A 916,025-nucleotide genomic window follows, 5' to 3' on the forward strand; every position below is an offset into this window, starting at 1 on the left:
AATTTCCAACGCTCTTCAAGCGTCCCACGAGCCGAGTCTGGTGCACGCAGCGCAGGAGTCCTTCATCAGCGGCTGGCAAACCGCGATGTGGGCAGGAGTGGCCATCATGGCCGTGCTGTTCGCCTACATCCTGGCTCGCGGTCCGAAGAAGTAGCCCTACGCGTGGCCGTCGTGGGAATCAGCAGCACGACGGCCACGCAACACGACATAGACCGCGAACGAAACCACGAAACCCGCGTAATAAGCCAGATCCGCGCCATGCAGGGCGGCAGCCACCGGTCCTGTGTAGACAGTCGTGTGCATGAACGGCACCGCGGCGGTGAACCCGGCGCCGAACGCGACCAGCGCGGCCCAGCCGCGGACCGGACGGTTCAGCTCGGCCGGCACCTCGACGCGGCGGCCACCCCGGGTGCGCCGCCGCCAGTCCGGTACCACCACGCCCAGGAACGGCGGGATCCAGTAGCTCACGAACAGCAGCACGTTCTCGAACTTCGCGGACAGATCGCCGCTGTGCATCCAGAGGATCAGGGCGAACGCCAGCACCGTCACCACCACCGCGGACACCGGACGGCGCAGCCGCACCCCGACCGTCTGCAGAGCGAGAGAGCCGCTGTAGTCGTTCATCGCATTGGACGACACCGTGGCCAGCGCGATCACCAGCAGCGCCAGATCACCCGGCAGCCCGCCGCCGGCCAGCCCGGCCACCCCGGCGGCGGTCTGGTCGCCCAACGCGGCGCCGAGCGCGAGCCCGATGCCCTCGCCGAGCAGGTACGAAGCGACGAGGCCGAGCAGCGTGAACCAGAAGACCCCGGCGGGCCGGGTCGACGAAGGCAGGTAACGGCTGAAGTCGGCCGCGTAGGGTGCCCAGGAGATCGCCAGGCTGAGCGTGATCGTCGAGAACAGCACGACCCCGCCCGCGAGGTCGCCGCCCGTCGCGGAATCGGTGAACGTGATCGGGTGATCCAGCACCACTTTCACGGCCAGCGCGACGAAAGCGGCCACGAGCACCACGCTCATCACCGCCTGGACCCGGTGGATCACGGCGTAGCCGAACACCCCGAGCAGGCACTGCAGCACCAGCACGATCACCATCGCGGCCCAGAACGGCAGCCCGGTGAGTTCGGCCAGCGCCTCCCCGCCGAACAACCCGACCAGCGCGTCCCACGCGATCGAGCCGAGCCACTGCACCAGCCCGGGCAGCACCACACCCCGGCCGAACGGCAACCGCGCGAGCGGCAGCTGCCCGGTACCGGTGTGCGGCCCCCAGGTGGACAGCCAGGCGACCGGCAGCGAGCCAAGCAGGGTGCCGATCACCGCGACGACGAACCCGGTGGTGAAACCGAGCCCGAGGCTGCCCCCGAGCGTCCCGGTGAACACCGCGGTCATGGTGAGGTTCGGCGCGAACCACACCCCGGCGAGCCGCCACGGCCTGCCGAACCGGTTCGCCTCCGGCACCGGCGCGATCCCCCGCGCCTCGATCGCGAGATCCCCGGTTCCCGACGGCATCCGTCCCCCGAAGACGTCCGCGTCGATCCCGCTCATCGCATTGCCCCTTACTCCCGGCTGTCCGGCGAGTGTCGTCCGCGGGTGGGCGCTGCGCCAGGCCCGTGTGGCCTTCCCGACTCCGCCGACCGGCCCCGAGACGAGTCCCAGCCCGTGCCACGCCAGCCGGGTGGAGACCGCACGTACCCTTGCGGCTCAGGAGGTTCGCCGTGTCCACACCGGACGTCCGGCGTCCCTTTCGGGCGGTTCAACGGCCGGGATGGCGGCGTGCGCGAGTGCGCCCGGACAGCAACCGGCCCCTTCCCAGACAGGAACCAGGAAAGGGGCCGGAGTTCAGACGAGCAGCAGGAACGGGAGACCGCTCGGCGAGCCGAGGCCGGTCACGTCGTCATAGCCGTTCGTCGTGTGGATCGTCAGGTTCGGGTAGTCCAGCACCCGCGCCGACGTGAGCAGGCCCGCGGAGGCGTCCACCCCGTTGACGAAGTCCACCCGCTGCACCGCGCCGTCCACGTGCTGCACGTCGTTGATCGCCGACGTGCGTGAGGTCAGCTGGTAGAGCACCGGGTTGATGAACCCGTGGTGGACGTGGTCGAGGCTGTCGGCCACCGCCATCACCCCGGCGAACACCGGCGACGCGAGGCTGGTGCCGCCGATCCGGTACTGGTCGTAGTACGCGCCGTCCGGGAAGGTCTGGGTCTGGCCCACCAGGAACCCCGTGTTCGGGTCGGCGATCGCGGAGATGTCCGGGACCACGCGGCCCTTCGCGCCACCGGTCTGGTTCTTTGTGGACAGTGCGTCCGGCACGATGCCCTTCTGGTAGAAGGGCTGGCCGAACAGCTTGCTGGTGCCACCGCCCGCGCCACCGTTGAAGGCGCCGGGGAAGCCCGGGGTGTAGACGCCCTTGGTGAGCGTGGACTTGCCGGTCTCCCAGCCGGTTTCGAACAGCCGCCGGCCGTCCTTGCCGACCGCGAGCGAGGTGCCGCCGACCGCGGTCACCCACGGCGCGGAGGCGGAGAAGTCGGGCGAGGGCGAGCCCAGCCGGGCGACCTCATCGCCGTTGTCGCCGGAGGAGAAGTACACGCCGATGCCTTCGAGCACGGCCTGCAGTGAGATCTGGTTGAACGCCTTCACCTCGTCCGCCGGGATGTCCTCGCCGGTGTCACCGTAGGAGTTCGAGATGATGTCCGCCTTGTGCCCGGCGACCACGTAGTTCAGCGCGGTGTCCAGGGACAGGTCCTGGCAGTCCGCGCCGCCGACGTAGAGGATGTGCGCTCCGGGCGCGAGCCCGTGCGCGGCCTCGACGTCCAGCGTCTCCTCGCCGTACCAGCCGGAGGCGTCGCACTGGTCCGGCGCTTCCTGGCCCGGAGTCGGCGGGAAGATGTGCTGCTTGAACTGCGCCTTGGTCAGCGGGTGCGCCGGGTCGTTGCGCCGGGCGTACTCGGACGCGTCGGCGTAGATGGTCGGCGAGGCGAACGCGTCGACGATCGCGATCGTGGTGCCCTTGCCGTCCGCGCCGAGCCTCGCCGCCTGGTCCAGACCATAGGCCGAGCGCAGCTGCGCGGGCATGTATCCGCACGGCGCGTAGGGCAGCTGCTTGCCTTGGTAGGCCGGGTCCGTGGTGTCGGTCTTCTCGCCGTAGTACGCGCTGCACGGGCCGGAGTTGCGGAACCCCTTCGACGGCGGCGCGGTGGACGGGCCAGCCGCTTGCTGGGTGACCGCCGCGTCGGGATTGGTCAAGCCGTCGGTGTGATCGGGCTTGAACAGCCTGGTGGCCTGGTCCACGCCGATCACGCCGAGCACCGCGCCGGACAGCGAGGCGGGCACGGACAGGTTCTTGTCCGCGGCCCGAAGCGTCTGCCCCTTCACCGAATACTTGCCGAGCTTGACCGCGAACGCGCGCTGCACCTGGTCGGCGGAGCCCGATGCGGTCACGTAAGCCCGGTTGTCCGGCACCACACCGAGGTGGAATCCGGCGCTGGAGAGCCAATTCCGCACCGCGGAGACCGTCTGGTCCGACGCGGCGAACCTGTCGCGCACCTGGTCCGGGCTGAGATACCGGCGGAAAGCCGGACTGTGCGGATCGGACACGGCCTGCGCCGCGGATTCCGCGCCGGACTGGTCGCGCAGATTCAGGTAGACCCGGAAGTCCACAGTGGACGACGGTGGGGTGTCGGCGACCTTGGCCGCCGGATCGGCCCACTGCGGGTGCGATTGCGGAATGTCCGCCCGGCCCTGGGCCGAGGCCATCGCGGGCGTCGCGGTCAGGGCACCCGCCACCGCGAGCGACAGGAACACGATGAGACTTCTTCGCACGGCCAACTCCCCTCGTGAAGTGCGGCCGGGCTCCCCCGGTCGCCCGCCCGAGACTAGGTCGGCACCCGGCCCCACGGACCACGTCTCCTCCTCCGGTGCGGAACCGTTATCTGTCCCGGCGTGATTTCCGCACCGGGAATCCTATTCATCCGAAATTTCCTGGGGGAATTGTGGGGATCTCGGCGATAAATACGGATTCCAACTTCAGTCGGATGGCCCAGACCACCCGGGGGCAAGGCAATGTTGGTCGAGGACCCGTGATCAGCAGAGAGCCGTGGCGGCCGCGTCATCATCGACGGCGCCTGCCCTCTTCGTCGATTGCGCCCGGCAGCGGGCGATGCGGAGGTGTTCGAGATACGCGACCACCTCGTGGTGTGCGCCAGCCCTGTCTCGGGTCTGTGAAGGGGCCCTTCACAGACTCAGAGTCTGTGAAGGGCCCCTTCACAGACCTCCACGGACCTTCACAGACCTCCGCCGTCTGCGCATGGCCCCTCACACCGACTTTGCCGATACCCTGCCCAGACGACCCCCTCACCCCACCCGAACGATCACCGCGTTCACTCATTCCGGTGACGACGACAGCGGGGGATATGCCGACGAGAACCGGGCCGGTCGCCGCAACGGCGACGTGGCGAACCGAGGGGGGTCCGCCGGACGTGCGGGGGGCGAATCCGGGATTCCGGCCGGTTCCGGGGCGACGATCACTCCGTGATCCGACACGGAATACTGGCGATTCTGCTGGGCATGACGGCCGTGGTGCCGCACTCCGCCGGGGACAGCTGGCCGGTCGATTTGTCCACGGTGGACGGTGACGATTTCGGCGTTTCCTATGCAGGCGCACTGAGAGCGGACGGCGAGGCGGGGGAAAGACCGGGGGTGCAGGTGAGCACCGAACATCGGCTCTCCTCCCCCGCGGACCGGGTGCGCGCCCGGGTCGACGCGGACCGGCCCGCCGGGGTCGAGGTGGACGTGCGCGGGCGGATCGGCGAAGGCTGGACGGAATGGCTGCCGGCCGGAGAGCTGTTCCCACAAGCGGTACAGGTGGTGCAGGCCCGGATCTCGGTGTCCGGCCCGGCTGCGGTCCGCGCGGTCACGCTGTCCGCCGATCGGGTCGCTCGGGTGGAGTCCCCGCCCGGCGCGGCCGCGCTGGGTTACCGGATCTTCGCGACCAGAGAGGGGCTCGTCGGCGGCACCACGTCGAACGGGCACAAGATCGTCGAGCGTGACCACTTCGTCTCGTTCCCTTCGACGAAGTCGGTGTCGCCCAAGGGAACCGGGAACTACACCGCCCGGGTCTGCCTGACCGACGGCACTCGCTGCGAGTACGCGCCGGTGTGGGAGGTCGGACCATGGAACACGCACGACGACTACTGGAACCCGGCGGGCTCCCGCGCGCAGTTCCCGGAGCTGCCCCAAGGCGTGCCGGAGGCGCAGGCGGCCTACAACGACGGATTCAACGGCGGCAAGGACTCCCGCGGCCGCACGGTGCGCAACCCGGCCGGGGTCGACCTGGCCGACGGCACCTTCTGGGACGGGCTCGGGCTCACCGGCAACAGCTATGTCGACATAACCTACCTGTGGACCGGCGCCGCGACCGCGACCGGAATCGTGAGTACCACGGGCGCCCCGCTGAACCTCCGCCCGAACCCCGCCACGTCCGCGGCGGCGATCGGCTACGCGGCGAACTACGCGCAAATACCGATCGAGTGCTCCGTCTCCGGTCAGTCCGTCTCCGGCACGTACGGCACCAGCGCGGTCTGGGATCGGATCGGCCCCGGGCATTATCTGGCCGAGGCATATGTCCGCATCACCGGCGTGGTGCCATCATGTGACGGGCTTGCCCGGGACCAGACGGGCGGGTGAGCAACCGGTCAGCAGTGCTCCTGCGTGCGGCAAGCCCTCGGCACTCCAGCAAGCGGTCAGCAGCACCCCAGCGAGCGGCAGACCCTCGGGTCAGCAGTGCTCCAGCGCGCGGCAAGCCCTCGACACTCCAGCAAGCGGTCAGCAGCACCCCAGCGAGCGGCAGACCCTCGGGTCAGCAGTGCTCCAGCGCGCGGCAAGCCCTCCACGCTCAGCAAGCGATCAGCAGCACCCCAGCGCGCAGCAGACCCCCGGCGCTCCAGCAAGCGGCAGGCCGTCGGCGCTCCTGCTTGCGCACGAAGACACGACGCCGGCGGTGCTCGACTTCACCATGTTCGCCCACACGCTGGCCCGCGCGACCCTCACAGCCGTTTACGAGAACAAGGGCTGAGCGCACCTCGCTGCGGCCTCCGGCTGTGAAGGGTCCCTTCACGGTCTCAGCGTCCAGGGTCCCGGCAAAGTTGGGTCGAGGCCCCGTGATCAGCAGAGAGTGCCCTGGCTGCCGCGTCATCATCGACGACACCTGCCCTCTTCGTCGATCACGCCCGGCAGCAGGCGAACCGGAGGTGTTCGAGACACGCGACCACCTCGCACTGTGCGCCAGACCTGTCCCGAAGTCGGTGTGAGGGGCCCTTCACAGACTCAGAGTCCGTGAAGGGCCCCTTCACGGACCTTCACGAACCTCCGCGGTCTGCGCAGGGCCCCTCACACCGACTTTGCTGACACCCTGGACTCTGATTCCGTGAAGGGGCCCTTCACAGACTTCAGCGCGGCTTCAGCAGGTAGTCCACGACCGGGCGCAGAATCTGCAGCCTCCGATGGAGACCCAGCCCGTGCCCCTGGCGGGGCGCGGCGGCGGTCGCTGTGGCCACCAGCGACCGTTCGGCCCCGAGCATTCCCCGCATCACAAACCTTGCCTTCACCTCGGGGGTTGTCCCAGTCGGCGCTGGTGCGGACAGGTAAGCGGGCCAAGCCGGAGCGCCCCTTCCGGCCAAGCCGGAAGGGGCACCCGCGGTCAGTGGTGGTGCACAACGGCGTGGCCCAGGCCGCGGCCGATCATCCACCTGTTCACCGGCACCGTGAGCACGAAGGCGACGGCTAGGGAGATCGCCAGCGAGAGCCAGAACAGCCCGCTGGCGAGCCCCGCGTCCATCGCCCCCGGGATGGCCACGACGACGGTGTTGTCGACGACCTCCATCACCGCGATGGACACCGTGTCCGCGGCGAGCGCGACCTTGAAGGCGGCCGAGACACCGAGGCCGGTCTTGAGCACCCCGCGCATGGTGAGCGCGTAACCGAAGACGAACGCGAGCGCGATCGAGAGCACCACCGTGGCCGCGTTGTGCAGCCCGAACGCGGTGCCGAGGACCATGCCCAGCACTTCGCCGATCGCACAGCCGGTGAGGCAGTGCAGCGTCGCTTGGACAGCGGTGGCCCAGGATGCGCCGTGGCGAGTTTCGTTCATCGGCTCACCATACCCCCTCGGGGTATATAGATCAGCCCTGCAGGCCGCGCATCGTGGTGATTTCCGCCTCCTGGGCGTCGGCGATCCGCCGTGCCATCGCCTTCGCCCCGGCGTCCTGGCCCTGCGCCAGCTCGGTCCGGGCCATCTCGACCGCGCCGGTGTGGTGCTCGATCATCAGGCGGAGCCACTCACGGTCGTAGGCGGCGTCCTTCAGCCGATCGAGACCGCCGGTGTCGACCATTCCGGGCATGGCACCCTGCCCCATGGAACCGTGGTCCATCGGTTCCGCGCCCCAGTCCCGGAGCCACTGGGCGAGCTGGTCGATTTCCGGCTGCTGGGCCTGCTCGATCCGCTGCGCCAGCTCGCGGACCTTCGGATTCCCGGTGTGCCGCGGAACGCCCGAGGACATTTCCACCGCCTGCCGGTGATGCGGGATCATGCCCTGGGCGAACGTGACGTCGGCGGCGTTGTGGCTTTCCTGCGCACCGCTCGAACACGAGACGAGCACGGCGGCGAATGCGGGAAGCACAAAGCCCGCGAAGATTGTGCGATTCATCGAATTTCCTTCACTGAGTAGTGCGAATGATTCGGAAATGGACGGATTCCCCGTTCCGATCAGATCCGCAGTACGCAGTGGGCGGCGAGCACTTCCCGACCGGCTCGCCACGGCGGGGCGCGAGCACCCGATCGCCCGCGGCCCGTTCCCGACGGCTGCGCCGCCGCTTCCCCGCCTCGGCGCACGAGGAACAGGGCCAGCAGCAGGCCGGCCGCCCCGAGCAGCACAGCCACGCACAGGTGCAGCATCGAATACACGCCGACGGGATCAGCGCCGACCCCGTATGACATCTCGTGACCGGACGACTCGTGGCCGGACGACATCACGTGCCCGGTCATCGTGACGTCCGCATGGCCGGCCCCGCCCGCAGCCCCGTGCGGCGCCGGGAGGTGGTGCATGGCCAGCACTCCGAGCACCAGCACCACGAACGCCAGCCGCCGGATCAGCGGTGACTGGCGCGACGGGGTGCCCACCGGCTGACTGTAGCGCGATACCCCGTATGGGTACATGACAGGCGCCCACCAGAGCTGCCCCGGCCGGGTGATTGAACTCGCTTTCGTAACCCTTTGCGCACACCCGGTTGACCACCGTGAGCGGCGGCCCTTACCTTCAGCTGCCGGAAACAGGGACCCGAGGAACGGTGGGAATGCGAGGGCGGACGAAAACGCTCGTGTGCGGCGCGGCCGCCCTGCTGGGCGTAATGGTGGCTCTCGGCGGCTGTTCGGGAGATCCGGCCTCGGGCAGGACCCGGGTGGTGTTCGTGCCGAAAGTCGGCGGAATCGCCTACTTCGACGCGATGAACGCAGGCGGCATGCAGGCCGCCCGCGAGTACGACCTGGAGTGGTCCACCCGCGCGCCCGCCACGGTGGCCCCGGCCGCGCAGATCGCGATCCTGCGGGACCTGATCAACGAGCATGTCGATGCCATCGCCGTCGCGCCCAATGACCCGGCCTCGCTCGCCCCGGTCATCGCGGACGCCCGCGCGGAGGGCATCCACGTCCTCACCACCGACACCGACGCGCCCACGTCCAAGCGCGAGGTGTTCGTCAACCAGGCGACGCCCCAGGGCATCGGCACCGCCATGGTCGACGCGCTGATGGCCAAGACCGGCGAGGCAGGCGAGTTCGCCATCGTCTCGTGTGGGCCGAGCGCGGCGAACCTCAACAACTGGATCGACCACGAGACCGCGTACGCCGCACAACGCTATCCGAAGGCTCGCCTGGTCGAGACTGTGTACGCCGGCGAGGACGTCACTACCGCTACGAAGCTGGCGAAGCAGATCCTCGACCGGCATCCACACCTGACCGGAATGATCGGCCAGTGCACCACGTCCGCTCCGGCCGTTGCACAGGCCGTACGTGATCAGCAGAAGATCGGCCGCGTGTACACCGTCAGCACGGGTACGCCGCAGATGATGAAGCCGTACCTGCTCGACGGTTCGTGTTCCAAGACGGTGCTGTGGAACGTCGAGTCGCTCGGCTACCTCACCGCCTGGACCGCGAAGCGGCTCACCGACGGAACAGAGCTACGGCCCAGCAACGACGTGAGCCCGGAGCTGCCCGGCGTGAAGTACGACGCGCGCGATCACACGATCCTGCTCGGCGATCCCCTGCTGATCACTCAGGACAACGTGGACCAGTACAAGTACTGACCCGGCTTCAGCGCACGTCGACGGTCACTGTCGCCGTCTTGGTGCGCGCGGGCAGCTTCGTCGTGTCGACCCGCAGGTACTCGCCGTCGTCCTGTTTGCCGTTCGGCAGGGTCTTGGCGTGCAGCGTGTACGGAGCCGCCGCGTTGGCCACGCCGTCGATGCCGAAGTCGTTGTCGTTGCTGATCACCAGCGTACGTCCGCCGTCGGTGGTGGCGACACCCTCCACCTTGTCATGGCCGAAGAAGCCGCCGCTCGGATCCAGCTCGGTCACCAGTGCGCCGAGGTCGAGGGACAGCTTCTTCGCAGACGGCTTCACGCCCACCTTTGCGAGGTCCTTCATTGCTTCGTCCGTGGTGTCCTTACCCACGTACGCCTCAATGCTCTTCCCACCGTCGACGGACATCCCCTTCACGTCGGTCGCGCCGCGCAGGTCGATCTCGTACAGCTTCTTGTACGCACCCGGCTGGACCTTGCCGTCACGCTCGTCCACCAGGAACCGCGTCGGCGACAGCGCCGTGATCTCACTGACCGCGGTACCGGTGTCGGCCGGGTTGTCGAGCAGGTACAGATACTCGTGCGTGGCACGGGTTTTCAGGTCCACGGTGACGATCCGGAGCGTGGTCACGTTGCCGGGCTTCTTCGTGAGATCCGGCTGCTGCAGGGCCGACTGCATGATGCCGACCAGCGTACGGCCGTCCGGGGTGATGGTCAGCCCTTCCATTCCCTTGTTCGGCACGCGGTTCTTCAGCTCCGCGGGCAGCGAACCGTCGTAGGGCGAGAGCCGCTCGATCGCCCGGCCGTCCGCGCGGAAGTGCGTGATGAACGGGCCGTACTCGTCGGAAACCCAGAACGTTCCGTCCTGCAGCGCGACCAGCCCTTCCGGGTCGTAGCCGTTCGGCGAGGCGGGCAGCGGCTTGCCGTCGAGGTCGACGATCTTCTCCCCGGTGCTCGCGACGGTGTTGACCTGCCCGTTGTAGGGCGAGCCGTCCGCGGCGCGCAGCGGGATCCGCTTCTCCAGCACCGCTTTGCCGTTGACGAGCCGGAATTTGCCGATGGCCGGGTCGAACGACGGGATCGGTTCGACCTTGCCGCCGTCCGGCGCGTCCACGTTCGGGCCACGGTCGGTGAGGCCGTAGACCTCGTCGCGGGAACCCGGCACCGAGGTGACCGCGGAACCGTAGGCGCCGCCGGCGATCGGCACACCGCCAATCGTCGCCAGCGGCGGCAGCGCGGTCGGGTAGAGGCTGACCGCGTCGGACACCGTGTACGTGAACGAATCCCGCCCGGTGAACCCGGCGGCCGGGGTGTAGTGGAACGAGCCGTCGGCGCCGACAGTCACCGTGCCGTGCGCGGCCGCAGTGTGCCGGACCACTGCGCCGGCACCGTGCGTACGCAGCAGGTCGCCCTGCAGCACCTGCCCGGACCGCACCCGGTAGGCGGCATCGTGGGTGTGCGGCCCGGAAGGCCCTCCGCCGTGCGCCTCGGCCGTCCCGCCGGCCGCCAAGGGCAGCACCAGGATCCCGGCGGCCACGCCGATTCTCACGCGCTTCATCCGTTTACTCCTCCTCCGGCACCGTCCGGCGCCGGAGGAAGTCTTGATGCCCGAGTTGGACAACGGCCGTCTTCAAGACGACACCCGCGTTAACGAGCACGGCGTATCCGCGCGGCCACCGCCCCGGAACCGACCACGAGCAGGATCACGGCCAGCCCCCAGCGGCGCTGTTTCTGGATCCGCTTGCGCTTGGCCAAAGCCTTGTTCTGCACCTTCTTGGGGATCGGCTTCGCCTTGCCCGAAGGCGGCTGGTGCGGCGGTGAAACGGCAAGCGACGCCGACGGTGGCTCCGGTGCCGGCGACGGGGGTACCGGCGACGGCAGGGGTTGTAACGGTGGCGGGGCGGCCAGCACAGGCGGAACGGCCGGGGCTTCCGGCGCTTCCCCCTCTTCCGGCGGGCTTGGCGGCGGTGCCGGGGCCGGGGAGGCGGGTGGGGTCGCTGGGGTGGAAGGGATCGGTGTCGTCGGCGGGACGAGCGTATGTGGCGGAGTGGGTGTCGGGGTCGGCGTGGGGGACAGGGTAGGTGTGCTCGGCGGCGTCGGCGTAGGTGCCGGGGTAGGCGTAGGTGCGGGCGTAGGTGCGGGCGTCGGGGTAGGTGTGGGCGTCGGCGTGGGGGCCGGAGTAGGTGTGGGCGTGGGAGTAGGTGTGGGCCTGGGAGTTGGTGTGGGCGTCGGAGTCGGGGTAGGCGGCGCGGACGGCGTGAGGCAGCCCGCCCCGTCCGAACTCATCAGCGCCGGTCCGGTGCTGACCTCCACCGGCTGCCCGCCGGGCGGCAGCCGGTAGGTCACGCTGCGGTGGCCGATCCGGTTCGCGGTCGCGTACAGCTCGTTGTCCGGCCCGAACACCACCGAGCCGTACGCCGAGGCCGCCGGGAACCGCGCGCCGGGCACCGGGCGTACCTGCCCGGTCGCCGGATTCACGGTGACCACCGTCGCGAGACCCGGGTAGGGAACCGAGACGCCGTACAGCAATCCGTCGGACGGGTTGTACGCCAGATCGTCCACTCCGGACGCCAGCAGCCACGGGTGCAGCAGCCGGGGCGGAGCGGCCGTGAGGTAGCCGGGGCTGCCCGGGTCGACGTCCACTGTGTACAGACTGGTCTCCCTCAGCACGTACCACGAGTTCCCGGACATCGCCCCGGCGACCGCACCGGTGACCCAGCTCCAGGTGCCGTGGTGCCCGTCGCGGCCCACCGGGCCGAGGTCGCGCACCCGCCCTTCGTCGTCGACCAGCACCGCGTGCGAGCCGTCCCGGAACGGGCCTTCGGCCACCCCGTAGGTCACCTCCTGCCGGGCGTGATAAGCGATCGCGTTGAGTTCGTGGCGGCTGGTGCCCAGCGGCTGCCGGGCGCCCGAGGGCAGGGTCAGCCGCACGATCGAAGAGGAGTGCCCGTCCGTGCTCTCCACCTGCAGCACCGGGCAGCTCGCGGGCGCCGCGGCAGCGCTGCGCCCGGGCGGGCCGAGCAGCCCGGTGGCCACGAGCAGCCCCGAGACGGCGGCCGAGACGGCCACCACGCTGAGGTACCGGCGCACGGCTCAGCCGAGCCGGGTGACCGCGGCGGTGAACGCGTCCGGGTGCACGCTCGATCCGCCGGAGAACGGGTTCTGCAGCTGCAGGATCGCGTACAGCAGCAACGCGATGGTGCCGGCCAGGGTGGACACGATCACCAGGTGCGCGGCCATCCGCGTGCCGCCGAACAGGTTGGGCAGCAACATGAAGATGATGCCGCCGAGGATCAGCGCGAACCACATCACCGCGCCCACGCCCTGTTCCTCGGCACCGTTGAGCCGGTCCTGCCGGGACTGGTAGGTCTGCCAGAGCTGGTCGGTCGCCTCGTTCTTGCGGTCGGTCTCCCAGTCGTCGGAGGCGGACGCGGCGGCGACCACGCGGCGCATCTGGTCGAGCTGGGACCAGCCGGTGGCCGGGATCGGACTGTCGGCGGCCAGCTGCGGCCATTCCTGCTGTGCCACGGTGTTCACGTACGCGGTGGCGAGCGCGCGCACCTGCTCGCCGGTGTCGCCCGGCAGCGCCTCGGCGGCCCAGGTGGCCGCGACGAGGCTGTCCGCCTCGGTGTAGGAGTCTTCCCGCGCGCTCGACACCCCGTCGAACAGCGAGATCAGCACGAAGGCGACCAGTACCGCGTACAGCCCGCCGACAATGGTGAACACCTGACCGGCCGCGTCATTGTTGTCGCGCCGTCCTTCGTCCCAGCCGAAGCGCCGAACCAGGTAACCGATCACCGCGGCCACCACGGCCGCGCCGATCACCCAGAACACACCGGTCAGGTAGACGTTCATCCGTGTCCTTTCGATGAACCAGGGGAGAAATCGATCCGCGAGCCCGTGTTCCACGGCCGCGGCGGACGTGACGCTAGCCAGCCGATTGCCGACCGGACAACAGGCGGAGCGACGATTCAGCCGGGTGGCCGCGCGGGCCCCGCCGCGGTTCGCCGGTTTGGAGCAGTGCGACCCGCCGGAACCTACTGAAACCGTTACCCTCTAGCGAAAATCGCTCGTTTTCCAGCCACCGGAGAACCGGGGCGGGTTACGCCCGCCGACACACGGTGACCCGGACGGGCGGCCCGGCCATCGGCGGGCGCGGCGGATGTCCGGTAATCAGGCCCCGGCGGGCCGGCATCCGGCCCCGGCACCCGATCGTGTGATTGTCGGGCCCGGCCGTCTTGCTATGTTGATTCGCGGCGCCGCTGCCGTATCGCATTCCGCGAACCTCGACCTATCAATTTATCGACAGCAAATTCAGGTCCGCGCGCCGGACAATTCGACGTTAGGTGGTTTTCCCTGTGACCGTCACGGACCCCGTAGACACCGCTGGTTCCGGAAATGCCCAGAATGCCGAACAACCGCAGCTGAGTCTCGGCCGGGCCGCGGCCCGCACCATCGCGACCACGACCAAGTCCGTTCCGCAGATGCAGGGGATCTCCTCGCGCTGGCTGCTGCGGGCGCTGCCCTGGGTCGAAGTCTCCGGCGGTGCGTACCGGGTCAACCGCCGGCTCAGCTACTCCGTCGGCGACGGCCGGGTCACCTTCGTCACCACCGGCGATCAGGTCCGGGTGATCCCGCCGGAGCTGGGCGAGCTGGCCCCGCTGCGCGGGTACGAGGACGAGGAGGTGCTGGGCGAGCTGGCCGGCCGGTTCGTGCAGCACGAGTACCAGCCGGGCGACGCGCTGGTCGAGTTCGGGCACCAGGCCGACCAGGTCTACCTGATCGCGCACGGCAAGATCAGCAAGGCCGGCCCCGGTGCCTACGGGGACCACACCGTGCTCGGCACCCTCGCCGACGGCGACTACTTCGGCGAGGGCGTGCTGACCAGCGCGGACGGCATCTGGGAGTACACCGCGCGGGCGATCACCGCGTGCACCGTGCTCGCCCTGCCGCGCAGCGAGCTCCAGGGTGTGCTGGACCGGTCCGAGACGTTGCGCGCGCACCTGGAGAGCCACGTCGCCAACGGCGAACTCGACTCCAACGACCACGGTGAAGCGGCCATCGACGTCGCCTCCGGCCACGACGGCGAACCGCAGCTGCCGGGCACGTTCGTGGACTACGACGCCTCACCGCGCGAGTACGAGCTGAGCGTGGCGCAGACCGTGCTGCGCGTGCACAGCCGGGTCGCGGACCTCTACAACCAGCCGATGAACCAGATCGAGCAGCAGCTGCGGCTCACCATCGAGGCGCTGCGCGAGCGCCAGGAGCACGAGCTGGTCAACAACACCGACTTCGGCCTGCTGCACAACGCCGACTTCGCGCAGCGGGTGTCCACCCGCGCCGGCGCGCCCGGCCCGGACGACTTCGACGAGCTGCTTTCGCTGGTGTGGAAGGACCCCGGGTTCTTCCTGGCACACCCGAAGACGATCGCCGCGTTCGGCCGCGAGTGCAACCACCGCGGCGTGTACCCGGACTCGGTGGACCTCGGCGGGCACCAGGTGCCGGCCTGGCGGGGCGTGCCGATCCTGCCGTGCAACAAGATCCCGATCACCGGGACCCGGACCAGCTCGGTCCTGCTGATGCGGACCGGGGAACAGGACCAGGGCGTGGTCGGGCTGCACCAGACCGGGCTGCCCGACGAGTACCAGCCGGGCCTGAACGTGCGGTTCATGGGGATCAGCGAGCAGGCGATCATGTCCTACCTGGTGAGCGCGTACTACTCGGCCGCGGTGCTGGTGCCGGACGCGCTGGCGGTGCTGGAGAACGCCGAGATCGGCCGCGTGGACTGACATGCCCGGACCGGCCACTCCCCCGCGCCCGCCGGAGGCGGCACCGCCGAAGCCCCCGGTTCTGTCCCCTTCGGTGTCCGGCCCGACCGGGCTGGGCACCACCGCCGCGCGCATTCCGCCGCGGCCCACCGGTGCCGAGAAACGAGGAACCGCATGACCGCTCTGCAGGAGCCGGCCTTGGCGCTGTCCACCCGGGCCGCGCGCACGCTGACCACCACCACGAAAACGCTGCCGCAGATGCGGTCGATCACCCCGCGGTGGCTGCTCTCGCAGCTGCCGTGGGTGGAGGTGTCCGCCGGTTCGTACCGGGTCAACCGGCGGCTCACCTACACCGTCGGCGACGGCCGGATCACCTTCTACAGCACCGGGGCCCGGGTACAGGTGATCCCCGCGGAGCTGGCCGAGCTGCCGCTGCTGCGCGGATTCGCCGACGCGGACGCGTTGTCCACGCTGGCCGGAGCGTTCGAACAGCGGGAGTACGCGGCCGGGGACACCATCGCCGAGGCGGGCACGCCGTTGGACACCGTGGTGCTGATCGCGTCCGGCAAGGTGCGCCGGAGCACCCCCGGCGAGTACGGGGAAGAGGCGAACCTCGACCTCCTCTCCGGCGGCGACCACTTCGGCGACGAGCTGCTCGGCAGCAGCGAGCAGACCTGGAAGCACACCGCCCGCGCCACCACCCGGTGCGTGGTGCTGGTCCTGCCCGCCACGACGTACGCGGTGCTGAACGGCCGCATCCAAAGCCTGCGCGAGCACGTCAATGCGCTGCTCGCCGAGCCGTCCCGCCCACACAACAAAGCGGGCGAGGCGAGCATCGACCTGACCGCCGGGCACGACGGTGAGCCGCTGCTGCCCGGCACCTTCGTGGACTACGACCCGGCGCCGCGGGAGTACGACCTCGCGGTGGCGCAGACCGTGCTGCGCACGCACAACCGGGTGACCGACCTCTACAACGGGCCGATGAACCAGCTGGAGCAGCAGCTGCGGCTCACCGTCGAGGCGCTGCGGGAGCGCCAGGAGCACGAACTGGTCAACAGCACCGAATTCGGCCTGCTGCCCAGTGCCGATCCGGCGCACCGGTTCCCCACCCGCGGCGGCCCGCCCACCCCGGACGATCTGGACGAGCTGCTCACCCGCCGCCGCAAGACCCGGTTCTTCCTCGCCCACCCCAAGGCGATCGCGGCGTTCGGCCGGGAATGCACGGCGCGCGGGCTGTACCCGGCCACCGGCACGCTGTCGGGCAAGCGGGTGGTGACCTGGCGCGGGGTGCCGATGCTGCCCTGCGACAAGATCCCGGTCTCGCCGCAGGGCACCACCTCGATCCTCGGGATGCGCACCGGTGAGGACGACCACGGCGTGATCGGGCTGCGTCCCCGCGACCTGCCGGACGAGTACCAGCCGGGCCTGAACGTGCGGTACATGGGCGTGAGCGACCGTGGGGTGACGTCCTACCTGGTCAGCGCCTACCACAGCGCGGCGGTGCTGGTGCCGGACGCGCTGGGCGTGCTCGACGACGTGGAGATCGGGCGCTGATCCCGGTGGCCAGAGGAGAGAACCGATGACGACGGCCGATGCCCCCGCCCGCACGGTCGCCCAGGTGCTGGACTGGAGCCGGAACAGCTGGGAACCGGCGATGCGGGCGGGGATCGACCGGCTGCCCGGCTCGATGCGGCGGATCGCGGGCTACCACTTCGGCTGGTGGGACGCCGGCGGCGGGCCGGTGCCGGGGCCTGCGGGCAAGGCGCTGCGTCCGGCGCTGGCCCTGCTCTGCGCGGAAGCGGCGGGCGGGGACCCGGCGGACGCGGTCGCCGCCGCCGTGGCGGTCGAGCTGGTGCACAACTTCTCGCTGCTGCACGACGACGTGATGGACCGGGACGAGACCCGGCGGCACCGCCCCACGGCGTGGACGGTGTTCGGCACCGGACCGGCCGTGCTCGCCGGGGACGCGCTGCTCTCGCTGGCTTTCGACGTGCTCTCCCCGGACGGTCCGGAGGCCGCGCGGCTGCTCAGCACGGCGGTGCTGGATCTGCTGCACGGCCAGCACGAGGACGTCTCGTTCGAGCAGCGGGCCGAGGTGGGCACCGAGGAGTGCGTGCGGATGGCCCAGGGCAAGACGGCCGCGCTGCTGAGCGTGTCCTGCGCGCTCGGGGTGCTGGTCACCGGCGGGTGTCCGGAGCAGGTGAGCGGCTTCAGCCGGTTCGGCCGCTGTCTCGGGCTGGCCTTCCAGCACGTGGACGATCTGCTGGGCATCTGGGGCGATCCGGCGGTGACCGGGAAGCCGGTGTACTCGGATCTGCGCAGCCGCAAGAAGTCGCTGCCGGTGGTCGCGGCGCTCACCTCGGGCACCGCGGCCGGCCGTGAACTGGCCGCGCTGTACCGGGAACCCTTGCCAGACAACAGGCTCGCGCATGCCGCGTCCCTTGTGGACAGTGCGGGCGGCAGGCGATGGAGCCAGGCACAGGCGGACGGCCTGCTCGCCGACGCGCTGGCCGCGCTCGACACCGCGGGTCAGGCCCCGCGGGCGAGCACGGAACTCACCGCGGTGGCGCAGCTGATCACCCGCCGGGATCACTAGCCGCCGGGGCGGGTCAGCCCCGCCTCGCCGGCGCCGCGGGACAGGACGACGTGTTCGGTGTCCGACACGGCTTCCTGCCCCCGCGGCGTCGGAGGCGCGCTGGTGAGATCCCGCACCCGGATCGGCGGGCCGAGGTCGATCAGCGTCGGCAGGTACTCCGCCCGGTCCACCGTCCAGCGCCCGTTCGCGCGGGTGAAGTGGAACCGTGCGGCCACGCCCTCCTCGGTGGCGCCGCGGGGTTCGTCGTGCCGGGCGACCTCGTTGCCGAGCCCGAAGGCGACCCATTTCCCGGCCACCTTGGCGAACGGCTGCACCACGTGCGCGTGATGGCCGACGATCAGGTCCAGATCCGGTGAGGCGAGCAGCCGGTCCGCCAGCCGCTGCTGTTCGCCGGTCACCTCGTGCCGGTATTCCACGCCCCAGTGCAGGCTCGCGACGACCACCTCGGCACCGGCCTGTTTGGCCGCGTGCGCCGCGGCGAGGATCTCGTCCGCATCGATTTCGTTGGCCAGCCACGGTTTTCCGGACGGCCGCTCGATGCCGTTGAACCCGAAAGCGTAGGACAGCTGCGCGACCTTCACCCCGTGCACGTCGAGGATCAGCGGTGTGTCCGCTTCCTTTGCCGACCGCGCGGAACCGGTATGGTTCATCCCGGCCGCGTCGAGCTTGTCGAGAGTGCGGGTGACTCCGGAGGCGCCCTGGTCGAGGGTGTGGTTGGACGCGGTGGAACAGGTGTCGTATCCGGTGTCCCGCAACGCATCCACGATCTCGGGCGGCGCGCTGAAGGACGGATAGCCGTGGTAGGGACCGCCTTCGGGCGCCAGCGGTGTCTCCAGGTGGCAGATCGCCAGATCGGCGCTGGAGACCAGCGGTTTGACCCCGGCGAGGTGACCGGCGACCCCGCGATCACCGGGCGATCAACCCAGCTGAGCAAGGAGATCCAGGCACACGGCGGGGTCGGCCCCGCCGCGGACGCCGTCGAGACCTTCTTGTCCTGACGGCCGCGGCCCGGGCTGTGAAGGGGCCCTTCACAGACTCTGAGTCCGTGAAGGGCCCCTTCACAGACCTTCACAGACCTCCGCGGTCTGCGCAGGGCCCCTCACACCGACTTTGCCGACACCCTGGACGTGGCAGCAGGCGCCGGGCGCGGTTTCCGGGGCCGGGTAAGCGTTTCCAGCGCCGAACGCAGGTGGTCGGCGGCCTCGGCCGGGGTCGACGCGTGCGGGGACAGCCGGACGTGCTCGCGGCGGACGGTCGCCGTGATCCCGGCCGAGGTCAGCGCCGCGCCCACCTGTTCGGCGGGGAATTCGGGCAGGGTGAAGGCGAGAATCCCGGCCCGGCGCCCGGTCGCCGACACGATCTCCGCACCGCACGAGCGCAGCGTCTGCGCCAGCTCGCCGACGCGTTCGGCGATCCGGCCCGCGATCGCGGTCACCCCGGCCTCCTCGGCCAGTTCGAGCGCCGCGGCGAACGCACCGGAGGTGATCGGGCTGAGGTGGGAGATCGACCAGCTCGCCGCGGTCGGATCGGCCGGGTGGATCTCGTCGTCGAACAGGCCCGGATCCCGCGCGCCGGTCCAGCCGGACAGGATCGGGTCCATCCGCTCCAGCGCGCGGTCGGACAGCACCGCGAAACCCGTGCCCCAGCCCGCACGCAGCCACTTCTGGCCACCGGCCACGAGCACGTCCGCGACCGCCCAGGGCGCTTCGATCACGCCGAAGCCCTGGATGCCGTCCACGATCAGCAGCCGGTCGCCGACGACCTCGCGCAGCGCGCCCAGATCCGCGCGGTAGCCGGTGCGGAAATCCACCGCGCTCACCGAGACCACGGTGGTCTCCGGCGTGAGCGCGGCCGCTACCCGATCCGGCGTCACGTGACCGCCCGCCAGCCGTCGTACGCGGATCCGGCCGGCCTGCTCCGCGCGAGCCCACGGATAGGTGTTGGCCGGAAACTCCGCCGCGGAGACCAGCACCTCGCCGTGGCTGTTGAACGCCGCCTGGAACAGCCCGAGGCTGGTGTGCGGGATCAGCACGGTGTGGTCGGTGTCGCTGCCGGACAGCCGCGCGACCGCCGCCTTGGCCCGGATCTCCTGCCGCATCAGTTCATCCACAGTGGACGGACCGGCCTTCGTCGCGGAGGCCAGCAGGCTTGCCGTGGTGTCCAGCACCGCGTGCGAAGGCGGGCCGAACCGGGCGAAGTCCAGGTATCCGGTGGACTGGCCGAACTGGAGCAGGTAGCGGGGTGAAATCCGGGTCACGGAAGGAACCGCCGGGGGCGCTCGTGCGCGGGTGCGCCCGGCGGCCCCGCCTGCAGCCTGCCGAGCAGGACGCCCAGCCAGGCACGGGGACCAAGCGGCGACATGCGAAAACCTCCCAGAGCAGCAAGAGCGTCGTGGCGCACGGAACGCTACAACCAGCAGTTGAACAGATCAACTGACTGTTGAAGCTTGCCTTGCCGGTACGCCCTCAGCCGAGACCGGTGCCTCGGCTAGCGTTCCCCCATGCACCTCGACCGCGGCGACTCCTTCCGCCAGTTCTGGACCGAACGCCGGCTCTGCTCGCTGACCACCGTGCGCCCGAACGGAACCCCGCACGTGGTCACGGTGGGCGTCACGGTGGACTTCGACCAGGGCGTGGCCCGCGTGATCGCCTCCGGCACCTCGTACAAGGCACGACTGGCCCGCGCCGCGGGCGACGCCGGGCTGGCCGCGGCCGTATGCCAGTTCGAGGGCCGCACTTGGTCCACTTTGGAGGGCCGGATTCGCTTGCGCGAGAGCGCGGACGCGGTCCGCGACGCGGAGGAGCGCTACGCCCGCCGTTACCGGGAACCCAGGCCGAATCCGCACCGGGTGGTGCTGGAACTCACCGTGACACGCATCCTGGGGAACGCGTAGCCGTCAGCGTTGAAGAACGGCGGTCAGCGCATTCTCCAACGCGCGCTCCGGGTCGGCCACGGTGGTCCGGCTGCGCCAGGCGATGACCGAATCCGGCCGGACGAGCACGGCACCGGCCGCGTCGACGCCGTAGCGAGTACGCCAGAAGCCGCCGGGATCGTCCAGCTCAGCCCCGATCCGGTGCGCATCCAGCTCGACGCCCAGCCGCCCCGCGACCTTGGCCGCCGCGTCCGTCCATTCCGGACCGTCGCCGTCGGCGAGGAGCACGAAACCCTTGCCGAACAGCCGGTGGACGGACAGCTCCGACCCGTCCCGGGTGAGCGGGACGTGCGGCGCGCGAGTGCCGGGGCGGCCGGTCGGTTCGGCCGGATTCTCCTGGAGACCGTGGTCGTCGCCGGGTTCGGCACACACCGCCGCCGAGTGGTACCGGAACCCCAGCATCTCCCCGATGGTCGGGATCGGCTGCGATTCGTCGACGGCCGAGAGCACCCGCCCCTCGGCGACTGTAGCCAGCTCGACCTCGCGTTCGACGGTGACGGTGACGACCGGCCGCCGTTCGGTCTCGTAGGTGTCCAGCAGCGCGGGACCAGCCTGCCCGGACAGCACCAGCGCGAGCCGCCACGCGAGGTCGTAACCGTCCTGGATGGCCAGGTTGCCGCCCTGCCCGCCGACCGGCGGGCAGGCGTGCGCCGCGTCTCCGGCCAGCAGCACGCGTCCGGCCCGGAACCGCTCGGCGACCTTGTGGTTCAGCGCGAACGGGCGGGCGTTGCGGATCCGGCACTCCAGCTCGGGCACACCCACCGCGCGGCGGACCCGCTCCAGGCACAGTTCCTCGGTGAAGAGGGCCTCGGTCTCGCCCTGGTCAGGGCGGTAGTCGACCCACAGCGTGTTCGTGCCCTCGCCGTCGTGGATCAGGCTCATTCCGCTGCCCCGGATACTGACCACGGTGAACCGATCCGCCTCGTAATAGTCCGACAGGTCGGCATCGAAGGTGACCACGTAGACGTATCCGACCTCGCCACCACCCCCGACCGGGATGCCGAGCGCGGTACGGATGGGGCTGGCGTGCCCGTCCGCAGCGACCAGGTAGTCGGCGCGGACGGAGTACTCGCGTCCGCTGGACACCTCCCGCAAGGTCGCCGTGACCAGCTCGCCGTCCTGTTCCCAGCGCACGAGTTCAGTGCCATAGCGCAGGTCGGCGCCGAAATCCTCGGCACGGGCGCGCAGCACCTTTTCGACCTTCGCCTGCGGCAGAGTGCACGGCGAGGCCGGGGTCAACGCCCTCAGCGCCGCGAGAATCGCTTCCCGATCAACCTCCGGGGCGGTGGCCTCGATCAGGCTGGGGCCGGCCATGACCTGCAGGTACCCCGGGCCGGCCTGTTCGGCACGCAGGTCGCCGGTGACACCGGGGATGGTGTCGAGCAGCTCCCACGTGCGCGGGTTGAGCCCCCACGCTTTCGGCAGCGTCGCAGTGGTCGGGCGGCGCTCCACCAGCAATGGCTTCACCCCACGCGCGGCCAGCCCGAGCGCAGTGCTCAGACCGGTGTAGGCGCCACCCACGATGAGTACGGGAACGTGCTCGTCCATCTCTGATCACCCCTGCCTCGAGCTGCCTGGCATTCGCTGCCATATGACCCAAGCTGCCAGAAGACAGTCACTGCCACAACACCCGGCAGGGTGACGCACGTCTGATCAGCGAGGTGCCGGTGCTCGGGAAAGTGGTGCCGGCAGCGGCACTTTCCCGGCTCTCAGCAGCTCAAGTCCCTTCTCGGTCGTGTCCCGCAGATCGATCCGCCCGTCGCTTTCGGACCACTCCCGGAAGGCGAGGGTGAACACCGCACTCGCGTGCGCCACTGCCAGTTCCGCGATGAACGGGGCGTCCGGACCACCGATCCGAGCGGCGATGGCCTGCCTCAGCTCCCTTTCGTGAACCACCCGGATATACACGAACTGGGCCTGCACCGACCGCACCTGTCCGATCACCTCGGCGGCGGCCTGCAGGTGCGCGGGGTTCTCCGCGTGCATCCGCAGGTCACTCTCCAGTACGACCCGCAGCAGCTCGGGCACCTCGGTGCCCTCCGGACAGGCGTGGAGCGCGGCCTGCGCCGCCTCGAACATCTTGGTGAAGCCGCCCAGCACCAGCGCTTCCTTGGTCGGGAAGTGGCGGTACACCGTCCGGGCACCGACCTCGGCGGCGGCCGCGATCTCCTCGACCGAAGTCGCCGTGAACCCCTTCCGGCCGAACAGCGCGAATGCCGCGTCGGCGATCATCGCCCTGGTCCGGTCCTTCTTGACCTCACGCAACGACATGTGCCCTCCTCGATCCGCCCCGCGAGCCTAATCCGACCACAGTCACGGCCTCATGGCTTCGTAGCAACGGTTACGTGCCGGGTGGGCGTCGGCCTACTTTGGTCGGATTGGTAACGCCACCGTTCGGCGTCCATCGGCGCGCTGTGACCGGCTCGGTGACGTCCTGAGGGGGATGGACGGGGACTACAGCCAGTCGTGCTCGCGGGCGTGGCGGGCGGCTTCGTGACGGGTCCGGGTCTGCGTCTTCTGCATCGCGTTCGACAGGTAGTTCCGCACCGTGCCCTCGGCCAGGTGCAGCTGCTTCGCGATCTCCGCGACGGCGAACCCTTCCGCGGTCCCGCGCAGCACGTCCAGCTCGCGGTCGGTCATCGGGCAGTCGTCGACCACGGCGAGCGCCGAGACGTCCGGGTCGATCCAGCGCCGGCCCTCGTGCAGCACCTTGATCACCGACGTGATGTGCGCCGGTTCCGCCGATTTGCTGACGAATCCCTGCACCCCGAGCTTCAGCGCCTTGCGGAGCACGCCGGGCCGCGCGTGCCGGGTCAGCATCAGGATCACCTGCCCCGGCCGGGCACGCCGGATCTCGGCGACCGCGCCGAGCCCGTCCAGCCCGGGCATCTCCAGATCGATCACCAGCACATCCGGCTGGTGCTCCAAGGTGACCCGCGCGGCGGAGGCGCCGTCCTCGGCTTCGGCGAGCACCGTGATGTCGCCCTCCAGCGGCAGCAACGCGGCAAGCGCCTTGCGCAGCAACGCCTCGTCGTCGGCGAGCACCACCGTGATCATCGGGGGTCCTCTCCGGTCATCATCGGCACCGTGCCCGGGGCGACCCGCGGGAACCCGGCGGCGGTCAGGAAACGGCCTGCCTGCTGGGCCACCTTCAGCTCCCCTCCGTCGTCCGCGACGCGCTGACTGAGCGTGGAAAGCCCGCGCAATTCGGGAGACCCTTCTTCCTGTGCACCGTCGTTCACAATGGATATCCCCGACGCGGACAGGACAATGTGCACCTGGCGGGCCTGCGCGTGCCGCAGGATGTTGGTCGTGGTCTCGCGCAGCACCTGGCCGAGCAGCTCCCCCGGCCGCGGCTCGACCCCGGGCTCCCGCACGATGCGCACGTGGATGCCCGCCGCCTCAAAGAGGTTCTTCGCGTTCTCCAGCTCGGTGGCCAGGTTGAGCCGCCGCTGCGCGTAGGCGAGTTCCTTGGTCTGCATGATGGTGTCCCCGACCAGGGCGTGCACCTCCCGCAGTTCCTCCTGCGCCCGGTAGAGATCCCGGTGCAGCAGCTTCTCCGCCAGCGTGACCTTCAGCTTCACCACGTGCAACGTGTGCCCCTGGATGTCGTGCAGATCGCTGGCGAACCGCATCCGCTCCCGCATCACCGCCAGCTCCGCCTCGCGTTCCCTGGCCACGTCCAGCTCCTGCACCAGGTCGTAGAACTTCTTGGCCCCGGACAACACCGCGGCCGCCAGCATGGTGACGCCGGTGGGGATCACCACGTACTGGACCAGCAGCTTGCTGGTGTCGCCCGGGTGGACAAGGACGTGCAGCAGCCCGAACACCCCGACGAAGCAGATCATGCCGACGGCCACCGCCCCGCGGCGCTGCCGCAGCTCCGGGATGATCAGCGAGCAGGCGATGTTGAACCCGTAGAAGGCGGTGGGCGTGCTCATCACCAGTGAGCCGGCCGCCCACACCGCCGCCGAGACCCCGAGGCAGGCGAACGAGAAGACTGACACCTTCCGCGGCGACCAGTCCACCAGGACGGCGAGCCCGGCGAGCAGCCCGCAGGACAGCACCAGGATCTGCCACCAGTTCCGGCCCTCGAGCACCACCAGCATCACCCCGACCACGGCGAGCGGCGGAATGAGCGTGGCGATGTTCAACCGCCACAGCCGTTCCTCCGTCTCCGGACGGCGTCTGCCCAGGACGCGGGACAGGCTGGACATGGCGGACTCTCCGGGTCGGGTGGCTGGCTTGGTCATCAGCATTCCTCAGGTCCGATTCCACCACCAGTGACGCTGTGTCATGTCCTTTGCCCGGGTCGGCGGCAGGCAACCGGGGCAGAACGAGCGTGCCACGAGTGTGTCCGGCAACGCTGTGCGGTACCGCCGTCCGGCGTCAAGCCAGTCGAGCGCTGCGTCGTAGCGGACCCACGGCATCAGACACGCCTGCTGTGCCCCTGCCAGTACGGCTCCCGCACTTTCCGCTTGAGGATCTTGCCGGTCTCGTTGCGCGGCAACGCTTCCCGCACGTCCACCGTGCACGGGCACTTGTAGTGCGCCAGCCGTTCGCGGCAGTACTCGATCAGCTTCTCCGCGTCCACCTGCGCCCCCGGCACGGCCGTGACGACCGCCTTGACCTGCTCGCCCCAGCGGTCGTCGGGCACCCCGATCACGGCCACCTCGGCCACCCCGGGGAATTCCGCCACCACCCGCTCCACCTCGGGAGAACAGACGTCCCAGGTCCACGTGCGGTCGCCGAAGACGAGCGCTGGATCGTCACCACGCTCGGTGGCCCATCGGGACAGCACCTCGCCGAGGACACGGAACTGCGGGCGAACGTCTGCGGGCATCAGGGTGTCGGCAAAGTCGGTGTGGAGGACCCTGCGCAGCTGCGAAGGGCTGTGAAGGGGCCCTTCACGGACTCTGAGTCCGTGAAGGTGCCCTTCACGGACCCGAAACCGGTCGGGCAGCCACGGCTCTCTCTGCTGATCACGGGCCCTCGACCAACTTTGCCGGAGCCCTGTCTGCGGGCATGACGAAGTCCCTTCTGGACACCAGAGAAGGATCTATGATGTGTCGCCCGAACCAAGATCGTCAAGCTGTGAACTGAGTTAACAAGCCTTCGACGCTCCGTACCACCACGTGGGCAGCGGCTCGTTCGGCCAGTGGCCGGTCCGATCGTTCTGCCTCATGCCGCCAGCGAAGCACCGCGTCGAGTCCGGCTTCGTAAACCTCGCCGGGATCGGTGCCGGCTTCGAGACCGAGCCGTTCCTCGGGCGCCGTACCCTGCGCGCCGAGCAGCTGCGTCGCTTCTTCCGCCGGTTCGCCGGACAGCGCGGTCCGCCCACCCCGGATGTCGGCGATCAGGCGTAGCTCGCGGAAATCGTGCGCAGTCACGGAGAAGCGTTCGACGCGGGCGGCCAGCCGGTCACTGTGGGGGCGAGGTTCGGCCTGCAGCACTGTCTCCAGACAGATCACGGCGGTCCGCGCGCGCAACGCGTCGGCGCGCGCGGCGAAACAGCCGGCGATCGTGTCCCTCAGTTCTCCCAGTCCGCTGCGGCGGACAAGCTCCGTCGACAGCTTCGGCCTGGTGTCACAACCCGTGCGAATCAGCGTGAGCGCGAGCTTCACACCAAAGAGGCCGAATCGCGTGACGAGAGAACGCCGGGTCTCTGCAGATACCGGCCCGGGGAAGGCAGGATCTACGAACGCGTCGACGGAAAGCAGGTGCCGTTCCAGCTCTTCGCGTGGCACCGCCGCGAAGGCGGCCAAGAGTTCGAATTCGTCGTTGGTGGACGCGCGTGCGCCGTACGCGAGCTGCGCGGCTACAGCGATTACGCCTTGAAATCCGCTGCACAGCGGATCCTCGCGCCATGCGCGTCGTGCGAGCTGCTTCGCGGTGAGCAACGCGTCGATCCGTCCCGCGCCCGTCTCGTCAGAGCGCGCAAGCACCAGCACCATTTCAACGGCTGTCTGCCGCGCGAACGTCGAAGTCGCTGTCGGACGAAGCGTCGCCAACTCGTCCGGATCAAGGTGACGAAGCAGCCGTATGGACGCGTCGGTGAGCTTCGTCGGCGAAGGATCGTCAACCAGTTCGAGATCGCGAAGCGCCCGAGACGGCCAATCGCCGAGGGCTGCCGTGAGCGTGGATTTCCCCGTGCCCGCAGCGCCAGTGATACCCACACGTAACGGTTCGTCGAGATGGTCCAGCGCTTCGCGCAACAGAGCGGACGCACGTCGGCTGTCTCGATAGCACGCGTACGCGTCAGCCAGCAGCGCGCGAACGTCTTCGGTCACGCAGAAAGCTCCTTCGGTGCCCGTCCGGCCCGCAAGCCGAGTTCGCCCGCACGCTGGTGCAAGCCGGCCAGCCGGTCGATCTCGCGGCGCAACCGCGCGGTCCGGCGTTCCCGCTCGGCCGAACCGGCGATGATCGTCTCGCGCTCCCGTGCCAGCTCGTCGGCCAGATCCTCGGCGAGCGCGGTGAAATGGTCACGCAGCTTCCGCTGGACGTGCCGGATCGCATCCCGGCACTCCTTGCTGAACCGGAGGAAAACGTCGTCGACATGGCGTTGAGCGGTCATCTTCGCCACCGCCTGACGACGTTGCCGCCGCATCCCGCCCTCGTCGCTGATCGTCTTCGCGGCGAACGCCACCCCCGCGCCGAGCGAGATCGGGTTGATCAGCGGCAGTCCCGCCAGCCCGGTCACCAGGCCGAACATCAGCACCCCGCCGTAGGAACCGCGCAGCCCGGTGAACGCCTTCTGGCCGATCTTGAACCGTTCGATGCGCGGCTGCCGGACCTCCGCGATCCGGTCCGCGCCGGATTCGGGCGGCGTGACCCGATCCAGGTCGTACTGCACACCGAACGTCGCGGCCACCGCCTGCGCGATCCACTCCGCGCGCTCGGCAGTGAAGGTGTACGTGGTTTCGACGGCTTCCGCGAGCGCGCGGTCCAGCCACGGACCGAACTCGTCCCACACCTTCACCGGGTCACCGCGGTCGAAGGTCTCGTCGATCGTCTCCACGATCCGCCGGGTGCGCTCCCGAAGGTCGTACTCGGCGTCCGACTGCAGATCCGCGATCTCGTCGGAGAGCAGGTTCTGCCAGCGGCCGTTGCGGCGGCGCAGCTCGTCGGCCCGGCGCTGCGCGCGGTTGAGCAGCGTGGCCTGGTCGACGCCCACTTCCTGCCCGGCCTCCTCCGCGCGCAGCCGCAGCGCCTCCACCAGCTCGGCCGCCGCCGCCCGCACGCTCACCGCGGCCACCAGCGCCGACCGGTTCTCCGGCGGCCGCGACACCTGGCCGGCGATCCAGCCGAGCAGCTCCGGGAACCCGGACCGGGTGTTGAGCTCCTGGTCTCCCGCCTTCGCCGCGGCGAACCGGACCGTCGAGGACACCGGCAGCACCGCCGCGTCGATTCCGGACTCGGACAGCGCCGCACGATTCCGCTCCGCGACCGCCCGCCAGCCGGGACAGGCGTCGATCTTGGTCAACGCCACCACGACGTGCGGGCACCAGGTGCGGACGTGATGCGCCAAGGCGAGTTCGGCCGCGCCGAGCACCGTGGTCGCGTCCGAGACGAGCACCACCGCGTCGGCCTCGGCCAGCACATCCAGCGCGGCCGCAGTACGCGGCGAACGGGGATCCCCGACAGCCGGCGTATCGACCAGCACCAGCCCCGCGGACAGCAGATCCCGCGGAACCCCGACCTCGACCCTGCGCAGCGAACCGGCCGGCCGCGCGCCGACCTCCCCCGTCAACCGCTCGACCGGCACCGGAATGCGTTCGTCTGCACGCCCGACGAGCGTCGCACCAGGCTCAGCCGCGTAGCCGACTTCAACCGGCACTGCCGGAGTAGCCGCGTCGCCGACCGCGCAGACCGGCGCGTTCAGCACCGCGTTGACGAGATTGCCCTTGCCCTGCTTCGCGAACCCGAGCACGGCGATCCGGGTACCACCGGGCGCACGGTCGCGACGTCGGCGCAACCGCTGCACCAAGTCCGCACGGCCGTGCGTACGGCAGGCGTCCAAAGCCTCATCGAGTACTTCGAGCCAAGCAGGAGCCGTCACGACGAAGAAGTCTCCCCTAGGCACAGGGAGTATCGGAAGCCGGTAGGTGGCTCCGCAAGCTGAGTTACGCCCACGAAGCCACCTCCGGCGCGCCGCTACTCAGCGTACGTTCAGAAGGAAAGGTGCAGCTCGCCGCTGTGCGAGGTTTCGGCGCCGGCGTGCAGGTCCGAGCCGGGGCCCTGGTGTGCGACATCCGGAACCTGCGAGACGGTGTCGTGGACGGCGCCAACCCCCGCGTCAGCGCCGTGCTGCGAGGACTCGCTCCCCCAGTCCGGTGCGGTGTGCGTAAGCGCCTGGACCTGGTGCGTCGCAGCGTCCGCGACGTGGTTCACGCCCTGCGCGCTGAGCGCCCCCGACAAGCTGCCGACGTTCTGGGTCGCCGTGCCGGCCAAGTCGCTGCCGTGCCCAGCCACGCCACCGCCGGCGTCGGTGAGGTGACCCGCGGCCTGAGCCGCGTCGACGGCGCCTGGAGACGCTGGGGTCGCTGGAGCCGCAGCACCAACCTCGCCGACCGCATGCTGAACCTGGCCGACCGCACCAGCGGCCCGCGCGACCGGCGCGGCGTCCAGTCCGTGAGACAGATCGCCACCAAGCCCGAACACACTGCCCGGCTGCTGCGCGAGTGCGGCGGCCGACGCTGCCGCGTTCTGCAGCTCACCGTTCTGGATCTCACTGTTCTGCAGCTCACCGGCCCCGGGCACCGACGGCAGGTCGCCTGCCGAAGGCAGCGAAGGTTCGCCGACCGCGGGAAGGCCGAGCGACGCGGTGAGCGCGTGCAGCTGGTCGATGGCACCCTGCGGTCCATCCACGGCGGCACCGGTCAGGTCACCCGCCGCGGGCACCTGTCCGAGCGCGGCCGGGCTGCCGGCCGGAACGTAGTCGAGCACCAGCGAGAGAACCTCCCGCACGTCGGCGGCGCTGATGTCGCCCAGCCCGGCGGCGGCGAGCGCCGACTGCGGGTCCTGGCCGAATGCGGCCAGCGCGGCGGGATCGCGGAGCAGGGTGAGCGTGAAGTCGTGCAGGGTCTGCACCGGGTTCATGGCGGGGATCTCCACTTGTCGTGTTTACCGGGACACCCGGACCTCCCCGGCCAGGCTGGCGGTCAAGGTAGGCCGGGGACACCCCTGCTCACATCGGGGTTTACACCCAGTCGCGCCTCGCTCAGCCGTTAGGGGGTCGATATGAGATCGTTAGGGAGGTAGGGACTCGGACACGCGGAACCCGGTCGGGTTAAATCCCCTCCCACCCTTGCCCGGCCCTCTCGTCCGAGTGAGGATGCTGTACCCGTTCCGTGATTGCGCCCTCTGACCCGGCCATGCAGCGACGAAGGGAGGAAGCGGCGGTGCCCCACGTGCTCGGCATCGACATCGGCCCGGCCCGGACCCACGCCGCGACCCGGCGCAGGCAGGGCGGGCAGTGGACCGCTCCGGAACCGTTGTGGCTGGGCGAAACCACCCCCGCGACCGCGACCGCGCTCTTCCTCGACGACGAGGGCTACCTGATCACCGGCGACGCGGCCGTCCAGGAAGGGGCCGCGATTCCATCCCGCCTGACGACCGGCTTCCACCGCCGCATCGGCGACGACGTCCCGGTTTTCGTCGGCGGTACCCCGTTCACCCCGGAATCCTTGACCACGGTCGTGGTGGAGGGCGTCGCCGACCTCGCGGGCAACGGCCCACCCCGGCACCTCGTTGTCACCCACCCGGGTGACTGGGGCGGGTACCGCCGCGAACTCCTGCGTCGCACACTGACCGGCGCCGGCTTCCCCGCGGTGACCCTCGTACCGAGCGCCGTCGCCGCCTTGCACGCCCACCTCCCGGACCCCGGCCAGGGCGAACGAACCGCCGCAGTATGCGAATTCGGCCCCGACGGCGTCACCGTCACCCTGGCCACGTCGTCGGCTACCACCAGCTGGTTCTCCCGCAACAGCACCGAAGGCGTCGCCCCGACGGCTGCGGTAAGCAGCGCATTCTCCTTGGCACAGAGCGCAAACGTCGCCCCCGACGCCCTGTCCGGCATCGTCTTCTGCGGCGACCCCGGCCCCGGCGCGCTCCCGGGACGGCTGCCCTGCCCGGTTTTCGTCGGGCCGCAACCGGCCCTCACCGCAGCGCTGGGCGCCGCCGCCCTGGCCGCACACCGGACCGCTACGCCCACCCAGCAGCACCGCGTCTCCCAGCGCTCCACCGGTCCGCGCCCCGGCACTGCCCAGACCGGCTCCTCCGTCGATCACCCGAATGCCCCAGCCCAGAACGACGATCTCCCCGCCCGGCCCAGCACACTCGTCGACGATCGCCCGGGCACCACGCACCGCCAGACCGGCGACCTCGCCGAGCCGAACCCCCGCGCAGCCAAGAAGACCGGCTCCCCCACCGAAAAACGCCCTGCCCTACCGGCCGACGACACCGACCAACGCGCCCGCACCGCCCGGCAACCCGGCGACACCGCGGACAAGCGGCCCCGAAAGACCGGCAAGCCCGCCGACCGGCCCACCGCCGTTGCCCAGCACCATTCCGGCGCCCTCACCCCGCACCGCGCCGGTACCCCCGCACAGCCCGAACCGGCGGCCGCGGAGACCATCCTGCTCCCGCGCGTCGACGACCCCGCCGATCTCCCCGAACGGCCCGAACGGCCGCCGGTCGAGATCACCCCGTTCGAATTGCCCGAGCCGGAAGGTTTCGCGAAGCTCTTCCGCCGCTGGCGTCCGCTCGTCGCCACGGCCGCGGTGCTCGCGATCGCCGCGTCGGTCGTGATCGCCATCCTCACGTCGCACCCCGCGACAGCCGACCGGCAACCCGGCTCTCCCCCTCCCCCTGCCCCGAGTTCGTGCAACCGCCCGGCCACGGCTCCCACCGGTGAAGGTCACTGTTGAACGCACTGCTGGCGAATACCGACACTGTGCACCCTGCCGCCCACCGTCTGCTCGCGGAGCACGACGCGTCCGTGAGCCCGGTGCGCCTGGTCGTCGTCGCCCCCGGCGGCTACGGCAAAACCGCCCTCCTCGGCGCGCTGGACCGCGGCTACCGAGCAGCCGGGGTGACCGCGACCGTGGTCGACGACGCGGACCAGCTCGACGACGAAGATCTCGCCAAGCTCACCGTCCTGGCTTCGTCCGCCGAAGGTCCCGTCGTGGTGGCCCACCGCCCGAACCCGCGCGCCGACGCGTTGCGCGGCCTCGGCGAGACGTTCTTGCTTCCCCCCTTGGACGTCGACGAGGTCGCCGAACTCGCGCGCCACCTGACCGGCCGCGCGGTGGACCCCGACGCTGCCCTCGCGCTGCACACTGGCACCGGCGGCGTCCCGAGGCTCGTCGAACGCGTCGTGACGGACCGGCTGGAAGCCTTCCGCAGCGAATTGGCCGACCTGGCCGAGGACGTCCTCCACTACCTGATCGCGTCCGAAGCCGGAGCAAGCCGCAACCTGGATTTGTTGTGCGCACTGCTGAATTGCTCACCCGACGCGTTGCCGGCAGTCGTGGACGGCGCCCGCGCCACTGGCCTGCTCGACCACGAAGACGCCTTGCTGCCCGTAGCCGCACAAGCCGTGCGCGGCTACGCACCCCCCGCGCGGCGCCTGGCTGTCGTACAGCAACTGGTGGAAGCCCAGCTACGACAAGGCCTGCCGATCCTGGACCTCGCACGCTCGTTGCTGGACGCAGGCAGCTCCGGTGCTTCGGCGGCCACCGCATTCGCCACCGCCGCCCAAGAAGCCCTATCCAGTGACACAATCCTGGCCGCGCGGCTCTTCGAGGCCGCCGCCGACGCAGGCGCCCGCGACGCGACGACCACTATCGGCTGGGCCCGAGCCGCCGCGTTGTCCGGAGATTTGGACACCGCCCTCCGCCTCGGCGACGGCATGCTGTCCGGCGACGACCCGGAATCCCGTGCCGCAGGAGCGGAAATAGCCGCGACGGTCCTCGCCCACCGAGGCGAACTGGCCCGGAGCGCAGAGCTGTACCACTGGGCCGCGACCCTCACTCCGCACGACGCTCGTCCGTCCGGCGCCACACACAACCCGGCGCACGATGCTGATCGGCAGCGTCCCTTCCACGCTGAAGACCCCGCATCCCGTTCTCCACAAGAGTTTCCGGTAAACGACCGATGGGCAGGTCCCGGCGCCGTCACCGCGTTCGCCGCGATCGCCCTCGTCGGCACAGGGCAACGCGGTGAAGGCCAGTCACTCGCGAAAGCACCGGCGCCCGGAGTCGCGCCGACCTTGTTCACCGGCGCCGTGGCGCGGACCGCGAACGGCATCGTGGAATCGGTGACCGGGTACGGAACCGAAGCGTTGCCCGAACTCGTCGGCGCCGCGACAATGCTCGAACCCGCCTTCGCCGGATCGCCCTTGCCGGACAGCCCCGCCGCGCTGGCCGCGCTCGCCGGACTGCATTCAGGCGAGCTGGCACTGGCGGAATCGGTACTGGACCGGGCTCTTTCCCACGGCGTCGGCGGTGCCTTGCTCGCGCCCCGCCATCGCCTCCTGCTCGGTTGGGTGGCCATGACCGGCGGTGATCTCGCCACGGCAGCCGAACACCGCGACGCCGCCGCGGGCATGAAGCTGGAAGCCCGCGACGAACTGTTTTTCGCCACGCTGGAACTCGGCCTGGCCCGGCGGGCGAGCGACCTCGCCGGCCTGCAACGCTCGTGGGATCGCGCGTACCAGGCATCGATGCGCCAGCAGGTGGATCTCTTCACTCTGCTGCCGCTGGGCGAGCTGGCGATCGCGGCCGCCCGGACCGGCGCGCAGGCCAAAATCCGGCACCGGCTCGAACGCGCGCACGCCATGCTCGACCACCTCGATAACCCTCCTTTGTGGACAGTCTCGCTACACTGGCACGAACTGCATGCGGCGATCACCTCGGAGGACCGGCCCGGCGCCGAACGCCACCTGTCGGCACTGACCCGGTTCGCCGGCTCCGGACGCTATCCCGCGGCCCTGGCCGACGCCGCGAAGTGCTGGCTCGCCGTGATCAGCGGCAGCTTCGACCCCCGCGAGACGGCCGAGGCCGCCGCGGAACTCCACGAACTCGACCTCTGCTGGGATTCCTCCCGCCTGGCCGGGCAGGCCGCGATCCGCACCTCCGACCGCAAGGCGATGGTCCAGCTCCTGGAAGCCGCCCGCCAATTCCAAGGCACCGCGGGCCGTCCCGAATCTGCCACCGCGGTGGCCGGCACCGCCCATGGACTGAGTGCCTTGAGCGAGCGGGAACTGGAGGTCGCCCGGCTCGTCGTGGACGGCCTGACCTACAAGCAAGCCGGCAGCAAGCTGTTCATCTCGGGCAAGACCGTCGAGCACCACATGGCCCGCATCCGCGGCAAACTCGGCTCCGCGGACCGGCGGGAGCTCCTGTCCACCCTGCGCGAGCTGCTCGACAAGCCCACCAACCCCTGAAGGCTCCGCTGACGCGCCGGGAACTCCACGTGTCAGCCGAACCGTCCGTGGACGTAATCGGCGGTACGCGAGTCGACGGGTGAGTCGAACACCTGGCTCGTGTCGCCGTGTTCGACGATCGCGCCAGGGGTGCCCTCCTCGGCGAGGAAGAACGCGCACTGGTCCGATACCCGCTGCGCCTGCTGCATGTTGTGCGTGACGATGACGATGGTGACCTCGCTGGTCAGGTCCGCGATCGTCTCCTCGATCCGGCGGGTCGAGGTCGGGTCGAGCGCCGAGCACGGTTCGTCCATCAGCAACACCGTGGGCCGCACGGCGAGCGACCGCGCGATGCACAGCCGTTGCTGCTGCCCACCGGACAAGGCGCCGCCGGGTTGCCGGAGCCGGTCGCGCACTTCCCGCCACAGTCCCGCGCGGGTCAGGCATTCCTGCACCAGATCGTCGCGTTCGTCCCGGCGCACCTTGGTTCCGGTGAGCTTGAGACCGGCCGTCACGTTGTCGTAGATGGACATCGCGGGGAACGGGTTGGGCTTCTGGAACACCATCCCGATGTGACGGCGAACCTCGGTCAGCTTCCATACCGAGTCGTAGATGTCGACTTCCCCCAGCAGCACCTCGCCGGCCAGCGAAGCGCCCGGGATCAGCTCGTGCATCCGGTTCAGGGTGCGCAGGAACGTGGACTTGCCGCAGCCGGACGGGCCGATCAGCGCGGTGACCGACTGCGCGGGCATCGTCAGCGACACCCGGTCGAGCACCTTGTGGTCGCCGAACCACGCCGACACCGCGCGGGCCTCCAGCGTCGCGGCGTCGTTTTCGGCCTCGACGGCGTCGAAGGGCTGCGTGATGGTCACTTCTTCCTCCATGGTCACAACAGGTTCGGCAGCAGCGAAGCGATCGAGTCGGCGACTGCGAGGCCCAGCGCACCCAGCACGGGCACCCCGATCACCCACGCCGGCCACATACCGAGCCGCTGATGCGTGTAGACCACGCCGCCCGCCGACAGCAGCATGACCAGCGCCCAGCCGACAACCGGGATCAGCGCCCCCTCGTCACCGGCCATCAGCTGCTCCGAGTCGGGCAGCGCGTAAGCGGGCAGCCTGCCGCTGGCCTCAACGGCAGGGGTGATCAGCTGGGCGTCCACGCGCAGCACATCGCTCGGCAGGTAAGGCGGTCCGTCGGCGGTGACCAGCGTGAGCCTGCCGTCGGTCTTGCCGGGCGCGGCGACCTGCGGGTCGTTCGCGTGCCGTACGCCGATCACCCGGAACTGGTGCATGCCCTGGCCGGTGGTCACGGTGATCGGATCACCACGCTTGAGCTCCCCGATCCTCTGGAACGGCCCGCCGTACGCGGCCCGCCGGGCCAGCACGACGCTGACCCCGACCTGTCCCGGCAGCACGGTGTCACGCAGGTGCCCGGGGCCGGATTTCAGTGCGCCGGGCGAAGTTCCCTCGCCCACCACTTCTTCCACACCCAGCTGGGGAATCGAGAGCACCGCGACCGGCGTGCCGGACGGGAGCAGGCGCCCGTCCGAATCCAGCGAGGCGACCGGCGCGGTCGCGTTGGCGAGCCGGTCGCGGAACTCGGCGAAGTTCCGGTCCTGGTCCCGATTGTGCTGCAGCCCCCCGATCAGGACGAGCTGCGCCAGCAGGCTCAGCGCGAGCACCCCGAGGATCGTCAACGCGTGCGCGGCGATCCGCGTCCCCGCCCGTCCAGGGGGCGCGGATCCGCCGGGTTGTTCGGGCGCGCTTGGCGGGGCGGGCGGGGCCGGGTCGGTAACGGTCATTCCGGCCACGCCGATCGCGCGACCTCGCGCCGGCGTCGCGTCACCAGCACGGCGAGAACGCCGGCACCGAGCAACCCGAGCCCGGCGAGCGTGAGCAGTCCGGCCGGGACTCCAGTGCTGGCCAGCTTCTTGTCACCAGGGTTGCTGGGGGTGTCGCCGCCCGAACCGGGGGGCGTCGTGTCCGTCGGCGCGACGCCGCCGGGATCCGTGCTGGTGTCCGACTCGGTCGTGCTCGTGGTGGTCTCCGGGTCCGAGGTCGGCGGCTCGGTGGGCGTGGTGGTGCTGGTCTTTCCGCTGGAACTGGTCGTGGTCGTGGTGGTGGTCGGCGGCGAGGCGGGATCCGTGACCGTGTAGTGCGTCGCGTCGGTGAACCACAGCGGCATCGTGAAAGTGCCCTTCACCTCCTGCGAGAACCCGTCCACGCAGTGGGCCACGATGTCGTAGCGGCCCGGCTGCACCGTGCCCTGGTGGTCGACGGCGATGTCCTTGAAGGACAGTCCTTGGAAGATGGGGAAACCGGCGTCGTGCGCGATGCCGACATCTGTGGTCGTGGTCCCGATCAGGCCGGGCTCGAATACCCCGGGACCGTAGATGAACAGGTTGTACGAGTCGGCGTCGGACGGGCACCCCGCCGAGGTCGTGTAGTGCGGCGCGTTGACATCTGTGCCCTTCTTGGCGATGTCCTCGACGGTCAGCGTGCCGAGCGTGGCCGCCGGCACCGCGGCCTGGGCGACCCCGAACATGGTGCCGGCCGCGGCGAGCAGGCTGAGCAGGGCCAGGGCGGCTCCGCGCTTACGCATGACGTTCCTTCCGGTTGCGGCGGGCGAACAACACAGTGACGATGCCGGCGCCGAGCAGCCCGACCCCGGCCAGCGCGAGGTAGCCGACGGGGACACCGGTGCTGGCCAGGCCCGGCCTGTCGATCGTGGTGCCGACCGTCTGCGCCCCGGCGCCACCGCTGGTGTTTGTTCCGGTGCCGTCGGGGGCGAGCGCGCTGGTGCTCGAACCCGTCGTTGTGGTGGTCTCGCTCGACGACGACGTGGTGTCGCTGGTCGAGGTCGTGCTGGAGGTGCTGGTAGCGGACGCCGACGTGCCCGTACTGGACGTGGCCGTCGAGGTGCTGGGGCGCGTCGTGGTCGTCGTGGTGCTGGAGGACGGCGGTGTGCTGGTGGGTGTCGTGGTCGGCTCGGTCGGAGTCGTGGACGACGTGGAGGTCGTGATCGTCGTCGTAGTAGTCGTTGGCTCAGTCGTCGTGGTCGTCGGCTCCGTTGTGGTGGGCTCCGTGGTGGTCGGCTCCGTTGTAGTCGGCTCCGTCGTCGTGGTGGTCGTGGTCGGCTCGGTTGTCGTGGTGGTCGTCGTCGGCGGAGTCGTCGTGGTCGGCTCCGTTGTCGAGGTTGTCGCAGTCGGCTCGGTCGTGGTGCTCGTCGGCTGAGTCGTGGTAGTCGGCTCGGTCGTCGTGCCGGTCGTGGTGGTCGTCGTCGTGGGCGGCGCAGCGGGGTCGGTGTCCTGGTAATGCGTTGCGTCGGTGAACCACAGCGGCATCGTGAAAGTGCCGATGACCTCCTGCGAGAACGAGTCCACGCAGTTGACGACCACGTCGTAGCGACCGGCCTGCACGGTCGTCTGGTGATCGGTCGCGATGTCCTTGAACGACAGGCCCTGGAAGATCGAGAAGCTCGACGTGTGCGAAAGACCCACGTCGGTCGTCGTCGTCCCGATCAGGCCGGGGGCGAAGCCACCCGGTCCGTGGACGTAGAGGTTGTACCCGTCGGCCGTGTCGGGGCAGCCCGCGGAGGTCACGTAGACAGGGGCGTGCACATCCCGCCCGGTGGCCGGCGACGCGGACAGCGAGCCGAGGGTGGCCTCGGGTGTGGCCGCCGCCGCGACGGTCACCGCGGTGCCGGCGATCACCAGCAGGCCGAGCCCGGCGAGTGCCACCTGGCGCTTTCTCATCTTCTTCGTCTCCTAGGGTGGATTACTCGGGCCGGGACCGGCGTCTGCGCATGACCACCGCGAGGACCACGGCGGCCACGGCGAGCGCGATCGCGGCGACGAACAGGAACGGCTGCAGCCAACCGTCCATCGTGGACTGATCGGGCTTTCCCGCGGCGATCGGCGCCGTGCTGCTCGTCGCGTGTCCGTCGCCGGAACCGGTTCCCGCGGCACCGGGCGCGACGGTGCCCGGCGCGGCACTGCCCTCGGGCGCGCTGGGCGGCGGCATCTCCAGCTCCGCGCGCGGCGACATCGTGTTGGGGCCCTTGGCATCGCCGAGCGCGGCGTAGCGGCCCGGCGCGGAAACCCGGATGGTGCCGGCGAACTCGACCTTGTGCTCCTGCGAGAACGAGTCGACGCAGTACACCGACACCTGGTAGTCACCGGTGAACGTGGTGTTGGCGTCCGCCGCGAAGTCGTGCAGCGTCTCCGACGGGTACACGTCGAAGCCCTGCTTGCGCGACATACCGGCGCTGGTGGTCGCGGTGATGACCACTCCGTCCTTCGGCAGACCGTGGCCACGCATGACGGCGTTGTAAGCGTCCGCGCCCGCGGGGCACCCACCGCTGGTGTGCAGCTTCATCGGAGCGGCGTCGGCGCTGTCTCCCGGCGTGACAACCAGGCCCGCCGTGCGCAGGGGCTCATTCGGCGTCAGCATGGTCGGTCACCTCCTCCGGCTCGGCGGAGGTGCCGCGACGACGGCGGCGACGACGCAGGATCCAGAACACGATGGCCAGCACCAGCACCACAAACACGGCGAGGTACAGCCACGGGATCGCGGCGACCGTCGCGCTTTCCTCCGCGGCCGGAGCGCTCGGATCAGCCTGTCCCGGTACGGCAAGGGGATCGACGTGCACGGTGCCGGTGAGCCACCCCGCGGGCAGCAGGCCGCCGACCTTCGTGCTCATCTTCATCGACGAGCCGGGCAGCAGCTCCGGAATCGCGGCCAGTTCAGGAGCGTCCACAGTGGACCCCCAGGGCGTGGACACCTTCGCCCACTGCTTGCCGGAGAGCCGCACGTTGCCGGTGTTGCGCACGACGTAGCTCATCGTCGCCTCACCACGGCCCAGCAGGCTGCCGTGATAGTCGACGGAAAGATCAGTGATCGAGAGGGCCGGGTGCAACTCACCGCTGACCCGCGCGTAGATCCGCGCGCCCACACGCTGCTCGACGGCGAGCTTCTGACCGTTGGCCTGGGTCTGCTCGGTGGCCAGCGACGCGACGATGCCACCGGCGTGGTCACCCGGCGTGGCGTTCGCGGGAATGGTGACGGTGAAGGGCACGATCGCCGTCGACCGCGCGGGCACCGACACCGAGTCCTTGCCCGGCACCGCCCAGAGGCCCAGCTCAAGTGGTTTCCGCTTCGCGGCGAGCAGATCGAAGCCGCCCTCCGGGGTGTTGAAGGCGTCGCTGGCGTAGATCCGCAGTTCTACCGGCGACGCGCCCACATTGGACACCGCGAGGTAGTCGGTGATGCGAGCGCCTGGGGTCGCGCTGTAGGTGAAGGCGTTGCGCTGGTCGGGAGCCTTCGCCGTGGCGGGCCGGACACCAAAGGTGACCCGGTCGCCGGACGGCGGCGCCGGCGACTGCTGCGCCAACGCAGCCGGAGACACGCCGAGAAAGGCGAGCAGGAGCAAGCCGGTGGCAAGCACACGCGGCAGAATGCGGATCATAAGGGACCTTCCACGGGTGGTTCCCCTGGCTGGGAACGAGCCCAGCCAGGGGAACCGGATACGGCGAATCAAGTGGCCGGAGAAGCGGTGAAGCCGCTTGCCGTGGCCATCGGCTTGCACCGGCGCGGGTCAGGTTCGGCTACCCGCGCCGGCACGCAAGCCGTTCCTTAAATCGCGGTGAGGGTCAGCACCGCGGTGTAGGTGCCGGCGACAGTGGACGTCGGCACGTTCAGGGCCAGGCCCGCGCCCAGGTGCGCGGTACCGTTGCCGCCACCGGGGGCGGCGGTGGCCATGGTGCGGGAGCCGGTCAGGCCGACACCGGCCGGCGCGGCCGCACCGGGGGCGAGGGCGGCGGCGGGGTTGACCGCCGGACCGGCCGTGATGTTCTGCGCGGCCAGCTTGTCGACCACGGCGGGGGTCCAGCCGAGGTTGGCGCCGTTGATCGAGTGCGACTGGCCGTCGCCGAAGTCGGTCACCTGGCCGGACACGTTCCAGCCGGGGTTACCGGCGCGGGTGTCGGCGACGGTGACCGGGTTGAGGTCGCCCGCGGTCTGCAGCATCGAAGCGTCCGGCAGCATGGTGGGCGAGGGCAGCGTCACGTTCTGGTTCGCCACGCTGATCAGCAGCTCACCGGCGGTGACCGTGGTGGTGATGTTCTCCGAGGTCGCGACACCCGCGAAGGTGTTCACGGTCAGCGGAACCTGGGCCGACTCCGAGGCGAGGAACACCGCGGGGTCGGCCGGCACGAACTTCGCGGTGAACGAGTGCGCACCCACGGCGAGGGTGGCGGTGTTCAGCGTGGCCGTGCCACCGGAGAGCGCCACCGGGCTGCCGAGGTTCGCGCCGTTGTCGGTGAACTGGATGGCACCGGCCGCCGCGCCCGGCGTGACCGTCGCGCTCAGGGCGACCGGCTGGAACTGGGTCGCGCTGCCGCTCGGGGTCACCGCGAGGGCGGTGGTGGTGGCCGTCGCCGGCCGCGTCTGCACGGCGTAGGTGACCGCCTGCGAGGTGGAGCCCTGGATGTTCTGCGACGCGCCGGTGAACACCGCGGTGAGCGAGTGCGAACCGACCGTCAGCGCAGACGTGTTCAGCGTGGCGACACCGTTGTTCACGGCCACGGGCGAGCCGAGGTTTGCGGCGCCGTCCTTGAACTGCACCGTGCCACCGGCCGAGGCCGGGGTGACATTCGCGGTCAGGGTGACCTGGTCGCCCTGGAAGGCCGGCGAGGCCGGGGTGACCGACAGCGACGTGGTCGTGGTGACCGGCTGGTTCGGGTCGACCGAGGTGTAGTGCGTGGCGTCGGTGAAGTACACCGCCGTCGTGAAGGTGCCCTGCACCTCCAGCGAGAACGAGTCGACACAGTTGATCGTGACGTCGTACTCACCGGGGACCACGGTGGTCTGGTTGTCGAGGGCGATGTCCTTGAAGGACAGGCCCTGCTGCACCGGGAAGCCCGACGTCGTAGAGAAGTTGACGCTCGTGGTCGTGGTGCCGATGAAGCCGCCGGCCCAGGCGCCCGGGCCCTTGACGAACATGTTGTACCCGTCGGCCGTGGTGGGGCAGCCCGCCGAGGTGGTGTACACCGGGGCGGTGATGTCCAGTCCGTTGGCCGGGGACACGGTGGCGGTGCCGACAGTGCCGGGCGCCGGGGCCGCGGAGGCGGCAGGCACGGTGCCCAGGGCGCCGGCCAGCGTGGCGGCCAGGACGACCCCGCCCGCCGCGACGCGGCGGAGGATGCTCTTGGCGTTCATGTGTTCTGGAGTCCTTTCGGGGAATCCGGATCAGGGGGTGTGGATGCTGGTGTCACCGCAGTTCGGGTTGATGCCGAACCCGTATTTGGTGATCACGCCGGTGTTGGCGCAGATGGCCGAGCCGCTGCCGGAGAAGACCGTGTTGTACGGGGCCGTGGTGAGGGCGGCGTTCGGCACGACGTTGTACACGTCCCGCTTGAACGTGGAGGCGGTGTTCAGGTCGGTCGGGTTGACGCCGTTGAACGTGGCGAGCATGGCCTTGCCGTGCACGTCCGCCACCACGCCGTAGACCTGGGACTGGTACTGCGCGATCGAGTAAGGCGCGATGTTCGCCGGCTCGGTCAGGTAGGTCCCGGTGTTCTCTTCGATCGGGTTGTTGTTGACGTCCTTGTCCTTCACGCAAGGGAAGGTCGTCGTGTAGTCGGCCGCGTTGGTGAGGCCGAGGCTCTGCAGGAAGAACGCCCGCGTGCCCGAGCCGAACTGCGGCAGCAGCGGCTTGTAGGTGGTGCCGACACCCGGCGCGGTGCAGTTGTAGATGCTCTTCAGCTGCGCCGTGGTCAGCTTCTTGGTGATCGAGCTGTCCGAGCGGACGGCATAGGTGACCGCGTCGACCGCGAAGGGCACGTAGGTCAGGTTCGCACCCGGGAAGCTCGCCGAGTTGTTCGCCGAGGAACGGGCGTACTGCAGGCAGTTGTTGCCCGCGTTCTGCGAGTTGACCAGTGCGGTCACGCCGGCCCCGGAGCTGGCCGGACGCGCGATCGTGCAGTTGGGGTTGGTCGCCGGGTCCTTGGTCGTGATGTTCGTCGAGCCGACCGCGTCGTAGGAGCCGAGCACCTTGGTGCCGTTCACGGTGATGGCGTCCGCCAGCCCGTTCATCACGCCCTGCGTGGTGTCGGAACCGGTGCCGGCGATGTCACGGTAGGTGGGGGTGCCCGACGGGTCGGCCTGCGCGGCGCCGCCCATGGCGAGCACCGCGGACAGCGCGACCAGTCCCGCAACCAGGACTTTGCTTCGTTTTCCTGTCACTTCAAGTATCCTTTTCGCAGCAGGATTCCTCCGGGCGGTTGCCCGGCTGTGTCGTCCGGCGCGGTAGCGGCGCCGGAGTCGTGCGGGAATGTCATCCGGCCTGGCCGGCGGGCGGGAGCTGCCACTCCTGGTCCCGGCCGGCCGGGGGCATCACCTCACCTCCCCCTCCGCCCGCTCAGCCGCAGCAGGGCGGGACCGCCCCCTGCCGCGAGCGCACCGACCGCCAGCAGCACGACCAGTACCCAGCGCACGATCCCGACCGGGGAGGCGGGGGTGGGACTCGACTGGGTGGCTTGCTGCTGCGCGATGGTCTTGGTGGGGACAGCCGCCTTCACCGGTCCCGGGCCGCCGGCCGGTGCGGCCGCCTTGTCCGGGGCGGCGGTCCCGGCGTCCGCCAGCGCGGATGTCCCGCTGTTGTCCGCTGTACCCCCGGAACCCGGCGCGTTGCCTGCCCCGCCGGCTGCCTGGTCCGGCGTGCCGACCGGCTTGCCTGCGAGGCCGGCGATCTTGGTCGCCGCGTCCCGCGCCTGCCGGCGCAGGTCATCCGGCAGCGGCACGTAACCGTCGGGCAGCTGACCGGGCTCGATACCCGGGGTCTGCCCATCGCCCACCGCGTAGCGGATGAAGTTCGCGTAGTCGGCGCCCGCCGCAGTGTCCAATGCGGACGGTGCAGTGGTGGCGTAGCTGAGGTTCGTCAGCGGGTAGGCCGCGGCGGCCGTCGAAGTCGGGTTCGGCACCTTCACCCCGTCGACGCCGCTGTCCTTCATGGCGGCGACACCGGCGAGCAGGGCATCGGCGGTCGGCGCGACATACGCACCCGAGGAGTTCCGCAGTTTCGCCATCGGCAGGCCGTAGCGCACCGCGGTGGCCGTGTCGGTAATCGCGATGAGGCGGCGAGCCCCCACCGGATCCCGGCTCACCGACGCGAGGTTCTTGGTGCCGTCCGGGTTCCGGAGGTTGGTCGGCTCCTTGCCGAGCGAGTCACCCCGGCTGGCCGCCCGCGCCGCGTCGTGCATGTCGTTGGCGAGCGGGTGCCGTTCGAGGGCGCAGGTCTCGGTCAGGTCGGCGCCAAAGCAGGAAAGATCCGACTTCGGGAACGTGGGCACCGGCAGGGTCATGCCCTTGTAGTGGGGGTTGACGGTCATACCCCACTTGTCCGGCTTGCCGTCGAGGAAGGCGCGCGCGTCCGGATCGGCGTTGATCCAGCTCCACAGCACTGCGGTCTGGTCGTAGTCCACAGTGGACACAAGAGCGTCGACGGTCGCGATCGTCTTGAGACTGTCCGCCAGGTCCCCGTTGGCCTCCCGGAAATCCGGGTCGAGGGTGAGACTGACCTGATTGTCCGCCAGGTAGTCCGCAGGCCCCGGCAACGCGCCCCGGTAGGACTGGGTGAGCAGCTTGGCCACCAGCCTGGGTGTCAGGTTCAGCTCCATGACCTGCTCGCCATCGCGCTGCCACACCGAAGGCGCCGCGCCGCTGCCCGAACCGCCGGACTGCCGCTCGATCATGAACGCGATGGACAGCCCGGAAAGCGCGACCGGCGCGTAGACCAGTGGCCGGGCGGCCTCACCGGGCGGCACGGGATCGGTGATGAAGTTGAGGCCGGGCTTGTCCGACTGCAGCACTCCCCGCGCCACCTGGTCGGGCAGCTGCGTGTAGCCGAAGACCTTCCCACTGCCGGCACACAGTTTCGGCTGCCAGCGCAGCACTGCCTCGGCCATGAACTCGTGCCCGGTCGTGGACCGCTCCGCGGCGCCGAGCGGGCAAGCCGAACCGACCGGCTGGAAGTCCAACCGCACCTGAAGCCGGTGCGACCAGTTCGTGGTCGACAACGGTGACGAGTCGAGCCAGCTGTGGGTGTAGCTGGTGCCGGCGACCTGGCCGTTGACCTCTTTGTCGCTACGCGGCACCACCACCAGCCAGCAGTGCCGTGGTTTCCCAGTGGTCTGGTCCACCACGCCACAGCCGAGACCGTAGGCCTCGGTGTTGGTCTGCACCTCGAAGTCGAGGTCGCCACCGCCATCGAGCCGCGTCTTGGCGAGCGGTACCTCGTTGGTCGTGCCGGCCGTGAAGAAGTCTCCGGGGGAAGTCGTCGTCGCCCCGGTCACCGAGCGGAACGGCACCGTGACCGCCGCCGCGCCCGGCGTCCGGTCGAACGGGTCTTCCAGCGGGTCGATCAGGCTGCCGTAGCTGAGCTGCCGGTTACGCAGAAACGCCCCGGACGCGGGATTGAGCTGTGAGGCGAGCCCCCCGTACTGGCACTGCTCGCGGTCGGGCCCGGCCGGGTCGTCGCCCCAGCATTGCATGACCTGCAGGAAGTTGGTGTAGAAGTTGCCTTCCGGTCCGGTCGGGGCTCCGCCGGTCCAGCTGAGGTGCACGGTCTGGTTGATGAGGTTCGTGGTCTGGCCGACCGTGACCTTCAGGCTCGCGAAGTCCCCGGTGCCGGAGACGGTGACCGCGGTGCCGGCGGGCGCGGCCTCTGCCGGCCCGAGCGCGAGCCCGACGCCGGCGACGGCCAGCACGGCCGCCAGCATCAGTCGCAGGATCCGGGTGATCACGGGTCCTCCCCATGGACGTAGTTTCTGCGCCGCAGCACCCGTGCCAGCACGGGCGGGGCGATGATCAGGCCGAGGAACAGCACGACGGCCAGGGTGGCGAACAGCGCCCAGGTCGCGTCGTCCTTCAGGTTCAGGGAAACCGGCTGGGCCAGCGCTCCGGACGACCCGTTGCTCGCGGACACCGGCAGGCCCGTGTTGGGATCGATCGCGGCGGGACCCCCGGCCCCGGGCGCATCCGCCGGTGCCGCGTCACCGGCGGGTGTCCCGTCCGGATTGGTCGCGCCGGGCCCGTTGGGCGTGCCGCTGCCGTTGGCCGCGGTGCCGCCGCGGACCGGAGTGGGCGTCTTGGCGCCGCCGGTGCCCTCGGTGCACTGCGTCACGCCGATCTTGTCGCAGCTCTTCGGGAAGGGCGCGGTCTTGGCGAGCAGGTTGGTGCCGTCCGCCGAGAACGTCGGGTTGTTGCATTTGCGGATGTCCGTGGGCTTCTTCGTCGAACCCGGGATCCGCGCCACCTGATTCAGACCGGCTTGCACGAGGTTGATCGGCAGCGGCGAATAGCCCAGGTTGTCCGCCTGTTGCTGCCCCTCGCAGAGGAAGTAGTAGGCGAAGTCCGACAGCGTTTTCCCCTTCACCTGGGTAAAAGGAGAGGCCGTCGTGGTCGGCAGGATCATGTAGCTGTAGCTGGACAACGGGTAGGTGCGCGAATCGTTGTTGTGGTAGACGCCGCCCAGCTCCTGGGTGAGGTCCGGCCTGATCCCCGCCCCCAGCAGCGCCACCGCGACACTGGGCGCCTTCGGTTCGATGTAGTACCCGGCCTTGTTGAGCACCTTGGCGATCGGGAAACCCGCGTTGCGCGCGTAGGAGTACTCGACGTAGGTGATCGCACCTTCGCTCTGGTCCTGCCGGGTGTAGTTGGTCACGCCCAGCGAGCCCGACTGGCCGATCATGGGCGAGACCAGCGGGAAAAAGGAGGTGAAACCGCACGGCGCGGCCCGTCCGGCACGGCGGCAGAACGCGTCCCACATCCCGCCGTACTCGCTGGCCATGTAGGCGGTGAACTGCGCGGTGGTGCCCGAACCGTCCGACCGGACCACCGGGATGATCTTGCGTGCGGGCAGCGCCAGCCCCGGGTTGTCCGCCTTGATCGCGGGGTCGGCCCAGTTAGTGATCGTGCCGGTGAAGATCCCGGTCAGCGTCTTGCCCGACAGCCGCAGGTTCGTCACCCGCGTGTTGCCGATCTTCAGGTTGTACATGAAGGCCGTGCCGCCGGCGACGATCGGCATGTAGGCGAACCCGCGCGCCGGGTTCGCGTCCAGCACGCCGCCATCGGTGAGGCCGTAGGGGATCTCCGACACCGCGAAGTCGACCTGACCGTTGCGGAAGTCGTTGCGGCCGGCCGTGGAACCGGTCGCGGAGAAGTTGATCCGCATGCCGTACTGCTCGACGTTCTTGCGCCATTGGTCGAGCGCGTTCGAACTCCACGTCGACCCGGAGCCGCTGATCGGCACGTACCCCTGCGCCATCGCGGGCTGCTGTCCGACGAACAGCAGCACGAGCACGGCCGCCAGCGCGGCGAAGCGCTTCACTGATCCTCTCCGTTCCGTTCGTTGATGCGCGCGATGAACCGTTCCCGGTCCGACATCGACGCGCGTTCGCGGCGTGCCCGCTGCCCGCGGGACAACTCGCCCGCGGGTCGCCCGCCGAGCACCCGTGCGAGCACGAACAGCACCAGCACGAGCAGCATCAGCACCGCCGCCGCACCGAACCCGCGTGCCTTCATCGCCTCCTCGGGCGAGGTGACGAGGCTGAAGGTGGCCAGGGGCAAGGAGATCATCGGGCCGCTGGTCGGGTCGGTGTTGAGGTAGGCGGTGAAGCCTGCGGTGATCAGCACCGGCGAGGTCTCGCCGATGCCGCGCGCGGTGCCCAGCAGGACCGCGGTCGTCAGGCCGGACCGGGCCGTGGGCAGCACGACATGCCAGACCGTGCGCAGCTGGCCGGCACCCAGCGCGAGGGAGGCCTCGCGCAGCGAGCCCGGCACCATCCGCAGCACCACGTCGGCCGCGCGGATCACGATCGGCAGCATCATCACGCTGATCGCGCAGCCCGCCGCGAGCCCGGACCGCTCCAGTCCCAGCGCGAGGATCAGCGCGGCGTACACGAACAGCCCGGCGATGATCGACGGCAACGCGGTCATCGCGTCCGTCACCGTGCGCACCAGCCGGGCGAACGTCCCCCTGGCCTCGTTGAGGAACACCGCGCACGTGACACCGAGCGGGATCACGATCGCGAGCGCGATCGCGATCTGCTCGAGCGTGCCGACCACCGCATGCAGAATTCCGCCCTGCGTCAGCGGATCGAGCGGGCCGGCGGTCGCCATGTCCTCGGTGAAGAAGTTGAGGTGCCGCAGCGCCGTGATGCCGCGCACCAGCGGGTAGCCGACGATCACGATGAGCCCGGCCAGTGCGACGAACGCCAGGCTGCACACGAGCACGCGGGCCAGCCGGTCGCGCACCGTCAGCGCGTTCTCCTCGAACGAGGTCAGCAACCCGTACAGGGCAAGGAACATGACCCATGCGATGACCAGGAATCCGATCACACCGCCGAATGGCGCGAGCCGGGTGAACACCAGCCACGTCACAGCGAGCGCGGCAGCGCCGGCGCCGATCAGCGCGACGACGTCGCCGCGATCCGCGGTGCCCGTCGAGCGGCGTCTCTCGCAACCATCCACAGTGGACATGACTCACGCCTCGCTTTCCCGGCCGGAGCGGCTGCGCGCGATGATCGCCGACGCGCCGAAGTTGACGACAAGAGTGAGTGCGAACAGGGCGAGGCCCGCGGCCATCAGCGCGGAGAGCCCGAACGGACTCGCCGCGCCCCACTGTTGCGCGATCAGCGCGGACACCGAGTTGGCGCCGCTCTGCAGGATGTGCGGCTGGATCGCGAACACCGGCGCGATGATCATGTACACCGCGATCGTCTCCCCCAGCGCCCGGCCGAGCGCCAGCATCGTCCCGCCGATCATCCCGCCACGCGCGAACGGCAGCACGACGGAACGGATCATGCCCCACTTGGTGGCGCCCAGCGCGTACGCGCCCTCCCGTTCACCGGGCGGCGCCTGGGAAAACGACTCACGCATCACCGAGCACGCGGTCGGCATCACCATCATGCCGACGATGAGCCCGGCGAAGAAAGTCGAGCTGGCGAACACCGTCTCGGTGCTCAGCGGGTCGTTCGCGTCGTATCCGTCCACTGTGAACAGCGGGATCCACGCGAGTCTCTGCGAGATCCACCGCGGCACTTCGAGCAGGTTCCACTGCAGGAAAACGGCGCCGAACAGGCCGTACACCACACTGGGCACCGCGGCCATCAGGTCGACCAGGCTGACCAGCAGCCGCTTCACCCCGCCCGGTGCGTACTCGGAGATGAACAGCGCCACCCCGAAGGCCAGCGGGAACGCCACGCACAGGGCGACGCCGGCGATCAGCACCGTGCCGGTGATCACCGCCGCGATGCCGAAGTTGCCCGAGTCCGGCTGCCACGCCTGCGTCGTGAGGAAGCCCCACCCGACCTTGCGCAACGCACCGAATCCGTTGGTCAGCAAGAAGATCCCGACCGTCACCATGATCACCAGGACGAGCAGCCCGGCGATCCGCAGCAGTCCGCGGAAGGCGAGGTCAGTGCCTCCCGGCGGCGCGACGCGGCGCCGCGACTCCTTCTCCGCAGGCGGGGTCGGCGACGTGAGCAAGCTGGTCATCGGCGCACCCCTCTCACTCTCTTAACGGCCGATTCACACGACTGGGTAAGGAAATCCAGTAAAGGAGGACAACTGGCCGCCGGATCATTAACTACGGACGAACAGGACCAGCGGTGGCGCATTTCCGAAGATTAGGTGCCAGTGCGGTCGAAAGAAACCGCGCGAAGATCAGCCACGTCCTGTACTTTCCCGGCAAGATCCTGGAATGCCGAACCCGCGTCGGAAGCCCGGATACGGCGTTGGTACTGACGGCCCGACACGGCCAGGTCGGCGGAGCCGGCCCGCAGCTGCCACCGCCACAGCCCCTGCCCGGTACGCACGGTCAGGATGCTCGCGGTGTCCACCACCCTGATCAGTTCCTTCAACGACACCATGCACGCGCCCGGGTCGGGAAAGTCCTCGGCCGATCGCGCGATACTGCGATTGTTCGCCGACAGGAAACGCCACAGGACACGATCGGACTCGGCCCGGAAAATCTGAAAACGGGCGGCTGCCATGTCTACTCTTTTCGCTGAGAGCCCCCCGACCTGCCGCGTAAGATTCCGTTGCGTTGGTGGACATAGGGGAAATGGCAGTCGTCCAGCGCGTGGTGAGCCGATTCACGAGGGATGAACGCGGCAATCTTGCCGGATCGGGCGAACCGGTCTTTCGTTACGAGGTCGCGGCGGCCGTTACCGGATCGTTTTGTACGGTGGCAGGCTCCTCGCCCGGCTCCGTCGTCGCGGTGGTCGCCGGTGCCGTCGTCGTAACCGGCGGCGTCGTGACCGGCGGCGGGGTCGTGGACGGAGCCGGCTGCGGAGTCGTGCTCCCCGGCGGCGGAGTACTCGTCGGCCGAGGCTCGGTGCCCGTGGGGATGCTCGTGGCGGTGGACGTGGGGATGGTCGTGCTCGGGTTCGTGGTCACCGGGACTGCGGTGGTCGCGACAGGCGGTACCGGGACCGGCAGCTGGATCGCCCCCGGTGCGGGCAGCGCGAGCGGCGCTTCCGGGCTGGCCGGCGTGCCCGTCGGACCGACCGGGAGCGCGCTCCGGGCGTAGGCGTCGGCCCACAGCAGGACCGTGGCCACATAGGAGTCCGAGTGGTTGTACCGGAACACGGCCTCGGCGCGTTGCCGCGGGTCCGAGGTGTCCTGGCCACCCGCACACAGGTAGCGGGCCGCAGCAGCCGTCGCGTCGTAGATGTTGCTCGGATCCACACGGCCGTCGCCGTTGCCGTCCACGGCGTAGCTCCGCCACGTGGACGGAATGAACTGCATCGGCCCCACCGCGCGGTCCCACCGGCTGTCGCCGTCGTACCTGCCGCCATCGGTGTCAGCGATCGCCGCGAAACCCGTGCCGTTGAGTACCGGCCCCAGGATCGGCGACAGCGTCGTCCCCGCCGCGTCGACCTGCCCGCCGTGCGCGTGGTTGGACTCGATGCGCCCAATGCTCGCCAGCAGCGACCACTGCAGGTGACAGCCTGCCGGCGCCCGGCTGGCCGCCTGCACGTATGCGTCGAACGCGGCCGCAGCGATACCGAGCGGCCCAGACGGCGGGATGGCGGACGATCCCGCGGCGCCTGCCGGCGCATCGGGACCGGCCGGGTCGGCGAGGAGTTCACTGGGCACGACCGTAATCGGCAGGCTACCGTCCACCCCGACCGGATTCCCTTGGCTGTCAACGGGTTCCGGTGCACTCACGGGCAGGACCGCCAGCGGGCCGGCCGCGTGCAAGCCGATCACTCCGCTGGTCGGCACGACCAGCGGAAGCGCCAGCAGCGGAACCAAGACCGACCGACGTAGCCCACGCATGTGCACTGCATCCTCCTCACAACAGCCCTTTGGCGGACTCGTTTCTAAATGCACTCCCCGGACATTCGGGAGCGCACGGGTAAACAACGGACATCGCGGACCTGACCGTTGGAGACGGTCACCTCGGCCACCGCGACCGCGCGGGCGAACTCGCGCCTCGGAACGACGGGGGTGAGCCCCCGATGTCGATGTCGGACGCCGGTACGGCTCGCCGTCGTGGGGACCGTGAACTCCTCGCTGCCCTTGACGACTTCGCCGCTCCGCATGTCCACGATGCCGATGGCGTAAAGAATCCGAGTCCGCTGCAGGAATGACATTGACCAACAGCACCCAGTCCACCATCCACCCGATAGGGGAGACGCACGCCGGTTCGGAAACCGCCGAGGCGGATCGTGCGCTGGGCGCGGTTACGAGCCGAGGAAGACGAGTCCTGTGGCTGTGACCTCGTCAACCAACCGCAGTCACACGATGATGCCGGCACCGGGCGTCGGCATCATCGCCGTGTTCGGCGGCTACTTCCTTTCGCCCACACGGATCCGCACCGAACACTGTGGACAGTTGTGCCATCAACCTTCACCCGCGACGCGAGCAGCTCCGGCTACGTTGGCGAACGCGGCTCACCCGCGGACGTGGATCCCCAACGTCGTGACAAGCACCGCGGCCTGTTCAGGCGATACGATCGCGCCGGCCACCTTCGCCCGCACCGGATCGAGTGCGGAAAGATCACTCCCCCGCAGCTCGGCCCGTGTGAAGTCGACGTCCCGCAGCTCCGCCCCGGACAAGTCCGCGTCCGCGAACACCGCACCGGCACAGTTCGCCGCGGTGAGATCCACCTCCCGCAACCGCACGCCCTGAAACGTGACGCCATGCAGATCCGCACCGCGCAGATCCACGAACGACCAGTCCCCACCGAGCACACGCAACGGCCGCAGGTCGCACTCCCGGAACCGGCTGCCCATCAGCTTGCACCCGGTGAATTCGGCGTCGAACAGGTTGCACCGTGTGAACATGCACCCGGTGAACGCAGAATCGATGTGCCCCGAAGCGTTGAACCGCACGTTCCCGAACACGCAGTCGGTGAACGTCGTCCCGCGCGTCACGCCCTCGGTGAAGTCGATCTCGTGGAACTCACACCGCACGAAGCGCCGCGCGGCAATTTCGTCCGCGTACCAGTCCTGCCGGCGATACGTACGTTCGTCCACCGTCTCGACCGCGGGCAGCTCCGCATCGTGTTCAGCCACCCACCAAGCCTAACCTGCGCGCGGGACACGGTCCGGAGGCAACGCAGCTGCCGCCCTGACGCGGTCCGCACTCACCCGAAAGCAGGATTCCCGGCTGCCCTGGACACCACCGCACATCGCAGCCCGGCCCTGCCCCCAGCCACCTCCCGTTCTTCCCTACGCGTATCCGGTTCAATGCTCTCCGCGACGCGGCGGCGAACACCACAGCCCGGCAGCGACCGGATCGTGCCCGCCCTACGATGGCCGGATGAGCGAAAGCCGATGGTTCGACGCCTGGGTGCCCTGGCCCGAACTCTCGGGCCTGGCTGCAGCCGCAAGCCGGGCCTTGCTGCCGAACGTGCCCGCGGCCCCGGCCGCCGCCGTTCGCCTGGTCACCGAACAACTCGTCGGCCGACGCCTGACCACGACGGTGGAGGGCCACAAGGTCGGCCTCACCCTGACCGAACTCGACTACCCGGCCGATTCACTGCGGCTCGCGACCGGCCGGGTCGGCGATGTGCGCATCGTCGCCGAAGACGTCGACTGGCCGGCGCCCTCTTCCCCGGCGGCCCCCTCAGCGGAACACCAGCACGACCCGGCCGGACGGTCGTCCATGTCCGGAACATCCGGCGCCACCTCCGGTCCGGCACGCAAAACCACCACTGCCCCGAGTATCCGACCCGAGAACGTCGCCGACGAAACGCCGGCCGCGAGCGACCGAGCCAGTATCGACACCCAGTCATCGCCGAAGACCACAGATCGGCCAGCCTCGGACCAGCGTGGCCCCGCCGCGCCAGCCGAGCCGGCGGTTGATCCTGCGGTGGAACGCATTCCGCTGCGCCGCGTGACCCTATGGGCCAAAGACGTGCGATTGCGCGGGCTGCCCTCTCCCGCAGTCGTGCCCACCTCGGTGGAGCTGCACATCGCAGTGAGCGGAGACGTGGTACGGGAACGAGTCGCCCGAACCCGGCCGGACGTGATCGCCACGCCGCACGCGGAAGGCTTCCGGTTGCGGTGGCGGAAGCATCCGCGGTGGGGACACCTGACTCTCGTCGCCGGAATCGAGAAATCCAGTGTCGTACTGACGCCCACCACACTCCACATCGGACGGTGGACGACTCGGCTCGCCCGCCGGATCCGGCCGATCGTGCTGCCACTCCCGGATCTGCCGAAAGGCCTGCGGCTGACCGGAGTCCACCCGGACGAGAACGAACTCGTCCTGGCCACCGCAGCCGACGAATGGCCCGGACAGCTCGCCCGGATCCCCTTGCCCGACATACTGAACTGGCTGACCACGGTCGCCATGACCCTGACACTGCCTGGATTCGCACGTTTCCTCCCCTGAACCAAAAGCGGCACACCCACCGCCCTGTCTTGAGGCCGGTTGCGAGCAAGTGCACCCGCCCGACTCCTCCAGAGTGCACGAACACGCGTTCGAACGCATCACTCTTTCGGTGCCGATCATCTCCGGCGGCATCAACGAGGGATTCCGGCAGCCAGAGGTTCACTATCCACAATGGACCGAACGGGCCTCTGTAGCACCGCTTTCCCGGCAAGGCCGGCTCGCAGCGCGAAACCCGTCGCCCAGAAGAATCACTCGATCAGGCAGTATTGATCGAGGAAAATCGTTGCTGCACAACAAAAGTCAGAAAATGAGCCGGATCGCAGCCGGTCTGCGCGGCTACTCTCGAAATCGAGCACCACACCGTCTCCGAGGGGTACGACCAATGAACGCCTTTACCAGCCGATCCCGAAGATCCAGCGCACGAAACGTCTCGACCGCCGCGCGGCGGCGGTCCGTACGGACCGCTTCAGATCGAGGCCTGTTCCTCCACCGGCAGGCAGATCTCGAACCGCGTGTCGCCGGGCACCGAAGTCACCTTGATGTCGCCCGAATGCCGGTCCGCGATGATGCGCCACGAGATGTCCAGCCCGAGCCCGGTTCCCTCGCCCACGCCCTTAGTGGTGAAGAACGGCTCGAAAATGCGCTGCCGCACCTCTTCCGGGATGCCCGGACCGGTGTCGCCGATCTCCACTCGGATCTGTTGCCCGATCTGCCAGGTACGCAAAGTCAACGTGCCCTGCCCGCCCATCGCGCACACGGCGTTGTCGATGATGTTGGTCCACACCTGGTTCAGCTCGGCGGCGTAGGCCGGTATCCGGGCGATCGAGCGGTCGTATTCCTTGACCACCCGGATTCCTTCGCCCAGCTTGCCGGACATCATCACCAGCGTGGAATCGAGCCCCTCGTGGACGTCGATGAACTGGTGCGGGGCACGATCCATCTGCGAGTACTGCTTCGCGGCGCCGACGAGGGTCGAGACCCGGCTGGTGGAATCCTCGATCTCCCCCATGAGCATCTCGGTTTCGAGAGCGTAGGCGAGCCAGCGGATCGCCCCGTCGAGCAGTCCTTTGCCGACCGATTCCAGTACGTGGTCCAGATTCTCGGCAGTGAGCCCGGCGGCGACGAAGATGTTGGCCAGGTCCCAGCCTTGGTCGATCTCGCGCTCGTCGAACCAGTCGCCGATCTCGTCCTCGCGGTCGGCCTGCTGCATCGCGCTGAGTTTCGGCGCGTCGGCGACCTGTTTCACGAGCCGCTCCTGGACATCGAGCAGCAACTCGAGCAGATCGGGGTCGATGTCCTTCTTCGCCAGGATCGCCAGCTTGTGCCGCATCCCGCCGACCCGCTCGCGCAGCGCCGCGGTGGCCCGCACCGCGGCCGCGGCGGGGTTGTTCAGCTCGTGCATGAGCCCGGCGGAGAGCTCGCCGAGCGCGACCAGGCGGCGCCGCGAGGACACGAGCGCGTCGTTGTTGCGCCAGCCGAGGTACATGCCCTCCAGCAGATGCGCGGCCATCGGGAACCAACGACGGAACTCCACCGCGAACTCGGCGGCGGGCAAGGTGAGGAAGGTCAGGTCACTCACCGCGTAGATAGTCGCGCTGTAGGTCGCCTCGCTGTTCTCGTGGGCGAGGAACTGGGTTGCCCCGCAATAGGACCCCCGCTGATCGGATCGCTTGGTCTCGACTTCGGCGCCGGCCACCTGCCGGGTCATCCGCAACGCACCGCCGAGCAGCACGTAGAAGCAGGTCGCCGGGTCGCCCTCGCGGAACACCACGGAGTCACCCTTGAACTCCTCGACCGCGGCGTGCTCTTCGATCCAGCCGAGCTGCTCTTCGGAAAGGTGCTCGAACAGGAACAGGCTGCGCAATTCCTTGCGCGACAGTGCGGGCTCGGTCACTGTTCCTCCAGGTAACGGTGGACCAGGGTGACGGCCATGGCTCCTTCGCCGACGGCGGAGGCCACCCGTTTCACCGACTGCGAGCGGACGTCACCCGCGACGAACACCCCGGGTACGGACGACTCCAGGTAGTGCGGATCCCGGTCGAGAACCCAGCCGGCCGGACGACGGCCGTCCTCGATCAGATCCGGGCCGGTCCGGACGAAGCCATGCCCGTCACGCAGCATCGCGTCCCCCAGCCATCCCGTGCGCGGGGCGGCCCCGATGAAGATGAAGAGGTGCCCGGTGTCGAGTGTCTCAGTCGCACCGTTTTCGCAGACCGTGATGGATTCGAGGTGGTCGTTGCCATGAGCTTTGACCACAGTGGTGTGCGTTCGCACGTGGACGTTGTCCAGGGCCGCGAGCTGCTCGATGAGGTAGTGCGACATCGACGACTCCAGGGAACCGCCGCGTACGAGCAGCGTGACATCGGCAGCATGCCGGGAGAAGAACACCGCGGCCTGTCCGGCGGAGTTCGCACCACCGACGATGTAGATGTGCTCGCCCTCGCACTCGGGTGCTTCGGTGGCCGCGGAGCCGTAGTAGACACCTCGGCCGGTCAGCTCCTCGATGCCGTCGGCTTCGAGCGAACGGTAGGTGACTCCGCTGGCGAGGATCACCGAATGCGCGGCGATCTCAGAGCCGTCGCCGAAGGTGACCACACGGCTCGACCCTCGCGCCTCCAGGCCGGTGACGTCCCTCGCGGTGAGCACCTCGGCGCCGAACTTCTGCGCTTGACGACGGGCCCGGTCGGTGAGCTGGGCTCCGGACACCCCGTCCGGGAAGCCGAGATAGTTCTCGATCCGCGAGCTGGTGCCCGCCTGGCCCCCGGTGGCCTTCCGCTCCACCAGCACCGTGCGGAGGCCCTCCGACGCGCCGTACACGGCGGCGCCCAGCCCAGCCGGACCGCCGCCGATCACCACGAGGTCATAGAAGTCTTGCGCCGGGCGAGTGGACAGGCCGACGGCGTCGGCGATCTCACCGCCGGAAGGCTGTTTGAGCACCGTGCCGTCCGGGGTGACCACCACCGGAATGTCGGCCGCACAGGCGCCGGCGGCCTGCAGGATGCGACCGGCCTCCTCGTCGTCCACGGAATACCACCGATAGGGCACCGCATTGCGAGCGAGGAAGTCCCGCATCCGGAACGACGGCGCCGAATAGCGGTGACCGATCAGCTTCGTCTCCTCCACCGGGCGGTCGCCGACCGCCAGCCACGCCTCCACCAGCGAGTCGATGACCGGGTACAGCTTCTCCTCCGGCGGGTCCCACGGTTTGAGCAGGTAATGGTCGACATCCACCACGTTGATGGCCTGGATCGCCGCGTCGGTGTCCGCGTAGGCGGTCAGCAGGGCGCGGCGGGCGTTGGGGAACAGATCCATCGCCTTCTCCAGGAAGACGATGCCGTCCATATGCGGCATGCGGTAGTCCGCGAGAATGGCCGCGACCGCGTCGCCTCGCAGCTTGATCTCGCGAAGCGCGTCGAGCGCGTCGGCCCCCGAATCGGCGCGGATCACGCGGTAGTCCTTGCCGTAGCGGCGGCGCAGGTCCCGCGCGACCGACCGCGATACAGCGGGGTCGTCGTCCACGGTCATCAGGATCGGCTGGCTCACACAGAACAGCCTACGACTCCGCCACGCCCCTGGCGGCGACCAGCAAAAGACCAGGCCCGCACCCGCCAGGGCGTGCGCAGGCTATCCGGATGGTGGCTACGGGTAACTCGCCACGTTCACCGGCTTCGAGCCGTCCGGAGTCTCCTCGCCGAGGTCATTGATCACGTGCGTGATGGTGCCTTGATGGTTGAGCGACACCGTCACCATGTTGTGAAACCGGACACCCGGGGTCTCCGGCGCCTCGAACGCATGCTCCCCGGCCACCGACGGGTCGGCGCTGAAGAAGCAGTAGCTGCCCAGCCCCCAGGCCTCGTGCCTGGTCACGTCCGGGGCGACCCGGTAGGCGGGGTGGCCGTTCGTCGAACCGTTCCGCCAACCGGCCTGGTCAGGGACGTCGTAGGGCATTTCGTTCTGGAAGAAGTAGGTGCGCCCGCCTTCGCCGTTCCAGTCCACCTCGGTCTTCTGAAAGTGCTCGACGAACAAGCCATAGGTGATCACGTCGTCGCCGTTCACCACCATCCCGGTGTCCGCGGTGTTGATGTCCCAGCCGACGTAGCGCACGTCCGCCGCGTGATCGGCACGCCAGATCCACATGTGGTCGCAGATGACGTTGTTGCTGTTGATGACGAGGCTCGTGGTCGCCTTGCCCGCCGCCGCGCCGCCGACCCGGAAGAACACGTCGTGCAAGGAGGTCGGGTCCGCCGCGTGGTCGGCTCGCGAGCCGGGCTGCCCGACCTGCATGAGCGTGTCCGAGTTCGTGGTGCCGGCGTCGAACAGCAGGCCCGCGACCTTCACACCGTCTACGTCGTCCACGTTCATCGCGGTGATCCCGTCGTCCGGGACGAATGTGGCGATGCCGAGGCCGAGCACCACGGTGTTGGGCCGGGTCACGTGCAAGGGCTGGTCAAGGTGGTACACCCCCGGAGTGACCAGCAGGTTCTTGCCCGCAGCCAGTGCCGCGTTCATCTCCAGCGCGGTCGCGCCCGGCTTCGCGATGTGGAACTGGTCGACCGGAAGAGAGGTACCGGGCGTGGCACCGTTCGCCCAGGTCACACCCGAAGTCTCCGTGCGCAGCGCGGGCACGAAGACCTCATAGTCCCCGGCGTCGTCGAGGTAGAGGAACGGCTTCTCCCGCACCACTGGCGTGCGGTCGACGGTGGTGTACGGCGGCGTCGGAAAGGTCCCCGCCGGCGCCCCCTCAACCCCCACGAACACCATGTTCCAGTTGGCCCCGTGCCAGCTGCCGAACTGGGAATCCCGCGAGATCCACTGCTGCTGCGAACCCGAACGGACCTGGCCGTCGATCTTCGTGTCGGAGATCCAGCCGCCGCTGGACCAGCCTCCGTCGTCGAGCAGAAGGTCACCGTGGAGGTGCATCCGGCGGTACGGGCTGGCCTGCGAGACCGCCCAGCGATCCGCTCCCCCGGCCGGGTTCACCGACAGGTTCTCCGCACCGCGCCAGAAGTTCTGGGTGGCGTTGTTCGGCGGAAGCCACTCGGCCTCGACGTGCACCGCACCGTTGATGGTGACCTCGCCGGGCGTGCTGCCGAGGCCGAGCACCTGGGTGTAGAAGCCGACGTTCACGTCGTTGGCGTAGGTGCCCGGTTTGAACATGACGGCGTACCGCTCGCTACCGAACTGGTTCCTCTCCTGCTGCGAGAAGATGCCATCCAATCTGCACTGAATGATCTCGCTCGACATCGACGGATCGAAGATCACGACGTTCGGCCCCAAGTCCGGCTGCGCAGCCTTCGGAGAAGTTGTGCCACCCACGGGGTAAGTCTGAACGATTACGCGTCGGCTGCAGTACAGACGTACTACCGCGGGGGACGCCGACCTGTCGCCGAACCACCGACCACCCCCGAGGCCGTGCCCTACCTCCGGGTCACGAACCACGTCCCGCCGACCGGCGCGGGAACAACCCACCACTGCTGGTCAACGCCACGTCCGTCGCCCGAGACATACGTCTCCCTCGCCCGCACCGGAGCAGCCCGTTGCCTTCCACCCGCCTGCGCTGTCCACCACCACGCGCATCTGCCGGTCGCCATCACCCATACGGTGAGATCGCCAGCTCTGCGCGTTTGTCCCAACTCAGCTGTACAGCTGCACTACCGCATTCGCGGCCCGGCCGACTTCCTGCACCCAGATACCCTTGACACTCTAAGTAACGTATTCCTACCCAATGTCACCACCTGCGAACGACGCTCCAGTGGCCAGTCGGGAGGCCATGCCTGGTTGAAGCAAGTCATGAACATCCCGTTTACCTGCCACGTCACTGTCCGACACCGGCCAGCAGACCCCGCCCGAAGCCGCGCAGGCGCGGGGTGTACTGTCTTCCCTACGAGATGCGGAGGAAACTTCGCTTCGGGGCTATGGCGCAGCTGGTAGCGCACCTCACTGGCAGTGAGGGGGTCAGGGGTTCGAGTCCCCTTAGCTCCACCGTGACGAAACACCGCCCTCTGGATGTAAAAGTCCAGGCAGGGCGGTTTTTTCGTGATACCTCATCATGAGTTTTGCCTCCCCTGACTTCAGCTACCGTCCAGTAGCTGGAGCAACCTTGGAGCAAGCCCTGACCCCATTTCGCATCGGTGCACAACAGTGCTCCAGAACATGTCGCCGACCCGGGTGATCTCCTGAAGGTTCTTCAGCGTGCAGCGAGCCGTGTTCGGTGCGTTATTGCGCACAGGCAACGGAGATAGTCACAAGCCGACTTTGCCTGCATCACCGACGTCAGCTCCGGTCATTCGTCACCGCCTACGGCAGTTACGACATCGCCGCCAGCGCGAGCGGCAGATACCCCAGGTCCCGCGACAGGTCGTCGCATCTTGCCGAACCTGCGGCTGGTCGCCGAGGACCGCCTCCAAGCAGGAGCGAGCCTCGGTTTAACCGGAAACTCCGACCTCCACCCAATGCCTGCCGCGGCCCCACAACGCCGCGTCCTTCCGCCGAGTGGTCACCAGCACCTGCCCGGCCGCAACCGCCGGAGGCCACAGGCCCTGCAAGTCCGCCGGGCATTGCACGTCGTCGAGGACCCACCAGACATCTGCGGTCATTGGCGGCCAGCCACTGCAGCAACCGCACCGCGCCCAGTTCCGGGGCCGGGTCTTCCACTCCGGTCACATCGGCGGCCAACCGCGCGTACGCGGACACGATCGCTTCACGGGAACTGGCGGCAACCCACACCAGCAGGTCCACTTCGCCGGAAGCCTAGGCTCACTCGGAGAACTCCGCGGCCAGCTGGATCTTGCCCACGCCGCCGAGCCCGGTCAGCACGCACACGGCTGGACTGCCAGACGTCGAGAGCCCGCAGCGCCCCGATTCGGATGCCGGTCGATCGCCCGGAACTGCTGCCGTCGCTGAAATGCGCCCGCCAGCGGCGGCACCACTCCGAACCGGTACCGCTCCGACGAATATCCCCGACGCGAACAGGCAAAGAGGGCACCGACATGACGAACGGACGGCAGCGGTTCGCCGCCACCCAGCCATCTTCCCCAACGGGCCCCGGCGGTGGCGGTCGTAATGCTCTTGCAACAGGTTCGTCTGCCTATGACACCGGGCGACGGGTGGCCGCCGCACGCGCCATCGCGTGCCGCCCTATCCACCCGTTTCGATTCCTCTTTCACCGTCGAGGGGCCGCACCGTCGCTGAAAGCCCAGTGGCATAGAAATCCAGGGACATCAAAGTGGTGCCGAGGGAAAATCCGGCTCTTCTCTCGAACCCAGGTCGAGTATCTCGCCAGGCTCTCAACTCGGTTAGCAGCGCATGTCCGTATGCCGGATCGACTTCGAGCGGAAGCTCCGGTTCAAGGCTGAAAACGCTGACATCGGAGAACAACAGAGTCAACCTCGCTTCGCCGGACCCGTTCTCCAGTCCGAACTCGACCTCCAGGTCTATCGACCTGGAGCCCACGACGAGACCCAGCCGGTCGACATGCGCGCCGTTGCGCAGGTCCACCGAGCCCCATCCGTCAAGCACTACATCGGTTTGCCCCAGCTCGCTCAACGGCTGAAGTCCGTCGTACCTCACGTCCATCCCTGCTTCCTACCGCCGCAGATGCCGGTAAACACGGGCAATGTCCCGCCATCCCATAGAACGAACCGGGCCTTTGCTGCCCCAGCCGGTCGGATTCCGATGATTCCGCCCTTGCAGGTACATGTGCGGTGTCGGAATATCACGTTTGACCTTCTTCTCGTGGTGCGTCTTTCCATAAAGGTCGTTGTGATACCAGCCTTTTCGTGTCTCCACGACCACGCGTGACTTGCCCTTGTTCATCGTGTGCGCGATTCTCAAGGCAACCTTCGCCTTCGCTGCGGAGTTTACGCGAGAGACCGCCCGGCTGACGAACTTGACCGCGGATACCGCGCGGCCGACCCATCGGGCGGCACCGCCGCTCAGGGCATTGGCCGCAAAAGAAGCAGCCGCTCTCCAGTTTCCTTGAACGGCGTTGCCGACCGCAGCTACTCCACTGGCTACAGCTCCGATCGGCCCCGGGATGTTGGAAACGGCCGCAGCGATGCTGGTGACGACGTTGACGGCCGCGCTGAGCCATCCCCACATCGTTCCGTCGAGGTCGGTTGCGTTGATGGGGTCGCCTGCGACGTAGTCGTAGTCGTTGGCAGAGCCGCCCTCTACGGGGTCGACCGAGAGGAACCGGCCGAGCAGCGGGCTGTACGGCCGGGCTCCCATCTGAACCAGCGACAACGCGCCGGCGTGTTCGTAGGGGCGCTGGTACTGGCCCAGCCAGCCGTAGTCCATCGAGCCCGGCGAGTTGTCCGGCACATTCTGCGTGTCCACCGCACCCGACGGAGCCAAGGGCTGGCCGTAGGGGTCGTAGGAGCGCAGGTCGCCCACCTGATGTCCTGCGATGTCAGTGGTGAGGACCAGGTCGCCGCGGACAGAAGGGTGGTCGTAAGCGGAGGTGAATCTGCCGTCGTTGCCGAGCTTGCTGGTGTACAACACGCCGCCGGGCAACGAGAGCGACAAGGACGTGAGGCGGTTGTCGGCGTTCAGGGTCAGATCAGGAGAATCGCCGTCGCCGGTGAAGCCGTATCGGGTGACGGTGTTGTTGTCGCAGTCGCGGGGATCGCGACGAATGATGCGGTTGGTTGCGTCGCGGGTGTAGGCGATGTCGGCGTTGAGCGCCGGAGTCAGCCCGGTGGTACGTACCCCGGTGTTGCGGCCAGAGCCGTCCCAGGTGAGCGTGGTGGTGCTGCCGTCTGCGGCTTTCCAGCTGGTGGTGTTGCCGTCGGTGTCGTAGGTGAACCCGGTCAGCGAGGTGGCGCCTTCGGTGGCGAGGAGCCGGTCGGCGTCGTCGTAGCAGTACCGGGTTTCCGCGGTGCCAGAGGCGGTTTGGTCGAGCAGGCGCACCCGGTTGGTGTTGAGGCCCGCGTTGGCCTGGGTTCCGACCGGGCAGGTCGCGGATGCGGTGGAGGTGTAGTCGTAGGTGTAGTGGTGGCCGGTGACGTAGGCCTCGGTCAGGCGTCCCGCGCCGTCGTACACGTAGTTGGGCGCGTTGGCCCGGGCATCGGTGCCGCCGAGGGACTCGTCGATAATCGTGCCCGCCGCGGTGCGGCCAACCTGGGACACGATGTGCTTGTTGTCGCTGGTTTTCCAATCCAGTGACAACAGCCGGGCTGCGTTGTCCTTGCCGAGCGCGCTGAGACTCGTGCCGTTGGCGTAGGTAGCCGAAGCCAGTTCTCCTGCGTTGTCGTAGGCCACGCTGGCGAGGACGACGCCGTCCAGCTTCTGAGTTTGGACTCGCCCGGCATCGTCGTAGGCATAGATCAGCGTGTGCGGTGCGTCAGCACTATTGGGTGGGGTAATAGTGCTGGATGTGACGCGGCCGACCTGGTCGTAGCTGGTGGTGGTCCGAACGCCGTTGACGTCGGTGTAGGCGACGACGCGCCCGAGCACGTCGACGGTGGTGGTGATAGTGCCCTGCTCGTCGGAGACCGAACTGGTGAGCGGGTCTCCGCCGACCCCGTAATCGTGCTTCACCGTTCCGGCCGCAGAGGTCGCCGACGAGGGGGCGCGCTCCTCGACGGGCCGGTCGCGGTTGTCGTAGGTCGTGCAAGTCCAGTCGCCGCCAGTGGACTCGGCGACCACACGCCCAGTCGCGTCGTAGACCTGTTCGTCGACACGAGCCGGTCCGCTCGCCGGGGCGGCTGAGGTGACGAGTTTCGCAAGACCGCCTTGGCTGACCGGGGCGCTGCCCGCGACGCAGGGGTTGGCGCGGGTTTCGGTGTCGCCGTAGTAGGCGTAAACGGTCTTGGCGCCGGTGGCCATGGTCTTGCTGGTCTTGCGCAGGTAACCGGTACCGGGTGTTTCGTAGCCAACCGAGCCGTTGATCTTCAGTCCGGCCGGGTTGCCCTGTCCGGACGTGGCCAGGCCGTAGACAGGGTCGAGGCCGCTCTCGCCGAACCGCGTCGTGCCGACCTTGTCGGGCACTCCGTCCGATTCTGACGCGGTCTTCGATGTGGTCAGCCCGTAGCGCGGGCGCAGCGCCGTTCCGGGGACGAGTTCTTCGGCTTTGCCGGGTGCGATCCAGTTGAGGTCGAGTTTGGCGTAGCCGCCGTTGTCGTAGTAGTCGATGCGGATCTTCTTGGCCTGGCCTGGGGCGTCGCTGTGGACGGTCGCTTCGCGCCAGGCGGGGTTGCTGATCTGCCAGTAATCCATCACGAGCTGGTCGTCGATCCACATGCGGATGCCGTCGTCGACGTTGGCCCGCAGCTTGTAGTCACCCACGGCGGGGAAGACGATGTCGCCGGTCAACCTCAGGGAGAACGAATCCGCGCTCATCCCGGGCACGACGTCGTTGCCGTACTCCCACGGGCTCTTGATGCTTCCGTCGGCCGGGCCGATTCCGGTGCGCTGGACTTGGCAAGTCGCTACCGGTTGTGCCGGACCCCGAGTCGCCCAACAGCTCACCGACTTGGTCATCCTGCGGCCGGTCCAGTGCGTTCGCGGCGTTGAGCTCGGAAAGCAGGCCACGCCGAACGGAAACACGCACCCCGAACGCAATACCAACCAGCCCACGCGACCTCGACTCACAGTCGCCAACTACCTTGCTTCGCTTCGCCAACTAGCGCGTGTTGTCACACACCTGTGACTGTCACCGATGTTTGGCCTTGGAAGCGTTGCCGTTCCTAGGTTTTTGGGTGTCGCGGCCACGGCGAGATGGCCTGTTCTGTCAGGCATAGTTGGCCTCTGGGCTCAGATTGTCAGAACTGGGTTGGCCCGTCGCGTGTGTCGGTCAGCCGGTAGGGGCCGACGTTGGTGGGAACAGGAATGTGGTGCGGCTCCGGTGCTGCAGATCTTGGGGTGACTGCGACACGCCGTGCGAGCTTGGGTGATGGCCGGGACGTCGCAAATCGGCGCTGGGAGTTGTATTGGTGGGGGTGTGCTGCTGCCTGGGGTACGGGCGGATCGCGGGATTCCGTCGCACTCCTGCCAGGTGGCCGACCTCGCGGCTTGCTATGAGGTGAGGCGGGGGGACAGGGGCCAGCTGGTGCTTGATGCGGGCTGGACGAAGCGGTGGACCACGACGTGGCGCTCCACGGGATCTGACGTGGTCTGCCGTGTTCGTGATGCGGGCTCGGTTGCTGCGGCGGGATGTGCACCGTTTCGTCGTTTCACGTGGCGGACTGGGCAACGCCACCGTCCGGGCTTGCAGTACATGGTCAGCACCGGGCGCCACCACGGGTTTGAAAGTCTTGCCGAGCAAAGGGTTCTGCTCGCGTTGGATTTCGCTGGGAGCCTCGTCGAGGTGTTGTCCCAGCCGTTCGAGCTTCGGTTCGCCACGGTTTCGGGTTGGCGTAAGCATGTTCCCGACTTCCTTGCCGTGGGCGAGGACGCGACGTGGCTGATCGACGTCCGTCCGGGCGAGCGCATCGACGACGATGCTCGGGTGTGTTTCGCTGCCGCCGACGAGGTGGCGCTGACCGCGGGGTGGCGCTACCTGGTGGTGCCCGGGCTGGCGGCCTCATGTGATGGGCGCGTTGGACACGCTCTCGGCCAGGCGGCGGCCGATGGATGATCGTCTCGGGTTACAGGCCGAGCTCTGCGCGTCCGCTGATGCCGATGGTCGCTGCTTCGGGGATCTGGTGGCGTCGACCTCGCTGCCCGTGGTGGCGCGGGCGCATCTGGTGCATCTGATCTGGCACCGGCGGTTGAGCATCGACCTGTCCCAGCCGCTGGGCGACCGCACCCTCGTGTGGCCGATTCACCAAGGGAGGTAAGCGATGAGCACGCGGGCCGGGATGCTGGACTTGTCTCCCGGAGCCGGGGTGGTGCTGGATGCGGTGGAATGGACGGTCCAGTCGTGCGCGCCGCAGTGGGGGCAGGTGCTGTTGTGCCGCCCGGACGGTGCGCAGCTGTCGACCACGGTGCGGGCGTTGGTCAACCACCCCTGTTGCCGGTCGGCCGTGGACCGCGCTGCGCCGCCCGCCACTGGTGGGGGCCGACAGCCGGCCGTGCTTGACGATCTGACGCCGCACCAGCGGGAACTGGTGCGGATGCGGTTCGCGCACCTGCAGGAGGTCGAGACCGGGTTCCGCGGCGGCGACCCGCTGCGAGCCTCACCTGGCGAGCCTCGCCCGGCCTACGATCCGCAGTCCACGACGTTGACGCAACGCCGGTTGGCCAAAGTGGCCGAACTGACGGCGCTGGGCCGGGATCAGGCGCGGTTGCTGGGATTCGAGCACATCAGCGAACGCACCCTCAAGCGGCTGGCGGCCAACTGCCGCGCGTTCGGGATGCTGGGCTGTGTCAAGGGGAACTGGCTGCGGCGCGGCGGAACACGGCCCAGTATCACCGAGCAGGTACGGGAAGCGATCTTCGCGGTCCACGCCGAGAGCCTGCATCGCTCGCGGCTGAGCATGAAAACCAAGGAGCGGCTGATCCACCAGTACGTTCGCGAGCGTTTCGGCCCGGAGGTGGCTGTTCCGTGCTACCAGACGCTGCGCTCGACCTGGATCGAGTGGTTCGGCCCTGGCGGTGCCCGCCAGCGCTACCTGCGGTCGGCCGCGGCGGTGCGGCCCAATGGGCAGCACGTGGTCGTGCACCGGCCTGGCCAGGTGGTGGCCATGGACACCACCGTCATGCCGGTGAAGGTGCGCGAGACAGTGTTCGGTGACCCGGTGTCAGCGCACCTGAGTATGGCGCTGGACCTCTACACCCATTCGATTGTGGCGTTCCGGCTCACGCTGGTGTCCGACACCTCGGTGGATGTGGCGATGATGATCCGGGACGTGATGATGCCGCTGCCCCTGCGAGCGGACTGGGGTGAGGACATGGAATGGCCCTACCCCGGCGTTCCCGCCGCGGTGGTGGCCGAGTTCGCTGGGCATCGGGTGGCCGCGCTGCCGTTCTTCACTCCCGAGACGGTCACGATCGATCACGGCTCGGTCTACAAGAATCACCATCTGGTCGAGGTGCAGCGCCTGATCGGGGCGAACATCCTGCCCTCGAGGGTGTTGCGGCCAACCGACAAGCACGCCGTCGAGCGTGCCTTCGCCGGAATCCAGAGCCTGCTGTTCGAGTTCCTCCTGGGCTATCAGGGGGTCGATGTCGCCGACCGGGGTGTCGATCCCGAGGGGGACGCGGTGCTGACGATGGCCGAGATGGAACATCTGATCGCCGCCTGGTGCGTGAAGGTGTGGCAGAACCGGAAGCTCGGCGAGTGCGCCCCGGCATGGGATCCCGGTGGCTCGCACAGCCCGAACAGCCTGTTCGCCGCCGCGATGGAGCAGGGCGGGTTTCAGCTGGAGGTTCCCTCTCCGGCGTTGTACTACCAGCTGCTGCCCACCGCCCACGTGAAGATCGACGAACGGCGCGGGGTGAAAGTCCGCGGTCTGTGGTACGACGGCCCCGCGCTTGGTCCTTATCGGAACGAGGCGTCCCGGCGGGGCGGCCGGCACAAAGGAAAGTGGGTGATCCGTTACGACAAGCGTGATCCCCGCGAGGTGTTCTTCCAGGATCCGCACACCTTGGAATGGCACACGTTGCGGTGGGAAGGGCTGCCACCACAGGGAGAAGTGCCCTCGTTCGGAGAGGCGCGCCGGCACGAGTTGCTGCGCGCGGTCGCCGAGGCTGGACTGGCGCCCAAGTCCGACACCGAGCTGTTGCCGGTGTTGCTGGAGTTGGCCGGTGGCCGGATCCCCGTGGACCAGTGGCCGACCCAGATGTCCAAGCAGCAGCGCACGCAGCACGCCCGCGACGTCACCCAGGCCGCGGCGGCGGCAGCCGATCGCCCACCCACCGACACCAGCACCACCGATTCGCCTCCAGCCGTGGCGGGTGAGCCGGAGGACACGGTAGTGCCGTTGGGCTGGTGCCTGCGGGCACGGCAGACCGAGCAGGCCATCGATGCCGAACGGCGACGGCGCCGTGAGGACGCCGTCGGTGAGGTTCCGCAGCCACCACCTCGCCTGGGAGAGGGACTGCGGCGTCGCAGTCTGCTGGTGCTGGTCGACGACACCGACGACACCGGCGGCGAGAACGAGGGGCACACGCCCGTACCCGAGGAACGGGGAACCCAGTGAAGGCGAGCGAACGCCACCAGGACACGGGCAGCGTCGCGCTGCCGGGGCGGGCCGTTACACGGGAGAACGCGGCCGGCTGGCAACGCTGGCGGTTGACCCGGCACGAGTTCACCCCGGCGCCTCGGCTGTCGCTGGCCGCCTATCGGCGCCTGAGCCCGCAGCGGCGGATGGTGCACGACCTGCATCGAGCGGCCACACACGCCAACCTGGTCATCCAGGAGACCCCGATGAGTGCGGCGGTCTCGCGGGTGATGTGGTCGCGCATTCAGAACAACGCGCTCAAACGCACGCCGGCGACCCGCGCCGGGCTCATGATCAACGGGGGTGGGTATCAGGGTAAGACCGAGACCGCCTGCGAGGTCGCGGCAGCCTTCGAGGATCAGTGGCTGATGTTGCATGATCAGCTCAATCCGCACGCGACACCGGGCACCCGCGACATGATGGCCACCGTCGCCTACGTCCAGACCCCGGTGACGGCGACCCCGAAGAGCATCTGCCAGGCGATCCTGGACTTCTACGGCGCCGACCATCCCAAGCGGATGACGCTGCCGCAGTTGGTGCACGCCGTGCGCACCTCGCTTTTCGATCACTGCACCAAAATCCTGCTGCTCGACGATGTGACCCGGCTGAAGATGCACCGTGAAGCCGACCAGGACGCACTGGATCTGGTGCGCAGCCTGATGAGTATGCACGTGACACTGGTGCTGATCGGGGTCGGGATCCCGGATTCCGGGCTGTTGTCGGAAGGACGGCACAGCCGCCGCGGCGGCCAGTGGATCTTTCCGCACCACCGGGCCACCAGTCCTCATGATGAGGCGGCCACCCAGACCGAGCGTCGCTTCGACCTGGTCGATCTCGACCCGTTCCGCTACGACACCCCTGCCGGCATCGCCGCCTGGGCTGACCACCTCGCCGGCATCGAAGCCCAGCTACGGCTGTTTCAGGCCAGGCCCGGGATGCTCACCGATGGCGCAATGCCCGAGTATCTGTTCCGCCGCACCGGCGGCATCGTCGGCCTGCTGGAGCGTCTGGTCGAGGACGGCTGTGCCCGCGCGATCGAAACCGGGACGGAATGCCTGACCGGTGGGCTGTTCGATGACATCGAGATTGATCTGGGCAACGTCGCCAGCAGGGATCCGCGCGCCGGAGAGATCCCCGAGGTGCCGCCACGGCGGGCCACCGCTACCTCTCTCCCGGCGGGCAAGGGCAAGTCTCGCAATACCGTGTTCGATGATGCCGGATCTCCCGCCGCACCGGTCCAGGAGCCGACGGGAACCTCGCGGCGATGACGGTGCGGCCCCTGCCCCGAAGCCTGGACCCGTTGCCGCTGGAGTCTCTTCCTGGCTACCTGCTGCGACTGGCCCACCGCCTGGACTCCTGGCCAGGACGCATCGCCGAACTGACCGGGCTGGCCACCACGCGCAACAACATCATCGCCGGCAGCCACCTGTTCGCGTTGCGCCCGGCCATGGCACAAACCTTCGCCACCGCCACCCGACTGTCCACTATGGAGGTAATGGCGCTGACCTTGTCCAGTCTGGCAGACCGCTACCCGCCACTGGACTCCGCCTTTTCCGGCCGTCACCGCCGGATCAACGGGATCTTCGTAAAGGAGAACTGGGTGTTCTCCCGCGCCACACGGCACTGTCCCGACTGCCTGGCCGGCGACGGCAGCCGCATCCAGCAACGGCACGGCGGAGCCTGGAGCCTGTTGTGGAGACTTCCCGCCGTTTTCGCCTGTCCCACCCACCACCGCCTGCTCGACCATGCCTGCCCCGCCTGCGGCACGGCCGTCCGCCGCCGCACTACTGAGCACACCCGGCTGCTGCAGTTGGCTTGGCACGGCGGTCTCCACCCTGCCCAATGCCGCACCCCCATTCCCGGGCCGGGTGGCCCCAGGCGGATCGATGTCTGCGGGCACCGGCTCGACACCCCCACCTCGACCGGTTTCTGCCTGGACAGCGGCACACACGAGGAGCTACTCAGTTTCCAACGTCGTCTGCTCGGCTACCTGCGGCCCGATGGCCCCCTAGCGGTCGTGAGCGTCGGACAGGAAACGCTGTCCCAGCGCTATTTCGTCGATCTCCGCATCCTTGCCTGCCTGATCACCGCCTCGTGGCCGGCCGCCCGTGATCTCCTGACCGAGCAACAGGCGCTCCTGCTCGACACGCACGTCCGCGAGGCCCGCCGCCAGATCCAGACAGTGCGTCAGCGCGGACGGGCGGTGCGCGAGATCAGCTTCTACGACCGGCCCCCGCTGCACGCCGCGACGTGCGCCAGCTTGCTCGCCGTGGCCGACGACATCACCACCGCCGATGATCCCGATACGGCTCGTGACCTGCTCCACCCGCTGCTGGACGCGGCACCAGCCACACGACCATGGATCCGACAGTTCCTCGTCGGCGACGGCTACTGCTCGCCCGGCCTGCAAACCGCGCTGGGCCTGGAGATCGGGACGCTGCATGTGATCCGACGAACCGGTATCCGGCCCCGAGTCCCGACGCCCCCACCGAGGCCAGTCCACTTCGGCATCCAGCACATTCCGCAGCACCTGCTGCCCGAATGGCACGAGGAGTACTTCGCCAACAGCTTCACAGCGGTGAAACCCCGCCTGCTGCGCCGCGCCGCAGCCGCCCTACTCGCCCAAATGTGTGCGGGTGGCTCGCCGGCCAGCGCGGCGCAGCTGCTGGGCATTCCCAGGGAGGCCACCCTCAATGCGATCAACTCCGTTGACCACAGCCTCCCGCGCCGAGCCCGCCGCGCGTTCGACACCGGCCTCGAGACACTCGCGGCCAGACTGAACACCGCGACCGACCTGACCGACTACGGCAAACGACGCCACGCGCTCCAAACCTGGTCACTTTCCCCAGAAGAATGGGAAGAACTCACTGCGGACCTCGCCCAGCAACACCGTCACGGCGGCCCCGACTGGGGCGACGGCAAACGAGCTCTCGCATCGGTCTGGATCTGGGTCCGCGTCACCGGCGGCGAACACATCTTCGCCCCGCCCATCCGATCCAACCCGGATCAGCCACGGCCCGGCGGCGTCCTACCGCACTACGTGAACACCCGATGGCAGTCCATCAACACACGTCCGTCCGGTCACTACAACGCGCTACGCGAACTTCTTGAGTCGTACGCAGACGCGCTCACGATCAGCATCGACCGTCACGAGTTCGACCCCAGCCGACAGCATCTTGTTCCGCAACATTGATGCGGTCGGCCGCATCGCTCTGGAAACAACCAGAGCATCGGTGACCGCTGAGGCACCGTCATTCGCGTCCGGGCAGCGGGCCAAGTTGCTTTGGCAAGGGCCAACTATCGATGACAGTCACAGTGGCGTGTCCACAAGAGACACATGTCTTGTTTGACGGATCGCTTGACACGGAGGCGATAACGAAGCGTCCATAGACGTGTAGCCCGAACAACCGGATGCGCACCGGCGGGCCAACGCCCCGGCCAGGGCATGACCGTCCGATTCCTTCCCCAACACATGGAGTTCGTCATGTCTCGCAAGAACAGCAAGAACAGCGCCGCCGACCGTCATCTGCAGGCGGTGGCCGACGACCCAGGAAAGCAGCAGAACACGCCGACCACGGAGGAGAAGGTCCGCACCGCATTGGCCACCGAACCGGGTTCCACGACCGCCACAATCGCTATGGCAGGCAGGGTTGGCCGTTCAACCGCAGCGAAGATCCTGGCCAGCTGGGATCGTGACGGCATCGCGATCCGCACCCCAGGCAATGGTCCGCGCAACCCCGACACCTGGGCCCTCGCGCCGTCGGACCGTGATACCGCCGCACCTGATGCCGACGAGACCCATGCGGACGCGACGGCGGCACCCGGCACAGACCCGACCGCCGCCGATCACTTCAGCGACACCGACAAAGCGCCCGAGGAACCGGTTGCGACAGCGGACGACACCAACGACACCGACAACGTCCCTGCCAAGGAAGAGGTGATAGTCGAGGGACCGGGAACCTCGTCGGAGACCGACAACGACAGCGCTCCAGACATCTCTGACGACGTACCCGCCGCCACAGTCGACACCGACGGCACCACCCCGCCGCCCGACGACACGGCACCGGTGGACACTGCGACCGAGGCGAAGCCTTCTCCCTCAGCGTCTCGTACGATCCCCGAAGCCACCGACGTCGCAACCCCGAAGGACAAGGACCGGCTGCCCAAAGGCGGGCTGCGGGCTTTGGTGGAGGAATACCTGACCAAGCACCCGGGCGAGGATTTCGGGCCCGCCAAGATCGGCAAGGTCCTCGGCCGTTCGGGCGGCGCGGTCAACAACGCCCTGGAGAAGCTGGTGACCGACGGATCCGCCGTCAAAACCTGCGAGGCGCCGAAGCGGTTCGCGATCAACCCTGCCAAGACCGACGTCCCGGAAACGGCCGGGGACGCCGAATAGGCCCACGGGGTCACCAATCCGCCTACCCACGCGTAGGGTCGTTCGCCACAATTCCGAGACACGGCCCTGCTCGTGGGATTCTCCGTTGCTAGAGCCAGCAAACACCGCGCAGCAAGGGGAAGTACATGCCTGGCATGAGCCGCCTGTCGCCGCAAACCGGGGCGCGTTTAAGGTCGATAGTGATCACTTCGACGACGGATTTTACCGGGCCTATGGCTTCAAGCGCGGTTATGGCCGTGCCCACAACGGCAAGACCGGCGGACGACTTCGGCGTCGGCTTATTCGGCGTCGCGAAACCGTCAGCTGGCGCCGTGGCACCAACTACTGATCGCTGCGACTGGGCAGCTGGTCGAGGACACTCGTAGCGCGTGGATCACCCCATCGCGCGCGACGACCGCGACGCGCACCATCTGACCCGCCCGCTGTGCTCCGGCCCCTCGACGGCCGGGGCACAGCGGGCGTCGTCGGTTACACGTCGGCGATGCCGTGCAGGAGGGCCAGGTGCCGGGGGTCGGTCGAGTACAGCGTGGTGCCCGCTCGTGCCCGGATGGACAGCACCCTGTCGGTGCGGCGCACCCAGAGGTTGAAGTCGGCCTCGGATGCACAAGTAAAGCGATGTCCCGGGTGGCGGCGGTGAACCCAGCGGCCGTCGCGCCAGTGCAGGCCGGAGCCGAGGATGACGCCGCTGTAGTCGTACTCAACGCCTTGCGCGGCGTAGACGTTGGGGACCGGGATCTGGCCGGCACCGGCCGGGAATACGAACTCGGGCCTCCCGCAATGGCGAAGGCGGCAGCCCGTTGACCGCCCGGGTGCCTTTCACCTGCCACGAGCGGCGCCAGTCACCGATCACGATATGGCCAACCAGCGGATTTCCTGGTGTCGCCTTCGCTCCATGGCCAGGAGTACCTGTTGTTGGCGACCCCGGCTCGTCGACCAAGCAGGTCGAGGTCGCAGGACTACCGGGTCTGGCGCTCGTCCTCCGGCGATGCCGCGACCGGATACACCTCGCCCTCGGATTTCTTCGAGACCTCCTGAAAGACATCTCAGGTTCTTAAAAGTCAAGCCGCAGCAGCGAGTGGAGGTGGAAAGGCCTGATGTTCGTCGAAAGGTTGTCCTGTTTGGAGGCAGTGGTGGAGCTGTCCGAGGAACTTGTTGAACAGGTGGCGTTGGGCCTGGAGGCTTATTCACGGCACCTGAGATTGCCGTTTCCGGCGTGTCAACATCAACGGCGGACCGTTTATTGAGAGAATTGGGTTTCCACACTCAGTACTCACAAAAACGGACCGCCTAACATGTATCATACCACTGGACTTACCATCGAGCAGATCACCGACCTGTGCGGGTTGGTCGACATGGATACCACAGCTGAGCAGCGTAGGTGGCCACCGATTCTGGGCCTGTTCAACTCGGCGGTGATCGCGCTGACATACATGCGATGCAATCGGGTTCAGGCCGAACTGGCGGAAGCGTACGAGGTATCTCAACCGACAATCAGTCGTGCGATCACCGGAATGACGCCGCTGATAGAACGTGTTCTCAGGAAGTTCGTGCCGACGGCGGACGAATTGGACGACCAGACGCAGTACATCGTGGACGGAACCCTGCTGCCGTGCTGGTCATGGGCCGATCGCCCGGAGCTGTACTCCGGCAAGCACAAGACGACCGGCATGAACGTACAGATCGCTTGCACCCTTGACGGACGACTCGCGTGGATCTCCGATCCCATCGAAGGACGCCGGCACGACACGTACTGCCTGAAGGAATCCGGGGCGCTTCTGACTCTGAATCCGGACAACTGGATGGGCGACAAAGGATACGTGGGAAATTATATGCTCACCCCGATCAAGAAGCCGAAGCACCGCAAGCTCTTGGACTGGGAGAAGGAATTCAACACCCAGATCAACAAGATTCGCTACGTCATCGAGCAGACCATCGCCAACGTCAAAACCTGAAGGATCCTGCACGCCGACTACCGACGGCCCATTGAGACCTTCGCGGAAACCATCTCAACGGTAATCGCTCTGCACTTCTATGCGGCTGCCTGAATAACCCTCATGATACATGTCCCGCCAGGACATCGAGTACGCTCGTCTCGATGGCTTGCCCCAACCGCTGGGCGAGCGGTGGTTTCTCGGGTGCCAGACCTTGTGCGGGGTTTTCACCGGGCCATGCGGCTTGCCCGCCAGATCGTATTTCCACTTTCCGGCACTGTTCTCTATGGTCACACGATGCTTGCCGCCGTTGTACTTCTTGACCATCCATGTGCCGACTCGGGCCTTGGCCGCGTGGTTGACCTTGGCGAACGGCCGCGCCACGGTCTTGACGACCTTGACGGCCCTGGCAATCCACCGAGTGGCGCCGCCGGTGACAGCGGATGCAGCGAATTGGGCCGCTGCTCGCCAGTTCCCCTGAACGGCGTTCCCGACCGCCGCGACGCCACTGGCCACAGCGCCGATCGGCCCCGGGATGTCGGACGCGAATTCGGCGACCTTCGTCACCACCGAGATGATGGCGCTGAACCAGCCGTGACCGTCCAGGTCGAGCGCATTGATCGGATCGCCAGCAACGTAATCGTAATCGTTGGCCGAGCCGCCTTCGTCGGGATCGACCGACAGGAAACGGCCGAGAAGCGGGCTGTAAGGACGTGCTCCCATTTGCACCAGAGAGAGTGCACCTGCATGCTCGTAAGGGCGCTGATATTGGCCGAGCCAGCCGTAGTCCATCGAGCCTGGAGAGTTGTCGGGGACATTGTCCGTATCCACCGTGCCTGCGGGGGCAAGCGGTTGACCGTACGGGTCGTACGTACGCAGATCTCCGGCTTGGCGGCCGGCAGCATCCGTGGTCTGCACGAGGTCGCCGCGGACCGAGGGGTGGTCGTAGGAGGCGGCGAAAGCACCATCGGAGCCAAGCTTGCTCGTGAAGAGCACGCCGCCGGGGAGCAGCAATGAAATCGAGGTCAGTCGGTTGTCCGGAGCAATTGTCAATACCTATGGATGAAGATCTTTTAGGCTGCTGCGGGTGGGGTGTGTTCGGTGGGTCGTTCGACGAGTGTGCCGTTCTCGAAGAATGCTCCGGCGCGGACGAGCGCGACCAGGTGTGGCGCGTTGACCGCGCGCCAGCGGGCCTGCGCGGACTCGATGAGCTTGAACGCCATGGCCAGCCCGGCCGCGCGTGAGCCGGGCCCCTTGGTGACCTTCGTGCGGTGCCGCACGGTGGCGAAGGTCGACTCGATGGGATTGGTGGTGCGCAGGTGGATCCAGCGCTCGGCGGGATAATCGCCGAACGCGAGCAGCTCCTCGACATCGTCGAGGAGCTTGGCGACGGCCTTGGGGAATTTCGCGCCGTAGGCGGCATCGAACGCCTTCACCGCGTCCAGGGCGTGCCGGCGGTCTTCAGCGTTCCAGATCTGCGCGAGTGCCTTCTTCGCCCCGGGATGCGCGGACTTGGGCAGCGCGGCGAGCACGTTGGCGATCTTATGGAACCAGCAGCGCTGCTCCCGGGTCCCAGGGAACACCTCTCCACTCTCCGTCGTCGGCCCTTTCACCGGGTCCACCGGTGCTGAGCATGGGTGGAGGTTCAGCACCGGTTCCGGTCTGGCCCCGGAGAACCAGTGTGGTCTCCGGGGCCGACGCGCGTTGGCCGTGATCAGGCGTTGATCTGCTTGGTGTCGTTGCTGACGCTGATGGCGATCTTGCGGGGCTTGGCGCGCTCGGCGACCGGGAGCCGGAGCGTCAGCACCCCGGCCTCATAGCTGGCCTGGATGTGCTCGGCGTCCAGGGCCTGACCGAGGAACAGTTGCCGGCTGAACACCCCGCACGGCCGCTCGGCGACCTGGTACTCGGCGCCGTCCTCGGCCGGGCCGGGACGTTCGGCCTTGACAGTCAGCACGTTCTGCTCGATGTCCAGGTCGATGGAGTCCGGGTGCACGCCGGGGAGGTCGAAGGCGACCACGTACTCGTCGCCGGCGCGGTAGGCGTCCATCGGCATCGCGACCGGGCGGGTCAGTGTCCCGTTGGCGCTGAAGAACTGCTGGGTCAGCCGGTCGAGCTCCCGGAACGGGTCGGTACGCATCAACATGTCACAGTCTCCTTCCACACCATTCGGTTCGGGATCGGCGGTTCCACCGCCTTGCAGTACTGACAACGATCCACTCAGGTTTCCTGTTCCATTGCTGCAAGATTTTCGATGGGGGTGCGACCCGGTCCTTCCTCCAACAGGCCGATGCCCGCCGCAGCGCGAGGCTGTGGCGGGCGGATCGGACTCAACTGTCGAGGAAGGAAAGACGCACTCATGCCAGAGAGCCTACGACGGGCGATCGGTGTGCGAGCCGTGCCGGGAAGAGTCGCCCGGATTGCGTCACGAGACGCCGGGCCGTTCCTCGCGATCGTCGGCGAGTATCTCGGCCGACTGTCCACAGCAGACTCAGTCACGTATGCGCGCCGCGCCCTCCTGTCATCACCTCCTTGCCGGCCACCAGATCTTCTCCGATCGTGTTCACTCGACGGCCTCCGCGCGGCGCTCGCGCGGCACCGCATGGGGTGGCGGAGGAGCCCGCTCCCGAGCCCCTACCCGGCGGGCCATCCGCGCGAGATCACCTCGTCCCGCCCACACAGGCGGACCGAACTCGCGGCCCGCATCGCCGGGGCGAGGGCAGCGATCCCGCACAGGACGTGATGGACGGCGCGGGGGAACCTCTGGCCACTCAGCGGCGCCGAAGTTGGCGGCGATGATCTCGTCGAACTCCGCGCGCACCCACGCCGGGTCGGCGCAGAACAGTTCGGCGAAGCCGCGCTGCCCGGTCTCGGGCAGCCTCCCGCGCTCGGCTCCCGCAGGGCGGGGAACGCTCGTGCCGACCATCTCGATCACTCCCAGGGGCATCGTCACCAGGTTTCTGACCGATACTTTTCTTATAGCGCTGGCTGTAGCTTGTGTCAAGCATGCGCTGAAGATAATCTGGAGTAGCTGGGCCACCCCGCGCGGCCCTTCCGGCGACGAGGGAGGAGTGCCTCGCCTGTGGCTGTGAACAACCTCGACAACCTCGATGACCTCGACTACCCGGCGTTCACCACCGGGCAGGCGGCGGACCTGCTCGGCGTGCAGCAGGCGTTCCTGCGCAGCCTGGACACCGGCAACCTGCTACGCCCCCAACGCTCCGACGGCGGACACCGCCGCTACAGCCGCCGCCAGCTCCAGCTCGCCGCCCGGATCCGGGTCTTGTTCGACGACGGTCACAGCCTGGCCGCTACCGCCCGGATCATCGGTCTGGAAGACGACCTCGCCGCCGCGCACGACCAGATCGCCGAACTGCGCGGCCAACTCGGCAACGACACAAACCAGTGACACAGAAACAATGATCACTGGGCTCGAAGCGATTCGGTGACTCGTCAGTGCCTGCTCCGTCAGCTGTGCCCACGGTCGAGAGTCGGCGGATGACGTCGGTGCTCACCGCTGCGCTGGAACCCTGGTGTGCGTCGGGTGGACGTGCCGGTGAGCACGGCGCGTAGCCAGGTGGCGACGGTTTCTGGCGCAGCCAGCACGTCGCCACCGAGTGAGGCGACGATCAGCAGGTCCTCGCCGCAGCCGGTTTCCACCGCGACCGCCCAGCCGCGTTCGGCGGCCCAGATCAGTGCCGCGTCCCGGTCCGGGTGGCCAGGCAGCCTCTGGTCCAGTGGGATGTAGGCGCTGGGCGCATCGGCCCACTCGCACCACGCTGCTTCCGCTCCGGCGCCCATGGCGTCGGCGATCCGGGCGGTGTAGTGGCGTAAACCGTGTTCGGCCAGTTCGGGCAGAACCTCGTCGTCCCCTGGCCGGTCAGCGTGTTCGATGAACGGCATCGGGATCACGCCACATTCCCGGTCGGCCGGGCCGCCACGGCCCTCCGCTCCTGCGGGGCAGGTGGCCGGGTGTGACGGGCGGGCAGTGCGGTGCGGCTGTTCAGCGGCCAGAGTCGTTGTCACTGATGTTCCTCGGGTGCGAGTGATCCGTGGTAGCGGACCGGTCCACGCGGCGGGTGCAGACCTCACGGTGGGCTGGGGGGCAGCAGGGGTGGGTATGCCGTGGTCGTGCGGGACCGACGTTTGCTGGCTCCGGCCGGGGGCGCTGGCCGGGTCGTCGTGCTCCCCTGCGCAGACTGTTGGATGATCCCGGCCGTAGGTCGGGATCATCCAACAGTGACGATGCTGCCAGTACGGCTCGCCGTGTCATTGCGCCGTTGTGGCGCAGACGGACCGGGGAGCAGCCCGCGATGTCGGGTTCATGGTGGCGTACGGCCTGACAGCACGTCCGGCGTTGTCCTTCTGTGTCAGGCGATCACCGTCCTTCCTGGCTGTGTCCGGATCTCGGTCATGGGCAGTGCTGCCGAGTGCGGCGACCGTCCCGGACGCCCCACGAATCCGCCCCGCGGACCGACCTGCCCACGTCGTCCTCGACCGCGGCCGGCATGGTCACCATCCGATGGGCCGGTTCGGCAGGGTTGGTCGCGGCGGTGTTGGCCAAGACCAGTTCGCCTGTACGGTCGCGTCGACCTCGGCGCAGCAGGTCCTCGTCCACGCACAACAGGGCGAGGTGCTGCTCCGGTGGGTCTGTCCGCGCAGCTGACACCCTGGCGATCACCCCGTGATCAGCTCGGCGATCACGGCATCGGGCTAGGCGTTGATCTCCTTGCGGGTTGCCTGCCCACCGCTGATCTCGATCTTTCGGGGCTTGGCCTGCTCGGCGACCGGGATCCGTAGCGTCAGCACACCCGCCTCGTAGGCGGCGCTGATCCGGTTGGTGTCCAGGGTGTCGCCGAGGAACAACTGCCGGGAAAACACACCCAACGGCCGCTCGGACACCTGCATCTCCACTGACTCGTCGGTCACAGTGGGCCGACGCTCGGCCTTGACGGTCAGCACGTTGCGCTCGATGTTCAACTCGATCGCATCCGGATCGACACCGGGCAGATCGAAAGCGACGACGAACTCGTCCCCAGCGCGGTAGGCGTCCAGCGGCATCGCAGTCGGCCGCGACCAGGTTCCGGCGACATTGTTGAAGACCTGCTGAGTCAGCCGGTCGAAGTCACGGAACGGGTCGGTGCGCATCAACATGACTTTTCCTCCCTGTCGTGTCGGCTCTGGTGTCAACGCACACCACAGGTCTAGCATGTCATCGGAACGATGACAAGTTCCAATGTCACTGAAAGGATGACATGCTGAACGACAGTGGCGGATACGCCGCCATGGAGGCCCTCGCCCTGGTCCAGGGCGTGCTGGCTCGAGTTCGCGTGGGCGCAACGAGTTCCGCCGACCTCGTGGTGGCACTCACGGTGCTGCGCGAGGTGCGGGAAGAGTTGGCCGGCTGGGAACCCGAGCTGATCGCCGCGGCGCGCGAGCAGAGGGTGAGCTGGGCTGCGCTGGCTCCCGCGCTGGGCGTCACCAGCCGCCAGGCCGCCGAACGCCGCTACCTGCGGCTGCGGCCATCCGACACCGGCGAGCGGACCGGCGAGGACCGGGTCCGCGCCCAGCGCGACAAGCGCGCCGGTGACCGGGCGGTCGCCGCTTGGGCTCGCGACAACGCTGCGGTCCTGCGCCGGCTGGCAGGGCAGGTCAGCTCCGCGCGGGGCCTGTCCCCGCACGCCCAGCACCACGTCGACCAGGTCAGTCAGGCCCTCGCCGAGGACGACCCGGCCAGCCTCCTGCCTCCGCTGGCCGACACGCACACCCACCTGAAGGCCACGCACGCCGGCCTGGCCGCCCAAGTCCAGTCCCTCACCGACCAGGCGACCCGGATCCGTCACACCACCCAGGTGATGCGGTCGGGCTCGCCACCGGCAGCGGAGCACTAGACCACTATGATTTTGCCTGACATCTGCGATCGCGTTTCTCTGTGTCAACCGACCGCGCCCTGCTCGATGAGGGAGGCTCGTGTCCACGAGAACTGACCGCACCCGCCGCCTCATGGCTCGCAAGGCGAGCACACTCGGCCTTCGTCGATCCTTGCTGCCTTGGTCGTTGTGCAGGAGGCAGGTGTCGTTTGCCATGGGCAGGGACCACGGTGTTGTCGGCGACGGGCCACCTCGTGGTCCGGTGGTGTCGCGTGAGCACGTTCTCGTTGAACAGCACCCGCGTTAATTGATTCGCGCCGGAAACGCGCGGTCATGCCGAGTTGAGCGCGTGCGGTCCGCGCCGGAGCGCCCAGGCCAGGCCGACGTGCACGCGGTCGAGGCGAGACCCGACACGCGCAGGTTGACCGGGGACAACCGGCGTGAGCCATTCCTCTTCTGCCGGCGCCGGAGATTGCGGCCCGCGCGGCGGCGCTGCTCGGCGAGCACGACGACGCGGGGCGCTGGTTCGGAGAGGCCATCACGATCGGCACCCGCACCGGCGCACGGCCCTACGTCGCACTGAACCAGCTCGGGCTCGCCGAAGTAAGGCTCGCGTCGGAAAAGACCTGCCAAGGGCAGAAACCCTTGCGCACCAAGGCAGCGACGAAGCGCGGCCTCGGCATGCGCACCGCCGGCCGGCAATCCGAGCACCTCGGCCGGATCCGGGCCGCCCGGCGTGCCGCCGACCCGCTCATCGCGCGGGGAACGGGCAATCACGACGCTGCTCGCGGAAAGCCTGAGCAACCGTCCCGACCGGCTGGTGCGCACCGTGGAAGAGCCACGTGCGCAACATCCTCGCCAAGCTGGGCCTCACCAATCGAGTCCAGGTTTCGGACTGGGCCTGAGCACACTCACGCAGCCATGCTCGGCCGTTCTGGCTGGAAACGATCGCCGATCCCGTGGCGAAAGGCATTCCGGTTCGGCCGCGCAGGTCGCGTGGCAGCCACGGACGGGGCTGAGCGGGAACCGTTGCGGCGAACCGGGCGGTGCCGATCTCGGCCCGGCGGGGCCGCGCCACGATCGTGGCTTCCCCGGTTGACCGGGCCAGCCGGAGTTATCGGGGCGGCGGCCCGAGTGTCTCGATGCCGTAGCGGCGGCTGACCTCGATCAGCGCCGGCACGTCGGGCGCCTCGGGTGGCGGCAAGCCGGGTCCCTGCGCGGGCCTGCCCAGTTCGGCGATGAACCGGTCGAACCCGGCCGGTGCGGTGATCTGCAGGCCCCGCACCGGACCGTCGGACACGATGAACGTGTGCGGGATCCCGCGGGGCAGGAACACGAAATCACCGGGGCCCGCGATCCAATGCCGGTCACCGCAGTCGACCTCGATGCCGCCTTCCAGCAGGTAGAAGGCCTCGTCCTCGCGGTCGTGCCGGTGCAGCGGCGGGCCGAACCCCGTGGGCGCGGACCATTCGAGGAGGGTGAACGCCCCCTTGGTCTGCTCAGCGCCGGCCTTCACGCTCATCCGCGTATCCAGGAACCACACGTGAGGGCCGTCCCCCTCCCGCAGCACGTAACCTTCCGGGTCGAAGCTCATGCCGCACCACCTGGGCAGTAGAAGCGGATCTCGATGCCGTCCGGATCGCGCAGCCCGACGAGCACCGAGCCGACATGGCCGGTGACGATTCCGCCGTGCGTCTCGCCCAGATCGTCCAGGCGCCGCCGCCACGTCTGCAACGCCGCTTCGGCCGGCACGCACAGCGCGACCGGATCGAACCCGGACAATCCCGCCACATGGCCGGGGTCGTGGCGGAGCGCGAGGGAGACCGTCTCGCCCGGGTCGGTGAGTGCCACGCCTTCGAGCACCCCGTCCTCGACGAACTCCAGCTGAACCCGGAACCCGAGCACGCGCTCGTACCACGTCAGGCTCCGCCGGATATCGGAGACCGGGAACTTCACGTGATGGAAACCGGTGAGGGTCGCGTCCATCCTGACTCCCTGATTCGCTAGAGCTGACTCTAGTGAGTTTCGTTAGAGTAGCATCTAGCGAGTGAGCGAGTCTGTCAAGACCAACCGGCGCACCGCACAGGCCCGCGCCACGCGGCTGCGCATCATCGATTCGGCACGCACGCTGTTCCTCGACCATGGCTACGCGGCCACCACACTCGAGCGGATCGCCGAGGGGGCCGGCGTGGCCGTGCAGACGGTGTACTTCCACTTCGGCAACAAGAGCACCGTGCTCAAAGAGGTGATGGATGTACTCTCCGTCGGCGACGACGCCCCCGTCCCGCTGCTGGAGTGGCCCTGGGTGCGGCAGGTCCGCGAGGAGCCCGACGCCCGCCGGGCCCTGGCGATCTGGGTGCGCAACTCCCGGCTCGTCTTCGGCCGGGTCGCGCCGCTGCTGTCGGTCGTGCGGGACGCGGCCGGCGCCGACCCGGACATGGCCGCGCAGTGGCGCGTCAACCAGGACCAGCGTTACCTCGCGCACCGCACGTTCGCCGAGATCCTCGCCGCGAAGAACGGGCTGCGGCGCGGACTGACCGTCTCGAAGGCGGCGGACGTCATCTTCACGCTGCTGAGCCCCGAGGTGTACCTCCTGGCGACGCGCGAGCGCGGGTGGGGGCCGGTGCGCTGGCAGACCTGGCTCACCGAACTCCTCGCGAACGACCTCCTGGGACCCGACCCGCGCTGACCACGGTCGATCCGCGCCGGCGAAGCGCGCCGACGGCGGTGATCACGCAGCGGATGTAACAGGACCGTAAGGCGGTCGCATCGGTATTGGCCCGGCTGAAGTGTCACCATCGGCTCATGGCAGGCGACTGACGGAGGTGAGCGCCATGGGTGCCGATTCCGGGAACGGCGTGCGCCAGGTGCCGACGTTCTGCCCGCTGTGCATCTCCAAATGCGGTGCGATCGCGACGATCAAGGACGGTGCGTTCATCGCGTTGGCACCCGATCCGTCGCACCCGACCGGGCAAGCGTTGTGTATCAAGGGCAAGGCGGCGCCGGAGGTGGTCAACCATCCCGATCGGCTCCGCTACCCGCTCAAGCGCACCAACCCGAAAGGTGCCGCCGACCCGGGGTGGCAGCGGATCGGCTGGGACGAGGCCTTGGACACGATCGCGGCGCGCGTGGCCGCGGCAGCCGGTGAGCATGGCCCGGAGTCCGTGGTGTTCGCCAGCGCGTCACCGTCGACGTCGGCGATGTCGGACTCGATCGACTGGCTCAACCGGCTCAGGCGCGCCGCCGGCAGCCCGAACTTCGCGGTCTACATGGAGTTGTGCGGATGGGGCCGGATGCTTGCCCCGATGTTCACCTTCGGCGCGCCAGTGCCCGGCGCGTACCTGCCCGACCTCGACTCAACGCCAACCTGGACCCGTCGGTGGTATGCGGCCAGCACGGCTGGTGGGCAGGCCTGCCCCGAACTCGGCCTGGCCGGATACCCGCCCTACGGGCCCGGCAGCGCCAACCTCAACCTCGTCCTGCCCCAGGAACCCAGCGACCCGGTCAGCGGGAGCTCGCCGCTGCGGGCGTCAGTCTGCGAAGTAACGCTCCTGCATGAAGAGTAAGGAAGGGGCGCGGCCATGGCACCATCGAAAGCAGCCGGCACGCACACCACGCCCAAGGAAACGCATCCGTGGAGCGTGTTCGTCGCCGATCATCCCCAGCGCGCGGACTCGCGGTGGTTCACCGCCGCCAAGCGCACCGCGAAGAAGATCCTCGCCACGTTCCCCGACGACGAGCTCCCGTACGGGCCGGCGCCGTGGGAAATGCACCACGGCGGCAGCCTGTGGGTGCGCGGCGACGACGGCTGGCGGATGTTCCTGGCGCGCGCCGGAATCGAGTGGAGCATGCAATTCTGCGCGGATCCGGTGAAGGTCGACCGTCTCCGGCAGGACGCCGCGACGTTGGTGCGGGCTTTCCCCGGCACGCTGCCCGCGCTGGAGAAACTGGGCTACGCCGACGCACCGGACATCCTGTCCACCCCGATCAAGACCGCCGGCGATGTCGCCCGGTACACCGACTCACTGTTCAACAGCTGCGTGCCGTTGAGCCGAGCCGACCACCAAGGCATCCTGCCCACGGCCGCGGGCGAGCATCACTACCCGCTGCCGGTCAAGGCCGGCGACTTTATCCGCTACGACGACTTTCCGTTGTGGGTCACGCTCAACGACGGCACGCACGTCGCGGTGACGCCCGTTTCACCCCGGGGGCAGGGGGACGGTCGCGTACGGATGGTCTTCGCGCGACACGGCACCCAGGCCGGCGACGCCGTCGCACTCGCCCAGGAGGAACACAAGGCGGTCATCCTCCCGGACGACCACCCCGTTGCCCGCGAAGCCTTCAAACAGCAGACACCGCACTGACGTCCACGCTACGTTGTTGAGGACGAGGTCGCGGATGTCCCGGTTGCGGAGGGCATTGGCGCGGTAGTGGTCCGGCGACCGGGCGATTGATGATCAGCGGGACCGGCTGTTCGTGTCGGCCGCCGTGTGAGCGAAGGGGCGTGGAGGCCGGAGAGGTCGTGCTTGTCCACGAAGGTGCCGAGCACTGTGTCGACGGCGGCGGTCACCGCGATGTCGCCGATGCGAGGCTCCAGATCGGCAGGCTTCGATACCACCGCCTGCGAGATCTCAGCGGTGCGGACGGTTCGGGCCTCACGATGAGCTCCTCCTGTCAATCGGCACTGCCCGGAACGCGACGATGGCGTGGGCGGCCGGGTTCGGCAGGCAGGGTCCCGGCAAAGTCGGTGTGAGGGGCCCTGCGCCGACCGCGGAGGTCCGTGAAGGTCTGTGAAGGGGCCCTTCACGGACTCTGAGTCTGTGAAGGGCCCCTTCACAGACCCGAGACAGGTGGCGCAGCCCCGGGACCCTGGAACGCTCCCGGATCACGGTGATCGTTCGCGAAGCGCCCTGCACGCACTGATGCCCGGGTGGCACCGCCACCCGGGCATCAGCGTCGAGACTTCTCAGGACCAGAGGACGAGCCGGTTCTCCGCAGTGACCCCCATGAAGAAGCCGAGCGCGACGCGGCGGCCGGCGGTGTTGGCGCCGATGCGGTGGTAGTTGCGGGAGTCGAAGAAGATCCCCTCCCCCACCTCCGGGTGCAGGGTGACGTGTGGTTCGTCGGCGACCACGCGCGGTGCCCAGCCGTAGCCGTCGCGGTGGTCTTCGTCGCGGGGGAGCCAGCGCCGGCGGTGCACCGTGAGTTCGCCGCCGGATTCGGGCACCGCCAGGTAGCAGTTGAAGCCGAACTGCACGATCGGCGGAGTGTCGAACAGGTACGGGTAATCGCGGGCGATCTCGTCGTAGTGGATGCGGGAACCGCCGGTCAGCTGGCGGACGACGCCGGCGAAACACTCCTGTCCGTCGATCGTGGCGCGGCTGACCGGGCCGTCCCAGCTCCGGGCGAGCTGGTCGAGGATGGCCTGCACCGGGTCGTCGTCATTGAACAGGGCCTGCCAGTTCTTGGCGGCCTGTTCGGCCTCGGCCCAGTATTCCTGGCGCAGCCCGTCCGCACTGTAGAAATCCGAGATGCCGGTGCCGAACTTGGCCACCGGTGGGAAGACCTGGGCGGGGTCGTAGTGGTCGAACTCGCAGTCGGCCAGCTCGACCATCACCTCGGTACATCGCTGCGGGCTCAGCATGCCGGGGATCCGGATCGCGGCGAGCGTGCCCGCGGCGAGCCGGAGGATGTCCGAACGGGGCGGGGCGGGCGAGGACACGATGTCGAACATGACCTCGTCCCCGCCTGCGACGGACCGGTCGAGCGTGGAACTGACGTCTTGCATGGAAAAACTCCTGCACTCTAGGAAAACGACTGAGGGCGGATATTGGCCACAGGGGCAGGCCGGCCGTCGCCGGATAAGGTCTTGCACGGCCGGAATCGCGGTTCGCGGAAGGTCGTTCCTAGCGCCCGCTCACAACTCGACGATCACCTTGCCACGGCTGGCGGATCTGTCCGTGTAGAGGCTGCGGTACGCAGCGGGGAAGCTGTCGATGCCGTGGTGCACGGTCTGGTCGTAGGCGATCTCGCCGGCTCGTACCAGACCGCCGACGTCGCGATGCAACGCTGCCCAGTTCTCTTCGCTGAACCACTCCAGCGAGAAGATGCCGCGGATCGTGGTGCGCGGGAACATGATGTAGGGCAGCAGCCGCGGGCCGGCGTAGTCCTGGCCGACCTGGGTCGCCAGCTGCCAGCACACCGCGACCTGGCTGTCGATGTTGAGCATGGTGAACACCGCGTCGGTGATGTTGCCGCCCAAGTGATCCAGGTACCGGTCGACGCCCTCGGGCGCGGCCTTGCGCAGGGCATTGCCGATCGTCTCCGCGTGATCGCCGTGGCGGTAGTGCACGACTTCGTCGAAACCCAGCTCGCGCAGGCGATCGGCCTTCCCGGGGGAACCGGTCGTGCCGATCACCCGGGCGCCCGCGCGCTTGGCCAGCTGGCCGGCCAAGGTGCCCACGATGCCGGTCGCCCCGCTGATCACCATGGTGTGCCCGGGTCCCACGGTCATGAACCTGTTCAGCACGCCCCAAGCCGTCAGGCCGGGTCCCCCCATGATGCTCAGGGCCGTGGACACCGGCAGCTTCTCGTCGTAGTCGCCGGGGTCGAGCCGGTGAAAAGCCGGGAACACCATCGGGAACGTGCCGGTCTGCCAGAGTTCGGCCGCCCCGGTGCCGACCAGGTGGCTACGCCAGCCGCCGAAGCCGTGCACGAGGTCACCCGGCCGGAAGGCGGCCCGTGGCCCGGCCTCCAGCACCTCCATGACCGAAGCGCCGCCGACGTGGTCGCCGAGCGGGGTGTCCAGCGAGATCCCGTGGAGGTACATGTCGGCCGCCACATACCGGGTGCGCAGCAGCATCTGGTCATCGGCGAGATCGGTGTCGATGTCCTCGGCGACTTTCTCGTACATCCGGTCGATGTCGGGAACGCCTTCGATGTGCTCACGCACGACCCACTTCTCGATTTTCACGATTTGTTTCCCATTTCTGCCTGAGCGTGGCTTCCGGTCAAAGCGATTCGAACGTCCTGCTGTGCTCGGGCTCGTGCCCCGGCACCGGCGGTGTGCCCACCGGGATGACGACGTGCGTGGGCGGTGGTGCCGTCTCGTCGATGCTCGCGGTGAATTCCTTGCCGTCGTCGCGGCAGACGAACTGCATGACCTGACGGCCGGAGGCGGCGGCGCGGATCAGGCCGCCGGTGGTCGCCCACACCCCGGACTGGTAGAAACCGGCCAGCCCCGGCAGCCCGGGTCCGTGTTTCTTGACCAGCTCCTCCAGCTTTTCCCCGCTCTCCACGAACGGCTGCCAGCCCAGCACGGTGCCGTCGTAGTTGCCGGTGTAGCGGACCTGGGTCAGCGGGGTGGAGGTGTCGCGGACCACCACGGCGTCCCGCAGGCCGGGGAACCGCTGTTCCAGGAAGTTCAGCATCGCCTCCCGCACCTGGCGTTTGCCCTGGGAATAGGCCCGGCCGTGCCGCACCGGCAGCGTGTGCAGCTTCTCGCCGGCGCGGACCCGGGTGACCTGCTCCGGGCCTTCGTCCAGCTCGCGCCACGGCGCGATGTCGCAGAAGTAGGTGGCGTAGACGATCGTGGTGCCCTCCGGTGACAGCTCCGGATAGTGCAGGCTGCGGAACTGCACGTTGATGCTCGGGTGCCGGATGCCGATCATCTCGGCGGCCTCGTCCTCGGTGAGCAGGTAGGTGGTGCAGGGGTCGACGCCGGGAAAGGTCTTTTTCAGGGCGAGGAACAGGATGAAGTAGCCGGGGAACACCATGCCCGGCTCCCCGATCGTCTCGGTGTAGAGCCGTCGGTAGTCTTCGTTGAGGTAGCGGCCCTTGAGGAACTTCATAACCGTGGTCGGGCCGTCGGCCGCGGAGACCACGATGTCCGAGCGGAGCTCCTGCCCGTCGCTCAACCGCACCCCGACCGCGCGATCGTCCTCGACCAGGATCTCCTCGACCTTGGTGTTGTAGTCGATCTGCCCGCCTAGCCGCAGATAGCGCTGCTCGATCGAGCGGGACAGGCCGAGCGACCCGCCCTCGGGCACGCCCGCGGACAGGTTGGCGTGCGAGGCGAGCTGGAAGTAGAACGGCAGCACCGGGAAGTTCTTGTGCTTCTCGTACAGCACGAAGTTGAACGCCTCCTGCAGCAGCGGGTCGGTGAACCGCGCCGAGTAGTCGGTCATCAGGGTGGTGATCGACTTGCGGATGACGTTGAAGTACGGCGCGAAGGAAGCCAGCATCCGCCAGCGTTCCCACCGGCCCATCAGCCCGACCGGCTTGAGGAACGGGTAGACGGCGAGCAGCTTGCGGAACTTGCGCAGCCCGTCGCAGAAGTCCCGGATCAGTTTCGCGTCGGCGGGCGAGATCTCCAGCAGGTGGGCCTGCAACCGGTCGGGGTCGGAATAGAAGTAGACCGCCCGGCCGTCGCGGCTGCGGACGACGTTGAACACGTCGAAGTGCCGCATCTGCTTGCCCTGCAAGGCACCCAGCTCCAGCCAGATCTGATGCATCTCGTTGCCGGGGCCGTTGCCCAGCAGCCAGCTGATGCAGCAGTCCAGGGTGTAGTCCCCCTTGTCCCACGCGGTGCAGCAGCCGCCCGGGATCTCGTGCATCTCCAGGATCCGGGTCCGGTACCCGTTCATCTGCGCGTAGCAGCCGGTGGACAGCCCGCCCAGCCCGCCACCGATGATGATCATCGACTTCCGGTCGTTCATTCGGCACTCCCCAGACGCACGGGCCGCGCGTCCAGCTGGGGCAGGTAGCCCAGCCGGTCGCGATGCCAGGGCTCGGTTCCCCCGCTCTCCCACGCCCGGAACCGCACTCCCAGCTCCTGGCACAGGAACTGGGCGAGAAACCGGCCGGAGGAGGCGGCCCGGATCAGCCCGCCCATCGACACCCATTGCCCGGCCATGGAGAAGCCGGACAGGCCGGGCAGCTGCATCCGGTCCTTGTTGGTCAGTTTGGTCACCACGTCTTCGGCGTCGGAGAACGCTTTCCAGGCCAGGATGCTGCCGTTGAAGTTGCCGGTGTAGCGCTTCGTCGTCGCCGGGGTGGCCACGTCCACCAGTTCGATCCGCTCGCCGATCCCCGGGTAACGCCGCTCCAGGAACTTCCGCACGAACTCGCCCGCCGCGTGCTTGCGGCTCCGGTAGTCCTTGCGATCGGCGGCACGCAGCTTCTGCCAGTACTCGAAATCGCTGAAGTACGTACAGTGCAACACCGATTTGCCCGGCGGGGTGAACCCGTCGGAGTACTGCGAGCGCAGCTGCACCACCAGGCTGTTCTGCAAGGCGCCCGGCAGCTCGGCGGCCTCGTCGGAGTCGAGCAGGTAGGTGGTGCTGTGCGCGCCGTCCGAGTCCAGGTCGCCGTCGATACCCACGAAGACGGAGAACACGGCGGGAAACAGATTGCCCGGCTTGGTCAGCAGATCGTCGTAAAGCTTGTCGATCGTCGGGTTGGTGTACTTCCCTTCGAGCAGCCCGTAGATCGTGGTGTAGCCGTCGCAAGCGGACACGACGTGGTCGGCGTAGTGCCGCTCCCCGTTGCGCAGCTCGACGCCGACGGCGCGGCCGTTTTCGACCAGTACGCGTTCGGCTCGCGCCCGATAGTTGATCACGCCGCCGAGTGCGGTATACCGGTCTTCGATGGAGCGGGCCAGCCCGAGCGAACCGCCCTGCGGGAATCCCGCGTTGCCGTGATAGGCGCCGGCCATGTTGAACAGGAACGGCAGCATCGGAAAGCCCTGCGGGTCCTGGAAGAAGATGTTGCGGAACGCCTTGCGCAGCAACGGATCGGTGAACCGGTCGGCGAAGGTGTGCATCTGCGTCGCGGCCGTGCGCCAGAACAGCCGGAACGCCGGCACCACGGTCCGCAGCGTGCGCAGCTTCTCCCGCAACGGCTGCAGCGGCGGTGGCGTGAGAAACGGGTACAGCTCGATCGCGATGAACCGCCGCAGGTCCCGGCAGAACGCCTTGATCAGCTTCGCGTCCGCCGGGGAGACCTCCAGCAGGTGCCGTTGCAGCCGGTCGGGGTCGTTGTAGAAGGTCACCGACCGGCCGTCGGTGCCGACGACCTTGTTGAACATCTCGAAGTCCCGGACCGTCTTGCCGTCCAGCGCGCCCAGTTCCCGCCACACCTGGTTGGCGTCGTTGCCGGGCGCGGTCCCGATCAGCCACTCGATGCAGTAGTCGAAAATGTAGCCCTCGCGCGACCACGCCGTGCAGCAGCCGCCGGGCAGCACGTGCTTTTCGAAGATGCGGGTGTCCATGCCGCTCATCTGCGCGTAGCAGCCGGTGGACATCCCGGACACGCCACCGCCGATGATGATGACCCTCGGTCTCCCACCGGGGCGCGAGTCGCGTGCGGTCCAGTCCGGTTCGTACTTCACCGGCATCGCCGATCCTCCAGCCGCCGTGTCGTTTTCGCTTGCGCTCGGCGTTCGAATGCGTTCACCACTGCACCGGCAGCCGTTCCAGCCGGCGCATGACCACTTCCGGCTCCCAGATCAGCTCGTGTTCGGGCACCGCAAGCCGCAGCCCCGGCAGGCGGGTCACCAGTGCCGTCAGCACGGCCTGCAGTTCCAGCCTGGCCAGGTGAGCACCGAGGCAGTAGTGCATCCCATGGCTGAAGGCCAAGTGCTGCGTGGGCGTTCTGGTCAGGTCCAGCAGGTCCCCGTCCGCGGTCAGCGCCCGGTCCCGGTTGGCCGAGGCGATGGAGGCGATCACCGACTCGCCCGCCCGGATCACCGTGCCGTTGATCTCCAGGTCCTCCAGCGCGATCAGGGGATTCTCGGCCGTGTTGCGGATCGGTGTGAAGCGCAGCAGTTCCTCGACCGCGTCGGGCACCCGATCCGGCTCGGCGACCAGCAGCTCGTAGCGAGTCCGGTCGCTGAGCAGGAGGTAGGTGTAGTTGGCGAGCTGATTGGCGGTGGTCTCGTAGCCGGCCAGCACGATGGTCACCGCCAGGTCGACCAGGTCCGGCTCGGACAGCCGGTCGTCGGCGTCCCTGGCCTGCACCATGGCGCTGAGCAGATCCCCGGCGGGCTGCTTCCGGCGCTGGGCCACCACCCCGGCCATGTAGCGACGGAACTCCTCCCACGCGGCCCGCAGTTCTTCCATGCCATACGCCGAATTGGCCATCAGCACGCCGCCGAGACGCTGGATGATCTCCCGGTCCGCATACGGGATCCCGAACATCTCCCGGACCACCGTGATCGGCATCGGCCGGGCGAGAAGTTCGACGAAGTCCGCGGGCGCACCGTGCGACACGAGGCCGTCGACGAGCTGCCAGGCGAGTTCGTCCAGCCGTGGCCGCAGTTCGGCGATCCGGCGCGGGGTGAACGCCCGCAGCGTCAGCCGGTGCAGCCGGGCATGCTCCGGTCCATCCATTGTGGACAGAAGTCCGGCCGGGATGAACGTCTGGTGCGGCCGGGGCACGTCGCGCCCCACCGTGGCCTCCCGGCTCAGCCGCGCATCGGAGAGCACTTTGCGCACGTCGGCGTAGCGGGTGACCAGCCAGGCCCAGCCGCCGTAGGGCAGCTGCACCCGGGACACCGGTTCGTGCTCACGCAGATAGGCGTAGGTCGCGTCCAGCTCGGGTCCCGCCCGGTCCGGGAACGGGTAGGGCCGCATCACTCGCGCGGTCGATTCGGACGAGGTCATCACGCGGTCACCTCCGAAGAAGTGGTGAGCCGGGCTGTGACGGGCATCCTCGGGGCCGGTGGTTCGCCCCGCGACGGATCCCCGGCCAGTACTGCGCGGATCAGGTTGGCGTTGTCGCCGATGTAGTCCTCGTCGAACATCTCGGCGTGTTCACCGAACCCGCGCAGCACGGAGCTGCTCGTGGTGGACGAGCCGTGCCAGGTGCCGCCGGCCTCCACCCCGTACAGCGCCACCTTGTACTGGTCGGAGACGACCGTGACGGGAGCCGCCGTCACGCCGGTGTTCGGTGTACGGCTGGAGAATTCCAGGTACTCCTTGGCCTGGTTGGCCGTTTCCGTCGCGACGATCTCCGAGCCGGTGTGCCTGCGCAGGTGTTCACTGAGTTCTCGCTCGAAGGTCTCCCAGTGCTCCTTGCGGAGCACGAACTGCTCGGGCACGCGATAGGAGTCCATGATGATCACATGGCTCACCTCGCGCCCGCGCCGCTCCAGTTCCTTGGCGACCTCGAAGGCGAGGTTGCCGCCGAGCGAGTACCCGAGCACCGTGCAGGCACCCTCTGCTTGCAGGGACTCGACCAGATCGGCGTAGCGGGCCACCTTGTCGGCGCCGACGAGGTAGTTGAACGCCACGAAGTGCCGCTCCGGCAGGTGCGCGGCGAACTGCCGGTACACCAGGCCGTGCCCACCCGCGGGCGGGAAGCAGAACACCGTCTCCGGCCCCTCGGGGTTGAACCGCAGGTAGGGCTCGGCGCTGCCGATCCGGCCCAGGACGCTGTTCTCCAGGCTCTTGGCCATGCCATGCAGGGTGGTGACCTTGAACAGCGCGCTGACCGGGATGGTGACGTTGAATTCCTTCTGCAGGTGGTAGATCAGCTCGATCAGCTTGATCGAGCTGCCGCCCGAGGCGAAGAAGTCCTGCTGCCGCCCGGCCCGCTCCAGGCCGAGCAGCCCGCACCAGTGCTCGGCCATCCGCTGTTCGTAGAGGGTGACCGGCGGTTCGTGCGCCAGCTCGCCCGCTCCCCCGTCCGGGGTGGGCAGGGCGGCCAGGTCGACCTTGCCGTTGGGGGTCAGCGGCAGTTCGGCCAGCTCGACGAAGTGGGACGGGATCATGAAGGTCGGCAGGCTCTCGGTCAGGTGACCGCGCAGCCCGTGCCGGTCCAGCTCGGTCCCGGGCACCGGCACGCAGTAGGCGCACAGCACGGTGTCCCCGTGGTCCCCGTCGTCGGTGCGCGTCGTGACCACGGCCTGTGCCAGCTGCGGCCAGGTGGCCAGCCTGGTCTCGATCTCGCCGATCTCGATGCGGTGGCCACGCACCTTGATCTGGGCATCGGCCCGGCCCAGCAGGTGCACGGCACCCTCGGAATCCCAGCGCGCCAGGTCGCCGGTGCGGTAGAGCCGCACCTGCTCGCCGTCCAGAGACCGGGTGACGAAGCGCTGCGCGGTCAGCTCCGGATCGTCGACGTAACCGGTGGCCACGCCGTCGCCGCCGATCCACAGCTCACCGGAGACACCCGGCGGCACGGGTTCGCCGCGCTCGTCGAGCACGTACAGCGCACTGCCCGGCAACGGCTGCCCGATCGGCACCATCATGGCCGGGTCGAGATCCTCGGCCGTCCCCTCGAAGTAGGAGCTGTCGATGGTGGCCTCGGACAGGCCGTAGGAGTTGATCACCCTGGTCTGCTCGCCGGCCAGCGCGCGCAGCCGCCGGTACTCCGCCACCTTCCAGGCATCGGAGCCGACGACGAGCAGACGCAGGAAGTCCAGGCGCTTGTCCTCGCGCTCGCAGTAGCTCATCAGGCCGCGGACCACGGCCGGCACGAACTCGCCGCAGTCGACCCGCTCGTCCAGCATCGTGCGGTACAGCAGCGCGGTGTTGAACAGCAGCTCCCGGCCGATGAGCACCAGCGTGCCGCCGGAGCACAGCGCCCGGACCAGGTCGCCGGTGAACACGTCGAAGGAGAAGCTGGCCATCTGCAGGTGCACCCGGGCATCGGTGTCCAGCCGGTACTCCCGGCGCCACGCCTGGTAGGCCGTGGCCAGGTTGTGGTGGCCGACCTCGACCGCCTTCGGCTCACCAGTGGACCCGGAGGTGTAGATGACGTAGGCCGGATCAGCCGGGTCCACTGTGGACGGAAGGTCGGCCGGCGGGACGTCCGAAGCGGCCAGTTCCGCCAGGGTCACCACCCGTTCGGCCAGTCCGGCCGGGGCAGGCCGGTCGGCCAGGACGATCCGGGCGCCGGCGTGGCCGGTCATGTAGGCCAGCCGTTCGGCCGGGTACCCCGGATCCAGCGGCAGGTAGGCCCCGCCCGCCCGCAGCACGGCCAGTACCGCGACGACCAGATCCGGCGTCTTGTCCAGGAACAATCCCACCAGGGAGCCCGCCCCGACGCCGAGGCCACGCAGCTTCCCGGCCAGTTCCCGCGAACGCCGATCGAGTTCGGCGTAGGTCAGCCGCCGGGCCGGTCCCGACTCGGCAGGCGCCGACACCGCGACGGCCTCCGGATGCTCGACGGCGGCCCGGCCGATCAGCTCGTGCACCGGGACCGCGGTTTCGACCCCGTCACGAACGCCGCTCCACTGCCGCAGGATGCGCTGCCGTTCCCCTGCGGTGAGCAGCTCCGTCCGCTTCGCGGGCGCTGTGGCGTCCGCGCTGGTCAGAGCGCCGAGCAGGGTGGTGTAGTGCCCGGCGATGCGGGTCATCGTCTCGGGCAGGAACAAGTCGGTGTTGTACTTGAACACGCAGCGGAAGCGCCCCGCCGCCTCGTCCTCGTACACCGACAGGGTCAGGTCGAACTGGCCCTCCTCCTCGGGCAATTCGATGTAGTCCAGCCGGTAGCCGTACTTCTCGGTGGCCACCCGGTGGTGCAGCAGGATGAACATGGCCTGGAACACCGCCGACCGGCTGGGGTCGTGCTGCAGGCCGAGCTTGTCCACCAGCAGCACGAACGGGTACTCCTGGTTGTCCAGTCCATTGAGGACAGTCGTGCGCACCTGATCCAGCAGCTCGGCCACCGTGGGATCCCCGGCCAGGTCGACCCGCAACGGCAGCGGGTTGACGAAGTAGCCGTAGACCGAGGCGAACTCCTCCTGCGTACGCCCGGTCACCGGGCTGCCGACGATCACGTCGTCCTGGCCCGAATAACGGTGCAGCAGCAGGTAATAGGCCGCCATCAGGACCACGTACACCGTGGTGTTGTGCTCCTGCGCCATAGCGTGCACCCGGGCGCTCAGGTCGGTGTCCAGCGCGAAGAACTCCGAAGCGCCGTTGTGGCTCTGCACCGCCGGCCTCGGCTTGTCCGTGGGCAGGGCCAGCATGGGCACCTCGGCAGGCAGATGATCCCGCCAGTAGGCGAGCATCCGGTCCGCCTCCGGGGAGGCCAGGAACCTGTTCTGCCAGTTCAGGAAGTCCAGGTAGCGCGCGGTCACCGGCGGCAGCTGCACCCGGCGGCCCTGGCGCAGGCCTTCGTAGATCTCCAGCAGCTCCTCGATGAAGGTGAACGTGGAGATCGCGTCGGAGATGACATGGTGCACCGCCTTGACGATCACCCAGCGATCCACGCCCCGCTTGAACAGCCGGAACCGGATCAGCGGATCCCGTTCCAGGTCATACGGCGCCCGGTACTCGGCGATGATCATCCGGTAGATCTCGTCCCAGCCGCGGTCCTGCACGTCGAACAGGGCCACGTCGGCGTTGGCCTCGGCGGAGATCCGCTGGACCGGCCGTCCCCGCTCGTGCGTGAAAGTGGCCCGCAGGCTGGGATGCCGTTCGACCAGCGCGCGGTAGGCCTCGAACATCAGCTCGGGGTCGAGTTCGACCCGGACCTCCACCGCGCCGCCGATGTTGTAGGCGAAGCCGTCGGGGTGCAGCTGCTTGAGGAACCACAGCGCTTTCTGGTTCTGGGTCAGCGGGTACGCGGTCTCGTCCTCGAAGATCTCGACCGCGCTGCCGCCGGTCCCCTCGCCCTCGGCCGAGACCAGGGTGGCCAGGCTGTCACAGATGTGGGTGACCAGGTCGCCGATCGGTGTGCCACCGAGCAGCGTGACGACCGGCAGTGCGGTCTTCAGCTCGGTGTGGATGCGGGCCCGGAGTTCCATCGCCAGCAGCGAATCCAGCCCCAGGGCAAGCAGATTCTGCGCAAGATCGACCTGTTCGGCCGGTACCCGCAGCACGTCCGCGACCAGCGCGGTGAGGTGCTCGGTCACCAGTTCCCCGCGCCGTTCTTCGCCGACTGCCGCGAATTCCTCGAGCAGGCTGCCGCCTTCGGCGCTTTCCGCGCTGCCTGCGGCCGCGGCCAGTTCGGTGACCAGCGTGGGCGGCTCGGGGTACCAGGCCAGGAAGACCGGCCAGTCGACGACGGTCGCGATCAGCAACTGGGCGTGGTCCTGCCCGAGGACGCGCTCCAGCACCGCCATGCCCGCGTCCGGGGACAGCGAGGTCATGCCCCGGCTGTTGCGGTAGTGCTCGATCAGCCCGAGCTCGGAGATCATGCCGGTGGCCCACGGGCCCCAGTCCAGGCTCAGCGCGGGCAGGCCGCGGGCGCGGCGGTGGTGTGCCAGCGCGTCCAGGAAGGCGTTGCCCGCCGCGTAGTTGGCCTGACCGGCCGTGGTGACCAGCGAGGCGATCGAGGCGAACAGGACGAAGTGGTCCAGCGGTTCCGCACTCAGGTGGTGGTGCAGCAGGTAGGCACCGATCACCTTGGGGTCGTGGACCGAGTCGTACACGTCGCGGTCCATCTCGGCGATCAGGGTGTCCCGGACGTGACCGGCGAGGTGGAACACGCCCCTGATCGGCGGGCTGCCCGCGCGCCGGTAGCCCGCCAGCCAGGTGGCCAAGGCCTGCTCGTCGGTGATGTCCAGCGGCGCCAGGATCGGATGCGCGCCCAGTGCCTCCAGCTCCCGCACGAACGCGGCGTTGCGGCCCAGCGGGGTGTCCGGATCAAGCTCCGGCCACTGGTCGCGCTCGGGCATCCTGCTGCGTCCCATCAGGATCAGCCTGCGTGCGCCGCGCTTGACCAGCGTGCGGCACAACAGCTTGCCGAGCGCACCGAACGCACCGGTGACCAGGTAACTGCCGTCGGCGCGCAGCCTGGGCGGCAACGGCCGGGTCAGCTCGGTGACCTGACGCAGCCGGCTGGTGAATCGGACATCGCCACGCAAGGCGATCTCGTCCTCGCCGTCCTCGGCCGCGATCTCCCGCAACAGCGACTGCGCGTCGTCCCGGTGACCACCGGTGCCGGGCGGATCGAGGTCGATCAGTTTGCCGCGGTTGCCGGCCAGCTCCTGGTTCCACAGCACGCGGCCGATGCCCCACGCGGGCGCGGCCAGCGGCTCGACGGCGTCTTCGGCCACGACTGCCTGGGTGCCCCGGGTGACGACGTACAGCTTGCCCGCGGCCTTGCTGTTCAGGACCGCCTGGGCCAGCGCGATCAGTGAATAGCCGCCCACCGTTCCGTACTCGCCGAACCGATCCACGACGACCTCGTCGACGGTCGGCAGGTCCAGATGCCACAGGTGCACGATCGCGTCGAACCGGGCGCCTTCGGCGGCCAGGTCGGTGAGCAGCCGGCCCAGGTCCTCGGCGGAGCCGGGCACCACGGAGGACTCGCCGGAGCCGCTCCGGTAGCAGCTGCCCTGGCGCACCAGGTGGCAGGTGCCGCCCGCTTCGGTGGCCAGCGCGGCCAGTTCGTCGCCAAGCCCTTGCTCGTCGGCGAGAATCAGCAGGTTCCGGCCGACGGTCGCGGTCTCCAGCTCGGGCAGTTCGTCCCAGGTCATGCCGGCCAGCCAGCCGTCGATGGTGCCGAGTCCGACGGCCATGGAGGCCTTCTCCACATCACCGACGCGGAACCCGCCGACCCGGCCCAGAGGCCGCCCATCGGCGGCGTACACCGCGATGTCGCCAGTCACTTCACTACCGGACTTCCGGGTGAAGGTCGCATGCGCCCAGATCGGCTGGTCGCCGATGTCCTCGAAGCGGATCTCCTCGATCGTCAGCGGCAGGCGGATCCCTTCGGTCCGATCCTCGTCCAGGATCAGCGGGGTCAGCAACGACTGGAAGCAGGAGTCCATCAGGGTCGGGTGGACGTGGTGGCCCTCCGCGCCGTCATCCAGCGCGGCAGCCGGGCTGATGCGAGCCAATGCCTCGCCAGGAGCCAGCCACACCTCGTCGATGCCCTGGAACGCCGGACCGTAGTGATAGCCCAGCTCGGCCAGCTCCGCGTAGCAGCCGGCGCCGTCCAGATGCCGTACACCGCGGGCCTGGATTCCGTCGAGGTCCAAGGCCGGTCCGAACTCGCGGCGCTGCTGCGACCGGACCACACCGGTCGCGTGCAGGGTCGGCTCCTGACCTTCGCCGGCCACGGTGGCGATGCCGAACGTGCCGTCCTGCGAGGAGAACGACAGCTGCACGGCGCGCGTGTCGGCCTCCGGCAGCACCAGCGCTTTCCGCAGCTCGATGTCCGCCAAGGACACACCGGCGCCCACGGCACCGGTCAGCGCGCGCACCGCCTGTGCGGCCATCTCCAGGTACCCCGCGGCAGGGAACACCACGGTGCCCTCGATCTGGTGATCACGCAGGTAGGGCAGCGCCTCCAGATCCAGGCGGGCCTCCCACACCGGCTCGGCGCCCGCCGTGCGGCGGCCCAGCAGCGGGTGATCGAGCCGGCCGAGCCGGATCTGGGCCACCGGCTCGGGCTCCACCCAGTACCGGTCGCGCTTCCACGGATAACGGGGCAGCGGCACCTGCTCGCCTACCGGATACTGCGTGGTCCAGTCGATGGCGACGCCGCGGTTGTGCAGCGCGGCCAGCGACATGGCCATCTGCGCGGGCTCGTCCTCCTCGCGGCGGATCGAAGGCACGGTCAGGCCGTCCGCTTCCCGCGCGGCCAGGCATTCCTTGATCGAGTACGCCAGCACGGGGTGCGGGCCGATCTCCAGGAACAGGTCGTGACCGTCGTCGACGAGACGATCGATGGCGGCGTGGAAGTAGACGCTGTGCCGGACGTTGTCCCACCAGTACTCGGCATCCAGCTCGGTACCGTGCGCGTTGGCCTTGCGCGCGGTGAGGTAGAGCGGCACCTCAGCCGGCCGAGCCTCCAGGCCCGCCAGCGAGGACAGCAGCTCGTCCTTGATCATCTCCATCCGCGCGCTGTGGTAGGGCACGCCGACGGTGAGGAACTTGGCGAAGATCTGCTCCTCGGTCAGGTCCGCGGCGATCTCGGCCAGCGCGTCCCGATCCCCGGCCAGGGTGATCGCGGTCGGGCTGTTGATCGCGGCCACGGAGGCGCGGTCGCCGTAGGGTGCCACCCGGCGCAGCGCCTCCGGTTCGGACAGGCTGACCGCGAGCATCGTGCCGGTGCCGACCAGCTTCTGCTGCAACCGGCTGCGGTGGATGGCGACCTTGACCGCGTCTTCCAGGGTGTAGACCCCGGCCTCGTAGAAAGCCGCGATCTCGCCGGTGCTGTGCCCGACGATGGCGTCCGGCCGCACCCCGCGCGCCCGCCACATCGCGGCGAGCGCGAGCTGCAGGGCGAAGTTGGCCGGCTGGGCCAGCCAGGTCTCGCTCATCTGCGAGCCGGCCTGCTCCGCGGTCAGCTCCTTGATCAGCGACCATCCGGCGATCTTGCCGATCTCCTGATCGCAGCGTTCGATCATCGACCGGTAGACCGGGTCGCTCTCGTAGAGCCGGCGGCCCATCGCCCACCACTGCGGCCCCATCCCGGTGAACACCCAGGCCAGCCGCTGGTAGCCGGACTGCCCGGTGAGCGCGTGCGGATGAGCTTGGCCGTGCGTGAATTCCCCGAGCCGCTCGTCCAGCGACTCCGGCGTCGAGTACACAATGGACAGTCGCGATTCGAGGTGCTGACGGCGCCGGGCCAGCGTGTAGCCGATGTCGCGCGCCGCCTGTGCCGTGCCACCGGCGGCCGCGAGTTCGCCCCGGATACCTTCGGCCATCTCGGACAGGGCCGCCGGATCGCGCGTGGTCAAGGGCAGCACGTGATACTCGGCGGCGGCCGGGGATTCGGGCGCCGGCCGTTCACGTGGCGGCGCCTCCGCGAGCAGGACATGGGCGTTGGTGCCGCCGAAGCCGAAGGAGTTCACCCCGGCCAGCGCCGGCCCCTCGTGTTCGGGCCACGCGGTGAGTTCGGTGGGGATGTCGAAGGGCAGCGCAGCCAGGTCGATCGCGGGGTTGACCTGGTCGAGGTTGATGTGCGGCGGAATCTGCCGGTACTTCAGCGCCAGCGTGGTCTTGATCAGCCCGGCGATACCCGCGGCCGATTCGGTGTGCCCGATGTTGGTCTTGACCGAGCCCACGTAGCAGCGGCTGCCCGGCTCGCGGCCGACGGCCAGCGCCTTGCCCAGCGCGTTGGCCTCCAGCGGATCACCGACCGGCGTGGAGGTGCCGTGCGCCTCGATGTACTGCAATGCCCCGGGCCGGATACCCGCGTCGGCACAGACCTGCTCGATCAGGCGAACCTGGGCGTCGGGGTTGGGGACGGTGATGCCGTTGGTGTGGCCGTCCTGGTTGACGCCGCTCCCGATGATCACCGCGTGGACCGGATCACCGTCGCGCAAGGCGTCGTCCAGGCGCTTGAGCGCCACTATTCCGACGCCCTCGGCACGCACATATCCGTCGGCCGACGCGTCGAAAGTACGCGATTTCCCTTCGGCCGAGAGGAAACCGCCCCGGGTCTCGGCGATGGTGTACTGCGGCGCCGAATGCAGCAGGGTACCACCGGCCAGCGCCAGATTCGTTTCGCCCCGCTGCAGGCTCTGGCAGGCCAGGTGCACGGCGACCAGCGAGGAACTGCAGGCCGTGTCCAGGGAAACGCTCGGCCCGCGAAAATCGAAGCAGTAGGAAATCCGGTTGGAGACCATCGTCATCATGGTCCCGGTCGCGGTGTGCGCGGCCAGCGTCCGGAAGCTCAGATCGGCGAACTGCACGATCTTGTAATCCAGGGTGAACGCGCCGACGAACACACCCACGTCCGAACCGGCCAATTCCCCCGGTTTCTGGCCGCCGTCCTCCATCGCCTCCCAGGCGACTTCGAGCAGTTTACGCTGCTGCGGGTCCATGTGTTCGGCCTCACGCGGACTGATGCCGAAGAACGCCGGATCGAACTCGTCGAAACCGTCGATGTAGCCGCCGCGGCCGCCGACGAGCTTGCCGGGCTTGTCCTTGTCCCCGCTGGCCAAGGTGGCCACGTCGTACCGATCGGCCGGCGTGGCGGTGATGCAGTCCCTGCCCTGTACCAGGTTGCGCCAGAAGGCCCGGTAATCCGAGGCACCACCCGGCAGGCGGCAGCCGATACCGACAATGGCGATCGTGTCCCGAGCGGCACTGTCAACCGCATCCGTCATCGTAAATCCCCCGTCTTGTCTCGCCCTCCCCCCGATGAGTCAGAAGGCGTTTCTGCACAACGACGCGCACGGCGGTGCGACTGGAGTACCCAGTCGCCGCCCCGGCCGCGATTAGCCGTCTCCCCGCATCACTACGGAAGCTTGCCCGGAGGCATTCGGTTTGGCTGAGTTCCGCGTGAGGACGAGATGACGACGGGATGAGACCGTCCCCCGGACGAGCGATCGGCAGGCCGCTGGGTAAAATCGGAGCCCGCCGGACAGCGCCCGCCGGACAGCGGAGGAAGAACGTCACAACCGTGCCGACTGCGTCGACTGTCCCGATCCTTACCGATCTGATGCCCGCCACCAGGTCAGCCGGACCGACCACGACCGCAGGAAGCCGAGGCGCGAACAGGACTCCGTACAATCATCTTTCGGATGGGTTCACCACGCTCGCATGCTCCCGGATGAAACTGAGTATCTCGGCGTCATTGCGGAAGACCACGGTCCGCCCCGAGGGGATGTGCTCGGCGATACCACACAACCGTCCCTGCTCGTCCGAAAACGACCTCGGGACCCATACCCGGAGTACGTAAGTCTGCATGGGTGACACGCTAGAGGGGGACATTCGGCTCGGCTGAGTGCACAGTGAGTGCTGCCGAACCGGCATCCGGGTGATCACGGACCGGCTCAGTACTTCTGTGGGTTCGGCCTGCGAAATCTGCGTCATTCTGGAAAGGCGCACCGAGAACCGAGAGGGGGAGAAACGATCATGAAACGAACCACCCGAACGGGCTGGCCCACGTCCGCGCCGGACTGGATCGACCGCCCCGACCTGCACGCCCGTCTGGACCTGATCACCAGCCACCGGCTGGTGCTGGTGATCGTGGCGGCGGGGTACGGGAAGACGGCGGCGCTGTGCGCCTGGGGACGTCTCGTCCCGCGGACCTGTTATCTGGCGGTATCGGCCACCACCTCGCCACGCCAGGTGCTGGACCGGATCGCCGCGAGTATCGGGGAGCACTTGCCGGAGGCGGCACGGAAGCTGGACGAGTTCGACACCGCCCAAGGCGAGGCGGCGGCCGCGGAGCTGGTCGGCGAAGTGGTGACCGGGGACCTCACGGTGGTCCTCGACGACCTGTCGCGCGCCGGCCCGTCCGTGCGCACGCTGATCGAGGAGCTGATCCGGCGCGGCCCCGACGGGCTGCACCTGGTGCTCAGTTCCCGCGGGCGGCTGCCGATCTCGGGCACGGCCTTGCACGGGCGGGGCGAACCACTCGAACTGCAGGCCTCGGACCTGCGGTTCGGCGAGGCGGAGCTGAACCGCTTGGTGACGCGCCGGATTCCCGCGACGGAAGCCGAACAGCGCGCCGCATCGGTGGCTGCGCTGCGGGGAGTGACCGGCGGCTGGCCCGCCCCGGTGCTGCTGGCGCTGCGTGACCTCGGGGCGCCGGTCACGGCCGGCGCCATCCTGTCCACGACGGGCAGCTCAGTGCTGCGGTACACGCGCACCGAAGCGATTCCGGACGACGCGCGGGTGCGGGACCTGCTGCGGCGGTGCGCCGTGCTGCCCCGCTTCCAGGGCGGCCTGATGCGCAGGCTCGGCCTGCCGGTCAGTGACGAGCTGCTCGACGAACTGGCCACGACCGGTCTGCTGGACCGCAGGCCGGAAAGCTGGTTCGCACCGATCCCGCTGGTCACCGCGGCGGTACAGGAGCAGGGCGTGCCCAGTGCGGCCGAGCGGGCGCACGCGCTCGCGGTCGCGGTCGGCTGGTTCGCCACCCGCGACCGGCCGGCCGACGCACTGGACTGTGCCCGGCGGCTGGGCGATTCGGCACTGCTGGCCGACCTGCTCGCCCGCAGTGGCCCCACGATGCTCGAACGGGGGTCGGCGGCCGAGGTCGCGGGGGCCTGTGCTCAGCTCGGCACGGTGTACCGGAGCCCGCGGATCGAGGTCATCGAAGCGTGGGCGCGCGTCCTGTCCGGCGAACCGCTGGCCGCGGCGCGCGGCCTGGAGGCGGCGATCACCGGCAGCCGGTCCCCCGAACCCGCGCTCGTCGCCCAGCTGGCCGCCGTGTATCACCTGCTCGGCGAGCCGAACCGGATCCTGCGGACCTGTGCGCCGATCGACCTCACCGCGCCGGGCACCACGGCGGTAGCCGCCTGGAAGGCGGTCGCCCACTGGTACCGCAACGAATCGGAGCCGGGCCGGGCGGCGATGCAGGCCGCGCTGAGCACCGACCAGACCGGCGAGGACCCCGCATCGGCCGGCCTGTTCGCGCTGGCGGCCGGGTTGTTCGCGCTGCTCGCCGGGGATCGGGCCGAGGCCGACCGGTGGCAGGTGCGCGCCCAGCAGCAGCTCGCCGAGACCGACGACCCGCTGGTGCGCTACGCGGTCGCCGCGAACGGTGCGGCGCGCGCACTGGCCAACGGGCAGCACGAGCGGGCCGTGGCGGAGTTCACGACGATCATTCACTCGGTCGGGGAAGGCAACCTCATCGGTGCGCAGGCCCGCTGTCATCGCGGCGACGCACTGCTGGCGCAAGGAAAACTGGCCGAGGCCGCAGCCGATTTCGACGCGGCGCTCACCCTCCACCGGGCGGCGGGCAGCCGCGCGGTGATCGACGCGTTGTTCGGGCTCGGCGAGGTGCGGCGGCTGCGCGGGCAGTTCACCCTGAGCCGCGTGGCCTACACCGAGGCCGCGCAGGTCGCCGAGCAGGTGGGCAACCTGCTGATGTGGCGGATCGCGCGGGCCGGGCTGGCCCGCGTCGTGTTCGGCGATGACCCGGAGCTGGCCAGAACCCTGGTGTCCGATGTGGACGAAGCCGGGCTGTGGTCCGCGCAGTACGGCGCCTGGAACACGGCGGCGTGGATCGAGCTGCACAGCGGCAATACCGAGCGGGCGCTGGACATGGCGCGCGCGGTGCTCTGCTCCACGGGTCTGGTCGACCAGCGGGCGGATCTGGCCGAGGCGCTGGAGATCTGCGCGCTGTGCGCGGCCGACCAGGCCGAGCGGCTGTCCGGCCTGTCCGAAGCCGTGGACATCTGGCGCAGCGCGGGTTACGAACTGCGGGCCGCGATGGCCGAGATGGCCATCGCCCGGCTCAGCGCCGGCTCGTCCAGCGGGCTGGACACGGCCACCGAGCAGTTGCGCGCGTTCGGCATGCCGGCCGCCGCCGAGGAGGCGGCGGGGCTGCTTCGGCAGGTGCTGGTGCCCGGGCACCTGTCCCTGCGGGTCCGGGTGCTCGGCGGCCTCCGCGTGCTGCGCGGGGCGAAGCCGGTGGGGCCGGACGAGTGGCGTTCGAAGAAGGCCCGCGACCTGTTCGCGATCCTGATCACCCGGCGGGGACAGCCGACGGCCCGGGAACAGCTGATGGCCGCGCTGTGGCCGGACGACGACCCCGGCCGGTGCGCGAACCGGCTGTCCGCGGCGCTGTCGATCATCCGCGCGGTGCTCGATCCGCGGCGGGAACTGCCGCAGGACCATTTCCTGGTGGCCGACAAGTACTCGGTGGCGCTGCGCTCGGTCCGGGTCGATGTCGAGGAATTCCTGGCGAACGCCAATTCCGCGCTCGACCGGCACCGCGGCCACCGCGACGCACGCGCCGAGCTGCTTTCCGCCGAGGCGCGCTACACCGGGGATTTCCTGGAGGAGAATCCCTATGCCGATTGGGCGGTGAGCCTGCGGGAAATGGCCAAGTCGGTGTATCTGGAAGTGGTGAGCGCGCTGGCCGCGATCGGTACCGCCGAGCGGGATCTGGACATGGCGATCCGATTCCGGTTGAAGGTGCTGGAACGCGACGCCTATGACGAGAGCGCGCACCTGGGGCTGGTCGAGGCGCTGGACTCGGCCGGACGATTCGGGGAGGCCCGCCGCAAGTACCAGGTTTACGTGGGCCGTCTCGCCGAACTGGGCCTGTCCCCTCGCCCCTACCCCGGCCGGGCCGCCCGGGGTATCCCGGCCCAGCCGATGTCCGGCGACCGCAGGTCAGAACTGACGAGCTGAGGAGCGCAATGCCGCGAGGTCCGCCTCCGCCCCGTCGAATGCGAGGCGGACGGCATCGCGGCCCAACGCGAACAACAGCAACTCCCCCGGCGCCCCGGTGACGACGACCGGGTCCGCGCCGGGCTTCCACACCACTTCGTCGCCGGTCGCGCCGTCACGCGCGGTGACCGCGACCGGGCTCCGGCCCATCCGGCCCTTGCCCAGGGAACGCACCCCCTGCCAGATCGCCTCGTCCCGCTCCGCCTCCGCCGGCCGCGGCTCCCAGCCCGGCCGGGCCCGGCGCACATCCTCATGGTGGACGAAGAACTCGACGGTGTTCGCCGCGTTGTCGATGAACCCGACCCCCAGCGGCGACCACCACGGCGGCCCGGAACGCACCGCGGCCACGAGCCCCGGCCACGGCCGCGCCGCGATTCCGCGCTGCACCCGTTCGGTGTACCCGGCGAAGGCCGGGATCATGATTCCGGGCGCGGCATCGAACCGCGTTTCCCGAAGTATCAGATGGGCCGCGAGATCCCGGGTCGTCCAGTCCCCGCACAATGTCGGTTCCTCCGGCCCCCGCTCTTCGAAAAGATCACTGATCAGCTGCCGTTCATCGCGCGCGACGCTCATACCGGAACACTACCGAAAAACCGTGCGACGCTCATTGTTCCGGCCGGAGTTTCGACTCCCCGGCCGCACTGTGCACGGCACGCAAGCTGTGAAGGGGCCCTTCACGGACTCTGAGTCCGTGAAGGGCCCCTTCACAGCGTTAGGGGCGACGGAATTCGGTGTGGAACCGCCAGGCGTCGGCGATGATCTCCGACAGTTCGGGTTTCGCGGGCTTCCAGCCGAGCACGCTGTGCGCCTTGGCGCTGGAGGCGACCGTGACGGCGGCGTCGCCGCTGCGCCGCGGGGCGAGGTCGACCGGGACGTCCTTGCCGGTCACCTCGCGGACGGCCTCGACGACCTGCTTGTTGGTGTAGCCGTTGCCATTCCCGAGGTTGAACACCTCGTGCTCGCCGGGCTTGATCGCTTCGAGCGCCAGCAGGTGTGCGTCGGCGAGGTCGGACACGTGGATGTAGTCCCGTACGCACGTGCCGTCCGGCGTCGGGTAGTCCGTGCCGTACAGCTTCAGCCGGTCGCGCTCACCGGCGGCGACCTGCAGGACGATGGGGATCAGGTGGCTTTCCGGATCGTGCCGCTCGCCGAGCGCGCCCACGGCCCCGGATGCGTTGAAGTACCGCAGGCTGACCGCACCGAGACCGAAACCCCGTGCCTCGCCGGCCAGCATCATGTCGACCATGAGCTTGCTCGCGGCGTACGGGTTGCCGGGCCGCACCCGCGCGTCCTCGGTCAGCGGCTCGCCGTTCTCCGCGACATACATGGAGCCGGTCGACGAGAAGATCATCCGCGGCGTACCGGCATTCCGGATCGCTTCGAGCAGCGCCAGCGAACCCGTGACGTTGACGTCCCAATAGCGATCGGGCCGCACGACCGACTCGGCGACCTCGATCTTCCCGGCGAAGTGCAGCACACCGTCGAAGCCCGCGCCGGGCGTGAGAACCTGCCCGACCTGGTGGATCGGCAACTGCCGGAATTCAGCGCCGTCCGGAACCGCCTCCGCGTGCCCGGTGGAAAGGTCGTCGAGGACGACCACTTCATGCCCGGCCGCCACCAGTTTGTGGGCAACCACACCGCCGATATAGCCGGCACCACCGGTCACGAGCAGTTTCATCGAACTCCCTCGGTCCACCATTCGCCTGTCGGCGCCAGTTTCGCAGACCACCGGCACTCGGCCTCGGCAGGGGGCGACCGTAAGCCGAAAATCTTGACAAATACCGCACCATTATCCGGGCGTTTCCCTCATTCGCGAACTTGGTGACGGCCCTCAGGCGGGAGACGCGCTCGGGAACTGCGGAGGCCGCTTCTCCAGGAAGGCCGCGACTCCTTCAAGGCCGTCCGGGCCGGCGGCGCGCGCCCGGACAGACATGGTTTCCCGTCGCAGCGCGGCTTCGGAGGCGGGCAGCGCAGCGTCGCGCAACAGCCGTTTCGTCGCGGACTGGGCAGCGTTCGAACCGGCGGCGAGGCGCTGTACGACCCTTTCCGCGGCGGCAGCGAGTTCGTCGTCCGGATGGACTTCGGCGACGAGGCCGAGCTGGTGGGCTTCGGCGGCGGTCAGCACGGGGTTCAGCAGCGCGAGGCGCAAGGCTTGGTGAAGCCCGACGGTGGCGGTGAGCAGGGAGCTGCCGCCGTCCGGGGAGAAGCCGAGTTTCGTGTAGGCCAAGGTGAATCGCGCGGATTCGGCGGCGAGGATCAGGTCTGCCGCCGCGGCGAGCGGGAATCCGGCGCCGGCGGCGGTGCCTTGGACGACCGAGACGACGATGGCGTCCAGGCGGTGCAGTTCGTTGACCGTGCGGTGCAAGGCTTCGGCCAGGTCGTCGACCAGGACGCCGACATCCTCGGCGCCGGCGAAGACGGACACGTCGCCGCCGACGCTGAAGGCCTTTCCCTCGGCGGAAAGGACGACGACGTGTGCCTCGTCGCGGCGGGCCTGGCGGACGGCCGCGTGCAGGGTGTCCACAGTGGACTGAGTGAGCGGGTTGCCGCGCTCGCCGGTCAGCCGGATCCGGGCGACCCGGCCGTCGAGGGTGTAGGTCACCGGGCTCATGACTGGCCCTCCAAACGAGCGATCGGTAGATCTGAACAAGACAGTGCGTACCCTTGCGGAGGCACTCGGAGCTGTCAAGCGAGGGATCGGAAGCAGTGGCGATAGCAGCGGAGGAACGCGACGCCCGCCGGGACGCGGGTGCCCGGTTGCGCGCGGCCCGGCGCGCGGCCGGGCGCACGCTGCGTCAGCTGGCGCAGGAACTCGAGGTCAGCGCCGCCACGTGGAGCGCGGTCGAGAACGGCCACACGAAGATCGACGACGCCCGGTTCGCCCGAGCGGCGGTCATCCTGGGTGTCGACGCGGCTGCGCTGCGGGGCACGCCGCCGGTCGCCGGGAGCTGGCGCGAGTTCGGTCCGCTCCGGCTCGAACCGCCGCTGGCCGGCGCGCTCGCGGCGTTCGTCGAGCTGGGGTACCACGGCGCGACCGTCCGGGACATCGCCCAGCGTGCCGGGCTTTCCGTACCGGGGGTCTACCACCACTGGCCGGCCAAGCAGGATCTGCTGGTCGCGCTGCTCGACCGGACCATGGACGAGCTGCTGACCCGGGCCCGCGCGGCGCGGGCCGAGGCGGACGGATCGGTCGCGCGGTTCGCGAATCTGGTGGAGTGCCTGGCGCTCTACCACACGCACCGGCGGGAACTCGGGTTCATCGGTGCGAGCGAGCTGCGCAGCCTCGCCGAGCCCGCCCGGACCCGGGTAGCGGCCGCTCGCCAGGAGCTGCAGCACATGGTCGACGACGAGGTGCGGGAGGGCTGCCGTCGCGGCGTGATGGCCACCGAGCTGCCGAAAGAGGCGGCGCGAGCCGTGGTCACCATGTGCACCGCGCTCCCGCAGTGGTGGTCACCCGGCGGGCCGTCGGGACCGGCCACGGTCGCCCGCCACTACGTCGGGTTCGCCCTGGACCTGGTGCGGCATGTCCAGGGCGAACCGACTGGTTGATCGGTTCTGTTCACCACCAGGCCGGAAAGACCGGTCAGTGGTCGACGGTCGGGGTCGGGTTCTTCACCTCCGGGCCTTCGGTCTGCGCGGCCTCGGCCGCCGCTTCGCGTTCGGCCAGGGTGGCCTGGATCTCCGCGGGCGGCCGCGGGTCGTCGAGCTGCTCCTCGGCAGGTCGTAGCTCCAGGCGGGAACAGGAAATTCCGGCCGGGCGGTGTGATGGCGTGACCACTGCCCGGTCTGGATCAACACCCCGCGGCTCTCGGGTGACACAAGCAGAACCCTTGCGGTAACGAACGATCGGTCACCGAGAAGGCTCGTACTCGCGGCAAAAGCCGGATCGAGGTTTCCGGCCCGGAAGCGCCGCCACCGTCCGCGGCGGCGCTTCCGGTTCGCGTCAGAGGAAACTGACGTTCTGCGCCAGCGTCAACTGGCTCGAATAGTTGACGGTGCTGGTCGCGCGCCGCATGTAGGACCGCCAAGCGTCCGAGCCGGATTCCCGGCCGCCACCGGTCTCCTTCTCCCCGCCGAAGGCGCCGCCGATCTCCGCGCCCGAGGTGCCGATGTTGACGTTGGAGATCCCGCAGTCCGAGCCGTCGGCCGCGAGGAACCGTTCGGCCTCCTGCTGGTCGCGAGTGAACACCGACGAGGACAACCCTTGGGGCACCGCGTTGTTCAGCGCGATGGCCTCGTCGAAGTCGCGGTAGGTCAGGACGTAGAGGATCGGGGCAAACGTCTCCGCACGCACGACTGCCGTCTGCTCCGGCATCCGGACGATCGCGGGCTCCGCATAGGCCGCCGCCGGCGCGTCCTCCGCCAGCCTGCGCCCGCCGCCGGCCAGGACCTTGCCGCCCTCGGCTTCAGCCCGGTTCAGCGCGTCCCGCATCCGCTCCGCGGCTTCGGCCGTGATGAGCGGGCCGACCAGGGTGCCCTCGGCGAACGGGTCCCCGATCGGCAGTTTGCGATAGGCCGCAACGAGCCGCTCGACGACTTCGTCGGCGATGTCGCGGTGCACGATCAGCCGACGCAGCGTCGTGCAGCGCTGCCCGGCGGTGCCTGCGGCGGCGAACACGATGCCGGGCAAAGCCAATTCGAGATCAGCCGACGGCGTGACGATCGAAGCGTTGTTGCCGCCGAGTTCCAGCAGGCTGCGGCCGAATCGCGCGGCCACCCGGGGGCCGACCTCGCGGCCCATCCGGGTCGAACCGGTGGCGCTGATCAGCGCCACGCGCGAGTCGTCGACCAGCTGCTCCCCCACTTCCCGGCCGGCGAGCAGCAGCCGGTGCACCTCGCGCGGCACACCCACGTCCTGCGCCGCCCGGTCCAGCAAACCACTGCACGCCAACGAAATCAGCGGAGTCGCCGCGGACGGCTTCCACACCACGGTGTCCCCGCAGACGAGGGCGAGGGCGGTGTTCCAGGACCAGACGGCGGCCGGGAAGTTGAACGCCGAGATCACGCCGGCCACGCCGAGCGGATGCCAGCTCTCGGCAAGCCGGTGGCCGGGACGCTCGGACGCGATGGTGCGGCCGTAGAGCTGGCGGGACAGGCCGACCGCGAAATCGCAGATGTCGATCATTTCCTGAATCTCGCCGAGCGCCTCCGAGCGGATCTTGCCCGCCTCGATGGTGACCAGATCGGCGAGTTCGCTCTGGTGCACGCGCAGCAGCTCGCCCAGGCGGCGGACCAGGCCGCCGCGCGCGGGTGCCGGAGTGGTGCACCAAGTGCGGAATGCGCCGGCCGCGGCGACGATGGCTTCGTCGGCTTCCGACGCGGTGGTGGCGTGCAGATCGAACAACGCCTCCCCGGTGATCGGGGTGCGCGCGGTCAGGCCTTCGCCGTACGGCGGCGTGACACCGGCTGCGCCCAGGGCGGCCAGTGCTCGCTCACGGAGGGCGTCGGTGCCGGGCAGAGTCGTGCCGGTCATGCGGATTTCCTTTCCTCAGTCGGTCAATAAGTGCAGCGGGCCGGGCAAGTGGAGTGCGGTGATCGAAGCACGCTGCTGGCGTTCATAGAGCGCGAACGGATCGTGGATCTCGCGTTCGATCGCGCCGGACAGCCAGTCCTGGTCGTAGCGGACGCCTTCACGCGAGTTGTCGCGCCGGCCTTCGCCGTTGAGATTGGATTGGAAGATCCCGGCGGCCGACTGGGGCAGAAAGTCTTCGTAGACAACCGGTTCGGCCTCGATCCAGCCCTCGGCGAGCAAGCCCGCGAGGCTGGACGGCGGGCGTTCGCGGCGGGGCCGGTCCGCCCGTAAGCGGTAGGTGAAGTAGGCGAGGCCCGCTTCGGCAAGGCCACGCTCCGAACCGGGGAACCCGTACTGCCAAGCGGCGCGCGCGGCTTCTTCCCCGCCGAGTTCGGCAGTGTTGCGGTCGATCTCCGCCATCAGCTCGTCGTACCGGGCACGGCCCTTGCGCGTCAACGCGATCCCGCATGCCTCGACCTCGCCGAAACGCACCCGCAGCACCCCGGTCGTCACGGAGCCGTCCGGCAGCCGGAGCCATCGTGGCTCGTCCAGCGCCCGGAACGACGTCTGGCGCAGGAGCACATCCGGGCCGTCCCAACGGGGCGGGGTGTCGGCAAAGTCGGCGTCAGGGGCCCTGCGCAGACCGCGGAGGTCCGTGAAGGGGCCCTTCACGGACTCAGAGTCTGTGAAGGGCCCCTTCACAGACCCGAGACAGGTCCGGCGCACACCACGAGGTGGTCGCGCATCTCGAACACCTCTGCCTCGCCCGCTGCCGGGCGCAATCGATCGAGATGGCAGGCACCGTCGATGAGGACGCGGCAGCCACGGCTCTCTCTGCTGATCACGGTGGTGTACGCGGGTACCTCACGCCCGTACATGTCCGACAGCCGACGCGCGAACTCCGCACGCAGCTGCCACTGACTGAACGTCTTCACCGCATTCCTTTCGGCTCGTCACACGATGTGGGTTTCGGGGCGGATCAACGCGCCCGGCTCGAACCGCCGCACGCTGAGCGGGCGCACGTCGAGGAACGGCTCGCGCTCCAGGCAGAGATCCCGCACGATCTCCCCGACGGCCGGCGCCTGCAGGAACCCGTGCCCGGAGAAACCCGTGGCGTACAAGAAGTTCGACGTCTCGACCGCCCGGCCGAGCAAGGCGTTGTGGTCCGGGGTGACCTCGTACAGCCCGGCCCAGCCCGGCGTCAGCCCGGCTTCGAGCAGACTCGGCGCCCGACGGCCGATCGCGGCGCCGAGGCGGGGCAGCCATTCGTCGGAGTAAGCGAGATGAAAACCGGGCTCCTGCTCCGGATCGGACATCCCGAGCAGCAGGCCGCGGCCCTCCGCGTGGAAGTAGAACGACGTCGCGAAGTCGATGGTGAAAGGCACCGCCGGAGGCAGGTCCGGCATCGCCTCGGTGAACATCACCTGCCTGCGCACCGGCTGGACCGGCAGCTCGACGCCGGCCATCTCGCCGACCGCCGCCGACCACGCGCCGGCCGCGCAGACGACCGTGTCCGCGGAGATCGTGCCGTGCTCGGTCACCACCGCGCGTACCCGGTCTCCCCGGCACGTCAGGCCGAGCACCTCGGTTTCGGTACGCAGCACCGCGCCGTGCCGCCGAGCACCGGCCGCGTAGCCGAGCACCACGGATTCCGGGGTGCAATGGCCGTCGTCGGGCGAGAACGCCGCGGCGAGCACGCCTTCGGTGTCGATCAGCGGAGACCGGCGCCGTGCCTCGTCCGCGCTGATCATCCGGCTGCCGATGCCGAGTTCGTTCTGCAGGGCGACATCCCGCTCGAACGCCGTGACCTGCTCCGGGTCGGACAACAGGAACAGGTAGCCGACCTGGTGCAGGTCGATCTCCTGCCCGGGGCGTTCCCCGAACCGGGTGAACGCTTCGAGACTGCGCGCGCCCAGCGCGATGTTGAGCTCGTCGGAGAACTGCGTGCGCACCCCGCCCGCGGCCCGGCAGGTCGACCCGCCCCCGAGCGCGCCGCGTTCGAGCAGGACCACCTCGGGAACGCCGGCCTCGGCGAGGTGGAACGCGATACTGGTGCCGATCACCCCGCCCCCGATGACGACGACGGAAGCACGCTCGGGCAACGGGTTTCGAGGCATCGGCGGGTCCTTCCCGGATATCGGCGGGCGGAGTCCTGCCTCATCGTGAGCGGCGAAACAATTCACGTCTACTCACATTTACTCGCTTCAACCGTTTAGCATCAGTAGATGGAGTGGACGAGCGCGCAGCTGCGGTCCCTGGTCGAGCTCACCCGCCGGGGCACGATCACCGCGGTGGCCGAAGCACTCGGCTACACCCCCGGCGGCGTCTCCCAGCAGCTGAACGCGCTGGAACGGTCCGCGGGCCACGAGCTGCTGAGGCGCGTCGGGCGCCGGGTCGAACTCACCGACGCCGGCACGGCGCTGGCCGCGCATGCCGAGCGCATGCTGGGGATCGAGGCCGACGCGGTGGCCGCTCTCGAACGCACCGCCGACACCGTCTCCGGCACCCTGAACGTCGGCCTGTTCGCCACCGCGGCGGCCGAAATCCTGCCGACCGCCCTGTCCCGGGTCCGCGAAACACACCCGGCCCTGGTCGTGCGGAGCCACGAGCTGGTGGTCGACGACGTCCACGACGCGGTCGCCGCCGGCTCCGTCGATCTGGCGCTCGGCCTGGACTATCCGGACGTGCCGATCCCGCGTGAGCCGACACTGCGGCTGGAACGGCTCTTCCGGGAACGATTCTCTCTCGCGGTACCCGACGGCACGCTGCCCGGCGTCCGGAAGATCAGCCTGGCCCACACCGGAGAACTCAGCTGGATCCTGCCCGACCTGACGACCCACTACGCGCAGGCGGTGCTGACCGTCTGCCGTCGCGCGGGCGTCGAACCCCGCGTGCACCACCAGGTCACCGACACCGCCGCGTCCCTCGCGCTCGTGGAGGCGGGCGTGGGCGTCGCCCCGGTCACCGACTTCATGCGGCAGCTGCGCCCTTCCCGGTTCCGGGTGCTCTCGCTGACCGAGCCGTTCGAACGGCACATCGTCGTCATCGTGCGCGCGGCGGCTCGGACACGGCCGAGCGTGGCCGCGCTGGTCGAGGTACTCCGGGAGCTTGCCGACGACGCGGCGTCCCGACACTGATCCGACCAAAAGACCGACCCCCCGGCAGGGCCCCGGCAAAGTTGGTGTGGAGGTCTGTGAAGGGTCCCTTCACGGACTCTGAGTCCGTGAAGGGACCCTTCACAGACCCGAAACCGGTCCGGCGCACGCCACGAGGTGGTCGCACACACCTACGCATCGCCCGCTGCCGGGTCCCCGGCCAACTTTGCCGGAACCCTGCCACACCCCGGCACGTAACCGTTGCTACGAAGCCATTAGGCCGTAACTGTGGTCGGATGGGTAATGATCGGCACAGTAACGCACGACGCCGCCACTGCCTGGATGGCAGTGGCGGCGTCTGTCCCCGGGGGTTGGACCCGGCCCCCGGCGCGGGAGGGGAATAGCGCGCCGGGAGCCGGTGACTCAGGCTCCGTCTCCGGAGGGTTCGGCAGCGGAGGCTTCCGCCACGCGGCGCACCCGGCCGCGGACGGCGAACCAGCCCCCGACGAGCACCAGCGCCAGGACCGGCAGGCTGTAGATCAGGATCCGGCCCGACGTCCCGCCGAACCAGCTCATGGTCAGCACCAGCAGAAGGAAGCCGAGGGTGACGTAGTTGGTGTAGGGCGCGCCGGGCAGCCGGTAGGCCGGGCGTTCCATCTCGCCACGGCCGGCCTTCCTGGTCATCGCCAGGTGGCAGATGACGATCATCGACCACATCCCGATGATGCCCAGCGCGGAGAACTCCAGCGCCACCTCGAAGGCCTCGCCGGGGACCAGGAGGTTGAGCACCACGCCGAGCGCGTAGACCGCCGAGGTCAGCAGCACGCCACCGTAGGGGACGCCGCTCTTGCTCATCAGCGCGGTGAACTTCGGCGCCGAGCCGGCCACCGAGAGCGAACGCAGGATCCGGCCGGTCGAGTAGAGCCCGGAGTTCACACTGGACAGTGCCGCGGTCAGCACGATGACGTCCATGATCCCGCCCGCGGCGGGCACGCCGAGCTTCGTGAAGAAGGTGACGAACGGGCTTTCCCCGCTCTTGTACGCGGTCCACGGCAGCACCATGACCAGCAGGATCACCGAGCCGACGTAGAAGATGCCGATCCGCCACGCGACCGAGTTGACGGCCTTCGGGATGATCTTGCGCGGGTTGGCGGTCTCGCCCGCCGTGACGCCGACCATCTCGACACCGGAGTAGGCGAACACGACGCCCTGCAGGATGAGCAGCGCGGGCAGCACGCCCATCGGGAAGATGCCGCCGTTGTCGGTGACCAGGCTCGGGCCGGGCACCACGCCGTCGATCGGGTTGCGCAGCACCAGCACCACGATCGCGACCACCATGAACACGACCAGCGCCAGCACCTTGATCGCGGCGAACCAGAACTCCAGCTCGCCGAACAGCTTCACCGACACCAGGTTGACCGCGAGGATGACGAACAACGCGATCAGCGCCGGGATCCACTGCTGCAGATCGGGCCAGAAGAACTGGGTGTACTTGGCCACCGCGGTCACGTCGGCGACCCCGGCCGTGGCCCAGTTGAGGAAGTACATCCAGCCCGCGAAGAAGGCGGCCTTCTCACCGAGGAATTCCCGCGAATAGGACACGAAAGACCCCGACGAGGGCCGGTGCATCACCAGCTCACCCATCGCCCGGACGACGAAGAACGCGATCACCCCGGCCACCGCGTAGACCACCGCGAGCGCGGGCCCCGCGTCGTGCAGCCGCGACCCGGCGCCCAGGAACAGCCCCGTGCCGATGGCCCCGCCGATGGCGATCATCTGCACTTGGCGGCCCTTGAGGCCCTTGTGGTAGCCGCTGTCCTCCGGGGCGAGCCCGCGGGGGGCCGAGGGGGGATCCCCGGCGAGACCGACCGGATCCGAGAGCTGGGACATGCAGGTGTTCCTCATTCTCAAGCAGGAAGAATTCCGATTCCCGGCGAGGAAGTCCGCGCGCTCCACTACGCCGTGGGGACTCATGATGTGCAGTTCACCTGCCGGCCGCAATACTACCGGGAAGAATTTAGGGTTCATTTGATCTGCGAATTCACGCTCGCGAATTCTCTACAAAACCTCAACGCCCCCGGCACCGCTCGGTCTCCCGCGGCCGGGCAAGGCTGTGAAGGGGCCCTTCACGGACTCTGAGTCTGTGAAGGGCCCCTTCACAGCCGCGCCCCGAGCCGCGCACGGGTATCGTGAGGCCGCCCTTCCCCTGGCGACACACGAGCGGTGGCATGGAACTGCAGCAGATCGGCCTTCAGCACCCGGCGGCGAACCTCGTCCGGGACATCCAGCACAACCGCACGGGCATCCCGCGCCGCACCTTCGTCGCCGAGGGGCTGTTCGAGAACAACATCGTCCTCGAATCCGGGGTCGCGGTGGAGACCTTCCTGTGGTGCCCCGAGGCGGCCTACTCGGACGAATCACGTACGCGTGCCGAGCAGCTCGCCGACCGGGCGAAGCGGGCGTACCGCGTCTCCGAGAAGACCCTGGCCCGGCTGGCCGAGCGGCCCAATCCGGACGGGCTGGTCACCATCGCCCGGCTGCCGGACTGGGATCCGGCGGAGTTCACCTTCGGCACGGACGCGCTGGTGCTGGTCACCGACGCGCTGGAGATCCCGGGCAACCTCGGCACCCTGTTGCGCACCATGGACGCCTGCGCGGCGGACTGCCTGGTGCTAACCAACCGCCGGACCCGCATGACGCACCCGAAGGTGCTGCGCAGCAGCCAGGGCATGAGCATCAAGGTGCCCTCGCTCGACTTCGACGAGGTGGGCGACGCGATCGCCTGGCTGCGCCGCAACGAGTTCCGGGTCTACCTCGCCGACACCGACGACAGCGTCAACTACCGGAAGCCGGACTACCGCGGCCGGACCGCGCTGGTCGTGGGCAGCGAGCGGTTCGGCATCTCCCGGCCGTGGTACGACGCCGGCTTCGCCCGGGTGGGCATCCCGATGCTCGGCTCGGCGGATTCGCTGAACGTGTCGGTGTCCGCCTCGGTGCTGCTCTACGAAGCCCGCGCGCGCAAGAACGGCTGGTAGGAAGCCCCTGATGACCGATCTGATCACCAGCGCGGCCAACCCGCTCGCCAAGCGGATCCGGCAGCTCGCGGACCGCAAGCACCGGCGCCGCGCGGGCGCCTTCGTCGTCGAAGGCCTTCAGCCGGTGTGGTACGCCGTCGAAGCGGGCTGGGAAATCGAGACGCTCATCGTCGCCCCCGGCCTGCTGACCGGTGCCGCGGCGCTGCGGATGGTCGGCGAACAGGAGAGCGCGGGCATTCCGGTGGCCCGGCTCAGCTCGGAGCTGTTCACCCGGCTCGTCGACCGCGACGGACCCGGCGGGCTGGCCGCCGTCGTGCGCAGCCGGACCGGCGACTTGTCCACTTTGGAGGCTCCACCGGGGGCGATCTTCGTTGCACTGCACCGAATCGCCAATCCGGGCAACCTCGGCACGATCATCCGCACGGTGGACGCGGTGGGCGGCGCGGGGGTGATCCTGATCGGGGACACGGTGGACGCATACGCACCGGCCGCGGTCAAGGCCAGCATGGGTTCGCTGTTCGCGGTGGACGTGGTGCAGGCGAGCGCGGAGGAGTTCTTCGGCTGGGCCGAGGAGCGCGGTGTCACCGTCCTGGCCACCTCCGGCACCGCGGAGGACGACCACTGGAGCGCGCCGTACGACCCCCCGCTTGCCATCCTGCTCGGCAGCGAACGGGAAGGCCTGCCGGACGAGCTGCTCGCCGGCGCATCCCAGCGGCTGCGGATCCCGATGGTCGGCACCGTGGATTCGCTGAACATCGGCGTGGCCGCGTCGATCATGCTCTACGAAGCCCGCCGGAACGGTTCCTGACCAGTCGCCGTGGACGGAAAGCCCGCCCACGGCGACGTCGCTCAGGACTGCGGCAGCGAGACGCCGTACCGCTTGACCGAGAGGCTCGCCGGGAAGAAGCAGGAGGTCGAGCCGTCGCCGCCGGAGAGCGTGCCGAGGCCCTTGCCGCCGTCGTAGGCCGGGCCGCCCGAGTCGCCGCCCGCGGACTTCGCCGTGCTGCAGAACTCGTGGTAGACGGTGTAGCCCTCGGCCTCGAAGGTGTAGTCCACCTTCGTGACCTTGCCCGAGGTGACGCCCGAGGTACGGCCGTCGCGCTTCATGTTCTCGCCCACCACCGCGTCGGCGAAGCTGGTGATCTTGGTACCGTCCCTGACTTCACTCGGGCCTACCCCGGAAGCGTTCTCCGCGAGCAGGTTGTCCTCGTCGGGGAACTTGAAGCCGACGGTCTTGCCGCCGTTCCAGGGGCCGCCACCGCCGAGTACCTCGCAGTGGCCGGCGGACAGCAGCAGCTTCTTGCCGTCCTTCTCCACGTTGAACCCGTTGGAGCAGTAGCTCTTGCCGTTGCTGATCTGGTCGCCGCCCTTGATGAACAGGGACATCGCACCGGCATGCCGGTCGACGCGGACCAGATCGCCGTACTGCCGCGCGGTCCGGACCAGCCGGTCGCGCTCGGCCGCCGGGGTGGCGTCGTAGACGTCCACGACCACCTGGTTACGCGCGATATCCAGGCCCCAGCCCGCGTTCGGCACGCTGCCGAGCGAGTCAAGGTGCTGCTTCACCCCGGTCAGCTCACCGAGGCTGTGCCGCACCACCTTCGCGGTCACGCCGGAACTCTGCGCGGTGGCCAGCCCGGCGTCATTCAGGACGTTGACCACGGGTTTGCCCGCTTCGTCGAAGTAGTAGCCACCGGTGGCGGCACCGAGGCTGCTCATCACTCTGTCCGGCCCGGCGGCCGCCGACGCCACCGGCGTGGTGGCCAGGCTGAGCGCCAGCAAGCCCACCGAGGCCGCCCCCAGCACACCGATCTTGGCACGAGTCGTTCGCATGCAGTCCTCCCTGGTCCGATGACACCGGGAAACGAAAACCGTTTCCTCGATATTTCGGTCGGTAATAAACTGACTACGCAATGGTGCCTGGTCAGCAACCGGGACGACACCGACGAACGTCGTATAGCTCGGCAAATCACCACTCTGTGCCGTGGTATTGGCGGACGGTCAGCCGATCGTCAAGGTCTCCAGCCGGTACTGCGCCGCGGACCAGGCCGGGCCATCGCCCTCCGGCACGATCCGGACGTCGATCGAGGACCGTCCGGCCGTGATCCGCATCGGCAGCGCGAAGGTGTCCTCAAGCCATCGATGGGTGGTGTTGTGCAACGGCTGGGTCCAGCTGCCGACCAGCTTGTCGTCGACGAAGACCGCGGCACGCTGGTAGGCCGCATTCTGGTCCCCCGCGCGCACGAGCCGAGCACCCGAATTGCGGGGATCCAGCGCCATGGTGAACCGCACCGGGCCGGTCGCGGCCGTGCTCACCTTCGTGACCGGGCCGTTGATCTTCGTACCTTCAAAGGCCGAAGTCAGCGTTTCCCGCGTCTCGCCTCCGGCGGCATAGCCGTGCGCGGCTCGGCCGGCATCGTCGCCGACGTCGAACGAATCGGCCTGACGCAGCCCCTGGCCGGGTTGCCCATACCAGTACGCGGTGGAGCTGTACACGGCAGGCGAGTCGTCGACCGGACCGTGTTCGATACCGAAGGTCAGGGCGGACGAGAACGGCACGCCGTCTCCGGCCAGCAGGCGGATCGCACCCGTGCAGTCGTATCGGCAGCCGTCCCCGGCCACCTGGTAGGCCGGGTCCCCGGCCAGCGGCATCGCGAAGATCGTGCCGTCGCGGAAGTACCAGCCGGATTCGAAGAAGTCCTCGGTGCCGGTGCCGTACCACTGCGGGCTGGCCACCCCGTCCACGTAGACGCGCTCGTCGCCTTCGAGGTGGTTCCGCTGGTTGCCGGACGAGATGAGCCCGCGCATGGTCTGGGTCTCGCCGTAGAACACCCCGCGCCCGGTCACGTCCAGGATCGGCCAGTCGGCCCCGGTCTTGGTCGATCCCGCGTGGCTGGTCGCGGTGAAGTAGCCGAGTTCGCCACCCGGCCGCAGTCCGGTGGCCGCACCGGGATCCGGCGCCGCGGTGACTTCCACTCCGGCCCCGGTGATCGGCACGCCGCTCGTGTTGACCAGCTCCACGACCGCGCTGCGGCGGTAGGGCATCGGCCACCAGGCGGTGAACGATCCGCCGTCGGTGGCGTCGATCGAGGAGAGCATCGTCCGGCTGTCGAACCGGCCGAGCCCCGAACCGAAGAACTCGCCGAGCGGGGAGTCCACTGTGGTCTTTCCGTCGAACGCGATGCGCAGCCGCGCCCCGCTGAGCACCGCCTGGGACGCCGCGAGCCGCGCCGGATCCCGCGGGTAGCGGTAGGTCCGGTCCCCCTGCCAGGTCTGCATGGTCAGCTGGTAGTCGTGCGCCTGCTCCTCGCCCGGGTGCGCCGGCCCGAGATCGAGCACGTCGGTGCGCCGCCACTGCCCGTCCACCCGGGAATGCACGTCGTAGCGGAACTCGTTGACGTCCACATCGGACGCGACGAAGGCGGTGGCGATCCGCAGCGCGGCCCGGCCCGCGGACCGGCTCGGCGGAAGTTCGAGCACCTGGTCGACCCAGCCGCCCCCGGCCACCGGCGCGCCGGTCGTCCACTGCCCGGCGGGCACACCGTCCACCGTGACGTCCGCGACCTGGTGCCCGATCGCGGGATCGACCCGCCGGGTGAGCCGGACCCCAGTGTTGCCCGGGTCGATCGCGATCCGGAACGAGCTGTGCCCGCCCGCCCCGAACGCGCGCCCGTCGTCGCGGACCCGCGGCTCGGAAAGGACCTGCGGCAGGGTGACGCGAAGCTGACTGATCGCGCCCGGCCCGGTCAACGCGGCGAACTGCCGGGTGGCGCCGTCCGGGACGTCCGCGCCGGCCGACGTCGTCTTCGCCAGGCGCGCGGCCGGTTTCGGGTCCCGGATACCGAAGCCGCGCAACCGGTCCACGACGTCGAGCGCGCGATCGTCCGGATCGAACGTTCGCACGCCCGCCGCGTCCGGGAACTCGCGGTAGGTGAGGTGGTAGAAGAGCGGGTTGTGCTGCACGGTGACCCGCATCGACCGCTGGTACGGCATCGGCACCTTGATCACCGAACCGCCCGCGGTGTCCGCACCGTTGCCGACCAGCGGCCACACGAACGGCGCACCGAGCCGTCCGTCCACAATGTCCTGGAGAGACCCGTTGAGCACGGCTTCGCCGTCCAGCTCGACCTTCAGCCGGCCGTTGCCGGTCATGGCACCCTGATCCCGGGTGAACCACATGCTCTCGATCTCGCCGGCACCGGTCTTCTCGGCGATCACGCAGCCTTCGGCGGTGACGCGCAAGCAGCTGTACGTGCCGCGGAAGCCGTCATCGTTGCCGCCGGTGCGATCGAAACTCGAGAACTGCTTCGTCTGCGCTCCCGGGCGAAGCGCCGCCAAGCCGTCGAGCGAGCGATAGACGTCCCAGCCGACCGGCCCCACTGACGCGCCCTGAGGCGGCTCAGCGGTCTGGGCCTCGGCGGGCACACCGGCGGCGAACATCACCATAAGTATCGCAATCGTTGCGAAAAGTAACGTTCTCCGGGCATGACGAAGTCTTCGGCGGTGCACGGGCAGCACTCCGATCAAGGGGGCGCGGGCATTCGGGGCGGGGCAGGTAAACGATTACCCGCGACCGTAAGGCCATTGCAGAGAGTGTGTCAATGGTCACATTGGGTGCGTTTACGCAGGTTCCGCGGATCCTCGCCCACTCGCCCACTCGTCCCGGCCAAGGCGCTCTCCGACAAGGCGTCCACAAAGGACGTCCGGGCGGGCGCACGGCGGGTCTCAGCGGGGTCTCAACGGGGCAGTTCGAGTACCTCCGCGCACTCACCCGGCCGAGCGCCGCCGGGCGGGAGCACGGCGAGCGCATCGGCGAGGGCCGCGCCACGCACCATCGCGGCACCTGCGAACGGCAACGGGACCGCGCCGTCGCACCGTCCGCGCCGTCCGCACCGAGCGTGACCGGAACCAGCCGGACGTCCCGCGGATGCCCGTCGACTGCCCCGAGCAGCGGGACCCGGCGGGGTGACGGTTCGCGATGCCCGCGCCCGCGCCAGCGGGAGGGTGATCTCCGGCAGCGGGGTGGCGAAACATCCGGCCCGGCGGGCCACCGAGAAATCCACAATCCGCAATTGTGTTCGAAAAACTGCACCCGGGTCAAGACCAAAGCGATTTTTCCCACCTCGATAGGCCTGCCCTATCGACAAACAGACCAGACCTTTTTGACGCCGGTAAACACAGGCTTTACCGTGGCGCGGACTCGAATGGAGAACGCGTGAAGGACGAACCCGGCGACGACGACCTGACCGTGACCCCGCCCAAGACCTGGGCGACCGGCCTCCCCGCGGTGCGGCACGCACTCGAGTACTCCCTGCGGGAGACCTCGCCCCGGCGGGTGCTCACCACCCTGCTGAACGTCAATCAGGGCAAGGGCATCGACTGCCCGGGCTGTGCCTGGCCGGAGGAGTCGCCGAAGAAAAGGCATATCAACGAATACTGCGAAAACGGCGCCAAGCACATCAACGACGAGGCGACCACGCGCCGGGTGGACCGGGAATTCTTTCGCCGGCATTCGGTGGCCGAGCTGAATGCCATGTCCGACTTCCTGCTCAACCAGCAGGGCAGGCTCACCGAGCCGATGGTCAAGCGGTCCGGCGCACAGTACTACGAGCCGATCGGCTGGGACGAGGCATTCGACCTGCTCGCCGGCGAGCTGCGCGCGCTGGCGAGCCCGGATGAAGCAGCGTTCTACACCTCCGGCCGAGTCGGCAACGAGGCCGCCTTCCTACTCCAGCTCTTTGCCCGGGCGTACGGCACGAACAACCTGCCCGACTGCAGCAACATGTGCCACGAGTCCAGCGGCTCCGCCCTGATGGAGACCCTCGGCGTCGGCAAGGGCAGCGTCAGCCTGGACGATCTGTACGAGGCCGACCTGATCTTCGTGGTCGGCCAGAACCCGGGCACCAACCACCCGCGGATGCTCACCGCGCTGGAGGAGAACAAACGGCGCGGCGGCCACATCATCGCGGTGAACACGCTGCCCGAAGCCGGGCTCATGCGGTTCAAGCACCCGCAGCGGCCACGCGGCATCATCGGGCGCGGCACCAAGATCGCCGACCAGTTCCTGCACATCCGCGCGGGCGGCGATCTCGCGTTGTTCCAGGCGCTCAACCGGTTGCTGCTCGAAGCCGAGGATGCGGACCCGGGCACGGTGCTCGACCGTCCCTTCATCGAGGCGCACACCTCCGGATTCGACGAATTCGCCCGCCACATCCGGAAAACCGGCTGGGACGAGGTGCTCACCGCGACCGGCCTGACCCGCGCCGAGATCGAGCAGGTGCACGAGCGGGTGCTGGCCTGCGGCAAGGTGATCATCTGCTGGGCGATGGGCGTGACCCAGCAGCGCCACGGCGTGCCGACCATCCGCGAGATGGTGAACTTCCTGCTGCTGCGCGGAAACCTGGGCAAGCCGGGGGCCGGGGTGTGCCCGGTCCGCGGGCACAGCAACGTGCAGGGCGACCGCACCATGGGCATCTGGGAACGCGTGCCGCAGCGGTTCCTCGACGCGCTCGAACGCGAGTTCGGCTTCACCCCGCCGGCCGGGCACGGTCTCGATTCGGTCGGCACGATCCGGGCCATGCGCGACGGGAAGGTGAAGTTCTTCCTTGGCGTGGCAGGCAATTTCGTGCGCGCCACGCCGGACAGCGAAGTGACCGAGCGAGCGCTGCGCAGCTGCCGGCTGACCGCGCACATCTCCACCAAGCTCAACCGTTCACACGGGGTCTGCGGCGATATCGCGCTGATCCTGCCCACGCTCGGCCGCAGCGACCGGGACGTGCAGGCAAGCGGCGAGCAGGTGGTGACCGTCGAGGATTCGATGAGCATGGTGCACGCCTCCCGCGGGAAGCTGCGGCCCGCCTCGCCGCAGCTGCTCAGCGAGGTGGCGATCCTCGCCCGGCTGGCCCGGCGCACGCTCGGCGCGTCGCCGGACATCCCGTGGGAGGAGTTCGAGGCCGACTACGCGACGATCCGGGACCGGATCTCCCGGGTGGTCCCGGGGTTCACCGACTACAACGCGCGGATCGCCGACCCCGCCGGATTCCGCCTGCGCAACCCGGTCAACGACCACGAATACCGCACCGCCACCGGCAAAGCGATGTTCACCCGCAACGCTTTCGACTTCCTCGAAGCGCCTCCGGGACACCTGGTGCTGCAATCCCTGCGCTCGCACGACCAGTGGAACACCATCCCGTACTCGGCCAACGACCGGTACCGCGGCATCCGCCACGGCCGCCACATCGTGATGGTCAACCCCGAGGACATGGCCGAACTCGGGCTCACCGAGCTGCAGCGCGTCGACCTGGTGAGCAGCTGGACCGACGGCGTCGAACGCCGGGCACGGAATTTCCGGGTCGTGCCGTACCCGACGTCGCGGGGTTCGGCCGCCGCGTACTACCCCGAAACGAACGTCCTGGTACCACTCGACAGCGTCGCAGAGAAGAGCAACTGCCCCACGTCGAAGGGAGTTGTGGTACGCCTGGAACCAGTGGCGGATCCGAGTGCTGGGAGGAGTGCGGAGCATGGGACGGACGACGGTACGGCGCCAGGTGCTGCGCCTGCGCGACCAGACGAGCACGCGCCGGCCTGACACGCTCGCCGGCGAGGAGCCGATGGAGATCCGGGTCGGCGGCAAACCCCTCACGGTGACCATGCGCACGCCCGGCGCGGATTTCGATCTGGCAGCCGGTTTCCTGGTCAGCGAAGGCGTGCTGCACGACGGAGCGCAGATCGCCGGGATCCGGTACTGCCTCGGCGCGACCGCGGACGGCAGCAACACCTACAACGTGGTCGACGTCGCGCTGGCCCCTGGCACGCCCCTGCCGGACGCTTCGCTGGAGCGCAACTTCTACACCACGTCGTCCTGCGGCCTGTGCGGCAAGGCGAGTCTGGACGCGGTCCGCACGACCACGCGGTGGAGCCTCGAAGAGGACCACACCGTGATCGATCCGGAGGTCGTGTACGCCCTGCCGGACAAGCTGCGTGCCGCGCAGCGGGTGTTCGACAGCACCGGCGGGCTGCACGCCGCGGGCCTGTTCACCGCCGACGGCGAGCTGCTGGTGCTGCGCGAGGACGTGGGCCGGCACAACGCGGTGGACAAGCTGATCGGCCACGCCCTGCGCGAGAGCTGGCTGCCGCTGCGCGGGACCGTGCTGATGGTCAGCGGGCGGGCGTCGTTCGAGCTGGTGCAGAAGGCCGCGATGGCCGGGATTCCGGTGCTGGCCGCCGTTTCCGCACCGTCGTCGCTGGCCGTCGACCTCGCCGCGGAAACCGGGCTGACGCTGATGGGCTTCCTGCGCGGCCGTTCGGTGAACGTCTACAGCCGCACGGACCGGCTCTTGGTGAGCGAACCGGTCGGCTAATGGGCCGTCGGGCCGTCAGAAGTGCTGTGAAGGGGTCCTTCACAGACTCAGAGTCCGTGAAGGGACCCTTCACAGCCTGTGGTGACCGCGGGTGCCCGAACCCGTCGCCAACGTCCGCGGACCGCCTTCCAGGTCTTGGAAATCCGTGCGGTCGGCGGCGGACAGCAGCGCGTCCACGGCCGGTGGCAGCGGATCCCGCGCGCGCACCACGAGGCCGATCTCGACCGGGGTGGACGGCGCGGTCAGCGGCACCGCGCGCACGCCCGCCGGGACGCCCAGGGCGTGCAGCCAGGCCAGCGGCACGACCCCGGCGGTGCGCCCGCTCGCGACGTGCGCGAGCACGGTGGCGAAGGAGTCCGTCTCCACCTCGGCCACCGGCGCGGTGCCCGACTCGGCGAAGCAGGCGTCCATCATCCGGCGCCCCCGCATCGTCGGGGTCAGCAAGCACAACGGCAGCGCGGCGGCTTCGGCCCAGGTCGCGGACGGGCCGAGCGAGGCGGCGCGATCGGCGCCCACGAGCAGGATGTAGCGCTCCCGGTACAGCGTGCGGACCCGGAATTCGGCCCGCATCTCCGCGTCGAGATAGGTCAGCGCGGCGTCCAGGGAGAAGTCTCGGAGCCGGTCGACAATGGTCACCGACGTGAGGTCCGAGGCGACGTCCGCGGTGAGCAGCGGATGCACCACGCCGAGGGCCTCGATCAGCCGAGGCGCGGTGACCGCGGCACTGGGCACGGTGCCGATCCGCAACCGCCCCGTCAGCCCGGTCCGCATCGCCTCGACCTCGGTCAGCAGCGCGTCCCGGTCGGCGAGGATCTGCCCGGCCCAGGCCACCACCCGGTCGCCCTCCGGGGTCAGCCCGTCGAACCGCCTGCCCCGCCGGATCAGTGGGACGGCCAGCTCGTCCTCCAGTTTGCGGATCGCCTCCGACAGCGAGGGCTGGGAGACCCCGCAGTGCTCGGCGGCCCTGGCGAAGTGCCGTTCCCGGGCCAGCGCGACCAGGTATTCCAGCTGGCGGAAGAGCACGACCGCCTCCTTTTCCCTCGGCCCCGCCGATCTTAGGCGGAGCCCGGACGCGCCGGTCATCTGATGTTCACGTTGTCGGCTTAGCCTCGCGCGCATGTTGGAGGACGTGCGCGAATACATCGACCGGCTGGAGATCGACGGCCACACCATCGGTGCCGACCACGACGACGACCCGGTGCTGCTCGACCCGGCCGGCAAGGCGGTGGACACCTGGCGGGAGAACTACCCGTACGACGAGCGGCTCGCGCGCGACGACTACGACGAGACCAAGTACCTGCTGCAGGTGGAACTGCTGAAGCTGCAGAACTGGACCGGCGAGACCGGCGGCAGGCACGTGCTGCTGTTCGAGGGCCGGGACGCGGCGGGCAAGGGCGGCACGATCAAGCGGTTCATGGAGCACTTGAACCCGCGGTACGCGCGCACGGTCGCGCTCACCAAGCCGAGCGAGCGCGAGTCGCACCAGTGGTATTTCCAGCGTTACGTCCAGCATCTGCCGACCGCGGGCGAGACGGTGCTGTTCGACCGGTCCTGGTACAACCGGGCGGGCGTGGAGCGGGTGATGGGCTTCTGCGCGCCGGACCAGTACGAGCGGTTCATGCACCAGGCGCCGCTGTTCGAGCAGATGCTGGTGGACAGCGGGATCACGGTGACCAAGTTCTGGTTCTCGGTGACCAGGGCCGAGCAGCGCACCCGCTTCATCATCCGGCAGGTCGACCCGGTGCGGCAGTGGAAACTGTCCCCGATGGACCTGCAGTCGCTGGACAAGTGGGACGACTACACCGCCGCCAAGGAGGCGATGTTCCGCCGCACCGACACCGACTGGGCACCGTGGACCACGATCAAGAGCAACGACAAGAAACGCGCCCGGATCAACGCCATGCGGTACTTCCTGTCCCGGTTCGACTACCCGGGCAAAGATCACGAGGTGGTCGGCGAACCGGATCCGCTGATCGTCAAGCGCGGTATCGACGCGGTCGGCGACTGAGCGGATCTCGGCGCGGCTCAGCCCGGCTCGTGATAGTCCCGCGGAGGCGAGCCGAGCAACCGGGTGAACCTGGTGCTGAACGCGGCCGGGCTCCCGTATCCCAGCCGTGCCGCGACGGTGGCGACCGGGTACCCCGCGGCCAGCAGCGGCAGGGCGTGCAGCACGCAGGCGCGTTCCCGCCAGCGGGCGAAGCTCAGGCCGGTCTCCGCGCGGAACAGGCGATGCAGCGTTCGTTCGCTCAAGTGCAGCTCGCGCGCCCAGCGAGAAGGCGGGTCGTGCACGTCCGGACTGTCCGAAAAGGACTTGCATAGGGCACGCAGCCGCTCATCGGAGGGCCACGGCAGTTCGAGCGGCAACGGGACACATCGGGAGATCTCGTGCAGCAGCAAGGAAATCAGCGCGGCATCCCGGCCGCGGCGCGGGTATTCCACCGGCATCCCGACGGCTTCCCGCACCAACTCCCGTAGCAGCGGGGAGACGTCCACCGCGCGGCAACGCCGGGGGAACCACGGTACGGCCGAGGGTTCCAGGTACAGGCTGCGCGTGGTCACGTTCGTCAGCACGACGCCGTGGTCGGTCTCCGGCGGGATCAGCACCGCGCGCCGGGTGGGGACGGTCCACGTGCCGTCGGCCGTTTCGACCAGCATGGAACCGGTGGCGCCGTAGAGGAACTGGGCACGGCGGTGCCGGTGCCGCGGCAGCACCTGGTTCGGCGGGTAGTCGGTGCTGATCGCCAGCACGGCGCGCGGGACGCCGTCCACGTCGCCGAGCGGAACGTTGCGCATGAACCGAGTGTCCGTTCCGCGCATGAATCTGGCAAACCTTCGAATGCACGCCGCACCTCGAACGGCCTAACGTGAGACCGGTGCCGGTTCTTGTGCTGTTCCTTTTCGGTGGCCTCAGCGGGGTGACGACGGTGCTGTTCGGGTTCGGCGGCGGGTTCGTCACCGTTCCGGTGGTCGCCGCGGTGACCCGCAGCGGCGACGCGATGCATATCGCGGTCGCCACGTCCACCGCGGTGATGGTGGTCAACTCGGCGATCGCGACTGTCGTGCAGGCCCACGCCGGACGGCTGCGGCGGGAGTACCTGTGGCCGCTGGCGGCGTTCATCGCGGTGGGCGCCGTGGCGGGTTCGGTGGCGGCCGCCGAGACCGGCGACGGGACGTTGCGCGTCCTGTTCGTCGCCTATCTCGGTGTGACCATTGTGGACAGTATGCTGCGCGGTGGTTTCCTTCGGCCCCAAGGAGATCTACGACCACTCGGCCCGCTCACGACGACGGTGGGCGGAGTGGGTATCGGCGCCGTGGCGAGCTTCCTCGGCGTCGGCGGCAGTGTGCTGACCGTACCGCTGTTACGCCGGAAGGGGCTCGCGATGGCGGAGGCCACCGCGATGGCCAACCCGCTCAGCCTGCCGGTCGCGGTGATCGGCACGGCGGTGTACGCGAGCGCGGGCAGCGGACCCGTGGGCTACCTCGATCCGCTCGCCGGAGCCGCCCTGCTCGCCGGCTCCCTGCCGACGATCGCGCTCGTCCGCCAGGTCGCGGACCGGCTGCCGGACCAGGTGCACGCGATCGCCTACGTACTACTGCTGGCGGTCGCGCTGCTCGCAGTCGCTATCGGCAGCTGAACACGAACCGCAGCGATCGCGCGGACGGATCACCCACGTGCCGCATCTCGCAACCCTCGGCCGTATCCGTCACGAACCGCGCCAGTTCAGCGCGGCAGCACCGACCGCACGGTCGTCTCGTCGCGGGCGACCACCGCGGTGCCGTCGTCCGCGGTGATGATCGGGCGCTGGATCAGTTCCGGATGCGCGACGAGCGCGGCGAGCCAGCGCGGCCGCTCATCAGGCGTGCGCGGCCAGGATTTCAGCCCGAGTTCACCGGCTGTTTTCTCGCCGGTGCGCGTGATGTCCCACGGTTCGAGGCCGAGCCGTTCGAGCACCGCGGTGAGTTCCGCCTCGGCCGGCGGATCCTCCAGGTACCGGCGCACGGTGTAGTCCGCGCCCGCCTCGCCGAGCAGGGACACGGCCGAACGGCATTTCGAGCACCGCGGGTTCACCCAGATTTCCACGGGCTCCACCCTACCCGGGTACCGCCACCGATCCGTCCACTGAGGACCGGAGCGGGCACTGCGTCCCGGATCACTGCCGAAAAGGGCGCCGACCGGCGTACCGTTTGTCCATGAGCATGCCGCTGACCACCGACCGCCTCGTGATCCGGGAGTGGTCGGAAGACGACGCCGAAGCCGCTTACCCGATCTACGGCTCGTCCGAAGTCACCCACTGGCTGACCCCGGTGATGGACCAGGTCGCCGACGTCGCCGCCATGCGCTCGGTGCTGCAGGCCTGGCAGGAAGCACAGCCGAACCTCATCCCGCCGCGCGGGCGATGGGCCGTGGAACAACGGTCCGACGGCCAGGTCGTCGGCGGGCTGGGCATCCGGCTGCTGCCGCCGTACCAGGAAGACCTGGAGCTGAGCTGGCAGCTGCACCCGGACGTCTGGGGCCACGGCTACGCCACCGAAGCCGCCGGCGCGCTGATCGCCTGGGCCTTCGACCAGGACGACACCGACGAGCTTTTCGCCGTCGCCCGCCCGGCCAACACCCGCGCGAACGCCACCGCGAAACGGCTCGGCATGCAATGGGTCGGCGAAACCACCAAGTACTACGACCTTCGCCTGCAGGTCTACCGCATCCGGCACAGCGACCTGGTCTGACGGCCCGCCCGCCCACCCGGTTCGCGGCACCCTCAGGGCTGTGAAGGGGCCCTTCACGGACTCTGAGTCCGTGAAGGGACCCTTCACAGCCTTGGCCGGGCCGGCTGGGCGAAGGGGCTTTGGGCAGGTCAGGGCGTGCTGGAGGTCGCCTAGACTGCGAGGCATGGACCCGGCGGCGGAACGGCTCGCGAAGTACCGCGCCATGCGCGACTTCACGAGGACCGACGAGCCCTCCGGCGCCGCCGTCACCGGGCCCGGCAACCGGTTCGTGGTGCAACGGCACCGTGCCCGGCGCAGGCACTACGACCTCCGTCTCGAACTCGGCGGCGTGCTGGTCAGCTGGGCCGTGCCGAAGGGGCCGACGCTCGACCCGAAGGCCCGGCGGATGGCTGTGCAGGTGGAGGACCATCCGCTCGAATACGCCGAGTTCGAAGGCGTGATCCCCCGAGGCGAGTACGGCGGCGGCGACGTGATCGTCTGGGACCACGGCACCTGGGCGGCCGTGGACACCGAGGACCCGGAACAGGCGCTGGCGGACGGAAATCTGCACTTCGACCTGTTCGGCGAGAAGCTCGCCGGCCGGTTCGTGCTGATCCACCCGAGCCGGGACGGCGACGGCAGGCAATGGTTCCTTCTGCACAAGCAGGACGAGCACGCGACAGCGGGCTGGGACGCCGAGGACCACCCGAAGTCGGTGAAAAGCGGCCTCACCAACGACGAGATCGCCGCCGCCCCGCCCGCGCTGTGGCGCAGCGACCTGCCGGCCGCCGAAGCCGAAGTGCCGCTGAAGTTCGCGCCTGCTCCCGAAGAAGAGCTGACCGCGCTGCACGAGCTGGGCACGAAGGGCAGCTGGACCGTCGCCGGGCGGACGCTGAAGCTGACCAACCTGGACAAGGTGCTGATCCCGGGCCGGGACGGCGAAAAGCCGATCACCAAACGCGATCTCATCGAGTACTACACCCGGATCGCTCCGGTCATGCTGCCCTACCTGGCCGGCCGGCCGCTGAACACGAACCGGTTTCCCAGCGGGATCGGCAAACCCGGCTTCTGGCACAAGGAGGTCCCCGGCCACGCGCCGGACTGGCTGCACCGCTGGCACCACGAAGCCGCCGAACCGGACGAGGTCCAGCAGTACCTTGTCCCCTCCGGGGTCGCGGATCTGGCCTGGCTGGCCAATTTCGGCGCGCTGGAGCTGCACGCGTGGACTTCGCGCACCGCCGATGTCGAGCGTCCGACCTGGGTCCTGTTCGACATCGACCCGGGGACCGAGACCTCCTTCGACGACGTGCTCACGCTCGCCCGCCTGCACCGCACGGCGCTGGCGCACCTCGGGCTGACCGGGTTGCCGAAGACCACCGGCCAGCGCGGCATCCAGATCTGGGTGCCGATCGAACCGCGCTACAGCTACGCCGAAACCCGCGGCTGGGCCGAGACCGTGTCGAAGGCGATCGGCCGCACCGTCCCGGATCTGGTCAGCTGGGCCTGGCACAAGGACCGCCGCGACGGCCGGGCCCGGCTCGACTACACGCAGAACGTGCGGAACAAGACCCTCGTCGCGCCCTACAGCGTCCGTCCGCGGCCGGGTGCCCCGGTGTCGGTGCCTCTGGACTGGGACGAACTCGACGATCCGGAGCTGACGCCGGACCGGTGGACGGTGCGAACCGTGCCGGAGCGGGTCACCCGCGCCGGTGATCCGTTCGCCGCGCTGCTGAACCTGGCGCAACGGCTTCCGCGGCTGTAGGAGCTGGCTGTGAAGGGGCCCTTCACAGACTCTGAGTCCGTGAAGGGCCCCTTCACAGCTTTTGCCCGGGTGGTCAGTCCCCGCCGACGTCGAGTTCTTCGATGCCGTGCTCGATCCGGGCGCGCCAGGCCCACTTCGGCTCGGTCCAGTCGGTGTCCCCGGCGGGCGGCTCGCCCAGCGGTAACGCCTGATCGGTCACGCCGTGCGTGACGCGGTAGGCCAGCGCCGAAGTCGCGGCGCGGATCCAGCGGTCCCCGGCCGTGCCGCTGGGCGGGGCGACACCGAACGCGTGCGTGAACCACACCGGCAGCAGCGCGCTCGAACCGATGGCGCTGGTGATCCGCTCGCGCAGCCGGGAATGCAGCTCCTCCCAGTCACGTTCGGACTTTTCGATCTGCGGCAGGACCCGGGTCCGGGTGACCTCGTCCGCGGACAACACCTGGTGCGCCGCTTCGGCATCCTGCACCGCGGCGGGCAGCTGCCGGTCCAGCACGGCACGCCGTCGAATGACCACTTCGGACAGTCGCTCGGCGGCTTCGGTCCGGTCGCGTTCGGTCGCCGCGACCACCCCGAGCGCCGCGATCAAAGCTTCGTCACAGCGTGCCAGCGCTTCCTGGGCCTGCGGCAGCCGTGCCAGGTCCTCCTCGTACGGCTTTCGCTGGCTCGGCGTGAGCAGTTGCGCGGTGAGTGCGTGCCGCCGCTCCGCTTCCACGGCCAGCTTTCGCAACTCCGGCCCCACGTCGTCGAGATCGACCACGGGCACCTTTTCCGACACCCGCACGGCGCGCTCCAGTACCAGCAGCCGCTGCCGGAGCCGTTCGAGCTGCCGGGAGGTGTGGTCGAGCCGCGACTCGTGCCGGGCGTGCGTATCGGAGAAGGTCTCGACGGTTTCGCGCAGCTCGGTGAGGTCGCGGGCGGTGCGGGATTCGAGATCCTCGACCGTTTCCTGCATCCCGCCCACGGTGTCGGACAGCGCGAGCAGCTCCGGGTCGTATTCGGCTTCCGGATCGCCCTCGGCCGGGTAGTAGTCCGTCTCGGGGTAGTACTCGGAATGCTTCACCGGACCTCCTGCACGAGGAACGCCGCGGTCGCCGCAGTGGCGATCGTGGCGAGGATCACCAGCACGGTTTCCGCCGCACCGTTGGGGACCAGCAGCGCGAGCGTGGTGCACACCGAGGCCGGCACGCCGAGATAAGCGGCACGGAGCCGGCGGCCGACCATCAGCGGCGTCGGCCCGACCGGGCCGAACGCGATCCGCAAACCGGCCCCGAGCAACGGCAGCGCGAGCAGCAGCCACACCGCGCTCAGCGCACCGAACAGCATCAACGCGCCACTCACCATGCCCACCGCGACCGGCACGATCGCCAGGTACAGCACCGTCCGCTGGATGCCGGTGCGCTTCGTCTCCAGCCTCGCCAGACGCACCTGTTCGGTGGCGACCTCCGCTTCCTGTTCCGTACGCAGGAGGTTCTCCGCGCGTGTAACCAGCACGTCGAGTGCTTCGGTACGTTCGGCGTCCGCGAGCGCAGGCAGCTCGGCCAGGCCCGCACGCAGCTGCCGCCGGAGTGCGGACACCCGCGCTTCGGCATGGTCGCGCTGGTCTTCTGCAGGCGTAGTCACTCGCACACTGTAGGTACGAAGCGCACCGAACCCGTGGACCGACGCGACTCCGGCTACCGCTTCTTGCGCCGCACGCGCACTGCGCGCATGTCTGTGACTGCGTAGTCCAAGTCTCGACACGGTAAGCCGTGCGCGTGCAGTGCCTCCGCAGCACGGGCCTTCGCGACCTTCTCGTCGTCGTCCGGCTGAGCAGGCACCTGACAGCGGAAGGTGAACGCGGTGACGGTGACGTCGTGCGTAAATGTGCCCGCCTCACTGAACATCAGGTCGCCGCCCTTCGCAGCCAGCGCCGCACGCCCGGCTTCATCGAGGTGGTCGAACTTGCCGCGAATGATCACGCGGAACGCGTCCATGTCAGGTTCCATTTCGTGTCGCATAGGTGAGCACTCGGACGCCGAGCAGGCCTTCCACCGCATCGAGGAGGTCTTCGGCCGCCTTCGCGATGTCGTCCGGCTGCTCGCCGGCGACCGTGCGTTTGCCGATCTCCGCGTACAGCAGGCTGTGCACCCACCCGATCTGCGCCGAAACCAGCCCCGGCACGGGATCCGCTCGATCCGCGCCGGTCTCCTCGATCAGCACCTCGGTCAGCTCGCCGGCCATCTGCTCGCCGAGGTCACGCAGCCGCGCGGCGAGCGTCGGCGCGGCCAGCATCATCGGCAGGACCCGGCCGAACCCGGGGGTGAGCCCGATCGTCCGCTCACGCCGCCGGATCTCGCCACGCAGGTGCGCCAGCACCGCCCCCGCCGCGGAGACCCCCGGCGCCCGCTCCCGCACGATCCCGGCCAGCCGCCCGGCCGAGGCCTCGTCCGGCGGCAGCACCAAGTCCTCCTTGACGCGGAAGTGGTGGTAGACGGTGTTGACCGCAACGTCCGCCGCCTCGGCCACCTCGGCGATCGTCACCGCGTCGAACCCCCGCTCGACGAACAGGGCCAGCGCGGCACCAGTGATCCGCTCGACGGTCTCCCGCTTCTTCCGTTCCCGCAGTCCCATGCGGTCGATTGAAGCACACTCTATTTTTGGAGTCGACTCCATTTATTCCGACAGATCACCGAACGTCAGCACTCGGGCACCCGGTGAGATCGGCCTCCGGTAAGGAATCCGGGAAAACCCCGACGCGGCGGAGGCGGGCGCGCGGCAGAATCGGGTGGTGCGGATCGGCTTGCTGGGACCTCTAGAGGTGCGGACCGACTCAGGCGCCGAGATGATCGTCCCGGGCGCCCGGGTGCGGACGTTGCTGAGTGCGCTCGCGCTGGAACCCGGGCGGATCGTCACGTCGGGCCGGCTCGTCGACGCGGTGTGGGGCGCACACCCGCCGGCCACCGTGAATGCCTTACACGCCCTCGTTTCCCGGCTGCGACGAGCGGGAGCGACGCTCGATTCCACGCCCGCGGGCTATCGGCTGCCCGAGGCAACCGTGGACGTGGCGCGCTTCGAGGAGCTGGTCACCATGGCCCGCGCCACCGGCGACGACCGCGTCAAGCTGCGGCTGCTGCGCGAGGCGCTCGATCTGTGGCGCGGACCGGCGCTCGGCGATGTCGCGGACGGCGAGTTCTTCCAAGCCCCGATCGCACGGCTGACCGAACTCCGGCTCACCGCGGCGGAGGAACATGCCGAAGCCGCGCTGCGTCTGGGCCTCGGGGCGAGCCTGACCACGGAGCTGTCCGGGCTGCTGGCCGAGCACCCGCTGCGGGAACGGCTGACGGCCGCTTTGATGCGCGCCCTGCAAGCGGCCGGACAGCCGGGCGAGGCGCTGCGGGTGTTCGCCCGGGCCCGGATGGCGCTGGCCGACGAGCTGGGCGTCGATCCGTCCGCCCAGCTGTCCGAGGTACACACCTCGCTGCTGCAGGAGGATCCCGCGCCCGGGCCGCGCACGAACCTGCGCGCCGGGCTGACCAGCTTCGTCGGCCGGGACGCGGACGTCGCCGAAGTCGTGAAGCTCGTCGGCGAATACCGGCTCACCACGCTCATCGGGCCGGGCGGGGCCGGAAAGACCCGGCTGTCGGTCGAGACCGGACGCCGGCTGCTCGACGAGACCAGCGGCGACGTGTGGTTCGTGGAGCTGGCTTCGGTGACCTCCGGTGCGGACATGGCGCAGGCGTTGCTCAGCGCACTCGAAACCCGCGGGCGGGTGCACGTCAGCAGACATGCCGGGGGAACGGTGCGGGAACGGGCGATCGCCGCGTTGCGCGACCGGGAAGCCGTGCTGGTGCTGGACAATTGCGAACACTTGCTCGACCCGGCCGCCGAGCTTGCCGAGCAGCTGCTCGGCGAATGTCCCCGGCTGCGGATCCTGGCCACCAGCCGCGAAGCCCTCGCGGTGACCGGCGAAGCGCTGTGGCCGGTGGAACCGCTCACGCTGCCCGGCGAGGGCGCGGGCGTGCCCGATGCGATGGCCTGCGCGTCGGTGCGGCTGTTCGCCGACCGTGCCGCCGCGGTACGGCCGGGTTTCGCCATCAACGAGTCCACTGTGGACGACGTGGTCCGGATCTGCCGGGCGCTCGACGGCATGCCACTGGCCGTGGAGCTGGCCGCGGCGCGGCTGCGTGCGCTGACCGTGGCGCAGCTCACGGCACGGCTCGACGACCGGTTCCGGCTGCTCACCGCGGGCAGCCGGACCGCGCTGGCCCGGCACCGGACGTTGCGCGCGGTCGTCGACTGGAGCTGGGATCTGCTGACGCCGGGCGAACGGCGGCTGCTGCGCCGGCTGGCCGTGTTCTCCGGCGGCGCGACCGCCGGCGCCGCCGAAGCGGTCTGCCCCGGCGGCGCCGACCTGCTCGTGTCGCTGGTCGACAAATCGCTGCTGACCTCCTCCGCCGACACCGAGCCGCGGTACCGGATGCTGGAGACGATCAAGGCTTACGGGCTGGCACGGCTGGCCGAAGCGGGCGAACTCGAGTCCGTCCGGCAGGCGCACGCGGAGTGGTTCGCGCAGCTGGCCGAGCGCGCCGACGAGCACCTGCGCCGGGCCGAGCAGCTCGACTGGCTGGCCCGGCTCAACGCCGAGCACGGCAACCTGATGGCCGCGGTCCGGGGCGCGCTGGCCGCGGGAGACGCACCGATGGCCGTCCGGCTGGTCGTCCGCTGTTCGTGGTTCTGGCTGCTGACCGGCCACAAGACCGAGGGCATGGAGCTGATCGCGGCCGCGCTGGCGGTGCCCGGCGAAGTGGATCCAGGGGAACAGGCCACCGCGTGCGCGATGTACGCCTTGCTGATGACCGCCGGGCTGGCCGACGACAGCACCGCCGTCGAATGGGTCAGCCGGGCGCTGGAGCTGGCCGGTGATCGGGCCGGGCAGCATCCGATCCTGCGGTTCATGGTCCCGTTGCACCAATTGCTGCGCAGCGGCCGGGACGGGTGTCCCCCGCAACTGTCCGTTTTGGACGATCTGATCGCCGACCCGGACCCGTGGCTGCGCGCGCACGCGCTGCTGAACCGGTCCCGGTTGCAGGTGAACGTCAATCGGGACGCGGCCGCGGCGGAGGCGGACATCCGCGAATCGGTGCGGCTGTTCCGCCGCAGTGGCGAGCGCTGGGGGACTTCGCTGGCGTTGAGCGAGTACGCCGAACTCGTCGCACGGCGCGGTGCGCTCGCGGAAGGCGCTGCGCTGTATCAGGAATCGGTCGACGCCGTACGCGAGCTGGGCGCGATGGAAGACGCCATCTGGGCGTACGGCCGAAAAGCCCAGCTGCTGATGCGCTTGGGCGACGGAGCCGGCGCCGCCGCCGCGATCGCCGCGGCCGACCGTGAATCCGCGACGGTGACCTTCCCCGACGCGTTGGCGAGCGTGGCGCACGCGAAGGGCGATCTGGCGCGCTGGCAAGGCGATCCGGCAGCCGCCCGGCTGAGTCTGAAACAGGCAGCGGCCCTGCTCGAACACACCACGATTCACCCGGTTTTCCGCGCGATGCTGGCACATTCCCACGCGTACCTGGACGCCATCGCCGGAGATCTGGCCACCGCGCGGGTCCGCCGTCGTGAGGCCCTGGAGCTGTCCGTCCAAGTGGGCGATGTGGTTTACCTGGCCCACACCGTCGTGGGAATCGCGGACCACGCGCTACGTCTCGGCCGTGTGGCCGACGCCGCCCTTCTGCTCCGCGCCGCCGAGCAGCTTCGCGGCGGCCCGGACCACGCTTCCCCCGACGTCGCCGCAGTCGCAGCAGCGATCCGGGCCGCCGGCGTGCACCCGCCCGCCGGAGACCCGGACCCGATCGCGTTGGCTCGCGACGTGCTCAGCGAATGAGGTTCCGCTCGAACAACCGGCGTGCCCACAGGTAGCCGCCCAGGCTGAGCACCGCGCACCAACCCAGCGCCAGCACCAGATTCGAGCCCACCGGAGTCCCCCGCAACAGTGCCCGCGCCGTCTCCATCACCGGGGTGAACGGCTGGTACTGGGCAAACCACCGCAGGCCCGCGGGCATCGAATCGGTCGGCACGAACCCGCTGCCGAGGAACGGCAGCAGGATCAGCGGCATCGGGAGATTGCTCGCCCCCTCGACGCTCTTGGTCACCATGCCGAGCGCCACCGTCAGCCAGGTCAGCGCAAACGCGAGCAGCAGGAGCATTCCGAGCGCGCCCAGCCATTGCAGCAGATTCGCCGACGGACGGAAGCCGATCGCGACCGCGAGCCCCAGCGTCACGCCGACGCACAGCATCGCCTGGCAGCAACTGCTCACCACATGCCCGGTGAGCACCGCCCCACGGCTGATCGCCATGGTGCGGAAGCGGGCCATGATGCCCTGGGTCATATCCATCGCCACGGACACGGCCGTCCCTTGCACCGCACCGGCGATCGCCATCAGCAGCACGCCGGGGGTCACGTAGTCGATATAGGTCGCGCGGCCGCCGGAACCGCCGCCGATGCCGGCACCGAGCGTGCCGCCGAACACGTAGACGAACAACAGCAGGAAGATCACCGGCATCGCGACCAGCATCACGGTCATCGACGGGTATCGCAGCAGGTGCTTGAGGTTGCGGCGCACCATGATCATCGAGTCACGCATCGTGGACCACGCTCCGTTCGGTCAGGGCCAGGAAGACGTCGTCGAGATCGGGCAGGTGCACGGACAGCTCGCCGACCTCGACCGACGCCGCGTCGAGGCGGTCCAGCAGCGTCCGCAGCGAATGGACCCCGCCGTCGCTCGGGATCTGCAGGGTGAGCGCGTCGTCGTCCCGGGCGGCTCCGTCGAACAGGCGGGCGCCCGCGTCCAGCAAGACGGGATCGGCGAACCGCAGCTGCACGTGCCCGCCCGGGATGAGCCGCTTCAGCTCGTCCGCGGTCCCCTCGGCGACCAGCCTGCCGTGATCGAGCACGGCGATCCGGTCGGCGAGCTGGTCGGCTTCCTCCAGGTATTGCGTGGTGAGGAAGACGGTGACGCCGCCGGCCACCAGGTCCCGGATGATCGACCACATGGTCCGCCGGCTGCGCGGGTCGAGTCCCGTGGTCGGCTCGTCGAGAAAGATGATCCGCGGCACGCCGACCAGGCTCATCGCCAGATCGAGCCGTCGCCGCATCCCACCGGAGTAGGTGCTGGCCAGCCGCCCGGCAGCGTCGGCGAGGTCGAACCGCGTAAGCAGCCCGGCGACCCGCGTACGACCCTCGGCTCGGCCGAGATGGTGCAGATCGGCCATCAGCCGCAGGTTCTCTTCGCCGGTGAGCAGATCGTCGACCGCCGAGAACTGCCCGGTGACGCCGATTGCGGCACGCACCTCATCCGGCTCCCGCCGCACGTCGTGCCCGGCCACCCGCACCTCGCCACCGTCCGGGGCGAGCAGGGTGGAGAGGATGTGGACCGTCGTGGTCTTGCCCGCGCCGTTGGGACCGAGCAACGCGAAGACGGTACCGGGCTGGACGTCCAGATCGATGCCGTCGAGCACGGTGTTGTCGCCGTAGGCCTTGCACAGCCCCGTGACGCTGATCGCCGAAGTGGTGGACATGGATCCCCCTTTCCGTTCGTGATGACGGCAGCGTGCGCGCACGGGCTGACAGGGGTGGCGTTCGCGCTGACATCGCGCTGACAGGCCGTGAAGGGACCCTTCAGGGACTCTGAGTCCAGGGTCCCGGCAAAGTTGGTCGAAGGGCCTGTGATCAGCAGAGAGTCGTGGCTGCCGCGTCATCATCGACGACACCTGCCATCTCGATCGATTTGCGCCTGGCAGCGGGCGATGCGGTTGTGCTCGAGGTGCGCGACCACCTCGTGGTGTGCGCCGGACCTGTCCCGGGTCTGTGAAGGGACCCTTCACAGACTCAGAGTCCGTGAAGGGCCCCTTCACAGGCGACAGCGCGGCTACCCCGCCGACGGCAACAGCGGCACCCGCTCGTTCTCCGGCGGCGGACCGGGCGGGGTGCCGTCGCCGAACGGACGGCCGCCCAGGTCTTCACGGCCGTGCGGGGTGAGCCAGCCGGACAGGTCCGGCCCGAGCGGCACGACCCCGCTCGGGTTCAGCTTCCGGTGCACCACGTAGTAATGCTTCTTGATCTGGCCGAAGTCGATGGTGTCGCCGAACCCCGGCGTCTGGAACAGATCGCGCGCGTACGCCCACAGCACCGGCATCTCCGTGAGCTTCTGCCGATTGCATTTGAAGTGCCCGTGATAGACCGCGTCGAACCGGACCAGCGTGGTGAACAGCCGGATGTCGGCCTCGGTGATCGTGTCGCCCACCAGATAACGCTGTCCGGCGAGCCGCTGCGACAACCAGTCCAGCCTGCCGAACACATCGCGGTACGCATGCTCGTACGCGGCCTGCGAACCGGCGAACCCGGCCCGGTAGACGCCGTTGTTCACGTCACGGAAGACCTTCTCCGCCACGTCGTCGATCTCCGCGCGCAACCGCTCCGGGTACAGCTCGGGCGCGCCGGCACGGTGGTAAGCGCGCCATTCGAGGGACAAGTCGAGGGTGATCCGCCGGAAGTCGTTGGTCACCACCTTGCCGCTGGGCACGTCCACGATCGCGGGCACGGTGACTCCGCGCGGGTAGTCCGGATCACGGGCGAAGAACGCCTGCTGCAGCCGCTCGATGCCAAGCACCGGGTCCCGCCCGCCCGGGTCCAGGTCAAAGGTCCAGCTGCGCTCGTCGTGCGTCGGACCGCACATGCCCATCGACAGCACGTCCTCCAGCCCGAGCAGCCGCCGGACGATCGCCGCGCGGTTGGCCCACGGGCAGGCGCGGGCGATCACCAGCCGGTAGCGACCCGGCTCCAGCGGCCAGCCGTCGCGGCCGTCGGCGGTGATCCGGTCGGGAAGGTAGTGCATGTCCCGGGTGAAGGTGCCCTGCTCGGTCATGTGTCCAGCTTCCGTGACGGTGGCTCCAACGCCGCGGCGAGCCGTTCCAGGATCGGACCGGCGGCACGGACCTCCTCGGGCGACAGATGGTCGAAAAGGTGCGTCCGCACCCGCTCCAAGTGCCCGGGGTAGGCGGCACGCAGCGTCGCGTGTCCCTCATCGGTCAGGGTGGCGTGCGCGGCCCGCCGGTCCTGCGGGCACTTGACCTTGCGGACCAGGCCACGGCGTTCGAGGCTCTCCACCACCCGGCTGATCCGGCTCAGCGACAGCGCGGTGGCCGAGGCCAGGTCGGTCAGCCGCAGCCGCTCCTCGGGCGATTCGGACAACGAGACCAGCACCGTGTAGTCGGTCATCGAGATGCCGTGGTCCTGGACGAACTGGTCCTCCAGCGTGCGCGGCAGCACCGTGATGATCCGGGTCAGCGGACGCCAGACGGCTTGTTCCGCGCCGGTCAGCGGGGGTCTGTTCGGCACACCGGGCAGTCTATCCGACGCTTGCTCGCGCAATCAGTTATAGTGTTGGTTGAACACTCAATCATCTCGCGACCCGGAGGACCCCAGCCATGACCACCGCCCCTGCCTACACCGACCTGACCGGCGAATACACCATCGACGGCGGGCACAGCCGGATCGGCTTCGTCGCCCGCCACGCCATGGTGACCAAGGTCCGCGGCTCGTTCAACGAGTTCGAGGGCAGCTTCGCCGTGGACGGCGCGAACCCGGCCCTCTCCAGCGCCCGGATCACCATCCAGGCGAAGAGCATCGACACCCGCAACGCGGACCGCGACGGCCACCTGCGCACCAACGACTTCCTGGCCGCGGACGAGTTCCCGACCATCACGTTCGCCTCCACCGGCGTCACGCAGACCGGTGAGAGCAGCTTCGACGTGACCGGCGACCTGACCATCAAGGGCGTCACCAAGTCGCTGACCATCCCGTTCGAGTTCGGCGGCGCGGCGAAGGACCCGTTCGGCAACGACCGCGTCGGCTTCGAAGGCGCGACCTCGATCAACCGCAGCGACTACGGCGTCACCTTCAACGCCCCGCTGGAGACCGGCGGCGTGCTGGTCTCGGACAAGATCACCCTCGAATTCGAGGTCTCCGCGATCAGGAACGCCTGACTCCGGCCACGGCTGAAGAACGCGGGTCCGCCGTCGGACCGGCTGGTCTCCCAGGGGCCGGCAAAGCTGATCGAGGCCCAGTGATCAGCAGAGAGAGAGCCGTAGCTGCCCCGTCATCACCGACGGCGCCTGCCCTCTCGATCGATTGCGCCCGGCAGCAGGCGAAGCGGCGGTGTTCGAGACGCGCGACCACCTCGCACTGTGCACCAGCCCTGTCCCGGGTCTGTGAAGGGGCCCTTCACAGACTCAGAGTCCGTGAAGGGCCCCTTCACGGACCTCCGCAGTCTGCGCAGGCCCCTCACACCGACGTTGCCGACACCCTGAACTGGTCTCCTCGGAATCGTCGTCGTCCACCGCTGCCCGGCGGGGACGGCGGCGTGCCGGCCCGGATGCCGATGCGCCGGCGGAGGTTTCCTGGGTGGCCTGCCCGCCGGCGTGCTGCTGCGCGCACGGCCCTACCCCGAAACAGCTCGAACCGGCCCTCCCGGGCCACCACAACGCGAAATCCGGCGTCGAAGCCCAGCAACCCGACAGACTTGACGGAAAATGGCCAAAAAGCCGATAATTCCCTGCTGAACGGCCATTTTCCGCCGGTACTCGACCGCCGCGATCGCCCTGTCACCAAATGCCGACTGCGACTCCAATCGGGTGTTTCGCCACCGCGCGCAGCGCCCGTTTCACCCCGCGCTGCTACTGTTTTCGGGAATCGACGCAGGGGAGGCGTTATCCGTGCAGGAAAACGTCCGGAGTCAACCGCCGACCGGACTCATTCCCGAGTTCGACCTCGCCGGCCTGAGCATTCCGGACGAAGCCACTGCTCGCCGTCAGCTGCGCGAACTCACCCGGCACAACGGCGCGACCTTGACTCCGGCGGAGACCTACCCCGCCGAGGACGCCAGCGCAGCGATCCGGCTCACCGTCGACCGCCAGGCGCATCTCACGCATGTCGAAGTGGCCCCGGACTGGGCGCACCGCATCCCGCCCGAGCGCTTCGCGGCCACGGTGTTCCGCACCTACTCGACCGCCCTGCAACGCGCAGCGCTGCTCGAAGCGCACCGTCCCCGCCCGGCCGGGCCGCCGGAACCGGCAAGAGAAAAGAGCCCGGACTGGAGTTCGCTGACACTCGAACAGGCGCTGGAAAGATCCCAGTACGAAATCGAGAAGCTCACCGACCGGATGGACGAAATCCGAAGATCGGCCGCACCGGTTCGCCCGGCCGGAGAACGCGGATTCACCAGCCCGCAAGGAAGCCTGGTCCTGCGCTCCCGGGGCGGCGTGGCGACCGCGATGACCGGGGTCCCCGAACGGATCCGGCAGCTTTCCGCCGCGCAGCTGGCCGGCGAAATCGCCGCACTGTTCGAGATGTCCGGCACGGGTTTTCTCGCCGGCGACAACGGCCCCTTCGAGGGAACACCGGAATCCGATGACGACTATTTCGCCGGCTTCCGGATCGACAGGTGATCCGAGATGGCCGGATATCGGGTGGTCACCGAGGCGCTTCGCGAGGAAGCCAAGTGGTGGAAACTCCGCGCGGATCACGTGCACGAGATCGCGAATGCCGTGCAGGGCGCGACCCTGGCCACTTCCGCGTTCTTCACCGGTGATCCGGTCGCGCTGGCCCTGTCCGCGGTGAGCGCGGCACCGGAGAGCGCCGCCTACGAGGAGTTCCGGGCCTGGGTGGAGTCGACGCTGCGGCAAGGCACCGAGCAATTCCACGAGCTGGCCACGGTGCTGGAGAAGATCGCCCGGAAATACGAAGAGGCCGAAGCGGTGGCCGAGATCGACCTCCGCAAGGCCTACGAGAAGTAGTCGAGGGGAGCCCGATCACCATGCCGGTGGACCCGGAGTACCAGGTCAAGAGGTTCGGAGCGATCTTTTCCAGCATGCACTCCGACTTCCGGGAGGTCGTGGACAAGTACACCGCCGCGATCGACCACATCAGCGACTGGGCCTTCCTGCTCAGCCCCGTCCTCCTGCTGATCAAGGAAGGGATGGACAGCATCAAGGAAGGTCTGGACAAGCTCGCCAAGCTCATCGACTACGCACTGCGGCACCAGCTTCCGGTGGTCTCGCTGATCTTCCAGGCGTTCCGCTGGGTCCACGAGGTCCAGCGCCCGCTCAACGGGGTCTATGCGCACCAGGATCCGGGTATCCCGCAGGGGCCCGCCTATCACAACGAAGAGATCGCCACCTGGGAGGGCGCCGCCAAAACCGTCTACGACGGAAAGGTCACCGCGCAGGTCAACGCGGTCGATGCGATGGCCACCAAGGCGGACGCCATCAGCCAGTGGCTCATGGAGATCGCCCACACCAACGTCGAGTACATGTCCGGGCTCGCCACCATGGTCGGTGATTTCCTGAAGGCGATCACCGAAGCCGCCATCGATGCCGCCACCGTCATCGGTATTCCGTTCTCCGTCAGCTCCCTCTCGGACGCCATCAGCGCATTGGTGTCCAACGGAATCGAGTTGCTGGTGCAGGTCGCCAATCGGTTCATGAAAACACTCGAGCGCATCCGGGACACGAACAGCTGGATGAACGACAAAGCACTACCGGCGGCCTGCTGGCCCCAAGCCGTCCACCCGGCCGGCGCATGACGGTACCCGCGAACCGCCCGCCGGCGGCCTCGCCCCGGTGGCAGACGGGCCCCAAGATCGCCCTGGGGACAGGCATTCTGGTCGCGTTCGCCGTGCTCACGCTGGCCGTGGCCTGGGCGCGGCTCGGCCTCGATGCGATCCTCCTCGACGGGGCGAGCACACTGGACAAGTACCACGAAACCGACTTCGCCACCTGCGACCAGTTCGCCCGGCGCACCTCCGCAATCCCGCCGCTATCCGCCGAACTGGCACGCAACTGGTCTCCCAAGTTCCAATCCGGCTTCCTCGTCTGCGACTTCGGCTCGAACGACCCGGCAGCACAGTACATCTCACTCGACGTCTACTGGCACGGGCCGCGCCACAGCGAAGCCGGCGCCAAACGCACAGCAGGCCTCTTCACCGGATTCTCCTTCCGCAGCAAAGACCACAGCCCCGTCGGGCTCGACTTCGCCGACCAGGCACGCTGGCTGCCAGGCAGCAACCGGGAATCCTGCGGAGTACTCTTCCTCGACCACAACGCCCTCTTCAGCATCAACTACACCCCCGCGAACCCCGACCGCAACACCACAACCTGCCGCACCCAGCTGCGCACCATCACCCGCGCACTCCACACCGCGGCCCAACCGCGCTGACGGGCTACTTGCTCTCCTGGTCGATCCGCCAGAACCCGTCCTGCTGCACCATCACGTAGGTGTGGTGCTCGCTCGTCGTGCTGCCGTTCTTGCGGCGATAGGTGATCTGGGCGCTGAGCGTGGTGTCGCCGGTGACCTTGACGTCGCTCGCGGAAGCCGAGGAGAAGTTCTGCCAGAAGTCCCGATAGCTCTCGAAGCTCTGGTTCCGCGCCGCGCGGAAACCGGCGCTGAGCATCGTCCAGCTCTGCGACAGGTCGCCGGGGATGAGCGAGAAATAGGTCTGCAGCGCCGCGGACATCGCCTCGGGTGAGGAAGCGGCGAAGGTCGGGGTCGTCTTCGTCGCCACCGGGGACGAGCTGCCCGGCGACGCGGGTGCCGCGGCCGACGCGGTGGCGGACGGCGTGTTCGCGGCCTGGTTCGGCTGGTCGTGCTTGCGGGTGAGCACGACGATCAGGATCACGGCGAGCACCACGATCAGTGCGCCCGCCCCGGCGAAGATCATCGCGCGGCGTCTTCGGTCGGCCGGCGGCGCGGCCTCGGGCGCCTGCGGTGTGGCCACCGCGGCTGCGGGCTCCGCGGCGACGCTCTCAGCCGCCTTCATCGGCGAGGTCTCCGGCAGCGTCGGGGGTTCGGGCACGGTCACGACCGGGGTGGCCCCGCCGTCGAGAGCGCTCAGCTCGGCGGCCACCTCGGCCATCGTCGGCCGGTCCACCGGCTTGAGTTCCAAGAGCTTCAGCAGCAGGGGTTCGAGCTTCCCGGCCTGCTTCGGCGGTGTGATCGATCCGCTGGAAACGCGGTACAGCAACGCAATCGGGTTGTCCGCGGTGCCGAACGGCGGCGCGCCCTCCACGGCCATGTACAGCGTGGCGCCGAGCGCGAAGACGTCCGAGGCGAAGGTGGCGTCCTCGCCGCGCGCGACTTCCGGGGCGAGGAACGCCGGTGTACCGGAGATTTCACCCGTGGCGGTGAGGGTCACGTCGCCCATCGCGCGGGAGATACCGAAATCGGTCACCTTGACCGTGCCGTCGTCGCCGAGCAGCACGTTGCCCGGTTTCACGTCGCGGTGCACCACCCCCGCGCGGTGCGCGGCGGTCAGCACGCCGGCCAGCTGCACCGCGATCGGGATCACCTCGTCGACGGTCAGCGGGCCGTCGTCGTGCAGCTTCGCCGAGAGGCTGCGCGAGGGCAGATACTCCATGATCAGCCACGGCCGGTCCTCGTACTCGACCACGTTGAACACCGAGATCGCGTTGGGGTGCTGCAGGCGAGCGGCGATGCGCGCCTCGCGCATGGCGCGGTTCTTGGCCTCCGCGACCTTGTCCTCGCCCTGGTTCAGCGGCATGAGGAGTTCCTTCACCGCGACGACCCGGCCGAGGATCTTGTCCTCACCGCGCCACACCATGCCCATGGCACCGCTGCCGACGAGTTCGACGAGCTCGTAGCGACCGGCGATCTGCCGGCTCTCCTCGGTCAACGGAAAACCCCTCGATACGACGATTTACGGACGGCGGTCTCCCAGTTTTCCACGAACCGGCAAGGGCACCGCCGACGACCCACCCCGGCCCGGCGGGGGTTGCTCCGAGTGGCCGCGCCGGGACAGGCTGAGCACATGACCATGACCGCGCCCTCCTTCCGGACCGTGTTCGGGGTCGGTGAGTTCCGGGCGCTGTGGCTGGCACACCTGCTTTCCGTGGCGGGTGATCAGCTGGCCAGGGTGGCGCTGACCGTGCTCGTCTTCGACCGCACCGCCTCGGCGGGCTGGGCAGCCGGCACGTACGCGCTGACCTATCTGCCGGATTTGCTCGGCGGGGCGCTCGGTGGCCTGGCCGACCGGTTCCCGCGCCGCACCGTGCTCGTCGCGGCCGACGTGCTGCGCGCCGGGCTCGTCGCGGTGATGGCGATCCCCGCCGTGCCCTGGCCGGTCGCCGCGGGGTTGCTGGTCTTGGTGCAGCTGGCGGCCGGCCCGTTCCAGGCCGCGCGGCAGGCGGTGCTGCCGGACCTGCTCGGCGAGGAGAAACTGCCGACCGGACAGGCGATCCTGTCTTCGACGTACCAGGCCGCGCTGGTCGTGGGTTTCGGCGCCGGCGCCGCCGTGGTGACCTGGCTGGGCGTATCCGGGGCCTTGTGGGCGGACGCAGCGACCTTCGCGGTGTCGGCGGTCGCGTTGCGTTGGGGACTGCGGCCGTACCCGGTCACCTCGGTGACCGAACGAGCGCCGCAATGGGCTTCCCTGGTGGCGGGCTGCCGCCTCGTCGCCCGGGACCGGAAGCTGCGGTCCCTGCTCGCCATCGCCTGTTGCTGCGGGTTCTACGTGGTGCCGGAAGGATTGGCGGTCCCGGTCGCGGCCCAGCTCGGCGGGACCGGGGTGCTCGGCTGGCTGCTGATCGCCAACCCGATCGGCACGGTGCTGGGCGCGCTGCTGATCAGCCGGCTGCCCCAGGCCCGGCAGATGCGCTGGCTGAGCCCGCTGACCGTGGCCAGCAGCCTGGTGCTGCTGCCGACCGGCTGGACGCCCGCGCTGCCGGTGGTGGTCGTGCTCTGGACGCTCTCGGGCGCCTTCTCCGCGCACGACCTGATCACGCAAGTGCAGTACAGCCTCGCCGCCCCCGCCGACCAGCGCGGCCAGGTGATCGGCGTGGCGATCGCCGCCCTGCGCGCGGCACAGGGCCTCTGCATCGCCGCGGCAGGCGCGCTGACCCAGGCCTTCGCCCCGACCACGGTGGTCGGGATCGCGGCCGTCGCCGGCACCGTGTGCGCCGCCGCGGCCGGTGCCGCATGGACCCGCGCGGTGCGGCCCCGCCGAAGCCCGCTCGGCGGGGCCACGCCCCCGGTGGCGCAGTGATCCGCAAGCCCCGGCCGTCTCAGATCCAGTTGTCAGGGTCCCGGCAAAGTTGGTCGAGGACCCGTGATCAGCAGAGCGAGAGCCGTGGCTGCCGCGTCATCGTCGACGGCGCCTGCCATCTTCGTCGATCACGCCCGGCAGCGGGCGAAGCAGAGGCGTTCGAGATACGCGACCACCTCGCGGTGTGCGCCGGACCTGTCCCGGGTCTGTGAAGGGTCCCTTCACAGACTCAGAGTCCGTGAAGGGCCCCTTCACAGACCTCCGCCGGCTGCGCAGGGCCCCTCACACCGACTTTGCCGACACCCTGGATCCAGTTGTTGTCACGCATGCCTTTCACCTCCTCGCCGGACTTTTTCCCGGGACGGACCGGTCAGCGGGTCCAGTTGTTGTCGCGCATCAGGCACCTCCTCTCCTCGGCAAGCCGGCTGACGCGTGCCGGGGTCAGCGAATCCAGTTGTTGTCGCGCACCGCACACACCTCCTCACCAGGTCAAACCGACTGACACGGACCGAGATCACCGAGCCCAGTTGTTGTCGCGCACGCCAAGCCACCTCCTCACCTCGCCGAAACCTCGCCGAACCGACTGACCCGAGCGGGCGTCACCGAGCCCAGTTGTTGTCACGCATCGAGCACCTCCTTCCCGGGCGAACCACCTGGTCCAAGCCGAACTCACCGGCTCCAGTTGTTGTCGCGCATCAGGCACCTCCTCCCCTCGCCGGACCACCCGGCACGAACCAAGATCAACGGATCCAGTTGTTGTCCCGCATCACGCACCTCCCTCCTCGAAGAACCTGCCGGCCACGGCCGCCTCACCGAGCCCAGTTGTTGTCGCGCACCACGCACCTCCTCACTTCGCCGAACGACCCGGGTCCAAGCCGACTCACCAACTCCAGTTGTTGTCCCGCACGCTCACCACCTCCTCTCCCGCCAGACCTGCAGAAACCACCCGAAACCGGCCCACGCCGGATCGGCTCATCGCACCCAGTTGTTGTCCCGCACTCCGAACACCTCCCTCCCGAGAAAACCGGCCGGCCCGGGCTCAGCACGCCCGGTCGCCGTCCTGCAGCCGAAAGTCACCACCACAGCTCAGGCCGCCCAGTTGTTGTCACGCATGGAGTGCTCACCTCCCTCGGGTCACCCACCCGGCCCCGGCGCGGCCGATGGCCGCCCGGCAAGTCCATTTCGCCTGCTTCCGGTGACGTTCGGGCGTGCGGTACGCCTCGATTCGGTCACCGGACGCCGTCCCGCTGCGTGGGACTCCCCCCTCACCAGCGAAGACGTAAGCCTCAACCCGAGATTGAGGCTCTGGTCACCCACCGGTCACGGTCCCCAGGCCCGAGGCTTGTCGCACACGGTCGTCACCCCCTTCCCCCCACCTGCACTTCCGAGTGATTTACCTCGATCTCCATAACGGACAGTGTCGACAGCGCGTGGGCCAAACGGACCAGCCGAAGGGACCGTCCCGCTGGTAACTCACACGTTCGAGAGGGGTTGCACTTACCCACAGTGGTCACCTCCCCCTGCAACCTGCCCGACACTGGGCTGTCCGGGCGAAAATCACTGGCAGCTCCCAGAGTGCGGACAGCGGGCCGCACCTGAAGCGCCTCATCGTTTACGGTAGAAGCCAATCGGGTGAGGTGAAGAGTGCGCGGACGATTTGCCGGGTGGTTCACGGGTTGGCGCCTTTGGCGGTTGCCTTCCCACGTGCGCCTCTACGTGCTGCTCGTCAACGTCGTCGCGGTCACCGCTTCGGTGAGCACCGCGTGGCTGGTGCCGGTCGACCGGACCGACCTCGTGCGGTTCGGCGTGCTCACGGTGTGCGCGGCCGTCGCGATCGAGGCCACCCGCCGGATCGAGCGGCAGCGCGAATACAACCGCGCCCCCACGGTCGCGTACGTGGACACCAAGGCCGTCTGGAGCATCGCGGCGGTGATCGCCCTCCCGCCGGTCCTGGCCACCGCGATGGTCGTGGTCACCTACGCCGTGGCGTGGTGGCGGATCTGGCCCCGTGAACGGCCGGTGCTGCCGCACCGCTGGATCTTCTCCGCGGCCACCGTGCTGTGCGGCACGCAGGCCGCGGTCGTGGTGCTCGCGCTCGGCATGCACCACTACCCCGGCATCCCGTCCGCCGGTTTCCTACCCGGGCTGGCCGACCTGGTGATCATCGTGTCCGCCGCCGCACTGCGCTGGGCGATCAACACCGCGCTGGTGATGGCCGCGATCGCGCTGTCCGGTGCGCCGCGCACGCTGTCCGAGCTGTTCTCCGGGTTCGGGGATCAGCTGCTGGAGGCGGGCGCGATCGGCCTCGGCCTGGTCACCGCGGCACTCCTGCTGCTGGCCAACCCACTGCTACTGGTCGGCGTGGTGCTGGCACTGGTGGCCTTGCACCGCGGGCTGCTGCTGACCCAGTTCCAGCGTGACGCGCGCACCGATCTGACCACCGGCCTGGCCACCAAGCGCTGGTGGCGCACCATCGCCGAGCAGTACCTGGACCGCGCGCGCACCGGCGGCGGCACGGTCGGTGTCCTGCTGCTCGATCTGGACCACTTCAAGGCCATCAACGACACCTACGGCCACCCGATCGGCGACCTGGTGCTGCGCGAGATCGCCATCGCGGTGCGCGGGGAGGTGCGGGACCAGGACGTCTGCGGGCGCTGGGGCGGCGAGGAATTCGCCATCGTGCTGCCGAACGTGCCCACCGAGGAGCACCTCGGCCAGCTGGCCGACCGGATCCGCAGCCGGGTTCCGCTGGTCTCGGTGGCGTTGCCGGACCGGGACACGGTGATCAGCGACCTGACCGTGTCCATCGGCTGCGCGCTCTACCCGGCCGAGCACCTCACCGGTATCGACGACGTGCTCGTGGCCAGTGACACCGCGCTCTACCGGGCGAAGCAGGCCGGCCGCAACCGGGTCGAGCTGGCCACCCGCTGAACCGGGATTCTCCGGGCATACCCCCCGGTGGTCGCCCGGACCGGGCGACCGGCGGCGATTCTCGTGTCACGATGGACGTGACGAAGGCGAGGTGGTCCGGGTGCCCGAATGGGATGGGCGGGGGCTGCCGCCGATCGCGCAGGCCCGGGTCGAGCGGTTCGCCGAATCAGGGTTGCGGACCTCGCTGCTGAGCGTGCCGGGCGCGGTCGGCGCCGAGGCGGCGGGGTTCGAGCCGACGGGTGAGGTGATGGGCTGCGTCGTGCAGCGCATCGGGTGGACGTCCATGATCGCCACCACCCCCGGACAGCAGATCTCGACGCAGGCCGCATTCCTGCGCGAGGGCTACCGGCTCGCGCTGGCGCGGCTGCGCCGGGAGGCCGCCGCGATCCGCGCCGACGGGGTGCTCGGCATCGCCCTCTCGATCACCCCGCTCGACGAGGTGATGCACGAGTTCGTCGCGCTGGGCACCGCGGTGCGGGCGCAGTCGGCGCAGCGGCCGGGGTTCGTGTTCACCACCGAGCTGTCCGGGCCCGACGTCGGGAAGCTGGTGCAGGCGGGCTGGGTGCCCGCGAAGGTGATCACCGGGTTCGGTGCGCACGCGCTCTACGACTACAACATGCAGTTCCAGACCAACACCTGGGCGGGCAACACCGAGGTCGACGCGCACACCGAACTGGTCACCGCGGTCCGCTCCGCGGCGCGGGCCGAGTTCGCCGAGGGCGTGCGCGCCGCGGGTGCCGACGGCGCGATCGTCTCCCGGATGACGCTGGACACCTGGCGTCTCGGCGAGGTGGGCGTGTCCGGGGTCGCGAGCGTGTTCGGCACCGCGATCGCGCGCTTCCACGCCGGGGTGGCCGCACCGACCTCGGCAGTGACCCTCCTGCCGCTGAACCGATCGTGAAGGAGACGTCGTGAGCACTGCGAATCCCGCTGCGCAGCACCTTCCCGACGACGCCATGCGCAGGCTCGCCGAAATGCGGCCAGGCCAGGCCACCAGCCTGTTCACCTCGGATCTGAGCGTGAACGAGTTCCTGCTGGTGCGCGAGGCCGGGTTCCGCCCGCTCGGGCTGGTGCTCGGCTCCAGCATCTACCACGTCGGATTCCAGATGGGCCGGTGGAGCCAGAATCAGGAGCTGGACCGGCTTTCCCAGGCGATGTACCACGCTCGCGAGCTGGCCATGTCGCGGATGGAGGCGGAGGCCGACCTGCTCGGCGCGGACGGCGTCGTCGCGGTCCGGCTGGAAATCGAGTTCAAGGAGTTCGGCAACGACCTGGCCGAGTTCATCGCGGTGGGCACCGCGGTGCAGGCCGAGCAGCCCGGCGAATGGCGCAACAACACCGGGAAGCCGTTCACCAGCGATCTGTCCGGACAGGACTTCTGGACGCTCGTGCAGGCCGGTTACGCACCGCTGGGCATGGTGATGGGCTCGTGCGTCTACCACATCGCGCATCAGCGATTCCGCCAAGCGCTGGGCAACATCGGCCAGAACGTGGAGATCCCGCAGTACACCGAAGCGCTCTACGACGCTCGTGAGCTGGCCATGTCCCGGATGCAGGCGGAAGCCGAGCAGCTGCACGCGGAAGGCATCGTCGGGGTGCAGCTGCTTTCGCTGGCGCACCGCTGGGGAGGGCACACCACGGAGTTCTTCGCGATCGGCACGGCGGTGAAGCCGCTTCGCGCCGACCATCACATCACCAAGCCGCAGCTCGTGCTGCCCCTCACCGACTGATGGCCGGCTCGGAGCTGAGCGGCCCGACCGGTGAATTTCACCTGCTGCTCGCCGCATTACGCACAGACCGCGCAGACGTCGCGTCGTACAGCCGCGTGCTGTCGGAAACTCTCGGCGACGCGCTGCCGCGGGGCATGGTCGAGATAGAGCGCCGTCGCAGCTTCGCCGACCGCGTCGCCGGGCGGCTCGGTCAACCGGTCGAGGTGCGCGTGTCCACTCCGCAGCAGCAGCTCGTGCTCACCGCCACCGGAGACGGCAGCGTCGTCGCCGAAATCCGCCAGGTCGTGCGCGGTGTGGTCATCAGCCGGCGTAGCGCGGAGCTGGAGGAATGGCTTACGGTGCTCGCCAACGAGCTGCAGGCACTCGCCGGCCGGGACGCGAAAGCACGCGAAGCGTTGTCCCGCCTGCTCGACGGTTCTTGATCGGTGGTGTGCGCGTGGACTGGACTCTCGAAGTGGTCGTCGTCCCGGTGTCCGATGTGGACCGAGCGAAGGCTTTCTACACCGACCAGGTCGGCTTTCACCTCGACCACGACAGCACACCCGGTCCTGGCATGCGCCTGGTGCAGCTGACCCCGCCCGGTTCGGGCTGCTCCATCGTGCTCGGCAAGGGCATGGTGCCGGAGATGCCACCCGGCTCGCTGCGGGGCCTGCAGCTGGTCGTCGCCGATCTGCCACGGGCGCGGGAAACACTCGTGGCAGGCGGCGTCGACGTCAGCGAAATCCAGCGGTACGGCCCGGATCCGGGCACCGGCCGGCCGGAGGATCTGGACGACATCGGGTTCGTCCACTTCGCCGACCCGGATGGGAATACCTGGTCGGTGCAACAGATTTCCGCGCGGGGTTAGAGCACTGTTCCCGTTGTCGCGTACCTATTCGAGCCCACCGAGCGTGAGCGCGAGTGCATCGGCGACGTGGGCGCGGTCGCCCGGATACAAGTTGATCTGCGGGTCACCATCTGGGCCGTCGCTGACGAAGCTCAGGACCCGGCCCTCGCGGGTGAGATCGATGGCGGACAACGGAGTGGAACGCGTGCGCTCACCGGCACTGTCACGGGTCGCGGCGTAGAGCTGATGCATCGCGTCCCGATCGGCACGCATCAGGCGACGCAGCTCGTCGGCCTGGGCGGAGGCTTCGGTGAACGGGTCGTCGCCGCCATAGTCCCGGCCGGCGTCTTCGTACTGGGCCTTCGGCACACACAACGGCCTGATCCGCGCCACGCGAGCATCGGGAAGCGTGCCCACCAAGCTCTCCACCAGGTCCCGTGGCCGGATGGGGTCGAGCTGGACGACCTGGTGATCGGTGATCAACCGCACCGCGTCCCGCCCGGACTCGGCCGTCAGCATCGCCGCGGCCCGGACGCTTGCCCGGCGCAGATTGCTCCAGAGGTACACCTCTCGCCGAGCAGTCGCGAGCACCCGGAGCGTGGCCCGATACCGCGGAACGAGCCCGCCGTCCGGGTCGGTCAACCCGAGGCGGGCCAGTTCGTCGAGCGCACGGTGCCGGAAAACGGTGGTACCGTCGTCGGTCCGGTGATTCTGGTCCGGCTCGAGGACGACGGGAGGCGCGCCGAGTCCGGCCAGCTCCCAGGACACGAGGAACACCGGCCGGGGCAGCCGCACCGGCCTGTCGAGGACGTTCATCGGCGCGGTCAGCCCCCGATGGTCGGCGGCGTGGGCGGCAACCCGGTCCGCGGATCCACCAGCCGGTCACCGTCATCGTCGGTGAGGCTGAACGCGGAATCGTCGTCCACGCCGTATTTGCGCTGATGTTCCTTGTCGCCCTCCCCCTTGCCTTTGCCGCCAGGAGCGCCCATGCCGGACATTCCGGCCCCGCCGCGAGCACCGGTGGTCGCGGCCGAACCTCCCGAACCGCGCACGGCGCCCTCCTCACCGGCACCCGACCGCGCACCACCACCCGGGCCGTTGGGCAGCCCGCGACCCACCGGTCCGCCAGCTCCGCCCGGCCCGCTCGACAGCCCCCGTCCGGCCGATCCGCCAGCTCCGGGTACTGATACCCCGGATGCTCCGGGTACTCCGGATAACGAGCTGCCGGGGCCGAACCCACCCGGCACGAACGCACTACCCGACCACGACGAACCACCACCCCCGGCACCCGGGACCGGCAGCGGCGGCACCGAACCAGGCCGCATGTCCGGCAGGGACGGAGGAACGTAACCCGCAGTCCGGGTACCACCGAATGGAGTGCCCGGCCCGGGATTCTCACCCGGCAGCGGGTGTCCGGCCGGAGGCATGTGCACATTCGGCACCGAGCCCTCGGCCGGTGGCGGTGACGTGTGCCCGGCACCGACAGGACCGGTGAACTCCGACCGCGCCGACGAATGCCTGTTCCTCCCACCCGTCGGCGTGTGCCGCGAAGGCGAGGAAGACACCGGGGCCGGCGGAGCGATCGACACTTCGCCGTCGAATTTGTTCAGCTGCCCGTAGTCCGTCTTCAAACCCTGGCCGCTGGTCTGTGCCTGCTGCTGGTATCCGTGGTAGCGATCCAGATTCTCCCGCGCCATCCGGTTGTAGGTGTTGATCTGATCTTCGGTGTCGGTGTCCCACGGCGTGGCGGTATCGAGGAAATTCTTGTGCGGCGGCGTTTTCGGCATCGGCTGCAGCGCAGCCTTCATTTCGTCGAACCCATGCGCCAGATCCGTCAGGTTCTGCCCGTTGCTGGTGTAGGTCTGCGCAGCGGCCGATGTCGCATCCGTCAGCGGCTTTATCCTTGCCCGCGCCACATCCGCCCCACCGCCGGTCCAGGCCGATTCCAATCCGGCACTCAACTGCTGCGCCCGGGCACTCATCTCGTCGTTCTGCCGCGCCAGCATCGTCGCCCGGCCCGCGCCCTGATGCCAATCCTGGGCGCCCTGACTGGCCAGCACTTTCTGGACCAGCTCCGGCGCCGGAACCGCTTGATCACCGGTATTCCCATGCCATACGTCCGAGACCCAGTGCTCGACATCGTCGAACCGCTCGTTCAACCACTTGGCGCCTTCGCCGACCCAATCGAACAAGCCCATCACATACCCGCTTTTTTCCGCAGATTGGTGACCACCATGTCGGCCACCCGCGGAGCCAGCTCACACGCATCCGCCTTGCCTACTTTGGCTCGGCGGACAGTCAATGAAGCATCAACCGACAGACTGTCAGAAATACCTATAGCGACCTGACAAAAACCACTCTTCGCACCTGCGCTGGTTATCTCGTACCCGACAGCGGGGAACCCTTGCACTGGGGGAAGCACCCGCCACACCGAACTCTGCGGCTTTGTGTTCTGATACACCGCGCTGAGACCCTCGCCCACCTGAGTCACGTAACCGACGGTTGCGGCAGCGCCAGTCGTGTCGTTGATCCAGTCACACGCCGTACCAAGGGCAGGATCGTCGTTACGCTCTCCCTGCGGAGCAATGCCCAGGATCTGTTCGAGCTGATCCGGCTTCAGCGCCTCCTGACACGGATCTCCCGAAAGCACCGACGCCGGCAACGGACGCTCAACCTTGGGAGCACCACTGTGCGGCAACGCTGCAGCCGCCGGTGATGGGACTGGCGGACTGACCGCGGCACCGGGCGCGTCCCCGGAGCATCCTGCGGTCACGACAACGGCCACCACGGCGCCGGACAACGCGAAAAATGACCTGCACATTGTCACGCGAACCCCTTGCCTTCCCCCTCGGAGGAGACCCTCTTGACGTCTACACCCGCCTGATCATCCGACGCTTCGGTAATCCCCAAAGCCTTCTCCAACCGCGCTACCAATTCAGCGATGTAGTCGCGGTACAACTTGACCTGATCCGCACCACTACCGAACGCGCCACGATTCTGACCATCACCGACCAAGAGCTTGTTGTAACCGTTACTCCCCGGCTCATCCGCCGGCGGCGTAAGTTTGGTCAAAGCTGTCGCGTGAGGCCCCATGCGGAGAATGTCGTGGTACATGCTCCTCGCCTGATTGAGCATGCTCCAGGCATCGGCGCTGCTGAGACTGAAGCCGGGCCCTGCCGGTGCGGCACCCCCTCCGGAGGCGCCTCCCCCGCCAGGCTGGTCGGTGATCGCGAAGCCGAGCCCTTCGAGCCAACTCGGCCCCGACGCAGGTTGAGACACTGATCCACCCCTCTGATAACACCGCTAACACTGCCGAAACGGTCCAGACCGTCGGCCACGGATTACAGTACCGGACTGATCAACACGCGGGTACACACATCGGAAAGAGTGATCTTCAACCCCAGGGTTCCCGGGGAGTAGTCCCTGGCGATGCAGGATCATGACCTCGTACTCGACGTAGTCGCGGGAGTTCTCCGAGCCGCCGCCATCATCTCGTCGCGGACGACACTCCTCACACACCCGCTTTTTTCCGCAGATTGGTGACCACCATGTCGGCCACCCGCGGAGCCAGCTCACACGCATCCGCCTTGCCTACTTTGGCTCGGCGGAGAATCAACGAGGCATCAACCGTCAGACTGTCAGAAATGCCTATACTGACCTGACAGAAACCGCCCTGAGTACCGGAGCTTATTGTCGTGTGCGCGGCAGCGGGAAACCCTTGAATAGAGGGAAACTCGCGCCATACCGAACTCAGTGGCCTTGTGTTCTGATACACCGCACTGAGACCATCATGTACTTTTGTCGTGTACCCCACGCCGACGGTCGCACCGGTCGTGTCGTTTATCCAGTTACATGCCGTACCAAGGGCAGGATTGTCGTGACGTTCTCCCTGCGGGGCATTCCCCAGGATCTGTTCGAGCTGATCCGGCTTCAGCGCCTCCTGACACGGATCTCCCGAAAGCACCGACGCCGGCAACGGACGCTCAACCTTGGGAGCACCACTGTGCGGCAACGCTGCAGCCGCCGGTGATGGGACTGGCGGACTGACCGCGGCACCAGGCGCACTCCCGGAACATCCCGCAGTCACGACAACGGCCACCACGGCGCCGGACAACGCGAAAAATGACCTGCACATTGTCACGCAAACCCCTTGCCTTCCCCCTCGGAGGAGACCCTCTTGACGTCTACACCCGCCTGATCATCCGACGCTTCGGTAATCCCCAAAGCCTTCTCCAACCGCGCTACCAATTCAGCGATGTAGTCGCGGTACAACTTGACCTGATCCGCACCACTACCGAACGCGCCACGATTCTGACCATCACCGACCAAGAGCTTGTTGTAACCATTACTCCCCGGCTCATCCGCCGGCGGCCTGAGTCTGGTCAGAGCCTCCGCGTCGATCCCCATGTTGACAATGTCGTGGTACATGCTCCTGGCCTGATTGAGCATGCTCCGGGCATCCGCACTGCTCAGACTGAAGCCAGGCCCTGCCGGCGCGGCACCCCCTCCGGAGGCGCCTCCCCCGCCAGGCTGGTCGGTGATCGCGAAGCCGAGCCCTTCGAGCCAACTCGGCCCCGACGCAGGTTGAGACACTCATCCACCCCTCTGATAACACCGCTAACACTGCCGAAACGGTCCAGACCGTCAGCCACGGATTACACTAGCGGACTGATCAACACCCGGTGATCACCTCCGGGAAGGATGATCATTACATGGTCTGTACCAGGGGGTCGCCCCGAGGCACGAGCTAATCGACCAGCGCCCCGCAGCTGATGTTCACCGTCGCGGCGGTCAGGGTGCGAGCCTTGTCGGAGGCGGCGAACGCGGCCGCCGCGCCCACGTCGGCGAGGGTGGCAGTGCGGCCGAGCATGGTGGGCTTCGCGAGTTCCTCGGCCAGTTCTGCGCCGCCGGGGAAATCTGCCGGGATCGCTTCCGGGACACCGCCGCTGCGCAACGTCACGGTGCGTACGCCGTTTCGGCCCAGCTCGGCGGCGAGCTGACGGCGCATGGCCTCCAGCGCCGCGAAGCCGACCTGCAGGCCACCCACCGAATGCCCGCGCACCGGGTCGCCGTCACCGCCGAAGACGAGCACGACGCCGGAGCCCTGCCGCTTCATGTGCCGTCCGGCGGCCCGCATCGTGAGGAACGTCGTACGCACGCCATTCAGCACAGGCTGCTCGTAGTCGGCAAGCGACATCTCGATCATCGGCGTGCCCTGTACGTCGCCGTGGGTGATCACGTTGACCGAGATGTCGAGGCTGCCGCCGGTGGCGACGACGGCATCCGCATGGCTGTCCACGGCCGCCTCATCCAGCGCGTCGAGCACCGCGACTTCGGCGGCCCCGCCCGCGGCGCGAATGTCCGCGGCGACTCGGTCCAGTTTGTCGCGGCTTCGCCCGGCCAGGAAGACGCGAGCGCCCTCCTCGGCGAACGCCCTGGCGATGGCCCCACCGATCGAGCCGCCCCCGCCGTAGACCACCGCGTTCTTGCCTTCAAGCAACATGTCGATTCCCTTCTCTCACCCCTGCGTCGAACGGCGTCCCGCGGGATCGACATCGAGCACGAGACGTTTCCGCGTACGCGGCTCTCACGGCCGTACGGCACCCATGGGATTCGGCGCGGGCAGACCGCCCCCGTCGACGACTGCGCGGCTCAACGGCACAGCCAGCTCCCGTACGCGTACCACGGCAGTCGCACCAAGCGCTTCAAGTGGGTCGGCCGCAAGGCGGTCAGTGGTCTCTTCGACAGTGCGTCGCACGTCTTCGCCCGCGACGGTCAGCCTGCCGTCCCCGTCGAGCAGCCCACGACACACTAGTCGCGCGGTCGCAGCCTCCCACTCCTCATCAGTCCAGCCGCGGGCGCGCTGTACCGACTCTCGCGTAGTCGCTCCGGTGGCGATGTGCGTAAGGCTCGCTTCGAGGCCAGTAAGCCCGGCAGCCACAGACGCCAGCACGTGCCCGTCCCCACGGTGCTCACGCAACGCGCTGATGGCCAGCCACAGCCGAGCCAGCGGACGGCCCGGACGTGGCACTGCCGCCCACGACGCAGCGAGCGGACGGCCCGCGAAGCTGCATCCAGCCACCGCCTTCTCCAGCAGCTCCACCAGTTCACCGACATCGGCTGGGCCGAGCAACCGGGTCAACGTCGTCTCGACGGCCTCGATTCGCGTACGCAGCACGTGCTCCGGGGCGGCGAAGCCCCACGCGTCGGGCAACGCACGGGCGACCATCCGCGGGGCGAAGCCGAAGAACATCGCGGTGACCGGCTCGGGGCCGATCGGTCCCAGGGGCGCGGCGCGGCCGGCGAAGTAGCCCATCCAGAACCCGCGCAGTCCTCCCGTTTTCGCGGCCCGAGCGGGTTCGGCGGCGAAGTAGACCACGGCGTGCAGCGGCTCCAGCGCTGTCCAGAACTGCCGTGCCGGGCTCGGATTCGGCTCCATGGACGTGACTCTAGGCCCGCTTCGCGACAACGGCCCGCCGTCCCGGGGAAGGGACGACGGGCCGCCGGAAGGACTTCGCGCTCAGGCGAGCGTGAGGCCGTAGGCCTCCAACTCCAGGGTCAGCGGGTAGAAGTAGCTGGTCTGGGTGTCGCCGCCGGACAGCGTGCCCAAGCCTTTCTCACCGTCGTAAGCCGGGCCGCCCGAGTCGCCGTGGTCGGTGTGCGCGGTGGTGCCGAACTCGTGGTTCAGCACGCCCACGTCGAAGTTGACCGACTCGTCGACCGAGGTGACCTCGCCGCTGCCGCCACCGGTGGTCTGGCCCTGCTTCTGGATCTTCTCGCCGACCGTCGGCGTACCCGCGCTGGTGATCTTCTGGCCGGTGTTGATCGCACCGTCACCGGTACCGTTCGGGCGAGTCAGCAGGCCGGAGTCCGCACCGGGGCAGTCGCTCTGCACGATCTGGGCGCCGGAGACGTCGCCGCCGGACCAGGTGCCGCCCTCGTTGGTGCAGTGGCCGGCGGTCAGCATCATCGGCTGGCCGCCCTTGGTCACGTTGAAGCCCAGCGAGCAGATGACCTGATTGTTGGTGATCGAGTCGCCGTCGGCGATGTAGGTGGCCAGCTTGCCGCTGCGGTGCTCGATACGGGCGGCGTCGCCGAGCTTCGCCGCCGCCGCGGTGACCTTGTTCTTGACCGCCGGCGAAGCCGCGTCGTAGATCTTCACCACGACCTGGTTGGACTTGGTGTCGATGCCCCAGGCGGTCTGCGGCACGTTCTTGACCGAGTCCATGCTGTTCTTCGCGTTGGTCAGCGCCGCGAAGCTGTACTTGACCGTCTTGGTGGCGAAACCGGCCGCCTCGGCCTTGTCCTTGGCCGCCGCGTCGGTCACGTTCACGACCGCCTTGCCGCGATCGAGGTAGATCCCGCCGCTGGCCGCGCCGAGCGTGCCGGCGACCTGGTTGGCCTGTGTGACGGCCTGCGCTTGCATCTGCGCGAAGGCGAGCGGGCCGGCCGAAGCGGAATTGATGCACAGGCCGGCGGTCAGTGCCGCGGCCGAGAACGCCGTGAATCCGGCGAGGAGCGTCTTCCGGGAAGTCATCGAATCTTCCTCCAGTCGTGCTCTCTAGGTGGGGGGACCGACCCCGCGCGGCCCGCGCCGCGCACCGGGGGTGGATGCTTCCCACTGTTGTTGCTCGGCAACCACTGCACCACCGACTAAGGTTGGTTAATAACCATTCTCCGGACATATCCGGCGCCCGACCACTCGTCCGGCGCAACGGAGCCGGGCCGGGCGGATCCCGGTTACCCTCGGCTGTGCCCGAAATCCTGTTGCGCCACGAATTCCCGGTCGCCGCCCCGCCCGCGGCCGTCGCCGTACACCTGTCGGATCCGGACAACTACGTCGGGCTCTCCCCACTCGTGGTGGCCGTGCGGCAAGTGACGCACGGTCCCGGGCCGACCCGTTACGTCGCGGTGGAACGGTTTCGCTTCCTGGGTTTTCTCCGCTACGACAACCGAATCGCGGTCACACTGAACGTCGAAGGCAGCGAAGCCGTGCACGGCCGGGTCGTCTCCCCCGGTGGCGTCCGGATCGACTACCGCTTCGCCCTGCGTCCGAACGACACCGGCACGGACGTAACGGACACCCTGCACCTGCACGCACCGTTCGGTCTGCTGCGCTTCGCCGCGACGCGCGCCCGGGAGGTTCAGCTCGCCCGCGGCGGAATCCTCGCCGACCGGATGGCCAACGCCACCCCAGGGTGTCGGCAAAGTCGGTGTGAGGGGACCTGCGCCGACTGCGCAGACTGCGGAGGGCTGTGAAGGTCTGTGAAGGGCCCCTTCACAGACCCGAAACCGGTCGCGGCAGCCACGGCTCTCTCTGCTGATCACAGGTCCTCGACCAACTTTGCCGGGACCCTGAACGCCACCCCGTGAACGCCCCGATTCACTCCCCCGGCCACCGCACGTGTTCGACGTACCCGTCGTTCTTCCGCAGATATCCCGCGATGAACGGACAGACCGGCACGATCGTCTTGCCGCGCGACACCACGTCGTCGAGTGCGGCCGAGGCGAGCACCTTGGCCAGCCCGCGGCCGCCGAACTCGTCGCCGATCTCGGTGTGGGTGAACACGATCTCGCGCTCCCGCGGGGAGAATTCGGCGAAGCCGGCGAGTTCGCCGCCGGTGTAGAGCTCGTAGCGGTTCTTCTCGTCATTGCGGACGACGCGGTTCTCTTCGCTCATCACCACTCCTCGCGTTCGGGCACCCAGCACACCACATCCGGGCCACGGCAGGCTTCCCGAATGTCGGCTTGACCGCCACCGACGAGCGATGCGGCAGCACACCGCGTGGTCCCTTCGCCGGCGGCGGTTCGGCCGGCCGGGCGAGCCTCGGCATCGTTGGGGTGGCACGACGTCCGGGATCTTCCCGGCCCGGCGCCGGTCTGTTTGCCTCATGGGGTCCGTCGAGCACCGATCCGGAAGGCAAGGGACCGCGCGTGCAGCCGTTCGTCCTGCCCGAGTTCTATCTGCCCCATCCCGCCCGGCTGAACCCGCATCTCGCGGGCGCGCGGGCGCACTGCAAGCAGTGGGCCTATCAGATGGACATGATCGACGTGCCCCAGCACGGCACGGTGATCTGGACCGAACGGGACCTCGACGCGCACGACTACGCCTTGCTGTGCGCCTATACCCATCCCGACGCCGGTGCCGCGGAACTCGATCTGGTCACCGACTGGTACGTGTGGGTGTTCTACTTCGACGATCACTTCCTCGAACTGTTCAAGCGCACCGGGGACATCGAGCAGGCCCGCGGATACCTCGACCGGATCGGCCGGTTCATGCCCGCCACCGGCGAGATCACCGAGATCCCGGGGAACCCGGTGGAACGCGGGCTGGCGGATCTGTGGAACCGCACCGTGCCCCAGCGCAGCGCGGGCTGGCGCCGGCGATTCCGGGAGAGCACCCGCAACCTGCTCGACGAATCGTTGTGGGAACTGGCGAACATCAACGAGGGCCGGGTGTCGAACCCGGTCGAGTACATCGAGATGCGCCGGAAGGTCGGGGGCGCACCGTGGTCGGCGAACCTGATCGAGCATTCGGTGCACGCCGAGGTGCCGGACGAGATCGCCGCGATGCGCCCGATGGAGGTGCTGCGGGACTGCTTCGCCGACGCCGTGCACCTGCGCAACGACCTGTTCTCCTACCAGCGCGAGGTGGAGGACGAGGGCGAGCTGTCCAACGGTGTGCTGGTGTTCGAGAAGTTCCTCGGCTGCGGCACGCAGGAGGCCGCGGACGCGGTGAACGACCTGCTCACCTCACGGCTGCACCAGTTCGAGCACACCGCGCTCACCGAGGTCCCCGCGCTGTTCGACGAGCACGCGGTGGATCCGGCCGGGCGGACGGAGACCTTCGCCTACGTCAAGGGCCTGCAGGACTGGCAATCCGGCGGGCACGAATGGCACCTGCGCTCCAGCCGTTACATGAACGAAGGCGCGCTCGACGCCCGCGACGTGCCCAGCCCGTTCAGCGAACCGACCGGGCTGGGCACGTCGGCCGCACGGATCTTCTCGTCGATGCTCGCCACCGCCCCGCAACGGGCACGGTCGTTCGCGCATCAGCCCTACGAGCGGGTCGGCCCGATCGACCTGCCGGAGATCCCGATCCCCTTCCCGCTGCGGCTCAACCCGGGGCTGGCCGAGGCCAGGGAGAACCTCGTCGGCTGGTGCCGGCGCACCGGCATCATCGACGACCTGGTCTGGGACGAGCAGCGGATGCGCGGGATCGACCTGCCGCTGTGCGCCGCCGGCATCCACCCGGACGCCTCGGCCGAGCAGCTCGACCTCACCAGCGGCTGGCTCGCCTGGGGCACCTACGGCGACGACTACTACCCGGTGGTCTTCGGCGCGACGCGGGATCTGCCCGCGGCCAAGGCGATGACCGAACGGCTCAAACTGTTCCTGCCGACGCGCGGCGAGTCCGTACCGGCCGCGGAGAATCCGCTGGAGGCCGGGCTGGCCGACCTGTGGCCGCGCACCACCGGCTCGATGGACGCCGAGGGACGGGAGGCCTTCCGCCGCACGGTCGAGGTGATGCTCGAGAGCTGGCTGTGGGAACTGGCCAACCAGGCGCAGAACCGCATCCCGGACCCGATCGACTACGTGGAGATGCGCCGCCGGACCTTCGGCGCCGACCTCACCATGGCCCTCAACCGGATCACGCAGGCCGAGACGGTCCCGCCGGACCTGCACCGGACCCGGGTGATCCAGGCGATCGAACACTCCGCGGCCGATTTCGGCGGCCTGGTCAACGACATCTTCTCCTACCGCAAGGAAATCGAGTACGAGGGCGAGGTGCACAACGCGGTGCTCGTGGTCCGCGCGTTCCTCGACGTGGACCAGGACCGCGCGTTCGGCATCGTCACCGACCTGCTCCACGCCCGGCTGGCCGAATTCCGGCACGCGACCGAGATCGGCCTGCCCGGCCTGTGCACCGACCACAACCTGGACGAGGCGGCCCGCAGCACGCTCACCACCTACGTGGAAGACCTGCGGAACTGGATCGCGGGAGTGGTCAACTGGCACCGCGAATGCGTGCGCTACACCGACGCGGAGCTGGACCGGCTGGCGGAACCCTTTGCCACAGCTTCTTCCGGCGCACCGGTGATCGGGATGTCGGCTGTCCTCGGCAGCTCCGGTCCCGGCTTGCCGGTCGACGCTGCTTCGTCGCTGGGTTCGCCACTGGCGGCGACCTCTGCGATCGGCACCTCGGCTGCGAGCCTGATACCGGCCGCAGTCACAGCCGCACCACACGCCTCAGCCTCACCGGGCGTCACACTGCCCGCCGCCGCCCCATGGACTGCTGCACCACACATCTCAGCCGCACCGGACGTCACACTGCCCACTGCCGCATCACCAGTAACCGCAACCTCACCCAGCGGTACACCACCGGCCTCGTCAGCCACACCAGTCACCCTCCCGACCGGGCCGACCGGCCTCGGCACGACGGCGTTGCGGATCCACACCCCTGCCCCCTGACCAGGCCCCTGCCCGAAATCCCGCACCACCGCACACCACACTCACCCGGCAACCCGCCACGGCATCCGCACCCCGCCCGGCACCATATCCGGCCGCACCAGCCCTGGCCCGACCGTCGCCCGGCGGGTGCGACCCGCCACTCCGCCGAACGACGCCCGCCCCTGCGGCGATACTCGTGGGATGAGCGGTGTGAACCTGCACTTCCTCGGGCACGCGACCACGCGGGCGAAGCTGGGCGGCCGGGTCGTGCGCACTGGATCCGGTACTCACCCGGTGGATCGGGCCGCTCACCCGCTCACCTTCCTGGGCCATCCGGAGCACGGAGCGGCCGAGGACACATCCCCTGCCGTCCCTTCGGAGGTCGCTTCATGAGCATGCCGTTTCCGCTGAACAGGCTGACCGAGCTGCCGCTGGGCACCCGGGTCGTGGTGCGTTACCGCGTCGAGGGCGGGTTCACCGACGCCCTCGGCCCGTTGCGCGAACGCGACGCGAGCACCTGCACCGTGGAGACCAAGCGCGGGCTGGTAGTGGTTCCGCTCGACGCCGTGGTCGCCGCGAAGCCGGTGCCGCCACCACCGGGCAAAACGGCTCGCGCGGGGCGCCGGAACCTGTGACGATCGGGCCCCACCGCGGCGAAACCCGAGCCGGCACGGGAGTCCACAATGGAGCGACGCCCGCCGGCGGCTCAGCCGGCCAGCTCGATGGCCAGCGCCGGGCAGATCTGCGCCGCCTCGCGCACCCGGTCGTGCAGCTCCTCCGGCGGATTCTCCTCCAGCAGCAGCACGATCCCGTCCTCCTCGCGCTGATCGAACACCTCCGGCGCGACCAGCACGCACTGTCCCGCCCCGACACATCGGGACTGATCAACGACCACCTTCATCGTGTTCCCTCCGTTCACCAGGTTACCGGGAGTTCGTGGGCCCCGTAGACCAGCATGTCGTGCTTGAACTTCACGTCGCCGAGCGGAATCGCCAGCGCGAGGGTGGGGATCCGCCGGTAGAGCGTGCGGTAGGCGACCTGCAGCTCGACGCGCGCGAGCGGCTGGCCGAGGCATTGGTGCACGCCGTAGCCGAACGCGACGTGGTGGCGCGCCTTGCGGGTCACGTCGAGCTTGTCCGGCTCGGGGAACTGGGTCGCGTCCCGGTTCGCGGCGTCGCCCGCGGCGATCAGGCCCTCGCCCTTGCGGATGCGGGTTCCGCCGACCTCGAAGTCTTCCAGCGCCACCCGACGCCGTCCGGTGTGCACGATGGTGAGGTAGCGCAACAGTTCCTCGACCGCGTTGGCCACGAGCTTGTCGTCGCCTTCCCGCACCGCGGCGAGCTGGTCCGGGTTCTGCAGCAACGCGGCGGTGCCGAGCGCGATCATGTTGGCCGTGGTCTCGTGCCCGGCCACCAGCAGCAGCTGGCCCATCGCGGCGACTTCCCCGACGGTCATCCCGCCGGTGGCCACCTGCTCCACGGCGAGCCTGCTGAACACGTCGTCACCCGGGTCGGCGAGCTTCTTCTCGACCAGATCTCCGAGGTAGGCGAGCATTTCCTCCATCGCGGCGAGCGACTGCTCGGCCGTCACGTCCTGGGCGACCAGGATCTTGCTGACCCGGTGGAAGAACGCGCGGTCGGCGTAGGGCACGCCGAGCAGCTCGCAGATCACCAGCGAAGGCACCGGGAGCGCGAAGGCCTGAACCAGATCCGCCGGCTTCGGGCCGGCCAGCAGGTCGTCGATCAGCTCGTCGACGATCTGCTGGATCCGGGGCCGCAGCCGCTCGACCTTCTTCACCATGAAGTCGCCGGTCAGCAACCTGCGCTGGGCGGCGTGCGCGGGATCATCCATGCTGATGAACGCTTTGGCGCGGTTCCGCCGCGCCTTGAGCCCCGCCGACTGGGCCGGGTACCCCGCGTTTTCGGTGTCGGCACTCACTTGCGGGCTCGTGAGCACCTCGCGCACATCGTCGTACCGGGTGAGCAGCCACGGTTCACTGCCGTCCCAGATCCTCACCCGCGACACCGGTTCGTCGTGCAGCCGGCGGGTGAGTTCCGGTGGTGGATCGAACGGGCAGCGTCCCCGCGCCATCGGGTAGTCCAGCGCGTCGGACAAGCTCTCCGACATCCCTTCCTCCTTTCATGAGGTTGCAGAAAGTCACCAAACGATTGTTCGGATACTTACTGAACACATGTTAGGCATGCTGGTGAACTTTTCGCCACCAGCCGGGTCAAGATCACCGGGACGGCCCAGGGCAGCCCGGGGCGAATCGGGAGAAACGCCCGTGGCTCAGGCGAAAACGAGGTCGACGAGTTCGTCGGCGAAGGCCAGCACGGCGTCCGGGCCGGTGTGCGCGGCGGAGGTGTGGAAGAGCGCGACCCGGCCGTGCGCGCCGACGAAGGCGATCACCCCGGCCCGTTCGACCGGCACCCGCAGCGGGACCCCGGCCTCGCCGCAGCGGGCGAACGCGGCATTGAGCAGATCGAGGATCTCGACCAGCGGCCCGACCGGCCGGGCGTCCGGCGACTGGCGGCTCGAACCGTTGGCGGTCATCAGCCGGTAATGACCCGGGTGGTCCATGGCGAACCGGCAGTAGGCATGGATGAGCGCGCGGACGCGGCCCACCACGTCCTCCGGGCCGACCTGCGCCTCGGCGGCCTCCATGAGCACGCGCAGCCGGGCGAACTCGTACCGGATCAGCCCCGCGACGAGCGCGGCCCGGTCGGTGAAGTGCTGGTAGATACTGGCCGGCGCGATCCCGACCGCCCTGGCGACGCCGCGGATGGTGAGCCCGTCCTCGCCGTCGAGTTCGGACAGCAGCCGGCTGGCCGCGTCGAGGATCTCCCCGCGCAGCCGATCACCCTCACCCCACCGGTTGCGTGTGCGCGGGGCACCGACCTCGATCTCTTCCGGCATCTCCTTATTCTTACTGCCCCGCCGCCACACCCGCGCCCCGGCCCGGCCGGTTTCGTCACCGGGGCGCCATCTCGGATTCACCCTCCGGGACCGCCCGATGGATAGCTTTTCGTGGTGAGCGAGGATTGGCTGGCCGATTTCCAGCACCAGATCGAGGAATTGCAGGCGAAAAGCCTGGTACTGCAGGAGAAACTGGCCACCGCGGAAGGTGCGGCCACTTCCCCGGACGGCCTGATCACGGTCCGGGTGAGCCCGAATGGAGCCATGCGGGCCCTGCGCATCGACGACCGGGCCTTGCGCTCCCGCGGCGGCGCGGCCCGGCTGACCGCCGCGATCATGCAGACCTACGGCAGAGCCCAGCGCCAAGTCTCCCGCGACCTGGCCGAGGCACTGGAACCGCTGGCGGGCGACTCGGAGATGATGGACGTGGTCCGGTCCTTCCTGCCGCCCCCGGAGGAGGACCCGGCCGCCGGGCCGACATCGGGCACGGACCCGGGGTCGCCGCTGCCGCCGGGGATCGTGGTCTCGTCCCGCACCACGGCTCCCGGCTCGCCGAGTTGATCACCCGGATTCCCCAGGGTCCCGGCAAAGTCGGTCGAAGGACCCGTGATCAGCAGAGAGAGCCGTGGCTGCCGCGTCATCATCGACGACACCTGCCCTCTTCGTCGATCACGCCCGGCAAGCAGGCGAAGCGGCGGTGTTCGAGATGCCCGACCACCTCGCGCTGTGCGCCAGACCTGTCCCGGGTCCGTGAAGGGGCCCTTCACGGACTCTGAGTCTGTGAAGGGCCCCTTCACAGACCTTCACGGCGGCGCAGGGCCCCTCACCCCGACTTTGCCGACACCGCGCCCCGACACCCTGCCCGGATTCCCTGCCCGGATTCCCTGCCCGGAAAACGACCGTGCCCCAGCCTGCTTGACATCGGATGGACAATAAAAAATCGGCGTGTCTTCCTGTGAAGAATAGGAACACCCGCCGAACTAAGTACAGTTTAACCACGGTGAGGGGCACGTGTCAAATCACAGGTACGAAACGGAACTGCGGTCCGAACAGGAGCACGTCGCCGGGCTGTATGCGCGGCTGGACGGGGAGCGGGTACGAGCGCGGCGGGAGTATCAGGCCGCGTTGGGGGACAACGGGGAGTCGCCGCTGGAGCGGGATGTGCGGGTGCGTTCGCTGGGGCGGGAGGTGCGTCGGCTGGACGTCGCGGACAACGGGCTGTGCTTCGGGCGGCTCGACGCGGTTTCCGGGGAGCATTCCTATCTCGGCCGGATCGGGCTTTTCGATCAAGAAAACGACTACGAACCCGTGCTGCTGGATTGGCGGGCGCCGGCCGCGCGGGCGTTCTACACCGCGACCGGGGCGACGCCGGAAGGGATGCGCCGGCGCCGGCAATTCCTCACCCGCGGGCGGGCCGTGCTCGATTTCACCGACGAGGTGTTCGGCAGGCCGGGAGCGGACGAGCGCGGCGACGCGGCGTTGCTCGCCGCGGTCAACGCGCCGCGGGGCGAGGGCATGCGGGACATCGTGGCGACGATCCAGGCCGAGCAGGACGAGATCATCCGGCTCGACCATCCCGGCGTGCTGGTGATCGAAGGCGGTCCGGGCACCGGAAAGACCGTGGTCGCCTTGCATCGGGTCGCCTATCTGCTCTACACGCAGCGGGAGCGGATGGAACGCCACGGCGTGCTCGTCGTCGGGCCGAATCCGGCGTTCCTGCACCACATCGGCCGGGTGCTGCCGTCGCTGGGCGAGAGCGACGTGGTGTTCATGACGCCCGGCGATCTCGTGCCGGGGCGGCACGTCACGGCCGAGGACGGGGCCGCCGGTGCCAAGGGCTCGCTGAAGATGCTGGACGTGCTGGGCAAGGCGATCGCCGATCGGCAGCGACTCCCGCGGACGCCGGTACCGATCGGGCTCGGCGACGTGTCAGTGCGGATCGACGCCGAAACCGCCGAATGGGCGAGAGACGAGGCCCGCGCGAGCGGCCTGCCGCACAACGAGGCGCGTGCGGTGTTCGTCGACATCGTCACCTACGTGCTCACCGAACGCGCCATCGCGCGGATCGGCCGCGGCTGGCTGACCCGTGACGACCGCGAATCCTGGGAGGACCTGCGCCGGAACCTGCTCGGCCAGCTGCAGGGTGACGACGTGTTCACCGCCACGATCGACGAGCTGTGGCCCGGCCTCACCCCGGAATCCGTGCTGTCCGGGCTCTACACCTGCCCGGAACGGCTGGCCGCGGCCGGGGCCGACCCGGCGTTGCTGCGCACCGACGGCGAGGCCTGGACCGTGTCCGACGTCCCGCTGCTCGACGAACTCGTCGATCTGCTCGGCCGGGACCCGGCCGTGGACAAGGCCGCCGAAGGGGCCGCCGCGCAGGAGCGCAAGGCCGCGGCCGACTACGCGGCCGGGGTCATGGATGTGCTGAAACTCGACCGGGAGGAGCTGGACGAGGATGTCCTGCTGACCGCCGAAAACCTGCTCTACGCCGAGGATCTGGCCGGTCACTTCACCGAGCGCGACACCCGTGAGCTGGCCGAACGCGCCGCCGCGGACCGGGACTGGACCTACCGGCACGTGGTGGTCGACGAGGCCCAGGAACTGTCCGAAATGGACTGGCGGGTGATCATGCGGCGCTGCCCCGGCCGGTCCTTCACGGTGGTCGGCGATCTGGCCCAGCGCCGGAACGCGGCCGGCGCCCGGTCCTGGGGCGGGATGCTCGACCGGTACGTGCCAGGCCGCTGGGTGTATCGCTCGCTCACGGTGAACTACCGCACCCCGGCGGAGATCATGGCGGTCGCCGCGGCGCTGCTGGCCGAGTTCTCCCCCGACGTGCAGCCGCCGGACTCGGTCCGTGCGTGCGGGGTCCGGCCGTGGTCGCGGCAGGTCAGCGAAGACGAGCTGGCCGCCGCGGTCGAGCAGTTCACCCGCGATGAAGACGCCCGTGAGGGCACCTGCGTGGTGATCGGGCCGCCGGACGTGCCGGGTGCGGTGCCGCCGTCGGAGACCAAGGGACTGGAGTACGACGCCGTGCTGATCGTGGACCCGGGGAAGATCCTCGCCGAAGGCCCGCGCGGCGCGTCCGACCTGTACGTCGCACTCACCCGCGCCACGCAACGGCTCGGCGTGCTGCACCGGGACCCACTCCCGCCAGCGCTCCACGCCCTCGCCCCCCTCACTCCCGCCACCGACGCGACCTAGCAGGGCTGTGAAGGGTCCCTTCACGGACGTCTAGACCGTGAAGGGACCCTTCACAGCCCTCCCGGAACCGCTGTCCCGGCGGTGCTTTCCCGGATCTCCAGGGAGAACGGCGGCTGGACTTCGTGCGGCGGGGTCCGCTCGGCGCCGGTGATCCGGGCGTGCACCAGATCGACGGCGGCGTCCGCGATGGCCGCCTTGTCCGGGGAGATGGTGGTGATCGAGGGCAGGCTGAACGCGCTCTCCTCGGTGTTGTCGAACCCGACGATCGCGATGTCCTCGGGCACCCGCAGACCATGTTCGGCCACCGAGCGCAGCGCCCCGACGGCGAGCAGGTCGTTGAAGCAGAACACCGCGTCCGGCGGCTCCGGCAGGTCCAGCAGCCGGTTCATCGCGGCCGCCCCGTTCGCCCGGTGGTACTTGTCCGCGGGCTCCAGCAGGGAGTCCACAACGGACAGACCGGCGTCGGTGAGCGCCGCGGTGTAGCCGGCGACCCGCAGCGAGGCCGTGCCACGGCGCGGGTTCACCCCGATCGCGGCGATCCTGCGCCGGCCGAGGGAGACCAGATGCGACACCGCGACGTGCGCGGCCCGCACGTTGTCGATGGCCACCCGGTCCAGCGCCACGTCCACCGCGTGCTCGCCGAGCAGCACCATCGGGATTCCCGTTCCGGGGTCGGGAAAATCCCCCGCCTCCAGCGCTTCCGGGTGCACCAGCGCGCCGTCCACCAGATGCGGCCCGAGAGAGTCCACAGTGGCCCGTTCCCGGGTTCGGGTCCCTTGTGTCTGTTCGATCAGGACACTCCAGCCGCGCCGCTGTGCCGCGGTGATCACCAGCCCGGCCAGTTCGCCGAAGTACGGGATGCTCAGCTCCGGCACCATCAGCGCGAGGAATCCGGTACGGCCACGGCGCAGGTTGCGCGCGCCGACGTTCGGCCGGTACCCGGTCGCGGCCAGCGCTTCCTCCACCCGGCGCCGGTTTTCCGGCTTCACGAACGCATAGCCGTTGACCACGTTCGAGACGGTCTTCACCGAAACGCCCGCCAGCGTCGCGACGTCCTTGAGTGTCACGGCCACGCCGACTCCCTCCACTTGCCACCGGCGCCCACTACGAGCCCCGGCGGACACGAAGTGTAGCGACCTTTTGCCTGTTTACAACGTTGTTCCAACGATGTAAAAATAGCGCGAGCTCGCCGGGGAGTGACTGCGGTCACGCCGGCGAGCGGGTCACCTTAGCCGTCCGCCGTGAGGAGTCCGCAGTGTCCCCGACCGCCACCGCTCGCCTGGTCCTCGTCACCGGTGCCGCCGCGGCCCTCGTGCTGGCCGGCTGCACCAGCCGCGAAGAAACCTCCTCGGCACCCGGCACCGGCGCGGGTCCGGCCGCGTCCGCCGCATCCGAGGCGCCGGTCGTGGACGGCAGCACGATCGCCAAGACCGGCTACCCCAAGGTGGACCCGAAGACCGCGGTCGTCGGCTTCTCCCAGTCGGAGAAGGAGGCCAACCCGTTCCGCATCGCGGAGACCCAGTCCATCAAGGACGAAGCGAAGAAACTCGGCATTCCGGAAGACCACCTGCTGACCACGAACGCGCAGAGTGACCTCAACAAGCAGGTCAGTGACATCAAGTCGCTGCTCGACCGGGGCGCGCAGCTGCTCATCGTGGCACCGCTGAACTCCGACGGCCTGCAGCCCGCATTCGACGCGGCGAAAGCGAAGAAGGTCCCGGTGGTCACCATCGACCGCCAGGTGAACTCGAAGCCGTGCACCGACTACCTGACCTTCATCGGCTCCAACTTCGTGGAACAGGGCCACCGCGCGGCCGCCGCGCTGGCGAAGTCCACCGGCGGCACCGGAAAAGTCGCGATCCTGCTCGGCTCCTCGGGCAACAACGTGACCACCGACCGTACCCAGGGTTTCAAGGACGAGCTGAAGAAGACGCCCGGCCTGTCCGTCGTCGCCGAGCAGACCGGCGAGTTCGACCGGTCCAAGGGCCAGCAGGTGACCGAGCAGCTGATCCAGAGCCATCCCGACCTGACCGCGGTGTACGCGGAGAACGACGAGATGGGCATCGGCGCGGTGAACGCGCTCAAGACCGCGGGCAAGAACCCGGGCAAAGACGTCAAAGTCGTGTCCGTGGACGGCACCCGCAACGCGGTGCAGCTGATCGCGGACGGCAGCTACAACGCGGTGATCGAGTCCAATCCGCGGTTCGGGCAGCTGGCCTTCCAGACCCTGCAGCAGTTCGCGGACGGCAAGGCGATCGCGCGGAGCATCGTGATCAGCGACGACGCCTACGACGAGTCGAATGCGGCGCAGAAGGTCGGGAATGCGTTCTGACCGGCAGACCCTGGCGGGCACCGGCCGGGCGGACGCCACCGCCGCACCGGTGCTGGAGGTGGCCGGGGTGACCAAGCGGTTCCCCGGCACGGTGGCCCTGGACGACGTCTCGTTCACGCTGCGGCGCGGCGAGGTGCACGCACTGGTCGGGGAGAACGGGGCCGGCAAGTCCACTTTGATCAAAGTGCTCACCGGGGTCTACCGGCCGGACGAGGGCCAGGTGCGCCACTTCGGCGAGCCGGTGGACTTCCGTCGCCCGATCGACGCGCAGCGGGCCGGGATCTCCACCATCTACCAGGAAGTCAATCTCGTCCCGCTGATGAGCGTTGCGAGCAATGTCTTCCTGGGCCGGGAACCCCGTACCCGCGGCGGGCTCGTGGACTGGTCTGCGATGAACGAGCAGGCCCGCGAACTGCTGGCCGGGTACGGCATCGAGACCGACGTGCGCCGTCCGCTGCACACGCTCGCGGTGGGTGCGCAGCAGATGGTCGCGCTCGCCCGCGCAGTGTCCACAAAGGCTGGTGTGGTGGTGATGGACGAGCCGACGTCCTCGTTGGAGCCACGCGAGGTGGACACCCTGTTCGAGGTGCTCGCCCGGCTGCACGCACAGGACATCGCGGTGCTCTACGTGAGTCACCGGATGGACGAGCTGTATCGCGTGTGCGACAGCGTCACCGTGCTGCGCGACGGCAAGGTTGTCCACAGTGGAGCATTGAAGCCGCTGCCGCGAATCGAGCTGGTGTCCATGATGCTCGGCCGGGAGATCCGCGAGATCCGCGCCGAGGGCGTGACCGCCTTCGGCGAGGAGCACCACGCCGGGAAGGAACCGTTGCTGCGAGCGGAGAATCTCACCGGCGGACGCAAGCTGCACGACGTGTCGGTCACCGTCGCGCCCGGCGAGGTAGTCGGGCTGGCGGGGTTGCTCGGGTCCGGCCGCAGCGAGACCGCCCGCGCGGTGGTCGGCGCCTTCCCGCTGGAGCACGGCACCGTGATGCTGGCCGGAAAGCCGTTGAAGCGCGGGAAGATCGCCACCGCGGTACGGTCCGGGGTCGCGCTGCTCGCCGAGGACCGCAAGTCCGACGGCATCATCCCGAACCTGTCCGTGCGGGAGAACATCGTGCTCGCCGCGCTGCCCCGGCTGTCCACCTTCGGTTTCGTCAACCGGGCCAAACAGGACCGGGTGGTCAGGACTTTCATGGAACGGCTGCGGATCAAGGCTTCCAGCCCGGAGCAGAAGGTCTCCGAACTCTCCGGCGGCAACCAGCAGAAGGTGCTGCTCGCGCGCTGGCTGGCCACCGGTCCGAAGGTCCTGCTGCTGGACGAGCCGACCCGCGGCATCGACGTCGGCGCCAAGGCCGAAGTACAGGCGCTGATCGACGAGCTGGCCAAGGAAGGTCTCGGCGTGCTGCTGATCTCCTCCGAGCTGGAGGAGCTGCTCGACGGCGCGGACCGCGTGGTCGTGCTGCGCGACGGCGCGGTGGCCGGCGAGCTGAGCGGCTCCGCGGTGACCGAAGACAACGTACTGGCCGCGATCGCCGCTGGGGGTGACGACGATGACGACCGCGACGCTGACCAGACCTGACCGTGCCCGCGTCACGAGCTGGCTGCAGAACTACGGGGTGTACCTCGCCGTCGTGGTACTGCTGCTGTTCAACCTGGCCTTCACCGAGAACTTCCTATCCCTCGCCAACTTCCGCACCCAGCTGGTGCAGGCGGCGCCGGTGTGCATCGTCGCGCTCGGCATGGCGCTGGTGATCGGCACCGAGGGCATCGACCTCTCGGTCGGCTCGGTGATGTCGATCGCCGCCGCACTGATACCGCTCTACCTCGGCGCCGGACCGGTGATGGCGGTGCTGGTCGCGCTCGCGGCGGGCGTGGTTTCCGGGCTGTTCAGCGGATTCCTGGTGGCCCGCCTCGGTATTCAGCCGATCATCGCGACCCTCGCCCTGCTGGTCGGCGGGCGTGGGCTGGCCCTGGTGATCGCGCACGGCCAGCTCGTCCAGCTGCACAACGCGGACTTCCTCGCGCTGGGCACCGGCGAGGTGCTCGGCATCCCGGTGATGGTGCTGGTCGCCGCGGTGCTCGCGGTGCTGGCCGGATTGCTGGTGCGGCGCACCACGTTCGGCCGGCAGCTGGTCGCGGTCGGCGGCAACCGCCCGGCCGCGACGCTCGCCGGGCTGCCGGTCAAGCGCGTGCTGATCGGGGTGTACGTGATCTCCGGCGCGCTGGCCGCGATCGCCGGAGTGCTGGCCACGGCCCGGCTCAGTGCCAGTGACCCCAACGAAATGGGGCTGCTGATGGAGCTGTCCGCGATCACCGCGGTGGTGGTCGGCGGAACTCCGCTCACCGGCGGCCGGGTACGTGTCCTCGGCACGGTGTTCGGTGCGCTGCTGATGCAGCTGGTGCACGCCACGCTGATCAAGCACAACCTGCCCGATTCCGCGGCGCAGATGGTGCAGGCCGCCATTATCGTCGCCGCGGTGTACGTCGCCAGGGAACGGAGCACGCGATGACCGCGACCGTCGCCGCTCCGTCGGAACGTGGGGCGAGCGTGGCCGCTGTGCTGCAGCGTCAGGGCGCCGCGGTGGTACTGGTGCTCGGCATCGTCGTGTCCTGGTTCGCCTTCCCGCACTTCGGCACGGCGGACAACCTGCGCAACCTGGTGTTGCAAGGCTCGTTCCTCGCGGTGATCGCGCTCGGCATGACGTTCGTGATCATCTCCGGCGGGATCGACCTGTCCGTCGGCTCGGTCTACGCGCTCGGCGGCGTGCTGGCCGCGTACGGGTCGCGCTACGGTCTGGTCGCGACGATCCTGCTGCCGCTTGTCGTTTGTGGACTGATCGGGCTGATCAACGGCCTGCTCATCGCGCGGACGCGAATGGCGCCGTTCATCGTCACACTCGCTTCGCTGTTGTTCGCCCGCGGTCTCCTGCTGGCGCTCACCAACGAAGGCGCGACAACGTACAAAGTGGAGCCCGGCTCGGCGTTCCTGTGGCTGGGGCAGGGCACCATCTTCGGCGTCGGCGTGCCGGTGTATCTCGCGTTGCTCCTTTTCGGACTCGGCGGGGTGCTGTTGCGCCGCACCAGGTTCGGCCAGTCCGTGTTCGCCATCGGCGGTTCGGAGCAGTCCGCGCTGCTGATGGGGCTGCCGGTGGCCCGCACCAAGGTCGCTCTCTACACGCTCAGCGGCGTGCTGGCCGGGCTGGCCGGCGTGCTCACCGCGGCGTACCTGCAGTCCGGCGTCACCGTGCTCGGCGTCGGCACCGAACTCGACGCGATCTCCGTGGTGGTGATCGGCGGCACGCTGCTCACCGGCGGCGCGGGCACGATCATCGGCACCCTCGTCGGTGTCGGACTCAAAACGCTGATCCAGAACGTGATCAACCAGGTCGGCACCCTCGACGCCAACTACCAGACGGTGGTCAGCGGGGCCTTCCTGCTGGTCGTCGTCGTGATCCAGCGGCTACTGGCCCGTTCTCGCAAGTCCTGACCGGCTCATCCCCGCACCAGGAGGTACGACGAATGTTCCGCCCTGCCCGCAGACCCGGCCGCTGGGCCACGGCGTTCGCGGCACTCGCCGTGGTCGTCGCCGGGCTGTCGAACGCACCCGCCGCCTCGGCGGCCGGCCCACCGCAGTGGCACCGGCTCGCCCCGCCGCTGACCACACCGTGGACCAGCCAGGTCTCCCCGGACAACGCGCTGCCGGACTATCCCCGGCCGCAACTGGCCCGCGACCAATGGCAGAACCTCAACGGGGTCTGGGAGTTCTCCGCGGCCAAGCCCGGCGACACGCCGCCGGTCGGCCGTGATCTGGCCGAACGCATCCTGGTCCCCTACCCGGTCGAATCCGCGCTGTCCGGGATCATGCGGCACGAGACCTCGATGTGGTACAAGCGCACCTTCCAAGTGCCGAAGAACTGGCAGGTGGGCGGCCGCGGCCAGCGGCTCCTGCTGCACTTCCAGGCGGTGGACTACGACACCACGGTGTGGGTCAACGGTCATCAGGTCGCCCACCACACCGGCGGCTACGACGCGTTCTCCGCGGACGTCACCAACGCGTTGACCACGGCGAAGGACCAGCAGATCGTGGTCGGCGTGCAAGACCCGAACGACACCGGCGGCCAGCCGCTGGGCAAGCAGCGCAAGCCGGGCGACGGGATCTTCTACACCCCGGCCTCGGGCATCTGGCAGACCGTGTGGCTGGAACCGGTGACCCCGGCGCACCTCGACCGGGTGGACACCACGCCGGACCTGGCTTCCGGCTCGGTCCTGGTGAACGCGGCCGTCGGCGGCCCGGCCCGGCAGCGTGTCGACGCGGTCGCCTACGACCACGGCAAGGTGGTCGGCCAGGTGTCCGGTGAGGCGAACAAACCGTTGCGGCTCAAGCTGACCAAGCCGCACCTGTGGACGCCGGACGATCCGTTCCTCTACGACCTGCAGGTGCGACTGTCCTCAGGGGACAGTGTGCGCTCGTACTTCGGCATGCGTTCGGTCTCGGTCGGCAAGACCGCGGACGGCAAGCAGCGGATGCTGCTCAACGGCAAGTTCGTGATGCAGCTGGGTCCGCTGGACCAGGGCTTCTGGCCGGACGGCATCTACACCGCGCCGACCGATTCGGCACTGAAATTCGATCTGGAGCAGGAAAAGGCGCTCGGCTTCAATATGGTGCGCAAGCACATCAAGGTGGAGCCGGACCGCTGGTACTACTACGCGGACAAGCTCGGCCTGATGGTCTGGCAGGACATGCCGGCGATGAAGGACGACGTCGAGCCGAGCCCGGCCGCACAGGCGAACTTCGAGTCCGAGCTGCACCGGATGATCGAGCAGCACCGCAGCTTCCCGTCCATCGTCACCTGGGTGCCGTTCAACGAGGGCTGGGGCGACTACGCCGTGGGCCGGATCGCCGACCAGGTCAAGGCCTGGGATCCGACCCGGCTGGTGGACGCCGAATCCGGGGTGAACTGCTGCCGGTCCGAACCGGACAGTGGCAAGGGAGACCTCTACGACGACCACACCTACACCGGACCGGGCACGCCCGTCCCGGACGGCACCCGGGCCGCGGTGGACGGTGAGTACGGCGGGCTCGGCCTCAAGGTCGACGGGCACCAGTTCGACCCGGCGGGCAGCTTCGCCTACGAAATGGAGCCGGACAGCGCCACGCTCACCCGCCGGTACGGCGAACTGCAGCAGAAGCTCCTGCTCGCCGGCCGCCGGTGCGGGGTGTCGGCCGGGGTCTACACCCAGACCACCGACGTGGAGAAGGAGGTCAACGGCTTCTTCACCTACGACCGTCAGGTGAAGAAGATGGACTTCGCGGCCGTGCGTGCGGCGAACCAGGCCGTGATCAGGGGCGTGGACGGCTCCGCGCAGCAAGGTCCGGTGATCCGGCCAGGCACGCCGGGAATCGATGGTATTGCCGCCTATCCCTTCGACGAGAACACCGGTACCACGGCAGCGGACTCGGTCGGCAACCACAACGCGACGCTCGTCGGCGGAGCCTCCTGGACCGCCGGGCACCAGGGCTCCGCGCTCTCGGTGAACGGTTCGGGCCAGTACGCGGACACCGGCGCCTCGCTGCTCAAGACCGACGCCGGCTACAGCGTTTCGGCCTGGGTGAAGTTCACTCAGCTCGGCGACGCTTTCCAGACCGTGGTGAGCCAGGACGGCAGCGACCACAGTGGGTTCTATCTGCAGTACTCGGGACAGGACCACAAGCTGGCGTTCAGTTTCGTCGGTACCCGGGCACTTGCCCCGATGACCCCGGAAGCGGGCAAGTGGTATCACCTGGTCGGTGTCCGTGACGCCGCGACGGGCAAGCTGTCGCTCTACGTGAACGGCCAGGAGGCCGCGAGCAAGAACGCCTGCCTCGGCGAGGCGAGCATCGGGCACACCGTGATCGGCCGCGGCCAGTACGGCGGCAAGCCGGTCGACTTCCTCAACGGAGCCGTGGACCAGGTGCACCTCTACGACCGTGCCCTGACCCCGGCCGAGGTGAAGACCCTCTACACCTCCTAATGGCCCCATGCTGTGAAGGGTCCCTTCACGGACGCTGAGTCCGTGAAGGGACCCTTCACAGCTGTTCCTGGCGCGCCTGCACCCGGCGGTAGCTCCAGATCAGCAGGGCGAAGATGATCAGCCCGGACAGGATCAGGCTGGTTCCGGTACTCCAGCTGCTGAACGGCAGGCTGCGTACCGTCCCCCAGACGATCCCGGCGGCGATCAGGGCCAGCCCGGCCAGCACCGAACCGGCGATCCGCAGCGGCGAGGCCACGCTCTCCTCGGCGGCCTTCATCGCCCGCCTGCGGACCGGGTCCACGAACCGCTCCAGCGCCGGGAACTGCGAAGCCAGCACGACCAGCCCGGCGAGCACCAGCAGCAGTCCCGGTCCGGGCAGCACCAGCAGGACCACCCCGACGATCACCAGCAGACCGCCGGCCACGGCCGCGATCACCTGCTTCACCGATCTGCCGACGCTCATCGGGCCTCCTCGGCACTGTCCGCTTCGGCCCAGTGTGCCCGGTCCGGCGGCGAAACGCCCAGCGAGCTCAGTCTCCCGCGAGCAACTGTGCAAACGGGACCGACGTGAACTCGTCGTCCGGCTTCGCTTCCGGCATCGCGTTCACCAGCGCAGCCAGTTCCTTCGCGGCGCGCTCCACTCGTTCCTGCAACGCCCCGCCCCAGTCCGACGACGCTGCGTACACGCCCGTCGCAACCGGATTCGCGCGAAGGTAAGCGAAGAGCGGCCGTAGCGCGAAGTCGAGTACAAGCGAATGCCGTTCCGTACCACCGGTCGCGGCAAGCAGCACCGGCTTACCTTCCAACGCTTCCTTGTCCAGCACGTCGAAGAACGACTTGAACAGACCGCTGTACGAAGCGGTGAACACCGGCGTGACGGCGATGAGCCCGTCTGCGCGCGTCACGGTGTCGATCGCTTCGCGCAGCCGTGGGCTTGGGAAGCCGGTGATCATGTTGTTCGTGACGTCGAGAGCGAAGTCACGCAGCTCGATCACCTCGACGGTGACCTCGTCGGCGAGCGCGGCACGGGCGGCTTCGGCGAGCCGGTCGGCCAGCAGCCGTGTGGACGACGGCTGGCTCAGCCCGGCGGTGACCACGGCGATGGTGCGTGCGGTCATGTCCGTCCTTCTTCCTGGCGATCTCGGCGGCTTCAGGCGAGCGACTCGGCGGGTACGGCCTTGAGCGATTCGTGCGTGGGCGCCTCCGGCACGTGCGCCGGGCGTTTCGCATCAAGTTCCTTGCGCAGCACCGGAACGACCTGTTCGCCGAGCAGGTCGAGCTGCTCCAGCACGGTCTTCAGCGGCAGGCCGGCGTGGTCCATCAGGAACAGCTGACGCTGGTAGTCGCCGAAGTGCTCGCGGAAGGTCAGCGTGCGGTCGATGACCTCCTGCGGGCTGCCCACGGTCAGCGGGGTCTGCTCGGTGAAGTCCTCCAGCGACGGTCCGTGTCCATACACTGGCGCATTGTCGAAGTACGGCCGGAACTCGTGCCACGCGTCCTGCGACTTGGGCCGGATGAAGGCCTGCCCGCCGAGCCCGACGATCGCCTGATCGGCCTTGCCGTGCCCGTAGTGCTCGAAACGCTGCCGGTAGAACGCGATCAGCTGCTGGAAGTGCGAAGTGGGCCAGAAAATGTGGTTCGCGAAGAACCCGTCGCCGTAGAACGCCGCCTGCTCGGCGATCTCCGGGCTGCGGATCGAACCGTGCCAGACGAACGGGGGCACGCCGTCGAGCGGGCGCGGGGTCGAGGTGAAACCCTGCAGGGGGGTGCGGAACCTGCCCTCCCAGTCGACCACCTCCTCGCGCCAGAGCTTGTGCAGCAGCGCGTAGTTCTCGACCGCCAGCGGGATCCCCTCGCGGATGTCCTTGCCGAACCACGGGTACACCGGGCCGGTGTTGCCGCGGCCGAGCATCAGATCGAGCCGCCCGTCCGCGAGGTGCTGCAGCATCGCGTAGTCCTCCGCGAGGCGCACCGGGTCGTTCGTGGTGATCAGCGTGGTCGAAGTGGACAGCACGATCTTCTTCGTCTGCGCGGCGATGTGCGAGAGCAGCACCGGCGGGTTGGCCGGCGCGGCGAACGGCGGGTTGTGATGCTCGCCGACCGCGAAGACGTCGAGACCGGCTTCCTCGGCCTTGAGCGCGATCCGCACCATCGCCTTGATGCGCTCATGCTCCGACGGCGTGACGCCGGTGGTGGGGTCCGTGGTGACGTCACCCACCGTGAAGATGCCGAACTGCATGATGCGCTCCTCCGCCGCTCGTTCGTTGCTCCAAGCTTACTTGCCCGGTCAACTACTCGCGCGAAAGAGGTATTCCCGGGGCGCCCCGTCGTGACCCAGGACACCTCTGGTCACCCATTCCAGACCGGAGCCAGCGATTCCTGACAGACGGGCCGGATATCCTGCAGTACGGTGTCGGCCCGGAGCCACGCTCCGGCGCCGGGCTCCCCCCTGTACTTCGCCTCGATCCGGGAGAAACGACCTCGTGACTGCTGAGACTCTGTACGGGGCCGACGACCTGACGCACCTCGAGGGCCTGGAAGCGGTCCGGAAGCGCCCCGGGATGTACATCGGCTCCACCGACAGCCGTGGCATCAACCACCTGTTCTCCGAGGTCGTGGACAACTCGACCGACGAGGGCGTGGCCGGGCACGCGGACCGCATCGTGGTCACCCTGCACGCCGACGGCAGCGTGCAGGTCGACGACAACGGCCGCGGCATCCCGACGGGCGTGCACGCCAAGTCCGGGCTCTCCGGGGTCGAGCTGGTGCTCACCCGGCTGCACGCGGGCGGCAAGTTCGGCGGCTCGGGATACAAGACCTCCGGCGGCCTGCACGGGGTCGGCGCCTCCGCGGTCAACGCACTGTCCCACCGCTTCGACGTCACGGTGAAGCAGAGCGGCACAGTGCACGAGATGTCGTTCGCGCACGGTGTGCCCGGCGTGTTCGACAGCCCCGGCCCGAAGGCCAAGTTCACCCGCCGCTCCGGCCTGACCATGGCCGGCAGGATGAAGCGCGGCGAACGCAGCGGCACGTCCATCCGATACTGGTACGACGCGCGATACTTCGAGACCGGCGCCGCGCTCGACGTGCAGGCCGTGCGCGCGAAGCTGCGCAACACCGCTTTCCTGGTCCCCGGCGTGACCTACGTACTGCGCACCGCCCTCGGCGACACGATCGAAGAGGAGACCTTCCACTTCCCGAACGGACTGGCCGACATGGTCGAGTTCCTCACCCCGTCCGGCGAGAAACCGGTGTGCGGCACGCTGATCATCACCGGCGAAGGCACCTACAAGGAGAACGCCGCCGACGCCAACGGGGTCATGCAGTCCAATGTGGAGCGCCACGCCGAGGTGGAGGTCGCGCTGCGCTGGGGCACCGGCTACGAGCGCACCGTGGAATGCTTCACCAACACCATCCGCAACCTGCACGGCGGCACCCACCGCCGCGGCTTCGACCGCGCGGTCACCCGGGCGTTGCAGGACGCGATCGGCAAGACCCGCGGGCTGCTCAAGCCCAAAGAGGACCCGCCGACCACCGAGGACGTGCTCGAAGGCATGACCGCGGTGATCCACGTGCGGCTGCCCGAGCCGCAGTTCACCTCGCAGACCAAGGACGAGCTGTCCACCGCCGGCATCACCCGCGTCATCCAGGGCATCGTGGACAAACGCCTGCGCGGCTGGACCGAGGACCGCAAGACCAAGTCCGAGGCCAAGGTCGTCCTGCAGAAGGTGGTCGACGCCGCCCGCGTCCGGCTGACCCAGAAACAGCAGAAGGACGCCGCCCGCCGCAAGACCGCCCTTGAGGGTGCGGCCATGCCCCCGAAGCTGGTGGACTGCCGCACCACCGGCGTTTCCCGCAGCGAGCTGTTCCTCGTGGAAGGGGATTCCGCCCTCGGGTGTTTTACTGGCGACACGCACGTGGCGCTGGCCTCGGGCCAGAGCCGCTCGTTCGCGGATCTGGCCACGGACTGGGAAAAGGGCATCACCCACTACGGCTACACCACGAACAAGGCGGGTCGCGTTGTCCTCGCTCCGCTCGTCGAGCCCCGCGTGACCAAACGAGGCGCGCCACTGGTCCGCGTCACGCTGGACAACGGCGAGTCGGTCCGCTGCACCCCGGACCACCTCTTCCGCCTCCGAGACGGCTCCTACCGCCGTGCGGACGCACTGGCACCGGGCGACTCGCTGATGCCGCTGTACCGTTCTGTTTCATCGTCCGCCGACGGAGACAAGCTCAACGGCTACGAGCGGGTCTGGATGAACGACCGTTCGGAATGGGTCTACACGCACTACCTCGCGGACGCCGACAACCTGCGCCACGGTCGCGACGACGTGGCGAACGGTAACGTCCGGCACCACGTGGACGTGGACAAGCGGAACAACGATCCCCGCAACATTCGCCGGATGACCTGGGAAGATCACGCCGCGCTGCACGCGTCGATGATGGGCGAACACGTCCACGAGGGATACCGGGCATGGCTTGCCGAAGGCGGCCTGGAGTTCAAGTCCGCGATGCTCTCGCAGCAGTGGAAGGACCCGGCCTTCCGCACCGCCTGCCTCGCCCGCCTGGCCGCGCTCAACAGCGACCCGGACTTCCGAAGGCGGCTCGAAGAGGGCTTCCAGACCTGGTACGCCGCGCTCAACACCGAGGAAAAGGCCGCCTATGCAGCGCGGCTGCGGCAGATGCAAGCCGAGTACTGGGCGAACCCGGACCATCGGGCGCAGGCCGCCGAACGAGTCCACGCCTTTTTCTCCGAGCCCGGACGACGCGAGGAGTGGAGCCGGCGGGCAGGCATCCAGTGGCAGGACGAGTCGCTGCGCGCCTGGCGTTCGCAGAAGACGATCGAGCAGTTTTCCTGCCCGGGCGAGCGAGAGCGGCAGCGTGCGGCCGTTCTCGCCTGGCACGAAGAACATCCCGAGTTCGGAGAGCAGCACTCCGCGCGCATGAAGCAGCGGATGAGCGATCCGGAAACCGGTCATCTCGCGAAGGTCCAGGCAGGGCGCGCAAAGTACGTCGCCTCAGTGCCGCGCGCGGACCGCGTAGCCCGGCAGAACGACGGGCGGCGCAACGCGGCCCTGAAGCGACTCTCCGCGATGTTGTCGTGCGCAGACGAAGAACTGGGTGCGAAATACGAGGAACACCGCAAGACCGCGGCACGAACCGGCCTGCGCTTCGCACGGCTGCTCGCGCATTTCGACGGTGACTACACCCGCCTTCGCGAGGCCGCGAAGAACGTGAACCACAGCGTCGTCAGCGTCGAACGGCTGACCGAGACCGCCGACGTCTACGACCTGACCGTCGACGGATATCACAACTTCGCCCTGGAATCCGGCGTATTCGTCCACAACAGCGCGCGTATGGCACGAGTTTCGGAGTATCAGGCCCTCCTCCCCCTGCGCGGCAAGATCCTCAACGTGCAGAAGGCGTCGCTGGGCGACACCCTGAAGAACGCCGAGATCGCCTCGATCGTGCAGGTGCTCGGCGCGGGGACCGGGCGCACCTTCGACCTGTCCACGATGCGCTACGGCCGGGTGATCCTGATGGCCGACGCCGATGTGGACGGTTCGCACATCCGGACCCTGCTGATCACCCTGTTCGCCAAGTACATGCGCCCGGTGATCGAGGACGGCAGGCTGTACGCGGCCATGCCGCCGCTGCACAAGATCACCACCAAGGGCCGCGGCGGCGAGACGGTCTTCACCTTCACCCAGCGCGAGATGGAGGCCAAGGTCGCCGAACTGGAGGCGGCGGGCAAGCAGGTCGTCACCCCGGTACCGCGGTTCAAGGGCCTCGGCGAGATGGACGCCGACGAACTGTGGGAGACCACCATGAACCCCGCCACCCGCTCGGTCCGCCGGATCACCCTCGACGACGCGGAAGCCGCCGAACTCGCACTGGAACTGCTGATGGGCGAGAAGGTCGAGCCCCGCCGCAACTGGCTGGTCGAATCCTCCGGCCGAGTCGACCGCGAAGCCATCGACGTCTGAGTTTTCCTTCGTTCCCAAGGAGTTTGTGAGCCATGGCCCGCCGAAACAAGGGCACTGCCACCAAGATCGACGCGACCGCGTTCGACCAGCCGGGGGCGCAGGTCTTCGACAATCCGCTGAAGACCGAGATCGAGGACTCCTACCTGGAGTACGCGTACTCGGTCATCCACTCCCGCGCCCTCCCGGACGCGCGAGACGGCCTGAAGCCGGTCCACCGCCGCATCCTCTACTCGATGAACGAGAACGGGTACCGGCCCAGCCACGCCTACGTGAAGTCCTCCCGCGTGGTCGGCGACTGTTTCGTCCGCGGCGCGCTGGTGCCGACGCCGGACGGCCTGCGCCCGATCGAAGGCATCGAGATCGGCGACCTGGTACTGGACAGTCACGGCACCGCCGTGCCGGTCACCGAGGCCTACCAGAACCCGCCTGCCGAACTCGTGCGCGTCACGTGGTCGAACGGCCACACGATGACCGTCACCCCCGGACAGCGGTTCCGGACGGTGACCGAGGATTCGACATTGACCTGGACGGCTGCCCGCGACCTGACCGGGCGGCTGACGCTCGGCTACGGAAGCGGCCGCCGCACTGCGGCGCCTGCCGGAGGAGATCGATACGCCTACCTCCTCGGCCTTGCCATCACCGAGAGTGGCCCCCGCAGCGACGCGAAGCGGGTTCCGGCGGAGATCCTCGCGGACCGATCGGCCTGGATTCCTTTCCTCGGCGGCCTTTTCGACGGAGACGGTGACGTCCGGGAGAACCATCGGGAGATCGCGTACGCCGGTATGAGCAGTGAACTCGTCCGGCAGGTCTACGCGATGCTCGCAGACCTGGGTATGCACGGTCGTCATGAACCGGACGGTCACGGGGCGCGGCAGGCCCTGTCGGTCAGCGGTTCCGACGCCGTGACTCTCGCACATGCGCTCCTTCCGTGGAGCACCATCGACCACAAGAAAAACAGCCTCGAAAATCTCGCGAAAAACGCCTTCGAGGACAGCGGAAAACCAGAAGAAAACGCATTCCAGACAGCACTGACAGCGGCGAGCGAAACGAAAGTCCGCTACGGCAACGACCGGCACGGAACTACACTGGCCGACCGCTCTTTTCCGCTTTCCCGGGCGAGCCAGGACGGCTGGATCGAGAAGCTGCGCCGAATCGGTTCTCCGCTTGCCGAACGGCTCGACGCCCTCCACGGGTTCTCGTTCCTCGGGGTAGCATCGGTTGAACCGGTCAGGCCGGACGTCACCTACGATATTCAAGTAGGCACCGAAGAACACGAATTCGTGGTCGAAGGTTTCGTCGTCCACAACTGCATGGGCAAATACCATCCGCACGGCGACACCGCGATTTACGATGCCATGGTACGATTAGCTCAGGATTTCTCTCTGAATGCCCCTCTTATCGACGGGCATGGAAATTTTGGAAGCCCAGACGACGGACCGGCTGCGAGCCGTTACACCGAAGCCCGGATGTCCCCCGAAGCCATGCTCCTGGTCGGCGAGCTGGGCGAGGACACCGTCGATTTCCGGCCCAACTACGACGGTTCCCTGCAGGAGCCCTCGGTGCTGCCCGCCGCCTACCCGAACCTGCTGGTCAACGGCACTTCCGGGATCGCGGTCGGGATGGCCACCAACATGATCCCGCACAATCTCGGTGAGGTGATCGGGGCCGCGCGGTGGCTGATCAACCATCCGGCCGCGAGTCTCGACAAGCTGATGGAGTACGTGCCCGGCCCCGATCTGCCCACCGGCGGCAGCCTGCTGGGTCTCGACGAGGTGCGCAAGGCCTACGAGACCGGCCGCGGGGTCGTGCGCATGCGCGCGATCGTGGAGACCGGGCCGCTGGAGGGCAGCCGCGGGCGGCAGGCGATCACGGTCACCGAGCTGCCCTACGGGGTCGGGCCGGAGAAGGTGATCGAGAAGATCACCGACGAGGTCAACAAGTCCAAGCGGCTCACCGGGATCGCGGACGTCAAGGACCTCACCGACCGGGAGAACGGCACCCGGCTGGTGATCGAGTGCAAGGTGGGGGTGAATCCGCAGGCGCTGCTGGCCGATCTGTACCGGCTCACGCCGCTGGAGCAGTCCTTCGGCATCAACAACCTGGTGCTCGTCGACGGCCAGCCGCAGACGCTCGGGCTCAAGGCGCTGCTGGAGGTCTTCCTCAAGCACCGCTACGAGGTGGTCACCCGGCGCACCCGCTACCGGCGCCGCAAGCGCGAGGAACGGCTGCACCTGGTCGAGGGCCTGCTGATCGCGTTGCTGAACATCGACAAGGTGATCCGGCTGATCCGGGAGAGCGAGGACGCCGCCGCGGCCAAGGACGGCCTGATGCGGCGGTTCAAGCTCTCCGAGATCCAGGCCACCTACATCCTGGACACCCCGCTGCGCCGGCTCACCAAGTACGACCGGCTGGAGCTGGAGAGCGAGCAGGACCGGCTGCGTGCGGAGATCGCCGAGCTGACCACCATTCTCGAGGACGAGTCGGTGCTCAAGAAGCTGGTCTCCACCGAGCTGGCGAAGATCGCCAAGGACTTTCCCACCGAGCGGCGCACCCGGCTCATCGACGGGGACCTCAAGGAAGTGCTGGCCGCGTCCAAGCCGTCCGGTCCGCTGGAGGTCACCGACGACCCGTGTCAGGTGATCCTCTCCGCCACCGGGCTGGTCGCGCGCACCGCCGCGGAATCCGAGGAGTCCGCGGAGGTCCGGCGCCGCAACGGGCGGGTGAAGCACGACACGATGGTCGCAGTGGTCCATACCACTGCGCGGGGTCAGGTACTGCTGGTGACCAGCCGCGGGCGGGCGTTCAAGACCGAGGTGCTGCCGTTGCCGGTGCTGCCCGAGCAGGCGGGCACGGTCTCGCTGCGCGGCGGGATGGCCGCGAAGGAGCTGGTCCCGCTGGAGAAGGGCGAACGCGTGGTCGGCATCGCCCCGCTCGGCGAGCAGGCGGCGGGCTCGCCGGGGCTGGCGATCGGCACCCGGGCCGGGGTGGTGAAGGTGTGCTCGCCGGACTGGCCGGTCCGCTCGGACGAGTTCGAGGTGATCTCGCTCAAGAGCGGCGACGAGGTGATCGGCGCGACCTGGCTCACCGACGGCGGGGAGACGCTGGCGTTCCTGTCCTCGGATGCGTCCATGCTGCGGTTCGCCGCCTCGCTGGTGCGGCCGCAGGGCATCAAGAGCGGCGGGATGGCCGGGATCAACCTGTCCGCGGGGGCGTCGGCGGTCTTCTTCGGCGCGATCCGCACCGATGACGAGGAGCACGGCGAGCCGATGGTGGTGACCGCCACCGGGCAGAGCGTGAAGGTCACCCCGTTCAGCGAGTATCCGGCGAAGGGCCGGGCGACCGGCGGGGTCCGGGCGCACCGCTTCCTCAAGGGCGAGCATCAGGTGCTGGTCGCCTGGATCGGCCCCCGGCCGGCCGGGGCGGCGAAGAACGGCGATCCGGTCGAGCTGCCGGAGATCGACCTGCGGCGGGACGGTTCGGGGCATGCCCATCCGGGCCCGGATGTGGTCGGGCACGTGATCGAACGGGACTGAGGCGGCCGGGCCGCTCGTCCGGGCACCTCGGGTTCCCGAACGAGCGGCCCGGCCGAGCGGACGCTGTCGGCCGAAGATCGTTCCGGCCTACCATGCGGGTCCCGGTGACCTGGAAACGAAGAGGATTGCCCGATGGCGCAGACGATCGGCTGGAACACCTTCGTCGACACCGCGGCGCAGGCCGAGCACCGGCGGCTGCGGTTGCTGGAGGAGAGCTTCGACCCGTTCAGTTTCCGGCAGCTGGACAGCGCCGGCGTGCGGCCTGGCTGGCAGTGCCTGGAAGTCGGCGCCGGGGCGGGTTCGGTGGCCGCGCGGCTGGCCGAACTGGCCGGGCCGGAGAACGTGGTGGCGACCGATCTCAGCCACGCCTTCCTCGGCCCGCTGGCCGAACTCGGGGTCCGTGTGCTGCACCACGACGTCACCACGGACGACGCGCCCGGCGAGTTCGACCTCATCCACACCCGGTTCGTGCTGGAGCATCTGCCCGATCGCGGGGCGGTGATCAAGCGCCTGGCGTCGTGGCTCAAGCCCGGTGGCCGGCTGCTGATCGAGATCGGCACCACGCTGCCCGAGCTGTCCTCGCATCCGGCGACCCGCCAGGCGATGACGGTGCTGGCGCGGGTGATGGCCGAACGTGTGGGCACCGCCCCGGAATGGGCTCGCACGCTGCCCGTCCCGCTGGAGGAAGCCGGGCTGACCGGCTGCACCGCCGAAGGCCTGATCCTGCCCGCGCGTGGCGGGCAGCCGTTGGCGTCCTGGCTGAAGAACACCGTCAAACTGGTCGAGGACCACGCCCTCACCACCGGTCTGATCACCCGCGAAGTTCTCGACGAGGCCTACGCGACCTACGAGACGCCGTCCTTTGTGGACTACGCCTGGATGACCGTGGCCGCGCAGGGCCGCCGGGCCTGAGCACGGCCTACTCCGCCGGAATCAACCGCACCGGCAAGCTCCGGACACCCCAGGTGAAGTTCGACGCCGTGTACTTCGGTTCGGCCAACTGCTCGATCGAACCGACCTGGGTCACGAGTTCCTCGAGAAAGATCGACAGCTCCAGCCGGGCAAGGCGGGCGCCGAGGCATTGATGCCGTCCACCGCCGAAGGCGAGGTGCTTGTTCGGGGTGCGGGTCAGGTCGAAGCGCCCCGGGTCGGGGAAGGCTGCTTCGTCGCGGTTGGCGGAGATGTTCCACACCGTGACGCGGTCACCGGCAGCGATCTCGGTCCCGCCGATGCGAGTCGGGCGGGTCGCGGTGCGCAGGACGTGCACGCCGGGAGTGGTCCAGCGGAACACCTCCTCCACCGCGGTCGGCAGAAGCGCGCTGCCACCGGCGCGCAGGCGTGCCCATTCACCGGGGTTCTCCAGCAACGCGAGCACCGCACCCGCGGCCGAGTACCGCGTGGTCTCGTTGCCGCCGGCGAGGACCCCGTTGCAGTTGACCACGATCTCCTCGTCGGTCAGCGGACGGGTCTCCCCCGGGACCGACGTGAACCGCTGGTCATGCGCGATCCGGCTGACGAAGTCGTCCCCCGGCGTGGCACGGCGTTCGGTCACCAGTTCCGAGAAGTACAGAAAGATCTCCGCGTGCGCGGCGCGCCTGCTCTTCTCGTCCTCGCCTTCAAACGCGGCGTTCATGGTGCCGCCCAGCCAATCCCACTCCGCCCGCGGGACACCCATCAGCGCGCAGACGACCCGCGTCGGCACCCGGCGGGCGACCTCGACGATGTCGGCCTCGCCCGCGCGCAACGCCTCGTCGAGCAGCTCCCGCACCACCTGCCGGATCAGCTCCGGCGCGTGCGGGATTTCGGACGGGGAGAATCCTTTGGCCAGCACGCGTTTGAGCTGGGTGTGCACCGGCGGATCGGAGACGATCAGCATCCGCTGGGTGACCGCGGCCACTGCGGCCGGGTTGGTTTCCAGCCGCATGCCGTGGCGGGAGCTGAACCCTTCGGCGTCGTGGTAGACGCTCAGCGCGTCCTGGTAGCGGGTGAGCACCCAGAAGCCCGGCCCAGCCGGTTCGGGATGCCGGTGCACGGGGTCGTGCTCGCGCAGCCAGGCCAGGTGTTCGTGGAATCCGGTGCCCTCGAACATCCGGTCGTCGGTCAGATCCATCAGCACGGCAGGCCCCCGGTGGTCAGCAGCCGTGCCAGCGCGGGCACGGTGGTCTCGGCCAGATCGGTGCCGAACGTATGCCCGCCCGCGAACTGCCGACGGTAGAATTCTGTTGTGGTGTAAGCCTTCCACTCATCGAGTGCGACTGAGGCGACCAGCTCGTCGGCATCTCCGCCCCAGGCGTGCACCGGCGCGGCCAGCCGCGGCTCGGCGGACAGGGCGAAGGTCGAGGCGAGATTCCCGTCCCGGCGTAACAGGTCGACGAGGTAACCACGGCTGTCCTGGTCGAGTTCTCCTGCCGTCGCGGAATTGTGCGACAGCAGCTGTTCGATCGCCTCGTCGCTTCCGTACTCCCGTTCCCCGGAAGCCCAGGCGTGGGGTGGATCGGCGGCCGCGACGACGAAGGCCGACGGCGGACGACCGCGTTCGCCCAGGCGCCGGCTCACCTCGTAACCCAGCAGGCCGCCGAAGCTCTCACCGAAGATCACCAACGGCGTCGCCGGGGAGATCAGCTCGGCAACTTCGTCCACGATGGCTTCGGCCGCTTCGGCGAAAGTGGCCGGATGCCTTTCACGCCAACGATTCTCCCGGCCCGGCAGCTGGACCCCGACCACCGAGACCCGGTCGCCGAGCCGGTCCTGCCAGGATCGGTACCGTCCGCAGCCCGCGCCGCCATGTGGCAGGCAGAGCAACGTCGGACGGTGCGCCGGCGCAGGATGCCTGGCAACCAGCCACGGCGTGGCCTGCACAGGTTCCACAGTGGACGAACCCCGCCGATCGAGTTCCCTGGCGAGCGCGGCCGGCGTCGGATTGGCCAGCAGCGCGCTGATCGAGAACCGGATCCCGGTCGAGCGCCGCAGCGCCGCGACCGCCCGCGCGGCGAGCAGTGAATGCCCGCCCAGCTCGAAGAAATCCGCGTCGACGTCGGTGACCGGGCGTTCCAGCAGTTCACCGAACACCGCACACACCTCCACCTCACGCGGCGTACCCGGCTCACGCCCGGCCGGAGACCGCTCGGCCGCGGCACGGCCCAACGCCGGCCGGTCCACCTTGCCGTTCGCGGTCACCGGCAACGCCGGCACGAACTCCACAATGGACGGAACCAGATGCTCAGGCACCTTGACACGGCAGTGTTCGCGGACGATCGCGGCCCCGCCGGCCGGATCGTGCCCCGGCGCGAGCACGGCAGCCAGCCCGAGCGCCTCGCCGGACTCCAAGACGAACGCAGCCGACGTCGCGATCGCGGGGAGTTCCTCGACCACCTTCTCCAGCTCCGCGAGTTCGATCCGGAATCCGCGCACCTTCACCTGGTCGTCAAGCCGGCCGAGGTAGTCGAGCTGACCGTCCACTCTGGCCGAAACCACATCACCGGTCCGATAGAGTCTTTCTCCACCAAGGATTTCCGGCACCGAGACGAACGCTTCGGCCGTCAGATCCGGCCGGTTGCGATACCCGCGGGCGAGCGCTCCGCCACCAATGTACAGCTCCCCCGGCGTACCCGCCGGCACTGGTCGGCGGTTCTCGTCGAGCACGAAGGTCCGGTAGCCGGGCAACGCACGGCCGATCGTCGACACGTCGTCGCCGCGTGCGGTATCCGCCCAAGTCGCCGCGACGGTGGCTTCCGTCGGACCGTACACATTGAGCACCCTGCGGCCGTTCGCCAGCAATTCGGCCAGCCCACGCGGGCACCGTTCCCCCGCCACGACCACTAGCTCTACTGTGGACAGCGCAGTGGTGCAAGTGGACAGCAGCGAAGGCGTCAGACACACCGTGCGCGGCCCGATCGCCGCTATCCGACCGGCCAGATCAGCGTGTTCCGGATCGTCTTCGGCGAGGTCGATCACCGCGGTTCCCTGCCCGTGCAGCAAATGCAACAGCGTGCACCACAACCAGCCGTCGAACGCCGGGGACAACGCGTTGATCCCAAGCCCGCCGGCAGGCAGGTCCAAATCGGCCAGTGCGGCGAGCAACAGCCCGAGGCCACGGTAGGTGACCTCCACCCCCTTAGGCCGCCCCGAGGTGCCAGAGGTATAGACCACGTACGCGATCTCCCCGAACCCCGGAGCAGGCCAGTCACCTTCCCCCGCTTCGGGATCGACCCTCGGCAGCTCACCGGAACCGGGAAACGGCTTGTGCGCCAACACCACTTCCACCCCCGCGTCGGCGAGGACGAAGGCGAGCCGCTCGGCCGGATGCCGCTCGTCGAGCAGCACCGCGGTCGCGCCGAGCCGCCACACCGCCAGCAATCCGGCGGCGGCGAGCCGGGACCGTCCCGTGGCGACCCCCACCACCGAACCCACGCCGACCCCCGCCGCGACCAGCTCGGCCGCGATCGCCGCGGCCCGGCGGGCCAGCCCCGAGAAGCCGAGCACACCGTCCGGCGCGGAAAAGGCGGTTCCTACCGGGCTTTGCGCGGCCCAGCGGTCCACAGTGGCGTACAGGTACGCCAGCCGGTCGACACAATTCGCGGGAGCAGTGACGGACATCCGGGATTCCCATTCGTGAGGGAGGAACAGGGCGAAACCGGCATCGCCGGCCCGGAAACCCGACCCGCACCAGCACCGGCGTCGGTCGCGCACAGGTTAGTGAGCACCCACCCCGGCGACAACCAGACTTGATCGAACTTTGCCTCCCCCGGCCGTCTTCCGGGCGTTTCCGGGCCGGATCACTTGGCGGGGAAAGGGAAATACGCTATGGCCGAGTTCCCGAAGGGAACCTGCACAGTGGACCCCTCCCGTCCGCCCGAACCGTGCCCCATGCGGCACCCTTACCGAAGCCGCATACGACTCACTCTCCGTACAGTTCCGGAATGGACACTGCTCCGGAATGGACACTGCGTGGCACGCCGAGACCCGGACCTCTCACGACACGGTTGCCACCACCTACGCGGCGCAATCGACGCCGACCGGTACCTGCGCACCGCGCTGACCCCGTTCGCCGACGAGGCGCACCCCGCGGGCGGCGGCCCGGTCGCGGACATCGGCTGCGGCCCCCGACCACCTCGCCACCACCGCGAACAACCACCCCCGGCCAGCTCGACCGACAACAACAAGCCTTACCGGCAACTCCGACCAACCACCACCGCAGGACCACCCGTCCCACCACCCATATCGGCAACCACCCCCGCCGATCTCACCAAACCCCAACCATCCCCGCCGAACCCACACCCCGCATCAGCAACCGGCTCCACCCCAACCCCAGGGCGTCGGCAAAGCCGGTGTGAGGGTCCCTGCGCCGACCGCGGAGGTCCGTGAAGGTCTGTGAAGGGGCCCTTCACGGACTCTGAGTCTGTGAAGGGCCCCTTCACAGACCCGAGACAGGTCCGACGCACACCACGAGGTGGTCGCGCATCTCGAACACCTCCACATCGCCCGCTACCGGGCGTGATCGACGAAGAGGGCAAGCGCCGCCGATGATGCGCGGCAGCCACGGCTCACTCTGCTGATCACGAGCCCTCCACCAACTTTGCCGGGACCCCATCCCCACTCAGCACACCCGCCCTCACCTCGAAACCTCTCCGCCCCTACCGGCCGCCCCGCCGATCCCCCAGCCGTTCCGCGCGACGCCGCTGGAATTCCTCCACCGTCATACCCGGGTCGTCATCCTCCGCACGGGCCGGCGCCGGAAAGCCGGAGAGCTGTTCAATCAGCAGGGTCACGTCCTCGCCGAGCTGGAGTGCGACCTTGTTGTAGCTGTCCTGGGTGGCCTCCGTCATCGCGACGCGGGTGACCTCCAGGATCAGCGTCGCCAGCCGGGCCGGGTCGGTCGTGGTGACCGAGGGGGCCAGCCAAAGCCGGTGCAGGGCGCCCAATGCATCGACGGTCACTTCCACGGTGCCGTCGAGTGCGTGCGCCGAACCGCGGGCCGCGGCCATCAGCTCGGTGACCTTTCCGAGTGCCTCTTCCCGGGCACGCGCCTGGTCGATGAGGGCACGAGTGCTGATCACGACAGCTCCGCACGGCCGTAGTAGTCGTCCGGATCGTCGTAGTCCGGATCGTCGGGGCGCAGCGGCCGGTAGCCGAGTTCGGCGAGCTGGTCCGGCGCCAGGACCGGCTCCAGCACCTGGTGCATCCGGTCACCGGCCCGGCGGGTGGCCCGCCGGGACAGCTCCATGATCTGCGCGGCGAGCGCATCGGATCCGGACCGCAGCGCGCCGCGGGACAGGGTGAGCCCGGTCAGCAGCCCGCCCGGCGCGACCTCCACGGTCACCCCCGCCGATTCCGCCTTGCCCACCACCGGCCCGGTCCGCGCGAACCGGGCCGCGGCCTCCTGCCCGGTGCGCTCCGCCTGTTCCGCGACCCGCGCCGCGGCGAGGTCCACGTCGAATTCCGCCATCTCTCACCCCGTCGGCCGGTAGAACCCGATGAACTGCTGCCCGCTGTTGGTCGTGCGGATCTTGCTCACCTGCACCGGATCCCCGGCTTCGACCATCTGCCCGTCGCCGATCACCATCGCCACATGTCCGGACCACACCACGAGATCGCCGGGCACGAGCTGGTCGATCGAAGGCACCTCGGCGCCCACCGTCTGCTGGCGGGCAGTGCGCGGCAGCTGCAGGCCCGCGTCCTGATACGAGGTCATGGTCAGCCCGCTGCAGTCCAGACCCTGACCGCGCGAGGTGCCACCCCACACGTACGGCACACCCAGCTGTGACAACGCGGCGCGCACCGCTTTGGCCGCGGTCTCGTTGGGCGCTGTCACCGTTGTGCCGTTCGGCAGGTTGATCGCCACGCCGCTGCCAGGCTGCGGTGGGATCGCGACCGGCAGCCGCGGTTTGCCCGCGAACCCACCACCACCGTCTCCACCACCACCGCCGCCACCGGCGTGCGCGCCGTTGCTGTTGAACGCATGCGGCACGGTGGGTGCCGCACTGCTGGTGGTGGTCGCGTCGGAACCGCCGAGCCGCCCGCCGAGTTCGGTGAGCCTGCCGAGGGTCTGCTCGCTGAACGTGGCCGCCTGCCCGGTCAGCTGCCCGATCTTCGCCTGCAGCCGCATCAGGACCTGCCGGGCCGCGGCACCCCGGCTCTCCGGCGGCTGAATCCCGTTGACCGCCTGCAATGCCTTCATCGACGCGGCGATCTCCCGCACGATCTGATCGCGCACCTGATCGTTGCGGATCTCCCCGACGTGCAGTGCCTCGGCCGCCTCGGCGACCGCGCTTTCGATCTCCGCGCTCTCCTCAAGCAGGTCCCGGACGTGCTTCTCCAGCTCCTGCGAGCTGGTCACGGCCCGCTCGGAGGTACCGCCGGAACTGGCGTTCGCCAGGTTCACCCGCTGCGTCGCGGCGTGATCGCCGGTCTGGCGCACTGAAGTCTGCAGCGCGACGTGCCCGTCGCGCGCGCCGTCGATGGCCGGGGAATCGTGCTTCAGCTTGGCCGCGAACTGGTTGGCGGTATCCAGGCCACCGCGGACGAGGTGGTCGACAGGAGTGCTCACCCGAGCCTGCGCACGATGTCGCTGTGTTCTTGCTCGACCGCGGCGAAGTTGCCCTGCGTGGCACGGGCTGCCTCGCCGACCTGACGCCAGCTTCCGCCGAGTGCGTGCAACCGCTGCTGCAGTAAGCGCATCCGCTCGCCGTACGCACCGGCGAAACCGGATTCGTCCCCCATGGCGGAGAACCCGTCCCCGCCGAGTGTCACGTGCGGGCCGACATGCCGTTCCGCGGCCTGCCGCACTTCGTCACCGAGTGGATCGACCTGCCGCGCGTACTTCTCGTACGCGCCTTCGTCGACATGAAAACCGGACAAAACCCGTCCCTCCCCTGAGCCGTACGGCCAGGGTAACGGACGGGTCGTGCCCGGACAGGCGAAATGACCGGATCGAGGTCAGCCCGCGGTCCCGCCCAGCACCTTGCTGAGCCAGTCCGGCGTGGTCGGGATGGCCTTGCCGTTCACCGCGAGCGTCGGCGTGCCGAAGCTGCGCTGGCCCTGGTAGTCCTGCTGGAGGTTCGGATCGTTCACGGCCTGCTGGTAGGCCGCCTGCAGCTGCTGGTCATAGGCGCCGGAGTTGATCGCCTCCGCGAACTTCGGGTCGGTGATGCCGATGTCCTGGCCGAGCTTGATCAGCTGCGCCTTGTCGTAGCCGCGGCCGCCTTCCTCCGGCTGGTTCTTGAACAGCGCGTCGTGGAACGCGGTGAACTTCTGCGCGTCGGCCGCGGCCAGTGCCGCGTTCGCCGATTCCAGCGAGTACCCCGGCGGGTCGGAACGGTTGTTGAGCAAGATCATCATGTGGTAGCGCACGGTCAGCTTGCCGTCGTTGATCGCCTGTTCCACCTGCGACCCGTAGGTCTGCTGGAACTGGCCGCAGATCGGGCACAGGAAGTCCGCGTACAGGTCGACGGTCTTCGGCGCGCCCGGCTTGCCGACCGAGATCACCGCCCCGTCGCGCTTCTCCACCACGCCGGCCCCGAGCGTCGGGGTGGCGCCGGGCTTGATCGCGGTGTCCTGCGTCGAGTTCTTGCTCGAATTGATCCACAGCACCCCGCCGATCACGAGCGCGGCGATCACCACGACCGCGACCACGACCGCGATGACCCTCTTCCGGTCCCCGCCGGCCTGCCCCCGAGCCTGGGCGACCGACCTCGCGGCCGCCGCCTGCTGCCGGCTCTTCCGCGCGTTGCGCGCAGCTCCACCCACTGTTCCTAGTTCCCTTCCGCGATGTTCGTGGAGTAGTCGTCCGGGGCGCTGGCGGAGTTCCCGCCCGCGTCGCCGTTCCCGCCACGGCCCCAGCCGAGCCAGCCGTCGAGGGAAAGCCACGTGCGCGGCCGCACCAGCAGCCACACCGCGAGCACGGCGAATCCGACGTCCCGCAGGATCTCCTGCGGGTACGCGGTCTGCCCCGTGGCCACCTGCCCGCCGCCGCCGAAGCAGCCGCAGTCGATGCTCAAGCCGCGGGCCCAGGACTGCGCGATGCCCGCGATGAGCACCGCCAGCAGCACCAGCGTGGCCCCCGCGACCCAGCGCGTGGCCAGCCCGACCAGCAGCAGCAGCCCGAGCACCAGCTCCAGCAGCGGCAGCGCGGTCGCGACCGGGCGCACCAGCACGTGCGGCAGCACATCGTAGGCCTGCACCGCGAGGTAGGTCTGCCCCGGATCGGCGATCTTCAGACCCCCGGACACAAGCCACACGGCCGCCAGCCCGAGCCGGGCCAGCGTGCCGATCGTGTCGAGCACGGGTTGGGGCAGTCGTCGCACGCGCATAGGCTAGCCGCCTGACCTGAGAACTCTGTGAGCAGCGGACAGCACGATCGGAGGGGATGATGCGGGCTCGCCGGCTGCTGGCCGTGCTCTTTCTGCTGGTCGGCTGCGTTTCCTGCGGGGTGGGCACGGCATCGCCGGACGATCCGCTGACCACCCGGGCGCGTGAGGCGGGGCACCTGACGATCGGCATCCGGTTCGACGCGCCGGGGCTGTCGCAGCGCACCATCGACGGCCGGTTCACCGGTTTCGACGTGGACGTGGCCACCTACGTCGCCAGCGAACTCGGCGTGCCGCCGGATCGGATCGCCTGGCGCGAGACCACCCCGGCCACCCGGGAATCGGATCTGGCCTCGGGCGTGGTGGACCTGGTCGTGGCGACCTACTCGATCACCGACAAGCGCAAGCAGCAGGTGAGCTTCGCCGGGCCGTACTTCGTCACCGGGCAGGATCTGCTGGTGCGCTTGACCTCCACCGACATCGTCGGGCCGGAGAGCCTCAACGGCCGGAAGCTGTGCTCGGTCAGCGGATCGACGCCCGCGGAGGCGGTCCGCGACGAATTCGCGCAGCAGGTGCGGCTGGTCGAGTACCCGCGTTATCCGGACTGCGTCACGGCGTTGCTGGCCGGGCAGGTGGACGCGGTCACCACGGATGCGGCGATCCTGGCCGGCTACGCCGCGCAGAACCCCGAGCTGCTGCGGGTGGTCGGGCGCACGTTCTCCGCCGAGCGCTACGGTATCGGCCTGCGCCGGGGCGATCTGGACGGACGGCAGGCGGTGGACGAAGCGATCAGGCAGATGATCTCCGACGGCGATTGGCAGCGTTCGCTGCAGGCCAACCTCGGCTCGTCGAACTACCCGCTGCCGCAGCCTCCGGAGATCACCGAGAAGTGACCAACCTCGAACGGCTCCCGGACCTGCCCGTCCGCGCCGTGCTCCCGGACGTGCTGAGCGCGCTGGACGGCCATGGCACCGCGGTGCTCGTCGCGCCGCCGGGCACCGGCAAGACCACGCTCGTTCCGCTGGCGCTGGATCGCGGCGAAGGCCGGGTGGTCGTTGCCGAGCCACGCAGGCTCGCCGCTCGTGCCGCGGCGTCCCGGATGGCCGCGCTCCTGGGCGAACCGGTGGGCGAGACGGTGGGGTACGCGGTGCGTGGAGACCGGAAGGTGTCCGCGCGAACCCGGATCGAAGTCGTCACCTCCGGCCTGCTCGTCCGCCGCGTGCAGCACGATCCGGAGCTGCCCGGAGTGTCCACCGTGCTGCTCGACGAATGTCACGAGCGACATCTCGACGCCGATCTGCTGCTCGCTCTGCTCCTCGACGTCCGCGCCGGGCTGCGGGACGATCTGCGGCTGCTGGCCACCTCGGCGACTGTCGCGGCCGGACGGCTGGCCGAGCTGCTCGGCGACGCGCCGGTGGTGACCGCGCAGGCTCGCACGTATCCGGTCTCAGTCGGTTACCGGCCACCCGCCCGGGGCCAGCGCATTGAGGCGGCGGTCGCCGCCACCGTCCGGAATGCACTGTCCGAAGGGGACGGTGATGTCCTGGCTTTCCTGCCTGGCACCGGGGAAATCTCCCGCACAGCAGCACAGCTGGGCGGGCTAGACGCCGACGTGCTGCCTCTTCACGGCAGGCTTTCCGTGGCACGACAAGACGAAGCGCTCCGGCCTCGCGATCGGCGACGGGTAGTGCTGGCGACCGCCGTGGCGGAGTCCAGCCTCACCGTGCCCGGCGTACGCGCGGTCGTCGACTCCGGGCTTTCGCGGGTACCGCGAGTCGACCATCGCCGTGGTCTCGCCGGGCTGGCCACCGTGCGCGTCTCGGCCGCGGTGGCCGAGCAGCGGGCGGGACGAGCCGGCCGCGAGGCACCGGGGCGGGCCTACCGGTGCTGGCCGGAACACGAGCAGGCGACGCTGCCCGCCTACCCGGAGCCGGAGATCCGCACGGCCGAACTCGCCCGCTTCGCTCTGGAGTTGGCGTGCTGGTCCACTCCGGACGGTCGCGGGCTGACTTGGTGGGATCCGCCCGGCGAAGGCGCGCTCGCCGCGGCGCGCAGCCTGCTCGTCACCCTCGGCGCGACGACCCCGGACGGCGCGATCACGCCGCGCGGTCAACGGATGGCGGACCTCGGCCTGCACCCCCGGCTGGCCCGCGCGTTGCTGGACGGCGCAGCAGCGGCCGGCACACGCACGGCCGCCGAAGTGGTCGCCCTGCTCGACGCCGGAGCAACGCTCACCGACGTCGAGGCCGAGCTACGCCGGCTGCGCTCTGCGCACGACGACGCGGCCCGCCGGTGGCAGCGGGAAGCCCGTCGGCTGGCCGGAATGGTCGACGGTCCTGGTGGTGCCGCCGCGGATCCCGCGCTGGTGGTCGCGCTCGCGCATCCGGAACGGCTGGCGCGCAAGCGTTCCGGCTCGGCACCGGTGTACCTGATGGCGAGCGGCACTGCTGCCGAGCTACCCGCCGGAAGCGGGCTGGGCGACGCGGAATGGCTCGCCGTCGCCGAGGCCACCCGTGCTCCCGGACGAGCGCAGGGCACGATCCGGCTCGCCGCGACGGCGGACGAGCCACTCGCCGTCCGTGCCGCACCGGCGTTGTTGTCCGAAGTGGACGAAGTGCACTGGGACGGCGACGTGGTGGCGCGGAGGATCCGCCGGCTGGGTTCGATCGTCCTCTCGGAACGTCCACTCCGGAATCCTGACCCGGCGCTGCGCCAGGCCGCCGTGCTCGCCGGGCTTCGCGCCGAGGGGCTGGGCCTGCTGCACTGGAGCCAGGACGCCACCCGGCTCCAGGAGCGGATGGCGTTCCTGCACCGGGTGCTCGGCCCGCCGTGGCCGCCGGTGGACGACGACACACTGCTATCCGAAGTGGACAAATGGCTGGACCTGTCCGGAGTACGCCGGCGCGCCGATCTGGCCGGGACCGACGCCGGCGGGGCGCTGCGTGGACTGCTGCCCTGGCCGGAAGCGGCCCGGCTGGACGAACTCGCCCCGGACCGGCTGGCCGTGCCGTCCGGCTCGCACTACCGCGTGGACTACCGCGGTGACCAGCCGGTGCTCGCGGTCAAGCTGCAGGAGACCTTCGGCTGGACGCAAACCCCGGCGCTGGCCGACGGCCGGGTACCGGTGCTGCTGCATCTGCTGTCCCCGGCAGGCCGCCCGGCCGCGGTGACCGCCGATCTGGCGTCCTTCTGGCGCACCGGCTACGCCGCGGTCCGCGCCGATCTCCGTGGCCGCTACCCGAAGCACCCGTGGCCAGAGGACCCGGCCACTGCCACGCCGACTCGGCACATCAGCCGCAGGTCCCGCTGACTCTGGTCGAAAGTCGGGGGAATCCACGGCCGATCAGCCGATGTCCGCGGAGCCATCGGTGGCGCAGACTCGGGCTATGATCACGTTTCGCGGATTGACGAAGCGCTACGGTGCGAAGACCGTGGTGAACGGCCTCACCTCGGTCGTCGCGCCCGGCGTGGTGACCGGATTCCTGGGGCCGAACGGCGCGGGCAAGTCCACCACCATGCGGATGACCGTAGGGCTCGACCGTCCCTGCTCCGGTGACGTGCTGATCCAGCGCGAACCGTACGAGCAGCTGCGCTATCCGCTGCGGGAGGTCGGTGCGCTGCTGGACGCGAAGGCAGTGCACCCGGGCCGGAGCGCGGGCAGGCATCTGCTCGCGATGGCGCGCAGCAACGGCATTCCGGCACGGCGCGTCGAGGAAGTGCTGGCCACCGTCGGGTTGAGCGACGTGGCAGGCAAGCGCACCGGGACGTTCTCCCTCGGGATGAGCCAGCGTCTCGGCATCGCGGGGGCGCTGCTCGGTGATCCCGCGGTGCTGATGTTCGACGAGCCGGTGAACGGTCTCGATCCCGACGGCGTCCGCTGGGTCCGTCAGCTGATGCGTTCCCTCGCCGAAGAGGGCCGCACGGTGTTCGTGTCAAGCCACCTGATGAGCGAGATGCAGCTGACCGCCGGCCACCTCCTCGTGATCGGCAAAGGCAAGCTGCTCGCCGACGCACCGATGGACGAGTTCATCGCCGGAAATTCGCGTAGCGGCGTGTCCGTACGAGTGCCCTCGCCCGGCGAACGCACGACGCTCGCCGAGAAACTGCGTGCAACGGGTGCGTCCGTGAGCCCGGGCGAAGACGACGAACTGCTGGTCGACGACTCCACAGTGGACAAGGTAGGCGACCTCGCGCACGAACTCGGCGTACGGCTGCACGGTCTCAGCAAACGAACCGCCTCGCTGGAACAGGCGTACATGGAACTGACCGCGTCGTCGGTGGAATACGGAGTGTCGGCATGACAAAGCTCGCGATCGCCTCGGAGTGGACGAAGTTCTGGTCTGTCCGCGCCACTTGGTGGTGTCTGGGTAGCGGGGCGCTGATGATGACGCTCTACGCGGTCGTTTCCGGGCTCTCGCAGCAACCCGATGGAGATCGGCCACAGGCGGCGCACGGCATCGCCCTGACCGGCGCGGTATATCTCGTCGAGTTCTTCGTGATCGCGGCGGCGACGTTGTTCGTGACGAGCGAGTACGCCAGTGGCTCCATCCGGTCGACCCTGCAGTGGGTTCCGGTGCGCTCGCGGGTGATCGTGGCGAAGGCAGCCGTGCTGGTGCCCGTACTCTTCGCCTTCGGAGTGCTGGTTTCCGCTCTCGGGACAGGCGTTGCGACCCTGGCGATGAGCAACGGAGGACTACCGTCGACGTTCGGCCAGGCCACGTCGACCGCGCTGGGCATGGGCGCCTACTTCGCGCTGCTCGGCTTGCTGTGCCAGGGAATCGCGTTCATGCTACGCAGCGCCGCAGGCACTCTGGTGATGACAATCGTGCTGCTGCTGCCGTTGCCGCTGGTGCTCTCTCAGTCGGTGTCCCGCGAAGCGAGCGACTACTTTCCTGCCTTCGCGGGAATCTACTCGATGGTGCCGTCGGGGGAAAACGAGCCGCTGTTCGGCGGCGTTCCCCCGTACAGCCCCTTGATCGGCGTGCTGGTGTGTCTCGCGTGGGCCGCGGCGGGACTGTTCGGCGGCACGATGCTGTTGAAACGGCGGGACGCCTAGGCTCAGGCGTCGGCGAGCCCCAGCCCGGCGAGCACGGCGCGGGCGCCCTCGATCAGCTCGTCCTTCGCGGGCGGCCGGCGAGAGCCCGTGCCGGCCAGGGCGTCGAAGATCGACCCGTCGAGCCAGCCGATGAGCACGCGAGTGTGCGCTTCCGGCGCCGGCGACCCGGCGATGGCCAGGACTTCCGCGCATCGGCGGCGCAGCAACCGGCCCCCGGCGTCATAGCTGACGCGCAGCTCGGGACGACGGGTGGCTTCGAGCGCGAACTGGTAGCGCGCCAGCATTCTCGTGCGGCCTTCGGTGATCGAGGCGTACACCACCGCACCGAGGAATTCCGCGAGACTGCCGGGCGGCGGCGTGACCTCGACCTGGTCCAGCGCGATCATCCGTTCGGCGGCCAGGTCCAGCAGAGCGGAGCGGGTGCGCGCGTAGTACGACGTGGACCCCGGGGGCAGCCCGGCCGCCCGGTCCACCGCGCGATGCGTGAGCCCCCGCATGCCGTCGGCGGCGATCACCTCGATGGCTGCGTCCCCGATCTTCGCTTTCCGATCCACTTCACCACTCTACAGGTGTAGAGTCCTCTACAGGCGTAGAGGAGGGGTCATGGACGAGAAGCACGCCGTGGTGGTCGGCGGGGGTGTCGGCGGGCTGGCCGCGGCAGTGGGGCTCTACCGCGCGGGCTGGCGCGTCACCGTACTCGAACGAGCGGCGGAGTTCACCGCCATCGGCGCCGGGATCTCGTTGTGGCCCAACGCCCAGCGTGCGCTCGCCACGCTGGGCGTCGACCCGGTTCTCTCCCGGCTGCGCGGCGGCGCCCTGCTCGGCCGGGATGGCCGCCGCCTGGTCCGCTGGAACCTGGACGCGATGCTCGGCGACGAGGTTCTCCCGCTCGGCGGGATCCACCGCGCGAGCCTGATCGAGGCCTTGCGCTCGGCATTGCCCGGCGAATGCCTGCGCACCGGCGTCGAAGTGACCGGGGCCGAGCCGGACGGCCTCGTCCACCACGGCCGGGATTCGACGCGCGCGGACCTGGTGGTGGCCGCGGACGGCATCACCAGCCCGATCCGCCAGTCGCTTTACCCGGCGGCGCGCGTGGCCTACAGCGGCGGCGGCGCGTTTCGCGGGGTCGCGAAACTGTCCACGCGGATGACCACGAGCTGGGCACCCGGTGCGGAGGCCGGCGTGCTCCCGTTACCGGACGACCAGGCGTACTGGTGGATTTCCGAAGCCCGCCCGGCAGGCATCCGGCACGAGGACAACCGGGCTTACCTCGCCGAGCGGTACGCCGGGTGGCACGCGCCGTTGCCGGAGCTGATCGCCACCACCCCGGAGATCCTGCTGCACGACACCCACCACCTGGCCACTCCGTTACCCGGTTACGTCCACGGCCGGATCGCGCTGCTCGGCGACGCCGCGCACGCCATGCCGCCGTTCCTCGGACAGGGCGGCTGCCAGGCACTGGAGGACGCCGTGTCCCTGGCCGCCGCCTGTGCCGATTCGTCCACAGTGGAGGGAGCACTTCGGCGCTACGACGCGGAACGGCGTCCGCGCAGCCAGTTCGTGGCGAAGGCTTCGATTCGTACCGGGGCCGGTGGTCCGTTGCTGCGCAATCCTGCCGCGTTCGCCGTACGATCGGCGCTGACCCGGATCGTGCCGCCATCACTCGTCGGACGAATCAACTCACCCATCACCACCTGGCACCCACCCACGTTCACCCCAGTCCGATGACCATCACACCAAACCTGCCTCATACGCAGTGATCGCCGCCTGGACACGATTACGGGCGTCCAAGCAGCGGCCCGTTGCAGCGCAACCCGGTCGCGTTCCCCCCACGGCCGACATTGACCCGGATCGTGCCGCCATCACTCGCCGGACGAATCAACTCACCCATCACCACCTGGCACCCACCCACGTTCACCCCAGTCCGATGACCATCACACCAAACCTGCCTCATACGCAATGATCGCCGCCTGGACACGATTACGGGCGTCCAGGCGAGTGAGGATCGTGCTCACGTGCGCCTTCACGGTGCCTTCCACCACGAACATCCGACCGGCGACGTCCGCATTGGACAGTCCACCGGCCAGCAGGGTGAGAACCTCGCGTTCGCGGGGCGTCAACGCGGCCACCCGCTCCCGCGCGGCCGACGCCCGGCCGAGCCGATCGCCGGAGAGCTGCGTGAGCAGGCGGTGCGCCACCTTCGGCGACAGGAACGCCGCTCCGTCGGCGACCGCGTGCACGCCCGCGAGCAGCTCCCGCGGATCGCCCGACTTGAGCAGGAACCCGCTCGCGCCGAGGCCGAGCGCCCGCTCGATGTAAGCGTCCTCGCCGAACGTGGTCAGCATGAGCACGCCGGTGCCGGGCAGTACCCGCCGGATCTCCTCGGCCGCGGCGAGCCCGTCCAGCACCGGCATCCGGATGTCCAGCAGCGCCACGTCCGGCCGGGTCGCACGGGCCTGCTCCACCGCCGCGCGCCCGTCCTCGGCCTGGGCAACCACCTCGATGTCCTGGTCGGCGGAGAGGATGGCCGCGACCCCGGCCCGGATCATCGCCTCGTCGTCGGCCAGCAGTACCCGGATCACGGTTCGTCCTCACTGTAGAAGTCCTTGGTCACCAGCCGGCCGTCGGCGAAACACAGCCGGTAGGCCGACCTGTTCAGGTCGAGCCAGGTCCGGTCGGTGCCGTAGTACTCGCAGGTCGCTCCCGGCGGTCGCGGTGGTTCGTTGGCCGCGGGGAGCGAGGTGCGCTGCCGCGAAGGCAGCGATACGGCCAGCTTCTCACGTGGCTCCCCTGGTTCGAGCCGGGCGTACACCGAGCTGGTCAGGTTGGATTCGTGCCACTGAACCAGGAACACCACACCGGTCACGCCGAGGACGAGGCCGAGCAACGCCGACGGGACCAGGATCGCCTGCACCAGGCTGCGCCGCACATCGCGCCGGACCAGCTCACGCTGTCGCGCGGCCTGCCCGATCACCTCGTCGTCGCCGGGCTCGGGCGCGGGCCCGGCGGCGTGCGGCAGCCGTGCCTTGACTTCGAAGCCACCGTCCACCTGTTCGGCACACAACGTCCCGCCGATCAGCCGCACCCGCTCCTGAAGGCCGATCAACCCGCGCTGGCCCGAACTCCCGGGCAACGGCCCGGCAGGCGGCGCTGCGTTGCGTACCACCACTTCCGTGGTCTCCGCGGAACTGGTGACGGTCACCGTCACCGCGGCGCCCGGAGCGTGCTTCGCCGCGTTCGTGAGGCCTTCCTGTACCACGCGGTAGGCCGCACGCGCGACCATCTGTGGTGCGCCATCGAGATCGGCCGGCTGTGCTTCGATCTCGATTCCGGACGAGCGCGCCCGGTCGATCAGCTCGCCGAGGTCTCCTTGCACCGGTTCGACCGGCGCGGCGTCCTCACGGAGCACGCCGATGATCTCGCGCAGCCGCTCGGTCGCCTGTGCGGCACCGGCCCGCAGCTGGCCGGCAGCCACGCTCTGCTGCTTGTCGAGCCCGGCCGCCACCTCCAGCGCCGCGGCCCGCACCGCGATGAGGCTCAGCTCGTGGTCGAGGGATGTGCATGTCACTGGCGATCCGGGCGCGCTCCCGCATCCGCGTCTCCCGCGCCACGAGACGGTAGCGGCTCTCCAGCTCCTCGGCCCGCCGCCAGCCCTCCTGCGTCAGCTCCTGCCGCAGCCGCATGTGCCGCCCCACCAGGAACGGGGCGATACCGGCGAACGCGAGTATGCCGAGCGCGGTGCCCAAGGCGTCGAAACCGTCCGGCAGCAAGGCCGCGGCGACCAGCCCGGCCACCACGATCGCGGCGCAGATCGCGACCGCCGCGCGGGCCCTCGGCATCCGCAGCCCGGCCAGGTAGCACAGCGCGACCAGCAGGAAGAACTCCCACATGGCGACCTTCGAGTGCCAGGCGAACGAGACGACCAGCGACGTTGCCAAGGTCACCGCCAGCGACACGGCAGGCCAGCGTCGGGCGGTCATCACCGCCGCGGTCACCGAGACCAGGCCGTAGATCAGCTCCTGGTAGGTCGCCCAGAAGGTGGCATCGTCGACCGCGATCAAGCAGAGCAACGCCCACAGCACGACGTGGAGCGTCACGCGCCGCCATCGCCGGGCCACCTCCTCCACCCCGCTGACGCTACAAGGGCCGCGCACCTGGCGGCCACTGCCGAAAGTCAAGGTCCACCGTTGCGGCATGATGGGTCACCATGGCTGAGCGCACCCTGGCCGATCAGCTCGGCGGTCCCCTGCCCGAGGGCATCGAAGCCCTGCCCGAAGAGCATCGGCAGGACCTCGCCGCCGCCCTGCGGGATGCCCGGCACCAGCAGGCGAACGCGCTCGCCCACGCCGGTGAGGAGGCCCTGAAGTACGTACCGGCCCTGCTGCGCGGCGCGGTGCGGAAGGCGGTCGGCCTGTGAACCCGGAGATCCTCAAACTCGCCAGGGCGCTCGACGTCGAGCCTGCCAGGCTGGCCTACCTCGCCGAAGTCGACCAGTCCGATGTACGCCGGTTCCGCGAGCAGGTGACCACGACGCTGTTCGACGCGAACCGCGTGGCGCTGGAACGCATGGCCCTGGCGAGCAGACTGCTGCCCGCGCCGGTGCTCGCGAGGATCGCGGAGAAGGTGTTCGGGCCGCTGTTGTGCGCGCGAATCGCCGGGCTGGTCGACGTTTCCCGCGGCATCGACGTGGCGAAACGACTGTCGCCGAGGTTTCTCGCCTCGGTCGCCGCGGAACTCGATCCACGGCGGGCGACGGCGATCATCACCCGGATCCCGCTGCCGACCGTGCTGGCGGTGGCACGGGAACTGGCCGCCCGCGAGGATTGGATCACGCTGGGCCGGTTCGTCGGGCACCTGCCGGACGACACCGTGCGGCGCAGTATCGGACTGCTCGACAGCGCGGGCCTGCTCCACACCGCGTACGTGCTGGATGACAAGACCCGCGTCGACCACGTGCTCAGCCTGCTGCCCGGAGATCAGCTGCCGAAGCTGGTCCGCGCCGCGGCCATCGACGAATCGTTGTGGGAGCCAGCGGTGGATCTGCTGGCACATCTGAAAGAAGCCCGCCGAGCCGCGGTACGTCCGCTGCTCGACGAGCTTCCCGAGGAACTCCGTCGCCGTGTTCAGGCGACGATCGAATAGATCCCGTAGATCACGACGGCCGCGCAGCACACGATCGAACCGGTGAACTGCGCGACGCCGGTGCCGCCCTGCGCGCGGGCGTTCTCGCGCTCCGAGACCCGCGGATGCCGTAGGCGAACAGCACGGTGAGGACCACGGCGACGGCCGGCGCGACCACGAAGACGGGTCCCGGTTGATGTCCACGTCCGCTCCTTCAGACCGCGACCCGGGCGGCCTCGGTGGCCTCCGGCTCGTCGTTGATGTTCCCGGCGTTCACTGGGTTCCGGCGACACCAGCCAGATCCCGGCCGCGAGCAGCACCCCGGCCGCACCGACCAGGGTCGGGCCCCAGCTGGCCCGGGTGGACACCCCGGCCGCGATCGCCCCGACGATGGCGGCGGCGGGCAGCGTGAGCACCCAGGCGATGACCATCTTGCCCGCGACTCCCCAGCGCACCTCGGCGAGTTTGCGGCCGAGCCTGGAGCCGATGATGCCGCCGGAGGTGACGTGCGTGATGGACAGCGCGAAGCCCAGGTGCGAGGAGGGGCCAGGATCACCGCGGCCGAGCTGGTCTCGGCCGCGAAGCCCTGGGGCGTCTGGATCTCGGTGAGCTTCTTGCCCATGGTCTGGATGATCCGCCGGCCGCCGAGGTAGCTGCCGAGCGCGATCGCCGGCCCGCAGGCGACAATGAGGCTTTCCGGGTAAGCATCTGTGACGCTGGGTGACGGCCTGGGTGTGGTCGTTGCTGGCGGTGGTGACACGCCGAAGTTGTTGTGGTGCAACGTAAAGACGCGGAACATCGGTATGAATTTGGTCCTACCACAGATCAACTTCATAGAGGTTCCGCGCCTGATGAGTGTGTCATACACCGCGACCTTGCCGGTACGCGACCAGACCGTGCTGTACCTGTCGAGCCTGTTGCACGCCGAACGGGTGCGGCGCGGTACCCGCAAAGATCGCCGGGTTCTGACGACGTTCAAGCAGGCGGTCTTGGTGCTGCGCTGGTTTCTCGACGGCACTCGCGTCAAGCAGCTCGCCGTCGACAACGCGATCGGCAAGTCCACCGTGTACACCTATCTCGAGGAGGGGTTCACGGTGCTCGCCGCCCAGGCACCCGCGCTCGAGTCAGCGTTACTGGCGGCGAAAATGGCCGGGCACAGCCACATTTCCATCGACGGCACCCTGATCGAGACCGACCGGGCGGGTCCGCACCCCCGGACCCACCGACGGGGTGGACCTGTGGTGGTCGGGCAAACACTCCAATCATGGCGGCAACATCCAGGTCATCACCGCCCCCGACGGCTGGCCCCTGTGGACCTCCGACGTGCGGCCGGGCCGCGAGCACGACACCACCGCACTGCGCGAACACCCCGAGATCCTGCCCGCCCTGGCCACCTGGATCGCCGAGAACACGCCCGCCCTGGACGACCTGGGCTACGAAGGTGAAGCCGACACCATCACCGTCGCGTTCAAAAAACCGAAAGGCGGCGAACTCACCAAGGAACAGAAGACCCACAACAAAGCCCACAACGGGAAACGAGCGATCGGCGAACGCGGAAACTCCTTGCTGAAGACCACGTTCAAGGCGCTGCGCAACATCAGCCTCTGTCCATGGAAGATCGGCACCATCGTCGCAGCCGCCCTCGTCATCCTCCACATCGAGCACGACCGCACAACATGATCACCCACAGCGACCAACCGTTACCCGGAAAAGCTCAATGACCCACAGCAGCGGGTTCGACCCGGCGCGAGCGAGCCGCCGGCGATCAGCGTCAGCGTGATGACACCCATGGCCTTCTGCGCGTCGTTGGTGCCGTGCGCGAGCGAGACCAGGCTGGACGAGAGCACCTGCCCGGTCTTGAAGCCCTTGCCCACCACGTCCTGGCGGGCCTTCGCGGTGATCCGGTAGGTGAGGAAGGTGCCCACGAGCGCCACCGCACCCGCCACGATCGGCGACTCGACGGCCGGGATCAGCACCTTCTCGACGACCTTGCCGAAGTGCACCGCGTCCGCGCCGGAGGCAATCCAGCTGGCCCCGATCAGCCCGCCGAAATAGCGACCGCGGTTCTGGGCTGCAGCGCACCGGTCGCGATGGAAGTGGCCATCGCATTCGCCGTATCGTGAAACCCGTCGGTGAAGTCGAAAGCCAGCACCGCGACGATCACCACCAGGACGATCGGCCTGTGAAACCCTCGAGGGCCGAATGAGTGAACAAGTATCCACATTCCGCGCTTGAATAGGGCTAATTGGACAAAACGAACAACGAATAGACGCCGAGGGCTACGGCCTGAATGCACCTGCCCGCTGAAGATCCGACGCACCGCCGGGGAATCGAGGGGCGGGCCGGGCGAGAACGGCGCCCGTGCCGGAGTCAGCGCATTCGCTCCCCCTTCCGCCATACCGCGTGGGTCAACGGAACCCCCGGCCGATACGCGAGATGCGTTGTGGACGGCGCATCGAGGACGTGCACATCCGCTCGCGCACCCGGCCGGAGGTAGCCGACGTCGTCCCGGCGGAGCGCGCGGGCGCCGCCGGCCGTCGCCGCCCACACCGCCTCGTCCACCGTCATCCGCATCTGCAGCACAGCCGTGGCCACACAGAACGCCATCGACGTGGTGTACGAACTCCCGGGGTTTGCGTTGCTGGCCAACGCAACCGTCGCGCCGGCGTCGAGCAGCCGCCGCGCCGGGGCCAACGGCTGCCGAGTCGATAAATCGCACGCGGGCAGCAGCGTCGCGACCGTGCCGGAGGACGCCAACGCCGTCACGTCGGCATCGGTGAGGTAGGTGCAGTGGTCCACGCTCGCCGCGCCGTGTTCGACGGCGAGCCGCACGCCTGGTCCCTCTCCGAGCTGATTGCCGTGCACGCGGAGCCCCAGCCCACGCTTCGCGGCGGCCGTGAGCACCTGCGCCGACTGCGCCTCATCGAACGCTCCGGTCTCGCAGAACACATCCGCCCACCGCACGTGCGGTGCGACCGCGGCCAGCATCTCCCCGCATACGAGGTCCACATAGGACTCCGCATCGGCGCCCGGCGGCACGAGGTGCGCGCCGAGATAGGTGACCTCGTCGGCCACCGATCCGGCGAGCTTCGCCGACCGTTCCTCGTCGGCGACGGTCAGCCCGTAGCCGGTCTTGGTCTCCAGGCAGGTGGTGCCCTGCCGCGCCGCTTCGTCGAGATGCCTGCCGAGGTTCGCCGCCAGCTGCTCGTCCGAGGCCCTGCGAGTGGCCTCGACGGTGATCACGATCCCGCCTGCCGCATAGGGTTTCCCGGCCATCCGCGCCTCGAACTCCGCGGTGCGGTCCCCCGCGAACACGAGGTGCGTGTGGCTGTCGACCCAGCCCGGCAGCACCGCTCGCCCGCCGACGTCCACCCGCTCGTCCGCCTCCGGCGCCCGCCCGGCCGGGCCGACCCACGCGACGGCACCGCCCTCGAGCACCATCGCGGCTTCGCCGAGCCTGCCCAGCTCAGGGTCGTTCGTGGTGAGCTCGCCGATTCCGGTGATCAGGACTGCCACAATGCCTCGATTTCCCCGGCCAGCACGGTTTCCGGACGTTCGATCAGCAGGTGCACGCCGTCCCGGACGATCTCCCGGCCAGCCACCACGACCGCCCGGACATCGGCCGCCGAGGCCGCGAAGAGCACCCCGGACGCCTCGATCCCGGCAGTCCGCACGGTGTCCACGGCGACCGTGACGAGGTCCGCCCCGGCGCCGTCGGCGATGATTCCGGTCTCCGGCCAGCCGGTCGTCACGTGGTCGGTACCGGCGGCCAGCAGCTCGTCCGCGGTGAACCGGCCACGCTGCTCACTCGCCAGCCGCTCGTCGAGCTCCAGCGCGCGGGTCTCCTCGAACGCGTCGACCACCGCGTTGCTGTCGCTGCCGACCCCGAGCCGCGCGCCTGCGTCGAGCAACGCCCGCGCTGGGCCGATCCCATCGCCGAGATCCCGTTCGGTGGTCGGGCAGAAGCACGCTCCGGCCCGAGCCGTCCCGAGCCATTTCACGTCCTGCGCGGTGAGGTGCGTGGCGTGCACCGCGGTCAGCCGCTCGTCGAGCACGCCGTAGTCCCACAACAGACCGGTCGGCGTCCAGCCGTACGCCGCCTCGCATTGTTCGTTTTCCGCTCGCTGCTCGGACAGGTGAATGTGCAGGGGGCGGTTCTTCGGCACCGCCCGGTCCACCGCGGGCAGGTCGTGCTCGGGAACCGCGCGCACGGAGTGGATCGCTCCGCCGACGCGGAACAGCTCGTCCTCGGGCAGCTCCGCGACCCGCTCCGCCCACCGTTCGGCAGTGCCATCGGAGAACCGCCGCTGCACCTCGTTCGGCGGCACGCCGATTCCACCTGCCAGGTAACAAGTGTCGAGCAAGGTGAGCCGGATCCCGGCGTCCCGGGCGGCCTGCCGTAGCGCTTCCCCCATCGCGTTGAGCGAAACGTAGGGCCGACCACCCGGAGCGTGGTGCAGGTAGTGGAATTCGGCCACACTCGTATAGCCGGCCAGCACCATTTCCGCGTACACGCCCCGCGCGAGCCGGTAATACGAGTCTGGTTCGAGCCGCGCGGCGAGGGAATACATCCGCTCCCGCCAGGTCCAGAACGTTCCCCGCGCATGATGCGTCCGGCCGCGCAGCGCACGGTGGAACGCATGGGAATGCCCGTTCGCGAACCCGGGCAAAGTGAGTCCGCTGAGGACTGTTCCGGTCCGTGGCGCATCCTCGGTCACCGCAGTGATCTGGCCCTCGGCCACCTCGATCCGCACCGCCTCGGCGATCCCTCCGGGCAACCAGGCCCGCTCACACCAGTACGTGGTCATTTCGCGAGCCGCTCCAGCACCTCGGCGAGCGCCCGGGCACCGGCCGCCACGTCAGCGTCCTCCGCGAACTCGTCCGGCGCATGACTGATCCCGGTCGGATTCCGCACGTACAGCATTGCGGAGGGTACGAATCCGGCCAGTATCGCGGCGTCATGCCCGGCACCGGTGGGCAGCTCCGGCGGCGCACCGAGCCACTCCCCCAACGCCCGTCGCAACGGCTCGTCGAACACCACATCGCCGGAATAGGACTCCCGCGAGATGATCAGCTCGCATCCCTCCCCTTCTGCGGCGTCCCGTGCGGCTACCGCGATCTCCTCGACCAGCGCAGGAGTCTCGACTCCCGGTACCCGCGCATCCAGCCACAGGTCCACAGTGGAAGCGATCACGTTCGTCCCGCCCGGCGTGGGCACCAGACGACCGACCGTGGCCCGCGCGTCGTCCCAGCCCCGGGCCAGCCGACGCACCGCAAGCACGGTCTCGGCCGCTGGGAGCATCGGATCCACCCGGTCGGCCAACCGGGTGGCACCCGCGTGATTGCCTTGTCCGGAAAAGGAAAACCGCCATCGGCCGTGCGCGATCACCGTACTGCCCACCGCCACCGGTGACCCGAGGTCGATCAGCCCACGCCCCTGCTCCACGTGCAGCTCCACGAACTGCCCGATGAGCCCCAGCCGATCCGGATCGGCACCGACTCCGCCGGCGTCCAGCCCGGCCGCCGCGATCGCCTCGGCGAACGTCACCCCGTCCGGATCCCGCAAGCCTCGCGCCCAGTCCGCGTCGACAGTCCCGGTCATCAGCCGCGACCCGAGACAAGGCAGGCCGAACCGGCCCCCCTCTTCCTCGGCGAACACCACGACGGCCACCGGCTTGGCCGGCCGGAACTCCTTCGCCTGCAGCGCTTCCACCGCCTCCAGCGCGCTGACGACACCGAGCGGCCCGTCGAATGCGCCGCCGCCGGGCACCGAGTCGAGGTGGCTGCCGGTGACCACCGCCTCCGGCCCCGGCGAACCCCACCAGGCCCACAGGTTCCCGTTGCGGTCGGTCTCCACACCGAGCCCCAGCCGCTGCGCACGCTCCACGAACCAGGTGCGCAGCTCCCGTTCCGGCGCGTCGAACACGTGCCGCGAGTACCCGCCGCGCCAGGCGTCCCGCCCGACATCGGCGATCTGCCCGAGCAGCTCGGCCGCGCTCACGCCTTCTCCCGCATCGGTACGCGGACGCCGCGCTCGTCGGCGACCTCGGCGGCCCGGTCGTAGCCGGCGTCCACATGCCGGATCACGCCCATGCCCGGGTCGTTGGTGAGCACCCGCTCCAGTTTCTGCGCGGCCAGCGGGGTGCCATCGGCCACGGACACCTGCCCGGCGTGGATGGACCGGCCCATGCCGACCCCGCCGCCATGGTGGATGGACACCCAGCTTGCCCCGGACGAGGTGTTGACCAGCGCGTTGAGCAGCGGCCAGTCGGCGATCGCGTCGGATCCGTCGGCCATGCCCTCGGTCTCCCGGTACGGCGAGGCGACGCTGCCCGAATCGAGGTGGTCCCGGCCGATCACGACCGGCGCCTTCAGCTCTCCGCTGGCCACCATCTCGTTGAACCGCAGGCCGGCCAGCTGCCGTTCGCCGTAACCAAGCCAGCAGATTCGCGCGGGCAGGCCCTGGAACGCCACCCGCTTCCCGGCCAGCTTGATCCAGCGCGCGAGCGATTCGTTCTCCGGGAACAGCTCCAGCATCGCCCGGTCGGTTGCGGCGATGTCCTCCGGATCGCCGGAGAGCGCAGCCCACCGGAACGGCCCGTTGCCCTCGCAGAACAGCGGCCTGATGTAGGCGGGCACGAATCCGGGGAAGTCGAAAGCACGCTCGCAGCCGCCAAGCTTCGCCTCGCCACGCAACGAGTTGCCGTAGTCGAAGACCTCGGCACCGGCATCGAGGAACCCGAGCATCGCGCCGACATGGTCGGCCATCGATTCTCGCGCCCGGTCGGTGAACTCGTCGGGCTTCTTCGCCGCGTAGTCCGCCCAGTCGTCCACGCTGACGCCCTTGGGAAGGTAGGACAGCGGGTCGTGCGCCGAGGTCTGGTCGGTGACGATGTCCACCTCCACCCCGCGGCGCAGCAACTCGGGCAGGATCTCGGCGGCGTTGCCCACCACGGCGACCGAAAGCGCGCGACGCTCCTTCTTGGCCGCGGTGACCCGGTTGATTGCATCGTCGAGGTCGGCGGCCACCTCATCGAGGTAACGGGTCTCCACGCGCCGCCGCGCGCGGTGCGGATCGCACTCGATCACGAGCGCGACGCCATCGTTCATCGTCACGGCCAACGGCTGCGCACCACCCATGCCCCCGAGGCCCGCGGTGACCGTGAGCGTGCCACGGAGCGTGCCACCGAAACGTTTCTTGGCGACCGCGGCGAACGTCTCGTAAGTGCCCTGCAGGATGCCCTGCGTGCCGATGTAGATCCAGGATCCGGCGGTCATCTGGCCGTACATGGTCAGGCCCTGCTGCTCCAGCCTGCGGAACTCCGGCCAGTTCGCCCAGTCGCCCACCAGGTTCGAGTTCGCGATCAGCACCCGGGGCGCCCATTCGTGCGTGCGGAACACCCCGACCGGTTTGCCGGACTGCACGAGCAGCGTCTCGTCCGAGTCCAAAGTGGTCAGTTCACGGGTGATCGCGTCGAAGCTCGCCCAGTTGCGCGCGGCGCGCCCGGTGCCGCCGTAGACCACCAGATCCGCCGGCCGCTCGGCGACCTCGGGGTCCAGGTTGTTGTGGAACATCCGCAGCGCGGCCTCGGTCTGCCAGCTCTTCGCGGTGAGCGTGGTGCCGCGCGCGGCCCGGACGGTGCGTGGGGTGCTCATCAGACCTCCAGTTCGGCGGCGGTCAGGACAGCGCCCGACCGCACGAGTTCTTCGGCAGCCGCGATCTCGGGCGCCAGATGACGGTCGGGTCCCGGGCCGCCGACCCGGGTGCGCAGCAGGTCCCGGACCCGGCCGGTGACCGGCGACGGGGCCAGCGGTGCGCGCAGATCGAGCGCACGGGCGGCGGTGAGCAGTTCGACCGCGAGCACCGTGGTCAGGCCGTCGATCGCCGTGCGCAGCTTGCGCGCGGCCGACCAGCCCATCGAGACGTGGTCCTCCTGCATGGCGCTGCTCGGGATCGAATCGACCGAGGCCGGCACGGCGAGCCGCTTCAGCTCGCTGACCACCGCGGCCTGGGTGTACTGCGCGATCATGTGCCCGGAGTCGACGCCCGGATCGTGCGCGAGGAACGGCGGCAGCCCGTGCGAGCGCGCCTGGTCGAGCATCCGGTCGGTGCGCCGCTCGGCAATGCTCGCGAGGTCGGCCACCGGGATCGCGAGAAAATCGAGCACGTAGGCCACCGGCGCGCCGTGGAAGTTGCCGTTCGACTCGACCCGGCCGTCGGCCAGTACCACCGGATTGTCCACAGCGGACTGCAGCTCCCGGCCGGCAACCAGCTCGGCGTGCGCCAGGGTGTCCCGCGCCGCACCGTGCACCTGCGGCGCGCACCGCAGCGAGTACGCGTCCTGGACCCGGTTGCAGTCCGGACCGCGGTGACTCTCCACGATCTTCGATCCGTCCAGAGCCGCCCGCATCCGTGCCGCGCTGACCGCCTGCCCCGGATGTGGGCGCAAGGCCTGCAGATCGGCGGCGAACGCCCGATCGGTGCCCAGCAAGGCTTCGACGCTCATCGCCGCGGTGAGGTCCGCGACGTCCAGCAGGCAATGCAGATCAGCGGCCGCGAGCAGGAGCATGCCGAGCATCCCGTCGGTGCCGTTGGTGAGAGCGAGACCTTCCTTTTCGGCCAGCACGATCGGCGTGATCCCGGCGGCCTGGAGGGCCTCCGCGGCCGACTTGCGCGAGCCTTCGTGCACGACCTCGCCCTCGCCCATCAACGCGAGCGCGACCGCCGCCAACGGGGCGAGATCACCCGAGCAGCCCAGCGAACCGTACTCGTGCACGATCGGCGTGATGTCCGCATTCAGCAGCGCAGCAAGGGTTTTCGCAGTCTCCGGCCGCACGCCGGTGTAGCCACTGGCCAACGTCCGCAGGCGCAGCACCATCAGCGCACGCACCACCTCCGGCTCGACTGCGGGCCCAGCGCCCGCGGCATGCGAACGGATCAGGCTGCGTTGGAGCGCGGTGCGGCTCTCCACCGGGATATGACGGGTGGCGAGCGCACCGAAGCCCGTGGAAACGCCGTACGTGGGTGACGTGGCGTCGGCGAGTTTCTCGATGTACTGGCGGGTGGCGACGAGGTTCATCTGGGCGGCTTCGGTGAGCCTGACGGGCGTGTGCCCGCGGACGATGTCGACGACTTCGGCCGCGGTCATCGGCTGCGAGCCCAAGAGGACTGGTTCCGGCATGTCAGCCATTGCACTCCGCCCGGACCGGGCGGCACCAGGGCAGAGTTCCGGGTAGTGTCTGGTATCCAAGACAACGGGAGGCAGCAGCTTCACCGACCGGAGCGAACGGGCCGTTCGCTCCGCGCGCGACCTCCCCGAAGGAGTGACGATGAGCAGCTCGGACATCCCCGCACTCCGCAACGGCCTGGCCGTCCTCCGGCTGCTCTCGACGCACGCCGGCCCGGTCTCGGCCGCCACCATCGCCCGCGACCTGCACCTGCCGCGCTCGACGACGTATCACCTGCTCAACGAACTCACCACGGCCGGTTTCGTCGTCCACCTACCCGCCGAACGCCGATACGGGCTCGGCATCGCCGCCTTCGAACTGGGCTCCGCGTACCTGCGTCACGACCCGCTGGAGCGGCTGGCCGGGCCGCTGTTGCGCAAGCTGGTCGACCGCGCCGGCCACACGGCGCACCTGGGTGTGCTGCACGGCAACGAATCCCTGTACCTGATCAAGGAACGCCCGGCCCGTCCGGAGACCCTGGTGACCGACGTCGGAGTCCGCCTCCCCAGCCAGCTCACCGCCTCCGGCCGCGCGATCCTGCGCCACCTGCCCGCAGCGCACGTCCGCGCGTTGTTCCCGGCGGCCGAATCGTTCGTGCTGCGGACCGGCCGTGGCCCGGACTCACTCGCTGCGCTTCGCCGAACCTTGGCCGCGGAACAGCGGCTCGGCTGGTCGGTCGAAGACGGCCACGTGACCGATGGGTTCGCCTCAGTCGCCGCGTCGGTCTTCGACCACGGCGCCCGCCCGATGGCGTCGATCTCGGTGACCCTGCGCCATCTCTGCCCGGACGACGGAGCGTGCGGGGAGACGTTCCCGGAGCTGGCTGCCGCGGTCGCCGAGACCGCCGCTGAACTCACCCGCCGCATCGGCGGTACCGCACCATGACGAACGGCCCGCTTCGCCGCCCTGGTCAGGACGGCGGAGCGGACCGCGAACAGCTCAGCGGTGCGAGGAAAGCACCATCGCCGAAGTGCCGCCCCGGCGGACGGGTTCACCGGCCGCGAGGATCTTGCCGCCGGGCTTGAACTCCAGCCCCGCCGCGACGCCGATCGATCCGCCGCTGGTGAAGCTCTGCCCCAACGCCTTCAGCCCGGCCGTGGTGGGCTGGGCGAGGAACGCCGGTTCCGCGTCGGAATTCTTGGCGTTGCGCTGCGACGCACGGGGTGCGGCGATCGCGTCCGGCAGGCTCATGCCCAGGTCGAGACGATTGACCAGGACCTGCAGCACGGTGGTGATGATCGTGGCGCCGCCCGGCGAGCCGACCGCGAGTGCCGGCGTGCCGTCCTTGAGCACGATCGTCGGGGACATGCTCGACCGCGGCCGCTTGCCGCCCGCGGGCAGGTTGGGGTCGGGCGCGGTGCCCTGGGTGGGCGTGAAGTTGAAGTCCGTCAGCTCGTTGTTGAGCAGGAAACCACGACCGGGCACGGTGATGCCGCTCCCGGCGAGCTGCTCGATCGTGTTGGTGTAGGAGACGACGTTGCCCCACTTGTCACTCACCACGAAGTGGTTCGTGTGCTGCTCGTTGCTGTGGGACGAGGCGGCCGGCGCAGTCTTGCAGCCGCCACCAGCTGCGTACGGGTCCCCGGGCGCGACCGGGCTCTGTCCGGCCTTCTTCGGGTCGATCTGGCACGCCCGTGTCGCCGCGAACTGCTTCGACAGGAGCTGCCGCTGCGGCACCTGGACGAAGCGGGAGTCGCCGACGTACCGATTACGGTCGGCGAAGGCGAGCCGGCTCGCCTCCAGGTAGTGGTGCAGTGCCTGCACTCGATCCATTTTGGACAGATCGAAGTTCCCGAGGATGTTCAGCGACTCCCCGACCGTGATGCCGCCGCTGGAGGACGGCGCCATGCCGTAGATGTCGTACCCGCGGTAGCCGATGTGCGTCGGCTCGCCGTCGAGCGCGCGGTAGGCACGCAGGTCCGAAAGCTGCATCGGCCCGGACATCGGCTTGATCGGCGCCCCGGCTGCGACCGGCGGGTGCTGCACGGTCCGCACCACGTCCTGGCCGACGGGACCGCCGTAGAACGCGCCGATGCCCTGCCTGCCGATCTGCCGGTAGGTGTCGGCGAGGCCGGGGTTGCGGAACGTCGAGCCGACCTTCGGGGCCTGCCCGCCCGGCAGGAACAGCGCCGCACTGGGCGCGAAGTGGGACAGCTTGTCCTTGAGCGAGGTGGTCTGGTCGGCGAACGTCTGGTTCACCACGAAGCCCCGGTCGGCCACCTGCACGGCGGGCCGCAGGTTGTCGGCGAGGCTGAACCGTCCCCACCGCTGCAGTGCGCGCTGCCAAGTGGCCACCATCCCCGGTACCCCGACCGAACGACCGCTCTCGACCGCGGTTTCGAAGTCGTAGGCCTTGCCCGTCGCCGGGTCCACGAACATGTCGGACTTGTCCGCCGCAGGTGCCGTCTCCCGGCCGTCCAACGTCGAAACGCGCTTACTCCGCGCGTCGTAGTACACGAAGTACCCACCACCGCCTGGCCCGGCGACATACGGATCCGTGACCCCCAGCGTCGCCGCCACCGCGACCGCCGCGTCCGCCGCCGTCCCGCCACGCCGCAACACGTCGATCCCAGCCTGACTGGACTCGACGGTATCCGACACCACTGCCCCGCCAACCCCCTCCGCCACCGGCTGCTTCTCCCGCGACGGCACCCCCGCAGACGCCGGCGCCGCTACCGCGGCCGCCAACACCCCCACCACCAACGCCGCCACAACACTCCGCCGTCGATACATGCCACTCCCGTCCCTCGCCAAACCCAACCGACGAGATCTACCACTCCCCACCCCCACCCCACACCCACCCAACCCGAAATTCAGCCCCACACACAAACACCCACCCCAACCACACACCCATCCCAAACCCCGCACCCCCTCCCAACGCAACCACCACGATGGGGGCTCCGGGGACCTCCCCGGGCGGGGTCTGGGGGTCGCACCCCCAGAAAGAAGGACGATGCCGAGCAAACGCGAAGACGCCCCCAGCGTCAAGCAGGGGGCGTCCTCGGCGGGTGGAGGTGCCGGGAATTGAACCCGGGTCCTCTAGCGCTTCATCAGGGCTTCTCCGTGCGCAGTCCACTGTGTCTCTGCTTGACCCCTTCAGTCACGTGAACGAGCTGAAGTGACGGGCCCAGCCGCTGTTTGCTTCCCTACCAGGCTCCGCGGCCGGGACTGGCGGTAAGCCTCCTAGCTGATGCCGGCTACCGGGTCGGAGGCGATCCCGGGCCGACAGACTCGCTCGCTACTCAGGCAGCAAGAGCGAAGTCGCGCTGGCTATTGGCCTTGGCGCTTATTGGTTTGCGATGACGCTTGCGGTGGTCTCTCGCCTGCACCGGCACGCTTCCCCTGACTCAACGTCCAGAGTCGAAACCGTTCACCCCCTTGTCGGTGTTTCCTAACCTGTCCATCATAGCGCTTCGGGCAACCTGGTTGTTCCGCACCGGGCCGGGGTAGGGCTGACCCCACCTCGCAGATGCCCGTGGCCCCCCTGGCGGCCGGACTCACCCGGCGGGATGCTGAGCTGGTCAGATCAGTTGTGAGGAGCACCGCCGATGACCACTGCCACCGTCTCTGCCGAGAAGTCCCGCCGCCGCGGCGCACCGCTGGGTGGTTCGCTGCTCTTCCTGCTGGTCAGCCTGCCGCTGGGGACTGTCACCTTTTCGCTGATTCTCTCCCTGGGCCTGTCCGGGATCGCCACTTTGGTGGTGTGGGTCGGGATTCCGCTGCTCGGCGCGCTGTCGCTGCTGGTGCGCTCCATCGCGCGGATGGAGCGGGCGAGGGTGTACTCGCAGCTGGACGCCTACATCGACCGGCCCTACCTGCGGTTGCCGGAGAAGGGGCTGCGGCAGCGCTGGACGGCCCGGCTGCGAGACACCGCGAACTGGCGTGACCTCGCTTATCTCTTTCTGTTGTTCCCGCTCGGCCTGATCGAGTTCGTCCTGGTGACGACGTTCTGGGCGGTCGGCGCCGGATTGGTCGCCCTGCCGATCTACTTCCGTTTCCTGCCGGACAGCGCTTGGTTCTTCCCGGGTCCCGAGCTGCGATGGATCACCGTGGACTCGACCGTGTCCGCGCTGCCGTGGGCGGCGCTGGGGGTGCTGGTGGTCGCGTTGGCCGCGGCGCTGACCAAGGCACTGGGCACGATGCACCGCCGGTTCGCGGTGGCGATGCTGCAGCCGACGGTCGCCCAGCGCCGGCGGATGGAGCGCTCGTGGCAGTCGGCGGATGAGACGCCCGCGGTGACCGGATGAACTCCCCGCAACCGCCACTGGAGCAGCCCCGGCCGAATCCCGCGCGCACCGTTGTCTACATGGTGACCGGGTTCGTGCTCCGGCTCGCCCAGTTCATCCTGATCGTGGTCGGCGCGGTGGTCGGCGGGGCCACCGTGGTGGTGTGGATCGGCTTCCCGATCCTGATCGCGGTCACCGGGTTCGTCCGGTGGTCCGGCGATCTGGAACGGCGCTGGGTGCGGCGGATGCTCGGCACGCCGCTGCCGCCGGCGCAGCGGCTGCCGCTGGAGGGCCAGTCGCTGAGCCGCCGCTGGCTGAGCAGGCTCACCGATCCGACGACCTGGCGGGATCTCGGCTACCTGATGGTCGCGTTCCCGCTGGCCATTCTCGAGTTCCCGATCGCGCTCGCGTCCGTCGTCCTGCTGCCCATGGCGATCTGGGTGACACCGTGGGTCGGCTGGCTGCACGGCAATCTGGCGCTGACCATGCTCGGGCCGAACCGGGCGAAGAAGCTGGAGGAGAAGGCCGAGCACCTGCAGGCCTCCCGGGCCCGCGGGGTGGACGCCGCCGAGGCCGAACGCCGCCGGATCGAACGCGACCTGCACGACGGCGCGCAGCAGCGGCTGGTAGCCGTCGCGATGAGCCTCGGCCGGGCGAAGTCGAAGTTCGACCAGGACCCGGCCACGGTGCGAAGCCTGATCGACGAGGCGCATGCGGACGCCAAACTGGCCGTGTCGGAGCTACGCGACCTCGCGCGCGGGATCTATCCGGCCGTGCTGGGTGATCGCGGGCTGGACGCGGCGCTGTCCGCGCAGGCAGCGAGGTCGCCCATCCCGGTGGACGTGCACGTCGACATCGAACCGAGGCCGCCGGCCGCGGTGGAGACCACGGCGTACTTCATCGTCTGCGAGACGCTCACCAACATCGCCAAGCACTCCGGCGCGTCCGAGGCGACGGTGAAGCTGTGGCGCAGCGACACACACGTGATCGCGGAGATCACCGACAACGGCCACGGCGGCGCGGAGGTCCGCCCCGGTGGCGGCCTGGCCGGGCTGGCCGACCGGGCGGCGACGATCGACGGCGTGATCACCGTGGTGAGCCCGGCGGGCGGGCCGACCGTGATCCGGGCGGACCTACCCTGTCAGTGGTGAGCCACTCGGGCTTCACCCGTCGAGTGCCGCTCGGAGCGCGGCCACTTTTCGGGCGAGCACTTGATCCTCGCCGGACGTGACAGTGACATACCGGTTCTGCTCTGGTCCGGTGACCTCGAACGCCACCCGGCCCGCTGTGAGGTCCCGGTAGGTCAGGACCCCGTCGGCGACCCGTCTGCCCCCTCCGGGGCCACGGACCGACACGTTGATCTCGCCCCGCCCGAAAGCAGGCTCTCCGAGCAACAGGTCGACGCTTCGGGCGAGGCGGCTGCGATCGGCCGGGAAGTCGCTGTCGTCACCGCGGAATTCTTCCTGCGGCAGCGAAATCCTGGGCAGTTGCGCGGGAGGACAGGCCGGAAGATTCGCCACGAGGACGGCCGCCGGAGCCTGCCTGCCGTCCTCGACCTGCACACGTACCCGATCTCCGTTACGCACTGCCGTGACAACAACCCGCCCGCGCACCCCGACGAGGACGGTGTAGTGCTCGCCTCGGTTGTCCACACAGGCCACGTACTCGGTCTCAGGCTGCGCCAACGCGTAGACCGCATCCTCGAACTGGTCGGAGACACGACCACGGTCGAGCAGCCCGAGCCGGGACAGCTCGCCGTGCGACGCGTCTTCCAGCTCTCCCGCCAACGACTCCGGTGCATGCCACGTGCCGACCGCGAACATCGGATGTGAACCAACCAGCCCGACTTGGCTGAATGCACTCATCAAGGCACCCAGTGTAATCTCCACGCTGCGTGATCGCACCGCCGTCGTACCTTCCCCTGAAACTGCCGAACTGCGCGTTATCGCCGTGGAAGTTCGCCGATCACCGGCGGTGCCGGCTTCAGCTCACTGCCGCCGAACAGCCCGTCCGGGTCGGCCTCCTGCAAGTAGGACGCGGCCTTCTTCTCCTTGTCCTCGTCGCCTTTCCCGCCCTTTCCAGGCATGCCACCACCCATCGCGGCACCGTTCTTCCCGGCTGCGCCCGGCACTCCGGCCGCGCCGCCACCCCGCGCCTGCATCGGCTCGCCCGGAGCGCCCACGCCGGTACGGCTGCCGGCTCCGATCCCACCGCGCGAACCCGGCTCATTGCCTACGCCACCGGAGTAACCGCCGCCTGAGCCGGTTGCGACCGGCGGGTAGCCCACCGGGCCGAACCCGCCATCGCCGCGCTGCCCCAGGTCGACCGGGTTCAGCGGCGGTCCTGGCTGATAGAGAGGACCCGGCGCGGGTGGAACCCGCCCCGGCGACGGCCACGAGTCCTTCCGCGTGGTGTCGTCGCCCCGATCGATGGGACGGAGCCCGCTGCCAGGTGGGAGAATCGGCGGTCCAACCGGCTGCCGGACCGGACCCGGCATCGGGGCCGGCCCCGGCGCGGGGACCGGATCTGGCGTCGGAGCGGGGCCTGGCGTGACCGGCCCGGCCCCAGGAGACCTGGTTCCGTGCCCCGTCCGAGGCTTACCAGCACGGCCGTCACCCGGCCCGGGGCCTGCGACGGAGTCCGCCGATGAGCCGTCGGCACCGGCGAGACTGACCTGCGCCCCGGTGTCCTGCAACTGCGAGTACCGAGCAGGCACCCGGATGTTGTTCGATCCGGTCGACGAACTGTAACTGTCGAACACCTGCACGTTGTGTTGCGAATCCGCCTGCCACTGCGACATCCGGTCGGTGTACTTACGGCCGTCACCGCGCAGCAGATCGACCACGTCCTGGTCGGTGAATACCGGCTCCCGCGCAGCCACCGGCTGCACACTGTTCTTGGAGGGTTATTCAGGCAGCCGCATAGAAGTGCAGAGCGATTACCGTTGAGATGGTTTCCGCGAAGGTCTCAATGGGCCGTCGGTAGTCGGCGTGCAGGATCCTCCAGGTTTTGACGTTGGCGATGGTCTGCTCGATGACGTAGCGAATCTTGTTGATCTGGGTGTTGAATTCCTTCTCCCAGTCCAAGAGCTTGCGGTGCTTCGGCTTCTTGATCGGGGTGAGCATATAATTTCCCACGTATCCTTTGTCGCCCATCCAGTTATCCGGATTCAGAGTCAGAAGCGCCCCGGATTCCTTCAGGCAGTACGTGTCGTGCCGGCGTCCTTCGATGGGATCGGAGATCCACGCGAGTCGTCCGTCAAGGGTGCAAGCGATCTGTACGTTCATGCCGGTCGTCTTGTGCTTGCCGGAGTACAGCTCCGGGCGATCGGCCCATGACCAGCACGGCAGCAGGGTTCCGTCCACGATGTACTGCGTCTGGTCGTCCAATTCGTCCGCCGTCGGCACGAACTTCCTGAGAACACGTTCTATCAGAGGCGTCATTCCGGTGATCGCACGACTGATTGTCGGTTGAGATACCTCGTACGCTTCCGCCAGTTCGGCCTGAACCCGATTGCATCGCATGTATGTCAGCGCGATCACCGCCGAGTTGAACAGGCCCAGAATCGGTGGCCACCTACGCTGCTCAGCTGTGGTATCCATGTCGACCAACCCGCACAGGTCGGTGATCTGCTCGATGGTAAGTCCAGTGGTATGATACATGTTAGGCGGTCCGTTTTTGTGAGTACTGAGTGTGGAAACCCAATTCTCTCAATAAACGGGCCGCCGTTGATGTTGACACGCCGGAAACGGCAATCTCAGGTGCCGTGAATAAGCCTCTTGGCATTCTGGAAAGCCGACAACTGATCGTCGGCCGCTCCTTGGGCAATGCCCAGATGCAGAGAATCGTCCATGGCCGCGCGCATCAACGGCGTGCACGAGTTCGCGGAGGCCTCGTTCGCGGACTCGCCGTGCCACGCCCCACGCTGGTACTGGGCCAGATCGGCGACTCGTTCGGCCACGCCTTTGAGACGCTCGCTCAGCCTGAGCGCCGCCCGCTGGGTGGAACCCAGCGATTCCGGTCCCGCTCCGCCCGTCAGCTGCTGATAGATCTCAGCCGCGGTCAGACACCGTTCCGCTTCCATCACTGTCCCCCTCGGATATTGCCGATGATCGCGACAGCCACATCATGCAGGGAAACGCAAGGGTCTTTCTTCTCCTTGCGCGAGTCCGGCTGCTCGACGAAAATTTCAATCGTCTGATCATCACGCACCCCCAGCGAACCGTTACATTTGCCGAACGTCCTCTTTTCGCCGAAATCGTCAACCACTAGCGGGTAGCCCTCGGCCGGCGCGAAGGGCTGAAAGAATTTGAGCAGTTTCCCCTTGTTCGCGTAAACCGATGTTAACCCGCGTTTACTGACGCCATTGATAATGACCCCGATGCTGGCGTGCTCGTACTCATAGCCGCCAAACCAGGCACACTCGGGCCCAGCGGGTCCCCGGTCGGACTTCGGCGTGACCAGTCCGCCGATGAAGCCCTTGATCTGGTCAGCCGTGAGCACCCCGCACGGATCCTGCGAGGCCTTGGTGGTGTCGATCGGGTTCTGCACCTTCGGCACCCCCGGCCCCGGCAACTGACCAGCCACACCGCCGACCGGTGCGGACGAGGACCACTGGCCGGCCTGCGACGCCGGAACCGCCTGCCCGCCAGTGGTTCCGGAGCACCCTGCCACGGCGAACAGCACGACCGCTGGCGCCATCAAGACACGCCTCACAAGCTGCCCCCGACCTTCTTCACGTCGGTCGAATGCGCATCCTCCGCAACCTTATATGCGCCCATCGCCGCCCTGAACTTGGCAGCCTGATCATGGCAGTACCGCACTCGGTCCTGCAGCGACGCGATCAGCGCATCTCCCGAGTTGCGGAAAACCTCCGCGTTATTGCCGCTCGCGTAATCCAGGCCCGGCGACGCCGTCTGCGCGATAGTCTGCGCCTGCCAAACGCCCAGCTCAATCTCCTCGGCGAGCGCCTCGAACTCCTTCGCGACGTGCTCCAGCCCCGCCGGGTCGAGCGAGTAGCCCTCGCCCGTGATCGGCGCCACGACCATCGCACTGAACGACGGCCCGCCGTAACTGCCGGGTTCCGGTCCCTGGCGACCATCAGTCATCTCGTACGCCCTCCCAGCGTAGATCGGCAGACCCCAGTGGCCCACCCATCCGGAGTACCCGCGGGACAACCCGGAAGGCGCTCCGAAACCAACCTGAGGACACCTGTTGCCAACTGCAGGCAATGTATACCAGGCAGAAGTCCTGGGTATCACAGACTTGGATCTTGCGGAGCACGGTGACCTTGCCCGGGTCGTGAGCATCTCGGCCCCGGGCGTGCCGGGTACCCACCCGACCGGTAGAACCGGCAGCCCGAGCCGACCTGCCGGACCCACGGTGACCCGTTCGTGAGTGAATAGGGTCCGGGAGCCGTTCACTCACGAGTTGGGGAGCCTGATGCGGGTTGTGATCGCCGAGGACGCCGTGCTGCTGCGAGCCGGGGTCACCCGGTTGCTCGCCGACGAGGGCATTGAGACCGTCGCCGCGGTGGACAACGGGGACGAGCTGCTCGGTGCCGTCACCGAGCACCGCCCGGATCTGGCGATCGTCGACGTGCGGATGCCGCCGACGTTCACCGACGAGGGCCTGCGGGCCGCGCTCGCCGCGCGCAAGGCGATCGCCGGGCTGCCGGTGCTGGTGCTCTCGCAGTACGTGGAGGAGAGCTACGCGGTCGAGCTGCTCTCCGGCGGTACGGGCGGGGTCGGCTACCTGCTCAAGGAGCGCGTCGCCGATGTGGCGGAGTTCCTCGACGCGGTCCGCCGGGTGGCGAGCGGGGGCACCGCGATCGATCCGGACGTGATCGCCCAGCTGATGGCCCGCGGGCGGCGCAATCCGCTCGATTCGCTCACTGCGCGTGAGTCGGAGGTGCTGGGGCTGATGGCACAGGGCCTGTCGAACACCGCGATCGCGAACTCGCTGGTGGTCTCGCACGGGGCGGTGGAGAAGCACATCGGCAACATCTTCGCCAAGCTCGGACTGGAGGCCAGTGCGGAGGAGCACCGGCGGGTGCGGGCGGTGCTGACCTACCTGGGCCGCTGATCGGTCTCACCCGATTCGAGGGCAGCCCCGCGGTCCCGGCCTCGCCTACGATGGGCTGATGCCGAGCGAGGAGGACCCGATGATCACCGACCGCAGTGTCCGCTTCTTCGGCGGACCGCTGGACGGGCGGGTCCAGGAGCTCACCGACGAGCAGCCGGTGCCGGGCACCGTGGTGCGGCACATCCATCTGCACGGCGGCCCGAAAATCGAGACGCTGTACGAACTCGGCCTGACCGAGGACGGCTGGGAGTATCGGCTGTGCGCGCACGAAACGGAGCCGGACGGCCTCCGCTAGCACCGAGCCGCGTTTCCCACCGGGGGTAGGGCCAGCCCCCCGGTAAGAGGCGCGGCTGACCCGAAGCCGGATTCGGCGGCCTGCCCCGCTGTGCCGAAGCGCCGCGGCCGACAGGCTTTCCCCATGACGACGAGCCTGCCGCGGATCGGCACCAGCACGGCGGTACCGACCCGCCGAGACACTTTTCTCGACGTGGTAAGGGCCGGGGCGATCCTCGCGGTGGTGGCGCAGCACTGGATCATGCCGGTGCTGTCCTATTCCGACGGCACGCTGGCCACCGGCAACGCACTGGCCACCCCCGGCTGGTGGGTGATCACCTGGCTCTCGCAGGTGATGCCACTTGTCTTTTTCGCCGGGGGTGCGGCGAACCTGATCTCCTTGCGCCGCGCGGAATCCACCCGGGCCTGGTTCGCCGGCCGGGTGCGCAGGCTGCTGGTTCCGGTGCTGCCCCTGCTGGCGGTCTGGCTGGTGGTGCCGGATCTGCTGGCCGGCTTGGGAATTCCGCCCCAACCGGTCGAAGTCGCCGGGTCGATCGCGGCGCAATTGCTGTGGTTCCTTTCGGTCTATCTGCTGACCGTGCTGGTCACCCCGTTGATGGTCGCCGCGCATCGTCGCTGGGGGCTTGCGGTTCCGGCGGTGCTCGCGGGAGCCGGGGTACTCGTCGACCTCGCCCGGTTCTCCGATGTCGGCCTGATCGGCTATGCGAACGCCGTGATCGTGTGGGTGGCCGTGCACCAGCTCGGCTTCCACTATGCCGAAGGGCGGCTCGGCAACCTCGGCCGCGGGGCCGCGCTGGGGCTTTCCGCCGCCGGGTTCGGGATCACCGCGCTCCTGGTCGCTTTCGGCCCGTACCCGGCCAGCATGATCGGGATGCCTGGCGCGCCGGTGTCGAACATGAGCCCGCCCACCGTGCTCCTGCTGTTCCTCGCGCTCGGGCAGATCGGTCTCCTGCTGGCGTTCCGGCAGCGGCTGGTGACACTGCCCCGAATCGGCACCGCTCTCGGCTGGCTCGGCTCGCGGTTCATGTCGGTGTACCTGTGGCACATGCCCGCGCTGATCGTGGTGTCCGGCATCACCGTGTACGGCCTCGGTTACGCGACTCCGCAGCCCGACTCGACGATGTGGTGGTTCATGGTGCCGGCCTGGGCCGCCGCGTGCGGCGCGGTGCTGTTCGGCCTGCTCCGGCTGTTCGAACGGTTCGAAACCCAGCCGGACACGATGGTGGTCACCGCACGCACCCCGCAGCTCGTGCTCGCCGGGCTACTCGCCTCCGGCGGCTTGCTCGGGTTGGCCGCGAACGGGTTTCACCCGATGCGCGAAGGACTGCTGCACGGGCCGGTGCCCTGGGTGGTGCTCACTGCGGCCGGCTTCGTACTGGCCGGACGGCAGCTGCGCCGCGGCCCGGCCGTGCTCACACGCTGAGCAGCTTCGCCGGGGTGTCGTGCAGCACGGCCCGCAGGAATGGCTCACCAAGGCGATCGTCGGCCGCCCAGCCGGCGATCGCCTGCAGCTGCGTGACGTACGGGTACGGAATGTTCGGAAAGTCAGTACCCAGCACGATCCGGTCCGCCACTTCGGCGACGCGCGCGGTCCATCCGGCGGGCAACGGCGCGTTCCGCTCCGTGAACGGCACGCCCACCATGGTCGTGTCCAAGTACACCCGCGGATACCGCGCCATCAGCTCGAACGCCGTGTCGTACTCAGGCATCGCGGCGTGCGCCAGCACGGCGGTCAGCCGCGGATGCCGCTCCAGCACCTCGGTGAACACGGACAACCCGGTGTACTCGCCCCGCAACGGGCCGTGTCCACAATGGATCACGACGGGCACTCCCGCTTCCGCGAGCGAGCCCCACACGGGGTCCAGCAGCTCGCCACGCGGATCGTAGGCTCCCACTTGCACATGTGCCTTGAAACATCGCGCACCGGCCCGCAGCGCGGCCTCGACCGAGGACGCCGCCGCGGGCTCCGGGTAGAAGGTGCCGGTGGGCACCGCTTCCGGTACCTGCTCTGCGAACTCGATCGCCCACGACGTGAGCCATTCCGCCATGCCCGGCTTGTGCGGGTACACCAACGGCGCGAAATGCTGTACGCCGAGTGCACGCAGCGTCTCGATCCGGTCCACCTCGGGCATGCGGTAATGCACCGGCCACGCTGTGCCGTAATGTTCTTCGGCTTGGTCGAAATACGCCCATACCTTGTCCATCACGGGCTTCGGCAGGAAGTGCACGTGCAGGTCGATGAGCCCGTCGATCCCGAGCGACGCGGTCCACCTCGCGACGTCGGCGTCCGAGACCGGACCGGGCGTCACTCGGTGAACCGGCCCTTGAGCGCCCGGCCCATCGCCCGGCTGATGTCCCGATCGGCGTCGCGTTTGGCCAGCGACTGCCGCTTGTCGTAGGCCTTCTTGCCCTTGGCCAGCGCGATCTCGACCTTGACCTTGCCGTCCTTGAAGTACAGGGACAGCGGGACCAGCGAGAGCCCGCTTTCCTTGGTCTTGCCGATCAGCCGCTCGATCTCCCGCCGGTGCAGCAGCAGCTTGCGGGTGCGCCGCGGCATGTGGTTGGTCCAGGTGCCCTGGGTGTACTCCGGGATGTGCACGTTGCGCAGCCACACTTCGCCGTCGTCGACCGTGGCGAACGCGTCGGCGAGCGAAGCCTTGCCCGCGCGCAGGCTCTTCACCTCTGTGCCCTGGAGCACCAGCCCTGCCTCGTAGGTGTCCAGGATGGAATAGTCGTGCCGAGCCTTGCGGTTCGACGCGATGACCTTCTGTCCACGTTCCTTGGGCATGCCGACCACTCTACGTGGCCTGGGGGTGGCTCGGCACTCCGGTTTCCGGGCGGGAAGCCGCAGCTCCGCGCGAGGTTTTCCGGCTCGGTGAATATTCCCGACGCGGTCTTCCCGCGTGCTCAGTCCACTCCGGACACCCGCAGCGCCGCGCGTACCTAAGCGCGCGCGGCACTTACCGCTAGTGGCGCACGTACAGACGCAGCGTCACGTACCCGGTGATCGCCGAGATCACCACGGACACCGCGAGCAGGATCGGCGCGACCGGGAACAGCACTTCCAGCGTGGTGATCTGCGGGAAGACCTCGCCGGTGAACACCGAATCGAGGAACGACAGCTTCGTCAGCAGCAGGAACACCGTGCCGAGCACCGCACCGACCACGCCGGCGACCACCGCCTCCAGCAGGAACGGCAGCTGGGTATACCAGCGGGTCGCGCCGACCAGGCGCATGATGCCGACCTCGGTACGCCGGGTGAAGGCCGAGACCTGGATGGTGTTCGCGATCAGCAGCAGCGCGGCCACGGCCATGATGAGCGCCATCACGAAGGCGATGTTGCGCACGCCGTTGAACACGTTGAACACGCGGTCGAGGAACTTCTTCTGGTCGTCGACCTTCCGCACGCCGGGCTGGCCCGAGTACTGCTTGATGATCGCGTCGGACCGGTCCGGGTCCTTGAGCTTCACCTGCAGCGACGCGGGCAGCGCCTCCGGCCCGGTCAGCTCGAGCAGCTCCGGCTGGCTGGCGAAGATCTTCTGGAACCGCTGGTAGGCCTGGTCGCGGTTCTCGTAGACCACGGATTCCACGCCCGGGTTGTTCTGCAGCGATTGGCGCAGCGAACCGCACATCTGCTGGCTGCAGTTCTTGTCGTTGGCGCTGACCTGGTCGACCAGGCTGATCGAGACTTCGACCTCGGCGAGGAAGTTCGCCTTCATCTTGTCGATCGTGCGCACGGCGAGCAGGCCGCCGCCGAGCATGGCGAGCGAAACCGCCGTGGTGAGGACCATCGCGATGGTCATCGTCACGTTCCGGCGCAACCCGGTGACGACCTCGCTGAAGACGAAACTGGCACGCATCGCTGGTGTCTGTCCTTGGAATCGGGGCTGGAGTCGGGCGGGGTGGCGTCAGCGGCCGATGCCGTAGACGCCGCGGGAATCGTCGCGGATGACGCGACCGAGCTGCAGCTCGACGACCCGGCGCCGCATCGAGTCCACGATGGAGTGGTCGTGGGTCGCCATCAGCACGGTGGTGCCCGTGCGGTTGATCCGTTCCAGCAGCAGCATGATGTCCTGGCTGGTGTCCGGGTCCAGATTCCCGGTCGGCTCGTCGGCGAGCAGCACCAGCGGCCGGTTCACGAACGCCCGGGCGATCGCCACCCGCTGCTGCTCCCCGCCGGAGAGTTCGTTGGGCAGCCGGTCCGCCTTGCCGTCCAGGCCGACCAGTTCGAGCACCTCGGGCACGACCTTGCGGATCGTCGGCCGGGGTTTGCCGATCACCTCGAGCGCGAAGGCCACGTTCTGCGCGACGGTCTTGTTGGCCAGCAACCGGAAGTCCTGGAACACGCAGCCGATGGTCTGGCGCAGCCGGGGCACCCGGCGCCGGGCGAGCTTGGCGACGTCGAAGTTCGACACCATGACCCGCCCCTTGCTGGGCACTTCCTCCCGCAGCAGCAGCCGCAGGAAGGTGGACTTCCCGGAGCCGGACGGACCGATGAGGAAGACGAACTCACCCTTGTCGACCTCGACCGACACCTGTTCCAGGGCAGGCCGGGTCGAGGTCTTGTAGACCTTGGAAACCTCTTCGAGCCGGATCACGATTCGGCATCCTACCCATGGGCCTTGTAAAGGCGGGGTTGCCGGTGCCCGGACGGGCACCCGGGGACCCCGCAGGCAGGGGCCCCCGGCTGTCCGAAGTGGAGGAAGTGGATCAGGCGGACTCGGCCTGCCGGCGCCAGCGGATGCCCGCTTCGAGGAACCCGTCGATATCGCCGTCGAGCACCGAGGAAGGGTTGCCGACCTCGTGCTCGGTGCGCAGATCCTTGACCATCTGGTACGGGTGCAGCACGTAGGAGCGCATCTGGTTGCCCCAGCTGGAACCGGCATCCTTGAGCGCATTCAGTTCGGCGCGCTCTTCCTCCTTTTTCCGCTGCAGCAGCCGCGCCTGGAGGACCTTCATCGCGGCCGCGCGATTCTGCAGCTGCGATTTCTCGTTCTGACAGGAAACGACGATGTTCGTCGGAAGGTGGGTGATGCGCACCGCGGAGTCGGTGGTGTTCACGCTCTGTCCACCGGGGCCCGACGATCGGTAGACATCGACGCGGATGTCCTTTTCCGGAATGTCGACGTGATCGATTTCCTCGACCTCCGGCAGCACCTCGACGTGGGCGAAGGAGGTCTGGCGGCGGCTCTGGTTGTCGAACGGCGAGATCCGCACCAGCCGGTGGGTGCCCTGTTCGACCGAGAGCGTGCCGTACACGTAGGGCGCGGACACCTTGAACGTGGCGGACTTGATGCCGGCTTCCTCGGCGTAGGAGATGTCGTAGACGTCCGTGGGATAGCCGTGGCGTTCGGACCAGCGCAGGTACATCCGGAGCAGCATCTCGGCCCAGTCGGCCGCGTCCACGCCACCCGCTTCGGAGCGGATGGTGACCACCGCGTTGCGGTCGTCGTACTCGCCGGAGAGCAGGGTGCGGACCTCGAGCCCGTCGATCTCCTTGACCAGCTCGCCGAGGTCGGTCTCCGCCTCGTGCATACTGGCGGAGTCGCTCTCGGCGGAGGCCAGCTCGTAGAGCACGCCCAGATCGTCGAGGCGCTGGCGCAGCTCGGAGACCCGGCGCAGCTCGCCCTGGCGGTGCGACAGCTGGCTGGTGACCTTCTGCGCCTCCTCCGGGTTGTCCCAGAGGGTGGGGCTGGAGGCCTGTTCCTCGAGCGTGGCGACCTGTGCCCGCAGTGCGTCGAGGTCCATCACCGACTCGATCTGCGTCAGCTTGCCGGTCAGGTCCCGCAACGAGGCATCGAACTCATCACTCACGTTGGCCAAGGTTACGGCAAAACCCACGACCGGTTGCGCACCGGTCGTGGGGTCGCCCGTGATATCAGGCCTGCGGAATCGCGTCGAGCAGCTTCAGCGCGGCCTTGGCCTGCGCCTGAGCGAACTCCGCGACGGCCTTGGCGTAGGGCCCGTCGGCCGCCTTCGTGGCCACCTTGGCCTCCTCCAGCCTGCCCTGATAGGAGGTACGCGCCGCCTCCAGCAGGCCGGACCGCTGCTTGGCGGTCAGCGATCCCGCGTGCACCAGCCGCAGGATGAGCGGGCTGCGCAGGTGATCGGGACCGGCCTCGGAGGCCAGCCACGTCTTGAACGCCTTCTTGCCCGCGGCCGTCAGTACGTATTGCTGGCTGGAGCGTGGTCCCTGCTTGCCCAGCCGGACAAGCCCTTCTTTGGACAACGCGGGCAGCTCGCGATAGACCTGGCTGCGAGTGACACTGAAAAAGGCGCCGAACCGCTCGTCGGCTCCAGCGACCAACTGCCCACCCGTGGCGGGACCGTCGTGCAGCAAACCGAGCAGCGCAGCTGCCGTAGCATTCAATTCGGACACGCTCTCTACCGTCCCACTTCATTGCGGCTATGTCCACAGTGGCCAGCAATCTGTCCACAATGGCTGGTCAACAACCCTCGTTCAGCCCAACCCGAAGGCATGTCCTTTGTGGACCCGAATACCCTCTGCAACCCCCCGCGCACCTTTACCCCCTGCCGCAACCACCACCCGAGCGACCCCGCGCTGGCGAACAGCGAACGATCTGCGCGCACAAAAAGGCACCCGGCCTGCACATTCGTGCAGGCCGGGTGCCTTGACAAGTAGCGGGGACAGGATTTGAACCTGCGACCTCTGGGTTATGAGCCCAGCGAGCTACCGAGCTGCTCCACCCCGCGTCGTTGTAAGGAGAACACTACACACCCCCGTCCTGCCCCCGGACACCACCCCCCGCTAAACCCCTTTCCGCAGCCCACACGGCCGGAGGCGGTCAAGACGGCACGTCCCGAGGTAAACTCCGGACGTGCCGGAGCAGCAGGCGCCGCGGACCCGGCGAGGCCCCAAGCCGCGCATCAGCCTCGACGCTGTGCTCGACGCCGCCCGGACGCTGCCTTACGAAGAACTCACCATGGCCGCGGTGGCCGCACGAGTCGGCGTCTCCACACCCACCCTCTACGGGTATGTCGCCGGCCGAGACGCACTCCTGTCGGCCCTGGCGCAACGGATCTCGCTCGCCCTCGAGCCACCCGATCCCGAGCTGCCCTGGCAGTCCTGGATCCGGGAACTGGCGAAAGTGCTCTTCACCGCGCTGACGGACAACCCCATCCTGGCCAGCTCGGAGACGTGGACCCAGCTGGTTCGTGCCTCTGCGGATCTCATCACCACCGGCCACCGCGTGCTGCGGCGCGACGGCTTCTCCGATCAGCAGGCCCGATCGCTGATCGGGGCAACGCTCAACCTTTCCCATTCCCACGCCGTGCACTCCGTCATGCCTCGGCCGGACAATGCCGGAGACAACGCGGAACTCGACGAAGACACCATCACATTTGTGACGGCCACGTACGGCGGTGCGACGCACGAGCAGTTCCTCGACGAACAACTCGATCTCGTGATCAGAGGAGCCAGACCGGGCGACGATGCCGAATGCCGTCCCGGCCAGGAACGGTCAGGCCAAGCTCGCGGAACAAGAACGCGAGTTCATCGGTGTGCCATTCCACGACGGTGCTCATTTCCCCGATCCCGTGTGCCACGCCGTCCCACACGCGTAGGAGCACTGCGTGCTCGCTACTGCTGGCAGCCTGCAGTCGCGCGGCAAGCTTGCGGGAGTGCCAGGGCGGGCATGAAAGGTCGTCTCGCCCGGCGGACAGCAACACGCTCGGGTAGTGGCGGCCCTCGACGACGTTGCGGTACAGGTTGTACGCGGCGAGAACGGCCGCATCATCCGGGTCGTTGTACTCGTCGACGCAGGTGGGGAGCACGACCGGGTCTCGCACCACGCGCTGCACGGCTGCCACGGCTACGAGCAGCCCGCCGTTCGACCGGCCGTAGACGGCCAATGACGCGGGGTTCGTGAACGTCAACGCCTCCACCCTGCTGCGCAACCGTTCCCTGCCGGGAACCGCACACAGATAATCGCGGGCAGCCTCCACTGACAACCTCAGGGTCGGTGTCGTCCTCCAGCCACTGATACGGGTCGATGAAGGACAGCCCACCCTCAGTGTCCTGCTAGGGGCGCACGACGGCTTCGGGTTGCGCGGCACGCAGGTTCTTCTCCTCAAGGGTGCTCTCGGGTCAGAGAACGTGCGACGTGACCGAACTCCGGCGACGAGGTGGCGGCGCCGGTCCCGGTCACCACTCCCAAAACTCTGAACATGCTTCGGAGTTTTGCCAAAGGGGATCGCACCGCTGCGCTCGCAACGGTCCACCCCGGACTTGCCGCCCCGCCGCACCACGGCCGAGCACGCCCTCCGTCGAGCCACCAGACCGGCAGCTGCCGCCATGCGGTCAACGCCGTTAGGTGCCGATGCCGGATGCGAAATCTGCTTCCGAACAAATCCGGAGTGAACATACAAAGGCCACGATCAGCTTGATCGTGGCCTTTGTGCGGTCTTGCGTTGTAGCGGGGACAGGATTTGAACCTGCGACCTCTGGGTTATGAGCCCAGCGAGCTACCGAGCTGCTCCACCCCGCGTCGGTGACACCTACCTTACGCCGGGGTTTCCCCCGGGCGCAAAGCAGGTGCCTATTCCGTAACGGAGATCACCCGCCGGGCTGCTGAGGTGCCGCACTGGCCGGTGCCGAACTGGGTTTGGCCGCCTCGTATTCCTTGGTCGCCGCGTCGAGCGCGGTGAGCGCCGCACCCTGGTCCGTGAAGTTCCCGGACTGCTGTGCGGCCTTGAGCTTGGCCAGCGCCGACTGGATGTCGGCGACGGCCTTGTCCAGCGCCGGGTTGCTGCCCTGGTTCGGCGGCGGGGTGGCCGGTGCGCTCGGCGTGCTCGGTTTGGCCGGCTGGGTGCTCGGTGTGCCGTCCGCGGGCGGGGTGGTCGCCGCGACGCCGGTCCCGGTGCCGAACACCTGGTCCAATGCCTCGTTGAGTGTGGAGGCGAACCCGATCTTCGAGCCGTAGGACACCAGCACCCTGGCCAGCTGCGGATAACTCAGTTGGTTGCGCTGGCGGATGTAGACCGGTTCCACGTAGAGGAACCCGTCGGCCACCGGCAACGTGATGAGGTTGCCGTAGATGGGAATGACGTTGGGGTTGTTGAGCAGGGTGCGGTCCTGGGCGACTCTGGGGTCGCTCTGGAATCTGTTCTGCACCTGCACCGGTCCGTCGACCTGGTTCGCCCCGCTGGCCGGGGGTAATCGGAGTACCCGGATGGTGCCGTAATCCTGCGGATCGGAGGAGACCGACATCCAGGCGGACAGATATTGCCGTTGCAGCCCGGTCAGCGCACTGGTGAGCTGGAACGTGGCCCGCCCTTCGCCGGCCGCATTGGCGAGCACGTAGTACCCGGGCTGGTTGGCCACATTGGCCGCGGTCGTGGTAGAGCTGCCGTCCTCGGTCGGATCCTGCGGCACACTCCAGAAAGCCTGTTGCGCGTAGAACTCCTGCGGACTGTCCACATGGTACCGCGCGAGCAGTTCCCGCTGGATCTTGAACAGGTCCTCGGGATAGCGGAAGTGCGAACGCAGTTCCGGGGAGATTTCGGAACTGGGTTTGACCAGCCCCGGGAACACCTTCTCCCAGGCCTTCAGCACCGGTTCGTTGTCGTCGACCGAATACAGGGTGACCGCGCCGTCATAGGCGTCGACGGTCGCTTTCACCGAGTTCCGGATGTAATTGATCGAGTTGTTGGCCTGTTTCGCGACGCCGTTGAGGGAATCGTTGGTGGCCTCGCCGAGCTGGGTCTGCTGGGCGTACGGGTAGTTGTTGAGCGTGGTGTATCCGTCGACGATCCACTGGATCCGGCCGTTCACGACCGCCGGGTACGGATCGCCGTCGAGGGTGAGCCACGGGGCGACCTTGCTGACCCGGTCGCGTGGTTCGCGGTTGTACATGATCTTCGAGCCGTCGCCGATGGCGTCGGAGAAGAGGATGTTGCGCTCGCCGTATTCGGCGGCGAACGCGAGCCGGTTGAACCAGTTGTCCAGCGAAACGCCGCCCTTGCCCTGGTAGATGTACCCGCGCTGGCTGTCGGTGTCGTATTCGCCGGGTGCTTGCCCCGGCGTGCCGCCGACGATGGCGTAGTCGTTCTCGTTGGTCAGCTCGCCGTAGTAGATGCGAGGCTGCTTGACCTGGATGCCTGGCTGGCCGTTGACCGAGCCCGCGCCGGACGGGTTGGTCGTGTCGCTGGTCGTGGCGAGCGGGTAGCCACCGTCGGAGTTGGAGTCCTTGACCGCGCGGTCGATGGTGTTGGCCGGCGCCGCGACGAACCCGTTTCCGTGCGTGTAGACCAGGTGCTTGTTGATCCAGTTGGTCTGGTTGCCGGTGAGCCCGTCGGTCTTGATCTCCTTGGCGGCCACGATGTAGTCCTGCACGGTGCCGCCGACGTTGTACCGGTCGATGTCCAGCTTCGCCGGGAACCCGTAGAAGTTCTCCCGGCCGACGCGCTGGGTGAAGGTGTCGCTGAGGATGTTCGGGTCGAGCAGCCGGATGTTGGACACCGTGCCGGTGTCCGCCTTCACCGCTTCCGGCGTGGCCTCGGTCTTGCCGGGATATTGCTCGTATTTCACCTTGGTGAGCCCGAACGCGGACCGGGTGGCGTCCATATTGCGCTGAATGGACGTGGCTTCCTTGTCGTTGGCGTTCGGCTTGACCGAGAACTGGTCGAGGATGGCCGGCCAGGCGACGCCGATCAGCACCCCGGACAGGATCAGCAGCACGAGCGAGATGGCCGGCAGCTGGAGATTGCGCAGGAACGCGCCGGCGAAGAAGGCGACCGCGCAGATCACCGAGATGCACAGCAGGATCAGCTTCGCGGGCAGGACCGCGTTCAGATCGGTGTAGGTGGCGCCGTTGAACAACGGCATGTCCCGGTTGGACAGCAGCAGGTTGTACCGGTCGAAGAAGTATTCGGCCGCCTTCAGCAGCACGAAGATGCCGACCGTGATGGCCAGCTGGGCCCGGGCGGGCCCGGCGAGCTGGCCGCCGCGGCCGGCCAGCCGGATGCCGCCGAAGAGGTAGTGCGCGATCAGCGCGCCGAAGAACGAGACCACCACGGTGATGAACAGCCAGCCGAGCAGCCAGTTCACGAACGGCAGGGTGAAGGCGTAGAAGCCGATGTCGATGCCGAACTGGGGGTCCGCCTGGCCGAACGAGGTCCCGTTGAGGAACAGCTGGACGGTCTGCCAGTCGCCCATCGCGGACACGCCCGCGATGATCCCGGTGAGCACCGGGATGCCGATGCCGAACAGCCGGATCCGCGCGACCACCACCGAGCGGTAGCGCGAGAGCGGATCGTCGCGGCCGGACACCGGCACGAACACCGGGCGGGTGCGGTAGGCGATGATCAGGCTGACCGCGAGTGCCCCGCCGACCAGCAGCCCGACCACGAGGAAGAGCACGATCCGGGTGAGCAGCTCGGTGGTGAACACCGAGCGGGCCTGCACCTCGCCGAACCACAGCCAGTCCACGTAGGTGTCCAGCAGCCGGACACCCAGCAGCAGCCCCAGCACGATCACCGCGGCGATGATGAGGAGGATCCGGCTGCGGCGGGACAGCTTCAGGCTCACCGGGGGCCGAGTCGCCACGGCAACGCTCCTGTCTTCGTCAACACGTACGCAGGGTGCCGGAACGGGCGGGCCGCACTGGTCCCCTGATTGCTCTAACTCTACGGAGGGTGTCCGAGTTCCCTCGCCCCGCCCGAACTCCGAGGCGCGGCGGCAGCCCGGGCGGCGGCCTGCGACGATGTCGCCATGCCATCGAGTGAGCCCTCCGCCGCACGCCCGGTCGCCGATCTGGCGCGGGAAGTCGAAGAGTTCGTCGCCGCCGGGGGCTGGGATCAGCCGCCGCAGCTGTTCGCGCTGGTCCCGACCGCGGCGCTGCTGGACGAGCAGCCCGAGCTGGCCGGTCAGCTGGACCGGGCGAACCCGCTGACCCCGGTGGCGCAGGACGCATTGCCCGACGGCGACCTCGGTGAATCGCTCGGCCGGATCGCCTGGCCGGAAATCGTCGTCGGCTGCGCGCTGGCACAGGAGATCATCGTGCTGCCGCCGGACGTGGAGGCCGAACTCGAGGGCGTCGCCGAGGCGGACGGCGACCGGCTGCGCCGCGCGGCCGCGGACCACCCCCGGCGCACCGAGGCCCGGCTCGTCGCCGCGGTTCTGCGGGACGGCGAGCAGGCCTGCGTGATGCGGCTGCGCGGAGTCTCCGCCGAAGGCGGCGAGGAGGCCGTGGACGAACTCGTGGAAAGCCCGGACCTCGCACCGAACCTGATCGAGGCGCTGACCACGACCCTGCATCCCTGATCCGCCGGTTTCCCGGGCCGGGTCGTCCTCGCGCTCAGCAGTGCGCGACCGGACGGCCCGCCTTCAGGTTCTCCAGCTGGATCAGCGCATCGTCCAGTGTGGACACCTTGATCAGATTGAGCCCGTCCGGCCGCGCGGAGACGGCCTCCGCGCAGTTGTGCGCGGGCACGAGGAAGTCGGTGGCCCCGGACTCCCGGGCACCGACCACCTTGAACGAGATTCCGCCGATCGGGCCAACCTGCCCGGTCTCGCTGATCTCGCCGGTCCCCGCGATGTGCCGTCCGGCGGCGAGGTCGCTCTCCGGTTTTCCGGGCGGGGTCAGCCGGTCGATGATCGCCAGGGTGAACATCAGCCCGGCGGACGGGCCGCCGACGTCCTGCAGCGAGATCGCGACGTTGAACGGTGCGTTCACCCGGTCGACCGCGGTGAGCCCGAGGAAGCCCTGCGCTCGGTCGTCGCGGTGGGCCAGCGTCAGCTCGGCGGTCTGCTCGGCCCCGCCGGAACGCTGGAAGACGACCGGCACGCGCTGCCCCGGCTTGGTCCCGGTGAGCGCCGCGGCGACTTCGGTGGATTCCTTGATCTGCTTGCCGTTCACGGTGATCAGCCGGTCGCCGGGGGCGAGCACGTGGTCGGCCGGGCTGCCCGAGACGATCTCCTTGGCCACCACCTGCACCGGGTGGCCGAGATGCCGCAGCGCGGCGACCTGTGCGGCGGTCTGCGAGTCCTGCAGCTGCTGGATGTTCTCCTGTTTCACCTGTTCATTGGTTTCGCCGGGCTTGTAGTACTCCTCACGCGGGGCGAGCGCGTACCGCCCGCTGGCCCAGAGGCCGAGCGCGGTGAACAGGTTGAGCCCGTCGTTCAGCGAAACGGTGGTCATCCGCAGCTCGCCGCTGGTGCCGTAGGTCTGCTGCCCGTTGACCTGGATCACCGGGTTGCCCGCGGCGTCCTTGCCGAGCGTGTCGTAGGTCGGCCCGGGGCTGATCGCGACGTAGGGCACTTGGACCAGGAACCCGACCACTACGAACACCAGGAACAGTGCCCCGCTGACCAGCAGCGTCCAGCCGCGCCGGGTCATCCGGCGGTCCGTACGGGCCGGTTCGCGGGACGTGGCCGGGCGCTGACTCGGGGTCGCGGTCTCCTCGTCGGGTTTGGTCACGTGCGACAGCGTACGGTGACGGAGTTCGCTTCACGGTGAAGGCCATGGTTGACGCGCTGAGCGGGTCCGTACCCGCGTACGGTGGTCCTATGAGCAAATCCCCGTTCGGTTTCGGACCGCCCGATCCCGACAAGCGCGGCGACGGTGATCCCTCGGACCCCTCGGAGCAGCCATCCGGCGCCGAGGCGTTCAACCAGCTCGGGCAGATGCTGAGCCAGCTGGGCCAGATGCTCAGCCAGGCGGGCACGTCGAGTGGGCCGGTCAACTATGACCTGGCGAAGCAGATCGCGCTGCAGAACCTGAGCGGGCGGGACGACGCGAAGGTCGGCTTCACGACATCGGGGTCCGAGGATTCCTCGTCCGCGGTACGCGACGCGGCACACCTCGCGGAACTCTGGCTGGACGCGGCGACGATCCTGCCCGCGGGCGCGACCAGCACGGTGTCCTGGTCGGCGCGGACCTGGGTGGAGAAGACCCTGCCCACGTGGCAGCGGCTGTGCGACCCGGTGGCGCAGCAGATGTCCGGTGCGTGGATGCAGGCACTGCCCGAGGAGGCCAAGCAGGCCGCGGGCCCGTTGCTGTCGATGATGGGCCAGATGGGCGGGATGGCGTTCGGCTCGCAGCTGGGCAACGCGCTGGCGCAGCTGGCCCAGGAGGTGCTCACCTCCACCGAGGTCGGCCTGCCGCTCGGCCCGTCCGCGACGTCCGCGCTGCTGCCCGCGAACATCGAGAAGTTCACCGAGGGCCTGGAGCTGCCGAGCAGTGAGGTGCTGGTGTTCCTCGCCGCTCGCGAGGCCGCGCACCAGCGCCTGTTCACGCACGTGCCGTGGCTGCGCCAGCGGCTGCTGGCGACGGTCGAGGAGTTCGCCCGCGGGATCACTGTGGACACTTCGGCGTTGGAGTCGCTGGCCGGCCAGATCGACCCGGCCAACCCGGCGAGCATCGAGGAAGCGATGTCCTCCGGGCTGCTGGAGCCGCAGACCACCCCCGAACAGCAGGTCGCGCTGAAGCGCCTGGAGACGTTGCTGGCGCTGGTAGAAGGCTGGGTGGACGTGGTCGTCGCCGATGCCATCGGCGACCGCCTCCCCGGCGCGGAGGCCCTGCGCGAGACCCTCCGCCGCCGCCGCGCGACCGGCGGTCCGGCAGAGCAGACCTTCGCCACCCTGGTCGGCCTGGAACTGCGGCCCCGCCGCATGCGCGCCGCGTCGTCCCTGTGGAAGCTCATCGGCGACCGCCACGGCCTGGAAAAGCGCGACGACCTGTGGTCCCACCCGGACCTCATGCCGACCGCAGAGGATCTGGACGAGCCACTGGACTTCGCCGAGCGCCTGGCCACGCCCACCACCCTCCCCGCCGACCTGGACCCGATCGCGGAGCTGGAACGCACCGGACGCGAATCCAAGAACAAGCCCACGTCCACCGAGACCTCCCCCACCGAGACCTCCCCGACGGCGGGTGAGGACACCGACGAGGACAAGGGCGACAAGGGAACCGGCTCGGGCAACACCGACCCGTCCTGACCCTTCACCGGGTCCCGTCTGGTCGAGATTGGCTCTGCCCTGGCCGGGCCTGACCCCGGCCGATCCGCGTTGACCACTCCCAGAACGGACAGGCTCGGCCACACCAAGCCGAGCTTGGCCCCGCTCGATCCGTGTTGGGCTGCCCGGCCCGGACTGGCTCTACCCGGACCAGCTTGGTCCCCGCCCGACCCGATATGACTCCGTCCAGTTCGCCTACGGCTGAGCCCCTCCAGTTCGGATCGGATTGGGCAAGGCCCGATCCAGATCGGCTCCGACCGGTCCCCGTGGCTCAGCCACCCACGAGCCACCGCCTCAAGTGGCCGCGCACCCATCCGTGCGCGGCCACTTCGCGTATCGGAGACCGGCGAACCAGCATCACCCGCCCGGCTTCACGCCTGCCCCCGGATCCCGATGCCTACCCTTGGCTCCCTCCCCACCGACCGTCCCGACAACCAAGTCCGACACCCACCCACCAGCCGATCAGCTCGAGCCCAGGCCACCCACACAATCCGGCGAACCGCCGCGTTAACCATCCGCCCACCTCATCCGCCCGACCACCGAACGCAATCCACGTCCCCTCCGAAAGCCCCCGCCGCCGCAAACAACCCACCCCACTCCCCCAACACCCGTCAATCCCTCATCCCACCCGGCCCACGCCCGCCACGCACCAGGCCGGCAGCCCCGATCCCACCACCCGGCGACCCCACCTCACCCAGCCACAGCCCCACTACCGATCGCCCCCGAACTCATTCCTCCACCGAAATACCCCACCCCGCAGCCGCCGAGAGCCCTTCGAGATACCCGATGGCCCGCTCCGTCTTCGGGTACCGGTTCACCAGTTCCCAGAACGCCGCGTCGTGTCCCGGCTCGCGCAGGTGGGCCAGCTCGTGCACCAGCACGTAGTCCAAGACCCACGACGGCACCTGCTGAAGCCGCTCGCTCACCCGGATCGTCGCGTCGACCGGCGTGCACGACGCCCACCTGGTGCGCATCGGGGGCACCCACCGCACGCTCGCAGGCAACGCCTTGCTCCGGAGGTACTTGCCCGCGAGCAGCGCACACCGGGCGAGCAGCGCCTCGTCCGATGCTTTCAGGGGCGGGGCCTTGCGCGACCCGGGGCGCTGCAGCTTGCGCTCCATCTCCGCGACCCAGTGTTTCTCTTCCGCCCGGGTCATCCGCGCCGGGATGAGCACCACCAGGGTGTCCTCGTTCCAGTACGCGGTGACCGTCCGGTGCCGGCGCGCGCTGCGCCGCACCTCGACCTTGTGCTGAGGAGTGTCCGATGGGGCGCTCCCGCCCCTGCCCCGCAACGCGGGCATTCGTGCTTCGACCACTCCCCAACGGTAAGGCCCGGCACCGACAACTTGGGAGCGCTGAATGGTCACAGCCCCGAGTTGTCCACAACTGACCACACCTGTGGACAACTGGGTTTTTCGTCCTACGGGGGAGACCGGTCCGTGCCAAGCTGACCGGCATGACGTTGTCCGCCACCCCGCCGCCGAACGTGCTCCTTCCGGCGTATCCGACCTTGCTCCCGGGCATCCACGTGCTCGACCGCGACGAAGACGAGGTCCAGTTCGGCCTCGACCCCCGGCACGGTGTCGTGGCCGGTGGGCTGGCGCCGCAGGTCCTGGAGGTCGTCCGGCACCTCGACGGCAGGCGCGGGCTCGAAGACGTGCTGCTCGCGGTCGGTGAACACCGGGACCAGTGCCACCTGCTGCTCAAACAGCTCACCACGCTCGGTCTGGTCACCGAAGCACCCCGGCCGGCGGCCAAACGCGTCGAAACCGGGTTGTGGTCCCTGCGCGCCCGCCACCACCAGACCGCGCTCACCGATCGCCGCCGGCAGAGCCTGGTGGCTGTGCACGGCAGCGGGCGGCTGGCCGTGGCAGTGGCCCTGCTGCTGGCGAACGCCGGTGTCGGGCACCTCGACATCCGCTCGGGCGGCATGGTCACCGAAGCCGACATCGGATCCGGGCTCACCGCCACTGAGCTGGGACAACCCCGTCGGCGCGCGATACTGGCCATGCTCGCCCGGCTCGCACCCGACGTGTCCACCGCGCGGAACCACCGCCGCACTCCCGACCTCGTCCTGGTCACCGACACCATCGTCCCGGCCCCGGAGGAGATCGCGGAGCTGGTCGAAGAGGGAATCCCGCACCTGCCCGTCTTGGTCCGCGAAGGCACCGGCGTCGTGGGCCCGCTGGTCATACCCGGTCGCAGCGCCTGCTTGCGATGCTGTGACCTGCACCGGACCGATCTGGATTCCTCGTGGCCGCGGGTGGCGAGCCAGCTCGTCGGCAAGTCGCCCCGGCCGGATCTCGGCGCAGTGCAGTCCTGCGCGGCGCTCGCCGTCGCGCAGGCCATGCGTTTGCTGTCCCCCAGCGCGGAGCCGCCGCCCACCTGGAACACCTCGCTGGAAATCGACAGCTTCGACGGTCGGGTCCACCACCGCGGCTGGGAGCCGCACCCCGGCTGCGGATGCGGAGCACCCGTTGCGCCGGAACAACTACTGCCCGAGCCGGAGGAGGTACTGCAGGAGAGGTAGCCCACATCGTCACGCTCTGCAGGCTGCGGAAGCCAAGCCCGCCAAGGCAGAATCATCACCGTGACCGACTCCCGCGACCGCACCGGAGAACGCGAATCCGCTTTGCCCCGGCGGGGCGCCGCGCGTACCGCGAAGCTGGCCAGTCTTCCGCTCGGTATCGCGAGCCGAGCCGTCGGTGGCTGGGGCAAGCGGCTTACCGGGCAGAATGCCGAGCAAGTCAACGCGGTGCTGTCGGCCAAGGCCGCCGAGCAGCTCTTCGAGGTGCTCGGCACGCTCAAGGGCGGCGCGATGAAGTTCGGCCAGGCGCTGAGCGTGTTCGAGGCTGCCGTGCCCGACGACCTGGCGAAACCGTACCGAGAGGCGCTCACGAAGCTGCAGTCGGCGGCGCCGCCGATGTCGGCCCGGCAGACCCACCGGGTACTCGCCGAGCAGCTCGGGCGGTCGTGGGCGGGCCGGTTCGCCCACTTCGACGACGAACCGGCGGCCTCGGCGAGCATCGGCCAGGTCCACCGTGCGACCTGGCACGACGGTCGCGAGGTGGCGGTCAAGGTCCAGTACCCCGGTGCGGACGAGGCTTTGCGCAGTGATCTGCGGCAGCTGCAGCGATTCAGCAGGCTGTTTCAGGCGTTCGTGCCCGGCACGGACGTGAAACCGCTGCTCTCCGAGCTGGCCGAACGGATGGACGAGGAGCTCGACTACCTCGCCGAGGCCGACCACCAGCGTGCCTTCGCGAAGGCCTTCGAAGGTGATCCTGCCTTTCTCATCCCGCGGGTCGTCGCGAGTGCGCCGAAGGTCGTGGTCACGGAGTGGGCCACCGGTATGCCCCTGGCGCAGATCATCGCCGGCGGGGACAAGCGGACCCGAGATCTGGCCGGCCGGCTCCTCGCCGAGTTCCACTACTCCTCACCGGCCCGCGTGCACCTGCTGCATTCCGATCCGCATCCGGGCAACTTCATGCTGACCGCGGACGGCCGCCTGTGCGTGATCGACTTCGGCGGCGTCGCCAAGCTGCCGAACGGCATTCCACGGCAACTCGGCGAGATGACCCGGCTGGCGCTCGACGGCCATTCGGACGAACTGATGCGGCTGCTGCGGGAGAGCGGCTTCGTCCGCGCAGGCGCCGAGCTGTCCCCGGCCGAGGTGCTGAGCTACCTCGCGCCGTTCACCGAGCCGCTCGCCACCGCGACGTTCCACTTCACGCGTCGCTGGATGCAACGTCAGGCCGGCCGGCTCGGAGACACCCGGGGACCCGATTTCCGGGTCGGCCGCTCGCTGAATCTGCCGCCGGAGTACCTGATGATCCACCGGGTCACCGCCGGGTCCACCGGCATCCTCTGCCAGCTCGACGCGGACATCCCGGCACGCGGCATCGTGGAACGGTGGCAGCCCGGTTTCGCCGCCTGAGTTATCCACAGGATGGGGCGTTTTCGGCGTGGTGGCAGGAAGTTGTCCACAGATCCGCGGAGGCTGTTCCACTCAAATGGCAGAGCCGTCATTCTCGATGCATGACGACTACCACTGGTTCCGATCCGGTTGCTTTCAGTGATCTGGTGACCAACGGCGTGCTCGTGCGGAGCCATCTCCGCGACGCCGGGATCTCGGAGCGAAGGATCGCGAAGCTCTCCGGGCCGGGTGGGCCTTGGCAACAGGTCTACTCCGGAGTGTTCCTGGTGCACGACAAACCTCCGAGCCGGGAACAACTCCTGCACGCGGCAATCGCGCGTTGCCGCCCGCACGCCGTGATCACCGGCGCAGACGCTCTCCGTGCCCACGGCGTCAACCACCCGCTCACCGCCCAGATCCACCTACTCGTGCCGCACTATCGCCGGCTCGCCTCGGAGCCGGGGCTCATCGCGAGCCGCACGGCACGGATGCCGGAGCCGGTGATGGTCGCCGGTCTGCCCTACGCCACGCCGGCGCGCGCCGCGCTGGACATGGCGCGCCGGGAGAACGAACCGGACACCGTCGCCCAGCTTGTTTCGCTGCCGTTGTACTGGGGACTCTGTGACCGCGCCGAGCTGGCCGCCGAGCTCGACGCAGGCAACCAGCGCGGCTCCGCGGCGGTGCGTTCCGTCCTTCGCGGTCTGGACGACCGGGAAACGTTCGCCCACGGCCAAGCCCTTCACGTCCTCCGGCAGACCCCGTTGCCCGCGCCGCAATGGAACGTGGCCGTCTGCGATCGCCGCGGCAGGCGGATCGGCACCGCGGACGCCTGGTGGGACCAGGTCGGGATGGCCTGGCGCTACCGGACTTCCGCAGGCCCCACCGACTTCAGTCACCTGGCGCTCGCCGCCACCGGCACCGTGCTGTTCCGCTGCACCCCGCGGCAACTCGTCGACACGCCCGACGAGATGAGCCGTGAGCTACTGAGTGCCTACACCCAGGCCGCCCGTACCCCGCGCCCGAAGGTCCGCGCCGTCTACCACGCAGGAAACGCGGCTTGAGGCCAGACTGACACAGAAACAAGGAGGTGAATCGCCATGTCGACTGAAGTTCTCGTACCCACGCCCGGCAGTCGCCGAAGCCCGGCCACCAACGCCGTGTGCGCGTCTACTGTGGACGCCGTGTTCCTCGATTTCGAGGCCTTCCAAGAGTCGATGGCCGCCAGCGGGTTGCCGCCCTTGCGGGGCGGATCGCTCGGCGTCCGCAGTGACAGAGCTGATCGCTGTCGCGCTGGAAGCGCAGCTGCGACCATGCCCACCGCTCAACGCTGGCTGGCCCGCAACCTTGCCAACCGCACGACCCTGCCTCACCGCACAACCCGCTCTGGGCCCGACCTTGCCTCGCCGGGCGACCTTGCTCAACCGCGCAGCGTTGGCTTGCCTGCAATATTGGCTCGTCGAACGGCTGGCGTCGTCGCGGTCTGGCTGCTCGCTTGGCAACGCTTCCGCGCTGTGGTCACGCCTCCGTGTCTACGCCGGCCGATCCCTGACAGCGGCGCGATGTCGGCAGCGCAGGTGGAGCAGGTAGTACGAGGTAGCTGTTCGTGGAAGGTCGCTGGAGTGCTCTCGTTCACCAGTATTCGTCGGGCAGTTTGCCTTCGATGTCGCGGGTGTGGGTGCGGGCGCATTCCGGGCAAAGCCAGCGTTCGGTGCCGTTGTCTTTGGTACAAGCCCAGGCCAGGGCGGCGAGTGCGTCGGTCTCCGCGACGCGGAGGCGGCCGCAGCGGGAGCAGGCAACGTTCGGGGTGGTCATGCGCGACGTCCGTAGTGCACGGTGCGGGCACCGAGGAGGTACAGGTCTCGTCGGTTCGCGAGGTGGTGTGGGCCGGCCGGGTCGAGGAGCGCGGCGAGGGTACTGCGGTCGTCGTCGGGGAGGAGGTCGGCGGCGTGTTCGGCGAGCTGGGAAAGGTGGTGGTGCAGGTAGCCGGGCAGAGTGTCCGGGCCTGGCGCGGGGTGGTCAACCAGCACGCTGAACGAGCCGATCCCGGTGAGCCCGGCATGTTCGAGCGCGATCGGCCAGCCGTAGGGCATCGGCACCGAGCCGTCGATGCCTTCGCGCATTCCGGCGAACCATTCGGCCTGGGCGGCGTGCAACCGGTCTTCGAGCCCGGGGCGTCCGAGCCCGAGATCCCAAGGGAGGCAAGCGAAACTCAACCCGCCCTCGGCCAGCGCGACGATTCCACCCGGCCGGACCGTGGCGGCGAGCGTCACGACCGCGGCCTGCTGGTCCGGCAAGTGGTGTACCACCCGCGAGGCCCAGACCAGATCGGCGGCAGGCAACGTCGCCGGCAGTTCGGCGTCGGCAAGGTCGGCGCGCACTGCCCGCACCTCGACGGACGGACCCGCCACTGCGCGGACCGCTCGTTCAGCTTCACCGAGCAATTCCGGCGTTGCGTCGGCCAGCACGATCGTGCCACCGCCCCGAGACACAAGTTCCCGGGCGAAGTGCGTGCTCACTCCACCGGCGCCGCAACCGAGATCGACTACTGTCGGGCCGTTGGGAAGCTGCGCGACGAGCCGCGCGGCCGCGGCCGCTTGCGCCTCGGAGTCGAGACTGTCGGCGGCGCGGAGCAACGCGAGCCGGTCGGCCCAGTCGATGTGATCGTGGGTATGCGCGGACATGGCCCCATTGAACACCCGGCAACGACCATCGCCAGGAGGCTCTCCGGCAGGCCCACCGAACGTGCCGGCCCCCGATACGCGCGCAGGTGCTCCGGAGTCCGCAAACACCCACGTGCCCGCAAGTCTCCAGTACCAGCGGAAACCGGCAATACACGCCACGATGCTTACGAATTTCGAATACGTACGATGGCAGAACGGCTTGAACGGAATCCCAGCGCGGGTCGCGTCGGGGGGCGAAGCGCAGTCCACCCGACCGGAGGTGACCGGGCAAGCCGGAAGTGACCCGCAAGCGCCGAGTCACCTGGTGACTCCGTGCCGACCCAACCGGAAGTCACCGGCAAGCGCCGAATCACCCGGCGACCCCATGCCGACCCAACCGGAGATCACGGGGCAGGCCCCAGGTCACCTGGCGAACCCGTGCCCGCCGAACCGGAGCAGATCAGGCAGGCGCCAGGCCACCTGGCGACTCCGTCTCCACCCGACCGAAGATCACCGGGCAAGCGCGCCATGCCACCCGACGAACCCATGCCCACCCAACCGGCAATCGCCGGGCAGGCGCCGGGTGACCTGGTGACTCCGTCGTCTCGACCGTCAGGTGCCTGTTGTCGGCCTCAGTTTTGTCGGCCCCGGTACGGGACTTGGCTGCCACCAAATCTGCCTCAGCCACCGACGGACAAGCGAGCCTCAACGAGTTCGCGAAGTCGCATTCGCTTGGTCTGCGGACGACGGGCGCGTCCGCTTGCCGTCTCCTTCGGCACCTCGCTGAGCAACTTGCGTACGCGAAACACCCCTAGGCGCGGGAATGGCTTCCAAGCGACCGTCCCAGCTCCCCGAAGTCGGAAAACAAGGCGGGCCAACGACACCAAACAGCCCCGGACCGGGAACGACGCCGGGTGCCGAGCACACTCGCGGGCTTGAGTACCGCGAGCATGACCCGGAACCCACGAACCGAAATCCCTGCGGGACGACCCGGAGCCGTGCGAGCCACCAGCGTCCATGGAACCTCTGCGAGCCGCCGGCGCCCAATGGAATCCCTACGGGACGACCCGGAAACCCTGCGAGCCACCAACAGCCAGGGAACTCCTGCGAGCCACCAGCGTCCCTGGAGACGCTGCAAGCCACCAGCCTCCAGGGAACCCCCTGCAGGCCCGAAGGTCCAGGCCTGCAGGGAGAACCGTGGTCAGTCTTGAATCAGATGGCGTTTCGCGTGGTTGTCCGCCCATTGGGCCAGGCGAGTCCAGCGGCGGGCGGCTCGGGCGCGGCGCCAGGTGCGCTGCGCCTCCGCCTCGGTGTGGAAGTCCCGTATTCGGGCACGGGACAGCTCTTCGTGCAGCAACATGGTGGTGGTCTCCTGAGTTTTGTTCTGCTTCGGTTTCGGCTGCGCGCGGGCGATTTCCCCGGTGCGGGCCTCGTAATCGCGAGTGGTCAGCAGGTCGGCGGTCATGCGGCGGCGCTCCGGGCGGTCGTGGTGGCGGCGGGCTCGAGGGTGGCGTTCTTGCGCGGGCGGCCGCGGGGCCGCTTGCGCGCGATCACTGCGCCACGCTCGAAGATCTCACCGCCCCAGACTCCCCAGGGCTCACGCCGGGCGAGGGCGCCGGCCAGGCAGGCCTCGCGGACCGGGCAACCGGCGCAGAACGCCTTCGCCCGTTCGAGTTCGGCGGGCGATTCGGCGAACCACAGGTCGGCGTCGCGCGAGCGGCAGGGCAGCTCGGGTTCGGCGACGCCGCCGAGCAGATCGCCGAGGTCGAACCCGTCGGGCACGACGCTCTCGGCGAGTGCGATGGCGGATGACATTTCCGTGCTCCTTTGCGAAGTGGTGGTCGGGGCGGTGATCGGACTGGACACCTTGTTCCTCAGGGTTGAGCAGCCAAAAAAACACGAAGGCCGCGGATCCGGTTACCGGTTCCGCGGCCTTCGTGAGCCTCGTGTCCTGACTCAGGTCAGGAACTTCGCTCCCGTAACGACAACGGAACACGGAACTGCTTGACGATCGGCAGATCGGCACCAACTCGCGGGTACGCGACGAGGGTCGCGAACCGGTGGGTGCTGCCGACTGGGCTCCACGTGCGCTCAGTCCGACGGAGGTTTCCTCCGAAGCGAGCAGCAGCGGACACACCGGTGCCCGGACGCGGGGCAGGGGTAACACCAACGGACAGACCGGTGCCAGGGCACATGATCATCGGATTGCCGTTCACGTCGCTGACACCACCTCTCGCTGTCCGGACGCTCGCCGCACCGGGCGGCTCACGTCACATGGTCCCCAGGCCGGGCGCGCTCCGCCCGGACGTACCAGCAGGTTATTGCTCCGGGGAGAGCGGAGCAACCGATTTTCCCAAATCTCTTCCGAAGCGACGAAGATCGCCACTGAGCAGCGGGTTCGCCGCATCGATCACGGAGACGACGCGGTCAAGACCGCATCGAGGCGCGCACCACGTCGAGCACTTCCGAGCCGAAGCGGGCCAGCTTCGTGGCCCCGATGCCGGAGATCGACACGAGCGCCCCGTCGTCGGTCGGCCGCTGTTCGGCAATGGCCATCAGGGTAGCGTCGGTGAACACCACGAACGCCGGCACCTTCAGCTCCCGCGACCGTTCGCCCCGCCAGGCCTTCAGCTTCTCCAGCAGATCTTCATCCACTGTGGACGGGCACCGCCCGCACCGGCCCAGCTTCACTTCCATGGTCTGCACCAGCGGACCGTCGCACAGCCGGCAGCGGTTCACCTTCGTGGCCGCCTTCGGCGTCTGCTGTGCCCGCGCGATCCGCGCCGCCGGGTGGTCCTCCGGAATCAGCCCGTAGAGAAATCGGCTGCGCCGGCGGTTGCGACGGCTGCCCGGGCCACGCGAGAGCGACCACGACAACGACAGGTGCTCCCGCGCCCGCGTAACGCCGACGTAGAACAGCCGACGCTCCTCCTCGATCGCCGAGTCGTCACCGTCGGCGTGCAGGATCGGCATCGTGCCCTCGGACAGGCCGACGAGGAACACGGCGTCCCACTCAAGCCCCTTCGCCGAGTGAAGCGACGCCAGCGTGACGCCTTCGACGGTCGGTGGATGCTGCGCGACTGCGCGCTGTTCGAGATCCGCGACGAAACGTGACAGGTCGGCGTCGTCGACTGCGGCGGCCAGCTCCTCGGCCAGCTCGACGAGCGCGAGCAGCGCGTCCCACCGCTCCTTCGCCGCGCCGCCCGCAGGCGGCTGCTCAGTGAGGCCAACCCGCGCGAGAACCGAACGCACTGCAGTAACCAGCTCGGGGCCTGACGGCTCCATAGCCGCCGTACGCAGCGCCGACATCGCCTGCCGCACCTCGGTGCGCTGGAAGAACCGCTCACCGCCACGGACCAGGTACGGGATCCCGACCTCGGTAAGCGCTTGCTCGTACGCCTCCGACTGCGCGTTCACGCGGAACAGCACCGCGATCTCACTCGCGGCCACGCCGCCGTCGAGCAGCTCGCGGACATGGCCCGCGACCGCAGCAGCCTCGGCAGCTTCGTCCTCATGCTCGGCGAACCGTGGGTCCGGCCCCTCGGGCCGCTGGCCGATGAGCTTCAGGCGCGAACCGGCCGGACGGCCACGGGCCGCGCCGATCACCTGGTTCGCGAGCGACACCACCTGGGGCGTCGACCGGTAATCACGCTCCAGCCGCACCACGGTCGCTTCCGGGAAGCGCCGCGTGAACTCCAGCAACGACCGCGGCGAAGCACCGCCGAACGAGTAGATGGTCTGGTTGGCGTCGCCGACCACCGTGAGGTCGTCGCGACCACCGAGCCACGCGTCGAGCAGACGCTGCTGCAACGGGGTGACGTCCTGATACTCGTCGACGACGAAGCAGCGGTAACGATCGCGAAACTCGACAGCGACCGCTTCGTGCTTTTCGAGCACCGCCGTGGTGTGCAGCAGCAGATCGTCGAAATCGAGCACCTGCGCGGCCGTCTTCAGCTCTTCGTACTGCCGGTACACCTCGGCCACCTGCGCGACCGGCGCCGGCGTCTCACGCTGCGTACGCGCCGCGACAGCCGCGTACTCGTCCGGCGAGACCAGCGAAGCCTTACTCCACTCGATCTCACTGGTGAGGTCACGCACCACCTCGACCTCGGTGCTCAGCCGAAGACGCTGTGCGGCCTGCGCGACGAGACGGAACTTGTTGTCGACCAGGTCCCACGGCCGGTCCCCCACGACCCTTGGCCAGAAGTAACGGAGCTGTCGCCGCGCTGCCGCGTGAAAGGTCAGCGCCTGCGCAGCGTCGACGCCGAGCCCGCGAAGCCGCGTACGCATCTCACCCGCCGCACGCGCGGTGAAGGTGACCGCGAGCACCTGACCAGGCGCGACGTGCCCAGAGCGAACCAGATGCGCAATACGGTGCGTGATCGTGCGTGTCTTCCCCGTGCCCGCCCCGGCGAGGACGCAGACCGGCCCGCGAGGTGCGGCCGCGGCGGCACGCTGCTCCGGGTCGAGCCCGTCGAGCAAGCTGGGACGGCGTGGACTGCTCTGGGGAGACGATGCGGTGGCCACTGCGCGATCCTCGCAGAGGGGGCCGACGGATTCGTGGCCGGGCACGCGGCCGTATCCTGGTTATATGGCGGGTAAGCAGGACAAGGAAGCGGCCAAGGAGGCCAAGCGGGAGAAGCGCGCGGCAGGCAAGGCGCGGCGCGGGCAGTTCTTCGAGGCGTTCAAGATGCAGCGCCGCGAAGATCCGCTGCTCATCCCCTGGATGGCCGGTTCGATCGTGGTCGTCGCCGGTGCGCTGTTCGGCATCGGGTTCCTCTTGGACATGCAGTGGGCGCTGTTGCCGCTGGGCGTTGTGCTCGGGCTGCTGCTCGCCGTGATCATCTTCGGCCGCCGGGTGCAGCGCACCGTCTTCGCGAAGGCCGACGGCCAGCCCGGCGCGGCCGCGTGGGCGCTGGAGAACCTGCGCGGGAAGTGGAAGGTCACGCCGACGGTGGCCGCCACCACGCAGCTCGACGCCGTGCACCGCGTGCTCGGGCACCCCGGCGTGGTGCTCGTCGCGGAGGGCGCGCCGCACCGGGTGAAGACGCTCCTGGCGCAGGAGAAGAAGCGCGTCGCCCGGTTGATCGGCGAGACCCCGATCTACGACTTCACGATCGGGCACGAGGACAACCAGATACCGCTCAAGAAGCTGCAGAGCCACCTCACGAAGCTGCCGCGCAACCTCAAGCCGGCCCAGGTGGACGCGCTGGAGGCGAAGCTCGCCGCGCTCGGCTCGCGTGGCGCCGCGATGCCGAAGGGCCCGATGCCGGCCGGCGCGAAGATGCGCAACGTACAGCGCACCATCCGCCGCCGCTGACCCCATCCGACGCAATGCTGTGAAGGGGCCCTTCACGGACTCTGAGTCCGTGAAGGGCCCCTTCACGGCTTTCCGGGGACCAGGGACGCCGACCGGGGTCAGCGCATCCGGATGACGACGGTGCCGGTCGCCCGGTCGAGCCAGTTGCGGCTGTCGACGTTGCGCACCAGCGGCGGCAGGATCAGCACAGTCAGCACCATCCGGACCAGCGCGCGCCAGGGGCCGACCATGGACGCACCGTCGAGCCGCGCGACGCGGATACCGAGCGCGCCCATGCCCGGCGTGAAGCCGAAGAAGGTCACGGGGAACACGCTGAGCACCGCCCACACCCCGCCCGCCCACAGGTTGAACGTCTGCATCGCGGCCACGTTCTGCAGGTCGTAACGCACGAAGAGCCCCGTGATGAGCGCGGCGAGCACAAGGTCCACGATCAGCGCGAGCACACGCTGCCCGCCACTCGCGACCGCGCCGACGCCCGTCTCGGGCAGCCCGAACCGCTCCCCGGGCCACTTGGGTGCGTCCTGCCGCGTCGTGGGGTCGCCGGTGCCCGGCAGCCATTCACCCGTCCATCTCGCCACCCGTCCAGGGTATGCCGGTGGCGGGCGCCACATTCTGCCTGGTCGACTAGCTGTGCCCGGCGACCCGTTAACACCGGCGAAACATTCGGGTGACGGTCGGGCAACACCGCGCTCTTAGCGTGAGCCGAAGAGAGTACTGCCGCCGGTAACGAACGAGAAGGAGTCACCGAGGGTGCCCACTACTCCAGACGACATCCAGCGCCTCATCGCCGACGAGAAGGTGGAGTCCATCGACGTCAGGTTCTGCGACCTGCCGGGCGTCATGCAGCACTTCACGGTGCCCGCCAAGGCGTTTGACCTGGAGGCCTACGAAGAGGGTCTGGCCTTCGACGGCTCCTCGGTACGCGGCTTCCAGTCGATCCACGAGTCCGACATGCTGCTGCTGCCGGACCCCGAGACCGCCCGGATCGACCCGTTCCGCAAGACCAAGACGCTGTCGCTCAACTTCTTCGTGCACGACCCGTTCACGCGCGAGGCCTACAGCCGCGACCCGCGCAACATCGCGCGCAAGGCCGAGCAGTACATCGCCGAGTACGGCGTCGCCGACAACGTGTACTTCGGCCCGGAGGCGGAGTTCTACATCTTCGACTCGGTCCGCTTCGAGGACGCCGAGCACCTGTCGTTCCACGAGATCGACTCGGTCGAGGGCTGGTGGAACACCGGCGCCGACACCGAGGGCGGCAACCAGGGCTACAAGACCCGGTTCAAGGGCGGCTACTTCCCGGTCCCGCCGGTCGACCACTTCGCCGACCTGCGCGACGACATCGTCCGGCAGCTGCAGGGCCAGGGCTTCGAGATCGAGCGCGCGCACCACGAGGTGGGCACCGCGGGCCAGACCGAGATCAACTACAAGTTCAACACGCTGCTGCATGCCGCGGACGACCTGCAGCTGTTCAAGTACATCGTGAAGAACACCGTGTTCGCCGCGGGCAAGACCGCGACGTTCATGCCGAAGCCGCTGGCCGGGGACAACGGCTCGGGCATGCACTGCCACCAGTCGCTGTGGAAGGACGGCCAGCCGCTGTTCCACGACGAGTCCGGGTACGCGGGCCTGTCGGACACCGCGCGCCACTACATCGGCGGCCTGCTCAAGCACGCCCCGAGCCTGCTGGCCTTCACCAACCCGACGGTGAACTCCTATCACCGCCTGGTGCCGGGCTTCGAGGCGCCGGTCAGCCTGGTGTACTCGCAGCGCAACCGCTCGGCCTGCGTGCGGATCCCGATCACCGGCAACAACCCGAAGGCCAAGCGCGCCGAGTTCCGCTGCCCGGACTCATCGGGCAACCCGTACCTGGCGTTCTCCGCGATGATGATGGCCGGCCTCGACGGCATCAAGAACAAGATCGAGCCGCCGGAGCCGATCGACAAGGACCTCTACGAGCTGCCGCCCGAGGAGGCCAAGAACGTCAAGCTGGTCCCGGGCGACCTCGGCACGGTGCTCGACACTCTGGAAGCCGACCACGACTTCCTGCTCGAAGGCGGCGTCTTCACCTCCGACGTGATCGAGACCTGGATCCAGTTCAAGCGCGAGAACGAGATCGACCCGCTGCGGCTGCGTCCGCACCCGTACGAGTTCTCGCTGTACTACGACGTGTGAGGGTTTGAGCACGGTCGCAGAGTTCAAACCGATGGCCCGTCAGCATCGCGCTGGCGGGCCATTGGTCTTTGTTGGAAAGCAAGCTTTCGCATAGGCCGTCAGGTCAGGTCGACGAGGAGTTTGCCGAGGTGGCCGCCTGTGAAGGAGCCGACGAACGCCACCGGTAGCCGGTCGAAGCCGTGTTCGACGGTCTGGATGGCCTGGATTTCCTGGTCGCGGATGAGGCCGGCGAGCTGTTTCCCGATCTCCGGTGCGCGATGCAGGTGGTCGAGGACGATGAAGCCCTGGGTGAGCACGCGTTTGGTGAGCAGCAGGCCGAAATTCGCCGGGCCTGCCGGCCGGGTGGCCTGGTTGTAGCCGTCGATGAGGCCGCACAAGGCGATGCGGGCGTGGTTCTCGAGCCGCGCGATGGTCGCGTCGAACATCGGGCCGCCGGAGTTCTCGAAGACCAGGTCGATGCCCTCGGGTGTGGCGGCGGTCAGGTGATCGCACCAATCGGGGTCGTGCCGATCGATCGCGGCGTCGAGACCGAGTTGTTCGGTGAGCAGCGCGCATTTCATGGTGCCACCGGCGATGCCGAGCACGCGGGCGCCGGCGCGTTTGGCGAGCTGGACGGCCAGGGTGCCGACCGCGCCGGACGCGCCGGAGATCAGCATGGTCTGGCCCGGTTCGGGTCGCAGGATGTCGTGGACGCCGACCCACGCGGTGAGACCGGGCATGCCGAGCACGCCGAGCGCGGTTTCCAGGGGAATGCCGGGTTCCGGGGTGATCCGCTCCCAAGTGGGGTCCGGCTCCGGTACGACCTGACGTTCCTGCCAGCCGACGAAGCCGCGCACGACGTCGCCGGGCCGGTAACCGGGGTTGCGCGATTCGGTGACCCGGGCCAGCCCGAACGACCGGACCGGCGCGCCGATCGCCACCGGTGGAAGGTAGCTGGGCCGGTCGTCCAGCCAGCCGCGAATGGCCGGGTCCAGGGAGACCACCAGCGTCTCCAACCGGATGCCGCCGTTGGGTACCGGGCCGATCTCGGTCTGCACGAGGGAGAAGTCGTCCTCGCGGACCCGCCCTTGCGGTCGCCGGGCGAGAACGAACTGACGTGACGTGGTCATGCTGAGGCCCTTTCGCTGATCGCCCGACGCTACGAGCGCACACGAGCCCCGGACTGGGTACACGCGCACGAGGGTTGCCACTGGCGCATGGCTGATGCATGCGCGTGGTGAAAGCGATCCGGCGCGCAGCACCAAGACGTGACCGGAACCACATTCCTACCGTCGAGCACATTGGCCGTCCCGCCCCTGGGCACGGCCACATCGAGACACAACGGAGTGCTCAATGGACGCCATTTCTCCGGCACGACCGCTCAAGGTCGCGGTCACCGTGGACGACTTCGTGCTGTGGGACGGAGTCCCGATGCCGGCCGGCCGCAACCCGGTGGGCATCACCCGCTCATTGGCCAAGACCCTCGCCGAGCACGGCCTGACCGGTACGTACGGGTTCTCGCACACGTACCGGCTCGACCGGGAACCGCACCTGATGGCGGCTTTCGAAGCCTGGGCGGAAGCGGGGCACCACTTGGGAAACCACACGCACCAGCACGCGCCGCTGCGCTGGATGTCCGGCGCGGACTTCCTCGCCGACACGGAGAAGGCCGAGAAGCACATCGGGCATCTCGTCGACGCAGCGCCAAGCCGCTACTTCCGGTACCCGATGGACATGTCATCGGGCTCCGAACGCAAGCGTGGCGAGGTGGAGGAGTCCTTGCGCCGCAACGGATACCGCACCGCCCCGATCACGACGTGGTTCAGCGACTTCGCGTGGATCGTGCCCTACTACCGGGCGGTGCGCAACGAGGACGCGGCAGCCGCGGCGCGGTTGCGGGAGCTGTATGTGTCGTCGGCGGTGGACATGCTGGCCCGGCATTCGGCCACCGCGCGGGCGCTGTTCGGCGCGGACATGCCCTACATCTGGCTGATCCACGGAACCACGATCGCGGTCGACACGCTCGGCGACATCCTCGACGCGTTCGCTGCACGCGGTGTGGAGTTCGTGTCACTGGATGAAGCCATGAAGCATCCCGCGAACTACGCCATGCCGCCGTGCACCGACACGTTCAGCAACCACCTGCAGCGGTTCGCGGTCGCCGCCGGCCGGCCCGCTCCCGAACTCGAGATGTCGGTGCTCGGCGAGGTTCTGATGGCTTCCCCGATCGAGGGCATGGACACCCTGCAGGTCTACGAGGACCGGATGCTCCGGCCGCTCGCGGCCCGGGTCGGCGCCGAATACGACTGGCAGTGGGCCTGAAACCCATTCATACCAAGGAGAATACTCGATGCTGAACCTGTCGATGATGCTCACCGACAGCGCACGCCGGCTGCCCGGCAAGGTCGCGGTCCGGCAGGGCTGCCGCTCGATGACCTATCGCGAGGTCGACCAGCGGGCCAATCAGGTGGCGAACCTGTTGCGGGACCGGGGAATCCAGCCGGGCGACCGGGTGGCGATCACCTGCCCGAACGTGCTGGAGTTCCCGCCGGTGTACTTCGGCATCCTCAAGGCGGGCGCGGTGGTCGTGCCGCTGAACACGATGCTCAAACGACCCGAGGTCGCGTACCACCTGTCGGATTCCGGGGCGCGGGCGTACTTCTGCGTGATCGGCGACGCCGAAGCGTGGCGCGGCTTTGCCGACACCCCGGCCTGTGAACACCTGGTCGTGATCGACACCCCGGGAGGTGTTCTGCCGGACGGGGTGCCCACTTTGAGCGATGTGCTGCAGGACCAGCCCGCCGAGGACGTGCTGGTCCCCACCGAGGCGACCGACACCGCCGTGATCCTCTACACCAGCGGCACGACGGGCAAGCCGAAGGGCGCGGAGCTGACGCACGCCAACCTGGTGCTCAACGCGATGGCCACGCTTCCACTGTTCGAGGCCCGACAGGACGACGTGCACCTGGTGACGTTGCCGCTGTTCCACTCCTTCGGACAGACCGTGCAGCTCAACGCCGGTTTTGCGGCAGGGTCGTCCCTGGTGCTGCTCCCCCGGTTCGACCCGCGCGCCGCGCTCCAGGAGATCGTCACCCGCGGGGTGACGTTCTTCGCGGGCGTGCCGACCATGTACTGGGCGCTGCTCAGCGCCGCGGAGTCCGGCGGTGCGGGCTCCGGGACCGACCTGGCGGCCGTGCTGCGGGTGGCGGTGTCCGGTGGGGCAGCGCTGCCAGTGGAAGTCCTCACCCGGTTCCAGGAGGTGTTCGGGGTCGGTATCCGGGAGGGTTACGGCTTGTCGGAGACCAGCCCGACGGTCACGTTCAACCGGCTCGACCGAGCCGGCAGACCGGGCTCGATCGGTTTGCCGATCTGGGGCATGGAGCTGCGGCTCGTCGACCAGGACTGGCACGAGGTTCCCGCCGGGCAGCCCGGGGAAATCGCGGTCCGCGGGCACAGCGTGATGAAGGGCTACCTGGGCCGCCCCGAGGCCACCGCGGAGGTCCTGCGCGATGGCTGGTTCCGCACCGGCGACATCGCCACCCGCGACGAGGACGGCTTCTACTTCATCGTGGACCGGGCCAAGGACCTGATCGTGCGCGGCGGATTCAATGTGTATCCGCGCGAGATCGAGGAAACCCTGATGTCCCACCCGGCGGTCAGCCTGGTCGCGGTGATCGGTGTCCCCGACGAGCGGGCCGGCGAGGAAGTCAAGGCATTCGTGATCCGCCGGCCGGGCGCCACAATCACCGGAGAGGAGCTGATCGGCTGGTGCCGCGAGCACCTCGCCGTGTACAAGGCGCCGCGCCTGGTGGAGTTCCGCGACGCCCTGCCGATGAACAGCACCGGCAAACTCCTCAAACGGGAGCTGCGCTGACCAGGCCGTTGCCGGGCGAGAACGCCCGGCGTAGCGTGCACAAACGGGCAACGCGGCGGGTGAGGTGATGCCATGTACACCGTCGAGACGCTCGACAGCGCCGAGCACGCGCCGGCCGAGCGCGGCGAGTGGTGGCGCGACCTCGTGTCCTCGATCCACTGCCCGATGGCGTTCACACTTCAGGATGACTACATCGGACGGATCGAGCACCAGCGTTCCGATTCGTACCAACTGGTCCGCTGGTGGGGCGACGAGGAGTACATCACCCGCAGCGCGGCCGATATCCGCAAACGCCCACACGGCGCCTACGAACTCCTGGTACCCGTTCGCGGCGCCCTCACCATCAGCCAGAACGACCACACCGTCGAGGTCCGGCCCGCCGCGATGACGCTGGCATCCCTGGACGCCAAGCTGGACCTGCGGCACGGCGACCGGTTCTCCTCGCTGGCGTTCGTCATCCCCCAGGAGCGCCTGGACGTCCGGCTGGCCCGGCCCGTGCGCACAGGCCTGGTGCTCGACGCTGGGTCCGGGCTGGGCTGCATCGTGGCCGACCTGCTGCACAGCCTGCGCAAACAGCGGCTCGCACTCGACGGCCCCGGCTTCGACGCCGTGGCCGACCGGATCGTCGATGTGCTGGCTCTGGCCTGCAACGCGGGCAATGCAACCGCAGCCGTCACCAGTGACGACGGCCTGTTGCCGGTCGTCCGCCGGTTCGTCCGCGCCCATGCCCACGACCCCGGCCTCACCGGCGCGACGCTGGCCGCCCAGCTGGGCTGGTCCCTGCGCCACATCCAGGCACAGTTGCAGCGGGCCGGAACCACGCCGTCGGACCTCATCCGGGAGGAACGACTGGCCCTGTCCAGGCTGCGACTGCAAGATCCGCTGTGGCGCCACCAGAGCATCACGCAGGTGGCCTACTCGTCCGGCTTCGGCGACCTGAGCACATTCAGCAACGCCTACCGCCGGCGGTTCGGCGAACGCCCCTCGGACACCCGAGCCTGACCCTGCGCCCCAGGCAAACCCCGCGCGTCGTGGGCCAAGCCAGGAAGTGGCCGGGACACCTACCGTTCCCGGCATGGAACCGACGTCGCTGCCCACACCGAACTTCGACAGCCTGTTCTCAGTGCGCGGACGCACCGCCCTCGTGACCGGCGGTTCCCGCGGCATCGGCGCGATGATCGCAGAGGGCCTCGCCCGTGACGGCGCACACGTCGTCATCTCCGGCCGCAACGCCGAGCAGTGCCAGGCCACCGCCGACGCGATCAACGCAGGCGGAGTAACCGGGCGCTGCGTCGCCGTACCCGCCGATTTGTCCACATCGGACGGTACCGGGTCACTCGTCGACTGGCTGCGTACGCATCACGACCGTGTCGACCTTCTGGTCAACAACGCCGGCGCCACCTGGGGCGCACCGCTGGAAACGTTCCCTGCCAAGGGATGGGCGAAGGTCCTCAGCACGAACCTCATCGCCCCGTTCGACCTGATCGTCGGCCTGCTGCCGCTCCTGCGGCAAGCCGCCGATCCCGATCGGCCCGCCCGTGTGATCAACATCGGCAGCGTCGACGGAATCGCCACCCCCGTGTGGGAGAACTACTCCTACAGTGCCGGCAAGGCGGGCTTGCACATGCTGACCAGGCACCTCGCCAAGCGACTCGCACCGGACAACATCACGGTCAACGCCATCGCGCCCGGGCCGTTCCGCACCGACATGCTCGGCCACTTGTCCGCCGATCCGCAGGCCGAGGCCGAATTGCTCGGCCGGGTTCCGCTGGGCCGCTGCGGCCAGGCCGACGACATCGTCGGCGCCGTCCGCTTCCTGGCCTCCCGCGCCGGCGCCTACCTCACGGCGACCGTCATCCCGCTCGACGGCGGAATCAGCGGCTGCGCCGGATAACTCGCGCCGTAGGACCACTATGCGGGAACGAGTTCGACCAGCAGAGCGGCGACTCGCCGGTCTATCTCGTCGCGGATGCGACGGACCTCGTCGATCGGGAGACCCGCCGGGTCGGCAAGCCGCCAGTCGAGATAGCGCTTGCCCGGAAAGACCGGACAGGCGTCGCCGCACCCCATCGTGATGACGACGTCGGCGGCTTGAACGGCTTCGGCGGTCAGGGGTTTGGGGAACTCCTGCGACAGGTCGATGCCGAGCTCCTCCATCACCGCGACTACGGCGGGGTTGATCGTGCCGGCCGGAGCGGACCCGGCGGAACGGACGATGACCTGCCCGGCGGCCCGGTGGTGCAGCAGACCAGCGGCCATCTGGGAGCGGCCTGCGTTGTGGACACAGACAAAGAGCACTTCAGGAACGGTCACGGGAGACCTCCGCGGGCACGGGGGCGGATGATGTCGTGAAACGGCGGCGCAATGCGAGGGAGACGTAGACCAGCGCCACGAGCACGGGGACTTCGATCAGCGGGCCGACGACGCCGGCCAGTGCTTGTCCACTAGTGGCACCGAAAGTAGCGATCGCCACCGCGATGGCGAGCTCGAAGTTGTTGCCCGCCGCCGTGAAGGCGAGAGTGGTGGTTCGTTCGTACGACAAGCCGACTCCCTTGCCCAGCGCGTAGGATCCGGCCCACATCAGTCCAAAGTAGACCAGCAGTGGCAGCGCGATCCGTGCGACGTCGAGCGGGCGATCGGTGATCTGCTTGCCTTGCAACGCGAACAGAACCACGATCGTGAAGAGCAATCCGTACAGCGCTACCGGCCCGATCCTCGGCAGGAATCGCGATTCGTACCAGGCGCGTCCTCGCGCCCGTTCCCCGAGCCGGCGCGAGAAGTACCCGGCGACCAGTGGTACACCCAGGAAGATCAGTACGCTCTTGGCGATCTGCCAGCCGGACACGCTCAGCCCGGTCTGCGGAAGACCGAGCCAGCCGGGAAGCACCACCAGGTAGAACCAGCCGAGCACACCGAACATGGCGACCTGGAACACCGAGTTCAGCGCGACGAGCACGGCCGCGACTTCCCGGTCACCGCACGCGAGGTCGTTCCAGATGATCACCATCGCGATACAGCGGGCGAGCCCGACGATGATCAGCCCGGTACGGTATTCGGGCAGATCCGGCAGCAGCAGCCAGGCCAGCGCGAACATCAACGCCGGGCCCAGCAACCAGTTCACCGTCAGCGAAAGCCACATCAGCCGCCGGTCGGTGGTCACCGCGCCGAGCCGGTCGTAGCGGACCTTCGCCAGCACCGGGTACATCATCACCAGCAGCCCGAGCGCGATCGGCAACGAGATCCCGTCCACCGACACCGCGTTCAGCAGCCCGCCGAGACCGGGAATCCACCGACCGGCCAGCAGCCCCGCCCCCATCGCGGCGGCGATCCACACCGGCAGGAAACGGTCCAGCGCGGACAGCTTGCCGACCACCCCCACGGACGCGTCAGTGATCACGCCGGCACCGTCTCGCCGCCGGGGACCAGCACGGCCGAAAGCCGAGCCAGCACCTCGGAATGCACGCGGTAGTACACCCAGGTCCCCCGCCGTTCCCCGGTGATCAACCCGGCCTCACGCAGGACCTTCAGGTGATGCGAAATCGTGGGACCGGTCAGCTCGAACGGACCGGTCAGGTCGCACACGCACGCCTCACCACCGCTGTGGGACGCGATCAACGACAGCAACCGCAACCTCACCGGATCGGCCATCGCCTTGAACAGCTTCGCCAGCTCGACGGCCTGATCCTCGGACAGCGGGTCTCGCGCCAGCGAGGAGCAGCACTCGTCCGTCGCGACGATCGGCAGTTGCTTCGACATACGTCTATATTGACAGACCTCTACTTAGACAGCAATCTAGATGAGGCCTCGATGGACGTCTGGTCAAGGAGGGTCCATGTCCCGCGTTCAGCTCGCACTCCGCGTCGGCGACCTGCCGGGCTCGATCGGCTTCTACTCGAAGCTGTTCGGCACCGAGCCCGCCAAGCTCCGGCCCGACTACGCCAACTTCGCCATTGCCGAACCGGCGCTCAAGCTCGTGCTGCTGGAGGGCGAGCCCGGCCAGGCCACCGCGCTGGATCACCTCGGCATCGAGGTCGAGTCCACCGACGAGGTGGACGAGGCCACCCGGCGCCTCACTGGCACAGGGCTCGAAACCCTGACCGAGGACGGCACGACCTGTTGCTTTGCGGTCCAGGACAAGGTGTGGGTCCACGGGCCCGGGCAGGAGCCTTGGGAGGTTTACACCGTCAAGGCTGATTCCCGGACCTTCGGTGCCGACAGTGCCGCCGCCTGCTGTTCGGACGCAGGCGCGGCAGCGCTCAGTCGACCAGCAGATCCTCAATGGTGATCGGGATGTGCCGAACGCGGATCCCGGTCGCGTTGTAAATCGCGTTGGCGATGGCCGCGGCCACGCCGACAATGCCGATTTCGCCGATGCCGCGGGCGCCGACCGGGTTGTGGAACGTGTCCGGGTATTCGATGAAACGGACGTCGATTTCCGGGATGTCCGCATTGACCGGGACCAGGTAACTCGCCAGGTCGGCATTCGCCAGACGGCCGTCCGGTTCGACTTCCAGTCCCTCGTGCAGGGCCGCCGAGACACCCCAGATCATGCCGCCGGAGAGCTGGCTGCGGGCCAGTGTGTCGTTGATGATCCGGCCGGCGTCGAACACGCCGAGCATCCGCGACACCCGTGCCTCGCCGGTCAGCCGATGTACGCGGACCTCGCAGAACTGCGCGCCCCACGAGCCGAACGAGTGCTTCGTGCGCTCCTCCCCCGGGCCGGCCGAGCCGCTGGCGGACAGGGCATCGCGACCCACGGCGCGCAGCAGCTCGCCGAACGTCAGGGAGCCGGTTTCGCCCTGCACGCGGCCGTCGGCGTAGGTGACTTCCTCGCCCTCGAACGGTGCGCCCGGGGACGCGGCCAGCGTGACCAGCGCGTCCAGGACCTCGTTGGCAGCGACCACGATCGCCGCGCCGACGCTCGCGGTGGCGGTCGAGCCGCCGGACATCCCGCCTGCGGGATACCGCGAATCGCCCAGCCGCGGGGTGACCCGTTCCGGCGCGAGGTCGAGTGATTCGGCGCTGAGCGCGGCGAGCATGGTCAGCAGGCCGGTGCCCGGGTCGGCACCACTGGTCGAGACCACCGCGGTGTCGTCCTCGTTGAGCGTGATCCCGACCGTGGCCGGGAACAGCAAGGCGGGGAACATCGCGGTCGCGGCGCCCATGCCGACCAGCCAATCACCGTCGGTCCGCCCGTTCGGTACCCGGTCGGCCCAGCCGAATTCCCGCGCGCCGACCGAGTAGCACTCGTCCAGGTGCTTGCTCGACCACTGCAGATCGTTGCCCGGCGGCGCGTTCGAGCTGTTGCGCCGGCGCAGTTCGATCGGGTCCATCTTCAGCGCCACGGCCAGCTCGTCCATCGCGCTCTCCAGCGCGAACGAGCCGGGTGCCTCGCCTGGCGCCCGCATGAACGTGGTCAGCGGAATGTTCAGCGGCACCATCCGCTGGCTGATCGCCATGTTCGGCGTGGCATACCACTCGCGCGAGGTGCCGTGCGAGGTCGGTTCGATGAACGTCTGGGAAATCGGCGTGCTCGACCAGGAATCGTGCCGCACCGCGACCAGGGTGCCGTTCTCGTCCGCGCCGAGCGAGACCTGCTGCACGGTGGCCGGCCGGTTCGCGGTCCCGGTGAAGACCTGTTCCCTGGTCAGCGCGCACTTGACCGGACGGCCCAGTGCCCGCGCCGCACCCGCGGCCAGGAACGCGGGCACCGAACAGCGCCCCTTCCCCCCGAACGCACCGCCGACGTACGGGTTCACCGCGTGCACCGACGACACCGGCAGGTCCAGCGCACCGGCCAGCTCCAGCGCCTGGAGGTTGCTCCCCTGGTTTCCACTGTAGACGGTCATGGTCTCGTCCGCCCAGACCGCGACCGCGGAATGCGGCTCCATCGCCGCGTGATTCTGGGCAGCCGTGCGATAAGTCGCCTCGACCACGACCGCACTGGCCGCCAGCGCGTCCTCAATGGACTCGACGCCGGGGGCGAGCACCGAGATCTCGGCATCGTTGCCCATGATTCCGCCCGCGACGACCTCGGCGTCGGCAAGACCATCCTCAAAGGACGTACACGCCGGCGTGCGACGGTAGGACACCTCCACGAGCGCGGCGGCGTCGCGTGCCTGCTCGAACGTTTCCGCCACCACCATGCCGATCGGCTGGCCGTGATACTCGACATCATTGTCACGCAACGGAGTCCACGTCTCCCCCGCAATCGGCGAGGAGGTGGCAGACAGGTTCAGCGAGTCGAACGGCGTGTACACCGCGAGCACGCCGGGCGCGCCCTTGGCCGCGGTCACCTCCATCGCCTCGACCTCACCACTGGCGATCGTACTGAGCACGACGTAGCCGTGGACCAGGCCGGGAAAGTTGTTGTCCGTCGCGTACTTGGCCCGCCCGGTGGCTTTGGGCTCGCCGTCCAGCCTGGCGGTCATCGGCCGTTCCCTTCGGTCAGTTCCAGCAGTGCGCGGACGATGGTTCGCCTCAACAGTGCAGGCTTGAACCCGTTGGCGGACAACGGCCGCGCTCCTTCGCCCGCGACGGCGGCAGCGTCCGCAAAGGACGCTTCGGTCGTCGCCTTCCCGCGTAGCGCGGCCTCGACCGCCCGCAGCCGCCACGGCACCGTCGCCACTCCGCCCGCCGCGACCCGTGCGTCCACGATCTGCCCGTCCCGCACGTCGAGCGCGACCGCGGCGGAACACAGCGCGAACTCGTAGGACTGCCGGTCACGAATCTTGACATAGGTGGAATTCGCCGCCCAGTCGAGCCGGGGCACGCGCACCTCGGTGATCAGCTCGCCGGGGCGCAGGTCGTGCTCCACCTCCGGGGTCGAGCCCGGTTCACGGTAGAAGTCGTTCAGCGCGACGGTGCGGGTACCGTCCGAATCGGACAGTTCGACCTCTGCGTCGAAGGCGACCAGCGCGACCGCGAGGTCACTGGCATGCGCAGCCACGCACGCGTCGCTCGTGCCGAGGACCGCGTGCATCCGGTTGGCGCCACTGATCGCCGGGCATCCGCTGCCCGGAACCCGCCGGTTGCACGGCATGGCCACGTCCCGGTAGTACGAGCACCGCGTGCGCTGCATCAGGTTCCCGCCGATGCTCGCCATGTTCCGCAGCTGCTGCGAAGCGCTCAGCAGCAGCGCCCGGGAAATCGCCGGATAGACGCCCGGGTACGCGGCGACGTCGGCCATCCGTTCCAGCGCACCGAAAACCAGGCCGTCGCTGGTGTCGATACCGTGCAGCGGGAGGCCGTTGATATCCAGTACGTGCCGCGGGGTCAGGACGTCCAGCTTCATCAGGTCCACCAGCGTGGTGCCGCCGGCCAGGAAGGTGCCGGCCGAGCCGAGCGCGTCCTCGACGGTGGCGGGTGCGGTCAGCTCAAAGGGTCGCATCGGCCTGCCTCGCCTGTTCGATGGCCTTGACGATGTTCGGGTACGCCGAGCAGCGGCAGATGTTGCCGGACATGAACTCACGCACGTCCGGCACGTCCTGGCGCACCGCGGCGACCGCGGACATGATCTGCCCGGAAGTGCAGAATCCGCACTGCAGTGCGTCCTGCTCCACGAACGCCTGCTGCACCGGATGCAGCTCGTCCTCGGCGGCGAGCCCCTCCACGGTGGTCACGGGCCCGCGCACGGTGGCGGCGAGGAGGAGACAGGACAGCACCGGCCTGCCGTCGACATGCACGGTGCACGCGCCGCATTGGCCGCGGTCACAGCCCTTCTTCGGCCCGGTGATGCCGAGCCGCTCGCGCAGCGCGTCGAGCAGGGTGACGCCGGGTTCGACGCTCAGCCGCTCGGTCCGGCCGTTGATCTCGAGGGAGATGTCCACTTGGCGATCTCTTTCCCGCGGGCGTCCACGGACGTCCGGCGGCGTGGTTGTGGTGGCTGCCGGTTCGGGTCCGGCCTGTCCGGATAGAAATCCGCTTGGACTGGCTCCGCCGAGGCTAGCGGAATAGAATCCGCTTCGCAACGAACTGGAGCGGGGTCCAGGCACAAGATCACAAACCCGAAATACCACGATACCCGGGAGGGAAGAATGCCGGTCAGCCCGAGACGGGCGGACACCCGGCGCAACCGGGAAAGAATTCTGGTCGCCGCGTCCGAATCGCTCACCCGGACCGGCGTGGTGTCGTACAACGCGATCGCGAAGCGCGCCGAAGTCGGGGTCGGCACGGTCTACCGGCATTTCCCGGCCCCGGAGGACCTGATCCTGGCGGTGTACGACCGCGAGGTGCGACACCTGGTCGAGGTCGTGCCGTCGCTGCTGGCCCGGCACTCGCCGGAGGAGGCGTTCCGCACCTGGGTCGTCGGCCACCTGGCGCGCTACATGATGACCAAGCGAGGCCTGTCCGCCGCGTTGCGGGCCGGCGACCTGCCGAAGTACACGTCGATGCTGGACGCGATGGATGCCCTGCGCGAGGCCAACGTCGACGCGGGCACCATCCGCCCGGACCTGACCACCGAGGCCCTGATGCGCAGCCTCGGCGGCCTGTTTTTCCTGACCGAAGACGGCTGGCAAGCCGAAGCCGAGGCCCTGGTGGACCTGGTGTGGCGGGGGATCCATGATTCCCGGTGAACCGCAATTACGGAACCACACCGCAGTGAGATTCCGCAATTGCGGAGAAAAAGACGGGATATCACCGCGGGCTGATCATCACGCCGCGGAGAGCACCTGCAGGTCCACTTGTGCCCGTTCGAAATGCCCCCGTGGGTCCGGGACCAGCTTGCGGCGGTCGAGGTCCATCAGCCCCACCGTGCACTCGATCTCGGCCGACAGCGTGCCATCGAGCTTGATGATCCGGCTGCTCATCCGGAAAGCCTTGCCCTCGCCGAAAGCGACCTCACAGGTCACGTCGACCTCGTCGCCCGAGCGGAGTTCGCGGCGGTAGACGATGCGGGATTCCAGCAGCACCGGGGCAAGACGGGCTTCCCGGAGCTTCTCGTCCCCCGCCGCGGTAAGGGCTTCCAGCCGGGCGACCTCGCCGTAGGAGTGGTAGACGGCGTGGTTGAGGTGCCCCAGCGAGTCGAGTTCGTAGTGCCGCACCTTGATCCGGGTGCGGAACGGTTCGTGATCGGTCACCTGTTCAGGCTAGTTGCCGACGGCCACGCGGACCTAGTTCTCGTAGAAGAGCTCTTCGACCACGGCGTGCGCGAGGCGGGTCACCCGCAGGTAGCGGTCGAGGAACTCGCCGGGGTCGTCGTCGACCGAATAGCCGAACACCCGCGCCACCGCGGCGAGGTCACGGCCCGAGCCGGGCACCTCGTCGGCCGCTTTGCCGCGTACCAGCATTCCGGCGTTGCGCACGCGGGTGGCCAGCAGCCACGCCTCCCGCAGCGAAGCCACCGAACCGGCGGGCGCCAGCCCCGCCTCGGCGAGCGCGGTGAGCGCGTCCAGGGTCGAAGTCGTGCGCAGGGCCGGGACCTCGTGCGCGTGCTGCAGTTGCAGCAGCTGCACCGTCCATTCGACGTCCGCCAGCCCGCCGCGCCCGAGCTTCGTGTTCCGGGTCGGATCGGCGCCGCGGGGCATCCGCTCGGTCTCCACGCGCGCCTTGATCCGCCGGATCTCCCGCGCGCCTGTGGCGTCCAGCCCGCCGTCCGGGTAGCGGATCGGCTCGATCATCTCAAGGAACCGCTGCCCCAGTTCCTCGTCGCCGGCCACGAACCGCGCCCGCAACAGCGCCTGTGCCTCCCACACCTCGCCCCAGCGCTGGTAATACGCTCGGTACGAATCGAGAGTGCGCACCAGTGGCCCGCTGCGGCCCTCCGGCCGTAGATCGGCGTCCACCACGAGAGCCGGGTCCGCGCTCGGTGTGCCCAGCATCTTCCGCACAGCTTCCGCGACGGACGAGGCGTACCGCACTGCATCAGCGTCCGACACGCCCTCCGCCGGGGCACAGACGAACATCACGTCGGCATCGGATCCGTAGCCGAGTTCGGCCCCGCCGAGCCGGCCCATGCCGATCACCGCAACCGAAGCGGGCGCACGGCCGAGTTCGGCCTGCCGCTGCCGGGACGCAGCCGACAGCGCGCCCCGCAGCACCGCCACCCACACGCTCGACAACGCCTCGCACACGGCGGGAACGTCCATCAACCCGAGCAGATCCGCACACGCGATACGCAGCAATTCATGCCGTCGCAACGAACGCGCTGCCGCGACCGCCGCGGACGGCCCCGGCTGACGGCGCACCGCGGCCAGCAGCGAGGTCGCCACCTCATCCGGGGCCCGCCCGATCAGCCGAGCCGGATCCCCCAGCAGTTGCAGCACTTCCGGCGCGCGGACGAGCAGATCGGGCACCAGACGTGACGTACCGAGCAGGAACGCCAGACGTTCGACGACCGTGCCCTCGTCCCGCAGTACCCGCAGGTACCACGGAGTTTGTTCGAGGGCCTCGGAAACCTTGCGATAGGACAGGAGACCGCCGTCGGGATTAGGGGTGTCGGCGAGGCAGTCGAGCAGCACGGGCAGGAGCGCCTGCTGGATGGCAGCCCGTCGCGAAACGCCCGCCGTAAGCGCCTTGATGTGCTGGAGCGCGCCTTCCGGCGCCGCGTAGCCCAGCGCGGTGAGCCGGCTGGCCGCCTGTTTCGTGGTGAGCCGCAACGCTTCCGTCGGCACGTTCGCCACCGATTGGAGCAACGGCCGGTAGAACACCTTCTCGTGCAGACGGCGGATTGCCTGTGCGTGCCGACGGAATTCGGCGAGCAGCGACTCCCCCTGGCTGCGACCGCGAGACCGGGTGGTCCCACACGCCCGCGCCAGTACTCGCAGCTCCGCGGTGTCGGTCGCCTCGGGGAACAGGTGCGTCCGCCGAAGCCGCCGCAGCTGCAGGCGATGCTCCACGTTACGCAGGAATTCGTACGACGAAGCCATCTCCGCGGCGTCCACGCGGCCGACGTAACCGCCGGCACCCAGCGCTTCCAGTGCGTCCAAAGTGGAGGGAGAGTGCAGCTCCGGGTCCACCCGTCCGTGCACGAGCTGCAGCAGCTGCACGGCGAATTCGACGTCCCGGAGCCCGCCACGGCCGAGTTTCAGCTCGCGTTCGAGGTGTTCGGAGGCCAGGTGGTCCTCCACCCGGCGGCGCATCTGCTGCACCTCGGTGACGAAGTTGTCCCGGTCCGCGGCCGACCAGACCATCGGCGCGACCATTTCGGCGTACAGCCTGCCGAGTTCCGCGTCCCCGGCCACCGGGCGAGCCTTGAGCAGGGCCTGGAACTCCCAGGTCTTCGCCCACTTCCGGTAGTAGGCCGCGTGCCCTTCGAGAGTCCGTACGAGCGCTCCGCTGCGGCCCTCGGGCCGGAGTGCCGCATCCACCTCGAAACAGGCGTTGCCGACCACCCGCATCATCGTGCTGGCCAGCCGGGTCGCCACCATGACATCGTCGGCGCCGACGAAGATGACGTCGACGTCGCTCACGTAGTTCAGTTCGCGGCCACCGGTCTTGCCCATCGCGATGACCGCGAGCGAACCCTCTGCCGAGGCTCCGGTTTCCTGCTCCGCCACCGCGAGCCCGGCGGTCAACGCGGCTTCGGCCAGCACCGTGAGCTGGCTGGAGACTTCAGGGAACGACGGCTGGTCGAGACCCGGCTCGACGAGGTGGCCGAGGTCCGCGGCGGCGATGCCGAGAAGCAGCCCACGGTAAGCCGCACGTAGCGCCTGTTCTGCGGCAAAGCCGGTCTCGTACGTACCGTCGTCCCGGCGAAGCCGATCGAGAAGCTGTTCGGTGAAGGTCTCGGGCACCGTGCAGCGGCTGTCCTCAAGGCTGCGCCACTGTCCCGTGTTGGCGACGACGAAGTCGGCCAGCGCGGTCGACATGCCGAGCACACTGATGAGGCGGCCACGGAGCGTTCGATTCCCCCGCAGCGCGCGATCCAGCTCGGGCCAGCCGTCCTCGTCGGTTTCGCGTAGCCGATCGATACCGAGCAACGCGAGATCGGGGTCCGCAGCGCGAGACAACGCGAGCAGGACGTCGGAGGCGTCGCCAACCAGGCCCGCGGCGTCCCACCAGCCCGCCGCGCGCAACAGGCTGTCCGCCCGAATGTCCGTGAAGCCGTACCTGACCGCTGAAGCAGCCGTACGTGCGCGCTCTGCCATTGTTCTCACCGTAGCGGACGGCGCTGTGGTTCAGGCGGCAAGCCGGTTCGGTTCGGTGTCGGCCGCGGACGGCTCGGGAACTTGAAAACTGTGCGCCGTCACTGGCTTACGCCGCGACAGCAGGTAGACACCGAGGGCGAAGCCGATCCCCAGCACGCCGACGATGACCGTGCCCGCGGTGCCGAGCGAGGTCAGTTTGCCTGCCCCCGCACCGACCAGCGCCGCCGCCGGAAGCGTGAACAGCCAGGCGATCACCATCCGGCCCGCCATCCGCCAGCGCACCGGCGCCTCGTGGCGGCCGACACCGGAGCCGACGATGCCGCCGGAGCAGACGTGCGTGGTGGACAGCGGGAACCCCAGGTGCGAACTCAGCAGGATGACGCCGGCGCTGCTGGTCTGCGCGGAAAAGCCTTGTGGGCCTTCAATATCGGTGAGGCCCTTCCCCAGGGTGTGCGTGATCCGCCAGCCGCCGAGGTAGGTACCGAGCGCCAGCGCCGTCGCGGCGCTGACGATCACCCAGAACGGGGGCGCGGAACCGGCCGGCAGGTTACCCGCGGCGACAAGGGTCAGCGTGATCACGCCCATGGTCTTCTGCGCGTCGTTCGTCCCGTGCGCGAGGGAGACGAGGGACGCGGACACGATCTGCCCGATCCGGAACCCGCGCCCACCGCGCCGGCGGACAACGAAGCGGTACACGACGTAAGTCACCGCGGCCGCCACGACGCCCGCGATCACCGGCGAGGCCGCGGCGGGTACGAGCACTTTGTCCACGATCTTGGCAAAATGCACGGAATCCGCGCCGGCGGACACCCAGGTGGCACCGATCAGCCCGCCGAACAACGCGTGCGAGGAGCTGGACGGCAGCCCGACGTACCAGGTGACGAGGTTCCACACGATCGCGCCGACGAGCCCGCCGAACACCACGGCCGGGTCGATCTTCGTCTCGTCGACCAGTCCGCTGGAGATGGTCTTGGCGACCTCGACGGACAGGAAGGCGCCGGCCAGGTTGAGCACCGCGGAGACGGCGACCGCGATTCTGGGTTTGAGGGCACCGGTCGCGATGGACGTGGCCATCGCGTTCGCCGTGTCGTGGAAGCCGTTGGTGAAGTCGAAAACGAGAGCCGTCCCGATCACGAGCACGACGAACAGCGAGGGGTCCACCCCGACCTCCGAACCCTACGGATACACCACTCGCAAGGTACCGGACCGATCGGGTGAATCGATAATGTTACGTTAGTGATCTAGCTATCTTCCGTTAAACCAACGGCAACCGGTGTTGACCCTCCGCCGCCGGCTCCAGCTCTCCCGCGGCCAACCGGACGAACCGGTGGGCGAACGGGCGCCAGGTCTCGGCCAGATCCGCGTGCAGCTCCGTCAGCGACTCGTCGCTCAACGCGCCCGGACGGGTGAGTTCGGCCATCTCCGGTGCAGACTTCGCCCAGTCCCGCACGAGGTCCGGAGTGGTCTCGATGTGAAACTGAATCCCGTAGGCACACCGGTTGAGCCGAAAAGCCTGATGCGGGTACCGCGGAGCGGAGGCCAGGATCTCCGCACCCGGCGGAACCCGCTTGATGACGTCGTTGTGGAACTGGAGAACGTCCGGCACCAACGGCAAATCCGCGAACAGCGGATCCCTCCAGGCGGCGTCCTTCTTGGACACCAGCGCGGGCCCGACCTCGGGCCCGTCCTCCCCGACCACGACCTGTCCCCCGGTCGCGGCCGCGAGCAACTGCGCCCCCAGACAGACCCCCAACGTCGGCACCCTTTTGCCGGCCGCCGAGGCGAGCATCTTCCGCACGCCGGCGAGCCACGGGTGGTCCGCGTCGTCGAGCGCCCCCATCGAACCGCCGAGGCAGACGACACCGGCGTAGCCGTCGAGACCGCCGGGGAGGCGCTGTTCCGGCATCAGCCGCACGTCGAGCTCGGCCCCGGCCTCGGCGAACCACTCCCCGAGCGGGCCAACGGGGTCACTGGCATCGGGCTGGATGATCAGCAGGCGGGTCACGCTCTCCAGGGTACGGACGCCCTCCCCCGCGGTGTGCGGGCTGGGCTTCCTTCGCCCGCATAGGAGAAAGGACCAGGCTGGTGGCCTGGTCCTGGTGTGGTTTGTCGTGTGTTGTGTGGTTCGGTGAGCACATCCCTGCCGGGGTGCTGGGGGCTTGCTGTGTGCCGGGGGGGTGTCGGGGTGAGTGGATGGGGGGTGGTCTGAGGTGTGTGGAGGTCGGCCGGTGACGGCCCGGCCCGGGGGGGTATGCAGGGAGGCCCCGGGAGAACCTGTGGGGGTTCTCGACCGGGGCCTCGCCTGTTCATGGTGAGTTCGGCGGTGTCCTACTCTCCCACAACCCTTCGGTTGCAGTACCATCGGCGCTGTCAGGCTTAGCTTCCGGGTTCGGAATGGGACCGGGCGTTTCCCTGACGCTAAAACCACCGAAACACTCCGAAACAACACACACCCACCACCCACCTCACGGTGATGATGCTGGTGTGGTGTTTCAGAACCGTAGAGTGGATGCGTAGCCTCTTCGTGGGCAAGTCCTCGGCCTATTAGTACCAGTCAACTCGACAACACATTACTGTGCTTCCATTTCTGGCCTATCAACCCAATCGTCTCTTGGGGGCCTTAACCCACAGGGGGTGGGATACCTCATCTTGGAACAGGCTTCCCGCTTAGATGCCTTCAGCGGTTATCCCTTCCGAACATAGCCAACCAGCCATGCCACTGGCGTGACAACTGGCACACCAGAGGTCCGTCCGTCCCGGTCCTCTCGTACTAGGGACAGCCTTCCTCAAGTATCCTACGCGCGCGGCGGATAGGGACCGAACTGTCTCACGACGTTCTAAACCCAGCTCGCGTGCCGCTTTAATGGGCGAACAGCCCAACCCTTGGGACCTACTCCGGCCCCAGGATGCGACGAGCCGACATCGAGGTGCCAAACCATGCCGTCGATATGGACTCTTGGGCAAGATCAGCCTGTTATCCCCGGGGTACCTTTTATCCGTTGAGCGACACCCCTTCCACCAGGAGGTGCCGGATCACTAGTCCCGACTTTCGTCCCTGCTCGACCTGTCAGTCTCACAGTCAAGCCCCCTTGTGCACTTGCACTCAACACCTGATTGCCAACCAGGCTGAGGGAACCTTTGGGCGCCTCCGTTACCCTTTAGGAGGCAACCGCCCCAGTTAAACTACCCATCAGGCACTGTCCCTCACCCAGATCATGGGCGTAGGTTCAGATTCCCAATCCGACCAGAGTGGTATTTCAACAACGACTCCACCAACACTAGCGTGCCAGCCTCACAGTCTCCCACCTATCCTACACAAGCCGAACCGAAAACCAATACCAAACTATAGTAAAGGTCCCGGGGTCTTTCCGTCCTGCCGCGCGTAACGAGCATCTTTACTCGTAATGCAATTTCGCCGGGCCTGTGGTCGAGACAGCCGGAAAGTCGTTACGCCATTCGTGCAGGTCGGAACTTACCCGACAAGGAATTTCGCTACCTTAGGATGGTTATAGTTACCACCGCCGTTTACTGGCGCTTAAATTCTCAGCTTCACCCCTCCGAAAAGGAGTTAACCGGTCCTCTTAACGTTCCAGCACCGGGCAGGCGTCAGTCCATATACATCGTCTTGCGACTTCGCATGGACCTGTGTTTTTAGTAAACAGTCGCTTTCCGCTGGTCTCTGCGGCCACACACCGCTCCACCCGCACGGGGTATCACAGTGCCTGGCCCCCCTTCTCCCGAAGTTACGGGGGCATTTTGCCGAGTTCCTTAACCACAGTTCACCCGATCGCCTCAGTATTCTCTACCTGACCACCTGTGTTGGTTTGGGGTACGGGCCGTGCATGCACTCACTAGAGGCTTTTCTCGACAGCATAGGATCACCCACTTCACCTCAAACGGCTACGCATCACGTCTCAGCCCATTGCCAGGCGGATTTGCCTACCTGACGGCCTACACGCTTACACCAGTACAACCACTCACTGGCGGAGCTACCTTCCTGCGTCACCCCATCGCTTGACTACTACGGAATCAGATCCCACGCTCCACACACACCATCCACCCCGAAGGGCATCCAGCGTGGCTTCAGGTGGTTAGTATCAACCGCCTCGCCATGGGCGCACATGCTCGGGTACGGGAATATCAACCCGTTGTCCATCGACTACGCCTGTCGGCCTCGCCTTAGGTCCCGACTTACCCTGGGCGGATTAGCCTGGCCCAGGAACCCTTGGTCATCCGGCGGCAGAGTTTCTCACTCTGCATTCGCTACTCATGCCTGCATTCTCACTCCCACACCCTCCACCACTCGTTTCCACGGCGGCTTCACCGGATGCAGGACGCTCCCCTACCCACCCACACCACTAGACACAACCCCGAAGAGTCGAGCCGATGTATCGTGTGAGTGACACAGCTTCGGCGGTGTGCTTAAGCCCCGCTACATTGTCGGCGCAGGACCACTTGACCAGTGAGCTATTACGCACTCTTTCAAGGATGGCTGCTTCTAAGCCAACCTCCTGGTTGTCTGGGCAATCCCACATCCTTTCCCACTGAGCACACACTTAGGGGCCTTAGCTGGTGTTCTGGGCTGTTTCCCTCTCGACGACGAAGCTTATCCCCCGCCGTCTCACTGCCACACTCTCACACCACGGTATTCGGAGTTTGGTTGATTTCGGTAACCCGGTAAGGCCCCTAGACCATCCAGTAGCTCTACCCCCGTGGTGAAACATGCGACGCTGCACCTAAATGCATTTCGGGGAGAACCAGCTATCACGGAGTTTGATTGGCCTTTCACCCCTACCCACAGCTCATCCCCTCAGTTTTCAACCTAAGTGGGTTCGGCCCTCCACACGGTCTTACCCGCGCTTCAGCCTGGCCATGGGTAGATCACTCCGCTTCGGGTCTAGACCACGCGACTAGAACGCCCTCTTCAGACTCGCTTTCGCTACGGCTACCCCACCCGGGTTAACCTCGCCACGCAGCACTAACTCGCAGGCTCATTCTTCAAAAGGCACGCCATCACCCCACGACAGGGCTCTGACGGCTTGTAGGCACACGGTTTCAGGTACTCTTTCACTCCCCTCCCGGGGTACTTTTCATCTTTCCCTCACGGTACTCGTCCGCTATCGGTCTCCAGGAAGTATTTAGGCTTACCGGGTGGTCCCGGCAGATTCACAGCAAATTCCACGAGCTCGCTGCTACTCGGGAACACCACCAAGAACAACAACACACGTTTTCGCGTACGGGACTCTCACCCACTCCGGTCACCCATCCCAAGGCGTTCCACTAACGCATGCGTCATCCCGAAGACCTGTCAGAATCTTCAAGGCGGGCCCCACAACACCATCTGCACAACGCCTGACAGCTTGACATGCAAACGGTTTAGCCTCTTCCGCTTTCGCTCGCCACTACTCACGGAATCACGGTTGTTTTCTCTTCCTACGGGTACTGAGATGTTTCACTTCCCCGCGTTCCCTCCACACCGGCTATATATTCACCGGCAGGTAACACCACATCACTGGTGCTGGGTTTCCCCATTCGGAAATCCTCGGATCACAGCTCGGTTGACAGCTCCCCGAGGCATATCGCAGCCTCCCACGTCCTTCATCGGCTCCTGAAGCCAAGACATCCACCATGTGCCCTTAACAACTTGACCACAAAGATGCTCGCATCCACTCTACAGTTCTCAAACACCACACCAGAAACAACAGTGCGTTGCCTCAGAACCCAACAGTGCACAGTGAACAACCCACCACCCGACATCCGCGAGCGCGTTCCACGACCTCCGAAGAAGCCAGTACTAACACCGGCATCCATCACCGCGATGAGCCCTCACCAGTAGTTCCACAATTCCTTGAGCAACCACGGCAACACCACACTCGGATGTTCAACCCTGGCCACCCCCAACCCGTGGGCTGGGATGTGTTGTGCTCCTTAGAAAGGAGGTGATCCAGCCGCACCTTCCGGTACGGCTACCTTGTTACGACTTCGTCCCAATCGCCAGTCCCACCTTCGACCACTCCCTCCCCTTACGGGGTTGGGCCATGGGCTTCGGGTGTTACCGACTTTCATGACGTGACGGGCGGTGTGTACAAGGCCCGGGAACGTATTCACCGCAGCGTTGCTGATCTGCGATTACTAGCGACTCCGACTTCACGCAGTCGAGTTGCAGACTGCGATCCGAACTGAGACCGGCTTTAAGGGATTCGCTCCACCTCACGATATCGCAACCCTCTGTACCAGCCATTGTAGCATGTGTGAAGCCCTGGACATAAGGGGCATGATGACTTGACGTCATCCCCACCTTCCTCCGAGTTGACCCCGGCAGTCTCCCACGAGTCCCCGCCATGACGCGCTGGCAACATAGGATAAGGGTTGCGCTCGTTGCGGGACTTAACCCAACATCTCACGACACGAGCTGACGACAGCCATGCACCACCTGTACACCAACCACAAGGGAAACCACATCTCTGCAGCTGTCTGGCGCATGTCAAGCCCAGGTAAGGTTCTTCGCGTTGCATCGAATTAATCCACATGCTCCGCCGCTTGTGCGGGCCCCCGTCAATTCCTTTGAGTTTTAGCCTTGCGGCCGTACTCCCCAGGCGGGGCGCTTAATGCGTTAGCTACGGCACGGACAACGTGGATGTCGCCCACACCTAGCGCCCAACGTTTACAGCGTGGACTACCAGGGTATCTAATCCTGTTCGCTCCCCACGCTTTCGCTCCTCAGCGTCAGTATCGGCCCAGAGACCCGCCTTCGCCACCGGTGTTCCTCCTGATATCTGCGCATTTCACCGCTACACCAGGAATTCCAGTCTCCCCTACCGAACTCAAGTCTGCCCGTATCGACCGCACGCTGAAGGTTAAGCCTCCAGATTTCACGGCCGACGCGACAAACCGCCTACGAGCTCTTTACGCCCAATAATTCCGGACAACGCTCGCACCCTACGTATTACCGCGGCTGCTGGCACGTAGTTAGCCGGTGCTTCTTATCCAGGTACCGTCACTCTCGCTTCGTCCCTGGCGAAAGAGGTTTACAACCCGAAGGCCGTCATCCCCCACGCGGCGTCGCTGCATCAGGCTTCCGCCCATTGTGCAATATTCCCCACTGCTGCCTCCCGTAGGAGTCTGGGCCGTGTCTCAGTCCCAGTGTGGCCGGTCACCCTCTCAGGCCGGCTACCCGTCGTCGCCTTGGTAGGCCATCACCCCACCAACAAGCTGATAGGCCGCGGGCTCATCCCGTACCGCCGAAACTTTCCACCACCACGGATGCCCGCAGTAGTCGTATCCGGTATTAGACCCAGTTTCCCAGGCTTATCCCAAAGTACAGGGCAGATTACCCACGTGTTACTCACCCGTTCGCCACTCATCCACACCCGAAGATGCTTCAGCGTTCGACTTGCATGTGTTAAGCACGCCGCCAGCGTTCGTCCTGAGCCAGGATCAAACTCTCCAACAATGAATTGTCCAATCCAGACTACTTAAATGTAATCTCAAAGGAAACCCCGACGAGGGGTTTCAAACATAAAGCTCTACTGGCTTAGTTCACTAGCACACTGTTGAGTTCTCAAGCAACACACCCACAACCAACCCGCAAGCAAGCCGATCATCAGCGTTGTTTCAAGCTATTGGTCGAGCATGCCGATACCTGCGAGGTTAGTCGTAGGGATTCGGCGGCCGCTCGTGGGCCGACGCTGAACTTTACCCGGTCCGTTTCGCGGTGTCAACCGCTCGGCCCTGGCGCCTGGTCCGGGAGGCTTTCGGCCCCGCCGGCCCGGTGTTCCTGGCGACGAAGAGAAGATTACATGCTCCGCAACTGCCCGAAAACAGGGGGGTCACTTAACGGGATCGGAGCTGGTCAGAGGGTATGCGGCGGGGGTGAACCGCGAGCGTGGCAGGGCCAGCGGCCCGGCTACCCGGTCACAGCGCCGGGTAAAGCGGGCAGAAATCGAGGCGAGACGCGAGCAGGAGCGACGCGCGTGTAGTCCGCGGCCAGCGCGAGCATGCGGGCGTCCGACCACTGCTCCCCCATGAACGAGATACCCACCGGTAGCGGGCCGACTGCGCCGGCGGGCACGGTGACGTCCGGGTACCCGGCGGCTGCGGCCGGGGTGGAGGACGGGATCACGTCGTCGTCTCCGGTGGTGCAGTCGGTCCGCCAGGCGGGTGGGTTCGTCGGAGAGGCGATGGCGTCCAGGTGGTGCTTCGCCAAGGTCTCATCGAGGGAGCGACGGGCGAGGTCCGACAGCTCGGCTCGGTTGGCCAGATAGCCGGGGTCACGCGGGCCGGGCGCGGCCAGCGCTTGTTCGAAGAGTTCCTGGCCGGCGAAGCAAATGCGTTCGCGCGGGTCACGGCGGTTGTACGCGATGAGATCCGCGAGGTTGCGCGGGCCGGTCGGACGGGTCGCGAGGTAGGCATCGATGTCGCGGTGGAACTCCGTCAGCAGGGCCGGGAACTCGAGTTCGGCCAAGCGGTCCTGGTACGGCGGCGTGACCTCGACGACGGTGGCGCCGGCTCGCTGGAGAGATTCCTTCACGTGGGTGACGACGGTGTCGGTGTCCGGCCCGAGGACCGGTAGGCGCCACAGTCCGACGCGGGCGCCGCGAAGGGCGCCGGGGTGCAGTAGCGCGGCGTAGTCCGTGGGCTGGTCGTCGGGGTAACGCGCGGTGGCGGGGTCCGACGGGTCGCGGCCCTGGAGTACCGACAGGGTCAGCGCGGCGTCGACGACGTTGCGCGCGATCGGGCCGGCGGTGTCCCGCGCTGCGGAGATGGGCACCACGCCGGTTCGGCTGACCAGGCCGAGGCTCGGTTTGTGCCCAACGGTCCCGGTCATGCCGGCCGGGCACACGATCGAGCCGTCGGTCTCGCTGCCGATCGCGACCTGCGACAGCGACGCGGCGACGCCCGCTGCGGAACCCGCAGACGACCCGCACGGGTTGTGGTCCAGGACGTACGGGTTGTGGGTCTGGCCGCCGACAGCGGACCAGCCGGACGTCGGCTTCTTCGCGCGGAAGTTCGCCCATTCCGAGAGGTTCGCTTTGCCAAGGATCACCGCGCCGGCGTTTCGCAGCCGGGTGATCAGCGTGGCGTCTTTCACGGGACGGCTGCGGAGCGCGCGGGAACCTGCGGTCGTCTGCTGGTCACGGGTGTTGACGTTGTCCTTCACGAGCACGGGGATGCCGTCGAGTGGGCCGCGGACGCGGCCGGCGTCGCGCCGTACGTCACTCGCTATTGCTTGCGCGAGCGCGCGCGGGTTGACCGCAAGTACTGCGTTGACCTGTGGGTCGATCGCGCGGATTCGAGACAGGTACGCGGTGGTGAGACCGACTGCAGTGAGCCGGCCGGACGCCATACGAGCCTGTAACGCCGGGATGTCGGTCCTGTCGAGATCGAAGGAGTCGGCAGTGGCCACCCCAGGCGCCAGCCCCACGGTCAGAGTTGCGGCGAACGCAGTGGTCAGGACCGTGCGGAAGCTGGGCATGGATGGCGCCTCCCGGTTGGAGGGGTCAGAGCATGGGCAACAGCGTGCGGAGCTCGTACGGAGTTACCGCGCTCCGGTAGTTGTCCCACTCCACGCGCTTGTTGCGCAAGAAGAAGTCGTACACGTGCTCGCCGAGCGCTTCCGGCAACAGCTCCGACCGCTCCATCTCTGTCAGCGCTTCGCCGAGGTTCTGCGGAAGCTGGGCGTACCCCGCTGCGCGGCGCTGGGAGTCCGACAGCTGCCAGATGTTGTCCTCGGCGGGTGGCGGCAGCTCGTAGCCCTTCTCGATGCCCTTCAAGCCGGCCGCGAGGATGACCGAGTACGCCAGGTACGGGTTGCACGCGGAGTCGAGGGTGCGGATCTCCACCCGGCGAGAGGACGCCTTTCCGGGTGAGTACATCGGCACCCGGACCAGTGCCGAGCGGTTCGCGCGGCCCCAGGACACCGTGGTCGGTGCCTCGCTGCCGCTGATCAGCCGCTTGTAGGAGTTCACCCACTGGTTGGTGACCGCGGAGATCTCCTTGGCATGCTGCAGCACCCCGGCGACGAACGCTTTGCCGGTCTCGGACAGCTCGTGCGGGTCTTCCGCGTCGTAGAACGCGTTACGGTCACCTTCGAACAGGCTGACGTGGGTGTGCATGCCCGACCCGGGTTGGTGGGTGAAGGGCTTGGGCATGAACGTCGCGCGTACGCCCTGGGTCAGCGCGACCTCCTTGACGACGTAGCGGAACGTCATCACGTTGTCGGCCATGGTGAGCGCGTCTGCGTAGCGAAGGTCGATCTCCTGCTGCCCCGGCGCCCCTTCGTGATGGCTGAACTCGACCGAGATGCCCATCGCTTCGAGGGTCTCGATGGCGTGCCGCCGGAAATGCGTCGCGGTGGCGTGACTGGCCTGGTCGAAGTAACCGCCGTTGTCGGCAGGCTCGGGCTCGGTCCCGTCGTCGGGGAGGCTGGAGAGGAGGAAGAACTCGATCTCGGGGTGTACGTAGCAGGTGAAGCCCGCTTCGCCGGCCTTCGACAGCTGCCGGCGCAGTACGTGGCGCGGGTCGGCCCAGGACGGCGAGCCGTCGGGCATCGCGATGTCGCAGAACATGCGCGCCGAGTACGGACCGCCGTCCGGCGTCTCCCACGGGAGCACCTGGAAGGTGGACGGGTCCGGCTTCGCGACCATGTCGGACTCGTACACGCGTGCGAAGCCCTCGATGGCCGAACCGTCGAAGCCGATGCCTTCGCTGAAGGCACCCTCCAGTTCGGCGGGCGCGACCGCGACCGACTTGAGGAACCCCAGCACGTCGGTGAACCACAGGCGAACGAAACGGATGTCGCGCTCTTCCAGAGTGCGGAGCACGAATTCCTGCTGGCGATCCATGGCCGCACCCTAACGAGCACGTGTTAACGGGATGTTTCACGGGTCGCCGAGACGTTGCGCCCCGCACGTGCGACCGGTCACGGCACTGTGGCGGGCCGGGCTTTCCCTGATCGGGTGATAGCCACCGACGCGATCGAAGCGATCACGGCCAGGCCCGCGGCGACATACCAGGCGAGCCTGTAGTCACCGAGCTGATCTCGGACAACGCCGGCCGCCGACGCGGCGAAGGCGGCCCCCAGCTGATGGCAGGCGAACACCCAGCCGAAGACGATCGGACCGGCTTCGCCGAAAGCGCGCAGGCACAGCGCGACGGTCGGCGGCACTGTGGCGACCCAGTCGAGACCGTAAAACAGGATAAACGCCCACATACTCGGCTGAACCGAATTTGTGAACAGCTGGGGCAATAGGGCGAGCGAAAGTCCCCGCAACGCGTAGTAGACGCCGAGCAGGATGCGGGGATCGACACGGTCGGTCAGCCAACCGGACGCGACGGTCCCCACCACGTCGAAGATCCCGACCAGCGCGAGCAGGCTCGCGGCTGTGGTCTGCGGCATGCCGTGGTCATGCGCGGCCGGTACGAAGTGAGTACCGACGAGACCGTTCGTCGTCGCGCCGCAGATCGCGAAGCCGACTGCGAGGAGCCAGAACGACCGCGTACGTACGGCTTGCCACAACACTGTCAGAGCACGCAGGGCGGAGCCGGTCTTCGGAGCAGGGCGAACGACCTCAGTGCCCTCCGCAGCGCCGTACGCGACAGTGCCGATGTCGGCTGGGTGGTCACGCACTACCAGGAGCACGACGGGGACCACAGCGAGTGCGGCGATAGCTACGACGAGCGACGCAGTGCGCCAGCCGTCGTGCGTAGCGAGCGTCGCGACCACAGGCAGAAAGACCAGCTGTCCTGTGGAGCCTGCGGCCGTAAGGATGCCCGTAACGGCGCCCCGGTGACGTACGAACCAGCGAGTGGTCACTGTGGCTGCGAAGCTCATTGCCATCGACCCGGTGCCGACACCGACGAGTACGCCCCAGCAGAGGATCAGTTGCCAGCTGGAACTCATGAAGACTGTGCCACCGGCTCCTAGAGCGACGACGAACAGCGCTGTCGCAGACACCCGACGGATACCGAACTTCTCCATGAGCGCGGCCGCGAAGGGCGCGAAGAGGCCGTACAGCACCAGGTTGACCGACACAGCGGCACCAATGGTCGCGCGGGACCATCCGAACTCTTCGTGCAGTGGGTCGATCAGAACGCTGGGCGCGGCACGGAAGCCGGCAGCGGCGAGCAGCGCGACGAACGCAGCCGCGGCGATGAGCCATGCGCGGTGGAGACGAGGGGCGGGACGGGTCTCGACGGTCACGGTTGGTGAGTCTTCGGCACTGCGACGACCGCCGGAAGTGGCCTGGAGGCCACTATCCGAAAGGATCCGGCCAGCCGAGTACGCTCCCGGTCATGCTCAGCCGACGCCTCCTGCCGGCGCTACTGCTTGTCGGTCTCGTCGGCGGTTGCACAGCGTCATCCCCACTCCCCCGCGGCAGCGAATTGCTGGGCGCCGCCAAAACGACCTTTGCCTCGGTGCGAAGCCTGCATTTCTCCGTCCGTGTGAACGGGGTACTGCACGCGCTGCCGCTGAGCAAGCTCGACGGAGAAGCGAGCGTCGAGAACGGCGGACACGCGACCGGCACTGCGGAACTCGCGAACAGCAGCGGCAAACGGGACTTCTCCTTCACCATCGACGGCGATACAGCGTTCACGAAGGATGCGAAGGGCCAGGCGCAGCACGGTCCGGCGACGTTCACCGTGCACCGGTTCCTCGGTCCGGACGGTGACTTCGTCGCGCTGCTGAGCGCCCTTCGCAACCCGGCGACGGAGATCCGGGAGACGATCCAGGGCGTCGATGGCTACCGCGTCGGCGGGACCTTGCCGCAAGCAGCCGCCGCGCGACTGGTGCCGCAGATTCATACCGACGTGAACGTGAAGGTGTGGGTCACGGTCGCGCAGCCACACCGATTCGCACGGTTGTGGCTCCAGGTTCCTCCCGAGACGATCCAGGACAGCCCGGTGATGTTCGAAGTCCTGTTGACACAGCAGGCTCCCTAGGACGACCAAGAGCTACTCGGCGCTGCTGATAACGCTCGGTATCGACAATTTCGGCGCGAGGTTGTTTCTTCCGCTGACGTTGGTCTACCTCACACAGCCAGCGCCGCGGTCACTATCGGCACGCTGAGCGATCTCCTTGTCCCTCCCTCGCGGGGCGGCTCGTCGAGCGGGTCGGGGCTCGGGCGACGGTGATCGTGGCCCAGTTGCTGCAAGCAGCGGGCGCGTTGGGCTACTTGGTCGCACAAGGTGCACCCCGGCACCGGCCAAGCCGGAGGGCTCCGCGATTCCGGTGACGAAAAGCGTCTGGCGTGATCGCCCTTGTCTCGGCCTGATCGCGACCACCACGATGTTCGCGTTGGCGACGGTTCCTCCTCGCGGGTTTCCGGTGTATGCCCTGGACGTCCTGCACACCCCGGCGTGGCTGCCCGGCGCGGTCCTCGCCTTGCTGACCGTTCTCGGCGCTTCGTTGGGCACCTTAGATCCTGCGCGTCGGGCGCTCCCCGCACTGCGCCCGCCGTACCTCCTCGCGTGCGCGTTGCTGATCGCGACGGCCAATCTGGTTTCCAGCGGACGGGCCAACGCTCGCGGAAGCTGCGGCACCACGCGAGGCGCGAGGCCGCTACCTCGCAGCGTTTCGGTACGCGTTCACCATCGCGGGAGTCGTCGCGCCAGGCGTCACCGGGCTGTCTTCGGTGGCCAGCCAGCTGCGTTGGTCGCTTCGCTCGCACTCGCCAGCACTGTCGCGTTCCGCTGGATCATTCCTCGTGCGCCGTCCCACGCGCTCGTCACAGCCGAAGCAACCAAGTCGTAAGGCAACCGCCGTGTTCAGCTCCCTTGGCAGCGAGTGCCTTCGCTCGGCGTGGTGCCGTCGATCAGGTACGCGACGCCCACCTTGTCCACGCAGTCGTTGCCCTGCAGGAACACCGTGTGCTGCGTGCCTTCAAAGGTGAGCAGCGAACCACCCAGCGCCTTGGCCAGGTTCACGCCGGCCTGGTACGGCGTCGCGGGGTCGTTCGTGGTCGAGATGGTGAGCGTCTTCGCCAGGCCGGGCACGTTCGGCTCGTGCGGCTGCGAGGTGTTCGGCACCGGCCAGAACGCGCACGAGTCACGCGCGGAGCTGGCCTGCCGGCCGTCGTCGAGGAACGGCGCCACCTGTACGTACTTCTCCTGCGATTCGAGGATCTGCTTCGGATCGGTGACGCGTGGGTCATCGACGCAGCGGATCGCGGTGAAGGCGTCCTGTGTGGTTCCGTAGCGCCCCTCGGGACCACGCTCGTTGTAGATGTCCGCGAGCTTCTCCAGCGTGGCGCCGTGCTGTTGCTTCAGCTCGTTCAGCCCGGTGTTCAGGTACTCCCACAGGTTCTGCTGGTACAGCGACTGGATGGCACCCGTGGTCGCGTCTTCGTAAGACAGCTTGCGGCCGTCACCGACTGGCACCGGGAAGTCGATCAGCCGCCGCGTGAGGTCCTGAAACACCTTCGTGGCCGCATCCGGGTCAGGGCCGAGCGCGCAGTCCTGTCGAGCCGCACACCACTTCGCGAACTCACCGAACGCAGTGCCGAAACCCTGCCCCTGCGCGACGAGCGCTTGGCCAGGCGTCTGGTCCGGGTCCACCGCGCCGTCGAGTACGAGCGCGCGCACGTTCTTCGGGAAAGTCTCCGCGTACGTCGACCCGAGGCGCGTGCCGTACGAGTAGCCGAGGTACGTCAGCTTCTCGTCGCCGAGGACGCTGCGAAGCACGTCCATGTCCTTGACGACGTCGCGCGTGCCCACGTGCGCAAGCATGTCGTCGCCGTGCTTCGTCCGCTGTGCGCATTTCGCGGCGAAGTCCTTTTCCTGCTTCTCCTGCTTCTCGACACCTGCCGGAGACCCGTCGGTCTCAACGTCGTCGGCACGCTCCGCGTCGCGCTCCTGATCGGTGAGACAGCGGATCTGGGGTTCGCTCGCGCCGATCCCCCGTGGGTCGAAACCGACCAGATCGAAGCGTTTGCCCAGATCGTTCTTGGCCACCTGGTCGACCATGCCGGCTGCGGCGACCATGCCCGAGGCGCCCGGCCCGCCCGGATTCAGCACGAGCGAGCCGATCCTGTCATCCGGATCGCTCGCCCGATGCCGCAGCAGGCCGAGGGTGATGGCCGGGCCGTCCGGTTTGTCATAGTCCAGCGGGACCGTGAGCCGCGCGCACTGGATACCGTTGGCCCGGAAGGCGGACTGCGCGTCATCCGAGGTCGCGTAGGGTGCACACGCGGCCCAGGTCAGGCTCTGACCGTAGAAGCGCGCCAGCCCGGCGGGGACCGGCCCGACCGGGGGGTGCGATTCCACGGACGGCTCGGACCCGGCCTGGCCGGAGTTCGACGAGCACGCCGCGAGCGTGCCGGCGAGCAGGCCGGACACCGCGAGCGCGACGATTCGGTGGGCGTGAGAACTGGCGCGGAGATGCTGGAGCACGGTTTGATCGTGCCATCCGGCCGCGGAACTCCGGCACACCACCGGCACGTTGAGCATGCGGGGCCGGCGGCGGACACAGCGAGATGAGGAGACCAGGGGTGGCACTGATCAGCCGGGTGGGCAAGCGGCTTCGCCGGATCATCCAGCGGCCGGGCAGCGTCGAGCTGACCCGATACGAAGGGCTGCTGCGCGCGGTCGAGAAGCTCGAACCCGAGCTGGAGAAGCTGGCCGACGCCGAGCTGACCGAGCGCGCGGAGAAGCTGGCCGGCACGCTCGACGGCGCATCGACCTACACCGACGACCAGTTGGTGGAGATCTGCGCGCTCGGCCGCGAAGCGGCCAGGCGGGCACTCGACGAACGCGCGTTCGACGTACAGCTGCTCGGCACGATGGGCCTGCTCACCGGACACGTCGTGCAGATGGAGACCGGTGAAGGCAAGACGCTCGCCGGTGCGCTCGCCGCCGCCGGGCACGCGATGCGCGGCCGCCGCGTACACGTCGTCACGGTGAACGACTACCTCGCCCGACGCGACGCGGAGTGGATGGGACCGCTGTACGCGCTTCTCGGCGTCACTGTGGGCTGGGTCGAGCCGTCGCACGCGAAGGACGAGCGCAAGGACGCCTACGACCGGCAGGTCACCTATGGCGCTGTCGCCGAAATCGGCTTCGACGTGCTTCGCGACCGCCTGGTCACCACGGTGGACGACCTGGTGCAGCCGGCGCCGGAGGTGGCCATCGTCGACGAGGCCGACTCGGTGCTGGTCGACGAGGCCCGCGTTCCGCTGGTGATGGCCGGCTCGATCGACCACAACGACGCCGACGAGGAGGTCGCCAAGGTCGTCCGGCGGCTGCGGCTCGGCCTGCACTACGAGACCGACACCGACGGCCGCAACGCCTGGCTGACCAGCGCGGGCGCCTCGGTCGTGGAGAAGTCGCTCGGCGGCATCGACCTGTACGGCGAGTCCGGTTCGGAGCGGCTGGCCGCGGTGAACGTCGCACTGCACGCGCACGCGCTGCTCACCCGCGACGTGGACTACCTGGTCCGCGACGGCAAGGTCCAGCTCATCAACGCCGCGCGCGGCCGGGTCGCCGAGCTGCAGCGCTGGCCGGACGGCCTGCAGGCCGCCGTCGAGGCGAAGGAGCAGGTCACCGCCACCGACCGGGGCGAGATCCTCGACTCGATCACGGTGCAGGCGCTGCTCGCGCGCTACCCCGAGGTGGCGGGCATGACCGGGACCGCGGTCGCGGTGGCCGAGCAGCTGCGCGAGTTCTACCGGCTCGAGGTCGCGGTGATCCCGCCGAACACGCCGAACGTCCGGACCGACCAGCAGGACCGGATCTTCGCCTCGCCATCGCAGAAGCTGCGCGCGATCGAGGAGGAGATCCGCACGGTGCACGAGACCGGGCGGCCGATCCTGGTCGGCACCCAGGACGTGGCCGAGTCCGAGGAGCTGGCCGAGAAGCTGGCGAAGGCCGACCTGCCGTGCGTCGTGCTCAACGCGCGCAACGACGCGGAAGAAGCGGCGATCATCGCCGAAGCGGGCAAGAAGAGCGCGGTCACGGTGTCCACCCAGATGGCGGGCCGCGGTACCGACATCCGCCTCGGCGGCACCGACGGCACGACCCGCGAGGAGGTCGCCGAGCTGGGCGGCTTGCACGTGATCGGTACCGCGCGATACCCGTCGAGCAGGCTCGACGGGCAGCTGCGCGGCCGCTCCGGGCGGCAGGGCGACCCGGGCAGCGCGATCTTCTTCGCCAGCCTGAACGACGACCTGGTGCTGTCCAACGCACCGGATCTGCCCGAGGGCATCGACTCCGACAGCGAGACCGGCGAGATCACCGACCCGGCTGCGCACCGGCAGATCAACCACGCCCAGCGCGTGGCCGAGGGTGTCGACCTGGAAATCCACCGCAACACCTGGCGCTACACCCGGCTGATCGAACGGCAGCGCGCCGAACTGCTGGAACACCGCGACAAGGTGCTGCGCACCGGGCTGGCCGCCGAAGAGCTGGAGCAGGCGCACGCGGAGAAGTTCGCCGAACTGAAGGAGAAACTGGACGACACCGAGCGGCTGGAGCAGGTGTGTCGTGAGGTCCTGCTGTTCCACCTCGACCAGCTGTGGTCGGATCACCTGGCCTACCTGACCGACGTGCGGGAGAGCATCCACCTGCGCGCGCTGGCCAGGGAGACCCCGCTCGACGAGTTCCACCGCGCGGCGATTCCGGAGTTCCACAAGATCATCCCGGAATCGGCGGTGCGGGCGGCCAAGACGTTCGAGGAGGCCGCGATCACCGAGGACGGCCTCGATCTCGCCGAGGCCGGAGTGCGGCGGGCGAACACGACGTGGACGTATCTGGTGCACGACAACCCGTTCGACTCGGACTTCGAGCAGACGATCAAGCGCGTCCGCAGCATGATGAAGATGAAGAAATCCTGAGCCCTCTCGTGCTGTGAAGGGTCCCTTCACGGACTCTGAGTCTGTGAAGGGCCCCTTCACAGCTTGCTGGCTCACATCTGCTTCGCTGCGACCGGCGGGGTGGGCCAGAATGGCGGCATGCCGCAACTGCGCATCGCCTTGGCCCAGGTCAACACCACCGTCGGCGACCTCGACGGGAACACCGCGCTCACCGTCGAGTGGGCACGGAAGGCCGCCGAGGCCGGTGCACACGTCGTCGTCTTCCCCGAGATGTCCCAGACCGGGTACCCGGTCGAAGACCTGACGCTGCGCCGTACGTTCGCCGACGCGTCTGTGCGCTCGGTGACGGAGCTGGCCCGCAGGCTCGACGAAGCCGGCTGCGGCGACGTACTCACGTACGTCGGCTACCTCGATCACGACGAGGTCGGTCCGCGCGACGCGGCGGCAGCGCTGTACGGCGGCGAAGTCGTCGCGCGGCAGTTCAAGCACCACTTGCCGAACTACGGCGTCTTCGATGAGCACCGCTACTTCAAGCCCGGCACCGAGCTGGAAATCCTGCGGCTGCACGGCGTCGACATCGGCATGGTGATCTGCGAGGACGTCTGGCAGGACGGCGGCCCCATCTCGGCGCTCGGAAAAGCCGGCGTGGGCCTGGTGGTCGCGCCGAACGCGTCGCCGTACGAGCGGTCCAAAGACGAGCAGCGGCTGCCGCTGGTGGCCCGCCGTGCTGCCGAAGCGGGTGCACCGCTCGTGTACACGAACCAGGTCGGCGGCCAGGATGACCTCGTGTTCGACGGCGACTCGCTGGTGGTCGGCCCGGATGGTGAGCTGCTCGCGCGAGCGCCACAGTTCGTGGAGCACCTGCTGGTACTCGACATGGATCTCTCCGGCGCGTCGGGGTCCGAGGGCGAGTTCGACGGCCTTCATGTACACCGCAGGGTCCTGAGCGACGCTCCCCTGCCCGCGTACGCGGCGTCGAACGACCCGGTGATCAGTGAACCGCTTTCAGACGAGGCTGAGGTGTGGTCGGCGCTCGTCGTGGGGTTGCGCGACTACGTGCACAAGAACGGCTTCACAACGGTCATGTTCGGCTTCTCGGGTGGCATCGACTCCGCGGTGTGCGCATCGTTGGCAGCCGACGCGTTGGGCGGAGACAACGTGTATGGCGTTTCAATGCCGTCGCAGTACTCCTCGGGACACTCGAAGGACGACGCCGCGGACCTTGCCCGGCGGATCGGCGCGCACTACCGCGTCGAGCCGATCGAGGACATGGTGCGGGTGTACGTGGATCAGCTGACGCTGACCGGGCTGGCCGAGGAGAACATCCAGGCGCGCGTACGCGGCATGCTGCTCATGGCACTGTCCAATCAGGATGGTCACCTCGTGCTGGCGACCGGCAACAAGACCGAGCTGGCCGTGGGCTACTCCACCATCTACGGCGACGCGGTAGGCGCGTTCGCGCCGATCAAAGACCTGTTCAAGACGCACGTATGGCAGCTGGCGAGCTGGCGCAACGCGGAAGCGGTCAAGCGCGGCGAGACGCCGCCGATCCCGGAGAACTCGATCACCAAGCCGCCGTCGGCGGAACTGCGCCCGGACCAGAAGGACACCGACTCGCTGCCGGACTACGCGCTGCTCGACGACATCCTGGACGACTACGTCGAGGGTGACCGCGGCTACTACGAACTGCTCGAAGCCGGGTTCGACCCGGAGACCATCGACCGGGTCGTGCGGATGGTCGACCGGGCCGAGTACAAGCGGCGGCAGTATCCGCCGGGCACGAAGATCACGTTCAAGGCCTTCGGCCGCGACCGGCGGCTGCCGATGACCAACGGCTGGCGGGAACGCAAGTCCTGAGCCGCTTTCCCGGCGGTGGCGATCCGCGGGAACCGCCGGGCCTCGGTCGACCAGACCGGGCGCGACGGAACCGCCGACCGTCCGATGTGGACACTTTCCGCTACCCGCAAGGCCTGGGTGCACTGAATGCCATGCACCTTTCGCTCTTTCGCCCCCGGCGGAGAAGCCGGCCCCTGGCGCGTAACGGCTATCCGGCCGGTTCACACCGATTCGAGGATCGCCGACCGCGGCCGCGGTTCAAGACGGAAGCGCAGAAGGGCCGCGGGCGGGATCTGACCGGGTCCTTCCGAGCGTGGCTCGACGATCCGCGCGAACCGGTATCTGCGGCGCGGTTCGCTGAAGCCGCGAACGGGGTGGTGTCGGATTTCCGCCGGTTTCTGTCGGTGGTGGATCGTAGGCTGTCGGCATGACGGTCGAATTCACGGTGTTCGACACACCGATCGGAGCGTGCGGGCTCGCCTGGCGGGACGGTGCCGTGGTCGGCACCGCCCTGCCGGGCAGTTCGGCTGCGCGCACCCGGGCGCATCTCGTCGCGCGTTTTCCGGATGCGGCCGAGGCTCCGGTGCCGGACGTGCTACGGGAGACCGTCGACGGGATCGTCGCACTGCTTTCCGGTGCCCGGACGGATCTGCGCGCGGTGCCGCTGGATTTCCGGGATGTGCCGGATTTCCACCGCCGGGCCTATGACGTGGCGCGCGGGATTCCGCCGGGCAAGACGTGTACCTACGGGGATATCGCGCACGAGCTGGGTATGCCGGGTTCCGCGCAGGCGGTCGGGCAGGCGATGGGGCACAACCCGTTCCCGATCGTCGTGCCGTGTCACCGGGTGCTGGCGGCGGGCAACAAGCCCGGCGGGTTCTCCGCGCCCGGCGGGGTCGAGACGAAGCGGCGGATGCTGGTGATCGAGGGGGCGTTGCCGGAAGAACCGACGCTTTTCTGACGGGGTGTGCTGAGCGGTGCGGGAGGGTTCTGCCGTCCGGGGTTACGGACGGACGTTCGGGGTTCGGGCGTCCGGGGTTCGGACGTTCGGGGTTCTGCTGGTCGGGGTTCTGCTGGTCGGGGTTCTGCTGGTCGGGGGGCAGCCGGTCGGGGGTTGGCCGGTCGGGGCGGCATGTCGGGTTTCTGTCGTGCGAAAGCTGGCCGGTCGGGGTTCGGGCCAGGCTGGCGGGTCCGGGCCAGGCAGGCGAGTCCGGGCCAGGTCTTCAGGCCGACGGGCGTGGTCCGGGCGAGCGTTCCGGGGTCCGACCGGTCGGGGCTGCTGGCCGTGGGCACGGAGGCGCTGACGAAATCCACATTCGCGGCCGCGATACCGAACCTGCTGGGGCCGCTGGGCCGGGCCGCTGAGGCGCTGGGCGCTGGGCGCTGGGCGCTGGGCGCTGGGCGCTGGGGCGAAGCGACCAGACACCGATCCGGTCTGCGTGCTCACCCACATCGGGGATGCCGAGCAGCTCCGCTCGGGAAAGACCCATGCCCGGAGCGGGCGTTGGGCTGAGCGCCACGCCCATAACCGGTCACCAGCCCGAAAAGCACCACCACTCAGCCCGCAACCAATCACCGGCCCGACCAGCGCAGCACGGGCACCCGAACCCGCCGGCACCGAAATCGGCTCGAAGCGGCCAACCGGTCCGGAACGGCCGGCCGGTCAGGAACAGCCGACCGGTCAGGAGCGGCCAACCGGTCCGGAACGGTCCGGAACAGCCGGCCGGTCAGGAACAGCCGACCGGTCCGGAACGCCCGACTGGTCAGGAAGCGGGGGTCCAGGGCTTGATCCACTCCGTGGCGGGCCAGCCCTCCATGGCTGCTTGCAGGGGCAGGGCGGTCGCGCCGTCGAGGGATTCGCGGATGATGTCGGCGTGGCCTGCGTGGCGGGCGGTTTCCTCGATGAGGTGCAGCAGGACCCAGCGGACCGTCCAGGCGTCCAGGTCGGCGGGGTACCAGGGGACGTCCTTCGGGACCGGGACCGGAGTGGTCAGGTCCGTGATCCCGGCGATGGCCTGCTCGGTGCGGGCGGCCGTGCGGGCGTACTCGGCCAGGGTGGCTTCCAGGGTTTCCGCCGGGCCGAAGGTGTGACTGTCGATCATCCCCGGGAGGGCTTCCGCGAACGGCTTCTGCGGAACCCGCAGCACCATGTCGATCCAGTTGTTCTCGGTGGCCGCGACGTGCTTCACCAGGCCGCCGACGCTCAGGGCGCTGGCGCTGGGTACGGCGCGGGCCTGCTCGTCGGTCAGGCCGTGGGCGGCCGCCTTCAGTGCGGTGCGCTGCTGGGCCAGGATTTCGAGCAGGCCGGTGCGCTCATCAGCGGCGGGAAGGGCGTTCGCGGACATGGTGACCTCAGTTCGGATTCGGTGGTCTCGTGCGATCCAGCATCGCATCCGCCACCGACGATTTTCGCGTCTTCGCCAGCGGCGTCCGGAGCACATAGGCCCCGCCGATGAGAATCACCACCGTGTGGGCGACATGCTGCGCCCGGCTGAACACCCCCCGCCAGCCCGCCGGGCCGAGCGCCACCAGCATCCCGGTGACCAGCACCAACGTCAGCCCGCCGAGCGCCCACGCCCGCCAGCCCGGCGGCCACCACAGCACCAGGCTCACCGTGCCCACCGCGAACACCAGGTTCATCAGCACCCGGATCGGCACCGAGTCGGGCGCTGCCGTGCCGATCACGAGCAGCAGGCCGAAGCCGGCCAGGGTGAGCGCGCTCAGCCGCCCCGTCCAGCGCACCGGGACCAACCGCATCAACGGAGGCCCGGCGGCCGCGAAGGACAGCCCGGCGATCCCGGTCGTGACCTGGAACAGCGGGTTCGCGAGCAGCAGATCCGCGGTCGGCTGGGTGACCGGCGACACCCCGGTGGGCACCAGAAACTCCAGCAGCCACGCGGAATACGCCAGCACCCCGAGTCCCATGAGGACGATCGCAGCGAGTCGCGCAGCACGCACCCGCACACCCTAGGCGACCGGCCGCGACGTTGCGCGTGGCGGTGTCACAGCCGAGACCGGACCGACACCTTTCCTGTGTATTGTGCTCGGGCGGTCACCGAGCGCAGCCGGAGCCTCATCCCTGCGGGCGAACGAACGGGAACAGCACCGTCTGCCGGATCGAGGCGCCGCTGAGCAGCATCAGCAGCCGGTCGATGCCCAGCCCCAGCCCGCCGGTCGGCGGCATCCCGTGTTCGAGCGCCAGCAGGAAATCCTCGTCCAGCTCCATCGCCTCGACGTCCCCGCTCGCCGCGCGCAGCGACTGGGCCTCCAGCCGCCGCCGCTGCTCGATCGGGTCGGTCAGCTCGGTGTAGGCGGTACCCACTTCGGAGCCGAACGCGATCAGGTCCCAGCGCTCGGCCAGCCGCGGGTTGACCCGGTGCTGGCGCGTCAACGGCGACACGTCGGTCGGGTAGTCGGTGTAGAAGGTCGGCAACACCGTCGAGCCCTCCACGAGGTGCTCGTGCGCCTTCAGCACGAGGTCGCCGTGCCCGGCCTCCTCCGGCACGGTGATCCCCGCCGCGGTGCACAGCCGACGCAGCACCGGCACCGGGGTCTCCGAGTCGATCTCCTCCCCCAGCGCCAGCGAGACCGCCTCGTGCACCGGGATCACCGGCCAGTCCCCGGAGATGTCGTGCTCGGCCATCCGGCCCTCGGCGTCCGCCCGCCGCACGATCTGCGCCCCGAACGCCGCCTCCGCCGCGTGCTGCACCAGCTCGCGGGTGAGGTTGCGCATCGAGTTGTAGTCCGCGTACGCCTGGTACGCCTCCAGCATGGTGAACTCGGGGTTGTGGGTGGCGTCCACGCCCTCGTTGCGGAAGTTCCGGTTCAGCTCGAAGACCCGCTCCACCCCTGCCACGCACAGCCGCTTCAGGTACAGCTCCGGCGCGATCCGCAGGTACATCCGCATGTCGTAGGCATTGATGTGGGTGATGAACGGACGCGCGTTCGCCCCGCCGTGCACGGTCTGCAGCATCGGCGTCTCGACTTCGAGGTAGTCGCCCTGGTGCAGGTGCTCCCGCACCGCGCGGACCACGGTGGAACGCAGCCGCAGCATCTGCGCGGACTCCGGGTTCACGGCCAGGTCGAGGTAGCGCTGCCGGACCCGGGTTTCCGGGTCGATCAGGCCCCTCCGCTTGTCCGGCAACGGATGCAGGCACTTCGCGGTGACTGTCCACTCCTGCACGAGCACGGACAGCTCGCCCCGGCGCGAGGTGATGACTTCGCCGCGTACGCCCACGTGGTCGCCGAGGTCCACGCCCTTGCGCCAGCCGGACAAATCGAGCACCTTCGCGTCCAGCATCAGCTGCAGTTCGCCGGAAAAGTCCTTGATCCGGGCGAAGCACAGCCCACCGAGCGTACGCAGAGCGAGCACCCGGCCGGCCACCCGGACGTGGCGGCCGGTCCGCGCGTCCGGCTCCAGGTCGGAGAACTCGGCCGTGAGATCGCCCAGCAGGTCTTCGCGGCGGAAGCCGACCGGGTACGGGTCCACGCCGAGCTCTCGCAGCTTGTCGAGCTTCGCGACGCGTACGCGTACCTGCTCCGGACGGCGCTTCATCCGCGGCACCACGCGCGCCGCTGCCTCTTCGTCGATCTTCCGAACCTCGGCGACGAACTCCTCGCCCACGTTCTCCAGCCGCAGCGCGCGGCTCCGGCCTGTGGGCAGGAAGCCTTCCAGCGCGCCCGCGACAATGCCGACCCGCGGCAAGCGGCGCGCCGAGGAGTAGCACAGGAACCGCGGTTCCCAGGCCGGGCCGTACTTGGCGTTGGAGCGGTACAGCGATTCCAGCTGGAAGAACCGCGAGAACACACCCAGGATCCCGCGCCACGCCCGCAGCACCGGACCCGCGCCGATCCGCTCTCCTTCGGAGAAGACCGCCCGGAACATCGCGAAGTTCAGCGAGATCCGCTGCGCACCCAGCTGCGGGGCGGCCGCGACCACCTGCGCGACGAGGTACTCGTTGAGACCGTTCTCCGCGTCCCGGTCGCGCCGCATGAGGTCCAGTGAGAGCCCGCGCCTGCCCCACGGCACAAAGGAAAGCAGCCCGCGCAGCCGTCCTTCGGCGTCGTAGGCCTCAACCATGACGCTACGGCCGTCACTGGGATCACCGAGCCGGCCCAGCGCCATCGAGAAGCCGCGCTCGGTCTCCTCGCCGCGCCACTGCTGGGCATGCGCGAGCAGCTGCACCATTTCTTCCTGCGGAATCTCCCCGTGCCGGCGGACCTGAGCCGTGTAGCCGGCCCGCTCGATTCGCTTCACCGCCTGCCGCACGGACTTCCGCTCCGGCCCGGTGAGCGAGAACTCGCGGACTTCGAGGACCGCTTCGTCACCGATTTCGAGCGCACGCAACCCTGCCGCGGTATAGACCTTCGCGCCGCGCTCACTCGCGCCGAGTACGCCTGGCGTCCAGCCATACATGTACGCCTCGCCGAGCCACACCCGTACCGCGTCCGCCCACGCATCGGGGTCACCGATCGGGTCCGCGCTCGCCACGCTGGTGCCACCGAGCACCCGGTACGTCACCGCGGCGCGGCCATTGGGCGCGAAGACGACGCTCTTGTCCCGCCGCGTCGAGAAGTAGCCGAGAGAATCGTCCTCGCCGTACTCGGCGAGCAGCCGGCGCAGCCGCAGCTCTTCGTCGTCTGTCCGAAGCCGACGGCTGCGCTCTCCGCGGAACAGCGTGTACAAGGCGGCCGTGGCGACGAACGTCGAACCGAGGTCCAGCAGCGTGTCGACCCAGCCAGGTCCTTCGCCGACACCGATCCGGCGCAGCGGCAGGTTCTCCCCGGTGGCGTGGTTGACCACCCAGGCGAACCCTTCCCAGCTGTCGCCGAGCGTGCGCGGGAAGAGCTCGACCAGCCCCCAGCCGACGAGAATCACCAGGAGCAGTCCGCCGAACAAGATCGCCAGCCCGTTCCACCACGCCCCGGGCGCCAGCCGCGCGGGGAAGGCCGGACGGAGCGTCCACAGGAGAGCGATCAGCACCACCGTCACCACGTCGGCGATGGTGAGCACGGTGAGCTGGGTCGGGATGTGCCGCATCTGGCGGGCGTTCATCGAGAGCAGATCCGGTGCCCACAGCAGCATCGCCTGGATGCCGAGCGTGAGCAGCAGCCCGGCGCACTGGAACAGCAGCAGGGTGTAGAGCGCCGCCCGCTTGCGCCGGCGCAGGGCCGCGCCGAGCACCACCAGCAGCAGCACGATCACCAGGCTCGCGCTTGTCGGCAGGCTCAGCGCGGAGAACATCGCGTCGATCAAGCCGAGCAGATGCCCGCGGCTGCCGCCGGCCAGCAGCAGCGCGATCGAGTAGAGCGCCGCGAGCTGCACGATCGTGGCCGTGACGCCCCCCGCCTTGGCTTTCCAGGACGGGATGTGCGCACGAGCACTCACTGGGGTTCCCATGGAGACCTTTCTCTGCGGCGCAGCCGATCCACCTCGGGAGCGGGTGCGCCTTCCGCATCGCGGACGTCGGTGCGCCCGCCGTTCTCAAGGACGCCGGAGCCCGGCGCCGGGTTGCCAATCACGAGGCATGTGAAGCTGGTCGCACGACCTTGGGCGCCGCTGCCACCCGTGTCAGGCTGAAACCGGTACTGATTCCACGACCCGGGGACCTCATCGAGGCCTCGAGGGAAGGACGGTCGACAAAGATGTCTGCTCTCTCCTCTGCTGGTGGCCCCGGCGAACTCGCCGCTCCGTACGGCACCGGGCCGGCCGCCGCGCCCACCACCGGCCGCAAGGTCCGCATCCATCACCTGCGGGAGTTGAAGGAACGCGGGGAACCGTGGCCGATGCTCACTGCCTACGACATGTATACCGCCGAACTCTTCGACGAGGCGGGCATCCCCGTGCTGCTGGTCGGCGATTCCGCGGCGAACAACGTGTTCGGCTACGACACCTCGCTGCCGGTCACGGTGGACGAACTGCTGCCGCTCGTCCGCTCGGTCACCCGCTCGGTCAAGCGCGCGCTTGTCGTGGCCGACCTGCCGTTCGGCTCCTACCAGCTCTCGCCGGAACAGGCGCTGGCCACGTCGGTGCGGTTCATGAAGGAGGGCCGCGCGCACGCGGTGAAGCTGGAGGGCGGACGCCGGTTCGCCGCGCACGTAGAAGCACTCACCTCGGCGGGCGTACCGGTGATGGGCCACATTGGATTCACCCCACAGAGTGAGCACAATCTCGGTGGCTATCGCGTGCAGGGGCGCGGCGAAGCGGCGGAGGTGCTGCTCGCCGACGCGCTGGCCCTGCAGGAGGCCGGGGCGTTCGCGGTGGTGATGGAAATGGTGCCGGCCGAGGCCGCCAAGCGCGTGACGCACGAGCTGAAGATTCCCACCGTCGGCATCGGCGCCGGCCCGGACTGTGACGCCCAGGTGCTGGTCTGGCAGGACATGGCCGGGCTGCGGCGCGGCAAGGCGCCGCGGTTCGTCAAGCGCTACGCCGATCTCGCGGGCGTGCTGCAGGGTGCGGCCACGGCGTTCGCCGAAGACGTCCGGCGGGGCGAGTTCCCCGCGCCCGAGCACGCGTTCCACTGAGCCTTCCACCTGAGTGCACTCCTTTGAACGGCCCGGGGCTCATCGGCGGCGGAACCGAGCCGCCAGCTCCGGGTCGTTCTCCCACCACAAGCCGCTCGCCGGCGCCTCGCCGGCTTCGGCCTCCTCGTCGAGCCGCCGGTCGAGCTGCTTCGCGCGTTTCTCGTCGTCGCGTGCCCAGCGGATGAACAACGCGCCGACAAACGGCAGCCCGGCCACGTCGCCGCCGATCCACAGCACCCCAGCGCCGATGATCTGATCGGTGCGCGGATCCGGTCCCCAGCCGCGGTGCGCCGCGTCGTAGTGCGCGGGCGCGAGCAGCGGGCCGAGCCAGAGCACCAGGCCGAGCGCGCCGTCGAAGATCACTTCGGTGAGCGAGATCCACACCGACACCAGATGCGCCCCGGCGCGTGGCGTGGGGTCGAGCTGTATCCGGCTGTAGAAGTAGAGGAACCCCGCGAGCACGAGGGCCACCCGTACAAGTCCGCCCACGACGGTGGAATCGAGGGTCAGCGCGTACAGCGGCGTGAGGTAGAGAACGAGAAACGGGGCGATCAGCACCACGGTGACGATCAGAGGGAACGTCACGAACCGTGCGAGCGGACCCCGGCCGTAGCTGCACAGTTTTGCGGCGAGACCCGGCGGAGCGACGCGCATCAGCAGCGTCACCGGCGCGCCGAGGGCGAGTAGTAGCGGAGTGACCATCAGCAGCACGGTGTTCTGCGTCGCGCGGACCCAGAACAGCGTGCTGTCGTACACCCCGATGAACGAGCAAGTGACCACGAGGAGGGTCGCCAGCCCGGCGAGGAACGCCGTGGTCCGGCCGGGCGGCCAGGACTCCTGACGCCGTGCCGCGCACAGGTAACCGGCACCGAGCACGAGAACCACCAGCACGGCCGGGACGTCGAGGATCCAGGCCGTGAAGAAGCTCGATCCGCTCAGTGGCGGGGGCATCGGCACGGTTTCAGTGTGCACCCGCGGGAATTGCGCGCGAAGCCAGCCCTCACAACGTGAAGACGAGCAAGCTGCCGATTCCGGCGACGCCGCAGTAGACGGCGAAGGGGGTCAACGTGCGCGTTTCGAAGTATTTCGTCAGAAAACGGACAGAAAAATAGGACGCGATGAACGCGACCACGCTGCCGGCCAGCGCCGGGCCGAGCGAGGAACTGTTCTCCGGGGCAAACAGCGAGGGCATCTTGAGCACGCCCGCGGCGAGGATCACCGGGGTGGCCAGCAGCCAGGCGAACCGGGCCGCGTCCTCGTGCCCCAGCCCGCGCCGAAGCCCGGCGACCATGGTGATCCCGGACCGGCTGATGCCCGGCAGCAGCGCCAGGATCTGCGCCGAGCCGATGAGCACGGCCTCCTTCACGCTCAGCTTCGACAGCCGCGCGTCGGTGGCCTCCTCCATCGTGACCGCCCGCATCACCAGCGTCTCTTCGGCGCTGAAGTCCACGGTCTCCTCGTCCCGGGCGGGTTTCGCGGCCGCCGGACGGGCCCGGGAGAACCGCTCCGCGGCGTAGAGCACCCCGCCGTTGAGGGCGAGGAAGATCGCCACCGGCACCGGTTTGCCGAGCACGTCCCGCAACAGGCTCTCCAGCAGCAGGCCGGCGATCCCGACCGGGATCGTGGCCAGCACCAGTAACCAGGCCAGCCGCTGGTCGGCGGTGCGCACCTCGCGGCGGCGCACGGAGGTCCACAGCCCGCCGATGATGCGCACCCAGTCGCGGCGGAAGAACAGCACGAGCGCGAGCGCGGTGGCCACGTGCATGGCCACCAGCACCGCGAGGTAGGGCGAGTCCTTGCCGAGGCTCAGGTCCTGCGCCCAGCGCCCGCCGACGAGCGCGGGCAGCAGCACGCTGTGCCCGAGACTGGACACCGGAAACAATTCCGACACCCCTTGCAGCGCGCCCACCACAATGGACTCGACGTAGCTGACCGCGGACATTCGCGAGGCCTTTCCACGCGTCGGGTTCAAGATTCCTGCGAAAACTACCCAGCGGCAGGTTAACCATAGGCAAGGCGACGGCGGGGGGTGCGGTTCCGCACGTCACTCGTTCCGATCCGGGCGCTACTGCCCGGTGCACGCCCCGTCGAGCGAATCGGGGAAAATGCCCGGTATGGAGGAGCTCTACCCCGCGACGCGGGTGCGTGCCGACGGGCTGCTGGAGGTCGGCGACGGGCACCGGCTCTACTGCCAGGAAGCCGGGAACCCGGACGGCAAGCCGGTGGTGGTCCTGCACGGCGGGCCGGGCAGCGGGATCTCCCCGGCCGCCCGGCAGCACTTCGACCCGGCCGTCTACCGGATTGTCCTGTTCGACCAGCGCGGGGCCGGGCGCAGCACACCCAGCGCCGGCGACCCTGCCTCGGATCTGGCCACGAATACGTTGTGGCACTTGGTTTCCGACCTGGAACTGCTGCGCGAACGGCTGCGCATCCAGCGGTGGCAGTGCTTCGGTGGGTCCTGGGGGTCCACGCTCGCGCTGGCCTACGCGCAGGCCCATCCGGACCGGGTGACCGAACTCGTCCTGCGCGGGGTCTTCACCGTGCGGCGGTGTGAACTGGACTGGCTGTATCGGGGCGGGGCGGCGCATCTGTTCCCCGCCGAATGGGACGCTTTCGTGGCTCCGCTCGACGAACGGCAGCGCGTGGATCCGATCGAGGGGTACGCGGAGTTGCTGCACTCCCCCGACCGTGCGGTGGCCGAGCGTGCCGCGATCGCCTGGAGCACCTGGGAAGGCGCGACCGTGGCGCTACTGCCGCAGCCCGCGTTCGTGGATCAGTACTCGAAACCGTCCTTCGCGTTACCGTTCGCACGGCTGGCCGTGCACTACTTCCGGAATGGCGCGTGGCTGGAGGAGGGACAGCTGATTCGCGACGCCGGACGGCTGGCCGGGATTCCCGGTGTGCTGGTGCAGGGGCGGTATGACGCGGTGTGCCCGCCGATCACCGCCTACCAGCTGCATCATGCGTGGCCGGGCTCGGTCCTGCGGCTCGTCGAAGGCGCCGGGCACGCGGGCGGCGATCCGGGAATCCTCGCCGCCCTCCGGGAAGCCACCGACGGCTTCCGGTGAGGTCTGTGAAGGGAACCTTCGCTACCTTGCAACTTACGTTTCCAAACCCCGGACGCAGCGACGGGTGACAAAGCTCGACGAACGCCGCCGGAGGCTCTCCGCGGCCTGCTGCTCGCCTCGCCGAAATGGGCCAGGAGGAATCGGCGTCGTACCGGTCGGCTCAAGGGCTTCACCTGACCTGCCAGGCAGCTTGTCGCCGTGTCGCCTTGATCACGAGGCCAGGCGAAGTAGCCACCGTGTGCAGACAGTCGTGATACCGTCCGTGTTGTTCGGTGAGAGCTGGGGAGGCTTTCATGACTGATGACGGTGTCGAGCGCGTCAGGCACCTGCCCGCGGACATGCAGGGTCCGCTGGCGCCGGGATACAAGTACGTCCGGGACAAGACGCCGGAGCAGGTGGCGAAGGAAACCGCCGCCGCACAGGCGAAGGCCAACGACGCCATGGCCGCCGGAGGTGGCGGGTAGCGCCTGACCCCGGAGCTGCTCAAGGAGATCGTCACGGAGATTGACGACATTCTGGACTGGATCAGCCTCGACCTCCGGCAACAGGCCCGTGTCTTGACGTCTTTCGTACCCATGGGCGATGAGGTCGCCAGCATCGCTTATGTGCAAGACGCTAACGCAGCAGGTCGGTCGTACAACAACTACCTTGACAGTGTGGTCGCTGAGCTGAAACGCCAGCGAGACGCGTTCCAACAGGCCCTGGATACTTACCAGAAGCAAGAGCACCAGGCAGCTGATCAGTTGAAAGGCGTCCATCCTCACGATGACTAGCCGCTACGCCGCCGCATTCACGTTTGCGCTGGCCGCAGTCCTCCTCAGCGGGTGCTCCGGCAAGCCGGGCAACGCGACCCCTGCGACCCAACCTCCGCCTACCTCCTCCGGAACCCAATTCGGTGCGCCGTCAGTGTCTGGGCCGCTCGACACCACACCTCTGGAGAAGGACCCGTGCGCCGCGTTGAACGCGGGCCAGGTCGCGAGCCTGGGCGCTCCGTTCAAGAGCACGTTCCCTCAACCAGACGGCGCTACTGGACCGTCTTGCGGCTGGCGCTTCGCGACGGACGACGGACCGTCATCCGTAGGCGGGGCCCTTGCCACTAAAGACCCCGGTCACAGCGGAATTAGTGGCGTTTACGGTCAGCAGAAAATGGGAGGGCTCACCAAGTTCGAGCCCTTTACTGTCGATGGCTATCCTGGTGCGGTCTACGACAATGCAAGTAATCCTCCGCCTGGGTTTTGCGTAATGGCAATCGGTTTACGTGAAGACCTGACCTATGTCATTACCGTCAACCTTGACAGCCTCAAACACCCGTTTGCCGACAGTTGCGCGGTGGGCAAGAAGGTGGCCGGCTACGTCATCCAGTATCTCCAGAAAGGGGGCCGCTGATGCCTGAGGGCTGCACCGGCGCGGACGTCGACGCCGGATGCACCGCTACCGCGGCAGCACCTCCTCTCTCGACGCCGGTCAGCAGGCAGCCGAGGCACCCAAGAAAACCCACGAAGATTTGATCACCCGGATCTCCCGGCGGCAAGGCAAGATGGATGCCTCCCGGGAAGGCGACGCGGCAGGCAAGGCCGCGCTGGTTTCACCCCATTGATCGAGACCTCGCAGCAGGCGTCGAGCGATCTCGACCGCAGCGCACAGTCGCTCACCGCGCAGAACAGCGGTTTCCACGGCACGCTGAACAAACTCGCGCCGATGGACGCGAATCGTCCCGACGCCGACGATCTGGCGAGCTACTGGCCGTTCAGTGCGAGCGATTCGGAAAGAGGCCGCGGCGCGGTGGGATGACGCGGACAAGAAACCAAGGAAGCTGACGGGTCCTATGTCGCCACCACCGACGGAACCGCAATTCGGCGGCCAAGGATTACCCGGTCCTGAACGCGTCGACCGGACTTTCCCGCCCCCGCCGCAGACGGCCGTTCAGATCCGCCCGCCGCTGGCACTTTCCCCACCGGACAGACGCTGGGCCAGGTAGACCGGCACGGTCGACACCACGATCAGCACCGCGGCCACCACGTTGACCACCGGCGCCTGGTTGGGCCGGAACAGGTTGTTGTAGATCCAGATCGGCAGGGTCTCCATCCCGCTGCCGAGGGTGAACGTGGTCACGATGATCTCGTCGAAGGACAGCGCGAACGCCAGCAGCCCACCCGCCAGCAGGGCCGACCGCAGCATCGGGAAGGTCACCAGGCGGAACGTGGTGAGACCGTTCGCCCCGAGGTCCATCGAGGCCTCTTCCAGGTTGCCGCCCAGCCGGCGAAGCCGGGCCACCACGTTGTTGAACACCACCACGATGCAGAACGTCGCGTGCGCGATGATCACCGTGGCCACACCCAGATCCACGCCGAGAATCGTGCGGAACGCGTTGTTCAGGGCGATCCCGGTGACGATGCCGGGCAGTGCGATCGGCAGCACGATCAGCAGCGACACCGAGTTCCGCCCGAAGAACCGGTACCGCTGCAGGGCGAACGCGGCCATCGTGCCGAGCAGGAGCGCGATCGCGGTGGCCGCGAGACCGACCAGGACGCTCGTCCACAACGCGTGCAGCGCGCCCTCACTGGTCACCGCGCGGCCCCACCATTCCAGGGTGAAGCTCTTCGGCGGCCAGCCGAACGTGGTGTCCGCGTTGACCGAGTTCAGCAGGACCACCAGCAGCGGGAAGTAGAGCACCGCGAACCCGGCGCCGAGCGCGGTCCACAGCAGCACCCGGGCGGTCTTCGACATCCGCACGGCGGTCTCCTAGAGGTTGTTCAGCGCGCCGGTGCGGCGCACCGCGGCCAGATAGACGAGCATGATCACGACCGGCACGAGGCCCACGGTCGCGGCGAAGGGCAGGTTGCCGGCCGCGCCGATGTTGTCGTAGACCACGTTGCCGAGCATCTGCGAAGTGCCGCCGACGATCTTCACCGCGATGTAATCGCCGAGCGACAACGAGAACGTGAAGATCGAACCGGCCACAATGGCCGGGAAGGCCAGCGGCAGAATCACCGAACGGAACGTCCGCGGCGAGCGCGCGCCGAGGTCGCCGGAAGCGTCCACAAGGGAGTCCGGCAGGCGTTCGAGCCCGGCGTAGATCGGCAGGATCATGTACGGCAACCACAAGTAGCACAAGGTGATCACGGTGGCGGTGATCCCGTAGCCGGGGCCGGTGCCACCGAACGGCGAAAGCAGCCAGTTGAGCACTCCATTGCCGGACAACAGGGTTCGCCACGCGTAGGCCTTCACCAGGTAGCTCGCCCACAGCGGGGTCATCACCGCGATCACCAGGATCCGCTGCGCCCGCGGCGAGGCGAGCTTGGCCATGGCGAACGCCATCGGGAACGCGATCACCGCGTCGATCACCGTGACCAGCAAGGCGATCCCGACCGTGCGCAGGGTGATCGTGTGGTAGACCGAATCGCTGAACAGCGTGACGAAGTTGTCCAGCGACCAGTCGGTGACCACGTTGCCGGTGAATACGTCGGTGGACCAGAAGGCCGTGACGAACAGTGCGCCGAGCGCGACGAGGTAGGCCAGCCCCAGCCACAGCATCGGGGCGCCGAGCAGGAGGCCGAGGCGCAGCCGGGGCTTGCGGTGGAAGTAGGCCGAAACGCGGTCGCTCGGCGTGCTCACAGCGGTCATCTGCCTGCGCTTTCCAAGAAGGGCGTGGGCTGTGAAGGGGCCCTTCACGGACTCTGAGTCCGTGAAGGGCCCCTTCACGGTCTTCCCAGGCACGGAGCCGGAGGAGGTGTCAGCCCTTGATCTCGGTCCAGGCGCGGGTCCAGGCGCCGTAGTCCTTGCACTCGATGTCCGTGCGGCCGTCGAGGCACTGCGGGATCGGCGTGGTCCAGTACTGGATCTTGGCCGCGTACGCGGCATCGTTGGCGTGGTAGGTGCCGCAGAGGCTCTTGTCCGTGAACTCCGCGCACGCCTTGGAATTCGCCGGCGCCTCCCCGAAGTATTCGGCGACCTGCGCGTTCACCTTCGGGCTGACGACGTAGTCCATCCACTTGTAAGCACAGGTCTTGTGCTGCGACTTGGCCGCCACCATCCAGGTGTCCGACCAGCCGGTGGCACCCTCGCTCGGCACCGTGGCCGCGATCGGCACGCCCTGGCTCTTGGCCAGGTTCACGGTCACCTGCCAGGCGGTGCCGATCGTCCCGTCCGCGCTCTTGAGCGACTGGGCTTCCTTGAGGTAGTCCGACCAGTACTCCTCGACCTGCGGGCGCTGCTTCTTGAGCAGGTCGACCGCGGCGGCGAACTGCTTGTCGTCGAGCGCATACGGGTTCTTGATGCCCAGATCCGGCTGGTGCGCCATCAGGTACACCGCGGCGTCGGCGATGTAGATCGGCGAGTCGTAGGCGATGATCTTGCCCTTGAACGGCGAGGTGGGCTCGAACATCGGCGACCACGACTTCGGTTCCGGGCTCACCTTGTCGGTGCGCCAGGTGAGCACGTTCGCGCCCCAGCCGTGCGGGATTCCGTAGGCCACGTTGTTCACGCTGTTCCACGACTTGTTCTTGAGGAACGGGTAAACGTCGTTGTAATTCGGCACGAGCGCGGTGTTCACCGGCTCGACATCGCCCGAGGCGACCAGCCGCAGCGACGCGTCGCCGGAGGCGGAGACAACGTCGTACTGCCCCGTCTTCATCAGTGTCACCGCTTCGTCCGAGGTGCCGAACGGCTTGACGTTCACCTTGCAGCCGGTCTGCTGTTCGAACGGCGTGACCCAGTTGACCTTCGGGTCGTTCGAGCCGTTTTCCGCGTAGCCCGGCCAGGCGAGCACGTTCAGCTGCCCTTCCGCCTGGCCGAGCTGGGTGAGCGCGGCGAGCTTGGGCGGGGTGAAGCCCTGCGCGCCCGGGGCCGACCCGGCGGAGTCGGAACCCGACGTGCCGCAGGCCGCGAGCAGCAGGCTCACTCCGCACAATCCTGCGAACAGCGTCTTCCTGTTCTTCATCTGGAGAAAAACCTTCCCGTGAGAACTAGCCGGCTTCGGGGACCTGGAAACTGTGTTCGCGCCGCCAGCTCAAGCGGACCCGCCCGTCGGCGAACCGGACCGGTTCACCGGCGTTCTGGCGGACCACGGACAACTGACCCCCGGCGTCGAGCGCGACAGCGTAACGCACGGTCGATCCGGCGTATACGACGTCGGTGACCACCCCGGTCGCGGAGATTTCCCCGGAACCGGCGGGAAAAGCCAGGTCATCGTCGATGCGAATCTTCTCCGGGCGGATGCTGAAAACACCCGGACGGCCTAGCACCGCTTCGGCGCCGCTCCCGCTCAACAAGTTGGAGGTGCCGACGAAACCCGCGACGAACGCACTCGCCGGCCGTTCGTAGACCTCCACCGGCGTACCGACCTGTTCGATCCGGCCCGCGTTGAACACCGCGATCCGGTCGCTCATGGTCAGCGCCTCGTCCTGATCGTGGGTGACGACCAGGAAAGTGCTGCCGACCTCGCGCTGGATCTGCTTCAGTTCGACCTGCATTGCCTGTCGCAGCTTGAGATCCAGCGCGCCGAGGGGTTCGTCCAGCAGCAGCACCTTCGGCCGGTTCACCAGCGCCCGGGCAAGGGCGACGCGCTGACGCTGACCGCCGGAAAGCTGTGCGGGCTTGCGATCGCCGTAGTCGCCGAGCCGCACGGTGCGCAATGCTTCCGCGGCGCGCCCCCGCCGTTCGGCTTTCGCGACCCGGCGGACTTTCAAGCCGTATTCCACGTTCTGCTGCACGGACATGTGCGGGAAGAGCGCGTAATCCTGAAAGACGGTGTTCACGTCACGTTCGAAGGGGGCGAGCCGGCTGACGTCCTCGCCGTCGAGTTCGATGGTGCCCGCGGTGGGCAATTCGAACCCGGCGATCATCCGCAGCACGGTGGTCTTGCCGGAGCCGGAAGGGCCGAGCATCGCGAAGAACTCGCCGGGCGGGATGTCGAGGTCGACCCCGTCGACCGCGCGCACCTTGTCGAAGTGCTTCTGCAGTCCGGTGAGCCGGATCGCCGGCTGCCCGTCCGGCGGCCGCCGGTCCGGGCGCCGGGTCTCGGCGGGGGCTTGGTGGGGCATGACGCGCCTCCCGGTGAATCTGGTCGTCACTGCGGCTACAGCGCGCTCATCACGTGCTTGACGCGGGTGTAGTCCTCCAGGCCGTAAAGCGAGAGATCCTTGCCATAACCGGATTTCTTGAATCCACCGTGCGGCATCTCGGCCACCAGCGGGATGTGCGTGTTGATCCAGACGCAGCCGAAGTCGAGCTTCGCCGAAACCCGCATGGCGCGCTGGTGATCCTTCGTCCACACCGAGGAGGCGAGCCCGTAGGGCACCCCGTTCGCCGCGCGCACCGCGTCTTCCTCACCGGTGAAGCGCTGCACGGTGATCACCGGGCCGAACACCTCGTTCTGGGTGATCTCGTCGTCCTGCCGGACCCCGGAAACCACGGTGGCCTCGTAGAAGTAGCCCTCGTCGCCGACCCGGTGTCCTCCACAATGGACAGTCGCGTGGCCGGGCAGCCGGTCGATGAACCCGGCGACCTTGGCGAGCTGACCGGCGTTGTTGAGCGGGCCGTAGGCGACCGTCTCGTCGTCCGGCCGGCCGGTCTTGGTCGCCACCGCCTGCCGGGCGAGCGCGGCGACGAAGGTGTCGTGCACGTCGTCGGCGACCAGCACCCGGGTGGCCGCGGTGCAATCCTGGCCCGCGTTGAAGTACCCGGCCATCGCGATGGTTTCGGCGGCCGCCTCGACGTCCGCGTCCTCGAACACCAGCACCGGTGCTTTGCCGCCCAGCTCCAGGTGCACCCGCTTGAGGTCGCGGGCGGCGGAACCAGCGACTTCGATCCCGGCACGCACGGAGCCGGTGATCGAGACCATGGCCGGGATCTCGTGCGCCACCAGCGCCCGCCCGGTGTCACGGTCGCCGCACAGCACGTTGAACACGCCCGCGGGCAGGAACTCAGCGGCGATCTCGGCGAGCAGCAGGGTGGCGGCAGGCGTGGTGTCGGAGGGCTTGAGCACGACGGTGTTGCCCGCCGCGAGCGCGGGGGCGATCTTCCAGATCGCCATAAGCAACGGGTAGTTCCATGGGGTCACCTGCGCGCAGACGCCGATCGGCTCGCGCCGCAGGAACGAGGTGTGGCCCTCCATGTACTCGCCTGCCGACCGGCCTTCGAGCACGCGTGCGGCCCCGGCGAAGAAGCGCAGCTGGTCGAGGATCATCGGCAGTTCTTCCGACATCGTCAGCGAAAGCGGCTTGCCGGTGTCGCGCGACTCCACGCCGACGATCTCCTCGCCACGCGCTTCCACCGCGTCGGCGAGCTTCAGCAGCGCGAGCTGACGCTGGGACGGCGTGGTCTCCCGCCAGATCTCGAAGGCTTCGGCGGCGATCTTCAGCGCACGGTCGACGTCCTGGAGCCCGGCCACCGGCGCGGTGCAGTACGGGCGGCCGGTCACCGGGTCGACGATCTCGGCGACCTTCCCGGACAGCGAGGAGAGGTACTCGCCGCCGACGAAATGCTTCAGTTCCTGCACGCGTGCGTCTCCTGACTCTCCGTGGCAGCCGGAAACCTATAACTCCATATTTCATAGGACAAGGTCCTCGGGCAGGATTGACCCCAATGCACGAGAGGGGCGAACCCACGATGCGCAAGGAGATGTCGAACAGCGCGCGCCTGGCGATGTTCGCTCCGCTCGACCAGCTCGGCCGTGCCGACGCGGTCGCGGCCCGGCTGCTCGACGCCATCACGCTCGGCCTGCTCGACGACGCCGAGCAGCTGCCGAGCGAGGTGGAGCTGGCCGCGCGGTTCCGGGTCGCCACCGTGACCGTGCGGGAAGCCCTCGCCGTACTACGTCAGCAGGGACTGGTGGAGACCCGGCGCGGCCGGGGCGGCGGCAGCTTCGTGCGCACCCCGGCGTGGCCCTCGCCGAGTTCCTGGGCGAGCAGGCTGAGCCTGCTGTCCCTGGCGGATCTGCGCGATCTCGGCGACCACTACCTCGCGGTGGCCGGTGCGGCGGCGAAGCTGGCCGCCGAACGCAGCACCCCCGAGGATCTCGACCGGCTGCGGCTGAACGCCGAGGATCTGCGCGAGGCGTCCGGGCCGGAGGCGATCCGGGCCGAACGGCAGTTCCACCTCGAGATCGCGGCCGCCGCGCAGTCCCCGCGGCTGACCAACCAGGAGGTACAACTCCAGGGCGAGCACGGCTGGCTGCTGTGGGTACCCCTCGGTGGCGGCGAGCAATGCCGCGCGGCCTACGCTGAGCATCAGGCCATCGTCGCCGCGATCGCCGCAGCCGACGGCGATCTGGCGCGGAGGCTGACCGAGGAACACCTGCTGAGCGCGCTCGACCGGCTCGCGGATCTGCATCTGTCCCTCGAAACGCCGTAACCTTCGCGGACCCTGCCGGACGAGGTGAACATCGTGACCGACACCCGAACGCCACCCGGCGAAGAGGTCGTGACCCAGGTGTCCACCCTGGTCGAGGAAATCTTCGCGCGGCTGAAGCCGGTGCTGGCCGCCGCCGAGACCGTGCTCACCGAGCCGGAAAGCCGTACCACACAGGCATTGCACGAGATCCGCCCGCAGATCGCCGACGCGCTGGGCGGGCTGGTGATCGGCGCCGGGTTCGTGAGCGCACCGCAGGTGCTCACCGATCAGGAATTCGGATTCGAGTGGTGGACCCGGCTTCGCGATGAGGAATCCGAACCAGAACAGCTGTTCATCAGCCTGGATCCGAAGAGCGCCCAGTTCCTGGACTACACCCGGCAATCCTGGTTCACGGTGCCGCGCGACAGCGGCCGGCGGCACATCAACGGGCCGTACGTGGACTACCTCTGCACAGACGAGTACACGCTGACCTTCACCGTGCCGGTCGCCTGCGAAGGTGGGTTCGCCGGGGTCGTCGGCGCGGACGTGTACGTACGCGAATTCGAGCGCACGGTGAGCCGCCGGTTGCGTTCGCTGGGGCGAAAAGCCGCGCTGCTGAACGCACAGGGGCGCGTGATCGTGTCCAACACCGTGCGGCAGGCGACCGGCTCGCTGGTGCGGGACGTCGACGTGCCGGCGTGGTGGACCTCGGGCGCCGAGCCTTACACCGCCCCCAGCGGCGCGACCCTGCGGCGGTGCGGGGATTCACCGATCGCGCTGCTCGTCACGACGTGATCCGGAGCGCGAACCAGAGTTCGGCGCGCACTCCCGGCGCATCCAGGTCGCGACCGAGCAGCTCGGCGGCCTTGGTCACGCGGTTGCGCAGCGTGTGCCGGTGCACGCCGAGCTTCGTGGCGGCGAGGTCCCCATGCCCGTGGTGCGCCAGCCAGCACCGCAGCGACGCGACGAGGTCGCCCCGTCCCGTCCTCAGTGGAGCGAGCAGGTGCTCGGAAAACGCTTGTGCCGCCTGCGGATCCAGCAGATCGAGTAGGCCCGCGCCGGCGTGCTCGGCGTACTGGTCGGCGACGTGCCGAGCTTCCGCGCCGATCAAATGCCGTACGGCGGGGTGAAGGACTCCGGCATCGGCCGGGAAGGCCCGGCCGCGGCGATGGCGGACTTCACCGAGGAACGCGTCACCGTGCTCACCGGACTGACGCTCTGAGCGCGGCGTACGCGTCCACAAGAGACGGCCCGTACCAGCTGAGGTAGCGGCCGGACAGCAGTACCGGGCGCATTCGCGGGAAGAAGCCGGGGCCGTCGTCCTGGGTGAACTCGTACGGCTCATCGGGCAGTACGACCAGGTCGGCCCCGGTCTCGGTGAGTTCTTCCAGCGACGGCCGGGGATAGCGCTCCGAGTGTCCGGAGTAGACGTTCTCCACGCCGAGCCTGCGCAACACATCCCCGGCGAAGGTGTCCCGGCCGAGGACGACCCACGGCTTGCGCCACACCGGGATCACCGCACGGTGCCGGACCGGCTCGACCTCCCGCCAGAGATCCTCCGCGGTCACCAGCCACCCCGGCTCGTCGATACCGAAGGCCTGAGTGAGAATCCGCCGCAACGAGCCCAGCGCGGCGGGCACGGATCCGGCGGCGGCCATCACGAACACCGGGATCCCGTCGGCCCGCAGCTCCGCCACGTCCTCCGGCCGGTTCTCCTCGGAGTTGGCCAGCACCAGATCCGGCCGCTGCGCCCGCACCAGGTCCAGCTTCGGGTACTTCGACCCACCGACCCTCGGCACCTCCAAAGTGGACGGATGCGTGCAATAGCCGGTGGCCGCCACGATCCGGCCGGGCACGCTCACCTCCACCGCCTCGGTCAGCGACGGCACCAGCGAGACCACCCGCCGCGGCTCGCCGGTGACCGGCACCGGTTCGCCCAGATCGTCGATCAGCTCCGCGTTTCTCATACCCGCTCGAACGACACCTTTCGATGCTCGACGTCCACTTCGGTCAGCCGCACCGTGATGCGCTCCCCTTCCGGAAACCGCATCCCAGTGCACTTGGCCATCACCGGAGGATCCTCCAGCAGGATCTCCGCCTTCGTCCCTTCGGCCCGCAGCACCACCGCCGCGAACTCCTGCCCGACGCGCTCGGCCAGCACCCACGCCTCGACCTGGTCGATGCACGCCCGCTCCACCCGCGCGGCCAGACCGTCCGAAGCGGACATCTGCGCCGGCACCTCGGCCAGCGCCTCGCGGACCCACGATGGCACCTCGCGCCCCGCCGTCACCGCGAGACAGACCTCCGTGGCGAAACGATCGACGAGCCGCCGGATCGGCGCTGTGACGTGCGCATACGGACCGCCGATCCCGGCGTGCGCAACGACTTCCGGTAACACACCGTCGAACACGGTGTAACCGGCGCCGCGCAGCAACCGCGTGGTGTCGGCGTACAGCGCCATCGACGCCGGCTGCCCGGGATCCAAAGTAGACAGAAACTCGGAGACCGTGGTCTCCGGCGGCCAGCTCAGCCCGCCCGCCGCGGCGGAACGGCGCAGCCACTCCACCGAATCCGGCTCGGCAGGCGGCAACGTGCGCAGCACGCCGACGCCGGCCTCGATCATGATCCGCGCCGCGGCCATCCCGGTGAGCAGGGAGAGTTCCGCGTTCCAGGCGTCCACCGCGGTGCGCGGCCGGCGGGCGAGCACCCAGCCGCCGTCCACGTCGCCGGTGATTTCCTGCTCCGGCAACTGCAGTTCCAGCGCGCCCCGGCGGACCGCCCACTCCCGGCGCAACCGGCCCAGCTCCGGCAGCGCGGCCACGGACGGATGCGGACACCCGGCGTCGAGCGTGGCCTGCACCCCTTCGTAGTCGAACTGCTCAGTGGAGCGGACCAGCGCCCGGCGGACGCGCGTGCCGGCGAGCGCGCCGTCCTCGCCGACGTCGATCGTCCACAGCACGGCCGGGCGCACCTCGCCGGGCAGCAGGCTCGCCGCCCCCTCGGAGAGCACCGGCGGATGCAGCGGGACATTGCCGTCCGGCAGGTAGAGCGTCTGGCCGCGACGGCGTGCCTCGCGATCGAGCGCGCCGCCCGGCGGGACGAACACGGCGAGATCGGCGATCGCGTAGTGCACCCGGAAGCCGTGCACCGTGCGTTCCAGCAGCATCGCCTGATCGAGGTCCTTTGACCCGGGCGGGTCGATCGTGACGAACGGCAGCCCGGTGGCGTCCTCACGTTCGCCCGCCGCGGCCAGCGGATCGAGCACCGCCGCCTCGGCCTCGGCGAGCACATCCGGCCCGAAGGACTCCGGCAGCGCGAATTCCGCCCGGAGACGACCGAAGTCCCCTCCCGACGCGTGGGTCCGGATCACGAGTGGGGGCACCACCACACAGTATCCGCCCGAACGGCCGTGATCGCCCGTTCGGGTGCGAGCCGGACGGGTGTAACGTACGGCAATGAAAACCGTCTTCATTTCGGGAAAGGGTTCGCCGTGAAGATCGCGTTCGTCGGCAAGGGCGGCAGCGGGAAGACCACCCTCTCGTCGTTGTTCGTGTCCTACCTGGCCGGCGCGGGCAAACCGGTGCTGGCCATCGACGCCGACATCAACCAGCACCTCGCGGTCGCGCTCGGGGCCACCGAGGAGCAGGCGCTGGCCTGGCCGACGCTGGGCGAGCACATGCCGATGATCAAGGACTACCTGCGGGGCGACAACCCACGCATCGCCTCCGCGGACGCGATGATCAAGACGACCCCGCCCGGCCGCGGTTCCCGGCTGGTGCGGCCGTTCGAGGACAACCCGGTGTTCGACGCCTGCTTCCGCCCGCTCGGCGGGGTGCGGCTGGGCGTGACCGGCCGGTTCGACGAGGACGATCTGGGCGTGGCCTGCTACCACTCGAAGGTCGGTGCTGCGGAACTGTTGCTGAACCACCTGGTCGACGGCGCGGGCGAGTACGTGGTGATGGACATGACCGCGGGTGCGGACGCGTTCGCCTCCGGCCTGTTCACCCGTTTCGACGTGACTTTCCTGGTCTGCGAGCCCACCCTGCGCAGCGTCGGCGTGTACCGCCAGTACGCCGACCACGCCCGCGACTTCGGCGTCCGCCTGGTGGCCGTCGGCAACAAGGTGACCGACACCGACGACGTCGACTTCCTGACCGAAACCCTCGGCGACGCCCTGCTCGGCTGGATGACCACCTCCGGCCACGTCCGCGCCGCCGAACGCGGCCGCACCCGCCCGATCGGCGAGCTGGAGCAGCCGAACCTGGACACCCTGGCCAGCATGCTGTCCACTGTGGACGCTTCCGCACGGGACTGGGCCCGATACCAGCGCCAGGGCGTGGAATTCCATCTCCGCAACGCCCACGCCTGGGGCAACGACCGCACCGGCGGCGACCTCGCGGCTCAGGTGGACCCGGACTTCGTCCTGGACCCGTCGGTGGCGGCGGCTTCCTGAGCGCGGTTCTTCCGCTCCGTTCGCTCGGTGCGGGAGGATTGCCACGGCGGGTGTTTGACGTGGCGGGGTGACTGGCCGCGGGTTCACGCCGCCGGTCCCGGCAAGCTGTGAAGGGGCCCTTCACGGACTCTGAGTCCGTGAAGGGCCCCTTCACAGACTTCGGGTGGACGGTCGGGGTCAGTCGCCGTTCCATTCGCGGTCGGCCGCGTCGGCCTGGCGGTTGCGTTCCCGGGCGATGTCCAGTGCGCGGCGGGCCGTGGCCTCGTCCGGGTAGGGGCCGAGCAGGTCGATGCTGCGGCCGCGGTCACGGTGCTCCACCTCGTGCGTGCGGGTGTTGTAATACCAGCCGCGGTCCGGGTTCGGGTCGTCAGACATGGTTTCAGCCTCGCTTCCGGCTCGTCATTTGCGCCAGCGGAACGGGATTTCGGTGGGATCGCCGGTCGGCCCGAACTCCGCGCCGTCCTGCCGGCCGGGATGCTGATCGGGGTGCTGGTCGAACCACCCCCGCGACGAGGGCAGTGGCGTCCCCCGCGGCGGAGTGTCGGCCTCGTCCGAGGGAGCGGGACGCGGTCCCGGCGTGGCATCCGGCACCGGCGGCACGACCGGCTCCCGCCCAGGGAACACCGGCGGTTCCCCTCGGTAACCCCGCACCGGCGGAGGCGGCGCGACCGGCCCGGTCTCCTGCCCAGGGAACACCGGCAGTGACCGCCCACCAGACCTTTCGTCCGCACGCCGCCCACCCCCCGGCTGCGGCAACTCGAAACGAGGCGCCCCCGCGTCCGCCGGATATCCCGGTTGCGGCAGGACTCCCCCGCCCAGCTCCGGCACCCCACCGACCGGCGGCTGCCCCCCGGACACCTGCTGCGGCGGCACGGGCACTTCAACCACCGACGGTCGCGGCACCTGCGACTCCGGCTGAACTTGCGGCAGCGGAGGCACTTCCGACTGCGGCGCCACCGGCGGCTGCTGTTGTACCGGCCACTCCGCCCCACCCTGCGGCGACTCCACCACATCCGGCCGCGACGACACCGGCGCCTCAACCACCGATGGCTGCGCCTGCTCAACCTGCGGCCGCACAGGCACATCCGACTGCGCCACGACGGGCACATCAGCCACGGACGATTGCGGAACCTGCGACTGTGACGACTCCACGACACCGGGCTGCGACGCCACAGACTCACCAGCCACCGGCAATTGCGGCTGCGACGGCACGGGCACCCCAGCCACCGACGATTGCCGAACCTGCGACTGCGGAGGCAATCCCACCTCGGCCTGCAGCGACTGAGACCCTTCCGATTGCGACGGCATCGGCGACGGCGGGTGCACCGGTAACTCGGCCCCGCCCTGCGGCGACGGCACCACATCCAGCTGCGACGACACCGCCTCACCAGACACCGGCAGTGGCTCCCCCACCCCACCCCGCGGCAATGGCACCACATCCGGCCGCGACGACACCGCCGCCTCAACCACCGGCGGCCCAACCTGCGGCGAAGGCGGTACTTCCGGCCGTGATGACACAGGCACCTCAACCACAAACGACTGCGGAACCTGCGGTTGCGGCGGCAACCCCGCGCCACCCTGCAGCGACTCCACCGCACCAGGCGGTGACGCCGCGGGTGCCGATGGCGACAGCGTTACCGAGGCCGGTTGAGGACGAATCTCTGGCGGCGCCTGGGATTCGGGCGTCTGCGTGCCCACCTCCGGCGGTACTGGTGCGGGGAGATCGACTGGCCGGGCCGCATGCTCCGGCGGCGAACTCCCGCCGGAGCCCCAGGACGGCAAGCCGGTGTCCGGATTCGGCGGATGAGGCTCGTGCACATACGGCTCCGGCTGCCAGGACTGCCGGGCACGACGTTGTTCGTCTTCCTCGGGCGTGGCTGCAACGCCGGGACCGGCTACGGGCGATGATGTTTCGCCGGGCACGTGTTCAGCTACGGGTTCCGGTGCGGGCAAGGGGTTCGCCGGGACGGGCGTCCACGCCGGGATAGGAGATCCGGCCTCCGCGGGAGGATGCTGACCGTACCTCGGCTCGGCCGTCTGCTCGTGGCCGGGCGCGATCGGGTCGGATGTGACGACAGGTTCCTGACCCCGATCAGGCCTCACCGCAGGGTCACCGGCAGGCTCGGGCACGACCGCGGCATCACGACCATGAACGGGCTCCACACCGACGTCGCGACCATGAACAGCTTCGGGCACAGCAGGACCACGAGCGCGCTCCGGCGTCACCGCAGCATCGTGACCGCGAACCGGCTCGGGCACAGCAGCAGGATCATGGCCACGAACGGATTCCGGCATCACTGCGGCGTCAGGACGTTGCCCAGCACCAGCACCCCATGCCTGCCCCGGCTCAGGCGCGGCATCACGACCGGTACCCGGATCCGGCACCACACCGGCATCACGACGTTGCCCGGCACCAGCGCTCCAAACCTGCCCTGGATCTGGCGCCGCACCAGGCACAGCGCCGCTACCGGCCCCAGTACCAACGACCGACCCGACCCCGCCGACACCAACGACCGGTCCACCACCAACACCGCCACCACCGGCACCGGCGACCGGCGCCCCACCACCGCCAACGACCGGCGCACCACCAGCACCGCCACCGCCAACGACCGGCCCACCTCCACCAGCACCGCCACCACCGACCGGCACACCACCGGCCACACCGCCAGACCCGGCACCACCAGGCCCAACGCCGCCCCCAGACCCGCCCCCCGGACCACGACCGGCACCAGACACCGGCCCCCCACCCCGAGGCGGGCCGCTACCGGGGCCAGGCGGTGGCCCGGCCTCGCCCGGCCCGTGCGATCCCGTTCGCCATACGGGCGCCGGGCCGATGTTCATCGGTGCGGGAGCGACGAGCGGGCCGGGGGCGGGATGCGGGGCGGGCGCATGGGCCTCGGGGCGGCGGATCGGGTCGAGGCAGGACACCAGGACCGACGTGTTGTGCGGGTCCTGGACCTTCCGGCCGCTGCGTTCGCGGTAGACCATGCCGCCTTCGGCGTCCATCTCCACCAGGTAGCCGGCCTCGGCCAGCTGTTCCTCGTCCAGGTCCTCCAGGCGCTCGTAGCGGGACGGCACGACTCGGTAGACCGGCCAGGCGAGGCCGGCGTTCTCGGTGTGGAACTGCGCGAGCAGTGCGGCCATCTGCTGCTGCCAGGGCAGCGACATGCGCTGGGCCAGCGAGCGCGGCAGCACCACGTACCCCTCGTCCACGCCGGGCCAGCCCTGGCCGAGCAAATCGGACAGCGGTGTGCTGGACGCAGGGTGTGCGGACTGGCGCTGCGGCTGGGGTGCGCCGAACAGCGCCGCCGGGTCCGGGGACTCGCCCTGGCCGGGTTTGCCTCGTTTGCCGAATTTCCGTGCCACGTGTGTCATCCTCTGCCAGCGCGCGGCCACCTGCTCGTGGACAGGCCGCGACTTCGGGTGAATCCTGCCTCGCGCGCGGGGTGTGCGCGAGGCCGGAGCCGGTGCCTCCCGCGGTCCATGCTAAACGCCGGGACGCACCGCCTGCGGGACGACTTCGGCCTCGTCGAAGGAGAACGGCCGGATGTGCACTGGCACGCCGGTCGTCTGCGCCTCGACGATCTTGCCGTCGCCGAGGTACATCGCGACGTGGTGGATGGTCGCCGGGTCGGCCGGGTCGTTGGCCAGAAAGACCAGGTCACCGGGCTGCGCCTCGCGGACCGGCAGCATGGCGCCCGCCTTGTACTGGTCCCGGGACACGCGCGGCAGGGTCACGCCCGCCGACTCGTAGGCCCGCAGCATCAGGCCCGAGCAGTCGTAGGAATTCGGGCCGGTCGCGCCCCAAACGTAGGGCTTGCCCTGCTCGCCGAGCGCGAACTTGATCGCCTGCGCGGCGGCCTGGCTCGGCGGTAGCGCGGCGCCGGTGCCCTGCCCGCAGCCGACCGCGTCGGCCACCTGGCCGAGGCTCTCCACCAGCGAGGCCGCCATCGCCTCCCACCGGTGATAGCGATCCGGGAACCCGGAGCGCTCGACCGCCTGCGCCGCGTCGCCCGGTCGCCGGTTCTCCCAGTCCGGCACGGCGAGCAGCACGTCGAAGAACTTGTTGACCGCGTAGTTCGGGTCGGTGACCTGGGCGACGCTGCCCCAGTTCATGGACGGGCGCATCTGGAAGATGCCCAGCGAGTCGCGGTCGCCGTAGGTCAGGTTGTGCAGGCCGGATTCGGTCATCCCGGCCTGGATCGCCACCTGCCAGGCCCGCGGGGCCAGGCTGCGCTGCTTGCCGACCGAGATGATCAGTGCGACCGTACCGCGCTGCTCGTCGTCCAGCTTGGCCGCCTGCGCGCTGCCCTGTTCCGGCTGGCCCGGCTGGGTCGGGCCGATCGCCGCGTCGCAGGAAGTGTTCGCGATCCCGCCCGCCGCGGCCTGCTGCTGGTCGGTCACCACCTTGGTCACCGCGGTGGCGGTGAGCACCGCGGCGAACACCGCGGCGACCAGCACCCCGATCAGGATGGCGAGCCGCACGGTCAGGTCGCCTGGTCGTAGTCCGCCACTCGCCACCCCGCGTCGGTCTTGACCACGGTGATGCTGAGCTTGGGACCGTCGGTGGGGACAACGACGTGTACCGAACTGCCGTAGGAGGAGACGACCGAAGGGTCACCGGTCACCTTGCCGGCCGGAATGTTCGAAGGATCCACAGTGGACATCACCGGGAGGTATTCCGCGGTGGTCAGCGCCCGCATCCCGTTCAGCCAGTCGGCATTGGAGATACCGGGCGGATGGTGCACCCAGGCGGTCGCCCACTGCTTGGCGACGGTGAGCGCCTCCGGGCTCGGCGCGGCCGAATTCGGCGTGGTCAGCGGGGCGGACAGCCGGGTGGGCAGCGTCGCGGTGTCCGGCACCTGAGCGGCGACACCCGGGCGGGACGACTCGCTCGGCGTTGGGGGCGGCGCGGCCTCGCCGGCCGAGCCGGTCAGCCGCGGCACCACGATGCCGAGCGCGACCACCAGCGCGACCAGGAACACCAGCGTGCCGACGAGGTGCCGGGGCGAGCGGAGCGGGAACCCCCACAGCCGCCGATAAACCGCGGCCCGGCCGCGATGCGTGCGGATCGGCACGGATCACCGCCCCACGGCTTGGTCGGTGTCCCGTACCTCGATACCGCGCGAGGGCCGATACAGCACGAAGACCGGCTTGCCCGCGACCACCTCCGGATCCACCCGGCGAGGCCGGGCCCGTGCCCCGGGCGGGGTGAACCCGGCCTGATCCGGCGCCGGGGTCGAGTAGCCGCGGTCGGGCGAGCTCATCTGCGAGGGCACCACGACCGGTTCGGGTTCCTCGCCCCACCGCCGGTCGGCCACCGGCGAGGTGTCCACCCGGCGGCTCTCCTGCGTCGGCACCCGAGCCCCGGTCGTCACGTAATCGACCGGCTCACCGGTCGCCGGGTGGTACTGGCTGAACATCGCGGGCCCGCCACCGCCGGCGGGCAGCGCGCCGGCCGCGGACGCGGCCGTGCCGACCGCCCCGGGCCACGGCGCACCGGACCAGGCCGCGGCGGGCCGGGCCGCCCGCGACCCGTTGTCGAGCCGCTGCGCACTGGCGAACACCGCCGCCTCGGGCCGGAACCGGCCGCCGCCGACGGTCGCGCCGATCGGCCCGCGCAGGTCGCCGTCCACCACGTCGTCGGTGTCGCGGACGTTCTGCCAGAACTCGTCCTGCGGGCTCGGCCCGGATTTCTTGCGGAACCGGGAGAACAGCCCGCCGGGCGAAGGCGCCCCGGCCCCGACCATGCCCACCGACATCTCCACCATCTGCCACAGCCGCCGCACCGGGCGGCCGACCAGGAACAGCAGCACCGTGATGAGCCCGGCCAGGACCATCTGGGTGAGCAGGTTGAGCGAGGTGCCCGCACCGAAGATCGCCTGCAGCAGCAGCGCGTGCACCCCGGCCAGCACGGACAGCACGACCAGGTTGAACGCGATCCCGCCGGCCACCTTGAGCACCCGCCGCAGGATGTCCGGGTGCAGCAGCGCGACCAGCCCGATCAGCGGCGCGGTCAGCGCGAACAGCCGGATCAGCACCTGCGCGAGCAGCACCGAGGCCTTCGCGAGCAGCTGGAACAGCGAGTAGACCAGGCTCTGCCCGAGCGAGAGGAACCCGGCCCCGGTACGGCCGCCGGACTCTCCGGTGAAGTACCCGGTGGCCGGGCCGAGCTTGGTGGAGATGTCCTTGAACGCGGCCTTCTTCGCGTCGACCACGTTCTGCTTGCCGTCGTCCCCGTTACGCAGCTGGTCCCAGGTGAAGGCCTGCGCGTCCAGTAGCGGGCGGCCGAACTGCTCGGCCTGTGGCGCGCCCGGCGAACCGAACTCGCCGCGGAGCCAGTTCTTGTAGACGATCTCGTTGTGCAGCTCGGTCGGCAGGATGTGGCGGACGACCCGGTTCGTCGATTCGTCGACGAAACCGGCCTGGATGTTCGTCGTCGTCTGCACGATCGCTTTGTCGATCGGATCGAAGTACCGCAACATCGCCAAGGAGGAGGCGGCCAGCCAGATCCCGGCCAGCGCATAGAGCGAGCGCTTGCTGACCCCGGCCAGATCGCCCCGCCAGATGTTGCGGAACATGATGATCGACAGCACCAGCGCGACCAGCCCGAACAATTGCGCGTAGATGTTGCCGTAGACCTTTTCCGCGCCGGACTTCACCGCGTTGTAGATCGGGTTCAGCAGCCCGCCCTCGAGCACCGTGTAGTGCAGGGAGTTGGTCGCCCCGACGATGTTCTTGCCGAGATTGAACAGCTGATTGCCCGCCCAGGTGTCGATGGTCGAGCTGGGCGAGGCGATGGCGGACAGCGGTGAGCAGTTGGTCTGGTAGGTGCTCCACACGAACCCGGCGTAGCTGTAGTCGATGTAGGGACTGCCCGCTTCCCCGTGTCCTTCGGCCGGGTCGAGCGCACCGACCATGCCGGCCCCCGGCCGTTCCGGGTTCGGGGATTCACCGCAGGCGGCGGCGTTCGCGGACGGGGCGAACAGCACCGTCTGCATGCCGATGATCGCCACCACCGCGAGCAGCGCCGCGCGGCGGCTCGGCGGGCGGCCGGGTTTGCCGCCCTCCTTGAGCCGTCTGCGCAGCTTGTGCCAGCCGGCGGCGAACGCGAGGACGAACGCCAGCGTGCCCAGCGTGTTCACGCGGCATCCCTGCCGGTACCGCCCTTGCCGCCGGTCCGGGCATGCCGGTCCTGCGGGGTCCCGTTACCGGTGGCACTGCCGTTGCCGTTGTGCACTGCACCCTCCACCTCGCCGGTTTCCGACGCGAGCGGGTCCGGCGAACCGAGCAGCTGCTCGTCCGCGAGCCCGACCTCGAGTTCCGCCTGGAGCTCGAAATCCTGCTGGAGCTCGTCGTCTCCCGGTGGGGTGGGGACGTACTGGGGTTCCGCGCGCGGGGCGGCGAGTTCGGTGCCCGGCCGGTGCGGTGCGTCCGGGGAGCCCGGGGTGGTGTCCATGGCCGAGCGCAGGTGGTTCAGGTGCGGGCCGGAGAAGTCGACGCGGATGCGCTCCACGCCGCCCGCACCGTCACCGAAGATGAACTGGCGGGGCTCCATGTCGCGTTCCAGGCCGCGCTGCGCCGCGCCGGGGCGGCGGCCCAGCGCCGAGACGACCTGCTCGTACCCGACGCCGACCGGTACCTTCAGCAGCCGCAGCGCGTCGGCCTGGGCGTCGTCGTCGTCCAGGCGGCCGACGAACACCGAGTCCAGCAGGGCCACGAAGCCCTGGATCTTCAGGAAGTCCGCCGGGATCTGCGAGGACAGCAGCACCCGGACGTTCCACTTCCGCGAGTCCCGGGCGAACCGGTTCATCAGCACCCGCCCGGTCGGCACCTCGGACAGGAAGAACGCCTCGTCGATCCAGACGCCCTTGCGCAGTTCCTTCGGCTTCTCGTACACCGAGCGCTGGGTCAGCCAGGCGGCCAGGTTCAGCATCTCGACGCCGAGCGACTCCGCGTCGGTCCAGTACTCGCGTGGTACGCCGTCCTTGGGCAGGGTCAGCCCGGCCATGGTCAGCACGGTCATCCGGTCGTCGCGGGTCTCGGCGTAGGGGTCCGCGTCGTTCTCCGGGATCAGCAGCGCCATCCGCTCGCGCATCTCGTCCAGGAAGTCGGCGACCACGACCGCGTGCTCGTGGTGCTCGCTGGAATCCCGCCGCAGCGCATCGATGACCTGGCCCGGGTCGGCGTCGAACCGGCCGCCGACCGCGCGTACCGCACGCAGCAGCACGATCCGGGTCTGCGCCATCCGCGACACCTCGTACGGCAGCACGCCGGTGAGCACGTCGAGCACCAGCCGCCGCCGGGTCGCCCCGGCCAGCGCCTTCTCCCTGCGCCAGGCCCGTTCCGGGTCGTCCTCGTCCAGGAAGTGCTCCAGCTGCGGGTCGGCGACCACCCGGTACGGGTTGAGGATGCCCGGCTGCGCGTTGAGCAGGTTGATCGGCCGGGCGTACGGGCGGATCTCGGGCAGCTCGCACAGCCGCGACAGCGGGCCGGACGGGTCGAGCAGCGTCCAATGAGCCCCGGCCCGCAACGTCTTGTAGACGATGCCACCGCCGAGGAACGATTTGCCACCCCCCAAGCCGGCCACCATGGCGGTCAGGCCGGAACCGTCCCGGATCTCCTGTGCCATCCACGGGTCCCAGGCCACCGGACGCCGGGTCGCGGTGACCGTCTCGCCGAGCAGGATGCCGCGCCGGTCGCCGACCTCCGCGGTCGCGGTGGGCACCGCGGACGCGGTCCACACCACCGAACCGCGGCGCATGTAGGCCGCGGACGCCAGCGGCTCCCCCGGGATGAACTCGCGCGCCATCGCGTACTGCGCCTCGGGATGCTCGATGGCGATCTTCGGCTTGTACAGGTCGAGCAGCTGCTGGGCCAGCCGCAGCGCGTCCCGCTCGGTCGGGCCGGACACCGCCAGCCGCCACCACGAGCGCACCCGGGTGGCCAGCGCGGTGAAGCCCGACGTCATCTCGTCGTCGATCTCCAGCACTCGCCCGGCCTGCCGGGCCAGCAGCTGCGGCGGTTCCAGCTCGTGCTCGTCGGTGTAGTGCTTGACCTGCGAGCGGACCTTGTTCATCTGCCGCTGCAGCTCCCCGGACACCTCCTCCGGGCGGCGCACGTAGATCCGCGCGGACACCTCGACCGCGGCGGGCAGCCGGTCCGCGTGCTGCACCCACGGGTCGTCGACCTCGGGGATCTGCAGCCCGTGCATCTGGCCGACGGTGAGCACCGCGAGGTGCCGCGACACGCCGGCGTTGGACCCGGTGCGCCCACGGACGGTGACCGTGGGCGCATACGGTTCGGCGTGGTAGTCCGCCGCGTCGGTGAAGCTGGCCAGGTCCTCCGGTTCCCAGGCCGCCCCCGGCACGGCGGGCATGTTGCGCGGCGCGGGCAGCCCGAGCGAGCACGAACGGTGCATCAGCCAGGACATCTCCTCGGCGTGCACCGGGCGGCCTTCCAGCCCGGCACTGCCGATCACCCCGTCCAGGTGCTCGACCTCGGAGTCCAGCGCGCTCAGCTCGGCGTCGACGGCCTCCGGGAGGATCTTGCGCAGCACCGGCGCGGCCCGCTCGACCGCGCGGTCCACCATCCGCCGGGTCTGCACCTGGACGCCGAGGTAGACCTCCTTCTCCGCCATCGACCGGCCCATCAGCTGCTGCTGCTCGCCGATCAGGTAGTCGTCGAAGGACAGCGCGCCGGGCACGTCGCCCGGACGGCCGACCGCGTTGTGCACGTGCGCCTCGGCCCACATCCGGATCGGGTACGGCCGGTTGGTCACCCGCAGGTGCAGCCAGCGGCCCTGCAGTTCGGCGTACTGCCCGGCGATCGCCGCGATCAGGTCGCGACGCTGCGAATCGGAGCGAAACGACCAGCGTTGCGGCGCGAGCCGGTACCAGGCGTAGACCTCGTACCCGGTGCGCAGCAGGTGCCCGTCGATGCTGCGCGCGGCGATCGACGGCGTGTACGCCGGTATCGCCTGCTCACCGGGCAGCCGGCGGCCTTTGCCGCCCGCGGCACCGTTCTTGCCACTGGCCGACGGGGGCCGGACCTGGTCGGGTGTCTGCCAAGCACCCACCGGTACGTCCCGCTCCCGCTTTCCCCGGCTTCCGCCGCGACCGAACAACGACTACCTCCCGGCCCGAGCCGCGGGGCGGCTCCGGCGCGCTCGTGATGCTCCCTGTGAACCGGTCCTGGTCCCGGCGCTGCCGCGACCACGCTGATACTGCCGCCTTCTTCTCTTGTGCTTCGGCAACGGCCGCTCCGTGCGGACCCGGATCCGGCTGGCGCTCACCGCGCCGCCGGTGCCCGAGGTCCGTTCCCGGGGCGTGCGCAGCTCCTGCCCGGCCATCCCGAGCACCGTGCCGAGCGGGCGCTCGTGGCTGATCTTGGCGGTGATCAGCCGGGTGATCACGATGGTGAGCACGAACGCCCAGGCCGTGGAGAAGAATCCGAAGCTCCAGCCGGCCCAGCGCTCGATCGCGAGCACGACCAGGAAGACCGGGATACCGACCAGCCACGCCACGTAGCGGGCCCGCCAAGGGAAAGTCGCCTTCGGCGGGCCGAGCCAGACGGCATCGACCCGGTAGACCTCGTCATCGGTTCTGATCCGCACGCCGGGCCCGCCTCAGCCGGTGAACAAGCCGGCGATCCACTGACCCACGTTCACGCCGGCGCCGCTGACCGCGAGCCCGATGATCGCGAGGGCGATGACCACGCCGGCGAGCCTGCGCATCACGCCGGCGTTGTCGCCCTTGCCGCCGCCGAGCCAGAGCAGCAGCAGCGCCACGGCGAGCAACACCAGGGGAATGATGTTGTCGAGCAGCCAGTTGCGGACGTTGCCGGTGCCGAGGCTGCCGCCGGCCGCCAGCGTCTCGAGGGTGGTCATGCTCGTCATCGCGATACTCCTGGTGCGTGGCGGGGGCCGCGCGGTTCCGGCTTCGGCGAAGCTTCGAACAACATCATGGCGTCACAAGGGGTAATGGTCAAAGCGCGCTGGGTAGATGTCGACTTGTGGACGGGGTTGCGGTAGCTCCGGCTTGTCTGGAGAGAATTCCTCACCCTCCATCATCGTGGCAAGAGTGCTTCGGATTAACCCCGGCCACCCGGATTTCGCAGTGCGCCGACGAAGTCACCCTGCGGAGAACTCATCGTTCACTCTGGGTGCGCCGCCTGCCGACCTGCCGGGCCGCGACAAGTGTGGCATGCCCCGTTCGGCCGTCCCGCGCGAGTCCGGTGAGTGACGAAGGTGCTCCGCGGACCGGGCGAAAACGATCACTCAGCGGTGCGATACCGATCACGATTCCGCCCGATGTGCCCTTTTTGTTCACCACTTAGGGTGAATCACGCGGTTCAGTCGGGAATTCGCCGGCCCGGAATCGCGCCGGCTTCGAGCACCCGCCTGCCGAGCGGACGGCACAGCTCCCGCAGCCGAGCCGTCTTCTCCTCGCCGAGGTGCTGCCATGGTCCCAGCGACGCCGCGTTGGTCGCGGCCTCGACGCGCTCGCGCAGATCCCGCCCACGGCCGGTGAGGGTGCCGTCCGCGTCGAGAATCCCTTCGACGGTCAGCTCGGCCACGGCGGCGTCCCACTCCGCATCGCTCCACCCGCGAGTGCGTTTCGCCGCGGAGGGAGTGAATCCGGCACCGGTCGCGACGTGCGTGACCAACGCGGTAAGGCCGGACAGACCGTTCACCAGCAAGGCAGCGATGTGCGCGTCGCCACGGTGCTCGCGAAGGAGGGTAACCGCGTGCCACAGCACGAGATGCGGCTGGTCGGGCCACGGCAGGGTCGCGTGGGCGGCGTAGAGCGGGCGCCCATCCGGACGACAGCCCTCGGTCGCTTCGCGGGCGAGCGCGGCGGCTTCGGCGACCTCGGCGGAGGCAAGCAGCTCTTCGCCGAATAGACGGCGGTAGAGGTCGTCTACGGCGGCGAAACGGGCTTCGAGCACGGCTTCGGGTGTGGTGATGGTCCAGGCATGCGGGAGGGATCGGGCGACCTTCCCGGGATGGAAGTTGAAGAACGAAGCAGTGACCACGCCTGCGCCGACCGGCCCCATCGCCGCGGAACGACTCGCGAAATAGGCGGTCGAACCGTCTTCGAGACCGGCGGCAGCGAACCGCTGCCGAGCTTCGGGCGCGAAGTAGACGACTGCGTGGAGGAAATCGAAGGTGGTCCCGAATGCGACTGCGACAGCGGCGGCTTCACCCATATCGGCGATCATAGCGGGGATCCGAGGGAAAAATGGCGGACGAGCTGGCATGTAAGCCGGATCCTGTTCCCGACCGGCCTCGCGGCCGTCCGGGCGACGGTCATCCATCTCGGCCTGCCGTCGCCGGCAGGCTCCAGCGGCCTACCCGCAGGCTCGGGCGGGCCGCCCTCGATCGCCTGCGCAGGAGCGCCGGGCGCTCCCTCTTGGCCTTGCTCCGGGTGGGGTTTACCGAGCCATCCCGGTCACCCGGGATGCTGGTGGTCTCTTACACCGCCGTTTCACCCTTACCCTCACCGGATCGAGATCCGGCGAGGGCGGTCTGTTCTCTGTGGCACTGTCCCGCGGGTCACCCCGGGTTGCCGTTAGCAACCACCCTGCCCTGCGGAGTCCGGACTTTCCTCGGACCGGGAAACCCGGGCCGCGACCGTCCTGCCAGCTCGTCCGCCGAACCATCCTACCGGCCTGCCCGCTCCGCCCCGCACGCCCCACGCACATGAAGTCTGTGAAGGGGCCTTTCACGGACTCAGAGTCCGTGAAAGGCCCCTTCACAGCCCTGCCGTTCGGCTAGCGTGCTGTCCCGCCACGACCTGCGCGCTGTGGCTGGTGCGCTAGCCACGCGGCGGAACGGTGCCGCCCCGCGCCAGCGTCGGACCGCAATCGGCCAGTCCGTCGCCGAAACGCTGCGCCTCGACGCTCATCATGGTGGTCTCCGCGTAGTGCTGGACCGCCTTGAGCTTCGCCGGATCGTGCACCGCGTCCTTGCGCACGAAGTCGCCCTGCCGCGGGCCCTCCGGGTAGACCAGGATCGGGTAGTAGTCGCGGTCGAGACGCGGGTCGAGCGTGATGCCGTTGCCGGCCGCCCACGGACCCCAGGAGTGGATGAAGGTCGGCTTCACCTGGTCGAACACGTAGTCGCGCAGACCGGGCATGTTGTCGTCGTCGTGGATCAGGTCCGCGATCGGGGCGTTCACGAGGCCGGCCATGTCCACCAGGTCCAGCCTGCTGGTCATCGAGGACCCGCCGAGGTCGGGCAGCAGCAACGAGGCCTGCTGGAGGCCCAGCATGTCCGCGTAGGTGTTGAACCCGCGGCCGAACCGCTCGCCGACCAGGCAGGCCGGGATGGTCGGGTGCTTGACGAACTCCTCGTCGTGCTGGGTGAAACCGACCAGCGACGGGATCGCCGCGGCCACCACCACGACGGTCGCCACCGCACGCCAGCGCACCCGCACCGTGCGCAGCAGCTCGGCGAAAGCCAGCGTGCCGGCCAGGGCGCCGAGCACCCAGATCGGCGTGGCGAAGCGGAACTGGGCCATCCAGTCCGGCACGAGCACGCCGTAGGCGATCACGCCGAGCGCGAACGGCACCACCAGCGTGACCAGCGACTGCCGCCAAGGCGCCTTCCCCAGCGCCCAGACGACCACTGCCGCGAGCACCACGACGGCCGCGACCCCGGCGTACTCCACCAGTTCCCTGGGCCGGAGGACCGACTCCAGATCCGGCAGCCCTTGCTTCTTCGCCACCGACGGGTTGGCCAGCAGCCGGTGGAACTCGCTGTAGCGCCAGAGCACATAGCCGCCGAACAGCACGCCGAAGGACGCGACAGACAGCAGCGCGAACCGGAAGCTGCGCCAGAAACCCTCCCGCCGCACGCCGAACAGCAGCACGATCGGGTAATCGCCGGCATAGATCAGGCCCTCCGGCCTGGTCAGCGCGATCAGCGCGACCAGTACGCCCGCGCCGATGGCCACCTTGGGCGTGAGCGCACGTTCCCGGTGCACCGCGATGAACAGCAGCGCCGCAAGCCCCATCACGAGCAGCGCCAGCAGCGAGTTCTCCAGGCCGGAAACGATCCAGATCACGTACGACGGGATCGCCGCCAGGGTGAGGCCGGTGGCCAGGGTGACCGCCCAGGCGTGCCGGTGGAACACCTGGCGCGCCACGACATGCACCAGCACCAGGACACCCGCGGTGCACGCCAGGCCGAGCAGCTTCGGGAAGAGCACGTAGTCCGGGAGCCCGAAGAGCGTGCCGTGGTCGAACAGCCCGGTCAGCTTGCCGAGCACGAGCAGGATCATCCAGGTCGGGTTGGAGAAACCTTCGACCGGCGGCGCACCGGGCTGCAGCACCGGGCCGAGCCCGTCGGCGACGCTGCGCGCGTAGGAGAAGGTGATGGCCGCGTCGTCCACGATCCAGTGCCCGTAGCGGGTCGCGTGCCAGGCGACGGCGGCGACTCCGGCCAGCACCGCCAGCGTCGCGGCCAGCCAGCCGTACCGCAGGCGGCGCGGCGCCTCCGGGGCGGCCTCGCCGGGCAGGTCCGGTTCGGTTACTGCGGTCGGTGCGCTAGCCGTCATGTCCTCGTCACTGTATTTCGCTCGCGGTACTTGCCGAGAAACGCACGGGCCTGCGCCCCTCTGATGTCGGCCCCGCCGGGGCCCGCGCCGCGGCGCCGCGGTCGACATCGCACTCTAGCCAATACCGCACCGGGCCCCGTCCGGGCGTCGTGCCCGAGCGTGATCCGCCGCACATCCAGGCTGGTCAGGACAGGTGCGAGAGATCGTTCACCAGCCGGACGGAGGCGTTGCCGTCCGGGTAGAACTCGGCGATCGAGAGCGAGGCGAGATCGAGGTGCAGCCGGAACAGCAGCGACGGTCCGGCGTCGAGGCCGATCCGCAGCAGCGTCTTGATCGGCGTCACGTGGCTGACCAGCACCAAGGTGCGCCCGGCGTGCTGTTCGAGCAGCTCGTGCAGGGCCGCTTCGACCCGCCGGTAGACCACGTCGAAACTCTCCCCGCCGGGCGGTGCGGACGAGGGATCGCCCAGCCAGCGGCGGTGCAGGTCCGGATCGCGCTGCGCGGCCTCGGTGAAGGTCATCCCCTCCCACTCGCCGAAGTCGGTCTCGATCAGGCCGGGGTGGGTCTCCACCCGGCCGCCGGTCGCGTCCGCGACCGCTTGCGCGGTCTGCATCGCGCGGGTCAGCGGCGAGGAGACGATCGGTGGCGGTGTGCCGTCCTCGCCGATCAGGCCGGGCATCCCGGCCAGCCGCTTCGCCGCCGCGGCGGCCTGGCCCCGGCCGTACTCGGTGAGCGGGACGTCGCCGCGGCCGGAGTAGCGGCGGTCCACCGACATCTCGGTCTGGCCGTGCCGCAGCAGGAACAGCTTGGTGGGCGTGCCGCGGGCGCCGGTCCAGCGGGCCGGGGAGCTGCGGTCGACGGCGATGGTTTTCGGGGCGGGTGCGGGCGGGGGCTTGCCGGTGCCCTCGTCCATGGCCAGGTTGGCCAGCCGATCGGCGTGCGAGTTCTGCGCGCGCGGGATCCAGCCGTAGCCGACGCGGTCGAACCGCCCGGCGAGTTCGGCGGCCTGCGCGGCGAGCGGTTGCAGCGCCGCGTGCTTGATCTTCCACCGCCCGGACATCTGCTCCACCACGAGCTTCGAGTCCATCCGTACGTCCACAGTGGACGCACCAAGCTCGGCGGCCGCGGTGAGCCCGGCGACCAGCCCGGAGTACTCGGCGACGTTGTTGGTCGCCACGCCGAGATACTCGTGCCGTTCGGCGAGCACCGCACCGGTCCCGGCGTCCTTGACCACCGCGCCGTACCCGGCCGGTCCGGGGTTGCCCCGCGAACCGCCGTCGGCCTCCACGACCACCCGGTCGGTCACAGGCCGGACTCCAGCGTGCGGACCAGGATCGCCCCGCAGTTCTCGCACTGCACGACCTCGTCCGCGGGCTGGGCCTTGATCTCGGCGATCGTGTTGCGGTCGAGTTCCAGCTGGCAGGCCCCGCAGCGGCGGGCACGCAGCAGCGCGGCGCCGATGCCCTTGTGCTCCAGCGTGCGGGTGTAGAGCTTCAGCAGCGGCTCGGGAAAACGCGGGACCAGCTTCCCGCGGTCCTCTTCACGGCGAGCCTGCGTGGTGTCGAGGTCTTTGACCGCTTCGTCGCGGCGGCCGGTCGCGGCGGCCACCTCGGCGGTGGCCTTGTCCACCTCGGCCCCGGTGCGCTGTGCGTCGAGATCGAGCGCCTCGCGCCGTTCCATCAGCTCGAGCAGATCGTCTTCGAGCGCGGTCCGCCGCCGGGCGAGCGTCTGCAGTTCGTGCTCGATGTCGGTCATCTGCTTGGCGCCCACCGAACCGGACTCCAGCAGCTTGCGGTCGCGGTCCTCGCGCGCCCGTACCGACTCGATCTCCTTCTCCTGCCGTGCGATCTCCCGGTCGAGATCGGAGGCGGCGGTCTCCACGGACACGAGCGCGTCACGCTTCGCGCGGACGGTCTTCTCCCCTGCGTCGATCTCGGCGATCTCGGGCAAGGTACGGCGACGGTGCGCGACGCGCGAAAGCTCGGCGTCCACCTTCGCGAGTTCGAGCAGCTGACGCTGTACGGCGGGGTCGGCCTTCACTGTGCTCCCTGGTTCACTGCTGCGGGACGGGTTGCGCGCACGGTCCACGGGTCTGTACACCGCGTGGAGACGTGGGTGTCGACGGTACCCGCAAAGGCCGCGTCGACAAGGGCCGAGGCCTGCCCGCACCAGGGCCATTCGCTGGCCCAGTGGGTGAGCCCGACCAGCGCGGGGACGGTCCCGGTGTTCGCGAGATGCTCGCCGGCCGGGTGGTGACGCAGATCCGCGGTCACGTACGCGTCGACGCCCTCCGCAGCCGCCTTCGCCAAGTATGAGTCGCCGGCCCCTCCAGCGACCGCGACAGTGCGGATCGGCCGCTGTGGATCGCCCGCGCCGAGCACCCCGGGAACAGAGGCCGGCAATGCGGCGGCGACGCGGCGTACGAAGGCCTCGAACGACTCCGCTGCGTGCAGGTGCCCGATCCGGCCGATCCCGGTGCGCGCGCCAGGTTCGTGCGGGTCGAGCGGACGGTCTACTTCGAGCCCGATGGCCGCCGCGAGCGCGTCGGAGACTCCGGGCAGCGCCGAGTCTGCGTTCGTGTGCGCACAGTAGAGCGCGATGCCGCCACGGATCATGCGGTGTACGAGAGCGCCCTTCGCGGTGTCGGCGGGCACGCCGTGCACGCCACGGAGCAACAGTGGATGGTGCGCGACGATGAGCTGAGCGCCGACCTCTTCGGCCTCTGCGATCGTCTCTTCGACCGGGTCCACGCAGAACAGCACGCGCCGGACCTCCTCCGCCGGGTCCCCGCAGACGAGCCCGACCGCATCCCAGCTCTCCGCGAGCGCGGACGGGTAGCTACGTTCGAGTACGGCGAGGATCTCGGCTAAAGCGGGCACCGGACGATCTTCCCACGAGCCTTTGGCAGACTCGATGCAGTGACCCATGTCGTCTTCGTGTGCTCAGGGAACATCTGCCGATCACCGATGGCCGCGCTCGTCTTTCGGGCGAAGCTGGCCGAAGCGGGGCTGGCCGAGACGGTGACCGTCGCCAGTGCCGGGACCGGGCCGTGGCACGTGGGGGAACCCGCCGACCAGCGTGCGCGCGACACACTGAAGGCGCACGGCTACCCGACCGACCACGTCGCGGCCGAGGTCGACGGGGAGCATCTGCAGGCGGACCTGTTGCTGGCGGCTTCCGAAGGGCACCTGACGTTCCTGCGCTCCCGCGTCGACGATCCGTCCCGCGTACGGCTGCTTCGCGAGTTCGATCCGTCTGCTCCGGAAGGCGCCGAAGTGCCGGACCCGTACTACGGCGGCGGCGACGGCTTCGAGGACGTGCTGGCCATGGTCGAGCGTGCGATGCCGGGCTTGCTGGACTGGGTACGCACGCACGGTTGACGCCGGTATGTCCAGACCTGCGTCACTCCTGCTGAGGTCGCCGCGCGGTCTCGGACGGTGACGGCTTACCGTGGAGGCGTGCGCTTGCGGTTTCTGCTCCGGCCCGGGTGGCTGGCGTTGACGGTGGTGGTGTTCACCTTCGCCGTCTGCTGCTACACGCTGCTGGCGCCGTGGCAGTTCCGTCGCGACGGGGAACAGGTCGCACAGAACAACGCCTTGGCCACGTCGTTCACGGCGAAGCCGAAGCCGGCCGCGGAGCTGCTGCCACAGAACGCCACGCCGGACCAGAACACCGAGTGGCACCTCGTGGCGATCACCGGGACGTACCTGCCTTCGGCAGAGGTTGTCGCACGGTTGCGCACGGTTCAGGGCGAAGGGGCGTACGAGGTCCTCACGCCGCTTCGCGCCACTGACGGCACGGTGTATCTGATCGACCGCGGCTTCGTACGCCTCGACGACAAGTCCGGCGTACTGCCGTACGCAGCGGCGCCTGGCGGACAGGTCTCTCTCGTAGCCCGCGTACGCAGCGACGAGAACGACCCGAAGCACCGTGACGCGTTCTCGGACGCCTCCACGAACGGCAAGCTCCAGAGCTACACCGTCGACTCCCGAGTGGTGGCGAAGTCGTCCGGCCTGACCATCCGGCCCGGCTACTTCCAGCTCGACCAGAAGCAGCCGGGCGTGCTCGGCGCGCTGCCGCTGCCACAGCTGGACTCCGGGCCGTACTTCTCCTACGCGCTGCAATGGCTGGCGTTCGGGACCATGGCGTTGCTGGGCTGGCTGTACTTCACCATCCGCGAGCTGCGCCCGGGCGGCGCGCTGACCACCGAACGCCCGGACCGCACGCGGCGCAAGTCCGTAGCGGAGATGCTCGCCGAAGACGAGGACGAGTACACCCCGACCGCTTAAGCGCCGCCGGGCAAGTCGCCGGGCAAGTCTGTGAAGGGGCCCTTCACGGACTCTGAGTCTGTGAAGGGGCCCTTCACAGACATCCGCGCCTTCAGCGGCGGCGTAGGCCGGCGGCGAAGGCGAGCACCACCGACGTCCCGGCGGCCAGCCATCCGACGACGCGTGACAGCTCGACCGCCCGCGTCACGTGCCCGGCGTCGGGATTGCGCCCAACGCCCAGTACCGGCAGCTCCACGACGCCCTCGGGGTACTCCGTCCGGCCGCCGACGCGGATCTCCAGCGCGCCGGCGAACGCCGCCTCCACCCGGCCCGCGTTGGGGCTCGGGTGTGCGATCGTGTCCCGCCGCCAGGCCCGCCACGCGCCGCCCGCGGAGCCGCCGACCACCGGTGCCGCTACCACGGTCAAGGCGGCCGCGGCGCGCGTGGGGAGGAGGTGGACGAGTTCGTCGAGCCGGGCCACCGCCCAGTTGCCGGGGGCCGCCCGGCGGAGCACGCCGAGCGCGCGCGAGGCGAGCAGCCCGGGTGCGCCGGCGAGCGCGCCCCACAGCAACGGCGCGACAACTACTTCGGACGTGTTCTCCGCCAGAGTTTCCACGGACGCACGGGAAAGCCCGACCATGCCCAGCCCGTCGGACACCCGGGGGTCCAGTTCGGACAGTGTGCCGCGAGCCGGGGCCAGCAGGCCCTCTTCGAGGTCGCGGGCCAGCTCGGTGCCCTGGCCGACCAGCCCGGTCGCGCCGACCACCACCCAGGTGACGGCGGCGGTCGTGGCCGCCTGCAGGACCGGGCGCCCGCGGGCCGCCCGCTCGGCCAGTACGCCGGCGGCGACCGCCGCACCGGCGATGCCGAGTCCGGCCGGACCGGAAGCGATCCGCCGGAACGCGGTGACCGGCGACCGGCGCCGCGGGTCACCTAATGCCCCTTCGGCGGCCAAGCCGAGCACCAAGCCGATTGCGCGTGCCGCGCTCACCAGTAAGCCCTCCGGGACCGGGGAAGATTTCAGCCGTTGAGATTACTCGATACCGCGACGGCGATTTCGTCGCGTGCCTGCTCCACAATGTCCCGCATTGCCCGCTCCGCGCGGTCGGCTTCGCCACCGTCGATCGCCTCGGCCACTTCGAGGTGCCAGCGCACTGCTTCGGGCTGCGGTTCGGCGGGCATCAGACCGTGTCCGGTCCGCCCGGCGAGCACCTCCGCGACCACTGAGGACAACTGGGCGAACATCGGATTTCGCGACGCAGACAGCAAAAGGTCGTGGAATGCGACGTCGTGCCCCAGGAATGTTTCCAGCTCCCGCGCCCGCGCCGTCGCCTGCAAATGCACTGCCAGCGCGCGGATGCGGCCCCGCTCCTCCGGGGTGGCCCGCACCGCGGCGAACCGGGCGGCACAGGGCTCGACGGCGGAGCGCAACTCGGTCAGCGTCCGCAGCGCGAACTCCCGGTTCGCCCCGTCGAGCTGCCAGCGCAGCAGCCGCGGGTCATAGTGGTTCCACTCGTGCGGCTCGCGCACCGTGACCCCGACCCGGCGGCGGCTGCTGGTCAGCCCCATCGTCTCCAGCACCCGGACGACCTCGCGCGCCACCGTGCGCGAAGTGCCGTAGCGCTGCTGCAGCTCGTCCGACCGCAGCACCTCGCCCGGCGCCAGCTCGCCGTTCGCGATGGCGGCGCCGAGTTCGCCGAGCATCCGCTCGTGCCGATCACTGCCCACCGGGCCACTCTAGTCCGCTGATTCGATTAAGTACTACTTCTTCTTGATTAAGTAGTACTTTTGAGGTGGACTCTCCGGAGCACCAGGACGTGGGAGGTACTGATGACGGTCATCGTGGTGATGGGCGTATCGGGCGCGGGCAAGACGACGATCGGCACCGCGGTGGCCGAAGGGCTCGGGGTCGAGTACGCCGAGGCGGACACCTTCCATCCCCCCGCCAACATCGCGAAGATGACCGCCGGGCACCCGCTGACCGACGCCGATCGCGCACCTTGGCTGGTCGCGATCGCGAAGTGGATCGCCGAGCACGCCGAAACCGGCGGCGTGGTCAGCTCGTCGGCCCTCAAGCGGTCCTATCGCGACGTGCTCCGCAGCGGTGGCCCCGTGTGGTTTCTGCACCTGCACGGCGCCCGCGAACTGCTCGCCGAACGGATGAAGACGCGCAGCGGGCACTTCATGCCGGCGTCCCTGCTCGATTCGCAGCTCGCCGATCTCGAACCTCTGCAGCCGGACGAACCGGGCCGGACCTTCGACCTCGCGCAGCGCCCCGCCGACCTGGTGGCCGCCGCGCTGACCGCTTTCCGGGAGCGCCGATGACCGTCCTCGCCGCCGGCTGGACCGGCCACGACGCCAGGCTGATCGCCGCGACCGTGCTCGCCATCGCGCTCATCGTCGTGCAGATCAGCAAGGTCAAACTGCATCCGCTGCTGTAGCTGACCTCGGCTCGCCAGCGCTCGGGCTGATCGCCGGAATGCCGGTGGATGAAGAGCTTCACGAAGGGCGTCGGTGACACCGTCGCGTCGGTCGGGGTACTGATCGCGTTCGGCGCGATGCTCGGCAAGCTGCTCGCCGATTCCGGTGGCGCGGACCGGATCGTGGACACCGTGCTCGGCCGGTCCGAGGGCGCGGGCTGCCCTGGGCGATGGCGCTGGTGGCCGCGTTGATCGGGTTGCCGACGTTCTTCGAGATCGGCCTCGTGATGCTGATCCCAGTGGTGCTGCTGGTCGCGAAACGCAGCGGGAAACCGTTGCTGCTGCTGGGCATTCCCGTGCTGGCCGGGCTTTCCATGCTGCACGGCCTCGTCCCGCCGCACCCTGGACGCAGGCCTGCCGCTGGGCGCCCTGCTGTAGCCGGGCGGCGACACGTTGACAGGTGACCTTATGGTCACCTATTCTCGGCGGGTGCCCGACGACGATCCGGTGTTCAAGGCACTGGCGGATCCGACCCGCCGGTTCCTGCTCGATCTGCTCTTCGCCCGCGACGGCCGCACGCTCACCGAGCTGGAGTCCGAAGTGGACATGACGCGGTTCGGGGTGATGAAGCACCTCAAGCTGCTGGAGGGGGCCGGGCTCGTCGTGACCCGCAAGGAGGGCCGGGAGAAGCGGCACTTCCTCAACGCAGTGCCCATCCGGCAGATCCACGACCGGTGGATCGGCAAGTACACCGCACACCACGTTGCCACGCTGCTCGACCTCAAGGCCGAGCTCGAAACCGAGGAGCCACCGTCATGACCGAGACCCGGACCGTGCAGGTCAACCGCGTGTACATCAAGGCGTCCGCGCAGCAGGTGTGGGACGCGATCACCCGGCCGGAGTGGACCGCCCGCTACGGCTACGGCGGGTTCGCCGAGTACGACCTGCGCCCCGGCGGCACACACCGCACCAAGCCGACCCCGGAGTTCGTCGAGGCCGGGTTCACCACCGATCTGATCACCGGCGAGGTGCTGGAGGCGAACCCGCCGCGCAAGCTGGTGATCACCTGGAAGCTGCTGATGGACCCGAGTCTCGAGGCCGAGCCCGCCACCACGCTCACCTTCGACGTCGAACAGACTCAGGCCGCGGGCGTCCGGCTCACCATCACCCACGACCTGACCGGCGCGCCGAACCACGCCGCGCTGGTGTCCGGCGCGCGCGAGGACATCGACGCCAAGCCCGGCGAGAGCGCGGGCGGCGGCTGGGCCTGGATGCTGTCCGACCTCAAGTCGCTGCTGGAGACCGGGCACGGCATCGCGTCCTGACCGCGCACGGTTGCGCAGGGGCCGTCACTGGCTCGGCTCCTGCGCGGCATTCACTCCTCGGCTTCCGCCCACGCCTTCAGCATCACCCGGGCGATCGAGGAGTTCCCGGGCAGCAGGAGGCGGGCCGCACCGTCCGCGATCGGGGTCGGGATCGGTTCCCTGGTCGGAGTACCCCGGTTGCGGAAGGCCGCGCGCACGTCGGCGCGCGCGACCCACAGGGCCTCTTCGATCTCGTCCTCGGCCGGGATCAGCGGGGCGGAGCGATCGGCGCGGGCGGTGAAGCCGAGCATGATCGAGCGCGGGAACGGCCACGGCTGGCTGCCCAGGTAACGCACGTCGGACACCTCGACGCCGATCTCCTCGCGGATCTCCCGCGAAACGCAGCCTTCGAGCGACTCCCCCGCCTCGACGAACCCGGCCAGCACCGAGTACCGGTCGGCGGGCCAGATCGGCTGACGGGCCAGCAGCACGTGCGAGCCGTTGACCCCGTCGGTGTCGTGCACCAGGCAGATCACCGCGGGGTCGGTGCGCGGGTATTCCTCGTGGCCCTTGGCCGCGCACCGGCTCGCCCAGCCGAACTGAATGAGCTCCGTCGGCGAGCCGTCGCGGGTGCAAAAGCGGGCCTGGCGCCGCCAGTGCCGCAGTGCCTGCGCGGTGGTGAACAGCCCGGCCGACGTGTCGTCCAGCTGGTCGCCGTAGCCCCGCAGCTCGACCCAGATCTCACCGTCGACGCGGGGGACCTCCTCCACCACGCCCCAGCTGCCCGCCATCCGCACGGTCTCGGCGTCGCCCTCGATCCGGCCGGGCAGCGACCAGTAGTCGACGTCCTCCCATTCGCCGAGGAACACCGCGTCCGCCGGCGGTTCCCCGCCGAAGTCGACTGCCTTGCGGGTGGCCAGCGCGGAACCGCCCTCGGCGACCGGCGTGCGCCCGTTGTCGTCGAGCAGCACGACCCGCGCCTCGGGCCATTTCCCGATCAGCCGCGCAGGATCGGCGCGCAAGGTCTCCTGTCGGTCCACAGTGGACCGGGACAGGGTGGGCAGCGCGCCGAGGGTGAACCGGCCGGGCATCAGTCCCGCACCGTGACCCCGCCGAGCGCGGTCAGCTTGGCTGCCAGCAGGTCCGCGTCGCCGACCACCACGCCCGTGAACCGGCCGGGGGCGAAGAACTCCAGCGCCGCCTGCGCCACCTGTTCGCCGGTGACCGCGGCGAGCCGCGCCGGGTGCTGCTGCAGCCACTCCACGCCGAGCCCGGCGCTGGCCAGCGCCGTCAGCTGGGCGGCGAGCCCGGCCTGCGATGAACTGGCGGTGACCAGCGAGCCGATGGCGTACTGCCGCACCGATTCGGTCTCCTCGGCGGTCGGCGGCACGAGCCCGAGCCTGGCCAGCTCGTAACGGGTCTCCAGCAGCGCGGCCGGGGTCACCTCGTTGGCCGTGTCCGCCTCGACGTTCAGCACGGCCTGATCGGCGGTGAACTCGAACCCCGAGTGCGCGCTGTAGGTGTAACCCTTGTCCTCACGGATGTTCTCCACCAGCCGCGAGGAGAAATAGCCGCCGTAGGCCAGGTTCGCCAGCTGCGCCGCCGGGTAGCGCGGATCGGTGCGCGGCACCGCCTGCGCGGACAGCCGGATCTGCGACTGCACCGCACCGGCGCGCGGCACCAGCAGCACGTCGCCACCGGTCAGCTCCGGCAGCACGGGCAGCCGCACCGCGACGCGGTCCGAAGCCCAGCCGCCGAGCGCGCGCTCCACCTCCGCGGGCACCGACTGGGGGTCGATGTCGCCGACCAGCACCAGCACGGATCCGCGCGGCAGCACCGAAGCCGCGTGCAGCGCGCGTACCTGCTCGGGCGTGACCGTGGCGACCTCATGCGCCTCCGGCGTCTCCCGCGTCACCGGGTGGTCGCCGTAGCGGTGCTTCTGCAGCGCTTCCCGGGCGATCGTGCGTGGCTGCGTGCGGGCGACGGCGATGCGCTCCAGCAGCCGGTCGCGTTCGCGCAGCACCTCGGTGTCGCTGTAGGTGGCGCCGGTCAGCGCGTCGCCGAGCACGTCCAGCAGCGTGGGCAGCCCTTCGGCCAGCGCGGAACCGCTGAAGTACAGCCGCTCCGGGTCGACACCGGAACCGAGGTCGCCGCCGATCAGCGCCAGCTCCGCGTCGATCTCCACCCGGTCGCGGCGCGCGGTGCCGGAGAGCACGGTCTCCGCGAGCACCTCCGCAATGGCCGCATGCAGCCGGTCCTCGCCTCCGAACGGGACCCACAGCCGCAGCTCGACCAGCGGCACGGTGGCGTTGCGCACGGCCAGCACCCGCAGCCCGGTGCCCAGCGTGGTGTCCACATGCGACAGTTCGGCGGCGGCGCGCTGCGCGCCGAGCGCGGGTAGCGGGCGCGGACCGGCGGCGGTGCGGCCGATCTCCTCGGCGCTGCGGTGGGCCTGCGTCGGGGAACTCACTGTTCGTCCGTCCCTTCGGTGGTGGCGGGATGCACGACGAGGACCGCACGCGAGTTCGGGCGCAGTGCCTTCGCCGCGGCCGAAACGGCTTCGCCGGTGATCGCGGACATCCGGTCGGCGAGCCGGTAGACCAGTGCCGCGTCGCCGTAGAGCAGCTCGAACGCGCCGAGCGCGAGCGTGCGCGAGACCAGGCGGTCGTGCTCGGAGTGCAGGCTGGCCGCCCAGCGCGCGGTGACCTTCTTCAGCTCGCGCTCGTCCGGCGGGGTGGAGGCGAGCTTCTCCAGCTCCTCGTCGAGCGTGGCCAGCACGCGTTCGCGCGGCACGTCCGGCGGGTGGATCGCGGTGATGGTGAAGGTGTCCGGGTCGCGGGCCTCGAACGGGCCGAACAGCCCGGCGCCCGCGCCGATCTCGATCACCAGTGGTTCGAGGTGCACCATCCGCTGCTGCAGCCGCGAGCCGTCCCCGTCGGTCAGCACGCCGGCGAGCACCAGGCAGGCGAGGTAGCCGTCGAGATCGTCGACCGGGTCCGGCATCCGGTAGCCCACGGCCAGCGCGGGCAACGGCGCGTGCGCGTCCTCGTGCTCACCGTGCAGCTCGGTCTCCGGCAGCGGCTCGGCGAAGGACGGGCGGACCGGCGCGGGCCGGTACGGAACGTCGCCGAAGTGCTTCTGGATGAGCGCTTTGGCGTTCTCGACCGCCAGGTCACCGGCGACGGTGAGCACCGCGTTGGCGGGCGAGTAGTAGGTGTCGAAGAAGGCGGCGCAGTCGTCCAGCGTGGCGCCCTCCAAATCCTCGAACGCGCCGTAGCCGTCGTGCGCGTTGGCGAAGGAGGAGTAGAGCACCGGCGGGAGCAGGATCCAGGGGAACCCGCCGTAGGGCCGGTTGCGCACGTTGAGCCGGATCTCCTCCTTGACGACCTCGATCTGGTTCGCCAGGTTCTCCGCGGTCAGCTTCGGCGCGCGCATGCGGTCGGCTTCGAGGAACAGCGCCCGCTCCAGCGCGGCCGAGGGCAGCACCTCGTAGTAGTCGGTGTAGTCCGGGTGGGTGGACCCGTTGAAGGTGCCGCCGCTGGACTGCACGTGCCGGAAGTGCGCGAGCTTCTCCAGGCTCTCGCTGCCCTGGAACATCAGGTGCTCGAAGAGGTGCGCGAAGCCGGTCAGCCCCTCCGGCTCGGAGCGGAAGCCGACGTCGTAGTGCACGCTGACGCCGACGACCGGCGCGGTCGGGTCCGGTGCGAGCACCACGCGCAGACCGTTGTCGAGGGTGTAGCGGACGAGCTCGGGATCGGCCATGCCCCCCACCCTACGCAGATGGGACGGTCCCCGGCTCTTCTGGTCGCACCCGAGTCGCCCCGCCGCGAGCGCCGGTCAGAGCGGCGCCCAGCGCAGCGGCGAATTCGCTGGCCAGAGCCCCTTCGGCGGAGGTTCCATACCAGTACGCCGACAGCGAACGGCTGCCGTTCGCAAACTTCTCGATCCACGCATCCGCGTCGGCCAAGGCGTAGGCGTACGGCAACCCGCGTGAGAAGAGCACTTCACGCTCCGGCTCCGCTACTTCCGCCGGCTTCGTGGCCAACAGTCCCGAGTGGAGGCCGAGCAGCCGGTCCCGTAATTCGAGTCCGGTCGATGTACGAGCCGGGAGCCACCGTGCACCGATCGCCACCGCGGCACCTCCTGCAGCGAGCACAAGGCCAAGTTGCGCGTAACCGACGGTGAAGGCCAGCAGCACGGTCAAAAGCGCTCCGTACACGCACACCCGGACACCGATGCGGGACAGCCGTTCCGCACGCCGTGAGAACCAACGGCGCCGCACAACGTCGGCTGACAGCGCTGAGGGCACCCGTACGCGTGCTTCGCGCAGCGTTGACAACGTCACGGACTCGCCGGGCACGACGGCTTCGTACACCGCGCGTTCGTAGGTACCCAGCTGTGCGTCCGGCGGGTTGCGACGCAGCAGTACCCAGTCATCGCTGACCCAGAGGTAGTTGCGTACACAGAGGTCCAGCACCGTGGCAGTGAGGTCGACGGAGTCGGTACGCCCGGTCAGCAGCATCCCGATGTGGCCGGGAAGCACGCCGTCCGGCGAGGAGACCTGGCCGTCGGTCATCAACTGCACCGCGACCGGCCTACCGGCGCGCGCGTCCCGCCGACGCAGCACGAGCACCGTCGCCACGCCCACGCACAGCAGCGCCACGAGCGCGAACCACGCCCACCAGATCGGTGCTGTCGCAGCGAAGGCGCCCGCCACCGTGTCCGCGGGCACCAATCGTTCCGTCGCGGGCACCGTGCCACCGGGCAGCTCCGCAGTCAGCTGTACGCGTGAGCCCACCGCCAGCTTGGCCACCGAGACCCGGGTCAGACCACTGTGGTCGATCTGCGCCGCGCCACACCGCGTCGTGGAGCCGGGCGGGCCGGAGAGGCAGGTGAGCGCATCGGGCACGGCGGGACCGGCGAAGGTCGCCCGCACGAGTTCGATCCGGGTGTCCCAGCCGCCCGCGACATCCCAGGTCACGTTCTCCACGCCGAGGCTGCGGCCGACCACACCGTCCACCGTGTACCGGACGATCGAGGTGCCGCCGCCGAAATCGAAGCTCACCTGGTCATTGCCGGTCGCTGCGGTGGCCGCGCCCTCGATCCGCACGTCCCGCACGGAAAGCACGCGGTCGCGGTCGTTCCCGGCCCCCACGCGCAGCGGGATCGTGCGGGACATCGTGGTGCCGGGCGGCACGGAAACCGCCTCGGTGACCGAAAGACTGCCGTCGCGCTGGACCTTCAGCGCCACTTCCACGCTCTGCGGCAGCGTGGGCTGGTCCTGCGCGGCGGCGGGCGTCGCCACGCTCCAGAGCAGGACCGGAACCGCCAGCAGGGCCACGAACTTCACGGGCGGATGCTAGCCGCGTACCGCCGCCTGGACGTGGCAAGCACGCCGTCAAGCGCAGCGGTGAGCGAGGTTTCGGCGGGTTCGTCCGGAGTGCCCAGCGCCCGGCCGCGCGCGGTGCGAGCCGGGATCTTCACCACGGCGACGGCCAGACCGACGACGACTACAGCGAGGCCGACCAGCGCGTCGCCGACCGTGGTCGCGAGTACCACCGTGGTGAGTATGCCGAGCGCCACGAGCCCGAACCCGGCCCATCGAAGGCGCTGCGGCAGCCGGGAGAGCCAGCCGCGCCGGTAGGCCTCCTCATCGAGAAGTGCACGCAGCCGTTGCGGATCCGGACTTGCCGCGGCCAGTGGACCAGGCGGGAACGCGGCCTTGACAGCCGCTTCAAACGGCGTCAACGGGTCACCCTCGCCCTGGGTGATCTGCCGGTCCTCGGCGAACCGAAGATGACCGCGGGCGACAAGATCCAGCACAGCGCCGGTGATGTCGACTTCGCCCCGCGCGACATAGGCGACGTACGCGGAAGCCGTGGCGCCCGGCGAAGGCCCACCTTGCCGGTCACGACGGCGGAGACAGCCGACGACAACAGCGCCGAGAAGCACGAACAGCAGCGCCGCACCGAAGGCGACCGCGGACGCCGGGCCGAAGGCGAAGGCCGCGGCCAGCGGCGAGGAAGCGACAAACCGGGCGTTCACCGGTAAAGCACCGGCTGGGAGCTGCACAGCGAGGTCCATGCGTTCGCCCGCAGCGAGCCCATCCTGCTCGGCGTGCACCACGCTGTGGTCGCCGATTTCGGAAAAGGTGCACCGCCGGGCCGAACCGGCAGCGCCCGCGAAACAGTCCGATGTAGACGCTCCGGGCGCGGCGAAGTTCACGCTGACCTGGGACAACGCCCGGTCCCAGCCACCCGTGAGAGGCAGGCGCATTTCGCCGGTCGCGGCCACCGCTCCGTCCACTGTGTACGCAAGAACCCCAGGTCCGGTGAAGGTCACCACGTCACCGTCCACGCTCACCGCACCACTAACGCGGACGTCGGTGACGGAGTACAGCCGGTCCTGGTCAGCGGTGACCGGCACCCGCGCCGGAAGCCGGTGCGCCGCACGGGTACCGGTGGAGACGCGCTCGGTGACGGTGAGCCGTCCGTCTTGCATGGCAGTCACCGTGATGTCGTCGGCAAGGCCACCGGACAGTGCCGCGGCAACGGCCAGTTCAGCGAACACAGCACCTCAGCTCGGCGGGGTGAACGGGTTGTCGGACGGCGGCACGCGGGGAACCGGCGGCGGCTCGGGATGCGGCGGAAAGTGGCCGGCCTGCGCCCGGTTGCGCCGCTCGGCGAGCACCGTGGTGAGAAAGATCCACGGCGGCATGTCCGCCGGCAAGCCCACACCGATCGCCGCGGCCATCTGCTGAGCCAGCCCGTAACCGAGCGCGTGCGCCGCCTCCGGACGCAACTGGTGATACCGGCCGAGGAACTGCCGCGCGGCCAGGGCGAGTTCGTCGGGAACCTGGCTGAGGTCGAGCCGCGCGGCCCACGGCGCCAGCCACGGCGGCATCTGGAGCACCGGCTGCCTCGGCTCCGGCACGCGCTCGCGGATCACCAGCGTGCCCGCCAGGTAATCCCCGACCCGGCGGCCGTTCGACGAGGTCAGCGACACGATCAGGGCCACCGCGCCGAAAAAGCCGAGCGCCCAGAAGTCCACGAAGAACCCGGCGAGCGCGCGGGTGAGCGCGTGCCGGAAACGGATCGGGCCGCCGTCGAGCCGCACCACGCGCAGCCCCAGCGCGAGCTTGCCGAGCGAGCGGCCCCGGCTGAGCGTCTCGAACAGCACCGGGTATCCGATCACGACCAGCACGAACACTGTGAGCAGCAGTGCCACCGTCAGCGACGAGTCGAACGATCCCGCGGTGAGCAACAGCACGACCAGCGCGAAGAGCAGCACGACGGCCTGCACGAGCACGTCGATCAGCATCGCGACGCCGCGGCTGGCGAGTTTCGCCACCCGCAGGTCGAGGACCACGGCCTCACCGGTGACGAGATCGGACTCTTCCTGCACGAGGCCAGCGTAGAGCCCTAAACTCGGCGCGGGAGGAGATATGGACCTGGACGTGTTCGTCGCCGCGCACACCGCGGAGTGGACCCGGCTGAGCGAGCTGGTGCGGCGCCGCCGGCTCAGCGGCGCCGAGGCCGACGAACTCGTCGCGCTCTACCAGCGCGCCGCCACGCACCTGTCGGTGATCCGCTCGACCGCGCCCGACCCGGCGCTGCTGGCGAGGCTGTCCGGGCTCGTGGCCCGCGGCCGGTCGGCGGTCGCGGGTTCGCACAGCCCGGCGTGGCGCGAGGTGGCGCTGTTCTTCACCCGCCGGTTTCCCGCCGCGGTGTACCTCAGCCGCCGCTGGTGGCTCCCCGCCGCGCTGCTGTCGCTGGCCGTGATGGCGGTGCTCGGCGTGTGGGTCGCCCACGATCCGCAGGTGCGCTCGTCGCTGATCTCCCCGGACGAGCTGAGGGCGATGACCGCACCCGGCGGCCGGTACGAGAGCTACTACTCGAACGGCCCGGCCGCGGGATTCGCCGCGAAGGTGTGGACGAACAATGCCTGGGTCGCCGCTACCTGCCTGTTCCTCGGCATCGCGCTCGGCCTGCCGGTGATCTCCGCGCTGTGGCTGAATTCGCTCAACGTGGGCGTCGCGATCGGCCTGATGTCCTCGGCCGGCCGGGGTGACGTGCTGCTGGGCCTGCTCCTGCCGCACGGCCTGCTCGAACTGACCGCGGTGTTCATCGCCGCCGGAACCGGGCTGAAACTCGGCTGGACGGTGGTCGACCCCGGCCGCCGCTCCCGCACCGCCGCGCTGGCCGAACAGGGCCGTTCGGTGGTGGTGATCGCGCTCGGGCTGGCGTGCGTGTTGCTGGTGTCGGGGGTGATCGAGGCCTTCGTGACCCCTTCGGGCTGGCCCACCTGGCTGCGCATCAGCCTCGGCGCGCTGGTCGAAGTGCTGTTCCTGACCTACGTCTTCACCCTCGGCCGCCGTGCCGCCAGAGAGGGGGAAATGGGCGATCTGGACCGCGGCCTCGCCGGCGACGCCCTCCCCGAGGCAGGCTGACCCCCTCCCGCGAAAGGCTGTGAAGGGGCCCTTCACGGACTCTGAGTCCGTGAAGGGCCCCTTCACAGCCTCCCGGCGGCTTTGAGGGCGAGGTATCGGTCCGCCAGCGCGGGCGGGAGTTCCTCCGGAACAGCGTCCACCACGCCCACGCCGCGACGGGTCAAGCGGGCCACGGCCGACTCGCGATCGGCCAGCGTGCGAGCTGCGGCGGCAGCGTCGTAGACCGCTTCGGCATCACCACGGGCGCGGGCCATTTCCGCCACGCGGGGGTCGGCCACCGAGGCCAGCAGGACTTCGTGCCGCGCGGTCAGCGAGCCCAGCACCGGGAACAGGCCTTCCTCCAGCGCCGCCGGTTCCAGCCCGGTCAGCAACACCACCAGCGCACGACGACGGGTGCGGCGCAGCACTTCCGCGACCATTCCCCGGGCGTCAGTCTCCACTAAGGACGGTTCGATCGGGGCGAGCGCGTTGACCAGCGACGGCAGCAAGGTCTTCGAGTTCGGCACCGACGCGCGGACCTGGCGGTCGTAGGCCACCAGGTCCACCCGGTCACCGGCGCGCGAGGCGAGGGCGGCCAGCAGCAGGGCCGCGTCCATCGCGGCGTCCAGCCTGGGCGCATCACCGACGCGCCCTGCCGAGACCCGGCCGGTGTCCAGGACCAGCACCACCTGCCGGTCACGTTCCGGGCGCCAGGTCCGGACCATCACTTCCGACGCGCGAGCGGTCGCGCGCCAATCGATCGAGCGCACGTCGTCACCGATGACGTACTCGCGCAAGGAATCGAACTCCGTGCCCTGGCCGCGGATCAGCACCGCGTTGCGGCCGTCCAGCTGCTGCAGCCGGGCCAGCCGCGAAGGCAGGTGCTTGCGGCTGTGGAACGGCGGCAGCACCCGCACCGTCCACGGCACCTGGTGCGAGCCCTGCCGAGCGGCCAAACCCAACGGCCCCAAGGCACGCACGGTCACCAGCGCCGCGCTGCGATCGCCTCGCCGGGTCGGCCGCAGCTGCGTGGTGCAGGCCTGCCGCTCCCCCGGCGGCACGGACACCCGATGCCGGTCGTCCGCGCGGGCACTCGGCGGCCACGCGTCCCGCAGCAGCCCGCGAACCCTGCGACGGCCCGGGTTGGCGACCAGCAACGTCACCGAAGCCCGCTCACCGAGCCGGACGGAAGTCGTTCCCCGGCGCGAAAACTGCAGCGCTCGCACGCTCCCGGCCAACGCGACGTCCACCGCGACCAGGACGAGCAGCACCGCGACCACGGCGAGCACGCCGGTGACAGACGGGAACAGCAGCCCCACCACCAGCGCCCCCAGCAACGCCAGCAGCCCGAGCCGCCCGGTCAGCGCCATCGCGTCAACGCGGCACCGGCACGGCGGCCAGCACCCGGTCCAGGACACCGTCGGCGGTGACGCCCTCCAGCTCCGCCTCGGGTCGTACGTCGAGCCGGTGCCGCAGAGCGGGCCGGGCGAGCGCCTTGACGTCGTCCGGAGTCGCGTAATCGCGGCCTGCCAGCCAGGCCCACGCCCGGGTCACGGCGAGCAAACCCGTTGCGCCACGCGGGGAAACGCCCAGCCGGACGGCGGGCAGCTCCCGCGTCGCCCGGCACAGGTCGACCACGTAGCCGATCACCTCCGGGCCGACCGTCACCTTCGCCACGGCCTGCCGGGCCGCGGCCAGCTCCGCCGCGCCGGCCACCGGGCGCACCCCGGCCGCGGCCAGCTCCCGCGGGTCGAACCCCTGCGCGTGCCGCAACAGGATGGCGACTTCGTCCTCTCGCGACGGAGCGGGCATGGTCAGCTTGAGCAGAAATCGGTCCAGCTGCGCTTCGGGCAACGGGTAGGTGCCCTCGTACTCCACCGGGTTCTGCGTCGCGATCACGATGAACGGATCGGGCAGCGGACGCGTCCGCCCGTCGATCGACACCTGCCGCTCCTCCATCGCTTCCAACAGCGAGGACTGCGTTTTCGGCGGAGTGCGGTTGATTTCGTCGGCGAGCATCAGGTTCGTGAAGACCGGGCCTTCCCGGAAGGAGAACTCGCCGCTGTGCGCGTCGTACACAATGGACCCGGTGACGTCGCCCGGCATCAGGTCCGGGGTGAACTGCACCCGGGTGGTCTTCAGGTCCAGCGAAGCGGCGAGCGCCCGTACCAGCAACGTTTTCGCCACCCCGGGCACGCCTTCGAGCAGCACATGGCCCCGGCAGAGCAGCGCGAGGATCAGCCCGGTGACCGCCGCGTCGTTGCCCACCACAGCTTTTCCGACCTCGGCGCGCAACGCGATCAGCGCCGACCGCGCGTCGTCCGGGGCCTGTTCGGTACTCACGAACGCTCCACCTCTCGTTCCACCCTGTCCAGTTCGTCCGCCAGCCGCACGAGCGCGGGCTCGTCCCGCACCGGCGGACCGCAGAGCACCGCGCCGACGTCGGCCGCGGCACGGCCGGTCCGCGCGCACACCGTCTCCACGACGGCGGACGGCTCCGCCTCTCGCGGCAGCCCCAGTCTCGTCCGCAACCGCCCGCGAGCGGCCTCCCGCAGCGTCTCCCCGGCGTGTCCGGCCGCGCCGCCCCGGCGGTACAGCCGCGCGCGACCTTCGGCCGTTTCCGCCGCCCGCACCACGATCGGCAGCGGCTCCCGTACCACCGGCCCCAGCCGGCGTGCCCGCCACAAGGCGAACAGCACCACGGCGATCCCCGCGGTCAACGCACCGTAACGCCAGCCGGGCGGGATCAGCTCGACGAACGGCTTCTGCCGGCTCGCCAAAGCGGGATCCGCGGTCGAAGGCACGTACCAGACCAGCCGCGGGTGATCGCCGAGCAACCGCATGCCGAACGCCGCGTTGCCCTCGTCCGCGATCCGATCGTTGGTCAACGGGGTTCCGGTACCGACCACGGTGGTCGTGCCGGAAGGACCGCCCAGCTGCACGAAAGTCGCCTGGTAACACAAGCGCGCAGTCCGGTCTCCGGTCCGGTAATGCCCGCCGCCAAGGGTCGCCGTGCCCGCAGCGACAGCCGCGCCGACGGTGCAATCCGGCTCCAGCACACGCTCGCCTCCGCTGCCGTTCACCTTCACCGACGGCACGGTCTGCGCGAGCGAACTGGGACCGGGCGCGATGAGCACGAGGTGCGCGACACGACGGCTCAGCTCGGACAACCCGTTGCCCGGCACGAGATCCGGATTGGTGACGAGCAACGTGCCACCGTCGCCCGCTTCTCGTGCTTCGGCAAGCGTGTGCACGGCACTGATTTCCACGCCTTCCTGCTCCAGCAGATGCGCGAGCGCGTGGCTGCCGCCCGGCTCGTAGGAACCCGGTTCGAGATCGCCACTGGTCTGGTCGCCTCGGCTGAGCACGAGAACCAGCGCGGTCAGCACGATCAGCAGCAGAACCGCCAGCGGGACCCGCGCGCCCCGCCAAATCCGCTGCAGATCAGGGGAAACCGAAGTGCTCACGCGTCCACCAGAACCGGCTTCGCCCGCTGGACACGCTCGTCGAGCCCGGTCAGCATCCGGTAACCGGCCTCGGTGCCGGGCCGTCCGCCGTAGTGCACGTCGTCGAACAGACGGGCCGCGGCGGCAAGGTCTTCGGCAAGGCCCGGCAGCACCACACCGGCCTCCGCGGCGGCCTCGTCCGCGGTGCGGCCGGAACGGTCTTCGAGCACCGTCCGTTCCTCCAAACCCCGCACCAGCGCTCGGAAGCGCTCCCGCACTGCGTCTGCGAGCTGCCCGCGCGCAGCAGCTTCCCCGGCAGCACGCCGGTACTCGTCAGCGGAGCGACGACGCCCGGTGAACACCTCGCCGGCGGCTCGCGCGGCCCGGCCGACCCGCCCGATCCTCAACCGCACCACGACAATCAGCACGATCAGCAGCCCCAGCACCAACAGCACGCCCAGCGGACCGCCGGGGACGCCGTCGAGCTCGGCGAGTAGCTCGGAGATCCGCTGCCCCAGCCACTGCATGATCTGCTGGAACAGCCCCGGCCGCGCGGCCGGGTACGCCGGATCCCGCAGCTCCTCGATCGCCCGCAGCCGAGCCGGGTCCCGGTCGATGTCGACCGGGACGTCGGTGAGCCGGAAGATCACCACGCCTGCGGCGGCTGCAGGCCCGCTGCCCTGGCCAGCTCGATGTCCATGCCCTCGCGCCGCATCCGCTGGTCGATGTAGAGCAGCACGGTGACCAGCGCGGTGAACGGCGTGACGAGGGTCGAGGCGATCACCGCGCCCACCGACTGCAGGACCAGCCCACCGGTGCTCACCTGCGGCAACGACGCGTTCTGCGGGTCGAACATGCCGCTGAGGGCACCCGAACCGACGCTGAACGGGATGCCGATGATCATGGTGATCAGCCAGCCGATGATCGCGGCCAGCAGCAGCACGCCGAACACCCGCCAGAACGACCCGGTCACCAGCTTGACCGAGCGGGCGAACGCCTGCCTGATCGTGCCGCGTTCGAGCACCAGCGCCGCACCGGCCAGCGACCAGAACACGTACGGGATGACCGGCAGGATCACCGCGAGCACCCCGAACAGGATCGCGACCGGGCCGAGCGCCAGCCCGAGCAGCACCGCGACCCCCGCGCCGGCCGCGCAGGCGGTCAGCACCGCGGCGCCGTAGAGGACGGTCAGCACGAGCAGCCGCAGCAACCGCGGCGCGGCTTCACTCATCGCGGACCGGAAGCCGACCGGGCGGCCGAGCACCGCCTTGCCCATCACCACGGTGAGGAACCCGGTCAGGAAGGCCTGCCCGAGCAGCCCGATCACCAGCGACGGGACCAGGCTCAGCAGCGTCGAGCCGAGCAGGTTGTACAGCGCGTTCAGCTGCTCGGCCTGGCTGGCCGCCGGGCCGATCCGGGCCACCCGCTCGAAATCGGGCACGATCAGCAGCGAGACCACCAGATTCAGCCCCGCGGTGACCACCGCGACGATCGCGGACACCCCGAGGATGAGCAGCGGATACCGGCGGATCGCGGTGATCGCGCCGTCGAGCAGATCGCTGATGTTCAACGGCCGCAACGCGATCACGCCCGGCTTGCCGAGTCCCTGCGGGTTCCAGCCGCGCGGCGGGCCATAGCCGTGCCCACCCTGGTACGACGGTGGCGGCGGGGGTGGCGAACCAGGGGCCTGCCACTGCCCGCTCACGCTCGGCGGCGGCGTCCATCCCGGCGGCACGGCATCGGCGTGCGGAGCGCTTCCCGGCTGCGCGGGAACCTCCGGCGACGGCGGCTGCCCAGCACTCGACGGCTGTCCGGGAACCTTCGCGACGGCGTCCGGCGGCAGCGTGACCGGCGGCCCGGAATCCCCCGTGACCCCACCGGATGACGGCTGCCCGGCATCTCCCGCCGTGTCGTCCGGCTTCGCCGGTTCCCCGGCGCCGACATCACCCGGTGGCGGGGTCTGTGCGGCCCCGGACGCCCCGGGCACCGGGATGCCCTGGCCCGGCGTCGGCGAGTCCTCGCCGGAACCGGGCGAACCGGGTGTGTCAGTCATCGAAGCCCCTCGTCTGCGCCGCCCTGCACTTGCTGCCGTCACTCTTCCAGAGGGTTCCGCACCAGGCCAGACCTGGGGTGACGTCCCGGCACCGGGGCAGAACGGGCAAAGTGCTGCGGAACCCGGGTCATCCCCCGATATGCTGAACGACGAGCCGGGGACGCCGGCCCGCGCCGAGACCCACCGGGAATGTCCTGATGACGCAACCGCCCTACGGCCCGCCGCCATCCGGACTGCCGATGGGACCGCCTCCGGGCAGCGGCCCGCTGGGACCTCCGCTCGCCCAGCCGAGGGGACCGCAGGCCACGCACGCGGGTCCGCCGCCGATGGGGCCGCCGCCTGGGTGGCCGCACCGGCCGCCGCCCCCGCCGCAGCGCAAGCCGGCCGGGCTGATCATCGGGCTCTGCCTCGGCGCGGTCGTGGTGCTGGTACTCGGGGTGGTGGCGATCGTCGCGCTGAACCGCTCCGGCGGGCAGCGCAGCAACACCGGACTTCAAAGCCCGAAGGCGCCGACCTCGGCGTACCAGCTGCCGCCGGACAACAGCCCGGTGAACAGCCCGCCCCCGGTGCGGACCAGCTCCCCGGTCCCGTCCTCCTCCTCGACCGAGTCCGGCCCGCACAAGATCCTCAAGCTGAGCGAGCACCCGATCCTGCAGGATCCGAACGCGGGGCTGAAGAACCTGTCCTGCGAGCTGCCCGCCTGGCAGAGCACGCCGGACGGCGCGGAAGCCTTCTTCACCGCGGCGAGCAAATGCCTCGACGCCGCGTGGGGGCCGTTCCTGGAGTCCTACAACCTGCCGTTCACCCCGCCCACGCTGCACTTCCCGACCGGGCCGAGCTTCGAGACCGCCTGCGGCTCCATCCAGGTCGGCATCGCGACCGCGGCCTACTACTGCGAGAACAACCTGTACGTCCCGTTCAAGGGCCTGCAAACCGACCAGTACGGCAACAACCCCGGCGTCTACCTGGCGTTGTTCGCGCACGAGTACGGCCACCACGTACAGGAGGTCGCGGGCATCATGGACGCGGTCTGGCAGAAGATCTACGCCGCGGGCCAGAACAGCGCGACCGGGCTGGAGCTGTCCCGGCGCAAGGAACTGCAGGCGCAGTGCTTTTCCGGCATGTTCCTCGGCGCGCACGTCGACGAGGGCACCGTCACCCGCGAGATGTACAACAAGGCTTGGAACGACCAGGAAACCCGTGGGGACAACACCTCGCGCAGCCACGACCACGGCACCAACGCGCATTACGCGCAGTGGTGGCGCACCGGCGCGAAGGACAACCGGATCGTCGACTGCAACACCTTCTCCGCGCCTTCGTCCGCGGTGAGCTGATCAGCTGCTCAGCAGGGCCAGCCGCCCGGGTCCGCGGATCACCAGGAACGCGTACATCCCGCCGCAGAAGCAGGCGAACACCAGCAGCGCCAGCGCGATCGGAGCGCGCGGGTCGTGCGAACCGCTGGTGGCGTCGGCGGCGGTGACCGCCACCGTGCCCTCGGCCGCCGCGTTGTCCGGCACGACCACCTGGACGTGCTCGTCCTTGCCGTGCCCGCAGCTGTCCAGGGTGCCCTCGCGGGTCTTGCCGCCGAGCTGGAACCGCACCGCCTCACCGCTGCCGCCGCCCGTGCAGTCGACCGGCTTGGTGACCTGCGCGGCGACCGGGGCGCCCGCGACCTGTGGGGCGATGCCGAACAGGCCCGGGCCGGCGAACCAGGCGAGCAGCACGATGGCCACGCCGGTGACCACCGGGATGCCCACCTGCAGCCACCGCTGGACCGGGCTCTTGCTCGCTGGGTCGGAAACCTGCACGCCGCCATGCTTCCAGATCGCCCCGGCAAAACCCAGCGGCGGCCGCGTCCGGGTGGGCCCGGCGCAGCAGCCCTAGCTGGGCTTTCCGGCGGCGAACCCGGCCGCGCGCCGGAATCCGGCGTCGGCCATGTCACACCGGTTCAGCGCTCGATCTCCTCGACCTGGGTGACCTTCTTGACGTAGACCAGCCGGTCACCCGGTTCGATCGCGTCCGACTGCGGGGCGTCCACCCGGTAGAGCACCCCGCCGCGGACCAGGCCGAGCACGATGTCGGGCAGGTGCCGCGGCGAACCGCCCTCCTCGGCCGGTTCCACCGGGCGTTCCGCGATGGCCAGCCCGGACTCCGGGGTCAGCAGGTCCTCGACCATGTCCACCACGAGTGGGCTCGACGTCGCCATGCCGAGCAGCCGGCCGGCGGTCTCGCTCGAAACCACCACCTGGTTCGCGCCCGACTGCTTGAGCAGGTGGACGTTCTCCGCCTCGCGCACGGACGCCACGATGTGCGCCTTCGGCGCCAGCTCCCGCGCGGTCAGCGTGACCAGCACCGCGGTGTCGTCCCGGTTCGGCGCGACCACGACGGCGCGCGCGTGGTGGGCACCGGCGACCCGCAGCACGTCGGCGCGGGTGGCCGAACCGTGCACGGTCACCAGGCCGAGCGCGCTCGCCGCGTCCAGCGCCTGCTGATCGGTGTCCACCACGACGATCTGGTTCGGCTGGACCTCCTCGTCGCCGAGCAGGGCGTTGATCGCCGAGCGGCCCTTGGTGCCGAATCCGACGACGACGGTGTGGTCGCGCACCTTCGTCCTCCACTTCTGGATCTTGAATGCCTGCCGGGAGCGCTCGGTGAGCACCTCCAGCGTGGTACCGACGAGGACGATCAGGAAGAGCACCCGCAGCGGGGTGATGATCACGATGTTCACCAGCCGGGCCGAATCGGTCGCCGGGGCGATGTCGCCGTAGCCGGTGGTGGACAGCGAAACGGTCGAGTAGTAGATCGCGTCCAGGAAGGACACCCCGTCGCCGTTCGCGTCGCGGTAGCCGCCGCGGTCGGCGTACACGATCAGCACCGTGGCCAGCAGGGCCAGCAGCGCACCGATGATCCGCTTGACGATCGAGCGCATCGGGCTGACGGTCAGCTCGGGCATCCTGATCACGCCGACGAGCTCGTGGTCGGGCCGGTCGTTGAGCCGGACGTTGAGCGGCAGCCGCCGCAGAGCCTTCATTTCACCGTGCCTTCGTTTTCACCGTTTGCCCTGCTCCGGCGTCACGCGGCGGTCCGTCGTCACGCACAAGCGGGAGGATATCCCACGGCCACCCGCCGCACATCCGTTGCAGTGGAGCCGGGAGCTGTGAAGGGGCCCTTCACGGACTCTGGGGCTGTGAAGGGTCCCTTCACAGCCCCCGCCCGGCGCCCGAGCGCGAATGGTGGGCCGGGTGCAGGTCATTCCTGCGGCACCTCGCGCAGCAACGCACGCAGGCCTTCGGCGTCCAGCAGGTCGGCCGGGCGCAGGGTGTGGTCGTGGCGCACGTAGTGGAAGGCGGCGCGGACCCGGTCCACCGGGACCTTCCGCAGCGCCGCCCAGGCCAGCCGGTACGCGCCGAGCTGCACGGCCAGCGCGGGCAGACGTTCGGCCGAAGGCGCCGCGCCGGTCTTCCAGTCGACCACGGTCCAGCCGCCGTCCGGGTCCGGGTACACCGCGTCCATCCGCCCGCGCACGGTGATGCCCTCCACATCGGCGGAAAACGGCACCTCCACGGCGACCGGCACCCGGTCGGCCCATTCGCTGTGTTCGAAAGCTTCTTGCAGGTCCGCGAAATCGCTGTCCGGGGCCGCGCCGTGGTCTGCGGCGCCGGGCAGATCGTCGATCTCCAGCAGGCCGTCGCCGGTGAATCGCTGTTCCAGCCAGCTGTGGAAGGCCGTACCCCGGCGAGCGAAAGTGCTGGGCGGCAACGGAAGCGGCCGACGTAGCCGCTGGGCCAGCGCGGCCGGATCGGCGGCGAGATCGACCAGCTGGCTCACGCTCAGGTGCGCGGGCAGGGCCACTCGCTCCACAGTGGACTGAGCGCGGGCACGTTCGGCGAGCAGCACGTCGGTGTCGGCCACCCAGCCGTCCGGGTCTTCGGGATCGACCGGGTCCGCATCGTCCTCTGTGTACTCGTCGTCGGGGAATTCCTCTTCCGGCTCCGGCGGCAGGGGGATCTCGTCATCGTCGGCCGCCGGAATCGGTCCGGACTCCGGTTCGGACTCCGGTTCGGACTCCGGTTCGGACTCCGGTTCGGACTCCGGTTCGGACTCCGGTTCGGGCTCGGGTTTTTCCGCCAGTGCGGTCATTTTCGCGAGCACCATGGTCACTCCGGCGCGCACGCCCGTGCGCCGTTCGCCGAGCGGGTCGACCGGCCAGGTCGCCGTGCGGGAATCGGCCACGAGCGGGTTTTCTTCGCCCTCCCCCGGTTCGTCTGCCCACGCCGCGAGCACGCCCAGCGGCGACTCGGCCGTACGCAGTACTTCGGCGATCTCGGTCAGGAAAACCGACGGCCCCTTGGCCCGAGCGCTGCTTTCGTTCCACCAGTGCCCGGAAACGAGCAGCGCACGCTCGGAACGCGTCAGCGCGACGTAGCACAGCCGTCGCTCCTCGTCGGCCTCTTTCGCAACGAAGCCCTCCTCGTGCAGTTCGAGCGCTTCCTGTACTTCCTTGCGGTCAAACCCTTCGGACACTTGCAATTTCGGCAGATCCGCGAAGTCACCGCGCAGATGCGCGGGCAACGCGGTAGCGGTGCGCAACCAGGACGACGACCGTCGCTTGCTCGGAAACACCTCGGCGACCAGATGCGGCACAGCGACCACTTCCCACTCCAGCCCCTTCGCGGAGTGCACGGTCAGCACCTGCACTCGGTCGGGCACGACTTGCACTTCACCCGGAGTGAGGCCATCTTCCGCGTGCACCGCCGTGGTCAAGTAGTCCACAAAGGACAGGAGCGTCGCGGTGGGCGCGGTCTCCGCGTAGTCGGTGACCACCTCGGCGAACGCGTCCAGGTGCGCTCGCCCGGCCGAACCGGGACGCGCGAGCGATTCGACGTCGAGCAGCATGGTGCGTTCGACGTCGGCGACGAGTTCCGGCAGCGACTGGTCCAGCCGGCGACGCAGTGCGGTCAGCTCCGCGCCCACCCGCCGGATCCGCCGGTAGCCGTCCGCGGAATAACGTTCCGGCGCACCGGGTTCGTCCACGGCGTCGATCAGCCCGGCCTGCTCGGCGCGCTCGGCCACCAGCACCGGCTCATCCCCGCCCTCGGTGCGCGGCGCCGGTGAGGAGAGTTCGTTGGCCCGCCGCCACAACGCGGCCACGTCGGCGGCCGCGATCCGCCAGCGCGAGCCGGTGAGCAACCGCGCGGCCGCACTGCCGGCCAACGGGTCGGCCAGCACCCGCAGGGTGGCGACCAGATCGGCGACTTCCGGTTCGTCGAGCAGCCCGCCCAGCCCGACGACTTCCACCGGCAGGCCGCGCATCCGCAGTTCGGCGGCGATCGGGGCCATGTCGGCACGGCGGCGCACCAGCACTGCGGCGGACGGCGGTTTGCCGGTCTCCTCACGCTCCGCGTGCCAGCGCCGGGCCAGCGCGCCGGCCACCCATTCCCGTTCCGCCCGGACGTCGGACAGCAGCGCCACCTCGATGTCCGCCGGTCCCGCGCCCTCGCGGGACCGCAGCCGTGCCACGCCGAGCCCCCGCTGCCGCAGTGGCTCGGAGATCGCGTTGGCCAGGGCAAGCACTTCCGGCGGATTGCGGAAGCTGGTGAGCAGGCCGAATTCGTGCGCCGGAACGAGTTTTTGCCCGCTCTGGCGCGGAAAGTCGGTGGTGAACCGCGGCAGGTTGGCCGCACTCGCCCCACGCCAGCCGTAGATCGCCTGCGCCGGATCGCCCACCGCGGTCACCGGCATCGCCGGATGCCCGTCACCGCCGAACAACGACCGCAGCAACACACGTTGCGCGTGCCCGGTGTCCTGGTATTCGTCGAGCAGCACCGCGCCGTACCGCTCGCGTTCCCCGGTCACCACGGCCGGATAGCCCGCGGCCAGGTGCGCCGCCAGCGACATCTGGTCGGCGAAGTCCAGCGCTCCCTCGGCTCGTTTACGCCGGTGGTAGTCCTCGACCAACGGCAGCAGGGCGAGCCGGAACCGTTGCGCGGAAAGCACTTCCTGCAGTTTGACCGGTAACGCCGCCCGCTGTCCCTTGGCACGCGGGGCGTTCTCAATCACTTCGCACAACCAGGCGGTGTACTGCGCGAGTTTGTCCGTGTCCACCAGGTGCTCGCCCAGCTCTCCGGCCAGCGCGAGCAGCTGCGCGGTCACGGTCGGGGGCACCCGGTCGGTGTCCAGGTCATTGTCCCAAGTGGACACCACCCGGTGCGCGAGCTGCCACGACGAGGTCTCGGACAGCAGCCGGACCCCGGGTTGCACCGGCAGCCGCAACCCGTGCTCGGACAGCAGCCGCCCGGCGTACGCGTGATAAGTCAGCACGGTCGGCTCGCCCGCCACCACGGTCGCGCGGAGCCCGCCACTCGGGTCGATGCGGTCGAGCAAGCCGGAACCGGCCAGCCGCCGCAGCCGGGCACGCACGCGTTCGCCGAGCTGACGGGCGGCCTTGCGGGTGAAGGTGAGGCCGAGCACGCGTTCCGGGCTCACCACGCCGTTCGCGACCAGCCAGACCACCCGGGCGGCCATGGTCTCGGTCTTTCCCGCACCGGCACCGGCGACCACCAGCGAGGGTTCCACCGGGGACGCGATCACCGTCGCCTGTTCCGGGGTCGGCCGGTGCAGGCCGAGCGCGTCGGCGATCTCCGCGGGTGCAACCGGGTTCGCCGCAGGCAATCCGCTCACGGCCCGGTCACCTGCCTGCCTTCCGGGCGCAGCGGGCAGCAGCCGCGGGCCGGGCACCGGTCGCAGTCGGCGTTCTCGTGCGCCTGGTAGTCCGGACCGGCCGCGGCGCCCGCGGCCGCGCGCACCAGGTCCAGCCACTCCCGTCCGGCCTCCTCGTCGAGCGGCGGCTGATCCCGTTGGGTGGCACCGGTTTTGTTGCTCTGCTTCGCGACGTACACCAGCCGCGCACCACCCGGCGCCTGCTTGCCCTCGATCGCCCCGAGCAGCACCGCGAGCTGATAGGCCGCCAGCTGCGGGTGCTTTTCCGCGTCTGCAGCGGAAACCGGCACCTTGCCGGTCTTGATGTCCACGATCACGGGGCGGCCGTTCTTGTCCAGCTCGACCCGGTCGACCCGGCCGCGCAGCAGCACACGCACCTCGCCGTCACCCATCGGCAGCTCGACCTCGATGTCCTGTTCGACCCCGGCCTCGATCAGCTCGCGCCGGGAAACCTCCAGCCAGGTCACGAAGTTCCGCAGCATCTGCTCGACCCGGGACCGCTCGCGCCGGGAGAACCACGGGGCACCGGCGTCCACCCGCGCCCAGGCCTCGTCGAGCGCGGCCTGGATCTGTTCCTCGGTACTGCCCCCGGCCACCGCTTGCGCCAGCCCATGCACGAGTGTGCCGGTGACCGCGGCCAGCTGTGCCGGGTCGCTGCCGCCGTGCCGTTCGATCAGCCAGCGCAGCGGGCATTTGACCAGTATTTCCACAGTGGACGGAGAGATCCGCATCAGGTCGCCGGGTCCGTGCACCGGGTCCGCTGTGGACGGTCCGAGCAGGCCGTACCAGGTGTCCGGATGCGCCCCCGGCACCCCGGCCGCGGCGAGGCGGGCGAGCTGCGTGGCGGCGCGCTCCCGGCGCTGTGGCTCGGTCTTCTCGTCGCACACCACTTCGCGCAGCTCGCCGACCAGCTCGGCCAGTACCAGCGAGCGCCCCGGCGGTTTCATCCGAGAGTCGAGCGCACCGTCGTCGGCGCCGTTCTCCTCCAGCTCGTCCAGAAACCGGGACGGCTGTTCATCCTCCCCGGCCACCGCGGTGACCAGCAGCGTCCGGCGCGCCCGGCTCGCGGCGAGGTAGAACAGCCGCCGTTCCTCGGCGAGGATCGGCGCGATGGCGGACACCCGGTCGTGTTCGTCCACTCCGGACAGCAGATCGACCAGCCGCTCGACACCCAGCAACGAGCCGCGCAGCCGCAAATCCGGCCACGCTCCCTCTTGGACACCCGCTACGGCCACCACTGTCCATTCACGACCGGCAGCGGCATGTGCGGTGAGCAGTGAGACTCCTTCACCCGGAATCGCCGCAGGCGCGAGCGTGTCCCCTGCGATGTTCTGCGAGGACAGGTAATCGGCAAATGCCGCGACACTCGCCTTGGGCAGCCGATCCGCGTAGCGGCCTGCGGCGTCGAACAAGGCCACCACGGCGTCCAGGTCCCGATCCGCCTGTGCACCAAGCGAACCACCACGCTCGACCAACCGCAGCATCCGGTCCTGCAGCCCGCTGGCCTGCCACAGCTTCCACAGCACCTGCTCGACGCCGTCTTCGCGGCGCACAGCCTGGTGCGTGACGCTCAGCAGCGTCGCCACCCGGCGAACCGGCGTGGCCTCCACGTCCGCGAGGCCGGCCAGGATGTCCCCGCCGCGCAAGGCTTCGACCAGCAGTTCGTCGCTGGCGCGCTGTCCGCCGCCGGCCAGCTCCAGCCGGCGCAGGCCACGACGCAACCGGCGCAGCGCGAGCGGATCGGCCCCGCCGAGCGTCGAGGAGAGCAGCATTTCCGCGAGATCGACGTCCAGCAGGTCCGGCTCCGCGGCCACCCGCAGCACCGCCAGCAACGGCCGCACCGCGGAATGCCTGGCCAGCGGCAGCTCCTCGGTCGCCGAGCCGATCGGCACCCCCGCCGCCCGCAAAGCACGCTGCAGCACCAGGAAAGTGCGCGCCGGGGACCGGACCAGCACCGCCATGTCCGCCCACGCCACCCCGTCCACCAGGTGCGCGCGCCGCAGCTGGTCGGCGATCCAGCTCGCCTCCGCGGCCGGGGTCGGCATCAGCCGGACCCGGACCCGGCCGCCTCGTTTCCCTTGTGGACTAAGGAGTTTGCGGTGCGCCGAAGCACCTGGCAGGGTGGCGCCGAGCTTCGTCACCGCGGCGCGGACGGTCGGCGCGAGACGGTGCGAGACGGTCAGTACCACGGTGCGGTCGCCGTCGGTGTCAGCGTCCGCGAAAAGCCGCGGATCCGCCCCGCGGAAGGAGAACACCGACTGGTCCGGGTCGCCCGCCACGACGAACTCGGCCGCAGTGTGCCCGATCGTACGGATCAGCTGGATCTGCAACGGATCGAGGTGGTGCGCGTCGTCCACGAACAGGTGGCGTACCCGGGTGCGCTCGCGGTCCCGCAGCTCCTCGTCGTCCTCCAGGGCGAGCAGCGCCGAGGTGACCAGCTCGGCCGCGTCGAGCGCGGGTGCGCCCCGCTGCCCCAGTGCGGCCCCCTGCAGCTGGGTGACCTCCTCGTACTGCGCCCAGAACCGCCCGGCCGCGATCCATTCCTCGCGGTCCTGGCGCCGCCCCAGCTCGGCCAGATCCTCCGGCCCGAGCCCGCGTTCGGCGGCCCGCATCAGCAGGTCGCGCAGCTCCTCGGCGAAGCCGGGCACGGTGAGCGCGGGACGCAGCTGCTCCGGCCAGTCGAGCGCGCCGCGGTCCAGGTCGCCTTCGAGCAGCTCCCGCACGACCACGTCCTGTTCGGCGCCGGCGAGCAACCGCGGCGGGGGCAGCTCCTCGGCCCGAGCTTCGAGACGCAGCAACGAAAAGGCGTATGAATGCACGGTGCGGACCAACGGTTCGCTCACGGTGCGCGGCAACGCGGATGGTGAATCGGGGTCCGAGGTCAGCCGTCGCGTGATGTCGGCGCGGAGCGCGTCGGCCGCCTTACGCGAAGTGGTGAGGACGAGCACGGATTCCGGGTCCGCGCCTTCGGCGATCCGGCGCGCCGCGGCGGTGGCGAGCAACGCCGTCTTGCCGGTGCCCGGGCCGCCGAGGACCCGGCTGAACCCGGCCGCGCCCGCCAGCACCCGGCGCGCGCCGTCGTCCCAGGTGAACGTGGGTGTGGCGGGGACCGGCGGGCGCACCAGGCGCGCCTGTCCGGTCCCTGTTCTCCGCACGTGCACATCAGCGATGGAACCATGTCGACTCACTCGGGTGATGCACCGGCACACCGCTCGGCCGGAGTATCGCTCCTCGTAGTCTGCCGGGTCGTAGTCTGACGGGTCGTAGTCTGCCGGGTCATGGACGACGAACTGCACGAGCGGATACGCGCGGTCATCACCGGCGTACCCGCGGGGACCGTCGCGACGTACGGCGACATCGCGGCGCTCAGCGGTGCACCGTCCCCGCGCCTGGTCGGACGCGTCCTCGCGGAGGACGGTCACGACTTGCCCTGGCACCGGATCCTGCGCGCGGACGGAACCCCCGCGCCGCACCTCGCGCACGAGCAGCTGGAGCGGCTGCGGGCGGAAGGGGTGCTCGCCGACGGTCCGCGGGTGAACCTGCGGAAGTACCGCCGACAGGTGGAACCGGACTCGGCGGATGGCCCCGGCACCCTGTTTTAATCGGCCGATTTTTAGGTTAGCCTGACCTAATGGGCACCTTGAACTATCACCACGGCCGGGTCACCGCGGTGCGCCGGGTCACACCGAACATGGCTCGCATCACGTTCGACTGCCCGAGCCTCGCCTCCGCGGGGCCAGCCGCTCCGGACGCGTACATGAAGATCTTCTTCCCGCTCGCCGGTCAGCAGCGCCCTGAGCTACCGCCGCCGGCGACCGGTGGCGAGGTGCTGTCGTGGTACCGCACGTACCTGGCGATGCCGGACGAAGTACGGCCGCACATGCGTACGTACACCGTCCGCGCCGCGCGACCGGAAAGCAGCGAGGTCGACGTGGACTTCGTGCTGCACGCGGAAAGCGGCGGCCCAGCGTCGACGTGGGCCGAGCAGGCGGAAGTGGGCTCGCAGGTCGCCTTCGTCGGCCCGCACGGCCTGTACGAGGTCCCAGACGGCACCGGCTGGCAGCTGTTGGTGGGCGACGAGACGGCACTGCCCGCGATCGGCGCGATCCTTGAAGCGTTGCCCAGCTCGGCGCGCGCGACCGTGTACGTGGAAATCCCGGACAGCGCCGAGCGTCAGACCTTCACGACCGACGCCACGGTAGAGCTGCACTGGGTGGTCCGCGGCGCTCGCCCACACGGCGAATCGCTGCTGGACGCCGTACGCGCGGCAGATCTGCCCGGCGGCGCCCCGTACGCGTGGGTGTCCGGCGAAGCAAGCGTGGTCAAGCTGGTCCGCCGCCACCTAGTCCGCGAGCGGGGCTTCGACAAGACCTCGATCTGCTTCACCGGCTACTGGCGCCAGGGCATGAGCGAGGACGCCGTCGGCCGCGAACGCGCCACCGCCTAACCCCAAAGCCGTGAAGGGGCCCTTCACAGACTCAGCGTCCGTGAAGGGCCCCTTCACAGACCTCCGAAACGGCGGACCAGCAGCTTCACCAAAGCGCCTAGCCGCTGCCGTTCGGGTTGCAGCGTACGGATGCCAGCGGCTTCCAGCGGCGCAGCAGTGACCGGTCCGACGCACGCGCAAACGGTCGTGCCACGGCGCAGCACAGCGCGTAGCTCGTCGCCACGGCCGAGTTGGTCGGCGAGGGTGAGGAAGTTGGTCGCTGCGGGAGCGCTCGTGAACACCAGCGCTTCGAGTTCGCCCGACAGCACTTCGTGGATCAAGGAGAACACCGGCGCGGTGTTCGGCGGCGAATGCCAACGGTAAGGCTGTACGGCGACCACAGCGGCCCCTGCCGCAGCAAGCGGGTCGAGAAACTCGGGCAGCGTCGTACCGTGTAGCTGCACAGCGACGCGTACGCCCGCGACGCCCGCAGTGGTGAGCGCGCCGAAGAGTCCCTCGTTGCTTTCGTCGGGCGCTGAGTACTCCTCGCGCAACCCCGCACCGCGTAACGCACCCACAGCCTTCGGGCCACGCGCGAAGATGCGCGAAACAGACAGGGCGTGCAACAGCTCGTCCTTGCGCCCCCAGCCGTCCGCAGCGTCCAGCCAGCCGCGGAACCCTGCGCCTGTGGTGATCGCGGTGAAGCCGACCGGCGCGGTCAGCACGTCTTCCGTGTCACTGCGTAGCTGAGGATCGTCGTCAAGGGGCACGATCGTGATGGTCGGCGCGTGCCGGACCTCCGCGCCGTATCGGGCCAGGGCGCCGATCAGGTCGTCCGCGCGGCGTTCGGCGGTGACACCGATCCGTACGCCGTCCAGTTCAGCCATGAATCCTGCCCATCTCCTCGATCGCCGCGGCCACCTCTGCCCGCAGGTCCGCGGGTTCGAGCACCTCCAGGTGCGGGCCGAAGCGCAACAGCTCACCGATCGCCGGCTCCCCCGGCTCGACCGGCAGCCGGATGGTGAGCCAGCCCTCGCCGTCGGGTTCCGCCCCGCCGTCGAGCGCCGCTTGCAAGGCCCGGGCACCCACACTGCCCGCGTAGAACGGTACGAGAGCCTGCGCGCGCGGAGACAGCCGCACCGTCGCGGGGCGCGAATACATCCGCCGTTCGAACTGCGCGGACCACTCCTGCCAGTAACCGGCGAGGTCGAATTCCGCCGGTCGCTCGAACTGCTCGCCGAGATCGGTCAGCTCGCGGATACGCGAGACCCGGTAGGTGCGCTCGGCCCCGGCGCTGCGGGCCACCACGTACCAGTTGCCCGCCTTGAGGACCAGGCCGAGCGGCTCCAGTGTGCGTTCGACCTCGCGCGGTCCCCACCTTTCGTAACGCACCCGGATCCGGCGCGCAGACCACACCGCGTCGGCGACGGCGGACAGCACCGGCAGGCTTTCGATCCCCCGGTGCCAGCCCGGCACGTCGAGGTGGAACCGTTCGGCGATCCGCCCGGCCCGGCCACGCAGCTCCGGCGGCAAGGCCGCGGACAGCTTCAGCTGGGCCGCCGCGAGCACCGTGCCCAGCCCCAGTTCCGCCGCCGCAGACGGCAGCCCGGCCAACGAAAGCGATTGCGCCTCCTCCTCGGTGAGCCCGGTCAGCCGGGTCCGGTACCCCGCGACGAGCTGATAGCCGCCGTTGCGCCCGCGGTCGGCATACACCGGCACGCCCGAAGCGGACAGCGCCTCGATGTCCCGGTACACCGTGCGCACCGAGACCTCCAGCTCCGCGGCCAGCTCCTCGGCGGTCATCCGGCCGCGGTTCTGCAGCAGCAGAAGAGCGGTGAGCAGACGGCCGGCACGCATGGTGGCAAGTATGGCCGAAATACCTGACAGAAGATGACAGGAATGGCTGGTGCACTACCCCCATGAACACTTTCACCATGACGAAATGGGAAGAGCACCTGGTCAGCGGCACCGAAGGCGGCCCACGGGTGGCCGCGGTGCACGCCGCGATGACCTACACCGGCGAGTTCGAGGGCGAAACGACCAGTGACTACCTGCTGTACTACCCCGGCGAGGGCTACGACGGCGGCGACACGACGTCACCCGGGTTCGAACGGTTCGACGGCACCCTCGCCGGCCGCCGCGGCACCTTCCTGGTCCGGCACGAATGGAGCTTCGACCTGAAGACGGTGCGGTCCACGTTCGAGGTCGTGCCCGGCTCCGGCACCGGCGAACTGACCGGCCTCTCCGGCAGCGGAACCGCGCACGGGGTACACGGTGAGGACGCCGTCTCCTACACCTTCGACCACCGGATCAGCTGAACGGCGGCCGGTGGCGCCCGGAAAAGCAGGTGAGCGACGGCCGGTGGCTCTGTCACGATGCGGGCATGCGCACGTACTCGAAGCCGATGGCGAACCCCGTCCCGGGGTCCGTCGGCGTGCGCTGACACCAGATCGAGCCCCGGCCTGCGCCGGGGTTTCCCTCTCCGCCGAAGGCCGGGCGGAGAGGAACACGATGACCTGCTGCATCACCACCGCCATCCCGTACGTCAACGCCGAACCGCACCTCGGGCACGCGCTCGAACTGGTCCAGGCCGACGTGCTCGCCCGGCATCGGCGGCTCCGCGGGCACTCCGTCCACCTCCAGACCGGCACGGACGACAACGCGCTCAAGAACGTCACCGCGGCCAAGGCGGCCGGCTTGCCGGTGCGGGAGTTCGTGGACCGCGGCGCCGCCCGGTTCGCCGCCCTGGGAGAACCGCTCGGCCTCGCCGTCGACGACTTCATCCGCACCAGCACAGATCAGCGGCACCGCGATGGAGTCCGCCGGTTGTGGCAAGCCGGCGCCGTGCGAGGCGACTTCTACCTGCGTGATTACCAAGGCCGGTACTGCGCGGGCTGCGAACAGTTCTACGCCGACGACGAGCTGGTCGACGGAGGGTGTCCCGAACACCGCGTCCCGCCCGAGCCGGTGACCGAGCGGAACTGGTTCTTCCGCCTCTCCCGCTACCGAGACCGGATTCTGGACCTGCTGGAATCCGGCCGGATCCGGATCGAACCGGCTGCGCGGCGCCGGGAGGCGGTGGCCTTCGTGCGTGCCGGCCAGGCCGACCTCAGCGTGTCCCGCCCCGCCGCGCGCTCGGACGGCTGGGGCATCCCGGTCCCCGGCGATCCGAGCCAGGTGATCTACGTCTGGTGGGATGCGCTGGCCGGCTACCTCACCGCGAACCCCGCGCGCTGGACCGGCGCTGCCGAACGCATACACGTGATCGGCAAAGGGATCCTGCGGTTCCACGCGGTGTACTGGCCCGCGTTGCTACTGTCCGCGGGGGAACCATTGCCGGACACCATCTTCGTGCACGACTACCTCACTCTGAACGGGGCGAAGATCGCCAAGAGCGCCGGCAACGCGATCCGGCCCGTCGAGCTGATCGACCGTTACGGCGTGGACGCAGTGCGCTGGTGGCTGCTGCGCGAGGTGCCCGCGCTCGGTGAAACCGATTTCACCGAGACGCGGCTGATCACCAGGGCCGATCAGGAGTTGGCCAACGGCCTGGGCAATCTGACCCACCGCGTGCTGGCCCTCACTCACCGGCGTCACGGAGGCCGCGTCGCCGACGCGCCACCGCTCGACAGCGCGGTGACGCTGGCCGCTCGAATCGATTCCGCGTTGGCCCGCTTCGACTTCCGAGCGGCGACCACCACTCTGGTCGACGTGATCGCCGACGCGAACCGGTTCGTCGAGCACACCAAGCCGTGGACGCTCGACGGCGAGGAACTGGGCCGGGCGCTCGGCACCGCGATCCGGACCTGCCGGGTCCTGGCGACCGAACTCACCCCCTTCCTCCCGGACGGTTCCGCCCGGCTGCGCGAGCAGCTCGGCACCGGGCCGGCCGCGCCCGTTCCGGTGCGCGTATTCCCGCGGCTGGCTTAGACTTCTCGTACCGAAGGAGACACGCCATGCCGGACATACCACGCGAACAGGCCTTGGCCTACCGGATCGCCGAACACGGGCTGCACCGGCCCACCGGCGAGGTGACCGATCTGCCGTTGCTCGATCTCGGCCTGCAGGACAGCATGCGCGACACCGCCCTGCTCTCCCTCGCCGCCCGGCTGTCCACTCCGGTCACTCCGGAGTCGCTTGTGGACGATGACCGGCTCACACTGGTGTGGTCGCACCGCGGTGCACCGCATTTCCACCGGCGGACCGAGCTTCCGGAGCTCGTTTCCGCATTGGTCCCGCTCAACGATCAGGACGCCCTGTCCCGGATGATGTGGCAGAAGAAGGAGCTGAGCGAGACCGGAGTGTCCGCTGTGGACGTTCTCTTCGAAACCGCACGGGCCATTCGCAAGGTCGTGACCCGCCCGATGACCAAAGGCGCCGTGAGCACCGCGATCACGAAGCTGATACCGCCGTCGTTCTCCCGCTGGTGCCGCGGCTGCGGAGCCACCCACGTGCACGAGCAGCTGATGCGGCTGGCGACTGTCCACGGTGGAGTCCGGCTGGAAGCGGGTCAAACCCCCGCAACCCTTGCGCCACTCGAAGGCCGTGGGCGCATGTCCACCAGTCCGGCACCGGAGGCCGCGGCCCGGGTACTGGAGCGCTACCTCCGGTTCAACGGCCCGGCGACGCCCGGGGACGCCGCCGGGTTCGCCGGTTCCGCGCGTTCGTGCGTCACCGAGATCTGGCCTGCGGACCGGCTCACCGAGGTTCGCGTGGCCGGGCGGCGTACTTTCGTACCCACGGATCGGCTGGCAGCGCTGGAAAATCCGCCCACTCCACGCGGTGTCCGGCTGCTGCCGCCGCTCGACCCGTTCACCCAGGGCCGCGACAAGGCGGTACTCGTTCCGGACAAGGCGCGCGCCAAGGAGGTCTGGAAGATCATCGGCAGCCCCGGCGCGTTGCTGGTGGACGGCGAAATCCTCGGCGTCTGGCGCACGAAGGCCGGCGGCAAACGGCTGCGGTTCACCGTCACCGCCTTCGACCCGTTGCGGGGCAAAGACCGCGCTGACCTCGAAGCAGAAGCCGAACGGGCCGCGGTCGCCCGCGGATTCCGGGACTTCGCCCTCGACTGGGCTTAGCGTCGGCGTATGACGGTACTCGACTGGCTACTCGACTCCGATCCGGCGTTGCGCTGGCAGGTCGAACGGGACCTGGCCGGCGCCCCGCCGGAGGTCTGGCAGGCCACCCGGGCGCGGGTGGCGGCCGAAGGGTTCGGTGCGCGGCTGCTGTCGCTTCAGGACCCCGACGGCCAATGGGCGGGCGGCGCGTTCTTCCCGGCCGATTTCGCTTCCCGGGAAGAGAAAACCGGCCAGCCCTGGACCGCGACCACCTGGTCACTGTATTCCCTGCGCGAATGGGGCGTGGACGCGTCGGTGCTGCGCGGAACGGCCGAGTTGCTCGCCGAGAATTGCCGCTGGGAGTACCACGATCTGCCGTACTGGGGCGGCGAAGTCGACTGCTGTATCAACGCCTGGACGCTGGCGAACGGGCTCTGGCTCGGCGCGGACGTGCGCGGGATCGCCGACTGGTTCGTCGAGCACGCCCTGCCCGACGGCGGCTGGAACTGTGAATGGGTCGAAGGCTCGACCCGATCGTCGTTCCATTCCACGATCAATTCGCTCAAAGGCCTGCTCGCCTATCACCAGGCGACCGGAGGTACCGAGGCAACCCGCGCCGCCCAGCGGACCGGCGAGGAGTACCTGCTCGAACGCAATCTCCTGCGTCGACTGTCCACTGGGGAGCGCGTCGGCGAGTGGGTCAACCATTTCGGCTACCCGTTCCGCTGGCTGTACAGCGCGCTCAACGCAGTCTCGTACTTCCGCGAGGCGTCGCTGCTGGACGGCACCGCACCGGATCCGCGGATGGCGGAGGCAATCGAGCTGATCCGCGCCGCCCGGCGGCCGGACGGCCGTTGGCTGCAGGAAGGACCGTTGCGCGGCGAGGTGTGGTTCGAGATCGACGCGCCCGTGGGCGAACCGTCGAAATGGCTCACCCTGCACGCGGCGCGGGTCCTCGACTGGTGGGAATCCTGACCTCGGGGCCGACCGGCTCAGTGCACCGCGCCGCTACCCCGGATGCCCGCCACGAGCCAGCCGGAACCCCACGTCGTCCACCCGGTAGTCCGGATGGCTGCGACGTCGGACCGACACCCGGCAGCTCCAGTGCTCGTCCGCCCAGCCGCCGCCCTTCAGCACGCGGTACTCGCCATACACCGCCGGGTCGTAGCGATCCCAGCACCAGTCCCAGGTGTTGCCGAGCAGGTCGTGCAGGCCCCACGCATTCGCGAGTTTCCCGGCCACCGGGTGCGGCCGGTCCCCGGAATTGCCGCGGTACCAAGCGATCTCGGGCAGGTTGCCGTATCGCGGGCCGGTGGTGCCCGCCCGGCAGGCGTGTTCCCATTCCGCCTCGGTGGGCAGCCGGTAGCCGGGAGCGGACCGGTCCCAGTGCACGGTCTCTCCCTTGATCCGGTACGCGGGAGCCAGTCCGTCGCGTTCGGACTGTGCATTGCAGAATCGCACGGCGTCCCACCAGGACACCTCCACCGCAGGCAATCGACCCTCCACACCGGACACTCCGGCGTACTGCGCACGAGTGACCGGTATCGGCGCCAGCTCGAACGCCGCCACCTCCACAGTCCACTTGCGTTGCGTCCGCCGGTCGGACAACGTCACCGTGCCGGGCGGAATGGCAGCCATCTGCACACCTTACCGGATGTCAGAGGTCCGGCACCGCCAGCCGGTACCCCCGTTTCACCACGGTCTGCACCACCCCCGCGCCACCCAGCGACGTCCGCAGGCGGCCGATCGCGGTTTCCACCGCATGGGCCTCGCCACCCGACGGCAGTGCTGCGGAAAGCTCCCCCCGGGACATCACCTGCCCGGGATTGCGCGCCAGCGCACGCAGCAACGCCATCGGCGCGGGAGCGATCTCCCGCCACTCGCCGTCCATCAACGCCCCGTTTCCGCGCAGTTCGAGAACGTGCTCTGCCGCATACAGCCGGGGCGATCCGTTCGCCAGTGTTTCCGCGACGGTCCTGGCCAGGGCGCCGATCCGCGACCGCTGCGGCTGCACGGTCGGCACGCCGAGCGCGGCCAGCGGCCCGGCGGTGATCGGGCCGACGCAGGCGACGACCACCCGCGTCCTCAGCGCATCGACGAGCGCCGGGAACCGTCCGGTGCGACGCGCCATCGCCAACGTCGAGGCCACTGCCGGAGCGCTCGTGAACGGCAACGCGTCCACTCCGCCTTCGAGCACCGCATCCAGCAGCCGGTCCAATGGCGCAGGATCCGCCGGGCCGACCCAGCGATAGACCGGAATCTCGATCACCTCCGCACCGGCGGAACGCAGTGCATCCACAAAGTACGGAAGCGGCTCGCCGTGCAGCTGCACCGCGACGCGACATCCCTCCACACCGGACTCAAGAAGGTGCGCCAGCAATTCGACGTTGCTTTCCGACGCCGGGGAATAGACTTCCGCGAGCCCGGCGGCGCGTAGGGCCCCGGTCGCTTTCGGACCGCGAGCCAGCAGCGCAGCGGCCGACAGCCGGCGCAGCAGGGCGTCCCCGAGTCCCCATCCCTCGGCCGCTTCCACCCATCCTCGGAAACCGATCCCGGTCGTGGCCACCACAACGTCCACAGGGGAGTCGAGCAAACGTGCGGTGGCCGCGCGCAGTTCGGTGTCGTCGGCCAGTGGGACGATGCGGATCGCCGGGCCGTAGCGCACTTCCGCCCCCCTCCGCACCAAAAGCGCGCCCAGCTCGTCGGCCCGGCGCGCTGCGGTGATCCCGGCGACGAAACCGGCCAGCGGAAGAACCTCCGTCACGGAGAGCCCACCTCGACCATCCCCGACCGCAGGCGCACCGGGTACACCGGAACCGATTGCCGGTCCGCGTCCAGGCACCGTCCGGTACGGAGGGAGAACCGGTCCTTGTAGACCGGTGACGCCACCACGGGCTCTCCCCCGGCGTCCCCGACAATGCCGCGGGACAGCACCGCCGCGCCACTGCACGGATCCCAATTGGACACTGCGTACCACTGGTCGCCGGGCAGATGGAACACCGCGATCTGCGCCCCGCCCACCAGTGCGGCCACACCGGCGAACTCCGCTACCCGCGTGACGGGGCAAACCACCGTCCACGTCCGCTCCAGGGAAACCGTCATCGCTTCACCTCCGGGACTCCCAGCAGCACCGGAACCTTCTGGTCCCGCTCCGCACGGAACGAGATCGACGGGTCCGGCGTGCCCGGCGCATTGACGAACGAACTGAACCGCGCCAGCTTTTCCGGATCCTCCAGCACTCCTCGCCATTCGTCGGCGTAGTTCTCGACGTGTTTGGCCATCGCCGCGTCCAGGTCCTCGCAGATACCGAGGCTGTCGTCCACGATGACCGCACGCAGGTGGCCGAGCCCGCCGTCCAGCTCTTCGATCCACGGCGCGGTGCGTTGGAGCCGGTCGGCGGTGCGTACGTAGAACATGAGAAACCTGTCGATGGTCCGCACCAGGGTCTTGGTGTCCACATCGGACAGGAGGAGCTCCGCGTGCCGGGGGTTGGCACCGCCGTTTCCGCCCACGTAGAGATTCCAGCCGTGCTCGGTGGCGATCACACCGAAGTCCTTACCGCGCGCCTCGGCGCATTCCCTCGCACACCCGGAGACTCCGGCTTTGATCTTGTGCGGTGACCGTAACCCGCGATAGCGCAGCTCCAGTTCGATCGCGAGCGTGACACTGTCCTGCACGCCATAGCGGCACCACGTGGAGCCGACGCAGGATTTGACCGTGCGCAGAGACTTCCCGTAGGCATGACCGGACTCGAACCCGGCGTCGACCAGCCTGCGCCAGATCTCCGGCAGCTGGTCCACAGTGGCCCCGAGCAGATCGATCCGCTGGCCGCCGGTGATCTTCGTGTACAGACCGAATTCCTGCGCGACCTCGGCGATCACCATCAGTTTCTCCGGGGTGATCTCCCCACCGGGAATCCGCGGCACCACCGAGTAACTGCCGTTGCGCTGGAGGTTGGCGAGGAAACGGTCGTTGGTGTCCTGCAGCGTGGCCTGCTCACCGGCGAGGATGTGCCCGTTGCCCAGCGTCGCCAGGATGGACGCGACTGCCGGTTTGCACACTGCGCAACCGGTTCCGGTGCCGTACCGGCTGATCACCTCGCTGAACGTGGTCATCCGGGTGGCCCGCACGATCTCGAACAGCTCGGCCCGGGACTGTCCGAAGTGCTCACACACCGCCTTGGACTGTTCGACCCCGCAGGCATTGAGCAGCTTGGTCAGCGTCGGCACGCAGGAGCCACACGAGGTACCAGCACGCGTGCACGCTTTGAGCTTGCCGACCGAATCGCAACCGTTTTCGGTGATGGCGTGCGTCAGCGCGCCCTTGGACACCCCGTTGCAGGAACAGATCTGCGCCTCGGCGGGCAGCGCGTCGACCCCGACAGCCGCGCCGCCACCGGCCGGGGCGAGCAACGCGCCCGGGTCGGCAGGCAGTGTGCGGCCGACCATGGCACGCAGCGTGTTGTACTCCGCCGCGTCGCCGACGAGAACTCCGCCGAGCAGGGTCTTCCCGTCGTCAGTGACCACAAGCTTCTTGTAGGTTCCGGCCACGGCGTCGTTCACCGCGACCTCCAGCGCACCCTCGGTGGCCGCGTGCGCGTCACCGAAGCTGGCGACGTCGACCCCCATCAACTTGAGCTTCGTCGCGGTGTCCGGTTCGGGGAAGGTCGCCGCGCCACCGGTCAGCTGCGCCGCGACCACTTCGGCCATCGCGTAACCCGGTGCCACGATCCCGTAGACCCGGCCTTCGACAGCGGCACACTCGCCGATCGCATACACCGACGGATCGCTCGTCCGACAGGTCGCGTCGACCAGCACCCCGCCTCGTTCGCCGAGTTCCAGCCCGGACGAACGTGCCAGCTCGTCGCGCGGACGGACACCCGCGGAGAAGACCACCAGGTCCACATCCAGCTCGGTACCGTTGCCGAGCCGAGCCAGCAACCGGTCCCCGTCCGGCACGATCGCCTCGGTGGCTGTTCCAGTGTGGACAGTCACGTCGAGACTCGTGATGAGCCGCCGCAGCAGCCCGCCGCCGCCCTCGTCGACCTGCAACGGCATCAGGCGCGGCGCCATCTCCACGACGTGTGGCGAAAGTCCCATATCCCGTAACGCTTTCGCAGCCTCCAGGCCGAGGAGACCACCGCCGACCACCAACGCCGCCCGACGCCCCCGCCCCGGCCGGTGAGCGGCGGCACGGATCGCGTCGAGGTCTTCGATCGTCCGGTACACGAACACGTCCGCCAGATCGTGCCCGGGTACCGGGGGTACAAACGGACGCGACCCGGTAGCAAGCACGAGCGTGTCATACGGCTGGACGTGCCCAGAGCCGGTCGTGACGGTCTTCGCTTCCCGGTCCACCGACACCACCGCGTCGCCGAACCGCAGCTCCACTGCGTCGTCATCGGGATAGTCCGAGCCGGACAGCGCGAGCGCAGCCGGGTCCCAGCTGTCCACATAGGAGGTCAGCGCCACCCGGTCGTATGCCGGGCGGGATTCCTCGGCCAGCACCACGATCCGCCAGGCACCGGCCGGATCCGCCGCGCGGACTGATTCCACCAGCCGGTGCGCGACCATCCCGTGCCCGGCGATCACCACCGTGGGCATGCTCAGACCTCCGCCCCGGCCAGCGCGATCCGGGCATCAGGAGCCGGCTTGCGCAGGTAGACCGCCCAGGTCACGCCCACGCACACCGCGTAGAAGCCGAGGAACGCGAGGAATGCCGGCACCCCGCTGTGTGCGCTGGCGAACGACTGCCGGAACGCGAGGTTGATGAACAGCCCGCCGAGCGCACCGAGTGCCCCGGCGAGGCCGATAAGCGCGCCGGACAGCCTGCGTGCATTGCGCATCTCGGCCGCCTCGTCGGCACCCTCCTCGATCGCTGCTCGCGCCTTTCGCTGGAAGATCGCCGGGATCATCTTGTACGTCGAACCATTGCCGATTCCTGTGAGTACAAAAAGGACGATGAACGCGACGGTGAACAGCGCAAGCGAGTTGGCCGACGACGCCAGCACCAGCACCACGGTGGCCAGCGCCATCGCGCCGAACGTGGCGAAAGTGACCCGCGCCCCGCCGATCCGGTCGGAGAGCCGGCCACCGATCGGCCGGGACAGCGAACCGAGCAGTGGCCCGAGGAAGGTCACCGCCGCGGCCTGCAGTGGTGTCCGGCCGAACTGGTTCTGCAGCACCAGGCCGAACGCGAAGCTGTAACCGATGAACGAGCCGAAGGTGCCGATGTACAAAAAGGACATCACCCAGGTGTGTCCATTGCGGACCACCTCGCGCATGGCCTTGGTGTCCCCGCGAACGGTCGCGAGATTGTCCATGAACAGCGCGGCGCACAGCGCGGCGAGCACGATCAGCGGAAGGTAGATGTAGAGCACGAGCCGGGGCACGGTCGCGCCGGCCAGCCCGATCACGAGCAGCCCGACCAGCTGGATGACCGCCACGCCGAGATTACCGCCGCCGGCGTTGAGCCCGAGTGCCCAGCCCTTGTGCCGCTCCGGGTAGAACGTGTTGATGTTCGCCATCGACGAGGCGAAGTTCCCGCCGCCGACCCCGCCGAGCGCCGCCATCAGCAGAAAGGTGCCGAGCGAGGTCCCGGGATGCAGCACCACCGCGGTGAGCACGACCGGCACCAGCAGCAGTGCGGCGCTGATGATGGTCCAGTTGCGCCCGCCGAACTTCGCCACCGCGAAGGTGTAGGGCAGCCGCATCAGCGCGCCGATCAGGGTCGGGGTGGACACCAGCAGGAACTTGTCCGCCGCGGAGAATCCGTAGGACGGCCCCATGAACAGCACGAGGACCGACCACAGTGTCCAGACGGAGAATCCGATGTGTTCGGCGAGCACGGAGAACCACAGGTTGCGCCGGGCGATCCGCTTCCCGGTCTCCGCCCAGAAGGTCTCGTCCTCGGGGTCCCAATGCTCGATCCAGCGGGCGCCCCGGTGGGCCGTGGTGGTCATGGCGTCCTCCTGTACGGACTGCAGGGACTCATTGCGCGGCCAGCCATTCGGCGACCGCGCCCACTGTGTCGCGGCAACTGCCGCAACCGGTGGTGGCACGGGTGGTGCGGGCCAGCGCCGCCGCGTCGGCAGCCCCGCCGCGCCAGGCTTCGATCAACCGGCCCTTGGTCACCGCGTTGCAGCGGCAGATCAGGGCTGACGACGGCAGTTCGGCGGGGCTTGTCGCATTTGGACTGCCCGCGGGCAGCGCACGACCGAGCAGCACGGCGAGTCGGTCTTCGGGCACCGGGATGCCGCGGTCGTGGAGCTGGGTCACGGTCGCGGCCGCATCCGGCAGGCCGAGCAGGATGGCGCCGGTCACCCGGTTCTCGTGGACGACCAGCTTTCCGTAACGGCCACCGGCCGGATCGTCGACGATGAGTACTTCCGCCTCGCCGGTCTCATGCACCTCGCCGAGTGCGGCGAGATCGATGTCCCTCGCCTTGAGCCGGGTGACCGTCGCAGTGCCGAGATACCGCGCGGCCGGATCGGCACCGGTGAGCAAATCGGCAAGCACCGCGGCCTGCTCCCACGCGGGCTGCACGAGTCCGGCCGGGGCACCTCGATGTTGCGCACAGTCGCCGAGCGCGTGAATCCGGCCAACGCTGGTACACAGTAGATCGTCGACGAGAATTCCCCGGTCCACCGCCAATCCCGCGGCACGGGCCAGTCCGGTCTCCGGACGCACCCCGGTGGCGACGACCACCAGATCGGCCGGGACGAAACTGCCGTCGTCCAGCTTCAGCCCGTCGCCCGGCAGGTGCCGGGCGGCAGTCACCCCGAAGCGGAAGCTCACGCCCAGCTGCGCGAGGCGACGGGCGAGAACCCTGCCGGCCGCCTCGTCGATCTGCCGTTCCATGACATGCGAACGGGGATGAACGACGGTGACGTTCGCACCTCGCCCGGCAAGGCCACGCGCAGCCTCCAGTCCGAGCAGCCCACCACCGAGGACCACCACCGGTGCACCAGGACGAGCTGCGTCAAGAATCCGGGTGCAGTCGTCCAGCGTACGGAACGCGACGACCTCCGGCCCCAGTTCAAGCCCCTCCACAGGCGGAATCCACGGCGTGGCACCAGTGGCAAAAACCAAGGCATCGTAAGAGAAGGACTCCGCAGCAGTCTCGATGCGACGGTGAGCGTGGTCCGCTCCGATCACCGGGCAATCCAGCCGCAAGTCGACCTTTGCGTGCTCGGCCCACTCTTCGTCATGCAGCCGCACGGTTTCCGGATGCATTCCCCCAGCGACCACAGTGGACAGCAAAACCCGGTTGTAGGCAGGATGCGGTTCGGCACCGAGCACGGTCAGCCGGACGCGCTCGGCTCCTGGATCCCGGCGGCGGATCTCGTCCGCCAGCCGGGCACCGGCCATGCCGTACCCCACGATCACCACATGACGCGCGCTCACGCGTCCGCCTTCGCCAGGGAAACCGCGCACACCTTGAATTCCGGCATCCGGCTCACGGGGTCGAGCACCGAGTTGGTCAGCAGGTTCGCACGCGCTTTGCCGGGGAAGTGAAACGGCAGGAAGACCAGATCCGGCCGCATCGACGCGACACACCGCACACGCGCGAGAGTCTCCCCGCGCCGCGAGCGCACCACCGCGCGTTCCCCATCGGACAGTCCGGACCGCGCAGCGGTGTCCGGATGCACCTCCACGAAGACCTCGGGCACCACGGCGTTCAGCTCCGCGATCCGGCGCGTCTGCGCGCCGGACTGATAATGCTGGAGCACCCGGCCGGTGGTGGCCTGCAGGGGAAACTCGGCGGACGGCGGCTCCGCCGGTCCACTGTGGTCGACGGCGGCGAACCTCGCCCGGCCGCCGGGATGGGCGAACCGGTCGAGGAACATCCGCGGCGTTCCGGCGTGTTCCTCGGCGGGCACCGGCCAGTGCAATGCTTCTCCCGCACGCAGCCGGGCGTAACTGATCCCGGAGTAGTCGGCGAGGCCACCCTTCGACGCGATACGCAGCTCGTCGAACACCGTCTCGGCGTCAGCCGGGAAGCGCTCCGCAGGCTGCCCGAGCCGAGTCGCCAGCCCGTGGATCAGCTCCAGATCGGTCCGCGCCCCGGGTGGCGGGTCGAGAGCTTTGCACCGCAGCAGGATCCGGCCTTCGAGGTTGGTGAGCGTGCCGTCCTCTTCCGCCCATTGCGTCACCGGGAACACCACGTCGGCCAGCGCCGCGGTCTCCGAAAGAACGAAGTCCGCCACCACCATCAGGTCGAGAGTGGACAGTCGCTCCTGGACGGACGAAGCGCTGGGCGCGGAGACGACGACGTTGCTGCCGAAGACCAGCAACGCCTTCGGACCACCGTCGCGACCCAGCGAGTCGAGCAACTCGACCGCCGAACGTCCCGGTCCGGGCAGGCTTTCCGGCGCCACACCCCAGACTCCGGCCACATGTGCCCGCGCCACCGGGTCGTCGATCTTGCGATACCCGGGCAGTTGATCGGCTTTCTGCCCGTGCTCCCGGCCACCCTGCCCGTTGCCCTGGCCGGTCAGACAGCCATACCCGGAACCGGTTCGACCCGGCAGGCCGAGCGAGAGTGCGAGATTGATCCAGGCACCGACCGTGTCCGTCCCGGTGGCGTGCTGTTCGGCACCACGCGCAGTGAGCACGTAGGCATTCCCGGCACGGGCCAGCAGCTCGGCCGTGCGCCGCTGGTCCACCGCCGCCACTCCAGTCACCCGCTCGACCCGCTCCGGCCACCAGGCCGCGGCGATCCGCCACGCCTCGCCGAATCCACCAGTTCGAGTATCCACATAGGACTTATCGAGGTGCCCGTCGGCGACCACGGCGTGCAGAATGCCCAGTGCCAGCGCAAGATCCGTGCCCGGCGCCGGAGCAAGGTGCAGGCTCGCCTGTTCCGCCGTCGGCGTGCGCCGCGGATCGACCACGATCAGGTCGGCGCCCCGCAGGTGCTGCAGGAACGGCGGCATCGTCTCGGCCGGATTCGCCCCGGCCAGGAGAACGACCTCCGCCCCCGCCAGATCGGTGACCGGGAACGGCAGCCCACGGTCAAGACCGAACGCGCGGATCCCCGCCGCGGCCGCCGAGGACATACAGAACCGGCCGTTGTAGTCGATATTCGGCGTGCCGAGCGCGACCCGGGCGAACTTCCCCAGCAGGTAGGCCTTTTCGTTGGTGAGCCCGCCACCGCCGAACACCGCCACCGCACCGGCACCGTGCTCCCGGCGCAATCCGGCCAGCCGTCCGGCCACGAAGTCCAGCGCCTCGTCCCAGCCCACCGGACACAGCACACCGTCCCGGCGGAGCAACGGAGTTCGCAGCCGGTCCCCGGTACGCAACAGCTCACCGGCGGTCCAGCCCTTCTGGCACAGCCCACCGGCGTTGACCGGGAAGGCACGCGGGCTGACGCGGGTCCCGTCCAGGCGCATCCCGCACTGCAGAGCGCAATACGGGCAGTGCGTGTCGACGTGCGGCACGAGCGCTCCTCGGGGTCGGCGATGCCCCGACGTTAGGGATTCCGTGTTACCCGGAAAGACGCCGAATGTTTCGTCGAGTTGACATCGTCCGCCCTGCGCGCCCGATGCGCAGGTGAATCAGAGGACCGCGCTGACCTCACGGGACGCGGCCCGCAGGCCGTCCAGCGCGGAAACCGTGGACCGCGGGTCGAGCGCGTGCGCGGCCAGCCGGAACAGCACCGCGCGCAACAGCAACTGCGGCCATTCGGGCAGATGCGCCCACCGTTCCAGCAGCGCACCGGTCGCCCCGCCCCAGGCGAGCGCGTCCACCGCGGCGATCGCCGCACCCCATTCACCGGGCCGGCAATACGGAACGAAGTCGACGACGCCCGGCCCCGCGTCCCCGTCGAAGAGCAGCCCCGCCAGCAGTTCACCGTGCGCGACCTGAGGTGGCAGCTTCACCGGCCGCCGGGCCGGCGCGAGGATCTCGAACCAGCGCCCGCCTTTGGCCTCCGGCAGCGGCCGGTCCTGTTCCTCCCAGGCGATCCTGTCGGCCACCGCGTGGAGATCGTCGCGTGCGGCAAGGAAATCCGGGCGGGGCAGCTCCGCGGTGACGCGGTGCAACCGGACCGCGGCCAGCACCGTTTCCTCACAACGGTGCTCGGTCGCGCCCGCCACGTACCGCCAGGCCGACCAGCCGCCGACGATCCACCGGCCGTCCAGCGACCGCACGGGTTTCGCGATCCGCAGCCCCGGATCCTCGGCGTAGTCCAGCGCGCGTGCCGTCCACAGCGCCCGGGACCGGTCGCCGGCCGGCTTGAACACCAGGTCACCGCACCGCCAGGCCACGGAATCCGGGACTGGCACCACAGCCTCCGGCGCGCCGCCGAAAGCAGCGCGTACCCGCTCGGATGGCCGTTCGAGAGTCGAGCGCACGAGGCGTGACGGTACCCGGCCCTACCCGCCGCCACGCACGGACTCGCTGGCCGAGGCCACTTTGAGACATACGACCCCAAGGCTGTGAAGGGGCCCTTCACGGACTCAGAGTCCGTGAAGGGCCCCTTCACAGCCGTCAGGACCTCAGTAGGTCGGCAAGCTCGGGTCGATCTGCCTGGCCCAGGCCAGGACCCCGCCGCCGAGATGCGTGGCGTCCTTGAAACCGGCCGCATGCAAGGCAGCGAGTGCTTCCGCGGACCGCGCGCCGGACTTGCAGTGCAGCACAATCGGCTTGTCCTGCGGCAATTCGGCCAAGGCCTCGCCGGACAGGATGCGATCCTTCGGGATCAGCGTGGCGCCCTTGATGTTCACGATCTCGTACTCATGCGGCTCGCGAACATCGATCAGCGCGAAATCGTCGCCCCGGTCGAACTTCGCCTTCAGCTCCGCCGGGGTGATCGTGCTGTCCGCCGCCGCCGAAGCCGCTTCCTCCGAGACCACGCCGCAGAACGCCTCGTAGTCGATCAGCTCGGTGATCTTGGGTGTCTCCGGATCCTTGCGGATCTTCACCTCGCGGTACCGCATCTCCAGCGCGTCGTAGCTGATCAGCCTGCCCAGCAACGGATCGCCGATACCCGTGATCAGCTTGATCGCCTCGGTCACCATGATCGAGCCGATGGACGCGCACAGCACGCCCAGCACGCCGCCCTCGGCGCAGGAGGGCACCATGCCCGGCGGCGGGGGCTCCGGGTAGAGGTCGCGGTAGTTGAGGCCACGGCCGTTCGGCGCGTCCTCCCAGAACACGCTGACCTGGCCCTCGAACCGGAAGATGGAGCCCCATACGTACGGCTTGCCCAGCAGCACCGCGGCGTCGTTGACCAGGTACCGGGTGGCGAAGTTGTCCGTGCCGTCCAGGATCAGGTCGTACTGGGCGAAGATCTCCAGCGCGTTCGCCGACTCCAGCCGCTCGGTGTGCAGGTACACCTTGACGAACGGGTTGATCTCGGCGATCGACTCCTGCGCCGAAGCGGCCTTGAGCTTGCCCACGTCGGACTGGCCGTGGATCACCTGGCGCTGCAGGTTCGACTCGTCGACCACGTCGAAATCGATGATGCCCAGCGAGCCCACCCCCGCCGCGGCGAGGTAGAGCAGCGCCGGGCTGCCCAGCCCGCCGGCCCCGATCACCAGGACCTTCGCGTTCTTCAGCCGCTTCTGCCCGGCCACCCCGACATCCGGGATGATCAGGTGCCTGCTGTACCGGGCCACCTCTTCCTTGGTGAGCTCGGCAGCCGGCTCCACCAGCGGGGGCAGTGCCGTGTCTGACATCGGGTCCTCCAGCCTCGCGCGGATCGCGTAGTCGATCCCAGTATCCACAACGCCCGCGGGCAAGCCCGGCTTCCCGGCGTCCGCATACTGGGACGACGGTTGCTTTGTGCCGGAACTTACGGTGCGGGACTACTGCGCGGGTGGCGTGGGGTTCGGCCACGCGTTCGGCTTGCACACATGGTGGTCCGCGGCCACCTTGCCCTTGTCTCCGCCCGGGATGTTGTTCAGCTTCGCCACGTAATCGTCCGCGACGCCGAAGGACTGCTGCATCATCACCGGCGCGGGCTGGTCGTTGCCGGGACAGCCCACGTGCTGGTTGCCCAGCGCGTGCCCGACCTCGTGGTTGATCGCGTACTGCCGGTAGCCGGTCATGTCTGCGCCGTAGGCCTTCCCGCCGCGCACCCAGCGGGCCAGGTTGATCAGCACCCGGTCCATGCTGGAGCGGTAGCAGGAGGCCTCGAACTTGATCTGGAACCCGCAGGCGTCCGGCCGGTGCGTGGTGTTCGGCGTGGTGAGGCTCACCCGGAAACTCGGGTTCGGGTAGCTGGAGTCGACCCGCTGCAGCCGCAGCTTGCCGTTCCAGGTCCAGCTCCGCGGATCGGACAGGATGCCGGTCACCGCGGTGGCGAAGCTGTCGTCCCCGGCGTAGCTGGCGGGATCGATGCCGTCCTCGACTTCGACGGTGTAGGTGAACAGCTTGCCGGACTTGCCGATCACGTCACCGGAGCCGGGCACCACGTGCCAGGTGCCCTTGCCCTCCTCGGTGAACGGCCCGCCGGTCGGCAGATCCGCGGTGGGCACGTTCAGGTTCACCGGCTGCGCCGGGTTCTCCGGGAAGCCGCCACCGCTGTCGATGGCACCCGCCGTGGCCACGCCGACCGGGGCTTCCCCGGACGCGGTACTGCTGCCGGTCTCGGCCGGGCTGCCCGCGGTGTTCACCAAGGCCAGCACGGTGATCACGACGAGCACCGGCAGCGCGTACACCCGCCAGCCGTAGGTCTGCACGAACCGGGCGATCCCGGACTTCTTCGCCGGACGCTTGCGCCGCGCCGGGCGATCCTCCTCGTCGTGCGGCTGCCACGAGGCCGTCAGCGGTTCCGCGCTGGTCCGGCGCGAACCGGGCCGGTAACGATCTTCGCCGACCCGCTGAGCGGGCCGTTTGCTGGGCCGGAACTGGCCGACCCGCGGCGATCCGGTGTCGGTGAGCGAGGAATCCCTGACCGGGGAGCGACGGGACGGCCCACCGGCCGAAGCCCGCCGGTCCTGCGCATCCTGTCTCAGCCGGTCCACCGCCTCAGGGTGCCACACCCGCGGCACGATCCCGGCGGCGACACCGCGCGCATCCGGTGGACCGGCCGCCGCCGGACCGGGTCACCAGTCGCCCTGCCCAGCCCCCTCCCACAGCCCCAGCACCGCCCTGGCCACCACGTTCGGCCGTTCCATCTGCGCCACGTGCCCGGTCCGCGGCAGCACCAGCAGCCGGGCGTTCGGCAGCAGCCGGGCGGTCCGCTCGGCCCGCCGCACCGAGATCACTCGATCGTGCAGTCCCCAGATCACCAGCGCCGGCACCCGCAGCCGGGCCGCGATGGACCACAGCGAGTCCTCGCCGAACGCGGTCCACTGCCGGAAGATGCCGAGCGTGCTGCGTTCCATCGCCTGCACGGCCCAGGCGAACCCGGCCCGTGCGCTGTGTTCCACGGTCAGCTCGTCGAGCCGCTGCTCGGGGAAGCGCGCCGGATCGTCGAAGCAGAGCGCGATCACCTGCGCGGCCCGCTCCCGCGCGGTCAGCCCGGCCATCCGGCGGCGCACCCCGGCGCCGACCACCGGCAGGTAGGCCAGCGCCATCAGCGGATCGGACAGCCGGCGCGGATCCGGCCGGCGGTCCGGCATCGCGGGCGAGATGAGGGTGAGCGTCTTGACCAGCTCCGGCCGCCGGTCGGCGACCATCATCGCGACCGCGCCGCCCATCGAGTTGCCCAGCAGGTGCACCGGCCCGGCGCCCAGCCCGGCGACGTAGCGGGCCACCACCTCGGCGTGCTCGGCGAGGCGGAAACCGAAGCCCGGTTCGGGTTCGGAGAAGCCGAATCCGGGCAGGTCCAGCGCCCGGCCCGCGGCCACCGGCGACAGCAGCGCGGCGAGATCGGTCCAGTTGGTGGACGAACCGCCGAGCCCGTGCACGTACACCGCGGTGCCGCCGTCCGGGCCGGGACTGCGCCGCACGTGCAGGGTGGTCCCGCCGCTCCGTTCGAGACCGCCGGGCCACGGTGGCAACGCCGGGTCGAGCGGCGGCAGGGGCGTGGTCGACAATGGCACCCGGGTCATCGGCGGTCGCAAGGCCGCGGCCGGAGTGCCGGAAGACGTGGTCGTCACCTCTCCAGCATGCCCCACCCGTGGCAATCCGGGCGTACCGGCGAGTAATGTCGGCTGCGCTTCATGCGGTGGCGACCCCGCAGGTGGCCGTTGGACGGGAGGAAAGCATGACGGAGATCGCGCGACTGCAAGGACGGGGCGTGCGGTTGCCCCGTACCGAACGCCGCGCCCAGCTGCTCACCGCCGCGCAGCGGGTCTTCGCCGAGAACGGGTACCACGCGGCCGCGATGGACGAGATCGCGGAACAGGCCGGGGTCAGCAAGCCGGTGCTCTACCAGCACTTCCCCGGGAAGCTGGACCTCTACATCGCGCTGCTGGAGAGCCACGTCGACGACCTGGTCTCCCGGGTGCAGGACGCGCTGGACTCCACGACCGACAACCGCCAGCGGGTGCCGGCCACGGTGGGCGCGTTCTTCGACTTCGTGAGCAACGACGCGGGCGCCTTCCGGATGGTCTTCGAATCGGACCTGCGCGGCGAACCGTCCGTGCAGGAGGCGGTGGACCGGGCCACCTCGGCCAGCGTCGAGGCGATCACCGAGACCATCACCTCCGACGCCGGGCTGGACGAGGCCAAGGCCCGCCTGCTGGCCGTCGGGCTGGTCGGCATGAGCCAGGTCAGCGCCCGGTACTGGCTGCAGCACAACCAGGCGATGAGCCGGGAGGAAGCGGTGGACCTGACCGCCAACCTCGCCTGGCGGGGCATCGGCGGCGGTTTCCCGCTCAAGGACGGCTGAACGGGTTGCCGGTCGTGGATCCCCGCGCACGTTGTGCGGCCATTACCGGCTCGCCGCCGCGCTGCCCGGCAGCCTGGATGACCGCGCCCGTTCCGTCGACACCGCACGGCGCCCGGCCGAGCGCGAACTGACCACAGTGGACACACCCCGGTTTCGCCCACTCCCCGGCGGCAAGGTGACCGCTCCGCGCCCCTCCGCCTCCCCCTGCCTGCTTCAGCGAAGCAGTGCACCGATTCGCACAGCCACCTCCCCCGCGCGCTCCTGCGGCAGCATGTGCCCCGCGCCCGGATAACGGACGAACTCGGCGTCCGGTAGCTCGTCGGCGCTGACTTTCGCGTGTGGCAGCGGGCAAAGCCGGTCCTTCTCCCCGGCCAGCACCACCGCGGGCGTGCCGCGCAGGGTCGCGAGCGCGACCTTCCGATCGTGGGCGGAGATCGCGTCCTGGAACTCGCCGAGGCTCGCCGGATGCGCGCACAACAGCTGGTCGGCAACGGTCTGCACGCTCCGGCAGGAGATAGTGCTTCCCGTCGACCAGCGGAGCCGCCCAGTCGATGTCCACGTCCGGGTCGTAGAACTTGCCCGCCGCGGACTTCAGCAGCCGCTGGGCGGTGCGTTCCGGCCGGTCCCGCCGAGTGATCGCGTCATCGCCGGAGCTCCTTCCCGCACCTGACCCGCCGTCGCCACCCGGTAGCCTTCCGATAAACCTGTAACTCCTAGTAACAGTTACCTCTGGTAGCATGACCGGCGTGATCGACCGTGTCAAGCGCACCGGCAAGCAGTCCGGCAAGACGTCCCGCCCGGCGAAGAACGCGGATGCCCCGACCGGGGACGCCCGCCGGGACCGCTGGCGCAAGCACCGGATCGCGCGGCGCGCGGAGTTCGTCGAAGCGGCCCTGCGGGCGCTGGACACCCACGGTCCCGACCTCGGCATGGAGGACGTGGCCGCCGAGGCAGGCGTCACCAAACCCGTGCTGTACCGGCATTTCGAGGACAAGGCCGACCTGTACCTCGCGCTCGGGCAGCGCGGCACGGAGATCCTCTTCCAGCGGCTGATCCCGGCGATCAACGCGGAACTCGCGCCGGTACCGCGGATCCGGAGGGCGCTCGACGCGTTCTTCACCGTGATCGAGGAGCACCCGAACCTCTACCGCCTGCTCGCCCGCGGCGGGCTGCAGGAAAAGGTGACCTCCGACGTCGTGGCCGAGGACAAGGAGGTCATCGCCACCGCGCTGACCGCGCTGCTCGGCGACTACCTGCGAATGTTCACAATGGACTCCGGCGCGGCCGAACCGTGGGCGCACGGCATCGTCGGCATGGTGCAGAACGTCGGCGAATGGTGGCTGGACCGCCGTTCGATGAGCCGGGACGCGGTGGTCGAGTACCTCACCCAGATCATCTGGGCCGCGATCGACGGGCTCACCCGGCAGCGGGGCGTGGTGATCGATCCGGACCTGCCACTCGAAGTGAACAAGGTCGTCCAGCTCGGACGCACGGAGGATGCCGAAACCGACGCAGGCTGAGGAAAGCGAGCACGACGAGGACGGCTATCGCGGACAGGCGAGCATCGTGGTCGGCACGGCGGAGCCGCCGGTGGAGGTCGTGCTGCGCGGGCACTTCCAGCCGATCGACGGCTACTACCACTGGTACGGCCGGATCGCCGTGAACTCCGCGCTGGCCGAGCAAGTGGGCGGGCGCCGGAAACGTGCGAGATCCGGATCGGTGAACGCACCGCGACCGGCGAAGTGTCCGATCCGGACCCCTGGCCGCTACCGGATCACCGGCAGGTCGACCCCGCCGTTCCCCATCCCGACCCGAATGCCGTGAAGGGCACCTGCACGGACTCAGCGTCCAGGGTCCCGGCAAAGTCGGTCGGGCACCCGTGATCAGCAGAGAGAGCCGCGGCTGCCGCGTCATCATCGACGACACCTGCCATCTTCGTCGATCACGCCCAGCCCGGCAGCAGGCGAAGCGGAGGTGTTCGAGATACGCGACCACCTCGCGCTGTGCGCCGGACCTGTCCCGGGTCCGTGAAGGGGCCCTTCACAGACTCAGAGTCCGTGAAGGGCCCCTTCACAGCATTGCTGCTCAGTCGCTGACGCCGAACCCGACCTTCCGCACGTCGGACGGCGCGATCTCGACGTAGGCGATCCGGTCGACCGGGACGAGGTACTTGCGCCCCTTGTCGTCGTCGAGGCGGAAGAGCTTCTCCCCGCCCGCCCACGCTTCGGCGACCAGCTTCTCCACCTCGTCGGGAGTCTGGCCACTGGACACCACCAGCTCGCGCGGTGTGTCCTTGATGCCGATCTTGACCTCCACGTGGGACCTCCGCTGGAAATTCGTTGTGGTTACGCCCGGCAAGGCTAGCCGAAGCACCCCGGCGCGGTGGCGCGCGATCAGGGGATGGCCCATTCGCACCGGCATTCAGCCCAGCCCGAGCGCCTGCATGCGCTTGGTGTGCCGTTGTTGTAACCGGCGAAACAGCGCGCCGATTCCCGACAGGTCACCGGATCCGGCGATGATCAGCTCGGCCAGCCCGTCGCGTTCGGCCACCACGTACTGGGCCTGGGTGATCGCCTCGCCGAGCAGCCTGCGGCCCCACAGCGCGAGCTTGTCCCGCGCCTTCGGATCGGCCTGGATGCCGGCCGCGACCTCGCGCTCGGCGAACGCGGAATGCCCGGTGTCGGCGAGCACGGTCAGGACGAGTTCCTTGGTCTCCGGATCCAGCCAGCTGGCGATCTCGCGGTAGAGGTCGGCCGCCAGCCCGTCCCCGACGTAGGCCTTGACCAGCGATTCCAGCCAGGAGTTCGGCGGGGTGGAGTCGTGCCACGCGTCCACCTGCGCGACGAACGGCGTCATCGCGTCCGACACCGCGACCCCGTGCGCGGACAGGTGCGCCGAGAGCAGGTCGAAGTGCCCGATCTCGGCCGCGGCCATCGAAGCCAGCGCGGCGCGGCCGGTCAGGGTCGGGGCGCTGCGGGCGTCCTCGGCCATCCGGTCGAAGGCGGACAGTTCGAGGTAGGCGATCACGCCGAGCAGGTCGACGACGCCTTCGCTGATTTCGGGGAGCTCACTGCGCTCCGAGGGCTCGGTCACGGCGACGAGGGTATCGCCGAACCGCAGGCCGGTGCCGGGAAGAGACCGATGCCACCGTCCCCGCTCGCGCCCGGTACTGTCGAAAAACTCCTGACCAGCTACACTGCGCATAGATGGACAAAGCTTCCCCTGCTCCGGAGTACTGAATGCACCGGGGTGGCGGGGAACCCGGCGGACGATCGGCGCCCACGAGGGGTGGCCGGAGTTCGTCACACAGTGTGCGTGCACGCCTCCCAGCGGCATTCCCGGGAGGGCGGTTGCGCCGCCACCGGTCTCCCTTCGCCGAGACCCAGGTCTTTCCGAAGGCCACGGTCCTCGCGAAGGCCACGGTGTGCCGGCGCGGACCAGGCCCCCGGTCGAGTGTCGAGTGACAACCGGCCTGTGCGCGCTGGTCACGAGAGAGGCGATCAGTCCTGAGTACAGAACAGACCACAACCGAAGAGACCACCGCCGCGGTCGCGCTCGAGCACAGCGAATCCGGCCCGGCCACGATCGACACCTCGCATCCGCTGCAGGCGGGCGCCACGGTGACCGAGGAGTCCCCGGCGTTCGCCGACTTCGGCGTGAAGCCGGAGATCGTGCGCGCGCTGGCCGAGGCGGGCATCGAGCGCACCTTCGCGATCCAGGCGCTGACCCTGCCGCTGGCCATGGCCGGCGACGACGTGATCGGCCAGGCCCGCACCGGGATGGGCAAGACGCTGGGGTTCGGCGTCCCGCTGCTGCACCGGGTACAGGTGCCCGGCGACGGCACCCCGCAGGTGCTCGTCGTGGTGCCGACCCGGGAGCTGTGCATCCAGGTGGCCAACGACCTCAAGGGCGCGGGCAAGCACCTGGGCATCCGCACCCTGGCGATCTACGGCGGCCGGCCGTACGAGCCGCAGATCGAGGCGCTGCGCAAGGGCGTGGACGTGGTGATCGGCACCCCCGGCCGGCTGCTCGACCTGGCCGAGCAGCAGCACCTGGTGCTGGGCAAGGTCCGCGGGCTGGTGCTGGACGAGGCCGACGAGATGCTCGACCTCGGCTTCCTGCCCGACATCGAGCGGATCCTGCGGATGGTCCCGGACGAGCGGCAGACCATGCTGTTCTCCGCCACCATGCCCGGCCCGATCATCACCCTGGCCCGCACGTTCCTGAACCAGCCCACGCACATCCGGGCCGAGGAGAACGACGCCGGCGCGATCCACGAGCGCACCGCCCAGTTCGTCTACCGGGCGCACTCGATGGACAAGCCGGAGCTGATCGCCAGGGCGCTGCAGGCCGAGGGCCGCGGGCTCACGATGATCTTCAGCCGCACCAAGCGCACCGCGCAGAAGGTGGCCGACGAGCTGGTGGAGCGCGGTTTCGCGGCCGCCGCCGTGCACGGCGATCTCGGCCAGGGCGCGCGGGAGCAGGCGCTGCGGGCGTTCCGCTCGGGCAAGGTGGACGTGCTGGTGGCCACCGACGTGGCCGCGCGCGGCATCGACATCGACGACGTCACGCACGTGATCAACTACCAGTGCCCGGACGACGAGAAGACCTACGTGCACCGGATCGGCCGGACCGGCCGGGCGGGCCGCACCGGCGTCGCGATCACCCTCGTCGACTGGGACGAGGAGCCCCGCTGGAAGCTGATCTCCGACACCCTCGGCCTGGACATGCCGGAGCCGATGGAGACGTATTCCTCGTCCCCGCACCTGTTCTCCGACCTGGGTATCCCGGAGGGCACCAAGGGCAGGCTCCCGCTGGCGAAGCGGACCCGCGCCGGCCTGGCCGCCGAAGAGGAAGAGGACCTGGGCGGCAAGCGCCGCGGCCGCGGTCCCGCCGCCACGGAGGACGCCCCGCGCAAACGCAACCGCGCCCCGCGCAAGCGGACCCGCGGCGCCCGCACCGCCGAGGCCCCGTCCACGGAGCAGGCCGAGCAACCCGCCGCCGAGGACCGCCCCTCCCGCGGACGCCGCCGCACCCGCGCCGGCGCGGACCCCACCGGCCCGGCAGGCTCGGCCACCCCGGCCACCGCCGAGTCCGGCGAACCCCCCGCCGAACGCCCGGCCCGCCGGCGCCGTCGCCGCCGCCCGTCCGCGACATCTGATACACCTGCGTCGGCAGACTGAGAAACCACCGCACGCGGGGAGCCAGAACACGGTGAACGACCACGAGGACGACACCGGCCACCCGGCACCATCCGAGCCCGGATCGACCGCAGCGGACGCCCCGCACAACCCGGACCTTCCCCCCGCACCGGACACCGCGAGGGGCCAGAGGTCCGGTGCGGCTTCCGCCGGGGACGCTGCCGGGGTGGCGGGGCCGGTCGGGTCGGAGCGTGGTCCGGTTGGTCCGGCGGACGCGGACGGCACCCCCGAATCCGCCGCCGACGGGCTGGCCACGCCAGGCGAGACCACGGCCGTCTCCCATGGACGGCACGCAGCCGATCGGCTTGGCGGGAAGTCCTCGCATCGGATGGGTTCCGGTCGTCTCCGCACCCCGCCGGGGGCTCCGCCGGGAAGGGCGCGGCGGTCGCCGTGGAATCGGCGGCGGGATTGGGTGGTCGTGGCGGGGATCGCGGTGCTTGTGGCGGTCCTGTCGACGATCGTGGCGGTCAAGAGCGACAATCTGCACACCAGCCGCGCGCTCGCGGATCCGGCTGCGGCCCTGCCCGCCGCGCCGGACGCGGTGCCCGGCTCGATGACGCAGCTGTGGCAGGCACCGAGCGCCGCGACGCCGGAGCCGATCGGCCAAGCCGACACGGTGACCACCGCGGACGGCGGCGAAGTGGCTGGGCGGGACCCGCGCACCGGGCAGATTCGCTGGCACTACACCAGGGAAAACCTCCAACTGTGCACTGTGGACACCGCGTGGGGCCGGATCAACGCGGTCTACCACAAGTCCATGGGCTGCAGCGAGATCACCCAGCTCGACCCGGCGACCGGCCGGATCACCGCGCAGCGCAACGGGGACGCGGAACTCGGCACCCGGCTGGTCAGCGACGGCACGCACGTCACCACCACCGGCAAGCACCTGCTCGACACCTGGCGCGACGACCTGGTGAAGAGCATGGAGTACGGCAAGGTCCCGTTCCTGCAGAACCCGAACAAGCAGCCCCGCACCGGCTGCACCTACGGCACGGTCGCCGCGGCCGCGGAGAAAATCGGCGTGATCGAACGCTGTCCCGGCGATCCGCGCGACCGGCTCACCGTCTACCGCGCGACCGCCGAGCACGAGGATGAGCCACAGGTCGTGTTCAGCACCGTGCTGCCGGGTTCGCGCGCGCGCGTGATCGCGATGTCCGGCGATCTGACCGCGGTGCTGCTCCCGGACAAGAAGCAGCTGGTCACGTTCACCGGCAACGGTACCGAGAAAACCGCCTACCCGATGGACCTTCCGGCCGGCGAGCTCGCCGGCGACCCGGCCGGCGGCACCGAACAGATCAGCCGCACCGCGAGTGCCGTCTACTGGTTCACCGGCACGAAGACCGTCGCGCTCTCCCGTGACACGCTCGCGCCCCGCTGGATCCTCGAAAGCGCGCTCGGCCCCGGCAGTATTTTCGCGAACCAGCTGGTGATCCCGATCCGCGACGGACTGGCCGTACTCGACGAAACCACCGGCGCCACCCTCCGCACCGTCGGCGTCGACCGGCACGGCTATTCGGGCCCGGTCCGGCTCACCGCACTGGGCCCGATCCTGCTGGAACAACGCGGCCCGACGGTCGCCGCCCTGCGCTGACCCCGGCGCCGCTCACACCCACCAGAACACGAGCAACGCCACCACCGCCACGACCAGCACACCACCTCCGGCGAGCCCGGCGATCCGCCCGTTGCGCCGATCCGCCACCCGCTGCAACGCCAGCCCGGCGACCGCGGCCACCGGATGCCCGGCCAGCATCGGCACCCCCGGCCCGGGCGCCCCGGTCACCCAGCACACCACCCAGACCGCCAGCACCCCGACCGCCAGCGCCGCCATCCCCGCGGCGACCGACCCGGTGAACCCACGCCACCACCGGCCACGCGGCTTCCCCTGACCGGCCCCTGGGGAACCGTCCGCATCGGGCAAAGCCCCCGAAATCGAGCCGGGACCAACCCCGGTCGCCGCATCGCCGGACGAGCCCTCCGCCATGGAACCGCCTGGAACACCTTCCGAAGCCGAACTGCCGGATGAACTCGCCGCCTCCGCAGCGCAGATCGGACTCTCCACGCCCCCAGGCAAACCCGCCGCACCCACCGCACCGGACAAGGCCGCCACCTCCGCACCGTGGCCCGGATTCATCCCCACCGAACCACCGACCACACCGTCCACAACCGAACCGCCGGACACACCCTCGGCAGCCAAGCCACCGGGCAACGCGCCAGCCACCGACCCGCGCACCGAATTCTCCCCAGCCGCATCGCCCACAACCGAACCGCCGGACAACACCCCCGCGGCCGACCCTGGGCTCTTCCCGACCGACTCACCAGGCAACCCCTCGACCAGACCACCCGGCGCAATCGCCCCCGCAGAATCCCCGCGCACTCCCTCGCCCGCCGATCGACCGGCCGATCGCTCCCCCGCCCGGCCACCCGGCAACCCCTCGCCTGAACGACCGGCCACCGCCGCCCCGGCCGGGCCGCTCGCCGACCACCCCCCGGTCGAGCCGCCGGCCACCCGATCCCCCACTGGAGCACCAAGCAACCCGTCCATCACCGAATCACCGCGCGACGCCGCCGCACCGGAATCACCCGGCAGCCTGCCCCCAGCCGAATCCCGAGCCACGTCCCCGCGCCGCCCCGCGCCCGAAACCCCAGCCCCGCCAACGGAATCCCGCGCACCACCGGACACCCCGGCACGCGCTTGCACCGTGCCCGGGTCCGCGGGGCACGGAACGGCAGAGCACGGAACAACAGGATGCGGGACGGTCAAGGCCTCGGTGTCGGATGACGCCACAGCGGTCGGGTCCAATCGTCGTCGCGGGGTGGCTAGGGCGCGAGCAGGTCCCACGGTTGCGCGGGCGGGCCGTACTCCCGGCCGGCTGCGCAGCTCGGGCGGAAGTCGCACCAGGCGCAGCGGCGTTCGGGACGGGCGGGGAACAGTTCGTCTCGATCGCCGCCCGCGTCCAGGGTATCCGTCGCGAGCCGGAGATCCCCGGCAGTCTGCTCGGCGCGTACCAGATGCCTGCGCAAAGTTTCCGGCGTGTGCTCGGCCGCCGCGACGGTGCCGGTAGGCACGTGGTGCAGCTCGACTTTGGTGCACGGCAAGCGAAGCGTGCGCGCCGACGCGACGGCGTACATCACCAGCGCCTGGGACGCCCGCGCCTCGTGTTCGTCCGGCGGGCGGCGCCCGGTCTTGTAGTCCACCACCACCAGCTCGCCGCCCCGCTGGTCGATCCGGTCGGCGCGGCCCTCGATGATCATCGACGGTGCCGGGCCGGACGTGCTGACCGGCGCGGACACCCACCTTTCGAGGCCGACCGGGTCATGGCTTACGTCGTGGTACTCGACGTACTCCGCGACCCAGCCCTTCGCCCGCGCCCGGTACCGCGCGGCCTGCTCCTCGTCGGCGAATCCGGCGTCCTTCCAGTGCTCACCGACGAGCGCCATCGCGCGCTGCGGCGTGCGTTTGCCCACCGGCAGGTCGAACAACGCACGCAAAGCGTTGTGCACCACCGCACCCAGGGTGCTGTGCGCCCATGGCCCGGTGCGCTGCGGCGACGGCCGGTCCAGATAGCTCAGCCGGTACCGGCGCGGGCAGTCGTCGAACGTGCTCAATCGCGCCGGCGACACCTTGGTCAGCCGCTGTGGTTGTGCGACCCCGAAATCGAAGCCCAGTTGCTCTTTCACGCCACCTCCGTCCGGTCCGGCCCCACGCTACGCACCACCACCGACACTTTCCGGAGGGGGCTGCCGGATCAGCACGGCTAACCCGCGCCGGCGATGAAGCCCTTCACCGAATTCGCCACGAGTTCCACCGCGATCGCGGCCAGCAGCAGTCCGGCGATCTTGGCCAGCAAGGTGATCCCGCTTTCCTTGATCAACCGGATCACCAGACCGGAGAAGCGCATACAGGCGTAGAGCACGAAATGCACCGCCACGATCGCCAGCCCGAGCGCGACGTAGGCACCGGCGTGCCCGTCGGCCTGCCGGACGAACACGATGGTCGCGGCGATGGCACCCGGACCGGCGAGCAGCGGCGTGCCGAGCGGGACCAGCGCGACGTTGACGTCCTCGGCCACCTCGGATTCGCCGCCGTCCTTGCCGGTGAGCAGTTGCAGGGCGATGAGCAGCAGGAGCAGGCCGCCCGCACCCTGCAGCGCCGGGATCCCGATGCCGAGATAGGACAGAATCGCCTGCCCGGCCACCGCGAACAGCGTGATGACCAGCAGCGAGACCAGCACCGCCTGCCGCGCCGCCCGCGCCCGCACGGCCATCGGCTTGCGCCCGACGAGGCTCAGGAACACCGGCACCGTGCCGGGCGGGTCCATGATGACCACGAGGGTGATGGTCGCGCTGAGGAACAGCTTCGCGTCGAAGAAGTCCGAGAATGCCATCTCAGCCCTTGACGACCTGGGAGCCGGTGGCCCGCCCGATCAGGTCCTCGAACTGGTCGGGCTCGGTGGTCTCCTGGCCGAGCGCGATCGTCTTGTTCGTGCCGTGGTAATCGCTCGATCCGGTGCGCACCAGGCCGAGTTCCAGCGCCAGCTCCCGGGTGCGCGCCCGGGCCGCCCGCTCGTGGTTCGGGTGGTCGACCTCGATCCCGGTGAGCCCGCGCCGAGCGAGCCCGCGCAGGGTGCCCTCGCTGATCGTGGCGCCCCGGCTGAAGGCGAACGGGTGCGCGATCACGGTGACCCCACCGGCCGCGGCGATCATGTCGATGGCCTCTTCGACCGGGGTGTCGCGCCGCGCCACGTAGTAGCCGCTGCGGCCGCTCAGGTACCGCGCGAACGCCTCGTCCACCGACTCGACGAGCCCGGCACGGACGAGCGCCTGCGCGAGATGCGGGCGCCCGGCCGGGGAATCGGCGGGCAGCAGGCCCATGACCTCGTCCGCGTCCACCGGCAGGCCGTCCGCGGCCATCCGCTCGGCCATCGTGCGCAGCCGGCTGCGCCGTTCGGCCCGCAGCCGCGCCTGCTCGGCAACCAGCTCGGGGGCCGTCGGATCGAACAGGTAGGCCAGCAGGTGCACGCTGATCGGGTAGCCGGTGTCCGGGTCGGCGGACACCGTGGACAGCTCCGCGCCGGGGACCAGCGTGAGCCCGGCAGGCAGCGCGGCTGCCGCGGACGCCCAGCCGGCGGTGGTGTCGTGATCGGTGATCGCGACGACGTCGAGCCCGGCCCGCGCGGCGGCGACCAGCCCGGCGGGGCTGTCGGTACCGTCGGAGGCCGTCGAGTGGGCGTGCAGATCGATGCGCATCGGACCCATTCTCGATGATGCCCCGGCCCGCACTGCGGCCGGGACCTGGGACGAACGGGTCAGCCGACGAGCTTCTTGCCCCTGGCCGCGCGCTGCGCCTTGATCATCGAGAACCGCTCGGCCTGCTTCTGCTTGTCCCCGAACACCAGTTCGGAGATGGTGTCGTAGAACTCCTCCGGCCGCGGCAGGTAGTCGATCCGGTTGAGCGCCTGGATCTGCCCGGCGGACTCGACCACCATGGTGCCGTATCCGAGCATCCGGCCCCAGGCCGAGCGCTGGTAGGTGAGGTCGGTGACCTTGCTGATCGGCATCATCAGCACCTGGGTGGTGAACACACCGGTGGTCATCACGAACCGTTTGTCGGTGACCACCAGCCGCTCGACCCACCACTCGACGACCACGTAGGCGAAGCGCAGCACGACCACCAGCGCGACATACCAGAGGACGTTCTGCACCACCCACATCGACGGTGGCAGCAGGTAGGAGATGAGGACACAGACCGCGAGCAGCGCGGCCGCCTCGAAGGTGTCCCAGAGCAGCACGGCCCAGTGCCGGCGGATCCGGATGACCCGCCGTTCCGTGTCGAGGAGGTACTCGTCAGGGTCGCGTGGCGCGAACATGCTCCGAGGGTATCCCTCTTTGTCAGTGGAAGACGTTACTGACGAAGGTGATCACCGATTCGGCCGAGGAGCGAAGGAAGTCGACGATGTTGCCGACGAGCCCCGCAGCGTGGCTGGGCTGAGCGATCACGAAGAACAGCACCAACGCGATACCTACGAGGCCCGCAAGCTTCTTCACGTTCACAGCGATCAATCCCGCCTCTTACGATGGCACCAGGAAACTGACTTTCTACGTTGTACCGCACTCACCACCTACGCGGGAGCAAAGTCCCGCGCATGGGTCAGCAAGGCGCTCGAAGTGTAGCGTATGGCTACTCTCCGTGTACAGGCTCCTCCAGCCCCGGAGGTGGGCTACCGTCGCCGCATGACGCCCCTCGAACGCTGCGTCGGCGGCATCGCGTACGACGACCTGGGCAGACTGTTGCTCATCCGGCGCGGGCACGCACCCGGCAAGGGCCTCTGGTCACTCCCCGGCGGACGGGTGGAACCGGGTGAAACGGACATCGAGGCGGTCATTCGCGAGCTCCGCGAGGAGACCGGCCTGCACGTGACCCCGCACACACCGATCGGCACCGTAGTCCGTGGTCACTACGAGATCACCGACTACGAATGCGCAGTCTCGCCCGGCCCACTCACAGCAGGCGACGACGCCGACGACGCCCGCTGGACCGACTCGGCCGAACTGGTGGCTTTGCACGAGGCAGGACTCCTGACGGACCAACTGTTCGTGACCCTGCGTGATTGGGGTGCCCTGCCTCGAACGTAGCCGTCAGCGGAGTTCGGATTCCTCCCGGTTGCACTCGTAAAGTCCTGGACTTATTCCGGGGTGACCGAATCCCGGAATACGGGCGGATGAGCACGGAAAATGCGGGCGGTCCGGTATCGATATCACCGTATGCGCATCCCGTGATCTTACGGTCGCTCCGGCAGGTCTTCGGCGGCGCCGTCGGCGGGTGTGACTGATGGGGTGAATGTGGCGTGCGCTACAGCAGGGGCCGGTGGGTCGGACAGGACACGGCCGGTCCGGGGTGCGGGGGGGCCGGATGGGTCGCCGATCGGCCCGCAGCTCAGCCCAGCCAGGTCATCCGCTGGCCGTGCGGAGTGGTCCGGGCCAAGGCCCGGGCGGCCGGGTTCCCGTCGGACCACGTCGTCAGGCCGAGGACGGCCTGCTGCGGCTCACCGGCAGCACCCGCCGGGCCGGCGGCCAGGTCCTCCCGGCCCGGCAGGACCAGTTCCAGCCCGGCGCGATAGAACTCCTGGCTCACCCACCACACCGGCCGTTGCCCGGCCAGGCGGCCGACTTCGGCGACGAAATCCCCGCGGCGGTCGCCGAGATAGGCCAGCGCGTGGCTGGTCAGCACGACGAGGGGCAGCTCCGCCGGGAGCGCCGCAGCAGCCTCGGCCAGGTCGTCCACGGCGTCGCCGGTGTGCAGGTCGGGCGCGTGTTTGCGTTGTTCGGCGGCCGCGGTGCGGAGCAGGCGGATGCGGTCCACCTGATCGGCCCAGATGCACGCTTCCAGCCAGGCCAGCTCGTCTTCGTCCGACAGGTCGACGGGGGCTCGGTCCAGGCCGAGGCGCGCAGCGACGGCCACCTTTTTCGGCAGCTTCGGCAGTACCGCACCGGGTGCCAGGTCGAGCGCGCAGTGCAGGCCGACGGCGGCCTTCGCCGGACCGGCCACCAGCTGTTCGCCGCCGTCGCACTGGTAGCGGTAGGCGAAGCGGTCCAGGCCGAGCAGCAGGCCTGCGCTGCAGCCGACCTCCAGCAGGGCGATCTTGCCGCCCGCTTCCTTCGCCGCCGCGGCCACTGCCGGGTAGACGAGGGCAGCGCGGCGGACTTCGTTGGTCTGGGTGTACCTCGCCGCGATGAGCTCGCGGGCCTGGTCCGCGCGCTCCAGCAGGAACGCCCGGAACAGCGGCCAGGTCTCCCCGTCGACACCGTCGAACCCGCCGACCGACGGGTAGTACCGCGATAGTGGGTGGATCGGGTCGGCCTGGACCAGCCGGTGTGCGACGGCGAGCAGGAGAGTGCCGCGCGCTTCGCCGCCGCGGGCGCCGGTGAGCAGGCCGGCGACGTCGTCGTCCTCCGCCGCGTGGGTGGCGAGGTGGTCGTACAGCGGAGACACGCCGCGCGCTTCCACCTCGGCGAACGTGCGCAGGGTCTGCTTGATCTTCTCCAGGGCGATGGCCACCCGTGCTCCTCTTTCCGCTGCGGGCCGAACACTCCGACGGACCTGGGTAGTGAGAGGTCCCTTTACGGACTCTGAGTCCGTAAAGGGACCCTTCACGGCGCTGCCGACGGTAACGCCTGGCGAGCCAGGTGCGACACGTATCCGTGGCGAGGAGTACCCTCGGCCATCGGTAGATCGCGCGTCAACGCGAGCCTAGCCATTTCGCACGCCTCGCGTGCCCCGGCCGAACGGAGGTGAGGAACCGACCATGAGCAGTGGTGATAGTCCGCTCCCTAGTAGTCCCCGCGTTCCCGCCTCGCCGGCCGTACCGGCTTCCCCCCGGTAGGCGTTCGTCGGAACGCGGTGATGCCGGACGGACACTTCAGTCCGCCTGGCCGTCGTCAGTCGCGTTTCCACGACGTCAGCCCAGGAGAACCCATGCCTGCCATTCCCTCGCTCGGCGGCCTTCGCGGCCGCGGCAACAACCGGGCCAAGGCCACCCCCGAGCGGCCGATCCCGGTCCCGCTGTCGGCGTACGTGGTCGACTGCGCGGTGTATGTCGAGGGCAAACGGCTGCCCGGCCGCTGGACGCACGCCGAGGCGATCAAGGAAGTACGCCGGCGCCACGCCGGGTTCGTCTGGATCGGCCTGCACGAACCCGACTCCGAGCAGATCCAGGGCATCGCGGAGACCTTCGGGCTGCACGAGCTGGCCGTGGAGGACGCGCTCGAAGCCCACCAGCGGCCGAAGCTGGAGCGCTACGACGACACACTGTTCCTGGTGCTCAAGACGGTCCGCTACGTGGAGCACGAGTCGCCGACCACGGCCAACGAGATCGTGGAGACCGGCGAGCTGATGGTGTTCCTCGGCCGCGACTTCGCGATCACCGTCCGGCACGGCAACCACTCCGGGCTGGCCCGGCTGCGCCGTGACCTGGACTCCGACCAGGAGCGGCTGGCACTGGGCCCGGCCGCGGTGGTGCACGCCATCGCCGACCACGTGGTCGACCACTACCTGGACGTGACCAGCCGGATCGAATCGGACATCGACGAGATCGAGGCGCAGGTGTTCGCCCCGCGCTCGCAGGTCAGCGCCGAGCAGATCTACCTGATGAAGCGGGAGGTGCTGGAGCTGCGCCGCGCGGTGATGCCGCTGGCCACCCCGGTCTCCCGGCTGGCCGAGGGCTACACCCGGCTGGTGCCCGACGAGGTCCGCTCCTACTTCCGGGACGTGGCCGATCACCACGCGACGGTGTCCGAGCGGGTGGCCGCGTTCGACGAACTGCTGAGCACCCTGGTCGACGCCACGGTCACGAAGATCTCGCTGCAGCAGAACACCGACATGCGCAAGATCACCTCGTGGGCGGCGATCATCACGGTGCCCACCATGATCGCGGGCATCTACGGCATGAACTTCGACTACATGCCCGAACTGCACTGGCAGTTCGGCTATCCGATCACGGTCACCGTGATCCTCGGGATCTGCCTGCTGCTGTACCGAATATTCCGGAAGAACGGCTGGTTGTAGCCGCCCCGCGGTCCCCGTTCCCCTCCCCGGTAACCGGACAGGAGTACCCCCATGCTGACCAACCTCAAGTTCTGGGCGTTGACGCTCACTCTCGCCTGGATCGTCGGCATCGTCGCCGTGATCGTGGCCAATCCCGGGTTCGCACACGGGATGAACTGACGCCACCGGTTCCGGTCGCGCTCGCCCCAGGACTGTCCACAATAGACGCGTTCGCCAGAGTGGCACGGACCGCTCTGGCGAAACGAGAACCGGCCGCCTCCCGCGGACTGCGGAAGGCGGCCGGTTCAGCCCCCGATCGGCCACCACCGCGGCGCGGCGGCAACCCCTGTGGTCACATGTGCACGGCGGCCGTGGCCGGCTGCCGGCTCGGCACGCCCGGCCGCAGCAGCAGACCGGTGATCACCCCGCCGGCGGCGAAGATCCCCGCGGCCCAGGTGAACGCCATGGTGTAGCTGTGCACCGCGGCCTCCGCGGCGAGTTGCGGGGCAGGCGCCCGACCGACCACAAAGGACGCTGCGGCATTGCTCGCGATCGTGCTCAGCAGCGCGGTACCGATGGAACCGCCGACCTGCTGCATCGTGTTGACCGCGGCCGAGGCGACCCCGGCGTCCCGCGTCGCCACGCCGAGCGTCGCCACGCTCATCGCCGGCGCCATGGCCAGGCCGATGCCGGCGCCTGTCACCATCAGCGGGCCGAGCACGCCCCCGGCGAAGGTGCTGCTCACGTCGATGCCGCTGAGCCAGAACAACCCGGCCGCGGCGACCAGCATGCCGGTCGGCAGCAGGGGTTTCGGCCCGAACCGGGGCAGCAGCATGCTGGTCGCGGTGGTCGCGGCGATCATCAGCGTGGCCACCATCGGCAGGAAGCCCAGCCCGCTCTGGATCGGCGTGAAGTGCAGATTCTGCTGCACATAGAAGGTGAGGAACAGGAAGATCGCGAACATCCCGATCGCGAGCAGGAACATCGCCAGGTAGGAACCGCCGCGGTCCCGGTCGAGCAGTACCCGCAGCGGCAGCAGCGGATGCCGCACCCGCTGCTGCAGCACCACGAAGGTGGCCAGCAGCAGCACGCCGACGAGCAGGAAGCCCCACACCGAGGGCGTGCCCCAGGAACCGTGCTCGGCGTTGGAGAATCCGTAGACGAGCGCGAACAATCCGCCCGAGGCGGTGACCGTGCCGGGCAGGTCCAGCTTCGGCCGCGGGCCGTCGGCCCCCTTGCCGCGCAGCAGCACCATACCGCCGATGAAGGCGATACCGGCGAAGACGATGTTCACGAACATGCACCAACGCCAGTCGAGATACTCGGTGAGCACCCCGCCGAGCAGCAGGCCGACCGCGGCTCCCCCGCCACCGATCGCGCCGTACACGCCGAACGCGCGGCCGCGTTCCTTCGGGTCGGTGAACGTGGTGGTGAGCAAGGACAACGCGGCCGGCGCGAGCAGCGCGCCGAAGACCCCTTGCGCGGCGCGGGCGATCAGCAGCATCTCGATGTTGCCCGCGAGGCCGCCGACCGCGGACACCGCGGCGAAGCCGGCCAGCCCCACGAGGAACGCCGGCTTTCGGCCGAACAGGTCCGCGAGACGGCCGCCGAGCAGCAGCAGGCTGCCGAACGCGAGCGCGTACGCGGTGACCACCCACTGGCGGGCGTCATTGGAGAAGCCGAGGTCGACCTGCGCGGACGGCAGGGCGATGTTCACGACGGTCGAATCGAGCACGACCATCAGCTGGGCGATCCCGATCATCACCAGGATCATCCAGCGCCGGGAATGATGCGGGTTCGCGGCCGGATCGCCCTCCCCCGGGCGATCGAGGGTGGCCGTGGGCTCGGTCATGGGCTTCCTCACGCAGAGTGGTTGCGGTGATATGTGGAGTAAGTGCCTCCCCTTACCTGAGTCACGGTACACAAGAACCGGAGATGATGTCTCGACTTCTTTTGGTAACCTGGGCGACATGACAGAGGAAGCGCCGGCCGTCGCGGCGCCGCGACCGCTGCGCCGCGACGCCGAACGCAACCGGCGGCGGATCCTCGAATCCGCCAGGGTGATCTTCGGCCGTCGCGGCCTGGACGCCACCCTCGACGACATCGCCCATCACGCCGGCCTCGGGGTCGGCACCGTCTACCGCCGCTTCCCCAGCAAGGAACACCTGGTCGAGGCCATGTTCGCGGAACGCCTCGACGAGATGGGCGAGCTCGCCCGGAAGGCGCTGCACGCCACCGATCCGTGGCAGGGCTTCGTCGATTTCCTGTGGCAGGCCGCGGAACTGCACACCGACGACCGCGGGCTGCGCGACATTCTGCTGTCCAACGCGTTCGGCCATGAGCACGTCGCGGAGGCGAAGGCCCGGATAGTGCCGTTGGTCACGCAGCTGATGGAGCGGGCACAGGCCGCCGGGCAGCTGCGCGCGGATCTCGTGCCGACCGATCTGCCGTTGCTGAACCAGATGATCGGCGCGGTGACCGAGTACACCGCGCATGCGGAGCCGCAGGCCTGGCGCCGCTGTATGGCGTTGCTGATCGACGGCCTCCGCGCCGAACCGGGTAGAGCGAGCGAGCTGCCGTGTCCCGGGCTGCCGCTGGACGTGATCGATCAGGTGATGTGCACCTGGCGTCAGCCGCGGCATCAGCAGACCTGACCGAAAGAACGAAAGCCGGAGCAGCCCCCGACAGGCCGCTCCGGCTTCCCCGCTGGAAAGGCTATTCGCTGGGCATGATCGCCCAGAGGATCAGGTAGGCGACGAACTGCGGGCCGGGCAGCACACAGGACAGTACGGCGATAACCCGCATCGTGCCCGTCTTGATGCCGAACCGGCGGGCCAGCCCCGCGCACACTCCGCCGATCATGCGATCGCCACGCGGCCGGCTCAGTCTTGGTGTGGTGACAGGTGCCGTCATCGTCTTTCCCCTCCCGTTGTTCTGCTACTGCCATGCCATCACGGGGCGGGTGGCCCGCGCATCGCTCCCGGGGCCCATTCGAGCCCCTAGGGGTCGGGCCGGTGACCCTGGGGCAGGCTCCGGGTTTCCCGCCGACCAGCGATGATGACGTGGCGGAGTATGGGATTTGCCCGTCCAGGCTGGCTTTTGCACCGCCGACCGCGATACTGCACCCCGTGCGCAACCCCATCGTCGCCTTCGGCGCCCTGCTGATCGCCGCCTGCGCGGCCGGCTGTGCCGCCGAACCCGCCGTGGCCCCCGACACGCCGGCTCCGCTCACCGCGGTGAGCGCGCTCGGCGACTTCGGCACGCTCGACTACTGCAGCCTGCTCGACACCACGCGGCTGGCCAGAAGCACCGTCGCCACGCCGGACTCGTCGTTCACCGGCTGTCAGGCGGACTTCGTGCAGAACGGCCGCCAAGGCTCGGTCACCGTCGGGCCGCTGGCCGCCGACCGCGACCCGAACATCCAGCCGTACGACTATGCGGGCCGGCTCCCGGACGGCATCACTGTGCAGCGGAGCAGCTTCGCACCGGCAGAGACCTGCGCCCGCACAATCACTTTCGCCGAAGGTATCCGCCTGTCGGTAGCCCTTTCCGGCGGCGACGCCGATCAGCGCTGCGCCCGCACGGATACGGTCGTCGACGGCGTGATGGCCGCGCTGACCGGCGGCCGGGTGCGGCACGTGCAGTTCCCCGATCAGTCTTGGGGCCGTGTCGACGCTTGCGCCCTGCTGCAATCCCACGACCTGGACGCGGCCAGCGGCGCGGACACGCAGACCGCCGGCGGGATGACCGGCCACTCGTGCATCCGCGGCAAGGTGAGCGTGGACTTCGCCGTGGTGAAGCAAGCGCCGACCGGCCCCGTCGAGACCCTCGGCGGCCGCAACGCCCGTGTCGCACCCGACGGCGCTTTCTGCCGAGCCCGTGCGGTTCAGCCCTCCCCCGCGACCGCGGAACGCGCGGAACAGATCACCGTCAGCGTCGTCGACACCACCGGATCCAGCGGCGATGCCGCCTGCCCCGCGGCTCGAACCGCCGCCGAGGCCGTGTTCGCGAAGATCCCCTAACGCTGTGAAGGGGTCCTTCACAGGCTCTGAGTCCAGGGCCTCGGCAAAGTTGGCCGAGGGCCCGTGATCAGCAGAGAGAGCTGTGGCTGCCCGACCGGTTTCGGGTCCGTGAAGGTGCCCCTGACGGACTCAGAGTCCGTGAAGGGTCCCTTCACAGCCCTACTCGGTGTAGGTGAAGTTCGTCCCGCTGCTCGGGTCGAACAGCTTGATCTTGTCCGCGTCGTACCAGAGGGAGACCTCCGCGTTCTCCGTCGCGGGCGACTCGGCGGACAGGCGGGCCACGATGAGCGACTCCGCGCCGGGCACGTCGGCCGAACCGCTGTCCGCGGCCAGTTCCCGCAGCTCCGCGGAGCTGGCGACCTCACCCTCGACGGTGAAGTGGGCGAACTTCTCCGAGCCCATCGACTCCAGCACGTCGATGTGCGCCGTGAACTCCGCACCCTGGCGTGCGGAATCGACCAGCGACGCGTCCTCGAAGTGTTCCGGGCGGATGCCCATCAGCACCTCGCGGGGCGCGTCGGCCGCCTCGGCCAGCCGGCGGACCGGGTCCGGCAGCGGCGCCGTGCCCAGTGCGCTGCGGATCTCTCCGTTCTCCAGGGTCGCGGGGACGAAGTTCATCGACGGTGAACCGATGAAGCCCGCCACGAACAGGTTCGCCGGGTTGTCGTAGAGAAACTGCGGCGCACCGATCTGCTGCACGTACCCACCGCGCAGCACCACGACCCGGTCGCCGAGGGTCATGGCCTCGGTCTGGTCGTGCGTGACGTACAGCGTCGTCGTGCCGAGTTGCTTCTGGATCTTCGACACCGAGGTGCGCATCTGGCCGCGCAGCTTTGCGTCCAAATTGGACAGTGGTTCGTCCATCAGGAACGCCTTGGGGCTGCGCACGATCGCCCGCCCCATCGCCACGCGCTGCCGCTGGCCGCCGGAAAGGTTCGACGGCCTGCGGTCCAGGTGCTGCGTCAGATCCAGGATCTGCGCCGCCTCCTCCACCTTCGCCCGCACCGTGGCGTCATCCACTTTGGCCAGCCGGAGCGGGAAGGCCATGTTCTCCCGCACGCTCATGTGCGGGTACAGCGCGTAGGACTGGAACACCATCGCGATGTCCCGGTCCTTCGGCGCCTTCTCGTTGACCCGCTCGCCGTCGATGCGCAGCTCACCGCCGGAGATGTCCTCCAGCCCGGCCACCATGTTCAGCGTGGTCGACTTCCCGCAGCCGGACGGGCCCACCAGGATGACGAACTCGCCGTCCGCAATGGTGATGTCCACATCGGACACCGCGAGCGCACCGTCGGGATAACGCTTGGAAACCTTGTCGAGAACGATTTCAGCCATGCCTCAGCCCTTCACCGCACCGGACGTCAGCCCCGCCACGATGCGACGCTGGAAGAACAACACGAACACAATGATCGGCACGGTGATCACGACCGCGGCCGCGCTCACCTGGCCGGCCGGATCCTCGAACTGCGAGGACCCGGTGAAGAACGACAACGCCGCGGGCACCGTGCGCGAGGCGTCCGTGGACGTCAGCGAGATGGCGAACAGGAAGTCGTTCCAGCAGAGGATGAACACCAGGATCGCGGTGGTGAACACGCCCGGCGCGGCCAGCGGCGCGATCACCTTCCGGAACGCCTGCGCCGGCGTCGCCCCGTCCATCTTCGCCGCTTTTTCCAGCTCCCACGGGATTTCCCGGAAGAAGGCGGACAGCGTGTAGATCGACAACGGCAGCGCGAAAGTGATGTACGGCAGGATCAGCCCCGGCCAGGTGTCGAACAGGCCGAGCCCGCGTTCGATGTTGAACAGCGGGGTCACCAGCGACACCTGTGGGAACATCGCGATCAGCAGCGAGAGCCCGACCAGCAGCCGCTTGCCGGGGAAATCCAGCCGCGCGATCGCGTAGGCCGCCATCGTGCCGAGTGTCACGGCGATCACGGTCGAGATCACCGCGATGCCGATCGAGTTCACCAGCGCGCGCAGGAACTCCGTGGTCCGGAAGATGTCCGCGTAGTTCTTGAGCGTCCATTCCTTCGGGAAGAAACTGCCGTCGCTGAGCGTGGCCTTCGTCTTGAACGAGAGCGACACCACCCACAGCACCGGGACCAGCGCGAACACCACGACCAGGAGGTCAACCAGGCCCCAGCGGATCTTGCGGCCGGTCGTGACCGCACCACCCATGACCATCAGCGCTTACCCCCGTCGTCCGAACCCGGTGCCGCGGTGCCGAACACCTTGATGAAAAGGAACGCGATGATCGCCACCGTGAGGAAGATCAGCACCGCCATCGTCGAGCCGATGCCGAGGTTGAGGCCCTTCACCAGGTTGTCGTAGGTCTGCATCGAGACCGAACCGGTGTCCTGCGCGCCATTGGTCAGCACGTAGATGTTGTCGAAGATGCGGAACGCGTCGAGCGTGCGGAACAGCAGCGCGACGAGAATCGCCGGCTTCATCACCGGCAGCATCACCCTGGTGAACCGCTGCCACGCGGTGGCCCCGTCCATCGCGGCGGCCTTGAGCAGATCTTCGGGCACCAGTGCCAGCCCGGCCATCAGCAGCAGCGCCATGAACGGCGTGGTCTTCCAGACCTCGGCGGCCACGATGATGAACAGCGAGGGCCACTGATCGGTCAGTGGCGCCGCGCCGGAGGCCAGCATGTCCGCCAGATACCCGGTTTTCGGCGTCCACGCGAAATACCACGAGAACGCCGCGACCACCGTGACGATGCCGTACGGGATCAGCGCGACGGTGCGCACCAGCCCGCGGCCGACGAGCGTGCGGTGCATGATCAGCGCGAGCGCCATGCCGAGCACGAACTCGATCACCACCGACACCACGGTGAGGAACATGGTCGTGCCGAACGCGGTCCACCAATAGGAATTCGTGAGCACCGCGGCGTAGTTGGCGAAGCCGATGAACTCGTGCTGTGCGGGGAAACGCAGGTCGTAACGCTGCAGCGACAGCCAGATCGAGTACCCGATCGGATAGCCGGTCACCGCGATCATCACCAGGAATGCCGGGGCGCACAGCCACAGCCCCAGCCGCCGTTCGGCTTTCTTCCCTTCCGACAGCGCGGGCTTGCCCTTGCGATGGGTCGCCGGCGCGGCCCCGGCAGTGGCGTCCTGAACGGTCACGGGATCACCCCCTTCGACTGGAGCGCGTCGTCGAGCTGTTCACGCAGTTTGTCCGCGGTCGCCCGCGGATCGATCTCGGACGGCGGGGAGAGCACCTTCGACATCACCGTGGACGCGTTCTGGTACGCCGGGGAAAGCGGGCGCAGCGCGGCGGTCCTCAACGCGTCGAGAATGGTCTCGCGCATCGGATATTTCACGGCCATGTTCGGATTGTCCGCGGATGCGGGTTTACCCGGGTCCAGCGGCCGATCGTCGTGATAGACCGATTCGATGGTCGGGGGCACCCCGTCGTTGATCGCGGAATACTTCTGATTCTCCGCACTGCGCAAGCACAATGCCGCGGCATAGGCCTCCGGTTTGTGCTTCGAGAGGCTGCTCACCGCCAGATCGTAGCCACCGATCGTGGTCTTGGCCGGGGCACCGGGCTTCGCCTCCGGGTAGACCGCCCATTTGAAGTGCGCCAGATCCTGCGGCCGCTCCTCGGCGTAGGAGGCGTAGACGAACGGCCAGTTCAGCTCGAAGGCGGCGTCCCCGCGCTGGAAGCTCCGCCGGACGTCGTCCTCTTTCTGGTTGGTCAGCGAGGGATCGGTGATCCCGCTCGAAGTGACCTGCTTGAGCAGCTGCAGTGCCTGCACCGCGCCCTCGTCCATCACCACGGATTTGCCGTCGTCGGAGAGGATGTGCCCGCCGAGCGATTCGACGAGGGTGTTGTAGACGACCACCAGGCCTTCGTACTGCGCGCCGGTGAAAACAATCGAGTACGGCTTGTGCTCACCCTTGAGCTGCTGGGATATCCGCATCATCTCGGCCCAGGTCTTCGGCGGGCGCGGGGTGATCCGGTCGTCGTACCAGAGCAGCTGGACATTGGTGTTCTTCGGCGCCGCGTAGAGTTTTCCCTGATAGGTGGCGGTCTTCAGCGGACCAGCCAGGACCCCGGCGGAGGCCGCGGCCTGGTCCGCCCCGGTCCACTCGTCGATCCAGCCCGCTTGGGCGAACTCCGGAACCCAGGTCACGTCGAGACCGAGCACGTCCATCGAGTCGTCGCCGGCGGCCAGCCTGCGGGCCAGCTGGATCCGCTGATCGTCGGAACCGCGCTGGAGCTTGTTGTAGACGATCTGGTACTGCCCGCCGGCCGCCTTGTTACAGTTGTCCACAACCGACTGAAAATGGTCTTCGGGCGAGTAGTAGACGTTGATTTTCAGGCCGGAACTCGATCCGCATCCGGCGATCAGGCCGGATGCCACCAGCGCGGCACCCAGCCCTGCCATCGCCCGGGCAGGCGAACGCCCGGACCGGTACTTCCCCATCGAAGCCTCCTCAGGACCGCATTGCGCGGCGCGTTCTCACCACACCCCCTGGCTGCACGCCGCCGTCCGACCGGTGCCGGACAACTTATGCCGAGGGTGCACCACCCGCAACAGGTACCGGTTTCGATTCCGCGGTGTTACCGCCGAACGGCCTGAATAGCTTCCGCAGGAAGAATTCGAGCTTCCTCCTGGCGTGCTCAGGCATCTCCGGCCGACGGCCGCAGGGAGAGTTTGGCCAGCAGTTCCCGGCCGCGTTCGGCGGTGCGGGGCTGGCAGAGCACGTCGTAGCGGCCCGCGACCAGCTGGCTCGCGGAGGAGAAATCGCGGCGGCCGCGGGACATCCGGTAGCCGATCGCGGCGAACGCCAGTCCGGACAGGACCCCGAGCACCAGCCCGGTGATCATCTGCAGGGCGAACCCGTGGTTCACGAACAGCCCGAGCAGCAACCCGGCGAACAGGCCGAACCAGGCACCGGACATCGCCCCCGCGCCGAGCACCCGGCCCCAGGACAGCCGGCCGAGCACCCGTTCCACCAGCATCAGATCCACCCCGACGATGGTCACGTCGCCGACCTCGAACTCGTTCTCCGCGAGGTAGTCCACCGCCTGCTGCGCCTCGCCGTAGGTACCGTACGAGGCGATCGGCCAGCCGGTGGGCGGCGTCGGGAGCCGCGGCGGCCCGGCCGGCCGCCGGCCACCAAGGGGACTGCTCACATCATCACCTGCGCACTCGTACCGTCCGAAGGACCCATCTTGTCAAGAACCGGCGAACCGTGCGAACCGCCGGCCCGCGGCCTCCGGCGGCCTGGCGGCCCGGCGGCCTGGCGGCGTGGCGGCGTGGCGGCGTGGCGGCGTGGCGGCGTGGCGGCGTGGCGGCGGGCCAGAATCGATGACGATCTTCCGGGCGGCCGTCCGGGGTACGACGCTGCGCTGTCGTTTCGCCGGTTAAGGTGCCGTTCGAGGCCGATCCGGGGAGACGACGATGACCGAGGGCGACGACGGTTACGAGCCCCCGTCCTTCGAGCACCAGCCGTACCCACCGCAAGGCCCGCCGCCCGGACCGGGCCTGGCGATCGCGTCGCTGGTGTGCTCGATCGCCGGGTTCGTGCTGTGCGCGCCGCTGGCCGTGGCGGGAATCGTGATGGGACACATCGCACACGCCAGGGCCCGCCGGGGGCGCGCCCCCGCTGGTGCGGTCGCGGTCGCCGGATTCGTCGTCGGATACGGCGCGCTCGTCGTGTGGGGGATCGTGATTGCATGGATCCTGCACGCACTGTCCACGTCCGGGGTCTTCCGCTGAGGCCCGCACACCCGCACCCGAGGAATCCCCGATGACGAACCCGCCGAACCCGCCCGGCCGCGAAGACCCGCCGGCCACCGCCGAACCGACCGGTTTCGAGCCTCCCGCGACCGCGGAACCGGCCCCGTTCGAGCCACCGGCGACGGCCGGGCCCGGAGCACCGTCGGCGGGCGAGCCCGTTGTCGTTCCGCCGCCCCTGCCTGGTGAACCCACGCCGTCCGCGAAGCCCGATGCCACGCCGCCTGCCGCCGAGCCCGCACAGCCCTCCGCCGCCGTTCCGATGCCGCCCTCCGGCTGGACCGCCCCGGAACCCGGCTTCGTCACCCCGGGCAGCACCCCGACCGGTTACCACGTGCCCGGATCCGATCCCAGCGGAATACCCGTGTACGGCAGCGTCGGTCAGCCACCGGCGTACGGGCAGCCCGGCTACTCCGCCGTCAGCCCGTACCCACCGGCGACTGGCGGCTATCCCGCGTACGGGCAGCCGTACCAGCCCTACGGTCTACCGCCGGAGCAGAACACCGGGCTCGCCATCGGCGCGCTCGTCTGCTCGCTCGTCGGGATACTGACCTGTCTCCTCGCCCTCCCCGGCGTCATCATGGGCCACATCGCACTGTCCAAAGCCAACCGCGGCGAAGCAGGCGGGCGCGGCATGGCGCTCGCCGCGATCGCGGTCGGCTACGCGTTCATCGCGCTCTACGTGAGCTTCGGGATCACGGTCGGGATCATGGGCGCAACGGGCTACTTCGACACGAGCTACTTCGACCGCTAATCACCAGGCAGCGCGTCGCTCTCCGTACGCGGCCTCGGCGTCGCGGTTGCTTCTTCAGTGCGCGCGTCGAGGAAACGCAGCAGCTCCACCGGGAATGGCAGCACCAGCGTGGAGTTCTTCTCCGCAGACACCTGGACCACGGTCTCCAGCAGACGCAGCTGCAACGCGGCCGGGGTCGATTCCATCGTCGCGGCGGCCTGGGCGAGTTTGTGCGAGGCCTGCAGTTCGCCGTCCGCGGAGATCACTCGTGCCCGGCGTTCGCGCTCGGCCTCGGCCTGGCGGGACATCGACCGTTTCATCGACTCCGGCAGCGCGACGTCCTTGATCTCCACCCGGTCGATGTGGATGCCCCAGCCCAGCGCCGGGCTGTCGATCATCAGCTCCAGGCCCTGGTTGAGCCGTTCCCGGTTGGCCAGCAGATCGTCCAGATCGCTCTTGCCGATGATGGAGCGCAGCGAGGTCTGCGCGACCTGCCCGATCGCGGCGCCGTAGTCCTGCACGTGCACCGCGGCCAGCACCGGGTCGACCACCTTGAAGTACACCACCGCGTCCACCCGCACCGTGACGTTGTCCCGGGTGATCCCGTCCTGCCCGGGGACCGGCATGGTGACGACCTGCATGTTCACCTTTTGGAGCCGGTCGGCGATCGGCACCAGCATGACCAGGCCCGGTGCCCGCACCTGCGGACGGACCCGGCCGAACCGGAACACGAGGCCCTGCTCGAACTGCTTCACCACGCGGACCGCGGACGCGAGCCACAGCCCGCCCGCGACGACCACTGCGCTGACAATCTCGACGATCATGACAGCTCCCGGGTTCGCGGAACCCCTGTTCACCTACTGTACGCGCGCGAAGCGGACGGGGAAACGGGTTGCGTGTCCGGCCAACCGGTTTCAGGTCTGTGAAGGGGCCCTTCACGGACTCAGAGTCTGTGAAGGGCCCCTTCACAGACCTCCACACCGACTTTGCCGACACCCTGGCGGAATCCCGCCTGCCTTCGCCGCCCGCGTACCCCGCGTACTCGGGCCCGAATCGGCGCCGTGGCTCGCCGAACTGCCCGCGCTCGCCGAGCGGTTCGCCCGCGAATGGGGGCTGGAGTTCGAGGACCGCGCACGGCACGGATTCGCCGGAGTCGTCCAGCTCGCGCGCCGGGCCGACGGCAGCCGGGTGATGCTCAAACTCGGCTGGCCGCACGAAGAATCCCGGGACGAGCCGCTCGCACTGTCCACATGGGCCGGCCGGGGTGCGGTGCTGCTCCTGGAATCCGCGCCCGAACACGGAGTGCTGCTGCTGGAACGGCTGGACGATTCCCGCACCCTGCACGGTGAACCGCTGCTGCCCGCGGTCGAGGTGCTCAGCGAGCTGGCCCACCGGCTCGCGGTACCCGCACCGGCCGCACTGACCCGTTCGGTGGCCGCGGAGGCGGAACGGCTGCAGGCCGAGCTCCCCCGGCGCTGGCAGGACCTCGGCCGCCCGCTGCCCCGCCGGGAGCTGGACGCGGCGCTCGAAGCCTGCCGCGACCTCGGCCCGACGCCCGCACCGTTGCTGGCCAACGAGGACCTGCACTACGAGAACGTGCTGGCGGGTACGCGCGAACAGTGGCTGGTGATCGACCCGAAGCCGATCGCCGGCGACCTGGAGTACGGAGCGTTCTCCTTCCTGTGGAACCGGTTCGACGAGTCCACATTGGACGACAAACTGGCCGCGAGCAGACTGGACCCGGCCCGTGCGAAGGCCTGAACGCTGGTGCGTGCGGTGCAGAACCGGCTGTGGTTCGCCGAGGACCTGCGCGACACCGGGGACCTCGGCGACGACGGGCCAGCCGGCGCATACTTGCCCGCTTTGACCCGCTGGGCGCTGAAGTCCTGACTGAGAGAACGCCGGGCGCCGTCACGAGCGGACCCGCACGCCAGCCGATAGTGTCGGCGCCATGGCGGGTAACCGGGTCTTCGCAGCTCAGCTGGCAGGTCTGCCGGTGTTCGGGCCCGATGGCGAGTCCATCGGCAAGGTCCGCGACCTGGTCGCCGGGCTGCGGCTGGACCAGCAGCCGCCCCGGGTGCTCGGGCTGGTGGTCGAACTGGCCACCCGGCGCCGGGTGTTCGTGCCGATGCTCCGGGTCACCTCGATCGAGCCGAACGCGGTCACACTCGCCACCGGTTCGGTGAACATGCGCCACTTCACCCTGCGGCCCAACGAGGTGCTGGTGTGCGGCCAGCTGCTCGACGCACACGCGATGCGCACCGACGGCACCACCCGGGTGACCATCGCCGATGCCGCGATGGAGCCCACCCGCACCCGGGACTGGGTGCTGGCGAAGCTCGCCGTACGCGAACGGTCCACCCGGCTGGCACTGGGCCGGCGCCGCGCGGCCATGCAGGTGCTGGCGTGGAACGAGGTGGCCGGGCTCGGCCTCACCGATCTGACCGGCCAGCCCCAGGGCGCTGGTCAGCTGCTGATGCTGTTCGACACCATGCGGGCGGTGGATATCGCGGCCACCGTGCGCGATCTGCCGCTCAAACGCCGGCACGAGGTGGCCGAGGCGATGGACGACGAACGCCTCGCCGACGTGATCGAGGAGCTGCCCGAAGACGACCAGAAGGAGCTGCTCGCCCACCTGCCCGAGGAGCGGGCCGCGGACGTGCTCGAAGCGATGAACCCGGACGACGCCGCGGACCTGCTCGCGGAACTGGCCCCGGCCGAGCAGAGCCGTCTGCTGGAACTGATGGAGCCCGAAGAGTCCGCGCCGGTCAAGCGGCTGCTCGCGTACTCCTCGGACACCGCAGGCGGGCTGATGACCCCGGAGCCGGTGGTGCTCACCCCGGACGCCACCATCGCCGAAGCGCTGGCGCACATCCGCAACGCGGAACTGCCCTCCGCGCTGGCGACCCTGATTTTCGTCTGCCGTCCGCCCACCGCGACCCCGACCGGCCGGTTCGTCGGCGTCGTGCACTTCCAGCGGCTGCTGCGCGAACCCCCGGCCGAGCTGGTCGCGTCCGCGGTGGACACCGACCTCACCGCTCTCCGGCCGGAAGCACCGCTGGCGGAGGTCACCCGCTACTTCGCCGCCTACAACCTCGCCTGCGCGCCGGTGGTCGATCCGGAGGATCACCTGCTGGGCGCGGTCACCGTGGACGACGTCCTCGACCATCTGCTGCCCGACGACTGGCGCGAGACCGGGCTGCACGATTTCGGCCTGCCCTCCGCCGTCGATCCGGTCGACCCCGATACCCCCGCCGGACCAGCCGAACCCGAGGAGGCCGACCGTGCCTGAACTGTCCACCGGCCGACGGCTCGACCAGCCGCGCAGCCAGGCCCGCCTGCGGCTGAACATCGATCCGGACACCTTCGGCAGGTTCACCGAACGAGTCGCGCGGTTCCTCGGCACCGGCAAGTACCTGTTCTGGCAGACGCTGGTCGTCGTGGTCTGGATCATGCTCAACCTGGCCGCGCTGTCACTGCGCTGGGACCCGTACCCGTTCATCCTGCTCAACCTGGTCTTCTCCACGCAGGCCGCGTACGCCGCGCCGCTGATCCTGCTGGCGCAGAACCGCCAGGACGACCGCGACCGCGTTTCGCTGGAGGAAGACCGTTCCCGGGCGGCGCAGACCAAGGCGGACACGGAGTATCTGGCGCGGGAGCTGGCCGCGCTGCGGCTGGCCATCGGCGAGGTGGCCACCCGCGACTACCTGCGCAGCGAATTGGACCGGCTGCGTGACGACCTGACCGTGAACACGAAGCCGCGCAAGGCGAAACAGGCGTGAAAACGGCGGGCGGATACCGGTACGTACCATGGGTTCTGTGACTGGTACACAGCAGCTCCCCAGCGTCGACGACGTCCGCACCGCGCTGAAGGACGTGTACGACCCGGAGATCAAAAAGCCGATCACCGACCTCGGCATGGTCAAAGACGTGGCGGTCGGCGAAGACGGCGCGGTCACCGTCGGCATCTACCTCACCGTGGCGGGCTGCCCGCTCAAGGCGACGCTGACCCAGGACACCACCAAGGCGGTCGCGCAGCTCCCCGGCGTCACGGACGTGCGGGTCGAGCTGGACGTGATGAGCGACGAGCAGCGGACCGAGCTGCGCAAGTCCCTGCGTGGCGACGCGGCCGAGCCGGTGATCCCGTTCGCGCAACCGGGTTCGCTGACCCGGGTGTACTGCGTGGCCTCGGGCAAGGGCGGGGTGGGCAAGTCCTCCGTCACGGTGAATCTGGCCGTTGCGATGGCCGAGCGCGGGCTGTCGGTCGGCGTCGTGGACGCGGACATCTACGGGCACTCGATCCCGCGCATGCTGGGCGCGCGGGAGAAGCCGACCAAGGTCGAGAAGATGATCATGCCGCCACAGGCACACGGCGTGAAGGTGATCTCGATCGGCATGTTCACCCCGGGCAACGCGCCGGTGGTGTGGCGCGGCCCGATGCTGCACCGCGCCCTGCAGCAGTTCCTCGCCGACGTGTTCTGGGGCGATCTCGACATCCTGCTGCTGGACCTGCCGCCGGGCACCGGCGACATCGCGATCTCGGTGGCACAGCTGATCCCGAACGCGGAAATCCTGGTGGTCACCACCCCGCAGCAGGCCGCGGCCGAAGTGGCCGAGCGCGCCGGGGCGATCGCCATGCAGACCCGGCAGCGAGTGGCCGGCGTGATCGAGAACATGTCCTGGCTGGAGACGCCCTCGGGCGAACGGATCGAGGTGTTCGGTGCCGGCGGCGGGCAGACCGTGGCCGATTCGCTGTCCAAGTCGGTGGGCTCGAAAGTCCCGCTGCTGGGCCAGGTCCCGCTCGATCCGCGACTGCGGGAACAGGGCGACGAGGGCACCCCGCTGGTGCTCGCCGAACCGGAGGCGCCCGCCTCGCAGGTCCTCAGGGACGCGGCGAAGCAGCTCGCGGTCCGGGCCCGTGGGCTGGCGGGGATGATGCTGAACGTGACCCCCGCCGACCGCTGAGCGGTCGCGGTCCGGCTGCTGACGGCCTTGGCGGTCCAGGCGCGTACGCGGCCAGGCTACGTGCATGGTGGTCCGGGCGCGTGTGCGGCGGTCGGGTCGGGTGGACCGTGGTCAACCCGCGTACAGCGGTCCTGTGGGGTGCACGGTGGTCAGGGCGGTGTGCACCCATGGTCAAGCCCGCGTACGGCGGCCATGCGGTCTGCAAGGTCGCCAGCAGGGTCCATGGTGGTCAGTCGCGGCAGGCGCGCGCACCGTGGTCAACGGCTGCCCGCCGTCCGGACCGATCGGGCCACGGCCCAGAACACGCTGTGCCCAAGCCGCCTACCCGACCAGCCGCACCCGGACTCAGGCCGCGTGCACAGTGGTCAGCACAGTGCCCGACCCGCTCAGTGTGACGCGGGTGTCCCCGGCCTTGGCCACCTTCCAGTCGATGTCCTCGGCTTCGCCGGGCTGCACGGCGATGGTCTTGTCCGGCTGGCCCTGCACGTCGACGGTCTGCGGCTGGTCGACGGTCACCCGGACCTTGACGTGGTCGCCGACCTGCACGTCGACCGCACCGGCGGGCGGGGTGACCTTGCCGGCGGTGTACTCGACCGTGATCAGCACGTCCACGCCCGGCTGGCCGGTGTTCGCGCCCCGCTTGACGTTCGCCTGTTCCCCGGAGGCGCTGCCCGCCTCGTTCGAGTGGACCGCGGACGACGGGGCGGCCGGGGCGGGGACCGACGTGTACGTGGCGGGCGGCGCGGTGCTCGGCTCGTCGTCGGCACTGCACCCGGCCACCACCAGGGCGGCCGCCGCGATCGTCCCGGCCAGCGCAGCCGCACGACGTGACATCTCAGGAACCTCCAGGGTCGGTTGAAGCTTGTGCCCTGAGGCTACCCAGCCTGGTCAGGCGCGCTTCAGCTGCCCGGGAGCACGACTCATCAGGTGGCGTCCGGGTCGATCGGCGGGCGCTCCCCCGGCTTGAGCGGCTCCGGCTGCGGCACGCTGCTCTGCGGTTTGATCGCGGGGCTGCCGTTCGAGCCGTTCGTGCCGTTGATCGAGTTCAGGCCGAGCGGATCCGCGTCGCCGTCGAACAGATGCTGGGTGACGACGCGCTTCGGGTCGAAGTTGCGCAGCCCGCGCAGATCCTCCAGCGGTTTGCGGAGCTGGTCGAACTCCGGGCCCATCTCCTCACGCAGCTGCTCGCGCGCACCGGTGGCGAACTCGCGGACCTTGCGAACGCTGCGGGCCATCCAGGCGGCCGCCTCGGGCAGCCGCTCGGGACCGAGGATGAAGAGACCGGCGACGATGAGGACGAGAATCTCGCCCCAGCCGATGCTGTCGAACACCCGTGAACCTCCGCTCGGTGCTGGCCTGCCCAGAATACCCGCGCCCGGCCCAGGTCCGGCAGGCTGTGAAGGGAACATTCACCGACGTTGAGTCCCTGAAGATGCCCTGCACAGCTCGTCCGGCCGGCGGAGTGGGTCAGTCGCTGCCGAGAGTAACGTCCACGACGAGCAACGCGCCGGAGCGGGCCAGCTGCACCGGCACCACCGTGCCGGGGTCGTGGTTGCGCACGGCCACGGTCAGCTCGGCGGAATCGCGCACCAGCCGGTCGCCGACCTTGGTGATCACGTCGCCCTCCTTGATCCCGGCCGCGGCCGCCGGGCCGTTCGGGACGACGTTCTGCACCTGGGCGCCCATACTGGTGGATCCGGCCACGCTGGCCGCGTTGATGCCGATGTCGGCGTGCACGACCTTGCCGTGCGCGATCAGTTCTCTGGCGATCTTGACCGCGTAGTCGCTGGGGATGGCGAAGCCGATGCCGATGCTGCCGCCGTCCGCGCTCGAGGAGCGGATCGCCGAGTTGATGCCGACCAGCGCCCCGGTCGCATCGACCAGCGCGCCCCCGGAGTTGCCGTGGTTGATCGCCGCGTCGGTCTGGATGGCCTCGTAGGTGACCGGCGGCGCGCCGTTGTCCCCGCCCGCGGTGACCGGCCGGTCGAGCGCACTGACGATGCCGGAGGTGATCGAGTTCTGCAGGGCCAGCGGCGAGCCGACCGCGATCACCGCGTCACCGGCCTGCAGGTCGGCCGACTTGCCCAGCTGCATCACCACCGGGTTGGTCACCGCCACCTTGACCACCGCGAGGTCGGTCTTCTGGTCCGCGCCGACGAGCTTGGCCGCGGTGCGGGTGCCGTCGTTGAAGATCGCGGTGATCTTGACCGAGGAGTCCCCGCTCGCGGAGGACACCACGTGTTCGTTGGTGAGGATGTAGCCCTGCGGGTCGATGACCACGCCGGAGCCCTGTTCCCCGGCGTCCGCGCCGGGTTTGACCACTTCGAGCGCCACGACCGCGGGCGAGACCCGCTTGGCGATGTCGGCCAGCGAACCGGGCGGGCGTTCCTTGGCCGCCTCCGCCTCGGAGATCGTGGCACTGCCGGTGAGCGAGGACCCGGTGTCGGCCAGCCACCAGGAGACCAGCCCGCCGACCGCGCCGACGAGCAGCGCCAGCACACCGAGCAGGGCGAGCGCCCGCGGTTTGACCCGGCGGCCGAACAGCACCTCGGGCAGGCTCAGCAGCGCCCCGCCGGGCCGGGTCCCGGACTCCTCCGCGGAGTCCTCGGCGGTCACCGCCGGACCGGCCAGCACCGCCCCGGAACCCGGATCACGCCACGGATCCCGCTGATCGGTCCACAGCGGCTCCTCCGGCTCGGGTGGTTCGCCGGTCGCTTCGAGCGGCCGCTGCAGCAGCACGTCCTCGGCCCCCGGCGGACGGCGGAACGCCTCGGCGAGCGATTCCGGTGGCGGCGGGGCGAGGCCGAAACCGTTGCCGCCGTTACTGTTCGACGGCTGCGTGTAGAGCTTGTCGAACGCGCCCTCGACCCCGTGCGGACGGCCGAACACCGCGGTCTGCGCCGGATCGACCGCGGGCCGCTCGAGCGGCCGCGGCGCCAGCCGGTCCGCCCCCACGGCGCCGGGCTGGGCTGGGTTCGCGTTCGGCTGGTCGGTCATCATTCCCCGGGGCTGCGATCAGTGGCTCGGCATCGACGATATCTCAAGCCTGGCACACCCGAGTGTGCCCATCGAACGGTGAAATGGCTGTTGCCTGCTCCGTGGCCAGGAGAGCCTCGGCGCTGTGAGACCGGCTGGTGAGATGGAGATTCGGGCAGCAGATTCGGTGCTGGGCTGGTACTGGTCGCTGTCACCTGCGGCAGGCGGAACGTGCCACGGCTGCATCCGGGCCGAACGGCGGTGGGTCAAGGTCGATGCCCGCAGGGTCCGCACCGGCCCCGGGTAACGGCTTCCCGACGTGCCCGGCCGTGGGCTGACCGGTGTCGCCTCCGCGATCACCTGCGCCAAGGCAGGGCCTCAGGCGCGCTGGGCACGGGCTGCGCTGCGCCAACCCGATGTCCAGGCAGACCGGCGAAATCGAGATCCGGCACATCCTCGAGGTCGAGGATTTCGGCGACATGGCGACCTCGGAGGTCCTCGCCATCGCCGCCGTCCGGAAGGGCCAGGGTGTCGGCAAAGTCGGTGTGGAGGTCTGTGAAGGTTTGTGAAGGTTTGTGAAGGGGCCCTTCACAGACTCTGGGTCCGTGAAGGGCCCCTTCACAGACCCCGAGACAGGTCCGGCACACACCACGAGGTGGTCGCGCGTCTCGAACACCTCCGCATCGCCGCTGCCGGGCGTGATCGACGAAGAGGGCAGGCACCACCGATGATGACGCGGCAGCCACGGCACTCTGCTGATCACGGATCCTCGACCACCTTTGCCGGGACCCTGGACTCAGCGTCCGTGAAGGGACCCTCCACAGCCTTCCTGCCTGGACGCGGTCTCGCGTTGCTCCTTGACGCACCGGACGGCGCCGATGGCCGGGTCATCGAGATCCAGGCAGGCATCAGAACCGCACTCCGCCGAGCCGACCACCGACCGCCAAGCACCGGCCTCACTGCGGCGGTCAGGACTCGACAGCGCCGGAGTCTCCGGCACCGACAACAGCGGCGCCTGCCAGGTCGTCGGCACCGACAGCTGCGCGAGCATCAGACGCACCTTGAGCCAGGCCGGAACCCTCACTCCGCTAAGACACACGCCCTGGACCGGGCGGAACTCACCGAGCCGGAGCCGAGGGCACCCGATCATCCACCGGCCGCACCGCCGAACTCGACGACGCAGGATTCGACGACGCCGACGTCTCCGTCACCGCCGTCTCCGGTGCCTGCCGAGTCGTCGGCACCGACATCTGCGCGGGCAGCAGATTCGCATTGCGCTGGGCCGGGCTCTGGTCCCCGGTGCCGTCCCCGCTGTCACCCGCGGTGCCGACGAGCGCGAGCGCGCTCAGCACGAGACCGGAGACCACCACCCCCGCGCCCTGTGCCGCCCGCTTGCGGCTGAATCCGAACCGGCCGCCACCGAGCAGGTTCGCGGACTGCCCAAGCGGCGCGGTCGTGCCCAACGGCGCGGTACCCCCGAGGACGCTGGCGCCGTCCCGCAGCCCGGCCACGCGGTCCGGCCGCTGGATGGCCACGAGCTGCCCGTCCGCGGTCACCGCGAGGTTGTCCGGGGAACCAGGCAGGTCGGTGTGTTCCGGAATGGAGCGGAGGCTGGCCAGGAAACCGGCCGACATGGTCGGCTCGCCGGCCTGCTTGACCGCCGCGCCCGCCTGCCGCTGCGCACGCACCTCGCCGGCGCAGCCGGGGCAGCACGCGAGATGCGCGGCGGCCCGGTCCCGCGCGCCCGGGGTCAGTTCGCCGTCGACGAAGGCGACCACCACGTCGGGCAGCAGATGGGATTCGCGCAGGCCCCAGCCGGTCATACCGACACCTTGACAGACTCGCCTCGTTCGGCACGACGGCGCTCCAGCGAGGCACGCAGCGCGGAACGGCCGCGGTGGATCCGGCTGCGCACGGTGCCCAGCTTGACGCCCAGCGTGGTGCCGATCTCCTCGTAGGACAGGCCTTCCACGTCGCACAGCACGACCGCGGCGCGGAACTCCGGCGGCAGCTCGTCGAGCGCGGCGTCGAGGTCCGGGTCCAGGTGGGTGTCGCTGTAGTGCTGCTCCGGGCTCGGGTCGTCGCCGACGATCCGGTCGGTGTCCTCGGGCAGCCCCTCCATGCGCACGCGCTGGCGGCGGCGGGCCAGGTCGAGGAAGAGGTTCGTGGTGATCCGGTGCAGCCAGCCCTCGAAGGTGCCGGGCTTGTACGACGCGAGCGAGCGGAACACCCGGATGAAGGTCTCCTGGGTGAGGTCCTCGGCGTCGTGGGTGTTGCCGGTCAGGCGGTAGGCCAGCCGGTAGACCCGGTCGGCGTGCTCGCGCACCACCTCGTCCCAGGACGGCGGCGTCCACGCCGCGGCCGCGGGTTCCACGGCCACCGGCTCGGCGACGGTCATATCGGCGTTCTGCATCGGGGGAGCAGGCACCTCCATCTGCGTAACTCCTCTTCTGCTCTGCCAACGCGGCGCGGGGGCACGGTGTTCCCGTGCGATCGGATCGAGTGTGTCCGGTCTTCCCGTGGTTCTAGTGAGACGCGACTGAGAGCAGCCTGAGAACTTTCTTCGGGAGGCTTATCCGGGAGCCTTCGCGGTTTTGTCGACAACCAGCGCTAACCTTCGCGCGTGAGTTCCGGGACGCAGGCGGCGTCGGAAGCCGAGCCGGTGGGTGCCGAGCACGTCGACGGGTACCTGCCCGACGACGACGTGCTGACCATGGCGCGGGCCCGCGCGGACGAGCTCGGCTGCCCCCCGCTGGCGCCTGGAGCAGGCACGACGCTGCGGTTCCTCGCCGCGACGCTCGGCGCCCGCGCGGTGGTGGAGGTCGGCACGGGCTGCGGCGTGAGCGGGCTGTACCTGCTGCGCGGGATGGCCGCGGCCGGCGTGCTCACCTCGATCGACATCGAGCCGGAATTCCAGCGTGCGGCCCGCCGGACGTTCCTCGACGCCGGGTACCCGCCGGGGCGGATGAGACTCATCACAGGCCGCGCGCTCGACGTGCTTTCCCGGCTCACCCCGGGCGGCTACGACCTGGTGTTCGTGGACGCCGCGCGGATCGAGTACCCGGGCTACTACGAGCAGGGCGTGGCCCTGCTTCGCCGCGGCGGGATCATCGCCTTCCACAACGTGCTCGCCGGCGGCCACGTGGTCGACCCTTCCCGACGCGACCCGGAAACGCTTGCTCTGCGTGAGGTGGCACGGGCCGTCCGAGAGGACGAACGGCTGGTCCCGGCGTTGCTGCCGGTGGGTGGCGGGCTGCTTCTCGCGACCGTGGGCTGATGTCAGGAGTGAGCCAGCACACGGCGTTCAACCCGGGTTGCCGTGCCGGCTACGACGGCCGTTGCCGCCAGCGCGAGCCACACCACAACGGCGCCGATCAGCCAGCTCCAGCCTGCTTCGCCGTAGACGACGCTGCCGATTGCTCCGCCGACGCTGCTGCCGAGGTAGTACATGAGCGTGTAGAGGCCGCCGACCTGACCGCGCGCGTTCTCCGGCGCTTCAGCCGCGGCCCAGCTGTTCGCGATCGAGTGGGCAGCGAAGAACGCGGCAGTAAGGACCACAAAGCCGATCACGATCAACGGCAGCGAGTCGGGAATCGTCAGGACGCCGCCGATCGCCATTGCCAGCAGTACGCCGAGAAGCGCGCGCCGTCGTCCGGTCCGGGCAGTGAGACGGCTAGCAGTGGCCGAAGAGACCGACCCGAGCGCGTACGCGAGGAACACGAGCGAAGCGAGCGCAGGCGTGAGATTCAGCGGCGCGCCGGTCAGACGGAAGCCTGCGGCGTTGTACATCGCGACGAAGGCTCCCATAGCCAGCAACGCGACCGCGTACTGCGCAAGCAGTACCGGACGACGTACGGCAGCAAGCAGCCCGACAGCGACGTCGCGGGCCGTCTGCCGCCCCTCCCCCGGCTGTCGCTGCGACGGCGGCAACGCGAGCACAGTCACCACCGCGCAGACCAACGAGACCCCCGCGACCACGTACAGCGCACCTCGCCAGCCGACAGGACCCGCGGTGAATCCCGTGGCCAACCGACCGGTCATGCCACCGATCGAATTGCCCGCAATCATCGCGCCGACCGCTGCCGCCACCCCGACCTTGCCCAGCCGTTCCACCAGGTATGCCGTCGCCACACCGGGGAACCCGGCGATCGCGACGCCCTGTACGGCGCGAAGCACGAGCAGCAGCGAGTAGTTCGGCATAAGCGGCAGCAGCAGCCCGAGAATGGTGGAAATCACCACAGACGCGACGATCACCGGCCGTCGTCCGACCACTTCGGACAGTGCGGCGATCGGCAGCACCGAGATGGCGAGCGCACCCGTGGCGACGCTCACCGCGAGCGAAGCGCCGCCGGGGTCGAGGTGGTACTGCGCGGCGAGCTGCGGCAGCACCGGCTGTGGGGCGTAGAGCAGGGCGAACGAGGTGAAACCGGCGGCGGCCACGGCGACCTTGACGCGGCGGGTCGGGCTGGCGGGAAAGGTCACGAGGCCGAAAGTAAGCCTCGCTAATCAATACGTCCAATACGTCTATCCGCGATAATCCATACCGTGACGGATGAGAAGCTGACAGCCCAGCTAGCCCCGCATCTGCAGTTGCTCGCCGTGCTGCGGAATACCGGGAATGTCACACGGACAGCCGAGCTGCTGGGGATACCGCAGCCCACCGTCAGCAGGCGGCTGGCGGCGCTGAGCCGGGCGCTGGGCGCCCCGCTGACCGTGTCGGCCGGCCGGGGCGTGCGGCTGACCCGGGCCGCTGAACTGCTCGCCGAGGCTGCCGAACGAGCGCTGACGGCCGTCGACGCCGGCGTCCGGCTGGCCCGCGAGGAGATCGAGCCTGGCAGCGGCCGCGTCGTGCTCGGGTTCCTGCACCTGCTGGGCCGGGCGCTGGTGCCGGAGCTGCTGCGGGACTATCGCGCGCAGGTGCCGGGCGCCCGGTTCACCCTCGTCCAGGGCTCCCGTCAGGACATGCTGGACCGGCTCGCCGCGGGTGAACTGGACCTCGCGCTGCTCGCCCCGGTGCCGGAGGAGGACGAACGGCTGGGGTCGGTCGTGCTCGACGAGCAGCCGATCCTGCTGTCCGTACCGGCCGGGCACCGCCTGGCCGGCCGATCCGCGGTGCGGGTCGCGGAACTGGCGGACGAGCCGTTTGTGCTCCTGGAGCCGGGCTACGGCCTCCGCCGCATCACCGACGACCTGTGCGCCGCCGCGGGTTTCACCCCGAAGGTCGCGTTCGAGGGACAGGAATCGGACACCGTACGCGGTCTGGTCGCCGCGGGGCTGGGGGTCGCACTGCTGCCGCTGTTCGAACCGGGCGCACCGGCCGGGGTCGCCGAAGTGGCCCTTACGCCGCCGGTGACCCGGACGATCGGCCTGGCCTGGCGCGCAGGCGAACCGCAGCCGCCCGCCGTACGCAGCTTCCGCGACCACGTGGTGACCGCGTACCCGCGCCGGATCAACCGGCGTACGAAGTAGCCAGCTCTATCAGAGTCCGCGCGGCGAAGCCGGAGGCGCCGGGAACGACTTCGTCGTACGCCTTGTCCGCACGAGCCGGACCTGCGATGTCCAGATGCGCCCACGGGCGGCCCGCGGTGAACTCACGCAGGAACAGCGCCGCCATGATGCCGCCAGGGCCACCCGGCGCCTGACGTACGTCGCCCAGGGTGCCTTCCACGTCGCTCGCGTAGTCCTCGATCAGTGGCATTCGCCACCACGCCTCACCCGCCCGGACACCCGCTTCGACTATGCGTTCGGCAAGTTCGTCCTCGGTCGCGAAGAGCCCCCCGGTGCGCAACCCGAGTGAGACCTTCATCGCACCGGTCAGAGTGGCCACGTCGACGACCAGGTCGGGCTTGAAGCGCTCAATGCCGTACGCCAGTGCGTCGGCCATCACCATCCGGCCTTCGGCGTCGGTGTTGCCGACCTCGGTCGTACGGCCGCCATAGTGCCGCACGATGTCGCCGGGGCGGTAGGAACCACCGGACACATGGTTCTCCGCGGCCGGAACCAGCGCGGTCACCCGCACCGGCAGGCCGAGCGCCGCGATCCCGCGCACCGCGGCGAGCACGGCCGCGCCGCCCGCCATGTCGGTGCGCATCAGGTGCATCCCCGCGTTCGGCTTCAGCGACAGGCCACCGGTGTCGAACGTGATGCCCTTGCCGACGAACAGCAGATGCTTCGCCGCGCCCCGCGGTCGATACTCGAGTTCGATCAGCCGCGGCGCGGAGGCGGACCCGCCGCCGACCGCGAGGACACCGCCGAAACCCTTCTCCGCCAGCCACTTCTCGTCCCGCACCGTGACCCGTACCGGTTCGCCGACGACCTTCGCGGCGGTGTTCGCCAGCCAGGCGGGGTTCTTCACGTTCGACGGGGCGTTCGCGAGATCCCGGGCGAACGCGGCGGCCGCGGCCAGCGTCCGTACCCGCGCCACCGTCTCGGCGAACTCCGACACCGCACCTTCTTCGGCGACCAGCCGTACGGCCGGTACCGGCGGCTTCGGCTCGCTCGTGGTGACCATGAAGCGGTAGCCGCCGAGCGACAGCCCCTTCGCCAACTCGCCCACCTCGGCCGCGGTGACCTCTTCGGACAGCAACACCTGCACTGTCCGGATCGGACTCTTCGCCGCCGCGTCGCGCATCGCGCGGGCCAACGCCGCGCCGGCACGGCGAAAGTCCTTCGGCGTGGCTTCGCCGACTCCCACGACCCAACGCGGCGTGTCACCGTCTTCGGCGAACTCGCGTACGTCGCCGGTGCGCCCACTCGCGCCGTATGCCGCTTCGTCACCTTCGGCGTGAGCGGCGGCGAAGACCGCCCGCGGAATCCCTCGCCGCGCCGTGGAGACGACTTCGATTTCGGGGAGTTTGGTGGGGACGGGTGGTAGTGGGTTACGCACAGCGAGCTACCTTCGGGCGCAGACGAACCGCGACCCCGGCCTCCGCTGGGAGACCGGGGTGCACAGTGGACAGAGTCGGTCGAGCCGGAATCAGCCGGTGACCTCCTGCAATGCCACGCCGAGGTCCTTCGCTTCCTCCGCGGAGAGCTCCACGACCAACCGGCCGCCACCCTCCAGTGGCACCCGCATCACGAGGCCCCGCCCCTCCTTGGTCACTTCGAGGGGACCATCTCCGGTCCGGGGCTTCATGGCCGCCATAGCGTGCTCCCTCCGTCTCAACCGGCGCGCCCGGGTCGCGCACTCCCATGCCAGCCGGGTCCAGGACCCCATTGTCCCTCATCAGCGGCCGGGCGCGAACGCGGACCGATCATTTGGGCACGTATCCGTGCTGGTATGCCGCCCGCCGTGGCCTGGAACGGGTCACCCGCCCGGCCAAAAGCACTGTCCGCAGCGGCTTTACCCGTGCCGGCCACGCTTTGCCACCCTCGTCTCACGAACCGAGCTGCGAGCGAAGCCCAGTCACCCGCTGGGCCAGCAGGTCCGGCGTACCGGGCACCACGGTCAAGTACCGGTTGCCGACCGGACCGGACACGGCGCAGGCGACCCGGCCGCTGGCGAGATCCAGATAGCCCAGCCGATCGCCCGAAACGCGCCGCCGGCAGCCGGGCTCACGCATGGCGACCGTGATCTCCCCGGCCCCACAGCAGGACTCACGAAACAACGCGTCGACGGCGCGAGCGGCTTCAGAGCGTTCCGCTACGGCGCCGTACAGTCCGTCGTCGCCTTCGCGGAACTCGTCCTGCGGCAGGGAGAACGTGGGCATCTCGGCGGGCGCGTACTGCGGCAAAGCGCTTACCAGCTCGTGTGCCAGCGAATGCGTACCAGCCGCCAACCGCAGCCGCACTCGCTCGCCCGAGCACACCGCCCGGACCGCGGTCCTGCCACGTACGGCGACCAGGACGCCGTAGTGCCCTGCCCCGTCCTCGACATAGGCGACGTACTCCGTCTCGGCCCGCGCAAGCGCGTACAGGACGTCTTCGAACTCGTCGGTGAGCCGGTCACCGCGATCCAGCAACCGTTGTTCGGCAAGCTCGTCCCGCACTGTCGGGTCCAGCTCGCGGTCAGGCGGCGGGTAACGCAGCCCACCGGCGAATACTGGATGCGGCTCGCCCAGGCCGGCGTTCCGGAGCGCGCCCAGGAGGGCACTCAGCGTCAGTTCGACTGCGCATGCCGGTACCACTCTCGGCCCCCTCAGTTATTCCTGCTGGCGTGATTCCGTCCGCTGGCGCGGCATCTCCCCGAGCACCGGCGGCACCGGCCGCACGTCGCTGCCCCCGAACAGCCCGTCCGAATCGGCTTCCCGCAGATACGCCGGGGACTTCTTCTCCTTGTCATCGTCCTTCTTTCGCCCAGCCATCCCAGGACCGGCCATGGCACCGTTCTTCTCGCCTTCGGTCGCGCGGGGCGGGGCTCCACGGGCGCTCGCGGACTCGGCCGCTTTGCCCGCACCGGAGCCTGGTCCGCCGCGCGGGCTTCCCGCCCTGCCGGAGCCACCGTCCACTCCGTCTCCCGGTGATCCCCCGCCCGCGCTCTGACCATCCGAGCCGATCGGATTGACCGATTGCCCGGTCGGCCCGAACCGATACGGCTCGTCCGGCGAGGAGACCACCGGCGGCGCCGGGTCGGGTTGGTACGCGCTCACGCGGGTCGACGGACTCTGCCGCGGTCCAGGCAGCGATGGAGCGTCCGGATGGACACCGTCTCCGCTCGGCGCGGGGGAGCTAGTGCTTTTGCGCTGTGTCGGCCCGTGGCCGTCGCCCTGGCCATCACCTGGGCCGCCTGGGCCGTCACCGTCCGGGATCCACTGGTCTCCGCTCGATACCGGCCCGCTTGGCACCTGCCCACCGCTTGGCGTCCGCCGGACTTCCCCCGGATACCCGGACGGCACCAAGCCGTCACCATGACCGGGCTTCCCCACGGCCGGCCCGTGCTGCCCGCCATTGCCGGCCAACCGCACCACCGCACCCGTATCGTCCAGCGTGGAATACTGCGCGGGAATCCGCGCAGTATTCGCCCCCGTCGCCGTGTGGTAACCGCCGAAAACGTCGATATTGTGCTGCACGTCATCCTGCCACCGCGCAACCTTCGTGAAATAGTTTTCCCCTTGCCCGCCGAACATGATGCGCACATCTTGCGCGGTCAATTCAGGCTGATGCGGAGCCACCGGCCGCACACTGTTCTTCACGGCCTGAAACGCCGATATCTGGTCATTCGCAGCCGCCCGCGCGAGCGCGAGGTGCACACCGTCGTCCGCCGCGGCAGCCATCAGCGGCATACAGGAATTGGCCAGCGCCTCATCCGCTGCGGCACCCTGCCACGCCCCACGCAGAAATCCGGCCAGATCGGCGATCCGAGCGGCGCGCGCTTCCAGATTCCGGCTGAGGCGATCCGCCGCCTGATGCGTGTCACTCAGCGATCCGGGCCCGGCCCCACCGGTGAGCTGCCGGTAGATGTCTGCGGCGCTCAAGGAATCACCGGTCATCATCATCCCTCTCGAATATTACTCAGCACCATTTCCGCAATACCGCGGGCAGAATCACAAGGATCTTTCTTGCCGATATTCTTCTGAGACTGACGAGCCGAGATGTCCACAGTCTGCTGATCACTCACGCCAAGCGCGACGTGACATTCACCGATACTGCGGGTGTCCCGGTCGCCATAGGCGGCGATCGGATATCCGTTCACCGGATCGAGTGGTCGGAAGAACCCGTAGGCACCACCCGCCGCCTGGTAGACCGAGGTCAGCCCAAGCTTGTCGATATCCGGGAATTTCACGTCGACGCTCGCGTTGCCGTGTGCCGCATCGCCACCCCAATAGCAAGCCGGCCCTCCAGGACGGTCCAGCCCTGGCGTCGCAGGTGCGGCATCCCCCAGAAGGTTGGTGATCTGCCGCGCGGTGAGCGCGGTGCACGGCAGCCGACTCGACCGTGTGGTGTCGATCGGGTGCTCGACCTTCGGCACGCCTTCTCCGGGAACCTGCTGCTCGGACGGATTCTCCGGCACTGCCGAACCGGACGGTAACGCCGAACCGGTCTGCGCGACCGGCTCGGCCTTACCGAGCACCATGCCGGAACACCCGGCCAGCGCGAAGAACGCAGCCCCGGCCAGCACCGCGGCGACCCGTTTCACAGACTCCCTCCAGCCCGCTTGACCTCGGCCGCATAAGCGTCCTCGACTGTCGCGTAAACGCCCAGCGCCACCTGGAACTTCGCCGCCTGGACCCGGCAGTACCGAGCGCGCTGCCGCAGTGATTCGACCAGCGCCTCGCCTGACCGCCGGAACACCTCTGCGTTCCCGCCACTCACGAAATCCCTCCCCGGCGGCTGCGTACGGGCAATGGTGGCCGCATCGTCGATGTCATGATCGAACTCTTTCGCCAACGATTCGAACTCGCTGGCGACGCGTTCGAGTAAGCCTCGATCACAGGAATAACCGGGCGCTTGCCCGAAGGCACCGGAGATGATCGAGCCGAACGACTGTCCTCCATACCTGTTTCCAGGTGTAGACACCTGGTCAGCAGCCTGCGAACCCGGCGGGTCATCGGTCATGACGTACGCCCTCCCCTGCGTAAATCCTGCCCTGCGGTACACCCCACTCGCGATCACGTACCGTGATGAGCCCACTACGTTAGACCCGGGAATGGGCATTCGCCACCCGTTCCTGCCAGGGTGGACCCGAATGCCACACGCAGATGTCACCGGAGAAGGTCACGCAGGCCTGCTCCCCGGCCGCCGCCGCGGAGCCGAGGTGCTCGACGTCTCGATACAGCCCGGCGCCACATTGTCTCGGGCTACGCTGCCGTCCGGAGCGATCGACGGCGACGCGAAGGTCGGCGTCGACTACCTGGAGTTGCAGCACCTGGAGGCATGCGTGACCACATCCGACGTCCTGCTGACCGCCGATGCCGACGGCGTGCGCACGCTGACCTTGAACCGGCCGCAGGCGTACAACTCGCTGACGGTCGAACTCAAGGAACGGCTGCTCGCCGAACTGCAGGCAGCCGCCGACGACGCGGACGTGCGGGCGGTCGTGCTCACCGGTTCGGGGAAGGCATTCTGCGCCGGCCAGGACCTCAAGGAGCACGTCGGACTGCTGCAATCGGGCGATCCGGCACCACTGAACACCGTGCGCCACCACTACAACCCGATCGCCCGCGCGATCGTCGGGATGTCGAAGCCGGTCATCGCCGCCGTCAACGGCACCGCGGCCGGCGCCGGGGCCGCCTTCGCCTACGCGAGTGACCTGCGGATCGCGGCGGAATCGTCGTCGTTCCTGATGGCCTTCGCCAACGTCGGCCTCGGCCCCGACTCGGGCGCGTCGTGGACACTGCAGCGGCTGATCGGCTACGGCCGCGCCGCCGAGCTGATGCTGCTGGCCCGCACCGTCGACTCCGCCGAGGCGCTGCGTATCGGCCTGGTCGGCGAGGTCGTACCGGACGAGGACCTGGCCGCCCGAGCCCACGCGATCGCCGCGAAACTCGCCGCCGGCCCGACGGTGGCCTACACGAAGATCAAGCAGGTTTTGAACGTTTCCGCGCAGTCGTCCTTGGAGGAGGCTCTCGAAGCGGAAAACGCCGCCCAGACCATCCTGGGCAAAACCGCCGACCACGCTGAAGCCGTCGAAGCCTTCGTCACCAAACGCAAACCGGCCTTCCGTGGCGAATAAGTCGTGAAGGTCCCCTTCACTACGCGAAATGTGGCCGCGGCGCGACGGGGACCTTCAGTGCATTCCCCGGCATGAACGGGACCTTCACAGCCGACCCGCGGGGCGAAAGTGACTCTCACTCCACCCCACGGAGCGAGAGCGACTTTCGCCCCCGGCCCACCTTTCGCCCCCGGCCCATGGAGCGGGAGCGACTTTCGCGCCACGTTCGTTCTCCGCGATACGAAAGGCACTCTCGCCGCCTGATCGGTGATGCGAAAGTCGCTATCGTTGCGTTCCCGGCGATGCGAAAGGCACCACCAACGCGTTCTCATTGAGCTGAGAATCGCCATTCCCGCATTCCAGGTGACGCGAAGGCGTTTTCGCTACGTTCTTGGTGGCGTGAAGGGCACCATCGCAGCGCACTGGCGGCGTGAAAGGCACCATCGCAACACACCGAGTGGCGCGAAAGGCACCATCGCAACACACCGAGTGGCGTGAAGGGAATCTTCACGGACTCTGAGCTTGTTGTTTAACCCGGTTGCGTTGTCGCGCTACCCCGGTTGATCGTGGGTGAGGCCCTTGGTTGATCATTCTTCTTGCGACAGAAGGAAGATCACAACCAGGGGCCTCAGTTGATCAGTGTGCACGACGCCGGCCGTGCCGGTGCACTCGGGGAGTTGTCCGCGTTCCGGGAGCGGTTCCACCAGTGCCTGACCAGTCGGGCGGACGCCTTGTCCGACCTGGCCGACGCGGTGCTGTGCGCCGACGGGCCGGTCGCCAGCCTGGCCGAACTGTCGCTGGTCCCGGAGCATCGGCGCGGGCACGGCGCCGGCTACGACGCGATCAACCACGGCACGATCGAGGTCGGCCGGTTACGCACCACCCTGGCACGCCTGCCCCTGCCTCGTGCCGCGGGCGGGCGGATCGCATTGGGCGTGGACGTGTCGCACTGGCTGCGCCCGGACGCCGCGTGCAGCCCCGAGCGGCTGTTCTGCCACACCTACGCCCGCGGCAAGGGCCAGGCCCAGATGATCCCCGGCTGGCCCTACTCGTTCGTCGCGGCGCTGGAGACCGGGCGCACCTCGTGGACAGCGGTCCTGGACGCGGTCCGGCTGGGACCCGCCGACGACGCCACCGCGGTCACCGCCGCCCAGCTACGCGCGGTCGTGGGCCGGATTATCGACGCCGGCCATTGGCAGCCCGCCGATCCGAGCATTCTGATCGTGGCCGATGCCGGCTACGACCTGCCCCGGCTGGCGTTCGTGCTGGCTGATCTGCCCGTCGAGGTGGTGGGCAGGATCCGTTCCGGCCGGGTGATGCTGCGGCCCGCACCGCCCCGGCGGCCGGGCGCGCCCGGCCGCCGGGCCAAGCACGGTGGGGTGTTCACGTTGGCCGATCCCGCCAGTTGGCACACCCCCGAGCACACCACCGGCACCGACACCACCCGCTATGGACACGCCCAGGCCCAGGCATGGGACCGGCTGCACCCACGCCTGACCCGTCGCGGCCCCTGGCTGGACCACGACGGTGAGCTTCCCCTGGTGGAGGGCACCGTGATCCGCCTGCAGGTCGAGCATCTGCCCGGTGATCGCGACCCCAAACCGGTCTGGCTGTGGTCCTCGGTCACCGGCGCCAGTGCCGAACTGGTCGACCTGCTCTGGCAGGTGTTCCTGCGCCGCTTCGACCTGGAGCACACCTTCCGGCTGTTCAAGCAGACCCTCGGGTGGACCCGTCCCAAGCTGCGCGCCCCGGAATCGGCTGACCGCTGGACCTGGCTGATCCTGACCGTCCACACGCAACTGCGACTGGCCCGCCCGCTGGCCGAGGATCACCGCCGCCCGTGGGAGAAACCAGTCACCGAGCCCCGCCGGTTGACTCCGGCTCGGGTTCGGCGGGGGTTTCGCAACCTGCACGCGACGACAACCCGCCCCGCAGCCGCACCGAAACCCTCCCGGCCTGGTCCTGGACGCCCAGCCGGCTCGACCAACCACCACCCCGCAACCCGCTACAACGTCGGCAAAACCGTCAAACGCGACCTCACCCTCGCGCAGCACCGCAACCACACAGGTTAAACAACAAGCTCAGAGTCTGTGAAGGGACCCTTCACACCAGCGGCCGCGGGGCGACGGGGACCGTCACGCCTGGTTCCGCGGAGTGAAGGGGACCTTCATGCCAAGGCCCGCGAAGCGATGGCGACTTTCGCGCCGAGGTTCACGCTGTGAGTGGGACTCTCGCGACGCGGGAACAGCAACGATGGCCGTCCGCCGAACCGCGAGCCGTACGAAGGAAGCAGCCGCAAAGGTGGTCGGGCAGAAGGCGAACGCACAGAAGCAGCTCCGAAGACGCTCAGTTAAAGCACACAGCGGAAGCAGCCCGAAGCCCTCCGCCAGTGCGCACAGCGCGGAAACGCCCGGAGGCCGTGAGCCAGCACGCGAAGCGCGGAAACAGCCCCGAATCAGCAAGAGCGCGCAGTGCAGAACGAGCCTCCGAAAGCCGTCAGCAAGAGCGCGCAGCGCAGAAACAACCCCAAAGGACATCATCAGCCAGAGCGCACAGCGCGGAAGCAGCAGACCGAAGGGTCAGCAAGAACGCACAGCGCGGAACAGGCCCCGAAGACAGTCAGCCAGGCGGTACTACCCCGCAGCCCTCAGAGCGCACAGCATGGGAGCCCCGAAGACCCGTCAGCCGGCACGCGCAGCGCGGAAGCAACCCCGAAGGTGGTCGTCAACCATGCCAGTCGCCTGCATGAGGGCGTAGCAGGTGGTCGGGCCGAGGAAGGAGAAGCCGCGCTTCTTCAGGTCCTTCGCCATCGCCGTTGACTCGTCCGTGACGGCGGGAACGTCGGCCAGTGTGCGGGGGCGGCGGTGTTTCTTCGGGGCGAAAGACCACAGCAGCTCGTCCAGCGGACGATCCAGGTCGGCGATGGCGCGTGCGTTGCTGACCGCCGCCTCGATCTTCGCGCGGTTGCGGACGATGGACGCGTCCTGCATCAGTCTCGTCACGTCCGCCTCGGTGAAGCGGGCCACTTTCGCCGGGGCGAAGCCGCGAAACGCCTTCCGGAAGTTCTCGCGTTTGCGGAGGATGGTGATCCACGACAGGCCGGACTGGAACGATTCCAGGCACAGCCGCTCGTACAACTCCGGCTCACCGTGCAGCGGGACGCCCCACTCCTCATCGTGGTAGGCCGCGTAATCCGGCGTGGAGTTGCCCCACGGGCAGCGCGCCACGCCGTCGTCGCCGAGCAGGTCATTCATCGTTGCTCACCCATCGAGTAGTTCTCCGCGAACCGGGCGAACTGCCGCAACGACTGCCGCACCCCGAGCGCGAACGCCGGCCGCACGACCGGCCAGCCTGCCCGGCCGACGACCCCGAACGGCAGCGTCAGATGCTCCGCCCAGACGAACGTGCACTGCGCGGCCCCCTTCGCCACCACCTGGAAGGTTCCGGTACCCCGCACAATCCTGCCGAGGTGACGCACGGTGCACCGCAGCGGCGGCTCCCACGAGGTGATCTCCATCGTGTCGGTGAACCCGACACCGGCGATCCCGGTGAACGCGGCGAGCTTCGAGCCCACGCTGCGCCCGTTGCCCGCCAGCACCCGCACCGACGTGCCGAGCATCCACTCGCCTTGGCGGGCCCAATCGGTCAGGGCCAGCCAGGTGGTACCGGCCGGCGCCGCGACGTCGACCGACAGAACCAGGTCACTCACCCGCGGGCCTCCGGTGCGCTCCCTCGGGCCGCGCCGCCTCCAGCCGGGCGACCTGCGCGCGCAGTTCGTCCAGTTCACCGCCGAGCCTGCGCAGCACCCAGTCCACTTCGGACATCTTGTAGCCGCGCAGCACCAGCTGAAACCGCACCTGGCGCACGTCGTCACCATTGATGTCCTCGGCGGGCAGCCGGGTCGGCGAACTGCCGGGCGGCAGCGGGGCCAGCTCCTCGCCCCGGCCGAACACCACCGCGGCCAGCAGGAACACGACGGCGGCCACCAGCAGCATGACTACGAGGTAGATCAGCGCGGTCGTCACCGCACGATCGTGGCACACGACCCCGTCCGCCGTCGCACGCGCACGCCCGGTCGGTGTCGCGTACGGCTGCTCGATCGGCGTCGCGCACACGGCGAGCACGCTGCGCGCCCGGGTGCCATGAGGTTCACCCGCCGGACGCTCAGAGTCTGTGAAGGGACCCTTCACAGACTCTGAGTCCGTCAAGGGACCCTTCACGGACTCTGGTCCTCCTCACCACGTGCGTGCGTATAACGGGTCCGGATCGGGTGCGAACACTGTCGCCACGCGCTCGCGGTCCTCAAAGAGCCCACACACCGCGCATCCCGCACCGACGCATGAACGCACCCGCCCGGAACGCACACCGGGTCGGTCCACATCGGACCCGCCTCACCCGTGTGGTCGTGTGGCGCGCACCTCCCGCATCGGGGGTCGGTCGGCCAGCGGCACCTCGGTCACGTCCGGTAGCCATTCGCCGGACACCTGCACGAACTGGGTGAACCGGGCGCTGTCGGTATCCGCCATCCCGGAGCGGGCCAGCGCGGTGCCGAGGATCTGCCGTGCCATCACGCCCAGTTGCAGCAGGGAGCGGTTGCGGTGCTTGCGCACGCCGAGGTTGACCTGCGCGAGCGCGTCCAGGCCGTAGCGGGCTTCGGCGTCCAGTAGCAGGCCGATCTCCACGCCGTAACCGCCGGCGAAGGGCACCGACTCGAAAAACTCCCTGGTGCCGGCGTACTCCCCGCCCAATGGCTGCACCAGCTCGGCCAGCGCTGGGCGCAGCGCCGACAGCGCCGGGCGGGCCAGCAGCTCGGTCACCCGGCCGCCGCCGGTGCTCTCCAGCCGCAGCGGGCGACGGTAGAAACCCTTCACCAGGTGCACGCCCGGTTCGGTGAGCACCGGCCCGAGCAGCGAGGGCACGAAGGACGGGTCGGGGTCGACCAGGTCGGAGTCCAGGAACACCAGCACGTCCCCGGTGGTCGCGGCCAGGGAGCGCCACAGCACCTCGCCCTTGCCCGGCCGTGGCGGCAGTTCCGGCAGGACGTCCTCGCGCCGCACCACCCGCGCGCCCGCGGCGGCGGCCACTTCGACGGTGGCGTCGGTCGAGCCCGAGTCGGCCACCACGATCTCGTCGATGGCGGTGCCGAGCAGCGGGCGCACCGAACCGACCACCTCGGCAACGGTCCGCTCCTCGTTCAACGCCGGCAGCACCACCGAAACCGTGCGGCCACGCTTGGCCGCCACGATGTCGGCGATGCTCCATCCGGGTTCCTGCCAAGTACGGCGGTCAAACCAGTTCATGCCGGCGATCGTGCCATGCTGGACGCAGTGCCCGGCCCACCGGAAGGAGACCCCTTGCTGTCCCTGCTCGTCCGCTTCGTGCTCGGCCCGCTGGTCCGGCTGCTGTACCGGCCACGCGTCGAGGGCGTGGAGAACGTGCCCGGGCACGGCCCGGTCCTGATCGCGGCCAATCACCGCGCGGCGCTGGACACCGGCGTGATCACGTTCACCACTCCGCGGAAGGTGCGGTTCCTCGGCAAGGCGGAGTACTTCACCGGCAAGGGCCTGAAGGGCCGGTTCATCGCGAAGTCGCTCGACGCGCTCGGGTACGTGCCGGTGGAGCGCGGCAACGCGCAGGCCGGGCTGGCCGCGCTGGAGGCCGGCCGCAAGGTGCTGGACGACGGCGGCGTCTTCGCGATCTACCCGGAGGGCACCCGTTCGCTGGACGGCAGGCTGCACCGCGGCCACACGGGCGTCGCGGCGCTCGCCCTGTCCACCGGTGCGAGAGTGGTCCCGGTCGCGCTCTCGGGCACCGAAGGCATCCAGCCCAACGGCGCCCGGATCCCGCGGCTGGCGAAGATCCGCGTGCAGTTCGGGGCCCCGCTCGACTTTTCGCGCTACGAAGGACAGGACGCCTCGTCGGCGATCCGCCGTTCGGTGACCGACGAGATCATGTACGCGATTCTCGAGCTGTCGGGCCAGGAGTACGTGGACACCTATCACCAGCGGCCGGACGAGAAGTCCGCCTGACCCGAGGAGTATCCGTGGGCGCGGTCATCCTGCACAGTGTGGTGTCGGTGGACGGCTTCATCGCCGATGAGAACGACGCCGTCGGGCCGCTCCACGAGTGGTATTTCGCCGGGGACACCCCGATCATTCCGCCGCCGGACGATCAGCGGTACGACCATTCCGGCACCGGGAGCGGTTTCCGGGTGTCGAGCGCGTCGGCCGGGTACGTCCGGGAGATGTGGGAGTCGATCGGCACGATCGTCATGGGCCGCACCCTGTTCGACCTGGTGAACGGCTGGGAGGGACAGCCGCCTGCCGGAGACCACGTCGTAGTGGTGTCGCACCGGCCCAAGCCGGCGGGCTGGCACCCGGAGGCGTCGTACCACTTCGTCGACGGGGTACCCGCAGCGCTCGCCATGGCCGAAGAACTCGCCGGGGAACGCACCGTCGCGGTGAATGCCGGAGAGGTGGGCGGCCAGGCTCTCGCGGCCGGATTCGTCGACGAAGTGGCGATGGACGTGGTGCCCGTGGTCTTCGGGTCGGGCAAACGCTATTTCGGCGGCATCCAGGGGCAGCACCTGCTGGCCGGCCCGCATGTGGTCATCCAGGGCGAAGGCGTGCTGCACCTGAAGTTCAAGGTGCGGCGCTGATCACTGCGCGACGAGCTGGTCCAGCAGCTTCACCGCGTCCGCGCCCACCGCCAGCAGGTCGCGGGTTTCCGTGCGCAGGAAGCCTTCCTCGACCATGTGATCGGCGAACGCGACCAGCTGCCCGTAGTACCCGCCGACGTCCAGCAGCCCGATCGGCTTGCGGTGCAACCCGAGCTGCGCCCAGGTCCACACCTCGAACAGCTCCTCCAACGTGCCCACCCCGCCCGGCAGCGCGAGGAAGGCGTCGGAAAGCTCGGCCATCTTCGCCTTGCGCTGATGCATATCGGGCACGACGTACAGCTCGGTGAGCCCACCGTGCGCGATTTCCACACTGGACAGCTGTTCCGGGATCACGCCGTGCACTTCGCCGCCCGCGGCGAGCGCGGCGTCGGCCACCACGCCCATGGTGCCCACGCTCGCGCCGCCGTAGACCAGCCCGATCCCGCGCTGTGCCAGCAGTTTGCCCACCCCGGCCGCGGCTTCGGCGTACTCCGGGGACAGCCCGGTGGACGAACCGCAGAACACGCAGATCCGCATCAGTGCGAGTCCTCCCAGGCCTGATAGGAGTCCTGGACCACGCGGACCGCGTCGTCGATGTCATCGGTGAGGTGCAGCAGCTGCAGGTCCTTCTCGCCGATCTTGCCGCCCTCGAGGACGGAGTTGGCGATCCAGTCGTAGAGCCCGCCCCAGTATTCGGTGCCGAACAGCACTACCGGGAACTTGGTGACCTTCTTCGTCTGCACCAGGGTGAGCGCCTCGAACAGCTCGTCCAGCGTGCCGAACCCGCCGGGCAGGCAGATGAAGGCCTGCGAGTACTTGATGAACATGGTCTTGCGGGCGAAGAAGTACCGGAAGTTGACGCCGAGGTCGACCCACGGGTTCAAGCCCTGCTCGAAGGGCAGCTCGATACCGAGCCCGACGGAGAAGCCACCCGCCTCGGCCGCGCCGCGGTTCACCGCCTCCATCGCACCCGGCCCGCCGCCGGTCATCACCGCGAACCCGGCCGCGGCGAGCGCCCCGCCGATCTTGCGGCCCAGCTCGTACTCCGGGTTGTCCCGTTTGGTCCGCGCGGAGCCGAACACGGTCACCGCGCGCGGCACCTCGGCCAGCGCGCCGAAGCCCTCCACAAACTCGGCCTGGATGCGCAGCACCCGCCACGGGTCGGTGTGCACCCAGTCGCTCGGCCCGCGCGAATCGAGCAACCGCTGGTCGGTGGTACTGCCCTGGTCACGACGGTCGCGCCGGAGCACCACCGGCCCCCGGTGCCGCTCCACCGGACGCTCGGGGTACTGGCCGTCGGGGAACTCAGACTGTTCACTCACCAGCCAAGCCTACGGGCCGGGGTGACCACCCGGCCGCCCGCGTCGGCACCACAGCGTGACGGATCGATGACCCGGATGTGAACTTCCGGCCTGCTGCGGCGTCGTCGTCGCGACATCGGGGTTCCGGCTCGCCCGTGCGGCTGACCGATCCGACTCCCCCGCGCACGCGTGCCTGGATGCTCGGGGACGGGGATCGTCTGCCGCGGTCCGGTATGGAGGAACGCCAGGGAGTCATCGGCCTGAAGGAGATGCCGTGGGCCGATCGGGCTGCTCGACCCTCCCCTAGTGGTCTGGACCACCAGGCTTCGGCCGCTGCCGGGCAGGTTCGCCGAGGTCCTCCGGGCGATTCTCCGGCACCTCATACAATTGTTTCTGTTTTCAATATTACCGTACACGTACGGCAACTCCGGAAAAGCTATAACTGTCACGAAGCTGCCGCCGCGCGGGGCATCACAGCGGAGGTGTCGCGGAATCGGTCCGAGGCGGCTGGCCGAAGGCGGCTTTTCCTTTCCCCGCAAGAGATCCCCGGCCTTCCCGACCCGGCGATCCCGCCCCCGGTCACGCCAGGAACGTACGCAGCGTCGCCGCGACCTGCCGGATCTCCGCCATACGCACGTTTTCCTGCTGAGTGTGCGCGAGCGTCGGGTCGCCGGGGCCGAGGTTGACCGCGGGCATGCCCAGCGCGGCGAACCGGGCCACATCCGTCCAACCCAGCTTCGCCGCCACCCGCCCGCCCGCCGCGGCGACCAGCTCGGCGGCAGCCGGTGCGGACAACCCGGGCAGCGCGGCCGGCGAAAGGTCCACAAGGGACACATCGAACCCGTCGAAAACCTCGCGTACGTGTGCTTCGGCCTGATCCGTGCCGCGGTCCGGGGCGAACCGGTGGTTCACCGTCAGCACGGCCGCGTCCGGCACCACGTTTCCGGCCACGCCACCGGAGATCCCGGTGGCCTGCAAGCCTTCGCGGTAGGTGAGGCCGTCGATGTCGACCACCCGCGGGGAGTACTCGGCCAGCCGGCGCAGCGGTTCGGCGAGCGCGTGGATCGCGTTCCGGCCCATCCACGCGCGCGCGGTGTGCGCCCGGGCGCCGCTGGTGCGCACCTCGACCCGAAGCGTGCCCTGGCAGCCCGCTTCGATCACGCCGTTCGACGGTTCGCCGACGATCGCCAGGTCACCGGCCAGCCATTCGGGCACTTCGCGTTCGATCCGGCCGAGGCCGTTGCGCGTCGCCTCGACTTCTTCGTTGTCGTAGAAGACGAACGTGATGTCGTGCTTCGGCTCCGGCAGGGTGGCGGCCAGGTGCAGGAACACCGCGTCGCCGCCCTTCATGTCCACCGTGCCGAGTCCGTGCAGCACCTCTCCGTCGCCGGTGCCGGTGCGCCGCGAAGGCAGGTTCCGGTTTTCCGGCACGGTGTCGAGGTGGCCGGCCAGCACCACGCGGGACGCGCGACCCAGGTTCGTCCGGGCGAGCACCGCGTCGCCGTTGCGGACCACTTCGAGGTGCGGCGCCTGCTCGGTGAGTGCTGCCTGCACCGCGTCCGCCAGCTTCGTCTCCTGGCCGGAGACGCTGAACACGTCGACGAGAGCGGCAGTGAGGTCGGCGGGGTCGGCACGCAGGTCGAGCAAGGTCATACCGGCACCGTACCCAGGCCGGACGGGGGCTACCGTGAGGGATGTGCGCACGCGAAGCTCTCTGGTCGCTCTGGGCGTCCTGTCCCTCGTCCTGACCGGCTGCAGCCAGGAGGCGGGCCCCACCCCCGGCCCGAACCCCGGCACGCCCGGCCCGGACGCCCTGCCGATCAAGCTCGACGCGCTTTCCGCCGACGCCTGCTACTCCAGCCCGCAGACGCAGCGGCCGAGCGGCTGTGAGAAGTACGTCACGGAGGTCGGCGGCACCTCGGGCTCCGTGCATGCGCGCGCACAGGCGGGCAAGACCGTCGACCGCCCGCTCGACGCCGAGGCCACCGCGCTCGACCAGGCGGTCAGCGCGTTCCGCGAGGCCGGATGCACCACCGTGCCCTCGCCGGGCGGCGCGTGCACGAAGGCGCTCACGGACGTCGCGACCACCATCGCCGCGGTGAAGAAGCAGGTGAACCGGCAGGCCGCCACGGGCTGAGGCGGCGCGGCTCGGCTACCGTGACCGGCGTGAGCGAGCAGACCCCTGACCCCGAAAAGACCGGCGCCGTCGGCGTCGGGCTGGCCACCGTGACGTCCGACGGCACGGTGCTGGACACCTGGTACCCCCAGCCGAAGCTGACCGACGCGGGCGCTTCCGGCACCGAACGGCTGACCGCGGAGCAGACCGCGGAGCTGCTCGGCGACGCTGCCGCCGCGCTGCTGGGACCGGACACCGACCGTGGCGTCGAGGTCGTCGCGGTACGTGTCACGATCGGCAACCTGGCCACGGCACCCGCCGACGCCCACGACGTGTACCTGCGGCTGCACCTGCTCTCGCACCGGCTCGTCCGGCCGCATGGGCAGAGTCTCGACGGCGTCTTCGGCCTGCTGGCCAACGTCGTGTGGACCAATCACGGCCCGTGCCCGGTCGAAGGCTTCGAACAGACCCGCCTGCGGCTGCGTTCCCGCGGCGCGGTGACCGTGTACGGCATCGACAAGTTCCCGCGCATGGTCGACTACGTGACGCCCAGCGGCGTACGCATCGCCGACGCCGACCGCGCGCGTCTGGGCGCCCACCTGGCCGCCGGCACGACGGTGATGCACGAAGGCTTCGTGAACTACAACGCCGGCACCCTAGGCGCTTCGATGGTCGAAGGCCGCATCTCGGCGGGTGTAACGGTCGGTGACGGCAGCGACGTCGGCGGCGGCGCTTCGATCATGGGCACGCTCTCCGGCGGCGGCACCGAGGTGATCTCCGTCGGCGAGCGCTGCCTGATCGGCGCGAACGGCGGCATCGGCATCTCCCTCGGCGACGACTCGGTGGTCGAAGCCGGCCTGTACGTGACCTCCGGGACGAAGGTGGAGGTCGACGGCAAGACGGTGAAGGCCCGTGAGATCTCGGGGATCTCGGGTGCGGTGTTCCGCCGCAACTCCGCGACCGGCGCCGTCGAGGTCGTCCCGCGGGCCGGGGTGGGCATCGAGCTGAACGCCGCTTTGCACGCCAACTGAGCCGATCGACCCGCCCGGCCACCGACATGCTGTGAAGGGTCCCTTCACGGACTCTGAGTCCGTGAAGGGACCCTTCACAGCGTTTGGGGCAGCGGTGAGTAAGGGCTCGGCGACGCGCGTTCGTTCACCTAGTATTCAGGTGGTGACCACCTCATCCCGGAGAAACGGTCGAGCGCAGCCGACCGATCCGGCTGCGCTCGGGCTTGCCGTCGTGCCGAGGAAGGCGGCGCCGGGTGCGCCCGCGGCGACGCACGTCCGCGTCAAGCTGGATCATGAGCTGCGAAAGCTGCTCGCGCGGGAGGCGGGCACCCGGACCGGCACCGATCCCGAGGATCTGCACCAGATGCGGGTCGCCCTGCGGCGGATGCGCAGTGTGCTCAAGACGTCCGGGCCGTTGCTGGGTCCGGACGGTGAGCAGGTCCGCGGTGAGCTGGGCTGGCTGGGCCAATCACTCGGCGAAGTACGCGATTACGACGTGCTGATCGGTCACCTCCGCGAGGTGGTGCGCACGTTCGAGGTCCGCGACCAACCGGCCGGACGAAGGCTGGTGTCACTGTTCGTCGCCGAGCGGGGGACCGCTCGCCGCCGGCTCACCCGCGCGCTTTCCGACGCGCGCTATACGACGCTGCTGCACGAAATCGCTCAGCTCACGCACGTCCCGGAACACGAGAACACCGCGGACCCGGCCGGCCGGACCGGTCCGATCGCCGACCTCCGGAAGCCGTATCGGAAGCTCGCCAAGGCCGTCCGCGCCCTGCCCGCCGATCCCCCGGACGACGATCTGCACGCCCTGCGCATTCACGGCAAGAAGCTCCGCTACACCGCCGAGCTGGCCCGATCGACGGCGAAAAAGAAAGACGCCGCGAAATTCACCGAGCTGATCAAGGCAACACGCAAATTCCAGACCGTGCTCGGTGATCACCAGGACGCCGTGGTGGCCGCGGAAAAGGTCCGCGCCGCCCTCGGGAAGGCGGACGCCGAGGTGGGCTTCGTCGCCGGCCGCATCGCCGAGCACGAGCTGGCCAAACGCGCCGAGGCACGAGCCGCCTGGCCGAAGCTGTGGGCGCGGATCCAGAAGGCTGCCGACGCCGTCGGCGCGATAAAGGCAACCACCAAACCTGACACGACGGCTTCGCGCAGACGTGGCTGCTGACCTCACAGCCGGCCGGCTCGGCGCCGCTGACCGACGAAGCGGCCGTGGAGGCGTTGACCAGGTTCGTCTACCGCGGGCTCAACGGCCGCGACTACTGACCCGCGGAGGTCCGTGAAGGGGCCGTGAAGGTCTGTGAAGGGGCCCTTCACGGACTCAGAGTCTGTGAAGGGCCCCTTCACAGCTGCGACTACTGAAGCCTCAGCCGGCCAGCCGCTCCGCGGCCGCGTCGATCCGCTCGTCGGTGGCGGTGAGGGCGACCCGGACGTGCGAGCCACCCGCCGGGCCGTAGAAGGTGCCGGGGGCGACCAGGATGCCGCGGTCGGCCAGCCAGTCGACGGTGCTCAGCGAGGGCTCGTCGCGGCCGGCCCACAGGTACAGCCCGGCTTCCGAATACGAGATCTCGAAACCGCTGTCCTGCAACGCCTTGCGCAGGACCAGCCGACGCCGCCGGTAACGCTCGCGCTGGACGGCGAGGGCCTCGTCGTCGATCAGCGCGGTGACCATCGCCTGCTGCACCGGCCGGGGCACGATCATGCCGGCGTGCTTGCGCATGTCCAGCAACTGCTTGACCAGTTTCGGATCACCGGTCACGAACCCGGCGCGATACCCGGCCAGGTTCGCCGATTTGGACAGCGAGTGCACCGCGAGCAGGCCGTCGGTCTGTCCACCGTGGACGGACGGGTGCAGCACGGACACCGGCTCGGCCTCCCAGCCGAGCGAGAGGTAGCACTCGTCGGACACCACGATCGTGCCGCGCTCGCGCGCCCATTCGACCACCTTGCGCAGGTGCTCGACGCCGAGGACCCGACCGGTCGGGTTCGACGGGGAGTTGAGCCAGAGCAGTGCCGGACGGCGCGGGCCGAGCTGGGTCAGCCCGTCCGCGCGCAGCATCTCGGCCCCGGCGAGCAGCGCGCCCACCTCGTAGGTCGGATAGGCCAGCTCCGGGATCACCACGGTGTCGCCCGGCCCGACACCGAGCAGCCGCGGCAGCCAGGCCACCGCCTCCTTGGACCCGATGGTCGGCAGCACCGCCTCCGGCTCCACGCCGGTGACGCCGTAGCGGCGCCCGAGCGCCTCGACCGCGGTCGAGCGCAGCTCGGGCGTGCCGTGCGTGGCCGGGTAGCCCGGCAGGTCCGACACGCTCGCGAGCGCCGCGCGGATGCTGTCCGGGACCGGGTCCACCGGCGTGCCGACGGACAGGTCCACGAGACCGCCCGGGTGCTGTTGTGCGCGGGCCTTGACCCCGGCCAGCGAATCCCAGGGAAAGTCCGGCAGCCGGGTCATTCGCCCTGCGGCGGCAAGGCCTTGATGAACGACGGGTCGTGCGCGGTCTTGCCGACCTTGGACGCGCCGCCCGGTGAGCCCAGCTCGTCGAAGAAGTCGACGTTCGCCTTGGTGTAATCGGACCAGTTGTCCGGCACGTCGTCCTCGTAGTAGATGGCCTCGACCGGGCAGACCGGCTCGCAGGCACCGCAGTCCACACACTCGTCCGGGTGGATGTACAACATCCGCTCGCCCTCGTAGATGCAGTCCACGGGGCACTCGTCGATACACGCCTTGTCGAGCACGTCGACGCAGGGCTCGGCGATCACGTAGGTCACTGCGGTCTCCTGCTTTTCTGCTGCTGGGCCTTCTCTGCTGCGGACATTACGCGCTTCCCGCACCCCCGGTGCCGGTTAGGCGACCCTTATTCCGACCGCCGGACCAGGGGGGAATCCGGGCCGCTCAGCGCTCCCGGCGCCGGGGTTTCGGGGTGTCGCGGGCATCGCCGGTGATGGTGAACCCGGGCCCGGCTGGCTTGCCGTCCTCGCGTTTCTCCTTCAACGTCCGGTTGAAGCCGTCGGCGATCTCGTCGACCAGATCGTCGTTGTGCCGGTCGTCCTTGCGCGCGTAGCTCATCGGTTCTCCTGCGGAATGGGCGCACCCTTTCAGTCACAATCTAACCGTGGATGCCGGCGAAAAGCTCGAAATCGTCTGTTCGAGGGCATGGCCCCCGCTGACCGAGGAGCCGCTCGGGCAGTGGCGGCTGCGCTGGGCGGACGGCTTCACCGGCCGCGCGAACAGCGCACTCGCCGTCGGCGACCCCGGAATGCCCGTCCCGGCGGCGCTCGGCGCGGTGTGTGAGTTCGCCCACGCCCGTGCCATCACGCCCGCGGTCCAGGTCGTGGAGGACAGCGCGCTGGAGCGTGCGGTGGCCGCCGAGGGCTGGGTCGAGCAGGTCGGGCATGCGGCCGGGCACCGGGTGACCGTGCAGACCGGCCCACTGCCTTCGGGGCCGGCTCCCGAGGCCGAGGTCCTCGACGAGCCCACGCCGCAGTGGTGGGAGCTGACCGCCGGTTCGCGGTACCCGAGCGCAGCCGAACGTCACGTGCTGACCACCGGAAAGGTGGGCTACGGAGTGGTCACCTCCGACGAGGTCACCGCTGGTGCCGTCCGCGGAGCCGTCGTGGACGGCTGGCTGCACGTCGCGCGGCTCGCCGTGCGACCGGACTTCCGGCGGCGCGGTCTGGCCGCCACGGTGCTGCACGCGCTCGCCGCGTGGGGACGGGCGCACGGCGCAACGCAGTGGGTGCTTCAGGTCGCGCTCGGCAATACCGGGGCACTCGCGTTGTACTCCGCACTCGGCTGTTCGGAGCACCACAGATACCGGTACTGGGTCCCGGGACCGGATACGTGCAAGGATCCGCAGTCGTGAAGATCGTCGTACTGGCCGGCGGAGTGGGCGGCGCCCGGTTCCTGCTCGGCGTCAAGACCGCACTCGGGCTGCCCGCGATCGGCGCCGGGGACTCCCCGCACGAGATCACCGCGCTGGTCAACACCGGGGACGACGTGTGGATGCACGGCCTGCGCATCTGCCCCGACCTGGACACCTGCATGTACACCCTCGGCGGCGGCATCGACCCCGCTCGCGGGTGGGGGCACGCCGGCGAGACCTGGGTGGTCAAGGAGGAACTGGCCGCTTACGGGGCCGAGCCGACCTGGTTCGGGCTCGGCGACAAGGATCTCGCCACGCATCTGATCCGGTCGCGGATGCTGCGCGCGGGTTACCCGCTCTCCGCGGTCACCGAGGCGCTGTGCGACCGCTGGCAGCCCGGCGTGCGGCTGCTGCCGATGTCCGACGACCGGGTCGAAACCCACGTGGTGATCGACGATCCGGACCAGCCGGAGCGCCAGAAGGCCATCCACTTCCAGGAGTGGTGGGTGCGCTACAAGGCGGAGCTGCCCGCGCATTCGATCGTCTCGGTCGGCAACGACGAGGCCAAGCCCGGCCCCGGGGTGCTCGAAGCATTGGCCGACGCCGGCGTGGTGCTGTTCGCGCCGTCCAATCCGGTGGTCTCGGTGGGCACGACGCTCGGCGTGCCCGGAATCCGGGAAGCGCTGCGGAAATCGTCCGCGAAGGTGGTCGGCTTCTCGCCGATCATCGGCGGCAAGGCCCTGCGCGGGATGGCGGACGCCTGCCTCACCGCGATCGGCGTTGAGACCTCCGCGGAGGCCGTCGGACGGCATTACGGCGCGCGGTCCGAGGGCGGCGTGCTGGACGGCTGGCTCGTCGCGCCGGAGGACGAGGGCGTCACGGTGCCGGGCGTGGCGGTGCGCGCCGTGCCCCTGCTTATGTCCGATGTGGACGCAACCGCGGCGATGGTCCGCGCAGCCCTCGACCTGGCAGGAGTTTCCCTTGACTGATCACGCCTCCGCGAAGATCGAGCTGCTCCCGGTCACCGGGTTGCCGGAGTTCCGCCCGGGCGACGATCTGACCGGCGCGATCGTGACCGCCGCGCCGTGGCTGCGTTCCGGGGACGTGGTCGTGGTGACCAGCAAGGCCTTCTCCAAGGTCGAGAGCAGGCTCGTGCGCGTGCCCAGCGATCCCGAGGCCCGCGACGCGGCCCGGCGCGAACTGGTCGAGCAGGAGTCGGTACGGGTGGTGGCCCGGTTCTCGCGCACGCTGATCACCGAGAACCGGCTGGGCATCGTGCAGGCCGCGGCCGGTATCGACGCGTCGAACGTGCGCCGCGACGAGGTGGCGCTGCTACCCGCCGACCCGGACGCCTCGGCGCTCGCGCTGCGCAACGGATTGCGCGAACGGCTGGGCGTCGAGGTCGCCGTGGTGGTCACCGACACCATGGGCCGGGCTTGGCGGGTCGGGCAGACCGACGCCGCGATCGGCGCGTCCGGGCTCCGCGTGCTGCACGGGTACGCCGGGCAGGTCGACGTGCAGGGCAACGAACTCGCGGTCACCCAGGTCGCGGTGGCCGACGAGCTGGCCGCCGCGGCGGACCTGGTGAAGGGCAAGCTCGGCGGGGTGCCGGTGGCCGTGGTACGCGGGCTGGACATCGTCGACGACGGCTCGTGCGCGCGGGACCTGATCCGCTCCGGCGAGGTGGACCTGTTCCGGCTCGGCACCAACGAATCGATCGCGCAGGGCCGCCGCGAAGCCGTGCCGAACCGGCGTTCGGTACGGCAGTTCAGCGACGAGCCGGTGGATCCGGCGGCGCTGCGGCGAGCGGTCGCCTCGGCGTTGACCGCGCCCGCGCCGCACCACACGCATCCGGTGCGGTTCCTCTGGCTGCGCGACCACGGGCTGCGGAAGAAGCTGCTCGACGCGATGCGCGAGGCGTGGCAGGCGGACCTCGCCGGCGACGGGTTCACGCCCGAACAGATCGCGAAACGGTTGTCCCGCGGGGACATTCTCTACCGCGCACCGGAACTGGTGATCCCGTTCCTGGTGCCGGAAGGCGCGCACACCTACCGCGACGAACGGCGGAACGGGCACGAGCACACGATGTTCACCGTCGCCGCGGGCGCCGCCGTGCAGGGCCTGCTCGTCGCGCTCGCCGCCGAAGACCTCGGCTCGTGCTGGATCGGGTCGACGATCTTCGCCGCCGGCCTCGTGCGGTCCACGCTCGGCCTGGACGATCAGTGGGAGCCGCTGGGTTCGGTCGCCATCGGGTATCCGGCAGGCGACCCGCCGCCCACCCGCGGACCATTGACCACCGGGAAAGGACTGATCGAGCTGTGACACTCCACGCCTCCGCCGTTTCCGCCCTGTCGGCGTGGACTCCCACGCCGGCTTCGCAAGAATCGTTGCGGCAGGCATTTCTCGGCTTCCTCGCGTCGCGTACGGACACCTGTCAGCGCGCGTGCGAGGCTGGGCACCTCACCGCGTCCGCCGTGGTCCTCGACTCGACCGGCAAGCAGGTGCTGCTCACGCTCCATCCGCGGGTGGGCCGGTGGCTGCAGCTGGGCGGGCACTGCGAACCGGCCGACTCTTCCCTGGCCGAAGCCGCACTGCGGGAGGCGACCGAGGAGTCGGGCATTGCCGGGCTGACCATCAGCGAGACGCCGGTGCACCTCGACGTCCACCCGATCACCTGCTCGCTGGGCGTGCCGACGCGGCATTTCGACGTGCGATACGTGCTCCACGCCCCGCCCGGCGCGGAGCCCGTGCGCAGCGAGGAATCCGACGACCTGCGCTGGTGGCCGGTCGACGCGCTGCCCGCCGGTTCGGAGGACCTGACCGAGCTGATGCAGGCGGCCGCCGGGCGATGAGCATCAGTTACGACAGCGCGTCGCCGGTCCCGCCGTTTGAGCAGGTGCGTTCCGCGCTGGCCACGCAGATCAACGACGGCACGTTGACCGTCGGCACGAAGCTGCCGACCGTGCGTGCGCTGGCCGCCGAGCTGGGCATCGCCCCGAACACGGTGGCCCGCGCCTACCGTGAGCTGGAGGAGGCGGGCCTTCTGGAAACCCGTGGCCGCGCAGGCACTTTCGTCGGCTCGACCGGCGATGAGACCCTCGCCCGAGCCCGCACCGCGGCCCAGGAATACGCGGCGACCACCCGAAGCCTCGGTCTCTCGGCGAAACAGGCGCTGGCCATCGCCGAAGCCGCGCTGCGGTGAATCGTGGTGGCTGTCTGTGAAGGGGCCCTTCACGGACCATCACATCGCGCGGTAGTCGCGGAGTTCGATGCGCGGCCCGTACCGCGGAGCGCGGACGCCGGAGGTCTCCAGGTACCGCACAGCGCGCTGCCGGTGCGGGGCGTACGGGGCCAGCAGCCGCGCCATGGCCTCGTCGTCGATGCGGTGGCCCAGTAGCGCGTGGCCGACCATGGACGGGATGTTGTAGTCGCCGAAGCTGACCGCGTCCGGGTCGCCCCAGGCGCGCTGGGCGATCTCCGCCGCCGTCCACACGCCGATGCCGCGCACCTTGCGCAGCCGGGCGCGGCCTTCGGCGCCGGCCAGCTGGACCGCCTCCTCCAGCCGTGGCGCGACGCGGGCGGCCTCGATGACGGTCGTGCGCCGTTGCAGATCGACGCCGATCCGGTGCCAGTTCCAGTCCACAATAGACAGAACCGCGGCCGGATCCGGGGGCACCCGCAGGAATTCCGGCGCCGGTCCGGGCGCGGGCGTGCCGAACCACCGGCACAGTTGCGCCCACGAACGGATCGCCTCCTTGCCGGTCACCTTCTGTTCGAGCACGGCGAGCACGAGCGCGTCCCACACCCGCCCGGTCGAGCCGAGCCGCAGGCCCGGATGCTCGTGCCGGGCCTGCGCGAGCACCTCGTGATGGGCGGCGAAACCGGTGTCGTCGTCCTCGGCGCCGAGCAGAGCGGGCACGCCGGCCAGCAGGAAATCCGCGCCGTCGCCCCAGGCCGCGGCTTCGACCACGCCGTCCGGACGACGCAGCAGCGCGAGCGTGCCCTTGCCGCCGGGTGTGTTGGCCGCCAGCCACCACACCCCCCGGTGCGCACGAAAGTTGAGCGACCCCCGTCCACGACTGAGCGGGCCCAGCACCGCGGCCAGGTCCAGCGGGAACGGCGGACGCCACTCCATTACGCGTCGCTCGAAAACCGGATGCCGCCGTCCGGCAGGGAAACACCCGGCCACACTCGCGCACCGTCGAGCAGTTCACAGCCCGCGCCGACGCTCGCGCCGTCGCCGAGCACCACCCCGCGCAGGACCGCGCCCGCGCCGACCCGCGACCCGCGACCCAGCACGGAACGTTCCACAGTCGCCCCCGGGCCGACCACGGCTTCGTCGAACACGACCGAGCCGGTGACTTTCGCCCCCGCTTCGACCACGGCCTTCGCACCCACCGTCGTACCGCCGTCGAGAGTGGCCGCTCCATCGACCGACGCACTGTCCAATACCAGTGACTCCCCCGTCGGCCCGGCCAGCGCGGAGGTCGGCGCGACGCCGCGGACCAGGTCCGCGCTGCCCCGCACGAACGCCTCCGGCGTCCCGACGTCGAGCCAGTACGAAGAGTCGACAAAACCATGCAGGTGCGCGCCGTCGGCGAGCAAACCCGGGAACGTCTCGCGCTCCACCGACACTCGCCGCCCGGCCGGGATCGCCTCGATGACCGCGCGGCGGAAGACGTAGCACCCGGCGTTGATCTGATCGGTCGGCGGATTCGGCGTCTTCTCCAGGAACGCCGTGACCCGGCCGTCGCGATCGGTCGGCACCGAGCCGAACCGGCTGGGGTCCGCAACTCGTTGCAAGTGCAATGTCACGTCCGCACCGGTCTCGACGTGCCTCCCCAGCTGCGCGCGCAGATCGGCGCCGGAGAGGATGTCGCCGTTGAAGACGATGGCATGGTCCGCGCGCAGCCGGTCGTGCACATTGCGGATCGCGCCGCCGGTGTCGAGCGGCTCGTCCTCCACCACGTACTCCAGTTCGAGCCCGTGCGCGGACCCGTCGCCGAAGTACTCCTCGAAGACTTCCGCCTGGTACGACGTGCCGAGCACGACATGCCGGATCCCCGCGGCACGGATGCGGGAGAACAGGTGACTCAAATAGGGGGTCCCCGCCGTCGGCAGCATCGGCTTGGGCGCCGACAACGTGAGCGGGCGCAGCCGGGTGCCCCGTCCCCCCACCAGCACGACCGCGTCGGCTTCGATCTCGGGCGTCACAGAATTCTCCTTTGTATCACGCACCACTGGGCGACAAGCCTGCGGGAAACGTGGGCGGCCTGGCCCCCGAGGGCCTACCCTAGACACGAAACAGGAGGGCCTTTCCGCAGAGGGGCCCCTGCTCAGTCGGGAGGCCGAGGGGAATGGACCCCCGCGATCGCGCGGATGCCCTGCTCGCACGCGCACGGTCCCGCGGCGCCTTCGTGGTGACGCCGGACAACATGACGTCACCGATGGACGCCTCCAACACCCAGCAGATCTCCAGAGCGGTGGTCGCCGAACTGGACGGGCAGGACCCGGACACGACCACCCAGCTGCCCGCGTCCCTGATCGCGGAGCACGACCATCCGCTGAACGGCTACGCGCCGACCACCCCGGGAGAGCACCCGCTCGCCCGGACCAACCCGACGCAGCCCCTCGACGTCACCAGCGGCCCCGAGGCGAAGCCGACCCCGCTGCTGCCCCGGCCGAAGGCGCAGCCGGTACCGACCCCGCTGAAGGACCCGGCCGAGGCGGAGATGACCGGCCTGGTCCCGACGATCAAGCAGACCAGCGGCCGCTCGAACCTCTCCCGCCGTCTCGACGGTCTGTGACGGGCTGACGGACCGGGGCCAGTCGGGGCGGCCGGTCCCGTCAGCCCCGGCGCGTCTCCAGCTTCACGCGTAGCGCCAGGCCCAGCTTCACCGCGGCCAGCACCGGCTTCCAGCGCAGTCCCCGATGCCGGTCGGCGAGGTAGCGGTAGGCGCTCGCGTGGTGCGCGCGCAGCATCTTCGCCGAGGCCTGTGCCGTCGAATGCCCGCCGATGTGCATCACGCCCGCCGAAGGGGCGTAGACGTTCAGCCAGCCCGCCTTCGCCAGCCGGTCGCCGAGGTCGACGTCCTCGAAGTACATGAAGTAGCGCGGGTCGAAGCCGCCGACCGAGTCGAACGCCTCACGGCGCAGCAGCTGGCAGGAGCCGGAAAGCCACCCGGAGACCCGTTCCGCAGGCGCGGCGTTCTCCTGGCGGTACTCGCGGGTCCACGGGTTGCCCGGCCAGATCTTGCCGAACGCCGCGTGCCCGATCCCCCGCCCGAAGGAGGGCAGCAGCCGGGCCGACGGGTAGACGGTGCCGTCGAGATCGTGGATGAGCGGCCCGAACGCGCCCCCGCGCGGCCACCGGCCGGCCACCTCCAGCAACGCGTCCAGCGCGCCGGGCTCCCATTCGAGATCCGGGTTGACCACGACGATCCAGCCGTAGCTGTCGTCGAGCGCGGCGGCCCCGCGGTTGGCGGCCGTGCCGTACCCGACGTTCTCGCCGATGCTGACCAGGGTGACGTTCTCGCGCTCGGCGGCCCGCTCCGGCGCCCCGTCCGTGGAGGCGTTGTCCGCGACCACGACGTGCACGTCCCGCTCGGTCGCCTTCTCCAGGGTGTCGAGGAACTTCTCGAGCGTGTCCCCGGCGAAATAGGTCACCGTCACGATCCCGACCCGGTCGCCATACGTGCGCTGCTCAGTCACCGGGCCATTGTCCACCGATCACGGACAGCCACCAAGGCCGACCACCGCGATCACTGCGAGTAACAACGTCAGACGTTCTGGATCGGCGCCGATGCCGCCTGCGGAGCCTGCGAAACGGCAGATAGCCTTCGGTTATGTGGCAATGGTTTTCCCAGCTCTTCACCGACCGAAATGGACGGTGGGGATGGCCGTCGGCGAAAGTGCTGCGCTGGACCGGGTTCGGCGGTGGCGCGCTGCTCGCGGTGGCTGTGCTGGTCGGGCCGTCGACGCCGGGGGCGTCGATGCTGGCGCTCGCCGGTGGGGTCGGCGGCGTCGGGCTGCTGGTGCTGTGCTGGGTGCTGCTCCCGCTCGGGCGTGAGCTGCCCGGTGTCGGGTGGCTGAAGTGGACAGTCGCGCTGTGGTGCCTGCCGCTGCTGGCCGTGCCCGCGTTGTTCAGCGGAGACGTGTCAAGCTATCTGGCCCAAGGGGAAATCGCCGCGCGCGGGCTCGATCCGAACACCGTCGGGCCGCTGGACGGGCTCGGCGCGGGTTCCGCGATCGTCGAACGGGTCAGTGGGTACTGGCAGAACACGCCCTCGCCGTACGGTCCGCTTTTCGGTGCGGTGGAACGGGTGATCGCCCAGCTCTGCGGCGGGAACCCGGTGGCCGGGCTGGTGCTGCACCGGTTGGTCGAGGTCCTCGCGCTGGTGCTGATCGTGTGGGCGCTGCCGCGGCTGGCCGCCCGCGTGGGCGTCTCGCCGCGGGTCACGCTCTGGCTGGGTGCGCTGAACCCGTTGGTGCTCTGGCATCTCGTGGCCGGTGCGCACAACGACGCGCTGATGCTCGGCCTGATGCTGGCCGGCACCGCGCTCGCCTTCGACGCGCTGGCGGACAAAGTCCGCTGGTGGCCGCTGACCGCCGGGGTGGTGCTGATCGCACTCGGCGCCGAGGTGAAGCTGCCCGCGCTGGTCGCGCTGGCGGCGGTCGGCACCGCGCTCGCCCGGCGCCGCGGGGCACGGCTCGGTGACTTCCTGCTCGCCGGTGCCGGGATGGTCGCCGCGTTCACGGTGGTGTCCGTGCTGGTTTCGCTGGCGACCGGGCTCGGGTTCGGCTGGATCTCGGCACTGGGCGCCTCGGGACAGGTGAACAGCTGGATGGCGCCGACGAACTGGTTCGGCTTCCTGATCGGCGGCATCGGTTCGCTGTTCGGCGCACACGTGACCCAGTCCATGATCGGCGTCGGCCGGATCATCGGGTATGTGGTGAGCGCGGCCGGGATCGCGCTGGTCCTGCGCCGGCAGTGGACCGGCCGGATCGACGAAGTGCGGTCGCTCGGGCTGATGCTCGCCCTGCTCGTGGTGTTCGGACCGGCCGTGCAGCCGTGGTATCTGCTGTGGGCCGTGCTCCCGCTAGCCGCTTCGCTGCCGTCCGGCCGGGCACGGAACTGGCTGGTCGCGCTTTCCGCGGTGTTCGCCGTCGTCCTGCCTCCGCGCGGAGGGAACTTCGCCGGGCATGTGGGGCTGCTCATCGCCGGTTACGCGATCGCGGTCGCCTTCGTCGTGGGCGCGTTCCTGATGCTGCGAAGGATGAACCGGGCGACGCCGGTCAGCGTCGGCGGCGGTGTTGGTACCACGCCTTCGCGTACGCCTCCCGATGCTGCTCCGCCGTCGTAGCCCAGGAGAAGTCCTTCGCACGACGCTGCGCAGCCGCGGCGAGGAACGCGCGGCGGGCCGAATCATCGAGCAGCTCGGTGAGCGCGGCAGCGACGTCACCGGCGCCGACCCCGCAGTACGCCACCGCGTCGCCGCCTACCTCGGGTAGCGACAGCCGCCGGGTGGTCAGCACGGCCGCGCCGCACGCCATCGCCTCCAGCACCGGCAGGCCGAACCCCTCGCCGAGGCTGGGGTACGCAACCAGCTCCGCCCCGCCGAGGAACCCGGCGAGCGTGCCGAAGGGCAGGTAACCGGCGCGGATCACCCGCAACCGGTGGGGCACCGCGTCCAGCGCCCGTTCGACCTGGGTGTCCCAGCCAGGCTGACCGGCCAGCACAAGCGCAGGCGCCTCCCGCTGCCCAGCGACGGCCCTGGCGTACCCGCGAATCAGCGCGGGCACGTTCTTGCGCGGTTCGAGCGCGCCAAGGAACGCGACGTACGGCGCACGTCCCAGCCCCACCGCTGCGCGCGCGGCCGCGATCTCCTCCGGCGATGGCGGGTGGAACCTGTCGGTGTCCACGCCGTGGTAGATGATCTCCAGCTCGGCTCGGCGGACCGGGCTGACCCGGCTGAGTTCCGTGGCGGTCGCCTGGCTGGGCACCACGCAGAGGGTCGCCCGGCGCAGCGCCGTCGCCGTCCAAGCGCGGAAGAAACGGGCCTTGACCGACGAGTGCAACACGGCGTCGGTGAAGAAGGTCGCGTCGTGCAGCGTCACCACCGAAGCGGCTCCGCTGGCCAGCGGCATCGTGTAGTGCGGCGAGTGCACGACGTCCGCCGCGAGCCGCCGCGCGAGCCGGGGCAAGGTGGCTTGCTCCCAAGTCAGCCGGGCGGTCCGGGTGGAAGTCGCCGGGGAGGCCGGCACCACCCGGGAGCCGGGCGCGAGCAGGCGGTAAAGCGGCAGGTCACGGGGCTGGCACACCACCGTGAGCCGCGCCCCGTCCTGGTCCAGTGCCGCGACGAGCGAGTCCACGTATCGCCCGACCCCACCCCGGTCCGCGGGCACCGCGGTCGCATCGATCAGCACACGGGGATTACCGGTCACGAGGTGCAGCGTACGGCGATCACTCAACGCACAGGTACGGAACCGACAAACTCACCACGACCCACCCATCCGGAGTACGACCGACGTCGCACCCACTCCGGTAAGCACCCAACCCCCCCTTGCCCGGTTACCTCCCCCCCGGTGGCTACGGCTGTGAAGGGGCCCTTCACGGACTCTGCGGCCAGGGTTCCGGCAAAGTCTGGTGTAGAGGGCCCTGCGCAGACTGCGGAGGTCCGTGAAGGGACCCTTCACGGACCCGAAACCGGTCCGGCAGCCAACGGCTCTCCCTGCCGACCACGGGTCCTCGGCCAACTTTGCCGGGGCCCTGGACTCTGCGGCTGTGAAGGGCCCCTTCACAGCCCTGCACCTCAAGAGGGACGCCGGTGAGCGGCCCAGACCGCCTCGGCGGCGGCTCGCCAGGTGAACGTCCGGGCCCGCTCCCGGCCCAGCTTCGTCAGCTCGGCCGCGCGCTCGGGCGAGTCCAGGACCCCCCGCAGCGCATTCGCCATGGCCGGAGCATCCCCGCGGGGCACCACCACACCAGCCCCATCGGCCACCTCAGTCAAGGCAGGCACATCCGTGTGCACCACCGGGACGCCCATCGCCATCGCTTCCAGCAACGGCAGCCCGAAACCCTCCGCCAGGCTCGGGACGGCGAGGACGGCCGCGCCGCGCATCGCGGTCGCCAGTTCCGCGTCCGTCACCTTGCCCAGCAGGCGCACCTCCCGCAGGCCGCGGTCGGCGGCCAGCCGGGCCGGGTCGATCTCGCCCCAGCCGGGCTGTCCGGCGATCACCAGGGCCACGCCGTCCAGCTGCGCCACTGCGTCCACCAGCACATCCATGCCCTTGCGCGGTTCGATCGTGCCGACGGCCAGCACGTACCGCGTCGGCAGGTCCAGCTCCGCGGACCCCTCCGGCACGGTCACCCCGTGCGGCACGACGCGCACCGGCACGGTCACGTCGACCAGCACCGCCAGCTCGTCCGCCACGGCGCGGGTCGGCACGATCAGGCCGGACGCCCGGTGGGCGGCCCGCGCGATCATCGACCGGTGCCAGCTCACGCCACGCGCGGTGAGCGTCTCCGGATGCGTCCACGGCACGGTGTCGTGCACGGTCACGGTGAGCGTGCGCCCGGCCGGGGCGCGCGGGGGCGCGAAGGGGGTGGGCGCGTGCACCGCGTCGCCGCCCGGCCACCACGGGAACCCCATCTGCCACGTCGCGATCGCCGCCCGCGGCGGCAGCCGCAACATGCGCGGGCCTTCGACCCCCTCGATCCGCGCAGCGGACACGTCGGCATGCCGCGTAACGACGCTGGACACAGTCCAGCCGGAAGGCGCAGTAGCCGCCAGTGCGGGCAGCAGCTCAGCCGTGTACCGGCCGGTGCCGCCCGGAACGGGAGCCAGCAGTTGCTCGGCAAGCACGACCAGTTCGGGCACGACGCTATTGTCCTCCAGGTGACCAGCGGGGATTCCGGCACCACCGTCGTTGTCGTGACATGGCGTGGGGCAAGCCACATCACGGCCTGTCTGGACGCGCTGGCCGCCCAAGATCGTCCACATCGGACGCTCGTGGTGGACAACGCCTCGGACGACGGAACCGCCGCTCTGCTCGCCGCGCACCCAAGCCGGCCGGAGGTCGTCCGCCTGCGCCGCAACGCCGGGTACGCGGGCGCGATGGCGAAGGCGCTCGACACGATCGACACGCCCCGCGTCGCCTGGCTCAACGACGACGCCGAACCCGCGCCCGGCTGGCTGGCCGAGCTGGAAGACGCCCTCGCCGCACAGCCGCTGGCCGCCGCAGTCACCTCGCGGATGGAGCTGCCTGACGGCCGTACGCAATCCGCCGGCGTACGGCTGACCGCCGACGGACACGGTGCCGACCTCACCGAACCCACCGACGAGGTGTTCGGCTTCTGTGGGGGCGCGGCTCTGCTTCGCACCGACGCAGTGCGCGCGGTCGGCGGCGTACCCGCGGGCTTCTTCTGTTACTACGAAGACACCGACACCGCGTGGCGGCTACGGCTGGCAGGCTGGCACGTGGTGGCCGCCGACGCACGCGTACGGCACCTTCACGGCGCCAGTACTCAGCCCGGCTCGCCGCTGTTCCATCGCTGGAACGAGCGCAACCGTCTGCTCATGCTGCTGCGCTGCGCACCGACCGTGATCGCCGTACGCGAGCTGGCGCGGTTCGCCGCACTCACCGTGCTGCTGCCGCTTCGCCGCGACCGTCCGTCCGCGGCGAACTTCGCCATCGGGCTGCGCTGGCGGGTCCTCGGTGAGACCGCCCTCCGAATGCCCCGCACGCTGCGCGAACGGCGCCGGATTTCCCGGATCGCGGCCCTCGGCCGAGGGGTGATCTGGGAGGCGTGGGCGGGCCTTTAAGCTGAGCGCACATCGAGGGACAGGAGCTTGTCTTGGCGCTGGGGGACCCGCAACCACTCGTCTCGGTGATCGTGGTGAATTACCGCGGCGCCGACGACACCATCACCTGCCTGCGGGCGCTCGGTTCCGGACTCGACTACGAGCACGTCGAGCTGATCTGCGTCGACAATGGCTCCGGTGGCGAAGACGTGGCCCGTATCCGTGCCGCAATTCCGGACGTGCGGCTCATCGAATCCCCGGTCAACACCGGATTCGCGGGTGGCTGCAACCTCGGCGCGAAACACGCGAACGGCACCGTCCTCGGTTTCCTCAACAACGACGCCCGACCCGCCCCCGGCTGGGTCTCCGCAGCCGTCGCCGAGCTGCGCGCGCAACCGGGTGTCGCCGCGGTGGCGAGCAAAGTCCTCGATTGGGAAGGCACCGGCACCGATTTCGTCGACGCCGGGCTCACCTGGTTCGGCATGGGCTACAAACGGCACGCCGGCAGTCCGCTGGCCGAAGTGCCCGCGGCCGAGCACGAAGAAGCCAAGGACGTGCTCTTCGGCACCGGTTCGGCGATGTTCGTGCGCACCGCGGTATTCGCCGAGCTGGGCGGCTTCGACGAACGATTCTTCATGTTCTACGAGGACGTCGACCTCGGCTGGCGGCTGAACCTGCGCGGCTGGCGCGTGCGGTACGTGCCGGAATCGCTCACCTACCACCGCCATCACGGCACCATGTCGGCCGTCGACGCGCCGGAGAGCGGCCGCGAGACCTTCCTCCTCGAACGCAACGCGCTGGCCGCGCTGTACAAGAACCTGTCCGACGAGTCGCTGGCCCGTGCGCTGCCCGCCGCGCTCGCGCTGGCCGTGCGCCGCGCCACTGCCCGCGGCGGCCTCGACCCGGATCAGCTGGACCTCGAAAAGGGCGTCGGCCCGGCGGTGACCGACCCGGTCGCGGTGCCGCGCACCACGCTCGCCGGGGTGCTGGCCGTGGACCGGTTCGTGGAGCTGATGCCGTCGCTGGCCGAATCCCGTGCCGCCGAACAGGCCGCGCGGGTACGGACGGATGCCGATCTGCTGCCGTTGCTGCGCAAGGCGCTCGAACCCGCGTATCCGCTGCCGGATTACCTGCGGGCACACGAAATCCTCGTCGAAGCGTTCGGCATCGAGGAGGTGTTCGGGCAGCGGCGGAAGATCCTCGTGCTGACCGGCGACGCGATCACCGAGCGGATGGCCGGCCCGGCGATCCGGGCCTGGAACATCGCCGCCACGCTGGCCTCCGAGCACGACGTGCACCTGATCACCACCAACCCGCTGCTCTCGCCGCCGCCCGCGGCGTTCCGGATCGGTTCCGGCAAGCATCGTGACCTGGACGGCCCGATCGGCTGGGCGGACGTGGTGATCCTGCAGGGCCACGTGCTGGAGCTGGCCCCGTCGCTGAGGAAGCAGCACGAGCACAAGATCGTGGTCGCCGACGTCTACGACCCGATGCACCTGGAGCTGCTGGAACAGGGCAAGGACGCGCCCGACGACCAGCGCGCGCTCGACCTGGCGGGCGTCACGAAGGTGCTGGACGCGCAGCTGGAGCGGGCCGACTTCTTCCTCTGCGCCTCGGAGCGGCAGCGGCACTTCTGGCTCGGTCACCTCGCCGCGCTCGGCCGGCTCTCGCCGCGGCTCTACGACGCCGACCCGACCACGCAGTCGCTGCTCGCGGTGGTGCCGTTCGGGCTTTCACCGCAGGCGCCGGTACGCACTGGGCCGGGTCTGCGCGCCGCGCTGGGCCTCGGCGAAACCGACCGCGTGGTGCTGTGGGCGGGCGGCGTGTACAGCTGGTTCGACCCGCTCACCCTGATCCGCGCGGTCGACCTGCTGCGGCAGCGCCGGGAAGACGCGCGGCTGGTGTTCCTCGGCATGAAGCACCCGAATCCCGAGGTCGCCGAGATGGACATCGGCGCGCGGACGATGCGGCTGGCCGATTCGCTGGGGCTCACCGACAAGCACGTCTTCTTCAACGAGCACTGGGTGCCCTATTCGGACCGGCAGAACTGGCTGCTCGACGCGAACACCGGCGTGACCACGCACTACGAGCACGTGGAAACCACCTTCGCCTTCCGCACCCGGGTGCTGGACTACCTGTGGGCGCGCCTGCCGATCGTGACCACGGACGGGGACGCCTTCGCCGACCTGGTGCGAACGGAGCGCCTGGGCGTCGTGGTCCCTGCCGAGGATGCCGAGGCGCTGGCGGCGGCGCTGGAAAAGACGCTGTACGACGAGGAATTCGCGGCGGGCTGCGTCGAGCGGATGCAGCTGGTCGCGCAGCGCTACGCGTGGCCTGAAGCGTTGAAGCCACTGGTGGAGTTCTGCCGGAACCCGCGCCCGGCCGCGGACCGGCTGCCCGGGGCCGCGGATCTGACCACCGCCGCGCCGGTGCGCGGCGCCGAACTGGTTCGCCGGGACGTGGCGCTGGTGAAGGAATACCTGGCCGCGGGCGGTCCGGGCGAGCTGGCCCGCCGGGCGACCGGGCGGGTCGTGAAGGTCGCCCGCGAGCGGTTGCGCCGTGGCTGAGGGTCCGTTGCGGGTCCTGCTGGACGGCACACCGCTGCTCGGCGCCCGCACGGGCATCGGCCGGTACACCGCGGCGCTGAGCGAAGAACTCACGTCGATGTCCGAAGTGGACCTTCGGGCGGTCGCGTTCACCCTGCGCGGCTGGCGGAAGCTGCGCAAAGTGCTGCCGCACGGCGTCGAGGCCCGCGGCATGCCCGTGTCCGCGCGGCTGCTGCGCGCGAGCTGGCTGCGCTCGCAGCTGCCGCCGGTCGAGCTGTTCGCCGGCCCCACCGACGTCGTGCACGGCACGAACTTCGTGCTGCCCGGCCGATTCCGCGCCGCCGGCGTGCTGACCATCCACGACCTGGCGTTCTTCGACGCGCCCGGGGAACTCAACCCGTCCGACCGTACCCTGCCCGAACTCGTCCGCCGCGGCGCCCGCCAGGCGAACGTGATCTGCACGCCGACCAGCGCGGTCGCGGACGCGGTGGCGGAGAAGCTGGATGTGGACCGGGACAAGATCGTGGTGACCCCGCTCGGGGTGAACCCGGCCTGGTTCACCGCGCGCCCGCCGGAGGACGGCGTGCGCGCGAGACTCCGGCTGCCGGAGAAGTACCTGCTCTTCGCCGGTGCCGCCGGGCCGCGCAAGGGCCTGGAGTGGCTGGCGAAAGCACACGACGCCGCCCCGGACCTGCCGCCGCTCGTCTTCGCCGGACCCGGGCCGTTCCCCCGGCTGCCCCGGTCCGGGCAGACCGGCTATCTGTCCGATGTGGACTTGCGCGCGGTGGTCGCCGGCGCGGCCGCGCTGGTGCTGCCCTCCCGGGACGAGGGCTTCGGCCTGCCGGTGCTGGAAGCGATGGCCTCGGACGTCGCGGTGGTCTGCACCGACATCCCGGCCCTGCGCGAGGTCGCAGGCGACTGCGCGACGCTGGTCCCCTACGACGACGTCGACGGCCTGGCCGAGGCCCTCCGTCAAGCCGTGACCGACCCGCACGCGACCATCACGTCAACCGCCCGCCGCACGCATGCGGCCGGGTTCACCTGGCGCAACTGTGCACTTCGGACAGTCGAGGCCTACCAGCAGGCCGTCGCTCGCTGACTCTCTCGGACTGCCGTGAAGGGGCCCTTCACGGACTCTGAGTCCGTGAAGGGCCCCTTCACAGCCTTGCTGGAGCAGGAGCGCGCGTCAGCCCGCGAAGTAGCCGTGCAAGGCTTCGCGCCATCCACGCAACGGCGCGAGCCCGGCCTCGCGCCAGGAAGCGTCGGACAGCACCGAATACGCCGGACGCGGTGCGGGACGCGGGAATTCCGCCGTGGTGCACGGCCGCACCCGCTCCGGATCGGCGCCGATCTCCGCGAAGATCGCGCGGGCGAACCCACACCAGGTGACCTCTCCCGCCCCCGTGCAGTGCAAGACCTTCGCCGCCGGGCCACGGCCTTCGGCGATCGCCCCGGCCAGTTCGAGCAGACCGGCCGCCAGATCCGCGGACCAGGTCGGCGAACCGACCTGATCGTCCACAACGGACAGACGATCCCGCTCGCCCGCCAGGCGCACGATGGTCTTCACGAAGTTGTTCCCGGTACGGCCGTACACCCAGCTGGTCCGGACCACCCAGGACGACGCGCCGGAGCCGAGCACCGCGTCCTCGCCCGCCGCCTTCGTCCGGCCGTAGGCACTGCGCGGACCCAGCGCATCGTCCACTTCGTACGGTCGCGTCGCGTCGCCGGGGAAGACATAGTCGGTGGACACCTGAATCAGCGGCACCCGATGCGACGAGCAGGCCGCGGCCAGCACCCGGGGACCGTCCACATTGACCGCGAACGCGCGGGCCTCGTCCGACTCGGCGGCGTCCACCGCCGTGTAAGCCGCGGCATTGATCACCAGCGGGACGGCCCCGGATTCGGCCGCACGGGCGGCAAGTGAGCCGACCGCGGACACCACGTCCCCGGTGACGGTGAGATCCAGCTCCGCCGAGGAGGGCGCGACCACCTCCGTCCCGGACGGCACGGATTCCACCAGGTCCCGGCCGAGTTGACCGGAACCGCCGGGCACGAGCAGGGCCAGCCGCACCGGCACACCTCCTCCTACTGCGAACTACTGCTGCGAACTGCTACTGCGGATCGACTGCTGCGGATCACCGACCGCGAGACCATCAGGACGTACCGAGCGCGGCGCGGCCCTTCAGCGGCTCCCACCACGCCCGGTTGTCCGCATACCAGCGCACGGTACCCGCCAAGCCGTCCTCGAAGGACACCCGCGGAGCGTAGCCGAGTTCCCCGCTGATCTTGCCGATGTCGACCGAGTACCGCCGATCGTGGCCCTTGCGGTCGGCCACCGGCTCGACCATCTCCCAGCCGGCCCCGACCGCCTCCAGCAGCCGTCCGGTCAGCTCCTTGTTGGTCAGCTCGGTTCCGCCGCCGATGTTGTAGATCTCGCCCGCGCGCCCACCGTCGGCGACCAGCTGGATGCCGTGGCAGTGGTCGTCCACGTGCAGCCAGTCACGGACGTTCAGGCCGTCGCCGTAGAGCGGCACCTTCCTGCCGTCGAGCAGGTTGGTCACGAAGACCGGAATCACCTTTTCCGGGAACTGGTATGGCCCGTAGTTGTTCGAGCACCGCGTGACACACACCGGCAGCCCGTGCGTGCGCGAGTAGGAGCGCGCGATCAGATCGGAGGACGCCTTCGACGCGGAGTACGGCGAATTCGGTTCCAGCACGTGATCTTCGGTCCACGAACCGTCCTGGATGGACCCGTAGACCTCGTCCGTGGACACGTGCACGAACTTGCCGACCCCCGCCTCCAGGGCGGCCTGCAGCAGGGTCTGCGTGCCGAGCACGTTGGTGAGCACGAAATCCGCCGAGCCGAGGATAGAACGGTCTACATGCGACTCGGCGGCGAAGTGCACGACCAGGTCCACCCCGCGCATTTGCTCGGTCACCACGGCCGTATCGCAGATGTCCCCGCGGACGAACCGCAGCCGCGGGCTGTCCGCGACCGGGGCCAGGTTGGCCTCGTTGCCGGCGTAGGTGAGCTTGTCCAGAACCACCACCTCGGCGTCACCCAGCGTCGGGTAAGCCCCCGAAAGCACCTGCCGGACGTAGTGCGATCCGATGAACCCGGCACCGCCCGTCACGAGGACTCGCATCCGTCTCCACCCTTCCTGCCACCGTCGTGTGCCCGAGCGGGCAATCGGACACCAGCCTACGGGTGCCGGCCAGGAGAGCCGGTAGAGTCGGGTGGCGGGACAGACGTGCGCAGGGCATGTCCGGGGAGGGACACGTGGCCGAAGGGCCTGGGGCGTCGGTGGCAGCGCGCCGCGGTCGCGGTGTCCTGCTCGTGCTGCGCCGCGGCGGCAAGGTCGTGCTGTCCATCCTGTCGGTCGTGATCATGGTGCTGACCTGGTACTTCTGGCAGTTCATCGGCGATCCGCGGAGCGGATTCGCCACCACCGACATCTTCGGCGCACAGCAGGCGCAGGCCAAACCGCTCGACGGCGCGATGGACATCCTGCTGGTCGGCCAGGACAGCCGCACCGACAACGCCGGCGACCCGCTGCCCCGCGAGGTGCTGGACATGCTGCATGCCGGCGAAGCGGAGGGCGACAAGCAGACCGACACGATGATCCTGGTGCACATCCCGCAGAACGGGCAGCACGCGGTCGCGGTCTCCTTCCCGCGCGACTCGTACGTGGAGATCACCGGCGGATTCGGCAAGCACAAGCTGAACAGCGCGTACGTCTACGCCTACAACGACACGTTCAAGACCCTGCAGGCCAAGGGCGGCGACCTGAAGGAGATCGACGAGCAGGCCAAGCTGGCCGGCCGCAAGAACCTGGTCGCCACGCTGGAGAAGTTCATCGGCAAACCGGGCATGATCGATCGGTACGCCGAGGTGAACCTGGCCAGCTTCTACGAGGTCACCAAGGCCATCGGCGGGGTGCAGGTGTGCCTCAAGGCGCCGATGCAGGAGAAGAAGTCCGGGATCGACCTGCCCGCCGGGCAGCAGAGCGTGCAGGGCGTGCAGGCGCTGGCCTTCGTCCGGCAGCGGTACGGCCTGCCCAACTACGACCTGGACCGGATCGCCCGGCAGCAGGCGTTCCTGTCCGGGCTGGCGAGGAAGGTGCTCTCGCCGGAGGTGCTGGCGAACCCGGTGAAGCTGGCCGACCTGATCTCGGCGGTGAAGAAGTCCGTGGTGCTGTCCGCCGGCTGGGACATAGCCGAGTTCGCCGACCAGATGCGCGGCCTGACCGGTGGCAATATCGAGTTCCACACCATCCCCACCGAGGGCAACGCGCGGATCGGCGGCGCGGACGTGCTGCGCGTGGACCAGGCCAAGGTGCACGCCGAGGTCACCCGGCTGACCTCGGACGGCGCCCCGCCCCCGGCGAGCACCGCGAACCTGCCGGGCGCGGCCGCGATCACCGTGGACCTGTTCGACGGCTCCGGCTCCGGCGCCGCGGCGCAGACCCGAACCCTCTTGCAAGGCAAGGGTTTCCACCTGAGCGACGCGACGAAGCTGTCCACCCGGGCCGCCACCGTGCTGCGCTACCACCCGTCCGAGGAGGCGGCCGCGGACCTGGTCCGCCAGTCCCTCCGCGGCAACCCGCAGGCCGAACCGGACGCGGATGTCGCTGCCGGCCACGTCCGGGTGCTGCTGGGCAAGGACGCCGGTGCCGCGAGCGGCACACCCACCAGGCCCGTCGCGCCGGCCCCGCCCGCCTCGTCTTCCTCAGCGACCCCCGTCACGCCCGCCGCGCCGCCGATCACGGCAGGCGAAGTGCCCTGCGTCAACTAGAGTCGGACATCTGGCAGCGCGCTCGGCAACGGAGCGCGAGCCGGTGAGGTGGGGAGGTACGCGGGGTGGACGAAGAGCGGGAGAACCCGGACCGGCCGGACCACGGCCCGGCCCCGGCACATCCGGACGCCGCCACACCCCCGGGCAGTTCCGGCCGGCCCGCGGACGAGGGCGGCTCGACGGGACAGGCAGGTGCGAAAGACCCGAAGAGCGCGGACCGGCCGGTGAACGCACCGGGCACTCCCGGGCCTTCGCCGGAGACCACGTCCCCCCGCCACGCCAAGCCAGAAGGCGCCGAAACCGGCCACGACCTTGCCGAACTCCCTGTCGCCGGCGACAACGACGCCACGGTCGGCATAACCGAGGCCACCGGCGAACAGCCACACCGCAGGCCGGGACGAGCTGGGCGGGCAGGCCGGGTGACCCGCCGGATCGCCCTCGGGCTGGCGTCCGTACTCGCGCTCGGGGCGACCGGATATGCCTACGTCACCAAGGATCGGCTGCAGAACAACGTATCCACCACCGACGTGCTCACCCCTCGCCCGGGCGAGCCGCCGGCGCCGTCCGCGAATGACGGCGGTACCGACATCCTGCTCGTCGGCAGCGACGCACGAACCGACGCGCAAGGCAACGCCCTGCCGCCCAAGATGCTGAAATCGCTGCGTACCGAGGAAAAAGCCGGCATCAACACGGACACGATCATCCTGCTGCGGTTTCCCAGGAACGGCGGCAAACCGTCCGGGATCTCGATTCCGCGGGACAGCTGGGTCACCGTGCCGGGCCGCGGGCAGTCCAAGATCAACTCGGCGTACGGGGTGGCGAAGGCGGCGGCCGAGAACGAGCAGCGCGCGCAGGGCGAGCACGATCAGGCCAAGCTGGAGCGCGATTCGGACGCGGCCGGGCGGCGGGTGCTGCTGCAGGCCGTCCAGGATCTCACCCAGGTCCGGGTCGACCACTACGCCGAAGTCAACCTGCTCGGTTTCTCCCTGCTCACCGAGGCGCTCGGCGGGGTGCAGGTGTGCCTGAACCACGCGACGACCGACAAGGATTCCGGCGCGAACTTCACCCGCGGGGTACAGACCGTCTCCGGCGGCGAAGCGCTCTCGTTCGTCCGTCAGCGCAAGAACCTGCCGAACGGCGACCTGGACCGGATCAAGCGGCAGCAGGCCTTCCTCACCTCCGCGTTGCGCAAGGTGCTCTCCGCGGGCACGCTGACCGATCCGGGCACGCTGAACAACCTGATGGACGCCGCGCACCGATCGATCGTGCTCGACGAGGGGCTCGACGTCCTGGATTTCGCCCGGCAGCTCAAGAGCCTGGCTTCCGGTGACCTCACTTTCACCACGATCCCGGTGGTCACCACGAACGGCCGCAGCCCGGACGGGCAGAGCATCGTGGAGGTCGACCCGGATCAGGTGCGGAAGTTCGTCGCGGGACTCGCCGGGCGGGCTCCGTCCGGGGGCGGCGGCGCGGCCGGGGCGCCGGTCGGGCAGGGGGATTCCGGGGTACCGGGCCTGCCCTGCGTGGACTGAACCCCGGCTAACCTTGCGCGCATGAGCCTGACCGAACAGCTGCTCCGCCCGCTCCTGGCCAACTCGGCGAAACCGCTGATCACGCACTACGACGACCGGCTCGGCAGCCGGGTCGAGCTGTCCGTGGCGACCACCGTGAACTGGGCCGCGAAAACGGCGAACTGGCTGGTGGACGAGTTCGACGTGGAGCCGGGCGACGACGTCGCGGTACTGCTGCCGGCGCACTGGCAGACCGCCGGCGTCCTGCTTGGGGCCTGGTGGTGCGGGGCGAACGTGGTCGCCGAGCCGGACGGGGCGCGAGTGGTGTTCACCGGCCCTGAGCAGCAGGTGCGCGCGCCCGCGGTCGCGGTCGTGTCGCTCGACCCGATGGGCCGCGGCCTCACCACCGAACCCACCGACGGCGCGCTGGACTATGTGACCGAGGCCAGGATGTCCGGTGACCAGTTCCTCCCGCTGCAGCCGATCCCCGGCGACACCCCCGCCCTCACGTCCTCCACTGTGGACGAACTACTCGCCGAAGCCCGCGTCCGGGCCGGAAAACTCGGCTTGAGCGGTACCGATCGTGTTCTGTCCACAGTGGATTGGACGATTCCGGACGGAGTACTGGACGGCCTGCTCGTCCCGCTCGCCGCGGGTGCACACCTGGTGCAGGTGAGCAATGCCGACCCGGCGAAGCTGGCCGCCCGGCGCGAGGCCGAACGCACCACCGCCGACCTCCCTGCGTGAGGCGGGGAGGGAACCCTTGCCCAGGCCGGGTTCCCTCCACCCGTGCTCAGGCGGCTTCCAGCGCCGGGCTCGCGTCGAGGCGGGCCTCCCGGCGCCGCCGGAACAGCAGGTGGTCCGGCGACAGCCGGCCGCCGTTGAAACCGAGCGCCAGGGCACCAGCACGAGTTCGCAGCCGCCATCACCGGTCAGGCCGTTGGCCGCATGCACGCTGATCAGCGCACCCGCCATGGTGATCGCGTACCCCACCGCGATCAGCGGCAGCAGGAAGCCGGCCACGAAGGCGATCGAGCCGAGCAGTTCGAGCACGATCACGAAGATCGCCGCCACCGTCGGCAGCGGAATGCCGATCTTGTCGGACATCGCCGCGGTGGCCTCGACCCCGCTGTTCCACTTCTGCAGGCCGTGCGCGAAGAACATCACCGCCACGCCGATCCGGCCGAGCAGCAATGCGACGTCCTTGACTCGAGCGAACATACGCCTCAGGACTCCCAAATGCGTGAAAGTTCAACCGGCCCGTCCGACGGTAGGGCACCCGGCACCGTCGCAGCGGCTCCGTCGAGTGATCGACAGGAAACCGACAGGCACCGGAAACCCAGCCATGGCACGAATCCCAGGGCGCCGTGAACAGGCGGCGCCATCGCCCGCAGGCGACAGCACGGCAAAGAGGGAGGCACTACCCCACGGCGAAGGACCGCTCCGCCGAGTACGAGATTCAGGCTGGGCGACGCCGGACCGCGTCGAGTTCCGCCCAGCCGCCGTGCACGGACAGCACGGTCAGCACGCGCTCGGCGAGCGTGGCGAACCGTTGCAAGTCCTCGTGCAGCGTGCGGGCACGATCGGTGTCCAAGGGCGCATGATCGTCCCACCAGAGGCCGATGACCGCGCTCGCGGACAGCACGAGCGGCTGGATCAGCCGCCCGAACTCGTCCGACGGTTCACCCGCGGCACGGCAGCCGTCCTCGATGTCGTCGAAGACATCGAGAAGTTCGCGCAGCGGCTGTACGGCATCCGAAGGCGTACCGTCCCACGCCGCACTGAGCCACACGCGGTCGCTCAACTCGAGCCACAGCCGCCATCCTGCGACGAGCTCGGCTTCGTCGTATGGCGTCCAGGTTTCGGGGACGGGCCAGAACATGCCGATGACTGTGACATCCGGATCGGCGTCGCACAACCAACCGCAGCCAGAATGGCCTTCCGGGTCGAGAAGTGTTCGCGTTCTTACCCTCCGCGTGGGCAAACGGGTCTTTCCGCGGCAAAACCCGTGCATGCGGAGCCGAGGTGCGATAGCCGGATCCCCGCCGCCCGATCCGACCGTTCCCGCAGGCCACCGGGCTGTCCGAGAAAATTGCACACTGCAGGGGGACAACGGAAAGCGCAGCTGCGAGCAATACACGAGAATGACATCACATGACGCTCCGTAGTCAATGCCGACGACCACGGAGCGCCTTCCGGAGGACCGGAATACCCCATTTGCTCAGCTGATCACGGGGGGCACGAAAACGCACTTCGGCGCGGCTGCGTGCTGCGGATCGAGGGCGTTGAGCACCTCGCGCTGCGCGATCGGGTCGTACGGAATGCCGAGGTGATCGGTGAAGTCCAGCGCACACACGTTCTGCAGGAGAACATTCCGGACATTCGGCGCGGGCTTGAGGTAAGCGTTGGTATAGGGCGTGACCACTTCGTCGTACCTCGTCTGGATCACCGTGTAGTCCACCCCGGGCACGGTGTCGCCACCCGCGTTGAGATCGGTGAGGAAGGCGGAGCCGGTGGACTGCTCATTACAGGCCGGGCACGCGGCGCCGACCAGGTCCCGGGCCGGCGGGATCGCCTGAATCGCGCTGAGCAGGCCGAACAGGCTGGTGCCGTAGTTCGACGGCGACAGGCCGATCAGTTTGCCGATCTTGTCCGCGCCACCGAGATTCTTGATCCAGTACCGCGGGTTCATCCCGCCCTGCGAATGCCCTACCACGTCCAGCTTCGCCGCGCCGGTGGCCTTCAGCACTTTGTCGCCGAAGCTCGCCATTTGCCCGGCGGTACCGGCGATCGGGCCGACAGTCTGCAGGAAGGCGCCCGGCGAGCCGCCGAAGTTTCCCGCGAACACGCAGTAGCCCTCGTCGGCCAGCCGCCGGGAGAGACCCGCCCAGTTCTCGTAGGCGTTGGCCGTGGTGCCGTTGGACAGCAGCACCGGGTTGGGGTGCGCTGCGGAAGGCTTGCAGTTCCAGTCGTTCGCCCCTGGCGGCGCGAGTGTCGGCTGTGCCACCGAGTAGATCGCCGCCGCGATGATGTTCGGCTGAACCGGCCCGGTGGGATCCTGCTCCGCCGAGGCGGTCGCGGTACTCAGGACCATCCCCCGAGCACCGCCACCAAAGCCACCGTCCGCCGTCCGAAACCCCGCATGCCCATCCGCTCCACCTCTCTGTGCGCCCGATGCCTGCTTAACGCCGGAGGACGGCGAAAGGAACGGTTATTTTCCGGCTGGTTGTGCATCGAGGAAACGCCGCAGGTACGGGTTGACGGCATCGGCGTGGCTGAGGCTGAGGAAGTGCGCCCCGCCGTCGACGGTCACCAGCGGCGCGGCATTCGGCAGCGCGACGACGAGCGCTTCCGCCCTGGCGACCGGATAGGCCAGGTCAGCCGTCCCGTGCAGAACGATGGCCGGCGCGCCGATCTCACCGGCTCGGTCGAGCACGCCGTCCCCAGGGTGTCGGCAAAGTCGGTGTGGAGGTCCGTGGAGGTCTGTGAAGGGGCCCTTCACAGACCCGAAACCGGTCCGGCGCACGCCACGAGGTGGTCGCACACACCTCCGCATCACCCGCTGCCGGGTCCCCGACCAACTTTGCTGGAACCCTGACGCCGTCCCGGTCGACGAGCGCGTTCATGATCCGCGACAGGCGTTCGCCCCGGATCTCCCGCCACTTCGGGATCGGTAGCCGAACGGCTCCAGGTGACTTCCCTCGGCGGTGCGCCAGCCTTGTTCGCCGCGCTGTTGGCCACGCCGTCCTTTCACACCGCGGATCTGTCGTCCGTGCGCACCATCGGATCGGGTGCCGCGCCGATGAGCCACGAGATGTTCCGCGCGCTGCAAGAACGATTCCCCGGGGTGCTGATCGCCGAGGGCTACGGGCTGACGGAGATGACCATGAGCGCGATCTCCTCTCCCCCGTACCACTCCGGAGTGCGCAAGGTGGGCTCCGTCGGCAGGCCGATCTTCGACACCGAGCTGAAACTCGTCGCCGCGGGGAGCGAGGAACCGTTGCCATGCGGGCAAGAGGGCGAAGTGTGCGTACGCGGACCGCAGCTGATGCGTGGTTACCGGAACCGGCCCGAGGAGACCGCCGACGCCCTCGTGCAGGGCTGGTCGCACACCGGCGACATCGGCGTACTCGACGAGGACGGCCAATTGTCCATTGTGGATCGCAAGAAGGATATGTTGCTGTACAAGGGATACAATGTCTTCCCCCGAGAGCTGGAGGAGCTGCCGCTCACACTGCCGGGAGTGCTCGGCGCCGCGGTGGTCGGCAGGCCCCGCGACGATGTCGGCGAGCTTCCGGTGGCGTTCGTGGTGCGGCAACCCGGCTCCGAAGTGGACGCCACACACCTGATCGCCGCGGTGAACGAGCGGGTGCTGCCGTACAAACGGTTGCGGGAGCTGCACTTCGTGGACGAGATCCCGGTGTCCGCGGCTGGGAAGGTGCTCAAGCGCGAGCTGCGCAAGCGACTCCCCGAGCCGAACTGAACACCCGCCGCCAGCAGGGACGACTGCGCGCCGGAACAGGATTCCGGACTCGATGTGTACCGCAAACAACATTCGAGTACCACTCAGCGGGACGACCCGCGCGCAGATTAATCCACATAACCATCAGGTGATCTTCCGGCGGCGATCGCGTGCCTCGGCTTGACCGGGTTGACGTCGTCCGGTAGCCAGCTGCCGGCCGATCAACCCGGCGAAAGGCGCCGACTGGCGCGAGCCTCGAAGGCGGTAAGGTGCCGCTGACCAGGCCGACCTGGCCAACGTTGACCTTGCGGCACACTTACCCCCCAGACGATCACCCTTCTGGGTGGACTTCCGTTCCAGCATTGGCATTGGTTCAACAAGATCGTGTAGACAATAGCCCGTATGGGCTAGCCGCGTGGCCCATTAAGCTTACTCCTGCTCTGTCCCCATTATTCGACCTCTTATTCGCCGAATTCACACTCGACGATTTCGCAGTCATTGCCAGAAAGCTTTGAACGGAGTCGGTCTCATGAAGCAACAACTCCTGACCATGCCCGGAACACAGCTCGACTTCGCGCCGGAACTCGACACCCTGAGTGCGGTGGATCGGCGGCTGTTCCGGCACTTCGGCTGGGGTCCAGACCACTCGGTGCCCAGGGTGGCGCTGCACCGGATGATCGAGGAGTACGCCCTCGCCAGACCCGGCGCGGTGGCGGTAGAACACCTCGGAAACCGGATGTCCTACGGGGAACTCTCCGGCCACGCCGAACGATTGGCCGCCCGCCTGGCCGAGTACGGAGTACGGCCGGGGGACCACGTGGCCCTGGTGGTCCGCCGCGGTATCCCGATGGTCGTCGGCATCCTGGCCATCCTGAAAGCGGGCGCCGCCTACGTGCCGCAGGACGCCCGGATCGTGCGGCCCGCCATGCTCCGCCACATTCTGCACACCACCGGGGCCCGCGTCGTGCTCACCCAGTCCGACCTGCCGGTGACCGTCCCAGCCGGACACCACACGCTCGACATCGACGCGGTGATGACCGAGCGCGGCGAGGTCCGCCGGCCCCGCGTCGAGATCACGCCGGACCAGCCGTGCTACATCCTGTTCACCTCCGGGACCACCGGAAAGCCCAACGGGGTGGCCGTCACCCACGCCAATCTGGCCAATCTCCTGCTGACCCAGCCGGGCGACCTCGGCATCCGGCCGGGCACGGTGGTCGGGCAGATCCTCAACATCGCCTTCGACATGGCCGCCTGGGAAATCCTCGGCTGCCTCACCCACGGCGGCACCCTGCTGATTCGCGGCGACGACATCGGGGCGGTCGCCCGCCGGGCGGACGTGCTGATCGCGACGCCGACTATATTGTCCACTTTGGATCCCGACAAGTGCGCCAAGGTACGGACCGTCGCGGTGGCCGGGGAGCCCTGCCCGCGTCCGCTGGCCGACCGGTGGGCCGCGACCCGCACCTTCTACAACGGATGCGGCCCGACCGAGGTCACCATCGTCAACACGATGCAGCACCATCACCCCGAAGCCCCGCTGCTCACCATCGGCCGCCCCACCCCGAACAACACCGTCTACGTCCTCGACGAGCACCAGCACCCCTGCCCGATCGGGAAAACCGGCGAGATGTGGGCGGGCGGCGACTGCGTCTCCGCGGGCTATCTGGCCAATCCCGGCCTCAACACGGAGCGCTACCGGCCTGACCCCTTCCTCGGCGGCGGCCGCATGATGTTCCGGACCCGCGATCTGGGCCGCTGGACGCCCGACGGCGAACTCGAGCACCTCGGCCGGACCGACGACCAGGTCAAGATCCGGGGTTTCCGGGTCGAGCTGGACTCGGTGTCCACGGTGCTGGAGAACCTGCCCGGGTGCACCAGGGCGGTCACCCTCAAGGTCGACGACAGCACGCTCGTGGCGTTCGTCCAGCCGGAGACCGTCGACCCGGCCGCCGCGGTGCAGGCGGTCGCCGAAGCCTTGCCCTACTACTGCACGCCCGCGGCGGTGCACCCGATGCCCGCGTTGCCGATGACCAGCCGGGGCAAGATCGACAAGGCACAGCTGCTGGATGTCGCACGCGGAGAGGAGCCGGCCGAATGACCGCGGTGACCACAGAACGGGAAGAGATCGTCCTCCCGCCCCTGCTGCCGAAACTGCGGCGGGTGTTCAAGCATCCGAAACTGATGCACCACAACCGGCTTGCCGCGGGCGTCGTGGTGATCAACCTGATCGTGCTGGGCTTCGCGCTGCCCGGCGGGATCACCGCCGGGTTCGCCTCCCAGGCGGCGCTGGCGAACTTCGCGCTCGCGATCCTGATCCGCCGTCAGCGGCTGATCAACCTGATGTTCCGGGTGGCGACCTCGGCGCCGGTGACCTGGCCGCTGCGGGTGCGGTGGGTACTGGGCAAGGTCTACCACTTCGGCGGCATGCACGTCGGCGGCGCCGTGTCCGGCACGCTCTGGTTCGGCGCCTTCGTCGGCCTCAGCACGGCACAGCCCGCACCTGCCGCCGTGCTCGTACTGGCGTACGCGCTGGTCGCGTTGTTCCTTGGCATGGTTGTGCTCGCGACGCCGCGGCTGCGGGCAAAGTTCCACAACAGTTTCGAGCTGATGCACCGGCTCGGTGGCTGGCTGTCGCTGATCCTGTTGTGGGGACTGACGATCGCGCAGACAGTCCACAAAGGATTATCGCTGTTCTCGGTGCCGGAATTCTGGGCGCTGATCGTGCTCACCGCCGCCGTCGCCGCGCCGTGGACCCGGCTGCGCAAGGTGGACGTGGACATCGAACGGCCGTCCTCGCACGTCGCGATCGCCCGGTTCACCCACGGCCGCAAGCCTTTCGCCGGATCGTCGACCGCGATCAGCCGATCCCCGCTGCGCGAGTGGCACTCGTTCGCCAACATCCCGGCGCCCCACGAGCACGGTTTCCGCCTGACCATCTCCCGGGCCGGCGACTGGACCGGACGGTTCATCGACGACCTGCCCTCGCGGGTGTGGGTCAAGGGCATCACCACCGCGGGCGTGGCCAACATCGAAACCCTGTTCCGCCGGGTCGTCTACATCGCCACCGGCAGCGGGATCGGCCCGTGCCTGCCGCACCTGCTGGCCCAGGAGGTGCCCGCCCGGCTGGTCTGGGCCACCCGCGATCCGCGGGTCACCTACGGGGACGGGCTGGTGGACGAGATCCTCGCCGTCCAGCCGGACGCGCAGATCTGGGACACCGGCCGGCACGGCAAGCCCGACATGGTCCAGCTCGCGTACGCGGCCTACCGGGATTTCGATGCGGAGGCCGTCATCTGCATCTCCAACAAGAAACTGACCTGGAAGGTCGTGCACGGCCTGGAATCCCGGGGCATTCCGGCGTACGGCGCCATCTGGGACTCCTGAGCACGGTGCTTCCGGAGAAAGGGAACTCACCATGCGACTGAAGATCGAGCAGTCCGGCCGGGTCGTCTGGGTACGGCTGCACCGGCCTGAGCGGCTCAACGCGCTCGACACCGCGATGATGACCGAGCTGATCGACACCCTGACCCCGCTGGACCGGGATCCGGACGTCGGGTGTTTCGTCCTGACCGGGTCGGAGCGCGCGTTCGCGGCGGGCGCGGACATCGCCGAGATGTCCGCCAAGACCGCGACAGACATGCAGACCGAGGATTACTTCGCGGGCTGGGAGGCTTTCGCCGCCCTGCGCACGCCGAAGCTGGCCGCCGTCTCCGGGTATGCGCTCGGCGGTGGTTGTGAACTGGCGATGATGTGCGACCTGATCATCGCCGGTGACAACGCGAAGTTCGGGCAGCCGGAGATCACCCTCGGCGTCATTCCCGGCATCGGCGGCACCCAGCGGCTCACCCGGCTGGTGGGCAAGGCCAAAGCCATGGACCTGATTCTCACCGGACGGCTGATCGACGCCACCGAAGCGGAACGGATCGGCCTGGTCTCCCGGGTCGTGCCCACCGATCGGCTGCTCACCGAGGCGACCGAGGTCGCCGCGCAGATCGCCGGTTACGGCAAGCTCGCCGCGATGGCGGCCCGGGACTGCGTCGATCGGGCGCTGGAAACCGGTCTCTCAGACGGGATCCGATACGAGCGAAGGGTCTTCCACGGGCTGTTCGCGACCGAGGACCAGCGGGAGGGCATGCAGGCCTTCCTGCACAAGCGCCCGGCGGTGTTCACCAGCAGCCGGACGAACAGCCACTCCGGCGGGCAGTAGCCACCGGCAGTTCGAGGATCGTAGCCGCGGCGCGCACCGAGGCGTTCCGCGGCACGGTCCTGCCGAACGGCTATTTCCCGGCCGTTTCCCGCAGCTTGGCGTCCTTGTCCAGCACCAGCTGTTCGAGATCGGCCTGGAACTGCGTGACCTTCGCCTGCAGCTGCAGATCGGTGGAGGCGAGGATGCGCACCGCGAGGAGCCCGGCGTTGCGCGCCCCGCCGACCGACACCGTCGCCACCGGGATACCGGCGGGCATCTGCACGATCGACAGCAGCGAGTCCAGCCCGTCCAGGTACTTCAGCGGCACCGGCACCCCGATCACCGGCAGCACCGTCGCCGAGGCGACCATGCCCGGCAGGTGCGCGGCACCGCCCGCGCCCGCGATGATCACGCGCACGCCGCGATCGGCCGCGGACTTCGCGTAGTCCAGCATCCGCTGCGGCGTACGGTGCGCCGAGTAGACGCCGACCTCGTACTCCACACCGAACTCGTCGAGCGCATGTCCGGCGGCCTCCATCACCGGCCAGTCGGAGTCGCTGCCCATGATCACGCCCACCTGAGCGGCCATTGTGTTCCCCTTCAGTGGATCTCGTAGCCGTCGAGCCAGACGGCGTGGGACAGCCAGTGCGCGGACAACAGCGCGCGGTCGCGCAACTCGTCCATCCGCTCGCCGACGAAGTTCACGTGCCCCAGCTTGCGGCCGGGGCGTTCCTGCTTGCCGTAGAGGTGGATCTTCACCTCGGGGAAGCGGGCGAACAGATGGTGCACGCGCTCGTCCGGCCCCATTTCCGGGGAGACCTCGGCGCCCAGCACGTTCGCCATCACGCACGCGGGCGCGATCAGATCGGTGCGGCCGAGCGGATAGTCCAGCACCCCGCGCAGGTGCTGCTCGAACTGCGAGGTACGAGAGCCGTCCATGGTCCAGTGCCCGGAGTTGTGCGGGCGCATGGCCAGCTCGTTGACCAGCAGGCCGGTCTCGGTCTCGAACAGCTCGACCGCGAGCAGGCCGGTGACGTCGAGCGTCGCCGCGATGCGCAGCGCCAAGTCCTGCGCCTCGTGCACACGGGATTCGGGCAGCCCCGGCGCCGGCACGAGCACCTCGGTGTTGATCCCGCCGGTCTGCACGGTCTCCACCACCGGGTAGGCCGCACCTTGGCCGAACGGCGAACGCGCGACGAGCGCGGACAGTTCGCGCCGCATCGTCACCTTCGCTTCGACCAGCAGCTCGGTGCCTGCGGCGAGCAGCTCCGGCACCGTCTCGCGGACCTGCTGCGCGGTGTCCAGCATCCAGACGCCCCGGCCGTCGTAGCCGCCGCGAGCGGCCTTGAGCACCACCGGAAAGCCGTGCTCCGCGCCGAACGCCAGCACATGGTCCACTTCGGACACTTCGGCGAAGGCCAGCCCCGGCACGCCGAGCCCGGCCATCATCTCGCGCATCACGAGCTTGTTCTGCGCGAACCCGAGCGCGCTCGGCGCGGGCCGCACCACGAACCCCTCGGTGGCGAGGCTCAGCAGATGCTCGCCGGGCACGTGCTCGTGGTCGAAGGTGACCACGTCCACCTGCCGGGCGAACGCCACCAGCGCATCCAGGTCGGTGTGGTGGCCGATGACCACGTCCCCGGCCACCAGCGAAGCCGCGTCCGCCTCGTCGGCCGCCAGCACCTTCAGCGACTGCCCCAGCGAGATCGCCGCCTGATGCGTCATGCGGGCGAGCTGGCCCCCGCCGACCATGCCCACTACAGGGAGCCCAGTACGTTTGTCCATAACGCCATCAGGTTACTGGGCGGGATCGCCCGCACCGGCGGCGACCTGCGCGACACCCGCCGAGCCGGAAACACTCGCTCTGGGTAACCAGACTGCCCGGAGTAGCCACCGCAGGCAATCGATGAACTGCTCGCTAGCTACCCTGCTCTTCGAGTGCGTACGCACCAACGGGCTACTTGGCCAGCCCGGACCGTTCCACCGAAACGAGCAGCCGCATTTCGCGTACCGCCAGCCCGACGATGCCTGCCGCGGCGGCCAGCACGTAGGCGTTGCCGAGGATCTCCCAGCCCAGACCCCAGCCGAACTCGACGCCACCGCCGTTCGGGACGAGCATCACCACCTGGGAGCCGAACAGCACCACGGCAGCGGCCGCCCACCAGCGCCGTCCGGTCCGCACCAGCAGCACCACCAGTGGGATCGCCCACACCCAGTGGTGCGACCAGGAGACCGGCGACAGCAGCAGGCCGTAGAACGCCGCGACCAGCAACGCCTCCACCGGTTCGCCGCGGCGGTGGAAGCGCACCACCAGCCACACCGCGGGCACGGCCAGCAACGCGCCCACCGCGAGGGCGGCCGTGGTCGACCACGGCGCGAGCGCGGACGCCCGGTTGACCAGGCCGTTGAGCGACTGGTTGAAGATCCAGTGCACACTGCCGATGCGGTCGGGGTCGAACACCGCCGAACCCCAGTAGTCCGCCGCATCGCGCGGCGCGATGACGAACATCACCGCCTGCAGCCCGGCGAACATGCCGAGCGCCCGCAGCGCGTCCCGCCAGCGGCCGGTGAACAGCAGGTAGGGCACGAAGATCAGCGGGGTCAGCTTGACCGCCGCGGCCACGCCGATCAGCGTCCCGCCCAGGCGCGATCCGCGGGCGCACAGCACCAGCGCGTCGAGCACCACGAGCGCCATCAGGATCAGGTTGATCTGGCCGAGGAACAGCGTCTTCCACACCGGTTCCAGCAGCAACGCACCCAGCGTGGCCACCGCCAGCCACGCGCCCCGGAGCCGCCCGGCCACCGCGAGCACCACCGTGACCGAAGCCACCGACAACGCCGTGGCCACGCCCCAGGTCAGCCCCGGGGGCACCAGCGCGAGCGGCACGAACGTCAGCGTCGCGGCCGGAGGGTAGGTGAACGGCAGCCGCACCCAGTCCGGCAGCGTCGTCAGGTCCGCGGAGTACAGCGGCTCACCCTTGAGCAGGGTGGCCGCGCCCGCCCGGTAGACCGCGCTGTCCGCGCCGAGATGCCAGCCACACAGCCAGACCACCAGCCCGGCCACCAACGCGAGCACCGGCAGCACGGCCGGCCACCGGTTATCGCGCAGGATCGACACCGGGACCGTCCACGAGCTCGCGGTCCCTTTTCCGGCGTTGCAGGCCCCATCTGGCGACCAACGCCGCCGCGAGCACCACCGGCATCAGGATGTAGGCGGCTCCGAGCACGTTCTGCCACACCTTCCAGTGCAGCTCCACGTTGCGCCCGTTGGGCAAGATCAGGAGTACGCAGCTGACGAACACGAAACCCACCAAGAACGTGCCCAGCCAGCGTTTCCAGGCTGTCGCCGGGGTGGTCTTCGGCAATCTCGAAACGAGCAGCACGATCAGCGGCGCGACCCACACCCAGTGGTGCGTCCAGGAGATCGGCGAGATCAGCAGGATCCAGAACGCGGTGACCAGCAGCGAGGCCAGCGGCTGGCCACGCCGGTGGAAGCGGAGCACCAGCCACAGCGCCGGAATCGCCAGCACCAGCCCGATCCCGATCGCCACCTTCGACGCCCACGGCGCGAGGTCGGTGGCCCGGTTCATCAGCGCGTTCAGCGACTGGTTGCCCGCCCAGTGCACCGGGCCGATGCGGCCGGTGTCCGGCAGCGTCTTGGTCCAGTACTGCCAGGCGTCGTGCGGGTTCACCAGGAACAGCAACGCTTGCAGGCCGACGAAGGTGATCAGCCCGCGGATCGCGTCCTTGCGCTTGCCGGTGATGAACAGATGCCCGAGGAACACGATCGGGGTGAGCTTGATCGCGGCGGCGACCCCGACCAGCACCCCGCCCCACCGGCTGCCGCGTGCACCGAGCACCAGCATGTCCAGCAGCACCATGGCCATCAGGATCAGGTTGATCTGGCCGAGGAAGATCGTCCGCCACACGGGTTCGAGCCCGAGGAACACCAGGAAGAACACGATCGTGGAGCGCGCGGGCGAGGCCCACCAGCGCGGCCCGTCGGCCGACGGCCGGGGCAGCGCGCCGATCGCGATCCGCACGGAGAGCGCGAGCGCAGCGAGCGAGACGACCGTGACGAACCCCCAGGCGACCTGCGTCGGCACGATGGCGAGGGGGAGAAAGAGCAGAGCCGCGGTCGGTGGATAGGTGAACGGCAGCAGCGCCCAGCCCGGCTCGGTCGGCAACGTGTTGGCGTCGTAGAGGTTGTCGCCGTGGAGCAGCTGCAGCGCGCCGGCGCGGTAGACCGCGCTGTCCACGCCGAGGTTCCACTCGTGCACCCAGCCCCAGATACCGACACCGACCGCGAGCAGCGGGACGAGCGAGAGAATCAGCATCGACCGGGGACGTACGGAGAGCCGGGTCAGGGATCGGCGCAACGCCAGCCGTGGCTGCCCGGCAGCGGCCGCGGGAGCTTCGCCGGACAGGGCGGGGGGGACGGTCCTGGTCACCGCACCAGGAAATCATGAACATCCGGACGCTGGTCAGGAAGGGTGACCACAGACGGGCCGGAGCGGGGATCGCCAGTGGCGGTGGCAGTGGCAGTGGCAGTGGCAGTGGCAGTGGCAGTGGCAGTGGCAGTGGCAGTGGCAGTGGCAGTGGCAGTGGCAGTGGCAGTGGCAGTGGCAGTGGCAGTGGCAGTGGCGGTGGCGGTGGCGGTGGCGGTGGCGGTGGCGGTGGCGGTGGCGGTGGCGGTGGCGGTGGCGGTGGCGGTGGCGGTGGCGGTGGCGGTGGCGGTGGCGGTGGCGGTGGCGGTGGCGGTGGGGTGGCGGTGGCGGTGGCGGTGGCGGTGGCGGTGGCGGTGGCGGTCGGTGCCGGTGGTTCGCGGTCTGCGTCGGCCGGTGGCGGTTGGTGCCGGTGGCGGTTGGTGGCAGTCAGTGGCGCGGTTGGTGGGTCGCGGCGGTCGGCGGAGGCCTGGGGTTTGGCCGGGGAGGCGGGTTTCTGCTGCTTCGGGCGGGGTTTGGTGCTCTGCGGGCGCGGGCGGCTGAGGTTCGGTTGCTTCTGCGGCGGGCGCAGGCAGGGGAGGTTCGGTGCCCTGCGGCGGGCGCGGGCGGGGGAGGTTCGGTGCCCTGCGGCGGGCGCGGGCGGGAGTTCGATGCTTTGGCGGGGTGTTCGGTGCTTTGGCGGGGTGGGCGTGGTGCTCTCGCCGCTGGCTGTTTCGCTGCTGCTTCGCTGTTGTTCTGCCGCCGCTTTGCGGCCGGGGTGTTCCGGTGTTTTGCAACGGGGTTTCCGTTCGCTCCGCCTCCCCCTTGGGCCGCGGATACGATGCGGACGTAGCTGCTCACGAGCCCGCTCTATGGCACGAAAGTCGTGCTCACGCAGCTGCTTTACGGCGCGAAAGTGACCTTCGCCTCGGTCACCCGTCGCGAACGGCCCCTTGCCCCCAAGCATCTGACACGAGAGTCACTCCCACTCGCATGCCACCCCCGGCATGAACGGGACCTTCATTTCATCGAATCGACACGATCGGCCCGTTCGTACCACACACCTGGCACGAAAGTCCCTCTCCCTCCGCGCGCATCGGAGCGAACGGCCCACTCACTTCCCGGCCCCGGCGCGAACGTCACTCTCGCTCCACCTGCCCCTCGGGATCGAGGATCGTTCGCCGCCGAGCCGATGCGAACGGCCCGTCCGCCCCGAACATCCCGAACACCCCGGTGCGAACATCACCCTGGCTCCGCCACCCGATGCGAACGTCACCTCGGACCGCCCCGCCTGGTGCGAACGTCACCCCCGCTCCGCCAGCCCGACGCGAACGTCCCATTCCCACCGCGAGCCCGACGCGAACGTCCCATTCCCACCGGCGTGAACGGCCCCTTCGCACCGCCCGCTCGACACGAGAGTCAATTTCGCTCCGCTGTCTCGATGTGCCCCCGGACCGGAGCGAACGGCACCTTGGCACCGCGCACCCTGACGCGAAGGTCACTCTGACTCCACAGGTGTGAAGCGGAGGTCACTTTGGCTCCACAGACCGGGGGTGAAGGTCCCCTTCACCCCCGGTGACCGGCACCAGCAGCCCTTTCGCGCCGCCCACCCGCCCGGCACGAGCGGCCCTTTCGCGCCGCCCACCCGCTCAACACGAGCGGCACCCTCACCCCGCCCCCGGGCAGGGTTCCGGCAAAGTTGGTCGGGGACCCGGCAGCGGGCGATGCGGACGTGTGTGCGACCACCTCGTGGCGTGCGCCGGACCGGTTCCGGGTCTGTGAAGGGGCCCTTCACAGACTCAGAGTCCGTGAAGGGACCCTTCACAGACCTCCACACCAACTTTGCCGGGACCCTCACCCCGCTCCCGGGCTTCCGGTGCGAGCGGCACCCTCGGCCCCGGAGCCCAAGCGATGAAGCCCCTCGCGTCCCCGAAACCCACCCATCAACGGCGTCAACCGTGCGCAAGATCCGTAAGCAGGGCACAAGCATGCTCATGCGTAGCAGGCAGGCGGACGGCGGAGACCTGCGGCAGGACGACGTCGCGGAGCTGGGCGTCCGCCGAGAGGCGTTCGTTGAGGCAGCGGCGCAGGGCGACGCCGCGGGAAGCCAGCCGTTCGTCGCGGCGGGCAAGGACGGCTACCGCGGACGGGCCGAGCGTCGCGTAGCTTTCGCCGGTGTCGAAGACTGCTCGCACGGCGTCGGCGACCAGGATCATCGTGGTCAGCCGTGGCCAGCCGGCGACCTCGCCGAGGTCCACCCGGACGACGAGCAGGACGTGGTCATCGCCGGTTTCGCTGCGGTAGACCTCGCCGAGACGGGTGCGCAGGTACGCCGCCGAAGGCAGGCCGGTGAGCGGATCGGTGACCTCGGTGTGCACCAGCTGGTCGGTGGCCACGTCAGCCCAGGCCAGCGCGGTCACCCTGAGTAATCGAGCGGGGGTGGCATCTACATCCGGTGAGACGAACCCGTCCACGGCAGTGGGATCTGCGAGCACTGCATGTAAGGCGGCTAGATCGGACAACGTCTCGGACAAACCGGCGCCGGCCGCGGCTCTGGCCCGGCCGAGTCCGGCCAGCGCCGTCTCCGCGCCGTTCGACCCGTGCCGCATGACGGCCGCGCACACCGCATCCACCTCGGGCAGCGCCCAGTCGCTCGGGAAACGCCAGCCCGCCGCGAGGCTCGCCGTGCGCCAGCGGGCGCGCAACGCCCGGAGGTGCCGGTCCCGGTCGAAACGGGCGCGTGCCCGCCCATCCGCGGAACCGGACCACGATCCGGTCGCCGGTACGTCCACCGCGCCCGCCTCCTTCCGGTCGTGTCGATCTTGTCCCCATCCGGGGAAGGGACTTACCCGGATGCCTGCCGTGACGCGCGTTTTCCGATCTTTTTCCGGTCCGGCCGCCGGACGTGGAGTGAACTCTTTGCGCCGTCGGTGTCAACCGGTCGACCACAACGTGACGAGTATCGCCGCATCCGTCACACTTGGTACGCGTTGTACTAGTGAACGCGGCTGGCACCGGCCGCGTCCGCCGACGAAGGAGCCCCGTGTCCACCGTTCCCGCCGATCTCTCCGGTAAGAGCGACGCCGAGTTGATCGCTGAGGTACGCGCCGGGCAGATCGCGTCCTACGGCCCGCTGTACGAGCGGCACAGCGCAGCCGCGCACAACCTCGCCCGCCAGCTGGCCCGGTCCAGTTCCGAGGCCGACGACCTGGTCTCCGAAGCGTTCTCCAAGGTGCTGGACACGCTGCGCGGCGGCAAGGGACCGGACACGGCTTTCCGCGCGTACTTGCTCACGGCCCTGCGGCACACCGCGTACGACAAGACCCGTCGCGACCGCAAGCTCGACCTCAACGAGGACATGACCGACGTCGGCGGTGCCGCCGGCGAAGCGCTCACCGTCCAGTTCTCCGACACCGCTGTCGCCGGTCTGGAACGGACCATGGCGGCGAAGGCGTTCGCGCGGCTGCCGGAGCGCTGGCAGGCCGTGCTGTGGCACACCGAGATCGAGCAGCAGAGCCCCGCCGAAGTCGCGCCGTTGCTGGGGCTGACCGCCAACGGCGTGTCGGCGCTCGCCTACCGTGCCCGCGAAGGGCTGCGCCAGGCGTACCTGCAGGTCCACTTGCAGGAAAACGGCGCCGATCGCTGCCGTGCCACCGCGGACCGGCTCGGCGCCTGGACCCGCGACGGACTGTCCAAACGCGAACGTTCCCAGGTGGAGAACCACCTCGACGAATGCGAAAACTGCCGGGCGCTGGCCGCCGAGCTGGCCGATGTCAACGGTGGCCTGCGCGCGATCATCGCACCGATCGTCCTCGGTGGCGCCGCTCTCGGTTACCTGGCGACGATCGGCGCGGCCAAAGCGAGCGCGGCCACTGCGGGAGCCGCGGCCGGCGCCAGTGCCGTCGTGGCAGGCGGCGCGAAGGCGGGTGTGGCGGCCGGCGCGAAAGCTGGTGCAGCAGGCGGGGCAAAGGCCGGTGCGGCAGCAGCCGCGGCCGGACCGCGGCAGTTCGTCGGGGTCGCCGCTTCGGGGGCCGCGATGGTGGCGGCGGTCGCCGTCGCGCTGGCCGCCGGTGGCGGGCAGCAGACGATCCCGGCCGCCCAGCAGGTTCAGCAACCGCAGCCAGTAGCCCCGGCACCGCGGCCCGCACCACCGCCTGCTGCCCCGCCGGCGCCTGCGGCTCCTCCCGCGCCACCGGCACCCCAGGCACCCCCGCCGCCGGCGCCACCGGCCCCGGTTCCGCCGCCCGCGGCACCTCCGGCAGCCCAACCTCCGGCAGCCCCGGCCGCGCCCCCCGCGCAGCCGCCCGCCGCTCCGGCGCCGCCGAAACTGTCCGCGACGTCTCCGCCGAGCGGGGTCGAGCTGAAGCCCGGCGGCGCACCGGTCTCCCTGCCGATCACCGTGCGTAACGACGGTGGCAGCGTGTCCGAGCCGGTCCAGGCCACGCTCACCTTGCCGTCTGGCGTCTCCGCGGTGCCCGCGGGTGGCGGCGGTGGCGCAGCCGGTTCGTTCGCCGCCGAAGCCGCGCCGCAGTCCGGCTCGCTCAACGTCGCCTGCCCCGGCGGGACCGGCACGGTCACCTGCAGGACCGGCTCCGGCCTCCAGCCCGGACAGACCGCGGTACTCACCTTCCGCTTGCAGGCCGCGCAAGACGCGCAGGGCGGCACAGTGACCGGCTTCGTCTCCGCGGGCGTCGCAGTGCGGATCCAGGTCAGCGTGCCGGTCAAGGTGCAGACTCCGACGGACGATCTTCTGCTGCAGGCGGATGCGGACCGGCTCTCGTCGTTCCCGTGGAACCGCAACCCGCTCATCTACGTACGGGTGCGCAACACCGGCGAGAGCACGAAACCGGTCACCGTGACCTTCGACCACGCGCTGTTCCAGTCGTGGAGCCTGAGCGGGTTCGCCTGCACCCCCGGCGGCGCCGGTGCGACGTGCACCACGCGCACCGCCCTCGCGCCGGCTCAGCAGGCCAGTCTCTGGGTGCGGGTCAAGGGCCGCCCTCAGCACAACGCCCCGGTGACCGTGACCGCGACGCTGGGCAAGGCGACCAAGAGCAAGCAGGTGCGGTTCGGCTGCTGGCTCGGCATCTGCGAGGTGCCTTACCCCACCGGCCCGGTGCCGACGCTGCCCTCGGCCCGGCCGGCACCATCGTCCACTCCGGACACGTCCACTCCGTCCACTTCGGAGAGCCCGTCCACCTCGAAGAAGCCGCGCCCGCAGCCGAGCACCCGCAGCACTCCCCCGGCCTCGCCGGCCGACACTCCGGAGAGCACGTCCAGCACCCCGGCCACGACCACCACGAGCGCACCCCCGAAGCCGGGACCCGGCAAGTCCGATGATTCGGATAAGGGCCGCGAATCCGGTGATCAGCCGCCGTCCATCGAGCCCCGCAGCTTCTTCGGCTGGTTCATCCAGTAGCGTCCGGACGGTGCGCGAGTTCCTGACGAAGCACCGTGAGCTGCTTCGATTCGCCGTGGTCGGCGGCACCAGCTTCGTGATCACTGCGGTGATCACCTACACGCTGAAGCTCACCGTGCTGCGGGAGAACCCGGTCACCGCGCTGATCGTCGGCGTGCTGATCGCCACGATCTTTTCCTACGTGGCCAACCGGGAATGGTCCTTCCGCACCCGCGGCGGCCGCGAACGCACGCACGAGGCCGCGCTGTTCTTCCTGATCAGCGGGGTCGCGCTCGGCCTGAACGCGGTGCCGCAGTGGATCTCGCGATACGTACTGGACCTGCAGGCGCCGCACGTGAGCCTGGTCGGCCAGGAAACGGCCGATTTCGTCAGCGGCATGATCCTGGGCACCCTGCTCGGCACGCTGTTTCGCTGGTGGGCGTTCAAAAAGTGGGTGTTCCCCACCGAGGGCGCCCGGCTGCGCGCGGTCGCACCGCCCGCCGAATCGGGCGAAACCGGCCGGAAGGCCGCCTGACACCCGGGGTGACCTCGGCTTCTCTAGACTGGTCGGGTGACCGTCGTGGAAGCCGTGCTCGCCCGTACGCCCGCCCCGCTGCGTGCGGTGCTCATCAAGCACCGGGAGCTGCTGAAGTTCGCGATCGTCGGCGGCACGACCTTCCTGGTCGACAACGGCGTCTGGTACCTGCTGAAGCTGACTGTCCTGGAGGCCAAGCCGACCACCGCGAAGGCGATCGCGATCATCGTCGCCGCCATCGTGTCCTACGTGCTGAACCGGGAATGGTCCTTCCGCACCCGCGGCGGCCGCGAACGCACCCACGAGGCCGCGCTGTTCTTCCTGATCAGCGGAATCGCGGTGGTGGTGAACCTGATTCCGCTGTACCTCTCGCGCTACGCGTTGCACCTCGAGGTGCCGCACGTGACCAGGCTCGTGCAGGAGGCCGCGGACTTCGCCAGCGGTTCCGTCATCGGCATGCTGCTGGCCATGGTCTTCCGCTTCTGGGCCTTCAAGAAGTGGGTCTTCCCGGACGAGCTGGGCGAACGCCGCCGCGAGCACGTCACCCGCCTGCCACGCTGACCCTCAGCCCCGACCCCGCCCACCTCCGCTCGCCCCGCTGTGGCTCGGCGTGAGGGCGGGGCAAACGGGCGGGAGCGGGGTGGCGAGGGGGTAGCGGGCGGCTCAGCGGGGGGCCGGCTCGGCGGGCCAGCGGACCTCGCCCACGTCGTCCGGCCGTGGCACCTTCAGGAACAGGCTGAAGATCGCCGGGCGCTTGTTCGACAGTTCCAGCCGGCCGCCGTCCGCCTCGACCAGCGCCCTGGCCAGTGCCAGGCCCACGCCGGTGGAGCCGCCGCCGGAGAAGCCGCGCTCGAAGATGTGCGGGGCGATCTCGTCCGGCACGCCGGAGCCGGTGTCCCCGACCTCGATCACCACGGTGCCCTCCGCGTCGCCGCGGCGGGCGACCACGGTGACCGTCCCGGCGCCGTGCCGCAGGGCGTTGTCCAGCAGCACCCCGATCACCTCGCGCAGCCGTGCCGGGGTCGCGCGGACCACCAGCCCGTCCGTGATCTTCATCCGCAGGTTCCGGCCCTCGGAACGCAGCAGCTGCCGCCATTCCTCGGCGATCGCGGGCAGGCTGACCGGCAGGTCCACCGGCTCGGCGTCGGCCTCGCGCGCGGCGCGGGCCGCGGCCAGCAGGTCCTCCAGGGCCTGTGCCAGCCGGTCGGCCTGCTCCTGCGCGGCGCGGGATTCCTCGGCCACGTCCGCGTCTTCGTGCAGGGTCAGCGGCTCCAGCCGCAGCTGCAGGGCGGTGAGCCGGCTGCGCAGCTGATGCGAGACATCGCCGACCAGCTGCCGCTCCCGTTGGACGAGCTGGGCCAGCGCGGACCCGGAGGTGTCCAGCGCCTCGGCGAGCATGTCCAGTTCGGCCACCCGATACCGGCTCGGGTCGGGCCGGAAGTCACCGCCGCCGAGCCGGGACGCGCGGTCGGCGACGTGCCGCAGCGGTTTCGCCAGCCGCCGCGCGGTGACCGTGGCGACCACCGTGCCGGTGCCGACCGACAGCACCACCAGCAGCACCACCAGCAGGGTCACCTGGGTCTGCTTGGTACGCACCGGTTCGCTCGGGATGGCCAGGATCACCGTGCCCCGCCGGGCGGTCGGCGCCGATTCGACCACCGGGTCCGGGCCCGGGTTCAGGCCGAGCTGCTTCTCCGGGATCCCGTCGCCGCGGATGGTGAGCAGCCCGCCGTGCGGCACGCCGACTCCGAACTGGTCGATGTCCACCTCCTGGCCGTTGGCCACCTGGGTGTCCACCGTCGCGGCGATGTTGCGGGCCCGCTCGGCCAGGCTCTCCCGGTTCAGGTTCTCCACCAGCCGCCAGGCGGTCACGCCCAGCGGAATGCCCAGCACCGCCGCCGTGACCAGCACGGCGAGCAGGATCGCCAGCAGGATCCGGCGGCGCATGCTCATCGGCGGCTACTCGACGTTGAACCGGAAGCCGACCCCGCGCACGGTCGCGATCCGCCGCTCCGCGTCGGAGTGCGCGGTCTTCGGCGCGCGCCCGCCCGCCGCCTCGTCCGCGGCCACCGTGAGCTTGCGGCGCAGCCAGGACATGTGCATGTCGAGCGTCTTGGAGGTCTTGGACTCCAGGTCGTTCCACACCTCGGCGAGGATCTCGTCCCGGCTGACCACCTGGCCGGCCCGGCTCATCAGCACCCGCAGCAGCTCGAACTCCTTGTTCGCCAGCTGCACCTCCTGGGTGTCCACGGTGACCAGCCGGGCACCCAGGTCCATCCGGACCCCGCCGGCCTCCAGCACCTCGGGCACCCGGCGGCGCAGCAGCGCGCGGATCCGGGCCAGCAGCTCGGCCAGCCGGAACGGTTTGGCCACGTAGTCGTCGGCGCCCGCGTCGAGGCCGACCACGAAGTCCACCTCGTCGGTGCGCGCGGTGAGCATCAGCACCGGCAGCTCGGTCCCGCTCGCGCGCAGGCGGCGGCACACCTCCAGCCCGTCCATCCCGGGCAGGCCGAGATCGAGCACCAGCAGGTCCACCCGGTGCGCCGTGGTCGCGGCCAGTACCGCCGGACCGTCGGTGACGACCTCGATCTCGTACCCCTCGCGCTGCAGCGCGCGCGACAACGGCTCGGCGATGGCCGGATCGTCTTCGGCAAGTAGGACCATGCTCACCTGGCCAACCTTACGGCGAACCCCCGTGAAACCATCGTGACCGTGCCCGGCTACGACGAAGACCTCACCCTCGCCACCCGGCTGGCCGATGCCGCCGACGCGCTCACCACCGCCCGGTTCCGCGCGCTGGACCTCGCGGTATCGGCCAAACCGGACCGCACCCCGGTAACCGACGCGGACACCGCCGTGGAGGACGCGATCCGCGCGATCCTCGCCGCCGAACGCCCGGACGACGCCGTGCTCGGCGAGGAGCGCGGTGGCAGCGCGGACGCCCGCGGCCGGGCTTGGGTGCTCGACCCGATCGACGGGACGAAGAACTTCCTGCGCGGCGTGCCGGTGTGGGCCACGCTGATCGCGCTGGTCGAGGACGGCACGCCGGTGGTCGGCATGATCAGCGCACCGCTGCTCGGCCGCCGGTGGTGGGCCGCTTCGGGCGGCGGCGCCCACCTGCGTGACGCCGCGGGCGAGCGGGCGCTGTCGGTGTCCGGAGTGGCCGCGCTGTCCGACGCGTATCTGTCCACAACGGACTTGAATACGTGGTCCGAGTACCACTCGCGGGAGCGCTACCTCGCGCTCGCCGAAGCTTGCTGGGAAACCCGCGCGTTCGGCGACTTCTGGCAGCACTGCCTGGTCGCCGAGGGCGCGCTGGACGTGGCCGCGGAGTGCATCGTGAACCCGTGGGACGTGGCCGCCGCGCAGGTCATCGTGACCGAGGCGGGCGGGCGGTTCACCGACCTGTCCGGCGCGCCGACCTACAAGGGCGGCTCCGCCCTCTCGACGAACGGCCTGGTGCACGACGAAGCGCTGGCGTTGCTGCGCCGGTGAAATGCCGTGAAGGGCCCCTTCACAGACTCTGAGTCCGTGAAGGGCCCCTTCACAGACTTGGCGGCGTCAGTGAGCGCCGGGCAGGACGCCGACGGCGCCGCGGGCGACCTGTGACCAGGTGAGCCGGCCGAACAGGTAGTGGCAGGCGACCTGTTCCGAGGTGAACGCGGCCCAGTCGTAGCGGTTGCCCTGCTCGCGCCAGAACACTTCCCAGCCGCCCGAGGTGGGCATCAGGCACCACGTGTTGTCCGCCTCGGCGCCGACCGAAACGACCTCGGCGGGCACGCCGATCACGTCCAGCCACCGCCGGATCGACTGCGTGTTCATCGCGCCTCCCGCGTGATGTCGGCCAGGAACCCCAGGGTGAGCAGTTCGTCGGCGGACAGCACCGCGCGGTAGCGCACGCCACCGCCGGGCTGCCCGAACCACCCCGCGGCGGTCGAGCGCCACATCGGCACCGGCTGCTCCACGCGGTAGCGCCGGTACCCGGCCCGCAAGGCCGCGGGCGGCAGCGAACGCCGGGCGAAGGGCGTGCCCTCGGGGGCGAAGATCCGGCCGTGCTCGCCGCCGAAGCGGTCCAGCAGGGTGCCTTCCGGCAGCACCACCGGCTCCGCCGCATCCGTCCCGCCTTCGGGAAATTCCTTCGCGGACGGCCACACGTATTCGGCGCCGTCGACGAATCTGCTCTCCCACTCCGGGCCTTCGGGCGGCCGGTAGCCGTCGAGCACGGCGGCGGGCGGCGACGGGTCGGCGGGCGGCGTGGGCGAGCGTCGAAAGCCTTGGGCGACATACCCGAGCACGGTGGTGTCTTCGAGCAGCGCGGACTCCGGGTGGTCGGCGGGCGGGTACCGGCGGGCCCGCGACGGCAACTGGCGCTCGGGGTGATCCGCGGCCACCGGCAGGTGCCCGAGCGGGAACATATGCACCAGGAACAACGCCAGCACGCTCTCCCGGTCCGTCCGCAGCGAACCGACCGGCGGGCGCGTCACGGGTCCGGGCCGCACACAGGTACCCGACGGCGGAGTCGGCACGTCGTCGAAGCCCCGTTCGAGGAACCCGCGGTACTGGCGGGGCACCTGCACGGGGCCGGTGGCCACGTCGGTGTCGGCCAGTTCGGGCTGATCGGACACGGGCACCCTCTTCTCGGTCGCGCCGGCACCGGTAAAGACGTTCGTCCCGCCGGGTGGTTCCGGCCGAGCGGGAGCTCCATTTTATCCGGCGAAGGTAATCTTCCGCCGCACCAACGCGCGGACGGCGCCGCGCGGCCCGACGCGACGGAAACCCGTTCCGGTGACCAAACCCGCCGCGACGTTCGGCAAGACTCGCAGCGGTCGAGTGTGCGAAACGCGACTCCCGTCGACGAATACCGCCGGCCCCAAGGGCTTTCCGGCTTCCGCCGCGGCCCGGAATAACTCGCACCCCGCCCCGGGCCGGAGAACCGGGCGGACGGGCTCCGTCGAACGACTCGGGCGTCAGCCGCCCAGCGCGTTCACCACCCGGGAGGGGGACGGACGGCCCAGCTGCCGGGCCATCCACCCGCTCGTCTCGACCAGCGCGCGCAGATCGACGCCGTGCGCCACGCCGAGCCCTTCGAGCAGCCACACGAGGTCCTCGGTGGCCAGGTTGCCGGTGGCCGATTCGGCGTACGGGCAGCCGCCGAGGCCGCCCGCCGAAGAGTCCACAGTGGACACGCCGGCGCGCAGGGCCGCCTCGGTGTTGGCCAGTGCCTGTCCGTAGGTGTCGTGGAAATGCACGGCGAGCGCCGAGACGTCCACTCCGGCCTTCCCGAACGTCTCGATCAGCCTGCTCACCTGCCCGGTGGTGGCGACGCCGATGGTGTCGCCGAGGGACAGCTGCGAACAGCCGAAGTCGAGCAGCCGCTGCCCGGCCCGCACGACCTGTTCCGCGGGCACCACGCCCTCCCACGGATCGCCGAAGCACATCGACAGGTAGCCGCGCACCTCCAGCCCCTCGGCACGGGCGCGGGTGACCACCGGCTCGAACATCGCGAACTGCTCGTCCAGCGAGGAGTTGAGGTTCTTGCGCGCGAAGGTCTCGGTGGCGCTGGCGAAGATCGCGATGTGCGAGACGCCCGCGTCGAGCGCGCGGTTCAGCCCGCGCTCGTTCGGCACGAGCACCGGGTACCGCACACCGGGACGGCGGTCGAGCCCGGCGAGCAACTGCTCGGCGTCGGCCAGCTGCGGTACCCACTTCGGGTGCACGAAGCTGGTCGCCTCCAGCGTGCTCAGCCCGGCACCGGCGAGCCGGTCCAGGAATTCGAGCTTGACCTCCACCGGGACGACCGAACTCTCGTTCTGCAGCCCGTCGCGCGGGCCGACCTCCCAGATGGTCACCCGCTCCGGCAGCCCGTCCGCCGGGACCCGCTCGGGCAGTCCCACCTCGAGTGCACCCACCTCAGCGCCTCCTTCCACGCGGAGCCCGCCGCTGCGGCGGCAATGGCTCGGTCTGCTGGGCGCCGGGGCCGCCCCGGCCGGGATCGACCGGATAATCGTCGTACGGGTTGTCGTTGACTTCGCGGTAGATCACCGTGTGCACGTGCTCGACCCGCGGGATGTCGTCGAACTTCAGCGGTTCGTCGGAGGCCGATTCCACGATCAGCGTGCCACAGCCGAAGACCCGGTCCAGCAGGCCGTGTTCGAACCTCACGCTGTTGATCCGCGACAGCGGGATGTCGATACCGGTGCGCTTGAGCACGCCTTCCCGGGCGATCAGCCGGTCCGTGGTGACGATGAAGTGGGTGCTGCGCCAGCGGACGAACGGCGTGAAGAACAGCCACACCACGAGCACCAGCGCCACCACACCGATGGCGATCAGCGCCACGCTGTTCCACGGCGCCGCCGCACCCGAGGACAGGGTGAGCAGCCACACCGCCGCGCCCACCGTGATCAGGAACGCCAGGAAGGGGAAGATCAGCATCTTGAAGTGCGGGTGACTGTGCACCACCACATGCTCGTTCTCGCTGAGCAAGTCTTCCGGATAGGCCACGGCGGATGCTCCCTGATGTGTGCCGATGCTGGTAGTCCCACCGTACCGGCGTGCGGCGGTCACGGCGCCCGCGGACACCGGTCCGGTTTCAGACCGGGCGGACGTGGACCACGTCGCCCGCGGACACGGTGAGCCTGCGCCCGTCCGGCACGTCGACCTGCAGCCGCCCGTCCGGGTCGAGATCCGCGGCCCGGCCGGTGAGTTCGGTGCCGTCCGGCAACTGCACGCGGACGTCCTGGCCCAGTGTCGCGCAGCGGACCCGGTAGTCCGCGAGCAGCCCGGCCGCGGCCGGCTCGCCGCCGGACTGGCGCCAGCGCCGTTCCAGCTCGTCGAAGTGGGTGAGCAGGGCGAGCGCGAGCGTGGTGCGATCGGTCTCCGTCGCGCCCTGCTCGGCCAGCGAGGTCGCGGGCAGCCCGCCCGGACCGGCGGGCACGTCGGCGCCGAGCGGCAGCACGTTGAGCCCGATGCCGAGCACCACGGCGGTCTCGTCCCCCCCGACCGCCTCGGCGAGGATTCCGGCGCACTTGGCCCGCTGCGGACCGGCGAGCATGTCGTTGGGCCACTTGAGCACGGCGTCCACCCCGGCTTCGGTGGCCACCGCGTGGGCCGCGAGCCCCGCGACCACCGACAGCGAGCCGAGCGCGGCGAACGGCACACCGGCCGGGCGCAACGCGATGCTCAGGTACAGCCCGGCGCCCTTCGGTGAACTCCACGTCCGGGCCCGGCGTCCGACCCCGGCCGTCTGCTGCTCGGCGAGCAGCACGGTGCGGTCCGCCGCCCCGTTTTGGAGGGCTTCCCGCAGGTCCGCGTTGGTGGAGCCGGTCGTTTCGACCACGTCCACCCGGGCGTACCGGCCGGCGAGCCCGTCGCGCAGCCGTGCCACGTCCAGTTCAGCCATATACCCACCCTAGGAGAGTCCCCCTAACGCGCAAGCGACTCGCTCGTTACACAGAAGTGCGCTCTTCTAGATTGGACGCCGTGACCCCGCCGGAGAGCACCGCTGAAGCCACGAAGCCCTCCTGGGGCCGTGGCGCGCTGTATCGCGGGCTGGTCGTGCTGCCGCTGGTGGCGGGTCTGGTCACGGCGGGCTGGATCGTTGCCGACCGTGGCGAGCCGTCCGCTCCGGCCCCGGTCGCGGCGTCCGCCACGGAACCCGCGGTGAGCGGCCCGTCCGTGCTCGAAGCGAGCGCGCCGTTGCGTGCGCAGGAGCCGGTGCAGGACGCGGCAAGCGGTGGCGGGTCTCCATTGCAGCAGTGGGCGGATTCGCTCGCCGGGCCGTTGGACATCCCGGCGACGGCGTTGCTGGGCTACGCGAACGGCGAGCTTGCGTTGCGTGCGGAGGACCCCGGCTGTCACCTGTCGTGGGTCACGCTGGCCGGCATCGGCGAAGCCGGAACCGACCACGGCCGCCGCCAAGGCACGCTGATGGGGCTGACCACGGCGCAGTGGAAGAAGTACGGAACGAAGATCAGCGGGATCCCCAAGCCCACACTCACAGATCCATCGTCCGCCGCGATCGCCGCGGGTCGCGCGCTGTGCGCCGGCGCCGGGAATCTGACCGCGGGCAACGGCTGGTGGAAGGCGACGGCCGACTACCACAGCGGCAGCGGTATGGAGCTGTTCCGGCAGCAGGTCCTCGGCTACGCGCAGCTGTACGCCACGCTGTCGCTCGACAAGGACAAGGCCGCCACCCCCGCTGTACGCGCCACCCGATTCGCGTTGGGACAGCTGGGTTTGCCGTACGTGTGGGGCGGCAACGGGCCAGACGCGGGTGCTGCGGGCTTCGACTGTTCCGGCCTCACCAAGGCGTCCTACGAGAGTGCGGGCGTCAGTCTGTCCCGGACTGCGGACAGCCAGTTCCGTTCGCTGCCACCGGCCGCTGAGCCGCAGCTGGGCGATCTGGTGTTCTACGGCAACCCCGCCGTCCACATCCACCACGTGGGCCTCTATGTCGGCAACGGCTTGATGATCAATGCCCCGACGGAGGGCCAGGCCGTGCAGATCCACACCGTCCATATTCCTGGGGACGACTACGCGGGGGCCAGGGTGCCGGCAAAGTCGGCGTGAGGGGCCTGCGCAGACGGCGGAGGTCCGTGAAGGTCTGTGAAGGGGCCCTTCACGGACTCTGAGTCTGTGAAGGGCCCCTTCACAGACCCCGAGACAGGTCTGGCGCACACCGCGAGGTGGTCGCGCATCTCGAACACCGCTGCTTCGCCCGCTGCCGGGCGTGATCGACGAAGCTACGACTTCGGCGCGGGCCCGGACCTGCTCGGCCGCCGCCTGCGTGACCTCGACCTGAACCAGGGACGCCTCTACGACCAGTTGCATCGCGGCCGCGGACTGGTGCTGGACCGCACCGAAAGCCTGACCGTCGGCGGGTGGTCGGACCGGGTCGATGACCTCGCGGATCGCACCGCTGTACTGGATGTTCCGTGCGTCCTGCTCCGCCCGGACGGTCACGTCGCCTGGATCGGCGACGATCAGCAGGACTTGACCGACCACCTCGCCCGATGGTTCGGCAAGCCCGCAGCCTGAGCAACCGAAAGGCCCGGGACTACTGGGTGGCCGCGCGCGCTTTCGCCTCCGCCACGGCCACCCAATGGGGCGAGCCGGCCCGGCGGGCGAGTGCGGCGGCCTGCCGGTAGTGCTCGGCGGCCGGGCGGCCCAGTTCCGTCGCCAGGTCGCCGAGGTAGTACGCGACCGGGCCGAGCGTGACGAAGCCCGAACCGGCTCCGGCGAATTCCCCGGCGGCCGGGGTGAGCAGGGCGTACCGGCGTTCCGCTTCGGCACGGCTGTCCGGGGTGCTCAGGCAGGCGCTGAGTTCGAGGAACAGGTCCGGCCGTTCCGGCAGAGTACGATCCATTGTGGGCACAAGACCGTGCGCGCGGTACAGGCAATGCCGTGCCAGCGCGACCATTTCCCGGTCGAGGCCGGGCATCTCGCTGCCGGAGAGGCGGGCCGCGGCGGTGCGATACGCCGCTTCGGCCGCAGTGAGCGGGCCGGTCACAGCGAGTCGCAACGCGCGGTACCACTCGGTGAATACGCCGACGAGCGGAAGGCCGTACTCCACGCCGAGCGAGTCCGCGGCAGCTGCGTGGGTATCGGCCACGGCGAAGTCCGCCAGCGCCGAGTTCGCTTGTACCAGCACGAGGTGACCGAGCACTTCGAAGGTCACGAGCCGGTGCCGCCCGGCCGTCTCGATCAGCTCGGCCCCGATCCGCGCGCGTTCGGGGGCCAGCCCGGCCCGGGTGAACGTCTGTGTCCAGCGCGCGTTCAACGCCAGCGCCAGCAACGCGGGGTCGTCGGCTTCGCGCGCCAGCCGCTCGGCTTCGAGGGCCGCTTCGCGAGCGCGAGAACCACCGTCGCTGCGCAGTTCCAACGCGATCGTCGCCAGCAGGCGGGCACGGATCCGCGGTCCCGGCCCGGTCGCCAATACCCGCTCGGCAGCATCGGCGATCCGACGGGCGAGTGCGGGATCGTCGTTGTCGGTCCAGACTCCTGGTACGTCGAACGCGGTCAGCACCCGCGTGGTCAAGTCCAGATCGGCGCCGGCGAGGTCGAGTGCCTCGGCGCGGTATCGGCGAGCCGCGGCCAGCGAACCAGTGATCGCCGTAGTTCGCGCCAAGCCCATCAGCAGCTCGGCCGTCCGCGGGCCGTGCGTCAACGCCGCTTGCCAGAGCCGGGCTGCTTCATGGGGCGCGAAGTCTCGCTCCGCGCGTTCTGCGGCGGCTTGTGCGTAGCCCACCCCACGATCGTCGCCAGCACGCAGGAAGTGGTGTGCCAGCGAGGAAATCTCCCCCGGACGACGGCGCATCAGCAGCTCGCCCACCTCGGCGTGCAGCCGCGCCCGTCGAGCCAGCGGAATGTCCTCGTATACCGCGTCGCGAACCAGCGCATGCGCGAAACGGAACTGCTGCGGCCCGTTGAAAACCAGGAATCCTCTCTGCACAGCCGTTTCCAGCTCGGTGAGCCCGTCGCCAAGGAGCCAGGGATCGACCTCGCCACCCACCACCGCAGCCTTGTCCAGCACTGCGCGGACGGCCTCGGTCAGACCGCCGAGCCGATGCCGCACCACATCCCGAACGCCGTCCGGCAGGTCTCCCCCGGCATCGAGCACGCGAGCGAGTTCTCTTACGAAGAAAGGATTTCCCCCACTACGGTGATGAATCACCGCCGCCGCATCCGCACCGACCAGTTCCGCCACCGCCGTCACGGACAGCCCGCTCAGATACAGCCGAGCCGGGCCGAAGCGCGCCATCCGGCCCAATGCGGCGGACAGCTCCGCGGACACCTCGGTGCTCCGGTAACTCGCCACGACCAGTACCGGCATCGGCTCCGCCACCACCGCGGTGAGTAGCGCGAGCGTTTCCTCGCCAGCCCACTGCACGTCGTCGAGAACCAGCAGCAGCGGAGCACGACGTGCGACCTCAGCGAGCCGGGCCACGACCGCGTGCTGCCAGAGAAACCTTGCCACCGCCGGATCCTCGGCCGGCTCGTGCGGCGGAACCGGCTCGCCCAGAGCGTTGAGGATCCGCGTCCACGGCCAGGCCGGCGGCACCCCGGCGCCGTCCGGATTCGTACCCCACGCCGTGACCCGGCCCAGCCGGGCGGCGAATTCCTCCAGCAGCGCTGTCTTCCCCGCACCTGCCTCGCCGGACACCAGGATGAGGCGCGTCCGGTCCGCTGCCTCGGCCAACGCCTTCAGCTCCGATTCGCGGCCCACGAGCCGCTCCCGGCGCACAGGCGGGGTCAGCTGCGGCGCCTGAGCCAGCACGTCGCGTTCCAGCTGTCGCAACGCAGGCCCCGGATCGACGCCGAGTTCGGCGGCCAGCACCGCCCTGGCCCGCCGCAGTGCCGCGAGCGCGTCCCCTTGGCGACCGGCCCGGTACAACGCGAGGACGAACAGCCGCCAGGCTTCTTCCCGCAGCGGATGAGTGTCCACATGGGATTCGAGATCCGGCACTGCCTCCGCGGGCCTGCCGAGTGCCAGGAGCCCCGCCGCACGCCGTTCCAGTGCGAGCAAACGAAGCTCGTCCAGCCGCGAAATCTCCGCGGTGGCCCAAGGCTGGTCGGCGAACTCCGCATACGGTTCGCCACGCCACCACCCGAGCGCTTCGTCGAGCCGCGCGACGGACGGATTCCCCCGCAGCACTGCCTCGAACCGCCAGGCGTCGACCTGCTCCGGCTCCACGCGCAGGGCATACCCGGGCGCCTCGGTGACCAGCAGGGTCGCCGGCGCCCTCGGCGGCCGCTCGGGCTCAAGCGAACGCCGCAACGCGCCCACGAACGTCTGCACCGCACCAACCGCACCCACCCGCGGCTGTCCCCACAACGCTTCGACGAGCGCGTCGGCCGAAACAACCTGGCCGCGCGCGACGAGCAGCCGCGCGAGCACCGCACGATGCCGGGGTCCGGGCAACGCCACCGGCCCCTGCTCGTCAGCGGCCGTCAGCGGACCGAGCACCGAAAACGACACAGCCATCGGTTCCGCACTGTAACCGGGCGGGGAGGGCCTCGGCGACTCCTGATCACGGCGTGGCCCGACCATTCCTGGATATGGTTTCGGCAAACCCGTCGGTTCGCTGCCCTGGCGACACCCGCCGGCTTGCGCCGCCGGCCGAAAGAAGCATGATGACGGCTGCGGCTCGCCTGCACGTCAGCGACGAGTTCCCCGCGCTGCTCGACGGATCGACGCACTGGCCGAGCGGTCGGGCTCACCACCGGCGCCGTCGCCGCTTTCCTCGACGCAGACGCGGCCGAGCTATTCCCGGACGTCGCCGGCGGTGACCACGCTCTGCTGGCCGGGCAGAGCACGCAGCCCGGCCGCGCAGTGTCGGCGGACGGCGGCAACCGGGTGAGCAGGCGCTGGCAGTTCGCCTCCGGCATGCCGTTGGCCACGCATCTGCACAGCGCGATGAATGTCGAGGACACCGGTCAGTTCCTCGCGCTGGTGACGCCCTCGTCGCAGGTGACCTTCGTCGAGAACGGGGACGTGCTCGGGCTCCGCGCGACGAGCAGCACGGGCGTGGGTGCTGGAGGTGTGGCAGGACGCGGAAGAAACCCTGGATTCCGGCGAAATGCTCGGCACCGAGCAGGAAACGCTGATCCGGCTGGCCCTCAACCACGTGACCTGGGGAGTGCAGGAGATCGGCCAGATCGTCCACCGCTGAGCGGCGACGACCGCGATCCGGCGTGGGCCGATCGACCGGTTCCTGCGTGACCTGGCCACCGGCACCCAGCGCCTCACCTCCAGCCCGGTCGTCCTGCAGAACTGCGGGAAATGGCTCAGCGGCGCGCAATCCGGGCACCACTGGGAGTTCGTCACGCCGGCCCCGTGACCGGCGGACGCTGATCGGTTGCTGATCGGCCCGGTCCAGGCTGCCCGCGTGAACTTCGACTACCAGCAGATCCCGGTCGGCGGCGACGTGTCACTCACCGTGGCGGTCGCCGGATCCGGCGCACCCGTCGTGCTGCTGCACGGTTTCCCGCAGACCCACCTGATGTGGCGGCACGTCGCCGCCGACCTGGCCGCCGATCACACCGTGCTCTGCCCGGACCTGCGAGGCTACGGCGCCAGCGGCAAACCCGCCGACCCGGACGGGCAGGGCTACGCCAAGCGCACCATGGCCGCCGACGTCGTCGCGCTGGCCAAGGCGTTCGGCCACGAGCGGTTCGCGCTGGCCGGGCATGATCGCGGCGCGCTCGTCGCATTCCGCGCCGGGCTCGACCATCCGGACGCGGTCACCCACCTCGCCATGCTCGACGTGCTGCCCACCCTCGACATGTGGGACGTCCTGCACGGCGCGAACGCGGCGGTGGCCTTTCACCTCTACCTGATGGCGCAGCCACCCGGCCTGCCCGAGCGCATGATCGGTGCGGCGCCGGACGAGTTCTTCGGCCACTTCCTCGACCAGTGGGCCCGCGATCCGGCCGCCATCCCGGCCGGGATCCGCGCGGAATACCTCGCCGCGAGCCGCGCCGCCGTCCCGTCGATCGTGGCCGACTACCGCGCCTCCGCGACCGTCGACGTCGAACACGACCGGGCCGACCGGGCCGCGGGCAACCAGCTGCACATGCCCGTCACCGTGCTGCAGCAGGACTGGGGCGCCGCCCTCGGCTACGACGCTGCCGCGCTCTGGCGCGCCTGGGCACCCGGCTGCGTGCACGACACGGTGACCTGCGGGCACTTCATGGCGGAGGAGGCACCGGCCAGGATCACCGAGGCCCTGCGGGACCTGCTGGCCCGCTGACCTTCCGGCCGGAGCGCCCCACCGCATTGGACTGGGCTGTCAGAATTGTCCGGACCTGTGATCCGAGGACCGGGAGAACGATGGCTGACGGGGCAGACCATCCGGCGCCCCCCCGGGACACTCGCCGCGGAGCTGGCCGCCCTGCGGGCGCGGGCCGGGAACCCGTCGTTCCGGAAGATGGCCGGACGCTCAGGCCGGATCTCGCACACCACCCTGCACGAGGCGGTCGGCGGCAGCCGCTTCCCGTCCTGGGACACCACCCGGGAGTTCGCCCGCGCGTGTGACGCGGACGAACTCCCGTGGCGGCAGCGCTGGGAGGAACTCAAGGGCCTGCCCGTGGCGGCGGCTCAACCACCGGCCGTTGCCGAATCAGCGGCAACCGCTGAACCGTCGGCCACTGAACCGCCCGCTCTCCACCCGACCGAGCCACCCGTGCTCGTCCCGGAACCGCGACGCCGCCCCCGGCGGAAGTACGCGCTGGCGGTCGCCGCGATCGTCACCGTGGTGCTCGGCGGGGTGGCCGCGTTCGTGGTGCCGAAGCTCGGTACCCGCAGTGGGGACATCAGCGCCCGTGTCTCCGGGGACAACACGAAGTTCGTCGCCGATGTGACCGTGCCGGACGGCACCGTGATCCATGCCGGCGAGACCGTGCAGAAGGTGTGGGAGATCGAAAACTCCGGTTCGGTGATCTGGCACGAGCGGTACCTGCAGCGAATGGACCTGCCGCCGGCACCGGGCACCTGCCGCACCCCGGACCGGGTACGCATCGGCGACACCGCGCCCGGCGAGCACGCCATGATCAGCGTCTCGGTCACCGCGGCGGACAAGCCGGGCGCGTGCTGGATCGGCTGGAAGATGGCGGACGCCACGGGCACCGAGTTCTTCACCACCCGCCGGCCAGTGTACGTGCTGGTCACCGTGGTGCCTTGAACGTCAGGACGCTGTCAGATTCTGTAAGACCCGGCGCGGCTGGTACCGGACACCCGGCTCCACGGACGAGGATGGCTTATGCGTCCGAAGGCATTCGTCCGCGATCCACTGGGGGTCGGTCCGTGGCAGCTTCTCCCGTTGCCACGGACCGTCGATCTCAGGCGCTCCGTCGGAAGGTCGTACGGTAGGCGCTCGGCGAGACCCCGAGCGCGCTCTGCAGGTGCTGACGCAACGAGGCGGCGGTGCCGAACCCGGCTTCGGTGGCCACGCGATCGATCGGCAACTCCGACTCCTCCAGCAGCTGCCTCGCCCGCTCCACCCGCTGCTGGGTCAGCCACCGCACTGCGGACATGCCCACTTCTTCGCGAAAGCGCCTGGTGAACGTACGCGTGCTCATGGCCTCCTTCGCAGCCAGCTCCCGCAGCGTGAGCGGCAGGTGCAGGTGCTCCAGCGCCCACGCCCGCGCGGCCGCAGTGGACGACGACCGCGGCTCGGGCACCGGACGGCGGATGAACTGTGCCTGCCCGCCTTCGCGGTGTGGGGACACGACGGTGCCGCGCGCGACCTCGTTGGCCACTGCTGCACCGAAGTCCCGCCGAATCAGGTGCAGGCACAGGTCGATGCCAGAAGCCACGCCCGCCGAAGTGAACACGTCGCCGTCTTCGGTGTAGAGCACGTCTGGGTCGAGCAGTACCTGCGGGTACGCGCGTTGGAGTTCGTCGGCGGAGCGCCAGTGCGTGGTCGCCCGTCGCCCGTCGAGCAGCCCAGCTGCGGCGAGTACGAATGCACCGGTGCAGATGGACGCGATCCGGGTACCCGGCCGGACCAGAGCCATCGCCTGCGCGACCGACGGTGTCAGCGGTCGCCCGGCAGCTTCGTACTCCGCCGACGACGCGGTGACCACCACTGTGTCCGCTTCGGCGATTGCTTCCGGCCCTTGGGCGATGGGGATGACGAAGTCGGCGTCGGTGTGTACGGAGCCCGGCTCCGGAGTACACGTGACGACCTCGTACAGCGGTTCCCCGTCGGCCGACCTCGCCTGCCCGAAGAGCCGCTGCACGATGCCCAGCTCCATCACGAGCATGCCGTGGCGCACCAGGACGGCGACCTTGTGCCGGTCGGGATGACGAAAGACGGACATGGCCTGATTCTTCCACAGGTCGTCCATCGGGCCAGGCCGCAGCAGACTTGACCGCATATGCCTCAATGGTTATATACGGGTACGGCACCCCCTGCGAACGACGCGGTCATGTCCCCCGAGCTGCAGACCACCGGCTCCGGCCAGCCCCGCGTGAAGCTGACCCGGCGGCTGTCCCACCCTCCAGGGAAGGTGTGACACGCAGTCACCAGCCCCGACGAACTCGCGCACTGGTTTCCCACCGCGGTCACCGTGCCCGAACCGCCCGCGGCCGGTGCGCGGCTGGTGTTCACCTTCACCGAGACCGGGGACAGTTCCGAAGGCGAGATCCTGGTCTACGACCCGCCGTCGGTCTTCGAGTTCGCCTGGAATTCCGACGTGTTCCGGATCGAGGTGACCCCGGCGGGCGAAGGCAGCCACCTCGAATTCACGCACACCCTCAACCGCGGCGAGTCCGCGATCGACGGCTGGCCGCCGGCCGCCACGCCACCGGCTGGGACGTCTGCCTTGACGCGCTGGACGCCCGGCTCGCCGATTCAAGGTCCGTGAAGGTCCGCGAAGGGGCCCTTCACGGACTCTGAATCCAGGGTGTCGGCAAAGTCGGTGTGAGGGGCCCTGCGCCGCCACCGCGGAGGTCTGTGAAGGGCCCCTTCACAGACTCTGAGTCCGTGAAGGGGCCCTTCACTTGAGGGAGGTCTACGCCACACGCGGAGCGACCACACAGTAGTTAAGCTCCGCTTCATGAGCAGTGCGACGCAGCCGCTCGGGACACCGCCCGAGGGAGAACCGGACATCCACACGACGGCCGGCAAGCTCGCGGATCTGTACCGCCGTTACGACGAGGCGGTGCACGCCGGTTCGGACCGCGCCATCGAGAAGCAGCACGCGAAGGGGAAGAAGACCGCGCGTGAGCGGATCGAACTGCTGCTCGATGAAGGCTCCTTCGTCGAGCTCGACGAGCTGGCGCGGCACCGCTCCACCAACTTCGGGTTGGAGAAGAATCGTCCGTACGGCGACGGCGTGGTCACCGGCTACGGCACTGTCGACGGACGGCCGGTGTGCGTGTTCAGCCAGGACGTCACGGTGTTCGGCGGCGCGCTCGGCGAGGTGTACGGCGAGAAGATCGTCAAGGTGATGGACCTGGCGATCAAGACCGGGCGCCCGATCATCGGCATCAACGAAGGCGGCGGCGCGCGGATCCAGGAAGGCGTGGTCTCGCTCGGCCTGTACGGCGAGATCTTCCGGCGCAACACCTTGGCCTCCGGCGTGATCCCGCAGATCTCTCTGATCATGGGCGCGAACGCGGGCGGGCACGTGTACTCGCCGGCACTCACCGACTTCGTGGTGATGGTCGACGAGACCTCGCAGATGTTCATCACCGGCCCGGACGTGGTGAAGACGGTGACCGGTGAAGACGTCACCTTCGAGGAGCTGGGCGGCGGGCGTACGCACAACACCAAGTCCGGCGTCGCGCACTACCTCGGCTCCGACGACGAGGACGCCATCGCCTACGTCAAAGAACTGCTCTCCTACCTGCCGCAGAACAACCTGTCCGAGCCGCCGGAGTTCGACGCCGAGCAGCCACCCGCGGGCTTCTTCGACGACGCCACCGAGACCGACCGCGAGCTGGACACACTCATCCCGGACTCGCCGAACACGCCGTACGACATGCACGAGGTCATCGCCCGCGTACTCGACGACGGTGAGTTCCTTGAGGTACAGGAACTGTTCGCGCCGAACATCCTCGTCGGCTTCGGCAGGGTGGACGGCCAGAGCGTGGGCGTGGTGGCGAACCAGCCGACGCAATTCGCCGGCTGTCTCGACATCGACGCTTCCGAGAAGGCCGCGCGCTTCGTACGGACCTGCGACGCGTTCAACATCCCCGTACTCACCTTCGTCGACGTACCCGGCTTCCTGCCCGGCACCGATCAGGAGTGGAACGGCATCATCCGCCGTGGCGCGAAGCTGATCTACGCCTACGCCGAAGCCACCGTCCCACTGATCACCGTGATCACGCGCAAGGCGTACGGCGGCGCGTACGACGTGATGGGCTCGAAGCACCTCGGCGCGGACGTGAACCTGGCGTGGCCGACCGCGCAGGTCGCAGTGATGGGCGCGCAAGGCGCCGCGAACATCGTGCACCGCAAGACCCTCGCGAATGCGGCCAAAGAGGGCCAAGACGTCGACACCCTGCGCGCCGACCTCATCCAGGAGTACGAGGACACGCTGCTGAACCCGTACGCGGCTGCCGAGCGTGGCTATGTCGACTCAGTGATCGCTCCTGCACACACTCGCGCTCACATCGCGAAGGCGCTCACTCTGTTGCGTACGAAGCGAGAGTCCCTGCCCCCCAAGAAGCACGGCAACATCCCCCTGTGAGGCTTCGATGAGCGACGCTCCCCTGCTCCGCGTAATACGCGGCAACCCGGACGACGCCGAACTGGCCGCCCTCACCGCCGTCGTCGCCGCAGCCGCCACTGCGACCACTCCGGCACCGAAGCGGCGGCGTACGTCGTGGTGGAATGACCGTCAGCGGAGTACGCGTGCTCCGCTGACGCCCGGCGAAGGTGCCTGGAGGGCGTCGGCGCTGCCGCACTGAGGTCTCGACAGTCCTCAGGCTTCTATTCATTCTAAAATAGTGCTACTCTCACTGCTGACAACCACCCGCTTTCACCTGTCAGCAGAAGAGGGGTCGTGGCCAACACCAGGACTATTGAGGTCTCAGACGAGACTCTGGCGCGCGTACGTCTGCTCCAGTCGGCTTGGCAGACCTCTGCCGACGCTGTCATCGACCGCTTGCTGAATGCCTTTATGCAGGTCGATGCGGCCGTGCCCGAGCCGGCCGAGCCAGACCGGCTCGAGGTCCACGCGACCTACGAGGGCAAGCTCGTCAAAGGTTCCTTCGATGTGCGCACGCGGTACCTGACGATCACCGAAGGCCCGCTCACCGGCCAGTCCTTCAAATCGCCGAGCGGAGCGGCCATGGCGCTCGTGCAGCACTTGAACCCCGAGGTGCGGAGCAACCGTAACGGGTGGACCTTCTGGACGATCACCGACACCGGCCACCCGCTGCAGACCGTGCGGTCCGACGGACCACGGCGATTCACATGATCGCCCTCGTCGTTCTGGTGATCGGCGCCACCTCAGCCTATGTTCTGCTGATGGCCGTCTTCGGTTACCTCGCGCGGCAAGCACAGCGGAAGGCGCCGCCGGACAAACAGGTCGAAGTCCTCGATGCCATCGCACGACTCGCCGCCCAGCTGTTCCGGCTGTTCCCCTTCGCGCTGGGGCAGCGGCGTCATCGCGCCGGAGAAATCGCTGCCCCCTCCCCGGAAAAGCAGACAAGGTGAGCACCCACGCTTTCCTCAGGCGAGAGCTCGTGGCCAGCGCCGGCCACGCCTAGCTGAGTTCTCAAGAGTTCTCAGCGAGTGCCCTTGCGGTCAGCGCCGGTGCTCAGCCTCATCCGGAGCATCCGCGCCCGCGCGGGCCAGCAGCTCCTCCCGGGTGACCACCCCGCCCGGCCGGATACCGCGCAGCAGCAGGAAATCGCCCGGTTCGACCTGGTCGTGGACGATCTCCACATCCTGGACCTCGTGACGGTCGGTCCATTCGATGCGGATCAGGCAGCCACCCGTCCGGGTGAGCTCGTGCACCTGCGACACGGTCGCGAGCCGCGCCTTGGGGACCTGCTGCCACCGGCCTTGCAGAAACCGCCAGCGGTCCGCCTGCTCGGACGCGCGGAAGCGCCGGTCCAGCCGATCGACCCGGCCCTGGAAGGACCGGATCGCGACTCCGGTAAGCACCGCTAACACAGCCATGCCGAGCAGCCAGAACACTGCTTCCATGACCTCAAGATCTTACCCGTCCCGGCCGGGCCCGCCGAAAAATCGCTCGACCAGTGCATCGGTGAACTCGCGCGGTACGGGGGCGCCGGTGGTGCCGGCGGCTGCTCGACCGCCTGCGCCACCTCGAAATCCGCCGGGAGTTCCCCGCGCTCGGCGGCGCGGTCGAAGGGCAGCCGGTCGCGGGGCGTGCCGGCCACGCAGATGTTCCGTCCGCAGACGCGCGGCGAGGTCCGGATCGTGCTGGGCCTGGCCGAGCAGGACCCGGAGCATTGCCCCGGCGTCGGCGGTGGTGGTGAGGAATCCGGCCACGGTGACGAGGTACTCGCGCAGGTCGGCGTGGCCGGGCGGGACCAGCTCGTCGGCGAGGTCCTCGGCCAGGGCATCCCTCAGAATGTCCACTTTGGACGGCCACCGGCGGCAGCTGGTCTGCTTGGCCACCCCTGCCCGGTCCGCGAGGAACCTGCCAAGGTCCTCAGGCGAGCCCGCTGAGGGTGAGGTTGAGGGAGTCGATGAGCGTGGCGCGGTTGCCTGGACACATGGCTGCTTCCTGTGCGCCGCTGTTGTCGGTGCGGGCGAAGGCGAGGATGCGCCCGGTCCGGGTGAGGTCGTAGACGGTGAGCGGACTGCTGCGGACGCGGTTGCCGCCGTGGCGGGTGGCGGCGTAGAGCTTGTGCACGGCAACGCGTTCAGTGCGGACGAGGTGCCGCATCTGGTCGGCTTGCCCGGATGCTTCCGAGAGCGGGTCGACGCCTCGACCGTAAAAGTAGGCCGTCGGCACCCGCAAGTGGCTGATCCTGGCGGGCGTGTAGTCGGGCAAGGCGCCGACGAGGCTTGCCGCCAGTTCGTGCGCCGGGATCGGGTCGAGCTGGATCGAGCGGTGGTCGGTGATCAGCCGGACGGCGTCGCGGCCTGCGGAAGCGACGAGCACAGCACCATTGTCGTCTGGGCGGTGGACGAACGAGGTCCAGGAGTACAGCTCCCTTTCGGCCGCGGCGAGCAGCTCCAGCGTCGCCCGGAACGAGGGAGTCAGCCGTCCCTCCGGTGTCGCCAGCCGCAACCCCTCGAACCGGGACAGCGTGCGTTGTTCCAGTTCCCGGGAGAAGTCCGCGGTCGCGTAGGTGTCGCCCGGGTCGATGACGGCGGGCAACGTGCCCCCGCCGACGTGGTTCCACGCGACAAAGAACGCCGGGCGCGGAATGCGCACCGGCCGGTCGAGAATCGTCATCGGTTCGCGTCAGCCGCCGATGGTCGGGGGCGTGGGCGGGAGCCCGGTGCGCGGGTCGCGCAATCGGCCGTCCTCATCGTCGGTGATGTCGAACGCGGAATCGTCATCCACCCCGTAGCGGCGCTGGTGTTCCTTGTCTTCCTCGCCCTTGCCGCCCCGGCCACCGGCCGCACCCATGCCGCCCATACCGGACCCGCCGCGCGACCCTGCCGCATTCCGCGCCCCGGCACCGGTCGCGGGCGAGCCGTGACCCGCCCCTCCCTCGACGGTGCCACCGGTGCGCCCTCCGGCACCCAGCCGGCCCGCAGCGTTTCCTCCCCGACCGCCGGAGCCTGAGCCACCGCCGGGCTCGGATGCACCGCCGCTGCCGGAGCCGCCCGTCGGGCCGAACCCACCAGCCGACCCGCCGATGGGGCCGAACCCGGCTGCCAAGGCCGGCGACCACGAGTTCCCGCCCCCGCCAGCCGGAATCGAGGGCGAGGGAACCCAGCCCGAGCCCGGTCCGGTCGTCCGGTTCGGGTTGGGCGGTGTCCATGCCGCCGCGGTCGTGCCGTCGCCCGGCCCGGTTCCCACCGGGTGGTTCGGCGACTGGGAGGTCGGCAAGGGGCCGCTCGAACCGGGAGGGGGAGGCGTGCTGCCGGGGGAATTCGGGGTGAAGGTGGTCGACGGCCCGCCGCGTGTGTGCGACGGCCCGAACGCCGACCGGGGGTGACCAACGGGTCCGTGCTCGTCGTCCGGACCGCCCGTCGCCTTCGTGTCAGGCTGGGAAAGGGTTACGTCGCTGTCGAAAGCAGTCAGCTGGCCGTAGTCCGTGGCGAGTGTCTGCCCGCTGGTCTGGGCGTGCTGGGTATAGCCGTGATACCGGTCGAGGTTCTCCTTGACCATCTTGTTGTACTGGTTGATCTGGTCCTCGGTGTCGGTGTCCCACCACGTCGCCTCGTCCCAGAGGTTCTTGTGCGGCGGAGCACCCGGCATCGGCTGCAGGCTCTGCTTCATCGCGTCGAACCCGTGCGCGAGATCGGTCAGGTTCTGGCTGTTGCCGGTATAGGTCGTGGCGGCCGCAGTGGTGGCGTCCGCGAACGGCTTGATCCGCGCCTGCGCCGCATCCGCCCCGCCGCCGGTCCACGCCGACTCCAATCCAGCGCTCAACTGCTGCACCCACGCGCCGGCCTGATCGTGGTCACTCGCCATGCTGGTGGCCTGCTGAGCACCCTGATGCCAGCTCTGCGCACCCTGGCTGGCCAGGATCTTCGCCACCAGCTCCGGAGCCGGGACCGCATTATCCCCGAGATTGCCGTGATAGAGGTCACCGAACCAGTGCCCCACGTCCTCGGCCAGGTCCCCGACCCAGTCTCCGCCGTCTTCCAACGCATTCCCCACGGCTTTCGCCGCGTCGCCGACCACATCGAAGAACGACATCACGCACCCGCCTTGCGCTTCAGGTTCGTGACCACCATGCCCGCCACCCGCTCCGACAGGACACACGGATCAACCCCCGCGGCCAGCTTGGCATCGCTGGGCGTCAGCGACACATCAACCGACGACTCGTCAGTGATGCCCACGCTCACCTGGCAGAAACCATTCTTATCGCCCGCGCTGACCGACGAAGACGCAACAGCGGGAAACCCCTGAATAGGCGACAGCTCCCGCCACAGCTTGGACCGCGGTTTTGTGTTCTGGTACAGCCCACTCAGCCCCTGACGAGGCTGCGTCGCGTAGTAAATCCCTAACCCCGCCCCGGCGTCGATGTTGCTCCAATCGCACTCTGGGCCGATTCCGGGGAGTGTGTCCGGTTTGCCTTGGGGCACCATGCCGAAAATCTGCTTGAGCTGGTCCGAGGTCAGCGCCTCCTGACAGGGCGGCCCGGACAGCACCGACGCCGGCAACGGACGCTCCACTTTCGGCGCCCCGCTATGCGGCAACGCCGCAGCCGACGACGCCGGCACCGGCGCGCTGCTCGCCGGAGCAGCCACCGGCCCCCCCGAACATCCCGCAGCAACCGCCACGACCACAGTCGCACCCAGACCGGTCGCGAGCGTTCGGCGCGTCATACCGCGAACCCCCCACCCTGCGTGCCCGCGTCCTTCACATCGGATGTAGCCTGCTCATCCGATGCCTCGGTGATCCCCAGCGCCTTCTCCAGCCGATGCACCAGCTCCTTGGCATAGGCGTACTCCTGGTTGACCTGCTCCTCACCAAGGACGAACGTGCCCTTCGGCTCACCGCGGTTGACCAGCAGCTTGTTGTAACCGTTACTGCCCGGCTCATTCGCCGGAGACGTCAGCTGCGTCAGGTTGTACGCTCTTTGCCGCATCTTGCGGAAGTAGTCTCGGACGGTTTTGGCCAGCTTCAGCATCGACAACGCGTCATCACGGCTCATCGTGAACCCCGGACCACCCGGCGAACCACCCCCACCTGATGCACCGCCACCCACCGCGGCACCTCCCGCGCCGAAAGCGTCGTTGATATTGAACGCCAGCCCGTCAAGCCACCCCGGCCCCTGTACAGGTTGAGACACTGCCCCTACCCCTCCAATGATCTACGCCCGCCCACAGGACAGTCCGTACGCACTTACCGACAAGCACCGTAGCGAACCAGTCACACAGAGGTGGCCGGTTCACCGGAAAAGGACCACCGTCACACAGGAAACAGATCCCAGGCCATCAGCCCAGCGTGGCGGCGCGTCAAGGCCTCGTACTCGACCCACCCACGAGAATCGTCCGGACCACCAGCCGCCAGCATCTCCTCATACGCAAGACCCTGCGCCGCCAACACAGCAGCCGCCTGCCCATCGTCCGCCGCAGCCACACCGCGCATATCGGCTGAGCACGGCTCCCTGTGCTCAGCCAGCTTGTCGAACAGGCCGATCATCTTGGAGCCGTCGCGCACAGCGAGTGCTGACGGTAATAGTCGCCGTACTCCAGCTCCGCGCCGGCACCGCTCGGTCCATCCATTCCTCCACGCTAGTGCCTGCCGAATTTGCCTCGTTCTTTCGTGGGCGCTTCGATGCAGACCTCCATGCCGATCTTCGTCCAAGATCTCGGCGCGGGCAGCGCTGGTACCGCGAACGGCGTGCTGCTGTTCGCCAACGGCGTCGGCGGGCGTACTCGGCGGCATCCTGCTGGAGGCGACTAGCAAGCTAAAGCCGAGCGTCCGGCCGCTGCGGTGAGCACCGCGGTGTACGGCATGTCCAGCCTGTTCTTCGCGATGGCTGCCAGCTATCCGATCGCCGTCGTGCTGCTGTTGATCGGTGGGGTGGCGAACCTTGCGTCGATGTCGATCGGCCAGACCGTGGTGCAGCTGCTGGCGAAGCCGGCCGAACGCGGGCGCGTGATCGGTGTGTACAACGTGTCCGCGAGCGGCCTCCGCGCCGGCAGCGGGTTCACTGTCGGCATCCTCGGCTCCGCCGTGGGCGTGCACTGGTCTTTCGGGCTGAGTGCCGCAGCGCTCACCGTCGGCACCGGCGTCGCGGGCTGGTTCTCTTTACGGGCAAGCAAAACCCGCGCCGCCAGGGGGAGCTGCGGCAGGCGGCCCGGCTCAGCGAGTGAGCGCGGGCTCGGTGTGCACGGTCGCCGCGGCCAGGCGGGGAGTTGCGCGCCGGAGGTGGTCCTCGACCTCGTGCGCCAACCGGTGCGCCTGGTCGATGGTGAGGGTGTCGTCGACGCGGATGGCGAGTTCCGCGTGCAGCCGGTGCCCGATCCACCGCATCCGGAGATCAGCAACGTCGTGCACGCCGGGAACCGCGCGGGCGGCCTCCTCCGCACGGTCCACAGTGGAGGGTTCCACGCCGTCGAGAAGGCGGCGGAAGACCTCCTTCGCCGCGTCGCGCAGTACCAGCAGGATCGCGGCCGTGATGACCAGCCCGATGATCGGGTCGGCCATCGGGAAACCTGCCCAGACACCCAGCGCGCCGAACACCACGGCAAGCGAGGTGAACCCGTCCGTACGAGCGTGCAGGCCGTCCGCGACGAGCGCGGCCGAACCGATCTGCCGCCCGACGGTGATGCGGTACCGCGCGACCAGCTCGTTGCCCGCGAACCCGACGACCCCGGCCAGCGCGACGATCCACAGGTGCTCGACCGGCTGCGGATCGAGCAGCCGCTGCACCGCTTCGTAAGCGGCCAGCGCGGCCGAACCGGCGATGATCAGCACGACGGCCACCCCGGCGAGATCCTCGGCGCGGCCGAGTCCGTAGGTGTAGCGCCGCGACGCAGCCTTGCGCCCGAGCAGGAACGCGAGCCCGAGCGGTAGCGCGGTGAGCGCGTCGGCGAAGTTGTGGATGGTGTCGCCGAGCAGCGCGACCGACCCGGTGATCGCCACGAGCACCACCTGCACGACCGCGGTGGCGAACAACGCCAGGAACGACCGCACGAGCGCCTGTACCCCGCGCCGGCTGGTCTCAAGCGCGTCGTCGACCCGGTCCGCGCTGTCGTGACTATGCGGGGTGAACGCATGTCGCACCGCCTGCCACCGCTGGGCGAACCAGCCCACCGGCACCTCCGAAGTGCCGTGCCCATGCCCATGGCCGTGGCCGTGGCCGTGGCCGTGGCCGTGGCCGATGGAGTGTTCAGATGATCCGGACATGCCAATCCTCAGGTCATAGGGGTAGCGACGTGATCGCGGCCGATCGGGTTCGCACCGTACCAGCATACCTGCGTATGCACGCAGATACTTACCCAAGCAGCCAACCGAGTAAGCTCGGCCCATGCACTCCGCACTGCCCGAGTTCGACATGCCCAACGAGGAGCAGGTGCACCTGGCCGCCGAGTCGTTCCGTCTGCTCGCCGATCCGACCAGGATCAAGGTGCTGTGGGCGCTGCTGCAGGGCGAATCGTCGGTCGCCTGCCTCGCCGAACTCGCCGGCGCGGCACCCACCGCGGTGTCGCAGCATCTGGCCAAGCTGCGGCTCGCCGGGCTCGTGAAGGGCCGCCGTGAAGGCACATTCGTCTTCTACTCCGCGGCAGACGACCACGTCCGCCGGTTGCTCGCCCAGGCACTGCACCACGCCGACCACGTCGACCGGGACCTCCCTGAAGGGCCGGGCGGACATCCCGAGCCGCACCGCCCGCGAGCGTGACCGGCTCGTTCTGGTGGGACCTGCTGATGAGCGTCGGCGCGGCCCTCGTCGCAGCCTGGCTCGCGCTCATCGTGGTGCTGATCGTGGTGCGGCCACGAAAAGGGCTGCTACGTGAGGCCATACGCCTGCTGCCGGACCTGCTGCGCCTGATCCGCCGCCTGGCCGCCGACAAGAGCCTCCCACGCGGAGTCCGCATCCGGCTGGGGCTGCTGCTGATCTACCTGGCCTCGCCGATCGATCTCATCCCCGACTTCATTCCCATACTCGGCTACGCCGACGACGCCATCGTCGTCACCGCCGTGCTCCGCAGCGTCGTCCGCCGCTCCGGGCTCGCTGCGGTCCGCGCCCACTGGCCGGGCACCGACAGCGGATTCACCGCGCTAACGCGGTTGACCGGCTTGAACTCCGACCGTACGTAATCTCTCCGACACTCCTAGTAATCGACCGTCCGCCCGCGCGAATAGTCCTGGCCAGAGCAATACCCCGGGCCGTATAGTCCGTATGGAATAAACGACCTGGAGGATCTGCCGGCCATGGTTTCGCCCAAGCTGACCCCGCTCGGGGTCGCCGTGCTCGAACTGCTGCACGAGCGGCCGATGCACCCCTATGAGATGGCGCAGCTGATGCGGGAGCGGTACGCGGGCAATCGTGTGAAGCTCAAGGCCGGCTCGCTCTACCACACCGTGGATCGGTTGCTGCGCAACGACTATCTCGAAATCATCGAGACCCAGCGGGACGGCAGGCGGCCGGAGCGCACGGTCTACGCGATGACCGAGGCCGGCCGGGACGCGTTCGTCCAGCGGGCCCGCCAGATGGTCGGTGACATCGCGGAGGAATACCCCGAGATCCTCAGTGGGCTCGCCGTGCTCGACGAGCTGGGGCGGGAGACCGCGCTGCTCGAACTGGAGCACCGGAGCACCAAGCTGCGCGCGGCCATCGCGGCCGACCAGGTGATCCTCGAACGGGTCCGCCGGGACGGCACCCCGGAGATCTACTGGCTCGACGTCCGGTATGCGGCCGCGCACCGGGAGTTCGAACTGACCTGGGTCGAGCAGCTCTACGCCGATCTGTCCGAAGGCCGCATCCCGTTGCGCGGCCACGCCGCCGATCCGAAACTCGAGCTCGTCAAGGAAAGCCATGACCGCAAGACCGGTTAACCCATGGGCCGCGCTCGGCGCGCTGTGCCTCGGTTTCTTCATGATCCTGCTCGACACCACCATCGTGTCGATCGCGATCCCCGCCATGCTGCGCGATCTGCACGCCGAGCTGAACGCGGTGGTCTGGGTGACCAGCGTCTACCTGCTCACCTACGCGGTACCGATGCTGTTCACCAGCAGGCTCGGCGACCGCTTCGGACCGAAGCGGGTGTTCCTCGCCGGGCTCGTCGTGTTCACCGCCTCCTCGCTGTGGTGCGCCCTGTCGGGCAACGTCGAAATGCTGATCACCGCCCGTGGCGTGCAGGGCCTCGGCGCCGCGTTGCTCACGCCGCAGACGCTCACGTTCATCACGCACCTGTTCCCGCCGGCCAAGCGCGGCACGGCCATGGGCGCCTGGGGCGGGGTCGCCGCGCTCGCCACGATCACCGGCCCGCTGCTCGGCGGCGTGCTGGTGCAGCACTTCGGCTGGGAGTGGATTTTCTACGTCAACGTGCCGATCGGCGTGATCGCGATCGGGCTGAGCCTCGCGCTGGTGCCGGACCTGCAGCCGAAGCACTCGCGCTCGTTCGACGTGCCCGGCATTCTGCTGTCCGGGGCCGGGCTGTTCTGCGTCGTGTACGGCGTGCAGAACGGCCAGCAATACGACTGGGGCACGGTCTTCGGCGGGATCACCGTATTCGAGATCATCGCCGCCGGAGTGCTGCTGCTGGTCGGTTTCGTGGTGTGGCAGCACTTCAACCGGCGCGAACCGCTGCTGCCGCTCGCGGTGTTCGGCAACCGCAACTTCTCCGCGGGCACCGCCACCGCGATCACCGTCGGCTTCACCCTGACCGGGATGTTCCTGCCGGTGGTCATCTACCTGCAGACGGTGCTCGGGCTCAGCCCCACCGCGGCCGGGCTGCTCACCGCGCCGATGTCGTTGATGTCCGGGGTGGTCGCGCCGTTCGTCGGCCGCGCGTCGGACCGGATCAACGGCAAGTATCTGGTGATGGGCGGGCTCTTCGTGCTCGCGCTCGGACTCGGGCTGATCTCCTGGCAGGCCCGCGCGGACACCTCGCCGGCCACGCTGATCCCGGCGCTGGTGGTGTGCGGCTTCGGCATCGGCTGCATCTTCTCGCCGATGAGCAACCTCACCATGGCCTCGGTCCCGCGTGAGCTGACCGGTACCGCGTCCGGCATCTTCAACACCGCCCGCCAGATCGGCGGGGTGCTCGGCAGCGCCGCGGTCGGGGTACTGCTGCAGGCCCGGATCAGCACCTCGATCGCCACCGAGGCGACCACCGCGGCAGCGCAGCTGCCCGAGCCGTACCGGGCACCGTTCGCCGAGGGCATCGCGCGCGCCGCGGCCGCCAGCGGGGAATTCGGTGGCTCCGGCGGCCCGGGGCCGATTCCCGGGCTGCCCGCCGATCTCGCCGCACAGGCGGGCAGGCTGGCCGAGACCGCGGTCCACAATGGACTCACCGACGCCGCGCGGGTGACCTTGCTGCTGCCCATCGCGGTGCTGGTGCTCGGCGTGTGCTCGGCCGCGCTGCTACGGCGGATCACGCCCCTCGCGGAGCGGCCGAGCGCCACGAACCGGCCGGAATCCGCGTCGGCGACCTGACCGCAGCGTGCCGGTTTCCCCGGCCCGGTGCGGGAACCGGATCGGGGAAAACCGGCACGTCCTACCGCGGGAGCAGGTCAGTCGCGGACGGACGGAGCGGTCTCCGCACCGCCGGCCGGGGCCGGCGGTGCGGCCGTACGGTCCTTGCGTACCCGGGATTTCGCCCACCACGGCACCCGGGATCGGAACACCGGGGTCGACTCCGTCACTCGCACCGTCATCGGTTCCCTCGCACGGCCATCCGGCACCAGTCCCCTCCCGGCGCCGGTACGGACACCGTCACGGCCGGGACCACCGACCCCGGCAGAGCCATATGTTGTGGGCTACAACAAAGTTACCCTGCCCCCTTTCACAGTGGGTCACGATTCGGCAACGAGCACGTCAGCGGTACCTTTCCGCCGTGCGCCTCGTTCTCGCCTCCCAGTCCCCCGCCCGTTTGGCACTGCTGCGCAGCGCCGGCCTGGACCCGCTCGTGGTCGTCTCCGGCGTCGACGAAGACGCGGTCGCCGCCACGCTCCCCGACCCGTCGCCGGACGAACTGGTCACCGCGCTCGCCACCGCCAAAGGGCACGCCGTGCTGGACCAGGTCGCCGCGGCGCATCCGGACGCGGTCGTCGTCGCCTGCGATTCGATGCTCTCGATCCACGGGGAGATGGCCGGCAAACCGGCCACCCCGGAGATCGCCCGGGCACGCTGGGCCAAGATGGCCGGGAGTTCCGGCGAGCTGCTCACCGGGCACGCGGTGGTCCGCCTCGACGGCGGGCAGCGCACCGCCCAGGTCGCGGGTACCCGCCGCACCACCGTCCACTTCGGACAGCCCAGCGAAGCCGAGATCGACGCCTACGTGGCCACCGGCGAACCCCTGCAGGTCGCCGGTGCGTTCACCCTGGACGCACTCGGCGGCTGGTTCATCGAAGGCGTGGAAGGCGATCCGTCCAGCGTGATCGGGCTCAGCCTGCCCCTGGTCCGGCAGCTGCTGGCGGAGGTCGGCGTCAGTGTCGTGGATCTCTGGCGACCGTCCACATCCTGAGAGCGGTTCCACTCAGACGGGTGATGAATGAGAGTTCTGTCCGACCCATATCGGGCCGGACGGAAACTTTCAACCCAGGGGTGGCCACGTGTCCTTCTTCTCGACCTACGCCAGACCAAAAGTGTTCGCGGCTTCGGTCCTCGGTTCACTGGTGGTGGGCGCCGGTTTCGGCATCCTCGCCCGCACCACCGGGTCGAGTGGGCTGACCGACGTGCTCGACCGGATCGGCACGATCTTCACCACGCTGCTGCAGATCGCGGTGATCCCGCTCGTCTTCACCGCGATCGTGGTCGGCATCACCAGCCTGCACCGGCTCGGCGGCGGACGGAAAGCGGCCCGGCTGGGCGGGAAGACCGTGCTGTGGTTCGCCATCACCTCGTTCGTCGCGTCGCTGATCGGCATCGCCGTCGGCACGCTGTTCAACCCCGGCTCGGGCGGGCTCGGCGAGGGTGTGGCGGCGACCGCGAAGAACGCGGACAAGGCCGCGCAGAGCGTGAGCAAGTGGGGTTCCTGGGATTCCTTCATCAAGGGCCTGCTGCCGGAGAACTTCTTCTCCGCCTTCGCCGAAGGCAGCACCTTGCAGGTGCTGTTCCTCGCCGTGGTGATCGGCGCCGCGGCGTACAGCCTCGGTGACAAGGCGAAGCCGTTCGTCGACTTCACCACGAGCCTGTTCGAGATCATCCAACGTTACCTCGGCTGGATCGTGCGGCTCGCGCCGATCGGCATCATCGGCCTGATCGGTGCCGCCGTGTCGAACTACGGCGACGCGCTGTTCCGCCCGCTGCTGTCCACCACTCTCGCGGTGTACGCCGCCTCCCTGCTGGTGCTGTTCGTGGTGTACCCGATCCTGCTGCAGTTCGTGGCCAAGGTGAACCCGCTGGACTTCTTCGCCAAGGCGGGCACCGCGATCCAGTTTGCATTCGCCTCGCAGTCGAGCTCCGCGACGCTGCCACTGACCCGGCAGTCCGCGGTCAACCTCGGCGTCGACCCGGGATACGCCGCCTTCGCCACTCCGCTCGCCAGTGCGACCAAAATGGACGGTTGCGCCGCAGTGTTCCCGGCGATCGGCGCCATCTTCATCGCCAATCTGTCCGGTACGCCGCTGAACTTCGGCCAGTACGCGGGCATCGTGCTGGTCGCCGTGCTCGGCGCGCTGGCCACCGCGGGCACCACCGGCTGGCTGACCGCGCTGACGCTGACCACCGCGTTCATCGGGCTGGACGCCAAGCAGGTGGCGCTGGGCATCGCGCTGATCTACTCGGTGAACCCGATCATGGACATGATCCGCACGGCGACGAACGTCGCGGGCCAGATCGCGGTGCCCGTCGTCGTAGCCCGCAGCGAAGGCCTGCTCGACGAAGAAGTACTGCACGCCAGCACGGCACGCCCGAAGCACGGCGACGACGGCTCGGCAGCACAGCCGGCCCCGGCCTGAGCAGTGTCCCTGCCCGGACTCAGGAACCGTCCGGGCAGGGATGCAACTGCGTACGGCTGACCTCCACCTCCGGCCAGCCGCGCAGGTTGGACGGAGACGTCACGGTCGCAGTGCAGCCCAACTGGACGCCATTCAGCTCGTACACCTCGGCCAGTACCGGCGACTCCTTGCACTTGGGCGTACCGGGCGTCTCGTCCGGACATTCGTGCCGGACCAGGATCACGTCCGGGCTGCCGTCTCCGGTCACGTCGTTCAGCGAGAGCGTGCCTGCGTCGGCGAAGTACGGCTTCCCGTAGTGGCCCCACGAACCGCCCTCGGCGATGAGCAGCTCCCCGTACGCGCCGCCGCTCGTGTTCCCCCGGACCAGACAGGCCGCAGGGGACCCGTCGACGCACCGCAGGGAATGGTCAGTCAGCTTCGCGCCCATCCCGGTGATCGCCAGCTCGAAGTCGAGTACCGGCTGACCGCCCACCTTGACCCGGCCGCTACCCCCGGAGGCGTCCGCCAGCAGCTTCACGGGCAGCCCGCCCACGCTGACCGCGGCCAGCTGACGGCACGGGTCGGGCCCGCACTTTTCGCCGTTCTGGGCAGGCGCCGCGGCCGGGGCACCGGACGACGCCGGCGTGATCTCCCTGCTCTGGCGCAACACCACGATCACGACGAGCGCGGCGACCGCCACCGCGGCGGCAACGGCCGCAGTGACCACTGTGGCCCGGGGCGCACGCTTCGGCGAAGTCGGCATATCGAGACTGTAAGCGACCTCGCACAGCGTGTCCGTCTATGTTGTCCGGGTGACGAATCCGAACCTGCCTCCGGCTCTGTACCTGCCCACCGGCCCGAACGGTCCGACCACCGACGGCGGCACCGGTGCCTCGATCGAGCTGCGCCACACCCCGGACGGGCGGATCGCGCTCGTCGCGTTCACCGCGCTGGACCGGCTCGTGGACTGCTGCGGCGAACACCAGCCGTGGATCCTGGTCAACACCGCGCATCTGCCGAAGATCCACCAGGTCAACCCCTATGACGTGATCGTGCTCGACACCGAACTCCCGGTCGAATTGCGCCGCGGCGCGCGGGTATGACGAACCCGCCTGGTGGTGGTCCAGCTCTCAACCGGGGGTCCGTACTGATCCGTAGACTCCCGAATGACCAGCAGTGCCGCTGAAGAATGCGGGAGGTACGGGGTGAGCGAGCAGGACATCGCGAACGCGGGCGGTCCGGTGACGAAGGTCCTGGTCGCCAATCGGGGCGAAATCGCGGTGCGGGTGATCAGAGCGGCCAAGGACGCCGGACTCGCCAGTGTGGCGGTCTACGCCGATCCCGATCGCGACGCACCGCACGTGCGGCTGGCCGGCGAGGCGTTCGCGCTCGGCGGCACCACCGCCGCGGAAAGCTACCTCGCCATCGACAAGATCCTGGACGCGGCCAAGCGTTCCGGCGCCGATTCGGTGCACCCGGGATACGGCTTCCTGTCCGAGAACGCCGAATTCGCGCAAGCGGTCCTCGACGCCGGGCTCACCTGGATCGGGCCGAGCCCGCAGGCGATCCGCGACCTCGGGGACAAGGTCACCGCGCGGCACATCGCGACGCGCGCCGGTGCGCCGCTGGTGCCCGGGACCCAGGAACCGGTCAAGGACGCCGAGGAAATCCTCGCCTTCGCCGACGAGCACGGCCTGCCGGTGGCCATCAAGGCGGCGTTCGGCGGCGGTGGCCGCGGGCTGAAGGTCGCGCGTACCCGCGAAGAGATCCCGGAACTGTTCGAGTCCGCCACCCGCGAGGCCGTCGCCGCCTTCGGCCGTGGCGAGTGCTTTGTGGAGCGTTATCTGGACAAGCCGCGGCACGTCGAGGCGCAGGTGCTGGCCGACCAGCACGGCAACGCGATCGTGGTCGGCACGCGCGACTGTTCTCTGCAGCGCCGGCACCAGAAGCTGGTCGAGGAGGCGCCCGCGCCGTACCTGTCCGACGAGCAGCGCGCGCGGATCCACGAGTCGGCCAAGGCGATCTGCAAGGAAGCCGGCTACTACGGCGCGGGCACGGTCGAGTACCTGGTGGCCACGGACGGCACCATCTCCTTCCTCGAAGTGAACACGCGGCTGCAGGTGGAACACCCGGTATCGGAGGAGACCACCGGGATCGACCTCGTGCGCGAGATGTTCCGCATCGCCCGCGGGGAAAAGCTGCGCATTCTCGAAGACCCGGAGCCGCGCGGGCACTCCATCGAATTCCGGATCAACGGCGAGGACCCCGGCCGTGGCTTCCTGCCCGCGCCCGGCACGGTCACCCGGTTCGCCGCGCCGAGCGGCCCCGGTGTGCGGGTGGACTCCGGCGTGGAGTCCGGCAGCGTGATCGGCGGCCAGTTCGACTCGATGCTCGCCAAGCTCATCGTCACCGGCTCGGACCGGGCCAACGCGCTCGAACGCAGCCGTCGCGCGCTGGCCGAGTTCGAGGTCGAGGGCATGGCCACCGTGCTGCCGTTCGACCGGGTGATCGTCGACGACCCGGCGTTCGTCGGCGACGAGCACGGGTTCGCCGTGCACACCCGCTGGATCGAGACCGAGTTCGACAACCGGATCGAGCCGTTCACCGCGCCGGACACCGAGGCCGAGGAGCCGCAGCCGCGGCAGAACGTGGTCGTCGAGGTCGGCGGACGGCGGCTGGAGGTGTCGCTGCCCGGTGATTTCGCGCCGGTGGGCGGCCCGGCGGCCGCGGCGAAGGCGAAGCCGCGCAAGCGGGCCGGTGGCGCGAAGGCCGCGGTGAGCGGCGACGCGGTCACCGCGCCGATGCAGGGCACCATCGTGAAGATCGGCGTCGAGGAGGGCCAGCACGTCGAGGCGGGCGAGCTGATCCTGGTGCTGGAGGCGATGAAGATGGAGAACCCGGTCACCGCACACAAAGCGGGCACCGTGACCGGCCTTTCCGTCGCCGTCGGCGCCACGGTGAGCCAGGGCAGCCCGCTGCTGGAGCTCAAGGACTGAAGTCCCGGCGGATCTCACGGGCTTGCGGGCACCGGAGCGCATACCATCGATGGTGTGACCGAAGTTCCGTCTCCGCAGCTGCGGATCAGCGATCAGGAACGTGAGTCCGCGCTGACCGCGCTCGGTGAGCACATGAGCGCCGGGCGGATCGACATCGAGGAATACGGCGAGCGATCCGCCCGGATCACCGCGGCCAGGACCCGTGGTGAACTGGCCGAGATGTTCGCCGATCTGCCCGCGCCCCATCCGGCCTACGGCGGGGTTCCGGCGGCAGTTGCCGCACCGGCGGCCGTTCCGGAGGCCGCCGCGTCCCCGTCCGGAGAGGTGGCCGCGGCGCGGCCGGGCTGGTCCGCCGCCCAGCGGCTCGCAGCCGGGTTGCTGCCGCTGTTCTGGATCGCCGCGATCGCGCTCACCGCCACCCACGGCTTGTGGATCCTGCTCGCGGCGCCGATCGTCCTCACGATCATCGGGCGGTCCCTGTGGGGCGACCACTTCGACAACCGCAACCACCGCGACCGGCATCGGGAGCACCGGCTCGACCACCGTGACCGCCGCCGTGAGATGCGCGACGACTACCGTCGCCGCCGGCTCGACTGAGCCCCGCCATGTCCGACATGCGGCTGAGCGACGAGGAGCGCCAGGACGCGCTCGACGTCCTCACCGAACACGTGCGCACCGGGCGGCTGGACATCGACGAGTACGGCGTCCGCTCGGCGAAGGTCACCGAGGCGAAGCTGGTGAGCGAGCTGATCCCGCTGTTCGAGGATCTGCCCTCGCCCCGGCCCAGCGTTCTGCTGGCCGCGCCCCGCGCCGCCGCGGAACCCGAGCGGGTGCGGGAGAGCGTGCTAGCCGGCTTCGCGATGCGTTACGCGCTACCGATTTCCATCGCGGTGAGCATTGCCGTGCTGGTGCTGTCCCGTGGCAGGCTGTTCATCGTCTTCGCACTCCCGGTCGCGGCCCTGCTGCTGACCGGGTGGCGACGCCGCTGAGGACCCGATGATCGGATTACGACCGGGGTTCGTCGATCCGCGCGCCGAGCGGCGGGCGGGTCCGGCAGTCGCCGTCATCTCGATCACCGCGCTGGTGGTGTGCACGGTCATCACGAGCATGACAGAGCACGGCAGCCCCGCACAGTGGCGCGGCACCCTGGTTCTCGCCGCGGGGACGGCGTTGTGGCTGCTGCTCCTGATCCCACTCGTCCCACGGCGCACGCGGAATCCGTTATGCACCATCGGTTTCTTCGCAGGGCTGCTGGCCGCGTCGACGTTCCTGGCGGCGCGGGTGGAGGTCTTCAGCGCATTCGGCTCCGTCGGTTACCCGATCGCGTTCGTCCTCTTCACCGCGCGGTGGAGTATTTTCGCGGCCGCCGCCACGGCGCTGGTTCCGTTGCTGGCGAAGGGTTTCTGGCAGACCGATACCGCACCGTGGGTGACTGTCGTGTCCGTGGTGGGGCCGATCCTGTACGCCGCGTGGTTCGTCGGCGCGGAAAGCGAGCAACGCCGCCGCACCAATCAGCAGTTGACCACGGCGCTGGCGGAGAACGCCGCACTGCAGGAGAAACTCCTTGTCCAGGCCCGGGAATCCGGCGTCCGCGACGAGCGCCAGCGGATGGCCAGGGAAATCCACGACACCGTGGCACAGGGTCTCACCGGGATCGTCACCCAGCTACGCGCCGCCGGCCAGGCACAGTCCGAAAAGGACCGGCAGCGGCACCTCGGACAGGTACACGCATTGGCGAAGGACAGCCTCGCCGAGGCCCGCCGCGCGGTGCAGGCGCTCCGCCCGGAGCCGCTGGCCGACGCGCGCCTGCCGGAGGCCCTCGCCGAGCTGGCCCGCCGGACGGCCGAGCGGACCGGCGCCGACGTGACGGCCCGCGCCGAAGGCACGCCGCGCCCGCTGCCGGCCGAGCAAGAGGCAACGCTGTACCGGATCACGCAGGAAGCCCTGGCCAACGCGGAAAAGCACGCCGCGGCCGGCCGGATCGTGATCACCCTGACCTACACCGAAACCCTGACCCTGCTGGACATCCGCGACGACGGACGGGGCTTCACCGCCGGGGACCGCGGCGCGGGGACCGGCTTCGGCCTCGAAGCGATGCAGCAGCGGGTCCACCAGGTGGCGGGCACCCTCACGGTCGAATCGGCCCCCGGCGAGGGCACCGCGGTCCACGTGGAACTGCCCGTCCGCTGACGTTCACCCAGGCTGCCTGCCCGGCAGGCGCCGGCCGACCCCGAACCTGGTTACGCTCGTGCCGTGGAACCCGTGGAGATCAACGCAGGCGAGTACTACCTGCGTCAGCTGCGCGCGGACCGGCTCCTCGACGACCGGCCCCAGCTGATGGAGGCGTTCGCGGACACGGAACACCGCCGGTACGTGCGGAACTACCGGCTGGGGACGCTCGATGAGGCCACCGAGTACGTCACCCTGCGAGCGGCGCAATGGGCGTGCGACGAGCGCTGTTCCTGGGCGGTCGCCGAACCTGCCACCGGGCGGCTGCTCGGCGAGGTCGGGCTGCGCGACCTCGACTTCACCTTCGGCAGCGCCGAGGCCTCGGTCTGGACGCACCCCGCGGCGCGCGGCAACGGGGTCGCCGTCACCGCGCTGTCCGCGGCCCTGCGGTTCGGCTTCGGCGGGCTCGGGCTGAGCGAGATCGTCTACCGGCACCGGGAGAGCAACGCCGCCTCCGCGATCGTCGCGCGGCGATGCGGGTTCACCCGGCTCGACGAGGCCGACACCTCGCAGGCCGGGCAGCCGCTCGTGCGCTGGATCCGTACGCGCCCGCTCAGCTGACCGGTTCGATAAGCCCCGCGCGAGCCTCCGGAGCCGCCGCTCGCAGCGCGTCCGCGGACTCGTCGGTGGTCTGCGACTGCGATTCGCGCTCGGCCTGCACCCGAGCCTGGTAGACGGCCACCTCGCGCGCCACGGTCTCCGCGGACCAGCCGAGCACCTCGCCCACGAGCTGCGCCACCTGCTCCGCGCAGTCCACCCCGCGGTGCGCGTACTCGATGGAGATCCGGGTCCGGCGGGCGAGCACGTCCTCCAGATGCAGCGCACCCTCGTGGCTGGCCGCGTACACGACCTCCACGCCGAGGTAGTCCGGCGCCGATTCGATCGGCTTGAGCAGCTCGGGCCTGCCGTCGGCGAGCGCCAGCACCTCGTGCACCAGCGAGCCGTAACGGTCGAGCAGGTGCCGGACGCGGTAGGGGTGCAGCCCGTGCTGGGCGGCCAGGTGATCGGCCTGGTTGACCAGCGCGTGGTAACCGTCCGCGCCGAGCAGCGGCACCTTGTCCGTGATGGACGACGGCGGGCGGCCGGGCAGGTCGACCACGGCCGCGTCCACCGCGTCGGCGGCCATCACCCGGTACGTCGTGTACTTCCCGCCTGCGATGGCGACCAGACCGGGGGCGACCCGGGCGACGGCGTGCTCCCGCGAGAGCTTCGACGTCTCTTCGCTCTCCCCGGCCAGCAGCGGCCTCAGGCCCGCGTACACGCCTTCGATGTCGTCGTGCGTGAGCGGGGTGGCGAGCACCGTGTTGACGTGTTCGAGGAGGTAATCGATGTCGTGCTTGGTGGCTGCCGGGTGCGCGAGGTCGAGGTTCCAGTCGGTGTCCGTGGTGCCTACGATCCAGTGGTTGCGCCACGGGATCACGAACAGCACCGACTTCTCCGTACGCAGGATCATCCCGGTCTCGGAGACGATCCGGTCCCGCGGCACCACGATGTGCACGCCCTTGCTGGCGCGTACCCGGAACCGGCCGCGGCCGCCGGACAGGCGCTGCAGCTCGTCGGTCCACACACCCGTGCAGTTGATCACCGCGCCGGCGTGGATCTCGGTCTCCCGGCCGTCCTCGACGTCGCGTACGCGGACCCCGGAGATCCGATCCGCCTCGCGGAGGAACCCGACGACCTGGGTGGACGTACGCACCACAGCGCCATAGTGCGCAGCCGTGCGGGCCACGGTCATGGTGTGCCGGGCGTCGTCGGATTGCGCGTCGTAGTAACGGATACCGCCGATCAGCGCAGACCGCTTGAGCGCGGGCACCATCCGCAGCGCACCGGCCCGGGTGAGGTGCTTCTGGCCGGGCACCGAACGCGCGCCGCCCATCGTGTCGTACATCAGCAGCCCGGCCGCGGTGTACGGGCGCTCCCAGACGCGGTGCGTCAGCGGGTACAGGAAACTCACCGGCTTCACCAGGTGCGGCGCGATCGTCGTGAGCATCAGCTCACGCTCGTGCAGCGCCTCCCGCACCAGCCCGAACTCCAGCTGCTCCAGATAGCGCAGCCCACCGTGGAAAAGCTTGCTGGACCGGCTGGATGTGCCCGAGGCCAGATCGCGCGCCTCGACCAGCGCGACCCGCAGGCCGCGCGTAGCCGCGTCCAGCGCGGTACCCGCGCCGACCACCCCGCCGCCGATCACCACGAGGTCGTAGGTCTGCTCGCCGAACCGGCGCCACGATTCCTCGCGGCCGGCCGGGCCCAGCCGGGCCGGATTCCGGCCCTGGCCCCGGTCGCGGGCGGCACCGTGCTGAGAACTCGTCACCACTGGCTCCTCCTCGTACTCGCCGCCTCCAGCATCGCACGGCCCGGTGATCACCCGCTCACCCCGAGGTGACACGTGTGGCGTAACCCGCGGCGGCCGTGATGACATTGCGGCAAGCGGCATCTGGAACGATTTCCTACGCACCGGTAACGTGCCGCGAACCGGGTCGGCGACGTGGCCGTGACACCGCAGGCGCCCGACCCCCGCGCCAACTGTCCAGTGTGGAGGTAGAGCGGTGAGTGCCGGAGCGATCATCATCTGGGAGCTGCTGGGAACCGCAGTCCTGATTCTGCTGGGTAACGGGGTCGTGGCCAACCACGTACTCCGCAAGAACAACGGGCACAACGCGGGCACGTTGTTCATCACGTTCGGCTGGGCGTTCGGCGTGTTCGCCGGGGCCAGCCTCGCCGCCCCGACCGGGGCGCATCTCAACCCCGCGGTCACCCTCGGGCTGGCCATCTCGGGCAAGACCCACTGGCCGGACGTACCGTTCTACCTGATCGGCGAGTTCGCCGGCGCGATCCTCGGCGCGGTGCTCTGCTGGGCGGCCTACAAACTGCAGTTCGACGACCATCCCGAACCGGCCGAGACGCTGGGCATCTTCTCCACCGTCCCGCAGATCCGGCACAAGGCGTGGAACCTGGTCACCGAGATCATCGGCACCTTCGTGCTGGTCGGCTGGGTGCTGCTGAGCCCGGTCTACGCGAGCCAGGACGGCGTGCCGACCTTCGGCAACGCCGCGCTGGGCTATGCCGGGGTGTCGTTCATCGTGCTGGTGGTCGGGATTTCGCTGGGCGGGCCGACCGGCTACGCCATCAACCCGGCCCGTGACCTCGGCCCGCGCATCGCCTACGCGTTCCTGCTGCCGATCAAGGGCAAGCGCGACCCGGACTGGAACTACTCGTGGGTGCCGGTCGTCGGCCCGCTCATCGGCGGGGCGATCGCCGCGCTGCTCTACCTCGCCGTGCACAACCTGACCTGACGACGCCCGCCGATCTTTCTGGAGGTATCCGATGACCAGCTACGTTGCCGCGATCGACCAGGGCACCACCTCGACCCGCTGCATGATCTTCGACCACTCCGGCCGCGCGGTCGCGGTCGACCAGCGTGAGCACAAGCAGATTTTCCCGCAGGCCGGCTGGGTCGAGCACGACGCGGAGGAGATCTGGGAGAACACCCGGGCGGTCGCCGCGGGGGCACTGGCCAAGGCCGATCTGCAGGCCTCGGAGGTGGTCGCGGTCGGGATCACCAACCAGCGGGAAACCACCCTGGTGTGGGACCGCCACACCGGTCGGCCGGTGTATCACGCGATCGTCTGGCAGGACACCCGGACGGACAAGATCGTCACCGAACTGGGTGCCCTCGGTGGCGGACAGGAGCGGTACCGCGCGAAGACCGGCCTCCCGCTGGCGACGTATTTCTCCGGCCCGAAGGTGAAGTGGATCCTGGACAACGTCGACGGCGTGCGGGCCAGGGCCGAGGCGGGTGAGCTGCTGTTCGGCAACATGGACACCTGGGTGCTGTGGAACATGACCGGCGGGGTCAACGGCGGGGTGCACGTCACCGATCCGACGAACGCCTCCCGCACGCTGCTGATGGATCTGGACACCCTGCAGTGGGACGCGGAAATCGCCGCCGAGATGGGCATTCCGCTGTCCATGCTGCCGGAGATCCGGTCGTCCTCGGAGGAGTACGGCAAGGTGCGCGAGCGCGGGGCGCTGGCCGGCGTGCCGATCGCGGGCATCCTCGGCGATCAGCAGGCGGCCACCTTCGGCCAGGCGTGCCTGTCCCCCGGCGAAGCGAAGAACACTTACGGCACCGGCAACTTCGTGCTGCTCAACACCGGCACCGAGAAGGTGATGTCGGAGAACGGCCTGCTCACCACGGTCTGTTACAAGATCGGCTCGAACGACACGGTGTACGCACTGGAGGGTTCGATCGCGGTCACCGGTTCGCTGGTGCAGTGGCTGCGCGACAACCTGGGCATGATCGGCACAGCGGCGGAGATCGAGGAGTACGCCCGCACGGTCGAGGACAACGGCGGCGCATACTTCGTCCCGGCGTTCTCCGGCCTGTTCGCCCCGTACTGGCGCTCGGACGCGCGCGGCGCGATCGTCGGCCTGACCCGCTTCGTGAACAAGGGCCACCTGTCACGCGCGGTCCTGGAGGCGACCGCGTTCCAGTCCCGCGAGGTGATCGACGCGATGAACGCCGACTCCGGCGTCCCGCTCAAGTCCCTGAAGGTGGACGGCGGCATGGTGGTGAACGAGCTGCTGATGCAGTTCCAGGCGGACATCCTCGGGGTACCGGTGATCCGCCCGGTGGTCAACGAGACGACCGCGCTCGGCGCCGCCTACGCCGCCGGGCTGGCGGTGGGCTTCTGGTCCTCGGAGGAGGACATCCGCACGAACTGGGCCAAGGACAAGCAGTGGGACCCGGCCATGGCGGAATCCCGCCGCGAACGGGAGTACCGCAACTGGAAGAAGGCGGTGACCAAGACCTTCGACTGGGTGGAGGGCTGAGGTGCCGCGGCTACGCCGCCCTGGCTGCGTCGGTGAAGGGACCCTTCACGGACGCCGAGGCTGTGAAGGGTCCCTTCACAGCCTCCCGGATCAGGGCGGGTAGCCCGGGAGCTTGACGAGAGCGGCCTGCGGAACCCCCGCGTGACCACGGGGGTTCCGCGTGGACTCAGGCACCCCAGCCTTCCTGCGTGCCGGACTGCTCGTTCGGCGCCATCAGGCTGAAGGAGGCGCCCTGGTTGTCTTTCGCCGCGACCATCCGGCCGAACGGGGTGTCCACCGGCTCGCTGAGCACCGTGCCGCCCAGCTCCGGAATGCGCGCTGCCGCCGCATCGGAGTCCGCGGCCCAGAAGTAGGTGAGCCAGCCGGTTTCGCGGGAGCCGTCCGACGGGGATTTCCCGAGACCGCCGACCGGACGGCCGTCCACCTCCAGCGTCGTGTAGGTGAACCCCTCGCCGGACATGTCCCCGAACGAGTACCCGAAAACGTCGCCGTAGAACTTGTGGGCCGCGGCGTAGTCCTCGACCATGCACTCGTTCCAGGCCACCGCGCCGGGGGCGAGGGTGACCTGGGTGCCGAGGTGCCCGGCCGGCTGCCACAGGCCGAACACCGCACCGGCGGCGTCCCCGGCGATCGCCATCCGGCCCGCGCCCGGCACGTCCATCGGCGGCGCGTGCACCTGCCCGCCCGCGGCGGTCACCGCGCCCGCCGTCGCGTCCACATCGGACACTGCGAGGTAGGTGGTCCATTGCGTGGGCATCTGCTGGTCCGGCGGGATCTCGCCGATCCCGGCCACCGGACGGCCCGCCACCTCCGCCATCCCGTATCCGCCGGTCTCCGGCCCGCTGACGGACACCTGCCAGCCCAGCAAAGCCTCGTAGAACGCGATCGCCCGCGCACGGTCGGGCGCCATGAGATCGACCCAGCACGGCGTGCCCACGGGCCACGGTTCGGTTCTGATGATCATCGCAACCTCCCGGTTTGCTGCCAGTCCGCCTCAGTCTGGCACCCGGGACCGACAACATCGGCCGCCTTTCACCCACCCGATTCGCTCAGTGATCGTCACCGGTCAGTTTCGCGTAGACGATGATGTTGTCCAGATAGCTGTGCGCGGCCCGGTCGAATGCGCCACCACAGGTGATAAGCCGCAATTCGGCGTCCGCGGTGTCGCCGTACACCGCGTCACTCGGGAAGACGTCCTTGGCCACCTGATCGACCTTGGTCACCACGAAATTCGCCGTACGGCCGTCCTGCCGGGCGATCGCCACGGTGTCTCCCGGCCGCATTTCCTTCAGCCGGGAGAAAATCCCCTTCTGCTTGTTCCCGTCCACATGTCCGAGAACCACCGCGGGCCCGATCTCGCCGGGCGTCGGGCCGTACTCGTACCACCCGGCCTGCAGTGGCGTGCTCACCGGCGGCACCTGCACCGTGTGGTCCGGATTCAGCCCGAGCGGCACCAGGCTCGAATGCGCCGCGATCCTCGGCACGTCCAGCGAAACCGGCGTGGACCTGGGCAGTGCGGGCACATCCGGCGCGGCCACGCTCGAGCCCGGCGCGGCGACCGGCGCCGATCCTGATGAACACCCGGCGACCACGACCGCGGCAGCGCAAACCGCCGCAGCCAGCGTTCTCCTCAGCATGTCTCACCCCTTCGGACCAAAACCCGGTACTGGCCGCCCTCGGAGCCAGTACCGGGGCCGGCAGAGTCAGCCGCGCACGCGGCGGCGCGCAGCGACGAGCCCGGTGCCGCCGAGCGCGAGCACGCCCATTGCAGCAGCCGCGATGGGCAGACCCGGCGACGAGTCGTCGACCGGCCCATCGGTACCCCCGGTCTGCGGCGCCCCCATCGGCACCTGCCCCACCTGCTTCTGCCCCGCCTGCTTCGCGGGGAGCACGGTGAACTTCGTGGCGATCGCCGCGCCACCGCATTCGAAGGAGACCTTGTAGGTGCCCGGCTTCACGTTTTCGCGCACGGTGGCACGCCCCTGTGAAACGGGCGCTTTGTCCGGGTCGTTCTGCGAGCCGACCGGGTGCAGCGGGCCGATGTCGAGCGCCGCCGAGGTGAGGTGCGCGATGGACTGCGCCTCGCAGCCGACCCGCACGACCACCTTGTCCCCGGCCCGGCCGGACGAGGGCAGCACCCGCAGATACGCCTTCGGGACGCCGGCGTCGCCTCCGTCGTCGGCGGGCGGCGTCGACGTCGGCTCCGTGGTGGGCGCCGGTCGGGTGGTGGGCGCCGGCGAGCCGGTCGTGCTGCTCGGCGGTGCCGTGGTCTGGTCCGCGGCGAACGCGGGCGCGGCGGTCAGCAGACCGGCCGCGACAACGGCGGAGAACAATGCGATTCGCTTCATGACAGTCCCCTCGAATCCCCAGGAGCCGAATCCCCAGGGGTCCCGGCAAAGTTGGCCGAGGACCCGTGATCAGCAGGGTGCCGTGGCCGCCGCGTCATCATCGGCGGCGCCTGCCGTCGTCGACCACGCCCGGCAGCAGGCGAAGCGGCGGTGTTCGAGACGCGCGATCACCTCGCGCTGTGCGCCGGACCTGTCCCGAAGTCTGTGAAGGGGCCCTTCACGGACCTTCACGGACCTCCGCCGTCTGCGCATGGCCCCTCACACCGACTTTGCCGACACCCTGAGCCGAATCCCCAGGAGCCGAATCCCCAGGAAAATGGATTTCACCTTTCCGCCGGCGGCATTCACCCACCCGGAGCGCAGTTCCCCTGCCATCCGGGTGCTTTCCACCGACTCCCTGAAGACGTCTCGGCACCCGTCCGGGTTGCCGCCGTGGATAACGGTCGCGACACGAAAAAAGCCGCCGGGAACATTCCCGGCGGCTTCCCCGTACTGCCTCGCGGCTATTCGGCGAGGCTGCCGTCGCCCGCTTTCGCCGCACCGTCGGGCACCTGGCCGACCTGCTCGGCGGGCACCGAAAACGTGGTGGTGGAAGACTTTCCGCCGCACGTCACGGTGAGCGGGTACTGCCCGGCAGCGGTACCGGACACCAGGTACGCCTCCGCGCCCATGGTCGCCTTGACGTCGACGAACTGTCCGAAGCTGTAGTCGGAGAACCACAGCACCGGCGAGCTGAACGTCGCCGAGCCCGCCTTCGCACCGGCGCAGTTCGCGAGCGCGACGTTCACGTCGCCGCGCTGGAAGTGCCCGACCTTCCCCTGCGTCGCGGCGGTGTCCTGGTTCAGCTGGACGGTGACCTGATCCGCCTGCGGCGCCCGGTCCGCGACCGGCTCCCCCGCCCCGGCGGTGGCCCCGGCCACCGCCGGCACCGCCACCGCAGCCGCCCCGATCGCCGCCGCCACCACGAAAACCGCCCTCATGCGCACTAACTCGGCCCTTCTCCAGCATCCGCCTTTTCACCCCGCAAGACGCGGGGCCGGGCGCCGGGTTGCGCAGGCGCGGGAAATCAGTCCAGATCGTCGTGGCGCATCAGCTGACGGCCCGCTTCGGTGATCGATCCGGACAGCGACGGGTACACCGAGAACGTGAGCGCCAGATGGTCCACCGTCAGCTGGTTCTGCACCGCGAGGGCGATCGGCAGGATCAGCTCGCTCGCCGTCGGCGCCACGACCACCCCGCCGACCACCACCCCGGTCGCCGGGCGGCAGAACAACTTCACGAACCCACGGCGCAGGCCTTCCATCTTCGCCCGCGCGTTGGTGGCCAGCGGCAGCATGATCGTGCGCGCGGGCACCTCGCCGGAGTCGATAGCCTGCTGGCTGATCCCGACAGTGGCGATTTCCGGGTGGGTGAACACGTTCGCGGCCACGGTCTTGAGCTTGATCGGCGCGACGCCCTCGCCGAGCGCGTGCCACATCGCGATGCGGCCTTGCATGCTCGCCACCGATGCGAGCATCAGCACGCCGGTGCAGTCACCGGCCGCGTAGACGCCCGGCACGCTGGTGCGCGAGACCCGGTCCACCGTGATGAACCCGCCGGGCCCCGGCTCGATCCCGACGCGTTCCAGGCCGATGTCCTTGGTGTTCGGGACGGACCCCACGGTCATCAGCGCGTGGCTGGCCTCGATCACCCGGCCGTCGGCCAGGTGCACCGCGACGCCCTTTTCCGTGCGCTCCACCCGTTCCGCGCGGGCCCGCTTGGCGACGGTGGTGCCGCGCTGCGAGAAGACCTCTTCCAGCACTGCCGCGGCATCCGCGTCCTCGTGCGGCAGCACGCGGTCCCGGCTGGACACCACGGTGACCTTGACGCCCATCTCGGTGTACGCGGAGGCGAACTCGGCGCCGGTGACGCCGGAACCGATGACGGCCAGGTGCTCCGGCAGGTCGGTGAGGTCGTAGAGCTGCCGCCAGTCGAGGATGCGCTCACCGTCCGGCACGGCACCGGGCAGCACGCGCGGGGTCGCGCCGGTGGAGATGAGCACCACGTCCGCGTTCAGTGCTTCGACCGTGCCGTCGGCGGCATGCGTGACGGAAACCTTGTGGGTGGCCAGGCCTGGCTCGTCGTCGCAGAAGCGGGCCTCGCCGTTGATCACGCGCACGCCCTCGCGCTGCACGCGGGCGCGGATGTCCGCCGACTGGGCGAGCGCGAGGCCTTTCACCCGTCCGTGCACTGTGGGCAGATCGACGGCGGTGTCCGCGAGGTCGGTGTTGATGCCCAGCTCGCCGAGGTCGTGCATCTTGGCGAGCGCGCCGGAGGAGGCGATGAACGTCTTCGACGGGACACAGTCGTAGAGGACGCAGGCGCCACCGAGCCCGTCCCGCTCGACGATCGTCACGTCGGCGCCGTGCTGCGCCGCGACCAAAGCGGCTTCGTACCCCGCCGGGCCGCCGCCCATGATCACGATCCTGCTCACCTGAGGTCCTCCTCGATAGCGGTACTGGCGGTGGTGCTCACGGTACGCGGCGAGCACCGCGGACAAGCCAAGTGGCCGGACACGGCATGTGCATCCGCTCGTGCGGCGGACGGGTCGCTAGGCTGTCGCCCGTGCCGTTGTATGCCGCGTACGGATCCAATATGGAGCCCGCCCAGATGCTGGAGCGTGCCCCGCACTCGCCGATGGCGGGCACCGGCTGGCTGGAAGGCTGGCGCCTCACCTTCGGCGGCGAGGACATCGGCTGGGAAGGCGCGCTGGCCACCATCGTCGAAGACCCCTCCTCCCGGGTGTTCGTGGTGCTCTACGACGTGACCTCGCTGGACGAGGAACGCCTCGACCGCTGGGAAGGCGGCGAGCTGGGCATGCACACGAAGATCCGGCTGCGGGTGCAGACGATGGACGGCTCGGTGCTGGCCTGGCTGTACGTCCTGGACGCCTACGAGGGCGGCCTGCCGTCCGCGAGATACCTGGGCGTGCTCGCCGAGGCCGCGGAGACCGCGGGCGCCCCGGTGGATTACGTGGACGATCTGCGGACCCGCCCATGCACCGGGATCACCGGCTGAGCCGAGCCACGCTCCCTGGCCCGGCGCTGCTTTTGCCCCGAGTCCGGGCAAGTCGAGTTCGGGGCAAGTACTGCTTCGGGCTAGCGCTGCGCGGCGGCGAGCTGACGCACGGCACGTCTCTTCCGCAGCCGAATAATTGACCACTGCCGACCCCAGGGTTCCGGCAAAGTTGGTCGGGGACCCGGCAGCGGGCGATGCGGAGGTGTGTGCGACCACCTCGTGGCGTGCGCCGGACCGGTTTCGGGTCCGTGAAGGGGCCCTTCACGGACTCTGAGTCCGTGAAGGGCCCCTTCACAGCCTTCCGCAGCTGCGCAGGGCCCTCCACACCGACTTTGCCGACACCCTGACTGCCGACCCCGCGAAGACCGGCGCACACCCGCGGGGAACGTGCCCGCCGTCGCATGACCGGCCGCTTACCAGCAGGTGAACACCGGCGGATCCGAGTTGTCCCCAGCGCCCGAGAGCCTGTGGATAACTCGTCTCACCAGGCGGAACGACCAGTACGCCCGTACCCCAGGCACCGGCCCGGCGCCGCAGTCCCCGCCGAGGACGCACCCGGCCCGGATCACCGTCGCGCCCGGCCGGGCCGGCACGTCCGCGGACGTGCCGGCGTGAATGACGAAATCCGTTGCCAGAGAACGGGAAACGTCCGAATATTCACCCTGGGGAGCGGACCGGGCGACCACCGGATGCACCCTCGGTGAGCACCCGCCGCCCGACCGGTGGGCCGGCCACAAAACCGGGGGATCCCCCGTCACGGTGAACCCGGACGAGGGGTATCCCTCCCCCACCTGAGTTGTCCACAGCACCCCGCGGGGCTGTGGACAACTGTCACACCAGCGAGGTGAGCGCGGTATGAACCAGAGTGCGCACACCGACCAGCAGGGCACGCTCGTCCAGGACGAACGTCGGGCGGTGGATGTCCGCCTGCGGAGCCGGCGGACCGGACCACACGCCGAGGCGTGCGAAGGCTCCCTGGACGTGTTCGAGGTACCAGCCGAAGTCCTCGCCGCCGGACGACTGCTCCGTGCTGGCCAAGCCCGCTTCGCCGACAGCCGCTTCCACGCCGGCGCGCATCAGCGCGGTCGACTCCGGGTCGGACACCACCGGCGGCACTCCGCGACGGTAGTCGAGGGTGAACCCGGCACCGGTCGGCGCCAGCAGCGATTCGACCAACGACGCGACGAGCGGCTCCAGCGACTTCCACACCTCGTGGTCGGCTGTACGCAGGGTGCCGCGCAACAGGCCGTCCTGCGGGACCGCGTTGGCCGCCTGTCCGGCGTGCACCGCGCCCCACACCAGCACGGTGCCGGAACGCGGGTCGACCCGTCGCGACAGCACCGAAGGCAGCGAAGTGATCACCGTGCCCAGCGCGTACACGAGGTCGGCGGTCAGGTGCGGGCGCGAGGTGTGCCCGCCGGGCGACGTCAGCCTCAGCTCGATCAGGTCCGCGGCGGAGGTCAATGCCCCGACGCGCGTGCCGACCTTGCCCGCTTCCAGGCGCGGGTCACAGTGCAACCCGAAGATCCGTTCGACGTCGTTGAGCGCGCCCGCGGCGACCATGTCCAGCGCGCCGCCGGGCATGACCTCTTCGGCAGGCTGGAAGATCAGCCGTATCCGGCCGGGCAGCTCAGGCGCGCCGGCGAGTGCGCGCGCGGCGCCCAGGAGGATCGCCGTGTGCGCGTCGTGCCCGCACATGTGCGCGACGCCGTCGGTGTCGGAGGCGTAGGGCAGCCCGGTCGCTTCGGTGAGCGGCAGCGCGTCGATGTCCGCGCGCAGTGCCACGCACCGCTCGCCCCGCCCGATGTCGCAGACGACACCAGTGCCACCCGGCAGCACCCACGGCTTCAGCCCGACCGCGCGCAGCAGCGAGACGATGAGCTCGGTCGTCGCGAACTCGTGCCGCGACAGCTCGGGGTGCGCGTGCAGGTGCCGACGCCACGCCACTACGTCGGCCGCGTTGGCGCGCAGCCAATCGTCCAGCCAGAACGGGCCGCGGCCCGCACCGAGGTCTTCCACAGGAGCCATGCTGACCCCGGCATCGGTCAAGAGCGCGCCGGGCGCCTCGATCGGGTCGCCGAGCCCACCGTCGGGGTCACCGGACCTGCCCGGTCGTGAATCCAGCACAGTCACGCCGTGCCTCCTCCCGCACCACTGGTGGCCCGAGCCGCGCAGGGGGTCACACAACGTGCCGTTCGATCTGTCATACGCATTTGCAGATGATCGTGCACCATGCAGCCGGCAAGCGGGGGCCCCTGATGGCCAGGCTAGGCGGCCGGTACCGGATCTGCGATGAACGGCGGACGGGAGTTCGGTCTGGGTGAACGGGCAGTCAGCCCCGCCACCGAGACCGTCCGTTCTCCCCTGGTCCGGCACACATCAGCGTGAGCTGCGGAAATCCGGGGCACGACGGATCTTGTCCGGCTGGCCCCGCCGGTCCCCGGCGGCTGCTCGGACCTGCGAAGAACCGCCCGGCTCCGGCGAACGGCACTGTCCCCCGACGAATGGCAAGGGCGTCCGCGGAGTGCTCAGCCCCCGGCCTTGCGGCGCTTGATCCGGTGCCGGCGCCCGAAGAACACGATCGCCAGCAACGCCACCGCGGCACCACCGGCGATGATCTTGCTCTTGGACTTCTCCGTGTTCGCCTTGTCCGTTTCGGTGGGATCGAGGACCGGGCCCGGCGGCGCCTGGTGCAGTTCGCTCACCCGGGTGATCGCCACCGTCGGCGCGGGCGTCGTCGCGGAAGCCGGTGAAACGGCCAGCACCCCGGTGAGCAGTACGCCCAGCAGGCCGGCCAGCAGCAGTCCCCGCACCTTCGCCATGACTTCCCTTCTACGGCATCGACGCGCATTCTGCCCGGCGAACCCCGGTCCCGTCAGCCGCCACGCGGAGGAGCCGGGGTTCCCACCGGGCGTGACAATCTCAAGCAGGCTCGGCGAAGGCGTCGAGAATGCGCTGCGCGGCCAGCGTCGGGGTCAGCTCGCCCTCGCGGACCGCGCGCTCCACGTCCGCCACCTGCGCACGGACCTTCGGATGCGCGGCGAGCCGGTCGAGCAGCTGTTCCCGCACCATCGCCCAGGTCCACTCCACCTGCTGCGCGCGCCGTCGTCCGGCGAGTTCGCCCGAGGCCTCCAGCGACGCACGGTGCCGGCCGATCGTCGCCCACACCTTGTCCAGCCCACGGCCTTCCAAGGCACTGCAGGTCAGCACTGGTGGCGTCCACGGCGCGTCCTTGCCGTAGATCATCCGCAGCGCGCCCTGCAACTCCCGGGCGGCCCGTTTGGCGTCGCGTTCGTGCGGGCCGTCCGCCTTGTTCACGGCGATCACGTCGGCCAGCTCCAGCACGCCCTTCTTGATGCCCTGCAGCTGGTCCCCGGTCCGGGCGAGGGTCAGGAAGAGGAAGCAGTCGACCATGTTGGCCACGGTCACCTCGGACTGCCCGACCCCGACGGTCTCCACCAGCACCACGTCGAAACCGGCGGCTTCCATCAGCACGATCGTCTCGCGGGTGGCACGCGCGACCCCGCCGAGCGTGCCCGAGGTCGGCGACGGCCGGATGAACGCGTTCGGGTCCACGGCCAGCCGCGCCATCCGCGTCTTGTCTCCGAGGATCGAGCCGCCGGTACGCGTCGAGGACGGGTCGACCGCGAGCACCGCGACCCGATGCCCGGCCGTGGTCAGGTCGGTGCCCAGCTGATCGATAAAAGTCGACTTACCGACTCCTGGCACCCCGGTGATCCCGACCCGTTTCGCGCCGCCGGCCTGGGGCAGCAGCTCCACCAGCAGTTCCTGGGCCATCCGGCGGTGGTCCTCGCGATGCGATTCGACCAGCGTGATCGCCTTGGACAGGGTGCCCCGATCACCGGCGAGCACACCTTTCGCGTACTCGCCGACATCGATCCGGCGCGGCAAGGTTCAGGACTCCTGCGCGGCCAGCTGCTCAAGCAGGCCGATCGCGGCGTCCGCGAGCACGGTGCCCGGCCCGAAGATCGCCGCCGCACCGGCCGCCCGCAGCTCGTCGTAATCCTGCGGCGGGATGACCCCGCCGACCACCACCATGATGTCCTCACGGCCCAGCTCGGCCAGCTCGTGGCGCAGCGCGGGCACCAGCGACAGGTGCCCGGCGGCCAGCGAGGACACCCCGACCACGTGCACGTCCGCCTCCGAGGCCTGACGCGCGACCTCGGCCGGGGTGGAGAACAGCGGCCCGACGTCCACGTCGAAACCGAGGTCGGCGAAGCCGGTGGCGATCACCTTCTGGCCCCGGTCGTGGCCGTCCTGGCCCATCTTGGCGACCAGCAGCCGTGGCCGCCGGCCTTCCGCCTCGGCGAACTTCTCGACCAGCTCGCGGGCCTTCTCGACGTTGTCCGACTTTCCCACCTCTTCCCGGTACACCCCGGAGATCGTGCGGATCTGGCCGGAATGCCGTCCCCACATCTTCTCCAGTGCATCGGAGATCTCGCCGACGGTGGCCTTCGCCCGGGCCGCGTCGATGGCCAGCGCCAGCAGGTTTCCGTCACCCTGCGCGCCTTCGGCCAGCCGCCGCAACGCGTCCTCGGTCGCGCGGGGGTCGCGTTCCTCGCGCAGCCTTCGCAGCTTATCCAGCTGCTGTGCGCGTACGCCGGCGTTGTCCACTTTGAGCACGTCGATCTGCTCGTCGTCGACGACCTGGTACTTGTTCACCCCGATCACCGGCTGCCGGCCGGAGTCGATCCGCGCCTGCGTACGCGCGGCTGCCTCTTCGATACGCAGCTTCGGGATGCCTTCGTCGATCGCCTGCGCCATACCGCCGGCGCCTTCGACCTCGGTGATGTGCGCCCACGCTTTCCGCGCGAGGTCGTAGGTCAGCTTCTCCACGAACGCGCTGCCGCCCCACGGGTCGATCACCCGCGTCGTCCCGGATTCCTGCTGTAGCAACAGCTGCGTGTTACGCGCGATCCGCGCGGAGAAGTCTGTGGGCAGTGCCAGCGCTTCGTCAAGAGCGTTGGTGTGCAAGGACTGCGTATGCCCCTGCGTCGCTGCCATCGCCTCGACACAGGTGCGCGTGACGTTGTTGAACACGTCCTGCGCGGTCAGCGACCAGCCGGAGGTCTGCGAGTGCGTACGGAGTGAAAGCGACTTCGGCGACTTCGGGTCGAACTGCTTGACCAGCTTCGCCCACAGCAGCCGTGCGGCCCGCAGCTTCGCGACCTCCATGAAGAAGTTCATGCCGATGGCCCAGAAGAACGACAGCCGCGGCGCGAACTTGTCGACGTCGAGCCCGGCGTCGATGCCCGAGCGGAGGTACTCCACGCCGTCCGCGAGCGTGTATGCGAGTTCCAGGTCGGCGGTCGCCCCGGCCTCCTGCATGTGGTAGCCGGAGATCGAGATCGAGTTGTACTTCGGCATGTGCTGCGAGGTGAAGGCGAAGATGTCGGAGATGATCCGCATCGACGGCTTCGGCGGGTAGATGTAGGTGTTGCGGACCATGAACTCCTTGAGAATGTCGTTCTGGATGGTCCCCGCCAGCTGCTCCGGTTTCACCCCCTGCTCCTCCGCCGCGACCACGTACAGCGCGAGCACCGGCAGCACCGCGCCGTTCATCGTCATGGACACGCTCATCTTGTCCAGCGGGATGCCGTCGAAGAGCTGGCGCATGTCGTAGATCGAGTCGATCGCCACACCCGCCATGCCGACGTCGCCGGACACGCGCGGGTGATCGGAGTCGTAACCGCGGTGCGTCGCCAGGTCGAAGGCGACCGAAAGACCTTTCTGTCCAGCCGCAAGATTGCGGCGGTAGAAAGCGTTCGACTCCTCCGCGGTGGAGAACCCGGCGTACTGACGGATGGTCCACGGCTGGTTCACGTACATCGTCGGGTACGGCCCGCGCAGGTACGGCGCGATACCCGGGTACGTGCTGAGGAAGTCCACATCGGACAGATCAGCCGCGGTGTAGACCGGCTTCACGCCGATGCCCTCAGGGGTTTCCCAGGCGAGCGCGTCCGGCCCCTTGCCGGTGGTGTCCTGCACAGCCTGCGCCCACGCGGCGCGGTCCCCCGGCTCGGGCGCGCCGAGCGGGACGCCGGCGAAATTCGGGATGCTCATGCGGACACTCCAAGCTGTGCGTGCAGTCCGGTCAGCACTTCGAGCGCGTCGCACCCGGCGTACACGTTCCCGGCGACACCGTCGTAATTCCCTTTACCCGCCAGCAGAACGGTCTCCGCGCCGAGCGAGGCGGCGACCGTGACGGCCTGCTTCTCGTACGCCGCGTCGGTACCGCACAGACAGGCGATCCGCGCACCGCTCGCCCGGAAGGCGCCCGGCAGGTCGTCTGTGGCGCCGGGGTTCACCGCTTCGAGTCCGCCGGCTTGGAACAGGTTCGCGGCGAAGCCCGCCCGCGCGGTGTGCGCAGCGACCGGCCCCAGCGTGGCGAGGAAGATCTTCGGCCGTTCCCCGTGCTCGGCCAGGTAAGCGTCCGAGGCGTCGCGCAGCTTCTCGTACGCCTCCGCGTAACGGTGGCGCGGCAGGCCGCCTTCGGGCACCACGGGCAACGGCTCCCGCGAGACCGGCTTCTCCGCCAGGTTCGGGAACTCGCTGACGCCGGTGATCGGATCGCGACGGGTGCCCAACCGTTTCGCGCGCTTGTCCCAGGTCTCGGCCAGACGCCCGGCCAGCGCGCCGGAAGCAAGCTCGGCCTCGATCCCACCGCACGCCTCGATCGCGGTGAACTCACGCCAGGCGGCTTCAGCCAGCTCGTCGGTCAGCTTCTCGACGTACCAGGAACCGCCCGCCGGGTCGATGACACTGCCCAGCTTCGACTCCTCGATCAGCACCGCGTTGGTGTTACGGGCGATCCGTGCGGAGAACGCGTCCGGCAGGCCGATAGCCGCGTCGAACGGCAATACCGTCACCGCGTCCGCGCCGCCGACACCGGCGGCAAAGCAGGCCACCGTGGTACGCAGCATGTTCACCCATGGATCGCGCTGCGTCAGCATCGTCGGCGACGTGACCGCGTGCTGATGCATTCCGCGCGCGGCGGCCGGGGCACCGGAAACTTCCAGCACCCGGTCCCACAGCCTGCGCGCCGCGCGAAGCTTGGCGATGGTCAGGAACTGGTCGGCCGTCGCGGCCAGACGGAACTCAAACTGCGCAGCTGCCTGCGCCACCGTCAGCCCGCCTTCAGTGAGCGCTCGCAAGTACGCGACGCCTGCCGCGATTGTGGCGCCCAGCTCTTGTGCATCGGACCCACCGGCTTCGTGGAACGGCAACCCATCGGCGACGACCGTACGCACCTTCGGATGCTTCGCGGCGACGCGGACGGCAAGCTCGGCGACGGGAGCTAACGGGAGGGCTTCGCCCGTACGCGCGGTGGTGCCGATCGGGTCCGCGCCGAGCGTGCCGACCACTTCGCTCGCCGGAATCTCTCGCTCGGCGAAAAGATCCAGCAACGCCTGCGCGGCCGCTTCGTAACCGGCGCCTGCGTCGAGGACTACCGGCGCGAGTTCCACGTACACGTCGTTGAGCGCGTCGGCAAGCGCGGAGAGCGGGAGCGCGTCGTCACCGACGCGCAGCCACACCGACGAAGCGCCGCCTTCGAGGTCTGCGAGGATCGCCGCGTTGACGGCCTTGGCATCCGCGCGAAGGTGACGGACGCGTACCTCCCAGCCGGTGCCGATCACGCCTTCTGGCCGAGCGCCACGTACGAACGGCGGCAGCCCTGGGAAGCCCAGCGCGCCCAACTCGTCGTCGGCGGTGTATAGCGGCTGGATCTCGATATCGTCGTAAGTACGCGTGACAAGCTTGCTCTCCGGCGCACCGGTGAAGTCCTCGGGCAGCCGACCGCTCTTGCGCAACACCCCGGCGACCAGCTCCTGCCACCGGTCCCGGTCCGCCGCCGGGAACTCCGCGGCGAGGGCGAGCTCCGGTCCGGAGCCCGGCACGGATTCCGGCCCAGCCAGGTTAGTCATACCCAGTGATGGTAGAGCCAGACCGGTACGCCCACCTGTGACGCTGCTCGCCCCCCTGATGGGGGATACCGGAGTAGCGACACTGCCTCGAAGCCGGTCGGTGCCTTAGGCCACAATCAAGGGGTGTCCTCGGAGAAAGCAGAACCCTCGAACGGTCTGCCGGACCTGCCGCCGCGAGTGATCGCGGGCCGGTACCGGCTGCGCTCGGTGCTCGGCTCCGGGTCGATGGGCACCGTCTGGTCGGCCTACGACGAGTTCCTGCACCGGCCGGTGGCGGTCAAGGAGATGAAGGTGCCGCCGGGCATTCCGGCGGCGCAGGCGGACGAGCTGCGCGAACGGACGCTGCGCGAGGCGCGCGCGATCGCCGTGCTGTCCCACCCGAACGTGATCATCCTGCACGACGTCGCCCGCGAGCACGACGAGCCGTTCGTGGTCATGGAGCTGCTGCCCTCGCGCAGCCTCGCGCACATCCTGCGCGACCACGGGCCGCTCACCGTCGAACAGGCCGCGACGGTCGGCATCGCCGTGGCGGCCGCGCTCGAAGCCGCGCACGACGCGGGCATCACGCACCGCGATGTGAAACCGGGCAACGTGCTGGTCGCCAACGACGGCCGGATCAAGCTGACCGACTTCGGCATCGCCCGCAACGTCTCGGAAGCCACCATGACCGCGACCGGGATCATGCTCGGCTCACCGGCTTACATCGCCCCGGAAGTCGCGTCCGGCGGCCCCGTCACCCCGGGCGCCGACCTGTGGGGGCTCGGCGCCACGCTCTTCGCCGCAGTGGAGGGCGCTCCGCCGTACGACGCGGACGGCGACCCGTTGGAGACCGTGGGCAAGGTGGTCAACGGCCACGTCCCGCGCCCGCGTCCAGGCCCGCTGGCCGGCGTGATCACCGCGCTGATGAAGAAGGAGCCGGAAAAGCGGATCTCGCTGCGCGAGGTGCGCCACCGGCTGTACCCCCTGCAGGGCAAGACCGCGCTCGACCTGTTCGGCCCCGAGCTCTTCCACACCCCGGACGGGCAGCGGACCTCGGCGCACCTGGACGCCACCGACACCCAGGTGGTCAAGACCGTCGCACCCGCTCCGCGCCGCGATTCCGGTGTGCAGCCCGCACCGCTGGCGGCCGATCCCGGTCCGCTGCCGTTCCTGACCGGCTCGTCCGGTTCCACCGGCTCGGCCGCCCTGCCGGCCCTGCCGATGCCCTCGTTCCCCGGACTGCCACCCGCCGCCACGTCACCGGCCACGTTCACCACGCCGATCCCGCCGCGGCGGCGGCGCAGCCCGTTGGCCACGACTGCCTTGGTGCTCGGTTCGGTGTTGCTGTTCCTCATCGCGGGCGGCGGCGGATTCATGCTGGCGCGGGTGATCAGCGGCGAGACGTTGCTGCCGGAGAGCGGCAGCGCCTCGCCGGCGAGCGCACCGATCGAGTCCGCGCCGAAGCAGGCGAAGCTGGTCACTCGCCAGGGCAACGCCAGCACGACCGCGAACCTGACCCGCGACAGCTCCTACAGCGTGTCGGTGCCGGAGGACTGGCAGCGCTTCATCGCGACCCACAAGTCCAGGCTGGGGCCGTCCTCGGTGGTGCAGTACATCTCGCCGGACGGCAGGCAATCGCTGCAGCTCGAACGGTTCGAGGGCTTCATCAACCGGCAGTACAGCATGGACGAGTACCTGAACTCCCTGAACCCGGATCCCGGGGGCGGCGACGGTGCCTTCCGCATCGTCCAGGGCCCCACCCCGTCCGACAAGGGTGACGACGTGACCTACCGGACGGTGGAGCACGGCCGGGGCAAGAGCACGAGCGCGATCACCCGCGCGACCTTCGCCTTCATGCAACCGGTCGGCGGCGACCTGTGGGTGCTGTCGCTGACCGTGCCCGCCGAGCAGGAGGACACGGCGGGCAACACGTTCGGCCAGATCCGGCCGACGCTCGACCTTCCCGGGGCATCCTGAGCGGAATCGGCGGGCAGGCGGCGGCAGGCCGATACGCTCGCCGGTATGAGTAACGAGGAGAAGGCGGCCGCGGCCGTCATCGCCGAGCGGACCGGCCTGGAGCGGCACGACATCGCAGTGGTGCTCGGCTCGGGCTGGCGCCCGGCCGCGGACGTGATCGGAACCGCCGAAGCGGAGATCCCGTTCGACGACCTGCCGGGCTTCACCGCTCCCGGCGCACTCGGCCACGGCGGCACCGTGCGGTCGCTGCGGATCGGCGACAAGCGTGCGCTGATCCTGCTCGGCCGCACGCACTTCTACGAAGGCAAGGGCATCGACCCGGTGGTGCAGAACGTGCGCACGGCCGCCGCCGCGGGCGTGCGCACGGTGCTGCTGACCAACGCGGCCGGCGGGCTGCGCGAGGGCATGAGCGTGGGCCAGCCGGTGCTGATCTCCGATCACCTCAACCTGACCGCGCGCTCCCCCCTCGTCGGCGCGAACTTCGTCGACCTGACCGATCTGTACGCGGTGCGGCTGCGGAAGCTGGCCAAAGACATCGATGGGTCGCTGGAAGAGGGCGTGTACGCCGGGCTGACCGGCCCGCACTTCGAAACGCCCGCCGAAATCCGGATGCTGCGCACGCTGGGTGCGGACCTGGTCGGCATGTCGACGGTGCTGGAAGCGATCGCGGCCCGCGCGGCCGGACTCGAGGTGTTCGGCCTTTCGCTGGTCACGAATCTGGCCGCGGGCATGACCGGGGAACCGCTGAACCACGAAGAGGTACTCGAAGCGGGCCATCAGTCGGCGACCCGGATGGGCTCGCTGCTGAAGGAACTCGTCGCCCGCGCCTGACCCACGCGGTCCGGCCCCGGCTCGGTGCCGGGGCCAGAACCGCGTCAGGCGAACTGCGGCAGCTGCGTCACGACCTCTTCCGGCGACGGCATACCCGCGACCTCCTCGGCCACCTTGCGCACGAGGTCGGCCACCGAAGTGTCGGTGAGCAGCCGTTTTGCGTTGTCCCGCACCGTTTCCGCGGTCATTTCGTCCTTGATCAGGCGGCTGCCCAGCCCAGCGTGGGTCACGGCTTCGGCATTGCTGAACTGGTCCGCGCCCTGCGGCAGCACCAGCTGCGGGACCCCGGCCGCCAGCGCGCTCATGGTCGTACCGCTTCCGCCGTGATGCACCACCAGGTCGACGTGCGGCAGCAGCTCCGACTGCGGCAGCCACGCCTCGAGCCGCACATTCGGGGGAACCTCACCGAGTTCGGCGACCTTCACCGCCGGTCCGGTGGCCACGAGCACGTTCACCTCCAGCGAGGCCAGGCCCTGTATGGCGGCGGTCAGCAGGTGGGCTTGGCTCATCGGGGTGGTGCCCAGCGTCAGGTACACGAGCGGACGCCCGCGGTCCCGGCCGGCCACCCCGGCCGGCAGCTCGCCCGGCTCGCTCCAGCCAGTCGGCCGCATCGACAGCCGCCGCGCGCTGGCCAGGAACGCCGGGTCCTGCAGAGACGGCGGGCAGATGTCCACGAACGGCTTACCCCAGCCCAGCTGCGGATCCCCGGTCAGCCCATGTTCCGAGCCGGCCGCGCAGAAGCGCTCCCGGACCTCCGTCGCCCTTTCGTCGTTCATGGCGACCCTTCCGTAGCCATGACAGATAGCCGGCACCCCAGTGGTGTGCGCGGCGAACAACCCGCCCGGGTTGGAGATCTCGTACACCACGAGATCCGGACGACGCTGCTCGATCAGCGGTACCAGGTCGGCCATGAACAGCTCCGGCAGCACCTGGCCGAACATACGGCCGATGGCCGGCCACATCTCCTCCAGCGGAACCTCGCCCTGGGACCGGTTTTCGCTGGCGAACGCCCGCTGGACCGCGTCCTTGAGGCTGATCCCGGCCGAAGCGGCTTCGAGGCCCGCGTTGCCCAGCGTCGGGTGGAACTCGTCAGCCGTCGCGAAAACGACTTCGTGCCCGGCGTCGCGGGCGGCGACTGCGAGCGGCAGCAGTGGGTAAAGGTGCCCTGGTGAGGCCAATGAGGTGAAAACCAATCGCATTCTTCGAGCGTAGCGAAAACACACCCCGAAGATCAGGTTCTCCGCCGTTAGGCTGAGCCGGTGCCGAACACACTTCCCGCCGAACTGCGAGCCGCTGCCGAACGCTGGATCGACGGCGATCCGGACCCCGCCTCCCGCGCGGAGCTGGCGAGAATCCTGGCCCGCGCGACCGGCCAGGAGCCCGGGGCGGCCGGGGAACTCGCCGACCGGATGGCCGGGCCACTGGAGTTCGGCACCGCGGGCCTGCGCGGACCGGTGCGGGCGGGGCCGAACGGCATGAACGTCGCGGTGGTCACGCGGACCACCGCCGGCGTGGCCACCTGGCTGACCGCACACGGACACGCGGGCGGGGTGGTCGTGCTCGGCCGCGATGCCCGGCACGGTTCGGAGGACTTCGCCACCGCGGCAGCGGAAGTGCTCACCGCTGCCGGATTCGTGGTAAAAGTCCTGCCGAAGCCGCTGCCGACGCCGTTGCTGGCCTACTCCGTGCGGCACTACCGAGCGGTGGCCGGGATTCAGATCACTGCGTCGCACAATCCACCTGCGGACAACGGATACAAGCTCTACGACGAGACCGGCGGCCAGATCGTGCCCCCGACGGACGGCGAGATCGAGCAGGCCATTCAGGTCGCCCCCGCCGCGGCGGACGTGCCACGCGCCGCAGGTGCGGAAATCGTCGACCCGTCTGCGGCATACCTGGACGAAGTGGCCGCGCTTTCCCCCGGCACCACGCGGAGCCTGCGGATCGCGGCCACCGCGCTGCACGGCGTCGGCGCAGAAACGCTGCGTGCGGCCCTGCACCGGGCCGGCTTCACGGACCTGCATCTGGTTACCGAGCAAGCCGAACCGGACGCCGATTTCCCCACCGTGTCGTTCCCGAACCCGGAGGAACCCGGCGCCACCGACCTGCTGCTGACCCTGGCGTCCACAGTGGACGCAGACCTGGCGGTGGCGCTGGACCCGGACGCGGACCGGTGCGCGCTCGGCGTGCGCACCCCGGGCGGGGAATGGCGGATGCTGCGCGGCGACGAGACCGGCGTCCTGCTCGGCGCACATCTACTGTCCACAACGGACAGTACAGATCCGCTGGTCGCCACCACGATCGTGTCCTCCTCTCTGCTCGGCGAGCTGGCGAAGGAGAGCGGTGCCCGGTACGCCGAGACGCTGACCGGGTTCAAATGGCTGGCCCGGGCGGGTGCCGGGCTGATCTTCGCCTACGAAGAGGCACTCGGACTGTGCGTGAACCCCGGTTTCGTACGGGACAAGGACGGCATCGCGGCCGCCGTCGTGGCCGCCGGGCTGGCGGCCGGCCTCAAGGCGGAGGGCCGCACCCCGCTGGACGTCCTCGACGACCTCGCCCGCCGGCACGGGGTGCACCTCACCGACCAGGTTTCCTTGCGGGTCACCGATCTGGCCGTCCGCGGCCGGCTGATGACCGCGATGCGCGCCGACCCACCGGCCACCCTCGGCGGTGTCCCCGTGACCCTGGAGGACCTCCTCCCGGACGCCGACGTGCTCCGGCTGCATGGGGACGGCGTGCGGGTGGTCGTCCGGCCCTCGGGCACGGAACCGAAGCTCAAGGCGTACCTGCAGGTGGTCACCCCGGTCCGGGGCGAACTGGCCGAGGCCCGCGACCGGGCCGGGGTGCTGCTCGGCGCCGTCCGAAAGGAGATCACCGCCCTCCTGCGGTGACGGATGCGCTGTCGCGCAACCGATGGCAGGCTGCGAACATGCCAACGCTGCTGATCGTGCACCACACGCCGTCGCCCGCCATGCAGGCGATGTTCGAGGCCGCACTGGCCGGCGCGAAGCACCCGGACATCGAGGGCGTCGATGTCGTGCGGCGGGCCGCGCTCGGCGCGACGGCTGCGGACGTGCTGGCCGCGGACGGCTACCTTCTGGGCACCCCGGCGAACCTCGGCAGCATGAGCGGCGCGTTGAAGCATTTCTTCGACACCATCTACTACCCGTGCCTCGACGCGACTCAGGGCCGACCGTTCGGTGCCTACGTGCACGGCAACAACGACACTTCGGGCACCGTCCGCCAGCTCGACGCCATCACCACCGGGCTGGGCTGGCAACGCGTGGCCGCTCCGGTCCTGGTCACCGGCGAACCGGGCAAAGCCGAACTGGCGGCGCTCACCGAATTGGGCGGCACCCTCGCGGCGACCCTCATGTGAGCCTCCCTCATGGGAGCCTCAGTCCGCTCACATGAGCAGCAACCGTGGTGCCGCCGGAAATCGCCCGGGCCGGAAAAGTAAAGGGGCCTGTCACCGGAAGCCCTGGGGGTCGACCTCCGGCAACAGGCCAGGTCAAGGGATCGCTGCGAGGCGTTCAACCTTGACTGATGCCAGAGTACTACAAAGTGTCGATCATGACGAGCGGCTGAGCCCCGAAATTCCGGAAAGACATCCGAATTCCCACCGGTGCCTTGCGCGCACTCGATACACGGGTGTATTCAGTACAGAAAAGTATTGAAATGGGGGAGTCACGTGATGCCGGCACCGCCCGCCGGCCGGGTACCGCGCCGTCGTGCCGAGACCCGCCGCCGGCTACTCGAAGCGGCACTCCTGGTATTCGCCGAGGAGGGCTTCGGACGGTCCACAGTGGAGCAAGTATGCGAGCGCGCGGGATACACGCGGGGCGCCTTCTACTCCAATTTCGCCTCACTGGACGAGCTGTTCCTGGCCATGTGGGAACGCCGTTCGGCCGAGCTGATCGCCGGGCTGCGCACCGCCTTCGAACGCACCGAGGCCCAGGGGGTGCACACCGTCCGGGATGTGGTCGAGCACCTGCTGCCCGCGATTCCGCTGGACGATGTCTGGTACCGCGTCAGCGCCGAGTTCACCACCCACGCCCTGCGCCATCCCGCGCTGCGCCAGGTGATGACCACCCGCGAGGAGGCGATCGCCGGCGCGCTGATGCCGTTCCTCGAAGGGCTGCTCGCCCGGATCGGCCGCACGGTGCCGGACCGGGTCGCGCTCGGCCAGGCGCTCATCGCGGTGCACGACGGGACCATGGTGCAATGTCTGATGGAACCGGACAATTCGCGCATCCGGCAACGGCGCGCGGAACTCGCCGTGCACGTGCTGACGGCCTACAGCGAAGGAGACCGGGGATGACGTTCAAACCCGACGTGATCGTGGTCGGCGCGGGTCTGGCCGGCCTCGTCGCCACCCACGAGCTGGTCCGGGCCGGGCGCCGGGTGCTCGTGCTGGACCAGGAGAACCGGGCCAACCTCGGCGGGCAGGCGTTCTGGTCGCTGGGCGGGCTGTTTTTCGTGGACAGCCCGGAGCAGCGCAGGCTCGGCATCAAGGACTCCCACGGGCTGGCATTGCGCGACTGGCTCGATTCGGCCGGTTTCGACCGCGAGGACGAGGACTTGTGGGCACGCCGCTGGGCGGAGGCATACGTGCGGTTCGCGGCCACGGAGAAGCGCCAGTACCTGTACGACCTCGGGCTGCGCGTGACCCCGATAGTCGGCTGGGCCGAGCGCGGTGGCGGGATGGCGGGCGGGCACGGCAACTCGGTGCCGCGGTTCCACCTCACCTGGGGAACCGGGCCCGAAGTGGTGCGCGTGTTCGCGGAACCGGTGCTGGACGGGGAACGCCGCGGTCTCGTGCAGTTCGCCTTCCGCCACCAGGTCGACGAGCTGGTGATCGAGGACGAGGTGGTGACCGGCGTACGCGGCACCGTGCTGGTACCCAGCGAGCAGCCCCGCGGGGTCAAGTCGTCGCGGGAGAAGGCGGGCGAGTTCGAATTCCGCGCGAAGGCCGTGCTGGTGTCCTCCGGCGGGATCGGCCACAACCACGAACTGGTCCGGCGCAACTGGCCAGTCGAACGGCTGGGTCCGGTGCCGCGGACCATGATCCCCGGCGTGCCCGCCCACGTGGACGGCCGGATGATCGGCATCAGCGAGACCGCGGGCGCGCGCGTGGTCAACCGCGATCGGATGTGGCACTACACCGAGGGCCTGCACAACTGGGACCCGATCTGGCCGGACCACGCCATCCGGATCATCCCCGGCCCGTCCTCGCTGTGGTTCGACGCGACCGGCGCCCGGCTGCCCGCCCCGGACTTCCCCGGCTTCGACACGAACCACACGCTCAAGACGATTCTGTCGACCGGGTACGACTATTCGTGGTTCGTGCTCACCCAGACCATCCTGGAGAAGGAGTTCATACTGTCCGGGTCCGAGCAGAACCCGGACATCACCGGGAAGAGCCTGCGCCGGACGCTGGCGAGCCGCGCGGCAAAGGGTGCACCCGGACCGGTCGACGCGTTCAAGCGCCACGGCGTGGATTTCGTGGTGGCCGACGACGTCCCCGCACTGGTCGAGGGCATGAACAAGCTCTCCCGCGGCCCCATACTGGACCCGGCGGAGCTGACCCGGCAGATCGTCGCGCGCGATCTGGAGGTGGGCAACCCGTACTCGAAGGACCTGCAGCTGATGGCCGTCGCGAACGCCCGCCGATTCGTCGGCGACCGCGTCGCGCGCGTCGTGAAACCCCACCGCATCCTGGACCCGGCACACGGCCCGCTGATCGCCGTGCGGCTGAACATCCTGACCCGCAAGACCTTGGGCGGTATACAAACCGATCTGGACTCCCGCGCGCTGCGTACGGACGGTACGCCGTTGCCAGGCCTGTACGCAGCCGGAGAGGTCGCCGGATTCGGTGGCGGCGGCGTACACGGCTACAACGCACTCGAAGGCAGCTTCCTCGGCGGCTGCATCTTTTCCGGCCGAGCCGCCGGCCGCGCTATGGCGAAGGAGTGAACGTCCTCGTCGAAGGTCCCAAAGACGCCCCGGCGTTGCTTCTGGTGCACGGCTTCTGCGGTTCGCTGCGTGGGTACGACCAGGTCGCCGAGCTACTGTCCGACCGGTTCCGGCTGATCCGCGCGGACCTGCGCGGCCACGGCCGGACCGGCGGGCACACCGGCCTCGACGCCCGTTCCCAAGCCCGCGCACTCGCGGACGCCGTACACGGGTTTCCCCGAGCTGACCGCCGCCGGACATTCGTTCGGCGCAGACGTGGTACTGGAACTGGCAGCCCGCACGAGCGCCGTCACCCGAACTGTCCTCATTGGACAGGCACCAGACTACCGGCACGCCACTTTCCCGCCCGGACACGGACTTCTCGTCGCCCCAGGGGTGAGCACCGCCCTCCGGTCACTGGCCGCCTCACCAGTCGTCGCAAGCGCCTTACGCCGAACCTCCCTACACCGGACGCGGGCCGACTTCGCCGCCACCAGCCCGCGAATGGCCCGCGTCGTCCTGACGGAACGACGGCAACAGCTCGCCGAACGCCCGCTCGACAAGCAACTGCGCGTACCCACCCTGGTGATCCTCGGCAGCCGGGACCGGCTGTACGACCCCGTCTCGACCGCCGCCCGCTACCGGGCGGCCGGCGCTCGGGTGGCTGTGCTGCCGGGGGCCGGGCATTCACCGTTCGCCAGCCACCCCGCTCGGGTGGCCGAACTGCTGGCTTCGTGGGCTCTCGGGCGAACAGGGTGACCTGCCTGTCGGCTGCGGACGTTTCGGCATTTGTGCTGCCGTGTCTGTGCTACCCGACTTGGCCATGATCAAGACGGGTCGATCAAGCACCGACACTGCCCCCGTCCGGCTGAGCCGCCGTCACGGCGGGTCGATCAACCCGCCTGTCACAACAGCCTCCGCACGCGGCACCCGTACCAGCGCTGACCGGTTGGACCACGATCGAGACGAGTCGATCAACTCATCGACGGCAGCAGCCAACCGGCCAGCGACACCCGGCGCTGCTCTCACAACGCCGAACCCCTGCCGAACCGCCGTCGTGACGAGGTTGACCGGCCCGTCCACCACAGCAGCTCCACGGACGGCACCCAGCGGTCACACCGGCCGGGTGCCGTCCGGCCGAACCACCGTCAGGATGGGCTGATCAGCCCGTTCACCGCGGCCGCCACCTCGGCGAGCGGGACCTGGCGTTGCTCCCGCGTCGCCAGGCTGCGGACGGTCACCGCACCCGCGGCCCAGTCCTCCTCGCCGACGATGACCACCGCGACGGCGCCCGCCTTGTCCGCGCGGGTCAGTTCCTTGCCGAGCTTGCGCAGTTCGAGCGGGGTCGACGTGCGCAGCCCCGCCTTCCGCAGCGACGCCGCGACCTCGCGGGCCGGATCCGCCAGCTCCTCGGCCACCGGAATCACCATGACGTCGACCTCGTTGCGCGGCTGCGGCGTGAGGCCGTGCGTGTCGAGGAAGTCGATCAGGGTGACGTCGCCCATGCCGAAACCGATACCGGGGATCCGCTCCTTGGTGAACAAGGACGCGAGGTCCGCGTAGCGACCACCGCCGAACAGCGCGCGGCGGTTCTTCGGCGAAGTGTCGAAGACCTCGAACACGGTCGACGTGTAGTAGGCCAGCCCGCGCACGATCAGCGGCTCGTAGCGGACCAGGCTCGCGGCACTGCTGGAGAGCACCTTCACCAGGTTCGACTCCGCCTTGACCTCGGCAGGCAGCTCGTCCAGCAGCGCGGCACCGGCGCCGAGCGTCTCGGACAGCTTCCCGAACTCCTTGTCCGCCAAGCCGATCTCCGCCGCGGCCGCGGCGAGGTCCTCGACCGGCGTCTTCTCCCAGCGGTCGACGAGCGCGAACACCTGCGGCAGCAGTTCCGGGGCGACCCCGGCCACGTCGGTCAGTGCGGAGGAGAGCAGGTTCCGGTCGTTGACCCGCACCGCGAACAGGTCCGGCGACGCCCCGAGCGCACCCATCAGGTCGTGGATCAGCTCGAACATCTCGATCTCGCAGTTCGCGCTCTCCGAACCGAAGATGTCCGCGTTGATCTGCCAGTGCTCGCGCACCCGGCCACGCTGCGGGCGTTCGTAGCGGTGGCAGTTGGGGTGGCTGTACCAGCGCACCGGGAAGGACAGCGACTTCGCGTGCCCGGCGATCATCCGGGCCACCGACGGGGTCATCTCCGGGCGTAGCGCCAGCCGCTCGCCGCCCCGCGTGGTCAGCGTGTAGAGCTGCTGATCGGCGATCTCCTGCCCGGACTTCCGCTCGTAGATCTCGGCGGGTTCGAGCACCGGACCGTCGTAGCGAAGGAAGCCGTAGCGCTCGAGGACTTCGTAGAGATGGCCGAACACCTGCGTACGGACGGACATTTCGGCGGGGAGGAAGTCTCGGGTCCCCTTGACAGGCGCGGTCGACAGGTATTCAGGCACGTCACCAAGCTTAACGACCCGCCCCACGCCTTTTTCTCAGGGGAACGCGACCCCATAGGCGGTGATCAGCATGGCCGCCCCCAGCAGCACCGCGCCCCCGGTGGTGACCCCCATCCCGAGCCGCGTCCGCGCCATCGCCAGGAAGAACCCGCCGGACTGCGCGAGCACCCCGAACAGCAGCAGGAAACAGACCAGCCACTGCCCGCCGCCGGTCAGTCCCCCACGCGAAAGCACCTGCAACGCGGCCAGCACCAGGACGAGCAGCACCCCCGCATGCGCGTGCACGGCCCGGAACAGCCCCCGCTGTCGTTCGGTGAACTGCCCCCGCCGCAGTACTCCGCTCAGGGCATAACCGCCATACATCACAGTAGGCAGCGAAACGAGCGCGATGACAGTGAACAACTGGATCGGACCGTGCATGGTTCCCCTCCTCGGTTGACCCCAGCTATGGTAACAGTGTTTTAAAACGGTGTCACGAAACTTGTGCCGCCCCGGCACGAGCCCGTGCCACAAACGCCCGGCAAAGACTCACCCCCCACCGGCCTCGAAGTCCCGGCCCGGCCACTTTCGACCCGGCTGCGCCATCAGCAGGGCCGCGCCCGACCGGACCGGCCGCGCTGAGCCAATACAGACACTCCCGCGCACTACCGAACTGGCACCAGTCCACACACTCGCACCCACCCCAGCGACGCCCCACCCGGCCTCGCTTCAAACCTATGCAGGACAGCAACATTGACGGTCCTGTGAGGACACACGCCGCAACCGAACCCACGCGAGCATCCCTGCTCCACGCAAGGACAACGAGTCGACCGCCCCAGACTGTTGCCAGGGCGCCAACCGTAGCCGGAGCACAGTGGTTCCCCAGCTACGGCCAGCCCCCTCCGGCTACTTCCCGACTGCCCGGGCGAGCTTTTCCGGGTAACGAGCACCCGCGACCGCATCCCGCGGAGCCGCCTGTTCAATGGCCGTGATGTCCTTTTCGGACAGTTCCAACCCCGCGGCCGCGACGTTCTCCTCCAGGTACTTCCGCCGTTTCGTACCCGGGATCGGGACGACGTCGGCACCCTTCGCCTGCACCCAGGCCAAGCGCGAGCTGCCCCGCGGTCACGCCCTTCTCCGCGGCGAGCTGCCGAAGCGCGTCCACGATCGCGAGATTCCGCTCCAAGTTGCCGTCGGCGAAACGGGGCATGCCACAGCGCATGTCGTCCTCCGGCAGGTCCTTCGCCGAATTGACCGAGCCAATGAGAAGCCCGCGGCCGAGCGGCGAGTACGGCACCAGCCCGATACCCAGCTCCCGGCAGACGCCGAGGATCTCGTCCTCGATCCCGCGCGTCCACAGGGACCACTCGCTCTGCAGCGCGGAGACCGGGTGCACCGCGTGCGCGCGCCGGATCGTCTCGGCACTGGCCTCGGAAATACCCGCGTACCGGATCTTTCCGGCCTGCACCAGCTCGGCGAGCGCGCCCCAGGTCTCCTCGATCGGCACGTCCGGGTCGACCCGGTGCTGGTAGTAGAGGTCGATATGGTCGACCCCGAGCCGTTGCAGCGACTCTTCACAGCACTGCTTGACATAGGCCGCGTCGCCACGGGCGGTCATCTCACCACCGGTCCAGACGATGCCGAACTTCGTCGCCAGGACCAGCCCGTCGCGACGGCCGGCAATCGCGCGCCCGACCAGCTTCTCGTTCTCGCCCGCGCCGTACACGTTGGCCGTGTCAAGCAGGGTGACCCCCAGCTTCAACGCCCGGCGCACGGTGGCGATCGATTCGTCGTCGTTGTCGCGCACGCCGTAGGCCTGGCTCATGCCCATGCAGCCGAGGCCCTGCGCGCCGACCTCCAGATTGCCGAGTTTCCTCGTACCGATCACGCGGAAATCTCCTCCAACGCCGGCGCCTTGCCGAAGGCGTTGCGCTCGATCTGGTCGTAGTTGCCGATCTTGTAGTCCAGGATGTCGAGACACCCCTGCAGCTCGGCGATCCGCTCCGCCACCGACTGGCGCTGCTCGACCAGGATCGCCTTGCGCCGCCCGGCACTCGAGACGCCGTGGCCACGCAGCGAGGCGTACTCGCGCATGCTCTTGATCGGCATGCCGGTGAGCCGGAGTTTGGTGAGGAACCCAAGCCAGGTGAGATCGTCCTCGGAATACGCCCGCCGTCCGGCGGAGTCCCGGGCCGGCGGATCGAGCAGCTTGATCCGCTCGTAGTACCGCAGGGTGTCGATCGACAAGCCGCTACGTCGTGCGGCTTCCGCTATCGAGTAGCTCATGCGCTCGACAGTACGACCTGGAGTGCACTCCAGGTCAACTCCCGATCACGCGTCCCGCCACACCGGGTGAGGCCTGCCGCGCCTCCTTCCTCCCACCTATCGCATTCGCCTCGCCCTCGCGTTTTATAACAACGTTGCATTACTCTCGGCCCATGCCTCGCCCTCGCACGCACGACGAAACGCTCCGGCTGAAGCTGCTCGACCGGGCAGGCGAACTGATCTCCAGCGACGGCCCCAAGGCCCTCTCCTTACGAAAACTCGCCACCGACGCGGGCACGTCGACCACCGCGGTCTACTCGCTCTTCGGGAGCAAGCCGGACCTGGTCAACGCGCTGTACGCGGAAGGCTTCCGCCGGTTCGGGGCCAGGCTGGCGGCCGTCCCCCCCACCGGCGACGCCGCGCCGGACCTGGTGCGGCTCGGCATCGCCTACCGGGAGAGCGCACTCGCCGACCCGCATCTCTACGCGATCATGTTCACCCGCTCGGTCCCCGGCTTCGAACCGAACGCCGAGGCCGAGCAACTCGCCCGAGCCACGCTGGAACCCTTGGCACGAATCGCCCGCGACGGGGTGTCCTCGGGACAGTTCGCCGACGTGCCACCCGAGGTGATCATGGTCAGTTCATGGGGCCTCGTCCACGGTCTGGTGTCCTTGGAGATGTCCGGCACCCTGCCTTCGGGGTTCGACTCGGCCGGTTCGTACGAGAAAGCGTTGCACGCCCACGCTTTCGGCTGGCTTCGCCCCGCATCGGACGCCTCCAGCACTTCTCTCCCGCACTGACGAACAGGCACGCCGGCACCGACCAGAAGACCCACACCCGGCACGCGGACACCACCACTCCCGACGAACTCAGACCGCTCCGTATTGCCGATCCCCGGCGTCGCCGAGACCGGGCACGATGAACCCGGAGTCGTTGAGCCGCTCGTCGATGCTCGCGGTGACCACCCGCACCGGCAGACCGGTCCCTTCCAGGTGCGCGAGCCCTTCAGGCGCCGCCAGCGCACAGATCGCGGTGATGTCCGTGGCACCCCGCCCGGTGAGCAGCCGGATCGTGTACTCCATGGACCCACCGGTAGCCAGCATCGGATCGAGCACCAGCACCGGCCGGTCGGCGAGCGTCTCGGGCAGCGATTCGAGATACGGCGTCGGCTTGAGTGTCTCTTCGTCCCTGGCGAGCCCGACGAACCCCATCTGCGCGTCGGGGATCAGCGTGTGCGCCTGGTCTGCCATACCGAGACCGGCCCGCAGCACCGGCACCAGCAACGGTGGGCTGGCCAGCCGATAGCCCTCGGTCCGGGCGACCGGCGTGTGGATGCGCTCGGTCCGCACCGGAGCGTCCCGCGTGGCCTCATACACCAGCATCACGGTCAGCTCGTGCAACGCTGCCCGGAACGCCGCACTGTCCGTCCGAGCGTCACGCATGGTGGAAAGCCTGGCTTTGGCCAGCGGGTGATCGACAACGTGCACATCCATGCCGGACAACTTAGCTCGCACCTAGCGCCTGCGCCGTCACTCGCCACCTACGGCGCAACGCGCCGAACCGCGCTTCGCGAACCAGTGGATCCACCGACGTTGCCAGTAAGTCTCGACAGCGCGCCGATGGTAGTGCGCACGCACCCACGAGACAGCGTCGTCGGGCTCCAGGCCATCGAGCGTAGCCAGACAGGCCAATACCGTGCCGGTGCGACCGACCCCACCGTGACAGGCAAGCTCCACCACCTCGCCCGCGGCGGCGCGCGCGTGCAGCGCCTCGATGTCGCGCTTCGCGCCCGCCCAGTCCAGAGGCAGGAGGAAAGCGGGCCAGCGAATCCACTCGTGGTTCCAGGTAAGCGTCGCGTCGTGCTTCGCGCGGAGGCGGCGGGAACCGAGATACAGGCCGAAGTCCGGCTCGGGACCGACCGGGCACGGCCGCCCGAGACCACGCGGGCGCACCTCAGCGCCACCGGGTAGCGCAAGGGCCTGTGCCGGCGGGGACGACATCGCCCCATTTTGCCCTCTATCCGTCGTTCGATGGACCCCAGAGCGCCACCGATCGGGCTAGGCTTCCCCGGATGAGTGAAGACCCAGCCATTCCTGGCCCGGAACAGATGCGGATTTCGGACGCCGACCGGGAACAGGTCGCGCAGGTACTGCACCAGGCCCTGTCCGAAGGCCGCATCACGATCAACGAGCTCGAGGAACGGCTCTCCGTCGTCTACGCGGCGAAGACGTTCGGGGACCTCAAGCCGGTGACCGCCGACCTGCCCGGAGGGGGCGCCGAGGCTGCCCCGCCGGCCGCGCTTCAGCCGGCCACCGGCCGGGCACTCGGGCTTCCGGACAGCCGCGTGGGCGGGCACCCGGGGTCGAGCATGTCCGTCGGGATCATGTCCGGGGCCGCGCGCAAGGGCAGCTGGGTGCTGCCCCAGCAGCACACCAGCTTCGCGTTCTGGGGCGGCACGGAGATCGACTTGCGCAGCGCCCGGTTCGCGGACAAGCAGTGCACGATCACCGCCGTCGCGATCATGGGCGGAATCGAGATCACCGTGCCGGACGACATCAATGTGAATGTCACCGGAATCGGCTTGATGGGCGGCTTCCTGCTGGAGGACAAGTCGGATGCGCCCCCGGCACCGCCCACTGCTCCGACGGTGACGATCAACGGAATCGGCTTCTGGGGTGGCGTGGTCGTCTACCGGAAGCCGGCCCGACCGAGAAACGCTCCGCAAATCGAGTCCTGAGCCGGTCGCGCCGGCCCCACTTCCCCGCCACGACCGGCAGCACACCGTCAAGAGCAGACGTACCCAACGCCGCATTCGCCCACCGGCGAGGCAACCTGTCGCACTTGGCAGCCTCTCGGCGCCAGTAAGCGGACTTCCGACGATCCCGGTGTCGATCATGTCTCCAATCCCCTCTCTCCGCGGACGGCTGCTGCCGCATTGTTCGACGCAATCCCTTGCCCTGGACGGCCCATCACGGACGACGGGCGGTAGCGATGGCCTTTCCACCCCAAGGCTTCAAGAAGGAACGAGTTCTGCGCGCCACTCCCCAGCGCACCCGGATTCGGCCGAGGACCTGGAACCGGCTGTTCCGCCTTGCACTTCGATGTCTCCGGTCTACCACCGCGCAGGGACTGTGCGGGGGCGCCAGAGCAGATCTGTGGACAACTCGGCTGTCGCCGCTCAGTCATCCACAGATTCCGGTGAGTGACCCAGCACGACCCGTGGCGGACCTACACTCAGCGGTATGACAGCTACCACCAGCCCGTCAGCAGCGCCGGACACCCCGGCCGCGCTGGCGGACGTGACTCGCGACGACGCGAGCCTGCGGCGGTTCCTGCACGGGCTGCCCGGCGTCGACCAGGTAGGTGTCGAGCAACGCGCGGCGGGGCTCGGGACCCGGAGCATCAAGAAGGAGGCCAAGCGATGGGCGATCGACACCGCCATCTCGATGGTCGACCTGACCACGCTCGAAGGCGCTGACACCCGCGGAAAAGTCCGGGCACTCGCGGCGAAAGCGCTGCGGCCCGACCCCGAGCGGCAAGACTGCCCGCGGGTGGCGGCGGTCTGCGTGTACCCGGACCTGGTGGAGACGGCGGTCGAAGCGCTCGCGGGCAGCTCGGTGCACGTGGCGAGCGTGGCCACCGGTTTCCCCTCGGGCCGCACGAGTCGTGCGGTGAAGCTGGCCGACACCGCGCTCGCGGTGCAGGCCGGCGCGCACGAAGTCGACATGGTGATCGACCGTGGCGCATTCCTCGAAGGCCGCTACCTGGATGTGTTCGAGGAGATCCGCGCAATCAAGGCGGCCTGCGGCGAAGCCCACCTCAAGGTGATCCTCGAAACCGGAGAGCTGGCCACCTACGACAACGTGCGCCGCGCCTCGTGGCTCGCGCTGCTCGCCGGCGGCGATTTCATCAAGACCTCGACCGGCAAGGTATCGCCCGCCGCGACACTGCCGGTCACGCACGTAATGCTGCAGGCGGTGCACGACTGGTTCACGCGGACCGGGCAGCTGCGCGGGGTGAAGCCCGCGGGCGGCATCAGGACCACCAAGGACGCGATCAAGTATCTCGTGGCGGTGCACGAGGTGGCTGGCGAGCAGTGGCTCACCCCGGATCTGTTCCGGTTCGGCGCGTCGAGCCTGCTCAACGATCTGCTGCTGCAGCGCCGCACCCAGGTGGACGGCCACTACAGCGGCCCCGACTACGTGACGGTGGACTGACATGGGCATCTTCGACTACGCGCCGGCACCGGAATCACGCGCCGTCGCCAACCTCAAAGACCGGTACAAGCCATTCGTGAACGGCGAATTCGTGGATGGGGCGGGGGAACCCCTCAAGACGATCAACCCGGCCACCGAGGAGATCCTCGCGGAGGTCGGCACCGCCTCGAAGTCCGATGTGGACACTGCGGTGCGGGCGGCCCGCCAGGCCTACGACACCGTCTGGTCCAGGATGCCGGGCGCGGAGCGGGCGAAGTACCTTTTCCGCATCGCCCGGTTGATCCAGGAACGCTCCCGCGAGCTCGCCGTGCTGGAGACGCTGGACAACGGCAAGCCGATCAAGGAATCGCGCGATTCGGACGTGCCCACGGCCGCGGCGCACTTCTTCTACCACGCCGGATGGGCCGACAAGCTCGGCTATGCCGGGTACGGGCCGGATCCGAAACCGCTCGGAGTGGCCGGCCAGATCATCCCGTGGAACTTCCCGCTGCTGATGCTGGCATGGAAGATCGCCCCGGCACTGGCCACCGGCAACACCGTGGTGCTCAAGCCCGCCGAGACGACCCCGCTCACCGCATTGGTGTTCGGGGAGATTTGCCGGCAGGCCGAGCTGCCACCCGGGGTGGTGAACATCCTGCCGGGCGCGGGTGACCTCGGTGCGTCCATTGTGGAGCATCCGGACGTGGACAAGATCGCGTTCACCGGTTCCACCGAAGTCGGCAAGCTGATTCAGCGCACCGTCGCGGGCACGCGCAAAAAGCTCACTCTCGAACTGGGTGGCAAGGCGGCGAACGTGGTGTTCGACGACGCCCCGCTGGATCAGGCCGTGGAGGGGATCGTCAACGGGATCTTCTTCAATCAGGGCCACGTGTGCTGCGCCGGATCACGGCTGCTGGTGCAGGAGTCCGTCGCCGAGGAGGTGCTGGACAAGCTGCGCTACCGCGTTTCCACGCTGCGGCTGGGTGATCCGCTCGACAAGAACACCGATCTCGGCGCGATCAACTCGGCCGAGCAGCTGGCCAAGATCCGCGGCCTGGTCGAATCCGGCGATGCCGAAGGAGCACAGCGCTGGACCAGCCCGTGCCCGGTGCCCGATCGCGGGTTCTTCTTCGCCCCCACGGTGTTCTCCGACGTACACCAGTCGATGCGGATCGCCCGCGAGGAGATCTTCGGGCCGGTGCTCTCGGTACTCACCTTCCGTACCCCGGAGGAAGCGGTCACCAAGGCGAACAACACCCCGTACGGCTTGTCCGCCGGAATCTGGACCGAAAAGGGTTCACGCATCCTGTGGATGGCGAACCGGCTCCGGGCGGGAGTCGTCTGGGCCAACACCTTCAACCGCTTCGATCCCGCCGCACCGTTCGGCGGCTACCAGGAGTCCGGGTTCGGCCGGGAAGGCGGACGTACCGGCTTGGAGGCTTACCTCAGTGTCTGACTCGACATTATCCCGGGTTTCCGTGGCAAAGACCTACAAACTCTACGTGGGTGGCAAGTTCCCGCGTTCGGAATCCGGCCGGGTCTACCCCGTGACCGATTCGGCAGGCAAGTTCCTGGCCAACGCGGCGCACGCTTCGCGGAAAGACCTGCGCGAGGCAGTGGTGGCCGCACGGAAGGCCTTCCCTGGTTGGTCCTCGGCGACCGCATACAACCGGGGGCAGGTGCTCTACCGGGTGGCCGAGGTACTGGAGGGCCGCCGTGACCAGTTCATCGCGGAAGTCGCCGCTTCCGAAGGCCGGTCCGCGCCACAGGCGGAGTCCCTTGTGGACACAGCGATCGACCGATGGGTCTGGTACGCCGGGTGGACGGACAAGATCGCTTCGGTGCTCGGTGCCGCCAACCCCGTCGCCGGGCCGTATTTCTCGTTCACCGTGCCGGAGCCGACTGGAGTCGTGGGCGTGCTGGCTCCGCAGGAATCCTCGCTACTGGGGCTGGTGAGCGTGCTGGCGCCGGTACTGGCCACCGGATCCACCGCCGTGGTCGTCTCGAGCGCGGACCGGCCGCTCCCCGCGATCACCCTGTCGGAAGTCCTTGCGACGTCGGATGTTCCGGGCGGCGTGGCGAACATCCTCACCGGTCGCGCCGCCGAACTGGGCCCCTGGCTGGCATCACACGGCGACGTGAACGCACTCGACCCGACCGGCGCCACCCCGGACGAGCGCATCCACCTCGCACGCGAGGCGGCCGGCACCGTGAAACGAGTGCTCACCGTTCCGGACGCCGAACCCGACTGGACCGCCGAACCGGATCTCTCCCGGATACGACGCTACGTCGAGGCCAAGACAGTCTGGCACCCCATGGGAGTCTGAGAAGTCTCCCCCACGCCCGGATCCGCAGGTGTGATCCGGGACCGGTGTCGGGGTTCGCTGTGCGCGGACCCTGACACCGGTTCTATTTCTGCGCCCGTTCGGGCTGTCCAGGGTGGTGAGATCCTCGGCGATCTCGCGGTCCAGCTCGCCGGTACGTCGTTTGACGGTGATGGCCTCGGTGGCGAACTTGCGGAGGGCCGCATGAGTGGAACGTTCCTTTAGCGATACTCCATTCGACGGACTCGCCATGTCGTCAAACCCCGGGGACGGCCGTGCCCACCGCGCCCCGACCCCAGGGTCCCGGCAAAGTCGGTCGGGACCCGTGATCAGCAGAGGGAGCCGTGACTGCCGCGTCATCCATCGACGGCGCCTGCCATCTTCGTCGATCACGCCCGGCGGCGGGCGAAGCGGAGGTGCTCGAGACACGCGACCACCTCGCGCTGTGCGCCGGACCTGTCTCGGGTCTGTGAAGGGGCCCTTCACAGACTCAGAGTCCGTGAAGGGCCCCTTCACAGACCTTCACAGACCTTCACAGACCTCCGCAGTCTGCGCAGGGCCCTCACACCGACTTTGCCGACACCCTGGCCCCGCCCCCTCGTGCTCCCACCTCAACGCGCTTAGACAATTTCGTCAGCGTGCATCGAAATTTCTTTCATCCAGGCAGAGTAATTCGGCAATACCGATGGTCTGGATCAATTGTTTCCCAATAGCAAGCCCTTTCCTGGATATGTTGATCAAAACCAGGGTTTTCGACATCACGCTGTGAGCCATCGGCTACCGTGAATGCGCAGCGAGGCCACGGCCTCGCTTTCGCATGACGTTGACGTGTCTTTTGGAGGGTGAAGACATGACTCAATCCGCCTCGGGCGCCGGTGTCGGCTGGCTCTCGAACCTCGGCTTCGCGATCGCCGATGACGCGAAGGTCGCTTCGGCGAACCTTTCCGCAACCTCGGGCCAGGGCTTCGCACTCAGCCGAGACGACGCCATGAGCATGCTGAACGTGGCGAGGCAAGCCCGCACGCACTTCACCGAGATGCGCACCATCGCGTACCGGCTGACCCGCGTCACCGCGCCGGCGGACGATCCCGGGAGTAACAGCTACAACGACGGACTGGTCGGCAACGGTCAGCGGCAAGGCGCCTTCGCGGCCGGGTCGCGCAACGTGGAGCAGATGATCAAGTACTCCGAAGATCTGGTGCACAGCCTGGAGAAAGCGCTGGGCATCACCGTCACGTCCGACGAGACGGCCGCCGCCGACCTGAAAACGACAGCGCAGGACACGAAGACGGGATTCGCCGGATGAGTCGCCGCACAATGGCCCGAACGTTCCTCGTGGTGACGATCGCCGTCGCCGTCGGGGGGTGCACGGGTGGGGAGCCGTCCGCGGGAACGAACGGCACCCCATCGCCGTCCACCCAGGGAAAGACGTTGCCCTACGGTGGCGCGCCCAAGGTCGAGCACCCGCTGCCCGCTTCCGTGCTGTCCGGCGACCCCTGCCAGGAAGGGCTCACCACCCAGCAGCTCACCGAGGCGCTGGGCACCCCCTCCGCCGGGCGGAAAAAGGAAGTTCCCGTCCTGGGAAGCACCTGTACCTGGGATAATGACGCTTCCGGAGCCCAGGTTTCGGTCGGATACACCACCAAGGTGCCGGACGGACTGAGCGCCGTGTATTCCAACACCAAGAAGCAGGCGAAATTATGGCGTGAGCTTCCCCCGATCCAAGGGTTCCCCGCCGTCGCCGGCTCCACTTTCGACGCCACCGCGAAAGACGGATTCTGCCAGGTGAGCGTCGGCATCACCGACCAGCTGACCACCGATATCGGCCTCACACTGGGAGAAACCAAACGCGGCACCTCCGATCCGTGTGATGTGGCGGCGCGCATCGCCGACATGGTGGTCACGAACCTGCGGCAGAAAGCCGGTACGTGATGGGATTCTTCGATTTCATCGGAGAAGCCGCCCAGTGGGCGGCCGACCGGATCGATGACGCCGAGCAGTGGGTCGAGCAGCGGGCGGACGACGTCGGCGGCTGGTTCTCCGATCTGTACCACGGCAATCTCGGCGACCAGGCGGTGCCGGCCCCGGCCCTGGTGCAGAAGATCATTGCCAGCCAGGGTGCGCAAAGCTGGCACGAGAGCAGCGAAACGGCCAAGACGCTGGCTCGCATGCACGATGAGGGCAACGATCTCGTCCGGCGAATCAGCTCCGGGCTGGAATCCTCGTGGGCCGGCTCAGGAGCGGACGCCGCACAAGCGCGGATCCGGCCGTTCGCCGAAGCCCTCACCTCGTCCGCGCAGATCACCTCCGCCAACTCGGACAACGTCTCCGAGATCGCGCATTCGTTCGATGGTATGAAGTCCTCGCTGCAGCCGATGCCGCCGGCTCCGCCGCACAAGAATTTTTTCGACCAGGCGAGCCCGTGGGACACCGACACCGAGCGTCAGATCAACGAGTACAACGCGGTCGCGAAGGACAACGTCGCCCAGTACCAGGCATACGCGAGGCACGTCGAGACCAAAGCGCCGAACCTGAACACGAACTACCCGCAGCTTTCCGGTTTCGGCGAGCAAGACTTCGCAGTCGATTCTCACGGAACTGCCGCCCAGGCGAAGACGGCCGGTGGGCAGCGCTCGCACGGGCCGGACAGCAACGCCAGGCGGTCGCAGTCCGAAGCAACGTCTGGTCCGGCTTCGCCTCCGGCAGGGCAGGGAACCGTGGCGCCGCCGAGCGGCAGCGTCGCCCCGCCGCCGGGACACCAGGCTGCGGCTCCACGAGGAGACGGTACGACGAGCGCCGGGTGGGCGCCGTCGTCTTCGGTGGTGAATCCCGGAGGGTTGAACCCCGGTGGGATGTCGAGTGGCGGTGGAAACAGCGGCAACGCTGGAAACGGCGTCGGCCCGTGGGCGCCGGGGGCATTCGGGTTCGACGACATGGGGACCGGCGCACGGCCGGGTGTCGGGAACGGTCGCGGCGCGTACGAGGGTCTCGGCGGTAGGAGCGGCGAAAGCACCGGCGGCCGGAACGGCGGCGGCGGCAACAGCGGCAACGACGGTGGCAGGTACGGCAGCGGGAACAACGGCCGCGCGGGCGGTGCCCGGTTCGGGGCGGGAATCGACGCAGGTGAGGAAGCCGTGGGACGAGGTGCTGCGACCGGGCGAGGTGTGGCAGGGGCACGGGGCGCCGCCGGGATGGGCGGCGCGGGTGCCGGTGGCATGGGTGCCGGCGGCAAGGGCAAGGGCGGGGAAGACAAGGAACACCAGCGCAAGTACGGCATCGACGACGACTCGGCGTTCACGTTGATCGACGACGGGGGTGAACGGGTGCTCGATCCGCGGACCGGGCTGCCGCCGACGCCGCCGACCATCGGCGGATGAAGCGCCTTTCATGACGATCATCGAGAGGCCGGTCCGGATTCCGCGGCCGGCATTCCTTGCGGCGTGGGAATTCGAAGGCCTTGGCGCACCACCGGTGGTGGTCGAGCAGACGGCGTCGTATACGGCGGCGGGGTTCGGTGCGGAGTTGCGCAGACGGTCGCTGGAGCTGCTCGGGCAGTTCGGGCTGGCCGCGGACGGTGCGCTTGCCCCGCAGTTGCGGGCCGCGTTGAAGCTCCTCGCCGGCGCGCGACGTGAGGTGTATGCGTGGAGTGATTTCGGCGGGCATCGCGAGGACAACGGGGCGATCCTCGCCGCCGCGGGTGGTGGCGAGGCGGTCCGGCTGATCACCGACGGTCGCGCCGTGCGGATTGAGCCGGTCTCGCCGAGAAAGCTTTCGAGCAGTCTCGTGGAAGCGCTACCGGCGTGCGAGCCGGCGCGGATCCGGCCGCGGCAGGTGCCGAAGGCTTACTACGACGCGGACGGGTACTCGGACGATCCGCTGACCGAATCGTCCGCGTCGGCCGACGACCTGCGGCACCTCATGCGCGCCGGGCGCGACGCGGTGCACCAGCTGTACGCCGCGGTCCGCGACGGTGCCGGCGAGCGGGTGCGCAGCATGCCGCTGTCCGCGATCGATCTCACCGGGCGCGGCCGCATCCTGAGCTTCGTCAACGACGACGCGGCCGGGGCGCCGCAGATCAACGTGTACTCCGGGACCCGGGCGCATCTCACCGACGCGCTCGATCTCACCCTCCGCGAACTCGCCTGAGCACCCGGTCACCGACACCGCCGGACCGGCTCGGCAGCACCAAGTCAAGTCTTACATTTCGCGAAATCAGCTGGAATCATGACCAATTGGGGTAATTTCTTGGTTGAGAGATACTTCCCGCCGTAGAGCTCCGAAACCCGCACGACAGGAGGATCCCGATGACCCGGAACCCGGACCAGCCGCCCGAAGCGCCCCTGACCCTGGAATTCCTCGGCACCACCAGCGCCGGCGGCAACTGCCCGAACGCTTATCGCACCAATCGCGGCACCTACGTGGTGCAGGGCTACAAGGTCGAGGACCCCGTTGCGCTGCGCCAACTGCACGATCGCGGGATGCCGGACACCGAGACCGCGGTGGAGATCCCGGCCGGGCTGGTCAAATTTCTCCAGCCAGAGCGGTAATCTCCGCGCGCGGAGCGCTGGATTTCGCCAAACTCGAGACCAGGTGTGGGAAGATGCGAACTGGTTCGAGGAGTTCAGCGTGCGATAGCGAGGGCGTGTGCCAACCAGCTTCGAGAAGCGCCGGGCGGAGTTCGGCGAATACCTTCGCCGGCTCCGGATCGACGCCGGGTACGAAACCGGGAAGGACTTCGCGCGGGCGATCGGCTGGAACGCGCCCAAGGTCAGCAAAATCGAGAACGGCAGGCAGACCGCGGGCGACGAGGACCTCGAAACCTGGCTCACCGCCGTGCACGCGCCCGCCGAACGCAGCGCCGAACTCCGCGTCCGGCTCGCCGCGATCCGGGACGCCTACGCGAGCTGGCGGGAAAAGGTCCGCGACGGATACCGGGCGCGGCAAGAGGAATCCCTCAGCCGCGAAGCCCGCGCACGGCGGATCCGCGCGGTCGACCTGCTCATCGTGCCCGGATTACTGCAGACCGCCGAATACGCCCGCCATGCGATCCTCAGCCACGCCAAGGTCCACGGCGGCGCCCAGGACATCACCGAGGCCGTGCGGGCCCGGATGCAACGGCAGCAGATTCTCCACGAACCCGGCCGGACCATCGAGCTGCTCACCGCCGAAGCCGTGTTCCAATACCCGATCGCACCGCCGGAGGTGATGATCGCACAGGTACATCGGCTGCTCTCGATCGTCGGCACCCCCGAGATCCGGTTCGGCATCATCCCGGCGGGCACCTTGCTGCCCTACCCGGTGACCGGCGGTTTCTGGATCGTCGACGACGTGGTCATGATCGAGAACGCGCCCGGGGAACACCTCGTCGACGATGTGGACGAAGTCGGCACCTGCCACGAAGTCGCCGATCTGCTCTGGACGATCGCGGCGGAGAACGACGCGGCGAAGACCGTCCTGCAACGCGTACTCGACAACACGTCCCGATAACCCGGCCCGAACGGCAAAGAGCGGGTGACGCCCCCCGGCGCCACCCGCTCCATTACCGCACTCAGACGGTCGGCGCGACCCCCTGGGTCACAGCACCGACGTCGATGGTGTGGCTGCCCTCGTTGGCGTCGACCGCGCCGAGACTCCAGCCCACCTGCACGGACGGGTCGATACGGTCACCGTGCAGGTTGGAGTCCGAAGGCGCGGTCACCGTGATGGCGTTCGGGGTCTGCTTCTCCTCCTCGCCCGCGATCGCGGTCCAGTGCAACGGCACGTAGGCCGAGGAGCCGTCGACGAGCGCCACCGCGGGCGCGTTCGCCGGGGCCTCGTTGTTGACCAGGACGTTGTGCGCACCGACGAGCGAGACGCTGAGGCTGCCGGGAAGGTAGCAGCGCTCACCCATGTTCGCGGTGAACTGCAGCGCCGCGTGCCGGTTGCCCGCGCCGGAGTCACCGGGCACCAGCTTCGTGGTGAACTGGTTGGAGGTGCACGGGAAGACCGTCGGCTCGGCGGCACTGGCACTGGTCGCGAAGTACGCCCCGGCTCCGGCGGCCACGCCGGCGACAGCGAGGGCGGCGGCAGTGCGGCGAACCGTCGTGCGAATGGTCATCTGGTTCTCCCCTGGTACTCGGGTGGCCGGACGGACTCTCCGCCGGCCGAGAACAACCGGTGATCGACTCACCTCGAGTGTTCTCAACCGGTAAGACGTCCACATCGACCCAAGGGTGTCCGACTGTGAAATCAACCCCACTAAAGCAACCCGAACGAGGGAAACGCGTCCGAGCGTGTAGCCCCCGGTAAAGACCCTGCGTAATGCGTAGACACCCGTCAGTGGACGTCGTCTCGACCGAGGGGGCGACCGGGCAGCGGGGTACCCGGCTGGGCACGCAGGCCGTCGATCATGATGGTGAGGCAGCGCGCGGTGGAGATCTCCACGATCTCCGGATTCCGGGCAGGCAGCCGGCGAAGCAGCACGGCGAAGAGCATGGCCACGTCACCGGCGCCGATGTCCTTGCGGAGGTGCCCGTCCTCCTGCGCGGCACGGACCAGCGACTCCACCTCGATCAGCAGGCTCCGCCGCAGATCGGAGATGACCGGGTCCTCGCGAAGGATCTCGTAGGCCTTCATCGACACCATGGCCAGCTGAATGGACAGCTGCAGGTCCACCGATCCGTGGAGCAGCCGCACCAGCGCGGCCCACGCGGTCGGCTCCGCCTCGGCCGCCGCACGGGCGTCTTCGAGGACGCGAGCGAAGTTGTCCACCGCGACCGCTCGGACCAGCGCATCCCGATCCGGGAAGCGGCGGTACAGCGTGCCGACGCCGACTCCGGCAGACCGGGCGATCTCCTCCATCGGGACCTCGGGACCGTGTTCGGCGAAGATCACGCGCGCCGCGGCGATGATCTGGTCGCGGTTTCGCCGCGCGTCCGCTCGCAGTGGCGTTTGCGGGTCCGCACTCATCCCGGTCATCCCTCCGTTGCGCAGGCCTTTGACATGCGCAGAGATTCTCGCACGCCCCGGATAACGCCTCCGGACAGTAATTGTCACCCCATTGCTCGTGGACGACGATCCTCCACCTGAGTACCGTGGAAAGAACCGGAATGTATTCATCCGCATTCGTTCCGTGACGGTGCACTTCCACACAAAGGGGTTCCACCATGACCAAGCTCGCCCGATCCGAACTCGACGAAGCCGCGCTGATCGACCCGGAAGCCGGCGACCCCGGGCTGAAACGCTTCCCGCTGGCCCGGACCTGCCCGTTCGCGCCGCCGCCGGAGTACCGGGAGTTCGAGGAGGCCAGGGCACAGCTGGTCGGGACCCCCTCCGGAGAGCAGGCCTGGGCGCTCGCCCGGCACGAGGACGTGCGGGCCATGCTGAACGACTCGCGGTTCAGCTCCGACCGGTTCAACCCCGGCTTCCCGATGCTCTTCAAGGACGGAGGGCGAGGACGGACGCCGAAGATCAAGCCTTCGCTGATCAACCTCGACCCACCGGTGCACGGGCAGGCCCGCCGCTCGGTCGTCGGCGAGTTCACGGTGAAGCGGATGAAGGCGCTGCAGCCGCGCATCCAGGAGATCGTGGACACCCAGCTGGACGCGATACTGGCCGGTGACCGGCCCGCCGACCTGGTCACCGCGCTGTCGCTGCCGGTGCCGTCGCTGGTGATCTGCGAACAGCTCGGCGTGCCCTATGCCGACCACGAGTTCTTCCAGACACGCAGCTCGAGCTTCCTCAACCGGCGGTCCACCCTCGCCCAGCGCGAAGCGGCCATCGAGGAAATGCGGGACTACCTCAGCGGGCTGATCACCGGCAAGGAGGCCACGCCCACCGACGATCTGCTCGGGCGCCAGATCGAGAAGCTGCGCGCGGAGGGCACCTACGACCACGACGACCTGGTCGGGCTCGCCTTCCTGCTGCTCATCGCGGGGCACGAGACCACCGCCAACATGATCTCGCTGGGCACCGTCGCGCTGCTGGAGAACCCGGATCAGCTCGAGCTGATCAAGCAGGACCCGGGCCGGACGCGCGACGCGGTCGAGGAACTGCTGCGGTACTTCACCATCGCCGAATTCGCCACTTCGCGGGTGGCGACCGAGGACGTGGAGATCGCGGGCGTCACGATCCGGGCGGGCCAGGGCGTGCTCGGCCTGAGCCACGCGGCCAACTTCGACCACGAGGCCTTCGCCGAGCCGGATCGGCTCGACTTCACCCGCGGCGCGCGCCACCACGTCGCGTTCGGCTATGGCGTACACCAGTGCCTCGGTCAGAACCTGGCGCGGCTGGAGCTGCAGATCGTGTTCGACACGCTGTTCCGCCGGATTCCCAAGCTGCGGCTCGCGGTGCCGTTCGAGCAGCTGCCGTTCAAGCACGACTCGTCGATCTTCGGCCTGCACTGCCTGCCGGTCACCTGGTGAGGAGCGACCCGCGATGACGACGATGGAAGAACTTCCCGCCGCCCGGACGTGCCCGTTCGCCCCGCCGGCGAGCTGGCGAAGCCGGTGGAAGAGCTGCCGTTGCAGGCTGACGCGTCGATCTACGGCCTGCACGAGCTGCCGGTAACCTGGTAAAGATCAAAATGCTCCCACCACGAGCAAGGAAGAGAGCACCATGAAGATCATCGCGGACACAGGCAAGTGTGTCGGCGCCGGCCAGTGCGTGCTGACCGAACCCGAGCTGTTCGACCAGAGCGAGGAAGACGGCACCGTCGTCGTGCTCAACGACACGCCCGAGGGCGAGCTGATCGAGAAGGCCCGTGAAGCCGTGAACGTCTGCCCAAGCCAAGCACTCTCACTTCAGGAGTGACGGCAGCTGTGAAGGGTCCCTTCACGGACTCAGCGTCCGTGAAGGGACCCTTCACAGCCGTGGGCTCAGCGCAACCGCAGGGTCGTCTTCGGGTCGAAGGCGTGGGTTTCGCCCGCACCGCGCAGGCCGACGCGCACGTTGTCGCCGATTCGCGGCGGGGTGCGGCCGTCCACGCGGACCACGAAGCGGTCGTCGCCGACCTTGCCGTGCAGGTACGCGTCCGCGCCGAGTTCCTCGACCAGCTCGACGACGAGTTCGAAACCGTCGTCGCCCTCGCCGACCAGGCGCAGCGACTCCGGCCGGATGCCGAACACGACCTCGGACAGGTCGGCCGCCCGTGCCGCGGTCAGCTCCGCGGTCGGCAACGGCACGTTCAGGTCGCCGAGCTTGACCCCGCCACCGGTGAGCGGCAGCGTGGCCAGGTTCATCGCAGGCGAACCGATGAAGCCCGCGACGAACGAGTTGGCCGGGTTCTCGTACAGCTCCCGCGGCGAATCGCACTGCTGCAGCTCGCCGTCCTTGAGCACCGCCACCCGGTCACCCATGGTCATGGCCTCGACCTGGTCGTGGGTCACGTAGATGGTGGTGGTGCCGAGTCGCTGCTGGAGCTTCGCGATGTTGGCGCGCGTCTCCACCCGCAGCTTCGCGTCCAAGTTGGACAGTGGTTCGTCCATCAGGAACACACTCGGCTCGCGCACGATCGCGCGGCCCATCGCCACCCGCTGGCGCTGCCCACCGGAGAGCGCCTTCGGCTTGCGCGCCAGGTACTTGGTGAGATCCAGCATCGCGGCGGCCTCGTCGACCCGCTGCTTGATGTCGGCCGCGGAGAACCCGCGCAGCTTCAACGCGAAACCCATGTTGTCGGCCACGGTCATGTGCGGGTACAGCGCGTAGGACTGGAACACCATGGCGATGTCCCGGTCCTTCGGCGGCAGGTCGGTCACGTCGCGGTCACCGATCCGGATGGCGCCCTCGTTGACCTCTTCCAGCCCGGCCAGCATGCGCAGCGCGGTGGACTTCCCGGAACCCGAGGGACCCACCAGCACGAGGAACTCGCCGTCGGGTACTTCGAGGCTCAACTGGTTCACCGCGCGCACGCCCGGGTTGCCGGGGTAGATACGCGACGCCTGGTCGTAAATCACTTCTGCGGACATCTGCGCTCTCCCTTTACTTCACTGCGCCCATGGACAGACCGCGCACGAGGTGGTTCTGCGCGAACCAGCCCACGATCATCACCGGCAACGAGGCCAGCAACGCGGCGGCGGACAGCTGGGCCCAGTACAGGCCCTCGCTGGTGATGAAGCCGACCAGGAACACCGGCACGGTGCCCGCCCTGGCGGCGGTGAGGTTGACCGCGTAGAAGAACTCCGTCCAGGAGAAGATCACGCAGATCAGTGCGGTCGCGGCCACCCCGGGGGCGACCACCGGCATGATGATCTTGCGCAGCAGGGTCGGCAGGTTCGCCCCGTCGATCCGCGCCGCCTCGATCATCTCGCCGGGCACCTCCATGAAGAACGACCGCATCATCCAGATCGCCAGCGGCAGGTTCATCGCGGTGTACAGGATGATCAGCGCCCACACCGTGTCCAGCAGGTCGGTGTTCTGCGAGATGATGTACAGCGGGATGATCGCCGCGACGATCGGCAGCATCTTCGTGGAAAGGAAGAAGCTCAGCGCGTTCCTCGTGCCCTTGACCGGCGCCAGCGACAACGCGTACGCGGCCGGGATGCCCAGCAGCAGCACCAGCAGCGTCGAGACGATCGTGACGAAGGCGGAGTTGCCGAGGTAGGGCAGGAAATCACCCTTCAGCACCCCGGCGATCTGGTCGAAGGTGGGCTTGAAGAACAGCTTCGGCGGATCGGTGTAGGCGTCCGACTCCTGCTTGAACGCGGTGAGGATCATCCACAGCAGCGGGAAGACGAACAGGATCGCGATGATCCAGGTGACGACGGTCAGCGACGCCGGGCCGACGCGGCGCTTGGCCTTGCGCCGGGGCGGCTGGGCGGTCGTCTTCTCCGCGGGTGCGGTGACGGTTGCGGTACTCACTTCGTGCCTCCGTCCACGGAGAACGCGCGGAACATCAAGCGCAGCGCGAAGGTCGCCACGATCATGGTGATGATCACCACGACCACGCCCATCGCCGAGGACTGTCCGACGTCGAAGCCCTCGAACGCGCGCTGGTAGATGTAGAACGGCAGGTTGGTGCTGGCCGTGCCCGGCCCGCCCTGGGTCATCAGGAAGATCGCGTCGAAGCTGTTCACGATGTAGATCGCGCCGAGCATCGTGGCCAGCTGCAGGAACCGCGACAGGTGCGGCAGCGTGATCGAGTAGAAGGTGCGCCAGCGGTTCGCCCCGTCCACCGAGGCGGCCTCCAGCACCTCCTTCGACTGGCTCTGCAGCCCGGCCAGGGTCAGCAGCATCATGAACGGCGTCCACTGCCACACGATCTGCGCCATCACCGCGGCCAGCGGGAACTTCGACAGCCAGTCGATGTCGGTGCCGAACACGAAGTGCAGCAACCCGAACGTCGGGTCGAACATCGTGGTCTTCCACAGCAGCGCGCCCGCCGCCGGGAGGATCAGGAACGGCGTGATCAGCAGTGTGCGGACGAAACTGCGGCCGATGAACTTGCGGTCGAGCAGGATCGCCAGCCCGAGCCCGAGCAGCAGCGACACCAGCACGCACACCACGGTGAGCACGACGGTGTTGACCAGTGCGCCGAGGAACGTCGTGTCGGTGAAGACGTCGATGTAGTTCTGGAAACCGACGAAGTGCCGCGAGCCCGGCCGCACCAGGTTCCACGACTGGAACGAGTAGAACAGCGTGAGCAGGAACGGGATCTGCGTCACCGCGATGACGAAGATCAGCGCGGGCAGCAGCGGCAGCCGCCGCTTGCCCGAACCCGCGGCCTTCTTCTTGGTACTGGTGCGGGTGTTCGCCGGCGCAGGGCCGGCGGGGACCGTGACAGTGCTCATCCGGCCACCTCCTGATAGGACTTGCCCACGGTCTCCGCGTACTTCTGCGATTGCGCGAGCGCGTCCGCGACGGAGGTCTGCCCGGCGATGGCGGCGGACAGCTGCTGGCTCACCCGGGTGCCGAGGTCCTGGAACTCCGGGATCCCGACGAACTGGATGCCCGGGTAGGGCACGGGTTGCACCATGGTCTTCTGCTGGTTCGCGTTCGCGATGCCGTCCAGCGTCGGCTGCGCGTACGTCTTGGCGGCTTCCTTGTACTGCGGGATCTCGTACGTGGACTTGCGAGTGCCCGGCGGCACGCGGTTCCAGCCGTAGGTCTCGCCGACCTTCTTGGCGTACGCCTTGTCGGTCATCCACGCCATGAAGTCCCAGGCGTCGTCCTTGGCCTTGGCAGCCTTCGGGATGGCCAGCGACCACGCGTAGAGCCAGCCACTCGCCTGGGTCTTGTCGACCGGGGCGGCGACGTAGCCGTTCTTCCCGACCACGTGGCTGGTGGACGGGTCCTCGGTGGTGCCGGTCATCGACGTGGCGTCGTACCACATCGCGGCCTGGCCCTGCGCGTACCGCGTGCCGCACTCGGTGAACCCGGCGCTGGAGGCACCGACCTCACCGTGCTCGCGGAGCAGGTTCACGTAGAAGTTCGCCGCCTTGGCGAACTCCGGGCTGTTCAGCTTGGCGTTCCAGTCCTTGTCGAACCACTGCGCGCCGAAGGTGTTGGCCATGGTGGTGAACGGCGCGAGGCTCTCGCCCCAGCCGGGCTTGCCACGCAGGCAGATGCCGGCGACGCCGTTCTGCTTGTCGTCCAGCTTCGCGGCGTACTCGGCGATCTGCTCCCAGGTGGGATGCGCCGGCATCGGGATACCGGCCTTCTCGAACAGGTCCTTGCGATAGACCACAAAGGACGATTCGCCGTAGAACGGCACCGCGTACATCTGGTTCTGGTACGACAGCGACTCCCGGATGCTCGGGATGAAGTCCGCCTCGTCGTAGCCGGGGGTGGCCTTCATGTGCGGCTCGAGGTTTTCGAGCCAGCCGTTGGCCGCCCACTGCGGGGCCTCGTAGTTGCTGATCATCACCACGTCGAACTCGCCGCCCCCGGTGGCCGTGGACGCGGTGATCTTCGCGCGGGCCTCGTTCTCCGGCAGGGTGACGAACTTCAGGTTGACGCCGGGGTGGTTCTTCTCGAACTCGCCCTTGAGCGAGATGGCGTCCTTCATCTGCGCGTTGGAGACGATCGCCACGACCAGGGTCCGCCCGCCGTCGCCCAGCGAGCCGGCTCCGGCGCATCCCGTCACGAACAGCGCGGTCGCCGCCAGGAGGCACAGGAGTTTACGCATGGCCACCTCCTGGCAGAACCTGGATCTTCAGCCCGGTGCCGCTGCGCATCTTCGCCAGCGCCTCCGGGTACTGCTCAAGGGGCAGCGTGTCGGTGATCAGCGCCTCGGTGTCGATGTAGCCGCCTCCCACCAGGTCGAGCGCGGTGCCGTAGCTGTTGAGCACGGCCATGGAGCCGACGACGGTGATCTCGTCGTTGTAGATCCGGAACGGCGACAGAGCCACCCGGGCCTCGGCGGGGGCCACCCCGAACACCAGCAACCGGCCGCCGCGGCGCAGCGCGTCGAACGCGGATTCGATAGCGGGCACGGCGCCGGTGCAGTCCACCGCGGCGTCGTACCGCTCACCGTCCAATGCGGACACATCCTCGGCCACCGCGGTGGCACCCAGGTCGGTCGCGCGCGGCAGCCGGGCGGCGTTGCGGTCGACCATCGTCACCTGTGCACCGGCCCGCTGCAGCAGCTGCTGCATGATCAGGCCCATCGTGCCGGCGCCGACGATCAGGAACCGCTCGCCCGCTTCCACGCCGATCCGGCGCACGCCGTGCACCGCGCAGGAGACCGGCTCCACCAGCGCGCCCTGCTCCCAGCTCAGGGAGTCGGGCATCCGGTAGCAGGTGTCCGCGGGCACCGCGACATATTCGGCGAACGCGCCGTTGACCGTGTCGCCGGTCGCGTTCCAGTTCGCGCAGAGATTGCCGTGCCCGGAGCGGCACGGCGTGCAGTACCCGCAGTAGATCGACGGGTCGACCGCCACGCGGTCGCCGACTTTCCACTCCCCCGGCACGTCCGCGCCGAGTTCGACGATCTCCCCGGCGAACTCGTGCCCGGGGACGATCGGATACGGGGTCGGGGGGAAGTGCCCGTCGGCGATATGCAGGTCCGTCCCGCAGATCCCGCAGGCACCCACCTTCACGACGACCTGGCGCTCTCCGGGTTTGGGATCGGGAACCTCGCCGACCCGGATCTCACCGGGCCGATCCACGATCGCGGCACGCATGCCACATCACCTTCCTGGGTGCTCATTCGAGCAACATCGATCAATGCCGCACCTGATATGCGAAGAGCATTACACGAGTTTCCTGGGTGTTACGTCAACACTAACGCTCAGTTTCAAGCTATAGTGCTCATGTGAGCAGGAAGAAAGGGCAGTCTCCGCTGACCGAGAGCCTGCGTCTGGCCACCATGGCGCGCCGGTTCTACGTGCAGGGACACTCCAAGCTGGAGATCGCCGACGAGTTCGGGGTGAGCAGGTTCAAGGTGGCCCGCATGCTCGACGCGGCGCTGGAGAGCGGGCTGGTCCGGATCGAATTCGACCTGCCCGCCCCGGTCGACGTCGAACTCTCCGACGAGGTGCGCAGAGCGTACCGGCTGGACCGGGCGTTGGTGCTGGAGCGGTCCTCGATGCGGGAGCCGAAAGAGGTGGTGCGCCGTCGGGTCGGTGCGCTGGCCGCGCGGCTGCTGGAGGAGATCGCGGCACCCGAGGATGTGATCGGGCTCTCCTGGGCGCGGTCGGTGAACTCGATGACCGAGGCGCTGCGGGCCATGCCACGCTGCCCGATCGTGCAACTGTGCGGAGTACAGGCGGGCATGGACATGCGTGGCCGTTCGGTGGAGACGGTCAGCCGGGTGACTTCGATCTCCGGCGGCGACGCCTACCCGATCTTCGGCCCGCTGGTGCTGCCGGACCAGCGGACCCTGGACATCCTGCGGCACCAGCCGGGCATCGCGGAGACCTTCGCGCAGTTCACCAAGCTCACCAAGGCGGTGGTGAGCATCGGCGCCTGGGCGACCGGCGAGTCCACTGTGTACGACGCGCTCGACGACGCCGAACGGGCCGCGATCGCCGCCCGCGGCGCGACCGCCGAGGTGGCCGCACGGCTGTTCGACGCCTCCGGCGCGCCGGTGTCGACCGGGCTGACCCACCACGTGCTCGCGATCGGCCGGGAGGAACTGATGGCCGTGCCGGAGGTGATCGCGATCGGCTACAGCCAGCCGAAGGCCGCGGCAGTGGACGCGGTGCTGCGCTCCGGCCTGGTGTCCACTCTGGTCACCGACGCCGCGGCGGCGGGACCGTTGCTGGAGCTGGCGGCGGAGAAACCGTTGCCGATGCCGCCGATGCCGCCGTCCTGAACCGAAGGGGCGTGGCTGTGAAGGGGCCCTTCACGGACTCTGAGTCCGTGAAGGGCCCCTTCACAGCTTTGGGACGACGCGGGGCCGGAAGTGGTCAGAGCTGGTTGACGTCGACCACGCGGACGACGGCGCTGCCTGCCTCGTCCGAGGCGGCCAGGTCGATTTCCGCACTGATGCCCCAGTCGTGGTCGCCCGCGGGGTCGTCGAAGATCTGCCGCACCCGCCACAGTTCGGGCTCCCGCTCGATGAGCAGCAGCGCCGGGCCGCGGGCGTCCGGGCCGATGCCCAGCGTTTCGTGCTCGTCGAAGTAGTCCTCGATGGCGTCTTCCCAGGCGTCCGCGTCCCAGCCGGACGCCGCATCCAGCTCGCCGAGCGCGTCGTAGGCACGGCGCGAGGCCAGCTCGACCCGGCGGAAAAGCTCGTTGCGCACCAGCACCCGGAACGCTCGCTCGTTGCGCGTGACCGCGGGCGGCTCGGGGGGCGGGCGGTGTGACACGGGGCCTTCGTCTTCCGGATGCCGCAACGCTTCCCACTCGTCGAGCAGGCTCGAATCGACCTGCCGGACCAGCTCGCCGAGCCATTCGATGAGGTCCTGCAACGGTTCGGTCTTCGCCTCGTCGGGCACGGTGTGCCGCAGCGCGTCATAGGTGTCCGCGAGATAACGCAGCACCAGGCCTTCGGAGCGGGCGAGCTGGTAGAAACCCACGAACTCGACGAAGTTCATCGCGCGCTCGTACATGTCGCGCACCACGGATTTCGGCGACAGCTCGTAGTCCGCCACCCACGGATGCCCCTGCCGATACGCGCCGTACGCGCCGGAAAGCAGCTCCTCCAACGGCTTCGGGTAGGTGACCTCCTCCAGCAGCTCCATCCGCTCGTCGTACTCGATGCCCTCGGCCTTCATCGCCTGCACGGCCTCGCCGCGGGCCTTGAACTGCTGCTGCGACAGCACCGGCCGCGGGTCGTCCACAGTGGATTCCACAATGGACACCACATCCAGCGGATAGGACGGCGACTCGGCGTCCAGCAGCTCGATCGCGGCCAGCGCGAACGGCGACAACGGCTGGTTGAGCGCGAAATCGAACTGCAGGTCCACGGTCAGCCGCACGATCCGCGCGTCGGCGTCCGGTTCGGACAGTCGCTCCACCACCCCGGCGGCCAGCAGCGAACGGTAGATCTCGATCGCCCGCAGGATCAGCTTCCGCTGCGCCGGCCGGTCCGCGTGGTTGTCCTCCAGCAGGTGCCGCATCGCGTCGAAAGCGTTGCCCGGCCGGGAAATCACGTTCAGCAGCATCGAGTGGCTGACCCGGAAGCTGGAGGTGAGCGGCTCCGGCTCGGCGGCGATCAGCCGGTCGAAGGTGCTCTCGGTCCAGTTCACGAACCCTTCGGGCGCCTTCTTCCGGACGATCTTCTTTTTCTTCTTCGGATCGTCGCCCGCCTTCGCCAGCGCCTTGGCGTTCTCCACCACGTGGTCCGGGGCCTGCACCACGACGTAGCCGTCGGTGTCGTAGCCCGCGCGGCCGGCCCGCCCGGCGATCTGGTGGAACTCGCGGGCCTTCAGATGCCGCTGGCGCACCCCGTCGTACTTGGTCAGCGCGGAGAACACCACGGTCCGGATCGGCACGTTGATCCCGACGCCGAGGGTGTCGGTCCCGCAGATCACCTTGAGCAGACCGGACTGCGCGAGCGTTTCCACCAGCCGGCGGTACTTCGGCAGCATACCCGCGTGGTGCACGCCGATGCCGTGCCGCACGAGCCGGGACAGCGTCTTGCCGAAGCCCGCGGCGAACCGGAAATCGCCGATCAGCTCGGCGATGGCGTCCTTCTCCGCACGCGTGGTCACGTTGATGCTCATCAGCGTCTGCGCGCGCTCGATGGCCGCGGCCTGCGAGAAATGCACCACGTACACCGGAGCCTGGCCGCCGTGCAGCAGCTCGGACATCGTCTCGTGCAGCGGCGTGATCGCGTAGCGGTAGGTCAGCGGGACCGGCCGCTGCGCCGAGGTGACCACGGCGGTGGCCCGCCCGGTCCGGCGGGTCAGGTCCTTCTCGAAGAACGAGACGTCGCCGAGCGTGGCGGACATCAGCACGAACTGCGCCTTGGGCAGCTCGATCAGCGGCACCTGCCAGGCCCAGCCGCGGTCCGGCTCGGAGTAGAAGTGGAACTCGTCCGCCACGACCTGGCCGACCGGCGCGTCGGCACCGTCCCGCAACGCGATGTTCGCCAGGATTTCCGCAGTACAGCAGATGATCGGCGCTTCGGCGTTGACGCTCGAATCACCGGTCTGCATCCCCACCTGATCGGCCCCGAAGATCTCGATCAGCTGGAAGAACTTCTCCGAGACCAGAGCCTTGATCGGCGCGGTGTAGTAGCTGCGCCGGCCGTGTGCCAGCGCGGTGAAATGCGCACCGACCGCGACCAGGCTCTTGCCCGAGCCGGTCGGCGTCGAGAGGATCACGTTGGCGCCGGAGACGACTTCGATCAGCGCCTCCTCCTGCGCCGGGTACAACTCGATCCCCCGTTCGGCCGTCCAGGTGCAGAAGGCGTCGAAGAGGGCGTCCGGGTCCGGGTCCGGATCCGCAGGCAGGAGGTCTGTGAGTGTCATCGCGGGACCCATCGTGCCATCCCGCGGCCCGAAGATGCGCGGGGGAGATCGCGGCTGCTTGCCCCAACCCGTAGGCTTCGCGGTACCGCGCACCGGCCGGGGGACCGGCGGCCGGGCGTGCACACGGGCGGTACTCGCGGAGGATTCGGCAATGGCACAGGACATCATCCCGATCGAACTCGGGCTGCCGCAGGGCGACGTGGTCACCCTCTGGGCCCCCCGCTGGCGGGAGGACGGCGAGGAGTGGGAAGCCTTCCTCGGCGACGAGGACGACCTGTACGCCTTCCCGGACGCCGCGCACCTGGCGGCCTTCGTGCGCACCGCCGAGCAGCACGACCTGCTCGACCACCCGGCGTGGGACGCGGTCCCGGCGCTGAACGTGCCGGAGCTGATCCCCGACGACGACCACTCCTACGACCTGGTCGGCGTGCCGGAGCTGGTCGCCGAGGAGCCGGACTCGTGGACCATCGGCGAGCTGGCCGAGATCGTCGGCATCGTGCGCTCGCTCGCGGACGTGTGCGAGCTGGAGGACGTGCACGAGGTACTCGACGCCTACGAGGGCTTCTCGTTGCTGGAGCAGGGCAGGCTGCCGTTCACCGGGCGTGAGGGCGAAGCGCTGTGGAACGACCTGTCGAAGGCCGTCTCGGAGAAGTGGGACGTGGTGCTCGACGCGATCGACGGGCTGGTCACGGTCCCGGACGTGGACGCCGCGGTGCTGGAGCAGACCGCCGAGGAGCTGGCCGCCTTCCACGAGGAGTCCGCCGAGGCGGAGGCCGACGCCGAGGACGGCGGCCCGGAGGACCTCGAAGCGGTGGACGGCGACGAGGCCGAGGACGAGCCGGTCGGCTTCTGGGGCGAGGTCGGCATCGATCCGATCAAGATCGTCACCGCCGGCGCGGAGTACTACACGCTGCGCTGCTACCTCGACGACCAGCCGGTCTTCCTCGGCAGCGAAGGCGAGATCGACGTGTTCACCTCCGCGAAGGCGTTGCTGGCCGCGATCACCGAAGGCACCGAGCTCGCCGGCACCGAGCTGTCCGACGTGTCCACTTGGGACGAAGTGCGGGAGAAGGCCGCCGCGGGCGAACTGGAGCTCGAGGTCGACCCGGACAACACCTACGTGCTCAACGGGCTGGACGAGGACATCGCCGAAGGCCCCGAGGCGATCGACCCGACCCAGTTGGAGCTCGCCGTCGAGCTGCTCACCGACGCGGCCGAGTGGGCCGACGACCCGACGGTGGAGTCCGCGCTGGCGGCCAACGAGAGCCTCGGCTGGCTGGTGTCGTTCGTGCTCCGCCCGGACCCGAGCCGGCTTGAGCCGAGCGCGCCGTTCGACACCGAGCAGAGCGCGTGGCGCAAGCTCGCGGAGGCCTTCGAAAACCGCCTCACCGTGCTCTGACCCCGTACTCAGCCGAGCACATCGAACGCTGCTTCGGCCTGCTCGCGCCCGAGGTACAGCTTCCCGGCGGCGTCGGCGAGTTCATCCGGATTCAGCCCCGCAGTGCCAGAAAGCTGTGAAGGGGCCCTTCACGGACTCTGAGTCCGTGAAGGGCCCCTTCACAGCGGTTTGCCGACGCCTTAGCTCGACCGGGTGTTTTCACCCGATGAACGTGCACCGGGAGTGACCTCGAGGCGGCCGGCCTGAGGAGCCGACCGTCGTAACGGTCCGCAGCCACACCCCGGCGATCGAGGCCGGGGGCGCGAGCGCGACCAGCCGACCCGGGCTCAGGCCAGCGCGGCGTACCCGGGTTTGACCACCTTCTCGATCAGCTCCAGCCGCGCGTCGAAATCGAGGAACGCGGATTTCATGGCATTGATGGTGAACCACCGCAGATCGGCGAGGCCGAACCCGAAGGTCTCGGCCAGCGCGGCGAATTCACTGGTCATCGTGCAGCCGCTCATCAGCCGGTTGTCGGTGTTCACCGTCACCCGGAAGCGCAGCCGGGCGAGCAGCCCGATCGGGTGCTCGGCCAGTGCTCGCACGGTTCCGGTCTGCACGTTCGAGGAAGGGCAGATCTCCAACGGGATGCGGCGGTCCCGGACGTAGCTCGCCAACCGTCCAAGATGGACCTCGCCGTCCGATCCGGCGGTCAGGTCCTCGGCGATGCGCACGCCGTGACCGAGCCGCTCCGCCCCGCAGAATTGAATCGCCTCGTGAATCGAAGGCAGACCGAATGCCTCGCCGGCATGAATGGTGAAATGCGCATTATTGCGGCGCAGGTATTCGAATGCGTCGAGATTGCGGCTCGGCGGGAAACCGTCCTCCGGGCCGGCGATGTCGAAACCGGCCACCCCGGCGTCGCGGTGGCGCACCACCAGCTCGGCGATCTCCCGCGCGCGGGCGTGCTGGCGCATCGCGCAGAGCAAGGTGCCGATCCGGATCCGGCCCCCCGCGGCGACCACGCGCCGTGTTCCCTCGGCGAACCCGGCCTGGACCGCTTCGACCACTGCATCGAGTGAAAGACCACGCGCCACGAACAACTCCGGCGCGTACCGCAGCTCGGCGTAGGCCACCCCGTCCGCGGCCAGATCCTCCACCGCCTCGGCGGCGACTCTGACCAGCGCCTCCTCGGTCTGCATCACCGCGCAGGTGTGCCCGAACGTCTCCAGGTAGGACACCAGCGAGCCGGAATCGGCCGCGGCCCGGAACCAGCGGCCCAGCTCACCGGGATCGGTGGCCGGCAGATCGCGATAACCGACCTGCTCGGCGAGCTCGGCGACGGTGCCCGGGCGGAGGCCGCCGTCGAGGTGATCGTGCAGCAGGACCTTGGGTGCGCGGCGCAGGATCTCGGCGCTCAGCGGGGTTACGTCCGACATCGTCCAACGGTAGCCTCGCTGTCATTCCCCTACCTGGCCGTAACTCCACCGGTGCGAACACCCTGCGCGCACGGCTGCCGGAGAGGAATCGGCCATCCGGGTAGCCGGGTCGATAAAGGGTCTTCGCGGGGGCCATACCGACAGCAATTTTCTTCTCGATAAGCTTCCGCCCAGTCCCTTCCATTTTCCCCGCCGACGAAGGACACCGCAGTGACCACTGACAACCATATTGCCGCTCCGTCCTTCGACCGGATGCGCAACATGCTGGTGCGCGCGGCCGAGGTGCGTGAGAGCGAGCAGCAGCAGATCTTCGACGCGCTCGACGACATCTACGCCCGGCTGGCACCGGTGGACTCGCTCGGCGCGGTGCGCAAGCGGCTGTCCGAGATGCCCGACCGCACCGAGGTCGGCGTGCTCGCCGAGCGGCTCGACGAGGCGATGACCCGCCTGGAGGCCCAGGACACCGCCCTCGCCGCGCTCACGCACGCGGTGGAGAGCATCGTCGACAAGCTGGCCAAGCCGTTCGCGCAGCTGGACGGCCGGCTGGACGGCGTGGCCGCGCGATTCGAGGGCGTGGCCGGCCGGATGGACGGGCTTGAGGACAAGCTGCAGAACATCCACCGCCGGCTCGACGAGCTGGGCGGGCACCTGGACAAGCAGGACACGAAGCTGGACGCCATCCCGCAGACCACCCAGGGCCCGGTGCGCGAGCGCATCGAACTGGCCGAGGCGACGCTGCGCGAGCGCATCGAGACCGCCGACCAGGAGCTGCGCTCCCGGGTGGACGAACTCGACCGGGCGACCAAGGAGCGCATCTCGGCCGGCACCGAGTCGCTGAAGATCGCCGTGACCGAGACCGGCGAGATGATCGACCCGGCCGACCGGCTGGAGAAGCTCGGCACCCGGCTGGACACGGTCACCGAACGGCTCGACGAGCTGGGCACCCGTCTCGACAAGGTCGAGGACGGGGTGACCGGCAGGCTCGGCGATCTGGACGGCTCGCTGCGCAGCGGCCTGTCGAAGGTCGAGGGCACCCTCGCCAAGCAGCCGGACACCGATTCGGTCGACTCGATGGTGCGCCGCAGCAACGAGGAGTCCGTCCGTCGCATCGGCGGTCAGCTGGACGAGGCCATGGCCACCTTCGCGGAGCTGATGCTCGGCGGCGGCCCGGCCGTGCAGCAGATCGCCCCGCCGCCGCCCGCCCCGCGCCAGCCGCGCCGCACCCCGCGCAACGGCCGCTCCCCCAAGGCCGCCGACGCGAAGGGGAAGAACAACGGCTCTGCCGACGCGGAGACCGCCGACAACGCCTGAGGCTGAAATCAGCCCGCCTTGAGCAAAAGGCCGTGAAGGGGCCCTTCACAGACTCTGAGTCCGTGAAGGGCCCCTTCACAGCTTTGGTCCCGAGAACCACTGAGCCGGAGAGGCTTCAGGGTCGTACAGTGTCCAGCACGATCCCGCGTGCGGCCGGTGCGGCCGAAACCACCGTGTACGAACCGGCCAGGGCCGCCAACGCGGCAGGCACCGCCTCCGGGGTGTCCGTGTGCAGCTCCAGCAACGGCTCCCCGGCAACCACCGGCTCACCGGGTTTCGCGTGGCACACGATCCCTGCGGCAGCCTGGACCGGATCTTCCTTCCTCGCTCTCCCCGCGCCGAGACGCCAAGCAGCCACGCCGACCGCGTAGGCGTCCAGCGAAGCGAGCACGCCCGACTCCGGCGCCGGGACCACGTGTACGTGCTGCGGTTTCGGCAGCGGCGCCGACGGGTCGCCGCCTTGGGCGGTGATCATCCGCGCCCACGTCTCGTACGCCGCGCCGGAGGCCAGTACGGCCGCTGGGTCCGCCGAGATCCCGGCCAGCGCCAGCATTTCCCGCGCCAGTGCGACTGTCAGCTCCACCACGTCGGCCGGGCCGCCGCCCTGCAGGACCTCCACCGCCTCGGCGACCTCCACCGCGTTCCCGACCGCACGGCCGAGCGGCACGTTCATGTCGGTGATCAGCGCGGTGCAGGCGACGCCGTGTGCGCTGCCGATGCCGACCAGGGTGCGCGCGAGCCGCCGAGCGTCGTCGACGGTCTTCATGAACGCGCCGGACCCCGCCTTCACATCCAGCACCAGCCCGGACGCGCCTTCGGCGATCTTCTTGCTCATGATGGAGCTGGCGATCAGCGGGATCGACTCGATCGTGCCGGTCACGTCTCGCAGGGCGTACAGCTTCCTGTCCGCCGGCGCCAGCCCTTCGGTGGCCGCGCACACGACCGCGCCCACCGAGTCCAGCTGTGTGGCGATCTCCTCCGGGGACAACGCCGCACGCCAGCCGGGGATCGACTCCAGCTTGTCCAGAGTGCCCCCGGTGTGCCCGAGGCCCCGGCCGGACAGCTGCGGCACCGCGGCACCGCAAGCGGCGACCAGCGGGGCCAGCGGCAAGGTGATCTTGTCGCCGACACCGCCGGTCGAATGCTTGTCCACGGTCGGGCGCGAGACCGCCGGCGACAACCGGCTGCCCGAGCCGATCATCGCGGCGGTCCAGCGCGCGATCTCCGCGTCGTCCATGCCGCGCAGGAAGATCGCCATGGCCAGCGCGGCCATCTGCTCCTCGGCGACCACGCCGCGGGTGTAGGCGTCGACGACCCAGTCGATCTGCTCGTCGCTCAGCCGCCGCCCGTCGCGCTTGGCACGGATGACTTCGACAGCCACGGGGCTCACGGCAAATCCTCAGGACCAAACGCATCCGGCAGCACCTCGGACATCGGCAACACCCCACGTGGGGTGTCGACCAGACACGACGAACCGCCGAGTTCGAACAGGACCTGCCTGCAACGGCCGCACGGCATCAGCAGCTCGCCTTCACCACTGCGGCAAGCCACTGCGACCAGCCGTCCGCCGCCGGACAACCGCAGCTGACCGGCCATCGTGCACTCCGCACACAACCCGAGCCCGTACGAAGCGTTCTCGACGTTGCAGCCAGTCACATGCCGACCGTCGTCCACAATGGCCGCGACGCCGACACGAAGGCCCGAGTACGGCGCGTACGCATACGAAGCAGCCGACACCGCTTCGGTGCGCAGGGCTTCCCAGTCCACTTCGGACACTAGTCGCCCTCACCTCTTCGGTAGAGCGCGCCGTCGGCCTTGGGCGGCCGTAGTCGTTGCGACGCAACGGCAAGCACAATCAGCGTGACGAAGTGCGCCGTGTACGGGATCAGGTCACTCGGCAGCGTGTCATTGGTCCAGTAGATCGTGTACAGGATCCCGGCGCCTACGACGCCGAGCCCAGCCGCGATCCAGCGCCGCCGGAACAGCTGCACGATCACAATCATCGCGAGCAGCAACACCGTGCCGTACAACAGAGCCAGCACCGCTTCGCCGCCACCGGCGAGCTGAAGCCCGTCCGCGTAGCCGAACAGCGCGGCACCACCGAGGAGACCACCGGGCCGCCAGTTGCCGAAGATCATCGCGGCGAGACCGATGTACCCACGGCCGTTCGTCTGGTTCTCCAGGTAGTCCGCGCCGCCCTTGAGCAGCACCAGCGACGCACCACCCATCCCCGCGAGCGCGCCGGAAATCAGTACGCCGACGTACTTGTAGCGATACACGTTCACACCGAGAGACTCGGCAGCCACCGGGTTCTCGCCGCAGGAACGCAGACGCAAGCCGAACCTCGTGCGCCAGAGCACCCAGTAACTCAACGGCACGAGCACGATCGCGATCATGGTCAGCGGCGCAACCCCCGTGACCAGACCCTTGAGAATGCCCGCGACGTCGGACAGCCCGACCCGCTGCTGGTCCTCCATCGAGCCGAGCCAGTCGGAAAGACCGGCCGCCGAGTAGGTGTCGAACTTCGGCACCGGCGGCGACTGCCTCGGGTTGCCCGACAGGGGCTCGAAGATCAGGTTGGCCAAGTACTTCGCGACGCCGAGGCCGAGCAGGTTGATCGCGACACCGGAGACGATGTGGTTGACCCGGAAGGTCACCGTCGCCACCGCGTGCAGCAGCCCGCCCAGCGCGCCGAAGCCGATCGCGGCCAGCAGCCCGATCCACACACCGCCGTAGTAGGCACCCCAGGCCGCGCCCCAGGTGCCGAGGATCATCATGCCTTCGAGGCCGATGTTGATCACGCCCGCGCGCTCGGCCCACAGCCCGCCGAGGGCGCACAACAGGATCGGCAGCGCGAGCCGCAACGCGGTGGACGTGGTGTTGCTCGACGTCAGCGACGAGACGCCGGTGCTGTAGGAAGCCGCGGACATCACTCCGATCGCGACGACCGCCCAGATCACCCCGCGCAGCCAGCCGGGGATCCGCTTGCGCTGATGCGGCACCGGCATCGGCATGCCGGACTCCGGGCCGGGCCGGGCCGACTCCGTCGTGGTGGTCACACCGCACCGCCTTCCGCGACCGAGGAACCCTTACCGGCCAACGCGCGTCCCACGCGCCGCTGTTCGGCGGCGAGGTCGGCGCGGCGCACGATCTCGTACGCGACGACGACCGACAGCACGATGATGCCCTGCATGATCGTCGCGATCTCCTTGGACACGTTGATCTGCTCCAGCGACACCGCCGAGGTGTCCAGGAACGCCCACAGCAGCGCGCCGAGCGCGATGCCACCCGGATGGTTACGGCCGAGCAGCGCCACCGCGATACCGGTGAAGCCGTACATCTGCGTGGCAGTGATGCCGTAGGTGTAGTCACGGCCGAGCAGCTCCGGCATGGCGATCAGACCGGCCACCGCACCGGAGAGCAGCATCGCGATCAGCGTCATCTTCTTCGCGCTGACACCACCGGCCGCGGCCGCCGTGGCCGACTCACCGCTCGCCTTGAGTTCGAAACCGAACCGCGTGCGGTTGAGCATGAACCAGTAGGCGACGCCGATCACGAGCGCGATGAGCACGAAGCCGAACAGCGTGCCCGAGCCGATCGGGATACCCGGGATCCGGCCGGACGGCGCGATCACCCGCGTGCCGATGTTGTTGCCGGTCTGCACGCCGAACTGGTCGGCGTTCACCAGGAACGCGATGATGCCCGCCACGATCGAGTTCAGCATGATCGTGGAGATGACCTCGCTGACCCCGCGGGTCACCTTCAGCACCGCCGGAATCGTCGCGTACAACGCGCCGGACAGCAGGGCGACGAGCAGGATCACGATGACGTGGAGGACCGGCGGCAGCTTCAGTGCGCCACCGACGATCGCGGCGACCACCGCGGCGAACCGGTACTGGCCCTCGACCCCGATGTTGAACAGGTTCATCTGGAAGCCGATGGCCACCGCGAGCCCGGACAGGTAGTACACGCATCCCAGGTTCACCGTGTCGACCGCGGTCGAGCCCTTGACCAGCTGGCTCACCATGGTTCCGTACGCCTGCAACGGATCGGCGCCGGAGATGATGAGCGCGATCGCCGACAGCAGCAGCGCGAAGACGATCGCGAGCAGAGGCGGCAGCAGCCGCGTGCGCCACGAACTCACTCCGGACTTCACTGGACCTCTTCTCCCTCTCCCGCGGCACCGGTCATCGCGGAGCCGAGTTCCTGCGGGGTCACCGTGGCCGGGTTCGCCGAACTCACCAGCCGTCCGCGCAGCATCACGCGGATCGTGTCGGACAGCCCGATCAGCTCGTCGAGGTCGGCGGAGATCAGCAGCACCGCGAGCCCGTCCGCGCGGGCCTGGCGGATCTGCTCCCAGATCAGCGCCTGCGCGCCGACGTCCACCCCGCGCGTCGGGTGCGAAGCGATCAGCAGTACCGGATCACCGGACAACTCCCGCCCGACGATCAGCTTCTGCTGGTTACCACCGGACAGCGCGGCCGCGGGCACCTCGATGCCCGGCGTGCGCACGTCGTACTCGCGCACGATCCGTTCGGTGTCCCGGCGAGCGCCGGCGATGTCGAGCAATTGCCCGCTGGAGACCGGCTTACGCGTCTGGTAACCGAGTATCCGGTTGACCCACAACGGTTGCGTAAGCAGCAGGCTGTGCCGCGTGCGGTCCTCGGCGATGTAGCCGATGCCCGCTTCCCGGCGCGCCAGCGTGCCGAGCTTGACCAGGTCGTGCACCTTCCCGTCGGTCTCGGACAGCTCGATGTGCCCGCCGCTCGCCCTGCGCATGCCCATGATCGTCTCGACCAGCTCGGTCTGGCCATTGCCTTCGACACCGGCGATACCGAGCACCTCCCCCGCGTGCACGGTGAAGGAGATGTCGTCGAGCACGGTGCGCGCCGAGCCCTCGGCCGACAGCCGAAGCTCGCGCACGCGCAGTACTTCGCGCTCGGTCACGGTGGACTCGCGCGTTTCCGGGCTGGGCAGCTCCGAACCGACCATCATCTCGGCGAGCTGACGGCTCGTGATGGTCTTCGGATCGACCGTGCCGACCGTGGTGCCGCGGCGGATCACGGTCACCGTGTCCGCGATGGCACGCACTTCGTCGAGCTTGTGCGAGATGAACAGGAAGGTGTAGCCGTCGTCCTTCATCCCGCGGACGGTCCCGAACAGCGCGTCGACCTCCTGCGGCACGAGCACCGCGGTCGGCTCGTCCAGGATGATGATCTTCGCGCCGCGGTAGAGCACCTTCACGATCTCCACGCGCTGGCGATCGGCCACGCCGAGTTCCTCCAGCAACGCGTCCGGCTTCGCGTGCAGCCCGGTCTGCTCGGCCAGCTTCGCCAGCCGGGACCGCGCCGCGCGGCCGATGCCGTGCAGGCCCTCCGCGCCGAGGAACACGTTCTCCGCGACGGTGAGATTGTCCGCGAGCATGAAGTGCTGGTGCACCATGCCGATACCGGCCCGGATGGCGTCCTGCGGGTTGCGCAGCCTCACCTCGGTGCCATTGATCGCGACGGCGCCCTCATCGGGCTGCTGCATCCCGTAGAGAATCTTCATCAGGGTCGACTTGCCCGCGCCGTTCTCCCCGCACAGCGCGTGCACCTCGCCCGCTGCCACGGTGAGATTGACATCGGAGTTGGCGACCACGCCGGGAAACCGCTTGGTGATACCGGTCAGCTGAACGGCCGGGGTGCCGGGTACGGCGCCGGCCTCGGTTGCGCTCATCGGAAGAACGTCCCCGTTCTGTCGAAACGCGCGAGGGCTCGGAAGGAAGCTTCCTTCCGAGCCCTGGCACGTGGGTCTGCTACTTGGCCGGCTTGTCCGAAACCGTGATGGCGCCAGAGATGATCTGGGCCTTGTAGCCGTCGAGGACATCCTTGATGTCGTCGACCTTGCCACCGGAGGTGGAGTAGCCGACGCCGTCGACCTTCAGGTCGAAGCGCTTCGGCAGCGAACCGAGGTCGTTCTTCGCGACCGCCCGCAGGAATCCGAAGACCGCGACGTCGACCCGCTTCACCATGGAGGTGAGGATGATGTCCTTGTCCGCGGCGACGGTCTTCTGGTTGTACTGGTCGGAGTCCACGCCGATGGCCAGCGCGTTGGCCGACTTCGCGGCGTCGAACACGCCCTTGCCGGAGGCACCGGCGGCGTGGTAGACGACGTCCGCGCCCTTGGCGATCTCCGCGGCCGCCTTGGCGTTGCCCTTGGCGGGGTCCTGGAAACCGGTGTTGTCCCCGGCCGGGGTGAGGTACTCGTCCTCGATCTTGATCTTGTCCGAAGCCGCCTTCGCACCCTGCAGGTACCCGGCCTCGAACTTCTGGATCAACGGGGTGTTCACCCCGCCCACGAAACCGACGTGGCAGTTCTTGCTCTTGTACGCGGCAGCGACACCGGCCAGGAACGAGCCCTGCTCCTCGGCGAAGACCAGCGGGGTCACGTTCGGCAGGGTGATCGTGTCGTCGTCGACGATCGCGAACTTGATGTCCGGATGCTTGGTGGCGACCGTCTTCACCGCCGACTCGTAGGCGAAGCCCACTGCGACGATCGGGTTCAGCCCCTGGCCCGCCATTTGCTCCAGCCGCTGCTGCCGAGCCGCTTCGCTCTCGGTCGGGCTCGCCGTGCTCTCCTGCACCGACGGCACGCCCAGCTCGGCCTTCGCCCGGTCGGTACCGGCCGCAGCCGCGTCGTTGAACGACGCGTCCCCTCGGCCGCCGACGTCGAAGGCCAGGCCGACCTTCAGCTTGCTGCCGTCGACTTTGCCCCCGTCGGTGGTGCTGCTCGTGGCAGCGGCGGGCGCGGCAGGCGGCTTCGGTGCGGCGACGCAGCCAGATCCGGAGCTGTTGTCCCCCGAGCCGGACGCGGTGTTGCTCTTGCCACTGTCCTTCGCACACCCGGCCAGGGCCAGCACCCCGGCCATGCCCACGGCGGCCAGCGCGGTTCCACGCATGCGACGCAAGTGTGTCTCCCTCCCCGCTGATCCAGCGGACGATCCGAGAAAGAACCCGGCGACGTTGCCGGGCTCAACCGCAAGACCGTACCCAACGGTAAGGAAGACGCCATAGCAACTGCACGCTACGTAACACAAACGTTTACTCAGCGGCTCGATCCAGCGCCGTTCGTGTACACAAAGTGATCAATGTGACCACGCTCCGCAGGGTCGATCCGCAGAACTCACGCGTGCGGGTCAGTCGAATCGGGGAGACCACCCGGCCGGACCGGCACTGTGCGTGTCCACAGTGGACCCGAACGGAACCGGCGGGACCGCCCACCCGGCCCCGGCGTGGCCTGGAACACACGTCCGGGCACCGCGGTCCGCTCCCGATGTCTGGTCCATCACAGAGACGAACCCGGAGGTGAGCCAGGCACCAGGGTCGGGTCTAGCATCCCTGGCATCCACGCTCGCGTGAGCCCCTGATCTCGGCACCGCCGCCGGTGTTGTCCCTCGTGGACCGACCCCGGCGAGTGCGGAGGACTCCGGTCACCGGGCACGACAGTCATGACGTTGGAGGCCGTTCACCGATGTCCACCACGGCGAGCACTGCCGCTGAGCCAGCGGCGGGGGCGAGCGATCGGGCGGGTGCCTCACGCCGGCAGGGATCCTTCTACCGGGGCGACCCGGGCATGTGGTCCTGGGTGCTGCACCGCATCACCGGCGTGCTGACATTCTTCTTCCTGTTCGTGCACGTGCTCGACACCGCACTCGTGCGCGTGTCGCCGAACACCTACGACCAGGTGATCGAGACGTACAAGACGCCACTCGTGAACCTGCTCGAGGTCGGCCTGGTCGGCGCGGTGCTGTTCCACGCGCTCAACGGCCTGCGCGTGATGCTGGTCGACTTCTGGGCCAAGGGCCCGAAGTACCAGAAGACGATGCTGTGGGTGATCGGCGTGGTCTGGGTCGTGGTGATGGTTCCGGGTGCGTTCTTCATGCTCAAGCGCACCGTCGAAACGCTCTTCGGGGGTGCCTGATGGCCGACGCTCTGCTTCTGGACAAGCCGCGCGCACCGCGGCGCCCGGCCGCCCGGCGCAGCAACTTCGAGCTCTACAGCTGGCTGTTCATGCGCATCTCCGGGCTCGCGCTGATCATCCTGGTGCTCGGCCACCTGCTGATCATGAACGTCCTCGACGGCGGCGTGCACCGGATCAACTGGGGCTTCGTGGCCGGCCGCTGGGCCTCGCCGTTCTGGCAGTTCTGGGACCTGGCGATGCTGTGGCTCGCGGAGATCCACGGCGGCAACGGCCTGCGCACGATCATCGACGACTACGCGCGCAAGGACTCCACGCGGTTCTGGCTGAAGATCGTGCTGTACGTCTCGATGGTGCTGATCCTGGCCGTCGGCACGATGGTGATCTTCACGTTCGACCCCGAGATGCCTGCCTCCTGACGGCGTAACCACCACGAGCAAGCGGAGCCTTTTCCCATGCAGTTCCACAAGTACGACGTGGTGATCGTCGGCGCCGGCGGCGCCGGGATGCGCGCGGCCATCGAGTCCGGCCAGCGCGCGCGCACCGCGGTCCTCACCAAGCTCTACCCGACCCGCTCCCACACCGGCGCGGCACAGGGCGGCATGTGCGCCGCGCTGGCCAACGTCGAGGAGGACAACTGGGAGTGGCACACCTTCGACACCGTCAAGGGCGGTGACTACCTGGTCGACCAGGACGCCGCGGAGATCATGGCCAAGGAGGCCATCGACGCGGTCCTCGACCTGGAGAAGATGGGCCTGCCGTTCAACCGCACGCCCGAGGGCAAGATCGACCAGCGCCGGTTCGGCGGGCACACCCGTGACCACGGCAAGGCCGCGGTGCGCCGCGCCTGCTACGCCGCGGACCGCACCGGGCACATGATCCTGCAGACGCTGTACCAGAACTGCGTCAAGCACGGCACCGAGTTCTTCAACGAGTTCTACGTGCTCGACCTCGTGCTGTCCGAAGACGAGCAGGGCAACCCGATCGCCTCCGGCGTGGTGGCCTACGAACTGGCCACCGGCGAGCTGCACGTGTTCCAGGCCAAGTCGATCGTGTTCGCCTCCGGCGGCGCGGGCAAGATCTTCAAGACCACCTCGAACGCGCACACACTGACCGGGGACGGCCTCGGCATCATCTTCCGCAAGGGCCTGCCGCTGGAGGACATGGAGTTCTTCCAGTTCCACCCGACCGGCCTCGCCGGGCTGGGCATCCTGATCTCCGAGGCGGTCCGCGGCGAGGGCGGCATCCTGCGCAACGCCGACGGCGAGCGGTTCATGGAGCGTTACGCCCCCACCATCAAGGACCTCGCGCCGCGCGACATCGTCGCCCGGTCGATGGTCCAGGAGGTGCTGCAGGGCCGGGGCTGCGGGCCGAACAAGGACTACGTGGTCCTGGACGTGACCCACCTGCCGGTCGAGGTCCTGGAGACCAAGCTGCCGGACATCACCGAGTTCTCCCGCACCTACCTCGGTGTGGACCCGGTGAAGGAGCCGGTGCCGGTGTTCCCGACCTGTCACTACGTGATGGGCGGCATCCCGACCAACATCCACGGCGAAGCGTTGCGCGACAACGAGAACGTGATCCCCGGCCTGTACGCCGCGGGTGAGGTCGCCTGCGTGTCCGTGCACGGGTCGAACCGGCTGGGCACCAACTCGCTGCTGGACATCAACGTGTTCGGCCGCCGGGCGGGCATCGCCGCCGCGGAGTACGCGCTCGCGCACGAGCACGTCGAGCTGCCGGAGAACCCGACCACGCTGGTCGAGGACCAGCTGGCGCTGCTGCTGTCCGAGCACGGCGACGAGCGCGTCGCCGACATCCGCAAGGAAATGCAGCAGACGATGGACTCGCACGCGTCGGTGTACCGCACCGAGGACACCCTCAAGCAGGCGCTGACCGACATCCAGTCGCTGAAGGACCGCTACGCCCGGATCACCGTGGCGGACAAGGGCAAGCGGTACAACACCGACCTGCTCGAAGCCGTCGAGCTGGGCTTCCTGCTGGAGCTGGCCGAGGTGCTGGTCGCCGGGGCGATCGCGCGCAAGGAGTCCCGCGGCGGGCACGCCCGCGAGGACTACCCGAACCGCGACGACACGAACTTCATGCGGCACACCATGGCCTACAAGCAGGGCGACGGCCTGCGCGCGGACATCCGGCTGGACTACAAGCCGGTCACCTTCACCCGCTACGAACCGATGGAGCGGAAGTACTGATGACCACGGCCACCCCGGAAGCCACGACGGCTTCCGAAACCCACACGCCGATCACCGTCACCTTGAAGATCCTGCGGTTCAACCCCGAGGTCGACGAGGAGCCGCACTGGGAGTCCTACGACGTCCCGGCGCAGCCGACGGACCGGGTGCTCAACCTGTTGTTCTACGTCAAGGATTATCTGGACGGCACCTTCGCCTTCCGCCGCTCGTGCGCGCACGGCGTGTGCGGCTCGGACGCCATGCAGATCAACGGGATCAACCGGCTGGCCTGCAAGGTGCTGCTGAAGGATCTGCTGAAGCCGGGCAAGAAGACCGAGATCAGCATCGCCCCGATCAAGGGCCTGACGACGTTGAAGGACCTCTACGTCGACATGGACCCGTTCTTCGAGGCCTACCGCGCGGTCAAGCCGTACCTGATCGCCTACGGCAACGAGCCCACCCGCGAGCGGATCCAGTCCCAGGCCGACCGCGACCGGTTCGACGACACCACCAAGTGCATCCTCTGCGCCTGCTGCACGTCGTCCTGCCCGGTCTACTGGAACGACGGCTCGTACTTCGGCCCGGCCGCGATCGTCAACGCGCACCGGTTCATCTTCGACTCGCGGGACGAAGGCGCCGAGGAACGCCTGGACATCCTGAACGACTCGGAAGGCGTCTGGCGCTGCCGCACGACCTTCAACTGCACCGACGCCTGCCCCCGCGGCATCCAGGTGACGAAGGCGATCCAGGAAGTCAAGCGCGCACTCCTATTCAAACGCGTCTGACGCTGCTTGGCTTAAAAGCTGTGAAGGGTCCCTTCACGGACATATCGTCCGTGAAGGGACCCTTCACAGCCCTTGGTGAGGTATCCACAAGGCCGCCGGTTGTCCACAGATCGACGGTGGGTCGGCCGCGGGTGGCTGGTGCTGAGGCACAGTCGATGGATGAAGCAACGAGGTCACTGGGCCGCGCGGCCCGAGGTACTCGCCGAGCACAGCACCAACCAGGTGATTCGGGTGAGTGCGCTCGAATCGCTCGACATGCACAGCAAGGGCATCTACCGAAGATGCCTGCCCGGCGGGCCATGGAAAAGACTCTTGCCGGGAATCATTCTCCTGCACAACGGCGAGGCGACAGCTGATCAGCTCGTCCAGGCTGCCCTGTTGTACGCTGGCGAATCAGCGATCGTCACCGGCGGAGAAGCTTGCCTGAGACACGGCATGCGCCTTTCCAGCACCGTCGGCCCACGGCAGGTTCACCTGCTGATCCCGCACCGGCAGAGAGTGAACGGCGCTGAATTCGTACGCATCGAGCGGACCCACACTCTCCCCGCGCCGTGGATACGTGCGGGGTTTCCCCTCGCCCCGCCGGTCCGGTCGGCTACTGACCTGCTCCGCCGGACACCGAGCGCTGAGGCCGCGCGCCACGTTCTGATCGAAGCGATCCAGCACGGCGGCTGTTCGCCAGATGCACTGCTGGATGAACTGAATCGCGGCACCAAGCGAGGGACCGCGATCCCCCGCCGGCTGCTCGCCGATTGGTCGGACATCCGGTCCGTAGCCGAAGACGAAGCCCGCAAGCTGGCGAAACGGCTGGCGCACCCGCCAAGCCACCAGAACGAGGTGCTGTACGACCACGCAGGCAGATACGCGGGCCGGCCCGACTTCTGGTGGGACGACGTCGGCCTGGCCTGGGAGATCGATTCGATGGAATTCCATTTCAAGTCAGCCGACTATGCCCGCACCCTGCAACGGAACACGCGTTACGCGGCGCTGGGCATCGCCGTCGTGCAAACGCTGCCGAGCCGCGTGCGCACCGACCCGGACGCGGTACTGGCGGAACTCACCGATGCCTACCGCGCAGCCACACTCCGCCCACGTCCACCCGTCTCCCTACGTCGCGCGGCTTAAGGCCTGTGAGGGGTCCCTTCACGGACATATCGTCCGTGAAGGGACCCCTCACAGCCCTGGGGGCAACTCAGTGAACCGCGTTCAGTGCGTTCACCAGGCCGTGCCCGTAGTAGGAGTTGTTCTTCGGCGGCCCGGTGCATGCGGCGACGTCGCACTTCACCGGGTCGGCCTTGGCGTTCAACAGGTTCGAGAGCGCCTGCGGCGGAGCGAACGGCAGCCGTGAAGCCAGCAGCGCGGCGACGCCAGCCGCGTGCGGGGACGCCATCGACGTGCCGCACATCGTGCCGTAGCCGCCGTTGGAGATGGTCGACAGCGGACAGACCATGCCCTGGCCCTCCGGGGGCTGCTGTGCGCCATCGCCGCCCGGTGCGGTGACGCTGACCGAGCCGTAGTTCGAGTACGACGACTTCGTGCCCTTGTAGCCGACTGCCGACACCGTGACCACGTCGTCGATAGCCTTCGGCAGGATGCCGCACGACGAGTCGACCGGGTGCGGGCGGTTCGGGTCCGTGGTCTGCTTCGTGACGTCGAAGCCGGAGTTGCCGGCCGCGGCGACGTTCAGCGTGCCGCGGTTGGTCGAGTAGGTCACTGCGCGGCGAACGGCTTCGTACGCGGCTGCGTCGCCGGCTTCGTTGCGGCAGTAGAACATGCCGGGGTCGATGTAGTAGCTGTTGTTCGTCACCTGGAAGTGGTGTTGTCCTGCCCACATGAACCCGCAGACAGCAGCTTCAGGGAAGATGTAGCCACCGTCGTTGACGACCTTCACCGACGCCAGCCGTACGCCCGGGGCGATGCCGGAGAAGCCGCGCGCCGCGTCCTTACCCGCGATCGTGCCCGCAACGTGCGTGCCGTGTTCGGAGTTCGTCGGCGCCCACGACGCAGCGGCGGTGTCCGCAGCACCGGTGATGCAGCCGGCGGACAAGCGAGCGTCCACCTGACTCGCGAGCGCCGGGTGCTTGGCGTCGATCCCGGAATCCAGTACGCCCACGGTGACCCGCGACGAACCCGGGTTGATCTTGTTCGCCTCCGGCGCGTGGATGGCCCGCATGTCCCACTGCTGCGCCGAAAGGTCGCCCGCAGCAGCACGGGTCTGCGTCTGCTCCAGTACGCCGACAGCTGTCCGCTTCTCCGCCCGCGAAGCCTTCTCCGCCCGCGCCGCCTTCTTCGCAGCGACGTCCTTGCCGCCCGAGTACGCGCGCATCACGCCGATCCGCTCCGCGAAGTCCGCGTTGCGCGAGCTGGCGACTGCCACACCGATCTCCGGGTAGTACGCCACTTTGGTGCCACACTTCGCACTCAGCTCGGTATCGACGGAGCGCTGTGAGGCACCCGGCTGGTACAGCACGACGTAGTTATAGGGCGTACTCGTGGTGTCGCACGAAGGCGCGGGAGCAGCATCAGCCGGAGCAGTCACAACACCAGCAGCGATTCCGGCAACCGTAACGGGAATAAGTAATCGACGGATACGGGACATTCCACCTCCAGGGTCGCGCTGAAGGTTAGGCAGCCCAGTCGCCGTACGCCACCTCCTAAGGAACGGTCACCGCATCAGGTGGCCGAGTCATGCTCCCGGGTGGTGGCCCGTACGGCTTTCCAGCCGACTACGCCGATGGCGGTACCGAGTATGAAGGAGACCACAGTGAGCACGGCGTGCACGATGAAATACCCAGTGGGCGATCCGTCCGCTGCCCACGACTGGTCGCTCGCCCAGAGATTCTTGGCGAAAGTGATCCAAATGATCCAGGACCACACCCCGAACGCCAGCAGGAAGATCGCGGTACCTCGAGAAATGCGCATGTCTTGAGTATGCAACCGCGCTCGCGACGCTAGCCTGCACGGGTGCACAACGCGTTTTCCCGATCGCGGCGAGCCGTCACCACTGCTCTTGCCGCCGGTCTCCTCGCCGTCGCCACGCCCGCCGCTTTCGCGATGCCCGCGCAGGCCCAGCAATGCGCCGGCCAGAGCGCACCGCCGCCGCCCGTGGACACTTCGGAGCACCCGAAGCCCGGCCTGCCCGCGCCTGCCGCCCTGCCGGTGCCCGCGCAACCGGTCGGCGGACCACGGCTCGGCGGCTGCGGCACGATCCTCCCGGACGGAGCGCCCGCGCTGCCGGACGGCGACACCTCCGCATCCTGGGTGCTGCAAGACCTCGACACCGGCTCAGTGCTCGCCGCGAAGGACCCGCACGCCCGCGAACGGCCGGCGTCTCTGATCAAGACGCTGCTGGCCCTCGTCGTGGTCAGCGAGCTGAAGCCGGACCAGATTGTGGTGCCCACCAAGGAAGACGCCGAGCAGGAGTGCACCTGCGTCGGCATCGCCGCGGGCGGGCAGTACACCGTCGATCAGCTGCTGCACGGCCTGCTGATGCACTCGGGCAACGACGTCGCGCACGCATTCGCCACCGCCCTCGGCGGTGTGGACGGCGCGGTGACCAAGATGAACCAGATGGCCGCGCGCATCGGCGCCACCGACACCCGGGCGGCCACGCCGTCGGGTCTGGACGGGCCGGGCATGTCGACCTCGGCCTACGACCTGAGCCTGGTCTTCCACTACGCGATGAAGAAACCCGAGTTCGCGCAAGCGGTGGCGACGAAGTCGTACACCATCCCGGCAGCCGCGGGGAAGCCGGCGATCCCGGTGTTCAACGACAACAAGCTGCTCGGCGCCTATCCCGGATTCCTCGGCGGGAAAACCGGGTTCACCGACGACGCACGGCACACCTATGTGGGTGGCGCCGAGCGCGACGGACATCGCCTCGCCATCGTGATAATGCGCGCCGAACAGCGGCCGACCCGCGTCGTCGACCAGGCGGCGAAGCTGCTCGACTACGGTTTCGGGCTGGAGAGCACACAGGCCGCACCGGTGGGCAAGATCGACTACCAGCCCTCCGCAACCGCTTCCGACGCGCCCGATGCCCAGGGCAACGTCTCCCCGGCCGGCGAAACGTCCGCGTCCGCCGAGAAGCCGGACGCGTTCGGCGTCACCGGCTGGGTGCTCACCCTGATCGTGGCGGCGGTCATCGTGGCCGGCCTGGTGATCGGGTACCAGCGCAAGCGCGTGCGAAGCTAGCCTTTGCGCCTGCCCAGCCAGCCGAGCAGCGCCCCGGCGCTGAACACCCCGGCCGCGGCACCGAGCCCGAGGCCACGCTGCACGGTGACGTCCGGGCGCAGCAGTACCGGCGCCGGCGGCTGCACCACCCGGCGCTGGTTCTCGCGTGCAGTGGCCGTCCACGCGGTGACCATCAGCAGGAACCGGGACACCAGGTTGGCGAACACCAGCAACCCGATCACCGGCCCGAAGATCGCCGCCGACGGGGAGTTGATCACGCTGGTGAGATAGATCGACGCGACCTTCTGCAGGATCACGAATCCGACCGCGGCGAAGATCGCGCCTTTCACCGCGCTGCGCATCGCCACGTGCTCCCGCGGCAGCCGCGCGATCACCCACAGGAAGACCAGTGTGTTCGCGACCAGCCCGAGCAGGATCGTCACGACCTGCAACAGGAACTTCGCCCAGGTCTGCTCCTGGAGGCCGACCAGCTCCAGCAGCAGCCTGCCGAGCCCGCTGCCCGCCGCGGTGAGCCCGAACGAGACGATCAGCGCCAGCCCGAGCCCGATCAGCGACAGCAGATCCTTGATCGTGGTGGCCACGAACGGCTGTGGCCGCTTCTCCTGGCCCCACTGCGCGGTGAGCGCGTCCCGCAGGTTCGCCATCCAGCCGACGCCGGAGTAGAGCGCCAGCAGCAGCCCGAGGATCCCGAGCCCGCTGCCGGAATCGAGCGCGCTGTCGGTGATGCCGTGCACCAGCGTCTGCAGACCCGCCGGCACCGAGTCGTCGATCCCGTGCTTGATCTGGCCGATCACCGTCTGGTTCTGCCCGAACACCAGGCCCACGACCGCGAACCCGACCATGAAGATGGGGAACACCGACAGCACGCTGAAATAGGTGATGGCGGCGGCGTAGTGGTTGCCGTAGTGCTCGCCGAACGACTCGTTGGCCCGGATCAGGTGATCCAGCCACGGGTACCTGCGCCGCAGCCGGGGCAGCAGCTTTTCCTTGTCACCGTTCTGTTTCGCCACCGGGGAACGCTAACCACGCCCGCCGCCACCCGCCACTCGAATGGGCCGTTGTGGTTACTCCACCCGGCGGATCAGGGGAAAGCCGCCACCGGTTCAGCGCGCGGGCGGCAGGAATCCGATCCGCGCGTAGGTGTTCTCCAGCGTTTCGGTCGCGACCTCGCGGGCGCGCCGCGCCCCGGCGGCCAGCACCCGGTCCAGCTCCGCCACATCGTCCAAATAGGACTGAACCCGGTTCTGCAGCGGAGTCACCCACTCCACGAGCACCTCGGCCAGGTCCTTCTTCAGGTCGCCGTAGCCCTTGCCATCGTAAGCCGCTTCGAGGTCGGGCACGGTGCGGTCGGTCAGCGCGGAGTAGATGCTGAGCAGGTTCGAGACGCCGGCCTTCTCCTCCGGGTCGAACCGGATCTCCCGGCCGGTGTCGGTGACCGCGGAGCGGATCTTCTTCGCCGACCGCTTCGGGTCCTCCAGCAGCTCGATCAGCCCGTTCGCCGCCGACGCCGACTTGCTCATCTTGGCCGTCGGGTCCTGCAGATCGTAAATTTTCGCCGTGTCCTTGACGATGTGCGCCTCGGGCACGGTGAACGTCGGGCCGAACCGGTTGTTGAACCGCTGCGCGAGGTTGCGGGTGAGTTCGAGGTGCTGCCGCTGATCCTCGCCGACCGGCACCGCGTTCGCCTGGTACAGCAGGATGTCCGCGGCCTGCAGGATCGGGTAGGTGAACAGCCCCACACTCGCCCGGTCGGTGCCCTGTTTGGCGGCTTTGTCCTTGAACTGGGTCATCCGGCCGGCTTCCCCGAACCCGGTCTGGCATTCGAGCACCCAGCTCAGCTGCGCGTGCTCAGGCACGTGGCTCTGCACGAACAACGCGCTCCGCGCCGGGTCGACCCCGATCGCGAGCAGCTGCGCGGCCGACCGGCGGGTGCGCTCCAGCAGCACCTTCGGCTCCTGCTCCACCGTGATCGCGTGCAGGTCGACGACGCAGTAGAAGGTCTCGTGGGTGTCCTGCAGCCGCACCCACTGACGCAACGCGCCGAGGTAGTTGCCGAGGTGAAAGGAGTCGGCGGTCGGCTGAATCCCGGAAAGCACCCGCAGGCGCCCGTTCTGTTCGTCGGACACGCCTAGATTCTTCCAGGGCCGGGATCGATGCCCCGCGCGAGGTCGGCGGAGCGCCCGTTCAGGGCTGCTGAAGGGTGCTCAACGGCCGGATCGGGTCCTCGGTCCCAGCCTCGCCTTGCTGAGCGGCCCGGTGCGGCTTCGCGGCGTTCGCGCCCCGGGTGCCGGCAGCCTTGGCGTTGGTCGCCCGGCCCGCTGGGAGCCTGGCCGCCGCAGCCGCCCTGCTCGCGACAGCGTTACGCGTCGGAATTCCTGCAGAGGAAACGGTCCTCGCCGAGGAGGCGGGTTCGACCGTGCGCGTTGGAGTTGTGGCGCTGTGTGACGGGGCGTTCGGCGTTGCGGCTGCGGGCGGTGCGGGGTCTTCCCATGCGGCAACGTGCTCTGAGCCATGACCCGACGACGCCTTGTCCGACGCGTCATCAGCCGGAGCGAGGTCGTGGGCCGCCATGCTGACCCCGCCCAGCGCACTCCGGTCAGCTTCGCCGAAGGACGGAGAAGTCTCCTCGTCGGCAGCGGCGACGTCGGCGGTCTCGGCCCCGCCAAGGCCTGCTTCGGCCTCCGTTTTGGCGCGCGCCTTGCGTCGCTGCCGCACCACGCCGAGCGTCATGCCGACGACCCCGAGCGCGACCGCGACCAGCCCGACCGGGCCGAGCATTCCGAACCCGGCCGAAGTGACCGTCTCCTGGGAAACGTCGTCGTCCGCGAATGCCGGTGCCGCGCCGGTCAACAGCAGGACCGCAGGCATCCCGAACACCGCCAGCACCCGCGCCGAAGGCCGCAAGCGACGGGACCCCGCCGGACGGCCGTCGCGTAGCGCCGACCGAGTCAGGAGGTGGCCTGGGTTGCGCACCGGAGTGCCTCCCGCGAAGTGACTGTTCCCGACGGGCAGCTCACCCGTTCGGATGAGGTACCCGTGCGCTGCTGGTGAGAAAACTACCGAGCGTGTCAAGACCGGTCCGATCCGATCAACTCGGGCGCCGAGACTAGCGCCCACCCGGGGAGCGCCCATGGCCGCCCCCGCACTGAACCGCATCACCAGTGGTCAGCGTTGTATTACGAGTCGATCACCAACCCAGCGCAGTCCCGCAACAAACCACACCCCGCCGGACACCAGCCCGGCACTGCACGCCTGGGCCGACTCACCGTGACCCCCGTGCACGGCGACGTAGCCGCCTCACGCACGGCCGGTCAGGGCCCCGGCAGAGTTGGCCGAGGGCCCGTGATCAGCAGAGAGAGCCATGGCTGCCCGACCGGTTTCGGGTCCGTGAAGGGGCCCCTGACGGACTCAGAGTCCGTGAAGGGGCCCTTCACAGCCTCAGAGGCCAGGGTTCCGGCAAAGTTGGTCGGGTACCGCGGCAGCGGGTGATGCGGAGGTGTGCGCGACCACCTCGTGGCGTGCACCGGACCGGTTTCGGGTCCGTGAAGGGGCCCTTCACGGACTCAGAGTCCGTGAAGGGCCCCTTCACAGCCCCTCCGCAGCTACGCAGGACCCTCCACGCCGACTTGCCGACACCCTGCACGGCCGGTCGCCGCGCGGCCGACCGCCGCTACCGCACCCGCCCGCGACAACGCAGGCAGATCCGGCCACCGCACCCGTCGGCGGAATCCACGCTTCGTGGGCGGCAGCCGAGCGAAACGCGGAAAAGCTCACCTGTTCAGCCCTCCCCGCTCACTCAATGTCAGTTATTAACCAACCCTGCTGGTCTTTTCGCATTCTCTTCTCCGAAGGCGGTTCTCGCGTCCACCACAGTGGTCTATACCTCTGTGGTGTAGACCACTGACCGGGCGACCAAAGGAGCGAGCCCATGTCTCTGCGCAGGATTCTCACCGCGTTCGTGACCAGCACGGCAGCCGCGATGGCGGTGCTCATACCGGAGGTCGCGCACGCGGCGCCGACCGCCGCGTTCCCGGTGAGCGAGGACCAATTCAACCAGATGTTCCCCGGCAGGAACCAGTTCTACACCTACGCCGGACTGACCGACGCGCTCGGCGCCTACCCCGGATTCGCCAACACCGGCAGCGATACTGTGAAAAAGCAAGAAGCCGCCGCGTTTTTGGCGAACGTGAGCCACGAAACCGGCGGCCTGGTGTACATAGTGGAGCAGAACACCGCGAACTACCCGCACTACTGCGACACCGGCCAACCCTATGGCTGCCCGGCGGGCAACGACCAGTACTACGGCCGCGGCCCGATCCAGCTGAGCTGGAACTTCAACTACAAAGCCGCCGGCGACTCGCTCGGCATCGACCTGCTGAACCATCCGTCACTGGTCGCGCAGGACCCGGCCGTGTCCTGGAAAACCGGGCTCTGGTACTGGAATACCCAATCCGGCCCGGGCACGATGACCCCGCACGACGCCATGGTCGACGAACGCGGCTTCGGCGAGACCATCCGCAGTATCAACGGATCCATCGAATGCAACGGCGGCAACCCGGCCCAGGTGCAGAGCCGCGTCGACGCCTACACCAGGTTCGCCGGCATCCTCGGCGTCGACCCGGGCGGCAACCTCAGCTGCTGACCACCTACCGGGCTCTCCCCTCCCCCAGCTGCCCCCCGGCCCCTGCCGGGGGGACAGCAAAGCTGGTCGAGGACCCGTGATCAGCAGCGAGAGCCGTGGCTGCCGCGTCATCATCGACGACACCTGCCCTCTCGATCGATTGCGCCCGGCAGCGGGCGATGCAGAGGCGTTCGAGACGCGCGACCACCTCGCACTGTGCGCCAGACCTGTCTCGGGGTCTGTGAAGGGGCCCTTCACAGACTCAGAGTCCGTGAAGGGCCCCTTCACGGACCTCCGCGAGGCGGGTTCTCGCCCCGCGGAGGCGCAGGCCCCTCACACCGACTTTGCCGACACCCTGCCCCGGGGGGACAGTTACGTTGCCGGGTAACGGAAAGCCACCCGCCCCACGAGGACCGGCCTCAGCTCGGGAACGGCACATCGTATGTCGCGGTGACCGGGGCATGGTCGGACCACCGCAGGTCATAGGACTCGGCTCGCTCGACCGTCACCGCGGTGACCTTCTCGGCAAGGCCGAGGGTGGCCAGCTGGAGATCGATCCGCCAGCCGGAGTCGTTGTCGAAGGCCTTGCCGCGGTAGGACCACCAGGTGTACGGGCCGGGGCCGGTGGCGTCGAGCCTGCGTTGCACATCGGCGTAACCGGCCTCGTGGACCCGGCCGAGCCAGGCGCGTTCCTCCGGCAGGAAACCGGAATTCTTCTGGTTGCCACGCCAGTTCTTCAGGTCGATGGTGTCGTGGGCGATGTTCCAGTCGCCCACCACGACGACCTCCCGCCCGGCCGCGGCGGCCTTCCCGCGCAGCTCCGCGAGGTAGGGCAGGAACGCGGCCATGAAGCGTTCCTTCTCCTCCTGCCGCTCGGTCCCGACCTCGCCGCTGGGCAGGTACAGACTCGCCACGACCACCCCAGGCAGGTGCATTTCGAGATAGCGCCCACTGTCCTCGAACTCCGGCTCACCGAACCCGGTACGCACTTCGTCCGGCTCGACCCGGCTGTAGAGCGACACCCCGTTGCGCCCCTTGACGGCCGACGGCGCGTGCGCGGCGAACCAGCCCTCGGGCTCGACGACCGAAGCGGGCAGCTGCGCGGCCTCGGCCCGCACTTCCTGGCACGCGACGACGTCGGCCTTCGTGGCGGCGAGCCACTCGACGAAGCCCTTTTTCACGGCGGCCCGCAGGCCGTTGACATTCACGGTGGAGACGGTCAGCACCCCGCGCACGCTACCCGGCGGGTACGACAATTCCGGCCGTGGCTCGGCGGTCGCCGATCAACCGCACCCGGCGCCGCGGCGCGGGCGGGCTGATCACCGGCGCGTCAGCACCTCGAGCCGTCCAGCGGCTTCAGGAACCCGTCGGCCACCCACTTGCCTTCGACGACCTTGCGGAATCCGTTCTGTACCACCGGTTGCGCGTTGAATTTGGCACCGTTCAAGTACTTCCCGACGATCTTCCCGTCGCCTGCCGGGGTTTCACGGGCGTTCAGCACGTCCGCGGTCACCGACATCGTGCATCCGGTCGGGGCCCCCTGCGCGTCGGCCTCGCCCTTCTGGTTGACCACGTAGAAGATGAAGACCACTACGGCGGCCCCGATGATGATCAGCGCCTTCTTCGGCAAACCCAGGATCACAGCAGCTCCTCAGTCGCGAAACGGTTACCAGAGTAGAGACCCCGGGCCCGCGCAGACAGAGGTGCGCACGTAGACCACCCGGTGGCGGGAACGACCGTCACCGGGTCATGACGCACAGTCATCGAATGGCGAAGGGCACCTCGGAAGACTCCTCCGAGGTGCCCTTCTGCCAGGAAAACCCTGCCGAAGATCAGCCCTGCGCGACCTTCTTGGCCAGGTTCGTGTCCAGCGTCGCGAGGAACTCCTCGGTCGTCTGCCACGGCTGGTCCTTGCCGACCAGCAGCGCGAGGTCCTTGGTCATCTTGCCGCTCTCGACGGTGTCGATCACGACCCGCTCCAGCTTGTTCGCGAAGCCGATCAGCTCCGAGTTGGAGTCGAGCTTGCCGCGGTGCTCGAGGCCGCGGGTCCACGCGTAGATCGAGGCGATCGGGTTCGTGGAAGTCGGCTTGCCCTGCTGGTGCTGGCGGTAGTGCCGGGTCACCGTGCCGTGCGCGGCCTCCGCCTCGACGGTCTTGCCGTCCGGCGTACGCAGCACCGAGGTCATCAGGCCGAGCGAGCCGAAGCCCTGCGCCACGGTGTCGGACTGCACGTCACCGTCGTAGTTCTTGCAGGCCCAGACATACCCGCCCTCCCACTTGAGCGCCGCGGCGACCATGTCGTCGATGAGCCGGTGCTCGTAGGTCAGGCCCTTGGCGTCGAAGTCGGACTTGTACTCCGCCTCGAAGATCTCCTGGAACACGTCCTTGAACATGCCGTCGTAGGCCTTGAGGATGGTGTTCTTGGTGGAGAGGTAGACCGGCATCCCGCGGTCGAAACCGTACTGCAGCGACGCGCGCGCGAAGTCCTCGATCGACTTGCGGTAGTTGTACATCCCCATGGCGACGCCGCCGCCCTCCGGGTACTGCGCGACCTCGAACTCCATCGGCGCGGACCCGTCGGCCGGGGTGTAGGTCATGGTCACCGTACCCGGGCCGGGGACCTTGAAGTCGGTGGCCTTGTACTGGTCGCCGTGCGCGTGCCGGCCGATGATGATCGGCTTGGTCCAGCCCGGTACCAGCCGCGGCACGTTCGCCATGATGATCGGCTCGCGGAACACCACGCCGCCGAGGATGTTGCGGATGGTCCCGTTCGGGCTCCGCCACATCTTCTTCAGGCCGAACTCCTCCACCCGGGCCTCGTCCGGGGTGATGGTGGCGCACTTGACGCCGACGCCGTGGCGCTTGATGGCGTTCGCCGAGTCGATCGTGATCTGGTCGTCGGTGCGGTCCCGCTCCTCGATGCCCAGGTCGTAGTAGTCCAGGTCGATGTCCAGGTACGGGTGGATCAGCTTGTCCTTGATGAACTGCCAGATGATTCGGGTCATCTCGTCGCCGTCGAGTTCTACGACGGTGCCCTGGACTTTGATCTTGGCCATGAGCAGCGGTGCTCCTTCCGCGGATCTCTTCGCGTTCGACTCTCTTCGGTAGCGGTACAAGCGTACTGCTAAACAGAGCTGGATGGTTCCAGAAGTGGTCGGCGTCAAGTCTCCACCCACCACCGGCCGTCCCGGCGACCGGGCACAGACCGCGAAGATTCGCGGAACCGGGCGAACCCGGCGACCATCCCATCGCCGGATCAGTCACCCGGGAGGTCACCCCATGTCCGTTCCCCCGCCGTATTCCACCTTTTCGCCCACCGTCGTGCCACCAGCGAGCCGGACGGGCGCACGCGTGCTGAGCGGGCTGGCCGGCCTCGTCCTCACCCCCGTCGCGCTCGGCCTGCTCGGCTACGGCGGGTACCGGCAGCAGAACGTGCTGGCCACATACGCGGCGCACAGTGACGCCGTCAGCGTCGTCCTGCTGGTCGCAGGCGCGCTGCTGCTGCTCGCGGTGGCCACGCTCGGCGCGTGGTCCTCTGCCGGGCCGCTGCTGGGTGGGCTGCTGTGGGGAGTGCTGCCTGGCCTCGTGACGCTCGCCATGCCGCAGTGGGGGCTGGAGCTGCTGAACCTCGTGCCGTGGGGCCAGCTGCGCTTCGGGGTGGCCACCTGGCTGTTCACCGGCGCTCTGTTCGGCTGCGGATTCCTGCTGGTCGGTACCGGCCTGGCCAGTTCACTGGTGCGCCGCCGCCGGGAGCCGCACGCCCGGTGAGAACATTTGCAGATGGGATTGTTCACCGTGGCGGAAGCCCGCGCCGAACTCGCCCGGCTGCGCCCGGTGCTCGACGAGCTCGTCCGGATCCGGGCGGACGCCGCCGAGCTGGCCGCGTCGCTGCGGCCCGGTGGGCGGGACACCGACCTCGGCGGCCTGCCCGAGTGGAAGGCCGCGCAGGCCCGGCTCGACGACCTGATGACCGCGGTGCAGGCCACCGGCGCGGAGCTGAAGGGGTTCGCCCCGCTGCTGGTGGACTTCCCGGCCACCCTCGGCGACGACGACGTCCTGTTGTGCTGGATCGAGGGCGACGACGAGCTGAGCTGGTACCACCGCGTCGATCTCGGCTTCGCCGGTCGGCGCCCGCTGCCGTGAAAATCGCTGGTCAGCGGCACTAAGGTGGGCGGGTGAGCGAACTGTTCGACGCCCAGGCCCCCGGTTACGACGCAGACAGCTTCCACCCGCTCGTGGCGGACACCCTGGTGGACGGCCTGTCCCCCGGCCCTTCGCTGCTCGTCGACGTCGCCACCGGCACCGGCGCCGCAGCATTCGCGTCGCTGCGCCTCGATCCGGCGGCAGTGCTCGCGGTGGACTTCTCCCCCGCGATGATCGAGCAGGCGCACCGAAAAGCCGCGCGACTCGACCCTGGGGGACGGATCTCCTGGCAAGTCGCCCCCGCAGTACCGCTGCCGCTCGACGACTCTTCGGCGGACGCCGTCGTGTGCGCGTCCGCACTGCACTTCCTCGGCGCGGCCGCACTCGCCGACTGGCGCCGGGTACTGCGCCCCGGCGGACAGCTGGCGTTCAGCATCTCCCTGGCGCAACGCCTCCACCGAAACGGCGCTTTCGGCGAGTTGATGCCCCAGGACTTGACTCTGCCGTCGACCGCCGACGAGGCAGCCGCACTGGCCACCGACGCTGGTTTCGTGTCGGCGACGGCCCGGACGGTGACGTCGCACGATGGTGACCGGGTGCGGGAGGTCTTCGCGGTGTTCGCCGAGGGGTGAGGGCATTGGCGCCGCGATGAACTGCCGAAGCCTGCCATCCGTTGCCGTGCAAGCGTATCCATCAACCGCAGGTGGCCCCCCGCGTGCACGTTGACCCACCTCCGGCACTACCTCGCCGCGCTGCCACACGCGCGCGGCCCCGAGCAAGGCGTGAGATCCTGGTCCCATGCTGCGTGAACTGCATCTGACCGGCGACCCGGCGGCGGACAAGCTGCTCAACGACGACCCGTTCGCCCTGCTCGTCGGCATGCTGCTGGACCAGCAGTACCCGATGGAACACGCCTTCGCCGGGCCGCGGAAGATCGCCGACCGGATGGCCGGGTTCGAGCTCGGCAAGATCGCCGCGACGGACCTCGACACCTTTGTCGAACTGTGTGTCACCCCGCCGGCCATTCACCGGTACGGCGGTTCGATGGCCCGCCGGGTGCATGCGCTCGCGCAGCACATCATCGAGCACTACGACGGCGATACCGAGGGGATCTGGCTGTCCGGACGCCCCAAACCGGACGGCCCCGAGGTTCTCGAACGACTCAAGGCACTCCCCGGATTCGGCGAACAGAAAGCGAAGATCTTCCTCGCCCTGCTCGGCAAACAACGCGGCGTACAACCAAAAGGCTGGCGCGAAACGACTGGCGCGTACGGCGACCGCGGCTCCCGCCGTTCCATCGCGGACGTGACCGACGAGAAGACCCTGGCCGAAGTCCGCGCGTTCAAGAAGGCGGCGAAGGCTGCGGCCAAGGGTTAACGCGCGAACCAGACCACGTCCGGCTCGCCTCGCGGCACGGAACTGGCGTCGAAGCCAACCGCTACGCGAACGCAGAACGCAACCGGCGCAACTCGGACCGGATAGAGTAGCCCTCGACAGGACAGCCCACATGCTCGGAGGAGGCACCGTGGTCGACAAGTTCACCGCTCCACTGCTGACTCCCAAAGAGGTGGCTCGGCACCTTCAGATCCCGCAATCCACGATGTACGGCTGGCTCGGCGAGCAAGCCGGTGGCACCCCGCTGGTCCACCAGGTCACACCGGAGCGGCACGGGAGGCCCTCGGTCCCGTTCGTCGCCGTGGTCGAAGCCTATGTCCTGCGCGCGCTGCGCGACCTCAAGCTCACCAAACGTAAAATCAGGGACGCCGCGGCCGAGGTTCGAAGCTCATTCGATACACCGTATGCACTGGCAACGAAGAAGATCGCGACCGACGGCGTGGACATCTTCGTGCACTACCTGGACGGCGACCTCGCACGCGTCGGCGACGGCCAACGTCCATTCCGCGAGGTGATCAACGATTACCTGCACTTCATAGAGTGGGACACCAACGATGGCTTCGCCGGCAGCCTTCGCCTCCGGCAATACCCGGATATCGCCCCGGTGGTCATCGACCCACGATTCGGCTGGGGAGCACCTGTCGTCGAATCTGCCAGAGTACCGGTGGATACCGTCGTTGATCTTTGGCTGGCGGGCGAGTCGTTTTCTGACGTAGCCTACGAATACGGGCTGACCCCGGAACAAGTCGAATCATTGTGCCGAGCCGCCCGTGCCGCATGAGTTCTTTCTCGACCGAGGGCTCGGCCGGCGGCTGGCAGAAGAACTGACCATGCGCGGCTGGACAGTACACAGAGCTGCGGAGCACTTTCCGGACGACGCACAGCACGTCGCCGACGAGGACTGGCTCGCCTACGGCCTGACCAGAGGGTGGTCACCTCTGTGCAAAGACGGACGAATCAAAGGACGCGACATAGAACGCACCCCTTTGCAAACCTACAACGGCGTTCTCTTCTACCTCGATAACCAGAAGCTCCGGGTTGTCGAAATGGTCCAACGTTTCGAGCGACACCGCGAAGCAATCCACCGCGCAGTCGTTCGCGGAGGCCCTCGCGCCTATGCAGTAGGAGTCCGGGAACTACGCTCCACCTGGCCGTAACCAATGCGCGGCGGAAACCACCGGTCAACGCGCGAACCAAACCACATCCGGCTCACCTCGCGGCACCGGAACCCGCACCACTTCCACCGAATCGAACCGCTCCCGCAGCCGTTGCGTGAACGCCGGGGCCGCGCCCGCGCTCCACACCGCCAGTACGCCACCCGGGCGCAGCCGCCGGGCGAGCCGGTCCAAGCCATCCGCGGCATACGGCTCCGCGTTGCCTTCCGTGACTGTCCACTCAGGACCGTTGTCGATGTCGAGGCACAGCGCGTCGAACGTCTCCTCCGTGGCGCGCAACCAGGTGAGGAGATCCGCTTCGACCACGGTCACCCGCGGATCGTCCAGCGCCCCGCCGTGCACTGCGCGCAGTGGGCCGGTGCGGTTCCATTCGATCACGGCCGGTTCGCGTTCGAGCACCACGATCTCGCCGACGCCGCCGTGATCCAGTGCGGCGCGCAACGAAAAACCGACGCCCAGCCCGCCGATCAGCAGTCGCGCGCCGGGGGCGAGCCGGCCGGCCGCGCCGGTCACCAGCAGCCGTTCCGACTCGCCATTTCGGGTGTCCATCAGGAAAACGCCGTTCTCGATCACTTCGAAACCGGCGCCGTCGGTGCGCAGCACCAACTCTCCACCATGTCCGGATACGACTTCCAGCACTTCGACCACGCCGGGCAGCCTCTCACGCCACGGCCCGCTCCCGAAGGAGCCGGGGCGCGCGTCCCCAAAAGAGCAGGGTGACCAGAATGGCGACCGCGGTCAGGGCGGCGGCGAGCACCGGCAGGACGGTAGGCCCGCCCGAGGTAAGCACCGCGCCGCCCACCACCCCGGACAACCCGGCCCCGAGGTAGATCGCGGACGCATTCAGCGACAGCGTGAGCCCAGCGTGGCCAGGGGAAAGCTCGATCAGCCGGTGCTGCACGGGCGGGCTGAACGCCCAGGTCGCCAGCCCCAACAAGAACAACGCGACGGCCGCGCCCGGCACCGTCCGGGTCGCGATCGGCAGCAGCGCCATCACCACGGTGACCATGACCAGCACGAACAGCACCGGCCGCCGCGCGCCCCACCGGTCGGCCGCGCGGCCGCCGGCGAAATTGCCGATCGCGCCACCGATTCCGTAGCAGAACAGCAGCACCGTGACGGTCCCGCCGGAGACTCCGGCGGTCGCCGCGAGCAGCGGCGAGATCAGCGTGTAGACCATGAACGCGGCCAGGCAGGCGAGCACGGTGGTGACCAGCAACGCGATCACCCGCCGGTCCCGCGCCACGGCGAACCGCTCGGCCAGCCGGACCGCGGGCGGCGCGGCGACGGACGGCAGCACGAGCCGGACCGCGACGGCCCCGGCCAGCAGCAGTACGCCGACGAGCAGGAACGCGGCTTCGTAAGCGAAGCGCTGCGAGATCAGGCTGCCCAGCGGCACCCCGAAGATCAACGCGACGGTCAGCCCGCCGAACACCATGGCGACCGCCCGGCCGCGGCGATCCGGTGTGGTGAGTTCCGCGGCCACAGCGCTGGCCGCCGGGGTGAACACCGCAGCCCCGACGGCTGTGACGATCCGGGCGAGCAGCAACGTCGAGTACCCCGGCGCGATCGCCGCGAGCAGGTTCCCGCCACCGGCCACGACGAGCGCGGCGACGAGCAGCTTCCGCCGCTCCCACCGCCCGGTCACCGCGGCGAACACGGGCGAGCCCACCGCGTAGGCGATCGCGAACGCGGTGACGAGCTGCGCTGCGGCCGTGGCCGAGACGTGCAGCTCCGCGGTCAGCGACGGCAGCAGTCCGGCGACGATGTAACCGCTGGTGCCGACACCGAAGGCCCCGAACGCGAGCACGAGGTTCCGCGCCACGGCCGAAGACGGGACGGTGGTCATGAAGATGCCCCCAAGGCGAACGAGTGGATTAGTTCGACGAACGTCGTAGTTCGACGATGATCGTACACAGCGCCACCGACAATTTCGAGCGGCGTCGTACCATGGGCACCATGTCCGCCACCACACCGCCGTCTCCGCTCGCCTGCCCCGGGCGGGACGAGATGACCGTCGAGGCCGTCCTGCGCGCCCTCGCCGACCCGGTGCGGCTGGCCATGGTCCGGCAGCTGGCCGGTGCGGACCGCGAACTGCCCTGCCGCGCATTCAACGTCCCGGTGACCAAATCCACACTCACTCACCACCTGGCGATCCTGCGCCAGGCCGGCGTGGTGGCCGGCCGCCAGGACGGCACCACCCGGTTCAACTCGTTGCGGCGCAACGATCTCGACGCACTCTTCCCCGGATTGCTCGACGGAGTGCTCGCCGCACCACACTGAACATCGCGTTACGTGAACAGCCTCACCCGGATACCGGGATGACAAAGCCACCCGGCTTCGGTTGAACTGGACGCGCGGACAGACAGCACGACGGCGTCGCGGCCGCCCGTGGCTGTCTTGTTTTTTGGCCGTTTACTAAAGCGCTTCAGAACCGGTCTCGAACCCCCGATCTCCCCAGGAAGGAGAGCCGTGCCCGTCGCGTTGCTCGCACTCGCCGTCGGTGCCTTCGGCATCGGCACCACCGAGTTCGTGATGATGGGTGTGCTGCCCCAGGCCGCCTCGGATTTCCACATCGACATCCCGTCCGCCGGCTACTTCATCTCCGCCTACGCGCTGGGTGTCGTGATCGGCGCCCCGCTGCTCACCGCACTGGCCGTGCGGCTTCCCCGCAAGACCATGCTGCTGGCCATGATGGGCCTGTTCACCCTCGGCAACGGCCTGTTCGCGCTGTCGCCGAACCAGGACTTCGGCATCGCGTTCCGGTTCCTCGCCGGGCTGCCGCACGGCGCGTTCTTCGGGGCGGGCGCGGTGGTCGCGTCGAGCCTCGCCCGGCCGGGCGAGCGGGCCAAGGCGGTGTCCATGATGTTCATGGGCCTGACCATGGCGAACGTCATCGGCGTACCGGTCGGCACGCTGCTGGGCCAGCAGTTCGGCTGGCGGGTCACGTTCGGTCTGGTCGCGCTCATCGGGCTGGTGGCCATCGCGACGATCGCCAAGCTGGTGCCGCACCAGGGCCGTCCGGCCGAGCCGTCGCTGCGCGGCGAACTCGGTGCGTTCCGCCGTCCGCAGGTCTGGCTGGCGCTGGCCATCGTCATGTTCGGCCTCGGCGGGGTGTTCGCCTGCATGTCCTACATCGCGCCGATGCTCACCGATGTCGCCGGGTATTCGCCGTCCAACGTGACCGTGCTGCTTTCGCTCACGGGCGTGGGCATGACGCTCGGAAACTTCCTTGGCGGACGGCTCGCCGACAAGGCGTTGATGCCGAGCCTGTACGTCGCGCTGCTGTCGCTGGCCACCGTGCTCGCGATTTTCACGGTCACCGCGCAGGGCAAGGTCGGCGCGGCGATCACGATCTTCTTCGTGGGCTTCGCGGGCTTCATGATCGGCCCGATGATGCAGGCGCGGATCATGGAGAAGGCGGGCGGCACGCCGTCGCTCGTCTCCGCGGCGGTGCAGTCGGCCTTCAACATCGCCAACTCGATCGGCGCCTACCTCGGCGGCCTGGTGATCGCCGGCGGGCTCGGGTTGCTCGCACCCAACTGGGTCGGCGCGCTGCTGGCCGTGCTCGGGGTGTCCATCGCCGCGGTGTCCGGCCTGCTGGACCGGCGCGAGGCCGCGCGGGAACTCGCGCCGGCTACCTGAGAACTCAGGAGGACGAGTCGAGGGGGCCGCCCGTGATGGTGAGGGCGATGTAGAGGACCGCAGCGCACAACAGGCCGTAGGTCACCAGATCGACGGTCTTGCTGCGGATCGCGAGCAGCCCCACCTTCTCGACCGGCAGCACCGCGCGCGCCACACCTGCCACGAGCAGGGCCACGCCGACCAGCACGGCCCCCTCACGCCAGTGGTACTGGAAGGCCCGCTCCACGGCGACGAGGAGCAGCACGAGCACCGCCGCGAACGGCACGTGAACGGTCCACGCCCGACCGCCACGCGGCCGTTCGCCGGGCATCGCCATCACCCCGCGACCGCGCGTTCCGCGGCCTCGACCACGTTGCTGACCAGCATCGCCCGCGTCATCGGGCCGACCCCGCCGGGGTTCGGCGAGAGCCAGCCGGCGACTTCGGCCACCGCCGGGTCCACGTCGCCGGTGAGCTTGCCGCCGACGTGCGAGACCCCGACGTCGAGCACGGCCGCACCCGGCCGCACCATGTCCGGTTTGATGATCCCGGGCACGCCCGCGGCGGCGATCACGATGTCCGCGCGGCGAGTCTCCGCGGCAAGATCGCGGGTACCGGTGTGACAGAGCGTGACGGTGGCATTTTCACTACGGCGGGTGAGCAACAGGCCGAGCGTTCGACCAACCGTGATCCCACGACCGACCACAGTCACCTGCGCGCCGTCGAGCGGCACGTCGTGCCGTTTGAGCAGTTCGATGATCCCGTACGGGGTACACGGCAGGGCGCCCTGCTCGCCGAGCACGAGCCGGCCGAGACTGATCGGGGCGAGACCGTCCGCGTCCTTCGCCGGGGAAATACGCTCTAGCACGCGATTGGCGTCGAGGTGCCTGGGCAGCGGGAGCTGGACGAGGTAGCCGTGGCAGGCCGGGTCGGCGTTCAGCTCGTCGATGACGGCTTCCAGCTTCTCCTGCGAGATGTCCGCGGGCAGATCGCGGCGGATCGAGTTGACCCCGATCTTCGCGCTGTCGGCGTGCTTCATCTTCACGTACGCATGCGAACCGGGGTCGTCACCGACCAGCACGGTGCCGAGGCCGGGCGTCACGCCCTGCTCGGCGAGCGCGGCCACCCGCGGGCGCAGCTCCGCGAAAATGGCGTTTTTGGTGGCCTTGCCGTCCAGAATCTTCGCCGTCACGACCACCATCTTCGCAGCGCTGGGCACCACTGCACACTCGCGGGGTCCCTACGCTGCGTGCCGGGCACACCACCCGATCGGCCCGCGCGTCCTCCCCTGGCCGAGGGCCTCCCGGGCCTAGACTCCAAGCACTCCACCGCATCACCCACCCGGGCGTGTGACCTCCGCCATATCGCGTCGTACGAGGTCAGCGGGTCCGTGACCCCGTCCGTGGGTGGCAAATGCCCTATGCGGGGTGCGTCCGCGCCCGCGAACAGTCAAAATGGGCCTGTGGCACAACCGACGACGCAGCTGAATGCGACCGAGCAGGACACACTGGTCAAGCAGATCGGGCTGGCCCTGCTGCGCGCCGCCCCGCGCGACTGGCGCAAGGTCTCCGCGGAGTACCGCGCCGTCGGCAGGTACCACGAGCTGACCGGCGAGATCCGGCTCGAGGACGGCTCCGTGCAGGAGTGGATGGCCACGCACGACATCGCGACGCTGTTCGGCAAGCTGCGCGCCGGGATGTACCGGGACGGCCGCGGCACCTGGTTCAACGCGCGCTACCAGCTTGATCACCCGTCCAGCTACAACCTCGAATACAACCGCGACGAGCCGCAGTGGGACCTCGCGCCGCCGCCGCAGGCCTACTCCGACGAGCTGCGCACGTTCCCGCGCACCGAGGAGAACGTGCCGGAGTGGCTGATCCGCAGGCTGTCCGGCCTCGGCCCGGAACAGCCCGGCCCGCATTTCCGCATCGCCCGCATCTTCGACACCATCGGCCCGGCGGGGCGTCCGGTGCTCAACCGCCCCGACCTCGACGTCGCGGAGCAGGACCGGCTGCTGGACTACCTCGACCACGCCCCGGTGGTGGTCCAGGACCGCGGGTACGACATCGACCGGCTCGCGCAGACCCCGGAGGCCACCGTCCCGGTCGCCTTCCACAGCGACGGCGAGTGGATCTGGCCCGCCGCGGTGAACTTCTACCTGCGCACCTACGGGGTCTCCCCGGAAGCGGATCTGATCGACCACATCCGCGCCAACGGCTTCCAGCTCCCCCAGGTCGACGAGCCCACCCTGCAGGGCGCGGCCGGGTACCTGACCCGGGGCAATCAGCCACCGCAGCAACGCCCCGCGCCGCCCCGGCAGCCCGGTGCCGCGGCGCCGGGCGGACCGGCTCCCGCCGACCAGCACGGTTACGGCGACGAGTTCGATGGTGGCGGGCGGGAACGTGCCGATCGGCTGAGCGGCCCGGACATGGTGAACGGGCTCAGCGGTCCCGAGGCGATGACCGGGCCTGGTGGTGCGACCGGGCCGGGCAGGCCGAACGGTGCCGGTGGGCCTGGTCCGGGTGCCCCCGGACGGCCGGGTGAGCATGGTGGTCCTGGCGGCATGAACGGTCCCGGTGGCATGGGTGGCCAAGGCGGTCCTGGTGGGCCGGTCGGCGCCCAGGCCGGGCCGGACGGTCCGGGTGGGCCGGTGGGCCTCAGCGGACCCGGGCGGCCGGACGGTCCCGGTCATCAAGGTGGCCCTGGACGGCCAGACAGCCCGGGGGGGCCCGGCGGTTTCGGCGGGCCGGACGGCCCCGGCGGCCACAGTGGACCGGGCGGCCTCGGCAACCAAGGCGGACCAGGCGGCCCCAACGGTCCCGGACGGCCGGACGGTCCCGGCGGTCTCGGTGATCAAGGCGGCCACAACGGCCCCGGGCGAGCGGACGGCCCCGGTCAAGGTGGGCCGGACGGTCCCGGCCTCCAGAGCGGGCCGATCGGCCTCGGCAACCAAGGCGTTCCCGGCGAGCCGACCGGCCAAAGTGGACCGGGCGGGCTCAGCGGGCCGGGCGGCCAGAGCGGTCCGGGACGACCGGATGGTCCCGGACGGCAGAGCGGACCCGGCGAGCCGAGCGGCGCCGGAGCGATCCGCGGCGGGCCGGGTGCTGCCGCAGGGCCGGACGGCCCAGGCGGTGGACCGAGTGATCCCGGCGAGCCGACGAGCCCCAGTGGGCCCAGGATCCCCGCCGCAGCAGGCGCTCCCGGCGGTGGGCGGCCAGGCCCCGGGCAGGACGACTCCGGGCACGGCGGTATCGCCGCGGCCGCCGCGATCGGCGGGCTGGCCGCCGCGGGAGTGGCCGCCGGATTCGGCGGACGTTCCGGCGAGGACGCCCCCGGCGCGGAGCAGGACGAGACCGTTGCCGATACGGAGGCCGGCCACGCGCCGGAGCGCGCGTACAGCGAGCACGGCGCGCAGGCGGCAGACCCGGCCGCCCTCGATGCTGGTCCGGACCAGCATCGCCACGACGACTACGCCGACGACCACGAAGCGGGCGGACGCCGCACCGAGCCGGACTTCGGCGAGTACGAGGACGGCTACCGGGAACAGGGCGAGCCGTACCACGAGCAGGACCAGTCCTACCGTGAGCAGGGCCGGCAGTTCCACGAGCAAGATCAGCCCTATCACGAGCAAGAGGTGTACGGCGACGAGTTCGAGGAAAGCTTCGGCGCTGAGGAGCCCTACTACGAAGAGTCGGGCCGCAACGGCACCCCGCCGGTTCCCGAGGCCGAGCAGACCGCGCTGTACGCGCCGGTAAGCGACACCCCGGACGCTCCGTACGAGCCCGTCGAGGCGGAGCACCGCGAGGAGCCGGTCCTCTTCACCCACAGCAACGAGCCTGAACAGCACGACGAGCTGTACACGCACGCGGACCGCGCGCCGGAGCAAGCCGGTTACTCCGACGAGCGGCACGACGACGAGTCCGAGTTCGACTCGGGCCCGCCGACCGCGACGATCATGCCCGGCTCAGAGCTGCCCGGCGCGGTGCCGGTGGATCAGCCGTTCCCACTCACCCCGGCGTCGCGACCGGAGCCGGAGCCCGGCCCGCGCCAGTCCGGTGGACGGCGAGTGTTGCGGGAGCTGCCCGCCGAGCCGGCGCTGGCCGATCTGCAGTCCAAATTGGACGAGCTGAACGTGCCTGAGAACGCGTACGGGCTCGGTACGGCCACCGAACGCGGCTGGAGCGTAGAACAGGTCGGCGAAGGCTGGCGCGTCGGCTGGTACGACGGCGAACTGGTCAACCCCGCGGTGTTCGGCGACGCCGAGGACGCCGCCGCGTTCATGCTCGGCAAGGTGCTGCTGCACCCGGACGGGCATGTACCCGCCGAGCCGGCCCCGATGCCCGTGCCCATGCCCGTATCGGTGTCGGAGCCCGAGACGATCGCCGACGCACCGAAGCCGCCGGTGGTGGCGACTCTGTCGCCGGAGGTGGCCACCGGTTCGTTCCCGATCCGGCCGCGGGAGACCGTGCCGCCGCAGGAGCAGACCGCCTTCACCCCCGCCGACCAGCTGCTGGCCGACGACGAACCACCCGCCCGGCAGGCGCCGCCGACCGCTCCGCCCACGCAGATCGCCGCCCCGGTACGCCGGGAACCGCTGCCCCCCGCACCACGGGCGAACGGCGCACGCGCCGCGACCGGCGGTGGTGGCGGGAACCAGTGGCCGATCTCGCCGCTGGGTGGGGAACCGCCGTTGACCCTGTTCCGTGGCAAGGAGCTGCGGGAGCTGCCCGCGGGCAGTGAACTGGACCGGTTCGGCGGCCCGAACGGCAACCTGACCTACGCCGCGGGCACGCCGTTCGGGGAACGTTCGCTGGTCCCGGAGTGGATCACCCGCCCCTACCACGTTTACCGGGTGCAGCGTCCGCTGGAGGCTCTGGCCGGCGTGGCGATCCCCTGGTTCAACCAGCCCGGCGGCGGGTCGGCGTACCTGCTGCCCGCGAGCATCGAGGAACTCGTCGCCGAAGGCGATCTGGTCGAACTCGATCCGGGCGACCCGCCCATCGACTGACCACCTTCACTCCGGGCGACCCGCCCATCGACTGACCACCTTCACTACGACGCCAGCGGCGCTGTGAAGGGCCCCTTCACGGACTCAGAGTCCGTGAAGGGGCCCTTCACAGCCTGTCAAGCTAGGTAGCAGGCTTGACGGACACCAGCCAGCGCGCACTGTCCACTCGCCTTGGGCCGGCTACTTCACCACCAGGCCGTGCGCCGCGGCGAATCCGGCGGCCAGGTCGAGGTCCACGCGGGCGTCGCGGAGGTCGGCCTGGCGCAGGCCGTTCGCGTCGATCAGCGCGCCCCGCAGGTCGGCACCGGAGAGTTTCGTGCCGATCATCCGGGCGCCGGTCAGATCGGTCCCGCGCAGGTCGGAATCCGTCAAGTCGGCCTCGGTCAGGTTCGCTTCCCGCAGTCGCAGTCCGGAGAGGTCCAGTTTTCGCAGCCGCCCGCGGGCGAACGCGGCCAGGGACAGATCGCATTCGGTGAGTGCGATCCCGGTGAATCGGCAGTCCACAAAGGACGAACCGAGCAGGGAGCACGCCGACCATCGGCTCTGCGCGAGCACGGCGCGGTCGAAGGTGCAGGAGCGGAACGCGGAGGCGTCGTGCCGGGAGCGCGCCAGGTCGGCCTTCGTGAAGTCGCAGCCGTCGAACGTGCAGCCCCTGATGCGCACGTCCCGCAGGTCCGCCTCGGTGAAGTCGCAGCCGGTGAACTGGCGTTTTTCCCACCACTGCCCGGAAAGTTGCGCCTCGCGGTAGTCCTCGCCGGTCTCGGTCACCCGGACAGGATGACATCCGCGTGGCGCCGGCCGGTGCGACGGGGGACGGTTGGGCTCACCGGAAGTCCCGGGATCTCAGGGTGACCCGCATCGGCAGCGGCTCCAGCTTGAGTGCCCGCACGCTCGCCACGCCGTCGGCCGATTCGAGCACCCCCCGGACCAGCAGCGCCGGACTGGCCCTGGCGATCCGGTGGAACCGCTGCCACAGGCCGAGTGTGCAGATCACGTTGACCATACCGGTCTCGTCCTCCAGGTTGAGGAACGTGATCCCACCCGCGGTCGCCGGACGCTGGCGGTGCGTGACCGCGCCGCCGACGAGCACTTGCACGCCGTCGGGCAGCGAAAGCAGCCGGTCGGCGGTGACCACCCCGAGCGCGTCCAGCCGGTCGCGGATGAACTCGGTCGGGAAGTGCTCCGGCGAGATCCCGGTGGCCCACACGTCGGCGGCGGCGACGTCGAGCCCGTCCATGCCCGGCAGCATCGGCGCGTCGACTCCGGTCCCGGTGCCGGGTAGCTTCTCCGGCCGGTCCTGCGCCACCGCACCCGCCGACCACAGCGCCTGCCGCCGGTCGGGCACCAGCGCACTGAACGCGCCCGCGGTCGCCAGCGCCTCCAGCTGCGGTGTGGTGAGCCGCACCCGGCGGCCGAGATCGGACATGCTCTCGTACGGGCCGTTCGCGACGCGCTCGGTCACGATCTGCTCCGCGAGCGTCTCGCCGACCGTGCGGACGGTGCCGAGACCGTTCCGCACGGCGTGCAGCTTTCCTTTGTCCGGCAACGGTTCCAGCGTGGCATATGCCAGGCTGCGGTTGATGTCCGGGCCGAGCACGGTGACCCCGTGCCGTCGCGCGTCGGCCACCAGCGATTGCGGTGAGTAGAAACCCATCGGCTGCGCGCGCAACAGCCCCGCACAAAACGCATCCGGGTGGTAGTGCTTGAAATACGCACTCGAAAACACCAGATGCGCGAAGCTCAACGCGTGGCTTTCCGGGAAACCGAAATTCGCGAACGCCTTGAGCTTGTGGAAGATCTTCTCCGCCAGCTCCGGCTTCACCCCGTTCGCCACCGCACCGTCGAGGAACCGCTGCCGGAGCCGGGCCATCTTCCGCTCCGACCGCTTCGATCCCATGGCGTGCCGCAGCTGATCGGCCTCCGCGGCGGTGAAATCCGCGACATCCTGGGAGATCTGCATCATCTGTTCCTGGAACAGCGGCACGCCCAGCGTTCTGTCCAATGCCTTCTTCAGCAGTGGATGGTCGTGCTCCCACTCCTCCCGCCCCTGCTTGCGGCGAATATAGGGATGCACCGAACCACCTTGGATCGGACCGGGCCGGATCAACGCGACCTCCACCGCCAGATCGTAGAAGCTCTTCGGCCGCAGCCGGGGCAAGGTGGCCAGCTGCGCCCGGCTCTCCACCTGGAACACGCCGATCGCGTCGGCCCGGCACAGCATTTCGTAGATCCGCGCATCGGTGAGGTCCAATTCGGCGAGGTCGATCTTCTCGTCCTTGTATTCGTAGACCAGATCCATCATGTAGTGCAGCGCGGAAAGCATGCCGAGCCCCAGCAGATCGAATTTCACCAGCCCGACCGTGGCACAGTCCTCCTTCTCCCATTGCAGGACACTGCGGTCGGCCATCCGCGCCCATTCCACCGGGCACACCTGGCTCACCGGCTCGCGGCACAGCACCATGCCGCCGGAGTGGATGCCGAGGTGACGCGGGAAGTCCTCCAGCGCGAACGCGAGCTGCACGACGTCCTCGGGGATATCGTGATCGTGGTCCTTTTCCGTGCTGCGCAAGGCACCCCAGCGGTCGATCTGCTTGCTCCACGCATCCTGCTGGCCGGGCGAGTAGCCGAGCGCGCGGGCGGCGTCCCGGATCGCCGAGCGGGCGCGGTAGGTGATCACGTTGGCGACCTGCGCGGCATTGAGCCTGCCATGCTTGCGGTAGACGTGCTGGATCACCTCCTCCCGACGGTCGGATTCGATGTCGAGGTCGATGTCCGGATAGCCGTCCCGCTCCGGGGCGAGGAACCGCTCGAAGAGCAGGTGATATTTCATCGGGTCGACGTTCGTGATCCCCAGCGCGTAGCAGACCGCCGAGTTGGCCGCGGATCCCCTGCCCTGGCACAGGATATTATTCCTGCGACAGAACCGCGAGATTTCCCAGACGATCAGGAAATACCCGGGGAACTCCTTTTCCTCGATGATCTTCATCTCATGTTGGATCTGGCGCCACACGTCGCCGGTCAGGTCTTTTGTCCCGTAACGCTTCCGGAACCCTTTCTTGACCCGGTACCGCAGATAACTGGCCTCGGTCTCCCCCTCGGGCACGTCGTAGGGCGGCAACTCCGGACGGACCAGCTCCAGCTGAAAAGCGCATTCCATACCCAGCAGCGCGGACCGTTGCACCGCGCCCGGGTAACGCCGGAAGATCTCCGCCATTTCGTTGCCGGAACGCAGGAACGCGGTCCCGTCACTGGGCAGCCAGCCCTCCAGATCGTCGATACTGCGTCGCGCCCGGATGGCCGCGACTGCGTCGGCGAGCCTGCCGCGTTCGGGACGTGCGTAATGCGCGGCAGTGGTGGCGATGGTCGGCAGGTGAAGCTCGTCGGCCAACTCGGCGAGCAGGTCGTTGTGCGTGCTGTCGAGTGGCTGGCCGTGGTCGATCAGCTCGACGTACACCTGGTCGCGGCCGAAGAGATCGACGAGCCGGCGTAGCTCGGCGAGCGCCGCATCCGGACCTTCCCGCACCAGCGCCGAACGTACGGAACCCTTGCGGCATCCGGTAAGCACGGCGCACTGCCCCGCGGTCTCCTCGGCAACCGCGGCCAGATCGTAGATCGGACGGCCCTTCTCCGCGCGTTCCCCGACCGGCCCGTCACCGTCGCAGCCATGCAGCTGGCCGGCGGTGATCGCGCGGCACAGGCTCCGGTAGCCGTCCCGACCGCGGGCCAGTAGCAGCAGATGCTCCCCCTCCGGGTCGGCGACACCGTTCTGTGGCTGGGAAAGCCCGAAGCTCAGCTCCGTGCCGAACACCGTGGCGATGCCGAGTTCCTTCGCCGCTTCGGCGAACCGGACCACGCCGTACATTCCGTCGTGATCGGTGAGCGCGATCGCGTCGAGCCGCAGCCGCGCGGCCTCCTCCACCAGTTCCTCGGGATTGCTCACCCCGTCGAGAAAGCTGAACGTGGAATGACAGTGCAACTCGGCGTAAGCCACCCGCGGCGGAGCCTCGAAATCGCTCTGCGGCGCCGGCACATCGGCGGGCCGCCGGTACTCCGCGCGTTTACGCCCCCAGGCCGGGCTGTCCCCGTGATCACCGGGCGGCAGCCCGCCCGCCAAGGACCGGGCGAGATCCTTCCACGGAACCGGCGGATTGCTCCAGCTCATCCCGGAACACCCCCCGCCCTCGAAACCGGCCCGGCCATCAGTCGTACCGCCCTTCCACCATCCACTGTGGACTTTCCGTGCCCGAGCACAGTGCGAGCACCGCTTCCGGAGGTGCGTCTCCTTCGCCGCCGAGCAGGAGTTGCAGCCGGGCTTGGTGCGGGCCGGTGGCGCGGCGGCCCGAGGTGACCGGCCAAGGCCCGGCCCATGCGGTGATCCGGCGCGGCGGCCCACCTGCCACGCGGAGCCGATGTGGCGGTGCGGTGAGCCGTTTGCGGGACGTGCAGCCGACCGGGCGGCCCTGCTCGTCTTCGACCTGGACCGGCAGCGGCGGATCGAGCACCGTCGCCGGGGACGGCGAAGGCAGCCTGCCCGGCCAGGTGGCCTCCGGTGGGGTGACCGGTTCCCGCGAATCGCCCCACGGCACGAGCCGGATGCGGGCCGCGGGATCCCGGCCGCCGTCGAACAACGGGGTGCACACCCCGTCCGGGCCGAGCAGACCCTGTACCCGGGCGAACGCGCGGCCGGCCCGTTCAGTGGCCTCGTCCGGGTCGGCGCCCGAGGCGGGATCGCCGCCCCGCCACAGCCCGAGTTGCAGCGAACGGCCTTCGACCGTCTCCTCCGGTACCAGCTGTAACCGGGTGACCCCGGCGCTGGGCCGGGCGCCGGGCGCGGCCTGCAGCCAGCCTTCGCACTGCCAGCGCACCCGGTCGGCGACTCCTTGCGGGGTAAGGGGTTCCGCGCAGCGCCAGACCCGCCCGAGCTGTTCACCGTGCTCGGTGGTGGCGTAGACGCCGAGCCGGGTGCAGGCCAGCCCGCGGGCGGCGAGCGTAGCGTGGAACCGGGCGCCGAGGCTCTTGGCGAGGAATGCGGCCACATCCACCCGGGCGAGCGGCGGATCGAACGCTTCGGTGAGCGAAAGCTCCGGCGGCGGACGGCGGCGCAGCGGCGGCCGGTCGGACCGGCCACGAGCCAGCCGATGGGCGAGCACGCCGTCCCGGCCGAACCGTGCGGTCACATCCCGCTCGCCGAGTGCGGCGAACGCACCAAGCGTGCGCAAGCCGAGCCGGACGAGCAGGCCGACCAGCTCCGCCCGGTCGGCGCCAGGCTGGTCCAGCTCGGTGATCGGCAGCGTGGCGAGGAATTCCGCCGCCTGCCCCGGTTCGACGAACACCCCACGGCGGGCCGCGAGGATGGCCGCGAACAGTCCTTCGGACACCCCGATCTGGCATTCCACCCCAGCGTCCGCGGCGACCCGGTCCAGCAGCCGCTCCGCGAGCCTGTGCTCCCCACCGTAGTAGCCCGCCGCCCCCGCGACGGGCACCGCGAGCAGCCCCGGCCGTACCACTTCCAGCCCGACGACCAGATCTTCCACGGCCTGCGCAACATTCTCGAACAACCGCGCGTCCCGTCCGCCGTCCGCGGCGAAGACAGCCAGCCCGGGACACCGCGACTCCGCCTCCCGCCTCCGCAGGCCACGGCGCACCCCGCCCGCGCGTGCCGCTTCGGTGCACGCGACCACCCGGTTCGCCGAGAACACCGCAGCAGGCCCGGCCGGCGCCGCACCAGCCACGGCGATGGCAGCCACCGCGGGCCAGTCGGGACACCAGACCACGAGCATCCGCGCCGGTTCGTTCCGCGCCGTCATCCGGCGGCTTCCGCTTCGCGTCGAACGGCTTCCCCTGAGCGCACGACGCACCCTCGATGCCCAGGCAGCAGCACCGAAACCGGATACGGCCACGCAGTCATCCAGCAGCCTCCCCTTCACACCGAACGGAACGCACGACACACCCCCGCGACCCGAGCAGCAACACCAAAACCGAACACGGCCACACAGTCATCCAGCAGCCTCCCCTTCACACCGAACGGACTCCCCGCCGCGCACGACGTACCCCCACGCGACCCGAGCAGCAGCACCAAAACCGAACACGGCCACACAGTCATCCGGCAACCTCCGCTTCATCCCGAACGGATCCCCCGCAACGCACAGCACACCCCCGCGGCCCGGGCAGCAGCACAGAGGCCGAACGCGGCCGCGCCGCCGCACCCCGCCCGCGGACGTACACGTCGACCGGCCGGGTGCGCAGGTGTCCCGCCCCGTACCCGGTCAGCCCGGCCCAGGCGCCCGGGGTGCAGTGCAGTTCGAGGTCGGCCCCCGGCCAGGCGCCGAGGGAGAACAGCACCGCCCCTCGATGCCGGGCCCGCGCGGAAAGCCTCCGCGCGAGGTCCCCTTGCACCGCCCGCTCCCCGGTGACCACGAGATCGACCCCGTCGAGCAACGCGGCCAGCACCGCGGGATACGCCACCCCCGGCCGGGGGATCACCGCCATCCGCGCCGACACGACCCCGTGCTCGGCCGCCGCGGCGATGCCCAGCCCCGGCACCCCGGCCACCGCGACCCAGGCCCCTGCGGCAGTGGCTTCAGCGAGCAGCCCGAACAACAGCGAGGTCGATCCGTGCACCACAACCGTGCTCCCCCTCCGAAGCCCCGCTCCCGGCAGCAGATCCGCCAGCGCGGGGACGACCGGCCACAACCGCCCTTCCCCGAACCCGTCGTCCCGGACCGCCCGTTGCGCGACCCGGCTCGCCGTGCTCACTCCCGGCAGCGCAGCCAGCCGGGCCACTCCCCGCCCGTCCCCGCCGCCCGGGAGCGAAACCACCTTGGCCGCCGGACCGACGCAGTCCACTTTGGACTGTGTGGGCGGTCGAAGTGGCACCGGCTCAGTCATTGCGGCCCGTCCAGACGCAGCAACGAACCCGGCTGGCCCGGCGGTTGCCGACTGGAATGGCTCGTCAAGTTGAGCCGGTTGCACGGGACCGGCCTCCCCGGGCAAACTGTTCAGCCTGGCCACGGCAGACGTTGCACTCCGGTCACCGGACTTGGCGGCAGGGACCGAATCACCGGACGAACCACCAGCCCGCCCCGAAACCGCCGATCCAGCTTCCGGCACCGAAACCCCTTCCCTGGCAAGAGGAATCAGCCGGACAGGGAGATGCGGGCGTACCGGCCGCGCCGCCGGTACGCCCGCGGGCACCACTTCCGGCCGCACAATCCCCGCTACCCCGGCAGGCATCCGCGCGACCGAGCCAACAGCCATCGACACCCCGACCGATTCCCCCACCGACCGGGACATTCGTACAACCGCCACCCGAAAGACCACCCGCGACGTCCGCGGCGCCGGGAGCACCCTTCCCGACGCCGCGACGCGCGTGGACCGCACCGGTTTGCCACCGGACGACCCCACCCTGGACGATCGCGCCACCGAACCGCCCAGAAGCGCCGGCCTCTCCCACGACACCGACGCCCGCCCTTCCCCCGGAGAACACACCAGCCGCCCCGGCGGCACCGGTTCACCCAGCGCCTCCCGTTTCCCCGATATCACCGGTCCGCCCGACAACACCGGCCGCTCCGCCGATCCCACCAGCGGCGAGGGCGAAGGCTCCTCCGCCAGGTCCACCGGCACCGGTCTCCCCACCGGCACCGGCACAGCAGCCGACACCCTCCCCGACGCCAACACACCGCCCGGCATCGACAACCGTCCCGGTGACGACGCAGCAGCCGACGCCAGCACCGCCGAGGCCCCGTCCCCCGGCGACACCGGCCGTCGCCGCCGTAGCGCACCCCACGGCTCACGCGGCTCAGGCAGCCCCGGCACCGATCCACGACACTCCGGCACCGACTTACCCGACGCCCCGGGTACCTCCGGCGCATCCGGCATCCCTGGCACCGCCCGACACGGCACCAGCACCGGCCACCGGCCCGGGTTCAGGTTCAGGTTCAGCCCTGAACCCGGCCCCGCACCTGACGCCGACCACAACCGACCAGGCCCCACCAAGCGCCCCCGCGCTCCCCGCGACCTCGCCGACCCGGTCGACATCACCAGCACCTCCCTCGCGCACCCACCAGCACCCATCTCGGGCTAGGCAGGACCAGCCGCGAAACGGCACCGGCACGCCGCGGGGAAGGCGGCTCCGACAACCACATTCTCGAACGTCTGTTCGACTAACCCCAGTCAACCCCACCCGGCCCCGGCTGTCAAGCACGCACGAAACCCGCCCACCGGCCACCAGGGCACCACCCACTTACACTGGTGTCCTGATGAAGACCGGGAATCACAAACAGCACGTCATCCTGCGCGCATTCACCGGCGACGACCTCGCGGTGCTCGACCGGTTCGCCACGGACGCCGAGGTGACCGGAGCGTTCGGATGGGCCGGATTCGCCGATCCGCACCTCCGGCGGCGCCGCTTCGCCGCGGACGGATTGCTCGGCGAGGCCTCGGGTGCGCTCGCCGTGGTCATCGACGACGAAGTGGCCGGGATGGTGACCTGGGAAGCCGCCGACCGGGGCGGACCGTCCGGTGGCTGTTACGAGGTCGGCGCCGTGCTCCTGCCCGGCCACCACGGGCACGAGACCCGCGCCGAGGCGCACCGGCGGCTCGTGGATTACCTCTTTCAGGTCACCCGCGCACACCGGCTCCAGGCGTTCGCCGACGCCGAAAACCTCGCCGCGCAGCAGGTGCTGGAGACGACCGGGTTCCACCGCGAAGGCCTGCTGTGCCAGGTGACCTGGCGCGAAGGGGCCTACCGCGACGCAGTCGTCTACGGCCTGCTGCGCAGCGAGGCGCAGCCGCAGTAACCGCGGCTCAGTGCGCGAAGTGCCGGGTACCGGTGAGGTACAGGGTGATCCCGGCGGCTTCCGCGGCCGCGATCACCTCGGCGTCCCGGATGGACCCGCCGGGCTGCACGACCGCCCGCACACCGGCCTCGATCAGCACTTCAAGGCCGTCCGGGAACGGGAAGAACGCATCCGAGGCACCCACCGAGCCCTTGGCCCGGTCCCCGGCACGCGCCACCGCCAGCCGGGACGAGTCGACCCGGTTGACCTGGCCCATGCCGACCCCGACGGTCGCCCGGTCGTGCGCCAGCAGGATCGCGTTCGACTTCACCGCGCGCAGCGACCGCCACGCGAACTCCAGGTCCGCCAGCGTCTGCTCGTCGGCCGGGGTACCGGTGGCCAGCCGCCAGGACGCCGGGTCGTCGCCGGACGCGTCGATCCGGTCGGTGGTCTGCACGAGCACCCCGCCGGAGATCGGCCGCAGCTCGACCGGCGACGGCGTCTCGATCACCGGCAGCTTCAGCAGCCGCACGTTCTTCTTGCGCTGCAGGATTTCCAGCGCTTCCGGCTCGAAGCCGGGAGCGAGCACCACCTCGGTGAACACCTCGGCGATCTGCTCCGCCGCTTCGACGCTCACCGGCCGGTTCGTGGCGATTACGCCGCCGTACGCGGAAACCGGGTCGCACGCGTGCGCCTTCCGGTGCGCTTCGGCGATGTCGATGCCCACAGCGATACCGCACGGGTTCGCGTGCTTGATGATCGCGACAGCAGGCTCGCTGAAGTCGGACGCCGCCCGCCGCGCAGCGTCAGTGTCGACGTAGTTGTTGTACGACATGGCCTTGCCGTGCAGCTGCTCGGCGTGCGCGAGGCCTGGCTGCGCGCTGCGGTACAGCGCCGCCTTCTGGTGCGGGTTCTCGCCGTAACGCAGTACGTCGGCACGGTCCCACGTCGCGCCGAGGAAGTCCGGGAAGCCGCTGTCGTCCGCAGGCGCGTAGACGTTGGCGAACCACGACGCGACAGCCGAGTCGTACGCAGCCGTGTGCGCGTACGCCTGCGCAGCGAGCCGCTTGCGGTCCGAGAGTTCAAAGCCGCCCGCAGTCACCTGCTCCAGCACCCACGCGTACCGCGCCGGGTCGACGACCACCGCGACGCTGCCGTGGTTCTTCGCCGCCGCGCGCACCATCGCCGGGCCACCGATGTCGATGTTCTCCACGCAGTCCTCCGGGCTCGCTCCCGAAGCGACCGTCTGCGTGAACGGGTACAGGTTCACCACGAGCAGGTCGAAGGCCGCGATCTCCAGCTGCTTCAGCTGCGCGACGTGGTCCGCGTTGCCCTGATCGGCGAGCAGCCCGGCGTGCACCCGCGGGTGCAGTGTCTTGACCCGGCCGTCGAGCGACTCCGGGAACCCGGTGACCTGCTCGACCGGTGTGACCGGGACGCCCGCGTTCGCGATCACCTTCGCGGTGCCGCCGGTCGACACGATCTCCACACCCGCGGCATGCAGCCCGGTGACGAGCTCAAGCAGGCCGACCTTGTCCGAGACGCCGATCAGCGCGCGCCGGACCGGGCGTCGCCCCTGTGCTGTGCTCACGAAAACCTCACCTTTCGTCCGTCCACGGTGCACCCACCACGGCCGAGTCGCTCGATCGTTGCCACCAGCAGTCTGCGTTCCACGGCTTTGATCCGCTCGTGCAGAACCGCTTCGGTGTCGTCGTCCTCGACGGTCACCGCTTCCTGCGCGATGACCGGTCCGGTGTCCACCCCGGCGTCGACGAAGTGCACCGTGGACCCGGTGACCCGCACGCCGGCCGCGAGTGCGTCGGCGACCGCGTGCATCCCGGGGAACGAGGGCAGCAGCGCGGGGTGGGTGTTGATCACCCTACCGGCGAACCGGGCCAGAAACGCGGGCCCGAGGATCTTCATGAAACCCGCCGACACCACCAGATCGGGCCGGTACGCGGCGACCGCCTCGGCGAGCGCGTGGTCCCACGCGGCCCGGTCCGGGTGGTCGGCGGCGCGCACCGTGAACGACGGCACATCGGCCCGTTCCGCGCGGGCCAAAGCCTCGATCCCGGCCCGGTCGGCACCCACCGCGACGACGTCGGCCGGGAACCCCGGCCGCCCGGTCTCGTCCAGCACGGCTTGCAGCAGCGTCCCGGAACCGGACGCGAGCACGACGATCTTCACCGGGGCAGTCAGGTCCAAGCGGCTGGCCAGAACGGGCTCCTTGCACGGCAGAGCGCCTCGGGCGCACGGCATTTCACCAGGTCGTCCCCAACCCTAACGGTCGGCGTCCGGCCGCTTCCCGTCGCCGGAGTCCTCGGTGGACTCGGTCACAGCCCCGGGCTGCGCGTCCAGGTCCTCCGGATCGTCGAGCGGTACGTCCTCGGGCAGTTCGAGACCCAGCTCGGCGTCCGCTTCGGCATCGAACTCGTCGAACCCGTCGTCCTCGGCGAGATCCGCGGAATCCGCGGTGTCTCCCGCCTCGTCGGCGGACTCGGGCTCGTCGACGTCGTCCTCCGGTGTTTCCTCGTCCGCCACAGATTCCGCGACGCCCTCGTCCGTGGCGTCTTCCTCCACGGGCTCCGGCTCGGCCGCTTCCCCGGCCACCGGTCCGGCCACGGGCTTCGGGGGGGCGTGCGCCCCGGCGAAGAAGGCGACGAACCCGGCCGGGATCACGATCCAGCAGAACGCCACGATCGAGGCCACTCCGACCGGCACGCTGACCGGATCGAACGGACCGTCCCCGAGCCGCCCACCGGAGAGCGTGCCCAGCAGCACGCAGCCGAATCCGACAACGGCGCCGGCCACCACGACGGTCCGGATCCGCGCGGCCGCGTCGTCGTCCACGTTCCGCACCGACCAGCCGACCAGCAGCCCGACCGCCAGCGGCAGCACGAGCAGCACCGGCCACCACCCCGCGCCGTGCTCGGGGATCCCGCCGAGCAGCGGCACCGCGGGCACCGCGCCACCGCGATAACCGATCAGGTGCACGTTCAGCTCGCCGATGGTGAAGCCGGGTCCGCTGACGAAGGACATCGCTGCCACCACACCGTTGGGCAGGTAGAGCACCGACAGCAGGAACAGGCCGAGGCTGCCGCCGATCGAGGGTTCGAACAGATCCGCCACCGTGCGCGCCGAGAAGGCCGTAGCCGCGAGCAGCACCAGCGCCCCGGTCGCGATCAGTGCGAACAGCCCGAGCAGCCCGGTACGCAGGCCACGAAGCGCGAGCGGGTCGAGCCGTTCGGACAGCGCCGGCGGGAGCCCGCAGCGGCGCAGCACCCCACCGGTCGCGGTGAGCCCGGCGAACACCCCGGGCACCACCGCGGCCAGCGCCGGGTTCGCCCGCACCGGCTCGCCCAGCGAAAACAGGCCGATCACCAGGCCGAACAGCAGGTGTGCACCGGTGATCACGGCGATCACCGGGATCGCCTGCCGTAGGCTTCGGCAGCCGAGGCGCTGTGCCGCGCCGGACGCCGTCCTGGTCACCAGCAGCAGTACCGCGATCGTCGGCAGCAACGGCAGCACACCGAGTGGGTGACCGCCGATACCGAGCTGGACCTGGTAGGCGGCCAGCCAGCCCGGGCCGGCCGAGAGCAGCACCCCGCCGGTCGAGAACTCGGTGCGTTCCGAGGTCAGCGCGATGAGCGCGAGCAGGGTCGCGACCACGGCGTAGCCGGTGACAAGCGGGCCGAGGGCGGCGGCGAGCAGCACTCGCAGCCGGGCCGCCGTCGCCGGGTCCGGGGTGTCTTCCACCGGCTCGTCGCCCGAGGGGCGATCGGGTCTGGTGAGCACCTGCATGCCGCTGACCATGACATCCGCACTCGTCCGTCCGGGTGAGGCACGCCGCCCGGCGGGCGTGGCGCGGTCAACCCCCACCCGGTCGTGGGAGGCCGGGGATGAAAAACACCCGCTGTGACACGGAGAGTCACAGCGGGTGCCGGAAGTGCGTGGAGATCAGCTTTGCTGACCGAATCCGCCGGGCGGCGTACCCGTCTTGCCCGGTTCGGCGGGCGGCTGCTGGAAGAACTGGCCCTGCTGCGGCGCGTACGTGGTGGCCTGCTGCCCCGGTGACGGCGGGGCGGGCGGCGGTTGCGGCGCCTGGTACTGGCCCGGCTGCCCTGGCTGGCCCGGCTGCGGCGCGGACTGACCCGGCTGCGGCGACGACTGGAACGGCTGGGCGTAGGGCTGCTGGTACTGCGGCACGTTAGGCACCGCGGGCTTGGGCGCCGGCGGCTTCAGCACGCCGTAGTCCATCAGCAATGCGCCCACCGAAACCAGCATCTGCACGACGCCCAGCACGAGGATCACGACCACGATGCCCGGCGTGCTCCGTTCGGCGATCACCGTGTCCAGCGCGCCGAGCGCACCGAGCACGCTGAACAGCGTGGCGAACGGCAGCACCTTCGGCGCCTTCGGGAGCAAGGCCAGCCCGGACAGCAGACCGCCGGTGAGCAGGAAGACGGTGTCCTGGCCGACGTCACCGGCCTCGTCGGAGAAGCCGATGAAGTACTGCACCAGCCCGAGCACGGCCACCCCGAGCGACAGCAGCAGCGGGAGGTTCTCCGGCGCCACCGGGGTGGGCGCGGACGGCGGCCCCTGCGTGGGCTGCGGCTGGGGGAACCCGCCCGGCGGGGGCGGTCCCTGGGGTGGCTGCCCGCCACCCTGCTGGGGGTAGCCAGGCCCGCCGCTGGGGAAGGTCATCGGAAACTCTCCTGTCGTTCGACCGGCAACAAACTGGGGACGCGCGGCCTCCGGACACAGTGCACCAGCCGCTGGCACGGAACGCTAGCGCATCCGCGGCGACGCGTCCGCGCCGTTGGACGCGTGGCTTGCCCGATCGGTTGCCAGCAGAGACGGCGAAGGCCGGGCACCGTCCGGCACCCGGCCTTCGCCGATCACGTCTCCGCAGGTCAGCCGAGGCTGTTGTACAGCTCACGCGCGAGCACGGCGGTCTCGCTCGGGGTCTTGCCGACCTTCACGCCGGCGGCCTCCAGGGCCTCTTTCTTCGCGGCGGCCGTGCCGGACGAGCCGGACACGATGGCGCCCGCGTGGCCCATCGTCTTGCCCTCGGGCGCGGTGAAGCCCGCGACGTAGCCGACCACCGGCTTGGTCACGTTCTCCTTGATGTAGGCCGCTGCCCGCTCCTCGGCGTCGCCACCGATCTCGCCGATCATCACGATGACCTTGGTGTCGGCGTCCTTCTCGAACGCTTCGAGGGCGTCGATGTGGGTGGTGCCGATGATCGGGTCACCGCCGATGCCGACCGCGGTGGAGAAGCCGATGTCGCGCAGCTCGTACATCATCTGGTAGGTCAGCGTGCCCGACTTCGACACCAGGCCGATCCCGCCGGGACCGGTGATGTCGGCCGGGATGATGCCCGCGTTGGACTTGCCCGGGCTGATCACGCCGGGGCAGTTCGGCCCGATGATCCGGGTCTGGCCGCCCTTGGCGACCGCGTGCGCCCAGAAGTAGGCCGAGTCGTGCACCGGGATGCCCTCGGTGATGACCACGGCCAGCGGGATCTCGGCGTCGATCGCCTCGACGACCGCGTCCTTGGCGAACTTCGGCGGCACGAAGATGACCGACACGTCGGCGCCGGTCTCCTTCATGGCCTCCTCGACCGTGCCGAACACGGTGAGGTCCTTGCCCTCGATGGTGACCGTCTGGCCGGCCTTGCGGGCGTTCACGCCGCCCACGATGTTCGTGCCGGACTTCAGCATCTTGGTCGCGTGCTTGGTGCCCTCGGAGCCGGTGAGCCCCTGGACGATGACCTTGCTGTTCTCGTTGATGAGGATCGACATCTCACGCACCTGCCGCGGCGAGCTCGGCAGCCTTGTCGGCCGCGTTGTCCATTGTGTCCACCACGGTGACCAGCGGGTGGTTCGCGTCGGCCAGGATCCGGCGACCCTCGACGACGTTGTTGCCGTCCAGGCGGACGACCAGCGGCTTGGTGGCCTCGTCGCCCAGGATCTTCAGGGCCTCGACGATGCCGTTGGCGACCGCGTCGCACGCGGTGATGCCACCGAAGACGTTGACGAAGACACTCTTCACGTCGGTGTCGTTGAGGATGACGTCCAGCCCGGCCGCCATCACCTCGGCCGAGGCGCCTCCGCCGATGTCGAGGAAGTTCGCCGGCTTCACGCCGCCGTGCCGCTCGCCCGCGTAGGCCACGACGTCCAAAGTGGACATCACGAGGCCCGCGCCGTTGCCGATGATGCCGACCTCGCCCTCGAGCTTGACGTAGTTGAGGTTCTTGGCCTTGGCCTTCGCCTCGAGCGGGTTCTCCGCCTGCTTGTCGACGAGTTCCTCGTGCGCCGGGTGCCGGAAGCCGGCGTTCTCGTCGAGGGTGACCTTGCCGTCGAGGGCGATGATCTTGTCCTGCGGGTCCCGGACCAGCGGGTTGACCTCGACCAGGGTGGCGTCCTCGGAGACGAAGGTCTCCCAGAGCTTCACCACGACGTCGGCGGCCTCGTCGATGATCTCGGCCGGGAAGTTGCCCGCCTTCAGGATCTCGAGCGCCTTCGCCTTGTCCACGCCGGTGATCGCGTCGACCGGGATCTTGGCCAGTGCGTCGGGGCGCTCGACGGCGAGCTGCTCGATCTCCATGCCGCCCTCGGACGACGCCATCGCCAGGAAGGTGCGGTTGGCGCGGTCGAGCAGGAAGGAGAAGTAGTACTCGGACGCGATGTCCGAGGCTTCGGCCACGAGCACGCGGCGCGTGACGTGTCCCTTGATGTCGAGGCCGAGGATGGCTTCCGCCTTCTCCTTCGCCTCGTCGGGGGTCTGGGCCAGCTTGACGCCGCCCGCCTTGCCCCGGCCGCCGACCTTCACCTGCGCCTTGACGACGACCTGGGTGCCGATCTGCTCCGCGGCGGCCTTGGCTTCTTCGGGGGTGCTAGCCACCGAGCCCGGCAGAACCGGTACTCCGTGGGCGGCGAAGAGATCCCTCGCCTGGTACTCGTAGAGGTCCACTACTCCAGTCTCCTGACGACACGCCACTGTGGTGGTCCGCTGACGGACCGCGCTGTCGGACCAGTCGAGGTTAGCGACCTGGGCAGACGCAGGGGACGCCGCACCTGGTGAAGTCGGTCACCGTAGGCGGTCAGAGGGTGCGCCGAGGGTGTGAGCCCGCCCACCGAAGCCCGTTTCCGCCACTCTTTCGAGCGTCATTCGGCGCTTTTCGCACCGGCGGCTGCGGTCACCGCGGCGACCGCAGCGGCCACGGCCGCACCGAGACCGAGCCAGAAGCCGAGCCCCGGCCGTGCACCGTCGATTGTGGAACCGACGAGCGGTAGCTCGACAACGTGCAAGGCGAGCAGCAACGCTCCTCCGACGTATGCGACCGCAGCCGCGCCGGGGCGGGAACGTACGCCGAGCGCGAGCACGCCGAGAACCACGAGCAGCGCGGTGAGCAAACCCCAAGAGGGGGTGTCGAAGTCGGACCACAACCCGGGCGCTGAGTAACTGGGCGCAGTGAATACCGGCATACCGAACGAACCGACGGCGAGCACCGCCGCGACCGCTGCCGGCACAAGTACCGGAGAACGCGGGCCTTCGGTGCCAACGTCGTCACGTTCCACGACGCCGGTGATGACTGCAGACAGTGCGGTAAGTCCGGCCAATCCGAGTGCGACAGCAGTGAACACCGCACCAAGGCCGAGGTGATAGCTGATCGCACCGCCGAGCCCACCGAGCCCCGTCGCTTCCGACGCCGTGATGGCAGTACTGAGCACAGCCGTCCCAGCGAGTACCACACCCGCCCACACCACGGCGAGCAACCCCCGTGCCGCGGGCGCGGTACGGCGGACGAGTACGAACGGAACCGGCAGCACCACGACGATCGCCGCGGCGAACAGCTGCCACCGCGCGGGACTTTCGGTGGCCGTACCGAGCTGTGGAGCAAGCGCGCCGATCGCTGCGGCCACTGCGGTCAACAACGCGAGCAACGCGGTCAAGCTGCGCCACAACGTCAGGCTGGGAACTCGGGCCTCGCCGGCGAGATCCGCGCCCTCTGTCTTCGCTTCTTGAGGAGTCGTCAGTGGAGCGAGAATCAGCACGAGCACTGTCGGCGCGAGAGCCAGGTACGCACCTGTCGACACCTGAAGCCCGTTCACGACGAGCCCAGCCACCAACCCGGGTAGCGCCACAGCGAACACTGCGGCCGACACTCCGCCGAGCGTCCCGCGCGCCACACCGTCAGACGCCGCAGACAACCCGAGCACCGCTGCGATCGGCAGAGCCCCCGCGAGAAGCAAGTAGCCGACGAGGGCGACCCCAGGCCCTTCGAAAGCGGACCGAGCGAGCAGGAACGGATCGTCGGACAGCACCGGAGTCATCAACAACCCGACTGCCGCGACCACCGTGAGCAACGGGACCACCAGCCGCCACCGCCGCTGCCCTGGTTCACTGCCTGCGGACTCGTTGAGCTCACGCGCCACGCGGGCCGCCACCAGCCCCGCGGCCACCGTGAGCACGTGTCCCGCCACCAGCAGCCAGAACCCCGCACCGACCGCACTGCGATCCAGCAGCCGATCCGGGAGATACAGCTCGGGACGAACCGTCTTGGCCCCATTGACCAGGAACTGCCCGTCGAGCACCAGCCGCCCGGGCGCGAAGGCGACGAGCCCGGCGATCAACCCCGCCGCAAGCCCATGCCGCCCACTACCGACCGCCGCGACGACCACCCCCGCCGGCACCACCGCGAGCAGCACGAGCAGCGGCCAGGAAAGGAACCCGGCCCCCGCATCCGGCGAAACGGGCACGACCGCACCCGCCGCCAACGCGATCGCCCCGGCCACCACCAACCCTGTCGACAGCCGCAATGCGGGCGAGGCCTTTTGCCGCCCCCATTCGAACCCCGCCACGGTGGGGGCCGGTGGTGTTTCCTGCTGACGGGACCGAGGGCCGCCGACTCGGGCGGGCTTCACTCCACGGGGGTGCGTCGGCCGTGGCTCACGTGTCTTGGAAGAATTGCGGGCTTCTGCGGACTCACCAGCCGCATCGCTCTCGGGCTCATCGGCCGACGACGAACCGCGCGCTTTTGCAGGCGCGTCGGCGGAGCGGCCACTTCGGACAGTCGGCGCACGGTCGGCGTCCACGGGTTCGCGGCCGGCTCGGCCCGCCGCGCGACGGGCTCGGGCGCGGGCGGCGGCTTTGCGCTCGGCCAAGCTGGGCCGCTGCGCTCCCGGGCGAGGCGCCGGGTCGCCAGCAGGGGGCTCATTGGTCGGCGGAGTCATTGATGGCGACGCTAGCAAGGACTGTCGCGTCCGGACCGCGCCAGCCGGACGCGCCAAGAAATTCACCCGGCGAGTGAACCTCCGCGCCCTGTCGACCGTCTAGCCGAGCAGAGACGGGGAATTTCTCCACCGAACCGCGTAAGGGCCACCGCACGCGACCGTCTCACCGGCAGAAGCCAGCCCCGTGGGACGGACTGGTGACCGCCGGGGACAACTGAAAATAGGCACGACCGGGAACACCAGGGGACAAACCGGACGATGCCGGTCCACGGGGCGGACCGGATGGGACATCGACCGGCAGTCGACCGCGCGGAGATCGACCAGGCCACGCGGACCGGCGTCCGGAAAGCACGGGGGCGGACCGGACACCACGGGTCGGAACCGGGATCGAACAGGAAGTGCCGCCGGCAGCGTGATCGGCCGGCGGCACCGGGGAAGCGCCACAGGACCCACCCATCAGCCGACCAGCGAAGCGGGCAGATGGGTGGGCGATGGGGCGGGCTGCGCAATGCGCCCGATACGACTCCGCAACGCGGCTTGGCGCGGCGCGATGCGTGAAGTGCAGCTCCACATGATTCGGCGCAGCCTGATTCGACATGATCTGAGCATCCCCATGGCCGCAACACTGGACTGTCGGCGACGCGTGATGCCGCCGCATGACGACATCACGTCGGACCTGAAGAGCCGGAAAGACACCCGGGCGAGGCAGAAGCGCAGCGGTGCGAGCAACCGGATATGCCCGCGCGCCACAACAAAAAGTCCCTGTAGCCGCGGTCAAAGGTCAACCCAGCGAGCGCACCTGCGAGCGAGGGCGACCTGGAGCACCTCCCGGCCGACTGCGCACCCGGCACCCAGTCCGTGCAGGTGTCCAGCGGATGGCTGCCGGACGTGACCGACGTGCCGCTGGCCGACCCCCTCCGAGGCGGGAGGTGCGAGCCACACGACGAAGTCGGGCTTTCGGTTCGAAGCCAAGATCGGCCGGGGCGAAGAAGACGAGCGGGCAAAGCGGATACCGGCCGAAGAAGCGAAGCCTGGATACACGAGGAAGCCGAGGCGCATGGAGTGGAAGCCAAGGCCTGAGACCGCCACAGGGAAGTGAGCGGCGTCACAGAGAGGTTTCGAGAGTCGTTCAACGCTGCGGCGCCAGCGGTTATTTCACCAGCCAGAGTGGAGTCGGCGTGGAGTTTCGGACATAACAGGCAGACCACATCGGCCTGATCACCTCAAGACCTGTAAGCAAGGTCACAACTTTTGGCGTAGTACCCGATTAACTTTGGGTAGTTCCACCAGCTAGGCGACAGACGGCGACCACTCGTTCAGCCGAAACCGGGGAGGCATCTTGCCGACAGCGGCGCCGTTTCGTTACTGTCCTCCGGTCCCCATTACAGTCAGGTCACGAAGCGGTACGCCGGGTACGACCACCCCCGAGGTCGGCCCACGGGTTCCCCCGACCCGAGTTCGCTTCCAACCGGCTCCCCGACGATGGAAGGCTCTGTCTTGGCTTCACACCGCTCCCCCGGCGGCCAAGCCCCTTCCCCGGCGCTGAAGGACGCACTGGACGGTGCGGTCATCCGCGTGCGGGGACAGCACCGCATTTCTCCGCCTTCGTCCGCGCTTCGCGGGCGGGTCGTGGTCGCTGCCGTTGCGGCAGGCGCGTTCGCCGCTGCCGCCGCCGGGCAGACCTTCAAGACGACCACCAGCCCTGACTCGGACGCCGCGGTCACGCCGCTGGCCAACGCGCAGGACGCGAGCGCCTCGTTCAGCATCGGCAGCGCGGGTTCCGGGGGAGCGCCCGAGCTGCTGCCCGCCGGTCACTCGACGAACGCCGCTGACGAAGCCGCGAAGATGACCGACAGCGCCAAGATCACCGAGGCCCGCGAGAAGGCCGAGGCCGCCGAGGCCCGCCGGGCCGCCGAAGAGGCCTCCCGCCCGAAGACCTGCATGCCCGCGAACGGCACGTTCACCTCCGGTTTCGGCGCCCGCTGGGGCACCAGCCACCTCGGCATCGACATCGCGAACTCGATCGGCACGCCGATCTACGCCGCCTCCGACGCCACCGTGATCTCGGCCGGCCCGGCCAGCGGCTTCGGCCTGTGGGTCCGGCTCCAGCTCGACGACGGCACGATCCAGGTCTACGGCCACATGGACAGCTTCTCGGTCCGCGAAGGCCAGAAGGTCAAGTGCGGCGAGCAGATCGCCAAGATCGGCCAGCGCGGCGAGAGCACCGGTCCGCACCTGCACTTCGAGGTGTGGCAGAACGGCACCAAGAAGATCGACCCCCGCCCGTGGCTCGCCGCCCGCGGCGTGGATGTCTGATCCTTCGCGGTAACACCTGACCTGCCGGGCAAGCCGACCCACGTACCAAGGCCTTCCGGCTTCCGGCTTCCGGCTTCCGGCTTCCGGCTTCCGGCTTCCGGGCGGATCGTCACAGCGTCACCGCATTACGTCAACGCATCACCTTCCTTCGCATCAGAAGTTTCCGGACGGCAGCGGACACCCCGCCACCAGAGACAAGCGGCACCAAGCCTCCGGCATGACTTGTCACCGAACAGCGGCAAACTGATTCCAGGCGCTGATCGCCATCCTCCCGCCCGACCGGGAAGATCCGAGCCAGGGGATCAAGAAACCCGGAAATCCGCCCTAGGGCGCGTTCCAGCGCATCCCAACGGGGAGGCCAGCTCACGGATCCGCGGTCGGCGAACGGCGGATGAAGTACGCCACCGCCACCTGCCACACCGTGCACATCCCCGGTCGCCGGCTGGCCTGCAGCCACCCGAACCACCGCCGCCAGCCGACCGCGACCTCGGCCCGAGCGCACACCACGCACCGGCCGTCCGCGCCCAGGGCATGCTGCTTCAGCAGCACCCGCCAAGCCGCAGCCAGCCGTGCGATCTCACCCGGCACTGCCCCGACTCCGGTGGCCCCAGCCCCGACGCCGGCCACCTTCGGTTTCGCCGTCCCCACAACGCCCCGCAGGTACTCGTGTACCCCGGCGGCGAACAACCCAAACAGAACCGCGTCCATCCCTGCCCCTCCCCGAGCACTGTCCGAACGAATCGAACCTCTGTTCGAAACAGTACCGTGAGGGACCGACAGAATCGGCCAAGATCACCCGACCCAGTGAACGACGAACCCGGTGAACGGCGAGTCCGCTCAGAGCTTCACCATCGGCACGCTGCCGATCAGCATCAGCCGGACCTTGCCGGAAGCGCCGAAGTCGATGGTGGCGGTGGCCCGCGGACCGACGCCGTCGCAGGAGATCACCGTGCCCAGCCCGTACTTGTCGTGGCTGACCCGGTCGCCGACGTCCAGCTTCAGCGCCACGGTGTCCTTCCACGCCTTGCCGAACGGTGAGCTGGACGAAGGAGACGAGGACGACCGCCGCCCCCATGTGGTCGCAGCGCGCGGGCCGGAGGAAGCACCCCCCGAAGAGGAGCCGAAGTTGCCGAAGCCGGGCGAAGACGATTCGAGACGACGCCAGTCGACCAGGTCCGGCGGCAGCTCGTCGAGGAACCGCGAAGCCGGGTTCATCTGCGGCTGCCCCCAAGCCGACCGCACGAGCGCACGCGAAACGTACAGCCGCTGACGCGCGCGCGTGATCGCCACGTACGCCAGCCGTCTTTCCTCCGCCAGCTCGGCCGGATCACCGAGCGCGCGCAGGTGCGGGAAGACACCGTCCTCCCAGCCGGTGCAGAACACCACCGGGTACTCCAAGCCCTTCGCGGTGTGCACGGTCATCAACGTGACCACACCCGCGCCGCCGTCGCCTTCTTCGCCGCCGTCCGGTGAAGGGATCGAATCCGCGTCTGCCACCAGCGAAACGCGCTCCAGGAACGCCGGCAGCGAACCAGGTGCAGGTACGCCGTCGTCGACGACCAGCTCCGCGTTCTCGTCCTGAATGACTTCCGCGGTGAACTCGGCGAACTCGCGTGCCACCGTGACCAGCTCGGTGAGGTTCTCGACCCGTGAAGCATCCTGCGGGTCGTCGGACTCTTCCAGCTCGGCACGGTAACCCGTGCGCTCCAGCACTGCTTCGAGCACGTCGTGTACCTCAGCACCAGAGGACGTCGTCTCGCGAAGGTCGTCGAGGAGCGTCACGAACCCGGTGATCGCCTTCGCCGAGCGCGGGTTCAACAGCGCCACCTTGCCGTCGACCGCGTCGCGCAGCGCGGCCCAGAACGAGATCCGCTCCCGCTCCGCGTGCGTCGCGACCACGGCCTCCGCGCGGTCACCGATACCCCGCTTCGGCACGTTGAGAATGCGCCGGAGCGAAACAGTGTCCTCTGGGTTCGCCAGTACGCGCAGGTACGCGATCATGTCGCGCACTTCGCGCCGCTCGTAGAACCGCACGCCGCCAACGACCTTGTACGGCAGGCCAAGGCGGATGAAGATCTCTTCGAACACGCGCGACTGGTTGTTGGTGCGGTAGAACACCGCGACGTCGGAGTAGTCGGCAGCGCCTTGCTCCGCGAGCGCGTCGATCTCGCCCGCGACGAACGCGGCCTCGTCGTGATCGTTGTCCGACACGTACCCGACGATCTTCTCGCCGTCGCCGGAGTCGGTCCACAGCCGCTTCGCGCGACGGTTGGGGTTGCGCTCGATCACCGCGTTGGCCGCGGACAGGATCGTCTGCGTGGACCGGTAGTTCTGCTCCAGCAGAATCGTGTGCGCGTTGGGGAAATCCCGTTCGAATTCCTCGATGTTGCGGAGGGTCGCCCCGCGGAACGCGTAGATGGACTGGTCCGCGTCCCCCACCACACACAGCTCGGCCGGGTCGATGCCGGTGTCCATGGCCTCGGTACCGGCGAGCTCACGCACCAGCGTGTACTGGGCGTGGTTCGTGTCCTGGTACTCGTCGACCAGGATGTGGCGGAACCGGCGCCGGTAGTACTCCGCGACGGCCGGGAACACCTGCAGCAGCGAGACCGTGCGCATGATCAGATCGTCGAAGTCGAACGCGTTGGCCGCTTCGAGCCGGCGCTGGTACTCCGCGTACACCTCGGCGACGCGACGCTCCAGATCGTTGCCCGCGTTCGACGCCGCCGTCTCCGGATCGGCCAGCTCGTTCTTCAGGTTCGAAATGTGCACGGCGAGCATGCGCGCGGCGTACTTCTTCGGGTCGATGTCCAGGTCGCGCGCGACGAGCGTGATGAGCCGCTTCGTGTCATCGGAGTCGTAGATGGAGAAATTCGACGACATGTCCAGCGTCTTCGCTTCGCGGCGCAGGATCCGTACGCACATCGAGTGGAACGTGGACACCCACATCGCGTTGGCTCGGCGGCCGACGAGCGAAGAGACGCGCTCGCGCATCTCCGCGGCCGCCTTGTTGGTGAACGTGATCGCCATGATCTCGCCGGGATGCACATGACGCTGCCCGAGCAGGTACGCGATCCGCCGCGTGAGCACCCGGGTCTTGCCCGAACCCGCGCCGGCGACGACCAGCAGCGGACCGCCCGCGTGCGTCACCGCCTCGCGTTGCGCGGGGTTGAGGTCCTCGAGCAGGTCGGCGGCGCCGGGCCGGGCCGGCGCGGGCTGGTTTGCGGGGAGATCGAAGAGGGTGTCCATCGCCTGTCCACGCTACCCCCGAGGTACGACAGGTGTTCGACTGGCGCGACGGCGGGCTGCGCTTTCCGACGTACGCGCGTTTGTCGCCTCGTACCCGACGCGCAGACCCCTTCGCGCGCGGAGCATCGAAGGTATGGACGACAAGATCCCCGCCCGGTTGAGGGCTTCCGACAGCGACCGCGAACGCGTCGCCGAGACCATCCAGTCCGCCGGCTCCGACGGACGGCTCACGCTCGAAGAGGTGGAAGACCGGCTCAGCACCGTCTACGCCACCCGCTACACCGACGAACTCGGCGCACTCACCGCCGACCTCCCCCAGCCGGAGCGGCCACGGCCGGGACGTCCCGGCTGGCCGCTCACCCGTGCCGCACTGCGCGAGCATCCCGCGCTCCGCGTGCATCTCGGCGTGGTGGCGGTGCTGGTCACCCTGCTGATCGTGCGGTGGGCGGTGGGCGGAGCCGGCTTCTTCTGGCCGGTGATGCCGGCGTTCTGGCTGTTCGTCAGCCTTCTCGCGCACGCCCGCATCCGCGCGTTCCGGGCAAGGCCGGGCTCGCCTGTGCCATACTGACCGGGTGTGGCACAGCAGTGAGCGATTTTTCTACGGGACCCGGACTCCGGCTCCCGTGATCGCGTAGTGCCCCACCCGCCATCACCCGCAGCCCCGGAGTCCACGGACCCGGGGCTTTCGCCGTCCCAGGGGCCACTGGGAATCCGGACTTCAGAGAGGTCCCGATGAACGCGCAGACGCAGAACGCCGACGGACAGCCCGCCGAGCACACCACCGCGGGCGAGGACATCTCCTCGCTCCGCACCGAGATCGACTGGCTCGACAAGGAAATCCTCCGGCTGGTGAAACGCCGCGTGGAGGTGTCCAAGACGATCGGCGCCGCACGGATGGCCGCCGGTGGCACGAGGATCGTCTACAACCGCGAGATGGACGTGCTCGGGCGCTACCGCGAACTGGGGCCGGAGGGCCGGCAGCTGGCGATGGCCCTGCTCAACCTCGGCCGGGGCAGGCTCGGCCGGTGAGTACGCGGGTATATCGGGGACATCCCCGATCCACCCGCCGCGAAAACAGGGCAGAATGGACACATGATTAACCTCATCGCCGTCATCATCGCGATCGCGAGCGTGCTGGCCGCCCTCGGGCACGCCGGCTACCTGGCGATGCTCGGCAGCGCGGCGGGCAAACGGGCCGGTGGGGCACCGGTCGCGCAGTACGTGCGCAGCCGGTGGGCGATTGCCGGCGGGACCACGGCTGCCTCGCTGCTCGCCTGGCTGCTCACGTCCGGCGGGACGGTGTCGGACGTTTTCGCCATCATCATTGCCGTGGGTAGCGGCGCGGTGGCGACGAAGGCCCTCCAGTCGACCCAGGCGAAGTACCGCAGCGGCGGCTGAATCCGGCGAACTGGGAAAACAGTGCGGAGTGCACTGCTGTAAGTGATGCCCCGACCGTCCAGGGGAACCCAACAGAGTGAAATCGATGCAAGGTGCAGGTTGGGTGAAGACTTTCGCCGAACGGCTTCCTAGTGTGGCACGCGTGAGAACCCTGGCGTCTGTGCCGGGCCAGGCCCGGAGGACGCGCGGGAGCTGCGGCGCCGCGCGTCTCTCGCCGTATGCGCGTGCAGATGCTCGGGAGTTCTCGCGGGTGGACGCCTTCTCGCGGGCAACTGCCAAGGACACCGTCCGCCGGTCTGCTCCGTTCGGGTTGACCGGCCCGGCCACGCCGTCACGCTCACACCCTGGAGGGGTCGGACGGGCATGATGGGTAACACGGTGGGCGGAGCGCGACGCGCGAACCGCCCGGACGCGATCACGGATGCCGAGGTCACGGTTCCGGGCAGGCATCGGGTCCGCGGTGACGGGACGTGGACACCCGTGGTGCCGCCGCGTGCGGCCGGGCACCATCGGCACCGTACCGGCGGATCGATCCCCGGCAGCGAGCCCAAGGCGCACACCAGCTCCCCCAGTCACGCCAGCTCGGGCAGCACGCCCGAATCGTTCCCCCTCAACGCATCCGGTGACTCGCTCCCCGCCAGCACACCCGTCGTTTCGTTCCCCGGCACAACCGCCGGAGTCCCGCTCCCGGGCGAGACACGGAGCAGCTCAGGACGGGTGGAGACGCAGGTCGCGGCCGCGCGAGCCCGCTCGACGCTGGACGCGAAAGCGCAATTCGCCCCGGAGCCCGCGGGATTTCCCCCGGCGACCGGTGGTTCCCGGCAGCCGAGCCCGTCGTTCGGCGCGGCACCGAATGGCTCTCGGATCGCCGAGACACCGGACGACATCCGGATCGCCGCACCACGATCCGGCTCACCGTCCTTGACGGACCCGCGCAACCAAGCCGCCGCTCGAACAGTCCCGCGCCCGGCCGAACCACGGACAGGCGCACCAAGCCCGGGCGGTGCACAACAAAGCCGTGCGACGCCCGGTTCCGGCACACCTGCGACGCCGGACGAGGGATGCACACCGTTCCCCACCGCACGAGGCACCTTGCCCGACGTGGGATTGCCGCAGCCGTCCCGGAAAACCCGGAGCCGGGTCGAACTCGACGGAGCCGAGCCGCGGCAGGTCTCCGGGGCGTTGCCAGTGCCCGAGGAGCATCGGGCGTTCGCGCCGCCGGGACGGGGGCTTCCGCAGCCGACCGGACAGGCTCCGCGCAGCAGGCGTGAACAAGTCGAGACGACCACGGTGGACCGCGCGCCCGCCGCGCCGGAAGAGGCTCCGAAAAGTCCGGAAACGAACGCGGAACCGCCCAAGCGGCAGCGGGTTTCGCTGTGCACGGCCGGAGCCGCCAGCGAGATGCGGCAGGAACCGGAAGAAGACAGCGAGATACAGGTCTACGCCGCACCGGTGTTCGACGGGCTGGGGAACTTCGACCTCGGTTCGGTGCCCGCGTCGGTCACCCCGCCCAAAACGTGGCGCAAGGCGGCGTGGTTCGCCACCGGTGCGTCCGGGGCGGTGGTCGTCGGGCTCCTGTTCGCCGGCACCTTCCTCGTCGGCGGACCGGCCACCACCACCGACGCGCTCGGCGGCGGCTGGCCGGGACGGCAGAACGGCGGCAGACCCGACCTCAGCGCCCTGCTCCCCTCCGACGGGCCGCACGGCGGGTCGGCCGCGGACACCCCGGAACGGCACACCGGCGAGACCACTCCCGACGAGGCCCCCGCGGACCAGGCGAGCGGCACCACCCCGGGCACGCGCGGCACCGGCATCACCACCGGCGCCGGCGCGACCACCGACACCGGCTCGTCCTCCGCCGGTACGCCGACCGGTGGCTCGGCCTCGCCGACGCCGTCCACCACGCCGTCCTCCAGCGAGCCACAGAAGCCGCCGGTCACGCCTGCCGAGCGGGAGACCACACCGTCGATCTACTACGCCAGCCACAACACCAAGAAGATGGGCGACAACTCCGAGAAGTTCTTCAACAACGTCACCACGAACCCGTCCGAAGCCTCGTCGGTGACTTCCGGGAATCTTCAGCAGCAGGGCTCGCAGGGACTGCGCAAGCGCTACGCCGATGTGGCGTATTTCGAGGTGAAGAAGGTCACCATCGACCCGGACCACAACACGACGGTCAACACCGTCGAAGTGACCCACGACGACGGCCGCAAGTCCACTGAGCAGCAGACTCTCACCTTCGACGACACCGGCAAGATCACCGACGACGGTAAGTGAATCCCGGTCCATCGCTCGCGGGCGGTCCGGCGTTTCACCTGCTCTTGCCGATGCACGTGCGGTGCGGTGAGCGGTTTCCCCTGGTCCTGATGGGTGACATAAGGTGCCGCTCGTCGTATGACGGAGACATTCCGGCGACTGGCTCTGGCGGCTACCGGGCCTTCCGGGGTTACCTGACCACGACAGATCCGGCGCCGACCACGAATCGGCCGTCCGGGTCAACGGGATAGCCCGAACGGACGTATCCCGCCCCGAAACCCCAGAGCAAGGACTTTCCCCGTGCTTGAACGGCAGCGCACCCGGCGCGAACTCGACGCGGTCCGCGTCGAGGACGTGGTCCCGCCGGAGCTGCTCGAGGACGTCGACCAGGCCGGCCGCGAGTACCTCGAGCAGGTGTTCCGCGAACCGCAGAAGTACCTGCCGCCCCGATCGCGCCGGACGTCCGACGCCCGCGCCGAGGAACCGGCCGAGCAGCCCGAGAGCCCGCTCGCGCGGCGCGCGAAGCTGGCCGGTCTCGTCGGTGCCGGCGCGATGGTCGCCGGAGCAGTGGTCACCGCGGCGCTGCTCGGCGGGCCGCCACCGGCCCCGAACCCGGCGGAGGACACGGTCGTGCCCACCGGGTTCAACGGGTCCGCCGCACTCGGCGGCAAGCCGTCCCCCGTGCTCACCCCGCGACCGCACCATTCCGGCAGCACCTCCCTCGGGCACCAGCAGAGCAGCCCCTCCGCGACGGCCACGCCCTCGCTGCCCGCACCCAGCACCAAGGCACCGCGAACCAACCCTGTCCCGGTGCCCACACCAAGCAGCAGCTCGCCGCCGGCCACGCCGGGAACCACGGCCGCACCGGCCGATCCGGAGAAGCTCTCCGCCGTGCGCAAGTTCTACTCCTCGATCGACCGCAGCCCGGACGACGCGCTGGCCCTGCTCACCCCGAAGGCCGCCGCCGGGGAGACCACCCGGCTGGTCCGCGCGTGGAGCCAGGCCGAGGCGATCGACGTGCAGGAGGTGCGCGTCCAGGACGACGGATCGGTGTTCGCCGCAGTGCTCGTGCACCAGGTCGACGGGACGCTGGTCCGGGTCACCCAGTTGTTCGACGTCCTCGAGCAGGATGTGATCTCCCAGGCCCTGCTGCTGTCCGCGGCGTACGCCTGACCTGCGCCGAAACCGTTCCGACGGATCGGTCGGAGTGTGCCGGGTGCATGTGCGCAGAGTGAACGCCTAGCCTTGTCACGGGCCGGTCTCGGTAAACTGCGCACGCGGCCCAACTCCGGTGCCTACGCTCCGGTGCGACGGCGGGTCCGTGCCCGTTGTGCGAAGTCGGAGCCCCAAAGGGAGGTCGCGTGAGCGACGAGGGTCGTCTGGTCGCCGGCCGGTACCGCGTGGCCGGGAAAATCGGCGCAGGCGCGATGGGGGCCGTATGGCAGGCCCACGACGAGATACTCGGCCGCACGGTCGCCATCAAGCAGATGCTGCTCCAGCCGGGTCTCGACCAGCACGAGGCGGAGGACGCCCGGCAGCGCACCATGCGCGAGGGCCGGATCGCCGCGCGCCTGCACCACCCGAACGCGATCACCGTGTTCGACGTGGTCACCGACGACAACGGCCAGCCCTGCCTGATCATGGAGTACCTCGCGTCCACCAGCCTGGCGCAGGTGCTGCAGGAGCACGGCACGCTGCCGCCGCTGGAGGTCGCCCGGATCGGTGCGCAGGTGGCCGCGGCGCTGCGCGAGGCGCACGCGGTCGGCATCGTGCACCGCGACATCAAGCCGGGCAACATCCTGCTCGCCGAGAACGGCACGGTGAAGATCACCGACTTCGGCATCTCGCGGGCCAAGGACGACGTCACGGTCACCAAGACCGGGATGATCGCCGGTACCCCGGCCTACCTGGCACCCGAGGTGGCCATCGGCCACGACCCGGGCCCGGAGTCGGACGTGTTCTCGCTCGGCTCCACGCTGTATGCCGCGTGTGAGGGCCAGCCACCGTTCGGGCTGTCGGAGAACACCCTGAGCCTGCTGCACGCGGTCGCCGCCGGGCAGATCATCCCGCCCCGGCGATCCGGCCCGATGGCCAGTGTGCTCGCCGTGCTGCTGCATCCGGAGACCCAGTACCGGCCCACTGCCGACGAGTGTGAGGAGCTGCTCGCCGCGGTCGCCCGTGGCGAGACCCCGCTCGGCGGGCCGGCGGACGGGACCGTGGTCGCGCCGTCGTCCGGCGGGGCCGGTGTGCTCGGCGCGGCCGCCGCGGGTGCGGTGGCCGGCGGGCTGGCCGGTGCCGCGGCCGGCCGGCTCTTCGACGACCAGCCCCACTCCGGCACCCTGGGCGGCTCCGGCGCGCCCCAGCAGTACTACCAGGACGACTACTCGCCCGCGTCCGGCTACCCCGAACACGATTACGACGGGTACGGCTACCCGCAGGACGAGTACGCCCAGGACCCGTATCAGCAGCAGACCCAGGCCTACGCCGCCGAGCCCGGTCGCGGTGGCATGGACGCCACCAAGGCCGTGCCGCTCGGATACGAGGACGATCCATACCACGACGAGCCGCCGCCCCCGGCACGGGCGCAGACCGGCCCGGAGGACGAGCATGACGAAGAGCGCTCCGGGGCCTGGAAGAAGCCGGCGCTGATCGGCGGTGTGGTGGTGGTCGCACTGGTCGGGCTCGGCGTGTGGCTGCTCAGCCCCAACAACCCCCCGGACGCCTCCAACCAGCCTGCTCCGGTGGCTACTTCGTCGGCCGTCACGACGACCTCGGAATCGGTACCTTCGAGCCAGGGAGCAACCAGCAACGCCCCGCCGGCGTCTTCTCAGAAGAAGATCTCGGAAAACGAGCCGACGTCGGTGCACCAGAGCACCCGGCGAAACGTTCCGGCCGAGGACGCCCCGACCAAGCCGCCGAAGACGACGGCCCCCGAGACGAGCGAAACAAAGTCGACCAAGACCTCCACGACGACCTCCGACTCGTCCGGCGGGACCACGTCGCAGAATCCATGATCCAGGGACAGAATTGAGTTCAGAAGGCAGCATCGTCGGCGGCCGGTACCGGCTCGACCAGCCGATCGGCCGCGGCCGCGCGGGCATCGTGTGGCTCGCGTTCGATACGCGGTTGTTCCGCACGGTCGCGATGAAGCGCATGTACCTGCCGGTCGGGCTGCCGCCCGAGCGGGCCGGGCAGGCCCGTTCGATGGCGATGGAAGAGGGCAAGGCAGCGGCCCGGATCGAGCACCCCTGCGCGATCACGGTGTACGACGTGCTGCCCGACGGCGCGGATGTGTGGCTGGTGATGGAGTACATCCCGTCCCGCGGGATGTCGGTCTTCCTGACCGAGTACGGCGCGCTGTCCGCCGAACAGGCGGCGGCGCTGGGCATCCTGCTCGGCGACGCGATGGCCACCATTCACGCGGCCGGCATCGTGCACCGCACGCTGGAACCGGGCACGGTGCTGCTGGCCGACGACGGTGGCGTCAAGCTCACCGACATCGGCATCACCGGCGGCGGCCCGCACGCGGCGTACCGGGCGCCCGAGGTCACCCGTGGCGGGCCTCCTTCGCCGGCCGCGGACGTGTTCTCGCTGGGCGCGACGCTGTACACCGCGGTGGAAGGCGTGCCGCCGTTCGGCGAGGACGGCGCTGCTGCCGAACGGCCACCGCTGAACGCGGGCGTGCTGACCGGCGCGTTGCAGAAGATGCTCCGCAGCGACCCGACGATCCGGCCGACGATGGCCGACACCGTCAGCGCGCTGAAGGCGATCACCGAAGGGCAGGAGCGGACCGCGTTCGTCCCGCCGACCGCGCCCGCGATGCCGACCATGCCGGTCGCCTGGATGGCGCAGCAGCCGGGTGGCGGACCTCCCGGCCAGCAGGCCCCGCTGAGCCCGCAGGCACAGCCGACTCAGCAGATTCAGCCGGCGCAGCAGCCCAGGCCACTCATGCAGCTGCCGGTCCAGCAGGTACCGACGGCTCCCGCGCCGCCGCAACCGATGCAGCCGATGATGCAGTCGCCCGCTCAGCCGACCGCGCGGTATCAGCCCACCCCCGAGCAGCGGGCAGCCGCCGCGCAAGCCGCGCGGGAGAAGGCCGCGGCCCGGCGGCGGATGATCCTCACCGTCGCCGCGGTGCTCTGCGCGGTGCTGATCGGCATCGGCGTGGCCGAGCTGCTGTTCATCTGACACGGGCATTAGGCGACGTCCGCGACCGCTTTCTGCATCGCGGCGATCAGCGTGCGCACGGCCGGGCTGCCGGCCATCCGCCGGGCCACCGCGGCGTGGATGGCCCGGCTCGGCTGCGGATTGCGGACCCGGCGCACCACGACCCCCGGATGCGGGGTGCCGAGACCGAGCGCGGGCACCAGTCCGACGCCCAGCCCGGCCGCGATGAACCCTTGTGCGGTCGGGTAATCCTCGGACTCGACCACGATGTTGGGGTGAAAACCGGCCGACGCGCAGGCGCCCGCCAGGATCGCCCGGCAGGCACCCGGCAGCGGGTCGATGCCCACCCAGGGCTCGTCGCCGAGTTCGGCCAGGTCCAGCACGCGTTTGCGGGCCAGCGGGTGGGCACGCGGAAGCACCGCGCAGTACGGATCGTCGAGCAGGTGCACCAGCTCGATCCCCTCGGCAGGCCGGGCGGACCGCGGGACGACCACGATCGCCACGTCCGCGCGGCCTTCCTCGACCTCGGGCAGCGGGTCGAGCGGCTCCATCAGCTTGAGGTCGAGCCACACGCCGGGGTGGTCCCGGCGGACCGCCGCGACGGCCTGCGGCACCATCGACGCGCCCGCGGTGGCGAAGTAGCGGATGGCGAGCTTGCCGGTGCGGCCTTCCTTCAGCTCGGTGAGCGCCGTCTCGGCCCGCGCCAGCTCGGCGCTGAGCGCTTCGGCGTGGCCGGACAGCAGTGTGCCCGCCGGGGTGGGCCGGACACCACGGCCGACGCGTTCCAGCAACGGCGTGCCCGCCTCGCGTTCGAGGACGGCCAGCTGCTGGCTGATCGCCGAAGGCGTGTACCCGAGATTCCGCGCCGCGGCGGTGATCGAACCGCTCGTGATCACCGACCGGAGCACTTGCATGCGCCGTACGTCGAGCATGGCCGAATAGTACAGCTGTGCTTAATCGTCCCTGCAGTTATTTTCGCTTGTTCTTACGTCTCATCGCGGTGAAGCTGGCTGTCGGAGACGAAGGAGGCACGGTGGGCGAGACCAAGACGTTGCTGCGGATCGCGGCGCTCGCGGTGATGTGGGGGTCGAGTTTCTTCTGGATCAAGCTGGGACTCGCCGCGTTCTCACCAGTACAGCTGGTGCTCGCCCGGCTGACGCTGGGTGCGGTGGTCCTGCTGGCGCTGTGCCTGCTCGGACGGCGCCGGTTGCCCGCGGACCGCCGGGTCTGGGGCCACCTGGCGGTCGCCGCGTTCTTCCACAACGCCTTGCCGTTCCTGCTCTTCGCCATCGGGGAGACCACAGTGGACTCCGGCATCACCGGCGTGCTGAACTCCACGACCCCGCTGTGGGTACTGGTGGTCGCGCCGTTCCTCGGTGTGCCGAACCGGATGACCGCGACCCGCGTGACCGGGCTCGTCGTCGGGCTCGCCGGGATCCTGCTGATCTTCGCGCCGTGGCAGGCCTCCGGTCTGCTCAGCTGGGGCTCGCTGGCCTGTATGACGGCCGCGGCCAGCTATGGGTTCGCCTTCGTCTACGAGGGCCGCTATCTGTCCAGCACCGGTCTCTCGCCCTACGCGCTTTCAGGCGGACAAATGCTGCTGGCGACCGGATTCCTCCTGCTCGTGATGCCGTTCGGCGGGTTGACGCCAGTGCACCTGAGCCCGCTGGCGGTGAGCGCGGTGCTGGTGCTCGGCGTCGGCTCGACGGGGATCGCGTTCGCGCTGAACTACCAGCTGCTGGCCAGCGAGGGCGCGGTGGCTGCGTCTGTGGTCGGGTACCTGCTGCCGGTGGTGTCCGTGCTGCTGGGCGCGGTGTTCCTGCACGAACAGCTGAGCGTCCGGGTGATCCTGGGCATGGTCGTGGTCCTCGGCGGCGTCGCGCTCACCCGGCTGCAGCGCAAGCCCGCAGCCGTCGCGGAACCGGCGCCGGTGGCGGAACGGGTCTGACGCTTCAGACCAGACGGCGGTCGGAGGCCCAGCGGGACAGCTCGTAGCGGTTGGACAGCTGGGTCTTGCGCAGGACGCTGGACACGTGCGTCTCCACCGTCTTCACGGAGATGAACAGCTCGGAGGCGATCTCCTTGTACGCGTAGCCACGCGCCAGCAGACGGAGGACGTCGCGTTCGCGGGGCGTGAGCAGGTCCAGCTCGGGGTCGTTGATCGGCGCGGAGCCGGGACGGTCGGCGAAGGCGTCGAGGACGAAGCCCGCCAGCCGCGGGGAGAACACCGCGTCGCCGTCGGCCACCCGGACCACCGCGCGCACAAGCTCCTTCGAGGAGATCGTCTTGGTGACGTAGCCGCGCGCGCCGGCGCGGATCACCGCGATCACGTCCTCCGCGGCGTCGGACACCGACAGCGCGAGGAACACCACGTCCGGCAGCTCCGGGCGGACCCGGCGGAGCACTTCCGCGCCACCGCCGTCGGGCATGTGCACGTCCAGGAGGACCACCTGGGGCCGGGCCCGGGCGATCCCGGCGACCGCTTCGGCCACCGAGCCCGCCTCACCGACCACCTGCACCTCGTCGGTGATCGAATCCAGCTCCGTGCGCACTCCGGCACGGAACAACGCGTGGTCGTCCACGAGGAAGACCTTGACCGGCTCCCGCTGGCTCTCCGTCACGACTGCACTCCCTCACTCGCCTGCCTCGAGCATAGCCAGGTCAGGCCGCGGTCTTGCCCGCTTTGACCGGCATGGCGAGCTGGACCTCGGTCCCCTCGCCCGGCGCGGTGCGCAGTTTGCACGTCCCACCATGGCGTTCCATCCGGCCGCGGATCGAATCGGCCAGCCCGTGCCGGTCGCCCGGCACCAGGTCCGGGTCGAAGCCCTTGCCGCGGTCCCGCACGAACACGGTCACCGCCGTGGGCTCGACCTCGGCGAACACACTCACCTCGTCGACCCCGGCGTGCTTGGCCGCGTTCACGATCGCCTCGCGCGCGGCCTGCACCAGCGCGGTGAGCGATTCGTTCAGCTCTACGTCACCGACCACGACCTGGCCGACCGAGATGGCGAACTGGTCCTCGACCTCGCCGCACGCGGTGGCCAGCACCTCGGACAGCTGGCGGGCGCCTTCTTCCTCTTCCTTGGTCGGTTTCTCGCTGGGCTTGCCGTACCCGTCGGGTCCGTACAGCCAGCCGCGCAGCTCCCGCTCCTGCCCGCGGGCCAGCCGGGCGACCTCGCTCGGCTGATCGGCCTGCCGCTGGATGAGCGCGAGCGTCTGCAGCACCGAATCGTGCAGGTGCGCGGCGATCTCCGCACGCTCGTCGGTGCGGATCCGCGCCCGGCGCTCGTCGCCGAGATCACGGACCAGCCGCAACCAGAACGGCACGGTCAGCACGGCGACCCCGAACAGCGTCGCGAACACCGCAATCAGGGCGAACTTCACCTGGTCGAAGCTGCCGCTCTGGAACACCGTCACGCCGATGCCGGTGATCACGAGCGCGGCCCCGGCAAGGATGCGGATGATCGCGGAAAGCCGCCCGCCTTCGCCGACCAGCGCCCCCGCCACCCCGTCGCGGGCGCCCCGCCACCGCCGTCGCTGCGACTCGTCGGCCTCGCGCCAGACCACCCCCGCCCCGATCACGGCGAGCGCCAGCGGAACCACGACCCAGCCCCGGATGGCCCCGGTGAGCGTGCCGCTGGCGATGGCGAGCCCGACGCCGAGCGCGATCAGCCCGTAAGCCTGCTGGCGTTCCTTGGGGTTCGGCTGCGTCTCCGGCTCGTCGTCCCGCTGCGGCACGAACACCCAGAGCAGCCCGTAGGCGAGCAACCCGGCCCCGTTGAGCGCCGACAGCAGCGCGAAGGCAGTCCGGACCCAGACCACCGGCACGCAGAGATGCTCCGCCAGCCCACCGGCGACCCCGGCCACCGCCCGCCCGGACCGCTGCCGGTGCATCCGCGGACGCTCCGGCTCGGCCCCGGTCACTTCTCCCGAACCGGACCGGACCGGCAGCACCCCGCCTGCGGCCTCCGTACCCCGCCGTACCGGGGCGCCGATGTCGAGAAAATCCTGCACAGATCCATCGTCACACGGCACGGCGAAGCGGACATCGGGGAAACCCCTGATCATCGGATCGGTCATAGTTCTGCTGACAGGCCGAGGCGGCCCCCAGTAACTTGTACGAGCAGAGAGCGAGCGATCACGGGATGCAGGGGTGAGGGGTATGGCGGCCGGGGCACACTTCGGACCGGAAGACTCGTCCGAGCCGACGGGTTCACCGGACCCGGCCGGACTCGACCTGACGCATGTGCTCGATCCCACCGCAGCCCGGCAGATGGTGACCGCCGGCCAAGAACTACGGAATCAGGCCGCCTCCGGGAACCTGAAGATCGATGAAGCGGGTTTTCAGGCGCTGCTCAAGGTGTGCGATGACTTCCTCTACGGGTACGTCGCCCAGCGACGAGACTTGATCAACTTGATTCGAACGGCCCGCATGGGGTCATCCGACTACGCCCGCCAAGTCGCCGGCTTCAACGTCAAAGTAGCCGACGGGGACCCGCAATCCCTGCTCCCCAATCTCGAACTTTTGCAGGAAAGTTTCCTGCAGTTCCGTCAAGCCCTGGTAATCGCACAGAAGAATTATCACGAGACCGAGAGTTCGCACCGCGAAACCGTCAATCGGCTAGGCAAGGAACTGAACGATAAGTGACCAGCGCAAAGACGAAGCGGGCCGTAGCGACGCTCGGAGTAGCAGTAGTACTTCTGGCCGGATGCGACAGTTCCGTCAGCGGGTCACCACATCCTGACCCTTCAGCCAGCCCGGCACCGTCAGCCGGCTCAGACTCAAACCCGTTCGCAAATATGAACCAGTGCGTTATGCTGGACGAACTTCTCGCCGGGCAAGGATTCCCGAAGGCCAGTCCAAGTATCGCCGATCCGAAACACGCATGCGGAACAACCAAGCCCTCCACCATCACTATCCTCGCACTGGACGTCGGACTGAATCTCCAGGCCGGCCGAGACTACCGAGAAAACATCCGCGATCCAAAAACGGCACGAACCGGCGATGTCAACGGCCGACCCGCCATCGAAGAACCGGCACCGCTCGGTTCACCGGGCCAATGCAGCATCTTGATGTCCGTCAAGCCGAATTCTCGGGCAATCCTGGACGTCACCTCCGGATCCGACACGAAAGCGGCTTGCAGCACTGCCCGGGAACTCGCCACGAAGTTCGAACCCAAGCTCCCCCAAGGCTGATCACCGGACAGCCTGAACCGTCGGCAAGATCGAAGCACACCGCTTGATCAGCTTGAATCGATGACAGCGGCAACCGGTCACCGCTAGAATGGCCGTCGGCCACGGAGAGTACTCAGCGAGTGCGATCCCCGAGGACACGGAGCAGGACTCATGGATGGGCAGCGCGCCACGTATCGCCAGTACGAAGGCGACTACTACAGCGATACCCGCACAGAACTCTCCAAGCAGGCGGCGCCCGGCCGGTTCGGCATCGAGGACCAGCACAACGTCCAGGACGGCGTCGACGCCCGAACGCAGCAAGCGGCCTCGAACTACTCGGTGACGCAGGGTCAGCACCTGCTGGAAGACCAGGCACTCCGAGGCGATGCCCCGGCGCCGGACGCCAACTACGCGTCCCACGACCATCAAGACTTGTACACCATGGTCCACACCAACATGGACCCGACAGACCTCGACGCCAAGGGACGAGTCGCGAACGCACTCGGCAACTGGCTCGCCGAAATCTCCAACTCGATCTCTGTTGTCACACAGACCTCCGGAGCATCCTGGCAAGGTGCTGCCGCCGACCAGGCACACAGCTTCTTCCAGCAGACAGCGAGTTACGCCGCACAAACGGCCAATGCGGCTCAGCTCAATTCAAACCGATACTCCCAGCAGTCGGCCGCCGCCGACTACGCGCAGAAGAACATGCCCGAACCGACCGGCTTCAATCAGCAGGCCGAGCTGAACAAGGTCACGCAGCAGCTCAACGGGGGCGATCCGCTGACCGCCGCGGTCACGATGAACCAGCTCAGCCAGAAGCAGCAGCAGGCGGACGCCGCACACCAGCAGGCGGTGCAGGTGATGCACGGGCTCGACAACGCCTACCACGAGACGTCGACCACCCAGCCGACCTACTCCCCGCCCCCTCGGCTGAACGGCGACAGCACGCACGCCAGCAGCGCCGCCCCCGTCACCGCGCCCGGCGGGCCGGTTTCGAGCGGTCCCTACTCCGGTCCCGGCGGAAATGGCTCCTCCACTGTGGTACCTCCCGCCGGCAGCACGGGCAACGCCCCATTCACCCCGCCGCCCCCTGTTTCCGGCAGCGGCGGCGCGCCCCTCCCCGGCCCTGGCATCAGCACTGGCGCCGGATCGTTCAACAACCCGGCCAACACCGCCCCCGGTTTCCGCGGCCCGACCGGCCCCGGCGGCATCGGCGGCCGCCTCTCCCCCGACGCGCTCAGCATGGGCGGCGGAGGCAACGTCGGCAATGCGGGCGAGAACACCCCACGCAGCCGCCCCGGTATCGGCACCGGCCGCTCCGGCGGAGGCAACGCGGGCAGCCGTCTGTCCGGTGGCGGCGGTGCCGGCGGCACGCCCAGCGAGCGAGAGGGCGGAGGCAAGGGCAAAGCGGGCAACCTCGAACGCGGCGCCAAGTCCGCGGCTGAAGCCTCGAAGAACGGTAAGCCCGGCGTTGCCGGCGGGGCCACCGGCAACGGGAGGAAAAAGGAAGAGGACCAGGAACACAAGAACAAGATCCCGGCCCAGCTCGACCCGGACGAGGTGTTCGAAGTCCACCCCGAGCGTGGTCCGGACGGGGAGAAGATCACCCCACCGGTGATCGGCGGCTGAGAGTGACGGACAAGCACGCTGCTCCTGCCGCCGCAGGCTTGAGTTACTAGTCCGACCAAAGGTAGGCCGACCCCCCACCCGGCACGTAACCGTTGCTACGAAGCCATGAGGCCGTGACTGTGGTCGGATTGGTAATGATCGGCACAGTATCAACCAGCTCGAGACTCTGCGCACCCCTGGAAGTTTGCGACAGCCGGCAAACAGTCCTGAAATTCGAAAGCAGCCCGCACGGGGAAATCGAGCAAACACCAAGCTTGAGAATTCCAGAGACCTGCCCGACCCCGACCGCGGGTGTTTGTCGCCGGTTGATCAGGCGCTCGTAGACCTCAGCCCTGGCACCGAACCAACGCCCCCTGCCCCGGACCACCTCCGGGGAAACTCAGGGACCATCCCCGATGCGTCGCCCCGCTGGGTCCCGCATGCTCTTCGGTATGAGTGCTGTGTCCAGGGGGAATCCGCTGAACGGGTTCGAGGAGACCGTCAAGGACTTCTGGGATAGCCGGCCGCGGCGCCCGCAGTCCGGGCGGAAGGTGGCCGGGGTGGCGGCCGGTCTGGGGAATCGGTACGGCATCGATCCCGTCGTCATCCGGGTGGCGCTGGTCGCGGGCACGGTGTTCGGGGGGTTCGGGCTGGCCTTCTACCTGCTGGGCTGGCTGCTGTTCCCGGCGGAGGGGGACGAGGTCTCGGGAATCGAGGCGCTCGCCGGGCGGGGACGCTCCAGTATGTCGAAGGGCTTCGCCCTGGTGCTGGCCATTGTGCTGCTCCCAGTGCTCGGCTTGACGTTCACGGGGGGCTGGTTCGACGGCGGGGGGCTGATCGGGCTGGCCCTGCTCTCTCTTGGTCTTTACCTCCTGCACCGCAGCCGCGGGCAGGACAATCGCCCGGTTCCGGTCGCCGCGTTCGCGGCGGGGCCGGCCGAGGCCGGAACCGGAGCGTTCACCATGAGCAGCGACGCGACCACGTCCGCCACTCCGGCCGCGGGACCGGGCTGGGATCCGCTGGCCGCCGATCCGGCGGGCTGGGATCTGCCCACGCCGGGCATGCCCGTCCCGCCGGTGCCGCCCGAGCCGGAGTACGAACCGCAGCCGCGGCGGCGGAATTCGAAGATCGGGCTGGCGGTGTTCGGGCTCGCGGTGATCGTGGCCGGGACCGGGGTGGCGCTGAACCTCAACGGTGTGGCGTGGTTCTCGCTGCAGCACATCGTCGGGATGGTGCTCGCGGTGCTCGGGGTGGGCATGGTGGCGGGCGCGTTCGTCCGCGGCTCGCGGGGGCTGGTCGGGCTGGCCGTGCCGCTGTCGATCGTCGGCATGCTGCTCACCACGAGTACTTTCGGCGATCTCGACCTCCGGGGCGGGGTCGGCGACCTGAGCGCCACGCCGCGTTCGGTGGCCGAGCTTCAGCCGGAGTATCACCACGCGGCCGGGCAACTCAACCTCGACCTGACTCAGCTGCCGCCCACCGGCCCGATCACCACCACCGTCAACAACGGCGCCGGCGATACCACCATCGTGGTGCCGGCGAACGCGGACGTGACCTACAGCTGCGAAACCAGCGCAGGCAGCGTCAACTGCTTCAACCGCTCGTCCGACGGCGTCGGCCAGCCCCCGCTGACGGGCACCGACAACGGAGAAGACGGTGTCGGCGGCCAGCAGATCACGCTTCACGTCACGAACGGCGTGGGCACAGTGGAGGTGCACCGTGGCTGAGAACTACGACGAGCCGAAGGCCCCGGCCCGCCGCCGCGGAGTGGACGTGTTCACCCTCGTCGCCGGGATCGCGACCCTGCTGGTCTCCGGCTACGTGCTCAGCGACGGCACGAGCTGGCTGCCGTCGTTCGACTTCCGCTGGATCGTCGCGGGCGGCGCGGTGTTCATCGGGCTGCTGATGCTCGTCGCGTCGTTCGGCAAACGGCGGCGCTGACCCGAAAGCCGTGAAGGGGCCCTTCACGGACTCTGAGTCCGTGAAGGGCCCCTTCACAGCGTGTGGCCTACTCCCACTCGATGGTGCCCGGCGGCTTGCTCGTCACGTCCAGGACGACGCGGTTGACCTCGGGCACCTCGTTGGTGATCCGGGTCGAGATCCGCTCCAGCACCTCGTACGGCAGGCGGGTCCAGTCCGCGGTCATGGCGTCCTCCGAGGACACCGGGCGCAGCACGATCGGGTGACCGTAAGTCCGGCCGTCGCCCTGCACGCCGACGCTGCGCACGTCCGCCAGCAGCACCACCGGGCACTGCCAGATCTCCTGGTCCAGCCCGGCCGCGGTGAGCTCCTCGCGGGCGATCGCGTCCGCCGTCCTGAGGATCTCCAGGCTCTGCTGATTCACCTCGCCGATGATCCGGATACCCAGCCCGGGGCCGGGGAACGGCTGACGGCCCACGATCGTCGCGGGCAGCCCCAGTTCGAGCCCGACGCGGCGGACCTCGTCCTTGAACAGCAGCCGCAGCGGCTCGACCAGTTCGAACTGCAGGTCGTCCGGCAGGCCGCCGACGTTGTGGTGGCTCTTGATGTTCGCGGTGCCCTCGCCGCCGCCGGACTCCACCACGTCCGGGTAGAGCGTGCCCTGCACCAGGAACTTGTAGTCGCCCTGTGCCTTGAGGTCGCGCTCGGCCTGCTCGAACACCCGGATGAACTCGCGCCCGATGATCTTGCGCTTCTCCTCCGGGTCGGTGACCCCGGCCAGCGCGTCGAGGAACCGCTCCCGCGCGTCCACGGTCACCAGATTGACCCCGGTGGCACTCACGAAGTCGCGCTCCACCTGCGTCCGCTCCCCCGCGCGCAGCAGGCCGTGGTCGACGAACACGCAGGTCAGCCGGTCCCCGATGGCGCGTTGCACGAGGGCGCCGGCGACCGCCGAATCGACCCCGCCGGACAGCCCGCAGATCGCCCGCCCGTCGCCGATCTGCTCGGCGATCCGCCGCACCTGATCGTCCACAATGGACGAAGTGGTCCACTGCGGACGGATACCGGCGATGTCGTGCAGGAACCGGCGCAGCACCTCCTGCCCGTGCGGCGAATGCGCCACTTCCGGGTGATATTGCACGCCGGCGAAGCGCCGTTCGACGTCTTCGAAGCCGGCCACCGCCGCACCGTCCGACGAGGCCGTGACAACCGAGCCCGCGGGCGCTTCGGTGACGCTGTCGTTGTGACTCATCCACGCCGTCTGGTGCGCGGGAAGCCCGGCGTGCAGCACGCCGCCCTCGCCGATGGTCCGTACGTCGGTGCGGCCGAACTCGCGTACGCCGGTCGGCTCGACGACCCCGCCGAGCGTCTTCGCGAGCAACTGGTGGCCGTAGCAGATGCCGAGAATGGGTACGCCCGCTTCGACCAGCTTCGAGTCCATCCCGGGGGCGCCCTCGGCGTACACGCTGGACGGGCCGCCGGAGAGGATGATCGCCGCCGGGTTCTTGGCCAGCAGCTCGTCGGCGGTCGAGGTGGACGGCACGACTTCGGAGTAGACCTGCGCCTCACGCACCCGACGCGCGATCAGCTGGGCGTACTGCGCCCCGAAGTCCATGACGAGTACCGGGCCGGTGGGAGTGGCCAACTGACGACCTCCAGGCGAATGAGCACGTTGACCTCCATCGTCCCAGGTGGGCCGGGTCACGTCGGCGCTGGCCCCGGAACGAGGACCGCGCCTGACCGCGATCAAGCCTACCGTGCCGGTATGACTGTCGATTGGACCACCGAATTGCACGATCAGCTCGACTGGCACTGGCAGCACCACGTGCGTTCGAGGCTGGACGGGATCACCGACGAGGAGTACTTCTGGCAGCCCGTGCCGGACTGCTGGACCATCCGCCCGCGCACGGAGAATCCGGACGGCCCGGGATCAGGCGATTTCACCGTCGACTTCGCCTTCCCCGAACCGACGCCGCCCCCAGTGACCACGATCGCGTGGCGGCTGTCGCACATCATCATCGGCGTAGTCGGGATGCGGGCGGCGTCGCATTTCGGCGGCCCGCCGATGAGCTATGACACCTTCCCGTACGCAGGTACAGCTGCCGAAGCGCTGAAGCAACTCGACGACGCGTACGCGAACTGGATCGAGGGCGTACGCGGGCTCGACGCCGAAGGGCTCGCAAGACCGTGCGGCCCGGCCGAAGGGCCGTACGCAGATGCGCCGCTCGCGGCGTTGATCCTGCACATCAATCGGGAGGCGATCCATCACTCGGCCGAAGTACTTCTGCTGCGCGACCTCTACCGGAACCGCTGAGCGCAGGCGCGCTGAAGAGCCCGGACGTCGGTCACTTTCCCCGGTCAAAGATGCGTCACGGGGAATGAATCCCCACGCTCATGACTCACAACCAGGTGGGGGCGACCGATCTGGAAAGGACCTTCATGCGAGCGACACTCATCTACGGAGCGGGCGACGTCCGAGTGGAGACCGTGCCGGACCCGAAGCTGGCAGAGCCCACGGACGCCGTGGTCAGGGTCGTGCGCGCGTGCGTCTGCGGCAGCGATCTGTGGCCTTACGCCAGCCTGCCCGCCCGCGAGCACGGCAGGCCGATCGGGCACGAGTTCCTCGGCGTCGTCGAGGAGACCGGCGCGGATGTGACCGGTGTACGCAAGGGCGACTTGGTCGTCGCGCCGTTCAAGTACTCCGACGGCACCTGCGAGTTCTGTCAGGAAGGCCTGCAGACGTCGTGTCTGCACGGCGGCAACTGGGGCGAGCCGGGCGTCGACGGTGGTCAGGGCGAGGCCGTACGCGTGCCACAGGCAGACGGCACGCTCGTACGGCTGCCACACACCGAGGACGAGGGGCTGCTTGCTTCGCTGCTCACGCTGTCCGACGTGTTCCCCACCGGGCACCATTCCGCCGTCACTGCGGGCGTCCGCAAGGGCAAGACCGTGACGGTGATCGGAGACGGCGCGGTAGGCCTCTCCGCCGTACTGGCCGCGAAGCGGCTTGGCGCCGAACAGATCGTCCTGATGGGGCGGCACCCAGCGCGCACCGAGCTCGGCCGCGAGTTCGGCGCTACGGACGTAGTCACCGAACGTGGCGAGGAAGGCATCGAGAAGGTCCGCGAGCTGACAGCCGGGCGGGGTACGCACACGGTGCTGGAATGCGTAGGCACGTTGCCCGCATTCGAGATGGGCCTCGGCGTCGTGCGGCCAGGTGGCGCGCTGAGCCGTGTAGGTGTGCCGCAGTACCCGGAGGGCCCGATCGGGCGACCGGTGTTCCTGAACAACATCACCATCACCGGTGGTGTGGCGCCGGCGCGGCACTACATCCCGGAACTGCTGCCGGACGTGCTCGAAGGCCGTTATCAGCCGGGCCGGGTGTTCGACCGGACTGTCGGTATCGAGGACGTCCCGGCCGGTTACCAGGCCATGGCCGACCGTGAGGCGCTGAAGGTGCTCGTGGCGTTCTGACGCCGACGTGCCACGGCCCGCGAGGCCGAATACCTTGGTGCGCATGGACACGATCACCCCACAGCCGCGGGCGGCATGGGTCGCCGGGAAGGCCGAGCAGGGCGCGAGCACGCTGGAGGTGCACCACCCGCTGGACGGCAGCGAGGTGGCGACCGTCGCGGTGCCCGGTCCGGAGCAGGTGGAGCGGGCGGTGGCCGCGGCGGCCGGCGTCGCCAAGGAATTCCGGCGCAGCCCGGCGCATCTGCGTGCCGGCGCGCTGGAGCACGTGTCCCGTGGGCTGGCGGCCCGCGCCGAGGAGATCGCCGAGGTGATCACCGCGGAGAACGGAAAGCCGCTCAAATGGGCCGAGGCCGAGGTAAACCGGGCGGTGTCGGTATTCCGGATCGCGGCCGAAGAGGCCCGCCGGTTCAGCGGAGAGGTGCAACGGCTCGACGCCGACCCGTCCGGAGACGCCCGGCTGGCGCTCACCCGACGAGTACCGCGCGGGCCGGTGCTCGGCATCGCCCCGTTCAACTTCCCGCTGAATCTGGTGGCGCACAAGGTCGCGCCGTCGCTCGCGGTCGGTGCGCCGATCATCGTGAAGCCCGCGCCGCGCACCCCGTTGTCCGCGCTCGTGCTCGGTGAACTGCTCGCCGAGACGGACCTGCCCGAGGGTGCGTTTTCCGTGCTACCGCTCGGCAACGAGGAAACCCAGGCGCTCGTCGCCGACCCACGGCTGCCGGTGGTCTCGTTCACGGGGTCCGGCCCGGTCGGCTGGTCCATCGCGGACGCCGCCCCGCGCAAGCATGTGGTGCTGGAGCTCGGTGGCAACGCGGCCGCGGTGGTCCTGCGCGACTGGCCGGATCCGGAGGGCGCCGCGCACCGGATCGCGACCTTCGGCAACTATCAGGCCGGGCAGTCCTGTATCGCGGTGCAGCGGGTGATCGTGGATTCGGCGATCGCCGACGAGTTCGTGCCCGCTCTGGTGGAGGCGGTCGAAGCGCAACACACCGGCGATCCGTACGATCGCAACACCGACGTAGGCCCGGTGGTCGACGAGGCCGCCGCGAAACGGATCATCGCGTGGGTCGAGGAAGCCGTCGCCGGGGGCGCTCGCGTGCTGACCGGAGGGACCCGTGAGGGCACGTCGGTCGCACCGACCGTGCTCGCCGACGTTCCGGCCGATGCGAAAGCGTGGGCGGAAGAGATCTTCGGACCGGTACTGGCAGTGTCCGTTGTGGACGGTGTGGACGAAGCTCTTGCCGCAGTGAACGATTCGGCCTACGGCTTGCAGGCCGGCGTGTTCACCAGCGACGTGCAGCTGGCTTTTCACGCCTCCGCGGAGCTGGAGGTGGGCGGCGTGATCATCGGCGACGTGCCGTCCTACCGCGCGGACCAGATGCCCTACGGCGGCGTGAAAGGCTCCGGAGTCGGCCGGGAAGGTGTGCTGGCCGCGATGCACGACCTCACCGAGGAACACGTCACCGTGTTCACCGGCGTGGAACTCTGAGTCTGTGAAGGGGCCCTTCACGGACTCAGAGTCCGTGAAGGGCCCCTTCACAGCCCGCGGTCTCAGCGTCGCAACGCGGCCGGCGCGGCCGAGGGCACGGCGGGGTTCTTCGGTGTCACCGGGTCCAGCCGCCGGTAGCCCTCGCTCTGCGACGGACGCCGATCCGGCTCGCCCTTGTTCGGCCACAACGAGAACGCGCGCTCGGCCTGTGCGGCGATGGTCAGCGAGGGGTTCACCCCGAGGTTCGCGGTGATCGCCGAACCGTCCACAACGGACAGCCCGGGATAGCCGAAGACGCGGTGGTAGGGATCGATCACCCCGGAGCCGGCACTGTCGCCGATCGGCACCCCGCCGATGAAATGCGCGGTCAGCGGGATGTCGAAGATCTCCCCCCAGGTACCACCCGCGATCCCGCCGATGTGCTCGGCGGCCCGTTCGTTCGCCTCGTGCCCGGCCCGGATGAAGCTCGGGTTCGGTTCGCCGTGACCCTGCCGGGAGGTGTACTTGCGCCTGCCGAACAGGCCGCGCCGGGTGTAGGTGGTGATGGAGTTGTCCAGGCTCTGCATCACCAGCAGGATCACCGTGCGCTCGCTCCAGCGATACGCGTTGAGCAGCTTCGCCGACTGCACCGGATGCTTGGCCAGGAACGTGACCGCCTGCCGCCAGCGGGGAATCTCCGACGAGCCGTCCGTGGCCACCGTCTGCAGCAGGCTCATCGCGTTGCTGCCCTTGCCGTACCGCACCGGCTCGATGTGCGTGTTGTCGTCCGGGTGAATCGACGAGGTGATCGCCACGCCACGGGAGAAGTCGCGGCTTTCGTCCACTGTGGCACGTCCGGCGCCGATGATGGCCTCGGAGTTGGTCCGGGTCAGCTCTCCCAGCCGGCGTGACAGCTTCGGCAGCACACCGGTGTCTTTCATGCGGTGCAACAGGTTCTGCGTTCCCCAGGTACCGGCGGCGAACACCACCTGGGCGGCGGTGACCGTGGTGCGGAAGCGCCGCGAGCGGGTACCGGTCTTCTGCAGGGTGACCTGATATCCCGCACCGTCCGGGCGCACCGAGGTGACCGTGGTGAGCGGGATGACCTTCGCGCCGCCCTTTTCCGCGAGGTACAGGTAATTCTTCACGAGCGTGTTCTTCGCCCCGACCCGGCAACCGGTCATGCACGAGCCACATTCCGTGCAGCCGACCCGATCCGGCCCCGCACCACCGAAGTACGGGTCGGCGACAGGCGCACCGGGCTTGCCGAAGTACACCCCGACCGGCGTCGGGTGGAACGACTCCGGCACTCCCATGTCCTGCGCGACCTGGCGCATCACCACGTCCGACGGCGTGATGGTCGGATTCGTGACCACGCCGAGCATCCGGCCGGCCTGGTCGTAGTGCGGCGCCAGCTCGGCTTCCCAGTCGGTGATGTGCGCCCATTGCCGGTCGGTGTAGAACGGCTTGAGCGGGCGGTACAACGTGTTCGCATACACCAGCGAACCGCCACCGACCCCCGCGCCGGCCAGCACCATCACGTTGTTGAGCAAGTGGATGCGCTGGATTCCGTAGCACCCCAGCTGCGGAGCCCACAGGTACCGTTTGAGGTCCCACGAGGTTTTCGCGAACTCGTCGTCGGCGAACCGCCGTCCGGCCTCGACCACCGCGACCCGGTAGCCCTTCTCGGTCAGCCGCAGCGCCGCGACGCTGCCCCCGAATCCGGAGCCCACCACGACGACGTCGTAGTCGGGTTCGGTCCGCCCGATGGTGGTGTTACTGGCAGTCACAGGTCGCAGCGTAACCCCGGTGAGCCCTCCTGACCAGAGGTAAGTTACCGACGGGTCACACCACTCCGCGTAGCCGGGGTGTGCTGCTCCCAGGAAAACCGCGTCCTGGTCGGCCCGGCTTTCCGGCCGAAGATCGGTGCTGTGAACACCAACGGGAAGACCTCGGAAGAGACCGTCGCGGCGGCGCACCTGCGCTGGTTGTGGGGCTGGGACCGGAACCCCGGCGACCCACAGTTCGACCTTCGGGCCGTCCAAGGCGAGTTCTACGACTGGCAGGACGAAGACCTGCTCCTTTACGACGACGCCGACCCGCAGCACCGGGTCGCACGCAGCGCCGAGGAGTACCGGTCGATGTGGGAACCGTCTTCAACGGGCTGGCAGCGGCCGACCACCGGCTCGCGGACGGCCCGCACACGCTGGTCTCCGGGGACCTCGCCGTCTCGCGGCTGATCTTCATCGCCCGGCTCGCCGCCGACGGCACCGTCACCGGCGTCCGGGCGACCAGTTCGCTGACCTGGCATCGGTCGGACGCGGGCTGGCGGATCAAGTGGGACCACACGACCTCGTCGCCATCGACGCAGAAGCGCTCGCGGTCGCAATGGACACGCTGCCCGGCCGGGACTGAGCGAACGGCCCCCGCGCGTGTGGGGGCCATTCCCTCCGGCAAGCTCAGCCGCGCACGGTCAGGCCGACGCGCTGGAACTCCTTCAGATCCGAATAGCCGGTCTTGGCCATCGCACGGCGCAGGGCACCGAACAGGTTAACCACGCCCTCCGCGTCCGAGGACGGGCCGAAGAGCAGCGTCTTCAGGTCCACGGCGTACTCCGAATCCGGGCCGGCGACCACACGCGAACGCGGCAGCGACGGGTGCGCGGCCGCGGCCGTCCAGTAGAGGCCCTGACCCGGCGCATCCGACGCGGCCGAGAGCGGCGCACCGAGCATCACGGCATCCGCACCGCAGGCGATGGCCTTCGCGATGTCGCCGGAACTCGTGATGCCGCCGTCGGCGAGGACGTGCACGTAGCGGCCACCGGTTTCGTCGAGGTAGTCACGACGAGCCGCGGCGGCGTCCACGATCGCGGTGGCCATCGGCACCCCGATGCCGAGCACACGATCGGTGCTGGTGACGCCCTCGGAGTAGCCGTGCCCGACGATCACGCCGGCCGCCCCGGTGCGCATCAGGTGCATCGCGGTGCGGTAGTCGCTGACGCCGCCGGCGATCACCGGCACGTCGAGCCGTCCGATGAATTCCTTGAGGTTGAGCGGTTCCGCGTCCCGCTGGACATGCTCGGCGGAGATGATCGTGCCCTGCACGACCAGGATCTCCACCCCCGCGGCGAGCAGATCCGGGGTCAGCTCGGCGGCGTTCTGCGGGCTGACCCGCGCGGCCACCGTGACGCCCGATTCGCGGATCGTCTTGATCGCCTCGGTCAGCAGGTCGAGCCGGACCGGCGCGGCGTGCAGCTCTTGCAGCTCCCGCACGACCGCGGTCGGGTCCTCCCCGTCCTCGGCGGCGCGGACCAGCCGGAAGATCGCCTCTTCCACGTTGGCGTGCCGCGCCCAGAGCCCCTCGGCGTTGAGCACGCCGAGCCCGCCCAGCTCACCGATGGCCACCGCGGTACCGGGCGAGACGATCGCGTCCGTGGGGTGGGTGATCAGCGGCAGGTCGAACCGGTACGCGTCGATCTGCCACGCCGTGGACACCACCGACGAGGACCGCGTCCGCCGCGACGGCACGATCTCCACCTCGTCCAGGCCGTAGGCCCGCCGAGCGGTGCGGCCCATGCCGATCTCGACCAGATCCCGCACGTGATGTCCCTTCTCGAGCCGACGACAACACTGTCCATTGTCGCCAGCCGGGGTCGGTGACCTGCGCACGGGGGGCGGTTTCAGAGCGAAACGCGAGCCGTCGTATCGGTGTGCGGCACCGGCTCCTGGTCGAATAGCCCAGGGTGTCGACAAAGTCGGTGTGAGGGGCCCTGCGCAGACCGCAGAGGTCCGTGAAGGGGCCCTTCACGGACCCGAGACAGGCCCGGTGCACTCCACGAGGTGGTCGCGCGTCTCGAACGCCTCTGCTTCGCCTGCTGCCGGGCGTGATCGACGAAGACGGCAGGTGTCGTCGATGATGACGCGGCAGCCCCGGCTCTCTGCTGATCACGGGTCCTCGACCAACTTTGCCTGGACCCTGGTCGAACAGCCGGCCCGCCCGGACCTGCGGCGGCTGGGTAGTCGCCCGGCACCTCCGCCCGCGCTAGGACGGCGGCGCCGGGAACCGGATTACCGGGTCGTGTAGTTGGGCGCCTCGACGGTCATCGTGACGTCGTGCGGGTGGCTTTCCTTCAGCCCGGCCGCGGTGATCCGCACCAGCTGCGCCTCCTGCAGCTGCGCGATCGTCGAGGCACCCGCGTAGCCCATGCCCGCCCGCAGGCCGCCGACGAGCTGGTGCACCACGTTCTCGAGCGGGCCGCGGAAGGGGATCCGGCCCTCGATGCCCTCGGGCACCAGCTTGTCCTCGTTGAGCACGTCGTCCTGGGCGTAGCGGTCCTTGGAGTACGACTTCGCCTGGCCGCGCGACTGCATGGCGCCCAGCGAACCCATCCCGCGGTAGACCTTGAACTGCTTGCCGTTGACCAGAATCAGGTCACCGGGCGACTCCGCGGTACCGGCCAGCAGACTGCCCAGCATGACCGTGGACGCGCCGGCCGCGATCGCCTTCGCGATGTCACCGGAGTACTGGATGCCGCCGTCGGCGATCACCGGCACCCCGGCCGGACGCGCGGCCTGGTCGGCCTCGTAGATCGCGGAGATCTGCGGCACGCCGACGCCCGCGACGATGCGCGTGGTGCAGATCGAACCCGGGCCGACACCCACCTTCAACCCGTCGACCCCGGCGTCCACCATTGCCTGCGCGCCCGCGCGGGTTGCCACGTTGCCGCCGACGATGTCGACGGTGTCGCCCAGCTCCTGCTTCAGCAGCCGTACGGCGTCGACGACGGCGCGCGAGTGTCCGTGCGCAGTGTCGACCATCAGCACGTCTACGCCTGCTTCAGCGAGCGCCATGGCGCGCTTGTGCCCGTCCGCACCGACACCGACCGCCGCACCGACGATGAGCCGGCCGTTCGGGTCCTTGCTGGCGTTGGGGTACTGCTCGGTCTTGACGAAGTCCTTGACCGTGATCAGGCCGCGCAGCTTGCCCGCGCCATCGACGATCGGGAGCTTCTCGATCTTGTGCCGGCGCAGCAGGCCGAGCGCGGCCTCCGCGGTGACCCCGACCTGCGCGGTGACCAGCGGCGCCTTCGTCATGACTTCGCTGACCACGCGGGTGTGGTCGACCTCGAACCGCATGTCGCGATTGGTGATGATGCCCACCAGCGAACCGGACGCGTCGGTCACCGGGACACCGGAGATGCGGAACCGCGCGCACAGCGCGTCGACCTCGGCGAGTGTGTCGTCCGGCGAGCAGGTGACCGGATCGGTGACCATGCCCGCCTCGGACCGCTTCACCACCTCGACCGCGGCGGCCTGCTCCTCGACCGGCAGGTTCCGCTGCAGCACGCCGATGCCGCCCTGCCGCGCCATCGCGATCGCCATCCGGCCCTCGGTGACGGTGTCCATGGCGGCCGAGACCAGCGGCACGTTGAGCGTGATATTGCGGCTGAGCCGGGTACTCGTGTCCACCGCGCTGGGCATGATGTCGGACTCGGCAGGCAGCAGCAGCACGTCGTCGAAGGTGAGGCCGAGCATCGCGAATTTGCTGGGCACGGCGGGGGTGATGCTTTCGCTGGTCATGCGGGCGAACGGCCTTCCTGGCGGGAGTGAGCGGAGCGGTGGTGGACGGGCTCGGACCTTCCCCTCATGATATCCGCGCCGCGCCCCCGGCCCGGGCGGGTGGGGACGGGCGCCACACTGCGGGTAGCGTGCAGGCCGTGCCGCACGATGTGTTGCCCCCCGACCCCTTCGAGGACGATCCGGACGACCCGGCCCGGGCCTTCCTCGATTCCGACGACCATCCGGGCGAGCCGATCAGCTCGGACGAACGCACCGAACTGCTGGCCGACCTCTCCGATCTCGCCGTCTACCAGGCGCTGCTGGAGCCGCGCGGGGTCCGCGGCATCGTGGTCGACTGCGGGGAGTGCGACGAGCCCCACTACCACGACTGGCACCTGCTGCGCGCCAGCCTGGAGCAGCTGCTGTCGGACGGCCGGATGCGCCCGCACGAACCGGCGTTCGACCCGAATCCCGGCGACTACGTGAGCTGGGACTACTGCCGGGGCTTCGCCGACGGAGTGACCGCGAACGAGAGCGCCTACTGACAGTCGTCGTCCCCTTCACGCCCTGGTGAGGTTGCTCACCAGGGCTTTTCCTGTAGCCGAATGTTGTCCACAGGGTTGTCCACAGGGGGCGATAGCTGTGGATAACCCAATCGGGGGATGACCGGTGCGGCGGTCTCGACGCGCGGCTCCGGTACATGATCGGGGTGCCTGGATCGCGCCGCATCGCGACGGTTTTCCCTGGTCGAACGGGTCGACCCGGGAGCCCGGATCGTGCGGCCGGTCGTCGATCGGGCCGTTCCGGACAGAGTACGCCAGGTTCGGCGGTGCAGAAGCCGAGCCCGGCCGCGTCACCTGTCCACGACGTGACCGTACGGCTCGCGACGCCTGAGGTTTCCGTTTCTGACGGGAACCTCAGCGGGCCAGGTCACGAACCGCTCGTCGTGCCGTTCAGGCTTGCCGCCGTGCCGTTCTGCGTCGACTCGTTGCGCGGGCTGCCGTTGGTACCGCTGCCGGATCCCGGATCGTGCGGCGGAACACTGGAACTCGGCGCGGGAGGCTCGGTGGTCACCGAACTGGGCGGCGCGGAGGTCGTCGGCGCCGGCTGGCTGGTGCTGCCGGACCCGGGCACCGAAGTCGGAGCGGCAGCGGTGGGCTGCTGCTGCGGCTGGCTGGTCGGCGGGTTCTTCACCGGCGGCGCGCTCGCCTGCGTCGAGGGCAGTTGTCCGCCGGTCGGCGGGGCCGGGACTCCAAGCTGCGCGGCCAGCTGGCGATGCTGCTCCAGGAGCTGATCACGGTTTTCCGCGTCGGTCACTTGATTGAGCGCGGCCTGCGCGTCGGCGAGCGCACGGCGGGCGTCGGCGAGCCGGTTGTCCGCCAGCGCCAGGTTGGCCTTTTCCAGGTCGAGCTTCGCCGTGGCAGCGGCCTCGACGGAACGAGCGTGATCGCCGTACAGGACCTTCGTGAGCCCCCACAGCGTGTCTCCGGGCTGAGCGTCCCGGGCGGCGAGGCCGGTGCCGGTGAACGCGATCGCGGCGGCGGCACAGGCGGCGGCCACCGGAACGAAGAAGCGGCGTCTTCGGCTGCGCGCGGTCTGCCGGTGGGCCAGCGAGGCTTGCTTCACCGTGGCGACCGCGGTGCCGACGTCGACGAGCTCGGCGAGCGGCTCGCTGTCGACGTCCCTTCGCCAGGACAGCAGCAGTGCGTTGAGTTCCAGGTCGCCGAGTTCGTCGGCGAGCGCCGGATCGGTACCGCCGAGTGCGTCGAGCAGTGCGTCATCGGCCTGGATCGCCGTGAGGTCACCGTCGGCCTCGGCTTCGTAGCCGGTCAGGCCACGGGTCTGCGCGGAAGGCGTCAGATCGCGGTCGTCGTGGTCGGCCACTTCAGATCACCTCCTCAGCGGCGAGCACCTTGCGCAGGCGGGCCAGCGCGCGGTGCTGGGCGACACGGACCGCGCCGGGTGTCGACCCGACGGCCTCCGCGGTTTCCTCCGCCGACAGCCCCACCACGACCCGCAGCACGACGATCTCCCGCTGCTTGTCCGGCAGCACCTGCAACAGCTGTGCCATCCGCTCGTTCAGCTCACCCTGCAGCGCACGCTGTTCCGGGCCGACGCCGCTCTCGACCTCGTCCGGGATTTCGGCGACCGGATCCGCACGGTTGCGGCCCGCCGCTCGATGCGCGTCCGCGACCTTGTGCTGCGCGATCCCGTAGACGAATGCCAGGAAGGGGCGGCCCTGGTCACGGTACGATGGCAATGCCGTGAGCACCGCGAGACACACCTCCTGCGCAACATCGTCAGCCGAAGCGAACGAACGCTCCTGCCTACCAACCCGAGCGCGGCAGTACCGCACCACAAGGGGACGGATGGCCGCAAGCAACCGCTCGACTGCCTGAGGTTCTCCCTCGACAGCGGCGGTGACTGACTCTTCCAGTCCATCCCCCACAGTGGCCATCGCAGACAACAGTCCCAGTGTTACGTGTAGGCGTGCAAACAATCCGGCGCGTGGTCATCCAGCCCCTCGACCGGCCACAGTTACCGTACCGTCGACGTCGAGACGGACAACCGCCAGAGGTGGGCGACCGGCGGGCCACCCGGCCGCCCACCTGCTTCGGACGACCGATTACCGCAGCTCAGCGGCGTTTTCGACACTCGCGGTGGCGGCCTGTCCAGCGGAGTGGGATCAGCCACGGCCTCCTGGAGCAGCAGAACCATACTGCCGTCGCCGGGCGAACGGACCAGCGCCGTGGTGCAACCGGACGCAGGGGCCGGTCGCGACTGGTCCGTCCGGATACCGCGCGGACCAGCAGCGACACTCTGCGTACCACCAGGCAGAACGATCCGTGCGTCCGGACTTGCCGCGGGACTGGCCCGTACCGTGGCCGGGCGCCGGAGCAGCCGGACACAGGTACGGGCCAGGGCTTCACGCCCTGGCCCGTTGTCACCGTGGCTGGTGGTTCGGCAACCCCGTCTCGACCCGTTCGTCCGGGGTCAGGACACCAGTCCGCGGCGGAAGCCGTGCGCCACCGCTTGCGCGCGGTCGCGCACGCCGAGCTTGCGGAACAGCCGGCGGGCATGCGTCTTGACGGTGTCCTCCGACAAGTACAGCTCCCGGCCGATCTGGCCGTTGCTCTTGCCCTGGCTCATACCGCGCAGCACCTGCAGCTCGCGCTCGGTGAGCTGGACGCCCGGGTCGGACGGCTGCCGCGGCGCGGGCACCGAAGTGCTCGCGAGGGTATGCGCGAGGGCGGCGACCAGCTCGGGGCGCGAGGCGTCCCAGCGCAGGTAGCCGCGGGCACCGCCGGCGATCGCGGCGGCGATGCTGCCCGCGTCGTCCGGAGCACCGAAGACGATGACGTTCGCCTGGGGGTTGGCGGAGACGAGCCGGCGGGTGGCCTCGACGCCTGTCGGGACCGCTCGCTGCGTCCCGACCAGCACGACGTCGACCGGCTGACGGGTGTACCGGGCCAGCAGCTCGTCACCGTGCGCTACGCAGTCGATGCGACTGACCCCAGGCACCGCGGACATCACACGGGTGAGCCCTTCGCGGACACTGCGTCGGTCGTCGCAGATCAAGACCGTCGTCACGGGGTTTCCTTCCTGCAGCCGGGTGACATTCCACTTCCCCTATCGGACGCTTTAGCTCGAACCTTGACACGATCCGGTGGCTTTTTTTGAAGTTTCTTAGCCCGGATGCCGGAACCGCCCTTCCAGCAGGCTCACCCGGCCCCCGCGGGCACCCACGGCGACTCCCGTGCGATCCGCATCACACAAGGATCAGCTCGCTGTAACACTGCGTGCAACACCTCGCGGCTCCTGAATCGATACCGCTCGGCGTGCCCGGTGTCCAGGTCCGCCGTGACCTGCGCCGCCACCCAGGTAAGTGAATGAAGTTCATACTTTTCGGCCTCCTCGAGCGCCGCCCCGAGCAGCTCGATCGCCCCTCCCTCCCCGGCGGCGGTCAGCGCCACACCGAGCACGATCGCGGACTTCACCGCGTGCCGCCGCGCCCCGCGAACCCGGGCGATCTCAAGCGCCCGCCTCGCCGGCGCGACCGCGTCCGGGGGCCGTCCGCCGGCCAGCTCGATCTCGGCGGCGACCCAGCCGCCCCGTACCGCCGCCCGCCAGCGCCGGTCCGCCTGAGCCGCCCGGACGGCCAGCCGCCGAGCCGCTCCGCTCCGCCCGAGCGCGAGATTGTCGGCCGCGAGACCGAGCAACGCATCCGCCCGCGCCCCCGCGACGTCCAGCCCGTCAGGATCGATGACGTCCGGATCGGAGCTCGCATGGTTGGCCGCAACGGCCGCGCTTCGGTCGTCGGGGGCTGCCCCAGTCCGCGCACCGCCGGGATCAGCAGATGCGGGATCGGCTGCGTCCGAACGCCCTGCCTCCGCAACGCCCGTGACGGCGGTGGGCAGCCCAGCACCGTCCGGATCGGCCGGGTGCCGAGCCGCGCCGTTCGGGTCTCTCGCCACCGAGCCGGTGGGATGCTCTGGGCCAGAATCCCGCCGAGAGCCGTACGCCCCGTCGTTGCGCTTTTCGACTCGGTCTTGCCCAGTCGCGCTGCGGCCTGGTGCCACATCGCCGCCGTCTAGTTGGCCTGGACGCACCGCCCTGGCTCCCACCATCAGCAACGCCGCACCGTCCAGCTTCCGGGCGGCGGCGTGGCCGCCGAGTTGCCGTCGGTGGGACGCGAGCGTGCTGCCGGCCAGAGACGCGACGACGGGATCGGGCTCACGGCGTAGCCGGTCGAGGATGGTGGTCGCGGCGGCGTACCGACCGCGGGCGCCCAGGACGATCGCGGTCAGCAGGCGTCGCCTGGGTGAGGTCCCCGGCACGTCACCGGACAGCAGGCGGGCACCACCGATCAACGGCGGGTCGCCGAACGCGAGGGCGATCAGGGTCTCTTCGTCCACTCGCTCTTTTTAGCGCGGACCACCGACAAGGACGTGCTCGACGCGGTCGGCAGCGATCGACAGGTCAGGAAGCAACTCGACCTTCACCGGCAACGACACCGGATCCCAGCCGGGGCCACAGGCGAACAGGCGACTGCGTTGCCGGCCACGTGATATCCGCGCAAACACCCGCGGGTCAGCAGCAGCACGACGGCGTGCCCACAGCACGACGGCTGCCGGCGCGCTCCTGCGTACGGTCACCGCGAGCACTTCCGGAGGCAGCGGTGTGCCGAAAAGGTGCGCACCGACCCGCCGCCCGGCCAACGAGGCCGACAGCGCGTACAGCGGCATCGTGTCGCGTTCCTCAGGTACGCACGCCAGCAGCACCGGACGTTGGTTACGCGGTTGGTCAAGCACCGGCGTCGCCCGTACTAGGGCCGCGTACACGCACTCCGCCAGCATGTACTCCACTTCGGCGCCCGCGTGCACGCCACGCCACCGCGCGCCGAGCGCCATGAGCACCGGGTCGACAACGCCGGACCACGCGGGCAGTACGCCCAGCTCGTCTATTGCGTCCGCGAGCATCCGCTGTACCGCGCCGACGTCCATGGCCAACGCCGCCGTGCTCAGCCGACGCGCGAGGCGCGACGGCACTTCGCCGTCGTCGGGCGCAGGACTCGGCGTGGCGGCTGCGGCCGGCTCAGGCGGCACAGGCACGGCTTCGACCCGCGGCATCTGCTCCAACGCGTACCGCGCTGCTTCGGCCGTCGACGCACCGCGAAGCAGCGCGCGCTGCATCAACTCGAGACGGCCGATGTCGGAGCTGCCGTAGCGGCGATGACGCCCATCGGTATGTCTGCTGGGGCCGAGACCGTAGCGGCGATCCCAGGTACGAAGGGTGGACGGGGCGACCCCGAGCCGACGGGCGACCGAGGCCACCGGCAGGGTGGGTTCTCCTTCGCTCGATCCGGATCCCACCCGGTCAATATCCAGGCCACTCGCGGCCCCGGCAACCCGAACCAAAACCCCAGCTCACACATCCGGGGGATGCCTAACGGCTGAATCGCCGCAGATCTATTGAACAACTATTGGCGCGCTTCTAACGTTACGGCCGTTGCACCGAATGGAGTATCGGCACCACAGCAGAGCAGCTAATGGCATCGACCGGATGACGGAGGCGGTCAGGATGGCAGACACGCGCAGGCTCCCCGGCCCCAATGCGGACATGTGGGACTGGCAGCTGGAGGGGTCGTGCCGGGGGATGGACAGCGCGTCCTTCTTTCACCCGGACGGAGAGCGTGGGCCGGCGAGAGCCCGGCGGGAGGCGAGGGCGAAGGCGATCTGCCTGTCCTGCCCGGTGCTGGAATTGTGCCGCAAGCACGCACTCGCCGTGCACGAGCCGTACGGCATCTGGGGCGGCCTCTCCGAATCGGAGCGGGAAAACCTCCTCCGGCAGGACAAGCGGGCGCTGACCATGGCGCACAGCTGACCCACAGCGGCAGCGACGGGGCGGTGTCCACATCGGACGCCGCCCTTTTCGCTGTGCGTTGCCGTGTGGGTGCCGCGGCCCGGCGGCCGTGCGTTGGGCGGCCTGCCACGCTTGCTGCCTGCCGTGCTTGCGCTGCGGCCTGACGCGCGTTGCCGACTTCCGTCCAGCGCCTGCCCGGCTGCGTCGACGCTGCCCTATCGGGCGGCTACGCCCCGCCTCACGAACCGGCAATCCGGCCCCGGCCGACCAGCCTGAGCCACACGTCCTCCCCGCCACTCGCTGAGGCGCCATGACTCGGTGGAGTTCCCTCAGCAGCCCCCACCTCAGCAGCCCCCACCTCAGCAGCCCCCACCTCAGCAGCCCCCACCGCTCCCAGGGGGGACAGCCCCAGCCCAAGTCTATCCGCCACCCCAGACAAAACCCGACCATCCACCAAGTCATCCACAGCACCGACGAGTTGGGGACAACCAAAAACACGCAGGCCAAAGCACCCAGCGGAGAGCAGGCCAAGCAGAGACACCGAGCGCCAAGCAAAAAACCGGAAGCCCACCGAACGACCTCCAGGAATGCCGAAGGGGCGGCCCTCCCGAAGGAGAACCGCCCCAAGGCGGAGACACAAACTCAGCGCCTGGAAACCGCAAGGCCTCAGCGAACCCGCAGTGACCAAGGCGACCAAGGCCGCCCCAGCCGAAGCGCCCGAGAAACCCTCAGTGCGCGTGCCCGTGACCGGCGGCCTCGGGCTCCTCGTCGACCGGCTTCTCGACCACGGAGCTTTCCGTGGTGAGGACGAGCCGGGCGATGGAGGCCGCGTTGGCCACGGCCGAGCGGGTCACCTTGACCGGGTCGACGATGCCGGCCGCGATCAGGTCGGTGAGTTCGCCGGTGGCCGCGTTGAAGCCCTGGCCCCAGCTCTGCTCCTGGACCTTGTTCACGATGACCGCGCCCTCGTGGCCCGCGTTGGTCGCGATCCAGAACAGCGGGGCGCTGAGCGCGTCGCGGACGATGGCCACACCGGTGGCCTCATCGCCGGAGAGCTCGAGCCCGGCGAGTTCCTTGACCGCGTGGACCAGCGCCGAGCCGCCGCCGGGCAGGATGCCCTCCTCGACGGCCGCCTTCGTCGACGCCACGGCGTCTTCGATGCGGTGCTTGCGCTCGTTCAGCTCGGTCTCGGTGGCCGCGCCGACCTTGATCACGGCCACGCCGCCGCCGAGCTTCGCGAGCCGCTCCTGCAGCTTCTCGCGGTCCCAGTCGGAGTCGGTGGTCTCGATCTCCTTGCGAATCTGCGCGGTCCGGGCGTCGATGGCGTCCTTGGTGCCCGCGCCGTCGACGATCGTGGTGTCGTCCTTGGTGACCACGATCCGGCGAGCCCGGCCCAGCTGCGCGAGGCCGACCTCGGACAGCTTCTGGCCGATCTCCGCGGAGACCACCTCGCCACCGGTGACCACGGCGAGGTCGTCCAGGAACGCCTTGCGGCGGTCACCGAAGAACGGCGCCTTGACCGCGACCGCGGTGATCGTCTTCCGCAGCGAGTTGACCACCAGGGTGGACAGCGCCTCGCCGTCCACGTCCTCCGCGATGATCAGCAGCGGCTTCTTGGCCTCGACGACCTTCTCCAGCACCGGGAGCAGGTCGGCCAGCGCCGAGATCTTCTCGCGGTGCAGCAGCACGTAGGCGTCCTCGAGGATCGCCCGCTGGTCCTCGGGGTCGGTGGCGAAGTGCGCCGACAGGAAACCCTTGTCGAACTGCACACCCTCGGTGATCACCAGCTCGGTCGCCAGCGTGGACGACTCCTCGATGGTGATCACGCCGTCCTCGCCGACCCGCTCCACGGCCTCGCCGAGCAGCTGGCCGATGGTGGCGTCGCGCGAGGTCACGGTGCCGACCTGGGCGATGTTCTCGCGGCCCTTGACCGGGGTGGCCCGGGCCTTGAGCACCTCGACGACCTTGTCCGCCGCGGCCTCGATGCCCTTGCCGACCGAGGTCGGGTTGGCGCCGGCGGCGACGTTGCGGAGACCGTGCTTCACCAGCGACTGGGCCAGCACCGTGGCGGTGGTGGTGCCGTCGCCGGCGACGTCGTTGGTCTTGGTGGCGACGTTCTTGGCCAGCTGCGCGCCGAGGTTCTCGAACGGGTCTTCGAGGTCGATCTCACGAGCGACGGTGACCCCGTCGAGAGTGATCGTCGGCCCGCCGAACTTCTTGTCGAGGACGACGTGCCTGCCGCGCGGGCCGAGGGTGACCTTGACCGCGTCGGCGAGCTTGTTCACCCCGCGCTCGAGCGCGCGACGAGCGTCCTCGTCGAAACTGATCTGCTTGGGCATAGCGCTTTCCGCTTACCTTTCGGGTGTCGTGCGACGCAAAACGCCCCGCACCCCGGCATGTGCGGGGCCCGGGGCGTCTTTGCGCTGCGAGTGACGCGTCAGTTGATGACGGCCAGCACGTCGCGGGCGGAGAGGATCAGGTAGTCCTCGCCGTTGTACTTGACCTCGGTACCGCCGTACTTGGAGTAGATCACGACGTCGCCGACAGCCACGTCCAGCGGAACGCGGTTGCCCTTGTCGTCGATCCGGCCCGGGCCCACGGCCAGAACCTTGCCCTCCTGGGGCTTCTCCTTGGCGGTGTCGGGGATGACGAGGCCGGAAGCGGTCGTCTCCTCGGCCTCACTCGTCTGGACAACGATCTTGTCCTCGAGCGGCTTGATGTTCACGCTCACCGGGTTGACCTCCACGGTCGTCGAAAGCGTCGGCATGATGACTTACGGCTCATTCCACCCCCGCCGTCGCGGGTGCCGGGGCGTGTCCGGGCCGTGCGATTAGCACTCTATCCATGGGAGTGCCAGCTTCGCAAGGAGGACCCGCTCACCCAGAGCGAACAGCACCGATTCCTCGCCCGACCGGTGGACCACGGTCATCGTCCCGGCGACAACGGACACACTCCCACGCCCGGTTCATTCCCGTCCGCAACCAGGTCTTTCTGGTTAGGTTTCTCCCTAACGGCATCCGACCCTGGGGGTTTCCGCCATGGCCCGTCCGGTTTCCCGGCTTCCCCGGCGGCTGGCCGCGGCAGGAGCCGGCGTCGTGCTCGCAGCCGGCCTGGCCGTGCCCGCCCAGGCCGCCGAGTCTCCCCGGCAGCGTGAGTTCACCGACGCCGCCGCGGAGTTCGGTGTTCCGCTCGACGTCCTGCTCGGGGTGTCCTACCTGGAGTCCCGCTGGGACGACCACGCGGGTTCGCCGAGTACGTCCGCGGGATACGGGCCAATGCACCTCACCGATCTGCGCGCGGCAGGTGGAGTCGGCAGCGAGTTCGACAGCGGCGAAGATCCTCGGGGAGACGATGCCCGCCCGGCGCTGCACCCCGCCGCCTTCGCCGTGAAGCCCGCTGCTCCCCCGCCCAGCCTGCAGACTGTGGGCGAAGCCGCCGCTCTGTTGCACACCGACGCAGCGAAGCTCCGTACGGACGCGGAGGAGAACATCCGGGGTGGCGCCGCGCTGCTCGCGTACTACCAACAGCAGCTCGGCATTCACAGCTCGGCCGCGAAGGACTGGTACGGCGCCGTCGCGCGCTACAGCGGCGCTGAGGACACGACGGCGGCCCGTACGTTCGCAGACGAGGTATTCGACACCATCAGCAAGGGCCAGTCCCGCACGACGAATGACGATCAGACTCTCACGCTCGCAGCTGCCCTAGGCGTCACGCCTGATCGTACGCAAGTTGCGCGACTCGGTCTTCGCGCAGACGCGCCGACAGCGGCGGAATGCCCGAAGACCGTGGCGTGCGAATCAGTGCCCGCGCCGTACCAGGAACTCCCCGAAGGGGGTTACGGCAACCACGACGTCGCGGGCCGCCCACAGAGCCAGAAGATCGACTACATCGTCCTCCACGACACCGAGACCACCTGGGACACCGCGCTCAAGCTCGCGCAGAAGCCCAGCTACCTGGCGTGGCACTACACCGTGCGCTCGTCGGACGGCCTGATCGCGCAACATGTGCCAACGAAGGATGTCGGCTGGCACGCGGGCAACTGGTACGTGAACTCGAAGTCCATCGGGATTGAGCACGAGGGCTTCGGTGCGAAGGGCACTTGGTACACCGAAGCGATGTACCAGTCCTCGGCCAAGCTCGTCGGCTACCTCGCGCGCCGTTACGGGATCCCGCTCGACCGCGCGCACATCATCGGGCACGACAACGTGCCTGGCACCACGCCGTCGACCATTGCCGGCATGCACTGGGACCCGGGTCCCTACTGGGACTGGTCGCACTATTTCGATCTGCTCGGCGCGCCGCTGTGCCCCACCGCGCGACCGGGCTCGGGACTGGTCACCATTGCTCCATCGTTCGAGCACAACCGGATCACCTTCACCGGCTGCGACCAGAACGGCTCCGGAAATCCTTGCCCCGTCATGAATTCCGAAGCAGTCGTGCTGCATACCGAGCCTGCCGACTCGGCACCGCTGCTGAAGGACCCCGGACTGCACGGCACCAAACCGTCCACAATGGACGTCTCTGACGTCGGCAGCCGAGTGGCGACCGGGCAGCGGTACGCGATCGCAGGGACGCAGGGCGACTGGACGGCGATCTGGTATCTCGGGCAGAAGGGCTGGTTCCACAACCCGCGCAACGCCCCGGCCGCTGTGCCCGCACGCGGTTCGGTAGCGACCCCGAAGCCCGGTCACGCGAGCGTCCCGGTCTACGGTCGCGCGTACCCGGAAGCGTCCGCGTACCCGGCGAACGTACCCGTACAAGAACTCGCGCCGATGCCGTACACACTCGCGGCGGGCCAGAGGTACGCAGTGGGTAGCGTCGTCGGCTCCGAGTACTTCTCGGCGACCACCTTTGATCCCGCGAAGCACGTCGTCGTCCGCGGCAAGACGAAGTACGTGGAGATTCAATTCGGCCATCGCGTCGAGTACGTCGAGCTGGACGACGTACAGCTGCAGCCAGCAGCCTGAGGCTTCAGCCCTCGTTCACGCCGCGCGGCAGTATCTGCACGGCGACGGTTCTTCGGGGACACTCGAAGAGGTGAAAGTGGTGGACGTGATGTTGCTGGCCGGTACCCGGCCGGAAGCCGTCAAACTGGCCACGCTGGCCCAGGCGCTGGACACGCGTCCCGGGTTGCGGCCGTTGTTCGTGCACAGTGGCCAGCACCCGGGCATGGTCGAGCAAGCTCTGGCACAGTTCGACCGGGCCGTGGACGGCTGGCTGGAGGTCCCGCCGCGGAGGTCAGGCACGCAGGCGGAGCTGATCTCCGGCATGCTGCCCGCGCTCGACGAGGCGATGCGCCGGTACGCGCCGAGCGCGGTCGTCGTACAGGGCGATACCGCCACGGCGCTGGCTGGCGCGCTCACTGCGTTCTGGCTCGGCATTCCGGTAGTGCATCTGGAAGCCGGGCTGCGTACGCACGACCTGGCCTCACCGTTTCCCGAAGAAGGCACCAGGCAGATGATCTCGAGGATCGCCGCGCTACACCTGAGCCCATCGCCTGCTGCGGCTGCGACGCTTCGCGCTGAAGGCGTGCCCACCGAGCGAATCACGGTCGTCGGCAACACAGTGGTCGACGCAGTGCTCACCATCGCCGCGCGTGACCTCCCCGCGCGCGAGTCCGCGCTAGCGCTACTAGAGATGGGCGTCGCCGAAGCCGGAGAGCAACTGGTGCTGGTTACGTCGCACCGCCGCGAGTCCTGGGGCGAGCCACTGGCACGTACGCTGACCGCGGTCCGCCGGATCGTCGACTTACATCCGCAGGTCCAAGTCCTCTTCCCCGCGCACCCGAACCCGGACGTACGGGCCCAGGTGGAGACAGCGCTGAGCGACGTCTCGCGAGTAACGGTTACCGAGCCGCTGGAGTACCCGGACCTGGTTCGCGCATTGCGCCTCGCCACGCTGGTACTTACCGATTCCGGCGGAGTCCAGGAGGAAGCGCCGACGTTCGGCACCCCGGTACTGGTGCTGCGCGACACGACCGAACGCCCAGAGGCCGTGACAGCGGGCTGCGCCTGGCTCGTGGGCACCGACGTGGACCTGATAGTCACAGCCGCGGGCCACGTACTGTCCGGCGACCTCCGTGCAGCACCGGCAGCCAATCCGTACGGCGACGGCTATGCAGCCGTACGGTCAGCCGTGGCCATTGAAGCGCTGCTGGGACTCGCGGACCCGGCTTCGGCGGCAGACTTGCAGACCGCCACCGGTTAAGCCGTCAGAGGGACACAGTCTGCACCGGCAGGCCGGGGTTGGCGGAGAAGTCCAGCGGGGCTGCTGAGTGACCCGCAGCCACCACGTGGGCGCCTAGAGCCGCGATCATCGCGCCGTTGTCCGTACACAGGCGAGGCCGGGGTACACGCAGTTCGATACCGGCTTCGGCACAGCGTTCGGCAGCCAGCTCGGACAGTCGCGAATTCGCGGCGACGCCACCGGAGATCACCAACGTGCCGATTCCCTGTTCGCGTGCGGCACGGATCGCCTTCGCGGTGAGCACGTCCGCGACAGCTTCCTGGAAGGAAGCTGCCACATCGTCGACCGAGATCCCGTTGCCCGCGCGCTCTGCGTTTTCGACCCAGCGCGCGACCGCCGTTTTCAATCCAGAGAAGGAGAAGTCGAACTTCGCGTCGCGCGGGCCGGTCATCCCGCGGGGGAACGCGATCGCCGAACCGTTGCCCCGCTTCGCCGCCTTGTCGATCGGCGGCCCGCCGGGATACGGCAGGTCCAGCACCCGGGCCACCTTGTCGTAGGCTTCGCCGGCCGCATCGTCCACAGTGGATCCTAGTTCGGTGATGCGGGATGCGATGTCGTCCACCCGCAGCAGCTGGGTGTGCCCGCCGGAAACCAGCAGAGCGAGCACCGGCGAAGGCAGCGGGCCGTGTTGCAGGGTGTCGACTGCGATGTGCCCGGCGAGGTGGTTCACGCCGTACAGTGGCACATCGAGCGCCGCGGCGTACGCCTTCGCCGCCGAGACACCGACGAGCAGCGCGCCGGCGAGCCCGGGGCCGGCAGTGACCGCGATAGCGTCCACGTCGGACAGCTTGAGCCCGGCAGTGGCGAACGCCCGCTCCGCCGTCGGCACCATCGCTTCCAAATGCGCACGGCTGGCCACTTCCGGGACTACGCCGCCGAAGCGCGCATGCTGGTCGACGCTGGAAGCGACCTCGTCCGCGAGCAGCTCCACCGCACCGTCGTCGTGCAACCGGACGAGACCGACGCCAGTCTCGTCACAGGAGCTCTCGATGCCCATGATGACGCGGGACATCAGGGGGCCACCTCGTCTCGTGCTGGGGCCTGCGCGGGGCGGGCCATTGTGTACGCGTCGGCTCCAGACGGCTGGTAGTAACGCTTCCGGATGCCGAGCTTCTTAAAGCCGTGTGCCTCGTACAGGCCTACAGCGGTGTCGTTGTCGGTACGTACCTCAAGGAACACCGGCGCCGCCAACTCGTCGGCACGCGCCAGCAGCGCGCGTAGCAACGCCTTGCCGACACCATGACCCTGCGCTTCGGGCACGACGCCGATGGTGTGCACCTCCGCCTCGTACTCGCCACGACGGCCGACCACCGCCAGCCCCGCGTAGCCGAGGAACTCTTCGTCGTCCGAACGCGCGGCGAGGTAGTAGTGGCCCTGGTCGAGTTCCGAGTGGAACGCCCGGCTGCTCCACGGGTCGTCACCGGGGAATAGGAGGTTCTCGATCTCCACGCACTTCGCGACGTCAGTACGACGCAGCTTCCCCAACTTCATGGTGCAGTCACCCGCTTGCGTCCTACGGGCTCCACAGCGTCCGGCCGACGCAAGTACAACGGCGTGAGCGGCTTCGGCTCCGTACGTGCAAGCAGTTCGTCACGCGCGGTACGTACAAGCCCCGCCGTCGACGGAAACCGCGGCTCGATCGGCACTACGCCGACTGCGTCCGCGTACGTGAGCGCCCCGTCCCCCGCTGCGACGCGGATGTCTGTCTTCAACTCAGCCGGCCGCTGTACGTGCGGCCCATCAACGCGCGCACCCTCTGCGGCGTACGCCGCCCAGTAGACCTCGCGACGACGCGCGTCGGTGATCACGAGGAAGGGCTTGTCTGTGCGTACGGCTTCCGCCGCTATCGCGTCGAGACTGCACACCGGGTACACCGGAATGCCGAGCGCGTGTCCGTACGCACCGGCCGTGGCCATCCCCGCACGCAACCCCGTGAAGGGCCCCGGCCCCACACCGCAAACGATTGCGTCCAGCTCGCGCAGCGTTACACCCGCCTGCTCAGCCGCCGCCAGCGCATGCGGCGTGATGAGCTCCCCGTGCGCCCGCGCGTCAACCGTCACCCGTTCCGCCCGGACGACGACCCCGGACCCGTCCACCACGGCAATCCCCGCCGTCACCGCCGGGGTCGCCGTGTCGATCGCCAGTACCAGCACGATTTCCCAGGGTAGCCCTGCGACCGGCCCGTACCCGGAGCGGGCAGCCCGGCGCGCACCACCGCGTGCCCCGGCAGGCGATGATGCCTCCCGCGACGAACCCCGTGACCCGTGCTGGTGCGATCGGGCTACTCCTCCTGGCGACCACCGCATGCTCGTCCGTCTCCGGCCAGCCGACCCCTGCACCACCGAGCGGCACAGCAACCAATAGCGAACCGAGGGTGCCGCAGGTGACCACCCCGTTGAACGTGAGCAGATACGAGCAGGACCCGTGCGCCGTGCTCATACCTTCACAGGCCAATCAGGAGCGTTATTCAAAACCCTAGGCGATTGAGAAGAAGAACAGTCCGCGCGTGGCGTCGCAGGCGTCGCGGTAGGTTGAGCAGGGGCGGCGGTAGCCGGTGTGAAGTATTCGCCAGTTTTTGAAGTGTGAGACGACTCGTTCTATGGCTTTCCACGGCTCGGTCGGCGATTCACGGACTCGCCACACAAGCTCCTGCACCTGCGACAACGTGAGGCCCGTAGTACGATGGTAGCGCAACGGTTCTCCCCGGCATTGAGAATTCTTTGGCTGGAACTCTCAAATTTTCTCGCGAGAACCGTTGCCTTTCTCGGCGACACGCCGGAGTGGATCAGCAATTCACGTAATTACTCATAATGGTTTTTAATGACGCTCCTAGCAAATCTCTGAAAAGGTTCACATTCCTACAGCCACCCGTGCTCGCTTGTAATGAAGGTCGCAACGGCGGCAGTGACCACCATCAAGACCGGCACCCGAGTCCAGTCAACACGCACAGTAGCTTATCACTACGCAGGGTTCCGGCATCAGTGATACGGCCCGCTCGTACCCGAGCACGATGCCCAGCAAGATCAGACGGGCGAGCATCACGATCTCCGTAACCGGGGATTTCGCCCGCAGAGGGAACCTTGAGGCTTATTCACGGCACCTGAGATTGCCGTTTCCGGCGTGTCAACATCAACGGCGGCCCGTTTATTGAGAGAATTGGGTTTCCACACTCAGTACTCACAAAAACGGACCGCCTAACATGTATCATACCACTGGACTTACCATCGAGCAGATCACCGACCTGTGCGGGTTGGTCGACATGGATACCACAGCTGAGCAGCGTAGGTGGCCACCGATTCTGGGCCTGTTCAACTCGGCGGTGATCGCGCTGACATACATGCGATGCAATCGGGTTCAGGCCGAACTGGCGGAAGCGTACGAGGTATCTCAACCGACAATCAGTCGTGCGATCACCGGAATGACGCCGCTGATAGAACGTGTTCTCAGGAAGTTCGTGCCGACGGCGGACGAATTGGACGACCAGACGCAGTACATCGTGGACGGAACCCTGCTGCCGTGCTGGTCATGGGCCGATCGCCCGGAGCTGTACTCCGGCAAGCACAAGACGACCGGCATGAACGTACAGATCGCTTGCACCCTTGACGGACGACTCGCGTGGATCTCCGATCCCATCGAAGGACGCCGGCACGACACGTACTGCCTGAAGGAATCCGGGGCGCTTCTGACTCTGAATCCGGACAACTGGATGGGCGACAAAGGATACGTGGGAAATTATATGCTCACCCCGATCAAGAAGCCGAAGCACCGCAAGCTCTTGGACTGGGAGAAGGAATTCAACACCCAGATCAACAAGATTCGCTACGTCATCGAGCAGACCATCGCCAACGTCAAAACCTGGAGGATCCTGCACGCCGACTACCGACGGCCCATTGAGACCTTCGCGGAAACCATCTCAACGGTAATCGCTCTGCACTTCTATGCGGCTGCGTGAATAACCCTCCATGGGTACGCGAAAGCTTACGCGAACCAGCTGAAACAAGCTATCGCCAAGTATGAACAGCAAGACCAGGCGAACACGCACGACCTGGGCAAGGAAGGATGACCCCGTGACGAAAACCACCACCCGCACGGCAGCACTCAGCCTCCTGCTCCTTGTCGCCACTGCCTGCTCGCCCGCGCCTGGCACGCCAAGCCCCGCGTACCCGAGCAACATTCCGACGTCGGCGGCGAGCACAGGCCCAAAAGAGCCTCAGGTAACGAATCCGCTCGACGCAACCAAATTCGAGCAGAACCCGTGTTCAGCCCTTACCCAAGCGCAAGCCGCTCAAGTATTCAACGCTGTACGCAATCGGAAAATCACTGGAAATGTCGCGCCTATCTGCACTTGGAATGACAACAACGACAACAGTCTCAGCCTCGGCTTTCTCCCTGGCCAAGGGCTTTCCGCCAGCTACGAGAATGGCACAAACGCCGGGGGGGGCTACTTCGAAGTAGCCCCCATGGTCTCCGGGTACCCGGCCACATTTTCGGGCGCCACAGATGACCGCAAGAGCGGCGGGTGCCAAATCGGCGTCGGCGTCAAGAACGACGAGATCTTCACCTTCTCGGCGATCCTTGACAAAACTTCACCCTCCTACGGCGACCCATGTTCATTGGTGACCAAAGCTGCCGAAGCCGCAGTGGCAACGATCAAGGCAGGTGCATGATGGCGTTGACTCCGCAGCAGATCGTGGATTTGGTCAACCGTGGCAAAGGGTCGGCCGGCATGTACGACGGCGCCACTGTGGCGAACGGTTTGTCCCAGCGGCACGACGCTATCGCTGATCGGATGTTGCGGCTCCAGGGCAAGATGAGCCAGTACTGGGAAGGCGACTCGGCCGGGCAGGCCTACGCCGGGGCCGGGCCGCTCGTGGATGCTTCCAAGGTCAGCGGTCAGCACCTTGAACAGGCCAATCAGCTCTACACCGGCCAAGGAAACTCGTTCAAAGACCTCGACGGCAAGATCAAATCCGTAGGCAATATCGGCGACCGGCCTGCTGACGACTGGGTCAGCAACACACCGCTGTCCTTCCTCTCGAATCGATCCCACGACATCGAAGAATGGGACAAGAAAGCCCGAGTCGTGACTGAGGGTTACGGTCTCTATCACGGTCAGTCCACCGATAATTCCGGTCGTTGGGCCGACCCGTCCCAGTACGGTGATCTGGCCATGCCCTCGGCTGGTGGGGACTTCTCGGTCACCCAGCCCGGGGGGACCGGGACCGGGCACCTGCCGTCGGCTTACACGCCGGGTGGGACCGGCGGCACCGGGAGCACAGGCGGCAGCCACGCGGGCGGCTACAGCGGCGGCACCGCCAACCTCCCCGGCCCCGGTGCCGGCACGCACACCGGCTCGGCCTCGAACGGCAACGGGCCCGTCCCGCAGCAGGGCTGGCTCGAGCCGGGGGCTCCGCAGTTCCACGGAAAGGTGCCCGACACCACCACCTCCTCCGGCTACACCCCACCAGGCACGACGCCGGACCACGGTGCCTGGACCCCTACCGGTGGCCCCGCCAGCGGCAGCAACACCGTCAGCGGCAACAGCTTCGGCCCAGGCGGATCCGGGCCAGGCGGGTTCGGGCCGGGCGGATTCGGCCCGGGCGGGTTCGGGCCCGGTGGCACCGGCGGGTACAGCGGCGGCAGCGGAAGCGGCTCCGGCAGCAGCGGCGGACGCGGCTACAACGGGGCCGGCAGCAACGGCAACAGCCTCGGACGCGGCACCGGCGCCGGCTCCGGCACCGGAGCCGGCGCCGGAGCACTCGGCAACACCGAGCCCGCCAGTGGACGCGCGGCAGGTGCCGCCGGCACCCAGGGCCGGGCCGGTTCACCCGGGATGGGTAGCGGCGGAATGGGCCGCGGCGGCAAGGCCGAAGACGACACCGAGCACAAACGCGCCGACTACCTGCTCGAAACCGACCCCGACGACGCCCTCGTCGGCACACTCCCCAAGACCGCCCCACCGGTGATCGGGCTCTGACAATGCTCGTACTCGACCGTGAACTAGTGCTGCCCGCCGACTGCCTACCCCTCGCCGCAGAACTGGCCGGAGTGTCACTTCCCGCGGCACTGTCCCCCGACCCACTATGGCGCGACCCGGACGAAGCCAGGCACTACCGCGACACCGCAGTACAGAACCTTGCCGAGCACGGCACCTGGGGCCGAGGCGGACCACGTGAAGACTTCATGCAGACCATGACCGTACTGTGCCGCGGAGCCAGCGAACTCTCCGCGACCGTCGAGTCCCGGCCCAAGCATCACTACCGGCTGGTGGTAGCAGCCACCGGGACGGACGCGATACTCGCCTGTCACGTACCCGCGTCGGGGCAGGTGCTGCTGCGCCCGGCCCGGCCGGAAGCGCTCGCCGAGGAACTGATCAGCGAACTGCCCACCCTGCCCCCCGCGACCGGACCCGCCATGTCGGTACCGGAACCCGACCTGCGGCACGCCGCCAAGGGAACCCCAGCACGGCGCGACGTACGGCGGGTACTGGACGTGACCATGCTCCCCCGCACCGGCGCCGGCCAGATCACCGCGACCGTCCGCGACAGGCTCGGCCGCCGACGATCAAACAGCGACACCTGCACCTACTACGACACCCAACAAGGCCGTTACCTGTTCTCCATCAGCAAAGAACCCGGCCACGACCGCCACATCAACGTCACACCAGCCCGCCCCGAAACAATGACCGCGCAGCTGCGCGCACTACTGGACAACCTCCACTGACCGTGCGCATCGCAGGTGAGCACGGTGCGGCCGCGGTACGGTGCGGTGCCAGGTACCGCCGATGCAGGAGGTCCCCGAAGTGCTCGATCCGCTGTTCCCCGCGATCCACGCCGGTTCTGGGAAGGAAGCGCTCCGGTTCGGGGGGCGATCGCTGACCTACGCCGAGCTCGGCGCCGCCGCCGGTGCGCTGGCCGCCGAGCTGCCCGCGGGCAGGGTCGCGGTGTGGGCCACCCCGACTCTGCACACCAGCGTGGCGGTGGTCGCGGCACTGCTTGCCGGGATTCCGGTGGTGCCGCTCAACCCGAAGATCGGCGAACGCGAGCTCGCGCACATTCTCGCCGACAGCAGCCCCGCGCAAATCCTCGCCGAACCGGGTGCCGAGCTGCCGGACGGGCTCGCGGGGCTGTCGCGCCGTGACATTCCCCTCGAAGGCGCCGGGGCACCGCCCGCCGAGCCGGACGCGGAGACCCCGGCGCTGATCGTCTACACCTCCGGCACCACCGGCCCACCAAAAGGCGTGGTGCTCCCCCGCCGGGCGATCTCGGCCACGCTCGACGCACTGGAGGACGCCTGGCAGTGGAGCGCTGAGGACGTGCTCGTGCACGGGCTGCCGCTGTTCCACGTGCACGGGCTGATCCTCGGCATCCTCGGTCCGCTCCGCCGCGGCGGTTCGGTACGCCATCTCGGACGGTTCTCGCTCGAAGGCGTAACGAGGGAGCTGTCCACCGGCGCCACGATGTTGTTCGGTGTGCCGACGATGTACCACCGAATTGCCGAGTCCGTGGCTACCGGCGAGGAGCTGACCGCGGCGTTGCGGCGAGCGCGGCTGCTGGTGTCCGGGTCGGCCGCGCTGCCGGTGCACGATCACCAGCGGATCACCGCGGCGACGGGGCAGCAGGTGATCGAGCGGTACGGGATGACCGAGACACTGATGAACACCAGCGTGCGAGCAGACGGGGAACGCAAGCCAGGTTCGGTCGGTGTCCCGTTGGCTGGGGTGGGCCTGCGGCTGGTCGACGAGTCCGGCGCGGAGATCGACGGCCGGGACGAAGTCGGCGAGATCCAGGTCCGCGGGCCGAACCTGTTCACCGAGTACCTGAACCGGCCGGACGCGACGGTGGCCGCGCTCGACAACGGCTGGTTCCGCACCGGCGACATGGCTACCCACGACGATGACGGATACGTGCGGATCGTCGGCCGCAAGGCGACCGACCTGATCAAGAGCGGCGGTTACAAGATCGGGGCCGGGGAAATCGAGAACGCGCTGCTGGAACATCCTGGCGTCGCCGAGGCGGCGGTGACCGGTGAACCGGACGACGATCTCGGCGAACGGATCGTGGCCTGGGTGGTGCCCGCCGGGTACCGGCCGGATGCCGGTGAGCTGGCCGACCACGTGGCGAAGCTGCTCGCCCCGCACAAGCGGCCGCGCGTCGTGCGGTATCTGGATGCGTTGCCCCGCAACGACATGGGCAAGATCATGAAGCGAGCACTCGGGTGAGCACGGCAGGTGCGCTGATCATCGGGATGGCGGCGACATGTACCGAACTGCCAACGGGCGAACAGCGAACTGGACAGCCCGGTTCACCGACGGGGCTACCCACAGACGCGCACCGCCCCAACCGAACGCACTGGCGAAACCGAGGTGGGCAAGAACGTGAAGCGAGCATTCCGGTGACCGGCACACGTGTCCTGACCATCGAGATGGCGACAGCATTCACGGAACTACCGACCGACAGTCGCGAACCGAACCATCCGATCCGTCGGCCGGGCTACCTGCGGACGTATGCAACCGCAGCCAAGCGCGCCGGCAAAACCACCATGGGCACAGAACATGAAGTGAGCACTCCGGTGAGCACGACACCTGCGCTGATCATCGAGATGAGGGCGGCATTCACCGAACTGCCGACGGGTGATACCGAGTTGCCGACAGGCGACCGCAAACCGGGAGACAGTGAACCGGACGACGTCGGCTCGATGACGTCTGCTGGACGGCGTGACACCGGCTGGATGACACCAGCCGGACGGAATCAGCGGGGCGACGCCGGCTGGGCGGACAACCCGATCCACGGACAGGGCCGTCCACGGGCGTGCTCGGGTCGCCCGCCAGCGCAGGTAGTCGCGGATGACCATGCTCGCGTTATCGAGATGGGCGAGAAGATGAAGCGGGCACTCACGTGACCACTGCACGTGCGCTGATCACTGGGATGACGTCGTCATTCACCGAGTTATCTGTCGACAGTGGGGAACCGGATAATCCGATCGGCTGGCCCGAGTACCGGCAGACGCACGCAGCCGCAACCGAACGTACTGGGGAGACCGAATCGGTCGTAGTCGGTGAGGCGCGTATCGGTGACGTGCCGGCTGTGTTGATCGCTTGGGAGTTCGGCTTTCTTGGGGGTTCGCTGGGGCAGCGCACGGGTGACCGGATTGAAGCTGCGTTCGCCTGTGCGAGGGAAAGAAAACTGCCGGTCGTGTCCTTGATCGCGACTGGTGGCAGCCGGATGCAGCACGGGATGCGGGCGCTTTCGCAGCTGCAGCGGATCGCCCGGGCATCGGCGGCGGCGCGGGCGGAGGGTGTCGCGCAGATCTCCGTGCTGCGCGACCCGACGACCGGGGGTGGCTGGGCGACGCTCGGCGCCGGTTCCGACGTCGTACTCGGGTTGCCCTTTGCACAGGTGGGTTTCGCCGGATCGCGCGTGCGCCCGGCGACGTCGCCTTCGGAGGCGTATACCGCTGAAGCGAAGTTCGAGTGGGGGCAAGTCGACCGCCTCGTCGAGCCGGATGAGCTCGCGGAGGTGCTCACGCGCTGGTTGCGTTTGCTCGCCTCGCCAACGGCCGAGCCCGCACCGCCGCCTGCCGCGTTGCGTGAGGTTTCCTTGCCTGAAACGGGTTGGGAAGCCATACAGGCCGCGCGCGCCTCTTCACGACCACGCGCCGCGGAATACCTCGACGCATACTTCGGCTGGCGAGAGAACGTCCAAGGCGACCGCGCGGGCAACGTCGACCCAGGGGTGCTGTGCGGCTTCGGCTGGCGGGACGGACGCACGATCGCGTACGCCGCGCAGTGCGGCACAGCGACACGTCCGGCCGGCTTCAGGACTGCGGCGCGTCTGGTGCGTACCGCATCCCGGCTCGGCATCCCCGTGCTGACGCTGGTGGACACTCCCGGCGCGGCGAACGACGCAGACGCCGAGCAGGCCGGTGTCGGCCCGGCGATCGCGGAGCTGTTCGAAGCGATAGCCACCGCCACGGTGCCGGTCACGACCTTGGTGATCGGCGAGGGCGGTTCCGGCGGGGCATTGGCATTCGCCGCTCCGGAAGCGACCTGGATGGCACCGGACGCCTATTTCTCGGTGACGTCCCCGGAAGCGGCTGCCGCCATTCTGAAGCGCCCGCTTCGGGACGTCCCGGAAGTGACGGAAAGACTTCGGGTACGGCCCGAGGACCTGGTTGACCTGGGGCTCGCCCGAGGAATTGTGCAGCCCTGACGAAAGGGCCCTCAGGCCTCGGCGCGGACCTTCCAGTTGCGCTGGGCGTACGCGACGAGGCCGGAAGCCACCGCGACTCCCGCGGTCGCACAGCTGGCAATGGCCACGAATACTGCCGTCATTACGGCTCCTCCTCACTGGGTGCAACGCGCCGGGTTCAGTGATCGGATCCGGATGATCCGCACGGGCCGCCCGGCGCTTGCCGATTGGTCCTGCTATTCGGTGTTGTACCTGGTACACCGCCTGAAATGGGAGCGGTGTTACCGCCCCCACTCAGCCCGATCGAGTGAGACACATCACGTTATGCTGCCGGGCCGCCCTTACTGGGTATCGATCATGGGGCTCTGCCGGACCGACCGGCCGGGAGGGAGCCCGGAGCCGGGAATCAGACCCGGTCGGAAGGGAGCAATGTGGCACAGGCAGCTGAGGCCGGGGGGACGGCGCAAGGTTCATCGGGAGAATTCACGGTCACCGATCCCGCGACAATGCGCCGGGCCGTGGGTGCGGCCGCCGTCGGGAACATCACCGAGTGGTTCGACTTCGGGGTCTACGGGTACCTTGCGACGACCATCGAGGCCCAGTTCTTCCCGCCGGACAACCACGCGCTGGCCCAGCTGGCGACCTTCGCCACGTTCGCGGTCGCGTTCCTGGTGCGCCCGCTCGGCGGGTTGTTCTTCGGCCCGCTCGGCGACCGGATCGGCCGGACCAAGGTGCTGGCCATCACGGTGATCCTGATGGCCACCGGGACATTCCTGATCGGCCTGATCCCGTCGTACGCCCAGATCGGCATCGCCGCGCCGATTCTGCTCGTCTGTGCCCGGGTCCTGCAGGGCTTCTCGACCGGCGGTGAGTACGCGGGCGCGATGACCTTCATCGCCGAGTACAGCCCGGACCGCAAACGCGGATACTTCGGGAGCTTCCTGGAATTCGGCACCTTTGTCGGATATGCGCTCGGTGCCACGGTTTCCTCGGTGCTGCCGCTGATCTCCACCCCGGCCTTCATGGACTCGTGGGGCTGGCGGATCCCGTTCATGATCGCGCTTCCGCTCGGCATCACCGGCGTCTACCTGCGGACGAAGCTCGAGGAGACGCCCGCGTTCCAGCATCTGCTCGAGGAATCCGGCGCGCGGGAGGGCGCCGCGGCCAAGCATGTGCTGCGGGACATCTTCGCGAAGTACTGGCCCGCCATGCTGCTGGCCGGTGGCCTGGTGGTCACCTGGAACGTCACCAACTACATGCTCACCGCCTACATGCCGACCTACCTCAAGGACTCGGACACGATGGAGGCGCACGGCGGGCACGCCATCTCCTCCACCGCTTCGGAGTGGCTGCAGATCGCGGTGCTGTGGGCAGCTGTGTTCATCATTCCGCTGCTGGGCAGGCTCAGCGACAAGGTCGGCCGCAAGCCGATCCTCTGGGTCGGCGCCGGTGGCCTGGTCGTGCTGGGTATCCCGATGGTGCTGCTGCTCAAGAGTGGTTCGGTGATCGCGGTGCTGATCGGGCTGGTCCTGATGGGCCTGCTGCTGATCTGCTTCTCCGCGACCGGCCCGTCCACCCTGCCCGCGCTGTTCCCGACCGAGGTTCGCTACGGCAGCCTGTCGATCTCGTTCAACATCTTCGTGTCCGCGTTCGCCGGTACCGTTTCGCTGGTGATGAGCGCGCTGGTGCTGGCCACCGGCGACCTGAACTGGCCGGGGTACTACCTGATCGTGGCCGGAGTGGTCGGCGTGATCACGTTGCTGAAGCTCAAGGAGCCCGCGAACAAGCCCCTGCCCGGTTCGCCGCCCGCGCCGGCCACCGTGGAAGAGGCCCACGAGCTGGCCGCCGGTCGCTGAAGGTCGTGTAAGAAGCTGTGAAGGGGCCCTTCACGGACTCTGAGTCCGTGAAGGGCCCCTTCACAGCATTCGGCTCGGGGACGCCGGCAGCGGGCGAGCGGTCCAGGTGCCGTGGGGTTCGAGGGTGGCGGTGCGGGTGTCGTCGTCGTGGCGGGACAGGCGGACGACCAGGTGGTCCTCGTTGAGCCGGTCCGCGCTGCCTTCGCCCCATTCGACGACCACTGCGGAGCTTTCCAGGTCGGTGTCCAGGTCGAGGTCGTCCAGCTGGGACAGGTCGCCGCCGAGGCGGTAGGCGTCCACGTGGATGAGCGGGACGCCGCTCGGACCGGCGGCGTGTACGCGTGCCAGTACGAAGGTGGGCGAGCTGACTCGGCCGCCGACGCGCATGCCGTCGGCGATACCGCGGGTGAGCGTGGTCTTTCCGGCGCCCAAGGGACCGGCCAGCAACACGAGGTCGCCCGCGCGCAGCGTCGCGCCCAGCGCGCGCCCGAACGCCATCGTGTCCTCGGGGGTCTCCAGGATCACCTTGTCCACCACCAGTTCCGCCGGTTCGGGGCCGCGCTGCCACCACAGCGTTGCAGTAGGTCTATGAGATAGCTGTTCACCAGCTCGGGTTGTTCGAGTAGCACCATGTGGCCGGCGCCGCGTACGCGCACCAGCTCGGCGTCTGGCAGTTCGGCTGCGATCCGCTCGGCGTGCGAGAAGGGCGTGAAGCGGTCCGAGTCGCCGCCGATCACGAGTACCTGCGCGTGTTTCAGGCCGGCCAGCGCGGCATAGCGGTTGTGACTGCCGAGCGTGTCGACGAAGTTCAGCAACCCGCGTACCGACGTCACTCCGAGCATTTCCAGCATGAAGTCGACCAGCTGTGGCGATACGTCGCGGCTGCCGAAGGCGAGCCGACGCGTCGCCTGCCGGGTGAGCTGTCCACCGGCGGCGCGTACGAACTCCACGAGCCCCGGCTGCCAACCCGCCAGCTCACCGACGCCGCGAGTGAGCGGGTTGTACTTCGACAGCAACGAACGCGGCAACCCGCGTGCGCCGACTTCGCCGGCCGCAGTGGCGATGAACGCGACGCCGCATACGCGTTCCTCAAACAGTTCCGGACGCTGCGCCGCAAGTTCCATGATCACCATGCCGCCCATGGAGTGTCCCATGAGGACTATCGGCCCTTCAGGTACCAACGCACGCAGCACGCTGTCGAGATCGTGCGCAAGCTGTTCGATGGTCGACGTCTCGGGGGAAGCTTTGCCGGACTGACCGTGGCTGCGATGGTCGTAGTAGACCTGCCGTACGCGAGGCAACCGCAGCGAAGCGACGTCGCGGCGCTGGAAGTGCCACGAACGGCGAGACAGCGCGAAGCCGTGTACGCCGACAAGGGTCAGTTCCGGCTTCTCACCGTCCGAAGGATCGATTTCCTCCGCCGAAAGCGGCGTACCGTCCTCAGCGGCGACAGTCGAGGTCCGGTCCGGCTTCAACTCTCCCAACGGCTCTTCGGGGGGCGAGTCCTCGCTCGGCTTCCGCTGTTGCGCGGCCACGACCGCGGCAGCCGCGCCGGTGACCAAAGCGCCCACGCCGCCGATGACTGCCCACAACCGTGCTGAAGGCTTCACAACCGCTCCCCCACGTAGCGTCGCCGAACCCGAGGCCGGTACATCGATGTGACGATCTCGTAGTCGATGGTGCCGAGTTTGTCCGCCCACTCACGCGCGGTCGGCTCCCCTGCGTCCCCCGCGCCGAACAGCACGACCTCGTCCCCCACAGCCGGTGCGTCGTCGCCACAGTCGACCACCAGCTGGTCCATGCACACCCGCCCGACGACAGGACGTCGACGGCCGCTGACCCACACATCCATACGGCCCGACAGCGACCGTGGCACGCCGTCTGCGTACCCGACGGGCACGAGCGCCACGGTGGTGTCGCGCGGCGTGGCCCAGGTCTGTCCGTACGACACGGACTCCCCGGCAGGCAACCGTTTGGTGAGCACCACTGCGGACCGGAAGGTCATCACCGGGCGCAGGTCGTCGGCGGTGTCCACCGGGTTGAGCCCGTAGGTGGCGATGCCCGGACGGACCAGGTCGAAGTGCAGATCGGGCCGGGTGAGCAAGGCCGCAGAGTTCGCCAGGTGCCGGATCGGATCCAGCCCGGCCGCCCGCGCACGGTCGTACGCGTCGGTGAATCGCTTCGCCTGCGAGTCGATCGACGCGTGGCCGGGCTCGTCCGCGCAGGCAAGGTGCGACCACACCGCGACGACATCGATCTCCGGGGAAGCAGCCGCCGCCTCGACGAGCGCGGGCCACTCCGCGGGCGGACAACCGTTGCGGGACAAGCCAGTGTCGATCTTCAGGTGCACGCGTGCCCGTTTGCCGGCACGGCTGGCGGCGTCGGCGATACGTCGCAGTTCGACGAGCGAGCTGGCACCTAGGTCGACGTCTGCCTCGATGCCCGGCGCGAAGTCCACGTCAGGCACGTCGAGCCAGCTGAACAGCCGCGTGGTCAGCCCTGCGGCTCGCAGCGCCAACGCTTCGGCGAGAGAGCACGTACCCAGCCAGGTCGCGCCGGCCTCGGCTGCGGCGCGGGCGACCGGCACCGCGCCGTGCCCGTACGCGTCGGCCTTGACCACGGCCATCACCGCCGCACCGGAGGCACGCGAGGTCAGCAGGGAGACGTTGTGTCGCACAGCGTCGAGGTCGATCACGACCTCGGCCCGTGGGGAACTGGCAGTCATAACGACCACCAGTTTCCCACGGCGGAGGATCAGGGCAGGCGCTGCCCGGAGGTGCCGGAGAACACGTGCAGCTCGTTCGGACGGATCCGCAGGTGCAGGGTGTCGCCGATGGTGGGTGGGGTACGCGGGTCGACGCGCGCGACCACGTTGCGTGACGAGCCTTCCGCGGTGGCTTCGCCAGCGGCGGTGAGCCTGCCGTAGACGTACGCGTCGGAGCCCAGTTCCTCGACCAGTTCGACCTTGATCGGCAAAGTCCCCTCGGCGTCGGTGGTCACCTCCAGCGACTCCGGGCGGAAACCGAGCGTGACCGCGTTACCGTCTGCCGCGGCGCGGATCTCCGGAGTGAGCGGGACGCTCGCACCGCCGACTTCAGCGCCTTCGGCAGTGAGCTTCGCGGTGACGAGGTTCATCGCCGGGGACCCGATGAAGCCTGCGACGAAGACGTTCGCCGGCTTGTCGTACAACGCGCGCGGGGTGTCGCACTGCTGCAACAGACCGTCCGACAGCACAGCGACGCGGTCTCCCATCGTCATGGCTTCCACCTGGTCATGCGTCACGTACACGGTGGTGACGGAGAGCCGACGCTGTAGCGCGGCAATCTGCGTACGCGTCGACACGCGCAGCTTCGCGTCGAGATTGGACAGCGGCTCGTCCATAAGGAACACCTGCGGTTCACGGACGATTGCACGGCCCATCGCGACCCGCTGACGTTGACCGCCTGAGAGCGCCTTCGGCTTACGGTCGAGGTACTGCTCGATGTCCAGCAGCTTCGCGGCGTCGAGCACCTTCTGCTTGATCTCCGACGCCGGACGGCCGGCGATCTTCAGCGCGAAGCCCATGTTCTGCGCCACGCTCATATGCGGGTACAGCGCATAGTTCTGAAACACCATGGCGATGTCGCGCGAACGCGGCGGCAGCTGCGTGACATCGCGATCGCCGATCCACACCGCGCCTTCGTCGATGTCCTCGAGACCGGCGAGCATGCGCAGCGCGGTGGACTTCCCGGAGCCGGACGGGCCGACCAGCACCAGGAACTCGCCGTCGGCGATTTCCAGGTTCAGCGCATCGACGGCGGGGCGCTCGGTGCCGCTGTACCGCCGAGTCGCCTTGTCGTAGGTGATAGTGGCCATCGGTCAGTCCTCTCCGAACTTCACGGGGACCCCGTGCGCGGCTTGGCGCGCTTCGAGGTGGCGACGCTGGATTTCCTTGCCCACGAGGCGCTGCGCCTCAACCGGCTCGTCCAGCTCAAGCCGGCTTTCCGATCCTTCGCCCAACCACGCCGGCGGTTCAGCAGTACCGGCGAGCGCCCAGGCGGCCTGACGCGCGGCACCGAGTGCGACGTACTCACCGGCTTCCGGGATGACTACAGGCACACCGAGCACGATCGGCGCGACCGCGCGCACCGCAGCGGACTGCGCGCCGCCACCGATGAGCTGTACGCGCCGTACGTCCATGCCTTGCGCGCGTACGGCGTCCAACCCGGCTGCAAGCCCGCACAGCATGCCTTCCACCGAAGCGCGCGCGACGTTCTCCGGCGACATGTTCGTACGCGTAAGGCCATGCAACGAGCCTGTGGCGTCAGGCAGGTTCGGAGTGCGCTCGCCATCGAGGTACGGCAGCAACGTCAGCCCGCCTGCGCCTGCTTCGGCGGACAGCGCGAGACGGTCGAACTCCGGCAGGCCGACGCCCAGCATCGCGGCACCGGCAGTGAGTACACGGGCAGCGTTGAGCGCAGCGGTCAACGGAAGAAACCGGCCGGTGGCGTCGGCGAACCCGGCAACCAGCCCACTCGCGTCGGCGGAACCGTGTTCCGTGACGCCGAAAACGGTGCCACTGGTGCCAAGGGAGATCACGGCGTCGCCCGGCGCCAGTTCCAGGGCCAAGGCTGCCGCCATGTTGTCTCCCGTACCCGCGGAGACCAGCATGCCGTCGGCAGTATGCCCAGCAACGTCCGAAGGGCCGAGCACGGTAGGCAGCTCCGGCGTACGGCCGCCGAAGGCGTGCGCCAGCACGTCGTGCCGGTAAGCGTTCTCCGAGGGCGAGAAGTACCCCGTGCCGGACGCGTCGCCTCGATCGGTCACCGCGGTCTCTGGACGGTCGAGCAGCCGCCAGGTGAGCCAATCGTGCGGCAGCAGTACGCGCGCGACGCGATCAGCAAGCTTCGGCTCGTGCTCCGCGAGCCAACGCAGCTTGGTGACTGTGAAGCTTGCGACGGGCACCGAACCGACCGACTTCGCCCACACGCTGGGGCCACCCAGCTCCTCGGTGAGGTCTTTCGCCGCCTGAGCGGAACGCGTGTCGTTCCACAGCAACGCGGGGCGCACGACCTCACCGGCTTCGTCGACAGTGACCATGCCGTGCTGCTGGCCGCCGATGCCGATGGCCGACACGCCCTCCAGTACGCCACCGGTGGCTTCGCCGAACGCCTGCCACCAGGCGGCCGGGTCCACCTCGGTGCCCTCCGGGTGCGGCGCGCGACCGGTACGCACGACTTCGCCGGTGCGCGCGTCACAGACCACCACCTTCGTCGACTGGGTCGACGAATCGACCCCGGCCACCAGCTCAGCTGTCATAGGGCTGCCCTTCCTCGACGTGTTCCACCATCTCGACGGCCGTACCCGCGTTGAGCGCGGCCTCGATCTCTTCGGTCGGTGTGGCCTCGCTGGTGATCAGCAAGTCGTAATCGGCGACCGTGCCGTGCGCATACGTGGCAGTGCGACCGAACTTCGCGTGGTCGATCACCAGCACGTTGCGGTTCGCGAAGCGCAGTACGGCCTTCTTCAGCTCGGCATAGTCGCGTACGGGGTGAAAGAGCCGACCGACCGCGACCGCGCTCACCGAGACGAACGCTATGTCCGCGTGAGTGCGCTCCAGCAACGCGAGCACATCGGGACCAGAGCAGGAGTCGTACTCGGGGTGGTAGCGCCCACCGGCGACCACGATTTCGACGCCTTCGCCAAGCAGCCGGGCGGCCTGCAGGGAATTGGTGACCACGGTCAGGCCCGCGACCCCGGAAAGCCGCTCCACCAACGGAAACAGTGTCGTGGAGTCGTCGACGAACACCGTCTGGCCTGGCTCGACCTGCCGGATCGCGGCCTCGGCCAGCGCGTCCTTCTCGGCCGGGTGCAGCGTGAATCGGCTCGCCGTTTCCATGATGAGCGCCGGGTACGCCTCGACCTTGCCGCGTAGCTTCCGCAGCAGCCGCCGCTCGTCGAGGTCGTCGAGGTCGCGGTGCATCGTCATGAGACTCACCCGGAACCGCGCGGCGAGGTCGTCGATCCGCACCTCGCCCGCCTCGATGACGTGGTCGAGGATCTCCCGACGACGCTGCTCGACCGAAGCATCGGACGAGCGAGTCCTGGACATGCCTCATTCTTACCAGATATCACACCCAGAGTTACCACATAACTCGATAACTCAGGGTGCTTCGAGCACTTCGGCCGACCGGAGGATCTGTTCGAGACCGAAGCGGAAGCGGGCGTCGAACTCGGCGGCATGGAACTCGTCCACCACCGAGTTGAGCACCGGAAACTCCTCCGGCACGCGCTCCGGCAGGTCGGCCCCCGCGGAGGCCTGCTCCTCCTGGACGAGACCGAGGGTGAAATAGAACAGGCTCCAGCTCGTCCAGATCGCGGTCCGGCGAGTGGGGCACCCCTCCAGCAGCGCGGTCACCACGTGCTCGCTGAAGCCGAGCGTCCGCGGCCCGGTGACGAAGGTGCCGGCGACGACCCGGGCGCCGTCGCGGTGTCCGAGCATCGCGCCACGCAGCCGCTGGTGCAGCTCGACGACCCGGGCGTCCCAGCCACTCGGCAGGTCGTCCAGATCCATCTCGGCGAAGATCGCCTCGGCCAGCAGGTCCATCAGCCGCGCTTTGGTGCGGATGTGCCACATCACCGTGTTCATGCTGACCCCGAGATCCGCGGCAATGGCCCTGGTGGACAGCTTCTCCAGACCACCACGGTCCAGCACCGCGAACGCTGCCTCGATCACCTGATCGAGTGTGATCCCCGCCTTGATCGGTTGTCTCTTGGTCACCGATCAAGTATACCGGAACGGTACCTTACTTGGTCACTGATAGAGAAGGGCCGGATCATGCAGACCGGAGTACAACCCGCGACCCGGCCTGGCCGGGTGCTCGTCGCGGTCACCTTCGCCGTGGTGGTGGTTCTGATGGGGAGCACGATCCTCAACGTCGCGCTGCCGACCATGCAGGCAAGCCTCGGCGCGAGCACCACCGAACAGCAGTGGATCCTGAACGCCTACACGCTCACCTTCGCCGGATTCCTGCTCGTCGCGGGCACCGCGGGCGACCGGTTCGGGCTGAAACGGCTGCTGATCTGGGGGCTGATCGCCTTCGCGCTCACGTCGGCGGTCACCGGTTTTCTCAGCTCCCCGACGGCGGTCATCGCGCTGCGCGCGCTTTCCGGGGTTGCCGCGGCGATGATCATGCCGACGAGCCTCGCGATCATCCTGCGGGCTTTCCCCGCCGAAAAGCGTCCTCGCGCCATCGCGACCTGGGCCGCGGCCTCCGGGGCGGGCGCCTCATTCGGCCCGGTCCTCGCCGGAGCCGTGCTCAGCTCGGGCCTGTGGTGGGGTTCGGTGCTGGAACTCGCTGCCGTGCTCACCGTGATCGGTCTCGTCGTGGCCCTGCGCTGGGTACCGGAAATTCCCAGCAGTGGCACCGGAAAGCTGCGGATGATGCCGGTGCTCGGGTCGCTGGCCGGGATCAGCCTGCTGGTGCTCGGCGTGGTGCACGTCAACAGCGGTGGCTGGGGCGCGCCGGGTACCTGGCTGCCGATCGCCGCCGGAATCCTCGTGCTGGCAGGCTTGCTGCTCGCGGAGGCCCGGCATCGCACGCCGCTGGTCGACGTGCGGCTGTTCCGGCACAGCTCGTTCACGATGGCGACGGTGGCGCTGACTGTCGTCACGCTCGTCGTGTTCGGCTACCTGTATTACACCGTGTTCTACCTGCAGACGGAGCGCGGTTTCTCGCCACTGCAAGCAGGTCTGGTCATGCTTCCGCCGACGATCGGCTCGGTGTCCGGCGCCCCGCTGTCGCGCTGGGTCGCGACCAAGATCGGCACCCGCGCGACCATAGTGAGCGGGCTCGCGATCATGACCGTGTCCTTCCTCGCCGCCATGGCCCTCGGCAAGGACACCAGCATCGCGTTGTTCATGGTGGACAGCGGGGTGCTCCAGCTCGGCTTCGCGATGGTGCTGACACCGGCCACCACCCTGGCGACGTCCACGGTGCCTGCCGAACGCTCCGGCGCCGGGTCCGCGCTTCTGAACACGCTGCGCCAGCTCGGCGGCGCGCTCGGGGTCGCGGTGCTGGGTTCGGCCCTGTGGTCGAGCTACGGCTCCACGATGACCGACCACCTCGCCGCCGCTCCTGAGGCGGTCCGGCAGACGGCCACGAAGTCCCTGAGTGCGGCGCTGTCCACGGGCGACCCGGTTGCGGTGACCGCTGCCGGTCCGGCCTTCCTGGACGCCATGCAGCTGACGAATCTGGTCGCTGCCGCCATCACCGGGCTCGCTTTGCTGGTGGTACTTCTGGTGCGCTCGAAGCGCCACGCGGAACCGGAACTGGCGGCCGCCGCTTCGTAGCGATCACGCGACGGCGCGGATCAAGCGGAGTGCGGCAGGAATCGCGGCGACCAATCCCGAGGCTGACGTCGGTACGTCTTCGGCGGCGAGGGCGCCGGCCAGGGAATGCACTTGGGCGGCGGCTGCGGCAGCGAGCCACGGGTCGAGACCGGCCGCGAGCAGCGAGCCGACCAGGCCGGTCAGCACATCGCCGGAACCTGCGGTGGCCAGCCACGAACCGTGTGGCTGGTTCACCGCGACCCGGCCGTCCGGCGCGGCGACCACCGTGCAATGCCCCTTGAGCAGCACCACCGCGTCGTACTTCGCGGCTGCTTCGCGGGCGGCGGCCACCCGGTCCACACCCGGGCGACGGCCCATCAGCCGCTCGTACTCACCCGCGTGAGGGGTCAGCACCAACGGTGTGTCCGGGTCGCGCGCGTCGAGGACTTCGGGCGTGTGCGCGATGATCGTGGTCGCATCGGCATCCGCGCACACGGGCACGTCTTGGCCGAGGATGTGCCGCAGGACCTCGCGGCCTTCCGCGCCCGTGCCGATGCCGGGGCCGACCACCCACGCCTGCACCCGGCCCGCGTCGGTGACCGAACCGGTCGCGACGATCTCCGGCCAGCGTGCCCGGACCACGTCCGCGGCATGCCCGGCGTAACGCACCATGCCCGCCGTCGCCTGCACTGCGGAACCCGAGGCGAGCACGGCGGCACCCGGGTAGGTCGCCGAACCGGCCGCGATGCCGACCACGCCCTGGCTGTACTTGTCGTCCCCCGGACCGGGCACCGGCCACACGGCGGCGATGTCCGCCGGCTCCAGACGGTACAGATCCGGCTCGCCGAGCGAAGGCCGCAGGCCGATGTCCACCAGCACGACCTCACCGCACTCCTGCGGCGCCAGCGCGTGCACCGGCTTGAGCGCACCGAAGGTGACCGTGCGCGTCGCCGTGACATGCGGGCCGTCGGCGGCACCGGTGTCCGGATCGACGCCACTGGGCAGATCCACCGCGACCACCGGCGCTTCCACCAGCCCGGCCAGCCGCGCGGCCTCCGGACGCAACGGGCCACGCGCCGAAATACCGACGATCCCGTCGACCACGACATCGGCCCGGGAAATCCACTGTGGACCGTCCACAGAAGACACCGCACGGCCGCCGGAACGACGCAGCGCGGCCAATCCCGCCGCGTGCGTCTTCGCCGGGTCGAGCAGCACCGCGGTGACCGCCACCCCGCGGCGACGCAGGAACGCACCTGCCCACAACGCGTCGCCGCCGTTGTTGCCGGATCCGACGAGCAGCACGGCCCGCCGCCCGGACACCCCGCCGGCCCCCTCGGCCAGGACCGCGGACACCTGCGTGGCCAGGCCGAACGCAGCCCGGCGCATCAGCTCGCCGTCCGGCGTCACCGCCAGCAGCCGGTCCTCGGCCGCCCGGATCCGTGCGGTGGTCCAGATTCCCTGCACGGCGGCGGCCTCCCGCTATTCGACGGTGACGGACTTCGCCAGATTACGCGGCTTGTCGACGTCGTACCCGCGCGAACGGGCGATCTCCGCGGCCAGCACCTGCAGCGGAACCGTGGACACCAGCGGCTGCAGCAGCGTCGGCACCGCGGGCACCTCGATCAGCTCGTCCGCGAACGGGCGCACGGTCTGGTCGCCTTCTTCGGCGATCACGATCGTGCGCGCGCCGCGGGCCTGGATCTCGCTGATGTTCGACACCAGCTTCGAGTGCAGCACCGCCCGGCCCTTCGGCGACGGCATCACCACGACCACCGGCAGGCCCTCTTCGATCAGCGCGATCGGACCGTGCTTCAGTTCGCCGGCCGCGAAGCCCTCCGCGTGCATGTACGCGAGTTCCTTGAGCTTCAACGCCCCTTCGAGCGCCACTGGGAACCCGACGTGCCGGCCGAGGAACAGCACCGCCCGCGAATCCGCGATGCGCCGCCCCAGGTCCCGCGTCTGCTCCACAGTGGAGAGCACCTTCTGCACCGCGGCGGGCATGGCCTCCAGCTCGGCGAACTCGCGGGCGACCTCGTCCGGGTACTTCGTGCCGCGGGCCTGCGCCAGGGCGAGGCCGACCAGGTAGTTGGCCGCGATCTGCGCGAGGAACGCCTTCGTGGAGGCGACGCCGATCTCCGGACCGGCGTGCGTGTAGAGCACCGCGTCCGACTCTCGCGGGATCTGCGCACCGTTGGTGTTGCAGACGGCCAGCACGCGGGCCTTCTGCTCCCGCGCGTGCCGCACGGCTTCCAGCGTGTCCGCGGTCTCGCCGGACTGGGACACGGCGACCACGAGCGTGTCCCGGTCGAGCACCGGGTCGCGGTACCGGAACTCCGAGGCCAGCTCCACCTCGACGGGCAGGCGGCACCAGTGCTCGATGGCGTACTTCGCGACCAGGCCCGAGTGGTAGGCCGAACCACAGGCGATGACGAACACCTTGTCCACGTCGCGCAGATCCTGATCGGAGATGCGCTGCTCGTCGAGGATGACCCGGCCGGCCTCGAAGTGCCCGCGCAGCGTGTTCGCCAGCGCTTCGGGCTGCTCCTCGATCTCCTTGAGCATGAAGTACTCGTGGCCGCCCTTCTCGGCGGCCGAGAGGTCCCAGTCCACGGTGAACGGCTTGGCCTGCGCGGCCTCGCCGTGGAAGTCGGTGACCCGGTAGCCGTCCCGGGTGATCACCACGAGCTGGTCCTGGCCCAGCTCGACCGCCTCACGGGTGTGCTCGATGAAGGCCGCGACGTCGGAGGCGACGAAGTGCTCGCCCTCGCCGACCCCGACCACCAGCGGCGAGGACCGGCGGGCCGCGACGATCGTGTCCGGCTCGTCGGCACACGTGACGACCAGCGTGAACGCACCCTCCAGCCGGCGGCAGACCGCGGCGACGCTGGCCGACAGGTCACCCTTGGTCTCGCCCTCGGCGTAGGCGCGGGCGACCAGGTGGGCAGCGGTCTCGGTGTCGGTGTCGCTGGCCATCTCGACACCGGCTGCTTCCAGCTCGGCGCGCAGCGCGGCGAAATTTTCGATGATGCCGTTGTGCACCACGGCGACCCGGTTGCTCGTGTCGCGATGCGGGTGCGAGTTGCGGTCGACCGGCGCCCCGTGCGTGGCCCACCTGGTGTGGCCCATGCCCGCGGTGCCCTCGAACCCGTCCCGGCCCACCTCGTCGAGGCGGGCCTCCAGATTCGCCAGGCGGCCCGCCTTGCGCTCGACGTTCAGCGCGCCGGCGCCGTCCAGCACCGCCACGCCTGCCGAGTCGTAGCCCCGGTATTCCATTCGCCGCAGACCACCGAGGACGACGTCCAGCGCCGGCCGATGTCCGACGTATCCCACGATTCCGCACACGCGGACCAGCCTAACCAGACCTGTCCAGTCCCCTGCTCCGGTCCCTGACCCGCCCCGAATACCGGCTCTGACCTGCGTCGATGCCAGTCGTGCGCAGGCGGTTGCACGAGTGTGGCCGGAATCTCGTCACCCCGGCCGACCGGCGCCGCGGCGACCAGGCTGACGGGCCACGCGCGGCGGGCGGGCCCCGGCCGGATGCGGGCAGTAAGGTCACGCGCATGGCCAGCAAGCCCAAGCAGCTGCTCACGGAGCTGTCCCACCCGGGTCCCCACGAGGTCCTGCGCGGCAACCTCGCACTGGTCGGGTTGCCCGGAGTCGTGTTCACCCCGCGCCGCGGGCTGGGACTGCCCGCGCTCGCGTTCGGGCACGGCTGGCTGCAGCCGCCCACCCGCTACCGCCGGCTGCTGCACCACCTGGCCAGCTGGGGCGTGGTCGCCGCGGCGCCCGCGACGCAGACCGGGCCACTGCCCTCACACCGGTTGCTGGCCGGCGACCTGCTCACCACCTTGGACGTGATCACCACCATCCGGCTCGGCCCGGACGGGATCAGCGTCGACCCGGACAAGCTCGGCCTCGCCGGCCACTCCACCGGCGGGGGCGCGGCCGTGCTGGCCGCCGCCCAGTCGGCCGCCGCGGGGGACGACGGCAAACCACACGTCCGCGCCGTCGCGACCGTGGCCGCCGCGCAGACCTTCCCGCCGGCCAGCGAGTCCGCGAAGGTGGTCACCGTGCCCGGCCTCCACCTTGCCGTGGAGGGCGACCTGGTGGCCCCCGCGATCGGCCACGCCGAGGTGATCGCCCGCAACTGGGCGGGCCCGGTCCAGCTGCGCGCCCTCGGGAAGTCCTCGCACCTGGCGGTGACCGAAGGCCGGCACTGGAGCCAGCTGCTCCTGCAGGGCAAACCGCAGCGCGGCACTCAGCAGCTGACCCGTGCCCTGTTCACCGCGTTCTTCCTGACCCACCTGACCGGGACGGACAAGTACCTGCCCCTGCTGGACGCGGACGTGAAGCGGGCGGCCATCGAGCTGCCGGAGGAACCGGCCGCCTGAGCGCGACCCCGGCTCCGGCAAAGGTGGTCGGGGACCCGGCAGCGGGCGATGCGGAGGTGTGTGCGATCACCTCGCGTGCGCCGGACCGGTTTCGGGTCCGTGAAGGGACCCTTCACGGACCTCAGCGTCCAGGGTGTCGGCAAAGTCGGTGCGGAGGGCCCTGCGAGCTGCGGAGGGCTGTGAAGGGCCCCTTCACGGACTCTGAGTCCGTCAGGGCACCCTCACGGACCCGAAACCGATCGGGCAGCCACGGCTCTCTCTCTGCTGATCACGGGCCCTCGGCCAACTTTGCCGGGGCCCTGGACTCAGGGTCCGTGAAGGGGCCCTTCACGGACTTCCACACCGACTTTGCCGACACCCTGGACCGCCACCGATCAGGTCGCGAGCCAGTCCTTGTCCTCGTAGTCCTCGTCGTCAGGCTGCTTGGCCGGCTGAGTGGCATGACGCGCACGGCTGCCCGGCGGGCTGCGGTGTGTGGCGTCCTCGTCGTCGAAGCCGAACTCCATCTCGCCGCTCGGCTTTTCCCCGACAGTGGACTCGGTCGCCCAGCCGCCCGCCGCCTTGGCCCGGCGGCTGCGCTCCTGCAGGCGCACGAACACCTCGCCCTGGACCCGAGCCTGCTTGTCCAGCTTCTCCTTGCTCTCGGCCACTGCCTCGGCGCGGCTGCGGTCGAGCAGCCCGGACCGGGCGGTGTTCTCCGCCTCCAGCGAAGCCAGCTTCGCCCGCATGGCCGCTAGCGCGTCTTCAGTACGCATCGGACTGCCTCCGGCTACCGGGTGCTGGTGGTGTCGTCGTCGAGCGAGCCGCTGATCCGCCGGCCCGACGAACCGGAGCCGAACAACCCGCCCGGCGCGCGGTACGGGTTCGACGAGCGCTCCTGGTCCCCGCCACTCGGAGCGGAGCCCAGCCCGCCGCCCATCATTCCCATCACGGATGACGGCTGCTGATCGTCGTTCCCGGACGGGGTGTTGCCCAGCTCGACGGTGGAGGAGTGCCCGGTCATGCCGGCCCCGCCGTGGTCCCCGGCCGAGGGCGCGGTGCCGAGCGGGTCGTCCATGGGCCGCCCGATGCCGTCCTCGGCGGAGAACGGGTTGAGCACGGACTGGGCGGCGGTCGAGTCGTCCGGCCCGGTCTGGGCGACGGGCACGTCGGGCAGCTCGTGCCGGGCGGTGGCGGGCATCGGCTGTGTTGCGGGGCTGGCCGCGTGATCGTGCTGCGGCGCGACGTCCTGTCCACTATGGACAGTTCCGCCTTGAGCGGGATCCTCCAGGGGCAGGGTGCCTCGGTGTACGGGGTCTCCCGGAGGCGGGGCGGGGTCCTGCTGTGTGGGATCCGGCTGGGGCTGCGAAGGGTCTGCCGGGAGCCGCGCGGGGTCCGCCTGCGGCTGCGCGCCGCTCTGTGCCAGGTGCGACGGGTCGGCCGGGTTGTCATGGTCGCTGAGGGTGTAGGTGACCGGCTCACCCGTGCCATCGTCGACGGTCACGACGGTCGGCCCGTCCGGGCCTCCGGGTCGCTCGGCGGTGATCTTGAGACCAGCGTCGTCGATGTGGATCTTGCCATCGGGACCGGGCTGGTACTTCGGGGAGTCGCCTGGCTGGGTGCCGCCAGGGTCGGTGCCCGGTCGAGTCGGCACGCCGGTGTTCGCGCCTGGCTGATCCGGCCCGCCCGCACCCGGGTCCGGATGGCCGGGGGAATGCCCTCCAGGCCTGTCACCGAAGTCGAGCTGGTAATCCTTCGCGTGGCCGCTGCCGTCGTCCACGCTGATGCCCATCCGGCCGTCCGTACCGGGCTCGCTCAGCGAGAGCTTGTGTGCGCCCTGCTGAACCGTCACGGTCTCGGGCTGCTCCGCGTCCGGCTTGATCGCTTCCCCGGTGCGCGGGTCGATCGGGTAAGGCTGCCCGGTCTTCGGATCCGTTTCCAACGGCTGGTGCGTAACCGGGTTGGCGTCCGGATCGACGGCGGGTGGCGGGGCCGGGGGCTGGGGTGACGGGGGCTGGGGCTGGGGTGGCGCGGAACTGCCGCCGCCGGAACCGGTTCCCGTCCCCGGACCGCCGGACTGGGTCCCGCCGCCGGTGCTCGGCTGCTGCGTCCCCCCGCTGTCGGCCGGTATCGAGCTGAGGTTCGCGAAGGGATCTTCCGGCAGTTGCATCAGGAAGTCCGTCAGCGCCTTCCACGCACCGTCCACGGCAGTGTGCGTGTTGGTGCACATGGTCTTGAAGTCGCGGAGATAGCCGTCGAAGAATTTGCCGAAGTTGTCCCGGCAGTACTGGGTGCACTGATCGACGATGTGGTTGACCGTCTCTTTGTTCAGATCGCAGTCGTCATCGTCGATCAGGTCCTTGGATTGCTGATCCAGGAACTTCGCGCAATGCTTGAAATCGTCCTGGCTGGCGTTGCTGCGCAACTCCGCGATCCGGATGATCCGGTCGAGGTCCTGCGCGGTGACCGGGCCGAGCGCGTCGACCCGGTATTTGATCACCCAGTTCGCCTTGTCCCGGCACGCCTTCCCGATCGAACCGCAGGCGCTGCGCACCGCCTCGGCAGCGTGCGTCGCCGCGTCGGAGACCGCCTTCGCGTCCTCGGTGTAATTCTTCTGGTAGCTCTTCGCCTGCTCGGCCGCGCTCCCCTCCCAGTTGGCGAGGTCGGTCTGCAGTTCACCGGTGACGTTGGTGGAGGCGTTCTGCACGGCGGTGGCGAGCGCGGTGAATTCGTCGGCCCCCGCAGTGAATTTGGTGAACGGGATCTTCCGCTGCTCGTCATAGAGCTTGTAGAGATCGTCCTTGTTCGCCGGCTGATAAGTGCCGACGACCGCGACCGCCCGGTTGAACAGCGGGACGAACACGTCGAACGTGCGCATACCCGCCTTGCCGAGATCGAGGATCTCGTCGGAACTGCCCGCCCCGGCATCCGTCTTCGAGGCCCGGCTCCCCTGGTCGTCGAGCTTGCTCTTCGCGTCGTCGGCGGCCTTCTTGTCGGCTTTCCGATCGTCTTCCTGCCCCTTGTCGTAGAGCGCCTTCGCGTTGTTGTAGGCGTTCTCGACCGTGCTGGAATAGCTGTCGGCCCAGTTGACGTCGCCCTCGCTGATGTGGAACTTGTCCTTCAGCATGTCGCGCCAGTGGTTGAAGTCTTCCTTGTCCTTGAACCCGTACTCGCTCGGGTCGGACACGTCTTCGACGTAATCGAGGTAACGCAGCGCGAGATCGCGACCGGTGTCATTGCCGACCAGCCGCGGATCGTAGATGATCTCCTGGACTTCCTGCTTGCTCGGAATGTTGTCCCCGGCGCTCGCGCTCACTTGCCGCTCCTGGTCACGGCCCGCGCGTTCGCGTCTTCCCCGGCCTGGTACTTCCCGCCTGCCGAGTTGAGCCGCTGGGCGAACGCGTCGGAGGCCTTGAGGTAGGCGTCGGCCATTCCCGCCAGACGCAGGACGCCGCTGTGATACGAGTCGAAGTTGCCCGTGTGCGCCTCACCGAAGTCGGCTTTGGCGATCTGCACGTCCCTGACCGCAGCCAGCGGCTGCTGCAGCGTGGTGCGCGGAACCTCGCCCAGCGCTTTCGCAGCTTTGGTCAACGCCTCCGTGTCGACCTCGTGTCCGCCTGCCATTGCCGTCCCTCCCTGCGTGCAGCCGCGCACCGCACCCTAAGACGCAGGCAGGGTGCCACCGGTGCCTGCACACTCGCACCCGGAATGTACCGGGCTGGCCGCCGGTAGCGCAGAAAGTCGGGCAACCCGGACGAGTCAGGAGACGGCGGACACCACTCCGGCGAGGCGATCGGCAGCGGCCTGGGCGGTGGCGTGGGCCGGGGCTTCGACCATCACCCGGACGAGTTGCTCGGTGCCGGAGGGCCGGAGCAGGACGCGGCCCTGTTCGCCGAGTTCGGCTTCGACCTCGCCCACGGCGTCGCGGACCTCGGTGGACCCGGCCACGGCGGCCTTGTCCGCGACCGGGACGTTGACCAGGACCTGGGGCAGGCGGTTCATCACCGCGGACAACTCGGCGAGCGGTTTGCCGGTGGCGGCCATCCGGGCCATCAGGCGCAGGGCGGTCAGCAGGCCGTCGCCGGTCGTGGCATGGGCCGGGAGGACCACGTGGCCGGACTGCTCGCCGCCGAGGGCCAGGCCGGAGGCACGCAGCTCTTCGAGCACGTAGCGGTCGCCGACGGCGGTGGTCACGACGGTGATGCCGTGGGCCTTCATCGCCAGGTGCAGGCCGAGGTTGCTCATCACGGTGGCGACCAGGGTGTCCTTGACCAGCTCGCCTTCCTCGGCGAGGGCGAGGGCGAGCACGGCCATGATCTGGTCGCCGTCCACCAGTTCGCCGGCCGCGTCGACCGCGACGCAGCGGTCGGCGTCGCCGTCGTGCGCGATGCCGAGGTCGGCGCCGTGCTCGACGACGACGGCGCGGAGGCGCTCGGGGTGGTTGGAGCCGCAGCGGTCGTTGATGTTGATACCGTCCGGCTCCGCGTGCAGCGCGACGACCTCGGCGCCGGCCCGGCGGTAGGCCTCGGGCGCCGCCGCCGCGGACGCGCCGTTCGCGCAGTCCACCACGACCTTGAGCCCGGCCAGCGGGTGCGGCGTGGCCTGCACCAGGTGTTCGACGTACTGGTCGGCGGCGTCGGTGACCTCGGTGACCCGGCCGACTCCGTCGCCGGTGGGGCGGGTGAGGGCCGCGGGGTCGAGACCGGCTTCGATCTCGTCCTCGATGCTGTCGGGCAGCTTGTGCCCGCCCGCGGCGAAGAGCTTGATGCCGTTGTCCGGCATGGGGTTGTGCGAGGCGGAGATCATCACGCCGAGGTCCGCGTCGAGCGCGCCGACCAGGTACGCGACGGCGGGGGTCGGCAGCACGCCGAGCCGCAGCACGTCCGCACCCGCCGAGGCGAGGCCCGCCACCACGGCGGCCTCCAGCATCTCGCCGCTGGCCCGCGGATCCCGGCCGACCACCGCGACCGGGCGGTGCGAACGGTCGTGCGCGGCGAGCACGCGGGCGGCACTCGCGGCGACCGCGAGCGCCAGCTCCGGGGTCAGCTCGGCGTTGGCCAGGCCACGTACCCCATCGGTGCCGAACAGTCGAGCCATCCCGACCTCCTTGTCAAAGCCGTCGAACAATGCTGCCACGGCGACCCCGACAACCTAGCGGCGAACCATGGTCGAGGATCCCCTTCCCCACCCCGAAAACGCAACCGGCGGCACACGAGGAAAACCTACGTGCGCCGCCGGAGGTCCAGGGAGCTTGCGCCCTGGCGGAGGCTTGGGGGTTCGACCCCCAAAGGCTACTGCGGAGTGAGCCCAGGCGAAGCGCCCTCAGGCGCGAGCATGGCTCCACCCGCGACAGCAGCGGGAATCAGCGCTTGCTGTACTGCGGAGCCTTACGGGCCTTCTTGAGGCCGTACTTCTTGCGCTCGGTGGCCCGCGCGTCGCGGGTCAGGAAGCCGGCCTTCTTCAGCGCCGGGCGGTCCTCGCTGTCGACCTCGACCAGCGCCCGGGCGATGGCCAGGCGCAGCGCACCGGCCTGGCCGGAGATGCCGCCGCCGTGCAGGTTGGCGAAGATGTCGAAGGAGTCCGGCTTCTCGACCGTGACCAGCGGCTCGCGGATGAGCTGCTGGTGCACCTTGTTCGGGAAGTACTCCTCCAGGGTGCGGCCGTTGAGCTTGAACTCACCGGTGCCCGGCACGACGCGGACGCGCACCACGGCCTCCTTGCGGCGGCCGACGGTCTGGGCGTTGCCCCCGGCGGCCCGCGACGGACGTGCGGCGGCGGGGGTCTCGCTGGTCGCCACGGCCTCGCCCTCGGGGGTCTCCGTGGAGGCGACGACCTCGGTCTCGGTGCTGGTCACAGACTGTTCCTCGCTCACTTCGCGACCTGCGCGATCTTGATGATCTCGCGCGCCTGCGGCTGCTGCGCGGCGTGCGGGTGCTGCGGGCCGGCGTACACCTTCAGCTTCTTGCCCATGGCGCGGCCGAGCTTGGTCTTGGGCAGCATGCCCTTCACGACCTTCTCGACGAGGCGCTCGGGCTTGGTGTCGAGCAGCTCGCCGAAGGAGCGCTTCCGCAGGCCGCCGGGGTAGCCGCTGTGCCGGTAGGCGAACTTCTGCTCGCGCTTGTTGCCGGTGAGCGCCACCTTGTCGGCGTTGACGATGACGACGAAGTCGCCGGTGTCCACGTGCGGGGCGTAGGTCGGCTTGTGCTTGCCGCGCAGCAGCGTGGCGACCTCGGTCGCGAGCCGTCCGAGCACGACATCCTCGGCGTCGATCACGTGCCAGGCACGAGTGACGTCGCCGGGCTTGGGGCTGTACGTGGGCAAGGGTCTACCTCGTCGTCAACATTGCGTGTGGGTTCTGTGCGGGCCGAGCGCTGACGCGCCGCAACGCACAACGACGTATGACGATACCCCTGGGGTACCGAAGCGGTGCGACGGGGGTCGCAACCCGGTCCGTCGCCCGGTGCCGGACTCTACCGCTCCGGGCCGCCGGAAGCGCTGCGCTGCTGTTCCGGGCACGTCAGCAGGGTGTCGGCAAAGTCGGTGTGGAGGGCCCTGCGCAGCTGCGGAGGACTGCGGAGGACTGTGAAGGGCCCCTTCACGGACTCTGAGTCCGTCAGGGGCACCCTCACGGACCCGAAACCGATCGGGCAGCCACGGCTCACTCTGCTGATCACGGGCCCTCGGGCAACTTTGCCGGGGCCCTACGGGCACGTCAGGATGAGACCATTCGGTCGCGACCGAAGACCTGGGGACAGCGGTGAGCGGACGAGCGAGGACGACCCGGACGATCTGTGCCGCGGTTGCGACGATGGCGCTCGCCACAGCGTGCGGACAGGCCCGTGCCGGCTCCGCGCTCGCGGACGGCGACCAAGCCGCAGCGTACGTCGGCGCGAAGTTCCAGAACGCGATGTCCAAGCTCGGGGCACGATCGTCGACGCGCGCGACGTCGCCAACTCCGTGGACGCCTACTTCCGCTTCGACGACCAGTGGGCGCATCACACGATCTCGTCGGCGCGCACCGGCAGCCCCGAGAGCCGCGTAGTGCACAACCGGTCGCAGCGGGACCCGAACGAGATCATCGACACTTTCACTCCGGCCGAAGGCACAGTCGAGTACGTGTTCCTCGGGGCGGCGTACAAGTCGCTGGCGCCGACGTCGTGGGTGTCGATGCCGAAGCCCGAAGCAGGCCTCATACAGCCGTGCGCGTGGGGTGGCGTGCAAGATGTCGCAGGCCGTCGGTAGCGCGTACGAGGCGGACAAGAAGCCCGTACGCGGTGCGAAGTGTTCGGCGGACCGGTCGGTGGAGCTGACCGTGAACGTACCTCCTCGACGCGCGGGTGGAGGTCCTGCCGGACCGGTTGCTTTCTAAAGTCGGCCCGGAGCTGAAGACGGCCGATCAAGCTCAAGCCGGACGGCGCTCTCACCGAGTTAACGATGGCCGCGAAGTTCGGCGGCGACGGCCACCGGCTCGAACTGCGCTACGACTTCCGCTTCACCGGCCCGACCACGCCGCGGAATCTGCCCACGGTTCCGGATCCGTCCCAGGTCACGACCCTGTCGGACAACGGGGCGAAGCAGGATTTCTACCGCCGCCTCAGCCAATTGCAGAGCAACTGATGCGCACGCGGGGTGATCGCCGATGAGGCCTTCCGACCAGCAGCCGCAGGGGTGGCAGCCGCAGCACACCCCCGGGCAATACGGTGCAGAGCAATACGGTGCCGGGCAGCCAAATCCCGGGCAACCGCAGTGGACCGGCGGCCGGACTCCGCAACCATCCAATGTGGACAATGCGACACCGGGCGACGGATTCCGGCCGGGACACTACGGCGGGTTCGGCGCATTCGAACGACCGGCCAAGCGACGGCCGTGGTATCGGAAACCCGTTGTGATGGCGGGAATTTCCGTCGTCGCAGTGATGGCCGGACTCGGTGCGGCGTGGGGACTCGGCGCGTTCGACGGGGATACCTTGGCGAAGAATCCCTTACAGGACGGCGTTTCCCAGGTACTCGAAGAGAGTTACCAATCCGACCAAAAGTAGGCCGACCCCCACCCGGCACGTAACCGTTGCTACGAAGCCATTAGGCCGTGACTGTGGTCGGATTAAATTAGTAATGATCGGCACAGTACGGAGAGCCGGGCGTCCAGGATGTCGCATGCCCGGCCGGGGAAACCGCCGAAAACGGGACCACGTTCGACTGCACCGTGCGGATCGGCGGGCAGCCCAGGGTGTCGGCGAAGTCGGTGTGAGGGGCCCTGCGCAGACTGCGGAGGTCCGTGGAGGTCTGTGAAGGGCCCCTTCACAGACTTCGGGACAGGTCTGGCGCGCAGCGCGAGGTGGTCGCGCGTCTCGAACACCTCCGCATCGCCCGCTACCGGGCGCAATCGACGACGATGGCAGGCACCGTCGATGATGCGCGGCAGCCACGGCTCACTCTGCTGATCACGGGTCCTCGACCAACTTTGCCGGGACCCTGGGCGGGCAGCCGAAGAAGGTGACCGTACGGGTCCTCAACGACAAGCCGGAATACCGCGCGCCACACTGAGAACCCTGACGCGGCAAGGGAAGACCGGCGCACGAAAACGGCGGGCCGCGCACCCGCAGGTGCGCGGCCCGCCGTGGTTTCGGCAGAACCCGGATCAGAACAGGTTCTGCACGTTCCGGTCCGTGGCCTGGTAACCGTCGGCGATCTGCGGCAGCACGGCGGCGATCTGCGCGAGCAGCTGCTTGAGGTCCTCGAACTTGCTGTCCCACTGACCCTGCGCGATCATGTACTGATCTTTCGCCTCACCGGTCCAGTCCTTGACCAGCGGGTCGAGGTCCTTCTTCAGGTTCTCGAACAGGTTGGCCAGCTGGTTGGTGGTGGCGGTGCAGTCCTCCGACGCGCGGTGGATGGTCGCCGGATCAACGACAATGCGGCCGTCAGGCATGGTGAACTCCCATCAAAGAAAGAAAGCTGGTGAAAGAAAGGAAACGAGCAGCTCAGCCGAGGACGCCGAAGCCCTTGTTCATGGACTCCATGATTTCCTGCTGCTGCTGCTCGGAACGCTGGTAGGTGGAACCGGCTTCCTTGAGCAGTTCACCAATGTGCTGCAGGGCGGAGTTGAGGCCCTTGCCCGTTTCGTTGAAGCGCATCATCACGTTGGTGAACGCGGCCTGGGCCTCGCCCTGCCAGCCCGCGCGAGTGGCCTCGATCTCACCCTCGAGCTTGGACAGCTGCTGGTCCATCTGCGCACGAACGTCAACGACGCGACCTTCGGCCGCGGTGAACTGTTCAGGAGTCCCGGTAAAGCCGCCAGCCATGGGAGCTACCCCCTTCGTTAGTGGTTGTGCGTACCGCCTCTGTGTTCCGGTACGCACCTACGACGAAGACAGTGCCAGTTCGGTTCACACTTGTCGCGATTTCCCCGGAAGTAGTTGCTTGCGTGAACGCCGATCGGGGGAACCGATCCCCGAACGGATCATCGACCCGGCCGGGGCCGGCCGAAAAGATGGTTGCCCACCAGCGTGATTAGCACTCGCACAGCGGCCGCGAAGCTCAGGCCTCACGCATGATTCGCACCTGCGAAAAGTCCTCGTCTTCACCCGGCCGTGGCGAATCGGCGGGAACCGGCGCGGATTCGGCGGGCACGACCGGGAGCGGCAGCCCGCACGCGCGGCGGAACCGTTGCGCGGCGCCACGCAAGGCCGCCGGCGGCGCGGCCCCGGCCGGCGGCCGTCGCTTGCCGAATTCCTTGCGCAGTTCCCGGTTCTCGTCACGGTGGCGCTCGGTGCGGGCGAGGGCGGTGCCCGCGACCCGGCGGGAGAACGTGACCGCGTCCTGTCCCGCGCGGGTGAACGCCGCCGCGGCGGACTCTGGTTCCGAGGACACGGGCGGCTCCTTCGGTCAGTTGCCGATCTTCAGCGTCCGCACAATCTGCGTACAGGCCGCATCGACGCGCTGCCGCAACGCCGGATCCCGGTACTGGCAACCGATGTGCACCCCGAGCCGGCCCTGCACCACGACGTACCAGTCGACTTCGGCGCCGTCTTCCTTGCTCTGGTGGTAACCGAGCACGGTCCGGCCACCATAGGCCACGTCCGGCCGGAATGCGCTGTATCCGGCACGCCGATTCACCGTGGAACGCAGATCCTGCTGGAACCGCTGCGGATTCGCGGTGGCATCGTAATCGAGCACGTGCTCCTCCACGGCCACCAGATCATCGCCCGCGGGGACGTCCTGCGGGCGCAGGATCACCTGCCGGTCGGCGACCACGTCACTGGTCTGAATCCAGTCCATCGGTGCTTCGAGGCTGAAGTCGTATTGCCGGAACGTCCGTCCGGCCGCAGCCGAATCCCCCGAGCTGCTGAAGATCACTACTCCCACCGCGACAAGAGCGGCGACCACCACGGCAGCGCCGATCAGCATCAGCGGCCGGCGCCGGTTCTTCGCACCACTACTCGGGTTCACCGCAGGCGGGCTGGGCACCGGAGCACTGGGCGTGCCCGGACGGTACGCGGCCGGACCGGCGCCGAAAGCGCGGCCGTACTGGCCCGCCGGAGCCGCGCGACCGGGAAAGGAACCGGGCGGTGGTGAGGGGAAACCCCGTCCCGGCGAAGGCGCGGGTGGCCCGCCGCGGTGAGCACGGACGGTCGGGCGAACCACCTCGGTCCGCTGCTGCTCCGGGTGTGACCCCGCGATCGACGTCCCGGGCAGCGCGCCGGTGCGGTCCGGATCGATCTGCACCGCACGCAGCGCGCCGCGGGCGACGACCGTCTCCGGCTGGTCGAGGCTGGTCGGCACGACACCCGTGCGCTCGTGTGCCAGCCGCGAGATCATCGGAATCCGGCTCGACCCGCCGACCAGGAAGATCGCGGCGAGCTGCTGGGGCCGCAGCCCCGCGTCCGCGATGGCCGCGCTGGTCAGCTCGACCACCCGGCCGAGCGGGGTGGCGATCAGCCGCTCCAGATCCTCCCGGGTGACATGCGCGTCCGGGAACGGCGGCGGCAGCGGCACGTCGGTGTAGGCGTGCCGGGACAGCGTTTCCTTGGCACCACGCACATCCTGGCGAAGCACCCGGCGCCGCCGCCGGTCGGCCAGCTCCCGGCCCGCCACCAGTTGCTGCCAGGCCTGCGGATCCGCCTCCGACACCAGTGATCCGACGTGGTCGAGCAGAGTCTGGTCGATGTCCGCGCCGCCGAACCCGGGGTCTCCGCGAGTGGCGAGCACCTGGAATCCCCCGCGCTGCGGCGGCCCGCCCGCGGCTCGCGCGGCCTCCGGCGAGCGGCGGACCACGCTGACGTCGACGGTGCCGCCGCCGAGGTCGAGCACCGCGAGCACGTCACCCGGGGTGCCGGAGTACTCGACCGTGCGCCCGTCCGGCCGGGAACTCGGCGCGAACGTGGCCGCGTGGTAGACCGCCGCGGCGACCGGCTCCGGCACCAGGGCGACTTCCCTGGCCAGCCGCCCCGCGGCCTGGCGGAGCAGCCGGGTGCGAATGGCGCCCCAGTCGGCCGGATGCGTGAGCACGAGGAGATCGACCTCGGCCTGTCCGGCAACGCGCCGGGCCTCCGCGACGGCACGGGCCAGCACCGCGTGCACGACGTCGGTCACCTGCAACACGGAATCGCCGAGCAGCAGTTCACCTTCGTCGATCCGCCGCTTCGGATTCGGCTCGTAGCGCGACGGATCGACGGCGGCCTGCCGTTCGGCCTCCTGGCCGACGAACAGCGTGCCGTCGGCCGCCGCGTACACCGCCGAAGACATGAGCGGCTGGCCGTCGATGACCACCACCTGCGGGTCGCGCCCGTGGACAGACGCGACAACGCAGGTGCTCGAGGTCCCGAAGTCCACGGCGACCCGCACGCTCACCCGGCACCTCGGTCACCGGCTGCCGGCGCGTGCCCGGCTTCGCGCTCGTCGCGGTGGTTCAGTCGGGTTGGATCCATGAGACCTGTACGAGTTGGCGGCCGCCCTTGCGGCTGACCATGGTGCCCCGGCCGGGCGGCATCGGGCCGGCTTTGATGTTGCCGATGAGGGCGCCCTCGTCCTTGGAACCGTTCATGACCATGCCGGGTGCGGCGAGTTCCTTGAGCTTGCCGATGATCGGGTCGTAGGCGGCGCGGGAGGCGCCACCGGTGCGGCGGACCACGATCAGGTGCAGGCCGACGTCCTTGGCCTGGGCGAGGAACTCCGACAGCGGTTTGAGCGGGTTGCTGGTCTGGGTGGCGACCAGGTCGTAGTCGTCGACCAGGATGAACAGCTCGGGCCCGGTCCACCAGGACCGGTTCTTCAGCTGTTCCTGGGTGACGTCGGGGCCGGGCAGGCGCCGGGTCATCGACCCGTACACGTCCTTGACCATGCTGTCCAGCTGCGCCGACGACACGGCGTAGCCGAGCAGCGAATCCCCGGACAGGAAGCCGAGCATGGTGCGCCGGTAGTCCACGAGCAGGATCACCCCTTGCTGCGCGGTGTAGCGCTCGGCGATCCCGCGGGCGATCTGGCGCAGCAGGTTCGTCTTGCCCGACTCGCCGTCGGCGAAGGCGAAGAAGTGCGGCTCGGCGTCGAAGTCCAGATACACCGGGGAGAGGTCTTCCTCGCTGACCCCGAACGGCACGAGCTTGCTGTCCCGGCGCTGGTCCTGTGCCAGCACGTCGTCGTAGGTGATCAGCTCCGGCAGCAGCCGGACCTGCGGCGCGACCCGGCCCCGCCAGGCGCCCCGGATCTTCGCCACCGCGTCCGCGACCCCGGCCGCCAGCGTGTCCGGATCGCTGGACCCGTCGATCCGCGGCAGCCCGGTCAGCAGATGCAGCTTGTCTCGGGTCAGCCCGCGCCCCGGGCGGCCGGTGGGCACGTTGCCCGCGGTCCGCCGGTCCATCTCCGACTCGGTCGGATCACCCAGCCGCAGCTCGAACCGGGTCCCGATCATGTCCTTGATCGCCGGGCGCAGATCCGCCCACCGGTTCGCGGAGATGACCACGTGCACCCCGTAGGCCAGGCCCTGGGTGGCCAGCCGGGTGATCGTCTGTTCCAGCTCGTCGAAGTCGTCCCGCAGGGCCCGCCAGTTGTCCACGACCAGGAACGCGTCGCCGAACGGGTCCTGCTCGGCGGTGATCTCGCCGCGGCGCTTGCGGTTGCGGAAGTCGGTCATCGAGTCCACGCCCAGCGCGCCGAACCGGCCTTCCCGCTCGGTCATCAGCGTGGTCAGCTCCGCCACGATCCGGCGGGCCTTGTCCGGCTCCCGGCGCGCGACCGCGACCCCGCCCACGTGCGGCAGGTCCGACAGCCCGGCCAGCGTGCCGCCACCGAGGTCCAGGCAGTAGAACTGGACCTCCTCCGGGGTGTGGGTCAGCGCCATCGACATGATCAGCGTCCGCAGCATCGTCGACTTGCCCGACTGCGGACCGCCCGCCACGATCCCGTGCCCCGCGGCGCCGGAGAAGTCGCCCCACAGCATGTCCCGGCGCTGCTCGAACGGCCGGTCCACGACCCCCAGCGGCACCTGCAGCCTGCCGTTGCCGAAGAAGCCCACCGGCGAAAGCCCGCGGTCCTCGGTCGGGTTCAGGTTCGGCAGCATGGTGTCCAGCGAGTTGGGCTCGTCCAGCGGGGGCAGCCACACCTCGTGCGCGGGCGGGCCCTGGCCGGTGAACCGCTCGACCATCACATCCAGTTCGGAAGGCTCGTTCGAGTCCTCCACCTCCGGCTTCGGGGCCTCCTGCGCCACCGGCTCCGGGTCGGGCTCCGGCTCGGGCGGCAGCTCCACGAAGTCCGGCACGAACAGCTGCGGGCGCTTGTCCGCCCGCACCACCGTCGCGACCGGCCCGGCCGCCTTGATCCCGGCCGGGCGGTACGGGCCCGACACGTACGAGGCCTTGAACCGCACCATCGTCGAGGTGTCGAACTTCAGGTACCCCGAACCCGGGATCGAGGGCAGCTCGAACGCGTCCGGCACCCCGATCGCCGCCCGCGATTCCGCCGCGGAGAACGTCTTCAGGCCGATCCGGTAGGACAGATAGGTGTCCAGCCCGCGCAGCTTGCCCTCTTCCAGCCGCTGCGAGGCGAGCAGCATGTGCATCTGCAGCGACCGGCCCACCCGGCCGATCTGCAGGAAGATGTCGATGAAGTCCGGCTTCGCGGTCAGCATCTCGGAGAACTCGTCGATACAGATGAACAACGCCGGCAGCGGATCCAGATCGGCCCCGTTCTCCCGGGCCTTCTCGTAATCCCAGACGTTCTTGTAGTTCCCCTTCGCCAGCACTTCCTGGCGCCGGTTCACCTCACCCGCGATCGCGTCCTTCATCCGGTCCACCAGGGTCAGGTCCCCGGCCAGGTTCGTGATCGTCGCGGCCACGTGCGGCGCCTTGTCCAGCCCGAGGAACGTGGCGCCACCCTTGAAGTCCACCAGGATCATGTTCAGGCTGGTCGAGGAATGCGTGGCCAGCAGCCCGAGCACCAGCGTGCGCAGGAACTCCGACTTACCCGAACCGGTCGCCCCGATGCACAGGCCGTGCGGGCCCATACCCTCCATCGCGGCTTCCTTGATGTCGAGATCCACCGCCTGCCCGTACTCCCCCACCCCGAACGGCACCCGGTAGCGGTCACGCACCGGCCGCGGCCGCCAGGCCTGCTGCACGTCGAAGGTCATCGGGTCGCCGGGGATGCCCAGCAGCTCCAGCAGCGTCGGGTTCGACAGCAACGGCTCGTCGTCCGCGGCCTCCGCGCCCCCGCCACCACCGACGCGATACGGCGCGATCAGCCGGGACAGCGCCTCCGCCTCCACCATCGACAACCGGTCCGGACGGCCGAACCACTCCACGCCGCCCGCGCTGCGCGCGCCCAGTCGCTCCTGCTCCACGACCAGCCGCAGGCCACGCCGGGCCGCCAGGTTGCCCAGTGAATCCGACAGGTCGATCAGCGTGACCCCGACCAGACCCTCCTCCAGGATGATCTGCTCCTCACGCGTCACCTCACCGTCGTCGATGATGATGACCACGTGCGGCTGATCCGGCGCCGGCGTCGCATTCCGCGAGAACCGCTGCCGTTCCCGCAATTCCTCATCCAGCCAGACCTCTAGCTGCGCCAGCGAACCGGCCATCATCCGCAGCTGCCCGATCCCGTCCGAGAGCGCCGGATGCTGCACGTGCGGGAGCCACTTCGCCCACTCCCACTCCTCTTTCGCCCGGCCGCTGGTGGCCACCGCGATCATCACGTCGTCCGGCGAATGGAAGGTCACCAGCTGGGCCACCATCGCCCGCGCCAGCTGCCGGGTCAGTGCCCGCTCGCCCTGCATGCTCACCGCCGCGAAGCCGCGCAAGGTGATCTGGGTCGGCAGATCCGGCACGATCGAATGCGCCCGCACGAACCGCCGCAGCGCCAGCGTGGCGATCGGCTCCAGCTCGTCGACCGGGCCGGTCTGCGGCGGCACCAGCCGGGTCGCCAGCCGGTGCGAGCTGCGTCCCACCCGCAGGTGCAGGAAGTCCTGGTCGTTCTGCCGCCGCTCCCACATCCGCCGGCTCGCGGCCAGCGACCACAGCGACTGCGGATCCGGGTGCACCCACTCCAGCGCCGCCCGCTGGTCGACCATCGCCTCCCGGGCGCGGTCCCGCATCTGGCCGAGATACCGCAGGTAGTCCTTGCGGTCCTCGTCCATCTCGGCCTTCTTGGCCCCGCCGCTCTTGCCGCCCCCGCCGGCGAGCATGCCGACGGTGCCCATCAGCATCATGCCGCTCATCATGATCGTGGTCGGCTGCCCGCCACCGGCGGTGAACATGTAGACCATCATCCCGAGCGAAGCGAAGATCATCACGCCCGGAATCGCCTTGGCGACGATGTTGCCCGGGATCGTGCGGGGTACCTCGGGGGGCGGTTCGAGATGCACCTCGCCACCCGGCGGGCGTGGCGCGGCCAGCCGCGGCGACTTCTTGAACTGCAGCGTGCTCATCGAAGGACCCCTCTACTCCTGCTCGACGCCTGCACCCGGGTGCGCGGGACAACCTACCGAACGCCGCCCCGGAAATCCGGCCAACACCGGGATCGGCATCGCCGGCCGCCCGCTGCCCGGTCCAGGCAGCCGAGTGTAGGGACCTGCGCCGCCACTGGCCCGGCCGAGGCCTGGCCGGGTATTTTCGCCGACGATTTATCGGCAGCGGCTGAAACCGGGCGCCAGGTTCGGTATAAGTTCCCCCGGAGTGACTCATCAGAGCGGGGGCATCTAGTGGCAACGGGCACGACGGTTTTCAGCAGGGTCACGGTGGTGGCACCGACGACACGCATCGACGTCGCGCTGCCCGCCGACGTCGCGGTCGCCGACCTGCTGCCGATGCTCCTGGAGATGGCCAAGGAGGTCACTCCCGACGGCGGAGCGCGCCACGGCGGGTGGGCGCTGGCCAAGCTCGGCGACGCCCCGCTCGACCCGAGCCGCACGCTGGCCTCGCTCGGCGTCGTCGACGGCGAGCTGCTGCAGCTGCGCAAGCGCAACGAGAATCCGCCGCCGCCGCTGTTCGACGACGTCGTGGACGCGATCGCGGAGGCCGAGCCGGACACCTTCCGGCCGTGGACCAAGGAGACCGCCCAGCGGTTCGGGCATGCCGCGGGCGGGCTCGCGCTGGTGCTGTCCGCGGTCGCGCTGTTCTTCGGTGGCTCGCTCTACGGCGGGTCCTCGATCGGCGCCGCCATCGCCGGTGGCCTCGGCGCGATCGCCTGCGTCGCGGTGGGCGCGACGCTGGCCAAGGGCTATCAGGCCGAGGCGACCGGGGTGCTGATCGCCGCCGCGGGCGGGCTTCCGCTGGCCTTCGTAAGCGGCTTCTGCATCGTGCCTGGGCTGTCCGTGCGGGCGAACCTGTTGCTCGGCTCGGTGCTGGTGCTGATCGTCGCCGCGGTCTGCATCCTGGTCATCGGCGCGGGCATCCGGGTGTTCATCGCCGCGGCCACGGCGGGCGCGTTCTCCGCGCTCGCCGCGCTGGTGGCCACCCTGGTCACCACGGCCTCCGCGCCGGAGGTCGCCGCCGGGGTCGTCGCCGTGGCGCTGGCCTGCATCTCGCTGCTGCCGCGCACCACGATCTGGCTGGCCAAGCTGCCGCTGCCGCACGTGCCGAGCACCGCGGAGGAGCTCAAGGAGGACTCCGGCTTCCCCGACTACGCGGCGATCGAACAGCGCACCGCGATCGCGCACGACTACATGACGGGCCTGATGATCGGCTGCGGTGCCAGCGCCGCGCTCGCCTCGATCATCGCGGCCGGCGGGCCGAACATCTTCGGCCCGATCCTCGGCATCGTCGCCACGCTCGTGCTGCTGCTGCGCGCCCGTGCCTACGCCAATGGCGCGCAGGCGATCGCGCTGCTCACCACGGGCATGATCGCCGCCGCGGGCATCCTGATCGGCGGGCTCTTCTCGGCCACGCCCGAACACCGGCTGATGTACGTCTTCGGCATTCTGGTCCTGGTCGCCGCGGGTTCGCTGGTGGTCGGCGTGATCTTCCCGAACCAGCGGTTCTCCCCGCCCCTGCGGCGCACCGTGGAGATCATCGAGGCGATCTGCATCGCGGTGGTGCTGCCGCTCGCGCTCGGCGTGATGGACCTCTACATGACGCTGCGCCACCTCAACCTCAAGTGAGGGCCGCGATGGCTGCCGCCTCCCGACGTTCCGCCCCTCGCCGGCTCGGTCTCTCCGGCCGGGCCGGGGTCGCCGTGGTCGCGGCCGGCCTCGGGGTCCTGTCCCCGTTCGCCGCCACACCGGCGGCCGCGCAGAGCGCCCCGGCCGGTTCCTGGGCCACCCCGCCGCCGATGAACGGCTACGACGGCCTGCCCAGCGACACCAAGGCGCCGGACAAGCCCTACGAGCAGAAGACCGACTGCGTCAAGCGCAGCCTCGGCGAGAACGTCCAGATCAACTCCCGCCCGTGGGGCCAGGACTACCTGCAGCTGCTGAAGGCGCAGGAGATCGTCCGGGCGGCCAAGGGCAACGTCGGCGGGAACCAGCGGGTCGCGGTGGTGGACACCGGCGTGACCCGGCACCCGTGGTTCCAGGGCCGGGTGGAAGCGGGCGGCGACTACGTGCTCCCGGCCCCCGCCGGGCAGGCCGGGCTGCAGGACTGCGACGGGCACGGCACCGAAGTGGCGGGCATCATCGCGGGCGACCCGAAGGACCCGAAGGTGGGCTTCATCGGGGTCGCGCCGGACGCGCGGATCGTCTCCTACCGGCAGCTGAGCGAGAACTACGGGCCGAAGGACAAGAACAGCTCCCCGACCGGCGGCAGCCAGCCCCCGCCCTCCAACGGCGGCGGCAATCCCGGCGGCACCGGGCCGCAGCAGGGCGGCAACAACGGCGACAGCAGGCAGATCGAGAAGGGCGACACCGCGGGCACGCTGGGCTCGCTCGCGCAGATCATCCGCGGCATCGCCGACCGCGGCGACATCGGCGTGATCAACATGTCGCTGGACCACTGCCGCGCCGCCCCGCCCGCGGACATCCAGCCGAGCGAACGCCAGGTGCAGGCCGCGGTCAAGTACGCGACGGACAAGGGCGTGGTGATCGTCGCCGCGGCGGGCAACGTGTCCGACAGCTGCCCGCAGAACGACCAATCCGATCCGAACAAGCCGAAGTCCATCGTGACGCCGCCGTGGTTCTCCGACGACGTGCTCTCCGTCGGCGCGATCGACAAGGACGGCAGCGTCGCGAGCTTCAGCGTGCACGGCCCGTGGATCGGCGTCGCCGCGCCGGGGACCGAGATCGTTTCGCTGGACCCGGCGGAGAACTCGACCGGCCTGGCGAACCGCGTGATCACCAGAGGCACCCAGGCCAGCCCGATCCAGGGCACCAGCTTCGCCGCGCCGTACGTGGCCGGCGTCGCCGCGCTCGTCCGGCAGATGTACCCGGATCTCGACGCCCGCCAGGTGATCAAGCGGATCAAGACGACCGCGCAGCACCCGGCCGCACCAGGTGGTCACGACGACTACGTGGGCTACGGCGTGATCGATCCGGTGGCCGCGCTCACCGCGAACCTGCCCGGCGACGTCGGCAACCTCGCCACGCCGAACCCGGTGGTGCAGGCCGCCCAGCTGCCACCGGCGGACGGCATCAGCTCCACCCCGATGATCGTCGCGCTCGCCGGTACCGGCGGCGGGCTGGCCGCGCTGCTGATCACGCTGTTCGTGATGCACACGATCCGGCGCAACCGAGGACGATCCACGCCGCCACGCTGACCGGTCGCAACCGGCTCCAGTCCGTGAAGGGCCCCTTCACGGACTTCTGGTCCGGGGCGAAGCGCACCTTCACGAACTCGCCGGCCGTCGCTCGCCGAGGACCGGAGGTGTGACCGGGTCCGGCTCGCCGAAGATCTCCCCCGGTTTGGCCGGGAACCGTTCGCGACCCTTACGCGGACGTTCCTTGCCGCCGCCGTCTCCCCCGAGACCGCCGAAGCCCATCATCGGCATCATCGGCAGGCCGTTGCCCTGGTTTGGCGGCGAAGCCGGTGCGGCGGCCGGCGGCGGTTCGATCGGGGCCACGCCTGTCTGTCCCGGTTCGGCGGCGGTTTCCTTGCCGTGTTCCAGCGCGGACGGGCGCACCGAATCGTGACCCGCCGTATCGTCCACTGTGGACAAATCCGGGGAATCCTCTCGCACGGGAAGGACGTCCGCGCCGGCCCCCTCGGCCGCGAGCCGGAACTGCCCAGCCGGGTAATGGCGGCGCAGCTCAATGCCCGGCTGCCCGGGCGGCGCGCCCATCCCGTCGCACAGCCGTCCGAACTGCTGCAGGACGTCCTGGGCAGAGGCGTGCAGTGCCTGCAGGGATTCCCCGGTCTCGCGCAGCTGCGCACGGGCGCGGGTGCTCCCGCCGGCCGGCAGCAGCGCCGACTCGGACAGCACGTCCGCCGCGTCCACGAGAATCTCCTCCGCCGCTTCGACGATGCGGCGGACCGAGCCGGACAGCTCTTCCAGCGCACCGGCGAGCGCTTCGAGCGCGTCCTCGGCACCTTCGCTCGCCGACCGGATTTCCCCGAGGTAGGCGACGAACGCGTCCGCGTCCGGCCCCCTCCACACTGCATCGAGTTTGCCGAGATCCTCGGCGAGACCGGCCGAAACCCGGGCCGCCGTGCCGGCAGCGGCACGCAGCCGGGCCGCCTCTTCGGTCAGCTCGTCCCACTGCCCGGTCAGCGGCCGGTAGTAGGCCTCGACCGGATCGGTGGCGCCGAGTTCCCTGGCGAGTTCGGAGACGAAAGCCGCCGACGGGCCGGTCACGAGATCCACCCCGCGCGCTCGATCCGCTCGGCCGCGTCCACGTCGCGCTGCTCGTGGCCCGAAGTGAGCTGCTCCAACGCTTCGGTGACCGACCGCAGGGCGGCCACCCCGGCACCGAGCTGCCGGCGCAGTATCCCGGACGCCACGGCGTACGACTCGCCGACGCCGAGATCGGCGCCGAGCCCGCCGTAGGTCTCGGGTCTGGTCGCACCCTGGCCCACTTCGGCCGCAGCGGCAGCGAGTTCGTCGGTGGCTCGCGCGACTTTCGCCGCGTAGCCGCCGACAACCGCGCTGTCGATGCGTACCGCATCCGGTCCCGGCACGCTCATGGCATCCCTCCGCTCCACCAGGGTCATGTGTGGAGTGGACGGACGGACCGCACGGTCAGTTCCCGGCGGCCTGCTGGTTTTTCGCTGGCGGGAACGAGCCGGCGTTCGGGTCGATCGGCACCGTGTCGAACTGCTTGAGCACGTTCTGGGTGTTCAGCGACGCTCCGGTGGGCAGCAACCCGATGATCGACTCGGGCGCGGGCAGCCGGTGGTCGAGGCCAAGACTGTCCGCGGTCGTCACATCCGGGACGCCGTAACGGATCCCGCGGTCCGAGATCAGCTGGATCGGGCCCTTCTTGAAGGTCGCGCTCGCATCGGTCGCCGACTGCACCACCGCGGCGCGACCGGGCGGCATGTAGAAACCGGTGATCGGCAGCCCGCTCGGCCCGGTGCTGCTGACGTTGAGCAGCTTGGACGAGCCGTCCGCGTTGTTGTCCACCGGAAGCTTGTCGCTGACGTACACCGAGGTGTGCGCTTCGTTCTTCCCCTCGTCGTAGGACCAGCCCAGGCAGGCCACCGGCGAACCCTGGGTGGCGTCCAGCACGATCGGCACCTGCGCCGGGAAGTCGTCCACCTTGATGTAGTTCGGATCGGACGGCCTCAGCTGCTGGACCCCGTTGATCGAGGGCAGCGGCAGCACCGGCGTGGTGCTGGAGCTGCCGTTCACCGCGGTACGCACGATGTCCGCGACGGCGGGCGTCACCTCCTGGATCCCGCCCTGGCTGATCAGCCAGAACTGCTCCGGGCTGCCGGTCGGCTGGGTGGCGAACACCTGGCCGATGGTCATCCCGCTGAGCCCCTGCGGCGGCGTACCGCCCGCGTTCGCCACCGTCGGCGGGACCAGCTTGGAGACCTCGGGGATCGCGTTCAGGAAGGCCTGGGACATCTTGCGGGCCTTCTCCGGCAGGTGCAGCGCGGCGCGCACCGGGTCGTTCCCCCCGGAGGGCACCTCGGCCCGCACGGTGCCCGCGTTCGGTCGGCTCTGCGTGGGCTTGAGCCGGTAGATCAGGTAGGTCTTGCCGTTGCCGGTGGTGCCGAGCAGGGCCGCGTTGTCCTTCAGCTCGGGACCCAGGTTCGGCACTCCGGCGAACACGTCGGTGTCGGTCTGGTTGGGCGCGTCCTGCTGCGGCAGGCTCGGGTCCAGCCGCACCTGGTCGCAGACTGCCCAGTTGGGTGAAATGCGCTGGTCACCGCTCGGCAGCAGCTGCGGCCCGTCCGGGATCCCGGTCAGCTTCTCGCGCGGGATGTTCTTCAGCTGCTCATCCGAGACGACGGTGGGTGCCTTCACCTCGGCCGCCTGCTGCGGCCCGCCCTGTTGCTGCTGTCCGCCGCCCTGCTGTTGCTGCGCCTGCTGCTTCTGCGCCATCAGGATCAGCCGCGCGGAGGCGAGGTTGAAGGTGGGGATCAGCCGCTGCGGATTCCCGGTGACGACGTAGACCGTGCCGGACTGCTCACCGATCACGATGTTCTCCGACGCGGGCACCGAGGGGGCCGGGCTGAGCAACCCCCACAGCACGAAGACGACCGCGCCGAGCACGCCGAGGATGACCCCGACCACGGTCGCCCGGGAATGAGTGCGCATCGGGTCGTGCAGCATCACCGCGTCGCGCCGGACGAGCGCCGACTGCATCCGGCGCAGCACGAACTTGTAGGCCTGAACCTGAGATTTAGTCGTGGGCGTTGATGGCATTCTCGACCTACAGTCCTCCCCGTCGCGGTACGGTTCCGCAGGATAGCCGTACGGGGACCGTCTGGTGTGGGGTTTCTACCAACTCCGGTTAGGGTCAGGCATCCCGGGATCGGCTTTCCGGTACATCGCACTCACGAGGGGAACAGACGCGCGGATGTCCGTCAGCACGCCTCCACGTCCGCCTGGTCCGCAGGGACCGCCGCCGCCTCCCGGAGGTCGTCCCCCGGGTCCGCCGCAGCGGCCCGGCAGAACCGGTGGGCCGGGTGTGCCGCCGGGCGGGCCCGCGATGCCCCCTCGGGGTCCCGGTGGACCTGGTGGTCCCGGTGGACCCCGGCCGGGGCCTGGGACGCCCAATGGCCCCAGCGGTCCTGGTGGGCCTAGTAGTCCTTGTGGACCCAGTGGGCCCGGCGGACCCGGCGGACCCGGCGGGCCGAGTGGACCGGGCGGTCCCGGACCGAACGGACCCCGGACCGGACGTCCCGGTGGGCCGAACGGACCCGGCAGGCCCGGACCCGGCGCCCCGAACGGTCCCGGCGGAAGTGGCGGAGGCCCGGGCGGGCCGAGTGGTCCGGGCGGACCAGGTGGCCCCGGCGGTTCCGGCGGTGGCCCGGGTGGCCCCGGCGGCAACGGCCCCGGTGGCCCGGGTGGCCCCGGTGGTTCCCCGGACGGCGAACCCTCCCCCCACCCCCCCGGTGTCCGGATCTCCCCGCCGCTGCGGCAGCGTTCCGGCGGGATCACGCTCGGCGCGCTGCCGGTCGCGAACCTGGTGCTGCTGGAGGTCGGCGTCACGATCGGGCTCGTGCTGCTCGCCATCGACATGTCGCTCAAGTACGTCGCCATCGGCGTGGCCGCGCTCGGACTGGTACTGGCCTTCCTGCGCTGGGGCGGCGGCTGGTTCACCCAGTGGCTCGGCCTGACCCTGCGGTACCGGTTCCGCTCGCACGACCGGGTCGCGACTCCGCCGCCGCCCGATCTCGAAGAGCTGCCCGAGGAGAGCGCGGTCACCGGCCCGGAGGACGCCCGCGTCAACCTGCTGCGACTGGCCGTGCCGGACCTGGTCGTCGCGCACGGGGTGGATCACGAGCGCCAGCAGGTCGGGATCGCCTGGGCCGACGGCACCTGGACCGCGGTCCTGCTGGTGGAGCCGACGCCCGCGCTGATCACCCAGGCCGGTGGCGCGCCCAGCCTGCCGCTGTCCGCGCTGGCGCCCTGCCTCGAAGACCGCGGGGTGATGCTCGACTCCATCCAGATGATCTGGCACAGCTACCCGGGTTCGGCCGCGCTGCCGTCGGATTCGCCCGCACTCAGCTCCTACATGGAGGTGCTCGGCCCGCTGCCCGCGGCGGCTCGGCGCACCACCTGGATCGCCGTCCGGCTCGACCCGAAGCGCTGCCCGGCTGCGATCCGGGAGCGTGGCGGTGGTGTCGTCGGCGCGCACCGTGCGCTGATCGGCGCGCTTTCGCGGGTGCGCAACGCGCTCGAATCCCGTGGCGTGCCAACGCGTCCGCTCGATCCGGACGAGCTGTTGCGGGCCAGCATTTCGGCGGCGGAACTGACCTCGGTCGCGGGTTCGGCCACGGAGGTCACGCTGCAGGAGAACTGGACCGGCGTCACCGCGGCCGGGATCGGGCACTCCAGCTACGCGATCACGAACTGGCCGAAGAGCAAGATCACCGGCAGCCTCAACGCGCTCACCAGCGTGCGGGCCCTGTCCGCGACGGTCGCCATGTCGATTTCGCCCTCCGCCGACGAGGGCCGCATCGGCCTGCGCGGCGTGGTCCGGCTCAGCGCCCGGAATCCACGTGAGCTCGACGCCGCCGACCAGCGGCTGCAGAGCATCTCGGAGCGGCTCGGGGTGGAGCTGACCCCGTTGCGGGGCCTGCAGGTCTCCGCCTTCGCCGCGACCCTGCCGATCGGAGGTACCGCATGAGCATGCGGTTGCGTGACGTCGTCCAGAACGCCGGGGTGTCCCCCGAGTTCTCCGTCGACCCGGCGATGCTGGACGCGATCAGCCCGTCCGGCGATCGCGGCGGGATCGTGCTCGGTTCCGGGATCAAGGGCGAGCCACTCACCGTGTCCGCGCTGCGCTCGGCACCCACCCGCATCGTGCTCGTCGGCGGCCTCTACCTGGCCCGCCAGGTGGCCATGCGCGCCATGGCGGTCGGCGCGTGGGTGGTCGTGGCCACCGGGCGTCCGGCGGCCTGGCAGGTGCTCTCGCAGGCCGCGGGTACCCGCGACGGGCGGTCGTCTCCGCTGGTGCAGATCCGCCGGCTGTCCCCGGTCGAGCTGCCGCGGCCGTCCGAGGACGCACCGCTGCTCGTGGTGACCGACGGCGGGCCGACCCCGCAGGACCTGTTCCCGCCCCGATCGCCGTGGCAGACCACGGTGTACGTGCTGCCGTACCTGCACCCGCAGGCGGGCGCCACGGCCAACGCCGCGGACCTGGTGCTGATGCAGCGGTTGCCCGCGGGGCAGGCCGAGCTGGCCGCGCGGATCTGGCGGCTTCCCCCGCAGATGATGCGCCAGCTGACCACGCTCAAGGACGACCAGGTCGTAGCGCTCGGCCGCAATCTGTGGCGCCCGCTGCGGCTGGTCACCACACAGAAAGAGCAACAACTGCTCGGACCAGTCCGTCGCGGTGACTGAAAACCGGCCGATGGTCGCCCGATCGAGTCCCTGAATCGGCCGATCGGCTGATCACCTAGACCGACGGATCGGCCACGATGAGCAGCATGCTGATCAAGAAGCTCATCGGGCCGGCCCTCGCCGGGCTGCTGCTCGTACCACTCGCGCCCGGGGTCGCGTCGGCCGCGGACACCCTGCGCTGGCAGCCCTGCCGGCAGATCGCCGGCGAATGGCCCGCGGACGACCAGCGCACCGAATGCGCCACGATCAGGGTTCCGGTCGACTACGCGAAGCCGGCAGGGCGTACTTTCGACCTCGCGGTGAGCCGGATCAAGGCCACCGGCAGCCGGAACGGGGTCATTCTGGTCAACCCGGGCGGCCCCGGCGCCTCCGGAATGGACATGCCGAAAAAGCTGCTCGATTCGAAGGCGGCCGGTATCGGTGTGCACCACGACCTCATCGGCTTCTCCCCGCGTGGAGTCGGCTACAGCGCGGCGCTGTCCTGTCAGCGGGACCGGACGGAACCGGACTCTTCGCTGCCCGAGAAGGAAAAGGCCCGTTTCACATCCGAGAAGAACGCCAAGCGGTACCGGGAATGCGTGGCGAAGGATCCGGAGTTCGTGGCAAATCTGACCGTGGGGAACATCGCCCGTGACATGGACCGGATCCGGCAGGCGCTCGGCGAGGAGAAGATCGGTTACTACGGCCTCTCCTGGGGCACCGCACTCGGTGCGGAATACCGCACGCTGTTCGACGACCACGTCGACAAGATGCTGCTCGACTCGGTGATGGCGTCCACTTTGGACCTCACCAAGGTCGATCACGACACCGCGGCGGCGCAGGAGAACGCATTCCACGACTTCGCCGGCTGGCTGGCCGGCAACGACCGGATCTACCACTTCGGCACCACGAAGGCCGCCGTCCTCAAGACGATGCTGGACCTGCGGGCGAAGATCGACCACAACGACATCGATCCCCTGCTCACCCCTGCCCGCCAGGACTGGCCGGAGTCGGCCCGGAACCTGGCAAAACTCCGCGACGGCAAGCGAGTCCCCGCCACGGCACCGGCGGAGCGCACCGGCTTCGACTGGCACCATCCGGACCCGGCATTCGGCTGGGACCAGCAGGATGCGCTGCTCTGCAACGAATCGACCGGCACCCGCGACTTCGAAACGCACTGGCGTAACCATGAGGCGCTGGCCGCCGAGTTCCCCATCGCGGGCAGCCACGGCGAATACGGCGGTCGCTGCGCCGGCTGGCCACTGCCCGCCACGCCCTGGCACTTCACCCCGGGAAAGAGCCCGCTTCAGCTCGTCGGGCACGCCTACGAGTCGGTGACGCCGCTGCCCTGGGCCAAGGACATGCGCGCCCACATCGGCGGCTCTCTCATCACCATCCAGGACGACCAGCACGGCTCGCTGGCATTCCTTCCGTGCGCGTCGAAGGCAGTGGAATTCTTCGACACCGGAAAGACCTCAAACGCCACCTGCCCCGGCAACCCGATCCCGCCGGCGGCCTAGGACCCGGTCACGGGTGGCTGGGCGCCTCGGTGCGGACCCACTCCGCCAGGCGCTCAGCCACCGACTGGTACGGCAAGAAGCCGGTCGCGGTCGCGATCACCAGTTCGTACGCGTCGTCCTCGGGTGCATCCAGGTCGTAGCCGTTCAGTCCGTAGAACACGAACACCGACATCCAGCCCAGCCGCTTGTTCCCGTCTACCAGCGGATCGTTCCGGACAAGGGATTCCAGCAGCACCGCGGCCTTGTCGTGCAACTCGGGATAGGCGTCCTGCCCCATGAGCGACACTTTCGGCCGGTGCGCCGCCGCGTCCAGCAGACCGAGGTCCCGCACCCGGGAAACTCCGAGATCACCCGCGAGGGCGAGCAGATCGTCCAACGTCAGATATTCGAACTTCACCGCTACTCAAACTTCACTGCTACTCGAACTTCACTGCGCCAAGCGATCGAGCAAGCCCGCATACCGGGAACGCCCGGCCACCGAAAGGCTGTGCACCCGGTCATCCCGGACCTGGCGAGCCGCAGCGTCGGTGATCGCCCGCACCACCGCCTCGTGCTTGCTCACCCCGTTCACCTCCGCGAGCATGCCCAGAGCGTGCTCCTGCTCCTCGCTCAGCCTCAACGTCATAGCCATACCAAGAGTGATACCACTCTGGTATCACTCACCTCAACGTCGCTCACTGTTCAGTCGCACCACGCACGTTGCGCGTCTGCTCCGCGCGAGCCGCCAGCTTGGCATCCGGGGGGTAGTCCACCGCGGTCAAAGTAAGGCCGTGTGCCGGGGCGACGGCGCTGTCCCGCCGCCCGCTCGCCAATACGTCTCCCGGCCACTCCGGGGCGCGGCGGCCGTCTCCGACCAGCAGGAGAACACCGACCAGGCTGCGGACCATCGAATGACAGAACGCGTCCGCGGAGACGCGGGCCTCCACCAGGTATTCGTCGATACGGGTCCAGGACAAGTGCTGCAGCTCGCGGATAGTGGTGCCGCCCTCGCGCTGCTTGCAGTACGCGGCGAAGTCCTGCAGGCCCAGCAGATCCTGCGCGGCCGCGTTCATCCGGTCCGTGGACAACGGACGGCCCCACGCCAGGGTGTCGTTGCGGCGCAACGGATCCACGCCCCACGGCGCGTCCGAGACGCGATAGCGGTAGTGCCGCCGGACGGCGGAGAAACGAGCGTCGAAACCGGCCGGGGCCACAGTCGCCCGCAACACCCGGACGTCGGCGGGCAGCAGCTTGTTCCACCGGCCGCGCATCCGGGTCAGGTCCGGGATGCCGTGCTCGTCCACCGGGATCCGGCCGGGTGCGCCCGGAACCAGCGGCACCACGTCAACGTGCACGACCTGTCCGCTCGCGTGCACGCCGGCGTCCGTGCGGCCGGCCACCACGACCGATTTCGGCACCTCGGCGCCCGGTGGCTGGCGCTGCAGAGCCTCCTCCAGGCACGCCTGCACAGTGCGGCGGCCGGGCTGGCGAGCCCAGCCGGAGAAGTCCGTGCCGTCGTAGGAGACGTCGAGGCGCAGACGAACGAGCCCGCCCTCCCCGGGGGGAGTGGCGGGCTCGTCCGATGCCGGTGTTGCCGTCAGGACTCAGTCCTTCTTGGCGTCCGCGTCGGCCTCGGTCTCGGCGGCAGCCTCGGCCGGAGCCTCCTCGGTGGTCTCCGCGGTCGCGGCGGCCTCCTCGGTCACCTCGGCGGCGGACTCCTGCGAGGTGGTCTCCTCGACGGCGGCCGGAGCCTCGGCGTCCTTCGCGAACTTGGTCTTGCGCGCCCGCTCGGCCTCCGAGGTCACGGTCTTCTCCGCGACCAGCTCGATGACCGCCATCGCCGCGTTGTCACCCTTGCGCGGGAGCGTCTTGGTGATCCGGGTGTAGCCACCCGGGCGCTCCGCGAAGTGCGGCCCGATCTCGGCGAACAGCTTGTGCAGGACGTCCTTGTCCCGGACGACCTTCTGCACGAGGCGACGGTTGTGCAGGTCGCCCCGCTTCGCCTTGGTGATCAGCTTCTCGGCCAGCGGGCGAACCCGGCGGGCCTTGGCCTCGGTCGTGGTGATCTTGCCGTGCTCGAACAGCTGCGTGGCCAGATTGGCCAGGATCAGCCGCTGGTGGGCGGACGACCCGCCGAGCCGGGCTCCCTTGGTAGGGGTGGGCATGGGTTCTCCTCGTTCAGCTCACAGCGTCCGGGCACGCGGCCTCAGAGCTGCTCGGTCTCTGCGTAGTCCTGGCCATCGTCGTGGCCCTCGTCCGAAATCCCGCCGCCGATCCCGGCGACCCCGTCGGCTGCCCAGCCCTCACCGTCGTAGCCCGCGGCGGCCGCGGACGGATCGAACCCGGGCGGGCTGTCCTTGAGCGCCAGGCCGAGGCCGACCAGCTTCAGCTTGACCTCGTCGATCGACTTGGCGCCGAAGTTGCGGATGTCGAGCAGGTCCGCCTCGCTGCGCGAGACGAGCTCACCGACGGTGTGGATACCCTCGCGCTTGAGGCAGTTGTAGGACCGGACGGTGAGGTCCAGGTCCTCGATCGGCATCGCGTAGGCGGCGATGGTGTCCGCCTCCTGCGGCGACGGGCCGATCTCGATGCCCTCGGCGTCGATGTTCAGCTCGCGGGCGAGGCCGAACAGCTCCACCAGCGTCTTGCCCGCCGAGGCCACCGCGTCCCGCGGGGTGATCGACGGCTTGGTCTCGACGTCCAGGATCAGCTTGTCGAAGTCGGTGCGCTGCTCGACCCGGGTCGCCTCGACCTTGTAGGTCACCTTCAGCACCGGCGAGTAGATCGAGTCCACCGGGATCCGGCCGATCTCCGCGCCCGCCTGCTTGTTCTGCAGGGCCGGAACGTACCCGCGGCCGCGCTCGACGACGAGCTCGATCTCGAGCTTGCCCTTGCCGTTCAGCGACGCGATGTGCAGATCCGGGTTGTGCACGGTGACGCCGGCCGGCGGCACGATGTCGGCCGCGGTGACCTCACCGGGGCCCTGCTTGCGCAGGTACATGGTGACCGGCTCGTCCTCCTCCGAGGACACGACCAGCTCCTTGAGGTTCAGGATGATGTCGGTGACGTCTTCCTTCACCCCGGGAACGGTGGTGAACTCGTGCAGCACGCCGTCGATGCGGATGCTCGTCACGGCCGCGCCCGGAATGGACGAGAGCAGCGTGCGCCGCAGCGAGTTGCCGAGCGTGTAGCCGAAGCCGGGCTCCAGCGGTTCGATGGTGAACCGGGAACGGGTCTCGTTGACCGTCTCTTCGCCGAGAGCCGGCCGCTGGGAAATCAGCATCTTCCTTGTTCCTTTCCAGACGGCGCCCGCCATATGACGCCGAAGGGATGGCGTAGCGGCGGCGCCCTTTCCGGCGCCGCCGCCGGTGAAACTACTTCGAGTAGAGCTCGACGATCAGCTGTTCCTGCACCGGAACGTCGATCTGCGCCCGCTCCGGGAGCTGGTGCACCAGCACGCGGAGGTTCGACGGGACGACCTGCAGCCAGGCCGGCACCGGGCGCTCGCCGAAGGACTCCTTCGCCGCCATGAACGGCAGCATGCCCATCGACTTCGGCTTCACGTCGATGATGTCCCACTTGGACACCTGGTACGAGGGCACGTTGACCTTCACGCCGTTGACCAGGAAGTGGCCGTGGCTGACCAGCTGACGCGCCTGACGGCGCGTGCGGGCGATGCCGGCGCGGTAGATCACATTGTCCAGCCGCGACTCGAGGATCTGCAGCAGCACCTCACCGGTCTTACCCGGACGCCGCACGGCCTCCTTGTAGTACCGGACGAACTGCCGCTCGAGCACGCCGTAGGTGTAGCGAGCCTTCTGCTTCTCCTGCGACTGCAGGAGGTACTCGGACTCCTTGATCCGGCCGCGGCCGTGCTGGCCGGGCGGGTACGGGCGACGCTCGAAAGCCTGGTCGCCGCCGATGAGGTCGACCTTGAGGCGACGCGAGATGCGCGTCGCGGGGCCGGTGTAGCGAGCCATGTTTTAGTACTCCTCCCCGTTCCTCAGACCCGGCGCCGCTTGGGCGGGCGGCAGCCGTTGTGAGGCTGCGGGGTCACGTCCTGGATGGTGCCGACCTCGAGGCCGGCCGCCTGCAGTGAGCGGATCGCCGTCTCCCGGCCCGAACCCGGGCCCTTCACGAAGACGTCGACCTTCTTCATGCCGTGCTCGGCCGCCTTGCGGGCGGCGTTCTCGGCGGCCATCTGCGCGGCGAACGGAGTGGACTTGCGCGAGCCCTTGAAGCCCACGTGTCCGCTCGAGGCCCACGCGATCACCGCACCGGTCGGGTCGGTGATCGAGACGATGGTGTTGTTGAAGGTGCTCTTGATGTGCGCGTGACCGTGCGCGACGTTCTTCTTTTCCTTGCGGCGGACCTTCTTGGTCCCCGCAGTGCGTGACTTCGGTGGCATATTCGAGGGTTCTCCTGTTAACGCGCGTTCTGGAGGTGTTCGGCGACGGCTTCCTGCTGCCCGCGCCGGATGATCGATCCGGCGTCGGTGTAGAGCTCGCGCAGCGCCATCGGACGGGCGTAGAGCGCCTTGGGCGAGACACAAGCCGTCGCGCGGCGGCTCGCGCCGCCTGCCATGCGCACGGCCTTCTTGCCCCGGACGCTCACTTCTTGCCGGCCTTCTTCTTGCCGGCCACCGTCTTCTTCGGGCCCTTGCGGGTACGGGCGTTGGTCTTGGTCCGCTGGCCACGGACCGGGAGACCACGACGCCAGCGCAGGCCCTGGTAGGTGCCGATCTCGATCTTGCGCCGGATGTCCGCGTTCACCTCACGGCGAAGGTCACCCTCGACCTTGAAGTTCTCGTCGATGTACTCGCGCAGCTTGATCAGGTCCTCGTCGCTGAGATCCTTCACGCGGGTGTCCGCGTTCAGCTCGGCGGCGGCGATCATCTGCTTGGAGCGAGTACGGCCGATGCCGTAAATGTAGGTCAGCGCGATCTCCAGCCGCTTTTCGCGGGGGAGGTCGACGCCAGCGAGTCGTGCCACTGGTGCTCCTTCTTCGGTTTCGTCTTCAGGTCTGCTCCCCGACCGGTTCCGGAACCGACTCGCCTGTCGTGCCCGTGGCTTGCGCCTCGGGTGTCCCGGCCCCGGCCTGAAGTCCGGGGGTGCGCCGGACCGCTTACGCGGCCCGGCAGGTGCGGGGAGGGTGGGTAGCCGTCAAGCGGCCTGCTGCAGGTGCGGTGCTCAGCCCTGACGCTGCTTGTGACGCAGGTTCTCGCAGATCACCATGATCCGGCCGTGACGGCGGATCACCTTGCACTTGTCGCAGATCTTCTTGACGCTCGGCTGGACCTTCACGTCTTCCTGCTTCCTGCTCTGCTCTGCTCTCGCGCGATCACTTGTAGCGGTAGACGATGCGGCCGCGGGACAGGTCGTAGGGCGAAAGCTCCACGAGTACCCGGTCCTCCGGCAGAATGCGGATGTAGTGCTGCCGCATCTTGCCGCTGATGTGCGCGAGAACCTTGTGGCCGTTCTCCAGTTCGACACGGAACATCGCGTTGGGGAGCGGCTCCACCACGCGGCCTTCGACCTCGATGGCCCCGTCTTTCTTAGCCATGTCCTCCGCAATCCTGATACACGCCCGAGTGCCCGGCGTGATCGTTCTCGAGCTCGAGTCCTTGCTTACTGGGTGGTGCGTCCGGCACACTCCACCTCCGACTCCCTTGTTCGCGACGATTCACGAGCAGGCTGGAACCGGCGTACGAGCGCGCCGACTTGACAGTGTACGCAACCCATGTAATGCGGCGCCAACGGGGGTCGGGCTCCTCCCCTGCCCGGACCACCGGCGACTCGTGGCGTGCGCCGGACCGGTTTCGGATCTGTGAAGGGGCCCTTCACAGACCTCCACACCGACTTTGCCGATGCCCTGACCGGCGATCCCGGTGCGCAGCGGGGTCAGGATTCTTCGGGAGCGGTCAGCACCCACGGCCCGTCCGCGGTGATCGCGACGGTGTGCTCCCAGTGCGCGGCCCGCGAACCGTCCGCGGTGACCACCGTCCAGCCGTCGTCCAGCTCCTCGGTCTCGCCCCCGCCGCCGGTCAGCATCGGCTCGACCGCGAGCGCCATGCCAAGCTTGAGCCGCGGGCCTTTGCCCGGTTTGCCGACGTTCGGCAGGAACGGCTCCATGTGCATCTGGCTGCCGATACCGTGCCCGCCGTACTCGAGGATCATCCCGTAGCCGACGCCGTGCTCCCGGCCGGCCTTTTCGGCCGCGGTCTGCACCGCGTGCGAGATGTCGGTGAGCCGGGCACCGGCGCGGACCGCCGCGACCCCGGCCCACATCGCCCGTTCGGTGGCCTCGGACAGCTTCCGGTCCTTTTCCGAGACCTCGCCGACGGCGATGGTGACCGCGGAATCGCCGTGCCAGCCGTCCAGGATCGCGCCGCAGTCCACCGAGATCAGGTCGCCCTCGCCGAGCACCTGCTCCTTCGCCGGGATGCCGTGCACGATCTGCTCGTTCACCGAGGCACAGATCGAGGCGGGGAAACCATGGTAGCCCTGGAACGAGGGCACCGCGCCGGCGTCGCGGATGGTCTGCTCGGCGAGCTCGTCCAGCTCGGCGGTGCTGACCCCGGGGCGGGCCAGGTCCCGGACCGCGGCCAGGGTACGCGCCACGATCAGCCCGGCCGCGCGCATCGCCTGCAGCTCGCCGCGGGTCTTGATCTCGATCATGCGCCCACGACGGAGCACCTGCAGAACACGCAATCCTCCGAGATTCACGTGCGGTCGCGCAGCGCTTCCAGTACCCGGCCGGAGATCTTGTCCACCGCGCCGACCCCGTCCACGGTCACCAGGATCGCCGAGTAGTACTCCAGCAGCGGCGCCGTCTCGGACACGTAGACCTGCTGGCGACGGCGGATCACGTCCTCGGTGTCGTCCGAGCGGCCACGCGACATCAGCCGGCCGACCACCACATCCTCGGGCACCTGCAGCTGGATCACCGCGTCGAGCCGGACGTCGGCCTCGGCCAGCATCTCGCCGAGCACCTCGGCCTGCTTGGTGTTGCGCGGGAAACCGTCGAGCAGGAAGCCGGCCTTGGCGTCCGGTTCGGCCAGCCGTTCGCGGACCATCTCGTTGGTGACCGAGTCCGGGACCAGCTCACCGGAGTCGAGGTAACGCTTCGCCTCCTGGCCCAGCGGGGTCTCCTGGCCGACGTGCGCGCGGAACAGGTCACCGGTGGAGATGTGCGGGATCCGCAGCTGTTCGGACAGGGCCACCGCCTGGGTGCCCTTCCCCGCGCCGGGCGGTCCGACGAGAACCAGTCGCGTCACTTCAGGAACCCTTCGTAGTTGCGCTGCATCAGCTGGCTTTCGATCTGCTTCACGGTGTCGAGCCCGACACCGACCATGATCAGCACAGCCGTGCCACCGAACGGGAAGTTCTGGTTGTTCCCGCTACCGGTGAGGGACAGGAAGAAGTTCGGGAGGATCGCGATGATGCCCAGGTAGAGCGAGCCCGGCAGGGTGATCCGGCCGAGCACGAAGCTCAGGTACTCGGCGGTCGGGCGGCCGGGACGGATGCCCGGGATGAAGCCGCCGAACTTCTTCATCTCCTCGGCCCGCTCGTCCACGTTGAACGTGATGGTGATGTAGAAGTACGTGAAGAAGATGATCAGCGCGAAGTACAGCAGGATGTGCACCCAGCTGCCCTGGTTCACGATGTAGTTCTGGATGAACGACTGCCAGCCGGAGTTGCTGTTCGGGTCCCCGATCAGCTGGCTGAGCAGCTGCGGCAGGTACAGCAGCGAGGAAGCGAAGATGACCGGGATGACACCGGCCTGGTTCACCTTGATCGGCAGGTAGGTGGACGTACCGCCGTACATCCGCCGACCGATCATCCGCTTCGCGTACTGCACCGGGATACGCCGCTGGCCCTGCTCGACGAAGATGACGCTGGCGATGATCACCAGGCCGAACACGGCCACCACGACCAGCGAGACGCCGCCGCCGTTGCTCAGGATGTTCGCGCCCTCGGTCGGAATCCGGGCAGCGATGTTCAGGAAGATCAGCACCGACATGCCGTTGCCGACACCGCGTTCGGTGATCAGCTCGCCCAGCCACATCATCACCGCGGTGCCCGCGGTCATGGTGATCACGATCAGCGCCAGCGAGTAGATGCCGTTGTCCGGGATGACCTGCTGCGAGCAGCCCTGGAACAGGGTGCCCCGGTCGGCCAGCGCGACCACACCGGTGGCCTGCAGGATCGCCAGCGCGATCGTCAGGTACCGGGTGTACTGGGTCAGCTTGTTCTGGCCGGACTGGCCTTCCTTCTTCAGCTCCTCGAACCGCGGGATGACCACGGTGAGCAGCTGGACGATGATGCTCGCCGTGATGTAGGGCATGATGCCCGTCGCGAACAGCGAAAGCTGCAGCAGCGCACCACCGCTGAACAGGTTGAGCAGCTGGTACACGCCCTGCTGGTCGGCCTGATTGGTGCACGCCTGCACGGCGGAGAAGGAGATCCCCGGGGCCGGGATGGCGGCACCGATCCGGTAGACCGCGACGATGGCTATCGTGAACAGGATCTTCTTGCGTAGATCCGGCGTCGCGAGAGCCGAGCGGAATGCGCTGAGCACGCGGGGGACCTCCTCGGCGTCGTCAGTCGTCCCGACCGACGATCGGCTTGGCCGGCACGAGACCGGCAGAACTCTGTTTCACTGGCAGGCAAGCCAGGAACGCTTCAGGGCACACTTGTCCCGGAAACGCGTCGCCGACTCTAACAGTATCGACGCCCCCGGCCCGCAGCGCGTGTGTGTTGCCGCACTCACGCGATCCGTGCATGCTGGCCGAACGGTGCAGGCAGGGCCACTCAGCGGGCGCAGATCACCTGTTCGGCTCCCGTCGTTGGATGGCTTTTCCATACCCGGCATGGAAAAGCCCGGCCCCGCGGGAAGCACAGTGACCCGCCCGGCGGGTGCCGGACGGGTCACTGCGGAAAGCGCACTGCTCAGTTGACGGTGGCCGAGCCACCGGCAGCTTCGAGCTTCTCCTTGGCGGAGCCGGAGAACGCGTCGGCGGTGATGTCCAGCTTGACGCCGTTCACCTCACCGTTGCCGAGCACCTTCACGAGCTTGCCCTTGCGGACCAGCCCGTTCGCCGCCAGCTCCGCCGGGCCGACCTGACCACCGTCGGCGAACACCCGGGCGATGTCGCCCACGTTCACCGGCTGGTACTCGGTGCGGAACCGGTTCTTGAAGCCGCGCAGCTTCGGCAGCCGCATGTGGATGGGCATCTGCCCACCCTCGAACCCGGCGGGCACGTTCTTCCGGGCCTTGGTGCCCTTCGTACCGCGACCGGCGGTCTTGCCCTTGGAACCCTCACCACGGCCGACCCGGATCTTGTCGCGCTTGGCGCCGGGGGCGGGACGCAGGTGGTGGATCTTGATGGCCGTCATGCCTTGACCTCCTCGACCTCCACCAGGTGGCGGACGGTGTGGATGAGGCCGCGCACCTGGGGGGTGTCCTCACGCACGACGCTCTGGCGGATCTTGCGCAGCCCGAGGGTACGCAGGGATTCGCGGTGCGCGTGCTTCGTGCCGATCTTGCTCTTGACCTGGGTCACCTTCAGCTGAGCCATGTCAGACCCCCTGGCCGGCACGCTGACGCAGCATCCGGGCCGGCGCGACGTCCTCGAGCGGCAGGCCACGGCGGGCCGCGACTGCCTCCGGACGCTGCAGGCCCTTCAGGGCCGCCACGGTCGCGTGCACGATGTTGATCGCGTTGTCGGAGCCGAGCGACTTCGACAGCACGTCCTGGATGCCCGCGCACTCCAGCACCGCGCGCACCGGGCCACCGGCGATGACCCCGGTACCGGCGGACGCCGGACGGAGCAGCACCACCCCGGCGGCCTCCTCACCCTGGATCGGGTGCGGAATGGTGCCGCCGACGCGAGGCACGCGGAAGAAGTTCTTCTTCGCCTCTTCGACGCCCTTGGCGATGGCCGCGGGAACTTCCTTGGCCTTGCCGTAGCCGACGCCGACCTGGCCGTCGCCGTCGCCGACGACCACCAGTGCGGTGAAGCTGAACCGACGACCACCCTTGACCACCTTGGCCACACGGTTGATCGTCACGACCTTCTCGAGGTGCGGAGACTTGTCCTGGGCCGCTCCGCCACGGCCGCCGTCGCGCCGGTCGCGACGGTCCCGCCGGTCACCGCGGTCGTTGCCGCCCTGACCCGGTCCGCCCTGGCCGCCGCCGAATTGCCGTGTACGTCCCGGCATCAGGCTTTCCTTCCATTCACGAGCATGTGCATCAGAACTTCAACCCCGCTTCACGAGCGGCGTCGGCGAGAGCGGCGATGCGGCCGTGGTAGGCGTTGCCACCCCGGTCGAACACCACGGCCTCGATGCCTGCTGCCTTGGCCCGCTCGGCGACGAGTTCGCCGACCTTCGCGGCCTTGGCCTTCTTGTCGCCCTCGAAGGACCGCAGGTCGGCCTCGAGAGTGGACGCCGACACCAGCGTGTGGCCGGCGAGGTCGTCGATCACCTGCACGGCGATGTGCCGCGAGGACCGCTTGACGGCCAGCCGCGGCCGCACCGGGGTGCCACCGACCTTCTTGCGGAGGCGGAAGTGCCGACGGGTCTTCGCGACGCGGCGGCGGGTCGAGATGTCCTTGCCGACCGGCTTGCGCTTCGTGGTAGTCGTGTCGCTCATGATCACTTACCCGTCTTTCCGACCTTGCGGCGGATCTTCTCACCCTCGTAGCGCAGGCCCTTGCCCTTGTACGGGTCCGGGCGGCGCAGCTTGCGGATGACCGCGGCCGTCTCGCCGACCTTCTGCTTGTCGATGCCGGAGACCGAGAACCGGGTCGGCGTTTCCACCTTGAAGGTGATGCCTTCCGGGGCCTCGATCTTCACCGGGTGGCTGTAGCCGAGGGCGAACTCGAGGTCCGAGCCCTTGGCCTGCACGCGGTAACCGACGCCGTGGATCTCGAGCTTCTTCTCGTAGCCCTGGGTCACGCCCACCACGAGGTTGTTCACCAGCGTGCGGGTGAGCCCGTGCAGGGCCCGGCTCGTGCGCTCGTCGTCCGGGCGCTTCACCAGCAGGGCGCCGTCCTCGCCGCGCTCGACGACGATCGGCTCGGCGACGGTGTGCTCCAGGGTGCCCTTGGGCCCCTTGACCTGGATGTGCTGACCGTCGATGGTCACCTCGACCCCGGAGGGGACGGCGACCGGCAGCTTTCCGATGCGTGACATGTCTGTGCCCCCTCCCTTACCAGACGTAGGCGAGGACTTCGCCGCCCACGTTGTTGCGCTTGGCCTGCCGGTCGGTCTGCAGGCCACCGGACGTCGAGATGATCGCGACGCCGAGGCCACCCAGCACGGACGGCAGTTCGGTCGATTTTGCGTACACCCGCAGACCCGGCTTGGACACCCGCCGGAGACCGGCGATGCTGCGCTCCCGGTTGGGGCCGTACTTCAGCTCGACGACCAGGTTCTTGTGCTTCTCACCCGGCTCGTCGCGGTAGCTCGCGATGTAGCCCTCGCGCTTGAGGATCTCGGCGATGTTCGCCTTGATCTTCGAGTGCGGAAGCACGACCTCGTCGTGGTAGGCCGAGTTCGCGTTGCGCAGACGGGTCAAGAAGTCTGCGATGGGGTCGGTCATCGTCATGGTGACCTGTCAACCTTTCTCGCCTGGTTCCCCACCCCTGCCCTGGGTCGGCAGCGGTGGGGCCTGTGGCGAACTGGGAAATAGAGTTTCGAGCCTTACCAGCTGGACTTGCGGACACCGGGCAGTTCGCCCGCGTGCGCCATCTCCCGGAGGCAGATCCGGCACAGCCCGAACTTGCGGAACACCGAGTGCGGACGCCCGCACCGGTTGCAGCGGGTGTAGCCGCGCACCGCGAACTTCGGCTTCCGCGCGGCCTTGCTGATCAGCGCTTTCTTGGCCATCGGCTCAGTTCTCCTTGAACGGGAAGCCGAGCTTGCGCAGCAGCGCCCGGCCCTCGTCGTCGGTGGTGGCAGTGGTGACGACGGTGACGTCCATACCGCGCGGACGGTCGATGTCGTCGGGGTTGATCTCGTGGAACATCGACTGCTCGTTGAGACCGAACGTGTAGTTGCCGTTGCCGTCGAACTGCTTGGCCGACAGGCCGCGGAAGTCGCGGATCCGGGGCAGCGCGATGGTCAGCAGCCGGTCGAGGAACTCCCACATCCGGTCGCCGCGCAGCGTGACGCGCGCACCGATCGGCTGGCCCTCGCGCAGCTTGAACTGCGCGATGGACTTGCGGGCCTTCCGGACCTCCGGCTTCTGGCCGGTGATCAGGGAGAGGTCGCGGACCGCGCCCTCGATCAGCTTGCTGTCGCGGGCGGCGTCCCCGACACCCATGTTCACGACGACCTTCACGACGCCGGGAATCTGGTGCACGTTGGGGATGGCGAACTCCTTCTGGAGCTCACCCTTGATCTCTTCGCGGTACCGGGTCTTCAGACGCGGCACGATCTTCTCTGCGGTGGTCATGTCAGATGTCCTTGCCGTTCCGGCGCGAGACCCGGACCTTCTTGCCGTCCTCGCCGATGCGGTAACCCACCCGGGTCGGCTTGCCGTCCGAGTCCACGACCATCACGTTCGACACGTGGATGGGCGCCTCCTGGGTCACGATGCCACCGGACTGCGCGCCACGCTGGGTCTGGCTGATCCGGGTGTGCTTCTTGATCCGGTTCACGCCCTCGACCAGCACTCGCTCGCGCTCCGGGTAGGCCTGGATGACCTTGCCCTTGGCACCCTTGTCCTTGCCGGCGATGACGACGACCGTGTCGCCTTTCTTCACCTTCATCACAGCACCTCCGGCGCGAGCGAAATGATCTTCATGAACTTTCGGTCGCGCAGCTCGCGGCCCACCGGGCCGAAGATGCGGGTGCCCCGGGGCTCGTTGTCGTTCTTGATGAGCACGGCGGCGTTCTCGTCGAAGCGGATGTACGAGCCATCGGCCCGACGCCGCTCCTTCACCGTGCGGACGATGACGGCCTTGACGACGTCGCCCTTCTTCACCCCGGCAGCCGGGATGGCGTCCTTCACGGTGGCGACGATGATGTCACCGATGCCGGCGTAGCGCCGCCCGGACCCGCCGAGAACGCGGATGCAGAGGATTTCCTTCGCACCCGTGTTGTCGGCAACCCGAAGCCGCGACTCCTGCTGGATCACGTCAACTCCTGTATGTCGCGCTGGTTCTCACGTGGTGAATCGACACCGTCGCGAGCCTTGCGGAACCAAGAGCTCCCGGGAAAACCCGAAGAGCCCTGCTTACTTGGCCTTCTCCACGACCTGCACCAGGCGCCAGCGCTTCGTCGCCGACAGCGGCCGGGTCTCCATCAGGCTGACCCGGTCGCCCACGCCCGCCTCGTTGTTCTCGTCGTGCACCTTGACCTTGGTGGTGCTGCGGAGAACCTTCGCGTAACGCGGGTGCTTCTTGCGGTCCTCGAGCTCGACCACGATCGTCTTGTCCATCTTGTCCGAGACGACGTAGCCCTCGCGCACCTTGCGGTAGTTGCGCACGACCTTCTCGGTGGTGGGCTCGCTCATGCGGCACCTTCACTCTCGGTGTCGGGGGCCACGGACAGGCCGAGCTCACGCTCACGCATGACCGTGTAGATCCGCGCGATGTCCGAACGGACGGTGCGCAGCCGACGGTTGTTGTCCAGCTGCCCGGTGGCCATCTGGAACCGGAGGTTGAACAGCTCCTCCTTGTACTCCTTCAGGCGCAGCACGAGCTCTTCGGCGGTGAGCTCACGCAGCTCGGATGCCTGTGCGGCTCCGCTGGCCATCAGAACTCACCTTCCCGGGTCACGATGCGGCACTTCATGGGGAGCTTGTGGATCGCGCGGCGGAGCGCCTCACGGGCGGTCTCCTCGTTCGGGAAGCTGATCTCGAACATCACGCGGCCCGGCTTCACGTTGGCGATCCACCACTCCGGCGAGCCCTTACCGGAACCCATCCGGGTCTCCGCGGGCTTCTTGGTCAGCGGGCGGTCCGGGTAGATCGTCGTCCACACCTTGCCGCCACGCTTGATGTGACGGGTCATGGCGATACGAGCGGACTCGATCTGCCGGTTCGTCACGTAGCTGTGCTCGAGCGCCTGGATGCCGAACTCGCCGAAGCTGACCTTGGTACCGCCCTTGGCGGCGCCGTGGCGCTTCGGGGAGTGCTGCTTCCGGTGCTTGACCTTGCGCGGGATGAGCACGTCTCAGCCCTCCGTCTTTTCAGCGGTCTCGGCGGCCGGGGCCGCCTCGGTCGCGGTGTCGCTCTTGGCGGCGGCCGCCGCACGCCCGGCCTCGGTCGAGGTCGGGGTCGTGCCCGACGCGCCGGAACGACGCGGGCGGGACGGGCGGTCACCACGGTCGCGGCGCGGGGCCCGCTCGGCTGCCGCGGCGGCGTCGCGCGCCTCGCGGGCCTTGAGGCCACCGACCAGCTCACCCTTGTAGATCCACACCTTCACGCCGATGCGGCCGAACGTCGTCTTGGCCTCGAAGAAGCCGTAGTCGATGTCGGCACGCAGCGTGTGCAGCGGGACCCGGCCGTCGCGGTAGTGCTCGGAGCGGGACATCTCGGCACCGCCGAGACGACCGCCGCACTGCACGCGAATGCCCTTGACCTGCGGCGAGCGCATGGAGCTCTGGATCGCCTTGCGCATCGCGCGGCGGAACGCCACGCGGTTGCTCAGCTGCTCCGCGACACCCTGCGCGACCAGCTGCGCGTCGGACTCGGGGTTCTTCACCTCGAGGATGTTCAGCTGGACCTGCTTCTTGGTCAGCTTCTCCAGCGCGCCGCGGATCCGGTCGGCCTCCGCGCCGCGACGGCCGATGACGATGCCCGGCCGGGCGGTGTGGATGTCCACGCGGACGCGGTCACGGGTGCGCTCGATCTCGACCTTGGAGATGCCGGCGCGCTCCATGCCGGTGGAGAGCAGCTTGCGGATCTTGACGTCCTCGGCCACGTACTCCGCGTACTGCTTGTCGGCGTACCAGCGCGACTTCCAGTCGGTGGTGATACCCAGGCGGAAGCCGTGCGGGTTGATCTTCTGGCCCACTACCGGCCACCTGCCTTCTTCTTGCTCTGCGCCTTCTTCACGTCGGCCTTCGGGCGGGCCTCGACCTCGACGGTGATGTGGCTGGTCCGCTTGCGGATCCGGTACGCGCGGCCCTGGGCCCGCGGGCGGATGCGCTTGAGGGTCGGGCCCTCGTCGGCGTACGCGTTCTTGACCCAGAGGGTGTCCGGGTCCAGCTGAAGGTTGTTCTCGGCGTTGGCCATGGCGCTGGCGAGCACCTTCGCGACCGGCTCGCTGGCCGCCTGCGGGGCGAACCGGAGCACGGCCAAGGCGTCGGCGGCGCTACGTCCCTTGATGAGCTCGATCACCCGGCGCACCTTCATCGGCGAGTCCCGGACGAAGCGAGCCCGCGCGTACGCCGTAGGCAGTTCAGCCTCGACGGTCGCGTCGTTCTGGGCGTTCATCGCTACTTCCCTTGTCTTTTCTCGTGCCCGCTCAGCGGCGGCGCGACTTGCGGTCGTCCTTGATGTGACCCTTGAAGGTCCGCGTCGGGGCGAACTCGCCCAGCTTGTGACCCACCATGGCCTCGGTGACGAACACCGGGACGTGCTTGCGGCCGTCGTGCACCGCGATCGTGTGCCCGAGGAAGTCGGGGATGATCGTGGAGCGGCGCGACCAGGTCTTGATCACGGTCTTCTTGCCCGATTCGTTCAGCGCGTCCACCTTCTTGAGCAGGTGGTCGTCCACGAACGGGCCCTTCTTAAGGCTGCGTGGCATGTGCTTCTACCTCCCTGCTCAGCGCTTGTTCTTGCCGGTACGCCGGCGGCGGACGATGAGGGCGTCGCTCGGCTTGCGCTTGCGCGTACGTCCCTCGGGCTTACCGTTCGGGTTGACCGGGTGGCGACCACCGGAGGTCTTCCCTTCACCACCACCGTGCGGGTGGTCGACCGGGTTCATCACGACACCGCGGACCGTGGGGCGCTTGCCGCGCCAGCGGTTGCGGCCGGCCTTGCCCCAGTTGATGTTGCCGTGCTCGGAGTTGCCGACCTCGCCGACCGTGGCGCGGTTGCGCACGTCCACGTTGCGGATCTCGCCCGAAGGCATCCGCAGCTGGGCGTACGGCCCGTCCTTGGCCACGAGCTGCACGCGCGCACCGGCGGACCGGGCGATCTTCGCGCCGCCACCGGGGCGCAGCTCGATCGCGTGGATCACGGTGCCGACCGGGATGTTGCGCAGCGGCAGGTTGTTGCCCGGCTTGATGTCCGCGCGCGGACCGTTCTCGATCGGGTCGCCCTGCTTCAGCTTGTCCGGGGCGATGATGTAGCGCTTCTCGCCATCGGCGTAGTGCAGCAGCGCGATGCGCGCGGTGCGGTTGGGGTCGTACTCGATGTGCGCGACCTTGGCCGGCACGCCGTCCTTGTCGTGGCGACGGAAGTCGATCACGCGGTAGGCGCGCTTGTGGCCGCCACCCTTGTGCCGGGTGGTGATCTTGCCCGAGGAGTTCCGGCCGCCCGTGCCGCTCAGCGGACGCAGCAGCGACTTCTCCGGCGTGGACCGGGTGATCTCGGCGAAGTCCGAGACGCTCGAACCGCGACGACCCGGGGTCGTCGGCTTGTACTTGCGGATGCCCATTGTCAGCTCAGTCCTTTACGCGGTGGGTCCGCCGAAGATCTCGATCGCCTTGCTCTCGGGCGAAAGAGTCACGATGGCGCGCTTGGTGTCCTTGCGCTTGCCGAAGCCGGCGCGAGTCCGCTTCCGCTTGCCCTGGCGGTTGGCCGTGTTGACACTGACCACCTTGACGCCGAACACCTTCTCGACCGCGATCTTGATCTGGGTCTTGTTGGCGTCCGGACGCACGATGAACGTGTACTTGTGGTCCTCGAGCAGCCCGTAGGACTTCTCCGAGATGACCGGCGCGAGCAGGATGTCGCGGGGATCCGGAATGGCGATCGAGCTCACTTGTCGTCACTCCCTTCCGCAACTTCGCTTTCGCGCGCCACGGCCTTGGCACCCTTGCCCCGCACGGGACCGGCGACAAAGGCTTCGTAGGCAGCCCTGGTGAACACGACGTCGTCGTTGACGAGCACGTCGTAGGTGTTGAGCTGGTCGGCCCAGATCAGGTGGATCTCGGGCAGGTTCCGCAGCGAAACCCAGCTCAGCTCCTCGCCGCGGTGCAGCACCACGAGCACGCGCTTGGCCTGGGTCACCCCGGCGAGCGCGGTCTTGGCGGCCTTGGTCGAGGGCTTCTCGCCGGTGACCAGTTCCGTCACGACGTGCAGCTGCCCGGCGCGCGCCCGGTCGGAGAGGGCACCGCGCAGGGCGGCGGCCTTCATCTTCTTCGGGGTGCGCTGCGAGTAGTCGCGCGGCGTGGGGCCGTGCACGACGCCACCACCGGTGAACTGCGGGGCGCGGGTCGAACCCTGCCGCGCGCGGCCGGTGCCCTTCTGCCGGTACGGCTTCTTGCCGCCACCGGAGACCTCGCCACGGGTCTTCGTGTCGTGCGTGCCCTGGCGCGCGGCGGCCTGCTGGGCCACCACGACCTGGTGCATCAGCGCGATGTTGGCCTGCACGTCGAAGATCTCCGCGGGGAGTTCGAGCGTGCCGTCGGCTTTACCGGCCGGGGTCTTCAGCTCGACGCTGGTCATTCTCAGTTACCACCCTTCGCGGCGCTGCGCACGAACAGCAGGCCGCCCTTGGGACCGGGCACGGCGCCCTTGATCAGCAGCAGGCCGTCCTCGGCACGCACCGCGTGCACGGTCAGGCCCTGCGTGGTGACCCGGTCGTTGCCCATCCGGCCCGCCATCCGCAGGCCCTTGAACACGCGGCCGGGAGTGGCGCAGCCACCGATCGAGCCCGGCTTGCGGTGCACGGCCTGCGCACCGTGGCTGGCGCCCTGGCCCTTGAAGCCGTGGCGCTTCATGACACCGGCGTAGCCCTTGCCCTTGCTGGTACCGGTCACGTCGACCGAGGTACCGGCGGCGAACACCTCGGCGGTGATCTCCTGGCCGACCTCGTAGGTCTCCGCGTCGGTGGTGCGCAGCTCGGCGAGGAACCGCCGCGGCGTCACGCCCGCCTTGTCGTAGTGACCGGTGCGCGGCTTGTTCACCTTGCGCGGGTCGATCGCGCCGAACGCCAGCTGCACGGCCGTGTAGCCGTCCTTGTCCTGGGTCCGAACCTGGGTGACCACGTTCGGACCGGCCTTGACGACGGTCACCGGGACGACCCGGTTCTGCTCGTCGAAGACCTGGGTCATGCCGAGCTTCGTGCCCAGGATGCCCTTTACCTGCCTGTCAGACATGAGAGTCTCTTATCTCCGCCGCTCGCCGCGCTCTACTGGATGTTGACGTCGACGCTCGCCGGGAGGTCGATGCGCATGAGCGCGTCCACCGTCTTCGGCGTCGGGTCGAGGATGTCGATCAGACGCTTGTGCGTGCGCATCTCGAAGTGCTCGCGCGAGTCCTTGTACTTGTGCGGCGAGCGGATGACGCAGTAAACGTTCTTCTCGGTGGGCAGCGGCACCGGCCCGAGAACCCGGGCGCCGGTGCGCGTGACCGTCTCCACGATCTTGCGCGCAGAGCTGTCGATCGCCTCGTGGTCGTAGGCCTTGAGCCGAATGCGGATCTTCTGTCCCGCCATAGTGGCTGCGTTCCTTGTCGTCTCGTGCCGCGTTATCTCGTCAACCCGGGCCGGAGCCTGGGTTTCAGCAGTTCAACGGCCCTGTCCCCGGTCCACGCGGTCGGGCGTGTCGCGCCCGCCGCACAGACGGATCCCTGAGGATCGTCGTCTTGCCTGGTCTTCCTCAACGTGAGGAGGCCGCGGGCCGGCATGCCGTCCCTACTGGCCTGTGCCCGCCAGCCGCACCCGAAGGAAGCTCCACGGACCGTGGCCACTCGCGCGGGGGCGGCCGATCCCGCCGGTGTGCACCGGAAAGGATTCGGCCGCCCTGCAGCGAGCAACCTGAATAGTGTCGCACACGTGATTTGACGCCCCAGACCCGGGGGTGTATCGGCCCTTCGGCGAGGCCCGCGGCATTGCTGCCGACGGGCCACCGCCGGGGGTCCGGGGGCTTGCCCCCGGCTGGGGCGTGGGGGCTTGGCCCCACACAACACCAGACGCGATAACGACTCACGCTCTCGGTGAGCACAGCTCACCCGATCGAGTCAGAGGCGCCGCATCACTTGTTGATCTTGGTGACCTGGCCCGCGCCGACGGTCCGGCCACCCTCACGGATGGCGAACCGCAGACCCTCGTCCATCGCGACCGGCTGGATCAGCGCGACCGTGATGTCCGTGTTGTCGCCCGGCATGACCATCTCGGTGCCCTCGGGAAGGGTCACCACGCCGGTCACGTCGGTGGTGCGGAAGTAGAACTGCGGACGGTAGTTGTTGAAGAACGGGGTGTGACGGCCACCCTCGTCCTTCGACAGGATGTAGACCCGGCCCTCGAAGTCGGTGTGCGGGGTGGTCGTGTTGGGCTTCACCACGACCTGGCCGCGCTCGACGTCCTCGCGCTTGATACCGCGCAGCAGGAGGCCGACGTTGTCGCCCGCCTGGCCCGAGTCGAGCAGCTTGCGGAACATCTCGACGCCGGTGACCGTGGTCTTGGTCGACTTCTCGCGGATACCCACGATCTCGACCTCTTCGTTCACGTTGACCTGGCCGCGCTCCACCCGGCCGGTCACCACGGTGCCGCGGCCGGTGATGGTGAAGACGTCCTCGATCGGCATCAGGAACGGCTTCTCGAGTTCACGCACCGGGTCCGGCACGTTGTCGTCGACGGCGTGCATCAGCTCGAGCACGGCCTGCGACCACTTCTCGTCGCCCTCGAGCGCCTTGAGGCCGGACACGCGCACGACCGGCGCGTCGTCGCCCGGGAACTCCTGCGAGGACAGCAGTTCGCGGACCTCCAGCTCGACGAGCTCGAGGATTTCCTCGTCGTCGACCATGTCGGACTTGTTCAGCGCCACGACGATGTAGGGCACACCGACCTGACGGGCGAGCAGCACGTGCTCGCGGGTCTGCGGCATCGGGCCGTCGGTCGCGGCGACCACCAGGATCGCGCCGTCCATCTGGGCGGCACCGGTGATCATGTTCTTGATGTAGTCCGCGTGACCGGGCGCGTCCACGTGGGCGTAGTGCCGCTTCTCGGTCTGGTACTCGACGTGCGAGATGTTGATCGTAATACCGCGCTGCTTCTCTTCCGGCGCGTTGTCGATCTGGTCGAACGCACGGGCCTCGTTCAGCTCCGGGTACGCGTCGTGCAGAACCTTGGTGATCGCCGCGGTCAGCGTGGTCTTGCCGTGGTCGACGTGACCGATGGTGCCGATGTTGACGTGCGGCTTGCTCCGCTCGAACTTCGCCTTCGCCACTGGAATGTCCTCCTGGACTGGATTTCGCTTGGTGCGCACCGGCCGACGTGGCTGCCGGCCGGCGCTCTGTTTGACGCCGCCTCCGCGGGAAGACCTACGTCGGCGGATTTCTCGTCGGTGCTGCGGACGTTCAGGAGCTTTCCTGTGCCCGCGTGCGGCCGGGGATTACTCTCCGGTCGCCTTCGCGATGATTTCCTTCGCGACGTTCGCGGGAACCTCGGCGTAGGAGTCGAACACCATGGAGTAGTTCGCCCGGCCCTGGGTGCGGGACCGCAGGTCACCGACGTAACCGAACATCTCCGACAGTGGGACCAGTGCCTTCACGACACGGGTACCGGCGCGCTCCTCCATGGCCTGGATCTGGCCACGGCGGGAGTTGAGGTCGCCGATCACGTCTCCCATGTAGTCCTCGGGAGTCGTGACCTCGACGGCCATCATCGGCTCGAGGATGACCGGACCGGCCTTCCTCGCGGCTTCCTTCATCGCCATCGAACCGGCGATCTTGAACGCCATTTCCGAAGAGTCGACCTCGTGGTACGCGCCATCCAACAAGGTGAACTTCAACCCGACGAGCGGGTAGCCGGCCAGCACGCCGTACTGCATGGCGTCCTGGGCGCCCGCGTCGACCGACGGGATGTACTCCCGCGGCACGCGGCCACCGGTGACCTTGTTGTCGAACTCGTAGAGGGCACCGTCGGTGCGCTCGAGCGGCTCCAGCTTCACGATGACCTTCGCGAACTGGCCGGAACCACCGGTCTGCTTCTTGTGGACGTAGTCGAGTTTGTCCACCGTCTTCTTGATCGTCTCACGGTAGGCCACCTGCGGCTTACCGATGTTCGCCTCGACCTTGTAGTCGGACTTCATCCGGTTGACGAGCACCTCGAGGTGCAGCTCGCCCATGCCGGCGATGATCGTCTGGCCGGTCTCCTCGTCCAGCTTGACCTGGAACGTGGGGTCTTCCTCGGCCAGCTTCTGGATCGCCAGGGAGAGCTTCTCCTGGTCGGCCTTCGTCTTCGGCTCGATGGCCACCCGGATGACCGGCTCCGGGAAGGTCATCGACTCAAGCACGATCGGGTTCTGCGGGTCGGCCAGGGTGTCCCCGGTGGTGGTGTCCTTCAGGCCGATGACCGCGTAGATGTGGCCGACCTGGGCGTCGTCGACCGGGTTCTCCTTGTTGGAGTGCATCTGGAAGATCTTCCCGATGCGCTCCTTGCGCTCCTTGGTCGCGTTGACGACCTGGGCGCCGGCGGAGACCTTGCCCGAGTAGACCCGGATGTAGGTCAGCTTGCCGAAGAACGGGTGCGCGGCGATCTTGAACGCCAGCGCCGCGAACGGCTCGTCCACCGAGGCCTTGCGGCTGACCGCGGTCTCGCCGTCGGGCAGCAGGCCCTCCACGGCGGGCACGTCCAGCGGCGAGGGCAGGTAGTCGATGACCGCGTCGAGCATGGGCTGGACGCCCTTGTTCTTGAACGCGGAACCGGCCAGCACCGGGAACGCCGCACGGGTGATCACGAGCTTGCGGATGCCGGACTTGATCTCGGCCTCGGACAGCTCCTCACCCTCGAGGAACTTCTCCATCAGCGCGTCGTCGGTCTCGGCGACGGCCTCGATCAGCTTCTCGCGGTACTCCGCGGCCCGGTCGGCCAGGTCGGCCGGGATGTCCTCGACGGCGTAGTCCTCGCCCTTCTGGACCTCGCCCTTCCAGACCAGTGCCTTCATCCGGACCAGGTCGATGACGCCCTCGAACTCGTTCTCGGCACCGATCGGCAGCTGGATGGCCAGCGGCTTGACCCCGAGCCGATCCTCGATCGTCTTGAGGGTGTAGTAGAAGTCCGCACCCAGCTTGTCCATCTTGTTGACGAAGCAGATGCGCGGGACGTCGTACTTGTCCGCCTGCCGCCAGACCTGCTCGGACTGCGGCTCGACGCCTTCCTTGCCGTCGAACACGGCGACCGCGCCGTCGAGCACCCGCAGGTTGCGCTCCACCTCGACGGTGAAGTCGACGTGCCCGGGGGTGTCGATCAGGTTGATCTGGTGGTCGGCCCAGAAGGTGGTGGTGGCAGCCGAGGTGATGGTGATCCCCCGCTTCTGCTCCTCCTCCATCCAGTCCATGGTGGCGGCGCCGTCGTGGACTTCGCCGAGCTTGTAGTTGATCCCGGTGTAGAACAGGATCCGCTCGGTGGTGGTGGTCTTGCCGGCGTCGATGTGCGCCATGATCCCGATGTTGCGGACCTTGTTCAGGTCGGTCAGCACGTCACGTGCCACGAGAATGTTCCCCTGTCTCAAGCGTGGGGCCCGGCATGGCTTGCATCGGCAGCCGGGCGGTAATCACCAGCGGTAGTGCGCGAAGGCCTTGTTCGACTCGGCCATCTTGTGGGTGTCCTCACGACGCTTGACGCTGGCGCCAAGGCCGTTGCTCGCGTCCAGCAGCTCGTTCTGCAGCCGCTCGATCATCGTCTTCTCGCGGCGGGCCTGCGAGAAGGAGACCAGCCAGCGCAGCGCCAGCGTGGTGGAGCGGCCGGGCTTGACCTCGATCGGCACCTGGTAGGTGGCACCACCGACGCGGCGGCTCTTCACCTCGATGGTGGGCTTCACGTTGTCGAGCGCGCGCTTGAGCGTGACGACCGGGTCGGTGCCGGTCTTCTCGCGGGCGCCTTCCAGCGCGCCGTAGACGATGCGCTCGGCCAGGGACCGCTTGCCGTCCTTGAGCACCTTGTTCACCAGCTGGGTGACCAGCGGGGAGGCGTAGACGGGGTCGGAGATCAGCGGCCGCTTCGGCGCGGGACCCTTGCGAGGCATTAGCTCTTCTCCTTCTTCGCGCCGTACCGGCTGCGCGCCTGCTTGCGGTTCTTCACACCCTGGGTGTCGAGGGAACCGCGGATGATCTTGTAGCGAACACCCGGCAGGTCCTTCACCCGGCCGCCGCGCACGAGCACCATCGAGTGCTCCTGGAGGTTGTGACCCTCACCAGGGATGTATGCGGTGACCTCGATACCGCTGGTCAGCTTCACACGAGCAACCTTGCGCAGGGCCGAGTTCGGCTTCTTCGGGGTCGTGGTGTACACGCGGGTGCACACGCCACGACGCTGCGGGCTCCCCTTGAGGGCCGCGGTCTTCTGCTTGGCAGCCTTGTCCTGGCGGCCCTTGCGGACCAGCTGCTGGATCGTGGGCAATGGACCAGCTTTCTGTCGCGATCTTGCTTCTTCGTGTCTTCACCGGCCCCCGCGGTCGGGCGTGTCGGCCCGTGTCACGGTCTCTCGACCGGTAACTTCCCGGAGGGATTTTCCGTCGGATCCCCACGTGGACGAGGCCGGTGAACCGGGTGCGCAAGCACCCCGCTCATGCCCAACGGCACGCGGAGCGGCCCGACGCCTGCCGGGCACGGTCTCCAAAGATACCCGGCCACTGCGCGCAGGGTCCGGGCGGGGGTCGCTACCGGCGGCGACCGGCCATCGTAACCCCGGATCGGGGGCCCGCGCGGCGGTGCCGCGCGGGAAATCCATACAGGAATCCACGGGGCAGAACGCCGAGCGGTACCCCGGCTATTCCTCGTCCGGCTTCGCGTGGTCGGGGTACCCCGGGTTCGGGTCCCGGGAGAGGTCGATCAACGGGTGCACCCCGGCCCCTTCCGGCGCGGCGTGGCTGCCCCTGCGCTTCGTCTCCCCCTGCGGCTCGGCGTTCGCGCTGCCGTCCATGACGCACTCCTCGTTTCGGTTTCCCCTGCCGGAGGCACGGTACCGGGCACCGAAATGACCGGACGGCCTCCCCGAGACAGAGTGTCGGCAAAGTCGGTGTCGGCAAAGTCTGGCGTGAAGGGCCCTCCGCAGGCCGCGGAGGTCTGTGAAGGGGCCCTTCACGGACTCTGAGTCTGTGAAGGGCCCCTTCACAGACCCGAAACCGGCCCGGGGACCGGCCTCCGCGGGGTGAGGGGACGGAATGGACGATCACCGAGGTCGCGGCCACGGATCCGGAAGCCGCGAAGATCATCCGGGGGTACCTCGCCGACGTGGTCTCGCGGTATCACCGGTACCTCGCCCGACCGGCCGAAGTGGACACCGCACGTGGCACCAGGAGACGACCGGGCAGCGCGAGAGACTCCTTACCGCGGAGGAGAATCCGGTATCAATCGCCGGTCGAGGCGCGCCACTCGATGACACCCTTGAGCGGCTCCTGATCAGGCGCGGGCTGCCGGCCGTCCAGCTCGTCGAAGAGAAGGGCGACCGCCCGCCCGCCGAGTTCCTCGATCGGGGCCTGCAGGCTCGTGATCGCCGGCTCGTGGGATCGGGTGTAGCCGCTGTCGAGCAGCGACGCGATCATCAAGTCCTGCGGAATTCGCAGCCCGAGCTTCTGCGCAATGTCGGCGACGCCGGCGGCGAAGCGGCCCGCGGAGGTGACTACCGCATCGGGTCGATCCGGCCGGGCGAGATACGGCTCCACCAGAAGCCGCGCACCCTGTACGCCCTCGCCTTCGTAGAGTTCTTCGACCAGTGGCGACCGCCCCCGTCGCTTGCTCCAGTCAAGGAATACTTCGCGGGAGTAGCGGGTCCAGGCGTTGTTCTCCTTGCCGACGATCGCGAGAATGTTGCGCGCGCCCCGCGCTTCGAGCCCGTCGAGGATTCTTGTCATCCCGTCCGCGTGGTCGAGTGCGGCAACCCAGGGCAGGTCGGGTCGATCGGGGTCCTCTTCGATCATCACCGTGGGAAGGTTCCGCTCCAGCAGCTCGTCGACCACCGGGTCACTGCCGTAGGGGCCGGCGACGATGTACCCGTCGACCGGGACCTGGCGCAGTGATGCGTCCCCGAAGGACGGCACGAGGACCAGCGCGCAGTTCCGCTCCACCACGTGGACAGCGATCGCCCCGATGAGGCGGACGATGGTCTCGGTTCCGCTGATCGAGCCCGCGATCGCGTCCCGGGGCCGGAGCACGAGCCCCACCAGGCCGGAACGGCCCAGCTTGAGGGACTGCGCCGACGGGTTCGGCGAGTACCGAAGCTCCTCGGCTGTTTCGAGCACGCGGCGTCGCGTCTCCTCGGAGATCGGGCGCTTGCCGGAGAACGTGTGCGAAACCGTGCTGACCGAGACGTTGGCACGCTCGGCAACATCGCGAATCGTCACCCGGCCACGTCGCCTCGGGCTTCCCATCTGCTCGAACTCCTCACCGGAGACGGTCTCCAGGGCGGGTCTTGACATCCACCCGGACCGACCTTACCGTACCCGTCAAAACGTTTTGACGGCCGTAGCCCCCACCCCGGCCGCCTCGGCTCGAGACAAAGCTCAACGCGGAGGTTTGCTGTGACGGATGTTTCAATGCGGAAGCGAGCCGTCGGCTCGGCGGCGATCGGCCAGTTCGTCGAGTGGTACGACTTCGTCGTATACGGCTATCTTGCGGTCACCATCGGCAAGCAGTTTTTTCCCGCGACCGACCCGGTCGCCGCACTCCTGGCGACATTTGCCATCTACGGAGTCGGCTTTTTGATGCGCCCGCTGGGCGGGTTGCTGTTCGGCCATATCGGCGACCGCCGAGGCCGCCGCAACGTCCTGTCGACGATCATTCTGCTGATGGGTGCGGCAACCGCCGGGGTCGGCATTCTCCCCACCTACGCGGTGATCGGCATCTGGGCACCTGTGCTGTTGCTGGTCTGCCGGTTGATCCAGGGGCTCTCGGCCGGCGCGGAACTCATCGGCTCGAACACGCTGGTGTCGGAGTATTCCGATCCGCGAAGACGTGGCTTCCTGGTCGCCCTTACCTCGGCGTTCGCGGCAGTCCCGCCGATCTTCGCGGCGCTCTTCGTTCTCCTGCTGCAGAACGTCATGACCTCCGCCTCGTTCGCAGCGTGGGGCTGGCGGATCCCCTTCCTGCTCGGCGGCGCCATGTCACTCGTCGGCCTCTACATGCGCCGCCGGCTCAACGAATCGCCCGTCTTCGAGGAAGCTCGCGCCCGAGAAAAGGTTACGCGCGCTCCCTTTCGCGAGGTGTTCACCCAATTCAAGCGTTCACTTTCCGTCACCTTCGCGATCGCGGTCCTCTCCGGCCTGGGCTTCTACATGCTCAGCGGCTATATGTCCAGCTACCTGACGGTACAGGTCGGCATATCCTCGAACAACGCGCTGCTGTCCAACAGCATTTCCTTCGTCGTCGTGTTCATCTTGACCATCGTATCCGGCTACTTGTCGGATCGATGGGGAAGGAAGCCGGTACTGACGGTCGGCACGGTGCTGATGATCATCATGCCGATCCCCGCCTTCCTGATCGCCGGCGGAGGCACTCTGTGGTCCGCCGCGTTCGGCCAGTCGCTGATCGCCATCGGCGTCGGGATCTACGGCGGCACAGTCGGCTCGATATTCATCGAATTGTTCCCCAGCCGGGTGAGGTTCACCGGCGGTGCGATCGGATACAACGCCGCGTACGTGTTGTTTGCCGGAACAGCACCGTTCCTGAGCACCTGGATGATCTCCCGGACGGGGAACAATCTGGCACCTGCGTTCTATATCACCGGCGTAGCGATAGTGGTACTGATCGTGACCTTCTTCCTCAAAGAGACCGCCGGCATTCCCCTGAACCAGATCGACGAAGAGTCTCGCCCAGCACGCAATCTGGTCGAGAATCCCAGCTGAGCAGAGACCAGAAATGGAGATGACCGTGAACGAATTGACCATCGGGTGCGTCCAGTTCAGGCCGATCGAAGGAGACAAGGCCGGCACCGTCAAACTGGCACTCTCCCTGATCGACCGGGCCGCGGCACGCGGTGCGCAGCTGATCGTGTTGCCGGAAGTCTGGACCGGCACCGGCTTGGCCACCTATGAGAAGGGGGACTTCAGCGACATCGCGGAGCCCGTCGAGGGGCCGAGCGTCCAGGTGCTGCAGGAGCGCGCCCGTCACCTTGGCGTCTACATAGTCGGCTCCTCGTTCACCCTGATCGACGGGCGATACCACAACATCGCGCCGGTCATCGGGCCGGACGGGATTGTGGGTTCGTACTCCAAGACCCACCTTTGCGACGCCCCCGGTCGTGCCGACATTCCGAAGCCGTTCATGGAGTCGGACAATATCGTCCCCGGATCCGACCTGCCGGTGTTCGAGACGGACTTCGGACCGCTGGGTATTTCGATCTGCGCGGATCTGCGCTGGCCGGAGGTCTATCGCGTGCTCGCGCTCAAGGGCGCCCGGATCATTTTGTGCGTAACCGGATTCCTCAGCCCGCGCCTCGACCACTGGGAGTTCCTGCTCCGTGCCAGGGCGACCGAGAACCAGGTGTTCGTGGTGGGCTCCGGTATGACCGGGATCGATCCGACCAGCGGTGTCTCGTTCGTCGGACGGTCGATGATCGTGGATCCGTGGGGCGTTCCGGTGGCCATCGCGTCGGACGGCGAAGGAATCGTCACCACGACCATCGATCTCGATCTCGTCGATCAGGTTCGAGAAGCGTTCCCCCTGCTGACAAAGCGTCGGCCGGAACTGTACGGCGCCATGGTCGAGGAAGGCCTGCCGCGCTAGCGGGTCTTCGAGAACCCGGGCGAGGAGCGGATCTGCGGGTTCCTCGCCCGGGTCGTCTTCGCCGGCCGGCTTCGCGCCACGGCGGCCACCCGCATCGCGGAGATCAGCACCAACCGGAAGGGAATGACATGTCGGACCAGGACACCGCCGAGATCATCGCGGTACACGAAGCATGGATGTACTCGAACAATGGTCTCGAAATCGAAAAGATGACACCGAACTTCGCCGATCCCGGCTACCACCAGTTCAACCTCAACGGATTCACCTATGACCTCGCCGAGAAGATCCGGCTGTGGGAGGGCCTGCGGACGCTCGGTATGGATCTTGCGCTCGAGAAGATCCAGGAGCCCGTCGTGTTCGTGCACGGGGACCTCGCCTACCTCCTCGACGAGTGGGATGTCGTGATCGGTGGATCCGGCGATTCCGGGACGGTGGTGGCGACCGGTGAGCGCAGCCGGATCCGCATCACCGAGGTCTTTCGCCGCGATGACGGCGCCGGCGCAAAGGTGTGGAAGATCTGGCACTTCCACTGTTCCTTTGCGGCAGCCGAGGGCGCGGTCAAGTTTCCGCAGGACGCATGAGCAGCCCGGCGCCCGGCGCTTCGGTGGCGGGTCCGGTGCGGGACTCCGTCGCTTGTGCGGGCCAGCGAATCTCGTATCTGCGCTGGCCCGCGCACGGCGAAGGCACTGCGATCGCGTGCGCCCATCCGTTGAACACCGGAGCAGCGGTGTGGACGGAGGTCGCAGAAGCGCTGAAAGACGAGAACCGGGAAATCATCGCCGTCGACTACCGTGGGCACGGGGAATCGGAGACAGGTGGCCCGTTTCGCGCGGCCGACTACGCGCGCGATCTCGCGGCGGTCATCGATCGTCATGGGTACTCCCGTGTACACCTCGTAGGCGGATCGATCGGGGGTGCCGTCGCGGTCGAGCTGCACGCACTCCGTCCGGAGCTGCTCGCCAGCATCACCCTCATGGGAGCTGCCGTCGAAGCCAGGATGGCTCCTGACGCGATCGAGGCCGTTTGCCAGGTGCTTTCGCAGGACGGAGTGGCGGCCTGGATGGCGTCCCTGACCCCGGAGATCATCGGCTCACGGTCCGCACCGGGAGCGGCGGACAGAGTCGTCGAACTCGCCGGGGGCCGGGACCCGGAGGTGGTTTCGCGCATGGTCCGAGCGACGTTCGGCACGGACAGCGCCCTGGAGCTCGCACGGCGGCTCGCCGGTACGTATCCGCCGACCCTGGTCATCACGGGCGAGGAGGATCCCACCTGTCCCCCCGCCATGGCCGACGACCTCGGCGTGATCTTCGACGCCAGGGTCGTTCTCCTCCCCGGCATCGGGCACCTGCCGATGGTGGAGGATCCGCACCACATCGCGCGCTTGATTTCGCGGAACATCGCCGGCGCTGAAGGCTTCGCCGGGGAACGGCAACGATGACTCGTTCACTCCAGCACCTCTACCGTACAAGGGAGGCACGGTGACTTATTCGATCGTGGCTCGCGACCCGCTCACGGGGCAGTTCGCTGTCGGTGCCCAGTCCCATTTCTTCGCGGTCGGCCGGCTTGTCGCCTGGATCGAGCCGGGAGTCGGTGCGGTGGCGACACAGTCATTCGTCGATATCGACTACGGACCGCGGGGATTGCGCGGGCTGGCGCAAGGGCGGCATCCCCAGGAGGTTCTCGACGACCTGAGCGCGGCCGACGGCCAGCGGGGATTCCGGCAGGTCGGGATGGTCGACGCGCAGGGCCGGTCGGCGGCGTTCACCGGTGCGGCCTGCATTCCGGCATTCCTGTCGATCTCCGCGGAAAACGTTGCAGCCCAAGGGAACATGCTCGTGGCCGAAGAGGTGGTGCGCGCCATGCTCGAGGCGTACCGGGCCGAACCGGGTGACCTTGCCGATCGAGTCCTTGCGGGCCTGCGGGCGGCGGAGGACGCCGGCGGTGACGCGCGCGGCTCGCAGTCGGCGTCCTTGCTCGTCGGTTCGGGAACGCGCTCCGACACGCCATGGCGGGAGATCCCGATCGACATCCGGGTCGACGATCATCCCGACCCCGTCGGCGAACTCGAGCGTCTCGTCCGCGTCCACCGGGCTTTCGACCAGGTCGGCAGCATCCTGTTCGCACCGGGACTCATGATCGGCCCGTACGAAGGAGTGCCGGAAGCCGATCTCGATGCCGCGCTGGCAAGCCTCGCCGACGCCGGCACTGTGCTCGGGGACAATCAAGAGGCGGCCTTCTGGCGTGCGGTCCTCCTGGAGCGCGCCGGCCGCGCCGAAGACGCGGCACGGGCCTTCGAGGCGGTCTTCTCGCGAGCCGGCCACCTGGAGCGCTACCTCGAACAGGTGCGAATGGCCGGGTTCCTGCCCTCGGTCCAGAGCGAGCCGTGATGTCCAGGTCACCGGCCGCTGACGAGGTATGGATGATCCGGAACGCGACGGTTGTCAACGGCACCGGTGCGGCGCCCGCCCCGGCGACCACTGTCGTCGTCGACCACGGCCGCATCGCGTGGATCGGCCCCGATGAGTCCGCCCCTTCGTTCGGCGAGCACCCCGTCGTCGAAGCCGCCGGGGCGAGCCTGCTGCCTGGGCTCATCAACGCCCACGTGCACCTCGCCAACGACGGAGCCGCGGACTTCGCCGGCCAGATCACCGCCGATTCGGCGACAACCGCGGCGGTGCGAGCCTTGGCAAACGCTCAGGCAAGTCTCGACTACGGCATCACGACTGTTCGAGACTGCGGCGCCGCGAACGGCACGGCGATCGATGTGGCCACCGCGATCGCCGACGGCCTGGCCGAGGGACCACGGGTGGTCGCCGCCGGCCGAGTGCTGACGATGACCGGCGGACACAGCCACTACATGGGCGTCGAAGTCGACGGGACTGATCAGGCGCGCCGGGCTGTGCGCCGGGAAGTGAGCCTGGGGGCCGACTTCATCAAGGTGATCGCCACCGGCGGCGTGCTCACGCCAGGCCGCCACCCCGCTCAGATCGCGCTGCACGAGGACGAGCTGAGCTGGATCGTGCGGGAAGCGCATGCAGCCGGCCGCCGGGTGGCTGCGCACGCCATCGGCCGAGAGGGGATCGCAAACGCTCTCGCCGCCGGGGTCGACTCGCTTGAACACGGCTTCCATCTCGACGAAGAGCTGATGGAGATCGCGAACGAGCAGGGCACCTTCCTCGTGCCGACGCTGGTTGCGCTGGAAGGAATCCTCGATCCGGACGGCACTCCGCCCGACCGGGTCGTCGAGAAGGCGCTCGAACAACGGGATCGCGCACGCGGGATGTTTCGCAGTGCGGTGGCGGCGGGTATCCGGGTCGCCCTCGGAACCGACGCGGGCACCCCGCACAATCCCCACACCATGGTCGCGCGCGAAATGCGTGGCATGGCCGCACTGGGCCTGCCGCACCTCGCCGTCGTGCGTGCGGCGACGCTCGCTGCAGCACAGAATCTCGATCTGCACAACGAGATCGGTTCGATCGAAGCAGGAAAGATCGCGGACCTGGTGCTGTTCCCCGGCCGCGTCAGCGAGGACTTCTCCGGCCTCGACACGCCACTCCTCGTCGCCCGCAACGGACGAATCCTGCGACAAGGGCTGTGAAGGGGCCCTTCACGGACTCTGAGTCCGTGAAGGGCCCCTTCACAGCGCCGAAACCCCATGACACAGCGAAGGGCCCTGGAACGCGGGAGGCATTCCAGGGCCCTTTGCTCGGCTGGCTACGCGGGGTTCAGCGGAAGTCGCGACCGAAGTCGTAGTCGTCCAGCGGAACCGCGGCGCCGGTGCCGGAACCGAAGACATCCGGGGTGTAGTAGCCGTCGTCGTAGGACGGAATCGCGTAAGCCGCGACCCGGGCCTCCTCGGTCGGCTGCACCTGGATGTTGCGGTAGCGGTTGATCCCGGTGCCGGCCGGGATCAGCTTACCGATGATCACGTTCTCCTTGAGGCCCACGAGCCGGTCGCTGCGGCCGTTGATGGCCGCGTCGGTCAGCACGCGCGTGGTCTCCTGGAAGGAGGCCGCGGACAGCCAGGAGTCGGTGGTCAGCGACGCCTTCGTGATGCCCATCAGCACCGGACGGCCTGAGGCCGGCTCCCCGCCCTCGGCGACCGTGGAACGGTTGCGCGCCTCGAACTTGGTCCGCTCGGGCAGTTCGCCCGGCAGGAAGTCGGTGCCGCCGGAGTCGATGATCGTCACGCGGCGCAGCATCTGCCGCACGATGACCTCGATGTGCTTGTCGTGGATCGACACACCCTGCGCCCGGTACACCTTCTGGACCTCGTCGGTCAGGTGCATCTGGGCCTCGCGCGGCCCCATGACCCGCAGCACCTCGTGCGGGTCCGGCGTGCCTTCGAGCAGCTGCTGACCGACCGCGACGTGGTCGCCGTCGCCCAGCGGGCCGTTCGGGGTGTTGGCGAGCCGCTGCCGCTTGGACAGCTTGTCGAAGACGATCTCCTCCGACCCGTCGTCCGGGATCAGGGTGATCTTCCAGAACCGCTCGCTCTCCTCGATCCGCACGCGGCCGTCCACGTCCGCGATCGGCGCCTTGCCCTTGGGCACCCGGGCCTCGAACAGCTCGGTGACGCGGGGCAGACCCGTCGTGATGTCGTCACCGGCGACACCACCCTGGTGGAAGGTACGCATCGTCAGCTGCGTACCCGGCTCACCGATCGACTGGGCGGCGACAATGCCGACCGCCTCGCCGACGTCGACCAGCTGGCCGGTCGCCATCGAACGGCCGTAACAGGTCGCGCACACGCCGACCGCCGACTCGCAGGTCAGCACCGAGCGCACCTTGACCTTGGTGATGCCGCTGGAGATCAGCTTCTCCAGCGCCGGGTCACCGATGTCGTCGCCCGCGTTGAGCACGACGTTGCCCTTGGCGTCCATCGCGTCCGTCGCGAGGTTCCGCGCGTACACGCTGGTCTCCACGTGCTGGTCGCGCACGACCTTGCCGTCGAACTCCTCGCCGATCGGCATGTTGATGCCGCGGGAGGTGCCACAGTCGACCTCGCGGACGATGACGTCCTGCGACACGTCCACCAGACGCCGGGTCAGGTACCCCGAGTCGGCGGTCCGCAGCGCGGTGTCGGCCAAGCCCTTCCGGGCACCGTGCGTGGCAATGAAGTACTCCGCCACGGACAGGCCCTCACGGAAGTTCGCCTTGATCGGGCGCGGGATGTACTCACCCTTCGGGTTCGACACCAGGCCACGCATCCCGGCCAGCGACCGGACCTGCGTCATGTTGCCCGCCGCGCCGGACTTCACGATCATCGCGATCGGGTTGTCGTCCGGCAGCGCCGTCTCCATGATCTTGTGCACTTCTTCGGTGGCCTGCGTCCACACCTTGACGAGCTCGTTGTTGCGCTCGGTGTGCGAGAGCTGACCACGCTGGTAGCGCTTCTCGACCTGGTCGGCCTTGCCCTCGTACTCGTCGAGAATGGCCTTCTTGCCGACCGGGGTCAGCACGTCCGAGATGGCCACCGTGACCCCGGAGCGGGTCGCCCAGTAGAAACCGGCGTCCTTGAGCTTGTCCAGGGTCTGCGCGACCTGCGTCATCGAGTAGCGCTCGGCGAGGTCGTTCACGATCGCGGCCTGCCGCTTCTTCGGCATCGGCTCGTTCACGAACGGGTAGTCCGCCGGCAGCAGGTCGTTGAACAGCACCCGGCCCAGGGTCGTCTCGGCCAGCCAGGTCCGGCCCGGCTCCCAGCCCGCCTCGGCCAGCTGCGCCTCGTCGGCCTTGGCCGGCTGCCGGTCGGCGATCCGGATCTTGATCGGGGCGTGCAGGCTCAGCGCCTTGCGGTCGAACGCCATGATCGCCTCGGCGGGCGAGGAGTACGCGTTGCCCGCGCCCTCGGCGTTCTCGTTGAGCCGGGTCAGGTGGAACAGCCCGGTCACCATGTCCAGCCGCGGCATGGCCAGCGGACGGCCCGAGGCCGGCGAGAGGATGTTGTTCGCCGAGAGCATCAGGATCCGCGCCTCGGCCTGCGCCTCGGCCGACAGCGGCAGGTGCACCGCCATCTGGTCACCGTCGAAGTCCGCGTTGAACGCCTCGCAGACCAGCGGGTGCAGCTGGATGGCCTTGCCTTCCACCAGCTGCGGCTCGAAGGCCTGGATACCCAGCCGGTGCAGGGTCGGCGCCCGGTTGAGCATCACCGGGTGGCCGGTGATGACCTCTTCCAGCACGTCCCACACCTGCGGGCGCGAACGCTCCACCATCCGCTTGGCGGACTTGATGTTCTGCGCGTGGTTGAGGTCCACCAGCCGCTTCATCACGAACGGCTTGAACAGCTCCAGCGCCATGTCCTTCGGCAGACCGCACTGGTGCAGCTTCAGCTGCGGCCCGACGATGATCACCGAACGGCCGGAGTAGTCCACGCGCTTGCCGAGCAGGTTCTGGCGGAACCGGCCCTGCTTGCCCTTGAGCAGATCCGACAGCGACTTCAGCGGCCGGTTGCCCGGACCGGTGACCGGACGCCCGCGGCGGCCGTTGTCGAACAGCGCGTCGACGGCCTCCTGCAGCATCCGCTTCTCGTTGTTCACGATGATCTCGGGCGCGCCGAGGTCGATCAGCCGCTTGAGCCGGTTGTTCCGGTTGATCACCCGGCGGTACAGGTCGTTGAGGTCCGAGGTGGCGAAGCGGCCACCGTCGAGCTGCACCATCGGGCGCAGGTCCGGCGGGATCACCGGGACCGCGTCCAGCACCATCCCGCGCGGGTCGTTGCCGGTCGCCTGGAAGGCGGCCACGACCTTGAGCCGCTTGAGCGCGCGCAGCTTCTTCTGGCCCTTGCCGTTGCGGATGGTGTCGCGCAGGTTGTCGGCCTCCGCGGCCACGTCGAACTCGGTGGCCAGCTTCTGGATCGCCTCCGCGCCCATGCCGCCGATGAAGTACTCGCCGTAGCGGTCGATCAGCTCGCGGTAGAGCAGCTCGTCCGCGATCAGCTGGCGCGGTTCGAGCTTCGTGAAGGTGGTCCAGACCTCTTCGAGACGGTCCAGCTCGCGGCCGGCGCGGTCGCGCAGCTGGCGCATCTCGCGCTCGCCGCCCTCCTTGACCTTGCGGCGCACGTCGGACTTGGCGCCCTCGGCCTCCAGCTCGGCCAGGTCGGCTTCCAGCTTCTGCGCCCGGGCCTCGATGTCGGTGTCGCGCTTGGTCTCGAGGTTCTTGCGCTCGACGCCGATCTCGTTCTCCAGCGTCGGCAGATCGGTGTGCCGCAGCTCGGTGTTCACGTTGGTGATCACGTAGGCCGCGAAGTAGATGATCTTCTCGAGGTCCTTGGGCGCCAAGTCCAGCAGGTAGCCCAGGCGCGACGGCACGCCCTTGAAGTACCAGATGTGGGTGACCGGCGCGGCCAGCTCGATGTGGCCCATCCGCTCGCGGCGCACCTTGGCGCGGGTCACCTCGACGCCGCAGCGCTCACAGATGATGCCCTTGAACCGGACGCGCTTGTACTTGCCGCAGTAGCATTCCCAGTCCCGGGTCGGACCGAAGATCTTCTCGCAGAAGAGCCCGTCCTTCTCCGGCTTCAGGGTCCGGTAGTTGATGGTCTCCGGCTTCTTCACCTCGCCGAAGGACCACTGACGAATGTCGTCGGCGGTGGCGAGACCGATCCGGAGTTCATCGAAGAAGTTGACGTCTAACACGTCTTCCTTCCCTCTTTCCCTTGAGGATTAAGGCTTTTGGTGGCCCGGGAGCAACCGCACCTCAGGGGTACCGTGACGAAAGCCGACCACGGTACCCCTCCCAGCGCGACGATCCTCGAAAACGCGGCCACACGTGGAAATGTCGGAGAGGCGGATCAGTGCACGACGTCGTCCACCGAGGGCGACTCGTTGCGGGACAGGTTGATGCCGAGGTTCGCCGCGGCGCGCTCGAGGTCCTCGTCGTCGGAGTCGCGCATCTCGATCGCCGCGCCGTCGCTGGAGAGCACCTCGACGTTGAGGCACAGCGACTGGAGCTCCTTGAGGAGCACCTTGAACGACTCCGGGATGCCCGGCTCGGGGATGTTCTCCCCCTTGACGATCGCCTCGTACACCTTGACGCGGCCGACCACGTCGTCCGACTTGATCGTCAGCAGTTCCTGCAGCGTGTAGGCCGCGCCGTAGGCCTGCATCGCCCAGCACTCCATCTCACCGAAGCGCTGGCCACCGAACTGCGCCTTACCACCGAGGGGCTGCTGGGTGATCATCGAGTACGGACCGGTGGAGCGGGCGTGGATCTTGTCGTCGACCAGGTGGTGCAGCTTCAGGATGTACATGTAGCCGACCGAGACCGGGTACGGGTACGGCTCGCCGGAGCGGCCGTCGAACAGCGTGGCCTTGCCGTTCTCCTTGACCATCCGCTCGCCGTCGCGATTCGGCTTGGTCGCGCCCAGCAGCCCGGTCAGCTCCTCCTCCTTCGCGCCGTCGAACACCGGGGTGGCGGTGTTCGTGTTCGGCGCGACGTCGTAGAGCTCGGGCGAAAGGTTCTTCGCCCAGTCCGGGTTGCCCTCGATCGTCCAGCCCTGCGAGGCCAGCCAGCCCAGGTGCAGCTCGAGGATCTGGCCGATGTTCATCCGGCGCGGCACACCGTGGGTGTTCAGGATGATGTCGACCGGGGAGCCGTCCTCCATGAACGGCATGTCCTCGACCGGCAGGATCTTGCCGATGACACCCTTGTTGCCGTGCCGTCCGGCGAGTTTGTCGCCCGGCTGGATCTTGCGCTTCTGCGCCACGTAGACGCGGACCAGCTCGTTCACGCCCGGGGGCAGCTCGTCGTCGTCCTCGCGGGAGAACACCCGGATGCCGATGACCTTGCCGGTCTCGCCGTGCGGCACCTTCAGCGAGGTGTCGCGGACTTCACGGGCCTTCTCGCCGAAGATCGCGCGGAGCAGGCGCTCCTCCGGGGTCAGCTCGGTCTCGCCCTTCGGCGTGACCTTGCCGACCAGGATGTCGCCGTCGCGGACCTCGGCACCGATCCGGATGATGCCGCGCTCGTCGAGGTCGGCCAGCACCTCCTCGGAGACGTTCGGGATGTCCCGGGTGATCTCCTCGGCGCCCAGCTTGGTGTCGCGGGCGTCGATCTCGTGCTCCTCGATGTGGATCGACGTGAGCACGTCGTCCTGCACCAGGCGCTCGGAGAGGATGATCGCGTCCTCGTAGTTGTGGCCCTCCCACGGCATGACCGCCACGAGCAGGTTCTTGCCCAGCGCCATCTCACCGTTCTCGGTGGACGGGCCGTCGGCGATGACCTGGCCCTGCTCGACCCGGTCGCCCTCGTTGACGATCGGCCGGTGGTTGAAGCAGGTGCCGTGGTTGGAGCGGCGGAACTTGTACAGTCCGTAGCTCTTGCGGGTGCCGTCGTCGTGCATGATCGTGATGATGTCCGCGGACAGCTCCTCGACCACGCCCGCCTGCTCGGCGACCAGGACGTCCCCGGCGTCGACCGCGGCGCGCAGCTCCACGCCGGTGCCCACGTACGGCGACTGGTTGCGCAGCAGCGGCACCGCCTGACGCTGCATGTTCGCGCCCATCAGCGCGCGGTTCGCGTCGTCGTGCTCGAGGAACGGGATCATCGCGGTGGCGACCGAGACCATCTGCCGCGGCGAGACGTCCATGTAGTCGATCTCGAGCGGGTCGATCAGCTCGACCTCGCCGCCCTTGCGCCGGCCCAGCACCTTCGACTCGACGAAGTGGCCGTCGTCGGTCAGCGGCGCGTTGGCCTGCGCCTTGACGAACCGGTCCTCCTCGTCCGCGGTCAGGTAGTCGACCTGGTCGGTGACCTGGCCCTCGACCACCTTGCGGTACGGGGTCTCGATGAAGCCGAACGGGTTGACCCGCGCGTAGGAGCAGAGCGAGCCGATCAGGCCGATGTTCGGGCCTTCCGGCGTCTCGATCGGGCACATCCGGCCGTAGTGCGACGGGTGGACGTCGCGGACCTCCATGCCGGCGCGCTCACGGGACAGCCCACCCGGGCCCAGCGCGGACAGCCGCCGCTTGTGCGTCAGCCCGGAGAGCGGGTTGTTCTGGTCCATGAACTGCGACAGCTGCGAGGTGCCGAAGAACTCCTTGATCGCCGCGCCGATCGGGCGGATGTTGATCAGGGTCTGCGGGGTGATCGCCTCGACGTCCTGGGTGGTCATCCGCTCGCGGACGACCCGCTCGGTGCGGGAGAGGCCGACCCGGATCTGGTTCTGGATCAGCTCGCCGACGGTGCGCAGGCGGCGGTTGCCGAAGTGGTCGATGTCGTCGGTCTCGACCGGCACCTCGACACCGGCGGAGCTGGTCATCTTGTCCTCGCCGGCGTGCAGCCGGACCAGGTACTCGATGGCCGAGACAATGTCCTCTTCGGTCAGCGTGCCGGTGTCGTACGGCGCGTCGAGGCCGAGCTTCTTGTTCGTCTTGTAGCGGCCGACCTTGGCCAGGTCGTAGCGCTTCGGCTTGAAGAACAGGTTCTCCAAGAGCGTCTGCGCGCTCTCCTTCGTGGGCGGCTCACCCGGGCGCAGCTTGCGGTAGATGTCCAGCAGCGCCTCGTCGGTGCCCGCGGTGTGGTCCTTCTCCAGGGTGGCCAGCAGCGTCTCGGAGAAGGAGAACCGCTCGCGGATCGCCTCGGTGCTCCAGCCGAGCGCCTTCAGCAGCACGGTGACCGGCTGGCGGCGCTTGCGATCGATGCGCACGCCGACGGTGTCGCGCTTGTCCACGTCGAACTCGAGCCACGCGCCGCGGCTCGGGATCACCCGCACGCTGAAGACGTCCTTGTCGGTCGTCTTGTCGACGCTGCGGTCGAAGTACACGCCCGGGGAACGCACCAGCTGGGACACGACGACCCGCTCGGTGCCGTTGATGATGAAGGTGCCCTTGTCCGTCATCACCGGGAAGTCGCCGAGGAAGACGGTCTGGCTCTTGATCTCGCCGGTGTTGTTGTTGACGAACTCGGCGGTCACGAACAGCGGCGCCGCGTAGGTCATGTCCTTGTCCTTGCACTCCTCGATCGAGGCCTTGACCTCGTCGAAGCGCGGGGCGGAGAAGGACAGCGACATGGAACCGGAGAAGTCCTCGATCGGGGAGATCTCGTTGAGGACCTCCTCCAGACCGCCGACCGGGTGCTCTTCACCGTCGTTGACGCGGCGCTCGAACCACGCCTCGTCGCCGGTGAACCACTGGAACGACTGAATCTGCACGTCCAGCAGGTTGGGTGTGGAAAGTGGCTCGCGAATCTTTGCGAAGGAGACCCGCTTGGGCGCTCCGGGGATGCCCGAGGCCTGCGAGCGGGGTTCAGCCGAGGTGGTCGCAGCAGTGGCCTGGTTCGCGGGAGAGACTGCCAAGATGCGTCCTTCCGGGGACAATGAGCGGTGAGCAGCCGCGATGGCAACAGCTGTCGCGGACTGTCAGGGGTGCCGTGTGCCCACTATCCTAACTACCGGCTCTGGGCAGCCTGAAAGAGGGCAGCGCAAAGAGGCAGTCTAGCCCGAACGACGCGGTCTGTCCAGGGGGCGCTCCCGACGGGGCCCAGCCTGTCGCGCGGCGTTTCCGGTAGTACCGTCCAGCCTCCCGGATCCCCCGGATTCGCGCCCCTCCCGCAAGGGCCGCGTTCCCGGCCGGAACCCGTGGCAGTAAGCGTGAACCCACGGCGCGCGAGAGTCAAGATGCCACACTGTGGTCCCTCCCGTTGGCGCAGCGTGGCAGGCGGTACCGCAGAGGGTGACCGAGCGGACGCTCATCCCCGTGACCACGGGGGATGTCCGGCGGGCGGGTGGGGCGCGGAGCGGTATGGATCACATTCCGCGCAGGTTCGTATGCGGTGCGTCAGGTTTCCCCTATGGTCCTCCCCCGGGAAAGTTCAGCGATGAACAAACGGGGGGATCTTTGACCGGGCTGACCGCTTGGGTCGGCCACGTCCGCGCGGGCCGCGGCGGGGCCGGGGAAATGGTCGCGGAATTCCGCGAGACCGTGGTGCACGTACCGACCGATCGCCATGGCGAACCGCTGGCGAGCACGGCGGACGGCATCGAGTGGGTGTACGCATTCACGTCGCAGGAGGAGCTGCGCCGGTGGGCCGCGGCTCGCGGCGAAGACAGCGTGCAGTACTTGACCACGCGCGGGCACCGCCTGCTGGACGTGCCGGCCGCGCGTCCCACCGGCGTCGCGCTGGACGTCGCGGGCGAAGCGCCGATGCTGCTGCCGCCGGCACAAGGCATCGTCTCGCCGGCTCGCGTGGTGGTGTCCTGATGGCCGGGTACGGCGTCGACCCGGCCGCACTGAAGGAAATCGGCAACGGCATCAACGGGGCGATCACCGAGCTCAAGACCCTCGGCATCGATGCCGAGGCCGAGCAGGGGCGCGGGTTCAGTTCGCTGGAGATGTCCGCGGACGACGTGGGCCACGACGAGCTGAACGATGCCTTCACCCAGTTCTGCGAACGGTGGGCCTGGGGCGTGCGCACACTCGTGCAGGACGGCAGCGAGTTCGCGCATCGGATCGGGCTGGCCGCGGGCCGGTACGCGGATCAGGAGAAGTACGCGAAGGATCTGGTGAAGAGCGTGGCCGGGGCCGTCATCGGCAACCCGCACGAGACCGACGAGCAGTACGCGCAGCAGTCCTTCGAACAGATTGCCGGTGCGGTGGAGCACGTCGACTACAGCGCCGAGTCCTGGGGCAAAGCGGGCGATCAGATGTCCGCCCAGTGGTCGGCGGCCGGCCGCGCCGTGCTGACGTCGGCGGGCGATCCCGTCCAGGCGCTGGCGCAGGCGACCGGCGATGGCGCCGAGTACCAGCGGGGAGTCGACGACCTCTTCGGCCCGGCACCGCAGCCGGGACACGGCTGATGGGTGATTGGCGATTCCTCGACGAGATCGAGGACGAACCCGATGGTCCGGCAGGCACTGCGGCCGTGGCCGCCCCGGCCTCGCCGGACGGCGACGCCGAGCGCTTCGCCGAAGGGGCGGCCCGGGCGTTGGCCGGGGGCTCGGTCGACACGCAGCTGGGCGAGACCGACGACCCGAAGGAGCTGGTACACGGCGACCCGGACACGCTCCGCCAGACCGGCGAACACCTGCAGAAGTTCGCGAACGCGTTCAGCAGCGCCGCCTCGGGGCTGACGAAGGTCGATACGGCGCACTGGAGCGGCGACGCGGCGGACGCGTTCCGCGCGAAGTTCCAGCCGCATCCGGACCAGTGGGCACGGGCGGCGGACGCTTGCGGCAAGGCCGCCGGCGCGCTGCACTCCTACGCGACCGCCGTGCAGCAAGCCCAGCAGCAGGCCGCCGAAGCCGCGCACCAATACGCACAGGCCCAACAGCAGAGCCAGCAGGCGGTACAGGCGTATGAACGTCAGCTGATCAGCTCGGCCGAGAACCCACCGCCGTTCCAGGACCCGGGCGCGACCGGCCGGCAGCAGGCGCAAATCCTGCTCGAACAGGCCCGACGGCACCGCGATCAGGAAGCGCTGGCGGCGCGGGCCGCGCTCGACGCCGGCACCGCGCAAGCTCCGGTGGAACCGGGCTTCCTCGACCAGCTGGCCAACGACCTCGGCGACGGGCTGGGCATGGTCTCGGACTCGCTCACGCACTTCGCCGGCGGCGTGATCAAGACGGTGTCCGGGGTGGTCAAGATCGTCCGGACGCTCAACCCGTTGGACCCGTACAACCTCACCCATCCGGCGGAGTACATCGCCGGGGTGTCGGGCACCGCGGCCGGCCTGGTGCAGGTGGCCAGCCACCCGCTGGACCTGCTGAAGGGCATCGTCGGGTCCGGCTGGGGCAGCGATCCGGCGGAGGCGTTCGGCAAGCTGACCGCGAACATCGCGCTCGTCGCGGCCACCGGCGGTGCGGGCGCGGCCGCCGACGTCGCGCTCAGCGCGGGCAAGGTCGCCGTCGAAGCCGCGGGGACAGCCGGCCGCGAAGCCCTCGAGATTGCCGGCCGGGAAGCCGTCGAGACCGCCGGCCGGGAGGCCGTCGGGGCGGCCGGGCAGGGAGGCGTGGAGGCTGCCGGGGAGGTGGGAACCACCGCGGGCCGGGAGGCCACAGTCGCGCATGCTCCGGCACCGGAACGGCCGACGTTCGAAGGATTCGGCGACGAGCCGGTGGGCGATTTCGGCCCGCAGGGCAGCCACGAGGAGCTGCCGACCTGGGAACCCCAGCCGTCCCACTACGGCACGCCTCCGGAGGCGAAGTGGGACCGCTCGGAGCTGATCGAGCAGCCGGACATCTCCAGCCGGCTGGACGGGACTCCGCCCGAGCACGCCGGCCATCCCGGCGGCCACGAGCCAGTGCAGCACTCCCCCGATCCCCTCCCCGGGGACGGGGCGGGACACCAGCCGCACAGCCAGGCCGGCTACGAGAACCCGGCCCACCACGCGAACGCCGCGGATCACCAGGCGTTCAACGACAAGTTTGGGGCCGCGGATCCGCACTACCTGGCCGAACGGATGGCGCACGCGCCGGACGCCGGGCTGGCCCCGGAAGAGGTCCGCGCGCTCGACCACTACACCGGGATGGGCCACCAGGACATCAACGCGGCCCTACGGCACGGGGACACCGCCGCGTTGCGGGGACTGGACCCGGAGATCAGCGAAATGGCCTCCGGGCTCAACAAGCTGCCCGATTTCCAGGGGCAGGTGTTCCGCGGGATCGACATCGGGCCCGGGGACATGAACGGGTTCCTGGACCGCTACCAGCTCGGCGCCGAGGTGCGCGAGCCCGCGTTCACCAGTTCCGATCTCGTGGAGCCCTACCGCGGGAACGTGCAGTTCACCATCGATTCGGTCGGTGGCAAGGACATCTCGTGGCTGAAGGACGCGCATGTGGGGCAGCGCGAAGTCGTGTTCCCGCCGGGCAGCAACTTCCGGGTGACCAGCCGCTCGGCCGACGGAAACGGGAATTGGACCATCCATTTGCAGGACCTGGGAAGGTGAACGGAATGCCGGACGAAGTACCGATGAGCCACGAAGAGCTGCGGCGCAAGTACGAAACGAACCTGGACGATTTGTCCCCGGAGGACCGGGCGATGGTGCTGCGCCAGCGGGAATCGCTGCGGGAAGCCTTCCGGCGGGGTGACGAACGGCGGGCCCGCGAAGGCGGCGAACCACCGCGCCAGCGGCCGGGCGACAACTTCGCCATCGGGCTGAGCGACGACTTCACGCCGTATCCGACGAAGAGGCCGTCGGAGTGAGCGCGCGGCCGGCTCCGGGTCCATGCGGCCCGGAGCCGGCCGCGTACCGGCTCAGATCCAGTCCGGCAGGGGTTCCGTGCGACGGAGCCATTCCTCCGGGTACCGATGCGCTCCGGCGGCGAGCACGCCCCCGGTGATGGCGCCGACCGTGTCCACGTCTTCGGCCCGCTGAGCGACTGTCCACAGTGCATCTTCGTAGCTGTGGTGGTAGCGCGCGGCAATCCACAACGCCAGCGGCACGGTGTCGTGCGCGGCCATTTCCCGGCCGGTGCCCAATCGAGCAGCGGCGGTGGCGTCGTCGGCGCCGATCAGGCGCACGGCGGTCTGCAGCGAATCACGGACCTTGCCCGGCGGTACGAACGGCACCACGCCCTGCAGCAACGCTTCACCGCCGAGATGGGGCGTGACGGCCCGCAGGGAAGCCGCGACGGCCACCGCTACCGCGCCGGCGACGCCTTCGAGATGCGAGTGCGTCACCACGGACGAGCGTTCCGCGTTGTGCAGCACTCGCGGCAGATCCGCGCCGTAGAAGGCACCCACCGGGGCCACGCGCATCGCGCCGCCGTTTCCCCAGGAACCGCCGCCGAACGCCAAGGCCGCCAGATCACGCCAGGATTCCCCACCGCGGAACTGGTTGAGTAGCCGGCCGGTTCCGGATCCGTAGCCTCGATCCGCGTCGTAGTGCGTGGCGAACGAAGCGGCGAGCGCGTCCTGGTCGATCTGTCCGTGCCTGCGGAGGACGGCGTACACCGAACAGGCCATCTCGGTGTCGTCGGTCCATCGCCACGGCGCCGCGGGCAGTTTGCGGCCCACCACGTCCGGATGGTCCCCGGGTAACCCGAATTGCGCACCGAATCCATCTCCGGTGGCAACGCCACGCAGACATGCCCACGCTTGCTCGACACTCACCGTCGCAGGGTATCGATCTTCCGGTGCCGATTCGGCGGAAGGGGCACCGGCATCGAGTAGATGCCCGGCGATTCCCGGACCTGGTCGATACCATCGAATCCGGTCCGGGCACCGTCGACCACCCGGCCGTCGGGAGTGCTCATGAAGCCGCGTATGCCGGTGGTCACCGCGCTCGTGCTGGCCGCGTTCAGTCTCGGCGGGGAAGCCATGGCGACCCCACGCCAGCCCGCCGCGGCGGCCACGGCGATCGGCAGGCTGGGACCGCTGACCGACGTGGTGGTCGAACGGCTGTTCGTGAGCGACGAGGTCGCGGCGGCCAAGTTCGGCACCGGGAAGGCCATCGACGATCCGGCCCGCGAGCAGCTGGAGCTGGCCGAAGTGGCCGACCGGGCGGGGACGCTCGGTCTCGACCCGGACCGCACCGTGCGATTCTTCCGGGATCAGATCGCGGCCAGCAAGCTCGTGCAGCGCGGCCTGTTCGCCCGCTGGCGGGCACACCCCGGCGAGGCACCCACCACCCGCCCGGATCTCGCCGTGATCCGCACGGAGCTGGACGCGCTCACCACCCGCCTGCTCGACCAGCTGGTGGCCACCGAAGCCGTGCGCGGCGCCCCGGTGGCCTGCCGGGTGGCCGTCACCGAGGCAGCGGTCTCCGCGGCCGTGCTGGACCGGCTGGACGGGCTGCACCGCGAAGCGTTGCGGGCCGCGCTGGGCTCGGTCTGCTGAGCCGCTACTTCGACGGCGGCGCGGCCGGAGCCGATGCGCCGGGCGCGGGCGCGGCCTTGTAGGTGTCCAGGTCCGTGATCTTCCAGGTGCTGCCCTCCCACTGCGCGTCCACGTGCAGCTGGGCGGTACCCGCGGCGGTCTGCTTGGTGTCCGCGCGGGTGGAGGTCTGGTCGACGAACACCATCACCCTGGCCAGGTCACCGTCGATCCGGATCACCGCGGCCCGGCTGACCTTGCAGGTCACCACCATCTTCTGCTGCGGAGCGAGCTTCTTCACCTGGCCCATCAGCGCGGTGTAGCGGGCCTTGACCTCGTCATTGGCCAGCAGCGAGTCGGCCGCGTCCTCGGTCTTCTTGATGTTGTTGTAGTCGTAGGAGAACAGCGCCTCGGTTGCTTGGGAGACCGAGTCCTTGACCTGCGCGGTCTTCGCCGCGTCGAGCAGCGCGACGTTGCCGACCGAGGCTTGCGCCTCCTGGTACTTGACGGTGAAGATCACCGCCGCCGCGGCGAGTATCAGCCCGACGATCAGCAGTACGGCGGCGTAGGCCGTGGTGCGGTTGGCCGCGGCCCGCTCGGGGGTGGGCGGCTCGGCAGCGGGCTGATCCCGGTTCTGCGCCTCGGCTTCGGCGACGTCGGCCGGCTTCGCTCGGCCTGTGTCCCGCTGCTTGCGCCGGGGGCTGGGCCGCGGGGTGGCGGGCGGCGCGCCGGTGAGTGCGTCGACCTCGGGGGTCTCCTGCGCAAGTTCGGCGGTTTCCGGGACATCCAGGGCCTCCGGGACATCCAGGGCTTCCGGCGGCTCGGGAGCGGCGGGGGCAGGCCGAGGCGCGGGGCGGCGCGCGGCCCGGGTGTCGCTGGTGGGCCGGAGCTCCTGGGGCACCTCGGTGGGGTCCACGTCGGCGAGCCGGGACCGTGGCCGGGGTTTGGCGGCCGCGTCCGTCGCGGGCTTGCGCGTCCCGGCCACCTTCGGCTTGCGGGCCGGCGAGGGGGTGCCGCGAGGCGGCTGACGGCGGGAGGGGGGCACTGCGGAACTCCGATCTGCGGTGAAGCTACTGGCCGGCGGCGACGAGCGGCACGTTGTCGATCCCGGACAGCTTCCAGACGTCCCCGACCCGGGTCATCGAGACTTCGAGCCGCAGCGCCTTGGTGCCGTGCTGCCCGCCCGCGTCGGTGTCCGTGGTGATCGCGGCGAGGAAGCCGGCCTTGCCCTCGTGATCGTCGAGTTCCTCGACGGCGAGGTCCTGCACCGAAGTGGTGACCTTGACCTTCTGGTCGGTCAGTGCCTTCGCATAGTTCGGCCGGGCCCGGTCGATCTGCTGCGCCATGTCCGAAGTGGACACTTCCTTCTGCCGGGTGAAGTAGTCGTCGAGGTGCTGGTAGTCGACCTCGGTGTAGGCCAGTACGGCGTCCGTACCCGCCTGCGCCACCGCGTCCCGCGACCGGGCGAGGCCGGCGTCGCCGCCGGTGGCCGAAGACCACCACAGGACCCCGAAAACGACGGCGACCACGAACGCGGCGAGGGCGAACGCGCCGGTGCCGAACAGCCACGCCCGCAGGGAACCGGGCAGCTTCCGCCTGGCCGGGGCCGGCGGCACCGCTTTGCCGATCTCCTCGGCGACGGCGGGGTCGGAACTCATAACACTCCAGGGTAGGTAACGGGCATCAAATCGTGGTCAGCCGAGTCCGAGCAGCGAGCCGAGGCTGTTCATCGACACCCCGGGGCTGCCGACCACGCCGGGCACCTGTGCGTCGCGCTGGGCCTGCAGTTCCTCCGCGGGACGGTTGGCGTTCTGCGCGATGTCCTGCGACGAGGGCTGCACCGGAACCCCGTTGTACGGCGCGTTCTGCGAACCACGCACGTTGATCGGGCTGCCCTTGGGCTCGGCACAGTAGGCGTTCGCGTCCGCCGCCCGGTTCGAGGTGTCCGAACCGGGCCGGTACTGGCTGTAGGGCACGTAGCCCTTGGTGCACGCGGGCGGGTTGAACAGGTTCAGCACCAGCCCGAGGTGCGCGGTGCCGTCGCCGGGCGCCACCGACGGCGCCGCGCCGGCCAGCACCGGGTAGGTCACCAGCGCCTGTTCCAGCCCGTCCTGCCGGGTGACCAGTACGTTCGACGTGGTCAGGAGATTGGCCACCAGCGCCCCCAGCCCGGGGCCGGTGTCGTTGACCACCTGGGTGATCTGGTTCGCCACCTGCGGCGTGACCGAGATCAGCTTGCGGAGGTCGGCGTCGGAATTCTTCAACGTGCCGGAAAGCTGGTTCAGGTTCTTCGAGAAGGCCGCGAAGTTCGACGCCTCCTGATTCTGTGTGTCCAGCACGCGGCCGCCCGCGTCGAGCAACTGCACGGTCTGCGGCAGGTACCGCTGCGCGGTGGTGGTGAAGCTGCGTGCGGTGTCGAGCAGTTTCTGCAGATCGCCACCGGTCCCGCGGAAGGCGTCGTAGGACTGATCCACGACGGTCCGCAGCGCATCGGCGGGCACCGAGGCGGCCAGTGAGTCCAGATCGCCGAGCAGCCGGTCGGTGGAGACCGGGGTGCTCGTCTTGTCGGCCGGGATGACCGAGCCCGCAGTCAGGTACGGGCCACGGTCGTTTTTCGGTTGCAGGTCAACGTATTGCTCGCCGACCGCGGACCGGTTCGCCACCACCGCCTTCAGCTCCGCGGGCACCTGCGGCGCGGAGGGGTCGATGTTCAGCTCGGCTTCGAGACCGGTGTGCGTCAGCTTCAGCCGGCCGACCCGGCCGATGTTGAACCCGCGGTAGGTCACCTCGGCGTTGGTGAAGATCCCGCCGGATTCGTTGAGCTCCAGCTTGACGGTGTACCCGCCGGTGCCGAACACCTGGCCGAGCCCGGCGAACCGGATCAGCGCGTACACCACGGCCACCACCGAGATGAGCGCGAACACCACCAGCTGGATCCTCGTCCTGCGCACCAGCATCAGCCAGCACCTCCGGAAAGCACACCGAACAGGCCGGACAACCCGCTGTTGGGGGACGACGCGTTCCCGCCGCCCGGACCACCGGCCACGGCCGGTGGTTTCGCGTTCCCGCCGCCCGGACCGGGGATCGGCAGCGGCGGCGGCTGGTTCGCGGGAGTGCCGGCCACCCCGCCGGTCAGCCCGGGCACCGGCAGCACCCCGTTCAGCCCGTTCTGCCTGCTGCGGCCGAGATTGTCGATGATGTCCTTGAGGTTCAGATCGACCTTGAGGAACAGGTTGAAGTAGTCACCCTTGACGTCGTTGTAGGCCTGATCGGTGAACGGGTAGGTGAGCAGCAACTCCAGTGCCTTCGGCAGGTCGTTGCCCGCTTCGCCGAGCTTCTGCAGCGTCGGTGTCAGCGCCTTCAGATCGGCCACCAGATCCGCCTTGCTCTTGTTCACCGTGTCGGTGGCGACGCCGGAGAGATTGCTCAGCGCGTTCAGCATGGTCACCAGCTGACCGCGTTGCTGCTCCAGCACACCGAGCCCCGGCCCGAGGTTGTCCACCGCGCCGACCAGCTTGTCCTTCTGATCGCGCAGGGTCATGGACAGCCGGTCGAGCCCGTCCAGCGCCCGGGTGATGTTCGCCGACTGCTGATCGAGGTTCGTCACCAGCTCGTTCGCGTTGGCCAGCAACGCCTTGAGGTCCGGTTCCCGGCCGGCGGTGACGTTGTTGAGCTCCTTGGTGATGGTGTTGAGCTGGGCGATGCCACCGCCGTTGAGCAGCATGGACAACGCGCCGAGGACCTCTTCGACTTCGACGTCGCGGCCGGTGCGCGCGAGCGGGATGGTCGCGCCGTCGGCCAGCTTTCCCTGCGCCTGATCCGCGCCCGGCGAGGCCAGCTCGACGTACTTCTCGCCGAGCAGGCTGGACTGCTTCACGTTGGCCAGCGCGTTCGCCGGCAGCTTGACGTCGCCGTTGACCTCCACGGTCACCTCGGCGTGCCAGCCGTCCGGGGTCAGCCCGATGGCCTTCACCTGGCCGACCGGGACCTCGTTCACCTTGACCCCGGACTGCGGCACCAGATCGAGCACGTCCTGGAACTGGATCTTCACCTGGTACGGGTGGTCGCCGAGATCGGCACCGCCGGGCAGCGGCACGTCGTAGATGCCGGAGAACCCGCAGCCGCCAAGCACGAGGGCGCACACCGCGGCGAGTGCCCCGGCGGCGGTGTGCTTCGTGAGTCGCTTCACCTCAGCTCCCCGTCCCGTAGACCTGGCCCTGCAACGGAAGCGGCAGCGGGGGCAGCTTGCCGTTTTCCATCGCCTGCACGGCCTGCGCCACCGAGGGCAGCGGGACCAGCTTGTCCACCAGCCCGGCGATCCCGTCGCAGGCGGAGCCGAGCAGCTGCTTGGTCACGTCGGTCTGCTTGAGCAGGCCGCAGACCATCACCAGCGGCGGCTGGGTCAGCTCGTTGAGCAGCGGCCGCGCGTCCAGCGTGCCGGACGAGCCGTTGTACGCACCGACCACATTGGACAGTGCGACCGGCGCGATGTCCAGGATCTCGGCCAGCGAACCGCGCTGGTCCACCAGCACCTTGGTGACGCTGGCCAGCTTGTCCACATTGGACTTCAACCGGCCGCGATTGCGCTCGATGAAGCCCTGCACGGTCTGCAGCGTGGCGCCCAGCTGTTGCACGGTCGCGGCGAGATCGTCCTTCTCCCCCGCCAGGAATCCGCTCACCCCGGCCAGCTGCTCCTCGAACTGGCGGACCTGCCCGTCGCTGTTGGCCAGCGACTGCGAAAACCGGCCGAGGTTCTGCACGGTCTGGAACAGGTCGTCTTTGTTCCCGGCCAAAGTGCCGGCGGCCTGGCCGAGCTTGCTGATCGTGTCGTGCAGGGCCTGTCCGTTGCCGTCCAGGTTCTTCGCCGCGGTGTTGAGCAGATCCGACAGTGAACCGTTCTTGTTCGCGCCGTTCGGGCCGAGCGTCTCACTCACCCTGGCGAGGCTGGCGGCGAGCTGGTCCACCTCCAGCGGCACCTCGGTGCGGTCGAGGCCGATCACCGCGCCGTCGGAGATCCGCGCACCGCCGGTGTAGGCCGGGGCGAGCTGCACGTACCGGTCGCTGACCAGCGAGGGGGCCACGATCAGCGCCTTGGCGTCGGCGGGCACGGGCACCGAGCGGTCGTACTCCAGATCGACCCGCACCTGATTGCCCATCGGCTGGACCTTGGTCACCGTGCCCATGTCGACGCCGAGCATGCGCACGCTGTTGCCCTCGTACAGCCCGACCGTGCCGGCGAAGTAGGCGGTCAGGTGGTTGCGGCCGGCGTCCTTGAGGGTCCACCAGAGCCCACCGGCGATCAGGAGCGCGAGCACGATCGCGATGGTCACGCCACGCGCGAGCGACTGGCCGAAGCGGGTGTCCGTCATTTGCCGTAGCACCCCTCCGGGTTGAGCGGGCCGACCGAGGGCAGCACCAGTCCGCAGATGTAGTTGTCGAACCAGCGCCCGGTGCCGATGGTGTTGTTGAAGACCCGGATGAACGGGGCGAACTTGGCGATACCCTGCGCCAGCGAGTCCTGGTTGCGCTGCAGCATCGAGGTCAGCTGGTCGAGCTGGGTGAGCACCGGGCCGAGCTGCTTGTCGTTGTCGTCCACCAGGCCCTGCAGCTGGGTGGCCAGCGCGCGGGAACCGTCGAGCAGGGCACGGATCGCCTGCTCCCGCTTGGAGATCTCGTCCAGCAGCTGATTGCCGTCGGTGAGCAGCTTCTGCACCTCGGCGTCCCGGTCCACCAGGGTCTGCGACACCTGACGGGTATTGGACAACAACGTGGACAGCTGCGAATCCCGTTTGGCGATGGTGTCCGACAGCTTCGACAGCCCGGACAGCGCGCCCTTCACATCCTGCGGCGTGTTCGCGAAGGTCTGGCTGATCGCGTCGAAGCTCTGCGCGAGCTGGCCGGTGTTGATGTTGTCGACCGTCTGCGACAGCCCGCGGAAGGCGTCGAGCACGTCATACGGGGACATCGTGCGATCCCGCGGGATCGGCTGGGCCGGGTCGAGCATGCCCGCGCCTTGCGGGTCGAGCGACACGTACTTCTGCCCGAGCAGGGTCTTGATCTTGATCGCCGCGGTCGTCTTGTCGCCGAGCCAGGCGTCCTTGACCTTGAACGAGACCTTGACGCTGGCGCCGTCCAGCTTGATCTCCGACACCTTGCCGACCTTGACCCCGGCAACGCGCACGTCGTTCTCCGAGGTCAGCCCGGCCGCCTCGGAGAACTCCGCGCTGTAGGTGGTGCCGCCGCCGATCACCGGCAGATCGTCGGAGTTGAGCGCGGCGATGAAGCCGAGCGTGATCACCGCGATCCCGATCAGGGCGATCGGGATCGGATTGCGCTTCTGGAACGACTTCATCCGGTGCACCTCTCCCGCGTGGAGGGCATCAGCGGCACGTTGATCTCCTGGTTGATCAACGGCGGCAGCGAGACACTCCCCTTGACCTCGCAGGCGTAGAAGTTGAACCACGAGCCGTAGTCCGCGGTCTTGGTCAGCGCGGCCGCCTTCTTCGGCAGGAACTGGAGAAAGTGCTCGACCAGGGGTTCGTTCTGGTTCAGCTTCGTGGTGAGGCCGCCCAGCGCGGAAATGTCGTCCTTGAGCGGCCGGCGCGCGTCCTCCAGCAGCCCGGCGGTGGTGTTCGCGAGGGTGCCGAGGCCCTCGATCGCGTCGCCGATCGGCTTGCGGTCCGCGGCCAGCCCGGACACCAGCTGCTGGAGGTTGACGATCAGCGTGTTCAGCTGCGGGGTGTGCGCGTTGACCGTGTCCAGCACCGTGGTGAGGTTGTCGATGACCTCACCGATCACCTGGTCCTTGTTCGCGATGGTGGTGGCCAGCGAAGCGGTGTGCGACAACAGGCTTTCCACCGTGCCGCCTTCGCCTTGCAGCACCTGGATGATCTCGTAGGACAGCTTGTTCACGTCGTCCGGGTTGAGCGCGGTGAACAGCGGTTTGAAGCCGTTGAACAACTCGGTCAGGTCCAGGGCCGGAGTGGTGCGTTCGAGCGGGATGTCGCCGCCCGGCTGGAGCGTGGCACCGGAGGAGTCGCTGCCCTCGCCGAGCGAAACGTAACGCTGGCCGACCAGGTTGCGGAACTTGATCTGCGCGGTGACCCCCGCGGGCAGCGTGCGCCCGGAGTCCACCTCGAAGTCCACCTCGGCCTGGCGCTTGTCGACGATCTTCACGTCCTTGACCTGGCCGACGCGCACCCCGGCGATGCGCACGTCGTCGTTCGGCAGCAGCAGCGTGGCGTCGGTGAACCGCGCCGAGTAGTCGTTGGTGCTGGAGGTGTCGATGTTCGCGATGCTGATCCCGAGCACGGTCGTGCACAGCACCGTGACCACCACGAAGATGCTCAGCTTGAGCAGCGGTGCAAGCAGGCCCCTCACTTGACCCTCACCTCCGCACCCCGGTACAGCGGGCCGACCAGCAGCGAGCCCCAGCCCGGGAACCGGCTCTGCGACATGCCCAGCTCCGGACCGATCAGCGCACCCAGGAAGTTGTTCTCCGCGGCCGAATTCGCCGGGTTGCCGCCCGCCGCGCCACCGCCGTCGAAACCACCGGAGTCGGCCTTGAAGCTGGCCGGGTTCACGCCCTGGCCCACCGAATTCGGCGAGGTGGGGTGTTTCGTGCCGTCCTTGAGCGGACCGTCCGGCGGCTCCTGCGGGAACGGGTTCTGCGCCGGGTCGAGGTCGTAGCAGCGCGGGCCGCGCTTGTCGTCCGCCCGCGGCTCCTCACCGGGCTGGTAGGCCCCGCGGTTCACCACGATTTCGAGGTTCGCGTGCAGGCCCGGCTCGTTGCTGCCCTTGCCGAGCGCCTTGTCGATCACCGGGACCATCTTCGCCATCTGCCCCATCACGCACGGGTACTCCGGCGCGTATTTGGCCAGCAGCTCGGCCGTCGGGCGCGCGGTGTGCGCGAGACTGATCAGGTTCTGGGAGTTGGCCTGCAGGAACGCCTGCAGGTCCTGCGAGGCGGTGGTGAGGCTGCCGTAGAGGTTCGACAACTGCTGCTGCTCGTCCACCACCGTGCGGGTGGTGGTGCTCAGATTGTCCAGGCTCTGCACCAGATCCGGGGCGGAGGAGCCGAGATGATCGGAGAACTCCGCGAGCGCCTTGAGGTCGTGCTGCAGCTGGGGCTCGTGCGGATTCAGCTCGCCGAGGTAGTCGCCCAGCTGCGACAACGTCTCACCCAGCGGCTTGCCCCGGCCTTCCAGCGCGGTGGAGATCGCGGTCAGTGTGCTGGACAGCTTCTGCGGCCGCACCGCCTGCAGCACCGGCATCAGATGGGCCAGCGCCTGTTCCAGCTCGACCGCGCTCGACGTCCGGTCCTGCGGGATCACGTCGCCCTGCGCGAGGCTCTTCGCCGCCGGATCCTGCGGGATCTCCAGCGAAACGTAGCGCTCCCCGAACAAGGTCTTCGGCAGGAACCGCGCGGACACGTTCCGCGGGATCAGGTCCACCGAGTCCGGGTTCAGGTCGAGAGTCAGCTCCGCCCCGGTGGGCGTCGCGCTGATCGACTTGACCGTACCGACAATCAGCCCGCGCACCTTCACGTCCGATTGTTCGAGCAGCTGGTTGCCGATCTCGCCGGCCTCCAGCTTCACCGTGACGAACTTGGAGAAAGCCTTGTCGTACAACGCGATACTGAGCGCGATCCCGCCCACCAGCAGGGCCACCAGGAGCAGGCCGAGCAACCTGCGACGCAGCGTCGCGCCCGCGCTCATCCGGCGATCCTCACCGTGACATCGGTCCCCCAGATGGCGAAACCGATGAAGAAGTTCACGATCGAGACCGTGACGATGGACAGCCGCACGGCCCGGCCCACGGCCACCCCCACCCCGGCGGGCCCGCCGGTGGCCCGATACCCGAAGTAGCAGTGGGAAAGGATGATCAGGACGCTGAAGATGAGCACCTTGATGAACGAATAGAGCACGTCCTCCGGTGGCAAGAACAGATCGAAGTAATGATCGTAGGTACCCGCCGACTGACCGTAGATATAGATGACCACCAGCCGCGAAGCCAGATACGAGCTGAGCAGGCCGATGATGTAGAGCGGGATCACCGCGACGAACCCGGCGATGATCCGCGTGGTGACCAGATACGGCAGGCTCGGCACACCCATCACTTCGAGCGCGTCGATCTCTTCGGAGATACGCATTGCGCCCAGTTGCGCGGTGAAACCGGCGCCGACCGTCGCGGACAAGGCCAGCCCGGCCACCAGCGGCGCGATTTCCCGGGTGTTGAAGAACGCGGTGAGAAAGCCGGTGAACGCCGAGGTGCCGATCGAGTTCAGCGCCGAGAAGCCCTGGATACCGACGAGCACCCCGGTGAACAGGGTCAGGCCGACCATCACACCGACCGTGCCGCCGATGACCGCCAGCGAGCCGGACCCGAAGCTGACCTCGGCCAGCAGCCGCAGCACCTCCCGCAGATACCGGCGCAGCGTCCGCGGAACCCACAGCAACGCGCGGCCGTAGAAGGACATCTGGTCGCCGAGCGCGTCCAGCGTCTCCAGCGGCCGGTGGGCCAGCCGCTTCGCACCCGCGATGAACGTCATGTCAGTCCAGCTTTCCGGGCACGATCTGCAGGTAGATCAGGGTGATCACGAAGTTGACCACGAACAGCAGCAGGAACGTGATGACCACGGACTGGTTCACCGCGTCCCCGACGCCCTTCGGGCCGCCGCGCGGGTGCAGCCCGCGGTAGGCGGCGACCACCGCGGCGAGGAAGCCGAAGATCACGGCCTTGAGTTCCCCGACCCACAGGTCGGGCAGCTGTGCCAGCGCGGAAAAACTGGACAGGTAAGCGCCCGGGGTACCGCCCTGCAGCACCACGTTGAACAGGTAACCGCCGAGCACGCCGATCACGCTGACCATTCCGTTGAGCAGCAACGCAACCAGCATCATCGCGAGCGTGCGCGGCACGATCAGGCGCTGGACCGCGGACACGCCCAGCACCTCCATCGCGTCGATCTCCTCGCGGATGGTGCGCGCGCCGATGTCGGCACAGACCGCGCTGCCCCCCGCGCCGGCCACCAGCAGCGCGGTGACCAGCGGGCTGGCCTGCTGCACCGTGGCCAGCACCGAACCGGCCCCGGTGTAGGACTGCGCGCCCAGCTGGCGGGCCAGCGCCCCGAACTGGAGCGAGATGACCGCACCGAACGGGATCGCGACCAGCGCGGTGGGCAGGATCGTCACGCTCGCGACGAACCACGCCTGCTGGATGAACTCCCGGAACTGGAACGGGCGCTGGAACATGCCCCGCACGATGTCGAGACCGAGAGCGAAGAGATTCCCGGTCTCCCGGAGCATGCCGTAGCCGGGGAATTTCGCCGGGGACGCCGGAGAGCTCACGCGCCACCCTGCCCGTGCCGTGGCGGCCCGCCGGCACTGCCCGGGATGCGGGCGACCTGATCGGCGGGCAGCCGGCCCTGGTGCTGGTCCGGCACCGGCGTGTCGAGACCGGGCAGCTGCTGGGCGTCCTCCGGGCCGGGCCGGTGCGCCGGAGCCTGCGGCCGCACGTCGTAGTGGTGCTGTTGCTCCGGGGTGAGGGATTCGATGATGCCCTCCTGCGCGGCAGGCGGCAGCGTGTGCAGGATCCCCATCACACGGTCCATCCGGCGCCGGGCGCCCGCGCGTTCCGGAACCCCCGGGCTGACCTGCATCTGCGGCACGACCCCGCGCACGTCCTCGTTCAGCGTGTCACCGTGACCCGCCTCGGCCTCGGCCGCCTCGCGCGCCATCGTCGCGGAGTCCTTCTCCTCGGACATCCCGATCGGACCTTGCTTGCGCCCGTTGAGAAATTGCGCCACCACCGGCTCGTCGCTGGTCAGCAGCACCTCGCGCGGGCCGAACATGACCAGCTCCTTGCGGAAGAGCATGCCCAGGTTGTCCGGCACCGTGCGGGCCAGGTTGATGTTGTGCGACACGATCAGGAAGGTCGCGTCGATCTGCGCGTTCACGTCCAGGAACAGCTGCGAGATATACGTGGTGCGCACCGGGTCCAGACCCGAGTCCGGCTCGTCCACCAGAACGATCTCCGGATCCAGCACCAATGCCCTGGCCAGCCCGGCCCGTTTGCGCATTCCGCCGGAGATCTCCCCCGGCAGCTTCTTCTCCGCCCCCGCCAAACCGGTCATCTCCAGCTTTTCCAGCACGATCCGGCGGATCTCGGTCTCCGACTTCTTCGTGTGCTCCCGCAACGGAAACGCCACGTTGTCGAACAGATTCATCGAACCGAACAACGCGCCGTCCTGGAACAGCACCCCGAACAGTTTGCGGATCTCGTACAGCTTGTGCTCGGAACAGGTCACGATGTCCACGCCGTTGATCACGCAGCGCCCGCGATCGGGCTTGAGCAGGCCGATCATCGACTTCAGGAACACCGATTTGCCGGTTCCCGACGGGCCGAGCATCGCCGAGACCTCACCGGGCGGCAGGGTCAGCGTCACGTCCCGCCAGATGGTCTGCCTGCCGAAGGACTTGGTCAGACCTTCGATGACCACCTCGGCACCCATCGCACCTCCTGGAGCTGTTCCGCGTCGTTCGCGGGGTGGCGCCCGCGCCGCCCTCGATCTCCGCGTCAACCAGGTGCAACGAGCGCGGGGCGAACAGGTTACTCACCAGTTTTGCCGTCTGACCTGCCCCGCCGGTGCCCCCCCCCCCCCGGGCGGGAGATTGGTTCCGGTGACCGATGGCAGCACGGTAATGCACGTCACCCGGTGCCGCACAACCAGTCGGTCCACCCCGCGAACACACGAAAAAGGGGCGGGCATCCGGTGGATGCCCGCCCCTTTTCGGTGCTGCGGTAGGCGCTACGCGCCCGAGATCACTTGATGGCGATCTTGGCGCCCGCGGCCTCGAGCTTCTCCTTGGCGGCGTTGGCGGCGTCCTTGTCCACCTTCTCCAGCAGCGCCTTCGGGGCGGCCTCGACCAGCTCCTTGGCCTCCTTCAGGCCCAGGCCCGAGACGACCTCGCGGACGACCTTGATGACCTGGATCTTCTTGTCACCGGCGGACTCGAGGACGACGTCGAACTCGTCCTGCTCCTCGACGGCGGCCGGGGCGGCGGCACCCGGGGCAGCGGCGACGACGGCGGCCGGCGCGGCGGCGGTCACGTCGAAGACCTCTTCGAACTCCTTCACGAAGTCCGACAGCTCAAGGAGGGTCAGCTCCTTGAAGGCGTCGATCAGCTCGGCGGTGCTCAGCTTCGCCATGATGGCTTCCTCTCAGAAAAACGAACGAGACGTTCGGGGTGGGGGTGGTTCAGCTCTCGGCGGGTGCTTCGGCTGCTTCGGTACCGGTGGCGTTGCGCTGCTTGTCCTCCAGCGCGGCAGCCAGGCGGGCGACCTGGGACGCCGGCGCCTGGAACAGCGCGGCGGCCTGGGACAGCTTCGCCTTGAACGCGCCCGCTGCCTTGGAGAGCAGCACCTCACGGCTTTCGAGGTCGGCGATCTTGCCGATCTCGGCCACGGACAGCGCTTTGCCGTCCATGTAGCCGCCCTTGATCACAAGCGCGTTGTTGTCCTTCGCGAAGTCGCGAAGCGCCTTCGCGGCGTCGACCGGCTCACCCTTGACGAAGGCGATCGCGGTGGCACCGACGAACAGGTCGTCCAGACCCTGGACACCGGCGTCCTCGGCGGCGCGCTTGACGAGGGTGTTCTTCGCGACCCGGTACTTGGCACTGGTGCCGAGAGCGCGGCGCAGCTGGGACAGCTGGGACACGGAGAGGCCGGTGTACTGGGTGACAACGGTGGCCGAGCTGCTGCGGAAGCTCTCCGCGATCTCGGCGACGGCCGCCACCTTGTCGGGCTTCGCCATGGTCGCCTCCTCTCTTGGCTAGTGGTGACCACTGGCCGGAGAAGGCACCCGAAACGACAGAACGCCCACACGCAGCAGGGCGCGGGGCGTCGTAGTGAGCACGGAATGCTCGAGCCTCGTTCCTCCTGCGCGGGCCGCCGCATCGTGACGCGGAACCTTCGCTCCTCGCACCCTGGGGTGTCCGGAGAACCAGCGGTCTTCGGTAGAACCAGGAACAAGAATACTCGACGGCTCGGCAAGGGTTCCCCGGACCCCCCGTTCGACCTGCGACGACCCGCCCTGCCGCTGGAAATCACCGGCCCGGCAGGCATCATGGTGACGTGGCGGAACAGCGCGATGACCGACAGCCGTTCGACAACCACCCCACCGGCGACCCGGCGGGCTCTCCGGCGAACCTGCCGCAGCCAGTGTCCCGCGCACAGCCACCGGCCCCGCCGCCGTCCGGCACCCCGGAGACCGACCCGGAACAGTACCGGCAGTTCCAGGAATTCCAGCGATTCCAGGAGTACCTCCGCTTCACCCAGGCACAGCAGGGCACCGAGCCCGCCGCGCTCGCGGACTCCGGCCTGGTCCCGGCCGGTAGCCGGCAACCGCAACCCCGGCAGGCAGGCCAGCCGCCCGCCCCTCCCGGCACCCCCGGCGAACTCGCGCCGTACGAGCAGCCGGGCCGCCCCCGCCGCGCAGTACCCCCCTGGATCAAGCGGCTGGGCGGGAAGGTCCTCACCTGGATCCTCGTGCTGGTCCTGATCGGCATCGCGATCAACTGGGGCTATCACAAGATCTTCCCGAGCGACGACGGCAAGACCTCCGCCCAGATCGCCGCCGAGGGCGGCGGGACCTACCACACGAATCAGATCCTGACCACGGCTTCACCCTTCGAATCAGTGCGCCGGGTCTACGACGGCATCGCCCAGCACGGTCCCGGGCAACGCAGCATGGTCGATCACGTCTGTGGCTTGTTCGACCAGGCGACCCAGCAGAAGTTCGCGGCCGATCTCGGCTACCCGAGCTGCGACGCGGCGGTCGAGGGCCTGCACGGCAAGCTCGATCCCGCGCCGGGATCGGCGGACGCCTACGCCGAGTCGATCTCGAAGCGGTCCGGCTGGCCACCAGGGGATCTGGTAGCGGTCAGCTCGTGCGACTTCACCATCACCGGCGGACCGGCGCTCGGGGACTTCACCATCAAACAGGTCGAGAAGGGCCAGTGGCTGATCGTCGGTCATCAGGCGCCGCATGCCTGCCCGTCGGCACCCAGTACGACCGGCTGAGCCTGCTCAGGCCAGTGAGCTGATCGCCAGCCGGGACTCACCGGTGTCCGAGTAGGCGAAGAAGTCCGCCAGTGCCGAGGCGAACGCCGGATCGGCCACCGCGGCCATGTGGTCGCCCGGCACGCGGACCAGGCGGGCACCGGCGATGGTGGCCGCGAGGCGTTCCGGGTTCGCCGCCAGCTCGTCGGATTCGCCGGCCAGCACGAGGGTCGGCACGGACAGCCCGGACAGCCGGATCGGTTCGTGCGAGGTGGCCCGCAGGACCGCGGCCAGCGCGGCCACGTCGCCGCCGGTGCGGCGGGCGAGGCGGCGGAACGGGCGGGCGGCGGGAAGCACGTCCGCGCGGTCCCGGGCGAGCAGGCCGGCCGCGATCTGCTCGCGGTCCACCACCCGGGCGTCGACCCCGCCGAAGTCCACGATGCCCGCGCCGACCCCGCCCACCGCGAGGCAGCGCACGCGCCGGTCGTTCGTGGCGGCCAGCAGAGCGACGATCGCGCCCATCGAGTAGCCGGCCAGCGACACCTCGGTCAGGTTCAACTCGTCGAGCAGGGCCGAGAGGTCCGCGGCCATCACGGATTCGCCATAGGCGGCCGGGTCGTGCGGCTTTCCGGAGGCGCCGTGCCCGCGCGCGTCCGGCGCGATCACGGTGAACCCGGCGTCGACCAGGGTGCGCACCACTCCCGGGCGCACCCAGGTGACCTCAGCGTCGGCCGCGAAGCCGTGATGCAGCACTACGGGACGGCGATGCCGGCCGTCGCCCTCCCACACCGTGTAGCTCAGCAGGAGCCCGTCGGGAGCGGTGAACGTCGTCGGCATGTCTCCATGAGACATGAAGAAAGGGTGGTCTCGCGTAAAGCGTGACCACCCTTTCCCGTGATGTCCGACTCAGACCGCGGCGTCCTCGGCGAGGAGGTTGCGGGTGCGCGACGGGTCGACCGGGATGCCCGGGCCCATCGTCGTGGTGAAGGTGATCTTCTTGACGTAACGGCCCTTCGCCGACGACGGCTTGGCCCGCAGGATCTCGTCCAGCGCGGCGGCGTAGTTCTCCACCAGCTTCTCGGTGTCGAAGGAGGCCTTGCCGATCACCAGGTGCAGGTTGGCCTGCTTGTCCACGCGGAAGTTGATCTTCCCGCCCTTGATGTCCGCGACCGCCTTGGTGACCGCCGGGGTCACCGTGCCGGTCTTCGGGTTCGGCATGAGGCCCCGCGGGCCGAGGATGCGGGCGATCCGGCCCACCTTGGCCATCTGGTCCGGCGTCGCGATCGCGGCGTCGAAGTCGAGCCAGCCACCCTGGATGCGCTCGATCAGTTCGTCGGTGCCGACCGCGTCCGCGCCGGCGGCCTCGGCCTCGGCGGCCTTGTCGCCGACGGCGAAGACGATGACGCGGGCGGTCTTACCGGTGCCGTGCGGCAGGTTCACGGTGCCGCGGACCATCTGGTCGGCCTTGCGCGGGTCCACCCCGAGACGCATCGCGACCTCGACGGTCGCGTCCATCTTCGACTTGGACGTCTCCTTCGCCAGCTTCGCGGCTTCGAGCGGCGCGTAGAGACGCGCCTTGTCGATCAGCTCCGCGGCCTGGCGGTAGGCCTTGCTGTGCTTGGTCATGCTTCTGTCCTTAGCTTGAGTGGATCAGTGTGGTGCCGAGCCGCACGCAGCTCTCCCACGGTGTTTGATTGCCGCGGCTTCGCCGCGGCGGCGAGATCGCCGGGAGCCGATTTCTTCCCTCCCGATTCACTCGGCCTGGGGGCCGATCGAATCACTCAGTCCAGAAATCGGCGCGACCTCGCGGGGGTGGTCACGGTCGAGAGATCAACCCTCGACCGTAATGCCCATCGAACGCGCCGTACCGGCGATGATCTTCGCGGCCTGGTCGATGTCCAGCGCGTTGAGGTCGGTCTCCTTGGTCTTGGCGATCTCGCGGACCTGGTCCCAGGTGACCTTGGCGACCTTGGTCTTGTGCGGCTCGCCGGAGCCCTTCTCCACGCCCGCCGCCTTGAGCAGCAGCTTCGCGGCCGGCGGCGTCTTCAGCTTGAAGTCGAACGACCGGTCCTCGTACACGGAGATCTCGACCGGGACGACGTCCCCGCGCTGCGACTCGGTCGCGGCGTTGTAGGCCTTGCAGAACTCCATGATGTTGACGCCGTGCTGACCCAGCGCGGGGCCGACCGGCGGCGCCGGGTTGGCGGCACCCGCCTTGATCTGCAGCTTGATGATCGCCGCAAGCTTCTTCTTCTTGGGTGGCATTACCTTGTGTCCTTCTAACTGACGTGAGTCCCCCGCACACCTGCCAGTACGCGGGGACTGCCGGCCGGTACTCCCCGGCCGGTCAGATCTTGGAGACCTGGCTGAACGAGAGCTCGACCGGCGTTTCCCGGCCGAAGATCGACACCAGGACCTTCAGCTTCTGCCCGTCGACGTTGACCTCGGAGATCGTGGCGGGCAGCGTGGCGAACGGGCCGTCCATCACGGTGACCGACTCGCCGACCTCGAAGTCCACCTCGACCGCGGAGCCACCGGACGGCGTCGCCGCGGCCTCGCCCTTCGCGGCCTTGGCCGGGGCTTCCTTCTCCACCTGCGGGGCGAGGAACTTGAGCACCTCGTCCACGGTCAGCGGCGACGGCCGCGAGGTGGCGCCGACGAACCCGGTGACGCCGGGGGTGTTGCGCACCGCGCTCCACGAGGCGTCGTTCAGGTCCATCCGGACCAGGATGTAGCCGGGCAGCACCTTGCGCTGCACCTGCTTGCGCTGGCCGTTCTTGATCTCGGTGACCTCTTCGGTCGGCACCTCGATCTGGAAGATGTAGTCCTCGACGTCCAGGGTGGTGGTCCGGGTCTCGAGGTTGGTCTTCACCTTGTTCTCGTACCCGGCGTAGGAGTGCACCACGTACCACTCGCCCGGCGCGGCCTGCAGTTCGGCGCGCAGCGCGGCGACCGGGTCGTCCGGCTCCGCGTCCGCGTCCGCGTCGTCGGTGACGGGCTCGGTCTCCCCCGCGGCGTCCGCGGTCTCGTCGCCCTCGGCGCCCTCGTCGGTGGCGGACTCGTCGACCTCGTCAGCCGCGGCGGGCACCTCGACGGGCTCGAGGTGGGCGGGCTCCTCGTCGCCGAGTGCCGCGTGCACCTGCTCGTCGGAAAGCTCGGTCAGGTCGCGACCGGCTTCTGTGCCGTTGTCGGAGGTCACGTTCCGTCCTCTCAGTTGATCACTTGCCGGGCTCGGGCAGGCCGGCCCGCGCGGCGCGCGCTGCGCCCCTCAGCCGAAGACCAGCCCGACGAGCTGCTTGAAGCCCAGGTCGAGCCCGCTGACGAGGGCCACCATGAACACCACGAACACCAGCACGACCGCGGTGTAGGTGACCATCTGCTTCCGGTTCGGCCAGATCACCTTGCGCAGTTCCGCCCAGACCTCGCGGACGAAACGCACGATCCGGGCGAACACCGAGGCCTTCTTCGGCTTCTGGTCCCGCTTGGGGGTGGGCGTGCCCTTGGCGTCGGCGGCGGGCTTCGCGACCTTGTCGCCCGCCTTGCCGGACGGCCGGGTCGAGCCCGGCCGGGCCGCGGACTTGCCGGCCGGTCGAGCGGTACCGCGGCGCTCGCGTCGAGCAGCCGCGGTGCTCGGGCGGGATTCGGCGCCGGACTCGCCCGGCCCCTCCTGCTCGTGCTCGCCGCTGGCGTCGCTGTCGCTCACGACCACTCCTCCGCTCCACCAGTTCCCGTACGCAGGGGTGACAGGACTTGAACCTGCAACCTGCGGTTTTGGAGACCGCTGCTCTGCCAATTGAGCTACACCCCTGTGGAACCCGGTCACCCCGGGCTCCGGTGGACGCATTCCATCGTCCCCACCATCCGGCGGGGACGACCGTAGTGCGCTCCGAGTTCCGAAGTCTACGGCAAGCCGGTTGGCGCCCCGCAACCGCGCCCCCTCGATCGGCGCGCCGCCGGTCCGCGGCCGCCGTCCCGGCCGTGCGACGAAAGTCACCCGATCGTGCGAGTATGAGCGCATGCACCGGTTTTCGATTAATCGCGAAAGCCCCGGCCGGACCGCTCGGCGCGCCGGGCGTACCCGGGCGGGCCACCGATCAGACCTCCTTGCGGACAAGCGAAATCGCCATCGCTCCACCGGATTTTCGCACTACGGCAAGGAGAACTCGGGCAACGCGGGGACGCAATGGTGCCCGGCAAGACAAATCCTGCCCGAGGAGACCAGATGAGCACCCTTCGGCTTGGACTCGCCCTGCCGCAATACGGACCCCTCGCGGACCCGGCGGCGATCGCCGGTTTCGCCGCCTCGGCGGAGGCTCTCGGCTACCACTCGCTGTGGGTCGGTGATCGGCTTCTCGCCCCGGTGGCTCCCTCTGACCGGTACCCGGGCGGCGGGACGGCGGAGCGGCCGTACCCACCGGAGTTCGCCCGGTTCGTCGACCCGTTCGTCGCGCTCACGGCCGCCGCGGGCGTCACCGAGACCGTCCGGCTGGGGTCGAGCACGCTCAGCGGCCCGCTGTACTCCCCGGTGCTGCTCGCCCGCACGGCGACCTCGCTCGACCTGCTTTCCGGCGGCAGGCTCGATCTCGGGCTCGGGCTGTCCTGGCTGCGTGACGAGTACACCGCCACGGGGGTGCCCTGGCGCGGCCGCGGCGCCCGGCTCGACGAGCTGATCGAGGTCCTGCGCACGCTCTGGACCGCCGACCCGGCCGGGCACCGCAGTGAGCGGTGGGAGATCCCGGACGCGCTGTTCGAGCTGCGCCCGGTGCAGCGGCCGCATCCGCCGGTGCTGGTGGGCGGCATGTCGGAGGCAGCCCTGCGCCGGGTGGGCAGGCTCGCCGACGGCTGGCTGCCCGCCCGGCTGCCTGCCGAGGTGCTGCGCCGGATGTGGGCCGTGGTCACCGAGGCCGCGGAGCGGGCGGGCCGCGATCCGGCGACGCTGAGGCGGGTGATGCGGATCAACCCCGCCCCCGGCGCGGCCTGCGCAAGCATCTCCGACGTGGCCGCCCAGCTGGCGGAGGCGGTGGCCGAGGGGTATCGGGAAGCGCTGGTGGACCTGCACTACCTGGCCAAGGACGTGGAGCACGCGCTGGAACTCGCGAACGAGCTGCGCTCGGCCGTCCGGGTCTGAGCGGCCTGTGATCACCCGGACGCGGGTCGTCGCCGGGGCTGAGGTGCCGGTAGAAACATGTCGTGGCGGCCAAGAAAAGCGGTGGGTGCGGATTACTGATCCTGGTCGTCGTGGCCGGTTTGCTGGGAGTCGGCTACTACAAGTCCAAGCACGGCTCGGCATCGGCCGAGCCGCCTTCCGGCGAGAGCACCGGCGGGGGCTCGGGCCGGTACGTGGCGCTCGGCGACTCGTACACTTCCGCGCCGCACACCGGTCATCAGGCGGGGACTCCGCCAGGCTGCAAGCGTTCCGACAACAACTACCCGCATCTGGTTGCGGCGAAGCTGAAGCCGGCCGAGTTCGTGGACGTCAGCTGCAGCGGCGCGACCACTGCGGACTTCACCTCCGCGCAGTCCACGAAGAACGGCACGAATCCGCCACAGCTGGACGCTGTCACGGCCGCGACCACGTTGGTCACCATCGGGATCGGCGGCAACGACGTCGGTTTCATCTCTCTGGCGCCGAGCTGTGTGACCGCGCACTCCGGCAGCGCGCCGTGCCGCGACCGGCTGACCGCGGGCGGCCACGACCAGCTCGCCGACCGGATCGCCACGGCCGGCAAGCGGGTTGGCACGGTGCTCGACAAGATCCACACCAAGGCCCCGAAGGCACGCGTGATCGTGGTCGGCTATCCCACCGTGCTCCCGGACGGCGACGGTTGCTGGCCGGTGCTGCCGCTCGGCGCCGGGGACGTCGGGTATCTGCGTGACGAGCTCGCCAAGCTGAACGACGAGCTGTCGGCTCAGGCCAAGTCCCACGACGCCGGATTCGCCGACACCGCCGAGGCGAGCAAGGGCCACGACGTGTGCACCGACTCGGGTACCCGCTGGGTCGAGGGCATCGTGCCCACCTCGTCCGCGGCCGTCCTGCACCCCAACGCGCGGGGTGAGGACGGCATGGCGGGCGTGGTGGAGTCCGTGGCCTCCTGAGCGTTCCGGGCCGTGCTCAGGCGGGGCGGACCAGTGCCTGCGGTTTGCCCAGTACGGTCTTGCCTTCGCAGGTGACCACCAGGTCGACGCGGGCGAGGCCGTCCTCGGTGAGCGCCCCGACCTTGCCGGTGAGTTCGACCAGCGCGCCTTCTTCGGTGTCCGGGACCACGACCGGCCGGGTGAAGCGGGTGCTGAAGTCGACCAGGCGGGCCGGGTCGCCGAGCCAGTCGGTGACCATCCGCCCGGCCAGCGCCATGGTGAGCATGCCGTGCGCGATCACGTCCGGCAGGCCGACGCCGGTGGCGAACCGTTCGTTCCAGTGGATCCGGTTGAAGTCGAGTGAGGCACCGGCGTAGCGGATCAGCTGGTCCCGGGTGATGTGGACGTGCAGCGGGGGCAGTTCGTCGCCGACGTTCACGCGTCCGCCCCCCGTACTACGAGCTGTGCGCGGGTGGCGCAGACGAGTTTGCCGTCGGCGTCGGTGATTTCCGCGTGGAGGTTGATGAAGTCGTTGCCCGCTCGGGCCATGATGCTCTCGATCCGGGCGGAGATCTCCAGCACGTCGCCGGCGTGTACCGGGCGTTCGTAGTGGAATCCCTGGTCGCCGTGGACCATCCGGGAGTAGTCGAGGCCGAGGGCGGGGTCCTCGACGATGCTGTTGATCTTCGGCAGGTTCAGCAGCGTGACGAAGGTGGGCGGGGCGATCACGTCCGGGTGGCCAGCCGCGCGCGCCGCTTCCGGGTCGCGGAAGAGTGGGCTGGGGTCGCCGATCGCGTCGGCGAATTCGCGGATCTTTTCCCGGCTCACGTGGTACTGGTCGTCCGGGGGGTAGTTCCGCCCGGTGAACGTCTGGTCCAAAGGCACCCGATGAGGCTAACCGACCGCGGCTGGTGCACGGCGGGGTGGCGGGAACCGCGAAAAGCCGCCCCGGCACCTGGCCGGGACGGCTTTCGTGAAGCGAGAACGAGTGTGCGTCAGCGGGTCTCTTTGTGAGTCCGGTGCGTACCGCAGTTCGGGCAGAACTTCTTCATCTCCAGGCGATCCGGGTTGTTGCGCCGGTTCTTCTTGGTGATGTAGTTGCGGTGCTTGCACTCCTCGCACGCCAGCGTGATCTTGGGTCGCACGTCGGTGGCAGCCACAGCGTTTCCTTCTCTCTCAGATCCGGGGGCCAGCCCCGTCGTTACCGCGTAGCGGTGGCCGGACTTGAACCGGCGACACAGCGATTATGAGCCGCTTGCTCTACCAACTGAGCTACACCGCCCCACCAACGCCCACCACCACCCCTCCCGACCACTGCCGGGGGTCCAGGGGGCTTGCCCCCTGGCGGGGGCCTGGGGGTCCGACCCCCAGATGGACGCCGCGAAGCGAGCCAGACCCGTGATTTCCACGGGTATAGCTCGCCCACTCGCGAGCCCCTTTACGGAATCGAACCGTAGACCTTCTCCTTACCATGGAGACGCTCTGCCGACTGAGCTAAAGGGGCCTTGCCTCTCGCGAGGACTTGGAAAGGTTAGCAAGGGGCTTCACCCGTCGGTGCAGCCGGGGTCGGCTAAGCACGAAACCTCAGGTCAGCAGGGTCAGCACGGTTTCGGAGTGCCGTCCCGGCGAGCGGGCCGTGCGGGCTTGCAGCCAGGCTTCGAGGCGGTCCTCCGGCAGCGGCCGCGAGATCAGGTAGCCCTGTGCGACGTCACAGCCCATCGCTTCCAGCTGGTCGCGGGCGACGTCTTCTTCGACGCCTTCGGCGACCACGGTCAGGCCGAGCGAGTGGCCGAGCTCGACGATCGACCGGACCACCGCGAGGTCGCCGAGGTCGGTGCCCATGCCGAGGACGAAGCTCTTGTCGATCTTCACCTGGTCCACCGGCAGCTGGCGCAGGTAGGCCAGGGACGAGTAGCCGGTGCCGAAGTCGTCCACGGCCAGTTCGATGCCCAGCGAATGCAGCTCGCGCAGGATCGGCAGGGCCTTCTGCGGGTCGGACATCACACCGGATTCGGTCAGTTCGAAGGTGAGCAGTTCCGGGGGTACGCCGAAGCGGGCCAGTTCGCGTTCCACCTTCGCCGGGAAGTCCTCGTCGGCGAGATTGCGCACGGACAGGTTGACCGCGGCGGAGATGCGCAGGCCTTCGTCCAGCCATTTGCGCACCCGCTTGAGCGATTCCTCCAGCACGAACGAGGTCAGCACGCCGATCAGGCCGGCCGCCTCGATCGCGGGTACGAACTCGTCCGGGCCGAGCCTGCCGAACTCGGGGTGCACCCAGCGCACCAGCGCCTCCACCCCGGCCACCTGCCGGTTCGGCAGGGTGATCTTGGGCTGGTAGTGCACCGAGACGTGCCCGTCTTCGAGGGACTGCCGGAACTGGGTGACCATCTGGAACCGGCGGAGGAAGATCTGTCCCATGCTCGGCACGTAGCCGCGGACTTCTTCGCCGCCGCGGGTGGCGCGCACCGCCACGTCGGCCCGCTGCAGCATGCCGTCCACGTCCACCTCGCCCGCGTCGTTCGCGGAGCCGGCGTAGCCGATCATCGCGTTCGCCTCGACGGAGAGCCGGTCCACCGGGTACGGCTCGGACAGCTCCACCCGCAGCCGTTCGGCGACCTGGTGTGCTTCCTCGGTCGTGCTGCTCACCAGCAGCGCGGCGAACGAGGCGCCTTCGAGCCGGGCGAGCGGTACGTCCGGGCCGAGTGCGTCGCGGATGCGGCGGCCGGCGGCGATCACCATCCGGTCCGCCCAGGAGTAGCCGAGGGCGTCGCTGACCGTGGAGAACACGTCGAGGTCGATGCGCAGCACGACGACCTCGGCGGAGTCCCGCAACGGGTCCCTGGCCAGCTGCTGGAAGCCCGGCCGGTTCAGGTGGCCGGTGAGCGGGTCGTGGTAGGCGTCGTGCCGGAGGGTGGCCAGCAGCCGCCGGTTGTCCAGCGACGTCGCGAGGTGGCTGGCCATCGTGCCGAGCAGCTGCACGTCGTACTTGCCGAACCCGCGCCAGCGTGAGAGCCGGTCGTGTGCCTCGGCGATCCCCAGCAGCTGGTTCGCGCTGCGCAACGGGACCACGAGCGCTTCCTGCGCACCACGGGCGAGCAGCGAAGCACGGACGTCCGGGTTCGCCTCGGTGATGCGGAAGTGCCGGACGTGCGCGCCGGGCAGGCGCAGCAGCGGATCGTCGGAATTCGGGTCGGGCTGCGGCAGCTCGTCGCCCGCGACGACCACGCGCATCGGGTCGTCGGCCTCCAGCCGCAGCCGCAGCACTACCCGGCCGGCCGCGAGCTGATCCTTGATCCGCTCCGCGATCGTGGCCCATTCCCGCACGTCAACGCCTCCGACGAGGTCTTCGCCCCGGGTCGCCGGGCGGGCCGCGGCCTGCTGCCCGGACCGCGCGACCATCAGGCTCACGTCCGAGAGCGCCTCCATGTCGCGCTGCTCGCGCAGCAGATCGGAATAGGCCCAGTACAGCGCGGTCAGCCCGAGGAACACGGCCAGCACCAGCGGCCAGGCCTGCGGGGTGTTCGAGATGACGAGGTAGCCGGACAGGCCGACCGAGGCGTTCACGAAGCCGACGACGAGGATGCGGCCGGTCAGCCGGATCGCGGTGCTGACCCGCATCCGGCGGCGCAGCACGCGGACCGCGGCCAGCGCGAGCAGCGTGCTGATCAGCGGCGCGGTGAGCGTGCCGGCCAGCGCGGCGACCCAGGGGATCCCGGTCGCGCCCATCGCGTGCGCGACCAGCCCGGCCACCGCGAACGCCCCGGTGATCTCGAGCAGGAACGCGCCCGCGTTGTAAAGCACCCGGCCGGCCACCTTGCGGGCCAGCAGGGTGCCGATCCCGGCGACCAGGTGCGCGGCGAGCACGACCTCGAACGGCGCCACGAAGAAACCGATTACCAACGGTATTTCGGTGAACGAGATGGTCCACGAGATCCCGCTGCGCACGTCTACGTTGATGCCGAGCTGCTCGGCGAGCAGGAAGGCCAGCGCGAGCACCGGGCCGATCCACCACAGGTTGCCCGAACCGTGGAAGGGTAGCCAGGTCCCGACCGCGAACGCGGCGAGCACGCCCAGGGTCAGTACCACGAAGGTATAGCGGCGGAACCGGCTCTCGTCGGTGCGGGGCTCGGCGGGCGCGATGCCCTCCTTGCTCTTCGCTCCGGGTGCGGCACCGGGGTGGGCGTTGCGGTCCGGCATCCGACCTTCCTTCCCGGCAGCCCGGTCGCGCTCGGCAGTGCTCGTCAGTGACGTCAGGTGTGGACGAGAGCCGCACCTTACCCCGTAGGGCGTACCTGCGTCCCTTTCGAGACAGTAGGAGATCACCCCACGGTTAACAATGGGCGTCCGCTGCTGACCTGCAGGGACCAAGGAGTGAAATTGCCCGTTCGGGCTGATCTGCCGAGGTGGGGTGTGTTCCGGGGTCCGGACGGCGCGGGCGCGGATCACAATGAGGGTATGCACAACGACGTGACAGCCACCGGCCATGCCGCGCGCATCGCCACGGTGGACGCACTGCTGCCCGCGCCACTCCCGTTCCGCGTGCACGGCGACGACACCCTGCTCACCGCCGAGGCCGGCGAAACCACCGCGGCCGGCCTGGCCACCTGCACCGAGGTGGGGCCGGACAGTCCGCAGTCGATCTGGCGGGCTCGCGTCGAGCACCGGCTCGAAGTGCAGCTCGCCGGGCCGGATCCGGCGGCCGGACTGGACGCCTTGCTCACCCGATGGGATGAACACCTGCACTCCCTCGCCCAGGTGGGGGATGCCGAGTGCGCGGCCGTGCTCTCGCGGCCGAGCCGGGACACCGCGGGCACCACCGAACTGCTGCGGCACGGCTTCGCCCCGGTCGGCGTGATCGCGGTCCGCCCGGCCGCGCGGATGGCCGCGCCCGGCCCGGCCACCACCCCCGGCGTCTGCATCCGGCACGCCACCCCGGACGACCTCGGCACCGCGATGCGCCTGATGCTGGAGCTGCAGCGCTACGACGCGCAGTTCGGCAAGGTCACCGTGCGCCCGGGGATCGAGGAGCTGCTGGAGAAGGAGCTGCTGCGGCAGCTCGAACGTCCCGAGCCGCAGTTGTGGATCGCCGAGCTCTACGGCCGGCCGCTCGGCATGGTGCTGCTGCAGATGCCGGACGAAACGGGCTGGATCGGCCACCGGGTGGCGGCTTCCCGGATCGGGTACCTGTCCTCGCTCGCGGTGTCCGAGGCGGCGCGGTCCGCCGGGGTCGGCTCGGCGCTGGCCGCGCACGCGCACCAGGTCTTCGACGAGGCGGGCGCGGACGTCGTGCTGCTGCACACCGCGGTGGCCAACCCGCGATCCACGCCATTCTGGTACGCGCAGGGTTACCGGCCACTGTGGACCGGCTGGCAACGGCGACCGGCGGCGCGCTGAAATATCAGGGAAGTATCAGGTCTGTGAAGGGGCCCTTCACGGACTCTGAGTCCGTGAAGGGCCCCTTCACAGACTTCGGGACAGGTCCGGCGCACAGCGCGAGGTGGTCGCGAGTCTCGAACACCTCCGCTTCGCCTGCTGCCGGGCGTGATCGACGACGATGGCAGGCGCCGTCGATGATGACGCGGCAGCCGCGGCTCACTCTGCTGATCACGGGTCCTCGACCGACTTTGCCGAGACCCTGGACTCAGCGTCCCGTGAAGGACCCCTTCACGGCCTTGGCGCTAATCTTGGGCCCGGACGAGGGGAGTCTCGATGACCGAGCAGCCGGATTCCGCACCGCGCGCACCCGAAGGCGTCGACACCGAGAAGCCGTCCGCGGCCAGGGTGTACGACTGGTTCCTCGGCGGAAAGCAGAACTGGGCCGTGGACCGTGAGTTCGGCAAGAAGCTGGAACAGCAGTGGCCGCTCGTGCGCCCCGGCTCGAAGCAGAACCGCGAGTTCATGAATCGCGTCGTGCGGGCCGCGCTGGACGCCGGTATCCGGCAGTTCATCGATCTCGGCTCCGGCGTGCCCACCGCGGGCAACGTGCACGAGGTGATCGACGCCGAGCTGGACGAGGACGACACCGCGACCGTGGTCTACGTCGATTACGAGCCGGTGGCCGTGGCGCACGCGACGCTGATCCTGGAGGACGAGGCGGCCACCGACTGGGCCGGCATCGTGCAGGCCGACGTGCGCGACGCCCGTGCGGTGCTGCGTGATCCGCGTACCCGCGAGCTGATCGACTTCGACCGGCCGGTCTGCCTGATGATGATGGCGGTGCTGCACTTCTTCGGCCCGGAGGACCACGTCGACGAGGTCGTCGCGAACTATCGCGCCGCGCTCGCGCCGGGCAGCTGGCTGGCCATCTCCCAGATGACCGAGGGCGACGGCAGCGGGCCCGCGCTGGAGGGGCTGCGCTGGTTCGTCGAGCAGTACCGCAAGACGAGCAACCCGGTGTGGCTGCGCGACCGCGCGGAGATCGAGCCGTTCTTCGGCGGCTGGCCGCTGCTCGAACCCGGGATCCAGCACTTGCCGCACTGGCGCCCGGAACGGCAGCTGAACACGATCGAGGCGGAGGCCACCCCGTTCGCCTGGTGCGGGGTCGCGCGCAAGCCGTGACGCGGAGCCTGATCGCTGCCAGCGAACACTCCCCGGGAAACAAACCCACCCTTCGGAGAGTTGAGCAAGACAGACTCAACTATCCGAGGAGTGCACATGTCCGACACCCGCCTCCTGCCCGTGCTCCCGCTCGATGACGACGTCGTGCTGCCGGGCATGGTGGTCCCGCTCGACCTCACCGACACCGAGACCCGGGCCGCAGTGGAGTCCGCGCAGGCCCGCACCCCCGCCCCGGCGTCCTTCCCCGGTATCCGTTCCGGTGCGGCGGGCAAGGCCGAGGTCCTGATCGTGCCGCGGATCGACGGCGAGTACGCCGAGTTCGGCACGGTCGCCACCGTCGAACGCGTCGGCCGGATTCCCGGTGGCAACGCCGCGGTGCTGCTGCGCGGCACCAGCCGGGCGGCCGTCGGCCGGATCGCGGACGGCCCCGGCGCCGCGCGCTGGGTGCACGCCGGCGAAGTCACCGAGACCACCGACGAGCGGTCCGCGCAGCTGGCCACCGAGTACAAGAGCGTGGTCATCTCGCTGCTGCAGCAACGCGGCGGCTGGCAGATGATCGACGCGGTCCAGCAGCTGGAAGAGCCGTCCGCGGTGGCCGACTTGTCCGGCAACGCGCCGTACCTCAAGACAGCACAGAAGCTGACCCTGCTGACCACGCTCGACGTGAGCGCCCGGCTGGAGAAGGCCCTCGAATGGAGCCGGGCGTACCTGGCCGAACTGGAGGTCACCGACACCATCCGCAAGGACGTGCAGGAGGGCATGGACAAGCAGCAGAAGGAATTCCTGTTGCGCCGCCAGCTCGAAGCGATCCGCAAGGAACTGGGCGAACTCGACGGCACCGGCGAGGACGACGACTATCGCGCCCGGGTCGAGGCCGCCGAGCTGCCCGAGCCGGTCAAAAAGGCCGCGCTGGCCGAGGTCGACAAGCTGGAGCGCACCTCCGAGCAGTCGCCCGAGGGCGGCTGGATCCGGACCTGGCTGGACACGGTGCTGGAGCTGCCGTGGAATGAACGGACCGAGGACGTCTACGACCTCGCCGCCGCGCGGGCCGTGCTCGACGCGGATCACGCGGGACTCGACGACGTCAAGGAACGCATCATCGAGTACTTGGCCGTGCGCAAGCGTCGCGCGGAGTCCGGGCTCGGCCCGGTCGGCGGACGGCGTTCCGGCGCGGTGCTGGCGCTCGCGGGTCCGCCCGGGGTCGGCAAGACCTCGCTCGGCGAATCCGTGGCGAAGGCGATGGGCCGGAAGTTCGTCCGCGTCGCATTGGGCGGTATCCGGGACGAGGCGGAGATCCGTGGACACCGGCGCACGTACGTCGGCGCGTTGCCCGGCCGGATCGTGCGCGCGATCAAGGAAGCCGGCTCGATGAACCCGGTCGTGCTGCTGGACGAGATCGACAAGGTCGGCGCCGACTACCGCGGCGACCCGACGGCGGCGTTGCTGGAGGTGCTGGACCCGGAGCAGAACCACACGTTCCGCGACCACTACCTCGAAGTGGAGCTGGATCTGTCCGACGTGGTGTTCCTGGCCACCGCCAACGCGCTGGAAACCATCCCCGGCCCGCTGCTGGACCGGATGGAGCTGGTGACCCTCGACGGGTACACCGAGCACGAGAAGGTCACCATCGCGAGGGACCACCTGCTGCCACGGGAGCTGACACGCGCCGGGCTCGCACCGGGCGACGTGACGCTCACCGACGAGGCATTCAGCCGGATCGCCGCCGAGTACACCCGTGAGGCGGGTGTGCGCGACACGAACCGCACGATCGCGAAGGTGCTGCGCAAGATCGCCACGAAGGTCGCGCTGGACGAGCTGTCCCTGCCGGTCACGCTGACCGCGGCGGACCTGGAAACCCACCTCGGCCGTCCGCGGCACGTGCCGGAGTCCTCCCTGCCCACGGCCACCCAGCGCACGTCGATCCCAGGCGTGGCAACAGGTTTGGCGGTGACCGGGGCCGGCGGTGACGTGCTCTACATCGAGGCTTCGCTCGCCGATCCGGAAAGCGGTTCGACCGGCCTGCAGCTCACCGGACAGCTCGGCGAGGTGATGAAGGAGTCGGTGCAGATCGCGTTGTCCTACCTGCGTTCGCACGGCGCGGAGCTGGAGCTGCCGGTGCGTGACCTGAAGGAACGCGGCATCCACGTCCACGTCCCGGCAGGCGCGGTCCCGAAGGACGGCCCGTCCGCCGGGATCACGATGACCACCGCGCTGGCCTCCCTGCTGTCGGGCCGAGTGGTGCGCGCCGACGTGGCGATGACCGGTGAGGTCTCGCTGACCGGCCGGGTGCTGCCGATCGGCGGGGTCAAGCAGAAGCTGCTGGCCGCGCACCGGGCGGGGATGAAGACCGTGATCATCCCGCAGCGCAACGAACCGGATCTGGACGACGTGCCCGAGGAAGTGCTGTCGCAGCTCGACGTCCACCCGGTGGCCAACGTCCGGGAAGTGCTGGAGCTGGCGCTGACCCCGGCCGCGGCCCCGCTGCCCCAGGCAGCCTGACCACGAGGTGGCCCTGTTCTCCGGGACGGGGCCACGCTCCGGTCAGATCCGCGCCCTGGCGGGGACTTCTCTGGCGAGCAGCAAAGCGACACCGCCGAGCAGGGTGCCCGTGATCCGCCGCTGCCAGACCGCGAAGGACGGCCGGCGGGCGATCAGCCCGGCAACGGACCTGGCGGCGAGCACGATCAGTGCGTTGACCAGAAGACTGACGACGATCTGCACCCCGCCGAGCGCGAACCCCTGCGCGGTGGGGTTCGCGCTCGCGCCGGATCGATGAACTGCGGAATCAGGGCCAGGTACAGGATCGCGGCCTTGGGAGTGAGCAGATTCGTCAGCAGACCCACCGGAACAGCTGCCTGCCGGGTCACGTTCGAGCCGCTGCGGTTCGAACAGCCCGCGGCCACCGGGTTTCAGGACCTGCCAGGCGAGGTAGCCGGCGCCGACAGCCTTGAACCCGATATACAGCCACGGCACCGCGACGAAGACCACGGCCAGCCCGAGGTTGGCCATCGCCAGGCAGGCGAGGAAACCGGCGCCGGTCCCGGCGAGCGAGATCCACCCGGCCCTGGCTGATACTGCGCGACACCAGATACCTCAGGTTCGGCCCGGGCGTGCGGACCATACCCAGCGCGGTCACCGCCGTCCCGGCCGCAGCAGCCGTCGAAATCACCATGCTTGAGGATGCTGCGGCCCGGCGACCGGGTGTTCGAGAGCCGATCGGGAGACGCCGACCTGCGTCCTTTTCGGACAGTCGGGTCAGCCGGTGGCGCCCGCCACCCGGGCGACGTTCATCACGTACTCGCCGTAGCCGGACTTCGCCAGCTTCGTGCCGAGCACGTAGCACTCGTCGGCGCTGATGAAGCCCATCTTCAGCGCGACCTCTTCGAGGCAGGCGATCCGCACCCCGGTGCGGTGTTCCAGCACCTGCACGAACTGGCCGGCTTCGAGCATCGAATCGTGCGTGCCGGTGTCGAGCCAGGCGAAACCGCGGCTCAGCTCGATCAGCTGCGCCCGGTCGCGGCGCAGGTAGGCCAGATTCACGTCGGTGATCTCCAGCTCGCCGCGGGCGGAGGGCTTCAGGTTGCGGGAGATGTCGACCACTTCGTTGTCGTAGAAGTACAGCCCGGTGATCGCGTTGTTCGACCGCGGGTGGGCCGGCTTCTCCTCGATGGAGACCAGCTTGCCGTGCTCGTCGACCTCGCCGACGCCGTAGCGTTGCGGGTCCTTGACCTGGTAGCCGAAGAGCACACAGCCCTCCAGGTCGTGCGCCGCGGTGCGCAGCGTGGTGGAGAAGCCCTGGCCGTAGAAGATGTTGTCGCCGAGGATCAGCGCCACCGGATCGTCGCCGACGAAGTCCGCGCCGATCACGAACGCCTCGGCCAGCCCGTTCGGGCTCGGCTGCTCGGCGAAGGAGAAGGAGAGCCCGTACTGGCTGCCGTCACCGAGCAGCCTGCGGAAGTTCGGCAGGTCGGACGGGGTCGAGATGATCAGGATCTCCCGGATCCCGGCCAGCATCAGCACCGAGATCGGGTAGTAGATCATCGGCTTGTCATACACCGGCAGCAGCTGCTTCGACACGGCTTGGGTGATCGGGTGCAGCCGGGTACCACTACCTCCCGCGAGCACGATGCCCTTCACTTACCGCTCCCTCGTTTCCGCCTACGGACGCTTCACTCACCGTACCGACTGCCCGGCGAGGGACGCCCGGAAATTTCAGAAGAGCGGCCCTTTGCCGTAGTAGGCCTTGCAGCCGAGGTTGTACTCGGTGGCGATCTCCAGCACGTTCTTCCCGTCGTCCACCGGCAGCAGCGTGGACGAGTAATTGGGGCAGAAGTTGTTGTATATCCCGGTGATCAGGATCGGACCGGGCATCGGATACCAGGTGCCTTCGCCGAGGTCGTCGTTGACCAGCAGGGTCTGCCCGTTGCCCGGTTGCGGCTTGCCGAACGCGTTGGTGTAAATCTGCCCGACCATCACCAGCCGCACCCCGTTCGGGCCGCCGGGGAACAGCGTGAGGGTCTGCGCGTGCTGGAAGTAGTTGCCGTTCGCGGTGACCACGCGGGTGCCCGGATCGGCCGGATCGCCCCAGTTCGCGCCGTCGGCGGAGATCTTGTAGTAGGGATCGCAGTAGCGGTCGCCGTAGTTGCAGATCTCGTAGCCGAACCAGTACCGCCCGTCGGGCAGCCGACGGATGATCGGCATGCCCGGGCGCACACGGTCCGGTGGGATGGCCATGGTCAGCTGCTTGGTGCCCCAGTGCACGCCGTCGGTGGAGGCGACCCGGTTGAGCACCTGCGCGTACTGCGGGGCCTGGGTCTCGTCCGCGTAGTGCAGCCAGAGCGTGCCGCCCGCGTCGACGACGAACTCCGGCTCCCAGATGCCGTCGTGGTTGTGCGAGCGAGCGGCCTCGGCGAGGAAGCTCCACCGGTGCCCGCCGTCACGGCTGGCCCACACCTTGATCCCGATGCGCCGCTGGGGACCCGCGTCCTGGCGGTAGCTGGCCGCCCAGAGCAGGGTGCCCGCCTTCAGGGCGCCGACACGCTGGGGCAGTTCGTAGAGCGTGCCGCAGCACTGGCCGGACCTGGCGTCCGGATCGCGGACCTCGCCGATCTTGTGGAAGCTCGCGCCCTCGTCCGTGCTCTCCAGGATCGGGGTGAACTTCCCGCTGTCGTCCTCGCTGGTCAGCGCCGCGATAATGTTCCCGCGGCCGAATGCCGAGTGTTCGAGCCGGATCAGCCGCGGGTAGGACCCGTACCCGGGCACCAGCTGCTGTTTGTCGACCACCGCACTCGCCGGCGTGAGCCCGGTCGCGAGGGCCACCAGCGAGGTGAGGAAGGCGATCACGGGAGTCCAGCGGCGCATGTAGAACCCTCTCTGGCGATAAGTCGCGCGATTACATCACGCAGCCGGTCGCCAGCCGCGCGACTTCCGCAGGTCAGGGCAGGGATCCACCCGTTCGTGGGGTTTCCCGCCCGGCGGCGCGTAACGACCTGGGGCGGGGTGGCGACGAACCTCCAGAAAGCCCCGCCGGGGCGTCTGCAGGGGAAATCGGAATGGCCACGCGGGCATGCGTGCCGCGGCCGTCTGCGCTGCCGTCCTGATCACCAGTTCTTACGCCGTGTCGGGAACCGGCGTCGGCGCGATCGTGCCGGAAGTGCCGGTCGCGGTCGCCCCTCCCCCGCGTCCGACCGATGGCGAAAACCGAGACACACCAAGGCAAAGGCAACCGCGCAGTCACGCTGGACTGGCCCTGCGAAGTCCCCGGCCACCTGACCTTCGACTGCCCGAAGTGCAGTTCAAACGTCATCGTCAACTCCGACGGCCACGACTTCGGCCTGATCAACGCGATCGGCAGCTGCCACGGCACGGTGTGGTGCAACGTCGACCGGGACGGCGAACCCACGCGAACCCTGCACATCTCCGCGAACGACGCGCGGACCGCGACCGTCGCCGACCACCGCAGCCTGCCGGCCGTCGAAGCCGGCAAACCCCATTCCGGCCACGGAGACGCGATACTGGCCATTCCCGCGGGCGTGACCAAGGAGTCGGATGGCCATGAGGCGGTCTTGGTCCAGGCGTACGGGACTCGCGAACTGGCGGTGAACCAGATCGCGAGTACGAGGGCACGTTCGCGGTGCCCGGGCCGGCGTTCGTGGCGATGGAGGCTTACGAAGCGGACTGGGCCTTTACGGCTTCATGAGCTTCGTCCCGCCGGCCCGAGTCCCGCGGATACCCGCAGGCCGGAACCCGTGCGTCAGCGGTAATTCGTGAACTGCAGCGCGATCTCGAAGTCCTTGCCCTTCAGCAAGGCGATAACCTCCTGCAGCTGGTCCTTCTTCTTGCCCGACACCCGCAGCTGGTCGCCCTGGATCTGGGCCTGCACGCCCTTCGGGCCTTCGTCGCGGATGAACTTGGCGATCTGCTTGGCCTTGTCCGAGGCGATGCCCTGCAGGATCTTGCCGCCGATCTTGTAGATCTTCCCGGAGATCGCCGGCTCGCCCGCCTCGAAAGCCTTCAGCGAGATGTTCCGCTTGATCAGCTTCTCCTTGAAGACCTCCACCGCGGCCAGCGCCCGCTCCTCGGTCTCCGACTCGATCGCGATGGCCTCCTCGCCTGCCCAGGTGATCCCGGTCCCGGTCCCGCGGAAGTCGAACCGCGTGCCCAGCTCCTTGGCCGCCTGGTTCAGCGCGTTGTCCACCTCCTGGCGGTCGACCTTGCTCACCACGTCGAAAGAGGGATCCGCCACGTGTCCTCACACCTCGTACTCGCTCGTCAGGGGCCACCAGCCTAGCCCCTGACCACCCCGGGGCATCCCGGTTGACCCCCGCAGCCGGACGTTGGGTATTCTTCTCCCCGGCCGGTCGCCCGGCCTTGGCAGGTTACCCAAGCGGCCAAAGGGATCTGACTGTAAATCAGACGGCTCAGCCTTCGGGGGTTCGAATCCCTCACCTGCCACACCAGCCAGAAGGCCCCGTGACCTCATCGTATGATGAGTGCGGGGCCTTTGCGTTGTCCTGCCGCCTTTTCGGAACTACTGCCGCGCGAAGAAGCTCGACCCGGGTGACGACTGTCTCTTTCCGTGAACTGGCCAACCCAGCGTGACCGTTCTGCTACGTTGCCTGTGGGTAATTGACTACACGTGGACAACGGTCCACAGAGTGGGCGTCATCCGAGGGGGATGGAGTGTCTCAACCTGCACAACAACCAGGCTGGCTCGACGGGCTGAACTTCAGTGTCGGGGATGTCTTCGGCTCGGGGGAAGCAGCCGGTGCGGCGACGAGCGGTGGGCAGGGGTTCGCCCTCAGCCACGACGACGCCATGAGCATGCTCAACTTGGCCAAGAGTGTCCGCGAAGATTTCCGGGACATGCGGCCCGACGCGGAGCAACTGACTCGGCTCACCTCCCCGGCGGACGAGCCGGGCAGCAATGGCTACAACACACTCCTGGTCAACCGCGGACAGCCGCCGGGCGCATTCGTCGCGGGTGAGACTCAGGTGAACCAGCTGTATGCCTACGCCGACGAGCTGGTCAAACGCTTGGAGAAGGCTTTGGGGATCACCCGGTCCTCCGATGAGCAAGCCGGAGCCGACGTCAAGAACGCGGCCTCCAGCGGGCAGGGCGGGGGATTCGCGTGATGACGCGCCGAACTCTCACAACGCTACTCTGCGCAACTGCGGCCGTATCGGTGATCGCTGGATGCTCCGGCGGATCGGCCGCCGCGCCGGCGAGCACCACACCGGCATCGTCATCCGCCGCTGCAGCGCTGCCCCACAGCGGTGCCCCAAAGGTCGAGCACCTGCTGCCCGCGTCAGTGCTTTCCGGGCAGCCCTGCCAGGAAGCACTGACCTCCGACCAACTCAAGCAGATCCTCGGTATGACGCCTGCGGGCAAGCCGGACAGCGTTCCAGGAATCGGACCCAACTGCAAATGGGGCAACCGTGATACGGGCGCCGGAGTGGCGATCGGGTACGACGTTGAGACGCATGGCGGACTGAGCATCATCTACCAGAACACGAAGCCGCGAGCTCAGGTATGGCGAGCCTTGCCGCCTGTCCAGGGGTTTCCCGCTGTCGCGCATCTCGCGATCGGCGCCGAAATCAAAGATCAGTTTTGCCAGGTGAGTGTCGGCATCACAGACGAGCTGTCGTTTGATGCATCACTCACCATCAGCGATGCCAAAAGGGGCAAAGCCGATCCCTGTGAGTTGACAGCTCGGGTGGCGGACATGGTGGTCACGAATCTGCGGCAGAAAGCGGGTTCGTGATGGGGTTCTTCGACTTGGTCGGCGATGGTGCGAAGTGGCTCAACGAGCGATTCAACGACGTGGAGCAGTGGGTCGAGGACGTGTGGCACGGGAACCTCGGTGATCAGGCGGTTCCGGCGCCGGAGCTGGTGCAGAAGGTGCTGGCCGGTCAAGGTGCGCAGAGCTGGTATCAAGGCGCGGAGCAGGCCGGGAAGCTGGCCGGTCAGCAGGACGAGGCCGGGTCTCGGGTGCAGCGGCTGAGTGCGGGGCTGGAGTCGGCGTGGACCGGGGGTGGGGCGGATTCCGCGCAGGCGCGGATCAAACAGTTCTCCGAGGCGGCCACGGCGACTGCGCAGACCTACACCGGCAACGGGCAGAATCTCACCGATCTCGCGCATGGGTTCGAGGTGATGAAAAAGGCACTGCAGCCGATGCCGGATACGCCGCCGCACAAGAACTTCTGGGACGAGGCGACGTGGTGGGACACCGACACCGAGGACCAGATCAACCGGTACAACAAGCTGGCGCAGGAAAATCTTGCTCGCTACCAAGGTTATGCGCAGCAAGCGCAGACCAGTGGACAGGGGCTAAAGGGTGACTATGGGCAGCTGACGGGATTTGACGGCGATATCTCTCTCACGCCGCGTGATTCTGCTGTGTCGCATTCTTCGCATGCGTTGTCCGGGGGAATCAATGGGCATTCGGTGCCACGGCCGGAGGTCGGGGGCAGTTCGTACGTCGCTGCACCGGCAGCCAATTCTGCCGGGGTGACGCAGGGAAATCACTACGTCTCTCCGGGGCAGGATGGGAATGGGACGCAGGCGGCGGGGTATGTTCCGCCGTCGTTGTCCGGTTCCCGGCCGGGGGCGCTCCCGGTTTCGTCGATGCCGGGCTTGTCCGTGGGGACCGGCGGTGGTTCGGCATGGGCTCCCGAGTCGGCTGGCGGGGTTGCCACCGGAGGGTTCGGACCCGGTGGCTCGTCTGGGGTGGGACAACGGTCGGGCGGCCGCGGGCTGAGGGGCGGCTTGAACGGAGGAGCGGGCACCGGCAGTGGCGCAGGCCGCGGAGCCGGAGCAGGCCTCGGTAGCGGCGCGGGCCGAGGCGCGGGCAGTGGAGCAGGTGCCGGCGGCGGCGCGGGGAGTGGAGCGGGAGCGGAAGGCGCCCTGCGAGGTTCAGCCGGGCGGGGGACGGCCGGGGCCCGTGGCGCGTCGGGCATGGGCGGGATGGGGGTGGGCGGGGGCAAGGGCAAGGGCGAAGAAGACGCCGAGCACCAGCGCAAGTACGGCGTGGAAGACGATTCCGCGTTCAGCCTGACCGACAACGACGGCGAAAGGCTGCTGGACCCGCGGACAGGGCTGCCGCCCACACCCCCGACCATCGGGGGCTGAACGAGTCCGTGCACATCATCGACAAGCCGGTGCGAGTGCCCCGGCCAGTGTTTCTCGCGTCCTGGGGGCTGGCGGGGCTCGCGGAACCGCCCGTCGTCGTGGGACCGGATCAGACCTACCGGACGGACGACGCCGTCATGGCACTGCGGCGAAGCACCATCGACGCCCTGACCCGGCTCGGTCTGGCCGGGGCGGGCGGGGCGCTCAGTCCGCAGTATCGGGCCACGCTCACGGTTCTCGCCACGGCGCAGCGAGAGTTGTACACATGGAGCAACTTCCGGCGAGCAGGCGACGACGGCGCGATCCAGGTCGCCGCGTCGGGCCGTGACGCGATTCGGCTGATCACGGACCACCGGATGATCCAGCTCGACCCGATTCTGCCGCGAGACTTGACGGTGAGCCTGGTCGACGCGTTGCCGGACTACGCACCGGCTCGGATCTCCCTGCTGCGGGTGCCCACGGCTTACCTTGACGGCACCAACACAGACCCGCTGTCGGAGTTGTCCGGGCAAGCAGACGAGATGCGGCACCTGATGCGCGCCGAGCGTGCTGCTGTGCACAAGGTTTACGCGGCGGTCCGGAACAACGGCAATCGGCGACGCAGTGTCCCGCTGACGGTGTACGACCTCACCCGGTCCGGGCGGGTCCTGGCGACTTACGGCGAGCAGGACGCGACCATGGGCAGGGGTGGCCGCACCGAACTGGTCGGCGCACTCGACCGCATCCTCGACGGGATCAAAGAAAACTCCGCTTGACCCCGACCCCGCAGGAGGCCTGACGCTCGGCGGCGTGGACGAATACCGAAGCCCCGTGCCGATGCCCGCGTTCGATTCGGTTTCACCGGGCAACTACAAAGGCATCTACCGAATGCCGATGTATCTGACACCCGCCAACGATCTCGCTGCTTCCAAGGACTTCTGGTTGCGCGGGCTCGGCTTCAGCGATCTGTTCACCATCCCGGGACAGGTGGTCCACTTGCGCCGCTGGGCGTTTTAGGACGTGCTGCTCAAGCCGGGCGAGCCCGTCTCCGCGAGTGTCAGTTTCCCCTCCGTGCTCGGCGAACTGGACGAGATCCGCAAGCGGTGCGAAGAACTGCGGCCGGGCTGTACGGAGGGGCCGTGGAACTCGATCGAGCTGGTCGTGCGGATGCCGGAGAACACCGAGGTGATCCTCACCGCCGCGCAGCCGCTCGATCCGGACGGGCCGGTCGCGGACCGCCTGCGGGCGGTGGGATTCGACATTCCACAGCCGTGAGCGAAACTGGCGGAGTGACCGGTCAGGACGGCCCCGCTGTCGGCCGGGCGGCGGCCCTCGCCGGGGTGAGTGTGAAGACGCTGCACCACTGGTACGCCATCAGCCTGGGTCCGCTCCAGCGCACGGACGCCGGCCGGGTATCGGGTGTACCCGGCCGACGACGTGGCCCGCATGCACCGCGTGCTCGTCTACCGTGAGCTGGGCTTTCCGTTGGCGGAGATCGGCCGCATTCTCGACGACCCGGGCACTGACGAGCGCGCCCACCTTCGACGACAGCGCGGCGAGCCGACCGGCCGCATCGCCCGGCTGCAGCACATGGTCTCCGCGGTGGACCGGATGCTGGACGCGATCTTCGCGAACGCCGACGCACACGGGGTCGACCCCAGGGTTCCGGCAAAGTTGGCCGGGGACCCGGCAGCGGGCGATGCGGAGGTGTGTGCGCTCACCTCGTGGCGTGCGCCGGACCGGTTTCGGGTCTGTGAAGGGGTCCTTCACAGACCTCCACTGACCTCCACACCGATTTTGCTGACACCCCTGGGTCGACCCGGAGACGGCCACCGGGGAGTGACTCGGCGAAGTGACTCGGCGGAGTGACTCAGCGCCCCCGGGCCATCTCCTCCAGCCGCCGGATGCGGTCCTCGATCGGCGGGTGCGTGGAGAACAGCTTGCTCAGCCCGGCGCCGGGCCGGAACGGGTTCGCGATCATCAGGTGCGACTGCGACACCACGGCCGGCTCCGGGGCGAGTGGCGCGGCACGGGTGCCGTACTCCAGCTTGCGCAGCGCTGCGGCCAGGGCGAGCGGGTCGCCGGTCAGCGCGGCCCCGGAGGCATCTGCCTGGTACTCCCGCGAACGGCTGACCGCCATTTTGACCACCCCGGCCGCGACCGGGCCGACCAGCACCAGCAGCAGCGACATGAAGGGGTTGCCCTCGCGGTCGTTGCCGCCGAAGAAGAACGCGATGTTCGCCAGCACGCTGACCACGCTGGCCAGCGCCCCGGCAACGCACGAGATCAGGATGTCGCGGTTGTACACGTGGGACAGCTCGTGCCCGAGCACCGCGCGCAGCTCCCGCTCGTCGAGCAGCTCCAGGATGCCGGTGGTGCAGCACACCGCCGCGTGCTGCGGGTTGCGGCCGGTGGCGAACGCGTTGGGCGCGGCGGTCGGGCTGACGTACAGCGCGGGCATCGGCTGCCGCGCCGAGGTGGCCAGCTCACGCACGATCCGGTACATCGCGGGCTGCTCGACCTCGGAAACCGGACGCGCGTGCATCGCACGCAGCGCCATCTTCTCCGAGTTGAAGTAGGCGAACGCGTTCATGCCCAGGGCCAGCACCAGGCCGATGATCAGCGCGCCGCGGCCGAACAGCCCGCTGATCGCGATGATGATCGCGGACAGCAGGCCGAGCAGCAATGCCGTCTTCAGCCCGTTCTGGTGCCGGTGCACGTGACTCGCCTCCGTCCCTCCTGACAGTGATTACTCAACGGAAACAACGCGATCGGGGGATCCGAAGTTCCTTCCCGTGATCCTTCCCCGGGTTAGGGTCGGCGAGCAACCGAACCGACCGGCCACCGGGCAGGGGGATGCGATGCGGGATCCGCGGTTCCCGAGGCGAAGCCTGTTCGCGCTGGTCACAGTGGGTGCCGCGGGGTTGCTCGCGACGCCGGCCAGGGCCACCGGGCAGGTCAGCCTGGTGCAGGTCGGCGGCTCGCCGTCCGCCTTGGCGGTGAATCCGGTCACCGGTCTGGTGTACGCCGCGGATCCGGTGTCCGGTTCGGTCACCGTACTCGATCCGGACGCCGGGCAAGTAGTGGACGTGCTGGTCACCGGCGGTGCGCCGAGCGATCTGGCGGTGGACGCGAAGGCCAACCGGATCTACATCGCCAACCCGCCCGCGGGCACGGTGCTGGCGTTCGACGGGGTGACGCACCGTGCACTGAGCGTGATCGGGGCCGGTGCCGGGGCTTCGTCGGTTGCGGTGGACGTGAACGCCCAGGCGGTGTACGCGGTGAGCGACAGTACCGGCGGCTTCGCGGTTCTCGACACCGTCAGCCTGACCCAGGCTGCCCTCCTGCCCGCCCCGAAACCCGCGCTGGCCGGGATCGCGGTCGATCCGGGCAGGCGCCGGGCCTATTGCACCAGCCCCGGCACGGACTCGGTGGAGATCTGCGACCTGGACGCCGGGAAGTTCACCGGCAGTGTCCCGGTCGGCGCCTCCCCCACCGGAATCGCCGTGCACGAGCGCACCGGCCGGGTATTCGTCGCGAATTCCGCGATCCATCACCTGTCCATCGTCGACGGGGCGACCCGCACTCAGACGAAGAAGGTGCTGCTGCGCAGCGAAGCCTCCGCGGTGACCGTGCACCAGGACTCCGGCACCGTGTACACCAATGGCGGACAGAATGGACTGTCGCGAGTGGACGGGCAGAACGAGGTGCTCAACGGCGAGCTGAGCCTCGGCGTGAATCCCGGCGACGTGGCCGTCGACCAGCGCAGCCGCACGGTGTACGTGACCGATCCGCTGCACGGAACGGTGACCGTCGTACGTGGTTTCTGACCGGGCGGCTGGGTTTACTCCAGGTATACCGTCGAGTACATGAAACTTGGACTGCAGATCCCCGATTTCACCTGGAGCGGCGGGGCGGCCAGTCTCGGCACGGATCTCGCGGCGGTCGCGCGGACCGCCGACGAGGCCGGGTTCGAGTACCTGGCCGTAATGGACCATTTCTTCCAGATCGGCGGCGTCGGCCCGGCCGACAACGACATGCTCGAGGCGTACACGACGCTCGGCTACCTCGCCGCGCACACCGAACGCGCCAAGCTGCTCACCGTGATCACCGGCGTGCTCTACCGGCATCCCGGCCTGCTCGCCAAGGCCATCACCACACTCGACGTGCTTTCCGGCGGGCGCGCGATCCTCGGCATCGGCGCGGGCTGGAACGAGCAGGAGTGCCGCGGCCTGGGCTTCCCGTTCCCGCCCATGAAGGAGCGGTTCGAGCTGCTGGAGGAGAACCTCCAGTACGTGCTGCAGATGTGGGGCGCGGGCGATGGGCCGTTCACCAGCAAGCACTTCGAGGCGGAGCGGCTGCTGAACGTGCCGCAGGCCCTGCAGCGCCCGCGCCCGCCGATCATGGTCGGCGGTGGCGGGGAGACCAAGACGCTGCGCTTCGTCGCGAAATACGGCGACGCCTGCAACATCTTCAACACCCCCGAACTCGAACACAAGCTGAACGTGCTCAAGCAGCATTGCGCGAACGAGGGCCGCGACTACAACGAGATCACCAAGACCGCCTACCACCGGCTGGACATCGGCGCGTCCGGGGAAAAGACCGCCGAACTGTGCCGGGAACTCGAACGCCTGCACGGCCTCGGCGTGGACGCCGCGATCGGCTCGATTCCCGGAGTACCGGACCTGCGCCTGATCGAGAAGTTCGGCACGGACGTCATCCCGGCCGCCGCGCAGTTGTGATCAGCCGCGCCGGGTGGTGGCTTTCCACCATCCGGCGCATTCCGGTGGCCGCTCACGGTAACAAAACCCGGCGGTGGCAACGACATCCTGGAAGACCGCTCGGCCCATCCAGGGAGAAACGCATGTCTGCCACCGGCTCGTCGGCCCCGTCCCGCCCCATTCTGCGCACCGGCGAACGCGTCCGCGTGCGTACTGCCGAGGAGATTCTCGCGACACTGGACGAAAACGGCACCCTCGACGGGCTTCCGCTGATGCCGGAAACGCTGGCCTTCGCCGGCCGGGAACTACCGGTACACCTGAGTGCGCACAAAACCTGCGACACCATCAACCACCGCGGCACCACCCGCCGGATGGACCGCGCGGTACACCTGACCGGAGCACGCTGCGACGGGAGCGCGCACGGCGGCTGCCAGGCCGGGTGCCAGCTGTTCTTCAAGGAGGAATGGCTGGAACGCCTCGACGGTACGCCGATCCGCGACGGTGCCCCGGCGACCGGCACGATCCCGTTGCCGCTCACCGTGATCGAGTCCGGCACGACCGCCGCACCGGAACCGGACGACAAGCCGGACGCCGAGCCGCGGTACCGCTGCCAGGCGACCGAGCTTGTCCGCGCCACGTCCTATCTGCCGGTACAGGACTGGCGACAATACGTGGACGACGTGCGCACCGGGAACGTTTCGTTCGCGGCCACCGTGCGGAGCCTGTTCCTCTCGGTGTTCAACAACTATCAGAAACTTTCCCGCAAGCTGCCCGCCCGGCTGCGCATCCGGGAGGGCGCGTTCTACCCGTTCTACCGGGGCACCGGTGCGGCCAAGCAGCCGCCCGCCGGGCTGGATCTGCAACCGGGTGAACTGGTCGAGGTCCGGGACAAGGCCGAGATCATGGCCGCGCTGGGGCCGAACAACCGCAACCGCGGCCTGTGGTTCGACGCGGAGATGCTGCCCTACGCCGGGCGGCGCGGCCGGGTGCTCGGGAAGGTCGAGAAGATCGTCGACGAGTCCAGCGGCCGGATGCTGAAGCTGCGCGACTGCGTGGTGGTCGACCAGATCACCTGCGCCGGGCAGTTCAACCGTTATTGCCCGCGCTCGGATTACATCTACTGGCGGGAAGCGTGGCTGCGCCGGGTGCAGGGCTGAGGCTCAGGCCGAGACGGCTGCGGCGGCGGGCGCACCAGGCGGCGCCCGCCCACCCGGTCAGCACGAGCAGGGCCATCACCGCGCGGAACCGGTTGACGTGGTGCGGGTCGTAGAGCACGCCTTCCAGGTAGGTCTCGACGAACCCGCGGTCGTAGGGAATCAGCCCACCGGCCTCCCGGGCCCAGTTCTCCGCGGTGGTGACCGGGCAGGCCAGCGGCCAGACCGAGCTGGCCACGCCCCACAGGACGAGCGGAATGTGCGCGTATAACGCGCGGGGCCATCTCCACGCGACGAAACCCCCGAAGAAGAGAAATCCGAGAATCGCGAAGTGGAGCACCAGCAACGTCCAGGCGAGCAACTGGGCGAAGAGCAACTTATTCCCCCGATCCGGGCTGCGGAGCGGGCCGCAGGAGCTTGCCAGTGGTGAGCAGCCGCGCAGCGGCCAGCCCTTCGCGGAAGAGGTCCGGGAAGAACATTCGCAGGAAGATCAGGTACCCGGCGAGCACGACGCCCATGCCGGCGATCAGCGTGACGATCGCGGGCACCTCGTGCTGGTGCAGCACGATGTGCACCACCCAGGCGGCGGCCACGGCGGGCATCGTCGAGATGAACGCGGGCAGCACCGCGTGCACCCAGGACCCCAGCCGGAAACCGGCGACCCGGCCGATCGCGCGGACCAGGAACGGCGTCAGCAGGACGGTCGCGATCGTGTAGGCCGTCGCGACGCCGGTGACCCCCCACGGCAGCCCGAGGAAGAACGCCGGGACCACGAACGTCAGCGGCACCCACGCCCAGCGGAACGACACGTCGGCCCGGCCTAGCCCCATGAACACCGAACCACCCGGGGTGGTCAGCGACTGCAGGATCCCGGTGACCGCGAGCGCCTGCACCACCGGCGCGGACGGCAGCCATTGCGCTCCGAACACCGTCTCCACGAAGTCGTCGGCCAGCACCGCGATGCCCGCCATCGAGGGAAGCACCACGAGCCCGATCACCCGGGTGATCCGCAGGAACACCGAACGCACCCGGTCCGGGTCGTCCTGCACCCTGGCGAACACCGGGAACGCGACGCGGTTGGCCACGTTGCCCAGCAGGCTCACCGGGATCAGCATGATCCGGTACGGCACGGTGTAGTACGACAGGGCGGTCTGCCCGAGGAACCGGCTCACCACGACGTTGTCGATGTTGCGCGTGCTGTATCCGATCAGCTGCGCGCCCACCAGCGGCAGGCCGAAGGTCCGCAGATGCCGCAGCGCCTCCCGATCGACCACGATCCGCGGCAGGCCGGCCGCGGCGAACCAGAGCACCAGCACGATCAGGTCGGTGCCCACCTGCTGCACGACCAGCGCCCAGTACCGCATCCCGAGTTCGGCCGCGACCAGCCCGAGCACCCCGCCGGCCAGCGTGCCGCCGATCTCGGTGATCGCCATCGCCCGGAATCTCAGGCCGCGCTGCAGTTTCGCGGCGGCCACATTGGACACTCCCTTGAGGACCGGGCTGGCGGCCAGCGCGATCAGCACCGGGCCGAGGTCGGGCACCTCCAGGAAGGCGGCGATCTGATCGGAGAACAGCACGGTCACGCCGGCCATCGCGAGGCCGATCGCGGCGAGCGTCCAGAACGTGACGCCCTCGTCCTGCGGCCGCAGGTCCGGTTTCTGCACGATGCTCGAGGACAGCCCGGCTTCGAGCAGGACCGCGGTCAGCGAGATGTAGACCGTGGCCGCGGCAGCGACACCGAAATCGGTGGGGCCGAGCAACCGGGCCAGCACCACGGCGAAACCCAGCCGGCCGAACTGCCGCACGATCATCGCCGCGACGGTCCACCGGGTGCCGTTCGCCGCGGCCGAGGCCGTCGAGCGGGGCGGAGCTGCGTCCGTCGTCACCGAGTACCTCGCACCGCGAGCTTCGCGTACTCGTATGCGCCTCGGGCCAGCGTCCGCAGGATCCGCGCCCAATTGGTCCGCAGCCAGCCGCGCAGCTGCAGCAGGCAGCGCACCTTGTCCTTAGTGGACAGTGGCGCACGCAGCACCGCGAGCGCGTACTGCTTGCCGATGTTGAGCACCGGGAACGGGATCCGGCCGCGCCACGCCGGATCCAGGATCAGGTACCGCGAGCGCGCGGTGGGCGCCTGCCGCATGATCCGGCCCGGGTGTTCGCGATGCAGGAACAGCTCCTCGTCGATCAGCCGGATGGGGCCGCGCAGCGCCAGCTCCACGATCTCCAGCCGGTCCGCCGAGTCGAACGACGCGTGCAGCGAGGTCTGCGCGAGCAGATCGCGGTTCACCACGCCGAACCAGGCGAAGCACATGTGGTCCTGCTCGGTCAGATCACGGAAGCGCAGGGCGACGTCATCGTGGGAGGCACGCAGCTGCTCGTCCCACCGGTGCGTGCGAGCGCCGTCGACGTCGATGTCCACCGCGACGGTGTGCGCGCAGGATGCCTCCGGATGCGCACGCAGCTCCGCCAGGCAGCGGCTGAAGTAGGTGGGCAGGTACACGTTGTCCCCGTGCACCCACGCGAAGTAGTCGCCGTCGGTGTGGTGGAAGCCGTAGTTGTGGTTGCGCGCGGCGCCGAGGTTGTGCTCGTGACGCACGTAGGAGATACGCTCGTCCAGCGCGCAATACTCCTTCGCGATCACCTCCGTCCGGTCGGTGGAGGCGTTGTCGCAGATCAGCAACCGCCAATCGGGGAAGTCTTGCGCGCGGATGCTGTCCAGCGCCTCCGCGAGGAAACGGTCGCCGTTGTAGATCGGCATCGCCAGCGACAGCGTTGGCCGCGATCTGCCCGGCTCGTCCGTTCCATTGCTCATCCCCACGCCACCTTCCGCCAAACGGTCCATCAGCGGAATCGGAATTATCCGGAAGGCGTTACGACTTGGTGCCCGGCATCGATGTAGTGAGGACAGCATCGTTATCCGGGGAGTGGGCGACGTGCACGTGACCGAGGTACCCAAGCCCGCAGTGACCGGTCGTGACCGGATCACCGGGCTCGATGGCGTACGCGGGCTCGCCGCGCTCTTCGTGGTGGTACATCACTGCCGGCTGTTCTCGTTCCCCGGTTTTCCCGCGGATACCGGGCCGCTGTGGCTTTCTCCGCTGCTGTACGGGCATCTCGCCGTTGTCGTGTTCATCGTGCTGTCCGGCTACTCGCTTGCCCTCGGCCCCGCGGGCCGGGAGTGGCATCTCGGCCGGATCCGCACTTTTCTGCGTCGCCGGGCATGGCGGATCATCCCGGCCTACTGGGCCGCGCTGGTGTTCAGTTTCCTTGTCGCCCGATTGTTGGTGACCGAGACACCGGGCGTGGTGCCGACCGGGCGATCCCTGCTGACGTACGGTTTCCTGGTGCAGGACGTGGTCTCCGCACCGAGCCCGAACAGCGCGTTCTGGTCCATCGCCGTGGAAGCCCAGCTGTATCTGCTGTTCCCGCTCTTGCTGCTGCTGCGGCGGAACATCGGTGCGGTCGCGCTCGTTGTGTGCGTGCTCACCGGCGTGGTGCTGATCGAGGCGCTGTCCGGGCAGGTGCCGGTGTTCATGTCACTGTTGCACCTGACTCCCGAGTTCGCGGTGCTTTTCACCCTGGGTGCGGTAACCGCGGGAATCCGGCGGGACAGCCGGATGCCGTGGTCATGGCTCGCGCTCGCCGGCGGCGCCGTGCTCGTAATCCTGATCGCCGTGCTCGGCCCGGTCCGGGCGATCGGCCATTACTTCTGGCTCGATCTGCTCGCCGCGTTCCCGGTCGCGGCCCTGCTCGCCGGCCTGGCGCAGGGGCGGCCGTCATGGCTGATCAGGGTGCTCGACAGTGCGCCGCTGCGGTTCCTCGGAAAGTGTTCCTACAGCCTCTATCTGGTGCATGTGCCGATCGTGGCGGTGGTCAGCCACCTGCTGGTTCGCGCGTGGCTGCCGGCCGGCACCCCGGCGTTCCTGCTCACCGCAGTGCTGGCCGTGCCGCTGGCGGTGTTGTTCGCGCGTGGGTTCGCGGCGGTGTTCGAGCTGCCGTTCCACCGGCATCGATCGGCGGCGGCGCTGCTCGCCGCGATCCGGTCGAAGCGGCATGCTCAGCCCGGCAAGGGAACCGGTGCCCCGCCTGCGTAGACATTGCCCGACACCGTTCGCACGTCGAAGTCCGTGGGATAGATCGCGCCGTACCGCGCGTCCTGGCGGAAGGTGTTGCCGGTGAACGTCACATCCTGCAGCCGGGCGCCTTCGTTGCCACCGACGCTGTAGAACGTGTACCCGCCACCGCCAAGGGTGTTGCCGGTGATCACGACGGGTCCGGCATTCGGGTTCTCACCACCGATGTCCGGGGACAGGAACACCGCGGAGTTGGCGCCTTCCCCGGTCCCGATGTCGATGCGGTTGTTCTTCACCACCACGTCGCCCACGTCCTCGGTGAGCTGCACTCCGTCGGAATGCGCGCCCTGCGCGGGCTGGAAATCGTGGATCCAGGAATCGGTGATCGAGGTGTGCGGCCCGAGTTTCGCGCCGTCGTTGGTCATTCCCGAGATCTCCACCCGGACCGCGCTCCAATTGCCGTAGGAGATCCCGGCATCGGTGTAATCGCCGGTGATCACGGTGTCCTCGATGCGCACGGACCCCGCACCGTTGGTCCGGATGGCCCACGGAGTGCTGCCGTCGCCGGTGAAGCGGCTGTTCCGCACCACCACTCCGGGCGCGGTGACAGTGAGCATGCCGCGCAGGTTCAGCCCGGAAAGGACGGCGCCGGGCCGATCCTCGGTCATGGATCCGGCAGGCTGCTCCGCCGCAGGTGGGTCGTCCTCCCGGACGACGACCACCACCACGACCGCGGCGACGGCCACCACGGCCGCCGTCACCAACCATTTCGCCGTACGCACGGATCCGACGATACGGTCCGGCGCCACCCATGGGGAGGGTCCCGGCAAAGTCGTGGCTGCCGCGTCATCATCGACGGCGCCTGCCCTCTCCTGTCCCGGGTCTGTGAAGGGGCCCTTCACAGACTCAGAGTCCGTGAAGGGCCCCTTCACGGACCTCCGAGGTCTGCGCAGGGTCCACGCCGGCTTTGCCGACACCCTGCCACCCGGGGGGAGGCACCGGACCGAATCGTGCCCACTACGGCATCTTCAGCGTGCTGCCGTCGGCATAAGTGTTGCCGGACACCGTCTTCGCGACGAATTCGCTCGGATACACCGGGCCGAAAATCGCGTTCTTGAGGAACTTGTTGTTCGTCACCGACACATCCTGCAACGTGGCGCCGTCCCGGCCGTTCACGCTGTAGAACGTGTAGCCACCACCGCCGAGGGTGTTGCCGTCGACCACGATCGGGCCTGCCGAGGGGTTCTGCGGGCCGATGTCCGGGGAGAGGAAAATCGCCGCGTTGACCCCCGTCAGCTTGCCGATGTCGATCTTGTTGTTCTTCATCACCACGTCCCCGACGTCCTCGACCACCTGCAGTCCGTCGGCATGTGCGCCGCCGGCCGGGGTGAAGTCGTGGATCCAGGAATCGGTGATGGAGACGTGGTTGCCGACCTTGGCTCCGTCGTTGCTCATCCCGGAGATGTCGATCCGGGTGGCACTCCAGTTGTGGTAACTGATCGCGGCGTCGGAGTAATCGCCGGCGAACGTGGCGTCCTCGATGCGCACGGAACCGTTTCCGGTGGTGCGTACCGCCCAATCCTGGCCGGTACCGGTGAATTTGCTGCGCTTGATCGTCACGCCGGGGGCCGTGACGGTGATCGTGCCGCGCACGTCGAGCGCGTCGAGGACCTGGCCGGATTGATCGGCGGTCAGGTTCTGCACGCTCTTGAGGGCGGTGCCGGCGGGCACGCCGTACCCGCCGGGTGTGTCGGAACGCACGGGCGGCGGCGCCGCGACCGTCGTGGTCGCCGGGGGTGCGCTGGACGTGCTCGGCGGCCGGGTCGGGGATGAGGACGGGGCGGGGGAAGTAGTGGCGGGGGCGGGGGTTTTCGCGGGGTCGGTACAGAGGCCGCGATGCTGCGACGGCCGGTGCCAGGCAGCGTCCGCCACGGCGACCTGTGCGGCCGGGTGGCGGGGCGCACTGCCGAGCTGAAGCACGACGAACGCGGCAGTCAGCACGACAGCCATCGTTCCCGCGGAGACAAGGATGCGGCGCACGAGCGCCTCACCTCCAAGTTCGAACGGACCGAAATGCTATCGAGATAGTTTCGTAATGGAACACGGAAGACTATGCACAATCGTGTCCCCGCTGGCAAGGAAACATCTCCGGAATCCTCGGGAGAAGCGGCACGCAGAATGCAGAAATTGATCTTTTCACCCTGCCGGAAACGATCTTCCCGGTGGTTTCCGGTGAAATGATCACCGGATTTTGATCAACCTGTGTCCCCGGCCGCCTTCCGCGGCCGCGGTGGCCTTCCCTAGGCTGGCCCGGTGGACGTGGTGATCCCTGCGCACAACGAGGAATCCGTGGTCGGGCAGGCGATTCGCCGGTGGTCGGCGGAGCCTCGCCGAGTGCGGTGCGTGGTCGTGGCCAACGGTTGCGCCGACCGCACCGCACAGGTCGCGCGCGCGGCCATCGGACCCGGCGACGTGGTGCTGGAAACCAGCACGCCCGGCAAAGCGAACGCGCTGAATCTCGGTGACGAGAGCTGCACCACGTTCCCGCGTGCGTACGTGGATGCGGACGTGGCGATCGACGCCGCCGGTCTGCTGCGGCTCGGCGAAGCACTGACCGAATCGGGCGCGCTACTCGCTGTGCCGAGCCTGCGTTTGCGCACCGGCGAAGCGTCGTGGCTGGTGCGCCGTTACCTCGCGGCCTGGCAGCAGCTGCCCGGCGTTCGGGACAGCAGCGCAGGCCGCGGCGTCTACGTGCTCTCCGCGGCCGGACACGCGCGCATCTTTCCACTGCCGGAGAATCTCATCGCCGACGACGGTTACGTGGCACGCCGGATCGGCGCGGAAGAGCGAATCATCCTGCCGGAAGTGGAAGTGGCCGTGACCCCGGTCCGCACGATCCGCGCCATGATCCGCCGGCGGATCCGCGTCGGAGCGGGCAATCGTCAGCTGGCCGCGATGGGTCTGCCACCCGCCACGGGCGCCGCCGGGCCGGGCGCCGTGGCCAACCTGGTCCGCACGGGAGCCGTCCGGCCGCCGGACGCGGCCGTGTTCGTCGCGGTGAGCCTGCTCGTCCGCGGGCTCGATCTGTTTCGCCGGGCCCGTGGCCAGAGCGTTTCCTGGGGAACCGACCGAGACTCCGTCAAGTAGTGGTGGCCCACCGCCGGCGGTCGGCCAGGCGGCGAAGCCAGCTCGCGGGCAGCCGCTCGGCCTCCGGGACGTCCCGCACCGAGACCCGCCACAGCGCGGCGGCGCACCCGATCAGCAGATGGGTCGTGATGAACATGATCGCGAATCCGAAGGCGTCGAAGGTGAACGCGGCCACCGCGGCCGCCGCGATCGAACCGGCCAGCGCCTGTCCCATCCCGCGGGCGTCCGGATCGGGTGCACTGCGGTGCACCCGCCGCGCCAGGGAATAGCCGGTCGCGAACAGGGCGAGCCCGACCGCCAGCCCCACCACCCCCACGGTGACCAGCTCGTACAGGTACTCGTTGTCCAGTACCCGATACAGCTTCGGCACGTAGGTGCCCGGCCCGATGCCGAAGAACGGATGATGCTGCCAGATACCGAAAACCGCGGCGTAGTCGTCCGTGCGCCCCTCGATACTCGGATCGGTGCCCGCACTGGTGAACAGGGTTTTGATGCTGTTGAGCAGGCCGGGCGCGGCCGCCTGGACCCCGACCAGGCCGACGACCGCGAACGGCAGCAGGTTCAGCAGGGTCCGCACCCGCAGGGAACCCAGGTAGATCAGCAATGCGACGCCGGTGGCCAGCACCGCCGAACGCCCGATCGACAACGGGATCCCGCCCGCGATCATCGCCACGATCAGCCATCTCGCCGGGCGGTGCCGCTTCGCGGTGACAGCCAGGTGCAGAGCCAGCGGAAGCGCCATGCTCAGCACCACCCCGTACTCGATGGGGTGGGTGGCCAGCCCGGCCACCCGGTTGAACCCGTCGCGGCTCTGCACGAAGTCCGCGGTCGACTGGTGCACGATGAGGCCGGGCAGCCGGATCAGCTTGGCCAGATCGATCACGTCGAAGAACTGCAGGGCCGCGACGAACGCGAGGACCGCGGCCCCCATCGTCACCCGGCTCAGCACCCGGCGGACCGAGCGGATGTCGCGCAGGGTGTCCGCGGTGAACAGCAGCACGCCGATCGCACCCAGCTCGCCGAGCAGGCCCGCGTTCGCACCCGAGGCCTCCAGCGGGCTCAGCCCGCGAATCTGCCCGGCGGCGTAACTGGCCAGCTGGCTCACCACCGCGAACATGACCACGACCCGCAACGGCTGGAACCGGCGATCGGTCCCGAGATCGGGTGCGCAGCGCAGGCAGAACCACACCAGCAGCAACGCCGTGGCGAACAGTCCGCTCGGCACCCCGGCCTGGCCGAGCGGGCCGATCACCAGGTTGGCCGGCAACAGGAAAGTCGCCGACAGCAGCAGGGTGAGCCCGGTGACCTCGTCCTTCGGGGAGAACATGTAGCCGACCAGCAACGCGGTGATCGCGAAGACGAGGAAGGCCAGGTCCGGGACGAAGACCTGCGCGCACACGGCGAGCACGCCGCCGCCCAGCAGCAGCACGGTCAGCCATGGGTGCCGGTCGATGCTCCGCTCGACCGGGATGAACTCACCGAGCCCGAGGCGCGTACGCAGCCCAGGCCGTTGCAGAAGGCTCACCGCGGACGTTCGCCCTTACCCGGCGAGCCCACCCGGACCGCGTCGCCGTCGGCGCGGTTGCTGCGCACCGGGCGCAGCTGACGGGTGGGCTGATCAGCCCACGACACCTCGGTGCGGTCCGGCTCCTCGGCCGGCTTCTGGTCGTCCACCTTCTTCTCGGGCGAGTCCGCATCCGTCTCCTCGGCCGCCTCGGCCGCGCGGAGCTGCCTGCGGCGGATCAGGTAGTCGACGTACACCGACAGCCCGAGCGCGAGCACGACCCCGATGGCCAGCGCGGCGATCAGCACCTTCGACCGGCTGCCGGTGGAGATGGCCGCTTCCTTCGGCTGCAACGCGTCGTCCACGGTCACCCGGAACTGGCCGGGGATCTGCTTGACGTCCTGCAGCGCCTGCATCCGGCGCTCGAGTTCCTTCCACAGCAGCGAGTAGGTGCTCAGCGTGGCCTGCTGGCTCTTCGCCGTGATGGTGACCAGCAGCAACGGCCGTCCACTGTCCACATTGATCACGTAGTCCGCGCTGCCACCGCCGCGCCCGACCACGTCCCGCACGTCCGGCGAATCGGCGATGGAGCCCATCACCGACGCGGCGGTGCGCGTGTCGTAGTACGGGTTTCCCGCCAGCCGCGCGGTCGCGGCCTCGTCCTGGGCGTAAGGGATGTTCACCACCAGCACGCCGCTGATCGAGTAGCTCGGGGCGACCTGGCCCGCGGCCACGAACCCGAGTGCTCCGGTCACCAGCAGCGCGGCAACGAGGACGTACCACCGCCGCAGCGCGATCCGGAAAATCCCGAAAAGGTCCATTGACCGTCCTTCCGCAACCCGCGAGGATGGATCTGCCCGCCCCGCCTCGTTGTGTCAATCGATGAAAGCAGCCCGAACGTGACAGGAGAAGGGTCACTGTCTGGTGTCGCAAGTCCTCAAATGGGATTCGCGTGCACATGGGACGACCCACCGCAGCCGACCTGGTCGCACACTCCGTGGCAGCTGCGGGCCGCATTGCGCGAAATGACCACGGTGACCGACCTCGGGCTGGACTGGCCCCGGCCCGCGCGGCTGGCGCTGAAAGCGCTTGCGGCGCGGCGGCACGAGGGACGCTGGGTGAGCGGCTGGAAACACCATCGGCTCACCCAAGCGCTGGTCCAGCAGCGGTTGCGCCGGGCCGAAACGTCCGCGAGCTGCGACGTCGTCCTGCAGATCGGTGATCTCGCCCGGTTGCGCGGGCCGTATCTGGTCTACCAGGACCTGAGTTTCGACTTATTGCGCGAAGAGCGGCAGCCGCGGCATTTCCCGCATCTGTCCGCCACGCGGATCGAGCAACTGGCCGAACGCCAGCGGGAGATCTATGCCGGTGCGGCCGGAGTGCTCGCGATGAGCGAATGGCTGGCCGGGCATCTGGTCCGGGTGACCGGGCTGCCCGCGGACAAAGTGCACGTGGTCAATCCCGGCTGCAATGTGCTGCCCGCGCGCGAGCCACAGCCGCGCCCGTCCGGCGAGCGGCAGCGGCTGTTGTTCGTGGGCAAGGATTTCACCACGAAAGCCGGGCCCCAAGTACTGGCCGCGTGGGAAATTCTCCGCCGCGACGGCCATGCTGGACTCGAACTCACCATCGCCGGTCCGGCGGAGTGGCCGATGCCCGGCCCGATCCCGGACGGCGTGCGCTTCCTCGGCCGGATCCCGCTCGATCAGGTGCGGGAGCTGTACGCGACGCACGATTTGTTCGTGCTGCCCAGCCATTTCGAGGGTTACGGGATTGCTTTCACCGAGGCGCTGGCCCACGGCCTGCCGTGCATCGGGCGTGACCGGTGCGCGATGCCGGAGATCATCCGGCCCGGCGGGAACGGCGGGCTGGTCACCTCCGAGGACCCCGCCGAGCTGGCTTCGCTGATCGCCGAGCTGCTCGCGGACGCAGAGCTGCGGGAACGCACGGTTCGCCAGGCACCGGCGGTGATCGAGCACGCCAACTGGTCGCGGGCGGCCACGGAAGTCCTGACCGTAGCGGCGAAACTCAGCTGAAGCGTCAGCGCCGGAACCACGCCCACCGTTCGGCGGTGCCTCCGGCCGCCAGCGCATCGGCCAGGGAAACGCCCCGCAATCCGCGTTCGGCGATGCCCTCCAGCACCGCCGCCGTCAGCTCGCCCCGGTCGAAGGTCGGCGCGGTACCGGAGGGCTGCTCCGGATCACCGGCGTAGCCGTCGTGGGCGAGCAGAATCGACCCGCGCACGAGTCTTTCCATCGCACGCGCGGCCAGGTCCGGCACCGGTTCGTCGAGCCAGTCCCATGCGGTCGGCCCCCACATCACGGGTTCCAGGCCGGTACGCCGGATGGCTCGCCAGGTCGAGGGGGTCTGCGCGCCGAACGGCGGCCGGAACCAGCGAACCGGCGCGCCGAGCGTGTCTTCGAGCTGCCGTCGTGCCGCGGACACCCGGGCGACGACTTCGCGGAAGCGGAACCGGGTCAGCCGGCAGTGATCGAAGCCGTGCAGGGCGATCTCGTGCCCCTCGGCCGCGGTCTCGGCGAGCAGCCGTGGAAAACGCGCGACACGTTCGGTCAGTACGAAAAACGTCGCGGTCGTGGCGTGCTCCGCCAACGCCGACAGGACTCGTTCCGTGCCCACCGGGTCCGGGCCGTCGTCGAAGGTCAGCACGACGTGGGGCCGTGTGGTGCGCACCGCGCGAACCGAACCGATCGCGCCGGTACCGGCGCGCACTGCTGCCTTGAGCACCTTCTTCACGCCCCCACCGGCTCCCGGGTTCCCGGCCATCCTGAAGCCCATTCTTCCCGTCGTCGCCAGACGACCGTCCATCGTGGACGGCGGCGCAGGATCCGCTCCGCCACCGCCCGGAGCCCGACTCCCAGCCGCAAAGCGAACAGCCCGTAGCCCCGCCACGGCCCGAGATGCCGCTGGATCACCCCGGCCCGTCCGGCCAGCACGAGGACGTCCCGGCCGGAAACGTCTCCACCGGAGGACGCGCCGACGTCGTGCACCACCTCGGCCTCGGGCGTGATCGAAGGGCGGCAGCCGAGCTGCCGCGCCCGAAGACACAGGTCCTGGTCCTCGCCGTAGATCCGGAACCCCTCGTACAGTCCACCGAGCCGGTCCCACAGATCCCTGCTCAGCAGCAGCAACCCGCCGGACACGACGTCCACATGCCGCACCGAATCGCGGGCCCAGCCGCCGAGCGCTTCCGGATCCAACAGCCGTGATCCCCTGGCCAGCGCGGAAAGACCCAGCGCAGAACAGGTGAGACTCCACGGCGTGATCCGGCCGAAGCAGCTGCGTGGCTCCAGTTTTCCGGCGACGTCCAGCGTGCGCCCGCCGACGATGCCGTGCGCCGGATTTGAACGCAGGTGCGCGAGCAGCGCGTCGATCGCACCGGGCTTCGGTTCGGCGTCCGGGTTCAGCAGCAACAGGTACCGCCCGGAGGCGCGCTCGGCCGCCCGGTTCACCGCGTACGCGAATCCGGTGTTCCGACCGAGCCGCGCCACGGTGCCCGGACCCACGACGCGGTCCACAACCTCCGCCGCCCCGTCGGTGGAACCGTTGTCGCTCACCAGGATTTCAAACGGCACGGCCGGCGCCGCTGCGCCGGTCAACGCACTCAGCGTCCGTTCGGCATGTGCGGCGGCGTTGTAGGTGACCATCAACACCGACAGCTCCGGCGCGCTCACGTGCGCCCCGCCAAGACGTCGTTCACGCTGATCCACCGGCCACCGCGGGCCTCGATCTCCGGCCAGGTCCGCCGTACCTCGTCGAGCAGCTGGGGCAGGAGCAGCAACATGTCGGCAGGCTGCCCGGCGGCCAGGTAACTCGGCGGGATGACCGGAATCCGTGTGCCAGGAATCCGCCGGCCCTGCTTGTCCGGCGAAGCGTCGGCGACCGCGGGCAGCAGCTCGACGTCGACCCCGGCGTGGCAGAGCAACGGCACCGAACGGGACGCGGCGCCGTAACCGACGACTCGCCGCGGCCGGTCCTCCAGCCAGCGACGCAGCGCCGCCGCGTCAGTGTCTGCCCGCTCCTGCAACGCGCGCAGTGCGTCGCGATCGGTGACCCCGGCCGCGACTTCTTCCGCGCACGCCGCCTGGGTCTCCTTGTCCGGCTGCGGATCATGCGTGGCCAGCACCACCGCCGTGCCACCGGCCAGCGGGTACGACCACACACGGTGAATCCCGAGCCCGTGCCGGCGCAATGCCTGGTCCAGCGCGGGCAGCGACCAGTACGCGTAGTGCCCGTGCCGCAACTCGTCCCACTGCCCGTGCCGCAGCACACTGCCGAGGCTGAACAGTTGCAGCATCAGCAGGCCACCGGGAGCAAGCTGTTCAGCGCGGCGGCGGAGTGCTTCCTCCTGATCCGGTTCATGCAGCAGGCCGTAGACGTCCAGCACCAGATCGGCGCGTTCCGAAGCACGCTTCAGGCCGCGCGCGAGCACCTTCGGGAGCCAGGCACTGCCATGCGGGCTACCGAATTCCACGGCCGTCTCCCCCGCCCGCATCCAGCCTTCCGCGGACAGCCTGGACAACACCTTCGCGGCCTGGTTCCGCATCGCCTCCGGTTCCACCCCGCGCACCGTCTCCGGCAGCCCGGGATCCTCGGCGAGCTGGGCGAGCCCGCATCCCGTGCACCACCACATCCGCAGACCGAAGACCGGGTCCGGCCCGGGATCCCCGGGCTCGGCGAAGTGCTCGCACCCCGGCTGCGCACCGAGATCCAGCACCACTTCGCCGGTCGTGCCACGGCAATGCCGGCACTGGAACGGCTCGGCCGGAGCGCCGGGCAGCGGTCGTACCGCCGGACTGGTCACGACCTCAGCCGACCCCGACCGGGCGCAGCGCCGCGTTGACACTGCCGTTGTCGCCGCGCTCGCGCAGGCGGGCGAGCCGGGTGAACCGCCGGTCGAACGCCTCCTGCGTGAGCCCGTGCTCGTGGTAGGCGGCGACCAGCTCGCGTGCCCCGGCAGGCACCGACCACTGGCAGTCGAAACCGGGCAGCGCGGCCCGGATCCGCGAGAAGTCCACACGGTAGGAACGCGGGTCGTTGCCCGCTTCCCCGGTGATCAGCAGCTCGGCACCGGGCACTGCCGTCACGACCGCTTCCGCCACTTCCGAAACCCGCAGGTTGTTCTGCTCGGTCCCGACGTTGAACGCCCGGGCGTGCATCGCCTCTCGCGGCGCGTCCAGCATTCCGGCGAACGCGGCGGCGATGTCCGCGGCATGCACCAGCGGCCGCCACGGCGTGCCGTCGGAAAGCACCCGCACCACACCGGTGAGGACCGCGTGGCCGACGAGGTTGTTCACCACGATGTCCGCACGCAGCCGCGGAGAGAACCCGAACGCCGTGGCGTTGCGGAGGAACACCGGGGAGAAATTGCCGTCCGCGAGTTCGACGAGGTCGTCTTCCACCCGCACCTTCGACTCCGCGTACGGCGTGACCGGGCGCAGCGGCGCGTCCTCGTTGACCAGGTTCTCCCCACCCGCGCCGTACACCGAGCAGGTCGACGCGTAGAGGAACCGGCCGACCCCGGCCTCCTTCGCGAGCCGCGCCAGCCGCGTCGACGCGTGGTGGTTGATCTCGTAAGTGATGTCCGGCTCCAGCGAGCCGAGCGGGTCGTTCGACAACGCGGCCAAGTGGATCACCGCGTCGAACCCGGCGAGCTGATCCACGGTCACGTCACGCAGATCGGCGACGATGGTGGGCGGATCGTTCGGTTGTGTGCCGAGCACGCAATCGGCGAACAGCCCGGAATCGAGGCCGGTCACCTGGTGTCCGGCCGCAGTGAGTACCGGGGCCATCACGGTGCCGAGATAGCCCTGGTGTCCGGTGAGCAGAACCCGCATCGATCAGTCTCCCGCGAGGTCGAGGGTGAGTTTGCCGGTATGGAAGGCTTCCGCGTACCGCGCCTGGCATTCGATACCGCGCAGGCGGGCGAGCCCGAGGAAGGCCTCCCGGTCGTACCAGGGCCGGTGCCGCTGGGACGGGTAGTGCTCGTGCAGCAGTGCGACCTTCAGCTCCGCGTTTTCCGGCGAAAGCCGTTGGTAGACCGAAGGTTTCCCGAGGTCGCCGTCCCACTTGACGATCTCGTAGCCCAGCGCCGGCGGACCGCGGAACACCGTGGGGATCAGCTTCGCCAGCGCTCTGTGGTCCTGGTGCGCGTCCTCGGCCTGGGGGCCGATCACGAGATCCGGCTCGATCCGCGTGCGCAGCGCCTCCACGGCTTCCTTGGCCTCCTCCCACTGCGCCGGGAACCGGCCGTCGCGCAGCTTCAGCACGGTGACCGAAAGCCGCGCGCCAGGACAGAACGCGGCCAGCGCGGCCCGCTCCTCGTCCTCGCGTTCGGTTCCTCCGCCGGAGAGCACGAGCGCCTCGATCTCGATACCGGGACGCGACCGGCAGATCGTGAGCAACGTACCGCCCGCGCCGATCGCGAGATCGTCGCAGTGCGCGCCGAGGATCGCGAGCTTGGCCAGCCCGGCGGGCCGGAAGCCGGTCATCCGGCGGCCACCCGATCGTTCTCCCAAAGCGCCCAAGGCTTTTCGTCCCGCGCATACGCCTCGTTCAACGCCGCGCGCTCCTTGATGGTGTCCGTCGGACGCCAGTAACCACGGTGCGGATAGGCCAGCAGACGGCCGCGTTTGGCCAGCTCGGCACAGCCGTCGGCGACCAGATCGCCGTTCTCCGGGATGTGGTCGAACACCTCCTGCCGCAGGGCGAAATACCCGCCGTTGGCCCACAACGGCATCTCGCTCACCGGCGTGATGCCCGAGACCAGCCCGCCCGCCCCGACTTCGACGCAGTGGAACGTCGCGGGCGGCGGCACGATCATCATCGACGCGCCCGCGTCCGCCGCGGCGAACCGCTCGATCAGGTCCGGCAGCGGCGCGTCGGTCAGCACGTCCGCGTAGTTGGCCAGAAAGATCTCCTCGCCTTCGAGGCAGTGCCGCACCCGGCGCAGCCGTTCCCCGATCGGCGAGTTGATCCCGGTGTGCACGAAGGTGATCCGCCAGTCCGAGATGTCGGTGGACAGCAGGTCAAGATCGCCGCCCTGCAACACGAAGTCGTTCGACTCGCTCTCCTCGTAGTCGAGGAAGAACTTCTTGATGTGCTGCGCCCCGTAGCCGAGGCACAACACGAAATCACGGTGCCCGAAGTGGGCGTAATACCGCATCACGTGCCAGAGCAACGGCCGCGGGCCGACCAGCTGCATCGGCTTCGGCACGTCACCGGGGCCGCTCTGCATCCGGGTGCCGTAACCACCGCAGAAGAGCACTACCTTCATCGCGAAACCTCCGTCCGCACCGGGTCGACGACCTCGAGCCGCGGAATCGGGAACACCAGCCGGCCACCCCAGTCCGCCACGTAGGCCAGCTGCTCGGTCAGCTCCGCCCGCAGGTTCCACGGCAGCACCAGCACGTAATCCGGCCGGTCCTCGGCGATCCGCGCCGGCGCCAGGATCGGGATCCGGGTGCCCGGGGTGTAGCGGCCGTGCTTGTACGGGTTGCGATCCACCGTGTAGGCCAGCAGGTCCGGCCGGATGCCGCAGTGGTTCAGCAGGGTGTTGCCCTTGCCGGGAGCGCCGTACCCGACCACGCTGCGGCCCTCTTCGGCCGCCTGGACGAGGAAACCGAGCAGCTCCCGGCGCACGGTGGCGATCCGGCGGCCGAACTCGGCGTAGCCGGACTGTTCGTGCAACCCGGCGGCCTTCTCCCGGGCCAGCACGTCCAGCATCCGCGCGCTCGGCTCCCCGGCGACCGCGACCGGCCTCGCCCACAGCCGGATCGAACCGCCGTGCGTGGGCAGCAGTTCCACATCGACCACGGCCAGGCCGCCGGCCGCGAGTGCCCGCTGCGCGGAAGCGACGGTGTAGTACTGGAAATGCTCGTGGTAGATCGTGTCGTACTGGGTCAGCTCGATGAGCGTAAGCAGGTGCTGCACCTCGATCGAGACCCACCCGTCGTCCGCGACGAGGCCGCGCAGCCCGCGGGTGAACCCGAGCACATCGGGAATGTGCGCGTAGACATTGTTGGCCACCACCAGGTCCGCCGGGCCGTGTGCTTTCCGCACACTTTCGGCGGTCGCTTCGTCGAGGAACGCGGTCAGCGTCGGCACTCCGCGGTCGCGGGCGGCACGCCCGACGTTCTCCGACGGCTCGATGCCCAGGCAGCCGATCCCCTGCCGCACCACGTGTTGCAGCAGGTAGCCGTCATTGCTGGCGACCTCCACGACAAAGGAATCGCCACCGAGCTCCAGCCGCCGCACCGCGCCGGACACGAACCGTTCCGCGTGCTCGACCCACGAGGAGGAATAGGACGAGAAGTAGGCGTACTCGGTGAAAGTCTCTTCCGGGGTGATCAGCGGCGGCAGCTGCGACAGCCAGCATTCCGTGCACACGCGCAGGTGCAGCGGGTAGGTCGGCTCGGGTTCGTCGAGCTGCGCGGCGGTCAGGAACCGCTCGCACGGCGGGGTCGCGCCGAGGTCGGCCACGTCTGCGAGGCGCTCGGAGCCGCACAGTCGGCAGGTCAGCATGGGGTGCCCACTTCCGGAGGTGGCCTGGTTTCGTCCGGTATTCGCTCCGCGCGGGGGTGTTCGTTACAGCCCGGCCCCGGAATTCCCGTGGTATTTCCCGAAAATCGGCGACATGAACCGGGCCGGTCAGGTTTCCCGCACACCACTTGCCTCGGGTGGCTTGCGCCGGCAGGCCGCACTTTCCGGATTCGGGTAACGGAGCCGGGCGAGCCAGCGAACTAAGAGCGTCGACCGTCTGCAAGAGAGGCCGTCATGCCGCGTCCCCACGTGCTCATCATCGTTCAGAACCTACCGGTACCGCTCGATCGCCGGGTGTGGCTGGAATGCCGCGCGCTGACCGGAGCGGGCTACGAGGTTTCGGTGATCTGCCCACGTGGCGAAGGAGATCCCGGTTACGAAGTACTTGACGGAGTGCATCTGTACAAGTATTCGCCGCCCCCGCCCGCGGGCGGGCTGCTCGGCTACGCGCTGGAGTTCGCCCTGTCCTGGCTGCACACCGCGAGACTGAGCCGGAAAGTGTGGCGGCGCAAGCCTTTCGCCGTCATGCAGGCCTGCAACCCGCCGGACACCTACTGGGCATTGGCCCGGCTGTGGCGGCGGCGCGGGGTCAAGTTCGTATTCGACCACCACGACCTCAACCCCGAGGTGTTCCGGTCCCGCTTCGGCGAGCCGGAAGGCCGGGGCTCGCGCCTGCAGCTGGCCGGTCTCTATTGGCTGGAACGGATGACCTTCCGCACCGCGGACCACGTCATTTCCACCAACACCTCCTATCAGCGCATCGCGATCGAACGCGGCGGCGTGCCGGAGGAGAACACCAGCGTGGTGCGATCCGGCCCGGACACCACGGTGATGAAGCCGGGGCGGCCGGTCCCCGAGCTGCGTCGCGGGCGGCAGCATCTGGTCGTGTGGCTCGGCATCATGGGTCCGCAGGACGGCGTGGACGTGGTGCTCGACGTCGCCCGGCGCACAGTGTTCGACCACGGCCGTGAAGACGTGCACTTCGCCGTGCTCGGATTCGGCGACTGCCTGGCCGAGCTGCGCCGCCAATGCACCGAATTGGGCCTGGACAAGTACGTGGATCTGCCCGGCCGGGTCGGCCCGGCGCAGATCTCCGAGTACTTCTCCACGGCGTCGGCCGGGCTGTCCCCGGACCCGCTGAACCCGCTCAACGACGTGTCGACGATGAACAAGACGATGGAGTACCTCGCCTACGGCCTGCCGGTGGTCGGCTACCGGCTCACCGAGAACGCGATCTCCGCCGGCGACTGCGCGGTGTTCGTGGAGCCCGGCGACGCCGCGGGCTGCACCGCCGAACTCGTCGCACTGCTCGACGACCCGCAGCGCCGGGAGGACCTCGGCAAACGCGGCCGGCGCCGGGCCGAACTCGAACTGGACTGGGCACCGCAGGCGCGCACCTACGTCGGGGTCTACGACCGGCTGCTGCGCCAAGCCCGTGCTGCCGAAGGGAATTGAGCAATGTTCGTCCGCAGAATCGCCGTGATCGGCACCGGCTACGTCGGCCTCACCACCGGCGCCTGTCTCGCCTCGCTGGGGCACCACGTGGTGTGCGCCGACGTCGACCCGGACAAGGTCGCCCGGCTCACCCGGGGTGAGGTCGGCATCCTGGAACCGCGGCTCGCGGAACTGGTCGCCGAGGGGGTGGCCGCCGGGCGGCTGAGCTTCGTGCTGGGCGCGCGACAGGCGGTCGAGCCGGACGCCGAGATCGTGTTCCTCTGCGTGCCGACCCCGATGGGCGTCGGCGGCGTCGCGGATCTCGGCTCGATCCAGGCCGTGTTGTCCGAGATCACCGACGTGCTGGCCCCGGATTCGGTACTGGTCAACAAATCGACCGTGCCGGTGGGCACCGCCGAACGCACCCGTGAGCTGCTCGGCCGCGACGACGTCGCCGTGGTGAGCAATCCCGAGTTCCTGCGCGAGGGTTGCGCGGTCGAGGATTTCCTGAACCCGGACCGCATCGTGGTCGGCAGCGCGTCGCAGGACGCGGCCGAGCGGGTCGCCGCGCTGTACTCCCGGCTCGGCGCGCCGACCGTGCTCACCGACGCCGCGAGCGCGGAGCTGGTGAAATACTCAGCGAACTGCTTCCTGGCGATGAAACTGTCGTACGTCAACGCGATGGCCGAACTCTGCGAACGGCTCGGCGCGGACATCGCCGACGTCACCGAGGGCATGGGCTATGACCGGCGGATCGGTCAGTCCTTCCTCACCCCGGGTCCGGGCTGGGGTGGTTCGTGCCTGCCGAAGGACACCCGCGCGATGCTGCAGATCGCCGATTCCGCGGACTTCGAATTCCGGCTGCTGCGCGCCGCGATCGACACCAACGAACGGCAGCGGCAGCGGATCGTGGACAAGGTCCGGCTCGCGGTCACCGGACGGCGTTCCGGCACGCTCGCGCACACCCGGCTGGGCCTGCTCGGTCTCACCTTCAAGGCGAACACCGGTGATCTGCGTGATTCGCCCGCGCTGGCGGTGGCCGCGATGCTGCACCAGGACGGGGCCGAACTCGTCGCCTACGATCCGGCGGTCCCGGCGGACACGGTGCATCCGGGCCTGGAGCCGATCAGCGTGGTCGCGGACCCGGAGCTGGCCGCGAAGGACGTGGACGCGCTCGTGGTGCTCACCGAATGGCCGCAGTTCCGCACGCTCGACTGGGCGAAGCTGGCCGGGCTGGCCCGGCACCCGGTGGTGGTCGACACGCGGAACCTGGTCGACCCCGATGTGCTCGCCAGAGCCGGTTTCCGCAGTACCGGTCTCGGCAGGCGGTGACGGCAGACGGCACCGACTCCGGCGGCCCCCGCGTCCGTCGGAATCGGTGCCGCCCGCGGGGCGGAGCCGGATTGCTGCCGTGGTCCTTCGCGCTGGCTCAGGACCTTGGCCGATGATCTCTGTCCGGCCCGGTGTTCGTGGGTTACCGCCAGCAGCGGAAAGCGGCCCGGGTGATCGCACCCTCGGCCCAGCGGGCGTTCAGATCCGAGCGGACCTCGACGCGCGAGTGCAGCCAGCTCCCGGGACGGGACCGGCCGCCCGCGTACACCTTGGTCGCCCCCGCGGCACGCAGGTGGCGGACCACCCGCCGGTCGTAAGGCCCGGGTGGCAGCGAGTACCGCCGCACCGGCTTGCCGCTCAGCTCGGCCAGCAGGCGAGGAGCGGCGTCCAGCTCGCGACGGACCGTGAACGCGCGGTCGAGATGACGCCAGTCGTGCCGGTCCCAGCCGTGCGAGCCGACGTGCATGCCCGCGTCCACGAGCCGGCGCAGGTCCGCGCTGTTGACGTACCCGCGCTCACCGACCCGGCCGGCCAGGGGGAAGAACTCCGCACGCAGGTTCCGCTCGACAAGCCGGGGCAGCGCGATCTCGACGTCGGACACGTTGCCGTCGTCGAAGGTGAGCCGGGCGCCACTGGTGGCGACTACGTCGAGCAGATCGTCGAACTGCTCGACGGTCAGCCAGCGCTCGTCCTCACCTGGATCGAGCGCGCGCCGTGGCCGCCCGATGCCGTGTACTGCGAACGTGATCATCCCTACCCCTCCGCCGCTTTCCGATTAATCATGACATCCGATTAATCGCATTGGCAAGCGGAGAGGTGACCGGTGGTACCCGAGCCGTTACTTACGGATCTCCAACGTGCAGCACTTCGGGCCGCCGCCGGCCTTCCGCAGCTCGGAAATGTCCAGGTAGACGGGCTCGTAGCCGCGCCGGACCAGCTGCTCCCCCAGCCCCGTGGCCCGTGCTTCCAGCGGGAGCACCACGTTGCGGCCGTCGGACACGCCGTTGAGGCCGAAGCACTCCGCATCTGCCGCGGTGGCGAGCACCGCGTCCGGGAATAACCGGCGTAGCACTCGCTGCGAACCCGGCGAGAACGCCGCCGGGTAGTAGGCGATCTGCGCGTCGGCCGAGTCGGTGGCCTCGGCCAGCACGAACAGCGCGGTGTCCAGGTGGTAGTACCGCGCGTCGACCAGCTGCAGGGAAACGACCGGCACGCCGAGCACCTCCTGCGCCTCCGCGTGCGCGGCCGGGTCGGTGCGGAATCCGGTGCCGGCCAGCAGCACCCGGCCGGTCCACACGAGATCGCCCTCGGCCTCGTTGACCTTCTCCGGCATGGTCAGATCGCGGTAGCCGTGCTCGGTGAACCAGCGCCGGAAGTGCTCGGCCTCCGCGGTCCGCTGCGATGCCCGGAACCGCGCGCCCAGCACCCGCCCGTCCACGACCGTGCCCGAGTTCGCCGCGAACACCATGTCCGGCAGGCCCGGCTGGGGTTCGATCTCCTCGACGGCGTGCCCGAGACGGCGATAGGTGTCCCGCAGCCGGGTCCACTGCGCGAGGGCGATCTTCGCGCTGACCGGCTGAGCGGGGTCCATCCAGGGGTTGATCGAGTAGTCCACCGCGAAGTATTGCGGTGGGCACATCAGGTAATGGCGGGGAGTGGGCACCCGCGGCACGGCCGGTCCCTGCATAAGACCAGGGTAGGTTCGGCCCGATATCGCAATCAATCGCTGTTCGCTGCGCACACGCCTGCTAAACATTGCGTGTGAACACCATCGACCAGCGAATCGTTTCCTGCCTGCTGGCCAACGCGCGATCCAGCTACGCGGAGATCGGCAAAGTGGTCGGTTTGTCCGCTCCTGCCGTGAAAAGACGGGTGGACCGGCTGCTGGAGACCGGGGTGCTGCGCGGGTTCACCGCGGTCGTCGACCCCGAGGCGCTCGGCTGGGGCACCGAGGCATTCGTGGAGGTGCACTGCCAGGGCAACGTGACCCCTGGCCGGATCCGCGCCCGGCTCGAACCGCTGCCCGAGGTCGTCGCCGCCTATACGGTGTCCGGCGCGGCGGACGCGATCGTGCACCTGCGGGCGGCGGACATCCACCACCTGGAAACGGCGCTGGAACGGCTGCGCGGCCTGGAGATCGTCGACCGGACGGTGTCCACCGTCGTCCTGTCGCGGCTACTGGAACGACCACCGACTCCGTCGTGAGTGGGATGCTCGGCCGATGACCGACCGCATCCTCAGCGAGCACGACCACGGCGTCGCGCTGCTCACCATCGACGCCCCGGACAGCCGCAACGCGCTCACCCTCGACCTGTCCGCGGAACTGGCCGCCGCCCTGGCCCGCGCCGAGGCCGACGAGGACGTGCACGCCGTGATCGTGACCGGTACTCCGCCGGCGTTCTGTGCGGGCGCCGATCTGAGCACGCTCGGCGAGGCGGACGCGGATGGGCTCCGCTCCGTGTACGCCGGGTTCCTCGCGGTCGCAGAGTGCAGCCTGCCCACGATCGCCGCAGTCGGCGGTGCGGCAGTCGGTGCCGGGCTGAATCTCGCGCTCGCCACGGACGTCCGGCTCGCCGGTCCGCGCGCCAAGTTCCTCGCCCGGTTCCTGGAACTGGGACTGCACCCCGGCGGTGGGATGACCTGGATGATCCAGCGCCTGGCCGGCCCTCAGCAGGCCACCGCGATGACCTTGTTCGGTGAAGTCCTCGACGCCCACGCCGCCGTCCGTGCCGGGCTCGCGCTGCGGGTGGTCGAGGGCGGTCACGACGCGCTGATCAGCGCCGCCCGTGCGCTGGCCGCGCCGGCCGTCGCCGCTCCACGCGAGGTGCTGGTGTCCACGAAGCGGACTATGCGGCTGACCAGCGGCCTGACCGAGCACCCGGCCGCGGTCGACGCGGAGCTGCGGCCGCAGCTGGAATCGCTGGCAGCACCGGCGTTCGCGGAACGGCTGGCCGCGATGAAGGCCCGGATCAGCGCCCGCTGACCCCGGCCTCGCGCAATGTCCACCCGGTGGGAAAACTCGAGTTCGAGCGAGCTACGAGTGCAAGCTGCACCATTGGTGGGACAGGATTCCGACAAAGTTGGTCGGGGACCCGGCAGCGGGCGATGCGGAGGTGTGTGCGACCACCTCATGGCGTGCACCCGATCGGTTTCGGGTCTGTGAAGGGGCCCTTCACGGACTCAGAGTCCGTGAAGGGCCCCTTCACAGCCCTCCGCAGCTGCGCAGGGCCCTCCACACCGACTTTGCCGACACCACCATTGGTGGGAGACGGGTGTCACTCGGGACGGCGAGGTCTGCACCTCTACCATCGGATTGAGCCGCGCCGGGGGTGGCCCGACGTCGCGACCGGACCGAGCCGGTCCGGGTACCCCACACTTCGGTCACCGGGAGCGAGCCGGCGAGTAACCTCGGAGACAGACCCGCAGCCGCTGCCGACGGCGGCGGACGGGAGTTCGCCCTCGGGGCCGGCCCGGGGCCGCAGTACGTCGGGAGAGAGGGATTCCCTGACCCATGAGCACGACGAACGGCCACGCGACCGGCGACGGTTCCGCGGCGCTGACCGCCACCCGGACCACCGAGGTGAACAAGCTGGACCGGGTGGTCATCCGGTTCGCGGGTGACTCCGGCGACGGGATGCAGCTGACCGGCGACCGGTTCACCTCCGAGGCGGCCGCCTTCGGCAACGACCTGTCCACGATGCCGAACTTCCCGGCCGAGATCCGCGCACCACAGGGCACCATCCCGGGTGTCTCCTCCTTCCAGGTGCACTTCGCCGACTACGACATCCTCACCCCCGGCGACCGGCCGGACGTGCTCGTCGCGATGAACCCCGCCGCGCTCAAGGCGAATCTGGCCGACGTACCCCGCGGCGGCACGATCATCCTCAACACCGACGAGTTCACCAAGCGCAACCTGGTCAAGGTCGGCTACGCCGAGGACCCGAACGCCGACGAGACGCTCTCGGGCTTCCAGGTGCACCGGGTCGCCATGTCGACGCTGACCCAGGGCGCGCTCGCGGACACCGGGCTGGGCAAGAAGGACGCCGAGCGCTGCAAGAACATGTTCGCGCTCGGGCTGCTGTCCTGGATGTATCACCGCCCGACCGAGGGCACCGAACGGTTCCTGCGGGAGAAGTTCGGCAAGAAGCCGGACATCGCCGAGGCCAACATCCTGGCCTTCCGCGCGGGCTGGAACTACGGCGAGACCACCGAATCGTTCGTGACCACCTTCGAGGTGGCGCCCGCCAAACTGGCCAGGGGCACCTACCGGCAGATCACCGGCAACACCGCGCTGGCCTATGGACTCGTGGCCGCCGGGCAGCAGTCCGGCCTGCAGATCCTGCTCGGCACCTACCCGATCACGCCGGCCTCGGACATCCTGCACGAGCTGTCCAAGCACAAGAACTTCGGCATCCTGACCTTCCAGGCCGAGGACGAGATCGCCGGGGTCGGCGCCGCGCTCGGCGCCTCCTACGGCGGGGCGCTCGGGGTCACCTCCACCTCCGGGCCGGGTGTGGCACTCAAGTCCGAGGCGATCGGCCTCGGCGTGATGATCGAGCTGCCGCTGGTGGTCGTCGACGTGCAGCGCGGCGGCCCGTCCACCGGCCTGCCGACCAAGACCGAGCAGGCCGACCTGCTGCAGGCGATGTTCGGGCGCAACGGCGAGTCCCCCGTACCGGTGATCGCGCCGTGCTCGCCCGCGGACTGCTTCGACGCCGCACTGGAGGCCACCCGGATCGCGCTGAAGTACCGCACGCCGGTGCTGCTGCTCTCCGACGGCGCGATCGCCAACGGCTCCGAGCCGTGGCTGGTGCCGGACGTGGCGGATCTGCCCGATCTGCGGGTCGAGTTCGCCACCGTACCGAACGCGCCGGATTCCTCCGGGGAATTCTGGCCTTACCTGCGTGATCCGGAGACGCTGGCGCGGGAGTGGGCGGTGCCGGGCACCGCCGGGCTGCAGCACCGCATCGGCGGGCTGGAGAAGCAGGACGGCAAGGGCAGCATCTCCTACGACCCGGACAACCACGACAAGATGGTGCGGCTGCGCCAGGCCAAGGTCGACGGGGTGGACGTGCCGGACCTGGTCGTCGACGACCCCTCCGGCGAGGCCCGCGTGCTCGCGCTCGGCTGGGGCTCGTCCTACGGCCCGATCGGCGCCGCCTGCCGCCGGGTGCGGAAGCTGGGCATGCCGATCGCGCAGGCGCATCTGCGGCACCTCAACCCGTTGCCGAAGAACCTCGGCGAGGTGCTGCGCGGCTATGACAAGGTCGTGCTGCCGGAAATGAACCTCGGCCAGCTCGCGCTGCTGCTGCGCGCGGAGTACCTGGTGGACGTGCACTCCTACACCAAGGTGGCGGGCCTGCCGTTCAAGGCCGAGGAGCTGCAGAACGTGTTCGCCGACCTCATCACCGACCTCGTCCCGGAGGGTGTTCAGTGACCACGATCGACCTCGGCCTCCCCCAGCTCGGCGGGCTGGACCTGGTGCCGACGACCGAGGAAGCGCAGAAGGCCAAGGACTACAAGTCCGACCAGGAAGTCCGCTGGTGCCCCGGCTGCGGCGACTACGTGGTGCTCAACGCGGTGCAGTCGTTCCTGCCCACCCTCGGGCTCAAGCGCGAGAACATCGTGTTCATCTCCGGGATCGGCTGTTCCTCGCGATTCCCGTACTACCTCAACACCTACGGCATGCATTCGATCCACGGCCGGGCGCCGTCGATCGCGACCGGGCTGGCCACCACCCGGGCAGATCTGTCGGTGTGGGTGGTCACCGGGGACGGGGACGCGCTGTCCATCGGCGGCAACCACCTGATCCACGCCTTGCGGCGCAACGTGAACATCAAGATCCTGCTGTTCAACAACCGGATCTACGGGCTGACCAAGGGCCAGTACTCGCCAACCTCGGAGCCGGGCAAGGTCACCAAGTCGACCCCGATGGGTTCGGTGGACACCCCGTTCAACCCGCTCTCCCTCGCCATCGGCGCGGAGGCCTCGTTCGTCGGCCGGGCGCTGGACTCCGACCGCAAGGGCCTCACCGAGGTGCTCGAAGCCGCGGCGCGGCACCGCGGTTCGGCGCTGGTGGAGATCTACCAGAACTGCCCGATCTTCAACGACGGCGCGTTCGATGTCCTGAAGGACAAGGACGAGGCGGCGCAGCGGCTGATCCCGTTGCGCGCGGGCGAGCCGATCCGCTTCGGCAGCGAAGGCGAGTACGGCGTACGCCGCGGCGACTGGGGCGGCCTCGACGTCGGCAAGGTCGCCGAGATCGGCGAGGAGAACCTGGTCGTGCACGATCCGGCCATCGCCGACACCACCTACGCGTTCGCCCTGTCCCGGCTCGGTGACCAGCACCTGAACCACGTGCCCACCGGCATCCTGCGCCAGGTCGAGCGGCCCACCTACGACGACGGCGCCCGCGCCCAGGTCGAGCAGGCACGCGAGGCCCGGCAGCCGGATCTGCAGGCGCTGTTGCGGGGTAAGGACACCTGGACCGTCGCCTGAGCCGTTTCCGCACCACGGTGGCCGCCATCCCCCCGGGGTGGCGGCCACCGTCGTTGGTGAAAGCTGTGAAGGGTCCCTTCACAGCCTCAGCGTCCGTGAAGGGTCCCTTCACAGCTTTCCGGGCAGGGAGGGGGGCGCGTGCGAGGGCCGCTTGTGGACATTGCCGCGGGGCGAAACCCCGCACGTTCGGCATCCGCGGCGGTGCGGAACGACGCCGGCAATGCTGTGAAGGGACCCTTCACAGCCTCAGCGTCCGTGAAGGGTCCCTTCACAGCCTTCCAGACAGGGAGACGCGCACGAGGGTCCCTTGTGGATGGTCGCTTGTGGATGGTCAGTGCAGCGGGCGGAACCCGACGCGCTCGGCATCCGCGGCCGTGCGGAACCATACTTCCGCCACCATCTTCGGGAACTGCGCCGACTCATCCGTGCAGTACCGCAACGCGGTGACGCTCGCCTTCACCGAGAACCCGTCCGCCGGACGGCCACCCCCGGGCCGCGGCATCGCCGAGCCAGGACCGAACGGCCCCGGCGGAACCGCATCCACCGCATCATGCCGGGCAGGAGACGGCTCCGGCGGAGCGGCCTGCTGGACCTGATTCGGCCGCACGGCCGGCTCGAAAAGGGATCCGCTGTGCGCCCCGGTCAGCTCCGGGTCACGCCGCTCGACCGGTCGCATCGACGGCTGGATCGGCCGCGGTGCGTCGAACCCGCCAAGCGGCGACTCGCGGCGCCGCCGCTTGGGCAGCCCCGGGGAACCGTCGTCCACGGGATCCGGCTCAGCCTCGCCGCGGCCACCCTCGGCGGGGCGGAGGTGATCGGTCGGGACGGATTCCGCAGGGTGCCCCACCGGAGCCGGCTCCTCGAACGGCGAGCGCTCCGCCGCCGCACCACCGCCGAACCAATCCGGCTCCGGCACCGGGTCCGAAGGCCGGGCGGCAGGCTGGAACAACGAGACCGGCTCATCCACGGCGTCGAACCCGGCCGACGACGGCCGATGCTCCACAACGGACGGTTCCGGCTCGGGCGCCCGGTGGTAGCCACTACCGGACTCTTCTTCCGGGACCAGGTACTCAGCGGCCGCGGCATGGTAATCGGACTCATCGTGCGAGTCCATTGTGGACTCTTCGCGAACCGGCGCATCCCCGTTCGCCACCGGCTCGTCCGAGGAGAGCCCGGAGAACGCATGCCCGGCAACACCATCGGAATCCACAATGGACTCTTCCGGAGCAATCTCGGCGAATCCAGGTTCCACAGTGGCCTGTTCGGCCGCGAGACAGTCCGAGTCCACCCCGGACTGCTCGGCACGGTCCGGCCCTGCGGCCAGATAGTCCGGCTCAGTCGGATAGCCGGGCTCCTCCGGCTCCACTATGGACCCGCCGGTGAATCCGGCGTCCACAGTGCCCGGCTCGGACCGCACGTGGCCGGGTTCGGCAGCGACCGATCCGTCCAGCGCGGCGAAACCCGCCACGGTGGTCTGCTCGGCGGCGCGGTAGTCCGCCAAGCCGAGCAGGCCGGTCTCCTCGGCGTCCGCGCGGGCGAAGGCCTCGTCGACCTCGTCGTCGGTCACCGGCTCGGGAGCCGTGCGGTACTCCGCCTCGTACTCCGCCTCCGGCTCGAACCCACGGCCGGCGGGCTGGAACAGCTCGGTGGGCGCGGCCTCGTCCGGGCGCCAGGTAGCGGTCTCCGCAGGGGCCGGGGACAGCACGGCGGTACTGGTGGCACCCGCGTTCACCGGGGTGCGGGCGGCGTCCGCGTGCGCCTTGACCAGCTGATCCTCCAGGTCCCGCACCCGTCTGCGCACCGGCCGGAGCAGCACCAGCCAGGAAACGAGCACACCGACGAAGAAGGCCAGCAGGCTCCACAGCCACACCTGCCCGAAAATGGACATTTTGCGCCCCTTTTAAAACGTTCGCGCGACCAGGTAGTCGGCGACCGACTCGCAAGCGTCACGCGCGGGGGACGCGGGCAGCGCGGCGAGCTCGGCACGTGCTCGGGAAGCGTAGTCGGAAAGAGTGACGCGCGCGCGTTCGAGTCCGCTGGAGCGGCGCAGCAGCCCGAGCGCCTCCTCGACGAGCGCGTCCTCCACGATCGGCCCGGCCAGCAGCCCGCGCAGCCGCGGATCGCTCTCCGGATCGGCCAGCGCGTACAGCATCGGCAGTGTGCGCACGCCTTCCCGCAGGTCGGTGCCCTGCGCCTTGCCCAGCTCCACCGAGGGCGAGGCGATGTCGATGACGTCGTCGGAGATCTGGAACGCGGTACCGACGATGTCGCCGAACCGGCGCAGCGCCGCCACCTGCTCCTCGTCCGCGCCGGACATCATCCCGCCGAAGCGCCCGGCGGTCGCGATCAGCGACCCGGTCTTCTGCGCGATCACGGTCAGGTAGTGCTCGACCGGATCGGTCCCGGGTCCGGGCCCGACGGTCTCCCGCATCTGCCCGGTGACCAGCTCACCGAAGGTTTCCGCGATGATCCGCGCGGCATCCGTGCCGAGGTCGGCGACCAGCCGCGAGGCGTGCGCGAAGAGGAAGTCACCGGTGAGGATCGCGACGGTGTTGTCCCAGCGCGCGTTCACGCTCTCCGCGCCGCGGCGCATGGTCGCCTCGTCCATGACGTCGTCGTGATAGAGCGTTGCGAGGTGCACCAGCTCGACCGCGGCGGCCGCGACGACCACCTGCTCCCCCTGCTTCGGGCCGAACTGCGCGGACAACAGCGTGAACAGCGGACGAAAACGTTTGCCCCCCGCTTCGACCAGGTGCAGTGCGGCATCGTGCACGGCCGGGACGTCGCTGCGTACGACCTCCCGCAGCAGGCGCTCGACCTCGCTCAGGCCGCTCGCGATGGACCGGAGCAGCTGCTCGTCCTCGATCGGCAGCCCGACAGTCACGCGGAGGTCCTCCACAGCGCCATCCCGGGCCGCCCCCGGAGGTGGTGAAGACACAGACACGTCGGCTCCGCTCTCTCATGACTCGTTCGTCCGCCCCTCGGGTTTACGACTCCAGGGTAGTGGTTGTCCAAAGCGCCCCGTTTACCCGCTGTCCAGGGGAAACGGTGACGAAGATGACAGCGGGTAAAACCCCTTCCCGGCCGCCGCGGCCGGGTTCACCGGATCCCCCGAACAGGTTGCCGCGCCCTCTCGGACGAGTGATCAACGCCGTCTCGCGCAACGGGCGAATCGGGCTTGCGGATAGTGACGGAGAGGAACCGCTCTTTCGACCAAGGAGGACGACGCACATGCCGAACACGACGATCAGGCGGGCCGGGCTGGCCGGGGTGCTGGTGGCGGCAGGCGGGCTGCTCGCCGGACCCGGCACGGCACAGGCGGCGCCGCTTTCCGGCGCGGCGGCGGCCGGCCTCGCCGGGGTGGCCGATGCCGGCGGCGCGGCGTTCACCAAGGGCACCAGCACCATCACCATCTCGCCGGTCGCACCGTGCTCGGTCGACGGGCCGGAGACCGAGGCGTCCGGCGCGGCTTTGTCCTCGGGCGTCGCCTTCGGCAGCGGGAAGTCCTCCTGCACCACCAAGATCACCGATCCGGCCACCAGCCGCACGGAGACCACGTCCACCACGACCGGAAAGAACTTCGAGCTGTCCGCGCTCGTCGGCGCGCGCGGTCCGCGGGTGAAGCTGGGCTCCTACACCGTCACCTGCACGGGCATGCAACGCCAGACGAGTGCGAATTGGAGCTACAGCGGGCTGTCCGGGATCACCGGCCTGCCTTCGCCGATCCCCGTGAACTACGCCAAGCCGCTCACCAGGCCCGACGGCACCGTGCTGGCCACCGCGGTCTTCAACGCGCAGACCACCCCCGGCAACGGCAGCATCGGCCTCACCATGCTGCGCATCGACTTCACCCCGGCGTCCGGGATCTCCGGCTCCGTCTCCGTCGGCCGCACGGCCTGCTCCCCGACCCCCTGAAAGCTGTGAAGGGGCCCTTCACGGACTCTGAGTCCGTGAAGGGCCCCTTCACAGCTTTGCCTGTCATGCCAGGCCATTCTCAAGCTCCGCCGGGAACTCCGGCGCGGCGCTGCGCCCTGATGTCCGGATCCCGGTCGATCCAGCCTTTTCCTTCCGCGGCAATTCCTTCCAGGATGTGCAGCGTCGGCTTGAAGCCGGCCGTGTCGAGGTTGAGGGCGACGACTTTCCGGGCATCCTCGCCCTCCTCGGCGCGCAGGTGGTCGTCGATCACCCGGATCTGGCGGGGCTGCCCGTTCAACAAGGTGAGTTCCAGGGTGTGCCGCAGCTCCTGGCTGATCGTGACGTGGACTGACGACACCGCGTCGAACCGGTAGTTGGTGCGTTCTTCGTCGCCGAAGACGACGCGTTCGAAATCGAGTTCGATCGTGAATTCCCGGACTCCGTCGACCGTGATCAGGAAGAGCCGGACGTCGTACACCGTGTACCGCCACGGCCCGTTGTGCAGCCGCGCTTGTTTCGGGTTACTTCCGGGAGTTTGCAGAAACGCGTAGGCGAGCACGTCCCGCCAGGCCAGTTTGTAGTGGGTCAGAGCTTTGTCGAGGATCATGGTGCGGTCACAGCCGAGCCAGTCCTCCATCTCCTCTTCCCGCGGCCGGATGTCGTCCAGCTGCCTTTTCCACCGGCGGTATTCGGCTTCCCTGTCCCAGAGCACCTCCATGCGTTCCCATGCCTCATCGGCGATCCGGCGGCGTTCGCATACGATGTGTGCCCAGCCCGGCACAGCCGCCAAAGCGCCAACGAGAGCCAGTACCGCGGCGATGGCGTTGGGCACGATCTCGACCCGGACAGCGGCAGACCCGATCTGAATACTGCAGGCCAGCAGCGTCAAGCACGACAGCACGCAGAGCAACTTCGTTGCCGGCCGAACGCGGTATCGCTCGTGATACTCGAACAGCGAGCCGGCTGTCCACCGGCGGCGCGCTTCCCGTGCGTGGAAGTGAATCAGCCAATACACCTGGCCTGCGGTGGTGCGGCTTTCCCGGTAGGTATCGACGAGCTCGTTGCGCAGCGCGGTCTGGATCCCCGCGCTCTCCCGCCGCCACTCTTTGTTGTCGATACCGCGTGGCGCGAACTTCGCAAAGTAATACCGGACCTTGGCGTCTACGCTCTGTGCGAAACCCGGCTCAGCGTAGTCCGCCCGGAGTCCCCGGCGCGAAAACAGTCGTTCCTTCGCGGCGAGCCGTCCGGCAAGATGCCGCCATTCCAGGCCGGTGCGCAAGGCGGCGCAGCCAGCCGAGAGGAGCAGCACATACGCGACGATCGACAGCGCCTGTCCGCTCGAGAGAATTGTCCACCCCAGACAGCCCAGCGCGCCAGCGGCGACGAGGGTACCGATGCCGGTCCGGAGACGGTCTCGCGTGGTGACGGTCGAAGGCGGCACCGGCCGATGCCGAGGTTTGGCCGGAACAGGGTGGAAGTAGGCCCATACCCGCTTCCGCCTGTCACCGGCCAGCCGCCCCTCCCGGGCGTTCTGCCGGGTTTCGGCCCACAGGCTCTCGCGAATGCTCGCGGTGAGGACCAGGGCGAGGTGCTTCGAGATCATCCGGCGCTGCGCGTCTGCGATCCTGTCCAGCTTCTGCAGTGCCGAGGCCGGGTTGAGGCTCGGATCGTCATAACAGGCCAGCACCGCGGACACCGCGATCAGCGCCCGGGTCCATTCGTTCGCAGGGAGCGCCTCGGCTCCTTGGGGCAACGCGATCAGCCGTTCCCGTTCCTCCTCGTCGAGGTCGCGGTAGGAGCGCCTGCTGAGCAGCGCGAGCGCCAGATGAAACCGGACTTCGCCGCTGTCGTGGCCCTTCGCCCGGGCATCGGAGATGAGCTCCCGGGCAAGCGACGGGCACCCGTCCCGCAGGTAGGCGAGCCCGACTCGGTATTTCTCCTCCGGAGAGGCGTCCGCCCGCAATTCATAGCGGACGGACTTGTGGGTGACGTATTCGTTGTGAACGGAATCCTGGTAGACGTTGGAGCCGACGACGTTGTCCGCATCGATCCCGACCTTCTGAGCCGGCCCGGCGCCGTCTTCCGGCGGTATCCCGGTCACGCGAGCCCTTTGGCCGCGGCGATCAGGGCAGTGACCTTTGCGGCCAGCCCGGCGAGCTCGGACACCAGCCCGCCCAGCCGCTTGAGCGCAAGCACTACTTTGTCCTTGCGCTCCGGCCCTTCCGCGCCGAGTGCTTCGTCGGCCTGGTCGAGCTCGGTGCACGCCGCGCCGTAGGTCGCGTCGTCCACCTGCCCTCGCGCGCGTTCCCGCTCCAGTTCGGCGCGCACGATCGCCAGCTCGGCTGCCAAATCCCGTGCGCCGCCGATTGGCCCGGACGAATTCTGGTAGACGTTGCTGCCGACGACGTTCACCGCCTGGATGCCGACTTGCCCGGCCGCGTAGTTGTGCACAGAGCCACTCTGCCCGCTCGTACGTTCTTTCATGGTCCGGAACTCCCCTTTTCGGATCAATTGTTCGGCCAGCCGCACCGCAAAGGCCGCCGCGTGCGAAGCCGCTATAGGCTGCCAATTGTGGTCGGCAGCCGAATTCTTCTTGCCGTCGGCAAGATCGCTGATGCCCCGCACGATCGCGACGGGGCAGCCGCCGAGATGCCCCGCCTGCGCGACTCCGGCGGCTTCCATTTCGATCGCCATTGCGTCGTTGTAGTGCTGACGGATCCAGCGTGCTTCCGCGGACAGCCGGGAATTGTGGACCACCTCGCCGGCGGCGATGACCCCGAACCGTACCTGTGTTCCCGGCGCGACATCCGGCTCCCACTTGCCGGCGCGCGCGACGTAGTGGGCGATCTGGCTGACGTCGTGCGCGATCTCCCATCCTCGCGGACGAGCCTTGAGACCGTCGTCTTCGGCAGTGCCGCCGTGATAGGCCTGCACATGTGTCGCCACCACGACATCCCCGAGCGGCGTGTCCCACAATGCACCCGCGACGCCGACGAACAGCAGTGCCGCCGGGGAGAAGTGCTCGATCGCCCGTTCGGCCAGCACTGCGGCCGGATGGGTTCCTTTGCCCGTCAGGCTCAGGGCTATCCGGCAGGAAGTGCCCTTGACTGTGCCGATCTCGAACAGCGTTCCCTTGTCGTGCCAGTGCGGCTCGACGTCCGCCAGCTTGGCCAGAACCGCATTGTATTCCGTATTGAATGCGGTCAGTACAACGATCAGATCGTCGTTCATTGTTCCCCCTTCGCAGATACTGCGGGCCGCACGAGCGGCGGCCACAGCGTCAATCGTTCCCCTGCCTCGAACAGACGTGCCGGGCGGCCGCGGCCGGCTCGCCGCTCCTCGCCGGCCGGGACAAGAAAGCCGTCGACAGCCTGTACTTTGCGATAGAAGTTCCGCGGGTCGAGGCGGACTCCCCACACCGCCTCGTACACCTGCTGCAGATCGCTGATCGTGAACGGGCTCGTGCAGAACGCGGTAGCCAGCGCCGTGCTCTCGAGTTTCGCACGCGCTCGTTCCAAGCCGTCGTTCAGGATCTGCTCGTGATCAAACGCGAGCCGGACCCGCCGGTCGAGGATCTCCGGCATCGGCACCCAGACCGCACGTGCCGCATCGGTGCCCGCGTATGGCTCGGGAAGACGCGGCGCGATCGCGAGGTAAGCCACCGAAATGACCCGTCCTCGCGGATCCCGGCCGGGTGTGCCGTATGCGCCCAGCTGTTCCAGGTGCAGCTCGGCCGCATCTAGCGCAGCTTCCTCCTGCAGCTCCCTGGCTGCCGCGGCGGCGACGTCCTCGTTCTCGTCGGCGAGAAACCCTCCCGGCAGCGCGAACGCGCCCCGGAACGGCTCGATGCCGCGTTCCACCACCAAGACCTGCAACACCGATTCGCGCAGGGTGAAGATCACCAAGTCGACAGCGAGCAGGACCAGCGGCGGAGTCCAGTGATCACCGGGCATGGCAACCACTGTATATTACTGTCGAACTGACAGTAAAGAGGGTTTCGGGCGGCGCCTCAATGGCCTGCGCGAGCCTCGCCAACCGGGTCTTCGCTTCGGTCAGGCGCTGAGCATCCGAGGTGCGCTCCGGGTTGACGTCCACGTCGGCGGCGACACCAGCATCGCCTCCACGGTCGCACCACGCTGGTCTTCCGAGAACGCGTTATGGATGTAGCCGTCGAGCGGTTCCAGCAGGCGGCTTCGGGCAGATAGATGTTCTTCGGGCGGTCTGCCAATGCAGGTGATCCGGACATCAGCGTCCAAGCGGCACACCTGTAGCGGATCAGGTCATGGTCTGGCATGACTGCGACGGGTGAGCAGGCCTTCATGTGTCAATGCGATCGGTCTGTGCTTGTGTTCGCTGCTCCGATGAGCCTCGACGTGGCCGTAGGTGACTTCTTTGAATCGTTGAGCGCCTGCATGACGCGCGGGAGGCTCGACGCAGCCGACCGCGACGACATCGCCCTTGCCCGTACGTCCGCGCTACCGGGATCCGGCGCGGCGAACACACGATCTGCGACGAATCTCCTCGTCGTTGCCTGAGCCAGGCCAACCCATCCGCACGCCGGCGAGCGCTCAATGCCGACCGCGACGTTCACCGCTCAGGGCGTCAGGCTTTACCGGTCACGTGCAGCCACGTCACTTCGCCGGAATCCGGCAGCTCGCCGAGCGCGCGCGTTTCACGCGCGATCCGCTGCAGGGCCTCGTCCCTGGACCCGCTCCACGCCACAAAGTCCGGATCGCCTTCGACAAGGTCTCCCGGCACGGCACCCCGGTCCATGAGATCCCCGATCAACGTCAGCAACGCCGAAATCTGCTGTTCCAGCGTCGCGCCCTTGCCCGCCATCGCAGAGGCCACCGCGGTCACCGGCGACATGCCCACCCAGTCGTCCTGCGCATACTCGACCAGATACTCGACGTCATCCGCGAACTCGACCGGCGTCTTCACTGCTTTCCCTCGCTCTCGATGTGATACCGCTTGACATTGTTCAGGCCCTCCACGCGGTTGATGTCAAGGGTGTCGCCGCCCGAACCGCTGTAGGTCCGGTAGGTCACCGACGCGCGCGGATCGTCGCTGATCGTCCAAGTCTCCACTGTCCCCTTCGGCGTGTGCGCCAGCTTGTCCGGCGGCCCCAGCCTCGAGCGGGCATCGTCGACCATCTTGCCGAGCTCGTCTGTATCGACGACCTTGACGCCCCTGCTCTTCCCCGCGCTACCCCGAATCGAACCGTTGTCCTCCGTGACGATGTCATGGACGGCGGCGATTCGCTCCTCGCGCGTTTTCGCGACTTTGGCCTCGGGCGCATGCTCGCCACCAGCATGTTCCCCTTTGCCGAGCAGGTCCTTCGCCGCCTTGCCCGCTCCGAACAGCAGCACACCACCGACCATCTTCCCGACGGCACGATCCCCGTGCCCGCTCGCCCAGTCATCCCAGGCGACGATGTTCTTGAACGTCTCCGCCGGATGCGTGACGTTGTGCGCCATCGCCACAACCATCTCGCCAGGGTCGGAAGCCAGGTTCCACAGTCCTTCGCCAGCACCGGAGATCGTGTCCCAGATACCGCCGAAGAAGTTGCCGTCCGATTGCTTTTGCGAGTCCTGCGGGGGCCAGGGACGCCTCGACGCGAAGGGTGTCCGCGCAGACGTTTCCCGCCTCCTGCAGTTGCTGCCGCGCCCGCCCCAGCATCTCGCGCGCTTCCTGCCGCTGCACCTCGCCGAGGTCCGCGAATGCCGGCGGCTGAACAACCGTCGGGTCACCCTTCTGCTGGTTTTCCCGCGTCTTGGCCTCCGCGTCGGCGACCACTCGATCATGGGCAGCCTTCGCCTGCGCTGTCGCGGCGTCGCCTCGCTGCCATTTCGCCACGGCTTCCACAGCTTGGCTTTGCGCCCACTGCAAGGTGTTGGCGAAATCTTCGAGTGCCTGGGCGCCGTTCTGCAGCGAATCGGAACCCTGCAGCCAACGCGGCACCTCGGTCTGGTGGTCCTCGTGGAACTTGTCCGAGGCCTGACCGGTCCAGCTGCCCGTGTCGACGTACTGGTACGTGCCTTCGTTCTTCCACGGGCAGCGCGTTCGTTCTGCATGAGTACGGCTGTGAAGGGCCCCTTCACAGCCGTCGTACGGCGCGTCAGCGACAAGTCAATGCGCGTCAGGAGGCGAATCCGCCCGATCCGGCCCAGTTCAGCGCGAACGCCGGGACCAGGCCGAGCACCAGGGTCACCACCACGCCGAGCGTGATGGCCGCCGTGGTGAAGCCGCCGGGGACGGTGACCGTGGGGCCGTCCGCGGCCGGTTCGGAGAAGTACATCAGCACGATCACGCGCAGGTAGAAGAACGCCGCCACAGCGCTGAACACCAGCGCCACCACCACCAACGGCGCCATCCCGTCCGACAGGGCCGCGGAGAACACCACGAACTTGCCGACGAACCCGCTCGTCAGCGGGATGCCGGCCAGTGCCAGCAACAGGAACGTGAACACCCCGGCCAACACCGGCGAGCGTTTCGCCAGCCCGGCCCAGGCGGACAGATGCGTAGCCTCCCCGCTGGAATCCCGGACCAGGCTGATTACGCCGAACGCGGCGAGCGTGGTGAATCCGTAGGCCAGCAGGTAGAACAGCGTGCTGGACAAGCCGTTCTCGGTCATCGCGATCGCGCCGACGAGCAGGAAGCCGGCATGCGCGATCGACGAATAGGCGATCATCCGCTTCACGTCGGTCTGCGTGAGGCCGAGGATCGCGCCGATCACCATCGAGATGATCGCCACCGCCCACAGCACCCCGCGCCATTCCCAGCTGGTCGAGGAAAACGCGACCGACAGCACCCGCAGAATTCCGCCGAAAGCGGCCACCTTGGTGCAGGAAGCCATAAACCCGGTGACCGGAGTCGGCGCGCCTTGGTAGACGTCGGGCGTCCAGGTGTGGAACGGGCCGACCGAACCCTTGAACAGCAGGCCGACCACGAGCAGCCCGAGCCCGGCGAACAGCAGCGTGTCCGAACGGTCCGAGCCGGCCGCCGCGTGGGCGATGTCGGCGAGCTTGACCGAGTTCGCGTAGCCGTAGAGCAGCGCCAGGCCGTACAGGAAGAACGCCGAGGAGAACGCGCCGAGCAGGAAGTACTTCACCGCGGCTTCCTGCGAGATGAGCCGGCGCCGCCGCGCGAGACCGCACATCAGGTACAGCGGCAGGCTCAGCACTTCGAGCGCGATGAACATGGTGAGCAGGTCATTGGCCGCGCAGAAGGCCATCATCCCGCCGAGCGCGAAGAGCGTCAGCGGGAAGACCTCGGTCTGCGATGTGGTGGCGGCCTGCTCCCGGTCCTGCACGGTGCCGGGGCTGATCGCCGCCTGCGCGACGAACGCGCCGCCCGGCACGATCTTGCGGTCCGCGATGAGGAACACCGCGCCGAGGGCGAGCAGCAGCAGCGTGCCCCAGAGGAACAGCGATGGCCGGTCCACCGAGATCGCCCCGGAGAACGTGGTGGTGCCCGCCTTCGGCGAGGAACCACTGGCGTAGGTGACCAGCGAGACACCCGCGGCGAGGATCGCGATGATCGAGATCCCCACCTGGATGCCCCACCGCGTCGCCTTGGGCGCAAACGCTTCCACCAGCACACTCACACAGGCGACGCCGAAGACGATCAGCATCGGCAGCACGGCGGCGTAATCGATCGGGGGCACTGGCACGGGCGCGGTGGGCGCCTGCGCGAGGAACATGTCGAGCACGGTTTACTTGCCTCCCTGCACGGCAGACAGCGTCGCCTGCACCGACGGGGTGATCGTGTCGAGCATCGGCTTGGGATAGAAGCCCAAGCCGATGATCAGGATGACCATCGGTGCGAGAATGGCGATCTCGCGTCCGCCGAGGTCCTTGATGGCCTTCTTCGCACCGAGTTCCGGGGCGATCGCGGTACCCGGCCCGCCACCGACGCCGACCAGTGCGTCCCCGCGCACCGGGCCTTGCATGATCCGCTGGTAGAGCCACATCACGTAGGCGGCGGCGAGCACCATGCCCACGGTCGCGATGATCGTGTACACCGGATGGTCCACAAAGGACCCCAGGAGGACCAGGAACTCGCTGATGAACGAGTTCGTGCCGGGCAGCGACAGCGCGGACAGGCCCGCAAGCAGCAGCATCCCGCCCAGCAGCGGGGTCACCTTCGCCATCCCGCCGTAGTCGGAAATCCGGGTCGAACCGCCGCGCATCACGATCAGCCCGACCACCACGATCAGCATTCCGGTGGAGAGGCTGTGGTTGAGCATGTAGGACACCGAGCCGACCATGGCCTGCTCGTTGAAGGTGAAGATGCCCAGCGCGATGAACCCGAAGTGGGCGATCGAGACGTAGGCCAGGAACCGCTTCATGTCGGTCTGCCCGGCGGCGAGGATCGATCCGTAGATCACCCCGATCACCGAGAGCACCAGGACCAGCGGCGCCAGCGTCTTGCTCGCCTCCGGGAACATCGGCAGGCAGTACCGCAGGAACCCGAACGTGCCGACCTTGTCCAGCACGCCGACCAGCAGCACCGCGACGCCGATCGGCGCCTGGCCCGCCGCGTCGGGCAGCCAGGTGTGGAACGGCACCAGCGGCGCCTTGATCGCGAACGCCAGGAAGAAGCCGAGGAACAGCCAGACCTGGGTGCTGGTCGGCGCGTCCCGCACCACGGTGACCAGGGTGGCCCAGTCGAAGGTGCCCTTGCCCAGCTTGTCCGAGGCCAGCGAGTACGCCCCGATCGCCGAGGCCAGCATGATCAGGCCGCCGAGGAAGGAGTACAGGAAGAACTTCACCGCGGCGTACTGCCGGTTCGCGCCGCCGTAGCCGCCGATCAGGAAGTACATCGGGATCAGCATGATCTCGAACAGCACGTAGAAGAGGAACACGTCGGTCGCCGCGAAGACGGCGATGGTGATCGCCTCCTGCAGCAGGATCAGCGACAGGAACCCGCCGGCGGTACGGCCGGCCGGGAGCCTGTCGGTGAGCCCGAGCGCACCGACCACGATCGGCACCAGCAGGGCGATCACCGCGATCATGATCAGCGAGATGCCGTCGGTGCCGAACGAGATGTGGATGCCGAAGCTCGGGATCCAGTCCATTGTGGTCGCCTGCTGGATGCGCTCCCCCGAGGGCGAGTAGCTCGCCCAGAACGGGATGATCAGCAGGAACTCCGCAATGGACACAACCAGCGCGGTGGCGATCGCGGCGCGGTCGTTCCCCTTCAGGAACGCCAGCGCCAGCGAACCCACCAGTGGCAGCAGGATGAGCGCCAGAAGCCAAGTCATGTCAGGAGAACCTCACCAGCAGAAGGGCCGCCAGAAGCAGGAACGTGCCGCCGAGCATGGACAACGCGTAGGACCGCACGAATCCGGTCTGCAGCCTGCGCAACCGCCCGGACCCGCCGCCGAGTGCCGCGGCGAGTCCGTTGACCGCCCCGTCCACCCCGCGGTTGTCCACATAGACCAGTGCCCGTGCCAGCCAGGTGCCCGGCCGGGCGACCAGCGTTTCGTTCAGCGCGTTGCCGTACAGATCCTTGCGGGCCGCGCGGACCGGCCAGGCCACCCGCTCCGGACGCTCCACGGCGATGTCGCGCGAGGGACGGAACAGCCAGACCGCGAGCAGCACCCCGAGCGCGGCCAGCACCAGCGTCATCGCCGGCACCGTCCACGAAGGAATCGGCGTGTGCTCGGCCTCCTCGAACTGGCCGAGCACCGGGGAAAGCCAGTCGACGAACCGGTGGCCGAGGACGAAGAACGCACCGGCGCCGACCGAGCCGACCGCGAGGATCGCCATCGGGATCCACATCACCGGCTTCGCTTCGTGCGGATGGAAATCCCGTCCGTCGCTGCCCTTGATGTCCTTCCAGCGGGGCTTGCCGAAGAAGGTCAGCATCATCAGCCGGGTCATGTAGAACGCGGTCAGCCCGGCGCCGAGCACCGTCGCGAGGCCGAATGCCCAGCCGCGCCAGCCTTCCTGGCCGAACGCGGCCTCGATGATCGCGTCCTTGGTGTAATACCCGGTGAGGAACGGGAAACCGATGATCGCCAGGTAGCCGAGACCGAAGGTGACGAAGGTGATCGGCATCTTCTTCGCCAGCCCGCCGAACTTGCGCATGTCGACCTCGTCGTTCATGCCGTGCATGACCGAACCGGCCCCGAGGAACAGCCCGGCCTTGAAGAAGCCGTGCGCCACCAGGTGCATGATGCCCAGCGCGTAGATGCCCGGCCCGAGGCCGACCGCCAGCATCATGTAGCCGATCTGGCTGACCGTGGAGTACGCGAGCACCTTCTTGATGTCGTCGTAGGCACAGCCGACGATGCACCCGAGCAGCAGCGTCACCGCGCCGACCAGGGTGACCACCAGCCTGCCGTCCGGCGTGGCACTGAAGATCACGTTCGAGCGGGCGACCAGGTAGACGCCCGCGGTGACCATCGTCGCCGCGTGGATCAGCGCGGACACCGGGGTCGGGCCTTCCATCGCGTCCGGCAGCCAAGCCTGCAGCGGGAACTGACCGGACTTGCCGCACGCGCCGAGCAGCAGCAGGATCGCGATCGCGGTGACCGCGCCCGGGGGGATCTGCCCGTTCGCGACACCGTCGAAGACCTGTGCGTAGCCGGTCGAGCCGGTGTATTTGAACATCAGGAAGATCGCCAGCGCGAGCCCGACGTCACCGACGCGGTTCATCAGGAACGCCTTCTTCGCCGCGGTCGCCGCGGACGGACGGCCCTGGTACCAGCCGATCAACAGGTAGGACGCCAGGCCCACGCCTTCCCAGCCGAGGTACAGCGTCACGAAGCTGTTGCCCAGCACCAGGATCAGCATCGAAGCGACGAAGAGGTTGAGGTAGGCGAAGAATCGCGACCGGCCCTCGTCCTCGGCCATGTAGCCGATCGAGTAGAAGTGGATCAGCATGCCGACGCCGGTGATCAGCAGCACGAACGTCAGCGACAGCGCGTCGATGCGCAGGCCGAAGTCCACCTGCAACTGCCCGACCGGGATCCAGGAGAACACCTTGGTGTCCACAGTGGATTTCCCGTCCGCGGCGAAGAACAGGCTCACGGCATACACGAAGGCCAGTACGACGGTGGCGGTGCCGAGCAGGTGTCCCCACGCCCGCGCCCGTTTCCCGGCAAGCAGGAGGATCAGGGCGCCGAGGGCGGGCAGGGCCACCAGCAGCCACGATGATGCGGTCACGCGCGAATCCTTTCAGTGGCGCTCAGCGCCTCCGTTGAGGGTGGGCGGAGGGGATGAGGCGGCACTTAGTACTTCAGCAGGTTCGTGTCGTCGACCGAGGCCGAGCGGCGAGTGCGGAAGATCGCCATGATGATCGCCAGGCCCACCACGACCTCGGCGGCCGCGACCACCATCACGAAGAACGCCATGACCTGGCCGTCCAGCCCGCCGTTGATCCGGGCGAAGGTGACCAGGGTGAGGTTCACCGCGTTGAGCATCAGCTCGATGCACATGAACACGACGATCGCGTTGCGGCGCACCAGTACGCCGACCGCGCCGATCGCGAACAGCAACGCCGAGAGCAGCAGGTAGTAGCTCGGGGTCATTTCTCCTCCCCCTTCTCGTCCGCGGCCTGGTCCGTGCCGCCGACCAGCGCGTGCGCGTCCGGCTTCGGCCCCTCGTCCGCGATGAGCTTGCGCTCGCGCATGAGCTGGATCGCCGAGGTGGACTCGATGATCTCGGACAGCGATTCGGGGGCCACCGAACCGTCCGGCAGCAACGCCGGGGTGGCCACCGAGTTCGCGGTGGCGAACACGCCGGGGCCGGGCAGCGGCGACGGGCGATCGTGCTCGCCGCGGAAGCGCATCCGGACCAGCTCGCGCTGGGTGCGCTTGCCGCCCTTGGCGTGCCGGTCGGTGAACGCCAGCACCATCGCGCCGAGCGCGGCGGTGATCAGCAGCGCCGAGGTCAGCTCGAACGGGAACAGGTACTGGGTGAAGATGATCCGGCCCAGCCCGCCCGCGCCACCGCCCGAAGCGGAGTACGGATCGAGTGGCTGCGCCGGGGTCACGTTCACCAGGGAACGGAACACCCCGGCCGCGATCAGCGCGGCCAGCCCGATGCCGAGCAAGGTGGCCGCCATCCGCTGCCCGCGCAGCACTTCGACCACCGAATCGGAGCTTTCCCGGCCGACCAGCATCAGCACGAACAGGAACAGCATCATGATCGCGCCGGTGTAGACGATGACCTGGGTGAACCCGAGGAACGGCGCGTTCTGCGTCATGTACAGCGCGCCGAGGCTGAGCATGGTCAGCACCAGCCACAGCGCCGAGTGCACCGCGTTGCGGGAGAAGATCATGCCCAGCGCGCCCAGCAGGCACAGCGGGCCGAGGATCCAGAACGCGATCGCCTCGCCCGTCGAGACCGACTGGTCCACGACGGCCGGGGCCTGCGCGAGAAGGGCGCTGATCATTGCTTCGCCTCCTGCGCCCCGCGGGCAACTGTGTCCGATGCGCTCTCAGCTGAGAAGCGTGCTTCGAGCTGGGGCCCGTTGACGTAGTAGTCCTGCTCGTTCTCGCCGAGCCGCATCGGGTGCGGCGGCTGCTCCATGCCGGGCAGCAGCGGGGCGAGCAGGTCTTCCTTGGTGTAGATCAGCCGCTGCCGGTCGTCGTCGGCCAGCTCGTAGAAGTTGATCATCGTCAGGGACCGGGTGGGGCAGGCCTCGACGCACAGCCCGCAGCCGATGCAGCGCAGGTAGTTGATCTGGTAGTCCGCCCCGTACCGCTCGCCCGGGGAGTACCGCTCCTCGTCGGTGTTGTTCCCGCCTTCGACGAAGATCGCGTCCGCCGGGCAGGCCCAGGCGCACAGCTCGCAGCCGACGCACTTCTCCAGCCCGTCCGGATGCCGGTTGAGCTGGTGCCGCCCGTGGTAGCGCGGGGCGGCCGGGGCGCCGGCCTCCGGGTACTCCTCGGTGGCGACCTTCTTGAACATCATCCCGAAGGTGACGCCGAATCCCTTGATGGGATTGAGGAAGTCAGTTGCCGCCATCTTCTGCCCCTTCCTGTCCGGCCGCGGAGCCGACCTCGGCGGGCTTGCGCCGGGCGGCCCTCGCCTCCGCCTTGGCCAGCGCCTTCTGGCGCGGTGTGCTCTCGGGGACCCGCAGGTCCAGCGGCGGCAGCGGATGTCCGCCACCGGTGAGGTCCACGTAGTCCGAGGGCGGCAGCTTCTTGTCCGGCAGCGCCAGGCTCAGCAGCACCAGCACCACCAGCACGATGCCGACCCCGACCAGGATCTGCGGCCAGCTCCACTGGATGGTCTTGATCGCCACCACCACGATGATCCAGACCAGGTTGACCGGGACCAGTACCTTCCAGCCCAGCCGCATGAACTGGTCGTAGCGCAGCCGCGGCAGCGTGCCGCGCAGCCAGATGAAGCCGAACAGCAGAATGAAGGTCTTGGCGAAGAACCACAGCACCGGCCACCAGTTCTGGTTCAGCGGCGAATCGTCGCCGACGAACGGGAACCGCCAGCCGCCGAGGAACAGCGTGGTGCAGAACGCCGAGACGATCACCATGTTCACGTACTCGGCGAGGAAGAACATCGCGAACTTCATCGAGCTGTACTCGGTGTGGAACCCGCCGACCAGCTCGGATTCGGCCTCCGGCAGGTCGAACGGCGCGCGGTTGGTCTCGCCGACCATCGAGATCACGTAGATCACGAAGCTCGGGATGAGCAGGTAGAAGTACCAGCCGTGGGCCTGTGCCTGCACGATCTCCGAGGTCTGCAGCGAACCCGAGTAGAGGATCACCGCGACGATCGAGAGACCCATCGCGATCTCGTAGGAGATCACCTGCGCGGCCGAGCGCAGCCCGCCGAGCAGCGGATACGGCGAACCGGAGGCCCAGCCGGCGAGCACGATGCCGTACACCCCGATCGAGGAGCAGGCCAGGATCACCAGCACGCCGACCGGCAGGTCCACCAATTGCAGCGTGGTCTGTTCGCCGAAGATCGACACCACCGGGCCGAACGGGATGGCCGCCAGCGCGATCAGCGCGGGCACCGCGGACAGCACCGGCGCGAGGAAGTACACCTTGCGGTCGGCGGTGTCCGGGATGATCTGCTCCTTGAACGGGAGCTTCAGCGCGTCCGCCAGGGACTGCAGGTACCCTCCGGGGCCGACCCGGTTGGGGCCGGGCCGGTTCTGCATCCGGCCGACCGCCTTGCGTTCCCAGACGATCAGGAAGATCGTCAGGATCGGGCCGATCAGCAGGATCACCACGGCCTTGATCAGGTACAGCCACCACGGATCGTCGGCGAGCAGCCGAGCGCGCTCGGCGGCGTCGGGAAACTGCGCCAGTACCTGCGTGAGCTGCGGGCTCACTGGTCACCTCCGGAGATCTGCACCAGCGTGCCGTGCCCCGCGGCGAGCGCGGAGCGGACGGCCGAGCCGTCGGAGTTGCCGGGTAGCCACACCACACCGTCGGGCAGGTCGGCGACCTCGACCGGCAGCGTGATCGAACCACGCTCGTTCGACACCCGCACGGTGTCGCCGAGGCCTGCCGCGGTCTTCGCCGACAGCCGCGCGACCGGGGTGCGCTGCGTGCCCTTGAGGTGAGGCTCGTCGTCCTGCAGCGAACCGTTGTCGATCAACTGCCGCCAGGTGGCGAGCACCGCCTGCCCCGACCCCACCCGCGGCAGGTCCGTGAAGGCCACCTTCAGGGACTCAGAGTCCGTGAAGGTTCCCTGCACAGCCTTGCCGAGCTTGGCGAAGTCGCCCGCGGCGGCGGCCGGGGTCTGGGTGAACAGGTCAGCGTCCATCTCGACCGCGAGGGTGTCGAGCACCCGGCCGTCCGGCAGCGAGCCGGTGCCTTCGAGGGTCACGTCGAACTCGCGGCGACGGCCCTCCCAGGTGAGGTAGCTGCCCGCCTTCTCCGCGGACGGCGCGACCGGCAGGACCACGTCGGCCCGTTCGGTCACCTCGCTCGCCCGCAGTTCCAGGCTGACCACGAACCCGGCGTTGTCCAGCGCGCGCCGGGCCAGATCCGGGTCGGGCAGGTCGTTCGGGTCCACACCGCCGACGACCAGCGCGTCCAGTTCGCCGCCGGAAGCGGCCTGCAGGATGCCGGTCGCGTCCCGGCCGGGCTCGGCGGGAAGCGAAGCGCCCCAAAGCTTTTCGACCTCGGCACGGACGGCCGCATCGGTGACCGCGCGGCCACCGGGCAGCAGCGTCGGCACACAACCGGTCTCCAGCGCGCCCCGTTCACCGGCGCGGCGCGGGATCCACGCCAGCCGGGCGCCGGTGCGCTCGGTGAGCCGGTGCAGTGCGGAGAACAGGCCCGGCACCTCCGCGGCCCGCTCGCCGACCAGGATCACCGCGCCTTCGCCGCGCAGCGCCTCGTCGAGATCGGCCGCGTGCTGGGCGATCCCGTCCACCGCGGCGGCTTCGCCACCCGGCAGGCAGGCCAGCAGCTCGCCGAAGGTCTTGCGCACCGAGGAGGTGGTCCACTGTCCCAAGTGGACGACGCGGGTGCGGTTCTTGCGGGCCGCCTTGCGCAGCCGCAGGAACACGATCGGCGCCTCGTCCTCCGGTTCGAAGGCCACGCACAGCACCGTGCGTGCGCTTTCGATCTCCTGGAACGTCACGCCGGTCTCCGGCGTGCCGCCCACCACCGTGGCCGCCAGGAACGCCAGCTCCTCGGCCGAGTGCGCTCGCGCACGGAAGTCGATATCGTTGGTGCGCAAGGCGATCCGGGCGAACTTCGAGTACGCGTAAGCGTCCTCGACGGTCAGCCGGCCACCGGTCAGCACGCCCGCACCGTTGCCCTCGCGGGCCTTGAGCAGACCGGCCGAGGCGACCCGGAGCGCGTCGGTCCAGGACGCCTCTTCCAGCGCGCCGACCTCGTTGCGGACCAGCGGACGGCGGATCCGGTCACCGGCCTGCAGGTAACGGAAGGCGAAGCGGCCCTTGTCGCACAACCACTCCTCGTTCACCTCCGGGTCGTCGCCGGCCAGCTTGCGCTGGACCTTGCCGCGCCGGAAGTCGGTGCGCTCCGCGCAGCCCGACGAACAGTGCTCGCACACGCTCGGCGTGGACACCAGGTCGAACGGCCGGGAGCGGAACCGGTAGGCCGCGCTGGTGAGCGCGCCGACCGGGCAGATCTGGATCACGTTGCCGGAGAAGTAACTCTGGAACGGATCACCGCTGGTGGTACGCGAAGCCAGGTCCAGCACGTCGGCGGTCTCCGCGGTGCCGATCTGCTGGTGCGCACCGCGTTCGAGCAGCGCGATGAACGGATCGCCGGCGACCTGGTCGGAGAACCGGGTGCAGCGCTGGCACAGCACGCAGCGCTCGCGGTCGAGCAGCACCTGCGACGAGATCGGCAGCGGCTTGGCGAACGTGCGTTTCGTGTCCACGAACCGCGATTCCGCGCGGCCGTGCGCGAGAGCCTGGTTCTGCAGCGGGCACTCACCGCCCTTGTCGCAGATCGGGCAGTCCAGCGGGTGGTTGATCAGCAGCAGCTCCATCACGCCCTGCTGCGCCTTGTCCGCGACCGGCGAGGTGAGCTGGGTCTTGACCACCATGCCGTCGGCCACCGTCATCGTGCAGGAGGCCTGCGGCTTCGGCATTGGCCGGCCGCCCATCTCCACCTCGACCAGGCACTGGCGGCAGGCGCCCGCCGGGTCGAGCAGCGGATGGTCGCAGAACCGCGGGATGACCGTGCCGAGCCGCTCGGCGGTGCGGATCAGCAGCTCACCCTTGGGCGCGATGACCTCTTCCCCGTCGATGGTCAGCTTCACGTGACCCTCGGGGACCGGAATCTCGCCGGTCGTTGCTTTGTCGGGCGCGATCGTCATGCCTGCGCTCCCACCAATTCACGCTTGTTGCTGGCACACAAGGCCAGGAATTCCTCGCGGAAGTACTTGATCCCGCTCTGGATCGGCGAGACCGCACCGTCGCCGAGCGCGCAGAACGAGCGGCCGAGGATGTTGTCGCACACGTCCAGCAGGGTGTCGATGTCCTCTTCGGTGCCGTGGCCTTCGACCATCCGCTCCAGGATCTGCGCCAGCCAGTACGTGCCTTCCCGGCACGGCGTGCACTTGCCGCAGGACTCGTGCTCGTAGAACTGCGTCCACTTCATCACCGCCCACGGCACGGAAACGGTCTCGTTGAAGACCTGCACCGCGGTGGTGCCGAGCATCGAACCGGCCTCGGCCGCGCCCTCGAAGTCGAGCGGGGTGTCCAGGTGCTCGGCGGTGAACATCGGCGTGGACGAGCCACCCGGCGTCCAGAACTTGAGCGGGATGCCGTCCTTCATGCCACCCGCCAGCTCCAGCAGCTCGCGCAGCGTGGTGCCGAGCGGGCACTCGTACTGGCCGGGCTTTTCCACGTGGCCGGAGATCGAGTAGATCTTCGGCCCCGGCGACTTCTCCCGGCCCATCTCGCGGAACCAGGCCGAGCCGGCGTTGATGATGTACGGCGCGCTCGCGATGGTCTCGACGTTGTTCACCGTGGTCGGCGCGGCGTACAGCCCGGCGGCCGCGGGGAACGGCGGCTTGAGCCGGGGCTGCCCGCGACGGCCCTCGAGCGAGTCCAGCAACGCGGTTTCCTCACCGCAGATGTAGGCGCCCGCGCCGGCGTGCACGGTGAGTTCGAGATCCCAGCCGCTGCCGAAGATGTTCTTGCCGAGATAACCCTTTTGGTACGCCTCGCGCGTGGCCGCGTTGAGCCGGCGGATGCAGTGCAGCGCCTCGCCTCGGACGTAGATGAAGCAGTGGCGCGAACGCATCGCGTACGAGGCGATGATGCAGCCCTCGATCAGCGAATGCGGGTCCGCCATCATCAGTGGGATGTCCTTGCAGGTACCCGGTTCGCCTTCGTCGGCGTTGATCACCAAATAGTGCGGCTTGTCCTCGTTGGGCGGCATGAAGGACCATTTCACGCCGGACGGGAATCCGGCGCCGCCACGGCCGCGCAGCCCGGAGTCCTTGACCACCTGCACGAGCTGTTCGGGCGTCCCGGCCAGCGCCTTGCGCGCCGCGGTGTAGCCCTCCAGCCGTTCGTAGGTCTCGATCCGCCAGGATTCCGGCGAGAGCCAGCGCTTGGTCAGGACCGGAGTAATGGGATCAGGCATTACTTCTTCTCCAACTCTGGCAGCGGAACGTCCTGCGCGCCCGGCGCCGTCCAGCCGCGGTCGGCGGCGAGCTGCGCGCCCCGCAACGTTTCGACGGCCTGCGACGGCCCGTCGACGTCCGCGCGGTAGGTCGCCTCGTCCTCCGGGAAGAACCCGGCCAGCTGCAGTTCGGCACCCTTGAAGTCGCTCAGCGGCGCGCCCCGCGTCGGCCCCGGCTTCTTCCCCGCCTGCAGCGCGTCGACCAGCGCGACGGCCTTCTCCGGGGTCTGGTTGTCGAAGTACTCGTAGTTGACCTGCAGCACCGGACCGAGGTCACAGGCGGCCAGGCACTCCGCGTGCTCCAGCGTGATCGACCCCGGCTCACCCGGCGTGCCCGCGGTTTCCTCGTGCCCCAACGGCTTTTCCGCGGAGCCGAGGTGGGTCTGCAGCTTGCGGTAGATCTCGTCGCCGCCCAGCGCCGCGCACAACGTGTTGGTGCACACGCTCACCAGGTGCTCACCGCAGGGACGGCGCTTGTACATGGTGTAGAACGTGGCGACCGCGCTGACCTCGGCGTCGCTGAGGTCGAGCCGGCGGGCGCAGAACGCGATACCCTCCTGGCTCACGTACCCCTGCACCGACTGCACGAGGTGCAGCATCGGCAGCAACGCGGAACGAGCGACCGGGTAACGCGCGATGATCTCCTGCGCGCGCTGCTCGGTGCCCGCGTCGAAGATGTCCGCGGCCGGTGCATCGGCCAGGATTCCCTCCGCCAGCGCGGGATCCGGCGCGATACCGACGACATCGGTGTCGCCCGCCGCGGCCATGTGCGTGGTCTCCGCGTCCCGTGGTCCCGGTTCCGGGACTTCGGTCGGGTGTGTCATCGGTCCACTCCCCCCATCACCGGGTCGATCGAGGCGACCGCGGCGATCACGTCGGCCACCAGCCCGCCCTCGGACATCGCGGGCATCGACTGCAGGTTCACGAAACTGGGCTCGCGCATGTGCACCCGCAGCGGCCGGGTGCCGCCGTCGGACACCAGGTGCGCGCCGATCTCGCCACGCGGCGATTCCACCGGCGCGTACACCTGGCCGGCCGGGACGTGGAAGCCCTCGGTGACCAGCTTGAAGTGATGGATCAGCGATTCCATGGACTGGCCCATGATCTTGCGGACGTGCTCCAGCGAGTTGCCCATCCCGTCGCTGCCGAGCGACAGCTGGGCCGGCCAGGCGACCTTCTTGTCCTCGACCATGACCGGACCCGGTTCGAGCTTCTTCAGCACCTGCTTGATGATCTTCAGGCTCTGGTGCATCTCCTCGACCCGGATGAGGTACCGCGCCCAGCAGTCCGCGTCGGTCGAAGTGGGCACCTCGAACTCGAACTCGTCGTAGCGCGAATACGGCTCGGTCTTGCGCAGGTCCCAGGGCAGGCCCGCGGACCGCAGGATCGGGCCGGTGATGCCGAGCGCGAGGCAGGCGTCCAGCGGCAGCACGCCGACGTCCTTGAGCCGGTTGCGCCAGATCGGCTGACCGGTGAAGAGCTTGTCGTAGAGCGGCAGCCGCTTGTCCATCACCTTGCAGAACTCGGTGACCTTCTCCGCGAAGTCCGCCGGCATGTCCTGCGCCAGCCCGCCGGGCCGGATGAACGCGTGGTTCATCCGCAGCCCGGTCAGGTGCTCCAGCAGGTGCAGCACTTCTTCCCGCTCGCGGAACCCGAGCGTCATCGCGGTGGTGGCGCCCAGTTCCATGCCGCCGGTGGCGATGTAGACCAGGTGCGAGCCGATCCGGTTGATCTCCAGCAGCAGCACCCGCAGCAGCTCGGCCCGCGGCGGCGCCTGGATGCCGAGCAGCTTCTCCACCCCGAGGCAGTAGGCCAGCTCGGTGGACAACGGCGCGAGGTAGTCCATCCGCGTCACGAAGGTGACGCCCTGGGTCCAGGTGCGGTACTCGCAGTTCTTCTCGATGCCGGTGTGCAGATAGCCGATGACCGAGCGCAGCTGCGTGACGGTCTCGCCCTCCATCTCCAGCACCAGCCGCAGCACCCCGTGCGTGGACGGGTGCTGCGGGCCCATGTTGATCACCATGCGCTCGTCGTGCTGCGCGTCGGCGAGCACGTCGTCCCAGTCCCCGCCGGAAACCGTGTAGACGCGGCCTTCGGTGGTGTCGCGGCTGTCCGCCTCGGGGACTTCGGTCGTGGTTTCGTCGGTACTGCTCACGAGTCCGTCCTCCGCTGATCTCGGCACAGTCGGGATTTCCGCGCCCGACTCGGCAGGTCGCTGCTCACGAGTACGACCTCCGCTGGTCTGGCGGCGGGATTTCCGCGCCCTTGTATTCGACCGGGATCCCGCCGAGCGGGTAGTCCTTGCGCTGGGGGTGGCCGTCCCAGTCGTCCGGCATCAGGATCCGGGTCAGCGCCGGGTGACCGTCGTAGACGATGCCGAACATGTCGTAGGCCTCGCGCTCCTGCCAGTCCGCGGTCGGGTACAGCCCGACCAGCGAGGGCACGTGCGGATCCTCGATGTCCAGCGTCACTTCCAGCCGGATCCGGCGCCGGTAGGTCATCGAGGTGAAGTGGTAGACCGAGTGCAGCCGCTGCGGCACATCCACCCCGTAGTCCACTCCGGACACCGAGCTGAGCAGCTCGAACCGGAGACCGGTGTCGTCGCGCAGGATGGTCGCGAGCTGCACCAGGTAGTCGCGGCCGACGTAGAAGGTGATCTCGCCACGGTCCACAGTGGTCTGCTGGATCGCGGTCGCCGGGATCTCGTTGTCGGCCATGGCCGCGTACAGCTCGTCGGCGAACTCGTCGAACCAGCCACCGTACGGACGCTCGGCGGGCGGCGGGCTGTACGCGGGCAGCCGGAGCCCTCCGTAGCCGGAGGTGTCACCACTGCCGCGGACACCGAACATGCCCTTGCGCACCTCGCCCGCGACGACCGGCTCCGCGCCGCGGGGTTCCAGACCGGCCTCAGGCCGCTCCGCGCTGGACTGCTCGCCGCCGGTTTCCGGCCGCTCTGCTGGGTTTTGGGGCACCGGGCTCACTTCTTCGCGTACTTGATCGACGAGGGGACCAGTTCGGTGCGCGCCCCGCTGGCCGCACGAAGGGCGGCGCGACGGGCGTTGATCGGCTCGTCCTGGATCTTGGCGTGCAGCTTGAGGATCGCGTCGAGCAGCATCTCCGGGCGCGGCGGGCAGCCGGGCAGGTACATGTCGACCGGCACCACGTGGTCCACGCCCTGCACCACGGCGTAGTTGTTGAACATGCCGCCGGAGGAGGCGCACACGCCCATCGCGAGCACCCACTTCGGCTCGGCCATCTGGTCGTAGATCTGCCGCAGCACCGGCGCCATCTTCTGGGTCACCCGCCCGGCCACGATCATCAGATCGGCCTGCCGCGGCGTGGCGCTGAACCGCTCCATGCCGAACCGGGCGATGTCGTAGCGGGATCCGCCGACGGTCATCATCTCGATCGCGCAGCAGGCGAGGCCGAAGGTGGCGGGCCACAGCGAGTTCTTGCGCGCCCAGTTGACCAGGCCTTCGAGACTGGCCAGCAGGATGCCGTTGGGGAGCTTCTCTTCCAGGCCCATGGCTTCAGTTCCAATCCAGGCCGCCGCGCCGCCACACGTAGGCGTAGGCGAAGCCGACCGTAACGATGAACAGCAGGATCTCCACCAGGCCGAACACGCCGAGCGCGTTGGCGTTCACCGCGAACGGGTAGAGGAACACCATCTCGATGTCGAACAGGATGAACAGCATCGCGGTGATGTAGTAGGCCACCGGCATCCGGCCGCCGCCGACCAGCGGCTGCGGGGAGGGTTCGATACCGCACTCGTAGGCCGCGGACTTCGCCCGGTTGAACCGGCTCGGGCCGACCATCGGGCCGAGCAGCACCGAGAGCACGGCGAACGCGGCCGCGAGCACGAACAGCAGAACGAGCGGCAGGTACACCTTCAGGCCGGGCGCCGCCGGTCCGGAATCGGCCTGCGCCAGCACGGACACCATCAGCACGGGATCTTTCGCCATCCTTTCCGCGCCGCTGCGGGTTGCGTCTCGGGTGGTGGTCCGAGTCCTCGCGGGCACCCTAAGGGAGCTGGGTCACACCGCCGAGGGTCAGGGCACCCTTACGGCCCGTGGCCGGGCCGCAGGCAGCTTGTGAAATAGTTCACAAGCCACTCGTCGCGGTTGTGAAGCGATTCACAAAGCATGGGGGGAGTGTAGGACGTGAGTCACACGGTTGTCCCTAGGGGCCGCACTTTAAGGCTCGCCTAACTTGACCGGACGGCCAGCCCGGTGCGTGTCCGGGCCCAGTGGCGAGACCTGCGGTAAAGGGTTCTTGAGGAACCGCGCCGCACCCTGCGGCGGACGCGATCTTGTGACGTATCCCACCTGACCGGCCGGGCAACCATTGCTCCAGCCGGGTTAGTTCCGCATCCCGGAAAGGCTGTGAAGGGGCCCTTCACAGCCTTCGCCGCGGGGTCGCGGGGTCGCGGGGTCGCGGGGTCGCGGGGTGGCGTTGCGGCGTTGCGGCGTTGTGGCGAGGGTCAGCGCGGGCTGGGGGTGGCGCGGGCGAGGGCGGCGATCAAGCGGTCGACGCCGTCGCCGCCGCGCGCGTCGTAGCAACCGGAAAGACCCTTGTACACCAAGGGAAGGATCTTGTTGATGCGCAGCCCGTACTTGGTCGCCGTGTGCATGACCGCGGGCTTGCCGATCAGCTTCGCGAACACGTTGCCGAGCCGGTAGTAGCCGCCCATCAGATCGGCCACCGCCCGCGGGTACCCGGCCAGCGCACGTTCCCGCGACGGCCCCGACGGCCGCGCCAGCGCCTGCACCACGACCTCCGCGGCGAGCTGCGCGGACTCCATCGCAGCCGAGATGCCCTCACCGTTGAACGGGCTCACCATGCCGCCCGCGTCACCGAGCAGCAGCAGGCCGTCGCGGTAGTGCGGGGTGCGGTTGAAGCCCATCGGCAGCCCGGCGCCACCGACCTTGCCGACCGCGTTTTCCTCGCGGTAGCCCCATTCTTCCGGCGTGCCGTCGAGCCACTGACGCAGCAGCGCGCGGTAGTCGGTGTTGCGGAACGAGGCCGAAGTGGACAGCATGCCGAGCCCGACGTTGACCGTACCGTCGCCGAGCGGGAACGCCCAGCCGTAGCCGGGCAGCAGCTTCGGGTTGCGCGGGTCCGACCGGTCCCACAGCTCAAGGTGGCCCTCGATGAACGGGTCGTCGTGCCGCGGGCTCTTGTAGTACCGGCGGACCGCGACGCCCATCGGGCGCTTCTCGTTCTTATCGATGCCGACGCTCAGCGCGAGCCGCGCGGACACGCCATCGCAGGCGAGCACCAGGGGCGCGCGATAACGCACCGGCGTCTTCTCCGGGCCGACCTTCGCCTCCACGCCGACCACGCGGCCGGCGGCGTTCGTGATCGCACCGGTCACCGTGGTGCGTTCGTACAGCCGGGCGCCTGCCTTCACCGCGGTCTTCGCGAGCAGGTCGTCGAAGTCCTGGCGGGTGCGCGCGACGCCGTAGGGCGGGTAGCTGGTGAGGTCGGGCCAGTCGAGCTCCAGCGTCAGATCGCCGGTGAGGATGCGCAGGCCGCGGCTGTGCACCCAGCCGGCCTCTTCGCTGGTGTCGAGGCCGAGGTCGATCAGCTGCTTGACGCCGCGCGGGGTGAGCCCGTCGCCACAGACCTTCTCGCGCGGGAACGCGGTCTTCTCCAGCAGCAGCACGTCGACGCCGGCACGGGCGAGGTACGTGGCCGCGGTGGAGCCGGCCGGTCCGGCGCCGACCACGATCACTTCGGCATCGTGGTCCGGGCTGCGGCGGGAGATCGTCATGCTTCGAGTCTAAAGCGGTCCGTGAAGGGACCCTTCACGGACTCAGAGGCTGTGAAGGGACCCTTCACAGCCTCTGATCCCAGGCGAGCGGAGGGGGACCGGTGGGGGTTAGTGGGGTTTGCGGGCGCGGTGGATGGCGACGACGCCGAAGGTGAGGTTCAGCCATTCCACTTCGGTCCAGCCCGCGCCCGCGATGATCTCGCCGAGTGCCCGCTGATCGGGCCAGGCGAGCATGGACTCGGCCAGGTAGGAGTAGGCCTCCGGGTTCGTCGAGGAGCGGCTGCCGACCCAGGTGAGCAGCTTGAGCATGAACCGCCGGTAGACGAACCGGATCGGCGCGAAGGTGGGCGTGGACACCTCGCAGACGACCAGCCGCCCGCCCGGCTTGACCACCCGCAGGATCTCCGCCAGCGCCGCCTTGGTGTCCACGAAGTTGCGCAGCGCCAAGGAAATCGTCACCGCGTCGAAGCTGTCGTCGGCGAAGGGCAGATGCAGTGCGTCCGCGGCGACCATCGGCACCCGCCGGTGCCGTCCGGCCCGGAGCATGCCGACGGAGAAGTCCGCGGCCAGGCACCAGGCGCCGCCCCTCGCGTACTCGACAGTGGACACGCCGGTGCCGGCCGCCAGGTCGAGCACGCGTTCCCCGGCCCTGGCGTCCAGCACCCGCGCGGTGGTGGTCCGCCACCTGCGGTCGAAGCCGAACGTCATGAACGAGTTGGCCCGGTCGTAACCGGACGCGACGCCGTCGAACATCGCGGCGACGTCGTGGGGATCCTTGTCCAGGCTGGCGCGTGGCATGAAACCGAGATTAGTTCAGCGCGCCCGGTGACGGTCGCGGGGCAGCAGCACCCCGGCCAGGACCAGCCAGATCACCCCGCCGAACCGGCCGATCGGGATCAGCGGGTACAGCGCCGGGGTCAGCAGGGAGAACGTGGCGAGCACGGCGGCGGCCGCGATCAAAAGGCCGGCGATCGAGACCCAGCGCGGCAGCAGCCCGAGGAACAACGCCGGTACCGCGAGTCCCGCGATCAGCAGCGCGAGCGGCACCACGAACCCCGGCCCGCCGGTGGCGAACGCGAAGCTGGTCAGCGCGCGGGACAGCGCGGGCGCCCCGGCGTCGGCCGTCTGCGCCGCGGTCCAGATGGCGAGCCCGCTGATCGCGAGCGAGGCCGCGGCCAGCACTCCTCCGGCCAGCCCGATCGCCGCACCCGGCGCGGTGACGCCCAGCTTGCGCTGCCTGCGGTAGACCGTCGCCGCCCAGATCGCCAGCGGGATCGAGGCGCCGAACACCGTAAAGGCGAGCAGGTCGAGCAGCCCGCGGTGGCCGAGGTCATAGGCGCTCACCTCGGCCGCCGTCGAGTCCGGCCGGGTGCCGGTGGCGCCGAGCACCGCGGAGGCGATGGTCAGCACCCCGAACGCGAGCGCGGGAGCGAGCAGCGGCGGTCCGCCCTGCGGCCGGGCGCGGGTCGTGGTGGTCATGGAAACCTCCAGGTCAATTAGTTTCACAAGATAAACGGTTACACTGGCATAATAGATTGTCAAGGGATATGGTTTCAGCCATGTCAGCGTCTCCCCCGATACCTCCCCCGATCGGCAACGCCTTCCTGCTCGCCCAGCTCGGCGCGCACGCGACCCGGCGATTCGCCGAGCGCGTCGCGGAGCTGGACCTGACCCCGCCGCAGACCGGGCTGCTCCGCGTGATCGCGCGCCGTCCGGGCGAAAGCCAGCAGGCGCTCGCCGCCGAGCTGGGCACCCCGCCGACCCGGCTCGTCGCGCTCGTCGACGGGCTCGAACAGCGCGGCCTCATCGAGCGCCGGCGTAACCCGAAGGACCGCCGCCTCTACGCCGTGCACCTCAGCGAAAAAGGCCGCGAGACGATGCGCGCACTCGCCAAAGCCGGTGCGGCACATGAAGACGAGCTGACCTCCGCACTGTCCACAAAGGATCGCGAGGTTCTGCACGAGCTGCTCGGGCGGATCGCGGAGCAGCACGGCCTGACCCCGGGCGTACATCCCGGGTACCGCAGCCTGGGCTGACCCAGGCGCCGCCCGATTCGGTGCCGAGCGGGCAGTCTCGATCACTTCCCGGCACCGTTCGGACGCAGTGCGTCACCCCTTTGCCGGTAGTCCAGCGATCACTGACGAGCTAATAGTCAGTTAGCACAGATAACGGCTGCGAGTGAGTGAAGGGTTGCGCTATATATGTGTGGCATCACCGGTTGGGTCTCCTTTCGCCGCGACCTGACGCAGGAAGCCGCCGAGCTGGCCGCGATGACGGCGACCATGTCCTGCCGCGGCCCCGACGCGAGCGGCACCTGGGCCGTCCCGCACGCCGCGCTCGGGCACCGCAGGCTCGCCGTGATCGACCTGCCCGGCGGGGCGCAGCCGATGACCGTCGACACCCCCGACGGCCCGGTCTCGATGGTCTACTCCGGCGAGGCCTACAACTTCACCGAGCTGCGCGACGAGCTGCGCCGCCGGGGCGCACGGTTCACCACCGGCTCGGACACCGAGGTCGTGCTGCGCGGGTACCTGGAATGGGGTGAGGCGCTCGTCGACCGGCTCAACGGGATGTACGCCTTCGCCATCTGGGACACCCGCGCCGACAAGCTGGTGATGATCCGCGACCGGATGGGCATCAAGCCGTTCTACTACTACGAGACCGAGGACGGCGTGCTGTTCGGCTCCGAGCCGAAGGCGATCCTGGCCAACCGGCTGGCCGAGCGGGTGATCACCACCGACGGGCTGCGCGAGCTGTTCGCCTTCACCAAGGCGCCCGGCACGGGGGTCTGGGAAGGCATGCGCGAGCTGCGGCCGGGACACCTGGCCGTGGTGGACCGCGCCGGGCTGCGCGAGACCTGTTACTGGCAGCTCGAAGTCACCGAACACACCGACAGCACCGAGGAAACCGTCGCGCATGTGCGGTCGCTGCTCGACGACATCATCCGGCGCCAGCTGGTCGCCGACGTGCCCCGCTGCATGCTGCTCTCCGGCGGGCTGGACTCGTCCGCGATGACCGCGATCGCCGCGCTGCAGGTGCAGGAGCACGGCGAGGTGGTCCGCAGCTTCGCGGTCGATTTCCCCAACCAGGCGGAGAATTTCCGCGCCGAGGACATCTCGCCCACGCAGGACACACCGTTCGTGCACGCGGTCGCCGAGCACATCGTGTGCGAGCACCAGGACATCATGCTGGACGGCGGGGCGATGGCGGATCCGGCGACCCGGGCCGCCGCGGTCGGCGCCCGGGACCTGCCGATCGGCTTCGGCGACCGGGACAACTCGCTGTACCTGCTGTTCAAGGCGATCCGGGAGAAGTCGACGGTCGCGCTGTCCGGGGAGTCCGCGGACGAGGTGTTCGGCGGATACCCGTGGTTCCACAACGAAAAACGCGAGGCGGACACCTTCCCCTGGCTGGCCGGTGCAGATTCGCCGATGAACCCGGCTTCGCTGCTGGACGCCGGGCTCGCCGCGAACCTGGACCTGGAGACCTACAAAGCCGACCAGTACCGCCAGGCGCTGAGCGAAGTTCCGTACAAGGACAGCGAAACCGGGCTGGAACGCCGGATGCGCGAAGTGTGCTACCTGCACCTGACCCGGATGGTGCAGACCCTGCTCGACCGCAAGGACCGGATGTCCATGGCGGTCGGGCTGGAGGTCCGGGTCCCGTTCTGCGATCACCGGCTGGTGCAGTACGTGTTCAACACCCCGTGGTCGCTGAAGTCCTTCGACGGCCGGGAGAAGAGCATCCTGCGCGGCGCGACCAAGGACGTCCTCCCGGAGAGCGTCGCGAACCGCAAGAAGAGCGGCTACCCGGGCAATTTCGACCCGGCGTACCTGTCCGCCATCCAGGCGCACGCCCGTGAGCTGGTCTCCACCGACCACGCGGTGCTGGAGTTCCACGACCGGGCGTCGGTACTGGCCGCCTGCGAGGCAGGCATCGCCGAGATCACCGGTCACCAGCGTTCCGGCCTGGAACGGTTCCTCGACATGGCCGTCTGGCTGGACCAGCGCAACCCGACCCTGAAGCTGAGCTGACCCAGGCCAAAGCTGTGAAGGGGCCCTTCACGGACCGCGGAAGTCTGTGAAGGGCCCCTTCACGGACTCTCGGGCCAGGGTGTCGGCAAAGTCGGTGTGGAGGGCTGTGAAAGGACCCTTCGCGGACCAGAAAGCGGTCCGGCGCACGCCACGAGGTGGTCGCACACACCTCCGCATCGCCCGCTGCCGGGCACAATCGACCGAGATGGCAGCACCGCCGATGATCACGCGGCAGCCACGGCTCTCTCTGCACGGGTCCCGACCACCTTTGCCGGAACCCCGGCCCGAGAGTCCGTGAAGGACCCTTCACGGACTCTCGGGCCAGGGCGTCGGCAAAGTCGGTATGGAGGGCTGTGAAGGGACCCTTCACAGACTCTGAGTCCGTGAAGGGGCCCTTCACAGCCCCGAAACCGGTCGGGCAGCCACGGCTCTCTTTGCTGATCACGGGTCCTCGACTTTGCCGGGACCCTTCACGGACTCTCGGGCGGTGAAGGCCCCTTCACGGCATGCGGGCAGGCGGGCAGGGGGGCAGCCTCAGCCGAGGGCGTCGAGCATGCCGCGCACGGAGTCCGGCCAGGCGAATTCCTCCGCCCGCGCCCGGGCCGCGGCGCGGCGGAGGTCTTCCGGGCGTGCGAGCAGCCCGGTGACGGCGGTGGCGAACGCCGGGGCGTGGTCGTCCACGGCGGCACCACAGCCGGGCCGGACGATCTCGCCCAGCGCGGACGAGGCCGACACCACCACCGGAGTGCCGGACGCCAGCGCCTCCAGCGCCGCCAGCCCGAACGTCTCGTGGGGACCCGGGGCGAGCGAAACGTCCGCGGTGGCCAGTAACCGGGCCACCTCACCACGACCGGAGAGGAAGCCGAGGAAGGTCACCGGCAACCCGCGGGCGCGGCGTTCCAGCGCGCGCCGGCGGGGTCCGTCGCCGGCGATCACCAGCCGTACTCGGGCACCCGATTCGGTCAGCTCGGCGACCGTGTCCACACTGCGTTCCACGTGCTTCTCCGGCGACAGACGTCCACAGTGGACAAGCAACGCGTCGGCGCCGCCGGACAGCGAGAGCCGCCAGCCCTCGTCCCGCATGGCCGGGGCGAAGGTGGCCAGATCGACGCCGAGCGGGACGCGGCGCACGTTCGGCGCGGCGATCCGGTCGAACTCCGCCCGCGCGAACGAAGTGGTACAGACCACTGTGTCGTAGCTGGCGGCCATCCGGCGGTTCGCCGTGTCCGCGACGTGCCGGGCCACCGGCGCAGGCAGCAGGAACTGTTCCAGCAGCCGGTCGAGCCGTTCGTGCGAGATGACCGTGCTCGGTACGCCGTGGCGCCGCGCCCAGGTGCCCATCCCACGCAAGGTCAGCCGGTCGGACACCTCCAGCCGGTCCGGTTCGAGCCGGCGCAGTACGGCGCGTACGCGGTGAGGGTCGACCGCCCGGTAGCCACCGGTACCGGGGATCCGCGGCGCGGGCAGCGAGTGCCGACGTACACCGCTGGGCAGGGTTTCCACCGCGTAACCGGTGCCGGGCACCACGAGCGTCACGCGATGCCCACTGGCCACGTATCCGGCGCCGAGGTGGTGTAGCGCGGTACGCAAGCCACCCGAGCGTGGTCCGTAGAAGTTCGCCAGCTGGACGATGTGCATGGCTCAAGCCGCGCGTGCGACTCGGCCCTGTACCGCCTCGTAATGCCCGACCAGCTCCCGGCACACCGCGGGCCACGTACGGCCGAGCACGACCTTCCGCGACTTCTCCCCCAGCCGCGCCCGTAACGCCGGATCACGCAGATCGCTGACCTTGTCCACCAGCGCGCGACCGAAGGCGTCGCGTTCGGCAGGCAGCAGATAGCCCGTACGGCCAGGCAGTACCAAGTCTTTCGGCCCGCCCGCGTCCGGTGCGAGTACCGGCAGCCCGGAGGCCATTGCCTCCTGCACCGCCTGACAGAACGTCTCGTGCGGACCGGTGTGTACAAACAGGTCCAAGCTCGCGTACGCAGTGGAAAGCTCTTCGCCGTACTTCGCGCCGAGGAACGCCGCGCCGGGCAACTGCTCACGCAGCACCGGCAGCTCCGGGCCGTCCCCGACCACCACCAGCCGTACGCCGGGCATTCCGGCGAGCGCGGTCAGCCGGTCGACTTCCTTCTCCGGGGCGAGCCTGCCGACGAAGCCGACCAGCAGCTCCCCGTTCGGCGCCAGCTTCGCGCGCAGCGCCGCATTCCGGTGCTCCGGCGAGAACCGGGCGACGTCCACCCCACGCGCCCAGCGATGCACCCGGGGCACACCGTGCAGTTTCAGCTGTTCCATCGAATCCGACGACGGCGCAAGCGTGCGATCGGCCCGCGAGTGCAGCCGGCGTACCCAGCGCCAGGCCGCGCGGGCACCGATGCCGAACCCGTACGAAGTGGCGAACCCGGCGATATCGGTCTGATAGACCGCGATCGAGGGCACCCGCAGCCGTCTCGCCGCGGCCAGCCCGCGGGCCCCGACCACGAACGGCGACGCCAGGTGCACCACGTCCGGGCCGAACTCGGCCAGCGCCCTCAGCACGGTCCGGGTCGGCAGGCCGATCGGCAGCGAATGCACCCCCGGCACGTCGAACGCGGGGATGCGGACCACCGGTGCGCCGCGGTAGCGCTCCGGGCCCGGCCCGGGTGCCACCACCAGTACCTCGTGCGCGGCCTCCACCAGGTGCTCGACGACCCGCAGCACGGAGTTCGTCACGCCGTTCACCTGGGGCAGGAAACTTTCGGTGACTATGGCGACTCGCACCGGGCCACTGTCGCACCGGTCCGCACGAGGTGGACCAATCCCGTGTGACCGCCCGGCCAACGGCCGGCCAACACTGCGCAGCGTCCGCCGCCGGACACGGAACGTCGAAGAATTCGCCATCACATGTCATCTCGAGGTCGCGTTCCGGACACCAGGGCGGCCCAGACTAAGCAGGCATGACCCTCTTGTCCTCTAGGCCGTCCCGGCCGGTGGAGCCGGGCCTGCTCTCGAGGGCACTCGAGGTGGCGGGCCGGCTGGCGAACGACGCGACCGACGTGATCACCGCGACCGCGGGCCGCGGCGCCCACCCGGCGACGCTCGAATCGCCCTTCGATTGGGTCACCGACACCGACCGGATCCTGGAGCGGCACACCCGGCGCGTGCTGACCGCGGAATTCCCCGGCATCCCGGTGGTAGGCCACGAATTCGGTGCGGATCACGGTGCGGACATCGCCGAGTACCGCTGGGTGGTGGACTCCGTGGACGGCACCGCCAACTACGTCGCCGGAGTGCCTTGGTGCGCCTACAGCCTGGCGCTGGTGGACGCGTCCGGTCCGGTGGTCGGCGTGGTGGCCGATCCGTACCGCGCGCAGATCTACGCCGCCGCCCGCGGCCGCGGCGCCCGCGCCAACGGCACCCCGATCCGGCTGGTGGACCGCCCCGGCACAGCGGGCGCGATCGTCTGCACGGAGCTGGCCCGCAAGGGTCCGTGGCCCGGCATGGGCGGGTTCATCGAGCGCGCCGCCGCGGCGCACGCCGGGGTGCGGGTACTCGGCTCGGCCGCGCTGTCCATCGCCCAGGTCGCATTGGGCCACGCCGCGGCCGCAGTGCTGCACAGCTACCACGAATGGGACGTCGCCGGTTCCGTCGCGATGGCGATCGAAGCAGGCGCCGTGGTACTCGACAAACACGGCGAGGATACCGCCTTGCCCACCGACGGCCTGTTGGTCGCCGCCCCCGGCGTGGCCGACGAAGTGCTGCACTGGTGGCAGGAAACGGCGACGGCCGGCAGCTGAGCGACGCGACCGGGTTTCCCGCTACGACTCGGCGTGGCTACCGCCGGCCGTGGCTCGGGCGGCGACCGCGTGGTCGCGCTTGGCGAGCCGGCGCAGCCACCACAGCACCGGACCGGCGATCAGCCAGACCACCAGCACCGTGACCCCGAGCGACACCAGGGCCTGGGTGGCCGAGCGGCCGGCCACCCTGGCCAGGTCGGGGTTCGTGTTGTCGTACTCGATCAGCACCAGCTGGCCCGCGGCCAGCCCGGACGGGTAAAGGATCCCGGTGGGCGGGCTGTGCAAAACCCCGTCCGGGGTCTGGTACTGGACGATCGCACGGTCGAAGGACACCGATTCCACGGTCGCGGTGGCAGTGCCCGGATGCGAACCGATCGCGCTGTCGTTGCGGATCGCGCCGAAGAACACGGCCACGCACATCACGGTGAGGAGCGAGGCGACACCGAGCACGGCCACCCGGCCGATGCGCCTCGCCCGCTCACTCCTCCTGCTCACGCCGCGAGCGTAGCGGTACCGCTCAGTGCTCGTGCTCCGTGGCGAGCAACCGATGGTTGGCCTCGATCTGGTCGTAGGACTTCGGCTTGGCCACGGTGAACCTCGACTGGGCCGAGGCTGGTGCCTTAGCGCCCGCCGCGCCGTTCGGGCCGGTCGCCGGCTTGCCCGCGGTGTAGAGCCAGGTCTGGAACAGCTCGTGCAGCGGTTTGCCGGAGACCTTCTCCGCCAGCGCGATGAATTCCGGGATCCGGGCGTCCTTTCCGGACTTAGCCGCCTGCCAGTCCTTCAGGATCTTGAAGAACGCCTCGTCGCCGACGGTGGTGCGCAACGCCTGCAGGGTCAGCGCGCCACGGCTGTACACCGCGTCGTCGAACTGGTGGTCCTTGCCCGGGTCAGCGGGCACTGCCTTCCACAGGTCGGCGTCGGCCGCGTGGGAGTCGTACGTGTACTGCGCGAGTTCGGCGACCGTGCCCTCGCCTTCGTGCTCAGACCACAGCCACTCGGCGTACGAGGCGAAGCCCTCGTTCAGCCAAATGTCGCTCCAGCGGCCGAGCGATACATTGTCGCCGAACCACTGGTGGGCGTTCTCGTGCGCGATCAGCGTGGTGTTGGCGCCGCGGGCGAAGTTCTTCAGTCCGTAGACCGGCCGGGTCTGGTTCTCCAGCGAGAACCCGATGCCGCTGGTCACCACGCCGCCCTCGGCCTCGAACGGATACGGCCCGAACTGCGTCGCCAGGAACGCGTTGATCTCCGGGGTGCGCTCGACGCTGGCCTCCGCGGCCGCGCGCGAACTCCCGAGGTCACTGCCGTAGGCGGTGATGAACGGCTTGCCATCCGGGGTCTTGGACTCGCGTACGTCGTACTTGCCGACGACGAACGGAGTCAGGTAGGTCGCCTGCGGCTGTGTGCTGCGCCAGTTCCAGCGCGTCCAGCCCGCCCGGTTCTTACGCTTGCTCACCAGCGAGCCGCTGGTGAGCGCGGCGAGCCCGTCCGGCGCCTCGATCGAGACGTCGTAGGTGGCCTTGTCGGTGGGATGATCGTTGGACGGGAACCACCACTGCGCGCTCTGCGGCTCGTCCACGCCGAGCGCCCCGAACGCACCGTGCTTCCAGCCGTTGATCCCGTCGACCTTCGCCGTGGACGGGGTGTCCGCGTACTGCACCACGACGGTCGCGGTCTGGCCCTTGGCCAGCGCGTCGGCCGGGGTGATCACCAGCTCGCCGTTACCGGTGGAGCTGGTGAACCGCGCGGGCCGGTTGTTCACCAGCACACTCGACGCCTTGAGCGCGAAGTCGAGGTTGAACCGTGACAGGTCCTGGGTGGCGGTGAGCAGCAGGGTCGTGGTGCCCGAGAGCAGGTCGGTGTCCGGCTGGTAGCTCAGCCGGATGTTGTAGTGCTGCACGTCGGTGCCGCCGTTGCCCGCGTTCGGGTAGTACGGATCGCCCACGCCCGGTGCCCCCGGCCCGGGCGCGGCCGCGGCGGTCGTGGCGAGCAGGACGGACACCATCCCGGCCGTGAGCACACCGGCTCCGGCACGAATTCTCGATCGCATGGGTCTCCTCTTGGCGAAGATCAACAATGCCACCGAAACTAATGCCACCGACCCGCGCCAGATACGTCCGAAAGATGGGTTCCCACCTGCTGGAATCCCGCCCCCAGAGCACCCCGGGCCAATGCTGTGAAGGGCCCCTTGACGGACTCAGAGTCCGTGAAGGGGCCCTTCACGGACCTCCGCGGTCCGCGCCGAGGGCGAAAGCGACGACCGCTCAGACCTGCGCGACGGCGCCCGCGACCGCGGTGCGCAAGCGGCCGTGCAGATCACGGTGGCGGGTCCGGTCCACTCGAACCTCCACCACCCGCAGCCCGGGCGCGGGACGCAGCGCGGCCCGGAATTCCGGCAACGTCTCCGCCAGCACGTACGGCACCCGGTACCCCGCGCACAGCGCACCGAGGTCGGCGCCGTGCGGGGTACCGAACACGCGCTCGAAGCTGTCCGCATGTTCCGGGGCACCCTGTTCCAGCAGCGAGAAGATGCCGCCACCATCGTCGTTCAGCACCACGATGGTCAGGTCCGGGCGCTGCTCGGCGGGCCCGGTCAGCAGCCCGGACGCGTCGTGCAGGAAGGTCAGGTCGCCCAGCAGGGCGTACGAGGGCGCGCGATGCACGGTGGCGGCCCCGATCGCGGTGGACACCATGCCGTCGATCCCCGCCACGCCCCGGTTGCGATGCACCAGCACGTCCGGGCGCAGCCGCCCGGCCAGCGCCACGTCCCGGGTCGGATTGGACGAGCCGACCACCAGCAGCGCCCCCTCGGGCAGGGCGTCCACCAGCTCGGCGGCCATTCGCAGCCCGCTCGGCCACGGCTCGCCGGACAACGTCTGCGACACCGCCCGCGCCGCGGCCGCGTCGGCCCGCTGCCAGCTCGCCAGCCATTCCGGATCGGCCGGTTTCGTCGGCTCGGCGAACCACTGCCCGACCTGCCGCACGTTGTGCGCCGGGGCGGGCCAGTCCGAATCCGGCCGGACCAGCAGGATCTCCACGGCCGGGTCGGAGATGATCTTCTGCACCTGCCGGAACACCGTCGGCCTGCCGAGGCACAGCACCTGCTCCGGACGGTGCCGGGAGATGAACTCCTCGACCCCGAGCAGCCACGCACCGGAGGAGATGGCGGTCTCGCCGGACAGGCCGAGCCCGCCGGTCTCGGACACCACCGGCCAGCCGTGCTGATCGGCCCATTCGCTGGCCGCCTGCGCACCGGTGTCACAGGCGATCACCAAGCCGTGCCGGGCGGACGGGACCACGAACGAGGGCAGCGCACCGAAGTCGGGCAGCTCGGTCCAGCGCGCGCCACCCGGGCGCCCTTCCAGCGACTCGAACCACTCGCCGTCCTCGTCGAGGTCGGGCACCAGCGGCTCGCGGAACGGGATGTTGAGGTGCACCGGCCCACAGCGCCATTCGCCGTACGCGGCGTTCCACGCCCGGCAGATCTGGCTGCGCCAGTAGGAGTTCTGGCCCGCACGGCGCTCGCCGACGGCCAGCTCGTCGAAGTACCGGACCGCGTCACCGTAGAGCTGGTATTGGTCGATCACCTGGCTCGCACCCGCCGCGCGCAGCTCCGGCGGCCGGTCCGCGGTGAGCACGATCAACGGCACCCCGGCCCGGTCGGCTTCCAGCACGGCCGGGTGGAAGTTCGCCGCCGCCGTGCCAGAGGTGCAGACCACTGCGGCGGGACGCCCGGTGCGCGCGGCGATCCCGAGCGCGAGGAAGGCGGCCCCGCGCTCGTCGATGCGCACGTGCAGCTTGACCCGGCCGGCGGCGGCCGCGTCGTACAGCGCGATGGACAGCGGGGCGTTCCGGGAACCGGGGCAGAGCACCACGTGCGAAACCGTGTTGCGGACGAGTTCGTCGACGATGACCCTTGCCTGCGCGGTGGAAGGGTTCACCAGCAGATCCCTGGTACATCGTGATCGACTGAGTCCACAGGTCCCATTCTCCCAAACGTGGCTGACACCCGAGTTGCCGAGTTGGCCGGCCCGGCCGCGTGGACCGCGATCGAGGGTTTCGACTTCCACCGCTCCTGCCACAGCCGCTCCGGCGAGCGAGTCGTGCGCATCCGTCGATGACCAGCGTATTCGCGGACGCTCCGGGTATCAGTACACGAGCGGGGAGACCTCCGACACGGTGGACCCGGCGCGCACCGACGTTCCCGGGCGTGACCTGCGGTTTCACCAGCCGGAAGCGGCGGCCGTGGTGTCCGGCCGCGGGAGTGGCTATGCTGTCGAGAAGCCGGTCGATCTGCGGACGCGACCGGAAGTGAGCCGGGGAACGTGCCCGATGGAATCGGGACCCCCGGCTTCGCGCTATCCGGGGTCCACGGTTTTCACCTCGATGAGGTGGGCGCTGTTGATGATCTCCCACGGGCCGCGGTCGTCGTGATGATGCGCGGCCACGTACGCGGATGCGATCCAGTCGGCCGGCCACAGCAGCGGCAAGGCTTTCGGGCCGTGGTCGATCCGGAGCGCGGCCGTGATGTGGCGGATCGGCGGAGCCCGTCACGGGTTCGGCGGTCATGCCGGTCGCCACCGGCGCGGCTTTCCATGATGACGTGGCGCACTTGCTCGACGTGTTCGAGCCGGGGAAGCAGCTCGCACAGCAGAGCGCGGCGCGCGGTCTCCTGGCCGGTGTTGGTCGTGCTGGTGGTGAGCAGGATTGATCCGTGTAGCGCCGCGTCGGCGATCGCTTCGGCGACGAGTAGCCGCCGGTCCGGTCGCTCGGTGCGGAAATGCAGTGGCTCGGGGGGCGAGCTGCAACGCGGTGAGCGCCTTGATGAGCGAAGGCTGTTCGGCCGTGGAGCTGAGCACTGCGGCGACGACGTAAAGCCGACGGCCGTCGGCGAGGCGGGCGCCGGCTTCGTCGACGTACGCAGTGGTTTCGGTCATCCGGCGCACAGTAACGATCTCCGGCGTGAGTGCGGGCACCGGATCGGGGTGGTCAGCGGCCTCCAACTAGGGTCGGTTTGGTGGCTGACACCCAAGTTTCCGAGTTGTTCGACCCGACCGCCTGGACCGCGATCGAGGGTTTCGACTTCACCGACATCACCTACCACCGCTCCCGCGACAGCCGCTCCGGCAAGCGAGTCGTGCGCGTCGCCTTCGACCGGCCGGAGGTCCGCAACGCCTTCCGGCCGCACACCGTGGACGAGCTCTACCGCGCGCTCGACCACGCCCGGATGAGCTCGGACGTCGGCTGCGTCCTGCTCACCGGCAACGGTCCCTCGCCGAAGGACGGTGGCTGGGCCTTCTGCTCCGGCGGTGACCAGCGCATTCGCGGGCGCTCCGGGTATCAGTACGCGAACGGGGAGACCTCCGACACGGTGGACCCGGCGCGAGCGGGCCGGCTGCACATCCTGGAGGTGCAGCGGCTCATCCGGTTCATGCCGAAACCCGTGGTCGCGGTAGTGCCGGGCTGGGCCGCGGGCGGCGGGCATTCCCTGCACGTGGTGTGCGATCTCACCCTCGCCTCCGCCGAGCACGCGCGGTTCAAGCAGACCGACGCCGACGTCGGCTCGTTCGACGCGGGCTACGGATCGGCCGGGCTGGCCCGCCAGGTCGGCCAGAAGTTCGCCCGGGAGATCTTCTTCCTCGGCCGGGAGTACACCGCCGAGCAGATGCAGCGGATGGGGGCGGTGAACGAGGTCGTCCCGCACGCATCGCTGGAGAAGGTCGCGCTGGACTGGGCGTGGACCATCGTCGGCAAGTCGCCGACCGCGCAGCGGATGCTGAAGTACGCCTTCAACGCGATCGACGACGGGCTCGTCGGGCAGCAGCTCTTCGCCGGCGAGACCACCCGGCTGGCCTACATGCAGGACGAGGCCGTGGAGGGCCGGGATTCCTTCCTGGAGAAGCGGGATCCGGACTGGTCCGATTACCCGTACTACTACTGACCGCAGGAGGAGGCCGTCGTGCGGGTGGTCTGGCTGGACGGGAGCGCCGCGGCGATCGCTGCACTCGACGAAGCGGTGGCTGCGGCCGTCGAAGGCGGCGAAACCGTGCTGCCGCTGAACGCTGCGGATCCGTCTGGGCAGTCGCTGCTCGAAACGATGTCGCCGGAGCAACCGGTCGAACCCGACACCGCGGTGATCATCGCTACCTCGGGGTCCACCGGAGCGCCGAAGGGTGTACTGCTCTCGGCTCGCGCGCTCACCGCGTCGGCCACTTCAACGCACGCGCGGCTCGGCGGCCCCGGAAGCTGGCTGCTAGCCACGCCTGCGCACTACATCGGAGGCCTCCAGGTACTGGTGCGCGCTCGGCTCGCGGGTACCAAACCGGCGTTCCTGACCGGCGAAGGCTTCCGTACGAACGCCTTCGCCGCGGCTGCCGCACCGGTGCTGGCCGCGGAAGGACCCCGGTACACCGCATTGGTGCCGACGCAGCTCGTACGGCTTCTCGACGACGGAGGTGCTGGCCTTGCCGCAGCAAGGGCGTTCGACGCGATCGTGCTGGGCGCCGCAGCAACGTCACCGAAGCTGCGTACGCGCGCTGAGGAAGCTGGGGTACGGATCGTGCCCGCGTACGGCATGAGCGAGACCGCGAGCGGCTGCGTTTACGACGGAGTCCCCCTCGACGGCGTACGCGTAGAGCAGGACGCCGACGAACGGTTGTGCATCTCCGGCGACGTACTCGCCCACGGCTACCGGCTCGCACCAGACCTGAGCGCGGAGTCGTTCCGCGACGGCTGGTTCCGTACGTCCGACCGCGGTCGACTGCTGCCCGACGGCCGGGTGGAGGTGCTCGGCCGCGCAGACGACGTGATCAACACCGGCGGAGTGAAGGTCTCAGCCGCGTCTGTGGAGCGGGTACTGGGCAGCTTCCCCGGCGTACGCGACGCTTGCGTGGTCGGCCTGCCCGACGCGGAATGGGGCGAAGCCGTCGTCGCGCTTGTCGTGGCCGAGCAGGCGGTCGACGCCAGCGCCCTGCGCGCAGCCGTCCGTGCCGAACTCGGCTCCGCAGCCACGCCGAAACGCCTGGAATTCGCCACCGAACTACCACTGCGGGGACCCGGCAAGGTCGACCGGACGGCAGTCCGTGCCCGGTTCGTCGCACGCTGACTCGGCGTCGACAAACCGTCGTGTTCGATCCAGCGGCAGACCACAGGCTCGCCGATCGGGTGAAGCGCGGATGGCGTTGAATGACGAGTATGGCGACAGTCAGTGAATGGATCGAAGGTGCCCGGCCGCGCACCCTGCCCAACGCGATCGCTCCGGTCGTGGCCGGGGTGGGCGCGGCCATCGCGCTCGACGCGTTCTCCTGGTGGCGTTCGGCCCTCGCACTGCTCGTCTCACTGTCGCTGATCATCGGCGTGAACTTCGCCAACGACTACTCCGACGGCGTCCGCGGCACCGACGAGCACCGCGTCGGCCCGCTGCGCCTGGTCGGCTCGGGCACCGCCGCACCGAAAGTCGTGCTCACCGCCGCGCTCGCGTTCCTCGGCCTCGCCGGAGTACTGGGCCTCGTGCTCGTCGCTGTGAGCGGGTACTGGTGGCTGCTCGCCATGGGCGGCCTGTGCATCCTCGGCGCGTGGTTCTACACCGGCGGCAGCAAGCCGTACGGCTACTACGGCTTCGGCGAGCTGGCGGTGTTCGTCTTCTTCGGGTTGGCCGGCGTGCTGGGCACGGTCTACGTGCAAGCCGGCAAGGTGAGCTGGGCCGGGCTGGCCTGCGCCGTGGCCGTCGGCAGCTTCTCGATGGCCGTCCTCACCGCGAACAACCTCCGCGACATCCCGACCGACGTCGAGTCCGGCAAACGCACCCTCGCCACCCGCCTCGGCGACCGCGGCACCCGCCGGATGTACGTGACGCTGGTGTCCGTGCCGTACCTGCTCACCGTGGTCCTCGGCATCTGGCATCCGCTGGTGCTGATCACCCTGATCACCGCCCCGCTGTTGCTCAAGTCGCTGCGGGCGGTCGGCAGCGGGCAGCAGGGCCGGGCGCTGATCCCGGCGCTGCGCGACACCGGCCTGGCCATGCTCGGCTGGGCCGTGCTGAGCGCGGTGGCCCTGGCGTTCCAAGTGGTGTGACCGCTGGGGCCGGCTGTGAAGGGGTCCTTCACGGACTCCACCCGCAGGGCCTCGGCAAAGTTGGTCGAGGGCCCGTGATCAGCAGAGAGAGCCCTGGTTGCCCGACAGGTTTCGGGTCCGTGAGGGTGCCCCTGACGGACTCAGAGTCCGTGAAGGGGCCCTTCACAGCCCGGCTGCGCAGGGCCCTCCACACCGACTTTGCCGACACACTGGACTCCACCCGCGCCGGGCTCAGCCTTGGAAGCGGCCGGTCACGAGGAATTCGTCGAATTTCGCGCGGTACGGCGTGGGGTCGATGCCCTGCTCGGCCAGCCACTCGTCGGAGTAGTAGGTGTTCGTATACCGCTCGCCGCCGTCGCACAGCAAGGTCACCACCGAGCCTGCCCGGCCCTCGGCGACCATCCGGGAGATCAGCCGGAACGCGCCGTAGAGGTTGGTGCCGGTGGAGCCACCCGCCCAGTGCCCGGTGCGCTCGCGCAGCAGCCGGATCGCCGCGAACGAAGCCGCGTCCGGCACCTTGATCATCTCGTCGATCACGCCGGGCACGAACGAAGGTTCGCACCGCGGCCTGCCGATTCCCTCGATCCGCGAGGGCATCCCGGTCGCGTAGCCGGGGTCGCCGGTCTCCCAAGCCCCGTAGAACGACGAATTCTCCGGGTCCACCACACAGACCTGGGTGGTGTGCCGCTTGTAGCGGACGTAGCGGCCGAAGGTCGCGCTCGTCCCGCCGGTGCCCGCGCCGACCACGATCCAGCTGGGCACCGGGTGGCGCTCCGCGCGCAGCTGCGCGAACACCGATTCGGCGATGTTGTTGTTGCCACGCCAGTCCGTCGCGCGCTCGGCGTAGGTGAACTGATCGAGGTAGTGCCCGCCGGTCTCCTCGGCCAGCCGTTCGGCCTCCGAGTACATCGCCGACGCCTCGTCCACGAAATGGCATTCGCCGCCGTAGAACTCGATGAGCGCGATTTTCTCCTTGCTGGTGCGCCGCGGCACCACCGTGACGAAGCGCAGCCCCAGCATCCGGGCGAAGTAGGCCTCCGACACCGCGGTCGACCCGCTGGAGGCCTCGATCAGCACGGTGTCCGGGCCGATCTGGCCATTGACCAGCCCGTATAGGAAGAGCGAGCGGGCCAGGCGGTGTTTGAGCGAACCGGTGGGGTGCACCGACTCGTCCTTCAGGTACAGGTCGACGCCCCACTCCGCGGGCAGCGGGAATACGTGCAGATGGGTGTCCGCGCTGCGGTTGGCGTCGGCCTCGATGATCCGGACCGCTTCCCGCACCCAGGCGCGGCTGTGCGTGCGGGTCACGCGGCGCCCTCGTCGTTGCCGGCGAGGTCGCCCCGCAGCTGAGCCCGCAGCCGCGCACGGGCACGGGCACGGTTCTCGTTGCGCTTGGCGAGCCCGGCGGTGACCCGCTGGTTGAGCCGGCGGAAAAGCAGCAGGCCCAGCGGGAGGCCCACGACCAGGCCGACCAGCAGGGCGACCAGCACCGGCACCCCGGCCACCGACAGCACCCCGGCGACCACCGCCACGAGCGCGAACCGCGCGATCAGGTACAGCGTCAGGTCGCGGGGCAGATGGTCCGGCGTTTCGCTCACATCGAAGCAGGCTACGCCCCGCCGGTGAGATCCTCGTGCAGCCCCGCGTTGTTCGGGCGGCTCTCGAACCGGGTGGAGAGCACCACCGTGGTGTTGGTCCGGCCGACTCCCGGGATCCGCCGCAGCCTGCCGAGGCTCAGCTCCAGGTCGTCGACGGTGGCCACCCGCACCTTGACCACGAACGCCTCGTCGCCGGCCACCGCGTAGCAGCTCTCCACCTCCGGCAGCTCGCCGAGCGCGGCGGCCACGTCGTCCTCGGTCGCGGTGTCCGTGGGGTGAATGCCGACCAGCGCGGTGACACCGAGCCCGACCGCGTTGGGATCGACCGTCGCGTGGTAGCCCGTGATCACCCCCGCGGCCTCCAGCTTGCCGACGCGCTCGTGCACGGACGAGGCGGAAAGCCCCACGGACCGGCCGAGATCGGCGTACGTGGCCCGCCCGTTGACCCGCAGCGCCGCGATGATTTTCCGGTCCAGCTGATCCACCGGATCATTATGCGCACCGCCGCCGGGCCCCTTCCCGGGTGGTCCGGATGTCTCCTGCGTCACAGCTTCACGTAAAGCCCGCGTGGGCTCGCGCCGGCCTTGGCAACCCCTTATCCCCCACCGAACCGGAAGCGACACGGAAAACCCCAGGTCAGCCAGGCTGCTGTCCGGACGGCACGAGCCGCCGACCGGGTCGAGGTTATGTCCCTTTTGCACTTTAAGGGCTCTTTACTCAAGGACAACCGTTCGAGTACCCGACGGGTGAAGTGCCACGATTGCCGAGTTGACATCCCGGCGCGACGGGCGAAACCGCCCGCTGCCTCCGGTATAGCAGGTAGGTCGTTAAGGAGGCGGAAAATGACCGCGACCATGAGCGGACGGCTACTCACCCCCGGTGAGGTGGCCGCACTGTTCCGGGTTGACCCGAAGACGGTCACCCGATGGGCCACCGCGGGCCGCATCGGCTCGATCCGGACCCCGGGCGGGCACCGCCGGTTCCGCGAGTCCGAGGTGAACGAACTGCTCGCCGAACTCACCACGGACGCGAGCGAACCGGCCCGCAAGATCTGATTCCGGTACGCGGCGAAGGGTCGTGACTGCCAAGGGGTGCCCCCGGCACCGCTTGCCGGCCACGACCCTTCGCTCGTCTCCAGGCCGTGACGGCACCGCCGGGGTTTTGGAGCTAACCTGGGGTGCCGGCACGACGGAAGGACCCGGGCATGATTGCACTCCTCGCAGCCGTGGGCGCGATCACCATCGTCGTTCTGCTGTGGCGGGTGCTGGGCGCCGAGCGCATCCGGGTACCCCAGCGCCGCCCCCCACTGGCCCCGGACGACGACCCGGACTTCCTGCGCAAGCTCTCCGAACAGCAACGCGACCGGGGGCCGGACGAGGAGTCCTGACGGCGGGGGCGCACAGGGGCAACCGGGCGCGGTCGCTCGCGGCGGACCAGGAAGCCGGTTGGCCCGCCGTCAGGCACCGGCCTTGATGGTGGCCACCGCAGACTCGGCGACCTTCACCACGAGCGCGCAAGGGTCGCGATAGGAAGATGAACTCGTCCGGAGAAGTGCTGAAACGGTAAACGTCTCGTCGTTCCTGATACCAACCGCGATCTGGCATCCACCGCTCCTGCGGTCGTCATGGACGGCAGAAAATGCGGCCGGGTAACCGGCGACCTCGGGCGCTGCCTCAAAGTAGCCAGCACCGGCATTGATGCCGTTCTCGTAGGTGGTTGCCAGCCCTCCTTGTTTGGGCAGGAAGCCGACGCTGATACCACTGTTGTTGCTATCGTTCCATGTGCACAGGGGTGCTACAGTGCCGCCGGCTTTCCTGTTGCGCACGGCTCCGAACACCTCGCCGGCTTGCGCTTGCGTAAGGACAGTGCAGGGATCTTGTTCATACTTGGTGGCATCTAGTGGATTAGACACCTGTGGCACCTTGGGTACGGCGCTAGAAGGCGACGGAGATGCACCACCCGAACTCGCCGTGCCTGGCGCGCCAGGCACGACGGAGCAGGCTGTTGCGACGAGCAACAAGAGACCCGTCGCTGCGGTCCGCATAATGGTTTTGGTCACCGAGTCATCCTTGCTTGCCAAGCCCATCGGCGTTCACCTGGTCCTGCTGTTCGTATTGGGCAATGGCCTGTTTCAGCCGATCCGCGTAACCCTGCGCATATGCCTGTTGCTGAGTAAGACTGCCGATGTAGGCGTCGGCATGACGGTCGGCAGCCTGTTTCTGCAGCGTGCTTCCCGGATCTGCGGCTGGCTGCGAAATATTCCGCATTTGCTGCGCGGTAGGGATCATATCGCCCAGCTTGTCCGCAATCCCTTGCCAGTCCGGCAACAGCGATTTCATCGCGTCGACGTCCATCACGAAACGGCCGCCCGCCGCAGCGGCATTGACCTTCGCGTCCTCAGCAGCGCGCTCTTGATAAATGCGCGCGCCGGTCGAGTTCATCGCCTCGTTGTACTGCTTGTCCTGCCGGTCTCACTCGGCCTGCTCCTCCGGGCTGAGGTACCCGGCGCGGCCGTTGGCCTGCTGATCCCCTGACGAGTGACCTGACTGATCGTTGCCCACGACAACGCTCCCCTTCGCTTCGTGTTGCCGACAGCGTTATCTGCACCTGCCGACACTCCGAGCGAGGGTAGCCGATCAAGATCCACAACGTGGTAACTCAGCGGTACTGCTGCCCGCCGAACCCGTCCGCGACCGTGGCGGCCAGTTCCAGCAGGGCCAGCCGGGTGACCGGGGCCAGCCGCTCCAGTTCGATCTCCGCGCCTTCCTCCAGGTGCGGGTCGAACGGGATGCGGCAGACCGCGCGCACCTTGGCCCCGAAGTGTGCGGACAGCTTGTCCAGGTCGACCGAGCTGCCCTTCGGGCGCACCGAGTTGATCACCACGACGGAGCGCTTCACCAGGTCGCCGTAGCCGTGTGCCTCCAGCCAGTCCAGCGTGGCCGAGGCGCTGCGGGCGCCGTCGACCGAGCCGGAGGAGACGACCACGAGCGAATCGGCGACATCGAGGACGCCCTTCATCGCCGAGTGCATCAAGCCGGTGCCGCAGTCGGTGAGCACGATGTTGTAGAAGTGCTCCAGCAGATTCACCGTGCGCCGGTAGTCGGTCTCCGAGAACGCCTCGGACACCGCCGGATCCTGTTCGCTGGCGAGGATTTCCAGCCGGCTCGCGCCTTGCGAGGTGTACGAGCGCACGTCGCTGTAGCGCGTGATCTTGTCCGCGTCGCGCAAGAGATGCCGCACGGTCGCGGTGGTCTCGATGGCGATCTTCTGCGACAGGGTGCCGCGGTCCGGGTTCGCGTCCACGGCCACCACGCGATCACCACGCAGCGAGGCGAACGTGGAGCCGAGCGTGGTCGTGGTCGTGGTCTTGCCGACGCCGCCCTTCAGCGAAAGCATCGCGATCTTGTAGCACCCGCGCAACGGCTGGTTGACCCGCGCGATCAGCTCCCGGCGACGGGTGTCCGCCGGGCTTTCGCCAGGGTTGACCAGCTTGCCCGAGCCCCGGTACACCGCCTTGCGCCAGCCGGACTGCGGTGCGCGCTTCTGCTGCTTGACCAGGTGCGCGGTGGACAGCTCGTCCGGCCCGGACGAGCCCGGCTGCGGCAGCCCCTGCGGCGGGTTCGGCACGGTCCCGGGCGGCGACTGCTGGTAGCCCGGCGGATAGCCCGGCTCCGGCTGCAACGGCGGCAGGTTCTGGTCGTACCCCTGCGGCGGATACCCGCCCGGCTGCGGATAGCCGTGCGGCTGCGGCAAAGCAGGCGGCTGGCCCGGCGATGCGGCGTACGGATCCGGCTGGACGACCTGCGTCGGCTGTGCGTCGTACGGGCCGGTGCCCGGATGTGGTGCGGAGTCGGTGCGTTCTTCGGAGAACGGCTCGGCTGCCGGTACCTGGGCCGGTTCGGGCTGCGGTCCCCCGGCAGCCTCTTCACTGGGTCCGGTCACCGTGTCAACCTCCCGTGTCCTTCGCTGTCGAGTACCCCTGCCGACGAAGGTAGTCGCAAATGCCGGGAAGGATCCCGCGGACCCTCCGCTAATTCACTCCGGCATAGGAGTGCAGGCCGGCTGTAACCAGGTTGACGAAGAACAGGTTGAAGATCGTCACCGCGAAGCCGACGACGTTGATCACCGCTGCGCGGGTGCCACGCCAGCCCGAGGTGGCCCGGGAGTGCAGGTAGGCGGCGTAGACCACCCAGGCGATGAAGGCCACCGTCTCCTTCGGATCCCAGCCCCAGAACCGGCCCCACGCCGCCTCCGCCCACACCGCGCCGCACAGCACGCCGAAGGTGAAGATCGGGAACGCGACGATCGTCGCCCGGTAGGCGATCCGGTCCAGCACCTCCGCGGCCGGCAGCTTCGGGCCGAACTTCGCGAACCGCGCGGCGTCCTTGTCGTGCGCGGTGCGGAACAGGTACAGCACGCTCGCCACGCCCGGGACCAGGAAAACACCGGAACCGATGATCGCCGCGGACACGTGGATGGAGAGCCAGTAGGACTGCAGCGCGGGCACCACCGGCGCGGCCACGGTGTAGAGCATCGTGCCGTTGATGAACATCAGGATGACGACGGGCGTCAGAAAGAAGCCGGTGAGGTGGCGCACCGGGAACTTCTTGATCACGATCAGCCACGCGACCACCGCGATGAAAGTGACCGCCATGCCGTACTCGTACATGTTGCCCCACGGCGCGCGGTGCACCGCGAGACCACGCAGCACGATCGCGGTCAGCTGCAGGATCGCGCCGAGCACGAGCAGCGCCGCGCCCATCCGGCCGATCCGTTCCGGGCGGCCGGCCTCCGGCCGCGGCTCGGGCTTCGCCGGGACGTCCCCGTCCTCCAGCTCGGTGTCCGGCCCGCCCGCGCCGACGAGCACCTTCTGCCGGCTGCGCTCGGCGGCCAGCCGGCCCTTCGCCCCGAAGGCCTGCTCGAACAGCGAGAAGAGCAACGCCACCACGTAGATCGCCACCGTGGTGGTGTAGAGCCAATCGCTGTACTGCGAGAAGGTCTCGTTGATCTCCATCAGCTGCCTTTCCGGCCGGTGACCAGCCGTTCACTGATTCGCTGGAACTCTTCGCCATACCCGGCTTGATCCGTGCGCGCCAGCCCGGCGACCTCGATGACGGTACCCGCGTGGCCCTCGTCACCCGGGCGCACCCGCACCCACACCCGGCGCCGCTTGACCAGCAGGGACGCTCCGAGCCCAGCGAACATCACGATCGCGAAGCCCAGCACGTACCCCTGCGTCGGGTCGTGCGAGATCTGCAGGTTGACCCACTTGTTGACGCCGTCGAAGCGGATGCGGGTGCCGTCGTCGAGCTTCAGCTCCTGCCCGACCGCGAGGTTCTGCCGCGCGACCCGCTTGAGCCGGCCGTCCTCGATCCGGGACTGGTCCACCTCGAACACCGACTGTCCACGGCCGGCGTCCAGCCCGAGGTCACCGCGCAGCACATCGACCGCGACCATCGGGTTGTCCAGCTCCGGAGCGGTGGAGGTGAGCACTCCGCCGTGCACGAACGAAGTCGGCGCGAACAGTCCGGTGATCGCGAGCTGCTGGGTACGCCGCTTGATCTCATCCGTGACCCCCGGCGGATCGAACTTGGTCGCGCCGTCGGACAGCATGGTGGCCTGGTTGCTGAAGCGCCACTGGGTGTTCTGGGTGCGCTGCTGTCCATTCGGGAAGGTCACCGTGAACTGCGGCGAGTAGCCGTTGCCCAGCAGGTAGACGCGGTCACCCGCGGTGCGCAGCGGTTCGTTGACTTCGAGGTTGTACGGCTGCCAGGCGCCGGTCTGGAGGTCCTCGCCGGACTGGTACTGGATGTTCGAGTGGTAGTAGTCCGCCTGGCCGCTGGGGGCGTAGCGCGCGGTGAAGTCGTTCACCTTCACGCAGAACGGGTTGAGCTGCGTGCCGTCGACGGTCAGGCCGGCTTCGAACGAGTCGTAGTTGTAGATGCCGGAGTTGCAGAACTGGCCACCGTTCGCCTGCACGATGACCTGACCCTCGTAGCTGTAGAGCTTGCCGAGGGCGAAGAAGATGATCAGGCCGAGCATGCCGAAGTGGAACAGCAGGTTGCCGGTTTCGCGGAGGTAGCCGCGCTCGGCGGAGATGCTGAACCCACCGTCGTCTTCTTCGCGCTCGATCTTCCGCCAGCCGGACAGCTGCTTACGCACGTCTTCGCGGATCGTCTCCGGCGTACGCGACGTACGCGCGATGCGGTGGTGCGGCATCCGCGCGAGGTTGCGCGGAGTCAGCACCGGCCGCGCGCGCATCTGCTGGACGTACTCGAAGCTGCGCGGGACGAGACAGCCGATGAGCGAGATCATCAGCAGGATGTAGGTCGCGGAGAACCAGACGCTGGAGTAGACGTCGTAGAACTCCAGCTTGTCGAGCAGCGCGCCCCACCAGCCGTGCGCGGAGATGTACTCGTCGACCTTGCTGACGTTGAGCCGACGCTGTGGCAGGAGGGCACCGGGCAGCGCGGCGAGCGCAAGCAGGAACAGCAGCACCAGCGCGGTGCGCATCGAGGTGAGCCCACGCCACGTGTTGCGCAGCAGCGCGAGCGCTTGCTTGAAACGCGTCTGTCGGTACGGACGCTGAGGGTTCGCGGGGGGCGCTTCGGTGGTGGTCACAGCGGCAGCTCTAGGTCGGAGGCGAAGGAGTTGCGCAGCCAGCCCATGACGTCTCCCCACAATCCGGTGACCAGCAGGACACCGACGATCAGCAACAGCACCCCGCCGACCAGCTGTACGCGACGGCCGTTGCGACGAAGCCAGTCCGTGGCGCGTACGGCCCAGCGAGCGCCGAGGGCGAGCAGCAGGAACGGCACGCCGAGGCCGAGGCAGTAGACGAGCACGAGTACGTACCCGCGTACTGCGGCCCCGCCAGTCGCACTCGCGAGGCTGGTCACTGCGGACAGCGTCGGCCCGATGCACGGCGTCCAGCCGAGCCCGAACACCGCGCCGAGTACTGGCGCGCCCCAGAGCCCACCGCCGGGTACACGGTGGGAGCGGAACTCGCGCTGCAGTCCGGGAATCCAGCCGAGGAAGACCAGCGCCATCGCGATGGTCAGTACGCCGCCGATGCGTTGCAGGAGGTCTTGGTTGACCAGCAAGGTGTCTGCAAGCCAGACAAGCGTGCCCAGCGTCGCGACGAACACCACGGTGAACCCGAGCACGAACAGGCCCGCCGCACCGAGTACGGCGTAGCGGCCCTTCTTGCGGTCCTCGCCGTCCCGTACCGCCGGGGCGTCGGCGCCCACGAGCGCGGCGAGATAGGCCAGGTAGCCCGGCACCAGCGGCACCACACAGGGCGAGGCGAACGAGATCGCCCCGGCCACCAGCGCCACACCCGCAGCGAGCAGCAGCGGTCCGGAGACCGCTAGCTCGGAGACGGAGTTCACGCACCTGAGAGTAGGCAGTGAGCTGGGCGTAAGACCGGCGGGGCCGTTTCACAGGACCTACGCCACAACGGGACGGGACCTACGTCCCGGCCGGGCTTTCCGGGTGGATCCTCCGGACAGGAGTCTGTGAAGGGACCCTTCACGGACCCGACGCCGAAAGCAAAGCGGCGCGGTGGAGAAGGCGGTCGGCAAGCTGACCGGCGAGCACCCGGGCCGGGACGGCACGCTATTTCTCCGCCACCAGCTTCTGCACGAGTGGAATCAGGTCCGAGGAGGCCACCGTACGCAGAAACACCGCGGCCACCCGGTGCTGATTGTCCAGCACGATGGTGGACGGGATGATGTTGCGCGGGTACCCGGTCAGCTGCAGCAGCACGCGGCCGGACGGATCCCAGATCGACGGGTAGGTCAGCCCGCGGTCCCGCACGAAGTCCTGTGCCACGTCGCGGGCCGGGTCGCGGACGTCCAGCCCGATCAGCTTCGCCCCCATCGGCTGGATCTCGTTGCTGGTCTTCTCCAGCTCCGGGGACTCCGAACGGCACGGCCCGCACCACTGGCCCCACAGGTTGAGCACGATCGGCTTACCGGGGAAATCGGCCAGCGACAGCTGCTTGCCGTCGTGCATCAGGTCGTCCCCGGACATCACGGGTGCCTTCTGCCGCTTGTCCACGGGATAACTGATGTCGAGCTGCCCACCCGGCGAAACGAAGGTGAAGGTACCGCCCGAGACCACTGCGTCCTTGCCGGTGGAGCAGCCGGCGACGGTCAGCGCGGCCGCCAGCAGCACCCCGAGCACCCGCCGCTTCATGCGCCGGTCACTTTCGGATCGGTCGTGCCCGCGGGCTCGCTGTAGACGATCTCCACCAGGGCTTCGCCGTCGAACACCAGGCTGGTGAGCGAAGCGAGCGAGCACTGGCGGCGGCGCGGGTCGTGCCACAGACGCTCGCCCTCCAGGAAGCGCCGTAGCGTCCAGATCGGCAGCTGATGGGACACGCACAGCGCTTCGCGACCTTCGGCCTTCTCCCGCGCACGATGGACCGCGCCGACCATGCGGTGCGCGATCTCCAGGTACGGCTCGCCCCAGGACGGCCGGAACGGGTTGACCAGGTGCGGCCATGCCTTCGGCTGTCGCAGCGCGCCGTCGCCGACGGCCACGCGCTGGCCCTCGAAGACGTTCGCCGCTTCGATCAGCCCGTCGTCGGTGGCGATGTCGAGACGATGCCCCGCAGCGATCGGCGCCGCGGTCTCCTGCGCCCGCTGAAGCGGCGAAGCGACCACGTACGCGAGGTCATGCCCCGCGACGGCCTCTGCCACGGTCAGCGCCTGTCGCTGCCCCCTCTCGGACAGCCGGAAGTTCGGCAACCGGCCGTACAGGATCTTGTCGGGGTTGTGCACTTCACCGTGACGCAGCACGTGAACGACCGTGGTCACGACTGCACCGCCTGAGCCGCAGCGCGCGCGGCAGCCGGGAGCGCCGCTTCGATGACGCCGAAGGCCTCGTCGTCCATTGCCGCGTTCACGAACCACGCCTCGTACGCGCTCGGTGGGCCGTACACGCCCGCGTCGAGTAGCGCGTGGAAGAACGGCGCGAACCGCCAGGTCTCCGTGGCCTGCGCTTCGGCGTAGTTGCGCACGGGGGTCTCGGTGAAGAAGACGCTGAGGAGATTGCCCGCGTACTGCACGGTGTGTGCGACGCCCGCTTCGGTGAGCGACGCGGCGAAGAGGTCGCCGAGACGCTTTGCATTGGCGTCGAGCTTCGCGTACACAGCGTCGTCGGCCATACGCAGCGTGGCGAGGCCCGCGGCCACCGCGACAGGGTTTCCGGACAGCGTGCCCGCCTGGTACACCGGGCCGCCAGGCGCCAGCTTGGCCATCACGTCGGCGCGGCCACCGAATGCCGCCGCGGGCAGGCCGCCGGACATCACCTTGCCGAAGGTGTACAGGTCACCGGCCACGTCTTCGAGGCCGAACCAACCCGCGCGCGAGACGCGGAACCCGGTCATCACCTCGTCCACGATGAACAGCGCGCCGTGCTCGCGCGCGAGGTCGCGCAGCCCGGCGTTGAACCCGGGCTCCGGCGCGATCGCGCCCATGTTGCCCGCCGCCGCCTCGGTGATCACTGCGGCGATTTGGCCTTCGTTTTCCACAAAGGACTGCCGGACCGCGGCGAGGTCGTTGTACGGCAGCACGATCGTGTCCGCCGCCTGTGCCCCGGTGACCCCGGGCGAGGTGGGCAGCCCGAGCGTGGCGACGCCGGAGCCCGCCTGGGCGAGCAGCGCGTCCACGTGCCCGTGGTAGCAGCCGGCGAATTTCACGATCTTCGGCCGCCCGGTGAAGCCGCGGGCCAGGCGGATGGCGCTCATCGTGGCCTCGGTGCCGGAGTTGACCAGCCGGACCTGCTCGACCGGGGCGACCCGGCCGATGATCTCCTCGGCCAGCTCGACCTCGCCGATCGTCGGGGTGCCGAAGGACAGCCCGCCGGTCGCGGCCTCCCGGGCGGCCGCGACCACCCGCGGATGCGCGTGCCCGAGGATCATCGGCCCCCAGGAGGAGACCAGGTCGACATAGCGGTTGCCGTCCGCGTCCCACAGGTGCGGGCCCTCGCCGCGGACCATGAACCGGGGCGTGCCGCCGACCGAGTTGAAGGCCCGCACCGGCGAGTTCACCCCGCCGGGGACGGCTGCCTTCGCCCGTTCGAACCAACGCTTGGACTGCTCGGTGCCAGTGCTCACCTGCCCAGTCTTGCAAATCCGCGGCCAGGCACGCCGCCCCACCCGGCCGCGTGCAGCCAGGGCGAACCACCGGGCCAGGCGGTATTTTGGCAAGTACTGTGCCGATCATTACCAATCCGACCACAGTCACGGCCTCATGGCTTCGTGGCAACGGTTACGTGCCGGGTGGGGGTCGGCCTGCTTTTGGTCGGATTAGTAACGCCGAGCGGAACAGGAGGAGACGTGACGGCGCCCACTCAGCAGCGCAACCCGTGGGTCATGCTCGCGTTGTTCCTCGGCCTGGTCTCCGTGGTCGCGCTGGTCGGCTCGCTCTCGACAATGGCCGCGCCGGAGGTCTACAGCCAGTTCGAGGCCCCGTCCTGGGCGCTGCCGGGCGCGTGGTTCGGTCCGCTGTGGACAGTGTCGTACGTGGTCCTCGCGCTGGCTGGTTGGGCGTACTGGCGCACCGACGGGGAAACGCAGGGCTTCGCGCTGTACGGCATCGGCCTGCTGTTCAACCTGCTCTGGGCGCCGCTGTTCTTCGCCGGCGGTTCGGTCCGGCTCGCCTGTGTGGACATCGTGCTGCTCGACTTCTTCGTGATCATGACGGTCGGCCTGTTCTACCGCCGGTCCCGCACCGCCGCGCTGTTGCTGCTGCTCTACTTCGGCTGGCTCTGCTACACGACCGCGCTGAACATCGCGATCATCGCGCTCAACGACGTGAGGTGAAGCCGCGGGCGGACCGCTGTGAAGGGTCCCTTCACAGCCTTAGCGTCCAATGCCAGGAACTTAAGGTCTGGTGGGTGGTGTTGATCACGGTTTGGGTGTGATCGGCGTGGTGGTGTGGATAGGCAACGAGGCTCCGGCTAGAGCTGGTGATTGTCGAGATCATCAGCAAGCCAGGAGCCTCGTTGTCCGTTCATGGTGTCATGCCCTCGGGCTGGTCCTCGCCGGTGGGTCGGTTGTTGTCACAGGCCGGGCTGGGGTTGCTGTCGTGGGTCGTCCCGCCCGCGCTGGTTGATGAGGCGCTGGCCGTCGCCGGCCGGGACGAACGGCGGTTCCGGGCACTGCCGTCGCGGTTGGGCGTGTACTTCGTGCTCGCGTTGTGCCTGCTGCGCACCAAGTCCGGCAACGCGACGATCAGGGCGATGTTCTCGCAGGAGAGTCTGCCCCGGTTGTCCGTGCTGGGCTGGTGGCCGCCGGCCAGCACGGCGCTGACCAAGCTGCGGGACCGGATCGGCGTGGTGCCCTTCCAGTTGTTGTTCGGCGCGCTGGCGCGGGCGGCGCCTACCCGGAACAGGCCGTGGTCGCACGCGTTCGGGCTGGAGGTGTGTGCCTGGGACGGCACCGAGGTCGAGCCGGCCGACACCGCGGCCAACCGTGAACACTTCCCGCCCCATCACCGCACAGGCGTGGCCCGCGGGCCGTCCAAGATCCGGGTGCTGGTGCTGCTGTCGTGTGGCAGCCGCCGTCTGCTCGGCGCGGTCACCGGCCCGCTGAGCCAGGGCGAGCCCACCCTGGCCTATCAGCTGCTGCCCCGGCTGCACGACCGGATGCTGCTGCTGGCCGACCGCTGCTTCCTCGGCTATCCACTGTGGACCGCGGCGCGGGAACGGGGCGCGCATCTGCTGTGGCGGGCCAAGCAGAACACCCCGAAGCTGCCCGTGCAGCACGCGTTGCCGGACGGGTCCTGGCTGTCCACCCTCCACGCCCCGGCCGACGCCCGCCGCTGGGCGCGCAACGTGCGCCGCAACAAGCAACGCGGGCACCGCCCGCCCACGCCCCGCCCGATCAACGGCATCGTCGTCCGGGTGGTCGAAGCACTGATCACCGTCACCGTCGACGGCGTCACCCGCACCGAGAAATACCGGCTGGTCACCAGCCTGCTCGACCCCGCACACGCACCCGCCGGCCAGCTCGTCGCCCTCTACGCCCGCCGCTGGACCGCCGAAACCGGCATCAAAGAGATCAAAACCACGCTGCTGGCCAAGCGGCCCCTGCGCGGCCACACCCCGATCCGCGCCCAGCAGGAACTCTGGGCCACCCTGATCGTCTACCAGGCCATCCGGCTGCTGATCAGCCACGCAGCGCTCACCCAGAACCTCGACCCGTCCCGGATCTCCTTCACCTCCGCCCGCGACGCCGCCGAACACGCGATCACTACCACACCCGCCGACACATCCCGACACCTCCAATGGGTGGCCCAGGACTTATGCCGACAGCTGATCACCGTCCACACCCACCACCGCGTCTACCCCCGAGCACTCAAACGCACCACCACGCGCTACCCCCACCGCAGCAAAACCCCGCAACCGACCAGCACCAAAGCCAGCTACCAGGTCCACATCCTGCCCACAGCAGAAACAACACCACCCACCACAACCAAACCAACACCACACCAACCCAGAACCGACCTAAGTTCCTGGCATTGGCCTTAGCGTCCGTGAAGGGCCCCTTCACAGACCGCCTCAGCGCGCAGGTTGCTGCACGATCGACTGCGCGGTCACCGACCCGTCCGTTCCCGTCCGGCCCTGCACCGTGACCGTCGCGCCGGGCTTGAGGTCGGCGAGTTTGCCCGGCTGGGTCAGGCCGACCGTCGTGGAGTCCGAAGCGGACACCTTGACTTCCTCGCCCTGCACGGTCTTCAGCGTGACCGTGCTGCCGTCGACTTTTTCCACGGTGCCCGCGGTGCCCCGGCCACCGGCACCACGAAAGCCGCCTGCCTGCCCGCCGCCCTGCTGGCCCGAGCCCGGTGCCGAACGTCCGGCGTCAGAGGCCGAACCGGTGCCACTCGACGAGCCGAATGCCGCGTGCGTCCAGGCGCCGGCGCCGAACGCCACCGCGAGCACGAGTACCGCGGCGAGCACGAGCGTCGGCTTGCCAAACGGGCGGGCGACGCGTCGAAGCTCCGTGCCGAGGTCGGCGTCGACCGCGGGGGTGGCCACCAGATCCTCGGGAACCGGCGGGAGTTCCGTCGTGGGATCGTCCGGAGTGGACGGTTCTGGTGGAGCGGATGCGGACATGGCGGGAACTCCTATTCGTGCCGGAGAGCGTCGATCGGCCGCAGCCGCGAAGCCCGGTTCGCCGGGAAACTGCCGAAGAAAAGCCCGATCAGCGCGGACACCGCGAAGGCGAGCACGATCGAGGAGGGCACCACCACCGGCTGGATGCCGGCGAAGCCGAAGCGGCTGCCCAGCAGTCCGATCAGGACACCCAGCAGGCCGCCGAAGAGACTCAGGATGGTCGCCTCGGCGAGGAACTGGCCGAGGATCGCCGAGCGGGGCGCGCCGATCGCCTTGCGGATCCCGATCTCACGGATCCGCTCGGTGACCGTGACCAGCATGATGTTCGTGACCCCGATCCCGCCGACCAGCAACGAGATCGCGGCCACCGCGCCGAGCAGCACCGTGAACGTGCTCACCGCCGAAGTGCGCGTCGCGAGCAGCTGCGCGGAGTTCTGGACCTGGTAGTCCGGGGTGGCCCCGGCCCGGATGCCGTGCCGGGCGTTCAGTATCGCGGTCACCTCGGCCTGCGCCAGCGAAACCGACTCCGCCGAATTCGCCTGCACGGCGATCTGGCTCAGTGCGCCGTACCCGGCGAGCGAGTTCTGCACCGAGCTGATCGGCGCGATCGCCACGTCATCCGCGTTCTGCAGGCCGCTGCTGCCCTTCGTCTGCAGCACCCCGATCACGGTGAACTGGATGCTGTTGAGCAGCACGTTCTTCCCCACCGGTTCGCTCGCACCGAAGATCGACTGCGCGGTGGCCGGGCCGAGCACCACGACCTTGCGCGCCTGCGTGACGTCTTCGGCGGTGAACAGCGCACCGTCGGCGACCTGCCGGTTCGTGGTGGTGAAGTAGCCCGGCTCGGTGCCGATCACGCTCGACACGTCGTAGGACGTCTGTCCGTAGGCCGCGGTCGCGGTGGTGCTGACCACCGGGGAGGACGCCCGCACGTCCGGCGCGCCGACCGGATCGGCCAGCGCGTGCGCGTCCTGCACGGTCAGCGGCCGCGTCGTGGTGCCCTGCGCGCCGCCCCGCAGCGGGGACACGTTCACCACGTCCGTGCCGAGGCCCTGGATGCTGGCCGTGATCGCGGCCGAAGCCCCGTTTCCCACGGCCACCAGCAGGATCACCGAGGCGACACCGATCGTGATGCCGAGCGTGGTCAGCACCGAACGCAGCTTGTTCGCGGTGAGCCCACGCACCGCGAACCGGAGGATCTCCGCCAGGTTCACGCGACCACGCCCCTCGCCCGGGTGACCTCGTCCGCCACGATCAGCCCGTCGCTGACCCGCACCACCCGGTGCGCGTGCACGGCGACCTCGTCCTCGTGCGTGATCACCACGACCGTGCGGCCGAGCGCGTTGAGCCGGTCGAACACGCCGAGCACGTCCTCGGTACTGGCCCGGTCCAGGTTCCCGGTCGGTTCGTCGGCCAGCAGCAGGGCAGGCCCGGTGACCAGCGCGCGGGCCACCGCGACCCGCTGCTGCTGCCCGCCGGACAGCTCGCTCGGCAGGTGCTTCGCACGATCGGACAGGCCGACCAGCTCCAGCGCGGCCACCGCCCGGCGCCGCCGCTCCGCCCGGCGCAGTCCGCTGTAGATCAACGGAAGCTCCACATTGGATAGAGCACTGGTTCGCGGCACCAGATTGAAGGACTGGAAGATGAACCCGATCTTCCGGTTGCGCAGCAAGGAGAGCTGGCGTTCGGTGAGTTCACCGACCGGCATCCCGTCGAGTAGATACCGGCCCGAACTCGGCACATCGAGACAACCGAGCAGATTGAGCAAAGTGGACTTGCCGGACCCGGAGGCACCCATGATGGCCACGTACTCCCCCGGCTGCACCACCAGCTCCACCCCGCGCAGAGCGTGCACCGCGGTTTCCCCACTGCCGTAAGTCTTGCGTAGCCCGGAAACCGCGATCACCGGCTTCATCCGCGTCCCCTGCCGCCACCGAGTCCGCCCTGCTGACCACCGGTGAAGCCGCCCTGGCCGCCGCCGAAACCACCGAGGCCACCACTACGCTGCCCGCTGGTCTCGCTCGTCGCCGACGGGGAGGCCGCAGTCATCACCACACTGTCCCCTTCGGACAGACCAGACTTGATCTCCACCGTCGCCTCACCGCGAACCCCGATCTCGACCTGACGCGGCACGGTATTTCCGTTCTGCTGCACCGTGACCGTGCTGGTCGTCCCCGCCGTCTGCACGGCCGCGGCGGGCACGCTCAGCACGTTGTCGGCCTCGGCGACGGTGACCACCACGCTCGCCGACTGCCCCGGCCGCAACCCGGACGGCGGGTTCGTCAAGGTCAGCTGCGCGCCGTAGGAGACGACGCTGCCGCTCGTGGTCGGGGTCAGGTCGACCTTTGAAACGCTCGCCTGAATCTGCTTATCCGGCAACGCGTTCAGCGTCACTGTGGCCTGCTGCCCCGCCTTCACCTTGCTCACGTCGATTTCCGCGATCGAAGTGTTCACGAGCAGACTGTTCATATCGGTGATCTCGATGAACCCGCTGCTGCCCGAAGAAACCGACGACTGTTGTTGCCCGCTACCGGATTGCGCACCCGATCCGGACGATGTGGACGATTGCGCGCTGCTGCTCGAACCGGAACCACCACTCGACCCGCTGCTCGACTGCTGGCCGACAGAACCGTTCACCGCGGTCACCGTGCCCGCGCCCGGCGCGGTGAGCACCGTCGCGTCGAGTGCCGTCTGCGCGTTGTCCACGTCCAGCTGGGCTTGGTCCACTTTGGCCTGAAGCGAGGCGGTGGTGTCCTGTGCCTGGGCTCCGGTCTGCCCGGATGTACCGGAAGTACTGCTGGTGTCCAGATTGTCTTCAGCAACCGCGAGATTCGCTTTGGCCACTTGAAGTTGCTTCGCCGCCTGGGTGGAATCGATGGTGGCGAGTTTCTGCCCAGCACTCACCACATCGCCGACTTTCACGTCGATCGCGGTGACCTTGCCGACGCTGGTGAAGTTCGCCGCGCCGGTGTACCCGCTGGCCACGGTACCGGCCGCGGAAACGGTCTCGGTCACGGTGGCGCGCCGGACCGGCGTGGTCCGGGTCTGCGCTTGCGCCGTACCGGCGGAGGGGGAAAATGCTTGGTAGATCCCGAAAGCCGCGCCGCCTAGCAGCACGACGAGCACTCCGTTGAGGACCCAGGTCCGGGTGCGCAGCCGCGTCATGCGGGCAACAGTGCTGGCTCTGCTTAGCAGTCAGCTGTCGGTTTCCTATGTGACAGCTGTGTATCCGCCATGGTGTCCGGCGGGCTTCAGCTTTCCTTCTTACGGTGGCGCGCACGCACCGCGAGCAGCAACTGACGGATCGCGTCCACCACGAGCACCGCGGCGAGCGTGCCGAGCCCGAGCGCCCCGGCGAGGTATCCGCCGAAGTACCGTTGCGAATCGAGCGTCACCCCGTCCGGTGCCGTGATCCACACGTCGATGTGGCCGGCCACCCACAGCAGAAACGCCAGCCACACCACGACCCCGGCCACCACGATCTCGCCGAGCGCGACGAAGGCCCGCCACGGCTGGTTGAGCCACGAGGGCGGCTCGGCTTCCTCCGGTGGCCACAGTCCGGCGCCGGTCGGCTGGGGAAGGTCGATCACGGGGTCCACCTTTTCAGGTTCGCCGTCGCCCCGCTTCCCTCTCCCGGGTTCAGTTGTCATCTTCATGTCCCTCGGACCGGTCCGGCCGGCGGTTGCCCGCGACGAGTTCACCCAGCGCCGCCCGCAGCGACTCGACATCCCGAGCCCACGCGAGCACCACTGTGCCGTCGTCGAGCTTCACCGGCAGCTCGTCGTATTTACGTGGTACCGCCCAGCCACCGCCGAGCACCTTGGCCCCCACCGGGGCGCCGACGTCGGCCACCTCCGCGATCCGCGCCGCGGGCAGGTGTTCCCGGCCCTGACGCAGCCCCTGCGTGGTGACCGCCAGCGACAGGAACCGGCGGCGGGCGTACACCCAGGGCAGCGTAAGCGCGGCCAGCGCGAAGCCGATCAGCACCCAGCCGGTCACGTGCACCGGCCCGCCGGTGGCCAGTTCGGCGAACGCACCCAGCAGCGCGAACAGCGGTCCCCAGACGAGCGCCGTCCAGCGGACGCCTGGTTCGGCGTACAGGGTGCGCCCCATTACAGCTTCTTGCCGGCCTTCGGGAAGTACTCCGCCACTTTCGGCAGGTACAACAGGATCAGCGCGATCACCAGAGCCAGCGACGAGACCACCGAGAACACACTGCGCACCAGCCCAAGCTGGAACACCAGCCCGACGGCGATGAGCAGGGCGACCACGGTACGCGCGGACCGGGTGCCTTCCCGGGCCTTCCACGCGAACAACGACATCAGCGCACCGAAGCACAATGCCCCGACGAACAACGCCCAGATGAGCGTGTCCGCGTTGGCCGCCACGTCGTCGGGGTCGAACTTCTGCCCGGACTCGGTGCCGTGCCGGATCGCGTCGTCGATCAGCTGCTGTTTGAGCAGGATGGTGACGATCTGCCCGGCCAGCAGCACCACGGCGCCCACCAGGATGAGCACGAACGCGATCTGCACCTGGCTCGGCGGCTGCGCCTTCGCCACGGACTGCCCGGGCAACACCGGATCCGGCGCCCGGCCCTGCTTGCGCCGTTCGTCGTCGGTCAGCCCGCGGTCCCGGGGAGAAGGGGCACCGGTCAATCCGCCATCCGGCTCGTCGTTGTCGGCCACCGGAGAACCCTAGCCCTGGCTCAATCCAGCCAGGCCGCGGCCTCCGCGGCCCAGTAGCTCAGGATCAGGTCCGCACCGGCCCGGCGGATGGAGGTGAGCACCTCCAGGACGGTGCGCTCGCGGTCCAGCCAGCCGTTCGCCGCGGCCGCCTCGACCATCGCGTATTCCCCGGAGATGTTGTACGCGGCCACCGGCACCGGCGAGAGGTCCGCCGCCGCCTTGATGATGTCCAAATAGGACAGTGCGGGCTTGACCATCACCATGTCCGCGCCCTCGGCCAGATCCAGCTCGATCTCCCGCAACGCTTCCCGCCCGTTGCCCGGATCCTGCTGGTAGGTCTTGCGGTCGCCCTTGAGCTGCGAATCGACCGCTTCCCGGAACGGGCCGTAGAACGCGCTGGCATATTTGGCCGAATACGCCAGAATCGCCTTGTCCAGATGCCCGACCTCGTCGAGCGCGCGGCGGATGACGCCGACCTGGCCGTCCATCATGCCGCTCGGCCCGAGCACGTGCGCGCCCGCTTCCGCCTGCGCGACCGCCATTTCCCCGTACAGGCGCAGCGTCGCGTCGTTGTCCACGTCGCCGTCGGCGTCGAGCACGCCGCAATGCCCGTGGTCGGTGAACTCGTCCAGGCAGGTGTCGGCCATCAGCACCGTCGCGTCGCCGAGTTCACTGCGCAGATCGCGCAGGGCGACGTTGAGGATGCCGTTCTCGTCCACCGCGCCGGACCCCTCGGCGTCCCGGTGCGCCGGCACGCCGAACAGCATCAGCCCGCCGACCCCGGCGTTGACCGCCTCCACCGCCGCCTTCCGCAGCGTGTCCCGGGTGTGCTGAACCACCCCCGGCATACTGCTGATCGGCCGCGGCGCAGCCGCCCCCTCGGCCACGAACATGGGCAGAATCAGCTGACGCGGGCGCAGAGTCGTCTCGCCGACCAGCCTGCGCATCGCCGGCGTGGTACGGAGCCTGCGGGGTCGTTGCTCAGGGAACACGCCGACCACGGTACTCCGGCGCTCAGGCGATCTCCTCGGCGAGTGAGGTGGCCCGGGCCAGTCTGCGATCGGTGGTGAGCACAGTCGTGCGTAGCCGTGCGGCCAGCTCTACGTAGAGCGCATCGGCCAGCCGGATCTCGGCACGCCGCGCCCAGGCACCTGCCACCAGCTCAGCGACCGGATGGCGGGTAAGCGGCAGACTGGTCAGCTTATCCAGTGCAATACCGACCTCTTCCGCGGTCAGATCACCAGCACGGTGCAATCTGCCCAGCGCGGAAAGGACCTCGGCATCGAAATGCGCGGGAGTGTGCAGAACCGTGGCACGCAGCCGCTTCCTTGCCGCATCGGCATATTTCGTCTCCGCGAGCAACTCCACCAGCAAGGAAGCGTCAAGGACCACGATTTCCGCCGCCGGATCACGCATCCGACACGTCACCCAGTTCCGCACGTGCCGCATCCATGGCGTCCATGACCGCCTCATGCGAAACCTTGTGACGCGGCACGGGGAGAGCGTCGAGCCACGCGTCCGTTGCCTGCCGCTGCAGCGCATCGGACAGCGCGGCCTGCACGAGCGCACTGACGTTGAGACCGGCAGCCTTCACCCGCTCCGCCAGCTCATCCGGCACGTACACGTTGATCCTCGACATACACACACTATACACCGAGGCCCCTCTCCGGAATTCGGAGAGGGGCCTCCCGCGAAAGCCGTGAAGGGGCCCTTGACGGACTCTGAGTCCGTCAAGGGCCCCTTCACGGACCTCTCTCAGCGGTAAGGCGAAGCGCCTCAGCTGCGCCGGGTGCGCTTGGCCTTGCGCGGCGGCGGGAGCGCGCCCTCGGCCCGGAGCCGGGCGGCGTGCTCGGCCAGCGCGTCCACCAGGTGCGGGACGTCGGCCTTCTCCGGCTGGACGTCCACCCGCAGGCCGAATTCCACGGCGGTTTCCGCGGTCTTCGGGCCGATGCACGCGACCAGGGTGCGGGCGTGCGGCTTGCCGGCGATGCCGACCAGGTTGCGGACGGTCGAGGACGAGGTGAAGCAGACCGCGTCGAACCCGCCGGTCTTGATCATCTCGCGGGTCTCCGCGGGCGGCGGGGCGGCCCGGACGGTGCGGTAGGCGGTCACGTCGTCGACCTCCCAGCCCCGGTCGACCAGCCCGGCCGAGAGCGTCTCGGTGGCGATGTCGGCCCGCGGCAGCAGCACCCGGTTGACCGGGTCCAGCACGTCGTCGTAGGGCGGGAACTCGGCCAGCAGGCCCTCGGACGACTGCTCGCCCTGCGGGACCAGCTCCGGGATGATGCCGAACGAGCGCACCTTCGCCGCGGTCGATTCGCCGACGCAGGCGATCTTCACGCCGGAGAACGCCCGCGCGTCGAGGCCGAACTCCTCGAACTTCTCCCACACCGCGCGGACCGCGTTGGTGGAGGTGAACACGATCCACTGGTAGCGGCCGTCGACCAGGCCCTTCACCGAGCGCTCCATCTGCGCCGGGCTGCGCGGCGGCTCGACCGAGATGGTCGGCACCTCGTGCGAGGTCGCGCCGTGCCCACGCAGCCGGTCGGCCATCTCGCCGGCCTGCTCCTTGGTGCGCGGCACGAGCACCTTCCAGCCGTACAGCGCGCGCGACTCCCACCAGGACAGCTTCGAGCGCTGCCCGGCCGCCTGGCCGATGGTCACCACGAGCGGGCCGACCAGCTCGCCGGCGTCGTTGGCCACCGTGGCCAGCGTGGTGTCCAGCGTGCGCTGGGTGTTGATGGTGCCGTTGGCGGTCACCGCGACCGCGGTGGACGGCGGCAGGCCCTTCTCGGTGAGCTGGCTGGCCGCCTCGGCCAGATGCGCCGAGGTGGCGTGCAGCACGATCGGGCCGGGGGCCGCGGCCAGCGCGCCCCACTCGACCTCGCCGCGCACGTCCACCTCGGTGTGCGTGCCGCCCAGCGCGACACCCGCGTAGGCGGGCACCGCGGCACCCGGCGAAACGCCCGGGATCACGTCGAACACGGCGGAGGTGCGGGCCACCGCCTGCACCTCGGCCACCACGGCGGGGCTGGTCAGCGGGTCGCCGGAGACCAGGCGCAGCGCGAGCCGGCCTGCCTTGGCCTCGGCGGTCAGGTCCTTCGCGACGTCGGCGGGCTCGCCGACGGCGGGCCGCACCTCGGCGTCGGCCGCGGCGTAGGCGAGCACGCCGGCGGGCACGTCCGGGTCGGTCACCACGACCTCGGCCTTGGCCAGCAGCTCCTGGGCGCGGACGGTGAGCAGACCGGCGTCACCGGGGCCCGAGCCCACGAAAGCGACGCGCCCTGCGGTCTTGCGAGCGGGGGTCATCGTTGGTGTTCTTCTCCTCTTGGGCGGCCGGTACTCCGGCCACGGATGTCGGGCAGGTCGTGCGGGTCGATGACGCGGGGCGTCAGTGTGCGGGGCCGGACAGCGCGCCGGCCCCGAGGTCGAGCAGTTCGGCGGCCAGTGTCCGGCCGAGCTGCTCGGCTTCGCCGAGGTCGGCGATACCGGACGCGCGCACCATGTCGACCGCGCCGTTCTCGCCTTCCACGGCAGCGGTGCCGCGCAGCGAGATGCGTTCGAGCACCGCGCCCTCGGCGTCGAGGTCCTCGACGATCTCGGCGAGCGCCCCCACCGGGGCGCTGCACCCCGCCTCGAGCGCGGCCAGCAGGGCACGCTCGGCCGTCACCGCGACCCGCGTGCTTTCATCGTCCACAGTGGACGCGAGCAGGTGCTCGGTGTCCACGTCGGCGGCCCGGCACTCCAGCGCCAGCGCCCCCTGCGCGGGGGAAGGCAGCATCTGGATCGGGTCGAGGGTCTCGGTGATCACCCCGACCTGGCCGGTCCGGGCCAGTCCGGCACGCGCGAGCACCACGGCATCGAGCTCACCGTCGGTCACCTTGCGCATGCGGGTATCGATATTGCCCCGGATCGGCACGATTTCCAAACCGAGCCCCAGCGCGCGCAGCTGCGCCATCCGCCGGGCCGCTCCGGTGCCGACCTTCGAACCGGGCGGCAGCTCGCCGAGCGTGAGGCCGTCCCGGGCGATCAGCGCGTCCCGCGGGTCCTCGCGCGGGGGCACCGCGGCCAGCACGAGACCGGGCTCCGGCGCCGTGGGCAGATCCTTGTACGAATGCACTGCCACGTCGATCTCGTTGCGCAGCAAGGCTTCTCGCAACGCGGAGGTGAACACGCCGACGCCGATCTCGGAGATCGGGGCGCTGGAGAGATCGCCCGGCGTGGTCACGGTGACGATCTCGACCTCGGCGCCGGTGGCGCGCAGGGCGTCGGCGACGGTGCCGGTCTGGGCGAGGGCCAGCTTGCTGCCTCGCGTGCCGATGCGAATGACTCTGGTCACTTACGACTTCTTCTCGATTTCCGGGGGCAGGGGGGATGCGGTGGGGCTCGCCACGGCCGCGGGGGCCTGCGGGTCGAGGCAGAACAGCTCGCGCAAGGCGTTGGCGTAATCGGTGTCGGCCGTCTCCGCGGCCAGCTGCTTGACGCGCACGGTCGGCGCGTGCAGCAGCTTGTCGACCACCCGGCGCACCGTGCGGCCGACCTCTTCCCGCACCTGGCTGTCCAGTTCCGGCAGCCGGTGGTCCAGGCGCAGCAGTTCACCGTCCACGACCTCGGCCGCGCGGCGGCGCAGCGCGGTGACGGTGGGCGTGACCTCGGCGCTGCGCTGCCCGGCGAGGTACTCGCGCACCTCGTCGAGCACGATGCCGGTGGCCTTGGCCCGCTGGCGCTCGGTGGTCGGCGCGCCGGCTTCGCGCATGCGGCGCTGGATCGTCTCCAGGTCGACCACGGTCACGTCGGCCAGCTCGCCGACCGCCACCTCGACGTCCTTGGGCAGCCCCAGGTCGCACACGACCAGCGGACGCCCGCCGCGCGGCGGCACGTGCCCGGCCAGGAACACCGCGTCCTGCGCACCGGTGCACGAGACCACCACGTCCGCTTCGGCCACCGCATCGGCCAGCTCGGCCAGCGGCACGGACCGCGCGGGCACACCCTGCTCGGTAACCTTCTCCGCGAGCCGGACCGCGTTCGCTCCGGTGCGGTTGGCCACGGTGATCCGGCCGATCCCGGCCTTGGCCAGCTGTGACGCGCCGAGCGCGCCCATCGACCCGGCCCCGACGATCAGCGCGTGCTTGCCGGCGAGTTCACCCGCCGCGTTCAGGGCTTCGGACACCACGGACGCGCCGAGCTGGTCGAGCCCGGTCTCGGAGTGCACACGCTTGCCGACGCGCAGCGTGGTCTGGATCAGCTCGTGCAACGTGCGGCCGACCGTGCCGGCTTCGCGCGCGGTCGCGTACGCGGCCCGGACCTGGCCGAGGATCTGCGTCTCGCCGACCACCATCGAGTCGAGCCCGGAAGCGACCGCGAACAGGTGCTCGACGGCGGCGCCCGCGTAGTGCACGTACAGGTTGTCGTACAGCTCGGCGGGCTCCACCCCGGCCTGGTGGGCGAGTACCTCCGAGACGTCGTTGACCCCGCCGTGGAAGGTCTCCACGACGGCGTAGACCTCGATGCGGTTGCAGGTCGAGACGAGCATGGCCTCGCTGACGTGCTCCGCCTGCTGGAGTCCGTGCAGCACTTTGAGCACGGCACCGGCGGGGACCGCGACCCGCTCGAGCGTGCCGAGGTCCGCACTGCGATGGGAGAGCCCGACCGCCAACACGCTCATTCAGCGCACCACCATTCCGAGACCGCCGTCCGTTCCGGCGCCGTTTCGTCCGTCACCCGTACCGCCATTGTCGATCGGCAGGCCGGCGCCCGGTAACCCGGGATTACCCCGGTGCTGCGCGGCCGCCTCGGCGTGATCGGCGCGACGAGCCACGTGAAAGGACAGGATCTGCAGCTCGACGGCCAAGTCGACCTTGCGGACCTCGACGTGCGCCGGTACCCGCAGCACCACCGGCGCGAAGTTCAGGATGCACTGGACGCCGCCTGCCACCAGCCTGTCGCACACCGACTGCGCAGCGGTAGGAGGTGTGGCGATGATCCCGACGGAAATCTGCCGTTCGGCACAAATGCGCGGAATTTCCTCAAGATGCGAGACGGGGATCCCACCGACCGGGATACCGATCAGATCGGGGTCGGTGTCGAAGAGCGCTTCGACCGGAAACCCGCGCCCCGGAAACCCACCGTAGTTGGCCAGCGCGTGCCCGAGATTACCGATCCCGACCACGGCGACGCGATGCTGCCGGGTGAGCCCGAGGATACGTTCGATCTGGCTGACCAGGACCCGCACCTCGTAGCCGACCCCACGGGTACCGTACGAGCCGAGGTAGGACAGGTCTTTGCGCAGCTTCGCCGAGTTGACCCCGGCGGAGGCGGAGAGCTCCTCGCTGGAGACGGTGGTCGCGCCCTGCTCCGCGAGCCCCGACAGCACCCGCAGGTAGACGGCCAGGCGAGCGACCGCGGCCTCGGGAATCTGCTTCGCCCGGACCGCAGTGTCCTCGACCTCGGAAACGGCGGGGATCTCGGCGGTGGGCGCGTTGTCGGCGTCCGGGGCGGTTCGGGCGGTCCTGTCCGGAGTCGCTCGGGCGGTTCTCTCGGGAGTCGCTCGGGCGGCTCCGTCGGGAGTGGCTCGGGCGGTTCGGTCAGAGGTGGCTCGGGCGGCTCCGTCGGGAGTCGCCCGGGCGGTTCTGCGTGGCGGACTGCTTCCGGCAGCCCTTGGCGCGGCCGCGCGGCCGTTACCGGTCACCGCGGCGCCGCCGTTCTCCTCCGCCCCGGCCCGGCGGTTACCCGCGCCGCCGTTACCGGCCGCTCGCCCACCGCTGCGACGGCGGACAGCCCGGGCTTCGTCACCGTCCGTGGCCGCAGGCTCGCCCTGGGGTGGAGTGACCGGCGGTTCGGCACCGCCGCGCCCACCCCGCTGTGTCCCCACGCTGGTCTCTCCTCGTCCGGCTGGCTCAGGTCCGCTCCCAGGCCACCCGGGTGGCGGGAAACCGACTCTTGACCCCACGGCTTGCGTCCGGTTTGATGCCGGGCTTCGCGGGGCCGACGGACCTACGGTAGTCCACTTGTGAACGCGGGCACAAAGTCACTGGTCACCGCCATGACCGGGGGCGCTTCGGCGGAGTGGCCGAGTCCGGCAGGCAAGGGCGCTTGGGGTAGAGGAAAGCAAGTCGGCCGACGACTGCCCTGGCGGCCGAGTGACCCCAGCCTGAGGCAACCACAACCCGAAGCTGTGGCTAGAGGCTCACTTTCCGCTGTCATCCCACCTGGCAGCAGGTTCAACCGGCCCAACCACGGCTCGCGCACTTGCCGAGAACCTCACCCAGCAGTGAAAGACACGGAATGCCAGCCCGTGGCCCCATCGGGCACCGGGTCGGCGACGTGGTCGGTCTGGGTGTAGCCGGACTGGTCGGTGGCGCGGACGGTGACCGTGTGGCCCCCGGCGGCGGCCGTCAGGTCCGCCCACCACATCCGCCAGGTGTCCTTGTTCACTTCCGCCGACAAGTGGGCCTGCTGCCACGGTCCCTGATCCAGCCGGACCTCCACCTTCTCGATGCCGACATGCTGTGCCCACGCGGTCCCGGCCACCCGCACCGCGCCGGCGGGCACCGAGGCGCCGGAGGCAGGGCGGTCGATCCGCGACTCGGTCTTGATCGGGGCCTGTTCCGCCCAGCCGCGCTGCAGCCAGTACGACTGGCGCGCATCCCAGGTGGTGAATTCCAGGTCGGTGACCCACTTCGTGGCCGAGACATAGCCGTACAGGCCGGGAATCACGATGCGGGCCGGGAAACCGTGCTCGATCGGCAGTGGTTCGCCGTTCATGCCGATCGCCAGCATCGCGCCGCGATTCGGGTCGAGTGCGACGGTGGCCGGGGTGCCGCAGGTGAAACCGTCCACACTGGTCGCGAACATCTGCTGGGCGCCGGGCCGCACGCCCGCCTCGGTGAGCAGGTCGATCAGGTCCACGCCGATGAAGTCCGCAGTGGACACCAGATCCCCACCGACCTCATTGGACACGCAGGTGAGCGTCACCGTCCGTTCGACCAGCGGGCGGTTCCGAATGTCCGAATAGGACAGTGTGATCTCCCGGTCGACCATGCCGTGGATCTTCAGCTGCCATTCGCCGGTCCGCACCTGCGGCACCACGAACGCGGTGTCGATCCGGTAGAAATCCGCGTTCGGCGTGATGAACGGCGGGCAACCGTGCTTCACGAAATCCGCGTCCGGCGGCAGCGGCGGGGCTTTGCGCGCGGGGATCAGCGGCCCGACCGACGCGCGCGAGCTTGCCGCGCTGCCGGTATCGGCGATGATCTCACCGGCGATACCGGCGACACCTGCGCCGACCGCCACCGTCGCCCCACGCTGCAGGACCTGCCGCCGGGTCAGCCCGGTATGCGGTCCGGTACGAGGTTCGGCAGCGGCGGGCAGTGCACGCCGATGCAGCCAGCCGAAGACCAGCATCGCCGCGACCATCGCGAGTACCGGCGCCAGCAACGCCAGCTCCCCGACGTCGGTGCGCTGGTAGACCGCGACGATCCCGAAGACCCCCAGCAACCCGATGAGCACCTGCCCCGGCCCCGCACTGCGGCGGGACAGCTGTCCGGTCAGCACCGCGAACCCGGCCAGCACCACGGCCAGACCGATCTTCAGCACGGTCTTGTCGGCCGTCCCGAGGGTCCGCTCCGCCCACACCACGACCGGATGCGGGCTGTGCGCGATGACGAAATCGGCCACCGCCACGAACGGCGACGCCTGATACCCGACGAACGCCGCCGCGAAGTGCCCCACGCCAAGCGCGGTGACCAGCGCGACCAACCCCAGGAACGTGGCCATGGCAAGCGACAACCTGGGCGCAGCGATGGACGGGGCCTCCTTCAAGGCACTCACCTCACCATCTTCGGCGTGCACTGTGGACGGTCACGGCTTGCTCACCGGCCGGCCGGATCAGGCGAGCGCACGCCGGAACCGCTCCTCTTCCACCCGCCAGTAGCCGTGCTCGGCGCCGTCGATGAGGATCACCGGCACCTGATCGCCGTACTCGGCACGCCATTCCGGGTCGCTGTCCACATCCGAGGTCTCCCAGGGCACGCCCAGTTCACCGCAAATCCGCGCGACGTCCGCCTCGGCCACCTCGCACAGGTGGCATCCGGCGCGGCTCATCACCGTGACCTTGTGCACCAGGCCAGCATAGGCCTCACCGAAGCTTGAGCCGCCGCAGCTTCCCAGTGGCCGAATGCGGCAACCGCGCGGCGAACTCCACCGTGTGCGGCACCTTGTACCCGGCCAGCTGCCCCGCGCACTGATCCACCACCTGCTGCTGCGACAGCGCCGCGCCCTCGGCAGGCACGACGACCGCCTTCACCGCCTCGCCGCTGCGTTCGTCGACCACCCCGACCACGGCGACTTCGGCCACCTCAGGCAGCTGCGAGATCACTTCTTCGACCTCGTGCGGGAAGACGTTGAAGCCGTTCACGATGATCAGGTCGTTGGCCCGGTCGACCAGGTGCAGATCCCCGTCGGAGTCGAGGTAGCCGACATCGCCGGTACGGAACCAGCCCTCCGTGTCCGGCCCGTACGCGCCGTCCGGCCAGTAACCGGAGAACAGGTTGGCGCCGCGGATCGACACCAGCCCGGTGCCGCCGCCGGTCTCGAACACGTCGGCCATCTCGTCCGGGTCGAGACCGGCCTCGTCGTTGGAGCCGTCGCTGTCCACCAGCCGAAGCTCCACACCAGGCAGCGGACCGCCGACCGAGCCCGGCTTGGGGTACCCGGTGACCATGGTCGTGGTGACCACCGGCGCGCATTCAGTAAGGCCGTACCCCTCGTACACGTCGTAACCGGTGGCTTCGCGGATAGCAGCGAGCACCTTCGGATGCAGGGGTGCGGCGCCGGACGTCATCACCCGGATCGTGGCGAGACCGCGTCGCAGCTCGTCCGGACCGAGAGCGGCGAATTCGTTGTACATGGTCGGTACGCCGGCAATCGCCGTGACGCCGTGCCGCACGCAGTCGTCCAATGTGCGCCGCGCCTCGAAACGCTCGGACAGCACCAGCGAAGCAGCCTTCGCGGTCGCGAGGAGCAAACCGGGGCCAAGCCCGTAGACGTGGAACAGCGGGATCGAGACGAGCAACGTGTCGCCGGCTTCGAGCTGGCCATCAACCCGGGTTAGCTGGTCGAGGTTGGCCAGCAGCGCGCGGTGCGACAGCTGTACGCCGCGTGGTGGGCCAGTCGTGCCCGACGTGTACGAGATGACAGCGATGTCCTCGCCCACACGACCGAAGTCCACGGGCGCGCCGTCGCCTTCGGCGCGCGGCGGCAGGGCCGTGATTCCCTCCGGAAGCTCCTCGCCGGGCTCTCGCTCCAACACGAACCGCGCGCCGCTGTGCGCGAGTAGCTGGTGCAGCTCAGGAGACGGCGCCTGTGGCGACACGGGGACCGCGATACCGCCCGCACGCAACACGGCGAATAACGCCACCGCGAAGTCGGCCGAGGTTGGCAGCCGCACCACGACTCGATCACCCGGTTCAAGACCGGCGGTGACGAGCTGCCGCGCCGCGGCGTGCGCAGCCAGGTCGAGTTCTCGCCAGGTCAGCGTGATTTCAGTGCCGGTTTCGGCGATCGCCAGGTGGTCCGGCCGCCGGCCGGCTGCCTCGGCGAGCAGCCCGGCGACACCGTGCGCAGTACTGATCCGATCCACCCCGGCCCCTCTCGTCCGTTCGCCGATTCGCGCCCATTTCACCCGTCATGGGGATGCCGCGAGATCGTCGCACTTCCGCTATCCCGGGACACTACCTACTTAGCGGTAAC

Annotated in this window: 837 protein-coding genes, 7 tRNA genes, 3 rRNA genes, 2 other RNA genes and 21 pseudogenes (1 of these 870 cut by a window edge); 324 read left to right on the top strand and 546 right to left on the bottom strand. The window is 69.2% G+C overall.

Annotated elements, in window-relative coordinates; translation table 11 throughout:
* Positions 1-154, top strand: the 3' end of a protein-coding gene (locus ATK36_RS09725; protein ID WP_245914556.1) for an MFS transporter. 1,295 nt of this gene lie to the left of the window's left edge; 154 of the gene's 1,449 nt are visible here — the last part of the coding sequence; its start codon lies off the left edge, out of view; the stop codon is at positions 152-154.
* Positions 155-156: 2 nt separating this feature from the next.
* On the opposite strand, the gene ATK36_RS09730 is transcribed toward ATK36_RS09725, so the two are convergent.
* Positions 157-1,542: a purine-cytosine permease family protein gene (locus tag ATK36_RS09730; RefSeq protein ID WP_098510962.1), complete on the bottom strand. Its 1,386-nt coding sequence runs from the start codon at positions 1,540-1,542 to the stop codon at positions 157-159.
* A 294-nt stretch (positions 1,543-1,836) separates the two neighbouring features.
* Positions 1,837-3,816, bottom strand: coding sequence for a S53 family peptidase (locus tag ATK36_RS09735; RefSeq protein WP_098510963.1), 1,980 nt, complete (start codon positions 3,814-3,816; stop codon positions 1,837-1,839).
* Between the two features lie 708 nt (positions 3,817-4,524).
* On the opposite strand from ATK36_RS09735, the gene ATK36_RS09740 reads away from it, so the two are divergent.
* Positions 4,525-5,679, top strand: coding sequence for a hypothetical protein (locus ATK36_RS09740; protein ID WP_245914558.1), 1,155 nt, complete (start codon positions 4,525-4,527; stop codon positions 5,677-5,679).
* A gap of 761 nt (positions 5,680-6,440) precedes the next feature.
* On the opposite strand, the gene ATK36_RS32125 is transcribed toward ATK36_RS09740, so the two are convergent.
* The 4 genes from ATK36_RS32125 to ATK36_RS09760 form a co-directional block, all read right to left on the bottom strand.
* Positions 6,441-6,581 carry a hypothetical protein gene (locus tag ATK36_RS32125; RefSeq protein WP_170069676.1) on the bottom strand — a complete coding sequence of 47 codons (141 nt, stop codon included), beginning with the start codon at positions 6,579-6,581 and terminating at the stop codon, positions 6,441-6,443.
* Positions 6,582-6,691: 110 nt separating this feature from the next.
* Positions 6,692-7,141, bottom strand: a complete 450-nt coding sequence (locus tag ATK36_RS09750; RefSeq protein WP_098510965.1) for a DUF4396 domain-containing protein — start codon at positions 7,139-7,141, stop codon at positions 6,692-6,694.
* A gap of 31 nt (positions 7,142-7,172) precedes the next feature.
* Positions 7,173-7,697, bottom strand: a complete 525-nt coding sequence (locus ATK36_RS09755; RefSeq protein ID WP_098510966.1) for a DUF305 domain-containing protein — start codon at positions 7,695-7,697, stop codon at positions 7,173-7,175.
* A 59-nt stretch (positions 7,698-7,756) separates the two neighbouring features.
* Positions 7,757-8,170 carry a DUF6153 family protein gene (locus tag ATK36_RS09760; protein ID WP_098510967.1) on the bottom strand — a complete coding sequence of 138 codons (414 nt, stop codon included), beginning with the start codon at positions 8,168-8,170 and terminating at the stop codon, positions 7,757-7,759.
* A 173-nt stretch (positions 8,171-8,343) separates the two neighbouring features.
* On the opposite strand from ATK36_RS09760, the gene ATK36_RS09765 reads away from it, so the two are divergent.
* Positions 8,344-9,348, top strand: a complete 1,005-nt coding sequence (locus ATK36_RS09765; protein ID WP_098510968.1) for an autoinducer 2 ABC transporter substrate-binding protein — start codon at positions 8,344-8,346, stop codon at positions 9,346-9,348.
* 7 nt (positions 9,349-9,355) lie between these two features.
* On the opposite strand, the gene ATK36_RS09770 is transcribed toward ATK36_RS09765, so the two are convergent.
* The 3 genes from ATK36_RS09770 to ATK36_RS09785 form a co-directional block, all read right to left on the bottom strand.
* Complete coding sequence (locus ATK36_RS09770) at positions 9,356-10,900, bottom strand: esterase-like activity of phytase family protein (RefSeq protein ID WP_098510969.1); 1,545 nt, start codon at positions 10,898-10,900, stop codon at positions 9,356-9,358.
* A gap of 89 nt (positions 10,901-10,989) precedes the next feature.
* Positions 10,990-12,411, bottom strand: coding sequence for a DUF6923 family protein (locus ATK36_RS31380; protein WP_245914559.1), 1,422 nt, complete (start codon positions 12,409-12,411; stop codon positions 10,990-10,992).
* A 24-nt stretch (positions 12,412-12,435) separates the two neighbouring features.
* Positions 12,436-13,197, bottom strand: a complete 762-nt coding sequence (locus ATK36_RS09785; RefSeq protein ID WP_098510971.1) for a bestrophin-like domain — start codon at positions 13,195-13,197, stop codon at positions 12,436-12,438.
* Positions 13,198-13,700: 503 nt separating this feature from the next.
* Between ATK36_RS09785 and ATK36_RS09790 the strand changes: the two genes are divergently transcribed.
* The 3 genes from ATK36_RS09790 (at position 13,701) to ATK36_RS09800 (ending at position 17,706) form a co-directional block, all read left to right on the top strand.
* Positions 13,701-15,131, top strand: a complete 1,431-nt coding sequence (locus tag ATK36_RS09790) for a family 2B encapsulin nanocompartment shell protein (RefSeq protein ID WP_170069677.1) — start codon at positions 13,701-13,703, stop codon at positions 15,129-15,131.
* A gap of 153 nt (positions 15,132-15,284) precedes the next feature.
* Positions 15,285-16,664 carry a family 2B encapsulin nanocompartment shell protein gene (locus tag ATK36_RS09795; protein ID WP_098510972.1) on the top strand — a complete coding sequence of 460 codons (1,380 nt, stop codon included), beginning with the start codon at positions 15,285-15,287 and terminating at the stop codon, positions 16,662-16,664.
* 25 nt (positions 16,665-16,689) lie between these two features.
* Entirely contained in the window at positions 16,690-17,706 is a 1,017-nt protein-coding gene (locus tag ATK36_RS09800) for a family 2 encapsulin nanocompartment cargo protein polyprenyl transferase (protein ID WP_098510973.1), read from the top strand.
* Here ATK36_RS09800 and ATK36_RS09805 read toward each other — a convergent pair.
* A pseudogene (locus ATK36_RS09805) lies at positions 17,703-18,593 on the bottom strand (CapA family protein); the annotation flags it as partial. The gene ATK36_RS09800 and the pseudogene ATK36_RS09805 overlap by 4 nt on opposite strands.
* Here ATK36_RS09805 and ATK36_RS32130 point away from each other — a divergent pair.
* Positions 18,543-18,704, top strand: coding sequence for a hypothetical protein (locus ATK36_RS32130; RefSeq protein ID WP_170069678.1), 162 nt, complete (start codon positions 18,543-18,545; stop codon positions 18,702-18,704). The pseudogene ATK36_RS09805 and the gene ATK36_RS32130 overlap by 51 nt on opposite strands.
* Positions 18,705-18,832: 128 nt before the next feature.
* On the opposite strand, the pseudogene ATK36_RS09815 reads toward ATK36_RS32130, so the two are convergent.
* Positions 18,833-19,963, bottom strand: a pseudogene (locus tag ATK36_RS09815) (aminotransferase class V-fold PLP-dependent enzyme); the annotation flags it as partial.
* 243 nt (positions 19,964-20,206) lie between these two features.
* Between ATK36_RS09815 and ATK36_RS09820 the strand changes: the two are divergent.
* Entirely contained in the window at positions 20,207-20,599 is a 393-nt protein-coding gene (locus tag ATK36_RS09820; protein ID WP_098510975.1) for a pyridoxamine 5'-phosphate oxidase family protein, read from the top strand.
* A gap of 3 nt (positions 20,600-20,602) precedes the next feature.
* Here the strand turns inward: ATK36_RS09820 and ATK36_RS09825 are convergent, their stop codons facing one another.
* The 8 genes from ATK36_RS09825 to ATK36_RS09860 all read right to left on the bottom strand — a co-directional run bounded on the left by ATK36_RS09825 (position 20,603) and on the right by ATK36_RS09860 (position 29,752).
* Positions 20,603-22,186 carry an FAD-dependent monooxygenase gene (locus ATK36_RS09825; RefSeq protein ID WP_098510976.1) on the bottom strand — a complete coding sequence of 528 codons (1,584 nt, stop codon included), beginning with the start codon at positions 22,184-22,186 and terminating at the stop codon, positions 20,603-20,605.
* A 105-nt stretch (positions 22,187-22,291) separates the two neighbouring features.
* A complete protein-coding gene (locus tag ATK36_RS09830) occupies positions 22,292-22,909 on the bottom strand; it encodes a TetR/AcrR family transcriptional regulator (RefSeq protein WP_098510977.1) in 618 nt (205 codons plus the stop codon).
* 183 nt (positions 22,910-23,092) lie between these two features.
* Positions 23,093-23,695 (bottom strand): response regulator transcription factor, encoded by a 603-nt coding sequence (locus ATK36_RS09835; protein ID WP_098510978.1) that lies wholly within the window; start codon positions 23,693-23,695, stop codon positions 23,093-23,095.
* The gene (locus tag ATK36_RS09840) at positions 23,692-24,891 is read right to left on the bottom strand and encodes a sensor histidine kinase (protein ID WP_342751998.1); all 1,200 of its coding nucleotides are present in this window, start codon (positions 24,889-24,891) and stop codon (positions 23,692-23,694) included. The genes ATK36_RS09835 and ATK36_RS09840 overlap by 4 nt, the downstream gene beginning before the upstream one ends.
* Before the next feature lie 176 nt (positions 24,892-25,067).
* Positions 25,068-25,481 carry an AMP-binding enzyme gene (locus tag ATK36_RS09845; RefSeq protein ID WP_245914561.1) on the bottom strand — a complete coding sequence of 138 codons (414 nt, stop codon included), beginning with the start codon at positions 25,479-25,481 and terminating at the stop codon, positions 25,068-25,070.
* Between the two features lie 244 nt (positions 25,482-25,725).
* Complete coding sequence (locus tag ATK36_RS09850) at positions 25,726-26,928, bottom strand: P-loop NTPase family protein (protein ID WP_098510980.1); 1,203 nt, start codon at positions 26,926-26,928, stop codon at positions 25,726-25,728.
* Positions 26,925-28,697: a P-loop NTPase family protein gene (locus tag ATK36_RS09855; RefSeq protein WP_170069679.1), complete on the bottom strand. Its 1,773-nt coding sequence runs from the start codon at positions 28,695-28,697 to the stop codon at positions 26,925-26,927. Before ATK36_RS09855 ends, ATK36_RS09850 begins: the two co-directional genes overlap by 4 nt.
* A 110-nt stretch (positions 28,698-28,807) precedes the next feature.
* Positions 28,808-29,752, bottom strand: coding sequence for an IniB N-terminal domain-containing protein (locus ATK36_RS09860; protein WP_245914563.1), 945 nt, complete (start codon positions 29,750-29,752; stop codon positions 28,808-28,810).
* A 287-nt stretch (positions 29,753-30,039) separates the two neighbouring features.
* Here ATK36_RS09860 and ATK36_RS32840 point away from each other — a divergent pair, with 287 nt between their 5' ends.
* Positions 30,040-31,566 (top strand): Hsp70 family protein, encoded by a 1,527-nt coding sequence (locus ATK36_RS32840; protein WP_211291842.1) that lies wholly within the window; start codon positions 30,040-30,042, stop codon positions 31,564-31,566.
* The gene (locus ATK36_RS33435; RefSeq protein WP_245914570.1) at positions 31,563-34,085 is read left to right on the top strand and encodes a response regulator transcription factor; all 2,523 of its coding nucleotides are present in this window, start codon (positions 31,563-31,565) and stop codon (positions 34,083-34,085) included. Before ATK36_RS32840 ends, ATK36_RS33435 begins: the two co-directional genes overlap by 4 nt.
* Before the next feature lie 32 nt (positions 34,086-34,117).
* On the opposite strand, the gene ATK36_RS09880 is transcribed toward ATK36_RS33435, so the two are convergent.
* From ATK36_RS09880 to ATK36_RS09955, 15 genes are all read right to left on the bottom strand, one after another.
* Complete coding sequence (locus ATK36_RS09880; RefSeq protein ID WP_387000829.1) at positions 34,118-34,936, bottom strand: phosphate ABC transporter ATP-binding protein; 819 nt, start codon at positions 34,934-34,936, stop codon at positions 34,118-34,120.
* Between the two features lie 14 nt (positions 34,937-34,950).
* Positions 34,951-35,868 carry a sortase gene (locus ATK36_RS09885; protein WP_098514760.1) on the bottom strand — a complete coding sequence of 306 codons (918 nt, stop codon included), beginning with the start codon at positions 35,866-35,868 and terminating at the stop codon, positions 34,951-34,953.
* Positions 35,865-36,668: a hypothetical protein gene (locus ATK36_RS09890; protein ID WP_098510983.1), complete on the bottom strand. Its 804-nt coding sequence runs from the start codon at positions 36,666-36,668 to the stop codon at positions 35,865-35,867. Before ATK36_RS09890 ends, ATK36_RS09885 begins: the two co-directional genes overlap by 4 nt.
* On the bottom strand, positions 36,661-37,821 hold the full coding sequence (locus ATK36_RS32845) for a hypothetical protein (RefSeq protein ID WP_211291843.1): 1,161 nt from the start codon (positions 37,819-37,821) through the stop codon (positions 36,661-36,663). Before ATK36_RS32845 ends, ATK36_RS09890 begins: the two co-directional genes overlap by 8 nt.
* A 22-nt stretch (positions 37,822-37,843) precedes the next feature.
* Positions 37,844-38,518 carry a hypothetical protein gene (locus tag ATK36_RS09900; protein WP_098510984.1) on the bottom strand — a complete coding sequence of 225 codons (675 nt, stop codon included), beginning with the start codon at positions 38,516-38,518 and terminating at the stop codon, positions 37,844-37,846.
* Positions 38,502-39,533, bottom strand: a complete 1,032-nt coding sequence (locus ATK36_RS09905) for a WxL protein peptidoglycan domain-containing protein (RefSeq protein ID WP_098510985.1) — start codon at positions 39,531-39,533, stop codon at positions 38,502-38,504. The genes ATK36_RS09900 and ATK36_RS09905 overlap by 17 nt, the downstream gene beginning before the upstream one ends.
* 167 nt (positions 39,534-39,700) lie before the next feature.
* Entirely contained in the window at positions 39,701-41,284 is a 1,584-nt protein-coding gene (locus ATK36_RS09910) for an Ig-like domain-containing protein (RefSeq protein ID WP_098510986.1), read from the bottom strand.
* 30 nt (positions 41,285-41,314) lie between these two features.
* Positions 41,315-42,310, bottom strand: coding sequence for a substrate-binding domain-containing protein (locus ATK36_RS09915; protein WP_245914572.1), 996 nt, complete (start codon positions 42,308-42,310; stop codon positions 41,315-41,317).
* A gap of 155 nt (positions 42,311-42,465) precedes the next feature.
* A complete protein-coding gene (locus ATK36_RS09920) occupies positions 42,466-44,868 on the bottom strand; it encodes a hypothetical protein (RefSeq protein WP_245914574.1) in 2,403 nt (800 codons plus the stop codon).
* Positions 44,865-46,454, bottom strand: coding sequence for a phosphate ABC transporter substrate-binding protein PstS (gene pstS / locus ATK36_RS09925; protein WP_098510987.1), 1,590 nt, complete (start codon positions 46,452-46,454; stop codon positions 44,865-44,867). The genes ATK36_RS09920 and pstS overlap by 4 nt, the downstream gene beginning before the upstream one ends.
* Positions 46,451-47,605 (bottom strand): phosphate ABC transporter permease PstA, encoded by a 1,155-nt coding sequence (gene pstA / locus ATK36_RS09930; protein ID WP_098510988.1) that lies wholly within the window; start codon positions 47,603-47,605, stop codon positions 46,451-46,453. Before pstA ends, pstS begins: the two co-directional genes overlap by 4 nt.
* A gap of 3 nt (positions 47,606-47,608) precedes the next feature.
* Positions 47,609-48,622: a phosphate ABC transporter permease subunit PstC gene (gene pstC, locus ATK36_RS09935; RefSeq protein ID WP_098510989.1), complete on the bottom strand. Its 1,014-nt coding sequence runs from the start codon at positions 48,620-48,622 to the stop codon at positions 47,609-47,611.
* 131 nt (positions 48,623-48,753) lie between these two features.
* Positions 48,754-49,119, bottom strand: coding sequence for a YegP family protein (locus ATK36_RS09940; protein WP_098510990.1), 366 nt, complete (start codon positions 49,117-49,119; stop codon positions 48,754-48,756).
* Between the two features lie 154 nt (positions 49,120-49,273).
* Complete coding sequence (locus ATK36_RS09945) at positions 49,274-50,227, bottom strand: lytic transglycosylase domain-containing protein (protein WP_245914576.1); 954 nt, start codon at positions 50,225-50,227, stop codon at positions 49,274-49,276.
* Between the two features lie 800 nt (positions 50,228-51,027).
* Positions 51,028-51,651: a pentapeptide repeat-containing protein gene (locus ATK36_RS09955; protein ID WP_098510993.1), complete on the bottom strand. Its 624-nt coding sequence runs from the start codon at positions 51,649-51,651 to the stop codon at positions 51,028-51,030.
* A 247-nt stretch (positions 51,652-51,898) separates the two neighbouring features.
* On the opposite strand from ATK36_RS09955, the gene ATK36_RS33440 reads away from it, so the two are divergent.
* Complete coding sequence (locus ATK36_RS33440; RefSeq protein ID WP_245914577.1) at positions 51,899-52,975, top strand: hypothetical protein; 1,077 nt, start codon at positions 51,899-51,901, stop codon at positions 52,973-52,975.
* A 466-nt stretch (positions 52,976-53,441) separates the two neighbouring features.
* Here ATK36_RS33440 and ATK36_RS09970 read toward each other — a convergent pair whose 3' ends face one another.
* The 3 genes from ATK36_RS09970 to ATK36_RS09980 all read right to left on the bottom strand — a co-directional run bounded on the left by ATK36_RS09970 (position 53,442) and on the right by ATK36_RS09980 (position 58,219).
* Positions 53,442-54,869: an ATP-binding protein gene (locus ATK36_RS09970; RefSeq protein ID WP_098510994.1), complete on the bottom strand. Its 1,428-nt coding sequence runs from the start codon at positions 54,867-54,869 to the stop codon at positions 53,442-53,444.
* The gene (locus ATK36_RS09975) at positions 54,866-56,518 is read right to left on the bottom strand and encodes an NAD(P)/FAD-dependent oxidoreductase (RefSeq protein WP_098510995.1); all 1,653 of its coding nucleotides are present in this window, start codon (positions 56,516-56,518) and stop codon (positions 54,866-54,868) included. Before ATK36_RS09975 ends, ATK36_RS09970 begins: the two co-directional genes overlap by 4 nt.
* A gap of 96 nt (positions 56,519-56,614) precedes the next feature.
* Positions 56,615-58,219: a coagulation factor 5/8 type domain-containing protein gene (locus ATK36_RS09980; protein ID WP_387000853.1), complete on the bottom strand. Its 1,605-nt coding sequence runs from the start codon at positions 58,217-58,219 to the stop codon at positions 56,615-56,617.
* A 665-nt stretch (positions 58,220-58,884) separates the two neighbouring features.
* On the opposite strand from ATK36_RS09980, the gene ATK36_RS09985 reads away from it, so the two are divergent.
* A tRNA-Ala gene (locus ATK36_RS09985) sits at positions 58,885-58,957 on the top strand.
* A gap of 443 nt (positions 58,958-59,400) precedes the next feature.
* Here ATK36_RS09985 and ATK36_RS32140 read toward each other — a convergent pair.
* The 3 genes from ATK36_RS32140 to ATK36_RS09995 all read right to left on the bottom strand — a co-directional run bounded on the left by ATK36_RS32140 (position 59,401) and on the right by ATK36_RS09995 (position 63,445).
* Positions 59,401-59,571 carry a hypothetical protein gene (locus ATK36_RS32140; RefSeq protein WP_170069681.1) on the bottom strand — a complete coding sequence of 57 codons (171 nt, stop codon included), beginning with the start codon at positions 59,569-59,571 and terminating at the stop codon, positions 59,401-59,403.
* 541 nt (positions 59,572-60,112) lie between these two features.
* Positions 60,113-60,520 (bottom strand): hypothetical protein, encoded by a 408-nt coding sequence (locus ATK36_RS09990; RefSeq protein WP_141544406.1) that lies wholly within the window; start codon positions 60,518-60,520, stop codon positions 60,113-60,115.
* A gap of 39 nt (positions 60,521-60,559) precedes the next feature.
* Positions 60,560-63,445 (bottom strand): PA14 domain-containing protein, encoded by a 2,886-nt coding sequence (locus ATK36_RS09995; RefSeq protein WP_211291844.1) that lies wholly within the window; start codon positions 63,443-63,445, stop codon positions 60,560-60,562.
* A gap of 739 nt (positions 63,446-64,184) precedes the next feature.
* On the opposite strand from ATK36_RS09995, the gene ATK36_RS32850 reads away from it, so the two are divergent.
* The 6 genes from ATK36_RS32850 to ATK36_RS10020 all read left to right on the top strand — a co-directional run bounded on the left by ATK36_RS32850 (position 64,185) and on the right by ATK36_RS10020 (position 71,476).
* Entirely contained in the window at positions 64,185-64,553 is a 369-nt protein-coding gene (locus tag ATK36_RS32850) for a hypothetical protein (protein ID WP_211291845.1), read from the top strand.
* Positions 64,546-64,755 carry a hypothetical protein gene (locus tag ATK36_RS32855; RefSeq protein ID WP_211291846.1) on the top strand — a complete coding sequence of 70 codons (210 nt, stop codon included), beginning with the start codon at positions 64,546-64,548 and terminating at the stop codon, positions 64,753-64,755. Before ATK36_RS32850 ends, ATK36_RS32855 begins: the two co-directional genes overlap by 8 nt.
* A gap of 3 nt (positions 64,756-64,758) precedes the next feature.
* On the top strand, positions 64,759-67,059 hold the full coding sequence (locus tag ATK36_RS10005) for a transposase (protein ID WP_098510998.1): 2,301 nt from the start codon (positions 64,759-64,761) through the stop codon (positions 67,057-67,059).
* A gap of 167 nt (positions 67,060-67,226) precedes the next feature.
* The gene (locus ATK36_RS10010) at positions 67,227-68,348 is read left to right on the top strand and encodes a TniB family NTP-binding protein (RefSeq protein ID WP_211291847.1); all 1,122 of its coding nucleotides are present in this window, start codon (positions 67,227-67,229) and stop codon (positions 68,346-68,348) included.
* Positions 68,345-70,273, top strand: coding sequence for a TniQ family protein (locus tag ATK36_RS10015; RefSeq protein ID WP_098510999.1), 1,929 nt, complete (start codon positions 68,345-68,347; stop codon positions 70,271-70,273). The genes ATK36_RS10010 and ATK36_RS10015 overlap by 4 nt, the downstream gene beginning before the upstream one ends.
* Before the next feature lie 405 nt (positions 70,274-70,678).
* Positions 70,679-71,476 carry a hypothetical protein gene (locus tag ATK36_RS10020; protein ID WP_245914579.1) on the top strand — a complete coding sequence of 266 codons (798 nt, stop codon included), beginning with the start codon at positions 70,679-70,681 and terminating at the stop codon, positions 71,474-71,476.
* Between the two features lie 468 nt (positions 71,477-71,944).
* Here the strand turns inward: ATK36_RS10020 and ATK36_RS31385 are convergent, their stop codons facing one another.
* Complete coding sequence (locus ATK36_RS31385) at positions 71,945-72,154, bottom strand: hypothetical protein (RefSeq protein ID WP_342752087.1); 210 nt, start codon at positions 72,152-72,154, stop codon at positions 71,945-71,947.
* On the opposite strand from ATK36_RS31385, the gene ATK36_RS33445 reads away from it, so the two are divergent.
* Entirely contained in the window at positions 72,092-72,277 is a 186-nt protein-coding gene (locus tag ATK36_RS33445; RefSeq protein ID WP_245914581.1) for a hypothetical protein, read from the top strand. The two genes, ATK36_RS31385 and ATK36_RS33445, sit on opposite strands and share 63 nt — an antisense overlap.
* A 491-nt stretch (positions 72,278-72,768) precedes the next feature.
* Entirely contained in the window at positions 72,769-73,428 is a 660-nt protein-coding gene (locus tag ATK36_RS10025) for a transposase (protein WP_245914583.1), read from the top strand.
* 54 nt (positions 73,429-73,482) lie between these two features.
* On the opposite strand, the gene ATK36_RS10030 is transcribed toward ATK36_RS10025, so the two are convergent.
* From ATK36_RS10030 to ATK36_RS31395, 4 genes are all read right to left on the bottom strand, one after another.
* Positions 73,483-74,460: an RHS repeat-associated core domain-containing protein gene (locus ATK36_RS10030; RefSeq protein WP_098511000.1), complete on the bottom strand. Its 978-nt coding sequence runs from the start codon at positions 74,458-74,460 to the stop codon at positions 73,483-73,485.
* Positions 74,461-74,480: 20 nt separating this feature from the next.
* The gene (locus ATK36_RS10035) at positions 74,481-75,059 is read right to left on the bottom strand and encodes a transposase (protein WP_281259040.1); all 579 of its coding nucleotides are present in this window, start codon (positions 75,057-75,059) and stop codon (positions 74,481-74,483) included.
* A gap of 62 nt (positions 75,060-75,121) precedes the next feature.
* On the bottom strand, positions 75,122-75,553 hold the full coding sequence (locus tag ATK36_RS10040) for an Hsp20/alpha crystallin family protein (RefSeq protein ID WP_098511001.1): 432 nt from the start codon (positions 75,551-75,553) through the stop codon (positions 75,122-75,124).
* A gap of 417 nt (positions 75,554-75,970) precedes the next feature.
* Positions 75,971-76,354 carry a hypothetical protein gene (locus tag ATK36_RS31395; RefSeq protein ID WP_141544409.1) on the bottom strand — a complete coding sequence of 128 codons (384 nt, stop codon included), beginning with the start codon at positions 76,352-76,354 and terminating at the stop codon, positions 75,971-75,973.
* Positions 76,355-76,495: 141 nt separating this feature from the next.
* On the opposite strand from ATK36_RS31395, the gene ATK36_RS10045 reads away from it, so the two are divergent.
* Positions 76,496-76,816 (top strand): MerR family transcriptional regulator, encoded by a 321-nt coding sequence (locus ATK36_RS10045; protein ID WP_170070002.1) that lies wholly within the window; start codon positions 76,496-76,498, stop codon positions 76,814-76,816.
* Between the two features lie 59 nt (positions 76,817-76,875).
* Here ATK36_RS10045 and ATK36_RS10050 read toward each other — a convergent pair whose 3' ends face one another.
* The 3 genes from ATK36_RS10050 to ATK36_RS10060 all read right to left on the bottom strand — a co-directional run bounded on the left by ATK36_RS10050 (position 76,876) and on the right by ATK36_RS10060 (position 78,561).
* Positions 76,876-77,310 (bottom strand): DUF6292 family protein, encoded by a 435-nt coding sequence (locus ATK36_RS10050; protein ID WP_141544410.1) that lies wholly within the window; start codon positions 77,308-77,310, stop codon positions 76,876-76,878.
* A gap of 508 nt (positions 77,311-77,818) precedes the next feature.
* Positions 77,819-78,076, bottom strand: coding sequence for a hypothetical protein (locus ATK36_RS10055; protein WP_141544411.1), 258 nt, complete (start codon positions 78,074-78,076; stop codon positions 77,819-77,821).
* A 44-nt stretch (positions 78,077-78,120) separates the two neighbouring features.
* Complete coding sequence (locus ATK36_RS10060) at positions 78,121-78,561, bottom strand: Hsp20/alpha crystallin family protein (protein WP_098511005.1); 441 nt, start codon at positions 78,559-78,561, stop codon at positions 78,121-78,123.
* Positions 78,562-78,662: 101 nt separating this feature from the next.
* Here ATK36_RS10060 and ATK36_RS10065 point away from each other — a divergent pair, with 101 nt between their 5' ends.
* Positions 78,663-79,298: an HSP18 transcriptional regulator gene (locus ATK36_RS10065; RefSeq protein WP_098511006.1), complete on the top strand. Its 636-nt coding sequence runs from the start codon at positions 78,663-78,665 to the stop codon at positions 79,296-79,298.
* A gap of 282 nt (positions 79,299-79,580) precedes the next feature.
* Here ATK36_RS10065 and ATK36_RS31400 read toward each other — a convergent pair whose 3' ends face one another.
* The 3 genes from ATK36_RS31400 to ATK36_RS10075 form a co-directional block, all read right to left on the bottom strand.
* On the bottom strand, positions 79,581-80,054 hold the full coding sequence (locus ATK36_RS31400) for a hypothetical protein (protein WP_141544412.1): 474 nt from the start codon (positions 80,052-80,054) through the stop codon (positions 79,581-79,583).
* A 337-nt stretch (positions 80,055-80,391) separates the two neighbouring features.
* Positions 80,392-80,871: a quercetin 2,3-dioxygenase gene (locus ATK36_RS10070; RefSeq protein ID WP_098511007.1), complete on the bottom strand. Its 480-nt coding sequence runs from the start codon at positions 80,869-80,871 to the stop codon at positions 80,392-80,394.
* Entirely contained in the window at positions 80,868-81,263 is a 396-nt protein-coding gene (locus ATK36_RS10075) for a VOC family protein (protein WP_098511008.1), read from the bottom strand. Before ATK36_RS10075 ends, ATK36_RS10070 begins: the two co-directional genes overlap by 4 nt.
* A gap of 61 nt (positions 81,264-81,324) precedes the next feature.
* On the opposite strand from ATK36_RS10075, the gene ATK36_RS10080 reads away from it, so the two are divergent.
* The 3 genes from ATK36_RS10080 to ATK36_RS10090 all read left to right on the top strand — a co-directional run bounded on the left by ATK36_RS10080 (position 81,325) and on the right by ATK36_RS10090 (position 83,641).
* The gene (locus tag ATK36_RS10080; protein ID WP_211291848.1) at positions 81,325-81,966 is read left to right on the top strand and encodes a TetR/AcrR family transcriptional regulator; all 642 of its coding nucleotides are present in this window, start codon (positions 81,325-81,327) and stop codon (positions 81,964-81,966) included.
* A 145-nt stretch (positions 81,967-82,111) separates the two neighbouring features.
* A complete protein-coding gene (locus tag ATK36_RS10085; RefSeq protein WP_098511009.1) occupies positions 82,112-82,843 on the top strand; it encodes a molybdopterin-dependent oxidoreductase in 732 nt (243 codons plus the stop codon).
* Between the two features lie 15 nt (positions 82,844-82,858).
* Positions 82,859-83,641, top strand: coding sequence for a DUF6424 family protein (locus ATK36_RS10090; protein WP_098511010.1), 783 nt, complete (start codon positions 82,859-82,861; stop codon positions 83,639-83,641).
* Positions 83,642-84,243: 602 nt separating this feature from the next.
* Here ATK36_RS10090 and ATK36_RS10095 read toward each other — a convergent pair.
* From ATK36_RS10095 to ATK36_RS10120, 6 genes are all read right to left on the bottom strand, one after another.
* Complete coding sequence (locus ATK36_RS10095; RefSeq protein ID WP_098511011.1) at positions 84,244-85,065, bottom strand: 2OG-Fe(II)-dependent halogenase WelO5 family protein; 822 nt, start codon at positions 85,063-85,065, stop codon at positions 84,244-84,246.
* A gap of 129 nt (positions 85,066-85,194) precedes the next feature.
* Complete coding sequence (locus tag ATK36_RS10100; RefSeq protein ID WP_098511012.1) at positions 85,195-86,250, bottom strand: MDR family NADP-dependent oxidoreductase; 1,056 nt, start codon at positions 86,248-86,250, stop codon at positions 85,195-85,197.
* Positions 86,251-86,287: 37 nt separating this feature from the next.
* Positions 86,288-87,994: a phytoene desaturase family protein gene (locus ATK36_RS10105; protein WP_098511013.1), complete on the bottom strand. Its 1,707-nt coding sequence runs from the start codon at positions 87,992-87,994 to the stop codon at positions 86,288-86,290.
* Positions 87,991-89,673, bottom strand: a complete 1,683-nt coding sequence (locus tag ATK36_RS10110) for a phytoene desaturase family protein (RefSeq protein WP_098511014.1) — start codon at positions 89,671-89,673, stop codon at positions 87,991-87,993. Before ATK36_RS10110 ends, ATK36_RS10105 begins: the two co-directional genes overlap by 4 nt.
* Before the next feature lie 55 nt (positions 89,674-89,728).
* On the bottom strand, positions 89,729-90,940 hold the full coding sequence (locus ATK36_RS10115; protein ID WP_098511015.1) for a cytochrome P450: 1,212 nt from the start codon (positions 90,938-90,940) through the stop codon (positions 89,729-89,731).
* A complete protein-coding gene (locus tag ATK36_RS10120; RefSeq protein WP_098511016.1) occupies positions 90,940-100,296 on the bottom strand; it encodes a non-ribosomal peptide synthetase/type I polyketide synthase in 9,357 nt (3,118 codons plus the stop codon). Before ATK36_RS10120 ends, ATK36_RS10115 begins: the two co-directional genes overlap by 1 nt.
* 751 nt (positions 100,297-101,047) lie before the next feature.
* On the opposite strand from ATK36_RS10120, the gene ATK36_RS10125 reads away from it, so the two are divergent.
* Entirely contained in the window at positions 101,048-104,281 is a 3,234-nt protein-coding gene (locus ATK36_RS10125; protein WP_098511017.1) for an AfsR/SARP family transcriptional regulator, read from the top strand.
* Here the strand turns inward: ATK36_RS10125 and ATK36_RS10130 are convergent.
* The 3 genes from ATK36_RS10130 to ATK36_RS10140 all read right to left on the bottom strand — a co-directional run bounded on the left by ATK36_RS10130 (position 104,264) and on the right by ATK36_RS10140 (position 106,931).
* Entirely contained in the window at positions 104,264-104,893 is a 630-nt protein-coding gene (locus ATK36_RS10130; protein WP_098511018.1) for a TIGR03085 family metal-binding protein, read from the bottom strand. The genes ATK36_RS10125 and ATK36_RS10130 overlap by 18 nt on opposite strands.
* A gap of 139 nt (positions 104,894-105,032) precedes the next feature.
* A complete protein-coding gene (gene galE / locus ATK36_RS10135) occupies positions 105,033-105,998 on the bottom strand; it encodes a UDP-glucose 4-epimerase GalE (RefSeq protein ID WP_098511019.1) in 966 nt (321 codons plus the stop codon).
* Between the two features lie 153 nt (positions 105,999-106,151).
* A complete protein-coding gene (locus tag ATK36_RS10140; RefSeq protein WP_098511020.1) occupies positions 106,152-106,931 on the bottom strand; it encodes an enoyl-CoA hydratase/isomerase family protein in 780 nt (259 codons plus the stop codon).
* Positions 106,932-107,026: 95 nt separating this feature from the next.
* Between ATK36_RS10140 and ATK36_RS10145 the strand changes: the two genes are divergently transcribed.
* A complete protein-coding gene (locus ATK36_RS10145; protein ID WP_245914585.1) occupies positions 107,027-107,869 on the top strand; it encodes a TetR-type transcription factor C-terminal domain-containing protein in 843 nt (280 codons plus the stop codon).
* Positions 107,870-107,903: 34 nt separating this feature from the next.
* Here ATK36_RS10145 and ATK36_RS10150 read toward each other — a convergent pair whose 3' ends face one another.
* The 5 genes from ATK36_RS10150 to ATK36_RS10165 form a co-directional block, all read right to left on the bottom strand.
* Positions 107,904-108,098 (bottom strand): hypothetical protein, encoded by a 195-nt coding sequence (locus ATK36_RS10150; protein WP_098511021.1) that lies wholly within the window; start codon positions 108,096-108,098, stop codon positions 107,904-107,906.
* A 165-nt stretch (positions 108,099-108,263) separates the two neighbouring features.
* Positions 108,264-109,793 (bottom strand): L-piperidine-6-carboxylate dehydrogenase, encoded by a 1,530-nt coding sequence (gene amaB, locus ATK36_RS10155; RefSeq protein WP_098511022.1) that lies wholly within the window; start codon positions 109,791-109,793, stop codon positions 108,264-108,266.
* Between the two features lie 15 nt (positions 109,794-109,808).
* Positions 109,809-110,504: a 2-oxoadipate dioxygenase/decarboxylase family protein gene (locus tag ATK36_RS10160; protein ID WP_211291849.1), complete on the bottom strand. Its 696-nt coding sequence runs from the start codon at positions 110,502-110,504 to the stop codon at positions 109,809-109,811.
* 26 nt (positions 110,505-110,530) lie between these two features.
* A complete protein-coding gene (locus ATK36_RS32860; protein WP_211291850.1) occupies positions 110,531-110,767 on the bottom strand; it encodes a hypothetical protein in 237 nt (78 codons plus the stop codon).
* 18 nt (positions 110,768-110,785) lie between these two features.
* Positions 110,786-111,949 carry an NAD(P)/FAD-dependent oxidoreductase gene (locus ATK36_RS10165; RefSeq protein ID WP_211291851.1) on the bottom strand — a complete coding sequence of 388 codons (1,164 nt, stop codon included), beginning with the start codon at positions 111,947-111,949 and terminating at the stop codon, positions 110,786-110,788.
* Positions 111,950-112,057: 108 nt separating this feature from the next.
* Here ATK36_RS10165 and ATK36_RS10170 point away from each other — a divergent pair, with 108 nt between their 5' ends.
* Entirely contained in the window at positions 112,058-112,969 is a 912-nt protein-coding gene (locus tag ATK36_RS10170) for a LysR family transcriptional regulator (protein WP_098511024.1), read from the top strand.
* A gap of 381 nt (positions 112,970-113,350) precedes the next feature.
* On the opposite strand, the gene ATK36_RS10175 is transcribed toward ATK36_RS10170, so the two are convergent.
* The gene (locus ATK36_RS10175; protein ID WP_098511025.1) at positions 113,351-114,817 is read right to left on the bottom strand and encodes an amino acid permease; all 1,467 of its coding nucleotides are present in this window, start codon (positions 114,815-114,817) and stop codon (positions 113,351-113,353) included.
* A gap of 338 nt (positions 114,818-115,155) precedes the next feature.
* Here ATK36_RS10175 and ATK36_RS10180 point away from each other — a divergent pair, with 338 nt between their 5' ends.
* Both ATK36_RS10180 and ATK36_RS10185 read left to right on the top strand, forming a co-directional pair.
* On the top strand, positions 115,156-115,962 hold the full coding sequence (locus tag ATK36_RS10180; protein WP_098511026.1) for a TrmH family RNA methyltransferase: 807 nt from the start codon (positions 115,156-115,158) through the stop codon (positions 115,960-115,962).
* Between the two features lie 10 nt (positions 115,963-115,972).
* Positions 115,973-116,770: a TrmH family RNA methyltransferase gene (locus tag ATK36_RS10185; protein ID WP_098511027.1), complete on the top strand. Its 798-nt coding sequence runs from the start codon at positions 115,973-115,975 to the stop codon at positions 116,768-116,770.
* 41 nt (positions 116,771-116,811) lie between these two features.
* Here ATK36_RS10185 and ATK36_RS32145 read toward each other — a convergent pair whose 3' ends face one another.
* The 3 genes from ATK36_RS32145 to ATK36_RS34390 all read right to left on the bottom strand — a co-directional run bounded on the left by ATK36_RS32145 (position 116,812) and on the right by ATK36_RS34390 (position 121,262).
* Complete coding sequence (locus tag ATK36_RS32145; RefSeq protein WP_098511028.1) at positions 116,812-117,795, bottom strand: S1 family peptidase; 984 nt, start codon at positions 117,793-117,795, stop codon at positions 116,812-116,814.
* Between the two features lie 168 nt (positions 117,796-117,963).
* Complete coding sequence (locus ATK36_RS10195) at positions 117,964-120,402, bottom strand: glycoside hydrolase family 172 protein (protein ID WP_245914587.1); 2,439 nt, start codon at positions 120,400-120,402, stop codon at positions 117,964-117,966.
* A gap of 296 nt (positions 120,403-120,698) precedes the next feature.
* Positions 120,699-121,262 (bottom strand): hypothetical protein, encoded by a 564-nt coding sequence (locus ATK36_RS34390; protein ID WP_342752000.1) that lies wholly within the window; start codon positions 121,260-121,262, stop codon positions 120,699-120,701.
* Here ATK36_RS34390 and ATK36_RS10205 point away from each other — a divergent pair.
* Both ATK36_RS10205 and fdhD read left to right on the top strand, forming a co-directional pair.
* Entirely contained in the window at positions 121,178-123,550 is a 2,373-nt protein-coding gene (locus ATK36_RS10205) for an FdhF/YdeP family oxidoreductase (RefSeq protein ID WP_098511030.1), read from the top strand. The genes ATK36_RS34390 and ATK36_RS10205 overlap by 85 nt on opposite strands.
* Positions 123,483-124,322 (top strand): formate dehydrogenase accessory sulfurtransferase FdhD, encoded by an 840-nt coding sequence (gene fdhD / locus ATK36_RS10210; RefSeq protein WP_098511031.1) that lies wholly within the window; start codon positions 123,483-123,485, stop codon positions 124,320-124,322. The genes ATK36_RS10205 and fdhD overlap by 68 nt, the downstream gene beginning before the upstream one ends.
* Positions 124,323-124,391: 69 nt before the next feature.
* Here the strand turns inward: fdhD and ATK36_RS10215 are convergent, their stop codons facing one another.
* Entirely contained in the window at positions 124,392-125,345 is a 954-nt protein-coding gene (locus tag ATK36_RS10215) for a LysR family transcriptional regulator (RefSeq protein ID WP_098511032.1), read from the bottom strand.
* Positions 125,346-125,439: 94 nt separating this feature from the next.
* Here ATK36_RS10215 and ppk2 point away from each other — a divergent pair, with 94 nt between their 5' ends.
* On the top strand, positions 125,440-126,330 hold the full coding sequence (gene ppk2, locus ATK36_RS10220; RefSeq protein WP_098511033.1) for a polyphosphate kinase 2: 891 nt from the start codon (positions 125,440-125,442) through the stop codon (positions 126,328-126,330).
* A gap of 17 nt (positions 126,331-126,347) precedes the next feature.
* Here the strand turns inward: ppk2 and ATK36_RS10225 are convergent, their stop codons facing one another.
* A complete protein-coding gene (locus ATK36_RS10225; protein WP_098514771.1) occupies positions 126,348-127,115 on the bottom strand; it encodes an AraC family transcriptional regulator in 768 nt (255 codons plus the stop codon).
* 80 nt (positions 127,116-127,195) lie between these two features.
* On the opposite strand from ATK36_RS10225, the gene ATK36_RS10230 reads away from it, so the two are divergent.
* Positions 127,196-127,957, top strand: coding sequence for a sulfite exporter TauE/SafE family protein (locus tag ATK36_RS10230; RefSeq protein WP_211291852.1), 762 nt, complete (start codon positions 127,196-127,198; stop codon positions 127,955-127,957).
* An 86-nt stretch (positions 127,958-128,043) separates the two neighbouring features.
* Here ATK36_RS10230 and ATK36_RS10235 read toward each other — a convergent pair whose 3' ends face one another.
* Positions 128,044-128,403, bottom strand: a complete 360-nt coding sequence (locus tag ATK36_RS10235) for an ArsC/Spx/MgsR family protein (protein ID WP_098514772.1) — start codon at positions 128,401-128,403, stop codon at positions 128,044-128,046.
* Positions 128,404-128,513: 110 nt separating this feature from the next.
* Here ATK36_RS10235 and ATK36_RS10240 point away from each other — a divergent pair, with 110 nt between their 5' ends.
* Together ATK36_RS10240 and ligD are read left to right on the top strand one after the other, a co-directional pair.
* On the top strand, positions 128,514-129,047 hold the full coding sequence (locus tag ATK36_RS10240; RefSeq protein ID WP_098511035.1) for a GNAT family N-acetyltransferase: 534 nt from the start codon (positions 128,514-128,516) through the stop codon (positions 129,045-129,047).
* Between the two features lie 163 nt (positions 129,048-129,210).
* A complete protein-coding gene (gene ligD, locus ATK36_RS10245; protein ID WP_098511036.1) occupies positions 129,211-130,788 on the top strand; it encodes a non-homologous end-joining DNA ligase in 1,578 nt (525 codons plus the stop codon).
* A gap of 73 nt (positions 130,789-130,861) precedes the next feature.
* Here ligD and ATK36_RS10250 read toward each other — a convergent pair whose 3' ends face one another.
* The 4 genes from ATK36_RS10250 to ATK36_RS34200 are packed head-to-tail and all read right to left on the bottom strand — an operon-like array spanning position 130,862 to position 133,398.
* A complete protein-coding gene (locus ATK36_RS10250; RefSeq protein WP_098511037.1) occupies positions 130,862-131,848 on the bottom strand; it encodes a hypothetical protein in 987 nt (328 codons plus the stop codon).
* Positions 131,845-132,408 carry a hypothetical protein gene (locus tag ATK36_RS10255; protein ID WP_141544413.1) on the bottom strand — a complete coding sequence of 188 codons (564 nt, stop codon included), beginning with the start codon at positions 132,406-132,408 and terminating at the stop codon, positions 131,845-131,847. The genes ATK36_RS10250 and ATK36_RS10255 overlap by 4 nt, the downstream gene beginning before the upstream one ends.
* A gap of 53 nt (positions 132,409-132,461) precedes the next feature.
* A complete protein-coding gene (locus ATK36_RS10260; RefSeq protein WP_211291853.1) occupies positions 132,462-132,761 on the bottom strand; it encodes a DUF6204 family protein in 300 nt (99 codons plus the stop codon).
* A gap of 1 nt (position 132,762) precedes the next feature.
* Positions 132,763-133,398 (bottom strand): TetR/AcrR family transcriptional regulator, encoded by a 636-nt coding sequence (locus ATK36_RS34200; protein WP_098511040.1) that lies wholly within the window; start codon positions 133,396-133,398, stop codon positions 132,763-132,765.
* Positions 133,399-133,585: 187 nt separating this feature from the next.
* Here ATK36_RS34200 and ATK36_RS10270 point away from each other — a divergent pair, with 187 nt between their 5' ends.
* Complete coding sequence (locus ATK36_RS10270) at positions 133,586-136,648, top strand: AfsR/SARP family transcriptional regulator (RefSeq protein WP_098511041.1); 3,063 nt, start codon at positions 133,586-133,588, stop codon at positions 136,646-136,648.
* On the opposite strand, the gene ATK36_RS10275 is transcribed toward ATK36_RS10270, so the two are convergent.
* The 4 genes from ATK36_RS10275 to ATK36_RS10290 all read right to left on the bottom strand — a co-directional run bounded on the left by ATK36_RS10275 (position 136,638) and on the right by ATK36_RS10290 (position 140,161).
* On the bottom strand, positions 136,638-137,408 hold the full coding sequence (locus ATK36_RS10275; protein WP_098511042.1) for an ABC transporter permease: 771 nt from the start codon (positions 137,406-137,408) through the stop codon (positions 136,638-136,640). The two genes, ATK36_RS10270 and ATK36_RS10275, sit on opposite strands and share 11 nt — an antisense overlap.
* Complete coding sequence (locus ATK36_RS10280; RefSeq protein ID WP_098511043.1) at positions 137,401-138,342, bottom strand: ATP-binding cassette domain-containing protein; 942 nt, start codon at positions 138,340-138,342, stop codon at positions 137,401-137,403. Before ATK36_RS10280 ends, ATK36_RS10275 begins: the two co-directional genes overlap by 8 nt.
* A gap of 350 nt (positions 138,343-138,692) precedes the next feature.
* Positions 138,693-139,688 (bottom strand): glutathione S-transferase family protein, encoded by a 996-nt coding sequence (locus ATK36_RS10285; protein WP_098511044.1) that lies wholly within the window; start codon positions 139,686-139,688, stop codon positions 138,693-138,695.
* Positions 139,685-140,161, bottom strand: coding sequence for a MarR family winged helix-turn-helix transcriptional regulator (locus ATK36_RS10290; RefSeq protein WP_098511045.1), 477 nt, complete (start codon positions 140,159-140,161; stop codon positions 139,685-139,687). Before ATK36_RS10290 ends, ATK36_RS10285 begins: the two co-directional genes overlap by 4 nt.
* A gap of 89 nt (positions 140,162-140,250) precedes the next feature.
* Here ATK36_RS10290 and ATK36_RS10295 point away from each other — a divergent pair, with 89 nt between their 5' ends.
* The 5 genes from ATK36_RS10295 to ATK36_RS10315 all read left to right on the top strand — a co-directional run bounded on the left by ATK36_RS10295 (position 140,251) and on the right by ATK36_RS10315 (position 144,037).
* On the top strand, positions 140,251-140,808 hold the full coding sequence (locus ATK36_RS10295; RefSeq protein WP_098511046.1) for a YceI family protein: 558 nt from the start codon (positions 140,251-140,253) through the stop codon (positions 140,806-140,808).
* A gap of 729 nt (positions 140,809-141,537) precedes the next feature.
* Positions 141,538-142,269 (top strand): hypothetical protein, encoded by a 732-nt coding sequence (locus ATK36_RS10300; protein WP_098511047.1) that lies wholly within the window; start codon positions 141,538-141,540, stop codon positions 142,267-142,269.
* Between the two features lie 6 nt (positions 142,270-142,275).
* Positions 142,276-142,617 carry a hypothetical protein gene (locus ATK36_RS10305; protein WP_098511048.1) on the top strand — a complete coding sequence of 114 codons (342 nt, stop codon included), beginning with the start codon at positions 142,276-142,278 and terminating at the stop codon, positions 142,615-142,617.
* A gap of 98 nt (positions 142,618-142,715) precedes the next feature.
* Positions 142,716-143,405, top strand: a complete 690-nt coding sequence (locus tag ATK36_RS10310) for a hypothetical protein (protein WP_141544414.1) — start codon at positions 142,716-142,718, stop codon at positions 143,403-143,405.
* The gene (locus ATK36_RS10315; protein ID WP_098511050.1) at positions 143,402-144,037 is read left to right on the top strand and encodes a hypothetical protein; all 636 of its coding nucleotides are present in this window, start codon (positions 143,402-143,404) and stop codon (positions 144,035-144,037) included. The genes ATK36_RS10310 and ATK36_RS10315 overlap by 4 nt, the downstream gene beginning before the upstream one ends.
* Positions 144,038-144,041: 4 nt before the next feature.
* Here the strand turns inward: ATK36_RS10315 and ATK36_RS10320 are convergent, their stop codons facing one another.
* The gene (locus ATK36_RS10320; RefSeq protein ID WP_098511051.1) at positions 144,042-145,511 is read right to left on the bottom strand and encodes a serine/threonine-protein kinase; all 1,470 of its coding nucleotides are present in this window, start codon (positions 145,509-145,511) and stop codon (positions 144,042-144,044) included.
* Positions 145,512-145,646: 135 nt separating this feature from the next.
* On the opposite strand from ATK36_RS10320, the gene ATK36_RS10325 reads away from it, so the two are divergent.
* From ATK36_RS10325 to ATK36_RS10350, 6 genes are all read left to right on the top strand, one after another.
* Positions 145,647-146,879, top strand: a complete 1,233-nt coding sequence (locus ATK36_RS10325; protein WP_098511052.1) for an MFS transporter — start codon at positions 145,647-145,649, stop codon at positions 146,877-146,879.
* Positions 146,880-148,583: 1,704 nt separating this feature from the next.
* Positions 148,584-149,810 (top strand): GGDEF domain-containing protein, encoded by a 1,227-nt coding sequence (locus ATK36_RS10330; protein WP_098511053.1) that lies wholly within the window; start codon positions 148,584-148,586, stop codon positions 149,808-149,810.
* Between the two features lie 100 nt (positions 149,811-149,910).
* Complete coding sequence (locus ATK36_RS10335; protein WP_098514773.1) at positions 149,911-150,711, top strand: heavy metal-binding domain-containing protein; 801 nt, start codon at positions 149,911-149,913, stop codon at positions 150,709-150,711.
* 10 nt (positions 150,712-150,721) lie between these two features.
* On the top strand, positions 150,722-151,540 hold the full coding sequence (locus ATK36_RS10340) for a heavy metal-binding domain-containing protein (RefSeq protein ID WP_245914594.1): 819 nt from the start codon (positions 150,722-150,724) through the stop codon (positions 151,538-151,540).
* Positions 151,540-151,962, top strand: a complete 423-nt coding sequence (locus ATK36_RS10345; protein ID WP_098511054.1) for a hypothetical protein — start codon at positions 151,540-151,542, stop codon at positions 151,960-151,962. Before ATK36_RS10340 ends, ATK36_RS10345 begins: the two co-directional genes overlap by 1 nt.
* Positions 151,963-151,976: 14 nt before the next feature.
* Complete coding sequence (locus ATK36_RS10350; protein WP_098514775.1) at positions 151,977-152,387, top strand: VOC family protein; 411 nt, start codon at positions 151,977-151,979, stop codon at positions 152,385-152,387.
* Positions 152,388-152,411: 24 nt separating this feature from the next.
* Here ATK36_RS10350 and ATK36_RS10355 read toward each other — a convergent pair whose 3' ends face one another.
* From ATK36_RS10355 to ATK36_RS10395, 9 genes are all read right to left on the bottom strand, one after another.
* On the bottom strand, positions 152,412-153,182 hold the full coding sequence (locus ATK36_RS10355; RefSeq protein WP_098511055.1) for an ESX secretion-associated protein EspG: 771 nt from the start codon (positions 153,180-153,182) through the stop codon (positions 152,412-152,414).
* Between the two features lie 8 nt (positions 153,183-153,190).
* The gene (locus tag ATK36_RS10360) at positions 153,191-154,564 is read right to left on the bottom strand and encodes a hypothetical protein (RefSeq protein WP_098511056.1); all 1,374 of its coding nucleotides are present in this window, start codon (positions 154,562-154,564) and stop codon (positions 153,191-153,193) included.
* Positions 154,564-155,187, bottom strand: a complete 624-nt coding sequence (locus tag ATK36_RS10365) for a DUF3558 domain-containing protein (RefSeq protein ID WP_098511057.1) — start codon at positions 155,185-155,187, stop codon at positions 154,564-154,566. The genes ATK36_RS10360 and ATK36_RS10365 overlap by 1 nt, the downstream gene beginning before the upstream one ends.
* 2 nt (positions 155,188-155,189) lie before the next feature.
* The gene (locus ATK36_RS10370; protein WP_141544415.1) at positions 155,190-155,645 is read right to left on the bottom strand and encodes a hypothetical protein; all 456 of its coding nucleotides are present in this window, start codon (positions 155,643-155,645) and stop codon (positions 155,190-155,192) included.
* 232 nt (positions 155,646-155,877) lie between these two features.
* Complete coding sequence (locus ATK36_RS10375) at positions 155,878-156,501, bottom strand: DUF3558 domain-containing protein (RefSeq protein ID WP_098511059.1); 624 nt, start codon at positions 156,499-156,501, stop codon at positions 155,878-155,880.
* A 2-nt stretch (positions 156,502-156,503) separates the two neighbouring features.
* Positions 156,504-156,773 carry a hypothetical protein gene (locus ATK36_RS10380; RefSeq protein WP_141544416.1) on the bottom strand — a complete coding sequence of 90 codons (270 nt, stop codon included), beginning with the start codon at positions 156,771-156,773 and terminating at the stop codon, positions 156,504-156,506.
* A 340-nt stretch (positions 156,774-157,113) separates the two neighbouring features.
* Positions 157,114-157,869, bottom strand: coding sequence for an SDR family NAD(P)-dependent oxidoreductase (locus tag ATK36_RS10385; RefSeq protein WP_098511061.1), 756 nt, complete (start codon positions 157,867-157,869; stop codon positions 157,114-157,116).
* Between the two features lie 84 nt (positions 157,870-157,953).
* Entirely contained in the window at positions 157,954-158,805 is an 852-nt protein-coding gene (locus ATK36_RS10390) for an SCO6745 family protein (RefSeq protein WP_098511062.1), read from the bottom strand.
* A gap of 81 nt (positions 158,806-158,886) precedes the next feature.
* Positions 158,887-159,903 carry a S1 family peptidase gene (locus ATK36_RS10395; RefSeq protein ID WP_098511063.1) on the bottom strand — a complete coding sequence of 339 codons (1,017 nt, stop codon included), beginning with the start codon at positions 159,901-159,903 and terminating at the stop codon, positions 158,887-158,889.
* Positions 159,904-160,118: 215 nt separating this feature from the next.
* On the opposite strand from ATK36_RS10395, the gene ATK36_RS10400 reads away from it, so the two are divergent.
* Positions 160,119-160,625, top strand: coding sequence for an SRPBCC family protein (locus ATK36_RS10400; protein WP_098511064.1), 507 nt, complete (start codon positions 160,119-160,121; stop codon positions 160,623-160,625).
* Positions 160,626-160,749: 124 nt separating this feature from the next.
* On the opposite strand, the gene ATK36_RS10405 is transcribed toward ATK36_RS10400, so the two are convergent.
* The gene (locus ATK36_RS10405) at positions 160,750-161,046 is read right to left on the bottom strand and encodes a GNAT family N-acetyltransferase (protein ID WP_098511065.1); all 297 of its coding nucleotides are present in this window, start codon (positions 161,044-161,046) and stop codon (positions 160,750-160,752) included.
* 254 nt (positions 161,047-161,300) lie between these two features.
* On the opposite strand from ATK36_RS10405, the gene ATK36_RS10410 reads away from it, so the two are divergent.
* The 3 genes from ATK36_RS10410 (at position 161,301) to ATK36_RS10420 (ending at position 164,452) form a co-directional block, all read left to right on the top strand.
* Positions 161,301-163,838, top strand: a complete 2,538-nt coding sequence (locus tag ATK36_RS10410) for a terpene synthase family protein (protein ID WP_245914596.1) — start codon at positions 161,301-161,303, stop codon at positions 163,836-163,838.
* A gap of 180 nt (positions 163,839-164,018) precedes the next feature.
* A complete protein-coding gene (locus ATK36_RS10415; protein ID WP_098511066.1) occupies positions 164,019-164,210 on the top strand; it encodes a hypothetical protein in 192 nt (63 codons plus the stop codon).
* On the top strand, positions 164,207-164,452 hold the full coding sequence (locus ATK36_RS10420; protein ID WP_245914598.1) for a putative acetyltransferase: 246 nt from the start codon (positions 164,207-164,209) through the stop codon (positions 164,450-164,452). Before ATK36_RS10415 ends, ATK36_RS10420 begins: the two co-directional genes overlap by 4 nt.
* A gap of 71 nt (positions 164,453-164,523) precedes the next feature.
* On the opposite strand, the gene ATK36_RS10425 is transcribed toward ATK36_RS10420, so the two are convergent.
* The 3 genes from ATK36_RS10425 to ATK36_RS10435 form a co-directional block, all read right to left on the bottom strand.
* On the bottom strand, positions 164,524-164,718 hold the full coding sequence (locus ATK36_RS10425) for a ferredoxin (RefSeq protein WP_098511067.1): 195 nt from the start codon (positions 164,716-164,718) through the stop codon (positions 164,524-164,526).
* Positions 164,719-164,732: 14 nt separating this feature from the next.
* Positions 164,733-165,944, bottom strand: coding sequence for a cytochrome P450 (locus ATK36_RS10430; protein WP_098511068.1), 1,212 nt, complete (start codon positions 165,942-165,944; stop codon positions 164,733-164,735).
* A gap of 162 nt (positions 165,945-166,106) precedes the next feature.
* On the bottom strand, positions 166,107-166,733 hold the full coding sequence (locus ATK36_RS10435; protein ID WP_098511069.1) for a TetR/AcrR family transcriptional regulator: 627 nt from the start codon (positions 166,731-166,733) through the stop codon (positions 166,107-166,109).
* A 114-nt stretch (positions 166,734-166,847) separates the two neighbouring features.
* Here ATK36_RS10435 and ATK36_RS10440 point away from each other — a divergent pair, with 114 nt between their 5' ends.
* On the top strand, positions 166,848-167,294 hold the full coding sequence (locus ATK36_RS10440; protein ID WP_245914600.1) for a YbaB/EbfC family nucleoid-associated protein: 447 nt from the start codon (positions 166,848-166,850) through the stop codon (positions 167,292-167,294).
* A gap of 450 nt (positions 167,295-167,744) precedes the next feature.
* The gene (helR, locus tag ATK36_RS10445; RefSeq protein WP_211291854.1) at positions 167,745-169,937 is read left to right on the top strand and encodes an RNA polymerase recycling motor ATPase HelR; all 2,193 of its coding nucleotides are present in this window, start codon (positions 167,745-167,747) and stop codon (positions 169,935-169,937) included.
* A 50-nt stretch (positions 169,938-169,987) separates the two neighbouring features.
* On the opposite strand, the gene ATK36_RS10450 is transcribed toward helR, so the two are convergent.
* Positions 169,988-171,010: a LacI family DNA-binding transcriptional regulator gene (locus ATK36_RS10450; protein ID WP_098511070.1), complete on the bottom strand. Its 1,023-nt coding sequence runs from the start codon at positions 171,008-171,010 to the stop codon at positions 169,988-169,990.
* 182 nt (positions 171,011-171,192) lie between these two features.
* On the opposite strand from ATK36_RS10450, the gene ATK36_RS10455 reads away from it, so the two are divergent.
* The 5 genes from ATK36_RS10455 to ATK36_RS10475 are packed head-to-tail and all read left to right on the top strand — an operon-like array spanning position 171,193 to position 178,284.
* Positions 171,193-172,269, top strand: a complete 1,077-nt coding sequence (locus ATK36_RS10455) for an ABC transporter substrate-binding protein (protein WP_098511071.1) — start codon at positions 171,193-171,195, stop codon at positions 172,267-172,269.
* Positions 172,259-173,851, top strand: coding sequence for a sugar ABC transporter ATP-binding protein (locus ATK36_RS10460; RefSeq protein ID WP_098511072.1), 1,593 nt, complete (start codon positions 172,259-172,261; stop codon positions 173,849-173,851). The genes ATK36_RS10455 and ATK36_RS10460 overlap by 11 nt, the downstream gene beginning before the upstream one ends.
* Positions 173,823-174,782: an ABC transporter permease gene (locus ATK36_RS10465; RefSeq protein ID WP_098511073.1), complete on the top strand. Its 960-nt coding sequence runs from the start codon at positions 173,823-173,825 to the stop codon at positions 174,780-174,782. The genes ATK36_RS10460 and ATK36_RS10465 overlap by 29 nt, the downstream gene beginning before the upstream one ends.
* Entirely contained in the window at positions 174,779-175,759 is a 981-nt protein-coding gene (locus tag ATK36_RS10470; RefSeq protein ID WP_098511074.1) for an ABC transporter permease, read from the top strand. The genes ATK36_RS10465 and ATK36_RS10470 overlap by 4 nt, the downstream gene beginning before the upstream one ends.
* A 32-nt stretch (positions 175,760-175,791) precedes the next feature.
* Positions 175,792-178,284 (top strand): LamG-like jellyroll fold domain-containing protein, encoded by a 2,493-nt coding sequence (locus ATK36_RS10475; RefSeq protein WP_098511075.1) that lies wholly within the window; start codon positions 175,792-175,794, stop codon positions 178,282-178,284.
* Positions 178,285-178,339: 55 nt separating this feature from the next.
* Here the strand turns inward: ATK36_RS10475 and ATK36_RS10480 are convergent, their stop codons facing one another.
* The 3 genes from ATK36_RS10480 to ATK36_RS10490 form a co-directional block, all read right to left on the bottom strand.
* Positions 178,340-178,747 (bottom strand): PGPGW domain-containing protein, encoded by a 408-nt coding sequence (locus tag ATK36_RS10480; RefSeq protein WP_098511076.1) that lies wholly within the window; start codon positions 178,745-178,747, stop codon positions 178,340-178,342.
* Between the two features lie 67 nt (positions 178,748-178,814).
* The gene (locus ATK36_RS10485; RefSeq protein ID WP_098511077.1) at positions 178,815-179,402 is read right to left on the bottom strand and encodes an FMN reductase; all 588 of its coding nucleotides are present in this window, start codon (positions 179,400-179,402) and stop codon (positions 178,815-178,817) included.
* Positions 179,403-179,434: 32 nt separating this feature from the next.
* Complete coding sequence (locus ATK36_RS10490; protein ID WP_098511078.1) at positions 179,435-180,523, bottom strand: LLM class flavin-dependent oxidoreductase; 1,089 nt, start codon at positions 180,521-180,523, stop codon at positions 179,435-179,437.
* Positions 180,524-180,767: 244 nt separating this feature from the next.
* Between ATK36_RS10490 and ATK36_RS34925 the strand changes: the two genes are divergently transcribed.
* From ATK36_RS34925 to ATK36_RS10505, 3 genes are all read left to right on the top strand, one after another.
* The gene (locus tag ATK36_RS34925) at positions 180,768-184,271 is read left to right on the top strand and encodes an ATP-binding protein (protein ID WP_098511079.1); all 3,504 of its coding nucleotides are present in this window, start codon (positions 180,768-180,770) and stop codon (positions 184,269-184,271) included.
* Between the two features lie 32 nt (positions 184,272-184,303).
* Positions 184,304-187,804: a DNA topoisomerase (ATP-hydrolyzing) gene (locus ATK36_RS10500; protein ID WP_098511080.1), complete on the top strand. Its 3,501-nt coding sequence runs from the start codon at positions 184,304-184,306 to the stop codon at positions 187,802-187,804.
* 132 nt (positions 187,805-187,936) lie between these two features.
* Entirely contained in the window at positions 187,937-188,716 is a 780-nt protein-coding gene (locus tag ATK36_RS10505) for a class I SAM-dependent methyltransferase (protein WP_098511081.1), read from the top strand.
* Between the two features lie 7 nt (positions 188,717-188,723).
* Here ATK36_RS10505 and ATK36_RS10510 read toward each other — a convergent pair whose 3' ends face one another.
* The 8 genes and pseudogenes from ATK36_RS10510 to ATK36_RS10545 form a co-directional block, all read right to left on the bottom strand.
* A complete protein-coding gene (locus ATK36_RS10510) occupies positions 188,724-189,914 on the bottom strand; it encodes a cytochrome P450 (RefSeq protein WP_098514779.1) in 1,191 nt (396 codons plus the stop codon).
* Entirely contained in the window at positions 189,914-192,400 is a 2,487-nt protein-coding gene (locus tag ATK36_RS10515; protein ID WP_098511082.1) for an AMP-binding protein, read from the bottom strand. The genes ATK36_RS10510 and ATK36_RS10515 overlap by 1 nt, the downstream gene beginning before the upstream one ends.
* 1,058 nt (positions 192,401-193,458) lie before the next feature.
* A pseudogene (locus ATK36_RS10520) lies at positions 193,459-193,860 on the bottom strand (YbaB/EbfC family nucleoid-associated protein); the annotation flags it as partial.
* Positions 193,857-194,249, bottom strand: coding sequence for a hypothetical protein (locus ATK36_RS10525; protein WP_098511084.1), 393 nt, complete (start codon positions 194,247-194,249; stop codon positions 193,857-193,859). The pseudogene ATK36_RS10520 and the gene ATK36_RS10525, both read right to left, overlap by 4 nt.
* A gap of 3 nt (positions 194,250-194,252) precedes the next feature.
* Positions 194,253-195,350, bottom strand: a complete 1,098-nt coding sequence (locus tag ATK36_RS10530; protein WP_098511085.1) for a C40 family peptidase — start codon at positions 195,348-195,350, stop codon at positions 194,253-194,255.
* The gene (locus tag ATK36_RS10535) at positions 195,347-195,661 is read right to left on the bottom strand and encodes a hypothetical protein (RefSeq protein ID WP_098511086.1); all 315 of its coding nucleotides are present in this window, start codon (positions 195,659-195,661) and stop codon (positions 195,347-195,349) included. The genes ATK36_RS10530 and ATK36_RS10535 overlap by 4 nt, the downstream gene beginning before the upstream one ends.
* A gap of 78 nt (positions 195,662-195,739) precedes the next feature.
* Positions 195,740-196,549 carry a DsbA family protein gene (locus ATK36_RS10540; protein ID WP_098511087.1) on the bottom strand — a complete coding sequence of 270 codons (810 nt, stop codon included), beginning with the start codon at positions 196,547-196,549 and terminating at the stop codon, positions 195,740-195,742.
* 5 nt (positions 196,550-196,554) lie between these two features.
* Complete coding sequence (locus ATK36_RS10545) at positions 196,555-197,085, bottom strand: MauE/DoxX family redox-associated membrane protein (protein ID WP_098511088.1); 531 nt, start codon at positions 197,083-197,085, stop codon at positions 196,555-196,557.
* 86 nt (positions 197,086-197,171) lie between these two features.
* Between ATK36_RS10545 and ATK36_RS10550 the strand changes: the two genes are divergently transcribed.
* The 4 genes from ATK36_RS10550 (at position 197,172) to ATK36_RS10565 (ending at position 202,165) form a co-directional block, all read left to right on the top strand.
* Entirely contained in the window at positions 197,172-198,002 is an 831-nt protein-coding gene (locus tag ATK36_RS10550) for a glutamate ABC transporter substrate-binding protein (RefSeq protein WP_098514780.1), read from the top strand.
* Positions 197,999-200,419: an ATP-dependent helicase HrpB gene (gene hrpB, locus ATK36_RS10555; RefSeq protein WP_098511089.1), complete on the top strand. Its 2,421-nt coding sequence runs from the start codon at positions 197,999-198,001 to the stop codon at positions 200,417-200,419. Before ATK36_RS10550 ends, hrpB begins: the two co-directional genes overlap by 4 nt.
* Before the next feature lie 76 nt (positions 200,420-200,495).
* A complete protein-coding gene (locus ATK36_RS10560) occupies positions 200,496-201,410 on the top strand; it encodes an ATP-binding cassette domain-containing protein (protein WP_098511090.1) in 915 nt (304 codons plus the stop codon).
* Positions 201,407-202,165: an ABC transporter permease gene (locus tag ATK36_RS10565; RefSeq protein ID WP_098511091.1), complete on the top strand. Its 759-nt coding sequence runs from the start codon at positions 201,407-201,409 to the stop codon at positions 202,163-202,165. Before ATK36_RS10560 ends, ATK36_RS10565 begins: the two co-directional genes overlap by 4 nt.
* 2 nt (positions 202,166-202,167) lie before the next feature.
* Here ATK36_RS10565 and ATK36_RS10570 read toward each other — a convergent pair whose 3' ends face one another.
* A complete protein-coding gene (locus ATK36_RS10570; protein WP_098511092.1) occupies positions 202,168-202,719 on the bottom strand; it encodes a TetR/AcrR family transcriptional regulator in 552 nt (183 codons plus the stop codon).
* A gap of 49 nt (positions 202,720-202,768) precedes the next feature.
* Here ATK36_RS10570 and ATK36_RS10575 point away from each other — a divergent pair, with 49 nt between their 5' ends.
* A complete protein-coding gene (locus ATK36_RS10575) occupies positions 202,769-203,893 on the top strand; it encodes an FAD-dependent monooxygenase (protein WP_098511093.1) in 1,125 nt (374 codons plus the stop codon).
* 206 nt (positions 203,894-204,099) lie between these two features.
* On the opposite strand, the gene ATK36_RS10580 is transcribed toward ATK36_RS10575, so the two are convergent.
* Together ATK36_RS10580 and ATK36_RS34405 are read right to left on the bottom strand one after the other, a co-directional pair.
* A complete protein-coding gene (locus tag ATK36_RS10580; protein ID WP_098511094.1) occupies positions 204,100-204,747 on the bottom strand; it encodes a response regulator transcription factor in 648 nt (215 codons plus the stop codon).
* On the bottom strand, positions 204,744-205,691 hold the full coding sequence (locus ATK36_RS34405; protein ID WP_342752001.1) for a sensor histidine kinase: 948 nt from the start codon (positions 205,689-205,691) through the stop codon (positions 204,744-204,746). Before ATK36_RS34405 ends, ATK36_RS10580 begins: the two co-directional genes overlap by 4 nt.
* A 681-nt stretch (positions 205,692-206,372) precedes the next feature.
* Between ATK36_RS34405 and ATK36_RS10590 the strand changes: the two genes are divergently transcribed.
* Entirely contained in the window at positions 206,373-206,582 is a 210-nt protein-coding gene (locus tag ATK36_RS10590; RefSeq protein ID WP_098511095.1) for a hypothetical protein, read from the top strand.
* Positions 206,579-207,307, top strand: a complete 729-nt coding sequence (locus ATK36_RS10595) for a hypothetical protein (RefSeq protein WP_098511096.1) — start codon at positions 206,579-206,581, stop codon at positions 207,305-207,307. Before ATK36_RS10590 ends, ATK36_RS10595 begins: the two co-directional genes overlap by 4 nt.
* Here the strand turns inward: ATK36_RS10595 and ATK36_RS10600 are convergent.
* Together ATK36_RS10600 and ATK36_RS34635 are read right to left on the bottom strand one after the other, a co-directional pair.
* Positions 207,289-207,966: an inorganic phosphate transporter gene (locus ATK36_RS10600; protein ID WP_423682884.1), complete on the bottom strand. Its 678-nt coding sequence runs from the start codon at positions 207,964-207,966 to the stop codon at positions 207,289-207,291. The two genes, ATK36_RS10595 and ATK36_RS10600, sit on opposite strands and share 19 nt — an antisense overlap.
* A pseudogene (locus ATK36_RS34635) lies at positions 207,891-208,121 on the bottom strand (hypothetical protein); the annotation flags it as partial. The pseudogene ATK36_RS34635 and the gene ATK36_RS10600, both read right to left, overlap by 76 nt.
* A gap of 16 nt (positions 208,122-208,137) precedes the next feature.
* Here ATK36_RS34635 and ATK36_RS10605 point away from each other — a divergent pair.
* Positions 208,138-208,966, top strand: a pseudogene (locus ATK36_RS10605) (transposase family protein).
* 36 nt (positions 208,967-209,002) lie between these two features.
* On the opposite strand, the pseudogene ATK36_RS10610 reads toward ATK36_RS10605, so the two are convergent.
* The 6 genes and pseudogenes from ATK36_RS10610 to hutH form a co-directional block, all read right to left on the bottom strand.
* Positions 209,003-209,510 (bottom strand): annotated as a pseudogene (locus ATK36_RS10610) (anion permease); the annotation flags it as partial.
* Positions 209,511-209,656: 146 nt separating this feature from the next.
* The gene (gene hutI / locus ATK36_RS10615; RefSeq protein WP_098511097.1) at positions 209,657-210,802 is read right to left on the bottom strand and encodes an imidazolonepropionase; all 1,146 of its coding nucleotides are present in this window, start codon (positions 210,800-210,802) and stop codon (positions 209,657-209,659) included.
* Positions 210,790-212,094 carry a formimidoylglutamate deiminase gene (locus ATK36_RS10620; RefSeq protein ID WP_098511098.1) on the bottom strand — a complete coding sequence of 435 codons (1,305 nt, stop codon included), beginning with the start codon at positions 212,092-212,094 and terminating at the stop codon, positions 210,790-210,792. Before ATK36_RS10620 ends, hutI begins: the two co-directional genes overlap by 13 nt.
* Positions 212,091-213,287 carry an allantoate amidohydrolase gene (locus tag ATK36_RS10625; protein ID WP_098511099.1) on the bottom strand — a complete coding sequence of 399 codons (1,197 nt, stop codon included), beginning with the start codon at positions 213,285-213,287 and terminating at the stop codon, positions 212,091-212,093. The genes ATK36_RS10620 and ATK36_RS10625 overlap by 4 nt, the downstream gene beginning before the upstream one ends.
* Complete coding sequence (gene hutU / locus ATK36_RS10630) at positions 213,284-214,942, bottom strand: urocanate hydratase (protein WP_098511100.1); 1,659 nt, start codon at positions 214,940-214,942, stop codon at positions 213,284-213,286. Before hutU ends, ATK36_RS10625 begins: the two co-directional genes overlap by 4 nt.
* Positions 214,942-216,468: a histidine ammonia-lyase gene (hutH, locus tag ATK36_RS10635; RefSeq protein ID WP_098514781.1), complete on the bottom strand. Its 1,527-nt coding sequence runs from the start codon at positions 216,466-216,468 to the stop codon at positions 214,942-214,944. Before hutH ends, hutU begins: the two co-directional genes overlap by 1 nt.
* A 148-nt stretch (positions 216,469-216,616) precedes the next feature.
* Between hutH and ATK36_RS10640 the strand changes: the two genes are divergently transcribed.
* Positions 216,617-217,399, top strand: coding sequence for an IclR family transcriptional regulator (locus ATK36_RS10640; RefSeq protein ID WP_098511101.1), 783 nt, complete (start codon positions 216,617-216,619; stop codon positions 217,397-217,399).
* A 54-nt stretch (positions 217,400-217,453) separates the two neighbouring features.
* Here the strand turns inward: ATK36_RS10640 and ggt are convergent, their stop codons facing one another.
* Entirely contained in the window at positions 217,454-219,247 is a 1,794-nt protein-coding gene (gene ggt, locus ATK36_RS10645) for a gamma-glutamyltransferase (RefSeq protein ID WP_098511102.1), read from the bottom strand.
* A 273-nt stretch (positions 219,248-219,520) separates the two neighbouring features.
* Positions 219,521-219,892, bottom strand: a transfer-messenger RNA (tmRNA) gene (gene ssrA, locus ATK36_RS10650).
* 170 nt (positions 219,893-220,062) lie between these two features.
* Between ssrA and ATK36_RS10655 the strand changes: the two genes are divergently transcribed.
* Positions 220,063-220,761 (top strand): sensor domain-containing protein, encoded by a 699-nt coding sequence (locus ATK36_RS10655; RefSeq protein WP_098511103.1) that lies wholly within the window; start codon positions 220,063-220,065, stop codon positions 220,759-220,761.
* Entirely contained in the window at positions 220,758-221,891 is a 1,134-nt protein-coding gene (locus ATK36_RS10660) for a sensor histidine kinase (RefSeq protein ID WP_098511104.1), read from the top strand. Before ATK36_RS10655 ends, ATK36_RS10660 begins: the two co-directional genes overlap by 4 nt.
* 12 nt (positions 221,892-221,903) lie before the next feature.
* Here the strand turns inward: ATK36_RS10660 and ATK36_RS10665 are convergent, their stop codons facing one another.
* From ATK36_RS10665 to ATK36_RS10690, 6 genes are all read right to left on the bottom strand, one after another.
* The gene (locus tag ATK36_RS10665) at positions 221,904-222,605 is read right to left on the bottom strand and encodes an ESX secretion-associated protein EspG (RefSeq protein ID WP_098511105.1); all 702 of its coding nucleotides are present in this window, start codon (positions 222,603-222,605) and stop codon (positions 221,904-221,906) included.
* A gap of 77 nt (positions 222,606-222,682) precedes the next feature.
* A complete protein-coding gene (locus tag ATK36_RS32155) occupies positions 222,683-222,922 on the bottom strand; it encodes a hypothetical protein (RefSeq protein ID WP_170069631.1) in 240 nt (79 codons plus the stop codon).
* A gap of 727 nt (positions 222,923-223,649) precedes the next feature.
* Positions 223,650-224,402: a transposase family protein gene (locus ATK36_RS10675; protein WP_245914325.1), complete on the bottom strand. Its 753-nt coding sequence runs from the start codon at positions 224,400-224,402 to the stop codon at positions 223,650-223,652.
* A 95-nt stretch (positions 224,403-224,497) separates the two neighbouring features.
* A complete protein-coding gene (locus ATK36_RS10680) occupies positions 224,498-224,824 on the bottom strand; it encodes a hypothetical protein (protein ID WP_098511107.1) in 327 nt (108 codons plus the stop codon).
* Positions 224,824-225,426 carry a DUF3558 domain-containing protein gene (locus tag ATK36_RS10685; protein ID WP_170069685.1) on the bottom strand — a complete coding sequence of 201 codons (603 nt, stop codon included), beginning with the start codon at positions 225,424-225,426 and terminating at the stop codon, positions 224,824-224,826. The genes ATK36_RS10680 and ATK36_RS10685 overlap by 1 nt, the downstream gene beginning before the upstream one ends.
* Before the next feature lie 26 nt (positions 225,427-225,452).
* The gene (locus tag ATK36_RS10690) at positions 225,453-225,848 is read right to left on the bottom strand and encodes a hypothetical protein (protein WP_141544419.1); all 396 of its coding nucleotides are present in this window, start codon (positions 225,846-225,848) and stop codon (positions 225,453-225,455) included.
* A gap of 334 nt (positions 225,849-226,182) precedes the next feature.
* Here ATK36_RS10690 and ATK36_RS10695 point away from each other — a divergent pair, with 334 nt between their 5' ends.
* From ATK36_RS10695 to ATK36_RS10705, 3 genes are all read left to right on the top strand, one after another.
* Positions 226,183-226,824 carry a response regulator transcription factor gene (locus tag ATK36_RS10695; protein WP_098511110.1) on the top strand — a complete coding sequence of 214 codons (642 nt, stop codon included), beginning with the start codon at positions 226,183-226,185 and terminating at the stop codon, positions 226,822-226,824.
* A 58-nt stretch (positions 226,825-226,882) separates the two neighbouring features.
* Entirely contained in the window at positions 226,883-227,119 is a 237-nt protein-coding gene (locus tag ATK36_RS10700) for a hypothetical protein (protein ID WP_199730348.1), read from the top strand.
* A gap of 123 nt (positions 227,120-227,242) precedes the next feature.
* Entirely contained in the window at positions 227,243-228,541 is a 1,299-nt protein-coding gene (locus tag ATK36_RS10705) for an acyltransferase family protein (RefSeq protein ID WP_098511112.1), read from the top strand.
* On the opposite strand, the gene ATK36_RS10710 is transcribed toward ATK36_RS10705, so the two are convergent.
* The 7 genes from ATK36_RS10710 to ATK36_RS10740 all read right to left on the bottom strand — a co-directional run bounded on the left by ATK36_RS10710 (position 228,531) and on the right by ATK36_RS10740 (position 233,832).
* Positions 228,531-229,427 carry an amidohydrolase family protein gene (locus ATK36_RS10710; protein ID WP_098511113.1) on the bottom strand — a complete coding sequence of 299 codons (897 nt, stop codon included), beginning with the start codon at positions 229,425-229,427 and terminating at the stop codon, positions 228,531-228,533. The two genes, ATK36_RS10705 and ATK36_RS10710, sit on opposite strands and share 11 nt — an antisense overlap.
* On the bottom strand, positions 229,424-229,906 hold the full coding sequence (gene smpB / locus ATK36_RS10715) for an SsrA-binding protein SmpB (RefSeq protein ID WP_098514782.1): 483 nt from the start codon (positions 229,904-229,906) through the stop codon (positions 229,424-229,426). Before smpB ends, ATK36_RS10710 begins: the two co-directional genes overlap by 4 nt.
* A 178-nt stretch (positions 229,907-230,084) precedes the next feature.
* On the bottom strand, positions 230,085-230,978 hold the full coding sequence (gene ftsX, locus ATK36_RS10720; RefSeq protein WP_098511114.1) for a permease-like cell division protein FtsX: 894 nt from the start codon (positions 230,976-230,978) through the stop codon (positions 230,085-230,087).
* Between the two features lie 48 nt (positions 230,979-231,026).
* Positions 231,027-231,716: a cell division ATP-binding protein FtsE gene (ftsE, locus tag ATK36_RS10725; protein ID WP_098511115.1), complete on the bottom strand. Its 690-nt coding sequence runs from the start codon at positions 231,714-231,716 to the stop codon at positions 231,027-231,029.
* A gap of 112 nt (positions 231,717-231,828) precedes the next feature.
* Entirely contained in the window at positions 231,829-232,932 is a 1,104-nt protein-coding gene (gene prfB / locus ATK36_RS10730) for a peptide chain release factor 2 (RefSeq protein WP_098514783.1), read from the bottom strand.
* A gap of 64 nt (positions 232,933-232,996) precedes the next feature.
* Positions 232,997-233,497 (bottom strand): PadR family transcriptional regulator, encoded by a 501-nt coding sequence (locus tag ATK36_RS10735; RefSeq protein ID WP_098511116.1) that lies wholly within the window; start codon positions 233,495-233,497, stop codon positions 232,997-232,999.
* Between the two features lie 261 nt (positions 233,498-233,758).
* Positions 233,759-233,832, bottom strand: a tRNA-Met gene (locus ATK36_RS10740).
* Between the two features lie 188 nt (positions 233,833-234,020).
* Between ATK36_RS10740 and ATK36_RS34640 the strand changes: the two are divergent.
* Positions 234,021-234,137, top strand: a pseudogene (locus tag ATK36_RS34640) (TetR family transcriptional regulator); the annotation flags it as partial.
* Between the two features lie 409 nt (positions 234,138-234,546).
* On the opposite strand, the gene ATK36_RS32160 reads toward ATK36_RS34640, so the two are convergent.
* The 3 genes from ATK36_RS32160 to ATK36_RS10760 all read right to left on the bottom strand — a co-directional run bounded on the left by ATK36_RS32160 (position 234,547) and on the right by ATK36_RS10760 (position 238,666).
* Positions 234,547-235,014, bottom strand: a complete 468-nt coding sequence (locus ATK36_RS32160) for a prolyl oligopeptidase family serine peptidase (RefSeq protein WP_170069686.1) — start codon at positions 235,012-235,014, stop codon at positions 234,547-234,549.
* Between the two features lie 537 nt (positions 235,015-235,551).
* Positions 235,552-235,625: transfer RNA gene (locus tag ATK36_RS10755), tRNA-Met, on the bottom strand.
* 68 nt (positions 235,626-235,693) lie between these two features.
* Complete coding sequence (locus tag ATK36_RS10760; RefSeq protein WP_211292013.1) at positions 235,694-238,666, bottom strand: UPF0182 family protein; 2,973 nt, start codon at positions 238,664-238,666, stop codon at positions 235,694-235,696.
* Between the two features lie 183 nt (positions 238,667-238,849).
* Between ATK36_RS10760 and ATK36_RS10765 the strand changes: the two genes are divergently transcribed.
* Positions 238,850-239,401: a PPA1309 family protein gene (locus tag ATK36_RS10765; RefSeq protein ID WP_098511119.1), complete on the top strand. Its 552-nt coding sequence runs from the start codon at positions 238,850-238,852 to the stop codon at positions 239,399-239,401.
* A 34-nt stretch (positions 239,402-239,435) separates the two neighbouring features.
* On the opposite strand, the gene ATK36_RS10770 is transcribed toward ATK36_RS10765, so the two are convergent.
* A complete protein-coding gene (locus tag ATK36_RS10770; RefSeq protein ID WP_245914602.1) occupies positions 239,436-240,557 on the bottom strand; it encodes a YlbL family protein in 1,122 nt (373 codons plus the stop codon).
* Positions 240,558-240,646: 89 nt separating this feature from the next.
* On the opposite strand from ATK36_RS10770, the gene ATK36_RS10775 reads away from it, so the two are divergent.
* Positions 240,647-242,077, top strand: a complete 1,431-nt coding sequence (locus ATK36_RS10775) for a zinc-dependent metalloprotease (RefSeq protein WP_098511120.1) — start codon at positions 240,647-240,649, stop codon at positions 242,075-242,077.
* A gap of 746 nt (positions 242,078-242,823) precedes the next feature.
* On the opposite strand, the gene ATK36_RS10780 is transcribed toward ATK36_RS10775, so the two are convergent.
* A complete protein-coding gene (locus tag ATK36_RS10780; protein WP_098511121.1) occupies positions 242,824-243,333 on the bottom strand; it encodes a M48 metallopeptidase family protein in 510 nt (169 codons plus the stop codon).
* A gap of 218 nt (positions 243,334-243,551) precedes the next feature.
* On the opposite strand from ATK36_RS10780, the gene ATK36_RS10785 reads away from it, so the two are divergent.
* The 3 genes from ATK36_RS10785 (at position 243,552) to ATK36_RS10795 (ending at position 247,069) form a co-directional block, all read left to right on the top strand.
* On the top strand, positions 243,552-244,625 hold the full coding sequence (locus ATK36_RS10785; RefSeq protein ID WP_098511122.1) for a ThiF family adenylyltransferase: 1,074 nt from the start codon (positions 243,552-243,554) through the stop codon (positions 244,623-244,625).
* A gap of 60 nt (positions 244,626-244,685) precedes the next feature.
* Positions 244,686-246,029 (top strand): ABC1 kinase family protein, encoded by a 1,344-nt coding sequence (locus ATK36_RS10790; RefSeq protein WP_098511123.1) that lies wholly within the window; start codon positions 244,686-244,688, stop codon positions 246,027-246,029.
* Between the two features lie 101 nt (positions 246,030-246,130).
* The gene (locus ATK36_RS10795; RefSeq protein ID WP_098511124.1) at positions 246,131-247,069 is read left to right on the top strand and encodes a hypothetical protein; all 939 of its coding nucleotides are present in this window, start codon (positions 246,131-246,133) and stop codon (positions 247,067-247,069) included.
* Positions 247,070-247,637: 568 nt separating this feature from the next.
* On the opposite strand, the gene ATK36_RS10800 is transcribed toward ATK36_RS10795, so the two are convergent.
* The 5 genes from ATK36_RS10800 to ATK36_RS10825 form a co-directional block, all read right to left on the bottom strand.
* Positions 247,638-247,820: a hypothetical protein gene (locus ATK36_RS10800; RefSeq protein WP_098511125.1), complete on the bottom strand. Its 183-nt coding sequence runs from the start codon at positions 247,818-247,820 to the stop codon at positions 247,638-247,640.
* Positions 247,817-248,689: a class I SAM-dependent methyltransferase gene (locus ATK36_RS10805; RefSeq protein WP_098514785.1), complete on the bottom strand. Its 873-nt coding sequence runs from the start codon at positions 248,687-248,689 to the stop codon at positions 247,817-247,819. Before ATK36_RS10805 ends, ATK36_RS10800 begins: the two co-directional genes overlap by 4 nt.
* A gap of 1,180 nt (positions 248,690-249,869) precedes the next feature.
* Positions 249,870-250,133, bottom strand: coding sequence for a hypothetical protein (locus ATK36_RS10810; RefSeq protein ID WP_098511126.1), 264 nt, complete (start codon positions 250,131-250,133; stop codon positions 249,870-249,872).
* On the bottom strand, positions 250,130-250,483 hold the full coding sequence (locus ATK36_RS10815; protein ID WP_098511127.1) for a WhiB family transcriptional regulator: 354 nt from the start codon (positions 250,481-250,483) through the stop codon (positions 250,130-250,132). The genes ATK36_RS10810 and ATK36_RS10815 overlap by 4 nt, the downstream gene beginning before the upstream one ends.
* 612 nt (positions 250,484-251,095) lie before the next feature.
* On the bottom strand, positions 251,096-253,195 hold the full coding sequence (locus ATK36_RS10825; protein ID WP_098511128.1) for an ATP-dependent DNA helicase UvrD2: 2,100 nt from the start codon (positions 253,193-253,195) through the stop codon (positions 251,096-251,098).
* Positions 253,196-253,259: 64 nt separating this feature from the next.
* On the opposite strand from ATK36_RS10825, the gene ATK36_RS10830 reads away from it, so the two are divergent.
* On the top strand, positions 253,260-253,988 hold the full coding sequence (locus ATK36_RS10830; protein WP_098511129.1) for a DUF4191 domain-containing protein: 729 nt from the start codon (positions 253,260-253,262) through the stop codon (positions 253,986-253,988).
* A 98-nt stretch (positions 253,989-254,086) separates the two neighbouring features.
* Here the strand turns inward: ATK36_RS10830 and ATK36_RS10835 are convergent, their stop codons facing one another.
* Complete coding sequence (locus ATK36_RS10835; protein ID WP_098511130.1) at positions 254,087-254,566, bottom strand: RDD family protein; 480 nt, start codon at positions 254,564-254,566, stop codon at positions 254,087-254,089.
* Positions 254,567-254,738: 172 nt separating this feature from the next.
* On the opposite strand from ATK36_RS10835, the gene glnA (ATK36_RS10840) reads away from it, so the two are divergent.
* The gene (gene glnA, locus ATK36_RS10840; protein WP_098511131.1) at positions 254,739-256,163 is read left to right on the top strand and encodes a type I glutamate--ammonia ligase; all 1,425 of its coding nucleotides are present in this window, start codon (positions 254,739-254,741) and stop codon (positions 256,161-256,163) included.
* A gap of 98 nt (positions 256,164-256,261) precedes the next feature.
* Here glnA (ATK36_RS10840) and ATK36_RS10845 read toward each other — a convergent pair whose 3' ends face one another.
* Positions 256,262-257,272, bottom strand: a complete 1,011-nt coding sequence (locus tag ATK36_RS10845) for an NADP-dependent oxidoreductase (RefSeq protein WP_098511132.1) — start codon at positions 257,270-257,272, stop codon at positions 256,262-256,264.
* 223 nt (positions 257,273-257,495) lie between these two features.
* Here ATK36_RS10845 and ATK36_RS10850 point away from each other — a divergent pair, with 223 nt between their 5' ends.
* The 4 genes from ATK36_RS10850 (at position 257,496) to ATK36_RS10865 (ending at position 261,910) form a co-directional block, all read left to right on the top strand.
* Positions 257,496-258,464, top strand: coding sequence for a polysaccharide deacetylase family protein (locus tag ATK36_RS10850; RefSeq protein ID WP_098511133.1), 969 nt, complete (start codon positions 257,496-257,498; stop codon positions 258,462-258,464).
* A 28-nt stretch (positions 258,465-258,492) separates the two neighbouring features.
* Positions 258,493-260,016: a long-chain-fatty-acid--CoA ligase gene (locus tag ATK36_RS10855; RefSeq protein WP_098511134.1), complete on the top strand. Its 1,524-nt coding sequence runs from the start codon at positions 258,493-258,495 to the stop codon at positions 260,014-260,016.
* A 72-nt stretch (positions 260,017-260,088) separates the two neighbouring features.
* Positions 260,089-261,018 (top strand): AraC family transcriptional regulator, encoded by a 930-nt coding sequence (locus ATK36_RS10860; protein ID WP_098511135.1) that lies wholly within the window; start codon positions 260,089-260,091, stop codon positions 261,016-261,018.
* Between the two features lie 73 nt (positions 261,019-261,091).
* Complete coding sequence (locus ATK36_RS10865; RefSeq protein WP_098511136.1) at positions 261,092-261,910, top strand: SDR family oxidoreductase; 819 nt, start codon at positions 261,092-261,094, stop codon at positions 261,908-261,910.
* A 17-nt stretch (positions 261,911-261,927) separates the two neighbouring features.
* Here ATK36_RS10865 and ATK36_RS10870 read toward each other — a convergent pair whose 3' ends face one another.
* From ATK36_RS10870 to ATK36_RS10880, 3 genes are read right to left on the bottom strand one after another with little or no spacing between them, the layout of a single operon-like run.
* A complete protein-coding gene (locus ATK36_RS10870) occupies positions 261,928-262,329 on the bottom strand; it encodes an arsenate reductase ArsC (protein WP_245914604.1) in 402 nt (133 codons plus the stop codon).
* A complete protein-coding gene (gene arsB, locus ATK36_RS10875) occupies positions 262,316-263,413 on the bottom strand; it encodes an ACR3 family arsenite efflux transporter (RefSeq protein WP_098511137.1) in 1,098 nt (365 codons plus the stop codon). The genes ATK36_RS10870 and arsB overlap by 14 nt, the downstream gene beginning before the upstream one ends.
* A complete protein-coding gene (locus ATK36_RS10880) occupies positions 263,410-263,772 on the bottom strand; it encodes an ArsR/SmtB family transcription factor (protein ID WP_098511138.1) in 363 nt (120 codons plus the stop codon). Before ATK36_RS10880 ends, arsB begins: the two co-directional genes overlap by 4 nt.
* Positions 263,773-263,848: 76 nt before the next feature.
* On the opposite strand from ATK36_RS10880, the gene ATK36_RS10885 reads away from it, so the two are divergent.
* Positions 263,849-264,301, top strand: coding sequence for an ArsI/CadI family heavy metal resistance metalloenzyme (locus ATK36_RS10885; RefSeq protein ID WP_098511139.1), 453 nt, complete (start codon positions 263,849-263,851; stop codon positions 264,299-264,301).
* On the opposite strand, the gene ATK36_RS10890 is transcribed toward ATK36_RS10885, so the two are convergent.
* Genes ATK36_RS10890 through ATK36_RS10900 form a run of 3 tightly spaced genes read right to left on the bottom strand, consistent with a single transcriptional unit; the run spans position 264,273 to position 267,845 of the window.
* Entirely contained in the window at positions 264,273-266,447 is a 2,175-nt protein-coding gene (locus ATK36_RS10890; protein ID WP_098511140.1) for a xanthine dehydrogenase family protein molybdopterin-binding subunit, read from the bottom strand. The two genes, ATK36_RS10885 and ATK36_RS10890, sit on opposite strands and share 29 nt — an antisense overlap.
* Entirely contained in the window at positions 266,444-267,406 is a 963-nt protein-coding gene (locus ATK36_RS10895; protein WP_098511141.1) for an FAD binding domain-containing protein, read from the bottom strand. The genes ATK36_RS10890 and ATK36_RS10895 overlap by 4 nt, the downstream gene beginning before the upstream one ends.
* A complete protein-coding gene (locus ATK36_RS10900) occupies positions 267,393-267,845 on the bottom strand; it encodes a (2Fe-2S)-binding protein (protein ID WP_098511142.1) in 453 nt (150 codons plus the stop codon). The genes ATK36_RS10895 and ATK36_RS10900 overlap by 14 nt, the downstream gene beginning before the upstream one ends.
* Before the next feature lie 207 nt (positions 267,846-268,052).
* Between ATK36_RS10900 and ATK36_RS10905 the strand changes: the two genes are divergently transcribed.
* Positions 268,053-268,592, top strand: a complete 540-nt coding sequence (locus ATK36_RS10905; protein ID WP_098511143.1) for a TetR/AcrR family transcriptional regulator — start codon at positions 268,053-268,055, stop codon at positions 268,590-268,592.
* 78 nt (positions 268,593-268,670) lie between these two features.
* On the opposite strand, the gene ATK36_RS10910 is transcribed toward ATK36_RS10905, so the two are convergent.
* From ATK36_RS10910 to ATK36_RS10955, 10 genes are all read right to left on the bottom strand, one after another.
* A complete protein-coding gene (locus ATK36_RS10910) occupies positions 268,671-269,096 on the bottom strand; it encodes an acyl-CoA thioesterase (RefSeq protein WP_098511144.1) in 426 nt (141 codons plus the stop codon).
* A gap of 33 nt (positions 269,097-269,129) precedes the next feature.
* A complete protein-coding gene (locus ATK36_RS10915; RefSeq protein WP_098511145.1) occupies positions 269,130-272,105 on the bottom strand; it encodes a bifunctional [glutamine synthetase] adenylyltransferase/[glutamine synthetase]-adenylyl-L-tyrosine phosphorylase in 2,976 nt (991 codons plus the stop codon).
* 30 nt (positions 272,106-272,135) lie between these two features.
* On the bottom strand, positions 272,136-273,266 hold the full coding sequence (locus ATK36_RS10920) for an inorganic phosphate transporter (protein ID WP_170069687.1): 1,131 nt from the start codon (positions 273,264-273,266) through the stop codon (positions 272,136-272,138).
* Between the two features lie 94 nt (positions 273,267-273,360).
* Entirely contained in the window at positions 273,361-274,110 is a 750-nt protein-coding gene (locus ATK36_RS10925; RefSeq protein ID WP_098511146.1) for a type 1 glutamine amidotransferase, read from the bottom strand.
* 310 nt (positions 274,111-274,420) lie between these two features.
* A 5S ribosomal RNA gene (rrf, locus tag ATK36_RS10930) occupies positions 274,421-274,537 on the bottom strand.
* A 92-nt stretch (positions 274,538-274,629) separates the two neighbouring features.
* Positions 274,630-277,755, bottom strand: a 23S ribosomal RNA gene (locus ATK36_RS10935).
* A 282-nt stretch (positions 277,756-278,037) separates the two neighbouring features.
* A 16S ribosomal RNA gene (locus ATK36_RS10940) occupies positions 278,038-279,558 on the bottom strand.
* Together the 16S, 23S and 5S rRNA genes form the textbook arrangement of a ribosomal RNA operon.
* A 453-nt stretch (positions 279,559-280,011) precedes the next feature.
* Complete coding sequence (locus ATK36_RS10945; RefSeq protein WP_098511147.1) at positions 280,012-281,580, bottom strand: amidase; 1,569 nt, start codon at positions 281,578-281,580, stop codon at positions 280,012-280,014.
* Positions 281,581-281,605: 25 nt separating this feature from the next.
* Entirely contained in the window at positions 281,606-282,949 is a 1,344-nt protein-coding gene (glnA, locus tag ATK36_RS10950) for a type I glutamate--ammonia ligase (protein WP_098511148.1), read from the bottom strand.
* A 77-nt stretch (positions 282,950-283,026) separates the two neighbouring features.
* Positions 283,027-284,307 (bottom strand): MFS transporter, encoded by a 1,281-nt coding sequence (locus tag ATK36_RS10955; RefSeq protein ID WP_098511149.1) that lies wholly within the window; start codon positions 284,305-284,307, stop codon positions 283,027-283,029.
* Positions 284,308-284,399: 92 nt separating this feature from the next.
* Between ATK36_RS10955 and ATK36_RS10960 the strand changes: the two genes are divergently transcribed.
* The gene (locus ATK36_RS10960) at positions 284,400-285,047 is read left to right on the top strand and encodes an LppX_LprAFG lipoprotein (protein ID WP_098511150.1); all 648 of its coding nucleotides are present in this window, start codon (positions 284,400-284,402) and stop codon (positions 285,045-285,047) included.
* An 825-nt stretch (positions 285,048-285,872) separates the two neighbouring features.
* On the opposite strand, the gene ATK36_RS10970 is transcribed toward ATK36_RS10960, so the two are convergent.
* Positions 285,873-287,495, bottom strand: coding sequence for an alpha/beta hydrolase (locus tag ATK36_RS10970; RefSeq protein WP_245914614.1), 1,623 nt, complete (start codon positions 287,493-287,495; stop codon positions 285,873-285,875).
* Between the two features lie 83 nt (positions 287,496-287,578).
* On the opposite strand from ATK36_RS10970, the gene secA2 reads away from it, so the two are divergent.
* The 3 genes from secA2 (at position 287,579) to ATK36_RS10990 (ending at position 292,709) form a co-directional block, all read left to right on the top strand.
* Positions 287,579-289,933, top strand: coding sequence for an accessory Sec system translocase SecA2 (gene secA2, locus ATK36_RS10975; protein ID WP_098511152.1), 2,355 nt, complete (start codon positions 287,579-287,581; stop codon positions 289,931-289,933).
* A 117-nt stretch (positions 289,934-290,050) separates the two neighbouring features.
* Complete coding sequence (locus ATK36_RS10980; protein WP_098511153.1) at positions 290,051-291,769, top strand: NAD+ synthase; 1,719 nt, start codon at positions 290,051-290,053, stop codon at positions 291,767-291,769.
* Positions 291,770-292,175: 406 nt separating this feature from the next.
* Positions 292,176-292,709 carry a methylated-DNA--[protein]-cysteine S-methyltransferase gene (locus ATK36_RS10990; protein WP_098511155.1) on the top strand — a complete coding sequence of 178 codons (534 nt, stop codon included), beginning with the start codon at positions 292,176-292,178 and terminating at the stop codon, positions 292,707-292,709.
* A gap of 802 nt (positions 292,710-293,511) precedes the next feature.
* Here ATK36_RS10990 and ATK36_RS11000 read toward each other — a convergent pair.
* The 3 genes from ATK36_RS11000 to lysX all read right to left on the bottom strand — a co-directional run bounded on the left by ATK36_RS11000 (position 293,512) and on the right by lysX (position 298,148).
* Positions 293,512-294,093: a DinB family protein gene (locus ATK36_RS11000; protein ID WP_098511157.1), complete on the bottom strand. Its 582-nt coding sequence runs from the start codon at positions 294,091-294,093 to the stop codon at positions 293,512-293,514.
* A gap of 7 nt (positions 294,094-294,100) precedes the next feature.
* Complete coding sequence (locus ATK36_RS11005; protein ID WP_245914616.1) at positions 294,101-294,706, bottom strand: hypothetical protein; 606 nt, start codon at positions 294,704-294,706, stop codon at positions 294,101-294,103.
* A 115-nt stretch (positions 294,707-294,821) separates the two neighbouring features.
* Positions 294,822-298,148 (bottom strand): bifunctional lysylphosphatidylglycerol synthetase/lysine--tRNA ligase LysX, encoded by a 3,327-nt coding sequence (gene lysX, locus ATK36_RS11010; protein WP_098511159.1) that lies wholly within the window; start codon positions 298,146-298,148, stop codon positions 294,822-294,824.
* A 245-nt stretch (positions 298,149-298,393) separates the two neighbouring features.
* Between lysX and panB the strand changes: the two genes are divergently transcribed.
* Positions 298,394-299,272: a 3-methyl-2-oxobutanoate hydroxymethyltransferase gene (panB, locus tag ATK36_RS11015; RefSeq protein ID WP_098511160.1), complete on the top strand. Its 879-nt coding sequence runs from the start codon at positions 298,394-298,396 to the stop codon at positions 299,270-299,272.
* Positions 299,273-299,311: 39 nt separating this feature from the next.
* Here the strand turns inward: panB and ATK36_RS11020 are convergent, their stop codons facing one another.
* Together ATK36_RS11020 and ATK36_RS11025 are read right to left on the bottom strand one after the other, a co-directional pair.
* Positions 299,312-300,223, bottom strand: a complete 912-nt coding sequence (locus ATK36_RS11020; protein ID WP_098514789.1) for a cytochrome c oxidase assembly protein — start codon at positions 300,221-300,223, stop codon at positions 299,312-299,314.
* A 49-nt stretch (positions 300,224-300,272) separates the two neighbouring features.
* Positions 300,273-301,214, bottom strand: coding sequence for an undecaprenyl-diphosphate phosphatase (locus ATK36_RS11025; protein ID WP_098511161.1), 942 nt, complete (start codon positions 301,212-301,214; stop codon positions 300,273-300,275).
* A 172-nt stretch (positions 301,215-301,386) separates the two neighbouring features.
* Here ATK36_RS11025 and pip point away from each other — a divergent pair, with 172 nt between their 5' ends.
* From pip to ATK36_RS11045, 6 genes are all read left to right on the top strand, one after another.
* Entirely contained in the window at positions 301,387-302,340 is a 954-nt protein-coding gene (gene pip / locus ATK36_RS11030; protein WP_098511162.1) for a prolyl aminopeptidase, read from the top strand.
* Positions 302,341-302,633: 293 nt separating this feature from the next.
* Positions 302,634-302,804 carry a hypothetical protein gene (locus ATK36_RS32165; RefSeq protein WP_170069688.1) on the top strand — a complete coding sequence of 57 codons (171 nt, stop codon included), beginning with the start codon at positions 302,634-302,636 and terminating at the stop codon, positions 302,802-302,804.
* A 15-nt stretch (positions 302,805-302,819) separates the two neighbouring features.
* On the top strand, positions 302,820-303,113 hold the full coding sequence (locus tag ATK36_RS34645; RefSeq protein WP_387000296.1) for a hypothetical protein: 294 nt from the start codon (positions 302,820-302,822) through the stop codon (positions 303,111-303,113).
* Entirely contained in the window at positions 303,106-303,726 is a 621-nt protein-coding gene (locus ATK36_RS11040; protein ID WP_098511164.1) for a DUF3558 domain-containing protein, read from the top strand. The genes ATK36_RS34645 and ATK36_RS11040 overlap by 8 nt, the downstream gene beginning before the upstream one ends.
* 37 nt (positions 303,727-303,763) lie before the next feature.
* Positions 303,764-303,937: a hypothetical protein gene (locus tag ATK36_RS32170; RefSeq protein WP_170069689.1), complete on the top strand. Its 174-nt coding sequence runs from the start codon at positions 303,764-303,766 to the stop codon at positions 303,935-303,937.
* A complete protein-coding gene (locus ATK36_RS11045; RefSeq protein ID WP_098511165.1) occupies positions 303,934-304,131 on the top strand; it encodes a hypothetical protein in 198 nt (65 codons plus the stop codon). The genes ATK36_RS32170 and ATK36_RS11045 overlap by 4 nt, the downstream gene beginning before the upstream one ends.
* A 132-nt stretch (positions 304,132-304,263) precedes the next feature.
* Here the strand turns inward: ATK36_RS11045 and ATK36_RS11050 are convergent, their stop codons facing one another.
* From ATK36_RS11050 to ATK36_RS11070, 5 genes are all read right to left on the bottom strand, one after another.
* On the bottom strand, positions 304,264-305,067 hold the full coding sequence (locus tag ATK36_RS11050; protein ID WP_387000299.1) for an ABC transporter permease: 804 nt from the start codon (positions 305,065-305,067) through the stop codon (positions 304,264-304,266).
* 15 nt (positions 305,068-305,082) lie between these two features.
* The gene (locus tag ATK36_RS11055) at positions 305,083-305,964 is read right to left on the bottom strand and encodes an ABC transporter permease (RefSeq protein WP_098511166.1); all 882 of its coding nucleotides are present in this window, start codon (positions 305,962-305,964) and stop codon (positions 305,083-305,085) included.
* Positions 305,965-306,073: 109 nt separating this feature from the next.
* Positions 306,074-307,279: an ABC transporter substrate-binding protein gene (locus ATK36_RS11060; RefSeq protein WP_098511167.1), complete on the bottom strand. Its 1,206-nt coding sequence runs from the start codon at positions 307,277-307,279 to the stop codon at positions 306,074-306,076.
* A gap of 25 nt (positions 307,280-307,304) precedes the next feature.
* Entirely contained in the window at positions 307,305-308,381 is a 1,077-nt protein-coding gene (locus ATK36_RS11065; RefSeq protein ID WP_098511168.1) for an ABC transporter ATP-binding protein, read from the bottom strand.
* Positions 308,382-308,416: 35 nt separating this feature from the next.
* Complete coding sequence (locus ATK36_RS11070) at positions 308,417-309,838, bottom strand: gamma-aminobutyraldehyde dehydrogenase (protein ID WP_098511169.1); 1,422 nt, start codon at positions 309,836-309,838, stop codon at positions 308,417-308,419.
* A gap of 110 nt (positions 309,839-309,948) precedes the next feature.
* Here ATK36_RS11070 and ATK36_RS11075 point away from each other — a divergent pair, with 110 nt between their 5' ends.
* A complete protein-coding gene (locus tag ATK36_RS11075; RefSeq protein ID WP_098514791.1) occupies positions 309,949-310,692 on the top strand; it encodes a FadR/GntR family transcriptional regulator in 744 nt (247 codons plus the stop codon).
* Positions 310,693-310,725: 33 nt separating this feature from the next.
* Positions 310,726-311,466, top strand: a complete 741-nt coding sequence (locus ATK36_RS11080; protein ID WP_098514793.1) for a cache domain-containing protein — start codon at positions 310,726-310,728, stop codon at positions 311,464-311,466.
* Here the strand turns inward: ATK36_RS11080 and ATK36_RS31425 are convergent.
* Positions 311,456-311,746: pseudogene (locus ATK36_RS31425) on the bottom strand (PucR family transcriptional regulator); the annotation flags it as partial. The gene ATK36_RS11080 and the pseudogene ATK36_RS31425 overlap by 11 nt on opposite strands.
* Between ATK36_RS31425 and ATK36_RS31430 the strand changes: the two are divergent.
* Positions 311,741-311,893: pseudogene (locus ATK36_RS31430) on the top strand (aldehyde dehydrogenase family protein); the annotation flags it as partial. The pseudogenes ATK36_RS31425 and ATK36_RS31430 overlap by 6 nt on opposite strands.
* Here the strand turns inward: ATK36_RS31430 and ATK36_RS31435 are convergent.
* Both ATK36_RS31435 and ATK36_RS11090 read right to left on the bottom strand, forming a co-directional pair.
* Positions 311,874-312,638 (bottom strand): helical backbone metal receptor, encoded by a 765-nt coding sequence (locus ATK36_RS31435; RefSeq protein ID WP_141544421.1) that lies wholly within the window; start codon positions 312,636-312,638, stop codon positions 311,874-311,876. The pseudogene ATK36_RS31430 and the gene ATK36_RS31435 sit on opposite strands and share 20 nt — an antisense overlap.
* Positions 312,635-314,041 carry an RNB domain-containing ribonuclease gene (locus ATK36_RS11090; protein ID WP_098514794.1) on the bottom strand — a complete coding sequence of 469 codons (1,407 nt, stop codon included), beginning with the start codon at positions 314,039-314,041 and terminating at the stop codon, positions 312,635-312,637. The genes ATK36_RS31435 and ATK36_RS11090 overlap by 4 nt, the downstream gene beginning before the upstream one ends.
* 120 nt (positions 314,042-314,161) lie before the next feature.
* Between ATK36_RS11090 and ATK36_RS11095 the strand changes: the two genes are divergently transcribed.
* Positions 314,162-315,124, top strand: coding sequence for an ATP-binding protein (locus ATK36_RS11095; protein WP_098511170.1), 963 nt, complete (start codon positions 314,162-314,164; stop codon positions 315,122-315,124).
* 177 nt (positions 315,125-315,301) lie between these two features.
* On the opposite strand, the gene ATK36_RS11100 is transcribed toward ATK36_RS11095, so the two are convergent.
* The 15 genes from ATK36_RS11100 to ATK36_RS11165 form a co-directional block, all read right to left on the bottom strand.
* Positions 315,302-315,499: a hypothetical protein gene (locus ATK36_RS11100; RefSeq protein ID WP_098511171.1), complete on the bottom strand. Its 198-nt coding sequence runs from the start codon at positions 315,497-315,499 to the stop codon at positions 315,302-315,304.
* Between the two features lie 24 nt (positions 315,500-315,523).
* Entirely contained in the window at positions 315,524-316,012 is a 489-nt protein-coding gene (locus tag ATK36_RS32175; RefSeq protein ID WP_170069691.1) for a hypothetical protein, read from the bottom strand.
* Between the two features lie 1,406 nt (positions 316,013-317,418).
* Positions 317,419-317,844: a hypothetical protein gene (locus tag ATK36_RS32180; protein WP_170069692.1), complete on the bottom strand. Its 426-nt coding sequence runs from the start codon at positions 317,842-317,844 to the stop codon at positions 317,419-317,421.
* Between the two features lie 766 nt (positions 317,845-318,610).
* Complete coding sequence (locus ATK36_RS11110; protein ID WP_098511172.1) at positions 318,611-319,609, bottom strand: C40 family peptidase; 999 nt, start codon at positions 319,607-319,609, stop codon at positions 318,611-318,613.
* A 2-nt stretch (positions 319,610-319,611) separates the two neighbouring features.
* Entirely contained in the window at positions 319,612-320,202 is a 591-nt protein-coding gene (locus tag ATK36_RS11115; protein WP_098511173.1) for a hypothetical protein, read from the bottom strand.
* 3 nt (positions 320,203-320,205) lie between these two features.
* Positions 320,206-322,269, bottom strand: coding sequence for a hypothetical protein (locus ATK36_RS11120; protein WP_098511174.1), 2,064 nt, complete (start codon positions 322,267-322,269; stop codon positions 320,206-320,208).
* Entirely contained in the window at positions 322,266-325,250 is a 2,985-nt protein-coding gene (locus ATK36_RS11125) for an ATP-binding protein (RefSeq protein WP_098511175.1), read from the bottom strand. The genes ATK36_RS11120 and ATK36_RS11125 overlap by 4 nt, the downstream gene beginning before the upstream one ends.
* 3 nt (positions 325,251-325,253) lie before the next feature.
* Positions 325,254-325,739 carry a hypothetical protein gene (locus ATK36_RS11130; protein ID WP_098511176.1) on the bottom strand — a complete coding sequence of 162 codons (486 nt, stop codon included), beginning with the start codon at positions 325,737-325,739 and terminating at the stop codon, positions 325,254-325,256.
* Positions 325,740-325,751: 12 nt separating this feature from the next.
* Positions 325,752-326,021 carry a hypothetical protein gene (locus ATK36_RS11135; protein ID WP_098511177.1) on the bottom strand — a complete coding sequence of 90 codons (270 nt, stop codon included), beginning with the start codon at positions 326,019-326,021 and terminating at the stop codon, positions 325,752-325,754.
* Positions 326,022-326,476: 455 nt separating this feature from the next.
* Positions 326,477-327,334, bottom strand: a complete 858-nt coding sequence (locus ATK36_RS11140; protein WP_098514795.1) for an SCO6745 family protein — start codon at positions 327,332-327,334, stop codon at positions 326,477-326,479.
* 36 nt (positions 327,335-327,370) lie between these two features.
* An RNA gene (gene rnpB, locus ATK36_RS11145) (RNase P RNA component class A) lies at positions 327,371-327,774 on the bottom strand.
* Between the two features lie 168 nt (positions 327,775-327,942).
* The gene (locus tag ATK36_RS11150) at positions 327,943-329,685 is read right to left on the bottom strand and encodes a glycosyltransferase family protein (RefSeq protein ID WP_098511178.1); all 1,743 of its coding nucleotides are present in this window, start codon (positions 329,683-329,685) and stop codon (positions 327,943-327,945) included.
* A 184-nt stretch (positions 329,686-329,869) separates the two neighbouring features.
* Positions 329,870-330,991, bottom strand: coding sequence for a bifunctional RNase H/acid phosphatase (locus ATK36_RS11155; protein WP_245914618.1), 1,122 nt, complete (start codon positions 330,989-330,991; stop codon positions 329,870-329,872).
* On the bottom strand, positions 330,988-331,725 hold the full coding sequence (locus tag ATK36_RS11160) for a zinc ribbon domain-containing protein (RefSeq protein WP_098511179.1): 738 nt from the start codon (positions 331,723-331,725) through the stop codon (positions 330,988-330,990). Before ATK36_RS11160 ends, ATK36_RS11155 begins: the two co-directional genes overlap by 4 nt.
* Positions 331,722-332,564: a Nif3-like dinuclear metal center hexameric protein gene (locus tag ATK36_RS11165; protein WP_098514797.1), complete on the bottom strand. Its 843-nt coding sequence runs from the start codon at positions 332,562-332,564 to the stop codon at positions 331,722-331,724. Before ATK36_RS11165 ends, ATK36_RS11160 begins: the two co-directional genes overlap by 4 nt.
* 39 nt (positions 332,565-332,603) lie before the next feature.
* On the opposite strand from ATK36_RS11165, the gene ATK36_RS11170 reads away from it, so the two are divergent.
* Together ATK36_RS11170 and ATK36_RS11175 are read left to right on the top strand one after the other, a co-directional pair.
* A complete protein-coding gene (locus tag ATK36_RS11170) occupies positions 332,604-333,065 on the top strand; it encodes a low molecular weight protein-tyrosine-phosphatase (protein ID WP_098511180.1) in 462 nt (153 codons plus the stop codon).
* Between the two features lie 78 nt (positions 333,066-333,143).
* Positions 333,144-333,974 (top strand): SURF1 family cytochrome oxidase biogenesis protein, encoded by an 831-nt coding sequence (locus ATK36_RS11175; RefSeq protein ID WP_098511181.1) that lies wholly within the window; start codon positions 333,144-333,146, stop codon positions 333,972-333,974.
* A 91-nt stretch (positions 333,975-334,065) separates the two neighbouring features.
* On the opposite strand, the gene ATK36_RS11180 is transcribed toward ATK36_RS11175, so the two are convergent.
* Positions 334,066-334,944 carry a cobalamin biosynthesis protein CobD/CbiB gene (locus ATK36_RS11180; RefSeq protein ID WP_098511182.1) on the bottom strand — a complete coding sequence of 293 codons (879 nt, stop codon included), beginning with the start codon at positions 334,942-334,944 and terminating at the stop codon, positions 334,066-334,068.
* 29 nt (positions 334,945-334,973) lie between these two features.
* A complete protein-coding gene (locus tag ATK36_RS11185; RefSeq protein WP_098514798.1) occupies positions 334,974-335,657 on the bottom strand; it encodes a FadR/GntR family transcriptional regulator in 684 nt (227 codons plus the stop codon).
* A gap of 126 nt (positions 335,658-335,783) precedes the next feature.
* On the opposite strand from ATK36_RS11185, the gene ATK36_RS11190 reads away from it, so the two are divergent.
* The 4 genes and pseudogenes from ATK36_RS11190 to ATK36_RS11205 all read left to right on the top strand — a co-directional run bounded on the left by ATK36_RS11190 (position 335,784) and on the right by ATK36_RS11205 (position 337,698).
* Positions 335,784-336,278, top strand: coding sequence for a gluconokinase (locus ATK36_RS11190; protein ID WP_098511183.1), 495 nt, complete (start codon positions 335,784-335,786; stop codon positions 336,276-336,278).
* Positions 336,275-336,798, top strand: a pseudogene (locus ATK36_RS34410) (GntP family permease); the annotation flags it as partial. The gene ATK36_RS11190 and the pseudogene ATK36_RS34410, both read left to right, overlap by 4 nt.
* Before the next feature lie 43 nt (positions 336,799-336,841).
* A complete protein-coding gene (locus ATK36_RS11200; protein WP_211291855.1) occupies positions 336,842-337,192 on the top strand; it encodes an ArsR/SmtB family transcription factor in 351 nt (116 codons plus the stop codon).
* Positions 337,189-337,698, top strand: coding sequence for an SRPBCC domain-containing protein (locus tag ATK36_RS11205; protein ID WP_098511184.1), 510 nt, complete (start codon positions 337,189-337,191; stop codon positions 337,696-337,698). Before ATK36_RS11200 ends, ATK36_RS11205 begins: the two co-directional genes overlap by 4 nt.
* Before the next feature lie 50 nt (positions 337,699-337,748).
* On the opposite strand, the gene nudC is transcribed toward ATK36_RS11205, so the two are convergent.
* Genes nudC through ATK36_RS11235 form a run of 6 tightly spaced genes read right to left on the bottom strand, consistent with a single transcriptional unit; the run spans position 337,749 to position 345,081 of the window.
* Entirely contained in the window at positions 337,749-338,768 is a 1,020-nt protein-coding gene (nudC, locus tag ATK36_RS11210; RefSeq protein WP_098511185.1) for an NAD(+) diphosphatase, read from the bottom strand.
* Positions 338,768-340,147 (bottom strand): M16 family metallopeptidase, encoded by a 1,380-nt coding sequence (locus tag ATK36_RS11215; protein ID WP_098511186.1) that lies wholly within the window; start codon positions 340,145-340,147, stop codon positions 338,768-338,770. The genes nudC and ATK36_RS11215 overlap by 1 nt, the downstream gene beginning before the upstream one ends.
* The gene (locus ATK36_RS11220) at positions 340,144-341,439 is read right to left on the bottom strand and encodes a M16 family metallopeptidase (protein ID WP_098511187.1); all 1,296 of its coding nucleotides are present in this window, start codon (positions 341,437-341,439) and stop codon (positions 340,144-340,146) included. Before ATK36_RS11220 ends, ATK36_RS11215 begins: the two co-directional genes overlap by 4 nt.
* A 10-nt stretch (positions 341,440-341,449) precedes the next feature.
* Positions 341,450-343,027 carry a DUF2207 family protein gene (locus tag ATK36_RS11225; RefSeq protein WP_098511188.1) on the bottom strand — a complete coding sequence of 526 codons (1,578 nt, stop codon included), beginning with the start codon at positions 343,025-343,027 and terminating at the stop codon, positions 341,450-341,452.
* On the bottom strand, positions 343,024-344,247 hold the full coding sequence (locus ATK36_RS11230; RefSeq protein ID WP_245914620.1) for a DUF2207 domain-containing protein: 1,224 nt from the start codon (positions 344,245-344,247) through the stop codon (positions 343,024-343,026). The genes ATK36_RS11225 and ATK36_RS11230 overlap by 4 nt, the downstream gene beginning before the upstream one ends.
* A gap of 6 nt (positions 344,248-344,253) precedes the next feature.
* Positions 344,254-345,081 (bottom strand): RDD family protein, encoded by an 828-nt coding sequence (locus tag ATK36_RS11235; RefSeq protein WP_098511189.1) that lies wholly within the window; start codon positions 345,079-345,081, stop codon positions 344,254-344,256.
* A 40-nt stretch (positions 345,082-345,121) separates the two neighbouring features.
* Here ATK36_RS11235 and ATK36_RS11240 point away from each other — a divergent pair, with 40 nt between their 5' ends.
* Positions 345,122-346,126, top strand: a complete 1,005-nt coding sequence (locus ATK36_RS11240; protein ID WP_098511190.1) for a stage II sporulation protein M — start codon at positions 345,122-345,124, stop codon at positions 346,124-346,126.
* Positions 346,127-346,188: 62 nt separating this feature from the next.
* Here ATK36_RS11240 and ATK36_RS11245 read toward each other — a convergent pair whose 3' ends face one another.
* Genes ATK36_RS11245 through ATK36_RS11265 form a run of 5 tightly spaced genes read right to left on the bottom strand, consistent with a single transcriptional unit; the run spans position 346,189 to position 351,604 of the window.
* Positions 346,189-347,475, bottom strand: a complete 1,287-nt coding sequence (locus tag ATK36_RS11245) for a DUF58 domain-containing protein (protein WP_098511191.1) — start codon at positions 347,473-347,475, stop codon at positions 346,189-346,191.
* Positions 347,476-347,479: 4 nt separating this feature from the next.
* Positions 347,480-348,448 (bottom strand): AAA family ATPase, encoded by a 969-nt coding sequence (locus ATK36_RS11250; protein ID WP_098511192.1) that lies wholly within the window; start codon positions 348,446-348,448, stop codon positions 347,480-347,482.
* The gene (locus ATK36_RS11255) at positions 348,445-349,572 is read right to left on the bottom strand and encodes a DUF4350 domain-containing protein (protein WP_098511193.1); all 1,128 of its coding nucleotides are present in this window, start codon (positions 349,570-349,572) and stop codon (positions 348,445-348,447) included. Before ATK36_RS11255 ends, ATK36_RS11250 begins: the two co-directional genes overlap by 4 nt.
* Positions 349,569-350,204 (bottom strand): DUF4129 domain-containing protein, encoded by a 636-nt coding sequence (locus ATK36_RS11260; RefSeq protein WP_098511194.1) that lies wholly within the window; start codon positions 350,202-350,204, stop codon positions 349,569-349,571. The genes ATK36_RS11255 and ATK36_RS11260 overlap by 4 nt, the downstream gene beginning before the upstream one ends.
* Positions 350,198-351,604 (bottom strand): DUF7847 domain-containing protein, encoded by a 1,407-nt coding sequence (locus tag ATK36_RS11265; protein ID WP_245914622.1) that lies wholly within the window; start codon positions 351,602-351,604, stop codon positions 350,198-350,200. The genes ATK36_RS11260 and ATK36_RS11265 overlap by 7 nt, the downstream gene beginning before the upstream one ends.
* A 197-nt stretch (positions 351,605-351,801) precedes the next feature.
* On the opposite strand from ATK36_RS11265, the gene ATK36_RS11270 reads away from it, so the two are divergent.
* Complete coding sequence (locus tag ATK36_RS11270) at positions 351,802-352,938, top strand: neutral zinc metallopeptidase (protein ID WP_211291856.1); 1,137 nt, start codon at positions 351,802-351,804, stop codon at positions 352,936-352,938.
* Here the strand turns inward: ATK36_RS11270 and ATK36_RS11275 are convergent, their stop codons facing one another.
* From ATK36_RS11275 to ATK36_RS11290, 4 genes are all read right to left on the bottom strand, one after another.
* Entirely contained in the window at positions 352,939-353,412 is a 474-nt protein-coding gene (locus tag ATK36_RS11275) for a hypothetical protein (RefSeq protein ID WP_342752003.1), read from the bottom strand. It abuts the gene before it with no gap.
* Between the two features lie 140 nt (positions 353,413-353,552).
* A complete protein-coding gene (locus ATK36_RS11280; RefSeq protein ID WP_098511197.1) occupies positions 353,553-354,635 on the bottom strand; it encodes a potassium channel family protein in 1,083 nt (360 codons plus the stop codon).
* A gap of 218 nt (positions 354,636-354,853) precedes the next feature.
* On the bottom strand, positions 354,854-358,285 hold the full coding sequence (locus tag ATK36_RS11285) for an ATP-dependent helicase (RefSeq protein ID WP_098514802.1): 3,432 nt from the start codon (positions 358,283-358,285) through the stop codon (positions 354,854-354,856).
* Positions 358,282-361,446, bottom strand: coding sequence for an ATP-dependent helicase (locus ATK36_RS11290; protein ID WP_098511198.1), 3,165 nt, complete (start codon positions 361,444-361,446; stop codon positions 358,282-358,284). The genes ATK36_RS11285 and ATK36_RS11290 overlap by 4 nt, the downstream gene beginning before the upstream one ends.
* A gap of 156 nt (positions 361,447-361,602) precedes the next feature.
* Here ATK36_RS11290 and ATK36_RS11295 point away from each other — a divergent pair, with 156 nt between their 5' ends.
* Together ATK36_RS11295 and ATK36_RS11300 are read left to right on the top strand one after the other, a co-directional pair.
* Entirely contained in the window at positions 361,603-361,926 is a 324-nt protein-coding gene (locus tag ATK36_RS11295; RefSeq protein WP_098511199.1) for an MGMT family protein, read from the top strand.
* A 29-nt stretch (positions 361,927-361,955) separates the two neighbouring features.
* Positions 361,956-362,771 carry a siderophore-interacting protein gene (locus ATK36_RS11300; RefSeq protein ID WP_098511200.1) on the top strand — a complete coding sequence of 272 codons (816 nt, stop codon included), beginning with the start codon at positions 361,956-361,958 and terminating at the stop codon, positions 362,769-362,771.
* A 53-nt stretch (positions 362,772-362,824) separates the two neighbouring features.
* Here the strand turns inward: ATK36_RS11300 and ATK36_RS11305 are convergent, their stop codons facing one another.
* Positions 362,825-363,637 (bottom strand): uroporphyrinogen-III synthase, encoded by an 813-nt coding sequence (locus ATK36_RS11305; RefSeq protein ID WP_098511201.1) that lies wholly within the window; start codon positions 363,635-363,637, stop codon positions 362,825-362,827.
* Positions 363,630-364,607, bottom strand: coding sequence for a helix-turn-helix transcriptional regulator (locus ATK36_RS11310; RefSeq protein ID WP_098511202.1), 978 nt, complete (start codon positions 364,605-364,607; stop codon positions 363,630-363,632). The genes ATK36_RS11305 and ATK36_RS11310 overlap by 8 nt, the downstream gene beginning before the upstream one ends.
* A 62-nt stretch (positions 364,608-364,669) precedes the next feature.
* On the opposite strand from ATK36_RS11310, the gene ATK36_RS11315 reads away from it, so the two are divergent.
* The 4 genes from ATK36_RS11315 (at position 364,670) to ATK36_RS11330 (ending at position 368,782) form a co-directional block, all read left to right on the top strand.
* Complete coding sequence (locus ATK36_RS11315) at positions 364,670-365,068, top strand: DUF3224 domain-containing protein (RefSeq protein WP_098511203.1); 399 nt, start codon at positions 364,670-364,672, stop codon at positions 365,066-365,068.
* Positions 365,069-365,261: 193 nt separating this feature from the next.
* Complete coding sequence (locus tag ATK36_RS11320) at positions 365,262-366,680, top strand: methionine--tRNA ligase (RefSeq protein ID WP_098511204.1); 1,419 nt, start codon at positions 365,262-365,264, stop codon at positions 366,678-366,680.
* Between the two features lie 26 nt (positions 366,681-366,706).
* Entirely contained in the window at positions 366,707-367,828 is a 1,122-nt protein-coding gene (locus tag ATK36_RS11325) for a winged helix DNA-binding domain-containing protein (RefSeq protein ID WP_098511205.1), read from the top strand.
* A 9-nt stretch (positions 367,829-367,837) separates the two neighbouring features.
* Positions 367,838-368,782 carry a prenyltransferase/squalene oxidase repeat-containing protein gene (locus ATK36_RS11330; protein ID WP_098511206.1) on the top strand — a complete coding sequence of 315 codons (945 nt, stop codon included), beginning with the start codon at positions 367,838-367,840 and terminating at the stop codon, positions 368,780-368,782.
* Positions 368,783-368,815: 33 nt separating this feature from the next.
* Here the strand turns inward: ATK36_RS11330 and ATK36_RS11335 are convergent, their stop codons facing one another.
* From ATK36_RS11335 to ATK36_RS11385, 11 genes are all read right to left on the bottom strand, one after another.
* Complete coding sequence (locus ATK36_RS11335) at positions 368,816-369,451, bottom strand: formylglycine-generating enzyme family protein (RefSeq protein WP_211291857.1); 636 nt, start codon at positions 369,449-369,451, stop codon at positions 368,816-368,818.
* 13 nt (positions 369,452-369,464) lie between these two features.
* A complete protein-coding gene (locus tag ATK36_RS11340) occupies positions 369,465-370,571 on the bottom strand; it encodes a uroporphyrinogen-III synthase (protein ID WP_098511208.1) in 1,107 nt (368 codons plus the stop codon).
* Positions 370,568-370,909 carry a nitrite reductase small subunit NirD gene (gene nirD, locus ATK36_RS11345; protein WP_098511209.1) on the bottom strand — a complete coding sequence of 114 codons (342 nt, stop codon included), beginning with the start codon at positions 370,907-370,909 and terminating at the stop codon, positions 370,568-370,570. Before nirD ends, ATK36_RS11340 begins: the two co-directional genes overlap by 4 nt.
* Positions 370,906-373,410 carry a nitrite reductase large subunit NirB gene (gene nirB, locus ATK36_RS11350; protein ID WP_098511210.1) on the bottom strand — a complete coding sequence of 835 codons (2,505 nt, stop codon included), beginning with the start codon at positions 373,408-373,410 and terminating at the stop codon, positions 370,906-370,908. Before nirB ends, nirD begins: the two co-directional genes overlap by 4 nt.
* A 2-nt stretch (positions 373,411-373,412) precedes the next feature.
* On the bottom strand, positions 373,413-374,768 hold the full coding sequence (locus ATK36_RS11355) for a nitrate/nitrite transporter (protein WP_098511211.1): 1,356 nt from the start codon (positions 374,766-374,768) through the stop codon (positions 373,413-373,415).
* Between the two features lie 28 nt (positions 374,769-374,796).
* Positions 374,797-376,212 (bottom strand): NAD(P)/FAD-dependent oxidoreductase, encoded by a 1,416-nt coding sequence (locus ATK36_RS11360; RefSeq protein ID WP_098514803.1) that lies wholly within the window; start codon positions 376,210-376,212, stop codon positions 374,797-374,799.
* Positions 376,209-378,203: a molybdopterin oxidoreductase family protein gene (locus tag ATK36_RS11365; protein ID WP_211292017.1), complete on the bottom strand. Its 1,995-nt coding sequence runs from the start codon at positions 378,201-378,203 to the stop codon at positions 376,209-376,211. Before ATK36_RS11365 ends, ATK36_RS11360 begins: the two co-directional genes overlap by 4 nt.
* Positions 378,204-378,368: 165 nt before the next feature.
* The gene (locus ATK36_RS11370; protein WP_098511213.1) at positions 378,369-379,166 is read right to left on the bottom strand and encodes a TIGR02569 family protein; all 798 of its coding nucleotides are present in this window, start codon (positions 379,164-379,166) and stop codon (positions 378,369-378,371) included.
* A 144-nt stretch (positions 379,167-379,310) separates the two neighbouring features.
* Positions 379,311-380,492 carry an adenylyltransferase/sulfurtransferase MoeZ gene (gene moeZ, locus ATK36_RS11375; RefSeq protein ID WP_098514804.1) on the bottom strand — a complete coding sequence of 394 codons (1,182 nt, stop codon included), beginning with the start codon at positions 380,490-380,492 and terminating at the stop codon, positions 379,311-379,313.
* A 129-nt stretch (positions 380,493-380,621) separates the two neighbouring features.
* Positions 380,622-381,782 (bottom strand): DUF3152 domain-containing protein, encoded by a 1,161-nt coding sequence (locus ATK36_RS11380; protein WP_098514805.1) that lies wholly within the window; start codon positions 381,780-381,782, stop codon positions 380,622-380,624.
* An 81-nt stretch (positions 381,783-381,863) separates the two neighbouring features.
* Positions 381,864-382,814 (bottom strand): alpha/beta fold hydrolase, encoded by a 951-nt coding sequence (locus ATK36_RS11385; protein ID WP_098514806.1) that lies wholly within the window; start codon positions 382,812-382,814, stop codon positions 381,864-381,866.
* A 155-nt stretch (positions 382,815-382,969) separates the two neighbouring features.
* Between ATK36_RS11385 and ATK36_RS11390 the strand changes: the two genes are divergently transcribed.
* A complete protein-coding gene (locus ATK36_RS11390; protein WP_098511214.1) occupies positions 382,970-383,596 on the top strand; it encodes a TetR/AcrR family transcriptional regulator in 627 nt (208 codons plus the stop codon).
* 213 nt (positions 383,597-383,809) lie between these two features.
* On the opposite strand, the pseudogene ATK36_RS11395 reads toward ATK36_RS11390, so the two are convergent.
* A pseudogene (locus tag ATK36_RS11395) lies at positions 383,810-384,097 on the bottom strand (alpha/beta fold hydrolase); the annotation flags it as partial.
* Positions 384,093-384,241, bottom strand: a pseudogene (locus ATK36_RS33465) (diiron oxygenase); the annotation flags it as partial. The pseudogenes ATK36_RS11395 and ATK36_RS33465, both read right to left, overlap by 5 nt.
* Before the next feature lie 92 nt (positions 384,242-384,333).
* On the opposite strand from ATK36_RS33465, the gene ATK36_RS11405 reads away from it, so the two are divergent.
* The gene (locus ATK36_RS11405; RefSeq protein WP_098511215.1) at positions 384,334-385,116 is read left to right on the top strand and encodes a TetR/AcrR family transcriptional regulator; all 783 of its coding nucleotides are present in this window, start codon (positions 384,334-384,336) and stop codon (positions 385,114-385,116) included.
* Positions 385,094-385,420 carry a DUF4873 domain-containing protein gene (locus ATK36_RS11410; RefSeq protein ID WP_098511216.1) on the top strand — a complete coding sequence of 109 codons (327 nt, stop codon included), beginning with the start codon at positions 385,094-385,096 and terminating at the stop codon, positions 385,418-385,420. Before ATK36_RS11405 ends, ATK36_RS11410 begins: the two co-directional genes overlap by 23 nt.
* A gap of 261 nt (positions 385,421-385,681) precedes the next feature.
* On the opposite strand, the gene ATK36_RS11415 is transcribed toward ATK36_RS11410, so the two are convergent.
* Positions 385,682-385,912, bottom strand: coding sequence for a DUF3107 domain-containing protein (locus ATK36_RS11415; RefSeq protein WP_098511217.1), 231 nt, complete (start codon positions 385,910-385,912; stop codon positions 385,682-385,684).
* A gap of 105 nt (positions 385,913-386,017) precedes the next feature.
* Entirely contained in the window at positions 386,018-386,689 is a 672-nt protein-coding gene (locus ATK36_RS11420; protein ID WP_245914624.1) for a ferritin-like fold-containing protein, read from the bottom strand.
* Between the two features lie 527 nt (positions 386,690-387,216).
* On the opposite strand from ATK36_RS11420, the gene ATK36_RS11425 reads away from it, so the two are divergent.
* The gene (locus ATK36_RS11425) at positions 387,217-388,779 is read left to right on the top strand and encodes a DEAD/DEAH box helicase (protein ID WP_098511218.1); all 1,563 of its coding nucleotides are present in this window, start codon (positions 387,217-387,219) and stop codon (positions 388,777-388,779) included.
* A 346-nt stretch (positions 388,780-389,125) separates the two neighbouring features.
* Positions 389,126-390,388, top strand: a complete 1,263-nt coding sequence (locus ATK36_RS11430; protein WP_245915360.1) for an Rv3212 family protein — start codon at positions 389,126-389,128, stop codon at positions 390,386-390,388.
* Positions 390,389-390,400: 12 nt separating this feature from the next.
* On the opposite strand, the gene ATK36_RS11435 is transcribed toward ATK36_RS11430, so the two are convergent.
* From ATK36_RS11435 to ATK36_RS11460, 6 genes are all read right to left on the bottom strand, one after another.
* On the bottom strand, positions 390,401-390,778 hold the full coding sequence (locus ATK36_RS11435) for a hypothetical protein (protein WP_245914626.1): 378 nt from the start codon (positions 390,776-390,778) through the stop codon (positions 390,401-390,403).
* Between the two features lie 836 nt (positions 390,779-391,614).
* Positions 391,615-392,475 (bottom strand): RecB family exonuclease, encoded by an 861-nt coding sequence (locus ATK36_RS11440; RefSeq protein WP_098511220.1) that lies wholly within the window; start codon positions 392,473-392,475, stop codon positions 391,615-391,617.
* A 77-nt stretch (positions 392,476-392,552) separates the two neighbouring features.
* Positions 392,553-393,182 (bottom strand): MarC family protein, encoded by a 630-nt coding sequence (locus tag ATK36_RS11445; protein ID WP_098511221.1) that lies wholly within the window; start codon positions 393,180-393,182, stop codon positions 392,553-392,555.
* A 1-nt stretch (position 393,183) separates the two neighbouring features.
* The gene (locus ATK36_RS11450; protein WP_387000269.1) at positions 393,184-394,044 is read right to left on the bottom strand and encodes a PHP domain-containing protein; all 861 of its coding nucleotides are present in this window, start codon (positions 394,042-394,044) and stop codon (positions 393,184-393,186) included.
* 59 nt (positions 394,045-394,103) lie between these two features.
* Positions 394,104-394,664: a PH domain-containing protein gene (locus ATK36_RS11455; RefSeq protein WP_098511223.1), complete on the bottom strand. Its 561-nt coding sequence runs from the start codon at positions 394,662-394,664 to the stop codon at positions 394,104-394,106.
* A gap of 22 nt (positions 394,665-394,686) precedes the next feature.
* Entirely contained in the window at positions 394,687-394,857 is a 171-nt protein-coding gene (locus ATK36_RS11460; RefSeq protein WP_098511224.1) for a hypothetical protein, read from the bottom strand.
* Positions 394,858-395,028: 171 nt separating this feature from the next.
* Between ATK36_RS11460 and ATK36_RS11465 the strand changes: the two genes are divergently transcribed.
* Positions 395,029-395,430, top strand: a complete 402-nt coding sequence (locus ATK36_RS11465) for an NUDIX hydrolase (RefSeq protein ID WP_098511225.1) — start codon at positions 395,029-395,031, stop codon at positions 395,428-395,430.
* Positions 395,431-395,731: 301 nt separating this feature from the next.
* Here ATK36_RS11465 and ATK36_RS11470 read toward each other — a convergent pair whose 3' ends face one another.
* Positions 395,732-396,847, bottom strand: coding sequence for a DUF2332 domain-containing protein (locus ATK36_RS11470; protein ID WP_098514808.1), 1,116 nt, complete (start codon positions 396,845-396,847; stop codon positions 395,732-395,734).
* 423 nt (positions 396,848-397,270) lie between these two features.
* On the opposite strand from ATK36_RS11470, the gene corA reads away from it, so the two are divergent.
* Entirely contained in the window at positions 397,271-398,359 is a 1,089-nt protein-coding gene (gene corA / locus ATK36_RS11475) for a magnesium/cobalt transporter CorA (RefSeq protein ID WP_098511226.1), read from the top strand.
* Positions 398,360-398,690: 331 nt separating this feature from the next.
* Here the strand turns inward: corA and ATK36_RS11480 are convergent, their stop codons facing one another.
* Positions 398,691-400,190 (bottom strand): MFS transporter, encoded by a 1,500-nt coding sequence (locus tag ATK36_RS11480; protein WP_098511227.1) that lies wholly within the window; start codon positions 400,188-400,190, stop codon positions 398,691-398,693.
* A gap of 118 nt (positions 400,191-400,308) precedes the next feature.
* On the opposite strand from ATK36_RS11480, the gene ATK36_RS11485 reads away from it, so the two are divergent.
* Positions 400,309-400,992: a TetR/AcrR family transcriptional regulator gene (locus ATK36_RS11485; RefSeq protein WP_098511228.1), complete on the top strand. Its 684-nt coding sequence runs from the start codon at positions 400,309-400,311 to the stop codon at positions 400,990-400,992.
* Positions 400,993-401,053: 61 nt separating this feature from the next.
* Here the strand turns inward: ATK36_RS11485 and ATK36_RS11490 are convergent, their stop codons facing one another.
* On the bottom strand, positions 401,054-401,251 hold the full coding sequence (locus ATK36_RS11490) for a PspC domain-containing protein (protein WP_098511229.1): 198 nt from the start codon (positions 401,249-401,251) through the stop codon (positions 401,054-401,056).
* Between the two features lie 215 nt (positions 401,252-401,466).
* Here ATK36_RS11490 and ATK36_RS11495 point away from each other — a divergent pair, with 215 nt between their 5' ends.
* Complete coding sequence (locus ATK36_RS11495; RefSeq protein ID WP_245914628.1) at positions 401,467-402,360, top strand: hypothetical protein; 894 nt, start codon at positions 401,467-401,469, stop codon at positions 402,358-402,360.
* 159 nt (positions 402,361-402,519) lie between these two features.
* Here ATK36_RS11495 and ATK36_RS11500 read toward each other — a convergent pair whose 3' ends face one another.
* The 5 genes from ATK36_RS11500 to ATK36_RS11520 all read right to left on the bottom strand — a co-directional run bounded on the left by ATK36_RS11500 (position 402,520) and on the right by ATK36_RS11520 (position 407,508).
* Positions 402,520-403,695, bottom strand: coding sequence for an ABC transporter ATP-binding protein (locus ATK36_RS11500; RefSeq protein ID WP_098511230.1), 1,176 nt, complete (start codon positions 403,693-403,695; stop codon positions 402,520-402,522).
* A 3-nt stretch (positions 403,696-403,698) separates the two neighbouring features.
* Positions 403,699-404,541 (bottom strand): carbohydrate ABC transporter permease, encoded by an 843-nt coding sequence (locus tag ATK36_RS11505; protein ID WP_098511231.1) that lies wholly within the window; start codon positions 404,539-404,541, stop codon positions 403,699-403,701.
* Entirely contained in the window at positions 404,541-405,488 is a 948-nt protein-coding gene (locus tag ATK36_RS11510; protein WP_098511232.1) for a carbohydrate ABC transporter permease, read from the bottom strand. The genes ATK36_RS11505 and ATK36_RS11510 overlap by 1 nt, the downstream gene beginning before the upstream one ends.
* A complete protein-coding gene (locus ATK36_RS11515; RefSeq protein WP_098511233.1) occupies positions 405,485-406,795 on the bottom strand; it encodes an ABC transporter substrate-binding protein in 1,311 nt (436 codons plus the stop codon). The genes ATK36_RS11510 and ATK36_RS11515 overlap by 4 nt, the downstream gene beginning before the upstream one ends.
* Positions 406,796-406,992: 197 nt before the next feature.
* Complete coding sequence (locus tag ATK36_RS11520) at positions 406,993-407,508, bottom strand: YflT domain-containing protein (protein ID WP_098511234.1); 516 nt, start codon at positions 407,506-407,508, stop codon at positions 406,993-406,995.
* A 268-nt stretch (positions 407,509-407,776) separates the two neighbouring features.
* On the opposite strand from ATK36_RS11520, the gene ATK36_RS11525 reads away from it, so the two are divergent.
* Positions 407,777-408,094 (top strand): DUF4190 domain-containing protein, encoded by a 318-nt coding sequence (locus tag ATK36_RS11525; RefSeq protein WP_098511235.1) that lies wholly within the window; start codon positions 407,777-407,779, stop codon positions 408,092-408,094.
* Between the two features lie 31 nt (positions 408,095-408,125).
* On the top strand, positions 408,126-408,866 hold the full coding sequence (locus ATK36_RS11530) for a DUF4190 domain-containing protein (RefSeq protein WP_098511236.1): 741 nt from the start codon (positions 408,126-408,128) through the stop codon (positions 408,864-408,866).
* Here ATK36_RS11530 and ATK36_RS11535 read toward each other — a convergent pair.
* Positions 408,863-409,669 (bottom strand): SPFH domain-containing protein, encoded by an 807-nt coding sequence (locus ATK36_RS11535; RefSeq protein WP_098511237.1) that lies wholly within the window; start codon positions 409,667-409,669, stop codon positions 408,863-408,865. The genes ATK36_RS11530 and ATK36_RS11535 overlap by 4 nt on opposite strands.
* Before the next feature lie 367 nt (positions 409,670-410,036).
* Between ATK36_RS11535 and ATK36_RS34650 the strand changes: the two genes are divergently transcribed.
* From ATK36_RS34650 to ATK36_RS11555, 4 genes are all read left to right on the top strand, one after another.
* Positions 410,037-410,606, top strand: coding sequence for an aminoglycoside phosphotransferase family protein (locus ATK36_RS34650; RefSeq protein WP_245914630.1), 570 nt, complete (start codon positions 410,037-410,039; stop codon positions 410,604-410,606).
* A gap of 190 nt (positions 410,607-410,796) precedes the next feature.
* Positions 410,797-412,137, top strand: coding sequence for a magnesium transporter MgtE N-terminal domain-containing protein (locus tag ATK36_RS11545; RefSeq protein WP_245914639.1), 1,341 nt, complete (start codon positions 410,797-410,799; stop codon positions 412,135-412,137).
* Positions 412,130-412,627 carry a DUF1003 domain-containing protein gene (locus ATK36_RS11550; protein WP_098511238.1) on the top strand — a complete coding sequence of 166 codons (498 nt, stop codon included), beginning with the start codon at positions 412,130-412,132 and terminating at the stop codon, positions 412,625-412,627. Before ATK36_RS11545 ends, ATK36_RS11550 begins: the two co-directional genes overlap by 8 nt.
* Before the next feature lie 37 nt (positions 412,628-412,664).
* The gene (locus tag ATK36_RS11555; protein ID WP_170069694.1) at positions 412,665-413,810 is read left to right on the top strand and encodes an Mrp/NBP35 family ATP-binding protein; all 1,146 of its coding nucleotides are present in this window, start codon (positions 412,665-412,667) and stop codon (positions 413,808-413,810) included.
* Positions 413,811-414,155: 345 nt separating this feature from the next.
* On the opposite strand, the gene ATK36_RS11560 is transcribed toward ATK36_RS11555, so the two are convergent.
* The 3 genes from ATK36_RS11560 to ATK36_RS11570 form a co-directional block, all read right to left on the bottom strand.
* A complete protein-coding gene (locus ATK36_RS11560; RefSeq protein WP_098511241.1) occupies positions 414,156-414,644 on the bottom strand; it encodes a hypothetical protein in 489 nt (162 codons plus the stop codon).
* Positions 414,645-414,733: 89 nt separating this feature from the next.
* Complete coding sequence (gene tatB / locus ATK36_RS11565; protein WP_098511243.1) at positions 414,734-415,141, bottom strand: Sec-independent protein translocase protein TatB; 408 nt, start codon at positions 415,139-415,141, stop codon at positions 414,734-414,736.
* 136 nt (positions 415,142-415,277) lie between these two features.
* Complete coding sequence (locus tag ATK36_RS11570; RefSeq protein ID WP_098511244.1) at positions 415,278-416,807, bottom strand: S1C family serine protease; 1,530 nt, start codon at positions 416,805-416,807, stop codon at positions 415,278-415,280.
* A 395-nt stretch (positions 416,808-417,202) separates the two neighbouring features.
* On the opposite strand from ATK36_RS11570, the gene ATK36_RS32185 reads away from it, so the two are divergent.
* Positions 417,203-417,355: a hypothetical protein gene (locus ATK36_RS32185; RefSeq protein WP_170069695.1), complete on the top strand. Its 153-nt coding sequence runs from the start codon at positions 417,203-417,205 to the stop codon at positions 417,353-417,355.
* Positions 417,356-417,582: 227 nt separating this feature from the next.
* Here the strand turns inward: ATK36_RS32185 and ATK36_RS11575 are convergent, their stop codons facing one another.
* The 3 genes from ATK36_RS11575 to sigE all read right to left on the bottom strand — a co-directional run bounded on the left by ATK36_RS11575 (position 417,583) and on the right by sigE (position 419,220).
* The gene (locus tag ATK36_RS11575) at positions 417,583-417,837 is read right to left on the bottom strand and encodes a hypothetical protein (protein ID WP_098511246.1); all 255 of its coding nucleotides are present in this window, start codon (positions 417,835-417,837) and stop codon (positions 417,583-417,585) included.
* A 67-nt stretch (positions 417,838-417,904) separates the two neighbouring features.
* A complete protein-coding gene (locus ATK36_RS11580; protein WP_098511247.1) occupies positions 417,905-418,609 on the bottom strand; it encodes an anti-sigma factor family protein in 705 nt (234 codons plus the stop codon).
* On the bottom strand, positions 418,606-419,220 hold the full coding sequence (gene sigE, locus ATK36_RS11585) for an RNA polymerase sigma factor SigE (RefSeq protein ID WP_098511249.1): 615 nt from the start codon (positions 419,218-419,220) through the stop codon (positions 418,606-418,608). Before sigE ends, ATK36_RS11580 begins: the two co-directional genes overlap by 4 nt.
* 189 nt (positions 419,221-419,409) lie before the next feature.
* Here sigE and ATK36_RS11590 point away from each other — a divergent pair, with 189 nt between their 5' ends.
* The gene (locus ATK36_RS11590) at positions 419,410-420,063 is read left to right on the top strand and encodes an O-methyltransferase (protein WP_098511250.1); all 654 of its coding nucleotides are present in this window, start codon (positions 419,410-419,412) and stop codon (positions 420,061-420,063) included.
* A gap of 2 nt (positions 420,064-420,065) precedes the next feature.
* Here ATK36_RS11590 and ATK36_RS11595 read toward each other — a convergent pair whose 3' ends face one another.
* A complete protein-coding gene (locus tag ATK36_RS11595) occupies positions 420,066-421,268 on the bottom strand; it encodes an MFS transporter (RefSeq protein ID WP_098511251.1) in 1,203 nt (400 codons plus the stop codon).
* Positions 421,269-421,331: 63 nt separating this feature from the next.
* Here ATK36_RS11595 and ATK36_RS11600 point away from each other — a divergent pair, with 63 nt between their 5' ends.
* The gene (locus ATK36_RS11600; RefSeq protein ID WP_098511253.1) at positions 421,332-422,255 is read left to right on the top strand and encodes a LysR family transcriptional regulator; all 924 of its coding nucleotides are present in this window, start codon (positions 421,332-421,334) and stop codon (positions 422,253-422,255) included.
* Here ATK36_RS11600 and ATK36_RS11605 read toward each other — a convergent pair.
* The 7 genes and pseudogenes from ATK36_RS11605 to ATK36_RS11630 all read right to left on the bottom strand — a co-directional run bounded on the left by ATK36_RS11605 (position 422,236) and on the right by ATK36_RS11630 (position 427,280).
* A complete protein-coding gene (locus ATK36_RS11605) occupies positions 422,236-423,672 on the bottom strand; it encodes a leucyl aminopeptidase family protein (protein ID WP_098511254.1) in 1,437 nt (478 codons plus the stop codon). The genes ATK36_RS11600 and ATK36_RS11605 overlap by 20 nt on opposite strands.
* 90 nt (positions 423,673-423,762) lie before the next feature.
* Positions 423,763-423,930: a DUF3117 domain-containing protein gene (locus ATK36_RS11610; protein ID WP_091294302.1), complete on the bottom strand. Its 168-nt coding sequence runs from the start codon at positions 423,928-423,930 to the stop codon at positions 423,763-423,765.
* 232 nt (positions 423,931-424,162) lie between these two features.
* Positions 424,163-424,912, bottom strand: coding sequence for an ESX secretion-associated protein EspG (locus ATK36_RS11615; RefSeq protein ID WP_170069696.1), 750 nt, complete (start codon positions 424,910-424,912; stop codon positions 424,163-424,165).
* 15 nt (positions 424,913-424,927) lie between these two features.
* Entirely contained in the window at positions 424,928-425,374 is a 447-nt protein-coding gene (locus ATK36_RS33475) for a hypothetical protein (RefSeq protein WP_245914641.1), read from the bottom strand.
* A gap of 579 nt (positions 425,375-425,953) precedes the next feature.
* Positions 425,954-426,220: pseudogene (locus ATK36_RS34655) on the bottom strand (PPE domain-containing protein); the annotation flags it as partial.
* Positions 426,217-426,843 carry a DUF3558 domain-containing protein gene (locus tag ATK36_RS11625; RefSeq protein ID WP_245914645.1) on the bottom strand — a complete coding sequence of 209 codons (627 nt, stop codon included), beginning with the start codon at positions 426,841-426,843 and terminating at the stop codon, positions 426,217-426,219. The gene ATK36_RS11625 and the pseudogene ATK36_RS34655, both read right to left, overlap by 4 nt.
* 14 nt (positions 426,844-426,857) lie before the next feature.
* A complete protein-coding gene (locus ATK36_RS11630) occupies positions 426,858-427,280 on the bottom strand; it encodes a PE domain-containing protein (RefSeq protein ID WP_141544422.1) in 423 nt (140 codons plus the stop codon).
* Between the two features lie 322 nt (positions 427,281-427,602).
* On the opposite strand from ATK36_RS11630, the gene ATK36_RS11635 reads away from it, so the two are divergent.
* A complete protein-coding gene (locus ATK36_RS11635) occupies positions 427,603-428,397 on the top strand; it encodes an enoyl-CoA hydratase-related protein (protein WP_098514811.1) in 795 nt (264 codons plus the stop codon).
* 620 nt (positions 428,398-429,017) lie between these two features.
* Complete coding sequence (locus ATK36_RS11640; RefSeq protein WP_098510205.1) at positions 429,018-430,448, top strand: NF041680 family putative transposase; 1,431 nt, start codon at positions 429,018-429,020, stop codon at positions 430,446-430,448.
* Positions 430,449-431,057: 609 nt separating this feature from the next.
* Here the strand turns inward: ATK36_RS11640 and ATK36_RS11645 are convergent.
* The 4 genes from ATK36_RS11645 to ATK36_RS11660 all read right to left on the bottom strand — a co-directional run bounded on the left by ATK36_RS11645 (position 431,058) and on the right by ATK36_RS11660 (position 433,676).
* Positions 431,058-431,630, bottom strand: a complete 573-nt coding sequence (locus ATK36_RS11645) for a DNA-3-methyladenine glycosylase I (RefSeq protein WP_098511259.1) — start codon at positions 431,628-431,630, stop codon at positions 431,058-431,060.
* Positions 431,627-432,085, bottom strand: a complete 459-nt coding sequence (locus ATK36_RS11650; protein WP_098511261.1) for an SRPBCC family protein — start codon at positions 432,083-432,085, stop codon at positions 431,627-431,629. Before ATK36_RS11650 ends, ATK36_RS11645 begins: the two co-directional genes overlap by 4 nt.
* A complete protein-coding gene (locus ATK36_RS11655) occupies positions 432,078-432,401 on the bottom strand; it encodes a DivIVA domain-containing protein (RefSeq protein ID WP_098514812.1) in 324 nt (107 codons plus the stop codon). Before ATK36_RS11655 ends, ATK36_RS11650 begins: the two co-directional genes overlap by 8 nt.
* 366 nt (positions 432,402-432,767) lie before the next feature.
* Positions 432,768-433,676, bottom strand: a complete 909-nt coding sequence (locus ATK36_RS11660; protein ID WP_098511262.1) for a glucosyl-3-phosphoglycerate synthase — start codon at positions 433,674-433,676, stop codon at positions 432,768-432,770.
* Positions 433,677-433,730: 54 nt separating this feature from the next.
* Here ATK36_RS11660 and ATK36_RS11665 point away from each other — a divergent pair, with 54 nt between their 5' ends.
* Together ATK36_RS11665 and ATK36_RS11670 are read left to right on the top strand one after the other, a co-directional pair.
* Positions 433,731-434,405, top strand: a complete 675-nt coding sequence (locus tag ATK36_RS11665; RefSeq protein ID WP_098511264.1) for a lysophospholipid acyltransferase family protein — start codon at positions 433,731-433,733, stop codon at positions 434,403-434,405.
* Between the two features lie 14 nt (positions 434,406-434,419).
* Positions 434,420-435,034: a dihydrofolate reductase family protein gene (locus ATK36_RS11670; RefSeq protein WP_098511265.1), complete on the top strand. Its 615-nt coding sequence runs from the start codon at positions 434,420-434,422 to the stop codon at positions 435,032-435,034.
* Here ATK36_RS11670 and ATK36_RS11675 read toward each other — a convergent pair whose 3' ends face one another.
* From ATK36_RS11675 to dapE, 3 genes are all read right to left on the bottom strand, one after another.
* Positions 435,035-435,571 carry an LOG family protein gene (locus ATK36_RS11675; RefSeq protein ID WP_452039198.1) on the bottom strand — a complete coding sequence of 179 codons (537 nt, stop codon included), beginning with the start codon at positions 435,569-435,571 and terminating at the stop codon, positions 435,035-435,037.
* On the bottom strand, positions 435,571-436,356 hold the full coding sequence (locus ATK36_RS11680) for an LOG family protein (RefSeq protein ID WP_098511268.1): 786 nt from the start codon (positions 436,354-436,356) through the stop codon (positions 435,571-435,573). The genes ATK36_RS11675 and ATK36_RS11680 overlap by 1 nt, the downstream gene beginning before the upstream one ends.
* 558 nt (positions 436,357-436,914) lie before the next feature.
* A complete protein-coding gene (gene dapE / locus ATK36_RS11685) occupies positions 436,915-437,988 on the bottom strand; it encodes a succinyl-diaminopimelate desuccinylase (RefSeq protein ID WP_098511270.1) in 1,074 nt (357 codons plus the stop codon).
* Positions 437,989-438,031: 43 nt separating this feature from the next.
* On the opposite strand from dapE, the gene ATK36_RS11690 reads away from it, so the two are divergent.
* The 3 genes from ATK36_RS11690 to ATK36_RS11700 all read left to right on the top strand — a co-directional run bounded on the left by ATK36_RS11690 (position 438,032) and on the right by ATK36_RS11700 (position 440,635).
* The gene (locus ATK36_RS11690) at positions 438,032-438,472 is read left to right on the top strand and encodes a hypothetical protein (RefSeq protein WP_098511271.1); all 441 of its coding nucleotides are present in this window, start codon (positions 438,032-438,034) and stop codon (positions 438,470-438,472) included.
* Positions 438,473-438,501: 29 nt separating this feature from the next.
* On the top strand, positions 438,502-439,482 hold the full coding sequence (gene dapD / locus ATK36_RS11695) for a 2,3,4,5-tetrahydropyridine-2,6-dicarboxylate N-succinyltransferase (RefSeq protein ID WP_098514813.1): 981 nt from the start codon (positions 438,502-438,504) through the stop codon (positions 439,480-439,482).
* Between the two features lie 142 nt (positions 439,483-439,624).
* A complete protein-coding gene (locus ATK36_RS11700) occupies positions 439,625-440,635 on the top strand; it encodes a CHAD domain-containing protein (RefSeq protein WP_098511273.1) in 1,011 nt (336 codons plus the stop codon).
* A 198-nt stretch (positions 440,636-440,833) separates the two neighbouring features.
* Here the strand turns inward: ATK36_RS11700 and dapC are convergent, their stop codons facing one another.
* The 3 genes from dapC to ATK36_RS32190 form a co-directional block, all read right to left on the bottom strand.
* A complete protein-coding gene (dapC, locus tag ATK36_RS11705) occupies positions 440,834-441,919 on the bottom strand; it encodes a succinyldiaminopimelate transaminase (protein WP_098511274.1) in 1,086 nt (361 codons plus the stop codon).
* The gene (gene fdxA, locus ATK36_RS11710; protein ID WP_033293324.1) at positions 441,916-442,236 is read right to left on the bottom strand and encodes a ferredoxin; all 321 of its coding nucleotides are present in this window, start codon (positions 442,234-442,236) and stop codon (positions 441,916-441,918) included. Before fdxA ends, dapC begins: the two co-directional genes overlap by 4 nt.
* Positions 442,237-442,360: 124 nt before the next feature.
* A complete protein-coding gene (locus ATK36_RS32190) occupies positions 442,361-442,534 on the bottom strand; it encodes a hypothetical protein (RefSeq protein ID WP_098511276.1) in 174 nt (57 codons plus the stop codon).
* Between the two features lie 46 nt (positions 442,535-442,580).
* Here ATK36_RS32190 and ATK36_RS11720 point away from each other — a divergent pair, with 46 nt between their 5' ends.
* Genes ATK36_RS11720 through ATK36_RS11740 form a run of 5 tightly spaced genes read left to right on the top strand, consistent with a single transcriptional unit; the run spans position 442,581 to position 446,532 of the window.
* A complete protein-coding gene (locus tag ATK36_RS11720; protein ID WP_098511277.1) occupies positions 442,581-443,330 on the top strand; it encodes a GNAT family N-acetyltransferase in 750 nt (249 codons plus the stop codon).
* Entirely contained in the window at positions 443,327-444,319 is a 993-nt protein-coding gene (gene cofD, locus ATK36_RS11725; RefSeq protein ID WP_098511279.1) for a 2-phospho-L-lactate transferase, read from the top strand. The genes ATK36_RS11720 and cofD overlap by 4 nt, the downstream gene beginning before the upstream one ends.
* A complete protein-coding gene (locus ATK36_RS11730; RefSeq protein ID WP_098511280.1) occupies positions 444,255-445,652 on the top strand; it encodes a coenzyme F420-0:L-glutamate ligase in 1,398 nt (465 codons plus the stop codon). The genes cofD and ATK36_RS11730 overlap by 65 nt, the downstream gene beginning before the upstream one ends.
* The gene (locus ATK36_RS11735; protein ID WP_098511282.1) at positions 445,649-446,182 is read left to right on the top strand and encodes an NUDIX hydrolase; all 534 of its coding nucleotides are present in this window, start codon (positions 445,649-445,651) and stop codon (positions 446,180-446,182) included. The genes ATK36_RS11730 and ATK36_RS11735 overlap by 4 nt, the downstream gene beginning before the upstream one ends.
* Positions 446,179-446,532 (top strand): GntR family transcriptional regulator, encoded by a 354-nt coding sequence (locus tag ATK36_RS11740; protein WP_098511283.1) that lies wholly within the window; start codon positions 446,179-446,181, stop codon positions 446,530-446,532. Before ATK36_RS11735 ends, ATK36_RS11740 begins: the two co-directional genes overlap by 4 nt.
* Positions 446,533-446,571: 39 nt before the next feature.
* On the opposite strand, the gene ATK36_RS11745 is transcribed toward ATK36_RS11740, so the two are convergent.
* Together ATK36_RS11745 and manB are read right to left on the bottom strand one after the other, a co-directional pair.
* On the bottom strand, positions 446,572-447,465 hold the full coding sequence (locus tag ATK36_RS11745) for a DNA-3-methyladenine glycosylase family protein (RefSeq protein ID WP_098511284.1): 894 nt from the start codon (positions 447,463-447,465) through the stop codon (positions 446,572-446,574).
* Positions 447,465-448,544, bottom strand: a complete 1,080-nt coding sequence (gene manB / locus ATK36_RS11750; RefSeq protein WP_098511285.1) for a mannose-1-phosphate guanylyltransferase — start codon at positions 448,542-448,544, stop codon at positions 447,465-447,467. The genes ATK36_RS11745 and manB overlap by 1 nt, the downstream gene beginning before the upstream one ends.
* Positions 448,545-448,687: 143 nt before the next feature.
* Here manB and ATK36_RS11755 point away from each other — a divergent pair, with 143 nt between their 5' ends.
* The gene (locus ATK36_RS11755) at positions 448,688-449,137 is read left to right on the top strand and encodes a hypothetical protein (protein ID WP_098511286.1); all 450 of its coding nucleotides are present in this window, start codon (positions 448,688-448,690) and stop codon (positions 449,135-449,137) included.
* A gap of 40 nt (positions 449,138-449,177) precedes the next feature.
* Here ATK36_RS11755 and ATK36_RS11760 read toward each other — a convergent pair whose 3' ends face one another.
* Complete coding sequence (locus tag ATK36_RS11760) at positions 449,178-450,041, bottom strand: glycosyltransferase family 2 protein (protein ID WP_211291860.1); 864 nt, start codon at positions 450,039-450,041, stop codon at positions 449,178-449,180.
* Positions 450,042-450,175: 134 nt separating this feature from the next.
* Between ATK36_RS11760 and mptB the strand changes: the two genes are divergently transcribed.
* On the top strand, positions 450,176-451,693 hold the full coding sequence (mptB, locus tag ATK36_RS11765) for a polyprenol phosphomannose-dependent alpha 1,6 mannosyltransferase MptB (RefSeq protein ID WP_170069699.1): 1,518 nt from the start codon (positions 450,176-450,178) through the stop codon (positions 451,691-451,693).
* On the opposite strand, the gene ATK36_RS11770 is transcribed toward mptB, so the two are convergent.
* Positions 451,626-452,756, bottom strand: coding sequence for a glycosyltransferase family 4 protein (locus tag ATK36_RS11770; RefSeq protein WP_098511288.1), 1,131 nt, complete (start codon positions 452,754-452,756; stop codon positions 451,626-451,628). The genes mptB and ATK36_RS11770 overlap by 68 nt on opposite strands.
* A 386-nt stretch (positions 452,757-453,142) precedes the next feature.
* Positions 453,143-454,210 carry a glycosyltransferase family 4 protein gene (locus ATK36_RS11775; RefSeq protein WP_098511289.1) on the bottom strand — a complete coding sequence of 356 codons (1,068 nt, stop codon included), beginning with the start codon at positions 454,208-454,210 and terminating at the stop codon, positions 453,143-453,145.
* Between the two features lie 18 nt (positions 454,211-454,228).
* Here ATK36_RS11775 and ATK36_RS11780 point away from each other — a divergent pair, with 18 nt between their 5' ends.
* Genes ATK36_RS11780 through ATK36_RS11790 form a run of 3 tightly spaced genes read left to right on the top strand, consistent with a single transcriptional unit; the run spans position 454,229 to position 458,779 of the window.
* Complete coding sequence (locus ATK36_RS11780) at positions 454,229-455,155, top strand: glycosyltransferase family 2 protein (protein WP_245914647.1); 927 nt, start codon at positions 454,229-454,231, stop codon at positions 455,153-455,155.
* A 32-nt stretch (positions 455,156-455,187) separates the two neighbouring features.
* Entirely contained in the window at positions 455,188-457,701 is a 2,514-nt protein-coding gene (locus tag ATK36_RS11785) for a glycosyltransferase (protein ID WP_098511290.1), read from the top strand.
* Entirely contained in the window at positions 457,694-458,779 is a 1,086-nt protein-coding gene (locus ATK36_RS11790; RefSeq protein WP_098511292.1) for a glycosyltransferase family 4 protein, read from the top strand. Before ATK36_RS11785 ends, ATK36_RS11790 begins: the two co-directional genes overlap by 8 nt.
* Positions 458,780-458,866: 87 nt before the next feature.
* On the opposite strand, the gene rfbD is transcribed toward ATK36_RS11790, so the two are convergent.
* Positions 458,867-459,757 (bottom strand): dTDP-4-dehydrorhamnose reductase, encoded by an 891-nt coding sequence (rfbD, locus tag ATK36_RS11795; RefSeq protein ID WP_170069700.1) that lies wholly within the window; start codon positions 459,755-459,757, stop codon positions 458,867-458,869.
* A 76-nt stretch (positions 459,758-459,833) separates the two neighbouring features.
* Positions 459,834-460,826 carry a dTDP-glucose 4,6-dehydratase gene (rfbB, locus tag ATK36_RS11800; protein WP_098511293.1) on the bottom strand — a complete coding sequence of 331 codons (993 nt, stop codon included), beginning with the start codon at positions 460,824-460,826 and terminating at the stop codon, positions 459,834-459,836.
* A 134-nt stretch (positions 460,827-460,960) separates the two neighbouring features.
* Here rfbB and ATK36_RS11805 point away from each other — a divergent pair, with 134 nt between their 5' ends.
* The 3 genes from ATK36_RS11805 (at position 460,961) to ATK36_RS11815 (ending at position 464,733) form a co-directional block, all read left to right on the top strand.
* Complete coding sequence (locus ATK36_RS11805; protein WP_387001422.1) at positions 460,961-462,475, top strand: LCP family protein; 1,515 nt, start codon at positions 460,961-460,963, stop codon at positions 462,473-462,475.
* A gap of 356 nt (positions 462,476-462,831) precedes the next feature.
* A complete protein-coding gene (locus ATK36_RS11810; RefSeq protein ID WP_245915362.1) occupies positions 462,832-464,007 on the top strand; it encodes an LCP family protein in 1,176 nt (391 codons plus the stop codon).
* Between the two features lie 21 nt (positions 464,008-464,028).
* Positions 464,029-464,733, top strand: a complete 705-nt coding sequence (locus ATK36_RS11815) for a TIGR03089 family protein (protein WP_098511298.1) — start codon at positions 464,029-464,031, stop codon at positions 464,731-464,733.
* A 46-nt stretch (positions 464,734-464,779) separates the two neighbouring features.
* Here ATK36_RS11815 and ATK36_RS11820 read toward each other — a convergent pair.
* The 4 genes and pseudogenes from ATK36_RS11820 to ATK36_RS11835 form a co-directional block, all read right to left on the bottom strand.
* Positions 464,780-465,207 (bottom strand): annotated as a pseudogene (locus tag ATK36_RS11820) (DoxX family protein).
* Between the two features lie 238 nt (positions 465,208-465,445).
* The gene (locus ATK36_RS11825; protein ID WP_098514817.1) at positions 465,446-465,868 is read right to left on the bottom strand and encodes a hypothetical protein; all 423 of its coding nucleotides are present in this window, start codon (positions 465,866-465,868) and stop codon (positions 465,446-465,448) included.
* 339 nt (positions 465,869-466,207) lie between these two features.
* A complete protein-coding gene (locus tag ATK36_RS11830; RefSeq protein WP_098511299.1) occupies positions 466,208-467,080 on the bottom strand; it encodes an esterase/lipase family protein in 873 nt (290 codons plus the stop codon).
* 117 nt (positions 467,081-467,197) lie between these two features.
* Positions 467,198-467,422, bottom strand: a complete 225-nt coding sequence (locus ATK36_RS11835; RefSeq protein ID WP_170069701.1) for an alpha/beta fold hydrolase — start codon at positions 467,420-467,422, stop codon at positions 467,198-467,200.
* A 240-nt stretch (positions 467,423-467,662) separates the two neighbouring features.
* On the opposite strand from ATK36_RS11835, the pseudogene ATK36_RS11840 reads away from it, so the two are divergent.
* The 4 genes and pseudogenes from ATK36_RS11840 to ATK36_RS11855 form a co-directional block, all read left to right on the top strand.
* Positions 467,663-468,469: pseudogene (locus ATK36_RS11840) on the top strand (class I adenylate-forming enzyme family protein); the annotation flags it as partial.
* 508 nt (positions 468,470-468,977) lie between these two features.
* On the top strand, positions 468,978-470,546 hold the full coding sequence (locus ATK36_RS11845) for an amino acid adenylation domain-containing protein (RefSeq protein WP_211291861.1): 1,569 nt from the start codon (positions 468,978-468,980) through the stop codon (positions 470,544-470,546).
* Positions 470,543-471,832, top strand: a complete 1,290-nt coding sequence (locus ATK36_RS11850) for a ferredoxin reductase domain-containing protein (RefSeq protein ID WP_098511302.1) — start codon at positions 470,543-470,545, stop codon at positions 471,830-471,832. The genes ATK36_RS11845 and ATK36_RS11850 overlap by 4 nt, the downstream gene beginning before the upstream one ends.
* A 31-nt stretch (positions 471,833-471,863) precedes the next feature.
* Complete coding sequence (locus tag ATK36_RS11855; protein ID WP_098511304.1) at positions 471,864-472,655, top strand: enoyl-CoA hydratase-related protein; 792 nt, start codon at positions 471,864-471,866, stop codon at positions 472,653-472,655.
* Between the two features lie 70 nt (positions 472,656-472,725).
* On the opposite strand, the gene purE is transcribed toward ATK36_RS11855, so the two are convergent.
* The 5 genes from purE to ATK36_RS11885 form a co-directional block, all read right to left on the bottom strand.
* The gene (gene purE, locus ATK36_RS11860; protein WP_098511305.1) at positions 472,726-473,223 is read right to left on the bottom strand and encodes a 5-(carboxyamino)imidazole ribonucleotide mutase; all 498 of its coding nucleotides are present in this window, start codon (positions 473,221-473,223) and stop codon (positions 472,726-472,728) included.
* An 11-nt stretch (positions 473,224-473,234) separates the two neighbouring features.
* Positions 473,235-474,419, bottom strand: a complete 1,185-nt coding sequence (locus ATK36_RS11865) for a 5-(carboxyamino)imidazole ribonucleotide synthase (protein ID WP_098511307.1) — start codon at positions 474,417-474,419, stop codon at positions 473,235-473,237.
* Positions 474,420-474,591: 172 nt separating this feature from the next.
* A complete protein-coding gene (locus ATK36_RS11870; RefSeq protein ID WP_098511308.1) occupies positions 474,592-475,752 on the bottom strand; it encodes a glycosyltransferase 87 family protein in 1,161 nt (386 codons plus the stop codon).
* Positions 475,733-477,085, bottom strand: a complete 1,353-nt coding sequence (locus ATK36_RS11875; protein ID WP_098511309.1) for a glycosyltransferase 87 family protein — start codon at positions 477,083-477,085, stop codon at positions 475,733-475,735. The genes ATK36_RS11870 and ATK36_RS11875 overlap by 20 nt, the downstream gene beginning before the upstream one ends.
* Before the next feature lie 1,925 nt (positions 477,086-479,010).
* Positions 479,011-479,850, bottom strand: coding sequence for a hypothetical protein (locus ATK36_RS11885; protein WP_098511310.1), 840 nt, complete (start codon positions 479,848-479,850; stop codon positions 479,011-479,013).
* 251 nt (positions 479,851-480,101) lie between these two features.
* Between ATK36_RS11885 and ATK36_RS11890 the strand changes: the two genes are divergently transcribed.
* The 3 genes from ATK36_RS11890 to ATK36_RS11900 are packed head-to-tail and all read left to right on the top strand — an operon-like array spanning position 480,102 to position 483,552.
* On the top strand, positions 480,102-482,477 hold the full coding sequence (locus ATK36_RS11890) for a sigma-70 family RNA polymerase sigma factor (RefSeq protein ID WP_098511311.1): 2,376 nt from the start codon (positions 480,102-480,104) through the stop codon (positions 482,475-482,477).
* A 10-nt stretch (positions 482,478-482,487) separates the two neighbouring features.
* Positions 482,488-482,991 (top strand): GtrA family protein, encoded by a 504-nt coding sequence (locus ATK36_RS11895; RefSeq protein ID WP_098511313.1) that lies wholly within the window; start codon positions 482,488-482,490, stop codon positions 482,989-482,991.
* A gap of 36 nt (positions 482,992-483,027) precedes the next feature.
* Positions 483,028-483,552, top strand: coding sequence for a GtrA family protein (locus ATK36_RS11900; protein ID WP_170069702.1), 525 nt, complete (start codon positions 483,028-483,030; stop codon positions 483,550-483,552).
* A 102-nt stretch (positions 483,553-483,654) separates the two neighbouring features.
* Here the strand turns inward: ATK36_RS11900 and ATK36_RS11905 are convergent, their stop codons facing one another.
* Together ATK36_RS11905 and ATK36_RS11910 are read right to left on the bottom strand one after the other, a co-directional pair.
* Entirely contained in the window at positions 483,655-484,938 is a 1,284-nt protein-coding gene (locus ATK36_RS11905) for an ATP-binding protein (RefSeq protein ID WP_098511314.1), read from the bottom strand.
* A 12-nt stretch (positions 484,939-484,950) separates the two neighbouring features.
* Complete coding sequence (locus ATK36_RS11910; protein WP_098511315.1) at positions 484,951-485,655, bottom strand: response regulator transcription factor; 705 nt, start codon at positions 485,653-485,655, stop codon at positions 484,951-484,953.
* Between the two features lie 42 nt (positions 485,656-485,697).
* On the opposite strand from ATK36_RS11910, the gene hisN reads away from it, so the two are divergent.
* A complete protein-coding gene (hisN, locus tag ATK36_RS11915) occupies positions 485,698-486,486 on the top strand; it encodes a histidinol-phosphatase (protein WP_098511316.1) in 789 nt (262 codons plus the stop codon).
* A gap of 66 nt (positions 486,487-486,552) precedes the next feature.
* Here hisN and ATK36_RS11920 read toward each other — a convergent pair whose 3' ends face one another.
* From ATK36_RS11920 to ATK36_RS11940, 5 genes are all read right to left on the bottom strand, one after another.
* On the bottom strand, positions 486,553-486,813 hold the full coding sequence (locus ATK36_RS11920) for a hypothetical protein (RefSeq protein ID WP_098511317.1): 261 nt from the start codon (positions 486,811-486,813) through the stop codon (positions 486,553-486,555).
* Positions 486,810-487,616, bottom strand: a complete 807-nt coding sequence (locus ATK36_RS11925) for a TNT domain-containing protein (protein ID WP_245914649.1) — start codon at positions 487,614-487,616, stop codon at positions 486,810-486,812. The genes ATK36_RS11920 and ATK36_RS11925 overlap by 4 nt, the downstream gene beginning before the upstream one ends.
* Before the next feature lie 342 nt (positions 487,617-487,958).
* On the bottom strand, positions 487,959-488,900 hold the full coding sequence (locus ATK36_RS11930; RefSeq protein ID WP_098511318.1) for a hydroxymethylglutaryl-CoA lyase: 942 nt from the start codon (positions 488,898-488,900) through the stop codon (positions 487,959-487,961).
* A 1-nt stretch (position 488,901) separates the two neighbouring features.
* Positions 488,902-489,492, bottom strand: coding sequence for a PH domain-containing protein (locus ATK36_RS11935; RefSeq protein ID WP_098511320.1), 591 nt, complete (start codon positions 489,490-489,492; stop codon positions 488,902-488,904).
* Between the two features lie 88 nt (positions 489,493-489,580).
* Positions 489,581-490,390 carry a biotin--[acetyl-CoA-carboxylase] ligase gene (locus ATK36_RS11940; protein WP_098511321.1) on the bottom strand — a complete coding sequence of 270 codons (810 nt, stop codon included), beginning with the start codon at positions 490,388-490,390 and terminating at the stop codon, positions 489,581-489,583.
* Between the two features lie 80 nt (positions 490,391-490,470).
* Here ATK36_RS11940 and ATK36_RS11945 point away from each other — a divergent pair, with 80 nt between their 5' ends.
* Positions 490,471-491,559, top strand: coding sequence for a C40 family peptidase (locus tag ATK36_RS11945; RefSeq protein ID WP_098511323.1), 1,089 nt, complete (start codon positions 490,471-490,473; stop codon positions 491,557-491,559).
* Positions 491,560-491,733: 174 nt separating this feature from the next.
* A pseudogene (locus ATK36_RS11950) lies at positions 491,734-492,027 on the top strand (aromatic-ring hydroxylase C-terminal domain-containing protein); the annotation flags it as partial.
* Between the two features lie 19 nt (positions 492,028-492,046).
* Here the strand turns inward: ATK36_RS11950 and ATK36_RS11955 are convergent.
* Positions 492,047-494,974, bottom strand: a complete 2,928-nt coding sequence (locus ATK36_RS11955) for an ATP-binding protein (protein ID WP_098511324.1) — start codon at positions 494,972-494,974, stop codon at positions 492,047-492,049.
* 547 nt (positions 494,975-495,521) lie between these two features.
* On the opposite strand from ATK36_RS11955, the gene ATK36_RS32865 reads away from it, so the two are divergent.
* The 3 genes from ATK36_RS32865 to ATK36_RS11970 all read left to right on the top strand — a co-directional run bounded on the left by ATK36_RS32865 (position 495,522) and on the right by ATK36_RS11970 (position 497,672).
* Complete coding sequence (locus ATK36_RS32865) at positions 495,522-495,662, top strand: hypothetical protein (protein ID WP_211291862.1); 141 nt, start codon at positions 495,522-495,524, stop codon at positions 495,660-495,662.
* A 216-nt stretch (positions 495,663-495,878) separates the two neighbouring features.
* Positions 495,879-496,742 carry an alpha/beta fold hydrolase gene (locus tag ATK36_RS11965; RefSeq protein WP_170069703.1) on the top strand — a complete coding sequence of 288 codons (864 nt, stop codon included), beginning with the start codon at positions 495,879-495,881 and terminating at the stop codon, positions 496,740-496,742.
* Between the two features lie 57 nt (positions 496,743-496,799).
* On the top strand, positions 496,800-497,672 hold the full coding sequence (locus ATK36_RS11970) for an NBR1-Ig-like domain-containing protein (RefSeq protein ID WP_098511327.1): 873 nt from the start codon (positions 496,800-496,802) through the stop codon (positions 497,670-497,672).
* A gap of 157 nt (positions 497,673-497,829) precedes the next feature.
* On the opposite strand, the gene ATK36_RS11975 is transcribed toward ATK36_RS11970, so the two are convergent.
* Positions 497,830-498,813, bottom strand: coding sequence for a GlxA family transcriptional regulator (locus ATK36_RS11975; RefSeq protein ID WP_098514821.1), 984 nt, complete (start codon positions 498,811-498,813; stop codon positions 497,830-497,832).
* Positions 498,814-499,062: 249 nt separating this feature from the next.
* Here ATK36_RS11975 and ATK36_RS33485 point away from each other — a divergent pair, with 249 nt between their 5' ends.
* The 5 genes from ATK36_RS33485 to ATK36_RS12000 all read left to right on the top strand — a co-directional run bounded on the left by ATK36_RS33485 (position 499,063) and on the right by ATK36_RS12000 (position 502,160).
* Positions 499,063-499,359, top strand: coding sequence for an SRPBCC family protein (locus ATK36_RS33485; protein ID WP_245914651.1), 297 nt, complete (start codon positions 499,063-499,065; stop codon positions 499,357-499,359).
* A 192-nt stretch (positions 499,360-499,551) separates the two neighbouring features.
* Entirely contained in the window at positions 499,552-501,189 is a 1,638-nt protein-coding gene (locus ATK36_RS11985) for an acyl-CoA carboxylase subunit beta (protein WP_098511328.1), read from the top strand.
* A 7-nt stretch (positions 501,190-501,196) separates the two neighbouring features.
* Entirely contained in the window at positions 501,197-501,409 is a 213-nt protein-coding gene (locus ATK36_RS11990; RefSeq protein WP_098511329.1) for an acyl-CoA carboxylase subunit epsilon, read from the top strand.
* A gap of 95 nt (positions 501,410-501,504) precedes the next feature.
* Positions 501,505-501,921: a hypothetical protein gene (locus tag ATK36_RS11995; protein WP_141544423.1), complete on the top strand. Its 417-nt coding sequence runs from the start codon at positions 501,505-501,507 to the stop codon at positions 501,919-501,921.
* Entirely contained in the window at positions 501,918-502,160 is a 243-nt protein-coding gene (locus tag ATK36_RS12000) for a hypothetical protein (protein ID WP_098511331.1), read from the top strand. Before ATK36_RS11995 ends, ATK36_RS12000 begins: the two co-directional genes overlap by 4 nt.
* A gap of 90 nt (positions 502,161-502,250) precedes the next feature.
* Here ATK36_RS12000 and ATK36_RS12005 read toward each other — a convergent pair whose 3' ends face one another.
* The 7 genes from ATK36_RS12005 to ATK36_RS12035 form a co-directional block, all read right to left on the bottom strand.
* Positions 502,251-502,655, bottom strand: coding sequence for a hypothetical protein (locus tag ATK36_RS12005; protein ID WP_098511332.1), 405 nt, complete (start codon positions 502,653-502,655; stop codon positions 502,251-502,253).
* Positions 502,656-502,667: 12 nt separating this feature from the next.
* A complete protein-coding gene (locus ATK36_RS12010) occupies positions 502,668-503,093 on the bottom strand; it encodes a TetR family transcriptional regulator C-terminal domain-containing protein (RefSeq protein WP_098511333.1) in 426 nt (141 codons plus the stop codon).
* 34 nt (positions 503,094-503,127) lie between these two features.
* Entirely contained in the window at positions 503,128-503,880 is a 753-nt protein-coding gene (locus ATK36_RS12015; RefSeq protein ID WP_098511334.1) for an ESX secretion-associated protein EspG, read from the bottom strand.
* Positions 503,881-503,889: 9 nt separating this feature from the next.
* On the bottom strand, positions 503,890-505,299 hold the full coding sequence (locus ATK36_RS12020; RefSeq protein ID WP_098511336.1) for a hypothetical protein: 1,410 nt from the start codon (positions 505,297-505,299) through the stop codon (positions 503,890-503,892).
* The gene (locus ATK36_RS12025; RefSeq protein ID WP_098511337.1) at positions 505,299-505,931 is read right to left on the bottom strand and encodes a DUF3558 domain-containing protein; all 633 of its coding nucleotides are present in this window, start codon (positions 505,929-505,931) and stop codon (positions 505,299-505,301) included. The genes ATK36_RS12020 and ATK36_RS12025 overlap by 1 nt, the downstream gene beginning before the upstream one ends.
* Positions 505,928-506,260, bottom strand: coding sequence for a hypothetical protein (locus tag ATK36_RS12030; protein ID WP_098511338.1), 333 nt, complete (start codon positions 506,258-506,260; stop codon positions 505,928-505,930). The genes ATK36_RS12025 and ATK36_RS12030 overlap by 4 nt, the downstream gene beginning before the upstream one ends.
* 257 nt (positions 506,261-506,517) lie before the next feature.
* On the bottom strand, positions 506,518-506,769 hold the full coding sequence (locus tag ATK36_RS12035) for a hypothetical protein (RefSeq protein WP_098511340.1): 252 nt from the start codon (positions 506,767-506,769) through the stop codon (positions 506,518-506,520).
* A gap of 318 nt (positions 506,770-507,087) precedes the next feature.
* On the opposite strand from ATK36_RS12035, the pseudogene ATK36_RS33490 reads away from it, so the two are divergent.
* Positions 507,088-507,333 (top strand): annotated as a pseudogene (locus ATK36_RS33490) (MFS transporter); the annotation flags it as partial.
* An 84-nt stretch (positions 507,334-507,417) separates the two neighbouring features.
* Here the strand turns inward: ATK36_RS33490 and ATK36_RS12045 are convergent.
* Entirely contained in the window at positions 507,418-508,464 is a 1,047-nt protein-coding gene (locus tag ATK36_RS12045) for a cation diffusion facilitator family transporter (RefSeq protein WP_098511341.1), read from the bottom strand.
* A 121-nt stretch (positions 508,465-508,585) separates the two neighbouring features.
* On the opposite strand from ATK36_RS12045, the gene ATK36_RS12050 reads away from it, so the two are divergent.
* The 6 genes from ATK36_RS12050 (at position 508,586) to ATK36_RS12075 (ending at position 514,182) form a co-directional block, all read left to right on the top strand.
* On the top strand, positions 508,586-508,957 hold the full coding sequence (locus ATK36_RS12050) for an ArsR/SmtB family transcription factor (protein ID WP_098511343.1): 372 nt from the start codon (positions 508,586-508,588) through the stop codon (positions 508,955-508,957).
* Entirely contained in the window at positions 508,954-509,376 is a 423-nt protein-coding gene (locus ATK36_RS12055; RefSeq protein WP_098511344.1) for a YkvA family protein, read from the top strand. Before ATK36_RS12050 ends, ATK36_RS12055 begins: the two co-directional genes overlap by 4 nt.
* A gap of 114 nt (positions 509,377-509,490) precedes the next feature.
* A complete protein-coding gene (locus tag ATK36_RS12060; RefSeq protein WP_098511345.1) occupies positions 509,491-510,114 on the top strand; it encodes a PadR family transcriptional regulator in 624 nt (207 codons plus the stop codon).
* Positions 510,095-511,717: a DHA2 family efflux MFS transporter permease subunit gene (locus ATK36_RS12065; RefSeq protein WP_098511346.1), complete on the top strand. Its 1,623-nt coding sequence runs from the start codon at positions 510,095-510,097 to the stop codon at positions 511,715-511,717. Before ATK36_RS12060 ends, ATK36_RS12065 begins: the two co-directional genes overlap by 20 nt.
* A 400-nt stretch (positions 511,718-512,117) precedes the next feature.
* Complete coding sequence (locus ATK36_RS12070; protein ID WP_098511347.1) at positions 512,118-512,747, top strand: Maf family protein; 630 nt, start codon at positions 512,118-512,120, stop codon at positions 512,745-512,747.
* Between the two features lie 88 nt (positions 512,748-512,835).
* A complete protein-coding gene (locus ATK36_RS12075) occupies positions 512,836-514,182 on the top strand; it encodes a dicarboxylate/amino acid:cation symporter (protein ID WP_170069705.1) in 1,347 nt (448 codons plus the stop codon).
* Positions 514,183-514,201: 19 nt separating this feature from the next.
* Here the strand turns inward: ATK36_RS12075 and ATK36_RS12080 are convergent, their stop codons facing one another.
* Positions 514,202-514,924 carry a hypothetical protein gene (locus tag ATK36_RS12080; protein WP_098511349.1) on the bottom strand — a complete coding sequence of 241 codons (723 nt, stop codon included), beginning with the start codon at positions 514,922-514,924 and terminating at the stop codon, positions 514,202-514,204.
* A gap of 49 nt (positions 514,925-514,973) precedes the next feature.
* Between ATK36_RS12080 and ATK36_RS12085 the strand changes: the two genes are divergently transcribed.
* The 6 genes from ATK36_RS12085 (at position 514,974) to ATK36_RS12110 (ending at position 519,947) form a co-directional block, all read left to right on the top strand.
* A complete protein-coding gene (locus tag ATK36_RS12085) occupies positions 514,974-515,264 on the top strand; it encodes an SAV_915 family protein (protein ID WP_170069706.1) in 291 nt (96 codons plus the stop codon).
* Positions 515,265-515,366: 102 nt separating this feature from the next.
* A complete protein-coding gene (locus tag ATK36_RS12090; RefSeq protein WP_098511352.1) occupies positions 515,367-517,157 on the top strand; it encodes an acetyl/propionyl/methylcrotonyl-CoA carboxylase subunit alpha in 1,791 nt (596 codons plus the stop codon).
* A gap of 54 nt (positions 517,158-517,211) precedes the next feature.
* A complete protein-coding gene (locus ATK36_RS12095) occupies positions 517,212-517,754 on the top strand; it encodes a DUF1707 SHOCT-like domain-containing protein (protein WP_098511353.1) in 543 nt (180 codons plus the stop codon).
* Positions 517,755-517,762: 8 nt separating this feature from the next.
* The gene (locus ATK36_RS12100; protein ID WP_098511355.1) at positions 517,763-518,146 is read left to right on the top strand and encodes a DUF1707 SHOCT-like domain-containing protein; all 384 of its coding nucleotides are present in this window, start codon (positions 517,763-517,765) and stop codon (positions 518,144-518,146) included.
* Between the two features lie 7 nt (positions 518,147-518,153).
* Positions 518,154-519,347 (top strand): sensor histidine kinase, encoded by a 1,194-nt coding sequence (locus ATK36_RS12105; protein WP_098511356.1) that lies wholly within the window; start codon positions 518,154-518,156, stop codon positions 519,345-519,347.
* Between the two features lie 63 nt (positions 519,348-519,410).
* A complete protein-coding gene (locus ATK36_RS12110; protein ID WP_098511358.1) occupies positions 519,411-519,947 on the top strand; it encodes a GNAT family N-acetyltransferase in 537 nt (178 codons plus the stop codon).
* Here ATK36_RS12110 and ATK36_RS12115 read toward each other — a convergent pair.
* Entirely contained in the window at positions 519,940-521,697 is a 1,758-nt protein-coding gene (locus tag ATK36_RS12115) for a glycerol-3-phosphate dehydrogenase/oxidase (RefSeq protein WP_098514823.1), read from the bottom strand. The genes ATK36_RS12110 and ATK36_RS12115 overlap by 8 nt on opposite strands.
* A gap of 235 nt (positions 521,698-521,932) precedes the next feature.
* Here ATK36_RS12115 and ATK36_RS12120 point away from each other — a divergent pair, with 235 nt between their 5' ends.
* Positions 521,933-522,679, top strand: coding sequence for an MIP/aquaporin family protein (locus tag ATK36_RS12120; protein ID WP_098511359.1), 747 nt, complete (start codon positions 521,933-521,935; stop codon positions 522,677-522,679).
* Between the two features lie 31 nt (positions 522,680-522,710).
* Positions 522,711-524,219, top strand: a complete 1,509-nt coding sequence (gene glpK, locus ATK36_RS12125) for a glycerol kinase GlpK (RefSeq protein WP_098511361.1) — start codon at positions 522,711-522,713, stop codon at positions 524,217-524,219.
* A 166-nt stretch (positions 524,220-524,385) separates the two neighbouring features.
* Here the strand turns inward: glpK and ATK36_RS12130 are convergent, their stop codons facing one another.
* The 5 genes from ATK36_RS12130 to ATK36_RS12150 form a co-directional block, all read right to left on the bottom strand.
* Complete coding sequence (locus ATK36_RS12130; RefSeq protein ID WP_098511362.1) at positions 524,386-525,183, bottom strand: VOC family protein; 798 nt, start codon at positions 525,181-525,183, stop codon at positions 524,386-524,388.
* Between the two features lie 85 nt (positions 525,184-525,268).
* On the bottom strand, positions 525,269-525,856 hold the full coding sequence (locus tag ATK36_RS12135; RefSeq protein ID WP_098511364.1) for a class F sortase: 588 nt from the start codon (positions 525,854-525,856) through the stop codon (positions 525,269-525,271).
* Positions 525,857-525,922: 66 nt separating this feature from the next.
* Entirely contained in the window at positions 525,923-526,567 is a 645-nt protein-coding gene (locus tag ATK36_RS12140; RefSeq protein WP_098511365.1) for a hypothetical protein, read from the bottom strand.
* Between the two features lie 503 nt (positions 526,568-527,070).
* Positions 527,071-527,547: a hypothetical protein gene (locus tag ATK36_RS12145; protein ID WP_342752004.1), complete on the bottom strand. Its 477-nt coding sequence runs from the start codon at positions 527,545-527,547 to the stop codon at positions 527,071-527,073.
* 86 nt (positions 527,548-527,633) lie between these two features.
* Positions 527,634-529,040 carry an NAD(P)H-quinone dehydrogenase gene (locus ATK36_RS12150; protein ID WP_098511367.1) on the bottom strand — a complete coding sequence of 469 codons (1,407 nt, stop codon included), beginning with the start codon at positions 529,038-529,040 and terminating at the stop codon, positions 527,634-527,636.
* A gap of 131 nt (positions 529,041-529,171) precedes the next feature.
* Between ATK36_RS12150 and ATK36_RS12155 the strand changes: the two genes are divergently transcribed.
* A complete protein-coding gene (locus tag ATK36_RS12155) occupies positions 529,172-529,624 on the top strand; it encodes a gamma-glutamylcyclotransferase family protein (RefSeq protein WP_211291864.1) in 453 nt (150 codons plus the stop codon).
* A gap of 831 nt (positions 529,625-530,455) precedes the next feature.
* On the opposite strand, the gene ATK36_RS12160 is transcribed toward ATK36_RS12155, so the two are convergent.
* The 5 genes from ATK36_RS12160 to ATK36_RS12180 all read right to left on the bottom strand — a co-directional run bounded on the left by ATK36_RS12160 (position 530,456) and on the right by ATK36_RS12180 (position 537,570).
* Positions 530,456-531,757: an amidohydrolase gene (locus tag ATK36_RS12160; protein ID WP_098511370.1), complete on the bottom strand. Its 1,302-nt coding sequence runs from the start codon at positions 531,755-531,757 to the stop codon at positions 530,456-530,458.
* Positions 531,758-532,152: 395 nt separating this feature from the next.
* Positions 532,153-532,446, bottom strand: a complete 294-nt coding sequence (locus tag ATK36_RS12165; protein ID WP_098511371.1) for a hypothetical protein — start codon at positions 532,444-532,446, stop codon at positions 532,153-532,155.
* A 100-nt stretch (positions 532,447-532,546) separates the two neighbouring features.
* Positions 532,547-533,536, bottom strand: a complete 990-nt coding sequence (meaB, locus tag ATK36_RS12170) for a methylmalonyl Co-A mutase-associated GTPase MeaB (RefSeq protein ID WP_098511373.1) — start codon at positions 533,534-533,536, stop codon at positions 532,547-532,549.
* A gap of 3 nt (positions 533,537-533,539) precedes the next feature.
* The gene (gene scpA / locus ATK36_RS12175) at positions 533,540-535,708 is read right to left on the bottom strand and encodes a methylmalonyl-CoA mutase (RefSeq protein ID WP_098511374.1); all 2,169 of its coding nucleotides are present in this window, start codon (positions 535,706-535,708) and stop codon (positions 533,540-533,542) included.
* Positions 535,705-537,570 carry a methylmalonyl-CoA mutase subunit beta gene (locus ATK36_RS12180; RefSeq protein ID WP_211291865.1) on the bottom strand — a complete coding sequence of 622 codons (1,866 nt, stop codon included), beginning with the start codon at positions 537,568-537,570 and terminating at the stop codon, positions 535,705-535,707. The genes scpA and ATK36_RS12180 overlap by 4 nt, the downstream gene beginning before the upstream one ends.
* Positions 537,571-537,693: 123 nt before the next feature.
* Here ATK36_RS12180 and ATK36_RS12185 point away from each other — a divergent pair, with 123 nt between their 5' ends.
* Positions 537,694-539,526: a serine/threonine-protein kinase gene (locus ATK36_RS12185; protein ID WP_281259051.1), complete on the top strand. Its 1,833-nt coding sequence runs from the start codon at positions 537,694-537,696 to the stop codon at positions 539,524-539,526.
* Positions 539,527-539,571: 45 nt separating this feature from the next.
* Positions 539,572-540,357 (top strand): purine-nucleoside phosphorylase, encoded by a 786-nt coding sequence (locus ATK36_RS12190; RefSeq protein WP_098511376.1) that lies wholly within the window; start codon positions 539,572-539,574, stop codon positions 540,355-540,357.
* 44 nt (positions 540,358-540,401) lie between these two features.
* Here the strand turns inward: ATK36_RS12190 and ATK36_RS12195 are convergent, their stop codons facing one another.
* Entirely contained in the window at positions 540,402-541,556 is a 1,155-nt protein-coding gene (locus tag ATK36_RS12195; protein ID WP_098511377.1) for a glycosyltransferase, read from the bottom strand.
* Positions 541,557-541,616: 60 nt separating this feature from the next.
* Between ATK36_RS12195 and ATK36_RS12200 the strand changes: the two genes are divergently transcribed.
* From ATK36_RS12200 to ATK36_RS12220, 6 genes and pseudogenes are all read left to right on the top strand, one after another.
* The gene (locus tag ATK36_RS12200) at positions 541,617-543,248 is read left to right on the top strand and encodes a phospho-sugar mutase (RefSeq protein ID WP_098511379.1); all 1,632 of its coding nucleotides are present in this window, start codon (positions 541,617-541,619) and stop codon (positions 543,246-543,248) included.
* Positions 543,249-543,286: 38 nt separating this feature from the next.
* Positions 543,287-543,736 (top strand): flavodoxin family protein, encoded by a 450-nt coding sequence (locus ATK36_RS12205; protein WP_098514827.1) that lies wholly within the window; start codon positions 543,287-543,289, stop codon positions 543,734-543,736.
* 315 nt (positions 543,737-544,051) lie between these two features.
* Complete coding sequence (locus ATK36_RS12210; protein WP_098511380.1) at positions 544,052-544,678, top strand: TetR/AcrR family transcriptional regulator; 627 nt, start codon at positions 544,052-544,054, stop codon at positions 544,676-544,678.
* The gene (locus tag ATK36_RS12215; protein ID WP_098511382.1) at positions 544,675-546,333 is read left to right on the top strand and encodes an FAD-binding dehydrogenase; all 1,659 of its coding nucleotides are present in this window, start codon (positions 544,675-544,677) and stop codon (positions 546,331-546,333) included. Before ATK36_RS12210 ends, ATK36_RS12215 begins: the two co-directional genes overlap by 4 nt.
* A 44-nt stretch (positions 546,334-546,377) precedes the next feature.
* Positions 546,378-546,440 (top strand): annotated as a pseudogene (locus tag ATK36_RS34660) (hypothetical protein); the annotation flags it as partial.
* A 148-nt stretch (positions 546,441-546,588) separates the two neighbouring features.
* The gene (locus ATK36_RS12220) at positions 546,589-547,071 is read left to right on the top strand and encodes an alpha/beta fold hydrolase (RefSeq protein ID WP_170069707.1); all 483 of its coding nucleotides are present in this window, start codon (positions 546,589-546,591) and stop codon (positions 547,069-547,071) included.
* A gap of 389 nt (positions 547,072-547,460) precedes the next feature.
* Here ATK36_RS12220 and hisS read toward each other — a convergent pair whose 3' ends face one another.
* From hisS to ATK36_RS12240, 4 genes and pseudogenes are all read right to left on the bottom strand, one after another.
* Positions 547,461-548,756 (bottom strand): histidine--tRNA ligase, encoded by a 1,296-nt coding sequence (gene hisS, locus ATK36_RS12225; RefSeq protein WP_098511385.1) that lies wholly within the window; start codon positions 548,754-548,756, stop codon positions 547,461-547,463.
* A gap of 36 nt (positions 548,757-548,792) precedes the next feature.
* Entirely contained in the window at positions 548,793-549,176 is a 384-nt protein-coding gene (locus ATK36_RS12230) for a hypothetical protein (protein ID WP_098511386.1), read from the bottom strand.
* Positions 549,177-549,641: 465 nt separating this feature from the next.
* A pseudogene (locus ATK36_RS12235) lies at positions 549,642-550,623 on the bottom strand (aldo/keto reductase).
* Positions 550,620-551,021 (bottom strand): MerR family transcriptional regulator, encoded by a 402-nt coding sequence (locus tag ATK36_RS12240; RefSeq protein WP_098511388.1) that lies wholly within the window; start codon positions 551,019-551,021, stop codon positions 550,620-550,622. Before ATK36_RS12240 ends, ATK36_RS12235 begins: the two are co-directional and overlap by 4 nt.
* A 152-nt stretch (positions 551,022-551,173) precedes the next feature.
* Here ATK36_RS12240 and ATK36_RS12245 point away from each other — a divergent pair, with 152 nt between their 5' ends.
* The gene (locus tag ATK36_RS12245; RefSeq protein WP_098511389.1) at positions 551,174-551,800 is read left to right on the top strand and encodes a TetR/AcrR family transcriptional regulator; all 627 of its coding nucleotides are present in this window, start codon (positions 551,174-551,176) and stop codon (positions 551,798-551,800) included.
* A gap of 69 nt (positions 551,801-551,869) precedes the next feature.
* Here the strand turns inward: ATK36_RS12245 and upp are convergent, their stop codons facing one another.
* Positions 551,870-552,493, bottom strand: a complete 624-nt coding sequence (gene upp, locus ATK36_RS12250; RefSeq protein WP_098511390.1) for a uracil phosphoribosyltransferase — start codon at positions 552,491-552,493, stop codon at positions 551,870-551,872.
* A gap of 36 nt (positions 552,494-552,529) precedes the next feature.
* Entirely contained in the window at positions 552,530-553,000 is a 471-nt protein-coding gene (locus ATK36_RS12255; protein ID WP_098511392.1) for a protein-tyrosine phosphatase family protein, read from the bottom strand.
* Between the two features lie 71 nt (positions 553,001-553,071).
* Between ATK36_RS12255 and ATK36_RS12260 the strand changes: the two genes are divergently transcribed.
* The 10 genes from ATK36_RS12260 to ATK36_RS12305 all read left to right on the top strand — a co-directional run bounded on the left by ATK36_RS12260 (position 553,072) and on the right by ATK36_RS12305 (position 563,007).
* Entirely contained in the window at positions 553,072-553,737 is a 666-nt protein-coding gene (locus ATK36_RS12260) for a DUF1707 SHOCT-like domain-containing protein (protein WP_245914655.1), read from the top strand.
* Positions 553,738-554,242: 505 nt separating this feature from the next.
* Complete coding sequence (deoC, locus tag ATK36_RS12265; protein WP_098511395.1) at positions 554,243-555,217, top strand: deoxyribose-phosphate aldolase; 975 nt, start codon at positions 554,243-554,245, stop codon at positions 555,215-555,217.
* A gap of 1 nt (position 555,218) precedes the next feature.
* Positions 555,219-556,652, top strand: a complete 1,434-nt coding sequence (locus ATK36_RS12270; RefSeq protein ID WP_098511396.1) for an aldehyde dehydrogenase family protein — start codon at positions 555,219-555,221, stop codon at positions 556,650-556,652.
* A 22-nt stretch (positions 556,653-556,674) separates the two neighbouring features.
* Entirely contained in the window at positions 556,675-557,523 is an 849-nt protein-coding gene (locus ATK36_RS12275) for an aldehyde dehydrogenase family protein (RefSeq protein WP_245914657.1), read from the top strand.
* An 847-nt stretch (positions 557,524-558,370) separates the two neighbouring features.
* Positions 558,371-558,826 (top strand): hypothetical protein, encoded by a 456-nt coding sequence (locus ATK36_RS12280; protein ID WP_098511398.1) that lies wholly within the window; start codon positions 558,371-558,373, stop codon positions 558,824-558,826.
* 11 nt (positions 558,827-558,837) lie between these two features.
* Positions 558,838-559,452, top strand: coding sequence for a DUF3558 domain-containing protein (locus tag ATK36_RS12285; protein ID WP_098511399.1), 615 nt, complete (start codon positions 558,838-558,840; stop codon positions 559,450-559,452).
* Complete coding sequence (locus ATK36_RS12290; protein ID WP_098511400.1) at positions 559,452-560,897, top strand: hypothetical protein; 1,446 nt, start codon at positions 559,452-559,454, stop codon at positions 560,895-560,897. Before ATK36_RS12285 ends, ATK36_RS12290 begins: the two co-directional genes overlap by 1 nt.
* A 10-nt stretch (positions 560,898-560,907) precedes the next feature.
* A complete protein-coding gene (locus ATK36_RS12295; RefSeq protein WP_098511401.1) occupies positions 560,908-561,666 on the top strand; it encodes an ESX secretion-associated protein EspG in 759 nt (252 codons plus the stop codon).
* Positions 561,667-561,824: 158 nt separating this feature from the next.
* Positions 561,825-562,067 (top strand): hypothetical protein, encoded by a 243-nt coding sequence (locus ATK36_RS12300; protein WP_233574262.1) that lies wholly within the window; start codon positions 561,825-561,827, stop codon positions 562,065-562,067.
* Between the two features lie 97 nt (positions 562,068-562,164).
* The gene (locus tag ATK36_RS12305) at positions 562,165-563,007 is read left to right on the top strand and encodes a Scr1 family TA system antitoxin-like transcriptional regulator (protein ID WP_098511402.1); all 843 of its coding nucleotides are present in this window, start codon (positions 562,165-562,167) and stop codon (positions 563,005-563,007) included.
* A 61-nt stretch (positions 563,008-563,068) separates the two neighbouring features.
* Here ATK36_RS12305 and ATK36_RS12310 read toward each other — a convergent pair whose 3' ends face one another.
* Together ATK36_RS12310 and ATK36_RS12315 are read right to left on the bottom strand one after the other, a co-directional pair.
* Positions 563,069-563,617: a DUF4232 domain-containing protein gene (locus ATK36_RS12310; RefSeq protein WP_098511403.1), complete on the bottom strand. Its 549-nt coding sequence runs from the start codon at positions 563,615-563,617 to the stop codon at positions 563,069-563,071.
* Positions 563,618-563,835: 218 nt separating this feature from the next.
* Positions 563,836-564,468, bottom strand: coding sequence for a TetR/AcrR family transcriptional regulator (locus tag ATK36_RS12315; protein ID WP_098514829.1), 633 nt, complete (start codon positions 564,466-564,468; stop codon positions 563,836-563,838).
* A gap of 197 nt (positions 564,469-564,665) precedes the next feature.
* On the opposite strand from ATK36_RS12315, the gene ATK36_RS12320 reads away from it, so the two are divergent.
* Both ATK36_RS12320 and ATK36_RS12325 read left to right on the top strand, forming a co-directional pair.
* Positions 564,666-565,922, top strand: coding sequence for a cytochrome P450 (locus ATK36_RS12320; RefSeq protein ID WP_098511405.1), 1,257 nt, complete (start codon positions 564,666-564,668; stop codon positions 565,920-565,922).
* A 193-nt stretch (positions 565,923-566,115) separates the two neighbouring features.
* A complete protein-coding gene (locus ATK36_RS12325; protein ID WP_098511406.1) occupies positions 566,116-566,310 on the top strand; it encodes a ferredoxin in 195 nt (64 codons plus the stop codon).
* 65 nt (positions 566,311-566,375) lie between these two features.
* Here ATK36_RS12325 and ATK36_RS12330 read toward each other — a convergent pair whose 3' ends face one another.
* The 5 genes from ATK36_RS12330 to ATK36_RS12350 all read right to left on the bottom strand — a co-directional run bounded on the left by ATK36_RS12330 (position 566,376) and on the right by ATK36_RS12350 (position 571,619).
* Positions 566,376-567,464, bottom strand: coding sequence for an ABC transporter ATP-binding protein (locus ATK36_RS12330; RefSeq protein WP_098511408.1), 1,089 nt, complete (start codon positions 567,462-567,464; stop codon positions 566,376-566,378).
* 13 nt (positions 567,465-567,477) lie between these two features.
* Complete coding sequence (locus tag ATK36_RS12335; RefSeq protein ID WP_098514830.1) at positions 567,478-568,266, bottom strand: carbohydrate ABC transporter permease; 789 nt, start codon at positions 568,264-568,266, stop codon at positions 567,478-567,480.
* Between the two features lie 86 nt (positions 568,267-568,352).
* On the bottom strand, positions 568,353-569,285 hold the full coding sequence (locus ATK36_RS12340; protein ID WP_098511409.1) for a carbohydrate ABC transporter permease: 933 nt from the start codon (positions 569,283-569,285) through the stop codon (positions 568,353-568,355).
* A complete protein-coding gene (locus tag ATK36_RS12345) occupies positions 569,282-570,622 on the bottom strand; it encodes an ABC transporter substrate-binding protein (protein WP_170069708.1) in 1,341 nt (446 codons plus the stop codon). The genes ATK36_RS12340 and ATK36_RS12345 overlap by 4 nt, the downstream gene beginning before the upstream one ends.
* Complete coding sequence (locus ATK36_RS12350; protein WP_098511412.1) at positions 570,615-571,619, bottom strand: zinc-dependent alcohol dehydrogenase family protein; 1,005 nt, start codon at positions 571,617-571,619, stop codon at positions 570,615-570,617. Before ATK36_RS12350 ends, ATK36_RS12345 begins: the two co-directional genes overlap by 8 nt.
* A gap of 185 nt (positions 571,620-571,804) precedes the next feature.
* Here ATK36_RS12350 and ATK36_RS12355 point away from each other — a divergent pair, with 185 nt between their 5' ends.
* Entirely contained in the window at positions 571,805-572,752 is a 948-nt protein-coding gene (locus ATK36_RS12355; RefSeq protein WP_098511414.1) for a sugar-binding transcriptional regulator, read from the top strand.
* 94 nt (positions 572,753-572,846) lie between these two features.
* Here ATK36_RS12355 and ATK36_RS12360 read toward each other — a convergent pair whose 3' ends face one another.
* A complete protein-coding gene (locus ATK36_RS12360; RefSeq protein WP_098514831.1) occupies positions 572,847-575,357 on the bottom strand; it encodes a DEAD/DEAH box helicase in 2,511 nt (836 codons plus the stop codon).
* Positions 575,358-575,508: 151 nt separating this feature from the next.
* Between ATK36_RS12360 and ATK36_RS12365 the strand changes: the two genes are divergently transcribed.
* Entirely contained in the window at positions 575,509-576,756 is a 1,248-nt protein-coding gene (locus ATK36_RS12365) for a primosomal protein (RefSeq protein WP_098511415.1), read from the top strand.
* 326 nt (positions 576,757-577,082) lie between these two features.
* Here the strand turns inward: ATK36_RS12365 and ATK36_RS12370 are convergent, their stop codons facing one another.
* Positions 577,083-578,174 carry an adenosine deaminase gene (locus ATK36_RS12370; protein ID WP_098511417.1) on the bottom strand — a complete coding sequence of 364 codons (1,092 nt, stop codon included), beginning with the start codon at positions 578,172-578,174 and terminating at the stop codon, positions 577,083-577,085.
* Positions 578,175-578,384: 210 nt separating this feature from the next.
* On the opposite strand from ATK36_RS12370, the gene ATK36_RS12375 reads away from it, so the two are divergent.
* Entirely contained in the window at positions 578,385-579,485 is a 1,101-nt protein-coding gene (locus tag ATK36_RS12375) for a PA containing protein (protein WP_098511418.1), read from the top strand.
* A gap of 115 nt (positions 579,486-579,600) precedes the next feature.
* Here ATK36_RS12375 and ATK36_RS12380 read toward each other — a convergent pair whose 3' ends face one another.
* The 6 genes from ATK36_RS12380 to ATK36_RS12405 form a co-directional block, all read right to left on the bottom strand.
* On the bottom strand, positions 579,601-580,875 hold the full coding sequence (locus tag ATK36_RS12380) for a thymidine phosphorylase (protein ID WP_098511419.1): 1,275 nt from the start codon (positions 580,873-580,875) through the stop codon (positions 579,601-579,603).
* Positions 580,872-581,261, bottom strand: a complete 390-nt coding sequence (locus ATK36_RS12385) for a cytidine deaminase (RefSeq protein WP_098511421.1) — start codon at positions 581,259-581,261, stop codon at positions 580,872-580,874. Before ATK36_RS12385 ends, ATK36_RS12380 begins: the two co-directional genes overlap by 4 nt.
* Positions 581,261-582,499 carry an ABC transporter permease gene (locus tag ATK36_RS12390; RefSeq protein ID WP_098514832.1) on the bottom strand — a complete coding sequence of 413 codons (1,239 nt, stop codon included), beginning with the start codon at positions 582,497-582,499 and terminating at the stop codon, positions 581,261-581,263. Before ATK36_RS12390 ends, ATK36_RS12385 begins: the two co-directional genes overlap by 1 nt.
* A gap of 41 nt (positions 582,500-582,540) precedes the next feature.
* Entirely contained in the window at positions 582,541-583,629 is a 1,089-nt protein-coding gene (locus ATK36_RS12395) for an ABC transporter permease (RefSeq protein WP_098514833.1), read from the bottom strand.
* Between the two features lie 8 nt (positions 583,630-583,637).
* A complete protein-coding gene (locus ATK36_RS12400; protein WP_098511423.1) occupies positions 583,638-585,203 on the bottom strand; it encodes an ABC transporter ATP-binding protein in 1,566 nt (521 codons plus the stop codon).
* A 79-nt stretch (positions 585,204-585,282) separates the two neighbouring features.
* A complete protein-coding gene (locus ATK36_RS12405; protein WP_098511424.1) occupies positions 585,283-586,425 on the bottom strand; it encodes a BMP family lipoprotein in 1,143 nt (380 codons plus the stop codon).
* 572 nt (positions 586,426-586,997) lie between these two features.
* Between ATK36_RS12405 and sdhC the strand changes: the two genes are divergently transcribed.
* The 5 genes from sdhC (at position 586,998) to ATK36_RS12430 (ending at position 591,543) form a co-directional block, all read left to right on the top strand.
* Positions 586,998-587,447 (top strand): succinate dehydrogenase, cytochrome b556 subunit, encoded by a 450-nt coding sequence (gene sdhC / locus ATK36_RS12410; protein ID WP_098511426.1) that lies wholly within the window; start codon positions 586,998-587,000, stop codon positions 587,445-587,447.
* Entirely contained in the window at positions 587,447-587,863 is a 417-nt protein-coding gene (locus tag ATK36_RS12415; RefSeq protein WP_098511427.1) for a succinate dehydrogenase hydrophobic membrane anchor subunit, read from the top strand. Before sdhC ends, ATK36_RS12415 begins: the two co-directional genes overlap by 1 nt.
* Positions 587,864-587,899: 36 nt before the next feature.
* Entirely contained in the window at positions 587,900-589,654 is a 1,755-nt protein-coding gene (gene sdhA, locus ATK36_RS12420; protein ID WP_098511429.1) for a succinate dehydrogenase flavoprotein subunit, read from the top strand.
* Complete coding sequence (locus ATK36_RS12425; RefSeq protein ID WP_098511431.1) at positions 589,654-590,418, top strand: succinate dehydrogenase iron-sulfur subunit; 765 nt, start codon at positions 589,654-589,656, stop codon at positions 590,416-590,418. Before sdhA ends, ATK36_RS12425 begins: the two co-directional genes overlap by 1 nt.
* Positions 590,419-590,649: 231 nt before the next feature.
* Entirely contained in the window at positions 590,650-591,543 is an 894-nt protein-coding gene (locus tag ATK36_RS12430) for a hypothetical protein (RefSeq protein WP_245914659.1), read from the top strand.
* A gap of 67 nt (positions 591,544-591,610) precedes the next feature.
* Here the strand turns inward: ATK36_RS12430 and ATK36_RS12435 are convergent, their stop codons facing one another.
* Complete coding sequence (locus tag ATK36_RS12435) at positions 591,611-593,017, bottom strand: S8 family peptidase (protein WP_098511432.1); 1,407 nt, start codon at positions 593,015-593,017, stop codon at positions 591,611-591,613.
* A 74-nt stretch (positions 593,018-593,091) separates the two neighbouring features.
* Positions 593,092-593,340, bottom strand: coding sequence for an SCO4848 family membrane protein (locus ATK36_RS12440; protein WP_098511434.1), 249 nt, complete (start codon positions 593,338-593,340; stop codon positions 593,092-593,094).
* Positions 593,341-593,382: 42 nt separating this feature from the next.
* Between ATK36_RS12440 and ATK36_RS12445 the strand changes: the two genes are divergently transcribed.
* Positions 593,383-594,612 (top strand): D-alanyl-D-alanine carboxypeptidase family protein, encoded by a 1,230-nt coding sequence (locus ATK36_RS12445; RefSeq protein WP_098511436.1) that lies wholly within the window; start codon positions 593,383-593,385, stop codon positions 594,610-594,612.
* On the opposite strand, the gene ATK36_RS12450 is transcribed toward ATK36_RS12445, so the two are convergent.
* From ATK36_RS12450 to ATK36_RS34415, 3 genes are all read right to left on the bottom strand, one after another.
* Complete coding sequence (locus ATK36_RS12450; protein WP_098511437.1) at positions 594,609-595,622, bottom strand: YhjD/YihY/BrkB family envelope integrity protein; 1,014 nt, start codon at positions 595,620-595,622, stop codon at positions 594,609-594,611. The two genes, ATK36_RS12445 and ATK36_RS12450, sit on opposite strands and share 4 nt — an antisense overlap.
* A 93-nt stretch (positions 595,623-595,715) precedes the next feature.
* Positions 595,716-596,738 (bottom strand): tryptophan--tRNA ligase, encoded by a 1,023-nt coding sequence (gene trpS / locus ATK36_RS12455; RefSeq protein ID WP_098511439.1) that lies wholly within the window; start codon positions 596,736-596,738, stop codon positions 595,716-595,718.
* Between the two features lie 58 nt (positions 596,739-596,796).
* A complete protein-coding gene (locus ATK36_RS34415; RefSeq protein ID WP_211291867.1) occupies positions 596,797-597,480 on the bottom strand; it encodes a hypothetical protein in 684 nt (227 codons plus the stop codon).
* Positions 597,481-598,540: 1,060 nt separating this feature from the next.
* Here ATK36_RS34415 and ATK36_RS12465 point away from each other — a divergent pair.
* On the top strand, positions 598,541-599,254 hold the full coding sequence (locus ATK36_RS12465; RefSeq protein WP_098511440.1) for a chitinase: 714 nt from the start codon (positions 598,541-598,543) through the stop codon (positions 599,252-599,254).
* A 398-nt stretch (positions 599,255-599,652) separates the two neighbouring features.
* Here the strand turns inward: ATK36_RS12465 and ATK36_RS12475 are convergent, their stop codons facing one another.
* The 3 genes from ATK36_RS12475 to ATK36_RS12485 all read right to left on the bottom strand — a co-directional run bounded on the left by ATK36_RS12475 (position 599,653) and on the right by ATK36_RS12485 (position 602,289).
* Positions 599,653-600,468 (bottom strand): exodeoxyribonuclease III, encoded by an 816-nt coding sequence (locus tag ATK36_RS12475; RefSeq protein ID WP_098511443.1) that lies wholly within the window; start codon positions 600,466-600,468, stop codon positions 599,653-599,655.
* 95 nt (positions 600,469-600,563) lie between these two features.
* Positions 600,564-600,875, bottom strand: a complete 312-nt coding sequence (locus tag ATK36_RS12480; protein ID WP_098511445.1) for an SH3 domain-containing protein — start codon at positions 600,873-600,875, stop codon at positions 600,564-600,566.
* 190 nt (positions 600,876-601,065) lie between these two features.
* Positions 601,066-602,289: an NADP-dependent isocitrate dehydrogenase gene (locus tag ATK36_RS12485; RefSeq protein WP_098511446.1), complete on the bottom strand. Its 1,224-nt coding sequence runs from the start codon at positions 602,287-602,289 to the stop codon at positions 601,066-601,068.
* Positions 602,290-602,512: 223 nt separating this feature from the next.
* On the opposite strand from ATK36_RS12485, the gene ATK36_RS12490 reads away from it, so the two are divergent.
* The 6 genes from ATK36_RS12490 (at position 602,513) to ATK36_RS34665 (ending at position 605,928) form a co-directional block, all read left to right on the top strand.
* Complete coding sequence (locus ATK36_RS12490; RefSeq protein ID WP_245914661.1) at positions 602,513-603,001, top strand: hypothetical protein; 489 nt, start codon at positions 602,513-602,515, stop codon at positions 602,999-603,001.
* Positions 603,002-603,013: 12 nt separating this feature from the next.
* A complete protein-coding gene (locus ATK36_RS12495; protein WP_098511448.1) occupies positions 603,014-603,376 on the top strand; it encodes a DUF2203 domain-containing protein in 363 nt (120 codons plus the stop codon).
* A 32-nt stretch (positions 603,377-603,408) separates the two neighbouring features.
* Entirely contained in the window at positions 603,409-604,008 is a 600-nt protein-coding gene (locus tag ATK36_RS12500; protein ID WP_098511450.1) for a class I SAM-dependent methyltransferase, read from the top strand.
* A gap of 166 nt (positions 604,009-604,174) precedes the next feature.
* Positions 604,175-604,753 carry an HhH-GPD-type base excision DNA repair protein gene (locus ATK36_RS12505; protein WP_098511451.1) on the top strand — a complete coding sequence of 193 codons (579 nt, stop codon included), beginning with the start codon at positions 604,175-604,177 and terminating at the stop codon, positions 604,751-604,753.
* A gap of 148 nt (positions 604,754-604,901) precedes the next feature.
* Positions 604,902-605,552: a DUF433 domain-containing protein gene (locus ATK36_RS12510; RefSeq protein ID WP_098514836.1), complete on the top strand. Its 651-nt coding sequence runs from the start codon at positions 604,902-604,904 to the stop codon at positions 605,550-605,552.
* Positions 605,542-605,928, top strand: a complete 387-nt coding sequence (locus ATK36_RS34665) for a PIN-like domain-containing protein (RefSeq protein ID WP_098511453.1) — start codon at positions 605,542-605,544, stop codon at positions 605,926-605,928. Before ATK36_RS12510 ends, ATK36_RS34665 begins: the two co-directional genes overlap by 11 nt.
* Positions 605,929-605,952: 24 nt before the next feature.
* Here the strand turns inward: ATK36_RS34665 and ATK36_RS12520 are convergent, their stop codons facing one another.
* Positions 605,953-606,594 carry a spermine/spermidine synthase domain-containing protein gene (locus ATK36_RS12520; protein ID WP_098511455.1) on the bottom strand — a complete coding sequence of 214 codons (642 nt, stop codon included), beginning with the start codon at positions 606,592-606,594 and terminating at the stop codon, positions 605,953-605,955.
* A 13-nt stretch (positions 606,595-606,607) separates the two neighbouring features.
* Positions 606,608-607,795, bottom strand: coding sequence for an MFS transporter (locus ATK36_RS12525; RefSeq protein WP_098511456.1), 1,188 nt, complete (start codon positions 607,793-607,795; stop codon positions 606,608-606,610).
* 110 nt (positions 607,796-607,905) lie between these two features.
* Here ATK36_RS12525 and ATK36_RS12530 point away from each other — a divergent pair, with 110 nt between their 5' ends.
* Together ATK36_RS12530 and ATK36_RS12535 are read left to right on the top strand one after the other, a co-directional pair.
* Positions 607,906-608,229: an ArsR/SmtB family transcription factor gene (locus ATK36_RS12530; RefSeq protein ID WP_098514837.1), complete on the top strand. Its 324-nt coding sequence runs from the start codon at positions 607,906-607,908 to the stop codon at positions 608,227-608,229.
* A 189-nt stretch (positions 608,230-608,418) separates the two neighbouring features.
* Positions 608,419-609,591 carry an MFS transporter gene (locus ATK36_RS12535; protein ID WP_098511458.1) on the top strand — a complete coding sequence of 391 codons (1,173 nt, stop codon included), beginning with the start codon at positions 608,419-608,421 and terminating at the stop codon, positions 609,589-609,591.
* A gap of 4 nt (positions 609,592-609,595) precedes the next feature.
* Here ATK36_RS12535 and ATK36_RS12540 read toward each other — a convergent pair whose 3' ends face one another.
* Positions 609,596-609,907 carry a DUF3017 domain-containing protein gene (locus tag ATK36_RS12540; protein WP_098511459.1) on the bottom strand — a complete coding sequence of 104 codons (312 nt, stop codon included), beginning with the start codon at positions 609,905-609,907 and terminating at the stop codon, positions 609,596-609,598.
* Positions 609,907-610,761, bottom strand: coding sequence for a bifunctional methylenetetrahydrofolate dehydrogenase/methenyltetrahydrofolate cyclohydrolase (locus ATK36_RS12545; protein WP_098514838.1), 855 nt, complete (start codon positions 610,759-610,761; stop codon positions 609,907-609,909). The genes ATK36_RS12540 and ATK36_RS12545 overlap by 1 nt, the downstream gene beginning before the upstream one ends.
* 228 nt (positions 610,762-610,989) lie before the next feature.
* On the opposite strand from ATK36_RS12545, the gene ATK36_RS34670 reads away from it, so the two are divergent.
* Complete coding sequence (locus ATK36_RS34670; protein WP_425427408.1) at positions 610,990-614,577, top strand: glycohydrolase toxin TNT-related protein; 3,588 nt, start codon at positions 610,990-610,992, stop codon at positions 614,575-614,577.
* A 180-nt stretch (positions 614,578-614,757) separates the two neighbouring features.
* On the opposite strand, the gene ATK36_RS12565 is transcribed toward ATK36_RS34670, so the two are convergent.
* From ATK36_RS12565 to ATK36_RS12580, 4 genes are all read right to left on the bottom strand, one after another.
* A complete protein-coding gene (locus tag ATK36_RS12565; RefSeq protein WP_098511461.1) occupies positions 614,758-615,345 on the bottom strand; it encodes a pentapeptide repeat-containing protein in 588 nt (195 codons plus the stop codon).
* Between the two features lie 55 nt (positions 615,346-615,400).
* Positions 615,401-618,739 carry an error-prone DNA polymerase gene (locus tag ATK36_RS12570; protein ID WP_098511462.1) on the bottom strand — a complete coding sequence of 1,113 codons (3,339 nt, stop codon included), beginning with the start codon at positions 618,737-618,739 and terminating at the stop codon, positions 615,401-615,403.
* Positions 618,740-618,776: 37 nt separating this feature from the next.
* On the bottom strand, positions 618,777-620,384 hold the full coding sequence (locus ATK36_RS12575) for a DNA polymerase Y family protein (RefSeq protein WP_245914663.1): 1,608 nt from the start codon (positions 620,382-620,384) through the stop codon (positions 618,777-618,779).
* A gap of 292 nt (positions 620,385-620,676) precedes the next feature.
* Positions 620,677-621,396 (bottom strand): hypothetical protein, encoded by a 720-nt coding sequence (locus ATK36_RS12580; protein ID WP_245915364.1) that lies wholly within the window; start codon positions 621,394-621,396, stop codon positions 620,677-620,679.
* 1,439 nt (positions 621,397-622,835) lie between these two features.
* Between ATK36_RS12580 and ATK36_RS32200 the strand changes: the two genes are divergently transcribed.
* The gene (locus ATK36_RS32200; protein ID WP_170069709.1) at positions 622,836-623,375 is read left to right on the top strand and encodes a GNAT family N-acetyltransferase; all 540 of its coding nucleotides are present in this window, start codon (positions 622,836-622,838) and stop codon (positions 623,373-623,375) included.
* Positions 623,376-623,382: 7 nt separating this feature from the next.
* On the opposite strand, the gene purH is transcribed toward ATK36_RS32200, so the two are convergent.
* The 7 genes from purH to ATK36_RS12620 form a co-directional block, all read right to left on the bottom strand.
* Positions 623,383-624,945 (bottom strand): bifunctional phosphoribosylaminoimidazolecarboxamide formyltransferase/IMP cyclohydrolase, encoded by a 1,563-nt coding sequence (gene purH / locus ATK36_RS12590; RefSeq protein WP_098511464.1) that lies wholly within the window; start codon positions 624,943-624,945, stop codon positions 623,383-623,385.
* Positions 624,942-625,559, bottom strand: a complete 618-nt coding sequence (purN, locus tag ATK36_RS12595; protein ID WP_098511465.1) for a phosphoribosylglycinamide formyltransferase — start codon at positions 625,557-625,559, stop codon at positions 624,942-624,944. Before purN ends, purH begins: the two co-directional genes overlap by 4 nt.
* A gap of 75 nt (positions 625,560-625,634) precedes the next feature.
* Positions 625,635-627,155 carry a cell division protein PerM gene (locus ATK36_RS12600; RefSeq protein ID WP_245914665.1) on the bottom strand — a complete coding sequence of 507 codons (1,521 nt, stop codon included), beginning with the start codon at positions 627,153-627,155 and terminating at the stop codon, positions 625,635-625,637.
* A 156-nt stretch (positions 627,156-627,311) separates the two neighbouring features.
* Positions 627,312-628,058 carry a DUF5336 domain-containing protein gene (locus ATK36_RS12605; RefSeq protein WP_098511469.1) on the bottom strand — a complete coding sequence of 249 codons (747 nt, stop codon included), beginning with the start codon at positions 628,056-628,058 and terminating at the stop codon, positions 627,312-627,314.
* A 209-nt stretch (positions 628,059-628,267) separates the two neighbouring features.
* Positions 628,268-629,158: a succinate--CoA ligase subunit alpha gene (gene sucD / locus ATK36_RS12610; RefSeq protein WP_098511470.1), complete on the bottom strand. Its 891-nt coding sequence runs from the start codon at positions 629,156-629,158 to the stop codon at positions 628,268-628,270.
* A 1-nt stretch (position 629,159) separates the two neighbouring features.
* Positions 629,160-630,329: an ADP-forming succinate--CoA ligase subunit beta gene (sucC, locus tag ATK36_RS12615; protein WP_098511472.1), complete on the bottom strand. Its 1,170-nt coding sequence runs from the start codon at positions 630,327-630,329 to the stop codon at positions 629,160-629,162.
* 194 nt (positions 630,330-630,523) lie between these two features.
* The gene (locus ATK36_RS12620; protein ID WP_245914672.1) at positions 630,524-632,221 is read right to left on the bottom strand and encodes a hypothetical protein; all 1,698 of its coding nucleotides are present in this window, start codon (positions 632,219-632,221) and stop codon (positions 630,524-630,526) included.
* Between the two features lie 2,001 nt (positions 632,222-634,222).
* Between ATK36_RS12620 and ATK36_RS12625 the strand changes: the two genes are divergently transcribed.
* A complete protein-coding gene (locus ATK36_RS12625; RefSeq protein WP_098514844.1) occupies positions 634,223-634,909 on the top strand; it encodes a M23 family metallopeptidase in 687 nt (228 codons plus the stop codon).
* Positions 634,910-635,272: 363 nt separating this feature from the next.
* On the opposite strand, the gene ATK36_RS12630 is transcribed toward ATK36_RS12625, so the two are convergent.
* Positions 635,273-635,617: a hypothetical protein gene (locus ATK36_RS12630; protein ID WP_098511473.1), complete on the bottom strand. Its 345-nt coding sequence runs from the start codon at positions 635,615-635,617 to the stop codon at positions 635,273-635,275.
* Positions 635,618-635,746: 129 nt separating this feature from the next.
* The gene (gene pcrA / locus ATK36_RS12635) at positions 635,747-638,158 is read right to left on the bottom strand and encodes a DNA helicase PcrA (RefSeq protein WP_098511475.1); all 2,412 of its coding nucleotides are present in this window, start codon (positions 638,156-638,158) and stop codon (positions 635,747-635,749) included.
* A gap of 133 nt (positions 638,159-638,291) precedes the next feature.
* On the opposite strand from pcrA, the gene ATK36_RS12640 reads away from it, so the two are divergent.
* The 7 genes from ATK36_RS12640 (at position 638,292) to ATK36_RS12670 (ending at position 646,000) form a co-directional block, all read left to right on the top strand.
* Complete coding sequence (locus ATK36_RS12640; protein WP_098511477.1) at positions 638,292-638,726, top strand: DUF1707 SHOCT-like domain-containing protein; 435 nt, start codon at positions 638,292-638,294, stop codon at positions 638,724-638,726.
* Between the two features lie 164 nt (positions 638,727-638,890).
* Positions 638,891-639,187, top strand: coding sequence for a chorismate mutase (locus ATK36_RS12645; RefSeq protein WP_098511479.1), 297 nt, complete (start codon positions 638,891-638,893; stop codon positions 639,185-639,187).
* 63 nt (positions 639,188-639,250) lie between these two features.
* Positions 639,251-639,556, top strand: coding sequence for a hypothetical protein (locus ATK36_RS12650; RefSeq protein WP_098511480.1), 306 nt, complete (start codon positions 639,251-639,253; stop codon positions 639,554-639,556).
* A 1,101-nt stretch (positions 639,557-640,657) separates the two neighbouring features.
* Positions 640,658-641,833, top strand: a complete 1,176-nt coding sequence (locus tag ATK36_RS33505) for a hypothetical protein (protein WP_245914674.1) — start codon at positions 640,658-640,660, stop codon at positions 641,831-641,833.
* Positions 641,834-642,112: 279 nt separating this feature from the next.
* Positions 642,113-642,985, top strand: a complete 873-nt coding sequence (locus ATK36_RS12660; protein WP_098511482.1) for a hypothetical protein — start codon at positions 642,113-642,115, stop codon at positions 642,983-642,985.
* A gap of 188 nt (positions 642,986-643,173) precedes the next feature.
* A complete protein-coding gene (locus ATK36_RS12665; RefSeq protein WP_098511484.1) occupies positions 643,174-644,826 on the top strand; it encodes a serine/threonine-protein kinase in 1,653 nt (550 codons plus the stop codon).
* Positions 644,827-644,839: 13 nt separating this feature from the next.
* Positions 644,840-646,000, top strand: coding sequence for a serine/threonine-protein kinase (locus tag ATK36_RS12670; protein ID WP_098511485.1), 1,161 nt, complete (start codon positions 644,840-644,842; stop codon positions 645,998-646,000).
* 8 nt (positions 646,001-646,008) lie between these two features.
* On the opposite strand, the gene ATK36_RS12675 is transcribed toward ATK36_RS12670, so the two are convergent.
* The gene (locus ATK36_RS12675; protein WP_098511487.1) at positions 646,009-646,911 is read right to left on the bottom strand and encodes a LysR family transcriptional regulator; all 903 of its coding nucleotides are present in this window, start codon (positions 646,909-646,911) and stop codon (positions 646,009-646,011) included.
* A gap of 101 nt (positions 646,912-647,012) precedes the next feature.
* On the opposite strand from ATK36_RS12675, the gene ATK36_RS12680 reads away from it, so the two are divergent.
* Complete coding sequence (locus ATK36_RS12680) at positions 647,013-647,927, top strand: DMT family transporter (protein WP_098511489.1); 915 nt, start codon at positions 647,013-647,015, stop codon at positions 647,925-647,927.
* A 4-nt stretch (positions 647,928-647,931) separates the two neighbouring features.
* Here the strand turns inward: ATK36_RS12680 and ATK36_RS12685 are convergent, their stop codons facing one another.
* Together ATK36_RS12685 and ATK36_RS12690 are read right to left on the bottom strand one after the other, a co-directional pair.
* Positions 647,932-648,600, bottom strand: coding sequence for a response regulator (locus tag ATK36_RS12685; protein ID WP_098511490.1), 669 nt, complete (start codon positions 648,598-648,600; stop codon positions 647,932-647,934).
* Positions 648,601-648,640: 40 nt separating this feature from the next.
* Positions 648,641-649,993, bottom strand: coding sequence for a PspC domain-containing protein (locus tag ATK36_RS12690; RefSeq protein WP_386999999.1), 1,353 nt, complete (start codon positions 649,991-649,993; stop codon positions 648,641-648,643).
* A 148-nt stretch (positions 649,994-650,141) separates the two neighbouring features.
* On the opposite strand from ATK36_RS12690, the gene ATK36_RS12695 reads away from it, so the two are divergent.
* From ATK36_RS12695 to ATK36_RS12715, 5 genes are all read left to right on the top strand, one after another.
* Positions 650,142-650,627: a hypothetical protein gene (locus ATK36_RS12695; RefSeq protein WP_098511492.1), complete on the top strand. Its 486-nt coding sequence runs from the start codon at positions 650,142-650,144 to the stop codon at positions 650,625-650,627.
* A gap of 167 nt (positions 650,628-650,794) precedes the next feature.
* Positions 650,795-651,175, top strand: a complete 381-nt coding sequence (locus ATK36_RS12700) for a hypothetical protein (protein WP_098511493.1) — start codon at positions 650,795-650,797, stop codon at positions 651,173-651,175.
* A gap of 150 nt (positions 651,176-651,325) precedes the next feature.
* Positions 651,326-652,786 (top strand): hypothetical protein, encoded by a 1,461-nt coding sequence (locus ATK36_RS12705; RefSeq protein WP_098511495.1) that lies wholly within the window; start codon positions 651,326-651,328, stop codon positions 652,784-652,786.
* Between the two features lie 431 nt (positions 652,787-653,217).
* Positions 653,218-654,492: a PspC domain-containing protein gene (locus ATK36_RS12710; RefSeq protein WP_245914676.1), complete on the top strand. Its 1,275-nt coding sequence runs from the start codon at positions 653,218-653,220 to the stop codon at positions 654,490-654,492.
* The gene (locus ATK36_RS12715; RefSeq protein WP_098511498.1) at positions 654,485-654,706 is read left to right on the top strand and encodes a hypothetical protein; all 222 of its coding nucleotides are present in this window, start codon (positions 654,485-654,487) and stop codon (positions 654,704-654,706) included. Before ATK36_RS12710 ends, ATK36_RS12715 begins: the two co-directional genes overlap by 8 nt.
* A gap of 67 nt (positions 654,707-654,773) precedes the next feature.
* On the opposite strand, the gene guaA is transcribed toward ATK36_RS12715, so the two are convergent.
* A complete protein-coding gene (guaA, locus tag ATK36_RS12720; protein WP_098511500.1) occupies positions 654,774-656,330 on the bottom strand; it encodes a glutamine-hydrolyzing GMP synthase in 1,557 nt (518 codons plus the stop codon).
* A gap of 120 nt (positions 656,331-656,450) precedes the next feature.
* Between guaA and ATK36_RS12725 the strand changes: the two genes are divergently transcribed.
* The 3 genes from ATK36_RS12725 to ATK36_RS12735 all read left to right on the top strand — a co-directional run bounded on the left by ATK36_RS12725 (position 656,451) and on the right by ATK36_RS12735 (position 659,648).
* On the top strand, positions 656,451-656,999 hold the full coding sequence (locus tag ATK36_RS12725) for a DinB family protein (protein WP_098511502.1): 549 nt from the start codon (positions 656,451-656,453) through the stop codon (positions 656,997-656,999).
* A 125-nt stretch (positions 657,000-657,124) separates the two neighbouring features.
* Positions 657,125-658,159 (top strand): zinc-binding dehydrogenase, encoded by a 1,035-nt coding sequence (locus ATK36_RS12730; protein WP_098514847.1) that lies wholly within the window; start codon positions 657,125-657,127, stop codon positions 658,157-658,159.
* Positions 658,160-658,202: 43 nt separating this feature from the next.
* Positions 658,203-659,648 carry an aldehyde dehydrogenase family protein gene (locus ATK36_RS12735; RefSeq protein ID WP_098511504.1) on the top strand — a complete coding sequence of 482 codons (1,446 nt, stop codon included), beginning with the start codon at positions 658,203-658,205 and terminating at the stop codon, positions 659,646-659,648.
* Between the two features lie 62 nt (positions 659,649-659,710).
* On the opposite strand, the gene ATK36_RS12740 is transcribed toward ATK36_RS12735, so the two are convergent.
* Positions 659,711-661,417: a GMC family oxidoreductase gene (locus ATK36_RS12740; protein WP_098511505.1), complete on the bottom strand. Its 1,707-nt coding sequence runs from the start codon at positions 661,415-661,417 to the stop codon at positions 659,711-659,713.
* Between the two features lie 141 nt (positions 661,418-661,558).
* On the opposite strand from ATK36_RS12740, the gene ATK36_RS12745 reads away from it, so the two are divergent.
* Complete coding sequence (locus tag ATK36_RS12745; RefSeq protein WP_141544424.1) at positions 661,559-661,867, top strand: hypothetical protein; 309 nt, start codon at positions 661,559-661,561, stop codon at positions 661,865-661,867.
* 219 nt (positions 661,868-662,086) lie between these two features.
* On the opposite strand, the gene ATK36_RS12750 is transcribed toward ATK36_RS12745, so the two are convergent.
* Positions 662,087-663,226 carry a GuaB3 family IMP dehydrogenase-related protein gene (locus ATK36_RS12750; protein ID WP_098511509.1) on the bottom strand — a complete coding sequence of 380 codons (1,140 nt, stop codon included), beginning with the start codon at positions 663,224-663,226 and terminating at the stop codon, positions 662,087-662,089.
* A 468-nt stretch (positions 663,227-663,694) separates the two neighbouring features.
* Entirely contained in the window at positions 663,695-665,206 is a 1,512-nt protein-coding gene (gene guaB, locus ATK36_RS12755) for an IMP dehydrogenase (RefSeq protein WP_098511510.1), read from the bottom strand.
* A 128-nt stretch (positions 665,207-665,334) separates the two neighbouring features.
* Here guaB and ATK36_RS12760 point away from each other — a divergent pair, with 128 nt between their 5' ends.
* Positions 665,335-665,730, top strand: coding sequence for a DUF5319 domain-containing protein (locus ATK36_RS12760; protein ID WP_170069711.1), 396 nt, complete (start codon positions 665,335-665,337; stop codon positions 665,728-665,730).
* A 385-nt stretch (positions 665,731-666,115) separates the two neighbouring features.
* Here the strand turns inward: ATK36_RS12760 and ATK36_RS12765 are convergent, their stop codons facing one another.
* The 5 genes from ATK36_RS12765 to ATK36_RS12785 form a co-directional block, all read right to left on the bottom strand.
* Positions 666,116-667,069, bottom strand: coding sequence for an anti-sigma-D factor RsdA (locus tag ATK36_RS12765; protein ID WP_098511512.1), 954 nt, complete (start codon positions 667,067-667,069; stop codon positions 666,116-666,118).
* Between the two features lies 1 nt (position 667,070).
* Positions 667,071-667,643 carry a sigma-70 family RNA polymerase sigma factor gene (locus ATK36_RS12770; RefSeq protein ID WP_098511513.1) on the bottom strand — a complete coding sequence of 191 codons (573 nt, stop codon included), beginning with the start codon at positions 667,641-667,643 and terminating at the stop codon, positions 667,071-667,073.
* Positions 667,644-668,179: 536 nt separating this feature from the next.
* Entirely contained in the window at positions 668,180-668,776 is a 597-nt protein-coding gene (locus ATK36_RS12775; RefSeq protein WP_020662719.1) for a response regulator transcription factor, read from the bottom strand.
* 131 nt (positions 668,777-668,907) lie between these two features.
* Positions 668,908-669,813, bottom strand: coding sequence for a hypothetical protein (locus ATK36_RS12780; RefSeq protein ID WP_387000092.1), 906 nt, complete (start codon positions 669,811-669,813; stop codon positions 668,908-668,910).
* A gap of 297 nt (positions 669,814-670,110) precedes the next feature.
* Positions 670,111-671,058 (bottom strand): MerR family transcriptional regulator, encoded by a 948-nt coding sequence (locus ATK36_RS12785; RefSeq protein ID WP_098511515.1) that lies wholly within the window; start codon positions 671,056-671,058, stop codon positions 670,111-670,113.
* 208 nt (positions 671,059-671,266) lie between these two features.
* Between ATK36_RS12785 and ATK36_RS12790 the strand changes: the two genes are divergently transcribed.
* Entirely contained in the window at positions 671,267-671,569 is a 303-nt protein-coding gene (locus ATK36_RS12790) for a WhiB family transcriptional regulator (protein WP_170069712.1), read from the top strand.
* A gap of 707 nt (positions 671,570-672,276) precedes the next feature.
* Here ATK36_RS12790 and groL read toward each other — a convergent pair.
* Together groL and groES are read right to left on the bottom strand one after the other, a co-directional pair.
* A complete protein-coding gene (groL, locus tag ATK36_RS12800) occupies positions 672,277-673,887 on the bottom strand; it encodes a chaperonin GroEL (protein WP_098511518.1) in 1,611 nt (536 codons plus the stop codon).
* A 98-nt stretch (positions 673,888-673,985) separates the two neighbouring features.
* Positions 673,986-674,279 carry a co-chaperone GroES gene (groES, locus tag ATK36_RS12805; RefSeq protein WP_009072407.1) on the bottom strand — a complete coding sequence of 98 codons (294 nt, stop codon included), beginning with the start codon at positions 674,277-674,279 and terminating at the stop codon, positions 673,986-673,988.
* Positions 674,280-674,586: 307 nt separating this feature from the next.
* Here groES and ATK36_RS12810 point away from each other — a divergent pair, with 307 nt between their 5' ends.
* Positions 674,587-676,515 (top strand): N-acetylmuramoyl-L-alanine amidase, encoded by a 1,929-nt coding sequence (locus tag ATK36_RS12810; protein ID WP_098511519.1) that lies wholly within the window; start codon positions 674,587-674,589, stop codon positions 676,513-676,515.
* Positions 676,516-676,594: 79 nt separating this feature from the next.
* Positions 676,595-677,755 carry a non-hydrolyzing UDP-N-acetylglucosamine 2-epimerase gene (gene wecB, locus ATK36_RS12815; RefSeq protein ID WP_098514851.1) on the top strand — a complete coding sequence of 387 codons (1,161 nt, stop codon included), beginning with the start codon at positions 676,595-676,597 and terminating at the stop codon, positions 677,753-677,755.
* 4 nt (positions 677,756-677,759) lie between these two features.
* Here the strand turns inward: wecB and tsaD are convergent, their stop codons facing one another.
* From tsaD to tsaB, 3 genes are read right to left on the bottom strand one after another with little or no spacing between them, the layout of a single operon-like run.
* A complete protein-coding gene (tsaD, locus tag ATK36_RS12820) occupies positions 677,760-678,806 on the bottom strand; it encodes a tRNA (adenosine(37)-N6)-threonylcarbamoyltransferase complex transferase subunit TsaD (protein WP_098511521.1) in 1,047 nt (348 codons plus the stop codon).
* On the bottom strand, positions 678,806-679,285 hold the full coding sequence (rimI, locus tag ATK36_RS12825; RefSeq protein ID WP_098511522.1) for a ribosomal protein S18-alanine N-acetyltransferase: 480 nt from the start codon (positions 679,283-679,285) through the stop codon (positions 678,806-678,808). Before rimI ends, tsaD begins: the two co-directional genes overlap by 1 nt.
* Positions 679,282-679,947 carry a tRNA (adenosine(37)-N6)-threonylcarbamoyltransferase complex dimerization subunit type 1 TsaB gene (gene tsaB, locus ATK36_RS12830; protein WP_098511524.1) on the bottom strand — a complete coding sequence of 222 codons (666 nt, stop codon included), beginning with the start codon at positions 679,945-679,947 and terminating at the stop codon, positions 679,282-679,284. The genes rimI and tsaB overlap by 4 nt, the downstream gene beginning before the upstream one ends.
* 1,046 nt (positions 679,948-680,993) lie before the next feature.
* Between tsaB and ATK36_RS12835 the strand changes: the two genes are divergently transcribed.
* The 8 genes from ATK36_RS12835 (at position 680,994) to ATK36_RS12870 (ending at position 689,840) form a co-directional block, all read left to right on the top strand.
* On the top strand, positions 680,994-681,746 hold the full coding sequence (locus ATK36_RS12835) for a transposase family protein (RefSeq protein ID WP_245914325.1): 753 nt from the start codon (positions 680,994-680,996) through the stop codon (positions 681,744-681,746).
* Between the two features lie 115 nt (positions 681,747-681,861).
* Complete coding sequence (locus ATK36_RS12840) at positions 681,862-682,461, top strand: DUF3558 domain-containing protein (RefSeq protein ID WP_245914680.1); 600 nt, start codon at positions 681,862-681,864, stop codon at positions 682,459-682,461.
* Positions 682,461-683,771 carry a hypothetical protein gene (locus tag ATK36_RS12845; RefSeq protein WP_170069713.1) on the top strand — a complete coding sequence of 437 codons (1,311 nt, stop codon included), beginning with the start codon at positions 682,461-682,463 and terminating at the stop codon, positions 683,769-683,771. Before ATK36_RS12840 ends, ATK36_RS12845 begins: the two co-directional genes overlap by 1 nt.
* Positions 683,772-683,773: 2 nt before the next feature.
* Positions 683,774-684,517, top strand: a complete 744-nt coding sequence (locus tag ATK36_RS12850) for an ESX secretion-associated protein EspG (RefSeq protein ID WP_098511528.1) — start codon at positions 683,774-683,776, stop codon at positions 684,515-684,517.
* A gap of 79 nt (positions 684,518-684,596) precedes the next feature.
* The gene (locus ATK36_RS12855) at positions 684,597-686,015 is read left to right on the top strand and encodes an acyl-CoA synthetase (protein ID WP_098514852.1); all 1,419 of its coding nucleotides are present in this window, start codon (positions 684,597-684,599) and stop codon (positions 686,013-686,015) included.
* A gap of 173 nt (positions 686,016-686,188) precedes the next feature.
* Entirely contained in the window at positions 686,189-686,695 is a 507-nt protein-coding gene (locus tag ATK36_RS12860; RefSeq protein WP_098511530.1) for a hypothetical protein, read from the top strand.
* Positions 686,696-686,721: 26 nt separating this feature from the next.
* Positions 686,722-688,005 (top strand): carboxyl transferase domain-containing protein, encoded by a 1,284-nt coding sequence (locus tag ATK36_RS12865; RefSeq protein ID WP_098514853.1) that lies wholly within the window; start codon positions 686,722-686,724, stop codon positions 688,003-688,005.
* 485 nt (positions 688,006-688,490) lie between these two features.
* A complete protein-coding gene (locus tag ATK36_RS12870; protein ID WP_098511531.1) occupies positions 688,491-689,840 on the top strand; it encodes an MFS transporter in 1,350 nt (449 codons plus the stop codon).
* 60 nt (positions 689,841-689,900) lie between these two features.
* On the opposite strand, the gene tsaE is transcribed toward ATK36_RS12870, so the two are convergent.
* Genes tsaE through ATK36_RS12905 form a run of 7 tightly spaced genes read right to left on the bottom strand, consistent with a single transcriptional unit; the run spans position 689,901 to position 696,600 of the window.
* Positions 689,901-690,374, bottom strand: a complete 474-nt coding sequence (gene tsaE, locus ATK36_RS12875) for a tRNA (adenosine(37)-N6)-threonylcarbamoyltransferase complex ATPase subunit type 1 TsaE (protein WP_425427382.1) — start codon at positions 690,372-690,374, stop codon at positions 689,901-689,903.
* Complete coding sequence (locus tag ATK36_RS12880) at positions 690,362-691,450, bottom strand: alpha/beta fold hydrolase (protein WP_170069714.1); 1,089 nt, start codon at positions 691,448-691,450, stop codon at positions 690,362-690,364. The genes tsaE and ATK36_RS12880 overlap by 13 nt, the downstream gene beginning before the upstream one ends.
* Positions 691,447-692,565, bottom strand: coding sequence for an alanine racemase (gene alr / locus ATK36_RS12885; RefSeq protein WP_098511534.1), 1,119 nt, complete (start codon positions 692,563-692,565; stop codon positions 691,447-691,449). The genes ATK36_RS12880 and alr overlap by 4 nt, the downstream gene beginning before the upstream one ends.
* 29 nt (positions 692,566-692,594) lie before the next feature.
* Complete coding sequence (locus ATK36_RS12890) at positions 692,595-693,695, bottom strand: ABC transporter ATP-binding protein (protein ID WP_098511536.1); 1,101 nt, start codon at positions 693,693-693,695, stop codon at positions 692,595-692,597.
* 3 nt (positions 693,696-693,698) lie between these two features.
* Complete coding sequence (gene xylB / locus ATK36_RS12895; protein WP_098511537.1) at positions 693,699-695,138, bottom strand: xylulokinase; 1,440 nt, start codon at positions 695,136-695,138, stop codon at positions 693,699-693,701.
* The gene (locus ATK36_RS12900) at positions 695,128-695,931 is read right to left on the bottom strand and encodes a DeoR/GlpR family DNA-binding transcription regulator (protein ID WP_098511539.1); all 804 of its coding nucleotides are present in this window, start codon (positions 695,929-695,931) and stop codon (positions 695,128-695,130) included. Before ATK36_RS12900 ends, xylB begins: the two co-directional genes overlap by 11 nt.
* Positions 695,932-695,982: 51 nt before the next feature.
* Positions 695,983-696,600 carry a TetR/AcrR family transcriptional regulator C-terminal domain-containing protein gene (locus tag ATK36_RS12905; protein WP_098511540.1) on the bottom strand — a complete coding sequence of 206 codons (618 nt, stop codon included), beginning with the start codon at positions 696,598-696,600 and terminating at the stop codon, positions 695,983-695,985.
* Between the two features lie 57 nt (positions 696,601-696,657).
* Here ATK36_RS12905 and ATK36_RS12910 point away from each other — a divergent pair, with 57 nt between their 5' ends.
* The gene (locus ATK36_RS12910; RefSeq protein ID WP_098511542.1) at positions 696,658-698,172 is read left to right on the top strand and encodes an MFS transporter; all 1,515 of its coding nucleotides are present in this window, start codon (positions 696,658-696,660) and stop codon (positions 698,170-698,172) included.
* A gap of 3 nt (positions 698,173-698,175) precedes the next feature.
* Here the strand turns inward: ATK36_RS12910 and ATK36_RS12915 are convergent, their stop codons facing one another.
* Together ATK36_RS12915 and glmS are read right to left on the bottom strand one after the other, a co-directional pair.
* A complete protein-coding gene (locus ATK36_RS12915; RefSeq protein ID WP_098511543.1) occupies positions 698,176-699,618 on the bottom strand; it encodes an NAD(P)H-hydrate dehydratase in 1,443 nt (480 codons plus the stop codon).
* Positions 699,619-699,633: 15 nt separating this feature from the next.
* Positions 699,634-701,496, bottom strand: a complete 1,863-nt coding sequence (gene glmS, locus ATK36_RS12920) for a glutamine--fructose-6-phosphate transaminase (isomerizing) (RefSeq protein WP_098511545.1) — start codon at positions 701,494-701,496, stop codon at positions 699,634-699,636.
* Positions 701,497-701,714: 218 nt separating this feature from the next.
* Here glmS and ATK36_RS12925 point away from each other — a divergent pair, with 218 nt between their 5' ends.
* Positions 701,715-702,545 carry an alpha/beta hydrolase family protein gene (locus ATK36_RS12925; RefSeq protein ID WP_098511546.1) on the top strand — a complete coding sequence of 277 codons (831 nt, stop codon included), beginning with the start codon at positions 701,715-701,717 and terminating at the stop codon, positions 702,543-702,545.
* A 374-nt stretch (positions 702,546-702,919) separates the two neighbouring features.
* On the opposite strand, the gene ATK36_RS12930 is transcribed toward ATK36_RS12925, so the two are convergent.
* From ATK36_RS12930 to rplM, 6 genes are all read right to left on the bottom strand, one after another.
* A complete protein-coding gene (locus ATK36_RS12930; protein WP_245914682.1) occupies positions 702,920-703,300 on the bottom strand; it encodes a hypothetical protein in 381 nt (126 codons plus the stop codon).
* 14 nt (positions 703,301-703,314) lie between these two features.
* Positions 703,315-705,840 (bottom strand): hypothetical protein, encoded by a 2,526-nt coding sequence (locus tag ATK36_RS12935; RefSeq protein WP_098511548.1) that lies wholly within the window; start codon positions 705,838-705,840, stop codon positions 703,315-703,317.
* On the bottom strand, positions 705,837-706,148 hold the full coding sequence (locus ATK36_RS12940) for a hypothetical protein (protein WP_098511549.1): 312 nt from the start codon (positions 706,146-706,148) through the stop codon (positions 705,837-705,839). Before ATK36_RS12940 ends, ATK36_RS12935 begins: the two co-directional genes overlap by 4 nt.
* A 135-nt stretch (positions 706,149-706,283) precedes the next feature.
* Entirely contained in the window at positions 706,284-707,621 is a 1,338-nt protein-coding gene (glmM, locus tag ATK36_RS12945; protein WP_098511550.1) for a phosphoglucosamine mutase, read from the bottom strand.
* Positions 707,622-707,886: 265 nt separating this feature from the next.
* Complete coding sequence (gene rpsI, locus ATK36_RS12950; protein WP_098511551.1) at positions 707,887-708,378, bottom strand: 30S ribosomal protein S9; 492 nt, start codon at positions 708,376-708,378, stop codon at positions 707,887-707,889.
* Between the two features lie 14 nt (positions 708,379-708,392).
* Complete coding sequence (gene rplM, locus ATK36_RS12955; protein WP_098511552.1) at positions 708,393-708,845, bottom strand: 50S ribosomal protein L13; 453 nt, start codon at positions 708,843-708,845, stop codon at positions 708,393-708,395.
* A 636-nt stretch (positions 708,846-709,481) separates the two neighbouring features.
* On the opposite strand from rplM, the gene ATK36_RS33510 reads away from it, so the two are divergent.
* The 3 genes and pseudogenes from ATK36_RS33510 to ATK36_RS12975 form a co-directional block, all read left to right on the top strand.
* Positions 709,482-709,766: a hypothetical protein gene (locus ATK36_RS33510; RefSeq protein WP_245914684.1), complete on the top strand. Its 285-nt coding sequence runs from the start codon at positions 709,482-709,484 to the stop codon at positions 709,764-709,766.
* A 192-nt stretch (positions 709,767-709,958) separates the two neighbouring features.
* Entirely contained in the window at positions 709,959-710,141 is a 183-nt protein-coding gene (locus ATK36_RS33515; protein WP_245914686.1) for a hypothetical protein, read from the top strand.
* A 513-nt stretch (positions 710,142-710,654) separates the two neighbouring features.
* Positions 710,655-710,771 (top strand): annotated as a pseudogene (locus ATK36_RS12975) (DUF4333 domain-containing protein); the annotation flags it as partial.
* Between the two features lie 390 nt (positions 710,772-711,161).
* Here the strand turns inward: ATK36_RS12975 and ATK36_RS12980 are convergent.
* The 5 genes from ATK36_RS12980 to eccCa all read right to left on the bottom strand — a co-directional run bounded on the left by ATK36_RS12980 (position 711,162) and on the right by eccCa (position 718,442).
* Positions 711,162-711,452 carry a WXG100 family type VII secretion target gene (locus tag ATK36_RS12980; RefSeq protein ID WP_098511557.1) on the bottom strand — a complete coding sequence of 97 codons (291 nt, stop codon included), beginning with the start codon at positions 711,450-711,452 and terminating at the stop codon, positions 711,162-711,164.
* Positions 711,453-711,504: 52 nt separating this feature from the next.
* Complete coding sequence (locus tag ATK36_RS12985) at positions 711,505-711,825, bottom strand: WXG100 family type VII secretion target (RefSeq protein WP_098511558.1); 321 nt, start codon at positions 711,823-711,825, stop codon at positions 711,505-711,507.
* Positions 711,826-712,060: 235 nt separating this feature from the next.
* The gene (locus ATK36_RS12990) at positions 712,061-712,393 is read right to left on the bottom strand and encodes a hypothetical protein (protein ID WP_098511559.1); all 333 of its coding nucleotides are present in this window, start codon (positions 712,391-712,393) and stop codon (positions 712,061-712,063) included.
* A gap of 15 nt (positions 712,394-712,408) precedes the next feature.
* Entirely contained in the window at positions 712,409-714,373 is a 1,965-nt protein-coding gene (locus ATK36_RS12995; RefSeq protein ID WP_098511560.1) for a type VII secretion-associated protein, read from the bottom strand.
* Positions 714,374-714,431: 58 nt separating this feature from the next.
* Positions 714,432-718,442, bottom strand: coding sequence for a type VII secretion protein EccCa (gene eccCa / locus ATK36_RS13000; RefSeq protein ID WP_098511562.1), 4,011 nt, complete (start codon positions 718,440-718,442; stop codon positions 714,432-714,434).
* A 273-nt stretch (positions 718,443-718,715) separates the two neighbouring features.
* Between eccCa and eccD the strand changes: the two genes are divergently transcribed.
* A complete protein-coding gene (gene eccD / locus ATK36_RS13005) occupies positions 718,716-720,113 on the top strand; it encodes a type VII secretion integral membrane protein EccD (RefSeq protein WP_098511563.1) in 1,398 nt (465 codons plus the stop codon).
* Positions 720,114-720,121: 8 nt separating this feature from the next.
* A complete protein-coding gene (mycP, locus tag ATK36_RS13010; protein ID WP_098511565.1) occupies positions 720,122-721,702 on the top strand; it encodes a type VII secretion-associated serine protease mycosin in 1,581 nt (526 codons plus the stop codon).
* Positions 721,703-721,771: 69 nt separating this feature from the next.
* On the opposite strand, the gene ATK36_RS13015 is transcribed toward mycP, so the two are convergent.
* Genes ATK36_RS13015 through eccB form a run of 3 tightly spaced genes read right to left on the bottom strand, consistent with a single transcriptional unit; the run spans position 721,772 to position 724,756 of the window.
* Positions 721,772-722,737: a methyl-accepting chemotaxis domain-containing protein gene (locus ATK36_RS13015; protein WP_098514855.1), complete on the bottom strand. Its 966-nt coding sequence runs from the start codon at positions 722,735-722,737 to the stop codon at positions 721,772-721,774.
* Complete coding sequence (locus ATK36_RS13020) at positions 722,734-723,066, bottom strand: hypothetical protein (protein WP_245914688.1); 333 nt, start codon at positions 723,064-723,066, stop codon at positions 722,734-722,736. Before ATK36_RS13020 ends, ATK36_RS13015 begins: the two co-directional genes overlap by 4 nt.
* Positions 723,067-723,121: 55 nt before the next feature.
* Positions 723,122-724,756 carry a type VII secretion protein EccB gene (gene eccB, locus ATK36_RS13025; RefSeq protein ID WP_098511568.1) on the bottom strand — a complete coding sequence of 545 codons (1,635 nt, stop codon included), beginning with the start codon at positions 724,754-724,756 and terminating at the stop codon, positions 723,122-723,124.
* A 700-nt stretch (positions 724,757-725,456) separates the two neighbouring features.
* Between eccB and eccE the strand changes: the two genes are divergently transcribed.
* From eccE to ATK36_RS13045, 3 genes are all read left to right on the top strand, one after another.
* The gene (gene eccE / locus ATK36_RS13035) at positions 725,457-726,686 is read left to right on the top strand and encodes a type VII secretion protein EccE (protein WP_098514856.1); all 1,230 of its coding nucleotides are present in this window, start codon (positions 725,457-725,459) and stop codon (positions 726,684-726,686) included.
* Positions 726,683-727,402 (top strand): hypothetical protein, encoded by a 720-nt coding sequence (locus tag ATK36_RS13040; RefSeq protein WP_098511569.1) that lies wholly within the window; start codon positions 726,683-726,685, stop codon positions 727,400-727,402. Before eccE ends, ATK36_RS13040 begins: the two co-directional genes overlap by 4 nt.
* Before the next feature lie 77 nt (positions 727,403-727,479).
* Positions 727,480-728,901 carry an alpha/beta fold hydrolase gene (locus ATK36_RS13045; protein WP_245914690.1) on the top strand — a complete coding sequence of 474 codons (1,422 nt, stop codon included), beginning with the start codon at positions 727,480-727,482 and terminating at the stop codon, positions 728,899-728,901.
* Between the two features lie 7 nt (positions 728,902-728,908).
* Here ATK36_RS13045 and ATK36_RS13050 read toward each other — a convergent pair whose 3' ends face one another.
* The 41 genes from ATK36_RS13050 to ATK36_RS13250 form a co-directional block, all read right to left on the bottom strand.
* On the bottom strand, positions 728,909-729,298 hold the full coding sequence (locus tag ATK36_RS13050) for a type II toxin-antitoxin system death-on-curing family toxin (protein ID WP_098511571.1): 390 nt from the start codon (positions 729,296-729,298) through the stop codon (positions 728,909-728,911).
* Positions 729,299-729,328: 30 nt separating this feature from the next.
* Positions 729,329-729,532, bottom strand: a complete 204-nt coding sequence (locus ATK36_RS13055) for a CopG family transcriptional regulator (RefSeq protein ID WP_098511572.1) — start codon at positions 729,530-729,532, stop codon at positions 729,329-729,331.
* Between the two features lie 43 nt (positions 729,533-729,575).
* Positions 729,576-730,418 carry a tRNA pseudouridine(38-40) synthase TruA gene (gene truA, locus ATK36_RS13060; RefSeq protein ID WP_098511574.1) on the bottom strand — a complete coding sequence of 281 codons (843 nt, stop codon included), beginning with the start codon at positions 730,416-730,418 and terminating at the stop codon, positions 729,576-729,578.
* A gap of 66 nt (positions 730,419-730,484) precedes the next feature.
* Complete coding sequence (gene rplQ / locus ATK36_RS13065; RefSeq protein WP_098511575.1) at positions 730,485-731,045, bottom strand: 50S ribosomal protein L17; 561 nt, start codon at positions 731,043-731,045, stop codon at positions 730,485-730,487.
* Positions 731,046-731,086: 41 nt separating this feature from the next.
* Positions 731,087-732,163 carry a DNA-directed RNA polymerase subunit alpha gene (locus ATK36_RS13070; protein WP_098511577.1) on the bottom strand — a complete coding sequence of 359 codons (1,077 nt, stop codon included), beginning with the start codon at positions 732,161-732,163 and terminating at the stop codon, positions 731,087-731,089.
* Positions 732,164-732,254: 91 nt separating this feature from the next.
* Positions 732,255-732,860: a 30S ribosomal protein S4 gene (rpsD, locus tag ATK36_RS13075; RefSeq protein ID WP_098511578.1), complete on the bottom strand. Its 606-nt coding sequence runs from the start codon at positions 732,858-732,860 to the stop codon at positions 732,255-732,257.
* A gap of 23 nt (positions 732,861-732,883) precedes the next feature.
* Complete coding sequence (gene rpsK, locus ATK36_RS13080) at positions 732,884-733,288, bottom strand: 30S ribosomal protein S11 (RefSeq protein WP_098511580.1); 405 nt, start codon at positions 733,286-733,288, stop codon at positions 732,884-732,886.
* 17 nt (positions 733,289-733,305) lie between these two features.
* Entirely contained in the window at positions 733,306-733,494 is a 189-nt protein-coding gene (locus tag ATK36_RS13085) for a hypothetical protein (RefSeq protein WP_098511581.1), read from the bottom strand.
* A complete protein-coding gene (gene rpsM, locus ATK36_RS13090; RefSeq protein ID WP_098511583.1) occupies positions 733,491-733,871 on the bottom strand; it encodes a 30S ribosomal protein S13 in 381 nt (126 codons plus the stop codon). Before rpsM ends, ATK36_RS13085 begins: the two co-directional genes overlap by 4 nt.
* 198 nt (positions 733,872-734,069) lie before the next feature.
* Positions 734,070-734,183, bottom strand: coding sequence for a 50S ribosomal protein L36 (gene rpmJ / locus ATK36_RS13095; protein WP_004558882.1), 114 nt, complete (start codon positions 734,181-734,183; stop codon positions 734,070-734,072).
* A 37-nt stretch (positions 734,184-734,220) separates the two neighbouring features.
* A complete protein-coding gene (infA, locus tag ATK36_RS13100) occupies positions 734,221-734,442 on the bottom strand; it encodes a translation initiation factor IF-1 (protein WP_098511584.1) in 222 nt (73 codons plus the stop codon).
* Between the two features lie 338 nt (positions 734,443-734,780).
* Positions 734,781-735,557 carry a type I methionyl aminopeptidase gene (map, locus tag ATK36_RS13105; protein ID WP_098511586.1) on the bottom strand — a complete coding sequence of 259 codons (777 nt, stop codon included), beginning with the start codon at positions 735,555-735,557 and terminating at the stop codon, positions 734,781-734,783.
* Positions 735,558-735,601: 44 nt separating this feature from the next.
* Entirely contained in the window at positions 735,602-736,156 is a 555-nt protein-coding gene (locus tag ATK36_RS13110) for an adenylate kinase (RefSeq protein WP_098511588.1), read from the bottom strand.
* On the bottom strand, positions 736,153-737,460 hold the full coding sequence (secY, locus tag ATK36_RS13115) for a preprotein translocase subunit SecY (RefSeq protein WP_098511589.1): 1,308 nt from the start codon (positions 737,458-737,460) through the stop codon (positions 736,153-736,155). The genes ATK36_RS13110 and secY overlap by 4 nt, the downstream gene beginning before the upstream one ends.
* Before the next feature lie 371 nt (positions 737,461-737,831).
* Complete coding sequence (gene rplO, locus ATK36_RS13120; protein ID WP_098511591.1) at positions 737,832-738,278, bottom strand: 50S ribosomal protein L15; 447 nt, start codon at positions 738,276-738,278, stop codon at positions 737,832-737,834.
* Entirely contained in the window at positions 738,275-738,460 is a 186-nt protein-coding gene (gene rpmD, locus ATK36_RS13125; RefSeq protein WP_033291195.1) for a 50S ribosomal protein L30, read from the bottom strand. The genes rplO and rpmD overlap by 4 nt, the downstream gene beginning before the upstream one ends.
* A gap of 1 nt (position 738,461) precedes the next feature.
* Positions 738,462-739,103, bottom strand: coding sequence for a 30S ribosomal protein S5 (gene rpsE, locus ATK36_RS13130; RefSeq protein ID WP_098511592.1), 642 nt, complete (start codon positions 739,101-739,103; stop codon positions 738,462-738,464).
* Positions 739,104-739,134: 31 nt separating this feature from the next.
* On the bottom strand, positions 739,135-739,536 hold the full coding sequence (rplR, locus tag ATK36_RS13135) for a 50S ribosomal protein L18 (protein WP_098511593.1): 402 nt from the start codon (positions 739,534-739,536) through the stop codon (positions 739,135-739,137).
* A gap of 2 nt (positions 739,537-739,538) precedes the next feature.
* Positions 739,539-740,078: a 50S ribosomal protein L6 gene (gene rplF, locus ATK36_RS13140; RefSeq protein WP_098511594.1), complete on the bottom strand. Its 540-nt coding sequence runs from the start codon at positions 740,076-740,078 to the stop codon at positions 739,539-739,541.
* Between the two features lie 16 nt (positions 740,079-740,094).
* A complete protein-coding gene (rpsH, locus tag ATK36_RS13145) occupies positions 740,095-740,493 on the bottom strand; it encodes a 30S ribosomal protein S8 (RefSeq protein ID WP_020662789.1) in 399 nt (132 codons plus the stop codon).
* Between the two features lie 95 nt (positions 740,494-740,588).
* Positions 740,589-740,774 carry a type Z 30S ribosomal protein S14 gene (locus ATK36_RS13150; protein WP_098511596.1) on the bottom strand — a complete coding sequence of 62 codons (186 nt, stop codon included), beginning with the start codon at positions 740,772-740,774 and terminating at the stop codon, positions 740,589-740,591.
* Positions 740,775-740,778: 4 nt separating this feature from the next.
* A complete protein-coding gene (gene rplE / locus ATK36_RS13155; protein ID WP_098511597.1) occupies positions 740,779-741,342 on the bottom strand; it encodes a 50S ribosomal protein L5 in 564 nt (187 codons plus the stop codon).
* A 1-nt stretch (position 741,343) separates the two neighbouring features.
* Positions 741,344-741,658: a 50S ribosomal protein L24 gene (gene rplX / locus ATK36_RS13160; RefSeq protein WP_005166786.1), complete on the bottom strand. Its 315-nt coding sequence runs from the start codon at positions 741,656-741,658 to the stop codon at positions 741,344-741,346.
* Positions 741,658-742,026 carry a 50S ribosomal protein L14 gene (gene rplN, locus ATK36_RS13165; RefSeq protein ID WP_098511599.1) on the bottom strand — a complete coding sequence of 123 codons (369 nt, stop codon included), beginning with the start codon at positions 742,024-742,026 and terminating at the stop codon, positions 741,658-741,660. The genes rplX and rplN overlap by 1 nt, the downstream gene beginning before the upstream one ends.
* Before the next feature lie 99 nt (positions 742,027-742,125).
* Positions 742,126-742,404 (bottom strand): 30S ribosomal protein S17, encoded by a 279-nt coding sequence (gene rpsQ / locus ATK36_RS13170; RefSeq protein ID WP_098511600.1) that lies wholly within the window; start codon positions 742,402-742,404, stop codon positions 742,126-742,128.
* Entirely contained in the window at positions 742,401-742,646 is a 246-nt protein-coding gene (rpmC, locus tag ATK36_RS13175) for a 50S ribosomal protein L29 (RefSeq protein ID WP_098511602.1), read from the bottom strand. Before rpmC ends, rpsQ begins: the two co-directional genes overlap by 4 nt.
* Positions 742,646-743,062 (bottom strand): 50S ribosomal protein L16, encoded by a 417-nt coding sequence (gene rplP / locus ATK36_RS13180; protein WP_098511603.1) that lies wholly within the window; start codon positions 743,060-743,062, stop codon positions 742,646-742,648. Before rplP ends, rpmC begins: the two co-directional genes overlap by 1 nt.
* 3 nt (positions 743,063-743,065) lie before the next feature.
* A complete protein-coding gene (gene rpsC, locus ATK36_RS13185) occupies positions 743,066-743,908 on the bottom strand; it encodes a 30S ribosomal protein S3 (protein WP_098511605.1) in 843 nt (280 codons plus the stop codon).
* Entirely contained in the window at positions 743,908-744,330 is a 423-nt protein-coding gene (gene rplV, locus ATK36_RS13190) for a 50S ribosomal protein L22 (protein WP_098511607.1), read from the bottom strand. The genes rpsC and rplV overlap by 1 nt, the downstream gene beginning before the upstream one ends.
* Positions 744,331-744,361: 31 nt before the next feature.
* Positions 744,362-744,643: a 30S ribosomal protein S19 gene (gene rpsS, locus ATK36_RS13195; RefSeq protein WP_003102083.1), complete on the bottom strand. Its 282-nt coding sequence runs from the start codon at positions 744,641-744,643 to the stop codon at positions 744,362-744,364.
* Between the two features lie 18 nt (positions 744,644-744,661).
* Complete coding sequence (rplB, locus tag ATK36_RS13200; RefSeq protein WP_098511608.1) at positions 744,662-745,498, bottom strand: 50S ribosomal protein L2; 837 nt, start codon at positions 745,496-745,498, stop codon at positions 744,662-744,664.
* Between the two features lie 15 nt (positions 745,499-745,513).
* Positions 745,514-745,825 (bottom strand): 50S ribosomal protein L23, encoded by a 312-nt coding sequence (gene rplW / locus ATK36_RS13205; RefSeq protein WP_098511610.1) that lies wholly within the window; start codon positions 745,823-745,825, stop codon positions 745,514-745,516.
* Positions 745,822-746,511 (bottom strand): 50S ribosomal protein L4, encoded by a 690-nt coding sequence (rplD, locus tag ATK36_RS13210; protein WP_098511611.1) that lies wholly within the window; start codon positions 746,509-746,511, stop codon positions 745,822-745,824. Before rplD ends, rplW begins: the two co-directional genes overlap by 4 nt.
* Before the next feature lie 2 nt (positions 746,512-746,513).
* Complete coding sequence (gene rplC / locus ATK36_RS13215) at positions 746,514-747,164, bottom strand: 50S ribosomal protein L3 (RefSeq protein ID WP_098511613.1); 651 nt, start codon at positions 747,162-747,164, stop codon at positions 746,514-746,516.
* A 32-nt stretch (positions 747,165-747,196) separates the two neighbouring features.
* Positions 747,197-747,502 carry a 30S ribosomal protein S10 gene (rpsJ, locus tag ATK36_RS13220; RefSeq protein ID WP_098511615.1) on the bottom strand — a complete coding sequence of 102 codons (306 nt, stop codon included), beginning with the start codon at positions 747,500-747,502 and terminating at the stop codon, positions 747,197-747,199.
* 538 nt (positions 747,503-748,040) lie between these two features.
* Positions 748,041-749,234: an elongation factor Tu gene (tuf, locus tag ATK36_RS13225; RefSeq protein ID WP_098511616.1), complete on the bottom strand. Its 1,194-nt coding sequence runs from the start codon at positions 749,232-749,234 to the stop codon at positions 748,041-748,043.
* Between the two features lie 165 nt (positions 749,235-749,399).
* Entirely contained in the window at positions 749,400-751,499 is a 2,100-nt protein-coding gene (gene fusA, locus ATK36_RS13230) for an elongation factor G (protein ID WP_098511618.1), read from the bottom strand.
* Between the two features lie 63 nt (positions 751,500-751,562).
* Positions 751,563-752,033, bottom strand: a complete 471-nt coding sequence (gene rpsG, locus ATK36_RS13235; protein ID WP_007031033.1) for a 30S ribosomal protein S7 — start codon at positions 752,031-752,033, stop codon at positions 751,563-751,565.
* Positions 752,033-752,407: a 30S ribosomal protein S12 gene (gene rpsL / locus ATK36_RS13240; RefSeq protein WP_003102113.1), complete on the bottom strand. Its 375-nt coding sequence runs from the start codon at positions 752,405-752,407 to the stop codon at positions 752,033-752,035. Before rpsL ends, rpsG begins: the two co-directional genes overlap by 1 nt.
* Before the next feature lie 369 nt (positions 752,408-752,776).
* A complete protein-coding gene (locus ATK36_RS32205) occupies positions 752,777-752,929 on the bottom strand; it encodes a hypothetical protein (protein ID WP_098511619.1) in 153 nt (50 codons plus the stop codon).
* A gap of 427 nt (positions 752,930-753,356) precedes the next feature.
* Positions 753,357-754,424: a LacI family DNA-binding transcriptional regulator gene (locus ATK36_RS13250; RefSeq protein WP_098511621.1), complete on the bottom strand. Its 1,068-nt coding sequence runs from the start codon at positions 754,422-754,424 to the stop codon at positions 753,357-753,359.
* A 117-nt stretch (positions 754,425-754,541) separates the two neighbouring features.
* Between ATK36_RS13250 and ATK36_RS13255 the strand changes: the two genes are divergently transcribed.
* The 6 genes from ATK36_RS13255 (at position 754,542) to ATK36_RS13280 (ending at position 760,327) form a co-directional block, all read left to right on the top strand.
* Complete coding sequence (locus tag ATK36_RS13255; RefSeq protein ID WP_098511622.1) at positions 754,542-755,849, top strand: MFS transporter; 1,308 nt, start codon at positions 754,542-754,544, stop codon at positions 755,847-755,849.
* Positions 755,850-755,874: 25 nt separating this feature from the next.
* A complete protein-coding gene (locus ATK36_RS13260; RefSeq protein ID WP_170069715.1) occupies positions 755,875-756,729 on the top strand; it encodes a carbon-nitrogen hydrolase family protein in 855 nt (284 codons plus the stop codon).
* Between the two features lie 128 nt (positions 756,730-756,857).
* On the top strand, positions 756,858-757,310 hold the full coding sequence (locus tag ATK36_RS13265; RefSeq protein WP_098511625.1) for a Cif family virulence factor: 453 nt from the start codon (positions 756,858-756,860) through the stop codon (positions 757,308-757,310).
* Positions 757,307-758,167 (top strand): alpha/beta fold hydrolase, encoded by an 861-nt coding sequence (locus tag ATK36_RS13270; protein ID WP_098511627.1) that lies wholly within the window; start codon positions 757,307-757,309, stop codon positions 758,165-758,167. The genes ATK36_RS13265 and ATK36_RS13270 overlap by 4 nt, the downstream gene beginning before the upstream one ends.
* A 40-nt stretch (positions 758,168-758,207) precedes the next feature.
* On the top strand, positions 758,208-759,116 hold the full coding sequence (locus tag ATK36_RS13275) for a DUF1028 domain-containing protein (protein ID WP_170069716.1): 909 nt from the start codon (positions 758,208-758,210) through the stop codon (positions 759,114-759,116).
* Positions 759,117-759,148: 32 nt separating this feature from the next.
* Positions 759,149-760,327 carry a metal-dependent hydrolase family protein gene (locus ATK36_RS13280; protein ID WP_211291869.1) on the top strand — a complete coding sequence of 393 codons (1,179 nt, stop codon included), beginning with the start codon at positions 759,149-759,151 and terminating at the stop codon, positions 760,325-760,327.
* A 127-nt stretch (positions 760,328-760,454) separates the two neighbouring features.
* On the opposite strand, the gene ATK36_RS13285 is transcribed toward ATK36_RS13280, so the two are convergent.
* Complete coding sequence (locus ATK36_RS13285; protein ID WP_098511631.1) at positions 760,455-764,363, bottom strand: DNA-directed RNA polymerase subunit beta'; 3,909 nt, start codon at positions 764,361-764,363, stop codon at positions 760,455-760,457.
* Between the two features lie 155 nt (positions 764,364-764,518).
* A complete protein-coding gene (gene rpoB, locus ATK36_RS13290; RefSeq protein ID WP_098511633.1) occupies positions 764,519-768,022 on the bottom strand; it encodes a DNA-directed RNA polymerase subunit beta in 3,504 nt (1,167 codons plus the stop codon).
* Positions 768,023-768,563: 541 nt separating this feature from the next.
* Here rpoB and ATK36_RS13295 point away from each other — a divergent pair.
* Genes ATK36_RS13295 through ATK36_RS13310 form a run of 4 tightly spaced genes read left to right on the top strand, consistent with a single transcriptional unit; the run spans position 768,564 to position 771,866 of the window.
* Positions 768,564-768,926, top strand: a complete 363-nt coding sequence (locus ATK36_RS13295) for an SseB family protein (protein ID WP_170069717.1) — start codon at positions 768,564-768,566, stop codon at positions 768,924-768,926.
* Positions 768,926-769,522, top strand: a complete 597-nt coding sequence (locus ATK36_RS13300; protein WP_098511636.1) for a hypothetical protein — start codon at positions 768,926-768,928, stop codon at positions 769,520-769,522. The genes ATK36_RS13295 and ATK36_RS13300 overlap by 1 nt, the downstream gene beginning before the upstream one ends.
* Positions 769,522-771,609, top strand: a complete 2,088-nt coding sequence (locus ATK36_RS13305; RefSeq protein WP_098511637.1) for a putative T7SS-secreted protein — start codon at positions 769,522-769,524, stop codon at positions 771,607-771,609. The genes ATK36_RS13300 and ATK36_RS13305 overlap by 1 nt, the downstream gene beginning before the upstream one ends.
* 5 nt (positions 771,610-771,614) lie before the next feature.
* A complete protein-coding gene (locus tag ATK36_RS13310; protein WP_141544425.1) occupies positions 771,615-771,866 on the top strand; it encodes a hypothetical protein in 252 nt (83 codons plus the stop codon).
* 51 nt (positions 771,867-771,917) lie between these two features.
* Here the strand turns inward: ATK36_RS13310 and ATK36_RS13315 are convergent, their stop codons facing one another.
* Both ATK36_RS13315 and ATK36_RS32210 read right to left on the bottom strand, forming a co-directional pair.
* Positions 771,918-772,775 carry an ADP-ribosylglycohydrolase family protein gene (locus ATK36_RS13315; protein ID WP_098511640.1) on the bottom strand — a complete coding sequence of 286 codons (858 nt, stop codon included), beginning with the start codon at positions 772,773-772,775 and terminating at the stop codon, positions 771,918-771,920.
* Positions 772,772-772,918, bottom strand: coding sequence for a hypothetical protein (locus tag ATK36_RS32210; protein WP_170069718.1), 147 nt, complete (start codon positions 772,916-772,918; stop codon positions 772,772-772,774). Before ATK36_RS32210 ends, ATK36_RS13315 begins: the two co-directional genes overlap by 4 nt.
* Between ATK36_RS32210 and ATK36_RS13320 the strand changes: the two genes are divergently transcribed.
* The gene (locus tag ATK36_RS13320) at positions 772,917-773,501 is read left to right on the top strand and encodes a chorismate mutase (RefSeq protein ID WP_098511642.1); all 585 of its coding nucleotides are present in this window, start codon (positions 772,917-772,919) and stop codon (positions 773,499-773,501) included. The genes ATK36_RS32210 and ATK36_RS13320 overlap by 2 nt on opposite strands.
* A gap of 4 nt (positions 773,502-773,505) precedes the next feature.
* Here the strand turns inward: ATK36_RS13320 and ATK36_RS13325 are convergent, their stop codons facing one another.
* The 13 genes from ATK36_RS13325 to rplJ form a co-directional block, all read right to left on the bottom strand.
* Positions 773,506-774,522, bottom strand: coding sequence for a hypothetical protein (locus ATK36_RS13325; protein WP_342752005.1), 1,017 nt, complete (start codon positions 774,520-774,522; stop codon positions 773,506-773,508).
* A 25-nt stretch (positions 774,523-774,547) separates the two neighbouring features.
* A complete protein-coding gene (locus ATK36_RS13330) occupies positions 774,548-775,135 on the bottom strand; it encodes a hypothetical protein (RefSeq protein ID WP_098511643.1) in 588 nt (195 codons plus the stop codon).
* Between the two features lie 36 nt (positions 775,136-775,171).
* The gene (locus tag ATK36_RS13335) at positions 775,172-776,434 is read right to left on the bottom strand and encodes an MCE family protein (RefSeq protein WP_098511645.1); all 1,263 of its coding nucleotides are present in this window, start codon (positions 776,432-776,434) and stop codon (positions 775,172-775,174) included.
* Positions 776,434-777,666 carry an MCE family protein gene (locus ATK36_RS13340; protein ID WP_098511646.1) on the bottom strand — a complete coding sequence of 411 codons (1,233 nt, stop codon included), beginning with the start codon at positions 777,664-777,666 and terminating at the stop codon, positions 776,434-776,436. The genes ATK36_RS13335 and ATK36_RS13340 overlap by 1 nt, the downstream gene beginning before the upstream one ends.
* A 1-nt stretch (position 777,667) precedes the next feature.
* Positions 777,668-778,846 (bottom strand): MCE family protein, encoded by a 1,179-nt coding sequence (locus tag ATK36_RS13345; RefSeq protein ID WP_098511648.1) that lies wholly within the window; start codon positions 778,844-778,846, stop codon positions 777,668-777,670.
* Entirely contained in the window at positions 778,843-779,829 is a 987-nt protein-coding gene (locus ATK36_RS13350) for an MCE family protein (RefSeq protein WP_098511649.1), read from the bottom strand. The genes ATK36_RS13345 and ATK36_RS13350 overlap by 4 nt, the downstream gene beginning before the upstream one ends.
* Complete coding sequence (locus tag ATK36_RS13355; RefSeq protein ID WP_098511651.1) at positions 779,826-780,857, bottom strand: MCE family protein; 1,032 nt, start codon at positions 780,855-780,857, stop codon at positions 779,826-779,828. Before ATK36_RS13355 ends, ATK36_RS13350 begins: the two co-directional genes overlap by 4 nt.
* Complete coding sequence (locus ATK36_RS13360; RefSeq protein WP_098511652.1) at positions 780,854-782,194, bottom strand: MCE family protein; 1,341 nt, start codon at positions 782,192-782,194, stop codon at positions 780,854-780,856. Before ATK36_RS13360 ends, ATK36_RS13355 begins: the two co-directional genes overlap by 4 nt.
* On the bottom strand, positions 782,191-783,027 hold the full coding sequence (locus tag ATK36_RS13365) for an MlaE family ABC transporter permease (protein ID WP_098511654.1): 837 nt from the start codon (positions 783,025-783,027) through the stop codon (positions 782,191-782,193). The genes ATK36_RS13360 and ATK36_RS13365 overlap by 4 nt, the downstream gene beginning before the upstream one ends.
* A 1-nt stretch (position 783,028) precedes the next feature.
* On the bottom strand, positions 783,029-783,781 hold the full coding sequence (locus tag ATK36_RS13370) for an MlaE family ABC transporter permease (protein ID WP_098514859.1): 753 nt from the start codon (positions 783,779-783,781) through the stop codon (positions 783,029-783,031).
* Between the two features lie 38 nt (positions 783,782-783,819).
* The gene (locus ATK36_RS13375; RefSeq protein WP_098511655.1) at positions 783,820-784,986 is read right to left on the bottom strand and encodes an ABC transporter ATP-binding protein; all 1,167 of its coding nucleotides are present in this window, start codon (positions 784,984-784,986) and stop codon (positions 783,820-783,822) included.
* A 311-nt stretch (positions 784,987-785,297) separates the two neighbouring features.
* Complete coding sequence (gene rplL / locus ATK36_RS13380) at positions 785,298-785,684, bottom strand: 50S ribosomal protein L7/L12 (RefSeq protein WP_098511657.1); 387 nt, start codon at positions 785,682-785,684, stop codon at positions 785,298-785,300.
* A 49-nt stretch (positions 785,685-785,733) separates the two neighbouring features.
* Entirely contained in the window at positions 785,734-786,288 is a 555-nt protein-coding gene (rplJ, locus tag ATK36_RS13385) for a 50S ribosomal protein L10 (RefSeq protein WP_098511658.1), read from the bottom strand.
* 320 nt (positions 786,289-786,608) lie between these two features.
* Between rplJ and ATK36_RS13390 the strand changes: the two genes are divergently transcribed.
* Positions 786,609-787,556, top strand: a complete 948-nt coding sequence (locus tag ATK36_RS13390; RefSeq protein WP_098511660.1) for a hypothetical protein — start codon at positions 786,609-786,611, stop codon at positions 787,554-787,556.
* A 6-nt stretch (positions 787,557-787,562) separates the two neighbouring features.
* Here ATK36_RS13390 and ATK36_RS13395 read toward each other — a convergent pair whose 3' ends face one another.
* The 6 genes from ATK36_RS13395 to ATK36_RS13420 form a co-directional block, all read right to left on the bottom strand.
* Positions 787,563-788,372 carry an alpha/beta fold hydrolase gene (locus ATK36_RS13395; protein ID WP_098511662.1) on the bottom strand — a complete coding sequence of 270 codons (810 nt, stop codon included), beginning with the start codon at positions 788,370-788,372 and terminating at the stop codon, positions 787,563-787,565.
* A gap of 69 nt (positions 788,373-788,441) precedes the next feature.
* Complete coding sequence (gene rplA, locus ATK36_RS13400) at positions 788,442-789,161, bottom strand: 50S ribosomal protein L1 (RefSeq protein ID WP_098511663.1); 720 nt, start codon at positions 789,159-789,161, stop codon at positions 788,442-788,444.
* A 204-nt stretch (positions 789,162-789,365) separates the two neighbouring features.
* Positions 789,366-789,800, bottom strand: a complete 435-nt coding sequence (gene rplK / locus ATK36_RS13405) for a 50S ribosomal protein L11 (RefSeq protein WP_098511665.1) — start codon at positions 789,798-789,800, stop codon at positions 789,366-789,368.
* Positions 789,801-789,882: 82 nt separating this feature from the next.
* On the bottom strand, positions 789,883-790,734 hold the full coding sequence (nusG, locus tag ATK36_RS13410; protein WP_098511666.1) for a transcription termination/antitermination protein NusG: 852 nt from the start codon (positions 790,732-790,734) through the stop codon (positions 789,883-789,885).
* 69 nt (positions 790,735-790,803) lie between these two features.
* Positions 790,804-791,238 carry a preprotein translocase subunit SecE gene (gene secE, locus ATK36_RS13415; protein WP_141544426.1) on the bottom strand — a complete coding sequence of 145 codons (435 nt, stop codon included), beginning with the start codon at positions 791,236-791,238 and terminating at the stop codon, positions 790,804-790,806.
* 32 nt (positions 791,239-791,270) lie between these two features.
* Positions 791,271-791,343 (bottom strand) — tRNA-Trp (locus ATK36_RS13420).
* 414 nt (positions 791,344-791,757) lie between these two features.
* Here ATK36_RS13420 and ATK36_RS13425 point away from each other — a divergent pair.
* The gene (locus ATK36_RS13425) at positions 791,758-792,663 is read left to right on the top strand and encodes a TIGR03619 family F420-dependent LLM class oxidoreductase (protein WP_098511669.1); all 906 of its coding nucleotides are present in this window, start codon (positions 791,758-791,760) and stop codon (positions 792,661-792,663) included.
* 62 nt (positions 792,664-792,725) lie between these two features.
* The gene (locus ATK36_RS13430; RefSeq protein WP_098511671.1) at positions 792,726-793,631 is read left to right on the top strand and encodes an SGNH/GDSL hydrolase family protein; all 906 of its coding nucleotides are present in this window, start codon (positions 792,726-792,728) and stop codon (positions 793,629-793,631) included.
* 16 nt (positions 793,632-793,647) lie between these two features.
* Here ATK36_RS13430 and ATK36_RS13435 read toward each other — a convergent pair whose 3' ends face one another.
* From ATK36_RS13435 to ATK36_RS13460, 6 genes are all read right to left on the bottom strand, one after another.
* The gene (locus ATK36_RS13435; protein ID WP_170069720.1) at positions 793,648-794,049 is read right to left on the bottom strand and encodes a MaoC family dehydratase; all 402 of its coding nucleotides are present in this window, start codon (positions 794,047-794,049) and stop codon (positions 793,648-793,650) included.
* Positions 794,046-794,495, bottom strand: a complete 450-nt coding sequence (locus ATK36_RS13440; RefSeq protein WP_170069721.1) for a MaoC family dehydratase N-terminal domain-containing protein — start codon at positions 794,493-794,495, stop codon at positions 794,046-794,048. The genes ATK36_RS13435 and ATK36_RS13440 overlap by 4 nt, the downstream gene beginning before the upstream one ends.
* 110 nt (positions 794,496-794,605) lie before the next feature.
* Positions 794,606-794,770: a 50S ribosomal protein L33 gene (gene rpmG, locus ATK36_RS13445; protein WP_005152047.1), complete on the bottom strand. Its 165-nt coding sequence runs from the start codon at positions 794,768-794,770 to the stop codon at positions 794,606-794,608.
* A gap of 49 nt (positions 794,771-794,819) precedes the next feature.
* Positions 794,820-794,892: transfer RNA gene (locus ATK36_RS13450), tRNA-Met, on the bottom strand.
* A 149-nt stretch (positions 794,893-795,041) separates the two neighbouring features.
* Positions 795,042-795,114, bottom strand: a tRNA-Thr gene (locus ATK36_RS13455).
* Between the two features lie 80 nt (positions 795,115-795,194).
* A complete protein-coding gene (locus ATK36_RS13460) occupies positions 795,195-797,807 on the bottom strand; it encodes a putative bifunctional diguanylate cyclase/phosphodiesterase (RefSeq protein ID WP_098511674.1) in 2,613 nt (870 codons plus the stop codon).
* A gap of 258 nt (positions 797,808-798,065) precedes the next feature.
* Here ATK36_RS13460 and ATK36_RS13465 point away from each other — a divergent pair, with 258 nt between their 5' ends.
* The 3 genes from ATK36_RS13465 (at position 798,066) to lon (ending at position 802,667) form a co-directional block, all read left to right on the top strand.
* Positions 798,066-799,004 (top strand): GNAT family N-acetyltransferase, encoded by a 939-nt coding sequence (locus ATK36_RS13465; RefSeq protein WP_098514861.1) that lies wholly within the window; start codon positions 798,066-798,068, stop codon positions 799,002-799,004.
* Between the two features lie 315 nt (positions 799,005-799,319).
* Positions 799,320-800,168: an SAM-dependent methyltransferase gene (locus ATK36_RS13470; RefSeq protein ID WP_098511675.1), complete on the top strand. Its 849-nt coding sequence runs from the start codon at positions 799,320-799,322 to the stop codon at positions 800,166-800,168.
* A gap of 96 nt (positions 800,169-800,264) precedes the next feature.
* Positions 800,265-802,667: an endopeptidase La gene (gene lon, locus ATK36_RS13475; RefSeq protein WP_098511677.1), complete on the top strand. Its 2,403-nt coding sequence runs from the start codon at positions 800,265-800,267 to the stop codon at positions 802,665-802,667.
* A 42-nt stretch (positions 802,668-802,709) separates the two neighbouring features.
* Here lon and ATK36_RS13480 read toward each other — a convergent pair whose 3' ends face one another.
* From ATK36_RS13480 to ATK36_RS13490, 3 genes are all read right to left on the bottom strand, one after another.
* Positions 802,710-803,177 carry a hypothetical protein gene (locus tag ATK36_RS13480; RefSeq protein WP_245914692.1) on the bottom strand — a complete coding sequence of 156 codons (468 nt, stop codon included), beginning with the start codon at positions 803,175-803,177 and terminating at the stop codon, positions 802,710-802,712.
* Between the two features lie 246 nt (positions 803,178-803,423).
* A complete protein-coding gene (gene rfbA, locus ATK36_RS13485; protein ID WP_098511678.1) occupies positions 803,424-804,305 on the bottom strand; it encodes a glucose-1-phosphate thymidylyltransferase RfbA in 882 nt (293 codons plus the stop codon).
* A gap of 75 nt (positions 804,306-804,380) precedes the next feature.
* On the bottom strand, positions 804,381-805,529 hold the full coding sequence (locus tag ATK36_RS13490; RefSeq protein WP_098511679.1) for a sialidase family protein: 1,149 nt from the start codon (positions 805,527-805,529) through the stop codon (positions 804,381-804,383).
* 329 nt (positions 805,530-805,858) lie between these two features.
* Between ATK36_RS13490 and ATK36_RS13495 the strand changes: the two genes are divergently transcribed.
* On the top strand, positions 805,859-806,431 hold the full coding sequence (locus ATK36_RS13495) for a hypothetical protein (protein WP_098511681.1): 573 nt from the start codon (positions 805,859-805,861) through the stop codon (positions 806,429-806,431).
* Here ATK36_RS13495 and ATK36_RS13500 read toward each other — a convergent pair.
* Entirely contained in the window at positions 806,422-806,913 is a 492-nt protein-coding gene (locus tag ATK36_RS13500) for a YajQ family cyclic di-GMP-binding protein (protein WP_098511682.1), read from the bottom strand. The genes ATK36_RS13495 and ATK36_RS13500 overlap by 10 nt on opposite strands.
* Before the next feature lie 127 nt (positions 806,914-807,040).
* On the opposite strand from ATK36_RS13500, the gene ATK36_RS13505 reads away from it, so the two are divergent.
* From ATK36_RS13505 to ATK36_RS13535, 8 genes are all read left to right on the top strand, one after another.
* Positions 807,041-807,122: transfer RNA gene (locus ATK36_RS13505), tRNA-Tyr, on the top strand.
* 228 nt (positions 807,123-807,350) lie between these two features.
* The gene (locus tag ATK36_RS13510; protein WP_141544427.1) at positions 807,351-807,803 is read left to right on the top strand and encodes a hypothetical protein; all 453 of its coding nucleotides are present in this window, start codon (positions 807,351-807,353) and stop codon (positions 807,801-807,803) included.
* Positions 807,803-808,432, top strand: a complete 630-nt coding sequence (locus tag ATK36_RS13515; protein WP_098511685.1) for a DUF3558 domain-containing protein — start codon at positions 807,803-807,805, stop codon at positions 808,430-808,432. The genes ATK36_RS13510 and ATK36_RS13515 overlap by 1 nt, the downstream gene beginning before the upstream one ends.
* Positions 808,432-809,799, top strand: a complete 1,368-nt coding sequence (locus ATK36_RS32215) for a hypothetical protein (protein WP_170069722.1) — start codon at positions 808,432-808,434, stop codon at positions 809,797-809,799. The genes ATK36_RS13515 and ATK36_RS32215 overlap by 1 nt, the downstream gene beginning before the upstream one ends.
* An 8-nt stretch (positions 809,800-809,807) precedes the next feature.
* A complete protein-coding gene (locus ATK36_RS13525; protein ID WP_170069723.1) occupies positions 809,808-810,554 on the top strand; it encodes an ESX secretion-associated protein EspG in 747 nt (248 codons plus the stop codon).
* Positions 810,555-810,588: 34 nt separating this feature from the next.
* Entirely contained in the window at positions 810,589-810,795 is a 207-nt protein-coding gene (locus ATK36_RS33520) for a hypothetical protein (RefSeq protein WP_245914694.1), read from the top strand.
* A gap of 54 nt (positions 810,796-810,849) precedes the next feature.
* Complete coding sequence (locus ATK36_RS33525) at positions 810,850-811,053, top strand: hypothetical protein (RefSeq protein ID WP_245914696.1); 204 nt, start codon at positions 810,850-810,852, stop codon at positions 811,051-811,053.
* Between the two features lie 171 nt (positions 811,054-811,224).
* Positions 811,225-811,647 (top strand): MerR family DNA-binding protein, encoded by a 423-nt coding sequence (locus tag ATK36_RS13535; RefSeq protein WP_211291870.1) that lies wholly within the window; start codon positions 811,225-811,227, stop codon positions 811,645-811,647.
* A 1-nt stretch (position 811,648) separates the two neighbouring features.
* Here ATK36_RS13535 and htpX read toward each other — a convergent pair whose 3' ends face one another.
* Complete coding sequence (gene htpX / locus ATK36_RS13540; protein ID WP_098511689.1) at positions 811,649-812,497, bottom strand: zinc metalloprotease HtpX; 849 nt, start codon at positions 812,495-812,497, stop codon at positions 811,649-811,651.
* A gap of 142 nt (positions 812,498-812,639) precedes the next feature.
* Between htpX and ATK36_RS13545 the strand changes: the two genes are divergently transcribed.
* The 3 genes from ATK36_RS13545 (at position 812,640) to ATK36_RS13555 (ending at position 815,656) form a co-directional block, all read left to right on the top strand.
* Entirely contained in the window at positions 812,640-813,608 is a 969-nt protein-coding gene (locus ATK36_RS13545; protein ID WP_098511690.1) for a YncE family protein, read from the top strand.
* Between the two features lie 39 nt (positions 813,609-813,647).
* Complete coding sequence (locus ATK36_RS13550; RefSeq protein WP_098511691.1) at positions 813,648-814,520, top strand: LLM class F420-dependent oxidoreductase; 873 nt, start codon at positions 813,648-813,650, stop codon at positions 814,518-814,520.
* A gap of 122 nt (positions 814,521-814,642) precedes the next feature.
* Positions 814,643-815,656: a hypothetical protein gene (locus tag ATK36_RS13555; protein ID WP_211291871.1), complete on the top strand. Its 1,014-nt coding sequence runs from the start codon at positions 814,643-814,645 to the stop codon at positions 815,654-815,656.
* Here ATK36_RS13555 and ATK36_RS13560 read toward each other — a convergent pair.
* From ATK36_RS13560 to ATK36_RS13570, 3 genes are read right to left on the bottom strand one after another with little or no spacing between them, the layout of a single operon-like run.
* A complete protein-coding gene (locus ATK36_RS13560; RefSeq protein WP_170069724.1) occupies positions 815,586-816,029 on the bottom strand; it encodes a DUF2784 domain-containing protein in 444 nt (147 codons plus the stop codon). The two genes, ATK36_RS13555 and ATK36_RS13560, sit on opposite strands and share 71 nt — an antisense overlap.
* A gap of 1 nt (position 816,030) precedes the next feature.
* The gene (locus ATK36_RS13565) at positions 816,031-817,539 is read right to left on the bottom strand and encodes a lipopolysaccharide biosynthesis protein (protein ID WP_245914698.1); all 1,509 of its coding nucleotides are present in this window, start codon (positions 817,537-817,539) and stop codon (positions 816,031-816,033) included.
* Positions 817,536-818,465 (bottom strand): glycosyltransferase family 2 protein, encoded by a 930-nt coding sequence (locus tag ATK36_RS13570; RefSeq protein WP_170069725.1) that lies wholly within the window; start codon positions 818,463-818,465, stop codon positions 817,536-817,538. The genes ATK36_RS13565 and ATK36_RS13570 overlap by 4 nt, the downstream gene beginning before the upstream one ends.
* Positions 818,466-818,586: 121 nt before the next feature.
* Between ATK36_RS13570 and ATK36_RS13575 the strand changes: the two genes are divergently transcribed.
* Positions 818,587-819,747: an acyltransferase family protein gene (locus ATK36_RS13575; RefSeq protein WP_211291872.1), complete on the top strand. Its 1,161-nt coding sequence runs from the start codon at positions 818,587-818,589 to the stop codon at positions 819,745-819,747.
* Here ATK36_RS13575 and ATK36_RS13580 read toward each other — a convergent pair.
* Positions 819,711-820,508 carry a right-handed parallel beta-helix repeat-containing protein gene (locus tag ATK36_RS13580; protein WP_141544428.1) on the bottom strand — a complete coding sequence of 266 codons (798 nt, stop codon included), beginning with the start codon at positions 820,506-820,508 and terminating at the stop codon, positions 819,711-819,713. The two genes, ATK36_RS13575 and ATK36_RS13580, sit on opposite strands and share 37 nt — an antisense overlap.
* 235 nt (positions 820,509-820,743) lie before the next feature.
* Positions 820,744-821,766, bottom strand: a complete 1,023-nt coding sequence (locus ATK36_RS13585) for a hypothetical protein (protein ID WP_141544429.1) — start codon at positions 821,764-821,766, stop codon at positions 820,744-820,746.
* Between the two features lie 273 nt (positions 821,767-822,039).
* Here ATK36_RS13585 and ATK36_RS13590 point away from each other — a divergent pair, with 273 nt between their 5' ends.
* Positions 822,040-822,873 (top strand): glycosyltransferase, encoded by an 834-nt coding sequence (locus ATK36_RS13590; protein WP_098511696.1) that lies wholly within the window; start codon positions 822,040-822,042, stop codon positions 822,871-822,873.
* Here ATK36_RS13590 and ATK36_RS13595 read toward each other — a convergent pair.
* Positions 822,866-824,398 carry an O-antigen ligase family protein gene (locus tag ATK36_RS13595; protein ID WP_098511697.1) on the bottom strand — a complete coding sequence of 511 codons (1,533 nt, stop codon included), beginning with the start codon at positions 824,396-824,398 and terminating at the stop codon, positions 822,866-822,868. The genes ATK36_RS13590 and ATK36_RS13595 overlap by 8 nt on opposite strands.
* The gene (locus tag ATK36_RS13600) at positions 824,395-825,198 is read right to left on the bottom strand and encodes a YveK family protein (RefSeq protein WP_098511699.1); all 804 of its coding nucleotides are present in this window, start codon (positions 825,196-825,198) and stop codon (positions 824,395-824,397) included. The genes ATK36_RS13595 and ATK36_RS13600 overlap by 4 nt, the downstream gene beginning before the upstream one ends.
* Positions 825,199-825,318: 120 nt before the next feature.
* On the opposite strand from ATK36_RS13600, the gene ATK36_RS13605 reads away from it, so the two are divergent.
* Complete coding sequence (locus ATK36_RS13605; protein ID WP_098511700.1) at positions 825,319-826,410, top strand: glycosyltransferase family 4 protein; 1,092 nt, start codon at positions 825,319-825,321, stop codon at positions 826,408-826,410.
* Positions 826,411-826,414: 4 nt separating this feature from the next.
* Here the strand turns inward: ATK36_RS13605 and ATK36_RS13610 are convergent, their stop codons facing one another.
* From ATK36_RS13610 to ATK36_RS13640, 7 genes are read right to left on the bottom strand one after another with little or no spacing between them, the layout of a single operon-like run.
* The gene (locus tag ATK36_RS13610) at positions 826,415-827,128 is read right to left on the bottom strand and encodes a polysaccharide deacetylase family protein (RefSeq protein WP_245914700.1); all 714 of its coding nucleotides are present in this window, start codon (positions 827,126-827,128) and stop codon (positions 826,415-826,417) included.
* On the bottom strand, positions 827,125-828,066 hold the full coding sequence (locus tag ATK36_RS13615) for a glycosyltransferase family 2 protein (protein WP_098511704.1): 942 nt from the start codon (positions 828,064-828,066) through the stop codon (positions 827,125-827,127). Before ATK36_RS13615 ends, ATK36_RS13610 begins: the two co-directional genes overlap by 4 nt.
* Positions 828,063-829,196 (bottom strand): class I SAM-dependent methyltransferase, encoded by a 1,134-nt coding sequence (locus tag ATK36_RS13620; protein WP_245914702.1) that lies wholly within the window; start codon positions 829,194-829,196, stop codon positions 828,063-828,065. Before ATK36_RS13620 ends, ATK36_RS13615 begins: the two co-directional genes overlap by 4 nt.
* Positions 829,197-829,200: 4 nt before the next feature.
* Positions 829,201-830,229, bottom strand: coding sequence for an NAD-dependent epimerase/dehydratase family protein (locus ATK36_RS13625; protein WP_098511705.1), 1,029 nt, complete (start codon positions 830,227-830,229; stop codon positions 829,201-829,203).
* A 3-nt stretch (positions 830,230-830,232) separates the two neighbouring features.
* Positions 830,233-830,883: a PIG-L deacetylase family protein gene (locus ATK36_RS13630; protein ID WP_098511707.1), complete on the bottom strand. Its 651-nt coding sequence runs from the start codon at positions 830,881-830,883 to the stop codon at positions 830,233-830,235.
* Entirely contained in the window at positions 830,880-831,668 is a 789-nt protein-coding gene (locus ATK36_RS13635; RefSeq protein WP_098511709.1) for a sugar phosphate nucleotidyltransferase, read from the bottom strand. The genes ATK36_RS13630 and ATK36_RS13635 overlap by 4 nt, the downstream gene beginning before the upstream one ends.
* The gene (locus ATK36_RS13640; RefSeq protein ID WP_098511710.1) at positions 831,665-832,915 is read right to left on the bottom strand and encodes a class I SAM-dependent methyltransferase; all 1,251 of its coding nucleotides are present in this window, start codon (positions 832,913-832,915) and stop codon (positions 831,665-831,667) included. Before ATK36_RS13640 ends, ATK36_RS13635 begins: the two co-directional genes overlap by 4 nt.
* Before the next feature lie 252 nt (positions 832,916-833,167).
* Between ATK36_RS13640 and ATK36_RS13645 the strand changes: the two genes are divergently transcribed.
* Positions 833,168-834,388, top strand: coding sequence for a glycosyltransferase family 4 protein (locus ATK36_RS13645; RefSeq protein ID WP_098511711.1), 1,221 nt, complete (start codon positions 833,168-833,170; stop codon positions 834,386-834,388).
* A 3-nt stretch (positions 834,389-834,391) separates the two neighbouring features.
* Positions 834,392-835,699, top strand: a complete 1,308-nt coding sequence (locus ATK36_RS13650) for a UDP-glucose dehydrogenase family protein (protein WP_098511713.1) — start codon at positions 834,392-834,394, stop codon at positions 835,697-835,699.
* A gap of 142 nt (positions 835,700-835,841) precedes the next feature.
* On the opposite strand, the gene ATK36_RS13655 is transcribed toward ATK36_RS13650, so the two are convergent.
* Entirely contained in the window at positions 835,842-836,450 is a 609-nt protein-coding gene (locus ATK36_RS13655; protein ID WP_098511714.1) for a polysaccharide deacetylase family protein, read from the bottom strand.
* Between the two features lie 87 nt (positions 836,451-836,537).
* Positions 836,538-837,386 carry a dimethylargininase gene (ddaH, locus tag ATK36_RS13660; RefSeq protein ID WP_245914703.1) on the bottom strand — a complete coding sequence of 283 codons (849 nt, stop codon included), beginning with the start codon at positions 837,384-837,386 and terminating at the stop codon, positions 836,538-836,540.
* A 74-nt stretch (positions 837,387-837,460) separates the two neighbouring features.
* On the opposite strand from ddaH, the gene ATK36_RS13665 reads away from it, so the two are divergent.
* The 4 genes from ATK36_RS13665 to ATK36_RS13680 all read left to right on the top strand — a co-directional run bounded on the left by ATK36_RS13665 (position 837,461) and on the right by ATK36_RS13680 (position 842,197).
* Positions 837,461-837,904 (top strand): Lrp/AsnC family transcriptional regulator, encoded by a 444-nt coding sequence (locus tag ATK36_RS13665; protein ID WP_098511716.1) that lies wholly within the window; start codon positions 837,461-837,463, stop codon positions 837,902-837,904.
* Between the two features lie 16 nt (positions 837,905-837,920).
* Positions 837,921-838,682: an enoyl-CoA hydratase gene (locus tag ATK36_RS13670; protein WP_098511717.1), complete on the top strand. Its 762-nt coding sequence runs from the start codon at positions 837,921-837,923 to the stop codon at positions 838,680-838,682.
* Positions 838,683-839,210: 528 nt separating this feature from the next.
* Positions 839,211-841,136, top strand: a complete 1,926-nt coding sequence (locus ATK36_RS13675; RefSeq protein WP_098511719.1) for a 2-oxoacid:acceptor oxidoreductase subunit alpha — start codon at positions 839,211-839,213, stop codon at positions 841,134-841,136.
* On the top strand, positions 841,133-842,197 hold the full coding sequence (locus tag ATK36_RS13680; protein ID WP_098511720.1) for a 2-oxoacid:ferredoxin oxidoreductase subunit beta: 1,065 nt from the start codon (positions 841,133-841,135) through the stop codon (positions 842,195-842,197). Before ATK36_RS13675 ends, ATK36_RS13680 begins: the two co-directional genes overlap by 4 nt.
* A gap of 331 nt (positions 842,198-842,528) precedes the next feature.
* Here the strand turns inward: ATK36_RS13680 and ATK36_RS13685 are convergent, their stop codons facing one another.
* Both ATK36_RS13685 and ATK36_RS13690 read right to left on the bottom strand, forming a co-directional pair.
* Positions 842,529-844,085 carry a sunset domain-containing protein gene (locus ATK36_RS13685; RefSeq protein ID WP_098511722.1) on the bottom strand — a complete coding sequence of 519 codons (1,557 nt, stop codon included), beginning with the start codon at positions 844,083-844,085 and terminating at the stop codon, positions 842,529-842,531.
* Positions 844,086-844,097: 12 nt separating this feature from the next.
* Positions 844,098-845,135 (bottom strand): polyprenyl synthetase family protein, encoded by a 1,038-nt coding sequence (locus ATK36_RS13690; protein WP_098511723.1) that lies wholly within the window; start codon positions 845,133-845,135, stop codon positions 844,098-844,100.
* Between the two features lie 293 nt (positions 845,136-845,428).
* Between ATK36_RS13690 and ATK36_RS13695 the strand changes: the two genes are divergently transcribed.
* Positions 845,429-846,112, top strand: coding sequence for a hypothetical protein (locus ATK36_RS13695; protein ID WP_098511725.1), 684 nt, complete (start codon positions 845,429-845,431; stop codon positions 846,110-846,112).
* Between the two features lie 79 nt (positions 846,113-846,191).
* Here the strand turns inward: ATK36_RS13695 and ATK36_RS13700 are convergent, their stop codons facing one another.
* From ATK36_RS13700 to ATK36_RS31455, 4 genes are all read right to left on the bottom strand, one after another.
* Complete coding sequence (locus tag ATK36_RS13700; RefSeq protein WP_098511726.1) at positions 846,192-848,213, bottom strand: hypothetical protein; 2,022 nt, start codon at positions 848,211-848,213, stop codon at positions 846,192-846,194.
* Entirely contained in the window at positions 848,210-849,343 is a 1,134-nt protein-coding gene (locus ATK36_RS13705) for a 5'-methylthioadenosine/S-adenosylhomocysteine nucleosidase family protein (RefSeq protein WP_098511728.1), read from the bottom strand. Before ATK36_RS13705 ends, ATK36_RS13700 begins: the two co-directional genes overlap by 4 nt.
* Positions 849,340-850,065 (bottom strand): NUDIX hydrolase, encoded by a 726-nt coding sequence (locus ATK36_RS13710; RefSeq protein WP_098511729.1) that lies wholly within the window; start codon positions 850,063-850,065, stop codon positions 849,340-849,342. Before ATK36_RS13710 ends, ATK36_RS13705 begins: the two co-directional genes overlap by 4 nt.
* Before the next feature lie 99 nt (positions 850,066-850,164).
* Positions 850,165-850,368: a hypothetical protein gene (locus ATK36_RS31455; RefSeq protein WP_141544430.1), complete on the bottom strand. Its 204-nt coding sequence runs from the start codon at positions 850,366-850,368 to the stop codon at positions 850,165-850,167.
* Between the two features lie 105 nt (positions 850,369-850,473).
* Between ATK36_RS31455 and ATK36_RS32220 the strand changes: the two genes are divergently transcribed.
* Positions 850,474-850,647, top strand: coding sequence for a hypothetical protein (locus ATK36_RS32220; protein ID WP_170069726.1), 174 nt, complete (start codon positions 850,474-850,476; stop codon positions 850,645-850,647).
* 67 nt (positions 850,648-850,714) lie between these two features.
* Here the strand turns inward: ATK36_RS32220 and ATK36_RS13720 are convergent, their stop codons facing one another.
* The 20 genes and pseudogenes from ATK36_RS13720 to ATK36_RS13810 form a co-directional block, all read right to left on the bottom strand.
* The gene (locus tag ATK36_RS13720) at positions 850,715-851,053 is read right to left on the bottom strand and encodes a hypothetical protein (RefSeq protein ID WP_098511732.1); all 339 of its coding nucleotides are present in this window, start codon (positions 851,051-851,053) and stop codon (positions 850,715-850,717) included.
* Positions 851,050-851,601 (bottom strand): hypothetical protein, encoded by a 552-nt coding sequence (locus tag ATK36_RS13725; RefSeq protein ID WP_098511734.1) that lies wholly within the window; start codon positions 851,599-851,601, stop codon positions 851,050-851,052. Before ATK36_RS13725 ends, ATK36_RS13720 begins: the two co-directional genes overlap by 4 nt.
* Positions 851,531-852,082 (bottom strand): annotated as a pseudogene (locus ATK36_RS31460) (putative T7SS-secreted protein); the annotation flags it as partial. The pseudogene ATK36_RS31460 and the gene ATK36_RS13725, both read right to left, overlap by 71 nt.
* Before the next feature lie 169 nt (positions 852,083-852,251).
* Positions 852,252-853,814 carry an NADH-quinone oxidoreductase subunit NuoN gene (gene nuoN / locus ATK36_RS13730; RefSeq protein WP_387000390.1) on the bottom strand — a complete coding sequence of 521 codons (1,563 nt, stop codon included), beginning with the start codon at positions 853,812-853,814 and terminating at the stop codon, positions 852,252-852,254.
* A 12-nt stretch (positions 853,815-853,826) separates the two neighbouring features.
* Positions 853,827-855,377, bottom strand: a complete 1,551-nt coding sequence (locus ATK36_RS13735; protein WP_098511737.1) for an NADH-quinone oxidoreductase subunit M — start codon at positions 855,375-855,377, stop codon at positions 853,827-853,829.
* A 1-nt stretch (position 855,378) separates the two neighbouring features.
* Positions 855,379-857,286, bottom strand: coding sequence for an NADH-quinone oxidoreductase subunit L (gene nuoL / locus ATK36_RS13740; RefSeq protein ID WP_098511738.1), 1,908 nt, complete (start codon positions 857,284-857,286; stop codon positions 855,379-855,381).
* A 65-nt stretch (positions 857,287-857,351) separates the two neighbouring features.
* A complete protein-coding gene (gene nuoK / locus ATK36_RS13745) occupies positions 857,352-857,651 on the bottom strand; it encodes an NADH-quinone oxidoreductase subunit NuoK (protein WP_098511740.1) in 300 nt (99 codons plus the stop codon).
* On the bottom strand, positions 857,648-858,517 hold the full coding sequence (locus tag ATK36_RS13750; protein ID WP_098511741.1) for an NADH-quinone oxidoreductase subunit J: 870 nt from the start codon (positions 858,515-858,517) through the stop codon (positions 857,648-857,650). Before ATK36_RS13750 ends, nuoK begins: the two co-directional genes overlap by 4 nt.
* Positions 858,514-859,092: an NADH-quinone oxidoreductase subunit NuoI gene (gene nuoI / locus ATK36_RS13755; RefSeq protein ID WP_098511743.1), complete on the bottom strand. Its 579-nt coding sequence runs from the start codon at positions 859,090-859,092 to the stop codon at positions 858,514-858,516. The genes ATK36_RS13750 and nuoI overlap by 4 nt, the downstream gene beginning before the upstream one ends.
* On the bottom strand, positions 859,079-860,425 hold the full coding sequence (gene nuoH / locus ATK36_RS13760) for an NADH-quinone oxidoreductase subunit NuoH (protein WP_098511744.1): 1,347 nt from the start codon (positions 860,423-860,425) through the stop codon (positions 859,079-859,081). Before nuoH ends, nuoI begins: the two co-directional genes overlap by 14 nt.
* Entirely contained in the window at positions 860,422-862,899 is a 2,478-nt protein-coding gene (locus ATK36_RS13765) for an NADH-quinone oxidoreductase subunit G (RefSeq protein ID WP_098511746.1), read from the bottom strand. Before ATK36_RS13765 ends, nuoH begins: the two co-directional genes overlap by 4 nt.
* Positions 862,896-864,176, bottom strand: a complete 1,281-nt coding sequence (nuoF, locus tag ATK36_RS13770) for an NADH-quinone oxidoreductase subunit NuoF (protein WP_098511747.1) — start codon at positions 864,174-864,176, stop codon at positions 862,896-862,898. Before nuoF ends, ATK36_RS13765 begins: the two co-directional genes overlap by 4 nt.
* Positions 864,176-865,039 (bottom strand): NADH-quinone oxidoreductase subunit NuoE, encoded by an 864-nt coding sequence (nuoE, locus tag ATK36_RS13775; protein ID WP_098511749.1) that lies wholly within the window; start codon positions 865,037-865,039, stop codon positions 864,176-864,178. Before nuoE ends, nuoF begins: the two co-directional genes overlap by 1 nt.
* Positions 865,036-866,370: an NADH-quinone oxidoreductase subunit D gene (locus ATK36_RS13780; RefSeq protein WP_098511750.1), complete on the bottom strand. Its 1,335-nt coding sequence runs from the start codon at positions 866,368-866,370 to the stop codon at positions 865,036-865,038. The genes nuoE and ATK36_RS13780 overlap by 4 nt, the downstream gene beginning before the upstream one ends.
* 64 nt (positions 866,371-866,434) lie before the next feature.
* Complete coding sequence (locus tag ATK36_RS13785; RefSeq protein WP_425427387.1) at positions 866,435-867,196, bottom strand: NADH-quinone oxidoreductase subunit C; 762 nt, start codon at positions 867,194-867,196, stop codon at positions 866,435-866,437.
* Positions 867,193-867,741, bottom strand: a complete 549-nt coding sequence (locus ATK36_RS13790) for a NuoB/complex I 20 kDa subunit family protein (protein WP_098511752.1) — start codon at positions 867,739-867,741, stop codon at positions 867,193-867,195. Before ATK36_RS13790 ends, ATK36_RS13785 begins: the two co-directional genes overlap by 4 nt.
* A 4-nt stretch (positions 867,742-867,745) precedes the next feature.
* Positions 867,746-868,156, bottom strand: a complete 411-nt coding sequence (locus ATK36_RS13795) for an NADH-quinone oxidoreductase subunit A (RefSeq protein ID WP_098514868.1) — start codon at positions 868,154-868,156, stop codon at positions 867,746-867,748.
* A gap of 539 nt (positions 868,157-868,695) precedes the next feature.
* Positions 868,696-869,988 carry a geranylgeranyl reductase family protein gene (locus tag ATK36_RS13800; protein WP_170069727.1) on the bottom strand — a complete coding sequence of 431 codons (1,293 nt, stop codon included), beginning with the start codon at positions 869,986-869,988 and terminating at the stop codon, positions 868,696-868,698.
* A 108-nt stretch (positions 869,989-870,096) separates the two neighbouring features.
* On the bottom strand, positions 870,097-870,786 hold the full coding sequence (locus ATK36_RS13805) for a demethylmenaquinone methyltransferase (protein WP_098511753.1): 690 nt from the start codon (positions 870,784-870,786) through the stop codon (positions 870,097-870,099).
* A 15-nt stretch (positions 870,787-870,801) separates the two neighbouring features.
* Positions 870,802-871,467, bottom strand: a complete 666-nt coding sequence (locus ATK36_RS13810; protein ID WP_098511755.1) for a DUF4386 domain-containing protein — start codon at positions 871,465-871,467, stop codon at positions 870,802-870,804.
* An 80-nt stretch (positions 871,468-871,547) separates the two neighbouring features.
* On the opposite strand from ATK36_RS13810, the gene ATK36_RS13815 reads away from it, so the two are divergent.
* Together ATK36_RS13815 and asnB are read left to right on the top strand one after the other, a co-directional pair.
* On the top strand, positions 871,548-872,024 hold the full coding sequence (locus ATK36_RS13815; protein WP_098511756.1) for a MarR family winged helix-turn-helix transcriptional regulator: 477 nt from the start codon (positions 871,548-871,550) through the stop codon (positions 872,022-872,024).
* A 165-nt stretch (positions 872,025-872,189) separates the two neighbouring features.
* Positions 872,190-874,022: an asparagine synthase (glutamine-hydrolyzing) gene (asnB, locus tag ATK36_RS13820; RefSeq protein WP_098511758.1), complete on the top strand. Its 1,833-nt coding sequence runs from the start codon at positions 872,190-872,192 to the stop codon at positions 874,020-874,022.
* A 534-nt stretch (positions 874,023-874,556) separates the two neighbouring features.
* On the opposite strand, the gene ATK36_RS13825 is transcribed toward asnB, so the two are convergent.
* Positions 874,557-875,660 carry a glycosyltransferase family 4 protein gene (locus ATK36_RS13825; RefSeq protein ID WP_098511759.1) on the bottom strand — a complete coding sequence of 368 codons (1,104 nt, stop codon included), beginning with the start codon at positions 875,658-875,660 and terminating at the stop codon, positions 874,557-874,559.
* A gap of 3 nt (positions 875,661-875,663) precedes the next feature.
* Entirely contained in the window at positions 875,664-876,782 is a 1,119-nt protein-coding gene (locus ATK36_RS13830; protein WP_211291874.1) for a glycosyltransferase family 4 protein, read from the bottom strand.
* A 176-nt stretch (positions 876,783-876,958) separates the two neighbouring features.
* Here ATK36_RS13830 and ATK36_RS13835 point away from each other — a divergent pair, with 176 nt between their 5' ends.
* Entirely contained in the window at positions 876,959-877,798 is an 840-nt protein-coding gene (locus tag ATK36_RS13835; RefSeq protein WP_098511762.1) for an inositol monophosphatase family protein, read from the top strand.
* Between the two features lie 21 nt (positions 877,799-877,819).
* Here the strand turns inward: ATK36_RS13835 and ATK36_RS13840 are convergent, their stop codons facing one another.
* The 3 genes from ATK36_RS13840 to menD form a co-directional block, all read right to left on the bottom strand.
* Complete coding sequence (locus tag ATK36_RS13840; RefSeq protein WP_098511764.1) at positions 877,820-878,293, bottom strand: DUF3592 domain-containing protein; 474 nt, start codon at positions 878,291-878,293, stop codon at positions 877,820-877,822.
* 22 nt (positions 878,294-878,315) lie between these two features.
* The gene (locus ATK36_RS13845; RefSeq protein WP_098511765.1) at positions 878,316-879,845 is read right to left on the bottom strand and encodes a M1 family metallopeptidase; all 1,530 of its coding nucleotides are present in this window, start codon (positions 879,843-879,845) and stop codon (positions 878,316-878,318) included.
* Positions 879,846-880,059: 214 nt separating this feature from the next.
* Entirely contained in the window at positions 880,060-881,736 is a 1,677-nt protein-coding gene (menD, locus tag ATK36_RS13850) for a 2-succinyl-5-enolpyruvyl-6-hydroxy-3-cyclohexene-1-carboxylic-acid synthase (protein ID WP_170069728.1), read from the bottom strand.
* Between the two features lie 57 nt (positions 881,737-881,793).
* On the opposite strand from menD, the gene ATK36_RS34675 reads away from it, so the two are divergent.
* Complete coding sequence (locus ATK36_RS34675; protein ID WP_281259058.1) at positions 881,794-881,916, top strand: hypothetical protein; 123 nt, start codon at positions 881,794-881,796, stop codon at positions 881,914-881,916.
* Between the two features lie 237 nt (positions 881,917-882,153).
* Here ATK36_RS34675 and ATK36_RS34225 read toward each other — a convergent pair whose 3' ends face one another.
* Positions 882,154-882,285, bottom strand: coding sequence for a hypothetical protein (locus ATK36_RS34225; RefSeq protein ID WP_281259059.1), 132 nt, complete (start codon positions 882,283-882,285; stop codon positions 882,154-882,156).
* A 77-nt stretch (positions 882,286-882,362) separates the two neighbouring features.
* On the opposite strand from ATK36_RS34225, the gene ATK36_RS32225 reads away from it, so the two are divergent.
* The 4 genes from ATK36_RS32225 to ATK36_RS13865 all read left to right on the top strand — a co-directional run bounded on the left by ATK36_RS32225 (position 882,363) and on the right by ATK36_RS13865 (position 885,868).
* A complete protein-coding gene (locus tag ATK36_RS32225) occupies positions 882,363-882,506 on the top strand; it encodes a hypothetical protein (protein WP_170069729.1) in 144 nt (47 codons plus the stop codon).
* A 306-nt stretch (positions 882,507-882,812) separates the two neighbouring features.
* Positions 882,813-883,736: a 1,4-dihydroxy-2-naphthoyl-CoA synthase gene (locus ATK36_RS13855; RefSeq protein WP_098514871.1), complete on the top strand. Its 924-nt coding sequence runs from the start codon at positions 882,813-882,815 to the stop codon at positions 883,734-883,736.
* Between the two features lie 18 nt (positions 883,737-883,754).
* The gene (menE, locus tag ATK36_RS13860) at positions 883,755-884,900 is read left to right on the top strand and encodes an o-succinylbenzoate--CoA ligase (RefSeq protein ID WP_098511767.1); all 1,146 of its coding nucleotides are present in this window, start codon (positions 883,755-883,757) and stop codon (positions 884,898-884,900) included.
* Positions 884,901-884,989: 89 nt separating this feature from the next.
* On the top strand, positions 884,990-885,868 hold the full coding sequence (locus ATK36_RS13865; RefSeq protein ID WP_098511768.1) for a 1,4-dihydroxy-2-naphthoate polyprenyltransferase: 879 nt from the start codon (positions 884,990-884,992) through the stop codon (positions 885,866-885,868).
* Positions 885,869-886,099: 231 nt separating this feature from the next.
* Here ATK36_RS13865 and cds1 read toward each other — a convergent pair whose 3' ends face one another.
* Genes cds1 through ATK36_RS13880 form a run of 3 tightly spaced genes read right to left on the bottom strand, consistent with a single transcriptional unit; the run spans position 886,100 to position 887,951 of the window.
* The gene (gene cds1, locus ATK36_RS13870; RefSeq protein ID WP_098511769.1) at positions 886,100-887,176 is read right to left on the bottom strand and encodes an L-cysteine desulfhydrase Cds1; all 1,077 of its coding nucleotides are present in this window, start codon (positions 887,174-887,176) and stop codon (positions 886,100-886,102) included.
* Complete coding sequence (locus ATK36_RS13875; protein WP_098511770.1) at positions 887,173-887,466, bottom strand: DUF4229 domain-containing protein; 294 nt, start codon at positions 887,464-887,466, stop codon at positions 887,173-887,175. The genes cds1 and ATK36_RS13875 overlap by 4 nt, the downstream gene beginning before the upstream one ends.
* Positions 887,467-887,477: 11 nt before the next feature.
* A complete protein-coding gene (locus ATK36_RS13880; protein ID WP_170069730.1) occupies positions 887,478-887,951 on the bottom strand; it encodes an Lrp/AsnC family transcriptional regulator in 474 nt (157 codons plus the stop codon).
* Positions 887,952-888,308: 357 nt separating this feature from the next.
* Here ATK36_RS13880 and ATK36_RS13885 point away from each other — a divergent pair, with 357 nt between their 5' ends.
* Both ATK36_RS13885 and ATK36_RS13890 read left to right on the top strand, forming a co-directional pair.
* A complete protein-coding gene (locus ATK36_RS13885; RefSeq protein WP_098511771.1) occupies positions 888,309-888,521 on the top strand; it encodes a BldC family transcriptional regulator in 213 nt (70 codons plus the stop codon).
* Positions 888,522-888,670: 149 nt separating this feature from the next.
* Positions 888,671-888,853, top strand: coding sequence for a hypothetical protein (locus tag ATK36_RS13890; RefSeq protein ID WP_098511772.1), 183 nt, complete (start codon positions 888,671-888,673; stop codon positions 888,851-888,853).
* 69 nt (positions 888,854-888,922) lie between these two features.
* Here ATK36_RS13890 and ATK36_RS13895 read toward each other — a convergent pair whose 3' ends face one another.
* The 9 genes from ATK36_RS13895 to hemL all read right to left on the bottom strand — a co-directional run bounded on the left by ATK36_RS13895 (position 888,923) and on the right by hemL (position 897,589).
* Entirely contained in the window at positions 888,923-889,525 is a 603-nt protein-coding gene (locus ATK36_RS13895) for a DUF3558 domain-containing protein (protein ID WP_245914707.1), read from the bottom strand.
* 4 nt (positions 889,526-889,529) lie between these two features.
* On the bottom strand, positions 889,530-889,907 hold the full coding sequence (locus tag ATK36_RS13900) for a hypothetical protein (protein WP_211291875.1): 378 nt from the start codon (positions 889,905-889,907) through the stop codon (positions 889,530-889,532).
* Positions 889,908-890,124: 217 nt separating this feature from the next.
* Positions 890,125-891,408: a MinD/ParA family ATP-binding protein gene (locus tag ATK36_RS13905; protein ID WP_098511773.1), complete on the bottom strand. Its 1,284-nt coding sequence runs from the start codon at positions 891,406-891,408 to the stop codon at positions 890,125-890,127.
* An 88-nt stretch (positions 891,409-891,496) separates the two neighbouring features.
* Positions 891,497-892,480: a c-type cytochrome biogenesis protein CcsB gene (gene ccsB / locus ATK36_RS13910; protein ID WP_098511775.1), complete on the bottom strand. Its 984-nt coding sequence runs from the start codon at positions 892,478-892,480 to the stop codon at positions 891,497-891,499.
* The gene (gene resB / locus ATK36_RS13915) at positions 892,480-894,087 is read right to left on the bottom strand and encodes a cytochrome c biogenesis protein ResB (protein WP_098511776.1); all 1,608 of its coding nucleotides are present in this window, start codon (positions 894,085-894,087) and stop codon (positions 892,480-892,482) included. The genes ccsB and resB overlap by 1 nt, the downstream gene beginning before the upstream one ends.
* Positions 894,084-894,857: a cytochrome c biogenesis CcdA family protein gene (locus ATK36_RS13920; RefSeq protein WP_098511778.1), complete on the bottom strand. Its 774-nt coding sequence runs from the start codon at positions 894,855-894,857 to the stop codon at positions 894,084-894,086. Before ATK36_RS13920 ends, resB begins: the two co-directional genes overlap by 4 nt.
* A gap of 226 nt (positions 894,858-895,083) precedes the next feature.
* On the bottom strand, positions 895,084-895,665 hold the full coding sequence (locus tag ATK36_RS13925) for a TlpA disulfide reductase family protein (protein WP_098511779.1): 582 nt from the start codon (positions 895,663-895,665) through the stop codon (positions 895,084-895,086).
* Positions 895,662-896,288, bottom strand: a complete 627-nt coding sequence (locus tag ATK36_RS13930; RefSeq protein ID WP_098511781.1) for a histidine phosphatase family protein — start codon at positions 896,286-896,288, stop codon at positions 895,662-895,664. Before ATK36_RS13930 ends, ATK36_RS13925 begins: the two co-directional genes overlap by 4 nt.
* Positions 896,285-897,589 (bottom strand): glutamate-1-semialdehyde 2,1-aminomutase, encoded by a 1,305-nt coding sequence (gene hemL, locus ATK36_RS13935; protein WP_098511782.1) that lies wholly within the window; start codon positions 897,587-897,589, stop codon positions 896,285-896,287. Before hemL ends, ATK36_RS13930 begins: the two co-directional genes overlap by 4 nt.
* Before the next feature lie 222 nt (positions 897,590-897,811).
* Here hemL and ATK36_RS13940 point away from each other — a divergent pair, with 222 nt between their 5' ends.
* Complete coding sequence (locus ATK36_RS13940; protein ID WP_245914709.1) at positions 897,812-898,297, top strand: TspO/MBR family protein; 486 nt, start codon at positions 897,812-897,814, stop codon at positions 898,295-898,297.
* Between the two features lie 146 nt (positions 898,298-898,443).
* The gene (locus ATK36_RS13945) at positions 898,444-900,006 is read left to right on the top strand and encodes an IS4 family transposase (RefSeq protein WP_141544433.1); all 1,563 of its coding nucleotides are present in this window, start codon (positions 898,444-898,446) and stop codon (positions 900,004-900,006) included.
* A 30-nt stretch (positions 900,007-900,036) separates the two neighbouring features.
* Here the strand turns inward: ATK36_RS13945 and ATK36_RS13950 are convergent, their stop codons facing one another.
* From ATK36_RS13950 to ATK36_RS14030, 17 genes are all read right to left on the bottom strand, one after another.
* Positions 900,037-900,591, bottom strand: a complete 555-nt coding sequence (locus ATK36_RS13950) for a DUF5666 domain-containing protein (RefSeq protein ID WP_098511785.1) — start codon at positions 900,589-900,591, stop codon at positions 900,037-900,039.
* 11 nt (positions 900,592-900,602) lie between these two features.
* Positions 900,603-901,805: an ABC transporter permease gene (locus ATK36_RS13955; protein WP_098511787.1), complete on the bottom strand. Its 1,203-nt coding sequence runs from the start codon at positions 901,803-901,805 to the stop codon at positions 900,603-900,605.
* On the bottom strand, positions 901,802-902,506 hold the full coding sequence (locus ATK36_RS13960) for an ABC transporter ATP-binding protein (RefSeq protein ID WP_098511788.1): 705 nt from the start codon (positions 902,504-902,506) through the stop codon (positions 901,802-901,804). The genes ATK36_RS13955 and ATK36_RS13960 overlap by 4 nt, the downstream gene beginning before the upstream one ends.
* The gene (locus ATK36_RS13965; RefSeq protein ID WP_098511790.1) at positions 902,503-903,756 is read right to left on the bottom strand and encodes an efflux RND transporter periplasmic adaptor subunit; all 1,254 of its coding nucleotides are present in this window, start codon (positions 903,754-903,756) and stop codon (positions 902,503-902,505) included. Before ATK36_RS13965 ends, ATK36_RS13960 begins: the two co-directional genes overlap by 4 nt.
* Before the next feature lie 86 nt (positions 903,757-903,842).
* Entirely contained in the window at positions 903,843-904,181 is a 339-nt protein-coding gene (locus ATK36_RS13970; RefSeq protein ID WP_098514875.1) for a hypothetical protein, read from the bottom strand.
* A gap of 49 nt (positions 904,182-904,230) precedes the next feature.
* Entirely contained in the window at positions 904,231-904,704 is a 474-nt protein-coding gene (locus ATK36_RS13975) for a hypothetical protein (protein WP_098511791.1), read from the bottom strand.
* A complete protein-coding gene (locus ATK36_RS13980; RefSeq protein WP_245914712.1) occupies positions 904,704-905,276 on the bottom strand; it encodes a hypothetical protein in 573 nt (190 codons plus the stop codon). Before ATK36_RS13980 ends, ATK36_RS13975 begins: the two co-directional genes overlap by 1 nt.
* A gap of 20 nt (positions 905,277-905,296) precedes the next feature.
* Positions 905,297-906,268: a porphobilinogen synthase gene (gene hemB, locus ATK36_RS13985; RefSeq protein ID WP_098514877.1), complete on the bottom strand. Its 972-nt coding sequence runs from the start codon at positions 906,266-906,268 to the stop codon at positions 905,297-905,299.
* Between the two features lie 22 nt (positions 906,269-906,290).
* Positions 906,291-906,692 carry a type II toxin-antitoxin system VapC family toxin gene (locus ATK36_RS13990; RefSeq protein ID WP_098511793.1) on the bottom strand — a complete coding sequence of 134 codons (402 nt, stop codon included), beginning with the start codon at positions 906,690-906,692 and terminating at the stop codon, positions 906,291-906,293.
* Positions 906,685-906,915: a type II toxin-antitoxin system CcdA family antitoxin gene (locus tag ATK36_RS13995; protein ID WP_098511794.1), complete on the bottom strand. Its 231-nt coding sequence runs from the start codon at positions 906,913-906,915 to the stop codon at positions 906,685-906,687. Before ATK36_RS13995 ends, ATK36_RS13990 begins: the two co-directional genes overlap by 8 nt.
* 137 nt (positions 906,916-907,052) lie before the next feature.
* Positions 907,053-908,585 (bottom strand): bifunctional uroporphyrinogen-III C-methyltransferase/uroporphyrinogen-III synthase, encoded by a 1,533-nt coding sequence (locus ATK36_RS14000; RefSeq protein ID WP_098511796.1) that lies wholly within the window; start codon positions 908,583-908,585, stop codon positions 907,053-907,055.
* A gap of 82 nt (positions 908,586-908,667) precedes the next feature.
* Positions 908,668-909,615 carry a hydroxymethylbilane synthase gene (gene hemC, locus ATK36_RS14005; RefSeq protein ID WP_170069731.1) on the bottom strand — a complete coding sequence of 316 codons (948 nt, stop codon included), beginning with the start codon at positions 909,613-909,615 and terminating at the stop codon, positions 908,668-908,670.
* Entirely contained in the window at positions 909,616-910,941 is a 1,326-nt protein-coding gene (locus ATK36_RS14010) for a glutamyl-tRNA reductase (protein ID WP_098511797.1), read from the bottom strand. It abuts the gene before it with no gap.
* Positions 910,942-911,739 (bottom strand): redox-sensing transcriptional repressor Rex, encoded by a 798-nt coding sequence (locus ATK36_RS14015; protein WP_098514879.1) that lies wholly within the window; start codon positions 911,737-911,739, stop codon positions 910,942-910,944.
* Between the two features lie 797 nt (positions 911,740-912,536).
* A complete protein-coding gene (locus ATK36_RS14020; protein ID WP_170069732.1) occupies positions 912,537-914,051 on the bottom strand; it encodes a molybdopterin-dependent oxidoreductase in 1,515 nt (504 codons plus the stop codon).
* A 111-nt stretch (positions 914,052-914,162) separates the two neighbouring features.
* Complete coding sequence (locus ATK36_RS14025) at positions 914,163-914,399, bottom strand: glutaredoxin family protein (protein ID WP_098511799.1); 237 nt, start codon at positions 914,397-914,399, stop codon at positions 914,163-914,165.
* Positions 914,400-914,412: 13 nt separating this feature from the next.
* Positions 914,413-915,915 (bottom strand): AMP-binding protein, encoded by a 1,503-nt coding sequence (locus tag ATK36_RS14030; protein ID WP_098511800.1) that lies wholly within the window; start codon positions 915,913-915,915, stop codon positions 914,413-914,415.
* Positions 915,916-916,025 lie beyond the last annotated feature (110 nt).

The organism is Amycolatopsis sulphurea, assembly GCF_002564045.1.
Taxonomy (GTDB): domain Bacteria; phylum Actinomycetota; class Actinomycetes; order Mycobacteriales; family Pseudonocardiaceae; genus Amycolatopsis; species Amycolatopsis sulphurea.

Excerpts from the sequence above, each read along its gene's own strand:
- ATK36_RS13020 (WP_245914688.1), bottom strand. The coding sequence starts at position 723,066 with ATGAGCGTGCCGGGACCGGATGCGGTACGCATCGACAGCGCGGTTGTC.
- ATK36_RS10475 (WP_098511075.1), top strand. The coding sequence starts at position 175,792 with ATGTTCCGCCCTGCCCGCAGACCCGGCCGCTGGGCCACGGCGTTCGCG.
- ATK36_RS11450 (WP_387000269.1), bottom strand. The coding sequence starts at position 394,044 with ATGCGCATCGATCTGCACGCCCACTCGACGGCCTCCGACGGTACCGAC.
- ATK36_RS12390 (WP_098514832.1), bottom strand. The coding sequence starts at position 582,499 with ATGCCGATGCCGGTGCCGCATCAGCGCAAGCGGATCCCCGGCTGGCTG.
- ATK36_RS32215 (WP_170069722.1), top strand. The coding sequence starts at position 808,432 with ATGGGGTTCTTCGACTTGGTCGGCGATGGTGCGAAGTGGCTCAACGAG.
- ATK36_RS13370 (WP_098514859.1), bottom strand. The coding sequence starts at position 783,781 with ATGCTCCGGGAGACCGGGAATCTCTTCGCTCTCGGTCTCGACATCGTG.
- ATK36_RS12400 (WP_098511423.1), bottom strand. The coding sequence starts at position 585,203 with ATGAGCGCAACCGAGGCCGGCGCCGTACCCGGCACCCCGGCCGTTCAG.
- ATK36_RS13815 (WP_098511756.1), top strand. The coding sequence starts at position 871,548 with ATGTCAGCGTCTCCCCCGATACCTCCCCCGATCGGCAACGCCTTCCTG.
- rplF (WP_098511594.1), bottom strand. The coding sequence starts at position 740,078 with ATGTCACGCATCGGAAAGCTGCCGGTCGCCGTCCCCTCCGGGGTCGAG.
- ATK36_RS12290 (WP_098511400.1), top strand. The coding sequence starts at position 559,452 with ATGGGATTCTTCGATTTCATCGGAGAAGCCGCCCAGTGGGCGGCCGAC.
- ATK36_RS12325 (WP_098511406.1), top strand. The coding sequence starts at position 566,116 with ATGAAGATCATCGCGGACACAGGCAAGTGTGTCGGCGCCGGCCAGTGC.
- ATK36_RS10140 (WP_098511020.1), bottom strand. The coding sequence starts at position 106,931 with ATGAGCCCGGTGACCTACACCCTCGACGGCCGGGTCGCCCGGATCCGG.
- ATK36_RS10435 (WP_098511069.1), bottom strand. The coding sequence starts at position 166,733 with ATGCCGGAAGAGATCGAGGTCGGTGCCCCGCGCACACGCAACCGGTGG.
- ATK36_RS12605 (WP_098511469.1), bottom strand. The coding sequence starts at position 628,058 with ATGACCTTCCCCAGCGGCGGGCCTGGCTACCCCCAGCAGGGTGGCGGG.
- groL (WP_098511518.1), bottom strand. The coding sequence starts at position 673,887 with ATGCCCAAGCAGATCAGTTTCGACGAGGACGCTCGTCGCGCGCTCGAG.
- ccsB (WP_098511775.1), bottom strand. The coding sequence starts at position 892,480 with ATGGAGATCAACGAGACCTTCTCGCAGTACAGCGATTGGCTCTACACC.
- ATK36_RS32170 (WP_170069689.1), top strand. The coding sequence starts at position 303,764 with ATGCACCGCTACCGCGGCAGCACCTCCTCTCTCGACGCCGGTCAGCAG.
- ATK36_RS10700 (WP_199730348.1), top strand. The coding sequence starts at position 226,883 with ATGCCGAGCGAGGAGGACCCGATGATCACCGACCGCAGTGTCCGCTTC.
- ATK36_RS10025 (WP_245914583.1), top strand. The coding sequence starts at position 72,769 with ATGTATCATACCACTGGACTTACCATCGAGCAGATCACCGACCTGTGC.
- ATK36_RS10665 (WP_098511105.1), bottom strand. The coding sequence starts at position 222,605 with ATGAGTGCATTCAGCCAAGTCGGGCTGGTTGGTTCACATCCGATGTTC.
- ATK36_RS10865 (WP_098511136.1), top strand. The coding sequence starts at position 261,092 with ATGGAACCGACGTCGCTGCCCACACCGAACTTCGACAGCCTGTTCTCA.
- ATK36_RS13600 (WP_098511699.1), bottom strand. The coding sequence starts at position 825,198 with ATGGACCTTTTCGGGATTTTCCGGATCGCGCTGCGGCGGTGGTACGTC.
- ATK36_RS12600 (WP_245914665.1), bottom strand. The coding sequence starts at position 627,155 with ATGCAGGTGCTCACCAGACCCGATCGCCCCTCGGGCGACGAGCCGGTG.
- corA (WP_098511226.1), top strand. The coding sequence starts at position 397,271 with ATGCCTGCCATTCCCTCGCTCGGCGGCCTTCGCGGCCGCGGCAACAAC.
- ATK36_RS11560 (WP_098511241.1), bottom strand. The coding sequence starts at position 414,644 with ATGTCACGTCGTGCGGCTGCGCTGGCCGGGACGATCGCGGCGGCCGCC.
- ATK36_RS31395 (WP_141544409.1), bottom strand. The coding sequence starts at position 76,354 with ATGCCCCTGGGAGTGATCGAGATGGTCGGCACGAGCGTTCCCCGCCCT.
- ATK36_RS34670 (WP_425427408.1), top strand. The coding sequence starts at position 610,990 with ATGCGGGGTGCGTCCGCGCCCGCGAACAGTCAAAATGGGCCTGTGGCA.
- ATK36_RS13335 (WP_098511645.1), bottom strand. The coding sequence starts at position 776,434 with ATGCTGGTGCGCAGGACGAGGATCCAGCTGGTGGTGTTCGCGCTCATC.
- ATK36_RS12490 (WP_245914661.1), top strand. The coding sequence starts at position 602,513 with ATGTCCGTTCCCCCGCCGTATTCCACCTTTTCGCCCACCGTCGTGCCA.
- ATK36_RS11645 (WP_098511259.1), bottom strand. The coding sequence starts at position 431,630 with ATGAATGACCTGCTCGGCGACGACGGCGTGGCGCGCTGCCCGTGGGGC.
- ATK36_RS13630 (WP_098511707.1), bottom strand. The coding sequence starts at position 830,883 with ATGACCGGCTTCCGGCCCGCCGGGCTGGCCAAGCTCGCGATCCTCGGC.
- ATK36_RS10420 (WP_245914598.1), top strand. The coding sequence starts at position 164,207 with ATGAGCATGCCGTTTCCGCTGAACAGGCTGACCGAGCTGCCGCTGGGC.
- sigE (WP_098511249.1), bottom strand. The coding sequence starts at position 419,220 with ATGGAGGTGCCTGCTCCCCCGATGCAGAACGCCGATATGACCGTCGCC.
- ATK36_RS32190 (WP_098511276.1), bottom strand. The coding sequence starts at position 442,534 with ATGAGCTACGCGCGCAAGGACGACCGGCACAACGACGATCTGGTCGAC.
- eccB (WP_098511568.1), bottom strand. The coding sequence starts at position 724,756 with ATGCCATCAACGCCCACGACTAAATCTCAGGTTCAGGCCTACAAGTTC.
- ATK36_RS11190 (WP_098511183.1), top strand. The coding sequence starts at position 335,784 with ATGACGGTCATCGTGGTGATGGGCGTATCGGGCGCGGGCAAGACGACG.
- ATK36_RS10960 (WP_098511150.1), top strand. The coding sequence starts at position 284,400 with ATGCTCAGCCGACGCCTCCTGCCGGCGCTACTGCTTGTCGGTCTCGTC.
- ATK36_RS13570 (WP_170069725.1), bottom strand. The coding sequence starts at position 818,465 with ATGAGCAATGGAACGGACGAGCCGGGCAGATCGCGGCCAACGCTGTCG.
- ATK36_RS12000 (WP_098511331.1), top strand. The coding sequence starts at position 501,918 with ATGATCGCCCTCGTCGTTCTGGTGATCGGCGCCACCTCAGCCTATGTT.
- ATK36_RS10655 (WP_098511103.1), top strand. The coding sequence starts at position 220,063 with ATGACCACTGCCACCGTCTCTGCCGAGAAGTCCCGCCGCCGCGGCGCA.
- ATK36_RS12835 (WP_245914325.1), top strand. The coding sequence starts at position 680,994 with ATGTATCATACCACTGGACTTACCATCGAGCAGATCACCGACCTGTGC.
- ATK36_RS11745 (WP_098511284.1), bottom strand. The coding sequence starts at position 447,465 with ATGGAGTGGCGTCCGCCGTTCCCGCTGGACCTGGCCGCGGTGCTGGGC.
- ATK36_RS12340 (WP_098511409.1), bottom strand. The coding sequence starts at position 569,285 with ATGAGCACTGTCACGGTCCCCGCCGGCCCTGCGCCGGCGAACACCCGC.
- ATK36_RS13250 (WP_098511621.1), bottom strand. The coding sequence starts at position 754,424 with ATGTCAAGACCCGCCCTGGAGACCGTCTCCGGTGAGGAGTTCGAGCAG.
- ATK36_RS32220 (WP_170069726.1), top strand. The coding sequence starts at position 850,474 with ATGAGCCTCGACGTGGCCGTAGGTGACTTCTTTGAATCGTTGAGCGCC.
- ATK36_RS11855 (WP_098511304.1), top strand. The coding sequence starts at position 471,864 with ATGCGACTGAAGATCGAGCAGTCCGGCCGGGTCGTCTGGGTACGGCTG.
- ATK36_RS11310 (WP_098511202.1), bottom strand. The coding sequence starts at position 364,607 with ATGCGTGCCGGCCGTCTGCTCACCGCTCTTCTGCTGCTGCAGAACCGC.
- ATK36_RS12215 (WP_098511382.1), top strand. The coding sequence starts at position 544,675 with ATGACGTTCAAACCCGACGTGATCGTGGTCGGCGCGGGTCTGGCCGGC.
- nirB (WP_098511210.1), bottom strand. The coding sequence starts at position 373,410 with ATGCCCACGGTGGTGATCGCCGGGCACGGGATGGTCGCGCACCGGCTG.
- ATK36_RS11610 (WP_091294302.1), bottom strand. The coding sequence starts at position 423,930 with ATGGCGGCCATGAAGCCCCGGACCGGAGATGGTCCCCTCGAAGTGACC.
- ATK36_RS13710 (WP_098511729.1), bottom strand. The coding sequence starts at position 850,065 with ATGCCCGGTGATCACTGGACTCCGCCGCTGGTCCTGCTCGCTGTCGAC.
- ATK36_RS10170 (WP_098511024.1), top strand. The coding sequence starts at position 112,058 with ATGGAGTGGACGAGCGCGCAGCTGCGGTCCCTGGTCGAGCTCACCCGC.
- amaB (WP_098511022.1), bottom strand. The coding sequence starts at position 109,793 with ATGACCGGCACGACTCTGCCCGGCACCGACGCCCTCCGTGAGCGAGCA.
- purE (WP_098511305.1), bottom strand. The coding sequence starts at position 473,223 with ATGGCCGCTCAGGTGGGCGTGATCATGGGCAGCGACTCCGACTGGCCG.
- rplO (WP_098511591.1), bottom strand. The coding sequence starts at position 738,278 with ATGACGGCCATCAAGATCCACCACCTGCGTCCCGCCCCCGGCGCCAAG.
- ATK36_RS11020 (WP_098514789.1), bottom strand. The coding sequence starts at position 300,223 with ATGCCCCCGCCACTGAGCGGATCGAGCTTCTTCACGGCCTGGATCCTC.
- ATK36_RS11435 (WP_245914626.1), bottom strand. The coding sequence starts at position 390,778 with ATGGCGGAGGGCTCGTCCGGCGATGCGGCGACCGGGGTTGGTCCCGGC.
- ATK36_RS13640 (WP_098511710.1), bottom strand. The coding sequence starts at position 832,915 with ATGCTGACCTGCCGACTGTGCGGCTCCGAGCGCCTCGCAGACGTGGCC.
- ATK36_RS10890 (WP_098511140.1), bottom strand. The coding sequence starts at position 266,447 with ATGACCGCCAGGCTGGACGGCGAGCCCAAAGCCACCGGGCGGGCCAAG.
- rpsG (WP_007031033.1), bottom strand. The coding sequence starts at position 752,033 with ATGCCTCGCAAGGGTCCCGCGCCGAAGCGGCCGCTGATCTCCGACCCC.
- ATK36_RS11480 (WP_098511227.1), bottom strand. The coding sequence starts at position 400,190 with ATGACCGAGCCCACGGCCACCCTCGATCGCCCGGGGGAGGGCGATCCG.
- ATK36_RS10050 (WP_141544410.1), bottom strand. The coding sequence starts at position 77,310 with ATGCCGTTCATCGAACACGCTGACCGGCCAGGGGACGACGAGGTTCTG.
- rpmD (WP_033291195.1), bottom strand. The coding sequence starts at position 738,460 with ATGGCTCAGCTGAAGGTGACCCAGGTCAAGAGCAAGATCGGCACGAAG.
- ATK36_RS12930 (WP_245914682.1), bottom strand. The coding sequence starts at position 703,300 with ATGCGTACTGAAGACGCGCTAGCGGCCATGCGGGCGAAGCTGGCTTCG.
- ATK36_RS13270 (WP_098511627.1), top strand. The coding sequence starts at position 757,307 with ATGAGCAGCCCGGCGCCCGGCGCTTCGGTGGCGGGTCCGGTGCGGGAC.
- ATK36_RS32855 (WP_211291846.1), top strand. The coding sequence starts at position 64,546 with ATGGATGATCGTCTCGGGTTACAGGCCGAGCTCTGCGCGTCCGCTGAT.
- ATK36_RS12495 (WP_098511448.1), top strand. The coding sequence starts at position 603,014 with ATGGGATTGTTCACCGTGGCGGAAGCCCGCGCCGAACTCGCCCGGCTG.
- ATK36_RS12205 (WP_098514827.1), top strand. The coding sequence starts at position 543,287 with ATGCCAACGCTGCTGATCGTGCACCACACGCCGTCGCCCGCCATGCAG.
- ATK36_RS13725 (WP_098511734.1), bottom strand. The coding sequence starts at position 851,601 with ATGGTTGTGGCGATGGCGCACAACGTCACGCATCCGGCGGAGACGTTC.
- asnB (WP_098511758.1), top strand. The coding sequence starts at position 872,190 with ATGTGTGGCATCACCGGTTGGGTCTCCTTTCGCCGCGACCTGACGCAG.
- ATK36_RS09910 (WP_098510986.1), bottom strand. The coding sequence starts at position 41,284 with ATGAACGCCAAGAGCATCCTCCGCCGCGTCGCGGCGGGCGGGGTCGTC.
- ATK36_RS13800 (WP_170069727.1), bottom strand. The coding sequence starts at position 869,988 with ATGACGATCTCCCGCCGCAGCCCGGACCACGATGCCGAAGTGATCGTG.
- ATK36_RS11325 (WP_098511205.1), top strand. The coding sequence starts at position 366,707 with ATGCCGGACATACCACGCGAACAGGCCTTGGCCTACCGGATCGCCGAA.
- ATK36_RS13705 (WP_098511728.1), bottom strand. The coding sequence starts at position 849,343 with ATGAACGACGATCTGATCGTTGTACTGACCGCATTCAATACGGAATAC.
- rplL (WP_098511657.1), bottom strand. The coding sequence starts at position 785,684 with ATGGCGAAGCTGAGCACCGCCGAGCTGATCGACGCCTTCAAGGAGCTG.
- ATK36_RS13040 (WP_098511569.1), top strand. The coding sequence starts at position 726,683 with ATGAGCATGCGGTTGCGTGACGTCGTCCAGAACGCCGGGGTGTCCCCC.
- ligD (WP_098511036.1), top strand. The coding sequence starts at position 129,211 with ATGGACCCGGCGGCGGAACGGCTCGCGAAGTACCGCGCCATGCGCGAC.
- ATK36_RS12355 (WP_098511414.1), top strand. The coding sequence starts at position 571,805 with ATGGCGCGCCGGTTCTACGTGCAGGGACACTCCAAGCTGGAGATCGCC.
- ATK36_RS11730 (WP_098511280.1), top strand. The coding sequence starts at position 444,255 with ATGTGGACGCAACCGCGGCGATGGTCCGCGCAGCCCTCGACCTGGCAG.
- rfbB (WP_098511293.1), bottom strand. The coding sequence starts at position 460,826 with ATGCGAGTCCTCGTGACGGGCGGTGCCGGGTTCATCGGATCGCACTAC.
- eccCa (WP_098511562.1), bottom strand. The coding sequence starts at position 718,442 with ATGAGCACGCTGCAGTTCAAGAAGTCGCCGCGGCTGGCCGCGCCACGC.
- ATK36_RS10260 (WP_211291853.1), bottom strand. The coding sequence starts at position 132,761 with ATGGACGCGTTCCGCGTGATCATTCGCGGCAAGTTCGACCACCTCGAT.
- ATK36_RS12415 (WP_098511427.1), top strand. The coding sequence starts at position 587,447 with ATGGCCGACGCTCTGCTTCTGGACAAGCCGCGCGCACCGCGGCGCCCG.
- ATK36_RS11000 (WP_098511157.1), bottom strand. The coding sequence starts at position 294,093 with ATGTCCGCGAACGCCCTTCCCGCCGCTGATGAGCGCACCGGCCTGCTC.
- ATK36_RS11530 (WP_098511236.1), top strand. The coding sequence starts at position 408,126 with ATGACGAACCCGCCGAACCCGCCCGGCCGCGAAGACCCGCCGGCCACC.
- ATK36_RS09755 (WP_098510966.1), bottom strand. The coding sequence starts at position 7,697 with ATGAATCGCACAATCTTCGCGGGCTTTGTGCTTCCCGCATTCGCCGCC.
- lon (WP_098511677.1), top strand. The coding sequence starts at position 800,265 with ATGTCCGACACCCGCCTCCTGCCCGTGCTCCCGCTCGATGACGACGTC.
- ATK36_RS12725 (WP_098511502.1), top strand. The coding sequence starts at position 656,451 with ATGACTGTCGATTGGACCACCGAATTGCACGATCAGCTCGACTGGCAC.
- ATK36_RS14020 (WP_170069732.1), bottom strand. The coding sequence starts at position 914,051 with ATGGCCACGTTCCTGGGGTTGGTCGCGCTGGTCACCGCGCTTGGCGTG.
- ATK36_RS13460 (WP_098511674.1), bottom strand. The coding sequence starts at position 797,807 with ATGCCGGACCGCAACGCCCACCCCGGTGCCGCACCCGGAGCGAAGAGC.
- glnA (WP_098511148.1), bottom strand. The coding sequence starts at position 282,949 with ATGGATCGCCAGCAGGAATTCGTGCTCCGCACTCTGGAAGAGCGCGAC.
- ATK36_RS10575 (WP_098511093.1), top strand. The coding sequence starts at position 202,769 with ATGGACGAGAAGCACGCCGTGGTGGTCGGCGGGGGTGTCGGCGGGCTG.
- ATK36_RS11485 (WP_098511228.1), top strand. The coding sequence starts at position 400,309 with ATGACAGAGGAAGCGCCGGCCGTCGCGGCGCCGCGACCGCTGCGCCGC.
- ATK36_RS11300 (WP_098511200.1), top strand. The coding sequence starts at position 361,956 with ATGGGCACCTTGAACTATCACCACGGCCGGGTCACCGCGGTGCGCCGG.
- ATK36_RS13330 (WP_098511643.1), bottom strand. The coding sequence starts at position 775,135 with ATGAGTTCCGACCCCGCCGTCGCCGAGGAGATCGGCAAAGCGGTGCCG.
- ATK36_RS13465 (WP_098514861.1), top strand. The coding sequence starts at position 798,066 with ATGCACAACGACGTGACAGCCACCGGCCATGCCGCGCGCATCGCCACG.
- ATK36_RS11940 (WP_098511321.1), bottom strand. The coding sequence starts at position 490,390 with ATGGCTGAACTGGACGTGGCACGGCTGCGCGACGGGCTCGCCGGCCGG.
- ATK36_RS12045 (WP_098511341.1), bottom strand. The coding sequence starts at position 508,464 with ATGTCCGGATCATCTGAACACTCCATCGGCCACGGCCACGGCCACGGC.
- ATK36_RS11135 (WP_098511177.1), bottom strand. The coding sequence starts at position 326,021 with ATGACGAGCATGACCACCCTCGAGACGCTGGCGGCCGGCGGCAGCCTC.
- ATK36_RS11755 (WP_098511286.1), top strand. The coding sequence starts at position 448,688 with ATGGACCCCCGCGATCGCGCGGATGCCCTGCTCGCACGCGCACGGTCC.
- ATK36_RS10550 (WP_098514780.1), top strand. The coding sequence starts at position 197,172 with ATGCGGGCTCGCCGGCTGCTGGCCGTGCTCTTTCTGCTGGTCGGCTGC.
- ATK36_RS11955 (WP_098511324.1), bottom strand. The coding sequence starts at position 494,974 with ATGGCTGTGTCGTTTTCGGTGCTCGGTCCGCTGACGGCCGCTGACGAG.
- ATK36_RS09940 (WP_098510990.1), bottom strand. The coding sequence starts at position 49,119 with ATGGCAGCCGCCCGTTTTCAGATTTTCCGGGCCGAGTCCGATCGTGTC.
- ATK36_RS11140 (WP_098514795.1), bottom strand. The coding sequence starts at position 327,334 with ATGGGTGAAGCCGCCGCTGTCGCAGTCGCATTCGGGACCACCTTCGAT.
- ATK36_RS34415 (WP_211291867.1), bottom strand. The coding sequence starts at position 597,480 with ATGCCTGCGGTCCTGCTGTTGACCGGCGCGGCACCGGCATTCGCGGAC.
- ATK36_RS10130 (WP_098511018.1), bottom strand. The coding sequence starts at position 104,893 with ATGAGCGTCGCGCGCGATGAACGGCAGCTGATCAGTGATCTTTTCGAA.
- ATK36_RS09830 (WP_098510977.1), bottom strand. The coding sequence starts at position 22,909 with ATGTCGTTGCGTGAGGTCAAGAAGGACCGGACCAGGGCGATGATCGCC.
- ATK36_RS10185 (WP_098511027.1), top strand. The coding sequence starts at position 115,973 with ATGACCGATCTGATCACCAGCGCGGCCAACCCGCTCGCCAAGCGGATC.
- ATK36_RS09800 (WP_098510973.1), top strand. The coding sequence starts at position 16,690 with ATGACGACGGCCGATGCCCCCGCCCGCACGGTCGCCCAGGTGCTGGAC.
- ppk2 (WP_098511033.1), top strand. The coding sequence starts at position 125,440 with ATGTTGGAGGACGTGCGCGAATACATCGACCGGCTGGAGATCGACGGC.
- ATK36_RS10010 (WP_211291847.1), top strand. The coding sequence starts at position 67,227 with ATGGTGCACGACCTGCATCGAGCGGCCACACACGCCAACCTGGTCATC.
- ATK36_RS10360 (WP_098511056.1), bottom strand. The coding sequence starts at position 154,564 with ATGGGCTTGTTCGATTGGGTCGGCGAAGGCGCCAAGTGGTTGAACGAG.
- ATK36_RS12210 (WP_098511380.1), top strand. The coding sequence starts at position 544,052 with ATGCCGGCACCGCCCGCCGGCCGGGTACCGCGCCGTCGTGCCGAGACC.
- ATK36_RS11535 (WP_098511237.1), bottom strand. The coding sequence starts at position 409,669 with ATGATCGTCGAGATTGTCAGCGCAGTGGTCGTCGCGGGCGGGCTGTGG.
- ATK36_RS09765 (WP_098510968.1), top strand. The coding sequence starts at position 8,344 with ATGCGAGGGCGGACGAAAACGCTCGTGTGCGGCGCGGCCGCCCTGCTG.
- ATK36_RS13055 (WP_098511572.1), bottom strand. The coding sequence starts at position 729,532 with ATGGCTATGACGTTGAGGCTGAGCGAGGAGCAGGAGCACGCTCTGGGC.
- ATK36_RS32845 (WP_211291843.1), bottom strand. The coding sequence starts at position 37,821 with ATGAGAAAGCGCCAGGTGGCACTCGCCGGGCTCGGCCTGCTGGTGATC.
- ATK36_RS10510 (WP_098514779.1), bottom strand. The coding sequence starts at position 189,914 with ATGGATCTGACCGACGACCGGATGTTCGAGGGCACCGGATTCCACGAA.
- ATK36_RS11205 (WP_098511184.1), top strand. The coding sequence starts at position 337,189 with ATGACCGAGACCCGGACCGTGCAGGTCAACCGCGTGTACATCAAGGCG.
- rpsJ (WP_098511615.1), bottom strand. The coding sequence starts at position 747,502 with ATGGCGGGACAGAAGATCCGCATTCGGCTCAAGGCCTACGACCACGAG.
- ATK36_RS12025 (WP_098511337.1), bottom strand. The coding sequence starts at position 505,931 with ATGACGCGCCGAACGCTCGCGACCGGTCTGGGTGCGACTGTGGTCGTG.
- ATK36_RS10620 (WP_098511098.1), bottom strand. The coding sequence starts at position 212,094 with ATGACCACGTACTGGTGTGAGCGGGCCTGGTTGCCCGGAGGGATCGCC.
- ATK36_RS09795 (WP_098510972.1), top strand. The coding sequence starts at position 15,285 with ATGACCGCTCTGCAGGAGCCGGCCTTGGCGCTGTCCACCCGGGCCGCG.
- rplD (WP_098511611.1), bottom strand. The coding sequence starts at position 746,511 with ATGACCAGCGTCGAGCTGAAGACCCCGGCCGGTAAAGCCGACGGCACG.
- ATK36_RS11050 (WP_387000299.1), bottom strand. The coding sequence starts at position 305,067 with ATGTCGAAGACCGCCCGGGTGCTGCTGTGGACCGCGCTCGGCGCCGGG.
- ATK36_RS13925 (WP_098511779.1), bottom strand. The coding sequence starts at position 895,665 with ATGAAGCGGCGGGTGCTCGGGGTGCTGCTGGCGGCCGCGCTGACCGTC.
- ATK36_RS11200 (WP_211291855.1), top strand. The coding sequence starts at position 336,842 with ATGGTCACCTATTCTCGGCGGGTGCCCGACGACGATCCGGTGTTCAAG.
- ATK36_RS11330 (WP_098511206.1), top strand. The coding sequence starts at position 367,838 with ATGACGGTACTCGACTGGCTACTCGACTCCGATCCGGCGTTGCGCTGG.
- ATK36_RS11570 (WP_098511244.1), bottom strand. The coding sequence starts at position 416,807 with ATGACCGACCAGCCGAACGCGAACCCAGCCCAGCCCGGCGCCGTGGGG.
- ATK36_RS12890 (WP_098511536.1), bottom strand. The coding sequence starts at position 693,695 with ATGGCCACTATCACCTACGACAAGGCGACTCGGCGGTACAGCGGCACC.
- ATK36_RS10325 (WP_098511052.1), top strand. The coding sequence starts at position 145,647 with ATGACCATGACCGCGCCCTCCTTCCGGACCGTGTTCGGGGTCGGTGAG.
- ATK36_RS12645 (WP_098511479.1), top strand. The coding sequence starts at position 638,891 with ATGAACGCGCAGACGCAGAACGCCGACGGACAGCCCGCCGAGCACACC.
- dapC (WP_098511274.1), bottom strand. The coding sequence starts at position 441,919 with ATGACCCGGCTGCCGGACTTTCCCTGGGATTCGCTGGCCGGGGTCAAG.
- ATK36_RS11315 (WP_098511203.1), top strand. The coding sequence starts at position 364,670 with ATGAACACTTTCACCATGACGAAATGGGAAGAGCACCTGGTCAGCGGC.
- rplV (WP_098511607.1), bottom strand. The coding sequence starts at position 744,330 with ATGAACGCCCAGAACGACGCGACCGTCGAGGCTGAACTGCCTACGGCG.
- ATK36_RS10480 (WP_098511076.1), bottom strand. The coding sequence starts at position 178,747 with ATGAGCGTCGGCAGATCGGTGAAGCAGGTGATCGCGGCCGTGGCCGGC.
- ATK36_RS12780 (WP_387000092.1), bottom strand. The coding sequence starts at position 669,813 with ATGGTGGGAGCCAGGGCGGTGCGTCCAGGCCAACTAGACGGCGGCGAT.
- ATK36_RS12260 (WP_245914655.1), top strand. The coding sequence starts at position 553,072 with ATGAGTGAAGACCCAGCCATTCCTGGCCCGGAACAGATGCGGATTTCG.
- ATK36_RS10180 (WP_098511026.1), top strand. The coding sequence starts at position 115,156 with ATGGAACTGCAGCAGATCGGCCTTCAGCACCCGGCGGCGAACCTCGTC.
- ATK36_RS32145 (WP_098511028.1), bottom strand. The coding sequence starts at position 117,795 with ATGCGAACGACTCGTGCCAAGATCGGTGTGCTGGGGGCGGCCTCGGTG.
- ATK36_RS12730 (WP_098514847.1), top strand. The coding sequence starts at position 657,125 with ATGCGAGCGACACTCATCTACGGAGCGGGCGACGTCCGAGTGGAGACC.
- ATK36_RS10915 (WP_098511145.1), bottom strand. The coding sequence starts at position 272,105 with ATGGCAGAGCGCGCACGTACGGCTGCTTCAGCGGTCAGGTACGGCTTC.
- ATK36_RS10525 (WP_098511084.1), bottom strand. The coding sequence starts at position 194,249 with ATGGCGGAATTCGACGTGGACCTCGCCGCGGCGCGGGTCGCGGAACAG.
- ATK36_RS12370 (WP_098511417.1), bottom strand. The coding sequence starts at position 578,174 with ATGTCGGACGTAACCCCGCTGAGCGCCGAGATCCTGCGCCGCGCACCC.
- ATK36_RS13045 (WP_245914690.1), top strand. The coding sequence starts at position 727,480 with ATGAGCAGCATGCTGATCAAGAAGCTCATCGGGCCGGCCCTCGCCGGG.
- ATK36_RS13265 (WP_098511625.1), top strand. The coding sequence starts at position 756,858 with ATGTCGGACCAGGACACCGCCGAGATCATCGCGGTACACGAAGCATGG.
- galE (WP_098511019.1), bottom strand. The coding sequence starts at position 105,998 with ATGAAACTGCTCGTGACCGGTGGTGCCGGCTATATCGGCGGTGTGGTT.
- ATK36_RS10395 (WP_098511063.1), bottom strand. The coding sequence starts at position 159,903 with ATGACTTCCCGGAAGACGCTCCTCGCCGGATTCACGGCGTTCTCGGCC.
- ATK36_RS34200 (WP_098511040.1), bottom strand. The coding sequence starts at position 133,398 with ATGGGACTGCGGGAACGGAAGAAGCGGGAGACCGTCGAGCGGATCACT.
- ATK36_RS09835 (WP_098510978.1), bottom strand. The coding sequence starts at position 23,695 with ATGATCACGGTGGTGCTCGCCGACGACGAGGCGTTGCTGCGCAAGGCG.
- ATK36_RS12295 (WP_098511401.1), top strand. The coding sequence starts at position 560,908 with ATGACGATCATCGAGAGGCCGGTCCGGATTCCGCGGCCGGCATTCCTT.
- ATK36_RS12060 (WP_098511345.1), top strand. The coding sequence starts at position 509,491 with ATGGTTTCGCCCAAGCTGACCCCGCTCGGGGTCGCCGTGCTCGAACTG.
- ATK36_RS11430 (WP_245915360.1), top strand. The coding sequence starts at position 389,126 with ATGGGTTCCGGTCGTCTCCGCACCCCGCCGGGGGCTCCGCCGGGAAGG.
- ATK36_RS10815 (WP_098511127.1), bottom strand. The coding sequence starts at position 250,483 with ATGTCATCCGCCATCGCACTCGCCGAGAGCGTCGTGCCCGACGGGTTC.
- ATK36_RS12640 (WP_098511477.1), top strand. The coding sequence starts at position 638,292 with ATGGACGACAAGATCCCCGCCCGGTTGAGGGCTTCCGACAGCGACCGC.
- ATK36_RS12310 (WP_098511403.1), bottom strand. The coding sequence starts at position 563,617 with ATGACCATTCGCACGACGGTTCGCCGCACTGCCGCCGCCCTCGCTGTC.
- ATK36_RS10115 (WP_098511015.1), bottom strand. The coding sequence starts at position 90,940 with ATGACCTCGTCCGAATCGACCGCGCGAGTGATGCGGCCCTACCCGTTC.
- ATK36_RS12525 (WP_098511456.1), bottom strand. The coding sequence starts at position 607,795 with ATGACCACCGTCCCGTCTTCGGCCGTGGCGCGGAACCTCGTGCTCGCG.
- ATK36_RS32165 (WP_170069688.1), top strand. The coding sequence starts at position 302,634 with ATGACTGATGACGGTGTCGAGCGCGTCAGGCACCTGCCCGCGGACATG.
- ATK36_RS12530 (WP_098514837.1), top strand. The coding sequence starts at position 607,906 with ATGTCCGCCACCACACCGCCGTCTCCGCTCGCCTGCCCCGGGCGGGAC.
- nudC (WP_098511185.1), bottom strand. The coding sequence starts at position 338,768 with ATGCCCGGCCGGTTCACCCTCGGCGCGCTGCCCACCCTGTCCCGGTCC.
- ATK36_RS12230 (WP_098511386.1), bottom strand. The coding sequence starts at position 549,176 with ATGCACGGTCCGATCCAGTTGTTCACTGTCATCGCGCTCGTTTCGCTG.
- ATK36_RS13360 (WP_098511652.1), bottom strand. The coding sequence starts at position 782,194 with ATGAGCGCGGGCGCGACGCTGCGTCGCAGGTTGCTCGGCCTGCTCCTG.
- ATK36_RS12255 (WP_098511392.1), bottom strand. The coding sequence starts at position 553,000 with ATGTCGTCCCCGCCGGCACAGGCCCTTGCGCTACCCGGTGGCGCTGAG.
- ATK36_RS14000 (WP_098511796.1), bottom strand. The coding sequence starts at position 908,585 with ATGACCCCCGCTCGCAAGACCGCAGGGCGCGTCGCTTTCGTGGGCTCG.
- ftsX (WP_098511114.1), bottom strand. The coding sequence starts at position 230,978 with ATGCGTGCCAGTTTCGTCTTCAGCGAGGTCGTCACCGGGTTGCGCCGG.
- ATK36_RS11515 (WP_098511233.1), bottom strand. The coding sequence starts at position 406,795 with ATGGGGAAGTACCGGTCCGGGCGTTCGCCTGCCCGGGCGATGGCAGGG.
- ATK36_RS10390 (WP_098511062.1), bottom strand. The coding sequence starts at position 158,805 with ATGGAGCCGAATCCGAGCCCGGCACGGCAGTTCTGGACAGCGCTGGAG.
- ATK36_RS10785 (WP_098511122.1), top strand. The coding sequence starts at position 243,552 with ATGACGTTGTCCGCCACCCCGCCGCCGAACGTGCTCCTTCCGGCGTAT.
- ATK36_RS13735 (WP_098511737.1), bottom strand. The coding sequence starts at position 855,377 with ATGACTTGGCTTCTGGCGCTCATCCTGCTGCCACTGGTGGGTTCGCTG.
- ATK36_RS11270 (WP_211291856.1), top strand. The coding sequence starts at position 351,802 with ATGACGCAACCGCCCTACGGCCCGCCGCCATCCGGACTGCCGATGGGA.
- ATK36_RS13650 (WP_098511713.1), top strand. The coding sequence starts at position 834,392 with ATGTTCGTCCGCAGAATCGCCGTGATCGGCACCGGCTACGTCGGCCTC.
- ATK36_RS11465 (WP_098511225.1), top strand. The coding sequence starts at position 395,029 with ATGACGCCCCTCGAACGCTGCGTCGGCGGCATCGCGTACGACGACCTG.
- ddaH (WP_245914703.1), bottom strand. The coding sequence starts at position 837,386 with ATGCAGGGACCGGCCGTGCCGCGGGTGCCCACTCCCCGCCATTACCTG.
- upp (WP_098511390.1), bottom strand. The coding sequence starts at position 552,493 with ATGGATGTGCACGTTGTCGATCACCCGCTGGCCAAAGCCAGGCTTTCC.
- ATK36_RS11985 (WP_098511328.1), top strand. The coding sequence starts at position 499,552 with ATGAGCAGTGCGACGCAGCCGCTCGGGACACCGCCCGAGGGAGAACCG.
- ATK36_RS13750 (WP_098511741.1), bottom strand. The coding sequence starts at position 858,517 with ATGATCAGCGCCCTTCTCGCGCAGGCCCCGGCCGTCGTGGACCAGTCG.
- ATK36_RS13950 (WP_098511785.1), bottom strand. The coding sequence starts at position 900,591 with ATGTCCGCATCCGCTCCACCAGAACCGTCCACTCCGGACGATCCCACG.
- ATK36_RS11405 (WP_098511215.1), top strand. The coding sequence starts at position 384,334 with ATGACCGGCGTGATCGACCGTGTCAAGCGCACCGGCAAGCAGTCCGGC.
- ATK36_RS12695 (WP_098511492.1), top strand. The coding sequence starts at position 650,142 with ATGGCGGCCGGGGCACACTTCGGACCGGAAGACTCGTCCGAGCCGACG.
- ATK36_RS09905 (WP_098510985.1), bottom strand. The coding sequence starts at position 39,533 with ATGATCCGCATTCTGCCGCGTGTGCTTGCCACCGGCTTGCTCCTGCTC.
- ATK36_RS10465 (WP_098511073.1), top strand. The coding sequence starts at position 173,823 with ATGACGACCGCGACGCTGACCAGACCTGACCGTGCCCGCGTCACGAGC.
- ATK36_RS12320 (WP_098511405.1), top strand. The coding sequence starts at position 564,666 with ATGACCAAGCTCGCCCGATCCGAACTCGACGAAGCCGCGCTGATCGAC.
- ATK36_RS09770 (WP_098510969.1), bottom strand. The coding sequence starts at position 10,900 with ATGAAGCGCGTGAGAATCGGCGTGGCCGCCGGGATCCTGGTGCTGCCC.
- ATK36_RS12135 (WP_098511364.1), bottom strand. The coding sequence starts at position 525,856 with ATGCTGAGGAGAACGCTGGCTGCGGCGGTTTGCGCTGCCGCGGTCGTG.
- ATK36_RS12180 (WP_211291865.1), bottom strand. The coding sequence starts at position 537,570 with ATGACTAACCTGGCTGGGCCGGAATCCGTGCCGGGCTCCGGACCGGAG.
- ATK36_RS11455 (WP_098511223.1), bottom strand. The coding sequence starts at position 394,664 with ATGTTCGCGCCACGCGACCCTGACGAGTACCTCCTCGACACGGAACGG.
- ATK36_RS10765 (WP_098511119.1), top strand. The coding sequence starts at position 238,850 with ATGCCATCGAGTGAGCCCTCCGCCGCACGCCCGGTCGCCGATCTGGCG.
- nuoE (WP_098511749.1), bottom strand. The coding sequence starts at position 865,039 with ATGACACACCCGACCGAAGTCCCGGAACCGGGACCACGGGACGCGGAG.
- ATK36_RS11320 (WP_098511204.1), top strand. The coding sequence starts at position 365,262 with ATGACCTGCTGCATCACCACCGCCATCCCGTACGTCAACGCCGAACCG.
- ATK36_RS11265 (WP_245914622.1), bottom strand. The coding sequence starts at position 351,604 with ATGACTGACACACCCGGTTCGCCCGGTTCCGGCGAGGACTCGCCGACG.
- ATK36_RS12015 (WP_098511334.1), bottom strand. The coding sequence starts at position 503,880 with ATGACGATTCTCGACCGGCCGGTGCGCATTCCGCGCCCGGCGTTCTTT.
- ATK36_RS12865 (WP_098514853.1), top strand. The coding sequence starts at position 686,722 with ATGACGTCGTCATTCACCGAGTTATCTGTCGACAGTGGGGAACCGGAT.
- ATK36_RS10590 (WP_098511095.1), top strand. The coding sequence starts at position 206,373 with ATGGCTGAGCGCACCCTGGCCGATCAGCTCGGCGGTCCCCTGCCCGAG.
- ATK36_RS11545 (WP_245914639.1), top strand. The coding sequence starts at position 410,797 with ATGGCGGGTAACCGGGTCTTCGCAGCTCAGCTGGCAGGTCTGCCGGTG.
- map (WP_098511586.1), bottom strand. The coding sequence starts at position 735,557 with ATGATCGAGATCAAGACCCGCGGCGAGCTGCAGGCGATGCGCGCGGCC.
- ATK36_RS13990 (WP_098511793.1), bottom strand. The coding sequence starts at position 906,692 with ATGCGTGATCCGGCGGCGGAAATCGTGGTCCTTGACGCTTCCTTGCTG.
- rplR (WP_098511593.1), bottom strand. The coding sequence starts at position 739,536 with ATGAGCGACACGACTACCACGAAGCGCAAGCCGGTCGGCAAGGACATC.
- ATK36_RS13635 (WP_098511709.1), bottom strand. The coding sequence starts at position 831,668 with ATGAAGGTAGTGCTCTTCTGCGGTGGTTACGGCACCCGGATGCAGAGC.
- ATK36_RS13545 (WP_098511690.1), top strand. The coding sequence starts at position 812,640 with ATGCGGGATCCGCGGTTCCCGAGGCGAAGCCTGTTCGCGCTGGTCACA.
- ATK36_RS32200 (WP_170069709.1), top strand. The coding sequence starts at position 622,836 with ATGAAGACCGGGAATCACAAACAGCACGTCATCCTGCGCGCATTCACC.
- ATK36_RS10850 (WP_098511133.1), top strand. The coding sequence starts at position 257,496 with ATGGACGCCATTTCTCCGGCACGACCGCTCAAGGTCGCGGTCACCGTG.
- ATK36_RS10430 (WP_098511068.1), bottom strand. The coding sequence starts at position 165,944 with ATGTCGGAGAGCTTGTCCGACGCGCTGGACTACCCGATGGCGCGGGGA.
- ATK36_RS12345 (WP_170069708.1), bottom strand. The coding sequence starts at position 570,622 with ATGCGTAAACTCCTGTGCCTCCTGGCGGCGACCGCGCTGTTCGTGACG.
- ATK36_RS12145 (WP_342752004.1), bottom strand. The coding sequence starts at position 527,547 with ATGAGGGCGGTTTTCGTGGTGGCGGCGGCGATCGGGGCGGCTGCGGTG.
- ATK36_RS10775 (WP_098511120.1), top strand. The coding sequence starts at position 240,647 with ATGAGCAAATCCCCGTTCGGTTTCGGACCGCCCGATCCCGACAAGCGC.
- ATK36_RS11845 (WP_211291861.1), top strand. The coding sequence starts at position 468,978 with ATGAAGCAACAACTCCTGACCATGCCCGGAACACAGCTCGACTTCGCG.
- dapE (WP_098511270.1), bottom strand. The coding sequence starts at position 437,988 with ATGACCTTGCTCGACCTGCGTGCCGACCCCGCCGACCTCACTGCCGCT.
- ATK36_RS10905 (WP_098511143.1), top strand. The coding sequence starts at position 268,053 with ATGCCGGTCAGCCCGAGACGGGCGGACACCCGGCGCAACCGGGAAAGA.
- ATK36_RS32225 (WP_170069729.1), top strand. The coding sequence starts at position 882,363 with ATGCCGGTCGCCACCGGCGCGGCTTTCCATGATGACGTGGCGCACTTG.
- ATK36_RS10505 (WP_098511081.1), top strand. The coding sequence starts at position 187,937 with ATGGCGCAGACGATCGGCTGGAACACCTTCGTCGACACCGCGGCGCAG.
- pip (WP_098511162.1), top strand. The coding sequence starts at position 301,387 with ATGGAGGAGCTCTACCCCGCGACGCGGGTGCGTGCCGACGGGCTGCTG.
- ATK36_RS10845 (WP_098511132.1), bottom strand. The coding sequence starts at position 257,272 with ATGACCACGTCACGTCAGTTCGTTCTCGCCCGGCGACCGCAAGGGCGG.
- ATK36_RS13310 (WP_141544425.1), top strand. The coding sequence starts at position 771,615 with ATGCCGGACGAAGTACCGATGAGCCACGAAGAGCTGCGGCGCAAGTAC.
- ATK36_RS10885 (WP_098511139.1), top strand. The coding sequence starts at position 263,849 with ATGTCCCGCGTTCAGCTCGCACTCCGCGTCGGCGACCTGCCGGGCTCG.
- ATK36_RS13805 (WP_098511753.1), bottom strand. The coding sequence starts at position 870,786 with ATGCCACGCGCCAGCCTGGACAAGGATCCCCACGACGTCGCCGCGATG.
- ATK36_RS12575 (WP_245914663.1), bottom strand. The coding sequence starts at position 620,384 with ATGACGGCGCGGAACGAACCGGCGCGGATGCTCGTGGTCTGGTGTCCC.
- ATK36_RS12810 (WP_098511519.1), top strand. The coding sequence starts at position 674,587 with ATGGCCCGTCCGGTTTCCCGGCTTCCCCGGCGGCTGGCCGCGGCAGGA.
- ATK36_RS11365 (WP_211292017.1), bottom strand. The coding sequence starts at position 378,203 with ATGCGCCTGGACGGGACCCGCGTCAGCCCGCGTGCCTTCCCGGTCAAC.
- ATK36_RS13960 (WP_098511788.1), bottom strand. The coding sequence starts at position 902,506 with ATGAAGCCGGTGATCGCGGTTTCCGGGCTACGCAAGACTTACGGCAGT.
- ATK36_RS10695 (WP_098511110.1), top strand. The coding sequence starts at position 226,183 with ATGCGGGTTGTGATCGCCGAGGACGCCGTGCTGCTGCGAGCCGGGGTC.
- ATK36_RS11580 (WP_098511247.1), bottom strand. The coding sequence starts at position 418,609 with ATGACCGGCTGGGGCCTGCGCGAATCCCATCTGCTGCCCGACGTGGTG.
- ATK36_RS12280 (WP_098511398.1), top strand. The coding sequence starts at position 558,371 with ATGACTCAATCCGCCTCGGGCGCCGGTGTCGGCTGGCTCTCGAACCTC.
- ATK36_RS10515 (WP_098511082.1), bottom strand. The coding sequence starts at position 192,400 with ATGTCCGTCACTGCTCCCGCGAATTGTGTCGACCGGCTGGCGTACCTG.
- ATK36_RS10680 (WP_098511107.1), bottom strand. The coding sequence starts at position 224,824 with ATGGAAGCGGAACGGTGTCTGACCGCGGCTGAGATCTATCAGCAGCTG.
- ATK36_RS10860 (WP_098511135.1), top strand. The coding sequence starts at position 260,089 with ATGTACACCGTCGAGACGCTCGACAGCGCCGAGCACGCGCCGGCCGAG.
- ATK36_RS10315 (WP_098511050.1), top strand. The coding sequence starts at position 143,402 with ATGACGGTACCCGCGAACCGCCCGCCGGCGGCCTCGCCCCGGTGGCAG.
- ATK36_RS12315 (WP_098514829.1), bottom strand. The coding sequence starts at position 564,468 with ATGAGTGCGGACCCGCAAACGCCACTGCGAGCGGACGCGCGGCGAAAC.
- ATK36_RS12980 (WP_098511557.1), bottom strand. The coding sequence starts at position 711,452 with ATGCCTGACGGCCGCATTGTCGTTGATCCGGCGACCATCCACCGCGCG.
- ATK36_RS13535 (WP_211291870.1), top strand. The coding sequence starts at position 811,225 with ATGCACCGCGTGCTCGTCTACCGTGAGCTGGGCTTTCCGTTGGCGGAG.
- rpsD (WP_098511578.1), bottom strand. The coding sequence starts at position 732,860 with ATGGCTCGCTACACCGGCCCCGCGACGCGCATCTCGCGTCGCCTCAAG.
- ATK36_RS13375 (WP_098511655.1), bottom strand. The coding sequence starts at position 784,986 with ATGGGTGCCGAGGTGGTCATCGAAGGTCTGACCAAGTCCTTCGGCAGG.
- ATK36_RS13900 (WP_211291875.1), bottom strand. The coding sequence starts at position 889,907 with ATGAACTCGACCGGCGCGCGCATTTATCAAGAGCGCGCTGCTGAGGAC.
- ATK36_RS13655 (WP_098511714.1), bottom strand. The coding sequence starts at position 836,450 with ATGATCACGTTCGCAGTACACGGCATCGGGCGGCCACGGCGCGCGCTC.
- alr (WP_098511534.1), bottom strand. The coding sequence starts at position 692,565 with ATGACTGCCAGTTCCCCACGGGCCGAGGTCGTGATCGACCTCGACGCT.
- ATK36_RS11240 (WP_098511190.1), top strand. The coding sequence starts at position 345,122 with ATGGACCTGGACGTGTTCGTCGCCGCGCACACCGCGGAGTGGACCCGG.
- ATK36_RS11920 (WP_098511317.1), bottom strand. The coding sequence starts at position 486,813 with ATGAACACGCAGTCGATCCGGCGGTGGCTGGACGTGATCGGCGTGCCC.
- ATK36_RS10065 (WP_098511006.1), top strand. The coding sequence starts at position 78,663 with ATGCTGAACGACAGTGGCGGATACGCCGCCATGGAGGCCCTCGCCCTG.
- ATK36_RS12245 (WP_098511389.1), top strand. The coding sequence starts at position 551,174 with ATGCCTCGCCCTCGCACGCACGACGAAACGCTCCGGCTGAAGCTGCTC.
- ATK36_RS13865 (WP_098511768.1), top strand. The coding sequence starts at position 884,990 with ATGGCGACAGTCAGTGAATGGATCGAAGGTGCCCGGCCGCGCACCCTG.
- hutH (WP_098514781.1), bottom strand. The coding sequence starts at position 216,468 with ATGCCGGAACCAGTCCTCTTGGGCTCGCAGCCGATGACCGCGGCCGAA.
- ATK36_RS12100 (WP_098511355.1), top strand. The coding sequence starts at position 517,763 with ATGTCCGACATGCGGCTGAGCGACGAGGAGCGCCAGGACGCGCTCGAC.
- ATK36_RS10690 (WP_141544419.1), bottom strand. The coding sequence starts at position 225,848 with ATGACTGATGGTCGCCAGGGACCGGAACCCGGCAGTTACGGCGGGCCG.
- ATK36_RS13495 (WP_098511681.1), top strand. The coding sequence starts at position 805,859 with ATGGCGAAAACCGAGACACACCAAGGCAAAGGCAACCGCGCAGTCACG.
- ATK36_RS10565 (WP_098511091.1), top strand. The coding sequence starts at position 201,407 with ATGACAAAGCTCGCGATCGCCTCGGAGTGGACGAAGTTCTGGTCTGTC.
- ATK36_RS10375 (WP_098511059.1), bottom strand. The coding sequence starts at position 156,501 with ATGTGCAGGTCATTTTTCGCGTTGTCCGGCGCCGTGGTGGCCGTTGTC.
- ATK36_RS13670 (WP_098511717.1), top strand. The coding sequence starts at position 837,921 with ATGACCGACCGCATCCTCAGCGAGCACGACCACGGCGTCGCGCTGCTC.
- ATK36_RS12195 (WP_098511377.1), bottom strand. The coding sequence starts at position 541,556 with ATGCGATTGGTTTTCACCTCATTGGCCTCACCAGGGCACCTTTACCCA.
- ATK36_RS10120 (WP_098511016.1), bottom strand. The coding sequence starts at position 100,296 with ATGACGGATGCGGTTGACAGTGCCGCTCGGGACACGATCGCCATTGTC.
- ATK36_RS10485 (WP_098511077.1), bottom strand. The coding sequence starts at position 179,402 with ATGACCGCACGCACCATCGCCGTGGTCACCGCCGGGCTGAGCCAGCCG.
- ATK36_RS11910 (WP_098511315.1), bottom strand. The coding sequence starts at position 485,655 with ATGGTCCTACTTGCCGAAGACGATCCGGCCATCGCCGAGCCGTTGTCG.
- ATK36_RS13480 (WP_245914692.1), bottom strand. The coding sequence starts at position 803,177 with ATGGCCAACCTCGGGCTGGCCGTGGTCTTCGTCGCGGTGCCGTGGCTG.
- ATK36_RS10795 (WP_098511124.1), top strand. The coding sequence starts at position 246,131 with ATGACGACTACCACTGGTTCCGATCCGGTTGCTTTCAGTGATCTGGTG.
- pcrA (WP_098511475.1), bottom strand. The coding sequence starts at position 638,158 with ATGGACACCCTCTTCGATCTCCCCGCAAACCAGCCCGCGCCGGCCCGG.
- ATK36_RS12190 (WP_098511376.1), top strand. The coding sequence starts at position 539,572 with ATGAGTAACGAGGAGAAGGCGGCCGCGGCCGTCATCGCCGAGCGGACC.
- ATK36_RS10285 (WP_098511044.1), bottom strand. The coding sequence starts at position 139,688 with ATGACCGAGCAGGGCACCTTCACCCGGGACATGCACTACCTTCCCGAC.
- ATK36_RS09900 (WP_098510984.1), bottom strand. The coding sequence starts at position 38,518 with ATGCTGACGCCGAATGAGCCCCTGCGCACGGCGGGCCTGGTTGTCACG.
- ATK36_RS32210 (WP_170069718.1), bottom strand. The coding sequence starts at position 772,918 with ATGAGCACTCCCGACGGCCGGGTGGTCGACGGTGCCCGGACCGGATTC.
- ATK36_RS09890 (WP_098510983.1), bottom strand. The coding sequence starts at position 36,668 with ATGCGTAAGCGCGGAGCCGCCCTGGCCCTGCTCAGCCTGCTCGCCGCG.
- rpsH (WP_020662789.1), bottom strand. The coding sequence starts at position 740,493 with ATGACGATGACCGACCCCATCGCAGACTTCTTGACCCGTCTGCGCAAC.
- ATK36_RS13845 (WP_098511765.1), bottom strand. The coding sequence starts at position 879,845 with ATGCGATCGAGAATTCGTGCCGGAGCCGGTGTGCTCACGGCCGGGATG.
- ATK36_RS12505 (WP_098511451.1), top strand. The coding sequence starts at position 604,175 with ATGCTGCGTGAACTGCATCTGACCGGCGACCCGGCGGCGGACAAGCTG.
- ATK36_RS10280 (WP_098511043.1), bottom strand. The coding sequence starts at position 138,342 with ATGTCCACCACTTCGGCGATCAGCGTCACGGGGCTGTGCAAGGCCTAC.
- rplC (WP_098511613.1), bottom strand. The coding sequence starts at position 747,164 with ATGTCTGACAGGCAGGTAAAGGGCATCCTGGGCACGAAGCTCGGCATG.
- ATK36_RS13070 (WP_098511577.1), bottom strand. The coding sequence starts at position 732,163 with ATGCTGATTTCCCAGCGGCCGGCTCTCGGCGAAGAGACGGTCAACGAG.
- ATK36_RS14010 (WP_098511797.1), bottom strand. The coding sequence starts at position 910,941 with ATGAGCGTGTTGGCGGTCGGGCTCTCCCATCGCAGTGCGGACCTCGGC.
- rplQ (WP_098511575.1), bottom strand. The coding sequence starts at position 731,045 with ATGCCCACCCCTACCAAGGGAGCCCGGCTCGGCGGGTCGTCCGCCCAC.
- ATK36_RS10110 (WP_098511014.1), bottom strand. The coding sequence starts at position 89,673 with ATGCCGGTGAAGTACGAACCGGACTGGACCGCACGCGACTCGCGCCCC.
- ATK36_RS10275 (WP_098511042.1), bottom strand. The coding sequence starts at position 137,408 with ATGCGTGACTCGATGATCATGGTGCGCCGCAACCTCAAGCACCTGCTG.
- ATK36_RS12020 (WP_098511336.1), bottom strand. The coding sequence starts at position 505,299 with ATGTCGTTCTTCGATGTGGTCGGCGACGCGGCGAAAGCCGTGGGGAAT.
- ATK36_RS11185 (WP_098514798.1), bottom strand. The coding sequence starts at position 335,657 with ATGCTCGGCGAACTCGGCGCCGCCATCGCGAACGGCGAGCTGGCGCCG.
- ATK36_RS10980 (WP_098511153.1), top strand. The coding sequence starts at position 290,051 with ATGCCGCAACTGCGCATCGCCTTGGCCCAGGTCAACACCACCGTCGGC.
- ATK36_RS13685 (WP_098511722.1), bottom strand. The coding sequence starts at position 844,085 with ATGTCCATTTTCGGGCAGGTGTGGCTGTGGAGCCTGCTGGCCTTCTTC.
- ATK36_RS10365 (WP_098511057.1), bottom strand. The coding sequence starts at position 155,187 with ATGTGCAGGTCATTTTTCGCGTTGTCCGGCGCCGTGGTGGCCGTTGTC.
- rplB (WP_098511608.1), bottom strand. The coding sequence starts at position 745,498 with ATGGGCATCCGCAAGTACAAGCCGACGACCCCGGGTCGTCGCGGTTCG.
- ATK36_RS11905 (WP_098511314.1), bottom strand. The coding sequence starts at position 484,938 with ATGCGCCGCCGGATCCTGCTGGCGATCCTGCTCGCCGTGCTGGTCACG.
- ATK36_RS12405 (WP_098511424.1), bottom strand. The coding sequence starts at position 586,425 with ATGCGTGGAACCGCGCTGGCCGCCGTGGGCATGGCCGGGGTGCTGGCC.
- ATK36_RS12540 (WP_098511459.1), bottom strand. The coding sequence starts at position 609,907 with ATGGCGATGCCCGGCGAACGGCCGCGTGGCGGTCGGGCGTGGACCGTT.
- ATK36_RS32205 (WP_098511619.1), bottom strand. The coding sequence starts at position 752,929 with ATGGACGGCAGCGCGAACGCCGAGCCGCAGGGGGAGACGAAGCGCAGG.
- ATK36_RS11500 (WP_098511230.1), bottom strand. The coding sequence starts at position 403,695 with ATGGCTGAAATCGTTCTCGACAAGGTTTCCAAGCGTTATCCCGACGGT.
- glmM (WP_098511550.1), bottom strand. The coding sequence starts at position 707,621 with ATGGCTCGACTGTTCGGCACCGATGGGGTACGTGGCCTGGCCAACGCC.
- moeZ (WP_098514804.1), bottom strand. The coding sequence starts at position 380,492 with ATGTCAGACACGGCACTGCCCCCGCTGGTGGAGCCGGCTGCCGAGCTC.
- ATK36_RS11220 (WP_098511187.1), bottom strand. The coding sequence starts at position 341,439 with ATGGCCGATCCCGAGCTCGTCCGCTACACCCTCGACAACGGTCTGCGC.
- scpA (WP_098511374.1), bottom strand. The coding sequence starts at position 535,708 with ATGAGCATCCCGAATTTCGCCGGCGTCCCGCTCGGCGCGCCCGAGCCG.
- ATK36_RS13395 (WP_098511662.1), bottom strand. The coding sequence starts at position 788,372 with ATGCCGACGACGTTCACCGCTCCCGACGGGCTCCTGCTGAGCTACACG.
- ATK36_RS12080 (WP_098511349.1), bottom strand. The coding sequence starts at position 514,924 with ATGCCGACTTCGCCGAAGCGTGCGCCCCGGGCCACAGTGGTCACTGCG.
- ATK36_RS13345 (WP_098511648.1), bottom strand. The coding sequence starts at position 778,846 with ATGACGGACACCCGCTTCGGCCAGTCGCTCGCGCGTGGCGTGACCATC.
- mycP (WP_098511565.1), top strand. The coding sequence starts at position 720,122 with ATGGCTGCCGCCTCCCGACGTTCCGCCCCTCGCCGGCTCGGTCTCTCC.
- ATK36_RS09730 (WP_098510962.1), bottom strand. The coding sequence starts at position 1,542 with ATGAGCGGGATCGACGCGGACGTCTTCGGGGGACGGATGCCGTCGGGA.
- ATK36_RS13835 (WP_098511762.1), top strand. The coding sequence starts at position 876,959 with ATGACCCTCTTGTCCTCTAGGCCGTCCCGGCCGGTGGAGCCGGGCCTG.
- ATK36_RS10015 (WP_098510999.1), top strand. The coding sequence starts at position 68,345 with ATGACGGTGCGGCCCCTGCCCCGAAGCCTGGACCCGTTGCCGCTGGAG.
- nuoI (WP_098511743.1), bottom strand. The coding sequence starts at position 859,092 with ATGGCGGCAACTGACTTCCTCAATCCCATCAAGGGATTCGGCGTCACC.
- ATK36_RS13885 (WP_098511771.1), top strand. The coding sequence starts at position 888,309 with ATGACCGCGACCATGAGCGGACGGCTACTCACCCCCGGTGAGGTGGCC.
- ATK36_RS13695 (WP_098511725.1), top strand. The coding sequence starts at position 845,429 with ATGCCGAACACGACGATCAGGCGGGCCGGGCTGGCCGGGGTGCTGGTG.
- ATK36_RS13995 (WP_098511794.1), bottom strand. The coding sequence starts at position 906,915 with ATGTCGAGGATCAACGTGTACGTGCCGGATGAGCTGGCGGAGCGGGTG.
- ATK36_RS10295 (WP_098511046.1), top strand. The coding sequence starts at position 140,251 with ATGACCACCGCCCCTGCCTACACCGACCTGACCGGCGAATACACCATC.
- ATK36_RS11150 (WP_098511178.1), bottom strand. The coding sequence starts at position 329,685 with ATGACGGCTAGCGCACCGACCGCAGTAACCGAACCGGACCTGCCCGGC.
- ATK36_RS12570 (WP_098511462.1), bottom strand. The coding sequence starts at position 618,739 with ATGAGCTGGAGCAATCCGCCGGTTCCGTGGAAGGATCTCGCCCGGTCC.
- ATK36_RS10105 (WP_098511013.1), bottom strand. The coding sequence starts at position 87,994 with ATGAACGACCGGAAGTCGATGATCATCATCGGTGGCGGGCTGGGCGGG.
- sdhC (WP_098511426.1), top strand. The coding sequence starts at position 586,998 with ATGTCCACCACGGCGAGCACTGCCGCTGAGCCAGCGGCGGGGGCGAGC.
- ATK36_RS13425 (WP_098511669.1), top strand. The coding sequence starts at position 791,758 with ATGAGCACCCTTCGGCTTGGACTCGCCCTGCCGCAATACGGACCCCTC.
- ATK36_RS10560 (WP_098511090.1), top strand. The coding sequence starts at position 200,496 with ATGATCACGTTTCGCGGATTGACGAAGCGCTACGGTGCGAAGACCGTG.
- ATK36_RS12770 (WP_098511513.1), bottom strand. The coding sequence starts at position 667,643 with ATGGCCACTGTGGGGGATGGACTGGAAGAGTCAGTCACCGCCGCTGTC.
- ATK36_RS10165 (WP_211291851.1), bottom strand. The coding sequence starts at position 111,949 with ATGCCTCGAAACCCGTTGCCCGAGCGTGCTTCCGTCGTCGTCATCGGG.
- ATK36_RS10005 (WP_098510998.1), top strand. The coding sequence starts at position 64,759 with ATGAGCACGCGGGCCGGGATGCTGGACTTGTCTCCCGGAGCCGGGGTG.
- ATK36_RS31435 (WP_141544421.1), bottom strand. The coding sequence starts at position 312,638 with ATGAGAAACGCGGAGCTGATCGACGATCTGGGCGAACCGGTGCCGGTC.
- ATK36_RS11295 (WP_098511199.1), top strand. The coding sequence starts at position 361,603 with ATGGACGACGAACTGCACGAGCGGATACGCGCGGTCATCACCGGCGTA.
- ATK36_RS10095 (WP_098511011.1), bottom strand. The coding sequence starts at position 85,065 with ATGCAAGACGTCAGTTCCACGCTCGACCGGTCCGTCGCAGGCGGGGAC.
- ATK36_RS11040 (WP_098511164.1), top strand. The coding sequence starts at position 303,106 with ATGACTAGCCGCTACGCCGCCGCATTCACGTTTGCGCTGGCCGCAGTC.
- ATK36_RS10075 (WP_098511008.1), bottom strand. The coding sequence starts at position 81,263 with ATGGACGCGACCCTCACCGGTTTCCATCACGTGAAGTTCCCGGTCTCC.
- ATK36_RS12675 (WP_098511487.1), bottom strand. The coding sequence starts at position 646,911 with ATGCTCGACGTACGGCGCATGCAAGTGCTCCGGTCGGTGATCACGAGC.
- ATK36_RS10470 (WP_098511074.1), top strand. The coding sequence starts at position 174,779 with ATGACCGCGACCGTCGCCGCTCCGTCGGAACGTGGGGCGAGCGTGGCC.
- ATK36_RS12435 (WP_098511432.1), bottom strand. The coding sequence starts at position 593,017 with ATGTCCCGTATCCGTCGATTACTTATTCCCGTTACGGTTGCCGGAATC.
- ATK36_RS12710 (WP_245914676.1), top strand. The coding sequence starts at position 653,218 with ATGAGTGCTGTGTCCAGGGGGAATCCGCTGAACGGGTTCGAGGAGACC.
- ATK36_RS10855 (WP_098511134.1), top strand. The coding sequence starts at position 258,493 with ATGCTGAACCTGTCGATGATGCTCACCGACAGCGCACGCCGGCTGCCC.
- ATK36_RS10125 (WP_098511017.1), top strand. The coding sequence starts at position 101,048 with ATGAAACGAACCACCCGAACGGGCTGGCCCACGTCCGCGCCGGACTGG.
- rpsS (WP_003102083.1), bottom strand. The coding sequence starts at position 744,643 with ATGCCACGCAGCCTTAAGAAGGGCCCGTTCGTGGACGACCACCTGCTC.
- ATK36_RS12910 (WP_098511542.1), top strand. The coding sequence starts at position 696,658 with ATGCAGACCGGAGTACAACCCGCGACCCGGCCTGGCCGGGTGCTCGTC.
- ATK36_RS12285 (WP_098511399.1), top strand. The coding sequence starts at position 558,838 with ATGGCCCGAACGTTCCTCGTGGTGACGATCGCCGTCGCCGTCGGGGGG.
- ATK36_RS10805 (WP_098514785.1), bottom strand. The coding sequence starts at position 248,689 with ATGTCCGCGCATACCCACGATCACATCGACTGGGCCGACCGGCTCGCG.
- ATK36_RS12030 (WP_098511338.1), bottom strand. The coding sequence starts at position 506,260 with ATGAGCCGTGATGACGCGTTGTCGATGCTGAAGCTGGCCAAAACCGTC.
- ATK36_RS12900 (WP_098511539.1), bottom strand. The coding sequence starts at position 695,931 with ATGTCCAGGACTCGCTCGTCCGATGCTTCGGTCGAGCAGCGTCGTCGG.
- ATK36_RS33440 (WP_245914577.1), top strand. The coding sequence starts at position 51,899 with ATGAGCGAAAGCCGATGGTTCGACGCCTGGGTGCCCTGGCCCGAACTC.
- ATK36_RS12790 (WP_170069712.1), top strand. The coding sequence starts at position 671,267 with ATGGCAGACACGCGCAGGCTCCCCGGCCCCAATGCGGACATGTGGGAC.
- rpsK (WP_098511580.1), bottom strand. The coding sequence starts at position 733,288 with ATGCCACCGAAGTCACGCACTGCGGGGACCAAGAAGGTCCGCCGCAAG.
- ATK36_RS10895 (WP_098511141.1), bottom strand. The coding sequence starts at position 267,406 with ATGCGACCCTTTGAGCTGACCGCACCCGCCACCGTCGAGGACGCGCTC.
- ATK36_RS10355 (WP_098511055.1), bottom strand. The coding sequence starts at position 153,182 with ATGAACGTCCTCGACAGGCCGGTGCGGCTGCCCCGGCCGGTGTTCCTC.
- ggt (WP_098511102.1), bottom strand. The coding sequence starts at position 219,247 with ATGTATCGACGGCGGAGTGTTGTGGCGGCGTTGGTGGTGGGGGTGTTG.
- ATK36_RS13300 (WP_098511636.1), top strand. The coding sequence starts at position 768,926 with ATGGCCGGGTACGGCGTCGACCCGGCCGCACTGAAGGAAATCGGCAAC.
- ATK36_RS10345 (WP_098511054.1), top strand. The coding sequence starts at position 151,540 with ATGGCCGGCTCGGAGCTGAGCGGCCCGACCGGTGAATTTCACCTGCTG.
- rpsQ (WP_098511600.1), bottom strand. The coding sequence starts at position 742,404 with ATGAGCGAGCCCACCACCGAGAAGGTCGTGCGCAACTACCGCAAGGTG.
- ATK36_RS12240 (WP_098511388.1), bottom strand. The coding sequence starts at position 551,021 with ATGAGCTACTCGATAGCGGAAGCCGCACGACGTAGCGGCTTGTCGATC.
- sucD (WP_098511470.1), bottom strand. The coding sequence starts at position 629,158 with ATGTCGATCCTCATCAACGAGAACAGCAAGGTCATCGTCCAGGGGCTC.
- pstC (WP_098510989.1), bottom strand. The coding sequence starts at position 48,622 with ATGACCAGCTTGCTCACGTCGCCGACCCCGCCTGCGGAGAAGGAGTCG.
- ATK36_RS11305 (WP_098511201.1), bottom strand. The coding sequence starts at position 363,637 with ATGGCTGAACTGGACGGCGTACGGATCGGTGTCACCGCCGAACGCCGC.
- ATK36_RS11410 (WP_098511216.1), top strand. The coding sequence starts at position 385,094 with ATGCCGAAACCGACGCAGGCTGAGGAAAGCGAGCACGACGAGGACGGC.
- ATK36_RS13305 (WP_098511637.1), top strand. The coding sequence starts at position 769,522 with ATGGGTGATTGGCGATTCCTCGACGAGATCGAGGACGAACCCGATGGT.
- ATK36_RS13350 (WP_098511649.1), bottom strand. The coding sequence starts at position 779,829 with ATGAAGTCGTTCCAGAAGCGCAATCCGATCCCGATCGCCCTGATCGGG.
- fdhD (WP_098511031.1), top strand. The coding sequence starts at position 123,483 with ATGGGACGGACGACGGTACGGCGCCAGGTGCTGCGCCTGCGCGACCAG.
- ATK36_RS10040 (WP_098511001.1), bottom strand. The coding sequence starts at position 75,553 with ATGTTGATGCGTACCGACCCGTTCCGGGAGCTCGACCGGCTGACCCAG.
- ATK36_RS09750 (WP_098510965.1), bottom strand. The coding sequence starts at position 7,141 with ATGAACGAAACTCGCCACGGCGCATCCTGGGCCACCGCTGTCCAAGCG.
- ATK36_RS11525 (WP_098511235.1), top strand. The coding sequence starts at position 407,777 with ATGACCGAGGGCGACGACGGTTACGAGCCCCCGTCCTTCGAGCACCAG.
- hutU (WP_098511100.1), bottom strand. The coding sequence starts at position 214,942 with ATGAGCACCCCACGCACCGTCCGGGCCGCGCGCGGCACCACGCTCACC.
- rpsE (WP_098511592.1), bottom strand. The coding sequence starts at position 739,103 with ATGCCGGGACGTACACGGCAATTCGGCGGCGGCCAGGGCGGACCGGGT.
- ATK36_RS11355 (WP_098511211.1), bottom strand. The coding sequence starts at position 374,768 with ATGACCACCACGGCCCACCGGGGCGCCCGCTGGATCGAGCATTGGGAC.
- ATK36_RS09820 (WP_098510975.1), top strand. The coding sequence starts at position 20,207 with ATGCACCTCGACCGCGGCGACTCCTTCCGCCAGTTCTGGACCGAACGC.
- ATK36_RS11055 (WP_098511166.1), bottom strand. The coding sequence starts at position 305,964 with ATGACCGCTGTGAGCACGCCGAGCGACCGCGTTTCGGCCTACTTCCAC.
- ATK36_RS11675 (WP_452039198.1), bottom strand. The coding sequence starts at position 435,571 with ATGCGGATCTGCGTGTTCTGCGGTTCGTCCACCGGGCTGTCCCCGGAG.
- glpK (WP_098511361.1), top strand. The coding sequence starts at position 522,711 with ATGACCAGCTACGTTGCCGCGATCGACCAGGGCACCACCTCGACCCGC.
- rplE (WP_098511597.1), bottom strand. The coding sequence starts at position 741,342 with ATGACCACCGCAGAGAAGATCGTGCCGCGTCTGAAGACCCGGTACCGC.
- ATK36_RS13790 (WP_098511752.1), bottom strand. The coding sequence starts at position 867,741 with ATGGGCCTGGAAGAGAAGCTCCCCAACGGCATCCTGCTGGCCAGTCTC.
- rimI (WP_098511522.1), bottom strand. The coding sequence starts at position 679,285 with ATGAAGTTGGGGAAGCTGCGTCGTACTGACGTCGCGAAGTGCGTGGAG.
- smpB (WP_098514782.1), bottom strand. The coding sequence starts at position 229,906 with ATGCCCAAGGAACGTGGACAGAAGGTCATCGCGTCGAACCGCAAGGCT.
- ATK36_RS12140 (WP_098511365.1), bottom strand. The coding sequence starts at position 526,567 with ATGAAGCGAATCGCATTGTTCTCCGCCGTTGTCGCGGCCGGTCTGCTG.
- ATK36_RS12165 (WP_098511371.1), bottom strand. The coding sequence starts at position 532,446 with ATGGCGAAGGTGCGGGGACTGCTGCTGGCCGGCCTGCTGGGCGTACTG.
- ATK36_RS11660 (WP_098511262.1), bottom strand. The coding sequence starts at position 433,676 with ATGAACTGGTTTGACCGCCGTACTTGGCAGGAACCCGGATGGAGCATC.
- lysX (WP_098511159.1), bottom strand. The coding sequence starts at position 298,148 with ATGGGAACCCCAGTGAGTGCTCGTGCGCACATCCCGTCCTGGAAAGCC.
- panB (WP_098511160.1), top strand. The coding sequence starts at position 298,394 with ATGTCTGCTCTCTCCTCTGCTGGTGGCCCCGGCGAACTCGCCGCTCCG.
- ATK36_RS13890 (WP_098511772.1), top strand. The coding sequence starts at position 888,671 with ATGATTGCACTCCTCGCAGCCGTGGGCGCGATCACCATCGTCGTTCTG.
- ATK36_RS32140 (WP_170069681.1), bottom strand. The coding sequence starts at position 59,571 with ATGACCGCAGATGTCTGGTGGGTCCTCGACGACGTGCAATGCCCGGCG.
- ATK36_RS11025 (WP_098511161.1), bottom strand. The coding sequence starts at position 301,214 with ATGTCCGCGGTCAGCTACGTCGAGTCCATTGTGGTGGGCGCGCTGCAA.
- ATK36_RS13625 (WP_098511705.1), bottom strand. The coding sequence starts at position 830,229 with ATGCGGGTTCTGCTCACCGGACACCAGGGCTATCTCGGCACCGTGATG.
- ATK36_RS13675 (WP_098511719.1), top strand. The coding sequence starts at position 839,211 with ATGAGCACGACGAACGGCCACGCGACCGGCGACGGTTCCGCGGCGCTG.
- ATK36_RS09980 (WP_387000853.1), bottom strand. The coding sequence starts at position 58,219 with ATGTCGAGCGAGATCATTCAGTGCAGATTGGATGGCATCTTCTCGCAG.
- ATK36_RS10305 (WP_098511048.1), top strand. The coding sequence starts at position 142,276 with ATGGCCGGATATCGGGTGGTCACCGAGGCGCTTCGCGAGGAAGCCAAG.
- rplK (WP_098511665.1), bottom strand. The coding sequence starts at position 789,800 with ATGCCACCCAAGAAGAAGAAGCTTGCGGCGATCATCAAGCTGCAGATC.
- ATK36_RS12270 (WP_098511396.1), top strand. The coding sequence starts at position 555,219 with ATGGGCATCTTCGACTACGCGCCGGCACCGGAATCACGCGCCGTCGCC.
- ATK36_RS11740 (WP_098511283.1), top strand. The coding sequence starts at position 446,179 with ATGAGCATCAGTTACGACAGCGCGTCGCCGGTCCCGCCGTTTGAGCAG.
- ATK36_RS10460 (WP_098511072.1), top strand. The coding sequence starts at position 172,259 with ATGCGTTCTGACCGGCAGACCCTGGCGGGCACCGGCCGGGCGGACGCC.
- ATK36_RS10800 (WP_098511125.1), bottom strand. The coding sequence starts at position 247,820 with ATGACCACCCCGAACGTTGCCTGCTCCCGCTGCGGCCGCCTCCGCGTC.
- ATK36_RS12365 (WP_098511415.1), top strand. The coding sequence starts at position 575,509 with ATGGCACAGGACATCATCCCGATCGAACTCGGGCTGCCGCAGGGCGAC.
- ATK36_RS13975 (WP_098511791.1), bottom strand. The coding sequence starts at position 904,704 with ATGGGGCGCACCCTGTACGCCGAACCAGGCGTCCGCTGGACGGCGCTC.
- ATK36_RS10945 (WP_098511147.1), bottom strand. The coding sequence starts at position 281,580 with ATGCCCAGCTTCCGCACGGTCCTGACCACTGCGTTCGCCGCAACTCTG.
- nuoN (WP_387000390.1), bottom strand. The coding sequence starts at position 853,814 with ATGTTCCTCGCGCAGGCGCCCACCGCGCCCGTGCCAGTGCCCCCGATC.
- ATK36_RS12465 (WP_098511440.1), top strand. The coding sequence starts at position 598,541 with ATGTCTCTGCGCAGGATTCTCACCGCGTTCGTGACCAGCACGGCAGCC.
- ATK36_RS11630 (WP_141544422.1), bottom strand. The coding sequence starts at position 427,280 with ATGACCGATGACCCGCCGGGTTCGCAGGCTGCTGACCAGGTGTCTACA.
- ATK36_RS11850 (WP_098511302.1), top strand. The coding sequence starts at position 470,543 with ATGACCGCGGTGACCACAGAACGGGAAGAGATCGTCCTCCCGCCCCTG.
- ATK36_RS33445 (WP_245914581.1), top strand. The coding sequence starts at position 72,092 with ATGTCCCGGGTGGCGGCGGTGAACCCAGCGGCCGTCGCGCCAGTGCAG.
- ATK36_RS32125 (WP_170069676.1), bottom strand. The coding sequence starts at position 6,581 with ATGCGGGGAATGCTCGGGGCCGAACGGTCGCTGGTGGCCACAGCGACC.
- ATK36_RS12425 (WP_098511431.1), top strand. The coding sequence starts at position 589,654 with ATGACCACGGCCACCCCGGAAGCCACGACGGCTTCCGAAACCCACACG.
- ATK36_RS10990 (WP_098511155.1), top strand. The coding sequence starts at position 292,176 with ATGACGGTCGAATTCACGGTGTTCGACACACCGATCGGAGCGTGCGGG.
- ATK36_RS11975 (WP_098514821.1), bottom strand. The coding sequence starts at position 498,813 with ATGTCCGTCTTTCGTCATCCCGACCGGCACAAGGTCGCCGTCCTGGTG.
- guaB (WP_098511510.1), bottom strand. The coding sequence starts at position 665,206 with ATGACCAGCGAAAGCATCACCCCCGCCGTGCCCAGCAAATTCGCGATG.
- ATK36_RS09825 (WP_098510976.1), bottom strand. The coding sequence starts at position 22,186 with ATGGACGAGCACGTTCCCGTACTCATCGTGGGTGGCGCCTACACCGGT.
- ATK36_RS13255 (WP_098511622.1), top strand. The coding sequence starts at position 754,542 with ATGCGGAAGCGAGCCGTCGGCTCGGCGGCGATCGGCCAGTTCGTCGAG.
- ATK36_RS11815 (WP_098511298.1), top strand. The coding sequence starts at position 464,029 with ATGAGCCTGACCGAACAGCTGCTCCGCCCGCTCCTGGCCAACTCGGCG.
- ATK36_RS10660 (WP_098511104.1), top strand. The coding sequence starts at position 220,758 with ATGAACTCCCCGCAACCGCCACTGGAGCAGCCCCGGCCGAATCCCGCG.
- ATK36_RS11830 (WP_098511299.1), bottom strand. The coding sequence starts at position 467,080 with ATGGTCCTGAGTACCGCGACCGCCTCGGCGGAGCAGGATCCCACCGGG.
- ATK36_RS10705 (WP_098511112.1), top strand. The coding sequence starts at position 227,243 with ATGACGACGAGCCTGCCGCGGATCGGCACCAGCACGGCGGTACCGACC.
- ATK36_RS09845 (WP_245914561.1), bottom strand. The coding sequence starts at position 25,481 with ATGCCCGCAGACGTTCGCCCGCAGTTCCGTGTCCTCGGCGAGGTGCTG.
- ATK36_RS13555 (WP_211291871.1), top strand. The coding sequence starts at position 814,643 with ATGTCTGCCACCGGCTCGTCGGCCCCGTCCCGCCCCATTCTGCGCACC.
- ATK36_RS12705 (WP_098511495.1), top strand. The coding sequence starts at position 651,326 with ATGGATGGGCAGCGCGCCACGTATCGCCAGTACGAAGGCGACTACTAC.
- ATK36_RS10070 (WP_098511007.1), bottom strand. The coding sequence starts at position 80,871 with ATGAGCTTCGACCCGGAAGGTTACGTGCTGCGGGAGGGGGACGGCCCT.
- ATK36_RS13320 (WP_098511642.1), top strand. The coding sequence starts at position 772,917 with ATGAAGCCGCGTATGCCGGTGGTCACCGCGCTCGTGCTGGCCGCGTTC.
- ATK36_RS13965 (WP_098511790.1), bottom strand. The coding sequence starts at position 903,756 with ATGACGCGGCTGCGCACCCGGACCTGGGTCCTCAACGGAGTGCTCGTC.
- ATK36_RS12985 (WP_098511558.1), bottom strand. The coding sequence starts at position 711,825 with ATGGCTGGCGGCTTTACCGGGACTCCTGAACAGTTCACCGCGGCCGAA.
- ATK36_RS11245 (WP_098511191.1), bottom strand. The coding sequence starts at position 347,475 with ATGGCGCTGACCGGGCGGCTCGGGCTGCTGGCGTTGCTGGGGGCGCTG.
- ATK36_RS10405 (WP_098511065.1), bottom strand. The coding sequence starts at position 161,046 with ATGAGCGAAGAGAACCGCGTCGTCCGCAATGACGAGAAGAACCGCTAC.
- ATK36_RS12485 (WP_098511446.1), bottom strand. The coding sequence starts at position 602,289 with ATGGCCAAGATCAAAGTCCAGGGCACCGTCGTAGAACTCGACGGCGAC.
- ATK36_RS12700 (WP_098511493.1), top strand. The coding sequence starts at position 650,795 with ATGCTGGACGAACTTCTCGCCGGGCAAGGATTCCCGAAGGCCAGTCCA.
- ATK36_RS11505 (WP_098511231.1), bottom strand. The coding sequence starts at position 404,541 with ATGGTCATGGGTGGTGCGGTCACGACCGGCCGCAAGATCCGCTGGGGC.
- ATK36_RS13645 (WP_098511711.1), top strand. The coding sequence starts at position 833,168 with ATGCCGCGTCCCCACGTGCTCATCATCGTTCAGAACCTACCGGTACCG.
- ATK36_RS34650 (WP_245914630.1), top strand. The coding sequence starts at position 410,037 with ATGCTCAAACTCGGCTGGCCGCACGAAGAATCCCGGGACGAGCCGCTC.
- ATK36_RS10490 (WP_098511078.1), bottom strand. The coding sequence starts at position 180,523 with ATGCAGTTCGGCATCTTCACGGTGGGTGACGTCACCACGGACCCCACC.
- infA (WP_098511584.1), bottom strand. The coding sequence starts at position 734,442 with ATGGCTAAGAAAGACGGGGCCATCGAGGTCGAAGGCCGCGTGGTGGAG.
- ATK36_RS33515 (WP_245914686.1), top strand. The coding sequence starts at position 709,959 with ATGGCCGCGAAGTTCGGCGGCGACGGCCACCGGCTCGAACTGCGCTAC.
- pstA (WP_098510988.1), bottom strand. The coding sequence starts at position 47,605 with ATGTCCACTGTGGATGGTTGCGAGAGACGCCGCTCGACGGGCACCGCG.
- ATK36_RS10810 (WP_098511126.1), bottom strand. The coding sequence starts at position 250,133 with ATGACCGCCGACCTGCTGACCACTCGCGATTACGAGGCCCGCACCGGG.
- ATK36_RS11060 (WP_098511167.1), bottom strand. The coding sequence starts at position 307,279 with ATGAAGAACAGGAAGACGCTGTTCGCAGGATTGTGCGGAGTGAGCCTG.
- ATK36_RS10225 (WP_098514771.1), bottom strand. The coding sequence starts at position 127,115 with ATGCGCAACGTTCCGCTCGGCGACGTGGACGGCGTCCCGCGCGCCGTG.
- ATK36_RS13765 (WP_098511746.1), bottom strand. The coding sequence starts at position 862,899 with ATGACGATCGCGCCCGACAAAGCAACGACCGGCGAGATTCCGGTCCCC.
- rplA (WP_098511663.1), bottom strand. The coding sequence starts at position 789,161 with ATGACCAAGCACAGCAAGGCCTACCGCCAGGCCGCGGAGCTGATCGAC.
- ATK36_RS10500 (WP_098511080.1), top strand. The coding sequence starts at position 184,304 with ATGGCCCGCCGAAACAAGGGCACTGCCACCAAGATCGACGCGACCGCG.
- ATK36_RS12850 (WP_098511528.1), top strand. The coding sequence starts at position 683,774 with ATGCTCGTACTCGACCGTGAACTAGTGCTGCCCGCCGACTGCCTACCC.
- ATK36_RS12350 (WP_098511412.1), bottom strand. The coding sequence starts at position 571,619 with ATGCGTGCCGCGATCGTGGATCGGCCCGGTGAGATCCGGGTCGGCGAG.
- rplX (WP_005166786.1), bottom strand. The coding sequence starts at position 741,658 with ATGAAGGTGAAGAAAGGCGACACGGTCGTCGTCATCGCCGGCAAGGAC.
- ATK36_RS12940 (WP_098511549.1), bottom strand. The coding sequence starts at position 706,148 with ATGGCAGGCGGACACGAGGTCGACACGGAGGCGTTGACCAAAGCTGCG.
- xylB (WP_098511537.1), bottom strand. The coding sequence starts at position 695,138 with ATGACAGCTGAGCTGGTGGCCGGGGTCGATTCGTCGACCCAGTCGACG.
- rpmC (WP_098511602.1), bottom strand. The coding sequence starts at position 742,646 with ATGGCCAGCGGAGCCGCACAGGCATCCGAGCTGCGTGAGCTCACCGCC.
- ATK36_RS12650 (WP_098511480.1), top strand. The coding sequence starts at position 639,251 with ATGATTAACCTCATCGCCGTCATCATCGCGATCGCGAGCGTGCTGGCC.
- nuoK (WP_098511740.1), bottom strand. The coding sequence starts at position 857,651 with ATGACCCCGAGCTACTACCTGCTGCTCTCGGCGTTGCTGTTCGCGATC.
- ATK36_RS13280 (WP_211291869.1), top strand. The coding sequence starts at position 759,149 with ATGATCCGGAACGCGACGGTTGTCAACGGCACCGGTGCGGCGCCCGCC.
- ATK36_RS13810 (WP_098511755.1), bottom strand. The coding sequence starts at position 871,467 with ATGACCACCACGACCCGCGCCCGGCCGCAGGGCGGACCGCCGCTGCTC.
- ATK36_RS09785 (WP_098510971.1), bottom strand. The coding sequence starts at position 13,197 with ATGAACGTCTACCTGACCGGTGTGTTCTGGGTGATCGGCGCGGCCGTG.
- ATK36_RS10060 (WP_098511005.1), bottom strand. The coding sequence starts at position 78,561 with ATGTTGATGCGCACCGACCCGTTCCGTGACTTCGACCGGCTGACTCAG.
- ATK36_RS12065 (WP_098511346.1), top strand. The coding sequence starts at position 510,095 with ATGACCGCAAGACCGGTTAACCCATGGGCCGCGCTCGGCGCGCTGTGC.
- rplJ (WP_098511658.1), bottom strand. The coding sequence starts at position 786,288 with ATGGCGAAGCCCGACAAGGTGGCGGCCGTCGCCGAGATCGCGGAGAGC.
- ATK36_RS09840 (WP_342751998.1), bottom strand. The coding sequence starts at position 24,891 with ATGACCAAGCCAGCCACCCGACCCGGAGAGTCCGCCATGTCCAGCCTG.
- secA2 (WP_098511152.1), top strand. The coding sequence starts at position 287,579 with ATGAGGAGACCAGGGGTGGCACTGATCAGCCGGGTGGGCAAGCGGCTT.
- ATK36_RS12845 (WP_170069713.1), top strand. The coding sequence starts at position 682,461 with ATGGCGTTGACTCCGCAGCAGATCGTGGATTTGGTCAACCGTGGCAAA.
- ATK36_RS11065 (WP_098511168.1), bottom strand. The coding sequence starts at position 308,381 with ATGCCCCACCAAGCCCCCGCCGAGACCCGGCGCCCGGACCGGCGGCCG.
- ATK36_RS11490 (WP_098511229.1), bottom strand. The coding sequence starts at position 401,251 with ATGACGGCACCTGTCACCACACCAAGACTGAGCCGGCCGCGTGGCGAT.
- ATK36_RS12130 (WP_098511362.1), bottom strand. The coding sequence starts at position 525,183 with ATGATCATCAGAACCGAACCGTGGCCCGTGGGCACGCCGTGCTGGGTC.
- ATK36_RS11280 (WP_098511197.1), bottom strand. The coding sequence starts at position 354,635 with ATGAAGGCTCTGCGGCGGCTGCCGCTCAACGTCCGGCTCAACGACCGG.
- ATK36_RS11825 (WP_098514817.1), bottom strand. The coding sequence starts at position 465,868 with ATGTTCTGGCCCGTCCCCGAAACCTGGACGCCATACGACGAAGCCGAG.
- ATK36_RS13490 (WP_098511679.1), bottom strand. The coding sequence starts at position 805,529 with ATGCGCCGCTGGACTCCCGTGATCGCCTTCCTCACCTCGCTGGTGGCC.
- ATK36_RS10380 (WP_141544416.1), bottom strand. The coding sequence starts at position 156,773 with ATGGGGATCGACGCGGAGGCTCTGACCAGACTCAGGCCGCCGGCGGAT.
- tsaD (WP_098511521.1), bottom strand. The coding sequence starts at position 678,806 with ATGTCCCGCGTCATCATGGGCATCGAGAGCTCCTGTGACGAGACTGGC.
- ATK36_RS10195 (WP_245914587.1), bottom strand. The coding sequence starts at position 120,402 with ATGTTCGCCGCCGGTGTGCCCGCCGAGGCCCAGACCGCTGAGCCGCCT.
- ATK36_RS11575 (WP_098511246.1), bottom strand. The coding sequence starts at position 417,837 with ATGCTCGCGCAGCTGTCGGTGCCGACGACCTGGCAGGCGCCGCTGTTG.
- ATK36_RS13515 (WP_098511685.1), top strand. The coding sequence starts at position 807,803 with ATGACGCGCCGAACTCTCACAACGCTACTCTGCGCAACTGCGGCCGTA.
- ATK36_RS10640 (WP_098511101.1), top strand. The coding sequence starts at position 216,617 with ATGAGCAGCTCGGACATCCCCGCACTCCGCAACGGCCTGGCCGTCCTC.
- ATK36_RS11865 (WP_098511307.1), bottom strand. The coding sequence starts at position 474,419 with ATGGACAAACGTACTGGGCTCCCTGTAGTGGGCATGGTCGGCGGGGGC.
- ATK36_RS10425 (WP_098511067.1), bottom strand. The coding sequence starts at position 164,718 with ATGAAGGTGGTCGTTGATCAGTCCCGATGTGTCGGGGCGGGACAGTGC.
- ATK36_RS11390 (WP_098511214.1), top strand. The coding sequence starts at position 382,970 with ATGACGGAGATCGCGCGACTGCAAGGACGGGGCGTGCGGTTGCCCCGT.
- ATK36_RS13365 (WP_098511654.1), bottom strand. The coding sequence starts at position 783,027 with ATGACGTTCATCGCGGGTGCGAAGCGGCTGGCCCACCGGCCGCTGGAG.
- ATK36_RS12440 (WP_098511434.1), bottom strand. The coding sequence starts at position 593,340 with ATGCGCATTTCTCGAGGTACCGCGATCTTCCTGCTGGCGTTCGGGGTG.
- ATK36_RS10240 (WP_098511035.1), top strand. The coding sequence starts at position 128,514 with ATGAGCATGCCGCTGACCACCGACCGCCTCGTGATCCGGGAGTGGTCG.
- ATK36_RS11445 (WP_098511221.1), bottom strand. The coding sequence starts at position 393,182 with ATGGCATTCTCGGACTTCTTCGACGCGAAGCTGTTCCTCAGCGCGACC.
- ATK36_RS10880 (WP_098511138.1), bottom strand. The coding sequence starts at position 263,772 with ATGTCGAAGCAACTGCCGATCGTCGCGACGGACGAGTGCTGCTCCTCG.
- ATK36_RS12300 (WP_233574262.1), top strand. The coding sequence starts at position 561,825 with ATGACCCGGAACCCGGACCAGCCGCCCGAAGCGCCCCTGACCCTGGAA.
- ATK36_RS12105 (WP_098511356.1), top strand. The coding sequence starts at position 518,154 with ATGATCGGATTACGACCGGGGTTCGTCGATCCGCGCGCCGAGCGGCGG.
- ATK36_RS12005 (WP_098511332.1), bottom strand. The coding sequence starts at position 502,655 with ATGGAAGCAGTGTTCTGGCTGCTCGGCATGGCTGTGTTAGCGGTGCTT.
- ATK36_RS12630 (WP_098511473.1), bottom strand. The coding sequence starts at position 635,617 with ATGGACGCGGTTCTGTTTGGGTTGTTCGCCGCCGGGGTACACGAGTAC.
- ATK36_RS13605 (WP_098511700.1), top strand. The coding sequence starts at position 825,319 with ATGGGATTCGCGTGCACATGGGACGACCCACCGCAGCCGACCTGGTCG.
- ATK36_RS10415 (WP_098511066.1), top strand. The coding sequence starts at position 164,019 with ATGAGCGGTGTGAACCTGCACTTCCTCGGGCACGCGACCACGCGGGCG.
- ATK36_RS11100 (WP_098511171.1), bottom strand. The coding sequence starts at position 315,499 with ATGTCTGACGACCCGAACCCGGACCGCGGCTGGTATTACAACACCCGC.
- nuoF (WP_098511747.1), bottom strand. The coding sequence starts at position 864,176 with ATGCCTGATCCCATTACTCCGGTCCTGACCAAGCGCTGGCTCTCGCCG.
- ATK36_RS13795 (WP_098514868.1), bottom strand. The coding sequence starts at position 868,156 with ATGGTGTCCGTGCTGGCGCAGGCCGATTCCGGACCGGCGGCGCCCGGC.
- deoC (WP_098511395.1), top strand. The coding sequence starts at position 554,243 with ATGACAGCTACCACCAGCCCGTCAGCAGCGCCGGACACCCCGGCCGCG.
- ATK36_RS12330 (WP_098511408.1), bottom strand. The coding sequence starts at position 567,464 with ATGTCCGCAGAAGTGATTTACGACCAGGCGTCGCGTATCTACCCCGGC.
- ATK36_RS12050 (WP_098511343.1), top strand. The coding sequence starts at position 508,586 with ATGCACTCCGCACTGCCCGAGTTCGACATGCCCAACGAGGAGCAGGTG.
- ATK36_RS11990 (WP_098511329.1), top strand. The coding sequence starts at position 501,197 with ATGAGCGACGCTCCCCTGCTCCGCGTAATACGCGGCAACCCGGACGAC.
- ATK36_RS13550 (WP_098511691.1), top strand. The coding sequence starts at position 813,648 with ATGAAACTTGGACTGCAGATCCCCGATTTCACCTGGAGCGGCGGGGCG.
- ATK36_RS10175 (WP_098511025.1), bottom strand. The coding sequence starts at position 114,817 with ATGTCCCAGCTCTCGGATCCGGTCGGTCTCGCCGGGGATCCCCCCTCG.
- ATK36_RS32185 (WP_170069695.1), top strand. The coding sequence starts at position 417,203 with ATGTCCAGGCAGACCGGCGAAATCGAGATCCGGCACATCCTCGAGGTC.
- ATK36_RS13470 (WP_098511675.1), top strand. The coding sequence starts at position 799,320 with ATGACCGAGCAGCCGGATTCCGCACCGCGCGCACCCGAAGGCGTCGAC.
- nirD (WP_098511209.1), bottom strand. The coding sequence starts at position 370,909 with ATGACGGTTTCCCTGGAGCGGACGTGGACGGTGGTTTGCCCCGTCACG.
- ATK36_RS12735 (WP_098511504.1), top strand. The coding sequence starts at position 658,203 with ATGGACACGATCACCCCACAGCCGCGGGCGGCATGGGTCGCCGGGAAG.
- ATK36_RS12360 (WP_098514831.1), bottom strand. The coding sequence starts at position 575,357 with ATGACACTCACAGACCTCCTGCCTGCGGATCCGGACCCGGACCCGGAC.
- sdhA (WP_098511429.1), top strand. The coding sequence starts at position 587,900 with ATGCAGTTCCACAAGTACGACGTGGTGATCGTCGGCGCCGGCGGCGCC.
- ATK36_RS10675 (WP_245914325.1), bottom strand. The coding sequence starts at position 224,402 with ATGTATCATACCACTGGACTTACCATCGAGCAGATCACCGACCTGTGC.
- ATK36_RS13825 (WP_098511759.1), bottom strand. The coding sequence starts at position 875,660 with ATGCACATCGTCCAGCTGGCGAACTTCTACGGACCACGCTCGGGTGGC.
- ATK36_RS11385 (WP_098514806.1), bottom strand. The coding sequence starts at position 382,814 with ATGACCCGGGTGCCATTGTCGACCACGCCCCTGCCGCCGCTCGACCCG.
- ATK36_RS09885 (WP_098514760.1), bottom strand. The coding sequence starts at position 35,868 with ATGACCGTTACCGACCCGGCCCCGCCCGCCCCGCCAAGCGCGCCCGAA.
- ATK36_RS10385 (WP_098511061.1), bottom strand. The coding sequence starts at position 157,869 with ATGTTGCTTGAAGGCAAGAACGCGGTGGTCTACGGCGGGGGCGGCTCG.
- ATK36_RS11075 (WP_098514791.1), top strand. The coding sequence starts at position 309,949 with ATGCGCAAGGAGATGTCGAACAGCGCGCGCCTGGCGATGTTCGCTCCG.
- ATK36_RS10830 (WP_098511129.1), top strand. The coding sequence starts at position 253,260 with ATGGCGGGTAAGCAGGACAAGGAAGCGGCCAAGGAGGCCAAGCGGGAG.
- ATK36_RS10085 (WP_098511009.1), top strand. The coding sequence starts at position 82,112 with ATGGGTGCCGATTCCGGGAACGGCGTGCGCCAGGTGCCGACGTTCTGC.
- mptB (WP_170069699.1), top strand. The coding sequence starts at position 450,176 with ATGTGGCAATGGTTTTCCCAGCTCTTCACCGACCGAAATGGACGGTGG.
- ATK36_RS13150 (WP_098511596.1), bottom strand. The coding sequence starts at position 740,774 with ATGGCCAAGAAAGCGCTGATCAGCAAGGCCGCGCGGAAGCCGAAGTTC.
- ATK36_RS12925 (WP_098511546.1), top strand. The coding sequence starts at position 701,715 with ATGGCCAGCAAGCCCAAGCAGCTGCTCACGGAGCTGTCCCACCCGGGT.
- ATK36_RS12870 (WP_098511531.1), top strand. The coding sequence starts at position 688,491 with ATGCGCCGGGCCGTGGGTGCGGCCGCCGTCGGGAACATCACCGAGTGG.
- ATK36_RS10090 (WP_098511010.1), top strand. The coding sequence starts at position 82,859 with ATGGCACCATCGAAAGCAGCCGGCACGCACACCACGCCCAAGGAAACG.